This is a genomic window from Caulobacter segnis ATCC 21756, from assembly GCF_000092285.1.
GTDB lineage: Bacteria > Pseudomonadota > Alphaproteobacteria > Caulobacterales > Caulobacteraceae > Caulobacter > Caulobacter segnis.
In genome coordinates, this window is the sequence record NC_014100.1 from 1,447,053 (window position 1) to 2,361,310 (window position 914,258).

799 protein-coding genes, 10 tRNA genes, 28 pseudogenes and 4 riboswitches (2 of these 841 cut by a window edge) are annotated in these 914,258 nt (G+C 67.1%); of the genes and pseudogenes, 506 read left to right on the forward strand and 331 right to left on the reverse strand.

What is annotated here, in order from left to right; all coding sequences use genetic code 11:
* The 3 genes from CSEG_RS06750 to CSEG_RS06760 all read left to right on the forward strand — a co-directional run.
* Positions 1-199, forward strand: the 3' end of a protein-coding gene (locus CSEG_RS06750) for an alpha/beta hydrolase (protein ID WP_013078506.1). Its footprint begins 863 nt before the window's first position; the window shows 199 of its 1,062 coding nt (coding positions 864-1,062); the start codon falls outside the window, past its left edge; its stop codon occupies positions 197-199.
* Between the two features lie 71 nt (positions 200-270).
* The gene (locus CSEG_RS06755) at positions 271-1,332 is read left to right on the forward strand and encodes a Leu/Phe/Val dehydrogenase (RefSeq protein ID WP_013078507.1); all 1,062 of its coding nucleotides are present in this window, start codon (positions 271-273) and stop codon (positions 1,330-1,332) included.
* Positions 1,333-1,381: 49 nt separating this feature from the next.
* Positions 1,382-1,672: a UvrB/UvrC motif-containing protein gene (locus tag CSEG_RS06760; protein WP_013078508.1), complete on the forward strand. Its 291-nt coding sequence runs from the start codon at positions 1,382-1,384 to the stop codon at positions 1,670-1,672.
* Positions 1,673-1,879: 207 nt separating this feature from the next.
* Here the strand turns inward: CSEG_RS06760 and CSEG_RS06765 are convergent, their stop codons facing one another.
* The 5 genes from CSEG_RS06765 to CSEG_RS06780 form a co-directional block, all read right to left on the reverse strand.
* On the reverse strand, positions 1,880-3,301 hold the full coding sequence (locus CSEG_RS06765; protein ID WP_013078509.1) for an MFS transporter: 1,422 nt from the start codon (positions 3,299-3,301) through the stop codon (positions 1,880-1,882).
* A 41-nt stretch (positions 3,302-3,342) separates the two neighbouring features.
* Positions 3,343-3,489 (reverse strand): hypothetical protein, encoded by a 147-nt coding sequence (locus CSEG_RS22860; RefSeq protein WP_013078510.1) that lies wholly within the window; start codon positions 3,487-3,489, stop codon positions 3,343-3,345.
* A 31-nt stretch (positions 3,490-3,520) separates the two neighbouring features.
* Entirely contained in the window at positions 3,521-4,396 is an 876-nt protein-coding gene (locus tag CSEG_RS06770; protein ID WP_013078511.1) for a transglutaminase family protein, read from the reverse strand.
* A 45-nt stretch (positions 4,397-4,441) separates the two neighbouring features.
* Complete coding sequence (locus CSEG_RS06775; RefSeq protein ID WP_013078512.1) at positions 4,442-5,110, reverse strand: TetR/AcrR family transcriptional regulator; 669 nt, start codon at positions 5,108-5,110, stop codon at positions 4,442-4,444.
* 113 nt (positions 5,111-5,223) lie between these two features.
* Positions 5,224-6,183 (reverse strand): glycosyltransferase family 2 protein, encoded by a 960-nt coding sequence (locus CSEG_RS06780; protein ID WP_013078513.1) that lies wholly within the window; start codon positions 6,181-6,183, stop codon positions 5,224-5,226.
* Between the two features lie 155 nt (positions 6,184-6,338).
* Between CSEG_RS06780 and CSEG_RS06785 the strand changes: the two genes are divergently transcribed.
* Positions 6,339-6,686, forward strand: a complete 348-nt coding sequence (locus CSEG_RS06785) for a helix-turn-helix domain-containing protein (protein WP_013078514.1) — start codon at positions 6,339-6,341, stop codon at positions 6,684-6,686.
* Between the two features lie 11 nt (positions 6,687-6,697).
* Positions 6,698-8,095: a calcium-binding protein gene (locus CSEG_RS06790; RefSeq protein ID WP_013078515.1), complete on the forward strand. Its 1,398-nt coding sequence runs from the start codon at positions 6,698-6,700 to the stop codon at positions 8,093-8,095.
* 33 nt (positions 8,096-8,128) lie between these two features.
* Here the strand turns inward: CSEG_RS06790 and CSEG_RS06795 are convergent, their stop codons facing one another.
* Positions 8,129-9,307, reverse strand: coding sequence for a vWA domain-containing protein (locus tag CSEG_RS06795; protein ID WP_013078516.1), 1,179 nt, complete (start codon positions 9,305-9,307; stop codon positions 8,129-8,131).
* A gap of 49 nt (positions 9,308-9,356) precedes the next feature.
* Here CSEG_RS06795 and CSEG_RS23735 point away from each other — a divergent pair.
* A pseudogene (locus tag CSEG_RS23735) lies at positions 9,357-9,482 on the forward strand (hypothetical protein); the annotation flags it as partial.
* Positions 9,483-9,494: 12 nt separating this feature from the next.
* On the opposite strand, the gene CSEG_RS06800 reads toward CSEG_RS23735, so the two are convergent.
* Together CSEG_RS06800 and CSEG_RS06805 are read right to left on the reverse strand one after the other, a co-directional pair.
* Positions 9,495-10,025 carry a GNAT family N-acetyltransferase gene (locus tag CSEG_RS06800; RefSeq protein WP_013078517.1) on the reverse strand — a complete coding sequence of 177 codons (531 nt, stop codon included), beginning with the start codon at positions 10,023-10,025 and terminating at the stop codon, positions 9,495-9,497.
* Positions 10,026-10,064: 39 nt separating this feature from the next.
* Complete coding sequence (locus CSEG_RS06805) at positions 10,065-11,069, reverse strand: zinc-binding alcohol dehydrogenase family protein (RefSeq protein ID WP_013078518.1); 1,005 nt, start codon at positions 11,067-11,069, stop codon at positions 10,065-10,067.
* Between the two features lie 105 nt (positions 11,070-11,174).
* Here CSEG_RS06805 and CSEG_RS06810 point away from each other — a divergent pair, with 105 nt between their 5' ends.
* The 6 genes and pseudogenes from CSEG_RS06810 (at position 11,175) to dxs (ending at position 15,607) form a co-directional block, all read left to right on the forward strand.
* Entirely contained in the window at positions 11,175-11,519 is a 345-nt protein-coding gene (locus CSEG_RS06810; protein WP_013078519.1) for a winged helix-turn-helix transcriptional regulator, read from the forward strand.
* Positions 11,520-11,623: 104 nt separating this feature from the next.
* Positions 11,624-11,725 (forward strand): annotated as a pseudogene (locus tag CSEG_RS22505) (histone deacetylase family protein); the annotation flags it as partial.
* 39 nt (positions 11,726-11,764) lie between these two features.
* Positions 11,765-12,379: a histidine phosphatase family protein gene (locus CSEG_RS06815; protein WP_013078520.1), complete on the forward strand. Its 615-nt coding sequence runs from the start codon at positions 11,765-11,767 to the stop codon at positions 12,377-12,379.
* Positions 12,380-12,475: 96 nt separating this feature from the next.
* On the forward strand, positions 12,476-12,730 hold the full coding sequence (locus CSEG_RS06820) for an exodeoxyribonuclease VII small subunit (protein ID WP_013078521.1): 255 nt from the start codon (positions 12,476-12,478) through the stop codon (positions 12,728-12,730).
* 37 nt (positions 12,731-12,767) lie between these two features.
* The gene (locus tag CSEG_RS06825; RefSeq protein WP_013078522.1) at positions 12,768-13,667 is read left to right on the forward strand and encodes a polyprenyl synthetase family protein; all 900 of its coding nucleotides are present in this window, start codon (positions 12,768-12,770) and stop codon (positions 13,665-13,667) included.
* A 17-nt stretch (positions 13,668-13,684) separates the two neighbouring features.
* Positions 13,685-15,607, forward strand: a complete 1,923-nt coding sequence (gene dxs, locus CSEG_RS06830; protein ID WP_013078523.1) for a 1-deoxy-D-xylulose-5-phosphate synthase — start codon at positions 13,685-13,687, stop codon at positions 15,605-15,607.
* Here dxs and CSEG_RS23255 read toward each other — a convergent pair.
* The 5 genes from CSEG_RS23255 to flgF form a co-directional block, all read right to left on the reverse strand.
* Positions 15,604-15,834: a hypothetical protein gene (locus CSEG_RS23255; protein WP_244264925.1), complete on the reverse strand. Its 231-nt coding sequence runs from the start codon at positions 15,832-15,834 to the stop codon at positions 15,604-15,606. The genes dxs and CSEG_RS23255 overlap by 4 nt on opposite strands.
* Positions 15,835-16,184: 350 nt before the next feature.
* Positions 16,185-16,919, reverse strand: coding sequence for a flagellar basal body L-ring protein FlgH (gene flgH, locus CSEG_RS06840; protein ID WP_013078524.1), 735 nt, complete (start codon positions 16,917-16,919; stop codon positions 16,185-16,187).
* A 14-nt stretch (positions 16,920-16,933) separates the two neighbouring features.
* Complete coding sequence (flgA, locus tag CSEG_RS06845) at positions 16,934-17,698, reverse strand: flagellar basal body P-ring formation chaperone FlgA (protein WP_013078525.1); 765 nt, start codon at positions 17,696-17,698, stop codon at positions 16,934-16,936.
* Between the two features lie 4 nt (positions 17,699-17,702).
* Complete coding sequence (gene flgG, locus CSEG_RS06850; RefSeq protein WP_013078526.1) at positions 17,703-18,491, reverse strand: flagellar basal-body rod protein FlgG; 789 nt, start codon at positions 18,489-18,491, stop codon at positions 17,703-17,705.
* Between the two features lie 13 nt (positions 18,492-18,504).
* On the reverse strand, positions 18,505-19,242 hold the full coding sequence (gene flgF / locus CSEG_RS06855; RefSeq protein ID WP_013078527.1) for a flagellar basal-body rod protein FlgF: 738 nt from the start codon (positions 19,240-19,242) through the stop codon (positions 18,505-18,507).
* Between the two features lie 190 nt (positions 19,243-19,432).
* Between flgF and fliL the strand changes: the two genes are divergently transcribed.
* The 9 genes from fliL (at position 19,433) to glk (ending at position 30,698) form a co-directional block, all read left to right on the forward strand.
* Positions 19,433-20,077 carry a flagellar basal body-associated protein FliL gene (gene fliL, locus CSEG_RS06860; RefSeq protein ID WP_053463730.1) on the forward strand — a complete coding sequence of 215 codons (645 nt, stop codon included), beginning with the start codon at positions 19,433-19,435 and terminating at the stop codon, positions 20,075-20,077.
* 29 nt (positions 20,078-20,106) lie between these two features.
* Positions 20,107-21,216, forward strand: coding sequence for a flagellar motor switch protein FliM (gene fliM, locus CSEG_RS06865; RefSeq protein WP_013078529.1), 1,110 nt, complete (start codon positions 20,107-20,109; stop codon positions 21,214-21,216).
* Positions 21,213-21,767 carry a DUF6468 domain-containing protein gene (locus CSEG_RS06870; RefSeq protein WP_013078530.1) on the forward strand — a complete coding sequence of 185 codons (555 nt, stop codon included), beginning with the start codon at positions 21,213-21,215 and terminating at the stop codon, positions 21,765-21,767. The genes fliM and CSEG_RS06870 overlap by 4 nt, the downstream gene beginning before the upstream one ends.
* Entirely contained in the window at positions 21,764-22,549 is a 786-nt protein-coding gene (locus CSEG_RS06875) for a MotE family protein (RefSeq protein WP_013078531.1), read from the forward strand. The genes CSEG_RS06870 and CSEG_RS06875 overlap by 4 nt, the downstream gene beginning before the upstream one ends.
* Before the next feature lie 9 nt (positions 22,550-22,558).
* Complete coding sequence (locus CSEG_RS06880) at positions 22,559-25,432, forward strand: tetratricopeptide repeat protein (protein WP_013078532.1); 2,874 nt, start codon at positions 22,559-22,561, stop codon at positions 25,430-25,432.
* A 292-nt stretch (positions 25,433-25,724) separates the two neighbouring features.
* Positions 25,725-27,185: a glucose-6-phosphate dehydrogenase gene (zwf, locus tag CSEG_RS06885; protein ID WP_013078533.1), complete on the forward strand. Its 1,461-nt coding sequence runs from the start codon at positions 25,725-25,727 to the stop codon at positions 27,183-27,185.
* 3 nt (positions 27,186-27,188) lie between these two features.
* Positions 27,189-27,875 carry a 6-phosphogluconolactonase gene (gene pgl, locus CSEG_RS06890; RefSeq protein WP_013078534.1) on the forward strand — a complete coding sequence of 229 codons (687 nt, stop codon included), beginning with the start codon at positions 27,189-27,191 and terminating at the stop codon, positions 27,873-27,875.
* 4 nt (positions 27,876-27,879) lie between these two features.
* A complete protein-coding gene (edd, locus tag CSEG_RS06895) occupies positions 27,880-29,688 on the forward strand; it encodes a phosphogluconate dehydratase (RefSeq protein WP_013078535.1) in 1,809 nt (602 codons plus the stop codon).
* Between the two features lie 14 nt (positions 29,689-29,702).
* On the forward strand, positions 29,703-30,698 hold the full coding sequence (glk, locus tag CSEG_RS06900; protein WP_013078536.1) for a glucokinase: 996 nt from the start codon (positions 29,703-29,705) through the stop codon (positions 30,696-30,698).
* Between the two features lies 1 nt (position 30,699).
* Here the strand turns inward: glk and CSEG_RS06905 are convergent, their stop codons facing one another.
* Complete coding sequence (locus tag CSEG_RS06905; RefSeq protein WP_013078537.1) at positions 30,700-31,470, reverse strand: hypothetical protein; 771 nt, start codon at positions 31,468-31,470, stop codon at positions 30,700-30,702.
* 138 nt (positions 31,471-31,608) lie between these two features.
* On the opposite strand from CSEG_RS06905, the gene CSEG_RS06910 reads away from it, so the two are divergent.
* From CSEG_RS06910 to pyk, 3 genes and pseudogenes are all read left to right on the forward strand, one after another.
* Entirely contained in the window at positions 31,609-32,628 is a 1,020-nt protein-coding gene (locus CSEG_RS06910) for a LacI family DNA-binding transcriptional regulator (protein WP_013078538.1), read from the forward strand.
* A gap of 288 nt (positions 32,629-32,916) precedes the next feature.
* Positions 32,917-35,392: pseudogene (locus CSEG_RS06915) on the forward strand (glycoside hydrolase family 3 protein).
* Positions 35,393-35,411: 19 nt separating this feature from the next.
* Positions 35,412-36,842 (forward strand): pyruvate kinase, encoded by a 1,431-nt coding sequence (gene pyk / locus CSEG_RS06920; RefSeq protein WP_013078539.1) that lies wholly within the window; start codon positions 35,412-35,414, stop codon positions 36,840-36,842.
* An 8-nt stretch (positions 36,843-36,850) separates the two neighbouring features.
* Here pyk and CSEG_RS06925 read toward each other — a convergent pair whose 3' ends face one another.
* The 4 genes from CSEG_RS06925 to CSEG_RS06940 all read right to left on the reverse strand — a co-directional run bounded on the left by CSEG_RS06925 (position 36,851) and on the right by CSEG_RS06940 (position 40,838).
* Positions 36,851-37,579: a Crp/Fnr family transcriptional regulator gene (locus CSEG_RS06925; protein ID WP_013078540.1), complete on the reverse strand. Its 729-nt coding sequence runs from the start codon at positions 37,577-37,579 to the stop codon at positions 36,851-36,853.
* Between the two features lie 304 nt (positions 37,580-37,883).
* Entirely contained in the window at positions 37,884-39,017 is a 1,134-nt protein-coding gene (locus tag CSEG_RS06930; protein ID WP_013078541.1) for an acyl-CoA dehydrogenase family protein, read from the reverse strand.
* Positions 39,017-39,628 (reverse strand): 2-hydroxychromene-2-carboxylate isomerase, encoded by a 612-nt coding sequence (locus CSEG_RS06935; protein ID WP_013078542.1) that lies wholly within the window; start codon positions 39,626-39,628, stop codon positions 39,017-39,019. Before CSEG_RS06935 ends, CSEG_RS06930 begins: the two co-directional genes overlap by 1 nt.
* Positions 39,629-39,632: 4 nt before the next feature.
* Positions 39,633-40,838, reverse strand: a complete 1,206-nt coding sequence (locus CSEG_RS06940) for an acyl-CoA dehydrogenase family protein (protein WP_013078543.1) — start codon at positions 40,836-40,838, stop codon at positions 39,633-39,635.
* A 197-nt stretch (positions 40,839-41,035) separates the two neighbouring features.
* Here CSEG_RS06940 and CSEG_RS06945 point away from each other — a divergent pair, with 197 nt between their 5' ends.
* Positions 41,036-42,688 carry a phosphatidylglycerol lysyltransferase domain-containing protein gene (locus CSEG_RS06945; RefSeq protein WP_013078544.1) on the forward strand — a complete coding sequence of 551 codons (1,653 nt, stop codon included), beginning with the start codon at positions 41,036-41,038 and terminating at the stop codon, positions 42,686-42,688.
* On the opposite strand, the gene CSEG_RS06950 is transcribed toward CSEG_RS06945, so the two are convergent.
* The gene (locus CSEG_RS06950) at positions 42,685-42,900 is read right to left on the reverse strand and encodes a hypothetical protein (protein WP_013078545.1); all 216 of its coding nucleotides are present in this window, start codon (positions 42,898-42,900) and stop codon (positions 42,685-42,687) included. The two genes, CSEG_RS06945 and CSEG_RS06950, sit on opposite strands and share 4 nt — an antisense overlap.
* Positions 42,901-43,108: 208 nt before the next feature.
* Between CSEG_RS06950 and CSEG_RS06955 the strand changes: the two genes are divergently transcribed.
* From CSEG_RS06955 to CSEG_RS06960, 3 genes are all read left to right on the forward strand, one after another.
* Positions 43,109-45,616 carry an SEL1-like repeat protein gene (locus tag CSEG_RS06955; protein ID WP_244264926.1) on the forward strand — a complete coding sequence of 836 codons (2,508 nt, stop codon included), beginning with the start codon at positions 43,109-43,111 and terminating at the stop codon, positions 45,614-45,616.
* A 7-nt stretch (positions 45,617-45,623) separates the two neighbouring features.
* Positions 45,624-45,974 carry a peptidoglycan-binding domain-containing protein gene (locus CSEG_RS23260; RefSeq protein ID WP_244264927.1) on the forward strand — a complete coding sequence of 117 codons (351 nt, stop codon included), beginning with the start codon at positions 45,624-45,626 and terminating at the stop codon, positions 45,972-45,974.
* A 169-nt stretch (positions 45,975-46,143) separates the two neighbouring features.
* On the forward strand, positions 46,144-46,605 hold the full coding sequence (locus CSEG_RS06960) for a DUF3429 domain-containing protein (RefSeq protein ID WP_013078546.1): 462 nt from the start codon (positions 46,144-46,146) through the stop codon (positions 46,603-46,605).
* A gap of 13 nt (positions 46,606-46,618) precedes the next feature.
* Here CSEG_RS06960 and pdeM read toward each other — a convergent pair whose 3' ends face one another.
* Together pdeM and CSEG_RS06970 are read right to left on the reverse strand one after the other, a co-directional pair.
* Positions 46,619-47,326, reverse strand: coding sequence for a ligase-associated DNA damage response endonuclease PdeM (gene pdeM, locus CSEG_RS06965; RefSeq protein ID WP_013078547.1), 708 nt, complete (start codon positions 47,324-47,326; stop codon positions 46,619-46,621).
* Positions 47,323-49,902 (reverse strand): ligase-associated DNA damage response DEXH box helicase, encoded by a 2,580-nt coding sequence (locus CSEG_RS06970; RefSeq protein ID WP_013078548.1) that lies wholly within the window; start codon positions 49,900-49,902, stop codon positions 47,323-47,325. The genes pdeM and CSEG_RS06970 overlap by 4 nt, the downstream gene beginning before the upstream one ends.
* A gap of 58 nt (positions 49,903-49,960) precedes the next feature.
* On the opposite strand from CSEG_RS06970, the gene CSEG_RS06975 reads away from it, so the two are divergent.
* The 3 genes from CSEG_RS06975 (at position 49,961) to CSEG_RS06985 (ending at position 53,796) form a co-directional block, all read left to right on the forward strand.
* Positions 49,961-52,816, forward strand: coding sequence for an ATP-dependent DNA helicase (locus tag CSEG_RS06975; protein ID WP_013078549.1), 2,856 nt, complete (start codon positions 49,961-49,963; stop codon positions 52,814-52,816).
* Positions 52,817-52,892: 76 nt separating this feature from the next.
* On the forward strand, positions 52,893-53,153 hold the full coding sequence (locus CSEG_RS06980; RefSeq protein WP_013078550.1) for a helix-turn-helix domain-containing protein: 261 nt from the start codon (positions 52,893-52,895) through the stop codon (positions 53,151-53,153).
* 64 nt (positions 53,154-53,217) lie between these two features.
* A complete protein-coding gene (locus CSEG_RS06985) occupies positions 53,218-53,796 on the forward strand; it encodes an SRPBCC family protein (protein ID WP_013078551.1) in 579 nt (192 codons plus the stop codon).
* 192 nt (positions 53,797-53,988) lie between these two features.
* Here CSEG_RS06985 and cuyB read toward each other — a convergent pair whose 3' ends face one another.
* Both cuyB and cuyA read right to left on the reverse strand, forming a co-directional pair.
* Positions 53,989-54,666 carry a cysteate racemase gene (gene cuyB / locus CSEG_RS06990; RefSeq protein WP_013078552.1) on the reverse strand — a complete coding sequence of 226 codons (678 nt, stop codon included), beginning with the start codon at positions 54,664-54,666 and terminating at the stop codon, positions 53,989-53,991.
* Between the two features lie 12 nt (positions 54,667-54,678).
* Positions 54,679-55,680, reverse strand: a complete 1,002-nt coding sequence (gene cuyA, locus CSEG_RS06995; protein WP_013078553.1) for a D-cysteate sulfo-lyase — start codon at positions 55,678-55,680, stop codon at positions 54,679-54,681.
* A 144-nt stretch (positions 55,681-55,824) separates the two neighbouring features.
* Here cuyA and CSEG_RS07000 point away from each other — a divergent pair, with 144 nt between their 5' ends.
* Genes CSEG_RS07000 through ypfJ form a run of 3 tightly spaced genes read left to right on the forward strand, consistent with a single transcriptional unit; the run spans position 55,825 to position 57,697 of the window.
* Positions 55,825-56,382, forward strand: coding sequence for a tetratricopeptide repeat protein (locus tag CSEG_RS07000; RefSeq protein ID WP_013078554.1), 558 nt, complete (start codon positions 55,825-55,827; stop codon positions 56,380-56,382).
* Positions 56,383-56,434: 52 nt separating this feature from the next.
* The gene (locus tag CSEG_RS07005; protein ID WP_013078555.1) at positions 56,435-56,830 is read left to right on the forward strand and encodes a hypothetical protein; all 396 of its coding nucleotides are present in this window, start codon (positions 56,435-56,437) and stop codon (positions 56,828-56,830) included.
* 21 nt (positions 56,831-56,851) lie between these two features.
* The gene (ypfJ, locus tag CSEG_RS07010; RefSeq protein ID WP_013078556.1) at positions 56,852-57,697 is read left to right on the forward strand and encodes a KPN_02809 family neutral zinc metallopeptidase; all 846 of its coding nucleotides are present in this window, start codon (positions 56,852-56,854) and stop codon (positions 57,695-57,697) included.
* Positions 57,698-57,700: 3 nt separating this feature from the next.
* Here the strand turns inward: ypfJ and CSEG_RS07015 are convergent, their stop codons facing one another.
* Positions 57,701-58,222: a RidA family protein gene (locus tag CSEG_RS07015; RefSeq protein WP_013078557.1), complete on the reverse strand. Its 522-nt coding sequence runs from the start codon at positions 58,220-58,222 to the stop codon at positions 57,701-57,703.
* A 70-nt stretch (positions 58,223-58,292) separates the two neighbouring features.
* Positions 58,293-59,063 (reverse strand): alpha/beta fold hydrolase, encoded by a 771-nt coding sequence (locus tag CSEG_RS07020; protein ID WP_013078558.1) that lies wholly within the window; start codon positions 59,061-59,063, stop codon positions 58,293-58,295.
* A gap of 160 nt (positions 59,064-59,223) precedes the next feature.
* Positions 59,224-59,329: riboswitch (TPP riboswitch) on the forward strand.
* A gap of 73 nt (positions 59,330-59,402) precedes the next feature.
* On the opposite strand from CSEG_RS07020, the gene thiC reads away from it, so the two are divergent.
* The 7 genes and pseudogenes from thiC to CSEG_RS07055 all read left to right on the forward strand — a co-directional run bounded on the left by thiC (position 59,403) and on the right by CSEG_RS07055 (position 68,292).
* Entirely contained in the window at positions 59,403-61,241 is a 1,839-nt protein-coding gene (gene thiC / locus CSEG_RS07025) for a phosphomethylpyrimidine synthase ThiC (protein WP_013078559.1), read from the forward strand.
* Between the two features lie 70 nt (positions 61,242-61,311).
* Positions 61,312-62,379: an Acg family FMN-binding oxidoreductase gene (locus CSEG_RS07030; protein ID WP_013078560.1), complete on the forward strand. Its 1,068-nt coding sequence runs from the start codon at positions 61,312-61,314 to the stop codon at positions 62,377-62,379.
* A gap of 69 nt (positions 62,380-62,448) precedes the next feature.
* Positions 62,449-63,819, forward strand: coding sequence for a S41 family peptidase (locus CSEG_RS07035; RefSeq protein ID WP_013078561.1), 1,371 nt, complete (start codon positions 62,449-62,451; stop codon positions 63,817-63,819).
* A 275-nt stretch (positions 63,820-64,094) separates the two neighbouring features.
* A pseudogene (locus tag CSEG_RS07040) lies at positions 64,095-66,820 on the forward strand (TonB-dependent receptor).
* A gap of 100 nt (positions 66,821-66,920) precedes the next feature.
* Positions 66,921-67,307 (forward strand): hypothetical protein, encoded by a 387-nt coding sequence (locus CSEG_RS07045; protein ID WP_013078562.1) that lies wholly within the window; start codon positions 66,921-66,923, stop codon positions 67,305-67,307.
* Between the two features lie 62 nt (positions 67,308-67,369).
* Complete coding sequence (locus CSEG_RS07050) at positions 67,370-67,705, forward strand: GIY-YIG nuclease family protein (RefSeq protein ID WP_013078563.1); 336 nt, start codon at positions 67,370-67,372, stop codon at positions 67,703-67,705.
* Positions 67,705-68,292, forward strand: coding sequence for a DUF2239 family protein (locus tag CSEG_RS07055; RefSeq protein WP_013078564.1), 588 nt, complete (start codon positions 67,705-67,707; stop codon positions 68,290-68,292). The genes CSEG_RS07050 and CSEG_RS07055 overlap by 1 nt, the downstream gene beginning before the upstream one ends.
* Here the strand turns inward: CSEG_RS07055 and CSEG_RS07060 are convergent.
* The 3 genes from CSEG_RS07060 to CSEG_RS07070 are packed head-to-tail and all read right to left on the reverse strand — an operon-like array spanning position 68,247 to position 70,735.
* Complete coding sequence (locus tag CSEG_RS07060) at positions 68,247-69,290, reverse strand: ThuA domain-containing protein (protein ID WP_013078565.1); 1,044 nt, start codon at positions 69,288-69,290, stop codon at positions 68,247-68,249. The two genes, CSEG_RS07055 and CSEG_RS07060, sit on opposite strands and share 46 nt — an antisense overlap.
* A gap of 7 nt (positions 69,291-69,297) precedes the next feature.
* The gene (locus CSEG_RS07065; RefSeq protein WP_013078566.1) at positions 69,298-69,684 is read right to left on the reverse strand and encodes a VOC family protein; all 387 of its coding nucleotides are present in this window, start codon (positions 69,682-69,684) and stop codon (positions 69,298-69,300) included.
* 43 nt (positions 69,685-69,727) lie between these two features.
* Entirely contained in the window at positions 69,728-70,735 is a 1,008-nt protein-coding gene (locus CSEG_RS07070) for an SDR family oxidoreductase (protein ID WP_013078567.1), read from the reverse strand.
* A gap of 109 nt (positions 70,736-70,844) precedes the next feature.
* On the opposite strand from CSEG_RS07070, the gene CSEG_RS07075 reads away from it, so the two are divergent.
* A complete protein-coding gene (locus tag CSEG_RS07075) occupies positions 70,845-72,260 on the forward strand; it encodes an MATE family efflux transporter (RefSeq protein WP_041538228.1) in 1,416 nt (471 codons plus the stop codon).
* Here the strand turns inward: CSEG_RS07075 and CSEG_RS07080 are convergent.
* Positions 72,257-73,171: a hypothetical protein gene (locus CSEG_RS07080; RefSeq protein ID WP_013078569.1), complete on the reverse strand. Its 915-nt coding sequence runs from the start codon at positions 73,169-73,171 to the stop codon at positions 72,257-72,259. The two genes, CSEG_RS07075 and CSEG_RS07080, sit on opposite strands and share 4 nt — an antisense overlap.
* Positions 73,172-73,261: 90 nt before the next feature.
* Complete coding sequence (gene mdoH, locus CSEG_RS07085) at positions 73,262-75,256, reverse strand: glucans biosynthesis glucosyltransferase MdoH (protein WP_013078570.1); 1,995 nt, start codon at positions 75,254-75,256, stop codon at positions 73,262-73,264.
* 388 nt (positions 75,257-75,644) lie between these two features.
* Between mdoH and CSEG_RS07090 the strand changes: the two genes are divergently transcribed.
* Positions 75,645-75,890, forward strand: coding sequence for a copper-binding protein (locus tag CSEG_RS07090; protein ID WP_227878893.1), 246 nt, complete (start codon positions 75,645-75,647; stop codon positions 75,888-75,890).
* A gap of 4 nt (positions 75,891-75,894) precedes the next feature.
* On the opposite strand, the gene CSEG_RS07095 is transcribed toward CSEG_RS07090, so the two are convergent.
* Positions 75,895-76,920 (reverse strand): NADP-dependent oxidoreductase, encoded by a 1,026-nt coding sequence (locus CSEG_RS07095; protein ID WP_013078572.1) that lies wholly within the window; start codon positions 76,918-76,920, stop codon positions 75,895-75,897.
* Between the two features lie 115 nt (positions 76,921-77,035).
* On the opposite strand from CSEG_RS07095, the gene CSEG_RS07100 reads away from it, so the two are divergent.
* Complete coding sequence (locus CSEG_RS07100) at positions 77,036-77,953, forward strand: Gfo/Idh/MocA family protein (RefSeq protein ID WP_013078573.1); 918 nt, start codon at positions 77,036-77,038, stop codon at positions 77,951-77,953.
* Between the two features lie 17 nt (positions 77,954-77,970).
* Here CSEG_RS07100 and CSEG_RS07105 read toward each other — a convergent pair whose 3' ends face one another.
* From CSEG_RS07105 to erpA, 3 genes are all read right to left on the reverse strand, one after another.
* Positions 77,971-78,906 carry a hypothetical protein gene (locus tag CSEG_RS07105; RefSeq protein ID WP_013078574.1) on the reverse strand — a complete coding sequence of 312 codons (936 nt, stop codon included), beginning with the start codon at positions 78,904-78,906 and terminating at the stop codon, positions 77,971-77,973.
* Between the two features lie 54 nt (positions 78,907-78,960).
* The gene (gene xth / locus CSEG_RS07110; protein WP_013078575.1) at positions 78,961-79,749 is read right to left on the reverse strand and encodes an exodeoxyribonuclease III; all 789 of its coding nucleotides are present in this window, start codon (positions 79,747-79,749) and stop codon (positions 78,961-78,963) included.
* A gap of 67 nt (positions 79,750-79,816) precedes the next feature.
* A complete protein-coding gene (erpA, locus tag CSEG_RS07115) occupies positions 79,817-80,149 on the reverse strand; it encodes an iron-sulfur cluster insertion protein ErpA (protein ID WP_013078576.1) in 333 nt (110 codons plus the stop codon).
* Between the two features lie 88 nt (positions 80,150-80,237).
* Between erpA and CSEG_RS07120 the strand changes: the two genes are divergently transcribed.
* From CSEG_RS07120 to scpB, 5 genes are all read left to right on the forward strand, one after another.
* Positions 80,238-81,422, forward strand: a complete 1,185-nt coding sequence (locus CSEG_RS07120; protein WP_013078577.1) for a deoxyguanosinetriphosphate triphosphohydrolase — start codon at positions 80,238-80,240, stop codon at positions 81,420-81,422.
* Between the two features lie 163 nt (positions 81,423-81,585).
* Positions 81,586-82,383 (forward strand): cell division protein FtsN, encoded by a 798-nt coding sequence (ftsN, locus tag CSEG_RS07125; RefSeq protein ID WP_013078578.1) that lies wholly within the window; start codon positions 81,586-81,588, stop codon positions 82,381-82,383.
* Positions 82,380-83,417, forward strand: coding sequence for a beta-N-acetylhexosaminidase (gene nagZ, locus CSEG_RS07130; RefSeq protein WP_167535118.1), 1,038 nt, complete (start codon positions 82,380-82,382; stop codon positions 83,415-83,417). Before ftsN ends, nagZ begins: the two co-directional genes overlap by 4 nt.
* Positions 83,414-84,238, forward strand: coding sequence for a segregation and condensation protein A (locus tag CSEG_RS07135; RefSeq protein ID WP_013078580.1), 825 nt, complete (start codon positions 83,414-83,416; stop codon positions 84,236-84,238). Before nagZ ends, CSEG_RS07135 begins: the two co-directional genes overlap by 4 nt.
* Complete coding sequence (gene scpB, locus CSEG_RS07140) at positions 84,235-84,912, forward strand: SMC-Scp complex subunit ScpB (protein ID WP_013078581.1); 678 nt, start codon at positions 84,235-84,237, stop codon at positions 84,910-84,912. Before CSEG_RS07135 ends, scpB begins: the two co-directional genes overlap by 4 nt.
* A 9-nt stretch (positions 84,913-84,921) precedes the next feature.
* Here scpB and CSEG_RS07145 read toward each other — a convergent pair whose 3' ends face one another.
* Complete coding sequence (locus CSEG_RS07145; protein WP_013078582.1) at positions 84,922-85,230, reverse strand: hypothetical protein; 309 nt, start codon at positions 85,228-85,230, stop codon at positions 84,922-84,924.
* 269 nt (positions 85,231-85,499) lie between these two features.
* On the opposite strand from CSEG_RS07145, the gene tatA reads away from it, so the two are divergent.
* The 3 genes from tatA to tatC all read left to right on the forward strand — a co-directional run bounded on the left by tatA (position 85,500) and on the right by tatC (position 87,304).
* On the forward strand, positions 85,500-85,724 hold the full coding sequence (gene tatA, locus CSEG_RS07150) for a twin-arginine translocase TatA/TatE family subunit (RefSeq protein ID WP_013078583.1): 225 nt from the start codon (positions 85,500-85,502) through the stop codon (positions 85,722-85,724).
* Positions 85,725-85,811: 87 nt separating this feature from the next.
* Complete coding sequence (gene tatB / locus CSEG_RS07155) at positions 85,812-86,411, forward strand: Sec-independent protein translocase protein TatB (RefSeq protein ID WP_013078584.1); 600 nt, start codon at positions 85,812-85,814, stop codon at positions 86,409-86,411.
* A complete protein-coding gene (gene tatC, locus CSEG_RS07160; RefSeq protein WP_013078585.1) occupies positions 86,408-87,304 on the forward strand; it encodes a twin-arginine translocase subunit TatC in 897 nt (298 codons plus the stop codon). The genes tatB and tatC overlap by 4 nt, the downstream gene beginning before the upstream one ends.
* 62 nt (positions 87,305-87,366) lie before the next feature.
* On the opposite strand, the gene CSEG_RS21505 is transcribed toward tatC, so the two are convergent.
* Complete coding sequence (locus tag CSEG_RS21505; RefSeq protein ID WP_013078586.1) at positions 87,367-87,828, reverse strand: hypothetical protein; 462 nt, start codon at positions 87,826-87,828, stop codon at positions 87,367-87,369.
* Positions 87,829-88,122: 294 nt separating this feature from the next.
* Between CSEG_RS21505 and serS the strand changes: the two genes are divergently transcribed.
* The 4 genes from serS to dipM all read left to right on the forward strand — a co-directional run bounded on the left by serS (position 88,123) and on the right by dipM (position 93,002).
* Entirely contained in the window at positions 88,123-89,562 is a 1,440-nt protein-coding gene (serS, locus tag CSEG_RS07170) for a serine--tRNA ligase (RefSeq protein WP_013078587.1), read from the forward strand.
* Positions 89,559-90,374 carry a 5'/3'-nucleotidase SurE gene (gene surE / locus CSEG_RS07175; RefSeq protein WP_013078588.1) on the forward strand — a complete coding sequence of 272 codons (816 nt, stop codon included), beginning with the start codon at positions 89,559-89,561 and terminating at the stop codon, positions 90,372-90,374. The genes serS and surE overlap by 4 nt, the downstream gene beginning before the upstream one ends.
* Positions 90,371-91,039, forward strand: a complete 669-nt coding sequence (locus tag CSEG_RS07180) for a protein-L-isoaspartate(D-aspartate) O-methyltransferase (protein WP_013078589.1) — start codon at positions 90,371-90,373, stop codon at positions 91,037-91,039. Before surE ends, CSEG_RS07180 begins: the two co-directional genes overlap by 4 nt.
* A gap of 94 nt (positions 91,040-91,133) precedes the next feature.
* On the forward strand, positions 91,134-93,002 hold the full coding sequence (gene dipM, locus CSEG_RS07185) for a cell division endopeptidase DipM (protein WP_013078590.1): 1,869 nt from the start codon (positions 91,134-91,136) through the stop codon (positions 93,000-93,002).
* Between the two features lie 126 nt (positions 93,003-93,128).
* Here the strand turns inward: dipM and CSEG_RS07190 are convergent, their stop codons facing one another.
* Positions 93,129-93,980: an ATP-binding protein gene (locus tag CSEG_RS07190; RefSeq protein WP_013078591.1), complete on the reverse strand. Its 852-nt coding sequence runs from the start codon at positions 93,978-93,980 to the stop codon at positions 93,129-93,131.
* 119 nt (positions 93,981-94,099) lie between these two features.
* Here CSEG_RS07190 and yajC point away from each other — a divergent pair, with 119 nt between their 5' ends.
* From yajC to CSEG_RS07220, 6 genes are all read left to right on the forward strand, one after another.
* On the forward strand, positions 94,100-94,405 hold the full coding sequence (yajC, locus tag CSEG_RS07195) for a preprotein translocase subunit YajC (RefSeq protein WP_013078592.1): 306 nt from the start codon (positions 94,100-94,102) through the stop codon (positions 94,403-94,405).
* A 58-nt stretch (positions 94,406-94,463) separates the two neighbouring features.
* Positions 94,464-96,062, forward strand: a complete 1,599-nt coding sequence (gene secD, locus CSEG_RS07200) for a protein translocase subunit SecD (RefSeq protein ID WP_013078593.1) — start codon at positions 94,464-94,466, stop codon at positions 96,060-96,062.
* A gap of 12 nt (positions 96,063-96,074) precedes the next feature.
* Positions 96,075-97,025, forward strand: coding sequence for a protein translocase subunit SecF (secF, locus tag CSEG_RS07205; RefSeq protein WP_013078594.1), 951 nt, complete (start codon positions 96,075-96,077; stop codon positions 97,023-97,025).
* Entirely contained in the window at positions 97,025-97,378 is a 354-nt protein-coding gene (locus CSEG_RS07210; protein WP_013078595.1) for an Mth938-like domain-containing protein, read from the forward strand. The genes secF and CSEG_RS07210 overlap by 1 nt, the downstream gene beginning before the upstream one ends.
* Positions 97,379-97,472: 94 nt before the next feature.
* Complete coding sequence (locus CSEG_RS07215; protein WP_013078596.1) at positions 97,473-98,087, forward strand: urate hydroxylase PuuD; 615 nt, start codon at positions 97,473-97,475, stop codon at positions 98,085-98,087.
* 65 nt (positions 98,088-98,152) lie between these two features.
* Positions 98,153-98,866 carry a squalene/phytoene synthase family protein gene (locus CSEG_RS07220; RefSeq protein WP_013078597.1) on the forward strand — a complete coding sequence of 238 codons (714 nt, stop codon included), beginning with the start codon at positions 98,153-98,155 and terminating at the stop codon, positions 98,864-98,866.
* Positions 98,867-99,006: 140 nt separating this feature from the next.
* Here CSEG_RS07220 and CSEG_RS07225 read toward each other — a convergent pair whose 3' ends face one another.
* Positions 99,007-101,118 carry an alpha/beta hydrolase family protein gene (locus CSEG_RS07225; protein WP_013078598.1) on the reverse strand — a complete coding sequence of 704 codons (2,112 nt, stop codon included), beginning with the start codon at positions 101,116-101,118 and terminating at the stop codon, positions 99,007-99,009.
* 287 nt (positions 101,119-101,405) lie between these two features.
* Between CSEG_RS07225 and lpxC the strand changes: the two genes are divergently transcribed.
* From lpxC to CSEG_RS07250, 5 genes are all read left to right on the forward strand, one after another.
* Positions 101,406-102,302, forward strand: coding sequence for a UDP-3-O-acyl-N-acetylglucosamine deacetylase (lpxC, locus tag CSEG_RS07230; RefSeq protein ID WP_013078599.1), 897 nt, complete (start codon positions 101,406-101,408; stop codon positions 102,300-102,302).
* A 99-nt stretch (positions 102,303-102,401) separates the two neighbouring features.
* Positions 102,402-103,334, forward strand: a complete 933-nt coding sequence (locus tag CSEG_RS07235) for an outer membrane protein assembly factor BamD (RefSeq protein WP_167535153.1) — start codon at positions 102,402-102,404, stop codon at positions 103,332-103,334.
* A gap of 82 nt (positions 103,335-103,416) precedes the next feature.
* Positions 103,417-105,114, forward strand: coding sequence for a DNA repair protein RecN (gene recN, locus CSEG_RS07240; protein ID WP_013078601.1), 1,698 nt, complete (start codon positions 103,417-103,419; stop codon positions 105,112-105,114).
* A 76-nt stretch (positions 105,115-105,190) separates the two neighbouring features.
* Positions 105,191-107,542: an NAD-dependent DNA ligase LigA gene (ligA, locus tag CSEG_RS07245; RefSeq protein ID WP_013078602.1), complete on the forward strand. Its 2,352-nt coding sequence runs from the start codon at positions 105,191-105,193 to the stop codon at positions 107,540-107,542.
* Positions 107,543-107,652: 110 nt separating this feature from the next.
* A complete protein-coding gene (locus CSEG_RS07250) occupies positions 107,653-108,072 on the forward strand; it encodes a DUF2147 domain-containing protein (RefSeq protein WP_013078603.1) in 420 nt (139 codons plus the stop codon).
* A 13-nt stretch (positions 108,073-108,085) separates the two neighbouring features.
* Here CSEG_RS07250 and CSEG_RS23265 read toward each other — a convergent pair.
* Both CSEG_RS23265 and CSEG_RS07255 read right to left on the reverse strand, forming a co-directional pair.
* Positions 108,086-108,163 (reverse strand): annotated as a pseudogene (locus CSEG_RS23265) (hypothetical protein); the annotation flags it as partial.
* Between the two features lie 35 nt (positions 108,164-108,198).
* A complete protein-coding gene (locus tag CSEG_RS07255) occupies positions 108,199-110,010 on the reverse strand; it encodes an aminopeptidase P family protein (protein ID WP_013078604.1) in 1,812 nt (603 codons plus the stop codon).
* A gap of 149 nt (positions 110,011-110,159) precedes the next feature.
* On the opposite strand from CSEG_RS07255, the gene CSEG_RS07260 reads away from it, so the two are divergent.
* Positions 110,160-110,696: a carbonic anhydrase gene (locus CSEG_RS07260; protein ID WP_013078605.1), complete on the forward strand. Its 537-nt coding sequence runs from the start codon at positions 110,160-110,162 to the stop codon at positions 110,694-110,696.
* A 10-nt stretch (positions 110,697-110,706) separates the two neighbouring features.
* On the opposite strand, the gene CSEG_RS07265 is transcribed toward CSEG_RS07260, so the two are convergent.
* Both CSEG_RS07265 and CSEG_RS07270 read right to left on the reverse strand, forming a co-directional pair.
* Entirely contained in the window at positions 110,707-111,573 is an 867-nt protein-coding gene (locus tag CSEG_RS07265) for a 50S ribosomal protein L11 methyltransferase (RefSeq protein WP_013078606.1), read from the reverse strand.
* Positions 111,574-111,618: 45 nt separating this feature from the next.
* Positions 111,619-112,128: a hypothetical protein gene (locus CSEG_RS07270; RefSeq protein WP_013078607.1), complete on the reverse strand. Its 510-nt coding sequence runs from the start codon at positions 112,126-112,128 to the stop codon at positions 111,619-111,621.
* Positions 112,129-112,206: 78 nt separating this feature from the next.
* Here CSEG_RS07270 and CSEG_RS07275 point away from each other — a divergent pair, with 78 nt between their 5' ends.
* Positions 112,207-113,424, forward strand: a complete 1,218-nt coding sequence (locus CSEG_RS07275) for a low temperature requirement protein A (RefSeq protein ID WP_013078608.1) — start codon at positions 112,207-112,209, stop codon at positions 113,422-113,424.
* 113 nt (positions 113,425-113,537) lie between these two features.
* On the opposite strand, the gene CSEG_RS07280 is transcribed toward CSEG_RS07275, so the two are convergent.
* The gene (locus CSEG_RS07280) at positions 113,538-115,958 is read right to left on the reverse strand and encodes an ATP-dependent helicase (RefSeq protein WP_013078609.1); all 2,421 of its coding nucleotides are present in this window, start codon (positions 115,956-115,958) and stop codon (positions 113,538-113,540) included.
* A 123-nt stretch (positions 115,959-116,081) separates the two neighbouring features.
* On the opposite strand from CSEG_RS07280, the gene CSEG_RS07285 reads away from it, so the two are divergent.
* Both CSEG_RS07285 and CSEG_RS07290 read left to right on the forward strand, forming a co-directional pair.
* Positions 116,082-116,285, forward strand: a complete 204-nt coding sequence (locus tag CSEG_RS07285; RefSeq protein WP_013078610.1) for a flagellar basal body-associated FliL family protein — start codon at positions 116,082-116,084, stop codon at positions 116,283-116,285.
* Positions 116,286-116,290: 5 nt separating this feature from the next.
* The gene (locus tag CSEG_RS07290) at positions 116,291-116,551 is read left to right on the forward strand and encodes a hypothetical protein (protein WP_013078611.1); all 261 of its coding nucleotides are present in this window, start codon (positions 116,291-116,293) and stop codon (positions 116,549-116,551) included.
* On the opposite strand, the gene CSEG_RS07295 is transcribed toward CSEG_RS07290, so the two are convergent.
* The 3 genes from CSEG_RS07295 to CSEG_RS07305 form a co-directional block, all read right to left on the reverse strand.
* The gene (locus CSEG_RS07295) at positions 116,548-116,766 is read right to left on the reverse strand and encodes a ribbon-helix-helix domain-containing protein (protein WP_013078612.1); all 219 of its coding nucleotides are present in this window, start codon (positions 116,764-116,766) and stop codon (positions 116,548-116,550) included. The two genes, CSEG_RS07290 and CSEG_RS07295, sit on opposite strands and share 4 nt — an antisense overlap.
* Positions 116,767-116,770: 4 nt before the next feature.
* A complete protein-coding gene (locus tag CSEG_RS07300; RefSeq protein ID WP_013078613.1) occupies positions 116,771-116,947 on the reverse strand; it encodes a DUF4169 family protein in 177 nt (58 codons plus the stop codon).
* A 68-nt stretch (positions 116,948-117,015) separates the two neighbouring features.
* On the reverse strand, positions 117,016-117,600 hold the full coding sequence (locus CSEG_RS07305) for a glutathione S-transferase family protein (protein WP_013078614.1): 585 nt from the start codon (positions 117,598-117,600) through the stop codon (positions 117,016-117,018).
* Positions 117,601-117,754: 154 nt separating this feature from the next.
* On the opposite strand from CSEG_RS07305, the gene CSEG_RS07310 reads away from it, so the two are divergent.
* Positions 117,755-118,390, forward strand: a complete 636-nt coding sequence (locus CSEG_RS07310; protein ID WP_013078615.1) for a glutathione S-transferase family protein — start codon at positions 117,755-117,757, stop codon at positions 118,388-118,390.
* A 137-nt stretch (positions 118,391-118,527) separates the two neighbouring features.
* Here CSEG_RS07310 and CSEG_RS07315 read toward each other — a convergent pair whose 3' ends face one another.
* Both CSEG_RS07315 and CSEG_RS07320 read right to left on the reverse strand, forming a co-directional pair.
* Entirely contained in the window at positions 118,528-119,730 is a 1,203-nt protein-coding gene (locus tag CSEG_RS07315; RefSeq protein ID WP_013078616.1) for a pyridoxal phosphate-dependent aminotransferase, read from the reverse strand.
* A 151-nt stretch (positions 119,731-119,881) separates the two neighbouring features.
* A complete protein-coding gene (locus CSEG_RS07320) occupies positions 119,882-120,421 on the reverse strand; it encodes an NADPH-dependent FMN reductase (protein ID WP_013078617.1) in 540 nt (179 codons plus the stop codon).
* 108 nt (positions 120,422-120,529) lie between these two features.
* On the opposite strand from CSEG_RS07320, the gene CSEG_RS07325 reads away from it, so the two are divergent.
* The 3 genes from CSEG_RS07325 (at position 120,530) to CSEG_RS07330 (ending at position 123,190) form a co-directional block, all read left to right on the forward strand.
* Positions 120,530-121,252: a TVP38/TMEM64 family protein gene (locus CSEG_RS07325; RefSeq protein ID WP_041538514.1), complete on the forward strand. Its 723-nt coding sequence runs from the start codon at positions 120,530-120,532 to the stop codon at positions 121,250-121,252.
* A 209-nt stretch (positions 121,253-121,461) separates the two neighbouring features.
* A complete protein-coding gene (locus CSEG_RS22510; protein ID WP_106907293.1) occupies positions 121,462-121,518 on the forward strand; it encodes a hypothetical protein in 57 nt (18 codons plus the stop codon).
* Positions 121,519-121,603: 85 nt separating this feature from the next.
* Positions 121,604-123,190: a 2-isopropylmalate synthase gene (locus CSEG_RS07330; protein WP_013078619.1), complete on the forward strand. Its 1,587-nt coding sequence runs from the start codon at positions 121,604-121,606 to the stop codon at positions 123,188-123,190.
* A gap of 100 nt (positions 123,191-123,290) precedes the next feature.
* Here CSEG_RS07330 and CSEG_RS07335 read toward each other — a convergent pair whose 3' ends face one another.
* Positions 123,291-123,773 (reverse strand): hypothetical protein, encoded by a 483-nt coding sequence (locus tag CSEG_RS07335; protein ID WP_013078620.1) that lies wholly within the window; start codon positions 123,771-123,773, stop codon positions 123,291-123,293.
* Positions 123,774-123,899: 126 nt separating this feature from the next.
* On the opposite strand from CSEG_RS07335, the gene CSEG_RS07340 reads away from it, so the two are divergent.
* From CSEG_RS07340 to rodA, 7 genes are all read left to right on the forward strand, one after another.
* On the forward strand, positions 123,900-124,475 hold the full coding sequence (locus CSEG_RS07340) for an O-methyltransferase (RefSeq protein WP_013078621.1): 576 nt from the start codon (positions 123,900-123,902) through the stop codon (positions 124,473-124,475).
* 4 nt (positions 124,476-124,479) lie between these two features.
* Complete coding sequence (locus CSEG_RS07345; RefSeq protein WP_013078622.1) at positions 124,480-125,358, forward strand: DMT family transporter; 879 nt, start codon at positions 124,480-124,482, stop codon at positions 125,356-125,358.
* Between the two features lie 365 nt (positions 125,359-125,723).
* Positions 125,724-126,767 (forward strand): rod shape-determining protein, encoded by a 1,044-nt coding sequence (locus CSEG_RS07350; RefSeq protein WP_004623009.1) that lies wholly within the window; start codon positions 125,724-125,726, stop codon positions 126,765-126,767.
* A gap of 47 nt (positions 126,768-126,814) precedes the next feature.
* Positions 126,815-127,876: a rod shape-determining protein MreC gene (mreC, locus tag CSEG_RS07355; protein ID WP_013078623.1), complete on the forward strand. Its 1,062-nt coding sequence runs from the start codon at positions 126,815-126,817 to the stop codon at positions 127,874-127,876.
* Positions 127,873-128,382: a hypothetical protein gene (locus tag CSEG_RS07360; RefSeq protein WP_013078624.1), complete on the forward strand. Its 510-nt coding sequence runs from the start codon at positions 127,873-127,875 to the stop codon at positions 128,380-128,382. Before mreC ends, CSEG_RS07360 begins: the two co-directional genes overlap by 4 nt.
* Before the next feature lie 4 nt (positions 128,383-128,386).
* On the forward strand, positions 128,387-130,423 hold the full coding sequence (gene mrdA, locus CSEG_RS07365) for a penicillin-binding protein 2 (protein WP_013078625.1): 2,037 nt from the start codon (positions 128,387-128,389) through the stop codon (positions 130,421-130,423).
* Positions 130,420-131,577 carry a rod shape-determining protein RodA gene (gene rodA, locus CSEG_RS07370; protein ID WP_013078626.1) on the forward strand — a complete coding sequence of 386 codons (1,158 nt, stop codon included), beginning with the start codon at positions 130,420-130,422 and terminating at the stop codon, positions 131,575-131,577. The genes mrdA and rodA overlap by 4 nt, the downstream gene beginning before the upstream one ends.
* Before the next feature lie 3 nt (positions 131,578-131,580).
* Here rodA and pip (CSEG_RS07375) read toward each other — a convergent pair whose 3' ends face one another.
* Complete coding sequence (pip, locus tag CSEG_RS07375) at positions 131,581-132,570, reverse strand: prolyl aminopeptidase (protein ID WP_013078627.1); 990 nt, start codon at positions 132,568-132,570, stop codon at positions 131,581-131,583.
* 89 nt (positions 132,571-132,659) lie between these two features.
* Between pip (CSEG_RS07375) and CSEG_RS07380 the strand changes: the two genes are divergently transcribed.
* The gene (locus CSEG_RS07380) at positions 132,660-132,920 is read left to right on the forward strand and encodes a hypothetical protein (protein WP_013078628.1); all 261 of its coding nucleotides are present in this window, start codon (positions 132,660-132,662) and stop codon (positions 132,918-132,920) included.
* On the opposite strand, the gene CSEG_RS07385 is transcribed toward CSEG_RS07380, so the two are convergent.
* Positions 132,917-133,900: an alpha/beta fold hydrolase gene (locus CSEG_RS07385; RefSeq protein ID WP_013078629.1), complete on the reverse strand. Its 984-nt coding sequence runs from the start codon at positions 133,898-133,900 to the stop codon at positions 132,917-132,919. The two genes, CSEG_RS07380 and CSEG_RS07385, sit on opposite strands and share 4 nt — an antisense overlap.
* A gap of 130 nt (positions 133,901-134,030) precedes the next feature.
* Between CSEG_RS07385 and CSEG_RS07390 the strand changes: the two genes are divergently transcribed.
* Positions 134,031-135,248, forward strand: a complete 1,218-nt coding sequence (locus CSEG_RS07390; RefSeq protein WP_013078630.1) for a multidrug effflux MFS transporter — start codon at positions 134,031-134,033, stop codon at positions 135,246-135,248.
* Here the strand turns inward: CSEG_RS07390 and CSEG_RS07395 are convergent.
* On the reverse strand, positions 135,239-135,619 hold the full coding sequence (locus CSEG_RS07395; protein ID WP_013078631.1) for a DUF423 domain-containing protein: 381 nt from the start codon (positions 135,617-135,619) through the stop codon (positions 135,239-135,241). The two genes, CSEG_RS07390 and CSEG_RS07395, sit on opposite strands and share 10 nt — an antisense overlap.
* 108 nt (positions 135,620-135,727) lie before the next feature.
* Here CSEG_RS07395 and CSEG_RS07400 point away from each other — a divergent pair, with 108 nt between their 5' ends.
* Genes CSEG_RS07400 through CSEG_RS07410 form a run of 3 tightly spaced genes read left to right on the forward strand, consistent with a single transcriptional unit; the run spans position 135,728 to position 138,281 of the window.
* Positions 135,728-136,843 carry a hypothetical protein gene (locus CSEG_RS07400; RefSeq protein WP_013078632.1) on the forward strand — a complete coding sequence of 372 codons (1,116 nt, stop codon included), beginning with the start codon at positions 135,728-135,730 and terminating at the stop codon, positions 136,841-136,843.
* Positions 136,840-137,865, forward strand: a complete 1,026-nt coding sequence (locus CSEG_RS07405) for a phosphotransferase family protein (RefSeq protein WP_013078633.1) — start codon at positions 136,840-136,842, stop codon at positions 137,863-137,865. Before CSEG_RS07400 ends, CSEG_RS07405 begins: the two co-directional genes overlap by 4 nt.
* A complete protein-coding gene (locus CSEG_RS07410) occupies positions 137,862-138,281 on the forward strand; it encodes a hypothetical protein (protein WP_013078634.1) in 420 nt (139 codons plus the stop codon). The genes CSEG_RS07405 and CSEG_RS07410 overlap by 4 nt, the downstream gene beginning before the upstream one ends.
* Before the next feature lie 4 nt (positions 138,282-138,285).
* Here CSEG_RS07410 and CSEG_RS07415 read toward each other — a convergent pair whose 3' ends face one another.
* From CSEG_RS07415 to rlmB, 3 genes are read right to left on the reverse strand one after another with little or no spacing between them, the layout of a single operon-like run.
* Positions 138,286-139,026 carry a TerC family protein gene (locus tag CSEG_RS07415; RefSeq protein WP_013078635.1) on the reverse strand — a complete coding sequence of 247 codons (741 nt, stop codon included), beginning with the start codon at positions 139,024-139,026 and terminating at the stop codon, positions 138,286-138,288.
* 58 nt (positions 139,027-139,084) lie between these two features.
* Positions 139,085-139,432, reverse strand: coding sequence for a hypothetical protein (locus CSEG_RS07420; protein ID WP_013078636.1), 348 nt, complete (start codon positions 139,430-139,432; stop codon positions 139,085-139,087).
* 6 nt (positions 139,433-139,438) lie between these two features.
* Entirely contained in the window at positions 139,439-140,269 is an 831-nt protein-coding gene (gene rlmB, locus CSEG_RS07425; protein WP_013078637.1) for a 23S rRNA (guanosine(2251)-2'-O)-methyltransferase RlmB, read from the reverse strand.
* A gap of 173 nt (positions 140,270-140,442) precedes the next feature.
* Here rlmB and CSEG_RS07430 point away from each other — a divergent pair.
* From CSEG_RS07430 to tuf, 3 genes are all read left to right on the forward strand, one after another.
* Positions 140,443-140,528: transfer RNA gene (locus tag CSEG_RS07430), tRNA-Tyr, on the forward strand.
* Positions 140,529-140,605: 77 nt separating this feature from the next.
* Positions 140,606-140,679 (forward strand) — tRNA-Gly (locus CSEG_RS07435).
* 53 nt (positions 140,680-140,732) lie between these two features.
* A complete protein-coding gene (tuf, locus tag CSEG_RS07440) occupies positions 140,733-141,923 on the forward strand; it encodes an elongation factor Tu (protein ID WP_013078638.1) in 1,191 nt (396 codons plus the stop codon).
* 141 nt (positions 141,924-142,064) lie between these two features.
* Here tuf and CSEG_RS07445 read toward each other — a convergent pair whose 3' ends face one another.
* From CSEG_RS07445 to CSEG_RS07460, 4 genes are all read right to left on the reverse strand, one after another.
* Complete coding sequence (locus CSEG_RS07445) at positions 142,065-142,523, reverse strand: hypothetical protein (protein ID WP_157038976.1); 459 nt, start codon at positions 142,521-142,523, stop codon at positions 142,065-142,067.
* Between the two features lie 1,045 nt (positions 142,524-143,568).
* The gene (locus CSEG_RS07450; protein WP_013078639.1) at positions 143,569-146,448 is read right to left on the reverse strand and encodes a TonB-dependent receptor domain-containing protein; all 2,880 of its coding nucleotides are present in this window, start codon (positions 146,446-146,448) and stop codon (positions 143,569-143,571) included.
* Between the two features lie 345 nt (positions 146,449-146,793).
* Positions 146,794-147,093: a UBP-type zinc finger domain-containing protein gene (locus CSEG_RS07455; protein ID WP_013078640.1), complete on the reverse strand. Its 300-nt coding sequence runs from the start codon at positions 147,091-147,093 to the stop codon at positions 146,794-146,796.
* A 9-nt stretch (positions 147,094-147,102) separates the two neighbouring features.
* The gene (locus tag CSEG_RS07460; RefSeq protein ID WP_013078641.1) at positions 147,103-148,746 is read right to left on the reverse strand and encodes an FAD-dependent oxidoreductase; all 1,644 of its coding nucleotides are present in this window, start codon (positions 148,744-148,746) and stop codon (positions 147,103-147,105) included.
* Between the two features lie 119 nt (positions 148,747-148,865).
* On the opposite strand from CSEG_RS07460, the gene fdhD reads away from it, so the two are divergent.
* From fdhD to CSEG_RS07475, 3 genes are all read left to right on the forward strand, one after another.
* Positions 148,866-149,681: a formate dehydrogenase accessory sulfurtransferase FdhD gene (gene fdhD, locus CSEG_RS07465; RefSeq protein WP_013078642.1), complete on the forward strand. Its 816-nt coding sequence runs from the start codon at positions 148,866-148,868 to the stop codon at positions 149,679-149,681.
* Positions 149,681-151,987, forward strand: a complete 2,307-nt coding sequence (locus tag CSEG_RS07470; RefSeq protein WP_013078643.1) for an FdhF/YdeP family oxidoreductase — start codon at positions 149,681-149,683, stop codon at positions 151,985-151,987. The genes fdhD and CSEG_RS07470 overlap by 1 nt, the downstream gene beginning before the upstream one ends.
* 81 nt (positions 151,988-152,068) lie before the next feature.
* Entirely contained in the window at positions 152,069-152,920 is an 852-nt protein-coding gene (locus tag CSEG_RS07475) for a GIN domain-containing protein (RefSeq protein ID WP_013078644.1), read from the forward strand.
* Between the two features lie 93 nt (positions 152,921-153,013).
* Here CSEG_RS07475 and CSEG_RS07480 read toward each other — a convergent pair whose 3' ends face one another.
* Positions 153,014-153,772: an outer membrane protein gene (locus CSEG_RS07480; RefSeq protein ID WP_013078645.1), complete on the reverse strand. Its 759-nt coding sequence runs from the start codon at positions 153,770-153,772 to the stop codon at positions 153,014-153,016.
* A 401-nt stretch (positions 153,773-154,173) separates the two neighbouring features.
* On the opposite strand from CSEG_RS07480, the pseudogene CSEG_RS21960 reads away from it, so the two are divergent.
* The 29 genes and pseudogenes from CSEG_RS21960 to CSEG_RS07620 all read left to right on the forward strand — a co-directional run bounded on the left by CSEG_RS21960 (position 154,174) and on the right by CSEG_RS07620 (position 169,646).
* Positions 154,174-154,372: pseudogene (locus tag CSEG_RS21960) on the forward strand (hypothetical protein).
* A gap of 13 nt (positions 154,373-154,385) precedes the next feature.
* Positions 154,386-154,694, forward strand: coding sequence for a 30S ribosomal protein S10 (rpsJ, locus tag CSEG_RS07485; protein WP_004616952.1), 309 nt, complete (start codon positions 154,386-154,388; stop codon positions 154,692-154,694).
* Positions 154,695-154,707: 13 nt separating this feature from the next.
* A complete protein-coding gene (gene rplC, locus CSEG_RS07490; protein ID WP_013078646.1) occupies positions 154,708-155,472 on the forward strand; it encodes a 50S ribosomal protein L3 in 765 nt (254 codons plus the stop codon).
* Positions 155,472-156,110 (forward strand): 50S ribosomal protein L4, encoded by a 639-nt coding sequence (gene rplD, locus CSEG_RS07495; RefSeq protein ID WP_013078647.1) that lies wholly within the window; start codon positions 155,472-155,474, stop codon positions 156,108-156,110. The genes rplC and rplD overlap by 1 nt, the downstream gene beginning before the upstream one ends.
* A complete protein-coding gene (locus CSEG_RS07500; protein WP_010919129.1) occupies positions 156,110-156,406 on the forward strand; it encodes a 50S ribosomal protein L23 in 297 nt (98 codons plus the stop codon). Before rplD ends, CSEG_RS07500 begins: the two co-directional genes overlap by 1 nt.
* A 4-nt stretch (positions 156,407-156,410) precedes the next feature.
* On the forward strand, positions 156,411-157,250 hold the full coding sequence (gene rplB / locus CSEG_RS07505; protein ID WP_013078648.1) for a 50S ribosomal protein L2: 840 nt from the start codon (positions 156,411-156,413) through the stop codon (positions 157,248-157,250).
* A 3-nt stretch (positions 157,251-157,253) separates the two neighbouring features.
* Entirely contained in the window at positions 157,254-157,532 is a 279-nt protein-coding gene (rpsS, locus tag CSEG_RS07510; protein ID WP_010919131.1) for a 30S ribosomal protein S19, read from the forward strand.
* Between the two features lie 2 nt (positions 157,533-157,534).
* Positions 157,535-157,915, forward strand: coding sequence for a 50S ribosomal protein L22 (gene rplV / locus CSEG_RS07515; RefSeq protein WP_013078649.1), 381 nt, complete (start codon positions 157,535-157,537; stop codon positions 157,913-157,915).
* Positions 157,915-158,667 (forward strand): 30S ribosomal protein S3, encoded by a 753-nt coding sequence (rpsC, locus tag CSEG_RS07520; RefSeq protein WP_013078650.1) that lies wholly within the window; start codon positions 157,915-157,917, stop codon positions 158,665-158,667. Before rplV ends, rpsC begins: the two co-directional genes overlap by 1 nt.
* A 13-nt stretch (positions 158,668-158,680) precedes the next feature.
* Complete coding sequence (gene rplP / locus CSEG_RS07525) at positions 158,681-159,112, forward strand: 50S ribosomal protein L16 (protein WP_013078651.1); 432 nt, start codon at positions 158,681-158,683, stop codon at positions 159,110-159,112.
* Between the two features lie 5 nt (positions 159,113-159,117).
* On the forward strand, positions 159,118-159,309 hold the full coding sequence (rpmC, locus tag CSEG_RS07530) for a 50S ribosomal protein L29 (RefSeq protein WP_004616922.1): 192 nt from the start codon (positions 159,118-159,120) through the stop codon (positions 159,307-159,309).
* A gap of 10 nt (positions 159,310-159,319) precedes the next feature.
* Positions 159,320-159,559 carry a 30S ribosomal protein S17 gene (rpsQ, locus tag CSEG_RS07535; protein ID WP_013078652.1) on the forward strand — a complete coding sequence of 80 codons (240 nt, stop codon included), beginning with the start codon at positions 159,320-159,322 and terminating at the stop codon, positions 159,557-159,559.
* A 17-nt stretch (positions 159,560-159,576) separates the two neighbouring features.
* Entirely contained in the window at positions 159,577-159,945 is a 369-nt protein-coding gene (gene rplN / locus CSEG_RS07540; protein ID WP_010919137.1) for a 50S ribosomal protein L14, read from the forward strand.
* The gene (gene rplX / locus CSEG_RS07545; RefSeq protein WP_013078653.1) at positions 159,945-160,259 is read left to right on the forward strand and encodes a 50S ribosomal protein L24; all 315 of its coding nucleotides are present in this window, start codon (positions 159,945-159,947) and stop codon (positions 160,257-160,259) included. The genes rplN and rplX overlap by 1 nt, the downstream gene beginning before the upstream one ends.
* Positions 160,252-160,809, forward strand: a complete 558-nt coding sequence (gene rplE / locus CSEG_RS07550; RefSeq protein WP_013078654.1) for a 50S ribosomal protein L5 — start codon at positions 160,252-160,254, stop codon at positions 160,807-160,809. Before rplX ends, rplE begins: the two co-directional genes overlap by 8 nt.
* 23 nt (positions 160,810-160,832) lie before the next feature.
* Positions 160,833-161,138, forward strand: a complete 306-nt coding sequence (gene rpsN / locus CSEG_RS07555; protein WP_013078655.1) for a 30S ribosomal protein S14 — start codon at positions 160,833-160,835, stop codon at positions 161,136-161,138.
* Positions 161,139-161,148: 10 nt separating this feature from the next.
* Entirely contained in the window at positions 161,149-161,547 is a 399-nt protein-coding gene (gene rpsH / locus CSEG_RS07560; RefSeq protein ID WP_013078656.1) for a 30S ribosomal protein S8, read from the forward strand.
* A gap of 18 nt (positions 161,548-161,565) precedes the next feature.
* Positions 161,566-162,099 (forward strand): 50S ribosomal protein L6, encoded by a 534-nt coding sequence (rplF, locus tag CSEG_RS07565; protein WP_013078657.1) that lies wholly within the window; start codon positions 161,566-161,568, stop codon positions 162,097-162,099.
* Between the two features lie 3 nt (positions 162,100-162,102).
* Positions 162,103-162,453: a 50S ribosomal protein L18 gene (rplR, locus tag CSEG_RS07570; protein WP_013078658.1), complete on the forward strand. Its 351-nt coding sequence runs from the start codon at positions 162,103-162,105 to the stop codon at positions 162,451-162,453.
* A 10-nt stretch (positions 162,454-162,463) separates the two neighbouring features.
* Positions 162,464-163,069 carry a 30S ribosomal protein S5 gene (gene rpsE / locus CSEG_RS07575; protein WP_010919144.1) on the forward strand — a complete coding sequence of 202 codons (606 nt, stop codon included), beginning with the start codon at positions 162,464-162,466 and terminating at the stop codon, positions 163,067-163,069.
* Positions 163,070-163,072: 3 nt separating this feature from the next.
* Positions 163,073-163,258, forward strand: coding sequence for a 50S ribosomal protein L30 (gene rpmD / locus CSEG_RS07580; protein ID WP_013078659.1), 186 nt, complete (start codon positions 163,073-163,075; stop codon positions 163,256-163,258).
* Positions 163,259-163,421: 163 nt separating this feature from the next.
* Positions 163,422-163,907: a 50S ribosomal protein L15 gene (gene rplO, locus CSEG_RS07585; RefSeq protein ID WP_013078660.1), complete on the forward strand. Its 486-nt coding sequence runs from the start codon at positions 163,422-163,424 to the stop codon at positions 163,905-163,907.
* Between the two features lie 219 nt (positions 163,908-164,126).
* The gene (secY, locus tag CSEG_RS07590; RefSeq protein ID WP_013078661.1) at positions 164,127-165,482 is read left to right on the forward strand and encodes a preprotein translocase subunit SecY; all 1,356 of its coding nucleotides are present in this window, start codon (positions 164,127-164,129) and stop codon (positions 165,480-165,482) included.
* 134 nt (positions 165,483-165,616) lie between these two features.
* A complete protein-coding gene (locus CSEG_RS07595) occupies positions 165,617-166,186 on the forward strand; it encodes an adenylate kinase (protein ID WP_013078662.1) in 570 nt (189 codons plus the stop codon).
* A gap of 175 nt (positions 166,187-166,361) precedes the next feature.
* Positions 166,362-166,730 (forward strand): 30S ribosomal protein S13, encoded by a 369-nt coding sequence (gene rpsM, locus CSEG_RS07600; protein WP_004616895.1) that lies wholly within the window; start codon positions 166,362-166,364, stop codon positions 166,728-166,730.
* A 13-nt stretch (positions 166,731-166,743) separates the two neighbouring features.
* Positions 166,744-167,133: a 30S ribosomal protein S11 gene (gene rpsK, locus CSEG_RS07605; protein ID WP_013078663.1), complete on the forward strand. Its 390-nt coding sequence runs from the start codon at positions 166,744-166,746 to the stop codon at positions 167,131-167,133.
* A gap of 76 nt (positions 167,134-167,209) precedes the next feature.
* Positions 167,210-168,226, forward strand: coding sequence for a DNA-directed RNA polymerase subunit alpha (locus CSEG_RS07610; protein ID WP_013078664.1), 1,017 nt, complete (start codon positions 167,210-167,212; stop codon positions 168,224-168,226).
* Positions 168,227-168,427: 201 nt separating this feature from the next.
* Positions 168,428-168,841: a 50S ribosomal protein L17 gene (gene rplQ, locus CSEG_RS07615; protein ID WP_013078665.1), complete on the forward strand. Its 414-nt coding sequence runs from the start codon at positions 168,428-168,430 to the stop codon at positions 168,839-168,841.
* Between the two features lie 181 nt (positions 168,842-169,022).
* Positions 169,023-169,646 carry a CC0125/CC1285 family lipoprotein gene (locus CSEG_RS07620; RefSeq protein ID WP_013078666.1) on the forward strand — a complete coding sequence of 208 codons (624 nt, stop codon included), beginning with the start codon at positions 169,023-169,025 and terminating at the stop codon, positions 169,644-169,646.
* Between the two features lie 258 nt (positions 169,647-169,904).
* On the opposite strand, the gene CSEG_RS07625 is transcribed toward CSEG_RS07620, so the two are convergent.
* A complete protein-coding gene (locus tag CSEG_RS07625) occupies positions 169,905-170,732 on the reverse strand; it encodes a hypothetical protein (protein ID WP_013078667.1) in 828 nt (275 codons plus the stop codon).
* Positions 170,732-171,649 (reverse strand): ABC transporter ATP-binding protein, encoded by a 918-nt coding sequence (locus CSEG_RS07630; protein ID WP_013078668.1) that lies wholly within the window; start codon positions 171,647-171,649, stop codon positions 170,732-170,734. The genes CSEG_RS07625 and CSEG_RS07630 overlap by 1 nt, the downstream gene beginning before the upstream one ends.
* A gap of 175 nt (positions 171,650-171,824) precedes the next feature.
* Here CSEG_RS07630 and CSEG_RS07635 point away from each other — a divergent pair, with 175 nt between their 5' ends.
* From CSEG_RS07635 to CSEG_RS07685, 11 genes are all read left to right on the forward strand, one after another.
* A complete protein-coding gene (locus CSEG_RS07635; RefSeq protein ID WP_013078669.1) occupies positions 171,825-173,060 on the forward strand; it encodes an alkaline phosphatase family protein in 1,236 nt (411 codons plus the stop codon).
* 164 nt (positions 173,061-173,224) lie between these two features.
* The gene (locus CSEG_RS07640; RefSeq protein WP_013078670.1) at positions 173,225-173,599 is read left to right on the forward strand and encodes a hypothetical protein; all 375 of its coding nucleotides are present in this window, start codon (positions 173,225-173,227) and stop codon (positions 173,597-173,599) included.
* A 116-nt stretch (positions 173,600-173,715) separates the two neighbouring features.
* Positions 173,716-174,168 carry a VOC family protein gene (locus tag CSEG_RS07645; protein ID WP_013078671.1) on the forward strand — a complete coding sequence of 151 codons (453 nt, stop codon included), beginning with the start codon at positions 173,716-173,718 and terminating at the stop codon, positions 174,166-174,168.
* Positions 174,165-174,500, forward strand: a complete 336-nt coding sequence (locus CSEG_RS07650; RefSeq protein ID WP_013078672.1) for an MmcQ/YjbR family DNA-binding protein — start codon at positions 174,165-174,167, stop codon at positions 174,498-174,500. The genes CSEG_RS07645 and CSEG_RS07650 overlap by 4 nt, the downstream gene beginning before the upstream one ends.
* Positions 174,497-174,826, forward strand: coding sequence for an ArsR/SmtB family transcription factor (locus CSEG_RS07655; protein WP_013078673.1), 330 nt, complete (start codon positions 174,497-174,499; stop codon positions 174,824-174,826). Before CSEG_RS07650 ends, CSEG_RS07655 begins: the two co-directional genes overlap by 4 nt.
* On the forward strand, positions 174,823-175,317 hold the full coding sequence (locus tag CSEG_RS07660) for an SRPBCC domain-containing protein (RefSeq protein WP_013078674.1): 495 nt from the start codon (positions 174,823-174,825) through the stop codon (positions 175,315-175,317). The genes CSEG_RS07655 and CSEG_RS07660 overlap by 4 nt, the downstream gene beginning before the upstream one ends.
* The gene (locus CSEG_RS07665) at positions 175,314-176,579 is read left to right on the forward strand and encodes a TCR/Tet family MFS transporter (protein ID WP_013078675.1); all 1,266 of its coding nucleotides are present in this window, start codon (positions 175,314-175,316) and stop codon (positions 176,577-176,579) included. The genes CSEG_RS07660 and CSEG_RS07665 overlap by 4 nt, the downstream gene beginning before the upstream one ends.
* A 93-nt stretch (positions 176,580-176,672) precedes the next feature.
* Positions 176,673-178,112 (forward strand): Do family serine endopeptidase, encoded by a 1,440-nt coding sequence (locus CSEG_RS07670; RefSeq protein ID WP_013078676.1) that lies wholly within the window; start codon positions 176,673-176,675, stop codon positions 178,110-178,112.
* Positions 178,113-178,149: 37 nt separating this feature from the next.
* The gene (locus tag CSEG_RS07675; protein WP_013078677.1) at positions 178,150-179,451 is read left to right on the forward strand and encodes a replication-associated recombination protein A; all 1,302 of its coding nucleotides are present in this window, start codon (positions 178,150-178,152) and stop codon (positions 179,449-179,451) included.
* Positions 179,448-180,263: an RluA family pseudouridine synthase gene (locus CSEG_RS07680; protein ID WP_013078678.1), complete on the forward strand. Its 816-nt coding sequence runs from the start codon at positions 179,448-179,450 to the stop codon at positions 180,261-180,263. Before CSEG_RS07675 ends, CSEG_RS07680 begins: the two co-directional genes overlap by 4 nt.
* Before the next feature lie 12 nt (positions 180,264-180,275).
* Positions 180,276-180,785, forward strand: a complete 510-nt coding sequence (locus CSEG_RS07685) for a CC0125/CC1285 family lipoprotein (protein ID WP_013078679.1) — start codon at positions 180,276-180,278, stop codon at positions 180,783-180,785.
* 3 nt (positions 180,786-180,788) lie between these two features.
* On the opposite strand, the pseudogene CSEG_RS07690 reads toward CSEG_RS07685, so the two are convergent.
* A pseudogene (locus CSEG_RS07690) lies at positions 180,789-182,019 on the reverse strand (hypothetical protein).
* 164 nt (positions 182,020-182,183) lie between these two features.
* On the opposite strand from CSEG_RS07690, the gene crcB reads away from it, so the two are divergent.
* Both crcB and CSEG_RS07700 read left to right on the forward strand, forming a co-directional pair.
* Positions 182,184-182,567 (forward strand): fluoride efflux transporter CrcB, encoded by a 384-nt coding sequence (crcB, locus tag CSEG_RS07695; RefSeq protein ID WP_013078680.1) that lies wholly within the window; start codon positions 182,184-182,186, stop codon positions 182,565-182,567.
* On the forward strand, positions 182,564-183,562 hold the full coding sequence (locus CSEG_RS07700) for an RluA family pseudouridine synthase (RefSeq protein WP_013078681.1): 999 nt from the start codon (positions 182,564-182,566) through the stop codon (positions 183,560-183,562). Before crcB ends, CSEG_RS07700 begins: the two co-directional genes overlap by 4 nt.
* 79 nt (positions 183,563-183,641) lie before the next feature.
* Here CSEG_RS07700 and CSEG_RS07705 read toward each other — a convergent pair whose 3' ends face one another.
* Both CSEG_RS07705 and CSEG_RS07710 read right to left on the reverse strand, forming a co-directional pair.
* Positions 183,642-184,916 carry a DUF1501 domain-containing protein gene (locus tag CSEG_RS07705; RefSeq protein WP_013078682.1) on the reverse strand — a complete coding sequence of 425 codons (1,275 nt, stop codon included), beginning with the start codon at positions 184,914-184,916 and terminating at the stop codon, positions 183,642-183,644.
* Positions 184,913-186,358: a DUF1800 domain-containing protein gene (locus tag CSEG_RS07710; protein ID WP_013078683.1), complete on the reverse strand. Its 1,446-nt coding sequence runs from the start codon at positions 186,356-186,358 to the stop codon at positions 184,913-184,915. The genes CSEG_RS07705 and CSEG_RS07710 overlap by 4 nt, the downstream gene beginning before the upstream one ends.
* Positions 186,359-186,414: 56 nt before the next feature.
* Here CSEG_RS07710 and CSEG_RS07715 point away from each other — a divergent pair, with 56 nt between their 5' ends.
* The 3 genes from CSEG_RS07715 (at position 186,415) to CSEG_RS07725 (ending at position 190,131) form a co-directional block, all read left to right on the forward strand.
* On the forward strand, positions 186,415-187,140 hold the full coding sequence (locus tag CSEG_RS07715; RefSeq protein WP_013078684.1) for an ATP12 family chaperone protein: 726 nt from the start codon (positions 186,415-186,417) through the stop codon (positions 187,138-187,140).
* Positions 187,141-187,303: 163 nt separating this feature from the next.
* Positions 187,304-188,836 (forward strand): acyl-CoA carboxylase subunit beta, encoded by a 1,533-nt coding sequence (locus CSEG_RS07720; RefSeq protein ID WP_013078685.1) that lies wholly within the window; start codon positions 187,304-187,306, stop codon positions 188,834-188,836.
* Between the two features lie 17 nt (positions 188,837-188,853).
* Entirely contained in the window at positions 188,854-190,131 is a 1,278-nt protein-coding gene (locus CSEG_RS07725; protein WP_013078686.1) for an MgtC/SapB family protein, read from the forward strand.
* A 12-nt stretch (positions 190,132-190,143) separates the two neighbouring features.
* Here the strand turns inward: CSEG_RS07725 and CSEG_RS07730 are convergent, their stop codons facing one another.
* Positions 190,144-190,557 carry a DUF1761 domain-containing protein gene (locus CSEG_RS07730; protein ID WP_013078687.1) on the reverse strand — a complete coding sequence of 138 codons (414 nt, stop codon included), beginning with the start codon at positions 190,555-190,557 and terminating at the stop codon, positions 190,144-190,146.
* Between the two features lie 160 nt (positions 190,558-190,717).
* Between CSEG_RS07730 and metG the strand changes: the two genes are divergently transcribed.
* Both metG and CSEG_RS07740 read left to right on the forward strand, forming a co-directional pair.
* A complete protein-coding gene (metG, locus tag CSEG_RS07735; RefSeq protein WP_013078688.1) occupies positions 190,718-192,427 on the forward strand; it encodes a methionine--tRNA ligase in 1,710 nt (569 codons plus the stop codon).
* Positions 192,428-193,630, forward strand: a complete 1,203-nt coding sequence (locus CSEG_RS07740; RefSeq protein WP_013078689.1) for an MFS transporter — start codon at positions 192,428-192,430, stop codon at positions 193,628-193,630.
* On the opposite strand, the gene cysN is transcribed toward CSEG_RS07740, so the two are convergent.
* Together cysN and cysD are read right to left on the reverse strand one after the other, a co-directional pair.
* Entirely contained in the window at positions 193,618-195,525 is a 1,908-nt protein-coding gene (cysN, locus tag CSEG_RS07745; protein WP_013078690.1) for a sulfate adenylyltransferase subunit CysN, read from the reverse strand. The genes CSEG_RS07740 and cysN overlap by 13 nt on opposite strands.
* 1 nt (position 195,526) lies before the next feature.
* Complete coding sequence (gene cysD / locus CSEG_RS07750; RefSeq protein WP_083778466.1) at positions 195,527-196,495, reverse strand: sulfate adenylyltransferase subunit CysD; 969 nt, start codon at positions 196,493-196,495, stop codon at positions 195,527-195,529.
* A gap of 231 nt (positions 196,496-196,726) precedes the next feature.
* Here cysD and CSEG_RS07755 point away from each other — a divergent pair, with 231 nt between their 5' ends.
* The 3 genes from CSEG_RS07755 (at position 196,727) to CSEG_RS07765 (ending at position 200,316) form a co-directional block, all read left to right on the forward strand.
* A complete protein-coding gene (locus CSEG_RS07755) occupies positions 196,727-196,936 on the forward strand; it encodes a hypothetical protein (protein ID WP_013078692.1) in 210 nt (69 codons plus the stop codon).
* A 155-nt stretch (positions 196,937-197,091) separates the two neighbouring features.
* Complete coding sequence (locus CSEG_RS07760; protein WP_013078693.1) at positions 197,092-199,740, forward strand: coiled-coil domain-containing protein; 2,649 nt, start codon at positions 197,092-197,094, stop codon at positions 199,738-199,740.
* A 15-nt stretch (positions 199,741-199,755) separates the two neighbouring features.
* On the forward strand, positions 199,756-200,316 hold the full coding sequence (locus CSEG_RS07765; protein ID WP_013078694.1) for a sugar transferase: 561 nt from the start codon (positions 199,756-199,758) through the stop codon (positions 200,314-200,316).
* Here CSEG_RS07765 and CSEG_RS07770 read toward each other — a convergent pair.
* Positions 200,313-201,761: a mannitol dehydrogenase family protein gene (locus CSEG_RS07770; RefSeq protein ID WP_013078695.1), complete on the reverse strand. Its 1,449-nt coding sequence runs from the start codon at positions 201,759-201,761 to the stop codon at positions 200,313-200,315. The genes CSEG_RS07765 and CSEG_RS07770 overlap by 4 nt on opposite strands.
* A gap of 82 nt (positions 201,762-201,843) precedes the next feature.
* Positions 201,844-203,352 carry a UxaA family hydrolase gene (locus CSEG_RS07775; protein ID WP_013078696.1) on the reverse strand — a complete coding sequence of 503 codons (1,509 nt, stop codon included), beginning with the start codon at positions 203,350-203,352 and terminating at the stop codon, positions 201,844-201,846.
* A 158-nt stretch (positions 203,353-203,510) separates the two neighbouring features.
* Between CSEG_RS07775 and CSEG_RS07780 the strand changes: the two genes are divergently transcribed.
* The 7 genes and pseudogenes from CSEG_RS07780 (at position 203,511) to CSEG_RS07815 (ending at position 213,162) form a co-directional block, all read left to right on the forward strand.
* On the forward strand, positions 203,511-204,584 hold the full coding sequence (locus CSEG_RS07780) for a LacI family DNA-binding transcriptional regulator (RefSeq protein ID WP_013078697.1): 1,074 nt from the start codon (positions 203,511-203,513) through the stop codon (positions 204,582-204,584).
* Between the two features lie 108 nt (positions 204,585-204,692).
* A complete protein-coding gene (uxaC, locus tag CSEG_RS07785) occupies positions 204,693-206,156 on the forward strand; it encodes a glucuronate isomerase (RefSeq protein WP_013078698.1) in 1,464 nt (487 codons plus the stop codon).
* Positions 206,157-206,180: 24 nt separating this feature from the next.
* Positions 206,181-207,020, forward strand: a complete 840-nt coding sequence (kduI, locus tag CSEG_RS07790; RefSeq protein WP_013078699.1) for a 5-dehydro-4-deoxy-D-glucuronate isomerase — start codon at positions 206,181-206,183, stop codon at positions 207,018-207,020.
* A 150-nt stretch (positions 207,021-207,170) separates the two neighbouring features.
* Positions 207,171-207,926 (forward strand): 2-dehydro-3-deoxy-D-gluconate 5-dehydrogenase KduD, encoded by a 756-nt coding sequence (kduD, locus tag CSEG_RS07795; protein ID WP_013078700.1) that lies wholly within the window; start codon positions 207,171-207,173, stop codon positions 207,924-207,926.
* A gap of 174 nt (positions 207,927-208,100) precedes the next feature.
* Positions 208,101-210,829, forward strand: a pseudogene (gene ppc / locus CSEG_RS07800) (phosphoenolpyruvate carboxylase).
* 545 nt (positions 210,830-211,374) lie between these two features.
* Positions 211,375-212,049: a bifunctional 4-hydroxy-2-oxoglutarate aldolase/2-dehydro-3-deoxy-phosphogluconate aldolase gene (locus tag CSEG_RS07810; protein ID WP_013078701.1), complete on the forward strand. Its 675-nt coding sequence runs from the start codon at positions 211,375-211,377 to the stop codon at positions 212,047-212,049.
* A gap of 6 nt (positions 212,050-212,055) precedes the next feature.
* Entirely contained in the window at positions 212,056-213,162 is a 1,107-nt protein-coding gene (locus CSEG_RS07815; RefSeq protein ID WP_013078702.1) for a sugar kinase, read from the forward strand.
* Here CSEG_RS07815 and CSEG_RS07820 read toward each other — a convergent pair.
* Positions 213,159-213,488 carry a hypothetical protein gene (locus tag CSEG_RS07820; protein WP_013078703.1) on the reverse strand — a complete coding sequence of 110 codons (330 nt, stop codon included), beginning with the start codon at positions 213,486-213,488 and terminating at the stop codon, positions 213,159-213,161. The two genes, CSEG_RS07815 and CSEG_RS07820, sit on opposite strands and share 4 nt — an antisense overlap.
* A gap of 215 nt (positions 213,489-213,703) precedes the next feature.
* Here CSEG_RS07820 and CSEG_RS23740 point away from each other — a divergent pair.
* A pseudogene (locus CSEG_RS23740) lies at positions 213,704-214,010 on the forward strand (hypothetical protein); the annotation flags it as partial.
* A gap of 280 nt (positions 214,011-214,290) precedes the next feature.
* Here the strand turns inward: CSEG_RS23740 and CSEG_RS21510 are convergent.
* Both CSEG_RS21510 and CSEG_RS07830 read right to left on the reverse strand, forming a co-directional pair.
* Positions 214,291-214,980 carry a helix-turn-helix domain-containing protein gene (locus CSEG_RS21510; protein ID WP_013078704.1) on the reverse strand — a complete coding sequence of 230 codons (690 nt, stop codon included), beginning with the start codon at positions 214,978-214,980 and terminating at the stop codon, positions 214,291-214,293.
* 63 nt (positions 214,981-215,043) lie between these two features.
* Positions 215,044-215,352 carry a DUF1244 domain-containing protein gene (locus CSEG_RS07830; protein ID WP_013078705.1) on the reverse strand — a complete coding sequence of 103 codons (309 nt, stop codon included), beginning with the start codon at positions 215,350-215,352 and terminating at the stop codon, positions 215,044-215,046.
* A 90-nt stretch (positions 215,353-215,442) separates the two neighbouring features.
* Here CSEG_RS07830 and pip (CSEG_RS07835) point away from each other — a divergent pair, with 90 nt between their 5' ends.
* Positions 215,443-216,528 (forward strand): prolyl aminopeptidase, encoded by a 1,086-nt coding sequence (pip, locus tag CSEG_RS07835; RefSeq protein ID WP_013078706.1) that lies wholly within the window; start codon positions 215,443-215,445, stop codon positions 216,526-216,528.
* Between the two features lie 82 nt (positions 216,529-216,610).
* On the forward strand, positions 216,611-217,441 hold the full coding sequence (locus CSEG_RS21515) for a hypothetical protein (protein WP_013078707.1): 831 nt from the start codon (positions 216,611-216,613) through the stop codon (positions 217,439-217,441).
* Here the strand turns inward: CSEG_RS21515 and CSEG_RS07845 are convergent.
* A complete protein-coding gene (locus CSEG_RS07845; protein WP_013078708.1) occupies positions 217,348-217,845 on the reverse strand; it encodes a PIN domain-containing protein in 498 nt (165 codons plus the stop codon). The two genes, CSEG_RS21515 and CSEG_RS07845, sit on opposite strands and share 94 nt — an antisense overlap.
* Complete coding sequence (locus CSEG_RS07850; RefSeq protein ID WP_013078709.1) at positions 217,845-218,081, reverse strand: type II toxin-antitoxin system Phd/YefM family antitoxin; 237 nt, start codon at positions 218,079-218,081, stop codon at positions 217,845-217,847. The genes CSEG_RS07845 and CSEG_RS07850 overlap by 1 nt, the downstream gene beginning before the upstream one ends.
* A 203-nt stretch (positions 218,082-218,284) precedes the next feature.
* Between CSEG_RS07850 and CSEG_RS07855 the strand changes: the two genes are divergently transcribed.
* On the forward strand, positions 218,285-219,649 hold the full coding sequence (locus CSEG_RS07855) for a cation:proton antiporter (protein ID WP_013078710.1): 1,365 nt from the start codon (positions 218,285-218,287) through the stop codon (positions 219,647-219,649).
* Between the two features lie 10 nt (positions 219,650-219,659).
* Here CSEG_RS07855 and CSEG_RS07860 read toward each other — a convergent pair whose 3' ends face one another.
* Both CSEG_RS07860 and CSEG_RS07865 read right to left on the reverse strand, forming a co-directional pair.
* Entirely contained in the window at positions 219,660-219,887 is a 228-nt protein-coding gene (locus tag CSEG_RS07860; protein WP_013078711.1) for a CsbD family protein, read from the reverse strand.
* A gap of 70 nt (positions 219,888-219,957) precedes the next feature.
* Positions 219,958-221,508 (reverse strand): tryptophan halogenase family protein, encoded by a 1,551-nt coding sequence (locus CSEG_RS07865; protein ID WP_013078712.1) that lies wholly within the window; start codon positions 221,506-221,508, stop codon positions 219,958-219,960.
* A 268-nt stretch (positions 221,509-221,776) separates the two neighbouring features.
* On the opposite strand from CSEG_RS07865, the gene CSEG_RS07870 reads away from it, so the two are divergent.
* Positions 221,777-224,656: a TonB-dependent receptor gene (locus CSEG_RS07870; protein WP_013078713.1), complete on the forward strand. Its 2,880-nt coding sequence runs from the start codon at positions 221,777-221,779 to the stop codon at positions 224,654-224,656.
* 46 nt (positions 224,657-224,702) lie between these two features.
* Here the strand turns inward: CSEG_RS07870 and CSEG_RS07875 are convergent, their stop codons facing one another.
* The 4 genes from CSEG_RS07875 to CSEG_RS07890 all read right to left on the reverse strand — a co-directional run bounded on the left by CSEG_RS07875 (position 224,703) and on the right by CSEG_RS07890 (position 229,317).
* Positions 224,703-225,941, reverse strand: coding sequence for a PQQ-dependent sugar dehydrogenase (locus tag CSEG_RS07875; protein WP_013078714.1), 1,239 nt, complete (start codon positions 225,939-225,941; stop codon positions 224,703-224,705).
* 34 nt (positions 225,942-225,975) lie between these two features.
* The gene (locus tag CSEG_RS07880; RefSeq protein WP_013078715.1) at positions 225,976-227,046 is read right to left on the reverse strand and encodes an oxidoreductase; all 1,071 of its coding nucleotides are present in this window, start codon (positions 227,044-227,046) and stop codon (positions 225,976-225,978) included.
* A 126-nt stretch (positions 227,047-227,172) separates the two neighbouring features.
* Positions 227,173-228,462 (reverse strand): MFS transporter, encoded by a 1,290-nt coding sequence (locus CSEG_RS07885; protein ID WP_013078716.1) that lies wholly within the window; start codon positions 228,460-228,462, stop codon positions 227,173-227,175.
* A 30-nt stretch (positions 228,463-228,492) separates the two neighbouring features.
* Entirely contained in the window at positions 228,493-229,317 is an 825-nt protein-coding gene (locus tag CSEG_RS07890; protein WP_013078717.1) for a 2-keto-4-pentenoate hydratase, read from the reverse strand.
* 185 nt (positions 229,318-229,502) lie between these two features.
* On the opposite strand from CSEG_RS07890, the gene CSEG_RS07895 reads away from it, so the two are divergent.
* Positions 229,503-229,871: a BlaI/MecI/CopY family transcriptional regulator gene (locus tag CSEG_RS07895; RefSeq protein WP_013078718.1), complete on the forward strand. Its 369-nt coding sequence runs from the start codon at positions 229,503-229,505 to the stop codon at positions 229,869-229,871.
* A gap of 4 nt (positions 229,872-229,875) precedes the next feature.
* Here the strand turns inward: CSEG_RS07895 and CSEG_RS07900 are convergent, their stop codons facing one another.
* Positions 229,876-230,697, reverse strand: coding sequence for a DUF2306 domain-containing protein (locus CSEG_RS07900; protein WP_013078719.1), 822 nt, complete (start codon positions 230,695-230,697; stop codon positions 229,876-229,878).
* Between the two features lie 169 nt (positions 230,698-230,866).
* On the opposite strand from CSEG_RS07900, the gene CSEG_RS07905 reads away from it, so the two are divergent.
* Positions 230,867-231,883: a helix-turn-helix domain-containing protein gene (locus CSEG_RS07905; protein WP_053463733.1), complete on the forward strand. Its 1,017-nt coding sequence runs from the start codon at positions 230,867-230,869 to the stop codon at positions 231,881-231,883.
* Here the strand turns inward: CSEG_RS07905 and otsA are convergent.
* The 4 genes from otsA to CSEG_RS07925 form a co-directional block, all read right to left on the reverse strand.
* The gene (gene otsA / locus CSEG_RS07910) at positions 231,880-233,370 is read right to left on the reverse strand and encodes an alpha,alpha-trehalose-phosphate synthase (UDP-forming) (protein WP_013078721.1); all 1,491 of its coding nucleotides are present in this window, start codon (positions 233,368-233,370) and stop codon (positions 231,880-231,882) included. The two genes, CSEG_RS07905 and otsA, sit on opposite strands and share 4 nt — an antisense overlap.
* Entirely contained in the window at positions 233,367-234,152 is a 786-nt protein-coding gene (gene otsB / locus CSEG_RS07915) for a trehalose-phosphatase (RefSeq protein ID WP_013078722.1), read from the reverse strand. Before otsB ends, otsA begins: the two co-directional genes overlap by 4 nt.
* 120 nt (positions 234,153-234,272) lie before the next feature.
* On the reverse strand, positions 234,273-237,152 hold the full coding sequence (locus CSEG_RS07920; protein WP_013078723.1) for a porin family protein: 2,880 nt from the start codon (positions 237,150-237,152) through the stop codon (positions 234,273-234,275).
* Positions 237,153-237,749: 597 nt separating this feature from the next.
* Positions 237,750-239,549 carry a glycoside hydrolase family 15 protein gene (locus tag CSEG_RS07925; protein ID WP_013078724.1) on the reverse strand — a complete coding sequence of 600 codons (1,800 nt, stop codon included), beginning with the start codon at positions 239,547-239,549 and terminating at the stop codon, positions 237,750-237,752.
* 325 nt (positions 239,550-239,874) lie between these two features.
* Here CSEG_RS07925 and CSEG_RS07930 point away from each other — a divergent pair, with 325 nt between their 5' ends.
* The 4 genes from CSEG_RS07930 to CSEG_RS07945 all read left to right on the forward strand — a co-directional run bounded on the left by CSEG_RS07930 (position 239,875) and on the right by CSEG_RS07945 (position 242,825).
* Positions 239,875-241,281, forward strand: a complete 1,407-nt coding sequence (locus CSEG_RS07930; protein WP_013078725.1) for a L,D-transpeptidase family protein — start codon at positions 239,875-239,877, stop codon at positions 241,279-241,281.
* 75 nt (positions 241,282-241,356) lie between these two features.
* Positions 241,357-241,995: a DUF882 domain-containing protein gene (locus CSEG_RS07935; protein ID WP_013078726.1), complete on the forward strand. Its 639-nt coding sequence runs from the start codon at positions 241,357-241,359 to the stop codon at positions 241,993-241,995.
* Between the two features lie 15 nt (positions 241,996-242,010).
* Complete coding sequence (locus CSEG_RS07940; RefSeq protein ID WP_013078727.1) at positions 242,011-242,346, forward strand: hypothetical protein; 336 nt, start codon at positions 242,011-242,013, stop codon at positions 242,344-242,346.
* Positions 242,347-242,435: 89 nt separating this feature from the next.
* Positions 242,436-242,825, forward strand: coding sequence for a GFA family protein (locus CSEG_RS07945; RefSeq protein WP_041538235.1), 390 nt, complete (start codon positions 242,436-242,438; stop codon positions 242,823-242,825).
* 53 nt (positions 242,826-242,878) lie between these two features.
* On the opposite strand, the gene CSEG_RS07950 is transcribed toward CSEG_RS07945, so the two are convergent.
* On the reverse strand, positions 242,879-243,919 hold the full coding sequence (locus CSEG_RS07950) for a substrate-binding domain-containing protein (RefSeq protein WP_013078729.1): 1,041 nt from the start codon (positions 243,917-243,919) through the stop codon (positions 242,879-242,881).
* A gap of 174 nt (positions 243,920-244,093) precedes the next feature.
* Positions 244,094-244,277: riboswitch (cobalamin riboswitch) on the forward strand.
* Positions 244,278-244,307: 30 nt separating this feature from the next.
* Here CSEG_RS07950 and cobO point away from each other — a divergent pair.
* The gene (cobO, locus tag CSEG_RS07955; protein ID WP_013078730.1) at positions 244,308-244,946 is read left to right on the forward strand and encodes a cob(I)yrinic acid a,c-diamide adenosyltransferase; all 639 of its coding nucleotides are present in this window, start codon (positions 244,308-244,310) and stop codon (positions 244,944-244,946) included.
* Positions 244,943-245,347, forward strand: coding sequence for a DUF1636 domain-containing protein (locus CSEG_RS07960; RefSeq protein WP_013078731.1), 405 nt, complete (start codon positions 244,943-244,945; stop codon positions 245,345-245,347). The genes cobO and CSEG_RS07960 overlap by 4 nt, the downstream gene beginning before the upstream one ends.
* Before the next feature lie 3 nt (positions 245,348-245,350).
* Here the strand turns inward: CSEG_RS07960 and CSEG_RS07965 are convergent, their stop codons facing one another.
* The 6 genes from CSEG_RS07965 to CSEG_RS07995 form a co-directional block, all read right to left on the reverse strand.
* Positions 245,351-246,004 carry a DUF2799 domain-containing protein gene (locus CSEG_RS07965; RefSeq protein WP_013078732.1) on the reverse strand — a complete coding sequence of 218 codons (654 nt, stop codon included), beginning with the start codon at positions 246,002-246,004 and terminating at the stop codon, positions 245,351-245,353.
* Between the two features lie 71 nt (positions 246,005-246,075).
* Complete coding sequence (locus CSEG_RS07970; RefSeq protein ID WP_157038977.1) at positions 246,076-247,656, reverse strand: AbgT family transporter; 1,581 nt, start codon at positions 247,654-247,656, stop codon at positions 246,076-246,078.
* A gap of 179 nt (positions 247,657-247,835) precedes the next feature.
* Positions 247,836-249,992, reverse strand: a complete 2,157-nt coding sequence (locus CSEG_RS07975) for a transglycosylase domain-containing protein (protein WP_322348903.1) — start codon at positions 249,990-249,992, stop codon at positions 247,836-247,838.
* 180 nt (positions 249,993-250,172) lie between these two features.
* The gene (locus CSEG_RS23745) at positions 250,173-251,219 is read right to left on the reverse strand and encodes an SCO family protein (RefSeq protein ID WP_013078735.1); all 1,047 of its coding nucleotides are present in this window, start codon (positions 251,217-251,219) and stop codon (positions 250,173-250,175) included.
* A gap of 32 nt (positions 251,220-251,251) precedes the next feature.
* Complete coding sequence (locus tag CSEG_RS07990) at positions 251,252-253,300, reverse strand: TonB-dependent receptor family protein (protein ID WP_013078736.1); 2,049 nt, start codon at positions 253,298-253,300, stop codon at positions 251,252-251,254.
* 120 nt (positions 253,301-253,420) lie between these two features.
* Positions 253,421-253,792, reverse strand: coding sequence for a DUF2946 family protein (locus tag CSEG_RS07995; protein WP_013078737.1), 372 nt, complete (start codon positions 253,790-253,792; stop codon positions 253,421-253,423).
* A 194-nt stretch (positions 253,793-253,986) separates the two neighbouring features.
* Here CSEG_RS07995 and dusA point away from each other — a divergent pair, with 194 nt between their 5' ends.
* Positions 253,987-255,006: a tRNA dihydrouridine(20/20a) synthase DusA gene (gene dusA, locus CSEG_RS08000; RefSeq protein WP_013078738.1), complete on the forward strand. Its 1,020-nt coding sequence runs from the start codon at positions 253,987-253,989 to the stop codon at positions 255,004-255,006.
* 4 nt (positions 255,007-255,010) lie between these two features.
* Here dusA and CSEG_RS08005 read toward each other — a convergent pair whose 3' ends face one another.
* On the reverse strand, positions 255,011-255,529 hold the full coding sequence (locus tag CSEG_RS08005; protein ID WP_041538239.1) for a TIGR02281 family clan AA aspartic protease: 519 nt from the start codon (positions 255,527-255,529) through the stop codon (positions 255,011-255,013).
* Between the two features lie 273 nt (positions 255,530-255,802).
* Here CSEG_RS08005 and CSEG_RS08010 point away from each other — a divergent pair, with 273 nt between their 5' ends.
* Positions 255,803-256,126 carry a hypothetical protein gene (locus CSEG_RS08010; RefSeq protein ID WP_013078740.1) on the forward strand — a complete coding sequence of 108 codons (324 nt, stop codon included), beginning with the start codon at positions 255,803-255,805 and terminating at the stop codon, positions 256,124-256,126.
* Positions 256,127-256,129: 3 nt separating this feature from the next.
* On the opposite strand, the gene CSEG_RS08015 is transcribed toward CSEG_RS08010, so the two are convergent.
* Entirely contained in the window at positions 256,130-256,357 is a 228-nt protein-coding gene (locus CSEG_RS08015) for a DUF1289 domain-containing protein (RefSeq protein ID WP_041538526.1), read from the reverse strand.
* 82 nt (positions 256,358-256,439) lie between these two features.
* Here CSEG_RS08015 and CSEG_RS08020 point away from each other — a divergent pair, with 82 nt between their 5' ends.
* The 5 genes from CSEG_RS08020 (at position 256,440) to CSEG_RS22515 (ending at position 260,800) form a co-directional block, all read left to right on the forward strand.
* Positions 256,440-257,321 carry a nicotinate-nucleotide--dimethylbenzimidazole phosphoribosyltransferase gene (locus tag CSEG_RS08020; RefSeq protein WP_041538240.1) on the forward strand — a complete coding sequence of 294 codons (882 nt, stop codon included), beginning with the start codon at positions 256,440-256,442 and terminating at the stop codon, positions 257,319-257,321.
* Between the two features lie 151 nt (positions 257,322-257,472).
* Positions 257,473-258,687 carry an acyl-CoA dehydrogenase family protein gene (locus CSEG_RS08025; RefSeq protein ID WP_013078743.1) on the forward strand — a complete coding sequence of 405 codons (1,215 nt, stop codon included), beginning with the start codon at positions 257,473-257,475 and terminating at the stop codon, positions 258,685-258,687.
* A 131-nt stretch (positions 258,688-258,818) separates the two neighbouring features.
* Positions 258,819-259,958, forward strand: coding sequence for an acyl-CoA dehydrogenase family protein (locus CSEG_RS08030; RefSeq protein ID WP_013078744.1), 1,140 nt, complete (start codon positions 258,819-258,821; stop codon positions 259,956-259,958).
* Positions 259,959-260,129: 171 nt separating this feature from the next.
* Positions 260,130-260,471, forward strand: coding sequence for a hypothetical protein (locus tag CSEG_RS08035; RefSeq protein ID WP_157038978.1), 342 nt, complete (start codon positions 260,130-260,132; stop codon positions 260,469-260,471).
* 194 nt (positions 260,472-260,665) lie between these two features.
* Entirely contained in the window at positions 260,666-260,800 is a 135-nt protein-coding gene (locus tag CSEG_RS22515) for a hypothetical protein (RefSeq protein WP_106907113.1), read from the forward strand.
* Positions 260,801-260,880: 80 nt separating this feature from the next.
* Here CSEG_RS22515 and CSEG_RS08040 read toward each other — a convergent pair whose 3' ends face one another.
* Both CSEG_RS08040 and CSEG_RS08045 read right to left on the reverse strand, forming a co-directional pair.
* A complete protein-coding gene (locus CSEG_RS08040) occupies positions 260,881-261,207 on the reverse strand; it encodes a CC_3452 family protein (protein ID WP_013078747.1) in 327 nt (108 codons plus the stop codon).
* A gap of 103 nt (positions 261,208-261,310) precedes the next feature.
* On the reverse strand, positions 261,311-261,919 hold the full coding sequence (locus tag CSEG_RS08045; RefSeq protein WP_013078748.1) for an LOG family protein: 609 nt from the start codon (positions 261,917-261,919) through the stop codon (positions 261,311-261,313).
* A gap of 74 nt (positions 261,920-261,993) precedes the next feature.
* Here CSEG_RS08045 and CSEG_RS08050 point away from each other — a divergent pair, with 74 nt between their 5' ends.
* Genes CSEG_RS08050 through CSEG_RS08060 form a run of 3 tightly spaced genes read left to right on the forward strand, consistent with a single transcriptional unit; the run spans position 261,994 to position 265,156 of the window.
* A complete protein-coding gene (locus tag CSEG_RS08050; RefSeq protein ID WP_013078749.1) occupies positions 261,994-262,800 on the forward strand; it encodes a hypothetical protein in 807 nt (268 codons plus the stop codon).
* Positions 262,731-264,659 carry an ABCB family ABC transporter ATP-binding protein/permease gene (locus CSEG_RS08055; RefSeq protein ID WP_083778364.1) on the forward strand — a complete coding sequence of 643 codons (1,929 nt, stop codon included), beginning with the start codon at positions 262,731-262,733 and terminating at the stop codon, positions 264,657-264,659. The genes CSEG_RS08050 and CSEG_RS08055 overlap by 70 nt, the downstream gene beginning before the upstream one ends.
* Before the next feature lie 59 nt (positions 264,660-264,718).
* Positions 264,719-265,156, forward strand: a complete 438-nt coding sequence (locus tag CSEG_RS08060) for a VOC family protein (protein ID WP_013078751.1) — start codon at positions 264,719-264,721, stop codon at positions 265,154-265,156.
* 3 nt (positions 265,157-265,159) lie between these two features.
* Here the strand turns inward: CSEG_RS08060 and CSEG_RS08065 are convergent, their stop codons facing one another.
* Positions 265,160-265,582 (reverse strand): hypothetical protein, encoded by a 423-nt coding sequence (locus CSEG_RS08065; RefSeq protein ID WP_013078752.1) that lies wholly within the window; start codon positions 265,580-265,582, stop codon positions 265,160-265,162.
* A 163-nt stretch (positions 265,583-265,745) separates the two neighbouring features.
* Here CSEG_RS08065 and CSEG_RS08070 point away from each other — a divergent pair, with 163 nt between their 5' ends.
* The 3 genes from CSEG_RS08070 (at position 265,746) to CSEG_RS08080 (ending at position 266,965) form a co-directional block, all read left to right on the forward strand.
* A complete protein-coding gene (locus tag CSEG_RS08070) occupies positions 265,746-266,450 on the forward strand; it encodes a glutathione S-transferase N-terminal domain-containing protein (protein ID WP_013078753.1) in 705 nt (234 codons plus the stop codon).
* A gap of 212 nt (positions 266,451-266,662) precedes the next feature.
* A tRNA-Asn gene (locus CSEG_RS08075) sits at positions 266,663-266,737 on the forward strand.
* Between the two features lie 153 nt (positions 266,738-266,890).
* A tRNA-Asn gene (locus CSEG_RS08080) sits at positions 266,891-266,965 on the forward strand.
* A 7-nt stretch (positions 266,966-266,972) separates the two neighbouring features.
* On the opposite strand, the gene CSEG_RS08085 is transcribed toward CSEG_RS08080, so the two are convergent.
* The 3 genes from CSEG_RS08085 to CSEG_RS08095 all read right to left on the reverse strand — a co-directional run bounded on the left by CSEG_RS08085 (position 266,973) and on the right by CSEG_RS08095 (position 270,537).
* Entirely contained in the window at positions 266,973-269,135 is a 2,163-nt protein-coding gene (locus CSEG_RS08085; RefSeq protein ID WP_013078754.1) for an amylo-alpha-1,6-glucosidase, read from the reverse strand.
* 15 nt (positions 269,136-269,150) lie between these two features.
* Entirely contained in the window at positions 269,151-270,224 is a 1,074-nt protein-coding gene (locus CSEG_RS08090) for a glycosyltransferase family 4 protein (protein WP_013078755.1), read from the reverse strand.
* A 115-nt stretch (positions 270,225-270,339) separates the two neighbouring features.
* Positions 270,340-270,537, reverse strand: coding sequence for a hypothetical protein (locus CSEG_RS08095; RefSeq protein WP_013078756.1), 198 nt, complete (start codon positions 270,535-270,537; stop codon positions 270,340-270,342).
* 292 nt (positions 270,538-270,829) lie between these two features.
* Between CSEG_RS08095 and CSEG_RS08100 the strand changes: the two genes are divergently transcribed.
* The 4 genes from CSEG_RS08100 (at position 270,830) to CSEG_RS08115 (ending at position 276,526) form a co-directional block, all read left to right on the forward strand.
* Positions 270,830-271,402: a protein-L-isoaspartate O-methyltransferase family protein gene (locus CSEG_RS08100; protein ID WP_013078757.1), complete on the forward strand. Its 573-nt coding sequence runs from the start codon at positions 270,830-270,832 to the stop codon at positions 271,400-271,402.
* 128 nt (positions 271,403-271,530) lie between these two features.
* A complete protein-coding gene (locus tag CSEG_RS08105) occupies positions 271,531-272,973 on the forward strand; it encodes a TolC family outer membrane protein (protein ID WP_013078758.1) in 1,443 nt (480 codons plus the stop codon).
* Positions 272,974-273,106: 133 nt separating this feature from the next.
* Positions 273,107-273,676, forward strand: a complete 570-nt coding sequence (popZ, locus tag CSEG_RS08110) for a pole-organizing protein PopZ (RefSeq protein ID WP_041538241.1) — start codon at positions 273,107-273,109, stop codon at positions 273,674-273,676.
* Between the two features lie 126 nt (positions 273,677-273,802).
* Positions 273,803-276,526, forward strand: coding sequence for a valine--tRNA ligase (locus tag CSEG_RS08115; RefSeq protein ID WP_013078760.1), 2,724 nt, complete (start codon positions 273,803-273,805; stop codon positions 276,524-276,526).
* A 162-nt stretch (positions 276,527-276,688) separates the two neighbouring features.
* Here CSEG_RS08115 and CSEG_RS08120 read toward each other — a convergent pair whose 3' ends face one another.
* On the reverse strand, positions 276,689-277,342 hold the full coding sequence (locus CSEG_RS08120) for an HAD-IA family hydrolase (RefSeq protein ID WP_013078761.1): 654 nt from the start codon (positions 277,340-277,342) through the stop codon (positions 276,689-276,691).
* 172 nt (positions 277,343-277,514) lie between these two features.
* Here CSEG_RS08120 and CSEG_RS08125 point away from each other — a divergent pair, with 172 nt between their 5' ends.
* The 3 genes and pseudogenes from CSEG_RS08125 to CSEG_RS08135 all read left to right on the forward strand — a co-directional run bounded on the left by CSEG_RS08125 (position 277,515) and on the right by CSEG_RS08135 (position 281,147).
* Positions 277,515-278,888, forward strand: a complete 1,374-nt coding sequence (locus tag CSEG_RS08125) for a serine hydrolase domain-containing protein (protein WP_013078762.1) — start codon at positions 277,515-277,517, stop codon at positions 278,886-278,888.
* Positions 278,889-279,011: 123 nt separating this feature from the next.
* A pseudogene (locus CSEG_RS08130) lies at positions 279,012-280,768 on the forward strand (class I adenylate-forming enzyme family protein).
* Between the two features lie 19 nt (positions 280,769-280,787).
* Positions 280,788-281,147, forward strand: a complete 360-nt coding sequence (locus CSEG_RS08135; protein WP_013078763.1) for an iron chaperone — start codon at positions 280,788-280,790, stop codon at positions 281,145-281,147.
* A gap of 15 nt (positions 281,148-281,162) precedes the next feature.
* Here the strand turns inward: CSEG_RS08135 and CSEG_RS08140 are convergent, their stop codons facing one another.
* Positions 281,163-282,650 carry an amidase gene (locus CSEG_RS08140; RefSeq protein ID WP_013078764.1) on the reverse strand — a complete coding sequence of 496 codons (1,488 nt, stop codon included), beginning with the start codon at positions 282,648-282,650 and terminating at the stop codon, positions 281,163-281,165.
* A 121-nt stretch (positions 282,651-282,771) separates the two neighbouring features.
* Between CSEG_RS08140 and CSEG_RS08145 the strand changes: the two genes are divergently transcribed.
* Complete coding sequence (locus CSEG_RS08145) at positions 282,772-283,503, forward strand: TlyA family RNA methyltransferase (protein WP_013078765.1); 732 nt, start codon at positions 282,772-282,774, stop codon at positions 283,501-283,503.
* A gap of 61 nt (positions 283,504-283,564) precedes the next feature.
* On the opposite strand, the gene CSEG_RS08150 is transcribed toward CSEG_RS08145, so the two are convergent.
* Positions 283,565-284,191, reverse strand: coding sequence for a hypothetical protein (locus tag CSEG_RS08150; RefSeq protein WP_085953989.1), 627 nt, complete (start codon positions 284,189-284,191; stop codon positions 283,565-283,567).
* A 166-nt stretch (positions 284,192-284,357) separates the two neighbouring features.
* Between CSEG_RS08150 and CSEG_RS08155 the strand changes: the two genes are divergently transcribed.
* From CSEG_RS08155 to CSEG_RS08180, 6 genes and pseudogenes are all read left to right on the forward strand, one after another.
* Positions 284,358-285,608: a class I SAM-dependent RNA methyltransferase gene (locus tag CSEG_RS08155; protein WP_013078767.1), complete on the forward strand. Its 1,251-nt coding sequence runs from the start codon at positions 284,358-284,360 to the stop codon at positions 285,606-285,608.
* On the forward strand, positions 285,605-286,678 hold the full coding sequence (locus CSEG_RS08160; protein WP_053463734.1) for an acyltransferase family protein: 1,074 nt from the start codon (positions 285,605-285,607) through the stop codon (positions 286,676-286,678). The genes CSEG_RS08155 and CSEG_RS08160 overlap by 4 nt, the downstream gene beginning before the upstream one ends.
* An 18-nt stretch (positions 286,679-286,696) precedes the next feature.
* Positions 286,697-287,068, forward strand: a complete 372-nt coding sequence (locus CSEG_RS08165; RefSeq protein WP_013078769.1) for a YciI family protein — start codon at positions 286,697-286,699, stop codon at positions 287,066-287,068.
* Complete coding sequence (locus tag CSEG_RS08170) at positions 287,065-288,330, forward strand: RNA polymerase sigma factor (RefSeq protein ID WP_013078770.1); 1,266 nt, start codon at positions 287,065-287,067, stop codon at positions 288,328-288,330. Before CSEG_RS08165 ends, CSEG_RS08170 begins: the two co-directional genes overlap by 4 nt.
* A gap of 141 nt (positions 288,331-288,471) precedes the next feature.
* Positions 288,472-289,573: pseudogene (locus CSEG_RS08175) on the forward strand (PA0069 family radical SAM protein).
* Positions 289,574-289,624: 51 nt separating this feature from the next.
* Positions 289,625-290,080 carry a hypothetical protein gene (locus tag CSEG_RS08180; protein WP_013078771.1) on the forward strand — a complete coding sequence of 152 codons (456 nt, stop codon included), beginning with the start codon at positions 289,625-289,627 and terminating at the stop codon, positions 290,078-290,080.
* Positions 290,081-290,085: 5 nt separating this feature from the next.
* Here CSEG_RS08180 and CSEG_RS08185 read toward each other — a convergent pair whose 3' ends face one another.
* The gene (locus CSEG_RS08185; protein ID WP_013078772.1) at positions 290,086-291,684 is read right to left on the reverse strand and encodes a lytic transglycosylase domain-containing protein; all 1,599 of its coding nucleotides are present in this window, start codon (positions 291,682-291,684) and stop codon (positions 290,086-290,088) included.
* A gap of 57 nt (positions 291,685-291,741) precedes the next feature.
* Positions 291,742-292,560 (reverse strand): uracil-DNA glycosylase, encoded by an 819-nt coding sequence (locus CSEG_RS08190; protein ID WP_013078773.1) that lies wholly within the window; start codon positions 292,558-292,560, stop codon positions 291,742-291,744.
* Positions 292,561-292,772: 212 nt separating this feature from the next.
* Between CSEG_RS08190 and CSEG_RS08195 the strand changes: the two genes are divergently transcribed.
* From CSEG_RS08195 to CSEG_RS08210, 4 genes are all read left to right on the forward strand, one after another.
* Positions 292,773-294,443 (forward strand): electron transfer flavoprotein-ubiquinone oxidoreductase, encoded by a 1,671-nt coding sequence (locus CSEG_RS08195; RefSeq protein WP_013078774.1) that lies wholly within the window; start codon positions 292,773-292,775, stop codon positions 294,441-294,443.
* Between the two features lie 90 nt (positions 294,444-294,533).
* Positions 294,534-296,267: a tetratricopeptide repeat protein gene (locus CSEG_RS08200; RefSeq protein ID WP_013078775.1), complete on the forward strand. Its 1,734-nt coding sequence runs from the start codon at positions 294,534-294,536 to the stop codon at positions 296,265-296,267.
* Positions 296,268-296,308: 41 nt separating this feature from the next.
* Positions 296,309-297,181, forward strand: coding sequence for a 4-(cytidine 5'-diphospho)-2-C-methyl-D-erythritol kinase (locus tag CSEG_RS08205; RefSeq protein WP_013078776.1), 873 nt, complete (start codon positions 296,309-296,311; stop codon positions 297,179-297,181).
* A gap of 9 nt (positions 297,182-297,190) precedes the next feature.
* Positions 297,191-297,826 carry a peptidylprolyl isomerase gene (locus CSEG_RS08210; protein WP_013078777.1) on the forward strand — a complete coding sequence of 212 codons (636 nt, stop codon included), beginning with the start codon at positions 297,191-297,193 and terminating at the stop codon, positions 297,824-297,826.
* On the opposite strand, the gene CSEG_RS08215 is transcribed toward CSEG_RS08210, so the two are convergent.
* The 3 genes from CSEG_RS08215 to CSEG_RS08225 form a co-directional block, all read right to left on the reverse strand.
* Positions 297,823-298,629, reverse strand: a complete 807-nt coding sequence (locus CSEG_RS08215) for a lipid II flippase Amj family protein (RefSeq protein ID WP_013078778.1) — start codon at positions 298,627-298,629, stop codon at positions 297,823-297,825. The genes CSEG_RS08210 and CSEG_RS08215 overlap by 4 nt on opposite strands.
* A 115-nt stretch (positions 298,630-298,744) precedes the next feature.
* On the reverse strand, positions 298,745-300,277 hold the full coding sequence (locus CSEG_RS08220) for an ammonium transporter (RefSeq protein WP_013078779.1): 1,533 nt from the start codon (positions 300,275-300,277) through the stop codon (positions 298,745-298,747).
* Positions 300,278-300,299: 22 nt separating this feature from the next.
* Entirely contained in the window at positions 300,300-300,638 is a 339-nt protein-coding gene (locus CSEG_RS08225) for a P-II family nitrogen regulator (RefSeq protein WP_004623580.1), read from the reverse strand.
* Positions 300,639-300,707: 69 nt separating this feature from the next.
* Between CSEG_RS08225 and CSEG_RS23275 the strand changes: the two genes are divergently transcribed.
* The 4 genes from CSEG_RS23275 to glyS all read left to right on the forward strand — a co-directional run bounded on the left by CSEG_RS23275 (position 300,708) and on the right by glyS (position 305,344).
* Entirely contained in the window at positions 300,708-301,316 is a 609-nt protein-coding gene (locus CSEG_RS23275; RefSeq protein ID WP_227878894.1) for a DMT family protein, read from the forward strand.
* A gap of 84 nt (positions 301,317-301,400) precedes the next feature.
* Entirely contained in the window at positions 301,401-302,345 is a 945-nt protein-coding gene (locus CSEG_RS21520; RefSeq protein WP_013078781.1) for a fasciclin domain-containing protein, read from the forward strand.
* A gap of 98 nt (positions 302,346-302,443) precedes the next feature.
* A complete protein-coding gene (locus tag CSEG_RS08245; protein ID WP_013078782.1) occupies positions 302,444-303,343 on the forward strand; it encodes a glycine--tRNA ligase subunit alpha in 900 nt (299 codons plus the stop codon).
* 6 nt (positions 303,344-303,349) lie between these two features.
* On the forward strand, positions 303,350-305,344 hold the full coding sequence (gene glyS, locus CSEG_RS08250; protein ID WP_013078783.1) for a glycine--tRNA ligase subunit beta: 1,995 nt from the start codon (positions 303,350-303,352) through the stop codon (positions 305,342-305,344).
* A 148-nt stretch (positions 305,345-305,492) separates the two neighbouring features.
* Here glyS and CSEG_RS08255 read toward each other — a convergent pair whose 3' ends face one another.
* Together CSEG_RS08255 and CSEG_RS08260 are read right to left on the reverse strand one after the other, a co-directional pair.
* The gene (locus CSEG_RS08255) at positions 305,493-306,470 is read right to left on the reverse strand and encodes a c-type cytochrome (protein WP_013078784.1); all 978 of its coding nucleotides are present in this window, start codon (positions 306,468-306,470) and stop codon (positions 305,493-305,495) included.
* Between the two features lie 117 nt (positions 306,471-306,587).
* Positions 306,588-307,442: a metal-dependent hydrolase gene (locus tag CSEG_RS08260; RefSeq protein ID WP_013078785.1), complete on the reverse strand. Its 855-nt coding sequence runs from the start codon at positions 307,440-307,442 to the stop codon at positions 306,588-306,590.
* Between the two features lie 54 nt (positions 307,443-307,496).
* Between CSEG_RS08260 and CSEG_RS08265 the strand changes: the two genes are divergently transcribed.
* Complete coding sequence (locus CSEG_RS08265; protein ID WP_167535119.1) at positions 307,497-308,123, forward strand: TetR/AcrR family transcriptional regulator; 627 nt, start codon at positions 307,497-307,499, stop codon at positions 308,121-308,123.
* Here the strand turns inward: CSEG_RS08265 and CSEG_RS08270 are convergent.
* The 6 genes from CSEG_RS08270 to CSEG_RS21970 form a co-directional block, all read right to left on the reverse strand.
* Positions 308,120-308,515: an NUDIX hydrolase gene (locus CSEG_RS08270; protein WP_013078787.1), complete on the reverse strand. Its 396-nt coding sequence runs from the start codon at positions 308,513-308,515 to the stop codon at positions 308,120-308,122. The two genes, CSEG_RS08265 and CSEG_RS08270, sit on opposite strands and share 4 nt — an antisense overlap.
* A 34-nt stretch (positions 308,516-308,549) precedes the next feature.
* Entirely contained in the window at positions 308,550-309,653 is a 1,104-nt protein-coding gene (locus CSEG_RS08275; RefSeq protein WP_013078788.1) for a serine hydrolase domain-containing protein, read from the reverse strand.
* Positions 309,654-309,682: 29 nt separating this feature from the next.
* On the reverse strand, positions 309,683-310,546 hold the full coding sequence (locus CSEG_RS08280; RefSeq protein ID WP_013078789.1) for a helix-turn-helix domain-containing protein: 864 nt from the start codon (positions 310,544-310,546) through the stop codon (positions 309,683-309,685).
* 1 nt (position 310,547) lies between these two features.
* Positions 310,548-311,549 carry a porphobilinogen synthase gene (gene hemB, locus CSEG_RS08285; RefSeq protein ID WP_013078790.1) on the reverse strand — a complete coding sequence of 334 codons (1,002 nt, stop codon included), beginning with the start codon at positions 311,547-311,549 and terminating at the stop codon, positions 310,548-310,550.
* A 58-nt stretch (positions 311,550-311,607) separates the two neighbouring features.
* Positions 311,608-313,107 (reverse strand): flavin-containing monooxygenase, encoded by a 1,500-nt coding sequence (locus CSEG_RS08290; protein ID WP_013078791.1) that lies wholly within the window; start codon positions 313,105-313,107, stop codon positions 311,608-311,610.
* Between the two features lie 135 nt (positions 313,108-313,242).
* Positions 313,243-313,707: a DUF2147 domain-containing protein gene (locus tag CSEG_RS21970; RefSeq protein WP_013078792.1), complete on the reverse strand. Its 465-nt coding sequence runs from the start codon at positions 313,705-313,707 to the stop codon at positions 313,243-313,245.
* Between the two features lie 255 nt (positions 313,708-313,962).
* Between CSEG_RS21970 and CSEG_RS08300 the strand changes: the two genes are divergently transcribed.
* The 6 genes and pseudogenes from CSEG_RS08300 to hemA all read left to right on the forward strand — a co-directional run bounded on the left by CSEG_RS08300 (position 313,963) and on the right by hemA (position 319,995).
* A complete protein-coding gene (locus CSEG_RS08300; protein WP_013078793.1) occupies positions 313,963-315,102 on the forward strand; it encodes an isobutyryl-CoA dehydrogenase in 1,140 nt (379 codons plus the stop codon).
* Positions 315,103-315,109: 7 nt separating this feature from the next.
* Entirely contained in the window at positions 315,110-315,718 is a 609-nt protein-coding gene (locus CSEG_RS08305; protein ID WP_013078794.1) for a histidine phosphatase family protein, read from the forward strand.
* A gap of 16 nt (positions 315,719-315,734) precedes the next feature.
* Positions 315,735-316,787 (forward strand): enoyl-CoA hydratase/isomerase family protein, encoded by a 1,053-nt coding sequence (locus CSEG_RS08310; RefSeq protein WP_013078795.1) that lies wholly within the window; start codon positions 315,735-315,737, stop codon positions 316,785-316,787.
* A gap of 58 nt (positions 316,788-316,845) precedes the next feature.
* Complete coding sequence (locus CSEG_RS08315; protein ID WP_013078796.1) at positions 316,846-317,649, forward strand: class I SAM-dependent methyltransferase; 804 nt, start codon at positions 316,846-316,848, stop codon at positions 317,647-317,649.
* A gap of 43 nt (positions 317,650-317,692) precedes the next feature.
* Positions 317,693-318,613, forward strand: a pseudogene (gene mmsB / locus CSEG_RS08320) (3-hydroxyisobutyrate dehydrogenase); the annotation flags it as partial.
* A 155-nt stretch (positions 318,614-318,768) separates the two neighbouring features.
* Positions 318,769-319,995, forward strand: coding sequence for a 5-aminolevulinate synthase (gene hemA, locus CSEG_RS08325; protein ID WP_013078798.1), 1,227 nt, complete (start codon positions 318,769-318,771; stop codon positions 319,993-319,995).
* A gap of 100 nt (positions 319,996-320,095) precedes the next feature.
* On the opposite strand, the gene CSEG_RS08330 is transcribed toward hemA, so the two are convergent.
* The gene (locus tag CSEG_RS08330) at positions 320,096-320,542 is read right to left on the reverse strand and encodes a Ros/MucR family transcriptional regulator (RefSeq protein ID WP_013078799.1); all 447 of its coding nucleotides are present in this window, start codon (positions 320,540-320,542) and stop codon (positions 320,096-320,098) included.
* Positions 320,543-320,706: 164 nt separating this feature from the next.
* On the opposite strand from CSEG_RS08330, the gene glyA reads away from it, so the two are divergent.
* The 7 genes from glyA (at position 320,707) to CSEG_RS08365 (ending at position 327,570) form a co-directional block, all read left to right on the forward strand.
* The gene (gene glyA / locus CSEG_RS08335) at positions 320,707-321,993 is read left to right on the forward strand and encodes a serine hydroxymethyltransferase (protein WP_013078800.1); all 1,287 of its coding nucleotides are present in this window, start codon (positions 320,707-320,709) and stop codon (positions 321,991-321,993) included.
* A gap of 122 nt (positions 321,994-322,115) precedes the next feature.
* Positions 322,116-322,589, forward strand: coding sequence for a transcriptional regulator NrdR (gene nrdR, locus CSEG_RS08340; protein ID WP_013078801.1), 474 nt, complete (start codon positions 322,116-322,118; stop codon positions 322,587-322,589).
* Between the two features lie 61 nt (positions 322,590-322,650).
* Positions 322,651-323,115: a 6,7-dimethyl-8-ribityllumazine synthase gene (gene ribH / locus CSEG_RS08345; protein ID WP_013078802.1), complete on the forward strand. Its 465-nt coding sequence runs from the start codon at positions 322,651-322,653 to the stop codon at positions 323,113-323,115.
* Entirely contained in the window at positions 323,112-323,561 is a 450-nt protein-coding gene (gene nusB, locus CSEG_RS08350) for a transcription antitermination factor NusB (protein ID WP_013078803.1), read from the forward strand. Before ribH ends, nusB begins: the two co-directional genes overlap by 4 nt.
* Positions 323,521-324,579, forward strand: a complete 1,059-nt coding sequence (gene thiL / locus CSEG_RS08355; protein ID WP_013078804.1) for a thiamine-phosphate kinase — start codon at positions 323,521-323,523, stop codon at positions 324,577-324,579. The genes nusB and thiL overlap by 41 nt, the downstream gene beginning before the upstream one ends.
* 104 nt (positions 324,580-324,683) lie before the next feature.
* Positions 324,684-325,175 (forward strand): hypothetical protein, encoded by a 492-nt coding sequence (locus CSEG_RS08360; protein WP_013078805.1) that lies wholly within the window; start codon positions 324,684-324,686, stop codon positions 325,173-325,175.
* A gap of 256 nt (positions 325,176-325,431) precedes the next feature.
* A complete protein-coding gene (locus CSEG_RS08365) occupies positions 325,432-327,570 on the forward strand; it encodes a sodium-translocating pyrophosphatase (RefSeq protein WP_013078806.1) in 2,139 nt (712 codons plus the stop codon).
* Between the two features lie 65 nt (positions 327,571-327,635).
* Here the strand turns inward: CSEG_RS08365 and CSEG_RS08370 are convergent, their stop codons facing one another.
* Both CSEG_RS08370 and CSEG_RS08375 read right to left on the reverse strand, forming a co-directional pair.
* Positions 327,636-328,190 carry a response regulator gene (locus CSEG_RS08370; protein WP_013078807.1) on the reverse strand — a complete coding sequence of 185 codons (555 nt, stop codon included), beginning with the start codon at positions 328,188-328,190 and terminating at the stop codon, positions 327,636-327,638.
* 250 nt (positions 328,191-328,440) lie between these two features.
* The gene (locus CSEG_RS08375) at positions 328,441-328,926 is read right to left on the reverse strand and encodes an outer membrane protein assembly factor BamE (RefSeq protein WP_013078808.1); all 486 of its coding nucleotides are present in this window, start codon (positions 328,924-328,926) and stop codon (positions 328,441-328,443) included.
* A gap of 120 nt (positions 328,927-329,046) precedes the next feature.
* Between CSEG_RS08375 and CSEG_RS08380 the strand changes: the two genes are divergently transcribed.
* The 7 genes from CSEG_RS08380 to CSEG_RS08410 all read left to right on the forward strand — a co-directional run bounded on the left by CSEG_RS08380 (position 329,047) and on the right by CSEG_RS08410 (position 333,355).
* Complete coding sequence (locus CSEG_RS08380) at positions 329,047-329,577, forward strand: ubiquinol-cytochrome C chaperone family protein (protein WP_013078809.1); 531 nt, start codon at positions 329,047-329,049, stop codon at positions 329,575-329,577.
* Positions 329,562-330,101, forward strand: coding sequence for a YceD family protein (locus CSEG_RS08385; RefSeq protein ID WP_013078810.1), 540 nt, complete (start codon positions 329,562-329,564; stop codon positions 330,099-330,101). The genes CSEG_RS08380 and CSEG_RS08385 overlap by 16 nt, the downstream gene beginning before the upstream one ends.
* 96 nt (positions 330,102-330,197) lie before the next feature.
* The gene (plsX, locus tag CSEG_RS08390) at positions 330,198-331,283 is read left to right on the forward strand and encodes a phosphate acyltransferase PlsX (RefSeq protein ID WP_083778365.1); all 1,086 of its coding nucleotides are present in this window, start codon (positions 330,198-330,200) and stop codon (positions 331,281-331,283) included.
* A complete protein-coding gene (locus CSEG_RS08395) occupies positions 331,280-332,257 on the forward strand; it encodes a beta-ketoacyl-ACP synthase III (protein ID WP_013078812.1) in 978 nt (325 codons plus the stop codon). The genes plsX and CSEG_RS08395 overlap by 4 nt, the downstream gene beginning before the upstream one ends.
* 199 nt (positions 332,258-332,456) lie before the next feature.
* Positions 332,457-332,759 (forward strand): integration host factor subunit alpha, encoded by a 303-nt coding sequence (locus CSEG_RS08400; RefSeq protein ID WP_013078813.1) that lies wholly within the window; start codon positions 332,457-332,459, stop codon positions 332,757-332,759.
* A 10-nt stretch (positions 332,760-332,769) separates the two neighbouring features.
* A complete protein-coding gene (locus CSEG_RS08405; RefSeq protein WP_013078814.1) occupies positions 332,770-333,195 on the forward strand; it encodes a MerR family transcriptional regulator in 426 nt (141 codons plus the stop codon).
* Between the two features lie 83 nt (positions 333,196-333,278).
* Positions 333,279-333,355 (forward strand) — tRNA-Pro (locus tag CSEG_RS08410).
* A gap of 66 nt (positions 333,356-333,421) precedes the next feature.
* On the opposite strand, the gene CSEG_RS21530 is transcribed toward CSEG_RS08410, so the two are convergent.
* Both CSEG_RS21530 and CSEG_RS08415 read right to left on the reverse strand, forming a co-directional pair.
* The gene (locus CSEG_RS21530) at positions 333,422-333,649 is read right to left on the reverse strand and encodes a DUF2842 domain-containing protein (RefSeq protein WP_013078815.1); all 228 of its coding nucleotides are present in this window, start codon (positions 333,647-333,649) and stop codon (positions 333,422-333,424) included.
* The gene (locus CSEG_RS08415; RefSeq protein WP_013078816.1) at positions 333,646-333,897 is read right to left on the reverse strand and encodes a GlsB/YeaQ/YmgE family stress response membrane protein; all 252 of its coding nucleotides are present in this window, start codon (positions 333,895-333,897) and stop codon (positions 333,646-333,648) included. Before CSEG_RS08415 ends, CSEG_RS21530 begins: the two co-directional genes overlap by 4 nt.
* Before the next feature lie 138 nt (positions 333,898-334,035).
* On the opposite strand from CSEG_RS08415, the pseudogene CSEG_RS08420 reads away from it, so the two are divergent.
* Both CSEG_RS08420 and CSEG_RS08425 read left to right on the forward strand, forming a co-directional pair.
* Positions 334,036-335,069 (forward strand): annotated as a pseudogene (locus CSEG_RS08420) (COX15/CtaA family protein).
* A 99-nt stretch (positions 335,070-335,168) separates the two neighbouring features.
* Positions 335,169-336,662 carry an alkaline phosphatase gene (locus CSEG_RS08425; RefSeq protein WP_013078817.1) on the forward strand — a complete coding sequence of 498 codons (1,494 nt, stop codon included), beginning with the start codon at positions 335,169-335,171 and terminating at the stop codon, positions 336,660-336,662.
* A gap of 734 nt (positions 336,663-337,396) precedes the next feature.
* On the opposite strand, the gene CSEG_RS08430 is transcribed toward CSEG_RS08425, so the two are convergent.
* Positions 337,397-338,797 carry an alkaline phosphatase PhoX gene (locus tag CSEG_RS08430; protein ID WP_013078818.1) on the reverse strand — a complete coding sequence of 467 codons (1,401 nt, stop codon included), beginning with the start codon at positions 338,795-338,797 and terminating at the stop codon, positions 337,397-337,399.
* 236 nt (positions 338,798-339,033) lie between these two features.
* Here CSEG_RS08430 and rplM point away from each other — a divergent pair, with 236 nt between their 5' ends.
* The 3 genes from rplM (at position 339,034) to argC (ending at position 341,034) form a co-directional block, all read left to right on the forward strand.
* Positions 339,034-339,507 carry a 50S ribosomal protein L13 gene (gene rplM, locus CSEG_RS08435; RefSeq protein WP_013078819.1) on the forward strand — a complete coding sequence of 158 codons (474 nt, stop codon included), beginning with the start codon at positions 339,034-339,036 and terminating at the stop codon, positions 339,505-339,507.
* 3 nt (positions 339,508-339,510) lie between these two features.
* Positions 339,511-339,984 carry a 30S ribosomal protein S9 gene (gene rpsI / locus CSEG_RS08440; protein ID WP_004624294.1) on the forward strand — a complete coding sequence of 158 codons (474 nt, stop codon included), beginning with the start codon at positions 339,511-339,513 and terminating at the stop codon, positions 339,982-339,984.
* Positions 339,985-340,080: 96 nt separating this feature from the next.
* Positions 340,081-341,034 (forward strand): N-acetyl-gamma-glutamyl-phosphate reductase, encoded by a 954-nt coding sequence (gene argC, locus CSEG_RS08445; protein ID WP_013078820.1) that lies wholly within the window; start codon positions 340,081-340,083, stop codon positions 341,032-341,034.
* On the opposite strand, the gene CSEG_RS08450 is transcribed toward argC, so the two are convergent.
* Positions 341,031-343,013 (reverse strand): class I poly(R)-hydroxyalkanoic acid synthase, encoded by a 1,983-nt coding sequence (locus CSEG_RS08450; protein WP_013078821.1) that lies wholly within the window; start codon positions 343,011-343,013, stop codon positions 341,031-341,033. The genes argC and CSEG_RS08450 overlap by 4 nt on opposite strands.
* Before the next feature lie 89 nt (positions 343,014-343,102).
* On the opposite strand from CSEG_RS08450, the gene CSEG_RS08455 reads away from it, so the two are divergent.
* From CSEG_RS08455 to CSEG_RS08515, 13 genes and pseudogenes are all read left to right on the forward strand, one after another.
* A complete protein-coding gene (locus CSEG_RS08455) occupies positions 343,103-343,543 on the forward strand; it encodes a hypothetical protein (RefSeq protein ID WP_013078822.1) in 441 nt (146 codons plus the stop codon).
* A gap of 109 nt (positions 343,544-343,652) precedes the next feature.
* Positions 343,653-344,873 carry an LL-diaminopimelate aminotransferase gene (locus tag CSEG_RS08460; RefSeq protein ID WP_013078823.1) on the forward strand — a complete coding sequence of 407 codons (1,221 nt, stop codon included), beginning with the start codon at positions 343,653-343,655 and terminating at the stop codon, positions 344,871-344,873.
* 37 nt (positions 344,874-344,910) lie between these two features.
* Positions 344,911-346,200 carry a homoserine dehydrogenase gene (locus CSEG_RS08465; RefSeq protein ID WP_013078824.1) on the forward strand — a complete coding sequence of 430 codons (1,290 nt, stop codon included), beginning with the start codon at positions 344,911-344,913 and terminating at the stop codon, positions 346,198-346,200.
* A gap of 72 nt (positions 346,201-346,272) precedes the next feature.
* A complete protein-coding gene (gene glpX, locus CSEG_RS08470) occupies positions 346,273-347,226 on the forward strand; it encodes a class II fructose-bisphosphatase (protein ID WP_013078825.1) in 954 nt (317 codons plus the stop codon).
* Positions 347,227-347,287: 61 nt separating this feature from the next.
* The gene (locus CSEG_RS08475; RefSeq protein ID WP_013078826.1) at positions 347,288-348,265 is read left to right on the forward strand and encodes a class 1 fructose-bisphosphatase; all 978 of its coding nucleotides are present in this window, start codon (positions 347,288-347,290) and stop codon (positions 348,263-348,265) included.
* Between the two features lie 67 nt (positions 348,266-348,332).
* Entirely contained in the window at positions 348,333-350,147 is a 1,815-nt protein-coding gene (gene recJ / locus CSEG_RS08480) for a single-stranded-DNA-specific exonuclease RecJ (protein ID WP_041538529.1), read from the forward strand.
* Between the two features lie 135 nt (positions 350,148-350,282).
* A tRNA-Glu gene (locus CSEG_RS08485) sits at positions 350,283-350,357 on the forward strand.
* Positions 350,358-350,403: 46 nt separating this feature from the next.
* Positions 350,404-350,478, forward strand: a tRNA-Glu gene (locus CSEG_RS08490).
* Between the two features lie 170 nt (positions 350,479-350,648).
* The gene (gene cspD / locus CSEG_RS08495; RefSeq protein WP_013078828.1) at positions 350,649-351,242 is read left to right on the forward strand and encodes a stationary phase survival cold shock domain protein CspD; all 594 of its coding nucleotides are present in this window, start codon (positions 350,649-350,651) and stop codon (positions 351,240-351,242) included.
* Positions 351,172-351,777, forward strand: a pseudogene (locus CSEG_RS08500) (DUF192 domain-containing protein). The gene cspD and the pseudogene CSEG_RS08500 overlap by 71 nt, the downstream one beginning before the upstream one ends.
* Positions 351,778-351,836: 59 nt before the next feature.
* Positions 351,837-351,913: transfer RNA gene (locus tag CSEG_RS08505), tRNA-Pro, on the forward strand.
* A 26-nt stretch (positions 351,914-351,939) separates the two neighbouring features.
* Positions 351,940-352,245, forward strand: a complete 306-nt coding sequence (locus tag CSEG_RS08510; RefSeq protein WP_013078830.1) for an ETC complex I subunit — start codon at positions 351,940-351,942, stop codon at positions 352,243-352,245.
* A 27-nt stretch (positions 352,246-352,272) separates the two neighbouring features.
* Positions 352,273-352,349 (forward strand) — tRNA-Arg (locus CSEG_RS08515).
* A gap of 297 nt (positions 352,350-352,646) precedes the next feature.
* Here CSEG_RS08515 and CSEG_RS22520 read toward each other — a convergent pair.
* Positions 352,647-353,081: a helix-turn-helix transcriptional regulator gene (locus CSEG_RS22520; protein ID WP_157038979.1), complete on the reverse strand. Its 435-nt coding sequence runs from the start codon at positions 353,079-353,081 to the stop codon at positions 352,647-352,649.
* Between the two features lie 529 nt (positions 353,082-353,610).
* Between CSEG_RS22520 and CSEG_RS08520 the strand changes: the two genes are divergently transcribed.
* Positions 353,611-354,489 carry a DUF6236 family protein gene (locus tag CSEG_RS08520; RefSeq protein ID WP_013078831.1) on the forward strand — a complete coding sequence of 293 codons (879 nt, stop codon included), beginning with the start codon at positions 353,611-353,613 and terminating at the stop codon, positions 354,487-354,489.
* 9 nt (positions 354,490-354,498) lie between these two features.
* On the opposite strand, the gene CSEG_RS08525 is transcribed toward CSEG_RS08520, so the two are convergent.
* Together CSEG_RS08525 and CSEG_RS21535 are read right to left on the reverse strand one after the other, a co-directional pair.
* Positions 354,499-355,533, reverse strand: a complete 1,035-nt coding sequence (locus CSEG_RS08525; protein WP_013078832.1) for an HNH endonuclease family protein — start codon at positions 355,531-355,533, stop codon at positions 354,499-354,501.
* On the reverse strand, positions 355,533-357,857 hold the full coding sequence (locus tag CSEG_RS21535) for an AAA family ATPase (protein WP_013078833.1): 2,325 nt from the start codon (positions 357,855-357,857) through the stop codon (positions 355,533-355,535). The genes CSEG_RS08525 and CSEG_RS21535 overlap by 1 nt, the downstream gene beginning before the upstream one ends.
* Before the next feature lie 171 nt (positions 357,858-358,028).
* Between CSEG_RS21535 and CSEG_RS08535 the strand changes: the two genes are divergently transcribed.
* Genes CSEG_RS08535 through CSEG_RS08545 form a run of 3 tightly spaced genes read left to right on the forward strand, consistent with a single transcriptional unit; the run spans position 358,029 to position 364,496 of the window.
* On the forward strand, positions 358,029-362,567 hold the full coding sequence (locus tag CSEG_RS08535; protein ID WP_013078834.1) for an NACHT domain-containing protein: 4,539 nt from the start codon (positions 358,029-358,031) through the stop codon (positions 362,565-362,567).
* A gap of 30 nt (positions 362,568-362,597) precedes the next feature.
* Entirely contained in the window at positions 362,598-363,062 is a 465-nt protein-coding gene (locus tag CSEG_RS21540; RefSeq protein ID WP_013078835.1) for a lasso peptide biosynthesis protein, read from the forward strand.
* 42 nt (positions 363,063-363,104) lie between these two features.
* Positions 363,105-364,496, forward strand: a complete 1,392-nt coding sequence (locus CSEG_RS08545; RefSeq protein ID WP_013078836.1) for a Shedu immune nuclease family protein — start codon at positions 363,105-363,107, stop codon at positions 364,494-364,496.
* 37 nt (positions 364,497-364,533) lie between these two features.
* Here the strand turns inward: CSEG_RS08545 and CSEG_RS08550 are convergent, their stop codons facing one another.
* Both CSEG_RS08550 and CSEG_RS08555 read right to left on the reverse strand, forming a co-directional pair.
* Positions 364,534-365,982 carry an argonaute/piwi family protein gene (locus CSEG_RS08550; protein ID WP_013078837.1) on the reverse strand — a complete coding sequence of 483 codons (1,449 nt, stop codon included), beginning with the start codon at positions 365,980-365,982 and terminating at the stop codon, positions 364,534-364,536.
* Positions 365,982-367,796 carry an SIR2 family protein gene (locus CSEG_RS08555; protein WP_013078838.1) on the reverse strand — a complete coding sequence of 605 codons (1,815 nt, stop codon included), beginning with the start codon at positions 367,794-367,796 and terminating at the stop codon, positions 365,982-365,984. Before CSEG_RS08555 ends, CSEG_RS08550 begins: the two co-directional genes overlap by 1 nt.
* A 421-nt stretch (positions 367,797-368,217) precedes the next feature.
* On the opposite strand from CSEG_RS08555, the gene CSEG_RS08560 reads away from it, so the two are divergent.
* From CSEG_RS08560 to CSEG_RS08580, 5 genes are all read left to right on the forward strand, one after another.
* Positions 368,218-368,784 carry a hypothetical protein gene (locus CSEG_RS08560; RefSeq protein ID WP_013078839.1) on the forward strand — a complete coding sequence of 189 codons (567 nt, stop codon included), beginning with the start codon at positions 368,218-368,220 and terminating at the stop codon, positions 368,782-368,784.
* Complete coding sequence (locus CSEG_RS08565) at positions 368,781-370,157, forward strand: 7-cyano-7-deazaguanine synthase (protein ID WP_013078840.1); 1,377 nt, start codon at positions 368,781-368,783, stop codon at positions 370,155-370,157. The genes CSEG_RS08560 and CSEG_RS08565 overlap by 4 nt, the downstream gene beginning before the upstream one ends.
* The gene (locus CSEG_RS08570) at positions 370,154-371,335 is read left to right on the forward strand and encodes a helix-turn-helix domain-containing protein (protein ID WP_013078841.1); all 1,182 of its coding nucleotides are present in this window, start codon (positions 370,154-370,156) and stop codon (positions 371,333-371,335) included. Before CSEG_RS08565 ends, CSEG_RS08570 begins: the two co-directional genes overlap by 4 nt.
* The gene (locus CSEG_RS08575) at positions 371,328-371,936 is read left to right on the forward strand and encodes a hypothetical protein (RefSeq protein WP_013078842.1); all 609 of its coding nucleotides are present in this window, start codon (positions 371,328-371,330) and stop codon (positions 371,934-371,936) included. Before CSEG_RS08570 ends, CSEG_RS08575 begins: the two co-directional genes overlap by 8 nt.
* A gap of 312 nt (positions 371,937-372,248) precedes the next feature.
* A complete protein-coding gene (locus CSEG_RS08580) occupies positions 372,249-373,220 on the forward strand; it encodes a LysR family transcriptional regulator (RefSeq protein ID WP_013078843.1) in 972 nt (323 codons plus the stop codon).
* Here CSEG_RS08580 and CSEG_RS08585 read toward each other — a convergent pair.
* A complete protein-coding gene (locus CSEG_RS08585; protein ID WP_013078844.1) occupies positions 373,195-373,653 on the reverse strand; it encodes a Rid family hydrolase in 459 nt (152 codons plus the stop codon). The two genes, CSEG_RS08580 and CSEG_RS08585, sit on opposite strands and share 26 nt — an antisense overlap.
* A 472-nt stretch (positions 373,654-374,125) precedes the next feature.
* Here CSEG_RS08585 and CSEG_RS08590 point away from each other — a divergent pair, with 472 nt between their 5' ends.
* The 4 genes from CSEG_RS08590 (at position 374,126) to CSEG_RS23535 (ending at position 377,224) form a co-directional block, all read left to right on the forward strand.
* Positions 374,126-375,838: a methyl-accepting chemotaxis protein gene (locus CSEG_RS08590; protein WP_013078845.1), complete on the forward strand. Its 1,713-nt coding sequence runs from the start codon at positions 374,126-374,128 to the stop codon at positions 375,836-375,838.
* Between the two features lie 25 nt (positions 375,839-375,863).
* The gene (locus CSEG_RS08595) at positions 375,864-376,361 is read left to right on the forward strand and encodes a GAF domain-containing protein (protein WP_013078846.1); all 498 of its coding nucleotides are present in this window, start codon (positions 375,864-375,866) and stop codon (positions 376,359-376,361) included.
* A gap of 302 nt (positions 376,362-376,663) precedes the next feature.
* Positions 376,664-376,900, forward strand: coding sequence for a hypothetical protein (locus CSEG_RS08600; protein WP_041538246.1), 237 nt, complete (start codon positions 376,664-376,666; stop codon positions 376,898-376,900).
* A gap of 189 nt (positions 376,901-377,089) precedes the next feature.
* Positions 377,090-377,224 (forward strand): hypothetical protein, encoded by a 135-nt coding sequence (locus tag CSEG_RS23535; protein WP_013078847.1) that lies wholly within the window; start codon positions 377,090-377,092, stop codon positions 377,222-377,224.
* A gap of 673 nt (positions 377,225-377,897) precedes the next feature.
* Here CSEG_RS23535 and CSEG_RS22865 read toward each other — a convergent pair.
* Both CSEG_RS22865 and CSEG_RS08605 read right to left on the reverse strand, forming a co-directional pair.
* Positions 377,898-378,101, reverse strand: coding sequence for a hypothetical protein (locus CSEG_RS22865; RefSeq protein ID WP_167535120.1), 204 nt, complete (start codon positions 378,099-378,101; stop codon positions 377,898-377,900).
* Positions 378,102-378,215: 114 nt separating this feature from the next.
* Positions 378,216-378,440, reverse strand: coding sequence for a hypothetical protein (locus CSEG_RS08605; protein WP_013078848.1), 225 nt, complete (start codon positions 378,438-378,440; stop codon positions 378,216-378,218).
* A 54-nt stretch (positions 378,441-378,494) separates the two neighbouring features.
* Between CSEG_RS08605 and CSEG_RS08610 the strand changes: the two genes are divergently transcribed.
* Entirely contained in the window at positions 378,495-378,905 is a 411-nt protein-coding gene (locus CSEG_RS08610; protein WP_013078849.1) for a thermonuclease family protein, read from the forward strand.
* Here CSEG_RS08610 and CSEG_RS21975 read toward each other — a convergent pair.
* Together CSEG_RS21975 and CSEG_RS08620 are read right to left on the reverse strand one after the other, a co-directional pair.
* Entirely contained in the window at positions 378,869-379,585 is a 717-nt protein-coding gene (locus CSEG_RS21975) for an exodeoxyribonuclease III (RefSeq protein WP_083778366.1), read from the reverse strand. The two genes, CSEG_RS08610 and CSEG_RS21975, sit on opposite strands and share 37 nt — an antisense overlap.
* 8 nt (positions 379,586-379,593) lie before the next feature.
* A complete protein-coding gene (locus CSEG_RS08620) occupies positions 379,594-379,785 on the reverse strand; it encodes a DUF3606 domain-containing protein (protein ID WP_013078851.1) in 192 nt (63 codons plus the stop codon).
* Positions 379,786-379,897: 112 nt separating this feature from the next.
* On the opposite strand from CSEG_RS08620, the gene CSEG_RS08625 reads away from it, so the two are divergent.
* The 3 genes from CSEG_RS08625 (at position 379,898) to CSEG_RS08635 (ending at position 380,821) form a co-directional block, all read left to right on the forward strand.
* Positions 379,898-380,080: a hypothetical protein gene (locus tag CSEG_RS08625; RefSeq protein ID WP_013078852.1), complete on the forward strand. Its 183-nt coding sequence runs from the start codon at positions 379,898-379,900 to the stop codon at positions 380,078-380,080.
* Positions 380,081-380,097: 17 nt separating this feature from the next.
* Positions 380,098-380,313: a KTSC domain-containing protein gene (locus CSEG_RS08630; protein ID WP_018062445.1), complete on the forward strand. Its 216-nt coding sequence runs from the start codon at positions 380,098-380,100 to the stop codon at positions 380,311-380,313.
* A gap of 115 nt (positions 380,314-380,428) precedes the next feature.
* A complete protein-coding gene (locus CSEG_RS08635; protein WP_013078853.1) occupies positions 380,429-380,821 on the forward strand; it encodes a hypothetical protein in 393 nt (130 codons plus the stop codon).
* Positions 380,822-380,828: 7 nt separating this feature from the next.
* Here CSEG_RS08635 and CSEG_RS23540 read toward each other — a convergent pair whose 3' ends face one another.
* Entirely contained in the window at positions 380,829-380,954 is a 126-nt protein-coding gene (locus CSEG_RS23540) for a hypothetical protein (protein ID WP_018062443.1), read from the reverse strand.
* 264 nt (positions 380,955-381,218) lie between these two features.
* On the opposite strand from CSEG_RS23540, the gene CSEG_RS08640 reads away from it, so the two are divergent.
* From CSEG_RS08640 to CSEG_RS08655, 4 genes are all read left to right on the forward strand, one after another.
* Positions 381,219-382,703 (forward strand): carotenoid oxygenase family protein, encoded by a 1,485-nt coding sequence (locus tag CSEG_RS08640; RefSeq protein ID WP_013078854.1) that lies wholly within the window; start codon positions 381,219-381,221, stop codon positions 382,701-382,703.
* Positions 382,704-382,737: 34 nt separating this feature from the next.
* Entirely contained in the window at positions 382,738-383,142 is a 405-nt protein-coding gene (locus CSEG_RS08645; RefSeq protein WP_013078855.1) for a nuclear transport factor 2 family protein, read from the forward strand.
* Positions 383,143-383,206: 64 nt separating this feature from the next.
* Entirely contained in the window at positions 383,207-384,451 is a 1,245-nt protein-coding gene (locus tag CSEG_RS08650; protein WP_013078856.1) for an MFS transporter, read from the forward strand.
* On the forward strand, positions 384,448-385,902 hold the full coding sequence (locus CSEG_RS08655; RefSeq protein WP_013078857.1) for a GntR family transcriptional regulator: 1,455 nt from the start codon (positions 384,448-384,450) through the stop codon (positions 385,900-385,902). The genes CSEG_RS08650 and CSEG_RS08655 overlap by 4 nt, the downstream gene beginning before the upstream one ends.
* 317 nt (positions 385,903-386,219) lie before the next feature.
* Here the strand turns inward: CSEG_RS08655 and CSEG_RS08660 are convergent, their stop codons facing one another.
* Positions 386,220-387,713, reverse strand: coding sequence for an aldehyde dehydrogenase family protein (locus CSEG_RS08660; RefSeq protein ID WP_106907122.1), 1,494 nt, complete (start codon positions 387,711-387,713; stop codon positions 386,220-386,222).
* A 409-nt stretch (positions 387,714-388,122) separates the two neighbouring features.
* Here CSEG_RS08660 and CSEG_RS08665 point away from each other — a divergent pair, with 409 nt between their 5' ends.
* The 4 genes from CSEG_RS08665 to CSEG_RS08680 all read left to right on the forward strand — a co-directional run bounded on the left by CSEG_RS08665 (position 388,123) and on the right by CSEG_RS08680 (position 393,309).
* Complete coding sequence (locus CSEG_RS08665) at positions 388,123-388,950, forward strand: hypothetical protein (RefSeq protein WP_013078859.1); 828 nt, start codon at positions 388,123-388,125, stop codon at positions 388,948-388,950.
* A 66-nt stretch (positions 388,951-389,016) separates the two neighbouring features.
* Positions 389,017-390,306 carry an acyl-CoA dehydrogenase family protein gene (locus CSEG_RS08670; RefSeq protein ID WP_013078860.1) on the forward strand — a complete coding sequence of 430 codons (1,290 nt, stop codon included), beginning with the start codon at positions 389,017-389,019 and terminating at the stop codon, positions 390,304-390,306.
* Positions 390,307-390,349: 43 nt separating this feature from the next.
* Positions 390,350-391,147, forward strand: coding sequence for an SDR family NAD(P)-dependent oxidoreductase (locus CSEG_RS08675; RefSeq protein WP_013078861.1), 798 nt, complete (start codon positions 390,350-390,352; stop codon positions 391,145-391,147).
* A gap of 83 nt (positions 391,148-391,230) precedes the next feature.
* Complete coding sequence (locus tag CSEG_RS08680; protein ID WP_013078862.1) at positions 391,231-393,309, forward strand: TonB-dependent receptor; 2,079 nt, start codon at positions 391,231-391,233, stop codon at positions 393,307-393,309.
* Between the two features lie 773 nt (positions 393,310-394,082).
* Here the strand turns inward: CSEG_RS08680 and CSEG_RS08685 are convergent.
* The 10 genes from CSEG_RS08685 to CSEG_RS08730 form a co-directional block, all read right to left on the reverse strand.
* Positions 394,083-394,892 carry a hypothetical protein gene (locus tag CSEG_RS08685; RefSeq protein WP_013078864.1) on the reverse strand — a complete coding sequence of 270 codons (810 nt, stop codon included), beginning with the start codon at positions 394,890-394,892 and terminating at the stop codon, positions 394,083-394,085.
* Positions 394,892-396,136 carry an acyl-CoA dehydrogenase family protein gene (locus tag CSEG_RS08690; protein ID WP_013078865.1) on the reverse strand — a complete coding sequence of 415 codons (1,245 nt, stop codon included), beginning with the start codon at positions 396,134-396,136 and terminating at the stop codon, positions 394,892-394,894. Before CSEG_RS08690 ends, CSEG_RS08685 begins: the two co-directional genes overlap by 1 nt.
* 110 nt (positions 396,137-396,246) lie before the next feature.
* Positions 396,247-398,469: a TonB-dependent receptor gene (locus tag CSEG_RS08695; protein ID WP_041538248.1), complete on the reverse strand. Its 2,223-nt coding sequence runs from the start codon at positions 398,467-398,469 to the stop codon at positions 396,247-396,249.
* Between the two features lie 907 nt (positions 398,470-399,376).
* A complete protein-coding gene (locus tag CSEG_RS08700) occupies positions 399,377-399,829 on the reverse strand; it encodes a flavin reductase family protein (RefSeq protein ID WP_018062429.1) in 453 nt (150 codons plus the stop codon).
* Between the two features lie 354 nt (positions 399,830-400,183).
* Positions 400,184-400,873: an SDR family oxidoreductase gene (locus tag CSEG_RS08705; protein WP_227878897.1), complete on the reverse strand. Its 690-nt coding sequence runs from the start codon at positions 400,871-400,873 to the stop codon at positions 400,184-400,186.
* On the reverse strand, positions 400,866-401,693 hold the full coding sequence (locus CSEG_RS08710; protein ID WP_013078869.1) for an SDR family oxidoreductase: 828 nt from the start codon (positions 401,691-401,693) through the stop codon (positions 400,866-400,868). Before CSEG_RS08710 ends, CSEG_RS08705 begins: the two co-directional genes overlap by 8 nt.
* 102 nt (positions 401,694-401,795) lie before the next feature.
* Positions 401,796-402,572, reverse strand: a complete 777-nt coding sequence (locus tag CSEG_RS08715) for an IclR family transcriptional regulator (RefSeq protein ID WP_322348904.1) — start codon at positions 402,570-402,572, stop codon at positions 401,796-401,798.
* Positions 402,573-402,821: 249 nt separating this feature from the next.
* Entirely contained in the window at positions 402,822-403,691 is an 870-nt protein-coding gene (locus tag CSEG_RS08720; protein WP_244264928.1) for an SDR family oxidoreductase, read from the reverse strand.
* Between the two features lie 109 nt (positions 403,692-403,800).
* A complete protein-coding gene (locus CSEG_RS08725) occupies positions 403,801-404,910 on the reverse strand; it encodes an LLM class flavin-dependent oxidoreductase (protein ID WP_013078872.1) in 1,110 nt (369 codons plus the stop codon).
* An 87-nt stretch (positions 404,911-404,997) separates the two neighbouring features.
* A complete protein-coding gene (locus CSEG_RS08730) occupies positions 404,998-406,284 on the reverse strand; it encodes an FCD domain-containing protein (RefSeq protein WP_013078873.1) in 1,287 nt (428 codons plus the stop codon).
* Between the two features lie 305 nt (positions 406,285-406,589).
* Between CSEG_RS08730 and CSEG_RS08735 the strand changes: the two genes are divergently transcribed.
* The 7 genes from CSEG_RS08735 to CSEG_RS08765 all read left to right on the forward strand — a co-directional run bounded on the left by CSEG_RS08735 (position 406,590) and on the right by CSEG_RS08765 (position 414,849).
* Complete coding sequence (locus tag CSEG_RS08735) at positions 406,590-407,510, forward strand: alpha/beta hydrolase (protein ID WP_013078874.1); 921 nt, start codon at positions 406,590-406,592, stop codon at positions 407,508-407,510.
* A gap of 98 nt (positions 407,511-407,608) precedes the next feature.
* Positions 407,609-408,043, forward strand: coding sequence for a riboflavin kinase (locus CSEG_RS21980; protein WP_227878898.1), 435 nt, complete (start codon positions 407,609-407,611; stop codon positions 408,041-408,043).
* Between the two features lie 403 nt (positions 408,044-408,446).
* A complete protein-coding gene (locus CSEG_RS08745) occupies positions 408,447-409,949 on the forward strand; it encodes an aldehyde dehydrogenase family protein (protein ID WP_013078875.1) in 1,503 nt (500 codons plus the stop codon).
* Positions 409,950-409,957: 8 nt separating this feature from the next.
* Entirely contained in the window at positions 409,958-411,433 is a 1,476-nt protein-coding gene (locus CSEG_RS08750; RefSeq protein ID WP_013078876.1) for a carotenoid oxygenase family protein, read from the forward strand.
* 1 nt (position 411,434) lies between these two features.
* Positions 411,435-412,292, forward strand: a complete 858-nt coding sequence (locus tag CSEG_RS08755; protein WP_013078877.1) for a VOC family protein — start codon at positions 411,435-411,437, stop codon at positions 412,290-412,292.
* 34 nt (positions 412,293-412,326) lie between these two features.
* Positions 412,327-413,175: a fumarylacetoacetate hydrolase family protein gene (locus CSEG_RS08760; protein WP_013078878.1), complete on the forward strand. Its 849-nt coding sequence runs from the start codon at positions 412,327-412,329 to the stop codon at positions 413,173-413,175.
* Between the two features lie 3 nt (positions 413,176-413,178).
* Positions 413,179-414,849: a bifunctional 3-(3-hydroxy-phenyl)propionate/3-hydroxycinnamic acid hydroxylase gene (locus CSEG_RS08765; protein ID WP_013078879.1), complete on the forward strand. Its 1,671-nt coding sequence runs from the start codon at positions 413,179-413,181 to the stop codon at positions 414,847-414,849.
* On the opposite strand, the gene CSEG_RS08770 is transcribed toward CSEG_RS08765, so the two are convergent.
* Positions 414,807-415,616, reverse strand: coding sequence for an IclR family transcriptional regulator (locus tag CSEG_RS08770; RefSeq protein ID WP_013078880.1), 810 nt, complete (start codon positions 415,614-415,616; stop codon positions 414,807-414,809). The genes CSEG_RS08765 and CSEG_RS08770 overlap by 43 nt on opposite strands.
* Before the next feature lie 376 nt (positions 415,617-415,992).
* On the opposite strand from CSEG_RS08770, the gene CSEG_RS08775 reads away from it, so the two are divergent.
* Entirely contained in the window at positions 415,993-417,462 is a 1,470-nt protein-coding gene (locus CSEG_RS08775; RefSeq protein WP_013078881.1) for a carotenoid oxygenase family protein, read from the forward strand.
* A gap of 1 nt (position 417,463) precedes the next feature.
* The gene (locus CSEG_RS08780) at positions 417,464-418,237 is read left to right on the forward strand and encodes an SDR family oxidoreductase (RefSeq protein ID WP_013078882.1); all 774 of its coding nucleotides are present in this window, start codon (positions 417,464-417,466) and stop codon (positions 418,235-418,237) included.
* Between the two features lie 16 nt (positions 418,238-418,253).
* Here CSEG_RS08780 and CSEG_RS08785 read toward each other — a convergent pair whose 3' ends face one another.
* On the reverse strand, positions 418,254-419,483 hold the full coding sequence (locus CSEG_RS08785; protein WP_041538250.1) for a FadR/GntR family transcriptional regulator: 1,230 nt from the start codon (positions 419,481-419,483) through the stop codon (positions 418,254-418,256).
* 666 nt (positions 419,484-420,149) lie between these two features.
* Between CSEG_RS08785 and CSEG_RS08790 the strand changes: the two genes are divergently transcribed.
* Positions 420,150-421,367 carry an MFS transporter gene (locus tag CSEG_RS08790; RefSeq protein WP_208854798.1) on the forward strand — a complete coding sequence of 406 codons (1,218 nt, stop codon included), beginning with the start codon at positions 420,150-420,152 and terminating at the stop codon, positions 421,365-421,367.
* Positions 421,368-421,589: 222 nt separating this feature from the next.
* Here the strand turns inward: CSEG_RS08790 and CSEG_RS08795 are convergent, their stop codons facing one another.
* Both CSEG_RS08795 and CSEG_RS08800 read right to left on the reverse strand, forming a co-directional pair.
* Complete coding sequence (locus CSEG_RS08795; protein WP_013078885.1) at positions 421,590-422,012, reverse strand: nuclear transport factor 2 family protein; 423 nt, start codon at positions 422,010-422,012, stop codon at positions 421,590-421,592.
* Positions 422,013-422,778: 766 nt separating this feature from the next.
* The gene (locus CSEG_RS08800) at positions 422,779-425,019 is read right to left on the reverse strand and encodes a TonB-dependent receptor (protein ID WP_013078886.1); all 2,241 of its coding nucleotides are present in this window, start codon (positions 425,017-425,019) and stop codon (positions 422,779-422,781) included.
* 196 nt (positions 425,020-425,215) lie between these two features.
* On the opposite strand from CSEG_RS08800, the gene CSEG_RS08805 reads away from it, so the two are divergent.
* The gene (locus CSEG_RS08805; protein ID WP_013078887.1) at positions 425,216-426,448 is read left to right on the forward strand and encodes an MFS transporter; all 1,233 of its coding nucleotides are present in this window, start codon (positions 425,216-425,218) and stop codon (positions 426,446-426,448) included.
* A 156-nt stretch (positions 426,449-426,604) separates the two neighbouring features.
* Positions 426,605-427,216 (forward strand): TetR/AcrR family transcriptional regulator, encoded by a 612-nt coding sequence (locus CSEG_RS08810; RefSeq protein WP_013078888.1) that lies wholly within the window; start codon positions 426,605-426,607, stop codon positions 427,214-427,216.
* Positions 427,217-427,256: 40 nt separating this feature from the next.
* Here CSEG_RS08810 and CSEG_RS08815 read toward each other — a convergent pair whose 3' ends face one another.
* From CSEG_RS08815 to CSEG_RS08855, 10 genes and pseudogenes are all read right to left on the reverse strand, one after another.
* Complete coding sequence (locus CSEG_RS08815; RefSeq protein WP_041538251.1) at positions 427,257-429,371, reverse strand: ATP-binding protein; 2,115 nt, start codon at positions 429,369-429,371, stop codon at positions 427,257-427,259.
* Between the two features lie 590 nt (positions 429,372-429,961).
* On the reverse strand, positions 429,962-430,450 hold the full coding sequence (locus CSEG_RS08820; protein WP_013078890.1) for a MerR family transcriptional regulator: 489 nt from the start codon (positions 430,448-430,450) through the stop codon (positions 429,962-429,964).
* A 30-nt stretch (positions 430,451-430,480) separates the two neighbouring features.
* On the reverse strand, positions 430,481-430,753 hold the full coding sequence (locus CSEG_RS22525; protein ID WP_157038980.1) for a hypothetical protein: 273 nt from the start codon (positions 430,751-430,753) through the stop codon (positions 430,481-430,483).
* Between the two features lie 320 nt (positions 430,754-431,073).
* Entirely contained in the window at positions 431,074-432,273 is a 1,200-nt protein-coding gene (pcaF, locus tag CSEG_RS08830; RefSeq protein ID WP_041538541.1) for a 3-oxoadipyl-CoA thiolase, read from the reverse strand.
* A 77-nt stretch (positions 432,274-432,350) separates the two neighbouring features.
* Positions 432,351-432,524, reverse strand: a pseudogene (locus CSEG_RS23545) (CoA-transferase); the annotation flags it as partial.
* Positions 432,525-432,542: 18 nt separating this feature from the next.
* The gene (gene pobA, locus CSEG_RS08840; RefSeq protein ID WP_013078893.1) at positions 432,543-433,718 is read right to left on the reverse strand and encodes a 4-hydroxybenzoate 3-monooxygenase; all 1,176 of its coding nucleotides are present in this window, start codon (positions 433,716-433,718) and stop codon (positions 432,543-432,545) included.
* 558 nt (positions 433,719-434,276) lie between these two features.
* On the reverse strand, positions 434,277-437,366 hold the full coding sequence (locus tag CSEG_RS08845; protein WP_013078894.1) for an efflux RND transporter permease subunit: 3,090 nt from the start codon (positions 437,364-437,366) through the stop codon (positions 434,277-434,279).
* Positions 437,363-437,890: an efflux RND transporter periplasmic adaptor subunit gene (locus CSEG_RS22980; RefSeq protein ID WP_208854799.1), complete on the reverse strand. Its 528-nt coding sequence runs from the start codon at positions 437,888-437,890 to the stop codon at positions 437,363-437,365. The genes CSEG_RS08845 and CSEG_RS22980 overlap by 4 nt, the downstream gene beginning before the upstream one ends.
* Positions 437,862-438,461: an efflux RND transporter periplasmic adaptor subunit gene (locus CSEG_RS22985; RefSeq protein ID WP_208854800.1), complete on the reverse strand. Its 600-nt coding sequence runs from the start codon at positions 438,459-438,461 to the stop codon at positions 437,862-437,864. Before CSEG_RS22985 ends, CSEG_RS22980 begins: the two co-directional genes overlap by 29 nt.
* A complete protein-coding gene (locus CSEG_RS08855) occupies positions 438,458-439,858 on the reverse strand; it encodes an efflux transporter outer membrane subunit (RefSeq protein ID WP_013078895.1) in 1,401 nt (466 codons plus the stop codon). The genes CSEG_RS22985 and CSEG_RS08855 overlap by 4 nt, the downstream gene beginning before the upstream one ends.
* A gap of 147 nt (positions 439,859-440,005) precedes the next feature.
* On the opposite strand from CSEG_RS08855, the gene CSEG_RS08860 reads away from it, so the two are divergent.
* The gene (locus CSEG_RS08860) at positions 440,006-440,719 is read left to right on the forward strand and encodes a response regulator transcription factor (protein ID WP_013078896.1); all 714 of its coding nucleotides are present in this window, start codon (positions 440,006-440,008) and stop codon (positions 440,717-440,719) included.
* A 41-nt stretch (positions 440,720-440,760) separates the two neighbouring features.
* Positions 440,761-441,999, forward strand: a complete 1,239-nt coding sequence (locus CSEG_RS08865) for a HAMP domain-containing sensor histidine kinase (protein WP_013078897.1) — start codon at positions 440,761-440,763, stop codon at positions 441,997-441,999.
* A 259-nt stretch (positions 442,000-442,258) separates the two neighbouring features.
* Here the strand turns inward: CSEG_RS08865 and CSEG_RS08870 are convergent, their stop codons facing one another.
* The 5 genes from CSEG_RS08870 to CSEG_RS08890 form a co-directional block, all read right to left on the reverse strand.
* Complete coding sequence (locus tag CSEG_RS08870; RefSeq protein WP_013078898.1) at positions 442,259-444,472, reverse strand: glycoside hydrolase family 3 C-terminal domain-containing protein; 2,214 nt, start codon at positions 444,470-444,472, stop codon at positions 442,259-442,261.
* A 230-nt stretch (positions 444,473-444,702) separates the two neighbouring features.
* On the reverse strand, positions 444,703-447,837 hold the full coding sequence (locus CSEG_RS08875) for a family 78 glycoside hydrolase catalytic domain (protein WP_013078899.1): 3,135 nt from the start codon (positions 447,835-447,837) through the stop codon (positions 444,703-444,705).
* Positions 447,838-447,942: 105 nt separating this feature from the next.
* On the reverse strand, positions 447,943-449,079 hold the full coding sequence (lldD, locus tag CSEG_RS08880) for an FMN-dependent L-lactate dehydrogenase LldD (protein WP_013078900.1): 1,137 nt from the start codon (positions 449,077-449,079) through the stop codon (positions 447,943-447,945).
* Between the two features lie 4 nt (positions 449,080-449,083).
* Entirely contained in the window at positions 449,084-449,845 is a 762-nt protein-coding gene (locus CSEG_RS08885; RefSeq protein WP_013078901.1) for an SDR family NAD(P)-dependent oxidoreductase, read from the reverse strand.
* Between the two features lie 17 nt (positions 449,846-449,862).
* Entirely contained in the window at positions 449,863-450,720 is an 858-nt protein-coding gene (locus CSEG_RS08890) for an IclR family transcriptional regulator (RefSeq protein ID WP_013078902.1), read from the reverse strand.
* Between the two features lie 210 nt (positions 450,721-450,930).
* Here CSEG_RS08890 and rhmD point away from each other — a divergent pair, with 210 nt between their 5' ends.
* The 6 genes from rhmD to CSEG_RS08920 all read left to right on the forward strand — a co-directional run bounded on the left by rhmD (position 450,931) and on the right by CSEG_RS08920 (position 456,770).
* Positions 450,931-452,109 (forward strand): L-rhamnonate dehydratase, encoded by a 1,179-nt coding sequence (gene rhmD, locus CSEG_RS08895; RefSeq protein ID WP_013078903.1) that lies wholly within the window; start codon positions 450,931-450,933, stop codon positions 452,107-452,109.
* Between the two features lie 25 nt (positions 452,110-452,134).
* A complete protein-coding gene (locus tag CSEG_RS08900) occupies positions 452,135-452,998 on the forward strand; it encodes a fumarylacetoacetate hydrolase family protein (protein WP_013078904.1) in 864 nt (287 codons plus the stop codon).
* Positions 452,995-453,747, forward strand: a complete 753-nt coding sequence (locus CSEG_RS08905; protein ID WP_013078905.1) for an SDR family NAD(P)-dependent oxidoreductase — start codon at positions 452,995-452,997, stop codon at positions 453,745-453,747. The genes CSEG_RS08900 and CSEG_RS08905 overlap by 4 nt, the downstream gene beginning before the upstream one ends.
* An 8-nt stretch (positions 453,748-453,755) precedes the next feature.
* Entirely contained in the window at positions 453,756-454,655 is a 900-nt protein-coding gene (locus CSEG_RS08910; protein WP_013078906.1) for an amidohydrolase family protein, read from the forward strand.
* Between the two features lie 84 nt (positions 454,656-454,739).
* A complete protein-coding gene (gene rhaT / locus CSEG_RS08915; RefSeq protein ID WP_013078907.1) occupies positions 454,740-455,888 on the forward strand; it encodes an L-rhamnose/proton symporter RhaT in 1,149 nt (382 codons plus the stop codon).
* A 123-nt stretch (positions 455,889-456,011) separates the two neighbouring features.
* Positions 456,012-456,770 (forward strand): IclR family transcriptional regulator, encoded by a 759-nt coding sequence (locus CSEG_RS08920; RefSeq protein ID WP_013078908.1) that lies wholly within the window; start codon positions 456,012-456,014, stop codon positions 456,768-456,770.
* Positions 456,771-456,797: 27 nt separating this feature from the next.
* Here the strand turns inward: CSEG_RS08920 and CSEG_RS08925 are convergent, their stop codons facing one another.
* Positions 456,798-459,656 carry a glycosyl hydrolase gene (locus tag CSEG_RS08925; RefSeq protein ID WP_013078909.1) on the reverse strand — a complete coding sequence of 953 codons (2,859 nt, stop codon included), beginning with the start codon at positions 459,654-459,656 and terminating at the stop codon, positions 456,798-456,800.
* A gap of 157 nt (positions 459,657-459,813) precedes the next feature.
* On the opposite strand from CSEG_RS08925, the gene CSEG_RS08930 reads away from it, so the two are divergent.
* From CSEG_RS08930 to CSEG_RS09015, 19 genes are all read left to right on the forward strand, one after another.
* The gene (locus CSEG_RS08930; RefSeq protein ID WP_013078910.1) at positions 459,814-460,152 is read left to right on the forward strand and encodes a hypothetical protein; all 339 of its coding nucleotides are present in this window, start codon (positions 459,814-459,816) and stop codon (positions 460,150-460,152) included.
* Between the two features lie 103 nt (positions 460,153-460,255).
* Complete coding sequence (locus CSEG_RS21545; RefSeq protein ID WP_013078911.1) at positions 460,256-460,909, forward strand: TetR/AcrR family transcriptional regulator; 654 nt, start codon at positions 460,256-460,258, stop codon at positions 460,907-460,909.
* Positions 460,910-461,227: 318 nt separating this feature from the next.
* Positions 461,228-463,567, forward strand: a complete 2,340-nt coding sequence (locus CSEG_RS08940; protein WP_013078912.1) for a TonB-dependent receptor — start codon at positions 461,228-461,230, stop codon at positions 463,565-463,567.
* 57 nt (positions 463,568-463,624) lie between these two features.
* The gene (locus CSEG_RS08945; protein ID WP_013078913.1) at positions 463,625-464,530 is read left to right on the forward strand and encodes an alpha/beta hydrolase; all 906 of its coding nucleotides are present in this window, start codon (positions 463,625-463,627) and stop codon (positions 464,528-464,530) included.
* Complete coding sequence (locus tag CSEG_RS21550) at positions 464,527-465,198, forward strand: TetR/AcrR family transcriptional regulator (protein ID WP_013078914.1); 672 nt, start codon at positions 464,527-464,529, stop codon at positions 465,196-465,198. Before CSEG_RS08945 ends, CSEG_RS21550 begins: the two co-directional genes overlap by 4 nt.
* The gene (locus CSEG_RS08955) at positions 465,192-467,573 is read left to right on the forward strand and encodes an alpha-L-rhamnosidase-related protein (protein ID WP_013078915.1); all 2,382 of its coding nucleotides are present in this window, start codon (positions 465,192-465,194) and stop codon (positions 467,571-467,573) included. The genes CSEG_RS21550 and CSEG_RS08955 overlap by 7 nt, the downstream gene beginning before the upstream one ends.
* Positions 467,574-467,708: 135 nt before the next feature.
* A complete protein-coding gene (locus CSEG_RS08960; protein ID WP_013078916.1) occupies positions 467,709-469,133 on the forward strand; it encodes an efflux transporter outer membrane subunit in 1,425 nt (474 codons plus the stop codon).
* Positions 469,123-469,641: an efflux RND transporter periplasmic adaptor subunit gene (locus tag CSEG_RS21555; protein ID WP_053463739.1), complete on the forward strand. Its 519-nt coding sequence runs from the start codon at positions 469,123-469,125 to the stop codon at positions 469,639-469,641. The genes CSEG_RS08960 and CSEG_RS21555 overlap by 11 nt, the downstream gene beginning before the upstream one ends.
* Positions 469,590-470,237 (forward strand): efflux RND transporter periplasmic adaptor subunit, encoded by a 648-nt coding sequence (locus tag CSEG_RS21560; protein ID WP_053463740.1) that lies wholly within the window; start codon positions 469,590-469,592, stop codon positions 470,235-470,237. Before CSEG_RS21555 ends, CSEG_RS21560 begins: the two co-directional genes overlap by 52 nt.
* Positions 470,234-473,320 (forward strand): efflux RND transporter permease subunit, encoded by a 3,087-nt coding sequence (locus CSEG_RS08970; RefSeq protein WP_013078917.1) that lies wholly within the window; start codon positions 470,234-470,236, stop codon positions 473,318-473,320. The genes CSEG_RS21560 and CSEG_RS08970 overlap by 4 nt, the downstream gene beginning before the upstream one ends.
* A 7-nt stretch (positions 473,321-473,327) precedes the next feature.
* Entirely contained in the window at positions 473,328-474,311 is a 984-nt protein-coding gene (locus CSEG_RS08975) for an alpha/beta hydrolase (RefSeq protein ID WP_106907132.1), read from the forward strand.
* A gap of 941 nt (positions 474,312-475,252) precedes the next feature.
* The gene (locus CSEG_RS08980) at positions 475,253-477,667 is read left to right on the forward strand and encodes a TonB-dependent siderophore receptor (RefSeq protein WP_013078919.1); all 2,415 of its coding nucleotides are present in this window, start codon (positions 475,253-475,255) and stop codon (positions 477,665-477,667) included.
* Between the two features lie 61 nt (positions 477,668-477,728).
* Positions 477,729-479,033 carry an MFS transporter gene (locus CSEG_RS08985; RefSeq protein ID WP_013078920.1) on the forward strand — a complete coding sequence of 435 codons (1,305 nt, stop codon included), beginning with the start codon at positions 477,729-477,731 and terminating at the stop codon, positions 479,031-479,033.
* 33 nt (positions 479,034-479,066) lie between these two features.
* The gene (locus tag CSEG_RS08990) at positions 479,067-480,131 is read left to right on the forward strand and encodes an LLM class flavin-dependent oxidoreductase (protein ID WP_013078921.1); all 1,065 of its coding nucleotides are present in this window, start codon (positions 479,067-479,069) and stop codon (positions 480,129-480,131) included.
* Positions 480,132-480,154: 23 nt separating this feature from the next.
* Positions 480,155-480,781, forward strand: coding sequence for a cysteine hydrolase family protein (locus tag CSEG_RS08995; protein WP_013078922.1), 627 nt, complete (start codon positions 480,155-480,157; stop codon positions 480,779-480,781).
* A gap of 3 nt (positions 480,782-480,784) precedes the next feature.
* Entirely contained in the window at positions 480,785-482,173 is a 1,389-nt protein-coding gene (locus CSEG_RS09000; RefSeq protein WP_013078923.1) for a zinc-binding metallopeptidase family protein, read from the forward strand.
* Complete coding sequence (locus CSEG_RS09005) at positions 482,170-482,664, forward strand: flavin reductase family protein (RefSeq protein ID WP_013078924.1); 495 nt, start codon at positions 482,170-482,172, stop codon at positions 482,662-482,664. The genes CSEG_RS09000 and CSEG_RS09005 overlap by 4 nt, the downstream gene beginning before the upstream one ends.
* 12 nt (positions 482,665-482,676) lie before the next feature.
* Entirely contained in the window at positions 482,677-483,489 is an 813-nt protein-coding gene (locus tag CSEG_RS09010; protein WP_013078925.1) for a TauD/TfdA dioxygenase family protein, read from the forward strand.
* On the forward strand, positions 483,486-484,292 hold the full coding sequence (locus CSEG_RS09015; RefSeq protein ID WP_013078926.1) for an NAD-dependent epimerase/dehydratase family protein: 807 nt from the start codon (positions 483,486-483,488) through the stop codon (positions 484,290-484,292). Before CSEG_RS09010 ends, CSEG_RS09015 begins: the two co-directional genes overlap by 4 nt.
* On the opposite strand, the gene CSEG_RS09020 is transcribed toward CSEG_RS09015, so the two are convergent.
* Genes CSEG_RS09020 through CSEG_RS09030 form a run of 3 tightly spaced genes read right to left on the reverse strand, consistent with a single transcriptional unit; the run spans position 484,293 to position 486,514 of the window.
* Positions 484,293-484,778 (reverse strand): VOC family protein, encoded by a 486-nt coding sequence (locus CSEG_RS09020; protein ID WP_041538254.1) that lies wholly within the window; start codon positions 484,776-484,778, stop codon positions 484,293-484,295.
* Between the two features lie 22 nt (positions 484,779-484,800).
* Entirely contained in the window at positions 484,801-485,634 is an 834-nt protein-coding gene (locus tag CSEG_RS09025; protein WP_013078928.1) for an oxidoreductase, read from the reverse strand.
* A gap of 22 nt (positions 485,635-485,656) precedes the next feature.
* A complete protein-coding gene (locus CSEG_RS09030; RefSeq protein ID WP_013078929.1) occupies positions 485,657-486,514 on the reverse strand; it encodes a TauD/TfdA dioxygenase family protein in 858 nt (285 codons plus the stop codon).
* 273 nt (positions 486,515-486,787) lie between these two features.
* Here CSEG_RS09030 and CSEG_RS09035 point away from each other — a divergent pair, with 273 nt between their 5' ends.
* From CSEG_RS09035 to cueR, 12 genes are all read left to right on the forward strand, one after another.
* The gene (locus CSEG_RS09035; RefSeq protein WP_013078930.1) at positions 486,788-488,011 is read left to right on the forward strand and encodes an aromatic ring-hydroxylating oxygenase subunit alpha; all 1,224 of its coding nucleotides are present in this window, start codon (positions 486,788-486,790) and stop codon (positions 488,009-488,011) included.
* Complete coding sequence (ygiD, locus tag CSEG_RS09040; RefSeq protein ID WP_013078931.1) at positions 488,008-488,811, forward strand: 4,5-DOPA-extradiol-dioxygenase; 804 nt, start codon at positions 488,008-488,010, stop codon at positions 488,809-488,811. The genes CSEG_RS09035 and ygiD overlap by 4 nt, the downstream gene beginning before the upstream one ends.
* 13 nt (positions 488,812-488,824) lie before the next feature.
* The gene (locus CSEG_RS09045; protein ID WP_013078932.1) at positions 488,825-489,901 is read left to right on the forward strand and encodes an acetamidase/formamidase family protein; all 1,077 of its coding nucleotides are present in this window, start codon (positions 488,825-488,827) and stop codon (positions 489,899-489,901) included.
* Between the two features lie 4 nt (positions 489,902-489,905).
* A complete protein-coding gene (locus tag CSEG_RS09050) occupies positions 489,906-490,931 on the forward strand; it encodes a helix-turn-helix domain-containing protein (protein ID WP_013078933.1) in 1,026 nt (341 codons plus the stop codon).
* A 714-nt stretch (positions 490,932-491,645) separates the two neighbouring features.
* The gene (locus CSEG_RS09060) at positions 491,646-492,410 is read left to right on the forward strand and encodes an alpha/beta fold hydrolase (protein ID WP_013078934.1); all 765 of its coding nucleotides are present in this window, start codon (positions 491,646-491,648) and stop codon (positions 492,408-492,410) included.
* 58 nt (positions 492,411-492,468) lie between these two features.
* Entirely contained in the window at positions 492,469-492,885 is a 417-nt protein-coding gene (locus CSEG_RS09065; protein WP_013078935.1) for a cupin domain-containing protein, read from the forward strand.
* A gap of 116 nt (positions 492,886-493,001) precedes the next feature.
* The gene (locus CSEG_RS09070) at positions 493,002-493,856 is read left to right on the forward strand and encodes an ATP-dependent Clp protease proteolytic subunit (RefSeq protein WP_013078936.1); all 855 of its coding nucleotides are present in this window, start codon (positions 493,002-493,004) and stop codon (positions 493,854-493,856) included.
* 242 nt (positions 493,857-494,098) lie between these two features.
* A complete protein-coding gene (locus CSEG_RS09075) occupies positions 494,099-495,388 on the forward strand; it encodes a cytochrome c (protein WP_013078937.1) in 1,290 nt (429 codons plus the stop codon).
* A 7-nt stretch (positions 495,389-495,395) separates the two neighbouring features.
* Complete coding sequence (locus CSEG_RS09080) at positions 495,396-495,860, forward strand: (2Fe-2S)-binding protein (protein WP_013078938.1); 465 nt, start codon at positions 495,396-495,398, stop codon at positions 495,858-495,860.
* Positions 495,857-498,166: a xanthine dehydrogenase family protein molybdopterin-binding subunit gene (locus tag CSEG_RS09085; protein WP_013078939.1), complete on the forward strand. Its 2,310-nt coding sequence runs from the start codon at positions 495,857-495,859 to the stop codon at positions 498,164-498,166. Before CSEG_RS09080 ends, CSEG_RS09085 begins: the two co-directional genes overlap by 4 nt.
* Positions 498,167-498,396: 230 nt before the next feature.
* A complete protein-coding gene (locus CSEG_RS09090; RefSeq protein WP_013078940.1) occupies positions 498,397-500,736 on the forward strand; it encodes a heavy metal translocating P-type ATPase in 2,340 nt (779 codons plus the stop codon).
* Positions 500,733-501,137 (forward strand): Cu(I)-responsive transcriptional regulator, encoded by a 405-nt coding sequence (cueR, locus tag CSEG_RS09095; protein WP_013078941.1) that lies wholly within the window; start codon positions 500,733-500,735, stop codon positions 501,135-501,137. The genes CSEG_RS09090 and cueR overlap by 4 nt, the downstream gene beginning before the upstream one ends.
* A gap of 174 nt (positions 501,138-501,311) precedes the next feature.
* Here cueR and CSEG_RS09100 read toward each other — a convergent pair whose 3' ends face one another.
* Both CSEG_RS09100 and CSEG_RS09105 read right to left on the reverse strand, forming a co-directional pair.
* Entirely contained in the window at positions 501,312-502,340 is a 1,029-nt protein-coding gene (locus CSEG_RS09100; RefSeq protein WP_013078942.1) for a methionine synthase, read from the reverse strand.
* A gap of 28 nt (positions 502,341-502,368) precedes the next feature.
* A complete protein-coding gene (locus CSEG_RS09105; RefSeq protein ID WP_013078943.1) occupies positions 502,369-503,355 on the reverse strand; it encodes a DUF1852 domain-containing protein in 987 nt (328 codons plus the stop codon).
* Positions 503,356-503,463: 108 nt separating this feature from the next.
* Positions 503,464-503,671: riboswitch (cobalamin riboswitch) on the reverse strand.
* Between the two features lie 259 nt (positions 503,672-503,930).
* Here CSEG_RS09105 and CSEG_RS09110 point away from each other — a divergent pair.
* Together CSEG_RS09110 and CSEG_RS09115 are read left to right on the forward strand one after the other, a co-directional pair.
* The gene (locus CSEG_RS09110; RefSeq protein WP_013078944.1) at positions 503,931-504,899 is read left to right on the forward strand and encodes an AraC family transcriptional regulator; all 969 of its coding nucleotides are present in this window, start codon (positions 503,931-503,933) and stop codon (positions 504,897-504,899) included.
* Between the two features lie 86 nt (positions 504,900-504,985).
* Positions 504,986-505,741: an SDR family oxidoreductase gene (locus tag CSEG_RS09115; protein WP_013078945.1), complete on the forward strand. Its 756-nt coding sequence runs from the start codon at positions 504,986-504,988 to the stop codon at positions 505,739-505,741.
* A 132-nt stretch (positions 505,742-505,873) separates the two neighbouring features.
* On the opposite strand, the gene CSEG_RS09120 is transcribed toward CSEG_RS09115, so the two are convergent.
* The 5 genes from CSEG_RS09120 to CSEG_RS09135 all read right to left on the reverse strand — a co-directional run bounded on the left by CSEG_RS09120 (position 505,874) and on the right by CSEG_RS09135 (position 511,057).
* Complete coding sequence (locus tag CSEG_RS09120; protein WP_013078946.1) at positions 505,874-507,052, reverse strand: ComEC/Rec2 family competence protein; 1,179 nt, start codon at positions 507,050-507,052, stop codon at positions 505,874-505,876.
* A complete protein-coding gene (locus tag CSEG_RS09125) occupies positions 507,052-509,427 on the reverse strand; it encodes a TonB-dependent receptor domain-containing protein (RefSeq protein ID WP_106907134.1) in 2,376 nt (791 codons plus the stop codon). The genes CSEG_RS09120 and CSEG_RS09125 overlap by 1 nt, the downstream gene beginning before the upstream one ends.
* A 92-nt stretch (positions 509,428-509,519) precedes the next feature.
* A complete protein-coding gene (locus tag CSEG_RS21565; protein WP_053463741.1) occupies positions 509,520-510,098 on the reverse strand; it encodes a FecR family protein in 579 nt (192 codons plus the stop codon).
* A gap of 13 nt (positions 510,099-510,111) precedes the next feature.
* Positions 510,112-510,486 carry a DUF4880 domain-containing protein gene (locus tag CSEG_RS21570; RefSeq protein ID WP_167535121.1) on the reverse strand — a complete coding sequence of 125 codons (375 nt, stop codon included), beginning with the start codon at positions 510,484-510,486 and terminating at the stop codon, positions 510,112-510,114.
* Positions 510,452-511,057 carry an RNA polymerase sigma factor gene (locus CSEG_RS09135; RefSeq protein ID WP_013078948.1) on the reverse strand — a complete coding sequence of 202 codons (606 nt, stop codon included), beginning with the start codon at positions 511,055-511,057 and terminating at the stop codon, positions 510,452-510,454. Before CSEG_RS09135 ends, CSEG_RS21570 begins: the two co-directional genes overlap by 35 nt.
* Before the next feature lie 230 nt (positions 511,058-511,287).
* Here CSEG_RS09135 and CSEG_RS09140 point away from each other — a divergent pair, with 230 nt between their 5' ends.
* From CSEG_RS09140 to CSEG_RS09155, 4 genes are all read left to right on the forward strand, one after another.
* Positions 511,288-511,869, forward strand: a complete 582-nt coding sequence (locus CSEG_RS09140; RefSeq protein ID WP_013078949.1) for an RNA polymerase sigma factor — start codon at positions 511,288-511,290, stop codon at positions 511,867-511,869.
* Positions 511,833-512,780, forward strand: a complete 948-nt coding sequence (locus tag CSEG_RS09145; RefSeq protein WP_013078950.1) for a FecR family protein — start codon at positions 511,833-511,835, stop codon at positions 512,778-512,780. Before CSEG_RS09140 ends, CSEG_RS09145 begins: the two co-directional genes overlap by 37 nt.
* Before the next feature lie 71 nt (positions 512,781-512,851).
* Positions 512,852-515,674 (forward strand): TonB-dependent receptor domain-containing protein, encoded by a 2,823-nt coding sequence (locus tag CSEG_RS09150; protein WP_227878903.1) that lies wholly within the window; start codon positions 512,852-512,854, stop codon positions 515,672-515,674.
* Positions 515,675-515,750: 76 nt separating this feature from the next.
* Positions 515,751-517,220, forward strand: a complete 1,470-nt coding sequence (locus CSEG_RS09155) for a CehA/McbA family metallohydrolase (protein ID WP_013078952.1) — start codon at positions 515,751-515,753, stop codon at positions 517,218-517,220.
* 107 nt (positions 517,221-517,327) lie between these two features.
* Here CSEG_RS09155 and CSEG_RS09160 read toward each other — a convergent pair whose 3' ends face one another.
* From CSEG_RS09160 to fucP, 15 genes are all read right to left on the reverse strand, one after another.
* Positions 517,328-518,848 carry a glycoside hydrolase gene (locus CSEG_RS09160; RefSeq protein ID WP_244264931.1) on the reverse strand — a complete coding sequence of 507 codons (1,521 nt, stop codon included), beginning with the start codon at positions 518,846-518,848 and terminating at the stop codon, positions 517,328-517,330.
* A gap of 40 nt (positions 518,849-518,888) precedes the next feature.
* The gene (locus CSEG_RS09165; RefSeq protein ID WP_013078954.1) at positions 518,889-520,742 is read right to left on the reverse strand and encodes a glycoside hydrolase family 35 protein; all 1,854 of its coding nucleotides are present in this window, start codon (positions 520,740-520,742) and stop codon (positions 518,889-518,891) included.
* Positions 520,743-520,826: 84 nt separating this feature from the next.
* Entirely contained in the window at positions 520,827-522,701 is a 1,875-nt protein-coding gene (locus tag CSEG_RS09170; protein WP_013078955.1) for a glycoside hydrolase family 97 protein, read from the reverse strand.
* Between the two features lie 21 nt (positions 522,702-522,722).
* Positions 522,723-525,188, reverse strand: a complete 2,466-nt coding sequence (gene galA / locus CSEG_RS09175; RefSeq protein WP_013078956.1) for a beta-galactosidase GalA — start codon at positions 525,186-525,188, stop codon at positions 522,723-522,725.
* A gap of 305 nt (positions 525,189-525,493) precedes the next feature.
* Positions 525,494-528,547 (reverse strand): TonB-dependent receptor, encoded by a 3,054-nt coding sequence (locus tag CSEG_RS09180; RefSeq protein WP_013078957.1) that lies wholly within the window; start codon positions 528,545-528,547, stop codon positions 525,494-525,496.
* Between the two features lie 527 nt (positions 528,548-529,074).
* Positions 529,075-529,827: an IclR family transcriptional regulator gene (locus CSEG_RS09185; protein WP_013078958.1), complete on the reverse strand. Its 753-nt coding sequence runs from the start codon at positions 529,825-529,827 to the stop codon at positions 529,075-529,077.
* A gap of 122 nt (positions 529,828-529,949) precedes the next feature.
* Positions 529,950-530,297 carry an L-rhamnose mutarotase gene (locus CSEG_RS09190; RefSeq protein ID WP_013078959.1) on the reverse strand — a complete coding sequence of 116 codons (348 nt, stop codon included), beginning with the start codon at positions 530,295-530,297 and terminating at the stop codon, positions 529,950-529,952.
* 4 nt (positions 530,298-530,301) lie between these two features.
* Positions 530,302-531,153, reverse strand: a complete 852-nt coding sequence (locus tag CSEG_RS09195; RefSeq protein ID WP_013078960.1) for a fumarylacetoacetate hydrolase family protein — start codon at positions 531,151-531,153, stop codon at positions 530,302-530,304.
* A gap of 22 nt (positions 531,154-531,175) precedes the next feature.
* Positions 531,176-531,904 carry an SDR family oxidoreductase gene (locus CSEG_RS09200; RefSeq protein ID WP_013078961.1) on the reverse strand — a complete coding sequence of 243 codons (729 nt, stop codon included), beginning with the start codon at positions 531,902-531,904 and terminating at the stop codon, positions 531,176-531,178.
* A gap of 11 nt (positions 531,905-531,915) precedes the next feature.
* Positions 531,916-533,121: a UxaA family hydrolase gene (locus CSEG_RS09205; protein ID WP_013078962.1), complete on the reverse strand. Its 1,206-nt coding sequence runs from the start codon at positions 533,119-533,121 to the stop codon at positions 531,916-531,918.
* Positions 533,118-533,414, reverse strand: coding sequence for a UxaA family hydrolase (locus tag CSEG_RS09210; RefSeq protein WP_013078963.1), 297 nt, complete (start codon positions 533,412-533,414; stop codon positions 533,118-533,120). Before CSEG_RS09210 ends, CSEG_RS09205 begins: the two co-directional genes overlap by 4 nt.
* Positions 533,411-534,415, reverse strand: a complete 1,005-nt coding sequence (locus CSEG_RS09215) for an aldo/keto reductase (RefSeq protein WP_013078964.1) — start codon at positions 534,413-534,415, stop codon at positions 533,411-533,413. Before CSEG_RS09215 ends, CSEG_RS09210 begins: the two co-directional genes overlap by 4 nt.
* Positions 534,412-535,248, reverse strand: a complete 837-nt coding sequence (locus tag CSEG_RS09220; protein WP_013078965.1) for an amidohydrolase family protein — start codon at positions 535,246-535,248, stop codon at positions 534,412-534,414. The genes CSEG_RS09215 and CSEG_RS09220 overlap by 4 nt, the downstream gene beginning before the upstream one ends.
* Positions 535,242-536,255: a zinc-binding alcohol dehydrogenase family protein gene (locus CSEG_RS09225; RefSeq protein ID WP_013078966.1), complete on the reverse strand. Its 1,014-nt coding sequence runs from the start codon at positions 536,253-536,255 to the stop codon at positions 535,242-535,244. Before CSEG_RS09225 ends, CSEG_RS09220 begins: the two co-directional genes overlap by 7 nt.
* Positions 536,252-537,556, reverse strand: a complete 1,305-nt coding sequence (gene fucP / locus CSEG_RS09230) for an L-fucose:H+ symporter permease (RefSeq protein ID WP_013078967.1) — start codon at positions 537,554-537,556, stop codon at positions 536,252-536,254. Before fucP ends, CSEG_RS09225 begins: the two co-directional genes overlap by 4 nt.
* A 168-nt stretch (positions 537,557-537,724) precedes the next feature.
* Here fucP and CSEG_RS09235 point away from each other — a divergent pair, with 168 nt between their 5' ends.
* The 5 genes and pseudogenes from CSEG_RS09235 (at position 537,725) to nhaA (ending at position 543,452) form a co-directional block, all read left to right on the forward strand.
* Positions 537,725-539,383, forward strand: coding sequence for an alpha-L-fucosidase (locus CSEG_RS09235; RefSeq protein WP_013078968.1), 1,659 nt, complete (start codon positions 537,725-537,727; stop codon positions 539,381-539,383).
* 12 nt (positions 539,384-539,395) lie between these two features.
* Positions 539,396-539,710: pseudogene (locus CSEG_RS23550) on the forward strand (family 43 glycosylhydrolase); the annotation flags it as partial.
* Between the two features lie 101 nt (positions 539,711-539,811).
* Positions 539,812-540,321: a family 43 glycosylhydrolase gene (locus tag CSEG_RS23555; RefSeq protein ID WP_279625238.1), complete on the forward strand. Its 510-nt coding sequence runs from the start codon at positions 539,812-539,814 to the stop codon at positions 540,319-540,321.
* Positions 540,322-540,357: 36 nt separating this feature from the next.
* Positions 540,358-541,710, forward strand: coding sequence for a glycoside hydrolase family 27 protein (locus CSEG_RS09245; protein ID WP_013078969.1), 1,353 nt, complete (start codon positions 540,358-540,360; stop codon positions 541,708-541,710).
* A gap of 479 nt (positions 541,711-542,189) precedes the next feature.
* On the forward strand, positions 542,190-543,452 hold the full coding sequence (nhaA, locus tag CSEG_RS09250) for a Na+/H+ antiporter NhaA (protein WP_013078970.1): 1,263 nt from the start codon (positions 542,190-542,192) through the stop codon (positions 543,450-543,452).
* Between the two features lie 156 nt (positions 543,453-543,608).
* Here nhaA and CSEG_RS09255 read toward each other — a convergent pair whose 3' ends face one another.
* From CSEG_RS09255 to CSEG_RS09270, 4 genes are read right to left on the reverse strand one after another with little or no spacing between them, the layout of a single operon-like run.
* Positions 543,609-543,932 carry a hypothetical protein gene (locus CSEG_RS09255; protein ID WP_013078971.1) on the reverse strand — a complete coding sequence of 108 codons (324 nt, stop codon included), beginning with the start codon at positions 543,930-543,932 and terminating at the stop codon, positions 543,609-543,611.
* Positions 543,929-545,431: an FAD-dependent oxidoreductase gene (locus tag CSEG_RS09260; RefSeq protein ID WP_013078972.1), complete on the reverse strand. Its 1,503-nt coding sequence runs from the start codon at positions 545,429-545,431 to the stop codon at positions 543,929-543,931. The genes CSEG_RS09255 and CSEG_RS09260 overlap by 4 nt, the downstream gene beginning before the upstream one ends.
* Positions 545,432-545,477: 46 nt before the next feature.
* A complete protein-coding gene (locus CSEG_RS09265; RefSeq protein ID WP_013078973.1) occupies positions 545,478-546,935 on the reverse strand; it encodes a M56 family metallopeptidase in 1,458 nt (485 codons plus the stop codon).
* Positions 546,925-547,308, reverse strand: coding sequence for a BlaI/MecI/CopY family transcriptional regulator (locus CSEG_RS09270; protein ID WP_013078974.1), 384 nt, complete (start codon positions 547,306-547,308; stop codon positions 546,925-546,927). Before CSEG_RS09270 ends, CSEG_RS09265 begins: the two co-directional genes overlap by 11 nt.
* A gap of 384 nt (positions 547,309-547,692) precedes the next feature.
* Here CSEG_RS09270 and CSEG_RS09275 point away from each other — a divergent pair, with 384 nt between their 5' ends.
* The 4 genes from CSEG_RS09275 to CSEG_RS09290 all read left to right on the forward strand — a co-directional run bounded on the left by CSEG_RS09275 (position 547,693) and on the right by CSEG_RS09290 (position 555,404).
* The gene (locus tag CSEG_RS09275; protein WP_041538557.1) at positions 547,693-548,271 is read left to right on the forward strand and encodes an RNA polymerase sigma factor; all 579 of its coding nucleotides are present in this window, start codon (positions 547,693-547,695) and stop codon (positions 548,269-548,271) included.
* The gene (locus tag CSEG_RS09280; protein ID WP_013078976.1) at positions 548,243-549,196 is read left to right on the forward strand and encodes a FecR family protein; all 954 of its coding nucleotides are present in this window, start codon (positions 548,243-548,245) and stop codon (positions 549,194-549,196) included. The genes CSEG_RS09275 and CSEG_RS09280 overlap by 29 nt, the downstream gene beginning before the upstream one ends.
* 175 nt (positions 549,197-549,371) lie before the next feature.
* Entirely contained in the window at positions 549,372-552,179 is a 2,808-nt protein-coding gene (locus CSEG_RS09285; protein ID WP_041538258.1) for a TonB-dependent receptor, read from the forward strand.
* A 57-nt stretch (positions 552,180-552,236) separates the two neighbouring features.
* Entirely contained in the window at positions 552,237-555,404 is a 3,168-nt protein-coding gene (locus CSEG_RS09290) for an amidohydrolase family protein (protein WP_013078978.1), read from the forward strand.
* A gap of 6 nt (positions 555,405-555,410) precedes the next feature.
* Here the strand turns inward: CSEG_RS09290 and CSEG_RS09295 are convergent, their stop codons facing one another.
* Together CSEG_RS09295 and CSEG_RS09300 are read right to left on the reverse strand one after the other, a co-directional pair.
* On the reverse strand, positions 555,411-557,936 hold the full coding sequence (locus tag CSEG_RS09295; RefSeq protein ID WP_013078979.1) for an ABC transporter permease: 2,526 nt from the start codon (positions 557,934-557,936) through the stop codon (positions 555,411-555,413).
* 2 nt (positions 557,937-557,938) lie between these two features.
* The gene (locus CSEG_RS09300; RefSeq protein WP_013078980.1) at positions 557,939-558,622 is read right to left on the reverse strand and encodes an ABC transporter ATP-binding protein; all 684 of its coding nucleotides are present in this window, start codon (positions 558,620-558,622) and stop codon (positions 557,939-557,941) included.
* 57 nt (positions 558,623-558,679) lie between these two features.
* Between CSEG_RS09300 and CSEG_RS09305 the strand changes: the two genes are divergently transcribed.
* Entirely contained in the window at positions 558,680-559,324 is a 645-nt protein-coding gene (locus CSEG_RS09305; RefSeq protein ID WP_013078981.1) for an arylesterase, read from the forward strand.
* Between the two features lie 77 nt (positions 559,325-559,401).
* Here the strand turns inward: CSEG_RS09305 and CSEG_RS09310 are convergent, their stop codons facing one another.
* Entirely contained in the window at positions 559,402-561,753 is a 2,352-nt protein-coding gene (locus tag CSEG_RS09310) for a TonB-dependent receptor (protein ID WP_041538259.1), read from the reverse strand.
* Positions 561,754-562,236: 483 nt separating this feature from the next.
* Between CSEG_RS09310 and kdpA the strand changes: the two genes are divergently transcribed.
* Genes kdpA through CSEG_RS09340 form a run of 5 tightly spaced genes read left to right on the forward strand, consistent with a single transcriptional unit; the run spans position 562,237 to position 570,002 of the window.
* A complete protein-coding gene (gene kdpA, locus CSEG_RS09320; protein WP_013078983.1) occupies positions 562,237-563,949 on the forward strand; it encodes a potassium-transporting ATPase subunit KdpA in 1,713 nt (570 codons plus the stop codon).
* Positions 563,950-563,960: 11 nt separating this feature from the next.
* Positions 563,961-566,021, forward strand: coding sequence for a potassium-transporting ATPase subunit KdpB (kdpB, locus tag CSEG_RS09325; RefSeq protein WP_013078984.1), 2,061 nt, complete (start codon positions 563,961-563,963; stop codon positions 566,019-566,021).
* 27 nt (positions 566,022-566,048) lie between these two features.
* The gene (gene kdpC, locus CSEG_RS09330; protein WP_013078985.1) at positions 566,049-566,627 is read left to right on the forward strand and encodes a potassium-transporting ATPase subunit KdpC; all 579 of its coding nucleotides are present in this window, start codon (positions 566,049-566,051) and stop codon (positions 566,625-566,627) included.
* The gene (locus tag CSEG_RS09335; protein ID WP_013078986.1) at positions 566,627-569,305 is read left to right on the forward strand and encodes a sensor histidine kinase; all 2,679 of its coding nucleotides are present in this window, start codon (positions 566,627-566,629) and stop codon (positions 569,303-569,305) included. Before kdpC ends, CSEG_RS09335 begins: the two co-directional genes overlap by 1 nt.
* A 7-nt stretch (positions 569,306-569,312) precedes the next feature.
* Positions 569,313-570,002, forward strand: a complete 690-nt coding sequence (locus tag CSEG_RS09340) for a response regulator (RefSeq protein ID WP_013078987.1) — start codon at positions 569,313-569,315, stop codon at positions 570,000-570,002.
* 114 nt (positions 570,003-570,116) lie between these two features.
* On the opposite strand, the gene CSEG_RS09345 is transcribed toward CSEG_RS09340, so the two are convergent.
* Entirely contained in the window at positions 570,117-570,374 is a 258-nt protein-coding gene (locus CSEG_RS09345; protein WP_013078988.1) for a response regulator transcription factor, read from the reverse strand.
* A gap of 233 nt (positions 570,375-570,607) precedes the next feature.
* On the opposite strand from CSEG_RS09345, the gene CSEG_RS09350 reads away from it, so the two are divergent.
* On the forward strand, positions 570,608-571,285 hold the full coding sequence (locus CSEG_RS09350) for a FadR/GntR family transcriptional regulator (protein WP_013078989.1): 678 nt from the start codon (positions 570,608-570,610) through the stop codon (positions 571,283-571,285).
* Here CSEG_RS09350 and CSEG_RS09355 read toward each other — a convergent pair.
* Entirely contained in the window at positions 571,282-571,794 is a 513-nt protein-coding gene (locus CSEG_RS09355; protein WP_083778469.1) for a gluconokinase, read from the reverse strand. The genes CSEG_RS09350 and CSEG_RS09355 overlap by 4 nt on opposite strands.
* 220 nt (positions 571,795-572,014) lie before the next feature.
* Here CSEG_RS09355 and CSEG_RS09360 point away from each other — a divergent pair, with 220 nt between their 5' ends.
* The 4 genes from CSEG_RS09360 (at position 572,015) to CSEG_RS09375 (ending at position 583,213) form a co-directional block, all read left to right on the forward strand.
* Complete coding sequence (locus CSEG_RS09360; RefSeq protein ID WP_013078991.1) at positions 572,015-575,020, forward strand: glycosyl hydrolase family 28-related protein; 3,006 nt, start codon at positions 572,015-572,017, stop codon at positions 575,018-575,020.
* Positions 575,021-575,051: 31 nt separating this feature from the next.
* The gene (locus CSEG_RS09365; RefSeq protein WP_227878923.1) at positions 575,052-578,075 is read left to right on the forward strand and encodes a glycosyl hydrolase family 28-related protein; all 3,024 of its coding nucleotides are present in this window, start codon (positions 575,052-575,054) and stop codon (positions 578,073-578,075) included.
* Positions 578,076-578,200: 125 nt separating this feature from the next.
* The gene (locus tag CSEG_RS09370) at positions 578,201-581,191 is read left to right on the forward strand and encodes a TonB-dependent receptor plug domain-containing protein (RefSeq protein WP_013078993.1); all 2,991 of its coding nucleotides are present in this window, start codon (positions 578,201-578,203) and stop codon (positions 581,189-581,191) included.
* 240 nt (positions 581,192-581,431) lie between these two features.
* Complete coding sequence (locus CSEG_RS09375) at positions 581,432-583,213, forward strand: SLC13 family permease (RefSeq protein ID WP_013078994.1); 1,782 nt, start codon at positions 581,432-581,434, stop codon at positions 583,211-583,213.
* Here the strand turns inward: CSEG_RS09375 and CSEG_RS09380 are convergent, their stop codons facing one another.
* Positions 583,214-585,331 carry a GumC family protein gene (locus tag CSEG_RS09380; RefSeq protein ID WP_013078995.1) on the reverse strand — a complete coding sequence of 706 codons (2,118 nt, stop codon included), beginning with the start codon at positions 585,329-585,331 and terminating at the stop codon, positions 583,214-583,216.
* A gap of 278 nt (positions 585,332-585,609) precedes the next feature.
* Here CSEG_RS09380 and CSEG_RS09385 point away from each other — a divergent pair, with 278 nt between their 5' ends.
* Complete coding sequence (locus CSEG_RS09385) at positions 585,610-586,329, forward strand: polysaccharide biosynthesis/export family protein (RefSeq protein WP_013078996.1); 720 nt, start codon at positions 585,610-585,612, stop codon at positions 586,327-586,329.
* 24 nt (positions 586,330-586,353) lie between these two features.
* Positions 586,354-587,604 (forward strand): lipopolysaccharide biosynthesis protein, encoded by a 1,251-nt coding sequence (locus CSEG_RS09390; protein ID WP_013078997.1) that lies wholly within the window; start codon positions 586,354-586,356, stop codon positions 587,602-587,604.
* On the opposite strand, the gene CSEG_RS09395 is transcribed toward CSEG_RS09390, so the two are convergent.
* Positions 587,564-588,988: an O-antigen ligase family protein gene (locus CSEG_RS09395; protein WP_013078998.1), complete on the reverse strand. Its 1,425-nt coding sequence runs from the start codon at positions 588,986-588,988 to the stop codon at positions 587,564-587,566. The two genes, CSEG_RS09390 and CSEG_RS09395, sit on opposite strands and share 41 nt — an antisense overlap.
* Positions 588,981-589,790 carry a WecB/TagA/CpsF family glycosyltransferase gene (locus CSEG_RS09400; protein WP_013078999.1) on the reverse strand — a complete coding sequence of 270 codons (810 nt, stop codon included), beginning with the start codon at positions 589,788-589,790 and terminating at the stop codon, positions 588,981-588,983. Before CSEG_RS09400 ends, CSEG_RS09395 begins: the two co-directional genes overlap by 8 nt.
* A 135-nt stretch (positions 589,791-589,925) precedes the next feature.
* Between CSEG_RS09400 and CSEG_RS09405 the strand changes: the two genes are divergently transcribed.
* The 12 genes from CSEG_RS09405 (at position 589,926) to CSEG_RS09460 (ending at position 601,487) form a co-directional block, all read left to right on the forward strand.
* The gene (locus CSEG_RS09405) at positions 589,926-590,501 is read left to right on the forward strand and encodes a sugar transferase (protein ID WP_053463743.1); all 576 of its coding nucleotides are present in this window, start codon (positions 589,926-589,928) and stop codon (positions 590,499-590,501) included.
* Positions 590,501-591,457 carry a glycosyltransferase family 2 protein gene (locus tag CSEG_RS09410; protein WP_013079001.1) on the forward strand — a complete coding sequence of 319 codons (957 nt, stop codon included), beginning with the start codon at positions 590,501-590,503 and terminating at the stop codon, positions 591,455-591,457. The genes CSEG_RS09405 and CSEG_RS09410 overlap by 1 nt, the downstream gene beginning before the upstream one ends.
* Positions 591,454-592,413, forward strand: coding sequence for a glycosyltransferase family 2 protein (locus CSEG_RS09415; protein ID WP_013079002.1), 960 nt, complete (start codon positions 591,454-591,456; stop codon positions 592,411-592,413). Before CSEG_RS09410 ends, CSEG_RS09415 begins: the two co-directional genes overlap by 4 nt.
* A gap of 90 nt (positions 592,414-592,503) precedes the next feature.
* Positions 592,504-593,250 (forward strand): transaldolase, encoded by a 747-nt coding sequence (locus CSEG_RS09420; protein ID WP_013079003.1) that lies wholly within the window; start codon positions 592,504-592,506, stop codon positions 593,248-593,250.
* Positions 593,247-593,792, forward strand: coding sequence for a D-glycero-alpha-D-manno-heptose-1,7-bisphosphate 7-phosphatase (locus CSEG_RS09425; RefSeq protein WP_013079004.1), 546 nt, complete (start codon positions 593,247-593,249; stop codon positions 593,790-593,792). The genes CSEG_RS09420 and CSEG_RS09425 overlap by 4 nt, the downstream gene beginning before the upstream one ends.
* Positions 593,793-593,814: 22 nt before the next feature.
* Positions 593,815-594,438 (forward strand): SIS domain-containing protein, encoded by a 624-nt coding sequence (locus tag CSEG_RS09430; protein WP_013079005.1) that lies wholly within the window; start codon positions 593,815-593,817, stop codon positions 594,436-594,438.
* 3 nt (positions 594,439-594,441) lie between these two features.
* Positions 594,442-595,446 (forward strand): GHMP family kinase ATP-binding protein, encoded by a 1,005-nt coding sequence (locus CSEG_RS09435; RefSeq protein WP_013079006.1) that lies wholly within the window; start codon positions 594,442-594,444, stop codon positions 595,444-595,446.
* Positions 595,443-596,534, forward strand: coding sequence for a GHMP family kinase ATP-binding protein (locus tag CSEG_RS09440; protein WP_013079007.1), 1,092 nt, complete (start codon positions 595,443-595,445; stop codon positions 596,532-596,534). The genes CSEG_RS09435 and CSEG_RS09440 overlap by 4 nt, the downstream gene beginning before the upstream one ends.
* A complete protein-coding gene (locus tag CSEG_RS09445) occupies positions 596,531-597,226 on the forward strand; it encodes a sugar phosphate nucleotidyltransferase (protein ID WP_013079008.1) in 696 nt (231 codons plus the stop codon). Before CSEG_RS09440 ends, CSEG_RS09445 begins: the two co-directional genes overlap by 4 nt.
* Positions 597,227-597,353: 127 nt before the next feature.
* A complete protein-coding gene (ftrB, locus tag CSEG_RS09450) occupies positions 597,354-598,118 on the forward strand; it encodes a transcriptional activator FtrB (protein WP_013079009.1) in 765 nt (254 codons plus the stop codon).
* Positions 598,118-598,627 carry a 6-pyruvoyl trahydropterin synthase family protein gene (locus CSEG_RS09455; RefSeq protein ID WP_013079010.1) on the forward strand — a complete coding sequence of 170 codons (510 nt, stop codon included), beginning with the start codon at positions 598,118-598,120 and terminating at the stop codon, positions 598,625-598,627. Before ftrB ends, CSEG_RS09455 begins: the two co-directional genes overlap by 1 nt.
* Positions 598,628-598,754: 127 nt before the next feature.
* Positions 598,755-601,487 carry an exo-rhamnogalacturonan lyase family protein gene (locus CSEG_RS09460; protein ID WP_013079011.1) on the forward strand — a complete coding sequence of 911 codons (2,733 nt, stop codon included), beginning with the start codon at positions 598,755-598,757 and terminating at the stop codon, positions 601,485-601,487.
* A gap of 47 nt (positions 601,488-601,534) precedes the next feature.
* Here CSEG_RS09460 and CSEG_RS09465 read toward each other — a convergent pair whose 3' ends face one another.
* Entirely contained in the window at positions 601,535-601,804 is a 270-nt protein-coding gene (locus CSEG_RS09465) for a hypothetical protein (RefSeq protein WP_013079012.1), read from the reverse strand.
* Between the two features lie 122 nt (positions 601,805-601,926).
* Between CSEG_RS09465 and ccoN the strand changes: the two genes are divergently transcribed.
* The 12 genes from ccoN (at position 601,927) to CSEG_RS09525 (ending at position 613,806) form a co-directional block, all read left to right on the forward strand.
* Positions 601,927-603,573, forward strand: coding sequence for a cytochrome-c oxidase, cbb3-type subunit I (ccoN, locus tag CSEG_RS09470; protein WP_013079013.1), 1,647 nt, complete (start codon positions 601,927-601,929; stop codon positions 603,571-603,573).
* A 7-nt stretch (positions 603,574-603,580) separates the two neighbouring features.
* Complete coding sequence (gene ccoO / locus CSEG_RS09475; protein ID WP_013079014.1) at positions 603,581-604,324, forward strand: cytochrome-c oxidase, cbb3-type subunit II; 744 nt, start codon at positions 603,581-603,583, stop codon at positions 604,322-604,324.
* Positions 604,321-604,488 carry a cbb3-type cytochrome c oxidase subunit 3 gene (locus CSEG_RS09480; protein WP_013079015.1) on the forward strand — a complete coding sequence of 56 codons (168 nt, stop codon included), beginning with the start codon at positions 604,321-604,323 and terminating at the stop codon, positions 604,486-604,488. The genes ccoO and CSEG_RS09480 overlap by 4 nt, the downstream gene beginning before the upstream one ends.
* Complete coding sequence (gene ccoP / locus CSEG_RS09485) at positions 604,488-605,357, forward strand: cytochrome-c oxidase, cbb3-type subunit III (protein ID WP_013079016.1); 870 nt, start codon at positions 604,488-604,490, stop codon at positions 605,355-605,357. Before CSEG_RS09480 ends, ccoP begins: the two co-directional genes overlap by 1 nt.
* Before the next feature lie 5 nt (positions 605,358-605,362).
* Positions 605,363-606,856 (forward strand): cytochrome c oxidase accessory protein CcoG, encoded by a 1,494-nt coding sequence (gene ccoG, locus CSEG_RS09490; RefSeq protein ID WP_013079017.1) that lies wholly within the window; start codon positions 605,363-605,365, stop codon positions 606,854-606,856.
* Complete coding sequence (locus CSEG_RS09495) at positions 606,853-607,359, forward strand: FixH family protein (RefSeq protein WP_013079018.1); 507 nt, start codon at positions 606,853-606,855, stop codon at positions 607,357-607,359. The genes ccoG and CSEG_RS09495 overlap by 4 nt, the downstream gene beginning before the upstream one ends.
* A complete protein-coding gene (locus tag CSEG_RS09500) occupies positions 607,356-609,530 on the forward strand; it encodes a heavy metal translocating P-type ATPase (RefSeq protein WP_013079019.1) in 2,175 nt (724 codons plus the stop codon). Before CSEG_RS09495 ends, CSEG_RS09500 begins: the two co-directional genes overlap by 4 nt.
* Positions 609,527-609,688: a cbb3-type cytochrome oxidase assembly protein CcoS gene (gene ccoS, locus CSEG_RS09505; RefSeq protein WP_013079020.1), complete on the forward strand. Its 162-nt coding sequence runs from the start codon at positions 609,527-609,529 to the stop codon at positions 609,686-609,688. The genes CSEG_RS09500 and ccoS overlap by 4 nt, the downstream gene beginning before the upstream one ends.
* Before the next feature lie 58 nt (positions 609,689-609,746).
* Positions 609,747-611,126 (forward strand): oxygen-independent coproporphyrinogen III oxidase, encoded by a 1,380-nt coding sequence (gene hemN, locus CSEG_RS09510; protein WP_013079021.1) that lies wholly within the window; start codon positions 609,747-609,749, stop codon positions 611,124-611,126.
* A gap of 98 nt (positions 611,127-611,224) precedes the next feature.
* On the forward strand, positions 611,225-611,869 hold the full coding sequence (locus CSEG_RS09515; RefSeq protein ID WP_013079022.1) for an OmpW family outer membrane protein: 645 nt from the start codon (positions 611,225-611,227) through the stop codon (positions 611,867-611,869).
* 222 nt (positions 611,870-612,091) lie between these two features.
* Positions 612,092-613,156, forward strand: coding sequence for an LLM class flavin-dependent oxidoreductase (locus tag CSEG_RS09520; RefSeq protein ID WP_013078921.1), 1,065 nt, complete (start codon positions 612,092-612,094; stop codon positions 613,154-613,156).
* A 23-nt stretch (positions 613,157-613,179) separates the two neighbouring features.
* Entirely contained in the window at positions 613,180-613,806 is a 627-nt protein-coding gene (locus tag CSEG_RS09525; RefSeq protein WP_013079023.1) for a cysteine hydrolase family protein, read from the forward strand.
* A gap of 58 nt (positions 613,807-613,864) precedes the next feature.
* On the opposite strand, the gene CSEG_RS09530 is transcribed toward CSEG_RS09525, so the two are convergent.
* From CSEG_RS09530 to araD1, 3 genes are read right to left on the reverse strand one after another with little or no spacing between them, the layout of a single operon-like run.
* Positions 613,865-615,004 carry an aldose epimerase family protein gene (locus CSEG_RS09530; RefSeq protein WP_013079024.1) on the reverse strand — a complete coding sequence of 380 codons (1,140 nt, stop codon included), beginning with the start codon at positions 615,002-615,004 and terminating at the stop codon, positions 613,865-613,867.
* Between the two features lie 33 nt (positions 615,005-615,037).
* Entirely contained in the window at positions 615,038-615,964 is a 927-nt protein-coding gene (locus CSEG_RS09535) for a Gfo/Idh/MocA family protein (RefSeq protein ID WP_013079025.1), read from the reverse strand.
* Positions 615,961-616,956, reverse strand: coding sequence for an AraD1 family protein (araD1, locus tag CSEG_RS09540; RefSeq protein ID WP_013079026.1), 996 nt, complete (start codon positions 616,954-616,956; stop codon positions 615,961-615,963). Before araD1 ends, CSEG_RS09535 begins: the two co-directional genes overlap by 4 nt.
* A 323-nt stretch (positions 616,957-617,279) precedes the next feature.
* Here araD1 and CSEG_RS09545 point away from each other — a divergent pair, with 323 nt between their 5' ends.
* The 4 genes from CSEG_RS09545 to CSEG_RS09560 all read left to right on the forward strand — a co-directional run bounded on the left by CSEG_RS09545 (position 617,280) and on the right by CSEG_RS09560 (position 624,919).
* Positions 617,280-619,082: an IlvD/Edd family dehydratase gene (locus tag CSEG_RS09545; protein WP_013079027.1), complete on the forward strand. Its 1,803-nt coding sequence runs from the start codon at positions 617,280-617,282 to the stop codon at positions 619,080-619,082.
* Positions 619,083-619,251: 169 nt separating this feature from the next.
* Positions 619,252-620,802 (forward strand): alpha-N-arabinofuranosidase, encoded by a 1,551-nt coding sequence (locus CSEG_RS09550; RefSeq protein WP_083778470.1) that lies wholly within the window; start codon positions 619,252-619,254, stop codon positions 620,800-620,802.
* 82 nt (positions 620,803-620,884) lie between these two features.
* Complete coding sequence (locus CSEG_RS09555) at positions 620,885-623,230, forward strand: glycoside hydrolase family 95 protein (RefSeq protein WP_013079029.1); 2,346 nt, start codon at positions 620,885-620,887, stop codon at positions 623,228-623,230.
* Between the two features lie 48 nt (positions 623,231-623,278).
* Positions 623,279-624,919 carry an NAD(P)/FAD-dependent oxidoreductase gene (locus CSEG_RS09560; RefSeq protein WP_013079030.1) on the forward strand — a complete coding sequence of 547 codons (1,641 nt, stop codon included), beginning with the start codon at positions 623,279-623,281 and terminating at the stop codon, positions 624,917-624,919.
* 151 nt (positions 624,920-625,070) lie between these two features.
* Here CSEG_RS09560 and CSEG_RS09565 read toward each other — a convergent pair whose 3' ends face one another.
* The 6 genes from CSEG_RS09565 to CSEG_RS09590 all read right to left on the reverse strand — a co-directional run bounded on the left by CSEG_RS09565 (position 625,071) and on the right by CSEG_RS09590 (position 631,319).
* Positions 625,071-626,147 (reverse strand): alkene reductase, encoded by a 1,077-nt coding sequence (locus tag CSEG_RS09565; RefSeq protein ID WP_013079031.1) that lies wholly within the window; start codon positions 626,145-626,147, stop codon positions 625,071-625,073.
* A gap of 132 nt (positions 626,148-626,279) precedes the next feature.
* On the reverse strand, positions 626,280-627,662 hold the full coding sequence (locus CSEG_RS09570) for an FAD-containing oxidoreductase (protein WP_013079032.1): 1,383 nt from the start codon (positions 627,660-627,662) through the stop codon (positions 626,280-626,282).
* Positions 627,659-628,123 (reverse strand): DUF4126 family protein, encoded by a 465-nt coding sequence (locus CSEG_RS09575; RefSeq protein ID WP_013079033.1) that lies wholly within the window; start codon positions 628,121-628,123, stop codon positions 627,659-627,661. Before CSEG_RS09575 ends, CSEG_RS09570 begins: the two co-directional genes overlap by 4 nt.
* 96 nt (positions 628,124-628,219) lie before the next feature.
* Positions 628,220-629,371: a cystathionine beta-lyase gene (metC, locus tag CSEG_RS09580; protein WP_013079034.1), complete on the reverse strand. Its 1,152-nt coding sequence runs from the start codon at positions 629,369-629,371 to the stop codon at positions 628,220-628,222.
* Between the two features lie 15 nt (positions 629,372-629,386).
* Positions 629,387-630,244, reverse strand: a complete 858-nt coding sequence (gene sseA, locus CSEG_RS09585; RefSeq protein WP_013079035.1) for a 3-mercaptopyruvate sulfurtransferase — start codon at positions 630,242-630,244, stop codon at positions 629,387-629,389.
* A 76-nt stretch (positions 630,245-630,320) separates the two neighbouring features.
* A complete protein-coding gene (locus tag CSEG_RS09590) occupies positions 630,321-631,319 on the reverse strand; it encodes a cysteine synthase A (protein WP_013079036.1) in 999 nt (332 codons plus the stop codon).
* Between the two features lie 89 nt (positions 631,320-631,408).
* On the opposite strand from CSEG_RS09590, the gene CSEG_RS09595 reads away from it, so the two are divergent.
* On the forward strand, positions 631,409-632,941 hold the full coding sequence (locus CSEG_RS09595; protein ID WP_041538263.1) for a cryptochrome/photolyase family protein: 1,533 nt from the start codon (positions 631,409-631,411) through the stop codon (positions 632,939-632,941).
* Here the strand turns inward: CSEG_RS09595 and CSEG_RS09600 are convergent.
* Together CSEG_RS09600 and CSEG_RS09605 are read right to left on the reverse strand one after the other, a co-directional pair.
* Complete coding sequence (locus CSEG_RS09600; protein WP_013079038.1) at positions 632,938-634,152, reverse strand: SAM-dependent methyltransferase; 1,215 nt, start codon at positions 634,150-634,152, stop codon at positions 632,938-632,940. The genes CSEG_RS09595 and CSEG_RS09600 overlap by 4 nt on opposite strands.
* A 70-nt stretch (positions 634,153-634,222) precedes the next feature.
* Complete coding sequence (locus CSEG_RS09605) at positions 634,223-635,674, reverse strand: cryptochrome/photolyase family protein (RefSeq protein WP_041538264.1); 1,452 nt, start codon at positions 635,672-635,674, stop codon at positions 634,223-634,225.
* A 61-nt stretch (positions 635,675-635,735) separates the two neighbouring features.
* Here CSEG_RS09605 and kdsA point away from each other — a divergent pair, with 61 nt between their 5' ends.
* From kdsA to CSEG_RS09630, 5 genes and pseudogenes are all read left to right on the forward strand, one after another.
* Complete coding sequence (gene kdsA / locus CSEG_RS09610) at positions 635,736-636,602, forward strand: 3-deoxy-8-phosphooctulonate synthase (RefSeq protein WP_013079040.1); 867 nt, start codon at positions 635,736-635,738, stop codon at positions 636,600-636,602.
* Positions 636,603-636,605: 3 nt separating this feature from the next.
* Entirely contained in the window at positions 636,606-637,607 is a 1,002-nt protein-coding gene (gene rfaD / locus CSEG_RS09615) for an ADP-glyceromanno-heptose 6-epimerase (protein WP_013079041.1), read from the forward strand.
* Between the two features lie 102 nt (positions 637,608-637,709).
* Positions 637,710-639,191 (forward strand): OB-fold domain-containing protein, encoded by a 1,482-nt coding sequence (locus tag CSEG_RS09620; protein ID WP_013079042.1) that lies wholly within the window; start codon positions 637,710-637,712, stop codon positions 639,189-639,191.
* An 11-nt stretch (positions 639,192-639,202) separates the two neighbouring features.
* On the forward strand, positions 639,203-640,405 hold the full coding sequence (locus CSEG_RS09625; RefSeq protein WP_013079043.1) for an acetyl-CoA acetyltransferase: 1,203 nt from the start codon (positions 639,203-639,205) through the stop codon (positions 640,403-640,405).
* A 45-nt stretch (positions 640,406-640,450) separates the two neighbouring features.
* Positions 640,451-641,600 (forward strand): annotated as a pseudogene (locus CSEG_RS09630) (DUF3089 domain-containing protein).
* Here CSEG_RS09630 and CSEG_RS09635 read toward each other — a convergent pair.
* A complete protein-coding gene (locus CSEG_RS09635) occupies positions 641,564-641,935 on the reverse strand; it encodes a DUF6285 domain-containing protein (RefSeq protein WP_013079045.1) in 372 nt (123 codons plus the stop codon). The pseudogene CSEG_RS09630 and the gene CSEG_RS09635 overlap by 37 nt on opposite strands.
* Positions 641,932-642,897, reverse strand: a complete 966-nt coding sequence (locus CSEG_RS09640; RefSeq protein ID WP_013079046.1) for a phosphotransferase family protein — start codon at positions 642,895-642,897, stop codon at positions 641,932-641,934. Before CSEG_RS09640 ends, CSEG_RS09635 begins: the two co-directional genes overlap by 4 nt.
* A 113-nt stretch (positions 642,898-643,010) precedes the next feature.
* Between CSEG_RS09640 and CSEG_RS09645 the strand changes: the two genes are divergently transcribed.
* On the forward strand, positions 643,011-643,955 hold the full coding sequence (locus tag CSEG_RS09645) for a DUF808 domain-containing protein (protein WP_013079047.1): 945 nt from the start codon (positions 643,011-643,013) through the stop codon (positions 643,953-643,955).
* Here the strand turns inward: CSEG_RS09645 and recG are convergent.
* The 6 genes from recG to CSEG_RS09675 form a co-directional block, all read right to left on the reverse strand.
* Positions 643,952-646,048 carry an ATP-dependent DNA helicase RecG gene (gene recG, locus CSEG_RS09650; protein ID WP_013079048.1) on the reverse strand — a complete coding sequence of 699 codons (2,097 nt, stop codon included), beginning with the start codon at positions 646,046-646,048 and terminating at the stop codon, positions 643,952-643,954. The genes CSEG_RS09645 and recG overlap by 4 nt on opposite strands.
* A 46-nt stretch (positions 646,049-646,094) precedes the next feature.
* Positions 646,095-646,397: a hypothetical protein gene (locus CSEG_RS09655; RefSeq protein ID WP_013079049.1), complete on the reverse strand. Its 303-nt coding sequence runs from the start codon at positions 646,395-646,397 to the stop codon at positions 646,095-646,097.
* An 82-nt stretch (positions 646,398-646,479) separates the two neighbouring features.
* Entirely contained in the window at positions 646,480-647,217 is a 738-nt protein-coding gene (locus CSEG_RS09660; protein WP_013079050.1) for an amino acid ABC transporter ATP-binding protein, read from the reverse strand.
* On the reverse strand, positions 647,214-647,873 hold the full coding sequence (gene tcyL / locus CSEG_RS09665; RefSeq protein ID WP_013079051.1) for a cystine ABC transporter permease: 660 nt from the start codon (positions 647,871-647,873) through the stop codon (positions 647,214-647,216). Before tcyL ends, CSEG_RS09660 begins: the two co-directional genes overlap by 4 nt.
* 2 nt (positions 647,874-647,875) lie before the next feature.
* On the reverse strand, positions 647,876-648,661 hold the full coding sequence (gene tcyJ, locus CSEG_RS09670; protein ID WP_013079052.1) for a cystine ABC transporter substrate-binding protein: 786 nt from the start codon (positions 648,659-648,661) through the stop codon (positions 647,876-647,878).
* 101 nt (positions 648,662-648,762) lie between these two features.
* Positions 648,763-649,878: a beta-ketoacyl-ACP synthase III gene (locus CSEG_RS09675; protein ID WP_041538265.1), complete on the reverse strand. Its 1,116-nt coding sequence runs from the start codon at positions 649,876-649,878 to the stop codon at positions 648,763-648,765.
* Between the two features lie 237 nt (positions 649,879-650,115).
* Between CSEG_RS09675 and CSEG_RS09680 the strand changes: the two genes are divergently transcribed.
* From CSEG_RS09680 to CSEG_RS09695, 4 genes are all read left to right on the forward strand, one after another.
* Complete coding sequence (locus CSEG_RS09680) at positions 650,116-650,646, forward strand: porin family protein (RefSeq protein WP_013079054.1); 531 nt, start codon at positions 650,116-650,118, stop codon at positions 650,644-650,646.
* Between the two features lie 145 nt (positions 650,647-650,791).
* A complete protein-coding gene (locus tag CSEG_RS09685) occupies positions 650,792-651,175 on the forward strand; it encodes a hypothetical protein (protein WP_013079055.1) in 384 nt (127 codons plus the stop codon).
* Positions 651,175-652,095 carry a sterol desaturase family protein gene (locus CSEG_RS09690; RefSeq protein WP_013079056.1) on the forward strand — a complete coding sequence of 307 codons (921 nt, stop codon included), beginning with the start codon at positions 651,175-651,177 and terminating at the stop codon, positions 652,093-652,095. Before CSEG_RS09685 ends, CSEG_RS09690 begins: the two co-directional genes overlap by 1 nt.
* A gap of 69 nt (positions 652,096-652,164) precedes the next feature.
* Positions 652,165-653,208 carry an alpha/beta hydrolase-fold protein gene (locus CSEG_RS09695; protein ID WP_013079057.1) on the forward strand — a complete coding sequence of 348 codons (1,044 nt, stop codon included), beginning with the start codon at positions 652,165-652,167 and terminating at the stop codon, positions 653,206-653,208.
* A gap of 2 nt (positions 653,209-653,210) precedes the next feature.
* Here CSEG_RS09695 and CSEG_RS09700 read toward each other — a convergent pair whose 3' ends face one another.
* Positions 653,211-654,263, reverse strand: coding sequence for an NUDIX hydrolase (locus CSEG_RS09700; protein WP_041538266.1), 1,053 nt, complete (start codon positions 654,261-654,263; stop codon positions 653,211-653,213).
* On the reverse strand, positions 654,202-654,846 hold the full coding sequence (locus CSEG_RS09705) for a YfbR-like 5'-deoxynucleotidase (protein WP_013079059.1): 645 nt from the start codon (positions 654,844-654,846) through the stop codon (positions 654,202-654,204). The genes CSEG_RS09700 and CSEG_RS09705 overlap by 62 nt, the downstream gene beginning before the upstream one ends.
* Positions 654,847-654,951: 105 nt before the next feature.
* Between CSEG_RS09705 and CSEG_RS09710 the strand changes: the two genes are divergently transcribed.
* Both CSEG_RS09710 and CSEG_RS09715 read left to right on the forward strand, forming a co-directional pair.
* On the forward strand, positions 654,952-655,764 hold the full coding sequence (locus CSEG_RS09710) for a universal stress protein (RefSeq protein ID WP_013079060.1): 813 nt from the start codon (positions 654,952-654,954) through the stop codon (positions 655,762-655,764).
* A gap of 39 nt (positions 655,765-655,803) precedes the next feature.
* Entirely contained in the window at positions 655,804-656,178 is a 375-nt protein-coding gene (locus tag CSEG_RS09715) for a hypothetical protein (RefSeq protein ID WP_013079061.1), read from the forward strand.
* A 4-nt stretch (positions 656,179-656,182) separates the two neighbouring features.
* Here the strand turns inward: CSEG_RS09715 and CSEG_RS09720 are convergent, their stop codons facing one another.
* The 4 genes from CSEG_RS09720 to CSEG_RS09735 form a co-directional block, all read right to left on the reverse strand.
* Positions 656,183-656,989, reverse strand: coding sequence for a hypothetical protein (locus tag CSEG_RS09720; protein ID WP_013079062.1), 807 nt, complete (start codon positions 656,987-656,989; stop codon positions 656,183-656,185).
* A 102-nt stretch (positions 656,990-657,091) separates the two neighbouring features.
* Positions 657,092-657,961 (reverse strand): AAA family ATPase, encoded by an 870-nt coding sequence (locus tag CSEG_RS09725; RefSeq protein WP_013079063.1) that lies wholly within the window; start codon positions 657,959-657,961, stop codon positions 657,092-657,094.
* 91 nt (positions 657,962-658,052) lie between these two features.
* A complete protein-coding gene (pseH, locus tag CSEG_RS09730) occupies positions 658,053-658,631 on the reverse strand; it encodes a UDP-4-amino-4,6-dideoxy-N-acetyl-beta-L-altrosamine N-acetyltransferase (protein WP_013079064.1) in 579 nt (192 codons plus the stop codon).
* Positions 658,628-660,424 (reverse strand): tetratricopeptide repeat protein, encoded by a 1,797-nt coding sequence (locus CSEG_RS09735; protein WP_013079065.1) that lies wholly within the window; start codon positions 660,422-660,424, stop codon positions 658,628-658,630. Before CSEG_RS09735 ends, pseH (CSEG_RS09730) begins: the two co-directional genes overlap by 4 nt.
* A gap of 188 nt (positions 660,425-660,612) precedes the next feature.
* On the opposite strand from CSEG_RS09735, the gene flbT reads away from it, so the two are divergent.
* The 14 genes and pseudogenes from flbT to CSEG_RS09805 all read left to right on the forward strand — a co-directional run bounded on the left by flbT (position 660,613) and on the right by CSEG_RS09805 (position 675,327).
* Entirely contained in the window at positions 660,613-661,038 is a 426-nt protein-coding gene (gene flbT, locus CSEG_RS09740) for a flagellar biosynthesis repressor FlbT (protein WP_013079066.1), read from the forward strand.
* The gene (flaF, locus tag CSEG_RS09745) at positions 660,998-661,360 is read left to right on the forward strand and encodes a flagellar biosynthesis regulator FlaF (RefSeq protein ID WP_013079067.1); all 363 of its coding nucleotides are present in this window, start codon (positions 660,998-661,000) and stop codon (positions 661,358-661,360) included. Before flbT ends, flaF begins: the two co-directional genes overlap by 41 nt.
* A gap of 248 nt (positions 661,361-661,608) precedes the next feature.
* Positions 661,609-662,436 carry a flagellin gene (locus tag CSEG_RS09750; protein WP_013079068.1) on the forward strand — a complete coding sequence of 276 codons (828 nt, stop codon included), beginning with the start codon at positions 661,609-661,611 and terminating at the stop codon, positions 662,434-662,436.
* Positions 662,437-662,712: 276 nt separating this feature from the next.
* The gene (locus CSEG_RS09755) at positions 662,713-663,540 is read left to right on the forward strand and encodes a flagellin (protein ID WP_013079069.1); all 828 of its coding nucleotides are present in this window, start codon (positions 662,713-662,715) and stop codon (positions 663,538-663,540) included.
* 105 nt (positions 663,541-663,645) lie between these two features.
* Positions 663,646-664,011 carry a hypothetical protein gene (locus CSEG_RS09760; RefSeq protein WP_013079070.1) on the forward strand — a complete coding sequence of 122 codons (366 nt, stop codon included), beginning with the start codon at positions 663,646-663,648 and terminating at the stop codon, positions 664,009-664,011.
* Positions 664,012-664,191: 180 nt separating this feature from the next.
* Positions 664,192-665,028 (forward strand): flagellin, encoded by an 837-nt coding sequence (locus CSEG_RS09765; RefSeq protein ID WP_013079071.1) that lies wholly within the window; start codon positions 664,192-664,194, stop codon positions 665,026-665,028.
* A gap of 65 nt (positions 665,029-665,093) precedes the next feature.
* Positions 665,094-665,648: a UDP-4-amino-4,6-dideoxy-N-acetyl-beta-L-altrosamine N-acetyltransferase gene (gene pseH / locus CSEG_RS09770; protein WP_013079072.1), complete on the forward strand. Its 555-nt coding sequence runs from the start codon at positions 665,094-665,096 to the stop codon at positions 665,646-665,648.
* Positions 665,649-665,727: 79 nt separating this feature from the next.
* Complete coding sequence (locus tag CSEG_RS09775) at positions 665,728-668,595, forward strand: hypothetical protein (RefSeq protein ID WP_013079073.1); 2,868 nt, start codon at positions 665,728-665,730, stop codon at positions 668,593-668,595.
* A gap of 90 nt (positions 668,596-668,685) precedes the next feature.
* Positions 668,686-669,378, forward strand: a complete 693-nt coding sequence (locus tag CSEG_RS09780) for a hypothetical protein (protein WP_013079074.1) — start codon at positions 668,686-668,688, stop codon at positions 669,376-669,378.
* Positions 669,379-669,395: 17 nt separating this feature from the next.
* Positions 669,396-669,797, forward strand: a complete 402-nt coding sequence (locus CSEG_RS09785) for a hypothetical protein (protein WP_013079075.1) — start codon at positions 669,396-669,398, stop codon at positions 669,795-669,797.
* A gap of 147 nt (positions 669,798-669,944) precedes the next feature.
* Positions 669,945-670,449: pseudogene (locus CSEG_RS09790) on the forward strand (single-stranded DNA-binding protein).
* A 170-nt stretch (positions 670,450-670,619) separates the two neighbouring features.
* Entirely contained in the window at positions 670,620-671,309 is a 690-nt protein-coding gene (locus CSEG_RS09795; protein WP_013079077.1) for a hypothetical protein, read from the forward strand.
* A gap of 575 nt (positions 671,310-671,884) precedes the next feature.
* The gene (gene ppdK / locus CSEG_RS09800) at positions 671,885-674,572 is read left to right on the forward strand and encodes a pyruvate, phosphate dikinase (RefSeq protein WP_013079078.1); all 2,688 of its coding nucleotides are present in this window, start codon (positions 671,885-671,887) and stop codon (positions 674,570-674,572) included.
* Between the two features lie 95 nt (positions 674,573-674,667).
* A complete protein-coding gene (locus tag CSEG_RS09805; protein WP_013079079.1) occupies positions 674,668-675,327 on the forward strand; it encodes an SAM-dependent methyltransferase in 660 nt (219 codons plus the stop codon).
* Positions 675,328-675,703: 376 nt separating this feature from the next.
* On the opposite strand, the gene wrbA is transcribed toward CSEG_RS09805, so the two are convergent.
* Positions 675,704-676,303, reverse strand: a complete 600-nt coding sequence (wrbA, locus tag CSEG_RS09810) for an NAD(P)H:quinone oxidoreductase (protein WP_013079080.1) — start codon at positions 676,301-676,303, stop codon at positions 675,704-675,706.
* Between the two features lie 82 nt (positions 676,304-676,385).
* The gene (locus CSEG_RS09815; protein ID WP_013079081.1) at positions 676,386-677,090 is read right to left on the reverse strand and encodes a pirin family protein; all 705 of its coding nucleotides are present in this window, start codon (positions 677,088-677,090) and stop codon (positions 676,386-676,388) included.
* Positions 677,091-677,217: 127 nt separating this feature from the next.
* Between CSEG_RS09815 and CSEG_RS09820 the strand changes: the two genes are divergently transcribed.
* A complete protein-coding gene (locus tag CSEG_RS09820; RefSeq protein WP_013079082.1) occupies positions 677,218-678,120 on the forward strand; it encodes a LysR family transcriptional regulator in 903 nt (300 codons plus the stop codon).
* A gap of 8 nt (positions 678,121-678,128) precedes the next feature.
* On the opposite strand, the gene CSEG_RS09825 is transcribed toward CSEG_RS09820, so the two are convergent.
* Positions 678,129-679,724: a hypothetical protein gene (locus CSEG_RS09825; RefSeq protein ID WP_013079083.1), complete on the reverse strand. Its 1,596-nt coding sequence runs from the start codon at positions 679,722-679,724 to the stop codon at positions 678,129-678,131.
* 175 nt (positions 679,725-679,899) lie between these two features.
* A complete protein-coding gene (locus tag CSEG_RS09830; protein WP_013079084.1) occupies positions 679,900-681,204 on the reverse strand; it encodes an Hsp70 family protein in 1,305 nt (434 codons plus the stop codon).
* A 128-nt stretch (positions 681,205-681,332) separates the two neighbouring features.
* Here CSEG_RS09830 and CSEG_RS09835 point away from each other — a divergent pair, with 128 nt between their 5' ends.
* Complete coding sequence (locus CSEG_RS09835; protein WP_013079085.1) at positions 681,333-682,514, forward strand: BaiN/RdsA family NAD(P)/FAD-dependent oxidoreductase; 1,182 nt, start codon at positions 681,333-681,335, stop codon at positions 682,512-682,514.
* A 132-nt stretch (positions 682,515-682,646) separates the two neighbouring features.
* On the opposite strand, the gene CSEG_RS09840 is transcribed toward CSEG_RS09835, so the two are convergent.
* The 4 genes and pseudogenes from CSEG_RS09840 to CSEG_RS09850 all read right to left on the reverse strand — a co-directional run bounded on the left by CSEG_RS09840 (position 682,647) and on the right by CSEG_RS09850 (position 686,778).
* Positions 682,647-684,845 carry a DEAD/DEAH box helicase gene (locus tag CSEG_RS09840; protein WP_013079086.1) on the reverse strand — a complete coding sequence of 733 codons (2,199 nt, stop codon included), beginning with the start codon at positions 684,843-684,845 and terminating at the stop codon, positions 682,647-682,649.
* 226 nt (positions 684,846-685,071) lie between these two features.
* Complete coding sequence (locus CSEG_RS09845) at positions 685,072-685,506, reverse strand: hypothetical protein (RefSeq protein ID WP_013079087.1); 435 nt, start codon at positions 685,504-685,506, stop codon at positions 685,072-685,074.
* A 620-nt stretch (positions 685,507-686,126) separates the two neighbouring features.
* A pseudogene (locus tag CSEG_RS23285) lies at positions 686,127-686,250 on the reverse strand (hypothetical protein); the annotation flags it as partial.
* A 15-nt stretch (positions 686,251-686,265) separates the two neighbouring features.
* Complete coding sequence (locus CSEG_RS09850; protein WP_013079088.1) at positions 686,266-686,778, reverse strand: GNAT family N-acetyltransferase; 513 nt, start codon at positions 686,776-686,778, stop codon at positions 686,266-686,268.
* Positions 686,779-686,943: 165 nt separating this feature from the next.
* On the opposite strand from CSEG_RS09850, the gene secG reads away from it, so the two are divergent.
* The 4 genes from secG (at position 686,944) to CSEG_RS09870 (ending at position 690,635) form a co-directional block, all read left to right on the forward strand.
* A complete protein-coding gene (gene secG / locus CSEG_RS09855) occupies positions 686,944-687,459 on the forward strand; it encodes a preprotein translocase subunit SecG (protein ID WP_013079089.1) in 516 nt (171 codons plus the stop codon).
* Positions 687,460-687,575: 116 nt separating this feature from the next.
* Positions 687,576-689,228 (forward strand): CTP synthase, encoded by a 1,653-nt coding sequence (locus tag CSEG_RS09860; protein WP_013079090.1) that lies wholly within the window; start codon positions 687,576-687,578, stop codon positions 689,226-689,228.
* 115 nt (positions 689,229-689,343) lie between these two features.
* The gene (gene rpmF / locus CSEG_RS09865; RefSeq protein ID WP_010919589.1) at positions 689,344-689,526 is read left to right on the forward strand and encodes a 50S ribosomal protein L32; all 183 of its coding nucleotides are present in this window, start codon (positions 689,344-689,346) and stop codon (positions 689,524-689,526) included.
* A gap of 122 nt (positions 689,527-689,648) precedes the next feature.
* Positions 689,649-690,635 (forward strand): retropepsin-like aspartic protease, encoded by a 987-nt coding sequence (locus CSEG_RS09870; RefSeq protein ID WP_013079091.1) that lies wholly within the window; start codon positions 689,649-689,651, stop codon positions 690,633-690,635.
* Here the strand turns inward: CSEG_RS09870 and CSEG_RS09875 are convergent, their stop codons facing one another.
* Positions 690,636-691,406: an enoyl-CoA hydratase gene (locus CSEG_RS09875; RefSeq protein WP_013079092.1), complete on the reverse strand. Its 771-nt coding sequence runs from the start codon at positions 691,404-691,406 to the stop codon at positions 690,636-690,638.
* A 115-nt stretch (positions 691,407-691,521) separates the two neighbouring features.
* On the opposite strand from CSEG_RS09875, the gene eno reads away from it, so the two are divergent.
* From eno to CSEG_RS09915, 8 genes are all read left to right on the forward strand, one after another.
* The gene (gene eno / locus CSEG_RS09880) at positions 691,522-692,802 is read left to right on the forward strand and encodes a phosphopyruvate hydratase (protein ID WP_013079093.1); all 1,281 of its coding nucleotides are present in this window, start codon (positions 691,522-691,524) and stop codon (positions 692,800-692,802) included.
* Positions 692,803-693,186: 384 nt separating this feature from the next.
* Complete coding sequence (locus CSEG_RS09885) at positions 693,187-693,489, forward strand: FtsB family cell division protein (protein WP_013079094.1); 303 nt, start codon at positions 693,187-693,189, stop codon at positions 693,487-693,489.
* 166 nt (positions 693,490-693,655) lie between these two features.
* Positions 693,656-694,687: a pyruvate dehydrogenase (acetyl-transferring) E1 component subunit alpha gene (gene pdhA, locus CSEG_RS09890; protein WP_013079095.1), complete on the forward strand. Its 1,032-nt coding sequence runs from the start codon at positions 693,656-693,658 to the stop codon at positions 694,685-694,687.
* The gene (locus CSEG_RS09895) at positions 694,684-696,042 is read left to right on the forward strand and encodes a pyruvate dehydrogenase complex E1 component subunit beta (protein WP_013079096.1); all 1,359 of its coding nucleotides are present in this window, start codon (positions 694,684-694,686) and stop codon (positions 696,040-696,042) included. Before pdhA ends, CSEG_RS09895 begins: the two co-directional genes overlap by 4 nt.
* 146 nt (positions 696,043-696,188) lie before the next feature.
* Positions 696,189-697,478, forward strand: a complete 1,290-nt coding sequence (locus CSEG_RS09900; RefSeq protein WP_013079097.1) for a pyruvate dehydrogenase complex dihydrolipoamide acetyltransferase — start codon at positions 696,189-696,191, stop codon at positions 697,476-697,478.
* Between the two features lie 16 nt (positions 697,479-697,494).
* Entirely contained in the window at positions 697,495-697,971 is a 477-nt protein-coding gene (locus CSEG_RS09905) for a glutathione peroxidase (protein WP_013079098.1), read from the forward strand.
* A gap of 81 nt (positions 697,972-698,052) precedes the next feature.
* On the forward strand, positions 698,053-699,453 hold the full coding sequence (lpdA, locus tag CSEG_RS09910) for a dihydrolipoyl dehydrogenase (protein ID WP_013079099.1): 1,401 nt from the start codon (positions 698,053-698,055) through the stop codon (positions 699,451-699,453).
* Positions 699,454-699,471: 18 nt separating this feature from the next.
* On the forward strand, positions 699,472-700,932 hold the full coding sequence (locus tag CSEG_RS09915; RefSeq protein WP_013079100.1) for a DUF6880 family protein: 1,461 nt from the start codon (positions 699,472-699,474) through the stop codon (positions 700,930-700,932).
* Here CSEG_RS09915 and CSEG_RS09920 read toward each other — a convergent pair.
* Together CSEG_RS09920 and CSEG_RS09925 are read right to left on the reverse strand one after the other, a co-directional pair.
* Positions 700,929-701,324, reverse strand: coding sequence for a DoxX family protein (locus tag CSEG_RS09920; RefSeq protein WP_013079101.1), 396 nt, complete (start codon positions 701,322-701,324; stop codon positions 700,929-700,931). The two genes, CSEG_RS09915 and CSEG_RS09920, sit on opposite strands and share 4 nt — an antisense overlap.
* Before the next feature lie 48 nt (positions 701,325-701,372).
* On the reverse strand, positions 701,373-702,926 hold the full coding sequence (locus CSEG_RS09925) for an AMP-binding protein (RefSeq protein WP_013079102.1): 1,554 nt from the start codon (positions 702,924-702,926) through the stop codon (positions 701,373-701,375).
* 248 nt (positions 702,927-703,174) lie between these two features.
* On the opposite strand from CSEG_RS09925, the gene lipA reads away from it, so the two are divergent.
* A complete protein-coding gene (gene lipA / locus CSEG_RS09930; protein ID WP_013079103.1) occupies positions 703,175-704,152 on the forward strand; it encodes a lipoyl synthase in 978 nt (325 codons plus the stop codon).
* Between the two features lie 4 nt (positions 704,153-704,156).
* Positions 704,157-704,609, forward strand: coding sequence for a type II toxin-antitoxin system RatA family toxin (locus CSEG_RS09935; protein WP_013079104.1), 453 nt, complete (start codon positions 704,157-704,159; stop codon positions 704,607-704,609).
* On the opposite strand, the gene CSEG_RS09940 is transcribed toward CSEG_RS09935, so the two are convergent.
* The 3 genes and pseudogenes from CSEG_RS09940 to CSEG_RS09950 all read right to left on the reverse strand — a co-directional run bounded on the left by CSEG_RS09940 (position 704,606) and on the right by CSEG_RS09950 (position 707,396).
* On the reverse strand, positions 704,606-705,718 hold the full coding sequence (locus CSEG_RS09940; protein WP_013079105.1) for an FUSC family protein: 1,113 nt from the start codon (positions 705,716-705,718) through the stop codon (positions 704,606-704,608). The genes CSEG_RS09935 and CSEG_RS09940 overlap by 4 nt on opposite strands.
* A pseudogene (locus CSEG_RS09945) lies at positions 705,718-706,211 on the reverse strand (CinA family protein). Before CSEG_RS09945 ends, CSEG_RS09940 begins: the two are co-directional and overlap by 1 nt.
* Positions 706,212-706,247: 36 nt before the next feature.
* The gene (locus tag CSEG_RS09950; RefSeq protein WP_013079106.1) at positions 706,248-707,396 is read right to left on the reverse strand and encodes a bifunctional 2-C-methyl-D-erythritol 4-phosphate cytidylyltransferase/2-C-methyl-D-erythritol 2,4-cyclodiphosphate synthase; all 1,149 of its coding nucleotides are present in this window, start codon (positions 707,394-707,396) and stop codon (positions 706,248-706,250) included.
* 99 nt (positions 707,397-707,495) lie between these two features.
* Here CSEG_RS09950 and dusB point away from each other — a divergent pair, with 99 nt between their 5' ends.
* From dusB to hflX, 8 genes are all read left to right on the forward strand, one after another.
* Positions 707,496-708,503, forward strand: coding sequence for a tRNA dihydrouridine synthase DusB (dusB, locus tag CSEG_RS09955; protein WP_013079107.1), 1,008 nt, complete (start codon positions 707,496-707,498; stop codon positions 708,501-708,503).
* Entirely contained in the window at positions 708,500-709,630 is a 1,131-nt protein-coding gene (locus CSEG_RS09960) for a two-component system sensor histidine kinase NtrB (RefSeq protein ID WP_013079108.1), read from the forward strand. The genes dusB and CSEG_RS09960 overlap by 4 nt, the downstream gene beginning before the upstream one ends.
* 2 nt (positions 709,631-709,632) lie before the next feature.
* The gene (locus tag CSEG_RS09965; protein ID WP_013079109.1) at positions 709,633-711,054 is read left to right on the forward strand and encodes a sigma 54-interacting transcriptional regulator; all 1,422 of its coding nucleotides are present in this window, start codon (positions 709,633-709,635) and stop codon (positions 711,052-711,054) included.
* Positions 711,055-711,116: 62 nt separating this feature from the next.
* Entirely contained in the window at positions 711,117-713,360 is a 2,244-nt protein-coding gene (locus CSEG_RS09970) for a sensor histidine kinase NtrY-like (RefSeq protein WP_013079110.1), read from the forward strand.
* Positions 713,357-714,745, forward strand: coding sequence for a nitrogen assimilation response regulator NtrX (gene ntrX / locus CSEG_RS09975; protein WP_013079111.1), 1,389 nt, complete (start codon positions 713,357-713,359; stop codon positions 714,743-714,745). Before CSEG_RS09970 ends, ntrX begins: the two co-directional genes overlap by 4 nt.
* Positions 714,746-715,609: a D-amino-acid transaminase gene (locus CSEG_RS09980; protein WP_013079112.1), complete on the forward strand. Its 864-nt coding sequence runs from the start codon at positions 714,746-714,748 to the stop codon at positions 715,607-715,609. It abuts the gene before it with no gap.
* Positions 715,610-715,765: 156 nt separating this feature from the next.
* Positions 715,766-716,014: an RNA chaperone Hfq gene (gene hfq, locus CSEG_RS09985; protein WP_013079113.1), complete on the forward strand. Its 249-nt coding sequence runs from the start codon at positions 715,766-715,768 to the stop codon at positions 716,012-716,014.
* 5 nt (positions 716,015-716,019) lie between these two features.
* The gene (gene hflX / locus CSEG_RS09990) at positions 716,020-717,360 is read left to right on the forward strand and encodes a GTPase HflX (protein WP_013079114.1); all 1,341 of its coding nucleotides are present in this window, start codon (positions 716,020-716,022) and stop codon (positions 717,358-717,360) included.
* Here the strand turns inward: hflX and mazG are convergent.
* From mazG to cobU, 5 genes and pseudogenes are all read right to left on the reverse strand, one after another.
* Positions 717,357-718,190 carry a nucleoside triphosphate pyrophosphohydrolase gene (gene mazG, locus CSEG_RS09995; protein ID WP_013079115.1) on the reverse strand — a complete coding sequence of 278 codons (834 nt, stop codon included), beginning with the start codon at positions 718,188-718,190 and terminating at the stop codon, positions 717,357-717,359. The two genes, hflX and mazG, sit on opposite strands and share 4 nt — an antisense overlap.
* Positions 718,150-719,547 carry an MFS transporter gene (locus tag CSEG_RS10000; RefSeq protein ID WP_013079116.1) on the reverse strand — a complete coding sequence of 466 codons (1,398 nt, stop codon included), beginning with the start codon at positions 719,545-719,547 and terminating at the stop codon, positions 718,150-718,152. Before CSEG_RS10000 ends, mazG begins: the two co-directional genes overlap by 41 nt.
* Before the next feature lie 247 nt (positions 719,548-719,794).
* Positions 719,795-719,874 (reverse strand): annotated as a pseudogene (locus CSEG_RS23290) (hypothetical protein); the annotation flags it as partial.
* Between the two features lie 35 nt (positions 719,875-719,909).
* A pseudogene (locus CSEG_RS22535) lies at positions 719,910-720,058 on the reverse strand (hypothetical protein); the annotation flags it as partial.
* Positions 720,059-720,328: 270 nt separating this feature from the next.
* Entirely contained in the window at positions 720,329-720,847 is a 519-nt protein-coding gene (gene cobU, locus CSEG_RS10005; protein WP_013079117.1) for a bifunctional adenosylcobinamide kinase/adenosylcobinamide-phosphate guanylyltransferase, read from the reverse strand.
* Between the two features lie 36 nt (positions 720,848-720,883).
* Positions 720,884-721,073, forward strand: a riboswitch (cobalamin riboswitch).
* A 142-nt stretch (positions 721,074-721,215) separates the two neighbouring features.
* Here cobU and CSEG_RS10010 point away from each other — a divergent pair.
* The 11 genes from CSEG_RS10010 to CSEG_RS10060 all read left to right on the forward strand — a co-directional run bounded on the left by CSEG_RS10010 (position 721,216) and on the right by CSEG_RS10060 (position 732,530).
* Positions 721,216-723,165 carry a TonB-dependent receptor plug domain-containing protein gene (locus tag CSEG_RS10010; protein ID WP_013079118.1) on the forward strand — a complete coding sequence of 650 codons (1,950 nt, stop codon included), beginning with the start codon at positions 721,216-721,218 and terminating at the stop codon, positions 723,163-723,165.
* Positions 723,166-723,174: 9 nt separating this feature from the next.
* Entirely contained in the window at positions 723,175-724,191 is a 1,017-nt protein-coding gene (locus tag CSEG_RS10015) for an aminotransferase class I/II-fold pyridoxal phosphate-dependent enzyme (protein WP_013079119.1), read from the forward strand.
* Positions 724,181-725,026, forward strand: coding sequence for an ABC transporter substrate-binding protein (locus tag CSEG_RS10020; RefSeq protein WP_013079120.1), 846 nt, complete (start codon positions 724,181-724,183; stop codon positions 725,024-725,026). The genes CSEG_RS10015 and CSEG_RS10020 overlap by 11 nt, the downstream gene beginning before the upstream one ends.
* A complete protein-coding gene (locus CSEG_RS10025; protein ID WP_013079121.1) occupies positions 725,023-726,009 on the forward strand; it encodes a FecCD family ABC transporter permease in 987 nt (328 codons plus the stop codon). The genes CSEG_RS10020 and CSEG_RS10025 overlap by 4 nt, the downstream gene beginning before the upstream one ends.
* Positions 726,006-726,785 (forward strand): ABC transporter ATP-binding protein, encoded by a 780-nt coding sequence (locus tag CSEG_RS10030; RefSeq protein ID WP_013079122.1) that lies wholly within the window; start codon positions 726,006-726,008, stop codon positions 726,783-726,785. Before CSEG_RS10025 ends, CSEG_RS10030 begins: the two co-directional genes overlap by 4 nt.
* Positions 726,775-727,701 (forward strand): adenosylcobinamide-phosphate synthase CbiB, encoded by a 927-nt coding sequence (cbiB, locus tag CSEG_RS10035; protein ID WP_013079123.1) that lies wholly within the window; start codon positions 726,775-726,777, stop codon positions 727,699-727,701. Before CSEG_RS10030 ends, cbiB begins: the two co-directional genes overlap by 11 nt.
* On the forward strand, positions 727,689-729,146 hold the full coding sequence (locus CSEG_RS10040; protein ID WP_013079124.1) for a cobyric acid synthase: 1,458 nt from the start codon (positions 727,689-727,691) through the stop codon (positions 729,144-729,146). Before cbiB ends, CSEG_RS10040 begins: the two co-directional genes overlap by 13 nt.
* The gene (cobT, locus tag CSEG_RS10045; RefSeq protein WP_013079125.1) at positions 729,146-730,177 is read left to right on the forward strand and encodes a nicotinate-nucleotide--dimethylbenzimidazole phosphoribosyltransferase; all 1,032 of its coding nucleotides are present in this window, start codon (positions 729,146-729,148) and stop codon (positions 730,175-730,177) included. Before CSEG_RS10040 ends, cobT begins: the two co-directional genes overlap by 1 nt.
* 2 nt (positions 730,178-730,179) lie before the next feature.
* Positions 730,180-730,941: an adenosylcobinamide-GDP ribazoletransferase gene (gene cobS, locus CSEG_RS10050; RefSeq protein WP_013079126.1), complete on the forward strand. Its 762-nt coding sequence runs from the start codon at positions 730,180-730,182 to the stop codon at positions 730,939-730,941.
* Entirely contained in the window at positions 730,938-731,450 is a 513-nt protein-coding gene (locus CSEG_RS10055) for a tyrosine phosphatase family protein (RefSeq protein WP_041538268.1), read from the forward strand. Before cobS ends, CSEG_RS10055 begins: the two co-directional genes overlap by 4 nt.
* A 138-nt stretch (positions 731,451-731,588) precedes the next feature.
* Complete coding sequence (locus CSEG_RS10060) at positions 731,589-732,530, forward strand: alpha/beta hydrolase (protein ID WP_013079128.1); 942 nt, start codon at positions 731,589-731,591, stop codon at positions 732,528-732,530.
* Between the two features lie 45 nt (positions 732,531-732,575).
* On the opposite strand, the gene CSEG_RS10065 is transcribed toward CSEG_RS10060, so the two are convergent.
* From CSEG_RS10065 to CSEG_RS10080, 4 genes are all read right to left on the reverse strand, one after another.
* Entirely contained in the window at positions 732,576-734,507 is a 1,932-nt protein-coding gene (locus CSEG_RS10065; RefSeq protein ID WP_013079129.1) for a sialate O-acetylesterase, read from the reverse strand.
* Positions 734,508-734,516: 9 nt separating this feature from the next.
* On the reverse strand, positions 734,517-737,204 hold the full coding sequence (locus CSEG_RS10070) for a glycoside hydrolase family 3 C-terminal domain-containing protein (protein WP_013079130.1): 2,688 nt from the start codon (positions 737,202-737,204) through the stop codon (positions 734,517-734,519).
* A 48-nt stretch (positions 737,205-737,252) separates the two neighbouring features.
* Positions 737,253-738,797: a tryptophan halogenase family protein gene (locus CSEG_RS10075; RefSeq protein WP_013079131.1), complete on the reverse strand. Its 1,545-nt coding sequence runs from the start codon at positions 738,795-738,797 to the stop codon at positions 737,253-737,255.
* Positions 738,798-738,861: 64 nt separating this feature from the next.
* The gene (locus CSEG_RS10080) at positions 738,862-741,741 is read right to left on the reverse strand and encodes a TonB-dependent receptor (protein ID WP_227878906.1); all 2,880 of its coding nucleotides are present in this window, start codon (positions 741,739-741,741) and stop codon (positions 738,862-738,864) included.
* Between the two features lie 380 nt (positions 741,742-742,121).
* Here CSEG_RS10080 and CSEG_RS10085 point away from each other — a divergent pair, with 380 nt between their 5' ends.
* A complete protein-coding gene (locus tag CSEG_RS10085; RefSeq protein ID WP_244264934.1) occupies positions 742,122-742,796 on the forward strand; it encodes a SapC family protein in 675 nt (224 codons plus the stop codon).
* A 20-nt stretch (positions 742,797-742,816) separates the two neighbouring features.
* Positions 742,817-743,827: a cupin-like domain-containing protein gene (locus CSEG_RS10090; RefSeq protein WP_041538269.1), complete on the forward strand. Its 1,011-nt coding sequence runs from the start codon at positions 742,817-742,819 to the stop codon at positions 743,825-743,827.
* Positions 743,828-743,856: 29 nt separating this feature from the next.
* Here CSEG_RS10090 and CSEG_RS23295 read toward each other — a convergent pair whose 3' ends face one another.
* Complete coding sequence (locus tag CSEG_RS23295) at positions 743,857-744,561, reverse strand: alpha-L-arabinofuranosidase C-terminal domain-containing protein (RefSeq protein WP_322786027.1); 705 nt, start codon at positions 744,559-744,561, stop codon at positions 743,857-743,859.
* Positions 744,562-745,073: 512 nt separating this feature from the next.
* Between CSEG_RS23295 and CSEG_RS23300 the strand changes: the two genes are divergently transcribed.
* The 7 genes and pseudogenes from CSEG_RS23300 (at position 745,074) to CSEG_RS10115 (ending at position 752,721) form a co-directional block, all read left to right on the forward strand.
* Complete coding sequence (locus CSEG_RS23300) at positions 745,074-745,487, forward strand: hypothetical protein (RefSeq protein WP_244264935.1); 414 nt, start codon at positions 745,074-745,076, stop codon at positions 745,485-745,487.
* A gap of 267 nt (positions 745,488-745,754) precedes the next feature.
* Positions 745,755-745,925: a hypothetical protein gene (locus CSEG_RS23305; RefSeq protein WP_244264936.1), complete on the forward strand. Its 171-nt coding sequence runs from the start codon at positions 745,755-745,757 to the stop codon at positions 745,923-745,925.
* Between the two features lie 299 nt (positions 745,926-746,224).
* A pseudogene (locus CSEG_RS23615) lies at positions 746,225-746,671 on the forward strand (alpha/beta hydrolase); the annotation flags it as partial.
* Between the two features lie 76 nt (positions 746,672-746,747).
* Positions 746,748-747,266, forward strand: coding sequence for a hypothetical protein (locus tag CSEG_RS23620; RefSeq protein ID WP_322786030.1), 519 nt, complete (start codon positions 746,748-746,750; stop codon positions 747,264-747,266).
* A gap of 31 nt (positions 747,267-747,297) precedes the next feature.
* The gene (locus tag CSEG_RS10105; protein WP_013079135.1) at positions 747,298-749,199 is read left to right on the forward strand and encodes an NPCBM/NEW2 domain-containing protein; all 1,902 of its coding nucleotides are present in this window, start codon (positions 747,298-747,300) and stop codon (positions 749,197-749,199) included.
* A 130-nt stretch (positions 749,200-749,329) separates the two neighbouring features.
* Positions 749,330-751,132, forward strand: a complete 1,803-nt coding sequence (locus CSEG_RS10110) for an IlvD/Edd family dehydratase (RefSeq protein ID WP_013079136.1) — start codon at positions 749,330-749,332, stop codon at positions 751,130-751,132.
* A gap of 29 nt (positions 751,133-751,161) precedes the next feature.
* Positions 751,162-752,721: a glycoside hydrolase family 43 protein gene (locus CSEG_RS10115; protein WP_013079137.1), complete on the forward strand. Its 1,560-nt coding sequence runs from the start codon at positions 751,162-751,164 to the stop codon at positions 752,719-752,721.
* A gap of 3 nt (positions 752,722-752,724) precedes the next feature.
* Here CSEG_RS10115 and CSEG_RS10120 read toward each other — a convergent pair whose 3' ends face one another.
* The 10 genes from CSEG_RS10120 to CSEG_RS10165 form a co-directional block, all read right to left on the reverse strand.
* On the reverse strand, positions 752,725-753,465 hold the full coding sequence (locus CSEG_RS10120; protein ID WP_013079138.1) for a FadR/GntR family transcriptional regulator: 741 nt from the start codon (positions 753,463-753,465) through the stop codon (positions 752,725-752,727).
* A gap of 72 nt (positions 753,466-753,537) precedes the next feature.
* The gene (locus tag CSEG_RS10125; protein ID WP_013079139.1) at positions 753,538-755,127 is read right to left on the reverse strand and encodes an alpha-N-arabinofuranosidase; all 1,590 of its coding nucleotides are present in this window, start codon (positions 755,125-755,127) and stop codon (positions 753,538-753,540) included.
* Positions 755,128-755,278: 151 nt separating this feature from the next.
* Positions 755,279-758,290, reverse strand: a complete 3,012-nt coding sequence (locus CSEG_RS10130) for a TonB-dependent receptor plug domain-containing protein (RefSeq protein ID WP_013079140.1) — start codon at positions 758,288-758,290, stop codon at positions 755,279-755,281.
* A 176-nt stretch (positions 758,291-758,466) separates the two neighbouring features.
* On the reverse strand, positions 758,467-759,507 hold the full coding sequence (locus CSEG_RS10135) for a LacI family DNA-binding transcriptional regulator (protein ID WP_013079141.1): 1,041 nt from the start codon (positions 759,505-759,507) through the stop codon (positions 758,467-758,469).
* Positions 759,508-759,817: 310 nt separating this feature from the next.
* Entirely contained in the window at positions 759,818-761,152 is a 1,335-nt protein-coding gene (locus CSEG_RS10140; protein ID WP_013079142.1) for an LLM class flavin-dependent oxidoreductase, read from the reverse strand.
* Positions 761,153-761,166: 14 nt separating this feature from the next.
* Positions 761,167-761,838, reverse strand: a complete 672-nt coding sequence (locus tag CSEG_RS10145) for a peroxiredoxin-like family protein (protein ID WP_013079143.1) — start codon at positions 761,836-761,838, stop codon at positions 761,167-761,169.
* Positions 761,835-762,221, reverse strand: coding sequence for a 4Fe-4S dicluster domain-containing protein (locus CSEG_RS10150; protein ID WP_013079144.1), 387 nt, complete (start codon positions 762,219-762,221; stop codon positions 761,835-761,837). The genes CSEG_RS10145 and CSEG_RS10150 overlap by 4 nt, the downstream gene beginning before the upstream one ends.
* Complete coding sequence (locus CSEG_RS10155) at positions 762,221-763,795, reverse strand: FAD-dependent oxidoreductase (RefSeq protein ID WP_013079145.1); 1,575 nt, start codon at positions 763,793-763,795, stop codon at positions 762,221-762,223. The genes CSEG_RS10150 and CSEG_RS10155 overlap by 1 nt, the downstream gene beginning before the upstream one ends.
* Positions 763,792-764,739: an ABC transporter substrate-binding protein gene (locus CSEG_RS10160; RefSeq protein ID WP_013079146.1), complete on the reverse strand. Its 948-nt coding sequence runs from the start codon at positions 764,737-764,739 to the stop codon at positions 763,792-763,794. The genes CSEG_RS10155 and CSEG_RS10160 overlap by 4 nt, the downstream gene beginning before the upstream one ends.
* A gap of 10 nt (positions 764,740-764,749) precedes the next feature.
* On the reverse strand, positions 764,750-767,380 hold the full coding sequence (locus CSEG_RS10165; protein ID WP_053463745.1) for a TonB-dependent receptor plug domain-containing protein: 2,631 nt from the start codon (positions 767,378-767,380) through the stop codon (positions 764,750-764,752).
* A 254-nt stretch (positions 767,381-767,634) separates the two neighbouring features.
* Here CSEG_RS10165 and CSEG_RS10170 point away from each other — a divergent pair, with 254 nt between their 5' ends.
* Positions 767,635-768,987 (forward strand): FAD/NAD(P)-binding protein, encoded by a 1,353-nt coding sequence (locus CSEG_RS10170; RefSeq protein WP_013079148.1) that lies wholly within the window; start codon positions 767,635-767,637, stop codon positions 768,985-768,987.
* On the opposite strand, the gene CSEG_RS10175 is transcribed toward CSEG_RS10170, so the two are convergent.
* A complete protein-coding gene (locus CSEG_RS10175; protein ID WP_013079149.1) occupies positions 768,984-769,820 on the reverse strand; it encodes a LysR substrate-binding domain-containing protein in 837 nt (278 codons plus the stop codon). The two genes, CSEG_RS10170 and CSEG_RS10175, sit on opposite strands and share 4 nt — an antisense overlap.
* Positions 769,821-770,032: 212 nt before the next feature.
* Here CSEG_RS10175 and CSEG_RS10180 point away from each other — a divergent pair, with 212 nt between their 5' ends.
* The 12 genes from CSEG_RS10180 (at position 770,033) to CSEG_RS10235 (ending at position 782,373) form a co-directional block, all read left to right on the forward strand.
* Positions 770,033-770,758 carry an ABC transporter permease subunit gene (locus tag CSEG_RS10180; RefSeq protein WP_227878908.1) on the forward strand — a complete coding sequence of 242 codons (726 nt, stop codon included), beginning with the start codon at positions 770,033-770,035 and terminating at the stop codon, positions 770,756-770,758.
* Between the two features lie 2 nt (positions 770,759-770,760).
* Complete coding sequence (locus CSEG_RS10185; RefSeq protein ID WP_013079151.1) at positions 770,761-771,558, forward strand: ABC transporter ATP-binding protein; 798 nt, start codon at positions 770,761-770,763, stop codon at positions 771,556-771,558.
* Entirely contained in the window at positions 771,555-772,721 is a 1,167-nt protein-coding gene (locus CSEG_RS10190) for an acyl-CoA dehydrogenase family protein (RefSeq protein WP_013079152.1), read from the forward strand. Before CSEG_RS10185 ends, CSEG_RS10190 begins: the two co-directional genes overlap by 4 nt.
* Entirely contained in the window at positions 772,718-773,668 is a 951-nt protein-coding gene (locus tag CSEG_RS10195; protein WP_013079153.1) for a D-isomer specific 2-hydroxyacid dehydrogenase family protein, read from the forward strand. Before CSEG_RS10190 ends, CSEG_RS10195 begins: the two co-directional genes overlap by 4 nt.
* Before the next feature lie 13 nt (positions 773,669-773,681).
* The gene (locus CSEG_RS10200; protein WP_013079154.1) at positions 773,682-774,524 is read left to right on the forward strand and encodes a class II aldolase/adducin family protein; all 843 of its coding nucleotides are present in this window, start codon (positions 773,682-773,684) and stop codon (positions 774,522-774,524) included.
* Positions 774,525-774,558: 34 nt separating this feature from the next.
* Entirely contained in the window at positions 774,559-775,524 is a 966-nt protein-coding gene (locus CSEG_RS10205) for an ABC transporter substrate-binding protein (RefSeq protein WP_013079155.1), read from the forward strand.
* A 128-nt stretch (positions 775,525-775,652) separates the two neighbouring features.
* Positions 775,653-777,830 (forward strand): TonB-dependent receptor, encoded by a 2,178-nt coding sequence (locus CSEG_RS10210; RefSeq protein ID WP_013079156.1) that lies wholly within the window; start codon positions 775,653-775,655, stop codon positions 777,828-777,830.
* Positions 777,831-777,833: 3 nt separating this feature from the next.
* Positions 777,834-778,445 (forward strand): cysteine dioxygenase family protein, encoded by a 612-nt coding sequence (locus tag CSEG_RS10215; RefSeq protein WP_013079157.1) that lies wholly within the window; start codon positions 777,834-777,836, stop codon positions 778,443-778,445.
* On the forward strand, positions 778,442-780,019 hold the full coding sequence (locus CSEG_RS10220) for a rhodanese-like domain-containing protein (protein WP_013079158.1): 1,578 nt from the start codon (positions 778,442-778,444) through the stop codon (positions 780,017-780,019). Before CSEG_RS10215 ends, CSEG_RS10220 begins: the two co-directional genes overlap by 4 nt.
* Before the next feature lie 8 nt (positions 780,020-780,027).
* Complete coding sequence (locus tag CSEG_RS10225; RefSeq protein ID WP_013079159.1) at positions 780,028-780,666, forward strand: glutathione S-transferase family protein; 639 nt, start codon at positions 780,028-780,030, stop codon at positions 780,664-780,666.
* A 90-nt stretch (positions 780,667-780,756) separates the two neighbouring features.
* Positions 780,757-781,851 (forward strand): LLM class flavin-dependent oxidoreductase, encoded by a 1,095-nt coding sequence (locus tag CSEG_RS10230; RefSeq protein ID WP_013079160.1) that lies wholly within the window; start codon positions 780,757-780,759, stop codon positions 781,849-781,851.
* A gap of 3 nt (positions 781,852-781,854) precedes the next feature.
* A complete protein-coding gene (locus tag CSEG_RS10235) occupies positions 781,855-782,373 on the forward strand; it encodes a flavin reductase family protein (RefSeq protein ID WP_013079161.1) in 519 nt (172 codons plus the stop codon).
* A gap of 337 nt (positions 782,374-782,710) precedes the next feature.
* Here the strand turns inward: CSEG_RS10235 and CSEG_RS10240 are convergent, their stop codons facing one another.
* Together CSEG_RS10240 and CSEG_RS10245 are read right to left on the reverse strand one after the other, a co-directional pair.
* Positions 782,711-782,905: an SDR family NAD(P)-dependent oxidoreductase gene (locus CSEG_RS10240; RefSeq protein WP_013079162.1), complete on the reverse strand. Its 195-nt coding sequence runs from the start codon at positions 782,903-782,905 to the stop codon at positions 782,711-782,713.
* A 99-nt stretch (positions 782,906-783,004) separates the two neighbouring features.
* On the reverse strand, positions 783,005-784,441 hold the full coding sequence (locus CSEG_RS10245) for an efflux transporter outer membrane subunit (RefSeq protein WP_013079163.1): 1,437 nt from the start codon (positions 784,439-784,441) through the stop codon (positions 783,005-783,007).
* Positions 784,442-784,534: 93 nt separating this feature from the next.
* Between CSEG_RS10245 and CSEG_RS10250 the strand changes: the two genes are divergently transcribed.
* From CSEG_RS10250 to CSEG_RS21995, 4 genes and pseudogenes are all read left to right on the forward strand, one after another.
* Positions 784,535-785,158 carry a TetR/AcrR family transcriptional regulator gene (locus CSEG_RS10250; RefSeq protein WP_013079164.1) on the forward strand — a complete coding sequence of 208 codons (624 nt, stop codon included), beginning with the start codon at positions 784,535-784,537 and terminating at the stop codon, positions 785,156-785,158.
* A gap of 102 nt (positions 785,159-785,260) precedes the next feature.
* A complete protein-coding gene (locus CSEG_RS10255) occupies positions 785,261-786,349 on the forward strand; it encodes an efflux RND transporter periplasmic adaptor subunit (protein ID WP_013079165.1) in 1,089 nt (362 codons plus the stop codon).
* Positions 786,346-789,445 (forward strand): annotated as a pseudogene (locus CSEG_RS10260) (efflux RND transporter permease subunit). The gene CSEG_RS10255 and the pseudogene CSEG_RS10260 overlap by 4 nt, the downstream one beginning before the upstream one ends.
* A gap of 372 nt (positions 789,446-789,817) precedes the next feature.
* Entirely contained in the window at positions 789,818-789,973 is a 156-nt protein-coding gene (locus tag CSEG_RS21995) for a hypothetical protein (protein ID WP_227878909.1), read from the forward strand.
* Between the two features lie 108 nt (positions 789,974-790,081).
* On the opposite strand, the gene CSEG_RS10270 is transcribed toward CSEG_RS21995, so the two are convergent.
* Complete coding sequence (locus CSEG_RS10270; RefSeq protein ID WP_013079168.1) at positions 790,082-791,002, reverse strand: LysR family transcriptional regulator; 921 nt, start codon at positions 791,000-791,002, stop codon at positions 790,082-790,084.
* A 126-nt stretch (positions 791,003-791,128) separates the two neighbouring features.
* On the opposite strand from CSEG_RS10270, the gene CSEG_RS10275 reads away from it, so the two are divergent.
* Together CSEG_RS10275 and CSEG_RS10280 are read left to right on the forward strand one after the other, a co-directional pair.
* Positions 791,129-791,683, forward strand: a complete 555-nt coding sequence (locus tag CSEG_RS10275; protein WP_013079169.1) for a hypothetical protein — start codon at positions 791,129-791,131, stop codon at positions 791,681-791,683.
* Positions 791,680-792,660 (forward strand): NAD(P)H-quinone oxidoreductase, encoded by a 981-nt coding sequence (locus tag CSEG_RS10280; protein ID WP_013079170.1) that lies wholly within the window; start codon positions 791,680-791,682, stop codon positions 792,658-792,660. The genes CSEG_RS10275 and CSEG_RS10280 overlap by 4 nt, the downstream gene beginning before the upstream one ends.
* A 160-nt stretch (positions 792,661-792,820) precedes the next feature.
* On the opposite strand, the pseudogene CSEG_RS22275 reads toward CSEG_RS10280, so the two are convergent.
* Positions 792,821-792,931, reverse strand: a pseudogene (locus tag CSEG_RS22275) (integrase); the annotation flags it as partial.
* An 82-nt stretch (positions 792,932-793,013) separates the two neighbouring features.
* On the opposite strand from CSEG_RS22275, the gene CSEG_RS10285 reads away from it, so the two are divergent.
* Positions 793,014-794,366: a glycoside hydrolase family 5 protein gene (locus CSEG_RS10285; RefSeq protein ID WP_013079171.1), complete on the forward strand. Its 1,353-nt coding sequence runs from the start codon at positions 793,014-793,016 to the stop codon at positions 794,364-794,366.
* Positions 794,367-794,524: 158 nt separating this feature from the next.
* On the opposite strand, the gene CSEG_RS10290 is transcribed toward CSEG_RS10285, so the two are convergent.
* Entirely contained in the window at positions 794,525-797,722 is a 3,198-nt protein-coding gene (locus CSEG_RS10290; RefSeq protein WP_013079172.1) for a TonB-dependent receptor, read from the reverse strand.
* Positions 797,723-798,224: 502 nt separating this feature from the next.
* Between CSEG_RS10290 and CSEG_RS10295 the strand changes: the two genes are divergently transcribed.
* From CSEG_RS10295 to CSEG_RS10310, 4 genes and pseudogenes are all read left to right on the forward strand, one after another.
* Complete coding sequence (locus CSEG_RS10295) at positions 798,225-799,739, forward strand: tryptophan halogenase family protein (RefSeq protein WP_013079173.1); 1,515 nt, start codon at positions 798,225-798,227, stop codon at positions 799,737-799,739.
* A pseudogene (locus CSEG_RS10300) lies at positions 799,736-800,960 on the forward strand (tryptophan 7-halogenase). Before CSEG_RS10295 ends, CSEG_RS10300 begins: the two are co-directional and overlap by 4 nt.
* On the forward strand, positions 800,957-802,477 hold the full coding sequence (locus CSEG_RS10305) for a tryptophan halogenase family protein (protein WP_013079174.1): 1,521 nt from the start codon (positions 800,957-800,959) through the stop codon (positions 802,475-802,477). Before CSEG_RS10300 ends, CSEG_RS10305 begins: the two are co-directional and overlap by 4 nt.
* Positions 802,474-804,039 carry a tryptophan halogenase family protein gene (locus tag CSEG_RS10310; protein ID WP_013079175.1) on the forward strand — a complete coding sequence of 522 codons (1,566 nt, stop codon included), beginning with the start codon at positions 802,474-802,476 and terminating at the stop codon, positions 804,037-804,039. Before CSEG_RS10305 ends, CSEG_RS10310 begins: the two co-directional genes overlap by 4 nt.
* A 294-nt stretch (positions 804,040-804,333) precedes the next feature.
* Here the strand turns inward: CSEG_RS10310 and cobA are convergent, their stop codons facing one another.
* From cobA to CSEG_RS10380, 14 genes are all read right to left on the reverse strand, one after another.
* A complete protein-coding gene (gene cobA, locus CSEG_RS10315; RefSeq protein ID WP_013079176.1) occupies positions 804,334-805,104 on the reverse strand; it encodes a uroporphyrinogen-III C-methyltransferase in 771 nt (256 codons plus the stop codon).
* Entirely contained in the window at positions 805,094-807,772 is a 2,679-nt protein-coding gene (locus tag CSEG_RS10320) for a nitrate reductase (protein WP_013079177.1), read from the reverse strand. Before CSEG_RS10320 ends, cobA begins: the two co-directional genes overlap by 11 nt.
* A 3-nt stretch (positions 807,773-807,775) precedes the next feature.
* Positions 807,776-808,126 carry a nitrite reductase small subunit NirD gene (gene nirD / locus CSEG_RS10325; RefSeq protein ID WP_013079178.1) on the reverse strand — a complete coding sequence of 117 codons (351 nt, stop codon included), beginning with the start codon at positions 808,124-808,126 and terminating at the stop codon, positions 807,776-807,778.
* Positions 808,123-810,588 (reverse strand): nitrite reductase large subunit NirB, encoded by a 2,466-nt coding sequence (gene nirB, locus CSEG_RS10330; protein ID WP_013079179.1) that lies wholly within the window; start codon positions 810,586-810,588, stop codon positions 808,123-808,125. The genes nirD and nirB overlap by 4 nt, the downstream gene beginning before the upstream one ends.
* 30 nt (positions 810,589-810,618) lie before the next feature.
* Positions 810,619-811,839 (reverse strand): nitrate/nitrite transporter, encoded by a 1,221-nt coding sequence (locus tag CSEG_RS10335; RefSeq protein WP_013079180.1) that lies wholly within the window; start codon positions 811,837-811,839, stop codon positions 810,619-810,621.
* A gap of 233 nt (positions 811,840-812,072) precedes the next feature.
* Positions 812,073-813,218, reverse strand: coding sequence for a CmpA/NrtA family ABC transporter substrate-binding protein (locus tag CSEG_RS10340; protein ID WP_013079181.1), 1,146 nt, complete (start codon positions 813,216-813,218; stop codon positions 812,073-812,075).
* The gene (locus tag CSEG_RS10345; protein WP_013079182.1) at positions 813,215-813,787 is read right to left on the reverse strand and encodes an ANTAR domain-containing response regulator; all 573 of its coding nucleotides are present in this window, start codon (positions 813,785-813,787) and stop codon (positions 813,215-813,217) included. Before CSEG_RS10345 ends, CSEG_RS10340 begins: the two co-directional genes overlap by 4 nt.
* A gap of 116 nt (positions 813,788-813,903) precedes the next feature.
* On the reverse strand, positions 813,904-814,689 hold the full coding sequence (locus CSEG_RS10350; protein WP_013079183.1) for an ABC transporter ATP-binding protein: 786 nt from the start codon (positions 814,687-814,689) through the stop codon (positions 813,904-813,906).
* A gap of 11 nt (positions 814,690-814,700) precedes the next feature.
* On the reverse strand, positions 814,701-815,579 hold the full coding sequence (gene ntrB / locus CSEG_RS10355) for a nitrate ABC transporter permease (RefSeq protein ID WP_013079184.1): 879 nt from the start codon (positions 815,577-815,579) through the stop codon (positions 814,701-814,703).
* Between the two features lie 14 nt (positions 815,580-815,593).
* Positions 815,594-816,886 carry a CmpA/NrtA family ABC transporter substrate-binding protein gene (locus CSEG_RS10360; protein ID WP_053463746.1) on the reverse strand — a complete coding sequence of 431 codons (1,293 nt, stop codon included), beginning with the start codon at positions 816,884-816,886 and terminating at the stop codon, positions 815,594-815,596.
* Between the two features lie 11 nt (positions 816,887-816,897).
* Positions 816,898-818,283, reverse strand: coding sequence for an alginate export family protein (locus CSEG_RS10365; protein ID WP_083778379.1), 1,386 nt, complete (start codon positions 818,281-818,283; stop codon positions 816,898-816,900).
* A 417-nt stretch (positions 818,284-818,700) separates the two neighbouring features.
* Positions 818,701-819,489 carry a LytR/AlgR family response regulator transcription factor gene (locus CSEG_RS10370; RefSeq protein ID WP_013079187.1) on the reverse strand — a complete coding sequence of 263 codons (789 nt, stop codon included), beginning with the start codon at positions 819,487-819,489 and terminating at the stop codon, positions 818,701-818,703.
* Positions 819,486-820,544, reverse strand: coding sequence for a sensor histidine kinase (locus CSEG_RS10375; RefSeq protein ID WP_013079188.1), 1,059 nt, complete (start codon positions 820,542-820,544; stop codon positions 819,486-819,488). Before CSEG_RS10375 ends, CSEG_RS10370 begins: the two co-directional genes overlap by 4 nt.
* 61 nt (positions 820,545-820,605) lie before the next feature.
* The gene (locus CSEG_RS10380; protein ID WP_157038984.1) at positions 820,606-821,382 is read right to left on the reverse strand and encodes a Cif family virulence factor; all 777 of its coding nucleotides are present in this window, start codon (positions 821,380-821,382) and stop codon (positions 820,606-820,608) included.
* A 503-nt stretch (positions 821,383-821,885) separates the two neighbouring features.
* On the opposite strand from CSEG_RS10380, the gene CSEG_RS10385 reads away from it, so the two are divergent.
* Entirely contained in the window at positions 821,886-823,181 is a 1,296-nt protein-coding gene (locus CSEG_RS10385; RefSeq protein WP_013079190.1) for a cation:proton antiporter, read from the forward strand.
* Positions 823,182-823,231: 50 nt separating this feature from the next.
* Here CSEG_RS10385 and CSEG_RS10390 read toward each other — a convergent pair whose 3' ends face one another.
* The 3 genes from CSEG_RS10390 to CSEG_RS10400 form a co-directional block, all read right to left on the reverse strand.
* Entirely contained in the window at positions 823,232-824,206 is a 975-nt protein-coding gene (locus tag CSEG_RS10390; protein ID WP_013079191.1) for an alpha/beta fold hydrolase, read from the reverse strand.
* 122 nt (positions 824,207-824,328) lie between these two features.
* Positions 824,329-824,892, reverse strand: coding sequence for an AraC family transcriptional regulator (locus CSEG_RS10395; RefSeq protein ID WP_013079192.1), 564 nt, complete (start codon positions 824,890-824,892; stop codon positions 824,329-824,331).
* Positions 824,893-825,004: 112 nt separating this feature from the next.
* Positions 825,005-825,844, reverse strand: coding sequence for an alpha/beta hydrolase (locus tag CSEG_RS10400; RefSeq protein ID WP_013079193.1), 840 nt, complete (start codon positions 825,842-825,844; stop codon positions 825,005-825,007).
* 394 nt (positions 825,845-826,238) lie between these two features.
* Here CSEG_RS10400 and CSEG_RS10405 point away from each other — a divergent pair, with 394 nt between their 5' ends.
* Entirely contained in the window at positions 826,239-827,075 is an 837-nt protein-coding gene (locus CSEG_RS10405) for an alpha/beta fold hydrolase (RefSeq protein WP_013079194.1), read from the forward strand.
* 20 nt (positions 827,076-827,095) lie between these two features.
* Here CSEG_RS10405 and CSEG_RS10410 read toward each other — a convergent pair whose 3' ends face one another.
* Positions 827,096-828,703, reverse strand: coding sequence for a PAS domain-containing sensor histidine kinase (locus CSEG_RS10410; protein WP_013079195.1), 1,608 nt, complete (start codon positions 828,701-828,703; stop codon positions 827,096-827,098).
* A 63-nt stretch (positions 828,704-828,766) separates the two neighbouring features.
* On the opposite strand from CSEG_RS10410, the gene CSEG_RS22540 reads away from it, so the two are divergent.
* Positions 828,767-829,390, forward strand: coding sequence for a response regulator transcription factor (locus tag CSEG_RS22540; RefSeq protein ID WP_013079196.1), 624 nt, complete (start codon positions 828,767-828,769; stop codon positions 829,388-829,390).
* Between the two features lie 64 nt (positions 829,391-829,454).
* A complete protein-coding gene (locus tag CSEG_RS10420; RefSeq protein WP_106907164.1) occupies positions 829,455-829,865 on the forward strand; it encodes a response regulator transcription factor in 411 nt (136 codons plus the stop codon).
* Between the two features lie 101 nt (positions 829,866-829,966).
* Here the strand turns inward: CSEG_RS10420 and rutR are convergent, their stop codons facing one another.
* Complete coding sequence (gene rutR, locus CSEG_RS10425; protein ID WP_013079198.1) at positions 829,967-830,722, reverse strand: HTH-type transcriptional regulator RutR; 756 nt, start codon at positions 830,720-830,722, stop codon at positions 829,967-829,969.
* 109 nt (positions 830,723-830,831) lie between these two features.
* Between rutR and rutB the strand changes: the two genes are divergently transcribed.
* The 4 genes from rutB to rutA are packed head-to-tail and all read left to right on the forward strand — an operon-like array spanning position 830,832 to position 833,857.
* A complete protein-coding gene (rutB, locus tag CSEG_RS10430; RefSeq protein ID WP_013079199.1) occupies positions 830,832-831,551 on the forward strand; it encodes a pyrimidine utilization protein B in 720 nt (239 codons plus the stop codon).
* Positions 831,552-831,561: 10 nt separating this feature from the next.
* Positions 831,562-831,951: a pyrimidine utilization protein C gene (gene rutC, locus CSEG_RS10435; protein WP_013079200.1), complete on the forward strand. Its 390-nt coding sequence runs from the start codon at positions 831,562-831,564 to the stop codon at positions 831,949-831,951.
* Between the two features lie 4 nt (positions 831,952-831,955).
* Positions 831,956-832,759, forward strand: a complete 804-nt coding sequence (rutD, locus tag CSEG_RS10440; protein ID WP_013079201.1) for a pyrimidine utilization protein D — start codon at positions 831,956-831,958, stop codon at positions 832,757-832,759.
* Positions 832,760-832,798: 39 nt separating this feature from the next.
* Positions 832,799-833,857, forward strand: coding sequence for a pyrimidine utilization protein A (gene rutA / locus CSEG_RS10445; RefSeq protein ID WP_013079202.1), 1,059 nt, complete (start codon positions 832,799-832,801; stop codon positions 833,855-833,857).
* Positions 833,858-833,883: 26 nt separating this feature from the next.
* Here the strand turns inward: rutA and CSEG_RS10450 are convergent, their stop codons facing one another.
* From CSEG_RS10450 to CSEG_RS10460, 3 genes are all read right to left on the reverse strand, one after another.
* Entirely contained in the window at positions 833,884-835,473 is a 1,590-nt protein-coding gene (locus CSEG_RS10450; protein ID WP_013079203.1) for an adenosine deaminase family protein, read from the reverse strand.
* A gap of 67 nt (positions 835,474-835,540) precedes the next feature.
* Positions 835,541-838,783 carry a TonB-dependent receptor gene (locus tag CSEG_RS10455; protein ID WP_013079204.1) on the reverse strand — a complete coding sequence of 1,081 codons (3,243 nt, stop codon included), beginning with the start codon at positions 838,781-838,783 and terminating at the stop codon, positions 835,541-835,543.
* A 197-nt stretch (positions 838,784-838,980) separates the two neighbouring features.
* Positions 838,981-840,033 carry a purine-nucleoside phosphorylase gene (locus tag CSEG_RS10460; RefSeq protein ID WP_013079205.1) on the reverse strand — a complete coding sequence of 351 codons (1,053 nt, stop codon included), beginning with the start codon at positions 840,031-840,033 and terminating at the stop codon, positions 838,981-838,983.
* A 497-nt stretch (positions 840,034-840,530) separates the two neighbouring features.
* Here CSEG_RS10460 and CSEG_RS10465 point away from each other — a divergent pair, with 497 nt between their 5' ends.
* The 6 genes from CSEG_RS10465 (at position 840,531) to CSEG_RS10490 (ending at position 846,802) form a co-directional block, all read left to right on the forward strand.
* A complete protein-coding gene (locus tag CSEG_RS10465) occupies positions 840,531-841,325 on the forward strand; it encodes an MBL fold metallo-hydrolase (protein ID WP_227878924.1) in 795 nt (264 codons plus the stop codon).
* 155 nt (positions 841,326-841,480) lie between these two features.
* Positions 841,481-842,119: an aldehyde dehydrogenase iron-sulfur subunit PaoA gene (paoA, locus tag CSEG_RS10470; protein ID WP_013079207.1), complete on the forward strand. Its 639-nt coding sequence runs from the start codon at positions 841,481-841,483 to the stop codon at positions 842,117-842,119.
* A complete protein-coding gene (locus CSEG_RS10475; protein ID WP_013079208.1) occupies positions 842,116-843,066 on the forward strand; it encodes an FAD binding domain-containing protein in 951 nt (316 codons plus the stop codon). The genes paoA and CSEG_RS10475 overlap by 4 nt, the downstream gene beginning before the upstream one ends.
* A gap of 4 nt (positions 843,067-843,070) precedes the next feature.
* Positions 843,071-845,269: an aldehyde oxidoreductase molybdenum-binding subunit PaoC gene (gene paoC, locus CSEG_RS10480; RefSeq protein ID WP_013079209.1), complete on the forward strand. Its 2,199-nt coding sequence runs from the start codon at positions 843,071-843,073 to the stop codon at positions 845,267-845,269.
* Between the two features lie 440 nt (positions 845,270-845,709).
* Positions 845,710-846,141 carry an OsmC family protein gene (locus CSEG_RS10485; protein WP_013079210.1) on the forward strand — a complete coding sequence of 144 codons (432 nt, stop codon included), beginning with the start codon at positions 845,710-845,712 and terminating at the stop codon, positions 846,139-846,141.
* A gap of 37 nt (positions 846,142-846,178) precedes the next feature.
* Positions 846,179-846,802, forward strand: coding sequence for a pyridoxamine 5'-phosphate oxidase family protein (locus tag CSEG_RS10490; RefSeq protein WP_013079211.1), 624 nt, complete (start codon positions 846,179-846,181; stop codon positions 846,800-846,802).
* A 275-nt stretch (positions 846,803-847,077) separates the two neighbouring features.
* On the opposite strand, the gene CSEG_RS10495 is transcribed toward CSEG_RS10490, so the two are convergent.
* The 3 genes from CSEG_RS10495 to CSEG_RS10505 form a co-directional block, all read right to left on the reverse strand.
* The gene (locus CSEG_RS10495; protein WP_013079212.1) at positions 847,078-847,872 is read right to left on the reverse strand and encodes an SDR family oxidoreductase; all 795 of its coding nucleotides are present in this window, start codon (positions 847,870-847,872) and stop codon (positions 847,078-847,080) included.
* Positions 847,869-848,081, reverse strand: coding sequence for a hypothetical protein (locus tag CSEG_RS10500; RefSeq protein ID WP_041538273.1), 213 nt, complete (start codon positions 848,079-848,081; stop codon positions 847,869-847,871). The genes CSEG_RS10495 and CSEG_RS10500 overlap by 4 nt, the downstream gene beginning before the upstream one ends.
* A gap of 96 nt (positions 848,082-848,177) precedes the next feature.
* Positions 848,178-849,314 (reverse strand): CapA family protein, encoded by a 1,137-nt coding sequence (locus CSEG_RS10505; RefSeq protein ID WP_013079213.1) that lies wholly within the window; start codon positions 849,312-849,314, stop codon positions 848,178-848,180.
* A gap of 290 nt (positions 849,315-849,604) precedes the next feature.
* Between CSEG_RS10505 and CSEG_RS10510 the strand changes: the two genes are divergently transcribed.
* The 3 genes from CSEG_RS10510 (at position 849,605) to CSEG_RS10520 (ending at position 855,413) form a co-directional block, all read left to right on the forward strand.
* Entirely contained in the window at positions 849,605-852,499 is a 2,895-nt protein-coding gene (locus CSEG_RS10510) for a TonB-dependent receptor (protein WP_013079214.1), read from the forward strand.
* Between the two features lie 114 nt (positions 852,500-852,613).
* Positions 852,614-854,491, forward strand: a complete 1,878-nt coding sequence (locus CSEG_RS10515; RefSeq protein WP_013079215.1) for a CocE/NonD family hydrolase — start codon at positions 852,614-852,616, stop codon at positions 854,489-854,491.
* Between the two features lie 19 nt (positions 854,492-854,510).
* On the forward strand, positions 854,511-855,413 hold the full coding sequence (locus tag CSEG_RS10520; RefSeq protein ID WP_013079216.1) for a LysR family transcriptional regulator: 903 nt from the start codon (positions 854,511-854,513) through the stop codon (positions 855,411-855,413).
* Here the strand turns inward: CSEG_RS10520 and CSEG_RS10525 are convergent.
* Complete coding sequence (locus tag CSEG_RS10525; RefSeq protein WP_013079217.1) at positions 855,410-856,033, reverse strand: response regulator; 624 nt, start codon at positions 856,031-856,033, stop codon at positions 855,410-855,412. The two genes, CSEG_RS10520 and CSEG_RS10525, sit on opposite strands and share 4 nt — an antisense overlap.
* Positions 856,030-859,029 carry a sensor histidine kinase gene (locus CSEG_RS10530; protein ID WP_041538274.1) on the reverse strand — a complete coding sequence of 1,000 codons (3,000 nt, stop codon included), beginning with the start codon at positions 859,027-859,029 and terminating at the stop codon, positions 856,030-856,032. Before CSEG_RS10530 ends, CSEG_RS10525 begins: the two co-directional genes overlap by 4 nt.
* Positions 859,030-859,515: 486 nt before the next feature.
* Here CSEG_RS10530 and CSEG_RS10535 point away from each other — a divergent pair, with 486 nt between their 5' ends.
* The 7 genes from CSEG_RS10535 to CSEG_RS10565 all read left to right on the forward strand — a co-directional run bounded on the left by CSEG_RS10535 (position 859,516) and on the right by CSEG_RS10565 (position 866,012).
* A complete protein-coding gene (locus tag CSEG_RS10535; RefSeq protein ID WP_013079219.1) occupies positions 859,516-860,352 on the forward strand; it encodes an alpha/beta fold hydrolase in 837 nt (278 codons plus the stop codon).
* 309 nt (positions 860,353-860,661) lie between these two features.
* Positions 860,662-861,318, forward strand: coding sequence for a hydrolase (locus CSEG_RS10540; RefSeq protein WP_013079220.1), 657 nt, complete (start codon positions 860,662-860,664; stop codon positions 861,316-861,318).
* Positions 861,319-861,370: 52 nt separating this feature from the next.
* On the forward strand, positions 861,371-861,628 hold the full coding sequence (locus tag CSEG_RS10545; RefSeq protein ID WP_013079221.1) for a DUF1427 family protein: 258 nt from the start codon (positions 861,371-861,373) through the stop codon (positions 861,626-861,628).
* 86 nt (positions 861,629-861,714) lie between these two features.
* Positions 861,715-863,574, forward strand: coding sequence for an amidohydrolase (locus tag CSEG_RS10550; protein ID WP_013079222.1), 1,860 nt, complete (start codon positions 861,715-861,717; stop codon positions 863,572-863,574).
* Between the two features lies 1 nt (position 863,575).
* Entirely contained in the window at positions 863,576-863,992 is a 417-nt protein-coding gene (locus CSEG_RS10555) for a DoxX family protein (RefSeq protein WP_013079223.1), read from the forward strand.
* Positions 863,989-864,675, forward strand: coding sequence for a YoaK family protein (locus CSEG_RS10560; RefSeq protein ID WP_013079224.1), 687 nt, complete (start codon positions 863,989-863,991; stop codon positions 864,673-864,675). The genes CSEG_RS10555 and CSEG_RS10560 overlap by 4 nt, the downstream gene beginning before the upstream one ends.
* The gene (locus tag CSEG_RS10565; protein ID WP_013079225.1) at positions 864,672-866,012 is read left to right on the forward strand and encodes an alginate export family protein; all 1,341 of its coding nucleotides are present in this window, start codon (positions 864,672-864,674) and stop codon (positions 866,010-866,012) included. Before CSEG_RS10560 ends, CSEG_RS10565 begins: the two co-directional genes overlap by 4 nt.
* A 9-nt stretch (positions 866,013-866,021) precedes the next feature.
* Here CSEG_RS10565 and CSEG_RS10570 read toward each other — a convergent pair whose 3' ends face one another.
* Together CSEG_RS10570 and CSEG_RS10575 are read right to left on the reverse strand one after the other, a co-directional pair.
* Positions 866,022-866,585, reverse strand: coding sequence for a gluconate 2-dehydrogenase subunit 3 family protein (locus CSEG_RS10570; protein ID WP_013079226.1), 564 nt, complete (start codon positions 866,583-866,585; stop codon positions 866,022-866,024).
* Complete coding sequence (locus CSEG_RS10575; RefSeq protein ID WP_013079227.1) at positions 866,585-868,324, reverse strand: GMC family oxidoreductase; 1,740 nt, start codon at positions 868,322-868,324, stop codon at positions 866,585-866,587. Before CSEG_RS10575 ends, CSEG_RS10570 begins: the two co-directional genes overlap by 1 nt.
* Before the next feature lie 176 nt (positions 868,325-868,500).
* Here CSEG_RS10575 and CSEG_RS10580 point away from each other — a divergent pair, with 176 nt between their 5' ends.
* Positions 868,501-869,328 (forward strand): 3-keto-disaccharide hydrolase, encoded by an 828-nt coding sequence (locus CSEG_RS10580; protein WP_041538275.1) that lies wholly within the window; start codon positions 868,501-868,503, stop codon positions 869,326-869,328.
* Between the two features lie 19 nt (positions 869,329-869,347).
* Here CSEG_RS10580 and CSEG_RS10585 read toward each other — a convergent pair whose 3' ends face one another.
* Genes CSEG_RS10585 through CSEG_RS10605 form a run of 5 tightly spaced genes read right to left on the reverse strand, consistent with a single transcriptional unit; the run spans position 869,348 to position 874,143 of the window.
* A complete protein-coding gene (locus tag CSEG_RS10585; protein WP_041538582.1) occupies positions 869,348-869,710 on the reverse strand; it encodes a c-type cytochrome in 363 nt (120 codons plus the stop codon).
* Between the two features lie 25 nt (positions 869,711-869,735).
* A complete protein-coding gene (locus tag CSEG_RS10590; protein ID WP_013079230.1) occupies positions 869,736-870,791 on the reverse strand; it encodes a sugar phosphate isomerase/epimerase family protein in 1,056 nt (351 codons plus the stop codon).
* The gene (locus CSEG_RS10595) at positions 870,788-871,921 is read right to left on the reverse strand and encodes a Gfo/Idh/MocA family protein (RefSeq protein WP_013079231.1); all 1,134 of its coding nucleotides are present in this window, start codon (positions 871,919-871,921) and stop codon (positions 870,788-870,790) included. Before CSEG_RS10595 ends, CSEG_RS10590 begins: the two co-directional genes overlap by 4 nt.
* Positions 871,921-872,871 (reverse strand): sugar phosphate isomerase/epimerase family protein, encoded by a 951-nt coding sequence (locus CSEG_RS10600; protein ID WP_013079232.1) that lies wholly within the window; start codon positions 872,869-872,871, stop codon positions 871,921-871,923. Before CSEG_RS10600 ends, CSEG_RS10595 begins: the two co-directional genes overlap by 1 nt.
* A 21-nt stretch (positions 872,872-872,892) precedes the next feature.
* On the reverse strand, positions 872,893-874,143 hold the full coding sequence (locus CSEG_RS10605; protein WP_013079233.1) for an MFS transporter: 1,251 nt from the start codon (positions 874,141-874,143) through the stop codon (positions 872,893-872,895).
* A gap of 179 nt (positions 874,144-874,322) precedes the next feature.
* Here CSEG_RS10605 and CSEG_RS10610 point away from each other — a divergent pair, with 179 nt between their 5' ends.
* Positions 874,323-875,330 (forward strand): LacI family DNA-binding transcriptional regulator, encoded by a 1,008-nt coding sequence (locus tag CSEG_RS10610; protein WP_013079234.1) that lies wholly within the window; start codon positions 874,323-874,325, stop codon positions 875,328-875,330.
* Here the strand turns inward: CSEG_RS10610 and CSEG_RS10615 are convergent.
* The gene (locus CSEG_RS10615; protein ID WP_013079235.1) at positions 875,327-876,106 is read right to left on the reverse strand and encodes a 3-keto-disaccharide hydrolase; all 780 of its coding nucleotides are present in this window, start codon (positions 876,104-876,106) and stop codon (positions 875,327-875,329) included. The genes CSEG_RS10610 and CSEG_RS10615 overlap by 4 nt on opposite strands.
* A 118-nt stretch (positions 876,107-876,224) precedes the next feature.
* On the opposite strand from CSEG_RS10615, the gene CSEG_RS10620 reads away from it, so the two are divergent.
* Genes CSEG_RS10620 through CSEG_RS10630 form a run of 3 tightly spaced genes read left to right on the forward strand, consistent with a single transcriptional unit; the run spans position 876,225 to position 879,186 of the window.
* On the forward strand, positions 876,225-877,256 hold the full coding sequence (locus CSEG_RS10620; protein ID WP_013079236.1) for an efflux RND transporter periplasmic adaptor subunit: 1,032 nt from the start codon (positions 876,225-876,227) through the stop codon (positions 877,254-877,256).
* Positions 877,253-878,509 carry an ABC transporter permease gene (locus CSEG_RS10625; RefSeq protein WP_013079237.1) on the forward strand — a complete coding sequence of 419 codons (1,257 nt, stop codon included), beginning with the start codon at positions 877,253-877,255 and terminating at the stop codon, positions 878,507-878,509. Before CSEG_RS10620 ends, CSEG_RS10625 begins: the two co-directional genes overlap by 4 nt.
* Positions 878,506-879,186, forward strand: coding sequence for an ABC transporter ATP-binding protein (locus tag CSEG_RS10630; protein WP_013079238.1), 681 nt, complete (start codon positions 878,506-878,508; stop codon positions 879,184-879,186). The genes CSEG_RS10625 and CSEG_RS10630 overlap by 4 nt, the downstream gene beginning before the upstream one ends.
* 8 nt (positions 879,187-879,194) lie before the next feature.
* Here CSEG_RS10630 and CSEG_RS10635 read toward each other — a convergent pair whose 3' ends face one another.
* From CSEG_RS10635 to CSEG_RS10660, 6 genes are all read right to left on the reverse strand, one after another.
* Positions 879,195-879,401 carry a hypothetical protein gene (locus CSEG_RS10635; protein ID WP_013079239.1) on the reverse strand — a complete coding sequence of 69 codons (207 nt, stop codon included), beginning with the start codon at positions 879,399-879,401 and terminating at the stop codon, positions 879,195-879,197.
* A gap of 136 nt (positions 879,402-879,537) precedes the next feature.
* A complete protein-coding gene (locus tag CSEG_RS10640; protein WP_013079240.1) occupies positions 879,538-880,359 on the reverse strand; it encodes an MBL fold metallo-hydrolase in 822 nt (273 codons plus the stop codon).
* On the reverse strand, positions 880,356-881,135 hold the full coding sequence (locus CSEG_RS10645) for a TatD family hydrolase (protein ID WP_013079241.1): 780 nt from the start codon (positions 881,133-881,135) through the stop codon (positions 880,356-880,358). Before CSEG_RS10645 ends, CSEG_RS10640 begins: the two co-directional genes overlap by 4 nt.
* Before the next feature lie 4 nt (positions 881,136-881,139).
* Positions 881,140-882,150 carry a DNA polymerase III subunit delta' gene (locus CSEG_RS10650; protein WP_041538276.1) on the reverse strand — a complete coding sequence of 337 codons (1,011 nt, stop codon included), beginning with the start codon at positions 882,148-882,150 and terminating at the stop codon, positions 881,140-881,142.
* Positions 882,147-882,773 carry a dTMP kinase gene (gene tmk / locus CSEG_RS10655; RefSeq protein ID WP_013079243.1) on the reverse strand — a complete coding sequence of 209 codons (627 nt, stop codon included), beginning with the start codon at positions 882,771-882,773 and terminating at the stop codon, positions 882,147-882,149. The genes CSEG_RS10650 and tmk overlap by 4 nt, the downstream gene beginning before the upstream one ends.
* Positions 882,774-882,814: 41 nt before the next feature.
* Positions 882,815-883,819, reverse strand: coding sequence for a septal ring lytic transglycosylase RlpA family protein (locus CSEG_RS10660; RefSeq protein ID WP_013079244.1), 1,005 nt, complete (start codon positions 883,817-883,819; stop codon positions 882,815-882,817).
* Positions 883,820-883,945: 126 nt separating this feature from the next.
* On the opposite strand from CSEG_RS10660, the gene CSEG_RS10665 reads away from it, so the two are divergent.
* The 4 genes from CSEG_RS10665 to CSEG_RS10680 all read left to right on the forward strand — a co-directional run bounded on the left by CSEG_RS10665 (position 883,946) and on the right by CSEG_RS10680 (position 885,948).
* A tRNA-Ser gene (locus tag CSEG_RS10665) sits at positions 883,946-884,035 on the forward strand.
* A 35-nt stretch (positions 884,036-884,070) separates the two neighbouring features.
* Positions 884,071-884,985, forward strand: coding sequence for a class I SAM-dependent methyltransferase (locus CSEG_RS10670; RefSeq protein ID WP_013079245.1), 915 nt, complete (start codon positions 884,071-884,073; stop codon positions 884,983-884,985).
* The gene (locus tag CSEG_RS10675; protein ID WP_013079246.1) at positions 884,982-885,722 is read left to right on the forward strand and encodes a pseudouridine synthase; all 741 of its coding nucleotides are present in this window, start codon (positions 884,982-884,984) and stop codon (positions 885,720-885,722) included. Before CSEG_RS10670 ends, CSEG_RS10675 begins: the two co-directional genes overlap by 4 nt.
* The gene (locus CSEG_RS10680) at positions 885,715-885,948 is read left to right on the forward strand and encodes a sulfurtransferase TusA family protein (protein WP_013079247.1); all 234 of its coding nucleotides are present in this window, start codon (positions 885,715-885,717) and stop codon (positions 885,946-885,948) included. Before CSEG_RS10675 ends, CSEG_RS10680 begins: the two co-directional genes overlap by 8 nt.
* On the opposite strand, the gene CSEG_RS10685 is transcribed toward CSEG_RS10680, so the two are convergent.
* Positions 885,920-886,906 (reverse strand): YihY/virulence factor BrkB family protein, encoded by a 987-nt coding sequence (locus tag CSEG_RS10685; RefSeq protein WP_041538277.1) that lies wholly within the window; start codon positions 886,904-886,906, stop codon positions 885,920-885,922. The two genes, CSEG_RS10680 and CSEG_RS10685, sit on opposite strands and share 29 nt — an antisense overlap.
* Before the next feature lie 137 nt (positions 886,907-887,043).
* Positions 887,044-888,171, reverse strand: a complete 1,128-nt coding sequence (locus tag CSEG_RS10690; protein ID WP_013079249.1) for a CaiB/BaiF CoA transferase family protein — start codon at positions 888,169-888,171, stop codon at positions 887,044-887,046.
* A 228-nt stretch (positions 888,172-888,399) separates the two neighbouring features.
* Here CSEG_RS10690 and CSEG_RS10695 point away from each other — a divergent pair, with 228 nt between their 5' ends.
* The 3 genes and pseudogenes from CSEG_RS10695 (at position 888,400) to CSEG_RS23750 (ending at position 890,967) form a co-directional block, all read left to right on the forward strand.
* The gene (locus tag CSEG_RS10695; protein WP_013079250.1) at positions 888,400-889,725 is read left to right on the forward strand and encodes a diguanylate cyclase domain-containing protein; all 1,326 of its coding nucleotides are present in this window, start codon (positions 888,400-888,402) and stop codon (positions 889,723-889,725) included.
* Between the two features lie 81 nt (positions 889,726-889,806).
* Positions 889,807-890,451, forward strand: a complete 645-nt coding sequence (locus tag CSEG_RS10700; RefSeq protein WP_013079251.1) for a DsbA family oxidoreductase — start codon at positions 889,807-889,809, stop codon at positions 890,449-890,451.
* Between the two features lie 161 nt (positions 890,452-890,612).
* A pseudogene (locus tag CSEG_RS23750) lies at positions 890,613-890,967 on the forward strand (hypothetical protein).
* Between the two features lie 120 nt (positions 890,968-891,087).
* Here CSEG_RS23750 and CSEG_RS23625 read toward each other — a convergent pair.
* The 3 genes and pseudogenes from CSEG_RS23625 to CSEG_RS10715 form a co-directional block, all read right to left on the reverse strand.
* Positions 891,088-891,179 (reverse strand): annotated as a pseudogene (locus CSEG_RS23625) (hypothetical protein); the annotation flags it as partial.
* Positions 891,180-891,208: 29 nt separating this feature from the next.
* Positions 891,209-894,676 (reverse strand): transcription-repair coupling factor, encoded by a 3,468-nt coding sequence (gene mfd / locus CSEG_RS10710; RefSeq protein ID WP_013079252.1) that lies wholly within the window; start codon positions 894,674-894,676, stop codon positions 891,209-891,211.
* A gap of 24 nt (positions 894,677-894,700) precedes the next feature.
* The gene (locus CSEG_RS10715; RefSeq protein WP_041538583.1) at positions 894,701-894,994 is read right to left on the reverse strand and encodes an FAD assembly factor SdhE; all 294 of its coding nucleotides are present in this window, start codon (positions 894,992-894,994) and stop codon (positions 894,701-894,703) included.
* A 197-nt stretch (positions 894,995-895,191) separates the two neighbouring features.
* On the opposite strand from CSEG_RS10715, the gene CSEG_RS10720 reads away from it, so the two are divergent.
* The gene (locus tag CSEG_RS10720; protein WP_013079254.1) at positions 895,192-896,766 is read left to right on the forward strand and encodes a DEAD/DEAH box helicase; all 1,575 of its coding nucleotides are present in this window, start codon (positions 895,192-895,194) and stop codon (positions 896,764-896,766) included.
* Positions 896,767-896,830: 64 nt separating this feature from the next.
* On the opposite strand, the gene CSEG_RS10725 is transcribed toward CSEG_RS10720, so the two are convergent.
* Both CSEG_RS10725 and CSEG_RS10730 read right to left on the reverse strand, forming a co-directional pair.
* A complete protein-coding gene (locus CSEG_RS10725; RefSeq protein ID WP_013079255.1) occupies positions 896,831-897,514 on the reverse strand; it encodes an HTTM domain-containing protein in 684 nt (227 codons plus the stop codon).
* The gene (locus CSEG_RS10730) at positions 897,511-897,948 is read right to left on the reverse strand and encodes a hypothetical protein (protein WP_013079256.1); all 438 of its coding nucleotides are present in this window, start codon (positions 897,946-897,948) and stop codon (positions 897,511-897,513) included. Before CSEG_RS10730 ends, CSEG_RS10725 begins: the two co-directional genes overlap by 4 nt.
* A gap of 152 nt (positions 897,949-898,100) precedes the next feature.
* Here CSEG_RS10730 and CSEG_RS10735 point away from each other — a divergent pair, with 152 nt between their 5' ends.
* Positions 898,101-898,391, forward strand: coding sequence for an aa3-type cytochrome c oxidase subunit IV (locus tag CSEG_RS10735; protein WP_013079257.1), 291 nt, complete (start codon positions 898,101-898,103; stop codon positions 898,389-898,391).
* Here the strand turns inward: CSEG_RS10735 and CSEG_RS10740 are convergent.
* Both CSEG_RS10740 and CSEG_RS10745 read right to left on the reverse strand, forming a co-directional pair.
* Positions 898,386-899,537 carry a glycosyltransferase family 61 protein gene (locus CSEG_RS10740; RefSeq protein ID WP_013079258.1) on the reverse strand — a complete coding sequence of 384 codons (1,152 nt, stop codon included), beginning with the start codon at positions 899,535-899,537 and terminating at the stop codon, positions 898,386-898,388. The genes CSEG_RS10735 and CSEG_RS10740 overlap by 6 nt on opposite strands.
* Positions 899,538-899,598: 61 nt before the next feature.
* Positions 899,599-901,053, reverse strand: coding sequence for a coniferyl aldehyde dehydrogenase (locus CSEG_RS10745; RefSeq protein ID WP_013079259.1), 1,455 nt, complete (start codon positions 901,051-901,053; stop codon positions 899,599-899,601).
* Between the two features lie 195 nt (positions 901,054-901,248).
* Between CSEG_RS10745 and CSEG_RS10750 the strand changes: the two genes are divergently transcribed.
* Together CSEG_RS10750 and CSEG_RS10755 are read left to right on the forward strand one after the other, a co-directional pair.
* On the forward strand, positions 901,249-902,310 hold the full coding sequence (locus CSEG_RS10750; protein ID WP_013079260.1) for a GGDEF domain-containing protein: 1,062 nt from the start codon (positions 901,249-901,251) through the stop codon (positions 902,308-902,310).
* Positions 902,311-902,446: 136 nt separating this feature from the next.
* Positions 902,447-903,250 carry an enoyl-CoA hydratase/isomerase gene (locus CSEG_RS10755; RefSeq protein WP_013079261.1) on the forward strand — a complete coding sequence of 268 codons (804 nt, stop codon included), beginning with the start codon at positions 902,447-902,449 and terminating at the stop codon, positions 903,248-903,250.
* On the opposite strand, the gene CSEG_RS10760 is transcribed toward CSEG_RS10755, so the two are convergent.
* Genes CSEG_RS10760 through CSEG_RS10810 form a run of 11 tightly spaced genes read right to left on the reverse strand, consistent with a single transcriptional unit; the run spans position 903,247 to position 911,714 of the window.
* Entirely contained in the window at positions 903,247-903,642 is a 396-nt protein-coding gene (locus tag CSEG_RS10760) for a DUF6165 family protein (protein ID WP_013079262.1), read from the reverse strand. The two genes, CSEG_RS10755 and CSEG_RS10760, sit on opposite strands and share 4 nt — an antisense overlap.
* The gene (locus CSEG_RS10765; protein WP_013079263.1) at positions 903,643-904,614 is read right to left on the reverse strand and encodes a glycosyltransferase family 9 protein; all 972 of its coding nucleotides are present in this window, start codon (positions 904,612-904,614) and stop codon (positions 903,643-903,645) included.
* 42 nt (positions 904,615-904,656) lie between these two features.
* Positions 904,657-904,857, reverse strand: a complete 201-nt coding sequence (locus CSEG_RS10770; protein WP_013079264.1) for a hypothetical protein — start codon at positions 904,855-904,857, stop codon at positions 904,657-904,659.
* On the reverse strand, positions 904,857-905,249 hold the full coding sequence (locus CSEG_RS10775; RefSeq protein WP_013079265.1) for a HesB/IscA family protein: 393 nt from the start codon (positions 905,247-905,249) through the stop codon (positions 904,857-904,859). Before CSEG_RS10775 ends, CSEG_RS10770 begins: the two co-directional genes overlap by 1 nt.
* Before the next feature lie 14 nt (positions 905,250-905,263).
* The gene (locus CSEG_RS10780; protein ID WP_013079266.1) at positions 905,264-905,623 is read right to left on the reverse strand and encodes an SUF system Fe-S cluster assembly protein; all 360 of its coding nucleotides are present in this window, start codon (positions 905,621-905,623) and stop codon (positions 905,264-905,266) included.
* A gap of 8 nt (positions 905,624-905,631) precedes the next feature.
* A complete protein-coding gene (locus CSEG_RS10785; protein WP_013079267.1) occupies positions 905,632-906,858 on the reverse strand; it encodes an aminotransferase class V-fold PLP-dependent enzyme in 1,227 nt (408 codons plus the stop codon).
* The gene (gene sufD, locus CSEG_RS10790) at positions 906,858-907,886 is read right to left on the reverse strand and encodes a Fe-S cluster assembly protein SufD (RefSeq protein ID WP_013079268.1); all 1,029 of its coding nucleotides are present in this window, start codon (positions 907,884-907,886) and stop codon (positions 906,858-906,860) included. The genes CSEG_RS10785 and sufD overlap by 1 nt, the downstream gene beginning before the upstream one ends.
* A complete protein-coding gene (gene sufC, locus CSEG_RS10795) occupies positions 907,883-908,632 on the reverse strand; it encodes a Fe-S cluster assembly ATPase SufC (protein WP_013079269.1) in 750 nt (249 codons plus the stop codon). The genes sufD and sufC overlap by 4 nt, the downstream gene beginning before the upstream one ends.
* Entirely contained in the window at positions 908,633-910,102 is a 1,470-nt protein-coding gene (sufB, locus tag CSEG_RS10800) for a Fe-S cluster assembly protein SufB (protein WP_013079270.1), read from the reverse strand.
* A complete protein-coding gene (locus CSEG_RS10805) occupies positions 910,102-911,241 on the reverse strand; it encodes a cysteine desulfurase family protein (protein ID WP_013079271.1) in 1,140 nt (379 codons plus the stop codon). Before CSEG_RS10805 ends, sufB begins: the two co-directional genes overlap by 1 nt.
* Complete coding sequence (locus tag CSEG_RS10810; protein WP_013079272.1) at positions 911,238-911,714, reverse strand: Rrf2 family transcriptional regulator; 477 nt, start codon at positions 911,712-911,714, stop codon at positions 911,238-911,240. The genes CSEG_RS10805 and CSEG_RS10810 overlap by 4 nt, the downstream gene beginning before the upstream one ends.
* 180 nt (positions 911,715-911,894) lie before the next feature.
* Here CSEG_RS10810 and CSEG_RS10815 point away from each other — a divergent pair, with 180 nt between their 5' ends.
* Complete coding sequence (locus CSEG_RS10815; RefSeq protein WP_013079273.1) at positions 911,895-912,545, forward strand: alpha/beta hydrolase; 651 nt, start codon at positions 911,895-911,897, stop codon at positions 912,543-912,545.
* Between the two features lie 117 nt (positions 912,546-912,662).
* Positions 912,663-913,958, forward strand: a complete 1,296-nt coding sequence (locus CSEG_RS10820) for an NAD(P)/FAD-dependent oxidoreductase (protein ID WP_013079274.1) — start codon at positions 912,663-912,665, stop codon at positions 913,956-913,958.
* A gap of 2 nt (positions 913,959-913,960) precedes the next feature.
* Here CSEG_RS10820 and CSEG_RS10825 read toward each other — a convergent pair whose 3' ends face one another.
* A protein-coding gene (locus tag CSEG_RS10825; RefSeq protein WP_013079275.1) for a DUF6624 domain-containing protein crosses the window boundary here: on the reverse strand, positions 913,961-914,258 show its end. The gene runs 380 nt beyond the window's last position; 298 of the gene's 678 nt are visible here — the last part of the coding sequence; the start codon falls outside the window, past its right edge — the gene reads right to left on this strand; its stop codon occupies positions 913,961-913,963.

The window sequence follows — 914,258 nt, forward strand, 5'->3', positions numbered from 1 at the left end:
CTACGCCGACGGTTATCACCTGCTCCTGGTCGATCGGCAGGCCGAGAAGGTCTGGGCGGACGCCGAGGCGTTCCTGCGCGACACCTCGGCCGCCTGGCCGCCGTCGGGCGCGCCCGCCATCCCGACGTCGGTCGCGGCCCTGACCGCCCTCGACCCGCCCAAGCCCGCCAAGCGCAAGATGTCGCGCCGCCAGCCTTGAGGGTTGTTCGGGGCGGCGAGGGGGCGTAAACCCCGCGCCACATTCATTCTGGCTGACGCGAGACCGACGGCATGACCTTGTTCGATTCCCCCGATTTCGAGGGACACGAAGGCGTTCACGCTTTCTTCGACGAAAAAACCGGTCTGAAGTCGATCATCGCGATCCACTCCACCGCCCGCGGTCCGGCCGCCGGCGGTTGCCGCATGTGGGACTATTCCAGCGCCGACGCGGCGATCACCGACGCCCTGCGCCTGTCGCGTGGCATGTCCTACAAGAACGCCATGGCCGAGCTGGACCTCGGCGGCGGCAAGGCCGTGATCATCGGCGACAGCCGCAGCCAGAAGACGCCGGAACTGTTCGAGGCCTTCGGCCGCGCGGTCGACAGCCTGGCCGGCCAGTACTGGACGGCCGAGGACGTCGGCGTCTCGCCGGCCGACCTGGAAAGCACCCGCAAGACCACCCGTTTCGTCGCCGGCCTGGAAGGCCACGCCGCCGCCTCGGGCGATCCGTCGCCGGTCACCGCCGAGGGCGTGTTCCGGGGCGTGCGCCTCTGCGTCGAGCGCGCTCTGAACCGTGACCTGAACGGCGTCCACGTCGCCATCCAGGGCGTCGGCCATGTCGGCGCTTATCTCGCCGAGAAGCTGCACGCCGCCGGCGCGCGCCTGACCATCGCCGACGTCAACCAGCCCGCCCTGGAAGCCGTCGCCGCCAAGACCGGCGCCCAGATCGTGCCGACCGACGCCATCTTCGACGTCGAGGCCGACGTGTTCGCGCCCTGCGCTCTGGGCGGCGCCATCTCGGCCGCGACCCTGCCGCGCCTGAAGGCCAAGATCATCGCCGGCGCCGCCAACAACCAGCTGGCCGACGCGACCATCGGCCAGGCCGTGTTCGAGCGCGGCCTGCTCTACGCGCCGGACTACGTGATCAACGGCGGCGGCATCATCAACGTGGCCGCCGAGATCCGCGGCCTGGAAGCCGGCGCCGCCTTCGACGGCGGCTGGGTGGCCGCCAAGCTCGATCGCCTGGCCCAGACCCTGGCCGAGGTGATCGACCAGTCGATCGCCGAGAAGCGTCCGGCCAACCTGGTCGCCGACGAGATCGCCCGCGCCCGCATCGCCGCCGCGCGCGCCTAAACCCGGATTCGCGCGTTTCTCTGGGAGCAACCTGTTCCCGGAGACCGCGATGTCCCATCTCGACGAGCTGAAAGCGCAGCTGGAAGTGGCCGTCGCGGCCGAGGATTTCGAAGCGGCGGCGAAGTTGCGCGACCACATTCTCTCCATCCAGCACAGCGCCCTGGTGCGCGATGTCGAGGCGCCGTCCCAGGCGTCCTACTTCCAGCGCGAGGTTCCGGGACGCATGGGCCTGGGCACCGACCAGCCCGTGCCGCTCAAGCCCGAAGGATGGGTTCCGCCGGTCAAGCCCGATCCGATGACGGCCGGACACTCGCGCGGCGGCCGGCGGCGGAAGGGCTGAGCGCGAATCTACCTTCAAAGCAGTTTCAACTCGCCTTCCTGGGCCTTGCGCCCAGGACCCAGGCCAGCGGCGAGCTCTGATGTCGAAGCCAGGCGGGGGCTGAATGGCCCAGAACGCTGGACGAACTCCGTAGGCGCGGAACGATGGGTCTTGGGCGCAAGGCCCAGGAAGGCGGGAATTGATCCCTGCCTTCTACGTCGATCCGCCCTAGGCCGACTTGGCTCGGCCGCTGATCGTCGCGCCGGCGTCCTTGTCCAGCGCCAGGTAGACGGGCAGGGCCAGCAGCGTCACGAGACCGATCGCGACGAACGGCAGCACGAACCGGTCAGGCGTCAGGCCCCCCCCGGAGCCCCGCGCCAGATGCAGCATCACGCCGCCGAAGCTGACGCCCAGAGCCAGGCCGACCTGCTGCATGACGGCCGACAGGGTCGAAGCCGAGGCGGTCTTGCTCTCGGGCACGTCGGCATAGGCGATGGTGTTGATGGCGATGAACTGGTTGGACCGGCAGAACCCGCCCAGCAGCAACGCCGCCATCATCACGGCCATCGGCGTCGCTGAGGTGAAGAAGCCCGGCGCGGCGGTGAACAGCGCCGTCAGGGTGACGAAAACGGCCAGCGATGTCCGGAATCCGAAGCGTCGAAGCCCCGCGGCGGCGAACGGGCGGGCGATCAGCACGCCGATGCCTGTCGTCAGGGTGACGAAGCTGGCCTTGAGCGGGCTCCAGCCCAGGGCGACCTGCAACAGCAACGGCATCAGGAACGGACTGGCCCCGATGCCCAATCTCACCAACGCGCCGCCCAGGAGGCTGGCCCGATAGGTCGGATAGCGGAGCAGGGACAGGTCCAGGATGGGGCGGCCGGTGCGCGTGCAGATCCGCAGATAGACAAGGCCGCAGGCGATGGAGACCGCCAGCAGGGCGATCTGGAACCAGACGGGCAGAAGGCCGACCCCCGCGGTCTCGGCCACAACGACCACCCCGCTGATCGCCGCCGCCGACAGCGCGAAGCCGAGGGTGTCAAAGCGTCCGAGGTCTCGTTGAGGCTGGCTGGCCGGGACGAACCGCATAACGGCTATGGCGCCGAGCAGGCCGATCGGCAGGTTGATGTAGAAGATCCAGGGCCATTCGGCGACGCTGAGCACCAGGCCGGCGATCGGGGGCCCGATCAGGGGGCCGACCAGGGCGGGCATGGTGAACCAGCCCATGGCCGACAGCAGCCGCGCCTTGGGCGTCGCCCCGACCACGATCAGCCGGGCCACCGGCGTCATCATCGCCCCGCCCAGGCCTTGCAAGATCCGCGAGGCCACCAGGGCTTCCAGGTTGCGCGACAGGCCGCACAGCGCCGAGCCCAGCAGGAAGACGGCCATGGCCGACAGGAAGACCCGTCGCGCCCCGAACCGCTCGGCCGCCCAGCCGCTGGCGGGCGTGAAGACGGCGAGAGCCAGGATGTAGGAGGTCAGGGCCAGCTTGAGATGGATCGGGTCCACCGCGAAGGCGCGGGCCAGGGTGGGAAGCGCTGTCGAGAGCGCGGTGGAGTCGATGAACTCCATCAGAAGCGCGCTGGCGACGGCGATCGAGACCAGCCGGGTCGACAGCGGAGAGGCTTGAGACTCTGTTGTTGGATCGCTCACGCGGGCGCTTTACGCCCGCGTGGGATGCAGGTCCAGCGGACCTAGTGGCCCGGTCGGGGCTGGAAGGTCCGTTTTTCCTTCAGCTTGAGGCAGGCCTGGTCCGGCGTCTGGCCATGCTGAGGCTTGGGCTCCACCTTCGGGAAGCTGAGGTTGGTCATCGGGTTCTGGTTCTGGAAACCGCTGGTCATGGCTGTTTCTCCCATATGCCGTTAACCCTTATCACGCCGCGTGGCCGATTTCATCGATAAGTCGAACGTCGACCGAGACTTGCAGGCGTGACTTGCCTGGATCGCCAAGGATCGCGCCGGACACCGGAAGGGCCTGCGCGGGGGTGCGGGTCGCGGCGACGCGGATCAGGTCGGGCGACTCCGCCAGGCCGTTGGTCGGATCGAACTCCAGCCAGCCCAGGTCGGGCAGGAAGACCTCGCACCAGGCGTGAGTGGCCCCGGCCCCGCGGATCTGGGCGTTGGGCGAATGGATGTAGCCGGTGGCGAACAGGGCCGCGTAGCCCAGACGTCTCAACCCCTCGACCATCAGCCAGGCCAGGTCCCGGCAGGCGCCGCTACGCTTGCGCAGGGTCTCGACGGGCGTCTGGACGCCGGCCTCCTCGCGGGCGCGGTATTCGAACTGCTCGTGGATCAGGTCGTTGACCCGCAGCAGGAAGGCGAGGGCCGGCTCGTCCTTGTGGCTGGCCAAGCCGCGCAGCCACCGCAGCAGCACCGCGTCGGGATCGTCGGTCACCGGGGCGATGAATGGCTCCAGCGTCGCGCGGTCCTCCCGCGAATAGACGATCGGCGTCAGGGTGTCGGGGTTCTCGATCCGCTGGGGGACCAGCGGGGCGGGGTAGCGGTCGATGACCAGCTCGCTGGCCACCCGCATGGCGTCGGCCTTGCCGTTCGGCTGGAAGATGCAGATGCAGTTGCCGTTGGCGTCGTAGCTCCAGCGCGTGTCGCCGGGCGGGAACAGGCGCAGGGAGGCCTCGACAATCCGCAGGGCGTGGCTGTCGCGCGGCCGCAGCATCAGCCGCTGAGCGCCAAAGCTCACCGGCCGCTCATAGTAATACCGGGTCTCGTGCAGGATGCGCAGCCGTCCCATGTCGAACCCAAAAGCACGACCAAGACTTGAGTTCCCGCAGAACGCTTAAGCGCGGAAGCCGGCCTCGGCGAAGTTGAGCATCCGCTCGAGCAACGCGGACACATCGGCTTCGCTGGTCTGGCCTTCCGACAGCACGTTCAGCCGGTCGAATTCAGCGAAGCGGTTGTTGTGCAGCATGCCCAGCGTGAAGTGCAGCCGCCAATAGACTTCTTCCGGCGACAGGTCGGGACGCGCGCCCAGCAGGGCGTCGGAGAAGCGGCGCAGGTGCGAGACGTCGGTCTTCAGCACCTGGCGGATCTCGTCGGTGCCTTCGCTGCGGGCGCGGATCAGGAACTGCAGCGAGATGCGGCGCTCGTGGTCTGGCGCCAGCCAGCGCAGGGGCGGGGTCAGCAGGGCGGCGAGGATCTCGCGCAGCGGCGGCGAGCCGCCGTTCCGGTCGTTGGCCTCATGCAGCATCTTGGCCCGCTCGCGGTTGAGCTCGGCCGTGCGCCGCTTGAAGATCTCGAACAGCAACGCGTCCTTGGAGCCGAAGTGATAGTTCACCGAGGCGAGGTTGACGCCGGCGGCCGCGGTGATGTCGCGCACCGAGACGTTCTGGAAGCCGTGCAACGCGAACAGTCGTTCGGCGGCGACGAACACCAGGTTCTTGGTGGCGGCTTCGCTCTCGCCGCCTTCGGCTTCCACGGAGGCGGCGGCTTCGGTCGTCGGACTCACTACGTATTCCCCTTTACCCGTGGGGAACTCTTACGACCGTTCGAATTTGGCGCAAGCGTCAAGATCGATCCGTACAATGCAAATTGCGCCTGACGCGGAGGGAAGTCGGCGTTTCAGCTGACCGCGGGCCTGAGGCGCTCGGCGGGGCGACCCATCCGGCCGCGGCGCAATTGGCGCAGAAGCGGACGGGCCACGGCCGTGAACAGGATCAGCGGCGCCAGGACGAGCGCCAGCGCCTTGCGGCGTTTCCGGTCGGCGCGCTTGAGGAAATAGCGCACCAGGCCGCGACCCTTGTGCCACTCGACGATCAGCGGGTTCTCGCGGCTGGTGGAGCCGACATGAACGATGTGCGCATGCGGCTGGAACAACACGCTGCCGCCTTGGCGTCGCGCGCGCCAGCACAGGTCGATGTCCTCGACATGCAGGAAATAGCCCTCGTCGAAGCCGCCGAGCGTCTGGAAGTCCGCCGCCGACATGTGGAAGCAGGCGCCGGAGATGGTGGGGGTGTCCACCGGGTAGGGCGGCGGGGGCTCACCCTCCCGGTGGATCTCGAAGCGGCGCAGCGGGGGCAGCAGGGCGCTAAGCTTCGAGAGGCTAAGCAGGGTCGTGACGGGCGTGATCTCGCCGCGCCGCGCGCCCCGCTGTTCGGTTCCGTCGGTGTTGAAGACCCGGGCGCCGATGACGCAGGGCGAGGGCCGGTCGCGCGCGGCGTCCAGCATGGCCGCGATAGCGCCCGGCGTCAGGAAGGCGTCGGGATTGAGAAAGACCAGGGCGTCGCCCTTGGCGCTGGTCGCGCCCAGGTTCGCGGCGCGGGCGAAGCCGATATTGCCAAGACCCTGCAGCAGCCGCACGCGATGCTCCCGTCGCGCGAGCTCGCGCAGCCAGGCGGCGTCGGCCAGCGAGGAGCCGTTGTCGACGATGACGAACTCGTCCACGGCGGGGTCGGCCAGGACGCGCCGGACGCTTTCCATCAGCGCCGGGCCGGTCATGTACACGACCATGATCACCGACACGCGCGTCGGCGCCTTCGATGAGGCGGCGGGGGCGTGGGCGGGATTGATGGAGACGTACATGCGCTCACTGCGTTCAAAATAGTTGCGTTAAAACTGTATGTGCATCTCGCCGGAGCCGCAAGGTCCTGCGCGCGCCTTGCAAGAGATTGTTGCGTTTTTACGCAATGTGTAACAACTAAGGAACGCTCGCTTCGGAGCGTGGAAACGGCTTTGCGATGTCACGAACGGCGATGAACCCCGCCAAAGCGGCGCTGACCAAGTCCCTTCGGCGGGAAGCCGGGCGTTGGCTGAAGTCCGCGCGCGAGGCCGCGGGCCTGACTCAGGCCGAACTGGCCGAGAAGACTGGATTACGCTACTACACGTTTGTATCCCAGGTTGAGAACGGCCTGGGGCGTGTGCCGATCGAGGCCCAGGCCGTATGGGCCGAAAGCCTCGGCCTGGATCCCAGCCAATTCGCCAGGACGCTGCTGCGTTACTATGAGCCCGAGCTTCACCGACTGCTGTTTGAGGGCGTCGCCGACGCGGACGCGCCAGCCGTCGTTGAACGGGCGGCGCAAGGCTGACGAGCGCCGCGATGGGTGAAGTCCTCGCCTTCGCGCCCCGGCCGCCGGCCGGAGACTGGACCGCCAGCGAGCGGGGCCTGTTGCTGTTGCTCACCCAGCATCTGGAAAAGAGCTATGGCGAGGTCGACGCCGTCTTTGGCCAGACGGATTCCGGCGACCCCTGGTACGTCGTGACCGACGCCAATCAGGAGGTTCTGGTCCACGTGGCCCGGATCGAGGGGCAGTTCGTCGTCCACGACGCAGCCGTCGACATGTTCCACCAGGTCGGCAGCCTGTGGAGCGCGCTGCGCCAGATGCTGGCGTCGGGCGCCCCCGAAGAGGCGGGCGGCGTGGTCGTCGCCTTCAATCCGGCCAGCCGCGAGGCTCAGTCGTTCCTGTCGCTCGTCATCGCCGTCGGGCTTTATCTGGAGCTGCGGGAAGCCGGGTTCGGCGACATCGCGCGGCTCGACTTCGGGAGCCTGCCGCGTAACGGCGATCTGGCGGTCGAGGGCGTGACCTCCAAGCTGATCGCGGCCCTTAACCTCGACGCGGAGCGTGTCGGCGCCCAAAGCCTTCCGCAGGCCGTGCCCACCAACGAAAACACCGCGCCCCCCGCCGCCAAGTCCGAAGGCGTCAAGGCGCCGGCGCTCGAGACGCCCTCGACGGCGCTGGCGGGCCTGATGGTGACGAAGGCGCATGCCCAGACGATCGCGCCCGCAGCGCCGTCGTCCGAGCCGCCCGCCCAAATCCAGCAGCACGCCATGTCGACGGCCGAGGGGTCTGGCGATACGCAAGGCTTCGCCGGCACGCGGTCCGTGATCAGCGGCACCCCGGGCAATGACAACTTGGTCGGCAGCGCCGAGGGCGAGGTGATCCGGGGCGGAGCGGGCGACGACAGGATCGACGGCGCCGGCGCGCGCAGCGGCGTCGACCGTATCGACGGCGGCGCCGGCAATGATCGGATCGTCATGGGCTCCCGCGTCGTCGCCAGCGGCGGCGAAGGTGGGGACACCTTCCTGATCTCGGCCAAAGCGCCCGAAAACAAGGCCGATTCTCTCCTGGGCGTCGTACTGGATTACGCGGCGGCCAAGGGCGATCATCTCGCCGTCCTGGGCAAGGGGCAGCTCACCGTCGTCAGCACGACGGCGGTGAGCAATATTCTGGCCGCTCAAGAGGCCGCGTTGGGCGAGGCGACGGCTCACCTTGTGACCGATGTCACCCATACGGTGGCGGGCGCGCGTGTCGGCTTCGACATCGACGGCGACGGGCGCGAGGACGTCTACATCCTGCTGGGCGGCGCCAACACCAGGACCTTCGTGATCGGGACCACGATCGAGGCGAGCCACGCCGCGGCGCCGACCCCCGACGTCACGCTGGTCGGTCAGTCCACGACCGATGTCGGCATGTTCGGGGACGTCCCCGCGCGCTAGAGCCTGTTCGGCTTATCGGGCGCGCTGGCCCCGTCAGCCGCGGACCAGCTCGCGCATGGCCTTGTCCAGGCCTTCCAGGGTCAGCGGGTACATGCGGTCGCCCAGGATCTGCTTCATCACGCCGATCGACTGGGTGTAGTCCCAGTGCCGCTCGGGCGTGGGGTTCAGCCAGACGCAGCTCTGGTAGATGTCGGTGACCCGCTGCATCCAGATCGCGCCGGGCTCCTCGTTCCAGTGCTCGACGCTGCCGCCCGGATAGGTGATCTCGTAGGGGCTCATGGTCGCGTCGCCGACGAAGATGACCTTGTAGTCGGCCGGGAATTTGTGGAGCACGTCGAAGGTCGGGATCTTCTCGGTGTGCCGGCGCTTGTTATCCTTCCAGACCGTCTCGTAGAGGCAGTTGTGGAAGTAGTAGAACTCCAGGTTCTTGAACTCGGTCTTGGCCGCGCTGAACAGCTCCTCGCAGAGCTTGATGTGGCCGTCCATCGAGCCGCCGATGTCGAAGAAGATCAGCACCTTGATGGCGTTGCGCCGCTCGGGGCGCAGCTGGATGTCGAGATAGCCCTTCTCGGCCGTGCCCTTGATCGTGCCGTTCAGATCGAGCTCGTCGGCAGCGCCGGTGCGGGCGAACTTGCGCAGGCGGCGTAGGGCGACCTTGATGTTGCGGGTGCCGAGCTCGACCGAGTCGTCGAGGTTCTTGTACTCGCGCTTGTCCCAGACCTTCACCGCCCGGCCGTGGCGGCTCTTGTCCTGGCCGATGCGCACGCCCTCGGGATTGTAGCCGTTGTTACCGAACGGCGAGGTGCCGCCCGAGCCGATCATCTTGTTCCCGCCCTCGTGGCGCTTCTTCTGCTCGCGCAGGCGCTCCTGCAGGGTCTCCATCAGCTTCTCGAAGCCGCCCATGGCCTCGATCTGGGCCTTTTCCTCGTCGGTGAGGAACTTCTCGGTCAGGGCTTTCAGCCACTCTTCCGGGATGTCGGCGGTGAGACCTTCGTTGACCGTCTCCAGGCCCTTGAACACGTGGCCGAACACGCGGTCGAACTTGTCGAGGTTCTTCTCGTCCTTCACCAGGCTGGCGCGCGAGAGGAAGTAGAAGTCCTCGACAGTGCGGTCGATCACGTCCTTGTCGAGCGCCTCCATCAGCAGGAGGTACTCGCGCAGGCTGACGGGGACCTTGGCCTGGCGAAGCTCGGAGAAGAAGCGAAGGAACATCGGCGCGCTTTCGAACGGTTGTTCGGATTGTGCTGTGTTCCGACGAGCGACGCAATCCAATCCTCCCCCTAGTGGGAGGTGGCCCGAAGGGCCGGAGGGGGAAGTTTTGCCGAGCTGGCTTCTTCCCCCTCCGTCGTCTCTTCGAGCCGACACCTCCCCCGCTAGGGGGAGGATTTTGAAAAACTCGTCACCCTCGCCGCAGGATGAACTCCAGATCCCGCGTCTCGCCCACCGGGAAGTGGTACTCCCCGACCTTCTCGAAACCCAGGCGACCGTACAGCCGCTGAGCGCCGAAGTTCTCGGACCAGACGCCGATCCACAGGGGGCGGCGGCCGTCCTTCTCCAGCCATTCCAGCGCGGTGTTCAGCAGACGCGAGCCGCGCCCGCCGCCCTGATGCGACTTCAGCACGTACACGCGCTTCAGCTCGCCATCGCCCGGCTTCACGTCGTCGTGCGGCAGGTCGCAGGGCCCGGCGAGCGCGTAGCCGATCGCCTCGCCGTCCGCGTCCTCGAGGATCCACGAGGCCTTGTCGGGATGGGACAGATCGTTGCGCGTCCGCTCCAGGCCGTAGGCGTAGGCCAGGAAGGTCTCCAGGTCCTCGGGAGGGTAGAGGTGCGCGAAGGTCTCGGTGAAGGTGCGCGCGCCAAGGCTGGAAAGCGTGTCGGCGTCCTCGATCGTGGCCCTGCGAAGGTGATCCGGGCGGAGCGTGTCGGTCATGGCGACCTGAGTAGCCGCCATGACCGAGGGCTTCAACGGTCAGAACCCTTCCAGGACGATCTTGCCGCGCGTGCGCTTGCTCTCGATGGCCGCGTGGGCCGCCTTCAGGTTGGCGGCGTTGATCGGAGACAGGGTCTGCGAAAGCGTCGTGCGCAGGTCGCCGGCGTCGATCATGTCCGCCACCGCGTTCAGCAGCGCGTGCTGCGCGATCATGTCGGGGGTCTTGAACAGCGGTCGGGCGAACATGAACTCCCAGTGCAGCGAGGCGCTTTTGCGCTTCAGCGGATTGACGTCCAGGCTGGGGGCGTCGTCGATCACCCCGACGCGGCCCTGCGGTTCGAGGATCTCGACCAGGGCGGGGAAGTGGACGTCGGTGTGGGTCAGGCTGGCGATCAGACCCACGGGTGGGATGTCCAACGCCTTGACTTGAGCGACGAGGTCGCCGCCGTGGTCGATGACGTGATGCGCGCCGAGCGCCTTCACCCAATCGATGGTCTCGGGGCGCGAGGCGGTGCCGATGACCGTCAGCCCGGTCAGCTTGCGGGCGATCTGCACCAGGATCGAGCCGACCCCGCCTCCCGCGCCGGTCACCAGCAGGCCGCCGACGCTGTCGCGGGTCGCGCCCAGGCGATCGAACAGGAGCTCCCAGGCGGTGATCGCGGTGAGCGGCAGGGCCGCGGCTTCGGCGAAGGTCAGGCTGGCGGGCTTCCTGCCGACGATGCGCTCGTCGACCAGCTGGAACTCGGCGTTCGAGCCCGGGCGGTCGATGGCGCCGGCGTAGTAGACAGGGTCGCCGACCTTGAACAGAGTCACCTCGGGGCCGACCGCCTCGACGATCCCCGCCGCGTCGTAGCCGAGGATTTCCGCCTGTCCCTCGGCGGGCTTGCGGCTGACGCGGACCTTGGCGTCGACCGGGTTGACCGAAACGGCCTTGACCGCCACCAGAAGGTCGCGGCCGGTGGCGGCGGGCTTGGGCAGGTCGAGGTCGATCAGCGCCTCCGGCGCGTCGATGGGCGAGGGGACGCGATAGCCGATCGCTTTCATGCGGATCTCCGATGGCCCTGATTGGCCTTGGGCCCAGATCGCGCTAACCTGCTGCTAGCGCAAGTACGGCAAAAAACTGTACGTAGTACCCAAAAGGATACCGTGGTGACCAAGCTCCGCGCCTATGATTGCGCCGTCGGCTGTCCGGTCGAGGCGACGCTGGACCTGATCGACGGCAAATGGAAGGGCGTGATCCTCTATCATCTCCGCGAGGGAACTCTGCGCTTCAACGAGCTTGGACGCCGGTTGACCGGAATTACCCAGCGGATGCTGACCAAGCAGTTGCGCGAGCTGGAGGAGGCGGGCCTGGTCGAGCGGGTCGTCTACGCCCAGGTGCCTCCGAAGGTGGAGTATAGCCTCTCGGCGGAGGGCCGCAGCCTGGAGCCGGTGATCGCCGCCCTGGCCGCCTGGGGCGAGGCGCGGATCGCCCGCATGGCGAAAGCGGCCTGACAGGACCCCGGCGCTCCACACCTACCTCGACATGCCGAACCACCAGCCGGGCCACGGGCGCGGAGACAGCCCAGAGCGCCCGCCAGGGGGCGACGCCCTCGGGCCGCGCCAAGGGCTGGGTTGTGTCCTCGCTCGAGGGCGGCTACGACCTTCGGACGCTGGGGCGTTCCGCCGCGGCGCTTGTGCGCGCTCTTCAGGAGGGGTGAGGAGACGGAGCGGCCCCGGCCGACCGCCTTCTCTTAAAAATGGCCGACGCCACCATCGCCGACCAACCGACCCCGCCCGTGCTACCGGGCGTTATCACCCTGGCGCGCCATGGCGAGCCGGCCTTGTCGCGCAAGGTTCGACTGAACGCGCCGGAATACGGCGAATGGTGGGGGCGTTACGAGGAGGGCGGGCTCAAGGCCGGCCAGACGCCGCCGGACGCCTTGCTCCAGATCGCCCGCGACGCCGACGTCATCATCGCCTCGACCCGTCGCCGCTCGATCGAGACCGCGCGGGCGGTGGTCGGCGAGCGCGCCTTCGCCACGGACCCGACCTTCATCGAAGCCCCGCTGCCGCCGCCGCCCTGGCCGACCTGGATCCGCATGTCTCCGAAGCGGCTGGGCTTCTTCGCTCGGTTCTGGTGGTGGTTCTTCGACAACCACGGCGGCCAGGAGACGCGCAAGGCCGCCGAAGCGCGCGCCGGACAGGCCGCAGATCTGCTGATCGAGCTTTCGGATTCCGGCCAGGACGTGCTGGTCCTGGCTCACGGCTTCTTCAACTGGATGATCGCCGACGCGCTGAAGAAGCGCGGATTGACCAAGCTGCTGGACCAGGGCCACAGCTACTGGAGCATCAAGCGCTTCCACCGCGCTTGAGCTCAAACCCTCTTCCCTTAACTGGCGGCAAGCTCTAGGCCGTTGTCGATGAGCTTGCGGGCCACTAGGCTTAAGTCCGCTCACCTGAGAGTTGCAATGACCGACGCTACGAACCCTTCCGCCGACATCTCCGCCTTGAGCTTCGAGGAAGCTCTGGCGCAGCTGGAACGGATCGTGGCCGAGTTGGAATCGGGCCAAGCGCCGCTCGAACGCTCGATCGACATCTACGAACGCGGCGCGGCCCTGAAGGCCCACTGCGAGAAGAAGCTGGAAGCCGCGCGCCTGAAGGTCGAGAAGATCGTCCTGGGGCAGGGCGGGGCGGTCTCCGCCGAAGCGGCCGAGTTCAACTGATGCGAGGCGTGTGGCCGAAGAACCAGGGGAGCCGCCCTTGAACGATCTCGCCCCCAAGGATCTGGCCCGACGGATCGTCCAGGCCGCCGACATCGTCACCGTCGCGCTGGACGAGCTGCTGCCGCGCGCCGATGGCCCGGAGAGCCGCCTGACCGAGGCGATGCGCTACGCGGCTCTGGGGCCGGGCAAGCGCTTGCGGCCGTTCTTCGCGCTGGAAACCGGCAAGATGTTCGACCTGGCCGAGCGGCCGGTGCTGCGCGCGGCCTGCGCGCTGGAGTGCATCCACGCCTACAGCCTGGTCCACGACGACCTGCCGGCCATGGACGACGACGACGTGCGTCGCGGCCGTCCGACCGTGCACAAGCAATATGACGAGGCCACCGCGATCCTGGCGGGCGACGCCCTGCAGACGGCGGCCTTCGAGATCATGGCCCACCCGGACACGCACGACGACGCTCATATCCGGTCGGAGTTGGTGCGGAAGCTCGCGATCGCCTCGGGCGCGCGTGGCATGGTCGGCGGCCAGATGATCGACATCCTGGGCGTCCGAGACGACCTGGGCGCCGTGGCGCGGATGCAGCGGCTGAAGACCGGCGCCCTGATCGCCTTCGCCTTCGAGATCCCGCTGATCATCGCCCGCGCCAAGGAATCCGAGCGCCACGCCCTGATGGCCTTCGCCCAGGACCTGGGCCTGGCCTACCAGATCGTCGACGACATCCTCGACGCCGAGGGCGACGAAAAGACGCTGGGCAAGGCCGCCGGCGGCAAGGACGCCGCCAAGGGCAAGGCCAATTACGTCACCCTTCTGGGACTGGATGCGGCCAAGGAGCGCGTGACGCTTTTGGCCGAGCAGACCCGTTCCCACCTCGAAATTTTTGGCGAGCGGGCCGAACATCTCCGCGAAAGCGTTGATTTCGTGCTGGACCGCCGCAACTGACCGCGCTTTTGTCAAACATGCCTTCCAAAACGCCTTTGCTCGACACGATCGCCTCGCCCGCCGATACGCGAGGTCTGTCCGTCGGCGAATTGAAACAGCTGGCCGCAGAGGTCCGCGCCGAGACGATCGACGCGGTGTCCGTGACGGGCGGGCACCTGGGCGCGGGCCTGGGCGTGGTCGAGCTGACCGTCGCCCTGCACCACGTGTTCGAGACGCCCAAGGACATTCTGATCTGGGACGTCGGCCATCAGGCCTATCCGCACAAGATCCTGACCGGTCGGCGGGACCGCATCCGCACCCTGCGTCAGGGCGGCGGTCTCTCGGGCTTCACCAAGCGCGCCGAGAGCGAATACGACCCGTTCGGCGCGGCCCACGCGGCGACCTCGATCTCGGCCGCTCTGGGCTTCTGCGCCGCGCGCGACGCCAAGGGAGAGGACAACAGCGTCGTCGCGGTGATCGGCGACGGTTCGCTGGGCGCGGGCATGGCCTACGAGGCGATGAACGCGGCGACGGACACCACCAAGCGCCTGATCGTCATCCTCAACGACAACGATATGTCGATCGCCCCGCCGGTGGGCGGCATGAGCGCCTATTTGGCCAACCTGGTCTCGGGCGGCGCCTACCGCTCGGTGCGCAAGCTGGGCAAGACGGTGGTCGAGAAGCTGCCCAGCCCGATGCGCGAGGCGGCTCGCAAGGCGGAGGAATACGCCCGGGGCATGGTCACCGGCGGCACCTTCTTCGAAGAGCTCGGCTTCCACTATGTCGGCCCGATCGATGGCCACGACATGGACGCCCTGGTCAGCGTGCTGAAGAACGCCAAGGCCTTCGCCGACAAGCCGGTTCTGGTCCACTGCGTGACCCAGAAGGGCAAGGGCTACGCCCCGGCCGAGGGCGCGGATGACAAGCTGCACGCGGTGGTCAAGTTCGACGTCGTCACCGGCCAGCAGCAGAAGTCGGCCGGCGGCCCGCCCAGCTACACCAAGGTCTTCGCCCAAGAGCTGATCAAGCAGGCGGAAAAGGACGACAAGATCGTCGCCATCACCGCCGCCATGCCCTCGGGCACGGGCCTTGATCTGTTCGGCAAGGCCTTCCCCGATCGCACCTTCGACGTCGGCATCGCCGAGCAGCACGCGGTGACCTTCGCCGCGGGCCTGGCCGCCGACGGCATGAAGCCGTTCACCGCGATCTACTCGACCTTCCTGCAGCGCGGCTACGACCAGGTCGTGCACGACGTGGCCATCCAGGGCCTGCCTGTGCGGTTCGCCATGGACCGCGCCGGTCTGGTCGGCGCCGATGGCCCGACCCACGCCGGCAGCTTCGACATCGGCTTCATGGGCGCTCTGCCCGGCATGGTGCTGATGGCCGCCGCCGATGAGGTGGAGCTGGCCCGCATGGTCGCCACCGCCGCGGCCATCGATGACCGCCCCAGCGCCTTCCGCTATCCGCGCGGCGAGGGCCTCGGCCTCGAGATTCCCGCCAATGTGGATCCCCTGGAGATCGGCAAGGGCCGCATCGTCCGCGAGGGGACCAGCGTCGCCATCGTCTCGTTCGGCACGCGTCTGTCGGAAAGCCTGAAGGCCGCCGACCTGCTGGCCGCCCGCGGCCTGTCGGCCACCGTCTGCGACGCCCGCTTCGCCAAGCCGCTCGACCTGGATCTGCTGCTGCGCCTGGCGCGCGAGCACGAGGCGATCGTCACGGTGGAGGAGGGCTCCATGGGCGGCTTCGGCGCCTTCGTGCTGCAGGCCCTGGCCCAGCATGGCGCGCTGGATCGCGGCCTGAAGATCCGCACGCTCTGCCTGCCCGACGTCTTCCAGGACCAGGACAAGCCCGACGCCATGTACGCTCAAGCCGGTCTCGACGCCGAGGGCGTACTGCGCGGCGCTCTGTCGGCCTTGGGCATGGACAACGTCAGCGCGGCGGGCGCCGGCCGGCGCGCCTAGGCGCCGCACGCCTCGAAGAAGGCCCGGACCTGGCCTCTGTCGGCCGAAGCGGCCTTCAGGCTGTGTCGCTGACCCTTCGTCAGCAGCGCCAGATCTCCGGACTTGCGGAACGCCTGGAGCGCCGGCGCGCTCGCCGCGCCGCGCGCCTGGACCAAGCCCTGGCTCATCGCATCGTCGATCCTGGCGGTGGTGAAGCGGCTTTCGCTGCGTCCCGAGGCGAGCACCATCTCGCGCTCCGTCAGGCCGACGGGCGGAGAGATCGATTTCGTCGCGGCCCGGACGGCAGCTCATCATCAGCACCACGTCGTCGCTGTTGGGGCGTCCGTAGGCGAGGCGCGGATCCTCCTGCGCGTCGGCCAGATAGCTCCACCGATAGCCGGCCGCGTCCTGCTTTTCGTGGGCGCAACCCGCCAAGCCGGCGGCGAGGGTCAGGGCGACAAGAGCGGCGACGCGGCGCGTCATGGGCGGTCCTCCTCGCCCCATCAACGCGGCTTGGACCTGAATGGCTCCTGAAAACGAAACGGGCGCGGAGACCTCGCGGTCGCCGCGCCCGTGAAGGCTGGCTTCGTCAGCCGTTTTAGAACGGCGAGAACCGCTCGACCAGCGACTGGCCGGCCGGGGTCTTCTGGACGCGGCTGATGTCGCCGCGGCCGCCGTAGCTGATGCGGGCCTCGGCGATCTGGGTGTGGCGGATGGTGTTGGCCGAGGAGATGTCCTCCGGGCGCACGATGCCGGCCACGGTCAGCTGGCGCAGCTCGGCGTTGGTGCGGACTTCCTGGGTGCCCTGGATGACCATGTTGCCGTTGGGCAGGACCTGGCTGACCACGGCGGCGATGGTCAGGCTGATCTTTTCCGAGCGCTTGATGTTGCCGGCGCCGGCGTTGGTCGTGGTCGAGCTGGTCTCCAGCGCGTTCGAGGGATCGAAGCCGCCCGGCAGAACCTTGCCCAGGCTCGACTCCAGGCCCAGCAAGTGCGGAACGCCGGCCTTGGTCGTCGAGGCGCGCGAGCTGTCGGTCTGGTTCTTGGTGTCGGCGCTGTCGTCGATGTCGATCATCACGGTCAGGATGTCGCCGACGCGGCTGGCGCGCTGGTCGTTAAAGAAGGCGCGGGCGCCGACGCGCCACAGCGAGTTGGCCGAGGCGGCCTGCGGGGCCGGCTCGCGCGCCGAGACATATTGCTGCTGGATCGGGGCCAAAGCGGCGGGGTAGCCGACCGGAGCCAGTTCCGGCCCTTTCACGGCTTCCTTGACGGTGGAGCAGGCGGCCAGCGGAGCCAGCAGCAGGGTGGCGGCGATGAGAGCGGGGCGACGCATGGGTCTTAAGCCTCTTAGCGAGCGGCGAAACGGACGGGTTGCGAACGGGCTTGCAAGCCTTGGGCCTGCGGACCGACGGCGGCGGCCCCTGGGCCGATCGCGACGGCTTGGATGATCTTCTTCGAGGCGGTGTTCTGGACGGCGAAGACTTCGCCCGTCGATGCGGCCGACATCGCCTTGCCTTGAAGCGAAAGGGAAATTCCGCCGTCGCTGTAGGTGACGGTGATCAGGTCGCCGGTCTTGACGACCTGGGCGGCCCCCACGTCGCGCTGCGAGACTGCGGCGCCTTCACGCAGGGGGCGCTTGGCCGCCAGGCCGATCACGGCGTCCGCATCGCGCGGGGCGTCGGCCGGCGCGCCGGCCATCTTCACCCACACCAGGTCTTCCGGCTGGACGATTTCGCCGGCCGTCATGCTGCGGGCGTAGGCAAGAACTTCCACATTGCCCCGCGCGGCGCCGGTCAGGCCCGCGCGCGTCGAGCCGCCGCTGTTGTCGGAGCCTTCGCGGACGATGATCCGGCGGACGCCCTGGCTGTTGTCCCAGTCGAAGCCCGCGCGGCGCGCGAACATCTGCACCTGACCCGCCTCGAGCACGGCGGTGGGGCCCATGCGGGCGGCGACCACCAGGTTGGCGGCCGCGCCGCTGACGCCGTCGAACAGGTCGCCCAGCGTGATGCGGCCGTCGGAGTCGGTGGTGTCCATCCGCAGGCTCACCGGCGTTCCGGCGAGGGCGGGGGACGCGAAGGCGAGGGCCGCGGCGGCGAACAGGAGCGCTTTCATCGGCTTACGACCTCATCTGCGAGGTGGTCTGCAGCATCTGATCGGCCGTGGAGATGACCTTGGAGTTCATCTCGTAGGCGCGCTGCGCGGTGATCAGGGCCGTGATTTCCGAGACCGAGTCGACGTTCGAGGCTTCGGTGTAGTGCTGCATCAGCACGCCAAAGCCCGGCTGACCCGGCGCCGCGAGGTTGGCCGCGCCCGAGGCGGCGGTCTCGAGGAACAGGTTATCGCCGATGGCTTCCAGACCGCCTTCGTTCATGAAGTTGGCGAGCTGCAGCTGGCCGATGGTCTGCGGCTGCGGATCGCCGTCCAGCTTCACCTGCACCATGCCGGTCTTGCTGATGATGATGTCGATGGCGTTCTGTGGGACCGTGATGCCGGGCTGGACCGTGTAGCCGTCCTCGGTGACGATCTGGCCCTGGTCGTTGGTCGAGAAGTTGCCGGCGCGGGTGTAGGCCGTCTCGCCCGAGGGCAGCAGAATCTGCAGGTAGCCCTTGCCCTGGATCGCGAGGTCCAGCGGGTTGTCGGTCAGGGTCGGGGTGCCTTGCTCGGTGATGCGGTAGACCGAGCCGGCCTTGACGCCGCCGCCGACCTGCACGCCCGTCGGAACGATGTTGCCGTCGCTGGACGACTGCGAGCCGGCGCGCTCGATCGTCTGGTACAGCAGGTCCTGGAACTCGGCGCGTTGGCGCTTGAAGCCAACGGTGTTCATGTTGGCGATGTTGTTCGAGATGACTTCGACGTTCAGCTGTTGCGCTGACATGCCCGAAGCGGCGGTGCGGAGAGCTTGCATCGGCTAGCGTTCCTTAATTGACTTTGCCCAGCCGCTCGACGGCGGTCCGGGACAGTTCGGAGGTGTTGTCCATCATCTTGGCGACGCTCTCGTAGGCGCGCTGCACCTGGATCAGCTTGGTGATCTCGAGGACGGATTGGACGTTGGAGGCCTCAAGCATGCCCTGGTGGACGACGGCGTCCGGCGCGGGCTGCAGGGTGGCGTTGGTGGTGTTGCGGTAGAGGTTGTCGCCGTCCTTGGCCATCGAGGCCAGGTTGTCGGGGCGGACCACGGCGATCTTGCCGACCCGGACGGCGCCCTGGGTGACGATGCCGTCCTTGCCGATGCTCACCTGGCCCAGCGTCGGGTCGATGTTGATCGGGCCGCCGCCCTCGTCCAGCACCGGATGGCCGGATTGGGTGACCAGTTGGCCTTCAGGATTGGTCGTGAAGCGGCCGTCGCGGGTGTAGCGGTCTCCGTTGGCGGTCTGGACCCGGAAGAAGCCCTTGCCCTCGATCGCGAGGTCGAAGTCGCCGCCCGTCTTGGTCATCGCGCCTTGCGTGAAGTCGCGGGCGACGCCCGAATCCAGCACGAACTTGACCGGCGCCGAGCCGTCCAGGGTTTTGGCCGGCTTGGACTGCTCGGTGCGGACCATCAGGTCCTCGACCTTGAAGCCCGTGGTGTTGGCGTTGGCGATGTTGTTGGCCACGACGTCCAGCTCGCGGCGAAGCGTCAGTTGGCGCGAAAGGCCGACATAAAGCGCGTTGTCCATGGCGAGTTAACTCGGGCGGCTGGCGCGACAAATGCGCCGCACCTCCTGAAGCAACCTTCGTGCCAGAGTGAAATCGTCAATGAAAACAACAAATAGAAAGGTTAACGAGGGGGTGTTGGTCGGAGTCTGCCGGGCAGATTCAGCCTGCGACCAAATGGCCTCCAAAACACATCGTTAACCATGCTCGCGCATGAGTAAGGCATATAGATTCCAAGGAACCGCGCGCGTGGCTCAGAACGATCAGGAAGCTCCCGAAGGTGAAGAGGGCGCCGAAGGCGAAGCCTCCGCCAAGAAGAAGCCGCCTATTCTTATCATCGCGATCGCGGCCGGCGTCCTCGTCCTGGGTGGCGGCGGCGCCGCGGCCTTCTTCCTCATGAAGCCCAAGCCGGCCGCCGAAGCGGGCGAGCACGGGGCTGAAGAGAAGGAAAAGAAGAAGGAAAAGAAAAAGGAAGAGGGCGAGAAGAAGGAAGGCGAGGGCGGCGCGGCCGCGGCCGCCGGTCCGGCGCCCGTGATCAAGGAAGGTCCGGACGGCGTGGTGTTCTACACCCTGCCCGACATCGTCGTGAACATGCAGACGGCCGATGGCAAGTCGACCTTCCTGAAGCTGAAACTGACTTTCGAGCTGCCGGACGAAGAGACGGCCGAGGCTTTGACGCCGAATCTGCCCAGGTTGCAGGACATGTTCCAGACGTTCCTGCGCGAACTGCGTCCCGAAGACCTGAACGGCAGCCAAGGCACCTATCAACTGCGCGTCGAGCTGCTGCGCCGGGTGAACCTGGTCGCCGCGCCGGCCAAGGTGAACGCGGTCCTCATCGAGGAGATGCTGATCAACTAGGCTCTCGGGCTGGTTGGGGCGAAACGATCATGGCGGACGAGAACGATCAGGCCCAGTGGGGCGCGGAAGGTGGCGGCGGCGACGGCGTCAACGAGTTCGGCGACTTCTCGGGCGGCATGGCCGGCTGGGATGACGGCGGCGGCGCCGACGGCGCGTCCGAGCGCATCCTGAACCAGGACGAGATTGACAGCCTGCTGGGCTTCGATCTGTCCGGCGACGGCTCCGAGGACCGCACGGGCATCCGCGCGATCATCAACTCGGCGCTGGTTTCCTACGAACGCCTGCCGATGCTGGAAATCGTCTTCGACCGCCTGGTGCGGTTGATGACGACCTCCTTGCGGAACTTCACTTCGGACAACGTCGAGGTCAGCCTCGACAACATCAGCTCGATCCGTTTCGGCGACTACCTGAACTCGATCCCGCTGCCGGCCATCCTGGCCGTCTTCCGGGCCGAGGAGTTGGACAACTACGGCCTGCTGACGGTCGACTCGAACCTGATCTACTCGATCGTCGACGTGCTGCTGGGCGGCCGTCGCGGCACGGCCGCGATGCGCATCGAGGGGCGCCCCTACACCACGATCGAGCGCGTGCTGGTGCAGCGAATGATCGAGGTGGTGCTGCATGACCTGAAGAGCGCCTTCGAACCACTGCATCCGGTCGCCTTCTCGCTGGACCGCCTGGAAACCAACCCGCGCTTCGCCGCCATCGCCCGGCCGGCCAACGCCGCGATCCTGGTCAAGCTGCGCATCGACATGGAAGACCGCGGCGGCCGCATCGAGCTGCTGCTGCCCTACGCGACGCTGGAACCCATCCGGAAGATGCTGCTGCAGCAGTTCATGGGTGAGAAGTTCGGCCGCGACAACATCTGGGAAGGCCACTTGGCCACCGAGCTGTGGACCACCCAGATGGAGGTCCGCGCCGTGCTCGACGAGCAGCAGCTGCCGCTGTCGCGCGTGCTGAACATGCAGGTCGGCGACACCCTGATGCTGAACGCCACGCCCGACAGCCTGGTGGAGCTGCGCGCCGGAGCCATCCCGCTGACGCGCGGCCGCATGGGCCGCCGCAATCACTCGATCGCCGTCCGCGCCGAGGCGCCGCTGACCCCGGCCGCCAAGAAGGCCGTGCAGAAACTGAAATGAGCGTCATCGCCTTCGCCATGAATGGTTTGCTGGCGGTGCTGCTGATCGTGGCGCTGGGCTTCGGCTGGCGTCTGGAGCGCCGCCTGAAGGCCCTGCGCGACAGCCACGAGGGCTTCGCCAAGGCCGTCAAGGATCTCGACCAGGCCGCCGCTCGCGCCGAGCAGGGCCTCGCCGACTTGCGCGCCGCCACCGACGAAGCGGCCGAGACCCTGGCCATCCGCATAGAGCGCGCGCAGGCCCTGGCCGCCCAGCTGGACGAGCGGATCAGCCGCCCGCCGCCGCCGCGTCCCGAGCGAGAGGCGCCGCCGCCGGCGCCCGTGCGCGGCCGCGTGGACGAGGTTTCGCCCGCCGCCGAACGTCGCCTGAAGGCCGAGGATTTCGAACGTCTGCTGGAGCGCGAATCGCGCCTCCCGGCCGGCGCCCGCCCGACCCTGAGCGCGCCCTCGGCGCCTTCCGAAACCCCGCGTTCACGGGCGCGGGTCGATGATGATCTCTTCGACGGACCGGGCGATCCCCCGCGTCCCGGACCCCAATCCAGAGCCCGCCGATGAAGAAAGTTCCGCGTATCCTGCCTCTGGTCGGCGTCGCCGTCGGCGGCGTCCTGGCCATCAACGCCTTGGCCGGCGCCAAGTCGCTGCCCGACATGCTGAGCGGCGCCAAGGCTTTCGCCGAGGGCGTCGCCAAGCCCGAGGGCAAGGCCGCTGAAGGCGAGGGCGCGCCCTCGGCCGAAGGCGCGGGCCAGCCGGCCGCCGCCAAGGCGCCGCAGACCCTGCCGCGCGCCTGCGCGCCGTCGGCCGACGTCCTGGCGAAGGAAGCCGGCCTCTCGCCCGCCGAACTGCGCGTGCTGCAGAGCCTGGGCGCCCGTCGCGGCCAGCTGGATCAGCGCGAGCAGGATATCGACGTCCAGCTGCAGCTGCTGGCCGCCGCCGAGGCCAAGCTCGACGCCAAGATGAAGGCCCTGACCGGCCTGAAGGGCGACATCCAGGGGCTGCTGGGCCAGGTCGACGCCCAGAAGCAGGCCGAGGTCGATCGCCTGGTCACGGTCTATCAGGGCATGAAGCCCAAGGACGCCGCCGCCCGCATGACCCTGCTGTCGGACGAGGTCCGCCTGCCGATCGCCGCCAAGATGAAGGAACGCACCCTGGCGATGATCCTGGCCAACATGGCGCCGGGCGACGCCAAGATCCTGACCGAACGCCTTGCGGCGCGCCTCGCCAATCCCGTCGTCGAGAAGGGCAAGGCCGCGGTCGCCGACAGCGGCGGCCAAGCCGCCGCGCCGGGCCAGCAGGCCGGTGGCGCTCCGCTGGCCGGCGCGCCCAATAAGGCCGGTTAAGGGAGGCTCATGACCCTTCGCCAGTTCCTGCGATCCAGCGTCGCCGCCGCGTGCATCGCGGGCGTGCTGGCGCCGTCCGGCTACGCCGCGCCGCCGCCTGTCGCGGCGCGGTCGGCGCTGGACGTGCGAGTCGCGCAGGCGGCGGATTTCTCGCGGGTCGAATTTCACTGGAGCGGCTCGGCGCGCATGGCCTCGCGCCGCGAGGGACAGGCGCTGATCCTGCGGTTCAGCCGCGACGCCAATCCCGATCTCTCCAGCCTGAAGATCGCGCCGCCGCGCTGGATCAAGGGCGCAGACGCCCGCCACGTGGGCGGCGCGCTCGAGATCGTCCTGACGCTCGCCGACGAGGCGGACTTCAAGGTCGGCGCGGCCGACGGCGTCAATTTTGTCAACATCTTCGCCAAGGACGGCGCGATCGCGGCGGCCCAGGCTGCGCCGACCGCCGCACCGCCGCCGCCGATTGGCCGGCCCAATCCGATGCCGCGAGATGGCGTCGTGCGGGCCGGAATCGAGCGCGCCGATGGCCAGGTCACCCTCTCGTTCACCTGGGCCGCGCCGGCCGGCGCCGCCGTGTTCCGACGGGGGGAGGCGGTCTGGATCGTCTTCGACACGCCCGCGCGGATCGACATCTCCAAGCTTCCGGGCAACACGCCCCGCTATTCGCGCATCCAGGCGCTGAAGGGCGGCGACTACTCGGCCCTGCGCATCGTGGCGCCCGTCGGCGAGCCCTATGTGGCGGTGGGCGCCGGGCCGACCTGGCGGATCAGCTTCGGCCCAGGGCCGCAGCAGAGCCCCGACATCATCCAGATCAATCGTGACGAGGCCGCGCCGTCCGCCGCGCTGACGGCCGCCGTGGCGGGGGTGACGCGCGCCATCTGGGTCGACGATCCCGCCGTCGGCGACAAGATCATCGTCGCGCCAGCCTTGCCGCCGGCCAAGGGCCTGTCCTCCCGTCGGGACTATGTCGAGTTCGCGCTGCTGCAATCGGCCCAGGGCCTGGCGGCGGAGGCCTATGCGTCGGACCTGATGGTCCAGGCCAGCACGGACGAGGTGCGGATTGGTCGTCCCAAGGGGCTGGCCTTGTCGCCGGCCTCGGCGGCGGCCCCGCCGGAGGAGGCCGTCGCCGGGGCGCCCCAACCGCTGTCGATGCCGGCGCTGATCGACCTGGAAGACTGGCCAAAGCTCGGCTCCGGCGGCTTCCTGGCTCGCTACAACGCCTTGCAGAATGCCGTCAGCGCGGCCGCCGACGAGGACGCGGACATCGCGGCGCGGCTCGCGCTGGCCCGTTTCCTGGTCGGCTCCCAGATGTCGTTCGAGGCGATCGGCGTCCTGAACGCCGGCGCCCGCCAGCATCAGACGATGATGGCCAATCCGGAGTTCCGGGGCCTGCGCGGCATGGCCCGCGTCCTGGCCGGCCGCTACGCGGAAGCCGACGCCGACTTCTCCTCGCCCGTTCTGGCGGACGAGCCGTCCAGCGCCATGTGGCGCGGCTATATCTCGACCAAGAACGGCCAGTTTCTGGACGCGCGCACCAAGTTCGCCAGCGGCGGCCGGGCGCTCGATCTGTTTCCGCCGATCTGGAAGGCGCGGTTCCTGGGCGCGCAGGCCGAGGCGGCCTTGGGCGTCGGCGACCTGACCGGCGCCCTGCAGTACGTCGCCAAGGCGCTGGACCAGCCAAAGCTTCCTGTCAGGGACCAACTGGCCATCCGCCTGGTCCAGGCGCGCATTTTCGAGGCCAAGGGCGAAAAGGTTCGCGCCAAGAAGATGTTCCAGGCCATCGCCCGCGCGCCCTACGACAATCTGACCGCGCCGGCCCTGCTGCACGCCACCCGGCTGCAGTACGAAAAGCGCGAGATCAACGCGGCCAAGGCCGCCGACACCCTGAACCAGCTACGCTATCGCTGGCGCGGCGACGGCGTCGAGATGGACGTCATCCGCGCGCTCGGAAAGCTCTATATCGACCAGGGCCGCTACCGCGAGGCGCTGGAAGTGATGCGTTCGGCGGGCCGGCCGAGCTCCGACCGTCCCGAAGCCCTGGCCCTTCAGTCCGAGATTTCCAGCACCTTCCGGGCCCTGTTCCTGGACGGCCTGGCCGACGGCATGCAGCCGATCCAGGCTGTAGGCCTGTTCTACGACTTCCAGGAGTTGACCCCGATCGGCGCCGACGGCGATCAGATGGTCCGCAACTTGGTGCGCCGCCTGGTGGACGTGGATCTGCTCGACGACGCCGCCAAGCTGCTGAAGTACCAGGTCGACAACCGCCTGAACGGCGTGCCCAAGGCGCAGGTCGCGACCGATCTGGCCTGGATCTACCTGATGAACAAGCGTCCCGAGGACGCGCTGAACACCATCAACGCCACGCGCACGACGATCCTGCCGCCGGCTCTGAACGCCGAGCGTCGGCTGGCCACCGCTCGGGCCCTGATCGGCCTTGGGCGCTACGATGACGCCGAGGAGTTGGTGGAGCGCGACAACACCAAGGACGGCCAGGAGATTCGGGCGGATATCGCCTGGAAGCAGCGCGCCTGGCCGTTGGCCGGCGGGCTCTACGAGCGGATGCTGGGCGATCGCTGGAAGGGGCAGGGCGCGCTCTCCCGCGCCGAGGAGGCCCGTCTCCTCCGGGCGTCGGTGGCCTACAGCCTGGCTGACGACGATGCGTCCCTGGCGCGCCTGCGCCAACGCTGGACGCGCTTCGTCGACAGCGCGGGCAATCCCGATGGCCTGCGCGTGGCGCTTCAGGGGCTGGGGTCCGAAGCGGTCTCGCCTTCCGATTTCGGCAAGGTCAGCGCCGACAACGAGGCGTTCAGCGGCTGGGTCGCCCGGATGAAGGACAAGTTCCGCACCGGCCAGCCGGCGGGCGCGGCGGCGCGCGCGGGCGGCTGAGACCGTCGGGCGCGGAAGGCACACCCGTTCGCCGGCTTGAGCTTTTCGCGCGCATCCTGGGCAAGGTCTTCCATTTTTCGCCCTGATGGCTGAATAAACCTCCGCCGAAACTCCATTGGTCTTATGGCGGCGGCGCGGGGTTTGCCCTAGTTAGGGCGCGCCCGCTCGGCTCATCGTTTGGGCAGGTTCGGTTCGCGTTGGAGGGCCTCTCCAGCTCGGCTCTCACGCTCGCGCGCTTGCCATTCTGCCGCAGGCATGTCATGACAACGTTGTCATAGGGTGGAAGACATTGGTGACGAAGAACAACGACGGCGATAATGGCCGCGAGGTCCTTGTGCTGCTGGGCGGCGCGGGGGATCTGGCTCTGCGAATGCTGCTGCCTTCGCTGTATTTCCTCGAAGTCGATCGACTGCTGCCGCATGATCTTCGCATCATTGGCGTGGCGCGCGCCGATCACGACGCCGCCGGCTACAAGGCCCTGGTGCGCGAGCAACTGGGCAAGCGTGCGACGGTGGAGGAGGCGGCGTGGAATCGCCTGGCCGCTCGCCTCGACTACGTGCCGGCCAACATCACCAGCGAGGACGACGCCAAGAAGCTGGCCGAGCGGATCGGCGAGCATGGCGACCTGGTGATCTTCTTCTCGCTATCGCCCAGCATCTACGGCCCGGCCTGCCAGGCGCTACAAGCCGCCGGCCTGACCGGCCCCAGGACTCGCCTGATCCTGGAAAAGCCGCTGGGCCGCGACCTGGAGAGCTCCAAGGTCACTAACGCCGCCGTCGCGGCCGTGGTCGACGAAAGCCAGGTCTTCCGGATCGACCACTATCTGGGCAAGGAGACGGTCCAGAACCTGACCGCCCTGCGCTTCGCCAACGTGCTGTTCGAGCCCCTTTGGGATCGCAACACCATCGACCACGTGCAAATCACCATCGCCGAGACCGAGAAGGTCGGCGACCGCTGGCCCTACTACGACGAGTACGGCGCGCTGCGGGACATGGTGCAGAACCACATGCTGCAGTTGCTGTGCCTGGTCGCCATGGAGGCGCCGTCGGGCTTCGACCCCGACGCTGTCCGCGACGAGAAGGTCAAGGTTCTCCGCAGCTTGCGCCCCTTCACCAAGGAGACGGTGGCTCACGACACGGTGCGCGGCCAGTACGTCGCCGGCGTCGTCGAGGGCGGCGCGCGCCAAGGCTATGTCGAGGAAGTCGGCAAGCCCACCAAGACCGAGACCTTCGTCGCCATGAAGGTGGCGATCGACAACTGGCGCTGGGACGGGGTGCCGTTCTTCCTGCGCACGGGCAAGAACCTGCCCGACCGCCGCACCCAGATCGTCGTCCAGTTCAAGCCGCTGCCGCACAATATCTTCGGCCCGGCCACCGACGGCGAGCTGTGCGCCAACCGCCTGGTCATCGACCTGCAGCCGGATGAAGACATCTCGCTGACGATCATGAACAAGCGGCCGGGCCTTTCGGACGAGGGCATGCGCCTGCAGTCGCTGCCGCTGTCTCTGTCGTTCAGCCAGACCGGCGGTCGCCGCCGGATTGCCTATGAAAAGCTGTTCCTGGACGCCTTCCGCGGCGATCGCACCCTGTTCGTGCGTCGCGACGAGGTCGAGCAGGCCTGGCGGTTCATCGACGGCGTCTCGGCCGCCTGGGCCGAGGCCGGCATCGATCCCGCGCCTTACGCCGCCGGCACCTGGGGCCCGCAAACGGCCAACGCGCTGATCTCGCCCGGCGGCCGGTCCTGGAAGGCTTGAGGGATGCCGAAACTCGAAGCCTTCAGCTCGCGCGAAGCCCTTTACGACGCGACCGCCTCGATCCTGGTCGACGCCCTGACCAACGCCGTCGCCGCCTCCGGGCGCGCGGGCTTCGCCGCGACCGGCGGTACGACGCCCGCGCCGGTCTATGACCGCCTGGCCACGCTGACCGCGCCCTGGGACAAGATCACGGTCACGCTGACCGACGAGCGCTTCGTCCCGCCGACCGACCCCAGCAGCAACGAGGGCCTCGTGCGCCGTCACCTGCTGGTGGGGGAGGCGGCCAAGGCCAGCTTCGCGCCGCTCTATTTCGACGGCATGAGCCACGCCGACAGCGCGCGCGCGGCCGAGGCCGGCGTCGAGGCCGCCACGCCGTTCGGCGCGGTGTTGCTGGGCGTGGGTCCCGACGGCCATTTCGCGTCGCTGTTCCCGGGCAACCCGGTCCTGGCGCAGGGCCTGGATCCCCAGTCCGACCGCCTGGTCCTGGACGTGCCGCCCAGCGATCCCGCGCCGGACATTCCTCGTCTCAGCCTGACCTTCGCCGCCCTGACCCGCACCGATTTGATCGTGCTGCTGGTGACCGGAGCGGCCAAGAAAGCGTTGTTGGAAGGCGACGTCGATCCGGCCCTGCCGGTCGCCGCCATCCTCAAGCAGGACCGCGCCAAGGTCCGCATCCTTTGGGCGGAGTAACGCCATGAGCCTCAATCCCGTCATCGCCGAAGTCACCGCCCGCATCGTGGCCCGCAGCAAGGACAGCCGCGCGGCCTACCTCGACAACATGCAGCGCGCGATCGACAGTCAGCCGGGCCGCGCCAAGCTGTCCTGCGCCAACTGGGCTCACGCCTTCGCCGCGTCGCCCGGCGTCGACAAGGTGCGCGCGCTGGACCCCAACGCGCCGAACATCGGCATCGTCTCGGCCTATAACGACATGCTGTCGGCCCACCAGCCGCTGGAGGAGTATCCGGCGCTGATCAAGGTGGCCGCCCGCGAGGTCGGCGCCACGGCCCAGTTCGCCGGCGGCGTGCCCGCCATGTGCGATGGCGTGACGCAAGGCCGTCCGGGCATGGAGCTGTCGCTGTTCTCGCGCGACGTCATCGCCATGGCCACGGCCGTCGCCCTGACCCACGACGCCTTCGACGCGGCGCTCTATCTGGGCGTTTGCGACAAGATCGTGCCGGGCTTGGTGATGGGCGCCCTGACCTTCAGCCACCTGCCGGCCCTGTTCGTGCCCGCCGGCCCGATGACCTCGGGCCTGCCGAACTCGGAGAAGGCCCGCATCCGCGCCCTCTACGCCGAGGGCAAGGTCGGTCGCGCCGAGCTCCTGGAAGCCGAGAGCGCCAGCTATCACGGCCCCGGCACCTGCACCTTCTATGGCACGGCCAACACCAACCAGATGCTGATGGAGCTGATGGGCTTCCATCTGCCCGGCTCGGCCTTCGTGCATCCCAACACCCCGCTGCGCGAGGCCCTGGTCAAGGAGGCCGCGCGCCGCGCCGCCGCCGTGACCGCCAAGGGCAACGAGTACGTCCCGGTCGGCCGGATGATCGACGAGAAGTCGATCGTCAACGGCGTGGTCGGGCTGATGGCCACCGGTGGCTCGACCAACCTGGCCCTGCACATCATCGCTATGGCCCACGCGGCCGGGATCATGCTGACGCTGGAAGACCTGGACGATATCTCGCGCGCCACCCCGCTGCTGGCGCGCGTCTATCCGAACGGTTCGGCTGACGTGAATCACTTCCAGGCCGCCGGCGGCATGGCCTTCGTGATCCGCGAGCTGCTGCAGGCGGGGCTCGTCCACGAGGATGTTCAGACCATCGCTGGCGCTGGCCTGTCGCGCTACGCCCAAGAGCCATACCTGGACGGCGGCGAGCTGAAGTGGCGCGACGGCGCGGCCGAGAGCCTGGATCCGGCCATCGTGCGTCCGGTCTCCGACCCGTTCAGCAAGGAAGGCGGCCTGCGCCTGATGGCCGGCAATCTGGGCCGCGGCGTGATGAAGATCTCGGCCGTGAAACCCGAACACCACGTGATCACCGCCCCGGCGGCCGTGTTCCAGGAGCAGGAAGACTTCATCGCCGCCTTCAAGCGCGGCGAGCTGGACCGCGACGTCGTGGTCGTCCTCCGCTTCCAGGGTCCGTCCGCGAACGGCATGCCGGAGCTGCACAACCTGTCGCCGTCGATCTCGGTTCTGCTGGATCGCGGCTACAAGGTCGCCCTGGTCACCGACGGCCGCATGTCGGGCGCTTCGGGCAAGACGCCCGCCGCCATCCACGTGACGCCGGAAGCCGCCAAGGGCGGGCCGCTGGCCTATGTCCAGGATGGCGACGTGATCAGCGTCAACGCCGAAACCGGCGAACTCAAAATCCTGGTGGACGAGGCGACGCTGCTCGCCCGTACGCCAGCGAACGTCCCGGCGTCCAAGCCGGGCTTTGGCAGGGAACTGTTCGGATGGATGCGAGCGGGGGTCGGCGCCGCCGACGCCGGCGCCTCCGTCTTCGCTTAGGGAAACACCAGGTCATGGACGGCAATCACAGCGGGGGTCTCGGCCTCGTCGGCGACATCGGCGGCACGAACGCCCGCTTCGCCCTGGTCGAGTTCGACGGGCCGGACCCGCGCCTGATCGAGCCCACCACGTTCAAGGGCGAGGACTACGGGACGGCCGAGGACGCCATCGAGGCCTATCTGCACAAGGTCGGCGTCAAACACGCCGACCAGGCGGTCGTGGCGGTGGCGGGGCCCATCGATCATGGCCAGGTCCACATGACCAACCTGGACTGGCGGATCTCGGAGGACGGGCTGCGTCGCGCCGGCGGATTCCGGAACGCCAAGCTGATCAACGACTTCACCGCCCAGGCCCTGGCCGCGCCGCGTCTGGCGCCCAAGGACCTGCGCCAGATCGGCGCGCTGCCGACGTCGGGGGAGGGCGACCTCGCCATTCTCGGTCCGGGCACGGGCTTCGGCGTCGCGGGTCTGGTCCGCCGCCACGGCCAGGAGCTCCCGCTGGCCACCGAGGGCGGCCACGTCGCCTTCGCGCCGCTGGACGAGGTCGAGATCGAAGTGCTCCGTCTACTGACTAGGCAGCTGAACGGCGGCCGCGTCTCGGTCGAGCGCATCCTGTCTGGCCCCGGCATGGAAGACCTGCACGTGGCGCTCGGCGAGGCCGAGGGACGCAAGGTCGAGACCCTGACCGCCAAGCAGATCACCGAGCGCGCCGTCGAAGGCTGCGCCGACAGCCTGGCGACCGTGAACCGGTTCTGCGCGGTGCTGGGCTCGACGGCCGGCGACATCGCCCTGACCCTGGGCGCGCGCGGCGGCGTCTTCATCGCCGGCGGCATCGCGCCTCGGATCATCGACATCCTGGAAAAGAGCCCGTTCCGCGCGCGCTTCGAGGCCAAGGGCCGGCTGTCCAGCTTCACCCAGGCGATCCCGACCCACGTGATCCTGCACCCGCATACGGCGCTGATCGGCGCGGCGGTGGCGCTGACGCCGGAGGGCAGGGCGGCGGTGTCCTGACCTAGTCCACGGGCGCTTTTTCGAAGGCGAGCTTTCTCTTCGCGATCAACTGCCGACACTGCGCGGCGCTGGGCTTGGCCTTCCGAGCCGCATCGCGCCCGGCCGCGATGCGCTGATCAACATAGGCTTGGACGAGGTCGTTGATCTCCGGTGCGAAGCGGAGTGGGTCCCGCATTTCCGCAAGATATGAGCGAGCCTGAGTGCGCGTGAGTGGTGGCTCGCAGGCGCCAACAGCCTCGGCCAGGTCACCGCCAGCAAGGATGTATCGCGTCTGCCATCCAGCCCGCCCGTAGGGCGCGAGCAGTTTGTCGGCGAGACTGTTCGACAAGGCGCCTACGGTTCCGGCTGGTGGACGTAGCAGGATCGAGCCTAGCGGATCATCGGCGATCCGCCGGCACTTGACAGAAAGTTCGCCCGCGAAGGCCCGTAGCGCGTCATCGCCGCCGGGATCCTTCAGGTTGGCCTTCACGGCCGCCAAACGTGTGTCGAGCTCAGCGTCTTCCCGCGCCTCGGCGGCGAGAACCGCGGCCTGCGCGTCTTTCGGCGCCAAGCCTGTTCGCTCGGCATACCGGTCGATCTCGCTTCTGAAAGCTTGGCTGGTGGGGTCTAGACGAGCATAGCCCATCATCTCGCAGTACGGCGCGCTGGCCGCGAAACTTCCCAATGCCTCAAGGCGGCCCAGCAAAATCGGCGACATCGCGGGTGTCTGGCCAATCGCCGGAAAGGCGAGAGGGGCCGCCATCAGAATGACAAGGGTCTTCAGGAACTTCATAGAAACACCCGCGCCAAGTTTTGCGGATGCAAGACGAGGGATTTGTCGCTTTCAAGGCGCGCGGCGGGCTCGCCATGACAGCCTTGTCATGGCTAAGTACGCGCCAAACCGAACGAATCGGGACGGCGGGGGACGGAATTGAGCGCCAAGATCACGATCCACGACGTGGCCCGCGAGAGCGGCGTCTCGATCAAAACCGTCTCTCGGGTCCTCAATCGCGAGCCCAACGTCAAGGCTGACACCCGTGACCGGGTGCAGGCGGCGGTGGCGGCCCTGAACTACCGCCCCAACATCTCGGCCCGCAGTTTGGCGGGGGCGAAGGCCTATCTGATCGGCGTGTTCTTCGACAACCCGAGCCCCGGCTATGTCACCGACGTGCAGCTCGGCGCGATCGCGCGGTGTCGGCAGGAGGGCTACCACCTGATCGTCGAGCCGATCGACTCCACGGGCGATGTCGAGGAGCAGGTCGCGCCCATGCTGGCGACCCTGCGCATGGACGGGGTGATCCTGACGCCGCCGCTCAGCGACCATCCGGTGGTGCTGGCCGCCCTGGAGCGCGAGGGCGTGCCCTATGTCCGGATCGCACCGGGCGACGATATCGAACGCGCGCCCTGGGTCAGCATGGATGACCGCGAGGCGGCCTACGACATGACCAATCACCTGATCGGCCTGGGTCATCGCGACATCGGCTTCATCATCGGTCACCCCGACCACGGCGCTTCGGCTCGGCGTCATCAAGGCTTCGTCGACGCGATGCGCGACGCGAACCTGCCAGTGCGCCAGGATCGGGTGGAGCAGGGGTGGTTCTCGTTCCGCTCGGGCTTCGAGGCGGCCGAGCGGCTGCTGGGCGGATCCGACCGGCCGACCGCGATCTTCGCCTCGAACGACGACATGGCGCTGGGCGTGATGGCCGTGGCCAACCGCATGCGGCTGGACGTGCCGGCCCAGCTGTCGATCGCCGGCTTCGACGATACGCCCGGCGCGCGGATCACCTGGCCTCAACTGACTACCGTTCGTCAGCCGATCGCGGCGATGGCCGGCGCGGCGGCCGACATGCTGATGAGCGGCGTCGAGCACGAGGAAGGCGAGCCGCCGCCATCCCGATTGCTGGATTTCGAGCTGGTCGTGCGGGAATCCACGGGCCAGGCGCCCGGCTAGGCGGTCTACGGGCAGCAGGACCTAGATTGTTCTTGACAGCGCTGTCCCTTCAACGTGAGATCATCGGCGATCAAGACGGTCGCCCACGGAAAGGCGGCGTCAGGAGGAAACGTAATGACCCCGCCTGGCCAATCCAGCGCCCGTCGCGCCGTCCTGCGCGCACGATCACTCCCCTCCAAGCGGTACCTCTAGCCGCTTTCTTTCGCTCGGCGCGGTACTCCGCAAGCGCCGCGCCGAGCGCTTTTCCCTTAGAACCCGTAGCCTTTAGAGGCCCTTCGAGGACCGCCTATGTTTTCGCGTCGCTCTCTCCATGCTTCCGTCCTGGCCTTGGCGATCGCCGGTGGATTGTCGGGAGCGGTCCTCGCCCAGGCGTCCTCGGGCGCCGCGACGACCCATCGTCAGCTGTGGCCGAAGGCCGCCAGCCCGGCGACCATCACCGACGCCAAGACCGAGGCCTTCGTCACCAAGCTGATGAGCCAAATGACGGTGGAGGAGAAGGTCGCCCAGACCATCCAGGCCGACGGCGCGTCGATCACGCCGGAGGAACTCAAGCATTACCGCCTGGGCTCGGTGCTGGTGGGCGGCAACAGCGCGCCGGACGGCAACGACCGCGCCTCGGCCCAGCGCTGGATCGAGTGGATCAACGCCTTCCGCGCCGCCGCCCTGGACAACCGCGGCGGCCACCAGGAGATCCCGATCATCTTCGGCGTCGACGCCGTCCATGGTCACAACAACGTCGTCGGCGCGACGATCTTCCCGCACAACATCGGCCTGGGCGCGGCGCGCGACCCTGACCTGATCCGCCGCATCGGCGCGGCGACGGCCCAGGAGATGGCCGCCACCGGCGCCGACTGGACCTTCGGCCCCACCGTGGCCGTGCCGCGCGACGTGCGCTGGGGCCGCACCTACGAAGGCTACGCCGAGGATCCGGAGGTCGTGAAGACCTATGCCGGTCCGATGACCCTGGGCCTGCAAGGCGCGCTGGTCGCCGGCAAGCCGCTGGCGGCGGGCCACATCGCCGGCTCGGCCAAACACTTCCTGGGCGACGGCGGCACCGAGGACGGCAAGGACCAGGGCGACGCCAAGCTGCCCGAGGCCGAACTCATCCGGCTCCACAACGCGGGCTATCCGCCCGCGATCGACGCCGGCATCCTGTCGGTGATGGTCTCGTTCTCCAGCTGGAACGGCGTCAAGCATACCGGCAACAAGAGCCTGCTCACCGACGTGCTGAAGGGGCGGATGGGCTTCGAGGGCTTCGTGGTCGGCGACTGGAACGCCCACGGCCAGGTCGAGGGCTGCACCAACACCAGCTGCGCCCAGGCCTACAACGCCGGCATGGACATGATGATGGCCCCCGACAGCTGGAAGGGCCTCTATGACAACACCCTGGCCCAGGTGAAGGCGGGCCAGATCCCGATGGCGCGGATCGACGACGCCGTCCGCCGCATCCTGCGCGTGAAGGTCAAGGCGGGCCTGTTCGAAAACAAGCGTCCGCTGGAGGGCAAGCTCGAGCTGCTGGGCGCGCCCGAGCACCGGGCGATCGCGCGAGAAGCGGTCCGCAAGTCGCTGGTGTTGCTCAAGAACGAGGGCGTTCTGCCGCTGAAGAGCTCGGCGCGGATCCTGGTGGCCGGCGACGGCGCCGACGACATCGGCAAGGCCGCCGGCGGCTGGACCCTGACCTGGCAGGGCACGGGCAATAAGAACAGCGACTTCCCCAACGGCCAGTCGATCTTCGGCGGCGTCGCCGAGGCGGTGAAGGCCGGCGGCGGCAGCGCCGAGCTGTCGGTTACGGGCGACTACAAGCAAAAGCCTGACGTCGCGATCGTCGTGTTCGGCGAGAACCCCTATGCGGAGTTCCAGGGCGCACATCGCCACGGCCGAATACCAGCCGGGCGACAAGACCGACCTGGCGCTGCTGAAGAAGCTGAAGGCCCAGGGCATCCCGGTGGTGTCGGTGTTCCTCAGCGGTCGGCCGCTGTGGACCAATCCCGAGATCAACGCCTCGGACGCCTTCGTGGCCGCCTGGCTGCCCGGCTCGGAAGGGGGCGGCGTCGCGGACGTGCTGATCGGCGATGCGGCCGGCAAGCCGCGCTTCGACTTCAAGGGCAAGCTGTCTTTCTCGTGGCCCAAGCGCGCCGACCAGGAGCCGCTCAATGTCGGCGACAAGGGCTATGACCCGCTGTTCGCCTATGGCTACGGCCTGAGCTACGCCAAGCCGGGCAAGGTCGCCGTGCTGTCCGAGGAGTCCGGCGTGACGTCGACGGCGGCCACGAATGTGGATCGCTATTTCATCGCCGGTCGCGCGCCGAACCCCTGGACGCTGACGACCTCGGGGGCCGTCGCGACCAAGACGATTGACGCCGGCGCCCAGGAGAACGCACGCCAGGCCGTGTGGACCGGGGAGGGGCAGGGGCTTCTCGCGGTGTCCGGCCGCCCCGTCGACCTGTCGCGTCAGACCACCGGCGACATGGCCGTGATGCTCCGTTACCGGGTCGATGCATCCCCAGAGAAACCGGTCTCCATGGCCATCGGCTGTGGCGAATCCTGCGGGGCGACGGTAGACGTTACGTCAACGTTTTCAGGCGCGAAGATCGGCGAATGGCGTACGGCCAAGATCAAACTTTCCTGTTTCAGGGACAAGGGCGCGGACATGACGCGGGTCACCGCGCCGTTCGCGCTGATGACGTCCGGTCGCCTGTCCGTGACCTTCACCGAGATCCGACTGGCCTCCAACGAGGGCGACGCGGTCTGCCCAACGAACTGACTTTCCAAGGAGCGACGGCATGATCCGCGCCCGTCGCTCCCGCATCGTCGCCACGATCGGCCCGGCTTCTAGTTCGCCCGAGATGATCGTCACCCTGGCCAAGGCCGGGGCGGACGTCTTTCGCCTGAACTTCAGCCACGGCGCGCACGAGACCCACGCGGCGGTCTACAAGGCCATCCGCGAGGCCGAGACGGTTGTAGGCCGCCCGCTGGGCGTGCTGGCCGACCTGCAAGGGCCCAAGCTGCGCGTCGGCAAGTTCGCCGAGGGTCCGGTCATGCTGAAGCCCGGCCAGGCCTTCCGCTTCGACAGCGACCCGACGCCGGGCGACGAGACCCGCGTGCACTTGCCGCATCCTGAAATCCTGACCGCGATGCGGCCCGGCGCGACCCTGCTGCTGGACGACGGCAAGCTGCGGATGACGGTCACCGAGGCGGGTCCCGGCTACGCCAACACCAAGGTCGTCAACGGCGGCAAGCTGTCCGAGCGCAAGGGCGTGGCCGTGCCGGACGTTGTGATCCCGATGTCGCCGCTGACCGCCAAGGACCGCGAGGACCTGGCTTTCGCCCTGCGCCTTGGCGTCGACTGGATCGCCCTGTCGTTCGTGCAGGCGCCGGAAGACATGGCCGAGCTGCGCCGCATCGTCGAAGGCCGCGCCGCCGTCTTGGCGAAGATCGAGAAGCCGCAGGCGCTGAAGGTGCTGGGTCCGATCCTCGACCTCTGCGACGGCGTGATGGTGGCGCGCGGCGATCTGGGCGTCGAGATGGCCCCCGAAGAGGTGCCGGTGGCGCAGAAGGAGATTCTGCGCGCGGCCCGCGAGCGCGGCATTCCGGTGATCGTCGCGACCCAGATGCTTGAGTCGATGACCAGCTCGCCGACGCCCACCCGCGCCGAGGCCTCGGACGTCGCCAACGCCGTCTATGAAGGCGCGGACGCGGTGATGCTGTCGGCGGAATCCGCCGCCGGCGACTATCCCGAAGAGTCTGTCTCGATGATGAACCGCATCATCGAGCGGGTGGAGCGCGATCCGCGTTGGCCCGAGCTGATGCAGGCCGAGCAGAGCCATGACGACGACGACGCCGACGTGCTGGTCGTGGCCGCCGCCGGCGCCGCCAAGGCGGGCTCGACCAAGTGCCTGGTCGCCTTCACGACCACAGGGGCCACCGCCCGTCGCCTGGCGCGTGAACGCCCGCTGCAGCCGGTGCTGGCCCTCTCGCCGGAGATCAACGCCGTTCGTCGCATGACCTTGGTCTGGGGCGTCGAGCCGCGCGTCAGCGCCCAGCCCGACAGCCTCGAGGTCGTCACCACGAACGCGTCGAGCAAGGCGCTGGAACTGGGCCTCGTCGCACCCGGCGAGCGCCTGCTGGTCGTGGCCGGGACGCCGTTCGGCGCGCCCGGGGCGGCGAATCTTCTGCGCCTGGCCCACGCTCCGGCGCCGGCCCGCCGTCGTTAGGGCGGGGCTCAGCCCCGCGCGCGCACGTCTAGCGCTTCCTCGTCTCCGAACGGATCGGGCAGAAGTCGCTCATAGCTCCTCCGCACCGCCGCGTAGCACTCGCAGGTCATGGCCTCGAGGCCGTTGCGGTCCAGGATGTCGACGACGCCCCGGCGATAGCGGATCAGTCCCTTGTTCTGCAGCGAGCCGGCCACGGCCGTGACCGTCGTGCGCTGGACGCCTAGCATGTCCGCCAGGAACTCCTGGGTCAGGCTCACCGTGTTGCTGTCGATGCGATCGTGACAGGACAGCAGCCAGCGGCAGAACCGCGCCTCGACCGCGTGCAGCGCGTTGCAGGCGACCGACTGGATCGCGTGCCCGAACAGGGCCTCGTTGTGCCGGTCCACGAGGGTCCGCAGCGCGGCGCTGCGCGTCCACGCGTCATGCAGAGGGCCCGCCGCGATGCGCAGCGCCGAGCCGGGCGCCTGGACGATCGCGCGGGACAGCGACTGGCGCGGCGCCACGGCGGCCATCAGGCCCAGAGCGCCTTCGCGTCCGATCGTGGCGGACTCGATGGCCGCGCCGCTCTCCATCAGCGTCATTAGCGAGATGACGCCGTCATTGGGGAAATAGACCTGATCGATGGTGTCGCCTGGATCGTAGAGCAGGCGGCCTTTGTCGAGCTCCATCGGAGTCAGGTACGGGACCAGAAGAGCCTTGTCCTCTGACGGCAGCGCGGAAAGGAGTCGGTTCTTCAAGGGATGTAGCGACCCTAGCATGCTGAATCGAACGCCGTCTCACGGCAAGGGTTGCAAGCTATAGGTGGATGAAACGAGCGGCGCCGTCGCGTAGTCGACACAATCCAGTCAGGATCCATGCAAAAATAGAGGCGCTCAAATAACTCGCGTCGCGCGATAATCATTTGACGGAGCGGGCGTGCGTCGGGTTCCCGACATTATTACTCAGTCGAGATGACGGGCTACCTGCGCTAACCTGATGATGGACAAGAAAAAAGCCGCCTAGGCGGCGGCTTTAGGGCCATGGTGTGGCTTGGTTTCCGGCTTAGAAGCCCATGAGTCTGGCGTAGCGATCACGATGGAAGCTGGCGCCGCCGAACAGCGCCTCCGTGACCCGTGCGCGCTTCATGTAGAGGCCGGCGTCGTGCGCGTCGGTCATGCCGATCCCGCCGTGCATCTGAACCATCTCGTTGCTGGCCAGATGGACCAGCTCGCTGGCCTTGGCCTTGGCCAGGGAGGCGAGGGCGCGGCTGTCGCTTCCCGTGTCCAGCGCCTCCAGCGCGGCTTCCACGCAGGAGCGGGTGGTCTCAAGGTCGGTGAACCACTTGGCGGCCCGATGCTGCAACGCCTGGAACGAGCCGATCACCTGACCGAACTGGGTGCGGGTCTTCAGGTAGTCGAGCGTGATGTCGAAGGCGGCGCTGGCGCTGCCCAGCATCTCGGCCGCGAGGCCCGCATAGGCGCGGTCCAGCGTCGGCTCCAGCACGGCCCAGCCCTTGTCGACCTCGCCGAGCACGGCGTCGGCCGCGACCTCCACGCCGTCGAAGGCGATTTGCGCCGCGCCGCGCGAGTCGATCAAAGCCAGATGCGTGCGGTTCACGCCCGGGGCGTCTGCGGGGACGAGGAATAGGGTCAAGCCGTTCGTCTGGCCCTGCGCGCCGCCGGTGCGGGCGACGACGATCAGCAGGTCGGCGGCGTCGCCGTCCAGCACGAAGGTCTTCGTCCCGTTCAGCACGAAGCCGGCGCCGCTGTGGGTCGCGGTCAGCGCGGTGCGGGCCGGCGCGTGGTGCGAGCCTTCGTCGACCGCCAGCGTGGCGACGATCTCGCCGCTGGCGATGCGGGGCAGCCAGGCCTGTTTCTGGGCGTCGGAGCCGGCCAGTTGCAGCGCGGAGGCGGCGATCATGGCCGTGGAGAGCAGCGGCGAGGCCGCCAGGGTGCGCCCGGTCTCCTCCAGGATCAGGCCCAGGCCCAGATAGCCGAAGGCCGAACCGTCATAGGCCTCGGGCACGATCACCCCGGCCCAGCCCATTTCACCCATCTCCGCCCAGGCGGCGGGATCGAAGCTCTGGCCGCTGTTGCCGTCGCGCAGCTTGCGCAGGGCGCCGACAGGGGCGCTTTCGCTGGTCCAGCCCTTGGCGGCGTCGCGCAGCATCGTCTGTTCTTCGGTCAGGACGGCCATCAGGCGTGCTCCCTGGATTGATGACGGACGGCCCAGTCGAGGGCCTGTTCCAGACGGTCGTTGCCCCAGAAGAGCTCGCCGTCGGCGGTGAGAAAGCTGGGCGCGCCGAACAGCCCGCGTTCCTTGGCCTGGCGGACATGGTCCTTCAGGCGCGCCTTGATGGGATCGGATTGCGCGGCGGCCAGGACGTGCTCGGGGCCCGCGCCGACCGAAGCGATCAGTGGGGCGAGAACCTCGGGGCTGCCGATGTCCTGGTCGTCGACAAAATTGGCCTGGTAGACCGCGCGGCTGAAGGCCGGCGTCCAGCCGTCCTCCAGGCCACAGATGGCGACGCGCGCGGCCAGCAGGCTGTTGCGCGGGAACTGACTGGGATGGCGCAGCGGCAAGCCCTCGGCGTCGCAGACGCGCTCGAGGTCTCGCCACATGTACTCGCCCTTGACCGGGAAGGCGTTGAACGGACTGTCGTTCAGGCCCTGCTGCTCATGGAACAGCGGACCGACGATGAATGGCCGCCACGCCACGGCCACGCCCTTGTCGGCGGCCAGCCTCTCGATCCGCATCGCTGCCGGATAGGAGTAGGTCGAGGCGAATTCGTACCAGAACTCGATCATGGTCTTACTGGTGGTCCAACAGGCCCAGGACGCGCTTGGCCACGACGTTCAGGTTCACCTCGCTGGTGCCGCCCTCGATCGAGTTGCCCTTGGCGCGCAGCATGGCGCGCGGCGCGGCCAGCTCCTCGGCGCTGAAGCCTTCGCCTTCCCAGCCCAGGCCCTGCAGGCCCAAGGCCTCGACCAACAGCTCGGTGCGTTCCTGGTTCATCTTGGCGGCGGCGTACTTGATGATCGAGACGGCGGCGCTGGGTCCCGAGCCCTGCTTGGACTCCGCCTCGGCGCGGCGCACGGTTAGCATGAAGGCGTGAGCGTCCATGGAATGGGCCGCGAGGCGCGCGCGGAAGTCGCCATCGGCGATCCGGCCTTCGGCGTCGACGTCGATCTCGCTCTTGGCCGCCTCGACCGGCGAAAGACCGCCGCCGCCGCCGAAGCCCGAGGCGCTGATGTTCTGGCGCTCGTACTGGAGCAGGCGCTTGGCGATGTCCCACCCGCCGTTCAGCTTGCCGACCAGCTGTTCCTTGGGGACCTTCACATTGTCGAAGAAGGTCTCGCAGAAGGGCGAGGATCCGCTGATCAGCTTGATCGGCCGGGCCTCGACGCCGGGCGAGGTCATGTCGAACAGCACGAACGAGATGCCTTCGTGCTTCTTGGTCGTGTCGGTGCGCACCAGGCAGAAGATCCAGTCGGCCTGGTCGGCGTAGCTGGTCCAGACCTTCTGGCCGTTGATCAGGTAGTGATCGCCCTTGTCCTCGCACTTGGTCTGGAGGGAGGCCAGGTCCGAACCGGCGCCAGGCTCCGAATAACCCTGGCACCATCGGATTTCGCCGCGGACGATCTGCGGCAGGAAGCGCTGCTTCTGTTCCTCGGTGGCGTATTCGAGCAGCACCGGGCCCAGCATCCAGATCCCGAAGCTCATCAGGGCCGGGCGAGCCTTCAGGCGGCGCAGCTCCTGCTCCAGCACCTTGTTCTGCGCCTTGGTGAGCCCGCCGCCGCCATATTCCCTGGGCCACATCGGCGCGGTCCAGCCGCGCTCGGCCATGCGCTCCAGCCACAGCTTGGCGTCCGGGTTCTTCCAGACCATCTTGCGGCCGCCCCAGGGGGCTTCGTCCTCGGCCATGGGCGCGCTCAGGGACTTGGGATAGTTGGCCTCCAGCCAGGCGCGGGTCTCGGCGCGGAAGGCGTCGAGTTCGGTTCCCCCGAAATCGGCCATCGTCTCATCTCCCTAACGGACGGTCTGTAGCGGGCGCGTCTGAGGCGCGCTGTTCGGCCCCACACTACGCCTCACGACAGCTTGGGCAAGTCGATTCAAACGCTCGTTCGCCGCAAGGGCCACGACCACTTCATACTTTGCAGGCTATATGGGAACGCTACTGGATCCCGTTGGGGATTCGTCGTTTCGGGATCTGGATGTCCTCGACAGTTTTCAGGCCCGCGGCTCTCGCGATCGCCCCGACCCTGGCGGCGATCCTGACCGCGTCGGCGGGAGTCATGCTGCTGGCCTCGGGGGCTACGCCATCCGAACCGACCCGCTTCCTGCTGCTTTTGGCCTTCGCGCCCGATCTGCTGATCGAGATCAGCCACTTCTTCTCGTCGATCCTGGGTCTTGTCCTGCTCCTGCTGGCCTTCGGCCTGCGCTCCCGCCTGGGCGCGGCCTGGTGGGCGGCTCTGATCGTGCTGGCGTCGTCGGCGGTTCTGGCGATCTTCAAGGGGCTGAACTGGGAAGAGACCGCCATGCTGCTGGTCTGTTTCCTCGCCATCCTGCCGTTCCGAGACGCCTTCCCGCGCAGGGCGGCTTTGTCGAAGATGGAGATCACGCCGGGCTGGCTGCTGTCGGCGGCCGCGGCGATCGGCGGGGCCGGGCTCCTGGGCTGGTGGTCGTTCCACCACACCGAATTCGCCGACAAGTCCTGGATCCGTATCCTGCAAGACCACGACGAGGCCGCCCGGGCCATTCGCTCGTCGGTCGCGGCCGCCATCGTGCTGCTGGCCGTAGGCGTCTGGCGGCTGATCTCGACGGCGGCCACGCCGCCGGTCGTCGACGACACCGACCCTGAGTTCGACCGCGTCCGGGCTATCCTCGCCAAGGCCGAGGACGCCGAGCCCAGCGCCAATCTCGCCCTGCTGGGCGACAAGCGCTTCCTGTTCTCGGCGTCGGGCGAGACCTTCCTGATGTTCGGCGTGCGGGGCCGTTCCTGGATCGCCCTGGGCGCGCCGGTCGGTCGCAGCGACGAGCGCATGGAGCTGTTCTGGCGCTTCCGCGAACTGGCCGACGCCCATGCGGCGCGCGCGGGCTTCTATGGCCTGGGCCCCGACGACCTGCCCGACACCGTCGATCTCGGCCTCGCCATCCAGAAGACCGGCGAAAGCGCGGCCGTGCCGCTGGAGGCCTTCAGCCTGGTCGGTCGCCGCCGCGAGGTGCTGCGTCGCAACTGGCGCAAGGCCGGGGAGGGCGGCGCCGCCTTCGAGGTCCTGCCTGTCGGCGCGGCCAATGCGATCATGGACGAGTTGAAGGCGATCTCCGACTCCTGGCTCGGCCATCATGCCGGCGGGGAGAAGAGCTTCTCGATGGGGGGCTTCGATCCGCGGTATGTCGCCGAATTCCCGGTGGCGGTGGTGCGCGGCGAGGAGGGCAAGATCGTCGCCTTCGCCACCCTGTGGCTGACGGCCTCGAAGACCTCGTTCTCGATGGACCTGATGCGCTATTCCGACGAGGCGCCCAAGAACGTCATGGACTACCTGTTCGTCGAGCTCCTCCAGTGGGGCAAGGACGAGGGCTACAAAGCGTTCGAGTTCGGCGTGGCGCCGCTAGCGGGGCTGGAAGATCGTCGTCTGGCGCCGATCATGTCTCGGGTCGGCCGCCTGCTCTATGAGCGGGGCGAGGAGATCTACAATTTCCAGGGTGTCCGACGGTATAAAGATAAATATGACCCTGTCTGGCAGCCGCGTTACATTGCCGCGCCCCAGAAATGGGCGATCCCATTCTTGCTCGCCGACATCGGTTTGCTGTCGTCGGGAGGGGTCTCGGGCCTGACCAAGCGCCCGAAAAAGGCCGCGACCTAGTAACGCGGTTGGTTACCGGTCTGGACACCCAGAAGGTTCGCCAGATGCACCATCATCAGCATCAGGGCGACGACGCAGACCATCATCAGCGGGCGCCAGGGAACCATGCGCGGTCCCTTTAAAACGTTGATTGGGCGCGCGCCCAGCCAGCCGCAGGCGATCGCGAGAACGAGGAAGAGGGCCGAGGCCGCGAGGGTCTGGGTCAGGTCCATGGCGGCTTCTAGGCCTGCGACAATATGCCTGGCAAATGGTTAAGTCGCGTTAACCCTCTTGCTTTTGATCCGCGCTACAGAACTGCGGACTTCTGTCCCGATTCCTCCACAGTGAATTCCCGACACGCTATATCTAGCGTTTTCGTCGCGTTTACACTCTAGGAATCGCTGACTAGCGTTTTCCCCAGATGCGGGGAGATAGATTCGCATGACGGCGGCTTCGCCATGGAGCGTTAAGGGGATCGACCCCAAGGCACGGGAGGTCGCAAAGGACCTCGCGCGTCGCTCCGGCATGACCTTGGGCGAGTGGCTGAACCGCATGATCATCGAAGGCGATGGTCAGGGCGACTATCGCGCCGCCAGTGAAGAGACCCCCAGCCGCGCCCATCTGGAAGTCGTGCGAGACGAGCCCTCGCGCGCCGAGATCGCCGAACAGACCGACCAGGTCGGCCGCGTCGCCGTGGCGCTGGATCGCCTGACCCGCCGGATCGAAGTGGCCGAGGGCCGCAACGCCGCCGCCATCTCCGGCATCGACCACTCCGTCCGCGACGCCATCGCCCGCTTGAGCCGGGCCGAGCGCGAACAGATCGCCGTCGCCGCTCGCTTCGAAGGCGCGGTGGACGACCTCAAGACCGAGCAGGTTCGCACCGCCGAGCGTGTGCGCCGCATCGAGGCCGAGGCGGCGGGCCCGCGCTCGGTCGAAGCCCTGCGCGCGCTGGAAGGCGCCTTGGGCAAGGTCGCCGGCCACCTCTATGACGGCGAGGCCCGCACCCGCGAAGCCATCGCCGCCCTCGAGGCGCGGCTGGACGCGCAGGCGGCGCCGCAACCGCAAGACCCGAACGAACTGGTCGAGGCTGTCGTGGCTCGCCTGGGAGAGCGGCTCGAGGCCGCCGAGACCCGGACCAGCGAAGCCCTCCGCGAGCTCAGCGCGTCGTTCTCGACCCTCGACGAGCGTCTCGGCGTGGTCGAGACCGCAAACCCCGCCGCCGGCGTGCAGGAGCGTCTGGACAGCCTGGCCGCCAGCCTCGCCGAAAAGATGGAAGCCGCGCGCCTGGAGATGGCCGAGCGGCTCCGCGAGACCGCCGATGGCCGCTTCGACCGCATGGAGCGCAAGCTGGGCGAGATGGCCGCGCACGTCGAGGCCGCTGAGCAGCGCTCGGCCCAGGCCATCGAGCGCATGGGCCGCGAAGTGGTCAACGTCGCCGACGCCTTCAACCGCCGCGTCCAGACCGCCGAGAACCGCAGCGCCGCCGCGATCGAACAGGTCGGGGGCGAGGTGGCGCGGATCGCCGCGACCGTGGAAACCCGGCTCAATCGCGCCGACAGCGTCCAGGGCCAAGCGCTTGAAAAGCTTGGCGCGGAGATCGCGCGTATCACCGAACGCCTGACCGAACGCATTGGCAGCGCCGAGCGCCGCAACGCCCTGGCGATCGATGATGTTGGCGAGCAGGTCGCGCGCGTGACCGAGCGCCTGAACCAGCGCCATGAACGCTCGAGCCAGGAGTTGCTCGACCGGATCCGCCAGAGCGAGGAGCGCACGCTCCGCATGCTGGAGGAGGCGCGCGACAAGATCGACACGCGCCTGCATGAGGCCCAACGCAAGCCGGAGCCCGTCGCGCCGCCGCCGGAGCCCGAGTCCGTCGCCGAATTCACACCGCCTCCCGCCTCGCCCTTCGAGGACGACGAGATGGTTCTGGGTGAGGCCTCGCCGTTCACCGACGACGACGTCTTCGACGCGGAGTCGACGACGGATCGTGACCTCGACGCCGCTGATTTCCCGTTCGACGATCCCGAGGACGAAGCGTTCGATGACGGCGATTTCGCGTTCGCCGACGCGCTGGACGACGAGGACCTCGTCGAAGCCCCCGCGGCTGAAGCGCCGAAGGCCGCGCCCGCCGAGCCGGAGCGCCCGCTGTCGACGCGCGAGATCATCGAGCAGGCCCGCGCGGCCGCCCGCGCCGCCGCGGCGGCGGACGCCAAGGGCCTCGGCGCCGTTCGCCCGAGCAAGAGCGATAAGACCGGCGGCGGATCCCTGTTCAGCGGCTTCGGCGCCTTCTCGGCCAAAAAGCCCAAGCGTCGGGTCGGCACGACCGTGGCCAGCGTCGCGGTCGCGATCGGTAGCGCCGCCGTCGTCGGCGCCTGCGTCGGCGGTCTCTTGCTGCTGGGCGACCAGAACGCCAGCGCCAGCGCGCCGCGCGCCGCTCAAGCGCTGTCGAGCCAGAAGCCGGTCCTGGCCAGCGCGGCAGGCTCGCGAGCCTCGGTGGCCCTGACGAGCGCGCCGGCCATCCCAGTCCCGGCCGAGATCGCGCCGGCCGTGTCTGACGAAGCCAAGGCGCTGTTCGCCGCTTCCATCCGCAAGATCGAGACCGGCGATCGCACCGGCCTTGAGGGCCTTAAGCGCGCCGCGACGGACGGCTATCCCGCCGCTCAATTCTATCTGTCGAAGCTGCTGGAAAGCGGCAAGGGCGGCGTCAAGCGCGACATGATCGAAGCGCGTCGCTGGAGCGAGCGGGCCGCCAACGGCGGCGATCCGCGCGCGATGCACAACCTGGCGCTCTACTATTTCAAGGGCGAGGGCGGTCCGCGCAATTCCACGATCGCCGCGCTGTGGTTCCGCAAGGCCGCCGACACCGGCCTCGTCGACAGCCAGTTCAACCTGGCCCAGCTCTACGAGACCGGTCTGGGCGTCAGCCAGAACGCGCGCCGAAGCCTATAAGTGGTACGTGATCGCTGGCCGGGCCGGCGACCCCACCGCCCGCAGCCGCGCCAACGCCCTTCGCCCGCAGCTGACCGCCGAGGCCCTGCAGACGGCGGATCGCTCCGCCCAGGCCTTCCGCGCCCAGGCGCCGGTCCAGACCGCGTCTCTGGCGCCGACCAACACCGGAGCAGCCGGCGATTTCGGGACAGCGCAACAAGCCCTGTCGCAGCTCGGCTACTATCAAGGCCCGCGTGACGGCGTCGCCTCGCCGGCGTTGCGGTTGGCCATCGCCGCCTACCAGCGCGACCAGGGCCTGCCGGCGTCGGGCGAGGTCGATAGCCAGACTCTGGGCCGTCTCGCGGGCTCCGCTCGCTGATCGGCGTCGGCGCGCGTTCGTCGCGCGGAATTTGATCACGGAAAAGGCGAGCGACGTTCGAACGCTGTATCTTCCCCGAAGATCGTCCGTGGACCTATGGCCTCGTGTCGGTAATAGTCGCGCCCGGGGCAGGGGAGGTGGTTTCGGTCGCCTTCCGAAGGAGTTGATCATGAACGAGTCCGTGGGCGGGCGGACGCCGGTTCCTCCGGCGGTATGGGTCTTTGGTCTATCGACCCTCATTCCATTCTTCGTCTCGTCGGCCTTGTTCTGCTACGGTCCCACCAAGATCCAAGGGCCTTCTCTGGTGGCGCTCCTGGCCTATTCCACCGCGATGGTGTCGTATTTCGGCGGCGTGCGCACGGGCCTGGAGATCGAGAACGCCAGCCCGCGCTGGTCGGTCCTGGGGCTCTCGCTGCTGTTCCCCCTGGCGGGATTCGGTCTGCTGGTCGGCGAACTGAGGTTCGATCCCGCCTGGCAGCTGTCCGGTTTCCTGCTTCTGTTGCTGCTGCAATGGGTCTGGGACGTCACCAACCACGAGGGGCCGACCTGGCGCCCGCGCATGCGCACCCTGCTAACTGCGGGCGCGGCGATCTCCTTGGCCTTCTCGTTGGAGCAGGCCCTGCACATGTAGCGCCGAGGGCCCGTCAGTCGGGCCGCAGGGATTTCACCCCGACCGCATGGACCCGCTTGGGGCCCAGGGCGCCGGCCAGCATCGGCCCGCCGAACAGGTTCGAGAACGCCTCGTCCAGAATGTTCAGGCCGCCCGTGAAAGCGCCGAACGCCGGCAGCACCAGCCGCTGGCCGTCCGTCACGAAACACCGTCGCCGGATGGTGGCCCGTCCGCTGGAGACCTTGGCGGCCGGGTGAAGGTGACCCGCCACCTCGCCCAATTGGACCCCCGGCTGGGGCTCGTGGCGCAGCGTCAGGCCCATCAGCGAGGCTTCGTCGATGATGTCGCCGGGCAAGGCCTTGGGGCCATCGGCGTCGTGGTTGCCCACCGCCCAGACGAGCTCGCGGCCCAGCGCCAAGCCTTCCAGCCGCCGGTAGTCGTCCGCCGCCAGACGCGTTTCGCCGTCGCCGTCGTGGAAGCTGTCGCCCAGGAAAACCAGCCGCTCGGGCGAGAGCAGGGCGATCTCGCGGTCGAGGCGGTCCAGGGTCTCGCGCGTGTCGTACGGCGGCAGCATCTGGCCAAAGCGCGCCGCGTAGCTGCTGCCCTTCTCGAAGTGCAGGTCGGCGACCACCAGCGTGCTTTCGCGCTCCAGCCACAGCGCGCCCGACCAGCGCAGCATGACCTCGACGTTCGACAGCGCGATCCGCAGGCCGCCGCAGGGGGAAGGGGTAAAGCGCGTCACGACATGGCCTCGGCGATCAGGTCCTCTTCGGCCTCGGCCAGGATCATCTCGCCGGCGGCGTCGCCCGGCGCGCGCTCGCGGCCGATCTCCAGCATGATCGGCACCGCGAAGGGCGAGACGCGGTCCAGCGTCACGTGGCGGATCCTGCCCCGCACGCGCGAGAGCATGTCGCCCAGGCGGGCGATGTCCAGCATGCCCGTGGCCGCGTCGTGGCGGGCGCAGCGCAGCATGAGGTGGTCGGGTTGGTGTTTGCGCAGCACGTCGTAGATCAGATCCGTGGAAAAGGTCACTTGCCGCCCGGACTTCTCCGCGCCGGGATGGCGGCGCTCGATCAGGCCGGCGATCAGCGCGCAGTGCTTGAAGGCCCGCTTCATCATGAAGCTCTCGTCCAGCCAAGCCTCGAGGTCGTCGCCCAGCATGTCCTGGGCGAACAGCTCGTCGAGATCGAGGCCGTCCATCGGCCGCAGGGACCAGATGTTCAGCGCGTAGTCGTTGCACACGAAGCCCAGCGGCCCGACGCCCAGCCGATCCAGTCGCCGCGTCAGCAGCATGGCCAGGGTGGTGTGGGCCAGCCGGCCGTCGAACGGGTAGCAGACCAGATGAAACCGCTTCCCGCGCGGGAAGGTCTCCAGCAGCATCTCGCCTTCGTCGGGAATGGCCGAGCGGATCTTCTGCCAGGCCAGCCACTCCTGGACATCGCCGGGCAGGGCGGTCCATTCGCGCTCGTCGTGCATCATCTGGCGCACGCGGCTGGCCAGATAGGTCGAGAGCGGGAACTTCGAGCCGCCCCAGCTGGGCATCTTCGGGTCGTCGTTCGGCGCGGGCGTCACGAAGGCGTCGGCGCCGACCAGGCTGTTGTAGCGCCAGACCTGACCCGCGAAGACGAAGGTGTCGCCGGGCGTCAGCTGCTCGAAATAGCCTTCCTCGGCCTCGCCGATCTTGCGCCCCCCCATCGGTCTGCGGCCGCCGCCGATGCGGATGCTGATCATGCCTGGCGAGACGATGGCTCCGACGTTCATCCGGTGCTGCTGGCGGGCCTGGGCGTTGCGGGCGGTCCACAGGCCCTCGGGCGTCTGCACGATGCGGCGGAACTTGTCGTAGGTGCGCAGGGCGTAGCCCCCGGTCGAGACGAAGTCGACGACGGTCTCGAAGTCTTCCCACGACAGTCCGGCATAGGGCCCGGCCGAGCGGACCTCGTCATACAGGGCGGTCAGCGCGAACGGCTCCGAGCAGGCGCAGCCCATGACGTGCTGAGCCAGGACATCCAGCGCGCCGAGGCGTGGCGGATCGCCGTCCAGGTGGTTTTCCAGGATGGCGTCGGCGGCGGCGCGGCACTCCAGCATCTCGAAGCGGCTGGCGGGCACGAACAGGGCGCGGCTGGGCTCGTCCAGGCGGTGGTTGGCGCGGCCGATCCGCTGGACCATCCGCGAGGCCCCCTTGGGCGCGGCCAGCTGGATGACGAGGTCGACGTCGCCCCAGTCGATGCCCATGTCCAGGGTCGAGGTGCAGACCACGGCGCGCAGCTCGCCGCGCGCCATGGCCGCCTCGACCTTGCGGCGCTGCTCGGCCGAGAGGCTGCCGTGGTGCAGGGCGATCGGCAGATCGTCCTCGTTCAGCTCCCACAGGCGCTGGAACGCGAACTCGGCCTGGAAGCGGGTGTTGACGAAGACCAGCGCCGTCTTCGACGACTTGATGATCTCGTAGACCTCGGCCATGGCGTGCTCGGCGGTATGGCCGGCCCACGGGACGCGGCCGCCGGAGACCAGGACTTCGACCACCGGCTGCGCGCCGCCGGAGCCGAGGACGAGGTCGATGTCGGGTTCGGAGATCCTCCCCCGCGAGCGGGGGAGGTGGCCCGGAGGGTCGGAGGGGGCGAGCTGGAGCTCGGCCGTGCTGGCCCCCTCCGTCGGCTCCGCCGACACCTCCCCCGCTCGCGAGGGAGGATCTTCTGCTCGGTTCGTCCCCAACCACTTCCGCACCAAGTCCGGATCGTCGACCGTCGCCGACAGCCCCACCCGCCGCAGGCGCGGTGCGAACCTCTGCAGCCGCGCCAGGCCCAGCGCCAAGAGGTCGCCGCGCTTGGACGGCCAGATGGCGTGGGCCTCGTCGATGATCACGCAGGAGAGGTCGGCGAAGTACTCGCGCGCGCCCTCCCAGGCGCAGAACAACGCCAGCTGCTCGGGCGTCGTCAGCAGGATGTCCGGCGGCCGGACGCGCTGGCGGGCCTTGCGCGCTTCGCCGGTGTCGCCGGTGCGGCTCTCGGCCACGATCGGCAGGCCCATCTCGCGGATGGGGGTGAGGAGGTTGCGCTCGACGTCGACGGCCAGCGCCTTCAGCGGCGAGATGTAGAGGGTGTGGACGCCGGCCGGCGCGTTGCGCGGCGGGCGTTCGGCCAGCTCGATCAGGCTGGGCAGGAAGCCGGCCAGGGTCTTGCCGCCCCCCGTCGGCGCGATCAGCAGCGCCCCGCGCCCCTCACGCGCCTTCTCCAGCATGGCCAGCTGGTGGGCGCGCGGGCTCCAGCCACGATCGGCGAACCATTGCTGGAAGCGAGGGGGAAGGGCGTCAGCCGCGAGCATTCATGCCCATATAGCATGTTCCCTTTCTGTTTCACCCGGCTTTTGCTAACAGACTCACGTGACCGCTTCCCCGCCGACTCTGGACCTGGCTCCGGCCCTGGTCGTCCTGCCCGGACCGCGCGCCGGCGTGGCCGACGGCGGCGGCGAAGGCCGGATGCTGCGCGCGCCGGACGCTCGCGACCTGTTCGAGCACGGGCCAGTTCTGGTCGCTCACGGGGCGATGACCGCGCGGCGCTTGAACCTTTCGCCCCCATCGCGCTCGCACCGCCTGTTCGACGTGTTGGAGCTGCACGCCTTCGTCCGGCCCGGCGCCTTCTGCGCGCCTTCGGCGGTCGGCCTCGCCACAGCGCTGGGCTTGCCCGAGCCCCATGGCGCGGCCCAGCAGGCCCAGAGCCTGCGCGAGAGCGCCGACGCTCTGCTGCGCGAGCTGGCCCTGACGCCGGTTCCGTCGCGCGAAGAGGCCCTTGCCGTCGCCGAGACCCTGGCCAAGGCCGGGTGGTCGTGGGGACCCGCCGCGATCGGCGCCTTGCGCTCGGTTCCGGTCGGCAACCAGTTCCGGGGCTCGGGCCTCGATGTCTGGGCGAGGCTGGCCGAGTGGGAGGATCAGGCTCCGCCCGGCGAGGCTGGGTCTAGGCCAATCGACCCCGAACGCGCGGGACAGCGCCTGACCGAGCTTCTGCAACGCTCGGGCCTGGAGGAGATCCGCGAAGCTCAGGCCACCTTCGCCAAGGAGGCGTCCTACGCCTTCCAGCCACGCGAGCGGGAAGGCGAGCCGCGCATGATGCTGGCCGAGGCCGGCACGGGCGTTGGCAAGACGCTCGGCTACCTTGCGCCCGCCTCGCTGTGGGCCGAGGCCAATGGTCCCTCGGTGTGGGTCAGCACCTACACCCGCGCCCTGCAGCGCCAGATCGAGCGCGAGAGCCGATCGATCTATCCCGACCCCAAGGAGCGCGCCAAGAAGGCGGTGGTCCGCAAGGGGCGCGAGAACTACCTGTGCCTGCTGAACTTCCAGGAGCAGATCAACGGCGCCCAGCTAGGCAATGGCGACCTGATCGGCCTCGCTCTGACCGCGCGCTGGGCGCGGGCGACGCGCGACGGCGACATGACTGGCGGCGACTTCCCAGCCTGGCTGCCGACGCTCTCGGCCGTGCCCCCGTCGGCCCAGGCCAGCCCGGCCAACCTGGTCGACCGGCGGGGCGAGTGCATCCACGCCGGCTGCCAGCACTATCGCATCTGCTTCATCGAGAAGGCCGTGCGGGCGTCCAAGCGCGCCGACATCGTCATCGCCAACCACGCGCTTGTCCTGACCCAGGCCGCCTTCGACGGGGCGCGTACGGCGCGAGGGCTGAAAGGCGACAACGAGACCACCAGCCTCAAGCGCATCGTCTTCGACGAGGGCCACCACCTGTTCGAGGCCGCCGACAGCGCTTTTTCCGCCGCCTTGTCGGGCGCGGAAGCGGCGGAGCTGCGCCGCTGGATCCGAGGGCCCGAGGGACGCGGCCGGCGGGGCAGGGGTCTCGAGGCCCGCCTGCTCGATATCCTGGGCGACCGCGAAGGCGCGCGGCAGGCGATGAGCCATGCGATCCACGCCGCCGCCGCCTTGCCGGGCGAAGGCTGGTCGGGCCGCGTCGCGCCGCCGGACGGCCAGATCAATCCGATCGGTCCGATCGAGAACTTCCTGGTCGCTGTCATCGAACAACTCCGCGCCCGCACCAGCGAGCGGGGCGGGGCGGAGCTTGGCCTGCAGTGCGACGCTCGCCCGCCGATCGACCTGGTCCGCGAGCGCGCGCCCGAGGCCGCCAAGGCCCTGGCCTCGATCGAGGCGCCGCTATTGGCCCTGGCCCGCGCGCTGGAGGACGTGCTGGACGAGGAGGCCGAGCATCTCGCGCCGTCTGAACGCGCCCGCATCGAAGGCGCGCTGCGAGGCCTGGACCGTCGCGCCCGCATGACCCTGCCGGCCTGGCGCTCGATCCTGAAGGCGCTTGAGGAAGATGACGTCGATCCCGGCGAGACGGACCCCGACTTCGTCGACTGGTTCGAGGCGACCTTCCTCTACGGGCGCGTCGTCGACGCCGCCTGCCGCCGCCACTGGGTGGACCCGACCGAGCCGTTGCGTGCGGCGGTGCTGTCGCCGGCGCATGGGGTGCTGGTGACCAGCGCCACCCTGGTCGACCCGGCGCTGGAGGACCCGTTCGCCCTGGCCGAGATGCGCACGGGCGCCGCCCGCCTGCCGTCCGCGCCGAAGGTGCTGCGACTGGTCTCGCCGTTCGACTACGAGAACCATGCGCGGGCCTATGTCGTCACCGACGTGAACAAGGAGGATCCGCGTCAGGTCTCGGCGGCGATGCGCGAGCTGTTCCTGGCGGCCGGCGGCGGCGGGCTTGGCCTGTTCACCGCCATCCGCCGCCTGAAAGCCGTGCACGAGCGGATCGCCGCGCCGCTGGCCGACAACGGCCTGGCGCTCTACGCCCAGCACGTCGATCCGCTGGAGGTCGGGGCGCTGGTCGACATCTTCCGGGCCGAGGAGGACGCCTGTCTGCTGGGCACCGACGCCATCCGCGACGGCGTGGACGTGCCGGGACGGTCGTTGCGCCTGTTGGTCTTCGACCGCGTGCCCTGGCCGCGTCCCGACGTGCTGCACAAGGCGCGCCGCCTGCGCTTCGGCGGCAAGGGCTATGACGACGCCGTGGCGCGGGCGCGGATCAGCCAGGCGTTCGGCCGCCTGATCCGTCGCGCCGACGATCGCGGAGTCTTCGTGATGCTCGACGCCGCCGCCCCGACGCGATTGTTCTCCAGCCTGCCGGACGGCGTGAAGATCGAGCGGGTCGGACTGGTCGAGGCGATCGAGGCGACGGCGGCGTTCCTGGCCAAGAAGGATCGAGACGGACAGACCGACGATTTGGCGGCTTCCTGACTTAAAGCCGTCGAATTTCTGCAATGGGGACGTCCTAAAACTCGGTCATGGGGAGAGCCAGTACAGGAGCGTACCGATGACCCGCCATGCCGACCCCGCGATCGATGAAGCCGCCACGCCCTCGCGCGCCCGCTCGGCGCGCGCTCTCGTCCAGGCGGTTCGCTGGCGCACCGGGCTGTCGCAGGCCGACTTCGCGGCCGTCTTCCGCATCGACCTCACCCTGCTGCAGGACCTGGAGCACGGCGAGGCCCGACTGGATCCGGCGCTGGCGGCGTACCTGCGCGTCATAGACCACGCGCCGGAGGTCGTTCGGGCCGCCTTGGGCCGCGCCTCCTAGTCTGGACCTCGCCACCCATCCGTTCTTCCCGCCCGTCCGTATCGGATGGGAAGTGGAGCGGTTTATGCGGCGTTGGATTTTGTTCGTCTTGGCGAGCTGGGTGGTGTCCGCGGCCAGTGCGAACGCCTTCGAGCTGACGCCGAAGGCCAACGCGGCGCTCAAGCGCGGCGAAGCCTATGCCGAGGTGACTCCGGACGCCGATGGCGTCTCCGGCCACGTGCGAGCGGTCATCGACATCGACGCCCCCGTGCAGCGCGTTTGGCGGACGATGACCGACTGCGCGGCCGCCAAGGCCATGATCTCGACCTTGACCGGCTGCCGGGTGGTGGAGGGCGAGCAAGCGCGTGGCTGGGACATCCGCGAACACATCACGCGCCGGAATCTGGTCTTTCCCAGCATGCGCATCGTGTTCCGCTCCGACTATGAGCCCTACAATCTGATCCGGTTCCGGTTGGTCGAAGGCGACCTGAAGGTCCAGCAGGGCGAATGGCGGCTGCAGGCGCTGGACGGCGGCCGCCGGACCCGCGTCTTCTACGAGAACAGGCTCGCCGTAGACTGGCCCGTGCCCAAGGCCTTGATGCGCGAGGCCCTTCGCCGTGACACGCCTAAGGTGCTGATGAACCTTCGCCGCGTCTGCGAGTAGCCGACCAATCCGTGTTCGCGGGATCTGTCATAGGCCCGACTGCGACAGCGGGACGCGTTGTCCCTCGGCCCGTCTTCGGCGATTAGCTGGGACGAGGTTTGAGGCGAGACCGCGCCCGGTGCGGCGGCGATCGACGCCGTCCTGTTGGGGAACAGGACGACGCCCCTGGATCCCCTGGATCCGGGGGCGTTTTCACATCGCTTCATGGCCGAGGCACACCGCGACGCAGCGCTGGGCGAGGGCCTCGGTGGCGTCAAGGAACGGGACCGACAGGTCGGCGGCGGTTAGCACAAGCGGCACCTCGGTGCAGCCGGCCACCACGCTCTCGGCGCCCTTGCCCACCAGGCGATGGGCCAGCGCGGCCATGGTCTCGCGTGACGCGGAGCCCACGTCGCCGTGCTTGATCCGATAGAGCAGGGCCATGAACTCGACCTGTTCGTGGTCGTCGAGCGTGACGACCTCCAAGCCCATGTGGAAGAAGCAGTCGCGATAGAGCGCGAGCGCCACGCCGGTGCCCAGCACGCCGACCACGGCCGCGCCCTTGGCCTTGGCGGCTAGGCCGGCCGTTTCCAGCATGTCGACCAAGGGCAGGCCGCTGGCGCGGACCGCGTCGGCGTAGGCGTGCGCGGTGTTGCAGGCGATCGCCAGCACCTGGGCGCCCGCGTCGCGCAATCCTGTCGCCATGGCGGCCAGGACAGGGGCGGGGTCTTCCTCGCCGACATTGCGGTCCGGGACTTTCGGATTGATGTCCACCAGCACGCGCAGGTGATCCTGCTCGCGCTGGACAGGCGTCGCCGACTGCAGCTTGGCCAGGAAATCGAGCGTGGCGGCCGGACCCATGCCGCCCAGGACGCCGAGGACCTTGCTCATCGGATGGCTCCTCTAGGCCAGCGCCGGTTCCAGCACGCTCTGATAGCCGAACAGGCCCTGCGCGCCGCCGGTATGCAGGAACACGACGCGCTCGCCCTTGAACGCGCCTTTGCGCGCCTGGTCGATCAGACCTTTCATCGCCTTGCCGGAATAGACCGGGTCGAGCAGCAGGCCCTCGGTGCGCGCGGCCAGGGTCAGGGCGTCGATCACGCCCTGGTCGACCAAGCCATAGCCTTCGCCGACATAGTCGCAGTCGGCCACGACGGCTTCACGCTTGACCCGGCCTGCCGCGCCGATCGTTTCGGCCGTGGCGACGGCGAGGTTGAAGACGTTCTCTTCCTGCTTCGGCTTGGGCGCCCGGACGCCAAAGCCGAGGATCGGGATGTCCACCGAAAGGGCCGCGAAGCCCGCGACCAGGCCGGCGTGGGTGCCGGCGCTGCCGGTGGCGGTGACCAGCCGGTCGATCTTCAGGTCCATCTGATCGGCCTGGACGACCAGCTCGCGGGCGCAGTCGACATAGCCGAGCGCGCCGACGGTGTTGGAGCCGCCGCCGGGGATCACGTACGGCTTGCCGCCGCGCTGGCGGACGCTTTCGGCCGTGCTTTCAAGTTCAGCGACCATGTCGCTGCCGCCGGGGACATGGCGGATGGCCGCGCCCATCAGCTTGTCCAGCAGCACGTTGCCGTTGCCCGTGTAGTCGGACGCCTTGGAGCCCGTACGCTCCTCCAGGATCACCTCGGTCTTCAGGCCAAAACGCGCGCCGGCCGCGATGGTCTGGCGGACGTGATTGGACTGCACCGCGCCCTGGGTGACCAGCGTATCCGCGCCCTGCGCCAGGGCCTCGCCCAGCAGGAACTCCAGCTTGCGGGTCTTGTTGCCGCCGCCGGCAAGGCCCGTGCAGTCGTCGCGCTTGACCCAGAGGTCGATCCCGAGCGCCGCGCCCAGGCGGGGCAGAGGCTCCAGCGGCGTCGGCAGATGGGCGAAACGAGCGCGGGGAAAGCGGGCGAGATGCATGCGGCGAGGATCCCTCTCGGTGTCGGTCTCCTGTTAGCACGCTTGACGGTCGGCGCGACGATAAGGTGCGGCCGCGAGGCGACTTTGGTGGTATCCTTCGGCCTTGAGAACCGGCGCTTCAACGACCGGCTCCAGGAGGAAGACATGACCCGGATGATCCCGTACGTCGCGCTCGGCGCGGCGGCTTTTCTCGTTGCCGGCGCGGCCGGCGCCTCGACCGTCGTGCTTGGCGGCGGCTACGCCAACGAATGTTCCGACGCGGCCCTCGGAGGGCGTTCCGACGATCGCGCCGTGGTGGTCTGCACCACCGCCCTCGAACTTGAGACCCTCAGCTTCCGCGATCGGGCCCGAACCTATGTGAACCGTGGCGTGCTGCAGATGCGCCAGCGGCAGTTCGAGGCCGCGCGCGCGGACTTCGACCAGGCTTCAACCATCGATCCAGACCTCGGCGAGGCCTATGTGAACCGCGGGGCGACCCTGGTCGGCGAAGCGCGCTATCAGGACGGCATGGCCCAGATCGACAAGGGCCTGTCTCTCGGGGTCAAGGATCCCGAGCGCGCGCTGTTCAATCGCGCCCTGGCCCACGAAGGTCTGGGGGATCTGCGGGCGGCCTACCAGGACTACGCCAAGGCGGCGGAGCTTAATCCGGAGTGGGCGGCGCCGAAGACCGAACTCGCGCGTTTCACCGTCAAGCGGCCCTGATCTGCGCCTGGCCGGCGCGGCGGGCCGCTCCCATCAAGGAGTGCGGCGTCGCGTGCGGAAGCTGCTGTTCATATCGGTAGGTCTGGCGGCTCTGGGCGGCGCGGTCCATGCCCAGAGCCTGCGGGAGATCCAGGCTCGCAACGCCGCCGCCCACGCGTTGGAGGACGTCCGGCGTGACCTGCTGGCCGGCCAGATCGACGCCGCCAACGCGCAGGAGCGCGCCAGGACCGAGGGCCTGCTGCGGGGCTTGGAGCAACAACGGACCAGTTCCGCCCTCACAGCGCCGTCGATGACGGTTGCGCCCGCGCGCGCCTTGGACGCGCCAGCGCCGCGTGAGGCCGACCGCGCCAGCGCCATGAGCCGGATCGACCAACTGACCCAGGACGCTCTGGCCGAGAGCAACGCCCGCATGCGCGCCATCCGGCCGGCGAGCGAACCGAAACGCTGATCTGAACAGAACGAGGCAGGCATGGAGTGGAAAGGCGGCCGTCGGTCCGGCAACATCGAGGATCGACGCGGTCTGGGGCCCGTCGGGATCGCCGGCGGCGGGATCGGCGCGATCGTGCTGGCCGCCATCGGCTATTTCGTTTTCGGGATCGATCCCCAGACGACGATGCAGGCCACGCAGCAATTGCAGCCAGCACAGCAGGAAGGGGCGCGAGGCGAGGTGTCCGATCGTGACGGGCAGTTCGTCGACGTGATCGAGACCTCCAACCGCGAGGTGTGGGCGCCGATCTTAGCTCGTGAAGGCGTGGACTACAGGCGGCCGGAGGCGATCGTGCTCTACAAGCAGGCCACCGGCACGGGCTGCGGCACGGGCCAGTCGGCGATGGGGCCGTTCTACTGTCCCGCCGACCAGAAGGTCTATCTCGACCTTTCGTTCTGGCGGGAGCTGGAGAGCCGTTTTGGCGCGAAGGGCGAGTTCGCTCGGGCCTATGTCATCAGCCACGAGATCGGCCACCACGTTCAGCACCTGCTCGGCGCCGATCAGCAAGCCCGCCGCATGGGCGCGCGGGGCGAGGAGAGCGGTTCGGTGCGGCTCGAACTGCAGGCCGACTGCTACGCCGGCGTCTGGGCGGCCCATGCGAATGAAGCCTCGGGCGGTCGGATCGTCATCAACCGGGGCGATATCCAGGATGGTCTGGGCGCGGCCGCGGCGGTCGGAGACGACACCATTCAGAACCGCACCCAAGGTCAGGTCGTGCCTGACAGTTTCACGCACGGCACGAGCGTTCAGCGCATGCGGTGGTTCAGCCGCGGCTATGACCAGGGTGATCCGTCGGCTTGCGACACCTTCTCGGCCGCCAACCTCTAGGGCCTATTTCGACGGGACATGGGCGATCAGCTGGATCTCGACGATGCCGCCGGGCGCCAGCAGGCCGGTCGTGCCGACGGCGGTCCAGGCCGGGTTGGGGCCCTTGATGAACTCGCCCTTCACGGCGTTGATCATGTTGATCTGCTCCCAACGCGGCGCGGGCTGATCGGGACCTTCCCAGACGTGGAAGCTGTTGATCATGACGACGTCATCGAAGCTGGCGCCTGAGGCCTTCAGAACCGCGTCCAGAGCGTTGAATGTTCGGCGGACCTGCTTCTTGAAGGACTCCGGATCCGTGCCTTCGTCCTTGGCGCGACCCACGATCGCCCCGGAGACGTAGAGCGTATCGCCGACCCGCCGAGCCGGGGCGTACTTGATCTCGTCATAGGCCTTCTGATGGCCGGCGCTGGGGATGATGACCTCGCCGCCGGGCGCCGGGATCCTCTTGGGATAAGTCTCCTGCGCGAAGGCGGGGGCGGCGGCCAAGGCGCAGGCGGCGAACAGGATCAGACGGCGGACGGTCATGGTTGGAACTCCGAAAGAACGTGGGTCTTCGGATCGCCTCAACGACCGCCGCCGGCAAGTGAAATTAAGGTCACCCGGCCGCCTTGAGGATCAGGTCCGCGATCGCCTGTGGATGCGAGATCATCGAGACGTGGCTGGATGGCAGCTCGATCGTCGTAGCGCCCATGCGCTTGGCCAGGAACCGTTCGAGATCGGGATTGGTCGTCTGGTCGTTGGCCGACACCGCGTAGAAGCTCGGCTTCTCACGCCAAGCGGCGACCGTGGTGCGGCTCGCGAACAGGTTGGCGGCGATCGGCTGCTGCACGGCGTGGAGCGCCAGAGCGCGCGCCGGGTCGAGGTCGCCGGCGAAATAGCGGACGAAGGCGTCCTTCGTCAGCCATGAATAGCCATCGTGGGTCACCACGCCGGATCGGGCGGGCATGGTCGGGTACTGAGCCGCGAGGGCGTTGAAATCCTCGCCGGCGTCCGGCGCGCGGGCGGCGACGTAGACGAGGGCGGAGACCTTCGGGTCGAGGCCGGCCTCGGTGATCGGAACCCCGCCCCAGGAGTGACCGACCAGCACGGTCGGCCCGTCCTGAAGCGCCAGGGCGCGGCGGGTCGCGGCTACGTCGTCGGCCAGGGACGTGAGCGGGTTTTGCACCGCCGTGACATTGCAGCCCTTGCCCTGGAGGCGGGGAATGACCTCGCTCCAGCACGAGCCGTCGGCCCAGGCGCCGTGGACCAGGACAATGTTGCGAGCCGCCGTGCGGGCCAGGGCTGGAGCGGCGACGGAGAGGCCGACGCTCAAGCCGCCCAGCAGCAGGGCGCGGCGATCGGTGTGCAGGGGTGGGGAAGGCGGCATCTTGATGATCCCTGGACGGCCGCGCCGAAGACCCGTTCCTCGACCTGGCCATCGCGCCACCATTCGGCTGAAGATGTCGAAAGGATACGCCGATGACGGCTTCGTGAACGGCTGGGCGCGCCAGCGCTTGACCTGCGCGTCAGCGGGCCTAGTGTCCGACGCTTGTTCACCGGGGGGTCGCGCGCGCGGCTGAGATTGGGCTTTCGCCCTGACCCGTAGAACCTGATCCGGGTCATGCCGGCGAAGGGAGGGAACGCGGACGCGGTCTAGCTTTGCGTCCGTCAGACCGACTCAAGCACGACACGTCCGGGTCTCCTTGAAGCTTGAGGAGCGCCCGAAATGAACATCCAGACGACCATCAAGTCCGTGGCCGAGACGATCTCGACCGGTCCGATCCCCGGTTCGCGCAAGGTCTATCAGGCCGGCGAGCTGTTCCCCGACCTGCGCGTGCCGTTCCGCGAGGTGGCGGTCCACCCCTCGGCCAATGAGCCGCCGGTGACGGTCTATGATCCGTCGGGCCCCTACACCGACCCCACCGTGGCGATCGACATCGAGAAGGGCCTGCCGCGCACCCGCGAGGCCTTCGTGGTGGCGCGCGGCGACGTCGAGCTCGTCACCGATCCCCGCCAGGTGAAGCCCGAGGACAACGGCTTCGCCCAGGGCAAGCACCTGGCCCCCGAATTCCCCGACCAAGGTCGCAAGATCTATCGCGCCAAGCCGGGCAAGCTGGTCACCCAGCTGGAATACGCCCGCGCGGGCGTCATCACCGCCGAGATGGAATATGTCGCCATCCGCGAGAACCTGCGCCGCGAGCAGAACGCCCCGTGCGTGCGCGACGGCGACGACTTTGGCGCTTCGATCCCCGACTTCGTGACGCCCGAGTTCGTGCGCCAGGAAGTGGCCCGCGGCCGCGCCATCATCCCGGCCAACATCAACCACGGCGAGCTGGAGCCGATGGCGATCGGCCGCAACTTCCTGGTCAAGATCAACGCCAACATTGGCAATTCGGCGGTGCTCTCGACCGTCGCCGACGAGGTCGACAAGCTGGTCTGGGCCACGCGCTGGGGCGCCGACACGGTCATGGACCTGTCGACCGGCCGCAACATCCACAACATCCGCGACTGGATCATCCGCAACAGCTCGGTTCCGATCGGCACGGTGCCGATCTACCAGGCGCTGGAGAAGGTCAACGGCGTCGCCGAGGACCTGAACTGGGAGGTCTTCCGCGACACCCTGATCGAGCAGTGCGAGCAGGGCGTCGACTACTTCACGATCCACGCCGGCGTGCGTCTGCCGTTCGTGCCGCTGACCGCCAAGCGCGTCACCGGCATCGTCTCGCGCGGCGGCTCGATCATGGCCAAGTGGTGCCTGGCGCACCACAAGGAGAATTTCCTCTACGAGCGCTTCGAGGACATCTGCGAGATCATGCGCGCCTACGACGTGTCGTTCTCGCTGGGTGACGGCCTGCGTCCGGGCTCGACCGCCGACGCCAACGACGAGGCCCAGTTCGCCGAGCTGCGCACCCTGGGCGAGCTGACCAAGGTGGCCTGGAGCCACGGCGTGCAGGTGATGATCGAAGGGCCGGGCCACGTGGCCATGCACAAGATCAAGGCCAACATGGACGAGCAGTTGAAGCACTGCCACGAGGCCCCGTTCTACACCCTCGGCCCGTTGACCACGGACATCGCGCCTGGCTACGACCACATCACCTCGGCCATCGGCGCGGCGATGATTGGCTGGTTCGGCACGGCGATGCTCTGCTACGTCACGCCCAAGGAGCACCTGGGCCTGCCGGACCGCGACGACGTCAAGACCGGCGTCATCACCTACAAGCTGGCCGCCCACGCCGCCGACCTCGCCAAGGGCCATCCCGGCGCGGCGATGTGGGACGACGCCATCAGCCGCGCGCGCTTCGAGTTCCGCTGGGAAGACCAGTTCAACCTGGCGCTCGACCCGGAGACCGCGCGGAAGTTCCACGACGAGACCCTGCCCAAGGAGGCGCACAAGACCGCGCACTTCTGCTCGATGTGCGGTCCCAAGTTCTGCTCGATGAAGATCAGCCAGGAAGTCCGCGACTTCGCGGCCGGCAAGGCGCCCAACAGCGCCGAACTGGGCATGGCCGAGATGAGCGAGAAGTTCCGCGAGCAGGGCTCGGAGATCTATCTGAAGACCGAATAGGGCGGGTTTGACCCGCCGCAAGGCGGGGCGAGCGGCGGCGGCTGAAGCTTAGGCTTTCGGAGCCGCCGCCATGCTCACCCGTCGCGCCCTGATCACCGCCACGCCCTTGCTGGTCGCGGGCTGTTCAGCTGGCGAGAGCCCTTACGATCGCGCCGCCCGGGACCTCTGGCGGCTGCCGGACCTGGGCGGCGGCGTTCCGATGCTCGCCCTCGTCCACGCCGCGACCCTGGCGGCCAACGGGCACAACACCCAGCCGTGGCGGTTTCGGATCCAGCCACGAGTTATCGAGATCCTGCCGGACTTTTCGCGGCGGACGCCCGTGGTCGATCCGGACGATCATCATCTGTTCGTCAGTCTCGGCTGCGCTCTGGAAACCCTGCTGCGGGCGGGACTCGGCTATGGCTGGGCGGGCGAGCCCGAGCTGCTGCCGAGCGGCGGTGTCCGCATCGCGTTCTCCAGCGCGCCGGCGCGGCCTGACGCGCTGTTTCAGGCCATCCCCCACCGCGCCTCGACCCGGACCGAATACGATGGAAGGCCTGTGAGCGCGGCGACGCTGCGCGGGCTTGAGGCCGCTGTCGGACCGGAGGTGGCGCTTCGATGGGTGTTGGACCCGGACGACCGCGCCCACCTGACCGACATGATCGTCGACGGGAACAGCGCCCAGCTCGCCGATCCCGCCTTCATGCGCGAACTCACCGACTGGATTCGCTTCGACTCCCGGGAAGCCTTGGCGCAACGGGACGGGCTGTTCACCGCCGCCTCCGGCAACCTCACGGCTCCGCGCTGGCTGGGCGAGCGCTTGCTGCCGATGGTCATGACCGAGCAGGGCGAAGCCGAGCGGATCGCGCGGTGGATGAAGAGCTCGGCCGGCGCGGCCATCTTCACCGGTCCTTCCGAGACGCCTGCCGGCTGGATCGCCGTGGGGCGGGCCTTCACCCGCTTCGCGCTGAAGGCCACCGCCGCCGGCTTGAAGCTGGCGTTCCTCAACCAGCCGGTCGAGGACATCTGGATGCGTCGGCGCATGGCGGCCTGGATGGGCGCGCCGGCGCGGCGGCCCGATCTCGTGGTCCGCTTCGGCTATGGGCCGGAGTTGCCACGCTCGCTGCGCCGTCCGACCCAAGCCGTGCTGGTTCCCTAGCCCCGTCATCTTGCGCGGCTGGCTTTGATTTCACTGGCGCGGCGGCGGGGAGGCCTTCACCGTCGCGCCATGAAACGTCTGAGTCTCGCCGCCGCAGCCGCCGTCCTCGCCTTCGCGGCGCCCGCGTCCGCCGAAAGCCCATTCTGGCCGGTTCAGACCAAGGGCGCCGTCGCGTCCGAGTTGCGCGGCGTGTGGAAGTCCCGAGGCTACGGCTGGATCGTCGAGTTCGGCCCCGATGGCGGCAAGCTGTTCCAGACGGCCGGCGGGGCCTGCTACGCCGATCCGCGCCGCGAGCCCGATCCGGACGGGGTCATGGGCGTCTGGCGCGCGGAAGGGCAGGGGACGATCACGCTCGCGGGCGACCCCGCCAGCACGCGTTATCTGTTCGACCGTCTTTCCAGCTTGCCGGCGGCCTGCGTCTCCACGGCCCCCTGGACAGCGGATCGCATCACGGCCTTCGTCGCCGACACCTTCGCCGCGGTCTACCCGCACTCGGCGGAGCGCGGCCTGGACTGGTCGGCGCGCCGTGCGAGCGCCTTGACCAAGGCTGGCTCGCAGGCGTCGGATGCTCAGCTCTGGACGGCGCTTTCGGACCTTTTGGCGGGGCTCGATGACCCCCACGTCGAGCTGCACGGCGTTGTTGGCGGCGACCAACGGGACCTGGAGCCCGGCGTGTCGCCGACACTGGCGCGCGTGCGCGCCGCCGACCCGGAAGGCGGCGAGAAGGCCTGGCTGCAGGCCTATCGCGACGGGATCCTCACCCAGATCCTGGCGGGCAAAGGGCGGCAGGCGGCCAACAACAGGATCTTCTGGGGACGGGCCGGCGACATCGGCTACCTGAACGTCGTGACCATGGGGGCCTTCGCCCGTAACGCCGCGCCGGACGATCCACGCCCGCTGGACGCCGTGTTGGACGAGGCCTTGACCGCCTTCACCGGGGCCAAGGCCGTGGTGGTCGATGTCAGCAACAACCGCGGCGGCTACGACACCATCAGTCGCGCGATCGCGGCCCGGTTCACCGATCAGCCGCGTCTGGCCTATTCCAAGGTCGCCGTGGGCGCCAAGGCGACGCCGCAGCCCGTGACGGTGGAGCCGGCGAACGGACCGCGCTTCACCGGTCCTGTCTATCTGGTCACGAGCGACATCACCGTGAGCGCCGGCGAGACCTTCGGCCTGATGATGAAGGCGCTGCCGAACGTGAAGCAGGTGGGCGGCGTCACCCACGGCGCCTATTCGGACCAACTGCCCAAGCCCCTGCCGAACGGCTGGGCGTTCGCGCTTCCGGCCGAGCTCTACAAGACGTCGGATGGGCGAGACATGGAGGGCAGGGGCCTGGCCCCTGACATGCCGATGGTCATTTTCCCATCGGACGATCTCGCCAACGGTCACGCCAAGGCGATCGAGGCGCTGATGGCGAAGATCCAGGTGAGCATTCCCTGAAGTGAGGGCGGGCGGCGTCCAATCCACGCTTTGTTTCCATGATGAAACATCATTGCAAAGAGTGATGTTTGGCCACCGGAATGTGACCACGCTTCAAAGCTTCACCCTAAGCGAGGCGCGCCCAGGACACACTGGTGCGCGCTTTATCACACATAGTCTTTCGCTGACGCCCCGGGGCGTTGCGACGCGGGACGCTGGCCCGTAAGGAGCAGCCCCCTGAAGCGTTGCGCCGCAAGAGCGGCGGCTTTGCTTGCAACTCATGTTCCGTGGGCTGAATGACCCTTTCCGTGCTTCTTTACGGGCTGGCCGCCGCCGCGCTCGATCCTACCGCCGCCGCGACAGCGCCCGCGTCGCCCGCGTCTCCGGCCGTCGAGGAGCAGAAGCAAACGACCACGAAGGACGATGCTCCCAACGAGGTCGAAGGGCTGGTCATCCAGGCCGACCCTCGGGGCAAGGTCGAGGGCGACATCAAGCCCGAGATCGAGCTGAACGAAGCCGAGATCCAGAGCTTCGGCGCGACCAGCATCGGCGAACTGCTGACCATGCTGTCGCCCCAGACCACCAGCACGCGCGGCCGCGACAGCAGCAGCGGCCCTGTGCTTCTGGTCAATGGTCGCCGGATCTCCGGGTTCCAGGAGATCCAGGGCATTCCGCCCGAGGCGATCGAGCGTTTCCAGATCCTGCCCGAGGAGGTCGCGCTCAGCTACGGCTACAAGGCCGACCAGCGGGTCGTGAACATTATCCTCAAGAAGAACTACAACGCGCTGCAGACCCAGGCTTCGGCGACGGTGGCCACCGATGGCGGTCGAACCTCGCCGGCCGCGGGCGGCAATCGCGTCCATATCGACGGGGACAAGCGCTGGAACGTCGATGTCCAGCTTTCCCACGAGCCCTATCTGCTCGAGACCGACCGGAATATCGTCCGCGCGGCCAACGGCCTGCCCTACGATCTGACGGGCAATATCGCGGGCGTGGGCGGCGCGAGCATCGCCGACCTGTCCAGCTTGACGGGAAGCGCGGTGACCTACGCGGGAGTCCCAGGCTCGGCGCTGAGCGGTAAGGCCAGCCTTTCCGACTACGCTGGCCTGGCCAACACCTACAACACGGGCGACCTGACCCGAGACCGATCGCTGATCTCCCAATCCGACAAGGCGACCCTGCGCGGGGCCTATAGTCGCGATCTCAACAAGCAGACCCAGCTGACCATCAGCGGCAACCTGGAAGACACCAGCAGCCACGCCCTTTTGGGCCTGCCTGGCGTGACCTTCACCTTGCCGGCCGGCAGCCCGTTCTCGCCCTTCTCCCAGGCCGTGACCGGCTATCGCTACATCGACGCGCCGGGTTCGTTGTCGAGGGACGTCGATACGCTGAGGACGCAGGTCAGCATGGCCGCCAACGGCCGCGTCAAGGACTGGCGTTGGAACCTGACCGGCGACTTCGACCGCACGGCGACCGACACCACGACGGGTCGCGGACTGGACGCCTCGGCGTTCCAAGCCGCCGTCGCCGCGGGCGACCCGACCGTCAATCCCTTCGGCGTAATCTCCTCGAGCCTCTACAAGACTCTCGCGGCCGACACCGCCCACTCGGTCTCGACCTCGGCCAGCGCCGAACTGGTGCTGAACGGGAACCTGTTCCAGCTGCCGGCGGGCCCCTTGCAGACCACGTTCAAGGTCGGCGCCAACAGCAAGGGCCTGGATTCCAAGACGGTCCGCTCGGGCGTCACCACGACGCGCGACATCACCCGCACGACGGAGAGCTTCCAGAGCAGTTTCAATCTGCCGCTGACCAGCACCCGTCAGGATTTCCTGGCCAAGGCCGGCGATCTCTCGTTGAACTTCAATCTCGGCTATGAAGACCTGTCGGACCTCGGCGGCCTGACCACGCTCGGTGGCGGCCTGAACTGGTCGCCGATGAAGAAGGTCAGCTTCATCGCCAGCTACACCGACGAGCAGGGCGCGCCGACGACCAACCAGATCAATGATCCGGTGGTGGTGACGCCCAACGTCTCGGTATTCGACTTCTCTACCGGTCAGACGGTCCTCGTCACCCGCACCGACGGCGGCAACGCCTCGCTGCGCAACGACAACCGGCAGGTCCAGAAGTTTGGCGTGAACTACAAGCCGTTCGAGAAGATCGAGCTGACGTTCAACGCCACCTACACCCACGCCGAGACCAAGAACATGATCTCGGCGTTTCCGGCCATCACGCCGGACCTGGAGGCGGCCTTCCCTGAGCGCTTCACGCGAGACGCCACCGGCCGGTTGACCGCGATCGACGCGCGCCCGGTGAACTTCGCCAGCGCCGAGAGCGAGAACGTCCGCTGGGGCTTCAACCTGTTCAAACCTATCGGGCAGCCGACCGCCGGCGCGGCGGGCGGCTTTGGCGGTGGGCGCCTGGGCGGCGGTGGGCCCGGCGGCGGGGGCATGCGCTTTGGCGGCCCGCCCGGCGGCGGTCCGGGCGGCCCCGGCGGTCCCGGCGGTCCGCCTCCGGGCCTGATGCGTCCGGGCCAGGGCATGTTCCAGCTTTCGGTCTACCATACCTGGCGGCTGACCGACGAAGTGACCATCCGCAAGGGCTTGGCGGCGCTGGATCAATTGGACGGATCGGCGATCAATTCGCGCACCGGTCAGGCCCGGCACGAGGTCCAGATCCAGGGCGGCTATTTCAAGGACGGCCTGGGCATGCGCTTCAGCGGAACCTGGAAGGACTCGACCTGGGTGAACGGCGGCTCCACCGGCGGCCAGACGCTGTACTTCTCGGATCTGGCGACGGTGGGCGTGAACTTCTTCGCCAACTTCAGCGTCCCCGCGCGCGGAAAAAGGCGGTGGATCGCTTCCCGATCCTAAAGGGCGCGCAGGTGTCGCTGAACTTCGACAACATCCTTGACGCCAAGCAGACGGTTCGAGACCAGAACGGCAAAACGCCGCAGGCCTACCAGCGCGATTACTTGGATCCGCTGGGCCGTACGGTGCGTATCGGCTTCCGAAAACTGCTCTAGGGGGCGCGAACGACAGATGACCGGCGTCTCAACACGTCCTTAAGCTGTCTGTCGCACCCTGGTGTTCTGGGCGGCTGATTTGGCCGGGTCGGAGGTCGTCATGTCCATCATGACATCCAGTACGCGCCGCGCGGGCGACCATTTCGAACCTACGGATACGGACCCGCAGGTCCAACGTCGCATGCGTGGCTATCTCGAACAGATCGACTACACCGCCTTCGCCTCGAACAAGGCGGTTCTGTCCGTTTCCCTTCCGCGAGTAGAGGGCGAGCAATTCCAGCGCCTCGCCGTCGCAGCCTCGACCGCGCGGGCGCGTTGGGTGTCGGAAGCCGTGGCGATGGCCGACGCCGGGCACACGCTGTCGGAGGCCCAGGTGGCCCGGCTGCACCACCTGCGCTCCGCCTACGAGGAACTGACCTCGGTCTACGAAGCCATGCGCCGCATGGTCGAGCGCGGCTACGTCGCCTACCGGCCGATCCCGGCATAATTTCTTCCGGGTAATATTGACTCGGGTTATTATCCGGGTAGAAGTGCGTCCAGGAGGCGATCATGTCCGGACGCAAGGCGCTGTTGCGCGCATACAAGGAACGCAAGGTGGAGGCGGGGGTCTACGCCGTCCGCTGTCTGGCCAGCGGCGAGGTGTGGGTCGGCGCGACACCGGACCTCTCGACGCGCCAGAGCGGCGTGTGGTTCAGCCTGCGTCAAGGATCGCACCGCGAGCCGACCTTGCAGGCGGCCTGGAACGCCCACGGCGCCGACGCCTTCGCCTTCGAGCCGATCGAAACCATCGACGCCGAGGGGCTGGACGCCTTTGGCCGCGCCAGCCGCTTGAAGGACCGCCGCGCCCATTGGATCGGAACGCTCAGCGCCCGGGGGCTGAACTGATGGAAGAGCGCTATGTCGTTTTCCGCGGCCATGACCGCGTGGCGGTCGGAACGCGCTTGGAGGCCGCCTTGGCGGCGAGGGCGTTGGCCGACGCGGCTGGGGTGCTGGTCTTTGGTCCAGATGGCCGCGTCGTCGACCTTGACCTGAGCGGAAGCCCAGAGGACATCGCGGTCCGCCTGGCCCCGGTGGAGGCTCCGCGTGGGAGAGGCCGGCCCAAGCTGGGCGTGGTCGCGCGGGAGGTCACCCTGCTGCCCCGCCATTGGGATTGGCTGGCCAGCCAGCCCGGCGGCGCCTCGGTGGCGTTGCGCAAACTGGTCGAGGCCGCCAGCCGCGCCGCGGACGGGCCGGATCGCATCCGGAAGGCTCGCGAGGTCGCCTACCGCTTCGCGTCGGCCATGGCGGGAGATCTCCCGGGTTTCGAGGAGGCGATGCGCGCCTTGTTCGCGGGCGACGACAAGAGCTTCGGGAGTCGGATCGACGCCTGGCCGGCCGACGTCGCGGCCCAGATGCGGACCTACGCTGCCGAAGCCTTCGCGTCCGATCAGCCCGCGGACTTGGCCAGCACCTCGGCGAGCAGCGCAGAATAGGCCGCGTCGAACGGCGCGCGATCGCTGTCGGGCTTCATCGGCCACAGGGGGCGCAGCGCCGCCGCGCGCGCCGCCGCCTCGCGCAGCCATGCAGCATCGGCCTTGGCCAGCCGCGCGGCCCGCTGATCGATCTCAGTCGGCGAGTGTCCCGCATAGGCCAGCAGGGAGCGCAGGGCCCACAGCGCCTGCTCGTCGGGATTGGGCTTGGCGGCGCCGGGCAGGCGGCCGGCCGTCCAGCGCACGGCGTCGACGATCTGCCGGCGATAGCGCGGATCGTCCCACGTGCTCGGGGTATGGCCGAGGTTGGTGTAGAACAGCCGCCCTTGGCCGATCTGGCGCGTCCAGGTGATCGGCACGAACCAGGGGCGCTTCAGGGGTATGTCGCCGAAGTCCAACGCCTGCAGCACGCGCACCTTGGCCGGATCGTAGTCGGCGTACTGGTAGATTTCCTCGGCGTAGGCGAAGCGGCGCGGCCAGGCCTGGTTCATCGGCTCCTTGGCGCCGCCCAAGGCCTGGACGGTGATCGGCGTGCCCTGCGTCCAGGGGTGGCCGCCGAACTTGCCGTTGATGAAGGCGGTGTAGGTCTCGCCGGGGCCGTCATAGGTCCAGCCGGTGTCGGTGGCGCTGTGCAGGCCGACAAAGCCGCCCCGGCGGCTCTTGATCCAGTCCTGGATGGCGGCCCAGGTCGCCGGGGCGATCGGCAAGGCGCCGGTCGTGTAGAACACCAGGACGTCGATGTCTTTCAGCGTCTGCGGCGTGATCGTGCTGGCGTCACGGGTCGAGCGGACCGTGAACGCGCCTGAGCGCGCCCCGATCTCGGCCATGGCGATCTCGGACAAGGTGGGGCCATTGCTGGTCTTCGGCGGCATGACCGGGGCATGCACGAAGCCGACGGATTGATCGAGATAGAGCACCCGGACCTTGCCGCCCTTGGGCGCGGCCAGGGCGGGGAACGCGAACGCGAGAAGCGTCGCGATCAGAACAAGCAAGCGCGTCATACGGTCTTCAAGCCCCCGGCTGCAGAAGGTCCCAACGGTTCCCGTGGAGATCCTCGAACACCGCGACCGTACCGTAGGCTTCGTGGCGCGGTTCTTCCAAGAACTTCACGCCGGCGGCGCTCATCCGGGCGTGATCGCCGGCGAAGTCGTCGGTGTGCAGGAACAGCCAGACGCGGCCGCCGCCTTGGCGGCCGATCGCCTCGGCTTGATCGCCGCTGGCCCGGGCGAGCAGGAAATTCGTCCCGTCGGAGCCCGGAGACACGACCACCCACCGCTTGCCGCCTCCCATGTCGGTGTTCTCGACCAGGTCGAAGCCCAGCTTGCCGACATAGAAGGCGATGGCCTCGTCATAGTCGGCGACGAGCAGGGACACGAGAGCGACGCGGCGGGCCATGGGCGACTCCTTGAACAGGAGTCGCTCTTAGCACGTGGCCGGGTCAGCCGCCGCTGTAGCCGCCGATGATCGGCAGGATCTCGCCGGTGATGTAGCTGGAGGTCTGGGGGGAGGCCAGGAAGACGTAGGCGGGCGCGATCTCCTCGGGTTGGGCCGGGCGCTTCATCGGCGTCTGGCTCCCAAACTTGGCGACCTGCGGTCCGAGTTTGTCCGCCGGGTTCAGCGGCGTCCACACCGGCCCGGGCGCGACCGCGTTCACGCGAATGCCCTTGTCGACGAGATGCGTCGCCAGCGAGCGGGTGAAGGCGTGGATGCCGCCCTTGGTCATCGAGTAGTCGAGCAGATCCTTGTTGCCCATGAGGCCGGTGACCGATCCGGTGTTGATGATCGCGCCGCCCTTGGGCAGGTGCTTCACCGCCGCCTTGGCCATGTGGAAATAGCCATAGAGGTTGGTCTTCAGCGTGCGGTCGAAGTGCTCCTCGGTCAGGTCCTCGAAGTCGGTGACATGCTCCTGGAAGGCGGCGTTGTTGACCAGCACGTCGAGCCGGCCGAACGCCTCCACGGTTTTTTCGACGGCGGCCTGCGCGTAGGCGGGATCGGCGACGTCGCCGGGCAGCAGGATGGCGCGACGGCCCTCCATCTCGACGGCCATGCGGGTCTGTTCGGCGTCGCGCTCCTCGCTCAGATAGGCGATGGCGACGTCCGCGCCTTCGCGCGCGAACAGCACCGCCACGGCGCGGCCGATGCCGCTGTCGGCGCCTGTGATAAGGGCGACCATGCCCGCGAGCTTGCCCGAGCCCTTGTAGAAGGGGGCGTCGTACATCGGCGGGGGATCCAGCCGGTGCTCGTCGCCGGGCTTGCTCTGGTGCTGCTCGGGGAAGGGTGGCGCGGGGTAGGGGCGCGCGCCCGCCTGCATGGCCTCGGACTTCTCCTCGTCCTTCGGCTGGAAGGAGCGTTCCTCCTTGGTGTCCAGCGGCGCTTGAATGGCGCGTTCGGCCTCGGCGGCGCGTTCGCCGGCCTGTTCGAATTCGGGCGTTTGGGTCTCGGCCATGGATGCCTCCTGGGGTGAGCCCGGAAAACCACTGGCGGGGCGCGATGTTCCAACCGCTGCCGAAAGCGGTTGCCCGAGAAGGGGGCTTAAGCCACCTTGCGCGCCTTCTTTGACATTGGTGACTTCGATGCCGCGCGACGCGGCCGGAACGGCGCTCCCTCCCGAGCGGCCGCGCGGCCCCATTCTGACCGATCTGATCGAACTGCTCCGTCTTGCGGGGCCGGTCGTCCTGTCGCGTCTGGGCATCATGGTCATGGGCCTGACGGACGCGATCGTCGTCGGCCACTACTCGGCCCAGCAACTGGGCTTCCACGCCATGGCCTGGGCGCCGTCGTCGATCTTCGTGACCATGAACGTCGGCCTGCTGGTCGGCGTGCAGGTGATGACCGCGCGCGCCATCGGGGCCGGCAAGCGGCACGAAACCGGCGCGGTGCTGCGGAGGGGGCTGACCTACAGTCTCTGGCTGGGCCTGGGCGGCATGGCGCTGCAAGCGCTGCTGGGACCGCTGTTCCTGCATAGCCTGGGCCTGAAGGACGGCCTGGCCGACGGCGCGACCTTGCCTTTGATCGTCTTCGCCCTGTCTTTGCCGCTCTACTCGGTGTCCGTGGTGCTGACCTTCTGGCTGGAGGGGCTGGCGCGGCCGACGCCGGGCGCGGTGATGATGTGGTTGGCCAACCTCGTGAACCTGGCCGCCAACCTGCTGCTCGTGCCTGGGACGTTCGGCCTTCCGGCGTTGGGGGCCACCGGTGGAGCGTGGTCGACCTTCGCCGCCCGATTGGCGCTTTTGGTCGCCTTGGCGATCTATGTGCTGCGCATGAGGGAGGCGCGAGACCTGGGCGTCTTCGACAAGCCCGCGCGCGATCGTCCCGCCGAGATCGAGCAGCGCCGGATCGGCTATGGCGCCGGCGCGTCGAACTTCTTCGAGGTCTCGGCCTTCGCCGGCATGAACCTGGTGGCGGGCTGGATCGGCGCCCTGGCCGTCGCGGCCTGGGCGGTGGTGCTGAACGTCTCGGCGGTCATCTTCATGGTGCCGCTGGGCGTGGCCTCGGCCACGGCGGTTCTCGTCGGGCGAGCCTATGGCGCGCGTGACCCCGCGGGCATGACCCGCGCGGGCTGGATCGCCTTCGCCGTGATCGCGGTGATCGGCGTGATCGCCGGCCTGCTGCTCTATCCGACAAGGCACTGGGTGGCCCTGGCCTATACGACCGATCCGGCGGCGCTGGAGCTGATCCTGCCCGCCCTAGTCCTGACCTGCTTCTTCCTGGCCCCCGACGCGGTGCAGGTCGTGGCGGCCCAGGCGCTGCGGGCGCGGGGGGAAGTCTGGGTTCCGACCATCACCCACCTGATCAGCTACGCGCTGGTCATGGGGCCGCTGGCCTGGTGGCTGGCGATCCCGCGCGGCATGGGCCTGAATGGCGTGGTGCTGTCGGTGATCGCCACCAGCTTCCTGGCGGCCGGCTTCCTGCTGGCGCGGTTCAGGATCCTGGACCTGCGGGACCGCAAGCTGGCGAACGAGGGCGCTTAGGCTCCCAGGATCCAGCCTTCTTCGGTCTCGGCCACGGCCAGGGCGTCTTCATCGAGCCCCTTGGGCGCGGCGAAGGCGGCGGCCAGCTTGCCGGTCTCGTCCAGCTTGGCGAAGTGTTCGGCCAGTTCGCGCACCTGAGCCAGGTCCTTGACCTCGCCCGGAGCGGGGACAGCCTTCAGCAGCGACGGATAGACTTCGGCCGCGACGACGGCGACGCCCTCGAGATCGGCCTCGGTCAGCGCCTTGAAGCCCGTCTCGAACGGCCAGATCCGGACGGCGTCCCCGCGCGCGTCCTTCAGGCGGCGCACGGCGGGGATGCCGACGATCGCCTGACCGCCGACCGAGCCGTTGTAATAGAGCTTCCAGATCGAGTGCGCGCCCGCTCCCTTAACGGAAGATTGGGCGGCCTTGTCGGCGAGGCGGAACTCCGGAAGGTCGTCAGGGCCGTGCTCGCGAACGCGCTTGGGCTGCAGCGTCGTCAGAGCGTCCTTGGGCGGGCAGCCCCAGAACGGGAAAGGGCCACCGGTCAAGCGGCGGTTGATCTCCGAGCCGACGCCGAAGCGGTTGTTGGTGTTGTCGGCCTTGTCCTTGACCATCTTGGCCAGCTGATCCCAGACCGCGCGCCAGGGCTTGTCACCGGGCAGGGCCAGCGCCTTGGCCAGGCCGCGCGGAAAGCCGAGGGGGAAATCGAAGCCCACCAGGGCGCGCTCGCCGCGCTTCTTCAGGTCGTCAAGAATGGCCGCCAGGCGCGTTTCGGCCTCGGCGCGGGTCGCTGGATTGTAGCTCTCAAAGCTCAGCCGAAAGCGCACGTCACGCTTGAGCACGCCGATCCAGATGGAGTCCGCCCCCGTGCTCGGTTTGGCCGCGGCGCTCCAGTCCACGATCACATAGGCGCTGAACAGACGCGACACGGCGCACGGCTCCGAAAGAGAGAGGAAGTCGCGCTTCTACTCTTCCGGGAGCCTCGCGGCCAGATCATCAAAGCGCTTGACGCGCCGATATCATGCCGCGTCGCGGATCTTGGTCGTCGGGCCGATCGGGCGGCCATTGCGGGCGAACCAGCGGATCGGCGGCTCGCACGAGGGGCCCAGGGCCGCGCGGACGATCGCCGGCGGGCGGCGCTCTTCCGGGGTCATGAACAGGCCGTTGGTCTTCAGCTTCAGGCCGGCGACCTTGTGGGCGCCCAGCATGGTCAGCGGCACGGCCAACACCAGGCCCAGCAGGATCGGGGCGGTCGAGGTGAACAGGTCCGGCGTGAACCAGAAGGTCCCGCCCAGGATCAGGCCGGCGGCGCTGATCCAGCCCATGGCGGCCGAGGCCTCCTTGAAGCTGACCTTGTCGGCGTCGCGGCGCTGGGTGGCCCAGCCGCCGACCTTGCCGGCCAGGATTTCGACGATGGCGCGGGTCTGGGTGAACATCAGCATCGGGGCGACGAGGGCCGACAGCAGCATCTCGACGGCCAGGCCCGCGGCCATGCGGCGCTTGCCGCCAAAGCCCTTGACCTCGGCCTTGCGGCTGAGGACCAGGATCGCGCCCAGGATCTTCGGGCCGAACAGCAGCACGAAGGTGATGATCATGGCCCAGGCGGTGGCCTGGATCTCGCGCCAGTCGATCAGGGCGTGCGCCGCGGCCTGCAGGTCGGCCATGGTGAAGGCCGCCTTCTTCAGCTCGGGCATCAGGGCGCGCGAGGTGATGCCGGCCGACAGGGCGATGAACCACAGCGGCGACAGGGCGTAGCTCAGCACGCCGATGATGAGGTGCAGGCGGCTCATCCAGTGCAAGCCGGGCAGGCCGACCAGCGGCACGTGCTGGATGTTGCCCCGGCACCAGCGACGGTCGCGCGTGGCGAAGTCGAGCAGGTTCGAGGGGCTCTCTTCGTATGAGCCCTCCAGATAGGGGGCCAGGTGCACGCTCCAGCCGCCGCGACGCAGCAGGGCGCTTTCCAGGGCGTCGTGGCTCATGACCTCGCCGCCGAAGGGCTTGGGGCCGGCCAGGTGCGGCAGGCCGCAGGTCTCGGCGAAGGCGCGGGTGCGGACGATGGCGTTGTGGCCCCAGAAGGAGCTTTCCGTGCCCGACCACCAGGCCAGGCCCGTCCAGGCGACGCGGCCGTACAGGCGCGTGGCGAACTGCAGGGTGCGGGCGAAGATCGTCTGGCCGTTGATGATCATCGGCATGGTCTGGATCAGACCGGCGCCCGGGTGGCGCTCCATCGCGTCGGCCAGGCGGACCATGGCGTCGCCCGTCATCAGGCTGTCGGCGTCCAGCACCAGCATGTGCTCGTAGGCGCCGCCCCAGCGGCTGACCCAGTCGGCGATGTTGCCGGCCTTGCGACCCGTGTTTTCCTTGCGGACGCGGTAGTAGACGTTGCTGTGCGCCTCGCGGCGGAAGCGGGCGAAGCAGGCCTGCTCGGCCAGCGCCACCTGCGCGTCGCGCGTGTCGCTGAGCACGAAGATGTCGAAGTGGCGGCTCAGGCCGGTCTCGGCCAGCGAGGCGTCCATGGCGCGCAGACGGGCGAAGACGGCCGCGGCGTCCTCGTTGTGCACCGGCATCAGGATGGCGGTGCGGGTGTGCAGCTTGGGCGTCGGCTTTTCGCTGTCGATGCCCAGCGGATCCTTGGGCTTGCCGAGCAGGATCACGAAGCCGGCCACGGCCGTGCAGAACCACAGCGACAGGGCCAGGAACAGCGGGGCCAGCAGGGTCAGCACGATGGCTTCAAGCCGGGTCACGCCGCCCAGCGCCACCGTGTCGAAGGTGGCCTTCCAACCGGCGACGCCCATGACGATGGTCGCGACCGCCACGATCCAGCGCCGCATCGACATGCTCGCGACGATCGCGGCGGCGCGGCGCGGACCGCCTTGCCAGAAGCCCAGCGGCTGGACCGGCATGGCCAGCGGCGCCTCGACCGGGATTTCGACGGTGTCCCGCCGCTGCACGACCTGATCGAGGGACACGCTCGTGGAGGTGCGCACGTCGAAGAGGGCGGAACGATCGCTCATATCGTCAGATCTCGGACTTTTTCCGGCGAACCGGGCTCTCTCCGCGTGTTTCGCCGCCGCAGCCCCTTTCCGCGTCGTCTCGGGTTCGATAGGTGAACCGTGTAGGCGCGCGTGACGGATTCATGACGGCGAAAACCGGCGTGGAGAAGCACCGGTGATGCACACAGTAAAACCTCGATCACAAATTCGCTACCAGAAATCACGCTGATTTCGCAGTTGCGAGAAAATGCACTAACCGCGCGCCAGGCGAGCCCCGCTCGCCTTCTGGGAGAATTCCGCTAAGATGATGAATTTCCGGCGCTTCTTGATATTTTCAAGCCTTTTCGCGCTGGCGGCCTGCGGCGATGCGTCCGAAAGGCCTCGGACGAAATCGGCCGCGGTCGAGGCCGTGGCGTCCACCGAAGCGCTTCCCAGCTATGAAGCCCAGGGGGTCATCTCCAGCCTGGAGGGGCAGATTCTCACGCTCGATCACGACGGCGCGAGCGCGGCGGGACTCAAGCCTGGCCGTAACCAGTTCAAGGCCTATGCGGACGTGCTGGCCGAGGCGCCGATCACACCCGGGGACCGCGTGAAGTTCCAGTTCAAGAAGACGCCGACGGGGCTCGAGGTGTCGAAACTCGAACCCCGCGACTAGGGACCTAGGCCAGCTTCACGAGCATCTTGCCGAGGTTCTCGCCGGTGAAGAGCTTCACGAAGGCGTCCGGCGCGCGCTCGACGCCTTCCTCGACGGTTTCCTTCCAGGTGATCTTACCGGCCTTGATCCACTCGGCCATGTCCTTGGCGAATTGCGGGAACATGTCGACGTGGTTCGAGACGATAAAGCCTTCCAGGCGCAGGCTTTTGCCGACGGCCTGGATGATGTTCGGCGGACCCTCGGGCTTTCCGGTCTCGTTGTACTGAGAGATCATCCCGCACAGGGCGAAGCGCGCGAAGGGGCGGGCCGAGTTGATCGCCGCCTCCAAGTGAACGCCGCCGACGTTCTCGAAATAGACGTCGATGCCCTTGGGGGCGACCTTGGCGAGCTCGGCCACGACGTCGGGCGTGGCCTTGTAGTCGATGACGTGGTCGACGCCGATCGACTTCAGGAACGCCACCTTCTCGGGACCGCCGGCCGAGCCGATCACGGTATGGCCCTTCAGCTTGGCGATCTGGCAGACGACCGAACCCACCGCGCCGGCGGCGGCCGAAACGAAGACGACGTCGCCGTCCTTCAGCGCGGCGATCCGCAGCAGGCCGACATAGGCGGTCAGGCCCGGCATGCCGACCACGCCCAGGAAGGCCTGGGGCGGAATGCCGTGGGTGTCGAGCTTGGTGATCGCGCCAAGGCCGCCGGCCGCGAGCGCCTTGGGCGAGGCGTTGTAGTATTCACGCCAGCCGAACATCGAGCTGACGATGTCGCCCGGCTTGAAGTCGGGGTCGTTGGAGGCGACGACCTCGCCGACCGCGCCGCCTTGCAGCGCCTGGCCGAGCTGGAAGGGCGGCACATAGCTGGGACGGTCATACATGCGGCCGCGCATGTAGGGGTCGACCGACATCCAGAGGTTCCGCACCTGCACTTCATCGGGACCGGGTGCGGGCAGGTCGACCGTGGCCAGCTCGAAGTTCGAGGCCTGGGGAAGCCCGACAGGACGGCTCTTCAGGCGGATCTCGCGCGACGTGGTCATGATCTTCCTCCCCTTGGCCAAGCCAAGCGTTGTTAATTTAAACGGATGTTTAGCGCGTCCGCGACGAAGGCTCCAGTGCTTCTATGCCGTCGCGAAGCGGAGTAGACAGCGCGCCATGACCCAGACTCTGAAAGCGGGCGTCATCGGCGCCGGGGTGTTCGGCGGCTATCACGCCAAGAAATATGTCGAGCTGCCGGACGTGGTTCTGGCGGCCGTGTTCGACGTCGATCTGGCGCGAGCCAAGGCTCTCGCCGAACCGCTCGGCGCGCTGGCCTTCGACGACATGGACGCCTTCCTGGCGGCCGTCGACGTGGTGACCGTCGCGACGCCAGCCGTGCATCACGCGGGCGCGGCGCTGGCGGCGCTGAAGGCGGGCAAGCCGGTCTATTCGGAGAAGCCCCTGGCCGTGACGCCCGAGGACGCCGACAAGATGGTCGCCGCGGCCGCCAAGGCCGGCGTGCCGCTGGCCTGCGGGCACCAGGAGCGGGTCGTATTCCAGGCCATGGGCCTGCTGGACATCCCCGAACAGCCGCTGCGCCTGGAAGCCGTGCGTCGCGGCACGCCCTCGGACCGAAATCTCGACGTCTCGGTGGTGCTGGACCTGATGATCCACGACATCGACCTGGCCCTGGCGCTCTGCGACGGCGAGCCCGTGGCGGTGGAAGGCGAGGGGGCGATCACCCGCTCGACCTCGTTGGACTGGGTCAAGACCGAGGCGACCTTCGACAACGGCTTCACCGCGGTCTTCGACAGTTCCCGCGTCGCCGAGGCGCGCGAGCGGACCATGAAGGTCGTCTATCCGTCGGGCGAGGTCGAGATCGACTTCCTGACGCGCGCCTTCCGCAACACCACGCCGTACCCGCTGATCGAGAACTTCACCGAGACGCCGGCCGGCAAGGACCCGTTGGGCCTGTCGGTGGCCGGCTTCCTGGCCGCCGTGCGCGGCGAGGCGCCGAGGCCCGTGGTGACGGGCGCGGAAGCCGCTCGGGCGCTGGATCTCGCGTTGGCGGTCGAGCAGGCCGTCGGGGTCTAAGGCTCGCCGCCCGACGTTCAGTCGTCGAGGTCGAACGGCAGCTCGTTCTGGTCGCTGGGTGTTTCGCGCTTGGCCTTGGAGACGGGCTTGTAGGCCGGCTCTGGCTGGGGGAGCGACGCGGGCGGGTCGTCGTCCCAGGGCGGATCGTCGAACATGTCCGGCTCGACTGACCGCGACGGCGCGGCGGCCGGGCGCGCCACCTGATCGAAGGTCGAGTGGCGCGATGTCGGCGACGCGACGGGCGCGGAGGCCGGGGGCGGATCGAACGTCGTCTCGTCGTCCTCGTACGGGTCGTTCTCGTACGGATCGTCATCGACCGGCTGGGGCGGCGGCGCGACAGGTCTTGTCGGCGAGGCTTGCCGGGGCGGCGGAGGCGGCGGGGGCGGCGCCGCGACCGTCGCCGGCGCGGCTTTCTCGGGGCGGGGCGGCAGCGGACGACGGACGATCGCCTCGCAGCGGGCGAGCCAACGGTTGGCTTCCTGGACCAGCTCCGACGAAGAGCGGCTCTCGCGGCGCTGTTCATCGCCCGGCGCCCAGAGGTCCAGGGTGAAGTCCGGATGGCGCGGGTCGTCGAAAACCAGCCGCAGAGTGACGGTCTCGGCCTGGGGCGACATGTGGTCGATCGCGCGGCGGCCTTCGCCCCGGAAGACGCGCCCCATCACCTGGTTGTCGACCAGCAGCTCCGCGCCGGTCAGCTCTTCAAGCCGATAGACCAGGCACCAGCCGCCACGATCCCAGGCGACGGCCAACAGGTTGGTGGAAAAGGAGAAACCCGCGCCGCGGCCGCGCCCTCGCGCCACGATGACGCCTTCGGGCTCGCTCTTGAGCACGTTGCGCAGAGCCCGGCGAATCCGCCGATCCTCGTCGCCGTACCAGATGGCGAAGCTGCCCATAAACGTCACCGCCGTGCCGGCGATGGCCACGAACAGCAAAAGACGCGCGAGTTCGCTCATGGGCGGCAGACTAGCGGCGCTTGCGATTCCCGCCCAGAGGGGCAGGCCGTCGCATCAGACGCGGAAGTGACCGACGACCGGGACGTGGTCGGAGGGCTTTTCCTTGTCCCGCTCGTCGCGGTGAATCACCACGTTCTCCAGGCGATCGGCGGCCTGGGGCGACAGCAGCAGGTGGTCGATGCGGATGCCGAGATTCCGCTGCCAGGCGCCGGCCTGATAGTCCCAGAAGGTGTAGCCGCCCGGCGCGCCGTCGGTCTGCATGTAGGCGTCGGTCAGGCCCAGGTTCTTCAGGGCGCGGAAGGCGGCGCGGCTTTCGGGGCGGAACAGGGCGTCGCCCAGCCAGGCTTCGGGGTTGGCCACGTCCTGGGCTTCGGGAATGACATTGTAGTCGCCGGCGATGACGAGGTTCTCCTCGAAGGCCAGCAGGTTTTGAGCGTGAGCGTGCAGGCGACGCATCCAGGCAAGCTTGTAGTCGAACTTCTCGGTCCCGATCGGATTGCCGTTGGGCAGGTAGATGCCGACCACCCGAAAGGGCGTCTGCGCGCCGATCACCGCCTCGACATAGCGGGCCTGCTCGTCGACCTCGTCCTCGGACAGGAAAGGCAGGCCTTTGCGGACGTCCTCGACCGGGTGTTTCGAGAGCAGGGCGACGCCGTTATAGGTCTTCTGGCCGTGGACGACGACGTTGTAGCCCAGGCGCTCGAAGGCCTCGGCGGGGAACTTCTCGTCGACGCACTTGATCTCCTGCAGCACCGCGACGTCGGGCGCCTCGGCCTCGAACCAGCCGAGCACACGCTCCAGGCGGGCGTTGACCGAATTGACGTTCCAGGTGGCGATGCGCATCGAGGACTCCAGACTTGAGCCGGGAAGCTAGGGCCCAAGGCTGAGCGGCTCAAGGCGCCGCGTGGCGCTAGATCGAGAAGCTGACGCCGCAGCCGCAGCTGGACTTGGCGTTCGGGTTGCGGACCCGGAACTCCGCGCCGGCCAGCTCGTCGACGAAATCGATCTCCGAGCCCTTCAGCAGGGCCAGGGAGACGACATCCACCAGCGCCGCGGCGCCGTCGCGCTCGATCTTCAGATCGTCGTCCTCGACGGAGTCGACCAGGTCGAAGCGGTACTGGAAGCCCGAGCAGCCGCCGCCGTCCACCGCGACGCGCAGCATGAGCGTGCGTCCCTCGCTGGCGGCGATGGCCTTGATCCGGCGAGCGGCGTTTTCGGAAAGCGTTAAGTCTGTTTGGGTCATGGCTGTGGAAAAGTCACCTTCGCCCTATATGAGGGTGTCGCGGCCTCTTCGAAAGGGGCCAAATCGACCAACGCGATAAAGGCGGTTTATGTCTCAGGTCCCGTACTTCGTCCCGCGCGCGCCCTACGCCGAAGATCCGTTCAAGTCGAAGGGCCGTCGCTTCCAGGAAGACGAGAGCCGCACCCGGACCCCGTTCGCGCGCGATCGCGACCGCATCATCCATACCTCGGCCTTCCGTCGCCTGAAGGAAAAGACCCAGGTTTTCGTGGCGCACGAGGGTGACAACTTCCGCACCCGCCTGACCCATTCGCTGGAAGTCGCGCAGGTGGCGCGTTCGCTGGCGACGGCTTTGGGCCTGGACAGCGATCTGGCCGAGACCATCGCTCTGGGCCATGACCTGGGCCATCCGCCGTTCGGCCACGCCGGCGAGGACGAGCTCGAGATCCAGATGCGCGAGTACGGCGGCTTCGACCACAACGTCCAGACCTTCCGGGTCGTGACCGAGCTGGAGCACCGCTATCCGGACTTTCTCGGCCTGAACCTGACCTGGGAGACCCTGGAAGGGATCATCAAGCATAACGGCCCTGTCACCAATAAGCTGGGCAAGCCGTCCTGGAAGGCGATATCCAAGTACGACAACGAGTACGAGCTGGGCCTGGACAGCTGGGCCTCGGCCGAGGCCCAGGTCGCGGCCCTGGCCGACGACATCGCCTACAACAACCACGACGTCGACGACGGCGTGACCGCGGGCCTGTTCACGCTGGACGAACTGATGGACGTGCCGCTGATCGGCCCGATCCTATTCGCGGTGAAGAGCGAGCGGCCGGATCTCGACCCGCGCCTGACCCATCTGGAGGCCATCCGCCGCATGATCGGCGCCATGATCGACGACGTGATGGGCGAGACCCTGCAGCGCGCCGCGGCCACCGGCGTACAGTCGGCCGACGACGTGCGGGGATTGGACCACGCCCTGGTCGCCTTCTCGCCGGACATGGCCGAGGACCTGGCCCGCCTGCGCTCGTTCCTCTACGAGCGCATGTATCGCCACTGGCGCGTCAATCGCACGCGCAGCCAGGCCCGCCGTATTCTCGGCGAAATGTTCGCGCTATTCCTCAAGGAGCCGGAGGTCCTTCCGACCTACTGGTTCGCCAAGTCGCAGAACCGCGACGAAGCGGGCAGGGCGCGCGTGGTGTGCGACTACATCGCGGGCATGACCGACCGTTTCGCGATAGAAGAGCACCGCAAGCTGTTTCATCTCGACGTCTGGAACTAGGCTTCCGATCGCCGGGGCGAAGCGGCTAGGACGAGCTCGGCTCGACCCGCAACTGAGCGGCGCGAATGCTTCTGAGACGGCGCGGCCTTGGGGTAACCTAAGGCCGGCGCGGCCGATTCGAGGCTTTCGATCCGCGCCCCGAGTTTTTGGAGCTTAGCTTAAGATGTCCGATCCGCACCGCGGGGCCTACACGCCGCCCACCGACGCGCCTCTGTCGTTCGACGCGCGTCAGCCCGTGCGCGGCGCCCGCCCGCTGCCCATGACCCTGATCATCAGCGCGGTGGTGCTGGTCACGCTCGTTGTCGGCGTGGCGCTTGTCTATCGCGGCGGCATTCGCAATCCCAACGAACCGCCGCCCGCCGTGGGGTCGCAGGTCGCCGAGATGAAGGCGCCGCCGCCGGCCAACAGCCAGCCGCAGGATCCGGCCGCCGGGCTTCAGATCTATCAGAGCGATGAAGCGCAACCGTCGGCGACCTTCGCGGCCCCGCCCGAGACGCCGCAGCCGCGTCCCGCCGTTCCGCTGAACACCGCGCCGGTGCAGTCCGCCGCCTTGCCGCCGTCCAAGCCGGCCGCCGCGCCGACCATCGAGTCCTTGGCCACCGACGCGGTGGCGCCCAAGCCCGCGCCGAAGCCAGTCCAGGTCGCCGCCGCCACGCCGGCGCCCAAGCCCGTCGCCGCCGCGCCGACCGCCGCCGCGCCCAAGCCGGTCGCGACCGCCACCGGTCCCGCTTCCGTGCAGATCGGCGCGCTGTCCTCGCCGGCCCTGGCCGACAAGGCCTGGACGGACGCCGTGCGCCTGGCCCCGGGCCTCGCCGCCGGAAAGGGCAAGAAGGTCGAGACCGTCGACAAGAACGGAACCACCCTCTACCGCACCTCGGTCACCGGCTTCCCGAACCGTGAAGCCGCCAAGGCCTTCTGCGAGGCGATCGCCGCCTCGGGCAAGTCCTGCTTCGTCAAATGAGCCTGCTGATGGGCGCCTCTTCCGCCGCCATCCTCGGCTGCGCCGGGACCACGTTGACGGCTGAGGAGGCCGCCTTCTTCAGGGACGTGAAGCCCTGGGGCTTCATCCTCTTCAAGCGCAACATCGCCGACCCCAACCAGGTGCGCGCCCTCACGGCCGCCCTGCGCGAAACGGTCGGCCGGCCTGACGCGCCGATCCTGATCGACCAGGAGGGCGGCCGCGTCGCCCGCCTGCAGCCGCCGCACTGGCGGACCTATCCGCCCGGCCGCGCCTATGGCGAGCTGGTCGCCAACGACCCGCTGGTCGCGCGGGAGATCACGCGCCTCGGCGCCCGCCTGATCGCCCACGACCTGCATTCGCTGGGCGTCAACGTCGACTGCGTGCCGGTGCTGGACGTGCCGGACCCGCAAGGCCACGAGATCATCGGCGACCGCGCCTATGGCGACACGCCCGAGCAGGTGGCGACGCTGGGCCGCGCGGCGGCCGAGGGTCTGCTGGCCGGCGGCGTCCTGCCGATCATCAAGCACATCCCCGGCCACGGCCGCGCGATGGCCGACAGCCACCTGGAGCTGCCGGTCGTTAAGGCCAAGCTGGACGAGCTGGACGCCCGCGACTTCGCGCCGTTCCGGGTGCTGTCCGACATGCCGATGGCGATGACGGCCCACGTCGTCTACACGGCGATCGACCGCAAGAACCCGGCGACCACCTCGAAGAAGGCCATCAAGAAGATCATCCGCGACTCCATCGGCTTCGACGGGCTTCTGATGAGCGATGACCTGTCGATGAAGGCGCTCTCCGGCGACTTCAAGCAGCGCGCCAAGGACAGCCTTTCCGCGGGCTGCGACGTCGTCCTGCACTGCAACGGCGACATGGCCGAGATGAAGGCCGTGATGTCGGGCGTCGGCAAGATGTCCAAGGAGGCGCGCCGCCGGGCCCAGGCGGTCATGAACCGGCTGGTCAAGGTTCCCGAGCCTTTCGACGTCGCCGAGGCCCGCGCCCGCTTTGATGCGGCGTTTGACGGAAAGTACGCTTGAGCACGGGCTTCCAGCCCACATTCGACTTCGAGGCCGCCCAGGAGGCGGCCGAAGACGGCGCCGCGCTCGTCATCGACATCGACGGCTACGAAGGTCCTCTGCACGTCCTTTTGGCGCTCGCGCGCAGCCAGAAGGTCGACCTGTTGCAGCTGTCGATCACGCGTCTGGCCGAGCAGTACCTGGCCTTCGTGCAGCAGGCCCGCCGCGTTCGCTTCGCCCTGGCGGCCGACTACCTCGTGATGGCCGCCTGGCTGGCCTATCTGAAATCCCGCCTGCTGCTGCCCAAGCCCGAACAGCCGAAGGCCGAAGAGCCGCCGGCCGAGGAGATGGCCGCGCAACTGGCCTTCCGCCTGGCCAAGCTGGACGTCATGCGCAAGGCCGTCGAGGCCCTCAAGGAGCGGCCGATCCTACGCCAGGACGTCTTCATGCGCGGCGACCCCGAGGCGGTGAAGATCGTCTCCTCGACGCGGCTGGAGGGCGACCTCTACGGCCTGATGAGCGCCTATATCGAGCAGCGCAAGCGCGAGCACAGCCGCCACTACGCCCCGCGGCCGCCGACCGCCTATCCGCTGGAAGACGCCCGCGATCGTCTGCGGAGCCTGCTGCCGAAGATGGAGGACTGGACGGTCCTGTCGTCCGTCGCGCCGATCGAACAGGCGCTCGAGGACGACGACGGGCCAACGCCGGCGTCGTACCTGGCCTCGACCCTTTCGGCCTCGCTGGAGCTGGTGAAGGAGGGCGTGCTGGAGGCCCGCCAGTTGGACGCGTTCGAGGACATCTACTTGCGCACGCGGTCCGAGCCGCTGCAAATCGCCGAATGACCACCGAGCTGGATCCTCTCTTCGTGGAGCGCTGCATCGAGGCGCTGCTGTTCGCGGCGGCCGAGCCGCTGAGCGACGTCGACCTGGCCAAGCGCCTGCCGGAGGGCGCGGACATCGCCGCCGGGATCGCGGGCCTGCGGGCGCGTTATGCGGGCAGGGGGATCGAGCTGGTCGAGGTGGCCGGGCGCTGGCGCTTCCAGACGGCCCACGACCTGGCCTTCCTGATGACGGAGGAGCGCGAGGAGCCGCGCCGCCTGTCGAAGGCCGCCCAGGAGACCCTGGCCATCGTCGCCTATCACCAGCCCGTCACCCGCGCCGAGATCGAAGCGGTGCGCGGGGTCCAGGCCAGTCGCGGCACGTTGGACGTCTTGCTGGAGCTGGGCCTGATCCGGATGCGGGGACGTCGTCGCACGCCGGGCCGGCCGGTGACCTTCGGCACCACCGACGCGTTCCTGGAGCACTATGGGCTGGCCACTCTGGCCGACCTGCCGGGCATCGCCGAGATGAAGGCGGCGGGCCTGCTGGAGATGAATCTGCCGCCGGGCTTCAACGTGCCGGATCCGCTGGGCCTGCGCCCGGCCGGCGACGAAGAGGATCCGCTGGATCTGGACGACGGCGAGACACCGGAGTTCGCCCAGGACTTTCTGGGCGAGCCGGAAAAGGCCGACGGCTAAGGTCCTTCGCTAGGCGAGGATGTCGGCGACCAGGCCCGTCTGGCCCTTCTTGCCGATGTCGTTCTGGACCTGCTGCTTGACCATGTCCTTGAGCTTGTCCTCGATCTTCTTCCGCTCTTCCGGGGGCATCGCCTTCAGCTGCTCCTCGGTGACGCCGAGCTTGGCCAGCATCATGGCCCGCATCTTCTCGGCGGGGGACTTGGACTGGAACTTCAGGAACTCGTCCTTGGCCGACGGCTCGCCGATGGGCGAGGACGTGGACGCGCTGACGCCGGCATAGGCGTAGGGCGACGAGGAACCGATCGAGGAAATCGACAAGACGGACGCTCCCGCAATGAGGGTGCGACATCTTGGCAAGAAGCGCGCCAGCGGCTCGATGTCATGGATTTCAAAGGCTTGCGGCGTATGGCCTCAAGCGGGGACCCGCCGGTTGGTCATGTTGACCGAGCAGAATTTGCCCTTTTGCCCCTAGACCCCCGCCGCCGGGGCGAACGATGGTGGCCGGCCCCGCGAACGCCTATATTCCAGGGCATGTTGTAACGACGCGTCGCAGCGGCTATCTGGCGCTGTCGCAAGGAGTCTAGGTTATGGGAAGCTTCGGTCCTATCCACTGGATCATCGTCGCCGTCGTGGTGCTGCTGCTGTTCGGCGGCCGCGGCAAGCTGTCGGGCATCATGGGCGATGCGGCCAAGGGCATCCGGGCGTTCAAGGATGGCCTGAAGGACGACACCAGCAGCGAAGTCGCCGACAACAAGGCCAAGGGCGCCCTGCCGCGCACCGAGGCCGAGGCGGAAGAGCTTCGCAAGTCGTAAGGTTTGAGGCGCGCGGGGACGGTCTCCGCGCGTTTTGGTCCACACTTCCCGGGGGGTCTCAAGACCCCGCCGCTCTAAGGCGCGTCCATGCTTCCTGATATCGGCGGCACAGAACTTCTCGTCATCGCCGCCGTCGCCTTGATCGTGGTCGGTCCCAAGGACCTGCCCGCGCTGCTGCGAAAGCTCGGCCAGTTCGTCGGCAAGATGCGGGGCATGGCCTCGGAGTTCCGCGCGAGCTTCGACGAGATGGCGCGCCAGTCCGAGCTCGACGAGCTGCGCCGCGAGGTTCAGGCGATGCGCTCCGGCCAGTTCTCGAACCCTGTGCAGGCGGCCGCCGACGCGGTCCGCGAGGGCGGCGCCGACCAGGTGTTCGCCGACATCGACGCCTCTCTGAGCAGCGGCGCGGCGCAGATGCACCCGTACGCTGGCGCGCAGGCGCATGATCCCGCGGCGCCGGCCGACAATTCCATCCTGCCGCCGCCGACCGCCGAGATCGTCGAGAAACCCAAGCGCGCCCCGCGCAAGAAGGCGGTCGCCGAGCCGGCGATCGTCGAACCGGCGAAGTCCCCGCGCAAGCGGGCGGCCGCCAAGAAGGACCTCACCGTAGAGGCTCCCAAAGCAACGCCCGCGCCGCGTAAGCGCTCGGCCAAGGCCGGCGGCTCCAAAGCTACGGACATCGTCTCGTGAACGACAAGGCGCTTGGATACGACACCGACGACGAGATCGAAGCGTCGCGCGCGCCCCTGCTGGATCACCTGATCGAGCTGCGCATGCGGCTGATCATCTGCGTGGCCTCGATCGCGGTGGCGTTCGGCGTGTGCTTCGCCTTCGTGAAGCCGATCTTCCTGTTCCTGGTCCGACCGTTCACCGTCGCCGAGGGCCTCAAGGCCATGGAAGACGCCGGCGGCAAGCATGGGTCTTTCGACCTGTTGCTGGCCCTGGTTGGTCTGAAGTCGGTTCCGGCCAGCGCCATGGCGGGGATCACCCTGCAGGCGACCGCGCCGCTGGAGCAGTTCTTCACCAACATCAAGCTGTCGGCGTTCGGCGCCATCATTCTGGCGTTCCCGATCATCGCCTGGCAGCTCTACCGGTTCGTGGCGCCCGGTCTCTATAAGAAGGAACGCAACGCGTTCCTGCCCTTCCTGGTCGCCTCGCCGGTCCTGTTCCTGATCGGCGCGTCGCTGGTCTACTACATCATGCTGCCGTTCGTGCTGTGGTTCTCGCTGAGCCAGCAGATCGTCGGCGACGGCGTGAAGGTCGTGCTGCAGACGCGCGTCTCCGAATATCTGACGCTGGTCACCACCTTGCTTCTGGCGTTCGGGCTCAGCTTCCAGCTGCCGGTCGTGCTGTCGCTGGGCGGGTTGGCCGGACTGATCGATTCCAAGATGCTGCGGACCGGTCGCCGGTACGCCATCGTCGCCGTCTTCGTCCTGGCCGCCATCGTCACGCCGCCGGACCCCATCAGCCAGATCACCTTGGCCGTGCCGTTGTGCCTGCTTTACGAGGTCTCGATCTGGTGCGTGTGGCTGATCGAGCGTCGGCGGAAGCGGGAAGACGAAGAAGCGGGTCTGACGGACTAAGAGACACGAAAAAGGGCTCCGCGGATCGCGGAGCCCTTCTTTGTTTCGACGAGGCGAAAGCCTTAGGCGGCGGCGCCGACGCGGGCTTGCAGCTGGGCCTTGGCCGCGCGGACCGTGTCGGTCACGCAGGCTTGGTAGGTCACGACGCTGAAGTTCTGCTGAGCCTTGCAAACCGTCTGGGCGGCGGTGCGGATTTCGGCGTGGACTTGATCCGCGGTCTTGCCCTTCAGCGAGATGCGGACGACCGAGACGCTTTGAGCGACTTGGGTCTTGCCGCCTTCGCGAGCGCGCAGGATCGAGGCCAGTTGACGGTGAGCGCTCATGATCGCGCCGTCGACGCAGTCATCGATCTGGGTCTTGGCGACGGTCGAGCAGACGGTGGTCGCGGCGGTCTTGATTTCGGTTTCGATCTGCACCGAGTTCTTGTTGGCGATCGAGACGCGGACTTCGTTGGTGGCGGCGCCGGCCGGAGCGGCGACAGCGGCGGCGATGGCGAGGGCGGCGAAAGCGGCGAAGGTCTTCATGGTTCAAAAATCCTCTGAATGATCGAGAAGGCCGGGGAGGGCCGTAAAGGTCAAAAACGCGTACTGAATTGGTCGCGGCTTTTCGGCGATCGCCCTTAAGTCGGGGTGTGGAAGGGCGCTTAATTCTCGTTAACAGGTAGGAATTGGGTGCGGCGCGCTGTCGCACCCATTCCGACGCTCCGCGCTTTCCGGGCGCGCGCCGTCTTGACCCATTGGGGCGTCGCGGCGCTTGGCGCCCCCGCCGACGCGCCTTAGAGAGGGCGTTTCCCACCGCCTCTTCCGAGCTTGCGTTCGATGCACGACATCAAGGCCATCCGCGACAACCCCAAAGCCTTCGACCGCCAGTGGTCGGCCAAGGGACGTTCAGGCGCGGCCGCCGAGGCCGTGAAGCTCGACGCCCAGCTGCGCGCGGCGCAGACGGCTCTGCAAGAAGCCCAGGCCAAGCGCAACGAGAGCTCCAAGCTGATCGGCATGGCCAAGGCCAAGAAGGACGAGGCCGAGGCCCAGCGCCTGATGGCCGAGGTCGAGACGCTGAAGGGCGTCATGGCCACCGCCTCCGAAGAAGAGGCGCTGGTGGGCGGCAAGCTGAAGGACCTGCTGGCCAGCCTGCCCAACATCCCCGCGCCCGAGGTTCCGGTCGGCGAAGATGAAGCCGGCAATGTCGAGCAGCGCCGCTGGGGCGACGCCGCCAAGCTGCCGGCCGGCAAGCTGAACAAGCCCAAGGACCACGTCGACCTGGGCGCGGCCCTCGGCGGCATGGACTTCGAGGCCGCGGCCCGCATGAGCGGCGCGCGCTTCGTGGTGCTCAAGAAGGAGATCGCCCGCCTGGAGCGCGCGATCGGCCAGTTCATGCTGGACCTGCAGACGGTCGAGCATGGCTACACGGAAATCAGCCCGCCGCTGCTGGTGCGCGATGAGGCTCTGTTCGGGACCGGGCAACTGCCCAAGTTCGAAGACGATCTCTTCTTCACTGGGAACGTGACAGAGGTTGAGCGAGGCGTCACAGAAGCGCTCGCATATCTCGATCAGCACCAACCGGTCGCTGAGGGCTCCTCTCTCGCTTCTCAAATAGCTGAGCAAAATGAGCTTCGCGGTATTCGGGAGCTTGTACTGAAGCACTCTCGTCGCTGGCTGATCCCCACCGCCGAAGTCTCCCTCACCAACATCGTCCGCGAGCAGCTCGTCGCCGAGGAAGAGCTGCCGATGCGCCTGACGGCCCTGACGCCGTCTTTCCGCGCCGAGGCCGGCTCGGCCGGTCGCGACACGCGCGGCATGATCCGCCAGCACCAGTTCTACAAGGTCGAGCTCGTTTCGATCACCACGCCGGACCAGTCCGAAGCCGAGCACCAGCGCATGGTCGAATGCGCCGAGACCGTGCTGAAGAAGCTGGAGCTGCCGTTCCGCACCATGCTGCTGTGCACCGGCGATATGGGCTTTGGCGCCCGGAAGACCTACGACCTCGAGGTCTGGCTGCCGTCTCAGGACATGTACCGCGAGATCAGCTCGTGCTCGAACTGCGGTGAATTCCAGGCCCGCCGCATGGAGGCCCGCTATCGCAAGACCGGCGAAAAGGGCGGCCACTTCGTGCACACCCTGAACGGCTCGGGCCTGGCCGTCGGACGGACTCTGGTGGCGGTGCTCGAGAACTACCAGGACGAGGGCGGTCGCATCCACATCCCGGCCGTGCTGCAGCCCTATATGGGCGGGATCACGCATATCGGGGGCGCGGCGTGAGGATCCTCCTCACCAACGACGACGGCATCCACGCCCCGGGCCTGAAGGCGCTCGAGACGATCGCGCGGGCGCTCAGCGACGACGTCTGGATCTGCGCGCCCGAGTACGAGCAGTCGGGCGCCAGCCGCGCCCTGACGCTCTCGGACCCGATCCGCGTGCGGAAGCTGGACGACCGGCGCTTCGCCGTCGAGGGCACGCCGACCGACTGTGTGATGATGGCCGTGCAGCAACTGATCGACGGCCCCGCGCCGGACCTGGTGCTGTCGGGCGTCAATCGCGGTCAGAACCTGGCCGAGGACGTCACCCTGTCGGGCACGGTGGCCGGCGCGATCGAGGGCATGGCCCACGGCATCCGGTCGATCGCCCTGTCCCAGACCATGAACTTCTTCCACGACGAGGTCGTCGCCCACTGGGAGACGGCCGAGCATTTCGGTCCGGGGATCGTCCAACGCCTGCTGGAGGTGGGCTGGCCCGCCGACGTCGTCATGAACGTCAACTTCCCCGCCTTGCCGCCCGAGAAGGTCGCAGCGGTCGAGGTGACCCGCCAGGGCTTCCGCGACGGCCTGTTGCGCAACATGGAAAAGCGCACGGACCTGCGCGGCCGCGACTATTACTGGATGGGCTTTTCGGCCAAGGCCTCGGAGCCGGCCGAAGGCACCGACCTGAGAGCGGTTTATGAGGGCAAGATCTCGGTCACGCCGCTGCACATCGATCTGACGCACCATGAGAGCGTCCACAAGCTGAAGAGCTTGCTGGGGGGCGCGCCGCCCAAGCTTAAGACGTCTTCCGATCCCTCCCGGGGGGGCGAATGAGCGGACGGACGACCAAGGCGGCGGAGAACGCCAAGGCCGATCTGCCGCGCCTGATGCAGGCCCTGCGCGACCAGGGGGTGACCGATCCCCAGGTGCTGAAGGCCATCGAGACCACGCCGCGCGACCTCTTCACGCCGGACCTGTTCAAGGACCGGTCCTGGGAGGACTCGGCCCTGCCGATCGCCTGCGGCCAGACGATCAGCCAGCCGTTCATCGTCGGGCTGATGACCCAAGCCCTGACGGTCGAGCCGCGCGCGCGCGTGTTGGAGATCGGCACCGGCTCGGGCTACCAGACGACGATCCTCAGCAAGGTCTCGCGCCTCGTCTATACGATCGAGCGCTATCGGACGCTGATGAAGGAAGCGGAGGGCCGCTTCCAGAAGCTTGGTTTGACCAATGTCATCACCAAGTTCGGCGATGGCGGCGAGGGATGGGCCGAACAGGCGCCGTTCGACCGCATTATGGTCACGGCTGCGGCCGAAGATGATCCCAAGAGGCTGCTTTCGCAGCTGAAACCTAACGGCGTGCTGGTCGCGCCGGTGGGGAAGGGGCCAGTCCAGAGCCTTCGCCGCTACGCGGGCGACGGCAAGGGGGGCTTCCGGGTCGAAATCCTTTGCGACGTGCGGTTCGTGCCGCTGCTGGCCGGCGTCGCCAAGGACCAGTGAGTTTGGGGCGTCGGGCGTGGTCCGGCGGCCTTGGTGTTAAGACTTGATTCACCCTGGCGGCGCCTTGTGAAGGCCCGACGGGAAAGGAGACGTCATGAGGCAGTTGTGGACGCAAGCGGCGGTGATCGCCCTGTCGGCTGGAACGCTCTCCGCTTGTGCGACCGCCCCGCAATATTCGACGCGTGAGGGACAGGCCCCCGCGTCCGCGACGCGGATGCCCACGCCGAATTTCCCCATCACTCAGCCGCCGTCCTCAGCGTCGCAAGGCGCCGCCCCTCAGGCCACCGCGCCCGAGGCGGGCGCCGAGTCCGACGCCGTGGCGACCGCGCCGACGGTGGCCACCGCACCGGCTCCGGTCCAGTCCCAGCCGCTGGCGCCGGTGACCCAGTCAGAGCTGCCGCCGCCCGCGCCAGCCCGCGCGGCGCCGCAGCCGACCCTGCGCTCCGTTCCGCCCAGGACCGTCGTGACCACCTCGGTGACGGGGCCCGTGGTCGAGGTCGACGGCAAGCCGCAGGTCCATGTGGTGAAGTCGGGCGACACCCTGACCTCGATCGCCAAGAAGTTCGGCGTGAACGTCAACGACCTGGCCAAGGACAACGCCATCAAGAAGGGTCAGACCCTGCGTCTGGGCCAGAAGATCAACGGCCCCGCCAGCGAGCAGAAGGCCTATGTCGTCCAGACGGGCGACACGATGTTCGCGATCGCCAAGCGCTTCACCATCACCGCCTCGGCCCTGGCCGAGGAGAACGACCTGTCGACCGGCGCCTCGATCCGCAAGGGCCAGCGGCTGCTGCTGCCCGACGGCTACAAGGACAAGGGCCCGGTCAAGACGACATCGGTCGTCCCGGGAACCGCCGCGCCGGAGACGGCTGTCGCCGAGGAGGAGGCCGCCCCGGCCCCGACCCGCTCCAGCGTGTCGTCGCGGCCTTCGCGCCAGCCGGCCGCCGAGCCGACCACCGTCAGCACGACCTCGCTCAGCGTCACGGGCGCCGTGGTCGAGGTCGCGGGCAAGCGCCAGGTTCACACCGTGAAGTCGGGCGACACCCTGACCTCGATCGCCAAGAAGTTCGACGTCAACGTCAACGATCTGGCCGAGGACAACAACATCAAGAAGGGTCAGACCCTGCGTCTGGGCCAGAAGATCAAGGGCCCGGCCAGCGAGCAGAAGGCCTATGTCGCCCAGTCCGGCGATACGCTGGCCGAGATCGGCAAGCGCTTCGGCGTCACCGCCCGGGCCCTGGCCGCCGAGAACGGCCTGCGCGCCACCGCCACGATCAAGAAGGGCCAGAAGATCCGTCTGCCGGACGGCTTCCGGGACAAGGGCCCGCTGAAGACCACGACGACGGTTGCGAGGCCGGCCCCAGCCGAGCCGTCGAACACCTACGCCCGGGTCGAGACGCCGACTCCCGCCCCCTCGACGCCATCCGCGCCGGTTCCGTACACGCCCAGCTATCCGCGCCCGAGCGCGCCGGTCGCCGCCCAACCGGTGAGCCCGCCGCCCGCCTCGTCGCGTCCGATCATCGAGAGCAGCGCCGCCCCGACCGAGGCCGAGATCATCGCCTCCGGCAAAGGCAAGTTCGACTGGCCGCTGCGCGGCGAAGTCATCTCCGACTTCGGCGTGAAGGGCACGGGCCAGCGCAACGACGGCCTGAACATCCGGGCGCCGCAGGGAACGCCGGTGCTGGCCGCCGCCGACGGCGAGATCGCCTACGCCGGCAACCAGGTGCCGACCTTCGGCAACCTCGTGCTGGTCAAGCACGCCGACGGCTGGGTCACGGCCTACGCGCACCTCTCCAGCACCACCGTGAAGATGCGCCAGCAGGTGAGGCGGGGCGAGCAGATCGGTGCGGTCGGCGCCACCGGCGGGGTCAACGAGCCCCAGCTGCACTTCGAGATGCGCTACGCGCCGACGGTCAAGGACAAGGCCAAGCCCGTCGATCCGGGGCTGCTGCTGCCGCGTTAAGGCTCCATCCTCCCCCTAGCGGGGGAGGTGGTCGTGAAGCGACCGGAGGGGAGGTGCTGATGAGCCTGCTTCTTCCCTCTCCGTCGACTTCGCCGACACCTCTCCCTTGAGGAGAGGATTTTTCTTCTAGCCCGGCAGCTTGACGCCCAACTCGCCCGCCAGGTCGCGCACGAACTGCCAGGCCACCCGGCCCGAGCGGCCGCCGCGCTGGGTCGACCACTGCAGGGCGCGGCGATCGAGATCGGGCGCTTCCAGGCCAAAGCGCTCGGCATAGGCGTGGATGGCGGCCAGATAGGTGTCCTGGTCCATCGGCGGGAAACCGATCCACAGGCCGAACCGGTCGGAGACGCTCATCTCCTCCTCGGCGTTCTCGGCCGCCGCGATCGCGCCCTGGCTTTCGACGTGGTCGCGCGGCATCAGGTGGCGGCGGTTGGAGGTGGCCACGAACAGCACGTTCTCGGGCGGGCCCGAGACGCCGCCTTCCAGCGCCGACTTCAGCGCCTTGGCCGCGGCCGCGCCGTCTTCGAACGAGAGATCGTCGCACAGGACGACGAAGCGCTCGGCCCTGGCGCGCAGCAGATCAAAGAGGGGCGGCAACGCCGCGACCTCGTCACGATCCACCTCGACCAGCTTCAGGTCCGGATAGCTGTCGGCCATAGCCATGAAGGCGGCCTTGGTCACCGAGCTCTTGCCGGTGCCACGCACGCCCCAGAGCAGCACGTGGTTGCAGGGCAGGCCGACGGCGAAGCGGCGCAGATTCTCCACGAAGCGCGCCTTCTGCCGATCGATGCCGACCAGCAGGTCCAGCGCCAGCGGATAGTCCGGCGCGGGGGCGAAGGCGCCCGAGACGGGCTCGTGCCGAAACAGACGCGCGCCCGAGAAATCCGGCGTGGCCGGCGGCGGCGGAGCCAGGCGCTCCAAGGCGTCGGCGATGCGGGCTAGCAGGGGCCCAAATAGCGTGGGGAGCGCGTCGGTCATGCGCCGTTCCATACCCTCGCTCGCTCGCATTGCAAAAGGGAAGGCGAACGCATAGCTTCCGCCGACTTGGCGCGACCCTATGTAAGGCGGCGCGCCTCATTGGATTTTTTGGAGTCTCCATGAACAGCCTGAACGCTCAAATCCTGCAGCTCGCCCCGATCCTTCTGATGGTCGTGCTGTTCTACTTCATGCTGATCCGTCCGCAGCAGAAGCGCGCTAAGGAGCATCAGACCATGCTCGCCAACCTGAAGCGCGGCGACAGCGTCGTCCTGTCGTCGGGCGTGCTGGGCAAGATCGTGCGTGTCGAAGACAAGGAAGTCGGCGTCGAGATCGCCCAAGGCGTCACCGTGAAGGTCGTCAAGGGCATGATCACGGAAGTCCGCGCCAAGGGCGAGCCGGCCGCCGCCAACGACGCCAAGAACTAAGGCGAACCCACCCTGTCTCGAGGCGTCGCCCGCGACGTCGCCTGAAAGCTGCTGATCCATGCTGACCCTCTCCCGCTGGAAGATCATCGCCGTCACCCTGTCGGTGGTCTTCGGGATTCTGTTCTCCCTGCCCAACGTCCTTCCGCAGAAGACGTTGGACGCCATGCCCGCGTGGCTGCCGCACCAGAAGCTGAACCTCGGCCTCGACCTGCAAGGCGGTTCCTATCTTCTCTATGAGGTCGACACCGAGGCGCTGCACCGCGAGCGGCTGTCGAACCTGATGGAAGACACCCGCACCCAGCTGCGGAGCGAGCAGATCCCGTTCGGCGAGCTGAACCAGCAGGGCGAGATCATCAGCGTCCGGATCGGCGATCCCGCCCGCTACAACGACGCCCTGAACTTGCTGCGCAAGAATCTCGGCGCGCCGCTGGCCGGCGCGATCGGTGGCAAGGACGTCTCGGTTTCGGGCAAGGGCGACAACCGCATCGAAGTCCGCTTCGTGCCGGAAGCGATCAAGGCCGACGCGGTGAAGGCGGTCGACCAGTCGATCGAGACGATCCGTCGCCGGATCGACAGCCTGGGCACCAAGGAGCCCTCGATCAACCGCCAGGGCGAAAACCGGATCATGATCCAGGCCCCTGGCGAGAGCGATCCCGAGAAGCTGCGGGCCATCATCGGCAAGACGGCCAAGCTGACCTTCCAGATGGTCGACGAGACGGTGACGCCGGAAGACATGCAGGCCGGCCGGATCCCGCCAGGCTCGGAAGTTCTGCCGGGCGACCAGTACGCGCCGTACTACGTGGTCAAGAAGCGTGCCATTGTGTCGGGCGAAGAGCTGACGAACGCTCAGCAGCAATTCGATCCGCAGAGCGGCAATCCTGTCGTTCAGCTCACCTTCAACGCCTCGGGTGGGCGCAAGTTTGGCGAAATGACCGGCCGGAACATCGGCAAGCGTTTCGCGATCGTGCTGGACGACAAGGTCTTGTCCGCGCCGACGATCCAAAGCGCCATCACCGGCGGCAGCGGCATCATCACCGGCAACTTCACCGTCCAGAGCGCCAACGAACTGTCGCTGCTGCTGCGTTCGGGCGCTCTGCCCGCGCCGCTGAACGTCGAGGACCAGCGCACCGTGACCGCCGAGCTCGGCGCCGACGCCGTCAAGGCCGGTTCGATCTCGCTGGCCATCGGCGCGGTGTCGATGTTCGTGTTCGTGATCCTGGCCTATGGCCTGTTCGGCGGCTTCGCGGCCATCGCCCTGGTGGTCAACGTGCTCCTGATCGTCGGCATCATGTCGATGACCCAGGCGACCCTGACCTTCCCGGGCATCGCCGGTCTGATCCTGACCCTGGCCGTGGCCGTCGACGCCAACGTGCTGATCTACGAGCGGATGCGCGACGAGGCCAACGCCGGGCGAACGCCCATGGCCGCGGCCGACCACGGCTACAAGCTGGCCCTGACCTCGATCCTGGACGCCAACATCACCAGCCTGATCTCGGGCCTGATCATGTTCAGCTTCGGCTCGGGCCCGGTGAAGGGCTTCGCCTGGACCCTGGTGATCGGCGTGTTCACCTCGCTGTTCACCGCCATCTTCATCACCCAAGTGCTCATCGGCTGGTGGTTCAAGACCGCCAAGCCGAAGAAGCTGCCGATCGCATAGGAGATCCGACCAATGCGTTGGCCCCTCATTCGCTACATCCCCCGCGCCACCAAGTTCCGCTTCGTGCGCTGGGCCCCGGTTGCGGCCGTGTTCTCGGCGATCCTGATCGTCGGTTCGGTCGCCTCGCTGTTCGTGCAAGGCCTGAACCTCGGCATCGACTTCAAGGGCGGCAACGCCCTGGAAATCGCCATGTCGCGGCCGGTGCCCCTGGCTGACCTGCGCTCGGCCATGAACCAGATCGGCGTCCACGACGCCCAGGTCCAGGGCTTCGCCAGCCAGCCGAACTCGGCCATGGTCAAGTTCTTGCCGGCCGAGGGGCAAGCCCCCAGCGCCGCCTCGGCCAATGTCGAGCGCGAGCTGGTCAAGCGCTTCCCCGACTTGAAGGTGACCAGCCGCTCGGAAGTGGGCGCCAAGGTCTCGGGCGAGCTGCTGATGTCCGGCTTCAAGGCCCTGGGCGTCGCCCTGCTGCTGACGCTGGGCTACATCTGGTTCCGCTTCGGCCTGTCCTACGGCACGGGCGCGGTGGTCGCGGTGATCCACGACATCGTCCTGACCCTGGGCCTGTTGTCGGTGGTCGGCATCGAGTTTTCGATGACCGAAATCGCGGCCCTGCTGACGGTCATCGGCTATTCGATGAACGAGAAGGTCATCACCTTCGACCGCCTGAAAGAGAACCTGCGCAAGTACAAGACCACCCCGCTGCGCGACATCATCGACCTGTCGGAGAACGAGCGTCTGTCGCGGACGATCATCACCGGCACCACGGCCCTGCTGGCCCTGGGCGGCACGATGGTGTTCGGCGGTCCGGTGCTGTTCCCGCTGGTCTTCACCATGGTGTTCGGCATCATCATCGGCACCTATTCGTCGATCTACATCGCCCTGCCGCTGATCCTGGTGTGGGGCGTCAAGCGCAACGACGACGACGCCACGCCGGTCAAGTTCGGCGCGGCCTCGCGCCCCTGATGCGGCAACCGCCGTCCATCGACGCCTGGGGCGGCGGCGGCTTTCGGGTCTCCGGCGTCTGGCGGCCCGGCTCGCTGCTGATCCTCGACGATCAGGCGCGCGACTGGGCCGCGACCGCCCTGGCGGACCTGACTCCCGAGTCGTTCGCCGAGGTTTTCGCCGCCGGCGGCGCGGTTGAGTTCGTGCTGCTGGGGACGGGCCTTGTGAACGCCCTGCCGCCGCGGCCCGTCCGCGACGCCCTCAAGGCCGCTGGGATCGGCCTCGAGTTCATGAGCACCGAGGCGGCCGCCCGCACCTACAACGTGCTGGCCAGCGAGGGCCGGCGACTGGCGGCGGCGCTGATCGCGGTCTGACACGCTCGAAGACCGGCGATATGCCGGCTTTGCCCGACTCCGAAAACACCCCTATGGTCCCCCTCCAAGGAAAAGGGATCCGAGGGGGAAACCGATGTCTGGACTGCTTTCCAACTTCCGCAACACCATCATCGTCAGCTTCGTGCTGGCCCTGGTGATCGTCATTGGCTACGGCCACAGCCCACAGGGGCACGGCCTGGTCTATTTCCAAGCCATCTTCCGCTGGCTGCACGTGCTGTTCGGCATCCTGTGGATCGGACTGCTGTACTACTTCAACTTCGTGCAGATCCGCGTGATGCCGCAGATCCCGGCCGAGCTGAAGCCGGCGGTCAGCAAGTACATCGCGCCCGAGGCCCTGTTCTGGTTCCGCTGGGCCGCTCTGGCCACCTGGGTCATGGGCGTGATCCTGGCCTATAGCCGCGGCTACCTGCTGGAAGCCTTCAGCTTGGGCCTGGCCGGCGGCTACACGCCCGGCGCGGACATGGGCTTCACCTTCATCGGTACCGGCATGTGGCTGGCCACGGTGATGTTCCTCAACGTCTGGGTCTTCATCTGGCCGAACCAGAAGATCGCCCTGGGCCTGGTCGAGGCCGACGCGGACGCCAAGGCCAAGGCCGCCAAGACCGCCATGCTGTTCTCGCGCACCAACACCCTGCTCAGCATCCCGATGCTGGCGACCATGGCGATGAACCAGACGCTGTTCGGCTGACGCCGACGGCGACACGCTGTAAGGGGAGGGCCCGTCAACTCGACGGGCCCTTTTCTTTTGAGCTCATGGCCGACACTGAAACCCTCGACGACCTGGTCCGCCGCGTCGATCCGGACCGCTGGCTGACGACCCGCTTTATCGCCGACCCGGCCGCGCGGGCCGACGTGATCGCGCTTTATGGCCTGAACTACGAGCTGGCCCGCGTGGCTGGCGGCGTCTCCAACGCCCTGATGGGCGAGATTCGTCTGACTTGGTGGCGCGAGGCCATGGAGGAGGTCGCGGCCGGCAAGGCGCCCCGCAAGCATCCGAATGTCGAGGCCCTGGCCGCGTCGGGCTTAGATCCCAACGCCCTGGCCGCCTTGTCCGAGGCGCGCTTCATCGATCTCGACGAGGGGCCGTTGAAGGACGAGGCGGCGGTGATGGCCTATGTCGACGGCACGGCGGGCGCACTGGCGGTCCTGGCCGCGCGCCGTCTCGATCCGAGCGCCAACCCGCACGCGGTCAAGGGTGCGGCGCGCGCCTGGGGCCTGGCGGGACTTTGGCGGCTGAAGTCGGCGGGGCGCTCGCGCCTGCCGGAAAGCTGGACGCAGGCGGATGTGAAGCAACGCGTCGAGGCGCAACTGAAAGCCGCTCGGGGAGAGGTGAGGGGACTGCCGGTGGCGGCGTTCCCAGCCGTGGCCCCGGCGGCCCTGGCTCGGCCTTACGTGTCGGGACGCGAGATGGGCGAGCTCGAGAAGAAGGCGCGACTGACCTTCGCGGTGGCGACGGGGCGGCTTTAGGGCCTCTCCCGATCTCTCCGGCAAATGCCGGGGCCCAGATCGTATGGCTTTGAGGTTCATGCAAGGACGCCCGCGACCTTCCGGATCGCGGGCGCTTTGGCATCTGGGCCCCAGCGTTCGCCGGGGAGGTCGGATAAGTTTTAGCGGCCCGGCCGCGTGTTGCCCGTCCACTGGTCCAGCCAGTCCAGCACTTCCTTGTGCCACTGCACCGAGTTCTGGGCCTTCAGCACCCAGTGGTTCTCGTTCGGGAAGTACAGCAGCTTGCTGGGCACACCCTTGCGCTGCAGGGCGCTGAACGTCGCCAGGCCCTGCTCGACAGGGATGCGGTAGTCGAGCTGACCCTGGACCACGAGCTGCGGCTTGACCCACTTGTCGACGTGCAGAGCGGGGTTGAAGGTCTCGTAGGTCGTGCCGGGCTGCCAGGGCGTTCCGCCATTCTCCCACTCGGTGAACCACAGCTCCTCGGTCGAATAGCCCATGGCGCGGGTGTCGAAGACGCCGTCGTGATTGACGAGGCACTTCCACGGCGCGTTCCAGTTGCCGGCGATCCAGTTGACCATGTAGCCGCCGTACGAGGCGCCCAGGGCGCAGGCGCGGTCGGCGTCCAGGAACGAGTACTTCTGGGTCGCGAAGGCCCAGCCCTTCTGCAGATCCTCCAGAGGACGGTCGCCCCAGTGCTGGCTGATCGCGTCGGTGAAGGCCTGGCCGTAGCCGGTCGAGCCATGGAAATCGATCATCACCACGGCGTAGCCGGCGTTGGCGTAGACCTGCGGGTTCCAGCGATAGGACCAGCTGTTGCTGAACGAGCCTTGCGGACCGCCGTGGATCAGGAAGGCGACCGGGTACTTCTTGGCCGGATCGAAGTTGGCGGGTTTGAGGACGAAGCCGTGCACGGTCTCGTCGTTCCAGCCCTTGAAGTTGAACTGTTCGGGCTCGCCCCAGGCGACGTCCTTCAGAGCGTCGCTGGACACGCTGGCCACCTTCACCACCGGGCCCTTGGCCGGGAGCACGAACAACTCCGAGGGGCTCTTCAGCGAGTCCGAGGCGTAGACGAGGCCGCTGGGGCCGACGTCGAAGGCGCTGACGTGGCCTTCGCCGGTCAGCGCCGTGACCTTGCCGCTCTTCACGTCGATCGCGAACAGCTTGCCTTGGCCCACATCCAGGGCCGTGGCGTAGATCGTCTTGCCGTCGCGGCTCCAGGCGATGGCGTCGGCCGAGCGGTCCCAGGTCGGGGCCAGTTCACGCAGCTTCTGGGTTGTCTCGTCATAGATCATGATCGCGAAGCGGTCGGCCTCGAAGCCGGGGCGCTTCATGGCGCGATAGGCGATCAGCTTGCCGTCCGGCGAAGCGATCCCGGTGGTGTCCCAGGCCTTGTTGTCGGCGGTGTAGTTGACCGGCTTGGCCGAGCCGTCCAGCGGGACGCCCCACATGTCGTAGTTGGTGGTCCAGGCCTCGTCCTTGCCCGCCACCTTTGCGGAGAAGATCACGCTCTTGCTGTCGAAGCTGATCGTGAAGTCCTCGTCGCCGCCATAGGGCTTGGTCGGCGTGTCGCCGTCGAAGCCCTTCATCAGGTCGATCGGCTGACCGGTGGCCACGCCCTGGCCATCCAAGGCGTAGGCGAACAGGTGGTTGCGGGCGCCGTCGGCCCACGTATCCCAGTGGCGAACGAAGAGCCGATCATAGACGACGCCGGTGGCCTTGGTCGCCGTCTTGGCGGCCAGGCGCGCCTCGGTGCAGGCGAAGTCGGCGCAGTCGGGGAACACGGCCAGCGCCACGACGATCGTCTTGCCGTCCGGCGCGACCTTGTAGGCCTGCACGTCGAACGGCGTCGCCGTGACCTGGGTCGCCGTCTCGCCTGTGGCGTCGGTCTTGAACACTTGCTCGGTCCCACCGGCGCGGCTGGACGATAAGTAGATCGACTTGCCGTCGGCGCTCCAACGGCCGCTGCTGGCGCCGCCGTCCGAGATCTTCAGCCGGCGCGGCGCCATCTTGGTCTTCAGGTCGGCGATCCAGAGGGACATCGAGGCCTTGTTGGCCGGATAGTCCATGGTCCGCACCGAATAGAGCACGTAGCGCCCGTCCGGCGAGACGCGCGGGTCGCTGAGCCTATCGAGACTGGCCATGTCCTTGGCCGTGAAGACGTGGGCCTTCGGCATGGGGGCCTTCGGGGGCGGCGTCTGCGCATGGGCCGTCCCGACCAAGGCCAGGGACAGCGCGGCGGCGGAGGCGGCGAAACGCAAGCTCTTGATCATGAAACCGAATTTCCCGGAAGCGGTTATGCCTTTGGCGGCGGAGCCTATTCCCGCTTTTCGCCCGCCGCTAGGGCAAGACTGGTGGGTATTCACCGGCCACAGATCGCTGATCGGCGTTCTGTTTCGTTGCGCGCGCGTTCGTAATAAAAGTGAAATAAAGTCAGGTGCTTAGGGCGTAACAATCCGAAACAGGACTTGCTTTGCCGCGACGCAGCATCACTCCTACATGCTAACTCGGGGCGAAAACGGCGGACTTCGGTTCGTCCGTCCAACGATAAGGGTCTCTGGTGTCGGCTTCGGGTTATTTTCAGCACACGGTCGCAGGACCGGTGATCTTCGCCGGGATCGGTCTGCACACGGGCGCGCACGTGCGCGTCGTCGTGCGCCCGGCCGCCCCGGACGCGGGGATCGTCTTCGTGCGGACCGACGTTCACGACCGTGACAATCGCGTCCCCGTCACCGCCGAGGCGGTCTGCCAGACGCAACTGGGCACGGTGATCGGCAACGCCGACGACGTCCGCGTCTCGACCATCGAACACCTGATGGCGGCCCTCGCGGCCCTGTCGATCGACAATTGCGTCGTCGAGCTGGACGGCCCGGAAGTGCCGATCATGGACGGCTCGTCAGAGCCCTTCGTCCAGATCCTGGACCGCGCCGGCCGCCGCAAGCAGGAAGCCGTCCGCCAGTACATCGAGATTCTCGCGCCGATCATGGTGGAGGAGGGCGACAAGCGCGCCGCGCTCCTGCCGGCCGACCGATTCGAAGTCGCCTTCGAGATCGCGTTCGCCAGCAAGGCCATCGGCCGTCAGGCCGTCGACCTCGTGATCGACGAAGAATCGTTCCGTTCGGAACTGTCCGACTGCCGCACCTTCGGCTTCGTGCGCGACGTCGAAGCCCTGCGCGCCATCGGTCTGGCCCGTGGCGGCTCGATGGAAAACGCCGTCGTGATCGACGGTGATCGCGTGCTCAATCCTGAAGGCCTGCGCCGCAAGGACGAGTTCGTTCGCCACAAGGCGCTGGACGCCATCGGCGATCTTTATGTGCTGGGCAGGCCCATCCTTGGCCGCTTCGAAGGCGTTCTGGCCGGTCACGGCCTCAATAACGCCGTGGTTCGAGCGTTGCTGGCCCAGCCGCGCGCCTGGCGCCTGCGCGCCCTCGCGTCGGAACTGGCTGAAGCGGTTTAAGAGCGTCTCCGGAAGTCGGGGCTCGGCCTTCGCATTTGCGCCTTCCGTGGCGTGGTGTAGAAGCCTTGCACGGCGCAGGGGCGCATGTTTGCTTCGAGGGTGAGAGACTCCGTGCTTCGTAATTTCTCGGGACGTTCGGCCGTCACTATCGCCGCTGTTCTCGTCGCCGTGTCGGTGGCGGGCTGCGCCGGCAAGTCCAAGAAGCCGAGCCTCGCCTACGAAGAACGTCCTGTCGAACTGCTGTATTCGACCGGCGCCGATCGCCTGGATCGCGGCAACTGGAACGAGGCCGTCGACTATTTCCGCGAGGTCGAACGCCAGCACCCGTATTCGGAATGGTCGCGCCGTTCGATCCTGATGACCGGCTACGCCCACTACATGGGCAACAACTACAACGACGCCATCGGCGACGCCGACCGGTTCATCTCGCTGTACCCGGGCAATCCGTCGGCCAGCTACGCCTACTATCTGAAGGCCGTCTGCTACTTCGAACAGATCGTCGACGTGAACCGCGACCAGGCCGCGACCGAACAGGCCCTGGCCGCCCTGCGCGACGTCGTGCAGCGCTATCCCAACAGCGAATACGCCACGGACGCGCGCCTGAAGATCGACATGGTCAACGACCAGCTGGCCGGCAAGGAAATGGCCATCGGTCGCTACTACCTGAAGAACGGCCAGACCCTCGCCGCGATCGGCCGTTTCAAGGCCGTGCTGGAGCGTCACCAGACGACCAGCCATACGCCCGAGGCGCTTTACCGCCTGGTCGAAGCCTATCTGACCCTGGGCCTGATGGACGAGGCCAAGCGCAACGGCGCGGTGCTCGGCTACAACTTCCCGGGCGATCGCTGGTACGCCGACGCCTACAGGCTGCTGAACGACAATGGCCTGAGGCCCGCCGTCGAGCCTCTGAAGGCCGGCGCCAAGCGCAACGCGCTGGAGCGGATTCTGTCCAAGGACAAGGGCACGACCCTGGCGCCTCCGGGCGAGAAGAAGTCCAAGAAGGGCGGCCTGATGGGCGTGCTGGGCATGTAATGGCGACGGGATCGAGCTTCGATCCCGTTTCGTTCCGCCTTGGCGCTTTGAAAAACTCTGATTCCCGGCGATCCTGCGCGTCATGCTGATCGGCCTATCCATCCGTGACGTCGTGCTCATCGAGAGCCTGGACCTCGCCATCGGCGAGGGCCTGACCGCGCTGACGGGTGAAACCGGCGCCGGCAAGTCGATCATTCTGGACGCCCTGGGCCTGGCGACGGGCGCGCGCGCCGACGCCGGCTTGGTGAGGCGAGGGGCCGCCGGCCACGCCTCGGCCACCGCGATCTTCGCCCTGCCGGCCGATCATCCCGCCTTCGCCTATCTCGACGACAAGGGCCTGGACTACGCCCGCGACGAGGACCTGGTCCTGCGCCGGCAGCTGTCGCCCGACGGTCGGTCGCGCGCTTTCGTCAACGACCAGGCCACCAGCGTCGGGGTGCTCAAGGATCTGGGCGGCCTGCTGTTGGAGGTCCATGGCCAGCACGAGACGGTTGGTCTGCTCGATCCCAAGACCCATCGCGGCCTGCTCGACGCCTTTGGCGGCGTGTCGGTGTCGGCCGTCGCCTCGGCCTGGAGCGCCTGGCGAGCCGCGCGCGAGAAGGCCGAGGGTCTGCGCGACCTCGCCGGCCGCGCCGCCGCCGAGACCGAGGAGCTGACGCTTCGTCTTTCGGAGCTCGATCGCCTGGACCCGCGTGAGGGCGAGGAGATGGCGCTCGCCGACGAGCGGGCCCTGTTGAGCTCCGCCGAAAAGGCCATCACCGACATCGCCGCGGCTCAGGACGCGCTCGGCGGCGACAGCCTGTCGGGCAAGCTGGCCCAGGCCTACCGCGCCCTGGAGCGCGCCCGCGAGCGCGCCCTGCAGGCCGGCGCCCCCGCCGACGGCGCCGCGATGACCAAGCTCTCGGCCGCCTGCGAAGCGGTCGACCGCGCCATCGTCGAGGCCCAGGAGGCCAGCGCCGCCATCGACGCGGTCGCCGAGTCGTTCGAGTTCGAGCCCGATCGTCTGGAGAAGGCCGAGGAGCGATTGTTCGCCCTGCGCGGCATAGCCCGCAAGCTCAACGTCCTGGTCGAGGATCTGCCGGCCAAGCGCGCCGAATTCGCCGCCCGCCTGCAGGCCATCGAGACCTCCGAGGACGCGCTGAAGGCCGCCGACAAGGAGGCCGCCGAGGCCCGCGAGGCCTATCTCTACGCCGCCGAGGCCCTGTCGGCCGAACGCCGCGCCGCCGGCGACGCCCTGGCCAAGGCTGTCGAGGCCGAGCTCGCGCCGCTGAAGCTGGAGAAGGCCAGGTTCCGCGTGGCGCTGGAGCCTTTGTCCGAGGACCGCGCTGGCCCGACGGGTCTCGACCGCGTCGCCTTCGAAATCTCGACCAACCCCGGCGCGCCGTTCGGCCCGATGGAGGCCATCGCCTCGGGCGGCGAGCTGGCGCGTTTCGCCCTAGCCTTGAAGGCGGCCCTGGCTGGCCGTGGCGGCGGTCCTCAGCCCCTGATGATCTTCGACGAAGTCGACCAGGGCGTCGGCGGCGCCGTGGCCGACGCCGTGGGCCTGCGCCTCAAGCGCTTGGCTAAGAACGCCCAGGTGCTGGTGGTCACCCACTCGGCGCAGGTCGCCGCCCGGGCCGACGCGCACTGGCGGATTTCCAAGTCCGGCGACGAGACCTCGACCCGCACCAAGGTCGAGCCGCTCACTCCCGCCCAGCGCGAGGAGGAGATCGCCCGCATGCTGTCGGGGGCCGAGGTGACCGAGGCGGCCAGGGCGGCGGCCCGGGCGTTGATGGCTTAAGGCCATCGCTGACTCCCACCGTCAGGGGGAGGTTGCTAACGTCCCGCCTCGTTCACGTCCTTCCGGATTCGCCGCCGTGTCCCTGATCCCTGTCGCCGACCTCACCGAAGCCCAGGCCGTCGAGGAACTGGAACGCCTGGCCGACGAACTGACGCGGCACGACCTCGCCTATCACCAGCAGGACAACCCGACGATCAGCGACGCCGACTACGACGCGCTGAAACGCCGAAACCTCGATATCGAGACGCGCTTCCCGCATCTGGTGCGCGACAACTCCCCGTCCATGCGCGTGGGCGCGGCGCGGGCCGAGCAGTTCTCGCCGGTGCGCCACGGCGTGCCGATGCTCAGCCTGGACAACGCCTTTTCCAACGACGAGGCCGAGGAGTTCGACGCCCGCGTCCGCCGCTTCCTGCGCCTGTCGCCCAGCGAGACCCTGGCCTATACGGCCGAGCCCAAGATCGACGGCCTATCGGCCTCGCTGCGCTACGAGAAGGGCGTTCTGGTCCAGGGCGCCACGCGGGGCGACGGCCAGACCGGCGAGGACGTCACCGCCAATCTCCGAACGATCGCGGACATCCCCCATCGCCTGAAGGGCTCGGGCTGGCCCGACGTGATCGAGGTGCGCGGCGAGGTCTATGTCGAGCTTGAGGCCTTCGCCGCCTTCAACAAGGCCGCTGAGGACGCTGGCCAGCGGACCTACGCCAATCCCCGCAACTTCGCCGCCGGCTCGCTGCGCCAGATCGATTCGACCATCAGCGCCCAGCGACCGTTGCGGTTCTTCGGCTATGCCTGGGGGCTGGTGTCAGAGCCGTTCGCGGGCGGACAGTGGGAGGCGCTGGAAAAGCTCAGGTCCTGGGGTTTCGTGACGACCGCGCCGCCGGCTCGCCGGGTCGAGAACGCCCAAGGCCTGCTCGACGTCTACGCGGAGTTCGAGGCGCTGCGGCCGACGTTGAACTTCGACATCGACGGCGTGGTCTACAAGGTCGACGACCTGGAGCTGCAACGCCGCCTGGGCTTCGTCTCGCGCTCGCCGCGCTGGGCGATCGCCCGCAAGTTCCCGGCCCAGAAGGCCCGTACGCTCCTCGAAGCCATCGACCTCCAGGTCGGCCGCACCGGCGCGATCACGCCCGTCGCTCGGCTCAAGCCCGTGACCGTCGGTGGGGTCGTGGTGACCAACGCCACCCTGCACAATGGCGACGAGATCGAGCGCCTCGACGCTCGGATCGGCGACACGGTCGTCGTCCAGCGGGCCGGCGACGTGATCCCGCAGATCGTCGAGGTCGCGCTGGACGCGCGGCCGGATCCCGCGCCGGAGCCCTACGTCTTCCCGCACGAATGCCCGTGCCCCCTGAAGACGCCGCTGGCGCGCGAGGTCAACGCCTCGGGCCAGGAGTCGGTCGTACGTCGCTGCACGGGCGAGTTCGCCTGTCCGTTCCAGCGGGTGGAGCACCTGCGCCACTTCGTGTCCCGCCGGGCCTTCGACATCGAAGGCCTGGGCGAGAAGCAACTGCAGGCCTTCTTCGACGAGGGCTGGATCACCGAGCCCGCCGACATCTTCAAGCTGGCCCGCGACGAGGAGAAGCTGGCCGCCCTGCGCGAGCGGGAAGGTTATGGCGAAACCTCGGTCGCCAATCTGGCGCGCGGCATCGAGGCCCGGCGCACGATCACTATGGACCGGATGATCTACGGCCTTGGCGCGCGCGACATCGGCGAGACGACCTCCACGGTGCTGGCGCGGAACTTCGACCGGTTCGAAGACCTCCAAGAGGCGGCCGAGAAGGCCGCCAGGGCGCTGCCGGGCGAGACCTATCTGGAGCTTTCGACGGCGCCGGGCGTGGGGCCGAAGGCCCTGGACAGCCTGGTCGAGGCGGGCAGGGGCGGCCTGAAGGCCGATCCGTGGCCTCAAACCGATGACCTGGAGATCAAGATCGGCCATGCGGTCCCCAAGCTGACCAAGCCCGCCCGCGCTGCCCTGGCCCAGCGCTACGGAACCTGGGACGCCTTCGCCGAGGGGCTGGCCGCCGCCGCCAGCGGCGCGCCGGGCGACGACTATCTGCACCTGGCCGCCATCGACGGCGTCGGCCCGGTCGCGGCCCAGTCGCTGGCCCGCTTCTTCGCCGAGGACCACAACCGCCAGAAGGTCGCCAACCTCGTCGCCGAGCTGGACATCCAGCCGGTGGAAAAGCCCAAGACCGACACGGCCGTGGCCGGCAAGACCATCGTCTTCACCGGCGCGCTGGAGAAGATGACTCGCGACGAAGCCAAGGCCCAGGCCGAGGGGCTGGGCGCCAAGGTGGCGTCGTCGGTGTCGAAGAAGACCGATCTGGTCGTCGCTGGGCCGGGGGCGGGCTCGAAGCTGAAGACGGCGACCGAGCTGGGCATTCAGGTCATGACCGAAGACGAGTGGTTGGCTCTGGTCGGAAGCTGATCGCTTTCCGAAATCCCGCCTCCTTTTCGTGTCAGGCCTTGTCCCGAGGGACGAGATCGCGCAACCAAGCGGTCAAACGCGCATTTGAAGCGCGACCCAGGGAGTCTTTGATGTTCCGCACCACGATGATCGCCGCCGCCGCGCTCGGCTTGCTGGCCACGCCGGTTTTCGCCGCCGACGTCACGGGCCTCTGGCAGACCCCGACCAATGGCGGTCAGGTCGAGATCGCCCGCTGCGGCAACAGCCTGTGCGGCAAGCTGGTGAACTCGAACCACATCCGCGAAAATCCGGCGCTGAAGGATGTGAAGAACAAGGACGAGTCCCAGCGCGTCCGCGCGCTGAAGGGGCTGCAGATGCTCTACGACTTCACCGGCGGTCCGACGAAGTGGAAGGACGGCAAGGTCTATAACCCCGACGACGGCGGCACCTATTCCGGCACGATCGAACTGATCGGCGAGAACCAGCTGAAGCTGAAAGGCTGCATCGTCGCGCCGTTCTGCAAGACGCAGGTCTGGACGCGGCTGCGGTAGGGCGTTCGACTAGCCCCCTCCGCGCTGCGCGCTCCTCCCCCAGAGGGGGAAGAAGGGGCGCGTGCGCCTTCCGCCCCCTCTGGGGGCGGACGACCGCGAAGCGGTCAGGTGGGGGCAAGTAGCCGCTTAGAGCGGCGCGCAGGCCGCTTCCATCCAGGCTCGAACCTCAGGCTCCACCCGCGGGCCGATCTCGCGCAGGACGCGCGCGTGATAGGCGTCGAACTGGGCGATCTCCTCGGCCGTCAGCAGGGTCTTGTCGATAAGGCGGCGGTCGATCGGAGCCAGGGTCAGGGCCTCGAAACGGTGCATCGGGCGTTCGCCGCCCGGCACGTCCTCGGCCGGCATGACGACCTCGAGGTTCTCGATGCGGATGCCGTACTCGCCGTCCTTGTAGTAGCCGGGCTCGTTCGAGACGATCATGCCGGGCTGCAGGGCGATGGTGTTCGGGGCCTTGGAGATCCGCTGCGGCCCCTCATGAACGCCCAGATAGACCCCGACGCCATGGCCGGTGCCGTGGTCGTAGTCTAGGCCGTGGGCCCACAGCGCCATGCGGGCCAGGGCGTCGATCGCCGACCCGGTGGTGCCGGCCGGGAAGCGCAGGCGGGCGATGGCTAGGTGGCCCTTCAGCACCAGCGTGTTGCGCTGGACCATCTCGGCCGTCGGCTCGCCGATCGCCACGGTGCGGGTGACGTCCGTCGTGCCGTCCATGTACTGGCCGCCGCTATCGACCAGCAGCAGCGAGCCCATCTTGGCGCGCTCGTTGCTGCGCTCGGTGGGGCGGTAGTGGGGCAGGGCGCCGTGGCCGTTGGCCGCGCCGATCGTGTCGAAGGAAAGGTCCTTCAGCACGCCGGTGGCCTCGCGGAAGGCTTCCAGCTTGGCGACGGCTTCTTTCTCGTCCGGCGGGCTCACCTGGCCCTCGGTGGCCAGCCAGTGCAGGAACCGCGTCAAGGCCGCGCCGTCGCGGCGGTGCGCCTCGCGCGTGCCGTCCAGCTCGACGGCGTTCTTGCAGGCGCGGGGCAGGGTGCAGGGGTCCATGGCCCGCACGATCTTGGCGCCGGCGGCGGCCAGGGTGTCGAAGTACCAGGCCGACGACTGGGCCGGATCGACCGCCACGCTCTTGCCCGACAGATCGCCCAGCGCCTCGGCCAGGCGGTCCGGCGTCTCCAGCGAAACCTGGTTGCCGAGCCAGGCGGGCAGGTCCGGCGTGACCTTGGCCGGCTCGATGAACAGGCGCGCCGTGCCGTCGGCGTTCAGGATGGCTTGCGAGAGCGGCAGGGGCGTGCGGATGACGTCGCCGCCGCGCACGTTGAACAGCCAGGCGATCGAGGCCGGCGCGGTGATCACCGCGGCTTCCGCGCCGAGGGCGGCGACCGAAGCGCCGACGCGGGCGCGCTTGGCGCTGGAGTCTTCGCCGGCGTATTCAAGGGGCTGCGGGACGATCGGCGCCATCGGCTGGGCCGGGCGGGCCTCGCCCCAGGCCTGATCGACAGGGTTGGCGGCGACGGGCTTCAACGTCGCGCCGGCGCGAGCGGCGGCGGCCTTCAGGCTCTCCAGGGCCGACGGGCTGTGCAGACGGGCGTCGTAGCCGATGACCGCGCCCTTGGCGACGGTCTCGAGATAGGCGGGCACGCCGCCCTCGACGAGGTCGCGGATCTCGAACACGCCCTGATCGACCTGCTCGCGGACCTGCAGGGTGTAGCGACCATCGACGAAGACGGCGGCGCGGTCCTTCAGGATCACGCCGGCGCCCGCCGAGCCGGTGAAGCCGCTGGCCCAGGCCAGACGGTCGTTGGCGGCGGGCAGGTATTCGTTCTGGTGCTCGTCCTCGTGCGGCACCAGGAAGCCGTCCAGCCCCTGCGCCGCCATGGCCTGGCGGATCAGCGGGACATGCTTGGGGCCGAAGGAGGGATCGGTGGATTCGTCGAAGGTCTGGCGCATCGTTCGGATTTAGAGTCTAGCCGCCCAAACGCCAAGGGGGCGTCCGATCCTGACGGCGTCTGGCCGCATTTGTGCGTCTCGACGTCACATGGTCACGCTTGGAAGGGGATGAAACTGTGCCGCTCCACTCACGCGCGGAGCGCCCCGTCATGCATGACTGCTGTTCTCACAAGATCGCCGGCCTATCCCGCCGGCAAGCGTTCGGCCTGATCGCCCTGGGCGGCGGCGTCAGCCTGCTATCGACCCTCGCGCCCGGCGTGGCGCGGGCGCGAGGCCACACCGACATGCTGCTGTTGACCTGCATGGACTATCGGCTGGTCGACAGCACGGTCGCCTACATGGACGGGCGGGGGCTGCGCGACAAATACGACCACGTCGTCCTGGCCGGCGCGTCGCTCGGCGCCCTGACCGACAAGTACCCCAGCTGGGGCCAGACGTTCTGGAGCCACTTGGACGTCGCCATCACGCTGCATTCGATCCACAAGGTCATGGTGCTCGATCACCGCGACTGCGGCGCCTACAAGGTGATCCTCGGCGCGGAGTCGGTGGACACGCCCGACAAGGAGCTGGCGATCCACGCCAAGGAGCTCCAAGCGCTCCGCGCGGAGATCAAGCGCCGCCACGAGCACCTGGAGGTCGAGCTCGGTCTGATGTCGCTGGACGGCAAGGTTCAGGACATCGCCTGACCCGGCGTCCTTACGGCCGCTGCAGGACCAGGGTCGCCCAGGCGTCGCGGTGGATGCGGCTTTTCACCTTGAAGCCGCGCGACAGGTAGGCGGCCTTGACCATCCGCTCCTGGGTGCGCAGCAGGCCTGACAGGATGACCGTGCCGCCGGGGACCAGGGCGCGCTTGATGTCCTGGGCCAGGCTGATCAGCGGCCGGGCCAGGATGTTGGCGAAGACCAGATCGTAGGGCGCGTTCTCGGCGACTAGCCGGTGGCCCAGGCCCGAGGCGTGGACGAAGCGCGCGTTGGCCTTGTTGACCCCCGCGTTCTCCTTGGCGATCCGCACGCTGGGCTTGTCGATGTCGGTGCCGACGGCCAGCTTCGTGCCCGTGCGGGCGGCGGCGATGGCCAGCAGGCCCGTGCCGGCGCCGACGTCCAGCACCTTGTTGAATTTCCGCGCCTTGATCAGGCGGTCATAGGCCTGCAGGCAGCCGACGGTGGTGCCGTGGTGGCCGGTGCCAAAGGCCGCGCCGGCCTCAATGCGCAGGTTGACGGTGCTGGCCGGCAGGCGGCCGCGGTCGTGCATGCCGTAGACGAAGAAGCGGCCGGCGCGCACCGGCGGCAGGCCCGACAGCGCCATGGCCAGCCAGTCGGCGTCGGCCAGGGTGTCGCGCGCGACCTTCAGGTCATAGTCGGCCAGCAGCGCCATCAGGCCGTCGTCTTCCTCCTGGGTGGTGGGGAAGGCGTCGATGCGCCAGACGTTCTTGTCCTCGTCCTCTTCCAGGATCGAGTAGGTCGCGCCTTCCAGGCCGGGATGGTTGTCGATGGCGTCGGCGGCGGTCTCGGCGTCGGCGCGCGCGCCGCGGGCGACGATCTGCTGGGGCGTATAGTCGGTCATGCCGCTCCGTTAGCGGCAAAGGCGGCGAAAAGCGAGCCTTCAGCGCTACGAAGCGACGCCGGCGAGGACCGTCGGCGTAGGGGCGGACGGCGCGATCGGCGCCGAGGGCGCGGTCGGAGCGCTTGGCGCGTCTTCGGGCAGGGAGACATCGAGGATGTCGCCGCGCGACGAAGCCCAGCGGGTTTCGTCCGGCCAGGGCGGCGGCGCGGCGGGACCATGGTCGGCCGGAACATGGGGCGGCAGTTCGGGCTCGGGCGGCGGCTCGTAGTCGGCGTACTGCAAGGCCGGCGGCGGCGTTTGCGCGGGTCTCTGGGCGTCGGTTCCGATCACGTAGTCCGGGACCTCGCCGGACGGCCAGGCGATCGGCTCGGCCTCGGCCATCACCGGGCGGTCGACCCGTTCCATCTCGGGGACATACGGACCGTCTTGCGGGCCGGTCTGCAGCACGAGGCCCATCAGCAGGCCGGCCACCGCGCAAGCGGGGGCGCCGTACGCCACCGGGCGGGTGAGGGCGAAGACCTTCAGGCGGTCGAGGATCGGTTCCAGGCGTTCCATGTCGCTAGAGCGCGCGAAACGGTCATTGGTTCGGCGAAGCGTCTGGCTTCGGCTCTTTGACTGTGATCAAGAAAAGGCATGGCCAACACCAAGACTCCGCTGCTGCGGGAGCGCAAAGACGCCGAACATGCCCGCGTGACCTATGCGGAGCTGTTCTTCGACTTGGTCTTCGTGTTCGCGGTCACCCAGCTTTCCCACGCGGTGCTGCGCCATCCGGATGGGCCGGGCCTGATCCACGCGACCGTGCTGCTGCTGGCCGTGTGGTGGTCGTGGATCTACACCGCCTGGGCGACCAACTGGCTGGACCCCGAGCGCGGGCCGGTCAGGTTGATGCTGTTCGTGATGATGGCGGCGGCCCTCGTCCTGGCGGCCGCCATTCCCGACGCCTTCGGCGAGCGGGGGCTGGCCTTCGCGGCCGGGCACGTGACCATCCAGGTCGGCCGCACCGCCTTCTTCCTCTGGAGCGCCTGGCGCGCGCCGCAGCACCGCCGGAACTTCGCGCGCATCCTGGCCTGGCTCACGGTCGCCGCGGCGTTCTGGATCGCGGGCGCGTTCGCCGAGGGCGAGGCCCGTCTGGCCGTCTGGGGCCTGGCGCTCTTCATCGAGTATCTGTCGGCGGCGGTCGGCTTCTGGACCCCGGGCCTGGGCCGCACCAAGAGCTCGGAATGGAAGGTCGAGGGCGGCCATATGGCCGAGCGCTGCGCCCTGTTCACGATCATCGCCCTGGGCGAGTCGATCATCGTCAGCGGCAGCACGGTGATGGGCATGCCTTGGGACGCCCCGGTGATGGCCGCGTTCGCCAGCGCCTTCCTGTGCAGTCTGGCGATGTGGTGGATCTATTTCTCCTCGACCGCCGAGGCCGCCAGCCGTGCCATCGAGGAGTCCAAGGACCCGGGCGCGATCGCGCGGGTCGCCTATACCTACGCCCATATCCTGCCGGTCGCGGGGATCATCGTGGCGGCGGTGGGGGACGAGTGGGTGATCCACCATCCGCTGGGCCACGCCGATTTCAAGATCGCGGCTGCGGTGATCGGCGGGCCGTTCCTGTTCCTGCTGGGCTCACTGCTGTTCAAGCTGGCGGTGTTCCGCCGCTGGTCGCGGGCTCGGATCACGGGGTTGATCGCCCTCGCGGCGCTGGCGCCCGTGGCGCTGAGCCTGAGCCCGCTGCTGCTTTCCGCTCTGTCGACGCTGATCCTGGTGGCCGTGGGCGCGTGGGAAAGCTTGGCGCCGCCTCCGTCCGAGAAGCCGCCCGAGCATGACGGGATCAAGCCGGGGCTGAAGCCGGAGAAAGGCTAGAGCGCGTTAGGTTTAAGTGTGGGCGGTTAAACCGCTCGAACGCGCTCTAAGTGTAAGAAGATAGAGCCTGTTTATCTGGTTTAGATGGTTCATCAAAACCAGACAGGCTCTAGTCAGGCCTTTTCGACGAAGCTGTCGATCACCTTCTTCTCGCCCGCCTTGTCGAAGGCCACGGTCAGCTTGTTGCCCTCGACGCCGGTGACCTTGCCGTAGCCGAACTTGACGTGGAACACTCGGTCGCCGCGCGCATAGGCGCTGTTGGTCGGGGCCGAGACGGCGACCAGACGACCTTCGCCCTCGATCGGGGCCGAACGAGCGGCCGAGCCGGCGCGCACGCCGGCGCCGCCGCCGCGCCAGGAGCCGCCGCGCTCGGCGAAGCCCGAGGTGCGTTCCTGGGCGCGCTTCCAGCCGGGGCTGTCGTAGCTGCCGGCCTGGAAGGCCGAGGTGCCGGGATCGTCCCAGCGCGAGGCGGCCGTCGACTGCATGCCGGGGCCGCCGCCGTAGTAGCCAGTCTCGGACGCCGCATCGACGTGGGCGATCGGCAGCTCGTCGACGAAGCGGCTGGGCAGTTGCGACGTCCAGCGGCCATAGACCTGCCGGTTGGCCACGAAGCTGATCCGGGCCTCCTCGCGGGCGCGGGTGATGCCGACATAGGCCAGGCGCCGCTCTTCCTCGAGGCCCTTTTCGCCCTTGTCGTCCATGCTGCGCTGGCTGGGGAACACGCCTTCCTCCCAGCCGGGCAGGAAGACCAGCGGGAACTCCAGGCCCTTGGCCGAGTGCAGGGTCATGATCCAGACGGCGTCGCCGGTGGCCTCGCGGTCCAGGTCCATGACCAGCGAGACGTGCTCCAGATAGGCCTCCAGGGTGTCGAAGGCGCCCATCGACTGGACAAGCTCCTTCAGGTTCTCCAGGCGCGTCTGACTGGTCGGACCCTTGTCCAGGCGCAGGGCGTCCGTGTAGCCGCTCTCCTCCAGCACCGTCTCCAGCAGGCGCTGGTGGTGGACCGACCCGACCATCGAGCGCCAGCGATCCAGGTCGCGGATGAAGTTCGACAACGCCGTGCGGGTGCGGGCCGGCAGGTCGTCGCTACCGATGATCACGCGGGCGGCCTCGACCGTCGAAATCCCTTCCAGGCGGGCGATCTGCAGCAGCTTCTGGACCGAGGTGTCGCCGATGCCGCGCTTGGGCGTGTTGACGATCCGCTCGAAGGCCAAGTCGTCGTCGGGCGACTGGATCAGGCGCAGATAGGCGTGGGCGTCGCGGATTTCGGCGCGTTCGAAGAAGCGCGGGCCGCCGACCACCTTGTAGGGGATCTGCAGCATCACGAAGCGCTCTTCGAAGGCCCGCATCTGGAAGCTGGCCCGGACCAGGATGGCCATCTGGCTGTACTTGCGGCCGGCCTTCTTGGCGCGCTCGATCTCGTCGGCGACCAGGCGGCTCTCGGCCTCGCCGTCCCAGACGCCGCTGACCTTGACCTTCTCGCCGCCCTTGGCCTCGGTCCACAGCGTCTTGCCCAGGCGCCCCTTGTTGGTGGTGATCAGGCCCGAGGCCGCGGCCAGGATGTGCTCGGTCGAGCGGTAGTTGCGCTCCAGCCGCACGACCTTGGCGCCGGGGAAGTCGCGCTCGAACCGCAAGATGTTGTCGACCTCGGCCCCACGCCAGCCATAGATCGACTGGTCGTCGTCGCCCACGCAGCAGACGTTCTGGCGGCCCTGGGCCAGCAGGCGCAGCCACAGGTACTGGGCGACGTTGGTGTCTTGGTACTCGTCGACCATCACGTATTTGAAGCGGCGCTGGAACTCGTCCAGCACGTCGGGATGACCGGTGAACAGGCTGATGTTGTGCAGCAGCAGGTCGCCGAAGTCGCAGGCGTTCAGGATGCGCAGGCGCTCCTGGTACTGGCGATAGAGGGTGATCCCCTTGCCGTTGGCGAACTCGCCGGCCTCGCTGGTCGGGACCCGGTCGGGCGTCCAGCCGCGGTTCTTCCAGCCGTCGATGATCTGCGACAGGATCCGCGGGGTCCACCGCTTGGCGTCGATGTTCTCGGCCTCGATCAGCTGCTTGAGCAGGCGCTCCTGATCGTCGGTGTCGATGATCGTGTAGTTGGACTTCAGCCCGATCAGCTCCGCGTGCCGGCGCAGGATCTGGGCGGCGACCGAGTGGAAGGTGCCAAGCCACCGCAGGCCCTCGGCCTCCGGGCCGATGATGTGGGTGATCCGCTCGCGCATCTCGCGCGCTGCCTTGTTGGTGAAGGTGACCGCCAGCAGCTCCCACGGACGGGCGCGGCCGGTGGCCAGGATGTGGGCGAGGCGCGTGGTCAGCACGCGGGTCTTGCCTGTGCCGGCGCCGGCCAGGACGAGCAGCGGGCCCTCGGTGGTCTCCACCGCCTCGCGCTGCTCGGGGTTCAGGCCGTCCAGATAGCCGGGCGCGGCGCCCGCCGGGGGCCTGGCCCGGGCGAGATCGGAAATACGGGGAGCGGGGAGGTCGCCCGGGAATTCATCCTGGAATTCTGGCGAGTCGGCGTCGGAATGCATGGGAACATATGTAGCACACCGGGGCCCGAGCTTAAGCCCTAACCCGTCTGCGTCGGGAACTCTCCGCGCGGCGTGTCGTTGATCCGACAATGGAAATCGGGCCGCCAAGGCCAGGAGATTGTGATGTCGGAACAGACCAGCAGCAATAGCGGCGGCGGCAACGGCGCCTTGGCCTTCATCGTCGGCGGGTTGGTGGTGATCGTCGCCGTGCTCGCCTTCTTCATGTGGTCGGGCGGCATGAGCTCCAAGAAGCAGGTCGACGTGAACATTTCGGCGTCGGCGCCAAAGCTGCCCGACGCGCCCGCGCCAAAAGCGCCGGGCGGTTGAAGGCCATGACAGCGGTGGCGCGTCAGGGTCGGCTTGAGGCGCGGCGACGCGACAGCGGCGGCGCTTGGGTGGCGGCGTTGGTGGTCGCGATCCTGGCGCTGGCGGTCTGGGGCGCTTGGTGGCTCGGCGTCATGGCGGGAGAGGGCGCTTCGTGGCGCCAGAGCCTGCCGACCTTGCCGGAGACCTTGCGCAAGGCCCCGATTCCCAAACCGCCTACGCTTCCGACCCAGCGCCGGCCCACGGTCGAGCTGGAGCTTAGAGCCTAGGTCGCGCCCGCGGCTGCTTCGGCCAGGGCGAAGACCCGACAGGCCGAGGCCAGGGGCCGCTCCCCGCGCGCGTTGTCGATCCGCTGGATCAGGGCCGCCAGGCTTGCGCCGTCACGCGTCGCGGCCCGCTCCAAGACCGCCCAGAACTCAGGCTCCAGAGCGAGGGATGTGGCGTGGCCGGCCAGGTTGACCGAGCGCTTCTTCAACCCGGCCAAGCCTTCAGTCCTCGCGCTTGGCGCCGTCCAGCTCACGCCGGAGTTTGTCGGCGCGAGCGGTTTCCAGCGATTTCTCCGCCTTCGTGCGGCCAAAGCGGACACGGTTCTCGGCGGCGCGGGCCTTGTCGTCGGCCTTGGCCTTGGCCTTGCGGGCTTGGTTCAGATTGACGACGTCGGCCATGGCGATCCGGACCTCGAAGCTTATCGGTCTTCAAAGGTCATCGAACGAACCGCCGCCGGATGCAAGCCTTAGGCGTCATCCTTGGCCAATGCGCGGGCGAGGGCCGGGCGGGCGTTGGCCCGCGCCAGCCATTCGTCATAGACCTCGTGCGGCGGCAGCATCTGGCGCGCGAACTGCAGCAGGCTGACGAACAGGATGTCGGCGGCCGAGAAGGTGTCACCCAGCAGCCAGGGCGAGGTCTCCAGCGTCGTGCGCAGCCGGTCGTCCATGGCCTGGTACTGCGCCTTGTCCTGGTCGTCCTGGCGCTGCTTCCACAGGTTGGTCACCGCCGGCTCCAGCACACCGGCGTAATAGGCCAGCCAGGAGAGGTAGGGGCCTCGCTTCGGGTCGCCCACCACGGGGCCCAGGCCGGCGGCCGGGAACTTGTCGGTCAGGTAGAGGGCGATCGCCGACGACTCGGTGATCAGGACGCCGTCGTCCAGCAGGGCGGGCACCTGGCCGTGCGGGTGCGGATTGCTGGGGTCCCGAGCGCCGGTGTTGCTGACGGCGCGATAGATGTCGACCTTGCGGATCTCATAGGGCGCGCCCAGTTCCTCCAGCAGCCAGAGAAAGCGCGTCGATCGCGAGCGCGGCGCGTGGAACAGGGGCAGCATGGCGGTTTCATCCGTCTGATTTGTGGGCGGGAGCCGGTCTTGGCGCCGCGCGCGAGGCTCGCCGCTGCAGGTCCCGTATCTGGCAGCATGGCGCCTTATTGACGGTTGGCCAGAACCAGACGCCTATCCCCCGCGACAGCGCGGAGGCTCGAGAATGTACACCCTCTATGGTTCGCCCAGCACGGCCGGCACGGCTATCCACTGGATGCTGCTGGAGCTCGGCGTCCCGTTCGAGCTGAAGCTGCTGGATTTCGACAAGGGCGAGCACAAGACGCCCGAGTATCTGGCGCTCAATCCGGATGGCGTGGTTCCTACGCTGATCGTCGACGGCGCGCCCGTGACGCAGATGGCCAGCCTCGCCACCCTGCTGGCCGAACGGCATCCGGAGGCGGGCTTCGCGCCGCCTCTCGGCTCGCCCGAGCGCGCGCAGTATCTGAGTTGGACGCTCTGGCTGGCCAACAGCTTCCAGCCGCACTTCCGCGCCTGGTTCTATCCGCACGAGCCCGCCGGCGGCGAGGCCCAGGAGGCCGTCCAGGCCGCGGCGCGCGCGCGGATCGAGGCGGGGTTGGCGCGGCTTGACGCCCATCTGGCCGGTCGCGACTACATCGTCGGCGACCGCTTCACGAGCATGGATCTGCTGGCCACGATCCTGTGCCGCTGGAGCCGCAACATGCCCAAGCCCGCGACCGAGTGGCCGAACCTCAAGCGCTACCTCGACCGCATCCGCCAGCGCCCGGCGCTGCGCGAGGTCCATGCCCGCGAGGGGCTGACCGACTGGATTGACGGGTAGGGAATAAAGATGCTCCCCCGCGAGCGGGGGAGCTGTCGCGGAGCGACTGAGGGGGCAAGCGGTGCTTAGGCCGAGCTGGCCCCCTCCGGCCCTTTGGGCCACCTCCCCCGCATCGCGGGGGAGGATCTATCGAGAACCTACTTCACCGCCGCGCAGAAGCGCTGGATGCGCGAGCAGGCGTCTTCCAGGACGTCGCTGCTGGTCGCGTAGCTGATGCGGAAGAACGGCGAGAGGCCGAACGCCGCGCCGTGCACGACGGCGACGCCCTCGCTATCCAGCAGTTCGGTCGCGAAGTCCTCGTCGCTCGCGATGACCTTGCCCGAGGGCGCGGTCTTGCCGATCAGGCCGGCGCACGAGGGATAGACGTAGAACGCGCCTTCCGGGGTCGGGCAGTGCAGGCCGGTGGCCTGGTTCAGCATCGACACGACAAGGTCGCGGCGCTCCTGGAACAGCTTGGCGTTCGGCTTGATGAAGTCCTGCGTGCCGTTCAGCGCCTCGAGCGCGGCCCACTGCGAGATCGAGCAGGGGTTCGAGGTCGTCTGGCTGATCATCTTGCCCATCGCCTTGATCAGCGGCTCGGGACCGCCGGCGTAGCCGATGCGCCAGCCGGTCATCGAATAGCCCTTCGAGACGCCGTTCATCGTCAGGGTGCGATCATAGAGCTTGGGCTCGACCTGGGCGATGGTGGTGAACTCGAAGTCGTCGAACACCAGGTGCTCGTACATGTCGTCGGTCAGCACCCAGACCTGCGGATGGCGCAGCAGCACGTCGGCGATCGCCTGCAGCTCGGCGCGCGTATAGGCGCCGCCCGAGGGGTTCGAGGGGCTGTTGATGATCAGCCACTTGGTCTTCGGCGTGATCGCCGCTTCCAGGGCCGCCGGCGTGATCTTGAAGCCGCTCTCGGCGGTGGTCTCGACCGAGACGGGCGTGCCGCCGGCCAGCAGGGTCATGTCGGGGTACGACACCCAGTACGGCGCGGGGATGATCACCTCGTCGCCCGGGTTCAGGGTGGCGACCAGGGCGTTGTAGATCACCGGCTTGCCGCCCGGGGCGACGTGGATCTGGCTCGGCTTGTACTCCAGGCCGTTCTCACGCTTGAACTTGGCGCAGATGGCGGCCTTCAGCTCGGGCATGCCGTCCGGGTCGGTGTACTTGGTCTTGCCGGCCTTGATGGCCTCGATGGCGGCGTTCTTGATATTGTCCGGCGTGTCGAAGTCGGGCTCGCCCGCGGAAAGGGCGATTACGTCACGACCGGCGGCTTTCAGCGCGCGCGCCTTGGCGCTGATGGCGATGGTGGCCGACGGTGCGATGCGCCGCAGGGCGGCGGACTCGAGCGACATCTTGCAGGACTCCCCTGGGTTTGCCTGGTCCGACTGGAGGACCGTTTCAGGATTGCGGCGGTCTTTACGCCCGCGCTCGCCGGGGCGCAACGCGAGACGCTCTGGTTTGAAGGCTTTTGGCGAGGCCCGGGGGGAGAGAGGCGTGACAGCCTCAGCGACGGGCGCGCAGCACCTCGACGAAGCTCGCCAGATGGCGGGCGATAGCCTGACGGGTGCGTTCGTCGACCAGCACGCCATTCTCGAACTTAGTGTGGGCTTGGCCGACCAGGACGTCGCTCAGAGGCGCCAGATCGCAGCCGGCGCGCTTGAGGTTCAGGCGAAGGGCGTCCTGGGCGCGAACCGTGCCGGTCATGCCGGGGCTGGCCCCCATGGCGCAGGCGATCTTGCCCTCGAGCGGCGCGGGCTTGCCGCGCGAGGCCCAGTCGATGGCGTTCTTCAGCACCGCGGTGAGGCCGCCATTGTATTCAGGGCAGGCGATCAGCAGGCCCTCGGCCTCGCGCACGGCGGTCTTCCAAGTCGTCACGGGCTTCGGATCGCCGAGATCCTCGACGTCCTGGTTGAAGAACGGCAGGTCGTTGAGCGGGTGAAGGCTCAGGGTCACGCCCTCCGGCGCGAGCTCGGCGGCGGCTCGGAGGAGGGCGGTGTTGTAGGAGGCGGCCCGCAAGCTGCCCGAGATGGCCAGAATCTTCATGCGCCCAGGCTAGACACGTGGTCCGCCGATGTCTCGCGCGGCGATCGCCGCGGACCGCCGGAGATGGTCACGCTTGACCCGGCGCGAGCCATGGGCGAGGCAGGGCGCGTGATCCGCCGTTTCATCGACTTCGTGACCAATATGGACGCCCGCGCCTGGCGCATGGTGGCGGTCTCGTTCGTCCTGTTTGGCGGGGTGGGCGTCGTCTTCCTGTTCGGCGCGCAGCTGCTGGGCGTCAACGGCGAGGCGGCGGTCGAGCACTGGCTGGGCGCGGCCAGCGGCCCCTGGGCCCTGCCGATGGCGGTGGCGGCCTTCGCCGTCATGGCCTTCCTCGGCGTGCCGCAGTTCGTGCTGATCGCCGCGGCGGTGGTGGCCTTCGGACCTTGGACGGGCTTCGCCTACAGCTGGATCGGAACCCTGGTCTCGTCGCTGGTGGGCTTCTGGCTTGGGCGGATCTACGGCGCGAAGATCCTGCGCGAGTTCGCGACCGAGAGCGTCAACAAGTTCATGCGGATGATCGGCAAGAACGGCTTCATGGCCAGCCTGATCGTGCGCCTGGTGCCCTCGGCGCCGTTCATCGTCGTCAACATGGCCGCGGGCGTCACGCCGATGCGCCTGCGTGACTTCGCGGCGGGCACCGCCATCGGCATCGTCCCCAAGATCGCCCTGACCGCCTTCGCCGGCAATTCGATCGTCCAGGCCATGAAGGGCGGCGGCAAGCAGCACATCGTCATGATCGTGCTGGCCATCGTCATCTGGCTGGGCATGGGTCTCGTCAGTCGCAATTGGCTGAAAAAGCGCGAGGCGGCGGAAGACGGCGCGCCGGAGTAGGGCGCTTTTCCGACCGTCGGCTAGGTTTTGGCAAGAACCGTGCGGGGCGAGCTGATCTGGCGCTCAGGTTTGGCTCGGCTTTGCGTTCTGATGAGAGATCCGTCCTTGCATCGCCAGCCTCCCGCAACAATATTGCTTCAGATGTGGCGGATCGCGCTTTGGGCGCAAATTGCTTGCTCGATTCAAGGCGCCTGTGTAGAAAGTCGCTCATGACTGTCGCGCGCGACCTGCTTTCGCTTCGGCTTACCAGCCCCTGGGCGCTCTAGGGGCCGCGCATCGTCGTGGCCGGGCGCACAGGGGATTTTTGACCCGCAGCCCGCACGCCACACACCCCTTTCGACGAGTACTTCCATGACCTCCGTATCGCCCGCCGCTATTGGCAGCGCTTCCGACAAGCGCGACAACGTCGTCATTTTCGACACCACCATGCGCGACGGCGAGCAGTCGCCCGGCGCCTCGATGTCGCTGGAAGAGAAGCTGGAACTGGCCAAGATCCTCGAGGAGATGGGGGTCGACATCATCGAGGCCGGCTTCCCGATCGCCTCGAACGGTGACTTCGAGGCCGTCCGCGAAGTGGCCAAGATCGTCAAGAACTCGACCATCGCCGGCCTGTGCCGCGCTCACCAGGTCGACATCGACCGCTGCGCCGAGGCTCTGAAGCCCACCCAGCGCGGCCGGATCCACGTGGTGATCGCCACGTCCGACCTGCACATGAAGCACAAGCTGCAGATGGAGCCGGACGCCGTCATCGACGTGATCGCCCGCTCGGTCAGCCACGCCCGCAACCTGCGCGACGACGTCGAGTGGTCGGCCGAGGACGCCACCCGCAGCGACCGCCAGTTCCTGCGTCGCGCGGTCGAGACCGCCATCAAGGCCGGCGCCACGACGATCAACCTGCCCGACACCGTCGGCTACACCTATCCGTCGGAATACGCCGACCTGTTCAACTGGATGGTCAATAACGTCGAGGGCGCCGACAAGGTGATCTTCTCGACCCACTGCCACAACGACCTGGGACTGGCCGTGGCCAACAGCCTGGCCGGCGTGCAGGGCGGGGCCCGCCAGGTGGAGTGCGCGATCAACGGCCTGGGCGAGCGCGCCGGCAACGCCGCGCTGGAAGAGATCGTCATGGCGCTGAAGGTGCGTGGCGACCGCCTGCCGTACCGCACCGGCATCGACACCACCCACATCACCCGCGCCAGCCGCTACGTCTCGGCCATCACCGGCTTCCCGGTGCAGTACAACAAGGCCATCGTCGGCAAGAACGCCTTCGCGCACGAGAGCGGCATCCACCAGGACGGCATGCTCAAGAACCGCGAGACCTACGAGATCATGACGCCGGAGTCGGTGGGCCAGGCCCCGTCGAGCCTGGTCATGGGCAAGCACTCGGGCAGCCACGCCTTCCGCGCCAAGCTGAAAGACCTGGGCTACGAGCTGGGCGAGAACGCGCTGAAGGAAGCCTTCGGCCGCTTCAAGGACTTGGCCGACCGCAAGAAGCACGTCTACGACGACGACATCATCGCCCTGGTCGACGACGCCCTGGCGCGCGGTTCGGAGAAGATCCGCGTCTCGCGTCTGCGCGTGGTCGCCGGCACCGACGGCCAGTCGGCCGAGCTGACCCTGGACGTCGACGGCGTCTCGAGCACGGCCGAGGCCACGGGCGACGGCCCCGTCGACGCGGTGTTCAACGCCATCCACAAGATCGTGCCGCACAGCGCCGCCCTGCGTCTCTTCCAGGTGCACGCGGTGACCGAAGGCACGGACGCCCAGGCCCAGGTCTCGGTGCGTCTGGAAGAGGATGGCCGTATCGCCACCGGCGCGGCCGCCGACACCGACACCCTGACCGCTTCGGCCAAGGCCTATGTCAACGCGCTCAACAACCTCTTCGCCCGCAAGGAGAAGAGCCGGCCCGAAGCGGCGATCGCCAGCGGCTTTTAAAACTGTCATCCCGGCCCAGCGCGAAGCGCGCCGAGCCGGGATCTCAGGAACCGCTGAGTTTGCCGTGGTCCCGGGTCTTCGCCCGGGATGACAGGGTGGTTCAGGCCGCCTTTCGGTTACTGAACGGCCGCGTCGCCAGGATTTCAGCCCCCAGGTGCGCCTGGGGCTGAACGTCCAGACCCAGTTCTCGCAAGCCTTCGGCGAGCGCCCTGCGCGGCGCCTCGTCCAGCAGCGCGCTCGCGTCCACGACCAGCGTCCCGCCGGGGCGCAGCATCGTATAGGTCGCGGCGACGACCGCGCGCGCGTCGTGAGCGCTGGCGCAGTCGATCACCAGCAGCACGTCGCTGCGCTCGTCCGCCGCGCCGCAGGTGGCCCGGCGCGCGGCCTCGACGCGCTGGTAGCCGCGCCGCCATAGCTGGCACATGGCGTCGCCGGCGCCGGGTCCCGCCACGGCCACGAAGCACAGCGGCGTGGCCTGGGCGAGCTCAAGCATCCGGTCCAGGGCGGGGTTGATCCCATCGGTGGGCACGCCGAGTAGGAACTGGGCGGCTTGCTTCAGGGGACGAAGCGGGTGGGGCGACATGGTGCGCGAGCCTTCTTCCGATCTGGCCCACGCTTTGGGCCGACCTTTCGATTTCTGCGTCCAAGGCCCGCAAGGGCTCCATTCGGAAACCGGTTCTTCGCATAAGGGCCGCATAAGGGATCACCGATGTTTGGGGACAATGATCGCGCCGCCCCGACGGCCTGGAGAGCGATCCAGGCCCGCACCGCGGCGCTGGGTTTCGACATGCCTTCGGAAGCCGATACGGGCGCGCTGCTCCGTCTTCTGGCGGCCTCCAAGCCTGGAGGACGGTTTCTGGAGCTGGGAACGGGCACCGGCCTCGCCACGGCGTGGCTGCTGAGCGGCATGGACGTCTCGGCGCGCCTGACCAGCGTGGATGTCGACCCGATCGTTCAAGGCGTCGCTCGCGAGCATCTTTGGGACGAGCGCGTGCGGTTCGTGCTGGGCGATGGTCTGGACTACGTGCGTAGCCAACAGGCGAGTTCATTCGACATGATTTTCGCCGACGCTTGGCCCGGGAAGTACGAAGGGCTGGACGAGACCTTGGCGTTGCTCAAGCAGGGAGGTCTGTACGTGATCGATGACATGTCGCCCCAGCCGAACTGGCCCGAGGGGCACCAGGCCAATGTCGACGGTCTCGTCGCCCGCCTGGAGGTTCGCGCCGACCTCATCGTGACTCGGGTGGCTTGGGCGTCTGGTTTGGTTCTAGCGGCGGTGCGCTGACGACATGATCTGGATTCCCATCACCGTCGCCGCGGCCGCCTTGCAGGTCGCGCGCAACGCCGCGCAGCGCTCGATCATGGGGGAAGCGGGGCCGTGGGGCGCGACCCTGGTGCGCTTCCTGTTCGGCCTGCCGTTCGCCACCGTGTTCGCGGCGGCGGGATGGCTGCTGACGCCGGGCGCCGCCGCCCATCCGACCCCGGCCTTCTGGCTGGCCTGCGCGGCGGGGGCGGCGCTGCAGATCGCGGCCACGGCGGCGTTGCTGACGGCCATGCACCGCTCGACCTTCGCCCTGGGCACGGCCATGCAGCAGAGCGGCCTGCCGTTCGCCCTGGTCTGGGGCGTGCTGTTCTTCGGCGATCACGTCGGGCCGGTCACGTGGGCTGGCGGCCTGATCGCCAGCGCGGGCCTGGCGGTTCTCACCTGGCCTCGGGGCGAGGTGGTGATGCGCAAGGGCACCGTGCTGGCCGGCCTCGGTTGCGGTGCGATGTTCGCGCTGAGCGCCAACTGCTTCCGTCAGGCGAGCCTCGCCTTCGAGCCCGCCCATCCGGCCGCTTCGGCCTTCGTGACGGTGATGGTGGTGCAGGCGATCCAGACGGTTGGCCTGACCGGCTATCTGGCCTGGCGCAATCCGGGCGCCTTGAGGGCGGTGATCGCCGCTTGGCGGCAGTCGCTGGGCGCGGGCTTCTGCGGCGCGGCCGCCTCGGGCCTGTGGTTCACGGCCATGGCGCTGTCGCCGGTGGGGCCGGTGAGAGCGGTCGGGGTGGTCGAAATGCCCATCGCCGCGATCGCTGGGCGTCGTCTGTTCAAGGAACGTCTGACCCCGCTGCAACTGCTGGCGGGCGCCATAACGGCGGTCGGTGTGGTGATGGCGGCGGTGGGCTAGATTTCGCCACGATCGGGCGCCAGGACGACTTGGCTGGAAAACCCGTCAAACGCGCGCTGAATAGACCTTGAAATCAACGCTTTCGCAGGGCAAACGGGCTGTTGTCGATGCGTTTTGGCGCTCAAGGCGATGGCGCGGCCAGGGGGCGGCGCTCCCGTCTGGCTTTCAGGCGCGCCGACCGGGTCGAAATCCCCTAATTGCGGGAATCATGTTGTCCTCGCATTGATTTGAAGTAGGAGCCGTTTCTCTTCGCCGCCTCTTCTGCCGGATTCCCGGACGGAACAGGTTCCGCTTCTCCGATCTGCCACCTCTACCTCGACCCGACAGCCGCTTACGCCCCTCCTACCCCTCAGTCAGGGCTTTCAATGTTCTCTTCCCTCTTCGGCGTGATCTCGAACGACATCGCCATCGACCTCGGAACGGCCAACACCCTCATCTATATGAAGGGCAAGGGGATCGTTCTGAACGAGCCGTCGGTGGTGGCCCTGCGTAACGTCGGCGGGCGCAAGATCGTCCATGCCGTGGGCATCGAGGCCAAGCAGATGCTGGGCCGCACCCCGGGCCACATGGAAGCCATCCGCCCGATGCGCGACGGCGTGATCGCCGACTTCGAAGTCGCCGAGGAGATGATCAAGTACTTCATCCGCAAGGTTCACAACCGCAAGGGCTTCGTGAACCCGAAGGTGATCGTGTGCGTGCCGTCGGGCGCCACCGCCGTGGAACGTCGCGCCATCAACGACAGCTGCCTGAACGCCTCGGCGCGTCGCGTCGGCCTGATCGACGAACCGATGGCCGCCGCGATCGGCGCGGGCCTGCCGATCCACGAGCCGACCGGCTCGATGGTCGTCGACATCGGCGGCGGCACCACCGAGGTGGCCGTGCTGTCGCTGTCGGGCATCGTCTATTCGCGCTCGGTCCGCGTCGGCGGCGACAAGATGGACGAGGCGATCATCAGCTACATGCGTCGCCACCATAACCTGCTGATCGGCGAGACGACCGCCGAGCGCATCAAGAAGGAAATCGGCACCGCCCGCGCGCCGGCCGACGGCGAGGGGCTGTCGATCGACGTGAAGGGCCGCGACCTGATGCAGGGCGTGCCGCGCGAAGTCCGCATCAGCGAAAAGCAGGCCGCCGACGCCCTGGCCGAACCGGTCGGTCAGATCGTCGAGGCCGTGAAGGTCGCTCTGGAAGCCACCCCGCCGGAGCTGGCCTCCGATATCGCCGACAAGGGCATCATGCTGACGGGCGGCGGCGCGCTGCTGCGCGGCCTGGACGCCGAGATCCGCGACCACACCGGCCTGCCGGTCACCGTGGCCGACGACCCCCTGTCGTGCGTGGCCCTGGGCTGCGGCAAGGTGCTGGAGCATCCGAAGTGGATGAAGGGCGTCCTGGAATCCACCCTGGCCTAGTCTTACAGCTCCTCTAGAGGCGCCGGGGGGCGCCAGGAGAACAGTTCGTGCCCTTTCGCGAAGGTCCCCTCGGCGACCTGAAAGTGCCGCTTACCTGGACGGCCGCCGTGGCCCTGGTGGTCGCGGTCGTCATCGCCGTCGCCTTCCTGCTGGCGGACCGGCGCGAGACCCTCCAGGAGCAGGCCTACGGCGTCACCCGCCAGACGATGGACACCGTGGCCAAGCCGGTCAGCGGCGCCATCGCCGCACCGGGGCGCTGGACCGGACTGGGCGTCGACTATGTGCGCAGCTACTTCTTCACGGCCTCGGAGAACCGTCGCCTGAAGGCCGAAATGGCCGAGATGCGGCAGTGGCGGGACCGCGCCCTGGCTCTGCAGGACCAGAACGATCGCTTCCGGTCGCTGCTGGGGCTTCGCACCGATCCGCCGATCCCGATGACCGCCGCGCGCGTCGTCAGCGACAGCCGCGGGCCCTTCGCCAACACGCGCCTGGCCGACGCGGGCTCGGAGCGTGGCGTCGAGGTCGGCAATCCGGTCCTGAACGAGCGCGGCCTCGTGGGCCGCGTGGTCGGGGTGTCCAGAAACGCCAGCCGGGTGCTGCTGCTCACCGACATCGCCTCGCGCACGCCGGTGATGATCGACCGCACCAACGCCCGCGCTATCCTGACCGGCGACGGCGGACCCAATCCCAAGCTCGACTACCTGCGCGGCGTCGATCCGATCCAGCAGGGCGATCGCGTCGTCACCTCGGGCGACGGCGGCGTCGTGCCGCGCGGCCTGCCGGTGGGCGCGGCGGTGAAGGGGCTGGATGGTCGCTGGCGCGTCGTGCTGTTCGCCGACCAGTCGTCGATCGACTATGTCCGCATCCTGCTGTTCAAGGACTTCGCCCAGCTGGCCGACCAGAAGGAGTTGCAGACCCACAGTCTGCCGCCGGTGACGACCGAGGATCCGCAGGGCTCGATCCTGTCGATCCCGACCCCCAACCAGACCCCGCAGGCGCCCGCCGCGCCGCCAGCCGCTCCAAAGCCCGCCACGGCCGCGCCAACCGCCGCCGCGAAGCCGACGCCCCCTCCGGCCAAGCCGGCCACGCCGACGGAACCGCCGCGATGAGCGGCGCGCGCCCTCTGAACCCGACAGTCTGGCTGGGCCTGCCGATGGCGGTTTGCGTCGCCGCGACGGTTCTGTTCTCGGCGCCGCTCCGCGTCTGGGGGCTGCAGCTGCCGGAGCCGATCTTCGCCATGGCGCCGGCCTTCGCCTGGGCGCTGATCCGCCCCTCGATCCTGGCGCCGTTCGCGATCCTGCTCCTGGGCCTGTTCCTCGACGTGTTCTGGGGCGGACCGACGGGCCTTTGGGGCCTGTCGCTGCTGCTGGGCTATGCGGTCGTGCTGCTGTTTCGGAACATGATGACCGGCCAGAGCCAGCCGATCCTGTGGGGCTGGTTCGCGGCCATCACCGCCGTCAGCATGGCGGGCGGGTACCTCTTCACCATGCTGGACAGCCTGGCCATGCCCAGCCTGCTGGCGGTGTTCTGGCAGTTCCTGGCCACGATCCTGCTGTTCCCGTTCGCCTATCGCCTGATCGATCGCTTCGAGGACGCCGACGTGCGGTTCCGGTGAGGTCATGAGCGAGCCCTCAATCTTCTTCTTCGAGGTCAACGAGCGCCAGGGCGTCTTCCACCGGCGTGCGTTCCTGCTGGGCGGCCTGACGGGCGCCGGGCTGCTGGCGCTGGGCGGGCGGCTGGCGCAACTGCAACTGGTCGAGGCCCAGCGCTACCAGAAGCTTTCGGCCGGTAACCAGTTCAACTACCGCCTGGTGCCTCCGCCGCGCGGCCTGATCCTGGACCGCAACGGCGTCTCCCTGGCCTCGAACCGGCCGAACTTCCGGCTGATGATCAACAAGGACAAGGACCTCGACGCCGAGGGCGTCCTGGACGACCTGGCCAAGCTGGTCCCGATCGACGGATCGCGCCGCGCCCGGGTGCTCAAGGAGCTGGACCGCGCGCCCCGCCGCGCGCCGGTGGTGGTGATGGAGGACCTCTCATGGGAGGAGTTCTCGCGCGTCAACATCCGCGCGCCGGAGCTGCCCAACGTCACCGCCGACATGGGCGAGGTGCGGGTCTATCCGTTCGGCGGCGCCTTCGCCCACGTGATCGGCTACGTCGCCAAGGTCTCGGACCGCGACCTCAAGGCCGCCGAGGGCGACACGACCCAGGACCAGGAACTGCTGCACCATCCGGGCTTCCGGATCGGCAAGCAGGGGGTCGAGAAGGCTTTCGACAGACCGCTTCGGGGACGCGCGGGCGCCACCAAGACCGAGGTCGACGCCCAGGGGCGCGTTGTCCGCCTGGACCCCGAGGGCGACATCCCTCCGACGCCCGGCAAGGAAATCCGTCTCACCCTCGACGCCGACATCCAGAACCGCGCGCTGGAGGTGATGGGCGACGAAAGCGGCGCGATCGTCGTGATGGACGTCCGCAACGGCGACCTCCTGGCCATGGTCTCGGCCCCCAGCTTCGACGCCAACCGGTTCGTGAAGGGCCTGTCCGGCGCCGAGTACAAGGCGCTGGCCGAGTACGAGCGCAAGCCGCTGCTGGACAAGTCGATGACGGGCCTGTTCCCGCCGGGCTCCACGTTCAAGCCCACGGTGGGCCTGGCGGCGCTGACGGCGGGGATCGATCCCGAGATCCGGATCAACTGCCCCGGCAGCTGGTACTACGGCGGTCGGGTCTGGCGCTGCTGGGAAAAGGGCGGCCACGGCCCCCAGAACATGCACGACGCCATCAAGAACTCGTGCGACATCTACTTCTATCAGACATCGCTGAAGATCGGCCCGGACGCCATCGCCACCGCCGCGCGGGCGATGGGCTTTGGGCAGCTGTTCGACATCGGCATCCCCGGTCAGAAGAAGGGCAACGTGCCCGACCGGGCCTGGAAGAAGCGGGCCTTCAAGAAGAATCCGGCCAATCAGACCTGGTTTCCGGGCGAGACGCCCAGCTACGGGATCGGGCAGGGGGCTCTGACCGTCAACGCCCTGCAGCTGGCGGTGATGACCTCGCGCCTGGCCAACGCCAAGAAGGCGCTGACGCCTCGCCTGATCAAGTCGGTCGGCGGCGTCGAGCAACCCAGCGGCGCTGAGGTGCCGGACCTGCCGTTCTCTCCCGAGCACCTGGCCTATGTCCGTGGCGGCATGGCGGCCGTGGCCAACGACGTGCGCGGCACCGCCTACAGGCAGAGCCAATTGGGCCTGGGCGACGTGCAGATGGCCGGCAAGACCGGCACCGCGCAGGTGCGCAGCTACGACGGGGTCGCCAACCGCAAGGGGACCGGCACGATCTGGCGGCTGAAGGACCACAACCTGTTCGTGGCCTTCGCGCCCTATGATGATCCGCGCTACGCCGTCGCCGTCATCGTGGAACATGGCGGCATGGGCGGCGCCACGGCCGGCGCCCCGCGCGCGCGCGAAGTCATGCGGGTGGCTCTGCTGAAGGATCCCGAGATCCGCGCCCGCATCGAGCGTCCCGCGCCTCTGCCCGAGGCGGCGCCGGAAGACGTCATGGAAGGCGCCGCGCCGGAGGATCCGGTCGAGACGCCGCCGCCCGCGCCAGGCTCGCCCGCCGAGGTTCCTCCGCCCACTTCTCCGCAGGGAGCGCCCCGATGACCTTGAGCGGCGGCCTGACCCGGCCCGGCGAACGCGACCGGCCGATCATCAAGTTCATGGAGGTCGACTGGACCTTCTGCCTGGTGCTGGCCCTGATCGCGGGGATCGGCAGCCTGATGCTGTTCTCGATCGCCGGCGCCTCTTGGGAGCCTTGGGCCGACAAGCACCTGCTGCGCTTCGGCGTCTATTTCGTGGTCATGATCATCCTGGCCATGTGCGACCTGCGCTGGTGGTTCGCGATCGCCTATCCGGTCTACGCCGTGGGCCTCGTGCTGCTGGTGGCCGTCGATCTGGTCGGCGACATCTCGCTGGGCGCGCAGCGCTGGCTGCAACTCGGGCCCGTGCGCTTCCAGCCGTCCGAGGTGATGAAGATCGGCCTCGTCCTGGCCCTGGCGCGCTACTATCACGGCCTGTCGGCGGACTCGGCGCGGCTGTCCTGGCGACTGCTGGTCCCGGCCGCGATGATCGTCGTGCCGTTCCTGCTGGTCGCCAAGCAGCCCGATCTGGGCACCGGCATTCTGCTGGCCGCCACCGGCGGCGCGATCATGGTGCTGGCGGGCCTGGATTGGCGGGTCATGGCGGCCGGCGCCGGCGCCGCGCTGGTCGCGATCCCGCCCTTCATCATGTTCGGCCTGCACGACTACCAGCGCAACCGGATCCTGACCTTCCTGAACCCGGAGCAGGATCCTTCGGGCGACGGCTATCACATCCTGCAGTCCAAGATCGCCCTCGGGTCGGGCGGCCTGCTGGGCAAGGGCTTTGGCCTGGGCTCGCAGAGCCAGCTGAACTTCCTGCCCGAAAAGCAGACCGACTTCATCTTCGCCACCCTGGCCGAGGAGTTCGGCTTCGTCGGCTGTTTCGGCGTGCTGTTCCTGTACGGCGCGGCGATCTTCATGGCGCTGCGGATCGCCTCGATCAGCCACAGCCACTTCGGCCGGCTGGCGGCCGCGGGCGTGACCGCGACCTTCTCGCTCTATGTGCTGATCAACGGCGCGATGGTCATGGGCATGGCGCCCGTCGTCGGCGTGCCGATGCCGATGCTGTCCTACGGCGGCACCGTCATGGGCACGGTGATGATCGGCTTTGGCCTGGTCCAGGCCGTGCGCGTGCACCGCTACACCGAAGTGACCAGCGGCAAGGGCTCGCTGGTCTAAGCGCTAGAGGCTGAGCGCCGCGTCCGTGGCTCGCACGAGGCCGTCGATGACGCCGGGCTCCGTCGAGGCGTGACCGGCGTCCCAGATGATGTCGAAGCGCGCCTCGGGCCAGGCCTTGTGCAGCCTCCAGGCGCTTTCCAGCGGCGTGACCACGTCGAACCGGCCCTGGACGATCCAGCCGGGGATATGGCGGATCTTGTCGATGTTCTTCAGGATCCAGCCGTCCTCGTCGAAGAACCCCTTGTGGGTGAAGAAGTGGCACTCGATCCGCGCGAAGGCGATCGCGAAGTCCTCTTCGTTGAACTTGGGCGGCCGCGCCTCGGGTCCGCGCAGCGAGATGGTGTCGCCCTCCCATTGGCTCCAGGCGGCCGCGGCCCGGGCCTGCACCCGGCGGTCGGTCGAGGTGAGGCGGTGATGATAGGCCGTCATCAGGTTGCCGCGCTCCTCGGGCGGAATCGGCGCCAGGAACCGCTCCCAGGCGTCGGGGAACAGCATCGAGGCGCCGTCCTGATAGAACCAGTCCAGCTCCTTCTGCGTCAGCAGGAAGATGCCGCGCAGGACGAGGCCGTCGACGCGATCGGGATGAGTGATGGCGTAGGCCAGGGCCAGGGTCGAACCCCATGAACCGCCGAACACGGTCCACTTTTCGACGCCCAGGTGTTCGCGCAGGCGCTCGATGTCGGCGATCAGGCTCCAGGTGGTGTTGTCGTCCAGGCTGGCGTTCGGACGCGAGCGGCCGCAGCCGCGCTGGTCGAACAGCGCCATCCGCCACTTGGTCGGATCGAAGAACCGCCGCATGGTCGGATTGACCGCGCCCCCCGGGCCGCCATGCAGGATCACGCAGGGCTTGCCGCGCGGATTGCCGCATTCCTCGTAGTAGATCTCGTGCGGGCCGCCGGTCGGCATCCAGCCGAACGAGAAGGGTTCGACCTCGCGGTATAGGCCGCGACGGCCAACGGGGCTCATGGCGGCGGCGGAAGCATGACGATCCATGGCGCTAACCCTAACGCGCTTTAGGTTGGCCTGTGAACGGAGGATCGCCATGGGCTCGCGCGTTTCCGCGGCTCCTGTATTCTGCGCGCATGATTCAGCCGGCCCCTGAAGACTACACCGACGAAGAACTGCTCGAGATGCTCAACCCTCGGCAGTTGGCGGAGCTTGACCGCCAGATCGGTCAGATGTTCGGCGCCGAGGGCGTGGATCGGGTCGAAGCCTTGTTCGCGATGGCCAATGTTTATTCTATTCGCGCCGCCGAACGCGACGAGGTCACGGCGCTCGCCATGCTTCAGCTGGCGGCGGCCATGCGCCGCCGGGCCGAGGCGCTGCTGAACGCCACCAACTAATCCCCCAGCGGGAACTTTCGGTTCAGCCAGTCGAGCAGGGCCGCGTTGACCTCGGCGGGCTTCTCTTGCTGCGTCCAGTGCCCGCTGCCACGGATCAGCACCTTCTCGAGGTCGCTGATCTGATCGCCCATGCGATCGGCCATCGAGGGCGGCAGCACGACGTCGTTCTCGGCCATCAGCATCAGGCAGGGAACACCGTCGATCCGGTTCGGCAGGCCTTCGGCCTTGCGCCAGTTGCGGCTGAAGTTGCGGTACCAGTTGATGCCGCCGGTGAAGCCGGTGCGCTGGAAAGCCTCCACGAACACCGCCAACTCCTCGGGCGACAGGAACTGGTGCTGGTCGGTGGCTGGGTCGTAGTGGGCCAGGGCGTCCTGGAGCGCCAGACTGCGCTGCTCGGCGGGGCGGGAGGTGAAGTCCTCCTGCGTGCCCTTGGGCAGCCGCATGAAGAAGCGGATGGTCTTCTCGGCGTCCGCGCCGAGCTGCGCGTCGGCGACGCCCGGCTTCTGGAAGTGGACGATGTACATGTCGTCGCCATAGGCGTTGCGGAACATCTCGATCGGGTCGAGCGGCAGGCGCGGCACGAAGGGGGTGTTCAGCCCGACCACGCCGGCGACGCGGCCCGGATGCAGCAGCGGCATGGCCCAGACGACGATGCCGCCCCAGTCGTGGCCGACGAAGATCGCCTTGTCGGCGCCCAGGTGGTCCAGCAGCCCGACCAGGTCGCCGGTCAGATGGTCCATGTCATAGGCTTCGACGGCGTCGGGGCCTGGCGTCAGGCCATAGCCGCGTTGGTCGGGCGCGATCACCCAGCGGCCGGCGGCGGCCAGGGCGGCGACCTGGTGGCGCCAAGAGAAGGCCAACTCTGGAAAGCCGTGGCAGAAGACGATCGGAACGCCGCCGCGGGGACCAGCCTCATAATAGGCCAGGCGTATGCCGTTGACGTCGGCGAACTGGGGCGCGGGCAGGGGCGGGGCCGTCATGAGCAAGCGTCTCCCTAGGCTTCTTATATGATTGATGTTCACCTTGGAGCGCCGACAGGAAGCGCGCAAGCAGGACGCTGAATTCGCCGTGGAGTATTTCCTGTTAGGCGAACGCGCGTAAAAAGCGCCGATGACCGATCCCGCTTCGCCACCCGCCGTCGTTCCTTGGCGTCTTGTCCTGCTCCTCGGCGCGCTGACAGCCTTCGCGCCGATGTCGATCGACATGTATCTGTCGAGCCTGCCGGCGATCGGCCGGACATTGCATGCGGGACCCGAACAGACTCAGGCCACGCTGGCCGCCTTCTTCGCGGGCATGGCGATCGGCCAGGTCATCTACGGGCCGGCGTCGGACCGCTTTGGCCGTCGCCTCCCGTTGCTCATCGGCGTCGCTGTCTTCCTCGCGGCCTCGGCGGCCTGCGCTCTGGCGCCCAATATCGAGACCCTGATCGTCGCGCGCTTCGTCCAGGCCTTGGGCGGCTGCGCGGGCGCGGTGGTCGCCCGGGCGGTGGTCCGGGATCGGTTCAGCCAGACCGACACCGCGCGGGTGCTGTCGTTGATGATGCTGATCATGGGCTTGGCGCCCGTGCTGGCGCCGCAACTGGGCGGCGTGGTGCAACTGATCGCCGGCTGGCGGGGCGTGTTCTGGACCCTCGTGGTCTTCGCCGTGATCATCGGGGTGTGGATCCTGTTTGGCTTGCCGGAGTCACGGTCCGCCGAAACCGCCGCCCAGGCCCGTTCCGAAAACCCGCTCCGCGCCTATGTCGCGCTGTTCGGCATGCGGCGGCTGATGGGCTACGCCCTGGCCGGAGCGCTGAACGGGGCGGTGCTGTTCACATACATCTCGACCGCGCCGGATCTGGTGATGGGGACCTATGGCCACACGCCGATGGCCTTCAACCTGATCTTCGCCGTCAACGCCGTGGGGATCATCGGCGCCAGCCAGATCAATCGCTGGCTGCTGCGGCGCTCGACGCCCGACCAGGTGCTGCGCAAGGCCAGCATCGCCTCGATCGTCGCGGCCCTGCTGTTGACGCTGGCGGCCTGGACCGGTTGGGGCGGTCAGTGGACGGTGCTGCCGCTGCTGTTCGCCGCCCTGTCGGTCTATGGCCTGATGGGCGGCAACACCATGGCGGGCGCGCTCAGCGTGGATCCCCGCCGCGCCGGATCGATCTCGGCCCTGATGGGGTCGGCGTCGTTCGGGTCCGGCGCCCTGGCGTCCTGGGTCGGGGGGCTTCTGCACGACGGCACGGCTCGTCCGGTGGCGGCGGTGATGTTCGCCTGCCTGGTCGGCTCGTCGCTGGCGATCTTCTTCCTGGCCCTGCCAGGCGGGAAGAAGGTTCAGGCCTGATCGCGCAGGGTGAAGGCGCGCCAGGCCAGCAGCGCCCAACCGATCATGAACGACAGCCCGCCGATCGGCGTGATCGCGCCCAGAATGCGCGGTGCGCCCAACGCCATGGCGTAGAGCGAGCCGGCGAAGATCAGGGTTCCGAACAGGAAGAGTCCCGCGACCAGACCCATGCCGCGCGCGCCGGCCCGATGCAGGCCGAAGGCGGCGAACACCGCCAGGGCGTGCGCCATCTGATACTGCGAGCCAGTGTGCAACCACGCCACCGGCTTGGGATCGGTCACTCCATGCGCCGCGAAGGCGCCGAACGCCACCGCCAGCAGGCCGCTCACCGCCGCCAGACCCGTCCAGGTCCTGGGTGTCCACCCGTTCATCGCCTTGACGCTCCGGAAACGTTGCAATCGCGCGGCGCGACCTTAACGTCGTTCATCTGGACGTAAAGCCGGTCCGTCAGAGGCCGGCCACGAACAGGGGAGGACGGCATGGCGCTCACCTGGGGCGACGATTATCCGATCCATCAGACCCCCGAGCCGGTGGCCTACGCCGGCACGGATCGGAATTTCTACGATCGCTACTTCTTCAACGGCTACGCGCCCGCCCAAGAACAAGGAGGGGGCGACGACCTGTTCTTCGCCGCGGCCTTCGGCGTCTATCCGCATCTCAACATCGCCGACGCCGCCTTCTGCGTGATGAAGGGCGGCAAGCAGGTGAACCTGCACGCCAGCCGCTGGCTGGAGATGGAGCGGATGGACCTGACGGTGGGGCCGGTCGCCATCACCGTGATCGAGCCGCTCAAGCGCCTGAAGCTGACGGTGACCGCGCCCGAGCAGGGCATCGCCGCCGAGATCGTCTTCGAGGGCCGCGCCTTTCCGATCGAGGAGCCCCGCTTCATCCGCCGCAATGGCCCGCGCGCCTTCATGGACTACACCCGCCTGACCCAGAACGGCCGCTATTCGGGCTGGATCGAGGTCGATGGCGTCCGCTCCAGCGTCGACGGCTTCGTCGGCACGCGGGACCGTTCCTGGGGCGTTCGCCCGGTCGGCGCGCGCGATCCGCAGGAGCTGGCGCCGCCGGTCCTTCCGCAGTTCTTCTGGCTGTGGGCGCCGTGCAATTTCGAGGACGGGGGGCTCTTCTTCCACACCAATGACGATGAGCTCGGTAGGGCCTGGAACCGCCGCGCGCTGTGGCTGGCCGACGGCGAGCGCGAGCGCGAATTCGGCGGATTCGCCGAGGCCTCCTACGCCATTCAGTGGAAGAGCGGCACGCGTCACGCCCGCGCCGCCACGCTGGACTTCGGCGCCGACGGGACAATGACGGTGGAGCCCAAGCGCGAGTTCTTCATGCTGGGCCTGGGCTACACGCACCCGACCTGGGGTCACGGCTTCAATCAGGGCAAGCTCAAGGTCGAGCGCGAGGACTTCGTCGCCGCCGACCTCGACCGCGCCGTTCCCCAGCACCTGCATGTCCAGGCCCTTAGCGACGTGACCTATGTCGACGGCGCCGGGCGGTCGCGGAAGGGGCGGGGGGTCTTCGAGCAGCTGGCGATCGGCCCGCACGCGCCGTCCGGCTTCGCCTCGATCCTGGACATGGCCCCATGAACCTCGCCGAACGCCTGGAGGCGTATCTCTCGCGGGTCTGGAACGAGCCCGTCGCTGTCATCGACCTCTCGCGCATCACCGGCGGGGCCAGCCGGGAGACCTACCGGTTCAGCGCGCGCACGGCCAAGGGCGAGCGGCCGCTGATCCTGCGCCGAGATCCGCCCGGCAGCCTGATCGAGACCGACCGGGGCCTGGAATATCTGGCGTTCGAGAGCTTCCACGACCGGCTGCCCGTCCCGCGTCCGGTGGCGATGGAGCCCGAGGGCGCGGAGCTTGAGCGGCCGTTCTTCATCATGGAGCGGGTCGAGGGCGGGGCCGCGGCCTCGCCGTTCACCGTCATCCCCTATGGCGAACACGCCCGGACGATCGGGGAGCAGTTCTTCTCGATCCTCGGGACGATCGCCGCCGCCGATCCCGCCGGCTTGCCGCTCGCCAAGGCCGCCGAGGCGCCCGCGCCGGAGACCTGTTGGAAGATCGCGCTGGATCACTGGGCAGGGGTGATCGCGGCCGACCAGCAGCATCCGCAGCCGATCGTCTGGGCCGCGATCAGGGCCCTGCGCCGCCGTCCGCCGCCGCCGGCCCAGGCCATCCGCGTGGTGCATGGCGACTACCGCACCGGCAACTTCCTGCACGACGGGGCGGGGAAGATCATCGCGATCCTCGACTGGGAGATGGTCCACCTGGGCGACCCGCTGGAGGACCTGGGCTGGGCGCTCGATCCGCTGTGGGGCCACTTCGAGGCCGACAAGGTCTCGGGGATGCTGCCGCGCGACGAGGCCCTGGCGATCTGGAAGACGACGAGCGGGCTGGAGGTCGACGAGACGGCCCTGGCCTGGTGGAGCCTGTTCAACGCCGTGAAGGGCCAGGCGATCTGGACCTCGGCGGCCAAGGAATACCGCGACGGCGGCTTCAAGGATCCGGTGCTGGCGATCTCGGGTTGGTACACCGCCCGCCGTCACGACGAAATCCTGGCGGCGGCCTTGCTGCGGTGGGAGAGCCAGGCCTTGGAGACATTGGCATGACGCCCAGCCTACCCGACATCCTGGTCGGCAACTTCCTGTGCATGATCGATCCGCCGCCGCCCGAACAGCAGGGCGAGTTCATGGCCGGCAAGGTGGCGGTGGTGGCGCTGCTGTCGCTTCTGGCCGCCCAGGAGGCCGAGCGCGGGATCGCCGCGCGCGTCGCCGAGAACGCGGCGATCCAGGCGGTGTTGAGCGAAGCGTCGGGCGACTACGCGCTCGAAGCGGTCGCCGGGACCGAAGATCTGTCGCTGACGGCGCTGGACGCGGCGAACGCGCGGCTGCGCCAGGCCTTGATCCGCCTGCACGAGGCGGTGGAGGAGAGCGGCGACGCCGCCCGGCATCATGCGATCCTGCGGCTGTACGCCAGGATGGCCGAGCTGCGGCGACTGGACATGCCGCCGCTGCCGGGGCGCTGAACCGCTATTTGTGTCGGTTGTGCTGGGCCACGTCCTCGGGGCTGATGTCGAGGGGCGCGGGAACGGCGGCGTTGTAGGCGCCGGTCTGGTGGAGGTCCATCACCACGCTGCGGTGGCCCTCCCAGATCATGTGGACCGCGACGTAGAGCACGATGGCCAGGCCGACGAAGCCGATCCAGCGGTGCTTGTGCAGCAGGTTGGCGATGGCGCTGGCCGCCAGGCCCATCAGGGCGATCGACAGCAGCAGGCCGAAGACGAGGATGGCCGGATGCTCGCGGGCCGCGCCGGCGACGGCCAGCACGTTGTCCAGCGACATCGAGACGTCGGCGATCAGGACCTGGATAAAGGCGGCCTTGAACGACTTGGGCGGGCGAGCGCGGGGCTCGGTGTTGGGATCGGAATCGACCATGGCCACGGCGTCGGCCTGATCGTGCGAGGCCTGCTCGCGCAGCTCGCGCCACATCTTCCAGCACACCCACAGCAGCAGGAAGCCGCCGGCTAGCAAGAGGCCGATGACGCCCAGCAGCCAGGTGGTGATCAGGGCGAAGCTGATCCGCAGCACCACGGCCGCGCCCAGGCCATACAGAATGACCTTCTTGCGCTCCTTGGGCGGCAGGCCGCCCGCCGCCAGGCCGACGGCCACGGCGTTGTCGCCCGCCAGGACGAGGTCGATCATCAGGACTTGCAGGAAGGCCGTCAGCGGTCCCTGAAAGCCATCCAAGTGGGCCATCAACGTGTCGAACATGCGCCCTCAATGGGATGACGCGCCGAGGGATGCAAGACGCAAAACGGCCGCGCCGGACCTAAACGCGCTTCGATCCCGATCGGCGGCGCCGTGCAAACCATCGCACGACCGCGACGAGCGCGATCAGGGCGGGCGCGAGCAGAATCAGGCCGAGCTCGCGAGGCGGCGCGGCCCTGGGCGGCGGCGCTTCCGGCGCGGCGAGATTGGTCTTCGGCGGCGCGGCCATGGGCTCGCGACTTCCGCTCGCCTTGTGCGGGGCGACCGGCGGGGGAGGCGGGGTCACCGCCTGGGTCGCGACGGGGCGCGCCGCCGCCAGCCGCGCCTGGGTATCGGCCGTGGACGCCTGGGCGCCGCCGCCGGAAGTTCCGACAGCAAGCGCCGCCAGGAGGGCGAGACGCTTGCGCATCCGCGCCTAGGCCGTCGCCTTGCCGCGCGGCTTGGACGCTTCATAGAGCGCGATCGCCGCGGCGGCCGAGACGTTCAGGCTCTCGAAGCCGCCGGGCATCGGGATCTTGCCCAGCACGTCGCAATGCTCGGCCACCAGCCGCCGCACGCCTTCGCCCTCCGAGCCGAGGACGAGCACGGTGGGGGCGCCGTCCAGCACCTCGTCCAGGGTCTGCTCGGCCTCGCCGGCCAGCGCCACGGCGCGCCAGCCCAGATCGGCCAGCTCCTCCAGAGCCCGCGAGAGATTGACCACGCGCGCGTAGGGCACCTTGTCCACGGCGCCGACTGCGGTCTTGGCCAGCACGCCGGAGAGAACGGGGGCGTGGCGGTCCTGCAGGATGACGCCCTTGGCGCCGAACGCCGCGGCCGAGCGGAAGATCGCGCCGATGTTCTGCGGGTCGGTGATCTGGTCCAGCATCACCAGGAAGCCGTCGTTCGAGGCGGCCAGTTCGGCGATCGACAGCGACTCGGGCTCGTCGATCTTCAAAGCCAGGCCCTGGTGCACCGCGCCCTGCGGCAGATGCTTGGCGATCTCCTGGCCTTCCATCACCTGCAGGCAGGAAAGTTTCTGGAGGGCGGGGGCGAGTCGCTTGGCCCGATCCGGGGTCGCCAGAAGCCGCTTCGGAGCGGGCCGATGAGGGTTGGAAAGCGCCGCCTCGACGGCGTGAGTCCCCCAAATCCAGTCCTTGGCGTCGCCTTGGCCCTTGGAAAAATCGTTTGGTTTCCGGGGCTTGGAACGAAAATCGCGTCCTTGTGCAGAAGGGCGTTTCCGGTCGTTGCGTTCGGAATGAGAGGACACTATAAGACGCGCTCCGATTTGGGGCCCCGAGGGCTTCTCGGCCAGCCGGCGCTGCTCTTAGCATCGTCCGTCACCGGTCCAAGAAGCTTTTGTTTCGCATCGGCGTTTGACGGCTTGCCGTCGCTCGTCGAAGCGGATAAAGGCCGCCGGCTTCGGAACTCCATCGCGTGCTTGGGGGAATGTCCCGAGTGGCAAAGGGGGGGGACTGTAAATCCCCTGGCGTAAGCCTTCGTAGGTTCGAGTCCTACTTCCCCCACCATGCGCGCGGTGAGTTTCGAAGACAGGCGTGGGCGCTCCAGAGCCAGAGACCGGGAGCCGACGCGACCCCGCAGCTTGGCGGGTATAGCACAATGGTAGTGCAGCAGCCTTCCAAGCTGAGGATGCGGGTTCGATTCCCGCTACCCGCTCCAGCTCCCCGAGAGTTATTCCCAACAACCCAGCCGCCGGCGCGAAGGTAGAGACGATGGCCAAGGAAAAGTTCGAACGTACTAAGCCGCACTGCAACATCGGCACCATCGGTCACGTTGACCATGGCAAGACCACGCTGACGGCCGCGATCACGATCACGCTGGCGAAGTCGGGCGGCGCGACCGCCAAGAACTACGCCGACATCGACGCCGCGCCGGAAGAAAAGGCCCGCGGCATCACGATCAACACCGCCCACGTCGAGTACGAGACGGCCAACCGTCACTACGCTCACGTCGACTGCCCCGGCCACGCCGACTACGTGAAGAACATGATCACCGGCGCCGCCCAGATGGACGGCGCGATCCTGGTCGTGTCGGCCGCCGACGGCCCGATGCCGCAGACCCGCGAGCACATCCTGCTGGCCCGTCAGGTCGGCGTGCCCGCCCTGGTCGTGTTCATGAACAAGGTCGACATGGTCGACGACGAAGAGCTGCTCGAGCTCGTCGAAATGGAAGTTCGTGAGCTGCTGTCGTCCTACCAGTTCCCGGGCGACGATATCCCGATCACCAAGGGTTCGGCCCTGGCCGCGGTCGAAGGCCGTGACGCCAAGATCGGCGAAGACGCCATCCTGGCCCTGATGGCCTCGGTCGACGAGTACATCCCGCAGCCGGAACGTCCGGTCGACCTGCCCTTCCTGATGCCGGTCGAAGACGTGTTCTCGATCTCGGGCCGCGGCACCGTGGTGACCGGTCGCGTCGAGCGCGGCATCGTGAAGGTCGGTGAAGAAGTCGAAATCGTCGGCATCCGTCCGGTCCAAAAGACCACCTGCACGGGCGTCGAAATGTTCCGCAAGCTGCTGGACCAAGGTCAAGCCGGCGACAACGTGGGCGTGCTGCTGCGCGGCACCAAGCGTGAAGACGTCGAGCGCGGCCAAGTGCTCTGCAAGCCGGGTTCGATCACCCCGCACACGAAGTTCGTGGCCGAAGCCTACATCCTGACCAAGGAAGAAGGCGGCCGTCACACCCCGTTCTTCACCAACTACCGTCCGCAGTTCTACTTCCGCACGACGGACGTGACGGGCATCATCAAGCTGCGCGAAGGCGTGGAAATGATCATGCCGGGCGACAACGCCGAGCTGGACGTCGAGCTGATCACCCCGATCGCCATGGAAGAGAAGCTGCGCTTCGCCATCCGTGAAGGCGGCCGCACCGTCGGCGCCGGCGTCGTCGCCAAGATCGTCGAGTAATCGAACGGTCTCAGCGACAGCTGAACTGATCTAAGCGAAGGCCCCGGAGAGCGATCTGCGGGGCCTTTTGCTATGCGGGCGGAGGGGGCGGATCGAAGGTCCGAGATGGGTGGATTGCGGACATTTGCGACCAGACCGTCCCTATTGGCCCGCACCCGTGACGTGGACCAACAAACGTTCCCGGATCACGTCTGACCCCTCGACCATTGCCGACACGATCGTTGTGTCGCACGTTCCGTTTGGGCCCAGGAATAGCAATGCTTGTCGAGGGAAAGGCTTAGCAGTTTCAATCAGTTCGATTTTCTGAAACTTCGAAAGCTTTAAGCGCTTCGGGTATGGGAAAAGAAAAGTGGCGCTCTCGCCGCGAAGATAGATCGCAATGCCGCCGTTGATCGCTACCGCGCCGAGCACGATCAAGAGGTAGGCCAGGCAAAGGCTCGCCAACGGGAACCAGATCCAAAATAGGCGGGGTGTGCTGCCGCCGCGTAGATCCATGAGGCCGCTGAAGACCACCAGGGCGGCTGCGAGAAGCGGCGGCAATGCCGCCGTCCACCTCAATGAAGCAACACGAAGGGTACCTCGCGAGCGCGAAATCGACATGGAGCAATCCTCGACTCTAGCTCGTAGGTTTGGACGGAATCTATTGAAGCTTCCAGCGCTTCAAAATCCGCAATGGGTCGTAAGCCGACCTAAAGGTCGGTGTGAGCCTTACATCTCTTGGAGGCTGCAGCGTGCCGGACTGACCAGGTCAGTCAAGGACCGGCTCCGCCGGCCGCTTCGCGGCGACGCGTAGCGTCGTCCTTGAGTGACCTGGACAGCCCGGCGATCGTCTCGCCGTGAGATGTAAGGATGGCTCCTTCTCACGGGAGAGGGGCTTCGACCTAAATTGCCCAAAACACGTGTCATCCCGGCCGCGGCGCGTAGCGCGGAGAGCCGGGACCCGGGGGCGGCACGCGGGGCGCTTCGTCGCTCCCGGGGTCCCGGATAGCCTCTGCGAGGCTTCCGGGATGACACGAGAATGGGCGGGAGAGGTGGGAGTAGGGCGCCAATCCTCGTCCGGGCGCGAGCGTCCAGCGGGCCCCGCCCCAACAAGCTCAACCGCTTACGTCCGCCAACCACGAGCCCATCCAAAATCGACGCATCACCCCCAAAACCTCGCCCATACTTGTCCTCGCCCCGTCGCGGGGGAGGGCGTTCAGCTGGCGACCGAACGAGCGGCGGGGGTGATCGAGCGGGAAGCGCTGGTCTTGGCCTTCGGGCCGCCTTCGCGACGGATCCGGACGGGCTCCCTGAAACATCGGGACGAAAGCCGGGCGGCGAGGGAGACAGGCGCGGCAGGCGCGGGCTGAAATCGTCCGCGCGGTCCGGAGGGAACGCAACTTCCTCCGCCCGCCCGGGGCCTCTTTCGGAAGCGGGTTAAAACCCCGCGCGTCGAGGGCTCCGGAGCACAGGTCACGCGGAGCGCTCCGGCCTCGGCCGAAACGGTACTCCATCAAACACTGATCCGGGCCCCGCCCGGACGCTCCGCCGCCTCCCCAAGCCCGCCGCCGGCGGAAGGGCGCCGCCCCGTGTCCAAATCTCAAAAGAAAAAGGCGGGCCCCGCGAGGAGCCCGCCCGTCAAGTTGGGTTGGATGTTTCGAAGGTCCTAGAACTTGGCCTTCACCGCCACGAAGAAGCGACGGCCCAGCACGTCGTAGGTCGACGGGTCGGTGTTGGCCTGGACGTAGGACGAGAAGTAGGGCGGCTGCTTGTTGGTCAGGTTGGTGACGCCGCCGCGGATCGCGTAGGTGTCGTTGACCTTCCACGACGCGTTCAGGTCGTAGTAGTTCACCGCGCCGATCTTCTCGCTGGCGTCGGCCGCGTCGACCATGTCGCCGATGTAGCGCCAGCGCGCGCCGACCTCGACCGGGCCGATCAGGTAGCTGATCGAGGTGTTGTACTTCCACTCGGGGTGGGAGACGGCGGTCGAGCTGATCTGGGTGTTGCCGATCGTGCCCTTCAGCTCGGTGAAGCCCTCGCCCGGCAGGCTCTGGACCTTGAAGCTGTCGAGGTACGTGCCGATCACATTGACCTTGATCGCGCCGTAGCGGTCGTCGAGACTCACGGCGCCGAGGCCAAAGCCCCAGTCCACCTGGAAGTCGACGCCCGAGGTCTTGTACTCGGCCAGGTTCAGGTTGGTCAGGGTCAGGGTGTCGATCTCACCCGTCGCGCTGTTCCGCTTGAACAGGCCGCAATAGTAGTTGCTGGTCGAGCCGGTCGGGTTGCCCTCGGCCGAATAGCACTTGTCCAGCGCCGTTGCGGCGTCGATCGTGCCGATCGCGTTCTTGATGTCGATCGAATAGTAGTCGACCGACAGCGACAGACGCTCCAGCAGCGGATGGGCGATGCGCGGGGTCCACACGGCGCCGACGCTGTAGGTGTCGGCGGTCTCCTCGCGCAGGTCCGGGTTGCCGCCGCTCAGGGCGTTCACCTGGCTGTTGGTGTAGGTGTAGCTGTCGATGATCGCCGACGGAACGCCCTGGGCCAGGCAGAGGGTGCGGACGGTCGAGGCGTTCGAGCCGGCGCGATAGGTGCTGTTGTAGGCGCAGGGGTCTTCGCTGATCGACGGATAGCCCTGGTTCTGCGGCGAGTAGAGTTCGCCGATCGACGGCGCCCGCACCGCGCGCTGATAGCCGCCGCGAAGACGGAAGCCCTCGACCACTTCCCAGTCGCCATTCAGCTTGTAGGCGTCGACCTTGCCCACGGTGTTGTAGTCCGACAGGCGATAGCCGGCGGTCAGGTCCAGGGCCTTGATGAACGGCAGGTCCTTCAGGACCGGGACCAGCAGCTCGCCGTACAGTTCCTTGACGTTTGTCGCGGCGTCGATCGCGTCCTGGGCGTTGAAGCCGACGACGTCGCCGGTCGACAGCAGGCTGTCGGGCTCGAACAGATAGGTGTCGCGCTTGTAGCTGGCGCCGATGGCGGCGCGGACCTCGCCCGCCGGCAGGTTGAAGAGACCGCCCTGCAGGTTGGCTTCGACCACTTGCTGCTCGGCGACGGTGCGGTTCTTGGTCTGGCGGGTGATGTACGAGCGGCAGGCCGACGACAGGGCGTTCAGGCCGAACGGATCGTAGCCGCCCTCGCAGATGCTGGCGCCGCCGTCGGAGGCGTTGAGCAGGGTCTGGACCGCGGAGTGGCTGACATTGCCCGACTGGGTCTCGTTCTGCTCGGACCGGCCGTACGAGGCGAAGACGTCGTACGTCCAATCCTTGAAGCCGATGTCGCCCCGCACGCCGCCGGCGATCTGGAACACGTTGAAGGTGGTGTCGGACTGGCGCGGCCCGACGTCGGTGAAGCGCTTGCGCAGCAGGAAGCTCGCGTCCGGATTGGCGCGGCTGGCGAGCAGGGTGGCCAGATCATCCGGGATGAAAGGGTTGGTGACCGGCACGCTGAAGCCGGTCGAGCCGGCGGCGGGCGCCGGCGCCAGGATCGTCGTGGAATCGTAGTGGGTGAAGTTGAACGAGCCGTAGAACTGGGCGTGCTCGTTGATCTGATAGTCGGTCGCCGCATAGGCGGTGTAGCGCTTCAGCGGTAGTTGCAGCAGGTTCAGCGGGCCGGTGTTGTAGGTGCCGTTGACCGGGATCGTCGAATAGTCGATCGCCGTCGAGCCCTTGTAGTTCTGGCCGTTGTAGAACAGCGTGCCGTCGTCGTTGAAGCCGAGGTTGGCGCTGGCCTTCACCGTGCCGGCGGCGACGCCGTACTGGGCGAAGACGGCGTCCACGGCGGCTTGGGTCGGCAGGTTGGTGCCGGTGGCGTCGTAGCGACCATAGGGCGTGGTCGAGGACGCGCCCGACACCGCCGAGAAGTCGCGCGAGGCGTTATAAACCGCGCCGCGTTCCGAATAGCTCAGCGAGAAGACGGCGTGGCCGCGGTCCTCGGCGTACTTGCCGCCGGCGGTCAGGGCCAGGGACTTCTCGCGGCCGTCGCCCTCCTCGGTGACGCCGTACTGGGCGTCCAGCTGCAGGCCGGTGAAGTTGTTGTTGAGCTTGAAGTTGACCACGCCGGCCAGGGCGTCCGAGCCGTAGGTCGCCGAGGCGCCGCCCGAGATCACCTCGATGTTCTGGATCAGCGCGGCCGGGATGACGTTGACGTCGACGGTGCCGTCCGAGTTCGACGGCACGACGCGGTGGCCGTCCAGCAGGATCATCGTGCGCGCGGTGCCCAGGCCCCGCAGGTCGATGTTGGCTTGGCCGCCGTTCGACGGGTTGTTCGACGTGCTGCTCACCGACGGCACGAATTGCGGCATCTGGTTCAGGATGGTGTCGACGGTGACCGAGCCCACCTTCTCGATATCCGCCTTGCCCACCGTGACGATCGGGCTTTCGGAGGTGTAGTCGCGGCGCGCGATGCGCGAACCCGTCACGACGATTTCCTCGACCGCCGTGGCGCTGGCCGCCGTATCGGTCTGGGCGTGGGCGATCACCGGGGTGGCGTTCAATAGAAGCACGAGGGCGGATGCGCCCCCAAGATACTGGATCTTGAGCATAGGACTGTCCCCTAACGCGCCGCCCTTGGAGAAAGACGGCCAAAAATCAGCGAAAAGGTGTTCGCGATGCGCAGAGGGCTAGGAGGCGTCTGTGTCCCGATTGTGGGGGTTTATTAGCCGCCAGCTGACGCTCCATTTGGCGGCGGCGACGGCTTGATAGCTAAGGCAATAAATCGCCGTCTCGGCGACGCCGCCGATATGAATTGATATTCGGCGTCCCGGAAGGGGGGAAACTTTTCAGGAAGATTGCAATTATCGCGGCGAGATTTGTGCTTTTGAGGTCACGGGCGTCATCCAAATGTCATCGCGCGGCGCCGCGCCGCGCGAGACCGGCGAGGGCTAGCCCTAGACGAACCTCGGAATGGGGCCGAGCTGGGGCGTCTGCTCCGGCAGCTCGACGAACTCCTCGTCGACGTAGCACCAGCCCCAGCCCTCCGGCGGATCATAGCCCTCGATGATCGGGTGGCGGGTCGCGCGGAAATGGGCCGAGGCGTGCTTGCTGGGGCTGTCGTCGCAGCAGCCGACGTGGCCGCAGGTCCGGCACAGGCGCAGGTGCACCCACCAGCCGCCGGTCTTCAGGCACTCTTCGCACCCCTTGGCGCTGGGGGTGACAAGACGGATCGCGTCGCCATGGGTACAGGTCATCAGCCGCTCCTAGGCGTTGGCGAGATAGGCGTGGATGGCGGCGACGGCCTGGGCGCCTTCGCCGACGGCGGCGGCGACGCGCTTGACGGAGCCCGCCCGCACGTCGCCGATCGCGAACACGCCCTTGCGGCTGGTCTGCAGCAGCGGGTGGCCCGGTGCGAGATCGGCGCCGGTGCGCACGAAGCCGTGGTTGTCCAACTCCACCTGGCACTGCGAGAGCCAGCTGGTGTTCGGCGCGGCGCCGATGAACAGGAAGAGGTGGGTGACGGGGCGGGTCGTCTCGATGTCGCCCGGACCGCGCCAGCGCACGGCCGACAACTGCCCGCCTTCGCCCTCCAGCGCGACCACTTCGCTGCGGACGAGAACCTCGATGTTGGGCGTGCTCTCGATGCGGTCGATCAGGTAGCGGGACATCGTCGCCGCCAAGCTCTCGCCGCGCACGATCATCCAGACCTTCTTGACCTGGCTGGCGAGATAGACGGCCGCCTGGCCGGCCGAGTTGCCCGCGCCGACGAGGGCGACCTCGTGGCCGGCGCAGAGCTTGGCTTCCAGGGGAGAGGCCCAATAGTGGACGCTGGAGCCTTCGAACTGGTCGAGATTGTCGACGTCGAGGCGGCGGTAGCGCGCGCCGCTGGCGATCACGACCGTCTTGGCCTGGGCGCTTTCGCCGCTGACCAGGGCCAGGCGATAGCGGTGCAGGCCGTCATCCTCGCAGGCCAGCGAGGCGACCTCGTCGGGGATGGCCAGCTCGGCGCCGAACTTCTGCGCCTGGCCGTGGGCGCGGCCCATCAGGGCCATGCCCGAGATCCCCGTCGGGAAGCCGAGATAGTTCTCGATCCGCGCCGAGGCGCCGGCCTGGCCGCCGAAGGCGCGGGTGTCCAGCACCAGAACCGACAGGCCCTCGGACGCGGCGTAGACGGCGGTGGCCAGGCCCGCGGGCCCGGCGCCGACCACGGCCACGTCGTAGACCCTGGCTTCGTCGATCGGTCCGACCAAGCCGATGCAGCGGCCCAGCTTATGGTTGGTTGGCTGGCGTAGGATCTGGCCGTTGGGGCACAGCACGATCGGCAGCTCGCTCTCGTCGACCTCGAAGCGTTGGATCAGCACCTTGGCGCAGTCCATCTGGTCCGGATCGAGGTGCTGATAGGGATGACCATTGCGCGCCAGGAAGCCGGCGAGGCGGATGACCTCGGCGTCGCCGGCGCGGCCGATGATGATGGGGCCGCCGGCCCCGGTCTCGATCAGGCTGACCCGGCGCAGGATGAGGGCCCGCATGATCCGCTCGCCGAGCTCGGCCTCGGCCACCAGCACGGCGCGCAGGCGGTCGGGGGGAATCAGCAGCGCCTCGACCTCGGTCAGGGCGGTGACGTCGACCAGCGAAGGCCGGCCTGAGAGCTGAGCGATCTCGCCGATGAACTGGCCCGCGTCATGCTCGACGATCGGCTGGCTTTCGCGGTTGGCGTCGCGGCGGCTGATCGCCACGCGGCCCGCCAGCACCACGAACAGGCCGGGCGAAGCGACGCCGGCGGTGGCCAGGGCCTCTCCAGGCTGGGCCCGGACGAACTGGCCGAAGCGGCGCAGGCGGTCGATCTCATCCGGCTCCAGCCGGGGAAACATTTGGGCGCGACGGGTTTCGAAGGTGGTGCCGGTCATGGCTCTAGATTGCGCCAGGAATGACGTTTGGTCATCGGCGGATCCATGACGGTTTTGAACAATCGCGCCATTACGTCATCGGCTATACCGTGCGGCGCCCGCAGAGTAGGCTTCCCGGCATGTCGCGTTCCTCCGTCGCTCCTCGTTCCGCCGTCCAGTGGCGCGCCGATCAGGCCGCGCGACCCTTCGAGCGGATCACGCCGCGCGAGACCGCGGTGGGCCTGTCCTTCGATGGCCGCCCGCACACGGTGCTGATGGCGACCCCGGAGGCTCTGGAGGAACTGGCTCTTGGTTTCGTCGTGACCGAGGGCGTCGCCAAGGCGAGCGACGTCACCGCCATCACCCTGAAGGAAGAAGCTCAGGGCGTCCTGGTCGACGTGGCTTTCGCGCCTGGCGCCCTGGCCCGTAAGGCGCGGCCGCGCAATCTCGAGGGCCGGTCAAGCTGCGGGCTGTGCGGCGTCCAGCGCTTGGCCGACGCTGTGCGGCCGCTGCCGCGGGTGGGGGAGGGCGCGCGTATCCGGCACGAGGCGATCCCCGTGGCGCTCGCGGCGCTGGAGGCGCAGCAGGCGCTTGGCCTGCTGACCCGCGCCACCCACGCGGCCGCCTTCTTCACGCCGAAGGGCGAGCTGGTTCAGGTGCGCGAAGACGTCGGCCGTCACAACGCGCTCGACAAGCTGGCCGGCGCCCTGGCGCGCGATGGTGTCGATGCGGCGACGGGTTTCGTGGTCGTCACCAGCCGTTGCTCGTTCGAGATGGTCGAGAAGGCCGCGCGAATGGGTTGCCCGATCCTCGTCGCGGTCTCGGCGCCGACGGACCTTGCCATCGCCAAGGCCGAAGAGGCGGGAATTACGCTCGTCGCCCTAGCTCGCGCCGACGGCCACGCGGTGTTCGCCGGCGGCGAGCGCCTGATCGAAACCCAGCCGGAGCCGGCCTGATGGCGAACGAAAAGACCCCGGGCGTTCGCCCCTATCGCCATCCGGCCGGTGGCTGGGACGCGTTGAAGGCCGTGGCCGGCGCTCTGGTCGACCAGGAAACGGTGATCGAGGGTGGCAAGACCCTGATGCGCGCCAACCAGCCCGAGGGCTTTGACTGCCCCGGCTGCGCGTGGCCGGATCCCAAGCACACCTCGTCGTTCGAGTTCTGCGAGAACGGCGCCAAGGCCGTGGCCTGGGAGGCGACCAGCAAGCGCGCGACGCCCGAGGTCTTCGCCCGGCATACGGTCAGCGAGCTGCTGACCTGGAGCGATCACGCGATCGAGGACCTGGGCCGGCTGACCGAGCCGATGGCCTATGACTCGGCCGACGACCGTTACAAGGCCATCACCTGGGACGAAGCCTTCGCGCGAAGCGGCGCGGCGCTGAAGGCGCTGGACGATCCGAACCAGGCGCAGTTCTACGCTTCGGGTCGGGCCTCCAACGAGGCGGCCTTTCTCTATCAGCTGCTGGGTCGGCGCTTCGGCACCAACAATTTCCCCGACTGCTCGAACATGTGCCACGAGCCGACCAGCGTCGGCCTCCCGGACTCGATCGGCCTGGGCAAGGGCTCGGTGACGCTCGAGGATTTCGACAACGCCGACCTGATCCTGTGCTTCGGGCACAATCCCGGGACCAATCACCCGCGGATGATGGCGACCCTGCGCGAGGCCAGCCGGCGCGGCGCGACGATCCTGGCCTTCAATCCGCTGCGCGAGCGGGCGCTGGAGAAGTTCGCCTCGCCGCAGGATCCGGTCGAGATGGCGACGCTGTCCTCGACCCCGATCGCCTCGGCCTACTACCAGCTGACCATCGGCGGCGACGCGCTGCTGGTGCAGGGGATGATGAAGGCGGTCCTGGCCCTGGAGGCCCGCGACGGCGACGTGCTGGATCGCGCGTTCATCGCCGAGCACACCACCGGTTTCGAGGCCCTGGTCGCCCACCTCGAAGCGCTGGACTGGCCGACCATCGAGGCTGGCTGCGGCCTGCCACGCGCTCGGATCGAGGAGGCGGCGGCGACCTACGCTCGGGCCAAGTCGACGATCCTCTGCTACGGCATGGGCCTGACCCAGCATCGCGACAGCTCCCAAACGGTGCAGCAGCTGGTCAACCTGCTGCTGCTGAAGGGCAATATGGGCCGGCCGGGCGCGGGGATCTGTCCGCTGCGGGGCCACTCAAACGTCCAGGGCAACCGTACGGTCGGCATCTGGGAAAAGCCTTCGGAAGCGCTGTCCAACTCGATCCGTGACGTCTTCGGCTTCGAACCGCCTCGCGCCCACGGCCACACGGTGATCGAGACGATCGCCGCGATGGAGCAGGGCGAGGCCAAGGTTTTCGTCGGCCTGGGGGGAAACTTCGCCGTCGCCGCCCCGGACCCGGTGCGCACCTTCGCCGCCATGCGCAAGCTGGATATGGCGGTGCATGTCGCCACCAAGCCTAACCGCACCCACCTTCTGGTGGGCAAAGCGGCGCTGCTGCTGCCGTGCCTGGGGCGGACCGAGCTGGACGTGCGGGCCGGCGTGCGCCAGTCGGTGACGGTCGAGGACTCCATGTCCATGGTCCACGCCTCGCGCGGTCTCAATCCGCCGGCGTCGGAGCATCTGCTGTCAGAGCCCGCGATCGTCGCGGGGATCGCGACGGCGACCTTCGGCGAGGATCCGCTGATCGATTGGAGCGGCCTTTCCAACGACTATGACGCCATCCGCGATCTGATCGCCCGCGTGTTCCCGGCCGCTTTCGAAGGCTACAATGAGAAGGTCCGTGTTCCGGGCGGCTTCCGCCTGCCGGTCGGGCCGTCGGATCGCGTGTGGAAGACCGCGACCGGCAAGGCCAACTTCCTGGTCTTCGATCCCAAGGGCGGCGATCCGCGGCGAGGCGATCCGGACGTGCTGATCCTGACGACCTTGCGCAGCCACGACCAGTACAACACGACCATCTACGGGAATAACGACCGCTATCGCGGGGTGTTCGGCCGGCGCGACGTTGTCTTCGCCAATCCCGAGGACATGGCGCGCATGGGGCTCTCCGAGGGCGACCTGATCGATGTCGGTGCGGCCTTCGACGAGAGCGGCGATCGCGTGGCGCGGGCGTTCACCGTTGTGGCGCGCGACATCCCTCCGGGCTGCCTGGCGGCCTACTATCCCGAGACCAATGTCGTGATCGCGCTCGACGACCATGACCAACGCTCCGGCACGCCGGCCTACAAGTCCGCGCCGGTGCGGCTTCGGAAACATCAGGCCGACTGGCTTTCCATGACTTCCAGGTCATGACCGCGAATTAAGTCGTGGTCCGAACGAAGCGTCGTTAGTTTGGCCCCATCGAGATACACGCATCCGATGGGGAGCAAACCGATGCGCGCTATGACCACCCTGGCCATGCTGGCCGCCACCGTTTCCGCCGCCGCGGCCTTTGGGGGCGTCGCCCAGGCCGCGCCGGAGGTGAAGATCAAGGACGCCGTCGCCCGTGTCGTGATCATTCCGGAGAACCGGTCCGACATTAAGGTCGAGTTCCTGACCACCAACGCCAGTCTGCCGCTGACCTTGAAGACCGACGGGGACGACGTGATCATCGACGGCGATCTGCGGATGAACCGGATCAACGGCTGCAACAACTACAACGGCAAGGCGTCTGTCCGGGTGCGGAACTTGGGCGAGGTGGCCTACGACAACATCCCTCAAATCGCCATCCGTACGCCGCTGAACGTGAAGGTGGGGGCCGCCGGCGCCGTGTTCGGCGACATCGGTCGCTCCGACAGCGTCGAACTGGGCAACGCCGGTTGCGGCAACTGGACGGTCGCCAACACCAAGGGAAAGCTGGAGGTCAGCCAGGCCGGCTCGGGCGACACCCGGACGGGTTCGGCGGGATCGGCTGAAATCAGCATCGCCGGTTCGGGCAGCGTCAGCACCCAAGCGATCGCCGGCGACCTGGAGGCCAATATCGCGGGTTCGGGCGATGTCCGGGCGGCGAGCATTTCGGGCAAGCTCGAGGGCAACATCGCCGGCTCCGGCGACATCACCGTCGCGGGCGGTCGTAGTCGCGCCATCGAAGTCAGCGTGATGGGCTCGGGCGACGTGACGTTCAATGGCGAGGCCGACGCGGTCGAGGTCAGCGTGATGGGCTCGGGCGACGTCAAGATCGCCAAGGTCAACGGCCCGGTGAAGAAGCACGTGGCCGGCTCGGGCGACGTGATCATCGGCCAGTAGGCCGCGCCACACACACATATATATAGAGTGAAGGCCCCGGGATCGCTCCCGGGGCCTTCTTCATGTCCGGACCCTTGGTCCAGCGTTCCGGGTTTAGCGGACGCCGAAGCCGAACAGGTCGCCGGCCGAGATCAGGTCGGCGCCGGCGCGGTCGCGATCCTTCAGGCTGCCGCCGAAGGTGTAGCGCAGGCCCACCTTGATGGCGTCGGCGTTCAGGTCGGCCAGATCGTCCGACTCGCTGTGGGTGTACTTGGCGAAGGTCGACCAACCCGAGTTGGTGAACTTGTACTCACCGCCGAGGTTCACGTCCCACAGGTCAGCATTGACGTTGGTGTCGATGCGCGACCAGGCCGCGCCGGCGTCCAGGCGGAAGTTGTCCGTCACGAAGTAACGGGCGTCGCCGCGCACGGTGTAGAGGTCGGCGTCCAGGTCGTTCGACTGACCGTAGGCCGCGACGCCCGACAGGGTGACGTTCGACAGGTACTTGTGGGCTTCGCCACCGACGGCCCAGACGGTGTCATTGGCCGGGCGGGAGAGGGCGGTGAAGCCGCCGACGCGCCAGCTGTCGCCGATCTTGGTGGTCAGGTGGGCGGCGCCCGAGGCGATGGTGTCGTCCGACAGGTCGTTGTCCGAGATCGAGACGTCGCCGTTGGCGGTCACGGTCCAGGCGCCTTGCAGCGGGATCGCGACCGAGCCGTCGATCACGGCCGACGAGCCGTGGCCGCCGCCGAGCTTGGTGTTGATGTCGGTATAGTTCACGGCCGCGCCGACCGAACCCACGTTCTGGGCGAAGGCCGGGGCCGAGACGGCGGCGGCGATCAGGGCGGCGGTGGCGAAGAGCTTGGTACGCATTGGGTCTATCCCCTTAGTGACTGTGGCTCCTCCGGCTGGCGGGGCGGTCGTTGTTGGGGGAGGGGCCGCCCAGTCCGCCGGGGAGGGGCGGCATCTATGGAGGTTTGGGTGGTCGCTCAAGACCAGCAGCGACGCTTGAGAGGCGAATAATGCATTTTTGTGACACTTGCGGAGGCGAGAATTCCGACTACGTGCTCGCGGGCGCACGTTCATTCCTCGCTTTGACCTGAATGTGTTAAAAGTCGACCGACGTTATGTTTGCTGGGGTCTTGCGCGAGGCGCCTCGGGCGCCTATCCAGGTCCCGCCCGACGACTCGAGTCCTTGCGGACGAGACGAACCGGACAGAGCGCTTGACGAAACCGATTCTGGAACGTACAAGCGCGCCTCTGTTGGACCGGCTGTGAGCTCTAGGGCTCAAACGCGGTTCGCGAGACGCCCGGACATAGCGCCGCAACCTCTCTCGGGAGGGGCGCAATATCTGGTCATCACCCCCGACAGGCGACTGTTGGGGATTTTGTTTTGCGGACGCTGCGTACGGGACCCTTCCGGGTTCCGAGTTGGTCTTTGAAATGGTTCGAGACGCGGGCGCAGCCCACTAGGAAACCGAGCGATATGGATCGTCAGAACATCCGCATCCGGCTCAAGGCCTTCGATCACCGCGTGTTGGATCATTCCACGCGCGAGATCGTCAATACGGCCAAGCGCACGGGCGCGACGGTGCGGGGCCCCATCCCCCTGCCCACGCTTATCGAGAAATTCACCGTCAACCGCTCGCCGCACGTCGACAAGAAGTCGCGCGAGCAGTTCGAGATCCGTACGCACAAGCGCGTCCTCGACATCGTTGACCCGACTCCGCAGACCGTGGACGCGCTGATGAAGCTCGACCTGTCGGCCGGCGTTGACGTCGAAATCAAGCTGTAAGGAGGGCCCGCTTATGACTCTCCCCACCCAACGCACTGGCGTTCTCGCCAAGAAGCTCGGCATGACCCGCTTCTTCGACGAAGCCGGTCAGCACGTGCCGGTCACCGTCCTTTCGCTCGACGGTTGCCAGGTCACGGGCGTGCGCACCGTTGAGAAGGACGGTTACACCGCCCTGCAACTCGGCGCCGGCGCCAAGAAAGCCAAGAACACCTCCAAGGCCCTGCGCGGCCACTTCGCGAAGGCGGCCGTCGAGCCGAAGCGCGTCGTCGCCGAATTCCGCGTCGAGGAAAACGCCCTGATCGAAGTCGGCGCCGAACTGACGGCCGACCACTTCGTCGCCGGCCAGAAGGTCGACATCCAAGGCGTGACCGTCGGTAAGGGTTTCGCCGGCGCCATGAAGCGCTGGAACTTCGGTGGTCTTCGCGCCACCCACGGTGTTTCGGTCTCGCACCGTTCGCACGGTTCGACCGGTAACCGCCAGGATCCGGGCCGTACGTTCCCGGGCAAGAAGATGGCTGGTCACCTGGGTCAAGAAACCGTCACCACCCTCAACGTCACCGTCTGGAAGGTCGACGTCGAGCGCGGCCTGATCCTGGTCAAGGGCGCTGTCCCCGGCCACGAAGGCAGCTACGTGAAGGTTCGCGACGCCGTGAAGAAGGCTCTGCCTGCCGACGCTCCGCGTCCGGGCGCCTTCCGCAAGGCTGGCGAGGCTCCGGCTGCTGCTGAAACCCCCGCTGAAGAGGCCCCCGCGGCTGCGACCGAAGAGGGCGAAGGCTAATGAAACTCGACGTCATCAAACTGGACGGCGGCAAGGCCGGCTCCGTTGATCTCGACGACGCCATCTTCGGCATCGACGACATCCGCGGCGACATCCTGCAGCGCGTCGTGACCTGGCAGCTGGCCAAGCGCCGCTCGGGTAACCACAAGATTCAGGTTCGTAACGAGGTCTCTCGTACGAGCAAGAAGATGTACAAGCAGAAGGGCACCGGCGGCGCCCGTCACGGCTCGCGCCGTGCGGCCCAGTTCGTCGGCGGCGCCAAGGCCCATGGTCCCGTGGTCCGCAGCCACGCCTTCGACCTGCCCAAGAAGATCCGCGCCCTGGCCCTGAAGCACGCTCTGTCGTCGAAGGCCAAGTCGGGCTCGCTGGTCGTCCTGGACAGCGCCGTTCTGACGGATCCGAAGACGGCCGCCCTGCGCGCCAACTTCGACAAGATCGGTCTGAAGAACGCCCTGGTCATCGCCGGTCCGGAAGTGGACGCGAACTTCAAGCTCGCCGCCCGCAACATCCCGAACGTGGATGTCCTGCCGAACGCCGGCCTGAACGTCTACGACGTGCTGCGTCGCCAAACCCTCGTCCTGACCAAGGACGCGGTCGAAGCGATCTCGGCCCGTTTCGCTGAGAAGGAAGCCGCCTAATGGCCGCCACCGCTCGCCACTACGACACGATCCTGTCGCCGGTGATCACCGAAAAGACGACCCTGCTCAGCGAGCAGAACAAGGTTGTCTTCAAGGTGGCCAACGACGCGACCAAGGACGAAATCGCCGCCGCCGTCGAAGAGCTGTTCAAGGTCAAGGTGACCAAGGTCAACACCATCGTGACCAAGGGCAAGACCAAGCGCTTCCGCGGCATCGTGGGTCGTCGCAACGACGTCAAAAAAGCGATCGTGACGCTGGCCGAAGGCCAGTCGATCGACATCACGACGGGGCTCTAATCAGATGGCCTTGAAGCAATTTAACCCGACCAGCCCCGGCCAGCGCGGCCTGGTGCTGATCGACCGCAGCGAACTTCACAAGGGCAAGCCCGAGAAGAAGCTCGTTGAAGGCCTGACCAAGTCGGGCGGTCGCGGCGGCAATGGCCGTATCGCGGTCCGTTTCCGCGGCGGCGGCGCCAAGCGCCTCTACCGTCTGGTCGACTTCAAGCGTCGCAAGCAAGGCGTGGCCACGGTCGTTCGTCTCGAGTACGACCCCAACCGCACCGCCTTCATCGCCCTGATCAAGTATCAGGCCGACGGCGAGCTGGCCTACATCCTGGCCCCGCAACGCCTGAAGGCCGGCGACGAAGTCGTCACCGGCGAGAAGGTCGACGTGAAGCCGGGCAACGCCTCGCCGCTGCGCACGCTGCCGATCGGCACGATCATCCACAACATCGAGCTGAAGCCCGCCAAGGGCGGTCAGATCGCCCGTTCGGCTGGCGCCTACGCCCAGCTGGTCGGTCGTGACGCCGGCTACGCCCAGATCCGCCTGAACTCGGGCGAGCTGCGCATGGTGCTCGATACGTGCATGGCCACCGTCGGCGCCGTTTCGAACCCCGACCACATGAACCAGAACCTCGGCAAGGCCGGTCGTTCTCGTCACATGGGCCGTCGCCCGCACGTCCGCGGTGTCGCCATGAACCCGGTCGACCACCCCCACGGTGGTGGTGAAGGCCGGACTTCGGGCGGTCGTCACCCGGTGACCCCGGCTGGTAAGCCGACCAAGGGCGCCAAGACCCGCGTCAACAAGGCCACGGACAAGTTCATTATCCGTTCGCGCCACAAAGCGAAGAAGGGCCGCTAAGCCATGACCCGCTCCGTCTGGAAAGGCCCGTTTGTCGACGGGTACCTCCTGAAGAAGGCCGATGCCGCTCTGTCGTCGGGCCGCAAGGACGTCATCAAGACCTGGTCGCGTCGCTCGACGATCATGCCGCAATTTGTCGGCCTGACCTTCGGCGTGCACAACGGCCACAAGCACGTTCCCGTGCTGGTGTCGGAAGACATGGTCGGCATGAAGTTCGGCGAATTCGCGCCGACCCGGAACTTCCCGGGTCACGCCGCCGACAAGAAGGCCAAGAGGAAGTAATCATGGCCAAGCAAAAGCAAGCTCGCCGCCTCGACGGCGCCGAAGCGATGGCCAAGGTTCGCACCCTGCGCACCAGCGCCCGCAAGCTGAACCTGGTCGCTCAGTCCATCCGTGGCCTGAACGTCCAGCGCGCTCTCAACGAGCTCGAGTTCAGCCACAAGCGTATCGCTCAGGACGTCCGCAAGGCGCTGTACTCGGCGATCTCCAACGCCGAGAACAACCACAACCTCGACATCGACTCCCTGGTCGTCGCCGAGGCCTATGTGGGCAAGAACCTGATCATGAAGCGTTTCTCGCCCCGCGCTCGCGGTCGCGCGACGCGCGTTGAGAAGCCGTTCTCCGAGATCACGATCGTGGTCCGCGAACTGGGTGAGGCCGCCTAATGGGTCAGAAAGTCAATCCGGTCGGGCTGCGGCTCGGCGTGAACCGCACCTGGGACAGCCGTTGGTTCGCCGACGGCGCCCAGTACGGCAAGATGCTGCATCAGGACCTCGCGGTCCGCGCCGCCCTGAAGAAGCGCCTGTACCAAGCTGGTGTCTCGCGCATCATCATCGAGCGTCCGCACAAGAAGTGCCGCATCACGATCTATGCCGCTCGTCCGGGCGTCATCATCGGCAAGAAGGGCGCTGACATCGACAAGCTCCGCAAGGACTTGTCGGTTCAGACCGAGGGCGAAGTCCACCTGAACATCGTCGAGATCCGCAAGCCGGAAACCGACGCTCAGCTGGTGGCCGAGTCGATCGCTCAACAACTCGAGCGTCGTATCGCCTTCCGTCGCGCCATGAAGCGTTCGATCCAGTCGGCCGTGCGCCTCGGCGCCAAGGGCATCCGGATCAACGTCTCGGGTCGCCTCGGCGGCGCTGAAATCGCTCGGATGGAGTGGTACCGCGAAGGTCGCGTGCCGCTGCACACCCTGCGCGCCGACATCGACTTCGGTTTCGCCGAAGCCAAGACCACCTACGGCATCATCGGCGTGAAGACCTGGATCTTCAAAGGCGAGGTGCTGGAGCATGATCCGATGGCGCTCGACAAGCGCCTGGCCACCGAGTCCGGCCCCGCCGGCGAAGGTGGCGGCCGTGAGCGCGGCGATCGTCCCGACCGGGGCGACCGTCGTGACCGTCGCGATCGCGCCTAAGGATTAGATCGCCATGCTGTCTCCGAAGAAGACCAAATTCCGCAAGCAGTTCAAGGGCCGCATCCACGGCGCTTCGAAGGGCGGCACCCTGCTGAACTTCGGTTCGTACGGCCTGAAGGCCGTCGAGCCGGAGCGCATCACGGCTCGCCAAATCGAAGCCGCTCGTCGCGCCATCACCCGCCAGATGAAGCGTCAAGGCCGCGTCTGGATCCGTATCTTCCCGGACGTGCCGGTCACCGGCAAGCCCGCTGAAGTCCGGATGGGTAAGGGTAAGGGCGCGGTGGATTACTGGGCCGCTCGCGTGGCTCCGGGCCGCATCATGTTCGAAATCGACGGCGTGCCGGACGATATCGCGCGTGAAGCTCTGCGCCTGGGCGCCGCCAAGCTGCCGATCCGCACCCGTGTTGTGACCCGCATCGATGCGGGCGTGGCTCAGGAGGCCTGAGGCTCATGAAAATCGCTGACATCCGGGGCATGACCCCCGACCAGCTGGCCGACACGCTGATCAGCCTGAAGAAGGAGCAGTTCAACCTGCGCTTCCAGGCCGCCACGGGTCAGGTCGAGAAGACCCACCGCGTCAACGAGATCCGCAAGGATATCGCGCGGATCAAGACCGTGCTGCGCGCCAAGGCCGCGGCTTAAGGAGAACGATATGCCCAAGCGTATCCTCGAAGGGGTCGTCGTCTCCGATAAGGGCGACAAGACCGTGGTGGTGAAGGTCGAACGGACCATCGTCCACCCCGTTCTGAAGAAGATCGTGCGTCAGTCCAAAAAGTACCACGCGCACGACGAAGCCAACGCGTACAAGGCCGGTGAAGCTATCCGCATCATCGAGTGCGCTCCGAAGTCCAAGCTGAAGACCTGGGAAGCACTTCCCAAGGCTTCGGCTTAATCTGGAAGGTTTAGACCATGATCCAGATGCAAACTAACCTGGAAGTCGCTGACAATTCTGGCGCTCGCCGGGTCATGTGCATCAAGGTGTTGGGCGGCGCAGGCCGTCGCTACGCCAGCGTGGGCGACGTCATCGTCGTCTCCGTGAAGGAAGCCATTCCGCGCGGTCGCGTGAAGAAGGGTGACGTGCTTCGCGCCGTCGTCGTTCGGGTGAATCAAAATCTGAAGCGCAAGGATGGCTCGGTCATCCGCTTCGATAAGAACGCCGCGGTGATCGTGAACAAGCAGAGCGAGCCGGTCGGCACGCGGATCTTCGGCCCGGTTCCTCGTGAACTGCGCGCCAAGAACCACATGAAGATCATCTCCCTCGCTCCGGAGGTGCTGTAATGGCCGCTAAGATCAAGAAGGGCGACCGCGTCGTCGTTCTGGCCGGCAAGGACAAGGGCAAGCAAGGCTCGGTCCTGCAAGTCCTGCCGAAGGACAACCGCGTTGTCGTGGAAGGCGTGAACATGGTTTCGCGTCACACCAAGGCGACCCAAGCCGACCCGCAAGGCGGCATCAAGCAAAAGGAAGCCGCGCTGCACGTCTCGAACGTCGCCGTCGTGGATTCCAAGGGCAAGCCCACCCGCGTCGGCTTCAAGATCGAAGGCGACAAGAAGGTGCGCGTCGCCAAGACGACCGGCGAGGTGATCAATGGCTGATCAAGCTTACGAGCCCCGGCTGAAGACCGTTTATCGCGAGCGCATCCGCGCCGCGATGAAGGAGCAGTTCGGCTACACCAACGAAATGCAGATCCCCAAGCTGGACAAGATCGTCCTGAACATGGGCATCGGCGAAGCGGTGGCCGACTCCAAGAAGGCTCAGACCGCCCTGAAGGACCTGGAAGCGATCGCCGGCCAAAAGCCCGTCGCGACCCGCGCCCGCAAGTCGATCGCCGGCTTCAAGCTGCGCGAAGGCATGGTGGTCGGCGCCAAGGTCACCCTCCGCAAGGACCGGATGTACGAGTTCCTCGACCGCCTGGTCACGATCGCGCTGCCGCGCGTGAAGGACTTCCGCGGCCTGAACGGCAAGAGCTTCGACGGCCGTGGCAACTACGCCATGGGCCTGAAGGAGCACCTGGTGTTCCCGGAAATCAACTATGACCAGATCGAACAGATCTGGGGCATGGACATCATCGTCTGCACCACTGCGAAGTCCGACCAGGAGGCCAAGGCTCTCCTGAAGGAATTCCAGTTCCCGTTCGTGAACTAAGAGAGCGGGAAGGGAAAGAAACCATGGCCAAGAAAAGCGCCGTCAACCGCAACGAAGCCGTCCGGGCTCTCGTCAAGAAGTTCGCCGAAAAGCGCGCCGCGCTGAAGGCGATCGCCAATGACGAAAGCCTGCCGCTCGAGGAGCGCTTCGAAGCTCGCCTCAAGCTCGCCAAGCTGCCGCGTAACAGCGCCGCGATCCGCATCCGCAATCGCTGCGAAGTCACCGGCCGCCCGCGCGCCTATTACCGCAAGCTGAAGATGAGCCGTATCGCGCTCCGCGAACTGGGTTCGCAGGGGCAGATCCCCGGCCTCGTCAAGTCGAGCTGGTGAGGACGATCAGATGTCGATGAACGATCCCCTGAGCGATATGATCGCTCGCATCAAGAACGCCGCCACGCGCAAGCGCTCGAAGGTGTCGACGCCGGCTTCCAAGCTGCGCGCTCGCGTCCTCGACGTGCTGGCCGACGAAGGCTACATCCGCGGCTACTCGCTGGTCGAGAAGCCCGGTGCGTTCCCCGAATTCGAGATCGAGCTCAAGTACTTTGACGGTGAGCCCGTGATCGCCGAGATCAGCCGCGTGTCCAAGCCTGGCCGTCGCGTCTATTCGTCGATCAAGGACCTGAAGCCGATCAAGAACGGCCTGGGCATCTCGATCCTTTCGACGCCGAAGGGCGTCATGTCGGACACCGCCGCACGCGACGCTAACGTCGGTGGCGAAGTCCTCTGCCGCGTCTACTAGGCGCGGGAGGGAAAGAGCATGTCACGTATCGGTAAGAAAGCCGTCGCAATCCCCTCGGGCGTCACCCTGACGCTCTCGGGTCAGACGGTCACGGTGAAGGGCCCCAAGGGTCAACTCTCGTGGACGATCGCCGACGAGATCGAGCTGAAGCAAGAGGGCAATGAGCTCTCGCTGACGCCTCGCGTCGACACGAAGCGCGCCAAGGGCATGTGGGGCCTGTCCCGCACGCTGGTCGCCAACATGGTGCAAGGTGTGACCACCGGCTTCGAGGAAAACCTCGAACTCGTCGGCGTCGGTTACCGCGCGGCCATGAAGGGCACCGCCCTGAGCCTCCAACTCGGTTTCAGCCACGATGTGGACGTTGCGGCCCCGGCCGGCATCACGTTCGCCACTCCGAAGCAAACCGAAATCAAGATCGCCGGCATCGACAAGCAGGCGGTCGGCGAGATTGCCGCGAAGATCCGCCGCATTCGTCCGCCTGAGCCCTACAAGGGCAAGGGCGTGCGTTATGCTGGCGAAACCGTTCGCCGCAAGGAAGGCAAGAAGAAGTAAGCCATGGCGCTCTCTCCTCGTGAATCGGCGGCCAAGCGCGCTCAGCGCGTTCGCACCCGCCTCAAGAGCCTCGCCAACGGTCGTCCGCGTCTGTCGGTCTTCCGTTCGTCGAAGAACATCTACGCCCAGGTCATCGATGATGAACGCGGCGTGACCCTGGCGTCGGCTTCCACTCTGGAAGCCGAAGGCAAGGGCGCGGACAAGGATGCCGCTGCCGCTGTGGGCAAGCTCGTCGCCGAGCGCGCCATCGAAAAGGGCGTCAAGGACGTCGTTTTCGACCGTGGTGGTTACATCTTCCACGGCCGGGTGAAAGCCCTGGCTGACGCCGCGCGCGAAGCCGGCCTGAACTTCTAAGGGAACGAAAATGGCTCGTGGTGAACAACAGCGCGGTGAAGGCGGTCAACGCCGGGACCGTCGCGACCGCAACGCCCCCGAAGAGCGGGTCGACAGCGACATCGTCGAAAAGCTCGTCCACATCAACCGCGTCGCCGCCACCGTGAAGGGTGGTCGTCGCTTCAGCTTCGCTGCTCTGATGGTCGTTGGCGACCAAAAGGGCCGCGTCGGCTTCGGTCATGGCAAGGCGCGTGAAGTGCCGGAAGCCATCCGCAAGGCGACCGAAGAAGCCAAGAAGACGATGATCCGCGTTCCGCTGCGCGAATCCCGCACCCTGCACCACGACGGCGCTGGCCGTTGGGGCGCTGGCAAGGTGATGATGCGCGCGGCGCCTCCCGGCACCGGCGTCATCGCCGGCGGCCCGATGCGCGCGGTTCTCGAAACCCTGGGCGTCCAGGACGTCGTGGCCAAGTCGACGGGTTCCTCGAACCCGTACAACATGGTGCGCGCTACGTTCGAAGCCCTGAAGGTGCAGTCGTCGCCCCGCCAGATCGCCGCCAAGCGCGGCAAGAAGGTTGGTGACATCCTCGGCCGCCGCGCCGACGGCGCCTCGGCGCCGGAAGCCATCGAGGGCTAAGTCATGGCTGAAGCTAAGCAAGTCACGGTGCGCCAAACCGGCAGCCCGATCCGTCGTGAAAAGGACCAGCGCGCCACGCTCGCCGGTCTGGGTCTGAACAAGCTGGGCCGCGTGTCCACGCTGGAAGACACCCCGTCGGTCCGCGGCATGATCCGCAAGGTCCAGCACCTGCTGGAAATCGTCGAGTAGTCCTCTACAAGACGCGAAATACGCCACCCCGGTGAAAGCCGGGGTGGTTTTCGTTTGAAATCCCTATTTGATTTTTCGGTCGTTTTAGGGTTTTAAGCGCGCTCTGTTTTCAAAAGCCGAGTCCAGCCGCTGGCTGGGCGCAGATCTCCAAGGAGAGGCACATATGACCAAGCTGAACGAACTCGCCCCGCAAGAAGGCTCGACCAAGAACCGCATGCGCGTTGGCCGCGGCCCGGGTTCGGGCAAGGGCAAGACCGCCGGTCGCGGTGTGAAGGGCCAGAAGGCGCGCTCGGGCGTCGCCATCAACGGCTTCGAAGGCGGTCAAATGCCGCTGCACATGCGCATGCCGAAGCGCGGCTTCAACAACCCCTTCCGCCTGGAGTTCGCTGAAGTGAACCTGTGGCGCCTGGAACAGGCCGTGGCCGCTGGCAAGTTCAAGAAGGGCGCCGAACTGGGCGCTGCCGAACTGGTCGCCGCCGGCGTGATCCGTCGCGAACTGGACGGCGTGAAGCTGCTGGGCAAGGGCGAGATCAAGACCGCGCTGAAGCTGACCGTCTACTCGGCCACCGAAGCCGCCATCAAGGCCGTCGAGGCCGCGGGTGGTTCGGTCACCGTGACCAAGAAGGCCAAGGCGCAAGCCGAAGCCTAAAAAGGCTGATGTCATCCCGCTGAGCGCTCCGCGCTCCGGGACACCGTTTCGACCGGGATGACAGAATTACGAGGCTCGCCGTGACATCGCGGCGAGCCTCACCTATTTGTGGCGCTCTCCTCGGGCCAGCCTGGTCCGGGAAACCTAATTTCAGAGCGCGGTCGCCGCCGAAGCGGTATCTGCTTTCGGCTATCGCGCTCCTGAGTCGTGGGGATCTGTATGGCCTCGGCCGCCGAACAACTCGCAGCCAATATGAATTTCGCGTCGTTCCAAAAGGCGAGCGAACTTCACAAGCGTATCTGGTTCACGATCATCGCCCTGATCGTCTATCGCCTGGGCTCCTACGTTCCGATCCCCGGCATCGACGTCAACGCCTTCGCCCGGTTGTTCAACAACAACTCCGAAGGCATCCTGGGCATGTTCAACATGTTCTCGGGCGGCGCCGTCGAGCGGATGGCGATCTTCTCGTTGAACGTGATGCCCTACATCAGCGCCTCGATCATCGTGCAGCTGATGGGCTCGGTTTATCCGCCGTGGGAAAAGCTGAAGAAGGAAGGCGGGGAGGCGGGCCGCAAGACGCTGAACCAATACACCCGCTATCTGGCCGTCGTTCTGGCCGTCGTGCAGTCGGCCTCGATCGCCATGGGCCTGGCGGCCCAGCCGGGCGTCGTGGTGCAAGGCGTCGGCACGGTCTTCTTCGTCGCCTCCACCGTCGTGGCCCTGACGGGCGGCACGCTGTTCCTGATGTGGCTGGGCGAGCAGATCACCAGCCGCGGCGTGGGTAACGGCGTCAGCTTGATCATCTTCGCGGGCATCGTCGCCCGTCTGCCGATCGTGCTGGGCCAGATGCTGGTCCAGGGTCAGACCTCGGGCAACTATACCCCGCTGTTCCTGATCGTGATCGGCTGCGTGGCCGCCATCCTGGCCATCGTCTTCATGGAGCGCTCGCAGCGCCGCCTGCTGGTCCACTATCCCAAGCGCCAGCAGGGCAACCGCATGATCGGCGGCGAAAGCTCGTTCATGCCGCTGAAGATCAACACCGCGGGCGTGATCCCGCCGATCTTCGCCTCGAGCCTGCTTCTGCTGCCGACCACGGCCATGCAGTTCGTGCAGACCACCAACCTGCCGGCGTGGGCCTCGTGGCTGCCCGGCGTGGTGGGCGCGCTGCAGCACGGTCACCCGGCGTTCCTGATCTTCTACGCCCTGCTGATCATCTTCTTCTCGTTCTTCTACACCTCGGTCGTGTTCAACCCCGAGGAGACGGCCGAGAACCTGCGCAAGTACGGCGGCTTCCTGCCGGGCATCCGTCCGGGCAAGCGCACCGCCGAGTACCTGGACTACGTGCTGACCCGCCTGACCGTCATCGGCGCGGCCTACATCACGGCCGTCTGCGTGGCGCCGGAGCTGGCGATGATGGCGATCAAGTCGAACCAGTTCGCTCTGGGCGGCACCTCGATCCTGATCGTCGTTACGGTGACCATGGACACCGTGGCCCAGATCCAGTCGCACTTGCTGGCCCACCAGTACGAGGGGCTTATCAAGAAGTCGAAGTTGCGGGGCGGTCGCAACCGCTAGGTCCGGCTTCAATTTAATTACAAGCGTCGGAAGCCGGTTTGTCACAAAACCGGCTTCCGTTTTTATTGCCGGGGCTCTAGGTCTGCTCCGGGAGATAGCCGGGCGCAGACTCGGTGACGCGCGAAGGGGCTTTCATGAACTTGATCCTGTTCGGTCCGCCGGCGGCGGGGAAGGGCACTCAGGCCAAGCGCCTGGTCAGCGAGCGTGGCATGGTCCAGCTCTCGACCGGCGATATGCTGCGGGCCGCCATCGCCTCGGGGTCGGAGCTGGGCCAGCGCGTCAAGGGCGTGCTGGATCGCGGCGAACTGGTCACCGACGAGATCGTCATCGCTCTGATCGAGGAGCGCCTGCCCGAGGCCGAAGCGGCCGGTGGCGCGATCTTCGACGGTTTCCCGCGCACGGTCGCCCAGGCCGAGGCGCTGGATAAAATCCTGGCCAGCCGTGGCCAGAAGATCGACGTCGTTCTCCGACTCAAGGTAGACGAGCCAGCCCTGATCGAACGGATCAAGAAACGGTTCGAAGAACAGGGACGGCCCGACGACAATCCGGAAGTCTTCGTGACTCGCCTGGCCGCCTACAACGCCCAGACCGCGCCGCTTCTGCCGTATTACCAAGGGCAGGGGAAGCTGAAGGAACTGGACGGGATGGGTTCGGTCGAAGCCGTGGCCACGTCCATCGACGCCGCTCTCTCGGGAGAGGCTTGAGAAACCCCGAATTCACTGGACGTCCGGTGGATTCAGTTGTTGACGGAAGCGAAACGATCCCTATAACGGGGCGCTTCCGCGAAAGGGCGCGATCCGTGCGCGCCGGTCTTGGTCTTCTGGATCGAGCCGGGCGCGCCGTTCGCGTCTTTAGTGCGTGACTAGGAGAACATTAGACGTGGCCCGTATCGCAGGCGTCAACATCCCGACGAACAAGCGCGTTTTGATCGCGCTTCAGTACATTCACGGCATCGGCCAAAAGTCCGCTCGTGAAATCATCACGAAGGTGGGCATCGAGGATGCGCGTCGCGTCAATCAACTGACCGACGCCGAAGTCCTCGCCATCCGCGAGACGATCGACCGTGACTACACCGTCGAGGGCGACCTGCGTCGCGAGAACTCGATGAACATCAAGCGCCTGATGGACCTGGCCTGCTATCGCGGCCTGCGTCACCGTAAGGGCCTGCCGGTCCGCGGTCAGCGCACTCACACGAACGCTCGTACCCGCAAGGGTCCGGCCAAGCCGATCGCCGGCAAGAAGAAGTAAGGTAGCCTGACCGATGGCCAAGGAACCGGGTCGCGTTAAACGCCGCGAACGTAAGAACATCACCTCGGGCGTGGCGCACGTGAACGCCTCGTTCAACAACACTATGATCACCATCACCGACGCCCAGGGCAACACGATCTCGTGGTCCTCGGCCGGCATGATGGGCTTCAAGGGCTCGCGCAAGTCGACCCCGTACGCCGCTCAGATGGCCGCCGAAGACGCGGGCAAGAAGGCTGCGGAACACGGCGTGAAGACCCTGGAAGTCAACGTTTCGGGCCCGGGTTCCGGCCGTGAGTCGGCCCTGCGCGCTCTGCAAGCCGCGGGCATGACCATCACGACCATCCGCGACGTCACGCCGATCCCGCACAACGGCTGCCGTCCGCCCAAGCGTCGTCGCGTCTAGTACTTTTTAGACCACAATCTTCCTTCGCCGGCTGCGCAAAACGCGGCCGGCGAGCCGCGTTCAAGGGACCGACCACGTGATCGAAAGAAACTGGAACGAGCTGATCCGTCCTGAGAAGCCGCAGATCGAAACCGGGGCCGACGCCAGCCGCAAGGCTCGCATCGTCGCTGAACCGCTCGAGCGCGGTTTCGGTGTGACGCTCGGCAACGCCCTGCGTCGCGTTCTTCTCTCGTCGCTGCAAGGCGCAGCCGTCACCGCCATCCAGATCGATGGCGTGGTGCACGAATTCTCCTCGCTCGAAGGCGTCCGTGAAGACGTCGTCGACATCGTTCTGAATATCAAGCAACTGGCCGTGCGCATGCACGCCGAAGGTCCGAAGCGCATGACCCTGCGCGCCACGGGCCCCGGACCGGTCACCGCCGGCCAGATCGAAACCCCGGCTGACATCGAAATCCTGAACCCCGACCACGTGCTCTGCACGCTGGACGACGGCGCTTCGGTGCGCATGGAGTTCACGGTCAACACCGGCAAGGGCTATGTCCCGGCCGACCGCAACCGTCCGGAAGACGCGCCGATCGGCCTCATCGCCGTCGACGCTCTGTACTCGCCGGTCAAGCGCGTCGCGTACCGCGTCGAGCCGACCCGTCAGGGCCAGTCGCTGGACTACGACAAGCTGATCCTGGAAGTGGAAACCAACGGCGCCGTCACTCCGGTGGACGCCGTGGCCTACGCCGCCCGGATCCTGCAGGACCAACTGCAGATCTTCATCACCTTCGAGGAGCCGAAGGCCAAGTCGGCCGACGAGTCCAAGCCGGAACTGCCGTTCAACCCGGCCCTGCTGAAGAAGGTGGACGAGCTGGAACTGTCGGTCCGTTCGGCCAACTGCTTGAAGAACGACAACATCGTCTACATCGGCGACCTGATCCAGAAGACCGAAGCCGAGATGCTCCGCACCCCGAACTTCGGCCGCAAGTCGCTGAACGAGATCAAGGAAGTGCTCGCCGGCATGGGTCTGCACCTCGGCATGGACGTGCCGAACTGGCCGCCGGAGAACATCGAAGACCTGGCCAAGAAGTTCGAAGACCAAATCTAAGAACCTCGAAGCCATCCGCGCTTAATCCGGGCCGCTTCTCCTCTCTTCGGAAGGGAAGGCGGCCTGGGCCTTTTGAAGCCGCAACCGCGGTGGAGGGCCCCGGCGCTTCGCTCTGACCCGGTCGGGAAAGACCAGGATTGGTGATCATCAGGCGCTTACGAGTTTCGCGCCGCTCGGGCTTCATGCCCAGGAGAGAAGAAAATGCGTCACGGCTACGCCCACCGCAAACTGGGCCGCACCTCGGCTCACCGCACCGCCATGTTCGCCAACATGTCGGCCTCGCTGATCAAGCACGAGCAGATCGTCACCACCCTGCCGAAGGCCAAGGAACTGCGTCCGATCGTCGAAAAGCTGGTCACCCTGGCCAAGCGCGGCGACCTGCACGCGCGTCGTCAGGCCATCAGCTCGGTCCGCGACGTCGAGCAAGTCGGCAAGCTCTTCGCGGTCCTCGGCCCGCGCTACAAGGACCGTCAGGGCGGCTACATCCGCGTCCTGAAGGCCGGCTTCCGCTACGGCGACAACGCCCCGCTGGCCGTCATCGAGTTCGTCGACCGCGACGTCTCGGAGAAGGGCAAGGACTCGGGTCCGGTCTACACGAACGAAGCCGAAGACTAAGATTTTCAGCCTAGGCTGAGACGAGAAGGCCCCGGAGCGATCCGGGGCCTTTTTCGTGGCGACGAGCTCCCGCGGGTCTGCGGGGAATAGTCGCGAGACCTTGCTCCTCGAGGCCCAGAGCGCGAGGGCTGGGGCCTTCACGCATTGACCTCTAGGTTCGGATGCAGGAGGTATCCCGGTGATGGCCTATCTGATCGAAACATCCGCCAAGCGCTCTTCGGGCAAGGAGCGCGGCAAGACCGTCCTGGCGGTGATTGCCGTCGCCGCGGTCCTGACCGCCTGCGCTACCCCTTCGTCGCCCCCGCCAGCCGCCCAGAACCAGCCCGGAGCTTTCTCCGAGGTCAGGCTCGATGCTGATCGCTATCGCGTCATGCTCGTCGGGCAGCGCCAGGAGGCGCCGGAGACCGTTCAGCGAGAGCTGTTGAAGCGCGCCGCCGAACTGGCCGTGCGAGAGGGCTACGACTGGTTCGAGGCCACGGAGCAAGGCGTGCGCGTTCAGTCTGAATTGGTCGCCAGCCCCAGCCCGTACATGCAGCCGGGGTTTATGTGGGGCGGTGGCGAGGGCTTCCTCCCTAAGTCTTGGCGTGACACCGGACCGCGCTGGGGGGGAGGATGGCGGGATTGGGATCCGTTTCAGGGCGAACCCACTTTTGCGAACCGCGCCCGGGTCAAGGCAACCGACCTGGTGATCGCGGCGGCCGTGATCGTATTCCACAAGGGCGTAAAGCCAGGGGATTTGGCGCGAGCCTATGACGCGCGAACGCTTTTAGCGCCGGTGCGGCCTTTGGAGCCGACGCGGCCCTGACGAAAATCGACGCGAAAGCCTTTAGCCTTTCGAAGAAGCATGCAGCGCTGGGCTGTCGACCACGGCGGCGCCTGGAGCCACGATCACGGATGGCCACGTTCTGGCGCACCTCGCTCGGGCCTTCTTTCAAGAGCGTGGCGCGCTCGTCGAGGGGATGCCTTGTAACGGCCATCCACGCTTGGACGGCGGACCTAAATTTCGGCGTCGCCGGCGTGATAGGGTTCGGCGGCCAGCATGGCTTGCTTCTATGTCTTGCCCTTACTCCTTCGTCAGGTCCTGACGCCGGAACAGCCACACCGCGGCCGCCGTCAGACCCGCAGTCCAGACGGCCAAGACCGCCAGCGCCGCGCCCGCCGAGCCGCCGGCGTCTCCCAGTTGGTCCGGCGCCAATAGCGCCGCGCGCAGAAGGTCGGCGTCGAACACCGGCATGGATAGTAGTTTCCAGCTGGGCGGGCCTTGTTCTAGCGCGCGAAGAGCGCCGGCCAGGATCGTCTGGACGAAGCGGACGCCCAGGCAGGCGATCACCACGCCCATGGTCGAACGCGACAGCACCCCGACGCAGGCCGCCAGCGCGGCCAGGGTCATGGCCTCCAGCCAGGTGATGGCCAGCACGCCCACGATATCGAAGGGATTGCGATCAAGCAGGGAGATCGCCAGCGCCTTGCCATTGATGGCCGAGCCGATCACCGCCGCGAGCGCCGACAGCACGGCAGACAGCAGCAAGCTCCAGAACACCGCCTCGCCGACGACGACCAGCTTGGCCAGCAGCAGGTTCTGGCGTGTGTTGCGCGGGGTCAGCAGTCGCCAGGTTTCCCAGCGGTAGTCCCCAGCCAGCACCGCCGCCGCGCCGATCATCAGGAACAGCGCGCCGAACGTCGAGGCGCCGTTCGACAGAGTCTTGATCACTTGGTCGACCAGACCGACCGCCAGGCCCGGCATCGGCTTCTTGATCACGAAGCGCAGAACGAGGTCTCCTCCCAAGCTGAGCAGGAAGCCGACCAAAGGGGCGAAGCAGAAGCCCCAGAACAGGGTCGAGCGGTCGCGCAGTAGGCGGAAGCGTTCGGCGGCGATGGCGTCGGCGAGCATCAGGCGGCTCCTTCCGAGGTGGCGGCCGTGGGCGTCTGGCCAAGCGATTTCAGATAGACCCCTTCGAGATCGACCTCGCGCCAGCGGGCCTCGACGATCTCGGCGCCGGCTTCGACCAGGGCGCGGATGACGGCGGGCGCCTCGGCCCGCGGAATGTCGGCCAGCACGGCGTCGGCGCCGTCGGCTTCGCCGCGATCGCCCAAGACCGCCAGGGCCGGGGCGAGGGGAGAGGTCAGGGTCAGGCGCAGGCGGGCTTCGCCGGCGGTCAGCTCGGCCACGCCGCCCTCGGCCACGACCTTGCCGCGCGAGAGGATGGCGACGCGGTCGCAGACGCGCTTGACCTCATCCAGCTGGTGGCTGGCCAGGATGACCGTGACGCCCTCACGCTTGGCGAGGTCTACGATGAGGGCGCGGATCTCCTGGATTCCGGCCGGGTCCATGCCGCTGGTCGGTTCGTCCAGGATCACCAGTTCAGGCTTGGTCAGGAAGGCCGCCGCCAGGCCCAGGCGCTGCTTCATGCCGACCGAGAAGCCGCTGGTGGCGCGATCGGCGGCGTGGGTCAGGCTGACCCGCTCCAGCCAGCCGCCGATGTCGGCGTCCTTCCTGCCGCTTTCCAGCGCCAGCATGGTCAGGGTGTCGCGCGCGGTCAGATAGGGCGGATAGCGCGGCGTCTCGATCATCGCTCCGACCTTGCGCAGAGCCGTGATGTCGCCGGGCGCCGCGCCGAACAGTCTCGCTACGCCGCTGCTAGGACGCACCAAGCCAAGCGCTATGCGGAAGAGGGTGCTCTTGCCCGCGCCGTTGGGACCAAGGATCCCGAACACGCCGCCGGCGGGTATGGCGATGGAGAACTCGTCGAGGGCGCGCACCGCCCCATAGGTCTTGGTGAGGCGGTCGGCCTCGAGGGCGATCGACATGCGGCGAATCCCGGACGCCGAACGACTCGGCTCGACGGCGGTGACTATGGCCAGCCGCCGTTGGATCGCCAAGTTAAGTCCCCGTCATGGGCTGCGCGAACGCAGGTCGTCATACGGCGGCAACATGAATGACTGATCAGGCGTGAAATCCGCGTTTCTGCTCGAGCTCGCCTCAATGGTCTTCCGCCGCCTGCTGTCCCTCGTTCTGATCGCCAGCGTGATGCTGGCCGGAGGCGCACAAGCCCGTGAGACCGCCCCGCATCTGACGATCCTGGTCTCGCTGGACGGCTTTCGCGCTGAATATCTCGATCGCGGCGTCACGCCGGCGATCAAGGCCTTGGCCGACGACGGCGCTCGCGGGGCGATGCGGCCGTCGTTTCCGACCCTGACCTATCCGAACCACTACACGCTGGTGACCGGCAAGCGGCCCGACCGCAACGGCGTGGTGGGCAACGAGATGGAGGACGCCGTCATCGGCGGCCCGAAGTTCACGATGAACGCGCCGACGGCCAGCGATCCGCGCTGGTGGAACCAGGCCAAGCCGTTCTGGATCTCGGCCGTCCAGCAGGGCAAGCCTGCGGCCGCCATGTTCTGGCCGGGCTCCGAGGTCGAGATCGACGGGGCGCGCCCGACCCATTGGGTCAAGTACGACGCCAAGTTTCCGCACGACGCCCGCGTCGACCAGGTGTTGGCCTGGGCGGACGCCGGCGACGGTCCGCCGCTGGCCTTCACCACGCTCTATTTCGATATCGTCGACACCGAGGGCCACCACTACGGTCCGGACTCGCCGGAACTGCGCGCGGCGTTGGTCGAGGTCGATCGGGCCATAGGACGGCTGGTGGAAGGACTGAAGTCGCGCGGGCGGTTCGGCGCCACCGACATCGTCATCGTCGCCGACCACGGCATGGCTCCGCTGCCCGCCGCCAACCGCATTGTGCTGGACGACCTGATCGACCTCTCGAAAATTCGCCTGGTGACCCGGGGCGCGGTGACCAGCTTTTCGCCAGAGAAGGGGCAGGAGAGGGCGGTCGATAAGGTCTTCCTCGCCAGGCCTCTCCCGCACATGACCTGCTGGAAGAAGGGCAAGATCCCGGCGCGCTTCCATTATGGCAAGAACCCGCGCGTGCCCGCGATCGTCTGCCTGTCGGAGACAGGGTGGTACACCACGACGCGCGCCGCCAAGGCTAAGCCAGGCAAGTGGGACGGCAAGGATGGCGGCGCTCATGGCTTCGATCCCTACGATCCCAGAATGCGCGCCGTCTTCGTGGCCCATGGGCCCTCGTTCAAGCCGGGCGTGGTGCTGCCGGTGTTCGACAATGTCGACGTCTATCCGCTGTTGGCCAAGATCACCGGCGTGAAACCCGAGGCGGGCGACGGCTCGCTGAAGACCTTCGAGCGCGCCTTGAAGTAGCGGCGGTCGTCGGTTCTCGTTTTACGAGATTGTGGTCAATAAATGCAACCAAGGCATGTAATCGGCAAGTTCTGGGTGTATTAAGGGGCCAGGCGCCACTGACCGTCGGCGACGCCCGCGCTCCTCGCCCCGGGGAGCGGTTCAACCAGCTTAGGGAGAACGCTATGGGTTTCTATGGTCCCGAACCTTTCGACACCGCTGAAGCCACCTACGTGTGGACCGGTCTGCGGACGCCGGGGTTCTTTTCCGTCACCGTGAAGGGCAATGCGCCGAACTTCACCACTGGCATCAAGCTGGTGCGCGATCCGGACTTCGTCGGCGGCATGGCGATCGACGTCATGGGCTGGACGGGCCCGCTGGGCAAGGGCGCGACCCCCTACACCGTCCAGGGCACGTTCAATGGCATGTACCTGCCGAAGATCCTGATCGTCGGCTCGAACCAGCGGCTCCTGATCGACGTGAAGGAGATCCCGTTCACCAGCGAGGACGAATACGTCAAACAGCTCAGCGCGCAGAACAAGACGCTCGAGCCAGCCTGACGGACTGGGCGATTGGCGCGCGTCCGGCCCTTTCCCGGACGCGCGTTTCATCAAGCTCTTGTCGAATTAATTTCGATATGCGTTAAATATTGCTCCTTATCGAAAGGAGCATTGCGATGCCTCGTCCCGGGCTCATCTCCGCTCTCGCCTATGACGATCCCAAGGCCGCCGTGGCGTGGCTGGAGAAGGCGTTCGGATTCGAAGTCGCCCTGTTGGTCGAGGACGACGAGGGGCGGCTGGCCCACTGCGAAATGACGTATGGCGAGTCCACGATCATGATCGGCTCGCCCTGGCACGAGCGGATCGCCAGCCCGGGCATGGTCGGCGGCAAGACCACCCAGACCGTGCACATCCAGCTCGGCGCCGATGTCGACGCCCACTGCGCGCGGGCGCGCGCGGCCGGGGCGGAGATCTTCGCCGAGCCCGAGGATCAGTTTTACGGCGACCGCACCTACCGCTGCTACGATCTCGAAGGCCATATCTGGACCGTCTCCGCGCCGGTGGAGGCGGTGTCGATCGCCGAGATGGAGGCGCGCAGCGGCCACAAGATCACCACGCCATCGGCATGATCACCCCCGACGACTTCCGCCGGCTCGCGCTGGCGCTGCCCCAGGCGGTCGAGGGCGCGCACATGGGCACTGTCGACTTCCGCTGCGGAAAGATCTTCGCGACCTTGGGCAATCCCGACGGGGCCTGGGCGATGGTCAAGCTGACGCCCGACCAGCAGGAGATGCGCGTGGCCGCGGAGCCAGAGATCTTTACGCCGGTCCCAGGGGGCTGGGGGAGGGGCGGGGCGACAAGGCTGCGCCTTGCCGCTTGCGACGAAGCCACGGCGCGGGGCGCGCTGCTGGACGCCTGGCGCAATGTCGCGCCGAAGAAACTGCTCGGGGCGAACGTGTGAGCGAGGCGCTGGATCGCACGCTGGCGGCCCTGGCCGACCCGCATCGCCGACGGGCGGTCGACCTGCTGCGAGAGAAGCCTCGCCGTGCGGGCGAGCTGGCCGAAAGCCTGGGGCTGTCGCCGCCGGCCATGAGCCGTCATCTGCGTGCGCTGCGCCAGTCGGGTCTCGTCGAGGAGAGTCATCCTGAGTTCGACGCCCGCGTCAGGGTCTATCGCCTGCGACCCGAACCCATGGCGCAGCTGAAGGCCTGGCTGGATGCGGCCGAGGACCATTGGGCCGACCAGCTCACGGCGCTGAAAGCCCATGTCGAGGCCAAGACCCGGTGAGCTCCAAGATACTCGTCGCCTTACGGATCGACGCTTCGCCCGAAGCGGTGTTTGACGCGTTCGTCGACGACATCGCCCTGTGGTGGCGGCCCAACCCGCTGTTTTCGTTCACGCCCCGCTCGCCTGGGGTGATGGCCTTCGAGGCGGGGCGGCTCGTCGAGCGGCTGGCGTCGGGCAAGGTGTTCGAGGTCGGGACGGTGCGGGTCTGGAACCGTGGAGAGCGCCTCGTCTTCGGCTGGCGTCAGGCCAGCTTCGCGCCGGGCGTCGAGACCGAAGTCGAGGTGCGCTTCGAAGCTGTGGACACCGGGACCCGCGTCACCGTCGAGCACCGCGGCTGGGACGCCGTTCACGCCGAAAGCGTCGCGCGCCATGGCTTTCCCAATGCGGTGTTCCTGCACAGGCACGGTGAATGGTGGCGCGGGCTGCTGTCCGCCCTTGCGATGCGCGCCGGCAGCCGCCAACTAGGAGCCGCCGGGGAGGGCGAGGCATGAGTACATCCAACACCAAAGGTCAGATCACGGGAGGTCGGCGCCAGGCGGCGTTGGGCTTCATCTTCGTCACCGCGATCCTGGACGTTCTGTCCCTGGGGGTGATGATCCCCGTCCTGCCCAATCTGGTGAAGGCGTTCGGCGGCGGCGACACGGCCGCGGCGGCGGACTGGAACGTGCTGTTCGCCACCACCTGGGGCGTGATGCAGTTCTTCTGCTCGCCGGTTCTGGGCCTGCTGTCGGACCGGTTCGGCCGGCGGCCGGTGATCCTGACCTCGATCTTCGGGCTGGGCGTCGACTTCCTGTTCATGGCCTTCGCGCCCAGCCTGTGGTGGCTGTTCGTCGGACGGATCTTCAACGGCATGACGGCGGCCAGCTTCTCGACCGCCAGCGCCTATGTCGCCGATGTCACCACGCCCGAGACCCGCGCCAAGGGCTTTGGCCTGATGGGCGCGGCCTTTGGCATCGGCTTCACCTTGGGTCCGGCGTTGGGCGGCTGGCTGTGGACGTTTGATCATCGCGCACCGTTCCTGGTCTGCGCGGCCCTGGCGCTGTGCAACTGGCTTTACGGCTTCTTCGTCTTGCCTGAGTCTCTGCCGCCCGAGCGTCGCCAGACGCGCTTTGACTGGAAGAAGGCGAATCCGGTGGGATCGCTGCGCTTGCTGAACAGCCGCCCGGGCCTGCTGGGCCTGGCCGGAGTCGGGTTCCTGTTCCAGCTGGCGCACAACGTGCTGCCCAGCGTCTTCGTGCTCTATATGGGCTTCCGCTATGGCTGGAGCCCGCAGGTGATCGGCCTGACCATGATGGCCAGCGGGATCTCCAGCATCATTGTTCAAGCCTTGGTCGTCGGGCGGGTGGTCAAGGCCCTGGGCGAGCGCGGCGCACTGCTGATCGGCCTGTTTTCGGGCTTCGCCGGCTTCATGGTCTACGCCCTGGCGCCGACGGGCGTGCTTTATCTGTGCGGCCTGCCGCTATTTGCGCTGTCGGGGCTGATCATGCCCGGGCTGCAAGGTTTGATGACCCGCCGTGTGGCGCCGAATGAACAAGGGCAGCTTCAGGGCGCTAACTCCGCCCTGATGGGCGTGGCCTCGATCATCGGCCCGTCGCTGTTCCTGCTGCCGTTCGCCTTCGCTGTGCGTCATGACGCGACCCTGCACATGCCCGGCCTGCCGGTGCTGATCGCCGCGAGTTTGATGCTGCTGGCCACCCTGCTGGCCTGGGCCAAGGCGCGGCCGGCGCCCACCCTGGAACCTCAGAGCGCATGAGGGCTTAACCCAACGCCGAAACCTTGACCTTTCGCCGCCTTAGACTCGCCAGAAACCTCCGGTGAGTTCGCGAGGAACCGTGAGGAGCTATTCTTGAAGACCATGCGCAACCTTCGCGCCCTGCTGCCTGTCGTCGTCCTGCTGACCGCCTGCTCGAATCCGACCGGGCAGTCGAACGCCCAGTCCATTCCCGACCTGGCCCAGCCGACCCGCCGAGCGCCCAGCGATCCGGCTTCGATGAAGGCGTCGTTCTCGCCCGTCGTGAAGAAGGCGGCGCCAGCCGTCGTCAACGTCGCCAGCCGCCGCGTGGTCCGCCAGCGCGTTGATCCGTTCTGGGATTTCTTCATGGGCGGCGGCGCGCCGCGCGAGCAGGTGCAAGGCTCGCTGGGCTCGGGCGCGGTTGTCCGCGCCGACGGGGTGATCATCACCAACCACCACAACATCGAGGGCATCGTCGAGGGGAACGGCGACATCACCGTGCAGCTCGCCGACCGTCGTGAGTTCCCGGCCACCGTCCTGCTGGACGATCCGCGCGCCGACCTCGCCGTGCTTAAGATCGACACCAAGGGCGAGCGCCTGCCGGTCATGGCGATCGACGATCAGGAGCAGCTGGAGGTCGGCGACCTGGTGCTGGCTCTGGGCAATCCGTTCGGCGTTGGCCAGACGGTGACCAACGGCATCGTCTCGGCCTTGGCGCGCACCGATGTCGGCGCGGCGGATTTCGGCAGCTACATCCAGACCGACGCGGCCATCAATCCCGGCAACTCCGGCGGTCCGCTGGTCGACATGGATGGCGACCTTGTCGGCATCAACACCTTCATCATTTCGCGTTCGGGCTCGTCCAGCGGGGTGGGCTTCGCCATCCCGGCCGCCGTGGTCAAGCAGGTGGTCAACGCCGCGCTCGGCGGCGGGCACAGCGTTGTGCGTCCCTGGCTGGGCGTGAAGGGCCAGTCCGTGACCGCCGAGATCGCTCGCAGCCTGGGCATGAGCGCCCCGCGCGGCGTGCTGGTGGCGCAAGTGTATCCGGGATCTTCCGCCGACCGCGCCGGCCTGAAGGAAGGCGACGTCATCCTGTCCATCGATGGCCAGGCGGTGAACGACGAGGGCGGCGGGGCCTTCGCCATCGGAACGCATAAGGTCGGCGACCGCGTGACAATGCAAATTCGCCGCAACGAGCGCGACCAGACCCTGACCGTCCGCGCGGAAGCCGCCCCCGATACGCCCGCCCGCGACGAGCGCGTCATCAAGGGCCGCAACCCGTTCGACGGCGCCACCGTGGTCAATCTTTCGCCGGCGGCGGCTCAGGACCTGGGCGTCGATCCGTTCGCCGGCCGGGGCGTACTGATCACTCGCGTCGGCCAGGGCTACGCCCTCAACGCGGGCCTGCGTCCTGGCGACTTCGTTCGCGAGATCAATGGCCGGCCGATCAACAGCGTCGCGGACCTGAATGCGGCCGTCGCCGCTCAGGGGCGGGCCTGGACCGTGACGATCGAGCGTCAGGGGCAGCGGATCGCCGCCCGCTTGGTGACCTGACGCGACTTGGCTCCGGCGGCCTGCTAGATAAGGACTCATGTCCGATCTCTTCCAGGCCGCCGGCCTGACGCCTCACGCGCCGGCGCCGTTGGCCGACCGGTTGCGACCTCAGAGCCTCGATGAGGTGGTGGGCCAGCAGCATCTGCTGGGTCCCGAGGGCCCGATTGGCCGCATGGCCGCGGCCCATCGCTTGGCCTCGATGATCCTGTGGGGGCCGCCGGGCACGGGCAAGACCACGATCGCCCGCTTGCTGGCCAAGGCTGGCGGCTACGAGTTCCAGCAAATCTCGGCGGTGTTCTCCGGCGTCGCCGATCTCAAGAAGGCCTTCGAGCAGGCGCGGGCGCGCCGGATGGCAGGGCAGAGCACCTTGCTTTTCGTCGACGAGATCCACCGCTTCAACCGCGCCCAGCAGGACGGCTTTCTGCCGTTCGTGGAGGAGGGGATCGTCACCCTGGTTGGGGCGACAACCGAGAACCCCTCGTTCGAACTGAACGGCGCTCTGTTGTCGCGCTGCCAGGTCTTCGTGCTCAAGCGGCTGACCGAGGACTCGCTGGAGCAGCTTCTCCAGCGCGCCGAGGCCGCCGAGAACCGGCTGCTGCCGGTCGACGCCGAGGCGCGTTCGTCATTGGTGGCCATGGCTGACGGCGATGGCCGCTACCTTCTGACCTTGGCCGAGACGCTGTTCTCGATCGGGACCGACAGTCCGCTGAATCCGACCCAGCTTGGCCAGTTTCTGCAGAAGCGTCGCCCGGCCTACGACAAGGACCGTGAGGAGCACTACAACCTCATCTCGGCCCTGCATAAGTCGGTGCGCGGCAGCGACCCGGACGCGGCGCTGTACTGGCTGGCGCGGATGCTGGAAGGCGGCGAGGACCCGCTGTTCATCGCCCGCCGCCTGGTGCGGATGGCGTCGGAGGACATCGGCGCGGCCGACCCTCTGTCCCTGCTGCTGACCACGGCGGCCAAGGACGCCTACGACTTCCTGGGGAGCCCGGAAGGCGAGCTCGCCCTGGCCCAGGCCGTGGTTCATATGGCCAGCGCGCCCAAGTCCAACGCCGTCTACGTGGCCTACAAGGCCGCGCGCCGCGCCGCCAAGGAGACCGGCAGTCTGACGCCGCCCTCGCATATCCTCAACGCCCCGACCAAGCTGATGAAGTCGCTCGGCTATGGCGACGGCTACGCCTACGACCACGACGTCGAGGGCGGCGTGTCCGGCCAGAACTACTTTCCGGACGGCATGGAGCGCAGGCGCTTCTATGAGCCTAAACCGGTCGGCGCCGAGGCCAAGGTGCGTGAGCGCTTGGAAGCCTGGGGCAAGGTGCGTAAGGACGGCAAATGAGCAGTCCGAAATTCCGCCGTCCTCCTGGTGTCGCCAAGCCCAAGGCCGTCGAGTGTCCGATCACCCTGACGCCGGACGAGATCGCGACGGCTCAGTCCTGGGTGCTTTATGAGGACGAGGCGATCATCGTTCTGGACAAGCCCGCGGGTCTGTCCAGCCAGGGCGGCCGGATCAAAGCCCATACGCTGGATGATCTGCTTTGGGCGTTCGCCAAGCCGGGCAAGGCGCGTCCCCGCCTGATCCACCGGCTGGACCGCGACACCTCGGGCGTGATCCTGACGGCCAAGACCAAGCCGGGCGCGGCCTTTCTGGGCGAGGCCATGATGGCCAAGCGGTTCCGCAAGAGCTACCTGGCCATCGTCGCGCCGGGCGCGCCGGAGCCCAAGGGCGGCATGATCGACAGTCCGCTGCGGCGGGAGTCGATCGGCCGCGAGGCCTATATGCGCGTCTGCGCCCCCGATCATCCCGAGGCCGAGACCGCGCGCAGCCGCTATCGCACCCTGGCGGCCAACGCCACGGCGGCCCTGGTCGAGCTGTCGCCCGACACCGGCCGCATGCATCAATTGCGCGTCCACATGGCCTCGATCGGCCGACCGCTGGCGGGCGACAGTCGCTACGGCGGGGCGTTGATGCTGGGCGGCGTCGCCGTGCCGCGCCTGATGCTGCACGCCGCCAAGCTGACCTTCCCGCATCCGCTAGGCGGCGAGCGCAAGGTCATGGCCCCGCTTCCGTCCGATTTCGTCGCCATGTTGAAGGCCTTGGACCTGCCGATTCCGGAACAGCCGGCGTCGGACGCCGTTGATCAGGTCTGAAGAGGCAACCCCATGAAGATCGCCAAACCCCTGATCGCCGCCGTCCTGTCGGGCCTGATGCTGACGGCTTGCGCCAGCACGCCCACCGTCTATCGCGCCCAGGCCGGCGCGCCCAACGATGTCGGCTACTCCGAATACCGCCTCGAGGCTGGTCGCTATCGCGTCACCTTCCAGGGCGGGCCCGGCGCGCCCCAGGCCAAGGTGGCCGACTACGCCTTGCTGCGCGCGGCCGAACTGGCGTTACGCGACGGCTACGACTGGTTCAGGATCGCCGATCGTTCGACCTCGGCTTCCGGCTACGACCGAGGTCCCAGGATGTCGGTCGGCGGCGGATCGGCCAGCTTCGGACGCCGCACGAGTTTTGGACTGGGGCTGGGAACCAGCTTTGACCTCGGACCAGGACCATCGGTCGCGCAATCGATCGAAGTGGTGTTCGGCAAAGGGCCGACGCCGCGCGATCGCGACGCCTATGACGCCCGCGAGATCGTCAAGACGGTCGGCTACGGGCGCGGACGAGTTTAGGCCTTAGGCCGCCGCCTGCTTGCCTAGGGGATAGGTGGCGCGCAGCGAAGCGTGGCTGAGGCCGGCGGTCTCGGCCGCCGCGAAGAAGCCCTCGGCGGGTAGCCCTTGCAGGATCGTGGTGGCCGCAAGGCCGCGGGCGTCGCGTCCGAAAGCCATGATGTCCATGGCGATCTTGGCGGCTTCGCCGGTCAGGTCCGAGGCGTCGAGCGCCAAGCCGGCCAGACGCGCGTCGCGCAGCACGCGCAGGGCTTCACGGTCCGGGGGCACGCGGGCGATGACGCCGCGGGTTAGAGCCCGCAGCAAGCCGACCACTTCCAGCAGTCGACCCGCGGGCGTTCCGCGCGTCACGTCAACCAGCTCGATCATCACGCCGCCACGCAGAAGGCCCAGCGACAGGCCGGCCGTTCCGGTGAGGAGGTCGCGACCGCGCTGGGTGCCCAGCGTGCGGAACGAGGCGGGCAGGATCAGTTCGGGCGTGTGCGCGCCCCTGGGCCGAGCGGGCGAAGACCGCCGCGTACTTCAGGGTCGACTCGTCGATGAAGGCGATGTCGCGGTCGGACAGCTTGGTTAGGGCCCGCGCCGAGGCTTGGCGACCGCTGGCCAGATGGGTGACCATCGGCTCGATGCGGACCGCCGTGGTGATGTTGCGGCGAAGGTTGACCACGTGCTCTAGCGTGAAGTCCACGCGCAACGCCGCGCCGGCGGCGGTGGTGAAGGCCACTGGGGTGCGGCGGGCTTCGTCAGCGGGGTCGACGGCGATACGAACGGGCGAGCGTTCCGAGTCGCGACGCGCCCGGGCCGCCAGGATCACCGTCGGATCGATGCGCTTGCAGACGGCCTGGCCGCCCTCGACGCCGATCACCGAGCGGATGCCGAGGTCGGCCGGATCAGCCGCGCCGAGCAGATGGGTCAGCACGTCCTCGAGGATGCGGACGCTGGTCGCTTGCGCGGCCAGGCCATGCTCGTGGTTCGTGGCGATCAGGAATTCGCTTTCCGAGATGCGAGCGCGCAGATCGTTGCGGTCCAGATGCTCGGCCAGCTTGCGCTCGACATAGGTCCAGACGTCGGAGCGCTTTTGAGCCCACCAATCGCCCGCCCACATGCGGATGGTTTTGACGCTGATGACGTTGACCGAGCCGCGAGCGACCAGATCCGTCCCGGCGAGGCGCTGAAGCACCGGCCCGGGAAGGGCCACGCGTTCGGTCGCGTCTGAGGAATGGGGTGGGCGGGACATGGCTCTGCGCTTTACAACTACCGCGACAAATTGCCGTCCGCGCGTTTAACGAGTGGTGATCAAATAGGGTTTCCAGAGTTGTTTACCTTGAAAGAAATCGCCTAAAATCAAGGGAACTTTCTTGAGAGCTTGGCGTTACGGCCGGCCCGGAGCATAAGACTTTCATGAACAAACTGCTTCTCGTGGCCGCCGGCGGGGCCGTTGGCTCGGTCGCGCGTTATCTTGTGGGGGTGGGCGCTTTACGGGCCTTCGGTTCGGGTTGGCCGTATGGAACCTTCACCGTCAACGTCGTGGGCGGTTTTCTGATGGGTTGCCTGGCGTCTTGGCTGGCGCATCGCGGGGCCGCTTCGAGCGAGCCGTGGCGGGTGCTGCTCGGCGTTGGCGTCATGGGCGGCTTCACCACCTTTTCGTCCTTCTCCCTGGAGACGGCGCTGATGATCCAGAAGCGCGCCTATCTGCAGGCCTTTTCTTATTCCGCCGCCAGCGTGCTTCTGTCCGTTGCGGCCCTGTTCGCGGGCCTTCTGATCGCCCGCAGGATCTTCGCATGAGCACCACCAAGGAAGTCCGCACCCTTTACGTCGACGCCGGCGAGGACGGGGTGCGCCTGGATCGCTGGTTCAAGCGGCGTTGGCCGCACCTAAACCACATCCAACTCAACAAGCTTTTCCGCTCGGGCCAGGTTCGGGTCGATGGCTCGCGAGCCAAGGCCGACACGAAGCTGGCGGCCGGCAGCCAGATCCGGGTGCCGCCGCTGCCCGACGCGCCCGATCCGGCCGACAAGAACAAGCTGTCGGCGCGGGACGTCGCCTACGCCAAGTCGCTGGTGCTGTACGAGGACGAGGAGGTCCTGGCCCTCAACAAGCCCGCGGGCCTGGCCGTGCAGGGCGGTACCAAGACCACCAAGCACATCGACAAGCTGCTGAGCGCTTGGGGCGAGGGCGTGGATCGTCCGCGCCTAGTCCACCGCCTGGACCGCGACACCTCCGGCGTGCTGCTGCTGGGCAAGACGCCCAGCGCCGCGGCGCGCCTGTCGGGCGCCTTCGCCAAGCGCAAGGCTCAGAAGACCTATTGGGCCATCGTCGCCGGCAATCCGCACCCGACCGAGGGCGTGATGGAGCTGCACCTGGCCAAGCGCGGAGTAGGGGATCGCGAATTGGTGGTGCCCGCCCAGCCCAAGGATGCGGACGCCCAGCCGGCCGAGACCGAATTCGTCACCATCAGCCGCGCCGGCCCGCGCGTGACCTGGATGGCGCTGCGTCCGCACACCGGCCGCACCCACCAGCTGCGCGCCCACATGAAGGCCATGGGGCACCCCATCCTGGGCGATCCCAAGTACGGCGACGAAAAGTCCGCGCCCCTGTCGGAGGGGCTGAAGCTGCAACTGCACGCCCGCTCGATCCTGCTGCCGCACCCGTCGGCCGGCATGCTGCATATCGAAGCGCCGCTGAGCCCCGAGATGAAGGAAGGCTTCCGCAAGTTCGGCTTCTCGGAAGACGAAGCGGACGCCGAGCCGTTCGCCCGGCGTCAGACCAAGCGGCGCTAAACGCCGCGCCGCTTGGTCCCCCACCGGCCGCGCCATGGGGGGGGCGCGCGCGGCCTCTCCGCCTTCGCGGGCGGGTTCTTCAGACCAAGCCGGTCAAGGGCTGGGCGGTCTTGCTGTCCGGAAACACCTTGTTCTCCAGCAGGGCGCGGTCGACGCCCATGTGCTCGGCCAGCACGCCCTTGAAAAGCGCGCGCATGTCCAGCGTCGGGGCGGTGTCGCGGTTCTCGAAAAGGGCGTTCTGGGCTAGGCCCGGCCAATCACCGACGATGCCGCCGGGCTTGAGGGCGCCGCCAAGGATCAGGCCGGTCGATGCTGTGCCGTGGTCCGTGCCGCCCGTGCCATTGACCCGCGCCGTGCGCCCGAACTCGGTGACGACGATCACCACCGTGTTCTTCCATTCCGTCCCGAGACCGGTGTGCAAGCCGTCCAACACCGCGTCCAGATAGGACAGGCGCGTGGCGATCTGGCCGGACTGGCCCGCGTGGGTGTCGAAGCCGTCCAGCGAGATGGCCGCGATCTGGGGGCCGGCCGGCTGGATCATGAAGCCGCTAAGCGTCGATCCGAGCTTGCGGGCCGCCTCGCCGCCTTGCCGATTGCGGCGGTCGTTGGCCATGGTGGCTGACATCGGCGCCGGACCGGCCATCGAAGGCGTGGAGGCGGCCGCCATGTTCATGGCCGGAGTCGCGGCCATGGCGGTCATGGCCTGTTGAGCCATGGTCTCCGTCTCCAATCCGCGCGCGAAGGCTGGGCCCAGCAGCGGATCGGTCTTGTAGAGATCCTGCAGCAAGGTGGGCAGGCGCGCCGTCTCGTCGACGCCCTTGCCGGGGGACCAGCTGGCCGCCTGCACCTTGCCGCGCAGGATCAGCGGCGCGGTGGTCCCGACTGACAGGCCTTCGACCTTCCGGACCGGCGCGAGGGCCTCCAACGTCCGGTTCAGCCAGCCGGTCTCGGCGCCGTAGACGCCCGAAGCGCCGGTCTCCAGCACGTCTTGGGCCTCGAAGTGTGAGCGGGCGCGGTCGGGGCTGGCGATGGCCGGGGCGATACGGGCCTGGCCCTTCGTCGCCAAGGCGTGGACCGCAGAAAGCTCGGGGTGCAGGCCGAAGGTGTCGTCAAGCTTCAGCACGTCTTCCGGCTTGAAGGCGATGGAACCGCGCAAGGCGGCGTAGTTCGCGTCGCCCACTGGAGGGGAGACGGACAGGCCGTCCATGCCGCCGCGACAGATCACGACGACCAGCTTCTTGCGGGCCAGATCGCCTTCGGCTGCGGCGAAGGCCTGGCTGCCTAGGAAGGTGACGCCGATGCCGAGGCTTGCGCCCAGGCCCAACAGCGCGCGGCGGTTCAGGGGAGCGTTCATCGGCGTTGGAACTCCGGGCTCATCACGAGAAGGGCGAAGGCTTCGCGACGGGTCTCGGCCCGCGAGACGGCCTTGGCGACGGCGGGCGTCAGGCGCGCGCCCAGCGCCTCAACGGCCAGGGCGTTCGGATCGCCGCGGTCGGCGACGGCGGCGGCGAAGCCTTGCGCCCACTGCATCCGCTTGATCAGGGCGTCCGGCGCGGCCCAGGTCTGGGCGTCCTCGGCCCAGCCCTTGGGGGAGGGGGCGGAAAAGGGCTTTTGGCCAAGTCCGGTTAGGATCGGCGCCAGGCGTTCGATCGCCGACGGCTCGGCCCCGATAAGCCGCCAGGTGGACAGCGTGTACTCGTACGGCGTTTTGAATTTGGCCGGTGTCGGGTCCCAGGCCTCGGGGCTCTCGATCAGCGCCTGGGCGACCTTGGCGAGGTCGCCGCCGGTCTCCATCCATCGGCGTTCCAGCCGTTCGGTCAGCGCGGGCGGCGGCGCGTCGGAGACGAAGTGTCGGGCGATCTTTCCGCAGACGTGGCGCGCGGTGCGCGGATCGGCGGCCAGGTCGCTGAGCACCGACAGACCCTGCTTCAGACCGGCCTGGCCGTAATGCCGGCCAAGGACCGTCCGCGAGCCTGGCTCGTGCGCCGCCTCACGGAACAGGAATTGACCGGGGTGATCCTCGGCGTCGCGACCGATCGAGAAGCCGGTCAGGGCCCGCGCGAACTCGGTCACGTCGGCCTGGGCGTAGCCGGCGTCAACGCCGACCGTGTGCAGCTCCAGAATCTCGCGCGCCAGGTTCTCGTTGAGCCCGGCCCGGCGGTTGCTCCGTCGCGCGGCGGCGCCCGCGGCCCTGCTGTTCGGCCCGATCGACTGGGCCTGGTCCAGATAGGTCAGCATGGCCGGATGGGTCGATGCCGCGACCAAAAGGTTCTCGAACCTGTCGAACACGTGGGGGCGGATCGCCTCCCGTTCGAACGGGCCGATCAGCACCGACGTGATCTGCTTGGTCGCCGACACCGTGAAGTGGTTGGCCCAGAAGAGCGCCCAGCGCTCGCGGAAGCCTGCGTCTGTGTTGGTCGCCAGCCGCGCGCGCGCCAGAAAGTCGGCGCCGACCTTGTCGCGGAGGTCGCGCTGAGCGTCCTTGAAGGTCTGAGCGTTGGCGGTGGTCTTGTCGCCTTGCCCGTCCTTCTGTTCGCGCTCCATCTTCCGCTGCTGCTGGAAGTCGCGCATTTGCCTGAAACGATCGGCCGAGGTCTCGCCGCCGTCGACAGGCAGGTCCGCGCCCTCGCGGCGGATCTGGGCCGCCAGGAAACCCTTCGGATCGGCCTTGGCGGCCTCGATCTCGCCGGGGCGAGCGCCGAGGCCAAAGCGGGTGACGGCGATCGCGGCCATCATGTCCTTGCTGGGCAGGTTCAAGAACCGCTCTCCCTTGCGCGACGACGTGACATTGCCCATTCAACGCGGGACCCGCCGCCTTTCCGTCGCGGACGATCCGAAAAAACGAGTTTCCCGTGTCCGACAAAGCCGAGCTGCTGCTGAAACCCAAGCGCTTCTACAAAGCGGCCGCCGCCGTCCCGGTGGATAATGGGTTCGCCGTCCAGTTGGATGGCCGCACGCCGAAGTCACCCGCTAGGAAGCCGCTGGTCTTGCCGACCCTCGCCCTGGCCGAGCTGATCGCCGCCGAGTGGGACGCGCAGGTCGAGTTCATCGACAACAGCCTGATGCCGGCCTCGCGCCTGGCCTTCACCGCCATCGACCGGGTCTCCGAGACCCGCGCCGACGTGGCCCGGGAGATCACCGCCTACGCCGCATCGGATCATCTCTGCTATCGCGCCGACCACCCGACGGCGTTGGTCGAGCGGCAGTCGCGCGAGTGGGGCGCGATGCTCGACTGGGTCAAGGCCGAGCATGACCTGTCGTTCACCCCCGTAGCGGGGATCATCCATCAGCCCCAGCCGGACACCACCCTGGCGACGGTCGAGGCCCTGGCCCTGACGCTGGACGACTTCACCCTGACCGGGACCGCCTTCGCCGCCGGCCTGTTCGGCTCGACGATCCTAGCCTTGGCGGTCCGCGCCGGCCGCCTCACCGGCCAGAGGGCGCTGGACCTGTCTCGCCTCGACGAGATGTTCCAGGCCGAGCAATGGGGCGAGGACGCCGAAGCCAAGGCGCGCGCCGAGGCCCTGGCGGTCGAGGCGGTGATGATCGACCGCTGGTTCGCCGCGCTGAGGCGCTAGAAGGCGACCCGATCTGGCGCGCGCCGTGTTCGGTCCGCGAACGAACCGAAAAGCCATGCTGCGCTGCCGCAAGGTCCGCCTTGCGCGGAGCCTTCACCCTCGCTACGCCTGCTTCGCAAGGCGGAACGCCGCCAACGAATAAGTCCGGCAGGGGAGTACGCGCGTGCAGCACATTCTTACGGAACTCGACCGTCGTCGCGAGCAGGCCAAGGCCGGCGGCGGTGAGGCGCGGGTCGCCGCTCAGCACGCCAAGGGCAAGCTGACCGCGCGCGAGCGGATCGATCTGCTGCTGGACGAGGGCTCCTTCGAGGAGTTCGACATGTTCGTCGAACACCGCAGCGCCGATTTCGGCATGCAGGACCAGAAGGTGCCGGGCGATGGCGTCGTCACCGGCTGGGGCACGATCAACGGCAAGGTCGTCTACGTCTTTTCCAAGGACTTCACGGTGTTCGGCGGCAGCCTGTCGGGCGCGCACGCGGCCAAGATCGTCAAGGTCCAGCGCCAGGCCATGAAGGTCGGCGCGCCGATCATCGGCCTGTTCGACGCCGGCGGCGCGCGCATCCAGGAGGGCGTCGACAGCCTGGCGGGCTACGCCGACATCTTCCTCGAGAATGTCATGGCCTCGGGCGTGGTGCCGCAGATCAGCGTGATCATGGGCCCCTGCGCCGGCGGCGACGTCTACAGCCCCGCCATGACCGACTTCATCTTCATGGTGAAGGACACGAGCTACATGTTCGTGACTGGCCCCGACGTCGTGAAGACCGTCACCAACGAGGTCGTCACCGCCGAGGAGCTGGGCGGGGCCCGCGTCCACGCCGCCAAGTCGGGTGTCGCCGAGGGCGCGTTCGATAACGACCTGGAGGCCATGACACAGGTGCGCCGCCTAGTCGACTTCCTGCCGTCATCCAACCGCGAACCGGCGCCCGAGCGCGAGAGCTTCGACGAAGCCCTGCGCGAGGAGCCGAGCCTCGACACGCTGATCCCGGCCGATCCGACCAAGCCCTACGACATGAAGGAGTTGATCCTGAAGGTCGTCGACGAGGCCGATTTCTTCGAGATCAGCAGCGAGTGGGCCAAGAACATCATCTGCGGCTTCGCCCGGATGGACGGCGAGACGGTCGGCGTCGTGGCCAACCAGCCTCAGGTGCTCGCGGGCGTGCTCGACATCGACAGCAGCCGCAAGGCCGCGCGCTTCGTGCGCTTCTGCGACGCCTTCAACATCCCGATCCTGACCTTCGTCGACGTGCCGGGCTTCATGCCGGGGACCAAGCAGGAGTATGGCGGCCTGATCAAGCACGGCGCCAAGCTCTTGTTCGCCTACGCCGAGGCCACCGTGCCGAAGATCACCGTCATCACCCGCAAGGCCTATGGCGGCGCCTATGACGTGATGAGCTCCAAGCACCTGCGCGGCGACCTGAACTACGCCTGGCCGACGGCCGAGATCGCGGTGATGGGCGCCAAGGGCGCGGTGGAGATCATCTTCCGCCAGGAGGCCAAGGACCCCGAGGCCCTGGCCGCCCGCGAGGCCGAGTACAAGGACCGCTTCGCCAATCCGTTCGTCGCCGCCTCGCGCGGCTATATCGACGACGTGATCATGCCCCACGGCACCCGTCGCCGGATCGTGCGGGGCTTGAAGAGCCTTAAGGGCAAGGAACTCTCCAACCCTTGGAAGAAGCACGATAACATCCCGCTCTAACTGCGGAGGTTTGGCCCTTGTCGGAATGGATCCAGGCCCTGTCGCCCTTCGCCGGCGTGGGCCTGGCCTTCGCGCTGGGGCTATTGATCGGCGTCGAGCGCGGCTGGTCACATCGCTTCGAGCCGGACGGCTCGCGAGTCGCGGGCATCCGCACCTTCGCCCTGCTGGGGCTGGCCGGCGGCGTGGCGGGGGAGGCGACGGCTCGGGTCTCACCGCTTATCGGCGCGGCCATCCTGATCGCGGCGGCCGCGGCCCTGCTGATCGGCTATGCGCGCGCTGCGGCCAAGGACGACCTCAGCGCCACCACCACCGTCGTTGGGATCATTACTTTGGGCCTCGGGGCCTTGGCCGCCGCCGGCCAATGGACCCTGGCCTGCGTGCTCGCCGCGCTGACCACCTTGATCCTGGCCCAGCGCAAGCGGCTGCACGAGTGGGTCGAGGGGCTGAGCGAGCTCGAACTTCAGGCCATCGTCCGCTTCGCCCTGATCTCGCTGGCCATCCTGCCGCTGCTGCCCAACCGCGAATTCGGGCCGATGGACGCCTGGAATCCGCGCGAGATCTGGATGGTGGTCGTTCTGGTCTCGGGTCTTTCGCTGCTGGGCTACGCCGCCAGTCGCAGGCTGGGCGCCGAGCAGGGGGTTCTGGCCACGGCGGGTGTCGGGGCGGTGGTGTCTTCGACCGCCGTCACCGCCGCCATGGCGGCTCGGATTCGTAAGTCGGACGGTGAGGCGAGGGTGCTGGTCGCCGGGATCGCCCTGGCCTCGACGGTCATGATCGTGCGGGTGCTGGTCCTTGTCGCGGTGTTGGCGCCGTTCGCGCTGCCGGCCTTTTCGCTCGTGGCGGCTCCCGCGGGCCTGGTGGGCGCGGCCTACGTCGGCTGGGCCCTGCGCGTGAAGTCGGCGCCGGGTAGCGACGGCCCCGCGCCTTCGGTTCGCAACCCTTTCGACCTTGGGCCCGCCTTGCTGCTGGCGGGCCTGGTCATGGTGATCTCGCTGGCTGGCCGTTGGGCCATGCAGGCCTTCGGCGGCGCGGGGCTAGCCACCGTGCTGGGCATTTCCGGCATGGTCGACGTTGACGCGGCCATCATCGCCATGAGCCGCTTGCCGGAGGGAAGCCTGCCCCCCAAGCTCGCCGGCCTGATCCTGGCCGCCCCGATCCTGGCCAACACCTTGGTCAAGGCGGGCCTGGCCTTCACGATCGCGCGGGGCTCGGCGGGCGCCAAAGCGGCCGCGCCGCTCCTGGTGACCTTCCTCGCGGGTCTGGCGGGCGTCGCGGCGCTGGCGATGGTGTTCTAAGACCTGGAGCGCTCACTCGGCCTTCGGCGCGCGTCTTAAGCCGCTCAGCAAGGCGCCGAGCAGCGCGTAGGACACCACTTGATAGCCGCCGTCGATCAGCAGCAGCACGAGAGGCCCAGCCGCGTAGATATAGTTCAGGGCCGAGACCGTCGCGCCGAAGAACAGGCCGATGAAGGCGCCCAGCTTGGCGCCGGCCAGCCAACCGCGAACTTCTAGCCGGCGCATGGCGAGGTCCAGCGCCAGCAGGATCAGCAGCATGTTCACGACGCCCAGGGCCATTCGCCACTCCTGGCCCACGAAGTCGGCCTCGGTCAGGCCCATGGCGTTGGCCCAGGCGACGCTGAACAGGTTTCCATACCAGACGACACCGAAGACTTGCCCCGCGACGAGCGCGGCCACGAGGCCGATCCAATTTACGGATTTCATGGGCTTTCCCCCGAAAGCGGACCTTGCTTGGTCCCTATGAGCAAAGCTGCGCCCGATAACGGCGTTCGGTCAACGGGCGAGAGCTTTCGTTTCGCGCCCGGTCCTTCTATATGCGGACGCTTCTTTGCTTCGTCCGACTTGCCCGAAAGGCCGCGCCCGCATGGCTCGCATCCTGATCACCTCGGCTCTGCCGTACATCAACGGCATCAAGCACCTGGGGAATCTGGCGGGGTCGATGCTGCCGGCCGACGTCTATGCGCGCTTCCAGCGGGCTCGGGGTCACGAGACGCTCTACATCTGCGCCACCGACGAGCACGGCACGCCGGCCGAGCTGGCCGCCGCGGCCGCCAACCAGGACGTCGCCACCTACTGCGCCGAACAGCACGTGCTGCAGCATGATGTTGGGCGGGCCTTTGGGCTGTCCTGGGACCATTTCGGCCGTTCCTCGTCGCCGCAAAATCATCGCCTGACCCAGCACTTCTGCCAGGCCTTGGAAGACCACGGCCTGATCGAGGAGCGGGTCGACCAGATGGTCTATTCGGTCGACGACAAGCGCTTCCTGCCCGACCGCTATGTCGAGGGGACCTGCCCGCACTGCGGTTTCGAGAAGGCGCGCGGCGACCAGTGCGACAACTGCGGCAACCTGCTGGACCCCACCGACCTGATCGATCCGTACTCGGTGATCTCCGGCTCGCGGAACATCGAGGTGCGCGACACCCGCCACCTCTACCTCCTGCAGACCAAGATGGCCGACAAGATCCGCGCCTGGGTCGACAGCCACGCCGACTGGCCGCAGTTGGCGCGCTCGATCGCCTACAAGCACCTGGACGAGGGCCTGATCGACCGGGGCATCACCCGGGATCTCGCCTGGGGCATCCCGGTGGCCAAGGACGGGGCCCCGCGCCCGGGCTTCGAGGACAAGGTGTTCTACGTCTGGTTCGACGCGCCGATCGAATACATCGCCGCGACCCAGGAGTGGGCCGAAGCCTCGCCCGACCGCGACTGGAAGCGCTGGTGGCGCACCGACGCCGGCGCCGAGGACGTCCGCTACGTCCAGTTCATGGGCAAGGACAATGTCGCGTTCCACACCGTCAGCTTCCCGGCGACCATCCTGGGTTCGGAAGAGCCTTGGAAGAGCGTCGACATGCTCAAGGCCTTCAACTGGCTGAACTGGTACGGCGGCAAGTTCTCGACCAGCAACAAGCGCGGCGTCTTCATGGACGCGGCCCTGGACATCCTGCCGCCCGACCTGTGGCGCTGGTACCTGACGGCCAATTCGCCGGAAGGCAGCGACACGGCCTTCACCTGGGAGCAGTTCGCCAGCGCCGTGAACCGCGACCTGGCCGACGTGCTGGGCAACTTCGTCAACCGCATCCTGAAGTTCACCGAGAGCAAGTTCGACGGTGTCGTGCCCGAGGGCGGCCAGCCGGGCCCGTTGGAAGAGAAGCTGTTCGCCGACGTCTCGGCGCGCCTTGCTGACCTGGCCGAACAGATGGACGCTATCGAAATCCGCAAGAGCGCCCAGGCGCTGCGGGCCCTCTGGGTGGTCGGCAACGAGTACCTGCAAGAGGCCGCGCCGTGGACCGCGATCAAGACCGATCGCGACCGCGCCGCGGTCATCGTGCGCACGGCCCTGAACCTCGCGGCCCTCTACGCCAAGATCTCGGCGCCGTTCATCCCGTTCGCGGCCGAGAAGATCAGCGAGGCGTTCGGCCTGGACTTCCCGGCGGCGTGGCCGTCGAACGACGCCGCGGCAGAGCTCTCCAAGCTGGCGGTTGGCCAAGCGATCACGGTCCCCGAGGTCCTCTTCAAGAAGATTGACGACGACCAGATCGCCGAATGGACGGCCCGTTTCGGCGGCGCGGACTAGGTGACCGCGGGGGCGGACAAGCGGGGGGACGGGAAGGGGCTTCCCACCCTCGTTCGCCTCTGCCTGTTCTACGCCTCGCTGTTTCTGGTCTCCGGCGTCAGCCTGCCTTACGCGGGCACGTTCCTGCGCGACCGCGGCATGAGCGGGGGCGCCATCGGCCTGATCCTGGCCGTGCCCCTGCTGCTCAAGCCCTTCACCGGGCCGGCGCTGGCGGTCTGGGCCGACGGTTTCAAGCTGCGGCGTACGCCCATGGTGCTGCTGCTGGTCGGGGCGGGGCTGGGCTATGCGGGCCTGCTGGCCGGCGCGAACCTCTTCTGGCTCATCCTGGCCTGGTTCGTCGGTCAGACCCTGATGTCCACCGTCTCGCCCTTGATCGACGTGATCACGCTGAGGCGGGCTCGGATCGAGGGGTTCAACTACGGCCTGGCGCGCGGCACGGGGTCCAGCGCCTTCATCGCCGCCAACCTGGCCATGGGGGCGATCCTGACCTTTGCGGCCCCGACAATCATCGCCTCCTGGATCGTCGCGACTTGCTTCGTCGGCGCGTTGGCGGCCGCTTGGCTGGTGCCGCCCGAGCGGGTCCACGCCGACGGGGTCAAGCCCGGCCGAGCCGAGCGCTGGAGGGGGCTCGGCGACCTGATGCGCAACCGGACCTTCGTGCTGGCGGTGGTCACGGCCGGACTGATCCAGGGCGCGCACGCGTTCTACTACGGCTTCTCGGCCATCCTCTGGCGTAAGCAGGGCATCCCAGAGCCGATGATTGGCGTCCTGTGGGGCGTCGGCGTCGCCGTCGAGGTCGGTTTCATGTTCTTCCTCGAGCCCCTGCGCCGACGCTGGGGTCCCGAGCGGTTCCTGATCCTCGGCGCTCTGGCGGCGGTGATCCGCTGGACCGCCTACGCCTTCGAGCCGCCGCTGTGGGCGCTGTTTCCGCTGCAGGGACTGCACGCCCTGACCTTCGCCGCGTCCTTCCTGGCGTCGCTTCGCCTGATCGAGAAGCTGGCGCCGCCGTCCGCGGCCTCGCCGGCCCAGGCGATCAACTCGGCGCTGTCGTCGGGCTTCACGCTGGGCATCGCGACGCTGGCGGCAGGGCCGCTGTTCGACGCGCTGGGACCGCTTGGCTATCTGGCGACAGCCGGCATGGCTGGGCTAGGACTGATCGGCGCGATCGTCCTTGCCCGGCAGTCCCGCCATCAGATCGTATAGTCGATCTCGCGACCCTCCAGCCACGCCACGATACGCTCCGCCGCCTCGATCGGGTCGATCGCCGTCGTATCGATCCGAAGCTCGGGGTTTTCAGGAGCCTCGTAGGGACTGTCGACGCCGGTGAAGTTCTTCAGCTGGCCCGAGCGGGCCTTCTTGTAGAGACCCTTGACGTCCCGCGCCTCGGCCACGGCCAGCGGCGTGTCGATGAAGACCTCGATGAACTCGCCGGGCTGCAGGATGTCGCGCGCCAACTGGCGCTCGGCCCGGAACGGCGAGATGAAGGCGGTCAGCACGATCAGGCCGGCGTCGACCATCAGCTTGGCGACCTCGGCCACCCGGCGGATGTTCTCGACCCGATCCTCTTCCGTGAAGCCGAGGTCCTTGTTGAGGCCGTGGCGGACATTGTCGCCGTCCAGCAGGTAGGTGTGGCGGCCCAGGGCGTGCAGACGCTTTTCGACGAGGTTGGCGATGGTCGACTTGCCCGCGCCCGACAGGCCCGTCAGCCAGACGACCTGGCCGCGCTGGCTTTTCAACGCCGCCCGCGAGGCCTTGCTGACGTCGGTGTGCTGCCAGTGGATGTTGTCGGCTCGCCGCAGGGCGAAGTTGATCATCCCCGCGCCGACGGTGCGGTTCGACAAGCGGTCGATCAGGATGAAACCGCCCATCTGACGGTTGTCGGCATAGCGCTCGAACGGGATCGCCTGGTCGAGCGAGAGATTGCAGACCCCAATCTCGTTCAGCTCCAGCCGCTTGGCGGCCGTGTGCTCCAGCGTGTTGACGTTCACCCGGTGCTTGATGTCGGTGACGCTGGCCCCGACGGTCCGGGCGCCGATCTTCAGCAGATAGGTGCGGCCTGGGGGGAGGGGCTCGTCGTCCATCCAGACGAGGGTCGCCTCGAACTGGTTGGCGACCGGGGCGGGGGCGTCGGCGGCGGCGATCACATCGCCGCGCGAGACGTCGATCTCGTCCTCCAGCGTCAGGGTGACCGATTGGCCCGCCACGGCCTGGTCGAGGTCGCCCGGCAGGGTGACGATCCGCGCCACGCGGCTCTCGCGGCCGGAGGGCAGGGCGCGGATGCGGTCGCCCGGCTTGATGGTCCCCGAGGCGATCAGGCCCGAGAACCCTCGGAAGTCGAGGTTCGGGCGGTTCACCCACTGGACCGGCATGCGGAAAGGCCCCGCCTGCAGGTCGTCCTCCACCTCCACCCCTTCCAGCCAGTCCATCAGGATCGGGCCTTCAAACCAGGGCGTGGCCTCGCTGCGCGTGGCGATGTTGTCGCCGCCCAGGCCCGAGATCGGGATGGGGGTGAAGACGGTCAGGCCGATCTGCTCGGCGAAGGCGCGGTAGTCGGCGACGATGGCGTCGAACACATCCTGGTCCCAGCCGACCAGATCCATCTTGTTCACCGCCAACACCACGTGGCGGATGCCAAGCAAGCTGACGAGATAGCTGTGGCGGCGGGTCTGGGTCAGCACGCCTTTGCGCGCGTCGATCAGGATCACGGCCGCGTCGGCGGTCGAGGCTCCAGTGACCATGTTGCGCGTATACTGCTCGTGGCCGGGGGTGTCGGCGACGATGAACTTGCGCTTCTCGGTCGAGAAGAAGCGGTAGGCGACGTCGATGGTGATGCCTTGCTCGCGCTCGGCGGCCAGGCCGTCGACCAGCAGGGCGAAGTCGATCGCGCCGCCTTGGGTGCCGACCTTCTTGCTGTCGGCTTCGAGGGCCGCCAGCTGGTCCTCGAAGATCATCTTGCTGTCGTACAGCAGGCGGCCGATCAAGGTGGACTTGCCGTCGTCGACGCTGCCGCAGGTGATGAAGCGCAGCAGCGACTTGTGCTGGTGCTGATGCAGATAGGCCTCGATGTCCTCGGCGATCAGGGCGGACTGGTGGGCCATCTCAGAAATACCCTTCCTGCTTCTTCTTCTCCATCGAGGCGGACTGGTCGTGGTCGATGACCCGGCCCTGGCGCTCGCTGGTGGTGGTCAGCAGCATTTCCTGGATGACCTGGGGCAGGGTGGCCGCGGTGCTCTCGACCGCGCCGGTCAGCGGGTAGCAGCCCAGGGTGCGGAAGCGGACGCTCTTCATCTGCGGAACTTCGCCGTCGCGCAGGCGGAAGCGCGCGTCGTCGACCATGATCAGTGCGCCGTCGCGCTCGACCACCGGCCGTTCGGCCGCGAAGTACAGCGGCACGATCGGAATGTTCTCCAAGTGGATGTACTGCCAGACGTCCAGCTCGGTCCAATTGGAGATCGGGAAGACGCGGAGGCTTTCACCCGGATGTTTGCGGGTGTTGTAGAGATTCCAGAGCTCGGGGCGCTGGTTCTTGGGGTCCCACCGGTGTTCGGCCGAGCGGAACGAGAACACGCGCTCCTTGGCCCGGCTCTTTTCCTCATCGCGGCGGGCGCCGCCGAACGCCGCGTCGAAGCCGTATTTCGACAGGGCCTGCTTGAGACCCTCGGTCTTCCAGAGGTCGGTGTGCAGCGCGCTGCCATGGTCGAACGGATTGATCCCCCGCGCCTCGGCGTCCGGGTTCTTTTGGACGATCAGGTCGAAGCCGAGCTCCGAGGCGACCCGGTCGCGCAGGGCGTACATGTCCCGGAACTTCCAGGTCGTGTCGACGTGCAGCAACGGGAAAGGCGGCTTGCTGGGATAGAAGGCCTTGGCGGCCAGATGCAGCATCACCGCGCTGTCCTTGCCGATCGAGTACAGCATGACCGGGCGCTCGCACTCGGCCGCCACCTCGCGCAGGATATGGATGCTCTCGGCCTCCAGGCGTTGGAGGTGCGTCAGGCGGGCCGGCGAGATCTGCATCGTCGTCATCGGTTCCGGCGGAAGCGCGGCGGGTGCGAATTCGGTAAGGGCCAAGGCGAAGTTCCGCAAAGGGAAAATGTCCGGCGCCCTCCTAGTCGAGAAAGACGCCGAATTTACGCTGCGACCTATGCTTCGGCGACGCGGCGGGCAACCGCCGGAAATCTGAGGGCGCTGTCAGTTGGCTTGGCGCCACACGCCGACAGCTTCGGCTTTCATGACCAAAGTTTCACTCGCGCCGCGCGCGTGTTTCTCGCATAACGGCGCTATCGGTTCGTGGGGCGGGCTATGGCCTTCTTGGCGGAAATCCTGGCGGTGGCGGTCGTTTGGCTGTCTTCTTTCGCGCTATGCCAGTTTGGCGTGGCGACGGAGACGCGCGCCCACAAGGCCAATCATGCGCATGCCGTAAAGACCGTCGCGCGTTCGCCGCGTGCGGACGCCGCCAAGCCGCAACCCGTCTCGGCCGCTACGCCGGCTGTCGCTCCCAAGGCCGCCTAGGGCCGCGATCAGGCGTCGCACCTGTGCGAACGCAACCAAAGCCGCTTTTCGTCAAGGCTTTTCACCGTTAGGTTCATCCGACACGCGAAGGAGGGGCCGGCGCGCGAAGGCTGTCTCAGCGCCCCCCGCCCGACGCCCTGGGACTCCGGCTGTGTATGAAGCCTAAGAAGCGACAACCGTTCGATTTCTCCGCGACGCCGACGGCTCCTTCCGTGGAGGAAGGCAGTGTCGCGCCTGAGCTTCCCGAATCGACGTCGTTCTCGGATCCGGCGATCGAGCCGCCTTCGGCCGAGCCTTTGACGTTGAATGACGATCTGGACGTGCCGCCGCCGACCACGGTGCGCTCGCGGCGCCGGCGGGAACCCGAGCCCGAACCGCCGAAGAGCTTCGCCGAGCCGGAGCTGAAGACTGAAATATCGCTGTCCCAGCCGCTCGCGCCGATCGTCGAAGCCGAACGCGCCGCGCCCGCCAAGGCGGACAAGCGTGACGCCTCGCTGGATCTGCGCTCGCCCGCCGCGCCGGCGCCGGTGACCTTGGAATCCGATGATTCTCCGCGTCGCATGTCCGGGGCGCTATTCTGGACGCTGGCCTCGGCGATCGCCGCGCTTTGGGCGCTGGCCCCGATCGCGTTCGCCTTCGGCTATGCCCGTGGCGTTCCGGCCTTCCAGGTCGAGGGCTTCGCCTTCACCGTGTTCGCCAGCCTGGCCATCGGCCCCGCGCTGTTGACCTTGCTGGGCGCCTATATGCTGCGGCAGGCGACCGGGATCTCAGACGAACTGCGCCGGACACGGGCGATGACCGACCGCATCATGACGCCCGCCGCCCTGGCCGCCGTCGGCGCGTCCACCGCCGTGGACGCCATGCGCCAGGGAGTTGATGAGGCCGCCGCGGCGGCGGATCGCGCCCGTGAGCACATCATCTCGCTGCGCGAGGCGCTCGCCGAAGAGACCGCGCGTCTGGCTGAGGCCGCCGCCGAGTCGGCGCGCATGGCCAATCAGCTGGCCCAGGGTCTGGGCCACGAACGCACCGCCATGGAGACCCTGTCGCAGTCGCTGGACGCCCGTTCCACGGCGGTGGTCGATGCGATCGGCAGCCAGGCGCGGATGGTGGCGGAAGCTTCCGACCTCGCGGAAACCCAGCTGCGCGAGGCCGAGGCCGCTCTGGCTGCTCGCGCCGCCGACCTCGCCGCCGCTGCGGCGGAAGCCTCCGACGCCGCGCGTGTTGGGGCTGAAGACCTCTCACGTCAGGTCGCGCGTCTCGAGTCGGCCGGTCTCGGCGTCAGCGATCAGGTCGCGGCGGTCGAGAAGACACTCGCGGCGCAGCGCGCGGCGTTGCTCGAGGTCAGCCAGGCTCTGCGTTCCGAGCAGGAGGATTTCGCCGCCGAGGCCGAGACCCGCACCGCCCAGCTCACCGAGTTCGTCGCCTACACCCGGGTGGGCGCCACGGAGCTGTCCGATCAGGCGGCCATGGGCGCTGAAATCCTGCGCGGCTTGATCAGCACGGCCGCCGACCAGTTCCGCGAGATGGCCGACGCCGCCAAGGCGCGGCAGGATGTTCTGGCTGAAGACACCAAGAAGACCCTCGAGACGATCGGCGACGTCGCCGAGAACCAGCGGACGCTGCTCGAGGAAGAACTCAGGGCGGCGATGGAAGCGATGGCTGACGCCGCGCTCAAGGCCGCCCAGGGCGTCGAGGCCCGCGTCGAGGCTGCTCGCAGCCGCGTCGATCAGTTGAACGAAATCGCGTTCGCCGCCGGCCAGAAGGCTGACGCGGTGTTCGAGTCCCGCATGGAGGAGGCGCGCGACATCATCGAGCACTCCGCCCAGATGGTCGAACAGGCCGGCGCCCGCACCTCGCAGAAGCTTGCCGACTCGGTGCAGGCCGCGCGCGGGACGCTGGACGAATTGGAGGCGATGCTGTCGGAGATCGGCAAGCGCACCGCCGAACTGCCTTCCGAAGCCTTGCTGAAGGCGGCGGAGGTCCGCATGTCGATCGAGCAGGGCGTCGAGCAGCTGATGAACGCCGTGCGGCGCACGGCCGACGAGACCGCGGCGATCGACCAGGCGTTCCAGGAGCGCGTGCGTCGCAACTACGAAATGCTCAGCGAAGCGGCCGGCGCCGTCACCGCGGCGGGCGTGTCCACCGTCGCCGCCCGAGCAGCGTCGTCATCGGCCTCCAAGGCGCGCGCCGCCGCTCCTCCGCCGCCACCCGCGAAGGCGTCGCCGCCTCAGCCGCTGCCGATGGCGGAGTTCGACGACGAGGGCGATGCGCCCGGCGACCGTCGCCGGCTGCGCCTGACGCCAACCGCGACCGACGAAGAGTTCCGCTCGGTGTTCGAGCAGGCCAACAGCCGCAAGTCCGCGCCGCCAGCCGGTGAAGGCGAAGGGCAGGGCGGCTGGAGCTGGCGGAACCTGCTCTCCGGGATCGAGAACAGCTCGCCGGGCGACGCCGCCCTGGGCGAGAAGCTCGCCGCCGAAATCACGGCCATGGGCATTGACCCGCACGCGCTCTTACCGCGCCCACGCATCGACGAGATCGCCGCCGCTCTACAGACCGGCGACGCCGCCGGCGCTCGCGAGGTGGTCAAGCGCCTGGCGCCCGCCGCCATTCGCCGTCTGGTCCGTCGCCTGTTTTCGGACACCGCGCTCAAGGGCAACGCCGAGCGTTTCCTCAAGCGTTACGCCGGGATGGTCGACGAGGCCGCGGGGCAGGACCGCGAGGGCTTCCTGATGGCGGCGCTGCTGTCGTCGGACGCTGGCAGGGCCTATCTGCTGCTCGACGCCGCCAGCGGCGACCTGGGCTAGTTTCGGAAGCTCGATTTGAAGCGCGCCTTTGACCTGCTCGCGGCGGCGGTCGGCCTGATCGTGCTGGCCGCGCCGATGCTTGTTCTGTGGCTGCTGGTGCGGATCACCTCGCCCGGGCCGGGGCTCTATTGGTCGCAGCGGGTGGGGAAGGGCTCGATTCTCTTTCCGATGCCCAAGTTCCGCACCATGCGGATCGATACGCCGGAGGTGGCCACGCACCTGCTGGACGATCCCGACCGCTGGCTGACGCCGATCGGGCCCACTATGCGCAAGCTGAGTCTGGATGAGCTGCCCCAGCTCTGGAGCGTTTTGGTCGGGCATATGAGCCTGGTCGGGCCGCGCCCAGCGCTGTTCAATCAGGACGACCTGATCGCCGCGCGCAAGGCGGCCGGCGTCGATGTCCTGCGTCCTGGCGTGACGGGCTGGGCGCAGATCAACGGCCGCGACGAGTTGGCCATTCCGGACAAGGTCGCCCTGGACGCGGAATATCTGCGCCGTCGCTCGTTGCTGTTCGACCTGAAGATCCTGGTCAGCACCGTCGTTCCGGTGCTGACCGCCAAGGGCGTGACCCGCTAGGCGAGGTCGGCGTAGGCCTTCTCGAGCGCGGCGACGAAAGTCGGATTACCCGCCAGGGCCGCCGGGAAGACGGTGTCCAGCGCCAGGAAGGCCGCGACGTCGGTCTTGGCCTCGCCGGTCGCCGAGACGCCCAGAGCCGACAGCTTCTCGGCCAGGGGATCAGTGATCGCTTCGCCGGCCTTGGCGCGCAAAGCGATGAACCGCATCCAGGCCGCCAGCGGGATCGCGAGGCGGTCGATCGAGCGGCCGGCTTCCAGCGTCTCCGTCAGCGTGCCGAGGATGCGGAAAGGCAGCTTCTGCGAGCCGTCCCAGGCGATCTGCGACAGGTAGTGGCGGATCTCGGGATTGCGGAAGCGGGCCAGGATGGCCTCGGCGTATTGCGCCAGGTCGAGGCCGCGCGGCGCGGTCAGGGTCGGGATGATGTCTTGCGTCATCAGTTCGCGGGCCAGCGACTCCAGGGCCGGATCGCTGACCGCCTCGAACACCGTCTCGTGGCCGCGCAGGATGCCGGCATAGGCGAGCGTGGAATGCACGCCATTCAGAAGGCGCAGCTTGGCGCGTTCGAAGCCGCGCACGTCGTCGGTCAGGATGACGCCGACGCTCGCGAGGTCCGGCGCGTCCGAAGGCAGCACGTCTTCGACGACCCACTGAGTGAAGGCTTCGCGCTGGATCGGCCATGCGTCTTCCAGGCCGGTGGCGGCCAGGACGCGGGCCCGCAGGGCGTCGTCCGTCGCCGGCGTGATGCTGTCGACCATGGTGCGCGGGAAGCTGCCTTCGCGCTCGATCCAGGCGGCGAGATCGGCGTCCAGCTTGGCGGCGAAGGCGACGACGGCCGCCTTCAGGCGCCAGCCGTTGTCGGCGAGGTTGTCGCAAGCGACCACGGCGTAGGGCGCCAAGCCCGCCGCGTGCCGACGGCGCAGACCCTCGACGATGTAGCCAACGGCGCTCTGGGGCTCACGCGGATGAGCCAGGTCGTGGACGATGTCGGGGTGGTTCTCGTCGAGACCGCCCTCGGCCGACAGGGTGTAGCCCTTTTCGGTCACGGTGAGGGTGACCATGCGCGTTGTCGGCGCGGCGAGGCGAGCGAAGACCGACGGCGGATCTTCCGGGGCGACCAGGACCTCCTGGATAGAGCCCACGACGCGGAAGGTCGTGTCGGCGTCTAGCTGCGCCAAGGTGTAGAGGCCGTCCTGCGGCTCCAACGCGTCGCGGACGCCGGGGCTTTTCAGCGAGACCGCGCAAATGCCCCAGCGCGGATCGGACGCCAGCAGCTGGTCGAAATAGAAGGCCTGGTGGGCGCGGTGGAAGGCGCCGGGACCGAAGTGGACGACGCCAATCTGGACCTTGTCGCGATCATAGGCGGGCAGGGCGACGCCCGGGATCGCGCCGGGATAGCTGGTCGCGCTCAGACGCAGGGCGGGGGTGGTGTCGGAGGAAGCCGTCAAGGGAGAGCGCCTAACTACGGATGAGAGTTTCAGGTCGTCTAAATGCTGGAGTCTGACGAGGCTGGCAATTGGCCTGACCAATTTAAAGCGTCACGCCGGACTTCCAGATCGCGATTTCGCGTTCGCCGTTCAGTTCCGCCTTGGTGGCCTTGCCCGAGGCCGTCTCGACGACCAGGTCCATCAACGCATCGGCGGCGTCGTCCATGGAGACGCCCGTCAGCACCTGACCGGCGTCGAAGTCGATCCAGCCGGGCTTTCGCTGGGCGAGGTCCGAGTTGGAGGCGATCTTCAAGGTCGGCGCTGGGAAACCGAGCGGCGTGCCGCGTCCCGTCGTGAACAGGATCACCGTCGCGCCGGCGGCCGTGAGAGCGGTGGAAGACACCGCGTCGTTGCCGGGCGCTTCCAGTAGGGTCAGCCCGTGCGGACCGACGCGCTCGCCATAGCGAAGCACCTCGACCAGCGGCGCGCGGCCGCCCTTCTGCACCGCGCCGAGGGACTTCTCCTCCAGCGTCGTGATGCCGCCGGCGATGTTGCCGTGCGAGGGGTTCTCGTAGATCGGCTGGTTGTTGTCGATGAAGTAGCGCTTGAAGTCGTCGATCACGCACACCGCTTGGTCGAAGACCTCCCGGCTGGCGGCGCGCGCCAGCAGCACTCCCTCGGCGCCGAACACCTCGGGAATCTCCGTCAGCACGGGCGTGCCCCCGGCGTCGGCCACCTTGTCGGCGATGCGGCCGACCAGCGGATTGGCGGTGACGCCGGAGAAACCATCCGAGCCGCCGCACTTGAGGCCCACGACCAGTTCGGACACCGGGATCGGCTCGCGGCGGTCGCGCTCGACGATCTCGACCAAGGCTTCGACAGCGGCGAGGCCATCTTCCAGCTCGTCCTCGACCATCTGGGTGGTGAAGCTGCGCAGGCGTTCGCGGTCGATCTCCGGCGCGCTCTCCAGCAGCGCCTTCAACTGGTTGTTCTCGCAGCCCAGCCCCAGCAGCAGGACGCCGCCGGCGTTGGGGTGGCTGGCTAGGGCGGCGATCAGCTTGCGGGTGTGGGCGAGGTCGTCGCCCAGCTGCGAGCATCCGAACGGATGCGGGAAGGCGAAGACCCCGTCGACCCGGCCGGCGAAGCGCTGGTTGGCCTTTTCGGCGATGCGGCGTGCGGTGTTGGCCACGCACCCGACGGTGCACAGCACCCAGATTTCGTTGCGCGTTCCAGCCCGGCCGTTCTTGCGGCGATACCCCTGGAAGGCGCGCGGCGCGACCTCCCGCCGAGGCTCGGGCTCCGCCGGGGTCCAAACGAACGCCTCGACGCCTTCCAACCGTGTGGCGACGTTATGGATATGGACATGATCGCCTGGGGCGATGTCGGTCAGCGCCCGACCAATTGGCCAGCCATACTTCAGCACGGACTCGCCGGCCTTGGCGGCGCGGATGGCGATCTTGTGGCCCTTGGGGATGTCCGCCCGCGCGACGACCGTCTTTCCGTGCAGGCTCAGCGCCTCGCCGCCGGCGATGTCGCGAAGGGTCGTGGCGACATGGTCTCGTGGGTCGACCGGGTGGATCGATTCGCGTTGCGGCTGGAGCGTGTCGGTCATCTTGAAGTGTCGCCGTCGGGGCAGGCATCGCCAAAAGAAAAGTTCAGTGACATGGTAACCGGTGTCAGATTGGCGGCAAGCAGACGTTTCGTCGTAGGTGGCGATCCCTGCTTCCCTAGAGTATGACAAAAGAAAACAAACAAGCCCTTGGAAACGCCGTGACCGCTTCGAATACGCCCTCCTCGAACCCGGACGATAGTGAGACCGGTGTCGAAGGCGGCCGCCGCCGCGCTACGATCAACGACATCGCGCGACTGGCTGGGGTCTCGAAGAAGACCGTCTCGCGCGTCATCAACCAGTCTCCCTTCGTGCGCGACGAGACGCGCGAACGGATCGAGGCGGTGATCGCCGAGTGGGGCTACGCGCCGGACCCGCAGGCCCGGGGCCTGGCGTTCCGCCGGTCGTTCCTGATCGGCATGATCTACGACAACCCCAACCCGCAGTACGTCGTGAACATGCAGCTCGGCTTGCTGGACGGCCTGCGCGGTTCCGGCTTCGAGCTGGTCGTGCACCCCTGCGATCGCTCCAGCCCGACCTTCCTGGCCGACATCCGCGCCTTCGTGGAGCGGCAGAAGCTGTTTGGCGTGGTGCTGCCGCCGTCGGTGTCCGAAGACGACCGCGTGGCCAAGCTGCTTAACGAGATCGGCTGCTCGTACATCCGCATCGCCTCGGTCGAGCTGGACAAACCTGAGCACATGATCGTCGGTCACGACCGGCTGGGCGGCGCTCAGGCCGCGCGACACATCCTGTCCCTGGGGCACAGAAGGATCGCCTTCATTTCCGGTCCCGCCACCTTCCGATCGTCGCACGAGCGGCGAGGGGGCTTCGAAGACGCCCTGGCCGAGGCTGGCCTGAAGCTTTCGGACGAGGACATCGTCCAGGGGGGATATACCTTCGAATCCGGCGTGGCCTGCGGCGACGTTCTTCTGGCGCGCAGTCCGCGTCCGACCGCGATCTTCTGCGGCAATGACGAGATGGCCGCGGGCGTGCTGCAGTCGGCGCGCAAGGCCGGGCTGTCGGTGCCGGGGGATGTGACCGTCGTGGGCTTCGACGACTTCCAGATCGCCCAGGCCGTGTGGCCGCCCCTGACCACGGTGCGCACGCCCACGCGGGAGATTGGCCGGATGGCCGCCGAGAAGCTGCTGGGCGTCGAGCGCCCGGAGCCGCGCGACCTCACCACGACCGAACCGAGCTTGGTGGTGCGTGAGTCCTCGGGCCCGGTTCCGGCTTAAGCGCTTGGCGCCGCCCGCGGCTTGCATAGGAACATGACACCGGTTACCAAGCGGGCCGAAGCGGCTCATCGCGAAGTCGCCGGTCAGACAGGGAGCAGACCTTAAGCCATGCCCAGGCCTCTGAATTTCCATGATGACCGGCTGTTTCCGGCCGACCCTACCACGCGGTCCTACGCCCGCGGCCTGTACGGCCTGGTCAAGGACCTGCCGATCATCAGCCCGCACGGCCACACCGACCCCAGCTGGTTCGCGACCAACGCACCGTTCCAGGACGCGACCGACCTGCTGCTGGCGCCGGACCACTATCTGTTCCGCATGCTCTACAGCCAGGGGATCAGCCTTGACGCCTTGAAGGTACGGTCCAAGGCCGGCGTCCCCGACACCGATCCGCGCGAGGCCTGGCGGGTGTTCGCCAGCAACTTCCACCTGTTCCGCGGCACGCCCTCGTGGGTGTGGCTGAACCACGTGTTCAGCCAGGTCTTTGGCTTCACCGAGTTCCTCGAAGCCTCGAACTCGGACGCGTATTACGACCTGATCACCGAGGCTCTGGCGACCGACGCCTATCGCCCGCGGGCCCTGTTCGATCGTTTCAACATCGAGACCCTGGCCACGACCGAGGGGCCGCACGAGAGCCTCGATCACCACAAGGCGATCCGCGAGAGCGGGTGGGGCGGCCACGTCATCACGGCCTATCGTCCCGACGCGGTCATCGACTTCGAGGATGAGCGTAGCCCGCGCGCCTTCGAACGCTTCGCCGAGGTGTCCGGCAAGGACGTCTACAGCTGGAAGTCCTATCTCGAGGCGCACCGTCTGCGCCGTCAGGCCTTCATCGAGGCCGGCGCGACCTCGTCCGACCACGGCCACCCGACGGCGGCCACCGCCGACCTCAGCGACGTCGAGGCCGAGTCCCTGTTCGCCGATCTGGTGAAGGGCAATGTGACGCGGCAGAAGGCCGAGCTGTTCCGCGCCCAGATGCTGACCGAGATGGCCAAGATGAGCCTTGAGGACGGGCTCGTGATGCAGATCCATCCCGGCTCGCACCGCAACCACAATGTCGGCCTGCTGAACTCGCACGGTCGCGATAAGGGCGCCGACATCCCGATGCGCACCGAGTACGTGGATGCGCTGAAGCCGCTGCTGACTCGCCTGGGCAACGATCCGCGCCTGTCGATCATCCTGTTCACGCTGGACGAGACGACCTACAGCCGCGAGCTGGCCCCGCTGGCCGGCCACTATCCGGTGCTGAAGCTGGGCCCGTCCTGGTGGTTCCACGACAGCCCGGAAGGCATGATGCGCTTCCGCGAGCAGGTCACCGAGACCGCCGGCTTCTACAACACGGTCGGCTTCAACGACGACACCCGCGCCTTCCTGTCGATTCCGGCCCGCCACGACGTGGCCCGCCGCGTCGACAGCGCGTTCCTGGGCCGCATGGTCGCCGAGCACCGCATGGACCTCGTCGAGGCCGAGGAGCTGATCGTCGATCTGACGTACAACCTGCCTAAGAAGGCCTACAAGCTGGACCAGCGTCCGGACTGGGCTCGCCCCGCCGCGCTGCGCGCCGCCGCCGAATAAGAACACCCTTCCGGAGACTTCCTGATGTTCGCCAAGACCTACCACGCCACCCATCCGGACATGATGTTCGCGGTCAGCAACGACGACCTGCGCGACCGCTACCTGATGCAGGACCTGTTCCAGGACGGCCAGATCGTCCTGACCTACAACCACGCCGAACGCTTCGTCGTCGGCGGCGTCGTGGCCACCAGCTCGATCAAGCTTCCCGACCAGACCGAGCCCGCCTCGGCCGCCGGCCACCCCTTCCTGGAGCGCCGCGAGCTGGGCGTGATCAATGTCGGCGAGACCACCGGCAAGATCACCGTCGACGGCGTCGCCTACGAGATCGTTCCGCGTGACGGCCTGTACGTGACCATGGGCGCCAAGGACGTCACCTTCGAAGGCGTCGACGGCGCCGCGCGCTTCTACCTGGTCAGCCTGCCGGCCCACGCCGCGTTCGAGACCAAGAAGCTGGCCTTCGCCGACGCCATCCCGCTGGAGCGCGGCGCGCTGGAGACCTCCAACGAGCGCACGATCTACCAGTACATCGTGCCGACCACCTGCAAGTCGGCCCAGCTGCTGCTGGGCATGACGGTGCTGAAGCCGGGCAGCGTCTGGAACACCATGCCGCCCCACCTGCACGACCGTCGCTCGGAAGCCTATTTCTACTTCGGCCTGGGTGAGAACGACCGGGTCTTCCACTACATGGGCGAGCCGGACGAGATGCGTCACATCGTGATCGCCAACGAGGAAGCCGTGATGAGCCCGCCGTGGTCGATCCACATGGGCTCGGGCACCGCCAACTACACCTTCATCTGGGCGATGGGCGGCGAGAACCTCGACTACACCGACATGAACGTGCTGGACATCTGCCAGCTGAAGTAGGGGTTTCGGCCACCGTGCTCCGGTGTCATCCCGGCCGGAGCGTAGCGTAGAGCCGGGACCCAGGGGCGGTCGCCTTGCCGCCGGCCCCTGGGTCCCGGATCGACCTTTCAGGTCGTCCGGGATGACAGCTAATTTGAACAGGAACTCGACATGGCCAATCCGTTCAGCCTCGAAGGCAAGGTCGCGCTCGTCACCGGCGCCAACACCGGGATCGGGCAGGGGATCGCCATCGCCCTGGCCGCCGCCGGCGCGGACATCGCCGCCGCGGGCCGCAGCGAACCGACCGAGACGCAAGCCGCCGTCGAGGCGCTGGGCCGCAAGTTCCTGTCGATCAAGGCCGACTTCGGCTCGACCGAGCCTGTGCAGCGCGTCGTCGACGAGACCGTCGCCACCTTTGGCAAGGTCGACATCCTCGTCAATAACGCCGGCATCATCCGTCGCGCGGACTCGATCGAGTTCAGCGAGGCCGACTGGGACGCGGTGATGGACACCAACCTGAAGGTCGTCTTCTTCCTGACCCAGGCCTTCGCCAAGCAGGCCCTGAAGCGGGGGGGCGGCAAGGTCATCAATATCGCCTCGCTGCTGTCGTTCCAGGGCGGCATCCGTGTGCCCTCGTACACGGCCGCCAAGTCGGGTCTGGCCGGTCTGACCAAGATCCTCGCCAACGAGTGGGCGACCAAGGGGATCAACGTCAACGCCATCGCGCCGGGCTATTTCGACACCAATAACACCGAGGCCCTGCGCGCCGACCAGGACCGCAACGCCGCCATCCTGGCGCGCATTCCGGCTGGTCGCTGGGGCCGTCCGGAGGACATCGGCGGCGCCGCCGTGTTCCTCGCCTCGTCGGCTTCGGACTACGTCCAGGGGATTACTCTGCCCGTGGACGGCGGCTGGCTGGCCCGCTGACGAAATAAAAACACGCAATCGGCCGATGGTAGCGCAACCATCGTGCCGGGTGGGTTTTCTCGCCTGGTGAACAAGGCTAGAGGGCGCCCTTGCGTCAGGCCTCCCCGCCGCGACGCGCCCTCGAACCTCTTGCCTGCACAGGATCCCAGCGTCCGGGATCCTTGGAGTCCGCGCATGCGCAACCCGGCCCTGTCGATCGAGGTCGATCGTCCGACCAGCCAACACGTCCGCAAGAACGCCAATCTGCTGAGCGATCTGCTGGTCGAGGCCATCGCCTATCTGGAAGGCGAGGAGGCGGCCGCTCTGGTGGCCCGGGCGCGCAGGGTGGCTTCGCACGAGGATGTCGCCAACGGCGACGCGCCGGTGCTGGACCGCCTGTTCTCGGACCTCTCGATCGACGAGGCCGTCTTTCTGGCCCGCGCCTTCGCCAGCCAATCGCTGCTGGCCAACATCGGCGAGGACGTCGCCGGCCGTCGCCGTCACGCCGAGGCGGACGCCCAGCCAGGCGACGAGCGTCCCCGCACCCTGGTCGACGCGGTCAAGCTGCTGAAGCGCCAGGGCAAGACCGACGAGGACCTGGCCAAGACCTTCGCGGCGATGAATGTCGTGCCCGTGCTGACCGCGCACCCCACCGAGGTGCGCCGCCGCAGCATGGTCGACCGTGAGACCGAGATCTCGCGGTTGATGGCCCTGCGTCGCCACCATCTGCCGCCGGATCTCGAGGCCGAGATCCGCGAGAGCCTGTTCCGCGAGATCGCCCTGATGTGGCGCACGCGCCTCTACCGGCCCGAGCGGATCACGGTGAAGGACGAGATCCGCAACGCGCTCTCGATCGTCCGCACCTCGATCCTGCCGGCGATCATCGACCTCTATGGCGACTGGACCGGCAAGATCGGTCAGCACGGCCACCTCGCGCCGCTGCTGAAGCTGGGCTCGTGGCTGGGCGGCGACCGCGACGGTCACCCCGGCGTCAATGGCGAAACCCTGAAGCTGGCCTTCGCCTCGCAATCCCGCGTGATCCTCGACTGGTACGCCGGCGAGGTCCGCAAGTTGTGGTCGAACCTGGCCGTCTCGACGGCCTACACGCCGGTGTCCGAAGAGCTGCTGGCCCTGGCGGCCCAGACTCGCGACCCGTCGGTTCACCGCCTCGACGAGCCCTACCGCCTGGCGCTGGAGCTGATCTTCGATCGCCTGACGGCCGTGTCGCAGAAGCTGACCGGCCAGCCCGTCGCCTTCGCCAACGGCGACACCGACGTCGAGCCCTACGGTCATCCGGACGCCTTCGTCGCGGACCTGTCGGTGATCATCGACAGCCTGGAGCGCAACGGCGGCGAGCGGCTGGTGGGACTGCGCTGCGCACCCTGGTCGACGTGGTGAAGGCCTGCGGCTTCCACCTGATGAGCCTCGATCTGCGCCAGAACGCCGACGTCCACGAGCGCACGATCCACGAGCTCTACGAGCGCGCCGGCTCCGGCGTCGCGTATCTGAAGCTCGACGAGGACGCCCGCTGCAAGCTGCTGATCGAGGAGCTGTCGCACCAGCGGCCGCTGGTCTCGCCGTTCACGGCCTATAGCGAGGAGACGACCCGGGAGTTGGCGACCATGACCGCCGCCGCCCAGGCGGTGCGCGACTACGGTCATGGGTGCCTGGGGGCGTACATCATCTCGAAGTCGGCGACGCTGTCCGACATCCTCGAGCCGCTGGTTTTGCTCAAGCAGGTCGGCCTCGTCTGGGGCGGCGCCGCGCCGCGCGCCTCGGTCAAGGTCGCGCCGCTGTTCGAGACCATCGGCGACCTCGAGAACGGCCCGGCCGTCCTGCGCCAGTGGCTGGAGCTGCCGCTGGCCCGCTCGATCCTGGGCGACCGGCCGGTGCAGGAGATCATGCTCGGCTACTCCGACAGCAATAAGGACGGGGGGTACGTCGCCAGCCGGCGCGGCGTCGCGGTCGGGGCCTCGGCCCTGGCCCGCGAGGCCGATCGGATGGGCGTGGGCCTGCAGCTGTTCCACGGCCGCGGCGGCAGCGTTGGGCGGGGCGGGGGACCGGCCGCCGAGGCCGTGCTGGCCCAGCCGGCCGGCACCGTGCAGGGGCGCATCCGCATGACCGAGCAGGGCGAGATGATCGCCCGCCGCTTCGGCGACCAGCCCACCGCTCGCCGCAATCTCGATGGCCTGGCCGCCGCCGTGATGATGGCCAGCGATCGTCCGGTCCAGAAGCTGGACCCCAAGATCGACGCGGCGATGACCGCCCTGGCCGACGCCTCGTTCCACGGCTTCCGCGCCCTGGTGTATGACGACCCGGCCTTCGAGGACTTCTTCTGGTCGGTCACGCCGATCAGCGAGATCGTCGGCCTCAATATCGGCAGCCGCCCCGCCAGCCGGACCGCCAGCCGCAAGATCGAGGACCTGCGGGCCATTCCGTGGGTGTTCAGCTGGTCGCAGTCGCGGTTCATGCTGCCGGGCTGGTTCGGCTTCGCCGCGGGCGTCGACCGGGCGGGCCTGTCGGTCGAGCAGCTGCGCGACCTGGCGGGCAGCTTCGACTTCTTCGCCTCGCTGCTGTCCAATATGGAGCTGGCGCTGGCCCAAAGCCACATGCCGATCGCCTCGCGCTATGTCGAGCTGTCGCCGGACAAGGACAACGCCCAGCGCATCTTCGCGACCATTCGGCGCGAGCACGAGCGGGCGGCCGAGCTGGCCCTGGCCATTCGCGGCGGGAGCAGCCTGCTGGACAACCAGCCCGACCTCGCCGAGTCCGTGGCCCTGGCCGGGCGCGTCGTCGATCCGCTGAACCACCTGCAGCTCGAACTGCTGTCACGCCGCCGGGCGGGGGACCAGAATGAGGAGCTGCGTCTAGCGATCCAGCTGACGGTGGCCGGCATCGCGGCGGGCCTGCGCAACACGGGGTGATCGGGGCGTTAACGTCGTTCTTTCACCCCTGCAAAGTCTTTCGTTTTCAAACTCTTGTGCGCTCTCAAATCTGATATCCACCCCGCTTGCGCTCTCCGCGGGTTTCTGTTTATCTGCGCATGACACCGGTAGCGAAGTGGCCTGGCCAATTCTCTCTCCCTGGAGTGACACCGGTGTCATAACGTTTCGATTCGGCCTTGTGGTCGGTCCGTCTCGTTTGCGGCTCTTTGAGCTCGCTCCTGCGCAAACTCCGGGGCGTCGGGTCATACCGGCGCCCTCACTTTTGCGATCGGAGAGGGGCGCGGGAGCCGCGAGGAAAAGGTTTGGGGAAGGAAACGAGGACCAGTGACTTTCGCGAACGCGGCGAGCCCGGTGGCTCGGTCCTGCGATCCGTCCTTTAGTTTGACGTTGCGGCAAGCCAGTTCTGGCGCCGGTTCGCGACGCGGTCTAAGGGAACGCCCTGAGCCGGCATCGGCGAAATTTTGCTCACGCGGTCGTCTTTCCGGCGGTCCGCGCAAGAACGAGCCTTCGGGAAGGAGTTTACGATGGTGAAAGACCGTATGGCGGTGCTGACCGCCCTGATGGACCAGGGCGTGATCCCGGTGTTCTACCACCCCGACGTCGAGGTCTGTAAGAACGTGATCCAGGCCTGCGCCGATGGCGGCGCGCCCTGCATCGAATTCACCAACCGCGGCGATTTCGCCAGCCACGTCTTCTACGAAGTCACCCGCTATTTCGATAAGGCCGATCCGCGCGTGATCATGGGCGTCGGCTCGATCGTCGACGCGCCCACCGCCGGCATCTACATCGCCAACGGCGCCAAGTTCGTCGTCGGCCCGATCCTGAACGCCGACGTCGCCAAGGTCTGCAACCGCCGCAAGATCCCGTACTCGCCGGGCTGCGGCTCGGCCTCGGAAATCTCGTACGCCGAAGAGCTGGGCTGCGAGATCGTCAAGGTGTTCCCGGGCTCGTCGGTCGGCGGCCCCGATTTCGTCAAGGCGGTGCTGGGCCCGATGCCCTGGACCCGCATCATGCCGACGGGCGGCGTCGATCCGGACGAGGCCTCGGTGAAGAAGTGGTTCGGCGCGGGCATCGTCGCCGCCGGCATGGGCTCCAAGCTGATCACGCAAGAGCTGCTGGACGCCAAGGACTACGCGGGCATCTCCAAGAAGGTCCGCGAGACCGTCGATCTGATCAAGAAGGTTCGTGGGAAGGCCTAAGACCAAATGACCGACAACATCCTGAACATTCGCCCGGCTTCGGAAACGAAGTGGGACTGCGCCAGCTTCGGCGAAGTGATGCTGCGTTTCGACCCGGGCTTCGGCCGGGTCCGCAACGCCCGCCAGTTCAACGTCTGGGAAGGCGGCGGCGAGTACAACGTCGCCCGCGCGTTCCGTAAGTGCTGGGGCAAGCGCTCGACCGTCGTCACGGCCCTGCCGAACAACGACCTGGGCTGGCTGGTCGAGGACCTGATGATGCAGGGCGGCGTCGACCAGTCGCACGTCATCTGGCGCGACTTCGACGGCCTGGGCCGCAACACGCGCGTCGGCCTGAACTTCACCGAAAAGGGCTTCGGCGTTCGTCCGGCCCTGGGCTGCTCGGACCGTGGCCACTCGGCCGCCTCGCAGATCCGCCCGGGTGAAGTGAACTGGGAAAAGCTGTTCGGCGAGGAAGGCGTGCGCTGGTTCCACACCGGCGGCATCTTCGCGGCCCTGGCCAGCAACACCGCCGAAGCCGTGATCGAGGCCGTTGAAGTGGCCCGCAAGTACGGCACGATCGTCTCCTACGACCTGAACTACCGCGCCTCGCTGTGGAAGTCGCAGGGCGGCAAGGAAGGCGCTCAGAAGGTCAACCGCCACATCGCCAAGTACGTCGACGTGATGATCGGCAACGAGGAAGACTTCACCGCCTGCCTCGGCTTCGAAGTGGAAGGCCTGGACGAGCACATCAGCTCGATCGACCCGGCCAACTTCAAGAAGATGATCGAGACGGCCGTGAAGGAGTTCCCGAACTTCAAGGTCGCCGCGACCACGCTGCGCAACGCCAAGACCGCCTCGGTCAACGACTGGTCGGCGATCCTGTACGCCGGCGGCCAGTTCTACGCCTCGATGATGCGCGAGAACCTGGAAATCTACGACCGCGTCGGCGGCGGCGACGGCTTCGCCTCGGGCCTGGCCTACGGCTTCATGGAAGGCAAGGGCCCGCAGGCCGCCGTCGAGTACGGCGCGGCTCACGGCGCCCTGGCCATGACCACCCCCGGCGACACCTCGATGGTGAAGGCCGCCGAGGTCGAGGCCGTGATGAAGGGCAAGGGCGCGCGGGTCATCCGCTAAAGCTCTCGTTCCCTGAAGAACAAGGAGAAGTCCTCGGCCGCAAGGCCGGGGACTTTTTCTTTGACGTAGGGCGGCGTTTCGTTGCCGTTCTCGTCGTACTCGACCTTCTGGTAGCCCGGTGGAATAGGCTCTCCGGGCTTGAAATAGCTGATCGCGCCGTACGCGCCGCGATAGGTGTATTGCTTGCGCCGTTCGATCTGCTCATGGAGCGCGATGAACCGCGCCATGAGCATGGCTTTCAGACGAGCCTTGTCGCGGATGAAGCGCCGACTGGCGCGGGTGCCGCCGGTGGAGCGCTTGAGGCGTGGCTTTCGGGGCAATGGCATGACGGTCTCTCCCACAAGCTCCCTTCCCCCTGGATGGGGGAAGGGGAGGGGATGGGGGTGATGTGCTGCGCTAGCCGCCGCGAAGGCGTCCACCGCCGCGCTCACCCCCACCCAACCCTCCCCCATCAAGGGGGAGGGCGCGCGAAATCGGCCCGACGCGGAAACGTCGGGATCGGGGAGGGATGCGAGGCGCCGGACGTTCGTCCGGAGTGTGAATAGTAATTACCGTTTCGACGAAGCCAGACGCCTCGCGCGATCGTTTTCCGTCAGCGTCCCGTCAGGTGGCCCTGTTCAGGCCTTACCGGGACCTGGGCCTCCCGTTTCCGAGAGTCCCAACGGTCGGAGAGGACGGGCTTGCAGCCAGACACGCCCTTTTGCCTCCAACCACGCCGACGGCGGGCGGGTCTGGCCAGCAACCAGATCCCCGGACCGTTCGAGTATCCCCCTCGAACCTGTCCCCGCTCGACCGCCCCCCGAAGCCGCGAAGGTCGCTGGCCGCGCGCCCTCCCCAGTGCCTCGAGGTGGAGACAGGATAAGGCCGGTTTGGGAGGGGGTGGATGAGATTGGCCGAACGCTCGTCGTTGATGTCACCCTCTCCCTTGGGGAGAGGGTGGGACCCGCGCGCAGCGCGGGAGGGTGAGGGACGTCGGCGCTCGCTGAATAAAGCCATTCAATCAGGCGCTTGCGCGGCCTGGAGGGTGGCTTCGCCAATCCCTCACCCTCCCGCGCCTGACGGCGCGGGCCCCGCCCTCTCCCGTCGGGAGAGGGGTTCTATTCCCGTCCCTTTACGAGCGTTGGCGCGCTACTTCGCCGAGAACGTCAACGTCACCGGTGTCGCCGGGACGCCAGCCAGCGACTTGAAGAAGGGATTGCTGGGGCTGTTGAAGCCAACCAAATACGTCCTGCCGGCCTGCACCGTGCAGTTCAGACTGTAGCTCCTACCGTCCGGCGATTGCGCCGGCGATCCGGAACAGTCGGGGTAGCTCTCGCGGTCGCGCATCACGAAGGCGAAGCTCTTCGGCTGCATCGGCCGGTCGAACGTCACCTTCAGCGTCAACGGCCCCGCCGGGACGACGTCGCCGGGCTTGGGGTAGGTGGCGACTACGCGCGGCGGCGTGGTGGGGTCCGGCGCGGCTTGCCCCGATACGGCCAGGGCGGTGACGGCGCCGACGACGGAGGCCAGGATAACCAAGGCGGAAACTCCCAGAAGCACGGGCCAGCGGGCCCGGAGGTTGAGGACACGTCCCTCGACTGCCGCGTGACCGACGCCTCCGGCCACCCCGATTTTCTCGTCACGATTTTCTCGGGAGACCAGGCGCGCCAGCTCGCGGCTGCTGCCGACGCCGGTCTTGCGCCGCGCCTCGCGCAGCCGCTCGTTCACGGCGGCTTCGGTCGTGTCGAGCAGGGCGGCGGCGCTCTTGGCGGTGTGGCCCTGGGCCAGCAGCAGCAAGGCCCGACGCTCGGCGTCGGACAGGCGCGAAAGGTCAGGCATGGAAACCCCAGGACGAACGGGGGCAGATCAGCACGCTTCGGTCGAGGCGCGCAACGGCGCCGCTTAGGCCTCGCCGCGCAGTTTGGCGTTCAGCGCCAGGCTTTCTTCCATGCGGGCCAACTGCTCGGGCGTGGCGGGAGTCTGGTGTTTGGCCTTCCACTCGGCGGCGGGCATGCCATGGACCGCCGCGCGGGCGGCCTCCTTGCTGATCGTCCCGTCCGAGGCCTCGCTGACCCAGTCGCCCAGGCAGTTGCGGCAGAAGCCGGCCAGGCCCATCAGGTCGATGTTCTGGGCGTCGGCGCGCATCTGCAGATGCTCGACCAGGCGACGGAACGCTGCGGCGGCGTGGCGGTCTTCGATTTCGAGGCTCATGGTCTTCGCGTCCGGTTCAGGCCGTATTTGGTCTAGAGACTAAGGGCGAGGAGCGCGAGAGTGCGCGGCCTCTTTCGACAGGATTCGACGATGGATTTCTCGCGGCTTCGCACGACCAGCAAGGTCACGGACGAGTGGACCTATCCGCAAGGCGAGCCTTTGCGCGCCGGCTGGCTGCGGGTCGACACCGCGCCGGACCACGAGCTCTATTGGGAAGAGTACGGCCGGGCCGACGGCGAGCCGGTGATGTTCTTGCATGGCGGGCCGGGCGGGGCGTGCGCGCCGGTGATGTCGCGCTTCTTCGATCCGGATCGTTACCGCGTGATCCTGTTCGACCAGCGCGGCTGCGGCAAGAGCCGCCCGACCGTGGCCGCCGATGGGCCGGAGAAGGCCCTGGCGCACAACACGACCGATGACCTGGTCGACGACATCAACGCCCTGCGCGAGGCGCTGGGGATCACCGGCAAGATGCATGTCTTCGGCGGCAGCTGGGGCAGCACGCTGGCCCTGGTCTACGCGATCCGCAATCCGGAGAAGGTCGCCTCGCTGATCCTGCGCGGCATCTTCCTGGGGTCGAAGGAGGACCTGCTCTACATGTACCAGGGCAATGCGGCGACCTTCGCCGACAAGCCCTACGGCCTGACCGAGCCGGGCGCCTACATCGCCTATCCCGACGAGTGGAAGGCCTTCGTCGAGGTCATTCCGGCTGAGCTGCGCGACGACATGATGGGCGCCTACAAGGCGATCTTCGACAGCGTTCCCACCACCGAACCCGAGCGCCAGCGTCAGCTGCAGGCGGCGCTGGCCTGGTCGGTGTGGGAGGGGACCATCTCGAACATGATCCCCGCCGCCAGCGACCCGGGCAAGTTCGGCGAGGCCGAGTTCGCCCTGAGCTTCGCCCAGATCGAGGCGCACTTCTTCGCCCACGACCTGTTCCTCAAGGAGGGCGAGATCACCGACGGCGTCGGGGCGCTCAAAAACGTGCCGGTCCACATCGTCCATGGCCGCTTCGATCAGGTCTGCCCGCTGACCCAGGCCTCGCGCCTGGTCGAGGCGCTGGAGGCGACCGGAACGCCGCCCGCGACCTATGTCATCACCGACGCCGGCCACAGCGCCATGGAGGGCCAGACGGTGATCGCGCTGACGGCGATCATGGACGGCTTGCCCCGGATCTAGGGATCACGAACGCGCGCCTGACGGAACGAGCGGGGCCGCTCCGGGTTGAACCGACATGGATCAACCGTGCGAGGTCACGAGGATGTCGTCGCCAGTTCAAAAGCCATCCGTCGGCGCGCTGAAGCGCTGCGGCGCGGCCGTCCTGGCGCTGTGCGTGGGGATGGGGGCGGCCGACGCGGCGCTGGCGGGCAAGCAGAAAGACGCGCCGAAAGTCCCCCAGACCTCCTCGGAGGCCAATACCGACAACCTCGGCTCGGCCGTCGTCGCGCCGCTGCGGGACATCAATGTCGTGCGGTCCGAGATCCCCGACCTGCTGAAGAAGGCCGTGGTCGATCCCTACGCGCCGCCCAAGACCGGCTGCGCGCCGCTGAAGGCGGAGATCCAGCAACTCGATGCGGTGCTGGGCGACGACTACGACGACCCCAAGGACGACAACAAGGACGAGAGCCTGTCCCGGCCCGTGCTGGGCGTCGTGGCCAGCACGATCACCGACGTGATCCCGATGCGCGGATGGGTGCGCCGCCTCACCGGCGCCGAGCGCCACGACCAGATGGTGCGCGAGGCGATCAAGGCCGGCTTCGTGCGGCGCGGCTATCTGAAGGGTCTGATGAACGCCGGCACCTGTCAGGGGAACCGCACGGTCTTCGTCGCCGCCAAGGCCGCGCCGAAGCCGCCGCTGGTCGCCGCCGAGGCCGTCCCGGTCCAGGTCGCCGCCGCGCCGGTCCCGCCGCCGGTTCCGGTGCAGGCGCCGCTGGCCCCGTTCACGACCATCACCCGCGTCGCGACCGCCGCGAGGACGCCTCGGGCGTCCAGTAGGCCTCAGCCCCGCACGAAGATGTTGCGCAGCCACTGCGCGCCGGCCTTGGCGGCCTGGCCCCAGTCCTCGTCCTCGTCGACGAGGTCAGGCTTGTAGGCCCAGGGATTGAGCAGCTTCAGCCTGGGAAGCTTGGCGAAGGCCGGGTCGCGCGTGACCAGGGTCAGGCCGTGTTCGAGAGCGGTGGCGGCCAGCAGGGCGTCACGACCGTCGGTCAGCGACACGCTGGCGCGGCGGCGGACCACGGCGGCGTCGATCGGCAGAATGCGCCCGTCGAAGGCGCGGCCCACCCGGTTGTCCAGCCAGTCGCGCAGGGCGGGACCTTGCGTCTTGTCTTTGCGCTCGGCGCGAGCGACCGCGGTTTCAAGCTCCAGCAAGGTCAGGGCCGAAAGGAACAGGCTGGTCCGCGCCGCCCCGGACGCCCACGCGGTCAGGGCGGGGTCCGCGCGACCGCCCTTGGCCTCGCGGAGGGCGTAGACGACCTCGGTGTCCAGGAGGTGCATCAGCGCTCCCAGGTCTCCGACGCGCGGGCGGACGGCAAGTCCAGCGCGGGAAGGGCGGGCATGGCCAGGAGGTCGACGATCGTCTCGGTCTGGCCGGTCAGTCGTCGGTAGGTCTCGATGCTGAGCAGCACGTGCGTGGGCTTGCCGCGGTCGGTGACGAAGACCGGCTCGAGTCGCGCCGCGCGCTTGGCCTGGCTGACGTCCTGATTGAACTCGCGGCTGGTAAGGACCTTCATCGCGCGCTCGCGGGGCTGGAATGACAGGGCTGTCTGTAGGTACGTTACTACATAGTGCTGTTCCGGCAACAGAAAATTCGCCAGCAAAAACAATCTGCTGACAAGCGAGTCAAAAACGCTTTCCGGGGATTGCGCCGGCGGACGTTCTCTGGTCGCCATGGGGCAAAGGCGCAAAGCCAAGACGATCTATTAGGGGGCTACCTGTGGCAGACCTGTTTGCCGACACGCTGAAGACCGCGTCCGAAATCCTCTCGCCGCATGGCCCGGCCACCGCGGGCGCCGCCCACAGCTACGCGCCGGGCGACTTCTCCATCCATTTCTTCCTGCAGCTGGCCGTGATCCTGCTGGCCTGTCGCGTCGTCGGCTGGCTGGGCAAGAAGCTGCTGGCCCAGCCGCAGGTGGTCGGCGAGATGATCGCCGGCGTGATCCTGGGCCCGTCGCTGCTGGGCTTCCTGTTCCCGGACTTCCAGCTGGCGCTGTTCCCCAAGGAGACCAAGAACGTCCTGTACGTCGGCGCGCAGCTGGGCGTCGGGCTCTACATGTTCATGGTCGGGACCAGCTTCCAGGCGGGCCACTTCAAGGCCAAGGCCAGGAGCGCGATGAGCGTCTCGTTCGCCGGCATCGCCGCGCCGTTCATCATCGCCGCGATCATCACGCCGTTCCTGCTGAAGGTGCCCGGCCTGTTCGCGCCGAGCATCAGCCAGGCCAACGCCACCCTGTTCATGGGCGCGTGCATCGCGCTGACGGCTTTCCCGATGCTGGCCCGGATCATCAACGAGCGGGGCCTGGCCAAGACCTCGCTGGGCACGCTGTCGCTGACGGCCGGCGCCTTCGACGACGCGGTCTCGTGGTGCGTGCTGGCCCTGGTGCTGGCGACCTTCGGCGGCGGGCCGGGCCTGGCGATCCTGGCGATCGGCGGCGGTCTGACCTACGTCGTCTTCATGGTCGTGTTCGGCAAGCGCGTCCTCGCGCCGCTGGGCCGCATGGTCGAGCGCGACGGCGAGATGAGCATGACCGTCCTGGCCCTGACCCTGATGGCCTTCTGCCTGTCGGCCTTCCTGATGGACGCCGTCGGCATCCACGCCATATTCGGCGGCTTCCTGCTGGGCGTCTTCATGCCGCGCGGCCTGTTCGTCGAGGAGCTGAAGAAGAAGGTCGAGCCGATCGCGGTCGTGCTGCTGCTGCCGATGTTCTTCACCTATTCGGGCCTGAACACCCGGATGGACATGGTCAACTCGGTGGAGCTGCTGCTGATCGCGCTGGGCGTCCTGGCCTGCTCGATCCTGGCCAAGTGGGGCGCCTGCTACGCCGCCGCCCGCCTGACCGGCGAGAACCACGCCACCGCCATGGGCATCGGCGCCCTGATGAACTCGCGCGGCCTGATGGAGCTGATCATCATCAACATCGGCCTGCAGAAGGGCATCATCGGCCCGACCCTGTTCTCGATGCTGGTGCTGATGGCCATCGTCACCACGGTGATGGCCAGCCCGCTGTTCGAGGTCGTCTACGGCAAGAAGGCCCGCGCCAGCGGCGAGCTGGGCGCGGTTCCCGACGGGGCGGGGGCGTAAGGCTCCCGCGCTACTTCTTGGCTTCCTTGACGGCGTCCTTCAGTTCGCCCTGCTTCACGTTGCCGGCGACCTGGTCCTTCTTGCCTTCGGCCTTGAGGTCCTTGTCGCCGACGATCTCGCCCGCGCCGGACTCGATCTTGCCCACGGTCTCCTGCTTGCGGCCGGCATCCTTGTCGCAGGCGGCCAGGCCCGCCACGGCGAAGGCGATCGTCAGGGGAAGGAGGAGGCGGTTGGTCATGAGAAGGCTCCGAAGCTTGGGTGTGTCGCGCTCTAGAACGCGAACGGAGCCGTAGCGATCCCGGCGGGGTTCAGGCCAACGCCCGCTCCTCGAAGCCGAAGCGATTGATCTGGGCGATCAGATCGCGATGGCCGGGCAGGTCCTGGGTGGCGCGATCGGCGAAGCCGCGGATCTTGGCGAACAGCTTGGCCGCGCCGGCCGCGTCCGGAAACTCGTCCGCGCCGTCGGCCAGATCGGTCGGAAACCCCATGCCGTAGAGAATGTACTGGTAGTTGAAGAAGGCGAAGGTCTCGAGATCCAGGATGAAGTCGAACCGCGCCGGCGGCCGGTGACGCCACTGCTCCAGCAGTTCCTGGAGCCGCTCGGGGATCGTGGCCGGGTTGGTGTTCTCGCGCCAGAAGCGCTCGGGGCGACGGCTGAGCGCGTAGTGCAGCTTCAGGAACACGATGATGTTCTCGTAGCGCGCGGCCATCAGCTCGTTGAAGCGACGGGCCGGAGCGCTGACGGGCCCTGTGTGCGGGAAGAGTTCGGCGATCATCGCCACGGCCGCCTCGATCAGCACGACGCCGGTGGACTCCAGCGGCTCCAGGAAGCCGGCCGACAGGCCCACGGCCACGCAGTTGCTGATCCACTGCTTCTGGCGATAGCCAGCCTCGAAGGTCAGGCGACGGGTCTCGACCTCGGCCCCGCCGACGTAGGCGCGCAGGATCGCCTCGGCGCGGTCATCGTCGATGTGGTCGCTGGAATAGACGCAGCCGACGCCGCGTGCGCCCGACAGGCCGATATCCCAGAGCCAGCCGGCCTCGTGGGCGGTGGCGACGGTGTAGCTCTGGATCGGCGCGTCGGGGCGGTCGTAGGGCGCACGGCAGGCCACGGCCCGGTCGGCGAACAACACCGGCCGCGCCGACTTGAACGGCGCGTTCAGCGCCTTGCCGATCAGCTCCGCGCGAAAGCCGCTGCAGTCGATATAGAGGTCGGCGGTCAGCTCGCCGTGCTCGGGCGAGACGATGCGGGCGATGGCGCCGGTCTCGTCCAGGACGGCCTCGCCGACATGGCCCTCCAGGTGGCGCACGCCCAGCTCTTGCGCCCGCTCGGCCAGCACCTGCGCCAGCTTCGCCGCGTCGAAGTGGTAGGCGTAGTTCAGCGGGCCGGCGAAGTCGCTCTCGTGCGGGCGCTTGGGCGCGCGGGCCGCGTCCGCGACACGGGCCTGGATCGTCACGGCCTCGGCGAACGGCGCGCGCGTCGCCTCGTCTTGCAGCAGCCAGTAGGGCGCCAGGCTGACCCCGTCGGTCGAGAACGGCGCCTCGAATGGGTGGAAGAAGCTGTGGCGACGTCCTTCTCCAGGCGCGTGAGCCCAGTCGACGAAGCGGATGCCCTGCTTGAAGGTCGCCGAGGTCTGGCGGATGAAACGCGCCTCGTCGATCCCCAGGAACTGAAGGGTGTTGCGAATGGTCGGGAAGGTCGCCTCGCCGACGCCGATGGCGCCGATCTCGGGCGACTCCAGCACGGTGATCGACAGGTGCGCCTGCTCGCCGATTCGCAGGGCCTTGGCCAGGTAGGCGGCCGTCAGCCAACCGGCCGTTCCGCCGCCCACGATCAGGATGCTTCGCCCCCGCTTCATGGCACCTAGATATCAGAGTTCGCGGGACAATTGGCGCGTTTAGACGACGGCTCCACGTCGAAGCGGGACCCGGTCCGGGGCGGATTGTCCGTCCACGCGGTAACGTTGCTTGCGGTCCTGAAACTTGTCCGACATATAATGTTACCTTGTGAGACATCGTCCCATAAGATGGGAGTTCTCGCAAAATGGGAGCTGAACCGGATCAACCGGGAGCCTCGGGTTGGAAACGTTAGGGGCGCGGCGAAACCGGCCCTGTCAGGAGGGTCGTATGTCGTCCAAGCACGGCTGGAATTCGGGCTGCTCGCTTCTCGCGCTGGCCATGGCGGGCGCAATGATCGCCCAGGGCGCGAAAGCGCAAACCGTTGAAGAGAACGCCGTCGAAGAGGTGGTCGTCACTGGCTTTCGGGCCAGCCTGCAGAGCGCGCTGAGCGTGAAGCGCCAGTCCTCCGGCGTGGTCGACGCCATCAAGGCCGAGGACATCGCCGACTTCCCCGACGCCAACCTCGCCGAGTCGATCCAGCGTGTGCCGGGCGTCTCGATCACTCGCGTCGCCGGCGAGGGCCGGACGATCACCGTGCGCGGCCTGCCGCCAGCCTTCACCCGCGTCCGCATCAACGGCATGGAAGCCCAGTCGACCAGTGGCGCGACGACCAGCGATCGCGGCGCCAACCTTGGCCGCGGCTTCGACTTCAACACCTTCGCCTCGGAGCTGTTCAGCGGCATCACGGTGCGCAAGACCGCGCAGGCCGAGGTGATCGAAGGCTCGCTGGGCGCGACGGTCGACCTGGAGACCGCGCGGCCGCTGGATCAGAAGGGCCTGACCTTCGTGCTGGGCGCGGCCGCCGGCTACAACGACCTGTCCAAGAATTCCGACCCGAAGGTCACCGCCGTGCTGGGCAACCGCTGGGACACGGCCTGGGGCCAGTTCGGGGCGCAGGCGTCGCTGGCCTGGAGCAAGCGCAAGTTCCTGGAGGACCAGTGGGGCTCGGGCGGCTGGAACCCCGCGACAGTCGACGGCGGCTTCTGCACGCCCGTGGGCCGCGCGACGCAGAACCCGGCCAACAACGCCGCCAACGGCACGGACGCGGCCAACTGCGCCACCGGCGTCGCTCGACCCGCAGCCAATGACACCGTCTTCGACCAGGCCAACCGCTCGACCGTGTTCTTCCCGCGCCTGCCGCGCTACGGCCGGTTCCACCATGACCAGGAGCGCACCGGCGCGACCCTGGCCCTGCAGTGGAAGCCGACCTCGCGCACCTCGCTCAGCTTCGACGCCCTCTATTCCGACTACGACGTCAAGCGCGAGGAGAACTGGCTGGAGGGTTTCTCGTTCGCCCGCGCCATCAGCCAGAACGGCAAGCCGCAGACCGCCGTCCGCGAGCTCGTGCTGCGTAACGCTGGAACCAGCCACACCGCCGGCGTCAATTTCGGCCAGACGGTCTATGACGTCGACTACGCCCGCTTCGACGGCGTCGACGTTCGCTCAGACACTCAGCACGACGAATTCCAGAACGTCTTCCAGCAGTACACCTTCGCGGGCACGCACGAGCTGACGGACCGGATCACGGTCAAGGGCCTGATCGGCTATTCGAAGTCGGACTACGACCAGCCGATGACGACGACGATCATGTTCCAGCGTCCGAACACGAGCATGACGATCGACTTCCGCAAGAACCGCGACCAGCCGATCATCACCCACGGCTTCGACGTCACGGACGCCTCGCTCTACAGCTTCGCCGCCCCGAACGCCGAGGTCCGGCTGGCCCAGACCTTCACGACCAATATCTATCGCACCGTCGACCTGAACCTGGCCTGGGCGGTCGACGACGCCCTGACCGTGAAGTTCGGCGGGCACTATGACGAGTTCTCGTTCGACACCTCGACCTTCCAGCGGCCGAACAACTTCCTGGTCCCGAGCTTCACCTCGGCGGAGCTGCAGAACCTGACCAAGGTCGTGTCCGGCTTCGGCGGCCATGGCATCGACAGCGGCGTCTTCCCCAGCAGCTGGGCGACGATCGACTACGACAAGTTCGTCGCCAATCAGAACCTCTACAGCAAGAGCGGCCTCTACAACCTGGCGCCCAACTACGGCGGCATCCGGCGCGTCGACGAGAAGGTGACCTCGGCCTATCTGCAGGCCGACCTGCGCACCGAGATCGGCGGCTTGCCGGTGCGGGGCGATGTGGGCTTCCGCTTCGCCCGCACCGAGCTGGAGTCGCGCGGCTACCAGATCGGCCTGACCCCGCAGCAGGTCACGGCCGAGCACGCCTATGACGACGTCCTGCCGTCGCTGAACGTCTCGGTGGATGTCACGCCCGACCTCGTCCTGCGCTTCTCCGGCGCCAAGACGGTCTCGCGGCCCGAGCTGAACTTCCTGACCCCGGGCGGCAGCCTGAACCTGACCGGCACGCCGTCGATCAACTCGGGCAACCCGACGCTGGATCCCATCCGCGCCTGGACGGCCGACGTCGGCGCCGAATGGTACTTCGCCCCCGGCGCGATCCTGGGCGTGGGGCTCTTCTACAAGGACATCGAGACCTACGTTCAGAACCAGTCCCAGCAGCTGACCTTCCGCCAGACCGGTCTGCCGATGGCGTTGCTGGGTTCCTCGGGCGTCGATCCGGACAACACCCCGATCACCGTGACCCGGCCGCTGAACACGCCGGGCGGGCCGCTGAAGGGCTTCGAGATCAACTACCAGCAGGCCTTCACCTTCCTGCCGGGCTTCCTGCGCCACACCGGGGCGCTGGTGAACTACACCTATGTCGACAGCCAGATCGAGTACTTCCTGGCGGCCGGCGGCGTCACCACCAACGACCTGATCGGCCTGTCCAAGAACGCCTACAACGCCACGCTCTACTACGAGGACAGCAAGTTCAGCGCCCGCGTCTCGGCCTCGTACCGCGACAAGTCGATCGTGGCCCTGCCGGCCAACAATCCGCTGCAGGACCTGGAGGGCTACTCGCCGAACCTGACGGTCGACATGGCCGCCTCGTACCAGATCAACGACCACTTCAAGCTGTCGCTGGAAGGGCTGAACATCTTCGACCGCTTCAACCGGCAGTTCATCGACTCCGACCGGGACAGCACCTTCGTCTACACCCACACCGGGCGTCAGTTCAGCCTGGGCCTGCAGTACAAGTTCTAGGGCGTGACCTCGCGGGCGCGTTTCGGCGCGCCCGCGTTTTCTCGGCTTAGCGCTTCGGCGTGATCTTGATCACCTTGCCGTCGTCTTCGTCGGTCACGACGTAGATCGCGCCGTCGGGGCCGACCCGGACGTCGCGGACGCGCCCGCCGATGTCGGTGAACAGGCGCTCCTCGCCGACCACCTTGCCGTCCTTCAGCACCAGGCGATCGACGTGCTGCTCCCGCAGCGAGCCGATCAGCAGGCTGCCCTTCAGGGCCGGGAACAGGCTGGCCTCATAGAAGGCCATGCCCGAGGGGGCGATCACCGGATCCCAGTAATAGACCGGCTGCGTGAAGCCCTCCTTCTGGGTGACGCTGTCGGGAATGGGCTTGCCGGAATACTCCTCGCCATAGGTGACGACAGGCCAGCCGTAGTTCTTGCCGGGCTCCGGACGGTTCAGCTCGTCGCCGCCGCGCGCGCCGTGCTCGACGGTCCAAAGAACGCCCGCGGGATCCAGGGCGGCCGCCTGGATGTTGCGGTGGCCCAGCGACCAGATGTCGGGCTTGGCGCCGGCGGTCTTCACGAACGGGTTGTCGGCCGGGATCGAGCCGTCGGCGTTGATCCGGATGACCTTGCCCAGGGTGGCGTCCAGGTGCTGGGATTGCACGCGGCCCGCCAGGATCGAGCGCTCGCCGGTGGTGATGAAGAGCTTGCCGTCGGGCGCGAAGACCAGGCGGCCGCCGAAGTGCAGGGCGCTGTCCATCTTGGGCGCCTGGCGCCAGATGACCTGGACGTTGTCCAGCTTGGGGGCGGCGCCCAGCGAGAGCTTGCCGCGCGCCACGGCCGTGCCGTTCACGCCGCCCTCGGCCTCGGCGTAGCTCCAGTAGATCAGGCCGTTGGTCGCGTAGGCCGGGTCGGTCGTCACGTCCAGCAGACCGCCCTGGCCCTCGGCGAACACGGCGGGCAGGCCGGCGACGGCGGGCGAGAGCTTGCCGTCCTTGGACAGCACCCGCAGGCGTCCGGCCCGCTCGGTGACCAGGATCTCGCCCGACGGCAGGAAGGTCAGGCCCCACGGGTGATCGAGGCCGCTGGCCAGCACCTGGTACTGGCCTTGGGTGTTGGAGTTCAGGCCCGGCGCGCGGGTCTGGTTCGGGAAGGCCGGCTTCTGCTCGGGGACGTTCGGCGGCCGGGTCTCGACGGGCGCGCCGGCTTGGCCGGACGCGGGGCCGGGCTGAGCGGGTGCGGGACCACAGGCCACGAGGGCGGCGGCGAGGGCGGAGGCGGCGGTCAGCAGGGAGGTGCGCATGGCGGGGAGCTTAAGACGGTTTCGGGGGAGGGGGCTAGCGGCTCAAGGTCTGAGACGAAGGATCGACAGCCAACTCCCGCCGCTCTTCGCTCGCCGCGCGCGCCAGCTCCAGCAGGTCCATCACCCGCAGGGCCTCATCCACCGGCACGGGCGAGGGCGCGCCGGTGACGATCGCTTCGCGGACGCCGGCGTAGAAGGCGCGGTAGTCGGCCGGCTCGGGGCTGACGTCGGCGTGGACCTGGACGTCGTTCTCGACCGTGGTCAGCACGCCGTGGCGGCTGTCGCGGCCATAGCCCGGCGCGCCCGGGACCATGCCGGCCTTCAGCTGGGCCTCCTGCGGGTCGAGGCCGTGCTTGACGAAGCTGCCGCCGGTCCCGTGGACGGCGAGACGCAGATCGCTGGCGGCGGTCAGCAGGCTACCGTGCAGGATCACGCGCAAGGTCGGATAGCGCAGCACCACGTGGAAGTAGTCGTCCGCTCCGGCGCCGGGGCGCTGGACGCCGATGTCGGCCGAGATCGCCAGCGGCTCGCCGAACAGCGCGAGGGCCTGGTCCAGCAGGTGTGGACCAAGGTCCATCCACGCGCCCGCACCAGGTCCCGCCCGCTCGCGCCAGCGGTCGCGGACCACCGGGCGGAAGCGGTCGAAGTGGCTCTCGTATTGGACGATCTGGCCCAGACCGCCCTCGGCGATCAGGCGCCGGAGGGTCAGGAAGTCGCTGTCCCAGCGGCGGTTGTGAAACACGGTCAGCAGCTTGCCCGCGCGGTCGGCGGCCCTGGCCATGGTCCGAGCCTCGGCGACGGTCAGGGCGAAGGGCTTGTCGACCACCACGTGCTTGCCGGCTTCCAGGGCGGCGATCGCCTGGGGCGCGTGCAGGGCGTTGGGCGTGGCGACGACCACCAGCTCGATCGCGGGATCGGCGAGGGCAGCGTCCAGGTCGGCGACGACCCGAACGTCCGGATGATCGGCGGCGACCTTGGCCGGGTCGCTCGACACCACGGTCGCCAGCGCGAGGCCTGGCGTGGCGGCGATCAGCGGAGCGTGGAAGGTCTTGCCGACATAGCCGTATCCGACCAGGGCGACATTCACGGTGCGAGAGTGGGGCATGGCGCAGCTTTAAACGAAAAGGGCCGGGGATTGCTCCCCGGCCCGGATCGCGATCGCGTGAAGCGCGACTTGTTTGTTGCCGCGCGTTCGGGCGGTTTAACCGCTCACACTTAAACCTAACGCGCTCTAGATCTTCACCGGCTCCATCTTGGGCGTCAGCAGGTGGACGACCAGAAGGGCGATCAGATAGGCGCTGCCGGCGACCAGGAAGATCGGCGCATAGGTGCCGATGCTGTCCAGGACGCTGCCGATGTACTTCGAGAACACCATGCCGCCAAAGGCGCCCAGCATGCCGCCGATGCCGACGACCGAGCCGACCGCGCCGCGCGGGAAGACGTCCGAGGGCAGGGTGTAGAGGTTGGCGGAGAAGCCTTGGTGAGCCGCGGTGGCGACGCCGATGATCAGCACGGCCAGCCAGACCGAGCTGGCGTACGAGGCGAAGATCACGGGCACGGCCAGCAGAGCGCAGACCAGCATGGTCAGCTTGCGCGCCTTGTTGATGCTGGCGCCGTTCTTCATCAGGGTCGACGACATCCAGCCGCCGGCCACGCTGCCGACGTCCGACAGCAGGTAGATGGCGATCAGCGGCGGGCCGAAGGTCTTCAGATCCAGGCCGTAGCGCTTGCCCAGGAAGTCCGGCAGCCAGAACAGGAACATCCACCAGATCGGGTCGATCAGGAACTTGCCCAGGGCGTAGGCCCAGGTCTCGCGCTTGGTCAGCAGCTTGGTCCAGGCGATCTTCTCGACCGGATCGGCGGGGTCCTGCTCAATGTGAGCCAGCTCGGTCGCCGACAGGTTCTTGGCCTCGCGCGGCGTGCGATAGACGAGCAGCCAGATCGGCAGCCAGATCAGGCCCGCGACGCCGGTGACGATGAAGGCCATCTGCCAGCCGAAGGCCAGCACGATGCCCGGCACGACCAGCGGCGTGACGATGGCGCCGATATTGGTGCCGGCGTTGAACAGGCCCGTGGCGAAGGCGCGCTCCTTCTTGGGGAACCATTCGGCCACGGCCTTGATGCCGCCCGGGAAGCCGCCGGCTTCACCGATGCCCAGGCCCATGCGCGCGGCGATGAAACCGCTGATGTGACTGGCGCCGGCGTGGGCGATGTGGGCGATCTGCCAGATCAGGAAGGCGATGCCGAAGCCCCAGCGGGCCCCGATCTTGTCCATGATCTTGCCCCAAGCCAGGTACGCCACGGCGTAGGCCAGCTGGAAGTAGAAGACGAGGTCCGCGTAGTGCGTCTCGTCCCAGCCGAACTCCTTGGACAGGTCCGCCTTGAGCAGGCCGATCGTCTGACGATCGACGTAGTTGATGACCATCGCCGCGAACAGCAGGGTGACGATCACCCAGCGGTACCGTCCGATCTTCTCGGAGGGCCCTTCAGGCATTGGTGGGGGCGCTTTTGAAACGTCCATGGACCTTGGCCTTCCTTCCCTTGGTTTCTTTTATTTCGCCGGAACGGCGACGCAGTCCACGGTTCCGAACGGGCCGAAATCGACGTGGGCCACGTCGCCGGCCGCCACGTCGTGAATGCCCGTGGTGGCGCCGGTCGTGACGATCATGCCCTTCTTCAACGGCTTGCCGCGCGCGGCGACCGCGCCCAGCAGGAAGGCGAGCGCGGCCAGGGGCGAGCCAGGAATGGTCGCCGCGGTGGCCTTGCCCAACGACTTGCCGTTGATGATGGTCTCGACGGGCATATCCTCCCAGGCGATGTCGCGCCAGTTGGAAATGGCCTGACCAATGATCTGACCATCGTTATTGCCGAAGTCAGAGGCCACGACGGTGGGGCCCAGGGCGTTGATGGTCTTCAGCGGGCTGCCGGCGATCTCGACGCCGACCAGCAGCTCGCCCACGTAGTCGGCGGCTTCCTCGGCGGTCCACTGGGTCTTGTCGGCCGGGGCGTCCTTGCCCAGGCGGATGATGAACTCGGCCTCGACGGCGCAGAAGCCGCCCTCGATGGCGCGGAAGGTGTTGGGCTGACCGTTCGTGTTGGCCTGCTGGACCTTGGACTTGAAGATGCAGCCGGCCAGGCGCTCGGCGCCCAGGCGCTCGCGGTGCTGCGGCGGGACGAGCCCCACCTTCCAGCCGACCAGCTCGTCGGGCCACAGGTCGATGGCGATATCCTGCACCGCATAGCCGTCGGCCATGGTGGCGGGAATCACGTCACCGGGATAGCCGGGGACGGAAACACCCTCTTGGCGGGCCTTTACGAACTGGGGAGCAATGGCCGCGGGGGTGAACGCCTCGCTATCGGCCTCAGAAACGGTCACGCCGTGGATCCTCCCTAGAATTCGGCTCAAGCCCGGCTTGGCGGGTTTGCCCGAGTCTCTAGTGGAAACCGGTGTCATTGACAATGAGGCGCTCACCGTCGGGCGGTCGGGGGGAGCGGAGGCTCGGCCGCTTGACACTGGCGACAGCGCGTATAGCGTCGCCGAGAATTACGGACGTAAGCGCCATGCATATCACCGCCGCCGAAGCCCATGTCATGGAAGCGCTATGGCGCCGCGCCCCGCTGTCCGCCGACGAGCTGGTCGCCGAGGTCGGCGGCGCGCAGAACTGGGGCGAGGCGACCGTCAAGACGCTGATCAACCGCCTTCTGAAGAAGAAGGCGATCAAGTCCGAGCGCGCCGAGGGGCGTCACGGCTATCGGCCGCTGGTCGATCGCAGCGCCTATGTCCAGGCCGAGAGCCAGGGTCTGCTGGACCGTCTGTTCGACGGCCAGCTGGCCCCGCTGATCAGCCACTTCGCCCAGCACCGCCCGCTGAAGGCCGACGAGGTCGAGCGGCTGAAGAAGCTGATCGACGGGCTGGAAGAGCGGCGCTAGCCGTCTAGAGATACGGCCCCCACATCATCACGATCGCGCCGTAGATCCCCGCCGCCACATAGGCGGTCGATGCGAAGATCAACGTGCTGACGGCCAGCTTCAGGGCCGGTCTGGAGCTACGCTCGGCCGCGAAGTAAAGCTCGAGGATCGCTAGCGGGATCAGATAGCTGCCGAACGTCAGCACGATGTCCGCCGGGCCGTCCATCCGTTTGGTCATGCCGATCGGGCGCCCGTTCACGACGATCCAGCCCATCAGGCCGACGCGCAGGAACCAGACGCCGCTGACCACCATGAACGTCCGCATGGCCCAGCGTCGATGCTGGTCGAAACGCCTGGCCAGGGCCGCGCGCCAGGCCAGGACGGCGAAGGTCAGGATCAGGGCGGCGTCGAGCAGAATGGCGACGGCGGAGATAACCGAAAGATAGCTCCCGCGCGCGATCGCCATCCAGGCGCCGCCCAGCGCCAGGAAGCAGGCCACGACCAGGAAGGTCCGACCCGTCCAGCGGTGGAGGCCGGGGGCGGCGCGCCGCAGGGGAGGGACGAGCTGGGCCAGCCCGGCCAGCGTCACGACCGCGGCCAGCAGGACGTGGGCGGCGAACATCGCGTTGCCGGTATGGTCGCCCTGGACGTAGCCGGTGATCAGAGGCTTGTCGTTCCAGGCGGCGAAGCGCCCGGACGCCGTGCGGGTCCCGTAGAACGCCAGGATGAAATAGATGAACGCCGCCTGGCCCGCCACGGCGACGGCGAACCAGGTGCTGGCCGCCCATCGCAAGACGCTTCGCGCGTCCACGCCGGCTTCGCGCGCGGGAATTTCGTTGCTCGACATAGGACCTCCTCGGCGGCCGACGACGGGTCGGGCGCGGGCAAGTCGATGGGGCGGCGGACGGCGCGTCGTCTCGCCGATTTGGAAATCGACCAAAGATTCCTTCGGCGGCCGGCTCGACAAGACCGCGCGAAGCTGCGCGATGATGGGCGGCGAACCGGCTAGATGGCGTATGAGCTCGACGCTGCTTTCATTGACCTTGGACACCGCGCCCGCCACGCCGCCGAAGCGGCCCGGGCGATTGGCGGCGCATTGGGCGCTGACGACTGGATCGCTCGCCTGCTTCGTGCTGGGTCAACTGCTGGGCGCGAACGCCGGAATGCTGGCCGCGCCGCTGGCCATAGGCGGCGGAGCCGGCTGCGCGTTCTCATGGCTTTTCACGCGGGCGGTCTTTGATCCTCGCGAGCACGACGCGCGCTGGTCCCGGATCGTGGCGCTGGTCGTCTTCCTGACGGGGCTGTTCCCGATCCTGGGTCTGCTGGAAGGCCCGGCCGCGCGAATGATCCAGAACACGCACGCCCTGGGAAGCTCGACAGTTCTGCTGCTGACCTTCGTCGAGCCGTTCAACGGCTTTCGTCGCGAGCTGCCGGCGGCCGAGAAGCGCTTCCGCGTCATCTTCGTGGCCGTGTACGCGCTGCTGATGGGCAGTTCCGTCTTGGCGGTCAATCAGCCGGACGGGGCGGGCGCGGCCATCGATCACGATGTCGCCGAACGGGTCAAGACGATCTGCGCGGGCTTGGCGCTGCTGCTTTGCGGCGCGGCGACGTGGTTCCGCGCCGGTCACCCGCTGTCGGCGCCCAAGCGGCGGCGCGAGACTCCGACGGCGGACGCCGCCGAAGACGCCGATCTGGCTCGGCGCATCACCTCCGTCTTGCGCGAGGACGCGTTTCACGCCGCGCCCCATCGCAAGGTCGCCGATCTGGCCCGTCGCCTGGGTGAGCCGGACTACAAGATCAGCCGGTGCGTCACCGCCTCGCTGGGCTTCGCCAACTTCAACCAGATGCTGAACACCTATCGCATCGCGCGGGCCAGGGAGATGCTGGCCGACCCGGCCCTGCGCAACCGATCGATCCTGCTGATCGCGCTGGACTGCGGATTCGGATCGATCGGACCGTTCAACCGCGCCTTCAAGGCCGCGGCGGGCGTGACCCCGCGCGCGTTTCGCACCGCCAGCCTGCGAGAATCCTAGGCGCGCATGGCCTTGGCTTCCGGCCCTTGCGCCCTGAGCGCCTTGGACGCCACGTCCAGGCTGCGGACCGGCGAGGGCTCTTCCTGCTGACCCTCGTCATCCGGCCCGGGCCGTCCGCGCAGCGCGGCCACGAAGTTGTCGCGCCAGGCGGTGACGTCCTCGCGGCGGACATTATCGAACAAGGCCTCCCAGCGCTGCTTGCGCTCGTCCTGGCTCATGGAGAGAGAGCGCTCCAAGGCGTCGGAGATTTCCTCCGGGCTGTTCGGGTTGATGATCAGGGCTTCCTTCATCTGCCGGGCCGCCCCGGCGAAGCGGGAGAGGATCAGCACGCCGGGATCGTCCGGATTCTGGGCCGCCACATATTCCTTCGCCACCAGGTTCATGCCGTCGCGCAGCGGCGTCACCAGCGCCGCCTTCGCCGCGCGGTAGACGCCCGCCAACTCGTCCCGCCGGTAGGAGCGGTTCACGTAGCGGATCGGCGTGAAGTCCATCTCGGCATAGGCGCCGTTGATCCGGCCGATCAGGCCGTCCAGCCGTCCGCGCAGGTCCTGATAGGCCTCGACCTCGTCGCGTGAGATCGGCGCGACCTGCAGCAGCATGACCTCGCGACGCATATCCGGGTGATCGTGCAGGAAACGCTCGTAGCCGATCAGCCGTTCTTCCAGGCCCTTGGAATAGTCGAGGCGGTCGACGCCCACGATCATCTTGCGGAAGACGCTGTGGGCCATCATCCGGTCGTAGGTCTTTCGCGCGTTGTCGCTCTTGACGATCTCGGCGAAGTCCTGGGCGTCGACGCCGATCGGGAAGGCGGCCGCGCAGGTCCGCCGGCCGAACGCCACCAGCTCGCCTCGGGCGTTCTTCGCGCCCTGCACCTCCGAGAACACATAGCCCTCGAACGCCTGCAGCGACTCCTCGGTCTGGAAGCCGATGAGGTCGTAGTCGAACAGCGCCTCCACAAGCTGGCGGTGGCGGGGCAGCGTCACGACCAGCTGATGGGCCGGCCAGGGGATGTGCAGGAAGAAACCGATCCGATTGGTGATCCCCATGCGGCGCAGCTCCCGCGCCACCGGGATCAGGTGATAGTCGTGCACCCAGACGATGTCGTCCGGCTCGATCAGCGGCGCCAGGGTCTCGGCGAAGCGACGATTGACGCGGTCATAGCCTTCGCCGAACGAGCGGTCATACGCAGTCAGGTCCACGCGGTAGTGGAACAGCGGCCACAGCGTCTTGTTGGCGTAGCCGTTATAGTACTCCTGGTAGTCGGTCTCCTCGAGGTCGACGGTCGCGACCGTGACGCCCTCGATCCGCTGCATGTTCAGCTGACCGGTGAACTCCGGAATGGTCTTGCCGCTCCAGCCGAACCAGATGCCGGAATACTCGCGCAGGGCCGCGGCGAGGGCCATGGCCAGGCCGCCGACGCTGCCTTCGCCGCCCTCGGCGGGGTTGGGCGGATTGACCCGGTTGGAGACGACGATGAGCCGGCTCATGCGTGGACCTCCGCGTTCTCCGTCAGATGTTCCAGCCAATCCAGAACCGCGTCCGGACCCTCCAGGTGGAAGTGGGCCTGGGTCGGGCGCGGCTTGCCGGCCAGCACGCCAAAACCGCCGAGGCGGCGCGCGGCGGCGAAGCCATCTTCGTCGGTGAGGTCGTCGCCCAGGAAGATGGGGGTCGCGCCGACGAACGGCGCTTCGGTCAGGAAGGCGGTCACGGCCGAGCCTTTGTCGGCGCCCGGCGTGCGCAGCTCCGCCACCATGTCGCCCAGTTGCAGGACGAGGCCCGTCGACTGGGCCAGGCGCTCGGCCGCCTCGATCACCGCCTCGGCGCAGCTCGGAGCGTTGCGATAGTGCAGGGCGACGCTGAGGGTCTTGTCCTCGAACAGCAGGCCGCGTTCGCAATCGGCCAGCTCGCCCAGGATGCGACGGGCGTCCTCCAGGCCGGCGTGCGGCTCGAGCTCGACCACGCCACCGCCCGCGGTGCGCCGCACCAGGCCATGGATCGCGGCGATCGCCGGAACGCCGCCGCTCAGGATGTGGTCGAGGTCCGGCAGCGATCGTCCGCTGACCACGGCCACGCGGTCCTCGAACCGCTGGCGCAGGCGCGCGATGACCCGCGCGCGTCGCGGATTGGGGCCGACGTCGTCGGGGCGTGGCATGATCGGCGCCAAGGTCCCGTCCAAGTCCAGGAACAGGGCCGCGCGAGGTGGGAGATTGATCGGCGGGGGCGAGAGATCCGCGAACTCCGTCCGCACGACCGGTTGAGCCGCGGTCATGGCGAGAACCCCCTCATCTGTAAGCAACATGCGGCATGAACGCCGAACGGCCGGGTTCGATCCCCGATCACGCTGAAGCTCACGGGTTTGTGCGCGGGCGAGAGGAGGGGGCGCTCGGCGCTAGAACAAGAGCTTCCGCACGCTGAACTGAACCACCCGGCCGCGAGGATCCAGGTAGTCCTGCTGGTAGGTCACCGGGGTCACGCCCGTGCCGTCCCGGACCGTCTGCTGGGCGTCGAACAGGTTGTTGACGCTCAAGGTCAGGCGCGTGCCGCGCAGGATCGGGTGCTTTTGGACCAGGTCTCGTCGCGCGCCCAGATTGGCGAACAGGCGCAGGTTGACGGTGGCGAGGCTGGAAAAGTCCAGATCCGTCGTCGCCCCGCCCGCGCCCGCCTCGACGTGCGTGCCGCTCTTCCAGTTGGCCGAGAGGCGCGCGCCGAGGCCGTAGCGGGTGATCCCCGCCTGCGCCTCGATCTCGTTGCGGGCCTGGCCGCCGCCCGACCCGATCACGTCGCCGTTCAGAAGATCGAGGACCGGCAGGCCGTCGGCGATCGTCACGCGCTCCTTCAGATGGACCGTGTGGAACAGCGCCAGCTGCAGGCGCGTGGCGCGCGGGTTGCCGCCGCCGCCGCCCCGTCCGCCGAACCCGCCGCCGAACCCGCCGCCGCCAGGGCCGCGTGCGCCGTCACCGCGTCCGCCGCCGTCGAAGCCGGTGCGCGGAACCGTGTCACCGACCGCCGGCGCCTGCTGCTGAGCGTTGGGGTCGGATGGCGTGTCGGTCGGCGACGGCTGCGGACGATCGGCGGCCGTGTCCGCGCTGGCCTGAGCGGCCTGGCCGCCGCCAAAGCGCGAGCGGAACTCTCCGGGCTGCGGCGGCGGAGCGCTGCCGATCTGGCGCGAGAAGTTGAAGCCCCAGCGGATCTGCTCGCTCTCGCGCTTGGCGAAGTTGACGGGCCGGGTGTCGATCCGCGTCAGAACGCCATTGGCGTCGCGCGTGAAGCGGTCGGGGAAGGCCGCCTCGACCGCCGCCGTGGCCGCCGGGAAGCTGGCGACCGGGTTGTCGATGCGCACGCGGCTGTAGTTGGCGGTCAGCGACAGGCCCTGGATCTGCTCGGGCTTGTAGGTCGCGCCCAGGCGCAGGACGTTGCGGGTCTCGGCCCTAAGGTCCGCGTTGCCGCCGCTGATCCGGGTGACGTCGACCGTCTCGCCGCGCACATAGTCGAAGACCTGGGCGTTGGGCGTGGTGATCAGCGGATCGCCCAGCTGGCTGATGCTGGGGGCGTTCTCCTGGCGCGTCGCCGAGACGATGAAGCTGACCGGCTTGATCGGCGACCAGTTCAGGCCGCCGCCGATGGTCGTCAGGCTGCCGAAGTCCGACACCGAGCGGACCGCCAGGTTCAGGTTGGTCGAGAGGTCGCCGACGCCGGCGCGCACGCCCTTGCGGCGGCTGGCCAGCGGCAGGTCGAAGCTGACCTGGGCGTTGGCGTCGCCGCGCGACAACTCGCTGTCGCTCTCCACGCCCGAACGACGCGAGGTCGCGGTCAGGCGGGAGCCCGTGACGCCCAGCTTCAGCGTGGTCGACAGGTCGCCCGCCTTCAGCTTGGCCAGCGCCCCGTTGGCGACGAGCTGCAGGTCGCCGCTGTCCGTGATCGAGCGGGCGCGGTCGGCGTTGATCGACAGGCCCGTCAGGGGCGCGAAAGGATTGAGCGTGGGGTCCAGCGCGGTCAGCCGCGTCTGCACGCCGGTCAGGTCGACGCTGCGGTCGGTCTCGGTCTTGCTGATCGCGTGGTCGTAGTTGCCGGTCAGCGACAGCCGCAGATCCTCGGTGTCGCGGTTCAGGGTGAAGCCGGCGTGGCCCGACAGATTCCGCGTGGTCTGGCCCAGAGCGTCCTGCTCGCCGAGATAGCGATACAGCGCGACGTCCTGGCCGAACGGCGAGAAGGGATCGGCCGCCGGGATCACCAGTCGCGCGCGCGCCGGCCCCAGCAGGGAGTCGCTCTGCGAGGCGGTGAGGCCCAGGTTCAGCGTCGCCGAGACGTTCTCCCGGATCGTGCGGTTGGTGACGCTGTTGATCGACACCTGCCGATTGCGCGGCAGAAGGGTTCGGGTGTCGGTGATGTCGCTGGCGTTGGCCTGGTTCGCCGTCGCCAGGAAGGCCGACAGGCTCGGCGCGGCGGTCGCGGCCGAGGCGGGGACACCCGCGACCGTCACCGGCGTCCCGGCCAGAGCGCTGAGCGCTGTCAGCTCCGCGCCCGTCGCCGGCGCGATGTTGCCGGTGAAATCGTAGAGGCCGCTATTGCCGCGGCTGACGAGATCGCGGTCGCTCTCCAGCAGCTGGTCGCTGTTCTGGATCTTGATGGCCAGATTGGTGCGGCCTTCGCGGTTCAGTCGCAGCTGGCTCCAGTTCAGTTGCTCGCTGGCCTGACCGCCCGCCGTCGAGCCGCCGACCGTGGCCTCCACGGTCGAGGCGCGGAAGCGCTGGCGCAGAACGATGTTCACGACCTTCTGATCGGCGGTGTAGCCGTACTTGAGAGCCACCTCCTCGGGCAGGATCTCGACGCGCTGGATGGCTTCGGTCGGGATGTCTCGCATCTCTCCCGGGCCCGAGATCCGCCGACCGTTCAACAGCACGACGGGCGGGCCGCCGAGACCGCTGGTGGTCTGCGGCGTCAGCTCGGTCAGCAGGTCCTCCATCGACGACACGCCGAACGAGCGCACGTCGGCGGCGGTGAAGGTCTCCTCCGGAGAAATGTCGCCCAGCACCGCGCCGAACGGCTTGCCGCTGGCGGTGATGGTGATGGCCTCGACCTCGGTGTCGAGATCCTCGGGCGTCACGGGCTTCTGGGGCGTCTGGGGCGCGGCTTGAGGCACCGGGGCCGTGGCGGGGGCGGCCGGGGCGGCCTGGGACGCGGGGGCGGTGGGCTGGGTCTCTTGGGCTTGGGCCGCGCCGGCGGCGACGCAACCCAGGAAACCGACCAGGGCCAGCTTTTGGCTCGTCAAGAAAACTCTCCGAAGTCTCGATGTCCCAGGATCGCCGATGCCTGCCGGATGTGGCGTCTGGATTTCAATGTTTGCCGGGACTGCAACATCGCGGCGTGGCGGTGGTGGCGTAGATCGCTTTTGGTCCGTTTGTAGATCGTTCGGCCATAAGTTGTCGGCATTGAGGTAGTTTTTCGGTAAGCGCCGTTTACCATTGGGTTGATAGTGTTAATCGCAAGTGTTGCTGTATCGAGTCAGGTGGAGGCGCAGGAATGCTTGTTAGAATACTTATTCTTTCGCTGGCGGGTTCTGTATTTTTTGGAACCCCGTATATGGATCGATATGTAATCCGCGATGGTCGCGAAAATGTAAAATTAGAAGTCTCGAATAGATCAAAAAGATCTGATGATCCAAAGTTTTGCGTAATCAATGGAAGATCTTTTTCTCCTGGGGCCGTTTACGATTACTGTGGTAGATTTACAGCTGGTTCCTGTGTCACGCTTTACTGTCAAAAGTGCCAGAGTGACGGTTCCTGGGGACCTCGATATGAGGCCTCCCCTACACAAGGTTGTCGATAAAAGTTAGTCCGACGCATCCGTAGAACGGCTACCCTTCGAGTTAACGGACCGATGTCCAAGGGCGGCTCAGCAGCACCGCGCAGTTGATCAGTCCCACCAGCGAATAGGTCTGCGGATAGTTCCCCCACAGCTCGCCGTCCGCGAAGCCGATGTCCTCGGAGAGCAGGCCGGCGCCGGTGCGGCGGCTCAACATGTCTTCGAACAACGCTCGCGCCTCGTCGGAGCGCCCCTGCAGGTGCAGCGCCTCGATCAACCAGAAGGTGCAGATGTTGAACGCCGTCTGGGGCGAGCCGAAGTCGTCCGGGATGGCGTAGCGCAGCAGGTAGGCGCCGCGCCGCAGGCCTTCCTCCACGGCCTTGAGCGTGGCGAGGTTGCGCGGGTCCTCGGCCTTGTGGAAGCGCAGGTCGACCAGCTGCAGCAGCGAAGCGTCCAGCTCGCCGCCCTCGAAGGTGGCGGCGAAGCGGCCGAGCTCTTCATTCCAGGCGCGATCCTCGATGACCTTGCGCACGTGGGCCGCCCGGGCGTTCCAGAACGCGGCCTTCTCGGTCAGGCCCAGCTTCTCGGCGGCGTTGCCGAGACGGTCGCACGCCGCCCAGCACATGGCCGAGGAGTAGGTGTGGACGTTGGCTCGCCCCCGGAACTCCCACAGGCTGGCGTCCGGCTGGTCGTGAAGCCGGAAAGCTTGTTCGCCGACCGGCTCCAGCGCCTCGAAGTCGTCGATCGTGGCGGGACGCAGCAAGCGCTCGTCGAAGAACGCCTGCACCGTCGACAGCACGATCTGGCCGTAGACGTCGTTCTGGATGTGCTCATAGGCCTGGTTGCCCACCCGCACCGGTCCCATGCCGCGATAGCCGGGAAGATCAGGGGCGATGTTCTCGGTCAGCACCTCCTCGAACCCGACGCCGAACAGGGGCTGGATATGGCCGCCCTCCGCGCGGGCGATGATGTTGCGCAGGTAGCCCAGATAGTTCTCGAGCACGTCCACGGCGCCCAGCCGGTTCAGGGCCTGGACCACGTAGTAGGCGTCGCGCAGCCAACAGTATCGGTAGTCCCAGTTACGACCGCTGTCGGCGTGCTCGGGGATCGAGGTGGTCAGGGCCGCGACGATCGCGCCCGTTTCCTCATGCATGCACAGCTTCAGGGTGATGGCGGCGCGGATCACGGCGGTCTGCCATTCCAGCGGCACGGCCAGGCCGCGCACCCAGTGCTTCCAGTAGCTCTCGGTCTCGCGCAGCATCCGCTCGCAGGTCGGGCCGACCGGGGCTTCGAAGCCTTCGTCCGCGCCCAGGAACATGGCGATCGGCTTTTCGAGGCGGAACGTGCGCTCCTCCAGGATGTGCGAGACCGGCGCGTCGGTGGTCAGCCGCATCGTCATGTCCGAGCACAGATAGCGAATGTGGTGCGAGCCGCGCGTGTGCTCGGCGACCTTGGCGCCCCAGCCGGCGGTCGGGCGCAGCCGCAGGGTGATGCGCGCCACCCCGACGATCGGCCGGATCAGGCGGATGAAGGCGGTCGGGCGGAACGTGCGGCCGAACTGCTCGTAGCGCGGCGCGAAGTCGATGATCTCGATCCGCGCGCCGTCCTGGTCGGCGATCTCGGTGCGCAGGATCGGGGTGTTGCGGAGATAGCCCTGGCGGACCTCGGCGCGGCGGTCGACCTGAACGTCCCACAGCCCCTTGGCCGCTTCGCCGTCCGGATCGGCGTCGTCCAGCAGGGCGCTGAACACCGGATCGGAGTCCACCCGTGGAGCGCAGGCCCAGACGAAGCGTCCGGCGGTGTCGATCAGCGCGCTGACCGCGCAGTTGCCGATCGGAAAAAGGTCGAGCGTTTTCTTGTCCAAGGTCTTGTCCTTGTAGCCCTTTGGGCCACCCCTTTTTCGGCCGCCCCCTGCGGTCCCCGTTCGCCGGGTGAAACCAACGGTGTGGCTTACGGGTTCCTGTCCTTGAGAAATCCGTCGCCGAGCGCGCGGCGGATGGTGGGGGCGGGGTCCGTCGCGTTGACGGCGAAGATCCGGGCGACCATCTGAGGTCAAGGCGTGGCGTGGCCGCGCGAGCACGGCGGACAGAGTGACGGTGAACCGAGTTTCGAGATCTTGCGGCGCCCTGGCGGCGGCGCTGAGCATGTTGCCTCTTTCGTCGGCCCTCGCGCAATCTCAGAGCCCGTCCGTGACGGCCGGACGGCAGGTGCAGTCGGTTCCGCTGGTGCCCGCGGCGCCGACGGTCGACCTTGCGGCCCTGTCGCTGACCGCCGCTCAGGCCGAGAGCTTGGCGCAAGCTCTGCGTGGGGCTGAAGCCCATGGTCTGCCGCCCAAACGTTTCGCGCCCGACGCGGCGATGGCTCTGTTGGCCGGGCAGGATCCCGCCGGGCGCGCCACGGGGCAGGCGGCGCTTATCGACCTCACCCTGGCCTACGCCCGAGCCGTCCACGTCGGTCGGCTGCCCGTCAGCGCCTTTATGACCGAGTGGGGGCTGCGGCCCGACCCTTACGATCCGGCGCCCGACTTCGCCGCCGCCGTCCAGCAGGATCGACTGGCCGCCTGGCTCGCCAGCCTGCCGCCGCCCTATACGGGCTATCAGACCCTGATGACGGGCCTTACGACCTATCGCGGCCTCGCGGCCAAGGGCGGGTGGCGCGTCGTGCCTGCCGGCCCCAGCCTGACCGAGGGCCTGGTCGATCCGCGCGTGAAGGCGCTCCGGGCCCGGCTGGCGGTCGAGGACCCGACGGTCGCGCTGACGGGAAGCGACGTCTACGACGCCGCCCTCGTTCAGGCGGTCCAGCGCGCCCAGAAGCGTTTCGGCCTCAACCCGGACGGCGTCGTCGGGCCGGGGACGCTCAATGCGCTGAACGTTCCCGTCGAGCGGCGCGTCGACCAGATCGAGGCCAATATGGAGCGCTGGCGCTGGCTACCTCAGACCTTGCCGGCCGATCGCATCCAGGTGAACATCGCCGCGGCCGTCATGTCTGTGTTCCAGCAGGACACGCCGACCTTGACCATGCGCGCCGTCACCGGCCGTCCGGGCGACGAGACGCCGATGCTGTCGTCGATGATCCACAGCATCGTGCTCAATCCGCCCTGGAACGTGCCCCAGTCGATCGCCACCAAGGAGCTCTGGCCCAAGGAGAAGGCCAATCCCGGCTATCTGGCGCGCAACGACTTCATCGTCATCCCCACCGGCGACGGCGGCTCGCGCTTGCAGCAGAAGGCCGGACCCAAGGCGGCGCTGGGCCAGGTGAAGTTCGACTTTAACAACCCGTACGGCGTCTATCTTCACGACACGCCCAGCCGCTCCAAGTTCGACAGCTTCAGTCGCCTGGCCAGCCACGGTTGCGTGCGGCTTCAAAAGCCGATCGAGCTGATCAAGCTGATGATGGCGGGCGACCCGGTGTGGACGCCCGAAAAGATCGACGCGACCTTGGCCTCGGGCGACACCGTCCGCGCCAAGCTGCCGCAACAGATGGCGGTCTTCCTGCTGTATTGGACGGCCTATGTGACGCCGGACGGGCAGGTGAACTTCCGGGACGATCCGTATGGCTGGGATAAGGAGCTGGTGCAGCGTATCGCCGCACTTTGACCTGGCTCAGCTTGCTTTCTTAACGCTCTTGCGGTGTCCTGCCCGCACTTCAGTGTCGGGTAAGGGCGTAAACGCATGCATCGACGTAAGCTGCTCCAGTGGGGGCTGGGCGCTTTCGGGGCCGGACTTCTACCGCTCGCGGCCGCCCGCGCTGACGACGACATCATCGGCGCGATCCTTCAGGGGAAACAACCGAGCCCCGCTCCGGTTCCTGCGCAGCCTGTCCTTCGGCCCACCCCGATGGCGGCTCCGGTCCCCGTCGAGACGCGTTGGGTCCATCTTCACAACATCCACACCGGGGAGAAGCTGGAAGCGGCGTACTGGGAGAACGGCGACTACGTTCCCGACGCGGTCCAGGCGCTGAACAAGGTGCTCCGCGACTACCGCAACGACCAGGTCCACCCGATGGACCCCGGCCTCTACGACATCCTGGCCAAGATCCAGGCTCGCACCGAAGCCAAGTCGCCGTTCCAGGTGATCTCCGGCTATCGTTCGCCGGCGACCAACAAGATGCTGGCCAATCGCAGCGGCGAAGTCGCCAAGCACAGCCTTCACATGGAAGGCAAGGCGATGGACATCTACCTCGAAGACGTGGCGCTGGAGCACGTAAGGGCCGCGGCCTTGGATCTCGGAATGGGTGGCGTGGGTTATTACCCGCAGAGCCGGTTCGTCCATGTGGACGTCGGCCGCGTCCGACAGTGGAAGGGCGCGTAATCGAAGCGAGGTAGAATGAGCGAGCGTCGTGGCAATCGGTTCGGCTGGATCTTTCTCGGCTTCGTCCTCGGCGTCCTCACCACCTTCGTGGCGATCTTTTTTCTAAGTCTGGCCGACGACGGCGACGTCGTGGATTATTTCGAGCCCCGCGCCGCCGCCACCGGAGCTGACGAGGCGGCCGCGGCCGCGATGCGCGACGCTCCGGCCGCCGAACCTCCGCCGCTGACGACGCCCGCGCCGCCCCCCGAAACCGCGTCCGCCACGCCGCCGCCGCCGCCGGCCCCGCTCGATCCGCAGGTGGCCGAGGACGCCGCCGCCGCCGGGATGACCTCGCGCGCCAGGCCGAACTGAGCCGCGACAACCGGTCTCAGCCTCAAGCGTCGTCTGCTGACACCGCGCTGGCGGCAGGAGAGGCGCAGTTTCCTTGAGCTATCAAGGAGATGCGCTTGACCATCAAGGGAAGTTGCGTTTGCGGGGGTGTTCGGTTCGAGCTGTTCGAGCCGCCGGCCCTGATGGGCGCCTGCCACTGCTCACGCTGCCGAAAGGCGGGATCGGCCGCCTATGTCTATGTGCGGGCCGAAGCCCTGCATTGGCTGGCGGGGAGGGCGCTGCTGACGCGCTACAAGCCCCGGCCGCCGTTCCGCTTCACCCGGGCTTTCTGCAAGCGCTGCGGCACGGCGTTCGGCGACCCCGAAACGGGCAGGGTGGTCGCCATCGCCGCGAGCTGCCTGGACGATGATCCGGGCGTTCGCGCCACCTTCCATGAATACGCGCCGGACGAAGCGCCTTGGGCCCACGGCTGCGAGGACGCGATGTTCGGGCCTAAATGAAAAGGGCGGCGACCCGGAGGCCGCCGCCCTTCAAGACGGTCGGAAGGTAGATCTTATTCCTTCGGCGCCGGCATGGCGGGCATGGCGCCGGCCTTGCCCTTCATCGCCTGGTGCTGGGCCGGGGGCAGCGGGATCAGGCCGCGGCCCTGCAGGTAGCCGCCGCGACCGGTGGCGGCGTCCGACACGAACTCGGTGACGAACTCCTTCAGGCCCGGCGTGACGCCGACCTGCGACTTCTTCACGTAGATGTAGAGCGAGCGCGACAGCGGATACTGGCCGCTGGCGATCGCCTGCGCCGTGGGCTTCACGCCGTTGATCGAAGCGCCCTTGATGCGCGAGGCGTTCTCTTCCAGGAACGAGTAGCCGAACACGCCCAGGGCGTTCGGGGTCTTCTCGATCGTGCCGACGATGGCGTTGTCGTTCTCGCCCGCGTCAACCCAGCCGCCGTCGGTGCGCATCGGCGAAACGGTGGCCTTGAACTTCTTCTCGTCGGCGGCCTTCATCTTGGCCAGGGTCGGCAGCTTGGCGGCGCCGCCCTCGATGCCCAGTTCGATCCAGGCGTCGCGGGTGCCCGAGGTCGGCGGCGGGCCGTAGGCCAGGATGCGCGCCTTGGGCAGGTTCGGGCCGACTTCGTTCCAGTTCTTATAGGGTTGCTTGACCAGCTGGCCGCCGCGCAGGGTCTGGTCGGCCAGGCCCAGATACAGCTGCTCGAGCTTGAAGTTGAAGTCCGGACCTTGCTTGTCGGTCGCCACGACGATGCCGTCGAAGCCGATCTTGATCTCGACGATGTCCTTCACGCCGGCCTTCTGGCAGGCCTGGAACTCGGACTTCTTCATCGGGCGCGAGGCGTTGGCGATGTCGGGGAACTTCTCGCCCGTGCCGCCGCAGAACATCTTGATGCCGCCGCCGGTGCCGAGGCTCTCGATCTTGGGCGACTTCTTGCCGGTCTTCTTCGAGTAGTTCTCGGCCACGCGCGTGGAGAACGGGAACACCGTCGAGGAGCCGGCGGCCCAGACGTAGTCGCGCGCCGCGTGGGCTTGGTCGGCGACGGCGAGCAGGGCGATGGTCGCGACCGCGCCAAGGAGCTTGTTCATGTCGTCAAATCCTGTGTCGTCCGGGGGGAACGGGGAGACCATGCCGGACTGATGCTCGGGCTTTTGTCACAGTTAGGCGACAGTTTTGCGACAGCGTCCGTGTGCGGACGAAGCTTGACCATTGGGGCGGCCAGGACCAACCGCCTTGACCCTCGCGGCGACGACGCCTACGCCGGACCTCGAAGGCATGGAGGCTCGCAAGGCCTCCGGGAACGCGGTGACCAATCCGCGGCTGCCCCCGCAACTGTGATCGTCCGTCGATCGTCGCGGCCTCACGCCACTGGGACTTGAAACTCCTGGGAAGGCGCCGCGACGGGAGGGCGTAAGCCAGGAGACCGGCCTTCGTCACATCAACGCGGCCGGCGGGGTGTCCGGCGAGGGACGGACGATGAACGAAGCACCGCATGACGAGGCGGCCCAAGAGGCTGAAAAGAACGCGCGCCATAACGCCAGGATGAAGGCCATCCAAGCTGCTCGCGCCAAGATGATGGCCGAGAAGAACATCGAGAAGGGCCTGCTGATCGTCCACACCGGGGCGGGCAAGGGCAAGACGACGGCGGCGCTGGGCATGGCCATCCGCGCGATCGGCCACGGCCACCGGGTCAGTATCATCCAGTTCATCAAGGGCGCGATGACCACCGGCGAGAAGGTCGTGTTCGACGCCTTCCCGGATCAGGTCGAGTTCCGGCCGATGGGCGAGGGCTTCACCTGGGACACCCAGGATCGCGCCCGCGACATCGCCGTGGCCCGGCAGGCCTGGGAGGTGATCAAGGCTCGCATCCTCGATCCCGACGACTGGGACATGGTCGTGGCCGACGAGCTCAACATCATCCTGCGCTACGACTACCTGCCGCTGGCCGAGGTGCTAGAGGTCGTGGCCGCGCGGCCCGAGGGCAAGCACGTGGTCATCACCGGCCGCAACGCGCCCGACGCGCTGATCGAGGCCGCCGACCTCGTCACCGAGATGGCCCAGGTCAAGCACCCGTTCCGCGCCGGCGTGAAGGCCCAGACGGGGATCGAGTTTTGAGCGTCCTGCGCGAAACCGACGATGGTCCGGCCGTGGTGGTCTGCGACACCTGCCGGTTCTCGGCCGAGGACCGGGAGAGCCCGGAGGGCGTCCGTGGCGGCGCGCTGCTGGCGATGGCCTTGCGCGAAGCGGCTGCGGGGTCCGGCGTGGCGATCCAAACCATGCCGTGCCTGTTCAACTGCGGCCAGCATTGCTCGGTGCATCTGCGCGCGCCGGGCAAGATCGGCTACGTCCTGGGCCGTTTCGAGCCGACGGCCGAGGCCGCGCGGGCGATCCTCGACTACGCGGTCGCCTACGCGGACAGCGACGAGGGCGTGGTGCCCTACCGCCAATGGCCCGAGGGCGTGAAGGGGCACTTCATCGTCCGCGTGCCGCCGGCGGGCAAGCTGGTGGCGGACTAGGCCTCACCACCAGCCGTAGCGCGGGGCGTAGCGGGCCTTCAGGTCGTCGACCTCGCGCTCGGCGTCGCGGATCGCGAACTCGGCGCGGCGGCCGTCCTCGATCGCCTCGCGGCGCTCGCGGCGCAGGCGCTGAAGGCGGTCGCGCAATTCGCGAGTCTGCTCGTCCGTGAGCTTGGGATTGCGCAGCTCGTCCTCGACCCCGTCGGCCTGACGGGCGCGCTTGTCCGCCCGCGCGTCCGCGCTGCTGAGGTCGGAGCGCGCGCTGGAAAGCCGGCTCTCGGCGGCGTGGATCCGTTCGCCGTCCGCGTAGCCGCCCAGGAATTCCGGCTCGACCGGCGGCGGGCAGACGCCGACGTAGGCATGGCCTTCACGCCCGACGCGGAAGCCGTTCGCCTCGGTGCAGTAGCGCGTCAGGCCCTGGTCGCGGCCTTGCGCATAGAGGCTCATGTCGGGGGTGACGCCGGACTTCTGGCAGGCCTTGGCGTGATCCTCGATCCGGCTCATCGGTCGGCCGTCGGCGCCGTCGATATAGCCGATCGCTCGCCAGTCGCCCTGAAGGCAGTCCTTTTCGCTAAGCGTGGCGCAGGCGGCGACCGTCAAAGCGGCCCCGACGGCCAAGGCTCCGACGACAACGGACCGCACGACATGAACACGCATTTCGACCTCCCCGGGCTCCGCCCTTGGGAGGCATCTGAAGCTTTGCCGTGTGAACCGATGCTGAACGGCGTTCAGGGCGCGGACGCGGCGACCGGCGGGGCGTAGACGCCCGGCGCGCCGGGGCCGACGGGCAGCCCGAGGCCAACCCAGGCCAGCACCAGGCTCATGCCCGCGATCGCGAAGCCGATCGTATAGGGCAGCATCAGGGCGACCATCGAGCCCACGCCGAAGCGCGGCCGCCACTTCTGGCTGATGATCAGCACCAGCGGGAAGTTCGAGGCCAGGGGCGTGACGATGTTGAAGATCGAGTCGCCCATCCGGTAGGCGGCGGTCGTCATCTCCGGCGAGATCCCCAGCAGCATCAGCATCGGCACGACGATGGGCGCCATGGCGCTCCACTTGGCCGAGGCCGAACCGATCACGAGGTCCATGAAGGATGACATGGTCAGCAGGGCGATCAGCAGCAGGGGCTTGGGCAGGCCGACGCCCTTCAGCGCCTCGGCGCCATGGACGGCCATGACCGGTCCCATCTTCGACCAGGCGAACATCGCCACGAAGTGCGCGGCGAAGAAGGCGAGGACCAGATAGGGCGCCATGCCGCGCATGCCTTCGGACATCATCGCCACGATGTCGCGATGCGACTTCACCGACCCTGTCGCCGCGCCGTAGGCCCAGCCGCTGGCCAGGAACAGGAGCATGAAGGCCGCGATCAGCGACTGGTAGAAGGGCGTCATGCGGCTTGGGCCGACGGCCTCGGCGTCGACCAAGGGCGCGCCCGGCCAGAGCGTGAGCGCCGCGAACAGGCCGATGACCACCAGCGCGGCGATCCCGGCGCGCCGTAGGCCGCGCCTCTGGGCCGCGCCGATCTCCTCCAGCACGAGGTCAGGGGCGGCGGTGGCGGTGTCCTCGCGCGTCCAGGGCCCCAGGCGCGGCTCGACCACGCGATCGGTGACCCACCAGGCAATCGGCGTGAACAGGGTCCCGATGGCCAGGGTGAACCACCAGTTGCCCAGCGGATTCATCACGAAGCTCGGATCGATCAGCTGAGCGGCCGGCGCGGTGATGCCCAGGATCAGCACGTCGAACTGACCGGGAATGATGTTGCCGGCGAAGGCGCCGGAAATGCCGGCGTAGGCGACGGCGACGCCCGCCAGCGGATGGCGGCCGGCCTCGGCGTAGATCAGGGCGGCCATCGGGATCAGCACCACATAGGCCGCGTCGGCGGCGTGGTGCGACATCACGCCGATGACGAAGACGGCGGGGCTGAGGATCGCCTTGGGCAGCTTGCGGATCGCATCGCCCAGCAAGGCGCCGAACAGGCCCGACCGCTCGGCCACGGCCGCGCCCAGCATGACCACCAACACCAGTCCCAGCGGCGGGAACTTGGTCATGGTCTCGGGCATGTCGACCAGCAGCTTGGCCAGGTTTTCCCGGGACAGCAGACTTTCGGCGCGAAGGGTCTCGCCGGTGACCGGATTGATCGCGCTCCAGCCCAGGGCCGCGGCGACTGCCGATCCGGCCATCAGCAGGGCGATACAACCCAGGAAGATGAAAACCGGATCGGGCAGGGCGTCGCCGACCCGCTCGATCCGGTCCAACAATCGACGCCAGCGCCGTTCCCCCACGCCGCTTGGCGCAACTGTCTCACTCATCCGCCACCCCCATTTGGCGCCACCCCCATTTGGCGCCACCCCCATTTGGCGCCACCCCCATTTGGCGCCGCCCCCAATCGGCGAGCGAACGGTGTCAGCCCCCTCGACTCGCGACAAGCTCATGCGGGCCAGGCATTCGACCATGCGCTCGCGCATGGCCTGGCGATCGTTGACGAGGGTTAGGGTCTCGGCTCCGCGGGTGGCGGGGCCTGCGGCACGCCGCTGTTCGGCGCGGCCGGAGGGGCGGGTTCGGCGGGAACGGTCAGCGGAGCCACGGGCAGGCCGTCGGGGCCGATCTCGCCCTCCAGCGGCAGGCCCAGATCTTCCAGCGGGTCCTCCGCCGGACGCAGGACGACGTCGCGGCCCAGCGCCGACAGCATGAAGGCCTTCCAGATCTTGGCCGGCTCGCCGCCGCCGACGACGCCGTTCATCGAGCTGTTGTCGTCGTTTCCGACCCAGACCCCGACCACCAGGTCGTCGACGTAACCGACGAAGAGGGCGTCATGATAGTTCTGGGTGGTGCCGGTCTTGCCATAAGCGCCCTCGATGGCCGCTTCCAGGCCCGTGCCGCGATGGGTGGCCGAGCGCAGCAGGTCGCGCATGCCGGCCAGCACCTTCGGGTCGTAGGGCGTGGTCTTGGGCTTGGTGAAGCTGTCCAGCGCGTGGGGGACGACCGGGTACTCGCCCGCCGCCACCGAGGCGTAGGCGGCCGTCAGGCGCGTCAGGCTCATCGAGCCGGTGCCCAGCGCCATGGTCAGGTCGTTGGGGATCTTCTCGGTGACGCCAAGGTCGCGGGCGACCTTGATGACCTTGGAGGGACCCAGGTCGTGGGCCAGGCGCACGGCGGCCACGTTCGATGAGGCCGCGAAGGCGCTGATCAGCGGGATCTCACGGTCGCGATACTTGCCCTCGTGGTTCTTGGGCGTGTAGCCGCTGACCTGAACCGGCGTGTCGAGGATCGGCGTGGTGGTGGTCATGCCCTCGCGCAGGGCGGCGAGGTAGACGAACAGCTTGAACGCCGAGCCCGGCTGGCGCTCGCCGTCGGCGCGGTTGAACTGGCTCTGCTTGTAGTCGCGGCCGCCGACCATGGCGACGACGCGACCATCCTTGCGCATGGCCACCAGGGCGCCCTGGGTGACGTTCAGGACCTTGCCGTCGCGTTCGATGAAGTCGTTGAGGATTTTCTCGGCTTTTTCCTGGAGCTTGGGGTCCAGGGTGGTGCGGACGATCGTCTCGCCATAACGGGCGCCGATGCTGGCGCGGGCCTGGGGCAGGGCCCAATCGGCGAAGTAGGAGCCGGTCGGCACCTTGTCCTCGACCTTGATCGGCGAGACGTCTCCCACCGCGTCGGCCTGCGCCTGGGTGATCGTGCCGGTCTCGACCATGGCGCCCAGCACGACGCGCATGCGCTCGCGGGCGCCTTCGATATTGTTGGTCGGCGCCAGGCGCGAGGGGGCCTTGACCAGGCCGGCCAGCATCGCCGCCTCGCCGATCGACAGCTGCTCGGGCGGCTTGCCGAAATAGTGCCGGGCCGCCGCGCGCAGGCCAAAGGCGCCGTCGCCGAAATAGACCGACGACAGGTAGCGCGACAGGATCTCGGCCTTGGAGAGACGCGCCTCCAGATAGACGGCGATCAGCGCCTCCTGCGCCTTGCGGCGAAGATTGCGGTCGCTGGACAGGAAGGCGTTCTTGGCCAGTTGCTGGGTGATGGTCGAGCCGCCTTCGGACACGCCGCCGGCCTGGGCGTTCTTGCCAACCGCCCGGGCGATCGCCTTGGGGTCGACGCCCATGTGGCTGTAGAAGCGACGGTCCTCGATGGCGATGAAGGCGCCGGGCACGTAGGCCGGGAGCTTGGCCGTGTCGACCGGCGCGTCCTTGTACGAGCCGCGCTTGGCGATGGGCGAGCCGTCGCTGGCCACCAGCACGATGGCCGAGTTGTTCAGCGGCTCCAACGCGCGGCTCAGAGGCAGCGACCAGAACAGCGACGCGATCAGCACCACGACCAGCACGACAGCGGCCGCGGCCCCGCCGACCAGCCACAGGTGGCGCTTCCAGAAGGGCTTGCGCGCGGGCGGTGCGGTTTCGACCGGCGGCGCTTCAGGGCGTGGCGTGGGTTCAGGCTCGGCCAGCGCCGGCTGGGGATCGCGCGGCTGCGCCGCGGGACGCGGCTTGCTGGGCGTCGCCGGCGTCGGATCGAATGTCAGCGGCGTGCCCTCGGCGCGCGGGCGACGGCGGCGCGGCGGCTTCTGCGTATTGGAGTCGAGGTCGTTCGGATCGTCGGACATGGGATCGGCGCTCGCTTCGGGCGCACGCCCGCACTCGTTGTCGGCGCTCATACCACACGGTCCCGGCAAGCCAAGCGCGCGGAACGGGAAGTTTTTCCGTCCACGACCCTTGAATGGGGACGCGGCGATCATAACTGACCTCTCCGTGAGGCGGATGCCTCTGCCCTTTCCTGGGCGTTTCCTCCCTGACTTTCCAAGCCCGGCCTTGTCGCCGGGCTTTTCTTTTGCGTCCTAGCCGGCCACCAGCGCCTTCAGTTGATGGACGGCGCGGTCGGGCGGCGACTGGTAGGCGATCGGCGCCACGAACTGGCCGTTGGCGTCGAACAGATAGACCGACGAGGAGTGGTCGATCGTGTAGCCGCCGCCTTCCTGCGGTACTTTCTGATAGTAGACGCGATAGGCCTTGGCCGCCTTGGCGACGGCGTCGGGCGTGCCGGTGAAGCCCTGGATGCGCGGGTCGAAGTTCGACAGGTACAGGCGCATCTGTTCGGGCGTGTCGCGCTCGGGATCGACCGAGACGAACACCACGTTCAGCTTGTCGGCGTCCGGGCCCAGCATCTTCAGCCAGACCGTCAGGTCCGTCAGGGTCGTCGGGCAGACCTCCGGGCAATAGGTGAAGCCGAAGAAAATCGCCGTGGGCTTGCCCAGCAGCGACGTCTCGGTGACCGGCTTGCCGTTCATGTCGACCAGGTTGAACGGTCCGCCGATCTTGACCAGCGAACGAGCGGGGCCGGCGGCGTCCTGGCGGTCGCAGGCCGCCAGGGGCGCGGCCGCCAGCAGGGCGGCGGCCGTGATGGCAAGCGCTCGCCGCATCAGTGGGCCATGCCGGGCATGGGCGGCGTCTTGACGACGGCCTCGACGGTCACCGGCGCCGCCGGTCTTGAACTTCAGCGTCATCGGCACCTTGGCGCCTTCCTTCAGCTGCGTCTTGGGAGCGATCAGCATGATGTGGTCGGCGCCGGGCTTCAGCGCCACGGTCTTGCCGGCCGGCAGGGCCAGGCCGTCGGTCAGCTGGCGCATGCGCATGACGCCGCCATCCATCGACATGGTGTGGATCTCGCCGCGACCGGCGGCGGGGCTTTCGACGGCGACGAGGCGATCGTCGCCCTTGGCGGTCAGGGTCACGTAGCAGCCGGCGGCCATGGCGCCGGCGACGGTTGGACGGCACCAGGCGTCCGAGGCGGCGACCTTCGGGGCGGGCGCGGCGACGGCGCTGGACGCCATTCCCGCCGAAAGGGGGGCGGCGGCGCAGGCGGCGATCAGGGTCAGGGTCTTCATGGTCAGGCTCCGGATGTTGAGGGCGGTCAGTATCAGTAATTCACGGTCACGCCGCCGAACACCGAACGGCCGTCGCCGGGCCACAGGGTGGCGGTGGCGGCGGTCCAGGCCACGGCGGCCTGGGTGTTGGAGACGTAGGCCTTGTCCGTCAGGTTCCGCGCGTCGAGGAACAGCGACACGGCGGGCGTCACCTTCCAGCCGGCGTTCAGGTTCAGGATCGCGTAGCCGGGGGCCTTCTGGGTGTTCTTGTAGTCGATCCACTGATCGGTGGCCGACCACTCGATCGACGGGGCCACGAACCAGCCGCGCGGATCGTCGTAGCGGACTTCCGAGCGGTAGAAATGCTTGGGCACGATCGGCAGGCGGTTGTCGCCATAGTCGGCGTCGTCCTTGAAGCGGAAGTCCGAATAGGTCCAGGTCTGACGGATGCGCCACTTGGGCGTCACGGCCCAGTCCAGCGCCGCCTCGATCCCCTGGTGCGTCGTCTTGTCGGCGTTGAAGGTGGCCGCCGGGATCGACGAGCTGACCGCGTATTGAAGCATCTCGTCCTTCAGTGCGGCGCGATACAGAGTGACGTCGTAGGTGAACGGGCCGCGATGGCCGCGCGTCCCGATCTCGCCGGTCCAGGCCTTCTGAGCCTTCACCGGCGCGAAGCCGGTGTTCATCGGAGTCATGGAGCTGAAGTTCGGCGGCTCGACCGAGCGGGTCACGTTGGCGAAGACCTGGTCGCCGGCCTCGTTCTGCCAGAGCAGGCCGACGCGTGGCGAGATCCAGTTGTAGGTCTTCGAGGCTTCCAAGTTGAAGGTGCTCTTCACACCCGGAACCGCGACGCTGACATAGTCCCGTTCGGCCTGGCCCCAGGTGGCGCCGGCCACGACGGCCAGCCGCTCGGTGACGAACAGCCGGCCTTCGCCGAACACGTCCATGGCCTTGGCGTTCTGGTACGAGATCGACTGCAGCGCGCCGCGGGCGCCGCGATTATTGACGTAGAAGTGCGAGTCCAGATCGCCTTGGCGATACCAGGCGCCGAAGAAGGCGTCGGCCCGCTTGCCGCCGATCTCGCCGTCCCAGTCGAAGCGGCCGAAGGCGCCGTAGTTGCGGCTTTCCTGGTCGATGACCTGGAAGATCGGGTGGTCCAGCTCCTTCCAGACGCCGTACAGCGCGCCCTCGAAGACCAGCTGGTCGTTCAGTCGCCAGGTCGTGCGCAGCGAACCGCGCACGCCGCGCTGGTTGCGGCCCTGGTCGCCGTTGGTGTTGCCGACCGCCGTCTGGCGCGGATCGGCGTTGAACTGGGCCAGGGTCAGCGAGCCGGGGATCTCCTGGTTGATGTTCGAGCCGTTGAGAATGAAGCGCACCTCGCGGTCCTGACCGAAGGAGCGGCCCACGTTCAGGCTGCCGAACTGGATGTTCTGCTGGCTTTGCGAGCGCCAGCCCTGGCCGGTCTGGTTGGTGGCGGCCGCATAGACGTCCCAGTTGTCGCCCTGGCGGGCCAAGGCGACGTGCTCGCGCAGCAGGCCGTACGAGCCGCCGTCGATGCGGACCTGATTGTCGAAGCCGGCGTTCTTTCCCGTCGGCGTGACCATGTTGATCGCCCCGCCCAGCAGGGCGCCGCCGAAGCGCAGGGCGTTGCCGCCGCGATAGACCTCGGCGTAGCGGGTGTTCAGCGGATCGGCGACCTGGCTGTCGCCATAGCCGTCGGCCTCGTTTAGCGGCACGCCGTCCTGGGCGATCAGGAGGCCCCGGTTGTGATTGGCGTTGCCGATGCCCGAGCCGCGGATCGAGATGCGGATGTCGCCGCCCCACTTGCGCTGGGCGTAGACGCCGGGGGCGTCGCGCAGCATGTCGTCGAGGGCCAGGGTCTGGCGGCCCAAGTAGCTTTCCTGCGAGATCACCGACACCGCGCCGGGGGTCTCGGACAGGCGCTTGCGGGCGTCGGCGACGACGGGCGGATCCTCGGGATTGCGGCGGGCGGTGACGATGACCGAGGAGATTTCGGTGTCGGCCTCGAGCTTGTCGGCGGCGTGGGCGAGCGGTGGAACGAAAGCGGCGATGGCCGTGGCGGCCAGAAGCAGAGACTTCATGGTAGGTCCTCGGGCGCGGCTTGGCGCGCCGGATAAGCAAGACTGAAAAGGCGAAAGCGGCGTGCGCGAGCGGACACGGCCGTGGAACGGCGCGTCAGCTCCAGCGGGCGGCCGGAGGCTCTAGATCAGCTGGCTTGGAGGACCACGCGCCGGCAGGGGCGGGGCGGCGAGGCCTCGTCCCGGGGCGAGATAGGTGACGCGCGCGGGTTCGACGGGCGCATAGGCGACGAACGCGACCTTGGCCGTCGTGACCGCGCTGGGCGGCGGGGCCGCCGCGCCGTGGCCGGCGAACGGGCAGGGCGCGTCATGGGCGGACTTGTCGGAGTCCCCGTCCTGATGGCCGGCGAGGGCCTCGCCGGGCTGGACGACCTTGGCGCCGTCGCCGGTGCAGAGCACGAGCGAGAACGGCAGGCCGTTGCGCGGATCCGGCGCGGTCATGAAGCCGGCCGGGATCATCACCTTCAAGGCGACCGCCAGGGCCGCGAGCGTCATGAAGACGGCGCGAGGCAAGGGGATGCGATGAAGCGGCGGACGAGTCACGACCGGGGCTTTAGTCGATGACGCGCGACTTGTCGCCTCCGTGTTTGTCCGGAGTGTCGACGGTTGAGCGGGGCGGGGTCGCGTCGGTCGAAGGTCTGGCCTATATACGCGCGCTCGAAGCTGGCGCCCGAGGCGCCTTGCAAAGCATGGTCATGACGTTTCAGCCCGCCCGCTTTTCCGTAGCTCCCATGATGGACTGGACCGACCGGCACTGCCGGTCGCTGCATCGCGTCCTGTCCAGCCGCGCGCTGCTCTACACCGAGATGGTGACCAGCGGGGCGGTGGTCCATGGCGACCGCGAGAAGCTGCTGGGCTTCGACGCTGGCCAGCACCCGGTGGCGCTGCAGCTCGGCGGCTCTGACCCCGCCGACCTGGCCCAGGCCGCCCGGATCGGCGAGGACTGGGGCTATGACGAGATCAATCTGAACGTCGGCTGCCCCTCCGATCGTGTGCAGAGCGGCCGTTTCGGCGCCTGCCTGATGCGTGAGCCGAACCTCGTCGCCGAGTGCATGGCCGCGATCAAGGACGCGGTGAAGGTCCCGGCCACGGTGAAGTGCCGGATCGGCGTCGACGACCAGGATCCCGAGGAAAGCCTCTTCACCCTGGTCGACCGCTGCGCCGCCGCGGGGATCGACAACTTCATCGTCCATGCTCGGAAGGCCTGGCTGCAAGGCCTGTCGCCGAAGGAGAACCGGGACATCCCGCCTCTGGACTATGAACTCGTCTATCGGCTCAAGCGCGAACGCCCGAACCTGACGATCGCCATCAACGGCGGCGTGCCCAGCGTCGACGCGGCGCTGGAGCATTTGGCCAATGGCGTCGATGGCGTGATGCTGGGCCGCGCGGCCTATCACGAGGCCGGTCTGCTGGGCGAGGTCGACCGGCGGGTGTTCGGGCTGGATGTCGCGGACGTCGACAGCTTCGAGGCGGTCGAGCGCTATCGGCCCTATCTGGCGCGCGAACTGGCGGCGGGGACCCATCTGGCGGCGATGACGCGGCACATGCTGGGCCTGTTCCACGGCCTGCCGGGCGCGCGCGCGTGGCGTCGCATCCTCACGGTCGAAGGCGTCAAGCCGGGCGCGGGTCTCGATGTCGTGGATCGGGCGCTGGACGCGGTGCGCGCGGCTTTGGCCTCGCGCGAGGAGCGGACCGCGCCGGCGGCTTGAGGCCTTACGGGTGGAGGATCAGGGCGTCTTGGGTGGCCTCGAACCGCGAGAGGCGGCCCAGATAGCTCATCCCCAGCAGCGAGTTTTCAAGGCCCTTCTCGATCACCAGGGCGTCGACGTCGCGGACCTTGGCGCCGGCGATGGCGACGCTGGCCAGCTTGACCGAGGCGGCGCGAGTGCGGCCGTCGGCGGTGATGACGTTGTAGTCGTAGGTCAGCTTGCTGGTGTCGATGCCCAGGCGCTGGGCGTCGGCCATGCTGAGCGAGACGGCGGTGGCGCCGGTGTCGACCAGGAAGCGGACGTCATGGCCGTCCACGGCCGCCTTGGCCCAGAAGTGACCGTCGCTGCCCTTGACGATCTCGGCGGAGCTGCTCTCGGAGTCGCCCAGGGTGGCGGTCGCGGCCGAAGGGGCGCGCAGCTCCGGATGACGCAAATCGTCCAGCGACACGACAGCCTTGGCCGCGCCGACCGCCGACAGAGCGCCCACCAAAGCGATCGCCGCAAACCTAAACATCGAAGACATCCCGCCTTGTAGGCTCCCAAGACCGCTTCTCGGCCCTCTTAATCATTAGGAGGCAGGCGTTTTCAAGGCGTGAATCTGACGGGTGTTTTTCGTCGATCCGCTATCTGGATCTTCGAAAATGAAGCCCATTTATTATCGCTGCTAATATTGCCAAATTTTAATGATCCTAAAGTTCACGTAACAAGTTTTATGTATTCGATTTAATTGGAAGGCTGCCCGTCGGGAGGGTTATTCATGGCCTGAGCTTGTAATCGCTCAACGGGGAAATGCACCATGAAAGCGCTAATCATCACCGCCGTCGCCTTTGGGGCTTTCGCGGGCGCCGCTCAGGCGGGAGTCTCGAACCTCGACTATCTTCAAGCGGCGCGTTGCCGGGGCCTGGCCGCCTCGGAGAACCTCGGGAAGCTCGACACGACCGCCCTGGACGCCTTCCTTCGAGACGAAGGGTCCGCGCGCGAACTGGCCGTCCGCACGTCGGCCAGCAATAAGATGCAAGCCGCCCTCAAAGAGGCCAATGCGGCCGACGGCGAGAAGAAGGCGAAGCTGCTCGCTCAGCGCGACGGCGCCTGCGCCACCTATATCGCTGGCGGCAAGTAGGCCTCAGCGCCCCGAGGTCGCCGCCATCAGCGCGACCATCGGGTCGGGACGATCGGGGAGGGTGGCGATGATCGCCGCCCGCTCCTCGTCGCTTAATTTCGCCCACCCCGCGATCTCGGCCAGGGTGCGACGGCAGCCCAGGCAATAGCCGCTGGCGCCATCCACCGCGCACACCTTCACGCAAGGCGTGGCGATCGGGCGGGGCAGTCTGGCCGGCGGCGCTGTCGTCATGGCGGCCAGCATCTCCGTTTAGCCTGCGATCTTCAAGCCGTCGGGGGTTGCTTTGGACGCGGACGGGTTTAAGTCCGCGCTCATGACCGCTTCGCCCTTCGCCGACATCCGCCAACTCGCCGTCTCGCCGCCCGCGCCCGGACCGTCTCCAACTTTGGAGCAGGGTGGCCGGCTCGCCGAGATCTCGGCCTGGCTTACGGCCTGGAGCGGCAAGAGCCCGCCGGCGGTGAACCGTCCGGTCGTGGCGCTGTACGCCGGGGCCCGCCAGGGCGTGGGACCGCGCGGCTACGCCCGCGACCGGCTCGAAGCCATCGCCTCGGGCGGGGCTACCGTCTCGCGCCTCGCCGGCGTCCAGGGCGCGGGGCTGGAGGCCTTCGACCTCGCCATCGATCGCCCGTCGCCGGACTCGGTTGAAAAGCCCTCGATGAGCGAGAAGGAAGCCGCCGCGACCATGGCCTTCGGCATGGAGGCCCTGGCCAAGCAGCCTGACCTGCTGATCCCCGGCGTGATCGTCGCCGAGCCCGCCCGCACCGCCGCCGCCGTCTGTTTGGCGCTGTTCGGCGGCGAGGCTTCGGACTGGTCCGATGACCCCGCACCGGTCACCGCCGCCGTCAACCGCGCCAAGGCTGAGGGCATGACTGACGATCCGCTCGAGATCCTGCGCCAGCTGGGCGGGCGCGAGACCGCCGCCGTGCTTGGCGCGATCCTGGCCGCCCGCGTCCAGAAGGTGCCGGTCCTGCTGGACGGCTACGCGGCTTGCGCCGCCGCGGCCATCCTCCGCGCGGTCGAGCCGACGGCGATCGACCACTGTCTCGCGGCGCATGTGAGCCCGGCCAAGGGGCATGCGCGGCTGCTCGACATCCTCGACAAGCGGCCGCTTCTGGCGCTCGACACCCTCGACGAGGAGGGCGTCGGCGGCGCGTCGGCTCTGTCGCTCGTTAAGTTGGCCTGCGAGGTTCTGTAGGCGGTTCGGCGTCAGCTCAAGTGAACGCGGATCACGTTTGCTTCCGTTGACGCTAACGTCATCTTTCCAAACGGTCGTTCGACCGATATCGTGACGCTCGAAACGCAATAACGGCCTCCCTTAGAGAGGCCGATTGGAACGGGAGCTGGCCATGAATCTCGACTTCTCGCCCGAGGACCTCGCCTTCCGCGATGAGGTGCGCGCCTTCATCGCCGAGAACTATCCGGCGGGCCTGCGCGAAAAGCAGGAAGAGGGCGAGGAGATGGCCAAGGAGGACTTCCTCTCCTGGCACCGCGTCCTGGCCAAGAAGGGCTGGGTGGCCCCGGCGTGGCCGGAGAAATACGGCGGTCCGGGCTGGACCTCCGTCCAGCGCTACATCTGGTCGGAAGAGACCGCCCGCGCCGACTGCGTGCCGATCCTGCCGTTCGGCATCAACATGGTCGGGCCGGTGATCTACACCTTCGGCACGCCGGAGCAGAAAGAGCGCTTCCTGCCGCCGACCCTGTCGGGTGACATTTGGTGGAGCCAGGGCTATTCCGAGCCGGGCGCCGGCTCCGACCTCGCCAGCCTCAAGACCAAGGCCGAGCGCTTCACTGGCGACGACGGCAAGGAATACTACCTGGTCAACGGCCAGAAGACCTGGACCACCCTGGCCCAGCACGGCGACTGGATCTTCTGCCTGGTCCGCACCGACCCGAACGCCAAGATCCAGGAAGGCATCTCGTTCCTGCTGATCGACATGAAGTCGCCCGGCGTGACCGTGCGTCCGATCATCACCCTGGGCGGCGAGCACGAGGTCAACGAGGTCTGGCTCGAGAACGTCAAGGTGCCGGTCGAGAACCGCATCTACGAGGAGAACAAGGGCTGGACCTGCGCCAAGTTCCTGCTGGCCCACGAGCGCTCGGGCATCGCCGGCGTGGCCCGCTCCAAGCGCGGCATCGAACGCATCCGCCAGATCGCCTCGACCGAACTGGGCGACGACGGCGCGGCCCTGATCAAGGACCCGATGTTCAAGCGCAAGGTCGCCGAGCTGGAGATTGACCTGACCGCCCTGGAATACACCGAGCTGCGCACCTTGGCCGGTGAAGCGGCCGGCAAGGGCCCCGGTCCGGAGTCGAGCCTGTTGAAGATCAAGGGCACCGAGATCCAGCAGCGGATCACCGAGCTGGTGCTGGAGGCCGCTGGCCACTACGGCGCGCCCTACTTCCGCGGCTTCCCGACCGATGGCGACAACGCCCATCCGATCGGCCCCGATTTCGCCCACCGCGCCGCGCCGACCTATTTCAACGTCCGCAAGACGTCGATCTACGGCGGCTCCAACGAGATCCAACGCAACATCATCGCCAAGATGGTGCTGGGGCTCTAGCGCGCCCGGTCTGTCATCCCGGACGCGCCGGAGGCGCGGTCCGGGACCGCCGCATACTGTGACCTTGACGATCCCGGCTCTCCGCTACGCTGCGACCGGGACGACAGAAAAGAAGAACAGGAAACCCAGGGATGGATTTCAACTTCACCGAAGAGCAGTCGATGGTCCGCGACACGGTCGCGAGCTTCTTGGCTGACAAGTACGACTTCGAGACCCGCCGCAAGATCGTCAGCTCCGACAGCGGCTGGCGCGCCGACTACTGGAAGGCCTTCGCCGAGGAGCTGGGCATCCTGGGCGCTTCGTTCAGCGAGGAGCTGGGTGGCCTGGGCGGCGGCGCGGTCGACAACATGATCATCATGGAGGAGTTCGGTAAGGCGCTGGTCATCGAGCCTTACCTCGGCACCGTCGTCATCGGCGGCGGCTTCATGAAGCACTCGGGCTATGCCGGGGCGGCCTCGGTGATCGAGGGCGTCGTCGGCGGGACGACCACCATCGCCTTCGCCTACGCCGAGCCGCAGGCCCGCTACACTTGGCGCGACCTGAAGACGACCGCCAAGAAGGACGGCGGCGGCTGGGTCCTGAACGGCCACAAGGCCGTGGTGGTCGGCGCCCCGTTCGCCACGCACCTGATCGTCACCGCCCGCACCGGCGGCGCCCAGCGTGACGCCGGCGGCGTCGGCGTATTCCTGGTCGACAAGAGCCTGCCGGGCATCGTCACCCGCGACTATCCGACCGTCGACGGAAACCGCGCCTCGGAAGTCTATTTCGAGAACGTCTCGGTCCCGGCTGACGCCCTGATCGCCGAGGACGGCCTGGCCCTGGTCGACAAGGTCATCGACGAGGCCACCGCCGCCGTCGGCGCCGAGGCCGTGGGCGTGCTGCGCAAGCTGCACGAGGGCACGCTGGACTACGCCAAGCAGCGCAAGCAGTTCGGCACGGCCATCGCCAACTTCCAGGTGCTGCAGCACCGCATGGTCGACATGTTCATCGAGGTCGAGCAGTCGGTGTCGATGACCTACATGGCCACCATCAAGCTCGAGGAAGACGCCGCCGAGCGCGCCAAGGCCGTTTCGGCCATGAAGGTCCGCATCGGCCGCGCCTGCAAGTTCGTGGGCCAGAACGCCATCCAGATCCACGGTGGCATGGGCATGACCGACGAGCTGGCCATCGGCCACTACTTCAAGCGCGCCAGCCTGATCGAGGGGCTGTTCGGCTCTGTCGACCATCACCTGAAGCGCTACGAATCCCTGTCGTTCGACGCCGCCGCCTAATTCGGCCTACGGATCAACGACCTGGAATACCGAAGCCGCCTGCGTCACGCCGACGCGGGCGGCTTTTTTGTTGATCGGGCTCTCACGGCGCGCCCAACTCGATCGCGCCGTCCGTTCAATCCCTCGAAGCTCGCGCAAGGAGGCGGACGGATGATCGGCGAAGAGATCCATATGACGGAGGAGGCCGTCGCCCTGGTCGAGGCCAACGCCCGTCTGCTAATCGACCAAGCCCGCGAGGCCAAGCTGGCGGCGGCGCGGTTCGAGGCGGCCCTGGCGCTGGTGGTCGGCGTCGTGGCCAACGATCCGGACCTGCAAGGAAGCGTTGCCCTGCAACGGATCGCGGGTCAGATCCGCCTCTGCGCGGACTTGCCGGACCTGGCCGCCGAAACGATCGGCTGCGACGAGGAGCGTGTGTGCCCGAACATCCTGCGCGCCGCCGCCGAGGTGCTCGGTGACGTGGAGGCGGCCAAGCGCGCCGCGGCGGCGGATGGCGCGCCGGTGACCCTGCACTAGCATTTGAACCGTAGGCGGAGGGATTTGCTCCTGCTCCACCCTAAGGGTTGTCGGCCGGCCCGGGTCGCGTTCCGCGCGTTTTGTCGCGTTGTCGACGCCTGTGAGGGGCGCACACTGAGCCTCGACGCGCTGACGACTAGGAGGGGATCACCCCTGTAAGCCGCGCGCGTCTCCAGGTCCTAAGACAAAGACTGTTGGGAGACGCCGCCATGACCGTATCGAAGATGAACCACGCGATGTTCTCGTTCGCCCTGATGGGCGGGATGCTGGTGGGAGGGCGGTCGAGCCCCAAGCCCGCCAAGTCGTCCGCCAAGTCGGGTCGCAAGTAAGCTTTCCAGTCACACCAGGGTCCCACACCCCAGGAAAAAGGCCTCCGTCGATCTCGGCGGAGGCCTTTTGTCTTTGCCGACTAACCCTTGGGCTTGGCCGCCGTGTTGCATTCGGCGATGGCGGCGTCGTCCAGCGGTTCGCCGCGATAGTTGAAGGCGGCCAGTTCGCCCAGCTGGCCAGCCAGCTTGCGGCAGGCTCGCGCCACGGGCAGGGCCCGGACCTTGGTCGTGGTGCAAACCTCGGCCTTGCAGCGCCAGACCGACCCGTCCTGGATGAATTGTTCGCTGGTGGCGGGCGTCTTCAGCTTGAGCCAGGCGCCTTCGCTGTCGGCGGCGAAGGCGGAGCCGGCCGACAGGCCAGCGAAAAGAGCGCAGGCCATCAGGCCCGCGTGAGCAGCGGTACGCATTCCTTAGTCTCCTATCCCCGCGCCGGATGGGAGTTCCGGCGCACGAGCACACGCGGTCCATGATGACCGTCGGCCCTAGGGCATAGTGCGTCTTTTTTAGAAACTAAGTCAACTGTCGAAGCGTGGCCGGCTCGCCCGCGACGTCAATTTCGCCGTCCCAGTTCAGCAGGGCGGGGGTGACGTCCTCGGCTTTCTCGACCGCGCGCCAGGCGTTCAGCAGGCTGGGCGGTGTGAGTCCCAGATCCACCGTGTGCCGGATGAGGGCGAAGAACGGGTCCCAGAAGCCGCCGGGGTTATGGAACACGATCGGCTTCTGGTGAAGATCTAAACGGCGCCAAGATAGCAATTCGACGATTTCTTCCAGGGTGCCGATGCCGCCGGGCAACACGACGAAGGCGTCCGAGCGCTCGAACATCAGCATCTTGCGCTCATGCATTGTCTCGACGATCACGGTCTCGACGTCGTCGAAGGGCTGTTCGCGGCCGCGCAGGAAGCTCGGGATGATGCCCAGCACCGCGCCGCCGGCCGCGTGGGCCCCGCGCGCGGCCGCGCCCATCAGGCCCACGCCCCCGCCGCCATAGACAAGTTTGAGGCCGGCCTTTGCGAAGCTCTCGCCGATGGCGTGGGCGTCGGTCAGGTAGCTTGGCTCGACCGTGTCGGACGATCCGCAATAGACGCAGACCGAGCCCAGACGGCTAGACTCGTTGGGCATCGTCGTCCACTCCACACAAAAGACGAAAGGCGCGCGGGCTCGCGCGCCTTCGAACGGTTCTTATCTGAGGGCGCATGATCAGGATTCGCTTTCCGGGTTGCAAGTCGCCGATCGTCGCGGGCGGATTGGCCGCGGTGCTGCTGGCCGCTTGCGGACCCAGCGCGCCCAAGCCCGCCGATGCGCCCGAGCGGGTTGATAGCGCCGAGGCCGGCTATGTCGTTCCGCCCAGCGTTGAGAGCGTGGCGCGCGCTGGCGAGGGGACCGTCCTGGCGGGACGAGGCGCGCCCGACGCCGACGTGCGGCTGCGGTCACCCAGCGGCGAGATCGTGTCCGGGCGGACCGACCTCGAGGGGCGTTGGCGTCTGACCGTCGTCGACGCGCCCGGCGTGCGTCTGTTCGGCCTGTCGACGACCCGCGAGGGGCGCACGGTGCAGGCCGAGGGCTACGTGATGGTCGCCGAAGGCGGCGACGTGGCGCTGCTGCGCGCCGGGGCGGGAACCAAGCGGATGTCCGCCGGCTCTTCGTCGCCGCGCATCCTGACGATCGACCTTGATCGCGAGGGGGGAGCGGTGGTCTCCGGGGTCGCCGGGCCGGGCGCGGGGCTCAACGTCCGGGTCGATCGCGTCACCCGCGGCGGAGGCCGGACCGACGATGACGGGCGGTTCTTCATCTCGCTGACCGATTCCCTGTCGCCGGGCGTCCATGACATCCAGGTGGCGGGCGAGGGGGGCGAGACCGCGATCTCGGTCGCGACGTCGCCGCCGCAGCCGCTGGTGTCGGGGCCCGCGCGGGCCGAGCGCACGCCGCAGGGCTGGCGTCTCGATTGGATGACGCCGGGCGGCGGGATCCAGACCACGCTGCTGATCGGCGGTCCGCGATGAGAGGCATGGGCGGGCCGCCCTCGCCGGGGCGCGAGGCGGTCCCCGGCGCCATCGCCAAGGTCGACCAGCCCGTGCGGTTCTGGAGCGCCATGGGCGACCTCGTCCGTCTGGTCATGCGGTCGCGCGCTCCGGGGCTGCGCTGGCGGGTCGCCGTCGCCCTGATTCTGACGCTGAGCGGCAAGGCCCTGGGCGTGCTTGCCCCGCTGATGCTGGGCAAGGCGGTCAACGAACTGTCGGCGGGGCGGAGCGCGGCCGTCGCCGTCACGTGGGCCTTCGCGGGCCTGGCGCTGGGCTGGGCGTTCATACGATTTATCTCCGCCGCCGCGCCTCAGGTCCGGGACACGATCTTCACGCCCGTCGCCCAGGCGGCCCAGAACCGGGCGGCGGTCGAGACGTTCTCGCACGCCCTGTCGCTGTCGATCGACTTCCACCAGTCCAAGCGGACCGGCTCGCTGTCGCGGGTGATCGACCGGGGCGCGCGGTCGATGGACTTCCTGCTGCGCAGCTTGGCGTTCAACCTGGCCCCCACGGGCGTCGAGCTGCTGATGGCCGCGGCCGTGCTGGCCAAGGCCTATGACTGGCGGTTCGCGGCCGTGGCCCTCGGAACGGTGGCGGTCTACGGCTACCTGACCTTCGCGATCTCGGACTGGCGGATAGGCCATCGCCGCGCGCTGAACGAGGCCGACGCGGAGGCCGCCGGCCGCGCCGTCGACGCGCTGCTGAACTACGAGACGGTCAAGTCCTTCGGCGCGGAGGAGCGCGCGGTGGCGGGCTATGGCGGCGCCCTCGACCGCTATGGCGAAGCGCAGATCAAGGCCACCAACTCGCTGAACCTCTTGAACCTGGTGCAGTCGGCGGTGATGAGCGTCGGCCTGGGCGGCATGGCCGTGCTGGCGGGCGCTGAGGCCGCGGCCGGCCGTATCGGTCCCGGGGACGTGACCGCCGCTATCCTGATCCTGATCAACCTCTATGCCCCGCTGAACATCCTCGGCTTCGCCTATCGCGAGATCCGCCAGTCGCTGATCGACATGGAGGCGATGATGGAGCTGCGCCGCCAGACCGCCGACGTGGCCGATGCGGCGGACGCCGTCGACCTGCCGCCCGTCGTCGACCGCCGCGGTGGCGCTGTGGCGTTCGAGCACGTCTCCTTCCGCCATGGCGCGCGGTCCGAGGGCTTGGCGGACGTTTCCCTGGCGGTCGCGCCAGGGACCACGATGGCGATCGTCGGTCCCTCGGGCGCCGGCAAGACCACCCTGGTGCGACTGGCGCTGCGCATGATCGATCCTCAGGCGGGCCGGATCACGCTCGACGGCCATGACCTGCGTGCGCTGACTCAGGCCTCGTTGCGCCGGGCGGTGGCGCTGGTGCCGCAGGACGTGGCGCTGTTCAACGACACCCTGGCCGCCAACATCGCCTTCGCCCGCCCCGAAGCCACCGAGGCCGAGGTCTGGGCGGCGGCGGAAGCGGCCGAACTGGGCGAGTTCATCCGCAACCTGCCCGAAGGCATGGCCACCAAGGTCGGCGAGCGGGGCCTGAAACTCTCCGGCGGCGAGCGTCAGCGGGTCGGCATCGCCCGCGCCCTCCTGGCCGACCCGCGCGTGTTGATCCTGGACGAGGCGACCAGCGCGCTCGACAGCCGCACCGAGGCCGCCATCCAGGCCACGCTGCGCAAGGCGAGGGCGGGGCGCACCACCCTGGTCGTGGCGCACCGCCTCTCCACGATCGCCGACGCCGACGAGATCGTGGTGCTGCGGCGAGGCAAGGTGGTCGAGCGCGGCCGGCATGAGGCGCTGCTCGAGGCCGGCGGCGAGTACGCGGCCTTGTGGCGTCGCCAAACCCGCGAGCGCGAGCCGGTTTAGGCCTTTCGCCCCGCCTTTCGACGCGACTATATCGACGACGTTTCCAGAGGAGTTCCGCCTTGCGCTATCTGCACACCATGGTCCGCGTCCGTGATCTGGACGCCTCCCTGCGCTTCTATTGCGAGGGCCTGGGTCTCCAGGAAGTGTCCCGGATGGAAAACGAGAAGGGCCGCTTCACGCTCGTGTTCCTGGCTGCGCCCGAGGACGTCGAGATGGCCAAGACGCGCAAGGCCCCGATGGTCGAACTGACCTACAATTGGGATGACGAAGAGTACCTGGGCGGCCGCAACTTCGGGCACCTGGCCTATCGTGTCGACGACATCTACGAGACCTGCCAGCGGCTGATGGACATGGGCGTGACCATCAACCGTCCGCCGCGGGACGGCCACATGGCGTTCGTCCGCTCGCCCGACGGCGTCTCGGTCGAGCTGCTGCAGGACGGCAGCCTGCCGCCGGCCGAGCCCTGGGCCTCGATGCCCAATACGGGCGCCTGGTAAGCATCAGACCAGACGGGCGCGGGCCAGGTCTTCCAGCCGCCGGACGGGCGCGTCCGCGATGGCCTTCCAGATCACCCGCGCCAGCTCGACGCGATAAGCGGTCTTGTAGCCGGTGACGAACGGCGAGCGGGCCGCGCCGGGCGGCTCCTTGTTCAGGGCCTCGGCCAGGGCCTGGCGCACCTTCCGCGCCTGGGCGTCGAAGGCGCCAGGGCCGGGCAGGGAGATCAGGCGGTCGACCTCCAGCCCAGCGTACACGGCGGTCTCGACCATCACCGGCAGCCCGGAAAGCTCCGAAGGCGCGAACGCACGCATCTTGAAGCTGGGCTTCGTGGTGTTCGCGCCGATCTTTTCGTCGGTGAGTTCGAAATCCAGGATCGCGGCGACGCGGTTCAGCGTCTCTGGCCAGTGATCGTCAGCATTCGCCATTTACTTGTAGCCCCCTGGGGGCTCCCGATAGCCGGGTTCATTGTGCGAGGAAAGCACTCCAAGCGCGAACTTCACGTTTTGAGTAGGCTTTGGCCCTGGAAATGGGTCGGGCGAGACGCCAGATCCTGGCGGCTCCGACCTGGAGCGAACACGAGGTTCCCACATGTCGGATCTGTCCGCTTTCCCGATCACCCGTCGCTGGCCGGCCCAGCATCCCGACCGGATCCAGCTCTATTCGCTGCCGACGCCCAACGGGGTGAAGGTCTCGATCATGCTGGAGGAGACGGGTCTGCCCTACGAGCCTCACCTGATCGACATCGGCAAGAACGAGACGTGGGAGCCGGAGTATCTGTCGTTGAACCCGAACGGCAAGATCCCGGCGATCATCGATCCCAATGGTCCGGACGGAAAGCCGCTGGCCCTGTTCGAGTCCGGCGCCATCCTCGTCTATCTGGCCGACAAGAGCGGCAAGTTCCTGCCGACGGACCCGGCCGCGCGTTACGAGACCCTGCAGTGGGTCTTCTTCCAGATGGCCGCGATCGGGCCGATGTTCGGACAGCTCGGCTTCTTCCACAAGTTCGCGGGCAAGGACTACGAGGACAAGCGCCCGCGTGACCGTTACGCCGCCGAATCAAAGCGCCTGCTGGGCGTGCTGGAGGGGCGTTTGGCGGACCGTTCCTGGATCATGGGCGAGGACTACACGATCGCCGACATCGCCACGCTCGGCTGGGTGCGCAACCTGATCGGTTTCTACGGCGCGGGCGATCTGGTCGACTACGCGACCCTGAAGCACGTCCCGCGCTGGCTGGAGCAGGGTTTGGCGCGTCCAGCCGTGCAGCGTGGCCTCGACATCCCCAAGCGCGGGTGAGGCGAGGGGCCTGCGACCTTTTCGCCCCTGCGTTAAGAATTAGGGTCTCGTTAACCACGATCGCCCGACCCTGCGAGCGTCTTCTTTGAAGGCGCACCACCATCACTGACTTTCCACAGCCCGGTCTCGTACCGGGCTGTTTTTTTAGAATAAGGCGCTTGCATCGCCGCGGGGAGGCGGCTATCACGCGGCCTCTTCTGAGAGCGACCTGTTCCGCGGTAGCTCAGTGGTAGAGCAGCCGGCTGTTAACCGGCTGGTCGTAGGTTCGAATCCTACCCGCGGAGCCACTCTTCCTTTCGCTCTCGAGGAAGATTTCTCACATCCGAAGCTTGAGCGCCGCAGCGCGTGGCCGCGTGCATTTGTCCCGACGCCGACGGTGTTCGCCGCTTGCATCGACTCCCCCGGCGGCTATCACGCGGCCTCTCTTGAGAGCGACCTGTTCCGCGGTAGCTCAGTGGTAGAGCAGCCGGCTGTTAACCGGCTGGTCGTAGGTTCGAATCCTACCCGCGGAGCCACTCCCCCTTATTCCCAGACGGGCTTTGACCGGATCATGATCGGCGCGCCGCCTTCGGTGTGGACCGTCACCCGGTCGCCCTGGCGTTCGAACGTCAAGTCGACGCTCTCGGAGCCCACGCGCAGCTGCTCGACACGCAGACGGTCGATGCCGATGGGCAGGCGAGGGTCGACCAGGATGATCTCGCCGCGATTGGCGTCGATGGTGATGCCAAGGCACGCTTGCAGCATCATGAACACCGAGCCGGCGGCCCAGGCCTGGGGCAGGCACGCCACCGGATAGGCCACCGGCGGCTCGCCCGGCGAGCGTGGGAAGCCGCAGAACAGCTCCGGCAGGCGCATGCCCATCCGGCTCGCGGTCTCGAACAGATCGGCCGTCAGCTTCACGACGCCGTCGCGCTCGCCGTAGCGCGACAGGCCCATCACGCAGAGCGCCGTGTCATGCGGCCAGACCGAGCCGTTGTGATAGCTGATCGGATTGAACCGCGCCTCGCCGGCGGCGAGCGTGCGCAGGCCCCAGCCGGAGTTGAAGGCGCCCGACAGCAACTGGTCCGAGACCTGGCGGGCGCGTTCCGGCGTCGGCAGGCCGCAGAACAGCAGGTGCCCAGGGTTCGACGACAGGACGCGGCAAAGCTGACCCTGTCCATCGACCGCGATACCGTAATAGCCGCGCTCCTCCATCCAGAAGAGCATCTCGACCTTTTCGCGCAGGCGTTCGGCCTTTTGTCTCCACAGGGCCGCCAGGCCGATCTCGTCTCGGCGCTCGGCCAGCCGCGCCATGCCGCGATAGGCGGCGAAGGCGTAGCCCTGCACCTCGACGAGAGCGATGGGCCCGGACGGATAGCGGCCATCGATGTGGAACACCGAATCCTCGCTGTCTTTCCAGCCCTGGTTCGAAAGGCCGCTGTCCTGGCCGCGCGCATAATCGATGAGGCCGTCGCCGTCGCTGTCGCCGTCGTGCTCGATCCAGTGCATGGCGCGCTCGAGGGCGGGCCAGAGCTCGTCGATCAGATGGTCGTCGCCGGTGCGGGCCTGGTAGGCGTCGGCCAGGGCCACGAACAGGGGCGTGGTGTCGACGCCGCCGTAGTAGCGGCCGAAAGGCACCTCGCCGAGCGCCGGCATCTCGCCCTTGCGGGTCTCATGCATGATCTTGCCGGGCGCGCTGTCGCGGAAGGCCGATCGCTCCTGGGCCTGATGCGCCGCCAGGTAACGGAGCACGCCCTTGGCCAGGGATGGCTCGAACCAGAGGATCTGCCAGGCGGTGATGATCGCGTCGCGTCCAAAGGCCGTCGAGAACCACGGGATGCCGGCGTAAGGGTAGGGGCCGGTTTCCATGCGAGTCGTCAGCAAGGCCAAGTCCGAGCGGGACTTGCCCAGCCACTCGTTGAACAGCCTGCCTGAGCTCCTCAGCCGCGCCCCATGGCGGCGGCGAGCGCGCATGTCCCAGCGGGCGCGAGCCGCCGCGTCTCGGAAGCGCTCACGGCTGGGGATGTGCCCGTCGACCGCGCCGATCTCGATATAGAGCTCCGTCACGCCCTCGGCCTGCAGGCTGAACATGAACTCAGCCTTGTGGGCGCTCAGCCGGAACGGGGCGTCCGAGAAGCAGATGAAGGACGCGCGGTCGACGCCATCCAGACCGGTATAGCCGTAAGCGACCCGACGGCCGTCGACATGCGGGGGCGCTTTCACGCCGCGTTTCGCGCGATGGGTCCCGCGAACCTCGAACATGTCGCGGAAGTCGGCGTCGAACTCGATCGCCATCGGCAGCAGGACGAGATCGCGACTGTAGTTCACGCAGCGGATCCGCTCGTAGAGGCGCTCGCCCCACAGGAACCGCTTTCGCTCGATATGCAGCACGCCCGGCGGTCCCATGGGTCCGCCCGGATAGGGCAGGGCCTGGTTGGTGGCGTTGCAGGTGAAGAAGACATTGTCGTGCGCCACCGCGGCGGAAAGCAGCGATGGCGCGTGACCGCCCAAGGTCAGGCGGTAAAATGACAAGATCCGCGTATCGTTATGAAAAAGACCGTCGCCCTGTCCGGCGATGTCACCGAACTGATCCGCGACGATGAAGGTGTCCTTGTCCTTCAGGGCATAGAGATTTTGCGGCGCGCGGACTTCCGCCGTCACACCGTAATCGACCGGCGCCTCGATAGCCGGTGCGAGATTCTCCATAGCCCCTCCTTCATGTCATGCGCTCGCTGCGAGCTCGACCAAGGACGGGTAGACGGCCGCGCCGTCGCGCAGCTGTTCATAGAGCGCGACGTAACGCCGAGCCATCGCCTCGGACGAGAACCGTTGCTCGAAACGCTGCCGCACCGCTTTTCGATCCAAGGTTTCGACCTGTTTGATCGCTTCGAGCGCCTGGGCGTCGTTATCGACGATGAAACCGGTGAGACCGTGATCGATGACTTCAGGCACCGAGCCGCAGCGATAGGCGATCACCGGCGTGCCGCAGGCCATCGCCTCGATCATCACCAGGCCGAAGGGCTCGGGCCAGTCGATCGGGAAGAGCAGGGCGTCGGCGCCGCCGAGGAAGGCCGACTTTTCGCTGTCGCCGATCTCGCCGATGAACTCGATCAGCGGCTCGTCGAGCATCATCGGCGCGATCTTGTCTTCGAAGTACGCACGGTCGGCGGCGTCGACCTTGGCCGCGATCTTCAAGCGCTTGCCCAGCTGCTTGGCCAGCATGATCGCGCGATCTGGACGCTTCTCGGGCGAGATCCTGCCCAGGAAGGCCAGGTAGCCGTCGCTCTTTTCGGAATAGCTATAGATGTCGGCGTTCATCCCGTGATGGACGGTGCCCGCCCAATTCGCGAACGGCAGGGGGCGTCGTTGGTCGTCGCTGATGGAAACCAGCGGGAATTGAGGCCAGCGCTTGTAGACCGCTGGGAGGTCCTTCAGGTCCAATCGGCCGTGAAGGGTCGTCAGGGTGTTCTCGGCCCGATCGGCGAAGAACGGGAAGTGGATCATGTCGGAGTGGAAGTGGACGATGTCGAACTCGCTCGCCAGGGCGCGCACCTCGGCGATCTGCGCCATGTGAGCCGCCAGGTCTGATTTCAGGGGAGCGGGATCAAGGCGGATGGCCTGGTCGCGGACCGCCACCAGCTTGGCCTTGGTATCCGCCTCGGCGCTGGCGAACAGAGTGACGTCGTGCCCGAGGTCAACCAGGGCGTCAGTCAGGTGGGCGACAACACGTTCGGTGCCGCCGTACAGGCGCGGCGGAACTGCCTCGTAGAGGGGCGTGATCTGGGCGATCTTCATAGGGCGACCTTGGCGAGGAACTGAAAACGGCGTGGGACCGCAATTAATCAGTTCCGTCGTACGCTTTTGGTTCCGCGCCGCCGCCTTGTTCTGGCCTAAATCCCCGCCCTCGGCGCTATTGCGCCGAAGTGTGCCGCGTCATGCTCGCCACACGCTCCTCGCGAGCGAGGCGTTCCCGTTCCAGGCGAAGGTCTCGCCTGTGCCTGCGCCAGCGGCCGTAAGCCTTGCGCGCCGCCATATTGAGGCGCGGCAGGAAATAAATGATCGCAAGCGCGACCACCGCGCCAACGATCACGACATTCGCGTTAAGCATGGCAACAACCTCACGAAGCCGAAGTTCGGGCTTCCCCCCTCAGGTGAGCACCAATGGTAGAGCTATCTTTACCATAAACCGCAGCGGATCAATCCGACTCGCGTGACAAATGGCCCACAGACTGGCTGAACGCTCTTGTTTTGCGCTTTCCCTGATCGCAACAGGCTTTGATGTCACTTTCAAGGCCTCGCCGGGCGCCGCTTTAACCGACCTGCGCCGCGCGATCGCATTGCGTTCGGGCGACCGGCGGACCTATAAGCCTGCTCGAAAGTCTAGTCCTTCGAGGGATTCCATGAGCACCGACTTCGCCGCCGCGCGGCTGAACATGGTCGAGAGCCAGATTCGCACCGCCGACGTCACCGATCTGCCCCTGCAGGACGCCCTCCGTGTGACGCCGCGCGAAGCGGTGGTGCCCGCCGCGAAGGCCTACCTGGCCTATGCCGACACCGATATCGAGTACGCGCCCGGCCGGTGGCTGCTGCGCCCGCGTGAAGTGGGCAAGCTGCTCCAGAACCTGAAGCCGCGTGAAGGCGAGAAGGCCCTGGCGATCGCCGCGCCCTACGCCGCCGCCGTGCTGGAGAACATGGGCCTCTCGGTCACGCGTCTGGAAGGCGACGACCTGAAGGCCGTTCCGGGCGCGGACTATGACGTGATCATTTGCGAAGGCGCCGTCGCCGCCGCGCCGAAGGCTTGGCAGGATGCGTTGGCCATTGGCGGCCGCCTGGGCGTGGTGGAGCGCACTGGCCCGGTCGGTCGCGCCATCATCTATCTTCGCGCCGAGGATGGCGTGGGCCGTCGCCAGGCCTTCGACGCTTCGCCGCCCATCCTGGCCGGTTTCGAGGTCGAGGTCGGTTTCAGTTTCTGATCAAAACCAGCGCCGGCGGCCGTCGCAACGTCTGCGTGAAAAAAGCTTAACTGGCGACGGCTGGCGGTCCGACTTACACGCCTCATAGTGTGGTACGCGAGCTTCGCGTGATTGGGGATAGAACCTAGATGTCGAACCGTCGACGGGCCGGATTGCTGGCCGCCGCTTGCAGCGCCGGCCTGATGGCGGGCGTGTTTTCCGCTGCTCATGCCGAAACCCTGGCCGACGCGATCGCTCTGGCCTACCAGACGAACCCGACCCTGCAGCAGCAGCGGGCCAGCACCCGGATCACCGACGAGGGCGTGGTCCAGGCCAAGACCGGGTTCCGCCCGACCGTCGGCGGCGAGCTGGACGTCACCGGCTCGAAGACCAGCCCCGACACCGGCGCGGACGTGAAAGTGTCGGGCAGCGGCGCGACGCTCTCGATCAGCCAGCCGCTCTACACTGGGGGCCGCGCCAGCGCCAATCTGAGCGCCGCCGAGGCCGACGTTCTGGCCGCGCGCGAAAGCCTGCGCTCAGTGGAGCAGAGCGTTCTGGTCAATGTCGTCCAGGCCTATGTCGACGTCCGCCGCGACCAGGAGCGCCTGCGCATCGCCAGGGAGAACGTGGCGGTCCTGCAACGTCAGCTCGACGAATCCAACGCCCGCTTCGACGTGGGCGAAATCACCCGCACCGACGTCGCCCAATCCCAGGCGCGCCTGGCCGCCGCCAAGGCCGGCCAGTCGTCGGCCCAGGCCCAGCTTGAGGTCAGCCGCGCGGCCTACGCCGCCGTGGTCGGCCAGACGCCGGGCGAGCTGGCGCCCGAGCCCAGCCTCGCGACCCTGCTGCCCCCGTCGGTCGACCAGGCCTTCGAAGCGGCTCAGACCGCCAATCCGGGCGTGACCTCGGCCCGCTACACCGAAGAAGCCGCCGCCGCGCGCGTCGCCGTGGCCAAGGCCGGCTATCGTCCGACCGTTTCGGCCCGCGCCTCGCTCGGCTATGCGGCCGACAAGCGTTCGGGCGTCGGCAGCCAGTTCGACGACTACGACCGCACCGTCTCGGGCGCGATCACGGCTTCGATCCCGATCTTCACCGGCGGTTTGACGACCTCGCAGGTCCGCGCCGCCACCGAACGCGAGAACGCCGCGCGCAGCGCCACGGAAAGCGCCAAGCGCAGCGCGATCCAACAGGTGTCCAACGCGTGGAGCAACCTCCTGGCCTCGCGCGCCAACCTGGTCTCGAACGAGGAGCAGGTCCGCGCCACGCGGATCGCCTTCGAAGGCGTTCGCCAAGAGCAGCAGGTCGGCCTGCGCACGACGCTGGACGTGCTCAACGCCCAGCTCGAACTGTCCAACGCCGAGCTGGCCCTGGTCGGCGCCCGCCGCGACGAATATGTCGCCAGCGCCGTGGTGCTTCAGGCCATGGGGCAGCTGGGCGTGACCAAGCTCGCGGCCAATACGACGGCCTATGATCCGAAGACGTCGTACAACCGCGTGACGCATAGCGTCGGCTGGGTTCCGTGGGAGCCGGTTGTGCAAGCCATCGACAAGGTGGGCGCGCCGTCGGTGAAAGCTCAAAGTGGGTCGAAGTAGACGCGGCGCCACCGCGTCGTTTCAGCCCACGGCTTATCCTTAAGCTTGCTTAACCTGCGCAAGTCTGCACCATCGTGGTTTAACGCGCGGCGACGCGCGTACAGATTCGTATTTCTTACGACGGCCCCCGCACATGTCCGATCAGAGCTCTCAAGAACCGACGATGGAGGAAATCCTCGCCTCCATCCGGCGCATCATCTCAGAAGATGACGCGCCGGCGGAGCCTGCGGCCGAGGAGGCCCCCGTGGCCGAACTGGAGCCGGAACCTCTGCTCGACGCCGAGCCGGCCGGTATGGATTTCGCCGCCGAAGGCGACGGTGAAGACGTTCTCGAACTGACCGATCCGATCGAGCCCGACGCTGAGCTTGATGCGGAGCCGCCGCTCGAAACCGTCGGTGACATCGACGTCTATTCGCCGCCGCCGTCGGAGCCTGAGCCGGCCCCGCCGCCCGCCGCCCCGACCTTCGATCGTGACGAAGCGGCCGACAACCTGGTCGGTGAAACGGCCGCCTCGGCCGCCGCCTCGGCGTTCGGCAGCCTGAGCTCGGCCCTGCTGATGCCCAAGGACGGCCGCACGTTGGAAGACGTCGTACGCGAGCTGCTGCGTCCGCTGCTCAAGGAGTGGCTGGACCAGAACCTGCCGCGCATCGTCGAGACCAAGGTCGAGGAAGAAGTCCAGCGCATCGCTCGCGGTCGCGTCTAGGCCTCCTCCGAACTCGGATAATCGAGGCGGTCGCCCCGGCGACCGCCTTTTTCGTTGCGAATTACCTCACAAATCCAGGCCCCGCCGGTTCCCCGAGCGGGCCGCAGATGGCATATCCCCACCGCCATGCTCGAAAAGACCTTCGATCCCAAATCCGTCGAACCCCGCCTGTACGCCGCCTGGGAGGCCTCCGGGGCCTTCAAGCCCGTCGAGGATCCGAACGCCGAGCCGTTCGTCATCGTGATCCCGCCGCCGAACGTGACGGGCAGCCTTCACATCGGCCACGCGCTGAACAACACGCTGCAGGACGTGCTGACCCGTTTCCACCGCATGCGCGGCAAGGCCGCCCTGTGGCTGCCGGGCACCGACCACGCGGGCATCGCCACGCAGATGGTCGTCGAGCGCCAGCTGGCCGCCGCCGGCAACATCGGCCGCCGCGACATGGGGCGCGACGCCTTCGTCGCCAAGGTTTGGGAATGGAAGGCCGAAAGCGGCGGCGCCATCACCAACCAACTGCGCCGGCTTGGCGCCAGCTGCGACTGGTCGCGCGAGCGCTTCACCCTGGACGAGGGCCTGTCGGCCGCCGTCCGCAAGGTGTTCGTCCAGCTCTACAAGCAGAACCTGCTTTATCGCGACAAGCGCCTGGTCAACTGGGACCCGCAGTTCCAGACCGCCATCTCCGACCTCGAGGTCGAGCAGAAGGAGGTCGACGGCGCCTATTGGCACTTCGCCTATCCGCTGGCCGACGGCGTCACCTACCAGCACCCGATCGCCTTTGACGAGGATGGCAAGCCGACGCAGTTCGAGACCCGCGACTACATCGTCGTGGCGACCACGCGTCCGGAGACGATGCTGGGCGACACCGGCGTCGCGGTTCATCCCGACGACGAGCGCTACAAGAGCCTGGTCGGCAAGTTCGTGACCCTGCCGATCGTCGGCCGTCGCATCCCGATCGTCGCCGACGACTACGCCGACCCGACCAAGGGCTCGGGCGCGGTGAAGATCACCCCGGCCCACGACTTCAACGACTTCGGCGTTGGCAAGCGCGCCGGGCTGGAGGCCATCAACATCCTCACGGTCGAGGCCAAGCTGAACGAGAACGTTCCGGCCGAGTACGTCGGCCTGGACCGCTTCGTCGCGCGCAAGGCCATCGTCGCCCGCGCCGAGGAAGAGGGCTGGCTGAAGGAGATCGAGAAGACCAAGCACATGGTCCCGCACGGCGACCGTTCGGGCGTGGTCATCGAGCCCTTCCTGACCGACCAGTGGTACGTCGACGCCAAGACCCTGGCCCAGCCGGCGCTGAAGGCGGTCGAGAGCGGTGAGACCGTCTTCGAGCCCAAGCACTGGGAGAAGACCTATTTCGAATGGCTGCGCAACATCGAGCCGTGGTGCGTCTCGCGCCAGCTCTGGTGGGGCCACCGTATCCCGGCCTGGTTTGGTCCGGACGGCGCGATCTTCGTCGAGGAGACCGAGGAAGCCGCCTACGCCGCCGCCAAGGCCCAGTTCGGCGAGAACGTCGTCCTCACCCAGGACGAGGACGTCCTCGACACCTGGTTCAGCTCGGCCCTGTGGCCGTTCTCGACCCTGGGCTGGCCCGAGAAGACGGCCGACCTCGCCAAGTTCTACCCGACCAGCACCCTGGTGACGGGCTTCGACATTATCTTCTTCTGGGTCGCCCGGATGATGATGATGGGCATCCACTTCATGGGCGAAGCGCCCTTCAAGCAGGTCTTCATCAACGCCCTCGTCCGTGACGAGAAGGGCGCCAAGATGAGCAAGTCCAAGGGCAACGTGATGGATCCGCTGATCCTGATCGACGAACTGGGCTGCGACGCCGTGCGCTTCACCCTGACGGCGATGTCGGGTCAGGCGCGCGATATCAAGCTCTCCAAGCAGCGCATCGAGGGCTATCGCAACTTCGGCACCAAGCTGTGGAACGCCTCGCGTTTCGCCCAGATGAACGAGTGCGTCCGCGTCGAGGGCTTCGACCCGGCCACCGTCCAGCAGCCGATCAACAAGTGGATCCGCGGCGAGACGGTCAAGACCGTCGCCGAGGTGACCAAGGCCCTGGAGGCTCCGTCGTTCGACGAGGCCGCCGGCGCTCTGTACCGCTTCGTCTGGAACGTCTTCTGCGACTGGTACCTGGAACTGGCCAAGCCGATCCTGAACGGCGACGACGCGGCGGCCAAGGCCGAGACCCGCGCCACCGCGGCCTGGGCGCTGGACGTGATCCTGAAGCTGCTGCACCCGGTGATGCCGTTCATCACCGAGGAGCTGTGGCAGAAGACCGCCGAATTCGTCGGCCCGGCCCGCGAGAGCATGCTGATCTCGGCCCAGTGGCCCGAGCTGCCGGAAAGCTGGATCGACGCCGAGGCCGAGGCCGAGATCGGCTGGCTGGTCGAGACCGTGGGCGAGATCCGCTCGATCCGCGCCGAAATGAACGTGCCGCCGTCGGCCAAGCCGGCGCTGGCCGTCGTCGGCGCGGGCGCGGAGACCAAGGCCCGGCTGGCTCGCCACCGCGACCTGCTGCTGACCCTGGCGCGTCTCGACAGCGCCCGCGAGGCCGACGCCACGCCGGCCGGCTCGGTCCCGATCGTGATGGGCGAGGCGACCGGCGCCTTGGCCATCGCCGACTTCATCGACCTGGCCGCCGAAAAGGCGCGCCTGACCAAGGAGATCGCCGGCCACGTCGGCGAGATCGAGAAGGTCAACAAGAAGCTCGGCAACCCCGACTTCCTGGCCCGCGCCAAGGAAGAGGTCGTCGAGGAGAACCGCGAGCGCCTCGCCGAAGCAGAAGCCGCCAAGGCCAAGCTGGAAGCCGCGCTCAGCCGACTGGAGTCGGTGGGGTAAAGGCGACCTAAAGCTGCCTTCCTTGCCCTTGTGGCGAGGACCCATGGGGCGGGCTAGGTTCGATATTGCAGAAGAGGGCGCGTCATCGTGGGCGCGCCCTTTTTGATGTCCGAACGGCTGAACGCTGGGTCCCAGGCACAAGGCCTGGGAAGGCGGATTTGTCTAGAAGCTCAGCGCGCCGTCTGCCGTCGCCTTCGGCGATCCGTACCCCTCAATGCCGGGATGCGGCGTTTCCAGGGGATGGCTGTGGGTCGCGGTGACCACCACGACGCTGGCTCCCGCCGCCTCGGCGGCGGCGATGCCGGCGGGGGCGTCCTCGAACACCAGGCAGTCGGCGATCGGATGGCCTAGGCGCTGGGCGGCCAGCAGGAAGCAGTCGGGCGCCGGCTTGCCGCGCGCGACGTCCTCGGCGGCGACCATGACGGCGGGGAGGGGCAGGCCGGCCGCCGTGATCCGCCGCTCGGCCAGGGCGCGCGGCGCTGAGGTCACAACGGCCCAGCGATCGGCCGGCAGCCCGGCCAGGAACGCCGCCGCGCCCTCGATCGCGTCGATGCCCTCGACGTCCTCGAGTTCGGCCTCAGTGACCGCCCGCGCCTCGACTTCCGGATCGACGCCCTCGAGCTCCAGACCGGCGATCGTCTCAATCGTGCGGCGGCCGTGGATGGTGGGCAGGAAGGCCTCGACATCCAACCCGTGCTTGCGCGCCCAGTTCGCCCAGACCCGCTCGGCCGCCACGATGGAGGTCAGGATCGTGCCGTCCATGTCGAACAGGAAGGCCGCGAATTCGCGATCGGGGAACAGCGGGGACTCGGGCATGACGACACTCCAGACACGGCAAGGCGAGGCCAGGGTCATCGGCCTTGGGAGACGCGATGTCCAGGGCGGGTTCATGACCAAGGATTAACTGGGCCATGCCGCCGTTGGCTGGTCTCCTCCTGCTCGAAAATAGAGGGATGCGACCGTGAAGGCTCTAGGTCTTGGACTGTTAATGCTGGGCTTGGCGGCCACCGCCCAGGCGGCGCAGAGTCCCGTCGAGCGCGCCGACGCGATCGTCCGCCGCGCCATGGCCGAGCAGCACATACCGGGTCTGCAGATCGCCGTGGTCAAGGACGGCAAGATCGTGATGTCTCGCGCCTACGGCGTAGCCGATCTCGCCAACGGGACGGCGGTGACGCCGGCGACCCGGTTTCCGATCAACTCGATCACCAAGGCCTTCACGGGCGTGGCCGCCATGCGGGAGGTCGAGGCCGGGCGACTGGATCTGGCCGCGCCGATCGGAACCTATGTCGGCGGCCTCCCGGAGACTTGGCGGGGTATCGCGGTTCGTCGCCTGCTCAGCCATACCTCTGGTCTGCCGGATTTTGACGACAGCGACGGAGATGGAAGCGCAGCCTGGAGCGCGACCCTGGTCAAGCCGATCCGGTTCCAGCCCGGCGAGCGGTTCGAGTACAACCAGACCAACTATGCGCTGGTGCAGATGGCCATCAACGGCCTACGTGGCCGACCGCGAGACGCCACCTTGGCCGACGAGCAGTTCGCCCTGGCCGGCATGAGCCATAGCGGCTTCGGCGACACGCGCGACGCCGATTCCGGGCGGGTGGTGTCGTACGGCTATCGCAAGGCCCAGCCCGACCAGCCGACCGCGCGAACCGAGATCTTCTCGCCGCTGCACCGCGCGGCCGCCGGTATCGTCAGCACCGCCGACGACATGGCCCGCTGGCTGATCGCGCTGCAAGGCGAGGCGCTGCTAGGGCCCTCGAGCAAGGCGGTGATGTGGACGCCGGTCGCCTATAATGACGGCAAGCTGGGCCAGTGGGGCATGGGATGGCTCGTGCTGAACCGGCCCGCGCACCGGGCCGTGGCCATGACCGGCGGCAGCCGCTCGGCGGTCTATCTCTATCCGGACGACAAGGTCGGGGTGGTGATCCTGACCAATCTGGCCGGCTCTACGCCCGAGGACCTGATCGACGAGATCGCGCAGGGCTTCATCCCCGGCATGACCCTCATTGGCGTCCCAGCGCTCCGCGCCGCGCTGACCGGGCAGGAGAGTCTCGATCCGGCCGCGACGATCACCAGGTTTCGCGCCGCCAACCGGAACTTCGCTGCCGACGAGCACGAGCTGAACGACTGGGGCTACCGCCTGCTGGCTTTCGGCAAGCCGCGCTCGGCCCTGGCGGTGTTGAAGCTGACCGCAGACCTCAACCCCACCAGCGCCAATGCCTTCGATAGTCTCGGCGAGGCCTATGCGGCGAACGGAGACACCGCTTCGGCGATCGCGGCGTATGGTAAGTCGCTGGCGCTGGATCCCGCGAACAAGAACGCCGTCCAATGGCTGGAAAAGCTCAAAAAGCAGCCTGGCTAGGCCTGTAACTTATCAGCGATCTCCTGGTCTCAAACGCACGTTTGCATCCGGCTTCCGGCTGTGCTCTCTGGGCGATGAACGCGCTCGCTCAAAAAGGCGCGACACACCGGGAGAGTAAGCATCATGACCCAGGCCGCCGCCGCCAAACCCATTCCGTGGCCCGCCATGTCGGTCCAGCAAGCCTATGCGCTGATTACCCAGCCGGGGACGCCGGGCGAGATGGAGGAGGTCGAGATCCGGGGCGTGAAGACCCGGGTCTGGAAGAACGCTCCGCCGACCTTGCGCGAGACGCTGCTGATGGGGCGCTCCCACGGCGACAAGATCTTCATGGTGCACGAGGACGAGCGGGTCAGCTTCGAGGCCTTCTATCGCGCCGTCACCCACATGGCCGCCGAGCTGCAGGCCTTTGGCGTGCAAAAGGGCGACCGCGTCGCCATCGTCATGCGCAACGTGCCCGAATGGCCGGTGGCCTTCTATGCGGGCCTGAGCCTGGGCGCGATCGTCACGCCGCTGAACGCCTGGTGGACGGGGCCGGAGCTGGAATACGGCCTGGTCGACTCCGGCGCGAAGGTCGCGATCGTCGATGTCGAGCGCTACGAGCGCCTGGCCGAACACCTGCACAACTGCCCGGAGCTGCAGCGGGTCTATGTCAGCCGTTCGCCCGAAGAGATCAGCCACCCCTACGTCGTCCATCTGGAGGCGGTGATCGGCGGCGCCAACGACTGGGCGGCGCTGGAGGCCAAGCCGCTGCCGGCGGGCGAACTGACGGCCGACGACGACGCCACGATCTTCTACACCTCGGGCACCACGGGAAAGCCCAAGGGCGCGATCGCCACCCATCGCAACATCAACAGCAACATCTTCGCCGCCGCCGCGGCGTCGGCCCGCGCCTTCCTGCGCCGGGGCGAAGCGCCGCCGCAGCCCGATCCTAGCGCACCGCAGAAGGGCGCGCTGCTGTCGGTGCCGTTCTTCCACGCCACCGGCTGCTTCGCCGTGCTGAACCCGTCGCTGTTCGCCGGCGCCAAGCTGGTGATGATGCGCAAGTGGGATCCCGAGCGCGCCATGCAGGTGATCCAGGACGAGCGGCTGTGACCCAGATGGGCGGCGTCCCGACCATCGCCTGGCAGATCATCGAGCATCCCAACCGCGACAAGTACGACCTCTCCTCGATCGAGGCCGTGGCCTATGGCGGCGCGCCGTCCGCGCCGGAGCTCGTGCGCAAGATCAAGGAGATCTGGCCCAAGTCCTCGCCCGGCAACGGCTGGGGCATGACCGAGACCTCGGCGACGGCGACCAGCAATTCGGCCGAGGACTATGAAAACCGTCCCGACAGCTGCGGCCCCGCCGTGCCGGTCACGGATCTGAAGATCATGACCGTCGAGGCGCCGTATCGCGAACTGCCGATCGGCGAGGTCGGCGAGCTGTGGTGCAAGGGCCCGCAGGTCGTGCGCGGCTATTGGAACAAGCCCGAAGCCACCGCCCAGACCTTCGTCGACGGATGGGTGCGCACCGGCGATCTGGCGCGCCTCGACGCCGAGGGCTTCTGCTTCATCATCGACCGCGCCAAGGACATGCTGATCCGCGGCGGCGAGAACATCTACTGCATCGAGGTCGAGAACTGCCTCTACGACCACCCGGCGGTCATGGACGCGGCCCTGGTGGGCGTCCCGCACAAGACGCTGGGCGAAGAGCCGGCGGCGGTCGTCACCCTGAAGCCTGGCGCCGAGGCCTCCGAGGCCGAGCTGCGCGCCTTCGTCGCCGACCGCCTGGCGGCTTTCAAGGTCCCGGTGAAGGTGGTTTTCTGGCACGAGACCTTGCCACGCAACGCCAACGGCAAGATCATGAAGAACGAGCTGAAGAAGGTGTTCGTGGAAGGGTAGCCCCGCGGGAGGCGCGAAGATGGTCCAGTCCAAGGCGACGAGCGTGGACGACTTCATGCTGGAAGTCTCGGCCGAGCGTCGCCCGGCCTTGGACCGTTTGCGGGCGCTCTGTCTCCGGACGTTCGGGGCGGAGCACGAACTGATGGCGTTCGGCATGCCGGCCTATGGTCCGCCCAAGCTGCCGTGGATCGCTTTCAACAGCCAGAAACAGCACATCTCCCTCTATGCCGGCCAGTCGGCGCTCGAGGCCCACGCCGATCGCCTCGCGGGCGTCGATCACGGCAAAGGCTGCGTGCGCTGGAGACGGCCGGAGGCGATGGACTTCGACCTGATCGCGGAGATGCTTGAGCACGTTCAGGCGCGGGTGCGGGGCGCCTGAGCGCCCCGCGGAGACCTAAGCGCTGACCGGTGGCCTCCGGTGCGCCCAGGGTTGGGCCTGCTCCAACTGATAGGCCAACTGGAACAGCAGGGCCTCGCCGCCGGCGCGTCCGGCGATCTGCACCCCCACCGGCAGGCCGCCGGCCGTCCAGTGCAGCGGAACGCTCATGGCCGGCGCCCCGGCGACGTTCTGCACGGGGGTGTAGCCGACATAGGCCATCAGCCGCGCCTGCAGCTCCTCGAACGGAACCCAGCCGGCGACATAGCCCAGCTCGACAGGCGGCTTGCCCAGGATCGGCGAGAGGATGACGTCGTACTGGGTCAGCCAGGTGTCATAGGCGCCGATCGTCGTGTTCAGGCGCTGCATGGCTGCGGACAAGGCGTCCTTGGGCAGCTTGCCGACCAATTCGGCCATGCCCAAGGTGAACGGCTCCAGCGCGCTGGCGTCGGGCTTGCGGCCCATGGCCTTGGCGACGCCCGCGACCAGCTCGGCCGCGCCGCTGGCCCACAGCACGGTGAAGTCCTGGCCAAATTGCGCGCCGTCCATCGGAAGGGCGGTGGGCTCGACCCGGTGACCGAGATCCCTGAGCAGCTTGGCGGCGTTCTCGACGGCGATCCGCACCTCCGGGTCCGGCGCCAGGCCCGTGCCGCCGTTCATCAGAAGCCCGACCTTCAGCTTCTTCTTCAGAGTTTGGCCGATCATGCCGATCGGCTTGAATGGCGCCGCGCCGTCCGTCCGCTCGGTGGCGGCGAACATGGCCGCCGAGTCGCGGACGCTGTGGCTCAGCACGTGCGACACCGACAGGTCGATGCCCCAGCTGCTGGGTCGGTTGGGGATCATCCGCCCGCGCGAGGGCTTCAGGCCAAAGAGGCCGCAATTGGCCGACGGGATGCGGATCGAGCCGCCGCCGTCGCTGGCGTGGGCGATCGCCACCATGCCCGACGCCACGGCCGCCGCGGCGCCGCCGGACGAGCCGCCCGAAGAGTGCTTGGTGTTCCAGGGATTGCGCGTGGGCAGGAAACCCATCGGCTCCGTCGTCGGTAGGAAGCCATATTCGGGCGTCGCCGACTTGCCCAAGGTGATCAGGCCGGCCGCGTCGAAGGCGTCGATATAGGCGGTCTGCTCCTGGTCGGGCTTGGCGCCAAGCGTGACCCGCGTGCCATATCGCGTCGGCAGGCCCTTGTAGGGATCCAGGTCCTTGACCAGGAACGGCACGCCCGCGAACGGGCCGGAGAGCTTTCCGGTCTTGGCCTTGTCCAGCGCGCGCTCGAAGTCGGAGGCGACCAGGGCCTGGACCTGCGGCTGCAGCGTCTCGATCCGCTGGATCGCCGCCTCGACCAGTTCGGCCGCGCTGACCTCCTTGCGGCTGACTCGGCCCGCCAATTCGGTGGCGTCGGGCGTCCACGGCGCGGGGGCGGCGGACGACTTGGGCTTGGCGAAGGCCGAAGGCGCGGCCGCGATCGCGGCGGTGGCGGCCAAAAGACCGCGACGGCTGAAACGCATGGATTGTTCACTCCCATTGGCCGGCGTCTGACGCGCCGGTGATCGCCGTTAAGTTGGCCTGGAAGAGACCTTGACCGCAACCCCGTGCTAAAGGGCGGCCCTTCGGTTTCGGGGAGGCGTCGTGGCCCGCAAGCGCATCGATCAGCTGCTCGTCGAGCGGGGCGTCTTCGACAGCCGCGCCAAGGCCCGCGCGGCCATCGAGGCGGGGCGGGTGGCCGTGGCTGGCCGAGTGGTCGCCAAGCCTTCGGAAAGCATCGATGAGGACGCCGAGATCGTCGCCGCCGCCGCTCACCCTTGGGTTGGGCGCGGCGCGCTGAAGCTGGTCCACGCTCTGGATCTCTGGCCGATCCCGGTCGAGGGACGTATCGCGGCGGATATCGGCGCCTCCACGGGGGGCTTCACCGAGGTCTTGCTGTCGCGCGGGGCGGCCAAGGTGTTCGCCGTCGACGTCGGCCGCGATCAGCTTCACGCCAAGCTGAAGGCCGACGATCGGGTCGTGGATTTGTCGGGCGTCGACGCGCGGGCGCTGGACCCCGGCACGATCCCGGAAGCGCCGATGCTGGTCGTCAGCGACGTCAGCTTCATCTCGCTGACCAAGGCGCTGCCGGCCGCCCTGGGGCTCGCGGTGCCGGGCGCTGACCTCGTGGCGCTGATCAAGCCGCAGTTCGAGGCCGGGCGCGAAAACGTCGGCAAGGGCGGGCTTGTCAAGGACCCGGAGGTCATCGCCCGCGTCGAGGGCGAGATCGTCGACTTCCTGGAGAGTGCGGGCTGGTCGGTGAAGGGTCTCGCCGAAAGCCCGATCACCGGGGGCGAGGGCCAGATCGAGCGCTTGGTCTGGGCGACGAAGCGCTAGAAAAGAAATCGGCCGCTCCCGAGAGAACGGCCGATCGTCTTCCACAAGACAGAAGGTCGTTTTAGTCGACGACCTGGTACTTGCCGTTGGCGTCCGGGCAGACGCGCACGAAGCGCTTCTGGATACGGCCGTCGGGCAGGTAGATCGGGCTTTCGGCCAGGGTGCAGCCGTTCATGTCGGCCTTCGGGCGATCGGCGACGCGATAGCCTTCTTGGCGCTCGTAGGTGCGTTCGTAGTAGCTGTCGCGTTCGGCGTCGCGGCGCGTGTCCTCGTACGAAGGGGGCGGCGGCGGAGGCGGGGGCTCGTTGTAGGCGACCGGCGGCGGAGGAGGAGGGGGCGGCGGAGCGCGGCCGGGCGTGCAGGCTGCCGAGTGCTTGCCGACATTGGTCCCGATCACCGCGCCAAGCAGGCCGCCCAGGACCGCGCCTTCGGTGCGCGCGCCCTTGGCGGCGATGCCGCTGCCGATGGCCGCGCCGATGCCGGCGCCGGCGAGGCCGCCGCCCGTGCCGCGCTGCGTCGTCGAGCGCTGGCACTCATCGTAGTAGGGTCTCTGGTCATAGGCGCCGCCCGAGCCATAGGCCTGGGCCGAAGCCAGGGTCGGCGTGAGAACGCCGCAGACGAGGGCGAAGGTGACGCCCAGAACGGTCTTCATCGTGGTGGTCCTGCTCTTGGTGGCGGTCATGGTCATGAGAGAGCTTGTCATTTTGGGGGCGAGCCCCGGTCCGTCCGTTGGTCAAGCTATGGCGTGGCCAACATGAACGGCGCCTGACCGAGGTATTCAGCTTCCTTCCCACGCGGTATGGACGGCCCTTGCGCGCCGGGCGATCCATTCTCGGCGTCGAAACGGATACGAGATGCGAGAACTGACGATCGACGCGGTCGGCGCCCAGGGCGACGGCCTGTCCCGCAACGCGGAGGGCAAGGGCGCGGCTTTCGTGCCTCTGACCCTGCCTGGCGAGCGGGTGCTGGCCAACATGGAAGGCGCACGGGGCGAGGTCGCCGAGATCCTGGCCCCCAGCCCCGATCGCGTGACGCCGCCGTGCCGCCACTTCGGAACCTGCGGCGGCTGCGCTCTGCAGCATTGGGCGGCCGAGCCCTATCTCGCTTGGAAAGCCGAGCAGGTCCGCCTGCAGCTGTCGATGGAAGGCCTCGAGACCGAGATCCTCCCGACCTTCGCCGCCCCGCCGGCCTCGCGCCGCCGTGTCGCCCTGCACGCCCGCAAGGGGCCCAAGGGCGCCGGCGCGCTGCTGGGCTTCAAGGAGCGTCGCTCCTGGAGCCTCGTGCCGATTAAGGAGTGCCCGGTCACCGATCCGCGCCTCGTGGCGGCCCTGCCAGCGCTTGCGCGCCTGGCCGAGCCCTTCCTGGAGCATCCGAAGTCCGCGCCGACCTTGCACGTCACCCTGACGGGCACCGGCCTCGACATCGACGTGACCGGCGTCGAGCGCAAGAGCGGCGGCCTGTCGGCCGACGCCCGCATGAGGGCGGCCATGGCGGCGAGCGAGGGCGACTTCGCCCGCGTCACCCTGGCCGGCGAGACCGTCTATGGCGCGCGCCAGCCGCTGGTGAAGCTGGGGCAGGCGGTCGTGGCCTTGCCGCCCGGCGCCTTCCTCCAGGCCGTACCGGCGGCCGAGCGCGCCATGGTCGACTTCACCGTCGCCGAGGCGCAGGGCGCCAGCCGCCTCGCCGATCTCTATTGCGGCGTCGGCACCTTCACCTTCCGTCTGGCCGAGATCGGCGCGGTGCACGCCGCCGAGATGAGCGCGCCGGCGATCGAGGCGCTAAAGACGGCCATGGGCTCGACGTCAGGCCTCAAGCCGATCCACGCCGAGGCGCGCGACCTCGTCCGGAGGCCGGTGCTGAGCACGGAACTGGCCAAGACCGACGTCGTGGTGATCGATCCGCCCCGCGCCGGCGCGGCCGAGCAGACGGTCGAGATCGCCAAGTCCAAGGTCGCCAAGGTCATCAGCGTCTCGTGCAATCCTGGCACCTTCGCCAAGGACGCCCGCGCGCTGGTCGAGGCCGGCTTCCGGCTGGAGAAGGTGCTGCCGGTCGACCAGTTCGTCTGGTCGCCGCACATCGAGCTGGTCGGCGTCTTCACGCGTTGACGGCAAGCAGGGGCGGGGGCTTGGCGGCTTACGAGGCAGGGCGACGGTTCGAGGCGCTGGACGGCCTGCGCGGCGTCGCGGCCGTCGGCGTCATGCTCTACCACATCGGCAGCTGGACAGGCCGGCATGGCCTGGTCCCGCACGGCTACCTCGCCGTCGACTTCTTCTTCTGCCTGTCAGGCTTCGTGCTGGCCCACGCCTATGGCCGGCGCGAGATCGGCTGGCTGGGCTTCATGCGTCAGCGGCTGATCCGGCTGTGGCCGCTGATCGCCCTGACCATGCTGCTGGGCGCCACCGTGATCATCCAGCACCGCGAGCGCGTGCCGGGCTGGCTGGGCCTGGGTCTCTTGATGATCCCGCGCGCCTGGACGAGCGACGATGGCTTCTCGCCGCTTTTTCCTTTGAATCCGCCGGCTTGGTCGCTGTTCTTCGAGCTGGCGGTGGGGGCGGTCTGGTTCCCGATCCGGCGTCTTGGCGTGATGGGCCACGTGCTGATGGTCGTGCTGTTGCTGCCGGTGATGCTCTATGTCGCCCACGGGATGGGCGGCGTGTTGACCGGCTGGGATCGCGGCACCTTCGTGATCAGCTTCCTGCGGACCATCTTCGCCTTCCTGCTGGGCTGGGGCTGCTATCGCATCCAGGCCTTCACGCGCTGGAGCGCGCCGGTCTGGCTGCTGGCGATCGTGCTGGCGGCCGTGATGAGTTTCCCGTGGACGCCCTTGAATTGGCTCTACGATTTTGTCTGCGTGAGCGTGGTCTTTCCGTTGATGGTCTTGGCGGGGCGGCGTGATCCGGCGGGGCGACTGGGCTCGCTTTGTCGAGTGTCGGGCGCGATCTCCTATCCGCTCTACGCGCTGCACTGGCTGGGCTGGGAGCTGATGCTGCGCGGCTTCCGGGCCATCGGCGGCAAGGGCTATCCGATCGGCTTCGCCCTTGTGGCGATCCCGGTGATCATCGTCTGCGCCTGGGCGGTGCTGAAGCTCTATGACGAGCCGGTCCGGCGTCGCCTGCGGGCGCTGCTAGAAAAGTCTCGGCCGGGTGTCGGAAGCGGCGATAGTCTTCCGTCCTAGGGAGGAACGAGGATCGCCATGCTCTACGCCATTCTTTGCTACAACCAAGAAGACGTCGTCTGGTCCTGGTCCAAGGACGAGGAGGACGCCGTCATGGAAAAGCTCGGCGTCGTCCAGGAGCGACTGGCGCGGGAAGGCCGGCTGGGTCCGGTCGCCCGCCTGATGCCGACCACGGCCGCCACGACCCTGCGCAAGGACCGCGATCCGCCGCTGGTGCTGGACGGTCCGTTCGCCGAGACCAAGGAGCAACTGCTGGGCTTCTACGTCGTCGACTGCGGCGCGCTGGATGAGGCGCTGGAGATCGCCAAGGATCTGGGCAAGGCCAATCCCGGCGGCTCGTACGAGATCCGGCCGATCGCCCTGTTCCAGCCGGGGCAGGCCGGCGCATGACAGACTTGGCCTGGATCGAGGGCGCGGTCGTCGCCGCTCGGCCCCAGGCCATGGCGGCGCTGCTGCGCTACTTCCGCGACATGGACGCGGCCGAGGAGGCGTTCCAGGACGCCTGCCTGCGCGCGTTGAAGGCCTGGCCCAAGAACGGCCCGCCGCGCGACCCGACCGCCTGGCTGATCATGGTCGGCCGCAACGCCGCCATCGACGCGGTCCGCAAGACCAGCCGCAACGCGCCGCTGCCGCCGGAGGAATTGCTCTCCGACCTGGAGGACGCGGAGGCCCAGGCGGCCGAGCGCCTGGATGGCTCGCACTATCGCGACGACGTGTTGCGGCTGCTGTTCATCTGCTGCCATCCCGACCTGCCGGCCACCCAGCAGATCGCGCTCGCGCTGCGCATCGTGTCGGGCCTGTCGGTCCGCGAGATCGCCCGCGCCTTCCTGGTCGGCGAGGCGGCCATGGAGCAGCGGATCACCCGCGCCAAGGCCCGGATCGGCGCGGGTGATGCGCCATTCGAAGCGCCGGGGCCTGTGGAGCGCACCGAGCGCTTCGCGGCGGTGGCGGCGATGATCTACCTCGTGTTCAACGAGGGCTATTCGGCCAGCGGCCGGGCGCTCGAGGCCCGGGGCGGGCTGTGCGACGAGGCGATCCGGCTGGCGCGCCTGCTGCTGCGGCTGTTCCCGGCCGAGCCGGAGATGATGGGGCTGACCGCCTTGCTGCTGTTGCAGCACGCTCGGTCGGACGCGCGTTTCGCCCCTGACGGAACCGCCATCCTGCTTGAGGATCAGGACCGAAGTCTCTGGAATCGCAAGATGATCGGCGAGGGGCTCGCCTTGATCGACAAGGCGATGCTCAAGCGTTCTCCAGGGCCGTATCAGGTGCAGGCGGCCATCGCCGCGCTGCATGCGCGGGCGCCGCGTCCCGAGGACACTGACTGGCGCGGCATCGATCAGCTCTACGCTACGCTGGAGATCATGCAGCCCTCGCCGGTGATCACCCTGAACCGCGCGGTGGCGACGGCCAAGGTGCGTGGGCCCGAGGCCGCCCTGGCCATGATCGAGCCGCTCAGTGCGCGGCTGGATGGCTATTTCCATTATCACGGCGCGCGAGGCGCGTTCATGCTTCAAGCCGGACGTCGCGACGAGGCGCGCCAGGCGTTCGACCGGGCCATCGCCTTGGCCAACACCGCCGCCGAGGCGGCCAGCATCCGTATCTATCTGGACCGGATCGCCGCCGAGGCGGGGAAAACCTCACACAGCGCCTGAAGCGCTGGGCGAAAGGCAAGCTGGGTCAGTGGGCTGTCAGCTGTTCTCCTGACTTGATCTCAGGTCCAGGATGCCTCCCGCGAGATGAGCGCACGCCGTAAATGTTCTTGAAATGTTCCAATCGCGTGCCATGATCCAATCATGGCTCAGGCGACGAACATCAAGGGCGCGGTTCCCAATAGCCCTGTTCCTAGGGGACGCGGCGCGCGATCCAACCGCACGGGACGGTTCGAGGCGCTCGAGCGCGAGGCCTTCGACGACGGCTGGGGCGAGGAGGAAGAGCCCAAGCAGCTGAAGACCGAGCTTCAGCCCATGAAGTCGCGGACGATCATCGCCCGTAACCAGAGCCCCGACGTCGGCTTCGACCGCTCGATCAATCCCTATCGCGGCTGTAGCCACGGCTGCATCTACTGCTACGCCCGGCCTAACCACGCCTATCTGGGGCTTTCGCCGGGGCTCGACTTCGAGAGCAAGATATTCTTCAAGCCGCACGCCGGCGAATTGCTGGAGAAGGAGCTGGCCAAGGCCAGCTATACGCCCGCCACGATCCACATCGGCGGCGACACCGATCCCTACCAGCCCGACGAGAAGCAACTGCGCGTGACGCGACAGGTGATCGAGGTGCTGGAGCGCTACGGCCATCCGTTCACGATCATCACCAAGTCGGCGCTGATCCTGCGCGACCTCGACATCTATGCGCGACTGGCCGAGCGGAAGCTGACGCGGGTGGCGATCTCGATCACCACGCTGGATCGCAAGCTGGCCCGGAGCATGGAGCCCCGAGCGGCCACGCCCGGCAAGCGGATCGAGGCGGTGCGGGCGGCTGACCGAGGCGGGCGTGCCGGTGACGGTGATGTTCGCTCCGGCCATACCCGGCCTCAACGACCATGAGGTCGAGGCGGTGCTGGAGGCTTCGGCCAAGGCCGGCGCGCGCGGCGCGGGTTATGTCGCTTTGCGGCTACCGCGCGAGATCGCCCAATTGTTCGAGGAGTGGCTGGAAACCGACCACCCCGACCGCGCGCGGCGCGTGATGTCGCTGGTTCGCCAGGTGCGGCGCGGCGAGACCTATCGCGCGGGCTGGGGCGAGCGGATGACGGGCGAGGGGCCGGTGGCCGAGGTGCTGCGCCAGCGCTTCCACTTGGCCGTGAAGAAGTTCGGCCTGGATCAGCCGTGGACGCCGCTGGACTGCAGCCAGTTCAAGCGGCCCGTGCTGGGCGGCGCGCAGATGGACTTGTTCGGTTAGGCGAACGCTTTGCCGCTTGACCCCACGCCGTCGTGTGGCGAAGCAGGGAGCATGATCTCCGTCGTACTGCTTGCTTCCGACGACCTGCAGGGCCTGGCCGCCCAGATGGCCATGCTGGTGCCCGCCGCCGTAGATGGACTGGTCAAGGAGGTGCTCCTGGCGGGCGTCTCGGAACCAGGCGTCGAGGCCTTGGTCGAGGATAGCGGCGCGCGCCTGGTCCAGGTCGAAGGCGACGCTGCGGCCTGCTTTGCGGCAGCGGCGGCGGCGGCGCGGGGGGACTGGATTCTCACGCTGCGCGCGGCGCCCGCGCTGCGCGAGGGCTGGCGCGAGCCCGTCGAGAAGCATCTGGCCGGTGCAGGCGGAACGCCGGCGGCGTTGGCTGCGCCCGGCGGTTGGCTGACGCGACGCCTGCACGGCGTCCTGGTTCGTCGGCTGGACTGGCCGACGAGCGCTGGCGACGAGCGGGCGCTAGCGAAGACGCTGAAGGCGCGCCGGCTGGCGTACTAACCGCCCTACGGCAGCCCGCTGACCAACTCCCCGATCGAGGTGACCTGCTGGACCTTGGGATCGAGGCGGAAGTCGACGAGGCGCGCACCGCTGGCCACGGCGTCGAGCGTGCGGTTCTCGGCGCCCATCAGTCGGCGATAGGTCCAGTAGCTGGCCATCACCTTCTCGACGTAGTTGCGGGTCTCCAGGAAGGGCAGGCTCTCGATCAGCAGCAGGCTGTCGCAGTCGGCGCCCAGCTGCTGCAGGGTGCGGTTCAGGGTTCCCGGCCCGCCATTATAGGCGGCGACGGCGCGCAGGATGTCGGGGCTCTGCAGGCCGCGATCCATTAGCCAGGTGAAATAATCCTGGCCGACCCGGAGGTTGAAGGCCGGATCGAACAGCGGCGTGGTGTCGGCCAGCAGCTTGTCGTCGCCGGCGGCGCGGGCGGCGGCGACCGGCATCACCTGCATCAATCCGACGGCGCCGGCGTTCGAGACCGCCGTTGGGTCGAAGCGGCTTTCCTGGCGCACCAGCGCATAGACCAGGGCCTTGTCGATCGTGAAGCCGCCGATGGGCTCGAGGGCGGGCAGGGGATAGTCCTCGCCGCCGACCCGGCGCATGGGGCGGCCGGCGTTCAGCGGCGCGTTGGCGTTGAGCGCCAGAGCCAGGGTCGTCCAGTCGCCGCGCAGGGTCTCGGTGTCGGCTAGCGAGAGGCCGGCGCGCAGTTCCTCTCCGGCCTCTCGCCAGCGGCCGATCTGGGCCAGGGCGGCGGCGCGATGGGCGCGCGGATCGGTTCGCAGCAGACGATCGAGCGAGGCGCTGTCGGGCCCGGAATACGAGGCGCGAGTGATCAGGGCCGCGATCGGATCCTCGACGTCGTCCGGCATCGCCATGCCCGCCAGAGCCAGCTGTCGCGCGGCGATCATGCCGTAGAAGGTGTGCGGCGCGGCGCTGGCCTTCACCAGCAGTTGGCGGGCGCGATCCTCGCCGCCGGCCTGGCTGGCCGCTCGCGCGGCCCAGAAAGCGCCGGCGGCGCGCAGCCATTCGTCCTGGTTGGGGTCGTCGGCGACCTGCTCGAAGAACCTCCGCGCCTTGTCGGCGTCGCCAAGGCGGTAGGCCGAGAGACCCGCGATCCAGCGCTCGCCGCTGGCGACGGCCAGCGAAAGCGCGCGTCGTATGTCGCCGGAGTAGTAGGCCTCGCGGGCGGCGCGGCCCTTGTCGGCGGGCGGCGGACCGCGATCGGTCAGGACGAACAGCGCGGGGACGGGCGGCGGCGAGACGCGCTTGCCGGTCGGCTTGCGCTTGGCCGCCAGGGCGTAGATCCGCTCCGCGCCGGCCTGGTCGGCATAGCGTTCGAGCCAGTCGCTCAGTTCGTCATAGCGCGCAGAATAGAGCGTCGGATGCATCAGCTTGGCGAAGGCCAAGCGCCCGGTCAGGCTGCGGTCGCGGGCGTTGACCTGGGCGGCCTCGGCGGCGTCGAAGTCGCCCCGGTCCACGGCGGCGAACGCGGCGCGGTAGGCGCGGGCGTCGTCCTGCGACAGCGGTTCGAGCGCGCTGGCGTGCGCGACCGTGAAGCACAGCAAGACGGCCGAAAGCGCGGCCAGAGCGCGAGTCCAAAGCTGCAAAAAGCATCCGCGCGCCCCCGAAGTCGCGCGTCCCCGTTCAACTGACAGGGGAAACTTCTAGTGGGGGCGCTCGGGCCGATCAAGCCGTTCGGTTAATGTCAGAAGATCTTGCCACGCCTTCTTTTTCTGGGCCGGCGTTCGCAGCAGGAAGGCCGGGTGCAGCGTGGGCATAGCGGGCAGCTCGGTGGCCTTGTCCTCGGACAGCCACTCGAACCAACGCCCGCGCATCGACAGGATGCCCTCGTCGCGCTTGAGCATCGCCTTGGCCGAGGCGCCCCCGGCCAGCAGCAGCATCTTGGGCTTCACCAGGGCGATGGCGCGCTCGACGAAGGGGGCGCAGACGGCCTGCTCCTGCGGCGTGGGCGTGCGGTTGCCGGGCGGCCGCCAGAAGACGGTGTTGGTGATGAAGACGCGGCCTTCCAGGCCCGCGGCCTTCAGCATCCGATCCAGCAGCTTGCCCGCTCGACCGACGAACGGCGCGCCCTGGGCGTCCTCGTCGGCGCCGGGGCCTTCGCCGATGATCATCAGCGGCGCGTCGGCGACGCCCCGCGAGAACACCGCCTGCTTGGCGCCTTGAGTCTTCAGCGCGCAGCCGTCGAAGGCGGCGATGGCGGCGGCGAGGCTGTCGAGATCCTGGCAGGCCGCGGCGGCGGCCTTGGCGGCGGCGATCGCCGCGCCGACGTCCGGACCGCGCACCGCGGCGAGGCCCGGGCGCGTCGGCGGCGGGGGCGGCGGGGGCTGGCTCTTGGCCCGCAGCATCGCCACGCCCTCGGCCAGGCGATCGATCGGCGCGTCGGCGTACGAGACCTCGACGCCTGCGTCGGCCCAGAAGGCCAGCAGGCTCTCGACGGCGCGTTGATCGACGGCGGGGCTCATGTCACCGTCATAAAGCGGGACGGGCGAAAAAGTCAGTGATTTTGGCGTGGGCGCCCACCGAATTCGGAACCGAGTAGCGTCGGAAGACCCTTATCCACGCTGCGGCGCAGCGAAAAAATGCGGCGGACGCTTGACCGCCTCCGCGTCACGTTCGGATAAGCTGTGATTCAAACAGCCATAAGACGGGCCGTAGGGCCTAGCCGGGAGATCCCATGAGCGAAGACCTCGAACGCGAGTCGATGGAATACGACGTCGTGATCGTCGGCGGCGGTCCCGCGGGGCTCTCGGCCGCGATCCGGCTCAAGCAGATGGCCGCCAAGGCCGGGACGGACATCTCGGTCGCCTTGCTGGAAAAGGGCTCGGAAGTCGGCGCCCACATCCTGTCGGGCGCGGTGATCGATCCCAAGGGCCTCTCCGAGCTGTTCCCGAACTGGAAGGAAGAGGGCGCGCCGCTCGAAACGCCGGTCACCAAGGACCGCTTCAAGCTGCTGGGCCCGCAAGGCGAGCTCAGCCTGCCGATGTGGGCCATGCCGCCGTTCATGCACAACCACGGCTGCTACATCGCCTCGCTGGCCAACGTCACCCGCTGGCTGGCGACCAAGGCCGAGGAGCTGGGCGTCGAGATCTATCCGGGCTTCGCGGCGTCGGACCTCGTCTGGAATGCGGATGGCTCCGTGAAGGGCGTCGTCGTCGGCGTCGTCGGTATCGCCAAGGATGGCCACCACAAGCCGGACTACCAGCCAGGCATGGAGCTGCACGGCAAATACGTGTTCATCGCCGAGGGCGTGCGCGGCTCGCTGGCCAAGCAGCTGATCGCCAAGTTCAAGCTGGATGAGGGCAAGTCGCCTCAAAAATATGGCATTGGTGTCAAGGAACTGTGGCAGGTCCCGCCCGAGAAGCACCAGCCGGGGCTGGCCGAGCACACCACGGGCTGGCCGCTGGACAGCAAGACCGGCGGCGGCAGCTTCATGTACCACTTCGGGGACAACTACGTGGCCATCGGCTACGTCGTGCACCTGAACTACAAGAACCCCTGGCTGTCGCCGTTCGACGAGTTCCAGCGCTTCAAGCAGCATCCGACCGTCCGGCCGCACCTGGAAGGCGGCAAGCGCATCGCCTACGGCGCGCGGGCGATCACCGAGGGCGGCTATCAGTCGGTGCCGAAGCTGACGTTCCCGGGCGGCGCGCTGATCGGCTGCTCGGCCGGCTTCGTCAACGTGCCGCGCATCAAGGGCAGCCATAACGCCGTCAAGACCGGCATGCTGGCCGCCGAGGCCGCGTTCGAGGCCGTCCAGGCCGGCCGCGCCAGCGACGAGCTGACCGCCTACCAGGCGTCCTACGAAACGTCGTGGGTGGCCAAGGAGCTGAAGGTCGTCCGCAACGCCAAGCCGCTGCTGGGCAAGTTCGGCACGGCCCTGGGCGGCGCCTTCGGCATGTTGGACATGTGGACCAACCACCTGTTCGGCTTCTCGTTCTTCGGCACGCTGCAGCACGACAAGACCGACGCGGCCTCGACGGGCCTTGCCAAGGACTACGAGCCGATCGTCTATCCCAAGCCGGACGGCGTGATCAGCTTCGACAAGCTGTCCAGCGTCTTCCTGTCGGCGACCAACCATGAGGAAGACCAGCCGGCGCACCTGAAGCTGAAGGATCCGTCGATCCCGATCGCTGTGAACCTGCCCAAGTACGGCGAGCCGGCGCGCCTCTACTGCCCGGCGGGCGTCTACGAGGTGCTCTACAACGAGCAAGGGACCGATCCGCGCTTCCAGATCAACGCGCAGAACTGCGTCCACTGCAAAACCTGCGACATCAAGGATCCGTCGCAGAACATCGTCTGGACCACGCCGGAAGGCGGCGGCGGACCGAACTATCCGAACATGTGAGGACCGCGCCCGGCGCGCCCGACAGCCTCCCGGTTTAGGCCGGGAGGCTTTTTGTTGCGGACCGCCTCGAAACCTCCGAGGGTGCGGGCCATGACGCGTATCAAAGTCCTCCTCGCCTGCGTTTCCCTCGCCGCTCTGGCCGCCTGTTCCAGCACACCCCGCGAAATCACCATGCGCGGTCCCATCGCGCTGGGCTCGCCGCTGTTCGACACGCGCAGCGCCTATGGCCAGTTCTTGGCCGGGCAGGCGGCGTTGCGGGACGGCCAGTCCAAGCAGGCGGCGACCTTCTTCGATACGGCCGCGACGCTTGACGACGATCCGGGCGTCATCGGCGAGCGCGCGTTCACGGCCTTGCTGTTGGCTGGAGACATCACCCGCGCCGCCGCGGTCGCGCCCACCGCCGCCGATACGCCTGAGGCCGTCAAACGGCTCAGCGTCCTGACTCGCGTGATCGAGGCGATCGCCGTGGGCGATGGCAAGACCGCTCAGACCTTGCTGACGAGCTCCCCGCCGGGCTTCCCGCATCAGCAGGCCGCCGCCTTGCTGGCTCCGTGGGCCGCCGCCCTGGCGGGCGATAAGGACGGCGCCGTGGTCCAGCCGACCTTGCGTAATGACAAGCTGGTGCAGTTCTTCGGCCAGCAGGGCCAGGCGCGGTTGCTGGAGCGGGCCAAGCGCTACGACGAGGCCGAGACCGACTACAAGGCCCTGACCTCGAACGCGACCACCGCGAGCATCTTCACCCTCGACTACGGCGCATTCCTGGAGCGCCGCAAGCGTCACGCCGACGCCGTGGCGCTTTACGACGCGGCTCTGCGCGCGGCGCCAAACGACCTGGGGCTGCTGCGCGCCCGAGCTCGCGCGGCCGCCAAGGGCGCGCCGCCGCCCGCGCCAACGATCCGCCAAGGCGCGGCCGAGGGCCTGATCGCCTGCGCGGCGACCTTCGCCGGCGAGCGTCAGGTCCAGTTCGCCCAGGCCTATCTGCGCCTGGCGTTGCGGCTGGACCCGGCCCGTGACGAAGCCTGGGTCTTGCTGGGCGACCTGATGAACCAGAACGAGGATTCTAAGGGCGCGATCGAGGCCTTCTCGCACGTCCCGCCGACCTCGACCCACTATGTCACCGCCCAGACCAAGACGGCCTGGTCGCTGAACGACCTCGGCGACAAGGCCAAGGCGCTCGAGGTGGCGCGCGCCGCGGCGGCGGCCGCTCCGAACAACCGAGACGCCCAGGTCGCTCTGGCTGACCTGCTGCGCTCTGGCGGGCAGTGGGACGAGTCGGTCGCCGTGCTGGACCCGCTCATCGCGGGCGAGGCGGCCTCGCCGGACTGGCGTCTGCTGTATCTGCGGGCGGTGTCTCTGGAGCAAGGCGGGCGCTGGCCCGAGGCCGAGCGCGACTTGCAGGCGGCGCTGAAGCTCAATCCCGACGAGCCCGAGCTGCTGAACTTCCTGGGCTACACCTGGATCGATCGCGGCGAGCACCTGAAGGAGGCGCTGGCCATGGTGCAGAAGGCGGTCGACGCGCGGCCGCAGTCGGGCGCCATGCTCGACTCCCTCGGGTGGGCCTATTACCGGCTGGGCGACTACAAGACCGCCGTTGAGAAGCTTGAGGCGGCCGCCGAGATGGAGCCTGGCGATCCCGATGTGAACGACCATCTGGGCGACGCCTACTGGCGCGTTGGCCGCAAGACCGAGGCGACCTTCCAGTGGCGGCGCGTGCTGAGCCTGGAACCGACCGAGAAGCAGAAAGCCGCGGCCGAGGCCAAGCTTAAGAACGGCCTGGGTCCGGCGACCGCGCCGATCGTGAAGTCGACGGTGGCGAACAACTGAGCTATCGCACGGGCGCCTCCGCAACCGAGCTTTGAAGATCCATGCGGCTTTCCGCCTTCGCGCCCGCCAAGATCAACCTGTTCCTCCATGTCGGGGGCCCCGACGTGGAGGGCTACCATCCGATCTCCAGCCTGATGGTCTTCGCCGATGTCGGCGATGCGATCATGATCCAGCCCAGTGACGCGCCGGCGTTCGAGACGACGGGACCGTTCGGGGCCGGCATCCCCAGCGGTGACGACAATCTGGTTCTGCGCGCAGCGCGGGCGTTCCACGCCAAGCTGGGCGGACCGGTTCCGCCCTACCGCCTGATTCTGGACAAGCTGCTGCCGATCGCGGCGGGCCTCGGCGGAGGGTCCAGTGACGCCGGCGCGGCCTTGAAGCTGCTGCGCGACGCGCTGGCGCCGCAATACGCCGACGATGACCTCGAGCCTCTGGCGGCGAGCCTTGGCGCCGACGGGGCCGCCTGTTTCCGCGTCACGGCCTTGATGGCCGAGGGGCGAGGAGAAGTTCTTTCGCCCGCCCCGACGTTGCCGGCGCTGCATGCGGTGCTGGTCAATCCAGGTGTCCCGTCGCCGACCGGCGCGGTCTATCGAGCGTATGACGCGGCCGTGCACCCCGACGGCGCCGAACGCCCCGTCATGCCGGCCGCCCTGGAAAGCGCCGAGGAAGCGGCAGGCTGGCTGGCCGTCGCCACGCGCAACGATCTCGAGGCGCCGGCCGTCGGCTTGCAGCCCCTGATCGGCGAGGCGCTGGACGTCTTGCGCGACCAGCCCGAAAGTCTTCTGGTCCGGATGTCCGGCTCGGGCGCGACGTGCTTTGCGCTCTGCGCCGGCGACATCGAGGCCGAGACCCTGGCCGAACGGGTCGAAGCCATCCGGCCGGACTGGTGGGTGCGGCGCTGCCGCCTGAGCTAGGAGTGGACCATGAAGCGCCGTGACCTCCTGACCGCCCTCGGCGGCTTGGCCGCCGCGCCCAGCCTGGCGTCGGGCCAGATCCTGAACCTGGCGCCCGCGCCGATCGTGCCGGGACCGGGCGACGTGCTGGTGTCGCTGGAAACGAGCCTGGGTCCCGTGGTCATCGCGCTCAAGGTCAAACAGGCCCCGCTGACCACGGCCAACTTCCTGCGCTATGTCGACGAGAAGCGTTATGACGGCGCCAGCTTCTGGCGTTCGGCCAAGGCCAACAGCCCCGTGGACTACGGCCTGATCGAAGGCGGCCTGCAGGGGGATCCGAAGAAACTGCTGCCGCCGATCGCCCACGAACCCACCAGCCAGACCGGCCTGCGCCATGTCGACGGCACGGTGTCGCTGGCCCGCAAGGCGCCGGGCACGGGCGACTCGGACTTCTTCATCTGCGTGGGCGAGGCGCCGTACCTGGACGCCAATCCGGCGGGCGAGGGCGACAACCTGGGCTTCGCCGCCTTTGGCCAGGTGATCAAGGGCATGGAGATCGTGCACAAGATCCTCAACCTGCCGACGCCCGGCAAGGCGACCAATCCGGTCATGGAAGGCCAGATGCTGGACCCGGTCGTGCCGATCGTTACGGCCCGTCGGATCTAGGGGATCATCCGCGCCATTTGGGCGACGAGGGCCGCGGCCGGGACCAGCAGCAGCTGCGCCAGCACCGTGCCGGCCACCCGGCTGCCGGCGAACCACACGACGGCGCGGCGGAAGGCCGGTTCGCTGACGCGCCCCTCCATCACGTCGTCGGTCATGATCGACAGGCACGGATCGATCAGCACGAACAGCAGGATCGTCGCTACGCCGTTGATCACCGACGAGAGATTGCTCGCCGTCAGTCTCAGCGTGGGATCGAGGTAGCCGGCGTAGAGCGAGGCGAACACGCCGACGGTCAGCAGGGCCTGGGCCAGCACGTTCAGGACGATGACGCGCGCGGGGACGTCGATCTTCTGCTTGAGGCCCCTCAGGTGGGCGGGCGAGGGCAGGGCGACCGACTCGCGGACATAGGACAGCCCGCCCTTGGCGAAGGCGTGCATCAGCAGTTTCGGCACCGAGCGATGGACCTGGAAGTGCGCCACCGCTCGGGTGAACAGGCGTTGGGCGGTGGGAATGGCCAGGGCGCCGATCAAAGCCGCGAGGCTGGCGCTGGCCATCAGCCACTGGAAGTCGGAGAGCAACCCCGCGCCGGTTCCGGCCGCGAGGTTCGTCTCGACCCGCTTCGACAGGAATGGCCCCTGGAAGGCGTTGGAGGTCCGCGACAGCAGCACTAGGACGTTGAACAGGGCGAACGACATGGCGATGCGGCGCGTGCGCACGCCGGCGATCCGCACCGCATAGGCCAGAGCGCCAATCAAGTGGATCACGAAGGTCAGGACGCAAAGCAGGAAGAGTTGAGCGTCCATGACGATCTCCGGTCGAGCCGGCGCAGCTTGGCCAAGGCGATGCGAGTCGCAAAGGAAAAGGGCGCGGAGATCGCTCTCCGCGCCCTTCGGTCTTGGGCGAGGACCTACGCCAGCCTTAGCTGTGGTAGGCGCGCTCGCCGTGTTCCGAGATATCCAGGCCTTCTTCTTCGGCTTCCGGCGAAGCCTTCAGACCGATGACCAGCTTAATCAGGAAGAAGACGATGGCCGAGGCCACGGCCGACCAGATGATCGTGACGCCGACGGCTTTCACCTGAGCCATCACCTGGACGCCCATGTCGTAGACGGCGCTGTCGCAGGTCGAGAAGTCGCCATCCTTGCCGCAGCTGGTGTAGTCGACGACGCCAGCGCCGCCCCAGGCGGGGTTGACCAGCAGGCCGGTGCCGATGGCGCCGACGATGCCGCCGATGCCGTGAATGCCGAAGGCGTCCAGGCTGTCGTCGTACTTCAGCGCGTTCTTCACGACCGAGCAGAAGACGATGCAGATCGGCGAGACGACCAGACCCAGGATCAGGGCGCCCATCGGACCGGCGAAGCCAGCGGCCGGGGTGACGGCCACGAGGCCGGCGACGATGCCCGAAGCCAGGCCCAGGGCCGACGGCTTACCGCGGGTGGCCCATTCGGCGATGATCCACGACAGGCCGGCGGCCGCGGTGGCGATGAAGGTGTTGACCATGGCCAGCGAGGCGTAGCCGTTCGACTCCAGGTTCGAGCCGGCGTTGAAGCCGAACCAGCCCACCCACAGCAGGCCAGCGCCCACGAGGGTCAGGGTCAGCGAGTGCGGCGGCATCGGCTCCTTGCCGTAGCCTTGACGCTTGCCGAGGATCAGGGCGCCGACCAGGGCGGCGATACCGGCGTTGATGTGAACGACGGTGCCGCCGGCGAAGTCCAGGGCGCCGAAGCCCCAGAGCAGGCCGGACTTCACCGGATCCTCGGGAGCCAGGGCGATGGCGTTCGGACCGGGCCACCACCAGACCATGTGCGCCATCGGATAGTACGACAGCAGCGGCCACAGGACGGCGAAGGCGACGATGGCGGCGAACTTCATGCGCTCGACCAGCGAACCGACCACCAGGGCGGCCGTGATGGCCGCGAAGGTCGATTGGAAGGCGATGAAGGTCAGTTCCGGGATCACGACGCCGGTCGAGAACGTCGCGACGTTGCTGGCCGGCGTGACGTCCTTCAGGAAGATCCGGCCAAAGCCGCCGACGAACTTGTCGAGGCCGCCGCCGTCGGTGAAGGCGAAGCTGTAGCCCCACAGCATCCAGGCGACGAAGCCGATCAGGGCGACGGTCGAGACCTGCATCATGACCGACAGCATGTTCTTGGCGCGCACCAGGCCGCCGTAGAACAGGGCCAGGCCCGGCAGGATCATCAGCAGAACCAGCAGGGCGGAGGTGAGCATCCAGGCGTTGTCGCCCTTGTCCATCTTGTCTTCGATGGTCGGGGCGGCGGCGGGAGCTGGGGCCTCGGCGGGAGCCGCCGCGGTCGGAGCCGGCGCGGCTTCGGCCGGAGCGGCGGCGGCGGCGGCCGGCGCGGCCTCCTGGGCGAAGGCGGTCGCCCCCAGCGGAGCCCCCGCGATGGTCGCGGCGAGCATAAGCCCCGCCAGCGGTTTGAAGGTGAGTTTCATCTCGGTATCCCCTTGTTCCCGATTACAGCGCGGCCGAGCCGGTTTCGCCGGTGCGAATGCGGACGGCTTCCTCGACGTTGAGGACGAAGATCTTGCCGTCGCCGATCTTGCCGGTGGCCGCCGCGGCCTTGACCGCTTCGACCGCCTTGGCGGCGGAGGCGTCGTCGACGACCGCTTCGAGCTTCACCTTCGGCACGAAATTCACCTGGTACTCAGCCCCCCGGTAAATCTCAGTCTGGCCCTTCTGGCGGCCGTAGCCCTTCACTTCCGACACCGTCAGACCTTCAACGCCGGCGGCGACGAGCGCTTCGCGCACCTCGTCCAGCTTGAAGGGTTTGACGACCGCTATGATCAGTTTCATCCGCCTTGCTCCGGCCCGCCGCGACGCGGGCTTGTTTGCTTGGTTGTGGGAAGCGAGACCGCCCCCGGTGTGATCACCGCCGACGCCGCGCGACACGCGCCGCATCGTTTTCCCCGGCCGGGCCAAGCTATCGGCGACGGTTCCGTGAAGGCGCGCGCCGAAAAGCTTTCGGAAAGGAATTGGCTGAGGCGCCTAATTTTTGAGCGCAGAGCGCCCTGTATGCGTCAGAAAACGGCGTTTTTGCTTGCCGGGATGGCTCTGGTGTCGGCGGGGGGTCTTGGCCTAGGGTCGCGCGCTTCCCATGGACCCGCTCCGGAGACCGCCTGCATGTCCCCTCTCGTCTTGAAGATCGCGCCGTGGCTGATGCTGGTGGCGTCCAACGTCTTCATGACCTTCGCCTGGTACGGCCACCTCAAACACAAGAGCCTGGCGCTTCCGGTGGCGATCCTGTCGAGCTGGATGATCGCGCTTCCAGAATACATGCTTGCGGTGCCAGCCAATCGCCTTGGCAGCAGTATGTATTCCACGGCTCAGCTTAAGACCGGGCAGGAGGCCATTACCCTGATCGTCTTTACGCTTTTCTCGTTCTTCTACCTCGGTGAGGCGATAAAGTGGACGACGCTGGTCGGCTTTGGTCTGATCGTCTGTGGCGCGGCCATGGTGTTCTTCTTCAAGTAATGGTCAAGGTGATCACGAGGGCGTGATCCGGGAACCGAGTCCCAGGCTTGGGCGTAAACCGCTCGAACCGAGAGGAACTCGATCATGACCCCCAAGCGCCTCCTCACCGCCGCCGCCGCGATCGCCCTGATGGCCGGCGTGGCCCACGCCCAGACCGCTCCCGAAACGGCGCCCGCCGCGCAGGCGCCCGCCGCGACGTCGCCCGTCGTCGCCAAGGGCGACCTGATCCAGACCGCCCAGGCGTCGGGTCAATTCAGCACCTTCCTTAAGGCCGTCTCGTCGGTGAACCTGACCAGCGTCCTGAAGACCAACCAGAACCTGACCCTGTTCGCGCCGACCGACGCGGCCTTCGCGGCGCTGCCGGCCGACCAGCGAGATAAGCTGATGGCGCCGGAAAACGGTCCGCTGCTGCAGAAGGTGCTGACCTACCATCTGATCAACGCCAAGGTGGATTCCAGCAAGATCACGGGCGCCAAGGGCGAGGTGGCGAGCGTCGAGGGCTCGCCCCTGATGCTGGACGGCAGCGGCGCGACGCCGATGGTCGACGGCGCCAACATCGTTCAGGCCGACGTGATGGCCAGCAACGGCGTGCTGCACGTCATCGACAAGGTGCTGCTGCCCAAGGACGTTCCGGGCCTGCAGGCCGCCTCGGCGCCGGCCGCGACCGACGCGGGCGCGACCATGAACGTCGCCGCCAACGAGCAGGTTTCGCCGCCGGCGCCCGCCGAGCAGGCCGGCGCCCAGGTCCCAACCGCCACCAATCCGACACCCGTCGCGCCGGCCACGTCGACCGACATGGCCGCTGATCCGGCCGCTTCGCCGTCGGCCATGGCCGCGCCGGCGGTTGGCGTCAGCGCCTCGGGCGTCGTGCCGGCCTCGTCCCAGACCCCGGACGCCCAGGCTTCGCTCAAAGCCGGCGATCCGAACGTGGTCTCGAACGGACCGGTCGCCGATACGACCGCCAACCGCGCCAAGTACGGCGCGCCGATGTCGAACGCCGGCAAGCGCACCACGCCCAAGGGCAACTAGGTCCTTGGACTTTCGTCCGGCGCGCGCCGGACATCGCTTGAAGCAGCAGTCGGCGGGCCCTATGGTCCGCCGACTTTTTTCTAGGCCTGCTTTGATTGATGTCGCGCGAAAAACCCAAGTCCTTCCAAAGCCTGATCCTGACGCTCCATGACTATTGGAGCCGCCAGGGCTGCGTGATCCTGCAGCCGCACGATGTCGAGGTGGGGGCGGGGACGCTGCACCCGGCCACCGTGCTGCGCGCCTTGGGCCCCAAGCCCTGGAACGCCGCCTACGTGCAGCCCTCGCGCCGTCCGGGCGACGGCCGCTATGGCGAGAACCCCAACCGCCTGCAGCACTATTATCAGTACCAGGTGATCCTGAAGCCGAACCCCGAGAACATGCAGGACCTGTACCTGGGGTCTCTGGAAGCGATCGGCCTGGACCTGCGCACCCACGACATCCGCTTCGTCGAGGACGACTGGGAGAACCCGACCGTCGGCGCCTGGGGCCTGGGCTGGGAAGTCTGGTGCGACGGCATGGAAGTCAGCCAGTACACCTACTTCCAGCAGGTCGGCGGCCTGGACGTGAGCCCCGTCGCGGGCGAGCTGACCTATGGCCTGGAGCGCCTGGCCATGTACGTGTTCGGCGTCGACAACGTCTACGACCTGCCGTTCAACGATCCCGACTCGCCGCTCGGCGCGACGACCTATGGCGACGTGTTCCTGGAGAACGAGCGCCAGCAGTCGGAAGCCAACTTCCATGGCTATGACGTCGCGGTGCTCAAGCAGCAGTTCGAGCAGATGGAGGAGCAGGTGCCGCTGATGCTGGCCCGCTCCTATCAGGGCAAGTCGCTCGTCCTGCCCGCCTACGACATGGTCCTGAAGGCCAGCCACCTTTTCAACCTGATGAACGCCCGCGGCGCGATCGCCGTCGCCGAGCGCGCCAGCTACATCGGCCGCATCCGCGACCTTTGTAAGATGTGCGCCAGCGCCTGGGTCGAGCAGCAGGAAGCCGCGTAAGTCACGATGCCCCAACTTCTCCTCGAACTGTTCTCGGAAGAGATCCCCGCCCGCATGCAGGCCCAGGCCGCCAAGGACCTGGAGCGCATGGCGCGCGAGCACCTGGCCGCCGCCGGCTTCCTGCCCGAGGCCCTGACGACCTTCGCCGGCCCGCGTCGCCTGACCCTGGTGGCCGAAGGCCTGCCGCTGGCCCAGGCCGACCGCAAGGAAGAGCTGAAGGGCCCGCGCGTCGGCGCGCCGCCGCAAGCCATGGAAGGCTTCCTGCGCAAGACGGGCCTGACGCAAGACCAACTGGTCGAGCGCGACGGCGTCTACATGGCCTTCATCGAAAAGAAGGGCCGCCCGACGGCGGAAATCGTCGCCGAGATGGTCGAGGCCATCGTCCGGGGCTTCCCGTGGCCCAAGTCGATGATCTGGGGCTACAAGAAGCTGCGCTGGGTGCGGCCGCTGAAGCGCATCCTGTGCGTGCTGGACCGCGAGGTCGTGCCGTTCTCGATCGAAGGCATCGAAAGCGGCGACGTGACCGAGGGCCACCGCTTCATGGGCGAGGCCAAGCCCTTCGTCGCCAAGGACTTCGACGAATACGCCGCCGGCCTCGAAAAGCACTTCGTCGTGCTGGACGTCGAGGAGCGCAAGCAGCGCATCCTCGAGGGCTGCAAGACCCTCTGCTTCGCCCGTCATCTGGAGCTGGTCGAGGACCAGGGCCTGCTCGACGAAGTCGCGGGCCTGGCGGAATGGCCGACGCCCGTGCTGGGCGACATGGACCCGTCGTTCCTGGACCTGCCGCCCGAGGTGATCCGCACCTCGATGCGGACGCACCAGAAGTACTTCGCGGTGAAGAAGCCGGGCGAGCCGGGCCTGGCCCCGCACTTCATCACCATCGCCAACATCCAGGCCAAGGACGGCGGCGCCGTGATCGCCGCCGGCAACGCCAAGGTGCTGTCGGCCCGCCTCTCCGACGCCCGCTTCTTCTGGGACGAGGACCGCAAGGCCGGCTTCGAACCGTGGCTTGAGAAGCTGAACGGCGTGACCTTCCACGCCAAGCTCGGGACCATGGCCCAGCGCGTCGAGCGCATCGTCGCCCTGGCCGGCGCGATCGCCCCGCTGGTCGGCGCCGATGTCGCGAAAGCCAAGGAAGCCGCGCGGCTGGCCAAGGCGGACCTGGCCTCGGGCATGGTCGGCGAGTTCCCGGAACTTCAGGGCCTGATGGGCGGCTACTACGCCCGCGAGGCCGGCCTCGACCCCGAGATCGCCGCCGCGATCCAGGACCACTACAAGCCGCAAGGCCCGTCCGACGCGGTGCCGACCTCGCCGCTGGCGATCGCCGTGGCGCTTGCGGACAAGCTGGACACGCTGGTCGGCTTCTTCGCGATCGACGAGAAGCCGACGGGCTCCAAGGACCCCTATGCGCTGCGTCGGGCGGCGCTGGGCGTGATCCGGATCGTGCTCGAGAACGGGCTGCGGGTCTCGCTGGCCAAGTTCGGCAAGGACGACCTGATCGCCTTCTTCGCCGACCGCCTGAAGGTCACCCTCCGCGACCAGGGCAAGCGTCACGACCTCGTCGACGCGGTCTTCGCCCTGGGCGACGACGACCTGGCGCGCATCGTCGCCCGGGTCGAGGCGCTGGACGGTTTCCTGAAGACCGACGACGGCAAGAACCTGCTGGCCGGCTACAAGCGCGCCTCCAACATCCTCAAGGCCGAGGAGAAGAAGGGCGCTCTGCCGAGCGGCGAACCGGAGGCCCCGGCCGCCGACAGCGCCGCCGAGGTCCAGCTCTACGACGCCCTGCGCGTGCTGAAGGGCCCGCTGGCCGACGCCCTGGCCAAGGAAGACTTCACCGGCGCCATGGCCCAGCTGGCTGGTCTGCGCGGTCCGGTGGACGCCTATCTGGACGGCGTCTTCGTCAACGATCCCGAGCACCGCGACAACCGCCTCAAGACCCTGGCCGCCGTCCGCGACGCCATGGGCCAGGTGGCGGACTTTGGGCTCATCGCGGGGTAGGAAAACCCTCCTCGTGTCATCCCGGCCGTAGCGCGGAGCGCGAAGAGCCGGGACCCAGGGGCGGTGCGCACGGGGCTCCTTCACCCCTGGGTCCCGGATAGCCTCTGCGAGGCTTCCGGGATGACACGGATTTTGAGGCTGCTAGGCTTTAAGGTCTCAGCGACGCCGCATAGACCGCCAGGTCGCGGATCTGCTCGTCGTCCAGACCTCTCGCCGGCCCCTGCATTTGGCTCACCGTCGGGCCGCTCCTGGCGCCCGTCTTGATGTCCAGCAGTTGCCGCGCGAGGTACGCCGCCGAACGTCCGGCCAGGGGCGGCGCCACGGGCGAGCCTTTCAGACCCTGGCCGTGACAGGCCGCGCAGGCCTGGCCGTTCCCGCCGCCGCTGGCCGCCAGCGCCTCACCCCGCGCCGTCGCCCCGATCGGCGCATGGACCACGATCACCGCGTTCGGATCGGCCAGCAGCATGCGCGGCCAGTCCTCGGCGACCTCGATCACCTGGCCGTTCAGGCGCTGGGGCGGCTCGCCGGGGGCGAGGTCCAGCCAGCCATAGTAGTTCGGCTTGGTCGCCGGCGCGGTCTCGCCCTCCACGACGCGCACGCGCGGCTTGTAGGGTAGGGCGGCGTAGTAGGCCGCGGCGGCCGCGAGCTCGTCGTCGGTGACGGTCTTGGCGACCTTGATCATGTCCTGGTTCGTGGGCCAGTTGGCTCGCCACGACGTGCGCCGGCCGTCGCGGAACTCGCGGACCTGCTGGATGATGTAGTCTGCGGACAATCCCGCCAGGTTGGGCGTGCCCAGCGAGCCGCCGCCGCCGATCTGGTGGCACTCGGCGCAGGCCATCACGCCTTTGCGGCCCTGGGCGACGATCGTGGGCGCGGGCGGGTGGCTGTCCGGGAACCAGTCGGGCGGCCCAGCCCCCTTGTTCAGCGCCTCGCCCGTATAGGTCACCGTGCTGCCGGGGATGTGCTGAGGACCGCTCGGGTAGGGCGGCAGGTTGACCTTGGGGCCTTGCGGATAGGCCCAGCCGAGCAGGGCTCCGGGCGCGGACTCGGGCTTGGGCTGGCAGGCGGCGAGGCAGAGCAAGGCTCCGCCCAGGATCATCATCGACGACACCGCGCCCAATCGCATCTGAAGCCCCCCGGCAAGGACGAGCGCGATGACCTCGCGCTTCGATCGCCGTGGCTCACCTGCGCGGGTGGGCTGCGGCGGCGAAGCCCTAGCGGACCGGCCTCACCCCGGCAAGCCTCAGGCGGCCGCCGCGTCGAACTCGGCTTTCCAGTCGGCGAATTGCGCGCGGTCGTCCTGATCCCAGGGATGGAAGCCGGGGCGGTACCAGGCGAAATAGGTCTTGGCGCCGCGGCTGAAGATCCCGGGCTCGCGCCAGACGTAGCGCTTCACGGCCTTCAGCGCCGCTTCGGGCGTGTAGCCGTCGGTCTCCAGCAGGCGCGCCGCGTAGCGGGTGATGTTGCGGGTGAACATGTAGGTCACCAGCGCCATGGCCCGGCAACGAACGAAGTAGCGCTTCGCCGGCGACCAGTCCTTGGTCACCTCCAGGAAGACGTCGTAGGCGACCGCCTTGTGTTCGGTCTCTTCCATGGCGTGCCAGCGCCACAGCTTCTCGATCTCCGGATCGGTGGTGGCGAAGAGGTCGCGGTGCCGGGCGTGCATCTCGGCCATCATGGCCGTGAAGTGCTCCAGCGCGATCGTCGAGATCAGCATGCCCATCGGGCCGCGATCGCGGGCCATTTTCACGCGGCCGCGGATCGTCTCCTCGATCTCGGCGACGGGATAGCGCTCGCGGTCGATCAGGCTGTTCAGCTGGTGGTGTTCGCGCGAGTGGATGGCTTCCTGGGCGATGAAGCCCCGGGCGTCCTCGGCCAGCTTGCCGCTCAGGCGGTCGCGATAGCCCTTCACCGCGTCCATGAACATGCGCTCGCCATCGGGGAAGGTCAGGGACAGGGCGTTGAAAACCGCCGTCCCAACGGGATCGCCGCCCAGCCAATGGCCTTGGCGGGCGCTGTCGAGCGCGAAGCGGATGTCGCGCGGGGCGACGTCGAGGTCGTCGGGCGTGTGCTTGGCCTGAGTTGAAGAGTGCGTCATGGCGTTCTGGGCTCCGCCGGTTTAGGGCTTGGACATCGGCCTTGAGCCCCAGAGTTGGTTATACTGACAAAAATGTCAATAGAAGCGTCCGCGCCCCGTCCAACCCGAGTCCGTCGCTCGCCCGAGGCCGCGCGGGAAAACATCCTGGCCGCCGCCGAGGCGATCCTGGTCGAGCACGGGCCTCAGGCGCTGAAACTGGCGGACGTGGCCAAGGCCGCCGGCGTGGTGCACGCCAACGTCATCCATCACTTCGGCTCGATCTCGGGCGTCGAGACGGCGCTGATGGAGCGGATGATCCGCCAGCTGGCCGACAAGGTGATCACCGGCTTCAACACCGGCGGCGCGACGCCGGGGTTCGGCGCTCAGGCCCTGTTCGAGGCGTTCGAGGCCAAGGGCGCGGCGCGTCTGGCGGCCTGGCTGGAGCTGACGGGCGAGAGCCGCCGCATGACCCTGGTGCGGGACGTGGTCGACGAGATCATCCAGACTCGCCTGGCCCAGGACCTGGGCCTTGAGCGCGAAAAGGTCGTCGACTTCATCCTGCTGAACATCATCCTCGCCGTCGGTACGGGACTGTTCGGCCCGACCCTGTCGGAACTGCTGGGGCGTCCGCCCGAGCGCGCGCGGGAGCTGGCGTTGGAAATGGTGCAGGGGCGTATCAGCGCCCTGGGCTCGAAAGGCTAGGCGATCGCCAGGAGGGCTGGAAGCACCCGTTCGGTCAGCAGCGGCGCCAGCCGCAGGTCGCCCGGCGAGGTCGGATCGATCCAGGCCAGCTCGTCGATCTCGGCGCGGGGCGCGATGTCGCCCTCGACCGTCGCCAGGTAGGTCGCCGACTGGACGGTGAAGCCCGCCTCGTTGGCGGCCGGGGCGCTGAAATGGCCCAGCAGCTCGGCGGCGACCAGTCGGCAGCCCAGCTCTTCCTCGAGTTCGCGAGCCAGGGTGGTCAGGTCGTCCTCGCCCGCGTCGCGCTTGCCGCCGGGTTTCATGAAGGTCGCCGTGCCGCGCTTGCGGACCAGCAGCATTCGGCCGGTTTCGTCGCGGATCACGGCGGTGACGATGTCGAGGACGCGGGTCATGGCCGGAGCCTACCCGCGTCCGAGAGTCGGGTCGCTATTTCTCGACCGCCGCCAGGATGTGTTCCGCGATCAGCTTTTCAGAGATCGCATGGGGCTGGCGGACGCCGAAGTTGGTCGTGGTGATCACGGCCACCAGGTCGAGGTCGGGGACGATCGCGACCTTCTGGCCGCCCGAGCCGCTCATCACCCAGGCCTTGTGGCCGGCGCCATCCGGTCCGGGGAACGTCTGCAGCCAGATCAGGTAGCCGTAGTCGGTGTTCTCGCGGGCGTTGGCGTGGGGTGTGACAGACGCCTTGATGAAGTCGGCGGGCAGAACCTGCTTACCGTTCCACTGTCCGCCATTGGCGTAGAGCTGGCCAAGCTTGAGGAGGTCGCGGCCGCGCAGGCCCAGGCCCCCGCCGCCCATGGCCAGGCCCAGAGGCGACATCTGCCAGTGCGGGGCCTCGATGCCGAGCGGCTTGAACAGCGCCTCGTCGGCGAAGGTGGGCAAGGGCTTGCCGACCGCGTTCTGGACGACCTGACCCAGGGTCACCACCCCAGCGGTGCAGTAGCTGAAGCTGCGGCCGTACGGCGAGGCCTCCGGGCGCGGCATCCACTCCGGAAAGCCGCGCACCGGCAGGTCCAGATAGAAGCCGACCCAATCCTCGATCAGGTACATCCGCTCCTCGTTGCCGCGCGAGAACGAATTGTCGTCGTCGCACTCGGCGATCGAGCTCATGGTCAGGAGGTCCTCGACCGTGACCTTGTCCTTGCGCGGATCGGGGTTGGCCGCGGGCAGGCGGCCCTTGAGGTAAGTCTTGATCGGCGCTTGCACACTGGGCAGCGCGCCGCGCGCGATGGCCGCGCCGGCCAGCATGGCGGTGACGGTCTTGGTGGCCGAGCGCGTGTTGCGCCGGGCTTCCGGGCCACCGTCGGGCTTGCCGTCGTCGTAATAGGCCTCGAACACCAGCTTGCCGTGACGGGCGACCAGCACGCTGGTGATCTGCTGGAACTGACCCGCCTTGATGGCGGCCGACATGGCGTCGAGTTTCTCGGCGGACAACCCTTCTGCGGCGGGCGCGGCGGTGGGCATGTCCGACGATGCGTGGGCGCTAAGAGGCGCGACGATGAGGGCGGCGGCGAGCGCGAAGGCTTTCAAGGGCGAACTCCAGAACGAACAGTCGCCGTCTAGGCGGGGCCGGCGCCGTCGTCTTGGACGCCTGAAACATCGGACCGCCGACCGCACAGTCGCGCGAACTCGCCGGGTGTCACGCCGTAAGCGCGAATGAACTGGCGATTGAGGTGGCTCTGGTCGCAGAAGCCCGAGGCCAGGGCGATCTCGCCGATCGGGTCGCGGCTTCGCATCAGCAGGTCCGCGGCGCGTTCCAGGCGTCGCGCGCGGAGCCGATCGCCCGGCGCCGCGCCCATCCATCGGCGATAGCCGCGCGCCAGATGAACGGGATGGACGCCGGCGACGCGGGCCAGATCCGCGACGCCGATCGGCTGATCGAAGGTGTCGGCGAGATAGGTCTCGGCGAGGTCCAACCAGGTGGGTCGCTTTTCGCTGTCACGCGCCGGCGTCAGGGCTTGGGCGGCCAATTCCAGGCTGAGGCTTTCCAGCGACAAGGGCTCGGCGTCGCGCGCCAGCAGGGAGCGCGTCAGGCGCACGGCCGCGCTGCGGGCCACGGGACCGGTGAGGCGCAGGGCGTCGATCGCCACGCCTCGACCCGCGTCGGCCAGAGCCCGCCAGTCGGCGGCCTCGAAGCTGACGGCCAGGAAATAGCCGCCGCCATCGACGAAGCGGTCACGGTGCACGACGCCTGGTGGGTTGTAGACCAGCACCGGACCCTCGGTTTCCGGTCCCACGGCGGTGGTGATGTAGCGGCCGTGGGTGGCCAGAACGAAGTGGGCGTCGTCGTGGCTATGCTCGTCGACATGGTCGGCGCGCTTGGTGGCTTCCAGATGCGCCAGGCGCACGCCCGAAAGCCGCCGCTCGACAGTCGGCGCGCCGTAGAACCGGCCTTGGCTGAAGGCGGTTCTCGGCGCCGCCATGCTAGCTCAGCGTCTCGGCGGCCCACGGGGCGAAATAGGTGATGATCCCCGCCGCGCCCGCGCGCTTGAAGGCGGTCAGGCTTTCGAGGATCGCCCGATCCTTGTCGATCCAGCCGTTCTGGGCGGCGGCCATGATCATCGCGTACTCGCCCGACACCTGGAAGGCGTAGGTCGGCATGCGGAACTCGTCGACGATGCGGCGGACGATGTCGAGATAGGGCATGCCCGGCTTGACCATGACCATGTCCGCGCCCTCGGCGATGTCGAGCGCGACCTCGCGGATGGCTTCCTCGGTATTGGCCGGGTCCATCTGGTAGGTCTTTTTATCGCCCTGGCCGGCCGAGAGCTTGGCCGAGCCGATCGCGTCGCGGTAGGGACCATAGAAGGCCGAAGCGTACTTGGCCGCGTAGGACATGATCATCACGTCCTGGTGGCTGGCGGCTTCCAGCGCCGCCCGCAGCTTGCCGATGCGGCCGTCCATCATGTCGGAGGGAGCCAGGATGTCGGCGCCGGCCTCGGCCTGCATTAGGCCCTGCTCGATTAGGCGATCGATCGTCGGGTCGTTGAGGATCTTGCCGCCCTCGACCACGCCGTCGTGGCCGTGGTCGGTGAAGGGATCCAGCGCCACGTCGCACATGATCCCGACCTCTGGGGCGGCGTCCTTCATGGCCTTGACGGCTCGGGGGATCACGCCGTCCGGATCGGCGGCGATCGAGCCGGCCGCGTCTTTCCGAGACCCGTCGATGTGCGGGAAGATGGCGATGGCGGGGATGCCGAGATCGCGCGCCCGAACGGCGGCCTTGGCGGCTTCCTTCACCGACAGGCGCTCGACGCCGGGCATCGAAGCGACCGGAATGGTCCCTTCGCCCTCGTGCACCACCATCGACCAGATCAGATCGGAGGGCCGCACCTCGGTCTCGCGGACGAGGCGGCGGACCCAGTCGGCCTGGCGAACGCGGCGCAGGCGGGTGTGCGGATACGGGGCGAGGGGCGGCGTGGTCATGGCCTTGATTTGGACCGCGCCGCCCGTCGAGGCAAGTTTGCAGACGCCTTAAGCGCTCTTACGAATAGCGGAAGGCCGCGTCGTCGAGATCGATCTTGGGGAAGATCTCCTTCTCGTTCCAATAGTCCTGGGTGTGGCGCCATTCCGGCTTGTCGCCCGCCTTGGGCAGCAAGTGCATGTTGCGCATCAGGTAACCCGGATTGAAGTCTTCGGGATCGATCCAGCCGCCGATCTTCATGTCCTTGTCCTCGGGGCGGAGAGCGACCTCGACCTGCCGTTTGCCGTTCGCCTGCATGTGAGAGAGCAGGCGGCAGACGAAGTCGCCGATCAGGTCGGCGCGCAGCGTCCAGCTGGCGCGGAAGTAGCCGAACACCCAGACGAGGTTCGGCACGCCGGTGAACATCATGCCGCGATAGGTGACGGAGTCGGCGAAATCGAGCGGCTTGCCGTCGATCTCGAAGGCGATGTCGCCCAGCACGCTGAGGTCAAAGCCCGTGGCGGTGACGATGACGTCCGCCTCCAATTCTTGGCCGGATTTCAGCAGCAGACCCTTCTCGGTGAAACGCTCGATCTCGTCGGTGACGACCGAGGCCTTGCCCGAGGCGATGCCCTGGAAGAGGTCGCCGTCGGGCACGAAGGCGATCCGCTGGCGCCAGGGGCGGTAGCGCGGCGTGAAGTGCTTGGCGATGTCGAAGTCCTCGCCGAGGAACATCTTCACGCCCTCCAGCAGCTCGGCCTTCACCGCCTCGGACTCCGCGATCGAGCGGCGCGTGAACTCGTTCTGGTCGAACAGGACCTTGCGGCGGACGATCTCGTGGATCCAGCGCTCGTCGATCTCGAGCTGGCGCAGCATGTCGGCGAGCTCGTTCTCGTTGCGGCCGGGCACGAAATAGGTCGGCGACCGCTGGAGCAGGGTGACGTGCGCGCAGTCGCCGGCGATGTTCGGGACCAGGGTCGCGGCGGTCGCGCCAGAACCGATCACGACGACCTTCTTGCCTGTGAGGTCCAGGTCCTTCGGCCAGGTCTGCGGGTGGACGATCCGGCCCTTGTAGCGGTCCATGTCCGGCCATTCGGGGGTGTAGCCCACCGAATGCCGGTAATAGCCCTGGCACATCCAGAGGAAGTTGGTGGTGTAGGTCTCGACGCCGTCCGGCCCGCTGACGGTCAGGGTCCACAGCTTGTCCTGGCTGGACCAGGAGGCGTTGGTGATCCGGCGGCGATAGCGGATGTGGCGGGAGAGATCGTTCTCGTCGATCACCTCGCCCATGTAGCTGAGGATCTCGCCAGCGGTGGCGATCGGCGGGCCGACCCAGGGCTTGAACCGATAGCCGAAGGTGTAGAGGTCGCTGTCCGAGCGGATGCCGGGATAGGTGTGGGTCAGCCAGGTGCCGCCGAAGCTTTCCAGCGCCTCCAGCACCACGAAGCGCGCGCCCGGCCGCTGTTGCGTCAGGTGATAGGCGCCGCCGACGCCGGATATGCCGGCTCCGACGATGATGACGTCGAAATGTTCGCTGGCCGCGTCGCGCGCGGGCTTTTGAAGCGTCGCCGCTTCGTCCATGCTCGTTCCTCCCGTGCCGGCCGTGATGCGGCCTGGATCGCTCGGCGTCTCTGTCGGACGCTCAAGTGATCATTGTACACTTGGAAGGTCGCGCGGCTCTTGCGCTGAATCAAGCAAAAGCGGCGGAGCGGCGTTTTAAGGGGCCGCGCGTGAGGCCAGCATCGAAGGAGCGTCGATGCGGGTCCACAGCTGCGACTTGCACAGGAAGTTGCCGATCACGCAGCCCTTGGCGCGCATGGTCTTGGGATCGACGATCTCGGCGGTGCCAACGAGCGTGACTTTCAGCGTGGGCACCCAGACCCGGCCCTTCAGCGAGCCGTTGTTCTGGGTTTCGAAGTCACGGAGAAGCTGCTTGCCGATCAAGGTGTCCGTGCCCGACTTGCGGGCGTCGGCTTCGGCCTTGGGGCTGGCCCAGACCACGACGCCGCAGGTGCTGGGGCCGCAGTCCTTGATCTCGAGATGGACGCTGTTCTTCGGGTTGCGCCAAACGCCATAGCTCCGCGAGATGTCGCCGCCGTCGGCCGCGGAGGCCGGCGCGGACATCGCCATCATACCGAGGGCCGCCGCGAAGGCGGCCGTTGCAAGTTTCACGAAGCGCATAGTCGTTGATGCAAATGTTATGGTTGAGAATGCTCAGACTCGAAGTTCGCCATTTGGGCTGAATGACGATGGTTATCAAGGGGTGTGGCGTTCTTGCCGATTCAAGTCGTGTAACGGAGGATTTCAGGCCACACCTTCCGTCATCGCGAGAAACGTTCCGGAATGGGGCGTGCGCGCGATTGACAGTCGCTGTTCGGCGCCTCAGTCAGGCGAAAATAAGAGGGCTGTTCTGCCCCGTACGGGAGGTTGTCGCGCATGGATTTCGCGCTGAATGAGGATCAAGTCGCAATCCAGGATGCGGGGCGCGCGTTCGCTGAGGGACAACTTGCCCCGCATTCGGCCGACTGGGACGAGAGGAAGCACTTTCCTGTCGACGTCCTGCGCCAGGCCGCGGAGCTGGGCTTCGCCGGCATCTACGTGAACGAGGATGTCGGCGGCAGCGGGCTCTCGCGGCTCGACGCCTCGATCATCTTCGAGGCCCTGAGCTACGGCGACGTGCCAACCGCCGCATATTTGACCATCCACAATATGGCCTCGTGGATGATCGACCGCTTCGGCTCCGAGGATCTGCGCAAGCGCTACCTGCCGCGCCTGACGAGCATGGAGCTGATCGCCAGCTACTGCCTGACCGAGCCAGGCTCGGGGTCGGACGCCGCGGCGATGCGCACGACGGCCAAGCTGGACGGCGACCACTATGTCCTGAACGGCGGCAAGGCCTTCATCTCCGGCGGCGGCGTCTCGGACGTCTATGTCGTGATGGCGCGCACGGGCGGCGAGGGCGCCAAGGGCGTGTCGGCCTTCGTGGTCGAGAAGGGGACCCCGGGTCTCAGCTTCGGGGCCAACGAGCGCAAGATGGGCTGGAACGCCCAGCCGACGGCGCAGGTGAACTTCGACAACTGCCGCGTGCCGGTCGAGAACCGCATCGGCCAGGAGGGCGAGGGGTTCCGCTTCGCCATGATGGGCCTGGATGGCGGGCGGCTGAACATCGCCTCGTGCTCGCTGGGCGGCGCCCAGTTCGCGCTCGACACGGCCAAGGCCTATCTGGAGACGCGCAATCAGTTCGGCCGGCCGCTGAAGGACTTCCAGGCGCTGCAGTTCAAGCTGGCCGACATGGCGACCGAGCTCGAGGCGGCGCGCTTGATGGTCCGCCGCGCGGCGCATGCGCTGGACAACAAGCACCCCGAAGCCACCAAGCTCTGCGCCATGGCCAAGCGCTTCGCGACCGACGCCGGCTTCCAGGTGGCCAATGACGCCTTGCAGCTGCATGGCGGCTACGGCTACCTCCAGGACTATCCGCTGGAGCGCATCGTCCGCGACCTGCGGGTGCACCAGATCCTGGAAGGGACCAACGAGATCATGCGCGTCATCATCGCCCGCGAGCTGTTCCGCCAATGAGCGTCGGATGATCTATCTCTGTCGCCATGGCCAGACCTTCCATAATCGCGAGGGTCGTCTGCAAGGTCGGCTCGAATCCGACCTGACGCCCCTGGGCCAGGCGCAGGCGAGGGCGATGGCGGCTTTGCTGGACGATCTTGTGCCTCCCGCCGAGCGCGCGCCTTGGCGGCTGGTCGCCAGCCCGCTGCGTCGGGCGCGTCATACCGCCGAGGCGATCGCCGGGCGTCTGGGCCTGACTGTCGAACTGGACGAGCGACTGGTCGAGATCGATGTCGGCGAATGGTCCGGGCGACTTCGTGAAGAGGTGAGGGGGGCGAACCCGCATCTGCTGGGCGACGACGCCTGGGGCTTTCACGCGCCCGGCGGCGAGACCTACGAGGCGATGACGGCGCGTCTTGGCGCCTGGCTCTCCGAACAGGCGGCCGAGCCGGAGCGCCGCCTGATCGTCGTCAGCCACGGCGTCGCCGGCCGCCTTCTGCGCGGCGCCTACGCGGGGCTCTCCAAGGAAGAGACGCTGAGCCAGGACATTCCCCAGGACGCCGTCTTCCGCCTCGTCGACGGCCGCATCGCGCGGATCGATTGCGCGCCGGTCGCCGAACCGGCCGAACACGCCTGAACCTTCAAGGCCATCCATGACCGAAGACCCCGAAGTCCTGATACGCGTCGAGAAGAACGTCGGCCGCATCACGCTTAACCGCCCCAAGGCCTTGCACGCCCTGACGCTGGGCATGTGCGAGACGATGATCGGCGCGCTGCTGGACTGGCAGGAAGATCCCGAGATCTACATGGTCCTGATCGACCATGCGGGCGAGCGCGGCTTCTGCGCCGGCGGCGACATCCGGATGCTGGCCGAAAGCGGCGCGAAGGACGGCGTCGAGGCCCGGAAGTTCTTCCACACCGAGTACCAGCTGAACCACCTGCTGTTCACCTACGACACCCCCGTGGTGGCGGTGATGGACGGCGTGGTGATGGGCGGCGGGGTCGGAATCTCGATGCCCGCCCACGTGCGGATCGCCACCGAGCGCACGACCTTCGCCATGCCCGAGACCGGCATCGGCCTGTTCCCGGACGTCGGCGGCGGCTGGTACCTGCCGCGCCTGCCGGGCAAGGCGGGGCTGTGGCTGGCCCTGACCGGCGCGCGGATCAAGGGCGCGGACTGCATGCGGCTTGGCGTCGCCACCCACTTCGTGGAGTTCGGCGCCGTCGAGGGGCTCAAGAAGGCCATCGTCGCCGATCCGCGCCGCATCGACGAGATCTTGCGCAAGTACCGCGCCGACGCCGGCAAGGCCTCGCTGCTGGGCTTTGAGCAGGATCTGAACCGCCTGTTCGTCGGCGACAGCGTCGAGGAGATCGTCGAGTTCCTGACCCTCGACTCCAGCGACTGGGGCAGGGCCCAGCTCGAAGTCATGAAGACCAAGTCGCCTCAGACCATGAAGGTCGCCTTCGAGCAGTTGAAGCGTGGCGCGGCCATGACCGACTTCGCCGACAACATGGCGATGGAGTACCGGATCGGTTCGCGCGTGGTCCGCAAGCACGATTTCATCGAAGGCGTGCGGGCGGTGATCGTCGACAAGGACAACGCTCCGCGTTGGGATCCGGCCCGCTTGGAAGATGTCTCGGCCGCCATGCTGGACGAGATTTTCGCGCCGTTGCCAGCGGACGAAGAATGGACGCCGCTGACGTGAGCGGTCGGGTGCGCTAACGTATCCCGCAACAATAAAGTGTCGGTTTGGAAGGATCGCCATGCGTAAGCCGCTTCTCAGTCTCGTCGCCGTGCTCGGCCTCGCCGCCTGCGCCACCGAGCCGATGCTGGGACCGCCTCCGCCCCCGCCTTCCGGGTCGGCCTCCATCTCCATACCCGCGAACATCGCCGCCGCGCTCAGCGATCCGTCGCGCCCCGCCGCCGACATGGTGCGCGACCAGGCCCGTCATCCGGGCGAGGTGCTGGCCTTCGCCGGGGTCAAGCCGGGCGCCAAGGTGGCCGACCTGATTCCAGGCGGTGGCTACTTCACGCGAATCTTCTCGAAGGCGGTGGGGCCCAAGGGCAAGGTCTACGCCTATGTGCCGGACGAACTGACCAAGCTGGCCAACCGCGAGCCGACGGTGAACGCCATCGCCCGCGACCCCGCCTATTCGAACGTCACCGTGATCCTGAACAAGCTGCCGAACTTCTCGACTCCCGAGAAGCTGGATCTGGTGTTCACGGCCCAGAACTATCACGACATGCACGACAAGTTCATGGGCCCCGCCGACCTGTCGGTCGTAAACCGCCAGATCTTCAAGGCCCTGAAGCCCGGCGGCGTCTATCTGGTCATCGACCATTCGGCCGAGCCCGGGTCGGGCCTGCGCAACACCGAGGACCTGCACCGGATCGACTCGGCGGTGGTGAAGTCCGAGGTCACGGCGGCGGGCTTCATCTTCGAAGGCGAAAGCAAGGTGCTGCGCGCTCCGGCCGACCCGCGGAAGGCCAACGTCTACGACCCGTCGATCCGCGGCAAGACCGACCAGTTCGTCTACAAGTTCCGCAAGCCCGCCTCGGCGCGCTGACGGACAAAAGCACGATCATAAGAACCGCGCCCAAAGAGGCGCGGTTCGCTTTCGCAGGGAGCAGCGGATGACCCGCGTCGCGTTCATCGGGCTGGGGAACATGGGGGGCGGCATGGCCGCCAATCAGGCGGGGGCGGGCCATCAGGTCCGGGCCTTCGACCTCGCAGCCGACGCCTTGGCGCGCGCCGTGTCCGCCGGGTGCCAGGCCGCCGCGTCCGTCGCCGAAGCGGTCGCCGACGCCGAGGTGGTGATCACCATGCTGCCGGCCGGTCCCCACGTGCGCTCGGTCTATGGCGAGCAGGTGCTCAAGAACGCGCCGAAATCCGCTCTGCTCATCGACTGCTCCACAATCGACGTCGAGACCGCCCGCGACGTCGGGCGTCAGGCGGAGGAGGCGGGCTTCCGCTTCGCCGACGCGCCGGTGTCGGGCGGGGTGATGGCGGCCCAGGCCGGGACCCTGGCCTTCATGGTGGGCTGTGGCGCGGCCGACTTCGCGGCCGTCGAGACTGCGCTGGAGCCGATGTCGCGCGCCACGATCCGGGCCGGCGAGCATGGGGCGGGGCAGGCGGCGAAGATCTGCAACAACATGTTGCTGGGAATCTCGATGCTCGGCGTCTGCGAAGCCTTCGCCCTCGCCGAAAGGCTGGGTCTGGCGGCCGAGAGCTTCTTCGAGATCGCCAACAAGTCCTCGGGGCAGTGCTGGTCGCTCAGCACCTACTGCCCCGTGCCCGGCGTCGGGCCACAGACTCCTGCCGACCGGGATTATGAAGGCGGGTTCGCCACCGGCATGATGCTCAAGGATCTGAAGCTGGCCCAGGCGGCCGCCGCCCAGACCGGGGCGGCTACGCCGATGGGCGCCCAGGCCGAGGCCCTCTACGCCCTTTTCGCCGCCAACGGATTCGCGGCCAAGGACTTCTCGGCGGTGATCCAGCTTTTGCGCGGCAAGCTTGCGGAGCTGACCTGACTATCGCGGCGATTTGTCTGGGGGGATGGTCAAAACGCCCAGTTCCATTTGCTAGGTAAACGCCCTTAGATAGACACAAGAGACGCTTGGTGCGAAAAGCCGAGCCTGAATTAAGGGGACCGCCGGGCCCATCGGCCGCCGGTTTAGAGATCGCAATGGACTACAAAGCCGCGTTCCGCAGCGCCGTCGATCAGATCCGCGACGAAGGTCGTTACCGCGTTTTCGCCGACCTGAAGCGTCAGCGCGGCGCTTTCCCTCGGGCCAGCTGGACCCGCCAGGACGGCTCGGAACGCGAAGTCGTGGTCTGGTGCAGCAACGACTATCTCGGCCAGGGCCAGAACCCCGTCGTTCTGGACGCCATGAAGGCGGCGGTCGACGCGCATGGCTCGGGCTCGGGCGGCACGCGCAACATCTCCGGCACGAACCACGACCATGTCCTGCTGGAGCAGGAACTGGCCGATCTGCACGGCAAGGACGCCGCGCTGTTGTTCACCTCGGGCTATGTCTCGAACGAAGCGACTCTGTCGGTCGTCCAGAAGATCCTGCCGGGCCTGATCATCTTCTCGGACGAGTTGAACCACGCCTCGATGATCGCCGGCATCCGCAACGGCGGCGGCCCGCGCAAGATCTTCAAGCATAATGACTTGGCGCATCTCGAGGAGCTGCTGGCCGCGGCGCCGGCGGACGCGCCCAAGCTGATCGCCTTCGAAAGCGTCTATTCGATGGACGGCGACATCGCCGACATCGCCGGCACCATCGCGCTGGCCAAGAAGTACGGCGCCATGACCTATCTGGACGAAGTCCACGCGGTCGGCATGTACGGTCCGCGCGGCGGCGGCGTCGCCGAGCGCGAAGGCCTGATGGGCGACATCGACATCATCGAAGGCACGCTGGGCAAGGCGTTCGGCGTGATGGGCGGCTATATCACCGGCGACACCGAAGTGATCGACGCCATCCGCCTGATGGCGGCCGGCTTCATCTTCACCACCTCGCTGCCCCCAGCCCTGGTGGCCGGCTCGTTGGCCAGCGTCCGTTGGCTGAAGGCCCACCCGGAAGTGCGCGAGATCCATCAGGAGCGCGCGGCGACCCTGAAGGCCATGTTCAAGGCCGCCGGCCTGCCGGTGATGGAGAACGACAGCCACATCGTCCCGGTGCTGGTTGGCGATCCCGTCCACTGCAAGATGATCAGCGACATGCTGCTGGCCGATCACGGCGTCTATGTGCAGCCGATCAACTATCCGACCGTTCCGCGCGGCACCGAGCGCCTGCGCTTCACGCCCACGCCGTTCCACAGCGACGAGATGATGCGCAAGCTGGTCTCCGCCATGGAAGCCCTGTGGGCCCACTGCAACGTCGCCCGGATGGGCGGCTACGCGGCCTAGGGAAAACGCCTCCTTCAGCTTCTTTTCAACGCGTCCTCGCACACATGAAAAACGCCGCCGGAGTCCGGCGGCGTTCGCATGCCTGAAGCGCCGAGGGCGACTAGCTACCGCGCCGCACGCCCTTGCCCAGACCGATCTTCTTGGCGAAGTCCGAGCGCCGCGCGGCGTAGGCCGGCGCCACCATCGGATAGTCGGGCGGCAAGCCCCACTTGCGACGGTATTCTTCCGGGCTCATGTCGTAGTGCGAGCGAAGATAGCGCTTGAGCATCTTCAGCTTCTTCCCGTCCTCCAGGCAGACGATGTAGTCGTGCTGAACCGAGCGGCCCACGGGTACGGCCGGCTTGGCCTTTTCGGCGGGCCGAGGAGGCTCGCCACCGTTGTTCAAGGTGCTGAGCGCCTCGTGCACCGTGCGGATCAGCTCCGGGATGGCCGCCTGGGATACGGTGTTCTGACCTACGTACGCCGCTACGATCTCGGCGCTAAGCCCCAGGATGTCGAGGCTGTTGCTGCTTGCCGTGTCCGAAGTGCCGCCGCCCTGAGACGCCATGAGATATCCCACTCTCGTTGCTGCCGTTGTTATCTCGCGAGGCGACAGAGCCGCCCTGAGCGACTGCAACGCACAGCTTCACATGTGGTTCCAACATTGATTGCCGCGCCCATCTCGTTAAAGAGGGCGCCTCTGCCGACTCCCCGCAGCGCCAGGAGAGCGTGATGACTGAAGCCAACCTCAGCGCCTTTTTCGGCGCGGACCTCGCTACCGCCGACCGTGACATCTTCGATCGTATCGGTCGCGAACTGGATCGGCAGCAGAACCAGATCGAGCTGATCGCCTCCGAGAACATCGTCTCGAAGGCCGTGCTGGAAGCTCAGGGCTCGATCCTGACCAACAAGTACGCCGAGGGCTATCCCGGAAAGCGCTATTACGGCGGCTGCGAATATGTCGACGAGATCGAGACCATCGCCATCGAGCGCGCCAAGGCGCTGTTCGGCGCGGGCTTCGCCAACGTCCAGCCGCACTCGGGCTCGCAGGCCAACCAGGCCGTGTTCATGGCGCTGCTGCAGCCGGGCGACACCTTCCTGGGCATGGACCTCGCCGCCGGCGGCCACCTGACCCACGGCTCGCCCGCAAACCAGTCGGGTAAGTGGTTCAAGCCGGTTTCCTATTCCGTGCGCCAGCAGGACCAGCTGATCGACTATGACGGCGTGGCCGAGATCGCCGAGCGCGAAAAGCCGAAGCTGATCATCGCCGGCGGCAGCGCCTATAGCCGCGAGATCGACTTCGCCAAGTTCCGCCAGATCGCCGATTCGATCGGCGCCTATCTGATGGTCGACATGGCCCACTATGCGGGCCTGATCGCCGGCGGCGCCTATCCGAACCCGATCCCGCACGCGCACGTGGTGACCACCACCACGCACAAGACCCTGCGGGGGCCGCGTGGCGGCATGGTGCTGACCAACGACGAAGCCATCATCAAGAAGGTCAACTCGGCCGTCTTCCCGGGCCTGCAAGGCGGTCCGCTGGAGCATGTGATCGCCGCCAAGGCGGTCGCGTTCGGCGAAGCGCTGCAGCCGTCGTTCAAGGCCTACGCCCACCAGGTCATCGCCAATGCGCGGGCGCTGTCGGAAGCGCTGCTGAAGTCGGGCGTCAACATCGTTTCGGGCGGCACCGACAGCCACCTGATGCTGGTCGACCTGCGTCCGAAGGGCGTGACCGGCCGCGACGCCGAGCACAGCCTCGAGCGCGCCCACATGACCTGCAACAAGAACGGCGTGCCGTTCGACACCGCGCCGTTCACCGTCACCTCGGGCATCCGCCTGGGCACGCCGGCCGGCACCACGCGTGGCTTCAAGGAAGCTGAGTTCACCCGCGTCGGCGAGCTGATCGGCGAAGTGGTCAACGGTCTCGCCGCCAACGGTCCTGACGGCAACGCCGCGGTCGAGGCCAAGGTGCGCGAGGAAGTGCTGGCCTTGACGGGCCGGTTCCCGATCTACAACTAATGGCGCCTGAGCCTCTCTTGTGTACAAGAGAGGCTCAGCCTCTTAGATTTACAGCGCGCTAAACGGCGAAACCGCTCACACTTTCGCCTAACGCGCTGCGGCTTCGCGGGAGGGGCCACATCATGCGCTGCCCCTTCTGCGGACACGCCGAAAGTCAGGTGAAGGACAGCCGTCCGTCGGAAGACGGCGCGGCGATCCGTCGTCGCCGAATGTGCCCCGAGTGCGGCGGCCGTTTCACGACCTTCGAGCGCGTCCAGCTGCGCGAGCTGATCATTCTGAAGCGATCGGGCCGGCGTTCGCCGTTCGATCGCGACAAACTTGTGCGCTCGATCACCCTGGCGATGCAGAAGCGCCCCGTGGACCCGGAACGGGTGGAGCGGATGATCAACGGAATCGTCCGCCAGCTCGAAAGCATGGGCGAGACCGAGCTTCCGTCCTCGACGGTCGGCGAAATGGTCATGAAGGCGTTGAAATCCCTCGATGACGTGGCCTATGTCCGCTACGCCTCGGTCTACCGCGATTTCAAGGAAACCGGCGACTTCGCCAAGTTCCTCACCGAAGAGGGGCTGAGCGACAGCGTCGAGGAAGAGCTATAGTCCGTTAAGCCTAATGTGTGTTTCTGGTCGCGCGCGACGCGGCCGTGGAGAGTCGAGCTAGATGGTTGAAGACAACATCCGCCTGTTGATCGTGGAGGGCCGAAGCCATTCGGGCGTCTCCGACGAGCTGCTGCGCGGGGCCGCCCAGGCGATCGAAGCCTATGGGGCGGAGTATGACGTGATCACGGTCTCCAGCGCGCTTCAGATCCCGACGGCCATCGCCCTGGCGGAAGACGCCGGTCAAGGCCCGGTGGGCCGGCGTTATGACGGCTATGTCGCCCTCGGCTGCGTGATCCGCGGCGAGACCTACCATTTCGAGCTCGTCTCCAACGAGACCGCCCGGGGTCTTCAGGATCTGGGCATCGGTCGCCGCCTGCCGATCGGCTTCGGCGTGCTGGCCGTCGACGACGAGCAGCAGGCCTGGGCGCGCGCCCGGGTCAGCGAAGGCGACCGCGGCGGCGCGGCCGCCAAGGCCTGTCTCGAGACGATCGCGCTGAAACGTCAGCTTTTGGGGCGCGGCAGATGAGCGCACCCCGCACCCAACCGCGCTCCGTCGCGCGCCTGGCGGCCATCCAGGCTCTTTACCAAATGGAAGTTTCGGGGGCCGGCGTCGACTCGGTCATCCGCGAGTTTTCCGAGCACCGCTTCGATCGCGACGTCGAGGGCGAACGCCTGGCGGCGGCCGACGAGACCTTCTTCGCCGAGCTGGCTAAGGGGGTTGTGGCCCATCAGGCCAAGGTGGATCAGGGAATCGTCAAGCGTCTGGCTTCTGGCTGGCGGCTCGAACGCCTGGACGCCACCGCGCGCGCGGTCCTGCGCGCGGGCGCCTACGAATTGATGTATCGGCCCGACGTTCCGACCGAAGTCGTCATCAATGAGTATGTCGAGATAGCGAAATCCTTTTTTGAGGGTCCTGAGGCAGGCTTCATCAATGGCGCCCTCGACGCGATCGCTCGTGATGCAAGAGACTGACGAAGAAGACTGGTTCGCTGAAGACGAGGCGCCATCCACAGCGGTGGCGCCCGCGACCGAGTTCGACCATATCGAACGTCTGCTGCGGCCGCTGACGCGCGGCGACCCCGCTGCGCTCGATCTGCTGGACGACGCCGCCGTGCTGCCCTCGCGTCCGGGCTATGACCTGGTGGTCACCAAGGACGCCATGGTCGGCGGGGTGCACTTCCTGGTCGACGAGGCGCTGGACGTGGTCGCGCGCAAGCTGCTGCGCACCAATCTCTCCGATCTCGCGGCCAAGGGCGCAGAGCCCTACGGCTATTTCCTGTCCGTCGGCTGGCCGTCGGGTTCCGACGTCACCTCGCGCGAGACCTTCGCCCGCGGCTTGGCGGAAGACGGCGCGCTCTTCGACATCTCTCTGCTGGGCGGCGACACGGTCACGACGTCGGGCCCGCTCGTGCTGTCGGCGACCCTGCTGGGCTGGGTTCCCCAGGGCGAGGCGATCCTGCGTCGGGGCGCCAAGCCTGGCGACAAGCTCATGGTGTCCGGCACGATCGGCGACGGCTGGCTAGGCCTGCTGGCCCAATGGGGCGAGGTGGCCGATCCAGATGGCGGGCTTCTTCGCCGTTATCGCCAGCCCGAGCCGCGCATTGGCCTTCGCGAGTCCATGCGCCAGCACGCCAAGGCCGCCGCCGACGTCTCCGACGGCCTGCTGGCCGACAGCAGCCACATCGCCAAGGCCAGCGGCTGCCGCGTGCGGGTCGACCTGGAGCGCCTGCCGCTGTCGCCGGGCGGGCAAGCCTGGCTGGATCTTCAACCCGAGCAGGTCGAGGGGCGGATCTCCCTGGCGTCCGGCGGCGACGACTACGAGATCGTCTGCGCCGTCGACCCCAACGAGGCCTGGAACTTCCGCATCGCCGCCGCCGCGGCGGGCGTCAAGGTCAGCGAGATCGGCGAGTTCGTCGAAGGCGAGGGCGTTTCGGCCTACTACAAAGGCCGTGACGTGACGCCGTCGCGCCTGGGCTGGCTGCACGGATAGAGCGCGGCGCCCGAGCGGTGAATGGCTTCGGCGCCCGCCGCTTTCCAAATGGGCGAGCTCCAGCTGGTAGGGGAATATCAAGCCCCGCTTGGTAGAAGCCGAGCATGAGCCCGACCCTTTCGCGCCGATTGATCCTGAGCCTCGCCGCCAGCGCGATGATGGCCGGTCCCGCCTTCGCCAGCTCCGAGAAGAAGAAGGAAGGGGAGGGCCAGGCGCTCGATCCCACCTACAAGCTCGGCTCGATGACGATCCCGATCATCGCCAACGGCCGGATCGTGAACTACGTCTTCGTGGCCCTGACGCTGAAGCTGACATCCGGCACCGAGGTCGAGAGCTTCAAGGCTCAGGAGCCCGCGCTGCGCGACGCCATCATGCGGGCGGCTTACCGGACTCCCTTTGTTCGGCCGGACACTTGGCAGGAAGTCGACGGACCGCGCCTTCAGGCCTTCGTGCTCGGCCAGTGCGCGACCCTTTTCGGCAAGGGCAAGGTGGCCGCCGTCGAGATCGCCAAGCAGGTTCCGCGCAAGCACGTGATGCCGCCGAACGCGGCGACCCTGCGCGCGCTCCAGCAGAAGCCGGACACGCCGAGCCCCTGACCACGCCCACAGACGCTCGATCGGCGCGGAATCGCTTGCGCCGACGCGGGTTGCGCGCCTCCCGGGCATCTGACAGTGTCCTTCGGATGACGCCGTTCGGCCGTCATTTCAGGGAGAACGAGGGGGCACGAGGCCACAAAGGCCCGCCTGTCGACCTCGACGGCGATTGAGTTGGCTTGTTTGAGTTGGCTCAAGGTCGCCGCCGACGGATCGGCGTCCCCTCGTTGCAAAGAAGCGCGAAGGGGCGAAGAACCTAATGAGTCTTTGGCTTTATCTGGCCATCGGGGCCGGGCTTCTGGCGGTGCTGTACGGCGCCGTGCAGACGGCCAGTCTGATGCGGGCCTCGGCCGGCAACGCACGCATGCAGGAGATCGCCGCGGCGATCCAGGAAGGGGCCCAGGCCTATCTGCGGCGGCAATACCTCACCATTGCAATCGTCGGCGCGGTCATCCTCGTCGCCGTCTATCTGCTGATCGGCCTGTGGGCCGCCCTCGGCTTCCTGGTCGGCTCGGTGCTGTCGGGCGCGGCGGGTTTCGCCGGCATGCTGATCTCGGTTCGAGCCAATGTCCGCACCGCCCAGGCCGCCTCCGAAGGGCTCGCCAAGGGTCTGTCGCTGGCGTTCACCTCGGGCGCGATCACCGGCATGCTGGTGGCGGGTTTCGCGCTGCTGGGCGTGGCGGGCTACTACTGGGTGCTGACCGAGGTCCTCGGCCTCGAGCCCACCGGCCGCAGCGTCGTTGACGCCCTGGTGGCCCTGGGCTTCGGCGCCTCGCTGATCTCCATCTTCGCGCGTCTCGGCGGCGGCATCTTCACCAAGGGCGCCGACGTGGGCGGCGATCTGGTGGGCAAGGTCGAGGCCGGCATCCCCGAGGATGACCCCCGCAACGCCGCGACCATCGCCGACAACGTCGGCGACAATGTCGGCGACTGCGCCGGCATGGCCGCCGACCTGTTCGAGACCTACGCCGTGACCACGGTCGCGACCATGGTCCTGGCGGCGATCTTCTTCCGCGGCCACGAGGCGGTCGGCGCGATGATGCTGCTGCCGCTGGCCATCTGCGCGGTCTGCATCGTCACCTCGATCATCGGCGCGTTCTTCGTCCGTCTGGGCAAGAGCCAGAACATCATGGGCGCGCTCTACAAGGGCCTGATCGTGACCGGGGTCCTGTCGATCCCGGCGGTCTGGTACGTGCTGCACCAACTGGTCCCGGCTCCGGTCGTCACGGAAGCCCGCACCTACACGGCCGACGGCCTGTTCTATTGCGGTCTGGTCGGCCTGGCCGTCACGGCCGCGATCGTGATGATCACCGAGTACTACACCGGCACCAACTTCCGTCCGGTGAAGTCGGTGGCGCAGGCCTCGGTCTCGGGCCATGGCACGAACGTGATCCAGGGCCTGGCCATGTCGCTGGAGGCCACGGCCCTGCCGGCTCTGACCATCATCGTCGGCATCGTGGTCACCTATAACCTGGCCGGTCTGTTCGGCATCGCGATCGCCACCACGACCATGCTGTCGCTGGCCGGCTTCATCGTCGCGCTGGACGCCTTCGGCCCGGTCACCGACAACGCCGGCGGCATCGCCGAGATGGCGGGTCTGCCGCCGGAAGTCCGCGTCACCACCGACGCCCTGGACGCCGTGGGCAACACCACCAAGGCCGTAACCAAAGGCTACGCCATCGGTTCGGCCGGCCTGGGCGCCCTGGTGTTGTTCGCCGCCTATACCGAAGACCTGAAGTTCTTCTCGGCCAATGCGACGCCGGGCAGCTTCTTCGACGGCATGGGTCCGGTGACCTTCGACCTCTCGAACCCCTACGTCGTGGTCGGCCTGCTGTTCGGCGGCCTGCTGCCGTTCCTGTTCGGCGGCATGTCCATGACCGCCGTCGGCCGCGCGGCCGAGTCGGTCGTCGCCGAGGTGCGTCGTCAGTTCCGCGAGAACCCCGGCATCATGACGGGCGAGGTGAAGCCGGAATACGGCCGCGCCGTCGACATCCTGACCAAGGCGGCCATTCGCGAGATGATCGTGCCCAGCCTGCTGCCGGTCGTCTCGCCGGTGGTGCTGTTCTTCGTGATCAAGGCCATCGCCGGCAAGGTCGACGCGTTTGCCGCTCTCGGCGCCATGCTGATGGGCGTCATCGTCACCGGTCTCTTCGTCGCCATCTCGATGACCAGCGGCGGCGGCGCCTGGGACAACGCCAAGAAGGTGATCGAGGAAGGTTTCACCGACAAGAACGGCGTCCTGCACAAGAAGGGCGGCGAGACCCACAAGGCCGCCGTCACGGGCGACACCGTCGGCGATCCCTACAAGGATACCTCGGGTCCCGCCGTGAACCCGATGATCAAGATCACCAACATCGTGGCTCTGCTGCTGCTGGCGGTCCTGGCCCACGGCGGCTGATCATACGGCAAGCCTGAAACTGGAACGCCCCGGAGGAGACTCCGGGGCGTTTGTCTTTGGAGGCTTCAGTAGACGTCTTCCGGATCCATCTCGACCGGCGCGTCCTGGACCCGTGGAATCACGTCGATGGGCACATCGCCGCGTCGCTCGACGCCGACGAAGTCGTGGTCGATGCGGCGTCGACGGCAGGGACCGAAATATTCCCGGGCCTGCACGAAGGGGCGGGGATTGTTGATGATCTCGTTGATCCGATGCATCACCGTCCGCGCCGTCAGCGGCTTGACGAGGAATTCGGTGACGCCGGCCATGCGCGCGTCGTTCAAGGTCCGTTGCGTGGCGTGGCCGGTCATCATGATGATCGGCGCATAGCGATTGGGGCTGGCCGTCGAGGTGCGGACCCATTTGACGAACGCCAGGCCGTCCACAGGCTGCATCACCAGGTCGGTGAAGATGATGTCGATCTCCTTGGACTGGAAGATCCGCAGTGCGCCCAGACCGTCGTCGGCCTCGTAGATCTTACGCACGCCGGCCGATTTCAGGATCGTCGTGATCACCCGACGCATGTTGGCGTTGTCGTCGATCAGCAGGATGGACAGCGCACGAAGGTCCGTTGTCTCCACAGCGCGCCTCCTTCCGCTTCCGTGAATTCGTTGTCGAGCAACTGGCTGCGACAGAATTCGAGGATTGTCCGAACTGGGTTTATGGAGAGTTTATAGTGCGACAATCTGTCTCAAAAAGTACGGTCAATTTCACATTCATAGTAAATCGCCGTGCTGCGTTGCGTGTTCGGTTTGAATACTTGTTGGACCAAAAAGAAAGCCGCCCGCCTTGCGGCGAGCGGCTTTCGTAAACCTTGAAAGGCTTGCTGGCTTAACGGCGATCGCCGGGGCGTTGGCCGGGGGCCTCGTCATCCTGAGGCAGCATGCCGCCACGGCCGACGTTGCCGAGCAGCTGCTCGAGGATGGTCATCTCGCGGCCGCGGGTCGGGGTCTCACGGCCATTGTAGGCGATGACCTTGCCGTCCTTCAGCGTGTAGGTGCTCACCGAGGCGACCTTCTCGTCGGCCGGGTTGAACTTGATCGCCACGACGTCGCGCTTGATGACGCGCGGATAGTAGAAAGCGACGCGGTCGGTGGTCTGCGAGATGTAGTACCAGGTGTTGTTGTCGAAGGTCGAAACCGCCGACGGCGAACCCAGCTTCTCCATCAAGGTGGACTTGCTGTCCTCGCCAACCTTCATGTCGGCGGGCTTGGCCTCGATGGCCTGGAACCCGGAATAGCTCGTCAGCGGCGTGCAGGCCGAAGTGGCGAGGGCCAGGGCCAGAACAGCGGCGGCGAAAACGGCGGGGCGAGACATCAAGGCTCCGAACCGGAAAAATGCAGACTTTGACCTATCGCCCGCGGGAGCTTAGTTCAATGCCCGCGTGAAAGCGGACCCCGCCTCTAGCGGGATGTCGCGGCGAAATCGAGGCGTTTCATGTTTCTGGATCGATGGCTGAAGCCCAGGCCCGCCAAGGCGGCGGGAGCCAAGCTCTATGCTTCGGCCGTGGCGCAGGCGCGTTCCGCCGCTTTCTACCGCGATTTCGGCGTCCGCGACTCGATGGAAGGCCGGTTCGAGCTGTTCAGCCTGCATGTGATCTTCCTGATCGAGCGCCTGAAAGGACAGGGCGACGCGGCGGCGGAGACCTCCCAGGCGGTGTTCGATTCTTATGTGAAGGGTCTCGACGACGCCTTCCGCGAGATCGGCGTGGCCGACACCGCGGTCGGCAAGAAGATGAAGAAGCTGGCCGGCGCCTTCTACGGCCGCCTGAAGGCTTATGACGAGGCCGTCGCCAGCCTGCCGGAGGATGCGGCGACGCGCGACTTCCTGGCCCGCACCGCGTTCGAGGAAAGAGGCGAGGGCGACGTCGCCGCCTTGACTTCCTATTTGATCAAGACGCGCGCGGCGCTGGCGGACCTGCCGCTGGACGCCCTGCTGCAAGGAGATGTGACTTGGCCGACCCTGTGACCGCGCCCTGGCCTTGCGAGATTCCGCTGTCCCAGGTGGATCGTGGCGCCGTGAAACTGCGCCTGGAGCCGAGCGAAGAGCAACGCAGCGCGATCGCCAAGCAGCTGGGAATCGTCAGCCTGGAAGCGCTTTCGGCCGAGGTGTTTCTGACGTCGTGGCTGGATGGCGCTGAGGTTTCCGGCGTCCTGCGCGCGCGCGTGGTCCAGACCTGCAGCGCCACCGCCGATGATTTCGAGACCCCGATCGACGCCCGCTTCAATCTCCGCGTCTTGCCGGCCAACAGCGAGAACGCGCCGCAGGAAGAGTTCGGCGATCTGGGCGCCGATCCCGACGGCGACGATCCGCCCGACGTGCTGGAAGGCCAGACCGTGGACGTGTCCGGCTATGTGATCGAGCATCTGGCGCTGGAACTGGATCCGTTCCCCCGCAAACCGGGCGCGGTGTTCGTCCAGCCGCCCGAGCCGGTGGAATTATCGCCTTTCGCGGCGCTGAAGGGGCTGAATTTGAAGGACGATCAGGGCTAAACGCCCCGACTCGACCGCTTGCGTGATATTCACGCGGATGTATCGTCCGCCGCCTTGAGGGGCGGCCGGGCCGCCTGCCGGAGCTCTCAGCGCCACGTGTCTCAATCCGTAGTCATCTCGATCGACGCCATGGGCGGCGATCACGGCCCGTCCATCGTCGTGCCTGGCGTCGCTCTGGCGGCCCAGGCGCTGCCGGGCGTGCGCTTCCTACTGCACGGCGAAGGGGCCGCCATCGAGGCGGAACTGGCCAAACACCCCGCCGCCAAGGCGGTCAGCGAAGTCCGCCATTGCGACAAGGCGATCGGCATGGACGAAAAGCCCGCCCAGGCCATGCGCCGGGGCAAGGGCTCGAGCATGTGGAACACCATCGAGGCGCTGCGCGAGAACGAGGCGCACGCCTGCGTCTCGGCCGGCAACACCGGCGCGCTGATGGCGATCTCCAAACTGATCCTGCGGATGGGCGCGGACCTGGAGCGTCCCGCCATCGTCGCCAACTGGCCGACCATGAAGGGCGTGACGGCGGTGTTGGACGTCGGCGCCAATGTCGAGAGCGACGCCGACCAGTTGGTCGAGTTCGCCATCATGGGCGCGGCCTTCCACCACGCGGTGCACGGCTCGCATCGGCCGACCGTGGGCCTGCTGAACGTCGGCTCCGAGGAACAGAAGGGTCACGAGGAGGTGCGCGAGGCGCACGCCATCCTGCGTGAAGCCAAGCTGGACTTCGACTATCACGGCTTCGTCGAGGGCACGGATATCGCCTATGGCACCGTCGACGTCGTCGTCACCGACGGCTTCACCGGCAATGTGGCCCTGAAGACCGCCGAGGGCTTGGCCCGATTCTTCTCGAACGAGATCAAGAGCACCCTGACCTCGACGCCGCTGGCCATGCTGGGCGCGGCGATCGCCTCGGGCGCGCTGAAGAAGATGCGCCAGCGCCTCGATCCGGGCCGGGTGAACGGAGGACCGCTGCTGGGCCTCAATGGAATCGTGGTCAAGAGCCACGGCGGCGCGGACGCGGGCGGTTTCGCCTCGGCGATCCGGGTTGCGACCAACCTCGCGCGCAGCGATTTCCGCGCCGAGATCGACAGAAATCTGAAACGCCTGACCGCCGCCGCGGCCAAGGACGAGGCCTCCGGCGAGGAGCCCAATCCCGGCGTGGATCCCCAGGGAGCGGCCGAGTGAGCGTAGTTCGTAGCGTAGTGACCGGCGTCGGCGCCTACCTGCCGCCCAAGGTCGTGACCAACGACGATCTGGCCAAGTTCGTCGACACCAGCGACGAGTGGATCGTCGAGCGCACGGGCATCCGCCAGCGCCATCAGGCCGCCGACGACCAGCCCGTCTCGGACCTCGCCTTCGAGGCCGCCAAGGAGGCGCTGGCCGCCGCCGGCAAGACCGCCGCCGATGTCGATCTGATCATCGTCGCGACCACGACCGCCGACCTGACCTTCCCGGCCGTCGCCACGATCGTCCAGCGCAAGCTGGGCGCGCCGGTCGGCATCGCCTTCGACGTCCAGGCGGTCTGCTCGGGCTTTGTGTATGCGCTCAGCGTCGCCGACGGCTTCGTGGCGCGCGGCAACGCCAAGTGCGCCCTGGTCATCGGCGCCGAGACCATGACCCGGCTGATGGACTGGAGCGACCGCGGCACCTGCGTGCTGTTCGGCGACGGCGCCGGCGCGGTCGTGCTGGAAGCTGGCGAAGGCGAGGGGACGACCGCCGATCGCGGCATGCTGGGCTTCGCCCTCCGCGCCGACGGCACCAAGCAGGACCTGCTCTATGTCGACGGCGGGCCGTCGACGACGGGCACGGTCGGCAAGCTGCGGATGCTGGGCAACCAGGTCTTCAAGCACGCCGTGGTCAACATCTCCGAAGCGATTCACGCCGCCGCCGACAAGGCCGGTGTCGACGTCGCGAATGTCGACTGGTTCATCCCCCACCAGGCCAATCAACGCATCCTCCAAGGTGTCGCTCATCGCTGCGGCATCGACGAGAACAAGGTCGTCTCGACCGTCGCGATTCACGCCAACACGTCCGCCGCCTCGATTCCGCTGGCGCTGGCTCATGCGATCAACGACGGCCGGATCAAGAAGGGCGACCTGCTGTTGCTCGAGGCCATGGGCGGCGGTTTGACCTGGGGCGCCTGCGTTCTGCGCCTTTGACGCGCATCATGGCGCGGCCTTCGCGGCTGGCATGAACTGTTGACCTTGAGCCTTTGACTTCACGCGATAATCACGGCATGAGGTCATCGGTGGGTGAGGGCGCGGTCGGTTGAGGGCGACCGCAATCAGTCCTTATCCGCCGCGAGTGCTCTATCGGAGGTGGTCTCGGGGCCGCCAGGATACGCGTGGAGGGGGTTGCATGAAGGGCTCTACTTTGACCCGGGCCGACCTATGCGAGGCGGTCCACGAGGAGGTCGGGCTGACCCGTCAGGACTGCGCCGGCCTCGTCGAACGCACCCTGGATCTGGTGGCCGAGGCCCTCGAGAAGGGCGAGACGGTCAAGCTTTCCGGTTTCGGCGTCTTCCAGGTGCGCTCCAAGCGGGCGCGGATGGGGCGCAATCCCAAGACGGGCGAGCCCGCGGAGATCGAGCCCCGGCGCGTGATCGGCTTCCGCGCTTCCCAGGTCATGAAGGCGCGAATCGACCGCGCCTTGGGCGACTAGGATTCGTGCGGTGGCGAAGGGGCCGAACGCCTTCCGCACGATCTCCGAAGCCGCCGAGGAGCTTGGCGTGCCGCAGCACGTCCTACGCTTCTGGGAGACCAAGTTCTCCTTCATTCGTCCCATGAAACGCGCCGGCGGGCGGCGCTTCTATCGCCCGCAGGACGTGGCCGTGCTCAACGGCGTCCGCACCTTGCTCCATAGCGAAGGCCTGACCATCAAGGGCGTGCAGAAGCTGCATCGCGACCATGGTCTGGCGCAGGTGATCGCGGCGGGGCTGGGCGCCAATGGCTCCGCCAAGCTGGCCGTCGATATCGACTACGGCGCTTCCGATCGGAGCAACCGAACCCTGGATGACGGGGCTCGCGAGCGTCTGGCCTTCATGTTGCTCGACCTTACCGAGGTGAAATCCCGGCTCGATGGACTGCTGTCGCGGTAGGGTCTTTTCCGGTCCCGCGATTTCGTCCGAAATGGCTGTTGCCCAACCCCTGACCGGCGCCTATAAGGGCGCCTCTTCCGCGTCGGAGCGTGGCGCAGCCTGGTAGCGCACTTGACTGGGGGTCAAGGGGTCGCAGGTTCGAATCCTGTCGCTCCGACCATTTCCTTCGGGAATTGCGGAAGCCGAAAGGGTCGCCGAAAGGCGGCCCTTTTTCATGTCCGGCGCTTTATTTCACGACCGGCTTGTCGGCCTTGCCCATCCACGAGATCAGCGGGATCACCGGCAGGATCCAGCCCATGCCCAGCGCCACGAAGTAGGCCAGGTGCACGACGCGATTCTGCGGCAGGCGGTCGTAGAGGCTGGTGAAGACCCAGATCCAGGCGAACAGCACGGCCATCACCGCGATCGAGCCGAGCAGCTTGCGCAGGCGGGCCGGAATGAGGGGAACGCTCAAGCGGGTCTCCGAATAAGGCCGAGCACGGCCAGGAACAGGACGGCGCCCACGCTCGAGACCGTCAATTCGCCGATGAGTCCGTCGACGGGAAAAGCGATGCGCGTGGCCGTGAACGCTCCGATGAACGCGCCGATCACGCCGATCAAGAGCTTGCTGAACAGCGAGTGGCGTCGATCGAGAACAAGATCGGCGATCCAGCCGGCGATGATGCCGACGATCGCGGCCGCGAAGACGCCCGTACCGCTCATCCGCTCCTCCTAGACAGCGCTTTTGCCATGATGCGCGCGCCTCGTCATGCGTAGGCTTACGGCATTGATGCGCACGCACGGGGGGCGTAGGGAAGGTTCGGCCGCATTTCGGCCCAGAAGTGACGCTTTTCCGACTCCATGACGTCTTTCCTGCGTTCCGACCGTTCGCGTCCCGTCGCGATCTGGCTCTTCATCGTGGCCGCCATGGTTTTCGCCATGGTCGTCGTCGGCGGCGCGACCCGCCTGACGGATTCGGGCCTCTCGATCACCCAATGGAAGCCGATCATGGGCGCGCTGCCGCCCCTGTCGGACCAGGCCTGGCGGGAGAGTTTCGAGCTCTACAAGCAGATCCCGCAGTACCAGCTCGTCAATCCGGACATGACGCTGGAAGGCTACAAGGGAATCTTCTGGTGGGAGTGGGCGCACCGCCTGTTGGGTCGGACCGTGGGCGCGGTTTTCGCGATTCCCTTCATCATCTTCCTGATCCGCCGGGACATTCCGCGCCGCCTGATCTGGCGATGCGCCGTGATGCTGGGCCTGGGCGGCCTGCAAGGCCTGGTCGGCTGGTGGATGGTGTCCAGCGGCCTCTCCGAGCGGGTCTCGGTCGCGCCCGAGCGGCTGATGACGCATCTGGGGCTGGCCTTGGCGTTGTTCGTGGTCTTGATCTGGACCGCCCTGGACGCCTGGAGCGGCTCGCCGCGCGTCGAGGAACGTTCGTCCTGGCGGGGGGCTGGGCGCTGGCCTTCCTGGGCGCGATCTTCTTTCAGAGCCTGCTGGGCGCCCTGGTGGCCGGCAATGACGCCGGTCTCGTCTACAACGACTGGCCGCTGATGAACGGGCGCTTCTTCCCCGCCGACTATTTCGGGGACGGCTTCTGGGGGACGTTGGCGCACAGCCATGGCGCAGTGCAATTGCATCACCGCCTGATGGCCTACGCCCTGTTCGTCGCGGGTATCGCCATCGCCGTGATCGCTCGACGCGACAGGCCCCTGGCCCCGGGCAGCAAGGCCGCCGCCGCCGCCCTCGCGGTGATCGTCGTCCTGCAGGCGGGTCTGGGCGTCTGGACGCTGATGGCGGCCGTGCCGATCAGCCTGGGCGTCCTGCACCAGGCGGGCGCGGCGGTCTTGCTGGCGGCCGCCACGGTCTTCGCCTGGCGCGTGCGGCGGCCCTGATCCGGGCGAGTCCGGATTTTCCGGACGGTCGCGAGAGGCGGCGGGAACAACTGTCACACGCCAGGCGCAAATGGGGCCGATTCCTCATGGAGCTTGGCCTTGATCCGCCCTTTCGTTGTCGCCCTGGTCGCGTCCGTCGCCGTTCCCGCCATCGCTCTGGCCCAGCTTCCCGTTTCGGCCAGCGCCAGCGACCCCTACTACAAGGCCGGCGAGGCCGCCCTGGCGCGTCAGCTGGCCGTGGTTCCCAACACCGGGCGCGCCAAGAACGTCATCCTGTTCCTGGGCGATGGCATGGGCGTTTCGACGGTGACGGCTGGCCGCATCTATGACGGCCAGTTGAAGGGTGTCGACGGGGAGTCCAATTCCCTGGCCTTCGAGAAGCTGTCCTACGCGGCGCTTTCCAAGACCTACAGCCACGACACCCAGGTCACCGACAGCGCCGCCGGCATCACGGCGATCATGACCGGCGTGAAAACCCGCAACAAGATCATCGGCCTGACCGGCGCGGCGATCGGCGAGAAGTGCGAGACCGAGAAGGGTAACGCGGTCCAGACCCTGGCCGAGCTGGCCAAGGCCAACGGCAAGGCCGCCGGCGCGGTCACCACCACCCGCGTGACCCACGCCACCCCAGCCGGCGCCTACGCCCACACCGCCTATCGCGACTGGGAGGGCGACAGCGACATGCCGGTCGAGGCGCTGCAGGCCGGCTGCAAGGACATCGCCCGGCAACTGGTGGAAGCCCCCGACGCCCTGCGCCTGGACGTCGTCATGGGCGGCGGTCGCTCGCGCTTCCTGCCCGAGGACAAGGACGGCAAGCGGGCCGACGGTCGTGATCTCACCGCCGAATGGCTGAAGGCCGAAGGGACCGGCTCGGCCTATGTCACCACCGTCGACCAGCTGAAGGCTCTCCCGGCCGACACCCAGCACGTGCTGGGCCTGTTCGCGTCCGAGCACCTGCCTTACGAGGTCGAGCGGCCGGTGCTGGAGCAGGGCGTGCCGACCCTGGCCGAGATGGCGACGACGGCCGTCGACGTGCTGTCCAAGAACCCGAACGGCTACTTCCTGCTGGTCGAGGGCGGCAAGATCGACATGGGCAGCCACCTGGGCAACGCCAAGCGTACGCTCAGCGAGACCGTGGAGTTCTCCAAGGCCATCGAGGCCGTGCTGGCCAAGGTCGACCTGAAGGACACCCTGGTGGTGGTCACGGCCGACCACAGCCATGGCCTGGTCATCTCGGGCTATGCGCCGCGCAATTCGCCGATCCTGGGCGTGTCCGGCAACGAGGGCGAGCCGGCGATCGCCGCCGATGGCAAGACCTACACGACCCTGATGTTCGCCACAGGCCCCGGCGGCCCGCTGGGCTCCGACACCCGCGCCGATCCGGCCAAGGAAGATCTCGACGACGTCGACTACCACCAGCAGGCGGTCGTGAACCTGCCCAGCGCCGCCCACGCGGGCGAGGACGTCGGCGTCTTCGCCGATGGGCCGCAGGCCTATCTGCTGCGCGGCGTGGTCGAGGAGAGCTACATCTTCCAGGTCATGCGCCACGCGTTTGGGTTTGACGGCGCCGCGCCGGCCGGGAAGAAGCGCTGAGGGTTGGCGGGAGCTTCTGACTGAGCGGCCGCGCCCCAAAATCCTCCCCCCATGGGGGAGGCGGTCCCCACGGGTCGCGCGAAGCGCGCGCCCGAGGGTAAACTCCGGACCGGAGGGGGGCGTGGCCGGCTCGGCAGGACTTCCCCCTCCGCCCGCTTCGCGGACACCTCCCCCACGGGGGGAGGATTTTACGAGCGTTCGCGGCGCTCTATGATCCGCGTAGACGGAATCGAACCAAGAGATTTCAACGACTTTTCACTTTTACACGCCGCTGGATCATCCGCGTTCAAACCCCGCTCATACTGATCTCACCCGATAGCGCGGAAGGGACGTCCGGCCGGCGATCGTGACGGCTGTCGGGGGTGGTCGAGCGGGACGCGCTCGCCGGTCTTCTTTCGGGAAGGCGTCTTCGCGGCGGATCCAGGAGCAGGCTCCCTGAAATATCGGGACGAAGCCCTGGCGGCGAAGGCATAGGCGACGCGGCAGGTCCGGGCTGAAATCGCCCGGGCGTTCCGGGACCGGGGTCGTCGCCCCGGCCCGCCCGTCGGGGGCCTCTTTCGGAAGCGGGTTAAAACCCCGCGAGTCGAGGGCTCACCGGATAACGGCCACGCGGAGCGTCTGGCTTCGTCGAAACGGTACACACACTTCAAACCTCCGGGCGTCGCCCGGGCGCTCCGCTTCCCTTTCCATCCCTTCAGCGGCATGCCGCGTGAGGATGACCAGCCGTGACCGTTCTACGCCTTCACCGTCGTCCACGGCCCCGTGATCGCCAAGGTCACGCCCGGGTTCTGCAGGTTCACGAACAGCGTGCCGCCGTCGGGCGAGAAGCAGGCGCCGGCGAACTCGGAATTGCCGGTGAAGACGTTGCGGGCCAGGGTGTAGATCTTGCCCTGGGGCGTCACGCCGCGCAGGTGGTTGCGCAGAGTGTCCGAATAGCGGTCCTCGCAGACGATCACGTGGCCCCAGGGCGCGACGACCAGGTTGTCGGCGTAGTCGAGCACGCGATCGTTCTGGCTCTCCACGAACAACTGCAGCTTGCCGGGCTGGTCCCTCTCACCGGCCTGGCCTTCCATGGCCGACGGGACATAGCGGAAGATCTGGCCCGAACCGGCCGCGCCGCCGGCGGTGCAGGCGAAATAGAGCTCGCCCTGGCCGAAGAACACGCCTTCGCCCCGGCAGAAGACCGCCGCGCCCTTCGCGTGACCGCGCCGGCGCAGGTCGTCATACGGGTTGTCGACGCCGTCCAGGTCGATCCAGCGCGCCGCCTTCCAGCCGCCGATGGGGAAGGTCTTTTCCTCCTGGTTACGGGTGTCGCCGCCTTCGGGAGCATCCGTCAGCCCCAAGGCTTGCAAACGGCCGCCCGCGGCCAGGTTGCGGCGGTCATTCGGCAGGAAACGGTAGAAGAGGCCGTCGGCGACGTCCTCGGTCAGGTAGACGACGCCCGTGCGGGGATCGATGCAGGCGGCTTCGTGCTTGAAGCGGCCCAGGCCCTTCAGGGCGACGGGCTCGACGAGGCCGACGTGGGCCGACGGCACCTCGAACACCCAGCCGTGATCCTTGCCGACCTCGAGCCCCGCCTCCAGCGTCGTCTCCTCGCAGGTCAGCCAGGAGCCCCACGGCGTGACGCCGCCGCAGCAGTTGATCAGCGTGCCGGCCAGGGAGAGGTGCTGGCGTTCGGTCTGGCCAGTCTTCAGGTTGTAGAGCTGGGTGGTCGTGCCGCCGGGCAGGGGGCGCTGGCCGTTCTGGAAGTCCCAGACCTTGGAGCGGTCGATGCGATCGATCAGGCGCTCGCTCAGGCCGAAGGCCCCGTTGTGGATGTCGCTGACCGAAAGCTCGTGGTTGCGGACCAGCAGGACCCGCTCGGCGTCGACGGCGAAACAACCCATGCCATCGGCCTTGCCGGGGACCAGCAGGCCGTCGCTCATCGTCTCGCCGGCCTGGGAGATGACCTGGTAGCGGAAGCCCGGCGGCAGGTCGATCATGCCTTTCGGATCGGGGACCAACGCGCCATAGCCTTGGACCTCGTTCAGATAGGTCTCGGCCTCGACGGCGTCTTCCTGCGCGCGAGCGGAGAAGGCGGCGAAGGCCAGGCTGGTGGCGGTTGCGCCCAGGAAGCCGCGGCGGGAGAAGGTCATGGAACGCCCCTGTTAGGATGTAACGCCGAGCGCTATGCACGCCTTTCATGACGGTTTGAGCACAAGGGTGCGGTATCATGTTACCGCATTCCTTACGGCATTGTTTTTATTCAGTTTTGTAAGTTTCTGGCGTCATGGTTGTTGACAGGCGGCGAACCCTTCCGTACATGCCGCGCCTCACACGGACGAAACCGGATTTCTCGGGGTCGGACGCCTAGAAATTACGGATCAATCCCATGCAGAAGATCACGGCTTCCTTGAAGCCAGCCGAGGTCGAGAAGAAGTGGATCGTGGTCGACGCCCAGGACGCCGTTGTCGGCCGTCTGGCTTCGTTCATCGCCATGCGTCTTCGCGGCAAGCACCGTCCTGACTACACCCCGCACGTCGACTGCGGCGACTTCGTCGTCGTGATCAACGCCGACAAGGTGAAGTTCACCGGCAAGAAGCTGGACGACAAGGTCTACTATCGTCACACCGGTCACCCGGGCGGCATCAAGGAAACCACCCCCCGCAAGGTGCTGGGCGGCAAGTTCCCGGAACGCGTCCTGGAGAAGGCTGTCGAGCGCATGCTGCCCAAGGAGAGCCCGCTGGCTCGCAAGCAGCTGACCCACCTGCTCATCTACAACAACGGTGAGCACCCGCACCAAGCGCAAAACCCCGAAGTCGTCGACTTCGCGGGCCGCAACGCCAAGAACATCCGGAGCCTCTAAGCTATGACTGACGCTCAAGGCTTTGACGCGCTGGCCAGCCTGTCCAGCAACCCGGAAGCGGCCGCTCCGGCCGAACCGAAGATCGACGCCCAAGGCCGCGCCTACGCGACCGGCAAGCGCAAGAACGCGATCGCTCGCGTCTGGATCAAGCCGGGCAAGGGCTCGATCACGATCAACGGTCGTGACCAGGAAGTCTACTTCGCCCGTCCGGTGCTGCGCATGATGATCGCCCAGCCGCTGGAAGTGACCGATCGCCTCGGTCAATTCGACGTCGTCGTGACCGTGGAAGGCTCGGGCCTGTCGGGTCAAGCCGGCGCCATCCGTCACGGCCTGTCGAAGGCTCTGACCTACTACGAGCCCGGTCTGCGCCCGGTCCTGAAGCCGCACGGCTTCCTGACCCGCGACAGCCGCGTCGTCGAGCGTAAGAAGTACGGCAAGGCCAAGGCCCGCCGCAGCTTCCAGTTCTCGAAGCGCTAAACGCGGTTCGTACGCGTTTGGAAGAGGGCGCTTCGGGTCTCCGAAGCGCCCTTTTTCTTGGTCTTTTTCCTGTTCTGTCTGGATCGGAGTCCGCCCATGGCGAGCGCCCCCAAGGTCTTCATCGACGGCGAAGCCGGCACCACCGGCCTGCAGATCCGCGAGCGCCTTCTGGCCCGCGGCGATCTCCAGCTGGTCTCGATCGATCCCGACAAGCGCAAGGACCCGGCCGCGCGCGCCGAGATGCTGAACGGCGCGGACGCGGTGATCCTGTGCCTGCCCGACGACGCGGCCAAGGAAGCCGTGTCGCTGGTGACCAATCCCGACACGGTGATCATCGACGCCTCGACGGCCTATCGCACGGCCGAGGATTGGACCTATGGCTTCGCCGAGCTCGACAAGGATCAGCGCGGCAAGATCGCCGCGTCCAAGCGGATCTCCAATCCCGGCTGCTATCCGACCGGCGCGATCGCCCTGACGCGGCCGCTGGTCAGCGCGGGCGTCCTGCCGGCCGAGCTGCCGGTCTCGTACAACGCCGTCTCGGGCTACACCGGCGGCGGCAAGGCGATGATCGCCCAGTTCGAGGACGAGAGCGCCCCGAACCATACCCGCGCGCCGTACTTCATCTACGGCCTGTCGCTGAGCCACAAGCATGTGCCGGAAATGCAGAAGCACGGCGGTCTGCTGACCCGTCCGATCTTCAGTCCGTCCGTGGGGCGGTACGCGCAGGGCATGATCGTCGAGCTGCCGCTGCACCTCTCAAGCCTGAACGGCGCGCCGTCGCTGGCCGACATCCACGCGACCCTCGACGACTATTACAAGGGCGAGGCGTTCGTCGAAGTGGCGTCGCTGGACGAGGCCAGGTCGCTGACCACGCTGGATCCGGAAGGCCTGAACGGCACCAACCGTCTAAAGCTTTTCGTGTTCGGCTCGGACGCTGGCGGCCAAGCCCGCTTGGTGGCGCTGCTCGACAACCTGGGTAAGGGCGCGTCGGGCGCGGCGGTTCAGAACCTGAACATCGCCTTGGGCTTGAAGGAAGACGCGGGCCTCTAGCCCGCGTCCGCCGCGTTCGACTTCACCAGGACGAAGCTGCCCGGCGCATCCTCAAGCGGCTTCAGCTTGCCCTTGGCCGGATCGCGAGCCGGAACCTGGCCGCCGGAGCGCGCCTTCAGCCATTCGCCCCAATAGGGCCACCAGGATCCCGCGAACTCCTTGGCGCCGGCCTGCCAGACTTCGACCGACTCGCACTTCTGCTCATTGATCCAGTGCTGGTACTTGTTGGCGCCCGGCGGATTGATCACGCCGGCGATGTGGCCCGAACCCGCCATCATGAAGGTCACCGGGCCGCCGAACAGCTTGGCGCCCCGGAAGACGCTGCGGTACGGCGCGATGTGATCCTCCTTGGAGGACTGGACGAAGATCGGGATCTTCACCTTGGAAAGGTCCAGCCGCTCGCCGCCGATCGTCAGCTCGCCCTTGGCCAGGGCGTTATCCTTGTAGAAGTTGCGCAGATAAAACAGGTGCAGCGCCTTGGGCATCCGCGTCTGGTCGGCGTTCCAGAACAGCAGGTCGAACGGCCTAGGCTCCTTGCCCATCAAATAGTTGCTGACGAAGAACGACCAGATCAGGTCGTTGCCACGCAGGGCGTTGAAGGTGTCGGCCATCGACTGGCTGGGCAGGAATCCGCCGGCCTGGTCCATCTGCTGCTCGATCGAGCGCAGCCACTCCTCGTTGGTGAACAGCAGCAGGTCACCGGCCTCGGCGAAGTCCTGCTGGGCGGCGAAGAAGGTGGCCGAGTTGATCCGGTTGTCGCCGCGCGCGGCCATGTGGGCCAGAGCGACCGAGAGCAGGGTGCCGCCGATGCAGTAGCCGACCGTGTTGACCTTATCGACGCCGCACTGGGTCATGACCTGATGGGTGGCGTCATAGACGCCCTCGATCATGTAGTCCTCGAAGGTCTTGTCGGCGAGCTCTTGGTCGGGATTGACCCAAGAGGCGACGAAGACCGTGAACCCCTGGCCGGTCAGCCAGCGGATCATCGAGTTCTCGGGGCGCAGGTCCAGGATGTAGAATTTGTTGATCCACGGCGGGAAGATCAGAAGCGGGATTTCGCAGACCGTCTCGGTCGTCGGATCGAACTGCAGGAGCTGCAAGATGTCATTCTGGTAGACGACCTTGCCTGGGGCGGTGGCGACATTCTCGCCGACCTTGAACTTGGCGAGATCCGTCTGGCTGATCGCCAATTGCCCGCCGCCGCGCTCGAGATCCGCGGCGAAGTTCTCCATCCCGCGGACGATGCTCTCGCCCTGGGTTTGAACGGCCTCGCGCAGGGCGGCCGGATTGGACATTAGGAAGTTCGACGGCGAGAAGGCGTCGGTCAGCATCTTGGTGAAGAACTCGACCCGTCGCTTGGTCGCCGGATCAACGCCGTCCACCCCCGCCACCAGGCTGTTCAGCCAGTTCGACGACAGCAGGTAGGACTGCTTCATCATGTCGAACATCGGGTTCGAGGCCCAGTCGGGGTCGTTGAATCGCTTGTCGCCGGGGGCCGGCGACACGACGGGTTGGACTTCCTCGCCGGCCGCGCGGCGGGCCGCGGACTGCCAGAGGTCCATGTAGCGGCTGAACAGATCGGCCTGGGCCCGCATCAGGCGGTCGGGCTGAGCGGCGAGGCGGGTCATCACCTCGTTCAGCGCCGGCGCGACGTGGAAGGGATCGGGCGTCAAGGCGGCTGGCCTGTCGGCCTGACGCAAGGCGGCCTCGGCGATCGCGCCTTGGGCGGTGACCGCGGCGCGCGCCAGGTTGGCCGACAGGGTCTCGACCAGCTTCACCTGCTCCGGCGACAGCAAGGTGTCGAACGCGGGGTGAGGCGGCGTAGCGCTCGCCGAGGGATTCGGCGGCTCTGTCCTGGGCGGCGGCTGGGTGGCGGTCTCGGGCGAAGACGCTGTCTTGGACTGAACCTTCGACGGACTCTTGTCGGTCTTGGGGGCGGCTTTCTTCTTGGGCTTAGGGGCGGCCTTCGCCGTGGCCATGAGGTTTCCTCCGCTTGTCCAAAGCCATTCGCGAAAAGCGACGTTGAACGCCTTCCGCTCGCCGCGATCATCGCATAAGACCAGAACCAATGAACGGCGAAACCCGCAAAATCCTGCGCTTCGGTCTTATCGTCGGCTTCGCGGCCGGCGCGAGCGCCTGCGCCAGCCCGTTCAAGACCGCGCCTGTTGATCCCAGCTCGCCTGTGGCCGCTGCCGTCGCCAGCGCCGCCAAGACCAAGGGGCCGCGTCGCAAGCTCTCCGAGATTCCGGCGATCCCCAGCGACATTCCGAGCGCCGATCAGATTCGTACGGCCGTCGCCCAACAGGAGGCCGCTGGCGCCGCCGTGACGCGCGCCACCGCGCCGTCGACCTGGGAGCTCAAGGAAACCGAGTCCTACGCCGCCAAGGCGCGCCGTGAGGCGACCCCGCCGGCCTTCGAAGCGCCGACGGACACCGACCGCGCCAACACCGAAGCCTTCGCTCGCGCAGCGCGCGGCCGAGCTAGCGCGCCTCCGTCACAGCCCCAATAGGGCGACGGAGGCATAATCTTCCTTGAACTGGCTTGGCTTGGCCCCGCTCGGGGTCTATCCATGCCCGACTTTCCGCTCCCAAAGCGCCGACGCGGCGCAACGAGCCGTCATGAGCACCGATTTTCATCGTATCCGCCGTCTTCCGCCCTACGTCTTCGAAGAGGTCAACAAGATCAAGGCGCGCCTCCGCGCCGAGGGAACGGACATCATCGACTTCGGCATGGGCAATCCCGACATGCCGACGCCGCAGCACATCGTCGATAAGCTGATCGAGACCGCCAAGGACCCCAAGGCCGGCCGCTACTCGGCCTCGAAGGGCATCCCGGGTCTGCGCAAGGCCATGGCCAACTATTATGGCCGCCGTTTCGGCGTGAAGCTGAACCCCGACACCGAGGTCATCGCGACACTTGGCTCGAAGGAAGGCTTCGCCAATCTCGCCCAGGCCCTGACGGGTCCTGGCGACGTGATCATCTGCCCGAACCCGGCCTATCCGATCCACGCCTTCGGCTTCATCATGGCCGGCGGTATCATCCGCCACGTGCCGGCGCTGTCGCCGGAGGAGTATCTCTCCAACATCAGCCGCGCGGTGAAGCACTCGGTGCCGCCGCCCAGCGTGCTGATCCTGTCCTATCCGTCGAACCCGACCGCCCAGTGGGTGGATCTCGACTTCTACAAGGACGCGATTGCGCTGGCCAAAAAGCACGATCTGCTGGTGATCAGCGACGTGGCCTATGGCGAGATCTATTTCGACAACAACCCGCCGCCCTCGGTGCTGCAGGTCGATGGCGCCAAGGACATCGCCGTCGAGGTCAACTCGCTGTCGAAGACCTACGCCATGGCCGGCTGGCGCGTGGGCATGGTGGTCGGCAACAGCCGCATCTGCGCGGCCCTGGCGCGCGTGAAGTCTTATCTCGACTACGGCGCCTATACGCCGGTCCAGGTCGCCGCCGCCACGGCGCTGAACGGCCCCCAGGACTGCGTCGACGAGATCCGCGCCATCTACAAGAGCCGCCGCGACACTCTGATCAAGTCGATGCAGGGCGCGGGCTGGGACATCCCCAACCCGCCGGCCTCGATGTTCGCCTGGGCCAAGATCCCGGAACAATATCGCGAGGCCGGCTCGATGCTGTTCTCGCGGTTGCTGATCGAGGAGGCTGGCGTCGCCGTCGCCCCCGGCATCGGCTTTGGCGAGTACGGCGAGGGCTATGTTCGCATCGGCCTGGTCGAGAACGAGCACCGCATCCGCCAGGCCGCGCGCAACGTGAAGAAATTCATCGCCAACGCCGACTCCATCCTGGCCAAGGCCCACAACAAGATGGAACAGGCCTGAGGCAGGCCTTTCCCGACGGCGTAACGAGGATTCGAAGATGACGAACAAGACCTGGCGCGTCGGTGTCGCGGGCCTGGGCACCGTGGGCGGCGGCCTTCTGCAGTTCCTGGCCGAACGTCCTGGGTTCGCGCCCGCTGGCGACAAGGCGGTCGTGACCGCGGTCTCGGCCCGGTCCAAGTCGCGCCCGCGCACGGTCGACATCTCCAACCTCGCCTGGTTCGACGATCCGGTGGCCCTGGCCGGCTCGCCGGACGTCGATCTCTTCGTCGAGCTGATCGGCGGCTCGGACGGCCCGGCCAAGGCCGCCGTCGAAACCGCCCTGAAGTCCGGCAAGCCGGTGGTCACCGCCAACAAGGCTCTGATCGCCGTGCACGGCGCGGAGCTGGCCGCTCTGGCCGAATCCCAGGGCGTGCCGCTGTTGTTCGAAGCGGCCGTCATGGGCGGCACCCCGGCCGTGAAGATGCTGCGCGAGGCGATGGTCGGCGACGACGTTGTCAGCGTGGCGGGCATCCTCAACGGCACCTGCAACTTCATCCTCTCGGAGATGGAGAAGACCGGCCGCTCGTTCGCCGACGTGCTGCGTGAAGCGCAGGGCCTGGGCTACGCCGAGGCCGATCCGACCATGGACGTCGGCGGCTTCGACGCCGGCCACAAGATCAGCATCCTGGCCGCCCTGGCCTTCGGCTGCGCCCCCAACTTCGAAGCGGCCGAGATCGAAGGCATCAGCGACGTCGACCTGCTCGACATCAAGCTGGCCAAGGACCTGGGTTATCGCATCAAGCTGATCGCCGGCGCGGCCAAGGCCGAGGACGGCGTCGCGGTTAAGGTCCATCCCTCGCTGGTGCCGCTGGATCATCCGCTGGCCCAGGCAGGCGGCGCGCTGAACGCCCTGTTCATCGAGGGCACGCGGATCGGCCGCATCTTCATCCAAGGGCCGGGCGCGGGCGCGGGGCCTACGGCGGCCGCCGTGGCCGCCGACATCGCCGACGTGATGACCCGCGCCGTGCGTCCGGTCTTCCAGGCGCCGGCCGGAGACCTCAAGCCGTTCATCGCGATCGATCCGGCCCGCGCGGTGGGCAAGGCTTATCTCAGGATCATGGTCCAGGACCAGCCCGGCGTGATCGCGGCGATCTCGGAAACCCTGGCTGAATGCGGCGTCTCGATCGACAGCTTCCTGCAAAAGCCCATCGAAGGCGCGGGCGGCGTGCCGATCGTGCTCGTTACCCATGCGACCCCGGAATCGAAGCTTCTGGATGCGATTAGCCGCATCGAAAAGCTGCAGACCGTGCTAGAGCGTCCCCGCCTTCTGCGCGTCGCGCGCATCTAAAGACCTGGGAATCCAGGCGCCGAGGGCGACATTGGGAACTAGGCCTCCGGCTGCGGGGGCTAGGAGAAACGGATGAGTTCGAACACCCTGGACCGCTCGCTGGTCCTGGACGCCGTTCGCGTGACCGAGGCCGCCGCCATCGCCTCCTGGACGATGCTTGGGCGTGGCGACGAGATGGCCGCCGACCAGGCCGCCGTCGACGCCATGCGCAACGCGCTCAACGAGCTGAACATCGACGGCGAGATCGTTATTGGCGAGGGCGAGCGTGACGAAGCGCCGATGCTCTACATTGGCGAGAAGGTCGGGACGGGGAAGGGGCCTCGGATCGACATCGCGCTGGACCCGCTGGAAGGCACGACCCTGGCCGCCAAGGCCCAGCCCAATGCGTTGACGGTGATGGCCTGGGCGCCGAAGGGCACGCTGCTGAACGCGCCCGACACTTATATGGACAAGATCGCGTGCGGCCCCGGCCTGCCGCCGGGCGTCATCGATCTGGACCGTACGCCGGCCGAGAACGTCAAGGCGCTGGCCGAGGCCAAGGGCGTCCCGGCGACCGAGATCACGGTCTGCGTGCTGGACCGTCCCCGCCACGCCGAGATCATCGCGGGTCTTCGATCAGTCGGCGCGCGCGTCCACCTGATCACTGACGGTGACGTCGCGGGCGTGATCAACACCACCGATCCTTCGACCGGCATCGACCTCTATCTCGGCTCGGGCGGCGCGCCTGAGGGCGTTCTGGCCTGCGCGGCTCTAAAGTGCGTCGGCGGCCAGTTCCAGGGTCGCCTGCTGTTTCGCAGCGCCGACGAGCGCGCCCGGGCGGCGCGTTGGGGCGTGACCGACCTCGACAAGAAGTACGATCTGCATGAGATCGTCCGCGATGAGGCGATCTTCGCCGCCACGGGCGTGACGCGCGGTGGGCTTGTGGATGGCGTCGTGTTTCGTGACGGCTGCGTCCACACCCACACCCTGGTGATGAACTCCTCGACGGGCACCGTCCGCGAGGTCCGCATGAAGCGGAAGGTTTGAAACCTTCCTGTCACGGTCGTCCGCTAGAGGCGGCCGCTCTGCTCTGGTTTAGAGGTTGCCCATGACTACCTTTGTCGACTTGGCCGCATGGCTCGCGGCGGAGCCGGCGGACGCCGCCCTGAAGGACGTCGTCCAGAGCGTCGCCGCGACCTGCGCTCAGATCAGCGGCGTCGTGGCGTCGGGCGCTCTGTCCGGCAGCCTTGGCGCTGCGGGCAGCACGAACGTTCAGGACGAGGAGCAGAAGAAGCTCGACGTCATCACCAACGACCTGCTCAGCGACGCCCTGAAGGCCTGCGGTCCGGTCGCGGGCCTAGCCTCGGAAGAGTTGGAGGAGGTCGAGCCGACCGGCCGCGTGGGCGGTTATCTGGTCACGTTCGATCCGCTGGACGGCTCAAGCAACATCGACGTGAATGTCTCGGTCGGCACGATCTTCTCGGTGCTGCCGGCGCCGACCGACCACGTTCCCGCCGAAGCCGATTTCCTGCAGCCTGGCCGCAACCAGGTCGCCGCCGGCTATGCCGTCTACGGCCCCCAGACGATGCTGGTCCTGACGCTTTCCGGCGGGGTCAACGCCTTCACGCTGAGCGCCGACGGCCAGTGGCTGCTGACCCATCCCGACCTGAGCATCAAGCCCGACACCGCCGAGTTCGCGATCAACATGTCGAACCAGCGCCATTGGGCCGACCCCGTGCGGCGCTACATCGACGGCTGCCTGCAGGGCAAGGAAGGCCCCCGGGCCAAGAACTTCAACATGCGCTGGATCGCCTCGATGGTGGCCGACGTCCATCGCATCATGATGCGCGGCGGGATCTTCATGTACCCGTGGGACGCTCGCGAGCCCGGCAAGCCTGGCAAGCTGCGCCTGATGTACGAGGCCAACCCGATGGGCCTCGTGGTCGAGCGGGCCGGCGGCAGGGCGACGGACGGCGCCGAGCGCATCCTCGACATCCAGCCCACCAAGCTGCACCAGCGCGTTCCCGTGGTCCTGGGCTCGGCCAACGAGGTCGAGGTCGTGCGCTCGGAGATGCAGCGCGGCTGACCTGCGTCCGGGACTGTCATAGCGGTGTCGCATGGAGCGAATCCGCATGACCGGATACTCTGACGCCATGGCCGCAGACGGTGTCTCCAATATCGCTCCTAGCGCCTTTCTCGGCGTCGAACACTCGCTTAGCGGCCGCGCGTGGCGCGAGCGGGCGGCTGATCCCTTGGTTGTGCGGGATATTCAGCAGCGCCACGGCTTGATTGAGCCTCTGGCGCGGGCGCTGGCGGCGCGGGGCGTGTCGCTCGAGCAGTCCGAACACTATCTGCGTCCGACCCTGAGGGCGCTGTTTCCAGATCCGTCCAGCTTCACCGACATGGATCGCGCCGCCGAGATCCTGATCGACGCTCTGGCGCAGGGGAGACCGACCATGGTCTTCGCCGACTATGACGTCGACGGCGCCACTAGCGCCGCCCAACTGGTGCGGTGGTTCCGCTACATGGGCGTCGAACTGCCGATCTACATTCCCGATCGGCTGACTGAGGGCTACGGGCCCAGCCCCGCGGCCTTCCGCAAGATCCGTGAGAGCGGGGCGGAGCTGGTCGTGACCTTGGATTGCGGCGCGGCCGCCTATGACGCCATCGCCAGCGCCGCGGAAATCGGCCTCGAGGTCGTGGTCATCGACCATCACCTGATGCGCGAGGACCCTCCCGCCGCCGCCGCTGTGGTCAATCCCAACCGCCCGGGCTGCCAGAGCGGGCAGGGGGTCTTGGCCGCGGCCGGCGTGACCTTCGTGCTGCTGGCGGCCCTCAATCGCGAGGCGCGCAAACGGGGTCTCTTCACCGAGGACCGGCCGCAGCCTGATCCGCGTCAGTGGCTCGACCTTGTCGCCTTGGGCGAGGTCTGTGACGTGACCCAGCTGGTCGGCTTCAACCGGGCGCTGACCGCCCTGGGCCTGCGGACCATGGGCGCCTGGGCTAATCCGGGCCTGAAGGCGCTGTTCGAGGTGGGGAAGGGCTCGGGGCCGCCGTCGGTGTTCCACGCCGGCTTCATCCTTGGGCCTCGCATCAATGCGGGTGGCCGAATCGGCCGTTCGGACCTCGGCGCGCGACTTCTGTCCACGGACGATCCGCTGGAGGCCCGCGCCTTGGCGGAGGAACTGGACGGCCTCAACACCGAGCGTAAGGCGGTTGAGGCGGCCGTGGTCGAGGAAGCCGCGGCCATGCTGGAACGTGGCAACCTCAATCCCGACGCGCCCGTGATCGTGGTCGCGGGCGAGGATTGGCACCCGGGCGTGATCGGCATCGTCGCCGGCCGCCTGCGCGAGCGCTATCGCAAGCCTGTCGTCGTCATCGGAATCGACCGCGCGGCGAATGTCGGCAAGGGCTCCGGGCGTTCTCAGCCCGGCGTGAACCTCGGGCGAGCGATCCAGGGGGCGTTCGAGGCGGGGCTTCTGATGGCCGGCGGCGGTCACGCCATGGCCGCGGGCCTGTCGATTCGTCCTGAAGCGATTCCCGAGTTCCGCGCCTTCCTCGAGCAACACTTGGCCGGCGAGATGGAGGCGGTGGGCGCGGAGGCGGTCGAGATCGACGTCCTGCTGCAACCGCGCGCCGCCAGTCGCGCCCTGCACGACGACTTTCAGCGCCTTGCGCCCTTTGGGCCGGGCAATCCCGAGCCGATGTTCGCCATGACCCAGGTGCGACCCGACCGCGTCACGGCCTTGAAGGGCGGGCATGTGCGGCTCGACCTCGTCGGCCCGACCGGCGATCGGATCAAGGCTGTCAGCTGGCGCAGCGCCGAGACTCCGCTGGGGCGGAGGCTGCTCGCCGGAGGCGGCGCGCTCGACGTGGCTGGTCGACTCAAGCCTGACGACTACATGGGCCGCAACGGCGTGCAGTTCGAAATCGAGGACGCTCACGACCCACGGGCGCGTTACGCCTAGCCGCGCCATCAGCGGCCGAGCGCGGACGATCCATATCCGTTGCGGCGGAGGATGTGGGCGGACCGAAAAAATGATTTTCACCGGGTTGCGCGGCCCAAAAGGCGCGGCTATACACCCGCTTCCTCGCGGGGCCGTGGTCCCTTCGTCTATCGGTTAGGACGCCAGATTTTCAATCTGGAGAGAGGGGTTCGACTCCCCTAGGGACTGCCACCCGCGAGGCCATATTACGACGATGTTCCGCCGATGGCGGCGACGTGGTCCCTTCGTCTATCGGTTAGGACGCCAGATTTTCAATCTGGAGAGAGGGGTTCGACTCCCCTAGGGACTGCCATCTTCGGCTGTATTTCAGAGTGTTTCCGGATTGTGTCTGCGGCGAAATGTCGCGGATGACGCTTGCGTGGCCGTTTGACGTGATTTCGTCATTGACGGTTCTCCTTACGCGAGAACACTGTTCTCGTGTGCTCGCTCCGATGGGCTGATCAGGCGAGCCAGAGGGGTGGGATGTCTGGTTACAATTTTGAGGACGCTGCGGCGCACGAAGAGTTCGTACGCATCAGTGGTAGGGTGAAGTGGTTCGACGCCGGTAAAGGCTATGGGTTCATCATACCCGATGATCCCGGCCAGACTGGGCTGAAGGACGTGCTTCTGCATGTGACCTCATTGCGCAATTGCGGTCGCGAAACCGCCATGGAAGGCGCTGTGATCGTCTGTGACGTGGTCCGAAGGCCGAAGGGCTGGCAGGTCAGCGAGGTCGTCAATCTCGACGAAAGCTCCGCGCCGGCGCCGATCGAACGGCAGAGGCGGACCTTCGCGGATGGCCCGCCTCGTCGGGATGGCCTTCGTGGCGACAGCCATGGCCGAAACACGCTGGTTCCCGAGGGGCCGGCCGAGCGCGCCAAGGTGAAATGGTTCAACCGCACCAAAGGCTATGGCTTTGTGGTTCGCGACGCCGAGCCTGGCGACATCTTCGTCCATATCGAAACGCTCCGGCGCGGCGGTCTTGAAGACCTTCAACCCGGCGACGATGTGCTGGTCCGGTTCGCCCGAGGGCCGAAGGGCTTGGTGGTCGCCGAGATTACGGCGGGCGACGCCTGACTTCCGTCTCTTTGTTCCGGAAGCTAATCTTCGCGTGATTGGCTTTCGGACGAGGTGACGCGTGACGGATCGCACTATCGACAGGCGCGCGATAATCGCCCTGGCAGGCGGTGTATGGGCGCTTGGCGCGGGCGTATCGTCGGCGGCCGAAGCGCGGCTTGAGGCGGTTGAGGTCATCACCAGCCGAGGGCGCGCTCGGTTTCAGGTGGAGATCGCGGTCACTCAGGCCGAGCAGGCGAAGGGGCTGATGTTCCGCAAGTCGCTCGCGCCCGATCGGGGCATGCTCTTCACCTACAAGCGACCGCAGCCGGCCGCCTACTGGATGAAGAACACGCTGATCCCGCTGGACATCATCTACATCCAGCCGGATGGGCGGATTCTCTCGATCGTTCGGAACGCGCGCCCACACGATGAGACGCCGCTGCCGTCCGGCGGCCTTGTCCTCGGCGTCCTCGAAATCGCTGGCGGACGCGCCGCGCAGCTCGGGATTCTGCCGGGCGATCGGGTGTTACACAGGATCTTCCCGAAAGGATGACGCTCGGGTCCGTTGATCCGCGCGTCGAACCCCTGTAGAGCAGCCGCCTGCCGATGTTTCGGAGCGTAGCGCAGCCTGGTAGCGCATCTGTTTTGGGAGCAGAGGGTCGCAGGTTCAAATCCTGCCGCTCCGACCATCGGTAAGGTACTTTGGGAGAGGTCCATGCTGGCCCGCATCTATCGCCCCGCCAAGAACGCCATGCAGTCCGGCAAGGCCAAGACCAAGGACTGGGTGCTGGAGTTCGAGCCGGCCTCGGCCCGTAAGCCCGATCCGCTGATGGGCTGGACGCAGTCCAGCGACATGAATGGCCAGATCCGCCTGACGTTCGACACGCGCGACGAAGCCGTGGCCTACGCCCAGCGCCACGAGATCGCATTCCAGTTGTTCGAGCCCAAGACCCCCAAGCGGATCATCAAGGCTTACGCCGACAACTTCGCGGCCAACCGCAAGCAGCCCTGGACCCACTAGGGTCCGCCAGGCTGGGCCGGCGAGCGCGCGCCCTTAGCTCAGTTGGATAGAGCATTCGCCTTCTAAGCGAACGGTCGCAGGTTCGAATCCTGCAGGGCGCGCCACCGGCCTTTGGGGATAAAAGTCTTTTTAATACAAGGGCTTGTAAGTTTCCGCCGTTTGTGCGATTTGGCCTCAGCTTTGCTAAGTATCTGTAGTTGCTAGATTAAAGTGGTTCGAATCCTTCATGGTGAAATGCCGCCGAAGGCTTTGCGATGCGGTATCTTAATACCGGTCGGCGCGAACGGCTTGCCATTTTGTGACTCCGGGTTCGCTTCAACAGGCTATGGGCAGCAAGGCAGTGATCGTGTGCCAAGACGCGCTAGCGTGCCAGCTCCCCCTAAGAGAAAGGGGTGTCGCGTCTAACGCTTGCGTCGACGCGGTAAAGGTTCGAGCTTGATGATAAAAGAATAAGCGTCATCATCGGTCCAGTAGAATTCATCAGGGCCTAAGAACGCCTTCTTCCAGACGTGTTCTTCGTGATTTCGCCGCCAACGGGAAAGCGCAAAAAGACTTTTGAAGCCCATTCGAGCTGAGAGCGAAGTCAACGTGATGCCGGGCTCGGAATACCAATCTTCAATCATCGCAAAGCGAGCACGGTTCAAGAGGCCCGAATAGCTCGTCGCTTCACTCATCAAGTTTCGATGAAGTGTGCGCCGATTGATGGACAGTCGTTCCGCAACCTCTTGTTCGGTGCAGAATCCTGACGGTAATAGCTCGACGATCAGCGCATATACCTTGGCGCTGAGGCTTTCTTGGGCATGGCTGCTCGAGCTCTTTCCAGTTTTGAGACCCATGACTTCGGCCCGCCAAAACGTCTCAATAGGTCATGCCGAACGTCTCAAATCGTCAAGTGTGAAGGCCGGTGCGCAATCGCTCGCTGCCTCTTCCTCCCCTGGCTTCGCGTTTCTCCAGCATGGTTGCCGTGGTGCTCGGGCTCTTGGCTCACGATCTGGAGGGGGCCAGGGTCGGTAAGATCCTCAGCGCGGTGCTGCCGAGATCTGACTCTAAGGGGACCTTGGGAACGGCAGGTTCGTGGTGGGCAGGGAGATCGGTAGCGATGACCCTGCTGCGGATGCCACGGAAACATGGCAGGCTCGTGCGTTCCTTATATGGACTCATTGGCGACATGAGAATCGATCCGACTTATGGTGCGCTAACGTCGCGCCTGTGGGTCGTGTGTGGACGACGTCGCATCGAGATTTACGAAGACCGATGGATTCAAAAGCGCGCTTTCTCGGAGGCTCCAACCTGACGAGGACGGGTTTGATCGCTCCTGCCGTCGCGCCGCAGCCGGCGTCGTCGGTCGTGCAAGTAGGAACCGCCGTGCTGCAGAGCCTGCGGTCGGCCAAACCCATGGGGACCGACGGGCGGGGCCTGGTGATGTCTCCACCTGCGAAGATCGGGCCTGAAGGGCTGGAGGTTGAGGACCAGCTGGATCTGCAGGAACTGCGCTCGACGTTGTTGTTCTGGGATCGCATCGACTACCCCAGCAACAATGCCTTCCCGGGCCAAACGGGACCCGAGGAAGACTTTCTGATCGCCGAGGGGGTCATGTCGCGGTCGGGGATTGTGGTGGCTGGCCAGAGCGATGCGGGCCTCACGCAGCGTCATGCGCACCTGTTGGCCTATCGGCTGCACGAGGAACAGGAACCTGGTCGGTGGACGCTCGGCCACAGTGCCGATGCCCTCGGCTTCCCCCCTGACGAGATGGCCGAGGGACGCGGGCTCCTCTTGAAGCTCTACCAAGCCGTGCCGATCCCGGATCGAGACATGCCGCTTGAGGCTGTGCTGGATTTCAAGCATCGTCGGCGCGACGAACTCATCGCCCTGCGCACTCATTTCGAACGCGTCTATCAGGCGATCCTCGGCGCGCCGGATCGATCGCTCGCCGAGCTGACGGAATGGGCCGCGCTCGACAAGGCCATCGCCGACCACGTCAAGGTCGCGATCGAGACCAAGAGCCCCTTCAAGCTCGCCAATCTGCAGATGCGGTTCAAGTTTGGCGACGTCGCGATCGGTTATGCGGCCGCCGATATGGCGCTAAGGGCGCATCTTCCCCTGGCGAGCGCAGTTATCACCGGCGGTTTGGCCGCTGCCGCGTCGAGCTTCGGGTCCCTGGGCGTCGGTTTGGGCCTGAAAGAGGCCAAGGCCTCCAACTCGCCCTTCGAGTACATCACCTCGATCCATCGCGACATGCTATGATCGAGCCGTCTATCGGGCGACTGGCAAGCTTGCGCTGCTGGCGGAAGTAAAGGCGTCAATCCAGGCGCTGACCATGGCCGAGAAGGGCGCCTGCGGCTGCGCCATTGCCCTGATTTGAGCCAGAATGCGCCGAACGATTGCTCTGAGCCGTTGGACGGCGCGGTCTCGAACCACGGCGTTTTGCCCGGCCAGAACCAGACCCTCAAGCTCGTCGGCGGTGAGGGAAAGCTCCTCGATCGTTCCGCCCAGAAATTCCAGTTGGCGCAGAACCTTCGTGCGCTCCTGCACCAGACCGAGACGATTTAGGCCAAAGGTCTGGATCGACACCGCGCCGCGTGGACTGACATTGGCCGCTCGAGCCGCTGCCTCGACCACGGGCAACTGATCAACCGTCGGCGGGATGTGAGGCGCCGCGCCAGCCTGGCCGAGCGGATAGATCACGCCCAATGGATCGGCGCGGTCGATATGAAAAACAATATGATCTGCGGGGGTGTCGACACAGGGGTCGAGGAGCAAAGCCAACTCGGCGGTCAGGAGCGCCTCGGCCTGCGCGGTTGGAGGCTCGGCCGTCACCCTGGGCCCGGTGATGGGAAAGCTGCTTTCCTTGCCGGTTTTGACGTAGGCCGCCGGTCTCTGCTTCTGCTCTTTGAGCAGCTCGGTCAGGCTGGCCAACTGCGTCGGCGTCCAGTGCCAGCGCTTGCGATTGCAGTCGATGCAGCTGGGGAGAAGATTGCTCCAGGCTGCCGCCAGCCACCAATAGCCGTCATGCGTTCCTTTCGGGTCGGCGTTCTTGGGGCGGAAGTGCTCGATGTCGACGGGTCCAACCATGTCATAACGAGCCTCGCAATAGGCGCACTTGCCGTGGAACAGCGCCTCCAGCGTGTAGCGAACATCGTCGCCCTTGTAGGCCGTGAACGTGAACTCGTCGCGCGGCGGATGGGCGGCGAAGTGAGCGCGCGCCCGCTTGAGTTCGTTGGGACCTTTGCGGTTGGCGCCCGTGAGACTTGCCGGCGGCGTCGCCGTTTTGCGATCGACCTTACGCACTAGAGCGCCTTCAAGGCATCGACGATGGCTCTGCGGGTCTCTTCCCGCAAAGCCATGAGTCCGCCGCCCGGCCGCCTGAGGCGCTCGCGCAGATACTGCTCAACCGCTTCCTGGACGAGGCGCTGAACTTCGGTCGATCCGATCGGTAGGCTCACGGCGACGTCCTTGCCGATCTGGTCGCGGACCTTTTGCAGGCGTGCATCATCGCCTGGCTCAAGACGTCGGGCCTGCTCTCGCGCAAGAAGATCGCCTACGCCGGCCAAACCGGTCTCGATCGTGTCGGCGTCGGTCGTGAACAGCTGGAAAAGATCGGACGTCAGAAGCTGCTCGACCGTAAGCGCGCCGATTGGCGGCAGATCCTCGAGCTGATCGACAAAGGTTGGCGGCTCGTCGGGCGCGCAGAAGGCCTTGGCGGCTCGAAGCAGCACCTTGACCTCGCCGCCGTCCATCCCGCGAAGGCAGAGCGGATCGTGGGTCGTGACGATGAAGGTGACGTTGGGCAGGGCGTCGCGCAGGCCCTGCATGATCTTCAGCTTCCAGCGCGGATGTAGATGCGCTTCGATCTCGTCCACCAGCACGACCGCACGGCTTTTGGCCAAGGTGGCGCTGAAACGGTTTTGGCGAGCGACCAAATTGCGCATGACATCGCAGGCCATGCCCAGCACCGCGCGGAAGCCTGATGACACTGTCGCCAGCGGCGTGCGCGTGAAGATTGGCGTCTGGCCTGGCCGCTCGACCTTGATGACGAGCACGCAACGCTTGGTCTTCTCATCGACCTTGATGGTGTCGAAGGCCTGTCCGATGCCAAGGATGTAGCGAAGCGCTCGGATCACTTCCTCAAATAGCGGAGTCTCGCGGATTTCCGCGAGCCACTCCTCGGGATTGACCAACACGTAGTCGGGCTCGAACAGCGACCGGATCACACCCGATGCGCTTGCCTCATCGTGGCCCAGGAACATGCGATAGGCGCCGTAGGCGAACACCGGGATGCGCGGCTCAACGTTCGCCAGCGTAAAACTCGATTGAAAACCGTTGTTGTCGAACGCGAGCTTGGTTTGCAGGCCGTCGTCATAGTCGACCGTCACTGATCCTGGGCGGGGGCGGCTTTGCCCTTCGGCGCCCATGAGCATTGGATCCAGCATGAAGCCTGAGGCGAGCGGCGCCTCGTCGGCTCTGACCTCTTCGTCGCTGATCGCCAGCGCTGCGGCCTCAAGGATTGAGCTCTTCCCCGCAGCGTTCTCGCCAAGAATGATCAGACACGGCGCGAGCGGCTCGCCCTCGCTCGATATTCGGCCAGAGGTCTCGGGAAGCTCCAGCGTCAACTCCTCGATCGCCTTGAAGTTTCGCAACGCCACGCGGACCGGTCGCGCCGTGCCGGCCGGCGCCAGCGACGGCCGCAGTTTGGCGCGCCGGATCTGCTCGGGATCGCGGGCAAGCTCGTCACGAGCATTCTGCAAGCGTTGCTGGAAATCCCGCCGTTTCGCCCTGTCGCGGAAATAAGCGGCTATCCGCTGGCGCGACAGCACCTGACGATCGCCACCGCCGTGCCCAAGGATGCGCGCCAGTTGATAGAGGTGAAGAAACCAGCCGCCGCCGAAATCCAGGCCCGCAAAGTCCATGATCTTGTCGAAGTCGGGCCTCTGCCGAGCCAGAAGCAGCCGGCGGAAATAGTCGTCCAGGGCGCGGCGGCGGGCCTCGACCAAGGGGGGGCGATTGAGGTTGAAATGTCTGACCGTCGCCTCGCCTCGTTGATCGGTCGGCATCAAAATGCCGTCCGGCAGAGGTGCGAAGTGCTTGCGTAGATCCTCGCGCCCTGCGGGGGCGACGAACACCGGGCTCTCAGCGATCTCACCTCGCCAGTCGCCCGCTGGCCTTTCGACGTAGAGGCGGATCGCATCCTCGGTCGGAAGCGGCGTGCGTTTGCGGTTGACTGGAAAGAGCGAGGGTTCGGTGGGTCGGCAGCCTTCGCAGATGGGATAGATGTTGCGCCAGGCGTTGGTTAGCCAAGTGTAGTAGAGGTGCGAGCGATACTCGTCTTGACCAGGGGCCTGGCCACTCGGACCGGCCTCCTCGGTCGGGCGAAACCGATAAGGCCATGTTGTGGTCTGGGTCTCGCAAAAGGCGCAACGGTTGCGAAAGAGTCGACCAAGAGCCTCTCCAAGCTCCGGCCCATCTACCGCCAGGCCCTCGAAGCGTACTCGCGTTTGGGCGATGGTCTCTCTATTGCCCGTAAACAGCTCGAGCAGCGCGCTGCGCGCCGGCGCCGACCGCTCGTCGGACAGGCAGGCTGGAGCAGGTTCGTCGGTGCGATCGACGCTTAGCATTTGAGGGGAAGTCTCCTAGCGCCGGCGTCGAGCGCAGGCGGCCCACTCTGCGAACGCAGCTTAGCAATAACGACCTAGGGGAGACTGGTAAAATCGCTTTCCGCTTAAAGCGAGCTCGCGCAGGCGCAAATTCTGCTTGGCCTGGCAGGCAATCGGGTCAGCGGCGGCACCATGGCGGCGGCCACACTCCCTATCACGCTCTCCCAGGCCAAGGTGAAGGTTACGCTTGCGTTGCGCGTCACGGTTGCTGCAACTGGCGCGATGCTTCTGCCCGATATCGATTTCACCGCCATTCGTCTCCACCGTGGGACCCAAGCCGACGCCTTCGAGGAACTTTGCTGCCAGCTGGCCGGCGACGAGATCCTTAGCCCCGCACGGACCGGCTTCGACCGAAAAGGTCGTGGCGGCGACGGTGGCGTGGAGTGCTTCGCGACCTTGTCGGACGGGACCGAGGTTGGGTGGCAGGTAAAGTATTACTGGGACATGGCGAGCGCCATCAAATCGCTCGACGAGTCTCTCACCAAGGCGCTGGCCAAGCACCCGGCCATGGTCCGGTTCATCGCTTGTTTTCCGATCGATCTGGCGGACTCCCGAAAGACGGATGTGGTCACCGCCCTGGACCGTTGGACGACATGGAAGGCCGACCGCATCGGCAAGGCCCTGGCCTCAGGACGTACGATCCAGATTGACCGCTGGGACGCCTTTGAACTGAAGAGGCGCCTGACCGCGTCCGATCCCAAGGCCTCGGGCAGGGTGGCCTACTGGTTCGATCAGACGCTGTTGACCAACGACTGGTTTCGGAAGGTTTTTGAGCGGACGCGGGCGGGTCTTGGCCGACGCTACAGCCCCGAAAGCCATATCGATCTGCCCATTCGTCGCGTGATCCAAGCGACCACGTTGGATCCCAGGCTGTTTGCGGACCTGGCCGCATTCAGCCAGGCCATCGCGCAAAAACTGGCGCTGACCGACCGGGGAAACGGCGCGGCTGCAAGCGCTTGCGACAGTGCGGCCAGGGCGCTGGCGCAAGCTGCTGAAGCGCCGAGCGAGCCGATCGCGGTGGCGACGCTGCGCAAGGTGGTTGAAGCCGCTCGAACCGCCGTTCTGCCTTGGTACAGCGGGTTGCGCGACCTGACGCTCCCCGGACAGTCAGACCCCAAGTTGACCGCGGTGTCCAACCTGTCGTCGGTCCTCAACGAGGTTGCGCGCGAGCTCGCCGCCGCGCACTGGGACCATACCCAGACCCGAGCTCTACTGGTCGTCGGTGCCGCTGGCTCGGGCAAATCGCACCTGTTGGCGGATGTTTGCGACCTTGCGATCGACAACCTCGCCCCGGCGGTCATGGTGCTCGGCGGCAAGCTGCCCGACGCCGAGCCCTGGGCCGAGATCCTGAAGGATCTGGACCTGCCGCGAGGTCTCCAGGTCCAGGCCTTCCTTGGCGCGCTCAACGCCGCCGGCCAGGCTGCTGGCGTCCGCGCGCTGCTGGCCATCGACGCGATCAACGAAAAGAACGGCCAATCGATCTGGCCCGAGCGCTTGGCCGGATTGGTGCACGATGTCGGTCACTTCGAATGGATCAGCCTCGTCCTGTCGTGCCGATCGACTTACGAGCGCCTCGTCATCCCTGACGAGCTGGACGAGACCAAACTGCCGCGGATCGAACACGAAGGCTTCACGATCCGGCAGGCGCGGCAATATCTCAAGAAGCGCGGGATCAGCCTGGCCGAGGAGCCAAACCCGGTCGAGGAGTTCGAGACGCCTCTCTTCCTGCGGATTTGCTGCGATGCTCTAGAGCTGGGAGGGCAGGCACTACTGACCGCGGGGCTTGGCGGGGTCACCGCGATCTTCAAGCTTTACAACGATGCCGTGGTCAGGCGCGTCAACAGTCAGATCGGCTCGACGCCGAGCCGCAAGTTTGTCGAACGTGCGATTTCCGCCATCGCTCAGGAAATGGCCGACACTGGCCGCGAAGAGGTGCCGTTGAGCCGGGCCTACGATCTGGTGGCGGTGTTCTTTCCCCCCACAGTCGCCGCTGACCACGACCTCATTTTCCAACTCCAGAACGAAGGTTTGCTCGCGGCTGAACCGGCTTGGGCAGACGGCGCGGAGGAGGAGCTTCGGTTCACCTTCCAGCGCATGGGCGACCACGCCATCGTGACGAGTCTTTTGGATCGCAGCGTCGTGGGCGGCGATGTGATGGCTGCCTTTGCCAGCACGACAGCGCTGCGTCGTGCGATCGACGATCCGTCATCGGCCATCGTCCCGGGCTTGCTCGAAGCCCTCGCGGTGCAACTCCCCGAGCGCTTCGGCGTCGAGCTCAATGACGTTCCGGATCTGCCTGACCCTTGGGCCGTGCGTCAGGCCTTCGAAGAGAGCCTGCTGACGCGCGACGCCCAGTGCCTCACGGACCGAACCTGGGAGCTCATTGACCAACTCGGCGGCTCGGAGTTGCGATTTGAAGTCCTTGTTGCGTTCTCGACCGATCCGGGGCGGAGTCACAACGCCGCGTTCCTCGACAGCGAGCTGCGCGCGCTGTCCATGCCCCAGAGAGACGCCATCTGGTCGACGCATCTGGCCGGCGATGGCAAGCAGACCGCGCGCCTGATCGATTGGGTACGGGAAGCCCATCAGGAGGCGATCCATCCCGAGCGCGCGGAATTGGCGGGAATTCAGCTGTGCTGGTTCCTCACCACCTCGGACCGTTCAGTCCGCGACGCCGCCACCAAATCGCTGGTCGCGCTACTCGCCGAACGCCCAAGCCTGGCGCGCACCCTATGGTCCCGTTTCAAGGACTTGGACGACGCCTATGTCACCGAGCGCGTGGTCGCGGCGGTCTATGGCGCGGCGATGCAGGGGCGTTGGACGGCCGAGGACCTTTTCGCCGTCGTGCGGGACCTCTATATCGACCTCTTTGTCAGCGCGGCTTTCCCCGCCAATATTCTGACGCGCGACCACGCTCGAGGCCTTGTCCGATACGCGGAGGCGTATGGCGCGCTGCCGGAGGGTTTTGACCGGCACCTTGCCGAGCCTCCTTACGGCGGACCTTGGCCGATCGAGTACGTCACCGAAGCCACGATCGAGGCGTATCAGCGGACCTATAATGACGGCTACCGATCGCGCGACGAGATCGCCAGCTCGTGCGTCTACGATGGCGATTTTGCGCGCTATCAGCTCGACTACGCCGTCGACGACTGGAGCGTGGCGACCAAATGGTCGGGCCCGATCCCCACCGCCGCAAAGGTCGCACAAAAGTGGTTCGAACGCTTCTCGGCGACGGCGACGCCAGAAATGCTGGCCGCGCACGTAGCGCTCGTGGCGGCGATCAACGGCGCGTTGGACCTCGACTATGGTCAAAAGCAATCTGTGGCCAAGGCGGCCAAGGCGACCTTTCGGGCCGCGGTCGGCGAGCAGACCTATGCGGAGTGGCGCGCCGAGGCTGAGAATTGGCGCAGCGAAGGCATGTACCAGCCGCCGCCCAACCGGCGCGATGGTCCGGCGCAGTTCAACCTGGCCTGGGCGCGGCGCTGGGTTTGCAAGCGTGCTCACGACCTAGGCTGGTCCGAAACCTTACATGGCGTCTTCGACCGCTCGGTGCGGGGGGACCGCCATGCCCATCGTGTGGAGCGAATTGGCAAAAAATATCAATGGATCGCGCTCTATGAGCTTTGCGCGCGCATGGCCGACAACCTCCAGCCCCTGCCTGGGCGGGACGATCCTGGAGAAATTGCGCGTCTCCGAAACATTGATCCGTCCTTGCTGGTGACGGCGACCGAGGATGACGGATGGCGTCGCTTCGAGGAGCCCAGCTTCTGGACCCCGCCGGCGCCGGTGCTGGATCCGATACCGGTGGACCAAGCGCTCGACTGGTTGGATTCCGATCAGGACATCTTCGACGGCATCGAAAATATCGACGTCACCGATCCGGAGGGCGGGCGACGCTGGCTGGTTCTCAAGGGTTTTGAGACCTGGAGGGGCGGACACAAGGGCCTGGAGCGTGAGACCTGGCGCCGGATCAACTGTCTGGTCGTTCGCCAGGCGAACCTCGCCAAGATAAAGGCGCTGCTGGAAGACGTCCATTTCCAGGGCAACGACGACATGCCCTCGGCTCGCAGCGGCGGGTATCGCTCCTACCTTGGCGAGCATCCTTGGTCCTGGCGCGCCGATCCGAAGGACAATGCTGAATGGATCAAAGCTTGGCGTCCTTACGGAATCGATCTGGCGAAGAAGCCCGTGTCAGTGCGGCCAACGACAGCTGAATACATAGCCGAAGCCGGCGGCTACGACGCCTCCATCGATCAGAACATCAACCTCAACCTCCCCGCTGGCTGGTTGATGGACGGCTTGGGGCTAAAGCTCTCCGACGGCGTAACGATCAAATATGTCGATCGAGACGGCGCTGTCCGTTTCATGGATCCCTCCGTCGCGATGACTGGGCGGAGCGCCGCGTTGATCGATCGCGAAACTTTTCTAGCTTTCCTGAAGCGCGAGAAGCTGGTGGCCGTTTGGGCAGTCTCAGGTGAGAAGAATGTCTACGGCGACGGCGTGGGCGGTGGTTTCGGGGGGCGCTGGACCTTCACACGCATCTTCCATTCCGCGGGAGATGTCCTGACCGCCTTGGATCGGTATCAAACCTTCGAGCCGCCCGACGCCGAGCAACTCCACGCTCTGCGCAGCGCGTATGATCCCGAGACTCCGAGCGATGATGAGGACTGACCGGGCCTGTCGCTGAACGAGGAGGCGCTATTGGGCGAAGCGGAAGCCAGGCGGCTCGCGCACAGGTTCCGACGCGCCATCGAAGATGGCGCGCCGCTCAAGCGCGACATTATCTTCGAGCGCTTTCCGTACGGCAGTTGCGGGGACGCGGCGTTGCTGCTCGGGCGCTTCCTCCGCGAGCAGGGGGCCGTCGATGTTCGCTATGTCCTGGGAACCCGAAAGCTCGGCGACAGCTGGTCGTCGCATGCTTGGCTCAACGTCGATGGCCTGACGGTCGATATTACGGCCGACCAGTTCGAAGACATGGAGGAGGCGGTCATCGTCGCAGTGGCGTCGCCATGGCACGAGCGCATCTTTGAGCTCGATGAGGACGAGCAGCCGGGAGACTATCGGGCGTACGACGACCATACGGTGTCGCGCCTGAACGGCCTTTATGCTCGTCTCCTCCGCGCCATGATTGTCGAGCCGCCCCCGCCGACGCACCGGCAGGCGTAATCTCGCGCTTGCTGCATGGCTCAGCTTTGATCACAGTTTCGCATGGCTTCCTTGCGCCCCTCGGTTTTTAATTCGCGCGAACGCTCAGACGGCGGACCCTTCCTGCTCATCGAGCCGGTTGAGCAGGAAGAAGGCTTCAGCATCGATGTGGCGTTTACCGATACCCCCGCCGACCAGCGACAGGGCGAATTCCCGGTCGCGAGATTACTCAACGTCTCACCCGACCTGCTACGTATCTGGCCGCTGAACGTCCGGCAGGGCCGCTCAGACTACCTGACGCCCAAATACGGCAGCCTCGAAAGCATTGTCGTCGCCGCCAAGGTCGATAGGCCTTGGTCGCGTCCCGAGACCGTCGACGACGTCATCGAACTTCTGGAAGGGCTCCCCGACGGGTTCGCGAAAGACTTTCGGTTCGGTCTTGGCCTTCTCTGGGAGTATCGCTCGATCTGCGAGGGGATCGCCGAACAGAAGCTTGCCTCGATGCTTATTGTGCATGGCGGCGACGAGGTGACGCTGACGCCGCCAACCTTCGTGCTGGGCGTCAGGCGATTCCATGAGCTGCGTAGGCAGATCAACCGGATCAGCGCCCGGCATCAGCGCGACGCCAGGCAAGACAAGGCCCATCTCGCCTATCAAGAGCTGCTCCACGCAGCCGACCCTGCCCAATTTCCACGGCGCGCCGTGGCGCTTCGCCCCGACACCCTGTCGGAAGCGACCCGAGGAGGCCGCGACACCATGGTGCTGTCGCGGCGGGACAGGAGCGCGGCCGTCAGACTCGTGCGCTCCAACATTGAGGCCTTGGCCGAGTCGGAAACAAGCGCCTTGCTATCGCTCAAAAGCGAGATTGAGCAGGTGACGCTAAAACAGCTCATCGATCTGCTGGCAGGCATGTTGGAGAAGAATCTGTCCGAAGCCCGTTGGCAGTCATTCCTCGAGCAGAACCCGTTCATTCTGAGTCTGGCTTTCCCGGCGCCCGTACTTGTCGTCCAGGAGAGGGCTTATGTCGGTGGGAAGCGCCTGAATGATCGTGGCGGACGCATAGCCGATTTTCTCTGCGCGTCTGCGTCAACCGGCAATCTCGCCGTTGTGGAGATCAAGAAACCGAACTCCGATCTTGTCGCCAACAGCGCGTATCGCGGCGACGACGTGTTTGGCGCCGCTAGCGAGCTAAGCGCGGCGATCGCGCAAGCGCTCGATCAACGACTGCAGCTCCAGTTAACATGGCCTGCCCTGAAGGAAGCCGCAGAGCGCGCCGATATCCACGGTTTTGCGATCCGCTGCATCCTCATCATCGGCAGAACACCAGAAGGGCGTGGCCAACGTCGATCGTTCGAACTCTATCGCCAAGCGATGAGCGAAGTGACCATCGTGACCTTTGATGAGTTGCTCTCGCGACTTCGAGAGATCTACGGAGCGCTCGCCGAGAACAAATGATGTTCCATGCGAGAATGATCTTCATTTATGGGTGCCACTACATGAACAGGCGATAGGGATAGACGTTTCTGGGCAGGTCAGGAACATTGGCGATGGTCCTGGCCAGTCTCTGCGAGTAGCGAATACTCACAGGGACAGGATCGTAGAGCGCATCGTTGTTCCAATCCATCTTTGTCAGAGCCAGGGCCTCGTGCGCAATCAATTCGAGGGGGCCGCTCCCGGCATGACGGACTAACTGAAGCGGTTTGGGGATGCTCTTCTTGCCTTGGTAGTAGTCACCGCTTGTCGACACGAGCGGGGCATTCCCCGCAACCCAGACCAGCGCCGAATTGCCCGACCGCACGACCATCGTCCCGCGCGGCACGGGGTAGCCTGATGGCCGGCTTCGGGGGGTCTGCCGGTCAGTTGGGATCAGCCAAACGCCCCGCCAGCACGAGGCGGCACCGACCTCGATGCACTCCACCTCGGGCACCCCGGCCAGAGCGTCGAACGCGCCTTCGATTTCGCTATCTTTGAAGGCGGTCGTCTTGTGAATGACCATGCGTCTTGGAAGCTGACCCCCATTGCGGCCTTGGTAGAGCGACAAGCTCCGCGCGAGCACGGCGCGCATGTCGTCGCGGCTGAGGTATGGATTTCTTCGAGCTTCTTGGAGGTCGGTGACAGGATCGCGCGCCTCGAAAGCCACGAACTGCATGCCGCCGCCATCCATGTCGAAGACCTGCGAGCAGCAGGTTACGTAGTGGGCGTCCTTCTGATCGCCCCGCAGGGCGTAGGCCAGGCCGATATAGGCGGTATCGGCCGGAACGCCTTGAAGCGGCGCGAGCTTCCAGGGCGTACCGCCCGCCTTGACGTAGAGCGCCGTCGCCAGTCTCCAGGCCAGCGAAGCCTTGTGCTTGAAGGTGAAGGCGCGATCATTCAGCACCTGGGTTGGAATGCCGTATTTGGCACCCAGGGCCTTCAGCGCATCGTGCCCGTCGAACAGCGGCGCGCGGGTGGCCAAGCTCCAGCTTTCGGGAAGGTGGACGAGCACCACATCGAACTGGTCGCGGACGAGGTTCAGCCTCTGAAGCGCGCTGTCCATGGCCTGCAGGAGCCGAGCCGTCGCGGGGCCGTCGCCGGGGAGTTGTTCCAGATAGTCGGGCCACTTGACGTGCGCCTCGGCCGGCGCCGACTTGAGGCCTGCCCGGAAAACGGCCTCGAAGCCGGGGTAGGCCGGGACGTATTCGGCCCGATCGGTTGGAGTCTGCGGGGCGATCAGCAGCCGCATCAGCTCGCCGCGCTGTCTGAATGTGCTGTTTGGCCCGACCGTCGCTATGCGCAGGCTGGGGGTGTAGCCGCCGAACGAGCCCTGAGAAAAAGGACCAAAATCGAGCAGGCCCCGTAGGGGGTGGACATGGGTATGGTCTTCGGAAGGAGAAAACGCGAGCCGAGGCTCATCCAGTAGCGTGAAGGGCGCAAGCTTCGTTGTCTTGGCAGGAGCGTTCATCACTTCCTCCTGTCGAAATAGGTGTGATGATGCCCTGGACGGCTCCAGCCCGTTTTGGGGGCGATCTGAAATACCCCGTCCAGGCCGGCGCCCTCCTCGATGTCAAATGCCCTAACAGGCTGGTCCCACGGCGGGACCAGAAGGTTCGCCCAAGCGTCGATGATCCCCGCCCAATGCTTGTTGTAGCGCGTCGCCCATCGTTCGCGCCGCCAATCACCGGCCGGATCACCCCGATAATGCGGTCGCGAACCGAGAGGATCGGCCTCGCCGCCTCTAGACTCCGAATGGCCGTCCTCAGGCGTTTCTGGCCTGGGGATGTCGACGAAGGTGTAGGGCTCAAAGCCGCACCACCAACGATCATCCATGGGCTCCAGCTTCAGGAACACACCTTCCTGAAAGGGAAATCCAAGGCCCGGAACCGTACCTGTCAGAGGCGCGCCATAGGCCTCGCGAAGCTTCGCCAGAGTCTGGGCGTTTCGGCGGGTTCGCTCTGCGTCATCGCCTTCTCGTGGTCCGGCGACGACCAGGGAATGACCAGAACGCTTAAGGCGGGGGATGAGGGGGCGGCGCCGCGCCAAGCCCCTGACCAGGGTGTCGTAGAGCAGGCCTTTGGCCCAACTATCTTGGATCGGGTCGAGTTCGATCTCGCCGGCCAGCTGCGCGCCGAGCGGGGCGAGGGCTTCCAGGATTTCCTGGTCGCGGCCGAACACGGCCAGTTCCTTACCATTCGCAGCCGCCGTGGCTCTGCACTTGGCCGCCCGAAGCATTTCCCTGACGTCGGGCGACGTGGTGGGCGTGGCGAGCCTGATGCGTCGCGCAAATCGGGGCATGTCCTCGACGAGAAGCGCCGAATATCGGAGGACGGGCAACGTCCGCGCTTCGGCGGTTGGCAAGGCGACGGGCGCCAAGCGGGGCGTCGGGCGCGCGGCCATTACCTGTTCGAGCAACGGCTCTGGAAGGTCAGTCGTGCGAAGGACGTCAGCGGCTAGTTCATCGAAGGTCGAACATTCGACGATTGCCACATCGACGCCGCGTTCCTTGGCCCGAACCAGGAACGCCGTTACTGCTGGCAGTAAACGCGATGGCGAGCCTGTGAGCCAATAGAGGCCATTGGGGAAGGGCGCTGCGCCGTCGAGAACTTCGTTCAGCGCCTCCATGACCGAAGCGTCGCGGCCGCTGTAGCCAACGAAGATCATCCCAAACCGCTTGCCAGCCTCGACCAGCACGTGCCGCATGCGGGCGTCCTGCACCTCTAGCTCGGCACCGGTGTTTTTGATCGAGGTCGACTGGTAATCACCGTGAAGCTTTGCGATCAGCGGCCAGTCGGATTCCTCAAGGCACCGCTGCGCGCGGTCGGCCGAGTCGATGGCCGCGACGTTGGGTTGGACCTGATCCTTGTGGGGCAGGGCGTTGCTCGCCGAGAGGGCGGCGTTTTCGACAAGCGGATCAAAGTTGGTCGTGAAAACGCAGTCGACCTTGCGCGCCGCGATCAGGCTGCCGAGCACCTTGTGTCCAAAGCAGGGAACGCCCTTGGCGATGGCGTCGGCGATATATTGGCGACGATGCTTAGGGTTGGGGTAGACTGCCTCGAAAGCCGCGGCGTACTCGGTGGGATCTCCGTCGGGAGGTAGTAGGGCCGTGCGCCGAAAATAACCGTCGATGCGCTCTATCCAGATCGGGTCGGCCGTATCGATTTCCCGCTGGGCGAGCTTGTTCTCACGGCAAAAGATCTGAGCCTTGAAGTCACGGATCATGGCGTAGCCGGTCGGAATACCGGACGCGGCCGATGCTCCAGCGCCGAGGAACCAGGCCAAGAGATTGGGCCTGAGGGCAAAGGCGGTCGCAAATTGCGCGGCCGATAGAGTCTGAACGGAACTGATGATCCGAGTCCTCCAACAGCTTGGTTGTATTCATACTTAAGGTTGCCAAGGGTGCTGTAAAGTCCGCCTGGCTCGGAGTTACTAGGAATCACAGTCACAGCGCCGAGTAGTGGGACTGGCGCGGGACGGGCGAAGCGGCATGAACTGGCGTGCAATAGTGGGATACCCACAACCGACGTTTCCGTGCGCCGCTTCGGTGTATGTCGCACCCCCTGGAGTGAGGCTAACGGCAGCTTCTGGCGCAAGCACAGCGGGTGCTTGATAGCACGTCGAGACGCTGGAATGTCAGCTTTCAATCTAAAAGATTCGACAATGTCGAATAACGCTGTCATAGAAGCGGGACAGGAGGCTCCCGATGAGCGATGGTCCGCACCGAACCCTGCCGATGAAGCCGCGCTGGAAGCAGGTCGCTCAGCGCGCCTTCGGCGTTACCTACTCCCTTGATCAGGTCTCAGAGACTTATGCGCCGGCCCTGGCTGGTGACTGGATCTCGGAGGTCCGCGGTCCCTTCGTGAAGGCCATTCAGTCGGCGGTCGTGGAGGGGGATCAAGGCCAGCTGTTCTCCAACCAGGCTCTTGAAGATGTACAATCGCTGCGATCCGATTGCCGCTCGCCGCTAGAAGCCTCCTTGGTCGATGAAACTTGCGAGGCCCTAGCCGAAGGTTTTCGCGGCCAAGCCGCCTTCGAGCAGGCCGTTGAGAACGCGCTGAACGAACGCCTTCTCAGAAACATCCGACAGGTCGAAGAGCATATTCATCGCGAACGTTCCGCCGGGCGAGCGCGCAGCACCCGGCAAAGACTGGAGCAAGCGATCTCGGGTGCCGGCCTGAAAAAGCTGGCCAAGGATGTCGTCAGCGGCGCGCCGCCGAGCCGCCGCCGCGCGCCCAAGCAGGACGGCCTCGAACAGGGACCCAGCCTATGAAACCCCTGGCCTTCTCCGCCGCCGCCGAGACCGCCATCCTTGTCGACGCCTTGGAAGAGGGGCGGTCGCCCCGCGATGGCGCGCTAACTGCGGTTATCGGCCGAAATCTGAAACTGTCGATTGCCGGTTTGAAGAGCTACTTCTACGCGGACTGGCAGCCGGTGCTAGTGGATCTTCTGGTCGTCGCGGCGGCGGCGGAATATTGCGACGTCGTCGCCCATCGGCCCGCCTGGGGGTGGGCCCGGGCTTTCGATGTTCGAGTGGCGGTTCACGATCCCGCGCGATGGAATGCGCCCATTGTTCGAGAGGCGCTGCAGGACGCACTCGGATTCTTGACCGGCGACAAATGGGCTTTCAGCTTCGCCGCGCGCGTTGAACCTGTCCCACAGGTTCGCCAAATGCTCGACCTAGGCCATCCGGCCAAAACGATCATTCCCTACAGCAATGGCCTGGACTCCCTGGCGGTCGCGGCGTTGACCAGCGAAGCCCGACCTAGTGACCTTGTGAGGGTCCGGCTGGGCGCCGCCTTCGCTGACCAGAAGTCGCACAACAAACGGAGACAAGCCTTCGCATCCGTGCCCTACGAGGTGCGGGTGGCCAAGGGGCGGCGCAAGGAGTCCTCGGCGCGATCGCGTGGCTTCAAGTTCGCGGTGATCACAGGAATCGCCGCTGTCCTCGCGAAGGCCGACAAAATTGTCGTCACCGAAAGCGGGCAAGGTGCCTTAGGGCCGGTTCTAACCGTGAGCGGGCAGGCCTACCCCGACTATCGGGTCCATCCAGCGTTCACCATGCGCGTGGAGCGCCTGTTCGCCACTCTCCTGGGCCACAGCGCGCACTACGACTTTCCCCGGCTATGGAGCACCAAGGGCGAGACGATCGCCGAGGCGGCGCGTGCGACGCCCCAGCCCTGGGCGGAGACACGCTCTTGCTGGCAGCAGTCGCGCCAAGTCGGGATGGGCGGCAAGCAGCGCCAGTGCGGCGTCTGCGCTGCTTGCATGCTGCGTCGCATGAGCTTGCATGCGGCGGGCGTGGTCGAACCAGCCGACGCCTATGTCTGGGAAAATCTTGGCGCCAGCGACTTTCGGTCAGGGGCCGCACCGGGATTTAAGCTGGTCACGCCGGCGCTGGAGCAGTACGCGATCGCGGGTGTTCTCCACCTGGATCACCTTGCGGCCTTACCCGACTCCCCGCTGCACCGACGACTGATCCGGCGGTCCGCCCGCGAAGTCGCCGATGCGCTCGGAGAGACCCTTCAAGACACTGAGATGAAGTTGCTTAGCATGCTGGAACGCCACCGGAACGAATGGCGAAATTTCCTGACCCAATTGGGTCCCGACTCCTTCGTGACCAAGCTTTCCTCCGTCGTACCATGAGCGTGGGATCTGATCTGATTGGCGCCGTCGAACTGGGCGAGCGCCTGCGCCTGGCGCGCGAAGCCAGCAAGACGACTCAGGCGGCGGCGGCCACCGCGCTGGAGGTGGCGCGCACTACCCTCGTTGCAATGGAACAGGGGCAGAGGCGCCCAAAGATTGACGAGTTACAACGCCTGGCGGCGCTCTACGGTGTATCGCTCAATGGCTTGCTGCGCCGCGAAGCTGTCCAGATCGATCTGCGCCCGCGTTTCCGCAGAGCAGGAGAGCAAGATACGCAGGTTGAAGCGGCGGCAGGTCTGCTGACCAGTCTGGTGCAGGCCGAGGTCGAGCTGGAAAATCTGCTGGGAGTGCAAAGATCCCGCAACGATCCGCCCGAAAGACCCTTGCTGCCCGGTGATGTCGTCCGTCAGGCCGAGCAAGACGCCTTCGAACTCCGCCAATGGCTGGGGCTAGGCTTAGCTCCAGTTCATGACATGGTCGCCCTGCTTGAGCTGCAACTGGGCGCGCGGGTCTTTGTTCGCCCCTTGCCGGCCAAGATTTCGGGCCTCTACGCTTTCGACGAGGCCTCTGGTGCCTGCATCCTGCTCAACGCTTCGCATCGCCGCGACCGTCGAGCGCAGACCGCCGCTCATGAGCTTGGACACTTCATTTCAACCCGCCGGGCACCTGATGCACTGCACGATGGTTCACCGGAATCCAGCCGGGAAGAGCGCTACGCCAACGCCTTTGGCCGCGCCTTCATGACGCCGGCTCGCGCTGTCGCGGCCAGGTTCCAGGACATCACGGCCGGCGCCAAGACCTTGACCCGCCGGCACGTCATCTTGCTGGCCCACACCTTTGGCGTCTCGCGCGAAGCTCTTGTCCGACGTCTGGAAGAACTCCATCTTGCTAAGGTTGGGACGTGGGACTGGTTCGTGGAAAACGGGAATATCACCGACGAGCAGGCTCGCGCCGTACTCGGTGATGCGCCGCTCGAGGACCCGGATCGTCTCAACGCCAATCGCCTGGTTTCCATTCGCCTCAACGCGCTGGCCAGCGAAGCGTGGCGGCGCGGTCTGCTGAGTGAGGGCCAGATTGCCCGGCTGCTGCAGTTGGATCGGGCTGAGGTGCGCGAACTGATCGATGAATATGAAGCGGTTCAGGGTTTGGACAGCGCCCCTGCGAGGCGCCTTGTCTGACGCCACAGCTTATATCGCCGACGCCAGCGTATGGATCAACCTCGCCGCCACGGGCCGCGCTGCCGAGCATCTGCGGGCGATCGGCAAGCCGATGTTGATCACCGAAACGGCGCTTGGCGAGCTAGATCGTGGCCGCCCCAAAGGTCGCCAGGCCGCCGATGAGGTCCAGGGATTGATCCACATCGGCCTTGTGGAGGTGGTCCAGGTCCCAGCCTCGCAGGAGGACTTGTTCTTCAGCTTGGTGGCCGGCTCGGCCCAGCAGACCCTCGACGACGGTGAGGCGGCGACTCTGGCGTTCGCGAATGCCGGGCTGGCCGACGCGATCATTGACGAGCAGAAGGCGACGGACCTAGCCGCGCTGCGCTTTCCCGATCTCAGGCTCTCGACTACAACGGATTTATTGCTCTCCGTCACGATGGTCGAAATCCTCGGGCTCCCGGCTGTGGCAGATTCACTTCTGCGAGCACTCCAACTCGCCAGGATGCGAGTGCCTAGATCGCGGATGGACGAGGTCGTCGCGCTGATCGGTCTAGACAATGCTCGCAAATGCCCGAGCCTGCCTGCTGCGGTACGTGGCGTCGCCGGAGCGGTGCTGGCCTAGATATCTGCGGGTGCGCGTCTCCCGACGCACCTCCCATCAGGGCGCATGTGGGGCCGTGCCTGACCGTCGAAGTCGGTGGTTGAAGGTCTAGAAGCTGGAGCGCTACCAAGTTCCGCTTTTGGCGCTTTATGCAATCAAACAGACGCGGTAGCATCCAGTCAGGCGGCACCCTGAGGCGCAAAGTGACCCGCCCGCCGCTTCTCTCGGCAGCAAATCCACTGATCTCGCAAAAGGGCCGTGATTTCGCGAAGCATCTCGATCATACGGCTTGAGCATTGCCCAACGAGTGGTCGAAATTGAAACTACGCCGGCATGAGCGACCCAACTAGCAAGCTTTCCTGGGACGACCTTCGGGTCGTCCAAGCCGTCGCTCGGACAGGCGCGCTGGCGGCGGCAGCCCAGACGCTGGGCATTAACGTCACGACGATCACGCGCCGGCTCGCCAAGGTCGAGGAGGTGCTAGGAGTCGCGCTCTTCGACCGCCGCCGGGCTGGCTATGTCGCCACAGCGCAGGGCGGGGAGGTGGTGGCCCTTGCCGAGCGCGTGGAACTGGATGTGATCGGCGTCGCCCGGCGGGTCTCAGGCCATGCGCATGGGCACGCCGGAGAACTGCGCATCACGACCAGCGACTCGCTTCTGCTCTACTTCCTCACGCCGATGATCGCGTCGTTCAAGGCATGCAATCCAGCGGTTCGAGTCGAAGTCACCGTCGGCAACGGCGCGTTGAACCTGGCTCGCGGCGAGGCTGACATCGCCATCCGCGCAACCGAGAAACCGCCGGAGAATCTGTTCGGGCGGAAGGTCTCTATGATCGCCTGGGCTCCTTACCGCGCCTGGTCGGACAAGGTCGCCGACAGTCACGCTGGACCTGACCGACAATGGGTGTCCTACGGCGGCAGACTTTCAGGCTTGAAGGCCGCCGATTTTGTGGCGGCGCGCGTGCCACCAGACGCCATCGGCTACCGTACAGACTCGGTGGCCGGCGCCGCGGCGGCCATCGCAGCGGGTATGGGCGTAGGGTACCTGCCTTGCATGCTGGGGGACCTATCACCCGACCTGCAACGGATCGGGCCTATCGAACCTGCGCTCAGTGACGACCTTTGGCTGCTGACCCACCCCGATATCCGCCGGTCGGGTCGCGTCTACGCGTTCATGACCCATTGCTCCGAAGCCATCGCCCATAGCCGCGAGCTCGTCGAGGGACGGCTCGGCGCCACCTCCGTACACGGCGCCGCACCGGACCATCTCTGGCGCTCGGTCAGGTTTCCGGGAGTATCGCGGTAAAGGTGATCTCGATGATCTGTGCGGGAAAGGCCAGGCGCGACACGCCGATCAGGTTGCTGGCCACCTTGGGGCGCGCAACGTCGTAGGCTTCGCCTCGAACCCTTGACGCGACGGCGAAAGCCGCATCGACGTCCAGCACGAAGAGGGTTTCTTCGACGACGTTGTCAAGGCTGGCCCCGAACTGCCCCAGAACCTTGGCCGCGTTGGCGTAGGTGGCGCGCATCTGCGCCTCCATCGCCGAAAAGTCGGAGGGGCGACCGTTCCTGTCCAGCGAGGCTGGCGCGATCAGATTCCCCTGGTCGTCGTGGCTCAGTTGGCCCGACACGCGGATCGTGTTCCCCACCTTGATCGCCTGGGCGTAGCCGTAGGCGTCCTCCCACGGAACGCCGAGATAGGCGGCTTGCTTCTCGATGGCTGTGCTTGGCGTCGTCATGTTGCGTCTCCTGCATGGCCGGCCCTTGTGGGCTCGGCGTCGACGGAGTGATCGCAGCAATCGAGGGCGCGGTTCAAACAGCGTTCTTGCCGAACCAATCACGCGAAAATGCCGTGACCCAGGAGCCCGCAGGGGCATGTTCAGAGGCTCGGGAAGGGCTGCAGCTGAATGTCCTATAGCCGCAGGGCCCCCAAGTTCCGCTTCTGGCGCGACCACGCCGAAGAAGCAGACGCCGCGACCGACTGCGGAGGGTGAGGCGAGCGAACTGACTCGGCTGGTGTCTCGCTTCCGCGTCGCCGGTAAAGCGACCGCCGCGGTCAATCGGCCCGGAGCTCAAACCGCGACAGTCAGTCGCAACCGCGACGTCCATTTATCACGCTGCGTTTAACCTGCGGCGAATGCCGGGCGCGTAGGGTTAAGACCGCGGCTGGGCGCCCCTGCGCTGAGGCCGGACAAGACACGGGCTAGCCAAATGATGGGTTTCTCGCGGCAGTATCGATCGGAGCCTGGTCGTATCGTCGAGGCCTTGGACAAGGCGCTGGCGATTATCGAGTTCGATCCTAAGGGAACCATCCTGGCCGCAAACGCCGTGTTCTGCCGGCTCATGGGCTATGAGCCTGCCGAGATCGTCGGCAAGCACCACAGCCTCTTTGTTGATCCCGAATTCGCCCGATCTCAGGCCTACAGAGACTTTTGGCTAAAACTTGGTCGTGGCGAGTTCGACAGCCAGGAATATTTGCGCCTCGGCAATCACGGCAAACAGGTCTGGATCCAGGCCTCCTACAATCCGGTCCGCAACGCCCGTGGTCAGGTGACAAGTATTGTCAAGGTGGCGACGGACACCACGGCGGCGCACCTGAAGCACGCGGCTTTCGAGGCCAAGATCGACGCGATTTCCCGCGTACAGGGCGTGATTGAATTCACGCCCGACGGCGAGATCAAGGACGCCAACGACAATTTCCTCGCACTCGTCGGTTACAAACTCTCCGACATCAAAGGCAAACATCACCGGTTGTTCGTTGACGACGCCTATGCTCAATCCGCCGCCTATCGCGAGCTCTGGGCAAAGCTGAATGCGGGTGAGTTCGTCTCCGGCGAGTTCAAGCGCCTGAGCCGCTCGGGACAGCCGGTCTGGATTCAGGCTTCTTACAACCCGATCTTCGACCTGAAGGGGAATGTCACCTCGGTCGTCAAGTTCGCCACGGACGTGACCGGTCGTGTTCGCGCTGTGTCCGAGGTGGCCGATGGGCTGGCGCAGCTCGCGGACAACAATCTCGTTCACCGGCTCACCCGGCCATTTGATCTCGCTTTCGAGGCGCTTCGAACTGACTACAACACCTCCCTGGACGGGCTGCAGGCCACCATGTCGCGGGTGGTCGCGGGGGCGAAGACGATCAACGTGGGCAATCAGGAGATCGCAGCCTCAACGGATGGGCTGTCGCGCCGAATTGAGCAGCAGGCGGCCAGTCTTGAGGAAACCGCCGCGGCGCTCGATCAAATCACCGCCACGGTGAAACAGACGGCCGAAGGCGCTTTCCAGGCGGCGGTCGCAGCGTCCGGCGCGCGAACAGGGACAGCGCTTTCAAGCACCGTCTTGCAAAGCGCCGCCGCCGTGATGAACGAGATCAGCGACAGCTCGAAGAAGATCACCCTGATCATCGGGGTCATGGACGAGATCGCGTTTCAGACCAACCTCCTCGCGCTGAACGCCGGCGTCGAAGCCGCTCGCGCCGGAGAGTCCGGCCGGGGCTTCGCCGTCGTGGCGCAGGAGGTGCGGGCTCTGGCCCAGCGCTCGGCGGTCGCCGCCCGCGAAATCAAGACCTTGATCGCCTCGAGTTCGGAGGAGGTGAAGCGGGGAGTTGAGCTGGTCGGCGAAACGGTCAGCGCCCTGGGCGGCGTCACGGAGAAGGTGGACCTTATCGATTCCCTGCTCTCGCAGATGGCGGTGGCCGCGCGCGAGCAGGCGACAGGCCTCGGCGAGGTCAATATCGCGGTGAACCACATGGACCAGATGACTCAACAGAACGCCGCCATGATCGAGCAGGCGACAAGCGCGGCTTCTCGGCTCAGGGCCGAGGCGGCCGAGTTGGCGGCGCTGATGGATCAGTTCCGTATCGGCCAGAGCGAACTGGCGCGGCTTGAAGGCGCAGGCGCTCCGCTTCGGCTCGCCGCTTCCGGCCGTTGAGCCGAGTCTTGGACAGGATCAGACAATGACGGCTCCATCTGAAGCCCAGAGACTGCAGCGCCTGCACGCCCTGGGCATACTCGACACGCCGGGCGACGACCTGTTTCGCGGCCTGGCGGAACAAGCCCTCGGCGTGGTTCCGGGAACCACCATCGCCGCCGTCAGTCTCGTGGACGCCGAGCGGCAATGGTTCAAGACGATTATCGGTCTGGGCGCCAAGGAGACATCGAGAGCCGTGTCCTTCTGTTCGCACACGATCGAAACCGAAGACTGCATGGTGGTGGAGGACGCGACGAAGGACGAGCGGTTCGCCAACAATCCCCTGGTGACCTCGGCTCCGGCCATCCGATTCTATGCGGGGATCAGGCTGGCGGGCGGCGTCGGGGCGCTTTGCGTCATTGGAACAAGCCCGCGGCGCATCAGGCCGGGCGAGATCGAAAAGTTGAGCAAGATCGCTCAATATGTCGACATCCAGCTTCTGTCCCATGGAGTCCTGGCTAACGTCATGGAACCCAAAGCATAAGCCATATAGGCGACGCCGAGTTTGCGACGCGCGCGCACAGCCGGGAGCTATGCCGGCCCGCCGAAGTTACCGGCTCGCTGAAGCCTTAATTCAACGGCTGCACAGCGTCGATCCCGGCCCTATGCCGGGTGCGCTGAATGTCCGGTTGCCGGAGATGCACCAACGTCAGCAACTGGCGCGACGCGGCCAAAGAGGCGCGCCCCGGCAATGGCCTGCGGTCATGCTTTCGACGCCGACCCAGCCCGCAATGTTTCGGGATGGCGGACGATTTGCTATGGAGGCGGTGTGCATGGAGGTCGTCATTGGCGAACAACTGGCCGCACGGCGAGCAGCCGCTCTCGCGCGGTGAGAAGCTGGTCATGGGCGCGGTGGGCGTCGCGTTGATCGGCGCTCTCGTCAGCGTCGTGCTGCTGGTCGTGCTGAGGCTTCTCGGGCCTGTGTCCTGGCCTGTTGGCTTGTCGGCGTGCGCGCTCGGCTTGGTAGTTGGAGCGCTGTGGGTTCGGCCTTGGGAGATCGAGGCGCCAAGCCGGCGACGCTGAAAGAAAGCGGGCCGGCCGCCGAGAGCCATCAGCGCCAGCCGGCCCAAGGCCCCACGGTGGGTGGTGGGGCGGGGACCTCAGTCCGGCGGCTTGGAACGGGTGATAATCCAGAGCCATCCGCATTGTGCACGCGTCGATTGCGCCAGGCGAGCGGGCGCGTCAGGATCGCCTCGTGATCGAGGGGGCATCATGGGTTTCTCGTTCAAGCGCCAGGTCCTGATTATGGCCGTGACGGCGCTACTTTCCGGAAGCGTTGCGGCATTGGACTATCGCGACGACCTAGACGCCGTTCCTTATCAGGTCCGCTTCGGCAGATTGCGCTAGCCACTCAGTCTTTGCTGCTGGCGCAAGAGGTGGAGAGCGAACGACTGATTGGGCCGAGCTATGATTTGGACCGCTTGACCGAGGATCTGCAATTCGTCGAGCGTGCTCTTGGACGCCCCCTCACTGACAAAGAGTACCGCGCGTTTTTGAGTGAGTTTCTAGCTGCGCGGATGGCGAGATCCGCCGGCGCAGTTGATCGACAGACCCGACCACAGTCGAACCCAGCGGCCCGAGAGGCCGCAGTTGCGGGAGGCGTCGTCGCGCCAAATAAAGTCTCGGCCGTCGCAGACACTTTGAAGAGTTCTAGGGAGCCACAAAAGCCCGAGTTTTGGGTGTCGTTGGCCGCATGCCTAATTGCGCTGGCGGGGCGATCTCGACAGGGTGGCTGGGGTGGCGAAAGGATCTGAGAGAGGTTCAAGAGCAGCGGAAAAGTTCAGTGGCTGGGCTTTCGGATACTCCCGTCGCTGATGCTAAGGAACGCGGCGTAGTTTAATGATGCTGAGCGTGTGACCGGCGCCCGGCGCTTCCGTCTCGCACCCCCTGCTTTCGGTCAAAGGGAAGGCGCTGGCATCGTTCACCCCACGAGGGGGAAGGGCCAGGGCCGCCACTTAACTGGACCCGCTCTACCGGTGTTGCCGGAAGTCCCGCTCAAGCTCCGCGCCGAACGGCTCGCTTAGACTGCGCCAGTGCAGCCGAAAGGCTCACCGTCCAAGACGTCTTCGAGTTCGATCTCGTGGTTCTCGCCGTACTCGGGAAACTGGGCGATCATTAGGTGCGCCGGCGAATGAAGGTTCTCGCGCAGCCAGGAGGCTGGACGGACGATCTCCGCGTTGGTCGAAGCAAACCTAGGCGCGCCGAGGTTCAGCGCGCTCGTCACGTCGATGAACTACATCGAGTTCGTATAGATGTGGAGAGGCGCCGGGATCGCAGGAGGGGCGCGGCGGATGCGCACAGGCGCCCAGTGGAGCGGTGCGGCGCCGCAGTCAACGGGTTACGGCCGCCGCTTCACCGGACGCCGGGCGCTCGCCGGCTCCCACCGATCGACAAGGCCGCGCAGCACATCCTTGGCTACGGCGACAGGGTCGCCCTTTCTCGGTAGTGTGGCCCGGTCAGAGCCGTAGGCGCCGAAGACCACGACTTCGCCGTCCCGGACGTCGTAGCAGGCGTTCCAGAGCATCCCGCGTTCAACGATCTTCACCGTCTTCGGCTCGGCCATGTGGTCGCAACACGATGAGGAGCGTGAACGATCCGACTCGCGTAGAGCGACGGCATGCCGCTCCTGATCATCGCCGCCGCCAGCATCATCGCCTGCACGGATCCGAGCGTGCATGACGGAGACACGATCCGGTGTGGTGCCGAGCGGGTCCGATTGTTCGGCGTCGACGCGCCTGAGGTCCTCCGCGGCCAGACGCCGGCGGAGCCCTTCGCCTATGACGCCCGAGACGAGCTGATCCGTCTGACGCGCGGCCGGGTGGGCTGCCGGTTCGTCGAACGCGACCGCTACGGCCGTTTCGTTGGCAAGTGCTGGTCGAGCGTCAGCTCTGACGTGAACGCGGCGGTGATCCGGTCGGGCTTTGCGACGGAGTACCGTCGCTACAGCAAGGGGCTCTACGCCAGGGCCGAGAGCGAGGCTAGATCGGCCGGTCATGGCGCCTGGGCCGGGCAAGCCCAGGCGCGCTGATCAGTACTAAACCGGCTTGGCGCCCGGCGTGCCGCACTTGGCGAACTTGCCCTTGGCGTCCTTGCACTTGGTCGGCTTGGCCGGGGCAGCGGCGGCCGGGCATTTGATGAACTTGCCCTTGGCGTCGCGGCAAGGTGCGGCGGCGAAGCTGGCGCCGGCGGCCGACATGGCGAACGCCAGAGTGGCGGCCAGTAGGAATGGTTGGGATAGATGTCGGCCTCGGTCGGCACGACATTGTCGTCGCCGGCCAGGACGACGGGGGCTCCGGTATTCAGAAGGCTCTGGGTGTGGGCCAGGAGCGCCTCGAACCAGGCCAGTTTGTAGTCGAACTTGGGGCCGGGCGCTGGATTGCCGTTGGGTAGGTAAAGGCAGCCGATCAGCACGCCGTCTACCGCCGCCTCGATGTAGCGCGATTGGCTCCTGTCGGGCTCGCCGGGCAGGGCGCTGCGCGTCAGGACCGGGGTCATGCCGCGCGCCAGGATCGCCACCCCGTTCCAGGCGCGTTGGCCCTTCCACACCGCGCCATAGCCCATCTGCCCCAGGGCTTCGGCTGGAAAGCGGCCCTGCTGCGCCTTGAGCTCCTGCAGGCAGACGACGTCGGGCTGGGTGTCATCGAGCCATTCGATCAGTGGGTCAAAGCGGCTGAGCACATTGTTGATGTTCAGGGTGGCGATGCGCAAGGGCGGACCTAGTCGGCCGCGCCGCGCGCCGATTTCAGCCGCAACGCCACGGCCTTACTGTCAGGTCCCACGGCGATGACCGCGTTACGCACCGCGTCGGTGTCAAAGCCCAAGCGCTCGGCCCATCGCGCGAGGGCGGCCTCGTCCTCCACATCGATTGGCCCAACCTGGCCTGGCTCGTCATAAGGCTGGCGGGTCATGGCGTCCTCCGGACAGCACAAGCGCCATCTCACCGACCGCGTTCCATGGGCCGATGCGTGGAACAGATTGGGCAGCCTGCGGATTCGCCTTTTCGAAGGAGGACTTACAGCCATGTCCAAACGCGAACTGATCGAGCCCAATCCTGGCGACAAACGCTATATCCGGCGCGACGACCAAGGCCGCATCACGGAGTCCGTCGACGTCGGCAAGTCGCTGGCCGCCGACCAGCGCCAGCACGCCAAGTACGACGCCGGCCGCGGCCAAGGCGACCGCGGCGACCGCCCAAAGCACTAGGCGCCGATGCCCTCGCGGTGATCAAGGCCTTCGCCTACGATGCGGCGAACCAAGTCCTGACCATCACCTTCGTGAGCGGGCGCGCCTATGCCTATAGCGCCGTGCCCGCCGACGTCGCCGAGGGGCTGCGCCTGGCCTTGGCCAAGGGTGAGTATTTCAACAAGGCTATTCGCGATCGCTTTGACGCCGAGGCCGTCGCAGGAACCCCTGGCCAGCCGCGATCGCTGTTCTAAGGTCCGCCTCTAGGGAGATTGGTGGATGGAAAGCCGGCCCGTGTTGCTCGCCCTCTAGCGCCCGCGGGCCGGCCGACCCCTGGCGCGCACGGGCGCCAGCCCCCACATCCTTGTCATGCCCAAACGCCATGCGGTCCTGACCGCGGACGCTTCGCACGCCGAGGCCGAACCGCTTCTGCGCGACGACGCGGTCCTCATCGATTTTGATGATGTCGCCCAGAGGCGCGAGCGCCTGGAGGCCTATGCCGAGGCGTCGCGGCCGGTCATCGTCTACGGCTTCGTGTTCCCCGCAGGGGCCAGGATCGAGGGGCTGGGCGCGGGCGCTGGTCCGCGCGACGCCCACGCCCAGCTAGAGCTGATTGTGGGCCTCACGGGTGGGAGCATCGCAAAAAGTCATGGCGGTTTGGCCGCCCGCATCCCGAGCATCTCGGCGGCCAGGTTCGAAAGCCTCGCCCGACCTCTGATCGAAGCCTTTCTGGTGTCGCTGGACCTGGGCCAAGCGGGGTGATCGGGTCTTAGCCGATCGGCTCGATGACGTGCTCGCGCAACTGGGCGCGGCTCAAATCGGGCCAGGCCCAATCGGTCAGGGCCGGCGCCTGGGGCGCGCCTTGCGGGCACCGCGCCAGAGGCGTGCGAGGCAAGCGCCGGTCGGCAGCCTCGCGGTTATTTTCAAGTTCTAATAGCGGCCGAACCGAGAGGCCCGGGCCAACTCGTAGAAGTTAGGATGATCCCGCGGCGCGGCCTTGGAAGCTCGCGATGGGCGGGAAATGCGCCGGGCGGCCTTCGATTCACGACGCTGCTCACAGATCGACCCCTCGGCCCTTATCCTCCGTCTGGTTTAACCCCTGCGCTGACCTAAGCCTGCGACGTGTCCTGCGGCTTGAGCCGTGTCACGGAGTTGGAGCATGACGAGGCCGTTTCCCGCAGTAATGACCCAGGGCATCGACGAACCCAGCCGGTTCGAAGGCGAGGTGTACGACCTCGAAGTGACTGACGGCGCGATTCCAGCGGAGATTGACGGGCTCCTCGTGCAGGCCGTGCCCGACCAGGCCTTTCCGCCTGAGGTCGACCACCTCTATCTGATGACCGTGGCTGCTGGCGGCGACGGCGCGGTCCGCGCCTTCCGGTTCAAGGATGGCCATGCCGATTTTCGCACGCGCTATGTCCGCACCGAACGTTTCGTCCTCGAGCGCCAGGCGCGCCGCTCCCTGTTCGGCAACTACCGCGACCCGTTCTCCGACGACCCCTCGGTGGCCGGCAAGAGCCGCACGACCGCCAACACCGCGCTCTTCTTCCATGCCGATCGGCTGTTCGCCTGCAAGGAGGATGGCCTGGCCTACGAGGTTGATCCAGGTACCCTCGAAACCCGAGGCGCTTGGACCGCGGAGGGTGGGATCACCAGCAAGACCTTCACCGCTCACCCGAAGACCGATCGTGAGCGGGGCAAACTGATTGGTTTCGGCTACGCCGCCAAGGGCGAGACCACGCGCGATATCGCCTACTATGTGATCGACGACGCCGGCAAGGTGGAGCACGAGGCCTGGCTGGAGGCGCCCGTCGGCGCCATGATCCATGACTGCGCCGCCACCGAGAACTACACGATCCTGCCGTTGATGCCGATCACCAGCGATTTGGAGCGTCTGCGCTCGGGCGGGCCGCACTTCATCTACGATCCCGACATGCCGCAGATTTTCGGAATTCTGCCGCGCTACGGCGACGCCGACACCGTTCGCTGGTTTCGTGGTCCGCCCGGCTTCACCGGCCACACGGTCAACGCCTTTGAAGACGAGGACGGCAAGATCGTCTTCGATGTCCTGGAAGCCGACGGCAATGGCTTTGCGCCGGTCATCACCGATCGGGCCGGTCAGGCGCCGCCCCCGGGAAGCGTATCGAGCGCCCTGGTGCGCTGGCGGATCGACTATAACGGCGCGTCCCTGACGCTGAGCGACCGGACGGTCCTGGCCACGGTGAACGGCGAGGGGCCCCATATCGACCCCAGGCGCGAGCTGCGCTCGCATCGTCACGTGTTCGTCCCGACCCTGGACCGCAGCAAGCTCGCCACCGACCAGAACGGTCGCCCGCAGCCGGTGATGTTCAACCAGCTCAGCCATTTCGATCTAGAAACCGGCGCGCGCGATAACTGGTACCCGGGTCCGGCCGCCACCTTTCAGGATCCGGTGTTTTTCCCCCGGTCGCAGGACGCGCCCGAGGGCGACGGCTTCTTGATTGCGCTGCTCAACCATCCCCTGGAAGGCCGCAGCGAACTGGTCGTGCTGGAGAGCTTGAGGCTGTCGGCCGGTCCGGTCGCCAGGATCAAGCTGCCCATGCGAATGCGGCTGGGAATTCATTCCACCTGGATCGACGGAACACAGGTTCCGGCCTGGTCCTGATGGCAAAAGAACAAGGTAGGAGGAGGAAACTCAGATGATAGAAGCCGTTAAAGCCAAGCCCGTGACCCTGAACAGGGACGAGGCCTGCGCGCTGGTCCTCAAGGTGATGGAGTTGCTCATCGATCCGGCCACGGCCGAGCAGGCCAGGCCGTACCTGACCGAAAGCTACATCCAGCACAATCCGGCCATCGCCTCCGGGGCGGACGCCATCATCGCCTTCACGCGCTCGCCCGAAGCCGAGCGCGCGCGAAATGAGATGCGCCCTGCGGCCGATCCGCCGCAGTTCGTGGTCGAGGGCGATCGCATCGTGATGATCCTGCCGCGCGATGTGCCCGATCCAGCCGATCCCTCCAAGACCTACCGGACCCACTGGTTCGACATGTGGCGCATCGAAGACGGCAAGCTGGCCGAGCACTGGGATGGCGCCCTAAAGCCCTGATCATGTTCGGGGTCGCTTGAGAACGACGGCAAAAAGCGCCGCAAATGAGGAAACGGAGAGGAAGATGATCGATTGGCGGCGATGGAGCGCGATGGCGGCGAGCGCCATATGCATGGCCGTCGGCATGTCGGCCGTGTTCATGGGCTCGTTCCCCGTTTTCCTCGAACCGGTTTCGCGAGACCTGGCCTGGGGGCGCGCGGTCCTGCCCCAGATCATCACCGTCATCTCCCTGTCCGCGGCGGTCCTGATGCCGCTGTGCGGAAGGCTCGTTGATCGGATCGGCGTGCGCATTCCGGTCGCCTTGGGCCTTATCCTGGTCGCGTCGGGCATGGGCCTGCTGTCGTTGATCCGCTCCAATGGCGCGGTGTTCTGGGTCGCCGCCCTGCTGCTCGGCGCGGGGGCCGCCCTTTCGGGGCCGCCGGCCTTTGTGGGCGTGGTGTCGTCCTGGTTCGACAAGAACAGGGCGCTGGCCTTGGGCTGCGTCCTGTCGATCGCGCCGATGTGCTCCCAGGCCGTCGTAGCCCCGCTCGCCCAGCATCTGATCGCCACGGTCGGCTGGCGAACGAGCTATCAGATGCTGGCGCTTGTCGTGTCCGTAGTCGGCGCGGCGACCGCGCTCCTCTTTTTGCGGCGCAATTCCGCCGGCGGTTCGGAGATGCCGGGGCCTCAACCGGTCGACGTGACAGCCGGCCAGGCCCTTAGGACTCGCACCTTCTGGCAACTGGCGATCGCCAGCGCCTTGGCCAGCGGCGCCTTGATCGGGTTCAGCGTTCATGTCGTCAGCTGGCTGACGGGCCGCAGCGTCGCGCCCGCGCAGGCGGCCTTGGTCCTGTCGGCGCTCTTCCTGTCGGGTGTCGCCGGCACCTTCCTGTCGAGCTATGTCGCCGATCGCTCGCGCAGCATTCGACCGATCCAAATCTTTTACGCTCTGCCGCTGGCGGGGCTTGGGCTGATGGCGGCGTCCAACGCCTTGCCGACCATGGTCCTGGGGGCTGCGCTGGTCGGGCTTGGCATGAGCGCCGTCACCGGCCTCGCGCCTTTCTTGGTCACCCGGTATTTCGGTCTTGGCGCGTCGGCCGAAATCTTCGGGATCGTGATGGCCATGTCGATGGCCTCGATCGGCCTGGCGCCGCTGCTGATCGGCCTTGGGTTCGACCGCACGGGCGGTTACGTCTTGCCCCTTGCGCTCACGGCCTTGGCCGTAGTGATCGCGACCATCGCCATAGGCCTGCTGCCGCGGGCCAACGCTCCGGCCCGCCCCGCCCACGATGATCACGGCCTGTCGATCGTCGCGGAACGCGTGTCATGAAGACGACGGCGCCCACCCCTTGCGCAGGCGCGTCCGACGAAGCGGGCCAGACCTTGGCGGAGCTCGTGCGAAGCGTCACCGGCGGCCAGCTGCGCAGCAAGCGGCCTTTCTTGATCGCAGACGATCTGGAGACCCAGTTCCTGCGCGCCGGCTGGCCCGCGGGCCAGTCCTTCGGCGGCGAGGCCGCCCTCGCCGAGCGATACGATGTGGGCCGCGATGTTCTGCGAGAGGTCGTGCGCGTGCTGGAAGGTCGACGGCACGCCCGCATGCGGCGTGGGCCCCAAGGTGGTCTCGAAGTCATCCGCCCCGACCTGGAAGACCTTTGCGGCCGCCTCAACGGCTATGCCTATGTCTCCGAACTCGATCGTGTCAGCGTCCTTGAAACCTGGACGATCCTGATGGCGGTCGCGGTGCGGCTGCTGTTCTCGTCAGCGCAAACGCCCGTTGCGGCCAGGGACCGGCTGGTCGCGCTCTTCGCGCGGCCGGACCTTAGTCTGCGCGGGCTGGGAACCGACCTGATCGCCGCGAGCGCCAGTCCTCTGCTGGCCGAGCTGGGCGCCTGCGTCGCCAGCCTGCTACCGCGCTCGGCGAACACTGCGCTCGAGGCGGAATGGTGCGGGGCGCCCTGGCGACGCATCGCTTTCGGCCTCGATGCCGCGGCCTGGCTTGATTGGATCCACCAGGTCCAACTGCCCTGGACCCAAGCCCAGGTGGGCGAGGCGTCGGACGAGCGTCATGTCGATCCGCCCAGCGCGCCTCCAGACCAAAGTTTCAAAGCTCAGGCGATGCAGGTGGTTCACAGCCTGATGTCGACCACGCCGCCCCACGTCTGGAACCGTGGCCACCTGATCGGCAACGAATTCGACCTGGCCGATCGGTTCGGCGTCGACAAAAGCATCATTCGCCAGGCCATCCGCCTGATGGAGGACGCCGAAACCGCCGTGGCGCTGCCGGGAAGGGGCAGGGGCCTTGTGACCCGCTTGCCCAGCACCGCGCCGCTCAGCCGGCTCTTCTGCGCCTATTTCGTGGCCCACGGCCTGGATGAAGCAGACGGCGAGCGGGTCTTTGGCGCCCTGCGCATTGAATGCGCCGGTCTGGCCGCCGATCGCGCCGATCTCGATGACCGGATCGCGCTCTTGCAACTGCGTGAAGACCTGGGCGACTTGCAGGGGCCTTTGCCGGTGGCGGTGCTCCAAAGCTTCGAGCGTTTCCAGCAGCATGCCGCGCACAACATTCTCCTTGGCCTCTGCATCGACAGCGTCAAGGCGTTCATGACCTGGCGCATGGATCGCCAGCTTGTCGCGCCTGAAGCCGTGACCCGCCTTTACCGCATGCACACTCAGCGGGTGGTTCGGGCGATCTGCGCTCAGGACAGGGCTGGCGCGATGGTCGCCGAGCAAGCCAAGCTCGAAGGCCTGGCGCGAGCGCGCAAGGCGAGCCTCGGCTCCTAGAAACACAACGCGAGAACGCAGGGGCGACAATGACGTCGGACGTCGCGGCTTGGCCAGGATCGCCTCACTCATTGACTGAAGCGAGGGCTTGCGGTCGTCGGTGGCAGCGGCCTGCAACGGGGGCGGTCCGAATAGACAGCTCACGCTCGGACTGACGGCCGGTCGAAAACGCCCAGGCGGAGATTGGAAACGGTCGTCGCGAGCGGTGTTTCTGAGATTGAAGGTCTGACCCGGCTTGTCGATCGTCTCTACCTCTTGCGGTGCGAGATCCTCGCGGTCACGCACCGCCTGCTTCAGCTCAAGTCGAACAGTCGAGCTCAACTGGTGACGAACGAGATGTGTTTGTGCTCGATGAAGTCTTCCAGCACCGCCAGGCCGCGCATGCGCCCCAGACCGCTCTGCTTGAACCCGCCCTCCTCGAACTGATCCGAGAGCGCCGCCCAGCCATTGATCCACACCGTGCCGGCGTCAAGCGCCCTGGCCATACGGACCTGGCGATCCAGATCGCGTGACCATACGCTGGCGGCCAAGCCATATTCGGTGCCATTGGCTAGCGCGACGGCCTGGGCTTCGGTGTCGAAAACCTGCATCGCCAGCACCGGACCGAAGACTTCCTGCTGAACGATGTCAGCCTGGTTATCCGTCACTTCCAGCAGCGTGGGGCGATAGAATGCGCCCTTGGCCAATTCGCCGTCCGTGACCGGACCGCCCCGGACAATCGCCTTCGCGCCGGCGGCGATCGCGGCCTCGACCATGCGGTCGACCCGCTCGACATTGGCCTTGTCGATCAGTGGGCCCATCTCGGATGCAGGGTCGGAGGCCGGACCAACGCGGACGGTCGACAGCGCCTCGCCCAGCGCCTGAGCAACCTTGGCGGCGACGCCGCGCTGCACCAAGAGGCGGCTGCCGGTCATGCAGAATTGACCGGAGAACACCGTCAACGCCGCCACGGCGGTGGGCGTCACCGCATCCAGATTGGCGTCGTCGAACACGATCAGCGGCGTTTTCCCGCCCAACTCCAGTCCCAGGCGCTTGACCCGTGGCGCAGCATTGGCGGCGATGGCCCGGCCCGTGGCGGTGCTGCCGGTGAAGCTGATCGTGGGCACTTGCGGTGATGCGACGATCGCTTCGCCCGCCTGCTGGCCTCCGGTGATGAGGTTCACCACACCCGCAGGAAGACCCTTGGTGGCGGCGATGATCTGGGCGATCAGGTGGTTGAGCTGAGCGGTCTGTCGCGGCAGCATGATCACCGCTGTGCATCCGGCAGCCAGAGCCGGCGCGAGGGAACGGGTCACCAGGGCGCACGGGGAGTTCCACGGCGCGATGATGCCGGCGACGCCCACGGGCTGCTTCAGAGTCAGCGATATCTGCCCCGGCGCGCGTTCCGCCGCGCGGCCAGCCTCCGTTAGCGCCAGCGCGGCGTTATAGCGAAGGGTCTGCGGCGCGATGCCGATCTCGATCTGAGCATGGAGGTTCACTTTTCCATTTTCGAGCCCGGTCAGCGCCACCAGTTCGTCGAACCGAGCTTCGAATGCGTCGGCCATCGCGTTGAGGACGCTGGCCCGAAGGCGATGATCGTCCTTCCAGCCAGTGTCGGTGAACGCCCCGCCGGCGGCCGCGATCGCAAGGCCCGCTTCGGCCGCTCCCGCAAGACTATACGTACCGATGACGTCTCCGGTGGCCGGATCGAAGCTTTCGCCTGGCTCGCCGGCTTCTATCCATTCGCCACCGATCAGGTGCAATGCCTTCCTGTCATTTCGCGCCATGTAAGTCTCCCGCCCGATCGGGCAACGGCTCTCGATGCCGGCCATTGCTCTTTGTTGATCTGCTGGTGACACAGGACCCGAAGGCGCACGCCTAAACTAGACGTAGGAAAACCCGATCGGGCGGTCGACACTGACCGCCCGCGCCCCAAGCCCAAGGGACGCGGAGGCGCGGCGTTGCTCAACGCGCCAAAGCTGACGCCGTGGGGCGATGGATCCGCAGCGTTTCGCGACCCTAGACGGCGCGGGTCAACCTCTTCACCCCGTTGTCGAGCGCGGCAAGACCGCGCGCCGAAGCCAGGCGGCGTTATGAGCCGTCGTGCGCGCTGCCGCGACGGCTTCGAGGGCTTGCCGCAGGGCGCCGGTCGTCGGCGGCCGAGGGGCGGTGCGCAGTGCCACCGTCTGGTTTTTACCCGCAGCGGCGCCATCGGTTGAGGTTTCAATCAGGAGAGAACGCGTGCAGGGGATCGACATTGGCGCAGGACCTTCGGCGGTCCTCCGTTCGCGGGCGGCGCTGTTCCTCGAGCAGAGGCTGTCGGGTGAAGCCTCTGACGGGGCGCTCCGTCACTCGCTGAACAATCGGCTGCTGGGCCCCGGCCAGGCGCCGCTGATCGAAGACATCCTGAGCCTGCAGATGTTCGATGATCCGGCGCAGGGACAGGTGGCCGTCTTCGGCGCGGCGCAGATCGCTGGGGCGCCCACGCCCTACGCCCTTCGCCTGATGATCGCAGATGACACCGTCGTCGAGGTCGAGGAGATCATCAGCTCGGCCCGCCACGGGCACTTCGCCGACGTTGACCAGCTGCTCAAGCCCGACGTGCTCTACGAGGCCCCCATTCCAGCTCACCGGGCCGTCGATCGAGACGGATTGTGGCAGGTCGCCGACAGCTATTGGCAGGCGCTCGAGGAGAGCGACGGCAGCCTGGCGCGCTTTGCCTATCGCTGCGACCGCTATGACAACGGCAAGAAGATCACCAACAACCTGTCGATCCTGCTGTCGCAGGACGCTGCGGTGCATACGCCCGCCAGCTGCATCAACGCCACCCGGCCGGCCCGCCCGCTGGCGCGCAACCGGCGCTTTCCCGTCCTGGACACGCGGCTTGGTGTGGCGGTGAGCTTCGTCCTGGTCGATTTCCATCCCGCGCCCCATATCGATCGGCCCGATTGCGGGACCTTCTACATGGCGGGTCTCTTCAAGATCAGCGACGGGGAGATCCGCAGCCTTGACGAGATCCGGGAGATCATCCCGCTGGGCGCCGAAGAAGTCTGGACGACGTCGTCCTAACCGCCGTCTGGTTTAGGCAGACCCCCGGCTTACGCTCCTGGCCAAACAGCTTTGGGAGGTTTGGCCATGACGACGGCAAAGAAAGACAGCGCCATCCACGAGTCGCCACTGTCGACCGAGGTGGGGCGGAAGATCCGCGATAAGGTCCGCGCCCTGCGGCCGCTCATTCGCGAACATGCGGCCGAGGGCGAGGCGCTGGGCTGCCTGCCGCCCGCCACCCTCAACGCATTGGCCGAGGCCGGGGTCTTCAATTTGTCTGCGCCGCCGGCGTTCGGCGGCCCCGCCTTGGGCGCTCGCGACCTGGCCGAGATTGTCACAGAGGTCGCCCGCGGCGACGGCTCGGCCGGCTGGACGACGATGATCGCTTCGGGTTTTGCCCGCGTGTTCCTGACCTTCCCGGACGCGACCGTCGCCGAGGTCTACGCGGCCACCCGCGACTGGCGCGGTCCCATTGTCGCCAGCGCCTCGCTGTTTTCCGAGCGCATCCAGCGCGCGCGCAAGGTCGAGGGCGGCTATGTCGTCGAAGCCGGCGGCAAGTGGGGCTTTGGTAGCGGCTGCAAGCACGCGGCCTTCCTGGTCGTGGGCGTCCAGGTCGACGACGTGCGCGGCATGGTGCTGCTGGAAAAGGGCCAGTACGAGATCCTCGACGACTGGAAGGTCATGGGTCTTTCAGGCTCGTCGAGCAACAGCGTCACCGCGCCCAACGACATCTTCGTTCCCGAGGGCCGTTTCGCAGACCTGGCGCATTTGCCCGACAAGCTCAATGGGCTGCGCCAGCGGTTCTCGGGCCTTGGCTATCAGCTCGATGGCCTGGGCCTCATGCTGATCGTGGCCATGGAGACCATGGCCATCACCCTGGGCATGGCCCAAGGCGCGTATGAGTGCTTCGTCGAGCAGACCGAGAACAAAAAGCCCTTCAACCTGCCCTACGACACCCTGGCGGCGACGCCCTCCATCCAGGTGGCCGCCGGCAAGGCCCGCGCCATGATCAACGCCGCCCAGGCGCTGATCTTTGCCCGCGCCGATTACATCGACCGCAAGGCCATCGCCGGCGAAGGCTTCGAGCCGGCCGAAGAGGCCGAGATCATGATGGACTTCGTCCATGCCGGTAACGTCTGCGGCGCGGCCATCGATCTTATCCAGCTCACCCTGGGCTCGGCGACCGTGAGCCTGAAAAACCCGATCCAGCGGTTCGCGCGCGACACCCGCGTGGCCCTGACCCACGGCTCGACCCGGCTTGATCCGTCGGCCGAGATCAGCGGCCGCCAGCAGCTGGGCCTGCCGCCGTTCGCGGCCTTCGCCGCCGCGGTCCCCGGCGTCGATAAGGCCCAGCGCCAGGCCTCCGAAGCCGCCTAATCCTTTTTCCAAGCCAGCGTCCGCAGCGGCGCGAAGAGGTATCATGCAACTGGAACTTACCGGCAAACGCGCCCTGGTCACGGGCAGCAGCTCAGGGATCGGGCGATCCATCGCCCTGCAGCTGGCGGCCGAAGGCGCCGAGGTGGTCGTCCACGGCCGCGACGAGGCGCGCGCCAACAAGACCGCCGACGAGATCACCCAGGCTGGCGGTCGCGCCTTTGTCGTCCTGGGCGACCTGATGGAGGCCGACCAGGCCAAGGCCGCCGTCGAGAGAGTCCGGGCCCTGGGCGGGGTCGACATCCTGGTCAACAACGCCGGCGGCCGCCATGGTGGCTGGGAGCGCAACGGATGGATCGGCGCCGGCGGCGACAACTGGATCGCCACTTATAAGCAGAACGTCATTTCGACCGTGACGCTGATCGAAGGCCTGGCGCCGATCATGATCGAGCGCGGCTGGGGGCGCGTGCTGCAGATCGCCAGCGCCATCGCCATCCATCAGCCGCCCAATTTCCCCGACTACCAGGCCGCCAAGGCGGCGGAGATCAATCTCTCACGCTCGTTCTCGCGCAGCCTGGCGGGCACGGGCGTCACCTCCAACGCCATCAGCGCCGGGATCATCCATACGCCCGGGTCCGACGCCGAGATCGCCAGCATCGCCAAGGAGGTCGGCATGGCCGGCGACTGGCAGGATAACGAGAAAGAGATCGCCCTAGGGGTCTTCCGTCAAACCGTGGGTCGCATAGGTCGGGCCGAGGATATCGCCGCGGCGGTCTGCTTCCTGGTCAGCCCGCGGGCGGACTTCATTACCGGCGTCAATCTCGTCGTCGACGGGGGGATGTGACCTCGGCAGTAGCGCCGTCTAGTTTCGCGGCGGCGCTGCGCCAAACTCTCCGGATAACAAATAAAAACCTAGGGAGGGGTACCATGAAGTACCAGAAAACCTTGCTAACCGCGGGTCTGGCTTTGGCGGCGTGCAGCTCGGCCATGGCGGAGACGGCCGCGCCGGCGGCCGAAACGGCGAGTGCGCAGGCGCCAAGCTCGAACGTTGTGGCCGACATCATCGTCACCGCCGAACGGCGCGACAGCACCGTGCAGAAAACGGGCGCCACGATCAGCGTCCTGGGCGGCGACGAGCTGGTCAAGCGCGGCGTCGGCTCGCTGAATGACGCGCTAAGCAACGTCCCCGGCGTTTATCTGCAGGTGAACAACAAGGGCGCCAATGTCGACATCCGCGGCGTCGGCACGGGGCTGGACTCGGCCGCCGGCGATCCAGGCGTCAACACCAATATCGACGGCGTCTACCTGCGTCAGGCGAGCACGATCGTCTCTGGCCTCTATGATGTCGCCCGCGTCGAAGTGCTCAAGGGACCTCAAGGCACGCTCTATGGCCGCAACGCCACCGGAGGCGTGGTCAATATCCTGACCAACGACCCGGGCTATGAGTTCGGCTACAGCGGGTCGCTGACCGTCGGGAACTACAACCTCATTCGCTCCGAGGGGGCCTTCAACATCCCAGTGTCTTCGCAGCTGGCCCTGCGCGCGGCCTTCGGCAGCGAGTCCCATGACGGCTACCTTGACACGGGGCAGGACGACGCCAAGCGCTTCGCCGGACGGCTCAAGCTGCTCTGGGAGCCGACCTCGACCTTCGATGTCCTGGCCGGCGTCTCCTATGCGCACGAGGGCGGCGTCGGGCCTGGCTCGGTCCTGGCCACCGAGCCCGAAGGTTCCCGTCACGCCGTGGTGAGTCACCAGCCGGCGGGCACGCTCGACCAGGATTTCGTCACGGTGTTCGGCAAGGCCGAATGGGACGCCGGCCCCATTCGGGTGACCTTCCTCCCGACCTTTTCGCGCTATGTCTACGACTACACCGGCACCAACTACAGCATCTATTCGCAGCAGCGGGCCCGGGAAAACCAGACCACGACCGAACTGCGCTTCTCGTCGAGCCGCGACGCCAAGGTCCAGTGGGTCTCGGGGCTCTACTACTTCCACGGCGACCTGAGCAACTACGCCAACCTGCCCGATTACGGCGTCATCAACGACCAGCCCAACCTGGTGACCAAGTCCTACGCCGTCTTCGGCGACATCACCGTTCCGCTCTCGGACCGGCTGCGCTTGGGCGGCGGGCTTCGCTACACCGCCGACCGCAAGAGCCAGATCGGCACGCTCGTCTCGGGCGGCGGCGTCACGGTCGGGCCGTTCGACGGCAAGCTGCGGTCCAACGCCGTCAACTATCGGATTGGCGTCCAGTACGACCTGGCCCAGGACGTGATGCTCTACGCCACCCACGCCACGGGCTACAAGGCGGGCGGCTTCCTCCCCGACCAACCCGGCTATGACACCTATAAGCCCGAGAAGCTTCGCTCGGTGGAGGCCGGGATCAAGAGCCGCCTGTTCGACGGGCGCCTTCAGCTGAACCTGTCGGGCTTCCACTACAGCTACGACAACTACCAGACCTCGACCCTGGGCCTGGCGCACTACGGCGGCCTGAGCGCCCTCGTCTTCAACAGCCAGGGAACCACCAAGATTTACGGCGCCGAGCTCCAGGCCATCTATCGCCCGACCGAGCGCGACCAGTTCGAGCTGACGCTCTCGCCGATGAAGTCGAAGTTCGGCGCCTTCGTTATTCCGGCCACCCCGGCCAGCGCCATGATCGACGTCAGCGGCAAGCAGCTGCCGCACGCGCCCTCGTTGAGCGGCATGGCGGCCTATCAGCATGAATGGCGCCTCCAGGCTGGCTCGCTGACCGGACGCATCCAGACCAACTACTCGTCGAAATACTTCACGGAGTTCACCCAGGCCGCCTACAGCCAAAGGCCTAGCTATACGCGCACGGATCTCAACCTGACCTACTCGGCCGATGAGAGCCGCTGGTCGGTCGGTCTCTTCGTGCGCAACCTGGAGGACGCTTGGATCGTCAGCCTCAAGGCCAACACCGCCGTCGGCGATTACGGCCTGCAGCCGCCGCGGACCTTTGGCCTGACCTTGAACGTGAAGGGCTAGGCGCCGCTAAGCGCGTCGGACCGGGGGAATACTGCCGGCCCGACGCCCTTGGTTCTTGCGTATGCCTTCCTCGCGACCCCTTGCCCGGCCTTGCCGCCAAACGGTTGAGCCTCGTGGAAATCCGATATGAAAGTTCTGTTGTTGAGCCTGATCTTGGCTTTGGTCATGACGGACGCGCCGCGCCCGTCCCGTGAGGGCGCTGCGGTCGTGAGCGGCCATGAGGGCCCGCCAGTCTATGCCGCTCGCGACACCTTCGCGGCGTTGGCGCAAATGCGCTGACGTTACGCCGGCCGCCCCACCGGGCTTCGAGAGGGCGCTCCGATGAGCCGCGCCCTTGGTTGAGAGAAGGGCGCCTCGACCGAGGGAAGGGCGCGCCTCGCGGAGCAAGGTTCCTTCGGTCGCGTCGATCCGTTTTCCAGAGATCCAACATTGCTATCGCCCCGGCGACGAGGTTTGGCGATTCCTCCGGGGGGGCAAGCGGCCCGGCGCGGCGTCGGGGTTGGCGTGGCTACAAATTTCCGATTTGCCGCCTTCACCGGAAGTTCCGCCGTGCCGGTCGCCCCCCGGCCGCCGCCGTTTAACGGGGACCTCACGTGCGTTTAGCCGCTTAGTCAGGGCTTGGCTGAACACATCCAGTGCGCCTTGGTCATCGGGTTGATGATCAGCGCCGTTCAGCGAGCGTCGTCGATTAGGCAGCGTCCACCGCGCATCCGTCTCACGCCGCGTGAGCCACGAAGAACAGCGCCTTAAGTCGGACGGAAGGCTTCGCAGTCCTACCAGCCGGCCGATGACCCTAGGGGCAGAAATTCCCGAATCTCGTCGATGATGCGCAGCTCGCCATCCACCACCTTGAAAACACCAAGCATATACATGGCGCCGGCGTCCGGCCGCGGATGGTCGGGGATAGGGTGGAAATCTACGACGACAAAGCTGCCGGCGACACCCAGTTCGGTGTCGAGCACCGGATAGCGACGCTCGCGAGCGCGTGGACGCGCCGCCCGGGTGTCATTCAGGGCCGAGGCGCAGCTGTGCACCTTGCCGTCTGGCGAGAGCAGCGTGCGCAAGGTGTTCGTGGTCTTGGCGCCGTTGTCGTACTTGTCGCAGCGATAGTTGAACCGCGGGATCAGGCCGTCGCTTTGCTCCAGGCCCTCCCAATAGCGGTCAGCCGCTTCGCGCAGCCCGGCTCGGTCGACGCGGCGCGATGGGGGGACAACGGCAGTGTAGAGAATATCGGGCTTCAAGAGCTGTTCGACATCGGCGAAATGCCCCTTCGCATCGGTGCTGACAATTGTCTCGGCCTCCGCCAAGGCGCCGTCCTGGACCAGCAAGCGCTGCGCAAAGGGCCGGGGCTGTTCGTCGAGGAAGGCCACGCCCATGCATACGACTTGGCCCGTTTCGATGTCGGCGAAGGCCTGGATCCCCTCGAAGCGCGGCGCGCGGCCCCACAGGCCCTCGCCGACAGCAAGAAAGACGCCGTTCTCCGAATAGCGAAAGTTCGGGCTCAAGTTGAGCGAAGCCCCGTCTCCGACGGCGAGTGCGCGGAGATAGGCGTGCATCTGGTCGATCAGCGCGGCCTTGGTCATCAGGCGATCCCCACCGGCGGTTGACCGAAATGGGTGCGGCCATAGTTGATCGAGGCGCTGTCGGACTGGTGGGCGAGATGGCCGCGAAGCACCCCGACATTGCGCCAGTAGCGCCCGAGCATGGCGTCCTTCTTGGACGCGGCCGTGCCCGCCGTCCGAAAGATGATGTCGACCGCCTCGTGGGCCAGATGAATGCTCTGCAGGATCACCAGGGTCAGCCGCCGGAAGACCTCCTCCGAACACGGCTGGCCTGTTTCGTGCGTGCGCCGCGCGATCTCCATGTAGTCGGTCGCGGTTTGCAGCAGGGCCGCGCGGGCGGTGTCGACGAGCGCCCGGCAGCGGCCATAGTTCAACTGATACTCAGCCAGTTCCTGGCGAGGCGCCCCGGTCGGACCGGTCGCCTTGCGCGCCCGGAAGCTCTCCTCGTAGAGGTCGAGCGCGCCTTCGGCGGCGCCGACGATCACCGAGGCGGATTCGGTGACGATGAAGGGGCGGGCGGGGCCATAGAACAGGGGGCTTTCGGCATAAGCCTCGGCCGGCGGGACGGCGTCGAACGGGGGATAGGGTTTGGCCCGATAGTCGGGAACGAACACGTCTGTCATCACGACCCGGTCGGATCCCGTGCCCTGCATGCCGATGACCTCCCAGTTGCGGACGATCTCGTATTCGCTGCGATGAAAGAGGCCCATGCGCATGGTCGTTGCGCCGCTCTGCGGATCAGTGACGAGGAAGGTCAGCAGGATGTGAGTCGCATGCGCGCAACCAGACGCGTAGTCCCAGGCGCCGGTGACGCTGAAACCGCCTGGAACTGGGATGCCGCGTCCCTGCGGCGCTGCGACTTCGGGGGCGCGAAAGTCGCCCGTCTCGCCATAGGCCTCGATCTGGGCCTCCAAGCTATAGGTGGCCAGTTGGTGGACATGGCCCAGCACGAGCGACAGAACCCAGGCCGTTTCCGGGCAGCCGCGCGCGACGGCCGTCACCAGCCGGACATAGGTCGGCAGATCAAAGCCGTAGCCGCCGAAGGTGCGCGGCTGGATGACGCGGTAGAATCCGGCGTCGACCATCGCCTGGTTCGTCTCCTGGGAGATGTTGCCCGCCGCCTCGGCGGCGGCCTGACGCTCGCGAAGAAGATCCCGCATGCCGTCGGCCCGCGCGATCATCTGGTCCGGCGTCAGGTCAGGCTCGGGCGGCGAGATAGCAGAAATCGTCGGATTAGGGCGCTGGCCGCGCATCTCAGCGATCATGATCGATACTCTGTGGCTCGTTGACGGTGAGGGCCCCGCCTTCAGAGCGAAGGCGGGGCGGAGGGTGTTGAGCAGGACGCGAAGGACGCTGAGCCCGGCGCAGGCCGGATCTAGAATTTTCCGGTTAGCACCACGCCGAATGTCCGCGGATCCGAGAGGGTGGCCGAGGCCTGCAACGGCGAGATCGACTGCAGATTCACATAGGTCTTGTAGCGTTTGTCCGTCACGTTACGGACGTAGCCGGTCACTGAAAGACGGTCGTTCGCCGAGACCCAGGTGAGATTGAGATTGCCTTGGAACAGGGCCTTCTGGCGCTCGTAGTCCAGCCCGCCCTGCGCCGCCAAGCCCGGCGTGGTGAAGCGAACGTCATAGGCCGATCGCCAGGCGCCGTCGCCGTGCAGGTTGAGCGTTGAACCGCCTGAGAGCCGGATCTGGTGGTCGTAAAGGAGCGTGAGGCTGGTCGGCGCGAAACCCCAAAGTTCGCGCTGGGCGACGGCGTCCGCAAAGCCGGCCGGCAGGTCGTGGAATTTAGAATCGATGTGCGAGACGTTCAGGCCGATCCGGTCCGCAGGCGAGAGTTGGAACAAGGTTTCCAGTTCGACGCCCACCATCCGCAAGGGCACATTGAACAGCACGGCCGAGGCCGGGTTGCTCTGATCGAGCTGAACGCTGGCTTGGTATCCAGCATAGTCATAGTAGAACGCCCCAAGATTGACTTGGAGGCGGCGGTCAAAGAAACGGTTCTTGCTGCCAATCTCGTAGGCGGTCAGCTTTTCTGAGTCGTAGGGATAGACGGTCGGGACGTTGCCCGCACCCGTGCCGATCTGAACATCGCCGGGGAGGAAGGCGCTGGAGATTGAGGCGTAGAGAAGATTGGCCGGCGCCAAGTCGTATTCGACGCGCGCCTTGTAGGTCAGGTTCTTAAACGCGCGACGGCCCGCGTTCCCCGAGACCTTAATGGTGGAAATAGACTCCGGCAGGCCCGCGAGGGGCGAGTTCTGACCCGCCACCGCGCATCCCGAAACGAAGCCGAGGGGGGTATTGCAAAAGACGCTGAGATTGGAGCTGTAAACTTCCGCGGTGGTCACCGTGGTCTTGTCCCAGCGCAGGCCGCCTGTAAGCCTCAGGGCCTGCGTCACGGGCACGGTCGCTTCGGCGAAGACGCCGAGGTCACGGGTCTTGCGATCGATGTCGGCGCTGAACAGCAGACCGTCGGACGATTCCCAGACGTTGCGGTTGGAGCTCCGAATGCCGTTGGAATAGTAGAAGAGGCCGGTTTGCCACTTGATCATCGAATCCGGCTGCGACGTCAGGCGAAGCTCGTGCGTGACGAAGTCGTCCTCGGGCGTGGTGACGATCTGCTTGATCGAGTTGCCGCCGGGACCGACCACAAAGACCGTCGCGTCCTGATTGAACGAGCGATAGGCGGGCAGATAGGTCAGTCGAGCCGGGCCCAGATCGACGTTGAGCTCCGCCCAAACCTGCCGAGACTTCAATTTCGCCGTACCGACAGAGTAGGGCGTGTACTCGACCGTGTTGGGGGCGACGAGGTTGCCTGCGGCGCCGCCATTGTAGAGTGTGCGATCCTGCATCGAGGCCCCGACGAGGAGGGAGACGCCGTCGCTAGGCAGGGCCAGGAGCTTCAGTTTGACGTCATCGCCCCGGCTGGCCCCAAAGCCCTTGTCAACGTCGGCGCCGTCGCGTTCGTAGTGATTGGCCGCCACGCGCAGGGCCAGGTGGTCGGACACGATGGGCGCATTCACCGCGACCGAAGCGCGACGCAAATCATAGCTTCCCGCCTCGACAGAGGCGTCGACCGAATAATCGGCGAGGTTGGGATTGCGCGTATGGATGGCCACCACGCCGGCGGTGGCGCTACGGCCATAGAGCGTGCCTTGGGGACCGCGCAACACTTCAACCCGATCGACATCGTAGCCGCCGCCGATGCCGTTATAGACATTGTCGACATAGAGCGCCGTCGCCGGAACGCCCGACAGCGTCTGACCTGAGAGCCCGCCATTGGATGAGACGCCGCGAATGGTGATCCCGGCGGCCGGGCTGTCGTTTCCAGTCGGCTCGTTTGACACGCCTTCGGACTCGCCGCCTGAAACGCCGGGCACGGTTTCCAGGATGGTGCTCAGGGTGAACTTTCCCTGGGTCAGCAAGTCTTGGCCGGTTTGGACCGTGACCGATGCGGCCGTCTTTTGCACGTTGCGCTCGAAACGCTCGGCGGTGACGACGATCTCATCAAGCGCCTGGGGAGCGTCCTGGCTGGTGGGGGCGGCTTTCATCGTCTGGGCCTGGGCCTGGACCGGCAGGCACGCCGCGCCCATCGCTAGGGTCAGTCCCGCCGTGCCCGCCAAAAGGCTCCGGCGGCACGCATTGTCTCTGCTGGTTCTCGTCATTTTCCAACCCATGATGGGGCCGTTAGCTATCGTTGAACGACCTTTGGGCGGCTCGGCGATGCTTCTCTGTGGTGGCGGCCCTGCTGATGTCGCCACTGTGCTGGCGCCCGCGGCCGGAAAACTAGTGGGCGCAATTCAGGTGACGCTTGGCTGTGGCAGAGGCGACGCGGAGCGATCGGGAACGCCCCGACCAGGATGCGCGCCAGGGCGGGCGCGCTTTTCATGCGGGATCGCGCTGGCTGGCGCGGGCCGGGCCGCCACCCAATTCCTCCGCCTGGTTTACATGGCCCAACATGCTAGCCGTGAAAACGCACGGTCTTGGCGGGCGGCCCCGCCCGTCGTCGCCTTGGGTATGGCCGCCTTCAGGGAGAAGATGATGGAAATCCGACAATGCTTGGCCACGGCCATGACTTGGTCGGAACCCTGGTCTGAACGGGTCTGCAGCGGCCAACGGCTCGAGGCGAGCCCCGGTCCAACCTCGGTGACCGCCGGACGGCCCAGTCGGGAAGGCGTCGCCGCGATCAATGCGCCCAAGGGCGCTCTGGCGCCAATCACCCAGCGCCCTTCGGTCGCCACGCGTCGCTGAGCCAATCGCCTCGAGCCTTTTTTGATAGAGGCTGGGAGGCCACCGTCCACAACTCATAGCGGGGCTTGCAAGCGGCTTTCCGGCGCTCGGCGTCCGGCGCTTGCGCTCACCACTGACTGTCTTCCATCAAGCATCGCGTGGCCAAGGGTCAAGCGCGCTCGCGTGAGTGTGCTGGGCCACCATCGCGTCAAACGACCGCGCTGGCCGCGCCTCAGGCCATCGGCGCATCCGGCTATCGGCGCACCAGGATTAGATTTCGGCTGTCCTGCAGAAGCGGCGCTGGTGCCAGACCAGGCTTGGGTTCTGTTCGCCTTCGTCCGTGAGGATTGAGATCACGGTCCCGATCAGAATTGAGTGGGAGAACGCGTCAATCGCCGCGTGCAGGCGACAATCGAGCGCAACCCCCGCCGATTGCAGGACCGGCGCGCCCGTGGCCATGGCCGTCCAGGTCTCGCCCGCGAAACGGTCGACATCCTTCCTAGCAAACCGCGCCGCCACGTCACCTTGGTCGGCCAGCAGAAAATTGACCGCGAAAGTTTGATGCCGCAGCAGCTCATCGTGGGTGCTGGCGGACTTGTTGATGCAGATCAGCACCGAAGGCGGGTCGGCAGAGAGCGAACAGGTGGCCGTGGCCGTCAGGCCGACAGGGCTTTGCAAGGTTCCCGTCGTTATCAGGGCGACCGGGCTGGCGACCTTCGCCATGGCGGCCAGGAAATCGTCCCGTGTCGGCGACGGAGGTTGTGGAACCCGTATCGTCATGCGCCGCATCCGCACTGAGCGTTGCGATCGCCTGCCCGGAGTTTCGCATAGGGTGAGAGACGAGCCAGGCGAGGCGCGCAAAGGCGTTCGTCAGCGTTTGCCATTCGCGCCGAACACTTCGTGCGAGACGGCCTTGAAATATCGCGTTCGTGGATGGGCATGGGGCCTCCAGTGATCCGCGGCCGAGCCGCTGCGTGAGACTCAGTAGGCGTCCAACGACAGTCAAAAACGAGGGGACGGATTGACGTCCGCGCGATTTTGGCCAGGGTTTCTACGGTGGCCAGGCCGACCTTGGCGCTAGCGAGACGGCGCGCCCGCCGCCGCCAGATCGTAGACCGCCGCCATGGGGCCGATGTCCGGAAGCGGCGGGCCCGCGCTGGTCTGCTCGATCGCGGCTAGCAGGGGCTCGAAATAGGCGTTGATCCGTGCTGGCGAGATATCCGCCGACAGGCTGTACAGCGGGCCGGCCGCGAGGACGTTGGTCAAGCGTGTCGAAAGATCTTCGCCGCCCGCACCGTCATGGAAGACGATGCTGACGCGAACGGGGCTAGCCTGCAGTTCGGCGCGAAGCGCCTCGGCCATTCCCACGATGGAACGAAGCAAGACCAGTTCAGGCGTCGAGCTTTCCGGGGGGGCTATCGCCGCGGAGGGCGCGACGACCACGATCGCGCCGTGTCCGGCTTGACGAAAGCGTCGGCCAGCGCCGGTGAGCACGCCAAAGGCCCGACGAAGAGGAAGCCGCACCCGCCGCTCCCAATCGACGGGATCCTCAGAAAGCGCGCGCTGATCCGATCCAATCGTCAGGATGAGTGCGTCTACTGCGCCAGGGACGGCTTCCACGGCGGCGCGCAACGCCGAAATGTTCGTCTCGCCGTCGGCGACCTCAAGGCGCGCGATGGGCAAGGCCAGGGCGCCAAGGCCCAAGGACGGCGAGCTGTCGTCGCCGAGCGCGACGCCGATGAGGGACCTCATGATATCCTCACGCAAAAGCCAGCAGCGCGTCACGGCGGCTGACGAGGGTCGGCCAAACGTTCCGGTCGGTAAAGACATAGGGGGCGTCGGCTTCGATGCCGTTCCAAACCATGCGGCCCACCTCGACCGGATTGCGGCCCAGGGCCAGGAGCTGCTTGTGGAATGCTTCCATAGCCTCAAGCGCCTGGTCGTCGCGAACGGCGTCGGGGTGCTGGAAGATGGTGGGACGCATGCGTTCGTGGTCGTAAATATTCGTGGTGACCGCCGACGGGCATAAGACCGTCGCGCCCACGCTACCGCCTTGCAGATCGCGGCGCAGTCCCTCGATCAGGGCGACCACCCCAAACTTCGCGGCCGAATAGACGCCCCCGTCATTGGCCACGATCAGGCCCCCCATCGACGAGGTCGCCACGATATGGCCAGGCCGCCCGTGCGCCACCATGTGGGGAAGGAAGGTCTCCACGCCGGCTAGGACGCCATCAAGATTGACCGAAGTGATCCATTCCCAGTCGGCGTCACTGGCCTCGAGCATGGATCCAAGAACGCCGACTCCGGCGTTCAGGCAGAGGACATGCAGCGCTCCAAACCGCTCTTCGACGAACCGACGCGCGGCGCGCCACTGGGGGCGGTCGGTGACATCCAGCCGCAGAAAATGCACTTGGTCGCCTGCCGAACCCAGCAGGGTTTGGGCCTCTTCCAGGTGGTCGTCTCGGACGTCCGTGACGATCACCTGGAGGCCGGCCTCGAGCAGCGCCTGAGCGATGCCCAGACCGATGCCGCTCGCGCCTCCAGTGACGAGCCCGAGGCTGCCAGACTGGATGGGATGAGTGCGCATGCGTCCACCGTGTCGTTCAGAGAAGAAGGCGCAACCTTCAAAAAGGTTGATGCTCTTGTACTTTAAAGTCGCGCGTAAACGAGGGGTAGAAATGGCGCAATTTCAGGTGTTCGAAAATATTAGAGAGCGCTCGGCCATCTTGGACGCTTCATCAACTAGATCTTCGCCGGCTTGGCCGATTAGGGCGGTGTTTTCAGCCGTATGGGCGAGCGCAAGACAGAGGCCGCCCGCAATCCCGCCGTCTTGCTGCTTCAACGGAGCCGCCAGCAAAATGACGCCTGGATCGGGGTCATCGAGACTCACGGCGTAGCCGACCGCGCGGATCGTGCGCATGCGCCGCTTGATCTCCAGCCAGTCGGCGTCTTCGCCTGCGGACTTCTGGAACATGGCCCGGACCGCACGGACCTCCATAAAAGCCAGCATGGCCAAGGCGGGCGGACCGCAAAACAACGGGGCCAGTCGCCCTCTGGCGAAGACGCCCTCGGGGAGGGGCGGCGCGCCGGACCGATGCTCGTGCATGGCCATGACGTGATCGCGATAGATGCGGCAGATGAAGACGGTGCTGGGGACCCCGTAGGCGTGCGAAAGCTTGGCGAAGGTCGGTTCGGCCGCTCTGAGCAGGGGGTCTGACGACCGAAGCTGACGGTCATAATGGACGATGCCAGGACCGAGCAGGTAGCGGCCGGGACGGATGCTGAAGATGAGGCCGGCCGAGGTGAGGCTGCGGAAGTAGCGATAGACCGTACTTTCCGATTGGCCGAGCGCGAGGCAGGCGGCTTCCACCGTCCATTCCGGCCGATCCGGCGTGAAGAGGTCCATCACAGAGAGGGTCTTGTCGGAACTCGTTTCGGGACGACGCCCGCGCGTAGCGCTCACCACGGTTGCGATCCATGAGGACGCCGGCGGCGATGGCCAAGCCTTCTACCCGTTAGAAGATGATCCGAGCGGTAGACTGTTTCGTGTCCCATCGACGCTTCGAAGCTCCATCCACGACCTGGAAAAGCGCTGAACATACAAGAGGAGCCTGTCGCGGGTCGAGGACAGGCCAGGCAAGGCTGTCGGTGATGGCCCGGTCCGCCCGTCCCCCAGGGCGCGCTCATGGACGCCCCTCGGGGCGACGGCTCCAAGCTAGAGACGCGCGCTCAGCGCCTCGACCGCTCGCATCGCCTCAGCGGTCTGATTGCGACGCGCATCCTCGAGCATTTGGCGTCCAGGATCGATGTCCTGGGGCGGAGGACATGCCGCCAGGATATCCTCGAAGTGCGCCGCCAGTTCGTCGCGAAACTCAGAATGCGAAAGGATGTAGCCACGGTTTTCGATGATCCCTTGGACGACGGCCTCGCCGACCTCGCGCGGATCCATACCGGACTCCTTGGGCGGTGCGACAGGGCCGCCCTCGGGCGCGGCCGAGATTGTGGGGCCAAAGCGCGCCTGCCGATTTTCCGCCGAGGCCAGCATGCGGCTACGGGTCAGGCCCGGATAGAGCACTGAAACGCCAATGCCTCTCGGCGCCAGCGTCAGGCGCAGGGAGTCGCTCATGCCGCGGACGGCATACTTAGAAGCGGCGTAGATGTAGTTATTGGCTGTCGGCAAGAGGCCGGCCATCGAAGAGGTCGTGACGACGTGCCCTTCGCCCCGTCGCAGCATCGCGGGCAAAAAGGCCATCAGGCCGTTGATCGCCCCGCCGAGATTGACCGACAGCACCCAGTCCCAATCCTCGAACCTGACGCTGTCGATGGAAGGGTTGACCCCCACGCCGGCGTTGTTGACGAGAATGTCGCAGCGTCCAAACGCGTCGAACGTTCGCTCGGCGGCCCTTGCCATGGCTTCACGGTCAATGACGTCGACGGCGATGGCCGCGACGTCGCCCCGACCACCAAATCGGGCAAGGGCCTCGTCGAGATGATCTTGCCGCAGGTCGGCGATCATGACCTTGGCGCCGTGGTCGAGCAGCGCCTCGGCGATCCCCAGTCCAATGCCGCTCGCCCCGCCCGTCACGAAAGCGACTTTGCCGGCTATAGTCCGCATCGATCACATCTTTCCCAAGTCACGTACATTGCCGCCGCGGGGCGGCCAACGCTCCTGCGCGGCCGCCTGCGGCCAATGATCAGGCGGCCAACTCGGCGAGCGGCTGACCATCCAGGCTGTTTTGGCAAGGCCAGCTCTTGACCTCCGGCAGGCACTTTTCGGCGAACAGGCGCATGTTCCGCTCGGCTTCTTCGTGCGGCATGCCGCCGAAGTGGAAGTGGGGGAAGAAGCCCTGCAGTTTGCATTGCTTGTTAATGTTGTCGAGAATTTCGAGGATCTCTGTCGGATTTCCCGCAGGCATCACCGTGCCCATCTTGTCGGCCATCTCGTCGATCTTGTCGGGCGCGATGCGCATGCTCTTGTAGAATTCATTGCCCTTGGTCGTTCCATAGTCATCGTCGGCCATGCCGTAGTTTTTGACTGCGGCCCGGAAGTTGACGCGGTGATACTGGCTCGACAATTCCTTGGCGCGCTCACTGCTCTCATCGACGAAGATAGTGCCGGAAAGCAGCGGGGCGGGCGGCGTACGGGATTCGCCGTGGGTTTGAGCCCACACATTGTTATAGGTCTCGAAATCGACGCCGAGATTGGGGCGCGGCTCGGGGTTGATGATCAGCACGCCGATGCCCAGTTCCGCGACTGTGCGAACCGATTCCGGTGACCCGGCCGAACCGAAAATACGCCCCTCGAAGCTTCTGTACGGGCGCGGGCGAAGTTCCCGACGCGGCTGTTTGGTGATTTCGCCGCCTTCGATAACGCCCGTCTCGAGCGCCTGGATGATCAGTTCCGAATATTCGCGGTAGAGCTGGCGCGTCTGGTTGATGTCAACGCGCATGCCTTCGTATTCCATCTTTCCCAGGCCGCGTCCCAGTCCGAGGAGGAGGCGGCCCTCGGTGATGTTGTCGAGCCACAGGGCCTGTTCGGCCACGCGCACCGGATCATTCCACGGCAGCACCACGACCTGCGTTCCCAGCTTCACGCGCTTGGTCTTGCCGGCCAGGTAGGCCAGCGACTGAAGCGGAGAGGGGGAGATCGAATAGTTGGAGAAATGATGCTCGGTGACCCAGATCGACTCGAAGCCGAGCGCCTCGGACTGAATCGCCAAATCAAGGTCCCGCTTGAGGAACTGCGTGTCGTTCCGGTCGGGCCCGCTCTGATGCTGGAAGCCGGTGGCGTAGCCTACATGCATTTTTCTGCTCCTGGATTTCCTCGCGACCGGTCTGCGCTCGTCGCTGAAAAATGCATATATTCGCGCATGGTGACAATCAACGCATTTTTATCCGCTGGCGAGCGCCGGCATGACGGCGCTGAGCCGCGCCAGTCCCTGAACACGCGCTTTCTGCGCCCGCGCCGCGTCCTGGGCGTTGTTATTACGGAGCGCTTCCAGCAGCGGGCGGCTGAGCGTCAGGAATCGACGGTTCATCACGTCCAGAAGGGCGGGATCTCTCGGGATCCTAGCCGACGGATAACCGCGCAGGCTCTTGGTGAAGAGTTGCAGCAAAGGATTGGCGATGACCGAGGCGATCGCTTCTTCGGCGTCAAACACGTGTGGCAGACTGGCGACGGCGTCCTGTCGTTCCAGGCTGTCTTCCAGCTTCGCGAGCGTTTGGCTGACCCGCTCGCAATCTTCCGCCGAGGCCCGGCTGGCGGCCATGGCGATGACCCCTACGCTCAGGCGCTCGAAGACCTGCATGACGATGTGGGCCTGCACGCCGCCGCTGGCGAAAAAGCAGGATACGAGCCGTGCGAGGGTTCCTTCCCGCGGCGCCTGGCTCACGAGGCCATGGCCCCGCCCGCAAAAGGTTTCGGCCGCGCCAGCGCTTTCGAGAATTCGGACGGCCTGGCGAAAAGCATCTCGATCCGCGCCGTAGCGGAAGCAAAGGTCTTCTTCCGATCCGAGGCGACGCCCTCGCGCCCATTCCTCGGCCGTGCATTCGAGCAGCATGCGCTCGGCGATCTGCCCCGCTCGCGAATGGCGCAGGTGCTCGGGTGTCAGCAGCACCGACGAGCGCACCGAGCCGCCGTCCGAGACGGCTTGCCGCACCGCACGAACGACGTCTTCGAAAAACGCGAACACCGCCGCGAAGCGGGAGGTCCCTTCAGGCCCGGGCAGGTGAAGCGCATCCAAGTCCAAGCGGACACGGTCGAGCGCCGCCTCAGTCTCGTCGAGCTGGACCGGCGTCACGCCGAAGAAGAGGCCAAAGCCAACGAGAAATGCCGCTGTATGGCGAGAATCGAGCGCGAGAACCTGTAATCCGCCCCGCGGCCCTCGGACCATGCGCGCCGTGCCACGGACCGCTAGGATCCGGACGGCCTCGCGGATCACCGCGCGTCCGGCGCCGAACCGCTCGGCCAGGGCCTGTTCAGAGCCACACACGGCTCCATACGGCCATCCGCTGACGATCAGGCTCTCTTCGATGCGCCTGGCGATCCGGCAGGCGCCTTTTTCCGCGCCGCCCCGTCGTTCGCCAATGACGTCGGTCAGGAGGCTGTCATCGCTTGCGGCAAGTATCGGCGTACTTGCGCGCGAGACAGGCTCCGTCGGTCGCGAAACAGCAGGCATTTCTCTCCCCTTTTTTTATAAAAATGCATAGATAATCCTACTGTGACAATATGTGCCGTTTTAGGGCGGTGCGTCCGGTCGCCGCAGGCTGGAGGGCGGATAGCTTAGAAGTCGCACCGCCGGTGAGGCCGGGCTTCTCGCCTCTCGCATGCGCCGTTGATGGGCAAGGTGGTCCCCAAGGAAGGCCATGCCGGGCGGGACTTGAGCCTATTGTCCCACTCGTTTGTCTTGGAAGCCTAGCTTAGTGCCTTATGAGCGGACCGATCCGCTTACCGGAAATCCAGCAGCGCGGATAAATTTGAGACATGCGCACAGACGCGTTCGGGCCCGAGGCGATTCCCGCCGAGGTCGCCGCTTTCAACACCCTCATGGCCAAGCGGATCGGAGATCTCCCTAGCATTTGGGACATCGGCGTCGCGCAAGCCCGTAGCGGCGCCTTCATGCCAGCGCCGCCGCCGTCGCCGAGAGCCTATGACGTGCCCGTGAACGACACGGTCTCATTGCACGTGGTGCCCTGCGCCGAGCCCAAGGGGGTGTTGCTGCACATCCATGGCGGCGGCTTCATACTGGGCGCCGCGGCCCATCAGGACGCCATGCTGGAACGGATCGCCGATCAGACGGCTCTGACTTGCGTCAGCGTCGAATATCGCCTGGCGCCCGAAAACCCCTATCCGGCGGCATGGGATGACTGCGAGACCGCTGCGCTGTGGTTGGTTGAGCATGCCAAGTCCCGGTTCGGGGTCGAGACCCTGATGATCGCCGGAGAATCCGCAGGGGCGCTGCTGGCGGTGGCCACCTTGTTGCGGCTGCGACCGCGAGGCGCGCTGAAGCGCTTTGCTGGCGCGGCTCTGAGCTTTGGGGTCTATGACTCCTCCATGACGCCGAGCCAAGTCCTGGCGCGGACGGGCGTTCTAAAGGCCCAGGATATCGCCAAAATCGCCGACGCCTATGCGCCGCGGCAGGATCAACGCCGCGATCCTGAGCTCTCGCCGTTGTATGCGGACCTGCAAGACCTACCGCCGGCGCTGTTCACCGTTGGAACGCTGGACGCCATGCTCGACGATTCGATGTTTATGTACGGCCGCTGGCTCGCTGCGGGTAACAACGCCGAGCTCGCCCTCTATCCGGGCGCGGATCACGCCTTTATCGAAACGCCGCACCCGTCGGCTTCCGTGGCCAACGCCCGGATCGACGACTTCCTTCGACAGTGCCTGCAAAGCCCATGAGCGCTCAAGCCAACGCGCAAGGGGCCCCTGTTGGCTGTTCGGATGCAAGGCCTTCCTGCGCCGTGTCACCAACGACGCCTCCACCCCCGAATATCCCGGTGTCCTCGGAAACCGGAGCGGATCAGCAGGGCGGGGCGGGGCGTCCGGTGAGGATCATCGTAGGCGTCGTGGCAAGGGGGCTGCAGCTTGGGCGCCAACTAGGCTTTCCCACCGCCAACATCCCTCTGGCCGAAGAGCGCCCCGTCGGCACGGGCGTTTATGTCGTCCGTAGCCGCTTGGCCGACGGTCGAGCCTTCTTCGGGGTTGCGAGTGTGGGCTGCAACCCGACTATTCCCAAAACGGCGCCCGTTCTTGAGGTCTGGCTCTTCGACTTCGACGAAGACATCTACGATCAGACGCTGTCGACCGAACTCTTGGCCTATCTCCGTCCGGAGGAGCAGTTCGCTTCGGTGGCCGCGCTGATCGACCAGGTCTTCGCCGATGCTGAAGAAGCGCGCCGCTATTGCAAGGATCATGGCCTGAGGCTGACCTGACGTCCGCGGCTTCCTGACCCCTTTAGTCTTTCTTGGCGTGAGGGTTCGTACGTCCTGGCCGTTTTCGCCGCCTTGGCGGAAAGGCCCATCGCAAGCGCGCAGCGTAAGTCGCACGTCGCGATGTGTCGCGGCTTGGGTGGCTAGGCGGCGTCGTCGCGCTGACCGCGCTATCGGCTCCCCGATTTTCCCCCTTAACGGATCAAGCCCCTCGCGGGCGGCCAGATCATCCGTCCTCCTCCGCGATTTGAAAACGCGGATCAATTTTCGGCCGTCCCAAAACCTCAGACCGCGAGAGACAGAAGAGCCCGCAAAGTTAGTTGACGACAGAATTCTCATATAATAGCAATTTTGTCGTCACCGCCTATGGAGAGAACCAACGGCGGCTTCGGCTTGGGAGGCCAGAATGCTGGACGTCGCCGCCATCAGGACTGAGATTGAACCACCCAGCGGGAGGCTTCTGGCCGGGGCGGCCTGGGGTGGCGCGCTGTTCGACGGCGCATGGCGCGCCGGCGCGGGGGAAATCAGCGTCATCGAAAAGGCCACCGGCGCGACCCTGGGGAGCGTCGGTCTGGCCGATCCGGCCTTGACGCGCGAGGTGATCGATAAAGCCCAGGCTGCTCAGCGCGCCTGGGCCGGGGTTCCCGCCGAGGCGCGAGCGGCGCTGATCCGCAAGGCCGCCGGCCTTCTAGAGGCCAATGCCGACGAAATTCTTGAGTGGATCGTGCGCGAGAGCGGCGGCCTGCGCCCAAAGGCCGAGTTCGAACTGCACAGCGCCGTGGCTGAGCTTCATCACGCCGCCGCCCAGCTCATCCAGCCCCATGGCCACATCCTGGCTTCGCCCGATCCGAGCCGAACCAGCCTGGCCCAGCGCCTGCCACTCGGCGTCGTCGGGGTCATCACCCCTTGGAACTTCCCGCTGCTGCTGGCCATGCGCTCGGCGGCGCCGGCCCTAGCCCTGGGCAACGCCGTCGTTCTCAAGCCTGATCCGCAAACGCCGATTTGCGGCGGTGTGGTCCTGGCCCGGATCTTTGAGGAGGCGGGCCTTCCCGCCGGCGTCTTTGGCCTCGTCAACGGCGGCGCCGACGTCGGCGAAGCCCTGATCGAACACCCGGCCGTGAGGATGATCACCTTCACCGGCTCCACCGCCGTCGGGCGGCGCGTCGGCGAGCTGGCCGGCCGCCACCTCAAGAAGGTCGCCTTGGAACTGGGCGGCAACAACGCCTTCATCGTGCTCGATGACGCCGATCTCGCCGCCGCGGCTTCGGCCGGCGCCTGGGGGTCTTTCCTTCACCAGGGACAGATCTGCATGGCCACGGGGCGCCACATTGTCCATCGCAAGATCGCGCAAGCCTATACCGAGGCGCTCGCGCAGAAGGCCGCCCATCTGCCGGTCGGCGATCCGTTCCGCCAGCAGGTCGCGCTGGGGCCGATCATCAACGAGCGCCAGCTGGCCAACGTCCACGCCATCGTCAGCCAGTCGGTGGAGCAGGGCGCACAGCTGGCAGCCGGCGGGACCTACGAGGGCTTGTTCTATCGCCCGACCGTATTGGCCGGGGTGACCGCCGACATGCCCGCTTTCAGCCGGGAGATCTTCGGGCCGGTAGCGCCGGTGATCATCGCCGAGGACGACGACCACGCCGTCGCGCTGGCCAACCAGACCGAATATGGACTTTCGGGCGCCATCCAGACCGGCCGCCTCGATCGCGGCTTGAGCCTCGCCAGGCAGATCCACGCCGGCATGGTGCACGTCAACGACCAGACGGTCGGCGACATGCCGCAAATCCCGATGGGGGGCATGGGGAGCTCTGGCAACGGCAATCGCTTTGGCAGCATCACAGCCTGGGAAGAGTTCACCGAGTGGCAGTGGCTGACCTTCAGCTCGACCCCCGCCCGCTATCCGTTTTGAGGCTGGCCATGACCGCACGTTTCCCCAATACCCGCGAGTTCACGGGCGCGCTGTATAGGCCCTCCCGTTTCGAGGGCGAGGTCTTCGATCTGGAGGTTGATGGCCAGCTGCCGACCGATATCGATGGGACGTTCTTTTCGGTCGCGCCCGACGCGGCCTTTCCGCCGATGCGCGAGGACGACATCTTCTTCAACGGCGACGGGGCGGTCTCGGCCTTCCGTTTCGGCGGCGGGCATGTCGATTTCCAGCGCCGCTATGTCCGCACCCAGCGCCTGGAAGCACAGCGTGCGGCGCGTCGATCGCTCCACGGCGTCTATCGCAATCCTTCAACCAACGATCCCAGCGTCCTGGGTCTCAACAACAGCACCGCTAACACCAACGTCCTTGAGCACGCTGGCGTTCTGCTGGCGATGAAGGAGGATAGCCTTCCTTACGCGCTCGACCCTTTGACGCTGGAAACCAAGGGATTATGGAATTTCGGCGGCCAGCTGACCGACGCGCCGTTCACCGCCCATCCCAAGATCGACCCGCTGACGGGGGACATGATCGCCTTCGGCTATGAAGCCCGCGGCGACGGCTCGCGCGACATCGTCTACTACGAGTTCGACGAGCACGGGGCCAAGACCCGCGAGATCTGGGTGCAGGCGCCGGTGTCGGCCATGGTCCACGACTTCGCCGTCACCGAGCGGTTCGTCGTCTTCCCGATCATTCCGCTGAGCGTCGATGTCGAGCGCCTGCGCCAGGGCGGTCGCCATTTCCAGTGGCAGCCGGACCTGCCGCAGTACTTCGGCGTCATGCGCCGCGATGGCGATGGCGGCGACCTGCACTGGTTCACCGCCCCCAACGGCTTCCAAGGTCACACCCTCAACGCCTTCGACGACGGTGAGAAGGTCTATGCGGACATGACCTCGACCAACGGCAACGTCTTCTACTTCTTCCCGCCCGCAGATGGCTTCGTGCCGTCGCCCGAGACCCTGGTCTCGCAGCTCGTGCGCTGGACGTTTGACCTTTCGGTCAAGGGCGGTCGCTTGGATATGTCGCCGCTGACGCCGTTCCCGGCCGAATTCCCCCGCATCGACGATCGCGTTGCGCTGCGCCCCCACCGTCATGGCTGGATGATGGCCATGGATCCGACCAAGCCCTATGCGGAAGACCGCGTCGGGCCGCGTCCGTTCCAGTTCTTCAATCAGCTGGCCCACCTCAACATCGCCACGGGCAAGATCCAAACCTGGTTCGCCGACGAGGCCTCCTGCTTCCAGGAGCCGGTGTTCGTGCCACGCACCGGCTCGAGCCGCGAAGGCGACGGCTATCTGCTGAGCCTGGTCAATCGCCTGGACGAGCGGACCACCGACATGGTCGTCCTCGACGCCTTGCGGCTGGGCGAGGGTCCCGTCGCCACCGTCAAGTTGCCTCTGCGCATGCGCATGGCGCTGCACGGCAACTGGAGCCGGGCGGTTTCACCGTCCTCCATCAAGGCTGTCTGACATGCCCGATTCCGTGTTCGCCGCCATTCGCGCCAGCCTGCACCATCTGGCCCTGGCCTCGCCCGATCCAGCCGGTCTGGCCGACTTCTACGGCCGCGCGCTGGGCCTGCGGGTCGAGGCGGCCGCGCCCGGCCTTATCGGGCGGGCCAAGGGGCGGACGCTGATCTTCCAGCCCGGCGCGCCCAAGACGCTCGCCTTCGCCGCCTACGCCGTGGAGGACCTCTCCGACCTTGCGGCCCTGCGCGAGCGGGCCGCGACAGCGAAGGTTGCGCTGGAGGCCTCGCCATCCCCGCTCTTCGGGCCCGAAGCGGTCTGCCTGCGCGATCCCGACGGCAATTGTTTCGTTTTCGGCCTGCCGGCCGCCCACGAGGCCGCGGCGGTCCATGACGGGGCCGCGGCGCGGGAGGCCCGGCTCCAGCACGTGGTCTTCGCCAGCCGCGATGCTCAGCGCCTGGCGGACTTCTACCAAGCGGTGCTGGGATTTGCGTTGTCGGACGTGGTTGTCGACGAGGCCGGTGGCGTGCGGACCTCGTTCCTGCGCTGCAGCGCCGAGCACCATAGCCTGGCGGTGTTCCAGGCCGCCGAGAACCGTCTGGATCACCATTGCTACGAAGCCGGTGAATGGGGGCTGATCCGCGACTGGGGCGACCACATGGCCGGCCATCACATCCCGCTGGTCTGGGGCCCCGGCCGGCACGGCCCCGGCGACAACCTCTTCATGTTCGTCCACGACACCGACGGCAACTGGGTGGAGATTTCGGCCGAACTCGAAATCGTTGAGCCCGATCGCGCCGTCGGGTCCTGGCCGCACGAAGAACGCACCCTCAACAGCTGGGGCCAGGGCCTGCTGCGAAGCTGACCCGCCGCCTGCATCAACATTCTGGAGATTTGACATGAAGATCGCGAGCTTCAGGGCCGCGGGCGCGGCCTCGTGGGGTTTCGTCGACGGCGACCATGTGATCGACGTCGGCGCGGTGCTCGGCGAGCAATATCCCGACCTGGAGGCCCTGATCGCGGCCGAAGCCCTGGATGTCGCCAAGGCCGCCATCGCCGAGGCTCCGCGCGTGCTCCTGGCCGAGGTCGTCTTGACGCCCGTGGTGTCGCGCCCGGGCAAGATCTTCTGCATCGGCCACAACTATGAAAGCCATCGTCAGGAGACCGGTCGCGCCAAGGTAAGCTATCCGTCGGTCTTCTTGCGGTTTGCCGACACCCTGACGGCGCACGGCGCGGCGCTGCTGCGCCCGAGGGAGTCGACCAGCCTCGACTACGAGGGCGAGCTGGCGGTTATCATCGGCAGGGGAGGTCGGCGCATCTCCGAGGACGAAGCCATGGCCCACGTGGCGGGCTTGGCCCCGTCCAACGACGCCTCCATCCGCGATTGGCAGTGGCACACCCAGCAGTTCACCCCGGGCAAGAATTTTCCGCAGACCTGCGCGCTAGGCCCCTGGATGGTGACGCCCGACGAGATTGAGGACCTGGGCGCGGTGACAGTCACCACCCGCCTCAACGGCCAGGTCATGCAGAGCCAGCCGGTGTCGGACATGCTCTTTCCGATCCCGCGCATCATTGCCTACATCTCGACCTTCACGACGCTGTCCCCTGGCGACGTGATCCTCACGGGCACGCCGGGTGGCGTGGGCGCCAAGCGCGAACCGCCGGTATGGATGAAGCCCGGCGACATTGTCGAGATCGACATCCCGGGTGTGGGTCTGCTGGTCAACACTGTCGCGGATGAGACCTGAGTGATGGCGGCCAAGACCAGATCGCGCACCGGCGTCGGCAAGGGCGGGCTCGACCATGTTCCGATCATCGTCGTCGGCGCCGGGCCCACCGGCCTGACCCTGGCCAATCTGCTGGGCGTCTATGGCGCAAAGACCCTGGTTGTCGAGCGAAACGCCGGCACCGTCTCCGAGCCGCGCGCCGTCTCGATCGACGATGAGTCGCTGCGCACGATGCAGGCGGCGGGGTTGATCGACATCGTCCTGCCGACCGTGGTCGCCGGCTATGGTTCGGAATATCGCACGCCGAGCGGACAGCCCTTTCTCAAGGTGCACCCGACCGGACAACCCTACGGCTATCCGCGCCGCAACGCCTTTCGACAGCCCACCCTCGAGGCGCAGCTGCGCAAGGGGCTGGAGCGTTTCGCTCATGTCGAACTGCGCTTCCGCACCACATTCGTCGACTTCGAACAGGATGAAGACGGCGTGGTCGTCACGCTAGAGACGGCGGCCGGGGAGAAGGTCCAGGTCGCCTGCGACTATCTCGTTGGCGCCGACGGATCCTGGAGCGCGGTGCGCACCAAGCTTGGCTTGACGTTGGAGGGCGAGACCTTCGCCGAGAAGTGGCTGATCGTCGATCTGGAGCGCTCGCCCTGCGCCAGCCGCGAAACCCAGGTGTTCTGCGACGTACGCCGTCCCTGCATTGCTCTGCCCGGCCCAGAACTCACCCGTCGCTACGAGTTCAAGCTCCTGCCAGGCGAGACCAGCGAGCAGGTTCTGGACGATGCGGTCGTCGCCAAGCTCCTGAAGGACCATGGCGCCGACGCCGGCAGCGTGATCAAGCGCAAGACCGTCTACACCTTCCACGCGCGCCTGGCGCCGCGATGGTGGCAAGGCCGGGCGTTTCTGGCGGGCGACGCCTGCCACCTGACGCCTCCTTTCGCCGGCCAGGGTATGAACAGCGGTCTGCGCGACGCGCATAACTTGGCTTGGAAGCTGGCTTGGGTCCTGGCTCGGCGCGCGCCGCCCAGCTTGCTGGAAACCTACGAGCAGGAACGGCGCGACCACGTCTGGGCGATGATCCAGCTGGCCCTGCGGATGGGCCGGATCATGGGGCCCAAGACGTACTGGCATGGCCTGGCGACCCAGACCGCGTTCCGGGCCCTCAGCCTGTGGCCCGCGGCGCGCGACTACTTCGCCGAGATGAAATATAAGCCCAAGCCCAGGTTCGACGCCGGCTTCATCCTCGCCGACGGCCAATCGGAGCGTAAGACCGTGGTCGGACGGCTCCTGCCCCAGCCCAAGGCCAGGGACGGAAAGGGTGGTGAGGACCTCCTGGACGCCTGGCTGGGCGACGGCTTCGCCCTGATCGGCGTGGAGGTGGAGCCACAGGTTCTGGCCAGGATCGCCGCTAGCCCAGCCATCGCTCGACTGGCGCCGAGGATCGTGCGTTTGGGCGGCGCGGTCGACGCGTCCGGCGCAAGCAACGTCACCGCTCTGGCCCTGTCGTCCGGGGACGCAACGGCGCTGGTGGGCCAGGCGGGGCGGGTGCTGCTCGTCCGTCCTGATCGCTATGTCGCCGGCGCCTTCCTGCCCGAGGAGACAGCCGCCTTCGCCGCGCGTCTGAATGAGCTGCTCGGAACCGTGCCAACGGTTCAGGCCGCGCCCGGGGCTTCTGCCTTGGTCAGGGTGTTCTGAGCGACGGGCGGCGTGGCGTGGGCGGCTAGCGCCTGGGTGACCGTGCGGCCTGCTTGCCGGACCGTTTCAACCCAGGTGCGCTCAGTGGCGGCGTCGATCTGCGCGCGCACCAACACGACGCCAATACTGCCCAGGATGTCGCCGTCTGGCGCGAATATCGGCGCCGACACGCCCAGCAACCCTTGATCCAGCTCACCGCAGGTGACGCAGACCTCGGCCTTGCGGATCTCGCGCATCTTGGCCTTAAAGGTTTCCCAGTCGGCGCCGAGCCCCGCGGCGGCGGCGGCCTCGATGTCATCCTCGAAATAGCGCTTGAGGGTTCGAGCGGTGATGTGCGCGGTGATCGATTTCGAGGCCGCGCCCCGAAACAGCGGCATCGGCCGGCCCCGCTCATAACTGATCTCCAGCGGCCGGCCAGGCGGGCGGCCCTGATCCACGCAGATCACCGTGCGGCGGTAGATCCGGCAGAGCAGGCTGACGCCCGTCGTCTCCAGAGGCTCGACCAGGGCGCTTAGCGTCGGTTGGGCAGCCAGGATCAACGGGTCAAGATGGCGCGTCTGTCGGTCGAGTTCGATGATCGCCGGCCCGATCACATAGCGGCCGGCCGTGAAGTTCACGATCAGGCCCGCATCCACCAGACTCCGGAAATAGCGGTAGGCGGTGCTTGTGGGCACTTCCAGCCGACGGGCGGCGTCCTCGACCGTCCATTCGGGCTCGGCCATCGTAAAGAGCTGCAAAACGGACAGGACGCGATCGGCGGTCGTCAAAGGGCGAGCTCCTCCTTTTCTGGTCCTCTAGCACACCCGGCTTTGCGGTCCGAACAGACGGCTGCAGAATTTAAGGCGCGTGCGGCGCAGACTCAGCCGCGACCTGGAACCCCGCCGAAAGCCTGGCGCCCAGCTGGGGCGCACACGGGGTGACATAGAACTCGCCAGAACGGGCTGGAAGCAAGAAGAGCTCATCACCGCGGTGTCTCCCGGTCGCAGCCATGGACGCTGAAAGTCCAGAAATCGTCGCAATGGCTGTCGCTCACCAGGAGATTGGCTGGCCTGGCTGGATTCTTGCGGCTGGTTACGGGTCCCCGCCAGGAGCAACCTTTCATGACGGCATCAAACGACGATTTCCAGGTAGGGCGTCACGACAATGGGCATTCGCTTTCCAAACAACGACTTCAAGAACTTCGAGGCGCCGATGCGCGCGGAGATCGACCTGGCTGGACTGGAGGTCGTTCAGGGGGAGGTGCCAAAAGAGCTTAGCGGCGGCTTCTTCCGCCTGATTGGCGATCGGAAGTGGCCCGCCTTCGTGGAGAACGACATCTTCATGCTCGGCGAAGATGGGATGGCGTCCTGCTTCTATTTCAAGGACGGCAGGGTCGACTTCAAGATGCGTTATGTCCGCACGCCGCGTTTTGTGGCGGAGGAGAAGGCCGGTCGGGCTCTTTTCGGAGAGTATCGCAACCCGTTCACCGACGATCCGTCTGTCGCTGGCCTTAGCCGCGGCACCGCCAACGTCACGATGCTGGCCCACGCGGGCAAGTTATTCGCGATGAAAGAAGACAGCCCGGTGATCGAGATGGACCCGTTCACGCTCGAGACGATCGGCGAATATGACTGGGGCGGCGCTGTAACCGCCAAGGCGATCACCGCCCATCCGAAGATCGACCCGCGGACCGGTGAACTGATCTTCTTCGGATATTGCGCGGCGGGTCCTGCAACGCGGGATGTCGCCTATTACGAGGCGGACGCCGAAGGGCGCATAATTCACGAGGCCTGGTTCAAGGCTCCCTATACTTGCATGGTGCATGACATCATGGTCACTGAACACTATGTGGTCTTCCCCATTACGCCTCTTCGCCACGAGCTAGAATGGATCGAGCGGCGCGAGCCGGCATTCAAGTGGGATCCGAACGAAGAGGTCTATCTCGGCGTGCTGCCGAGAAAGGGCAATGGTGACCAGATCAGGTGGTTCAAGGGACCGAACCAATGCCATGGGCATACTGTCGGCGCCTTCGACGACGGGCGCTACATCTATGCGGACAACACGTTTAGCAAGCGCTCCTTCTTCCATTTCTTCCCGAACGTCGATGGCTCCGCGTTCAGCCCGGCCGATACTATGCCGTACATGAAGCGCATCGTGATCGATATGGAAAGCGAAGGCGATCACTTCACCGAGCAGAAGTTGTTTGAATATCCCTGTGAGCTACCGCGCATTGATACGCGATTTGAGACGATGGACTACAATTTCGTGACGATGAATCTGCTCGACGTTCCAGGGCAAGAACGGGTCGGTCACGGCTTCCAGTGGGTCGCTACAATGGACGTCAACGGGAACAAGCCGTCGAAGATATATTATGCCGGCGACGACTGCTCGATCGGCGAGCCCCAATTTGTACCTAAAAGTAACGATGCGCCGGAAGGGGAAGGCTATATTCTGACGGTTGTAGGCAAGCATCAGGAGATGCGTAGCGAACTGCTCATCTTGGACGCCAGCGATATCAATGCGCCGCCGGTCGCGACGGTGGCTCTGCCTTTCCGCCTCCGCAGCACCGGACATGGCTATTGGTACAGTACGAGTCAGCTGCTTGGCGAAACCAACGTCCTGGGAGCGTCGTGAGATGGCTGACCTTGCAGGCAAGGTCGCGCTGGTCACCGGCGCCAGTCGTGGTATCGGCCGTGAGATCGCCAAGCGGTTGGCGGCCGATGGCGCGACCGTAGCGGTTCACTACGGCGCCAACCTGGCCGCGGCTGAAGAGACCGTCGCCACGATCGTAGAGGCGGGGGGGAGGGGGTTCGCCATCCAGGCGGACCTTCATACGCCAGAGACCTCGCTAGCCAAGATGTTTGAGGATTTTGATCGCGGCCTGAATCTGTGTTCAGGCCAATCAGGTCTCGACATCATCGTAAACAATGCCGGCCAGATCATGTTTGGCGCGGTCGATGTCCTGAGGCCGGAAGCGTTCGACAAGGCCTTCGCCGTCGATGTGAAGGCTCCCTTCTTTATAGTCCAGGGCGCCCTTCCTCGTCTTCGCGATGGTGGGCGCATCATCAATATTTCGTCGGGCACATCTCGTGTGGTCAATCCGGACGTTGTCTCATACGCGATGGCCAAAGGCGCGCTGGAAGTCTTTAGCAAGACAATCGCCCAGCAGCTTGGTCCGCGTGGCGTCACCGTCAACTCGGTCGCGCCGGGGCCCACCGCCACAGAAGAGTTCTTGCGCATGGCGCAAGGCAATCCTTCCTTCGTGGAACACGCAAAGTCCCAGTCGGCGCTGAGGCGACTCGGCGCCCCTGCGGATATCGCCAACATCGTGGCTTTCCTGGCGAGCGACGAGGGGGGCTGGATCACGGGCCAGCTGATCGACGCGACCGGAGGAACCCTGCTGGGTTGAAGGCCCGCCGCAGCTGTCAGATCAACGCGGCGAGGCGGTCGACCTTTGCTGCTTGTGCTGCGGCTGCGGCCACGGGGTTTCGATCGAGTATGGCCGCGATCACCTTGAGCGTTTCCTCGCGATAGAGGGCGCCCAGTAGTTCGTCGTCAGGATCGCGGAGCGCCGATGACCAGCTAGGATAGCTCTTGGTGCATCGTAAAAGGATGTCTATCAGAGGTTCGCTGACGATGCGGAACTGGCTTTCCTCCGCCAGCTGCATGACATCGGCGCTTACGGTTCCGTGGCGCTCGGACAGCCATCGCCGCGCTCTTTTCAGGCGGGTGCGATCCGAATTCGTCGCCACCCTTGCCGCGATAGAAACGACTTCGATGCTCAATCGCTTGAAGACCGCCATCGCATCGTCGGGCGTGACGCCAACGGCGGCGAAGTAGCAACTGATGAGTTGGCAAAGGGCCGTAGGATCGGGCGAGCGGGTCATCAATCCCTTCCCGCGGCCTGCCGTGGACACAGCGACGCCTTCAAACTCCAGCATTCGAACCGCTTGGCGCAACACGCTGCGGTCAGCGCCATAACGTTCACAAAGATCCATTTCGGATCCCAGCCGTCGATTATCGGCTTTGGCGTTTCCTAGATCTTTTATGAGTAGACGAAAAACTTGTTCCGCCCGCGAACGAGCGCCTGGCGTCGCCCTCATCGCAATACGGCCTTCGGCCCCTTCGCGGGCGTAGTGTTCCACAGCGGCGGTCAGGCCGGCCAGGAAGTCCTCCATGCCGGCGCCTATCGGCCTCCCCGAACTGGGGTGGGCCGTTTGCAAGTGCGCTGCATTCAGGACCTGTCGGCAGATGCTGCCCTGCAGGTCCAGGCCGCGATGCGACGTGACATAGCGATGAATGGCTTCCAGTACGGCTGCCATTTCAGGCGCCAGCACCAGCAGGCCGCCATTGGGGCCGCGCCGCATTCTGGCTGTTCCGCGGCTTTCGAGGATGCGGACGGCTTCGCGCAGAACCATGCGGCTAACGCCAAAGCGATCGGCCAACTCGGCTTCAGAGCCATAGATTGTCCCGATCGGCCAGCCTCTCGCGATCAGATCCCCTTCGATCCGCCTGGCGATAGCGCAGGCGGCCTTCTTTGCCGAAGCCGTCGCACCCACGATGGCCTCGAAAAAAGCATTCGGTCTCACCAGCGTGACCGCAGAACGATGCTGAGATGAAAAATTTGGCGCATCGACCCGATAAGCAGTGACCAAAGCCTTTTTCCTTCAGCAGGAGCGCGTCGACGTGGTTTGGTGTAAGCGCTCCGGGGAGCTTGGGTGTCGGCGCTTTTAAGGTCAATCAAGCAGGGCGCGAGTGCGGCGTTTGGCCGTTGACGCCCCTGTTCTCTGCGCCCCGCGGATTTTCCGTCACTGAACGCGAAGCGGGCGCCGAACAAGGGGTGGGAATTGGAGAGCCCGCGGCGGCTGCCTCCCCCCAAAAGCAGACGCCTGACATCTGAGTTGCGCGGTTTGAAGACGCCAACGGCGATAGAGAGCGGTCTGCACGCGGGCCATGCGACAGCCAATCGGGCGGCCGAGGAATAGCCACTACTGGTTTGGGTAAATTGTCAGCCTAAAAAGGCGGGGATGAAGCGTGCGACTCCGTCATGATGTCGCCCCCTCGTTCGATCCGTCGCTGCCGCACATATCCACATGGTGGCGCTCGCCGAGTGGGATCTCCCACGCAGGGTATCTCACGGCCGTCGGCATTGCCCGCGGTCGGGGTGCGCCGGTCGCGAACACGGCGAGGCTGGGTGAGCGTGCGCGCGCGAACGGAAAAAAAGGGGAAACATGGAAGGGCAGCGCATGACAGGTACATCGGGTCCAATACCTGCCGATGAAGGCCCCGGGATCATCGCCGCAGAGCCGGTTAGATCCGAGGTGACCCGCCAAGCCGTCGCCGTTGCGGTCGCCTGTGCGATCTGCATGGGTTTTGGTTTTGCGCCGATCTTCTTCGGCACATTTCCGCAGTTCCTGGAGCCGGTGTCTCGGCAGTTCCAGTGGAGTGCTGCGATCTTCCCACAGGCGATGTTGATTTCCGGCGTAACGGGTGCGCTCAGCGGACCACTCGTCGGGCGGCTGATCGACAAGCTTGGGGTGCGCAAGGTGTTGCTGCCTGGTTTGGTGGCTTGGGCTGCAACGCTTGTCGCCATGTCCTTTCTGAACGGCAGCCTGGTCATGCTCTATGTCGTTTCAGCGCTGATGGGGCCGCTGGCTGCGACCTGCGGCCCCGTGGGGCTGGCAAAAGTCGTCTCGAGCTGGTTTGACCGAAGCCGTGGCGTTGCACTGAGCGCCATCCTCGGCGGCTCGGTGGCGATCTTCACCGCCTTGATGCTTGTCGTTGCGCGCGCCCTGATCATCGAGATCGGTTGGCGCGAAACCTATCTGGTCCTTGCGGGATCGATTGTCCTCATCGCTCTGCCGGTATCCTATTTCCTCTTGCGGGAGGCGCCGCACTCGGTCTCCCCCTCCATGGCGATGATGCCAGGCTCGGCGGTTGAAGGCGTCAAGCCGACGGCTGCATTCACCAGCCGGGCGTTCTGGACCGTAATGCTTTCCTCGACGCTCGTCTGCGCCTCGTGCAGCGGCGTGGTGAGCCACTTCGTTCCTTGGAGCGCGGAACGGGCAGTATCCCCCGGAATCGCGACTTTCGCGCTGACATTGTACTCGCTCGTCGGGCCCTTCGCCGCATTGATCGCCGGCGCGGCCGCAGATCGCCTGAGGCGACCAGGCATGCTCGCGATCGTTTTCATGGTTCCGCTGATCGGCTTTCTGGCGATGCTGACGTCGCAGGACTGGGCTGTGATCATCGGCCTCACGATGATGGGCGCAGGGTTCGCTGCGGTCGCCGGCCTGCTGCCATTCTTCACAAGCCGATATTTCGGTCTGGCGAACGCCTCGACGATTTTCGGAGTGGCCATCGGATTAACAACGCTCTCGCTGGGCATCGGACCTGTGCTGCTTGGTGTCCTACGCGACAAATGGGGCGCCTACGCGCCCGGCTCGCCGATCGTCGTCGGAGCTCTGATCCTGGGCGCCGTGCTCGCCGCGAGCTTCCCGCCTTATCCGCGCTCTAACGGTGGAGAAACGTCCCCGTGATCCACGACCGCGACAAAAGTGAATGAGTACTGGCCGATGTGGTGCTCAGCAGGTGGCGTTCAAAGGCCTGCTGGGCAAAACTGGCGAGGCCAACTGTGCGTCTTGGTGCTGATGCGCTCCTGGATGCATGAGCTCGCCGACAAGGGTCGGAGAGCTGAAACAAGATGGCGTTGGACCGCCTATAGGGGCCCGCCGGGGTACGGTGCGCGCGGACGGCGACCATCAGCCATGGAGCTTGCCCGCAAGATCGGGGTCCCAATCCGCGTAGTCCCAGTGCTCGGCCGCTTTGCCGTCCTCCATGCGCCACAGGTCGAACCAAAACGACACGAACGACTCGCCGCTGCCATCGCCTTTGTCGCGATACACCGGCTGCATCATCATCACATAGTCGCCCTCGGCGATCAGCAGCCGCTCCCCCGCGAACTTGAGCGCGCCAAACATTGCCCGCGCCTTCTCCGTATGCGGGAAGCGCATCACCGAGTCCGGGCCATCGGCGAAGTTCGGATTATGCTGGATATAATTCTCTGTCATCAGCGCGCGGGTCTCGGGAGTGTCGCTCGTCGCCGGATCGAACAATCGGCTCATCAGCCGCGTCACGACGTCCTTGTTCGCCTGCAGCCGCGCGGCATTGTCGTTCGTGGTCATTGGAGTCCTCCTAGCGCTCTTTTCTGGCCGACACCGACCCTATTGCTGGATGTCGTTCACCGCCCCCGGGCGCCGCGGGCGAGATTTGGGGTGCAGCCTTCCACGCACGCTTCAGCGGCCGTGCTCTGCAGCCGCAGGTGGCGAGTTTGGATGGCGAACAGTCGGCGCCGCCCGGGCGGTGCGCCTTTGCAAATGCCAGTATGACCTTCAGCTTTTCTCGGCCAAGCCGTTCGTCGTTCAGAGTTCGTCGCCGGACGGGCGGGATGCGCAAGACCGAAGACCAGTCCTCGGTGTCCTGCGCCCGGAGCCGGTAAGCTAAGCCCAGGCTAGATCCGCCGAACGCCGAAACAAGTGTCAGGAATGTGAACTCTTCGGCCTGGCCGCGGCCTCGGCGGCCTCGATGTCATTCTCGAAATAGCGCTTGGGGAGGCGGGCGGTGATGTGCGCGTGATCGACTTGGAGACCGCGCCCTGAAACAGCGGCGGCGGGTGGCTCCCGCTCACGGCGCACTGCCAACGGGCCCCGGTCCGCCCAGATCACCGTGCGCGATCGGTGCGGCAGAGCAGGCTGAGGCCCGTCGTCTGCAGCGGCTCGACCAGGGTGTTCAGCGAGGGCTGGACGGCGAGTATCAGCGGACCGAGATGACGCATCTAGCGGTCGTCTAGGGTCTGGGTTATTCCTGCTCGTCCTCTAGCGCAGGCGGCTTTGCTGTCTTGAACAGGCCGGTAAAAAAAGCAGGGGCGCGCATTGCGCGCCCCCAAGTGGCCTAGAACCGGGCCGAGAGCCTGGCGCCCCAGGTGCGGGGCGGACGCAGGGTGACATAGGGCGCGCCCAGAACCGGCTGGACAAAGGATGAGCTCATCACCGCCTTGTTCTCCAGGTTCTGGCCATAGACGCTTAAGGTCCAACGATCGTCGCCCGGCGTGTAGCTGACCAGCAGATCGGTCTTGTTGTAGGCCTTCTGCTTTTGGCCCAGCACCTGCTCGTCGCCGACCCAGTAGCTCGACTCGAAGCGCTCGGTGATCTCTGCCTCCACGCGTCCCGAGCCGAGGTCAAAGCCGCGGCTGTAGGTGACGCCGCCCGACCAGGTCGGCGCCAGCGCCAGGCGGTGACCCGAACAGTCGACCAAGACGACCGAGGCCGCGGTCGTGGCGCTGACCTTGCAGCTGGTGGTCGGCGCGCCGGTGGTGGTCGACTGGTTGTAGACGAAGCTGCCGTAGCGGCTGTGCTCATACTGCAGGTTGGCGCTGATCTGATCGTTCGCCGTCGGCTTCCAGATCATGTCGACCTCGAGCCCGTAGAGCGTGGCCTTACCGGCGTTCTCGGTGATCAGGTCAAAGCCGCTCGGCGTGACCGGACCAAGGTGGGTGACCTGCTTGTCCTTGTAGCGCCAGTAGAAGGCCTCGGCGTTGATCTGCAGCCGGTTGTCCAGGAACCGGTTCTTGGAGCCGATCGCCGTGGCCGTCAGGTTCTCGGGCTGGAAGGTGTTAGGGGCCAGGGAGGAGTAGAACCCCCCGGCCTTGAACCCCGTGCCGAGGTTCGCATAGAGCAGGTTGGACGGGGTCAGATCGTACTCGGCGGCGATCTTCCAGGTGGTTTTCTTGAAGGTGGCGTCGCCGGCGATCGGCGACGTGCAGGTTCCCGCCGAGGCGCTGAAGGTCGCTGGGCTGGGACAGACGGCCGGATAGGCCGCCGCCGGAACGGCCGGCAGCGGCGACAGGCGCGTGCCCTGCAGGGTCTTTTCGTCACGCGAAGCGCGCACGCCGGCCGTCAGGCGAAGCTGGTCGGTGGCCCGCCAGGTCGCCTGGCCGAACAGGGCGTAGGAACGGGTGTCAAGCTTGGGGGCTATGACGCGAGAATAGGTCACGCTCTGATCGGTGAAGATGTTGGTGGTCTGGTCTTCGGCGAAGGCGAAGGCGCCCACGATCCAGCTCAGCGCGGCGTCAGTCGGAGAGGCCAGGCGCGCTTCGAGCGACCGCGAGCGGGAGGTCTCGGAGTCCTCCAGCAGGAAGCCCGGCGCGTACTGGCGCGTGTCCAAGTCCATCTTCCGATAGGCCGGGATCACCGTCAGAGTCCCAAGCCCGGTCTTCCAGTTCAGCGTCGCGCCGGCCCCAGTGGTCTTCAAGTCCAGATAGCCGTCGTTCAGCACCGGCTTGAGGCCCGCCGCGACGAAGATCGCCTGGCCGGCCGCGGTGCTGGCGCCGGTATAGGGCGAGCCCGGATCGACGAAGGGGCTCTGAACCGCGCCGCCGCCGTGCGCGTCAACCTCGGCGTGATCGATCGACAGGGTCAAGTCGACAGCGTCATTGGGCGCCATTCGCAGCTGCAGCCGCGCGGCGCTCTCGTCGGCATCGTCATAACCGTCGCTCAGATAGCCGTCGTGGCGGTTGACCTGGCCGGAAAACCGGATGGCGACGGCGTCGGAAAGGGCCAGGTTGAGCGCGCCCTGGACGCGGCGCTGGTTGTAATTGCCCGCTTCCAGCGTCAGGTCGCCGCCGGTGGTGAAGCTGGGCTTGCGGGTGATGATGTTGATCGCGCCGGCTGTGGCGTTGCGGCCGTAGAGCGTGCCTTGCGGCCCCTTCAGGACCTCGATGCGGTCGAGGTCGAACAGCACGCCGTTCACCTCGGCCGGGCGGGGCACATAGACGCCGTCGAGATTGGAAGCCACGGCCTGCTCGGAATAGGCGTTGCCCGACAGCGTGCCGATGCCGCGGATGGCCAACTGGGTGTAGCCGCCTCCGCCTGTGGCGATCTTCAGGGCCGGCACGGCCTTGCTGATGTCCTGAGGCTGGGTGACGCCCTGACGCTCGAGCTGGGCGGCGGTCAGAGCCGAGATCGCCGCGGCGGTCTTCTGGACGCTGCTGTCGCGGCGCTCGGCCGTGACGATGATTTCCGCGATCGCGGTGTCGGCGGCCGGCGCCGCTGGCGTCGCCGCCTCCTGTCGCGCCGCAGCACCCGTCGCCCAGGCGCTGGCGACTATCAAGGTCAGCAAGGATACTTGCCGCATTGTCTCTCTCCCCGTTGCTCTTTCGGCCGTTTCGGCGCGTGCGCCGGACGCATTGGCTCGTCGCCATGCGCCCGCCGACGCCCCAGTCGACGTTGTTCGGCGTCAATGTCTGCAATTGACGTTATTCTCATATATCGATAATTTTGTAGCTTAAGCAAGCGGCGAAAAATCGCGCCGTTTGCAGGGAGATGAAATCGTGACGGTCCCCATCGGCAGATCTTCGCGCGCCGCGCCATTGGCGCTTCAGGGCCTCATCCTGGTGTCGGTCGCCTGGCTGGCGGTCATGGCCACCTCCCTGATCGCGCCAGTGCTGCCGCTGATGGCTCGCCATTTCGCCGACGCGCCCAACGCCAAGGAACTCGTCCAGTTGACCATCGCCCTGCCGGCCCTGATGGTGGCGCTGTTCGCCGTGCCGATCGGTCTGTTGATCGATCGCGTGGACCGTATCGGCGTGCTGATTGGCGGGCTGCTGCTCTATGCGGCCGCGGGGTTGGCGCCCACGCTTCTCGACACGCTGCCGGCGATCCTGGCCTCGCGCTGCGTTGTGGGTGTGGCCGAGGCGGTGGTGATGACCGCCGGGACCGCGCTGCTGGCCGATCTCTTCGACGGGCCCAGCCGCGAGCGGTGGTTCGCCCTGCAGACAGGGTCGGCGACCCTGGTCTCCATCGTCGTCCTGGCGCTGGGCGGGGCTCTGGGCGAAGTCAGCTGGCGCACGCCCTTCTTCGTCTATGCCTTGCCATCGATCTTCGCCGTGCTGGTCTGGCGCCTGGTCAGCCGTCCGGTTGACGTCGCGGGGGTCCCGGCGAGTCAGGAACCCGTCGTGGACGGTGGATGGAGCGCCTTGACCGCACCGGCTCTGACGACACTTCTGGCTTCGGTGGCCTTCTATGTCGTGGTTATCCAGCTGCCGTTCCTGCTGACGACCCGCGGCTATGCCGCGCCAAGCCAGATCGGCCTGGGGGCGGCCCTGGCGGCGGCCGCGGTTCCACTGGGCTCAGTGCTGTTCCGGATCCTGGCCAGGCGCAGCGTCGCGGCTCGCATGGCCATCAGCTTCGCCCTGTCCGCCGCTGGCTTTCTCCTGATGGCGCACCAGACCGGCTATGCCGGAACCCTGGCGGGCGCCTTCATCAACGGCGTCGGCTCGGGCCTGGCCCTGCCGACCCTGTTGACCTGGGCGACCGGCGGCGACAACGCCCACCACCGGGGACGCAGCACCGGGGCGTGGAACACCGCCTTCTTCCTGGGACAGTTCCTGAGCCCGATCGTCTTTGCAATGCTAAGCTTGGCGCACGGCGCGGAAACGGCCTTACGGCTGCTGGCCGGCGTCTGCGCCGTAGCTTTCGTCGCCAGCCTGGCGGCCCTTTATCGCCAGGGCCGGTTCATGGCGCGGCGCGTGCTGGACGCCAAGGGCGTGTCGCGCTGTACTTGACCGGCTAGGGTTTCTCCAAGGGCGGACGGCTGAGGACACGCATCTCCGCGGTGGAGCTGAAGGGCGCCCAGACGCTGCAATTTCTCCGGTCATGCCGGGCGGCGCTTCGGCGTTAAGAGCGTGCGGGGCGTTGGCAAAGTGTCGGGGAGGCCAATGATGCAAGTCAAAAATCAAGAGCGACGGCTCGCTATCCTGGAGGCCGCCAAGAGCGTGTTTCTGGAGCGCGGCTACGCCGGCGCCAGCATGGCCCAAGTGTCCGCGCGATTGGGCGGATCAAAACAAACCCTCTATAGCTACTTTGCCTCCAAGGAGGATCTATTTATCGCCGTGATGCTGGAAAGAGGCGCCGCTCAGGTCCAGCCGCTCTTCGAAGCTTTCCGCAACCAGGAGAGCCTGAACCTGGCGGTGCAGGACTTCGCTCTGGCCTTTGTGCGGTTCATCACCGCCGAAGAGATTCTGGCATTCCGCCGCATCGTCTATGCCGAAGGCGCTAAGTCGGAGCTGGGCAAACTCTTTTACGAGAACGGACCCAAACGCGGCTGGTCGCGGATGGCCGAGGATTTCGCTGCGGCGATGGACCAAGGCCTCATGCGCCGCGCCGACCCGTGGGTGGCGGTGAACCAGTTTCACGCCCTATGCGAAGCCGGGCCCGTTCAACGTCTGCTGGAGGGATCCTTGCTCAGGGTCGATGAACAAGACCTCGTCGGCGCGGCCAAGGCGGCGGCCGATACCTTCATCCGAGCCTATGGGCTTCAGGTCGAGGGGTAACTGCAGTACCGCAGCGCAAGGCGGTCGATATCGAACACCCTCATGCCGCCTCGTCGGCTGCCGCCGTGAGACGACGGATGGTTTCGAGCAGGTCGACGGCCACGATCGGCTTCATCAGGAAGGCGTCGGCGCCGGCCGATAGCCCGGCCACCTGGTGTTCCGGCAGGGCGTTGGCTGTGAGCATCACGATCGGCGTCGCCGGCGCGCCAGCGTCGCGTTCGGTCCGGCGAATGGAGGCTATGGCTTCGAGGCCGCCCATGACCGGCATCTGCATGTCCATCAGAATGAGATCGTACCCGCCGGGCTGGAAGCGAGCGACCGCGTCCTGACCATCGACAGCCATGGTCAGATCGACATCCATGCCCTCCAGCATCAGGGCCACGACCCGGCGATTGATGTCGTGGTCCTCGGCCAGCATGACTTTCAAGGTGCGCCCAGCATCTAGGGCGGGACTGGCCAGAGCCGGCGAGGACGCGGCCGAGTTCGTCATGTTCGCTACGGGCAACGTCAGGCGGACCGTGAAGCACGAGCCTTCGCCCGGCGTGGACGCAACCTCGATCTCGCCGTTCATCAGACGCGTTAGGGCCCGTGAGATCGACAGACCAAGGCCCGTGCCGCCAAACCGCCGCGTGATCGAGCCATCGGCCTGGGCGAAGCGCGCGAACAGACGTTGACCCGTCTCGGCGTCGAAGCCGATGCCGGTGTCGACGACCGCCAGGGCCAAAGCTTGCACGCCGTCGACCTCCGGCGTGGCGTCAATTCTGACTTCGACGCGGCCGCGCTCCGTGAACTTGATGGCGTTGGAGACGAGATTGCCCAGCACTTGCCTCAAGCGCGCGGCGTCGCCGATGTGACGCTCGGCGACCTCTGGTGCGATTTCCAGCTCGAAGCTCAGCCCCTTCTCCTCCGCCTTGGCGCGGAACAGTTCGACAATGGCGCGACACGTCGTGCGCAGATCGAAGGGCTCTGGGTGGATCGCCAGCTCGCCCGCCTCGACCCGCGCCATGTCCAGTACATCGTTGAGCAGGACTTGCAGAGAGTCGGCGCTGGTCTCGACCAGATGGACCATGTCGCGCTGCTTCGGCGCTAGGTCGGTTCGGGCCAGAGCCCCGACGACGCCGATGATTCCATTCATGGGCGTGCGGATCTCGTGGCTCATATTGGCCAGAAACTCCGACTTCGAACGGCTAGCCGCCTCGGCCTTGTTCTTGGCGTTACGCACGGCGGCGAAGGCGCGCTCCAGCCGCTGAGCGCTTCGGTTGCGCGCCCCCAGCGCGGCGGTGGCCGGCACGGCCGTAGCGAAGATCGAGGCGATCAAGAGCTGGACCATGAACTCCTGCCGGTAGGGGTCCGTAGGCGCTATGAAGGCGATCGGTCCATGACCATTGGCTGTCAGGGACATGGCGACGAGGCTGGTCGCCAGCACCGACACATAGACCCAGCCTGGTCCGGCCCTGAACGCGGTCAGCACTAGGAGCGGCATCACAAGCGTCAGGGCGATGAACTGGTCCAAGGCGAACGACGCGACAGCGACGACGACGGTGAGGGCCAGCAGAAGAGAACGCTCAAGACGACCGCCTGGGGCGCGGAAGAGTCTTTCCTGCTTGAAGGGCAAAAGCGCCGCCGGCGTGGCGACGAGCAGGCCCAGACCGTCCTCGAGCATCCATTGCAGCCAGGCGTCCCAGAAGTCGTTGAATGACCCGTCTATCAGCGCGAGCAGGACTTGGCCGATCAAGGCCTCGGCCGCAGCGGCGCTCAGGGCGATAAGCGCGAAAATGAACAAGCGCCTGGGCCGCGACAGGTCGAGCGCAGCGCCGCAAAAGGTGCGGGTCGCCACCGCACTGGCAAAGGCCAGCGCTTGGTTGAGGCTACTGAACAGGATTGCATGCGTCAGGTCGATCCGGCCGATCCAATTGTGAACCAAGTCGACGCTGAAGCAGGCCAGGCAGAAAGCTAGGCCCAGCCGAGGCGACAGCATCAGGATTCCAGCGAGCAGAACGCCATTCGAGGGAAAGAACGCCACCGCGTCGCTGATGTCTCGGCAGAACAGCCAGATGCAAAGCTCGACAGCTCCATATGCGACGAACAGCGCTGCGGCGGCAGACAGGCCTTGCCGATGGGAGGAAGGCCGATAGAGCTGAAGGCGCGAAGCCATGCTTAGGCCGCGCTGGCCCTGGAGATGTCGAAAGACCTGACGCACCGCGGCGCTAGAGGAGGGGCTTTGTTTTGCGAGCGGTCTTGCGACGAGTTCATTTGCATTTTCCCCCAACGTAACCGTCGGAGCAGAAGAGCCAGTCTGGCTCAACGGACGGTAAAATTCGAAAGTGCAGATTGTCGCACCCCAAAGGAGAGCAACCACACGTGGTTAGGGCAGGCTGGCCGAGGAATGTTGAGCCCCATTGCCGGGTCGCCGGATGTTTCGGCAGCTTTTCACTGGCGTATGCGCCGAGGCTGAGGCGCCGCGCGCACCTCTTTGGGCGGCGGCGCGGAGGGGAGCGGGAAGATGGGCGGTGAACTAAGCTCGCTCGAAAATGACCTGCTCGTCGGACAAAAGCTCGGCGGGATCGTCGGCCGCGCGCCTGGACCACTCGGCTTTCGTGTGCGGAAGCGGGCCCACGCGATCGCGGGCGCTGAAGCCTGGGATCAGACGGCAGCCTCTGTCCGGGACAATCGCCTAGCCTATCATCCAGCCTTGAAGTCGCTTTGCACCTCCGCAGGGTTTCAAGGTCGGCGCTGCTTTTTGTTTCAGATCACGCGATCGGCCTCGACCAGAGCCAGGGCCTCGTTGAGAATTTGGGCGCGCGCTTCCACCGCCGTCAGGCGGCGGCGCAGGAATTCTGAGAGATAGGCGATGGCTTGGAGACGTCCCTGGGGCAGAAGGTCCAGAAACTCGCGGATATCCTGAGCCGAACCGCCCAGTTCACGCAGCGCCAACGCCGCTTCGATCCGCACCTGTTGATCGGGCGAATAGAAGCGCACGCCATTGAGGCCCCGTTCAGACTCGGTGATGCCACGTTCCTCCAGGTTGTGCAGCGCCTTGAGGCTGACACCCTGCCAGCGCGCCACCTCGCCGATCTGGGCGCGGGAAGCGGGGCGGGCATTGCCACGGGCGATCCGCCTCAGGGCGCGGGCGCGAGCCTGGGCCTGGCCATCGTCGAGGCGGGTAGGGAGGTCGCCGGAGAAGCAGAGGTCCGGTAGCAGGGCGATCTTGGCGCGGCTGCGCGAGGCGTGCATGGGATGAATGTCTCCTGTCGAAGGCGCTCTCTACTCGGCCAGTTCGGCCATCACCTCAGCGGCCTCTGTGAAGGCGGTGTTGGCCGCCGAGCGGCGGATTCGGCCAAGGTTTCGGCGTCGGGGTGATCGAGGCAGGTCGCGGTGATCTGCGCGGCTGACGGCGGGTCGATCACCCCGACGTCCGCCTGCGCTTGCGACAGGGGGGGACTCGAAGCGCAGGGCCGCGTCCAGCGGGGCCTCGTCACCGAACACTGCAAGCATGACGGGCGAGGTGAAGGGCTGGGCGCGGATCAGGGATGGCAAGGACAGGGCTCCATCGATCTCAGAGGTCGAGAAGGCGGTTTTGCGTTCGCCTCGCAAGACCATGTCGAAGCGGCGGACGGCGAGGCTGTCTGGGTCCGCAGCCTGGTGGGCGACGAGCCTGTCGCGCCGCTCTGAAGGGACGATCCCATCAACCACGACCAGGCGCCGGTCGGTCCAGATGTCTTGGTCGGGGGCGCCGGGATCCTGACCAGCGGCTGGCGCGGCGAACGAGCCACGGTCGAGGCGTCGGGCGCTTGCCGTGACGGCGGCTGGCGGGCGTCTTCTCGCGAGGAGGGCCGGATCAGGCTCATGACGCTTGCCTAGACGCGCTCGAAAGACAGGGCCGCGCCCTGGCCGACGCCGATGCAGAGGGTCGCCAGGCCGCGCTTGCCGCCGGTTGCTTCCAGTTGGCGAAGCGCCGTCAAAACGAGCCGCGCGCCAGACGCGCCCAGGGGGTGGCCGAGCGCGATGGCCCCGCCGTTGGGGTTCACGCGCTCGTCGTCATCAGTCAGAGACAGTTGGCGCAGCACCGCCAGGCACTGGGCGGCGAAGGCTTCGTTCAGTTCGACAACGTCGAAGTCCCGGATCGATTGGCCGGTCCGCGCCAGGAGCTTGCGGACGGCCGGCACGGGGCCGACGCCCATGACGCGGGGCTCGACCCCCGCGGTGGCGTAGCCGGTGACCCGGGCGCGCGGCGATAGGCCATGTTTGCGCACGGCGGCTTCGGACGCGATCAGCAGCCCCACCGAACCGTCGTTGACGCCCGAGGCGTTGCCGGCCGTGATCGTGCCGCCTTCGCGCACGACCGGCTTCAGCTTGGCTAGAGCATCGATCGTGGTCTCGCGCGGGTGCTCATCGCGATTGACAATGGTGGGGCCGGCCTTGCCGGGAACCTCGACGGCGACAATTTCGCCGTCGAAGAAGCCGCTGGCGATGGCGGCGGCGGCCTTTTGCTGGCTGCGCAGGGCGAAGGCGTCCTGGTCCTCGCGATTGACGCCATAGTCGCTGGCTACGTTCTCGGCTGTCTCCGGCATGGAGTCGACGCCGTACAGCTTGCGCATGGCCGCATTGACGAAGCGCCAGCCGATGGTGGTGTCGAAGATCTCGGCGTTGCGCGAAAAGGCGCTGTCGGCCTTGCCCATCACGAACGGGGCGCGGCTCATGCTTTCGACACCGCCGGCGACGATCAGATCGGCCGTGCCCGAACCGATGGCGCGGGCGGCATAGCCGACAGCTTCCAAACCCGAAGCGCAGAGGCGATTGACCGTGACGCCGGGCACGCTCACCGGATAGCCAGCCAACAGGAGGGCCATCCGCGCGACGTTGCGATTGTCTTCGCCGGCCTGGTTGGCGCAGCCCAGGACCACCTCGTCGACGGCGGAAAGGTCGAGGCCGGTGTTGCGGCGAGCCAAGGCTTTCAGCGGAACGGCGGCCAGGTCATCGGCGCGGACCTTGGCGAGCGCGCCGCCATACCGGCCGAAGGGCGTGCGTACCCCGTCGCAGATATAGGCGGCCGCGATCTTGGCGTGGGGCGTGTTCATGCGAGAGCGCCCCCGCTGAACTTAGCCTCGGTCTTGGCCCTGATCTCGTCGAGAAGGACGCCCGGGGCGACCTCGACCGCCGTCAGGCCCTTGACGCCGGTGTCCTTAACTGCCGGGATCAGGGTCTCGGGATTGCCCGACAGGCCAAAACCCCCTGACATCAGGGTCATGCCGTCGAAGACGACGCCCTCCAGCGCCGCGGCGGCGCTCTCGTAGATCTTGCTCTTCATGGGACGCTCCGGGACCTCCTAGACCAGCGGGAGGCCGACATAGTTTTCGGCGAGGGTGACTTGGGCGGCGCGGGAGCCGCGAATGTAGTCGAGTTCGGCGACCTGCATCTTGCGGTCGAAGCCGTCGCGATCGGGGAAACGGTGGGTCAGACCGGTGAACCACCACGAGAACCGCTCGGCCTTCCAGACGCGGGCCAGGGCGCGGGCCGAATAGCCGTCGAGCCCGGCTTCCGAGCCGTCGAGGAAGTATTCCGACAGGGCTTCGGCCAGCATCACCACGTCGGAGACGGCCAGGTTCATGCCCTTGGCGCCGGTGGGCGGCACGATGTGCGCGGCGTCGCCGGCCAGGAACAGGCGGCCATGGCGCATGGGCTCGCCAACGAAGCTGCGCAGCGGGGCGATCGACTTCTCGAACGAGGGGCCACGCGTGACGCGGGCGGCGGCCTCCTCGCCAAGGCGCAGGCACAGCTCGTCCCAGAACCGGTCGTCGCTCCAGTCCTCGATCTTTTCGTCCAGACCGCATTGCAGGTAGTAGCGGCTGCGGGTGGGCGAGCGCATCGAAGCCAGGGCGAAGCCGCGTTCGTGGTTGCAATAGATCAGCTCGTGATCGCAGGGCGGCACGTCGGCCAGCACGCCCAGCCAGCCGAACGGATAGACCCGCTCGAAGGTCTTGAGCACGCCGGCCGGGATCGCCGCCCGGCTGACCCCGTGAAAGCCGTCGCAGCCGGCGATGACGTCGCAGTCCAGCCGCTGCTCGACGCCGTCCTTGCGCCAGGTGACATACGGCTTGGCGCTGTCGATATCGTGCAGGGCGACGTCCTCGGCGTCGAAGATCACCCTTACGCCGCGCGACTCGGCGGCGTCGAATAGGTCCTTCATCACCTCCTGCTGACCGTAGACGGTGACGGTCGAACCGCCCGTCAGCTCGGCCATGTCGATGCGGAACAGCTGGCCTTCGGCGGCGATGTTCGTGCCGTTGTGGACCAAGCCCTCGGCCCGCAGGCGCTCGCCCAGCTCCAGACGGTGCATCAGGTCCACCGTGACCTGTTCGAGAACGCCCGCGCGGACGCGGCCTTCGACATAGACGCGATCTCGGCGCTCCAGCACCACGGCGTCGACGCCCGTGCGTCGCAGCAGGTGGGCCAGGAACAGGCCGGCCGGTCCCCCGCCGATGATGGCGACTTGTGTGCGCACGTACGTCTTCCCCCTTGCCGCCGCTTGCCGCGACTTGTCCGCAAGACTGCGTGGCGGACGGCCGGTTGAGGATGGACGCAGGTGCAAAAAAGTTGGACTTTTCTCCAAATTTGATCTTGGTCATGGACAATCGTGACGACCTGAAAAAGCCGCGCGTTCCCAGCATTTCCTTCTTCGGGGAGGCTCGTTCACGACGTCACGGGCAGGTTCGTGCACATGGAAATCTTGGACGATCGTTCACGACCGAACAACTGGACGATCCGGCCCCAGGCTCTCGCCGACCACTCTGGGATCGCGTGTTGCAGGGAGGTGTCTCAGACGCGCACGGCGTCCAGCGGTCAAGCGCTTCTCGGATAGTTCGACGCCCCGCAGTGAACGTCACCTTCGTGGAGACGCGTCAACGTCGGCTGTCGCGCACCAAGCTCGTGCAACATACTGGCTATGGTCGTGCGCTGACGTGTTGCTTCCGTTCGGAACGTCCGCTTCTTGGCGACCCCGGCGCTGCGCAATCCGGCATCCATGCCGGAACGCGCACACATCGACCCTGAGAAAAGTCGCCTAGGTCGCCTCAGTCGAGGTTGGTCGCGAACCGGGATGAAGCTTCCGTCCAGCGACTGCGCGCACGCGCTGTTCCAAGTCGTCCACGAAGGTAAAGATGACTGGAACGACCAGTAGGCTCAGCACCGTTGACGTCAGAAGGCCGCCGATCACCACCACGGCCATGGGCTGACGGAAGCTGGGATCGGCCCCGAACCCGGCCGCCGTGGGCAGCATGCCCGCGCCCATGGCGATGGTGGTCATCAGGATCGGACGGGCCCGCTTGTGACACGCGTCCAACAGGGCCTCGACGCGTGAGAGGCCACGCTGGCGCCGGGCCATGATCGCGTACTCGACCAGAAGGATCGAGTTCTTGGTTACGATGCCCATCAGCATCAGCAGGCCGATCACCGCCGGCATGGAGAAGCTCATATTGCAGATCAAGAGGGCGAATAGGGCCCCGCCCAGCGACAGCGGCAGGGCGGACAGGATCGTCGCCGGCTGTAGGAAGTCATGGAACAGCAGCACCAGCACCGCATAGATGCAGAAGATGCCGACGGCCATGGCCAGGCCAAAGCTGCTCATCATCTCGCTGGTTTGCTGCAGTTCGCCCTGTTCCACGGTCCTCACGCCCGTCGGCAGGCTTTGCAGCGTCGGAAGCTGCTTGGCCTCGCGCATGACCTCGCCCAGAGGGCGACCGTTCAGCTCGGTCGTCAAGGTGACTTGGCGCGCCCGATCGATGCGGTCGATCTGGGACGCGCCGCTGCCAAGATTGAGGTCGCCCAGGGAAGCCAAGGCGACCTGGCCGCTCGTCCCCGCGACGCGCAACTGGCCGATGGCGTCCAGGTCGGTCCGAACGGCAGGATCCATGCGCACCCGCACGTCCACCTGCCGGTCCGAGAGGTTCAACTTGGGAAGCGACGCCGAATAATCGCCATAGGTCGCCAGGCGCATCGCCTCGCCGATGTCGCTACTGGTGACGCCCAGGGCCGCCGCGCGCGAATAGTCAGGGGTGAGCTGGATTTCCGGCCGCTGCAGCGCGGCGCTTGATGTGACGTTGCCGATTCCCGAAATCCCGCCACGAATCTCTTGTTCCAGCTTGGTGGCGGTTTGATTGAGGAGATCGCCGTCGTCGCCGGCCAGAACGATCTGCAGCGCCTGGCCATTGCCTGAGCCGCCGACGCTGACACGCGCGCCAGGCAAGGGCTCGAGCGCCTTGCGGATCTCCTCTTCGACGCCGGATTGCTTCAGACGACGTTTGCCGCGCTCGACGAGGTCGACTGTCAGGGTCGAGCTTGCGAGGTCGGCGCTGGCGCTGGCGTCCATCCCGCCGCTCGTGGCCGTACCCACCGAGGCGAAGACATGGGTGACCTCCGGCACGGTCTTGATCAGGCGGACAGCCTGGTTGGTGAGCCCTGTCGTCTGGGCCAGGGTGCTGCCCGGCGGCAAGGTCAGGGATACCGATGTCTGGGCGTTGTCCTGGGCGGGGAAGAAGGCGCTCGGCAGCAGCGGGATCATGGCCAGAGAGACCACGAAGAACAGGCCCGCCAGCGCGACCGTGGCCTTCCGCTTCCGCAGGGTCGTCCCGATGCATGACATGTAACGGTGCATGATCGCGCCGTCCCTTTCCTCGCGATCCGAGGCCCGCAGCATGTAGGCCGCCATCATCGGGGTGAGCAGGCGGGCGACCAACAGCGACATCAGCACCGCGACCGAGGCCGTGATGCCGAACTGGCGGAAGATCTTGCCCGGAATCCCGCCCATGAAGGCGGTCGGCAGGAAAACCGCCACCAGGGTGAGGGTGGTGGCCACGACGGCCAGTCCGATCTCGTCCGCTGCTTCCATCGCCGCCTGATAAGGCTTCTTACCCATGCGAAGGTGGCGCTCGATGTTCTCGACCTCGACGATCGCGTCGTCGACCAGGATGCCGATCACCAGAGCGATCGACAGCAGCGTGACCATGTTGAGGGTGAAGCCGCACAGGTAGATGACGCCGAATGTCGGGATGATCGACAGGGGCAGCGCCGTGGCCGAAACCAGGGTGGCGCGCCAATCGCGCAGGAATAACCACACCACGATCACCGCCAGGATCGCGCCTTCCACCACCAGATGCATCGAACCCTTATAGTTCTCGATGATCGGCGTGATGGTGTTGCTGGCTTCCTCGATCCGCACCTGCGGGTGCTGGGCCGCGAAGGCCTCGACCTGCGCGCGCACCTTCTTGGCCACGGCCGCGTCTCCGAAACCCAAGGACCGGCTGACCGTGAACGCAATGGTTTCCTTGCCGTCGCGGAACGCCCGCGAGCTGCGGTCGGAATGGGTGTCGCGGATCTTGGCGATCTGGTCCAGGCGAACCATCTGGCCGTTCGCGGCGGGGATGGCGATCGCCGCCAGGTCACTGGGATTATGGACCGCGCCAAGCGTTCGCAACGACTGGCGTTGACCGCCGATCTGTCCCTGGCCGCCGGAGCTGTCGCTTTGCATCTCCCTGAGCTTGGCCGAAACGTCGGAGGCGCTGACGCCCAGGCCCGACATCAGGGCAGGGTCGAGGTCGACCTGGACCTCGCGCGAGACCCCGCCGATCCGAGAAACCGTCGAGACGCCCTTCACCGATTGCACGGCCTTGGCGACGTCATTGTCGACGAACCACGATAGCTCCTCCTCGCCCATACGATCGGAGGTGATCGTGTAGGTCAGCATTGACCCGCTGCTGGCGGTGACCTTGGAGACCGTCGGGGTTTGCAGCGCCGCGGGCAGCTCGCTCTTGGCGCCGTCGACGGCGTTGCGCACCTCCTGGACCGCCTCGTTGGAGTCCTTATCGATCGTGAAGCTGACCGAGATGCTGACAGACCCTTCGGTGATGGTCGTCGTGATGTGGTCGAGCTTTCGCAGCGAGGTCAGCTTGTCCTCGATCTTGCGCGCGACCTCGGTTTCCAGCTGTTCCGGCGCTGCGCCCTCCAACGATGCGGAGATGGTGACCGTCGGCTGGTCCATGTCGGGGAACTGCTGGATATCCAGCCGCTGGAACCCGATGACGCCAAAGACGGTCAGCAGGATGAACAGCAGGATCGCCGGGACCGGATGCTTGATGGATAGCGCGGAGATGTTCATCGCGCGGCTTCCGAGGTCGCCGCCGCGGGGCGGACTGTCACGCCGTCGCTGAGGAAGGACGCGCCGCTTTTCACGACGGAGGCGGACGTGGCCAGGCCTCGGACCTCGACCTTGCCGTCGCGACGATCGCCGGTGGTCACTTGTTGCTGGCGAGCGCGCTTGTCGGCCCCGACCACGAAGACGTAGGCGCGGCCGTCGCGCAGCACGATGGCGGTGTCGGGCAGGGTCAGGACGCGCGCAGCGCCGACGTTTATCACGCCGTCGCCGTACATCCCGGCCCGCGCGGCCGAGCCGGACGGTAGCTCTACATAGGCGACGCCTCGGCTGGTGGTGGTGCTCAGCGTCGGCGACACCAGGCGCACGGCGCCGGTGACCCGCTGACCGTCAGGCAAAGTGACCTGTGCGGCCTGACCGGCCTTCACCTGCGCCAGCTGTTGAGCATTCAACTCGGCGTGCCACTCGATCCGTCCTTGACGCACGAGGCGGAAGAGCTCGTCACCAGCGGCCGCCACCTTGCCCAGCAAGGCCGAGCGCGAGGAGATTACGCCGTCGTCCACCGCCCACGACGTTGGTTTGCTGAAGCTGGATCTCGGTGGCGCGAAGTTGGGCCTTCTGCTGCTGTAGGGTGGCTCGCGCGGTGCGCTGGGTCACTTCGTACTTCTCGATTTGCTGTGCCGAGAGGGCGCCGCTGGCGCCCACCTGCGCGACCCGCGCCACGTCGCTGTCGGCCTGTGCGAGGTTTGCCTGCGCTTCGGCGACGACGCCCTGGAGACGGTCGCGATCAGCCAGCAGGGTGTCTCGTGACAGGGTGGCGAGCACGCTGCCGCGCTTGACCCAGCTGCCGACGTCGGCCTGGAGGCTGGTGATGCGCAGCGAGCCGGTTTCGGCGCTGATCACGGCCTCCTGCCACGCCGCCAGGGCGCCGCTGGCATGAATCTGGCGCGGCCAAGCGGTGCTTTCCGGTTGGGTGACCTCCACGGTCAGGCTGGCCGGCGTGCTCTTCGGCGCCTTGTTAGGCGGAGAACAGGCGCTGACCGCGGCCAGGCAGAGGACAGCGGCGCTGGTCGCGGCTGCGCGCTTGAGCAAGGATGTCAAGGCTGATGGTCTCCCGTGGCGGCGAGCGCCGTGTTGGACGCGTCCCAGCCGCCACCGAGCGCCTTGTAGAGCGCGATCCATTGGCGGATTTCGGTGAGGCGGACATTGATCAAGGACTGCTCGGCGTCGAGCGCATTGCGGCGGGCGCTTTCGCGATCCAAGAGATCCGAGGCGCCGGCCCGATAAAGCTGATCCGTCGCTTTAAAGCTGGCTTGGTAGCCCCGAGCCGCAGTCTCCGCGTCGCCTTGCTGCTGGCGGGCGACATTCAGCTGCACCAGGGCCTGCTCGACATCGAGGACGGCGTCGCGCACGGCCTGACGATAGGCCGCCAGTTGATAGGCATAGCTCGCACGCGCCGACCTGACGCTGGCCAGGCGCTGCCCCCCGTCGAAGATCGGCAGCGAGAGCGACGGGCCGAAGGACCATTGCTGAAGACCCGCGCTGGTCGAAATTGAACCGGAGAGGGTCAGGCTTGGGTAGAGGTCGGCTACCGCGGCCCCGATCTCGGCGCTGGTCGCGGCCAGTTCACGCTCGCTCGACGCCACGTCTGGACGCTGTCGCACGAGGTCGGCCGGAACGCTGGTCACATCCAGCTTCCGGGGCGCGGGCAAGACGCCGGCGCTCGGCTGCATCAACGTCCGTAGCGCCGGCTCTTCCAGCCCGGTCAGAGAAGCCAGGCTCTTGACCAGCAGATCACATTGGCCCCGCTGGTCCGTGAAGGACGACCGTGTGCTGGCGGCGGAGGCATCGGCCAGCGCCGCGTCCGAGGCCGGTGAAAACCCAGCGTCTGCGTTCAGCCGTATAAGACGCGCGGAAGTCTCCTGCGATTCCGTGGCCTGGCGAAGGACTTCGGCCAGCTGTTCGCACCCGCGTAGCTGAACGTAGTCATCGGCCACCTCAGCGGCCAGCGAGATCCGCGCCTCGTGCCAATCGTCGGTCCGCGCCTCTATCCGCGCCCTGGCCGCCTCGACATTGCGCCTGGCCTTGCCGAAGAGGTCGATTTCCCAGCTGGCGTCCAGCGCGGCCTGGCTGACCTTGCTGATCGTGGCGCCGCCGGCGGCCGACTCCTGGCGGGACTTGGTGCGGGAAGTCGAGCCGGTGAGGTTCGGCAGGGCCGCGGCGCGCTGCGTCGTCAGCGTGGCCCGAGCCTTGTCGATATTGGCGATCGCTTGGTCTAGGCTGGGACTGGTCTTTTCCGCGCTGGCCTGCAGCGAGGTCAGGATCGGATCGTCGAAACCCGACCACCACGCCAACAGCTTGCCGCTATCACCGCCATGGGGGACGGGCGCCTGCCAGGCGGCGGCCACGGCAGGAGGCGGACGATTGTAGTTTGGACCCGCCGCGCAAGCGCTGACCAGCAGGGCGAAAACCGGCGCCACGGCGAGCAGGCGATCCAATAGCCTCTCCGAATGTTGTCGTAGCCAGAGAGGCTGTGGCTTAGCCGAATGCTATGTTAGGCGGGGCGCCGGCCGGGTAAAGTTGGGCAAAATCGACGTAAAGATATGTAAAGCTCCGCGCGTGCCCCGTCGCGTTGGGGATAGAAAATGGCCGTGAGTGAAGACGCCGCAAAACCGCCGAGGGTGCTTCTGATCGACGACGACGATCAGTTGACGACCATGCTGTCGGAGTTTCTTGTCCGGGAAGGTTTCAGCGTCGGGGCCGCGCATGATGGCGAGAGGGGCGAGGCCGCAGCGCTATCGGGCGACTATGACCTCGTCGTCCTCGATGTGATGATGCCGCGCCTGTCGGGCATCGAGGTGCTCAGGCGCATCCGTCGCGCGAGCAAGGTTCCGGTCCTGCTGCTCACCGCCCGCGGCGATGAGATTGATCGCATCGCCGGGCTTGACCTGGGCGCGGATGACTATGTGCCAAAGCCCTGTTCGCCCGGCGAGCTGGTTGCGCGGATCCGCGCGATCCTACGGCGTGTGCTGACGAACAAGGATCCGACCGCCAACGACATGATCTCCAAGGGGCGGCTGAAGCTCTGGCCCGCCAGCCGTCAGGCGCAATGGGACGGACAGCCGATCGAATTGACCGGCACGGAATTCAGCCTGCTCGAGGAGTTGGCCCGCCACGCGGGGCAGTTGGTGAGTAAAGATCAGCTATCGCTGAACGCCCTGGGGCGCCCGCTGACGCCCTATGATCGCCGGATCGACGTCCACATCAGCAGCATTCGCCAAAAGCTCGGCGTTCGCCGCGACGGCAGCTCGTCGATCCTGAGTGTCCGGAGTCAGGGCTACCAACTGGTCGCGTCGTGAAGCCCAGTCGCCTCTTCTGGAAGTTCTTCGTAGCCTTCTGCATGGCCACGGCCTGTTCATTCTTTATTGGCGTCGGCCTGTTGCGGATGACCCAGAGTGATCCCGCCTTGGATGTGGTCAACGCCGAGTTGGCCAACGTCGTCACGCGATTGATTGAAACCGGTGGACTAGAGTCAGCCGAGCCCCTGCTCGTTCAACAGGGAGCCACGACGCGAGCCTTGGCGCTTTACGATTCTGAAGGACGCTTTCGTCTCGGCGCCCGTGAGGTGAGCCTTCTACCGCGATCGGCCGTACGGGTTCGCTCGCCGAGCGGCGAGATTTACCAGCTGGCGATTGCGAACTCGAAAATGTCAGGCGCAACGCCGTTCCTGATTGGCGGAGCTGTGAGTATTGTCTTTAGCGCCTTGCTTGCTTGGTATTTCTCTGGACCGCTGGCCCACCTGAAGCGGGGGTTTCGCTTCATTGCGCGGGGGCAACTGAGCACACGCGTCGTTCCTCATGTCGGCGCGCGGCGGGACGAAATCGCCGACCTAGCGCGTGAGTTTGACGGCATGGCAGCGCAGCTCGAGAAGCTTTGGCTTGCGCAACAACGCTTGCTACACGACGTGTCCCATGAATTGCGATCTCCATTGACCCGCCTCCAGGTGGCGGTTGGGCTGTTGCGGCAATCGCCGAACGAGCGGCCCGAAATGCTGGCGCGAGTTGAACGCGAGGCTGGGCGTCTAGAACGTTTGTTGGGCGAGGTTCTGACCCTGGCGCGGCTGAAGGCGGGCGATACGACCGGGCGGGTTGAAAAGCTCGATCTCATGGATCTCATCGCCGCCATTGTTGACGACGCTCACTTTGAAGCGCAGGCGAAAAGATGTCGCGTTCGGCTTGAAGGCGCGCAAGCTTTCGTTACCCAGGCCGATGGTGAGCTACTTTATCGCGCCTATGAGAACGTGATCCGTAACGCGGTAAAGTATTCTCCGCCCGAGGCCGACGTGGTGGTGCGCGCGCGGGCGACGGCCAGAGATCTTGTCGTGGAGGTTATCGACGAAGGGCCTGGGGTTTGCGAGGCTGAACGTGGAGAAATTTTCGACGCGTTCCGTCGGTTGGACCAAGACCAGAGCGTTGAGGGCTTCGGATTAGGATTGGCAATCGCTAGAGAGGCCGTCGAGCGACATGGGGGGCGGATCTGGGCTGAGGCGGGACCTAACGGCTTGGGCCTCCGGATTTTCATTGTGGTGTCTCTCAGGGGCGATACGGATGACCGGGTGACGACAAGACGCTTGGGTTGAGAGAGTCCCCACCTACTGTCGCCTTCGGCCTTAGATGTTCGGGCTTAATGGTACGGGATCGTACGGAAAGCTTGTCCCCGGGCTGCCTGCCAGGCATAGTGGCGTCCGTGAGCCTCTGGAGCTCTGGCTTTCAATGGCGCGCATCTCCTCCCTAAATCTGGAGGGCTCGGCGATGATCGCCGAGCCCTCTTTTTGGGTTACGAAGCTGGTGCGGGGATTCCCCGCCCGACCCTTGCGCGGCCAGGCGGCTCGCCCAAGGCTACGGTCTTGCCGTTTGGCGCGACAGGCGCGCGCTCCCCGTCAGCACCGGATCGCTTGCCGAGGTCGCAACCTCGACGGCATAGGCGCCTGCCGGCGCGACCCATTGCTTAGCCTTGACGTCGTAGTCGCCCAGCACGCGAGGATCGGCGGTCACCGTGACGGTCTGGCTTTCGCGGGGCTTTAGGCTCGGCTTGCCCCAGCCGACCAGGCGCTTGGCCTTGCCCTGGCGAAGGACGTAGACCTGCGGCACGTCCGCGCCCTCGCGCGAGCCGGTGTTGGTGACCTTGAAGCGGACGGTCAAGGTCTTGCCGCCGGTGATCCGCAGGTCCGAATACTGGAAGCGGGTGTAGGACAGGCCATAGCCGAACGGATAGAGCGGCTTAAGACCCTTCTTGGCGAACCAGCGATAGCCGGCGTCCGAGCCTTCCGGATAGTGGATGTCGAACGGCTTGAGACCGGCCTGCAGGCCATAGACCGCCCGGGTCTCCTTGTCGGCCGGCGGCGCATCCGAGCCGGCGATCACCAGGTTAGGCAATTGGTCGACGGAGGCCGGGAAGGTGATCGGCAAACGGCCGGCCGGATTGACCGCGCCGGAGATGACGTCGGCGATGGCGTCACCGCCGCGCTGGCCTGGGTACCAGGCCGCGACAATCGCCGCGACCTTGTCGCGCCAGGGCATGGTGACGGCGCTGCCGGTTTGAAGCACCACCACGGTGCGCGGATTGGCGGTGGCCACGCCCTCGATCAGGGCGTCCTGGCCCTCGCCAAGCGACAGGTCGAGGGCGTCCTCTCCTTCGGTCGAAAATTTCTCGCCAATCACGATCGCGACGTCGGCGGCCTTGGCGGCGGCGGCGGCGACCAGCGGATCCTTACCGTCGACATAAGAAATGGCGCTGTTTGGGAAGGCCCTGCGCAGGCCATCGATCGGCGGCGCGCCGCCATAGGCGCGCTTGACCCAGGCCGAGGCGGCCGCCCTAGCGCCCGGAACCATTTTCTTGAAACCGCCGACCGGCGTTACGCTGCTCGAGCCGCCGCCGCTCAACACCCCAAATTCGGCGTTCCCGCCGATCACCACGATGGATCGGGTGGTCGCGGCGAGCGGCAGCAGGCCGTCTTGGTTTCGCAACAGCACCATCCCCTCACGGGCGGCTTTCAAGGCGACCTCGCTATTTTGCTTGGCGGCGATGCGACCGCCTGGCGTTACAGGGTGCTCGGCCAGGCCATGGGCGTAGATGGTCCTTAAGATCCGCGCGGCGGAAGTATCGATCGCAGACTGTTTGACGCGCCCCTCCGCCAAGGCCTCGACCATCAGGTCGGAAAAGTATTTCTTGCCGTCGAGCTGTTCGCCCGACTGTTGATCGAGGCCCTTATTGATCGCCTCACTGGAGTGCACCGCGCCCCAGTCGGACATGACAAAGCCCTTAAAGCCCCAGTCGCGGCGAAGAACTTGGTTGAGCAGGAAGTCGTGCTCGCAGGCGTAGACGCCGCCGACGCGGTTGTAGCTGCACATCACCGAACCCGGCTGACCGTTTTCAATGCCGATCTGGAAGGCGAGCAGGTCGCTCTCGCGCATGGCGGCTTCGTCCATTTCGACCGAAGCGACGTTGCGGCCGGTCTCCTGGTCGTTGAGGGCGAAGTGCTTGATGGTGCCGATGATGTTGTTGGACTGGACGCCGCGGATCTGCGCGCCGACCAGCGTCCCGGCCAGCAGGGGATCCTCGCCCAGATACTCGAAGTTGCGCCCGCCGCGCGGGTCGCGAACCAGATTGACGCCGCCGACCAGCATGACGTTGAAGCCCTTGGCCCGCGCCTCGCCGCCAATCATCGCGCCGCCCTCGCGCGCCAGTTCGGGATCCCAGCTGGCCGCCAGCGAAATCGAGGCGGGAAGGGCGGTGGCCTCGTCACCCGGCCGCAGATTGTTGAGGTTGGAAACACCCAGCGAGGCGTCGGTCTCTAGCAGCGCCGGCACCCCTAGGCGCTCCACCCCGGCGATGTAGCCCGCGCCGACGGTGATCCCGGCCGGCCGACGCGGCGCGGCGATTAGGCCGAGCATCGGTCCGTGCAGCAGGCCGATCTTCTCCTCCTGGGTCATCTGGCCGAGCGTGGCCTTGGCCCGCGCATCTGGATCGGCGATCGAGGGCGTCGCGGCTTGCTGCGCCGCCGCGCTCGTCGCCAGCGCCGCCGCGCCAATCATCCATAGGTGTTTGCGCATCGGCCGTTGTCCTCTCGTCTTTTCGCTTGACGCGCGACGTCCAGACACGCTCGGCGCGGGGCGGCGAGCAGGTGACGGTGTGTGCAGGTCCGGTTCGTCCTTGCATTTCCGTCCCCAAGCCTGGCGCTTTGTCCGCGCCCTAATAATAGTACGGTATCGTACGATTGGAGGGCGGGCAAGGCTTAAGGCGCCGTTGGCGGCCCTTTGTTCGGGTCGGCAAGCGCAGAGGCTTAGGCCGTGAAGACAACCCGGTGTTGGCCGCGCTCGACCCGGAATCGGGCGCTAGGCACGGGCCTGCCGTCGACACGCACCGCCCTTGCCGCGGTGGGGATCACCACCTCAGCCTGGACGCCGGGCGGGATCGACAAATCCAGGCGAACCGTGTCGCCTTCATAGCGCCAGTTGGAGCTCAGGCGACCGGACACGGAGTCGTAGTCCGCGCCGGCCGACCCCAGGCGGCGATCGAAGATCGGCGCGATCACCACCTTGGCAAAGCCTGGCTCGACCGCGGCCAGGCCAGCGATCCGCCGGAACAGGAAATCGCCAATCGCCCCGAAGGCATAGTGATTGTAGCTGTTCATCGACAGGTCGCCGGTGTCGCTGTTCCAGCGTTCCCACATGGTCGTGGCGCCCTTGGTGACCATGTAGCCCCAGGAAGGATAGTCGCGCTGCAGCAGCAGCCCCACGGCGGTGGCTTCGTGGCCGGTGTCGGCCAGGGCGTCGAGGATGTGCGGGGTTCCCAGGAAGCCGGTCGAGAGCTTGCCGCCGCGCGCGGCGATGTCGGCGGCCAAGCGCCGGCCAGCTTCGCTGGCCTGTTCGGGCGACAGCAGGCCAAACCGGATCGCCAGGATGTAGCTGGTCTGGCTGCCGTTGCCGATCTTGCCGTCGGCCTGCACATAGGCGCCCGCGAAGGCCGCGCGGATAGCCTCGAACAGGGCGCGGTAGCGCTCGGCGGCCTCGGCCTTTCCAATCGCCTTGGCCATATCGCGCATCATCGCCGCGTCCGCCGCCCAGAAGGCGGTGCCGATCAGATCCTTGGGGGTGGTCGCCTCGCCCAAATACTTGGCGTCGACCGCCAGCCAGTCGCCATAGTCGTTGCCCTTGCTGGACTTCCAGAGGTAGTCGGGGTTCTTGGCGAGAATGAACGCCAGGTAGCGTTCCATCGCCTCCCAGTTTTCGGCGATGACGCCGGTGTCGCCGTACTGGCGCCAGGCGGTGTAGGGCAGGATGACGCCCGCGTCTGACCAGCCGGGGGCCGAACGCGAGGAGGGCACCATGAAGGGCGGAATGCAGTCTGGAAACTGGCCGTCCGGCCGCTGGGCGCGTCGCACATCCCCCATGAACCGGCGGGTGAAGGCTTCGACATCCATGTTGTAGGCGGCGGCCGGCCAGAACACGGCCGCATCGCCCAGCCATCCCAAGCGTTCGTCGCGTTGCGGGCAGTCGGTCGGCAGGCCAAAGAAGTTCGATCTCTGGCTCCAGACCGAATTTCGCCAGAACTGCTCGACGACGGGGGCGCCCACGCGCAGCACGCCGCTGACCCGGATGTCGTTGTGTCCGACAAGGCCGGTCAGCAGGTCGGCGGCGGGCGCGTTCGCCAGGCCGCGGACCTCGACATAGCGGAAGCCGTGATAGGTGAAGCGCGGCGACCAGACCTCGCGGCCCTGGCCCTTCAGCACGTAGGTGTCACGCGCGAACGCGGTGCGCAGATTGGCCTGGTCGACCTGGCCGTCCGGCTTGAGATATTCGCCGAACAAAAGCTCGATCCGTGTCCCGGCCTTGCCGCTGATCGCCAGTTCCGCCCAGCCGGCGAAGTTCTGTCCAAAGTCGAAGACATGGACGCCGGGCTTTGGCGAGGTGACGGCCTTGGGCTTGAGGCGCTGGGTGACTCGGATGGGCGGGCTCACCTGCGGGTCGATCGGCAGGTTAGGGGCCTCGACGGTTTCGGCTGGGCGCCAGCCGCCCTGCGGCGTTCCGGGCAAGGCCCAATCCTTGATCTCCTGGCGCGCGTCGTAGACCTCGCCGTCGTAGATCTCAGATGTCAGGATCGCCGACGGGGCGATGCGCCACTGATCGTCCGTGGCGATCACCTGGCGGCTTCCGTCTATGAACAGAATTTCGAGCTGAGCCATCGCCCGGCAGGGCGCGGGGCCAAAGCAGAAGCGGGCGTTGGCCGAGAATTCGCTAGCGTACCAGCCGTCCCCCACCCAGAGGCCAAGGACGTTGTCGCCGGCCCGCAGAGCGGCGGTGACGTCGTAGGCCTGGTAAAGCACGCGTTCGAGCAGGTTGGTGGGTTCGGGCGCCATCTTGCGCTCGTCCGCCGGCGCGCCGTTGATCCAGGCCTCGTAAGCGCCCAGCGCCGTGGCGTAGAGGCGGGCCTGGGCCACGGGCTTGTCGAGCCGGAAGGCCCGGCGAAGATGCGTCGCCGCGCCTGGGGGGAGGGGCTGGCCGCGAGGACGGTTGCGGGCCGTCGTGGCGGCGGGCCAGGCGCCGTCGTCGAAATCCGGCAGCGTCCAACCTTCCGGGGCGTTGACCGTGGTCTTCCACCCCTCGGCGGTGCTGAGCCGGCGCTCTGAGCCGCCCAGGCGGATCAGCGCGCAGAGCATCGGCTGGGGGCCGCCCAGGTCGCGGCTGGGAGTCTGGGCGATTGCGATGACGTTGCGCCCCTGCCGCAGGGCCAGGGGGTAGGGACTCATGGTCGTGAAGCGGGTGGGTTCTTCCTCGCCGGCCGCCAATTCCTGGCCGTTGAGAAAGACGCCAGCAAGGCCCGAAGCGGCCAGAAACAAGGTCCCGTCGGACTGGGCCGGAACCTCGAAGCTGGTGCGATAGCAGCGCTTGCTGGTCTTGTCGGTGATGCTTTCCGGGCCGCTGATCCAGTGAACGCCCGCCAGGCGATCGGCCTTGGCGGTCGCATCCTCGGCCGCCAGCCAGGCGGCGTTCCAGTCGCTGGCCGAGAGCAGACCCGTTTCCCAGCGCGCCGGACGTCCGACGGCGCGCGCGCCCTTGTCGTCCCAGGCCTCGACGCGCCACCAGAAGACTTGGCGCGGGGCCGCGGCTGGGCCGCCAAAAGCGATGTCGAAACTCTGGCCGCTGGCGACCTTGCCGCTGTCCCAGACCAGATCGCGCGGGGCGCTCAGGTCGGCCGCGCTGCGGGCGACGGTGATCCGATAGGCGGCTTGGGGGCGGGGCCCGGACAGTCGCCAGGAGAATCGGGGCGTCGCCGCGCCGAGCGCCAGAGGCGTCTCCAGACCGCACACCCGGCAGTCGCTGATGGCGGCCGCGCCGAGCGGGGCGGCCTCACCCTGGGCGACCACCAGGCTGCCCGCGCCGCCAAGCAGCATGACGCGACGACGATCGATCTGCATGGTTTCATCCCTATCGCGCGGCGTTCTTGGCGCCGCCGCCGCCCAATGTCGCCAGAAGGCGGCGGCGGTCAAGATTAATCGTACGGTATCGTACGATAGAATGAGTCAGGCGCCCGTCAGTATGGACCTGTCGATCTCGGACACGGCGTTGACCCCGGTCAAGGCCATGGCCACCCGCATCTCCTTCTCGATCAGGTCCAGCAGCTGGGTGACGCCGGCCTCGCCGCGCGCGGCCAGGGCGTAGACGGCGGCCCGGCCCAGCAGGACGCCCTTGGCGCCCAGGGCCAGCATCCGCACGACGTCGAGGCCCGAGCGCACGCCGCCGTCGGCCAGCACGGTCAGCCGATCGCCCACCGCGTCGACGATGGCCGGCAGGGCGCGCGCCGAGGACAACACGCCGTCCAGCTGGCGGCCGCCATGATTGGAGACCACGACCCCGTCCGCGCCGATCTCGGCGGCGGCCCTGGCGTCCTCGGGATCCAGCACGCCCTTGATGATCAGCGGCCCCTTCCAGAGGTCGCGGATCCACTCCAAGTCCTTCCACTGGATGGACGGGTCGAAGTTCGCCCCCAGCCAGCCCATGAAATCCTCGAGGCCCGAAGTCTTGCCCAGCACTGGCGCGACATTGCCCAGGGTGTGGGGATGGCCCATCACCCCGACGTCCCAGGCCCATTGCGGCTTGAACATCGCCTGGACGATACGGCGCGCCGCGGCGTTGGGACCGCTCATGCCCGAGTGGGCGTCGCGATAGCGGGCGCCGGGCACGGGCATGTCGACGGTGAAGACCAAGGCCGTGGCTCCAGCCTCGCGGGCGCGGACCAAGAGGTCGCGCATGAAGGCCCTGTCTCGCAGCACGTAGAGCTGGAACCATAGCGGCCGGCTGGAAGCGGCGGCCACCTCGTCGACGTCGCACACCGAGACCGTCGACAAACACAGCGGCACGCCCTTGGCCGAGGCCGCGCGCACCGCCTGGCATTCGCCGCGGCGGGCGTACATGCCGGTGAGACCGACGGGCGCGAGCACCACGGGCATGGACTGATCCACGCCAAACAGGCTGGTCGCCGTCGAGACCTTGGATACGTCCTTGAGCACCCGCTGTCGCAGGGCGATGTCGGCGAGGTCCGAAACGTTGCGTTGCAGGGTCCGCTCGGCATAGGCGCCGCCGTCGATATAGTCGAACAGAAAGCGCGGCAGCTTGCGCCGCGCCGCCTCGCGGAAGTCCGTCGTGGACGAGACGATCATCGGCCTACTGCAGGTTCACGAAGGCGCCGCCGTCGACCAGCAGGGCCGCGCCGGTGACGTACTTGGCGAGATCCGAGGCCAGGAACACGATCGGGCCGGCCAGGTCGTCGGGCTCGCCCAGACGGCCCAGCGGGATGCGGCCGGCCATGTATTCGCGCTTGGCGACGTCGGCGAGGTCTTCCTTGTTGATCGCCGTCTCGATGGTGCCCGGCAGCACCGAGTTGCAGCGAATGCCGTACTTTCCCAGCGCGATGGCCGTCGACTGCATCAGGCTGTGCACGCCGGCCTTGGTGGGCGTGTAGTGGGTCTGCATGCCGCCGCCGACCAGGGCGCTGATCGAGCTGACGGCGATGATCGCGCCGCCGTTCCCTTGCTTGACCATCTGGTTGGCCGCCGCCTGGACCATGTAGTAGGCGCCAAACAGATTGACCTTCATCGTCCGCTCCATGACCTCGGGCGGCATGTCGAGGAAGGCGTGGAAGGGGCAGATGCCGGCGTTGTTGACAAACACGTCGACCTTGCCGAACGCGTCGACGGCGGCCTGGACGAAGGACTGGGCGGTCGAGGCCTCGGCCACGTCGCCCTTCACGGCGATGGCGCGGCGACCCAGCGCCTCGATCTCGCGAACCGCGTCAGCGGCGCCTGCGTCATCGGCATGGTAGTTGATCGCCACGTCCGCGCCATGGCGCGCGGCGCCGATGGCCGCGGCCTTGCCGATCCCTTGCGAAGCGCCGGTGATCAGGACGACTTTGTTTTCAAGCAACATGCAGCACCTGGGTGGGTTTAGCCGCCGGACGCGGCCTTGGGGTGTGGACGGGGGTGGGGCAGGGGCGAACGCTCGGTCCACCCCAGATCCCGGCTGATGGCCTGGGCGGTGGCGCGCACGTCATCGGCGACGGTGTGAAGGCGCGCGTCGTCCATGTATTGGGCCGCGCTGGAGACGCTGATAGCCCCGACGATCTTGCCCGAGACGTCGCGCAAGGGCGCGGCCACGCATCGGATGCGATCTTCGTTTTCCTCCAGGTCGAACGCGTTGCCTTGTGCGGCGTATTCGTTCATCCGCCGCAGCCAGGTCGATAGGTCCACGCCGTAGCGTCCCCCGCTCTGCTCCTCGAACTGGTAGAGTTCGCGCCAGCGGCCTTCGTCCTCGTCCAGGATCAGCGCCTTGCCCAGACCGGTGGACCGCAGCGGCTGACGTTCGCCAACCCTGGAGCTGATATCGACCCGGCGACGGCCGGGCAGCTTGTCGAGATAGAGCGCGCGCGCTCCGTCGAGCACGCCCAGATGCACCGTGTCGCCGGTGCCTTCGGCCAGCGCCGCCAGGTGGGGGTGGGCGATGCGCGGCAAGCTCATCTGGCGGCCGGCCTCGAAGCCCAGTTCCAGGAGCTTGGGGCCCAGGGCGTAGCCAACGCGCGGCGTAAAGCTGAGGTAGCGATGATCGACCAGGGTCGCGGCCAGCCGATAGAGGGTCGGCTTGGCGATGCCAAGCGCATCGGCAAGCTCGGGCAGCGTGCTTTTGCCCGCGCGCACCGCCTCCATGATCTCCAGGCCGCGAACCAGGGTCTGGGAGCCAGCGGCCGCGCCGCGAGCCTTGCCCTCGCCCTCTTCGGGTGCTTCGTCGATTGACGGGTCAAATTTCATTATTTAATGGTCCTATTCAAATGGTGATAATTCGGCAAGCGGATTTGGCGCTGGTCCATTAGGACATTTGGCGCCGTCAGTCGGCTCGCAGAGGCGATAGCCGGCTATAAGCTTTGGAAATCGCATCGGTTTTCGTCATGGGCATGGGTGTCGGGTCTTCCGGTTCGCGAGCGCCTGTCGTGTATAAACGTCTTGTATAGTGAGACAATAATGGCTTTTCCCCGAATTCGAGCGGTGCGCGCCTATGTCGTCCGCGGCGGCGGCGCCGACTATCACGACCAGGGCGACGGACACTGGATTGACGACCACATCGCCACGCCAATGTCGCGCTATCCGGAATATCGCCAGAGCCGCCAGTCGTTCGGCATCAACGTGCTGGGCACGTTGGTCGTCGAGATCGAGGCCGCCGACGGCACGATCGGCTTTGCGGTGACCACCGGCGGCGAGCCGGCCGCCTACATCGTCGAGAAGCATCTCGCGCGCTTCCTGGAAGGCCGCGACCCTACCGAGGTCGAGAAGATCTGGGACCAGATGTACTTCTCCACCCAGTACTATGGCCGCAAGGGCCTGGTGGTGAACGCCATCTCGGGCGTCGACCTGGCCCTCTACGACCTCCTGGGCAAGCTGCGTCAGGAGCCAGTCTACGCCCTGCTGGGCGGCAAGGTCCGCGACGAGCTGACCTTCTACGCCACGGGCGCGCGTCCGGACCTGGCCAAGCAGATGGGCTTCATCGGCGGCAAGATGCCCCTGCACCACGGCCCGGCCGAAGGCGAGGAAGGTCTGCGCAAGAACCTCGATGAGCTCGCCACCATGCGCGAGCGCTGCGGAGACGACTTCTGGCTGATGTTCGACTGCTGGATGTCGCTGGACCTCAACTACGCGACCAAGCTGGCCCACAAGGCCCACGAGTACGGCCTGAAGTGGATCGAGGAGGCGCTGAGCCCCGACGACTACTGGGGCTATCGCGACCTGAAGAAGAATGCGCCGACCGGCATGCTGGTCACCACGGGCGAGCACGAGGCTACCCGCTGGGGCTTCCGCATGCTGCTGGAGATGGAATGTTGCGACATCATCCAGCCGGACGTGGGCTGGTGCGGCGGCGTCACCGAGCTGATCAAGATCGCCAACCTGGCCGACAGCAAGGGCGTGCTGATGATCCCGCACGGTTCCAGCGTCTACAGCTATCACTTCGTCATCACGCGCCATAACAGCCCGTTCGCCGAATTCCTGATGATGGCCCCCAAGGCCGACGAGGTGGCGCCGATGTTCCACCCGCAGCTGATCGGCGAACCGGTGCCGGTGAACGGCAAACTCAAGCTCTCCGACTCGCCGGGCTTCGGCGTCGAACTCAATCGCGAAGTCGGTCTGCACCGACCTTACGCCCGCTAGACCCCCCTGAAGGCGACAGACACCTATGAAACTGCTCCGCTACGGCCCGCGCGGCGCCGAGAAGCCCGGCCTCCTCGACGCCGAGGGCAAGATCCGCGACCTGTCGGGCCACGTGGCCGACATCGACGGCAAGACCATCACGCCGGAAGGCCTGAAGGCGCTGGCCGCCATCGATCCCGCCACCCTGCCCGTCGTCGAAGGCTCGCCGCGCTACGGCGTGCCGGTCGCCAGCGTCGGCAAGTTCCTGGCCATCGGCCTGAACTTCGCCGACCACGCCAAGGAAGCCGGCCTGGAGCCGCCGCCCGAACCGATCTTCTTCACCAAGGCGATCAGCTGCCTGAACGGCCCGAACGACGAGGTCATGCTGCCCAAGGACGCCGTGAAGGGCGACTGGGAGGTCGAGCTGGGCGTGGTGATCGGCAAGCGCGCGCGCTATGTCGAGCAGGCCGAGGCTCTCGACTACGTCGCCGGCTACGTGCTGGTGAACGACGTGTCCGAGCGCGCCTTCCAGAAGGAGCTGGGCAGCCAATGGGACAAGGGTAAGGGCTGCGACACCTTTGGCCCGGTGGGCCCGTGGCTGGTCACCGCCGACGAGGTGGGCGACTGCCAGGACCTGGACATGTGGCTGGACCTGAACGGCAAGCGCATGCAGACCGGCAACACCAAGACGATGATCTTCGGCGTCGCCGAGTTGATCGCTTACATGAGCCGCTTCGTCACGCTCGAACCGGGCGACATCCTGACCACCGGCACCCCGCCTGGCGTCGGCGAAGGCCAGCAGCCCGAGAAGATCTTCCTGAAGGCCGGCGACGTCATGGAGCTGGGCATCGAGAAGCTGGGCGCTCAGCGCCAGAACGTCATCGCCTGGACCAAGGAAGGCGTCGCGTGATCGGCCCCTTCGCAAATCGTTTCGCCGGACGTCGCGCGGTCATCACCGGCGGCGCCTCGGGCCTGGGCAAGGCGGTCGCCGACCGCATCGTCGCCGAGGGCGGCCAGGTCGCCCTATGGGATCTCAAGCCCGAAGCCCTTGAAGAGGCGGCCGCCGAGGTGGGTGCGGCCTTCACCTTCGCCGTCGACGTCTCCGACCAGGCCTCGGTGGCGCAGGCCGCCAAGGCCAGCCTCAACGCCCTGGGCCGCATCGATATTCTGGTCAACTCGGCCGGCATTACCGGCGCCACGGCCCCCGTCCATGAGTTTCCGGTCGATAGCTGGGACCAGGTGATCAACATCAATCTCAACGGCGCCTTCTATTGCTGCCGTGAGGTGGTGCCGTTCATGCTGGCCGGCGGCTATGGCCGCATCGTCAATGTCTCCTCGGTGGCCGGCAAGGAGGGCAACCCCAACGCCAGCGCCTATTCGGCGAGCAAGGCCGGGGTGATCGGCCTGACCAAGTCGCTGGGTAAGGAACTGGCTACCAAGGGCGTGATCGCCAACGCCCTGACCCCGGCCACCTTCGAGAGCCCGATCCTGGCCCAACTGCCGCAGAGCCAGGTCGACTACATGCGATCGAAGATCCCCATGGGCCGTCTGGGCGAGGTGCACGAGAGCGCCGCCATGGTCTGCTTCATGGCCAGCGAGGAATGCAGCTTCACCACGGCCTCGACGTTCGACACCTCCGGCGGCCGAACGACCTTCTAGGAGCTGACATGGCCTATAGCGGTCCGATCGTCGACGCTCACATGCACCTGTGGGACCTGAGCAGGCATCACTACGCTTGGCTTCAGGTCCCGCCGCCGCACAATCCGGCTGGCGATGTCAGCGGCATCGCCGGCAAGGACTACGGCCTTGACCAGTATCTGAACGACGTGGCCGGCTGGCGGGTGGTCAAAGCCGTCCATATCGAGTGCGGCCTACCGCCCAGGGACCAGCTTTCCGAGACCGACTGGCTGCAGGCGATCGCCGACGCTCGCGGCTATCCTCAAGCCATCGTGGCGGGCGCTTGCCTGGACGATCCGAGCGTCGAAGGCGTGCTGGAGGCCCACGCGACGCGGCCCAACGTCCGCGGGATCCGACAGATCGTCAATTGGCACGTCGATCCGCTCAAGACCTACACGCCGCGCGACCTGCTGAAGAGTCCGCGCTGGCGTGAGGGGTTTGGCCTGCTCGCCAAGTACGGCCTGTCGTTCGACCTGCAGCTCTATCCGCTGCAGATGTTCGACGCCGCGCGCCTGGCGGCCGACCACCCCGACATCCCGTTGATCGTCAATCACGCCGGCATGCCGACCGATCGCGACACGGACGGCTTTCTGGCCTGGAGCGCGGGGCTGCAGGCATTGGCGGGCCAACCCAACGTCTCGATCAAGGTCTCCAATTTCGGCGGGGTCGATCGCAGCTGGTCGGCAGGCAGCGTCGAGCCGTTCATCCACCAGATTCTCGACGACTTCGGGGTCGAGCGGGTGATGTTCGCCAGCAATTTCCCCGTCGATCGCGTGCATGGGCCGTTCGGCGCCCATTTCGCCGCCTTCGACTACGCCACCCGCGCGCTCAGCGAGACAGAGCGCGACGCGGTATTCGCCGCCAACGCCTCGCGGATCTACCGCATCTGACCCTAAACCAACGACAAGCCGCTGAGCGGCGCGGAGGAAAGCCATGACCATCCAGTACGCGACGACCGGCCAGGGAGGTCGTCCATGACCCCCAACCCTTTGCTGGGCGTCATCTTCCACTGGCTCGGCGGCCTGGCCTCCGCCAGCTTCTATGTGCCGTATCGCGGCGTGAAGCGTTGGTCGTGGGAGATCTTCTGGCTGACCGGCGGCCTGTTTTCCTGGCTTCTGGCGCCGTGGCTGTTCGCGGCCGTGCAAACCCAGGACCTGATGGGCGTGATGGCCCAGGTTCCGTCCAAGATCGTCGGGCTTTGCGTGCTCTTTGGCGTCCTCTGGGGCTTTGGCGGCCTGACCTATGGCCTGACCATGCGCTATCTGGGCCTGTCTCTCGGCATGGCCGTGGTGCTGGGCCTGTGCACCGTCTTCGGCACCCTGATCCCGCCGATCGTCCAGGGCGACTTCGCCGACAAGCTGCTGGCCAGCGCGTCGGGTCGGATCATCCTGCTGGGCCTGGTCGTCACCCTGGCGGGCATCGTGGTCGTCGCCATGGCGGGGGCGCGCAAGGACGCGGCGCTGTCGGAAGACGCCAAGAAGGCGGTGATCGCCGAGTTCGATTTCAAAAAAGGCGTCGCCGTGGCGGTCTTTTCGGGCGTCATGTCGGCCTGCTTCGCCTTCGGCCTGGCGGCGGGCGAGCCGATCAAGGCGCTGTCGGCCGCGGCCGGCACGGGCCCGCTGTGGACCGGCTTGCCGGTCCTTTGCCTGGTGATGTTCGGCGGGCTGCTGACCAACGGCGCCTGGTGCGCCTACCTGATCGTCAGGAACCGCAGCGCCGGCGAATGGTTCGGTCGCACGAGCGCTCCGGATCTGGCGCCCGCCGCGCAGTCGAGCGGCGCTAGCGCGGCCGCGCCGCAGGAGCCGGCGCGTCTCGCCGATGTGGCGGTCAAGCCCGGCAAGCCACCCCTGCTGGCCAACTATCTGCTGTGCGCCCTGGCCGGGACGGCGTGGTACTTCCAGTTCTTCTTCTACACCATGGGCGAGAGCCAGATGGGGCGGTTCGGCTTCTCCAGCTGGACCCTGCACATGGCCTCGATCATCATCTTCGGCACGCTGTGGGGTTTTGCCTTGAAGGAATGGAAGGACGCCCGGCCCGGCGTGCGGGCCCTGGTCTGGACGGGGGTCGCCCTGCTGATCATCGCCACGATCATCATCGGCTACGGCAACATGATCGCGCGCTGAGCCACGCGACGGCGAGGGCGCGCAATGTCGCACGCCCTCGCGGCCCTAGAATGCCGGCTGGCGCCCAGGGCGCAACCGAGATATGGTACGGTATCGTACGATTGAGGCGGCGACCGGCCTGTCATGAACATTCACGTCCTGGCGCCCGAAGCGCCGACCAACGCCAGCCAGACGCTGATGCGCGGCCTCGACATCATCGAGGCGGTCGGTGAGGGCGTGGTTCGGCTGAACGATCTGGTCGCCCGGTTGGGCCTGACCCGCGCCACCACGCACCGACTGGCCAGCGCCCTGGTCGCGCGCGACTATCTCAGCTTCACGCCGCGCCGCGGCTATGCGCCAGGCCCCAAGCTTCTCAAGCTCGGCTTCCAGGCCCAGCAGGCCTCGAGCATTATCCAATTGGCCCTGCCGACCATGGACAAGCTGGCCGGCTCAACGCTCGACGCCGTCAATCTGGGCATTCTCGACGCCGGCATGGTGCTCTATCTGCGTCAAAGCCCCAGCCGCCGCCGCGTGGTGCTGCGCCACGAGCCCGGCATCCGCAATCCGGTCCGGCACACCGCCCTGGGCAAGTCCCTGGTCTTCGGCGAGGGGCCGGAGGGCTGGCGGACCCTGTTCGACCTTCCGGCCGAAGCGGACGCTTACAGGGCTTGGGAAGCGGAGATGGGCCTGGCCCGAGCCAACGGATTCACCACCCACGTGGAAACCGACGGCGAGCGGGTGCGCTGCATCGCCGCGCCGGTCCTGGACATGACGGGGCGCGCGGTGGCCGCCATCAGCCTTTCGACCCTGCCGCAATATGTCGAAGATGCCGACCTGGCGGCGCTGGGCCCGACGATGATCGCCGCGGCCCAGGAGATCAGCCGGGCGATCGGCCGGGTCTGACCGCAGCATCCACCCCGGCCCAGGGCTCTAGCGTTCGACCAGCCTGACCGGGCCGATCAAGCCGGCCGGCTGCGGCTTGACCAGCTTCAGGGCCGCGACGTTGGGATCGACCATGGCGTTGTTGGGCGTCGTGGAGACCGTGATTTCGATGCGGTTGTCACCGGCCTTGAGCGCCCTGCCGATCTCGACCCGATAGGGGTTGATCAGCGGCGCGAAGGCCACTCCGTTGACCGCTACGCGCGCCATGTCGTGAACCTCGCCCAGGTCAAGCCAGACCGGAGTCTCGGGCTTGGCCGCCAGATGCAGAGTGCGGCTGTAGGTCGCCTCGCCCGAGAACCGCGCCAGGGTCTCCACGCCGCTCCAGTCGCCCAGGGCGAAATTGGCGCTACCCCACGTGACGGCGGCGCCCTTGGGCCCAAAGCCCCTGGCCGTGAGGCTCCATCCGGCTCGCGGCAGGTCCAGCAAAAGCCGCTCGGCGGGTTTGGCGGAGGTCTTGGCTGCGGGCTTGGACGGATCGAAGACGATGAGGGCTGATCCCCCGGCCGCCAGGTCCACTGAAAGCCGCGATCCCTCCGGGGCCGCCTGGCTTGGGAGGGGCGCGCGCGATCCGTTCCAGGCGTCCCAGAGTTCGGCGCGTCCCTTGGCCGTGGTCGAGAAGGCGATGGTCCGGGCGGTCGGCTCGGTATTGTGCAGGAAGAGCACGCGCCGCGCGCCGCTGGTCCGCTCAACGAACAGCGCGCCGGGCCCATCGAACGACAGGTTTGGCGTCACCCCGATCGTCTTCAACGTCGCCGGCAGCGCGCCAGCGGGGGAGAGCAGGGCGCCCGCAGCGCGGGCGCTGGTCACGGCGGCGGCCACGCGTCGATCGCGAGCCTCGGCGTCGGTAAGGCCGACGTCACGGGTCGGAAAGGCGTCGACGAACACGACCTTGAGGCCCTGGCGCGCGAAGGCGGCGATCCTCTCGGCGCTGGCCGCGTCCAGCCCCTCCAAGGGCGGAAGCACCAGAGCGCGGTAGCGCGCGCCGCCCCGGGTGACGAGCGAGCCGTCGATTACCCGCGCATCGGACAGGGCGTCGGGATTGATCCGGTCGTTGTCGTAACCGGCGTCGAGTAGCCGCTTTTCCAGGCCTTCGTGGCCGCGACTCTGCGGCTCGAGGCCTTGGTAATAGCCCAGCTCGCCCAGGAACAGCGCGACCGGCACGACACTGCGGCCCTGCTGCAGGACGGCCTGGGTGCGGGCGATGTAGGCGTTCAGGTTCGGCGCGGCGGCGAAGACGGGATTGAGCTCGTTGAACGGCGTGCTGAAGCCGCTGCCGAAGGCGCTGGGCGCGAAAGGGTGCCACGCCGGCTGCGCGCCCCGGGCGCGCACATAGGGATATCCGTGATAGATGACGCGGTTGACGCCGCCGGCGAACAGCAGGTCGGCTCGCTGCCGGATGCGCTCGGGGGTCACGTCATAGGGCTCGCCGGCCCAGACGAAGCTTTCGGCGCTGACCAGTGGACGGCCGTAGAGGTTCGCGGCCGAGCGGGCCAGACGCATGAAGATCGGATCGCCGCCAGACTCCAGATCCTCGGTCTCTGGAATATCGGCCAGGCCATAGGCCTTCAGGGTGTCTACGGTCGCGCCATGGGCCTGAACGCGCGCCTTGAGGCCCCGCGCATGGTTCCAGCTCACGAACGGACCCCAGAAGTTTTCCAGCTGCAGGTCCGAGAGCGTCTGGCGATAGTCGTGTCGCACCCGTGCGCCCAGGGCGTCATCGCCGAAATAGGGCGGCGAATAGTGCTGGCCCCAGGCCTGCATCCAGCCCGGCTGCAGGACGAGCGGCAGGTAGGGGGTCAGATCGTAGCCGCGCCGACGTTTGAACTCCGCCAGGAAGGCGTCGGTCCAGGGCAGGTCCTGCATCAGCTCAAGGCTGTCGACGAAGGTGGCGTTGAGGCTTGTGTCCGCGCCCTTTGGCCCTGCCGTCAGCGGATCGCCGACATGGGCGGCGTGGGCGTCGAAGGCGGCTTTGCTGAAGTGGTCGAGGACAAGCTGCGGACCCTCGCCGACGCCGGCCATCACGCCGCTGTCCACGGCGTACTGCTTGAACACGAAGACTTGCCAGCGGCCGGGCGGCGGGGTCCAGTCGAGCGTCCCATCGGCGGAGAGCTTGTCGGTCAGGACCACGGCCCTGGTCATGTCCAAGCTTCCCGAGGTCGCAACGTCGCGCCAGGGATAGAGCTTGAAGCCGCCCTTGGCCTCCGGCGCAAACTGCGGCTCCTGTCCAGGCGCGGCGACCACGGCCACGAGCTTTTGCCGCGCGTCCAGGCGATCGCGCCAGTCGGCCGCCCGCGGGTCCTTGTTGCGGGGATCCAGCGCGCCCATGGCGCCAAGCTTGCGCGTGCGCTTGGGGATGACGACCTTGACGGGCCCGGGGGAGGAACCGTCCACCTCGGTGACGGCCTCTGTCAGTTCCACCAGGGACAGTTCCGGCGTGACGGCGAATCCGCCGCCCGAAGGCCAGGCTGAGCCAAAGGTGTAGTCGATCTTGAAGCCGGCGCGGTCCGCCGCCGTCGTAGCCGCCCGCACATGGCTAAAGAAGGCCGGGTTGGCGTAATCATTGACCCGCTTGCGCTCGTCCGGCGTCATGTTGGGAATGCCGGGATTGAACGCCTGTATCTCCGCGCCGCCGAAGCCGGACTTGGCCATCAGGGCGATCTGGCGCTGAAGCTCAGCATCCTCGACGGCGCCGCCGGGCCACCACCACCGGGCGAAGGGGCGAGCCTGGGCGGGCGGCGCCTTGAACGCCTTGACGAGGTCGTCGGCCGAGGCCTTGGCTGGCGGCGGTGAAAGGATCGCCAAGAGCGTTGCGCCGGCGTAAAGCCAGGCCTTGCGTTGATCGCTCATCAGCGGCTCCCCATGGCTTGGGCGGTCATTTGGTCGCGCCCTCTTCCCTTATTGGTACGAGTGTGTACGATTAAATCAGGTCTAGCGTCAACCAAACCGCAGGCCGGCCCGATGTTGGCTTTGGTAGAGCCGGCGGGCGCCATGAAGGAAGGAAACAATGATGCGTCTCCCTATCGCGACCGGCCTGCTGGCCCTGACCCTGGCCACCGGCGCGTTCGCTCAAACGCCAGCCCCGGCCGCCAAGCCCGCCGCCGCGCCGGCCGCCCCGGCCTCTTCGGCCAAGCTTTCGTCGGCGTCGCTGGTCGGCGACATCCTCGACAATCCCAAGGCCAAGGCGGTGCTGGTCAAGCATATCCCCGAGATTGGCAAGGACGACCAGATCGAACAGGCCCGCGGCATGGCGCTGCGCGATCTGCAGCAGTACGCCCCCGACACCTTAACCGACGAGATGCTCAAGAAGATCGACGCCGACCTGGCGGCGCTGCCGAGCAACTAGCGCCAACATGCAAGTCGCGTCCGCGTGGCTTGCATCCGCGGCGGCGTCACGTCTAAGCAGGACGATATCGCGCGCAGTTTCGCGCGAAGGAAGGGGTGACGTGATGTCCGCGGCCAAGCGTCCGACGATTAAGCCTGGTCGGCCGACAGCGAGCCAAACCGCGGCGCTCGGCGAACATATCGTCGCCGTCGCGCGCGCTCATTTCTTCGCCAACGGCTATGGCGCGACGACCATGGACAACATCGCGGCCGACGCGGGCATTTCCAAGGGCACGCTCTATCGTCGCTTCAAGACCAAGGCGGAGTTGTTCGAGGCTTTCCTCCTCGACCAGCATAGCCGCTGGAACGCGCGCGACCCGCAACTCAACGCGCCCTATGTCGGCGACCTGCGCAAGACGCTCATCGCCCGTGTCGAAGCGTTCATGACCGCCGGTCTGACCGAGGATTCGGTTAATCTAACCCGCCTGATCTACGCCGAGTCCGGGCGGTTTCCCGAGCTCGCCCAACTCTATCATGACGGCAGCCACCTGACGGGGACCACGATCATCGCCAACGATTTGGCCACGGCGGCGGGGCGTCGCCATCTCATCGGCGACTTCATGTCGCCCGCGGGCCTGCTGCTGGCGACGATCACGGGGCAGGCGCTCAGCCTCATCCTGCAAGGCCGAGCCTCGCACATGTCGCAAGGCCAGATCCACGCCTGGGCGGAACTGGCGGTCGCCGCCTTCCTCGATGGCTACGTCGAGCCAGCAGGCTGACCCTCTCGATACGTCCTAATCGTCTGGCCGCGTCAGCGGGCTGACGCTTCGCGTCCGGTTCGAGGCGGGCAAAATTTCACAATGTGATAACTCGCTTCACAATTAGAAACTTCGTTTGACAAGCGGCGCGGCGCCGTCGTAGGGGTTTCTTATCGTACAACATCGTGCGATTGCAGCGACGCCGCCGTTCGGGCATTCAGCCCCGACGTGAAGAGCTAAGCCATGGGACGAAACGTAGCAGGTCGGGAACGAGCCCAGCCTTCACGCGAACTCCAGGCGGCGACCTGCACCCGAGAAACACCAAGGGGGAGGTCAGCGATGACGTCTAAAGCCATTTTTCTGTCGGGCGCGGGCGCTTTGACGCTCATCATGGCCGGTCCGGCCCTGGCCCAAACGGCCGCGCCCGCGGCCGCGCCGGAAGGCATTCAGATCGAGGAGGTCGTGGTCACCGCGACCAAGCGTTCGGAAAATATCCAGAACGTCCCCTCGACCGTCACCGCCGTGACCGGCGAGACCCTGCAGAAGCTCAACATCCTGTCATTCCAAGATGTCCAGAAGCTCACCCCCGGCCTTGACCTCGACAACGGCGGCGGTCGCGCCCAGAAGATCTCGCTGCGGGGCATCAGCTTCGATCCCGACACCGCCGCCAGCCCCGCCGTCCAGGTCTATTGGAATGAAACCCCGATTGGCGCTTCGACCGCGTTCCGGGCGATGTACGATGTGGGCCAGGTCGAAGTGCTGCGCGGGCCGCAGGGCACGCTGCGCGGCCAGACCTCGCCGGCCGGCGCGGTGACCATCGTCAGCCGTCGTCCCGAGTTCAATTCGTACGGCGCCTCGATCTTCCAGACGGTCGGCAGCAACAGCCTGTTCAACACCCAGGCCTCGATCAATGTGCCGCTGATCGAGGGCAAGCTGGCCCTGCGGGTCGCGGGCCTCTATAACCATGACCGCGACGGGGTCGAGAACGCCTACAACGGCCGCAAGAACGGCGACACCACCCACAGCGTCCGCGCCTCCCTGGGCTGGCGGCCGACCGACGACATCGAGGTGTTCCTCGTCCATCAGGAGCTGAACGATCGCCTGGTCTCCCAGCCGATCGTGGTTGGCGCGCCGATCACCGCGGCTGGCCAGATCGGCCCGAGCCTGAACGTCGACGATCGCAAATCCGTCGTCGATGGACCGGCCGACTACTACCACAAGTCGTCCTTGACTTCGCTTAGCGCCACCTGGAGCTTTGCCGGCCATCGCCTGAGCTATATCGGCGGCTACCAGCGCACGACCGATACCTCGGCGCGCGACCAGGACGTCACCAACGTCATCAAGGGCTTCAGCGACGTTCAGAGCGTTTTTGCGACGGCTCACCAGCTGACCCAGGAGCTGCGGCTGGAATCGACCGATCGCCATTTCTGGAACTATCTGATCGGCGGCTATTACGGCAAATCGGACGCCTATGCGGCGTTCAACCAGAACTACAACATCTTCTTTGGTCCCTATCAGCCGCCTGGCTTCTCGCTCGCGCTCAGCGGGATCTCCAAGCCCGCGGAAGGCAAGGACCTGGCGTTCTTCACCGATCATCGCTTCGCTCTGACCAGCCGCGATGATCTGGAACTGGGCCTACGCTGGCAGCGTCATGAGTCGACGGCGCAAAACCTGCTCGCCGTGGCCGGCCCTCCGGCGCCGGTCCTGCCGCCGGAATTCGTCACCCGCAAGAGCACGGCCTGGACCGGGTCGGCCAGTTACAAGCATCGCTTCACCGACGACCTGATGGCCTATGCCAGCTACGGTCGCGGCTTCCGACCGGGCGGCACGACGCAGTTCGTGACCGCGGCGGCCTTGGCGCCGCAGTACCGCGTTTATCAGGACGAGACGTCCGACTCGTTCGAACTGGGGGTTAAAAGCCAGTGGCTCGACCGTCGTCTGCAGGTGAACGGTGACATTTTCCACCAGAAGATCGACGGCTACATCAGCCGCGTGAACGGCGTCAATTCGCGCGGGGCGGCGGTCGCCGGCGAGCCCGCCGGTCCGGGGCCGGGCGGATCCTATCCCTATGACGCCGCGACCGGCGGGATCAACCTGAACACCAACGGCGATGCGGTGATCACCGGCGCCGAGGTGCAAGTGACCGGGGTGATCACCGAAGGCTGGCAGGCCACGATCAGCGCCAGCTATGTCGACGCCCACTACGACAACGCGCTGCTTTACTGCAACGACAACAACAACGACGGCGTGCCGGACGCCGGCGGCGCCTTTGTCCAGCCGGGCCGGCAGGTCTCGGTCTGCGCCAGCAACAGCAAGTTGGCCAACGACACCGGCCTTGCGCCGGGCAAGTTCAACCTGTCGCTCAACAGCGAATACGTCCGCAATGTCGGCGCGGTCGATCTGTTCGCTCGCGGCCTGGCGCGCTACACGCCAAGGTCCTATCTGCCCAACGTCGATCAGCATTTCTCGGCCTATGCGACCGTCGATCTCTACCTCGGCGTTCGCAGCGCGGACCGCGCCTGGGAGGCTTCGCTGTTCGCCCAGAACCTGTTTGACAAATCCGAGCAGCTCTCGGTTGGCACGGTCTATGTGAACGGCGTGGCGGGCGGCTATCGCACCGCCCGGGTCAATGCCGAGCGCAAGGTCGGGATCTCGTTCCGCTATAATTTCGATCGGTAGAGCCTTAGGCGGGCCGCCTTTTTTGGCTGGCCCGCCGTTTTTTGGCCTGGAGGGCCGATGTCTCTACGCATCTTGGGGTTCGCGGCCTTCGTCGCGGCGCTCGCCATCACTCCCATCGACTCGGCGCTCGGCGCGGCGCACGCGTCAGAGACCATCTTGCTCCCCGTTCCCGGCGCGGCGTCGGGCGAGCGCGGGATCGCCAGTCCCTCGCCGTTCGGCGGTCCCGGCCGGGTGGTGCGCAACGTCGCGCAGCCGAGCTTGACCCTGTTCGCGCCTCCGGCGGGAAAGGCGACGGGCGCGGCGATGATCATCGCGCCAGGCGGCGGCTTCCAGTTTCTCTCGATCGATGGCGAGGGCGAGGCCCTGGCCCGGCGGCTGGCTGATCGCGGCGTCACCGCCTTCGTCCTGCGCTACCGCACCGCGCCCACGCCCGCCGATCAAGACGCCTTCAAGCAGCAGGTTCTCAAGCTCTTCCGTCCCGGCGCCATCTCGCCCCAAGCCCTCGACAGGTTCGGCGCGGCCGCGGCCCAAGACGGGCGTGCGGCCGTGCGGGTCGTGCGCGCGCAAGCCGCCGGGCGGGGCCTGGATCCAGCACGCGTGGGCCTGATCGGTTTTTCCGCCGGAGGATGGGTCGCCTTGTCGGCGGCCAGCGCCGACTCGCCGCAGGAGCGGCCCGACATCGTGGCGGCGATCTATCCGGGCCGGCCGGGCGATCTTGCGGTCGGGCGGGAGACTCCGCCCTTGTTCCTGGCCGCCGCGGCCGACGATCCGCTCTTGAAGGTCGACGGACAGATCGACCTTTATCAGGCTTGGCGCGCGGCGCGCCGTCCCGCCGAACTGCATCTTTACCCGCGCGGCGGCCACGGCTTCGGTGTCAACCAGCAAGGCCTGGCCAGCGATCACTGGATCGACGCCTTCGATGACTGGCTGGCGAGCCAGGGCTGGCTGAAGCGCCGGCCGTGAGCGAGGCGACGCACCGTTCTCGCCGCGCGCCGCCGACGGCCCTGCGAGCGCGGCCTGCCCGGCGCGGCCGGCCCAACGCCAGCCAGGCGGCCAGACTTGCCGAGCATATCGTCCAGATCGCCCGGGCCATGTTCTACGAAGAAGGCTTCGAGGAGACGACCATGGACGCCGTCGCCCACCGGGCGGCGATCTCCAAGGGCACGCTCTATGCGCGGTTCCCCAGCAAGGCCGACCTCTTCCGCGCCGTCGCCGAGACCCAGGTGGAGCAATGGTCGGACGCAGCCACGCAGGCCGCGCCAACCCCGCCGGGCACGCCTTTGGCGACCGCTTTGCGACTTTACGGTACGTCTATTCTAGCCGCGGCGTGCAGCCCCGAGGCGCGGGCGCTTGAACGGCTGGTGGCCGGTGGCGGCGAGCGCTTCCCCGAGTTGGCCGCCCAGTTCGAGGCGGTCGGCTTTGGGCGCGGCGTGGCGCTGGTCTCGGCCCTGCTTAGCCGTGACGCTGGGCCCGAAGACACGCCCAAGGACGCGGAAATGGCCGCCAAGGCGTTCATCGCCATGATCATGGGGTGGCCGCGGGGCGAGGCCGATGTCGATGATCTGGCCCGCCGGGCGCTCTATGTCGAGCGGGCTGTGGCGATCTTCCTGCAAGGACGTTCCCAATGGTGAAAGCGTATCGGCCAAGCTTGGTTCTTGTGCTGGCCCTGGCGTTCGGCCCGGCGGCCAGCGCCGAGCCGATCTGGATAACCCACCCCGCCGCGCCGTCTGCGCCGACGGTCGTGCGCTTTGAGCGCGACCTGACGCTTGCGCGAAAGCCGGGCCATTTTCCCGTGCGCGTCAGCGCCGATAACCGGTTCATCCTGCTCGTCAATGGAAGGCGGGTTGGCGCGGGGCCGGCGACAAGCGACCTAGGTCATTGGCGCTACGCCACCCTCGATCTGGCGCCTTATCTGACGCGCGGCTCCAATCACCTGGAAGCAGTGGTTTGGAATTACGTCAAGCCGGAGGAGCCGATCCCCGACGGCTTGTCCCCCGCGCAAAAGAACGCCGCGGCCTTCCGCAACCAGCGAAACCAGACTGGCCCCGTGGCGCAGATCTCCGCGCGGCTTGGCTTTTGGTTCAGCGCGCCTGGCGCGCCGGAGCTTGACAGCGGTCCAACGTGGCGCGTGCAACTCGACAGCGCGCGTTCGGCCGCTCCGGTGATGGGGCAGGTCGCCGGTTTCTACGCGGCGGGTCCGAGCGAGATCGTTGATGCGCGCGTCCCTCTGGCGGCCCCGGTCGCTGCGACGCCCGCTTTGGCGCCCGGCGAGCCCAGTCCTTGGGCGCTGTCGGCCGATCCCTTGCCGCAGATGTCATATCGCGCGGTCGACCCCGGCCTAGTGGCGCGAACCAACCTTGATGAGGCCAAGGCATTCCCACGCCAGCCGGTGACCATTCCCGCCCGCAAGACGGTGAAGATCCTGCTGGCGCGGCCGGCCATGGTGGCGGCCTATCCCACCCTGCGCGTTACCGGCGGCAAGGACGCCTCGATCAAGCTCACCTACGCAGAGGCGCTGATCGACGCGAAGGGACGAAAGGGCCTGCGCAGCGAGGTCGGCGACCGCACGATCCGAGGACTGAGCGATCGCTTCACGGCCGACGGCGGCGCGCGGGCGTTCGCGCCGCTGTGGTGGCGCACCTGGCGCTATCTTGAGATCGAGGTGCAGACCGCCGACCAGCCCTTGCGGTTGCAAGGTCTGGACGTGGCCGAGACCGACTATCCGTTCGGGCAGGTCGGCAAGTTCGTGTCCGACGATCCGGAGCTCAACAGGATCTGGGACATCGGCTGGCGGACCGCGCGGATCGACGCCCACGAAACCTATATGGACACGGCCTATTACGAGCAGTTGCAATATGTAGGCGACACGCGGCTGCAGGCGCTGATCTCCTATGCCGTCAGCGGCGATCCGCGCTTGGCGACGCAGGCCATGGACGCCTTCGGCGCATCGCGGGCCCTGGGAGGGGTCACCGAAGGCGCCTATCCCAGTCGGACATCCAATCCCATTCCGCCGTTCTCTTTGCTGTGGATCGGCATGCTCCACGACTACTGGTCGCGCCATCCCGATCCGGAGCCGGCGCGCCGCCACCTGGCTCGGGCGCGCGAGGTCCTGGCCTGGTTCGACGGTTATCTTGGACCCGACGGGCTGATGCGAAAGACCCCCGGCTGGAGCTTCGTCGACTGGGCGGTCAAGGACGGGCGGCTGCTGAGCCGCGACGCCTTCCCGTCCTACGACGCCCAGGGGCGCTCGTGCCTGCTGTCCCTGGCCTATCTGGGCGCGCTGCGCGACATGACGGACCTGGAGGCGGCTTTGGGCGAGCCATCCTTGGCCGGGCGAGACAGGTCGCGCGCCGAGGCCATCGCCGCCGCTGTGCGCGACCAATGCTGGGCGCCGGATCGGGGCCTGTTCGCCGATACGCCCGACAAGGCCTCGTTCAGCCAGCACACCAACGCCCTGGCGGTCCTCTACGACGTCGCCGCGCCGAAGGACGCCGCCGCAATCCTGGACAGGACCGTCGGCCAGGCGGGCATCGACGCGCCGACCGGCATGATTTCGACCAGCTACTATTACGCCTGGTATCTCGTGCGCGCCTTCGACCATGCCGGCCAGGCCGACCGCTATCTGTCGTTGCTGGATACTTGGCGGGGCCTGCTGGCGCTCGACTACACCACCTGGCCCGAGGAACGGGGCAATACTCGCTCCGACACTCACGCCTGGAGCGCCCATCCCACCGCCGACCTTCTGGAGCTGGTGGCGGGGATCCGGCCCGACGCGCCCGGCTATGGCCGTTTGCGTGTCGAGCCGCACCTTGGCGCGCTCAGACGGCTCGACGCCGCGGCTGCGACCCCTCAGGGCCCGGTGGAGGTGAAGTATCGACGCAAGGGCCAGCGCCTCGTGGTCGAGGTTCGCAAACCCGCGGGCTTGTCTGGCGTCTTCGTCTGGCGCGGACAAAGCCACGCCCTGTTGGGTGCGCGCACGCGCCTGGACCTGCCCGCCGGCGACTAAGGTCGGTCGACGCCCGTTCGCGCCTGGGGCCTTTGGGGACCACCCCAAGCCAAAGTCCGCCGCGTCGCCCTGACGCGCTTGGCGGCCGGTCTCGACTTCTATAATCGTACGATAGCGTACGATAAGGGTGGGTTGATGAGTCGGGGCAGGCGAGGGGCGGCGATCGCCGCGGCGGTAGCGGCGGCCAGTGGTTTGGCCGGATGCGGCGCCCATCTGCGCGCGGCGGATGTGGCTCTGCCCGCCGCCTATGCCGGGCCGGCGTCAGGCCAGGCCCAGGACCCGAAGGCGCCCCAGGCGTTCATCGAGCGCTGGTGGGCCGGGTTCGGCGATCCGCAACTCGACGCGCTCATCGCCCAAGCCTTCCGCAGCAGTCCGGACGCACGCGCGGCGCAAGCGTCGCTGGCAGAGGCGCGCGCGGTGCGACAGGGGGCGTTGAGCGGCTTTGGTCCGCAGGGAACGCCGTCGGTCAGCGCCCTTCGCCAGAAGACACGTCCCGGTGAGGGGCGCGCCGACCTTGAGGTGCTCGATTGGGACGTCAGCTGGGAGATCGACGTGATCGGCCGGCGCGGCGCGGCGCGCACGAGCGCCGATGCGACCTTGGCGGCGGCCGCCTTCGACTTCGAGGCCACGCGGGTCAGCCTGGCGGCCAATGTCGCTCAGGCCCTTTTCCAGGCCCGGGCGCTGGAGACCCAGGCCAGGGAGGCCGAGGAAACCGCCCGCATCGCCGGCGACCTGGCCAGGGTGGCCAAGCTGAAGGCCGATCGGGGCATCCTCAGCCAGGCTGACGCGGCCAGCTTTCGCGCCGAGCTGGCCTCGTCCAAGGCCCAGGCGGCCCAGCTGCAGGCGCAGGCCAAGGTGCAGCGACGGGCCTTGATGGTTCTGGTCGGCCAGGCGCGCGATCCGCTCGACGCCCTGCCGTTGCAACACCCCGATCTGGAGCCGCCGACGCCGCCGACCCTGGCGCCGGGGCAATTGTTGATCCGGCGTCCCGACCTGCGCCGGGCGCAGGCCAATGTCGAGGCCGCCGCGGGCCGGGTGGTTTCGGCGCGGCTGGCGCAACTGCCGACCTTGTCACTGATCCCCTCCCTGACCGCGACGCGGCCGCAAGCGGGTCCGAGCGTCAGCGTCTGGACGCTCGGCGCCAACCTCGCCGCGCCCGTCCTCGACCTGCCCAGGTTGCGCGCGCAGAGCCGCCTGCGTTCGGCGCAGGCCGAGGCGGCCGTGCTCGCCTATGAACGCGCCGTTGGAGAGGCCTACGCCGAGACCGAAAACGCCCTGGTGACCTTCGGGGCCGATCGCGAACGCTTCGTCGAACTGGCCGAGGCCGAACGCCAGGCCAAGGCGGCCTTCGACGCCCAGGATCAGGGCTTCCGGGCCGGCTATGTCGACGCCACCGCCTTGCTTCAGACCGAACGGGTCTGGCGCCAGGCGCGCGCGAGCCTGATCGCCGGTCGCGCCGCTGTACTGAACGACGCGGTCCTCGCCTTTAAATCCCTCGGCGGCGGGTGGTCGCCGGCCGAGGTCATGCAGCTTGCTTTCGAGACCTCCCATGATCGCTGATCCTCGTTCGCGCGCCGGCCTGGCCGGCGTCCTGTCGCTGCTCGCCCTGCAAGCGTGCTCAAAGCCTGAACCGGCGCCCCGCGCGGTCGTCGAACACGCCGCCCGCGTGGCGCGGATCGACACCCGAACCCTGGCCGACCCTTTGCGCCTATCGGGCGCACTGGTCGCGCGCGAGGAGGCGGCGGTCTCGACCGAGCTCAACGGCTATCGGGTGGCCAAGGTGCTGGCGGATCTGGGCGACGGCGTGCGCGCGGGGCAGCCGCTGGCGGTGCTGGACGACGCCCTGTTGCGCGGCCAGATCGCTCAGCAGGCGGCGGTCGTGGAGCAGCAGGCGGTGGCCGCCGAGCGCGCCCAGCAGGAAGCCGCGCGGGTCGCGGGGCTGGATAAGGTCGGCGCCTTGTCGCCCGAGGCCGTCGCCGAGCGCGCGCGCTGCAGGCGCGCAGCGCCAAGGCGGCCTTGGCCCAGGCGCAGGCGGTCCTGGCCGATCTGCGCCTTCGCCAGTCGATGATGGTGGTGCGCGCGCCGGTGTCAGGCCGGGTCCTGTCGCGGTCCGTGCGTCCCGGCGAAGTCGCGGCCGCCGGTCAGGTGATGTTCCGCCTGGTCCGTGACGGCCTCATCGAATTGGACGCCGAGGCCGTGGAGACCCGGCTGGGCGGCCTGTCTCCCGGCGCGCGCGCCAGCGTGCGCCTGCCGGACGGCCAGACCTTGTCGGGCGCGGTTCGCCTGGTCTCGCCGGAGGTCGATCCCCAGACCAGGCTGGGCCGCGTGCGCGTGCGGTTGCCCCTGTCTGACGCCTTGCATCCAGGGGGCTTTGCCGAAGCCACCATCAACGCCCGTCCGCGCCAGGCGCTCACCGCGCCCCAGAGCGCGGTGCTCTATGATGGCGACGGCGCCAGCCTCCTGGTCGTCGGCGAAGACGAGCGCGTGCGTAAGGTCCCCGTCAAGACGGGCCTGCTGAGCGGCGATCGCGTCGAGATCGTCCAAGGCGTGCGCGGCGGCGAGCGCGTCGTGCTGTCGGGCGGGGCGCTGCTGCTGCCCGGCGACAAGGTCAAGGCGAGCGACGGGGCGGTCGCGCAGGCCGCGCATCCGGGGGTGGGCCTGTGATCCTTCGCGTCTCGGCCTGGTCCATCCGCAACCCGATTCCGGTCGTCGTCCTTTTCGCCGGCCTGCTGATCGCCGGCGCGGCGGCCTTCCTGCAACTGCCCATCAAGCTGTTGCCCAATACCGCCGTCCCGGTGGTGAGCGTCACCGTCACCCAGAACGGCGCGGCGCCCTCCGAGATCGAAAAGCAGATCACCCGGCCCATCGAGGGGGGGCTCGCCAGCGTCGCGGGGGTTCGTCACGTCAGCTCGACGGTCACTCAAGGAGTCTCCTCGACGGTCGTGGAGTTCGAGCTGGGCGTGGACCTGCAAAAGGCCGTCGACGACGTGCGCTCGGTCGTTGACCGCACCCGGGTTGAGCTGCCGCCGGGGATCGACCCGCCGACCATCGATCGGGTCGACTTCGACAGCGCCCCGATCCTGACCTACGTGGTCAGCGGCGGCGGCCTGTCGATCGCCGAGCTTTCCTGGTTCGTCGACGACACCGTCTCGCGCGCCCTGCAGGGCGGCAAAAGCGTGGCTCAGGTCAGCCGGGTCGGCGGGGTCGAGCAGGAGGTCAATGTCATCCTCGACCCGGACCGGATGGCCGCCCTTGGGGTCACCGCGCCGCAGATCAACAACGCCCTCTTCCAGGCCAGTCTCGACGACACCGGCGGACGTGCGGCCCTAGGCGGGGGCGAGCAGACCATTCGGGTCCTGGCGTCCGCCGAAAGGGCCGAAGCGATCCGCAACCTGACCATTCCCTTGGCCGGGGGGCGCTATGTGGCCCTGAGCGACGTGGCCGAAATTGCCCAGGGGGCGGCCGAGGAGCGCAGCTTCGCGCGCCTGGACGGCCGGCCCGTCGTGGGCTTCCAGGTCCAGAAGACCCGCCAGGGCAGCGACGTCACCGCCGAACGCTCGGTGCGAGAGGCGATCGCCAAGCTGCGCAAGGCCCACCCGGACATGGACTTCACCGAGGTGCTGTCGACGGCCAAGCAGACGCGCGAGAGCTTCTCCTCGACCCTGCACGTGCTGATCGAGGGCATGGTCCTGGCCGCCCTGGTGGTCTTCCTGTTCCTCAAGGATTGGCGGGCCACGGCGATCGCGGCGGTGGCCATGCCGCTATCGCTGATCCCCACCTTCGCGGTCATGCAGCTCTTGGGCTTCTCGCTCAACGGCCTGACGCTGCTGGCCCTGACCCTGGTCATCGGCATCCTGGTCGATGACGCCATCGTCGAGATCGAGAATATCGAAAAGCGCATCGAGGCGGGCCTTAGTCCCTACCGCGCCTCGCTGGTCGGCGCCGACGCCATCGGCCTGGCGGTCGTGGCCACCACGGCCACCATCGTGGCGGTGTTCCTGCCGGTCTCGTTCATGGGCGGTATCGTCGGTCAGTTCTTCCGCGAATTTGGCCTGACGGTGGCGATCTCGGTGAGCTTCTCGTTGCTGGTCGCGCGCCTGGTGACCCCCGTGATGGCCGCCTACTTCCTCAAGCCCAAGCCCCCGGGGCATGCGGTGGTGGAGCGCATGCCAGGCTTCTATCGTCGCACGCTCGACTGGGCGCTGAAGAACCGCTGGAAGACCGCGGGCATCGGCGCGCTGGCCGCGGTGGCCTCTCTGGGGCTGGCGGCGACACGGCCGATCGGCTTCCAGCCCACCCAGGACGCGGGTTTCTTTTACATCACTCTGACCGCGCCGCCCGGCGCCAGCGCGGCGGCCATGGAGCAATCGGTGGCCGCCGCCACCCGCGCCCTGATGGCCCAGCCGGAAACGCATCACGTGATGGCCGTGGTCGGCGACGGTAATGCGCTGTCAGAGGCGATCTTGACAGTGGTGCTGGCCGATCACCGGGCGCGCGACACCGACACCTTCATGCGCCAGGTGCGGCCGCTGCTGCGCCAGATCCCGGATGTGAGGATCGCCACCCAGACGGGCTTTGCGGCCGCCGACGTGGTGATCACCCTGACCGGCGATGATCCGGCCCTGTTGACCCGCACCCAGGAGCAGCTGATGCGGGAGATGGCGGCCCTCAAAGAGATTTCCGGCGTGCGTCCCGCGCCCGCGCCGCAAGGTAAGGAGCTGGTGGTTCGGCCGCACCTGGACGAAGCCGCGCGCCTGGGCGTCGACGCCCGGGCGCTGGCCTCGGTGCTGCGAGTGGCCACGATCGGCGATATCGACGCCAACGTCGCCAAGATCTCCCAAGGCGAGCGCCGCACCCCGATCCGCGTGCGGCTGGCGCGCGAGGCTCGCCAGGATCCGCAGGTCCTGGGGGCTCTGCGCGTCCCGACCCTGGACGGCAAGTCGACGCCGCTGTCGGCGATCGCCGACTTCGGTTTCGAAGCGGGACCTGGTCAGATCGTCCGGCAGGACCGCCGGCGCCGGGCCTCGATCGAGGCCGATCTCGAAGGGGTGACCACGGGTCAGGCCTTCGCCGCCATCCACGCCCTGCCGACCATGCGCAGGCTGCCGCCGGGGATCACCGAGGTCGCGGCCGGCGACATGGAGCAGACCCAGGAAGCGTTCGGTGGGTTCGTCTGGGCGCTCGGGGCAGGGGTGTTCCTGATCTACGGCGTCATGTGCCTGCTGTTCCACAGCCTCTTCAAGCCGATCACCATCCTGTCTGCCCTGCCGCTGGTGGCGCTGGGAGCCTTCGCCGGCCTGGCCTTGGCGGGCCTACCCATCACCTTGCCGGTGCTGATCGGGCTCCTGATGCTGCTGGGCCTAGCGGGCAAGAACTCGATCCTGCTGGTGGAGTTCGTGATTGAGGCAGAGAAGGCGGGGATGGACCGGTGGACGGCGCTGCACGAGGCTTGCCGCGAACGGGGCCGTCCGATTGTCATGACCACCTTGGCGATGATCGCGGGCATGATCCCCACGGCGCTGGGCTTGGGTGAGGGGGCGGCGTTCCGCAAGCCGATGTCGATCGCGGTGATCGGCGGGCTGGTGAGCTCCACCCTGCTGTCGCTGGTCCTGGTTCCGGCGGCGTACGAGTTCGTCGATGATGTCGAGCGCTGGCTGAAGGCGCGCCTATCGCGCTTGGTGACGGCGCGGAGCCCCGGGGACGACGCGCCGATTGTCGAGACGGCGCCGGGCAAGGCATTGGGTTGACGGCGCGATGACGATGACGCTGATCCGGAGGAAGGCGACGATGGTGAAGTTTGGAATCACGCTGGCCCTGTGCCTATCTGCGGTCGTTCAGGCGCAGGCTTCGCGCGCGGCCGAGACCACGCTGACGTCGGCCCCAACGCCGGGCGCTTTGACGAACACCTCGTATCGGCTCTGGCCCGACGCGGCGCCGGGAGGTGGGGACGCGACAGCGGCCTCGACGCCGACCTTGACCGTGTATCGGCCGTTTATCGCGCGACCGAACGGGGCCGCCGTAGTGATCGCGCCGGGCGGCGCCTATATCGGCCTCGCGTCACGTCTGGAGGGAGCCGAGCCGGCCGCCTGGTTCACCGCCCGCGGCGTCACCGCCTTTGTCCTAACCTACCGGGTCGGGCCCAAGGCCATGCTCCCGATACCGCTGACGGACGGCGCCCGGGCGATGCGGTTCGTGCGTGCGCACGCGGGTGACTTTCGCGTGGATCCCAACCGGATTGGCATGATGGGCTTTTCCGCCGGCGGCCACCTTGCCGCCACCACGGCGGTCGACGCCACCCCAGGTGAGCCACAGGCCGAGGATCCGGTCGAGCGCGCCAGCAGCCGACCCGACTTCCTGGTCTTGGTCTATCCCTGGCTGGAAGGCGCTCAGCTAAGGGCCGACGGGGGCTCGTCCTATTGCGACTTCATTCAACGTTTGAAGGCGCCTTGCACGCCCAGTCAGTTTTCCAAGTTCGCGCCCCTGGCCCATGTCAGCGCCAAAACACCGCCGACGTTCCTGTTTCACACGACAAACGATGAGCTTGTTCCGGTTGGGGGAAGCACGCGCTTCTACCAAGCGCTGGTCGACCACGGCGTGCCCGCTGAACTGCACGCCTTCGCTGACGGCCGTCATGGCAGCGGCCTTGGCGGCGGCAGTCCGATCCTGCAGACCTGGCCCGAACTTTTGGACCTATGGTTGTGGGCTAGGGGGGTGATCGATCAAACGCCAGCGAACTAGGGCCCATGCGAGTCGGCACAGTTTAAGCAGGCGCGTTGTCGCTGGCGGCCGTTTACAAGCGAACCGCCTAATCACGGCAGAGAGCGATGGGGTGGATGCACCGACGGCATCTACGTGGAGAATGCGGTGTGTTTAGCGCACTCGAGGGAGGCGCGCACTGGACCGGTCTTCAAGAAGGATGCGGACGGGTGATCTACGCCGCCGCCGATCTCCTCGCCTGGGTCGAAGCTGGAACTAGGACCCGCACCTGCGCCTGAGTTGACTGCAAGTGGCGAGCCAGGCGGAGGCCTCGACTTCGCATCCGGCGTTAAGAGGACCATCCGAACGGCTGTGAAGGGAGGGGGACCTTGGACCTTATGCCGGAAGGTGAGGGGGCTTTCTTCCGCAACCTCGGACGTCCCTTGTCGGTCCTCGGAGGGCGTTTGAGTACGATAGCGTACTCGTAGTGATCAGTTTCATCCGACAAGGGGCGCCAACTCCGCTAGAGCGCGACGGAGCCGCCAGCGCCGCCGAGGCCACTAATCCACTCCGACCGGGGCCCCGGTTGCGGACGGGGAGGGCGGCGACTCAGGTCTTGTGAACGAGGAAGCCGACTCTTCGCCGACGTTTGGAAGGTCGGGTTCTGGAGGGCTAGCTGAGTTGCGCCTCCACGGCGACGGCCAGCTCTCAGGCGCATGGCGCCCCTCGCATCCCGCAGCGATCGTGCTCTGGTATGGACGCCTTTGAGGCGCGTCTGGTTCGCCTTGAAGCAAATTTCAGCGCCATCCCGCTGATTTCGAAGTCGCCAACGGCCCAAGATGCATGCTGGAGGGACATTTTGAGTGAAATGTCAGGCAGCTCGCCTCGCCGGGGCGCCTGACCGGTTGATGATGGTCTGGAGGTGTCGTCCTTGGGGATAACCGCCGCAGGCGGTGGGCGCGACAGCCTCGCATGAGGACCGCATGTCGAACTACCGGCTTTTGATGGCGGGCTGTTCCGCCCTTGTGTTGCTGGCGCACGCGCAAATCGCTTTCGCCGACGAGGCCGCAACGCCGTCCGACACTGTCGACGAGGTCGTGGTCAAGGCGCGTGACAAGGCGGGGCTGTTGGAGAAGCAGCCCAACAACACCGTCTTCGGCATTGATAAGCCGCTGCTGGAGACGCCGCGCTCGGCCAGCTTCGTCAGCGACGTGACGCTACAGCGCTACGGCATCGAGACGATCGATGGCCTGACCGCCGTCTCGCCGGGCACTTACACCGCCAGCTTTTATGGCGTGCCGGGCGCGCTGAACATTCGCGGCACCCTGGCCGAGAACTATTTCCGCGGTTTCAAGCGCATCGAGAACCGGGGGACCTATTCGACCCCGATCGGCGCGGCCGACCAGATCCAGATCGTGCGCGGTCCGCCGACCCCGATCTACGGCTCGGGCAAGGTGGGCGGCATGCTCAACTTCATCCCGAAGTCGGGCAAGAACGAGGGCGGCTACCTGACCGAGCCGACCGGCGAGTTCACGGTGACCTACGGCTCGTACAACAAGAAGAACGCGATCGCCCAGGTGGGCCTGCCCGCGAACTTCGGCTCGGTCACCGGCGGCGTCTATCTGTATGGCGAGGTCGAGGACAGCCACAGCTACTATAAGGGCATCTATCCGCGCCGTCAGACGCTGGAGGCCTCATCGGACTTCGACCTGGGCGATGGCTGGACCACGGCGTTCGGCGGCATGTACTACCACTCGGACGGTGACGTGCAGACGCCGGGCTGGAACCGCCTGACCCAGGCCCTGATCGACAACCGGACCTACATCACCGGCCGCGACACCACGCTGAAGGACACCGACGGCAATGGTCGCCTGACGCCGAACGAGGTCGGCTTCTATCCGTACGGTAGCGCCACATACCTGGCCTACTACGGCTATCCAGACAGCAACGCCCTACACACGTTGGACACCGGCGTCGGAACGACCAAGCTTGACCCGCGCACCGTCTACATCAGCGGCGCCGACTTTTCGAAGACGCAGACCAACACCCTCTACTACGACCTGGCCAAGTCGCTGACGCCCGACAGCACGATCAAACTGCAGCTGTTCTACGACGACCAGGAGAACAAGCGCTTTGTCAGCTACGGCTATCCGGCCTGGTTCGACAGCTCGGTGTGGGAGGCGCGCCTCACCTACAACTTCGCCTATGACATGGGGATCATCAGCTCCAAGTCGTTCATCGGCGCGTCCTACCGCAGCTTCGACGGCCGCCGTCGCGAGAGCTACAACAGCGGCATGATCGCGCTGGACCGCCGCGACATCAGCTTCGGGGCCACGCCGACCGACATCGTCGACAGCCCGTTCTCGACCGAGACCGGCGCCGGCGTGCAGGGCCTGCAGTGGGAGAATGACAACAAGAGCGAATGGACCCAGACGGGCGTGTTCGCGATGACGGACATCAAGGTCGGCGAGCGCTTGAACCTGATGCTGGGCGGCCGCTACGACGACTACGACGTCACCTCGGAAGACACCGGCTTCCTCAGCTACCAGATCACGGGCAAGCAAAAGGCCAGCAAGGGTAAGTTCACCTACAGCGCCAGCGCCACCTACAAGGCCCCGGCCGGCGTGATGCCCTACATCACCTACGCCAAGGCCTCGGCCCTGGAGATGAGCCAGGCGGGCGACATCGCGCCGGGCCTGGTGGCCGACGCCAGCGACGCCTGGCTGTCCAACAGCGACCTGGCGGAGGCCGGCTTCAAGTTCCAGTGGCTGCGCGGCACGCTGGTCGGCTCGCTGGCGGGCTATCGCCAGAACCGCACCCAGCTGACGGGCATCACCGGAACGCCGACCGGCACCCGGGCCAAGGGCGTGGAGCTGGAAGTCCGCTGGCTGGCCAGCGAGAACCTCAGCTTCACCTTCTCGGGCAACACCCAGCACACCACGGTGAAGGGGCCCGATAACTCGTTCCAGTACATCCCGGCCTACACCGCCGGCGTGGCGGGGGCGCAGGCCTATGGCGGCACCTATGTGGTGTGGGCGTTCAGCAGCCTGCCGGGCCGCTCGGGCGACTACGACTACACCCTGATCCCCAAGTCGGTGGTCAGCCTGTACGGCGCCTACACCAGCGATGAGCATGAGTGGGGCAAGGTCGGCGGCACGCTGGGCGTGACGCATGTCACCAAGACCTCAGGCACCGTCCAGAACGCCGTGACCTATCCCGCCTACTGGGTGGCCAGCGGCAGCGTCTATTACGAATACGGTCCGTACACGGCCACGCTCAATGTCGATAACCTGTTCGACAAGCTCTACTTCACGCCCGACGCCGACAGCTACGCCAACCTCGGCGCGCTGCCCAGCAAGGGGCGCGAGTGGCGCGTGACCCTGTCTCGAAAGTTCTAGTTCCCCGCGCGGCGCGCCCCAGCGAGGGATGCGCCGCGAGCTTGCATGGAGGCTCGATGCGATGTCGACGATCCAATGGCGCTCCTGGACTCTCCTGGGCGCTCTTTCCCTTCTCCTGTTCCTGATCACCGCCTCGACGTTCTCGTCGCTGGGCGTGGTCCTGCCGGCCATGATCAAGGACCAGCAGTGGAGCTTCGCTTCGGCCTTCCTTGGCTTTACGCTGTTGGGCGCCTTCTGCGGCGGCTCGTCGTGGCTGCCGGCGCTGCTGATCCGCAAGATTGGCGTGCGGGCCACGATCATCGTCGGTTCGGCGGTGATGATCGCCGGCTTCATCTGCCTGGCGGTGGCGCGCGGCTTGCCGATCTATCTTTTCGGCACCGCCCTGCTGGGCGTTGGCTACCAGATGATGGCCCTGATCCCTGGCACGCATCTGTTGTCGATGCTGTTCAAGAAGCGGGCCCTGCCGTTCGGGGTCTATTTCACGATCGGCTCGCTGGGGGGCGTCGCTGGTCCGTGGATGGCCCTGGTCGGCATGGAGATCGCCGGCGGCGCCTGGCGGCCGTACTGGGTCTGGCAGGCCATCGCCTCGGCTGTGGTGGGGGTCTTGGCCGCCGCCCTGGTTCCCGCCAAGGCTTGGCTGGACAGCGCCGCGGTCGAAACCGACAAGGCCGTGGCCGAAGAGGCGGCCGCCCAGCAGGCCAACGCCCGAGTCTACCGCACCCAGGTCGACTGGACGGTCAAGGAAGCGATCCGCACCCCGCAATTCTACGTCATTGTCGCGGCCTATTTCGCCCATCTGCTGGGTGGGGTCACCGCCGTCAGCCTGGCGCCCAGCCACTTCAGCGAGATGGGCGTGGCCTCGGCCGTGGCGGTCGCGGCGCTGAGTTTGGAATCCTTGATGCAGGTCGTGGCCCGCATGAGCGGCGGTCTGCTGGGCGACCGCATCGACCCGCGCTGGCTGCTCGCGGGCGCGCAAGGGATGATGGCCGCGGGCCTGCTGGCCCTGGCCAACGCCGTGACCTGGCCGATGATGGTGATCTTCGCTCTCGGCGTGGGTGTCGGCTTCGGCATGACCGTGCTGGCCGTCAGCATCCTGCTGCTCAACTATTATGGCCGGAAGAACAATCTCGAGCTCTTCTCGATGGTCTGCCTGGTTGGCGCGGTCTCGGCCTTGGGGCCGGTGATCGGCGGCTTCATGCGCGACCACCTGGGCGGCTTCGCGCCGACCTTCCAGGTCTTCGCCGCCGTGATCGGGGTGATCTTCGTGGCGGCGCTGTTCATGCGCCCGCCGCGCAAGACGATCGAGGAAAGCACGCTCGCGCCCGTCCCGGCGCCCACGCCTGTCCTGCTGCGCGACGCCGCGTAGGGACCAAGACCAAAGAACAAGGAGAGCAACGCCATGTTCCACCGCCCTTCTCAGCACAAGGACTTCGGAGTGTTCCTGCCGGTCGCCAACGGCGGCTGGATCATCTCCAAGACTGCGCCGGTCCTCGATGGGCTCTACGCTCAGAACCGCGCCGCCGCGGTGAAGGCCGATGAGGTCGGCATGGATTTCGTGATGTCGATGGGCAAGTTCCGCGGCTTCGGCGGCGAGACCGACCATTGGGGCACGGCTCTGGAGTCGGTGACCATGATGGCCGGCATCGCCGAGGCCACCAAGACCGTGAAGATCTGGGCGACCATCCATCCGCTGCTGCAGAACCCGGCCGTGGCGGCCAAGATGATCGCCACCCTGGACCACATCAGCGGCGGTCGCGCGGGCCTGAACATCGTGGCGGGGGCCTACAAGGGCGAGTTCGACCAGATGGGCGCGTGGGATGACTCCCTGACCCACGACGACCGCTACGCCCTGACCGAGGAGTGGACGACGATCGTCAAGCGGCTGTGGGCCGAGGACAGCGTCGACTTCCAGGGCAAGTACTTCACGATGAAGGACTGCCAGTCCAAGCCCAAGCCATTGTCCAAGCCGCGTCCGGACCTGGTCTGCGCCGGCATGAGCGACCGGGGCTTCCAGTTCTCGGTGCGCGAAGCCGACATCTGTTTCATCGGCGGCCGCACCCCGGACGAGCGACGCGACGCCTCGCTGCGGGCCAAGAAGACCGCCGAGGCGATGGGCAAGAGCATCAAGACCTTCGCCATGTGCACCGTCGTTCACGGCGACACGGACGCCGACGCCGAGGCCAAGGTCGAGCACTACAAGAGCGGCGCCGACATGGGCGCCATCCTGGCCATGCTGGAAAGCTGGGGCGTGCCGGCCGAGAAGCTCTCCAGCGTGGCGGCCGCCCAGGGGGCGTTCATGACCCACACCGTGGTCGGCTCGCCCAAGACCTGCGGCGAGCAGATCGAGACGTTCCTGCGCTACTGCGAACTGGACGGCCTGATGATGATCTTCCCCGACTATGTCGAGGGGCTGACCATGTTCGGGTCCGAGATCCTGCCGGGCCTGCGGGCGGTGTTTCAGTGAATGCGATGACGACAGCGGCGGGCATGGCCGACGATTTGAAAGCCTGGATCGCGCCGTCGCGGACGGCGGTGCTGGTCATCGACATGCAGGTCGACTTCGCCTCGCCCGAAGGCGCTCTGGGCGCCTATGTCGATATGGCCGTCGTCCAGCCGGCCGTCGCGGCGGCCGAGCGGCTGGTGGAGACCGCCCGGGCGACGGGCGTTCCTGTCGTCTTCGTGGGCCTGTTCACGACGCCCGAGACCGACTCCGCCAGCTGGAAGGAGCGCATGCGCCGTCGCGGCGGCGACCCGGACAACGAGAGCGCCCTGTGCCGCGAGGGCGAGGTCGGCTCGGACTTCTACGGTCCCAAGCCCCTGCCCGGCGAGACGGTGGTGAAAAAGACGCGCTACAGCGGCTTCGGCGGCGCCGAGCTCGACGCGCGCCTGAAGGCGCTTGGCGTCGACACCTTGGTCGTGGCTGGTCTGACCACCGAGTGCTGCGTCGACAGCACCGTGCGCGACGCCTTCAGCCTGGACTATCACGTCTTCGTCGCTGCGGACGCCTGCGCCGCCTACGAGGCCGACATCCACGCCGCCTCGCTGAAGGTGATGGAACTGAACAGCGCGATCCTGACCGACACGGCCGCGATCGCCGCCGCCTGGAGCGTCTGACCCATGGCCGATGGATTTCCGAACCTGGGCGCCAGCGCCCCCTACAAGGTCACCGAGGCCGATCGCGCGGCGATCGCCGCCGCCATCGACGAGGCCGAGATCGTCGAGCTGGCCCTGACCCTGGGCAACATTCCCGCGCCGTCCGGCAAGGAGCTGGAGGTCGCCAACTACGTCCATGACTGGATGGCGCGCGAGGGCTTCTCGCCGCGCAAGGTCGGGGCGACGCCCGAGCGACCCAATATCATCGGCACGCACGGCGGCAAGGGTGTCGGCAAGAACCTGCTGTTCACCGCCCACCTCGACACCGAGGCTCCGACCTGGAACCCTGACCTGGACGCCTACAAGTACGCGCCCGAGACCCTGGCCAATCCCGAGTGGGAAAAGTGCTGGCTGGAGGACGGCAAGCTGTTTGGCTATCCGATCGCCAACGACCGCGGGCCGATGAGCTGCTTCCTGATCGCGGCCAAGGCGCTGAAGAAGGCCGGTTACGAACTGGCCGGCAAGATGTACCTGACAGCCTGTCCCGGCGAGATCGGTCCCGAACCGATCGAAGAGCATCGGGGCGTCGCCTACATGGGCAAGGACATCGGCGCCCATTACCTTTTCCACCATGGCGGCGTCGCGCCGGACTACGCCATCGCCGCCGAGGGCTGCGATTTCGGCCTGACCTGGGTGGGGTGCGGCTATGCGGTGTTCCGGTTCCAGGTCTGGGGGGAGGGCGTCTTCACGCCACTGCTCGAGCATCCGGCGACGGCGGCCCAGCATCCCAACCCGATCTACAAGATCGGCAAGCTGACCGAGGCCATCCACGCCTGGAGCGGCGAGTACGAAAAGAACAGCCGCTACGACAGCCCTGGCGGCGTGGCCCAACCCAAGTCGCAGATCGCCTCGATCCGGGGCGGCATTCCCTATGCCTTCGGTGCGGGCACCGAGCTGGTCAACCTTTATCTGGAGGTGGGCCTGACGCCCAAGCAGCGTGTCGCCGACGTTCAGCATTCGCTGGAGGCCCTGGTCCGCGAGGCCGGCCTGGGCCGCATCGACATCGAGCCGGTCGTGGTGCGCCATGGCTTCGAGGCCGACGCCGCCGAGGTGGCCCCGCTGGTCGGCGCCGTCGACGTGGCCACCCAGCTGGGTCTCGGCCATCCCGTCGCCCTGGCCAACCGGGTATATTCCAGCATGTGGCGAGACCACAATGTCTTCAACATGCACCGCATCCCGGCCATCACCACCGGCTTCCGCCGCTGGCGGCCGACGCCGAAGGATCTGGTCGACAGCGCCCTCATCTACGCCCTGACAGCCCTGGCGATCTGCGGTCGCGCCGGCCCCGATGAGAGCGTCGCGCGACCGGCGTCGGCGGTCTATCCCGATAACCCGTTCGGAACCGAAGGATGAGCGCCGCGCCCCAATCACACGCGCCCGAGCCGGCCGATTTCCGCAAGGCCATGGGCAGTTTCGCGGCGGGCGTGACCGTGGTCACCACCTGCCACGACGGCCGGCTGGTCGGCACGACGGTCAGCGCCTTCAGTTCTGTGTCGATGGACCCGCCGCTGGTCATGGTCTGCCTCAAGCGCGACAGCCGCACCCTGGCGGCGCTGAGCCAGTCCGGGACCTTCTGCGTCAACATCCTGGCCCGGGAGCAGGGCGACCTGGCCTACCGTTTCGCCAAGAGCGGGGCCGACGACCGCTTCGCCCTCACGGCCGTCGAGGCCGGGATGTGTGGCGCGCCGCTGCTGGACGGCTGTGTCACGGCCATCGAATGCGAACTGCGCGACGCCCACGACGGCGGCGATCACGAGATCCTGGTCGGACGCGTGCTGCGCGTGGTGACCGACGAAACCAAGACGCCGCTTGTCTATGTGCGCGGCGCTTTTCTCAACGCTTAGGGAGGCGGCCGGATGGCCTACGACGTGCTCGACGTGAAGCCCATGACCCGCCGGATCGGCGCGGAGATCTTCGGCGTCGACCTGGGCAAGCCGCTCTCGAACCGTCAGTTCGAAGAGATCCATCAGGCCCTGACCCAGTACCAGGTGATCTTTTTCCGCGACCAGGAGATGTCGCACGACGCCCACAAGGACTTCGGCCGCAAGTTCGGGAACCTGGCCATCCACTCGGGCGTGCCGGGCCTGCCGGACCACCCCGAGATCGTCGCCATCCACGCCGATGCCAATTCCAAGTTCGTGGCCGGCGAGAACTGGCACTCGGACCTGACCTGCGATCCCGAGCCGCCGCTGGGCAGCATCCTCTACATGAAGGTCCTGCCCGACGATGGCGGCGACACCTGCTTCGCCAGCATGTACTGGGCCTATGACACCCTGTCGGACCGGATGAAGGCCTATCTGGAAGGCCTGTCGGCGGTGCACGACGCCAATCCCGTCTACAAGGCGATCTTTCCGGACATCGACCGCAAGTACAATTGCTCCACCCACCCCATCGTGCGCACCCACCCGGTCAGCGGCCGCAAGAGCCTGTTCGTCAATCCGTCCTACACGACCCACATCGCCGGCCTGTCCAAGGCCGAGAGCAACGCGATCCTGAACTTCCTCTACCAGCACGCCAGTAATCCGGACTTTCAGGTGCGCTTCCGCTGGAAGCCGAACTCGGTCGCCTTCTGGGACAACCGCTGCACCTGGCACCAGGCGATCTGGGACTATTTCCCCGACACCCGCACGGGCTATCGGGTGACGGTCGCTGGCGACAAGCCGGTTTGAGAGTTCTTCTGCTGGGCGCGGCCGGCGGCATCGGCTCGGCGATCCGGGAGGGGCTGGCCGGCCGCTACACCCTGATGCGGCTCGCCGACATCGCGCCGCTGTCGGCGCCGGGCCAGGGCGAGGAGACCGTGCGGGTCGACCTGCTGGACCTCGACGGCCTGGCCGCCGCCATGGCCGGGATCGACTGCGTCGTCCACATGGCCGGCGTTCCGGTCGAGCCCGAGACCAACGCGTGGGAGCAGGTGCTGCCGGCCAATATCGTCGGCGTCCACAACCTGTTCGAGGCCGCGCGGCTCGCTGGCATCAAGCGCGTGCTGTTCGCCTCGTCGCATCACGCGGCGGGCTTCCATCGGCGCGAGACGCCGACCGCCGAGACGCTGGTCCCTCGCCCCGACAGCTACTACGGCGTCAGCAAGGTGTTCGGCGAGGCTATGGGCCGGATGTACGCCGACAAGTTCGGCCTGCAGGTGCTGTCCCTGCGCATCGGCGCCTATCGCGAGCGGCCGTCGGACCCGCGCCAACTGGCCGTGTGGATCAGCCCGCGGGACATGGTCGAGCTGGTCCGCTGTGGCGTCGAGGCGCCCGATTTCGGCTATGCGACCGTCTACGGCGTCTCGGCCAACACGCGGACCTTCTGGGACAATTCGGCGGTCGCCTTCCTCGGCTATCAACCCCGCGATAACGCCGAGGCCTGGGCGGCCGAGATCATGGCCGGGCCGCCCGAGGCCCCGGCCGCCGCGCCGTTCCAGGGCGGCGGGTACTGCGCCAAGGGCTTCGTCGGCGATCTCGGGCGCGTCGACTGACTATTCCCGCGTGAAGTCGGCCGGGATCTGCGGATCCGGGCCCGCCTTGCCCCACAGGACGATCTCGTTGCCCCAGGGGTCGCGGAAGGCGTGGTTGTAGCCGTTGAATTCCTTCCAGTAGTGGTTCCGCCACAGGACGCTGGCGCCGAGCTCTTCGGCGGTCCCGAGGATGCGGTCGGCGCTGTCGTCGTCGCTGATCAGCACCCAGACGCGCGGCTTGCGGCCTTCGGTGCTCAGCGCGCGGGGCTCGACGCCTTCGGGTTCCGGATGAGGGCGGGCGTTCGCGGCCTTGAAAATCCCAAGGTGCAGGTTGCCGATCTCGCTGTCGGTCCCGTCGGGCTTCTTGAAGAAGCCGCCCGGCACCATGCGGTGGTAGACGCCCTCTGGGCGGGCGTCGTTCTGCCAGCCGAACACCTTGGCGTAGAAGTCGCCGGCTTCGGACGGGTCATCGGAGGCCAGGTCGACGAAGATCAGGGTGTTGGTCAAGGCTTGCGCTCGCATTTGGGGGTCAGTCGTTGAAGCCGATGGAGAGGCTCAGGGCCTTCCAGGCTTCGATGTCGGCGGCCAGGCCCTGGGCGGCGTAGCCGGCGTACTTCAGGGCGTCCTCGCCCAGCAGCAGGTGCATCGGCGGGGCCTCGACATCGGCGATCGTCAGGATCGCCCGGGCCGCCTTGGCCGGGTCGCCGGGTTCCTGGCCGGCGTGATCGGCCATGATCCGCTCGGCGTCGCGGGCGAGGCCGTCATAGTCGGAGAGCTTGTCGGCCACGATGACCTTGGAGCCCGTGGCGAAGTCCGTGCGCAGCCCGCCGGGCGCGACATTGACGACCAGGATCCCGAGCTCCGCGACTTCCTGGGCCAGGGTCTGGGTCAGGCCTTCCAGCGCCCATTTGCTGGCGCAGTAGACGCCCGTGCCGGCCCAGACGGCCAGGCCCGAGACCGAGGTGATGTTGATGATCCGGCCCGCGCGGCGCGCGCGCATGGCGGGCAGGACGGCCTTCAGGACCGCGAGGGGCCCGAAGACGTTGACCTCGAACTGGGCGCGAACCTCGTCCAGAGACGCCTCTTCGACCGCGCCGACTAGTCCATAGCCGGCGTTGTTGACCAGGACGTCGATGGTCCCGGTCGCGCGTTCGGCCTTGGCGACGGCGGTGGCGATGGCCGCCGTGTCAGTGACGTCCATGACGACGCCGTGCGCGCGCCCGGGCGCGAGGGCTTCGAACGCGGCGACGGCCTCGGGCCTGCGCACAGTGCCGACGACGACGTCGCCCCGCTCCAGGGCGGCGCGGGCGATCTCGCGGCCCAGGCCGCCGGAGACGCCGGTGATCATCCAGGTCTTGGTCATGCCAACTCCACCGAAAGCGGGATCAGTACGGCTTGTCGCCCTTCACCCAAAGGCGGTGCATGGTCCGGATGTACTTGGTGTCGTCGTACAGCGTGCCGGTGTGCAGGGTGCAGCGGTTGTCCCACATCAGCAGGTCGCCGACCCGCCACTTGTGGCGATAGACGAACCGCTCCTCGGTCATGAACTCGACCAACTCGTCCAGTAGCGCCAGACCTGCAGGACCCGGCATGCCGATCACTTCGGTGACGGTGCCGGTCGAGGGCCACAACGCCTTGCGACCATCCGCCGGATGGGTGCGGATCAGCGGGTGTTCGACGTCGGGATTGGCCGCTTCCAGCTCGGGCGACAGGGTCTGCTGTTGGCCGAACTGGCGAGTGGCCATGAAGTGCTTATAGCTGTGGTGCAGCCGAAGACCCTCCAGCAGGGCCTGCTTGTCGGCGGGCAGGGCGTTCCAGGCCGCGCAGCCGTCGGCCAGCAGGGTGTCGGAACCTTCGTCAGGGACCTCGACCGCGTAGAGCATGGTCAGCATGACCGGCTCGGGCTTGTAGCTGTAGTCGGTGTGCCAGCCCACGCCGTCATTGTGGGCGCCGATCGGCTTTCCATCGACAACGCGATTGCTGAGGATGAAGATCTTCGGATAGCCGGGCAGGGTGAAGCGGGTTTGGGTGTGGTCTTCCGGATCGCCGAACCGTCCGATGAACCGCATCAGGTCGTCGGGCGTCATCTTCTGGCCGCGCAGGGCGATGGCGCCATGGCGGTGGAAGGTGTCGACGACCTGGTCCAGGGCCGCGTCGGGGGCGGAGGCCAGGTCGATGCCGGAGATCTCGGCCCCGAAGCCCGGCTTCAGGTCCTTGATGGCGATGTCTGCGGTCGGCGTCATGGCATCCTCCGTGGGGCGATGTGCACGACATGACCCTAGGCGCGGCGAGGGTGGCGGTCTTGTCTCAACGCGCACGACAGCTTTCTTGACGGCGCCGGATGTGATCCTGGATTGGGCGCCAAAGGCGTCTCCGGGGCGCCGAGCGCCTGCAAACCCGGCGTCGCGCCATGGAGGGCGGTTGCTGACCAACTCTTCGTGCGCGCTGAGGCAAGACCGGCTCACGGTGCGGTCCTAGCGTGATGGTCGACTTCCGCCCTTGTAGAGCGCTTCACGATGAGCCCGCGGCCGCCCCTTCTCAGCGATGTCTTCTTCGAAGGCCTGTCACGCTCGATGCGGGACGTCGAGACCGCAGAGACCCTGCCGCCCGCCTGCTATGTCGACGCCGACTTCTACGAGTTCGAGAAGGAGGCGCTGTTCAATCACGAATGGCTGTGCGTGGGCCGCGTCGACTGGGTCAAGGAGCCCGGAGACTTCTTCACGACGCGGATCATCGGCGAGCCGATCATCGTCACGCGCAACCGCGACAACCAGATCAAGGCGATGTCGGCTGTGTGCCAGCACCGGGCCATGCTGGTGGCCGAGGGCAGGGGTAATACGCGCGGCTTCGTGTGTCCCTATCACCACTGGGTCTATTCGCTGAACGGCGACCTGGTGAACGCCCCGGCCATGGAGCGCACCTGCGAGTTCGACAAGAAGGCCATCAAGCTCCCGACCTTCAAGGTCGAGGTCTGGCTGGGTTTCATCTTCATCAACTTCGACGCCGAGGCCCCGCCGCTGGCGCCGCGCCTGACGACCGTCGAGGCGGCGGTGGCCAATTACGACCTTTCGAACGCCGATGGGCTCTCCCCGCCGATGACCGGCCAGTTCGCCTGGAACTGGAAGGTCATGTTCGAGAACAACAACGACGGCTACCACGCCAGCAAGCTGCACCGGGGCCCGCTGCACGACTTCATTCCGAGCGAGCTGTGCAGCTTCCCCGAGGCGGGCGAGGGGGACGCCGGCTTTCTGCGCTACAACGGCACGCTGCACCGAGACGCCAGCTTCAACCCGACGCAGAAGGCGGTGTTGCCGGTGTTCCCGAACCTGACCGACGAGGACCGCAACCGCGCCACCTTCGCCAACATCCCGCCGACGCTGTCGCTGGTGATGACCAGCGACATGGTCATCTACCTGATCCTGCGCCCGACCGGTCCCGAGACCATGGAGCAGGACACGGGAATCCTCGTGGCGCCTGGCGCCACGGAGAGCCCCGGCTTCGAGGAGCGCCTCGAGATGATCATGACCTCGGCCGGCAAGATCATCGCCCAGGACATGCATGTCGACGAACTGGTCCAGCAGGGCCTGCGCTCGCGGTTCGCCATCCGGGGGCGCTACTCCTGGCAGGAGGGGGCGCAGGTGCAGTTCAACCGCTGGCTCACGCCGCGTTACCAGAAGGCCTGGGCCGCCCTGAAAGCCGGCGAGGCGCCCGCCGCCGCCAATACGGAGGCCGCCGCATGAGCCGTCTGCCCGTCATCTTCTTCGGTCACGGCAGCCCGATGATCGCGCTGGAGACCAACGACACCACACGGGCCTGGAAGGCCATGGGGGACGCTGTCGGCAAGCCCAAGGCGATCCTTTGCGTCTCGGCCCACTGGCTGACGCGCGGGGTCGCGGTGACGGCCATGACCAGGCCCCGCACAATCCACGACTTCGGCGCGTCCTTTCCCAAGGCGCTCTTCGATCAGCAGTATCCGGCGCCCGGCTCGCCCGAGCTGGCCGCGCGGGTGCGTGAAATCCTCAGCCCGACGCCGGTGGCGATGGACGAACAGGCCTGGGGCCTGGACCACGGGACTTGGTCGGTCCTGGGCAAGGCGTTCCCGGACGCCGATGTGCCGGTGGTGCAGCTCAGCATGGACGCGAGCAAACCGCCCGCCTGGCATTACGAGATCGGCCAGCGCCTGGCGCCCCTGCGCGACGAGGGCGTGCTGATCGTCGGCACTGGCAACATTGTCCACAATCTGCCGGCCATGGACTGGGGCGACCGGAACTGCGCGCCCTACGACTGGTCGCAGCGCTTCAATGACTACATCAAGACCGCCATCGTCGAGGACGCCCCGCAGCGCGCTGTCGACTTCGAGAGCCAGGGCCAGGACGCCAAGCGCTCCGTGCCGACGCCCGACCACTACTGGCCGCTACTGTACGTGCTGGGCGCGCGCCTGCCCGGCGACGTCCCGACCTTCGCCCCCGACCATATCGAGCACGGCTCGCTGAGCATGACTTCCGTCACGCTCTCCATCCCCCATTTGGCCAGCGCCTGAGGACCGAGACCCGATGCCCTTCATCTGCGAACCCGGCCAGACCCGTCCCGACGTCGTTCCCGGCGCCTTGCACACCCTGAAGGCCACGCCCCAAACGGTGCATTGGGGCTATTTCGATCCTTCGACGCCGCCGTCGCTGCGTATCAAGAGCGGGGACCTGGTCCAGGCCGAGGCGATCACCCACCATGCCGGCGACGCGCCCGAGCTGATGATGGACGAAGGCGTCACGCGGATCTTCAAGGAGATCCCCGAGGACGACCGCAACCCCGGCGTCCACATCATGACGGGGCCCATCTACGTCGAGGACGCCAAGCCTGGCGATGTGCTGGAGGTGCGCTACCTGCGCATGGTTCCGCGCAACAACTACGGCTCCAACCTCGCGGCCAATTGGGGCTATCTCTACAAGGAGTTCGGCGAGAAGGAGCGGGTGACGATCTACGAGCTGGATCCGAACACCAACACCGCCAGCGCGCTCTACGCCTATGACTTCGAGGGCAAGTATCTGATCCCCGGCACGATCACCCATTGTCCCGAGTGCGACCGCCAGCCGGCCCTGGAGGGGATCCGGATTCCGGCCCGGCCGCACCTGGGCACCGCGGGCGTGGCGCCGGCGGTCGACGGCCGCGTCAGCACCATTCCGCCCGGCGAGCACGGCGGCAACATCGACAACTGGCGCATCGGGGCCGGGGCGACGATGTACTATACTGTCCAAGTCGACGGCGGCTTGTTCTCCATCGGCGACCCCCACGTCAGCCAGGGCGATGGCGAGCTGTCGGGCACGGCCATCGAGAGCTCGCTGAACGTCCTGATGCAGATCGTCCTGCGCAAGGACATCCAGACCCCCGGCCCCCTGCTGGAGACGCCAAAGTGGTGGATCGTCCATGGCTTCAATGAAGACCTGAACCTGGCCATGCGCGACGCCTCGACCAAGATGCTGAGCCTGCTCAGCGAGCAGGTCGGGCTGTCGAAGAACGACGCCTATTCGCTGATGAGCGTGGCCGCGGACTTTGGCGTCACCCAGGTCGTCGATGGCACCCAGGGCTGCCACGTCAGGATTCCCCGCGACATCTTCCCCAAGCTCAAGGAATAGGACGATGAAGGCTTGGTCGTTTAGCACCGAAAGCCATCCCCGCGCCGAGCGGGCCGAGGCCTGGCGTGATGCGATGGGACGCCTGGGCCTGCCGATCGAGGGACTGTCGGCCGGCGAGCCGGCCGCGGCTTCGGTGATCTGCCTGACCTCCCCCCTGGGCATCGAGTTCGCCCTGGTCGAAGCCGGCGCCCAGACGATTTCGGGCCGACTTTCGGGGCAGCCCGCCGCCGTGTGGCTGGCGGTTCTGCTGCATGGCGAAGCGACCCTGGTGACCGACGATCTGGCTGTCGGCGTCTCTCCCGGGGACATCGCCTTCGGCCCCACGGGGCAGGCGGCGGCTCTTCGCTTGGACACCCGCTCGCGCCTGCTCTTCGTCCGCGCGCCTCGCGTGGCCCTGGATCACCGCCTGATCAAGCCCTTCAACTTGCGCGTGGGGTGGCTGGAGGGATCAGAGGGCGTGCCGCGCATCCTGTCCGACCTGCTGCGCGGTACGGCCGAGGAACTGGAGAACTTGTCGGTCGATCAGTTGCGACCGGTCGACCTGGCTCTGACGGAATTCTTGGCTCAGTGCTTGCTGGAGCGGGGGGCGGCTGCGTCAGACGCTCTGGATCCTTCGACCCCGACGGCGCATCTGCAGCGCCTCTGCCAAACCATCGAGACCCTGCTGCCGGATCCGGACCTGTCGCTCCGTCGCGTGGCGGACGAGGAGGGCGTCTCGCCACGCTACGTGCAGAAGCTGTTCGCGTCGGCCAACGAAACCTTCAGCCACTATTTGCGCTCGCGTCGTCTGGAGCGGTGCCGGATCGATCTGGCCAGTCCGCAACATGCGCGGCTTTCTATTTCGGAGATCTGCTTTCGCTGGGGCTTCAACGGCTCGGCGCATTTCAGCAGAGCTTTCCGCGAACAGTACGGCCGGTCGCCACGTGAATTCAGGAACGCGTGCGAGGCTGGTGTGTCCAGAGATCTTACGTCCGCACTTGCGCTGAAGCCGGCGTCCGTCGTCCCGAGTTTGAGCGCACTGAACTCATAGCGTGAGAAGCCGCGCCAAGTTGGTCCGCGTCGGTGACCCGGATCAAACAGCGGCCTCGCCCAATGTCGCGTTTCTAGAACGCTCCCTGTGTCGCCAACTGGCGCGACCGAGCTGGAGATACGGACGTTTTGATCTACCGCGCAGGGCTCGCGCGCCAAGAGACATCCTGCCTGAAGATTCTGCGCCGCCACGGGTCGGCTAGCTTCTTGGGGACGCGGACACCCGTTGAGGCGCGAGCCCAGGAGCATGCCGTGGTCACGGACAAAAAGCTCACCGGCCTGACCGATCCCAAAGCCGCGCTGGGAAGCCTTTGCTAGGCGACGCCTAAACCCCGGCTTGCAACGACGGTGCGGCAATCTAAAGCGTTCGACGTCGAAAATGGCAGACCGGTTTTTGGGTGAGCCCGGTCAGCTCAGCGCTCTCAGCGTCGGGCCCAATCTAGCCCCTCGGGCCGCAGACCACGACGGAAGGCGGACGTGCGCCTTCTCGTCGCGCTTCGACCGTTAAACGAAAGATCATTCCGACGGCCAAGCCCTCGTTGCTATGGCGTGAGAGAGAGCGCGTTCTTCGCCGTGCCTCCGGCCTCACTCCCCAAGGGCGCCCCTTCAAAAAGATATCGCAATAAACATTATTGCGCTTGACGTTCGGCGTGGCTGAGGGCAATTGGATATCACGATAACAAATACCGCAATAATCAAATCCGAGGAGCTGACCATGTTTAAGACCGTTCTGCTGTCCAGCGTTCTGGCCCTGACCGCCACGGCGTCGGCCTTCGCCCAGCCCGCCGCGCCGGCTGTGAAGAATGTCGTCCTCGTACACGGGGCCTTCGCCGACGGCGCGGGCTGGCGCGGCGTCTACGACCGGCTCACCGCCGACGGCTACAAGGTGAGCATCGTCCAGAACCCGCTGTCCTCGCTGGCCGACGACGTCGCCGCCACCAACCGCGTGATCGCCCGGCAAGACGGTCCGGTGATCCTGGTCGGCCACTCCTATGGTGGAGCGGTGATCAGCCAGGCTGGCGACAATCCCAAGGTCGCGGGCTTGGTCTATGTCGCGGCCTTCGCGCCGGACGTCGGCCAATCGGTGCTTGACCAGTACGCCGACATCCCGCCGCCGCCCAATTTCCAGCCCCAGGAAACGCCGGACGGATTCGCTTTTCTCAAGGCTGAGAGCTTCCGGGCAGGCTTTGCCGGCGATCTGTCGGAGAAAGACGCGGCCTTCCTGCAGGCCTCGCAAAATCCCGTGGCGATGGCCGCGCTCAGCGCCAAGCTGACGGTCGCGGCCTGGAAGACCAAGCCCAGCTGGGCCGTGGTCGCCACCGAGGACGGTGCGATCGCGCCCGAGCTCCTGCGCAAAACCGCCCGCCGCATCGGCGCCAAGGCGACCGAAGTGAAGGGCAGCCACGTGGTCTTCGTCTCCCAACCCAAGGCGGTGGCGGCGGTGATCGAGGCGGCGGCCCAAGGCGTCTCGGCCAAGTAGGTTTCGCCGCACCTAGTTATTCAGAGCCCCCGCGGCTCGACTTTTGAAGGAAAAGATCATGCGTAAGATTCTGGGCCTGGCCCTGGCCACCGTCTTCATCGGCTCGGCGACGCTCGCCGCGCCGATCCCGCCGCAACCGAGCGTCAAGCGTACGGACCTGCAGCGTCACGACCTGTCGATCCCAGGTCATGAGACCGTGCAGGCGCGCATCGATATCGCGCCGGGCGCGACCGCGCCCTGGCATCGTCATCCCGGCGAGGAGGTCATCTACGTCCTCGAAGGCGTTCTTGAGTACCAGCTCGAAGGCCAAAGCCCGGTGACGCTGCAGCCCGGTCAGGTTCTATTCGTGCCCAAGGGCGTCGCTCACAAGGCGCATAACCCCGGGACGACAAACGGCGCCGAATTGGCGACTTACATCGTCGAGAAGGGCAAGCCCCTGGTCGCGCCCGCGCCGGACGTAGCTCAGCCGAAATAGGCGCCAAGGTCAGACGAGATGCGTTGTCCGCCAACCCAGGGCGGACAACGCATCTTGGCCGAGCTGAGTAAACGACACGCAGGTTTGGCTAAGGCGCCTTTTGTGACCCACGCTTGATGCGCAAGCGCACGGAAAGTCGCAAGGCTGAAGTGTTCGTGATTCAACCCATAAGGAACGTCTCGATGTGGCTTTCCCTGATCGCCTCTCTGCTCGGAATTGCAAACATCGCTAGTTCTGACCGTGAGGCTGCGGTCGTCGAGGCCTGCAGGGCATGGAACCGCCCTGGCAGCGCGCGAGTCCTTCCCGTCCACCGGGTCGCGCCCGACGGTCTGTGCTTCTCAGGGGAGATCAATAGCGCCAGTTCCGCGGCGTTTGTAGACGCCTTGGCGACGCTCGAGCCGGCGACGCCCCTGGTGATCGTGGTCCATTCGAATGGCGGCGAAATCAACGCCGGCATAGCTATGGGTGAAGCGCTTGCGCCGCTAAAGACCACCGTGGTGGCGCAGAGGGTCTGCGCTTCTTCATGCGCCAACTATCTGTTCACCGCCGGCGACCGGCGAGTGATCGACGACGACGCCTTGCTGTTATTCCACGGCGGTGCGCATCCGATCGATGAAGGCGCACTCCGCAAGGCGATCGGCTCGCAAATCCCCGCCGACCAGGTTGAGGCGCAGGTCGCCAATATCCGTGCGGACATCGATAGGCAAATCCGTCGCCAGGACGCCTTTTCCACTATGGCCCGCATCGACGTGAACTTCTTCCGCTGGATGGCTAGCTTCAATGACCTGCCCGAAGACGCCTTCCTGACTTTGTGCCCGACCCGAGACCCAGTGATGATCCTCTATTCCGACCGGCTTCTTGCGATGCATGGCGTCGCGGTGCACGAGAACCGCGGTCCGAACTCTCAGGAAGCCCTGACGGCTAGGGTCGCCGCGTTGGGCCGCGCTGAGCCCGTCTGTTTCATGGAATAAGGAAGTCGCGCGTTTTTCGAGCAGGGGGCTTCCTCTAGGCCGCCCATCTTTCAGCGGTTACCTCGGCGGTCGCTGGGGGAGGGCTCGCCGCGGCGGAGGCTTGGTTTGAACGATCCTGCTGCGATCGTGTCGCAGCACGCGTGTCGATCTTGCCCCGCGCGAGGTTTGCTCTCAAAGTCTCGCACCTGACCTTGTTGCGGATGAGCTTGGCGCGTTCGTACGAGGCCGCTGGAGGGCGCGCCGTGCTGAAACGTCTCATAGCCGGATTGCTTGCGCTGGCGGTTGTCGGATTGGTCGGGTTGGGCGTGTTCGCTTGGCGTCCGGCTATCGGCAAGATCGATCCGCCCGCGCCGTCCAGCTTCGCTCCGGACCTCGTCGCGCGAGGCGAGGCGTTGGCCGGGGCCGGCTATTGCTCGACTTGCCACACCTCGAAAGGGGGACAGCCCTTCGCCGGTGGCTACCCCATGAAGACCGGGTTCGGCACGATCTATTCGACCAACATAACGCCCGATCCCGGCACCGGCATCGGGACCTGGTCGGAGGCGGCCTTCCGTCGGGCGATGCACGAGGGCGTGGCCCGAGACGGGGCGCACCTCCTTCCGGTCTTTCCCTATGATCACTTCACAAAACTCTCGGACGACGACGTGTCGGCGCTCTACGCCTACATGATGACGCGCCCGCCGGTCGTCGCTTCGGCCAAGCGCAACAGCGTGCCGTTCCCGCTGAACATCCGAGCCCTGCAGGCCGGCTGGAAGCTTCTCTTCTTCAAGCCTGGCCGGTTCGAGCCGGACGCGGCCAAGAGCGCCGAATGGAACCGCGGCGCCTATCTGGCCGAGGGCGTCAGCCACTGCGGCGCCTGCCACACGCCGCGCAACGCCTTGGGGGCGGAGAAGCGGGGCAAGGCCTACGCCGGCGCGCTGATCGACGGCTGGGTCGCTCCACCCCTCACCGCCGCCAATCCTTCGCCCGCGCCTTGGGACCAGGCCGAGTTGACCGCCTATCTGCGGACGGGCGTCAGCCGCTATCACGGCGTCGCCGCCGGCCCGATGGCGCCGGTGGTGCATGACGGCCTGATCAAGCTGCCCGGCGCCGATATCCGGGCGCTGGCGATCTATTTCGCCGATGTGGACGGCGCGGCGGGCAGGGGCGGGGCTCTGGCGCCGGCCCTGCGAAGGGCCGCTGTCGCCGATCGCCTGAACGTTGGGCCACAGAACGATCCGGCCGCGCGGCTCTACACCGCCGCCTGCGCCTCGTGCCACTACAACGGCGTTGGCCAGCCCAACCCGCTGCGCCCTGACCTGGCGCTCAATAGCGCCGTCAATCTGGACGACCCGACGAACCTGATCCGCGTGGTGCTTTACGGCGTCAGCGCCAAGGACGGCGCGCCGGGCGTGGTGATGCCTGGCTTCAACCGTTTTAGCGACGCCGAGGTCGCCAGGCTGGCCACCTATCTGCGCGCCACCCGCACGGACAAGCCCGCCTGGCCGAACCTCGAAAAGAAGGTCGCGGCGATCCGCGCGCAGGGAAAGTGAGCCAGCCATGACCCAGTTCACGATCAACGGCCGGGCCGTCTCCATTGACGCCGACGAGGACACGCCGCTGCTGTGGGTGATCCGCGACGACATCGGCCTGACCGGCACCAAGTTCGGCTGCGGGATCGGCATGTGCGGCGCCTGCACCGTCCACGTCGGCGGGCGCGCGACGCGCTCGTGCATCACGCCGCTCAGCGCGGTCGACGGTGCCGAGGTGACGACCATCGAGGGCCTGGACCCCGCGGGGCAGCATCCGGTGCAGAAGGCCTGGCTGGACCTGCAGGCCCCGCAGTGCGGCTACTGCCAGTCGGGCCAGATCATGCAGGCGGCCGCCATGCTCAAGGACTTCCCCACGCCCACGGATCAGGACATCGATGCGACGATGAGCGGTAATCTGTGTCGCTGCATGACCTATGCCCGCATTCGGGCGGCCATCAAGCAAGCCGCAGCGGCCATGGGAGACAAGTCGTGAGCCGCCTCCAGCGGAAGGGCGCGCCAGGCGGCTTCCTATCGCGCCGCAATTTCCTGATCGCGTCGACCGGGGCAGGCCTGGCGTTTGGCTTTTCGGCCTTGGTCGAGGCGGCGATGGACCCGACCGTTCCCGGCGGCGCGCCAACCGCCAGCGCCGGGCCTCGGTTCGAGCCCACCCTGTGGTTCGCCATCGATGGCGACGGGATCGTCACCGTCAACATCATCCGCGCCGAGATGGGTCAGCACGTAGGCACCGCGCTGGCCCGTATTCTCGCCGATGAACTAGACGTCGCCTGGGATAAGGTGCGGATCGTTCACGTCGACTCCGATCCCAAGTGGGGATTGATGGTCACCGGCGGTAGCTGGTCCGTGTGGCAGACCTTCCCGATCTTCAGCCAGGCCGGCGCGGCCGGCCGCATCGCCCTGGTCGAGGCGGGGGCCAAGCTGATGAATGTCTCGCCCGCCGGCGGGACGGCGCGCGGCGGAGTGGTCCATGTGGGCGGCCGGTCGATATCCTATGGCGACATCGTCAAGCGTGGCGGCGTCGCGCGGACGTTCACGCCCGAGGAGCTGGCCAAGCTCCCGATCAAGCCCGCGGCCGAGCGCAAGTTGATCGGCAAGCCGGGAAAGGCCCTGGACATCGCCGCCAAGATCAATGGGACGGCGGTGTACGGCATCGACGCCAAGGTCCCGGGCATGGTTTTCGCCCGACCCAAGCTGCCGCCCACGCGCCACGGGGCCAGGGTCGTGTCGGTCGACGATGGCGCGGCCAAGAAGATCAAGGGCTACCTGCGCTGCCTGACGATCGAGGATCCGTCCGACACCGTGCCGGGTTGGGTCCTGGTGATCGCCGAAAGCTATCCCGCCGCCCTGCGCGCCTCCGAACTGGTCAAGGTGACATGGACCGCCGGCCCGGGCGCCAGCGTGTCGGAGAAGGACCTGCAGGACCACGCCGCCGCCTTGATCGCCAAGCCCGATGTTGGCGCTCTGCTCGACACCAAGACCGCCGACACGGCGCCGGCCTTCCAGGCCGCCAAGTCGGTGCTGGAGCAGACCTACACAACGGCGACCGTGCTGCACTTCCAGCTCGAGCCGCTCAACGCCCTGGCCTTTGAAAAGGACGGGGTGATGGAGATCCACACCGGAAACCAGTGGCAGAGCCTGATCCTGCCGACCTTGGCTAAGGCGCTGGACCGTCCCGAGACCAGCATCGTCATGCGCACCTACATGCTCGGCGGCGGCTTTGGTCGACGGCTGACCGGCGACTACGCGGTGCCGGCCGCGCTGGCGGCCAAGGCGCTGGGCAAGCCGGTCAAGCTGGTCCTGACACGGGAGGACGACGCGCGCTTCGACTCGGTGCGCTCCCCCTCGGTTCAGAAGGTGCGCATGGCCTTCGATGGCGCCGGAAATATCCTGGCCCAGGAGCACCACGCGGCCGCGGGCTGGCCGACGCTAGCCAATGCGCCGGCCTTGATGCCGAAGGGCAAGAACGGCGTGGCCTACGACCCCTTCGCGATCTCGGGCGCCGATCATTGGTACGAGGTCGGGGCCCACAAGGTGCGCGCCATCAATAACGACTTGGCCAACGAGACCTTTCGCCCCGGCTGGCTCCGCTCGGTCGGGCCGGGCTGGACCAACTGGGCGAGCGAGAGCTTCATCGACGAGGCGGCTCACCACTTGAAGACCGACCCCGTGGCCTTGCGGCTGAAGCTGCTGACCGGAGCGGGCGCCAACGCCGGCGGTGACGCCAGCACAAAGGGCGGCGCCAGGCGTCAGGCCGAAGTGGTGCGTCGCGCGGCCGAAGCCGCGGGGTGGGGCCAGCCCCTGCCCAAGGATACGGGGCTGGGCCTGGCCACGAGCTTTGGTCAGGAACGCGACATGCCGACCTGGGTGGCCTGCGTCGCTCGGGTCCATGTCGATCGCGCCAGCGGCGTCGTCACGGTGCGAAAACTGACCATCGTAACCGACGCCGGCACCATCGTTGATCCCGACGGCGCGCGGGCCCAGACCGAGGGGGCGGCGCTATGGGGCCTCAGCATGGCGCTGCACGAGGGGACCCAGTTCGTGAACGGACAGGTCAAGGACGTGAACCTCGACACCTATGCGCCGCTCCGCATCGCCGACACGCCAGAGCTGGACATCCGCTTCGTCGACAGCGTCGAGGTCCCCGTCGGCTTGGGCGAGCCCGCCACCACCGTTGTCGCTCCGGCCATCGCCAACGCCATCTTCCGCGCCGTCGGCGTACGCCTTCGGCATATCCCCATCACTTCCGCCGCCGTGCTCGCGGCCTTGTCGGGCAAGGGCTGACCCCATTCGGCGTTTCCAAGCCACGCGTCGACGCGGCGGGCCGAGACTGGCTACGGAAGCGCCCCATTCCGCGCATTCCAAATCCTTGATTGTAGAGCTCCCCGAGCGACGCCAAAGGCGGCTTCTGGCGCTTCGCTCTCCCCGTGAGGGAGCCTCCACAGCGGTGGCCAATCACGCCTTGACCTTGACATCATGTCAGGCCGCAGACTCTCCCCGGATAGGAGATCCGGATGAACCATCAGCACCACGCGGGCTGTGATCATGCTCAAGGGGCAAGCCCAACGACGGTGAAGGACCCCGTTTGCGGCATGGCCGTGGATCCAATTGGCGCGCGGCATCACGTCGAGCATGGCGGGCGATCCTTCCATTTCTGCGGTGCGAGCTGCAAAGCCAAGTTCGTCGCCAGTCCCACGGTCTACATTTTTGGTAGCGCCCCGAGGTCGGAGGTCGCTGGGCCGGGGGCGATGTGGACCTGTCCCATGCACCCGGAAATTCGTCGGCCGGGCCCCGGGAGTTGTCCGATCTGCGGCATGGCGCTGGAGCCCGAGGCGGCGTCGCTCAACGATGGCCCAAACCCCGAACTGGTGGATTTCACGCGGCGGCTCTGGGTGTCCGGCGTGCTGGCGGTTCCGCTCCTGCTGATTTCGATGGGCGCGGAGATGCTGGGCGTCCATATCGTCAGTCCAGAGGCGTCGCCATGGGCGCAACTGGCCTTGAGCGCTCCGATCGTCCTATGGGCCGGCGCGCCGTTTTTTCAACGTGGCTGGACGTCCGTGCGGACCGGCCATCTCAACATGTTCACCCTCATCGCGCTCGGCGTCGGGGCGGCCTTCGCCTACAGCCTGATCGCTACGCTCTTTCCTGGCCTCATCCCGATGACCGGCCAGGCCCATGGCGGCATGGTTCCTGTCTACTATGAGGCGGCCGGCGTGGTGGTCACGCTGGTGCTGCTAGGCCAGGTTCTGGAGCTGCGCGCCCGCGCCGCCACGGGGCGGGCGATCCGAGCATTGCTCGACCTGACGCCCAAGACCGCGCGCCGGCTCAAGCCCGATGGGACTGAAGAGGAGATCGCCCTGGCCGAGGTTGCCGTCGGCGACCAGATCCGCGTCCGACCCGGTGAGGCGGTCCCGGTCGACGGCGTTGTGGTGGAGGGGCGCTCCACGGTGGACGAGTCGATGCTCACGGGTGAGCCGGCGCCGGTCGGCAAGGCCGCGAGCGCCGTCGTCACCGGCGGAACAGTCAATGGTACGGGCAGCCTGTTGATCGAGGCGCGCGCCGTTGGGGCCGATACGGTGCTGGCTCGGATCGTGCGCATGGTCGCCGACGCTCAACGGAGCCGGGCGCCGGTCCAGGCGACCGCCGACCGCGTCTCGGGCTGGTTCGTGCCGCTCGTCGTGCTGATCGCCTTGGCGACCTTCGTTGTCTGGTGGATCGTCGGGCCCGAGCCCCGCCTTGGCCACGCCCTGCTGAACGCCATTGCCGTCCTGGTCATCGCCTGCCCCTGCGCCTTGGGCCTGGCGACGCCGATGTCGATCATGGTCGGGACCGGGCGAGGCGCGCGCGCCGGCGTGCTGATCAAGACCGCCGAGGCTCTGCAGGCCTTCGAGAACGTCGACACCTTGGTGATCGACAAGACGGGGACCCTGACGGAAGGCCGTCCCAAGCTGGTGGCGATCCAGACCTTTGGCGGGTTCGCGCGAAAGGACGTTCTGGCCTTGGCCGCGGCGGTCGAGGCGCGCTCCGAGCATCCGCTCGCCCACGCGGTCGTCGCGGCGGCCAGTGAACAGGGACTGACCCTCGCGACGGCTACGGATTTCGCCTCGAAGACAGGAGAGGGGGTCACCGCTCGCGTTGGCGATCGCGCGGTGGCCGTAGGCAACGCCGCGCTGATGGAGAGCCTGGGCGTCGATCCTTCACCCGTCGCGAGCGCTGCGGAGGCTCGGCGCGTGGAGGGCGGCGGCGTGATGTTGGTGGCGGTCAATGGCGCGCTCGCCGGCTTGCTTGCGGTGGCCGATCCGGTTCGGCCCTCCGCGAGCCAGGCCATAGCCGACCTGCGCGCCGAAGGCCTGCGCGTCGTCATGCTGTCCGGTGACAACGCCACGACGGCCCAAGCGGTGGCGCTGGCTGTCGGCGGCGTCGATGAGGTGAGAGCCGACCTCAAGCCCGAGGACAAGGCGCGCATCGTCGGCGAGCTTAAGGCGGCCGGAGCGCGCGTCGCCATGGCCGGCGACGGCGTCAACGACGCGCCCGCGCTCGCGGCCGCCGATGTCGGTCTGGCGATGGGCACGGGTTCGGACGTCGCGATCGAAAGCGCTGGCATGACCCTGACCGGCGGCGACCTGTCGGCGGCGGTGCGCGCTCGCCGGCTGGCGCGGGCGACCATGAGCAATATCCGCCAGAACCTGTTCTTCTCGTTCCTATTCAACGGCGTCGGCGTGCCGATCGCCGCTGGCGTGCTCTATCCGGTGGCGGGTATTCTGCTGTCGCCCATGCTGGCCGGCGCGGCCATGGCGCTGTCGTCCTTCATCGTTGTGACCAACGCCCTGCGCCTGAACGGAGCCCGTCTATGAATATTGGCCAGGCCTCGGCCGCCACCGGCGTGTCGCAGCGGATGATCCGCCACTACGAGAAGATCGGCTTGGTTCCGCCGCCGCCGCGCCGCGACAGCGGCTATCGCGACTACGACCAGCCCGACGTGAATCGTCTGCGGTTTATCGCCAACGCGCGCGATCTGGGTTTTCCCATCGAGGAGATCCGGGAGTTGCTATCGTTGTGGGGCGACGCGGGGCGCGCCAGCGCCGAGGTGAAGGCGATGGCGCTGGCGCGAGCCGAGGATCTTCATGCCAAGGCGATGGCGCTGGAAGCCATGCGCGCCGCGCTGCTGGACCTGGCGGAAAGCTGCCACGGCGACGCGCGCCCCGACTGTCCGATCATCGATCGCCTGCAACAGGACAGCCTCCCCCTGGCCTGAACTTGGCGCGCGCATAGGACACCGGAGAGACCTATTGGCCTAACGGCTCACGCCAGAGAACTTCCGAAAAGGTCGATCTTCCGCGGCGCGAGTAACTGACGGTCCGGAGTTCGGAACGGTCCGGGCGTCGGCTTCTGGCGCGCTGCGGACGGCTGAGAAGAGCAGTCATCGAGGTCAGGCCGAGAGTTCTTTGCGGACGATCGCCGCGCCCGCGCTCAGGGCCTCCAGCTTGCCCCTCGCCACGTGACGAGCCAGCGGGGCCATCCCGCAGTTGGTGGAGGGATAGAGCTTGTCGGCGTCCACGAACTGAAGGGCCTTGCGCAGGGTGTCGGCGACGTCCTCGGGCGTCTCGATGGTGTCGGTCGCCACGTCGATGGCCCCCACCATCACCGTCTTGCCCCGAATGAGTTCGATCAGATCCATCGGGACGCGAGAGTTCTGGCACTCCAGCGAGATGATATCGATGCTGGACTGCTTCAGCTTGGGGAAAGCTTCCTCATACTGACGCCACTCCGAACCCAGGGTCTTCTTCCAGTCCGTATTGGCCTTGATGCCGTAGCCGTAGCAGATGTGGACGGCCGTTTGGCATTTGAGCCCTTCCGTCGCCTTCTCCAGGGTCGCGACGCCCCAGTCGTTGACCTCGTCGAAGAAGACGTTGAACGCGGGCTCGTCGAACTGGATGATGTCGACGCCGGCGGCCTCCAGCTCCCTGGCTTCCTGGTTAAGGATCTTGGCGAACTCCCAGGCCAGCTTCTCGCGGCTCCTGTAGTGGTCGTCATAGAGGGTGTCGATCATCGTCATCGGACCGGGCAGGGCCCATTTGATCGGCTGGGTGGTCTGCCGACGGAGGAACTTCGCGTCCTCGACGAAGACCGACTTCGGGCGGCTGACAGCGCCGACGACCGTCGGCACGCTCGCATCATAGCGGTCGCGAATTCTGACGGTCTTGCGCGCCTCGAAGTCGACGCCGGCGAGATGCTCGATGAACGTCGTGACGAAATGCTGGCGCGTCTGCTCGCCGTCGCTGACGATGTCGACGCCGGCCCGCCGCTGATCGTCCAGGGACAGACGCAAAGCGTCCTGTTTGCCCTCGATCAGTTCCTCATTTTGCAGTTTCCAGGGCGACCAGAGCGTCTCGGGCTGGGCTAGCCAGGCGGGTTTGGGCAGGCTGCCGGCGGTCGACGTGGGCAACAGGGTTTTCATGATAGATGACTCTGTACGTTTTGGCTGATCAGGCGGCGAAATCGGCGGAGAACTGTTCGAGGACGGCCCGATACCGCTTGATGAAACGTTCCTCGGCGAACTTGCCCTGCTCAAGGGCCAGTCGGCTCCGTTCTTCCCGATCGTAGACAATCCGAGTCAGCGAATAGTCCTGACACTTCAGGCTCGGCTGATACTGTTCGGTCGCCGGGGAGTTGGCGTTATAGATCTCGGGGCGATAGATCTTCTGGAACGTCTCCATCGTGCTGATCGTGCTGAACAGCTCAAGATCTGTGTAGTCGCCGGTCAGGTCGCCGATATGGTAGAAGGCCAGAGGAGCCATGCTGTTTCTGGGCATGAAGTAGCGAACCTTCATTCCCATTTTCGCGAAATACTGATCGGTCGAAGAGCGCTCGTCGTTCTCATATTCAATCCCCAGCACGGGGTGCTCAGCGCCGGTCCGATAGTAGGTCTTGCTACTCGACACGCTCAGGCAGATGACGGGCGGCTTGCTGAAATTATCCCGATAGGCGTCTGAACTCAGGAAGCGCTTGAACAGGTTTCCATGCAGGTCGCCGAAGCCCTCCGGAGCGCCGGAATTCGGGTGGCGCTTCATGTGCTCCGGGAGAAGCACGCTGAAGTCATAATCGCGGACGTACGAAGAGAAGTTATTCCCCACGATGCCGTCGATGCGCTCGCCGGTCTGTTTGTCGAGAATGGTCGTCTGAAGGATTTCGATCAGCGGGAAGGCGTCGCCGCCCGCTTCGGGAGAAGCATTCATCTCGACGGAGATGATCTTGAGTTCGACCGCGTAACGATCCCCCTTGGGATTGTCCCGATGCGCCAGGGAATTGAAACGATTGTCGATCATCCTGAGGGTATTGCGCAGGTTTTCCTGCCGGTTCTCCCCTCTGGCCAAGTTGGCGAAGTTGGTCGTGATCCGCGTGTTCTCGGCGGGACGATAGTCCTCATCGAGCGCAGTGCTCTTGATGGTGAATGCAAATTCGCTCTTGAGCATGGTCTCCGCCGTTGATGCTGTGGCGAGACAGCGGGCAGGGACGCGCGACCGCCCGCGCGGAGTGGTCCGGTCGCGGCGCTCATGCGACCTGACCGGACACCCCGCCGGAGGACGTTATCTGTCGGGGCAGGTCTCCTGGCTCACGGGTCACGGCTTCCGGTCCGGCCTTCCCAACGCCCGAGGACGTCAGTGACACGAGATGGACCTTCGGCTCGCCGCTTACAGTTGCGGGGGCAGCGCCGGCGTCGCACCGGCTTCCCTCTTAGCTCCACGCCCTCCGAAGAGGATGGGGAGAACCACGACAACCCTATCAAACGACCATCCACTAACGGTGTCAATGGGACATAAGGATATCTTTATGTGTTTAAGCGCCGCGTGCGGAGCCGTGTTTTCGGAGCTGTCTTAGAAACTGCTCCTGACGCTGCGCCGCCGGTTACGACTGCGGGTGCGCGAACGCTCAACAGACGGGCGTAGACCGTGTCGAGTGAAAAACGACGAGCGCGGCCGAACATCTAGACAGCCAAATGTGGATGATTGATCATCCAACTTGGCAAATCTGTTTTCGGTCGTCCTCCATGGATCCCCTCAGCGACATTATTACCCTGCTTCGCCCGAGCTCGATCGTCTCCAAGCCGATCACTGGGCGGGGGCGCTGGGGCGTGCGTTACGCGGCCCATGATATGCCCGGCTATACGATCATTCTGAAGGGGCGCTGCTGGATCGCTTTCGAGGGCCAAGCACCGATGGCTCTGGAGGAAGGCGACTTCCTTCTGCTCCCGTCGACCCCGGCGTTCGTCCTGGGCAGCCATCCCGACGTCGACGGCCCGTCGCGCGATCCAAGCGATGCGCCGGTGCGGCACGGCGACCAAGAGGGCGAAGCGCAGTTCGAGTCACTGGGCGGCGCCTTCCGGATCGAGCGGGCGAACGCCCCACTACTGCTCGCCCTAATGCCCCGCATGATCCACATTCCCGCGTCCGAGGGGCGGACGGCCAGGCTTGGGACCCTCATTGGGCTGATTGTGCAGGAATGCGCCCGCGAGGATCCGGGCAAGGACATGATCCTGCAGCGGCTGCTGGAGGTCCTGTTGGTCGAGGCGCTGCGCTGGCGCCCCGTGGCCGGAGATGACGCGCGGACCGGCTTGCTTCGTGGCATGCGCGATCCGGCCTTGGCGCGAGTCCTGAGCGCCATGCACTCGGACGTGCGGGCGCACTGGACGGTCGCGGGGTTGGCCAAGGTGGCCGGCCTTTCGCGATCGGCTTTCGCCGCGCGGTTCGGCGAAGCGCTGGGCTGTGGCCCGATTGAATATCTGGCGCGGTGGCGCATGGCTCTGGCCAAGGACGCCCTGATCGGCGGGGCCAAGACCCTGGACCGGATCGCGGACGAGATCGGCTACGAATCCGCCAGCGCCTTCAGCACCGCTTTCCGCAAACGGTTGGGCTGCTCCCCCGGACGGTTTGCTCGCGCGGGCGACGCTGTCGCCGGCCGCTTCGATCCGGCGCAGCGCGAGCGCGCCGTCGGAGCCTTGGCGCACTATATTGGATGATTGGAAATGAAATTTGGACATTTGATTATCGATAGTCCTCCGCCGTGACCGTATTGAGGGATCACTGAAACTCTTGGAGATCCCCTATGCCGACCGTCCTGATCACCGGCGCATCCTCAGGCTACGGCCTCGAGACGGCCCGCCACTTCCTGGCCAAGGGCTGGAACGTCATTGCGACGATGCGCAATCCCAGAACCGACACCCTGCCGCGCTCGGAGGCCCTGCGGATCCTCCCCCTGGATGTCACCGACCCCGGAAGCATCGCCGCCTGCGTCGAGGTCGCCGGCTCAGTCGACGTCCTGGTCAACAACGCCGGCATCGGGGTCGTCGGCGCCTTCGAGGCCACGCCAATGGACCACATCCGCAAGGTGTTCGACACGAACACCTTTGGCGTGATGGCCATGTGCCAAGCCCTCATCCCTCAGATGCGAGAGCGACGCTCCGGCGTCATTGTCAACGTCACCTCCAGCGTGACCCTGTCGGACATGCCTCTTGCCGCCGCCTACAAGGCCAGCAAGCAGGCGATCGAGGGTTTCTCAGAGTCTCTGGTCCACGAACTCGGCTATTTCGACGTGCGCGTAAAGCTGGTGGAGCCCGGTTACGCTCCGACCACGCGGTTCGCTCAGAACACCTCGATCAATCCGCTAGATCTGATTCCCGCGCCCTACGAGGCGTTCGCGGCGCCGATTTTCGAAGCGTTCGCCACGCCGCAGATGACGACGAAAGAGCGTGATGTCGCCGAAGCGATCTGGGTCGCGGCCAACGACGCTTCGGGCCGGATTCACTTTCCCGCGGGCGAGGACGCGGTCGATCTGGCCCGGCGGCGTACATTCGGCGGTTGAGCCGTAGGCGCCGCCGTCCGGTAGGCGCGCTTTCCTTCGAAAGTTCATCGAAGCCGACAATCTCGTCCCCGCCAGATCCAAGCCTGGTCGAGGCAGGCTGCGTGACCAATATGGTTGCTAGCCAGATAGCGCTTAGGGGGCTCTGGGAACAGACACGGAAACAACGCGATCGCTTTCGCTGCGATGGTCCGTGACGACCACACGATAGTCCGCGCCGCCTGGCGCAACGCGGACCACGATGTGCCCCTCGCGCGCGGTCAGGCGGTCGGTCAGCCAGTGGTGAGCCATCTCATTGGCCGGCGAGAGGCCGGTGGCGAAGACGTCGCGCGGACCGGGATAGAGCCTCTGGCTGAACATCCGTTCCAGCACGTCGCTGCTGGGATGGGCCACGTGCCAGGCGGGGATGATCCAGGTCCGCGGTTTCAGGGCGCGCACCACGTCGGCGCCGGTGGCGTCGAACATGCCGTGATGCGCGGCGACCGCCACGTCCACGGGACCGGCGGCCTGGGCGGCGGGCGTCTCGACGTCACGCCAGGGCAGGGTCCCGTCGAAGCTCTGGCTGGTCAGGTCGCCGGCCGCGAAATAGCCGAACGCGCCGTAGCGCAGCCGGATGGCGGCCGAGCAGGCGTTCTCGTCGGGGATGTCGGTGGCCGCCAGTGTGTCGATGGCCGGGAAGAGGCGGCGAGTGTCGCTTCCGTGTCCGGTCCAGACCTCGCCGTTGGCGGCAAGATTGCGGATTTCGGCGCCGGGGAGTTGAAGCTGGTCGGCCGCTCCGACCCGAAAACGCTCGATCTTGCCGCCGGCCTGGACCCGTTCATGAACGAAGGCGACATAGGCCTTCAGGAACGGCGCGTCCGATGGCCTTGGATAGGTATAGTCAGGCCAGGCGCGGTCGACCAGCTTGCCGATCGGCAGCGCCTTGGCGACATCGTACAGGCCGTCGATGTGGTCGGGGTGCAGGTGGCTGACCAGGAAGGCGTCCAGCTTTGGCGTTCCGGTCGCGGCGAGATGCCGTCGGGCATAGCGGCCAATCCACTCACCAGGACGGCGCTCGGCGCTGGGCCGGGCGTCCAGGCTGGCTGGCGTCGGCGTGGTCGAGGCGCCGGCGTCGATCATCAGGCTGGAGCCATCCGGTCCGATGATCAGTGTCGAGTCGCCTTTGCCGGTGGCGATGTGGTGGATGTCCAGGCCGCCGGGCCGCCACGGGCGTAGCGGCTGGCCGACGACATCTTCGCCAGCAGGAAGAGGGGCGGCCGCGCCCAGCGCCGCGGCGCCCAGCAGCAGCCCCCGCCGGGTCACGACCGCCGCCATCAGAACTTGGCCGACAGCATGACGCCGACCGTGCGCGGCTCGCCCAGATACTCGGCCAGCACACCTTGGGTGGACGGGGTCAGCAGGAAGTCGACATCGCCCAGGTTCTTGGCCCAGGCCGTCAGCATCCAGCGGCCATCCTGGCTCTCATAGCCCAGCGACAGGTTGGTCAGAGCGTAGCTGTCGATATGCAGGTTCGGGTCCTTGGTCGCGCCGGTGTAGTAGCTGTCGGTATAGGCCCAGCTGATCGCGCCGGTGACATAGCCCGCGCCGTCCAGCGGGACCCGGACGTCGGCGGCCAGCGAGCCCTTGTTGCGCGGCGACGAGCCCAGCGGATTGCCGGTGTTCACCGCGCCACCCGGAATGACGAAATCGTCGTAGACGGTGTCCAGCAGGCCGTAGTTGGCGCTGAGGTTCAGCCAGGGCAGGGGACGCCAGGCGATCTCGACCTCGGCGCCTTCGACCGTCGCCTGGCCGGCGTTGGTGATGGTCAGCACGCGGGTCAGGTTGTTGAAGAACAGCTCCTGCTTGTCCTTGTAGTCCATGTGGAAGACCGAGGCGTTGATCCGCAGGGTGTCGGCCAGCCACTGGGACTTCACGCCCAGCTCGTAGTTGGTGACGGTCTCGGGATCGAACGGCTTGGTCAGAGCCGTGATCACCGCCGCGTCGGTGTTGAAGCCGCCGGCCGTGTAGCCGCGCGTGACGCTGCCATAGACCTTGAAGTCCTCGCGCGGCGTCCAGCTGAGCACGGCGCGGGGCGTGACCTCGCTCCAGTCGGCCTTGAGGTCGCGGGCCATGAAGCTGCCGGTCGCCGGGCGAACGAAATCGGTGCGAACCAGCGAGGCGGTCTTCTCGTCATGGGTGTAGCGCGCGCCCAGGGTCAGGTCGAAGGCGGCCGGCAAGCGCAGCGTCCCGTCGACGAAGGCGGCGTAGCTTCTGGTCTTCACCGCCTGGTCGGTCAGGACGTCGGACAAGGCCACGCCCGAAACAGCGGCCAGGCCTCTGGTGCGCAGTTGGCGCTTGGCGTCCTCGTCCGCGAAATAGACGCCGGCCACCAGGTCGCCGCGCGACCATTTCGGGCTGGCCCAGCGGACTTCCTGCGAGAACAGGCCCACATCGTCGACGTCGCGGTTGACCGACTGGGTGTTGGTCCCGGTCAGAAAGCGATAGCTGGCGCCTGTGCCCGAATAGTCCTCGCCCGACTGCGACCCGCGATAGCCGGTGATGGCGGTGACTTGGCCGACGGGCGCGTTCCAGTAGATCCGCCCGGAGGCGCCCCACTGGTTCCGGGCGAAGCCCTGGTTGTAGCCCAGCTCGGAGGTGCGGCGGTCGCCATCCGAGCCGGCGGCCTTGGACGACAGAGTGCGGCCGCCATTGTGGTCCTCGGCATAATCGGCGCCCAGCAGCACCTCGACGTCGTCGCTGGCCTGCAGGCGGGCCTGGGCGCGCAGGCTCTTGCTGTCGAGGTCATCCTGCTCGCGGCCGGTCAAGCGGTCCTTCCCATAGCCCTCGTGCTGCTTCAGTGAGCCGGCCAGACGAAAGGCCAGGGTGTCGCCGACCGGGATGTCGACGCGGCCGTCGACCTGCTTCAGGTCATAGTCGCCCGCGCCGATACGGATCGCGCCCGATGCATCTCCATAGGCCGGCTTGCCGGTGTCCAGCACGATGGCGCCGCCGGTGACGTTGCGACCGAACAGCGTGCCTTGGGGGCCTTTCAGCACCTGCACCGAGTTGAGGCCATAGAGCTCGAAGGCGGCGGCGCTGTTGCGAGGGACGAAGAGGTCGTCGATGACCACGGCGACCGGCTTGTTGGCGCCGATCTGGGTGAAGGTGTTGGTCGCGCCGCGGATCGCGATGGTTGGGCTGGACTGGCTGAACGACGAGACCAGCAGTCCCGGTGTCAGGCGCGAGATGTCGCGCAGGCTTTCCAGGCGATAGGTTTCGACCGCGCGGCCGGAAAAGGCGGTCAGCGAGATCGGCACGCCTTGGGCGGCTTCCTCGCGCTTCTGGGCGGTGACGATGATGGTGTCCAGCGCGATGGGTTCCGGCTCGATAGCGGTGGCCTGCGTCGTGGCGCGACGCAGGACGATGACGCCGTTGCTGTCGGAGACGATCTCCAGGCCGGTTCCGTCGATCAGCTTTCGTAGGGCGGCGCGGGCGTCCATCGGGCCTTTGAGAGCCTGGGTGCGGACGCCTTCCAACCCGTCGGCCGGGGCTACGACCTGCAGGCCCGCCTGCCGCGCGAAGGCGGAGATGGCCGAGGCCACGCCCTGGGCGGGCACGTTGAAGGTCCGCTGCTGGGCTGCCGCCGGCATGGCGCAGGTCAGGAGAGCAAGAGCGGCCGCGCCGCCGGCCAGGGTTGTCTTCCGCATCATATGATCGCCCCGAAATTCGCCGGTCCCGCGCCGGCCTCATCGGGGTGGAGCCTCCATGTCGAAACTCCCGCCATGCCGCCCTCGAAAAAAGTTCAGCCGCGCGAGAGGCGCACGCCATCGGCTTCCGTCGTAGCCCTTAGACCCAGGCTCAGCGCCGCGGCCTTTGCAAAGCCGTCGGGATCGCTGGCCGAGAACAGGCCGGTCATCTTCAGCTTCGCCACGGCCGGGTCGTCGATGACGATGCGGCGATCGGAATAGCGGGCGAACTCGTCGGCGGCTTGGCCCAGGGTCAGGCCGTCCAGGTCGATCTGGCCCTGCCGCCAGGCCATGGCCCTATCCACAGCGGCCGAGCCGACCGTCGTGGGGACGAGCGCGCCGGCGGTCGCGACTTGCACGGCGTGCTCCGCGGAAAGGCGCACCGGCTTGCCCTCGGCCCCGCGCCAGACCTCGACGACGCCCTCGCGGACGATGACCCCGACCTGACCGTCGTCATGGGTGCGGACCGTGAAGCTGGTGCCGACCGCCCGCACGCGCACGTCGCCGGCCACCACCACGAACGGACGGGCTGGGTCCTTGGCCACATCGAACAGGGCCTCGCCACGCAGCAGGTCGACCCGCCGCATCTTCCCGTCGAAGGCGGCGCGGATGGTGGTGTCGGTGTTCAGAGTCACGGCCGAGCCGTCCTCAAGGGGCGCCGCGGCGGATGTCGCCCTTGGCCGTCGTCACCCGCCCCCTGAGGCTTAGCGCGGCATACCCGACGGCTCCCACCACCGAGGCGGCCGCCAGCAGACCCCCCGTGGCCAGCAGGCGGCGGCGGTCGGCGGCTTTCGCGGTGGGATGCGAGGCGGGCGCGAAATCGGCGCCCAGCCCGGCGGCGCGGTCCAGGTGAGCGTTGACGGCCAGAGCCTTGGCGTAGGCCCCGGCGCGACGCGGATCCTGCGCCGCCCAGGCCTCAAGGGCGGCCTGATCCTGATCCGACAGCGGCCCCCGGTCGACGCGCGCGGCCCAGGCGGCCGCGGCGGCGTCAATGTCGGCGCTGCTCTCTCGGATCGTGGTCAAGGTCACTCGGGTCCTGCTCGCTACGGTTCCTAGATGCCTGGAAGCGTCGGTTTCCGCCACGTCCCAATGCATTCATCAGCACGCCTATGCCTTTTCCGACGTGCTTCTCGACCGTGTTCTCGGAAACGCCCATGCGGCGCGCGACCTCGCGCTGCGACAGGCCATGCACCTTGCGCAAGGTGAAGGCCTCGCGACACTTGGCCGGCAGACCCGCGATCAGGCCGGCGATGCGCGAGAGTTCCTGGCGGTCGGCGGCCACGGTCTCGGGCGAGGGCTCGTCGCTGGGCGGCTCCAGGGCCTCGGCCTCGGCCAGGGCTTCGAAGGCGACGATGCGGCTGCGACGCAAGCTGCGCAGCACCACCGACTTGGCGACCTCGAACATGTAGGTGCGGCCGTTCAGGATGTGGTCGACGCTCTCCAGGGCCGCGAGGATCGCGTAGGTCTCTTGGACGATGTCGTCGACCTCGAGGCCCGCCAGCGGACGGCGAGCCAGCCAAGCGCGCAGGGCCGGCTCGTGCGGCAACGCGTTGCGCGCCAGCCAGATCGCCCGCTCATGTGTGGCTAAGGTCATAAGCCCAGTTTGCTAGCACCCCTTTATGACGGCCAGTCGTAAGCGCGGGTGACGACGATCCTCGGTTCCAAGCGCCGCGGATATCCGCAGCGTTCAGGCCAAAAGGTCGTCTTTAGGGCGGGAGGGCGTCGCTGGGGGCTCCGCCGCGCCGCTTCGTCGCCAAACTGACATCTCCGCCCGCTAGGGCAGGTCATAAGAGTCGGCGGCCTTTGTCGGCGAGGCGCAGTGCGATGGCTTGGCTACGCGACATCGACAAATGGTTCGCCGAGGCGGTGTTGCCGTTCGCGGCGAACTACCGCGCCTACGCGCGCAAGCTGACGCGCGACGCGGTCGAGGCCGAGGACCTCGTGCAGGAAGCCTACGCAAAGGTGCTGGGCGTTCCTGACTGGCGTGGGCTGGAGCGACCGGAGCGCTTTGTTCTGACCATCATTCGAAACCTGGCCTTCGAGCGCGTGCGACGAGCCAAGGTTATCGGCATTCGCCAGATCGGGGTGCTGGAGATGGAGACCCTCCCGGATCCCACGCCCGACGCCTACGCCGTCGCCAGCGCTCGCGAGGAACTACAGCGGGTGATCGAGGCGGTCGAGCGGCTGCCCGAACAGTGTCGGCGCGTGGTCATGCTGCGAAAAATGGAAGGGCTTTCGCCGGGCCAGATAGCGGTTCGGTTGAACTTGTCCATCTCTACGGTTGAAAAGCATCTGGCCAAGGGATTGGCCCTGCTCACCAAGGCGTTGGCGGCGGACGAAAGCCGAAGGATCGGAGTTAAGGCGAGTACATGGCGCAAGCGGGCGATCAAGACAGAGACGCGCTGATCGCCCAGGCTTCGGAGTGGCTGGCGCGTCTGGACGCCGGACGAGCGGATTCTCGGGAATTCGAAGCCTGGCGCGACGCCGATCCTCGCCGCGCGGCCGCCTTCGCCGAGGTCGCCGCCGCTTGGAGCCGGCTGGACACCCTGCGCGACGCGCCGTCTCGCGCCGAGCCGGCGATGACCCGGCGCGCTTGGATGGGCGGTGGTCTCGCCCTGGCGGCCGGGCTTTCGGGGGCCGCCTATCTGGGGCGCGATCAATGGCTGCGCGCCCGCACGGTCACCGGGGTGGGGGAGCGTCGCACGATGGCGCTTCCTGACGGCAGCTCTGTCGAACTGAACACCGACACCGAGGTGCTCTGGCGCTTTGGTCGTGACCGGCGGCGGTTGTGGCTGAGGCGCGGGGAGATTGCGCTGACGATCGCCCATGATGCGCTGCGGCCGTTCGAACTCTTCACGCCGACCGGGCTGGCCAACCTCGCGCCGGGTCAATTCAACGCGCGCCTGCGGTCGACGGGTTTGGACCTGATCGTGCTGGCCGGCCGGGCGGCGATCCGGACCGCGGCGGGCGAGACCCAGGCCGCCGTCGTCAGTGCTACTGACCCCCGCCAGACCCTAGCGGTCACCGCCACGGGCGTCGCCGTCGCGGCTGCGCCTGAAGACGAAGTCCAGAACGTCCAGGCGTGGCGTCGCGGTGAAATCGTTTTCGAGGGGCAACGCCTGTCCGACGCTGTCGAGGAGTACAACCGCTACCTCGTACGCAAGATGGTCATAGAAGACCCCAAGGTCGGAGCCCTGCGCCTGGGCGGCCGTTTCATGACCGGCAATCCCGAAAGCTTCCTCGACGCCTTGCGGACAACGTTCGGTCTACGGATCATCGACGACGGATCGTCACGAATTCTTCTCAAATCTCGATAGAGGTTTCTCGCGCTCCTTTCATCTTGCTCAGCGAGACGCCGGTTTTTTCGGCGACCGATATGGGGCGAAATATGATGATCAAGACTTGGACGCGCCACGGGGCGCCGCACCTTGGCGCCTGTCTGCTTCTGGCCACCTCGGCGCTTGTCGTCGTCGCGCCGGCGGCGGTCCACGCGCAGGCCGCCGCGCGGGTGGAATTCAAGATCCCGGCCGGCGATACGGCCCAGGCGCTGAACGCCTTCTCGCGCCAGGCTGGGGTGCAGATCCTCTTCCCCTACGACGTGGCGGCCAAGCATCGCACGGTGGGGCTGCAGGGCGTGTACAATCGCGAGGACGCGGTGCGGCGGCTGATCGCGGGTAGTGATCTGGAGGTCGCTTCGGCCAACGCCGAGGTCATCACCCTGCGCCAGCGGAGCGCCGGCCCTTTGGCCGCCGGCGCGGCCGCAGCTGAAGTCTCCACCGTCGAGGAGCTGATCGTCACGGCTCGCGCGGGTTCGGACGCCCGCACGCGCCTGTCGACCAGCTACGCCGTCACGACGATGAACGAGGAAACCCTGCGCCTGCGTTCGCCGATGGGCGTGGCCGACGCGCTGAAGTCGGTGCCCGGCTTCTGGGTCGAGGCCTCGGGCGGCGAGGCCAGCGCCAACATCCGCGCCCGCGGCATTCCGCAGGAAGGCTTCTCGGCCATCGCCCTGCAGGAGGATGGCGCGCCCGTGCAGCATGACGGCGGGCTGGGATATCTGAACGCCGACCAGTCGTTCCGCCTGGACGAGACGATCGAACGCATCGAGGTGGTGCGCGGCGGTCCCTCGTCGATCTTCGCGTCCTACGCGCCGGGCGGCACGGTCAACTTCATCACCCGCAAGGGCGAGACCCGCGAGGGGATCATCAAGGTCCAGGCCAGCGACTACGGCCTCAAGCGCGTCGACGCCTATGTCGGCGGGCCCATCGGCGATTGGCGCGCCAGCCTCGGCGGCTTCTGGCGCGACGACGACGGCATCCGCGATCCGGGCTTCACCGCCAACAAGGGCTACCAGGTCCGCGCCTCGATCGGTCGCGATTTCCAGCGCGGCAGCGTCGACTTCAACATCAAGCACCTGGACGACAACGTCATCCTGTTCGCCGGCGTGCCGTTGAAGTTCAACGCCGCGGGCGAGCCCAGCGCGGCGCCGGGCTTCGATCCGCTGACCGGCACCTTGGCGGGGCCGGAGACCGAGAAGCTGACCTTGCGCGGCCCCAAGGGGCCTTTCAACTGGGACCTCTCGCGCGGCACCGAGGTCAAGCTGACCCAGGCCACCGCCGTCCTGAAGTACGAGATCGCCGACGGCTGGCGTCTGCAGGAGACGCTTCGCTATCGGACGTCGGAGTCCAAGCGTATTGGCCTGTTCCCCAACACGCCGGTGCTGGGCTCGGCGCGGATCGCCCAGTATCGCGCGGCCCTGCTGGCGGCGACGCCGGGCGCGACCGACGTTCAGCTGCGTTACGCCACCAACCCCAGTGAGGTGTTCAGCACGACGGGCGCGGGCCAGAACGGCAATGGCCTCGTGCTCGACGGCTCGCTGCGTTACGTCTCCGTGCCGCTGGACGAGCTGATCAGCGACACGCGCCTGCTGCACAAGTTCGAGATCGGCGGCCAGACCCACGACGTGGCGGCCGGTGTCTACCACGCCCATGTCGAAGAAGCCTTCAACCGCTACTCGGCCAACGCCCTGCTGGACGTGCGCGACAACGCGCGACGCCTCGACCTAGTGGCCGTCGACGCGACCGGCAAGGTGCTCTCCAGCCTCACCGAGAACGGCGTCAGCCGCTACGGCGCGGAGTTCGCCAATGGCGATGGCAAGTCCAACACCACCGCGCTCTACCTGACCGACGAGTGGCAGGTGACGCCGGCCCTGCGCATCGACGCCGGCGTGCGCTGGGAAAAGGTGGAGTTCACAGGCCGCAGCGAGCGGACCGCGACGATCAATCTGGGCCTCTCGCCGACCCCGGCCGACGACACGGTGCTGGCGGGCTCGGGCGTCTACGACCGCTTCACCCGCAAGTTCGACCATACCGGCTGGACGCTAGGGGCCGACTATCGGCTGAGCCAGCACATGGGCCTGTTCGCCCGCTACACCTCGGCGTTCCGACTGCCGTCGCTGGGCGACTACATCACCAACGCGACCAACACCGCGCCGATCGTCCAGACGATGGATCTGACCGAGGCGGGCTACAAGCTGACCACCGGCAAGCTCGATCTTTACGCCACGGTGTTCCACACCGCCTATGACGCCCTGACCTTCGGCAGCCTGGTCTTCAACCCGACCACCGGCGCCTATGTGAACCAGACCAGTATCACCGACACCAAGACGCTGGGCCTGGAACTAGAGGGCACGATCCGCCCGCTCGACTGGTTCGACCTCGGCTTCAGCGCCACCGTCCAGAACCCCGAGTTCGGCGACTACAAGTTCGAAGAGAGTTGCGCGGTCTCGGCGTCGGACCCGACCTGCCAGATCAAGCCGCCGGCGGGAACCGCCAGCCGCACGCGCGACTTCACCGGCAACCGCCTGGTCCGCGTGCCCAAGACCGCGTTCCGCCTGACCCCCGGTGTCAACCTGATGGACCGTCGCCTGCGGATCGAAAGCAGCATCGAGCGCTATGGCGACCGCTTCTCGGACGCGGCCAACACCTCGCGCCTGCCGGCCTACACGTTGGTAAACGCCACGGTGCGGTTCAACGTCAACGACGCCCTGTCGATCTACGCGTACGGCACGAACCTGACCAACGAGCTGGGCCTGACCGAGGGCAATCCGCGCGCCGGGCAGATCATCAGCGGCGAAGCCGGGGCGCTCTACGGCGTCGGCCGGCCGGAGTTCGGCCGGGCCTTTAAGGCGGCGCTGCTCTTCCGCTTCTGATGCGCGCCACCTGAGCCTCTTCCCCTGAACTCGGGCGGCCGCAGCCCCGGCCGCCTTCTTTTTTTGGAGACCGCCCATGCTCCGCTGGCTCGTCCTCGTCGCGCTGCTGATCGCTTGGCCCGCCTACGCCCAGACTGGGAAGCCGGACCTCATCCTCAACGGCGAGATCACCGGCGCGGATCACCAGACCTACAAGCCCGTGACCTTTGACGTGCCGGCGGGGGTCGCTCGCCTGTCCATCGCCTTCGACTATACGGGCCGGGAGAACCGCACCGTGGTCGATCTTGGCCTTCTGGACCCTGTCCGGTTCCGGGGCTGGAGCGGCGGGAACAAGAAAGCTCTCTTCATTTCCACAGAGGCGGCGACCGCGAGCTACCTGCCGGGGCCGCTGCCGGCCGGCCAGTGGACCTTGCTTCTAGGCGTTCCCAACGCCCGGCCCGGGTCCCGAGCGACCTATGAGGCGAAGGTCTGGTTCCAGCGCGCCCCGGAGCCACCACCCGCCGCGCTGGCCAAGGCGACGACGCCCGGCTGGTATCGCGGCGACCTGCACATGCACACGGCCCATAGCGATGGCGGCTGCGTCACCGGAGACGCGCCGCGCGCCCCTTGCCCGGTCTATCGCACGGTGCTGGCGGCTCTGGCCGCCGGGCTCGATTTCATCGCCGTGACCGACCACAACACCACGAGCCAGGCGCAGGCCCTGGCCGAGCTACAGCCGTCTTTCCCGAACCTGTTGCTGATGACCGGCCGCGAGGTCACGACCTTCCAGGGGCACGCCAATGTCTTCGGGCCGACCGCCTTCATCGACTTTCGCTTGGGCTCCAGCAGCGTGCCGACGATCCGCGACCTGCAACGGGCGGTGACGGCCGCGGGCGGGATTTTCTCGATCAACCACCCCGCCGTCCCGTCCGGCGAACAATGCATGGGCTGCGGCTGGACCGCCAAGGACACCGACTTCGACGCAGTCCAGGCGATCGAGGTGGCCAATGGTGGAAACGAGAAGGCGTTGGGCGGATTCGAGGGCGTCCTGTCGGGTGTTCCGTTCTGGGAGAACCAGCTGAATCAAGGGCGTCGGATCACTGCGATCGGCGGTAGCGACAACCATGACGCCGGCGTTCCGCACGATCAGCCATCGGCCTTGGGGCGACCCACGACGGTGATCCGCGCCGAGGGACTCTCATCCGAGGCCTTGTTGACGGGCCTGCGCGCCGGGCGCGTCTTTGTCGACCTGGAAGGGACCCGCGATCGGATGCTCGACCTTTCCGCCAGCGTGGACGGCGTTTCGGCAGTCATGGGCGGAGTGCTGGAGGCCAGACCTGGCCAGACTATCTCCTTCGTCGCGACGATCACGGGCGTGGATCGCGCCGGGCTGGAGCTCATTCAAGACGGCTTGCCGATCCACCCCCCAGTTTCCGCGACGGGCCAGTTCGAGATCCAGATGGGGCGGCGCCAGACCTGGGTCCGGATTAATGTTCGCGATGCTCAAGGGCGGCTGCTTCTGATCGGCAATCCGATCTATTTGTCGCCCGCGCCCCAGGGGAGTTGAGCGGCGCAAGGCGCTACGCTAGAGCGCCAGGCGGTTCGCCAGAGCCCGGACACGATAATAGCCTCGCGCAAGCAGTGCTCTTGAGCAGGACGCCGAGCAAGACCTGACTAGGCGCCTCGCTTCAGGATCAGCGTCGCCACGGCGCGCGGCGGGACGACCAAGCCGGTCACCGGCTCGGCGCGATGTTGAGCGTCCGTAATGATCATCCGCCCGGACCAGCCCGCCGGTGGGGCCAGGCGGCGCGGTGACAGTCCGCCGTTGACGTGGACCAGCACCAGGGCCTTGCCGTCGGGCGACAGCGCGCCGACCGTGTCCAGGTCGTCGACCGGAACCAGCCGGTAGCCCGGGCGAATGAAGCGGCTGAACTGGGCCATCACCCAGTAACGGCGCGTCACGTGGATCGTGTGCGGCCCCTCGGGCGAGGTGCTGAAGTCCGTCTTGATCAAGCCCCAGTTCGAGCCCTTGCCGCCGTCGCGGGCGCTGAGGTTCTCGACCGCCTGCCAGAACACCCAGGCAGCCGGCTCCAGGCGCTTGAGGTCCAGCACCACATGCTCGGCGAAGGCGAGCGGCGAAGCCATCCCCTCGAAGTCTTCCGGATCCTTGTCCAACGGGGTGTCGTTTTCGGACATCCAGAGGCGGACGCCTGACGCGCGAGCTACGTCACGCACGCCGGTCTGATTCACCGTTCCATAGCTGTGCACATTCAACTGCCCGATCGCGGCGCGGACCTCGCGCGGATAGGCGTCCCAGTCGGCCAGGAAGAGATGCGAGTTGGTCTCGTCCGGCGCGCTGACCACGGCGGCGAGGCCACGCGCCCTTAGGGCGGCGTCGGTGGCCAGGATCATCGCGCCCTGGCGTTGCGGACTCCAGTGCGCGCCTTCCTGCGTATTGGCCGCGTGCCAGTAGTCGGTATTGGGTTCGTTGACCGGCGACAGGGTGCGGAACGCAACGCCATGGCGTCGCTGCAGTTCTTCGACCACTCGAGCGAGATAGGTGGCGAACAGATCCTCTTGTCCAGGGCGGAGATTGTCGTCGGTTCGCCTTTCCGCGCCCGAGACCTTGCCGCTGACGGTCATGAACCAGGGCGGAGAGTTGGAGAAGGCTTCCAGTATCGGCGCTCGGACGCGGGCCTTGATCGCGTCCAGCCACCAACGCTGATTGGCGTCGGCCGACCAGTCCCACATCGCTGGATCGTCCGGATCCCACCAATCGGCGCCAGCGGCGCCTTCTGGCTGGCGCCAGAAGCCGGGCACGGCCGCGCCGGGGCGCAGATAGGGCTTGGCGTCGGGCCTGTCGCCTCCGCCGATGTTGTAGCGCGCAATGGTCCAGCCAAGCCCGTTCTGGCCATAGAGCAGATCGGCGAGTCGTTCGCGATCCGCGGCCGGCCAGCCTCCCGTGACGTTAGCGAACCACGCCAGGGCCGTGCCCCAGCCTTCGAACACCGTCGAGGCGCGTGAAAGATCGGGACGAAGCGCGACCGTGATAGCGGGCTCGGCGGACCGGCTGACCGTCGGGACCAACACGGCGCCGACCGCCGCCGCGATCATGCCCCGGCGCGTGGGCGACAGGAGAGGGGCGGCGGTCGGTGTGTTGGTCATGAGCTGATCGCGCTCCAGTCTGTCCGACATGTCGTTATCGAGTTCGAGGGCGGCGATCTTCTCGTGCCGACTACTGCGCTTCACGCGTGTTCGTCACCTTGCCGAAGACCGGCGCATTCACCGTAGTGAGGCGTTCTTTTGCGTCACCCGTCAGGTCGAAGAAGACGATCCGGTTGGCGCCGGGCCGCATCCACGGCGCGGGCGTGTAGAGGGTATGTACGGGCCCAATGGACCAGAAGCGGCCCAGGTTGTGCTCCCCGAGCCAGAGCTGCCCTTTGTGCAGGCCGCGCGTGTCCAGATAGGTGTCGGCGGGCTGATCAACCTTCATCTCCACTTCGTAGAAGCAGGGACCGACACAGGGCTCGGCCGACATCCGCACCTTGGACAGGTCATCCATCGGCAGGCGGTACATGCGCCAGTCGTTCAGCGGCTGGCCCTCCAGCGTGACCTCGCCGGTCAGGCCCGCCTGCTCGGTCCTGATCGCCCGCGAGTAGTTCACGCGCCCGGTGTTCTCGACCAGGATATCCAGCGTCGCCGCCCTCGACCGCCCGGGAAGGGTGACGGTTTCCTGGTCGAGGCGACGGTCGATCACGCCCACCAACTTCTGATCGACATAGATCTGAGCGTAGCTGTGAACGCCCTTCAGCGTCAGCACGCCGCCCTGTCCCGGGCGAAGCGGGACGCGATAGAGGACATAGCCGTAGTTCTGATCAAGCTCCTCGAACGTCAGGGGGCGGTCGGCTCGAACCGGCTCGGGGAGGTTGCGCCACAGCGAGGCGCTGCGTTTCACGGGCGAGATCGGGAAGGTCTTGGCGATGCTGGCCGCAGGCGTCGGCGCGGCCGGCTTGCCCGTGACCTCGGCGATGACCGAGGCCAGCAGCCCGTACTTGTAGCGGGGGGCGCCCGCCTCATCGAGCGGCGCGTCGTAATCGTAGCTGGTCGTGTCGGGGTGATAATCCTTGCCGGTGTGGGAGTCCGCGCCGTTCATCCAGCCAAACGAGGTGCCGCCGTGGAACATGTATAGCGACACCGAATAGCCGCGCTGCAGCATGAAGCGCAGTTCCTCGGCCTCCTTGCGGCCGTCGGTCTCGTGGTGCTCCTCACCCCATTTGTCGAACCAGCCAGCCCAATATTCGCCGACCATCCGCAGGCCGTCGGGCCGGAACGTTTCCAACTGGGCGACCGACTTCTCGGCGCCGCCCGAGCCGAAATTGACCATCGACGGCAGATGCGGCAGCGAGCCCTTGGCCAGGTCGGAAGCCTGGTTCGACGTGAACAGCACGCCGTCGGCCAGGCCGGCCCGGCGGTAGGTCGCCTCCAGACCTTCGAGATAGGCCTTGTCGTCGCCAAAGGCGCCGTACTCGTTCTCCAACTGGATGGCGACGATCGGCCCGCCGTTCTTCAGGAGCAGCGGCTTCACCTCTCGCCCCAGCCGCGCCATCCAGCGCTCGACGGCGGCGGCGTACTGGGGCTCGGTGGAGCGCAGAAGGACGTTGCGGTCTTTCAGCAGCCACGACGGATAGCCGCCGAGCTCCCATTCGGAGCACACATAGGGACCGGGGCGCAGGATGACGTCCAGGCCCTCCGCCTGCGCGGCGCGAATGAACGCGGCCAGATCGTTCTGACCCGTGAAATCGTACACGCCGGGGCGCGGTTCGTGGACGTTCCAGAAGGCGTAGGTCGTGATGGTGTTGAGGCCCATCGTCTTGGCCTTTTGCAGGCGATCGCGCCAGTAGGCCCGCGGAATGCGGACATAGTGCATCTCGGCCGAGATGACCTGGTGGGGCGCGCCGTCCTTCAGGAAGCCAGCGCCACTGACCTCGAAACGATGCGCCGGGGCGGCGGACCTCGCATCCGAGGGCAAGATCGCCAACGCCGACATCGTGAGCGTCGCATAGAGCATCGATCGAACGAACAGCTTCACATCTTCTCCTTCGCCCCCACCGACCCATCAGGCCGCCGGGCGGTTAGCGTTGATTTGATGGGGTAGGGGGGCGATAGACGACGCCTATCGTGGCTCGATGACGATCACGCTTCCGCCGGATCCTTTCAGGTCCATCTTCAGAATCGTGTTCCGGTCGACGGCTCGGCTGAAGTTGACGACCTCGGTTGGTGCGGCGCCGTCGGCCCAGATTTTCGCGCTGAACCTTCCCTTGGGCAGAAAGCCTAGCGGCAAGTCGATAGACCGGGATTCCTCATTGTTCATGACGCCTAGGTACCAACGCGTTCCCGAGCGTCGAGCCAGGGCGACGTAGGTTTCGGGAGCTCCACCCACAAACCGGGTCTCGTCCCAAGCGGTGGGTACGGCTTGCAGGACCTCAAAGCCCTGCGCGTTCCGATAAGCCGACGGATCGTCCGAGACCATCTGCAGCGGACTGTCATAAACGACGTACATCGCCAGGGCCTGGCCGCGCCGCGTTTGGGTGGACGGCATCACCTCGGTGGGCGCGTAGTTCTCCGGCACGCCGTTCCGGAAGCCGCCGGGGGTGTAGTCCATCGGACCAAGCAACATGCGCGTATAGGCCAGATGGACGTTGTGGCTGGCGGTCACGCGCTTGGTCGGGAACTTGTCGTACTCGGCGCCCAGAACGCCTTCCTGGGTGATGTAGTTCGGATAGGTCGTGGACAAGCCCGACGGTGGGAAAGCGCCGTGCATGTCGAGCAGCAGGTGATGCGCAGCCGTCGCCTTGGCCAGGCGCTCGTAGAAGGCGACCATCTCCTGGTCGTCGCGCTCCATGAAGTCGACCTTGATGCCCTTGATCCCCCATTCGGCGTACCGCCTGAGCACCTCGTCCATGCGAGGCTCGATGTGCTTCCAATGGACCCAGAGCAGCAGGCCAACGCCCCGCGCCTTCGCGTAGGCCACGAGGTTGGGCATATCGATCGCCGGGTCGGCGCGGGTGATGTCCGTCTTGGGATCGGCGTCACAGCAGCCCGTGGCGTTGTAGGCCCAGCCGGCGTCGATCAGGAAGTAGGGGAACTTGTTCTCAGCGGCGAAGTCGATGAAGCGGCGGAAGCGCTCCATCGTCGGCTTTTCGCCATTGGTCGGTCCCGACCACCAGTCCCAGGCTGCCTTCCCAGGCTTCACCCATGTAAAGTCGCCGGCCGGCCGGGGCGCCAGATTGCCGATCAGCGGCGAGGGGATCAGGTCGCCAGCCCGGTCGCCGATCACGAGGACGCGCCACGCCGTGGTCAGGCCGTGATCCGAGATCACGGCGACGCTCGGATCATCCACGCGCGGCGCCAGCTTTACGTGGAAGCCGGTTCCGGTGGGAACGAGCGCCGAGCTTGTGTAGCCGCTTAGGTCCGACTGGGCGATCGCCAGGGTCGTACGGCCGCTCTTCGACGTGCAGACAGCGGGGATGTCGTAGGTCTTGCTGACATCCATCGCGGAAAGGTCGAGGAACGTCCAAATGTTCTCGTGGGACGACCTGTATTCGCTCGTCAGGCACCGCAGATCGCCATCGAACCTGAACTGGGTGCGTTCCTCACGAAGCTTGATCGGGCCGCCATCCGGAAGGACATAGCGAAACGCGACGCCGTCGTTGTACGCCCGAACCTCGACCTTCAGCGTTCTGGCGCTGTCGCCCTTCGCCCGAAAGGTCAGGGTCGTCGCGTTGTAGACGTCGCCGGCGCGAGCGGCCTTGGTGGCGACCAGGGGCAGGGTCCTGTTGATCGCTCGACGCTCGACCGACTTCAGCTCTAGACGATCCAGCGTCTCTCCCGACAGGTCCAGGCCCAGCGAAGAGTCCAAGATCAGCGGTTCCGACCGACGCGCCACCGAGAACGCGCTTCCGTCATCGGCGATGGATATCGCGATGCTCTTGTCGGGCGAGGCCGTGACGATCTGCGCGACGGCCAGCAGGGTGATGGGAAAGGACATACTCGGACTTCCTCTTGGCTCTTAGCGGCTTGAGAGCGCGACGGCCGCGCTGGTCAGGCCTTCCGCCCGCGCCATGAGACGGATGTCGCCCGGCGCCTTTCGCGTCTGGACGAGCGCCTGGGCCCACCCGTTGTAGGTGGTGCGGTAGTCGGCCTTGTCGGGCTCGTGGCAATTCGGATCGCCATTGCCGACGCCGATCAATCGCCCGGCGCCGATGAGATCGAAGTCCACCCGGACGGCGGCCTTCGGCACGATGACGCCCGCCTTGTCGCGCACCGACACGTTGATGACGGCCACGTCCTGGCCATCGGCGGTCAGACGCGTCCGATCGGTCTCGATGACGAGCCTGGCCGGCGTCCCGGCGGTGCTTCGCTCCGATTTCAGCACGACCTTACCGCCCCTGAAGCCATAGGCGACAAGGCGACCGGGGGCGTAGGGAACCGACCATTGGACATGGCCATCCTTGGGTGGGCTTTGCCGGCCCAGGGATCTTCCGTTCAGGAACAGCTCGACCGCATCAAGGTTGGTGTACGCCCAGACCTCGACGGCCTTGCCTTCCTGGCCCTCCCAATTCCAATGCGGCAGGAGGTGCAGGACCGGCAGATCGTCTCTCCACCAGGCCTGGTAGTAGTAGAAGATGTCCTTCGGCAGGCCGCAGAGGTCCAGTATGCCGAAGTTGGAAGAGACGGACGGCCACCAGTTGAACGGCGTCGGCTCGCCCCGATAGTCGAACCCGGTCCAGACGAAGCCGCCGAGAAGGTAAGGCTTGGCGTTGTAGAGCTTCCACCAAGCCTGAGCGGTCTTGCCCCAGTAGGGCGCGTCGACGTCATAGGACGAGACGACGGAGCGTTTGTCATCCCGCGCGTACTCGCCGCGGGTGGACACGGCGCTGGCGGTCTCGGTGCCGATGATCGGCATGTCCGGATACTTCAGCCGAAAGGGCTCGATGAGCTCTTCGTGGTAGTTGAAGCCCATCACATCGATCGCTTCCGTGATCCCTTCGCCATAGCCCTTGTTCATGGCGGCCGTGATCTTGCGGGTGGGGTCGAGGTCGCGGATCTCGCGAGCCATCGCCTTGGCGATCTTGGCGCCGCGCGCCGTGCCCTGCTGGGGTTCTTCGTTGCCGATGGACCACAGCATCACGCAAGGATGATTGCGGTCGCGGCGAACCAGGCGCCGCAGCTCGTCCATGGGCTCGGGCGCGGAGCTCATCTGACGGGTTTCATCGATCACCAGCAAACCCAGCGCATCGCAAGCGTCGAGCAACTCCGGCGTGGGCGGATTGTGGGCCGCGCGATAGGCGTTCGCGCCGAGCGCCTTCAGCTGCTTGAGCCGCCAGATCTGCAAGGCGTCTGGAATGGCCGCACCGACGCCGGCGTGATCCTGGTGGTTGTTGACGCCCTTCAGCTTGAGGGGACGGTCATTGAGGAAGAAGCCTTCGCGCGCGTCGAACCGGAACTCGCGGAAGCCGAAGCTGACATCATACACATCCCGGACCGTCTCTCCCTCGCGGAGAGTCACGCGCAGGACGTAGAGATTGGGCGCGTCCGTCGACCAGAGGCGAGGGGAGGCGACCTTGCAGGTCAGGCGGGCGGTGGTGTCGCGCCATGCCGCGACCGATTGCGCCGCCTGGGCCGAAGCCACCGGCGCGCCGGCGTCCAGCACAAGCGCTTCGATCCTGACGTCGGCCCCGGTCTCGCGGCGGTTGGCGACTTCGACGTCGACCTCGACCTGGCCGTCGCGCGAGGCGCGGGCGAAGACGCCCCATTGCGGCACGAAAACGGGGGTCGTCTTTACGAGCCAGACGTGTCGGTAGAGGCCGGCGCCCTCGTAGAACCAGCCTTCTCCAAGGCTGGCGTCGAGGCGGACAAGCAGCACGTCGGGCGCGCCATCGGTATTCAGGAATTCGGTGATGTCGACGCCGAACGAGGCGTAGCCGCCATGGTGCTGCGTGACGATGTAGCCGTTGACGATGACGGTGGCGTCGCGAAACGCTCCGTCGAACTCCAGCGCCACGCGCCCCTGGGCGTCGGACGGGCTGACGGGCAGCGTTAAGCGGTACCAGCCGACCGACGTCTCCGGAAAATTCCGCCCGATAGGCTTATAGCCGTGGGCGGCGGCGAGGTCCTCGTCGTCCTTGTCGGCCGGATTGCGGCTGAAGCGGATGTTGTTGACGAACGGCAGCTCCACCGCCCAGTCGTGGGGCAGGGTGACCTCCCGCCAGCGGCTGTCGTCGTAGCCGGTGAGCGCCAAGGGGCCGGCGGCGCGGCCTTGCTTGGCGAAGGTGCGCTGAAAGTCGCCAAAGCCGAAGTCGCGATCAGGATCGGCGGCATGGCCAAGGGCGAACCGCCACCCTTGATCCAAGCGTATGCGCTGACGCGGAGAAGAATTTGCTGATCCCGCCGAACCGCTGGCTGGAGCCAGCGAGGCGATCGCCGCGCCCGCGACGGGCAGGGAGTGGATCAGGGTTCGGCGGTCGATGGGCATGCTGATCCCTTGGCTTGTTAGCGCGGCAAAGAGACGCCCGCCGCGTCAACGGGGGGGCGAACGCGGCGGGCAAGGGAGGAGTGGACTTGCATCGCGCTTGCAGTCGCGAAGCATTTTTCGGCGCCGCCTGTCCGATGGCGCCGATCCAGCCGCTCGGCCAAAACGCCGGCCGGCCGCCAGATCCGGTCTGTGTCATCCGCCGAGGGGCCTTGCTTGCCATGCATCGCTTGATGCGCTCGATGGTGTGGAGGGAGGAAGAGAGGGAGGGCCGTCCCGCTGACGAAACGGCCCTCGGTGGTTGGTCGTTAGAACGTGGCGCGCGCCGTCAGAGTGATGGTGCGGCCGTCATAGTCGACCCAGCGGGCCACTCGACGATCGTTCTCGTATTCGAACCGGACCGCGTCGGTCAGGTTGTAGACGTCGAGCGACAGGCTGAGGGCGTCGTTGACGTTGTACGACGCCGACATGTCCAGCTGGCCACGCGACTTCACCGAACGGGCGCCGCCCGTGTAGGTGCCGTTGGCGTTCAGCGGATAGTCGGAACGCCAGTTGTAGACCATCCGCACCCCGTACTTCGGCGTCTCGTAGTAGCCGATCAGGTTGACGTTGTTCTTGGAGATGCCGGGGAACGGCGCGATCGCGGGGCTCTTCGACTTCGTATAGGAGTAGTTGAAGGCGCCGCCGAAGTTCTTCCAGAAGCCCGGCAGGAAGTCGAGGTTCTGCTGGATGTTGAACTCCAGGCCCTCGACGGTGGTCTTCGAGTCGAGGTTATAGCTGGCGCTGGCGTTGACGTGGACTTGCTTGGTCGCGCTGCTGAGGGCCGTGGCCGTGCAGTAGGTGCCGTCCCAGGATAGGGCGCCGAAGCCCCAGGTCGAGCCGTCCGAAGGGCACAGGATCGACGGATCGGAGGTCGAGGTGATCCGGCCCGTGATGTCCTTGTGGAAGTAGGCCAGCGAAATCAGACCGTTGGGACGGTTGTACCACTCCAGGGACAGGTCGAACGACTCGGCCATGTACGGCTTGAGCTTGTTGTTGCCGATGGAAACCCAGGTGTCATAGACGCTCAGCGAACCGACGCTGAGGGTCTTGTTCAGGCTTTGCAGCGGGTCGACCTTGGTGGCCGGCGAATACTGCCGCGGGTGCGGGCGGACATAGGTCTTGTAGTAGGCGCCGCGCAGAACCACGTCGTCCGTGACATCGGCGGCGAAGATCGCCGACGGCAGGAAGTAATTGTACTTGTTTTTGTACTGGACGGTCTGGAAGTCGTTCGGCGAACCAATCCCGTTGGTCGGCGCGACCTTGCGGTCGAGCACCGTGATGGTGTTCTTGGTGTCCTCGTAGCGACCACCGAAGTTACCGCGCACGCCGTGACCGAAGATCTCGGTGTCGTACTTCGCCTGGACGTAGAACTGATTGATGTCGTTCTCGTTGGTGAAGTTTTTGTCGTAGTAGGCGCCATCCGCATACTGGATGTTAAGGCCCATGGACGACAGGCCGCCGCCCGGGAAGGTCTGGACGGGGCGAACGGCGTCGAGGAACTCGCGGACCTTGAGGGTCTGCCAGTTCTGATTGATGGCGCCGGCGGTGCCGCCCATGAAATCCTTCAGGAACGGCGAGGTTTCCATCATGTCCGAAGTGATCTTGGACGTCTGGATGCCGTAGGCATACGAGCGATAGCCAGTAGAGACATACTTCTCGCGCTCCAGTCGCACGCCCGCCTGGATGCTCTTGATCGGACCGAGCGTGACGAAGCGCTCGGCGTCGAGGCCCAGGCTGTTCAGGTCGTTCTTGGCGAAGCTCTCCGAGCCTTCCAGCGCCATACGGTTGGTGCTGTTGGCAGACGTGCCGTTGTTGTACCACGACACCGGATCGTCCACGCCGCCCCAGGTCCAGTTCGCGCCCGCGTCGATGGAGTTCTGCGGGTTCGGGCGGGTGACGTAGGAGAAGCCGTCCATGTTGCCCAGGCCCGTCGAAAGCGAGCCCGAGGCGCCGCCGCCGGGACGGGTGTAGTTGACGAAGTCAACCGAGGTCTCGACCGACGCGTTGGAGCCCGACGACAGGCTCAGGGCCGCGGCCAGGCGCCACTGCTCGTTGCTCCAATCGATATTGCCGATGGCGCCCTTCGACTTTTGGTGCTGCGAGTACAGGCGGTTCGAGGTCAGGACCGTCAGGTTGTTGAAGTCGTAGCTCTCGTACAGGTACCGGCCGTCGTTCGTCTGGATCGGCGAGCCCTTCGGGGTGATCACGGTGCCCGCTCCCGGCGTCGAGGACGGGGAGAAGTAGCTCGTCATGAAGTACTGGACGGTGTCGGGCAGGTTGCGATCGGTCATAAAGCCGATCAGGCCAACTTTGGTGTTGTCGTTCGGCTTCCACTCGACGCCGGCCGTGCCCGACCAGACCTTGCCCACGTTCATGCGGGTGTACTGGCGAATGGCGCTATTGGACCAGACCCCGTTGGTGCTCTTCGAGCCCGTATTGCTGGTGACGAAGGGCGCCGCGTCAGCGGCCGAAAGGCCCAGCGCCTGAGACAGGGACCGACAATAGGACGTCGCGTTGTTCGCGCAGGGCGTGGCCGAGAAGTACTGGCCGTAGGTGGCGTTGAACTGCGTCGGCGTCAGGCCCGTCGAGGCCGCCGTCAGGTAGTCGTAATTGTTGAGGCGCAGCGTATCGCGGCGGAAGTTTTCCTTCTTGTAGGCGATCGTGCCGAACACCGCGAGGTTGTCGCTCAGGTGCTTGTTGTACCCGATCGTCGCGGCCGGCGCGCCCAGGTCGCCCAGGGTGTTGTGCTCATAGGCCGCCTTCATGAAGCCGCCGTCCTTGCGCGACAGCGCCGGGGCGATCTGCATGTCGACGTTGCCGGACAGGCCGCCGGAAACCGTGTTGGCCATCGGCGATTTCTGGATCACGAACGCCGAGAAGATGTCCGAGTTGAACGCGCCAAGAGGCGAGCCCTGGTTGTCGCGCAGCAGCGCCGGACCCGAGAAGGATTGGCCGTTCAGCGTCGTCTTGGCGTATTCGCCGGGCATGCCGCGCAGGTTGATCGTGGCGTCGCGGCCTTCCGCCTCGCGGTTGATCTGAACGCCAGGAACGCGTTGCAAGGCTTCGCCGACATTCAGGTCCGGAAAGCGGCCGAGGCCGTCCGACGAGATGCCGTCGGTGATTTCAATGGCGTTCTTCTTCGAGCGTATCGCGTTCGCGTAGCTCTGCTTGAAACCGGTCACGACGACCGCTTCAAGCGTATCGCTCTGAGCGGCGGCGGTGTCCGCTTGTCGAGCGATCGCGGTGGCTGGAAGGCCGATAATCGTCGCGGACAGTAGCGCCATGCGAAGCGCGCGCGCCCGATTTTGATCGAAACTCATAGTACTCCCTCCTTGTCAGGCTCGCCGTTTTCTGGCGGCTCGTATTGGCTTGACCGCTTCTGTTCCCCACAGCGATCAACCACATCAATTTCTCATATAAATATCTTTTTTTAAATGAAACTTTGTGGCCTGCGTCGGAACTTTCCGATAGTGGATTGAAAATAAACAATAAAAAATATTACGTCGCGTTCTATAAGGCGACGGTTTTGCAACACGCGGTTGCGTGAAGAGCTTTCGTGCTCGTAAATTGGTCAGGCCAAAAGGCGCTGAGGCTAAGGTTTGCCCGCCGGCGACTCAGTCCCTGAGAAGGGGCTGGCATGCCGCGACACCGACCGACGATCGCTTCGAGCGGGCGGCCGGAGGAGGCAAAACAGGTTGGCGCGTCGTGGGCGACGAGAGGCCATGGACCCGATCGGCTGGGGCCCGGTACGGTTCTGGATGGAGCTCTCTAAGCTATGGACGCCGGCCCAATCTTCACCGAGGCGGAGCGAGTTCGAGCTCCCCAGCGCCTCCGGAGGGGGGGGCGCCTAGCTGACGCCCTGAATCTCGCCCGATATGAGACGGGCCGTCGCGCGCAGGAGCTCTATCGCGGTTTCGACGGGGCGCGCGCCTCTGCGAGCCATGTAGGGCATGGTGAGCGCGGCCGTCGCGGCGCCATCGACCACGACGGGGGCGGATATATCCACAATACCCGGCGTGAGATCGCTTTCGGCGCGCCAGTAACCTTGCTTCGCCACCCGCGCCGCGTCCGCCAGGAAGCGTTCCCGACCGGCTTCGTCGACACTGGAAAAGATCTCGCCATGCCAACGGTTTTGGATGGCCTCGGGCTGGAAGGCGTACAGCACCATGCCTGACGTCGCCTCCACGATCGGGCGACGATGGCCCGTGCGCACTGAATACCCAAAGTAGCCTGGGTTCTCGATGCGGGCCACGACCACGATCTCATCACGCGAGACAATGGCCAGGTGACAAGATTGCTCGGTCTCGGCGGCGAGGTCGCGCATCTGGGGGAGAGCGGCTTCAAGCAAGTTCTTCACCGGGGCGCGCGCCATGCCGAGCGTGAACAGCCTGTTGGTCAGCTGGTAGCCGTCGCCGGATGGCGTCGCCTCGATAAAGCCCTTGAACTCCAGCACGTGGATCATGCGGAAGAGCTCGCCGACCGAGCGACCGAGAGCCACGGAAATCTGCGACAGGGTCATGGCCTGCCCGTGCTGGGCGAGCAGGTCGAGGATGTCGAGGCCCTTCTCCAGCGCGGGGGCCGTGTATTTGCGTTCGGTCAAGCCAGGTTCCTATGCGTTCGCATGACGGCTGTAGCGTTGACCTTTTAACGCCTTGCAAGCCCGCAAGCGACGCCGATCGCTCTTCGCTCCGCGCTTCATGCAAGCCAGGTCACGGTTGTTCCTTAGGATGGTTGTTGGCTGAGGGCGTAGATGCGTCTCATGGCCACCCACTTCTCGCCAGGCGCGGCCTGGGGCAGGGGGCGTTGAAATTCCCACATCAGGCGCTCCCAAGCCTGGACGTCCTCGCTGGCCATGTCCGCCGCGGCTTTGGCGTTGGGCGAGAAGCCGGGTCCTGTTTCCATAATCATGAAGAGGCGATCGTGGGCTCGCCAGATCTCCATGTCGATGATGTCGGCGTCGCGGATGGATCGCGTCACCGCGGCGGGAACGGCGCCGGGCGCATGCCAGGCTTCGTAGCGGGCGATGGCGTCGGCGTCGTCGACGAGGTCGAGGGCAAGGCAATGGCGCATCGTGTCAGACCCGGGTCTCGACGACGACCGTCTGGCGCTGGGCGCCCAGACCTTCGATGCCAAGCTCCATCACGTCTCCTGGGACGAGATATCGCGGCGGCTTCTGTCCCATGCCGACGCCCGGCGGCGTGCCGGTCGAGATGATGTCGCCGGGCTGCAGGCTCATGAAGCGTGAGACGTAGGAGACCAGGAAGGCGGGCTTGAAGACCATGGTCTTGGTCGAGCCGTTCTGGAAAAGCTCCCCGTTGACCTTCAGCCACATGCCGAGGTTCTCGACGTCGCCAGCCTCGTCCTTGGTGACCAGCCACGGGCCGGTTGGGCCGAAGGTGTCGCAGCCCTTGCCCTTGTCCCAGGTGCCGGTGCCGTCGATCTGGAAGGCGCGTTCCGAGACGTCGTTGATCACGCAATAGCCGGCGACATGCTCAAGCGCCCGCTCCTCGGAGACGTAACGGGCCTCCGTGCCGATCACGACGCCCAGCTCGACCTCCCAGTCCAGCTTGGTCGATCCTATGGGCTGGATGACGTCGTCGTCCGGGCCGCAGATGGCGCTGGTGGCTTTGGTGAAGATCACGGGCTCGGTCGGAACGGGCAGGCCGCTTTCGGCGGCGTGATCGGCGTAGTTCAGACCGATGCAGATGAACTTGCCGACGCGGCCCACGCAGGGGCCCAGGCGGCCAGGAGCGGCGACCAACGGAAGGCTCGACGGATCCACCTCGGCCAACTTGGCGAGGCTGTCGGGGGAGAGGGCGGCGCCGTCGATGTCTTGAACGACGCCCGAGAGGTCGCGCACCTGGCCTTGGCCGTCCATCAGGCCTGGGCGTTCTTGGCCCGTAGGGCCGTAACGGAGAAGCTTCATCGGTTTTGCCTCCTGGCGGCGATCAGTTGATCCAGCCGCCGTCGATGATGTGGATCTGGCCGGTGGTGAAGGCGGATTCGTCGCTGGCGAGGTAGAGCGCCAGTTGCGCCAGTTCCTCGGGCTTGCCCAGGCGCCCCATCGGCTGGCGCGCCGTGAACGCGTCTCGGGCGGCCGCGTAGTCGCCGGTGTCCGCCAGTCGTTGGTTGAGCGACGGGGTGTCGACGGTGCCGGGGCAGATGGCGTTGCAGCGGACGCCTTGCGCCACGAAATCGGCGGCCACGGCCTTGGTCAGGCCGATGACGGCGGCCTTGGTGGCGCCATAGGCGAAGCGGTTGGGCACGCCTTTGATCGAGCTGGCCACCGAGGCCATGTTGATGATCGAGCCTCCGCCCGCCGCCAGCATGGCCGGCAGGAAGGCGCGAATGGCGCGGTATTGCGCCGTGACGTTCAGGTCGTTGGACAGCGCCCAGGCCTTCTCTTCGCAGTCCAGAATGGTGCCGGAGTGGACGTAGCCCGCGCAATTGAACAGGACGTCGATCGCGCCGAGTTCGGCCGCCAGCGCCGTGATCGCGTCCGGATCCAGGACGTCCAGTTGGCGCGGCTCGCAGCCCTGGACCTCGCCCAGCAGGGCGCCATTGATGTCGGTGGCGATCACCCGCGCGCCTTCACGCGCGAAGAGTTCGGCGCTCGCCTTGCCGATGCCCTGCGCGGCCGCTGTCACCAGGGCGGTCTTGCCGGATAGTCTTCCCATGACGCTGTTCCTTAGCTCGCGCGCCGAAGCGGCAGGCAGGCCGGACCAATCGGGTCGAAGGCCTTGTAGGTTAGGATGAATTCTTGATGCCCGAGGGCTTCGGACACCGTCCGCTCGCCGCCGGCGACGGCGAGGACGAGATCGAAAATCTCGTCGCCGACCTCGTCCAGGCTTCCGCGGCCTTCCATGATGCGGCCGGCGTCGATGTCCATGTCGCCCGCCAGTTTGCGATAGGTCTCGGGATTGGCGCAGACCTTGATCACCGGCGAGATCGCCGAGCCGACCACCGAGCCGCGGCCCGTCGTGAACAGTATGAGGTGAGCGCCACAGGCGATCAGTTCGACGATCTCGGCGTTGTCCGAGATGTTGGGGAACCCGTACCGAACCTCGCCGTCGGGGACGACGTCCAGCAGATAGAGCCCCCCTGTCGGAGGCTGGTCGCCGGGCTTGAGGATGCCGACGATCGGGGCCGAACCCGACTTGGAATAGGCCCCCATCGATTTCTCTTCCTGGGTCGTCAGGCCGCCCTCGGCGTTGCCGGGCGCGAAGCTGCCGTAGCCCATGACGGTGTAGTAGGCCTCGGCCTTGCGCACGCTGGCCTCGAGCTCAGCGCCTAGCTCGGGCGTGATCGCGCGACTGGCCATGATCTTCTCGCAGCCGACGAGCTCACCCGTCTCTTCGAAGACGCAGGCCGCTCCCGCCGCGCCCAGGCGATCGAACGCGCGGCCCACGGCCGGATTGGCCGTAATGCCGGAAGTGCCGTCAGAGCCGCCGCAGATCGTGCCGACAACCAGCTCGGACACCGCCATGGGGACGCGCGGCGCGGCGGCGGCCTTGGCCTTGAGGCGCGCCACCGCCTCCACGCCTTTGCGGATGGTCTCGGCCGTGCCGCCGCTCTCTTGGATAACCAGGGTCTCGACGGGGCGGCCGCTGGCGGCGACGGCCGCCGCCAGCGCCTCGCGATTGAAGCTCTCGCAGCCCAGCGAGACCAGCAGCACGCCGCCGACGTTCGGGTGCGTGCCGATCGCCTGCATGACCTTCAAGGCGTAGGCGTTCGGGTAGCAGCCCGGAAAACCGATGAGGTGGACGTCAGGATCGTCGCTCCGGGCGACGATCGTCCTCGCAACGTGGTGGGCGCATTCGACCAGGTAGGCCACGGCCACGACGTTGCGGATCCCCTTGCGCGCGTCGGCGCGCAGATAGCCTTGCATGTTCATCCCGTGTCCTCGCCTGTCGCCTGCCGCGTATGGCTGGCGATGTAGTCGCTTTTCATGTTGTGCATGTGGACGTGTTCGCCCGGCGCGGCGGCGGCGGTCATCGAGCCGATCGGGGCGCCGTATTTGAGCACCTTCTCGCCAACCGACAGAGGGCGGCGGGCGATCTTATGGCCGACCGCCACGTCGCCGGCGGCGACGATGGGCTGGCCATCGATCTCCAGCCGCTGGCCCGCCTGGATCGGGGCGGCCAGCACCAGGATATTGTCGTCCGGATGCAGCAGAACAACGCTCATGCGGGTCTCTCGTCCTCGGGGGCGGGCGCTTCGGCGTGGAGCAATCCAGCCTGGCGCAGGTCGCGCCAGAACGCCGCCGGGATCGGCGCGTCGAGCCAGTCTAGGGCCTGGTTCACCTGAGCCGCTGAAGCCAAGCCGGGAACGACGCTGATCACGGCCGGATGGGCGAGCGGAAAGCGCAGGGCCGCGGCCGGCAGGGCGACGCCGTGGTCTCGGCAGACCGCCCGCAGACGCGCCACGCGCTCGACGATCTCCTTGGGCGCCGGCTCGTAATTGTAGTGCAACGGCGCGCCCGAGGCCGCGTCCTCGACGAGAATTCCCGAGTTGAAAGGACCGCCGGCGATCACGGACACGCCCTTGGCGACGCAGGTCGGGAGGAAGCTGTCGAGCGCCGACTGTTCCAGCAGTGTGTAGCGACCGGCCAGCAGGAAGACGTCGAAATCGGCGTGGGCGGCGGCTTCGAGGCAGACCTGCCATTCGTTCACGCCCAGTCCGATGGCGCCGACGAGGCCCGCCTCGCGTAATTCGACCATCGCTCGGTAGCCGCCCTCTAGGAACGCCTTCAGTTGCGCCGGATGAGCGTCGCCATGGGTCATGCGGCCCAGGTCGTGGGCCAGAAGCACGTCCACGCGTTCACGCCCCAGACGCGCGAGACTGGCCTCGAACGTCGCCATCACCCCGTCGTAGCTGTAGTCGAAGACGGGCTCGAACGGCGCCGCGCCGGCGAAGCCGTGCCGCACGGCGTCGGCCGGCGCGTCGATGGGCTCGAGCCGGCGGCCCACCTTGGTCGAAATCCGGGCGGAGTTGGGGAGAAGGTCTCCCAGCCGGCTCTCGCTGAGACCGAAGCCGTAGTGCGGCGCGGTGTCGAAGTAGTCGAGGCCGGCGGCGAGCGCGGCGTCGACCGCCGCCTGGGCGGTCTCGTCCGAGACCGGCGTGTAGAGGTTCCCGAGCGCCGCTGCGCCAAAGCCGAGACGGGGCAAGTCAGGTTGACGGGGTCTCATTGGGGGCCCGCATCCAGGCGATAGAACCGACGGGCGACGTCCGAGAACACCGCTTGGGCGAACGCCGGGTCGCGCAGGGCGGGGAAGTTCTTCACTTGCCCGAGCCAGGCGGCGTAGTCGGTCGCGAGGTTCACCACCGGCCAGTCGCTGCCCCACATCAAACGATCCGGGCCAAACAGCGCGATCAACCGGTCGACATAGGGCGTGATGGCCTCGGGCGGCTGATCGGGTCGCGCCTCGGTCAGCAGGCCTGAGAGCTTGCAATGCACTTGGGGCAGGGCGGCGAGCCGCGACATCGCCTCGGCCCATTCGTCGAACGCCTCGCCAGCGATTGGCGGCTTGGCGCCGTGGTCGATGACGATCCGCAGATCGGGCCGCCGTGTGGCCAGGGTCAGCAGGTGCGGTAGGTGGCGTGTGAAGACGAGGGCGTCCAGAGAGAGGCCGTGCGCCACCAGGGCGTCGATCGCCGGCGCGAGGCCCGCGTGCGCGATCCACGCGTCATCGGGCAGGTCCTGCAGCATGGGCCGCACGCCCTTGAATTTCGATCGCGCAGATAGCGCCGCGATCCGCTCGGGCGCTCGCGGCGACAGAAGATCGACCCAACCCACCACGCCAAGAATGAGAGGCTCGTCTTCGGCGAGCCGCAGAAGCCAGTCGGTGTCGGCGTCGCTGGGTTGGGATTGCACCGTCACCGCGCCGGCCAGGTTCGATCCCGCCGCGGCGCGTAGATCGCGAGGCTCGAAATCCCGATGGATCGCCGCGAGTTCGGGCGTCGGCCAGACACAATCGTTCTGGCCGATGCGCCAAAAGTGCTGATGGGCGTCGATCAGCACGAGACGATCGCCTTGATCACGCCAGCCTCGGGGCTCATCCAGTTGGGCAGATCGGTCGGAAGATCGGCCAAGCGACCGCTATGGGTGTTCAGCGCTCGGGTGGGCGCCTTGCCCGCGCGGATTGTCTCCACCACCATCTCGAAGTCTTCCAGCGTGGCGTTTCGACTGGCCAGCAGCGTCGTTTCGCGCTTGTGAAACTCGGGGTCGGAGAATGTGATGTCGGCGCTCACGACCGAGATCAGGACGTAGGCTCCGCCGTGGCCGACATAGGCGAACCCCGCTTCCATGGCCTTCGGGCTGCCGGTCGCGTCGAACACCACGTCGAAGAAGTCGCCATCCGTTATCGAGCCGAGCCGATGCGCCGAGTCCGGGCCGAGGTCGACGGTGTGGTCGACGCCGATATGCTCGGCGCAGAAGTCCAGGCGATCGCGTCGGCCGTCCAGCGCCGTGACCACCCCGCCCGCGAGCTTGGCGAACAGCGCGGCCGCGATGCCGATGGGGCCCGCTCCGACGACTAGAACGCTTTGCCCGGGCTGGATCTGGGCGCGTCGCACCGCGTGGGCTCCGATGGCCAGGAATTCCACCATGGCCGCCTCATCCAGCGATAGCCCCGTGGCCTTGCCCACGAATCCCGCTGGAACGCAGAGATACTCAGCCAGGCCGCCATCCACGTGGACACCCAGCACTTGGATGTTTCGGCAGCAGTTCGGCTTGTCCTTGCGGCAGGCCGAGCAGTGGCCGCACGACATGTACGGCATGATGTAGACGGCCTCGCCGGGCGCGAGATCGACGCCGGTCGGGGCCGAGACCACCTCTCCCGCCAACTCGTGCCCCATGATCCGCGGGTAGGCGAGATAGGGCTGTGTGCCGCGGAAGATGTGCATGTCCGTGCCGCAGACGCCGACGCGGCGAATCCGTACCAGAACCTCGCCCTCGGCCGGAACGGGCCGCGGGCGTTGCTCCAGAACCAGTTCGCCCGGCGCAGTGCAAACTAGAGTGTTCATCATGCGTGGGGCGCCTTCAGAGCGGTGGTGGTGTCCATCGACAACGCCGCCCGCGCCGCCGACAGCCCGTAGGCCGCGACGACCGCGAAGCAGGCGCTTGGAACGAGGATCGCGAGGTTGATGGCGCTGAGATCGGAGATCGCGCCCATCAGGGCGGTGAAGACCGCGCCGCCAATGATCGCCATGACCAGGAACGATGACCCTGTCTTGGTCAGCGGACCAAGATCCTTGATCGTCGTCGCGAAGATGGTCGGGAACATGATCGACATGAAGAAGCTGGTCGCGGCCAGAGCCATGAGGCCAGGCTTGCCACCGGCGAGCGCCGCGAAAAGCGTGAGGGCCGTGTTGATGGCCGCGAACACGGCCATCAGCCGGGTCGGGCTGATCTTGCCCATCGCCGCGGTTCCCGCGAAGCGTCCGGCCATGAAGCCGACAAGCGACCAGGTGAGGTAAGCCGCGGCCGCCTTCTCGCCCAAGCCGACCTCATGTTGGGCGTAGCGGATCATATAGCTCCACACCCCGACCTGGGCGCCGACGTAGAAGAACTGGGCGGCCACCCCGAACAGAAAGCGTGGGCGCCGAAACAGGGCGGCGATGGCTGCGCCTGCGGAGGGCGCGTTAGCGACGTCCTCGCGCGGTGGCCGGGTGGCCGCGGCGGGGAAGCGCGTGCACGCCACGAGAGCCGCCCATCCGAAGACGACGGCGGCGATCACTAGATAGGGGAGCTGGGTCGATCGAGCTTCCTGCGCCTGGAAGGCGGCCAGTTGCGCCGCGCTCATGGCGTCGAACTGCGCCTTGGTGGGCTCGACGCCTGAAAGGATGAAGTGGCCTCCGAGAAAGACCGCCGTGATCGAGCCCAAGGGATTGAAGGCCTGGGCGAAGTTCAGGCGGCGTTCGGAAGTCGCTGGGTCGCCCAGGACGGTGATCAGCGGATTGGCCGAGGTCTCAAGGAACGCCAGGCCCGACGCGATGACGAACAGGGCGGCCAGAAACAGTGGGTATTGGAGCGCCGCGGAAGCCGGATAGAACATCAGGGCGCCGAGGCCAAAAAGGCCGAGGCCAACCAGAACAGCGATCTTGTATCCATATCGTCTCATGACGATGGAGGCGGGCAGGGCGAGAAAAAAGTAGCCGAGATAGAAGGCGGACTGCACGAGGCCCGATTGCAGGTCCGACAGGAAGAACGCCTTCTTCAGATGAGGGATCAGCACGTCATTCAGATTGTTCGCGACGCCCCACAGGAAGAACAACGCGATGATGATTGCCTGGGTCAAAACCGCCCCGTCCTGACGTCGCCTTTCCATCTTCCCTCCCAAATGCCTCGACGCCTTCGCGCTCTCATGCCCAGCGATCATGGCCGCCACCTGCATCTTATCGCGGGTAAAAAGGATTGCATCAATGAAATTTTGAAGTAGTCAGTATTATGGGGCGTCGGCGCGAACGACTGGCGTTTCAACGGAGCGGGGAGCGCCATGAAGCCGACTAGACGCGATCTTTTTAGCGGAGCCGCCGCCGCGAGCATGGCCTTCGCTAGCGCGAACGCTAGCGCCGAGATTCTGACGCCGCCCGGGTTCGACAAAATCGCCGATGGGCCGTTCAAGCCGACGTGGGATTCGCTGAACGCGGCCTATAAGACGCCGGACTGGTTCCGCGACGCCAAGTTCGGCCTTTGGGCGCACTGGGGCCCGCAATGCGTGCCGGAGGCCGGCGACTGGTATGCCCGCGGCATGTACGAGCAAGGCAGCCCAGCCTACGAGCATCACCTGAAGACCTATGGCCATCCCGCCGACACGGGCTTCATGGATATCTATCCGCAATGGCGGGCCGAGAACTGGAACCCCGACGATCTTCTCGATCTCTATGTGAAAGCCGGCGCCAAGTATTTCGTGGCCATGGCCAACCATCACGACAACTTCGACGCCTATGACTCGAAGTTCCACGATTGGAACAGCGTCCGCATCGGTCCCAAGAAGGACATCATCGGCATTTGGGAAAAGGCGGCGCGTAAGCGGGGCCTGCGGTTCGGCGTCTCGAACCACTCGGCGCACGCCTGGCACTGGTTCCAGACCGCCTATGGCTACGACCCCGAAGGGCCTCGGCGCGGCGAACGCTACGACGCCTTCAAACGGTTCAAGGCCGATGGCCTGGGAACCTGGTGGGAAGGCCTTGATCCGCAAGAACTGTACGGCGGCGCGGTGATGCCGCTGCCGCCGGGCGTCACCAGCATCGCCGAAGCCAATAAGTGGCACGAAGCCAACGACGGGGCCTGGAACGAGAAGGCTCCGTTGAGCAATCCGGCGTTCGTTCGCCAATGGTATCTGCGCTGCAAGGACCTGATCGATAGCTACAAGCCCGATCTGGTCTATTTCGACAATTTCGATCTGCCGCTCGAGCAGGCCGGCTTGGATGTCACGGCGCACTACTACAACGCTTCCATGGGCTGGCATGGCGGCAAGTTGGAGGCCGTGGTCAATATCAAGCCCGGTGATCGCAAGGTTCCCGGCGTCGTCGCCGACGTCGAGCGTGGCCTGCGCGCCGAGATCAGCCCCACGCCCTGGCAGACCGACACCTGCCTTGGCTCTTGGCACTACAGCCGCGAAATCTTCGACAAGAAGCGCTATCGGCCGGCCGCCGAAGTGATCCATCGCCTGTGCGACATTGTCTCCAAGAACGGCAACCTTTTGCTGAGCGTGCCGGTGCGCGGCGACGGTACGATCGACTCCGAGGAGCGGCGCATCGTCGAGGAGATCGGCGGCTGGATGGGGCGGTTCTCCGACGCCATCCATGGAACCCGGCCTTGGGTGATCTACGGCGAGGGACCGACCTCCGTAGTCACCGGCATGTTCAGCGAGGGCAAGCAGCAGCCCTTCACCGCTAAGGACATCCGCTTCACCACCAAGGGCAAGGCGCTTTACGCTCTGACGCTTGGGCGGCCCGAGGGCGGGAAGGTCAGCGTCGTCTCTCTCGCTCAGGGCGGTCCCCACGCGCGGCGCGCGGTCAAGCGTGTCACGCTGGCGGGCGACAAGACCCCGCTAACGTTCCATCAGGATCGCGCCGGCCTGCACGTCACGGTCCCCGACGCCGCCCTGCATCCGTTCGGCGTGGCCCTGCGGATCGAAGGCGTGATTTAGGGATAGCGACACATGACCTGGAGAAACATCCTTCGGAGCGGCCTCGTGGTCGCGGCCTTGGCGGCGCTTCCGGCTCACGCGGCCGAGCCGATCAGCCCGCGCTTCAGCGCCGACCCGTCGGCGCATGTGTTCGACGGCCGCTACTATGTCTACGCCACCGACGACGCCTCCAATTCGGGAACCTATTGGGACTCCACGACCTGGCGCCTTTATGTGTCCAAGGATCTCAAGGCCTGGAAGGACGCCGGTGCCTTCATGGCCGTGACGGCCTTCAAGTGGGCTCGGCCTGACGCCAAGGCCTGGGCCCCGGAAGCCGCGCACCGCAATGGTCGGTACTACTTCTACGCCCCGGTGGGCGGCGACAAGATCGGCGTCGCCGTGGCGTCGCGCGGCCCGAAGGGCCGTTCGTCGACGCCATCGGCGCGCCCCTGGTCGACAAGGCGCGCGACGCCAACGCCGGCGCCGAGCCGATCGATCCCCAGGTGCTCGTCGACGACGATGGTCAGGCCTATCTCGTCTTCGGCACGCGGGTTCCCAAGATCGTCAAGCTGGGCGCTGACATGATCAGCCTGGCGGGCCCGATCCAAGACCTGACGATCACGGGCTTTCCCGCCGACGACCCCAAGAAGAAGTATGGCGAGGCTCCGTTCCTGCACAAGCGGAACGGCCTCTATTACTTCAGCTTCTCGACTGGCTGGCCGGGGCAGATCGTTTACGCCGTCGCGAAGTCTCCGATGGGGCCGTACGCCTACAAAGGCGTGATCCTGGATTATCTGAAGATCTCGACGAACCATCAGGCCATTCTGGAAGCCGAGGGCCGCAGCTGGCTATTCTACCACGACACCCTGCTGCCAGGCGGGGGCGACCATCGCCGATCGATCACGGTGGCGCCGCTGACCTACGCCCCTGACGGTGCGATCAACGAAGTCAAACCCTGAGCGCGGGAACGCGTCGCGCCCCGTAACGGAGTTCGCATGACATCCCTGAACGCGAGCCGTCGGGCTCTCCTCGGCGGAGCGGCCTTGCTGAGCGCCGCTCCCCGTGTGGCGCTATCCAAGCCCAAGGCGCGAAAGGCGCCGTTACTGGCGCCGACGCCGCCGATGGGCTGGAACAGCTGGAACAGCTTCGCGACCACCATCACCGAGGCGCAAACGCTGGAGCAGGCCGGCATCATGGCGCGCGAACTGCTGCCCGCGGGCTATGACATCCTGACCGTCGACATCCAGTGGTACGAGCCCACCGCCAGCAGCTATCAGTACGCGGCCAAGCCGGTCCCCACGATGGACGCGCATGGCCGTCTGCTGCCCGCGCCCAATCGTTTTCCCTCAGCGGCCGACGGCAAGGGCTTCAAGCCTCTGGCCGACAAGGTGCGCGGCCTAGGCCTGCGGTTCGGCGTCCACCTCATGCGCGGCGCGCCGCGCCTGGCGGTGGAGCGGGGACTGAAGGTCCAGGGAACCGATATCGCCGTCGCCGACATCGTCGATCGCGACAGCATCTGCTCTTGGAACCCCGACATGTACGGCGTCGACATGCGCAAGCCCGGCGCCCAGGCTTACTACGACAGCGTTTTCGCGCTGTTGGCCTCGTGGGGCGTCGACTTCGTCAAGGTCGATGACCTCAGCCGGCCCTATGACGCCCACATGGCCGAAATCGAAGCGATCCATCGCGCGATCGGTCGGACGGGGCGGCCGATGATCCTGTCGATGTCTCCGGGCGAAACGCCGGCGGTCCGCGGCGAGCACGCGCGCCGCCATGCCCAGATGTGGCGAATCTCGGACGACTTCTGGGACGACTGGAAGATGCTGGACGCCCAGTTCACTCGACTGGAGAACTGGTCGCCCTACATTGGCGAGGGGGGCTGGCCTGACGCGGACATGCTACCTCTTGGCCGCCTGGCGCTGGGTGAGCGCGACACCAAGTTCACACCGGACGAACAGCGCACCCTGATGACGCTGTGGTCCATCGCGCGCTCGCCTCTGATCATGGGCGGCGACCTGCGCCATCTGGACGCCCCGACCAAGGCGCTGCTGACCAATCCCGAGGTGATCGCCGTCAATCAGACGTCCAGCGCCAACCGACCGCACTTCGTCGAGGATCATGTTCGTGTCTGGACCGCGCGGGCGCCAAACGGAGATGCGTATTTGGCGCTGTTCAACACTGGGGAGAAGGCGCGGCCTGTCGGCGTGTCGTTGGAGCTCTTGGGGCTGCCCGCGAGCGTTCGAGTTCGCGATGTCTGGAGCCGGATCGATATCGGTCGCGCCCAAGGGCGGGTCCAATCGAACCTACAGCCGCATGGCTCGGCGCTGTATCGTTTGAGTATGGTCTAGGAAGACGAGTCTACACTCGGGGCTTACACCGTCGTTCAAAGCGTTTTGGCCTAGGCGTCGTTCTCGTCCTCATTTGACGCTGAGCTCCAAGACTCTCTAACGAACGACGCCTTCAGCCAGAATCGTCGCGACTACGATTGGCCGGTTGCTTGCGCCGGGCGGCGACACCGAAAGTAGGCTGAGCGTGACCGCCACCGCGCCGACCGCCGTCTAAAACAGACGACCCGAAGCCGGTTGTGCTTGACCTCGGCGCGGCTTGCGACAAGCTTCCTGTCAGATATCAGGTCGCAGTTTGCGGCCAGGCCGCGCTTCAGGGCGAATACGGTCCGGCGTCCGTCGATAACCTGACGCCACGACAGCTCGATCCAATCTGGAGGCCGCCGTGGCAGAACACCCGACGCATGCACGACCCATCTTGAACGTCGCCCTGGCTCTTGGCCGTCTTGCGCTCTCGTTTCCGATTCTGGAGGCCTGACGCCATGACCCCTTTCCAGCCGGGCCGGGCGCGACCCCTGTCGGCGCTGCGCGCCTTTCTGCAGCACGAGGCGTCGGGCGGCTATGTCTTGATGGTCGCCGCCGCGCTGGCGCTCATCATCGCCAATACGCCTTTGGCCGGCGTCTATTTTTCATTCCTTGGCCATCACCTGGGCTTTTCACTGGGCCCGGTCTCGCTCGACGAGAGCGTGCTGCATTGGATCAATGACGGCCTGATGGCTGTCTTCTTCCTGTTGGTCGGGTTGGAGATCAAGCGCGAGGTCCTCGACGGACAGCTCTCGCGACCCTCGCGGATCATCCTGCCGGGAATGGCCGCGCTCGGCGGCGTCGCCGCGCCGGCCCTGATCTATCTGATCTTCAACGCCGCCAATCCCGACACCCGTTCGGGCTGGGCCATCCCCTCGGCCACCGACATCGCCTTCGCGCTCGGCGTTCTGGCCCTGCTGGGGCCGCGCGTGCCAACCTCGCTGAAGATCTTCCTGACCGCCATCGCCATCATGGACGATCTGGCGGCCATCGTGATCATCGCCATCTTCTACACGGCCGAGCTTCACCTCGGCGCCTTGGCGGTGTCGGCGGGTATCCTCGCGGTGCTGATCCTCCTCAACCGTTTCGGCGTGAAGGCGCTGTGGCCCTATCTGCTGGGCGGGCTCCTTCTATGGTTCTTCGTTCTGGAGTCGGGCGTGCACGCGACCCTGGCGGGCGTCGCGCTGGCCATGGTCATCCCGCTGCGCAAGAGTCCCGCCTGTCCCGACGACGTGACCTCGCCCCTGCATCGGCTCGAGCACGTCCTTCACAAGCCGGTGGCGTTCGTGATCGTCCCGCTGTTCGGCTTCGCCAATGCGGGCCTGTCCTTCACCGGCGTCAGCCTGTCCAGCCTGATGGACCCCGTGCCCCTCGGCGTGGCCCTGGGTCTCTTCGTCGGCAAGCAGTTGGGCGTGTTCCTCACCGCCTGGACCATCGTCCGTCTAGGCTGGGCCGACATGCCCAAGTACGCCTCGACCGGCCAGCTCTACGGCGTGGCGGTGCTTTGCGGTATTGGCTTCACCATGAGCTTGTTCATCGGCAACCTCGCCTTTCGACAGGCCTATCTGGTCGACGAGACTAAGATCGGCGTGCTGGTCGGCTCGCTGGCCTCGGCCCTGCTTGGCTTACTGATCCTGCGCGTCTCCAAGTCCGATGTGCCCGAAAGCGACGAGCCCCAACCTGCGGCCCTGGCGGACGATGTGCAGATGAACCTTCGATGAGATCGAAGGCGTCATCCCGAACGCTCTCCTCAAGGCCGTAGACTCCACGAGGCCCCATGACCGCCTTCGATTTCGCCGCGAACTTCCCGCCTTGGTGGCGCGGTCCTGTCGCTCGCCGCGCGGATATGGCTCCCAGGCCCTAACACGGCGGCGCGGTCACGGCGCCTCAAGCCAAAGCAGGGTGAAGAGCGCTCCTTCGGTGTCGGACAGCCGCCAGCCACGATAGGCGAACACCGCCCCGCGCCGGAAGTCGGCGGCCGCCAGGGCTCGCAGGCGGGGCAGGGCGTCGGGGCCGCGTCCGTCTGGGAACAGGCGCCGGGCGAGGTCGCGGGTGGTGATGTGGGGATGAAGCTCTCGCCAAGCCTGGCCGATCCGGCGGACGGCGACCGGATCGAAGCCGTCAATGTCGGCGGCGCGGGTCAGCGACGGCGCGGCGGCCAGAGCCGCGAGGGTGGCGAGGAGATCGCGGCGGCTGGTCATTGGACGGTCTCACGCTTCAGGTGGTCGGCCAGGCGCATGACAAGGGCTAGGATTGTGAGGGTCGGATTGGCGATGCCGGAGGTCGGGAACACCGAGCTGCCGGCGACATAGAAGTTACTGGCTTCGTGCAGCCGCAGATCCGGATCGACCACGCCCTTCGTGGGATCGGCGTGCATCCGCGTCGTCCCCATGTGGTGGCGCGAGGCGCTGGAGATCGCCAGCAGCTTGTCGCGAGGGATCGACCAGCACAGCCGACCTTCGCCGGAGGCGCCCAGAGCGTCGGCCAGACCCGCGACTGATCGTTCGAGATCAGGATAGTCCTGCTCGCCATAGACCCAGGTCAGCCGCACGCGGGGCATGCCCAAAGAGTCCTTGTGGTCAGGGTCCAGGGTCACGCGGCTTTCAGGATTGGGAAAGTGCTCGGCCATCGCGAAATAGCCCAGCACTTGGCCATCGCCCCGGCCGGCCAGACGACCGCCGGCCCTGGCGATCGCCTTGGTGTCGGGATTGGTGGTCGTGGCGCGGAACAGCGTGGCGGTGAAGTTGCCGGTCTTCAGTCGCGCCTGGGCCTGAAGGTCGGCGCCGATCACGCAATGCGCTCCGCGCTTGGCGGGGGCGTAGAGCTCCATGGGCGTGTCACGGGAGATGGTCACCGCCGTGCCCTCCGCCTCGGCGTCGCCGTCGGCGGAATAGGTGACGTGGCCCTGGAAGAAGCGGCCCAGCAGGTCGTGCCGGTTGCCCAGGTTCTCGGACGCCATCAGCAGCCGGACGTTTTCGATGCCGCCGACCGCCAGGACATAGCGCGCCGCCTTGGCCGTGTGTCGCTGACCCGAAAGGCAGGCGACATCAAGGCCTACGATCTCGGCGTCCCGTCGCCGGATCTTGGTGACGTTGGCGTGCAGGTAGACAGTGATGTTCGGCGCCTCGGCGAACCGCGTCCGGAAGGCGTCGAAAGCGGCTTTGTCGACACCGCCCGAGAATTTGCTGAACGCGCGCGGCGCCGGGAAGAAACCGTCGGCGGCGTCCAACGCCAGGGGCTGGCGCGCCGGATCGGTCGATGGTTGGCGCTCCAGCGGAAAGCGGGCGATCTCCAGCAGGTCGCAGGCCCGGTCGTAGTAGGGCTGCATCGCCTCGCGGGTGACGGGCCAGCCGCTGTGCCGGATCCAGGCGCGTTCTGCGAAGTCGGCCGGATCCAGCGGCGCGCACTTGCCGCCCCAGACATGGCCCGAGCCGCCCAGAGCGCGGACCCGCGACTGGATCGGGTAGTCGTCGAACGGTCGGTCGGGATTGCCCGGCGCGCGCTGCACGCCCGAACCGGCGTAGAGGGCTTGGTTTTCGCCGTCGATCTCCATGCCGCCGCTTTCAAGGATCGCGACCTGGAGCGGGCCGCCGGCCAGTTCCCTGGCCAGGGCGATGCCGGCCATGCCGCCGCCGATGATGACGAGGTCGGCCTCGATCGGGCTGGCGTCAGGCAGAGTCCGGGCGTCGATGATCGCCATCGTTCAAAAACTCTCTGGTTGTCTGGAGGTGGTTAGGGGCGCGGGGTCAGCCGCGCGCCCCCCGGCTCTTCAGGTAGTCGATGACGGCGAAATGGCCGTTGCGCTGGGCCTCGCCCAGCGGCGATCGAGTCTTGCCGTTGGCGGGCACGGCGCGGTTCACGTCGGCGCCGCGTTCGACCAGGTAGGTCACGACAGCGAGATTGCCCGCCTGGGCGGCGTTGATCAAAGGAGTCTCGTCGCCGGGGACGAACACCTCGATGTTCGCGCCGCGATCGACCAGCAGGCGGACGATGTCGAGATTGCCCGACAGAGAGGCTTGGATCAGCGGAGCGCCGTCCCCGCGCACGCCTTGGTTCGGATCAGCGCCAGCCGCCAGCAACAGCTGGACGATGTCCAGGCGTCCGCGACGGGCGGCTTCGATCAACGGTGAACCGTCGCCGGGGAGCATGGCGTTGGCGTTTGCCCCCATGGCGATCAGCTCGCGGACGGTCTCGATATCCTTGGCTCGGACGGCGTCGAACAGCGGCCGATCCAGCGCGCGAACCACGGGCCGTTTGGCTTGGTCCTGGGGGCGCTGGACCATCTGCGGCGGCTGTGCGGCCCACGCCGCGACGCCGACCGAAAGACTGATCACAGCGACGGCGGCCGCGCCGGCCAGATGGCGTCGGCGATTGGAATGGTGGCGAGCGAGCATGGTGAAACGTTCCTTGAGTTGCTTGTTGGCCGAGGCGGGCCAGTGGCATCCCAGCGGCGGGGCGCAGGCGGCCAACTGGGTCTTCAGCAGGGCTTCGCCATAGGCGCGACGGGTCTTGGGATGGCTGGCCAGCACGGCGGCGTCGCAGGCGATCTCCTGATCGATCCGCAGGAAGGCCGCGCCGACATGGATCATCGGGTTGAACCAGAAGAGGCACTGCAGGCCGGTGACGACCGCGTTGATCTGGGCGTCGCCGACGGCCAGGTGGTTTCGCTCGTGGGCCAGGATCAAGGCCTGTTCCTCGGCTGTGAATCGCTGGGCGAAATCCGCGGGCACCACGACGCGCGGCGCCAGGGCGCCGATCACCGCCGGACCCACGCCCGGACGCTCGGACCACAGCAAGCCGTCGGTGTTACGCAGCCGACCCAGAGAGCGCACGAACCGGCGCTGGCGCTCGGCCTGGATGGCCAGGCCGCCAAGAGCGACAGCGATCCAGAGCGCCAGCAGGCTTTCGCCTATGGCAAGGTTGCCGCCTGTCTCAAGCGAGGGCTTTGTCGACGCCCGGGACGGCGAGCGCTCGCCCGCGACCGCCGCCACGGCGGGTTCGGTCAAGATCGAGGCGGGCGCGACGATCGTCCTTGCCGGAACCAACAGGGCCAGGATCGACAGCGGAACGACTAGCCAGAGAGCGTAGGCGTTGCGAGCGCCAAACGCGGCGCGAACCGGCCGGCGCAACGCCAGGACCAGGAGCACCGAAGCCCCCAAGGCCAGGTTCGCCTTGGCCAGGAAGAGGACGAGGTCATTTGTCATCGTCGAGCCTCTCCAGCAGCTGGCGCAACGCGGCGATGTCCTCTGGCGCCAGCTTCTCACGTTTGGAGAAATGGCTGACCAAAGGGGCGAGGCGACCATCGAACAGACGGTCCAGCAGGCCCTGGCTCTCGGTGTCGACATAGTCGTCGCGGCCGATCAGCGGGCGATAGAGAAAGCGGCGTCCGTCCTTGTCGGCGGCGATCGCGCCCTTTTTCAGCAGACGGTTGAGCAGGGTCTTCACCGTGCCCTCCGCCCAGCCGTGATTTCGGGCCAGCGGAGCCAGGATGTCCTCGGCGGCCTTTGGGCTATCGGCCCAGAGGATCTTCATGACCTCGCTCTCGGCGGCGCTGATGCGATGTGGGGGCGTTTCCATGGCGCTACGATTACGCCAGTAAACGATCGCGTCAATCCATCGATTACGCTCGTAAACGAAATGTAATGCGCCCGACCCGTCTCGGTCGGTTCGGGGGGCAGCCCCCAACGGCGTTCGACGTCAGCCGCCACGAATGCAAGCACCGTCAGGAAACTTGCCGCCAGGACGCCGGCGGGGCGCGCTCTAAGCCCTCAGGAGACCAGGGATCAGGCGGAAGCGTCATCGCGGTCGCCCTTACGGTGTGTTGGGAGGCGCCGAAGCGACGCTCTGCTGTTTGAGTTGGCAATGAGCCGCCTCCAACCGGTCGACGCGGCCGCCAGGGTTGTCGGCAACGCTCGCAGATCCGACCATCCGGCCGTCGAGCTTATCAAGCGCGAGGGGCCGTTGACGCAGAGCCGCGCAGAGATCATCGCCTTTGTGGGGGCTCAGATTCTTCCGCATGAAGCCGACGTGCGGGCGTGGCTGCGTCGGTCCGGCAGTGCGCCGGAGGACGTCGATGACGTCGTGCAGGAGGCTTACTGTCGCCTGGCCGGCCTTGACAGCGTCGCCCACATCACCAGCGGGCGAGCCTATTTCTTCCGCATCGCGCGCAACATCTCGATCGAGAAAATCCGCCGCGCGCGCATCGTTCGCATCGATTGCATAACGGAAATCGACGCTCTGCACGTCGTAGATGATGAGCCGTCTCCCGAGCGCGTCGTCGCCAGCCGTCGCGAGCTAAGCCGAGTTCGGCGTCTGATCGAGGACCTGCCCGAGCGATGCCGTCAAATCTTCACCTTGCGCCGGATACACGGTCTCTCGCAGAAGGACATCGCCGCGCGGCTGGGCGTCACGGAGAACGTTGTCGAGACCCAGGCAGCGAGGGGGTTGCGTTTAATCCTGCGCGCCTTATCGGAGGCGACGGCGCAAGATCATCTGGTGAGCGACAAGACTCATGAGCCCGTCCGCAAGCGAGATCGATGACGAGGCGGCCCTGTGGGCCGTGCGCATCGATGCTCGTGGTCTGGACGCGGCGACGGATCCGGAGCTGGAGGCCTGGCTGGCTGGAGACGCCCGTCGCGCGGGCGCTCTGCTTCGCGCGCAGGCCGCCATCAGCTTCCTGGATCGGGGACGCGCCTTGGCTGGCTCGACGCCTCCGATAGAGCGTCGAGGTTCGAGTCGGCGCGCTCTGATCTTCGGGGGCGCCGTGGTGGCCGCCGCGGTTGGCGGCGCCGGTCTCTGGAAGCTACGGCCCCAGCGGCTGGACACCGGCCTTGGAGAAATTCGCCGAGTGCCGCTGGCCGATGGATCGATGGTGGCGATCAACACCAGCTCGGCCTTGGAAGTCGAGCTTAAGCCCAAGGCGCGCGAAATTCTCCTGAAGCAGGGCGAGGCCTGGTTTCAGGTCGCCAAGGATCCAGAGCGCCCCTTCGTCGTCGCCGCAGGGCCCGTGCGTGTCCGTGCGGTCGGCACGGCCTTTTCCGTGCGTCGGCGCGAGCAGGATGGCTCGAGCGTGGACGTGATGGTCACCGAGGGGGTGGTCGAAGCGTGGGTCGAAGGCGTCGATGCGCCGCGTCAACGTCTGTCAGCGGGAAACAGACTTGTGCTGGCCGGCGCCACGACGGCGCCGATCACGGAAGCTCCCTTGGACATCGAGCGCAGCCTGGCTTGGCGCAACGGCGAAATCGCCCTTGATGGCGAGAGTCTCGAAGAGGCGGCCCGCCTCTTCAACCGCTACAATAGTCGCCAGATCGTCATCGACGATCCCGAACTGGCCAAGGAGCGGTTCGTGGGGCTGTTCCAGACCAATGCGCCCGAGAGTTTCGCGTCAGCCGTCGCAGCCACCTTGGGGGCTGAGGTCAGTGTTGACGCGCGGGCGATCCGCATCGGCCGCGCTCGCGCTTCGTAGACGCGCCGCCTCCAAGCATCCGAAACGGGCGCCCCTCGCCTGGGGCGCGTAAAAAGCGGGCGCGTCCCGCGGTATGCGGAGTAATCGCGCTAAAGAACGCCGGAAAACGGAACCGTATTCCTCGTCCTGTCGGGAGGCCGCGTTTGGCGGACTTCGCAACGATGGGGGATAGTCGATGCGTAACTGGACGAACCGTTCCAGCCGGCGAACGCTGCTTTGCGCCGCCTCGGCGCTATGGGCGCTGACGGGCGGAGCCGCCTTGGCTCAAGCTCTGCCTTTCAAGATCCAAGCCCAGCCGGCCGCCGAGGGCATCCGGCAGTTCGCCCGCCAGGCCGGCGTGCAGATCCTGGTTCAATCCGACGCGGCGCGGGGGAAGCGCACGGCGTCGGTGAGCGGCGTCCTCTCGCTTGACCAGGCGCTCGATCGTCTGCTCGCGGGTTCGGACCTGACGGTCGTCTCGAACGACGGCAAGACCATCATCCTGGCGCCGCCGCGCTCCGGCTTGATCCGCACGCGGTGGTCGACCGCCGCCGCGCCCCTCACGACCGCCGCCGACCCGACACCGCCCGAGCCGGAGACGCCGAGCGTCATCGAGGAGGTCATCGTGACGGGCACGCGTTCGACTTCGCGCACGGTGACCGAAAGCATGGCGCCGATCGACGTGATTTCGGCCGCCGAGCTGACCAAGAGCGGCAAGCAGTCAACGCGCGACCTGATTTCCACCCTCGTGCCGTCGGCCAACACCTCCAACAGCGGCGCCGGCGCCAGCTTCGCGATCAAGACCGTATCTCTGCGCGGTCTTTCGGCCGACCAGACCCTGGTGCTGGTGAACGGCAAGCGCCGGCACAACACCGCCATCCTGTTCGTCAACGGCACGACTCAGAACGGCCAGTCGCCGCCCGACCTGGACCTGATCCCCTCGAGTTCGATTGAACGGATCGAGGTGCTGCGCGACGGCGCCTCGGCCCAATATGGCTCCGACGCCCTGGCGGGGGTGATCAACGTCATCCTGAAAAAGAGCCCCGAGGGCGGCTCGATGACGGCGCTCTACGGCAAGACCGCCGAGGGCGACGGCGAGACCGGCCAGTTCTCGGGTAATCTGGGCATGCGGCTTGGGGAGAGCGGCTACCTCAACCTGACGGCGGACGTGCGGCTGACCGATCCGACCGACCGCGGGGACAAAACGCCGAACACCACGGTCATGTACTTCCCACTCAACGCAGCGGGGCAGCCTGTAAGGGTCGGGACCGCGGGCTCGACGCCCGACCCGCGCGAAGCCACCGCCAATCGCCATACCAGCCACCCGGGTTCGCCACAGGTGCAGCTGTTCTCGCTGGGCTACAGCGCCGGCTCGCCGCTGGGCGACAAGATCGATCTCTATTCGTTCGGCACGTTCTCCAGCCGCAACACGGCGGCCTGGCTGACCTTCCGCAATCCCAACGCCAGCAACAACAATGTCGCCGTCTATCCGGACGGCTATACGCCGCGCCTGTTCCTGAAGGATCGCGACTTCCAGGTGGCCGCTGGCGCCAAGGGCCTTGGTCTCTTGGGCTTCGACTGGGATCTGTCGACGACCTTCAGCCGCGACGACGTGGACTATTACGAAAACTCGCTGAACGCCTCGCTGGGCCCGTCCAGCCCCAGCTACTTCTACTTGGGGACGCTGAAGTTCCAGGAGTGGACCTCCAACCTCGATCTGACCCGCGAGCTGGACACCGGCGTGTTCGCACAGCCGCTCTTCCTGGCTCTGGGCGCCGAATACCGCGACGACAAGTTCGAGATCGTCGCCGGCGAGCCGGCCTCCTACATCAACGGCGGCTATGTCGCGCCGGCCGGCAGTCCGCAGGCGGGTGTCGTGTTCGCCGGCGGCTCTCAGGGCGTGACTGGCTTCCCGCCGTTCTCGGCGGGCTCGTTCTCGCGCGACAACATTTCGGCCTATCTGAACGTCGAGCAGAAGGTGACCGACCAGCTGGAGTTCGCCCTGGCCGGGCGGTTCGAACACTATTCCGACTTTGGCGACGCCAAGACGTTCAAGCTCTCGAGCCGCTACGAGATCCTGCCGCATCTGGCGATCCGCGGCACGGCCAGCACGGGCTTCCGTGCGCCGTCCCTGCAGCAGCAGCACTACGCTTCGTCGAGCACCATCGGCGTCATCGTGCCGCCCGCGACAACCACTCAGCTTTATCCGGTGCAGTTGCTGCCGCCGGACAACCCGGCCGCCATCGCTCTGGGCGCCAAGCCGCTGCGTCCCGAAAAGTCGGTGAACTACTCCGTCGGGCTGGTGGCGCAACCGCTGCCGCGGATGAACGTGACCCTCGACGTCTACCAGATCAAGATCGATAACCGCATCCTGCAGAGCGGTACGCTGGGCCCGAACGCGGCGGTCAGCAACGCCTTGGCCAGCCAGGGCCTGAACCCGCAGCAGGCCGCGTTCTACTACGGCAATTTCGCCGACACCAAAACCCGCGGCATCGACCTAGTCGTCGACTACAAGACCGACCTTGGCGATTTCGGCGCGGTGCGTTGGACGTTCTCCGCCAACCACACCAAGAACAAGTTCACGCGCGTGGTCCAGCCGCCGCCAGCTCTAGCGGCGGCGGGCATTGTCTATATCGATCGGGTGAAGATCGGCGACCTGACGGTCGGCACGCCCAAGGAGAAATACATTCTGGGCGCGGACTGGACGCTTGGAAAGTTCGACACCAACCTGCGCCTGACCCGCTATGGCGAGGTCATCCAGCGGACCTCGTTGGCCGCCAACGACGAAACCGTCTCACCCAAGCTGATCGTCGATCTGGACCTCAGCTACGCCGCGACGAAGGCCATCACGGTCAGCGTCGGCGCCAACAACCTGCTCGACGCCTATCCAGATAGCGTCCGCGCCGCCAATCGCGGCACGCCAGCCTTCGCCTACTACAATCAGTACGCTCCGTACGGGATCAGCGGCGGCTTCTACTACGCCCGCGTCGCGGCCCGGTTCTAAGGTTGCCTCCGACCGGTCCGGCAGCCCCCGGACCGGTCTCTTTTTTGCGAGTAGACGATGACCAAGAGCTCCAAGCACGGCGTCAGCCGTCGCGGCCTGTTCTCGCTGGGCGGCGGCGCCATCGCCGTCTCCGGCGTCGCCACGCTGACGCCGCCCGTCGCCAGGGCCGCCGATCAACCCCTGGCCGCCGACAGCAGTCCCGTCACCGCGACGGAGGGCACCAACATCTGCGCCACGGTCTCGCCGGACGGCAGGACGGTGGCGTTCGACGTCTACGCCATGCTGTGGCTTGTCCCGATCGAGGGCGGCCCAGCCAGGCGGCTCACCGACGAGATTTACGAGATCGCCCAGCCCGACTGGTCGCCGGATGGCTCGACCCTTGCGTTTCAGTCCTATCGCGACGGCAATTTCCATGTCTGGACCATCGGCGCCGATGGGCGCGGTCTCATGCAACGGACCAAGGGGGCCTTCGACTGTCGCGAGCCGCGCTGGTCGCCGGACGGCAAGACGATCGCATTCTCCAGCGATCGGGGCGGGCGCTACGGCGTTCACCTGCTCGACGTCGCCAGCGGCGCGATCACGCCGTTCAGCACAGGCCCCGGCGACGAGTTCGAGCCCTCATGGTCGCCGGACGGAAAGAGCGTCGTCTTCACCGTCGACAAGGTTCGTATCGATGTCCAGGGCCTGGACGGAGCCCGCAGAACAGTCGCCAAGGTCAAGCCGTCGGCCGACCGCTTCAACGCCGCCTCTCTGGCGAGCCCAGCCTTCACGCCTGATGGCCGGGACGTGGTCTTCACCGCGATCGAGAACGGCAAGGCCGAACTGCGCGGCGCCGCCGGCGTGGTCGTGGCGGGCGAGGACGTTTTTCCGTTCCGGCCCTCGTGGCTGGCGGATGGGACGATGCTCTACACGGCCGATGGCAAGATCAAGCTTCGCAAACAGGACGGCCTAACGGGCGCCGTGGCGTTCGCGGCCACCGTTCCGGTGCTGACGCCGCGCTACGTCAAGAAGAGCCGGGATTTCCTGTCGGCCAAGACCCGGCCGGTGGTGGGCGTTGGCAGTCCGGCCCTGTCGCCTGACGGCCGCCAAGTGGTGTTCCGCGCCCTTAACGACCTCTACCTGCTCGACATTGGCGGCGGACCGGCCACAGCGCTGATCAAGGATGCGTTCTACAAGGTGGATCCGGCCTGGTCGCCGGATGGCAAAACCCTGGCCTATTCGACCGACAAGGGCGGCAAGCTCGACATCTGGCTGCGCGACACGGCCAGTGGCGAGAGCCGGCAACTGACCCGGTTCGACGGCGCGGCGGTGTCCAGTGCCTGGTCGCGGGACGGCAAGTCCATCGCCTTCCTCAATCAGAATGGCGGTCTGTTCGTCGTTGACGTCGCCAGCGGCCAAACGCGCCGCGTCTATGGCGATCTCTGGGAGCCGGGCAAGCCGACCTGGGGGCCTGGCGACAGGACGATCGCCTACGCGGCCTTCAAGCCTTATTCCGCCCGCTTCCGGGAGGGGCTCAGCGAAATCCTCACCGTCGACGTGGAGAGCGGGAAGGGGACCTATCAGCCGATCCTGCCCGATCGCTCATTGGGCACGCGCGGCGACGACGGTCCGGTCTGGTCGCCAGACGGCAAGAGTCTGGCCTATGTCTTCGCCAGCCGTCTGCACGTCTCGCCCGTGGACGAAACCGGCAAGCTTCTGGGGCCGCCTAAGGCCCTGAACGACGAGCTCACCGACGCGGTCAGTTGGAGTGGCGACGGCAACAGCCTGATCTACGTCTCGGCTGGTGAGTTGCGGCTGATTTCCGCCGGGGGCGGGGCGCCCCGGACCGCGCCGCACGGACTGACCTGGAGCCGGGTTCGGCCCAAGGCGCGCATGGTGGTCCGCGCGGCCAGTCTGTGGGACGGCGTGTCTCCGACGGTGCGCAAGGATGTCGACGTCTTGATCTCGGGCGGTCGCGTCGCCGGGGTCGCGCCGCGCGGCCCGGTCGCCAGCGACGTGACCGTGGTCGAGGCGCCGACCGGAACCGTGATGCCGGGTCTGATCGACATGCACACCCACCGCCAGATGCAGGGATACGGCTATGGCGACCGGGAAGGACGCCTCTGGCTGTCGCTGGGCGTGACGACGACGCGCTCGCCCGGCGGCCCGGCCTATCACACGGTCGAGGACCAGGAGGCGATCGAGTCCGGCAAGCGGATCGGGCCTCGGTACTACGCCACCGGCGAGGCGATCGACGGTTCCAGGATCTTCTACAACTTCATGCGCCCGGTGACCGAGCCCGGACAGATGGCGCTGGAGATGCAGCGGGCCGAGGCGTTGTCCTACGACCTGATCAAGACCTATGTGCGCCTGTCCGGCGAACGGCAAAGGGAGGTCATCGCTTGGGCGCACGCCAAGGGCCTGCCTTTGACCTCGCACTATCACTATCCGGCGCTAGGCCTGGGCATGGATGGCATGGAGCACCTGGGGGCGACGAGCCGCACCGGCTATTCCCGCACGGTCAGCGCGCTGGGCAACATCTACCAGGACGTCAACGCCGCCTTCGTGGCCAGCAAGGCCGCGAGGACGCCGACCCTGTTCACCTCGACCGCGCTCCTGGGCGACGATCGCTCGCTGGTCGACGATGCGCGCGTGAGAGCGCTCTACCCGCCATGGGAATATGCTCGTCTGCTGGAGCGGGCCAAGCAGATGGCGTCCATGGATCGATCCGTGATCCTGGGGTCCCTGTCGCGCAACGTCGCCGAGGTGGCGCGCACCGTCCGCGCGGGCGGTAGGATCACCACGGGCACGGACTCGCCGATCGATTTCAACGCCGTGAGCCTGCACATGAATTTGCGGGCGATGGTCAGGTACGGCATGACGCCCTTCGAGGCCCTGGTGACCGCGACAAGCGCCTCGGGCCAGTATCTCGACGAACCGCTGGGGCTGATCGCGCCGGGCGCCTATGCCGATCTTGTGTTGGTGGACGGCGATCCGCTGGCCCGGATCGAGGACGCCGCCAGGGTGTCCAAGGTCATCAAGCATGGGACCGTCTACACCATCCCCGAACTGATCGGGCCTTTCGCCGACGCGCGTCAGCAAGCCAGCGCGGAGGGCAGGCGGCGTTTCGTGTGCGAAGCCGCGTCTGAGTATTGGTGGCACGAGCCAGACTTCCTGTCTCAGGCGCGCGCCTCGTGCTGTGACGGCGCCTGCGGTTTCGCTCCGACCGCCAGTCTCCATGTCTAGGCGAGCCTAGTCGCCGCGTAGGACCGGCGCGGGACGCTGGGACAGCGCCGCACTCGCGGCGATCAGGCCGCCCACGGCTGTCAGCGAGGTGGCCCCCGCCAGCAGGAGCAAAACGCCGCTCCAGTCGACGCTCCAGCTGGCCTCGAACACCTTGACCACGACCGGCCAAGCGGCTGCGAACCCCAGTAGCACGCCGGCGGATCCTGCGATCAGGCCGACCGCGCCATATTCGATGGCGTAGGCGGCGAGGATTTGAGACCGGGTCGCGCCCAGGACCTTCAGGGTCGCTGCTTCGCGCGCCCTGGCCCGTGCGCCGGCCGCGATCGCGCCCGCGAGGACCAGCAGGCCGGCCAGGCCCGCGACGGCCGCCGCGCCGCGAACCGCCAGCGCCAGCCGATCGAACAGGGCTGCGGCGGCGCCGAGTTGTTCACGGACGCTGATCACGTTCACGCCCGGAAGGGCTTCGCCGAGCTCTCGGGTCAGGATTGCTTCCTTGTCCCGGCCGAGGCGGGCGATGGCGACGCTGCGGAGGTCCGCGCCCTCCAGGGTCGCAGGATTGAAGATCAGCGCGAAGTTCGGCCCAAAGCCACCGAAATCGACCTTTCGGAGCGCGGCGATGCGTGCCTCGATCTCGCGCCCAAGCACAAGAACGGTGATCGTGTCGCCGACCTTGAGGCCGGCGGCGTCAGCGATCTCGACGTTCATGGCGACCTGCGGCGGGCCGGCGTAGTCCGAGCGCCACCACCGACCGGAGACCACGCCAGCGTTGCGCGGCTCGTTGGCGAATAGGGAGAGGCTGATGTCGTTATCGAACGCCCAGCGCTCGGAGGGTTTGATCGCCTTGGCGTCGACGGGCTTGCCTTTCAGCGCCACGATCCGTCCGGTCGCGAACGGCATCCGCAGATAGGTCTCGGCGGTCAGAGCTCCGGTCACGCGGGCCACCGTGGCGTCGAAGGCCTCGGCGCGGTCGGCGGGAATTTCGGTGAACACCATCGCGGGGGCTGTGCGCGGAGCCACGTCGCTGACCTGGGCCAGCAGCGCCGATTGGATCAGCACCACGCAGGCCAGCAGGGCCACGCCCAGGCCAATGGCCGGGCTGGCGGTGTGCGCCGCCGATCCCGGTCCAGCAAGATTGGCGAGGCCCAGCTTGGTCGGGCCGCGGGTCAGGCCGCGCGCCCGGCCCGCGATGAAGGCCGCCGCGCGGCCGAGGGCGATCAGCAGGCCGAAGGCGACGGCGACACCGGCCATCATGATCGCCGCGGCCATCGGCGTGGGCGCGGTGGCCACGGCCAGCGCCGCGAGACCAGCGCCCGCGACGATGGCGCCGACTGTCTCCAGGCCCAGCGGCAATCTGGCTTTCGGCGCGCGCCGGAACAGGGCTGACGGCGGCGTGGCGCGGGCCCGCGCCAGCGGCACAAGCGAAAAAGCCGTCGCCGCTAGAATCCCGAAGAGGCCGGCCTTGGCCAGCGGCCAGGGATAGACCTTGAACAGCGCCGGGATCGGCAGGTTCGAGCCGGCCAGTTGTCCCAGGATCAGCGGCGCGACCGCTCCAATCGCGAGGCCGATCGAAACGCCCAGCAGCGCCAGCACGCCGATCTGGATCAGGTGGAGATCGCGGATCAGGCCGCTTCTCGCCCCCAACGCCTTCAGCACGGCGATCGCGGGCTCGCGGGTCGATAGATAGGCCGAAACCGCGCCGGCGACGCCAAGCCCCCCGGCGACCAGAGAAGCCAGACCAATGAAGCCCAGGAAGTATTCCAGCTGATCGATCAGGCGACGCGCGCCCGGCGCGGCGTCGATGCGGTCACGGATTCTGAAATGCGCGTCCGGAAACGCCTTCTGGATCGCCTGGCCCGTGACGCGAGGGTCCTGACCTGGCGGCAAGGCCACGCGGACGGTGCGACTGGAAAGCCCGCCGGGCGCCAGCAACCCCGACCGTTCCAGCACGTCTTCCCTGATCAAGACGCGAGGCGCGATGGCGAAGCCGCGCGAAAGGCCGTCCGGTTCGCTGATCAGGCGCGCGCGCACGACGAGGGTCATCGCGCCGGCCTCGAAGCGGTCGCCGATTTTCAGGTTCAGGCGATCCAACAAGGCCGGCTCGACCGCCGCACCGGGCAGGCCGTCCCGGTCGGCGAGGGCGGCCGCGAGGGTTGGCGCGTCCTCCAGCTTCACGGCGCCGGCGAGGGGAAAGCGTTCGTCCACGCCGCGCAGGCTGACCAAGCGACGGTCGCCGCCCGGGGCCTCCGCCATGGCCCGGGCTCCGGCCGAATAGGTGGTCGGGCCCAGGCGATTGATCGCGGCGCGCTCCTCGGGCGTGAAGTCGCGGTTCTCGACAGAGAACGACAGGTCACCGCCCAGGATTTCGCGAGCTTGACTGGCCAAGCCCTGGCGGAAGGCCTCGGCCGTGGAGCCGGCGGCGGCGATCGCGGCGACACCGAGCGCTAGGCAAGCCAGGAAGATGCGAAAGCCACGCACGCCCGAGCGCAGTTCGCGCGCCGCCAGACGGAAGGCCAGGGGAAGCTGAAGCGGCATGCTCACGCCTGGATCCGGCCATCGGCCATCCGCACGATGCGGTCGGCGCGGGTAGCCAGGCCTGGGTCGTGGGTTACCATCACCAGAGCGGCCCCGACTTCGGCGACGAGATTGAACATCAAGTCGGCGACCGAGGCGGCTGTGGCCCCGTCCAGGTTGCCAGTGGGTTCGTCGGCGAACAGCAGGGCCGGGCGTGCGGCGAGGGCGCGCGCCAGCGCCACGCGCTGCTGCTCGCCGCCCGAAAGCTGGTGCGGATAGTGGGTCAGGCGTCCGGACAGGCCTACGCGGCCGAGCCAGTCTCGCGCGGTGGCGATGGCGTCGCTCGCGCCGGCGATCTCCAGCGGCGTGGCGACGTTCTCCTCGGCCGTCATGTTGGGCAGGAGGTGGAAAGACTGAAACACCAGCGCCGCCCGACCGCGCCGCAGACGGGCCCGGCCGTCTTCGTCGAGCTTGGCCAGGTCGTGGCCAAACAGGCGAACCGTCCCGGCGGTAGGCTCTTCCAGCCCCGCGCCGACCGCGATCAACGAAGACTTTCCCGAGCCCGATGGTCCCACGATCGCCACGCGCTCACCCGCGCCTATGCTTAGGTCAACGCCCCTCAGGATGTTCACGGGACCGGCGGTGGAGGGCAGGGTGAGGGCGACGGCGTCGAGGACCAGGGGCGCGATGGGCGAGACGTCGGTCATGGGGTTTCCTGCGAGGCCGGTCCTTGTTCCGCCGGCGACTGACCTACATAGGAAGACATGAGCTCGCCCGCACACCGTTTTCCCAACCGTCGCCGATTTTTGCTGGGGCTTGGCCTGCTGACGCAGGTCGCCGCCGCGCCCAAGCCGCCGGTGGTGACCGTGCTGGGCGATTCCATCACCGCCGGTCTTGGCCTGTCCGCGCGTGACGCCATGCCCGCCCAGCTGCAGGCGGCGCTCGCGCGGCGGGGCGTATCCGTCGTTGTCCGTGCGGCGGGCGTTTCGGGCGACACCAGCGGCGGCGGCCTGGCGCGGGTGGGCTTCAGCGTGGCCGGCGACACCAAGGTCTGCGTCGTGGCGCTGGGCGGCAACGACCTTCTGCAAGGCGTCGATCCCGCTCAGACCAAGGCCAATCTGCGTGGCGTGCTCCAGAGGCTAAAAGCGCGAGGTGTCAGCGCGGTCCTGGTCGGCGTCGCCGCGCCGTCCGCCATCGGCGCCGCATACGCCCGTGAGTTCAACGCGATCTTTCCCAGCCTGGCGCGGGAGTTCAACGTGCCGCTCTACGCCAACATCCTGGCCGGCGTGCGCGGTGATCGCGCGCTCATGCAGAGCGATGGGATCCACCCCAACGCAAGCGGCGCCAAGCGCATAGGCGAAGCCCTAGCGCCCGTTGTGGCCAGGGCCGTCAGAGCGCGCGCGACCTAAACGCGGTCGGTCTAGGCCTGCTCGGTGGCCGCCGCGATGGGCCCATCTGACAGTGGGGCTCTCCCGAGGGAGAACCTTCAGAAGGGTTTGGCCGCGAGGGTCAGGCCTACGGTGCGCGGGTCGCCGAGAATGGCCGCATAAGGCGTCACGGTCGTCGCGGCGCTGAAGGCGAGGGCGTAGTTCTTATCGAACAGGTTCTTGGACCACGCCGTCACCGACCAACGCTCGCCACGCCCACGTAAGCCGATCCCGACATTGGTCAGGGCGTAGCCCTCCTGACGACCAAAGGACGAAAGCGGATGCAGGTAGGTGCGGCTTCTCCAAGTTTCATTGACATAGGCGAATAGAGACAAGCCGCTGGCGAGCGGCTGTTCCCAGCGCGCGCTGACGTTGCCCGTCCAGTTGGGCGCGAACGGCGCCGACTTGCCAGAAAGATCCGCAGACACCGGCGCGCCAGCATAACTGTATTCGGCGGGGGGCGGAGCGTTCTTGTACGAGACGTAGATCGCTTCGCCCCAGGCCGTGCTGAAGGAGAGGTTCAGATGGTCCGAAAGCTGGGCCGCGCCTTCCACCTCGACGCCCCGCAGGCGAACCTTGCCGACATTGGCCAGGTATGAGCGGCCATTGGTGCTTGTCGGATCGCTCAGCGTGGCTTGATAGCCGTCGATCGTATTGTTGTAGAGGTTTGCGTTCAGCGTCGCGCGGCCACCGGCCAGGGTGGTCTTGATTCCGAGCTCGTAATCGGTCGATTTTTCCGGGGCGATGATGATGCTGTCGCCGAGCTTGGCCCCCAGATTGGCCGCGCCGGACTTTTCGCCATAGCTGGCGCTGGCGTAGGCCAAGACGTCGTCGCTGATCCTGTAGGACGGGTTGATCAGCCAGGAGACCGAGCCGTCCTTCTTCTTGGCGCGGACCGTGTAGGGCGCTCCGGTCACGGCCGTGCGGTAGGCCGTGTAGAGAGCCAGCGCGCCCGTGAGGGGCGCGCCGCCAAACGAGAACACGGTGTTGGACGCCTCGCGAGTCTCATGGGTGTATCGCAGGCCCGCGGTCACTGAGACGCGATCGTTCAAGCGCCACGCGCCCTGGCCGAAGACAGCGGCGCTCTTGGTGTCGGCCGCGCCAATCTGGTCCGTCTCGACGCCGTTCAGGATCGCTGACGGCAGCAGCGGCGACAGGAAGAAGGCCGAGGCCTTGGAAAACAGCTCGACCCGATAGTTGCTGCGCACCTCCTGCTTGAGCAGGTAGACGCCCGCCTGCCAGTCGATCTTGCCTCCAGTCGGTGAGGCCAGCCTCAGCTCCTGCGAGAACTGGTCGACATCGACGTCGTAGCCGGCCCTGAAGATGGGGTAGGGCGTGTAGTCGCTATCGTTGTTGGGGCGGTAGTAGAGCCTCCGCCAGGCGCTGATCGAGGTCAGGGTGTAGGCGCCGAGCTTTAAGTCCGCGAGGTTCGAGACCCCGTCGGTCTTCGAGATCAAGCGCTGTTGCGTGTCCAAATTGGCGTCTTTGACGTCATAGGATGGCGTGTAGCCGACGGCGGCCAGCACCCTTCGAGCCCAGCCGTACCGGACGGCTCCATTGACGTAGGTCAGGGGGTCGCCCACCGGTGGATAGTAGTTGTTGTATTCCTTGCTGTCGTAGTGCTCGACGATCAGCCGGTCGGTGAAGGACGGGTTGGGATCGAACTGCAACTGGCCGCGGATGGCCCAGCGACGATTGTCGAGATACGATCTGCCGTCGGTCTTGTTCGTGATCCAGCCACCTCCCGTGTCGCCATAGAACGTCAGGCGACCGGCGAGCGTGTCACCGACAATCGGCCCCGAAACATTGCCGCGAACCTGATAGTGGTCTCTGCTGGAGACCGTCGCGTTGACTGTGGCTTCGGGCCTGTAGGACGGCGCCTTGGTCGTTACGATGAGCGCGCCTAGGGTCGTGTTCTTGCCCAGTAGCGTTCCTTGCGGACCGCGCGCCAGTTCGATGTGGTCGAGATCCACGAAGTCCAGCCACGAAAAACCAGGATGGGTGAAAAAGACCCCGTCGACGATGAGGCCGACGCCCGCTTCAGATCCGTCGCTGTTGGCGTTGCCGCCTAGGCCGCGAACAACGAGGGTAGAGACGCGCGTGTTCTGCTGAAGGGCCGCGAAATTGGCGATCTTGGCGGCGTAGTCGGCCACCCGGTCCAGTCGTTCGGTTCTGAGCACTTGGCCAGAGACGGCGGACACCGTGATCGGCACGTCTTGCAGCTTTTCCTCCCGACGGCGCGCGGTGATCGTGACCTGATCCAAGGCTTGGTCGGTCGCATCGGTCGGGACGGTGGCGGGAGTCTCGGCTTCTCCGGCGTGTCCGACGCCGGTAAGCAGCGCGCAGGCCAGAAGGCTGGCTCCAGCGACCAGAGATATCTTGGACGCGGCGTTATGGCTCTTGATCATCATGCCCCCGAGAGGCTCGAGAGCGCAGTGCGCCGTCCCAGCCTTAAATCCCATTCATTCGGTGGGTTTACCGGGAGTCGCAACCCAGAAGGCCTCAAGATTGGACCCGGATTTCTGGGGCGAGCCCTTACGTGGTCTCTGTTTTCGCCTCGTGCGCCGTTCTGTGGGCAAGCCAAGGCGTCGCCTGGAGCTGGCCCTATCGGGCGGCCTTTATGCGATCCTTATATGCACCGCCGTCTTCGACATGGAGCCCTTACGCGCCTTCATGGTCTCTGGCCTCCGGCACCTAAGGAGGCCGAAATGGCTGATCTTCTCTACGGGGCGCTGGCGCTTGGCCTGTTCGTCCTGTTCGGCGCGTTCGTCGCCGCGTTGAGGCGCGTCTGACGATGCTCGTGAACATCCTCTGGGGCGCCGGCGCGATCGTGATCGCCGGCTACATGGTCGCGGCGATGCTGCGGCCCGACAAGTTCTGACGGACCCTCTCCCATGACATGGCAAGGATGGGCGGAAATCGCCCTCACCCTCGGCCTAGCGGTCGCCATAGGCTGGCCGCTGGGCGTTTTTCTTTCGCGCGTCTGGAACGGCGAGAGGACCTTCCTCGATCCGGTGATGCGCCCCGTCGAGGGCCTGTTCTACAAGGCTTGCGGCGTTGATCCGGGCAAGAGCCAGAGCTGGCACGCCTACGCCCTGGCCCTGCTGGCCTTCAACCTGGTCGGCTTCATCTTCGTCTACACGGTGCTGCGCCTGCAGGGCGTGCTGCCGCTGAACCCGCAGGGCTTCCCGGGGCTGTCGGGGCACCTGTCGTTCAACACGGCGATCAGCTTCGTCACCAACACCAACTGGCAGAGCTACGCGGGCGAAAGCACGATGTCGACGCTCAGCCAGATGCTGGTGCTGACGGTGCAGAACTTCGTCTCGGCCGCCACCGGCGCGACCGTCGCGGCCGCCCTGGCGCGCGCCTTCGTCGCCAATCGCGGAGAGGGCGTCGGGAACTTCTGGGCTGACCTGATCCGCACGACGCTCTACCTGCTGCTGCCGCTAGCTTTCGTGGTCGCGGTCGTTCTCGTCGCCCTAGGCCTGCCCCAGACCCTGGCCGCCGGCGTCACCGCCCATACGCTGGAAGGCGCCGACCAGAAGATCTCGCTCTACGCGGTCGCCTCGCAGGAGGCGATCAAGATGCTGGGCATCAACGGCGGCGGGATCTTCAACGCCAACTCGGCCCACCCGTTCGAGAACCCGACGCCGCTGACCAACCTGATCACCGCCGTCTCGATCAACACCCTGGGCTGGTCGGCCTTCTTCGCCTTCGGCCGCATGGTGCTGGCCAAGAAGGACGTGCGGGCCCTGGTGATCGCCGCCTTCGTGCTGCTGTTCGCCGGCGCGGCGGGCGTCTACGCGACCGAGACTCAGCCGCCGCCGGCCCAGGTGGCCGCCAAGGTCGACGCGTCGGTGAACATGGAGGGCAAGGAGGTCCGCTTCGGCGCGCCGGCCACGGCCGCCTGGGTCGCGATGACCACCGGGGCCTCGAACGGCTCGGTCAACGGCATGCACTCCAGCCTGATGCCTCTGGGCGGCGGGATCGCGATGTTCCTGATGCAGTTGGGCGAGATCCTGCCCGGCGGCATCGGTTCGGGCCTCGCCATCATGGTCGTCATGGCCCTGCTGTCGGTGTTCGTCGCCGGCCTGATGGTCGGCCGCACGCCCGAGTACCTCGGCAAGAAGGTCGAGGCGCGAGAGATCCAGTTCTCGATCCTGGCGGTGGTGATCATCCCGCTGTCGATGCTGGGCTTCTCAGGCCTGGCCGCCGTCCTGCCCGAGGCGCTGAAGGGCCTGATGCACAGCGGGCCGCACGGCCTGTCGGAGATCCTCTACGCCTACGTCTCGGGCACGGCCAACAACGGCTCGGCCTTCGCGGGCCTCACCGCCAACGCGCCCTGGTGGAACGTGACGCTGGGGATCGCCATGGCCCTGGGGCGCTTCCTGCCGATCGTCGCGGTGCTGGCCATCGCCGGCAGCCTGGTCGCCAAGCCCAAGCTCGCGCCCACGGCCGGCACCCTGCCGACCGACGGCGGTCTCTTCATCGGCCTCCTGATCGGGGTGATCCTGATCCTGGGCGGCCTGCAATTCTTCCCCGCGATGGCGCTGGGACCGATCGTCGAGCACTTCCAAGCGCTCGGCGCGGTCGCGGCCCTCCGCTGAGTGGTGATCCCATGAGTTCGATCGATATCCATGCCGGCGAAGGGCGACGCGCCCTGGCCGGTGGTCTCTCCGGAGCGGTCCTGGCCCGCGCGGCCAAGGACGCCTTCCTCAAGCTCGATCCGCGCAAGCTGACCGGCAATCCGGTGATCTTCGCCACCTGGCTGGTGGCCCTGCTGTCGACCGCCTCGGCGGTCGCGGCGGTGGCCACGCATCAGGCGGCGGGCTTCGCCATCCAGATCGCGGTCTGGCTGTGGGCCACGGTGCTGTTCGCCAACCTCGCCGAAAGCGTCGCCGAAGGGCGCGGCAAGGCGGCGGCCGACAGCCTGCGCGCCACGCGGGTGACCACTAAGGCCAAGTTGCTCGTCGATCCCAAGACCGGCACCTGGATCCCGACCCCGGCCCACAAGCTGGGCGTCGGCGAGGTGATCCTGGTCGAGGCGGGCGACGTCATCCCGACCGACGGCGAGATCATCGAGGGTATGGCCAGCGTCAACGAGGCGGCCATCACCGGCGAGAGCGCCCCCGTCATCCGCGAAAGCGGCGGCGACCGCTCGGCCGTGACCGGCGGCACGACCGTGGTCTCCGACTGGATCAAGGTGCGCGTCACGGCCGAGGCGGGTTCGACCTTCCTTGATCGGATGATCGCCATGGTCGAGGGGGCCGACCGCCGCAAGACGCCGAACGAGATCGCGCTGGCCGTGTTGCTGGCTGGCCTGACCCTGATCTTCCTGATCGCGGTCGTGACGCTGCTGGGCCTGGGCAAGTTCTCGGGCGTGGCGCTGGATCCGTTGGTGCTGGGCGCGCTGTTCATCACGCTGATTCCGACGACCATTGGCGGACTCCTGTCCGCGGTTGGCATCGCCGGCATGGACCGCCTGCTGAAGGTCAATGTCCTGGCCACCTCGGGCCGCGCGGTCGAGGCGGCGGGCGACGTCGACACCCTGCTGCTGGACAAGACCGGCACCATCACCTTCGGCAACCGGATGGCCACCGAGGTCATCCCGGCGCCGGGCGTGCGTCCCGATGCGGCGATGAAGGCGGCCCTGATGGCCTCCCTCGCGGACGAGACGCCGGAAGGTCGCTCGATCGTCGAGCTGGCGCGCAACGCTGGCCTGACCGTCGAGCCGCCCGAAGGCGCGACCTCGATCCCGTTCACCGCCCAGACCCGCCAGTCGGGCCTCGACCTCGACGGCCGCAGCTGGCGCAAGGGCGCGGTGGACGCCGTCTACCGCTCGCTGGCGCTTGAGCCCAAGAGCATCCCGGCCGAGCTGACCGCCGCCGTCGACCGCATCGCCCGCTCGGGCGGCACGCCGTTGGCGGTCAGCGAGGACGGGGTCCTGGTGGGCGTCATCCACCTGAAGGACGTGGTCAAACCCGGCGTGAAGGAGCGCTTCGCCGACCTGCGCCGCATGGGCCTGCGCACGGTGATGATCACCGGCGACAACCCGGTGACCGCGGCCGCCATCGCTTCGGAGGCCGGGGTCGACGATTTCCTCGCCGAGGCCACGCCGGAGGACAAGCTGCGGCTGATCCGGGAGGAGCAGGGCAAGGGCCGCCTCGTGGCCATGTGCGGCGACGGCGCCAACGATGCGCCCGCGCTCGCCCAGGCCGACGTTGGGGTGGCCATGCAGACCGGCGCCCAGGCCGCGCGCGAGGCCGGCAACATGGTCGATCTCGACAGCGACCCGACCAAGGTCATCGAGATCGTCGAGGTCGGCAAGCAGATGCTGATCACCCGCGGCGCGCTGACGACCTTCTCGATCGCCAACGACGTGGCCAAGTATTTCGCCATCATCCCGGCGATGTTCGTGGTCTCGCTGCCGGCCCTGGGCGCGCTGAACGTGATGAAGCTGCACAGCCCGCAAAGCGCCATCCTGTCGGCGGTGATCTTCAACGCCCTGGTGATCGTCGCGCTTATCCCGCTGGCCCTGAAGGGCGTGAAGTACCGCGCCGTCGGCGCCGGCAAGCTGCTGTCGCGCAACCTGACCCTCTATGGGCTGGGCGGCCTGATCGCACCGTTCGTCGGCATCAAGCTGATCGACCTCGTGGTCTCGGCTCTGGGTCTGGCGTAAACACGAGTCCTCGGAGAGTCATCCGTCATGCTTTCGCATATTCGCCCGGCCCTGGTTTCGATGGGTCTGTTCACCGCCCTGCTGGGCCTGGCCTATCCGCTGGCCGTCACCGGCGTCGCCCAGGCGGCGTTTCCGGCCCAGGCCAACGGCAGTCTTGTCCGCGACGGGGGCGGCCGCGTCATCGGCTCCGCCCTGATCGGCCAGGCCTTCGCCAAGCCCGAATACTTCCACGGCCGCCCCTCGGCGGCCGGGAACGGCTACGACGCCGCGGCGTCCAGCGGCTCCAACATGGGTCCGCTGAACGACAAGCTGATCGACCGCGAGAAGACCGACGCGTCGGCTCTGCGGGCCGAGAACCCCGGCGCGGCGATCCCCGCCGACGCGGTCACCACCTCGGCCTCGGGCCTGGATCCGGATATTTCGCCGGCCAACGCTCGCTTCCAGGCGCCGCGCATCGCCAAGGCGCGAGGCGTGCCGCAAAACGAGGTCACGGCGCTGATCGATCGTCAGATCCAGCAGCCCCTGCTGGGCTTCATCGGCCAGCCTCGGATCAACGTGCTGGCGCTCAACCGGGCGCTCGACGCCCGCTTTCCGAAAGGCGGCTAGTGCCGGCTGACGAACCGAAAAGACCCGACCCAGAGGCGCTCCTGGCCGCCGCCAACAAGGCGCGCCGGGGGCGCCTCAAGGTGTTTCTGGGCATGGCGCCGGGCGTGGGCAAGACCTACGAGATGCTGCGCGCCGCCCGCCGTCGCAAGGCCGAGGGCGCGGACGTCCTGATCGGCGTCGTCGAGACCCACGGCCGCCGCGAGACGGAAAGCCTGTTGCGCGGCATGGAGGTCCTGCCCCGCAAGCCCATCGAGCATCGCGGCCGCGTCCAGATGGAGTTCGACATCGACGCGGCCTTGGCGCGCAAGCCCAAGATCCTGCTGGTGGACGAGTACGCCCATTCCAACGCGATCGGCTCGCGCCATCCCAAGCGCTGGCAGGACGTCGAGGAGTTGCTGGCCGCCGGCGTCGATGTCTGGACGACGCTGAATGTCCAGCACTTGGAGAGCCTGGTCGACGTCGTGCAGCGGATCACCGGCGTGCGCCAGCGCGAGACGGTGCCCGACAGCGCGCTCTCCCGCGCCGACGATATCGAGCTCGTCGACATCACGCCTAGCGAGCTGCGCGAGCGGATGGCGGCCGGCAAGGTCTACGTGCCCGAGACGGCCCGTCTGGCGGCGGACAATTTCTTCAAGGTCGAGAACCTCACCGCGCTGCGCGAGCTGGCCCTGCGCCGGGCCGCTCAGACGGTCGACGATCAGCTGGTCGCCACCATGCGCGAGAAGGGCGTCGAGGGGCCCTGGGCGGCGGGCGAGCGGATCCTGGTTCTGGTCAGCGGCGACACCATGGCCGCCAGTTTGGTGCGGGCCGGGCGACGTCTATCGGACATGATGATGGATGCGCCCTGGACGGTCGCCCACGTCGAGCGCACCGACCGGCCGCTGGCCAAGGATGGCGACGCGGCGCGGCTGCGTGAGGCCTATCGCTTGGCCGAGCAGTTGGGCGGCGCGACGGTTGGCCTGACCGGTGGCGACATCGTCGACACGGTGATGGCCTATGCCCGCCGTCACAACGTCACCCAGATCGTGATCGGCAAGTCGGTCGAGAGCCGCTGGCGTGAGCGCCTGGGGCGGTCCCTGGCCACGGCCCTGCTGCGCGAAGCGCGAGGCGCGGCGGTTCACGTCGTCACCGAGGCCGCGCACGAGCCCCAGCCGAAGCCCACGAGGCCGCTTGGCCAGGGACTGTGGCAGGGTTATGCGGTCGGCGCGCTGTTCATTGGCGTCGCCACCCTCGCGGCCTGGGGACTGGACGTCACGTTCGATCGCGTCGATCTGGGGATGATCTTCCTGGCGGCGGTTCTCGCCGCCGGCGTGCTGCACGGCCTACGACCGGCCCTGGCGGCGGCGACCGTCGCGTTCGTCGTCTATAACTACCTGTTCCTAGAGCCCCGCTACAGCCTGGCGGTCGGCGCCCCGACCGACTTCATCACGCTCGTGGTGTTCTGGGCCGTGGCCCTGGCCTCGGGAGGCTTGGCCGGCCGGGTGCGGGACCAGGCCCTGGGATCCCAGCGCCGCGCCGCCGCCGTGACAACCTTGCTCGCCGCCAGCCGGACCCTCTCGGCGGCCACGGGGCGAGACGCGGTCGCGCGCGCCCTGGCCGAGCAGGTCTCGGCCGCGGCGGGCGGCCGCTCTCTCGTTCTTCTGCCGGAAGGCGAGGAGATCGCCCCGGCCTTCGGCTCGCCTAGCCTGGAGATGCTCGACGCCGCCCAAATGGCCGCCGCGCGCTGGGCCTGGGAGAAGGGCGAACCCGCCGGCTTCGGCACCGGAACCTTGCCGCAAGCCCGATGGACCTTCTGGCCGCTGGACGGCGTACGCGCGCGCACCGGCGTGGCGGGCGTCGAGGCCGGGGCCGCGCCGCCGGGCTCGGATCATGAGCGTCTGGTGCTGGCGCTGCTGGAGCAGGGCGCCGTGGCTTTGGAGCGCTCGCAGCTGGCGTCCGAGGCGGTCGAGGCGGAGACCCTGCGTCGCGCCGACCGCTTCCGCTCGGCGCTGATGAACTCGGTCAGCCATGACCTGCGCACGCCGCTTTCGACGGTTCTCGGCGCCTCGACGACGTTGATCGACTACGGGGACAAGCTGGCTAAGCCGGTCCGGGACGACCTCGTGGTCTCCATCCGCGAGGAAGCCGAACGGTTGAATCGGTACGTCGCCAATCTGCTGGATATGACCAGGATCGAGGGCGGCGCTCTTCGGTTGCGGACCGACTGGATCGATGTCCGCGACGTTCTCAACGCCGCCGCCGAGCGCGTCTCGCGGCGTCTCGGCGGACGCGAACTGGCACGCGACTATCCGCGCGAGCTGTCTCTGGTCCAAGCCGACGCCAGCCTGCTCGAGCAGGTGGTGGTCAATGTGCTGGAGAACGCCATCGCCTACAGCCCGCCCGAGGCGCGCATCGAGATGGCGGCCTACGAGGATCGCTCGAACGTCGTGATCAGCATCGAGGACGAGGGGCGCGGGATCCCGACCTCGGAGCTGGAACGGGTGTTCGACAAGTTTCGCCGCATGGAGGAGCCCAGTGACCGCAGCCAGGGGGCGGGCCTGGGCCTGTCCATCGCCAAAGGCTTTATCGATGCGTTGGGCGGACGGATCGCCGCCGCCAGCCCGATCCACGACGGGAAGGGGACGCGTATCCTGATCAGCCTGCCCAAGGGCGTCGCGACTCCTCACCATCTGCTATGACATTGGCATGAGCGTGCTTCGCCACCGCATTCTCGTCATCGACGACGAGCCGCAGATTCACCGGTTCCTCGGCCCCGCGCTCGACGCGGCGGGCTATGAGGCGTTGCGTGCGGACAGCGGGCAGGAGGGGTTGCGCGGCATCGCTCTCTGGTCGCCGGACGCCGTCGTGCTCGACCTTGGCCTCCCGGACATGGACGGCAAGGAGGTGCTGGAGAAGGCGAGGGCGTTCTATGAGGGGCCCATCCTGATCCTCTCCGCCCGTGATCGTGAGGTCGAGAAGATCGAGGCCCTGGATCGCGGGGCCAACGACTATGTCGAGAAGCCCTTTGGCGTCGGTGAGCTGTTGGCTCGCCTGCGCGTGGCGCTGCGCCAGTCGATGGGGCCCAAGCGGCCGGCCGGGCCGCTGTCGTTGGGAGACGTGGTGATCGATCTCGACCGGCGCCTCGTGACCAAGGGCCACGCGGCCGTGAAGCTTTCGCCGAAGGAATTCGAGCTCCTCAGCCGTCTCGCCCTGTCGCAGGGCAAGGTGCTGACCCACAAGGAGTTGCTGGTCAGCGTATGGGGCGCGGCCCACGCCGAGGACACCCAATATCTGCGCGTCTTCGTGGGGCAGTTGCGGCAAAAGCTCGAGGATGATCCAGGCAGGCCAGCGCTGATCCTGACCGAGCCCGGCGTGGGATACCGCCTGGTCGACTAGCCGCTCTCGCGGCTGCTCTCGCCTCGACGGGGAGCCGTTCACGTCAGGCTGGAGGCCGCCTCATGCGCGAGGCTGCGGTCCGCCTCGGGGCGAGACCGCGAACATCACCGGCGCCTATTGAGCCGCCCTAGGCTCGAGGCTCATCGCCCGCGCGGCGATGGCGGCCTGAGTGCGGTTGTGGACGTTGAGTTTCCGCATGACGGCGGTCATGTGCGCCTTGACCGTCGCCTCGGCGATGCCGAGGTCGAAGGCGATCTGCTTGTTCAGCAGTCCGGAGTTGACCCCCTCCAGAACCTTGAGTTGCGTCGGCGTGAGATCGCAAAGGCCGACCCGCGTGGTGGCTTCGGCGTTGTCCTGCTTTTTCCCGGTCATGTTCACCCCTGCTTTTCCTGTCCCACACCGCTCATCTTCCGACGAGCGGCCTCCGCCTTGGTCTATGCGCCGGTCTTCGCCAGCGGGCGGTTCGTGCCTACGAGCGTAGGTTATATTAGTTGGACAGATTCAGGTGGATTGGTCAATGTTAACGCAAACAATTTCCGCAGGCGTTGCCAATCCGATGAATCTGTTGGACAGGTTTGTCGTTGTCGACGCCAAAGGGAGGGCGGATGAGCCAGGGGCGACTCGCCGATCAGGCCTATCTGGGCATCGTCGAGATGATCAAGGTCGAGGGGCTGACGCCTGGCGACCGTCTGCCGTCGGAGGCCCGTCTGGCGGAGATCTTCGGCATGTCGCGCACGATTGTCCGCGAGGCGCTTGTCAGGCTCGCCGCCGACAGCATCACCGAGGCGCGACGCGGCGCCGGCTCGTTCGTCAAGAACCTGCCTTCCGACAAGCTCGGCGCCTATATGCCGCTGTCCGAACTCCCCTCGACGCTGGGCAGCTACGAGGTGCGGTTCGTATTGGAGGCGGAGGCCGCGCGCCTAGCCGCCGCGCGACGTTCCAGCGAGGAGATGGCGGGGATCGAGGAGGCTCTCACCAAGCTTCGCGAGGCGCTGTTGTCGAATGCGCCGGCGCATGACGAGGACATGGAACTGCACCGCAGGATCGTCCTGGCCACGGCCAACCCGGCCTTCCTGGTCACGTTCGAGGCGCTGCAGCCCGATGTCGACAAGATCATGCGCGCCGGCGTCGACATCTCCCGCTCACGGCCGCCTGAGGCGATCGGCGAGATGATGCGCGAGCACGAGATGATCGTGGAGGCCATACGCGCGCAGGACGGCGATAGCGCGGCCCTGGCGATGCGCTGGCACCTTTCGCGCGGGCGAAAGCGGCTAATGCCCTAGAGCGGCGACGCCGTCATGGCGCTCGACGGCTCTGTCACCAAGGCCTGGATGCTGTCGCAGAGGCCCTCGGGCGGGATCAATCCATCGAGCGTGATGACGTCCTCGCCAGGCCTAGGCCGCTCCAGGGTCGCAAGCTGGCTATCGAGCAGACTGGACGGCATGTAGTGGTCGGTCCGCTGTGTCAGACGTCGCTGCAGTTCGTCGCGTTCCACGTCCAAAAGTACGAAGCGAACGGGAGCGCCAATCGCGGCGCGCAGGCGTTCTCTGTAGAGCAGTCGCAGCGCCGAGCAGGCGGCCACCACGTGCCCGTCAGAAGCCAAGGTTTCCTTGATCGCCAATCCCAGCCGGTCCAGCCACGGCCAGCGATCGTCATCCGTCAACGGATGGCCCGCGCGCATCTTCGCGACCGCCGCTTCGTCGTGGAAGGCGTCCCCCTCGAGGAACGCGCAGTCAAGCCGATGGGCCAGCAGGGCGCCGAGGGTCGACTTCCCGCAGCCGCTGACACCCATGGTCACGATAGCCAGGCCGTGAGGCCGTGCGGGGCGAATTGACGACTGCAAGCGGTCTCCTTGGGAAGGGGCCGACCGCTCTGGACGAACGCACAATGAGATGGCCGGCTGGAGACCATTTTCTACCGACCACCCGAGCAGCCGTAACTACGACCATGGTCTTGGATGCTTGAAACGCGACGATCTCCTATCGCTTGGCGATAGTGACAGGGAGAGTGACATGAGAGCGGTTGTCTTCGCGGCGATCCTGGCGGTTTCGACCCCGGCCTTGGCGGAAACCCGCTCCGTCCTGACATCCATTCCTGACGATCCCCACGCGGTCGTAGCCAAGGCCGTGGGCGATGGTCGCGCCGACGACACCGACGCGATCCAGAAGGCTATCGACGCCGCGCGCGACAAGACCGGCCATGGCGTGGTCTTCCTGCCGTCGGGTCGCTATCGGCTCAGTCGCACGCTGTTGGTGCCGCCAGGCGTCCGGGTGTTCGGTGTGGGGGCGACGAGGCCCGTTCTTGTGCTTGGAGCCAATACGCCGGGCTTCCAGACTGGCGTCGCGACGATGATCGCGTTCACGGGCGGCGACCAGTATCAGGTTGGCGAGATCCCCGTTCCGGTTCCGACCGTTCGCCCGACCAGCGCCAAGGTGCGGGACGCCAACTCCGGCACCTTCTATTCGTCGATGAGCAACATCGACATCGAGATCGGTGAGGGCAATCCGGCCGCGGCGGCTGTGCGCTTCCGCATGGCGCAACACGCCTTCCTTCGGCACATGGACTTCCGGCTCGGCTCGGCCTTCGCCGGCGTCTACCAGGCCGGCAACATCATGGAGGATGTGCACTTCCATGGCGGCCGGTACGGCATCGTCACCGAGAAGACCTCGCCGGCTTGGCAGTTCACCTTGGTTGACTCCACCTTCGACGGTCAGCGCGACGCGGCGATCCGCGAGCACGAGGTCGATCTGACCCTGGTCAATGTCGGCATCAAGAACACGCCCGTCGGCATCGAGATCGACCGCGGCTACAGCGACAGCCTGTGGGGCAAGAACGTCCGCTTCGAGAACGTCTCCAAGGCGGCGGTCGTCATCTCGGCCGAGAACAGTGTCTTCACCCAGGTCGGCTTCGACAACGCGACCGCCACCAACACGCCGGTGTTCGCCCGCTTCCGCGACAGCGGCAAGACGGTCGCGGGGAAGGGCCGGGACTATCGGGTGGGGTCCTTCACCTATGGCTTGACCCTGTCGGGGCTGGGCCAGATGGGCGAATACAAGACGGTCGCCGATATCACGCCGCTCACCGCCAAGAAGGCCGCCACCCCGGCGCTGCGAGCCCTGCCGTCGATGGCCGAGTGGACCAACGTCAAGTCGCTGGGCGTCAAGGGCGACGGTTCGACGGACGACACCGCCGCGCTGCAGAAGGCGATCGACGCGCATCGCGTGCTCTACCTGCCGGTTGGCTTCTACATGGTGTCGGACACCCTGAAGCTCCGACCCGACACCGTTCTGATCGGGCTACACCCGGCCATCACCCAACTGGTCATTCCGGACAACAATCCCAACCATGCGGGCGTTGGGGCCGTGCGACCGATCCTTGAGACGCCACGCGGTGGCGACAACATCCTCTCGGGGATCGGTTTGTTCACAGGCCGCGTGAACCTTCGCGCTTCCGCCCTGCTGTGGCGCTCCGGCGCCAACTCCATGGTCAATGACGTCAAGATCATGGGCGGCGGCGGCACGCCGACGGCCGATGGCAAGTCGCTGGGCGCGGCCCAAGCCCGCAGCGGTGATCCGGTCGCCGACGGCCGCTGGGACGCGCAATATCCCAGCATCTGGGTGACCGACGGCGGCGGCGGGACCTTCGCGGACGTCTGGAGCCCCAACACCTTCGCCTCGGCGGGCTTCTATATCAGCGACACCAAGACGCCGGGCTTCATCTACGAGGTCTCGGTCGAGCACCACGTCCGCAACGAGTTCGTGCTCGACAACGTCGAGAACTGGGAATTCCTGGCGCCGCAGACAGAGCAAGAAGTCGGCGACGGCCCCGACGCCGTCTCGCTGGAGGTGCGCAACTCGCGCAACATCCTGTTCGCCAACTACCACGGCTATCGGGTGACGCGCTCGTATCACCCGGCCGAGACGGCGGTGAAGCTGTTCAACTCGACCGACATCCGCTTCCGCAACGTCCATATCAACGCCGAGAGCGGCATCGCCCTGTGCGACACGATTGGCTGCGGCACCTATCTGCGGGCCAGCAAGTATCCGTTCGAGAACGCGATCCAGGATAAGACCCGCAAGCTGGAGATCCGCGAGCGCGAGTTCGCCGTGCTGGACGTCACCGGTCCGGTTTCGCCCGGCGCGCCGCCCGCCGCCGATCCGCGCGTGCGCAAGCTGGAGACAGGCTTTTGGTCGATCTCGGGGGCGGCGACTGGCGCGGATGGCGCGCTCTATTTCATCGAAAAGCGCTTCCAGCGGATCTATCGGTGGACGGAGGCGCGGGGCCTCGAAGTGGTGCGAGACCATTCTCTGGACCCGACCAATCTGGCCGTCGACGGTTCGGGGAAACTGCTGGTCGTGTCCTCGTACGGCCCGCAAGCTTCGGTCTATTCGATCGATCCGGAAGGACCGAAGGACCAACTGACGATGATCTCGCCGACCGCGGCCACGCCGCGCGCGGGCGCCAAGACCCTTCTGCCCGTGAACTGGTGGGTCAATGGCGAGTTCCGCGACCAATACAATCCGGCGACCGACCATTTCACCACCCTGGCGGAGATGTTCGCCCGCGACGTCGGAACGCCGAAGGCGCAGGAATATGTTTCGCCGGACGGCAGCGTCGTGCTCCCGGCGTTCCGGGTCTGGCAGCAAGGTCCGCCGGACCACGTTGGCTGGCGCTGGTCGGACACCTTGCAGGCGCATGGTCTGATCGGCGGCGCGTCCGGCCAGCGGGTGTTCGTCACCAATGGCTCGGAGAACAGGACTTATAGCGGCCAGATTGGCCCGGGCGGGACGCTGACCGACCTAAAGGTCTTCGCCGAGCGCGGCGGCGAAAGCGTCGCCGTCGATAGCCAAGGCCGAGTGTTCGTCGCCAACGGCCAAATCTTCCAGTACGCCCCCGACGGAAAGCCGGTCGGACGGATCGACGTGCCGGAGCGTCCGCTGCAACTGATCTTCGGTGGCGAGGGCGGCAAGACGTTGTTCGTCCTGACCCATCATTCGCTCTACGCCGTTACGCCCTGAGAAGCCCCGGGGAGGGCGCGCCATGAAGACCATGCTGATTGCCTTGGCCGCGGCCATGGCCTTGACCGCCGGAGGTTCCGTCGAGGCATCCGAGAGTCGCTCGGCTTTCGTAGCGGCGCCGGCCGATCCGTCGGCGATCACCGTGCGCGGGCGCGGCGACGGGCGCAGCGACGACAGCGGGGCCCTACAGGAGGCCATCGACGCGGCCGCCAAGCCCGGCGGCGGGCTCGTCTTCCTGCCCTCCGGCCGCTACCGTATCTCGCGGACGCTGTTCCTGTGGCCGGGGGTTCGGTTGTTTGGCGTCGGCGCCACGCGGCCCGTGATCGTGCTCGGCGACGCGACACCTGGCTTCCAAAAGGGCGTCGCCAACATGGTGATCGTGGCCGGCGCAAAGCCCGACCCGGCGCGCCGGGTTCCGTTCCCGCCGCCGGGCAGCGTGCCGTTCAACAAGGACGTGCCCGACGCCAATTCCGGCACCTTCTACACCGCGATGAGCAATGTCGATTTCGAGATCGGCAAGGGCAATCCGGCGGCGACGGCGATCCGCTTCCACGCGGCCCAGCACGCTTTCCTCAGCCACATGCGCTTCGACATCGGCTCGGGCCTGGCGGCGCTCTATCAGATCGGCAACGAGGCCGAGGACCTGCACTTCAAGGGCGGTCGCTACGGCATCCTCACCGAGAAGCCTTCGCCGGCCTGGGGCTTCGTGCTGCTCGACTCCACCTTCGAAGGCCAGCGCGACGCGGCGATCCGCGAGCATGAGGCGGGCCTGACCCTGGTCAATGTGACGATGCGCGACACGCCGGTCGGCATCGAGATCGATCGTGGCTATGGCGAGTGGCTGTGGGGCAAGAACGTCCGCTTCGAGAACGTCTCGAAGGCCGGCGTGGTCATTTCCAATGAAGGCAATGTCTACACCCAGGTCGGCTTCGAGAACGCGGTCGCCAAGAATACGCCGGTGTTCGCCCGCTTCCGCGACAGCGGCAAGACGGTGGCGGGGAAGGGGAGCGCTTATCGCGTCTCGGCCTTCAACTATGGCCTGACCGTGCCGGGGCTGGGTCGCGTGGGCGAGTATCGAACGACCTTCGACGCCGAAGCGCTGAAGGCCTACCCCGCGCCGCTCTCGCCGGCGATCCGCGACCTGCCGCCGATGTCGGCGTGGACCAGCGTTCGTGATCTCGGCGCCAAGGGAGATAATGCGACGAACGACACCGCCGCCATCCAGAAGGCGATCGACAGTCACCAGGTGATCTATTTCCCGACCGGCTTCTACCGGGTCACCGACACGCTCAAGCTGCGGCCGGACAGTGTTCTGATCGGCCTGCATCCCAGCCTGACCCAGATCGTCCTGCCGCACGGAACGCCAGCGTTCCAGGGCGTGGGCGAGCCCAAGGCGCTGGTCGAGTCCGGCAAGGGCGGCGAGAATATCGTCTCAGGGCTTGGACTTTACACCGACGGCCAGAACCCCCGCGCCACGGCGCTGCTGTGGACGGCGGGCGAGCGCTCGATGGTCAATGACGTCAAGTTCCAGGGCGGTCACGGCACGAACCTCTACGACGGCTCACGCTTCAATCCCTACAACGCTAACGCTTCCGCCGATCCGGACACCGCCAAGCGCTGGGGCGGGCAGTATCCGAGCCTGTGGGTGACCAATGGCGGCGGCGGGACCTTCGCCAATGTCTGGAGCCCCAACACCTACGCCTATTCCGGCATCTACGTCTCCGACACCAAGACGCCCGGCTACGTCTACCAGGCTTCGGTCGAGCACCATCTCCGTTCGGAAATCAGCCTGAACCGCGTTTCCAACTGGGAGTTCCTGGCGCCCCAGACCGAGGAAGAGGCGGGCGAGGGCGAGGACACCGTGTCGCTCGAGATCCGTGACTCCAGCAACATCCTGCTGGCCAACTATCATGGCTATCGCGTCACCCGGACGCGGCGGCCGGTTTCCGCGGCGGTGAAGATCTACAACTCGCACGACATCCGCTTCCGCAACGTCGCGGTGAACGGCGAGAGCGGCTTCTCCACGTGCGACGAGGGCGGCTGCGCGACCTTCCTGCGCCTGACCAAGTATCCCTATGAAAACGCGATCGAGGACGTCACCAGCGGTCTTCAGGTCCGCGAGCGTCAGTTCGCGGTGCTGGACATCGGCAAGGAGGTGAAGGCGCCCGCTCCATCAGTGTTTCCGGCCAGCGCTCGCGTCGACAAACTGGCCGACGGGTTCTTCTCGGCGGGCGGCGGCACGGTCGACGCGGCCGGCGTGTTCTATTTCACGGACCGCCGGAACCAGCGCATCTACAGCTGGTCGCCCGAGCGCAAGCTATCGATCGTTCGGGATAACACGTTGGACCCGATCAACCTTGCGGTCGACGGCTCGGGAAACCTGCTGGTGTTGTCATCCGATGGCCGTAACGGGTCGGTCTACAGCTTCAAGCCGGGCGCTCCCGACACCGACGTGACCGTGATCTCCGCGACTGCAGTCGGAGGACGCCCCGACGCGGCCAAGGTCTTGCCCGTCAACTGGTGGGTCAACGGAGAGTTCAAGGACCAGATCGATCCGGACACGTATCAGTTCGCGACGCTGGCCGAGCTGTTCGCTCGCGAGACGGCCGCTCCGCCGGCTCGGGAGTATGTGTCGCCGGACGGAAGCCTCGCGCTGCCGGCCTATCGCGTCTTCCAGCAAGGACCTTCCGACCATCGTGGCCTGCGTTTCTCGCACGCCCTCGACACCTATGGCTTCACGACGGCCAAGCCCGGGCAGCGCGTGTTCATCGCCAATAGCTCGGAAAACAAGACCTACAGCGGCCAGGTCGACGCGCGCGGCGCGATCACCGACCTGAAGGTCTTCGCCAATCGTGGCGGCGAGAGCGTCGCCACCGACGCCGAGGGGCGGGTCTATGTCGCCAATGGCCAAGTGTTCGTTTACGGGAATGATGGCCGCGAGCTTGGTCGGATCGACGTGCCCGAAAGACCTCTGCAATTGGTCTTTGGCGGCGCGGACAAGCGGACGCTTTTCGTGCTGACGCACCATGCGCTTTACGCCGTACGAGGAGACTGAGGCGCTTGGCTCGCGGGCGTTCGCCGCCGCCTACGACCATGGTCTAATAGTTCGTTTTTTGCAGCTCTGACACAGTCCTTCCAGGCCATCGACGATGGTCAAAAGAAAATTGGGAGGGTTGTAGGATGAGTGCTGTCGGTAGCACGCGAGGGGGATCGTCCTTTTTGAGCGCGTTGCTCGCAACGAGCGCGTTCGCGACGATCGTGGCGGGCGGGGCCGCCCATGCTCAGGCGGCGCAGACGCCGCCGTCTCCAGGCTCTGACGATTCCGTCGTCACCGAGATCATCGTCACCGGGTCGCGCATCCGGTCCGAGGGCTTCACCGCGCCGACCCCGACCCAGATGCTGGGTACGGCGGACCTGGAACGCGCCGCTCAGCCGAACATCTTCACCGCCATCACCCAACTACCCTCGCTGCAAGGGTCCAGCGGCGCGACGACCGGCACCTTCAGCACGTCGAGCGGGCAGCAGGGTCTGTCTTCGTTCTCGCTGCGGGGCCTTGGCACGATCCGCACCCTGACGCTGCTGGATGGCCAGCGAGTGGTGCCGGCGAACGTCACCGGCGTTCCCGATATCAGCCTGTTCCCCCAGCTCCTGGTCGAGCGGGTCGACGTCGTCACCGGCGGCGCCTCGGCCTCGTACGGCTCGGACGCTGTCGGCGGCGTGGTGAACTTCATCACCAACAAGAAGTTCGTGGGCCTCAAGGCCAACGTCATGACCGGCGTCACGACCTATGGCGACAACCACCAATGGTTGGCCCAGGTCGCCGCCGGCAAGAACTTCATGGATGACCGTCTGCACGTGCAGGTCAGCGGCGAGTACGACTGGGAAGAGGGCGTCCCGGCGGGCGGCTTCGGCGAGGACGCGCCGGGTAGCCGTGACTGGTACACGACCGCCACGCTCGTCAATCGTGGGATCACCAACGACGGTTCGCCCCAGTATCTCTATCGCGAGCACGCCCAGGCCTATCAGTACACCAAGTACGGCCTGATCAGCTCGGGCCCGCTGCAAGGCACGGCTTTCGACATCAGCGGCAATCCGTTCCAGTTCCAGTACGGCGGCGGCGGCGTGCCGTCCAAGGCCGCTAACGGCGCGGTCAGCGGCTGCTATACGAACGGCGGTTTCTGCGTCGGCGGCGATCTGTCCGGCAATGTTGGCGTCGGCACTTCGCTGCAGTCGCGTATCAAGCGCCTGAATACCTACACCCGCGTGGGCTTCGATCTCGACGCCAACAACGAGATCTACGCCACCTTCAACGCCGCTCGCGTGGAGAGCAGCAATCAGCCCAACCCGGGCGCGGCGACAACCGGCCTGACGATGTCGTGCTCGAACCCGTATCTACCGGCTTCGGTGGTCGCGGCCTGCGCCGCGAATGGCATCACGACCTTCACCTTCGGCACGAGCAATGCGCTGCTGCCGCGGAACATCTCGGTCCACCCGACGCGGACCCAATATCGTGGCGTGATCGGCGCCGATGGCAAGTTCAGCGCTCTGGGCACGGAATGGCGCTACGACGCCTATTTCGAGCACGGCGAGAACACGACGAACATCCACGTCAACGACATCCTGCTGACGCCGCGCTATCGGGCCGCGGTTCAGGCGACGCTTGTCAATGGTCAGATCGTCTGCGCCGACCCGGTCGCCCGCGCCAACGGCTGCGTGCCCATCAACATCTTCGGCGGGCAGCGTCCGAGCGACGCCGCCCTGGCCTATATCACCCCCAAGAACGGCCCCTATCAGCACTCCGTGCAGAAGCAGGACGTCGCCAGCATCAACTTCAGCGGCGAGCCCTTTGCGTTGCCGGCCGGGCCGGTCTCGCTGGCGTTCGGCGGCGAGTGGCGCAAGGAGCAGTACCACGTCCAAGGCGACCCCTACGGCGACGGCAACACGGACTCTCCGAACACCGCCGACTATCCGGCCGATCCGATCCTGAATGCCGCGGGCGCCAACTGGTTCGCCGGCAACTACCACTCGGGCGCGGGCAAGTATTCGGTGAAGGAAGCCTATGCCGAAGTGAACCTGCCGCTGGTCAATTCCGATGCGGTGGGCAGGGCCAACCTCAACATGGCCGGTCGCTGGACCGACTACAGCACCTCCGGCACGGTCTACACGTGGAAGATTGGCGCGACCTGGGACACGCCGATCGACGGCGTCCGCCTGCGGGCCGTCACCTCGCGTGACGTCCGCGCGCCGAACCTGTCGGAGCTGTTCGCCGCGCCGGTGACCACAACGTTGCCGAACTTCACCATTCCGTCGAACGGCAAGCCTCCGGCTGGTCAGCCGTCCAGTGGTTCGCTGACCGTGCTGCAGAATGTCGTGGGCAACCCGGACCTGAAGCCGGAAATCGCCAAGAACGTCACCATCGGCGCGGTGCTCTCGAACCCGCAATGGCTGCCGGGCTTCAGCGTCTCGGTCGACTGGTACAACATCGTCCTCAACGGCGGCATCTCCAGCCTGGGCGCTCAGCAGATCGTCAACTTCTGCTATGCGGGCCTCACCCAGTTCTGCGGCGCCTTCAACCTCAATCCGCCGTCGGCCTTCGTCAATTCGCAGACGTTCAATCTGGCGTCTATCAAGACCAGCGGCTTTGATATCGAGAGCAGCTACCGCTTTGAGCTGCCCAGCGTTCCGGGCCGCTTCACGATCCGCGGCCTGGCCACCAACGTCCACAAGTTCGTGACCAACCCCGGCATTCCCGGCGCGGTCGCTGTCGACTCGGCCGGCCAGAACTCGGGCGCGACGCCGGACTGGAAGGTCCTGGCCGTTCAGTCGTGGGATAACGACCGCTTCGCCATCAGCGTTCAGGAGCGCTGGTTCAGCGACGGCCGGTTCGGCGGCACCACGACCGAGTACGTCGAGTGCAAGCCCGGCAGCTGCCCCGTCTCGACCGGCAGCCGGCCGACCATCGACTACAACCACATGAGCGGCGCGACCTATGTCGACGTCAGCGCCTCGTACAAGTTCGGCAACGGCCTGCAGCTCTACGGCAAGGTCGACAACCTGCTGGACCGCGATCCGACCCCGTCGCCGCAGACCAACACGGGCCTCGATGCGAACCCGGCGCTCTACGATCTGCTGGGCCGCTTCTACCACTTGGGTCTCCGCTACAGCTTCTAGGCCTTTCGCAGCCGCTGTTTACCTCCCCCCTGGGCGGCGCCGCCCGGGTCTTGTGTCCGCCTTCGGCGGAAGCAGGACCCGGGCGTTTTCTTTTGATCGCGACATTGGCGACGAAGGCAACGGGCGCCCCCGCGCCCGAAGCGCGAGGGGCGTGCAGGCCATCCAAGTCCGATGAACCGTTTATGGCTGCGCTTCGTTGTAGAGCCGGCCGAGAGGTTCGGCCGACTAGGGGGCGGTTGCGTGACGCTGCAGCAGGGACTTTCATTCGGCTTGATCGGGGCGACGGTGCTCTGCTTTCTGTGGGGGCGTTGGCGCTACGATCTGATCGCGCTGGGCGCCCTGGCGGTGGGCGTGGTGACCGGCCTGATCCCGGTGAAATCGGCCTTCGACGGCTTTTCCAACGACATCGTCGTGATCATCGCCAGCGCGCTGGTGCTCAGCGCGGCCGTTTCCCGTTCCGGGCTTGTCGATCGTTTGATGGCGCCGCTGCTTCCGCGTCTTGTCAGTGAGCGCAGCCAGGTTCCGGTGCTCGTCACGGTGACCACGCTGTTGTCGATGATGACCAAGAACGTCGGCGCTTTGGCCTTGATGATGCCGTCGGCTTTGCAGATCGCCAAGCGGACGGGCGTCTCGCCGGGGCGTCTCCTGATGCCGATGTCGTTTGGATCGCTGGTCGGCGGCTTGGCGGTGCTGGTGGGCACGTCGCCGAACATCATCGTCTCGGAAGTCCGGGGGCGCGCGCTGGGCGAGCCCTTCCGCATGTTCGACTTCATGCCGGTGGGGGGGAGCCTCGCCGTGCTCACGATTATCTATTTGGCCGTGGCCTACCGCTTGCTGCCCAAGCACAGAACGGCGGCGATTGACGTGGATGCGGCCTTGGCCGCGAACGCCTATGTCACGGAGGTAGAAGCGCCGGAAGGTTGGCGTTTCGCAAGCGGAAGGGTCGCCGATCTTCGCGCCGCCGCCGAAGGGGCCGTGAGCGTGGTGGCGATCCTGCGGGGTCGCAAGCGGATGGCCTCGCCCCACGCCAACCGCCGCATCCTGCCGGGAGACCAGCTTTTGCTGGAGGGCGAGCAGCAGGCGCTCAACGAACTGATCGTCAAGGCGGGTCTCAAATTGACCGACGCCGACCGGCCCGTCGTCATGAACGAGCCCACCGAAGAGGTCCGGGTCGTCGAGGCCGTTATCGGCGCGGAATCCGACCTGATCGGCCATACGGCGCGCAGTCTGAAGCTGAACGAAGCTCACGGCGTCAATCTGCTGGGCGTCAGCCGCAGCGGCTATCGGATGGCCGGACGACTGGCCACGGTGCGCCTGAAGGCCGGAGATATCCTGGTCCTGCAGGGGGCGGAGCAACAGCTGCCGCTGGCCCTATCCGCCTTGGGATGTCTGCCGCTGGCGGAACGCGAAGTGCGCCTGGGCGGCGCTCGTCATATCTTGCTGCCGACGGGTATCCTGATCGTGGCCATGCTCCTGGTCGCGTTTGGCGTTCTGCCGGCGGCGGTTGGCTTCTTCGGCGCGGCGGTGCTCGTGATCGCGACCGGCGCCTTGCGTATGCGTGAAGCTTACGCCGCGCTCGAAGGGCCGGTGCTCGTGCTTGTCGCGGCCATGATCCCGGTCAGTGACACGGTCCAGTCCACCGGCGGCGCCGATCTGATCGCGGGCTGGCTGTCGGGCGCGTTTCATGGTCTTCCGCCACTGGTGACCCTGACCGCGATGATGGCCGTGGCGATGGCGGCGACGCCGTTCCTCAACAACGCCGCCACGGTGCTGATCGTCGCGCCGATCGGGATGGGATTGGCCGAGCGCCTAGGGCTCAGTCCGGACCCCTTCCTGATGGCGGTGGCGGTCGGCGCGGGCTGCGATTTCCTCACGCCGATCGGGCACCAGTGCAACACCCTCGTCCTGGCGCCGGGCGGCTACAGGTTCGGCGACTACGCCCGCCTTGGCGCACCGCTGACCGTGATGATCCTGGTGGTGGCGCCAGCGCTCATCGCATTCTTCTGGCCGTTCGTGCGCTGACTAAAGCCAGGAATAGATCGCGCGAGGAATGTAGAAACCGCGCTTGTTCAGGATCGCGCCGGTGACGTCGCCGGCGGCGCCTTCGATGCGCTCGATCATGTTCCGCGCCACCGCCGCGCGGGTCGCCTCGGCCTCGATCACGACGAGGTTCATGTCGACGAGCGGCGCGAAGATCAGGCTCGCCGAGGACCGCTCCAGCGCCGGGCAGTCGACCAGCACCACGTCGTAGTTTCGGCGCGCCTCGCGGAAGAAGGTCTCCCACTCGGTTTCGCTCAGCGCGTGCGAGCCCGCGCCCATCGGCAGGGTGATATGGAGGCTCGTGCCTTTCACGCCGATACGGTCGGCCGAGACGCGCGAGAGCTTGGCGCCGCTCTCCGCGAAGGCCTGGATGGCGGAGTCCTCCACCGTCGGTTCGATGTCGACGAACAGCACGCGCTTGGCGTTGGCCGTGGCCGCCATCATGGCCAGGTCCATCAGGAGGCTCGAGACGCCTTCGCCACCATTGGCGGCGACCAATTGCATGACGCGACCTGGACCGGGCGCGACGCTTGTGAGGAGCCGTAGCAGCAGCTTGGCGTCGTCATAGCCCAGGAACGACGCGCGACTGACGGAGCCAGGCTGTCCGCGCCGTCGAGCGGCGACCTTGTCGTCGGCTGACACGGTCAGGACGACCGGGACGTCAAGCTTCTGCTCCACATCCCGGGGCGTGATCATCACGTCCGAGAAGGCGGACGAGATGACGATCACCGCGACCGCCGTGGCCACGCCGAGGGCCAGGCCGGCCAGGAGCAGAACCATGCGCCCGCTCGACCCCTTCACGGGCGGATCGGCGGCCTGGACGATGCGGACATTCGCCTTCGCCTTGGACAGAGTGTTCGCCAAGCCCGTGTCCTGGGCCCGTTTGGCCAGTTCGCCAAAGCCGTCCTCGAGCATGCTCCGCTGGCGCATTAGCTCGCGATACTCCGGCCCGATCTGGACCAACTCGGCGAGGCGGGTCGTGACGGCCTGGAGATCGCGGGCGGCCTGTCCGCGCGCGAGACGCAGACCCGTCAGGTCTCCGACGCTGTCGGCCAGCTCCGTATCGAGCTGCTGATGGACCGGATTGACGCCGCGTCGCACCGCTACGACCTGCTGTTGCGGCGCGGCGCGGATCTGCGCCTGCACCTCGGCGATCTTCCGGTCGAGATCGACGATCAGCGGATAACCTTCGACGTAACGCGCCGCGGCTTGGCGGCGCTGGTTCTGCAGGTCGAGCAGCGTGCGGGTTAGGTCGTCCAGTTGCTGCGAGCGGCCCTTGTCGTTGGAGATCTCCACCTCGGGCGGCGCTGACTTGAGCCACTTGGACAGAACCGACACGCGGCCGCTTCGGGCCGCGAGCTGCTGGTCCAGAACCTGGATCTGGCTGGCGAGCGAGGCCTGTTGCGTCTGCACCGTCGTCAGTTCGGTCGGATAGTCTCCGAAGCCGTGATCGACGGAGAAGCGCAGCAGCTTCTCCTCGACCTGCTCCAGGCGCTTGTTCAGCTGGTCACGCTGGGCGTTCACCAAGGACGGATCGGCTTGTTCGAAGATCAGCCGCCGGCGCTCGATATAGAGTTTCACCAAGGTGTTGAGCAGGTCGGCGGCCACCTGCGGATCTGCGCTTTGGAGGCTGATCTCGATGACGTTCGACTGCGGGATATTGACGATGTCGAGGTCTTTGGACAGCTGATCGGCCGCCTTGTCCAAGCCCTTGGGCTCGTTGGCCAAGGAGGGATAGGCGCGGGCCAGGCCGATCTTGCGGATCGCCTGGATCCGCAATTCCTTGGCCGACAGGATTTGAATCTCGGCCTGCACGATCTGGGCGCGGTCAAAGCTGAGGCCCTGGGCCCCGCCGCTCAGATCGCTGCGGAAGACGTAGTCGTCGCCGAGCAGGATCAGCAGGCGTGACTGAGCCGTGTAGATCGGATGGGCCATGAAGATGGCGATCACGGCCAACGCGACCGGGATCAAGAAGCCAAGCAGGGCCTCGACCCGATAGTAGAACACGGGCGTGAGCAATTCGCGCACCGTCAGGGGCGAGCGAATGCGTCCTTGCCCCCCTCGGGCGTACGCGCCTTGCTCTATCGCCGCGGTGTTCATTGTTGCGGAGGGCTTCAACTCTGCGACCGCGTAAGCGCGCCGTTAGTTTGGTCGATAACGGCGCAGGACTTAATAAACACTGACATGATCGCGCGGGAGACGGATCATCCGGCCGAAAACGACCCGTTTTGAGCAAAATCGTTGTTATGCAAGAGCTTCCAATACATGCGGCGCCGCCATTTGCCGCAAGCTCTGAGGAGGGCGGCAACCAAATCCTAACGCCCTTCCGCCACTTACGTTTACCAAGGCCGCGCCGTTGCGCGACTAAGGAGGTTGGTTTGTCCGCCTGGCTGCGTGTCTTCTCGCTTTCCGTCGCCTTGGCGGCCGCCGGCTGCGCCGCGACGCCCGCGCCGAACCAGCGTGACATGGCGGGCGGCGGGGGGGCGACTTTCGCCTCCTGGACCAGCGAGGACTATCGCTATCGCATCGGCCCGGGCGACGAGCTTTCCGTCCGGTTCGTTATCAATCCGGATCTCAATGCGACCGTGGTCGTCGGGCCTGACGGTCGCGGCGTCTTTCCCCTGATCAGCGCTCAAGACGTCGCCGGACTGACAGCCGAAGAGGCCAACGCCCTGCTGAGCCGCGCTTACGCGACCGTGCTGCGCGCGCCCCAGGTCGAGACGTTGGTGGCCGGCTACGGCGCCTCTCAGATCTATGTGGGCGGCGAGGTGCGCGATGCGGGCGTCAAGACGATCAAGGGACGCCTGACGGTGGCCCAGGCCGTCATGTCAGCCGGTGGTTTCCAAGAGACCGCGCGCACGGGGCGCGTGGTGGTCATCCGGCAGCGGCCGGGCGACCCTCGGCTGCTGATGCGGACCATCGACGTTCGCGACAATCTGAACGGCAGAGGCGGGGACGACTTCGCCGTCCTGCCGGGCGACCTGATTTTCGTGCCGCGCAGCGCGATCACCGAGGTCAATCGTTTCGTGCGTCAGTACGTGACCGGCGTCTTGCCGTTCAATTTCAACTACAGCATCAACCGCGGTACCCGCTACTAGCCTGACGGCGCGCCGAGGAGACGGATGTCCCGCTATCTGATCTCCGCTGTGGAGCAGGCCCTTTGGTCTTTGCTCAATTTCGGCGTCAATCTGCTGTTGATCCGCTTCGTCGCGCCCGACCAGTACGGCGCGTTCGTGTTCTGGGCGTCCTGCGGCTTCGTGCTGTCCAGTCTGCAGAACGCCCTGACCGTATGCCATCTGCAGGCGTTGGCGCCGGGCGGGGGGCTGGATCCCAAGCGGTTGCCCGTCGAGCGTCTGATGCACGGCGTCAACGCCATCTTTCTCCTGGTCGCGGCCTTGGCGTGCTTGGTCGGCGCCGTGGCGTGGCGGAGCGTCGACAGTCCATACGGCGCGCTGGCGGCCACCTTGTTCGTGCCAGCCTTTCTGTTGCAGCAATATCTGCGGGCGTTGGCGTTCTCGCGTGGACGTGCGGACGTGGCGACGGGGCAGACCGCTGGAGTCTTCGCCCTTGTGGCGCTCCTGCTGGGCGAAGCTCTGCTTCGGGGCGGAAAGCTCGACGCCGACGGCGTCCTCTGGCGCTTGGGCGTCGCCTACGGCTTGACCGGCGCCCTTGGCGCGGTCTGGGCCTTGCGGGGGCAGGGCGGCCGACTTCGCCGCTACGAGCTCAAGGCCTATGGCGACTATGTTCGGCAGTCCGGCTGGGTGTTCCTGGGGGTCTCGAGCACCGAACTTCTGACCCGGTTCTACGTGTTCGTCGTGGCGGGCTGGTTCGGCGCGGCGGCTCTGGCGGCCTTGTCGGCGACCCAGCAGCTGTTGCGGCCCGTCCCGCTGCTGGCGATGTCCTGGAGCATGGTGGCCCGCAACGATCTGGCTCGCCGCCGAGATCATGAGGCGTGGAGCGACTTCGTCCGGATCCTGGCGGTGGCGATGGGCGGCGGGCTGGTGGTCGCCGCGGCGTGGACCCTGATCCTGCACCTGGCCTGGCCGGCGATCGCCACGCACCTGTTCGCAGGCAAGTATCTGACCGACCGCTGGATGGTCGCTCTGTGGGGGCTGAGCGCGGCCTTCACCCTGGGGCAAACAGTGGTGAGCACCGGTCTCCAGGTGCTGCGAGCCTTCAAGCCTTTGGCGCTGGCCAACGGGGCGGCCTCCTTGGTGGCGGCCGGTGGAATCCTGCTGGTCATGCGCGGCCTTGGACCAGCCGGCGCCATCGTCGGGACGGCTGCGGGTCAGTTGCTGGAGCTGGCGGCCATGACCGCCATCCTGATGTCGATCACCGCGGCGAGACGGCGATCGGCGCCGCGCGAGGCCTAGGGGCGCGCGCCGCTCGTTCCGGGGGCGGCGCATGTCGCATGTCGATGTCGACGCCAAACAGCAGGATCAAGATCCCCAGCATGGCGTTGGCCGAGAAGTAGCTGCTCTCCATGAAATTGTGCACGAAGAAGATCATGGGGAAGACGCCCAGGAAGAGCGCGTGAGGCAGGGCGTCACGATATTCGGCGGTCGGATTTCTGAGGCTTTGGCGAATGAGGCCAAGTCCGCGGGCTATCCACCGGAGCAATAGAAGGAGCGCTCCGACCAGCCCTGGAGCGCCCACCGTGACCAACAGGTCGATGTAGCCGTTGTGGGATTGGTTGGTGTGGGTCTCGGCCGCGAACCAGAGGTCGGTCTGCAAGCTCGGTTGCACGGCGGGGTTCACGTCCCAGAAGGAGCCGAAACCTTGGCCTCTCATCGGATGTTCGACGAATTGGTTGAGGGCGAACATCCAGACCTCGGTGCGGCGCGTGAAGTTCACGCTGCGGAGCGGCGCCATCGGGTCCTGTCCGATGGCGTAGCTCCAGGCGAGCCACCCAAATCCCATCGCAAGGAGAGCCGCCACGCCGAACGCCGCCGCCGCCCAGATCGCGCCGGCCCGCAGGCGCAGGCAAGCCAGTAAAAGGGGCGTCGCGGCCAACGCCGACAGAGCGATGGCCAGGCTGGTCTTCGACTTGCTGGCGATCAGCAGCGCCAGACAGCCGGCGAACATCGCGCCCCAGAAGAGGCGCGTCTTCAGTGTCTCGCCAAACAGGATGTAGGGCGTGATCACCAGCGAGCTCAGCAGCATCACCGAGCCCAGAGTGTTCTTGTGATTATGAATGGCCGCCAGGCCGATGTCGGTCATCGACAGGCCGGGTAGGGCGATCCAAGAGATAAGATCGATGACGATCATGATGGCGCAGGCGGTCGCGAGAGCCGCATGCATGCGCCGAGGCTCGCGGAGGCCCGCCACCAGGGCGATGCTGACCACCACATTGATCAAATAGAGAATGAAACGGCGGTTCGAGACTGTCGGATCGATGGCCCAGCGCGTTGTGGCGCCGAACCAGACGAACAGCAGGAGCAGCGGCCAGACCCGAAGGCTAAGAGCCAGCACCTCGCTGCGTCGGAACCACATGATCGGCAGGGTCAATCCCAGCACGCCCAGCCAGATCATTCGGTTGAGCGGCGACATCGGCGAAGCGCCCGACAGCGCATCGACCGTGACCTCGTGAGTATAGGGCGCGACACCGATCATCATGTAGAGCAGCATCAGGACCAGCACGAAGCCCGACCATCGCGAGAGACGGTCATTCAGGCGCGCCGACGCGGCCGCGCGTTCTTCGCGGCGCAGAGCGCGCCAGGCCTCGAGCGTGGCGCCGGCGCGTCGCTCTTCAGCCATGGGCGTTTGCGCTTCCCAACCCAAGCCATCGGGCCAGGACATCCCGCAGTCCCAGCGCCAAGCCATAGAAGCCGCGCATATAGCGACGCCAGAGCCTGCGAGGCTCCTTGACCAGGCGGTAGAGCCACACGAAGCCCGAATGCTCCAGAACAGCGGGCGCGGGATCGGAATCGCCCGTCAGAACGTGCAACGAACTGCCGATGCAAAGACCCAGGCCCGTGCTGCGGCCGTCGGCGATGATGTGGCCGCACAGAAGCTCCGACTGGGGCGGCCCCATGGCGACGAAGATGAAGCGGGCGGGATTTGCGACGATGAAGGCGACCGTTTCGGCGATCGCGGCCGGATTGTGGATCATGCCCATCGGGGGCACGTGCTGGACAAGGTTCTTCAGGCCGTACTGCTGGCGCAGTTTGTCGGCCAGGGCCGGAGTGCCGCCGATCACGGAAAGCGGGGTGTCGGGGCCTATGACCCGCTCGAACAGCTCGCGGACCACATAGGCGCCCGGCGCGAAGCGCAGGCGAAGGCCGCCAAGCAGAGCGGTTCGGCCCACGACACGGCTGTCGTTGGTGCTGATCCAGGCGGCGTCGCTGATCGCGCGGAACCGAGGATCACGGCGCCGCAGATAGGCATGCTCGGCGTTGGGCGTGACGAAAGTCGTGAAGGGGGCTTGGGGCGACCGAGCCGCCAGGGCGTCGACGGTCTGTTCCACTGTCAGCGGCGTGAAGCGGAGGCCCGCGAAGCGCACCTCGGGCCAAGATTGGGGCGCGTCGGATACCGCCGTGGCGCTTTGGGAACCGGACATTAAGAGAGCCTGCCGCAGAGGGGCGTTATAGGAACAGCGCCGATTGGCGCCATACTTGAGTATGCGGGCTCCACCTTTACGTTCGGTTCCCGTTTTGAGGCAGTCTTGAAATCCGCTCACGCCATAAAGCGACTGATGGACATCGGCGTCTCCGCCGCGCTGCTGGCTCTTCTTGCGCCGCTGCTGCTGCTGGTCGCCGTTTTCGTCAAGCTGACCTCGAAGGGGCCGATCTTCTACGCCTGCCATTGGGTGGGGCAAGGCGAGCGATCCTTCACGGGATACAAGTTCCGCACGATGGTCTCCAACGCCGAGGCCATGGAGGCGGAGCTCCAGGACCGCAACGAAATGCGCGGTCCGGCCTTCAAGCTGACCAACGACCCGCGCGTCACGTCGATCGGCAAGGTGCTGCGCAAATACAGCCTGGATGAGCTGCCCCAGCTCTGGAGCGTGCTGATCGGAGATCTCAGCCTCGTAGGACCTCGCCCGCCGCGCGCTCACGAATACGCCCAGTTCACCGAGTTCCAGAAGCAGAAGCTGGCGGTCAAGCCTGGCATCACCTGTCTCTGGCAGGTCGAAGGGCGCCACCGGATCAATGACTACGACGACTGGGTCGAGCGCGATCTGGACTATATCCGTCGCTGGTCCCTGTGGCTGGACATCCAGATCCTGGCGCGGACGGCCGTCGTCGTCTTCCGAGGGACAGGCGTCTGATGTCCGATACGCCCATCGCCGTCAGCGTCGTGGTTCTGAGCTACGACCGTGTCCACCTGCTTGAGCGGACGCTCGTCAACTGCCTCAAGCCCGATGTGTCAAACGGCGTTCCGTTCGAGATCGTCGTTGTCGACAATCATCCCGATCGTTTGGCCCAGCCGCTGGTTTCGCGTCTGGCTGAAGGCGGCGCGCCGATCCGCTACTTCGCAGACGCCCGGCGTAACGTGTCGATTGTCCGCAACGTCGGCATCAAGGCCGCCTTGGGGCGCTACGTCGCCTTTATCGACGACGACGAGGCGCCGGACGCCAACTGGCTTTCCGAGCTGCACGCCTGCCTTGAGCGCACCGGCGCCGACGCCGCGTTCGGGCCCAAGTATCCCGTGTTCGAGGCCGGGCGGCCGCCAGCCTGGGATCCCGAGGGCTGGCGCTACACGCTGGACTATCGCGAACCGGCCGACACGCCGATCCATCTGTTCGGCCGTCTCCGTAAAAAGGGTAAGGGCCTCGGCAGCGGCAACGCCGCCTTCCGCATGGCCACGTGCTTCGATACGCCCGAGCCCTTCGCCGTCGCTTTCGGCGACGCCAATGGCGAGGACACGCATCTGCTGTTTCGCCTCGCGCTCGCGGGCAAGCGCTTCGTGTGGTGCCCGACCGCGGTGGTGCGCGAGTTTATCGAGACGGACCGGACCAAGCCCAGCTACATGATCACGCGGATGAAGCGCGGGTCGCAACACTATGCGGCCTCCCGCGTCGCCACGAGCGATCGGCCTGGCCTCACGCGGATCAAGGTGACGCTCCTGGGTTTGGCGCAGATCGCGGTGCACGCCGGCCTGTACCTGACTTCCGGCGAATGGCTGGCGGGCGATCGCTTCGATAACCGCATCGGCATGGCCAAGGGCCTGGGCAAGCTCTCCTATCGCGCGCCGATTGGCTTCATCGACGAGAAGGCCGCATGACGGACCTCTCGATCGTCATTTGCACCTATGATCGACCGGTCTCGCTCGAGGCGACCCTGAGATCGTGTCTTGAACAGACCAATGCGCTGGGCCTGTCGATCGAGATCGTCGTTGTCGACAATCACCCTAGCGGCAGCGCGCGGTCGGTCGTCGAGACGCTGTCGCGCGAGGCTCGCTGGCCGCTGCGCTACGTCACCGAGCTGACGCGCAACATGTCGACGCTGCGCAATCGCGGTTTCGCGGAGGCGCGGGGGCGTCTGGCCGCCTTGATCGACGATGACGAGGTCGCGTCGCCCGATTGGCTGGACCAACTGGTGGGGGCCTTACGTACGGCCGACGCCGACATGGCCGTTGGGCCGCGCCAGGCCGTGTTCGCCGGAGAGCCGCCGGCCTATGATCCGACAGGATCGCAGTTCGTCAGGATTTTCGACCTTCCCGACGGCGCGATCATTCCGCTGACGGAGCCGTCCGGCAAGCCGCGCTACGGCATGGGCACCGGCAACTCGCTCTTCGACCTCTCACGCTGCTTTCCCAACGGCGAGCCGGCGATGCGCGAGGCGTTCGGCGACGCGGGCGGGGAAGACGCCGAGCTCTTCATTCGCCTTTTCCGTCAAGGTCGCAGGATTGTCTGGGCGCCTCGTGCGGTGGTGACCGAGACGGTCGCGCCGCATCGGACGGCTGTGACATATCGTCTCATCCGCGTCCGCCGTGAGGCTCAGCATTACGTGTCGATCTACCTCGACGCGACTCCGCGTCCTCGGCTGATCTGGGCGACGCTGATGGCCAAGGGGCTGGTTCAAGTGGTTGTCGGATTTGTCTTATCCGCCGCTACTTTCGAGTTTGGCTCTAAGCAGCGAATGCGCGGGCGCGCGATGATCGAACATGGCCTGGGCAAGCTCCTATGGAAGCGCGCCGTAGGCTACATCGCCGAGCCTTCGCTCAACAGGGCAACCTGATCTCAACCAACTTGACCGCAATTCCGCTAACACCGGGCACGGCGCAGGGCGCGCGCCGTCCTATTCTGAACTTGGGGGCACCAGAAAAGCATGCTGCATCGTCTTTCCACTCATGAAGCCCTGTCCGCGGATCTCACGGCGCAGATCAAGCTCTTCGCTGATGGCGCCAGCCTCGAGGACTTCACGCGCCTGCACCAGACTGGACAGGTGGCGGGTTTCACCACCAACCCGACCCTGATGCGCAAGGCCGGCGTCACCGACTACGAAGGTTTCGCCAAGGCGCTGCTGGAGCGCATTCCCGACGCGCCGATCTCCTTCGAGGTCTTCTCGGACGAGTTCGATGACATGACGCGTCAGGCGCGAAAGATCGCGGCCTGGGGCTCCAACGTCTACGTCAAGGTTCCGATCACCAACACGCGGCGCGAGAGCAGCCTGCCGATGGTTCGAGTGTTGGCGGGCGAGGGCGTGAAGGTGAATGTCACCGCCATTCTGACCCTGGAGCAGGTGGCCGAGACGGTCGACGCGCTCCATGCCGACGTTCCGGCCGTGGTTTCGGTTTTCGCAGGGCGTATCGCTGACACCGGCGTTGATCCCATGCCGGTCATGCGCGCCGCCGTGGCCATGGCCGCCCGCAAGCCCAAGGCCGAGGTGTTGTGGGCCAGCGTGCGCGAGGTGTTGAATGTTTATCAGGCCCGCGACTGCGGCTGCCACATCGTGACGTCGACGCCCGAGGTGCTGAAGAAGCTCTCCATGGCCGGAAAGGACCTGGCGGACCTGTCGCAAGAGACGGTGGCCATGTTCTATGAAGACGCCAGCGCGGCCGGCTTCAAGCTTTGAACGCTTCTGAGCGGCTACGCCCCGCGGTCTTTCTGGATCGCGACGGCGTGCTGAACCGCATCGTCCTGCGCGAGGGCAAGGCTGCCTCGCCGCGCGCCGTCGACGAGCTCGAGATCGAACCCGATGCTCCTTCAACGCTCGCGGCGTTGAAGGCGGCTGGTTATCTGCTGCTCGTCGTCACCAATCAACCTGACGTCCGCCGGGGGCTGATGAGCGTGGAAACGCTCGAAGCGCTGCATGCCCGGTTGGCCGACGCGCTCCCGCTGGACGAGATCGCGGCGTGCATGCACGACAACGCCGACGGGTGCGCCTGCCGCAAGCCCAAGCCAGGTCTAGTTTTGGACCTCGCCGAACGTCATGGCGTCGATCTCGGCCGGTCTTGGCTCATCGGCGATCAGGATCGCGACGTAGCTTGTGGCAAGGCCGCCGGCTGCAGCACAATACTACTTGGACGCGACTACAATTCGGGTACAGATACTGCCGCCGACCAAGTCGTGGAAACACTCTCGCAATCGCTTGCCTATATTCTAAGGGCGATATAATAGCGTTGCTTGGGGGTTTACTATGTTTTCTGACCACTTTCTTGATGCGACGACGCGCGCCGTCTCCGCGATTGACCGCGACGCCATTGAGGCCGTGGCGAAGACTCTGGCGCGGGTTCGGGATGGCGGCGGACGCCTGTTCCTGCTCGGCGTCGGCGGCAGCGCGGGCCACGCCAGCCACGCGACCAACGACTTCCGCAAGATCTGCGGTTTCGAGGCCTATTGCCCGACCGACAACGTCTCGGAGCTGACCGCCCGCATCAATGACGAGGGCTGGGAGGGCGTGTTCTCGACGTGGCTCGAGAGCAGCCGCCTGACCGCCAAGGATGGCCTGCTGATCTTCTCGGTCGGTGGCGGCAGCCTAGAGCCGCCGGTCAGCGCCAACTTGGTGCGCGCCATGCAATACGCCAAGGAGAAGGGCGCCGCGGTCACGGGCATCGTTGGTCGCGACGGCGGGTTCACGGCCAGGGTCGCCGACGCATGCGTGGTCGTTCCGACGGTCGATCCGCAACTGATCACGCCGATCGTCGAGGGCCTCGCCGCGGTCGTTTGGCACCTGCTGGTCTCGCACCCGGCGCTTTCGCGGTCCAAGGGGCACTGGGAGCAGATCGCACCCGCTCCCGCCGTCGCGGTCGCCGCCGAATAACCGATGATCTCCACTCGTACGCCCTTGCGCGTGACCCTCGGCGGCGGGGGCACGGACCTGGAGAGCTATTACCGACGCGATGGCGGCTTCATCTTCGCCATGGCCTTGGACAAGTACATCCATATCAGCGCGCATCGCCCGGCCTTCCATGACCACGTGGCCCTGATGGGCCCCGATCCCGAGAACGTCGCCCGGACCACGGACCTCAAGCACGAACTGGTCCGCGCGGCGCTTCTGCGCCACGGGATCGACACCGGTTTCGAGGCGGCGTCCATCGGCGACATCGTCGGCGGTACGGGCCTGGGATCGTCCAGCTGCTTCCTGGTCGGCTTCCTTCGCGCCTTGCATGCGCTGAAGGGCGCCGAGCCTGACCGGCAGGCCCTCGCCGAAGAAGCGTGCGATCTGGAGATCAACGTCCTGGCCAAGGGCATCGGCAAGCAGGACCAGTACATGGCCGCGTTCGGCGGCCTGACGACCCTGGACATCGCTCCGGACGGAAAGGTGCGGGTCGGCTCGGTGGCGTTGGACCCCGAGGTCGAGGCGGCGTTCATCGCCCACACCCACATCTACTATACCGGCCTGCGACGCGATGCGGCGGTGATCCTGGACGACCAGAACAGCGCCATGCTGAGCGACGGCGACCGGCGACGCCAGGCCGCCCAGAGTCTCGGCGCCATCAAGGATCTCGGCTACCGCATTCGCGACGCTTGGATCGCCGGCGATCTGGAAGGCTGGGGCCGGATGCTCCACGAGCACTGGGTCAGCAAGAAGCAGCTGTCGTCGAAGATCAGCTGGCCGCACATCGATCAGTTGTACGATCATGTGCGGGCCAATCTCGGCGTGACGGGCGGCAAGGTGATCGGCGCTGGCGGCGGCGGTTTCCTGATGCTGTTCACGCCGAACGAGGGCCGCGAGCTCGAAGACTACATGGCGTCGCAGAACATGCCGCGCCTGCGCTACGGCATCGATCGTGGCGGGACCCAGGTGCTGCTGAGCCAAGCCGCATGAACGCCTGGCGCGCGGAAGCTCTCGGGGGCGTCCAGCGAGCGCGGACGAGCAGCGGGTTCGACGTTCGCGCCCGCGCGCCTCTGCGCCTGGGACTGGCGGGCGGCGGCACCGATCTGTCGCCTTACTGCGACCAGTTCGGCGGCGCGGTCTTGAATGTCACCATCGATCGCTTCGCCTTCGCCCATATAACGCCCAGCGCTGATGGGGCGGTGTCCTTTAGGGCCAACGACCTTGGCGTGCAGGAGCATCATGAACTCGGCGCGCGTCCCCGGATCGACGAAGGGCTTAGTCTACACCGGGCCGTCTACGACCATGTGGTGGAGACCTATCTGGACGGCGCCGCCCCGGCGCTGAACGTCTCCACGACGATCGACGCTCCGGCCGGGTCGGGGCTGGGCTCTTCCTCGGCTTTGGTCGTGGCGCTGGTGGAGGCGTTCCGTCTGGCGCTGGATCTTCCGTTGGGTCCCGCCGATGTGGCTCGTCTGGCGTTCCATATCGAGCGTCGCAAGCTCGGCCTCGCCGGAGGGCGTCAGGACCAGTACGCGGCGGCTTTCGGCGGCGTGAACTTCATCGAGTTCCTGCCCGAGGACAAGGTGCTGGTCAGCCCTCTGCGGGTGCCGCGCGCCTATCTGAACGAGTTCGAGTCTTCGCTGGTGATCTGCTTCACCGGCCAGTCGCGCCGCTCCGAGACGATCATCAAGGAGCAGATCGACGGTCTGGTGGGCATGAACGCCGAGACGCTCGAAAGCATGCATCAGCTCAAGGCCGATGCGGCCTTGATGCGCGAAGCCCTGCTGCGCGGCGACATGCGCGACATGGCCGCCATCCTGATGCGGTCGTGGAGCGCCAAGAAGCGTACCGCTAGCGGCGTGGCCACCGACACGGTCGATCGCCTGTTCGATCTGGCGATCGCCGAGGGCGCCTGGGGCGGCAAGGTGTCCGGCGCCGGCGGCGGCGGGTTCCTGATGTTCTTCACCGATCCCGAGAACCGCCACCACCTGATTTCGACCCTCAATCGGGCGGGGGGGCAGGCGAGTTCGGTCAAGGTCACCTTCGAAGGCGCGGAAGCCTGGAGCGTGCCCCGGTGAGCGTTCGCCAGTGCGTGTTCCTTGTCGGTGGCCTGGGCACGCGCTTGGGCGACATCGCCCGCGACACGCCCAAGCCGATGCTCCCGGTGTCGGGGCGTCCCTTCATCGAGCATCTGCTCGCGAAGGCCGCGCTGAACGGTTTCGATCGGGCGTTGCTCTTGGCTGGACATCGAGCCGAAGTGGTCAAGCGGCACATCGAGGCCACGAACCTAGACGCCCGTCTGGGCATGGAGATCGCGGTGTCGGTCGAGCCCGAGCCGATGGGCACCGGCGGCGCCTTGAGCCACGCCCATGATCTTCTCGAAGACGCCTTCCTGCTGCTGAATGGCGACACCTGGTTCGACTTCGACTGGCGCGCCTTGGCCGATCGCGAGGGCTACGCCGGCATGATGGCGCTGCGCATGGTCGAGCCGGCGGATCGCTACGAGACCGTGGCGCTGGACGGCGATCGTGTCGTGGACATCCGCGCGCGTGACCCCAGTCTGAGCAAGGGGCTGATCAACGGCGGCGTTTGCCGCCTCGCCAAGGCGGCCGTTCCAAGGACCGACCGCGCCTTCTCGCTTGAGGCTGAATTGCTTCCGGCGCTCTGTCGGGATGGCGCGCTGGGCGGCCGGGTCTTCGAAGGCGCTTTCGTCGACATTGGCCTGCCCGCCAGCCTCGCCGCCGCCGAGCGGATCCTGGCTTCGGCCTAGGGGGCTCGCGTCCGCGTCCCAGAGCGATGTGGGCGACCCAAATCATGGCCAAGATTGACTAACCGCAACGTCGGGTGCGTTCGCCGGCCTTAAAGCCGATGCTCCACCCTGTCGTTCGAGATGGTTCATGTCGATCAAACCCATTGACCTCAGCCGTGTGCGTGACCTGCCGTTGCTGGCTTCCGCCAGCGAAGAGTCCCTTTCCCTGATCGGGCAGGGCGGGTTCCTGCAGTGGACTCCCAAAGGCGCCGAGCTGGTGGCCGAGGGTGAGGTCAACGACTTTCTCTATATACTGCTCGACGGCTCCGTTGAGTTGGAGGGGACCTGGGGCGATCGAGACTCGACCCTGGCGGTGCTGAGGCCGCTTTCGAGCTTCGTCTTGGCGTCGGTCGTGCTGGAGGCGCCGGCGCTGATGACGGCGCGCACGCTTTCGCGCAGCCAGCTTTTGATGATCCCCGGCGATCTGTTCCGGCGCGTGATGCGTGAGGATCGGGGCGTGTCCCTGGCGGTGATCGAGGAGCTGTCGGGCTGTTACAGCGGCCTGGTTCGCACCATCAAGAGTCACAAGCTGCGCGCGCCGCTCGTTCGCCTTGCCAACTATCTGCTCGTGCAGCAGCAACGCCAGGGCGGCGGCGTCCTGCGATTGCCGCTGCAGAAGCGGATGCTCGCGTCCTTGCTCGGCATGACCCCCGAGAACCTGTCGCGCTCGTTCGCCGCCCTGGCCGAGTACGGCGTCAGGGTGGATGGACCGCTGGTGACTATCACGCGACCGGCGGTTCTGGCGCGCCTGGCCAAGCCGGATCCGTTGATCGACAATCCTCTGCCGGTGGCTGGAGCCATGATGGGGCAGGCGGGGCGCGAGCGCGCCGCTCATATAGAAGGCCGCGCCTGATGGCCTACAGATCGGTCAAGACCTACGGCGCTGAGCGAGGCCTGTCGTGCGCCTACCGCCAGTGGGCGGCCGATAGCCATTGTCAGTTACTGCACGGCTATTCGCTCGGCTTCGTCTTCGACTTCGCGGCCGAGCAGCTGGATGCGCGGGGCTGGGTCGTGGATTTCGGCAAGGCCGGCTTCGGCGCCATCCGCGAATGGCTGCACCACATGTTTGACCACACCCTGCTCGTCGCCGCGGATGATCCCTCGCGGTCCGAGTTCGAACGCCTTCAGCGGCTGGGCCTGGCGCAGGTGCGGATCGTGCCCGGCGTCAGCGCCGAGGCCTTGGCGGCTCATGTCTTCGAGCACGCGCAGGGTCTCGTGGACGCGGCGACGAAGGGCCGCTGCTGGGTCGCCTCGGTCGAATGCCGGGAGCACGGAGCCAACGCCGCTGTGTTTGAGAACCCGCAAGGCGTGCTACGGCAGGTGAGCGCCGAGGCGTTGAGCCTGGCGCTCAAAGGTCTCTGACAGCGCCTAACCGTTCTCAAAATGTGGCTTGACGACCCATAATATGAAACAATAACGCTTGTGCCGACAACTGACCGGCTCGCGCGAATTATACTGGCTCGCGCGGAAACAGGTCTGGGAGGACAAGTTGAGCCAAGCCCCCGCCATGGCGTTGTCGCGCCGCAACCTCCTGATCCTGTCCGTGGCCGCGACCGCGCTTGGTTTTGGCGCAAACAGCGTCGCGGAAGCGGCGCCTTCGGTCCCCACCACGGATCTGCGCTGGCTCGATGACCAGGCGCCCGCCGCATGGGACGGCTCGACTTTTGGCGTTCCCTGGCCTCGTGGCGCGCTCAAGCCTTCTCAAGCCTTCAAGATCGTCGGCAAGACGGGCGAGGAGCTCCCTGTCCAGTCCTGGCCGATCGCCTATTGGCCGGACGGTTCGCTGAAATGGTCCGCCCACGCTGTCGCGAGCGGGGAGGGGCGTGACGGCCTGTCTATCGTGCCGGGCAAGAGCAAGACGCCCGCCGCGCCCTTGCTGGTGACCAAGACCGCAGACGCGATCACCGTGTCGTCGGGCGATCTGGTCTGGCGTCTGCCGACCGCGGGAGCCGAACTCGTTTCAGAGGCCCGGCGCGCGGGACGGGTCACGTTGAAGGACCTGCGATTGGTCGCGATCGCTCAGGATCAACCGACCCTGGAACCGGATGGCGTCGTCCGCTCCTCGCGCTACATCTCGAAATTCTCGACCGTCACGGTCGAGCAGACGGGCCCCGTTCGGGCTGTCGTACGCTTCGAAGGCGTTCACAGCGGCGACGGACGTACGTGGCTGCCGGTCACTGTGCGCCTCTATTTCCACGCCGGCTCCGAGGCCGTGCGCATCGTCCATAGCTTCATCCTCGATGGCGACCCGGCCAAGGACTTCATCCGGGGTCTGGGCGTCACCGCCAGCGTGCCGATGAGCGACGAGACCCATAACCGCCATGTCCGCTTCTCAGGCGAAGACGTCGGTGTGTTTGGCGAGGCCGTGCGGACCCTGACGGGCCTGCGCTCGCGGGGCGATCCGGGGCCCGCGGCGCGCGAGACCCAGATCGCCGGGCGCGCGGTGCGCACCGAAACCTTGCCGCCCAAGCTACAGGCTGGCTTGAAATGGATTCCGGAGTGGGGCGATTTCTCGCTGTCGCAGCTGACGCCCGACGGCTTCACCCTGCGCAAGCGGACGAGCGCCGGCCACGCCTGGATCGACTCCAACGCCGGACAGCGCACGCGGGGCCTGGCCTATGTCGGCGGCGTCTCGGGAGGCGTGGCGTTCGGCCTGAAGGACTTCTGGCAGCGCGCCCCGACGGGCTTGGAGATCCGAAACGCCCACACCGATCTGGCCGAGTTGACCGCTTGGATGTGGTCGCCCGAGGCGCCGGCCATGGACGTGCGGCCCTATCGCAGCGCCAACGGGATGGACACTCACCCCGAGGAGATCGAAGGTCTCGACATCACCTATGAGGACTATGAAGCCGGCTGGGACGACGCGCACGGGATCGCCAGGACGTCCGAGCTGACCTTGTGGGTGCTCGGCGCGACGCCTTCGCATGACGCCTTCTCAGCCATGGCCAGCCGGGTCGCCGACCCGCCGCGCCTGACGGTCTCGCCGCAGCGTCTGAAGGCGGCGGGCGTGTTCGGCGATTGGGATGTCGTCGACGCCTCGACGCCGACCCGCCAGCGGATCGAGGATCGGCTGACCTATCTGATCGACTACTACATGAACGAGGTGGATCAGCGGCGCTGGTACGGTTTCTGGTCCTACGGCGATGTGATGCACACCTACGATCCGGACCGCCATATGTGGCGTTACGACGTCGGCGGCTACGCCTGGGACAACTCCGAGCTCTCCACCGACCTGTGGATCTGGTACACCTATCTGCGCACCGGGCGGGCGGACGTTTTCAAGTTCGCCGAGGCCATGACCCGGCACACTGGCGAGGTCGATGTCTATCACCTCGGCCGCTTCAAGGGCTTCGGTACGCGGCACGGCGTGCAGCACTGGTCCGACTCGTCCAAGCAGCCCCGCGTCTCGAACGTCGCCTATCGGCGCATCTACTATTACCTGACCGCCGACGAGCGGGTCGGGGACCTGATGCGCGAGCTGGTCACGTCCGACTCGGCCCTGGAGGCCGTGGACATTTCACGCAAGCTGCCGCCAGCCCCGGGGCGGGAGCGGCCCAAGGGCGTGGTCGCGTCGGGCTTTGGCACGTCCTGGGGGGCGTTCCTCGGGGCCTGGCTCACGGAGTGGGAGCGCACGCGCGATCCGCGCTGGCGAGACCGGATTCTCAACGGCATGAACACGATCGCCGCCATGAAGCGACGCTGGTTCGCGGGCGAAGCGCCCTACGACCTCAAGACCGGCAAGTTCCTGGGCGACGGCGACTATGTCAGCGTCTCGCACCTGAACGCGGTGTTCGGCGTTGTCGAGATGACCTCGGAGCTGCTCGACCTGCTCGACGTTCCCGCCTATCGCAAGGCCTGGCTGGAATACTGCCGCTATTATAACGCGCCGCCCGCCGAGCTGAAGGCGTTGCTGGGCAAGGTTCCAAGCGGACGAAATCTCGGCGACGCGCACTCGCGCCTGACCGCTTACGCCGCCAAGCATGAGAACGACCACGCCCTGGCCCTGCGCGCCTGGTCGGAGTTCTTCGGCAAGGCGGGACGGGAAGGGGGCGACCTGATGCTCAGCCAGGCCCGCCGCGTCGGCGGAACGGCGGTGCTGCGTCCGATCGATGAGGATCCGGTCCTCTCGACCAACGCCGTCGCTCAGTGGAGTCTGGCGGCCATCCAGAACCTGTCCCTGATCGGCGATAGCCTGGAAGAAGCGGCGGCCGCAAACCGCTGAGCTTTGGGCCGCGCCTCCTATAGGCGCGGCCGAACGCCGCGGCGCGCTTAGAGCGCGGTGTTGACGGTCAGGATCGCGCGCGCGTTCTGGCGCGTCTGATGGCTCGCGAGGAAAAGCGACGCCAGGAAAGCAATCGACAGCGCCACGGCGACGTAGCAGGCCGGGCAATGGCCGGCGAACGCCCAGGCGTCCGCGCGCGTGCTGCAGATGGGGCCTGCCAGCATCCGCGGAAGCGACTGCTGCAGGGCGACCGCCCACGCGACAATGGCCGCTAGGCCCGTGGCCGATGGGAGATGACGAGATAGCGCTTTGAGCATGGCGGACTCCGAATTGGCCCACAGGGTCCAACAGGTTCGCTGACTTGGCTTTGAGACAGATCAAAGCACGGAGTCGACCGGTGTGACACCCCTGGGTTCCAGGTTCGACTCATGGAGTCCGCATGTCCGCCCCTTCAAACACCAGTGCTGGTCCGCCCGCGGGCTCCAGCCTTCTTCTAGTCATCTCGGTTATAGGCGCCTTTTTGGCGATTTTGGGGGCGGGTCTCACCCATGATCCCATTTTCCGCCTTCAAGCCGGCACCTTGGCCCTGGCCGGTGTGATCGCCGCCTTTGTCCTGAACGGCGGCCTCGCCGGCGGGACGCTGCGCGACCATCCCGACCAATATTCCGACAACGTCATCAAGGCCGGCGTGATCGCCACCATGTTCTGGGCGGCGGCGGGTCTGCTGGTGGGGGTGATTATCGCCGCCCAGCTGACGTGGCCGAGGATCTTCTATTTCCCCGAGCTCGGTTTCCTGAACTTCGGGCGGCTGCGGCCTCTGCACACCTCGGCGGTGATTTTCGCGTTCGGCGGCAACGCCCTGATCGCGACGTCCTTCTGGGTCGTCCAGCGCACCTGCAAGGCGCGGCTGGCCGGCGGCATCGCGCCGTGGTTCGTGTTCTGGGGCTACCAGCTGTTCATCGTGATGGCCGCGACCGGCTACCTGATGGGCGCGACCCAGGGCAAGGAGTACGCCGAGCCCGAATGGTACACCGACCTTTGGCTGACGATCGTCTGGGTGGCCTATCTGCTGGTCTTCCTGGGCACGATCTGGAAGCGCAAGGAGCCGCATATCTATGTGGCCAACTGGTTCTACCTGGCCTTCATCGTCACCATCGCCCTGCTGCACCTGGTCAACAACGCCGCCGTTCCGGTCGGCCTGCTGAACCACAAGTCCTACGGCGTGATGTCCGGCGTCCAGGACGCCCTGACCCAGTGGTGGTACGGCCACAACGCGGTCGGCTTCTTCCTGACCGCCGGCTTCCTGGCCATGATGTACTACTTCGTGCCCAAGCGCGTTGAGCGCCCGGTCTACAGCTACCGTCTGTCGATCGTGCACTTCTGGGCCCTGATCTTCATCTACATCTGGGCCGGTCCGCACCACCTGCACTACACGGCCCTGCCGCAGTGGGCGCAGACCCTGGGCATGACCTTCTCGATCATGCTGTGGATGCCCTCGTGGGGCGGCATGATCAACGGCCTGATGACCCTGTCGGGCGCCTGGGACAAGCTGCGTACGGACCCCGTCGTCCGGATGATGGTCGTCTCGATCGCCTTCTACGGCATGTCGACCTTCGAAGGTCCCGTGATGTCGATCCGCGCCGTCAACGCGCTCTCCCACTACACCGACTGGACCATCGGCCACGTGCACTCCGGCGCTCTGGGCTGGGTCGGCTTCATCAGCTTCGGCGCGGTCTACTGCCTGGTGCCGTGGCTGTGGAAGAAGCCGGGCCTGTACTCGAACAAGATGGTCGAGTGGCACTTCTGGATCGCGACCACCGGGATCCTGCTCTACATCGCCGCGATGTGGGTGTCGGGCATTATGGAAGGCCTGATGTGGCGGGAATACACCCCGCAGGGCTTCCTGGCTTACAGCTTCATCGAGACCGTCTCGGCCAAGCATATCGAGAACATCATCCGCACCGTGGGCGGCCTGATGTACCTGGCTGGCGCGCTGATCATGATCGTCAACCTCTGGAAGACGATCAGCACGCCCTCCGCCGAGCTGGCCGACGCTCCGGCCGCCCCCGCCACCGCGATCGCCTGAGGTTCCGATGTCTCTCTGGAAGCAACACTCCAAGCTTGAGCGGCATTCGCTGCTGCTCGTCGTCGGCATCCTTCTGGTCGTCTCCATCGGCGGCCTGGTCGAGATCGCCCCGCTGTTCTGGCTGCAGAGCACGATCGAGAAGGTGCAGGGCATGCGTCCCTACACCCCGCTCGAACTGGCTGGCCGCGACATCTATGTCCGTGAGGGCTGCTACCTCTGCCACTCGCAGATGGTTCGCCCGCTGCGCGACGAGGTCGAGCGCTACGGTCACTACAGCCTGGCCGCCGAGAGCATGTACGACCACCCGTTCCAGTGGGGGTCCAAGCGGACCGGTCCCGACCTGGCGCGCGTGGGCGGCAAGTACTCGGACACCTGGCACCGTGACCACCTGATCGACCCTCGCTCGGTCGTGCCGGAGTCGGTGATGCCGCCCTACAAGTTCCTGGCCGAAAAGGACCTGGACTACAGCGACATCGTCGATCGCCTGAAGACCCAACGCACGGTCGGCGTCCCCTACACGCCGGATCAGGTCGCCAACGCCAAGAAGGACCTCGAGGCCCAGGCCGATCCGTTCTCGACCGACGCCGTGGCTCTTCGTGGCCGCTACGACGCCAAGGTGGTCAACCGCGACTTCGATGGCGATCCCAACAAGATCACCGAGATGGATGCTCTGGTCGCCTACCTGCAGATGCTGGGCACCCTGGTGGACTTCAAGTCCTACAAGACCCAGGCGCCGGAGAACCAACGATGAGCGGCCTGACCTACGAAGCCGTCGCGCGCTTCGCGCAGCAAGGCGGGCTGATCTACTTCGGCCTGATCTTCCTCGCCGGCGTCGCCTACGCCCTGTGGCCCTCCAAGAAGGCCGAATTCCAACACGCCGCGCATATGCCGCTGGATGACGAGGAGCTCTCCTGATGGCTCACGAACGCGAGACCGACCACGCCACCGGCGTCGAGACGACCGGGCACGAATGGGACGGCATCAAGGAATTGGACAACCCGCTGCCTCGCTGGTGGCTGTGGATCTGGTACGTGACGATCGCCTTCTCGATCGCTTACTGGGTGGCGATGCCGGCATGGCCGGGCCTGCACAGCTACACCAAGGGCATGCTGGGCCAGTCAGACCGGGCGAACGTGGGGAAGGAGCTTACCGCTCTCGAGCTCCAACGCGGCCAAGGCGCGGCGGCGCTCCGCACCGCCAGCCTGGAGCAGATCGAAAAGGATCCGAAGCTGCAGGCCTACGCCCAGCAGGTCGGCCAGTCGGTCTTCGGCGACAACTGCGCCACCTGCCACGGCATCGGCGGCACCGGCGGCAAGGGGTACGCAAACCTCCGCGACGACGTGTGGCTGTGGGGCGGCAAGCTGGAGGACATCCAGTACACCATCACTCACGGCATCCGCAGCGGTGATGAGAACGCTCGCATGTCGCAGATGCCCGCCTACGGTCGCGACGAGCTGCTCAAGCCCGAGCAGATCGACGACCTGACCGAATACGTGGTCAAGCTGTCCAACCGTCCGGCCGACGCCGGCGCCGTGGCCCGCGCCGCTCCGATCTTCGAAACCCAATGCTCGGCCTGCCACGGCCTGGAGGGCAAGGGGAACCAGGAGCTCGGCGCGCCGAACCTGACCGACGCCGACTGGCTGTACGGTTCGGATCGCGCGTCGATCCGCGGCCAGATCTACGCCGGCAACGGCGGCGTCATGCCCACCTGGGGCGGGCGCCTGAGCCCCGAGACGATCAAGGCTCTGACGGTCTACATTCACGCCAACGCGGGTGGTCAGTAAGGGCTATGCCCACGCTTATCGACAATCGGCCTCCCGAACCTGAAACCCGGACGGCGGTCTCGGCCGCCGCCCGGGCCAGGGGGAAGGGCGACGCCAAGGGCGGGCTCTATAAGCCTCGCGAACAGATCTATCCCAAGCTGGTCCACGGCAAGTGGCGGAACGTGAAGTGGGCGCTGCTCATCATCACCCTCGGGATCTACTACATCACGCCCTGGATCCGCTGGCATCGGCCGGACGGCTTCCCGCAACAGGCGGCGCTGGTCGATTTCACCGGCCGGCGCTTCTACTTCTTCGACATCCAGCTATGGCCCCAGGAAGTTTATATCTTCACGGGCCTGCTGGTGATGTCAGCCTTGGCGCTGTTCCTGGTGACGGCGCTTTTTGGTCGTCTGTGGTGCGGTTACGCCTGCCCGCAGACGGTCTGGACAGACCTCTATATCGTTGTCGAGCGCCTGTTCGAAGGCGACCGCAACGCGCGCATGCGCCTCGACGCCGCGCCGCTGTCTTTCGACAAGGTCTGGCGCAAGACCGGCAAGCACCTGACCTGGCTGGCCATCGCCTTTGGCACCGGCGGCGCCTGGATCTTCTACTTTCATGACGCGCCGACGCTGCTCCGCACCTTCTGGACCGGCGACGCGCCGGTCACGGCCTATGTCTCGTGCGGCCTGCTGACCTGCACGACCTACATCTTCGCCGGCTGGATGCGCGAGCAGGTCTGCACCTACATGTGCCCCTGGCCCCGCATCCAGGGCGCGATGCTGGACCATCACTCGCTGCAGGTGACCTATCTGGGCTATCGCGGCGAGCCGCGCGGTCCGCACAAGAAGGGCCAGAGCTGGGAGGGGCGGGGCGACTGCGTCGACTGCCGCCAGTGCGTGGTGGTCTGCCCGATGGGGATCGACATCCGCGATGGCGCTCAGCTGGAGTGCATCAACTGCGGTCTCTGCGTCGACGCCTGCGACGACATCATGACCAAGATGGGCCGTCCGACCGGCCTGATCGCTTACGATTCCGAAGCCGCGGTTTCGCACCGTGGCTCGGGCTGCAAGCCTCGGTACAAGCCGGTCCGCAGCCGGACGATCTACTACGCCTTGGCCCTGGGCATCGTTGGCGGACTCACCCTGTGGTCGTTGATCGCCAGGCCTGACGCCGATCTCCACGTGATCCGTGACCGAAATCCCGTGTTTGTGCGGATGCACGATGGCGCGGTGCGTGACGGCTATACGCTGAAGATCGGAAACCGAACTTTCGTCGAGCAGCGTTTCGACGTCGCGTTCGAGGGCGTGCCCGGAGCCCGCCTCAGCCATCCTGGCGCCCAAGGCGAGCACGTCAGCATCGTCGTCCCCGCCGACCAGGTCGTGCCGCTGCGCGTCTTCGTCACCACCCCTCCGAACGCCGAACTGGACGCCAGTGTCCCGGCCCGGTTCATCATCCGGTCGGGTGACGTCCAGGCCGAGGCCAAGACCGTCTTCCTCTCAGGAGCCGCGAACCCGCAATGACCAGCGCAACGCAAACGATCGCCAAGGTTCCGTCCGAGAAGGGCCGCATCACCGGCTGGCATGTGCTGATCGGCGTGGTGCTGTTCTTCGCGACAGTCATCGCGGTCGACATCGTCTTCATGGTTCAGGCCTACAGGACCTTCTCGGGCGAGGTGGCCTCGAACCCGTACGAGACGGGGCTGGCGTTCAACCGCACCCTGGCGCAGCGCCAGAAGGAGGCGGCCCTGGGCTGGTCCGCCAGCGTCGAGACGCCCGAGGGCAAGGCCGTGGTGGTCAAGGTTCTCGACCGTGACGCCAAGCCCCTGGACGGCCTGTCCTTGACCGGCGTCCTGGAGCGTCCCGCGACCGAAACCGGACGTCAGACCCTGAACTTCCGCTCTCTGGGCGGCGGTCGCTACCAAGCGGCCGCGCGACTGGACGGCGCCTGGGACCTGCGGGCCACGGCTCGCAACGCCAAGGATATGTTCGAGATCGAAACGCGCCTAGTGGAGCCCGCGCGATGAGCCAGAGCCTGACCCTGCATCGTGACCTCGAGGCCTTTGTTCGGCGGGACGAGGCGGGGAAGGGCCGTCTCGAACTGCTCGTCAGCGGCGCGCGTTGCGCTGGCTGCATCAACAAGATCGAGAAGGCGGTCCGCGAGATTCCCGGCGTGGACGCGGCTCGCCTGAACCTCACGACCGGCAAGCTTGCCGTCCAGTTGGAAGGCAAGGAAGCCGATCCCGAGCGCGTGGTCGAGACCGTCGAGGCGCTCGGCTATCGCGCCTGCCTGTTCGATCCCGGCGAAGCCGCCGCCGCGCAGGATCGTGAAGGGCGCGAGCTCGCCGTCGCCCTCGGCGTGGCCGGCTTCGGGGCCGGCAACGTCATGATGTTCACCGTGCCCGCCTGGGCCGGCCTTTTTGGGCAGGAGCTGAACAGCTCCACCCTGACGCTGATGTACTGGATGGCCGCGATCGTCGCGACGCCTTGTGCGCTGTTCGCCGGGCGTCCGTTCTTCCGGTCCGCCTGGGCCTCGCTGAAGCGAGGCAAGGCCAATATGGACGTGCCGATCTCGATCGGCGTGATCCTGACCCTGATCGTCAGCTTCTCCGAGACGATCCTGCGCGGCAAGCACGCCTATTTCGACGCGGCGGTGACGCTGCTGTTCCTGCTGCTGATCGGCCGCTACCTGGATCACCGCCTGCGCGCCAACGCCCGCTCGGCCGCGCGCGATCTTCTGGCCTTGCAGACCCCGGTCGCCATGCGCTTGATCGACGGCGTCGAGCAGGGCGTTCCCGTCGCCGACGTCAAGATCGGCGATCAGCTCGTTGTCGCGCCCGGGGACCGCGTGCCGGTCGATGGGCTTGTCGAGAGCGGCCAGTCCGAACTCGACAACGCGCTGATCACCGGCGAGACCGCTCTGGCCCCTGTCGGCGCGGGCGCGCGCTTGCACGCCGGCGCCCTGAACCTGTCGGGCCGGTTGGTGATGACCGCCACGGCGCGGAGCGAGGACTCCACGGTGGCGGCCATCGCCCGACTGATGGAAGCCGGCGCCCAGACCCGCTCGGCCTATGTGCGGCTGGCCGACAAGGCCGCCGCGCTGTACGTGCCGGTCGTGCACACCGCCGCGGCCCTGACCTTCGTCGGCGGCTGGGCGCTGGGCCTTGGTCCGCGCGAAGCGCTGCTGCGCGCGGCCGCCGTGCTGATCGTCACCTGTCCCTGCGCCCTGGGTCTCGCCGTGCCCGCCGTCCAGATCGCCGCCAGCAGCCGCCTTTTCCGCAAGGGCGTGCTGGTCAAGTCCGGCGCCGCGCTCGAGCGGCTGGCCGAGGTCGACCACGTCGTTTTCGACAAGACGGGGGTGCTGACCGAAGGCCGCCCGCGCCTGATCGACGCGCCGGCGCATCTGGTCGCCATGGCCGCGCCGCTGGCCCGCGCCTCGCGCCACCCGCTGGCCAAGGCCATGGCCGCTCAGGCCGGCCTGGGGCCGGTCGCGATCGACTGCGTCGAGACGGCGGGGCAGGGCGTCGAGGGCGTCATCGACGGTCGCCGCGCGCGTCTGGGCCGCGCCGCCTTCGTCGGCGTGACCGGTGGCGACGCCCGCGAGACCGAGCTGTGGTTCGGCTTCGAAAACGACATCAAGATCCGCTTCGTGTTCGAGGACCAGCCCCGCGCCGACGCGGCTGACACCCTCGCGCGCCTTCGCCGCATGGGCCTATCGGTCGAGATCCTATCCGGCGATCTCGCCGGTCCGGTGAGCGACATCGCGCGCGAGGTCGGCGTCGCCGAATGGCGCGCGGGCCTGACGCCGTTCGACAAGGCCGCGATCGTGGATCAGTTCAAGGCCGACGGCCGCAAGGTCCTGATGGTCGGCGACGGCCTCAATGACGCCGCGGCGCTCTCCAAGGCCCACGCTTCGATGGCGCCCGGCGCGGCCGTGGACGCCGCCCAGAACGCCGCCGACCTCGTCTTCACCGGCGAGGGACTCGAAGCGGTCGTCGAAGCGATCGATACGGCCCGCGAAGCGCGCCGCCGGGCGCTCGAGAACTTCGGCTTCTCGGCGCTCTACAATGTCGTGGCCACGCCAGCGGCCATGTTCGGCCTGATCAATCCCTTCATCGCCGCTTTGGCGATGTCGGGCTCCTCGATGGTCGTGCTGCTGAACGCCGCGCGGCCGCGCATCGCCTGGAGGCGTCGATGAACATCGTCCTGTTTCTGGCTCCGTTCTCGATCGGCCTTGGGGCCATGGGCCTTTTCGCCTTCTTCTGGACCATGCGTTCGGGCCAGTACGAGGATCCTAAGGGCGACGCCGCCCGGATCCTCTACGACCACCTCGAGGACAAGCCGCCCGAGGATTGATCCAAATCACGGCGGGGGCCGGGAAGGCGGAGCAGGTTGCCCGCGTCAGGAGAGACGCATGACCGCTGCCGCCGCCACGATTCCCGCCAACGACCAACGCGCGCTTCTGACGCGCTACGACAGCCGGGCGCCCCGCTACACCAGCTACCCGACCGCGCTGCAGTTCTCGAAAGAGGTCGACGCGGAGGTCTATGGCGATTGGCTGGCGGGCCTGGATCCGCGCGAGCCGGTCTCCCTCTACGCCCACATCCCGTTCTGTGATCGCCTGTGCTGGTACTGCGGCTGCAACACCCGGGTGGTGAAGAAGCAGGCCCTAATCAGCGAATATGTCGAACGCCTGGTCGACGAACTGGCGCTGGTCGAGGCTCGCTTGCCGGGCCGGATCAAGGCCGGCGCGGTGCACCTGGGCGGCGGCACGCCCAACATGCTTTCGCGCGACGATCTCGTGCGACTGTTCGGCGCCCTGCGCCACGTCTTCCCGTTCGCCCCGGGCGTCGAGATATCGGCCGAGCTCGATCCGGCCGTCCTCACCGAGAGCTGGGTCAAGGCCGCGGCTTTCCACGGCCTGACCCGCGCCAGTCTGGGCGTCCAGGATCTGGCGCCGCACGTCCAGGAGGCGGTCAATCGCGTCGAGCCGTTCGAGGTCGTGGCGCGCGCGACTCACTGGCTGCGCCAAGCCGGCGTCGCCTCGATCAATCTCGACCTGATGTACGGCCTGCCCAAGCAGATGACCGCCGACGTCGTCGCGACGCTGGACAAGGTGCTGACCCTGCGGCCCGAGCGCATCGCCCTGTTTGGCTACGCGCACGTGCCGTGGGCGCGGACGCACCAGAAGCTGATCCGCGAAGAGGACCTGGCGGACGCCAATGGCCGCTTCGAGCAGAGCCAGGCCGCCGCCGAGCGTCTCGTGAAGGCCGGCTATGTCGCGATCGGCCTCGATCACTTCGCCTTGCCGAACGACGATCTGGCCCTCGGTGTCGCCACCGGCACGCTGCGCCGAAACTTCCAGGGCTACACCACCGACCAGCATCCGACGCTGATCGGTCTTGGCGCGTCGTCGATCGGTCGCATGCCCGGCGGCTATGTCCAGAACCTGACCGCCGAAGTCGCTTGGCGCGACGCCATCGTCCAGGGCCGGCTACCGGTCGCCCGCGGTGTGAAATTGACCGCGGACGATCGGCTGCGCGCCGACGTGATCGAGCGGCTGATGTGCGATTTCCAGGTCGACCTCGCGGCGGTCGCCGCGCGGCACGGCGTTTCGTCGGCCATCTTCGCGGCAGACATCACCAAGCTCGCGGAGCTGCGCGCCGACGGCCTCGTGGAGGTCGCTGGCGATGTCGTTCGCGTGACCGCCACGGGCCGTCCGTTCATGCGCTTGGCCGCCCAGGCGTTCGATCACCGGTCAGACGCGCAGGAAGGCTTCTCTCGCGCGATCTAGTTTTCAGAAACTGATCGAGGTCAAGGTCGAGTGCTTCGAAATCCCGCAAATAAAGATCGCGACGAAAATTAGAGAGTCGCCACTTCTGGGGATAGATGATGAAGACGCTTATTCTTTCGGCCATCGCGGCGACGGCTCTGGCTGGCGGCGTGGCGCACGCTGAGGACTTCTCGCCGAACGCCAAGGGCGATTTCATCGTCCATGCGCGTATCACGCAAGTCGCGCCGGACAAGGATGCGGCCATCCTGACCGCCGCGGGCGCGGCCACCGGCCTGAAAGCCCATGTGAAGGACGACATCAAGCCGACCCTGGGCTTCACCTACTTCCTGACCGACAAGGTCGCCGTTGAAGCCATCCTGGGCACCACCGAGCACGACATCCGCGCTCAAGGCGGTACGACGGACGTTCTGGTCCACAAGACCTGGGTGCTGCCGCCGGTCGTGACCCTGCAGTACCACCCGCTGCCGGCCGCTCGCGTCAGCCCCTATGTCGGCGCGGGCATCAACTACATGCTGTTCTACAGCAGCAAGGACAAGAACGGCTTCACCGTGAAGGTCGACGACGGCTTCGGCTACGCCCTGCAGGCCGGCGTCAACGTCAAGCTGAAGGACAACTGGCTGCTGAACGCCGACATCAAGAAGGTCTATTTCAGCACCGACGCCAAGATCAACGGCGGCGCCCTGAAGGCCAAGGTGGACCTGGATCCGCTGGTGTCTTCGGTCGGCTTCAGCCGCAAGTTCTAAGACCCGCCGCCGGCTTCTCCGGCGACACGTGCGCGACGCAAGGTTCGGCCCGCAAGGGTCGGACCTTGTTTGCGTTTTCGCTCCAAGCCTCGGTGTCTTGGGGCGGGGCCGTCGATCTCGCTGGCTGCGAGCCGACCGCCAAGGCATGATAGCAAGCGCGCCCGCCGACGTGCCTGCGCGCCTTTGGCGACACGCCTGAAATCGAAGGACTAGACGCGCGCCATGTTCCACCGCCCTTCTCAGCACAAGGACTTCGGAGTGTTCCTGCCGGTCGCCAACGGCGGCTGGATCATCTCCAAGACCGCGCCGGTCCTCGACGGCCTCTACGCTCAGAACCGCGCCGCCGCGGTGAAGGCCGATGAGGTCGGCATGGATTTCGTGATGTCGATGGGCAAGTTCCGCGGTTTCGGCGGCGAGACCGACCATTGGGGCACGGCTCTGGAGTCCGTGACCATGATGGCGGGCATCGCCGAGGCGACCAAGACCGTGAAGATCTGGGCGACCATCCATCCGCTGCTGCAGAACCCGGCCGTGGCGGCCAAGATGATCGCCACCTTGGACCACATCAGCGGCGGCCGCGCGGGCCTGAACATCGTGGCCGGCGCCTACAAGGGCGAGTTCGACCAGATGGGCGCGTGGGACGACTCCCTGACCCACGACGACCGCTACGCCCTGACCGAGGAATGGACGACGATCGTCAAGCGGCTGTGGGCCGAGGACAGCGTCGACTTCCAGGGCAAGTACTTCACGATGAAGGACTGCCAGTCCAAGCCCAAGCCATTGTCCAAGCCGCGTCCGGACCTGGTCTGCGCCGGCATGAGCGACCGGGGCTTTCAGTTCTCGGTGCGCGAAGCCGACATCTGTTTCATCGGCGGCCGCACCCCGGACGAGCGCCGCGACGCCTCGCTGCGGGCCAAGAAGACCGCCGAGGCGATGGGCAAGAGCATCAAGACCTTCGCCATGTGCACCGTCGTTCACGGCGACACGGACGCCGACGCCGAGGCCAAGGTCGAGCACTACAAGAGCGGCGCCGACATGGGCGCCATCCTGGCCATGCTGGAAAGCTGGGGCGTGCCGGCCGAGAAACTGTCGAGCGTGGCGGCCGCCCAGGGGGCGTTCATGACCCATACCGTGGTCGGCTCGCCCAAGACCTGCGGCGAGCAGATCGAGACGTTCCTGCGCTACTGCGAACTGGACGGCCTGATGATGATCTTCCCCGACTATGTCGAAGGGCTGACCATGTTCGGGTCCGAGATCCTGCCGGGCCTGCGGGCGGTGTTTCAGTGAATGCGATGACGACAGCGGCGGGCATGGCCGACGATTTGAAAGCCTGGATCGCGCCGTCGCGGACGGCGGTGCTGGTGATCGACATGCAGGTCGACTTCGCCTCGCCCGAAGGCGCTCTGGGCCAGTATGTCGACATGGCCGCGGTCCAGCCCGCCGTGGCCGCCGCCGAGCGTCTGGTCGACGCGGCGCGCGGGGCGCGGGTTCCGGTCATCTTCGTTGGCCTTTTCACAACGCCGGAGACGGACTCGCCGAGCTGGAAGGAGCGCATGCGCCGTCGCGGCGGCGACCCGGACAACGAGAGCGCCCTGTGCCGCGAGGGCCAGCCCGGCTCGGACTTCTACGGTCCCAAGCCGCTGCCGGGCGAGGTCGTCGTCCACAAGACCCGTTATAGCGGCTTCGCTGGCACGGACCTCGACGCGCGACTGAAGGCCCTCGGCGTCGACACCCTGATCGTGGCCGGCCTGACCACCGAGTGCTGCGTCGACAGCACCGTGCGCGACGCCTTCAGCCTGGACTATCACGTCTTCGTCGCGGCCGACGCCTGCGCCGCCTACGAGGCCGACATCCACGCCGCCTCGCTGAAGGTGATGGAACTGAACAGCGCGATCCTGACCGACACGAACGCGATCGCCGCCGCCTGGAGCCGCTAGGGCCTGCCGACGGCCTTTGGGAAGCGGGCCGGCCGGCTATGACCGGCCCGCTCGCAGGCTACTTGGCGACGCCGACCTTGAAGATCATCACATTGCGATAGGTCTGGCCGGGATCGAGGCGCACCGGCGCGAACTGGGGCTTGTTCGGCGCGTCCGGGAAGTGCTGCGGCTCCAGCGCGATGCCATCGCCCTGGCGGTACAGCTTGCCGCTCTTGCCGATCCACGAACCATCCAGGAAGTTGCCGGCATAGAACTGGACGCCCGGCTGGTCAGAGAGGATCTCGAGCACGCGCCCGCTCTTGGGATCGGCCAGTCGCGCCGCCAAGCGAAGAGCGCCGCCCGATTTGCCGTTCAGCACGTAGTTATGGTCATAACCCTTACCGACGATCAGCTGCGGCTCGCTGGCGTCACGGATGCGCGCGCCGACGGCCGTGGGCGTCCGGAAGTCGAAGGCGGTTCCCGCCACCGGCGTGGTCGCGCCCGTGGGGATCAGTTCGTTGTCGACGGGTGTGTAGCCGTCCGCGGGGATCGTCAGCAGGTTGCCCATGGCGCCGTCCGGCGAGCCTTCGCCAGCGACGTTGAACAGGGCGTGGTTGGTCATGTTGACGATCGTCGGCTTGTCGGTCGTCGCGCCGTAGGTGATCGTCAGCTGGTTCTGTTCATCGAGCGCGTAGGTCGCCGTGGCGTTCACGGTCCCGGGATAGCCCTGGTCGCCGTCTGGGCTGACATAGCCTAGCGTCACCGAAGCCGTCGGACCGGACTTCGTCTCCAGCACCTTCCAGACGACCTTGTCGAAGCCCTTCACGCCGCCATGCAGGGCGGCGACGCCGTTGTTGTTCAGCGCCAGCTGGTAGGTCTTGCCGTCCAACTCGAAGCGGCCCTTGCCGATGCGGTTGGCGAAGCGACCGACGGTGGCGCCGAAATAGCTGGCGTTCTTCACATAAGTCGCCGCGTCGTTGAAGCCGAGCACGATGTCGGCCTTCTTGCCGGCCTTGTCGGGGGCGACCAGAGACTGCAGTGTCGCGCCATAGGTGATCACCGTGGCGCTGACGCCCTTGGCGTTGGTCAGGGTGACGGCTTCAACCGCCTCGCCGGACGGCGTCTGGCCGAAAGGACGGCGGGAAAGTTCGGCGGCCGTGGCCGTGGATGTCGCCGCCAGGGCGAGCGCGCCGTACAGGGCGATGGTCTTGAGCGTCATGTTTCCTCTCCGTCTTGTTCTGTTGGCGCTGCGCTATTCGATGAAGGGTGGCGCGACCACCCGCTCGCTGAGCAGGAAAGCGTCGGCGACGTGGCGCAGCGGCGCGACATCGACATCGCTTGCCCCGTCCGCGATCAGTCGGGCGAATTCATCGTAGAGACCGGGATACTCGCGATCCGGACCCTCATGCATCAGCTGGCCGTCGATCCAGAGCTTGGCGCCGCCATTGGTCAATTTCAGCGCGCCGCCGTCGGTGTCGACCTCGATGTCCCAGCTTTGCGGGCCGGTCTGCAGGAAATCGAGCTCGGCCCGGATCGGCGCGCCGCCGGCGTCGCGGAAGTCCAGCTCGGCCTGGATCGGCGATTGCCGGTTCTCCGGAACGTGCAGCACGCCGCGCGACAGGAAGAAGGGCAGGGGTAGGATCCGCGTGACGATCGACAGGGCGTTGATGGCCGGGTCGAAGACCCCCAGGCCGCCAGCCTCCCAGATCCAGTCCTGGCCCGGGTGCCAGACCCGCACGTCTTCTTTCCAGTTGATCCGCACGGCCCTGACGGTCCGCTCCGCCAGCCACGCGCGCGCGGGCTCGACCCCGGTGGCGAAGCGGGAGTGCCAAGTGGCCTGAAGCGTCAGGCTGCGGGCGGCCGCGGTCTGACGCAGATCCTCGACCTCGCTGAGCGTCGCGCCAGGCGGCTTTTCCAGCATCACGTGCTTGCCCGCCGCCAGGGCCATATGGGCCAGGGCGTGGCGAGGCTGCGGGGGCGTACATAGCGCCACGGCGTCGACCATCACGTCGCTGGCCAGCAGAGCGGTCAGATCGGTGAAGTGAGCGACGCCATCAAGATCGGCGTTGCGGCTGACGATCGCGACCAGCTCGAAGCGCGGATCGGCGGCGATGGCGGGCAGGTGCTGGTCGCGGGCGATCTTGCCAAGGCCCACAAGCGCCAGGCGGATCGGCGTCACAGCGCGCGCACCGTGACGGGGCGTTCGGCCGCCTGGCCCAGGGAATTGCGCACAGGATAGAGGAAGGGGGCGGCCTCGATCTCGAACACATCACCCGCCTTCGTCTGGAAGCCTTCGGAGAACGACAGGGTCGCGGTGCCGAAGAAGTGGACGTGAACGTCGCCCGGGCGGCGGAACAGGTCGTACTTGAAGTGATGATGTTCGAGATTGGCGATCGCGTGGGACATGTTCGCCTCGCCCGACAGGAAGGGCTTCTCCCAGGCCACCGCGCCGTCGCGCAGAATGCGGCTGGCGCCGCGAACGTCGTCGGGCAGCGGGCCCGTCAGCAGCTCCGGGCCCAGGGCCGCCTGACGCAGCTTCGAGTGGGCTAGCCAGAGGTAGTTGCCGCGCTCGATCACGTGGTCCGAGAATTCGTTGGCCAGGCAGAAGCCCAGGCGGTGAGGCGTCCCGTCCGGACCGATCAGATAGACACCGGCGATCTCGGGCTCCTCGCCGCCATCCTTGGCGAAGGCCGGGGAGGTGAGGGGCTGGCCCGGGCCAACTAGTTGCTGGCCATCGCCCTTGTAGAACCACTCCGGCTGCACGCCTTCCTGGCCGGACGCAGGCTTGCCGCCTTCGACCCCCATCAGGAACATCCGCATCGAGTCGGTCAGCTGTTCGCCCGACTGGGCGGCCTTGTGCATCTTGTCGCGACCTTCCGCCGAGCCAAGGTGGGTGAGGCCGGTGCCCGTCAGCAGCAGGTGAGCGGTGTCCGAATGGTCGATCGGCGCCAGAACCCGGCCCTCGGCCAAGGCGGCCGGGATATCGAGCTCTTCGCCCAGCTCCTGCGCCTGCGCCGCTTCGGCCAGAGTCGCATTCACGGCGATGGCGGACTGGGCCAGATCGTAGAGCGTGTCGGCGACCATGACGCGCCGGGCGAGGCCGCCGTCGTCGACCGCCGCCAGCCGTCGTTCGCCGTCGCCGGTCTTCAACTGCACGAACCTGAACACCATGGCGAACGCTCCTAGCTTGTAATAGTCTGACAAATACCGTCACCGACGCGGGTGTCAAACCTCGTTTGCATGAGAGGTGCGGGACTCTCGGTCGGCTTTGGTGACAGGACTTGCGGCTGGTCGCAATGGGGCCGAGGTCTAAGGGGCGCCACCAGGCTTGGCGGCGCAATTCCGCAGGCGGTGAGCCGCCCGAACGTTGCTCGCCGTGATTGACGACCCCGACGGGCAAGGATAGTCAGACAAATATTATAATACAAATCCGCTTGGACGGTCCCGCGCTTATGCTTGGCCGTTCCGGTCGCATAGCGTCGTCAAGGAATGTCATGAGCGCCGACCCTGTTTCCCCCCGCGCCCTTCGTTCGCGCGCGTGGTTTGATAATCCGGACAACATTGACATGACGGCGCTTTATCTGGAGCGCTATCTGAACTTTGGTCTGACGCTGGAGGAGCTGCAGTCGGGTCGCCCGATCATCGGCATCGCCCAGACGGGCTCGGACCTGTCGCCGTGCAACCGCCACCACCTGGTGCTGGCCGAGCGGGTGCGCGAGGGGATCCGCAGCGCGGGCGGTATCGTGCTGGAGTTCCCGGTCCACCCGATCCAGGAGACGGGCAAGCGGCCGACGGCGGGGCTGGACCGCAACCTCTCGTACCTCGGCTTGGTGGAGCTGCTCTACGGCTATCCGCTGGACGGGGTGGTGCTGACCATCGGCTGCGACAAGACCACGCCCGCCTGCCTGATGGCGGCGGCGACGGTCAACATCCCGGCCATCGCGCTCTCGGTCGGTCCGATGCTGAACGGCTGGCACAAGGGCCAGCGCACGGGGTCTGGCACCATCGTCTGGAAGGCCCGCGAACTGCTGGCGGCCGGCGAGATCGACAACGCCGGCTTCATCAAGCTGGTGGCCAGCTCGGCGCCCTCGACCGGCTATTGCAACACCATGGGCACGGCCACGACCATGAACTCGCTGACCGAGGCGCTGGGCATGTCGCTGCCCGGCTCGGCGGCGATCCCCGCGCCCTACCGCGACCGGCAGGAAAACGCCTACCGCACGGGTCTTCGCATCGTCGACATGGTGCATGAAGACCTCAAGCCCTCGGACGTGCTGACCCGCGAGGCGTTCCTCAACGCCATCGCCGTCAACTCGGCGATCGGCGGCTCGACCAACGCCCCGATCCACCTCAACGCCCTGGCCCGCCACGTGGGTGTCGAGCTGTCGATCGACGACTGGCAGGACAAGGGCGAGCACGTGCCGCTGCTGGTCAACCTGCAGCCGGCCGGGGAATATCTGGGCGAGGACTACTACCGCGCCGGCGGGGTTCCCGCTGTCTTCGGCCAGCTGATCGAGCAGGGCCTGATCCACGAGGACGTCAAATGCGTCTCGGGCCAGACCATCGGCGAGCAGTATCGCGGCGTCCAGATCGAGGACGAGGACGTCATCCGTCCGTTCTCGCGGCCGCTGGTCGAGCGGGCGGGCTTCGTGGTCATGCGCGGCAATCTCTTCAACTCGGCGATCATGAAGACCAGCGTGATCTCCGAGGCCTTCCGCGAGCGCTACCTGTCCAACCCCGACGATCCGGACGCCTTCGAGGGCGTGGCGGTCGTGTTCGACGGGCCCGAGGACTATCACCACCGGATCGACGATCCGTCGGTGGGCATCACCGCCAACTCGATCCTGTTCATGCGCGGGGCCGGCCCCGTGGGCTATCCCGGCGCGGCCGAGGTGGTGAACATGCGCGCCCCCGACTACCTGATCAAGCAAGGCATCCACCAACTGCCCTGCATCGGCGATGGCCGCCAGTCGGGCACCTCGGGCTCGCCGTCAATCCTCAACGCCTCGCCCGAAGCGGCCGTGGGCGGGGGCCTGGCGCTGCTGAAGACCGGCGACAAGGTCCGCTTCGACCTGCGCAAGTCACGGGTCGACGTGCTGGTCCCGCCCAGCGAGATCGTCGAGCGGCGCAAGGCGCTGGAGGCCGCCGGCGGCTATCCCTATCCCGAAAGCCAGACCCCCTGGCAGGAGATCCAGCGCGCCGTCGTCGGACAGCTCGAAACCGGCGCCGTCCTCGAAAACGCCGTCAAATACCAGCGCATCGCCCAGACCAAGGGCCTGCCCAGGGATAACCACTAACCGCATTCGCCGCCGGCTCCTCCCAGGGGCCGGCGGCTTTTACATGCGCGTAGAGCTTCGCGGTTCGGAACGTTATTGTACGACAAAATAACCGCTGCTATGCACGCGGTTAGAACAAGGCGGAGCCCTGAAGCATCCGCGCGTAAATGGAGAGGGACAGTAGATGGCGATGGCCAAGACGTTTCTAGGCGCAGCGGTTGCGCTGCTGGCGATGGCGGCGAGCGCGCAAGCCGGCGAGATTTCCGCGACGGCCACGCTCAAGGCCGACAAGCCTGGCGCGCCGATCTCGCGCTACATCTACGGCCAGTTCTCCGAACACCTGGGCGCGGGCATCTATGACGGGGTGTGGGTTGGTCCCGACTCTAAGATCCCCAATGTTCGGGGCATCCGCAGCGACGTCGTCGCGGCGCTGAAAGACATCAAGACCCCGGTGATCCGCTGGCCGGGCGGCTGCTTCGCCGACGAATATCGTTGGCGCGACGGCATCGGCCCGCGCGACAAGCGCCCGTCGCGCAAGAACAATTGGTGGGGCGGCTCGCCCGAAACCAACGCCTTCGGCACGCACGAATTCATGGACTTCGCCGAACAGGTCGGCGCTGACCCGTATGTCTCGATCAACGTCGGCTCTTCCAATCCGACCGAGATGCGCGAGTGGATCGAGTACATGATCTCGCCCGGCGACGACACCCTGGCTCAGGAGCGTCGTGCGAACGGGCGCGACAAGCCCTTCAATCTGCCCTTCGTCGGCATCGGTAACGAGAGTTGGGGCTGCGGCGGTGAAATGACCGCCGAGTACTACGCCAACGAATATCGCCGTTTCTCGGCGTTCTTCCACAAGAACGACGACAACAAGGCCGTGCGCATCGCTTCGGGCGCCAACTCGTTCGACGTGAACTGGACCGACGTGGTCACGAAGAACGCCGGCAAGTACATGGACGCCATCTCGCTGCACTACTACACCATCCCGACGGGCAAATGGTCCAAGAAGGGCGCGGCGACCGGCTTCGACAAGGCCGCCTGGGGACAGACCTTCGCTCAGACCCTGCGGATGGATGACCTGCTCAAGCAGCATATCGCCGCGATGGACAAGAACGATCCCAGCAAGCGGATCGGCCTTTATGTCGACGAGTGGGGGACCTGGTACGATGTCGAGCCGGGCACCAATCCGGGCCATCTCTACCAGCTGAACACCCTGCGCGACGGCGTTCTGGCGGCGGCGAACTTCAACATCTTCCACCGCTATACCGACCGGGTGAAGATGACGAACATCGCCCAGACCATCAACGTGCTGCAGGCGATGATCCTGACCCAGGGCGACAAGATTGTCCTGACGCCGACCTACTACGCCTACAAGATGTACGTGCCGTTCCAGGATTCGACGGCGATCCCCCTGGACGTCGACGCGCCCGAGATCGACGTGGCCGGAACCAAGATCCCGGCCTTCAACGCCTCGGCCGCCAAAGGCAAGGACGGCAAGACCTATGTGGCCGTCGCCAACATGTCGCCGGACGATGGCGTGAAGCTGTCGGTGGCGCTGGGCGACCTGAAGGCCAAATCGGTGTCGGGCCAGGTGCTGACCGCCGACAAGATGGACGCGATGAACGCCTTTGGCGTCAAGCCGACCGTCGCGCCGGCGCCGTTCAAGGGCGGCAAGATCGCCGGCGACAAGCTGACGCTGGATATTCCGGCGAAGTCCGTGGTGGTGGTCGCGCTCGACTAGGCCGCCTCCTTCATCGAAGTCGGGCGTGATCTTCGCCTAGGATCACGTCCGGCGCCGCGCCATTAGGCTGCACGAGGCCGCCATGACCCTGACCCGTCGGTCCACGCTCGCCGGTCTCGGCGCGGCCTCCGCGGCCACGGCCGCGCATGCCGGCGGGGCGACGCCAAAGGCTTCGCCCTTGCGCCTGTGGTATCGCCAGCCCGCCAAGACGTGGGTCGAGGCGCTGCCGGTGGGCACGGGCAGGCTGGGCGCCATGGTGTTCGGCGGCGTCGACGTCGAGCGGCTGCAGTTGAACGAGGACACGCTTTGGGCCGGCGGGCCCTACGAGCCGATCAATCCGGAGGCCGGCGCGGCTTTGCCGGAAATCCGCCGGCTGATCGACACGGGCGACTACGCCAAGGCCGCCCAACTGGCCGAGACCAAGTTTGTCGGCGTTCCCAAGCAGCAGATGTCGTACCAGACGATCGGCGATCTGAAGCTCGACTTTCCGGGGCTGGCCGAACCGGCCAGCTATGTTCGAGAGCTGAACCTCGACGGCGCGATCGCCACGACGCGCTTCAAGGCCGGAGGCGTGGACCATGTTCGCGAGGTGATCGCTAGCGCGCCCGACGGCGTGATCGCGGTGCGTCTGACGGCCAGCCGTCGCGGCGCGATCAGCGTGGATCTGGGTTTTGCCTCGCCGCTGAAGTCAGCGCCGGCCGCGCGCGTGGAGGGGCGTAGCCTGGTGCTGGCTGGCGCCAACGACAGTCAACAAGGCATCCCCGCCAAGCTGCGGTTCGAATGCCGCGTCGATGTCCGCGCCAAGGGCGGGCGCGTGAGCGGGCAGGGCGAGACCCTGTCGATCCGCGACGCCGACGAGGTGATCCTGCTGATCGCCGCGGCGACCAGCTACCGTCGCTATAACGACGTCTCCGGCGATCCGACGGCGTTAAACAAGGCCACGCTGGCCAGGCTGTCGAACAAGCCGTGGGCCAAGATTCTCGCCGGCCACCAGGCCGACCACCACGCCTTGTTCCGGCGCGTCGAGGTCGATTTCGGCCGCACGCGCGCCGAGCTCTCGCCGACCGACGAGCGGATCAAGGCCTCGCCGATGACCGACGATCCGTCACTGGCGGCGCTCTACTATCAGTACGGGCGCTACTTGCTGATCGCGTGCTCGCGGCCGGGAACCCAGCCCGCCAACCTGCAGGGCGTCTGGAACGACAAGCCCTCGGCGCCGTGGGGCGGCAAGTACACGATCAACATCAACACCGAGATGAACTACTGGCCGGCCGAGCCGACCAGCCTGCCCGAACTGGTCGAGCCGCTGATCGCGCTGGTGAGGGATCTCTCGGAGACCGGCGCGCGCACCGCCAAGGCGATGTACGGCGCGCGCGGCTGGGTGGCGCACCACAACACCGATCTATGGCGCGCGACCGCGCCAGTGGACGGCGCGCCGTGGGGCGTTTGGCCCACCGGCGGCGCCTGGCTCTGCAAGCACCTGTGGGACCACTACGACTACGGACGCGATCGCGCCTATCTGGCGCGGGTCTATCCGCTGATGAAAGGCTCGGCGCGGTTCTTCCTCGACACCCTGGTGGTCGATCCGAAGTTTGGCGTGCTGGTCACCAATCCTTCGCTGTCGCCCGAGAACGACCACGGCCACGGCGCCTCGATCGTCGCGGGCCCGACCATGGACCAGGCGATCATCCGCGATCTGTTCGACAACTGCCTGAAGGCCGAGGCGGTGCTGGGCGCCGATCAGACCTTCGTCGCTGAGCTCAAGACGGCGCGCGACAAGCTGGCGCCCTACAAGGTCGGTAAGGACGGCCAACTGCAGGAGTGGCAGGAGGACTGGGACGCCGACGCGCCCGATATCCACCACCGCCACGTCTCGCACCTCTATGGCCTGTTCCCATCGGACCAGATCGCGATCGACACGACGCCGAAGCTGGCGGCGGCGGCGAGACAGACCCTGGTCACGCGCGGCGATCTCTCCACCGGCTGGGCCATCGCCTGGCGGCTGAATCTCTGGGCGCGGCTGGGCGAGGGCGATCACGCCCACGGGATCCTGCGGCTGCTGCTAGGGCCCGAGCGAACCTATCCGAACATGTTCGACGCCCATCCGCCGTTCCAGATCGACGGAAACTTCGGCGGCGCCTCGGGCATGACCGAGATGATCCTGCAGAGCCGCAACGACCGGATCTACCTGTTGCCTGCTCTGCCGTCGGCCTGGCCCACGGGTCACATCAAGGGCTTGCGCGCGCGGGGCGCGGTTGGCGTCGACGTCCGCTGGACGGGCGGAAAGCTGGCGGAGGCGGTGCTGAGGGCCAAGGTCGATGGCCGTCACGTCGTGGTGCTGGGCGGCTCCAGCCTGACCGTGGAGCTTCGTAGAGGCCAGAGCGCTCGTCTTGTCCTGCGCGACGGAGCGTTGGCCCGCGCGGCTTAACGTCCGCATGGATGGCGCGGCGGCCGACTTTTGGCTAAGACCCGCGCCATGCTGCGTATTTCGGAACTGAAGCTGCCGCTCGGCCATCCGCCAGAGGCCATGGCGCCCGCCATCGTCGCTCGCCTGGGGATCGAGGCCGACGACCTGGTGAGCTTCGAGGTCGCCCGCCGCGCCCATGACGCGCGCCGCAAGTCCGCGATCTTGATGGTCTATTCCGTCGATGTCGTTCTGCGCGACGAGGCGTCCGTTCTGCGCCGCTTCGAGGGCGACCATCAGGTCCGCGTCACGCCAGACACCGACTATCGCTTCGTGGCCAAGGCGCCGGCGGGTTTCGAGGGGCCGCGGCCGGTGGTCATCGGCGCGGGGCCTTGCGGCCTGTTCGCGGGCCTTATCCTGGCGCAGATGGGCTTGAAGCCCATCATCGTGGATCGCGGCAAGGTGGTGCGCGAGCGCACCAAGGACACCTGGGGGCTGTGGCGGCGGGGCGAGCTCAATCCGGAGTCCAATGTCCAGTTCGGCGAAGGCGGGGCGGGGACCTTTTCGGACGGCAAGCTCTACAGCCAGATCAAGGACCCGCGCTTCCTTGGTCGCAAGGTGCTGGAGGAATTCGTCAAGGCCGGCGCGCCGGAAGAGATCCTGACCGAGGCCCATCCGCACATCGGCACCTTCCGTCTCGTCCACATGGTCGAGAACATGCGGGCGCTGATCGAGAGCTTGGGCGGCGAGTACCGCTGGCAGCATAAGGTCGAGGACTTCGACATTGAGGTCGGCGCCGACGGCTCCCGCCGGCTGAAGGGGCTTCATATCGCCGGCGGCGATTACCTGCCGGCCCGCCATGTCGTGATGGCCTTGGGCCACAGCGCGCGCGACACCTTCCAGGTGCTGTACGATCGTGGCGTCCACATCGAGGCCAAGCCGTTCTCGATCGGGGTGCGGATCGAGCATCCTCAGTCCTGGATGGACAGGGCGCGCTTTGGCGACTGCGCCGGCCATCCCGACCTGGGCGCGGCCGATTATAGCCTGTCGCACCACTGCAAGAACGGCCGGACCGTCTACAGTTTCTGCATGTGCCCCGGCGGCACGGTGGTCGCGGCGACCTCGGAGGCGGGGCGCGTCGTCACCAACGGCATGAGCCAGTATTCGCGCAACGAGCGGAACGCCAACTCCGGTTTCGTCGTCGACATCAATCCCGAGCAGGATTATCCGGGTCACCCGCTGGCCGGTGTCGCGTTCCAGCGCAAGTGGGAGAGCCTGGCCTTCGAGGCGGGCGGCGGGACCTACCAGGCGCCGGGACAGCTGGTCGGCGACTTCCTGGCCGGTCGCCCTTCGACCGAGTTCGGCGCGGTCGTCCCGTCCTACAAGCCGGGCGTGCACCTGACCGATCTGGCCAAGTGCCTGCCGCCGTTCGCGATCGAAGCCATGCGCGAAGCGCTGCCGGTCTTTGGCCGCCAAATCCCGGGCTACGACCATCCGGACGTGGTGCTGACCGGCGTCGAGACCCGGACGTCCTCGCCCGTGCGGATCACGCGGAGCAAGGACTTCCAGAGCCTGAACACCGCCGGCCTTTTTCCGGCCGGTGAGGGCGCGGGCTATGCCGGCGGCATCCTTTCGGCCGCCGTCGACGGCATCAAGGTCGCCGAGGCCGTGGCCGCTCAGTATATGGCCGAGGGGCTGATCAAGGCCGCCTAGGACCTGCCGCAAAACCCTTGTCATCCCGGCCGCAGCGCGCAGCGCGGAGAGCCGGGACCCAGGGGCGGCGCGCACAGCGCTCCTTCACCCCTGGGTCCCGGATAGCCTCTGCGAGGCTTCCGGGATGACAAGAGTTTGTGCTTGGAAAGGCTTACGCCGGCTCGCGGACCTGGGCCAGCGTCGGGTAGTCCGTATAGCCGCGCGGACCGTTCTCGAAGCCGTAGAAGGTGGCCGGGTCGGGCGTGTTCAGCGCCGCGCCCGCCTTCAGGCGCTCCACCAGGTCCGGGTTGGCGATGTAGGCCTTGCCGAAGGCGATCGCGTCGGCCTTGCCGGCCTCGATCGCGGCGTTGGCGCTGGCCAGGTCGAACTTCTCGTTGGCGATGTAGACGCCGCCGAAGGCCTTCTTCAGGTCGGGACCCAGGCTATCGGCCGCTTCGTACTCGCGCGCCGAGACGAAGCCGATCTTGCGCTCACCCAGGGCCTTGGCGACATGGCCGAAGGTGGCGGCGAGATTGCTGTCGCCCATCGAGTGGCTGTCCGCGCGCGGCGCCAGGTGCACGCCCACGCGGTCGGCGCCCCAGACGGAGATCGCCGCGTCGGCGGCTTCCAGCAGCAGGCGGGCGCGGTTTTCGATCGAGCCGCCGTACTGGTCGGTGCGTTGGTTGCTGCCGTCTTGCAGGAATTGGTCGAGCAGATAGCCGTTGGCGCCGTGCAGCTGCACGCCGTCGAAACCGGCGGCCTGGGCGTTCTCGGCGCCCTGGCGGAAAGCCTCGACCACGCCGGCGACTTCCTCGGTCGAGAGGGCGCGTGGTGTCGGGTAGTCGCGTTGCGGACGCAACAGGCTGACATGGCCCTTGGCGGCGATGGCGCTGGGCGCGATCGGCAGCTCGCCGTTCAGCAGCTCAGGGTCGGAGATGCGGCCGACGTGCCAGATCTGCATGAAGATGCGGCCGCCCTTGTCGTGCACGGCCTTGGTCACCTGCTTCCAGCCTTCGGTCTGCTCCTTGGACCAGATGCCGGGGACGCCGGCGTAGCCGACGCCTTGCGGCGCGACCGGCACGCCTTCCGTGATCAACAGACCGGCCGAAGCGCGCTGGCCGTAGTACTCGGCCATCAGGGCGTTGGGGATGTGGGTCGGACCGGCGCGCAGCCGGGTCAGCGGCGCCATGACGACGCGATTGGGCAGATTGAGATCGCCGACGCGCAGCGGGTCGAACAGGTTAGGCATGCGAGACTGTCCCTTGGAGTAGGGGCGCCGACCCTCCGTCGGCGTCAGCCTGCTATCTGGCCCCGCTTGCGCCGATCGCAACCGCAACAGGTTCAGATTTATCTGAAAGCGCCCAGGTCAAAATCTGAAAATCTAAACCGGCTTCAGCTCGCCCAGCATCGTCGGGATCAGCTCCGAGACGGTCGGATGGATGTGCACCGCGCGCTGGATCGTCGTGTAGGGCGCCTTGGCGTACATCAGGTCGATCATGCCGTGGATCGCCTCGTCGCCGTTCAGGCCCAGGATCGCCGCGCCCAGGATCTGCTTGGTTTTGGCGTCGACCACCACTGTCATGAAGCCAGCGGTCTCGCCCTTCTCGACGGCGCGGCCGACGCGGGTCATGGGGCGTTTTCCGACGAGCAGCGGACGGCCGGTGGCGCGGGCCTCGGCCTCCGTCATGCCGACCCGGCCCAGCGGCGGATCGACGAATAGGCCGTAGCACGAGATCCGGTCGCTGACCTTGCGCGGGTCGTCGTCCAGCAGGTTGGCCGCGACGATCTCGAAGTCATTGTAGGCCGTGTGGGTGAAGGCGCCCTTGCCGTTGCAGTCGCCCATCGCCCAGATGCCCGGGACATTGGTCCGCAACTGATCGTCGACGACGACATAGCCGCGCTTGTCGGTCTCGACGCCGGCCGCCTCGAGGTTGAGATCATCGGTGTTCGGCCGACGGCCGACCGCCAGCAGGACATGCGATCCGGTGACCTGCGGCTCGCCCGCCTTGCAGGTCACGTGCACGCAGGCGCCGTCCTCGTGGGGCGAGAAGCGGATGCATTCGGCGTTGAGGCGAACGGTGATCCCCTCGGCCTCCAGGATCTCGCGGATCGCGTCGGAGATCTCCGGGTCCTCGCGACCGATGAGGCGCGGTCCCATCTCGACGATCGTGACCCGGCTGCCGAACCGGCGGAACATCTGGGCGAATTCCAGCCCGATATAGCTGCCGCCGACGATGACTAAGTGCTCGGGCAGCGTATCCAGCTGCATCATGCCGACATTGGTCAGGTAGGGGATATCGTTGACGCCGGGCATGTCCGGCACGTTGGCGCGGCCGCCAACGTTCAGGAAGATCTTCGGGGCGGTCAGCAGGTCGTCGCCGACGCTGATCGTATCGGCGCTCTCGAAACGCGCATGGCCCTGGAAGACCGTGCAGCCTTTCATGCCGCGCAGCCAGCCCTCGACGCCGCCGCGGGCGTTCTTGACGACGGTCTGCTGGCGCGCCTTGACCCGCTTCATGTCGATCCCGACCGGACCGTCCAACACCACGCCGTAGTCGTCGGCGCGACGGGCGAGATGGGCGGCGTAGGCGCTGGCCACCAGCGTCTTGGTCGGCATGCAGCCGGTGTTCACACAGGTGCCGCCGAAGTCCTTGCGCTCGATCATCGCCACGGTCTGGCCGGCGGCCGTCAGTCGTCCGGCCAGGGACGGGCCCGCCTGGCCGGCGCCGATGATGATGGCGTCGAAGCGTCGGGGCGCGCTCACCGGGCCAACGCCACGATCGCGAACGCGCCGCCGATGGCGATGGCGTCTTCTATCAAAGCGGCGGGACGATCGGCGCCGAACCGCGCCGCCAGGCGTCCCCGGACCTCCGCGCCGCCCAAGGTGCCGATCACCGCGCCGACGGCGCCGATGACAGCGCCGCGCAGCCAATGGCCGCTCGGCATCATCAAGGCCGCGCCGCTGAAGGCGCCGGCGGCGATCCGGGTCCCAAACTGGATGGGAACCTTGCGGCTAGGCGTCTGCGGGAGCTGGTCGCTGACCAGTTCCAGCGCCGCCAGGACGGTGAAAATCAGCACGGCGGTCAGACCGCCCAGCCAGGCCAGGGGCCACCCCGCGAGAGGCAGCCAACCCAACCTTGCGGCCCAGGACACGGCGGCCGGCGCCGTCATGGCCCGCAGCCCGGCGATAACACCAATCAGGAGAGCGAAAACGTAGAGCGCCATGAACCGTACCCCATTGTGTGCGCGTTATATTGGCGCACACGACATCACAGGCGAGGCGGCGATTATTGCACGCTTTGATCACCCGACGGTGGCGCGTCAGGCGTTCAAGGCTGCAAAACCCCGCTCCAAGTCGGCCTTGAGATCCTCGACGCTTTCGAGGCCGACATGGAAACGCAGCAGCGGCCCCTCCAGGTTCACCGGGATGGTGCGGAACTTCAGCTGCGGATCGCAATGAAGCGCCAGGCTCTCGTAGCCGCCCCAGGAGAAGCCGAGGCCGAACAGCTCCAGGCGATCAAGGAAGGCCTTGGCCGCGCTCTGAGCGCACGGCTTCAGCACCACGCCGAACAGGCCACAGGCGCCGGTGAAGTCGCGCTTCCAGATCGCGTGGCCGGGATCGTCGGGCAGGGCGGGGTGCAGCACCCGAGACACCTCCGGCCGCGCCTGGAGCCAGCGCGCGACGGCGAGGCCGTTCTCCTGGTGGCGCGGCAGGCGCGTCGCCAGGGTCCGAAGACCCCGCAGCATGGTGTAGGCGTCGTCGGGCGACACCGACCAGCCGATGTCCCACATCGCCTCGCCCAGCAGGGCGGCGACCGCCTTGTCCGAGGTCGCCACCGAGCCCATGAAGCAGTCGGAGTGACCGCCGACATATTTGGTCAGGGCCTGGACGCTGAGGGTCACGCCGTGCGCCAGCGGCTTGAAGTAGAAGCCGGCCGCCCAGGTATTGTCGATCAGGGTCATGATCCCTCGTGCGGTCGCCGCCTGGGCGATCGCCGGGATGTCCTGCATCTCGAAGGTCAGGGAGCCTGGCGCCTCCAGCACGATCAGCCGCGTCCGGGGCGTGGCCAGCGCCATCAGCGCGTCGGCGTCCAGGGCGGGGTCGTAGTAGGTCGTGCTGACGCCGAAGCGGGCCAGCAATCGGTCGCAGAAGCGGCGGGTCGGCTTGTAGGCGCTGTCGACCACAAGGACCTCGTCGCCGGCCTTCAGCACCGCCAACAGGGCGCCGGTGATCGCCGCCAGACCCGACGGATAGAGCGTGACGTCCTCCGCGCCTTCCAGGTCCGCCAGGGCCTGCTGCAGGGCGTGCGGTGTCGCCAGGCCGGTGATGCCGTAGGTCAGCTGGTCGTCGTCGTAAAGCGACGCCGCGTTGGGTAACAGAACGGTCGAGCCCCGCTGGATCGGCGGATTGACCGTCTTCGCCAGCGTGTGGTTCGTCGCGCCCTTGCGGATCAGCCGGGTTTCTTCGTCCATCAGGATACTCTTACGCTAGGCCGCGGGACCCGTGGCGACGGGGGTGTCGGCAAGGCCGCCCCATTCCGTCCACGAGCCGTCATAGACCGCCGAGCGCGGCTTACCCATCCTGGCCAGGGCCAGGGCGACGACCGAAGCGGTGATCCCCGAGCCGCAGGTGGAGACGATCGGCTTGTTGATGTCCACGCCCGCCGCCTCGAAGACCGTCCTCAGCTTGTCGGCCGGCAGCATGGTCCCGTCGGGCGCGATCATCGCAGCCAGCGGGATGTTGCGGGCGCCGGGCATGTGGCCGCCGCGCAGGCCCTCGCGCGGCTCAGGATCACGGCCTTCGAAACGGCCGGCGGCGCGGGCGTCGATGATCTGCTCGCGGCCGCTGGCGACGACGTCGCGCATCTGCTCGAGCGAGCGGTAGATGTCGGCCTGATAGCGCGGCGTGAAGTGGCGCTCCTGCGGCGCGGCGGGGCCATCCTCGATCGGGCGGCCCTCGGCGATCCACTTCGGCAGGCCGCCGTCCAGCACCACGACGTCCTCGTGGCCCATGGCCCGGAAGTGCCACCAGGCGCGGGCGGCCGGCAGGATGCCGATGCTGTCGTAGACGACGATCCGCGAACCGTCGCCAAGCCCCAGCTTCTTGACGCGCGAGGCGAACTTCACCGCCGTCGGGATCATGTGCGGCAGGTCGCTGGTCTCGTCCGAGATGTCGTCGATGTCGAAGAACACCGCGCCCGGGATGTGAGCGGCCAGGAACTCCTTGTACGGCTCGCGCTGGGCGGCCGGCATGTGCCACGAGGCGTCGACCACGCGCACGTCCGGCGCGTCGAGGTGCTCGGCGAGCCAGGCGGTGGAGACCAGCGGATCGGACGGAATGCTCATGTCGGCGCCTTTCGGGGTCTGACTCGCCCCAGTTGGAGACGCCGGCAACATCGCCGCCGACGCGCTTCGTCGCAAGCTACATCCAGGGCGGCGTCGGCAGGCCCTTTTCCTTAAGGAAGTCGGGATTGAACAGCTTGGACTGATAGCGCGAGCCGTGATCGCACAAGACCGTCACGATCGTATGGCCGGGGCCCAGTTCCTTGGCGAGTTTGACCGCCCCGGCGATGTTGATCCCCGCGGAGCCGCCCAGGCACAGACCTTCGTGCATCACGAGATCGTAGAGCACCTCGAGCATCTCCTCGTCCGAGACGCGGAAGGGATGGTCGATCGTCAGGCCTTCCAGATTGGCGGTGACGCGGCCCTGGCCGATGCCCTCGCTGATCGAATTGCCCTCGGACTTCAGCTCGCCGTCCTTGTACCAGCTGTACAGCGACGCGCCGTGCGGGTCGGCGAGGCCGATCTTCACGTCGGGCTTGCGCTCGCGAAGCGCCGCGGCGACGCCGGCCAGGGTGCCGCCCGAACCGACGGCGCAGATGAAGCCGTCGACCTTACCCTCTGTCTGTTCAAAGATTTCCGGGCCTGTCCCAAGGTAGTGCGCCTGGCGGTTGGCGGTGTTGTCGAACTGGTTGGCCCAAATCACGCCGTTGGGTTCGGTCTTGGCAAGTTCCTCGGCCAAGCGCCCGGAATAGCGGACGTAATTGCCAGGGTTCGAATATGGAACGGCGTCGACCTCCACCAGCTCCGCGCCCAGCAGGCGGATGGCGTCCTTCTTCTCCTGGCTCTGGGTGCGGGGGATGACGATCGTCGTCTTGTAGCCCAGCGCCGAGGCGACCATGGCCAGGCCGATGCCCGTATTGCCGGCGGTGCCTTCGACGATGCGGCCGCCGGGCTTCAGCAGGCCCTTGGCCTCGGCGTCGCGAATGATGCCCAGCGCGGCGCGGTCCTTGACCGACTGGCCGGGATTCATGAACTCGGCCTTGCCTAGGATCTCGCAGCCCGTCGCCTCGCTGGCGCCGCGCAGGCGGATCAAGGGAGTGTTCCCGATGGCGTCGAGAACGCTGGGGAGGATAGTCATGATTTCACCTGCGTGGCCGGGCTGGCATGGTAGATCGTGCGCGGGCCGCGCGACGCAAGCCCAGTTTTCCTGAAGGCCAGAGGTTTGCGGTGAGCAATTCGCGAGGCGCTTTGCGATTGGTCCTCGGCGACCAGCTCTCGGAAGGCCTGTCGGCGTTGAGCGACATCGACCCCGCGCGCGACGTCGTGCTGATGGTCGAGAGCGTCGCCGAGGCCACCGCGTGGAAGCACCACAAGCAGAAGCTCGTCTTGGTCTGGTCGGCCATGCGCCAGTTCGCCGAGCGCCTCCGGGCTAAAGGGCTGCGGGTCCGCTATGTGACGCTCGACGATCCGGACAACACCCGCACCATCGCCGGCGAGGTGACGCGGGCGCTGGGCGAGGGCGCTTTCGACCGCGTCGTGCGCACCGCCTGCGGCAAGTGGGGCCTTGAGCAGGCGCTGCTCAACCTGGATGTCGGCGTCCCGATCGAGACGAGGGAGGACGATCGCTTCCTCTGCTCGCGCGCCGAGTTCGCCGCTTGGGCCGAGGGACGGCGCGAACTGCGGATGGAGTTCTTCTACCGCGAGATGCGGCGGCGCACCGGCCTGCTGATGGACGGCGACAAGCCGGCCGGTGGCCGCTGGAACTTCGATCCGGAAAACCGCAAGAAGCTGCCGAAGGGCGTGCGGCCGCCGCAGCGTCTGCGTGCGGCTCCAAACGCCACGACCCAGACGGTGATCGAGATGGTCTCCGCCGGTTTCGACGATCACTTCGGAATGCTCGACGCCTTCGGCTGGCCGACCAATCCGGAAGAGGCCGAGGCGACGCTGGAGCACTTCCTGGCCCACATGCTGCCGGAGTTCGGCGACTGGCAGGACGCCATGGCCTGGGAGCAGCCGTTCCTGTGGCACGGCCTGATCTCGCCGGCCCTGAACATCGGCCTGCTCGACCCGCTGGACATCTGTCGGCGCGCCGAAGCCGCCTGGCGCGAGGGGCGCGCGCCCTTGAACGCCGTGGAGGGCTTCATCCGCCAGATCATCGGCTGGCGGGAGTTCGTGCGCGGCGTCTACTGGCTGAAGATGCCCGAGTACGGCCTGCGCAACGCTCTGGAGGCGGAAGGCAAGCTGCCGTGGTTCTACTGGACCGGCGAGACCGACATGGCCTGCGTCGCCGACGCCGTGCGCTCGGCTCGCGACCATGCCTACGCTCATCACATCCAGCGCCTGATGGTGACCGGCAATCTCGCCATGCTGCTCGGCGTGCATCCTGACGCGGTCGACGACTGGTACATGGTGGTGTTCGCCGACGCCTACGAGTGGGTCGAGATGCCCAATACGCGCGGCATGGCCACTTTCGCTGACGGCGGCATCGTCGGCTCCAAGCCCTATGCGGCCAGCGGCGCCTATATCGATCGGATGAGCGACTACTGCAAAGGCTGTCGCTATGACGTCAAGCAGCGCCTCGGCGACGACGCCTGTCCGTTCAACGCCCTCTACTGGGACTTCATCGACCGCCACGCCCAGCGCCTGGCCGGCAACGGCCGCATGTTGATGCCGCTGAAGACGCTGAGCGGCATGGACGAGGCCGAGCGCCGCGCCTTCCGGGAAAAAGCGGCGGCGCTCCGAAGCGCCATGGGGGTCTAGGTCCGGCTGAGGCCCAACTGGATGACGTTGGTGCGCTCGGTGCGGAAGCCGGCCTCGCAGTAGCTCAGATAGAACCGCCACAGGCGACGGAAGCGCTCGTCGAAACCGTCCTTGCGGATCTCGTGCCAGGCGGCCTCGAACTGGCGGCCCCATTCAGCCAGGGTGTCCGCATAATTCTGGCCGAAGCGCTTGAGATCGCTCCATTCCAGCCCCGCGCGCTCGGTTTCTTCCTTAAGGCGCGCCTCGCTGGGCAGCATGCCGCCCGGGAAGATGTAGCGCTGGATGAAGTCGGTGCGGCTGCGATAGTCGCTGAACAGCTCGTCGCGGATGGTGATGATCTGCAGGCCCGCGCGGCCGCCGGGGGCGAGCACCTCGCGGATCTTGCCGAAATAGGCGGGCCAATATTCCTCGCCCACGGCCTCGAACATCTCGATCGAGGCCACGGCGTCGAAGCGGCCCTCGACGTCGCGATAGTCGACCAGCCGGATGTCGGCCTTTTCCGAAAGGCCCTGGTCGAACAAGCGCTTGCGAGCGAAATCGTACTGCGCCTGTGAAATGGTGATGCCGGTGACCTTGGCCCCGACCTCCTTGGCGGCGAACTCGGCGAAGCCGCCCCAGCCGCAGCCGATCTCGAGCACGTGCTTGTCAGGCGCCAGGCCAATGGTCTTGGCCAAGGCCGCGTACTTGGCGCGCTGGGCGTCGGGGAGGGCCTGATCCGGGTGTTCGTACAGGGCCGACGAATAGGTCATCGTCGGGTCCAGCCAGCGCGAATAGAAGGCGTTGCCCAGGTCATAGTGAGCGTGGATGTTCCGCCGCGAGCCGGAGCGGCTGTTTCGGTTGAACAGGTGATAGATCGCGTTCAGCGCCCGCATCAGCGGATTGCCCGAGGCCAGACCCGCCAGCCGATCGAAGTTCAGCGAGAACGCCTCCAGCACCGCCGAGAGATCGGGCGTGTCCCACTCGCCGGCCATGAAGCCCTCGGCGAAGCCAATGTCGCCGGACAGCAGCGCGCGGCGCACGAAATTGTAGTCCCGGATGCGGATGGTGGCCGCCGGACCGTCCTTGCGGCCCGTGACGGTCAGGACCTTGCCGGTCGGCAGGACGAAGGTCAGCGATCCGGCCTCCCAGTTCTCGGCCGCGATGCGGACGGCGGAACGGAAGGCGGCCGGAGCGGCCTTCAGGTCGTGATCATTCCAGAGCGCAGTTTCCAAGGCGGGGCCTCGCTTCCGGTGACGCGTTAACTAACGCCGTTAACCACCGCCTCGTAAAGCCCTCACTCATCTAGAGGCTGTGATAGGCCTCCAGGGCGCGCTCGCGCGCCTTGGCGTGGTCGACGATCGGTTTGGCGTAGATACGCCGCGCCGCCGGAGACAGATGGAGCGGGCGCTCCCATGGCTTGTGGATAACATCGTCAGGAACAGTCTTGAGTTCCGGAACCCAGCGCCGAACATAGTCGCCGCGGGGATCGAACTTCTCGCCCTGGCTGATCGGATTGAAGATCCGGAAATACGGCGCGGCGTCCGCGCCGCTGCCGGCGGTCCATTGCCAATTGCCGACATTATTGGCGAGATCGGCGTCGACCAGGGTGTCCCAGAACCACGCCTCGCCCTCGCGCCAGTCGATCATCAGGTGCTTGATCAGGAACGAGGCGACGATCATGCGCACGCGATTGTGCATGAAGCCGGTCGTCCAGAGCTCGCGCATCCCGGCGTCGACGATCGGATAGCCTGTCTCGCCCCGGGTCCACGCTTCGAAAGCGGCGTGGTCCTTGGCCCAGGGAAAGCCGTCGAACTCCGGCTTGAAGTTGCGCGCAGGCAGCTGCGGCCAATGGAACAGGATCGAGTGGTTGAACTCTCGCCAGCCGAGCTCGGACAGGAACTTGTCGGCCTCGGCCGTCGGGATGTCGCCCGCCTCGGCGGCGTTGCGGGCGGCCAGCCAGACCTGACGCGGGCCGATTTCGCCAAAGTGCAGGTGCGGCGACAGGCGGGAGGTGGCCGGCGCGGAAGGGATGTCGCGCTTCTCGCCATAGCCGGTGATGGGCCCGGAGAGGAAGGCGTCCAAGCGCGCCCGGGCGCCAGCTTCGCCGGGCGTCCAGAGATCGAAGCCCTTCGACCAATCGGGCCTAGTCGGATGCAGGTCCCAGGCGGCGAGGGGCTCGCTGCGAACGGCCTTGTCCAAGCATCTCAAAACCTTGGGCGCGGGTTCTACCGTGACGTCGTCCAGGTGTTGGCGCGCCGCGCGCCAATAGGGCGTGAACACCTTGTAGGGCTGGCCCGAGCCGTTCTGCACCGTCCAGGGCTCGTTCAGGAGGCCGGCGTTGAAGCTCTGGCAATCGACGCCAGCCTCCTTCAGCCGCGCCTTGATCGTGGCGTCGCGATCGACGCTGGCCTTGTCGTAGAGGCGGTTCCAGACCACGCCCGTCGCGCCGGTCTCGGCGATCAGGGCGTCCAGCACGTCGGCGGCGACGCCCTTGCGAAGCACAAGTCTATTGCCAAGCTTCTCAAGCTCTTGGGCGAGGCTCTTGAGCGATTTGTCGAGCCACCAGAGCGAGGCCGCGCCCATCGGGCGGACGCCCGGCGTTTCATCGAGGATGTAGAGGCAAACCACGGGCCGGCCGCTGTCGGCGGCATGGCGCAGCGCGGGATTGTCGGCTATGCGCAGGTCCTTGCGGAACCAAACGATGACGGCGCCGGGGCTCGCCTCGCTGTCGCCAGAGTCTTTCCGCACTTGCACCGTCCCGCCCGAAGGGTCACCTCTTGGGCGCCCAAAGTCCCTATACGCCGGAAGTATCGCCTTGGATCAGCCGCAAGCCGTCGCCCCCAACGCCGTCGTCGAGATCAAGACCCCGACCGGCGCGCCCGTTCGTATCGGCAATGGCGAGCGGCTGTCGATCATCGCCGGGCCGTGCCAGATGGAGAGCCGTCAGCACGCCCTGGAAACCGCCCATGCGCTCAAGGAGATGGCGCAACGTCTTGGCGTGGGGATGATCTATAAGACCTCATACGACAAGGCCAACCGCACCTCGGTCAACGCACAGCGCGGCATCGGCCTGAAGGACAGCCTGCCGATCTTCCAGGAGATCCGCGAGGTCACCGGCCTGCCAACCCTGACCGACGTGCACGAGACCAGCCATTGCCCGATCGTGGCCGAGGCGGTCGACGTGATCCAGATCCCGGCCTTCCTCTGCCGCCAGACCGACCTGCTGCTGGCCGCCGCGGCGACGGGCCGGGCGATCAACATCAAGAAGGGCCAGTTCCTGGCGCCCTGGGACATGAAGAACGTCATCGCCAAGGTGACCGGCGCGGGCAATCCGAACGTCATGGCGTGCGAGCGCGGCGTCTCGTTCGGCTACAACACGCTCGTCAGCGACATGCGCTCGCTGCCGATCATGAAGGAGATCGGCTGTCCGGTGGTGTTCGACGCCACCCACAGCGTCCAGCAGCCGGGCGGGCAGGGAACCTCCTCGGGCGGCCAGCGCGAGTTCGTGCCGGTGCTGGCTCGCGCCGCCGTGGCCGTGGGCGTGGCCTGCGTCTTCATGGAAACCCACCCCGATCCGGACAAGGCGCCGTCGGACGGCCCGAACATGGTGCCGATGAGCCAGTTCGAGGCGCTGGTCGCCAACCTGCTGGAATACGACGCCCTGACCAAGCGCGCGGCCTAAGCCATGAGCCGGCGTATCGTGCTCGTCACCGGCGGGGCCGGTTTCATCGGCTCCAACATCGTCGCGAAGCTTTGCGAGGATCCGGCGCTGGACGTCGTGGTCTGCGACCGCCTGCGCGACGCGGCCAGCGGCAAGTGGCGCAACATCGCCAAGCACCCGATCGCCGACTTCGTCGCCCCCGAGCAACTGTTCGACTGGTTGGCCAAGCGCGGCGCCGAGGTCGAGCTGATCGTCCACATGGGCGCGGTGTCCTCGACCACCGAGACCGACGCCGACAAGATCGTGCAGTCCAACTTCGTGCTGTCGCGCAACCTGTGGGACTGGTGCGCCGAGCACGGCAAGCGCCTGATCTACGCCTCGTCGGCGGCGACCTACGGCGACGGCGCGCTGGGCTTCGACGGCAAGGACGATCTGGCGTCGCTGAAGGCCCTGCGGCCGCTGAACGCCTACGGCTGGTCCAAGGCCTTGTTCGATATCCACGCCGCGCGCGAGGCCGCGCGCGGTCGCGCCCCGGCCCAGTGGGTGGGCCTGAAGTTCTTCAACGTCTATGGCCCCAACGAGGACCACAAGGGCGGCATGAAGTCGGTCGTGGCCCAGATCTGGCCGCGCATCGCGGCGGGCGAGGGCGTGAAGCTCTTCAAGTCCCACAATCCGGACTACGAGGACGGCGGGCAACTGCGCGACTTCGTCTATGTCCGCGACGTGGTCGACGTGGTCGCCTGGCTGGCCAAGAGCCCGTCGGTGAATGGCGTGTTCAACCTGGGCTCGGGCCAGGCGCGGTCGTTCCGGGATCTGGCCGTAGCGACGTTCGAGGCGGTCGGCCGCCAGCCCGACGTCACCTATATCGACATGCCCGAGGTGCTGCGCGGCAAGTACCAGTACTACACCCAGGCCGACATGAGCCGCCTGCGCGCCGCGGGCTACAACGCGCCGATGACCTCGCTGGGGGACGGCGTGGCCGACTATGTGGCGGGCTACCTGAACACCGACGATCCCTATCGCTGAGACGTGTTCCCGGTGACCCCGGGGAACACTTGTCCCTCCCTGACGCGGGCGTAAGCTGAACGCCGATAAGTCGAGATCGAACTCGATGGCAGGGAGCAAAGCATGGTCGGCATCGCCGCCTGGGGCGCCTATGCGCCGCGTCTTCGTCTGAGCCGCAAGGCGGTGACCGAGGCCAACGCTTGGGTCGCGCCGAACCTCAAGGCCAAGGGCAAGGGCGAACGGTCCATGGCCAATTGGGACGAGGACGCCCTGACCATGGCGGTCGAGGCCGCGCGCGACGCGCTGGGTCCCGATGATGATCGCTCCCAGATCGACGCTCTCTACTTCGCCTCGACCACCGCGCCGTTCGCCGATCGGCTGAACGCCGGGATCGTCTCGGCCGCCCTGACGCTGGAAAAGTCGATCGCCGCGACGGACGTGACCGGCTCGCAGCGCTGCGGCCTGACCGCCCTGGCCCAGGCGCTGTCCGCCGTCGCGGGCGGCGGGGCCAAGGCTGCGCTAGTCACGGTGGGAGAGCATCGCAGGGCGCGGGCGGCCTCGGCTCAAGAGCTGGATTTCGGCGACGGCGCTGCGGCTTTCGTGGTCAGCGACGGTCCGGGCGCGGCGGAGCTTCTGGGACGCGGCAGCGTCACCGATGACTTCGTCGACCACTTCCGCGGCGACGACGGCGGCTTCGACTACTATTGGGAAGAGCGCTGGATCCGCGACGAGGGCATCGTCAAACTGGTCCCACCCGCGATCATGAAGGCGCTTGAGGTTTCGGGCCTAAGCGCCTCTGAAATAGACCATTTCTGTTTCCCATCGACGTTCGCCGGCATGGCCGCGAGCGTGGCGAAGGCGGTGGGGATCAAGCCCGAGGCGGTGCGCGACAATCTCGCCGCCGTCATGGGCGAGGCGGGCTGCGCCCACGGTCCTATGATGTTGGCGCACGCGCTTGAAAATACTCGTGAAAACGAGGTGATCCTCGTGGCTCAATTCGGCCAGGGCGCCGAGGCCCTGGTGTTCCGCGCCACGGGTCAAGGTCGTCGCCCCGCGCGAGGCGTCGCCGGTTCGCTCGCGGATCGAAAAGAAGAGATCAACTACCTGAAATTCCTGACCTTCAATGGCCTGGTCGAATGGGACAAGGGTATGCGGGCCGAGAAGGACAACAAGACGGCCCTGACGACCCTCTATCGCAACGAGGACATGATCCTGGGCTTGGTTGGCGGTCGTTGTCGCGAGACTGGCGTCGTCCAGTTCCCGCGCACCCGCATCTCGGTCGCCCCGAACAACCCGGCCGTCGACACCCAGGAGCCGTACAAGTTCGCCGAACGGCGCGCGAGCATTCTCAGCTACTCGGCTGATTACCTGACCTTTTCGATGTCGCCGCCGAACCACTACGGCATGGTCGTCTTCGAGGGCGGCGGGCGGATCATGATGGACATCACCGACGTCGCGCCCGGCGACGTCGAGACCGGCCTGCCTGTGCGGATGGTGTTCCGCATCAAGGAGGTCGACGAGAAGCGCGGCTTCGTCCGCTATTTCTGGAAGGCGACGCCCGACCGCGCCGCTGTCGCCGCTCAGTCCGCTCAAGCCGCCGAATAGGGAGACCGCACATGCCACAGGGTATCCGCGACAAGGTCGCCATCCTCGGGATGGGCTGCAGCAAGTTCGGCGAGCGCTGGGACGCCGGTCCCGACGACCTGATGGTCGAGGCCTATCTGGAGGCCATGCAGGACGCCGGCGTCGAGCCGAGCCAACTCGACGCGGCTTGGTTCTCGACCCACATCGACGAGATCGGTTCGGGCAAGGGCGGGACGCCGCTGTCGATCGCCCTGCGCCTGCCCAACATCGCCGTCACCCGGGTCGAGAACTTCTGCGCCTCGGGCTCGGAAGCCTTCCGGGGAGCGGTCTACGCCGTGGCGGCCGGCGCGGCCGACATCGCCCTGGCGGTCGGCGTCGAGAAGCTGAAGGACACCGGCTACGGTGGTCTCCCGGTCGCCAATCCGGGCACGTTGAGCCCGCAGGTGATGCCGAACGGTTCGGCCCCCGGCAACTTCGCCCAGCTGGCCAGCGCCTATCGGGCCAAGCACGGCGTGTCCAAGGATGACCTGAAGCGCGCCATCGCTCACGTCTCGGTCAAGAGCCACGCCAACGGCGCGAAGAACCCCAAGGCGCACCTGCGCAAGCCGATCACCGAGGAACAGGCTCTGAACGCGCCGATGATCGCCGAACCGCTCGGCCTGTTCGACTGCTGCGGGGTCTCGGACGGCGCCGCGGCCGCGATCGTGACCACGCCCGAGATCGCTCGCGCGCTCGGCAAGCACGACCTCGTCACGGTCAAGGCGCTGCAGCTGTCGGTCTCCAATGGGTACGAAAGCCAGTACAATGGCTGGGACGGCAGCCACTTCCACACCGCCCGCATCGCCGCCGGCAAGGCCTACAAGGAGGCCGGCATCGAGCGCCCGCGCGAGCAGATCTCGATGATGGAGGTGCACGACTGCTTCTCGGTCACCGAGCTGGTGACGATGGAGGACCTCTTCATCTCGCCAGAGGGACAGGGCTGGCGCGACGTGCTGGACGGCTTCTACGACGCCGACGGCGGGGTGCCGTGCCAGATCGACGGGGGCTTGAAGTGCTTCGGCCACCCGATCGGCGCCTCGGGCCTGCGGATGCTCTACGAGATGTACCTGCAGCTCCAGGGCCGCGCGGGCGAGCGCCAGTTGGCCAATCCCGTCTTCGGCATGACCCACAACCTGGGCGGCGCGCCGGCGAGCAATGTTTGCTCGGTCGCGATCATCGGCCAAGAGGGCGCTTAGGAAAGGGGCTTAATTCCGTCCGGCGCTTGATGTACCGAGAGGCTCATGGCTCTCAAAGGCTTCAAGCGCTGGATCTTCGCGGGTGTCGTCCTGATCTTGGCGCTGATCCTGTCGGCCGCCTTCTTCTGGCGCTATGACATCCTGAGCAACGCCCTGGATCCCAAGGTCCCGTTCCTCACCTATCGACCACCGCCCGCGCCTGACTACGGCAAGCGGGAATCTTGGGCGCTACTGCCGCGCAATGCCGAAGCGGCTCCGCCGGCTGATCGTCCCGTCGACATCTTCTTCGTTCACCCGACCACATTCGATGGTGGCCGCGATTGGAACGGGGGGATCGACGAGCCCAAGGCCGCGCGGTTCCTGACCCGCGTCGTGCTGCCCAACTACGCCGGACCGTTCGACCGCGTAGGACGGATCTTCGCGCCGCGCTATCGCCAGGCCAGCCTCTACACCTACCTGACCTTGAGAGACGACGCCCGCGAGGCGCGGCGGTTCGCCTATGGCGACGTGCTGCAGGCTTTCCGCGCCTATCGCGTCCGCTACGGTCAGGATCGGCCGTTCATCGTGGTGGGTGTCGAGCAGGGCGGGTCCCTGGCCGCGCGCCTTCTGAACGAGGAGATCGCCGCGAAACCCGAGCTCAAGCGTCGGCTTGTCGCGGCCTATCTGGTCGAGACGCCCGTCCCCGCGGACGAGTACGCGCCCGGCGCGCCCTTGCCGGCCTGCGATCGCAAGGCGCAGACGGGGTGCGTCGCCGCTTGGATCTCCGCGCCGGAAGGTGATTTCCAGCGTGTTCAGGAGTTGATCGGACGGTCGCTGATCTGGGACCCCTCCGACCAATTGGTGAACCTCGAGGGCCGCACGCCGCTGTGCTTCAATCCGCTGCTGGGCGGGACTTCGCCGGAGCGCGCGCCAGCCCGGTTGAACCTAGGCGCGACCAACGCCACGGGTCTCGACTGGGGAGCCCGTCCGCCGTTCCTTCAGCGGCAGGTGTCGGCGCGCTGCGAAAACGGCATCCTGCGCACCAGCCGCCCCAAGTCGAGTTCGCTGCGCGATAGCGGGTCGTGGGCCGACCGGCGAAAGGTCGACGCCTTCAATCTGTTCTACGCCGATCTAGAGGCGGACGCGTTGGCGCGCGGCAAGGCCGCGACGGGCCAGGCCTCAGTCGCCGGCCAGTAGGGCCTCCAGACCGCCGTAGGTCGGCTGGTCGATCCGGATCTGTCCGATCGCCGTGGCGCGCAGGTGGGCCAGCACGGCTGGGTCCCGGGGCGAAACCTCGCCGCGCCTCAACGCCTCGCAGAGGGCCGCATTCAGCGCGGCGAGGCCGCCGTCTTGCGCCAGCAATGCTCTGAGGCGGTCGATCGCCTCGGCCTCCAGTCGCGCGCCAAGCTCGACCTCCCGCGCCACCGTGGCCCGGGCGTTGTCGGCGACGCGGGCCAGGAAGGCGTGGCGCGCATCGCCCGACGCGGCCGGCTGAGCGTCGAAGGTCGCGATCGCCTCTGAAAGCTCCGCCGCGGTCGGGTGGCTGATCATGCGGCCTCCATCAGCGCGACGAGGTCGATCTCGGTCTCGCTGGTCCGTCGGCCGATCATGGCGCGCTCGATCGAGCGGTCGGCCCCCGCCGCGAAGCTCTGGTACATCATCAGGCACATGACGCCCCACTTCAGCGAGCCCAGCGCCTGCCAGAACTGGACGCGCTCCAGGCTGATGTCGCCGCCATGGCCGGCCAGCAGGTCGGCATAGTCGCCGAAACCGCCGACCGGCTTTCGCCATTCGCCGAACCGCCACGAATTGACGCACATCCAGCCCAGGTCCTCGGCGGGATCGCCCAGGTGAGCCAGCTCCCAGTCCAGCACCCCAATGAGGCCGCGCTGCGGGTGAATCATCAGATTGCCATTCCGGAAGTCGCCGTGGACCAGCACGGGGCGTTCGGGTGGCGGCGGCGCGATGCTCTCCAGCCAGCGAAAGGCGGCTTCGAGGATCGGACGCTGTGCGCCCATCTGCCGGTAAAGCCCCTCGTAGCGCGCTAGTTCGCCCCGCGCGTCTGAAGTGGCGAGCGGCGGCGAACCCTGAGTCGGAATGGCGTGGATCCGGGCCAGCACCTCGCCGCAACGTCGGGCCAAGCCCGGACGGACGTCCGCGAAGGCTTCGTCTCGAACAATCCGGCGGCCCAGGGTCTCGCCTTCCAGGCGGCGCATCACATAGGCCTCGCCGAGGCCATCGCCTGGCTCGCACACGCGGACGACGCTGGGCGTGGGCGCGCCCGCCGCATTCGCGGCTCGGATCAGGGCGGCTTCGCTGGCCAGCGGCAGGGCGGTGTCGCGCGGCAAGGCGCCGTCGGGCCTTCGCCGCAGGATCAGCGGCGTCCCGTCGTCCAGGTCGAAGGCCCAGGTCTCGAGGCTCGCGCCGCCCGACAGTCGGTGGGCGTTCTTGGCGCCCGTCGCGGCGGGCGACAGGCGTGGGGCGAGGCGGTCCAGGGCGGCGGCGACATCCATGGCGGGCAAGCTTCCAGCCTTGACCCGGCGTCACGCAAGGGGTCCTCGTCTTTACGGCGAGCCCGGCGCGCCTTAGGCACTGGGGGCCACCTCTCTCAAGCCCAGGATATTCCATGCCCTCCGGTCTCGCCGCGCTGCTCGATGACGTCGCCGGCATCACCAAGCTCGCCGCGGCCTCGCTGGACGACGTGACGGGGGCGGCCAGCAAGGCGGGCTCCAAGGCCGTGGGCGTGGTCGTCGACGACACCGCCGTCACCCCGGGCTACGCCATGGGCTTCACGCCCGACCGCGAGCTGCCGATCGTCTGGAAGATCGCGCTGGGCTCGCTGCGCAACAAGCTCCTGTTTCTGCTGCCCGGCGCCATGCTGCTGTCGGCCTTTGCGCCGTGGGCGGTGACGCCGATCCTGATGTGCGGCGGCGCCTATCTGGCCTTCGAGGCCACCGAGAAGATTCTGGAGGCTTTCACGCCCCAGCATGAGGGCGAGGCGATCGAGGAATTGGCGCTGAGCGGGCCTGAACTCGAAAAGCAGAAGGTGACCGGCGCCATCCGCACCGACTTCATCCTGTCGGCGGAGATCATGGCCATCGCGCTGGCCGACGTCTCCGACAAGCCGCTGGCCATTCAGGCTGGCGCCCTGGCTCTGGTTGGCGTGCTCCTGACGATCGGCGTCTACGGCGTCGTCGCCTTGATCGTGAAGATGGACGACATCGGCCTGCATCTTTCGCGCGGCAAGGCCAAGAGCCTGCGCGGCTTTGGCCGGGGTCTGGTCAAGGCGATGCCGTGGACCATGGAAGCCCTGACCGTGATCGGCACGGCGGCTATGCTGTGGGTCGGTGGCGGCATTATCGTCCACGGCCTGGAGCACTTCCACCTGACGCCGGTGCCGCACTGGGTCGAGGGCTTCTCGCACTGGGCTGGCCAGGCGCCGGGCGTGGGCGTATTGACGGGCTGGCTGGCCTTCGCGCTCGGCTCGGCGGTCGTCGGCTTGGCGATCGGCGGCGTGCTGGCCGGTGTCATGCACCTCTGGCATCACCGCAAGGGCGCGGCGGCGCACTAGCCCGCTTCGTTCAGCGCCGAGACCGGCTTCCAGTCGAACAGTTCCTGCAGCATCCGCAGCGCCTGGCCGCGCGGCGAGGTGAGCTCGGGGTCACGCGCCAGGATGAGCCGAGCGTCGTCGGCCGCGACAGCGATCAAGTCGCGGTGCGCGACGGGGTCGGCCAGGCGATAGGCGGGAAAGCCGCTCTGCTTCAGGCCCAGCGGATCACCGCCGCCGCGCAGCTCCAGGTCCCTCTCGGCGATCTCGAAGCCGTCGTCGCTGCGGCGCAGGATGTCGAGCCGCTTCTGGGCCACTTCCGACAGCGGCGGATCGTAGAGCAGCACGCACGAGCTTTCCCGCGTCCCCCGGCCGACACGGCCGCGCAGTTGGTGCAGTTGGGCCAGGCCGAAGCGGTCGGCGTGCTCGATGACCATGATGCTGGCGTTGGGGACGTTGACCCCAACCTCGACGACCGTGGTGGCGACCAGCACGCTGACCTCGCCGTCGACGAAGCGCTGCATGACCGCGTCCTTCTCGGCCGGCGGCATCTGGCCGTGGACGAGGCCGACTCCTGGCAGATGGCGGGCGAGGTCGGCGGCGCGGTCCTCGGCCGCGCGCAGGTCGACCTTCTCGGACTCCGAGACCAGGGGGCAAATCCAGAAGGCCTGGGCGCCGCCGGCGATGGCCGCGCGTAGGCGCTCGACGATCTCGGGCACGCGCGGCGTCGGCGCGGCGCGGGTGGCGACCGGCGTGCGGCCGGGCGGCTTCTCGTCGATGCGCGAGACGTCGAGGTCGCCGAACACCGTCAGCTCCAGAGTGCGCGGAATGGGCGTGGCCGACATGGCCAGCAGGTGGACGCCCCAGTCGACGTCGGGCGGGCCCTTGTCCTGAAGGCGGCGGCGCTCGTTGACGCCGAAGCGGTGCTGCTCGTCGATGATGGTGAGGGCCAGGGCCTTGAAGGCGACGTCGTCCTGGAAGAGCGCGTGGGTGCCGACGGCGATCTGGTGGGCTCCATCGGCGAGGCCGGCCAGCTTGGCCGCGCGACCAGCACCCTTGTCGCGGCCGGTCAGCAGGATCACCGACAGGCCCAGCGCCGCCAGCGGCGCGGCGATGGTCTCGAAGTGCTGGCGCGCCAGGATTTCGGTCGGCGCCATCAGGGCCGACTGCAGACCTGCGCTGGCGGCGTCGGCCATGGCCAGCATGGCGACCACGGTCTTGCCCGAGCCGACGTCGCCTTGCAGCAACCGGCTCATCCGCTCGCCGGAAGCGAGGTCGCCGCGAATCTCGGACAGGCTCCGAATCTGGGCGCTGGTCAGCTTGAAGGGCAGGGCCTTTTCGGCGGCTTCCGACAGCGGTCCGCCACGAATGACGGGGCCTGGATGCGCGCGCCGGGAGGCCTTGCGCTGGGCCATGGCCAACTGGTGAGCCAGGAGCTCGTCATAGGCCAGGCGTCGGCGCGGGCGGGCCAGCGGCGACAGGTCGGCTTCGCTGGCGGGCGCATGCAACGCCGCCAGGGCCTCGCGCCAGCCGGGCAGGCGTTCGCGCTCACGCCAGGCGGCGTCCTGCCATTCCGGGAGGTCCGGCGCGCGCTCCAGCGCTTCGAGGGCGAACTTGCGGAATGTGCGTGAGGGAAGGCCGGCGGTGGCCGGATAGACGGTCTCGACATCGGGAATGTCGCCGGCGCGCTCCTCGGCGACGATGTAGTCGGGATGGGCGATCTGAAGTTCCGAGGCGAAGCCCTCAGGGCGCTCGACCTTGCCGCTGACCGCCCTGCGCGCGCCCTTCGGGTGCTGGCGCTCCAGGTGCGGACCGTGGCCCTTGAACCAGATCAGCGTCAGGAACCCCGTCCCGTCCCAGGCGCGGATCTTCCAGGGCTGCCCCAGGCGATGCGGCGGCTGGTGGGTGTCGATGGTGACCACGAAGGTCTGCACCTGGCCCTCGACCGCCTGGTCGACCGTCGTGACGCTCCGGCGGATCAGGCCCGTGGGGGCGGTGAACAGAACGTCGCGCACGATCGGCCCGGCCAGCTTCTCAAGCAGCGGCGCGACGCGCGGGCCCACGCCCTTGAGCGTGGACACCGAGGTGAACAGGGGAAAGAGAATCTCCGGGCGCATGCCTCGCGACCTTAGCCGCCCACGCGCCCGTCCGCAGCCACCGGCCTTAGTCGGCCTTGTTCATGACCGGCTGCAGGGCGATCACGATGTCGGAATACTCATCCGCGCGCGAGGCGCCCGAGACGTTCAGACGGGTGTAGAGCCAGGTCGCGCCGTGACGGGCGTAGGCTTCAGACCAGCGGTTCTTGGCGTCGACGAGGTTGTTGGCCTCGCCCGCGAAGACCACAGTCCCCTTGGAGTCCAGATAGACGTAGTTGCCGGCGATCGTGGTCGCCGGGTCGCCGTTGTCGGCGAGCTTGTAGCGGTAGACGGCGCCGGAGGCGCCCTTGAGTTCGATGTAAGGCTTCACGCTGTCCTCGCCATGGGAAACACTCGGCGTAGACGCACAGGTCGTGAAGCGTCCCGTGGGCCAAATTATGGCTACCAAAGAACTACTGCAACACGCCCGATCTGGCCAGGAAACGCCGCGTCCGCTCCTCGCGCGGCGAGGCGAGAAGCGAGCGTGAAGGTCCTTGCTCCACGATCACGCCGCCGTCCATGAAAATCGTACGGTCCGCGACATCGCGCGCGAAATCCATCTGGTGGGTGACGATGATCATGGTCCGGCGCTCGACCGCCAGATCGCGGATCACCGCCAGGACCTCGCCCACCAGTTCGGGGTCGAGCGCCGAGGTCGGCTCGTCGAACAGGATGACCTCGGGATCCATGGCCAGCGCCCGGGCGATGGCGCAGCGCTGCTGTTGGCCGCCGGACAGGGCGGACGGATAGGCGTTGGCGCGATCCGAAAGGCCGACCTTCTCCAGCATCGCCAGGCCCTTGGCGCGCGCTTCGGCGGGCGGCGTCTTGCGGACCACGATCGGGCCTTCGATGACGTTCTCCAGCGCCGTGCGGTGCGGGAAAAGGTTGAAGCCCTGGAAGACGAAGCCGACCCGGCCGTTCAGGGTCTTGGCGAGCGGGGACTTGCCGCCGGCCGTGACGCCCGCGATCGTCAGCGCGCCGTCGTTCAGGGCCTCCAGCCCCGCCAGGCAGCGCAGCAGGGTGCTCTTGCCCGAGCCGCTGGGGCCGATGATCGCCACCACCTCGCCCGGCGAGACCGTGAGGTCGACACCCGCCAGAACAGGGGTGTCGCCGAAGCTCTTCTTCAGGCCCTTGGCGTCGATCGCGCTCATCGACGGCCCTCCGAGGCGCGGCGCTCCAGGCGGTGCTGGCCCGCGGCCAGCACCGTGGAGACGATCCAGTAGATGGCCGCCGCGGCCAGATACATCGTGAAGATCTCGTAGGTCCGGGCGGTGATCAGCTGGGTCTGGCGGAACAGTTCCGGCACCTGGATGGTGGCGGCCAGGGAGGTGTCCTTGACCAGGCTGATGAAGCTGTTCGACAGCGGCGCGACGGCGGTGCGGGCGGCCTGGGGCAGGATCACGCGCCGCAGAGTCTGGCCCCGGCTCATGCCCAGGACCGTCGCGGCCTCCCACTGGCCCTTGTCGACGGCCGCGATGGCGCTGCGCAGGATCTCGCAGGCGTAGGCGGCGACGTTCAGCGAGAAGCCGATCCCGGCGGCCACCAGAGCTGGCATCTCGATCCCGAACTGCGGCAGGCCGTAATAGATCAGGAACAGCTGAACCAGCAGCGGCGTGCCTCGGAACGCCGAGACGTAGACGCCGGCGGGCCAACGCAGCAGCGGCGTCCGCGACAGGCGCATGAGGGCCAGGCCAAAGCCCAGCACGACGCCGACGCCCATGCCGATGACGCTGAGCAGGACGGTGTAGCCCGCCCCCTTCAGCAGCAGCGGCGCGGACTGGCGCAGAAGATCAAGGCCGGTGTCCATGCCTACCGGGTGACGTCCATGCCGAACCATTGCTGCGACATCGCCGAAAGCTTGCCGCTGGCGCGCAGGGCGTCGATCGCCTGGTCGATGATGACCTTGAGCGCCGCGTCCTTCTTCATGGCCACGCCCGCGCCCTGAGCCGCGAAGGGCGGGCCGGAGGCCACGAACTCGGGCGAGGTCTTGACGAAGTCGGCGGCGACCAGGCGATCGTTCAGCACGGCGTCGATGCGACCCGCCTTCAGGTCCTGGTACTTGGTCGGGTCGTCGTCATAGGTGCGCACGTCGGCTGTCGGCACATTGGCGCGGAGCCACTGCTCGTAGTTGGTGCCGAGGCCCACGCCGACCTTCTTGCCGGCCAATTCGTCAGGGTTGCTGGGGCCGGGCTTGGCCTTCAGCGTGATGATCTGGATGCCCGAGATCGTATAGGGCTCGGAGAAGTCGTACTTGTCCTTGCGGTCGGGGGTGATGGTGATCTGGTTGATCACGACGTCGACGCGGCCCGATTCCAGCGCGCCCAGCAGGCCGGCGAATGGTGCGGGACGGAACTCCGGCTTCAGGCCCAGCTGCGCGGCCAGCGCCTTGGCGAAGTCGACCTCGAAGCCGGTCAGCTGGCCGTCGGCGCCTTGGAAGTTGAAAGGCGGATAGGTGCCTTCCAGACCGATGCGCAGCGTCCCCGACGCCTTGATCCGGTCCCAGCCGCTGACGTCGCTGTCGGGCTTCTTGCCGCAAGCGGCGAGCAGGGCGAGGCCGAGGCCGGAAATGACGGCGCGGCGGGCGGGGAATCGCATCGAACAGACCCTTGGGCGAAACACTCTCGCGCAGTTCTATACGGGCGCGCGCGGTTCGCCAGTCCGAACGCGCGTCGCGCCGCGGCGGAGACGCAAGACGTCTAGCGCTTGCGCACGAACACCGTACCGGCCGAATAGCCGGCGCCGAAACTGCAGATCAGACCCGTCTCGCCCGGCTTGAAGTCGTCATTGGCCGTGTGGAAGGCGATGATCGAGCCGGCCGAGCTGGTGTTGGCGTATTCGTCCAGGATAATGACGTTCTCGCCGGGCGCCGGGTCGCGACCCAGCACCTTGCGGCCGATCATCTCGTTCATGTTGATGTTGGCCTGGTGCAGCCACAGGCGCTTCAGGGTCGACGGATCAAGACCCAGGTCCTGAGCGTGCTCGACGATCATCTCGCTGACCATCGGCACCACCTCGCGGAACACCTTGCGGCCTTCCTGGACGAACAGCTTGTCCTTGGCGTCGATCCCTTCCGGGGCGGCGCGGTTCAGGAAGCCGAAGTTGTTGCGGATGTTGTTCGAGAACTGGGTCTTCAGGCGCGTGCCCAGGATTTCCCACCCGTCCTTGGCCTGGTCCGCGTCCTCGATGATCACGGCGGTCGCCACGTCGCCGAAGATGAAGTGGCTGTCGCGATCCTTGAAGTTCAGGTGGCCCGAGCAGATCTCGGGATTGACCATCAGCACCGCTTTGGCGCTGCCGCTGGTGACGAAGTCGGCGGCGGTCTTGATCCCGAAGGTCGCCGAGGAGCAGGCGACGTTCATGTCGAAGGCGAAGCCCTCGATGCCCAGGGCCTGCTGGACCTCGATGGCCATGGCGGGGTAGGCGCGCTGCATGTTCGAGGCGGCGCAGATCACCGCGCCGATCTCGCTGACAGGTTTGCCCCAGCGTTCAATCGCCTGCTTGGCGGCTTCGACAGCCATCTCGGCCAGGATCGAGATTTCGTCGTTCGGTCGCTCGGGGATGATCGGGCGCATGATCTCGGGATCGATGATCCCGGTCTTATTCATCACGAAGCGCGATTTGATGCCCGAGGCCTTCTCGATGAACTCGGGCGAGGAGGGCGCGAGGGCCACAATCTCGCCGGCCGCGATGGCCTCGGCGTTGGCGGTGTTGAAGCGCTCGACGAAGGTGTTGAAGGCCTCGACCAGCTCGGCGTTGGAGATGCTGTGAGGCGGGGTGAACAGCCCCGTGGCGGCGATGACGGCTTGCGGCAAGACGACGGTCCCGATGATACGCGCGAGCCTCTTCCGGTCTTCAGGCGGGCTCGCGTTCTGACGTTTGTTTGACGCCGTAGATAGCATGGAAGACGGCCCCGTCATCCAGCGCCTTTTCCACTTCGACACGCAATGGCCCCAAACGGGACCGTGAACCGCCGCATGCCCGCCGCGTTATGCGCTTAGCCCTAGGCTGGCTGAGGGAGCAAAGAGTAAGCGTAGAATAGGAGTATAACAATGAAGACTCTCATCGCTGCCACCCTGGTCGCCGGTTCGGTCGTCGCGGCCCCCATGTTCGCTCAAGCTCAGAATTCGACGGACGTCTATGGTTCGGTCAACTACGGCCAAACTCGGACGCGTGGCGCCGACACCGGTGCTATTCAAGGGCGCGTGGGCGCCAAGTTTACGCCTAATTTTGGCGTCGAGGGCGAGTTGGCCGGCGGCGTGGACGGCGACACCGTCTACGCGCCCGGCGCCGCCAAGGTGAAGATGGAGCATCAGGCCGCCGCCTATGCGGTCGGTTATCTGCCGGTGACCCCCAATCTCGACCTGCTGGCCCGCGTCGGCTACGGCACGACCAAGTTCGAGACCAAGAACCCCGCCGCGACCAACTTCGACGGCAGCCGCGAAAGCTGGAACTACGGCGTCGGCGCCGAATACAAGATGGATGGCAAGAATAGCATCCGCGCCGACTGGACCAAGTCCGAATACACCAAGAGCGACCTGAGCTCGAACACCGTGTCGGTCGGCTACGTCCGCCACTTCTAGCCCTGATCGCATAGTTCCGAGAGAGCGGCGCGTCCTTCGGGGCGCGCCGTTTTCTTTTGCCCAGAAGGGCGAGCCTCACGCTTGACGCAGGCCCTTCGCGCCCTCCAATCTAAACAATAATAAGATAAAGGGAGGCGCGTCGGACTTGGACAAGGCGCTATTGATTCAGTTGGGCGGCTCCGTACTGGCCGTCGCCTTGCTGGTGGCGGTCGCGGCCTGGCTGGGCGCGGCGCGGCCCACGCCGCCGCTGGACGCCGAGGCTGCTCGAGCCCTATTGGCCGAAGAATTTCCCGATCAAACGCCGAACGCCGTCTGGATCGCCGCCGATGGGGCGGGCCTGATCGCTCGCGCGCGGGACGAGGCGCTGGTGATTTGGCGGCGCGGCGACAGCTATGTGGCTCGGGAAGCGCCCTGGAGCGCGATCGCGGCTGTTCGTCCGAGCAAGGGGCGTCTTCCCCTTCGCTTAGGCGATGGCCGTCCCGTCTTCGCCGTGATCGACGACGTCTGGCCGCCCAAGGAGCTCGCCTGATGCTGACCGCGCCCTTCGACCCTGTTCAGCTGGCGATCCCGTTCTTCGTCCTCGCCATCGTGCTGGAAATCCTGCTGGGCCGGTTCGGCAGGGCCAAAGCCAACTACGAGACACGCGACACCGCCATGTCCTTGAGCATGGGGCTCGGCAGCACGGTGGCGGGGATCCTGTTCGGCGGCGTGGTGTTCGCCGCCACGGTCTGGGTCTGGAATCACCGGATCTTCACGATCCCGATGACGGCGGTCTGGGCCTGGGTGGCGGTCTTCCTGCTGGAAGACCTGACCTACTACTGGTTCCACCGCATCGCCCACGAGCGAAGGATCTGGTGGGCCAGCCACGTCAATCACCACACCTCGACCCACTACAATCTCTCGACCGCGCTGCGACAGACCTGGACGGGCGGTGTGGCGGGGACGTGGCTCCTGTGGCTGCCGCTGTCGTTCGTCGGCTTCCCGCCGGCCATGGTGGCGATCCAGAAGGGCGTTAGCCTCGTCTATCAATTCTGGATCCACACCGAGGCGATCAAGCGCATGCCGCGCTGGTTCGAGGCGGTGTTCAATACGCCCTCGCATCACCGCGTGCACCACGCCCGTAACGCCCGCTATCTGGACGCCAATTACGCCGGCATCCTGATCATCTGGGACCGTCTCTTCGGCACCTTTATCCCTGAGACCGACGAGGAGCCTTGCCGCTATGGCACGGTGAAGAACCTCGGCAACTTCAACCTGCTGCACAACGTCTTCCACGAGTGGATCGGGATCGGCCGTGACGTGGCCGGGGCGAAGTCCCCGCGCGAGGTGATTGGCTACGTGTTCGGTCCGCCCGGCTGGAGCCCCGACGGCTCGCGCGACACCTCCCATACGCTGAAGGCCAAATGGCGGGCGCGGACCGAGCGCGAGACGCAAGCGCCGCCGCAATAAAGCCTTACTGCGCCGTGCTGATCTTGGGTTGAGTGGCGTTCTCCCCCGAAGCTTGCACGGAGCGTTCCGATGCCTCGGTTCCTGGGCCTGCTGCTGGCGGGCCTGATCGTCGTCATGTCCGCGCCAACAACCCGCGCCGAAGTCCGCGATTTCACGGTCGCGTCCAAGGCGTTCGAGGGTAACAAGCTGGGCCTTAGCGGCCAGCGGCGCGTGCGGGCCTATTTGCCGGCCGGTTATGAGACCTCAGGCCGCCGCTATCCGGTCATCTACTTTCTGCACAACCTTTTCGAGGACGAGAAGGTCGCCTTTGACCGCGATGGATTCGCCGCGCTGCTCGACCAGGCGATCGCGGCCAAGGCGATACCGCCCGTCATCGTGGTGGCGGCCGATTTCAGCACGCCGCTGGGCAGTTCGATCTACACCAGCTCGCCGGTGACGGGGCGGTGGGACGATTTCCTGGCCGTGGAGTTGGTGGGCTGGACCGACAAGACGTTCCGCACCCTGGCGCGGCGCGACAGTCGTGGTCTCGCGGGAGATCGGATGGGAGGATACGGCGCGATCGCGATGGGCATGCGTCATGCAGACGTGTTCGGCGCGGTCTATGCGCTGCATCCCGTCGGCGCGGGTCCTGGCCTGCAACCGATGTTGTCACGGCCGAACTTCGCGCGGCTGCAGAACGCCAAGTCGCTGGACGATCTGAAGGGGGATGGGTTCTCGCAGCTGTTCACCGCGATCTTCCAGGCGCATCTGCCCAATCCCGACAAGCCGCCGCTCTATGTCGATCTGCCGGCGCGACAGGTGGACGGGAGGCTGGAGATCGACACGCGGCAGCTCGCGCGGCTCTTCGAGAGCTTTCCCCTCGATCGCCAGGTCCAGCGGCACGCGGACGCCTTGAAAACCCTGCGTGGTCTGAAGTTCGATTGGGGCCGCAACGACCCCAACCCCGACCACGTCATTTCCGATCAGGCGCTGTCGCGCATGCTGACCGAGTTCGGCGTGCCGCACGAGGCCGAGGAATATGTCGGGGGCTGGGGGGATCGCACGTGGGGCGAGACCGGGCGGGTCTATACCGCCATGCTCCCGTTCTTCGCTCGCACCCTGGTGGTGGACTAGGCCTAGTCGCGCAACAGCGGCAGGGAAAGCCCCGTCGCCTGACGGGTGGCCAGCATCTCGCGGCGGAAGCGGAACAGCTCGGCGGGGCGGCCCCCGGTCTCGGCGTCGAGGCGACCCAGGCCCTCGACAAGCTCCTCGCGCTCGACCACGCGACGGAAGTTCTGCTTGTGCAGCGGCACGCCGGCGATCGCCTCGACCGTGCGCTGCAGGGTCGAGAGCGTGAACTCCTCGGGGGTCAGTTCGAAGACGACGGGGCGGTACTTGATCTTGCCCCGCAGGCGCGAGAGCCCCGTGGCCAGAATCCGCCGGTGGTCGGAGATCATCGGCTCGCCCAGCGCCGCGGACAGCGCCTCGGGCTCGGCCGGGTCCTGGCCGTCGGCGCGGGCGCGATCGCGGCCGGCCTCGGGGGCGAGGCCCGCCTCATAGAGCAGCTCGTAGCGCTCCAGCACACGCTCCTCGTTCCACGGCGCGTCATCGAGGGCGAAGGCCAGGCGCGCGCGCGACCACTTGACCGCGTCGTCCCCGGCCCAACGGCGCAGAGCCGGGGCGATCGCCTCGTCCAGCAAGGCGGGCCGGCCGGCGCGCCAGTCTTCCCAGGGGAAGAAGCGGCTCCACGGCGCCCAGGCGGTGTCGGGCGCGTCGGTGTCGACCGCCTTGGGCGTCAGGCCCAGATAGCCGACCGAGACCACGCGCGCCGCGCCGGCGCCGACCTCGGCGCGCGGGGCGTCGCGGCCCTTGTCGCCAAAGGTGTAGAGCTGTTCGACATAACCAAGCTGAAACCGCGTCTGGGCGGTCACGAAGGCGCGCAGGCCGAGTTCAAAAGTCCGATGCGCCTCGGGATCGAAGGGGCCGAACGGCAGGCCGGAAAGCGGGGAAGCGACGTCGGTGACGGCGTCGTGCGGTCGCACGGTCAGGACGACGGCCTCGCCGTCGCGGATCGCGACGACCACCGCCGAGAGGCCGATGACGACCGAGGTGCTCATGGGGCGCCGCTCATTCGGTTTCGAACGCCTCGCCGGGCGCGGATTCGTAGCCTGCCGCGCGCGAGAGCACATGGAAACGCTGAACGTAGCGCGCCTGGGCCTCGAAGGGCGGCAACGGCGTGATCCGCAGGTCGTAGCCGACCGGCGGCGCGCCGAATATCGCCAGCGATTCCTCGTGATTGAAGCCCGCCAACTGGGTGGCTTCGAAGAAGGCGCAGGCGCGGTCCGCCTGCTTGATCAGCTTCTTGATCGGGGCGGGGGTCTTGGCGGGGAGGCCGAACCGGATGTGGATCGCGTCCTCGAGCCTTGCCTCGAAATCCTTGTAGCTGACGCCCAGCGCCGCCTTGAACGGGCTGATCATGTCGCCGATCACGTATTCGCTGGCGTCATGGAGCAGGGCGGCCAGGCGCCAGCGCGGCTCGAGGTCGGGCTTGATGTGCGCGGCGATCTCCTCGACCACCAGGCTGTGCTGCGCGACCGAGAAGCCGTGGTCGCCGATCGTCTGGCCATTCCAGCGCGCGACGCGCGCCAGGCCATGGGCGATGTCCTCGATCTCGATGTCCATCGGTGACGGATCGAGCAGGTCCAGCCGACGCCCTGACAGCATCCTCTGCCACGCGCGGGGTTGTTTGCCCTTGTGCAGCCCTTTGGCCACGAGATCGTTCCTTATGGTGAAGGTGGTTGACTGACCCATAGATTGAGAAAGATCAATGAGCTGGTCGCCGTCATCTGTGGAAATGCCCCTAAAGGGAGTTCGATCATGAGCTGGGCGAGAATAATGGTTCCTCTCGCTGGAACCGCGCACGACCAAGGCGTCGTGCAATCGGCCGCTAAACTGGCGGGCGCTTTTCAGGCTGAGCTGGCGTGCGTGCATGCGCCGGCCGACATGGCCGACCTCATGCCCTGGATGGGCGAGGGGTTCATGGGCGGGGTGCAGGTCACCGCGCTGGAAAGCCTGAAGGAGGCCGCTCAGGAAGGCGCCAAGGCCTGCACCAAGGTCGCCGCCGAGGTCGCCTATCCCAATACCCGCGTGATCAGCCTGGAATCGCCCGTGTGGGCTGGGCTCGCCATGGAGGGGCGGCTTTCGGACGTCATCGTGTTCGACGATGCGGCCGCGCGCGGTCGAGGGCCGCTGGCCGAAGCCTTCCAGCAACTGGTCGCCGACGAGCAGCGACCGACGCTGGTGGCGCGCGAGGGCTTCAAGGTCGATGGCGTGGCGATGGTCGCTTGGGATGGCGGCAAGGAAGCCAGCCGCGCCATGCGAACGGCCTTGCCGCTGCTGCAGAAGGCCTCGTCGGTCGTGGTCGTCGGCGCGCCGTCGGCCTCGTCGCGCGCCTTCGAGCTTGAGCGCCTGATCGCGTTCCTGGCGGCTCGGGGCGTCAAGGCGACGGCCAAGGTGCTGGACGGTTCGGGCGACGCCGGCGGGCTGCTGCTGAACGCCGCACGCGACACCGGCGCGAACCTGCTGGTGGCCGGCGCGTTTGGTCATCCCCGACTGCAGGAGTTCATCTTCGGCGGGACCACGCGGACGTTGCTGAACAGCGACGGCCCGTCGCTGTTCCTGTCGCACTGACCTCGCTCCAATCATAACAAAAGAAAGGGAGACGACCGCATGTCTCTTTCGCGCATCGTTCTGCGCCTGGCGCGCAATCCCGGCACCGAGTTCGCCGGCGGCGACGACCATCGCGGTTACGCCCTGACGGCGCCGCTGACCGAGGACGGTCACCTGGACGAGAACGCCTTTTCCAAGGTGAAGGGCGAGTGCAGCGTGCGCCGTTTCGCCCCGGATGAGGACGCCGTCGATGGCCGCCTCAACCGCCGCGGCGCGCGCTGGTTCTTCGACTACGACAACACGGACGACACCGACGACGAGCCGCTACATCGTCTGGGCGAGCACCGCTTCGCCCTGGGCGAATACGTCACCGTCACCGATGAAGACGGCCGGCCGCTGACCTACAAGGTGATGGAGGTCACCCCGGTCCAATAGGGCCTCAGCCGCCCACGTTGCGGCGGACCAGCGCCTTCATGTCCTTGAACAGGTCGTGGTCGTCGGTGTCGCGGGTCTTGGCCTTGACGACAGCGACGGCCAGAGGCCCGCCCTTGGGGCCCCGCGCCTCATAGCCGGCCAGGCGGAAGCCCTTGGGCGCCTTGTCGTTGGCGATGATCAGGGTCGAGCGGACATCATCACCGGGCTTGCGCGCGCGGATCTCGGCGCCGCCTTCGGAGGCTCGGATCGCGACGTCTCCCTCGCCATGCTCTTCGTCAGCCGTGATGCTGACGGTCCCCTTGCCATCGTCGCTCTTCACGCTCACGTTCTTGTTGATCTTAACCTCGGCCGCGCCGCCGTCGCTATTGATGGTCAGGCGGCCGATCCGGATGTCCGCGGTGTCTCCGTGCGAGTCGATCGAGACGCCCGGCAGGTGGATGCTCGCGTGGTTCTTGTCGCCCTTAGCGCTGTGGGGCGGCGTCGGCGTGGGCGGCGGCGGCGGCATGACGCCCTTCAGCTCGGCCTCGATCGGCGCGAGCGCGGCCTCGGCGTCGCCGCCATTGAGGCGCACCAGACGCAGATCGACGGACGCCATGGGGGATTCGTAGCCGCACGACTGGCCGTCCGGGGCGACCGACACCCGCCTCAGGGCGCCCTGTTGTTCAGGACAATCCAGGCGATCGATGACCCGCATCGGTTCGCGGCGCCCGAGGCGATGCTCCTGCGACCGTTCCGCGCGATGGCAGGCCGACAAGGCCGTGGTCCCGGCGCCGATCAGGAGCGCGGCCGCAAGCCATTTCGAATGACGCATAGATACCCCCCAGGGTGCTTCCCTCGTGGGCGGAAGGTGGTTGCGCGCCCCTCGTGCGTCCAGTGAAATCCGAGTAACGCCGATTTGGCCCGCGCGCAGGACTTATTGGCCCGGTCGCGCGCCCGAACCCTCTCGACGGGCCAGGAAGGCCAGCCGCTCGAACAGATGCACGTCCTGTTCGTTCTTCAGCAGCGCGCCATGCAGGGGCGGGATCAGCTTGGTCGGGTCCTTCTCGCGCAGGACCTTCTCGTCGATGTCCTCGACCAGCAGCAGCTTCAGCCAGTCCAGCAGCTCCGACGTCGAGGGCTTCTTCTTGAGGCCCGGCACCTTGCGCATGTCGTAGAAGATACGCAGCGCCTCGGAGACCAGCTTCTGCTTGATGCCGGGGAAGTGGACATCGACGATGGCCTGCATCGTCTCTTCCTCGGGGAAGCGGATGTAGTGGAAGAAGCAGCGGCGCAGGAAGGCGTCCGGCAGCTCCTTTTCGTTGTTCGAGGTGATGATCATCACTGGCCGGACCTTGGCCTTGATGGTTTCGCCCGTCTCGTAGACGAAGAATTCCATGCGATCGAGCTCCTGCAGGAGGTCGTTCGGGAACTCGATGTCGGCCTTGTCGATCTCGTCGATCAGCAGCACCGGGCGCTGCTCGCTCTCGAACGCCTCCCAGAGCTTGCCCTTCTTGATGTAGTTCTTGACGTCCTTGACCCGCTCGTCGCCCAGCTGGCTGTCGCGCAGACGGGTGACGGCGTCGTATTCGTAGAGGCCTTGCTGGGCCTTGGTCGTAGATTTGATGTGCCAGGTGATCAGCGGCGCGCCCATGGCCTTGGCGACCTCGTAGGCCAGCACCGTCTTGCCCGTGCCCGGCTCGCCCTTGATCAGCAGCGGCCTTTCAAGAGCGACGGCGGCGTTGACCGCGACCTTCAGGTCCTCGGTCGCCACGTAGTCGGAAGTGCCTTCGAAGCGCTGGCTCATGCCCATCTCCGCCGGAATCGCGTCCGGTTCGAACAGTTGTTCAAATCGAGCTGTTCAAACTACCGGCGCCCGCGCGCTTGGCAAGAGGGGCTTAGAGCGGGGTGTCGAGGGCTTGGTCGGTGAAGCCCTTGGCCAGCAGCCGGGCGCGGATCGACGCCCGTCCGTCCCGCCACGCCTCGGCCAGAAGACCAAGGCCGATCACATCGATCGGCCGGCCTTGCTTGACCACGTGCGCGCGCAGCAACGCCTCCTGCTGGAATCCGCTGGAGAGGTGCGAGGCGAGGGCGGCCTGGTTGGTCGCCAGAACCTCGGACCACAGCTTGCGCAATCCGAGCGCGCCGAAGGCGTGATCGGCGATCTTGAACTCGGCGAAGCCGCCGACGCCTTTTCCGCGTGCGCCTTCTTCGGCGATGTAGCGGGCGATCGTTCCGCGACCTTGGACGGGGTCGATTTCGACGAGGCTGGTAAGGCCGACCGGAACTCCCTCGAGCTGGATGATCCAATCGCGCCGCCGCGGGTTTCCCGCCAAGCCGTCGAACCAGCGATCATGCTCCTCGCGTGCGATCAGATGGTCGGAATACATGAACGCCGCGACCTGCGGGCTGTTGCGCCAGGCCAGCAGTCGGTCCCGATCGCTGGCGTCTAAGGGTCGCAGTCCGGCGGCGGTCATTTTTCGCTTGGGAATTCTTGAGACAGGGCCGCAGCGACCTGCTCCAGCGCGGGGTCCCACTCGCCGATGATCCGCGGCGAGAAGACGCGCGCCTGCGGGTACCAAGGATAGTAGTCGCTGCCGAGCTTGGTCCACACCTCTGGGGCGGTGAGCAGCCAGATCGGCGCTCCGGCCGCGGCGCCGAGGTTGGACGTGGCGTTCGAGAAGCCGATGATCAAATCAACCGCCGCGCAGAGCGCCGTGACATCGTCCAGATCCTGCTTGAGATCGATGCCGGGCGGCTGCCAGATTTCAATCCCAAACTCTTCCTTGGCCAGGGCGAGTTCTTCTTCGCAATCGCCATACTGCAGGTTGATGAAGGTGACGCCCGGGGTCTGCAACACGGGCCGCCAAGCTTCGAAGGGCGAGAATTGGCGCGCGCGCTCGGCGTTCAATTTGAGGCTCTTCCAAAGCAACCCGACCTTAGGGGCCGGACCCAACTTCTCCAGCTCCGTTTTCCAATAGGCGACCCGATCCGGGTCCGGCTTCAGATAGCCGGAGGCTTTCGGGAAGGCGTCGAGCGATCCGCGCAGGGTGCTCAGAAACGCCCCCAGGGGCGCCCAATAGTCGAAACGCTCCCAGTCCTTGATTTCCGGCGCCGTGCGATACACCCGGCCTTCGTACTGGAAGGTTCGGTGCACGGTCACCTCGACCGTGGGGAAGGAGCGCTCGAACAGGGGGATCAGGCGCGACTCGACCGCTATGGCCAGTGATCCGTCGGGGCCGAGCCTCTCGAGGATGTCGGGCAGCATGCTGGCCAGCATCACCTCGTCGCCCAGGCCCTGTTCCGCGCAGATGAAGAGCGATTTGCCGCTGAGATCGTGCTCTGACCATACGGTTCCGGGAATATGGAAGCGGGGCGCGGTCGTCAGATGCGGTGACAGGCGCCAATCGTACAGCTTCCAGCCTTCGGCGAGCCACCCCAACGACAGCGTCAGGGTGGCGCGGGCGAAGCGCATGATGGCCTCGTCCATCGTCGAATCCGGTCGCTGCAGCGCTCGGTCGAGGTCGATCAGGGCGCCCTCGATGTCCCCCAGGTCGGACTTCGCGAAGGCGCGATTGTGCCATCCCTTGCTGTAGTTCGGATTCAGGCGCAGGGCTTCATCGAAGAAGACGATCGAACCTGCCGGGTCGCCTGTGTTGCAAACCACGGTGCCCAAGGTGTTCCAGAGGGCTGGCGATTCGGGATGGGCTCCGATCGACTCCTTCAGCACCTCGATGGCTTCAGGCTCGCGATTCAGCTCCCGCAGGGCGCAGGCCAGGTTGTTCGACGCCTCGATATTATCGGGATTCGCGACGCGGGCGTGCGCGAAGAAGCCGACGGCGAATTCCGGCATGTTCATACGAAAAGCTAGGCGGCCCAGGTCGCCCGCCACGGCGCCATGGTCGACGAGCAGCTTCAGCGCCGCCTCGTAGGCGCGCAGGGAGGATCCGTAATCGCCGAGCTTCTCCCGGGCGATGGCCAGAACATGCCAAGCGGCGCCCAGCATTTCGTCCTTCTTCAAGAGCTTCAGGGCCAGCTTCTGGGCCAGTTCGAAATCGTTCTCATGGACCGCGGCGATCGCGCGGTTCAACACCTTCGCGTTCTCCACGTTCTTCATTTGCTGTGTGATGTGCTTGAGGCGATCCAGCGACTCTTTCGAAGCCGAATCGCCGATGGCGTCCGCGATTTGGCCGATCTGAAGCGGCGCGGCGCCGACATCCGACTGGGCGAGGGCGCTCACAGACGTTTCCAGGGCGCTTTTTCGGGACATCGGGCGGTGACCTCAGGCTGTGCTATTAACTATGTTTTGAGGCCTTATGCTTAATTGAGTCCTAAGTGGCTGTTTGCGGCTTTAACGATGTCGGCAAGACCGCGTTAACCGATCCGCGTCTAGCCTTGGTGAGTTCCGTTGTTATCGACGGATCGGGCGAGGCGGCGTCAACGAAGGAGCGAGTTTAGGTGCCTTTGAAGCTGTCGCTGAAGCCCGGCGAGAAATTCGTTCTGAACGGCGCCGTGGTCCAGAATGGAGACCGGCGTGGCGTTCTGGTTCTCCAGAACAAGGCCTCCGTTCTTCGCGAGAAAGATATCATGCAGCCGGATCAGGTCACGACGCCGTCGCGACGGATCTATTTTCCGGTGATGATGATGTACCTCGACGAGGGAGGAGCGGAAAAATTCTACGATGAATTTGCCGCTCGCCTGACGGAGTTCATGGGAGTCGTCCGCAATCCCGGCGTTCTTCAGGATTGCATCGCCATCTCAAAGCACGTGATGGCGCGTGAATACTACAAGGCTCTGATGCTGAGCCGTAAGTTGATTGAATACGAAGACGAGAGGTTGGGGCATGTCTCTTCGGGCGTATCAGCAGGCGGCGACGCGGGCTGAGAATCCCCGTGAAATGGAGTACCGCCTGTTCGGGCAGGTGACGCGCGCCCTGATGGAAGCGTCACAGGCCCCGGCGGATGACTTCGCGAAGCGGATCGACGCACTGGATTGGAATCGCAAGGTCTGGTCGGCCTTGGCGACGGACTGTTCGCTGCCCGACAACCAGCTTCCGATGGAGCTGCGCGCCTCGATCATTTCCCTGAGCCTCTGGGTGAGCCGCCACTCCAGCGCCGTGATGCGCAAGGAGGAGGAGTTCGAACCCCTGATCGAGATCAATCGCATCATCATGCAAGGGCTGGCGGGGCGCGCGGACGCGGCCTGATTCAGCGCCAAAGGCAAGGCTGAACGTCTTGCCTAGCACTTCCGGAAAAACCTGCCGCCCGGCGAATAATGCATTCGCCGGGCGGTTTCATTTCCAGCGCCGGGCAGGGCGATAATTCAGTAAAAACAGTCCTCTAAGGGCTTTTCGGCTGGCTGGCCAAGACTGGCCCGCCGTTTGCGATGGTTCGCGCGGGCAAAACGCCCGCCCGGCGATAGGCCGGACAAATCCCACCAAAACGGTAGGTCGCAATGCTGAACTCAATCAACACCAATCCTGGTGCGCTTCTGGCGCTCCAGAACCTGAACGCCACTAACACGGAGCTCAACACCACCCAGAGCCGTATCAACACCGGCAAGAAGGTCGCAAGCGCCAAGGACAACGGCGCGATCTGGTCGATGGCTAAGATGCAGAGCGCGAGCTCGTCTTCGTTGAACGCCGTGAAGGATTCGCTCCAGCGCGGTCAGTCGACGATTGATGTTGCTCTCGCGGCAGGCGACAGCATCACCGATCTGCTCATGAAGATGAAGGAAAAGGCCCTGGCCGCTTCCGACACTTCGCTGAACACCGCTTCGTTCAACGCGCTGAAGGCCGACTTCGACTCCCTGCGCAAGCAGATCACGAAGGCCGTGGATAACGCCACGTTCAATGGCGCTAGCCTGGCCACCGGATCTGTCGCCGCGATGACGTTCCTGGCCAATGCCGATGGTTCGGGCTTCACCGTGCAAGCGCAGACCCTGAGTCTGGCTGGCCTGAACCTGACGACGGCTACGGCGCCGACCTTCACCACGGCGACCGAGGCTAACGCCATGATCGCCAAGATGACGGACGCGCTGCAGACCGCGACGAACAAGCTGTCCGCTCTAGGCACGTTGTCGACGGGCCTGGATACGCATCTGACCTTCGTCGGGAAGCTGCAGGACAGCCTCGACACCGGCGTGGGCAACCTCGTCGATGCGGACCTGGCGAAGGAAAGCGCCAAGCTTCAGTCGCTGCAGACCAAGCAGCAACTGGGGGTGCAGGCTCTTTCGATCGCCAACCAGACCCCGCAGTCGATCCTGTCGCTGTTCAAGGGGTGATCTCCGATACGCCGGACGGCTGTCACAAGCCGTCCGGCGCCTCTTTCCCGCTGGGTGCGCAAAGAGTGCCCGGCAATAATTTCCCATGCACAAAGACCCCCGGCAGGAATTGCCGGGGGTCTTTGTGGTTAATGAACATATAACTCTTATTTTTCAGTGGTTTGGCCGGTTGTGGCCGGTGGGCATTTTTGGCCCGGCAATTGCTACAGGTTCTACCGAGCAAAATGCTCCCGGCAGCCAAAATGGCGTCGGACACCTTGAAAAGGACCTATTCGTATGCCGCTGAATAGCATCAATACGAACGCGGGCGCTCTGATCGCCCTGCAGAACCTGAACTCGACCAACAGCGAGCTCCAGGTCACCCAGCAACGCATCAACACGGGCAAGAAGATCTCGTCGTCGAAGGACAACGGCGCGATCTGGGCTATGTCCAAGGTGCAATCTTCGACGGCCCAATCGCTGAACGCCGTGAAGGACTCGCTGCAACGCGGCCAGTCCACCATCGACGTGGCTCTCGCCGCTGGCGACACCATCACCGACCTGCTCGGCAAGATGAAGGAAAAGGCCCTGGCCGCTTCCGACACCTCGCTGAACACCGCCTCGTTCAACGCCCTGAAGGCGGACTTCGAATCGCTGCGCAAGCAGATCACCAAGGCTGCGGATAACTCGCTGTTCAACGGCGCCAGCCTGGCCACCGGCTCCGTCGCTAACATGACGTTCCTGGCCAACTCGGACGGCACGGGCTTCACCGTTAGCGCCCAGACCCTGAGCCTGGGCGGCCTGGCCCTGACGACGGCCGCCGCTGCGGCCTTCACCACCGCGACAGAGGCCAAAGCCATGATCGCCAAGGTCGACAACGCCATTGGCACTGCCACCAACAAGCTGGCCGCCCTCGGCACCAACTCGACCGGCCTCGACACTCACCTGACCTTCATCGGCAAGCTGCAAGACAGCCTGGACACCGGTGTTGGCAACCTGGTGGACGCCGACCTGGCCAAGGAAAGCGCCAAGCTGCAGTCGCTGCAAACCAAGCAACAGCTTGGCGTGCAAGCGCTGTCGATCGCGAACCAATCTACGTCGTCGATCCTGAGCCTGTTCCGTTAAGGAGCGGGAGGGGGCGGGCTCGGTTGAGCCCGCCTCCGCCTTTTATTGGGATCGAGGATAAGGAGAACAAGGAAGGAGGGCCGACCCGCAAGTCGGCGGACAGATATGGAACCCAAGGCCGCTTTGTCGGCGATCAGAGATTTTATCGCCCCCGTTAACGCCCCGGACCCGTCCGAGGGCGCAAGAGCCGTTCAGCATCAGCTGGGCGCCGCGTTTGGACAGGCGCAGTCGGCGGACGTCGAGCAGGCGCAACGTGTCGAAGCCAAGCCGGAAGCCCCGGTGGATAACGGGCCTCAGCCCGGCGATCTGCGTCTGGTGATCGAGCAGAATGGCGATACCGGCGACTACGTCTACAAGACCGTGGATCGGCGCACCGGTGAGACGCTGAATCAGTTTCCCCGCGAGGAGATCCTGAAGCTGCGTGAAGCCTCGCGTTATCACAGCGGGGACGTTTACGACGGTAAGGCCTGAGCCGCGGCTGACGCCGTAGCGAGGACGAAGGTGCGGCGCCTGGTCGCGCTTCTTAATGGACATGGTTTATAAGCGTTAACCATGTTCTTACTTTCTGAGCCCAACCTCGGCGGCGATTAGATCGCACGTCGAATCGCGCGCGATCGCAACCACGGCAAAATCGCCGACCGGAGGCCGCGCATGACGCTGAGCGTTAATACGAACCAGCCCGCGCTGATCGCGCTGCAGAACCTGAACCGCACCAACGACGACATGCAGTCGGTGCAGACCAGGATCAACACGGGCCTGTCCATCTCCACCGCCAAGGACAACGCGGCGATCTGGTCGATCGCTCAGGAGCAGCGCGCCGACATGAGCGCGCTCGGGGCGGTCAAGATGAGCCTGGACCGCGCGACCTCGATCGCGGACGTCGCCCTGGCGGCGGGCGAGTCGGTTTCGGATCTGCTCAAGCTGATGCGCGAAAAGGTGGTCGCGGCCAAGGACACCTCGCTGACCACCACGTCGCGGCAGTCGCTGAACGCGGACTTCCAGGGCATTCTCAAGAACCTCACCCAGGTCATCAACAGCGCCGTCTTCGACGGGGCCAATCTGCTGGACGGCAGCCAGACCGCCGACATGGCGTTCCTGGCCGACGCCGACGCCGGCCAGGCGATCACGCTGGGTCTGCAGAACCTGACGCTGGGCGGGACGATCAACACGCTCGTGGCGACCGACGACATCCTGACGTCGGTGACCGCCGCCGACGTGCTGACGCGCCTGGACGCCACGATGAGCGCGGTCAACCAGGCCATCGGCAATATCGGCACTCAGGCCAAACAGATCGACGCCCACAGCACCTTCGTCGCCAAGCTCAACGACGTTCTGGAGACGGGTGTCGGCAACCTGGTCGACGCGGACCTCGCCAAGGAAAGCGCGCGCTTGCAGGCCTTGCAGGTCAAGCAGCAGCTCGGCGCCCAGGCGCTGTCGATCGCCAACGGCGCGCCGCAGATCATCCTCTCCCTGTTCAAGGGGCAGTAACCCTAGGTTACGTCGCGGCGCCGGGTTAAGCTTTGCGCATGCGGAACCGGGAATCGGCGGCGAGTATGATCGAGTTGCGCGACTTGCGGGACGAGGACGAAGCGATCCTCTTTCAGTGGCGCTCGGAGCCCGAGGTCGACCGCTGGATGTCCGACGCCGATTTGCCGAGCAGAGAGGCCCACGCGGTCTGGTTTCAAGCCCTCCGCTCAGATCCGGACCTGCGCGGCTGGATGATCACGCGCGCCGGCGCGCCCATGGGGCTGCTGACGTTGACCGGCCTGACCAGTCATCACCGCCGCGCCAGCTGGAATTGGTTCCTGGGTTCGGCCGAGGCGCGGGGGCGTGGCGTCGGCCGCGCCGCCCAGGTTCTGGGTCTGGACCGGGCCTTCGGCGAGCTTGGTCTGCACAAGGTGTTCGCCGAGGTCATGGCCGACAACGACGCGGCGCTGAAGGCCCAGTCGGCCGCTGGATTCCGGCGCGAGGGCTATCTGCGCGGTCACGTGCTGAAGGACGGCGAGCAGCGCGATGTCGTGTTGCTGGGAATTCTGGCTTCGGAGTGGGCCGAGCTGCGCGACGATGCGCGCCGGGCGCTGTCCGAGGCGCATCTTATCGCCGCTTAACGTCAAGTCTTGATCGGGCGTTAAGGGCGAATGGGCGACTGTATCAGCGGGGGACTCTGAGTCCTCGTCAGGACAAGCCGTGATCACGTTCGATACCAGCACGCTGCTCAGCTACTATCAGGCCCGCGCCGGCCTGACGGGCGCGGCTGCGTCTGGAGCGACCACGTCGACGGGCAAGTCCAAGGCCGTGGTGCCCAGCGCGCCGTGGTTGTCCGGATCCACGCCGCCCGCCAGCGATCTGGTCCGCTCGGCCCTGAACGGGCGCAAGTTCGTCGACGAGGGCGCGAGCACCACGTCTCTCAAGGGCGCCAGCCCCGACTACGCTAAGCTGTTCGCCACCTATCAGGCCCTCAACACCCTGTCGGCCCTCGCCAATCGCGCCGGCGAGAAGAACGTGACCGATGGCGAGATCGCGCGGCTGCAGACGACCCTGAACAAGGGGCTCGGCGAGATCAGCAACTACGTGCAGGGTCTCTCGCTCGACCAGCTGAGGCTGACGACCGGCGCGGTGATGACCACCGACAAGGCCAAGGTCGGCGTTCCGAAGGCGAACTACACCTACACCACCGACACGATCTACAGCGGCCAGGGCGACGACCCCGTGCCGAAGTTCCAAGGCGACGTGTCGTTCGATGTCACGGTGAAGGCTTTCGGCGTCACCAAGACCGTGACGATGGATCTGAACGACATGGGCTCGACGCCCCGGACCATGTCCAATGTCGTCACCTACATGAACGACAAGATGAAGGCGGCCGGCTACAACACCGCCTTCGCCGTCCAGCGGACAGTGGGGCAGGAACGCACGGTGCAGGTCGCCGGCAAGCCCGTCACGCTGCCCGCGACGGGCGATGACTTCGCCCTGAAGGTCAAGGGCGACTCGGCCGAACAGATCAGCTTCAGCGCGCCGACAGCGGCGCCGGCGGTTTACGTCACCACCAAGTCGGGCGATCCCGATCCCGACAAGAACACCAGGACGGAAGACGCCGTCTATGAAACGACCCTGACGAAGTACAGCACGGCCGGGACCAGCGGCGGCGCGGGCGCCGGCGCGCCGGGCGGCAAGGTCTTCACCGAAACCCTGCAAGGCACGATCTCGAGCGTACGCAAGTCGGTGACGGGCGCCGACGGCTCTATCTACATGCTGGCCGACGTCGCCACGGAAGTGGAGGGCAAGCTCGACATCGACGGTCAAGTGATCAAGGGCGACAGCGATGTGGCTCTGCTCAAATATGACAGCGCCGGTCATCTGCTCTTCGCGCAAAGCCTGGGCGCGACAGACAACGCCAGCGGCCTGTCCCTGGCGGTCGCCGACGACGGCAGCATCGCCGTCGCCGGATCCGTCAGCGGCCGGTTGCAGGGCGCGGTCACGGGGCCGCTCAACAACGGCGACGGCACGACCACCACCGACAGCTTCGTCACCCGCTATAGCGCCAACGGCGACGAACAATGGACGGTTCGGCGCGGCGGCCTGCAGGAAGACGAAGCCACCGCCCTGGCCTTTGGCGCGGACGGCGTCTTGTACGTGGGCGGACGCAGCAAGGCGGACCTTCCCGGCTCGGTCGGAAGCGACCCCAGCGGCGGTTGGGACGCCTATCTCTCGGCCTTCGCCACCGACGGGAACGGCAAGCCCAAGGCGTTGTTCACGCAGAAGTTCGGCTCGGCCGCCAACGACTCTGTCTCGGACATCGTCGTGAACGGCTCGCAGGTGATCGTCGGCTCCAAGGAAGACGGCAAGGCGATGCTGCGGAGCTTCGACGTGGCCGCCAGCGTCGTCACGGAGAACATCACCCAGCTCAACAAGTACGGCGCCTATGAGAGCGTGCCGGTCACCTACACCAAGTCGGCGACCCTCACCGCGGGAGCGACCCGCGATCTCGGCTCGCTGAAGGGTGGCGAGCTGGTTGGGCTCAGGATCGACGGCGGCCAGCTGTATGTCGGCGGCTACACGGCCAACAATCTCATGTCGATCAACGGCGCCGTGACGGCGCCGTCCGGCGGGATGGACGCCTTTGTCGGCCGGATGTCGCTGGATATCGCCGACAACGGTCAGGACGTTCTGACCTATTACGGCGGCACCGGCGACGACACCGTCACGGGCTTCGACGTCAAGAACGGTACGGCTTGGCTAGTGGGGGGCGCGGGCGCGAACCTCGATGGCCAAGTCACGATCGGGGCCAAGGATGGTTATGTCGCCCAGGTCAATGTCGGCACCGGCGCCGTGGACTGGAGCCAGAGGCTGACCGGCAAGGACGGCTATGCGACGCCGACGTCGGTCGCCGTCTCCGCCTCCGGCGCCTCGGCGCTGGACCTGTTCGGCCTGCCGTCGGGAAGCATGGCGTTCAAGCAGTCGGACCGCGTCACGACGGCGACGGCCGCGCGCGCCGGCGACACCTTCCAGATCCGCACGCGCGAGCGCGGCCCGCTGACCACGATCACGATCGAGGCCAGCGACACGCTTGAAACCCTGGCCGAGAAGATCAAGCGAGCCTCGGGTTTCCGCGCCAAGGTGGAGACGGTCAGCGACGGCGACAATCGCGTGCTCAAGATCAGTCCGGCGTCCAACACCGCGACGCTCGAAATCGTCGCCGGCAAGGGCGGGACCGACGTCCTGACAGCCTTGGGACTGGCCGGCGGCGTGGTTCGCGCCACCAAGACCGACGGGGGGAAGACCGTCTCGGCCGACGGCAGCGGCCAAATCTATGGCCTGCAGTTACCGCCTGAGCTGGATTTGACCACGGAGGCGGGGCGCAAGAACGCCAACATCGTCATCACCCGCGCCATTTCGCAAATCCGCACCGCCTATCGCGAGACGGCCGATGCGGCTCAGGGCATCAGCAGCGACACCACCAAGACCCCCGGCAAGACCGACGGGACCGTCCCGAAATACCTTACCGACCAACTGGCCAATTATCAGGCCGCGCTGAACCGCCTCAACGGGGGCGGCTAGGCCCGCCCACGGTCGCCGACCGTCACGGGCGGGGCGCTTTCCATGCCTGTCGCGCTTGAAAGCGTCATCGACGCGTCGTAGCCAGGGGCCATGGATTTTCTGAAAGATCGACGGATCGTGGTCCTCGGCGGCGGCGCGGCGCTCGCGCTTCTGGCGGGCCTGGGTATCGCCGCGGCTCTATTGGCTGGCCAAGACCAGAAGCAGACCGAGGCGCCGCCGGCCTCGCGCGCCGGCCTGATCGTCGAGACCGGACGCGACGACGACACCAAGCTGGATCCCGCACGGCCGCTGCGCTGTTTCGTCGGCGGGTCCTTCGTGGGTGAGATCACCTTGGCCGAGTGCGCCAAGAAGAACGGCGTGGCGACCGGCGCCTTGGACGTCGGCGTCGACGAGACTGGCGCTCTGGCCGCGGCCGATCAAGCCGGCGCCTTGCTGACGCCGCTGCCACCCGCGCCCACCGTTGAAGCGCCCGCCGCGGGGCAGGGGGGCAATCCCTCGGCCCCGGCCACGCCGGCCGTCGCCTCGGCCAACGCGCCCTTGGGCGCTTGCTGGCGCTATGCGGGCGGCGAATGGCGTCGTCTGCCGGGCGACATCACGCTGAACGCGTGCGCCCAGCAGCTGTTCGGCGGACGCTGTGAGAAGACCAGCGCCGTGGCCTATGGCCGGTGGGGCGAGGAAACGCTGCGTCTTTTGCAGGGGCGGATCGAGGCCTCTCCCGACAATCGCAGCTTCCACACCGTGTTCGAACAGGCCCCAAACTGCCCTAGCCCGAACGCCGGATAGGTTTATAAGTGTAATCCATGAGCAAGACCGTCCTCGCCGCCGCCGTCGTCCTCGCCGCCACGGGCTTCGCGCTCGCGGGTTGCCAGAAGGAGATCAAGCCGCCGTTCGAGCAGGGGGTCTGCTTCCACGTGGCGACGAACAAGGACGGAACGCTCCGCTATAACCCCGTGGCCCGCAAGGTGCCGATGATGGAGGAATGCGCCGCGACGCTGGAAGGCATGCGCATGCGCTTTGTTCGCCTCGGCCAGTCGAACAGCCAGGGCATGGTGGGCGCATACCAAGGCTCCTTCATCTTCATCGAGAAGGAAGGCATTTATCTGGGCCAGACCTATGATGGGCCGCGCTTCATGTCGCTGGTGCGCACCGGCGACGGCCGCCTGGCGGTGCCCGGCGCCATCCGGCGCGTTCCGGCCCCGTAGGCGAGGGGGCGTTTTCGTCCGTCCACAGCCGTCTTTCTCGTCCACAAGAACATATTGAGAACAAAACTTGCGCGCCGTTTAACGGCTCGTTAACTTGCGCTCTCAGATTCCGGCGCATGGGTCGCCGGGCGAGAGCAAGGTCAAGCGATGGCGGGCAGCGTCAACAAGGTCATTCTGGTGGGCAATCTCGGGGCCGATCCCGAGATCCGTAGCCTGGGTTCCGGCGACCGCGTCGCCAATCTCCGTATCGCCACGTCGGAAACCTGGCGCGACCGCAACAGCGGCGAGCGCAAGGAGAAGACCGAATGGCACCGGGTCGTCATCTTCAACGACAACCTGGTGAAGGTGGCCGAGCAGTACCTCAAGAAGGGCTCGACCGTTTACATCGAAGGCGCGCTTCAGACCCGCAAGTGGACTGACAACACCGGCCAGGAAAAGTACTCGACCGAAATCGTGCTGCAGAAATTCCGCGGCGAGCTGACCATGCTGGGCGGCCGCGGCGACAGCGCCGGCGCGTCTTCGGGCGGCGGCGACGAGTACGGCGGCGGGCTATTCGGGCGGCGGCTCCAGCTTTGGCGGCGGCCAGCGCAGCCAACCGAGCGGTCCGCGCGAGAGCTTCTCGGCCGACCTGGACGACGAAATTCCGTTCTAGGACAGTGGACGGCCCGTCGATGGCCATCGCGCCTTAAAGACGGCGGCTCCACGGGGGCGAGCGGCGGGTGATCCTAGAGGTCGCCCGCCGCTTTCGTTTGGACGAGCACTCGACTTGTCGACAGTCTAAAGTTGTGTTCTCCTTCGGTTTCACCGGTAGGAGGGCGCTAGATGCGACGGATGCTTCTGAGTGTTGGCGTGGTGGCTCTTTTAGCGACCGGTTCTGTCGCCTCCGCCCGGCAAAGCGACACCTTGATCGGCGACTCCCGGCGCCAGCAGGGGCTGGAGTCCGAGATGGGGCGCCTGCGAATGGGGCAAACGGGCGGTGCGCGCGCAGGCGTTTGCCCGCTCGTCCGGGGCGCGTCGGCGGAGATCAACACCTATGTGACCGCTCGCTTGCGCCAGGTCGCCGATCAGGTCGGCGCCGAATACGCGCATCACGATTGCGAGCCGAACGTGGTCGTCCTGTTCTCGCCTAACCCCGACGAACTGGTGGCCGAGGCCACGCGCGCCAAGCGGTTCAACTATCGTGGAGTCGCCGCTCAGGACGTCGAGCGATTCAAGACCAGCAGCCAGCCGGTGCGGTGGATCCACGGTTCGGCCACGCCGGGCTTCAAGACCCATGATGCGAGGCCCTACAACGCCCTGGTGATCGTGGACTCCAACAAGGCCGCCGATATCAAGGTCTCGACCTTGGCCGACTATGTCAGCCTGATCGCGCTGGCGGATGTCAGGGTTCGGCCGGCGCCGGCCGAGGGTTCGATCATGAACCTGTTCGACAGCGCCGCGGACGGGACGCCTCAGGCGATGACCGAGGCGGACCGGGCGTATCTCCGCGCGGTCCATAGTCGCCGATACTAATCTATGGGTTGAGTTGCGAAGGGGTGCTGCGCCGATGCGGCGCCCTTAGGGCTCCTCATGATCGCGACGTTGTCTGGCGGCTAACGGACAGCGTCGCGGGCTGCTGTTCATGTCTTCGGACCGCGGACAGGACGGCCGCGCCAGGTCGGTGCGAGCTTTCGCGCCCTGGGCTGGCCGCGTTGTCGGCGTGACCCGTATGGCATGCGTTCCAAAGAGCGCCGCTCCACACGCCAGAGTGGTGGGCTCCGCGCCGTCCGAACGTCTTGAAAGCCGTTCGGCGCTGCGGCGACTGGTCGTCATGCGCGCAAGACAGCTCTCAGTCCGCGGATTTAAATCGTACTTCGTGCAGGTTTCGGTCACGCCCGCCATTTGGACAACGTTGTCATTGAAAATATTTGCCGAATTCTCAGGATGGGGCATGGAACGATAAGCGCCAGTGGACGCGTTCTTGAGCGAAGTGCTACTGAAGCCCCGGATATTGCACTGCGGGATCACGACGAAGCAGCGCTGTTCCAAGGTGAGACGCTCCCAGCAGAGGGGCGCGGCCTTTTCACTTATCGCAGGGTGAATTTCATATGCCGGTTGAGACGCTGACCAAGGCCCGTTGGGTATACGCATTTGGCGGAGGCGGCGCCGACGGCGACGCTTCCATGAAGAACCTTCTCGGAGGCAAGGGCGCCAACCTCGCCGAGATGTCCTCTCTGGGCCTTCCCGTGCCGCCCGGGTTCACGATCACAACCGAGGCGTGCGTCCACTACTACGCCAACGGCAGGCAGTACCCGGCCGATCTGGCCGATCAGGTCAAGGTCGGCCTCGCCAAGGTCGAGGAGATCACGGGCAAGCGCTTCGGCGACGTCGCCAATCCGCTGCTGGTTTCGGTGCGTTCGGGCGCCCGGGCCTCGATGCCGGGCATGATGGACACCGTCCTGAACCTGGGCCTCAACGACGAGACCGTCGAGGGCCTGGCCAAGCTGTCGGGCGACCGCCGCTTCGCCTATGACAGCTACCGCCGCTTCATCCAGATGTACTCGAATGTCGTGCTCAATCTCGAGCACCACATGTTCGAGGAGATTCTGGACGATCACAAGGAACGCCTCGACATCACGGTCGACACCGGTTTGACCGCCGACGACTGGGCCGAGGTGATCAAGGACTATAAGGCCGCCGTGCGCGACCATCTGGGCAAGCCGTTCCCGCAGGACGCCCAGGAGCAGCTGTGGGGCGCCGTGGGCGCCGTGTTCGCCAGCTGGATGAACGACCGGGCCAAGTTCTATCGCCGCATGCACGACATCCCCGAAAGCTGGGGCACGGCCGTGAACATCCAGTCGATGGTGTTCGGCAACATGGGCGACACCTCGGCGACGGGCGTGGCCTTCACCCGCAACCCGTCGAACGGCGACAACCGCCTCTATGGCGAGTTCCTGATCAACGCCCAGGGCGAGGACGTGGTCGCGGGCATCCGCACGCCGCAGTCCCTGACCAAGGCCGCCCGCGAGGAGATGGGTGACACCGCCCCCTCGATGGAAGAGGCGATGCCGGAGGTGTTCGGCCAGTTCAAGACCGTGGTCGAGACGCTGGAGCGCCACTACCGCGACATGCAGGACATCGAGTTCACGGTGGAGCAGGGCAAGCTCTACATGCTGCAGACCCGCAACGGGAAGCGCACGGCCAAGGCCGCGCTGAAGGTCGCGGTCGACATGGCGGCCGAGGGCGTGATCAGCAAGGAAGAGGCCGTGGGCCGCGTCGAGCCGGCCTCGCTGGACCAACTGCTGCACCCGACCATCGATCCCACCGCGCATCGCGACGTGATCACCACGGGCCTGCCCGCTTCGCCCGGCGCGGCGACCGGCAAGATCGTCTTCGACAGCGACGCCGCCGAAAAGGCCGCGGCCAATGGCGAGGCGGTGATCCTGGTGCGCGAGGAGACGTCGCCCGAGGACATCCACGGCATGCACGCCGCTCGCGGCATCATCACCGCGCGGGGCGGCATGACCAGCCACGCCGCCGTCGTGGCGCGCGGCATGGGGCGGGCCTGCGTCTCGGGCGCTGGCGACGTCGCCATCTTCGAGAAGGAAGGCCTGTTCCGCGTCCGTGGCCGCGAGTTCAAGCTCGGCGAGATCATCACCATCGACGGCTCGACCGGGGAAATCCTGGCTGGCTCGCCCAAGATGATCGAGCCCGAGCTGACCGGCGACTTCGCGACCCTGATGGGCTGGGCCGACCAGGTCCGCCGCCTGAAGGTGCGCGCCAACGCCGAGACGCCTTTGGACGCCAAGACCGCCCGTCAGTTCGGCGCGGAGGGCATCGGCCTTTGCCGCACCGAGCACATGTTCTTCGACGACACCCGGATCGCCGCCGTGCGCGAGATGATCCTGGCCGACGACGAGAACGGCCGTCGCGCCGCCCTGGCCAAGATCGCGCCCTTCCAGAAGGCCGACTTCGTCGAGCTCTTCACGATCATGGAAGGCCTGCCGGTCACGATCCGCCTGCTGGATCCGCCGCTGCACGAGTTCCTGCCGCACACCGAGGAAGACGTCGAAGCCGTGGCCAAGGCCACCGGCCTGGACGCCGCCAAGCTGATGCGCCGGGCCAAGGAGCTGCACGAGACCAACCCCATGCTGGGCCACCGCGGCTGCCGCCTGGGCGTCTCGTATCCCGAGATCTACGAGATGCAGGTCCGGGCCATCCTCGAGGCGGCCTGCGAGATCGCCAAGTCGGGCAAGGCCGCGCCCGTGCCCGAGATCATGCACCCGCTGGTCGCCAAGGGCGAGGAGATGAAGTACCTGCGCGACCTGACCGACCGCGTCGCCAAGGCGGTGCTGGAAGAGCAGGGCGTGGACCTGAAGTACACCGTCGGCACCATGATCGAGCTGCCCCGCGCCGCCCTGCGCGCCGGCGACCTGGCCGCCAACGCCGAGTTCTTCAGCTTCGGCACCAACGACCTCACCCAGACAACGTTCGGCATCAGCCGCGACGACGCCGGCAAGTTCCTGGGCGCCTATATCGACAAGGGCATCTTCGAGAAGGACCCCTTCGTCAGCCTCGACCAGGAAGGCGTCGGTGATTTGATCCGCATCGCCGCCGAGCGCGGCCGCGCGGCGCGTCCGGACGTCAAGCTGGGCATCTGCGGCGAGCATGGCGGCGATCCGGCCTCGATCGGCTTCTGCGAGAAAGTCGGCCTCGACTACGTGTCGTGCTCGCCCTACCGCGTGCCGATCGCTCGTCTGGCGGCCGCCCAGGCGGCGCTGGCCAGCAAGAGCTAAGCTCTCGCTTCAAGCCTGAACTCACTTGGAGGGCCTCGGACTGGACAGTCCGAGGCCCTTTCCCTATCCGGGGCCTCAGGGTTTGGGGGGAAGTCATGGCCTATCTGCGCTGGCGCCGGTTCACGGAGCTGCTGTCGCTGGACAATCCGGCGCTGGGCGAGCTGTTCATGCGCAAGCGCCACAAGCCGATCGTCGCCGCGCCCGTCGAGAAGTGGGACGCCGAGTACCAGTCCGGCATCTATGACCGCCTGAACCGCTCCGAGCAGCGCCATCACCATCGCCTGCTGGCCGCCATGATCGCCGACCGCTGGCCCAACCCGCGCGTCCTGGAGATCGGGGCGGGCGAGGGGGTGTTCTTCGAGGCGCTGCGCGCCCACCGGCCCGCCCGCTATGTCGGCGTCGACTTCTCCAGGCCCGCCATCGAGCGGGGCGAGCTGCGTCTGGCGCCCGAGATCGCCATCGGCGAGGTCAAGATGGCGCTGGGCGATGGCCGGACCTTCGAGACCGACGAGACCTTCGACGTCGTGGTGTTTTCGGAATGCATCGAGCACCTGGGCGAGGTCGAAAACCTGGTCGCCCACTACGCGCCTAACTTGAAGCCCGACGGCGCTGTCGGCCTGACCATGTGGCTGGCGCTGAAGCCGCTGCGCTTGTGGCATCGCCTGAAGGCGATAGGCGAGGTGCTGGACGAAGCGGTGATCAACACCCCTTGGGGCGGCGGCTGGCTGGTGGCCGTGGTGCGGGCGAGGGGCTGATAAGCCGGATTTCGCGCCCCCCTCCGTCGCGTCGCCTATCGGCGCCGCGCCACCTCCCCCGTCTCACGGGGGAGGAGGTCGATCCAACCTCCCCACCCGTAGCGAAGCGTACGGGGGAGGTGCGCGATGCGGATACGCATCGTGACGGAGGGGGCGTTCTACCCCAAACGCAAAACCGCCCCGAGGCGGGGAGGAGCCTCGGGGCGGTCGCTAGGCCGTCCGCCTGGAGCCCTTTAGCTTTGGATGCGAACATCCAAAGCGTTCAAAAGGGCTCCAAATGTTTGATTCTAGAGCCTGCTGACCCTGGTTAGATGAGCTATCTAACCAGGGCAGGCTCTAGGGGGAGGGGTGCGGACGGCCGCTGCCGGCCTGAGCGTTAGCCGTGCAGCTTGATGGCGGTTTCGGCGACCTTGCGGCCTTGGTAGCGAGCGCCCATCAGTTCGTTCTCGCTGGGCTGACGCGAGCCGTCGCCGCCGGCGATCGTCGTGGCGCCGTAGGGGCTGCCGCCGGTGACTTCGTCCAGGGTCATTTGGCCCGCATGGCCGTAGTCCATGCCCACGATCACCATGCCGAAGTGCAGCAGGTTGGTGATGATCGAGAACAGCGTGGTTTCCTGACCGCCGTGCTGGGTCGCCGTCGAGGTGAAGGCGCCGCCGACCTTGCCGTGCAGGGCGCCGCGGGCCCACAGGCCGCCGGCTTGGTCGAGGAACGCCGCCAGTTGCGAGCTCATGCGGCCAAAGCGCGTGCCGGTGCCGACGATGACGGCGTCATAGTTGGCCAGGTCCTCGACCGTGGCGACCGGAGCCTCCTGGTCGAGCTTGAAGTGGGCGCGTTGGGCGACTTCCAGGGGCGCGGTTTCCGGCACGCGCTTGATGTCGACCTGGGCGCCGGCTTCGCGAGCGCCTTCGGCGACGGCCTTGGCCATCGTCTCGATGTGGCCGTACGACGAGTAGTAGAGAACGAGAACCTTGGCCATGACGGCCTCCTTTGAAGCAGGTTAGGGGGAAAGTTAGGCGCGAGGCTAAGGTTTCCTCGCGCCCAGTTCTTGAATGGAACGTCTAGTCTTGGGCGGCGTCGACGAGCACCAACTCGGCGTCTTCGAGGGCGGTGATGGTCACCACGTCCTCGTCCTTGATGGCCGCGCCGTCGCGGGCGTTCAGCTTGACGCCGTTGACCTCGACGGTACCCACGGCCGGAACTAGGTAGCCGCTGCGGTCCTTGCCTAGGGCGTAGGTGGTGCTCTCGCCCGCCTTCAGCGTCGCGCCCAGAACGCGGGCGTCGGTGCGGATCGGCAGGGCGTCGGCGTCATCGGCGAAGCCCGAGGCCAGGGTGACGAACTTGCCCGAGCGGTCGCCCTTGGGGAACGGCTTGGCGCCCCACGACGGCGCGGCGCCGAAGTTCTTGGGCTCGATCCAGATCTGGAAGATCCGGGTCGTTTCCGGCTCGAGGTTGTACTCCGAGTGGCGGATGCCCGTGCCCGCGCTCATCACCTGGACGTCGCCGGCCACGGTGCGGCCCTTGTTGCCCAGGCTGTCCTGGTGGGTGATCGCGCCGTCGCGGACATAGGTGATGATCTCCATGTCGCTGTGCGGATGCGGCGGGAAGCCGGTGTTGGGGGCGATCTCGTCGTCGTTCCAGACCCGCAACGCGCCCCAGTTCATGTTACGGGGATCGTAGTAGCTGGCGAACGAGAAGTGATGCTTGGCCTTAAGCCAACCGTGGTCGGCGCCGCCAAGCTTGTCGAACGGTCTGCGGTCGATCATGGCTCTAACCTTTCTGTCCCTCTGAAGCGCCGGTCCGGCGCGTCGTGTTGAGGAGAAGATAGGGGACCTGGCTGGATCCGAAATGGAAACTGTTGAAACACATGGTTTCCAAAACTAAGCTACTGGCATGTCCAAGCTTCCCGATCTCGAAGGTCTCGCCGTGTTCGCCAAGGTGGTGGAGCTGCGTTCGTTCGCCGCCGCCGCCGATGAATTGGCGATGTCCAAGGCGACTGTCTCCAAGGCCGTGACCCGGCTTGAAACGCGTCTGGGCGCGCGGCTGTTCAACCGCACCTCGCGCCGCCTGGCCCTCACCGACGCCGGCCAGTCCCTGGTCGAGCGCGCGACGCGCGTCCTGGCCGAGGCGCAGGCGGCGGAGGAGGAGGCGTCCAGCCAGTCCTCGGCGCCGCGCGGCCTGGTGCGGATGGCCGTGCCGATGTCCTTGGGGATCACGACGCTTGGCCCCGTTCTACCGGCCTTCCTGGAAGCCTATCCCGAGGTCTCGATCGACCTGAATCTGTCGGACGCGACCATCGATCTCGTGGGCATGGGTTTCGATCTGGCCTTGCGCGTGGCCGACTTGCCGGACAGCTCGCTGGTGGCGCGAAGGCTGCGGCCGGTCAAGCGTCACCTCGTGGCGTCACCGGCCTACTGGGACCGGCATGGGCGGCCCCACCATCCCGCCGATCTGGCCCAGCATCGCGGCCTGACCTATGGCCACCAGTCGGCGCCGGAGACGTGGCGCTTCCAAAAGGGAAGCGAGGAGGCCGCCGTGCGGCCACGGTCGGTGATCCGGGCCAATAACGGCGACGTCCTGCTGCCGGCGCTGCTGGCCGGGTCGGGCGTGGCGATGCTGCCGGACTTCATCGTCGGCCCCGCGGTGGCGGACGGGCTGTTGGAGGAAGTGCTGACCGACTGGCAGCGCGCGCCGATCGCGCTTCACCTGGTCATGCCGCCCGGCGGCCCTCGGCCCGCGCGGGTCGAGGCGCTGGCGGCCTACATCGCCAAGACGCTGGGTGGCTCGTCGCGATAAGGGGCGGGCTAGAGGCTCTCGACCTGCGCCGGCGTGAAGGCGGCGACCTGCATCGGCGTCATGGCCGCCAGGTTTGTGGCCGACAGCCAATCCAGTTGATTGATGGTCAGGCCCGGGATCTGCGACGGCAGCAGATAGCCGATCTGGGTCGTCGAGAGGCCGGAGATCACGGAGGTGGACAGCGAGCCGATCTGTGTGGCTGTCAGCCCCTGGACCTGGGTCCCCGTCAACTGGGCGAAGGCCGTCGAGGACAGGCTGCGCATCTGGTAGGCCGAGAGGCCCTTCAGCGCCGTCGTGCCGAGGGATGTGATCTGGGTTTGCGACAACGCCGCCAGGTTCGTCACCGACAACGCGGACACCTGGGTCGCCGAGAACGCGGCGATCTGGCTGGTGGCGAACTCGCCGATATCGGTCGTGTCGAGACCGGCGAACTGGGTGGCGGTCAATCCCGTGACCTGGGTCGTCGACAGGCTCTGGAGCATCGTCGCGTCCAGGCCGCTCACATTCGTGGCCGACAGCCCGCCGATCTGGGTCGTCGAGAAGCTTCTGACCTGGGTGCTGGACAGCTCCGCGAAGTCCGTCGCGGTCAAGCCGCGGATCTGGGTGGAGGTAAGCCCCGCCAGCTGAGTGGAGGTCAAGGCGGCGACCTGGCTCGAGGTCAGGGCGCTGATGTTGCTCGCCGACAGCGCGCCCATCTGGGTGGCGGTGAAGCCCGCGACCTGGGTCGGGGTCAGCTCGGCGAAGTCCGTGGTGCTCAAGGCGCTGAGCTGCGTGGTCGTAAGCGACGCCACATAGGTGGCGCTCAGGCCGGCCACCTGGGTCGCCGTGAGGCCGCCAAAGGCGTCCGCGCTCAGCCCGGCCAGCTGGGTGGCGCTGAAGGCTGCGACCTGAGTGTCGGAGAGCCCGGCGGTCTGGGTGCTGGAAAGCCCGCGAAGCTGCGTCGCCGAAAACAGCGTGATGTCGGTGTCGAGATCGGCGATCTGGGGCGCGCTCAGGCCGCCGACCTGGGTCGCCGTCAGCCCCTTGAGTTGCGTGACGCTCAGCGCGTCGAACTGGGTGGTGTCCAGAGCCGAGATCGCGGTCGACGACAGGGCCGCGATCTGCGCGGCCGACAGCACCTGCAACTGAGTGGCCGAAATTTCCGCCACGTCCGTGACGCTCATCGCGCCGATCTGGGAGGCGGTCAGCAGCTTCAGCTGGGTCGTTTCGAGCGAGCCGATCTGCGTGGCGTCCAGGGCGGTGAACTGCGTGGCGTTGAGCCCGCCAATCTGCGTGGCGCTGAGCACGTCCAGCCGGCTGGTGTCCAGCTTGGCCAGCTGGGTCGAGGTCAGGGCGTTCAGCTGGGCCCCGCTGAACGACGCCAGCTGCTCGGCGTCGAAGATCAGGTTCTGGGCGAAAGCCGGAATCTGGGTTGCGGTCAGGCCCTTGACCGCCGTGTTGGACAGCGCCGAGACCTGGCTGGCGGTCAGACCGCTCAGCGCCGTGTTGGTCAGGGCGCCGACCTGGGTGGTGGTGAGCGTCTCAAGCTTGGTGGTCGACAAGCTCTGCACGGTCGTCGCCGACAGGGCGGAGATCTGTGCGGCGGAGAGGTACGAAATCGGCATGGACTCGTTGCCCCAAAATACGCTGGCGCGAATCGTTCGCGCCAAGTCTAGGCCAAGGCGCACAACTCAGCCATGCGACCATGAGGTGCGGTCGCGATGCGCTCCGCCTACCGCTATTGTTGTGGAGGCGGGATAAAACTCTTCTAAGGATCTAGTTGAATCCGCTGGTTACCTTTTAGCCGGCGCGCATGGTCCAGAGGTCGAGATCGGACTCCCGACCGATCAGCGCCAGGCCCGAGGCGATGGACTCGAATTCGCCGCCGCTCTCGATCTTCGAGGCCCCGAAGCGACGCAGGAAGATATCGCGCACCGCCGGCACGAACGAGCTGCCGCCAGTCAGGAACACGCGATCGACGCCGCATTCCGAGAGCCCGGCGCGGTCGAGCGCCTCGGCCACGGCGCCCTCGATGGCGGCCAGTTCCGGCGCGATCCAGCCTTCGAAGTCGGTCCGCTGGACTTGCTTTTCGATCCGGACCGATCCGGCCTCGAACCGGAACGTCGCTTCGTGCTGGCTGGACAGCGCCTCCTTCAAGGCCGAGACCGAGCGGTAGAGGGCGTAGCCGTGATTGCCGTCCAGCACCTCGATAAGGGCCGCGATCTTGTCGGGCTCGACGGCGGTGCGCTCAAGGGCGCGGATGTCGCGCATGTCCTTGGAGGCGCGCAGCAGGGCCAGCTGGTCCCAGCGGGCGAAGGCGGCGTAGTAGCGCTGCGGGATCGGCAGCTTGTTGGAGAACGAACGGTACTCCGACCCCTTGCCCAGCTCGGGCGAGACCAGCTGGTCGATGATCCGATAGTCGAAGGCGTCGCCGGCCAGACCGACACCCGAGCGCGACAGCGGCGTCGAGCGCAGGGTTCCGTCCGCCGCGCGCTGGAAACGCACCAGCGAGAAGTCCGAGGTGCCGCCGCCGAAGTCGGCGACCAGGACCGTGGCGTCCTGCTTCAGCTGTCGCGCGAAGAAGAAGGCCGCGCCGACGGGCTCGTAGGCGTAGCGAATGTCGGTGAAGCCCAGGCGCTGGAACGCGGCCTCGTAGCGGGTCAGCGCCAGGGCCTCGTTCGGCGAGCTCCCGGCGAAGGTCACGGGGCGTCCGACGATGATGCGCGGCGGCAGGTCGGCCATCTGGGCGCCGGCGTGCTCGCGCAGGCGCAACAGGAACGCCGCCAGGAGGTCCTCGAACTGGTAGCGCTTGTCCAGGATGCGCGTCTCGGTGAAGGCGGCCGAGGCGGCGAAGGTCTTGAACGACTGGATGAAGCGCGTTTCCAGCGGCTCTTCCAGATAGGCCTCGATGGCCCAGGGGCCGGCTTCGACGATCCGTTCGCCCTGGACGCTGTGGAAGCTCAGCGCCGAGCGGAAGGCGAAGAGCTCGCGGTTGTCGATCACGAAACGCGTGAGACGCGCGTGGTCGTCGCCGTGCGTCATCGAGACGACGGTGTTGGTGGTGCCGAAGTCGACGCCGATCGTCGGCGCGTGGGCGGCCGTCATGGGAGGCTCGAGGTCCTGGGGAGGGCGGGGCGAGCGTCGTAGCGTCTTCCGTGGCCCCGTCAAGGCCGGCTGGTTGACACCGGACCCCGCGTCGGCTCGAAGAGGCGCGAGCAAGCAGCGGGCGAACCTTGGAAAATTTCGACGTCCTGGTGATCGGCGCGGGCGCGGCCGGCATGATGTGCGCCATCGAGGCGGGCAAGCGCGGGCGCTCGGTGCTGGCGATCGACCATGCCAAGGCCCCGGGCGAGAAGATCCGCATCAGCGGCGGCGGGCGCTGCAACTTCACCAACACCGGCGCGTCGATCCATAATTTCCTGTCGGCGAACCCGAAGTTCGCCCTGTCGGCCCTGCGTCGCTATCGCCCCAAGGACTTCATCGCCCTCGTCGAGCGGTACGGCGTCGCCTATCACGAGAAGACCCTGGGCCAGCTATTCTGCGATGGCTCGGCCAAGCAGATCATCGACATGTTGCTGACCGAGATGAGGGCCGCCGGCGTGACGCTGCGGCTCGAGACCGCCGTGCAGGGCGTGACCAAGGCCGATGACGGCTTCAAGGTGACGCTGTCGTCGGGCGAGGTGCGATGCGCGTCGCTGGTCGTGGCCAGCGGCGGCAAGTCGATCCCGAAGATGGGCGCGACGGGCCTGGGCTACGACATCGCCAAACAGTTTGGGCTGGGGATCGTCGAGACCCGCCCGGCGCTGGTGCCGCTGACCTTCGAGCCCGGCATGCTGGCGCGGCTGACGCCGTTGTCGGGCGTGGCGCTGGACGCCGTGGTCGCGCACGGCAAGACCAAGTTCCGCGAGGGGATGCTGTTCACCCACCGGGGCCTGTCGGGCCCCTCGATCCTGCAGATCTCGTCCTATTGGCGCGAGGGCGACGAGATCCGGGTCGACATGGCGCCGGGCGTCGACGCCCTGGCCGCGCTGAAGGCGGCCCGCACCGCCACGCCGCGCCAGGCGGTGGCGACCGTGCTGTCGACCCTGCTGCCCAAGCGCGTCGCCCAGGTGATCGCCGAGGAAGAGGCGGCCGGGAAGGGCAATATCGCCGACTGCTCGGACAAGGTGCTGGGCCGGCTGGCCGCGGCGGTCAACGCCTGGACCTTCAAGCCGGTGGGCTCTGAAGGCTATCGCACGGCGGAAGTGACGCTGGGCGGGGTCGACACCGACGACCTGGATTCCCGCACGCTGGAGGCCAAGGCCGTGCGGGGACTCTATTTCATCGGCGAGGTGGTGGACGTCACCGGCTGGCTGGGCGGCTATAACTTCCAGTGGGCCTGGGCGTCGGGCTGGAGCGCCGGGCAGGTCGCTTGAAGTTCCTCCACCGCAGGGCGGGGGAGGTGGCCCGAAGGGCCGGAGGGGGCTAGTTCGGCAAAGTCTCCAGCTCGCCCCCTCAGTCGCTCCGCGACAGCTCCCCCGCGTCGCGGGGGAGCATCTTTTCTCTAACTACTTCTTCTTGAACGGCTTACCCGCCGGCTTGCCGCCGGGCTTAGCGTCGAAGCTCTTGGCCTTGAAGGGCTTGGGGCCCTTGAACGGCTTGGCCGGGCCGTCGTCGCGCTTGCCGGCGTACGGCTTGGCGTAGGGCTTCGGACCCGCCGCGTTGTCGCTGAAGCTCTTCTTGAACGGCTTTTTCGGCCGCTCGCCGTCCTCGCGCGGGGCGCGGGGCTTGAACTCGCGGGCCGGAGCGTCGGCGCCGGCGTCGTGACGCGGCTTGAAGGCGCGCTTGGGAGCGCCTTCGGAGTCCTGCGGCGAGTACGGACGCGGCGCGTCGTTGTCGCGCGGCGCGCGCGGCTTGAAGTCACGCGGCTTGTAATCGCCCTTGGGCTCTTCGCCTCGGCCGTAGGGCTTGGCGTTGCTCACGCCGTCGTCGCCGTAGGGACGGGGCGCGCGCGGCGAGCGCGGACGATCGTCCTGATCGCGCGGCGTATAGGGGCGCGGGCCATCCTCGCGCGGCGCGCGCGGTTTGAACTCGCGACGCGGCGCGTCGGGATCGCGCGGCGGACGTTCGCCGCGCGGCGCGGGCGCCGTGGTCGGGGTGATCGAGACGTCTTCGCGCACCGTCGACTGCACGGCCGCGCCGAACTTGGTCGCCGCCTCGGCCGAGATCTCGAACTTGGTGTCGTAGTCGAAGATCCGGATCGCGCCGATGTCCTTCTTGGTGACGTGGCCCAGGCGGCAGATCATCGGGATCAGCCACTTGGGATCGGCGTTGCCGCGACGGCCGACGCTGATCCGGAACCACTCCGAGCCTTCCATGCTGACGCGCGGCTCGCGCTCGGGACGCTCGCCCGGCTCGCCGGTGCGCAGGCGCGGACCCGGATCGGCGCCGTGGCGCGGGTCGTCATAGATGTCCTCGGGCGAGGGCAGCTTGGCGCGGCGGGTGCGGATCAGGGCCGCGGCGATCTCGACCGGCGTGCGCTTGGCAAGCATGGCCTCGGCCAGGGCGATGTCTTCCTCGGTCGCGGCCTCGGCGAAGATCGGATCCTCGAGCAGGCGCTCCTGGTCCTTCTCGCGGATCGAGTCGGCGCTGGGCGCGCCGCCCCAGTCGGCCTCGACGCCGGCCGCGTACAGCAGCTGCTCGGCCTTGCGACGGCGGGTGTAGGGGACGACGAGGGCGCTGACGCCCTTCTTGCCCGCGCGGCCCGTGCGGCCCGAGCGGTGCAAGAGCGTGGCTTTGTTGATCGGAAGTTCGGCGTGGATCACCAGGCCCAGGTCGGGCAGGTCCAGACCGCGCGCGGCGACGTCGGTGGCGACGCAGACTCGGGCGTGGCCGTCGCGCAGGGCCTGCAGGGCGTCGGCGCGCTCGCGCTGGCTCAGCTCGCCCGACAGGCCGACGACCGCGAAGCCGCGCTCGCGCAGCTTGTTGTGCAGGCCGCGGACGCTCTCACGGGTGTTGGCGAACACCAGGGCGCCGGGGGCTTCGAAGAAGCGCAGCAGGTTGACGACGGCGTGCTCGACCTCGTTGGGGGCCACGCGCACGGCGCGATATTCGATGTCGCGGTGCGGCTCGTTGCGGCCGATGGTGTCGATGCGGACGGCGTCGTTCTGATAGCGCTTGGCCAGCTCGACGATGTCGCGGGCCAGGGTGGCCGAGAACAACAGGGTCCGGCGCTCGGGCGGCGCGGCGTCGAGGATGAACTCCAGGTCCTCGCGGAAGCCCATGTCCAGCATCTCGTCGGCCTCGTCGAGGACGGCGACTTGCAGCTTGGACAGGTCCAGGTGGCCGCGTTCGATGTGGTCGCGCAGACGGCCGGGCGTGCCGACGACGATATGGGCGCCGTAGTTCAGGGCGCGCTGTTCGCGACGGGCGTCCATGCCGCCGACGCAGTTGACGACCACGGCCTTGGCCTCGGCGTAAAGCCAGGTCAGCTCGCGGTTGACCTGCATGGCCAGCTCGCGGGTCGGGGCGATCACCAGGGCCAGCGGCTCGGCGGCCTGGCCGAAGGTCTCGGCCTCGCCAAGCAGGGTCGGGGCGGCCGCGAGGCCGAAGGCGACGGTCTTGCCCGAGCCGGTCTGGGCGCTGACCAGCAGGTCGCGGTCGGCGGCGTCGGCGGCCAGCACGGCGGCCTGGACGGGGGTGGGCTCGGCGTAACCCTGAGCGGCGAGAGCCCGCTCAAGAGCGGGGTGGGAGGCGGGGAAGGGCATATGGGTCCAATTCACGTCTGCGGCCGCACACAAACACGCGCGGCTCGCGCCATGACCAAATCGGGCCCCTTTGAAGCCTTGAACGCTTCCCTCGGACCGCTTCTTGGTCGAATTCCAACAAAAATAGCCCCCTTCCGCCGCCGAAGCGACACGAAGGGGGCTCGATGAGCGGCCTTATGCGCTTGTTGCGGCGCAAAAAGCAAGGGCGGTGGGAAGAGGGGGCGGCCTAGGCCAGGCCGGCGCCCTGATCGCGACGCTCGGCGAGCTCGCTCGACAGGCGCGCGACGCCGGTGGTCAGAAGGCCCAGCATCGCCATCATCAGCGCCTCGGCCAGGCCCGGCGCCAGGATCGGCAGGCTGGGCGTGACGCCCAGATTGGCCACGCCGACGGCGCCGGCCAGAAGGGTGTAGGTCGCCGCCGCGAAGCCCAGGGGCAAGGCGCTGCGAGCGATGGCGTGAAGCCACTTCGTGTCGCGCCGGGCCAGGGCCAGGCCAGGGCCCGCGATGAGACCGGCCAACAGGATGATGGCGATCAGCTTCACCGGGACGGCGGCGTTGGAGAAGATGGCGACCAGCGTCAGCGACTTCTCGGTCGCGGCCTGAGCGGGGGTGTCGAGGAATATCGCGCCGAGCGCGGCGAGGGTGACGTGGGACAGACGCATGGCGATCTCCTTTCAGGTGATTACGACTGTAAAATCACCGGGAGGGTTACGCTTGTAAATTTCGATGTCAATCCTGATTGCGGCGGCTAGTTAGCCGACGCCGGTGGCCCCCACCTGACCACGCTCCGCGTGGTCGTCCGCCCCCGGAGGGGGCAGAAGAGGCGCGCCCTTTCTTCCCCCTCCGGGGGAGGAGCGCCGTAGGCGCGGAGGGGGCAAGTACGAGCGTTCGCGGCGCTCTATGATCCGCGTATCCGAAATCGAACCAAGCGATTTCAATCACTTCTCACTTTTCCACGCCGCTGGATCATCCGCGTTCAAACCCCGCTCATACTGATCTCACCCGATGGCTTGGAAGGGACGTCCGGCCGGCGATCGTGACGGCTGTCGGGGGTGGTCGAGCGGGAAGCGCTCGCCGGTCTTCTTTCGGGAAGGCGTCTTCGCGGCGGATCCAGGAGCAGGCTCCCTGAAATATCGGGACGAAGCCCTGGCGGCGGAGACTTCGGCGACGCGGCAGGTTCGGGCTGAAATCGCCCGGGCGTTCCGGGACCGGGGTCGTCGCCCCGGCCCGCCCGTCGGGGGCCTCTTTCGGAGGCGGGTTAAAACCCCGCGAGTCGAGGGCTCACCGGATAACGGCCACGCGGAGCGTCTGGCTTCGTCGAAACGGTACACACACTTCAAACCTCCGGACGGATGTCCGGCGCTCCGCGTCCCTTTCCATCCCTTCAGCGGCAAGCCGCGTGAAGCGTCGAAGTCGTGCGTCTAGAGCATCAGCCCATACAGCCGACGATCGCGGCGTTCGCCGTCCCGATGCACCGAGCCCTTCAGATAGCCTTCGGGCTTGAAGCCCAGCTTCTCCAGCAGCCGCTCGGCGTGATCGCCGATGTGAGCGCTGGCCACCAGGCTCTTCAGGCCGTCGCTGGCGGCGTGGGCGAGCAGGGCCGTGACGGCCTCGTAGCCGAAGCCGCGGCCCCAGTTGTCGCGGGCGATCACGAAGCGGATTTCGGCGCGGCCGTGGCGGCGGTCCAAGTCTATGAACTCGCAATAGCCGAGGAACAGGCCGCTATGGGTATGGCGGATCGACCAGTAGGCCGCCTCGCCGGCGGCCATCTGCTCGACCTGGTAGGCCACGCGTCGGGCGACCTCGTCAGGATCCTCGATGGGTTCCTGGTCGAGATTGGACATCACCTCGGCGTCGCTCAGGAACGGATAGACCCGCGGGGCGTCATCGACCGTCAAGGGGGCGAGGGTCAGGCGGGTTGTCTCGAGAATCATGCGGTCCAATATCTGGGGCTGGAAGGCTTATGGAAACGGGACTTTGGGACTTGCGTCGCGGCGCGCGCTTCCCAGCTATGGCGCGGAGGCGTCTCTAGTGGTAGAGGGGCCGCTTCGTTTTTCGCGCGACCTTTTGACCGCGCCCGGCTTGAGAACACATTCGTCATGCTCATCGGCGTCCTGCTGGCCATCAACATCGTCGTCTGCCTCGGCCTGATCGGGGTGGTCCTGCTGCAACGCTCCGAGGGCGGCGCGCTGGGCATGGGCGGCGGTTCGTCCAGCTTCATGACCGCTCGCGGCGCCGGCGACCTGCTGACCCGCATCACCTGGATCCTGTTTTCGATCTTCCTGCTGATCAGCCTGACGCTGACCATCCTGACGGGCCGCCTGAACAGCGGCGGTTCGGTGGTGGATCGCCTGGACATTCAGAACCTCGATTCCAAGGCTCTCAACGCCGCGCCGGCCGCTCCGGCTCCCGCTGACGCCGCCCCTGGGCCGATCCAGGCTCCGGCGCCGCAACTGAACACGCCGGCGCCGACCGCGCCGCAGCCCTCGCTACTGGCCCCGGCGCCTCAGGCCCAGCAGCCGGCCAAGAAGCCGGCGGCCCCCACGGCCAACAAGCCGGCCGAGGCCCCGACGCCCACGGTCGCCGCGCCCCCGGCCGAGCAGCCCAAGCCCTAACCGCTTCCCCTCGGAAGCTTTCGTCCGACCCCCGAGGGCAACCCGGGGGTCGAAACTTGTTGATGAACGCAGGTCTTTTCACCGGCGTCGTCGAATCACGAGTAATCTGATCGCCCATGACGCGGTACATCTTCATCACCGGCGGCGTGGTTTCCTCGCTTGGCAAAGGTTTGGCCTCGGCGGCGCTTGGCGCGCTGCTGCAAGCGCGCGGCTACACGGTCCGTCTTCGGAAGCTCGACCCCTATCTGAACGTCGATCCGGGCACGATGAGCCCGTATCAGCACGGCGAGGTCTTCGTGACCGACGACGGGGCCGAGACCGACCTTGATCTGGGCCACTACGAGCGCTTCACCGGCGTGTCGGCCAACAAGGCCGACAACATCACGACCGGCCAGATCTACAAGACGATCATCGAGAAGGAGCGCCGCGGCGACTATCTGGGCGCGACCGTCCAGGTCATTCCGCACGTGACCAACGAGATCAAGGACTTCGTCCTGTCGCCCGCCATGGACGAGAGCGGCCAGAAGGCGGTCGACTTCGTGCTGGTCGAGATCGGCGGCACGGTGGGCGACATCGAGGGTCTGCCGTTCTTCGAGGCCATCCGCCAGCTGCGCCAGGACCTGCCGCGCGGCCAGAGCTGCTACGTGCACCTGACGCTGCTGCCGTTCATCAAGACGGCCGGCGAGATGAAGACCAAGCCGACCCAGCACTCGGTCAAGGAGCTGCGCTCGATCGGCATCCAGCCGGACATCCTGCTGTGCCGCTGCGAGCAGGAGATCCCGCCCGAGGAAAAGCGCAAGATCGCCCAGTTCTGCAACGTGCGGCCCAGCGCGGTCATCCAGGCGATGGACTCCTCGTCCATCTACGCCGTGCCGATTGACTACCACGAGCAGGGCCTGGACGCGGAAGTCCTGGACGTCTTCGGCATCCACGACGCCCCGGCCCCGAACCTGTCGCGCTGGAAGGCGATCGACGACACCGTCCAGCACCCCGACGGCGAGGTCACCATCGCCGTGGTCGGCAAGTACACGGTGCTGAAAGACGCCTACAAGTCGCTGATCGAGGCCCTGCATCACGGGGGGCTCGCCAACAAGGTCAAGGTCAACCTCGACTGGGTCGAGAGCGAGACCTTCGAGGGCGACGAAGGCGCGGCCGCGGCCCGTCTCGAGAACGCCCACGCCATCATGGTGCCCGGCGGCTTCGGCGAGCGGGGCGCGGAAGGCAAGATCCGCGCGGCCCAGTTCGCTCGCGAACGGAAGGTGCCGTACTTCGGCATCTGCTTCGGCATGCAGATGGCCGTCATCGAGACTCTCCGGAACGTCGCCGGCGTCAAGGACGCCAGTTCCAGCGAGTTCGGCCCGACCGCGCGTCCGGTGGTCGGCATCATGACCGAGTGGATCAAGGGCAACGAGACCGTCCAGCGTCGCGCCAATGACGATCTGGGCGGGACCATGCGCCTGGGGGCTTACGACGCCGTCCTGACGCCCGGCTCGAAGGTCGCCGACATCTACGGCGCGACCGAGATCAGCGAGCGTCACCGCCACCGCTACGAGGTCAATATCGGCTACGTCCACCTGATGGAGGACGCCGGCCTGAAACTGACCGGCCGTTCGCCCAACGGCGTGCTGCCCGAGATCGTCGAACGGGACGACCATCCTTGGTTCATCGGGGTCCAATATCACCCCGAACTGAAGAGCCGCCCGTTCGCCCCGCACCCGCTTTTCGCCAGCTTCATCGCCGCCGCGAAGGAGCACGGACGCCTCGTCTGATCACGAGGTTGCATCCTCCAACAGATTCGGGCATAAGCGCGCCCTCACGCGGCGACCTGGGCATTGCCCGAGTCGCCGCTCTCGATTTTCACGCTCAGCGAGCAGAGTCACTTCGATGGCCGTTCCCAAAAGAAAAACTTCGCCTTCTCGCCGGAACATGCGCCGGTCGCACCACGCCCTGGGCGCTAACTCGTTCATCGAGGACAAGGACACCGGCGAACTGCGTCGTCCGCACCATGTCGATCTGAAGACCGGCATGTACAACGGCAAGCAGATCCTGACGCCGAAGGAAGACTAAGGTCTTTCTTCCGTCTCCGACGGCTTGAAAGCGCCGCCCGGCTCAGCTGGGCGGCGTTTTTCGTCGTATTTCCGTCATGCGTTGGCAAATCGGTGTTATCCTTCCAACAGGGAGGAGCGCCCATGCTCACACGCCGGACCATAACGGCGGGACTGGGTCTATCGATGGCCGCGCCGCCAGCGTTGGCGGCGGCCGTCGCGCCGGTTCCATTGCCACAGCTTCCACCTTCGACCGGTTCACCGCCGCCCGATCAACTGGTGCTGCTCGACGCGGGCCTGGATCAGCACGCCCGCATGACCCTCGAAGTCGTGATCAACGGTCAAGGTCCCTTCCAGTTTGTGGTCGACACAGGTGCGGACCGCACCGTTTTGACGCCGGGCCTCGTCGAGCGACTATCACTGCCGGCCGGTCCGGAGATCATCGTCCACGGCGTCTCCGGCTCGGTGACCACGTCGACGGCCAGGATCGACAATCTGCGCGCCGGTGACGCCAAGCTCCAAGACGTGAACCTGCCCGTGCTGCCGTATGACCGCGTTGGAGCGGATGGACTTCTGGGAGTCGACATCCTGGAAGGCCGGAACATCGTCATGGATTTTCCGAGAAAACGCCTTGAGATCAGGCGCACTCAGAGAGTCTCGCAGGTCATGCGCATGTCGAGCGAGGTTTCGGTGGCGGCTGACGAGCAATTCGGACGGCTGACACTGGCCGATTCCCGGATCGGCGGCGTGAGGTCGCTGGCCTTCATAGACTCAGGCGGAGGCGTCAGCATTGGCAACATGGCCCTGGCGCGGGCCATCGCGACCCGCCGCCGCCGCACGCCTGACTTTGTCCGGCCGGCCCGCTTGCTGACAGCCGGCGGCGAGATGCAGCTGGGCGAGTTCAGGCTGGTCCCATCCGTGCTGATGGGCGACCTGAGGATTACGAACGTCCCCATGGCCTTCGCCGACCTGCACATCTTCGACCTCTGGTCGTTGAACAATCGACCGGCCGCCTTGATCGGCGTCGACATCCTTCGCCTGTTCGCACGCGTCGAGCTGGATTTTGGAGCGGGACGCGTTCTGTTCCGACTGGGGCAGGGCGGCTTGGCGCCTCGGATCTGGAACGCCTGACTACTGCGAGCGTCCGCGGTCCATCACCTGGCGGCGGCGCGCCTCGACCTTTTCCGGCGTGACCTCGCGATTGTGGCCGCTCGAGCGCTCGTGTTCGAGCGCCAGGGCTTCGCCGAAGGCGCGCGCATAGCCGTCGTCGATCAGGCCCTTGTAGAAGGCCAAGGTCTCGACCGGGATCGAGGCCATGTCCTCGGCGAGCTTCAAGGCTGTGGGCAGAAGATCGCTCGGCGCGGTGACGCGATTGACCAGGCCCCAGTCGGCGGCCGTCCGGGCGTCGAGGAAATTGCCGCTGAGCGACAGCTCCTTGGCGCGATAGGGGCCGATCAGGCGCGACAGCTTCTGTGAGAGTCCCCAGCCGGGCATGATCCCGACCCGAGCGTGGGTATCGGCGAAGCGGGCGGTCTCGGAGGCGATCAGCACGTCGCAGGCGAGGGCGAGTTCGAAGCCACCCGTGATCGCCACGCCATTGATCGCGCCGATGACGGGCTTTCGGCACCGCTCGACCGCCCTGACCGGATTTGAGCGCGCGTCCTGGTCGTTGGCGGCGCCCATCGCCGAGGCGTCGCCGCCTAGCTCCTTGAGGTCCAGTCCCGCCGTGAAGGCGCGTTCGCCCGCGCCGGTCAGGATCACCACGCTGACGTCCTCATCGCCGTCCAGCGCCACCATGGCGTCGTAAAGCGCCAGCCTGAGGGCCTTGGAGAGCGCGTTCATCGCCTCGGGGCGGTTCAGGGTGACAATGGCGATCGGTCCGCGTCGTTCGACGTCCAGCATGTGATCCTCCCATGGATGTTCGATGTTCGGTGGCTCTCCCGAAGGGAAGTCAAGTTGCGCGAGGGACGCTTGGCGGCTAAAGCCTGCCGCGCCTTTTGGCCTTGAGGAGCAGTCCATGACCGAGATCGTCGACATCATCGCCCGCGAAATTCTCGACAGCCGGGGCAACCCGACCGTCGAAGTCGACGTGATTTTGGAGGACGGCGCCTTTGGTCGCGCCGCGGTGCCGTCGGGCGCCTCGACCGGCGCTCACGAGGCCAACGAGAAGCGCGATGGCGACAAGGCCCGCTATCTCGGCAAGGGCGTCCAGCAGGCCGTCGACGCCGTCAACGGCGAGATCTTCGACGCGCTGTCGGGCGTGGACGCCGAGGACCAGCGTCGTCTCGACAACCTGCTGATCGAACTGGACGGCACTCCGAACAAGGCCCGTCTGGGCGCCAACGCGATCCTCGGCGTCTCGCTGGCCGCGGCCAAGGCCGCCGCCGAGTCGGCCGGCCTGCCGCTCTACAAGTACGTCGGCGGCGTCAACGCCCGCGTGCTGCCGACCCCGATGATGAACATCATCAACGGCGGGGCTCACGCCGACAATCCGATCGACATCCAGGAGTTCATGATCCTGCCGACCGGCGCCAAGGACTTCCGCGAAGGCCTACGCATGGGCGCCGAGATCTTCCACGCCCTGAAGAAGGCCCTGAAGGACGCCGGTCACAACACCAACGTCGGCGACGAAGGCGGCTTCGCCCCGAACCTCGCCAGCGCCGAGGCCGCGCTCGATTTCATCGTCAAGGCTGGCGAGAAGGCTGGTTACAAAGCCGGTGACGACTTCGTCCTGGGCCTGGACGTCGCCTCGACCGAGTTCTTCAAGAACGGCAAGTACGAACTGGAAGGCGAGGGCAAGTCGCTCGATCCGGCCGCCATGGTCGACTATCTGGCCGGCCTGGTGGCCAAGTTCCCGATCCTCACCATCGAAGACGGCATGGCCGAGGATGATTTCGAGGGCTGGAAGCTGCTGACCGATACGCTGGGCAAGAAGGTCCAACTGGTCGGCGACGACCTGTTCGTGACCAACCCCAAGCGTCTGCAAATCGGCCTGGACAAGGGCCTGGCCAACTCGATCCTCGTGAAGGTCAACCAGATCGGCACGCTGTCGGAAACCATCGACGCTGTCGAGCTGGCCCACCGCCACGGCTACACCAGCGTCATGAGCCACCGTTCGGGCGAGACCGAGGACAGCACGATCGCTGACCTGGCCGTCGCGCTGAACTGCGGTCAGATCAAGACGGGCTCGCTGGCGCGTTCGGACCGGACGGCCAAGTACAACCAGCTCCTGCGCATCGAGGAGATGCTGGACGACCAAGGCGTCTATGCCGGTCGCGCGGCGTTGAAGGGCCGCTAAACTCTTCCATAGCGTTGGCTTTTGAGGGCGTGGCTTCGCAGGAGGCCGCGCCCTTTTGCTTGTAGCCGGCCGTTTCGATCGCGCTCGGACCGTCGCCGATTCCGCCTATCGGGGAGCTCTCTGGCGGTGAGAGGGCGTCGTCAGGAAAGGTTAACCCACAAATTTTCTAAAAGGGTCGCATTGGTTTCAAAAGAGACCAGTTTTCGCGCCTTCGCTACCGCGAAATGGCTTCGGCGATGCGGCATCTAGATGCGGCTGAAACCATCTCACGTGAAAGCACCGCCCCGGGGTCATCGCTGCGAGAGACCGGCGTTCGCAACACCCAGATTTAGAAGGCGTTAAGCAGGGTCAGCGATCCTGCGAATCCCTCTTTGGGACGCTCAGATGTTCGCCCGACTGCAACCTTTCCTGCCGACCGCGGCGATTTTCTTCCTGATTTTTTACTTCGCCTTTCACGCTCTGACCGGTGATCGGGGCCTGCTGTCCATTTCGCAGCGCAATGCGGACCTCGCAGCAAAAACAAAGGAACTCAGGAAGATACGTGCAGAGAGGATGGACCTGGAGGCCCGCGCTCGTCTATTACGCAGCGGCAGTCTGTCGGCCGACCTGCTGGAAGAGCGCGCGCGCTCGCTCCTAGGATACGCCGACCCGAGGGACTATGTGATCCGGGTCAAGCGTTCGAGCTGACCGAATCCATAATCCTTTGGAATCGATTGTCAGCCGGCGCGGCGCCATTTGGCTCCGTGCCGCTTGATGGTGCACTAGAGCGTTTCCTTCGCGGAACCGACGACTTTTTCGGCGGGAAATGCTCTCAAGACGAAGGCCGCGATGAAGATTGGCCAGGGAGATTTGAATGGCGCGTACGCGCAAGGCTGAGGCCTCAGAGGGGAAGGCGGCTGACACCGGTGTCAACGCCTTCGTCGGAAAAGACGAACTCCTGAAATTCTATCAGGACATGCTGCTGATCCGCCGCTTCGAGGAGCGAGCCGGCCAGCTGTACGGCATGGGTCTGATCGGCGGCTTCTGCCACCTGTACATCGGTCAGGAAGCCATCGCGGTCGGCATGCAGTCGATCTCGCAGAAGGGTGACCAGATCATCACCGGCTACCGCGACCACGGCCACATGCTGGCCGCGGGCATGGATCCGCGCGAGGTCATGGCCGAGCTGACCGGCCGCGCCGGCGGCTCGTCCAAGGGCAAGGGCGGCTCGATGCACATGTTCGACGTCGAGACCGGCTTCTACGGCGGTCACGGCATCGTCGGCGCGCAGGTTTCGCTGGGCACGGGTCTCGCGCTCGCCAACGCCTACAAGGGCAACGGCAACGTGTCGTACGCCTACATGGGCGACGGCGCGGCCAACCAGGGCCAGGTCTACGAGAGCTTCAACATGGCCCAGCTCTGGAAGCTGCCGGTCGTGTACGTGATCGAGAACAACCAGTACGCGATGGGCACCGCCGTCGAGCGCTCCGCCTCTGAGACCGCCTTCCACAAGCGCGGTATCTCGTTCCGCATTCCGGGCGAGGAAGTCGACGGCATGGACGTCGTCGCCGTCCGTGAAGCCGGCGCCCGCGCCACCGAGCACGCCCGCAGCGGCCAAGGTCCCTACATCCTCGAGATGAAGACCTATCGCTATCGCGGCCACTCGATGTCGGACCCGGCCAAGTACCGGACGAAGGAAGAGGTCGACGAGGTCAAGACGACCCGCGATCCGATCGACCACATCAAGGAGCGCCTGGCCAAGGCTGGCGTCACCGAAGACGACCTGAAGAGCGTCGACGCGGAAGTGAAGCGCATCGTCGCCGAAGCCGCCGAGTTCGCTCGCACGAGCCCCGAGCCGGATCCCTCGGAACTGTACACTGACGTATACCTGGAGGCCGCCGAGTGACGGACATCCTGATGCCCGCCCTTTCTCCCACCATGGAGGAAGGCACCCTGGCCAAATGGCTGGTCAAGGAAGGCGACACCATCAAGGCCGGCGACGTGATCGCCGAGATCGAGACCGACAAGGCGACGATGGAAGTCGAAGCCGTCGACGAAGGCGTGGTGGAAGCCATCCTGGTCCCGGCCGGCAGTGAGAACGTCAAGGTCAACACGCTGATCGCTCGCCTGAAGGGCGAAGGCGAAGCCGCCTCGACGCCCGCCGCTGCGCCGGCTCCGGCCGCTGAGGCCGCGCCGGCTCCGGTCGCCACGGCCCCGGCCGCCGGCCCGATCTCGGCCGCCTCGACCTTCGCCGATCCGGAAGTCCCGGCCGGCACGCCGATGAAGAAGATCACGGTCCGCGACGCCCTTCGCGACGCCATGGCCGAAGAGATGCGTCGCGACGACCGCGTGTTCCTGATGGGCGAGGAAGTCGCCCAGTACCAGGGCGCCTACAAGGTCAGCCGCGACCTGCTGCAGGAATTCGGCGACAAGCGCGTCGTCGACACCCCGATCACCGAGCACGGCTTCGCCGGCATGGGCGTCGGCGCGGCCATGGCCGGCCTGAAGCCGATCGTCGAGTTCATGACTTGGAACTTCGCCATGCAGGCGATCGACCAGATCATCAACTCGGCCGCCAAGACGCTCTACATGTCGGGCGGTCAGATCAAGTCGTCGATCGTGTTCCGCGGCCCCAACGGCGCGGCTTCGCGCGTGGCGGCTCAGCACAGCCAGGACTACGCCGCCTGGTACGGCAACGTCCCGGGCCTGAAGGTCATCGCGCCTTACGACGCCGCTGACGCCAAGGGCCTTCTGAAGGCCGCGATCCGCGATCCGAACCCGGTCGTCTTCCTCGAGCACGAGATGATGTACGGCCACGAGTTCGACATCCCGGACGTCGAGGACTGGGTCGTGCCGATCGGCAAGGCCAAGGTCCGTCGCGAAGGTTCGGACGTGACGCTGGTGGCCTACAGCCGAATGGTCGGCTTCGCGCTGAAAGCGGCCGAGGAGCTGGAGAAGGAAGGCATTCAGGCGGAGGTCGTCGACCTGCGCACGATCCGTCCGATGGACCACGCGACCATCCTGGAAAGCGTCAAGAAGACCAACCGCCTGGTCACGGTCGAGGAAGGCTGGGGCCCGATGGGCGTCGGCGCCGAGATCGTCGCCCGCATCACCGAGCACGGCTTCGACTACCTGGACGCCCCGCCGCTGCGGGTCCACCAGGAAGACGTGCCGCTGCCCTATGCGGCGAACCTGGAAGCCCTGTCGCTGCCCTCGGTCGAGAAGATCGTGAAGGCCGCGAAGGCGGTCAGCTACCGCTAAGACCGGCGCGGCCCTCGCCCTCGACGGCGGGGGCCGCATCGTCTTGGCCAACGAATTCATCCCGCCGCGAGGCGGGGTATCGTGGACGACGGCCCAAATACTCCAAGGGGGCCGTGAAAGTCCCGAACGCTTGAGGAAGAAGCTCAATGTCGATCGACATCCTGATGCCCGCCCTGTCGCCCACCATGGAGGAGGGGACCCTCGCCAAGTGGCACGTCAAGGTCGGTGACACCGTCAAGGCCGGCGACGTGATCGCCGAGATCGAAACCGACAAGGCCACTATGGAAGTCGAGGCCGTCGACGAAGGCGTGGTCGAGGCCATCCTGGTCGACGCCGGAACCGAGAACGTCAAGGTCAACGCCCTGATCGCCAAGCTGGCGGGCGAGGGCGAGAGCCCCGCGCCGGCCCCGAAGGCCGAGGCGCCCAAGGCCGCCGCCGCTGCTCCGGCCCCGACGGCTGCTCCCGCCGCCCCGGCTCCTGCCGCGCCCGCGCCGGCGGCTCCGGTCGCCGCCGACGGCTCGCGCGTCTTCGCCTCGCCGCTGGCGCGTCGTCTGGCCTCGGCCGCTGGCCTGGACCTGAAGAGCATCAAGGGCACCGGCCCGCACGGCCGTGTCATCAAGTCCGACGTCGAGGCCGCCAAGTCGGGCGCGCCCGCCGCCAAGGCCGCTCCGGCCTCGACCAGCGCCGCTCCGGCCGCCGCCGAGCCCCGCAAGGCTCTGTCGCTGGAGCAGATGGGCATCCCCGCCGGCTCGTACGACCTCGTCCCGCTGGACGGCATGCGCAAGACGATCGCGCGTCGCCTGACGGATAGCTTCCGCGACGTGCCGCACTTCCCGCTGCAGATCGATCTCGAGATCGACGCCCTGCTGGCGGCCCGCGCCAAGATCAACAGCCTGCTGGAAAAGCAGGGCGTGAAGGTCTCGGTCAACGACATCGTCATCAAGGCCGCCGCCGTGGCCCTGAAGCAGGTGCCGGAAGCCAACGCCAGCTACACGCCTGAAGGCATCGCCATGCACCACAACGCCGACATCGCGGTGGCCGTGGCGATCGACGGCGGGCTGATCACCCCGATCATCCGCAAGGCCGAAACCAAGGGCCTGGCCCAAATCTCGGCCGAGATGAAGGACCTGGCCCAGCGCGCCAAGGACAAGAAGCTGAAGCCCGAGGAATTCCAGGGCGGCACCTTCTCGATCTCGAACCTCGGCATGTTCGGCATCAAGTCGTTCGCCTCGATCATCAACGAGCCGCAAGGCGCGATCATGAGCGTCGGCGCGGGCGAACAGCGTCCGGTCGTCAAGAACGGCGAGCTCAAGGTCGCCACGGTCATGACCGTGACCCTGACCTGCGATCACCGCGTGGTCGACGGCGCGATCGGCGCCAAGTTCCTGGCGGCCTTCAAGCCGTTGATCGAAGAGCCGCTGACCCTGATCGTCTAAGCGGCGGGAGGACGAGATGTCCGTCTACGACTACTCGGCCAAGACGCTGGACGGCCAGGACGCGAGCTTGGCCGAGTATCGCGGCCAGGTTCTGCTGATCGTCAACACGGCCAGCAAGTGCGGCTTCACTCCCCAGTACGAGGGGCTGGAGCAGCTGTGGCGGACCTACAAGGATCGTGGCTTCACGATCCTGGCCTTCCCCTGCAACCAGTTCGGCGCCCAGGAGCCGGGTGATGCGTCCGAGATCGCGAACTTCTGCTCGCTGACCTATGACGTCACCTTCCCGGTGATGTCGAAGATCGACGTCAACGGCGGCGACGCCCACCCGCTCTACAAGTTCCTCAAGAAGGAACAGAAGGGCCTGCTGGGCACCGAGGCGATCAAGTGGAACTTCACCAAGTTCCTGATCGGCCGTGACGGCGAGGTGGTGGAGCGGTTCGCGCCCACCACCAAGCCTGAAGACCTGACGGCGGCGATCGAAGCGCTGCTCTGAAATTTCCCCGGACTGGTCTTCGGACTGGTCGACCGTCGCGCCGCTCCCTCGGCCGGCGTCCAAGCTAGGGTTGAGAAGACTATGTCCACGGAATTCGATGTCGTCGTCATCGGCGCCGGTCCTGGCGGCTATGTGGCCGCGATCCGCGCCAGCCAGTTGGGCCTGAAGACGGCCATCGTCGAGCGTGAGAACCTGGGCGGCATCTGCCTGAACTGGGGCTGCATCCCCACCAAGGCCCTGCTGAAGTCCGGCGAAATCTACGAGCAGCTCTCGCACCTGGGCGGCTACGGCCTGTCGGTCGAGAAGGCTTCGTTCGACTTCACCAAGATCATCGAGCGCTCGCGCGGCGTCGCCAAGCAGATGTCGAGCGGCATCGCCTTCCTGATGAAGAAGCACAAGATCGAGGTGATCGAGGGCGAGGCCAAGCTCGAGAAGGGTAATCCCGCGCCCAAGCTCGTCATCGCGCTGAAGGCCGGCGGCAGCCGCACGGTTCAGGCCAAGAACGTGATCCTGGCCAGCGGCGCCCGCGCCCGCGAGATCCCGGCCATCGGCGCGGTCTCGGACGGCGACAAGATCTGGACCTACCGCGACGCCCTGGCGCCCAAGAGCATGCCTAAGTCGCTGGTCGTGATCGGCTCGGGCGCCATCGGCATCGAGTTCGCCAGCTTCTACCGCGCGCTGGGCGCTGAAGTGACCGTCGTCGAAGCCATCGACCGCATCATGCCTGTCGAGGACGAAGAGGTCTCCAAGGCCGCCCAGAAGGCGTTCGAGAAGCGCGGCATCAAGTTCCGCATCGGCGCCAAGGTCGGCAAGATCGAGAAGACCAAGGACGGCGTCGCCGTCACGGTCGAGGCCAGCGGCAAGATCGAGCAGTTGACCGCCGAGAAGTGCATCGTCGCCGTCGGCATCGCGCCAAACAACGAGGGCCTGGAAGCGCTGGGCGTCAGCCTGGATCGCGGTCACGTCGTCACCGACAAGCACGGCCGCACCAACGTGCCGGGCCTCTACGCCATCGGCGACATCGCCGGCGGTCCCTGGCTCGCCCACAAGGCCAGCCACGAGGGCATCCACGCCGCCGAGGCCATCGCCAGCTACAAGACCCCCAACGTCCACTCGCCGATCCCCGGCTGCACCTACGCCAACCCGCAGGTCGCCTCGGTCGGCTACACCGAAGCCGGCGCCAAGGCCGCGGGCATCGAGGTCAAGGCGGGCCGCTTCCCGTTCCGTGTCAACGGCAAGGCCGTGGCCGCGGGCGAGGTCGAGGGCTTCGTGAAGACCGTGTTCGACGCCAAGACTGGCGCCCTGATCGGGGCCCACATGATCGGCCACGAAGTGACCGAGATGATCCAGGGCTTCGTCACCGCGATCACCCTGGAAGCGACCGAGGAAGACCTGCACGGCATCGTCTATGCTCACCCGACCATGTCGGAAGCCATGCACGAGGCCGCCCTGGACGCCTACGGCCGAGTCCTGCACATCTAGGCTCACTAGGGAGACTGGATGGCGCGCAAGGCAGCCGCGACGGGCGAGAAGCCGGCCAAGGCCAGGAAGGGGTCCAAGACGACCCTTTCCGAAGCCAACCTGGCTGACCTGGGTCCAGAGCGCCTGGCCGCCATCCTGCTCGACCTCTCCAGCGACAGCCACGTTAAGCGCGTGCTGCGTCTCGAGTTGTTCGCGGAGTCCAGCGCCGAGGGCTTGGCGCTAGAGATCTCGAAGCGCCTCGCGACGATCGGTAAATCCTCGTCGCGCATCCACTGGCGCAAGCGAGCCGCCTTCGCCAAGGATCTCGACCTGCATCGCCGCATGATCGAGCGGCTGGCGGAGGACGACGCGACAGCCGCGCTGGACCTGATGCTGGACCTGCTGGATCTGGCGACGCCCACTTTGGATCGCCTCAGCCAGGCGGAAGGCCCGATCGGCGAAGTCTTTCTGGCCGCGCGCGACGGCGTCGGCGCGATCGCCGCCAAGGCCATGCCCGATCCCGTCGCGCTGGCCGACCGGGTCGCAAGGCTGCTGCGGCGTGACGACTACGCTCAGTTTGGACCGCTGGTGAACGCCGTGACGCCGGCGCTCGGCGCCAAGGGGCAGGCGCATCTGCGCGAGACGCTGGAAAAGATGCTCGCCGCGCGCTTGACCCGCTCGGCGCATCTCTTCGACGCCCAGGGCGCGATCTACAAGGACGCCTTGCGCCGCCTGGCCGACGCCAGCGGCGATGTCGACGCCTTCGAGGCGACCTTCTCGCCGGAGCTGCGCAGAACGCCTCTGGTCTCCGCGGAGATCGCGCGGCGGCTGCTGGAAGCGGGGAGGGCTGAGGACGCCCTGGGGACCCTGCAGGCTGGCGCGCCAGGAGAGCAGCGCGGTCGTCACCAGAGCGCCGTCGAGGAGCGCGTCGCCTGGGAAGACGCGATGCTGGAGGCGCTGGAGGCGACGGGCCATCACGAGGAGGCTCAAAAGCGCCGTTGGGCGGACTTCGAGGCGACGCTGTCAATCAGCCGCCTGCGCGCCTATCTGAAGGGCCTGCCGGATTTCGACGACGTCGAGGCCGAGGACCAGGCCAAGGCGGTCGCCAAGCGCTTCCCGCGCTTCGACACGGCTCTGGCCTTCCTGGTCTCCTGGCCTGACCTTCCGGCGGCCGCCCGGCTGGTGCTGTCGCGGTCGGGCGAGATCAATGGCGCGGACGACACTCTGGTCGTCGAGGCCGCGCGCCGGCTGGAGGGCAGTCATCCTCTGGCGGCCACCCTGTTGCTGCGAGCGTCAATCCAGTACGTCCTGACCTACGGCGTGGCGACCCGCTATGCGGAAGCCGCCCGCCAATTGCTTGAGGCGGAGTCCTTGTCGGCCATGATCGGGGACTATGGCGAGTACCCCGACCACGCCGCGTTCGTCTCGGATCTGCGTGCGCTGCACAGCCGCAAACAGGGCTTCCGCGCGGAGCTGGAAGCCCTGGGCGGCGCCTTCTAGGGACGTTTGCGCACTTGGGCGTCTACGCTCCACTCGCCGGGTCCCTGGAACACCAGGTATAAAAAGACGAAGCAGAACAGGATCGCCGCTTCGCCGCCATTCAGGGCCGGCCAGAAGCCCTTGCTTCCGTGCGCCAGGAAATAGGCGATGGCCATCTGGCCGGACAGCACGAAAGCGACCGGTCGGGTGAACAGGCCGACCGTGAGCAGGACGCCGCCGATGATCTCGAGCCAGGCCGCCGCCAGCAGCAGCGGTGGCAGCGGATCCGGAGCGCCGGGTTGAGCGGCCGGGAAGTGCAGCAGCTTCATCAGCCCATGCTCCATGAAGAGCAGGGCGGCGACGATACGCAGCACGCTGAGGACGCGGGGCGACCAGATGACGAGGCGTTCCATGCCTTTCCTCCTTAGTGACGCTTATTCAACGCCCGGAAGGCGGATTGGTCACGCCGCGCGGGTGTCGGTCTCGGCCATGCGCTGGATCGCGACATAGTCGGTTTTGCCACTGCCCAGCACGGGCACCTCGGTGACCTTCAGAATCTTGCGCGGCACGGCCAATTCCGGCGCCCCGATCGTCTGGGCGTGGGCGACCAGAGGCGCGACGTCGGCGTCGGGGCGGTCGGTGACCAGGATCAGCTTCTCGCCCTTTTTCTTGTCCGGCAGGGAGATGACCGCGTGACGACCGTCCGGCCACACGGCGGACGCCAGGTCCTCGGCGGCCGTCAGGGAGACCATCTCGCCGCCGATCTTGGCGAAGCGCTTCACGCGGCCCTTGATGGTGATCCACTGGTCGTCGGTCATGGTGACCACGTCGCCGGTGTCGTGCCAGCCGTCCTCGGGAGGATCGACGCCGCCGTCCTCGCGCAGATAGCCAGCCATGATGTTGGGGCCGCGCACGAAGAAGCGACCGCCCTCGGCGATGCCCTCGACGGGCTCGATCCGCACCTCCTGGCCCGGCAGCAGGCCGCCGACCGTGCCCGGGCGATTGTCGAGCGGCTTGTTCACGGCGATGACAGGCGAGGCCTCGGTCGCGCCATAGCCTTCCAGCACAGGCACGCCGCCGAAGCGCTCCTTGATCAAGGCGTGGGTCTCATCGCGCACCTTCTCGGCGCCGCAGACGATGAACTTTAGCCCCGCCAACTCGTCGGTGTCGGAGGCGCGGGCGTACTGGTTTACGAAGGTGTCGGTCGCCAGCAGGATTGAGGCCTTACAGTCCTTGATCAGCGGCGGGATCTGCTTGGTGTGCAGGGGCGACGGGTACTGGAACGCCTTCATGCCGGTCAGGATCGGCAGGACCACGCCGCCGGTCAGGCCGAAGCAGTGAAACACCGGCAGCGGGTTGAACATCACCCAGTTGGGATCGAGTTCGATGTGCGCCGCGATCTGCACGGCGTTCTGGACAAGGTTCTCCTGGGTCAGGACCACGCCGCGCGGCGCGCCAAAGCTGCCTGAGGTAAATAGCACCACGCCCTTGTCAGAGGGCTTGGCCGGTGCGCGGAACTGGCGCGGGAACAAGCCGGCGGCCGCGGCGAACAGCTTGTCGCCCAGGCCGATCGTGGCGCGCACGTCCTCGAGATAGGTGATCTCGGCCTGCACCCCGATCGCATCGATGATGTCGTGAAGCTTGCCGAGCTCCACGAACTTATGGGCGGTCAGGACGCGTTTGATCCCCGCCAGTCGGCAGGCGGCCTTGATGTTCCGCAGGCCCGCCGTGAAGTTCAGCATGGTCGGCACGCGGCCAAAGGCGTGCAGGGCGAAGAAGGTCACCACCGCCCCCGCGCCAGACGGCAAAAGCACGCCGACGTTCTCGCCAGGACGGGTCATGGCGGCGATCTTGCGGCCCAAGGCGAAGCTGGCCCGGATCAGGTCCGTATAGCTGAGCGGATTGCGATCCTGGTCCTCCAGGATCTGCTTCCTAGCGCCATACTTGTCGCGGGCGTCGATAAGGGCGTCGAAGAGGGCTTTTTGGCCGTTTCGCGCGTCGTAAGCTACCGGCATCCCGCCGAAACCTCCCCGAAAAGCGATGACCGCTTTCGTTCGTTAGACGCCGAGTCTGCCGAGGAAGGTCTCGCTTTGCAAGAATGAGTCACAAAGCGTGAGTTTCGGCCTTTGTGGCGTAAGGCCTTGAGCAATCCCTACGGTTCCATCGTGGTCGTTCCCGGACCCGGGAGTGATTCCGTCACGAAAGGGGTCTTAAGCAGGATCAAGCGCTTGATCCTGAAGCCAAGAAGACCGATTTAGGCGCCATGGCCACGGTGATCGACACCCTCAAGGCTCGCGGCTCGGAAGACCGGGCGGCGCGCCACCCCGAAAAGCAGAACCGTCCTGATACGCCGGTGCTCCGCAAACCCGAGTGGCTGCGCGTCCGCGCCCCGGGTTCGGGTCAGTACAACGAGACCAAGAGCATCGTGCGGGAAAACCGCCTGCATACGGTCTGCGAGGAAGCGGCCTGTCCGAACATCGGCGAGTGCTGGAGCCAGAAGCACGCGACCATGATGATCATGGGCGAGATCTGCACCCGCGCCTGCGCCTTCTGCAACGTCACGACCGGCCTGCCGACCCAGCTGGACCCCGACGAACCGCGCCGTGTGGCCGAGGCCGTCGCCAAGATGGGTCTCAAGCACGTGGTCATCACCTCGGTCGACCGCGACGACCTGCTGGACGGCGGCGCGCGTCACTTCGCCGAGGTGGTCACCGCGATCCGCGCGGCTGCGCCGGGAACGACGATCGAAATCCTGACCCCGGACTTCCTGCGCAAGGACGGGGCCGAGACGGTGGTGATCGACTCCAAGCCGGACGTCTTCAACCACAATCTCGAGACCGTGCCGCGGCTCTATCTGAAGATCCGCCCCGGCGCGCGCTACTACAACTCGCTGCGCCTGCTGGACCGCGTGAAGCAGCGCGATCCCTCCCAGTTCACCAAGTCCGGCCTGATGGTCGGCTTGGGCGAGACCAAGGAGGAGGTCATGCAGGTGATGGACGACATGCGCTCGGCCGGAGTCGACTTCATCACCATCGGCCAGTATCTGCAGCCGACCCGCAAGCACGCGGCCGTCGAACGGTTCGTCACGCCCGAGGAGTTCAAGGCCTACGAGGCGATCGCCCGGGCCAAGGGCTTCCTGATGGTCTCGTCCAGCCCGCTGACCCGCTCGTCGCACCACGCTGGCGACGACTTCGCCAAGCTGCAGGCCGCGCGCCGCGCGCTCGACGCCCGCAAGGCCTGACGCCTTGCATCGTCACGTGGTGACGCGCGTGCTGCCGTACGCGCCGGAGCAACTGTTCCAACTCGTCGGCGACGTCGAGGCCTATCCCAGCTTCGTGCCGTGGATCACCGGCATGCGCACCTGGAACGCGCGTGAGGACGGGCCAATCAGCACCGTCGACGCCGAGGCCCAGGTCGGCTTCTCGTTCCTGCGCGAGAAGTTCGCGACGCGAGTTCGCCGCGATAGCGACGCGCTCAGCATCGACGTCAATCTGCTGTACGGCCCGTTCAAGCGCCTGGCGAACGCCTGGCGCTTCATTCCGGAAGAGGGCGCGACGCGCATCGAGTTCACGATCGAATTCGCCTTCAAGTCGCTGATGCTGGACGCGCTGCTGGCCGCCAATGTCGACAAGGCCGCCGGCAAGTTGATCGCGTGCTTCGAGGATCGCGCTCGGCAGATCTACGGATCGCAGGCCTAGTCCTTCGGCCCGACGGCCTCCTCGACGCGTTCCTCGAAGTCGCCAAGATTGGCGAACAGGTTCTCGATCGCGAACACCAGGCCGAACACCCGCGCGGCGCCGTCGAACTCGAGATCGCGGGTGACGCCCTTTTCGCGCAAGCCCTCGAAACACGTCTGGAAGGTCTGGTGAGCGGCCGCAAAGCCTATGCGGTCTGGCTTGGGCCCGCCGGCAAGGAGGTCCGCCGATGCTCTCAGGAATTGGCTGCAGGCCTCGAGCATGTCGGCGGCGGCGGGCGCGATGGCGTCCGGCAAATCGCCTCGCACGGCGCGGCTGACCATCACCGTGTCATTGCGCAGTCGCCACAACGTCCGTGGCAAGGCCTCGGACACCGAACGATCGCTCAGTCGCGAGGCGCTTTCGCGATCGGCTTCCGTCACGGCCGTCTGAAGCTTGGCGAGCGCCGCGCGGAGATCGTCCTGAGCCTTGAGGTAGTCCGTCGGGCCAGGCGTTCCGCGAAGCGCCAGGACGTGGCTTTCCAGGATGTGCGCCTGCAGGCCGGCGATCTTCTGGATGCTGGCGACGACGGACGCGTGGGCGCGCGCAGGGAAGATCAGCAACGTCGCCGCGACACCGACCAAGCTGCCGACCGTGATCTCGGCGACCCGGAGACCGGCGGCGATCAGCGGGTCCATGTGCGTCGTCGTGCCGATCAGCATGATCACGGCGGTGACCGGGGCCGCCTTCAGCGAAGGCCTCATCGAGACCAGGAAAGCGAGCAACGCCACCGTCACGCACAGGATCAGGCCGCCGAACTCCGGCCAGCGCGTATGGAGATAGGCCGCCACGGCGCCGGCGAGGGCCCCGACCACCGTGCCCAGGAAGCGCTCGATCGATGCGGTGATCGTCGCGCCAAGGCTCGCCTGGACCACGATGACGGCGGTGAACACCGCCCAGTAGCCCTGTGGCAGGCGCAGCAGGGTCGCCAGGGCGTAGGCCGCGCCGGCGGCGGCGGAGACGCGAATGGCGTGGCGGATCTCCGTCTTGCGGGCGGCGGCGGCTTTCAGCGCCCGCTGCGAGAGGTTGGCGCCGGTGAAGCGCCGCCAATCGCTGGGCGAGGTCTCAGGCACTAGGCCACCGCCTCGCGGAGCATTTCCAGCGCCGTGACGATCGCGGCCAGCTGGACGGCCTCACGGGTGTCGCCCAGAAACCGCTCGTGGCGATGGACGACCGAGCGGTTGGCGCGGGCTACGGCGAAGTGAACTGTGCCGACCGGTTTCAGCGGCGTGCCGCCTCCGGGGCCTGCGACGCCGGTGATCGCGACGGCCACGTGGCCGTTGCTCTCTCTAAGCGCGCCTTCGGCCATCATCCGGGCGACGGGTTCCGACACCGCGCCATGGTCGGCGATCAGGTCGCCAGGAACACCCAGCATCTCGGACTTGGCCCGGTTGGTGTAGGTGACGAAGCCGCGCTCGAAGACGTCCGAGGCGCCGGGGATGGCGCAAATCGCGCCTGCGACGAGGCCGCCGGTGCAACTCTCCGCCGTGTGACCAGGCGTAGGGAGCGACCGCGCGCCTCGTCGATCAACAGGCGGGCCAGGGTCTCTATCTCCAGCGGGAACATGCGAGTCTCCGTCTTCGCGCCGTCAGCCTAGCCTGTTCAGGCCGGAGTCTCGACCGATACGACGGCGGAGGCGGCGAGGCCTTCGCCGCGACCCGTGAAGCCCATCTTCTCGGTGGTGGTCGCCTTGACGCTGACGCGATCGACCGGAAGTCCCAGGATCTCCGCCAGCCGCTCGCGCATCGCTTGACGGTGCGGTTTGATCTTGGGCCGCTCGCAGATCAGCGTGACATCGACATTGATGATCGCGCCGCCCTTCGCGGTCACGAGGTCGGCGGCGTGTTTCAGAAACAGGTCCGAGGCCGCGCCTTTCCATTGCGGATCGGTGGGCGGGAAGTGATCGCCGATGTCGCCTTCGCCGATCGCGCCGAGAATGGCGTCGGTCAGGGCGTGCAGGCCGGCGTCGGCGTCCGAGTGGCCGATCAGGGTCTCGTCGTGCTTGATCGCGACGCCGCAAAGCCAGACTTCCTCGCCCGGTCCCCAGCGGTGGGCGTCGAAGCCTTGACCGACACGGGTGACGCGCGTGGCGCCGGCTAGGCGTTCGGCCATGGCGAAGTCCTCTGGATAGGTCAATTTCATCAGCAACGGATCGCCGGGCGCGATCGCGACGCGTCCGCCAGCGGCTTCCACCACCTGGACGTCGTCGGTCGGCTCGTCGCCCGACCAAGCGGCATAGGCCTCGATCAGGGTCCGTCGACGGGCGGCCTGGGGCGTCTGGGCGCGCCACAGATGCTCGCGAGAGGTCGTCACGGGGTTCTGGTCCGGTTCGGCGCGCTTGAGGGTGTCGGCGACGGGGAGGGCGGGCAGGGCGGCGTCGGCGTCTCCGAGCGCCGTCAGAACGTCGCGGATCGTCTTCTGGGCCAGCAGGGGGCGCGCCGCGTCGTGGACCAGCACGGGTTCGTCCGCCGGGCGATGAGCCAGGGCGGCCAAGCCAGCCTGAACCGAGAGGGCTCGAGTAGCGCCTCCGCGCGCTGGCCGCCAACCCGCGAGCCCTTGCAGGACGTCCGGCAGCGCCGTTTCGCCCTCATCGGTCGTCACGACCACGACCTCCGACGCGCCGGCCGCGAGGAACGCCTCGACAGACCACCTCAGAACGGGTTTGCAGGCCAACATGCGCCATTGCTTGGCCTGGCCCGGGCCTGCTCGGGTTCCCGAGCCGGCGGCGACGATCACGGCGGAGAAGCTCATGGGGGCTGTTTAGTCGGACGACGTCCCTTGTCCAGTCGATACGGGCTTTACTGCGCCGCACAATGTGCCTAAAAAGAATGCTACGGGGATGATCATAAAATGAGCAACAGGCTCGAGGTCGGCGGGGTTTGCGTCCCTGGTCGGGTGTGGATTGCGCCTATGACCGGGGTCTCGGACCTGCCCTTCAGAGAAACGGCCACGGCGCTCGGCGCGCCATATGTGGCGACGGAGATGGTGGCCAGCGCGGAGTTCGCGAAGGGCAGGCCCGACGTCGTCCGTCGCGCCGCCGTCGGCGACGGCTTGCCGCTGACGGTGATTCAGCTTGTCGGGCGCGACATCGATTGCATGGCCCAAGGCGCGCGCATGGCGGCCGAGGCGGGGGCCGAGATCATCGATCTGAACTTCGGCTGTCCGGCCAAGGAAGTCGCCGCCGGCGCGGCCTGCGGGTCGGCTTTGATGCGCGAGCCGGATCTGGCGGAGGCGCTCGTGGCTGCCGCGGTCCGGGCGGTGGATGTTCCGGTGACCGTCAAGATGCGTCTGGGCTGGGACGATGGCAGCCGCAATGCGCCCGAAATCGCCGCTCGGGCCGAAGCCGTCGGAGCCAAGGCCATTACGGTGCATGGCCGCACCCGCAACCAGTTCTACAAGGGCGTCGCCGACTGGTCCGCCGTCGCCCAGGTCAAGAAGGCTGTGTCGGTGCCGGTGCTGGTCAACGGCGACATCGTCGACGGCGAGAGCGCCCGCGCCGCCCTCGAGCAATCCGGCGCCGACGGCGTCATGATCGGGCGCGGCGTCTATGGACGCCCCTGGATCGCTGGCGCGATCGAAGCCGCGCTGGACGGTCGGGGCTTCGCCGAGCCCGAGGCCGAGGAGCGCCTGGCGATCGCGCTCACCCATTTCCGCCGCAGCCTGTCCTTCTATGGCGAGCGGCAGGGCCTGAAGATGTTCCGCAAGCACTTGGCTTCTTACATCGAGGCCGCGCCTTGGCCCGAAACGGCCGAAGCGCGCCGCGCCGCGCGCGCCACCCTGTGTCGCCTAGAGGATCCCGCCGCCGTGGAGGCCGCCTTGCGCGACCTCTGGCTGGCGGGCGGGAGATTAGCCGCATGACCGACAGAGCCCGCGTACTGGGCGGTGTCGCCACCGACGCCTTGAAGTCGGCGGCCTTTGATCTCAGCCCCGAGCCCGCGCTCGTGGTGGATCGCGACGGCGGCCTTGTCGCCGTCAACGAGGCCGCCGAAGCGCTCTTTGGTCATGGCCTGTCTCTCTTGGCGCGGGGCCGCTTCCGAGCCGCCCTGCCGCCGGGGTCGGTGCTGGTCTCGCTGCTGGATCGAGCCATTTCGGAGGGCGCGCTCGTCCGCGAGCATGGCGTCGAGGTCAACCTCTTTGGCCAGCCCCCCTTCGAGGCGGATGGCGCGGCCGCGCCGCTGGGCGACGGGTCTGTTTTGCTGACGCTGCACGTCAAGGGCGTGCTGGGCGTTGATCGCGGCGCGGACGCCGCCGGGCTCCGCTCCGTTGTCGGGCTTGGCAAGATGCTCGCCCATGAGATCAAGAACCCGCTCGCCGGCATTCGCGGCGCCGCACAGCTGCTCAAGACCGGCGCCAGCGCCGTGGATCAGCCGCTGGCGCAGTTGATCGTCGACGAAACCGATCGCATCCGCCGGCTCGTCGACCGCATGGAGGCGTTCTCGGACAACGCGCCGACTCCCCGCGAACCGGTCAATATCCACCAGGTCCTCGACCGCGTGCGCGCCCTGGTCGCCAATGGGGTCGCCGACGGGCTGCAGTTGAAGGAAAGCTACGACCCGTCCCTGCCCCCGGTCTGGGGCGATGAGGATCATTTGATCCAGGTGTTCCTGAACCTGACCAAGAACGCGGCCGAGGCGGCGCACATGCGCGGCGACGGTCGCGGAGCGATCTCGATCCACACCGCCTGGCGTCCCGGCGTTCGCGTTCGCGGCGCCGACGGCAAGACCTCGAGCGGCGCGCCGATCGAGGTGCGTGTGGTCGATAACGGGCCCGGCGTTCCGACCACTTTGCGCGATCATCTGTTCCAGCCCTTCGTCACCACCAAGGCCAACGGAACGGGGCTTGGCCTCGCGCTGGTGACCAAGTTGGTGACCGCCCATGGCGGGCTGATCGACTTCGAATCCGAGCCCGGCCGCACCGTCTTCCGCGTGCTGCTGCCCATCGCGCCGCAAAATGGCGCTCCCGACACTGTTTCCGGAGACGCGTGAGTATGAACGCCGCGAGCAAGAAGATCCTGATCGCCGATGACGACAGCTCGGTTCGGCTGGTGCTCAGTCAAGCCTTCACGCGCTTGGGCTATCAGGTCCGCGCCACCGGCAACGCGACCACGCTGCTGAAATGGGTCACGGATGGGGAGGGCGACCTCGTCGTCACCGACGTGATGATGCCGGACGAGAATGTCTTCGATGTCTTGCCGCGCATCCGCAAGGAGCGTCCCAAGCTGCCGATCATCGTGATGAGCGCGCAGAACACGCTGCTGACGGCGGTCAACGCCGCCGACGCCGGCGCTTTCGAGTACGTCTCCAAGCCCTTCGATCTCGACGACGTGACGGCCGCCGCGCGGCGCGCGCTCTCGCGTCCGGCCGATACCGAGGCCTCCAAGGCCCAAGCCCGCGCCATGCGGGACGAGCGTCTGCCCCTGATCGGCCGCTCGGCGCCGATGCAGGAGGTCTATCGGACCATCGCGCGCCTGGTCGGCGCCGACCTGACGGTCCTGATTCTCGGCGAGAGCGGCACCGGCAAGGAGCTGGTCGCGCGCGCCCTGCACGAGTTGGGACGCCGGCGTGACGGCAAGTTCGTGGTCCTGAACCTGGCGGCCGTGCCGCGGGAGCGGGTCGAGGTCGAGCTGTTCGGACGGGGCGAGGGAGACAATGGCCGCCTGGTCGAGGCCGATGGCGGCACGCTGTTCCTCGATGAGATCGGCGACATGCCGCTCGACGCCCAGACCCGTCTGTTGCGCGTCATCGACGGCACCGAGCCGGTGATCAATCCGAAGACGGGGCGCCGGCCCAATGTCCGCATCATCGCGGCGACCAACCGCGATCTGCGGGGCCTGATCCAGCAGGGCCTGTTCCGCGAGGATCTCTTCTTCCGCCTGAACGTCGCGCCCGTGCGCCTGCCGCCGCTGCGTGATCGCGCCGAAGACATCCCGGACCTGGCGCGAACCTTCCTTCTGCGCGCGGCTCGCGAAGGGCTGCCCGCCAAGACGATCGACCAGAGCGCGTTGGATCGGCTGAAGAGCTATCCGTGGCCCGGCAACGTGCGCGAGCTCGAGAACCTGATGCGCCGCATGTGCGCGCTCTACGCCGAGGAGCTGATCACGGCCCGCATCGTCGATCGCGAGCTGCAGGATCACACGCCGGCGGTGCGGTCTGAGGAAGGGCCTGTCACGCTCTCAACGCTGGTCGAACGGCATCTGGCCTCGCACTTCGCCGACCAGCCGGATGGTGTGCCGCCGCCGGGACTGTACGATCGCGTCCTTCAGGAGATCGAGCGGCCCCTCATCCAGCTCACGCTCTCGGCGACGCGGGGCAACCAGGTGCGGGCGGCCGAAATCCTCGGCCTCAACCGCAACACGCTGCGCAAGAAAATCCAGGATCTCGGCGTCGAAATGACCCGCGGGCGACGCTAGACTGAAGCATTCGTAGCACATAGCTGTTGAATTCAGGGCACACCCCCCTAAAATCAGGGGTGATGGCTTCAGTGGCTTACGCGACCGGATCGGAAGCCCCGCCGACCCGCTTCAGCCGGGCTTGGTGGCGAGAGCTTTTGCGATCTCGCTACCTGATGGCTGGCGGTTATGCGCTGGCCGTCCTGTTGACGGTCGCCGGTGTCGCGCTGGCCTCTTCTCCGCCCAAGACCGACTCGATCAGCACCGCGAGCACGGTGATCCTGGTCGTCCTGGGCTTCAATCTGGTCCTGATTCTGGGCGTGGCGACGATCGTCGGTCTGCGCCTCTATGATCTGATTGACGCCCGCGCCAGTGACGAGGGCGCGCGACTGCACCTACGGTTCGTCGGCCTTTTCTCGCTCGCCGCCGTGGCGCCGGCGGTGATCGTGGCGCTGTTCTTCGGCGTGCTGGTCAATCGCGGCGTCGACGGCTGGTTCAGTCAGAAGGTCCAGACCGTGGTCGGCAATTCGGCCAAGGTCGCCAATTCGTACGTCGAGCAGCAGAAGAATTACATCTCCGAGCATATCGCGCCGATGGCGGCGGACCTGAACCGCGCCGCGCCGGCGATGTCGCAGTCGCCGGTGGCGTTCGGCCACTATCTGGCGGGCGTGATGGAGGACAACGGCTTCTCGGCCGCCTACGTGCTGGACCGCGACGGCCGCATCCTAGCCCGAGCCGAAACGGCCGCCGCTCCGCCGTTCCTCGCGCCGCCGCCGTCCAGCTACCAGGCGACCGACAGTGGCGAGGTCAGCGCTCAACGCTTTGTGTCCAAGGACCTCTTCCGCGCGCTCTACAAGCTGAAGGCGTTCCCGGACGGCTATCTCTACGTTGTGCGGCCGATCGAGCAGGGCATCCTGAGCCACTTGATCGAAACCCAGGACGCGCTGCTCTCCTATCGCGACGCCGAGCGTAGTCGGGGGCGCATTCAGGCGATCTTTGGCCTCAGCTACCTGGAGACCGCGCTGCTGGTTCTGGTCGCGGCGATTTGGGTCGGCATCGCCGCCGCCAACTCGATCGCGGGTCCGGTCGCCGATTTGGTGGAGGCGGCGGGACGCGTCTCGGGTGGCGATTTGGACGCTCGCGTGGAGGCCAGTTCGGGACCGGAGGAAATCCGCGCCCTGTCCAACGCCTTCAACATGATGACCAGTGAACTGCAGCTGCAGCAGGCGGCCCTGAAAGCCGCCAGCCTCGACGCCGAAAGTCGACGCCAGTTCATCGAGACGGTGCTTTCGGGCGTTAGCGCCGGCGTCGTCAGTCTCGACGAGCGCGCCAGGGTCTCGGCCGTCAATCGGCGGGCCACCGCGCTGCTGGGCCTGCCCGACGACGCGTTGGGCGTGGACCTTATCACCTTGGCTCCAGAATTCGCGGTCGTCATGGAGGCGCTGCAGGAGAGCCGGCCGGATACCGATGTCGAGGTCGACATCATGCGCGAGGGCGAGACCCGGCGCCTTCGCGTGCGCGCCGCCGGCCATGTGGCGGCTGGCCTGGTTCTGACCTTCGATGACATCACCCGTCTCGTCGCGGCCCAGCGAAACGCCGCCTGGAAGGACGTGGCGCGTCGGATCGCCCACGAAATCAAGAACCCGTTGACGCCGATCCAGCTGTCGGCTGAGCGCCTGCGCCGCAAGTATCGCAAGGAGATCGCCAGCGATCTTGAGACTTTCGATCGCTGCACGGACACCATCATTCGGCAGGTCGGCGATATCGGTCGCATGGTCGATGAGTTCTCGTCCTTCGCCCGGATGCCGGCGCCCCGCTTCGCGCCCGCCAACTTGACCGAGATGCTCCGGCAGGCCGTTTTCGCTCAGCGGTTCCAAGACGCCGAGATCGAGGTGAAGTTGGAGGAGCCCGGCCAGGGCGACATCTGGATCACCTGCGACGAGCGCATGATCGGGCAGGCGCTGACGAACATCCTGAAAAATGCTGGCGAAGCCGTCGGCGCTAGGCGCCTAGTCGACGTCGACCTGCGTGGACGGATCACCGCCACCCTGACCTCCGACGCCGAGGATTTTTGCGTGACTATCGAGGACAATGGCGTTGGCCTTCCCTCCAAGGATCGAGATCGCTTGACTGAGCCCTATGTGACGACCCGCGAGAAAGGCACCGGCCTCGGCCTGGCCATCGTCAAGCGGATCATGGAGGACCATGGCGGAGGCCTGGCCCTCACGGATGCGCGCGAGCCGCCTGGCGCTCGCGTGATCCTGAAGTTTCCAACGACCGCGCGTCTGCCCACCGCGGCCCAAAGTGGCGTTGAGGAGATGATATGAGCGCCGACGTTCTGGTGGTGGATGACGAAGCCGACATCCGTGAATTGGTGGCTGGCATCCTTGAGGACGAGGGTTACGCCGTCCGAACGGCCGCCGACTCCGACCAAGCGCTCGCGGCGATCCGCGCGCGCAAGCCCGCCCTGCTGATCCTTGACATCTGGATGCAGGGCGGCGGCATGGACGGCCTTGAGTTGCTGGACATGATCAAGGCGTTGGACGCCGATCTGCCGGTGATCATGATTTCGGGCCACGGCAACATCGAGACCGCCGTCAGCGCCATCAAGCGCGGCGCCTACGAGTTCCTGGAGAAACCGTTCAAGTCGGACCGGCTGCTGCTGGTGGTCGAACGCGCGCTCGAGGCGGCCGGCCTGCGTCGCGAGAACCGGCGGCTTCGCGCCCAGACGTTGTCGCCGGACGGCCTGATCGGTAAGTCCGCGGCGGCCCAGGCGCTCCGGCAGTTGATCCTGAAGGTCGCCCCGGCCAACAGCCGCGTGCTGGTCGCCGGCCCGCCCGGCGCCGGCAAGGAGCTCGTGGCGCGGTTGATCCACGGGGCCAGCGCGCGCGCACGTCAGGAGTTTGTTGCGGTCAGCGCGGCTGGCATGGCTCCCGAGCGTCTCGATGTCGAGCTCTTCGGCGAAGAGGGCGAGGGCGGTCGTCCCCGCAAGATCGGCGTGTTCGAACGGGCGCACGGCGGCACGTTGTACCTCGACGAGGTCGCGGACATGCCGCGTGAGACCCAGGGCCGGATCTTGCGGGTGCTGGTCGAGCAACGCTTCCGCCGTGTCGGCGGCGACAATGACGTCCAAGTCGATGTTCGGGTGATCTCGTCCACATCGCGCGACCTGCGCGACGAAATCGCCGCCGGCCGCTTCCGCGAAGACCTTTTCCACCGCTTGAACGTGGTGCCCGTTCGCGTCCCTGGGCTTGCCGAACGCCGGGAGGACATTCCCGAGCTGATCAACTTCTTCATCGAGCGCATCAGCGAGGCCACCGGTCTTCAGCGCCGGAAGCTGGGCGAGGACGCTCTGGCCACGCTGCAGGTCCAGACCTGGCCGGGCAATGTTCGCCAGCTCCGCAACAATGTGGAGCGGATGCTGATCCTGGCCTCTGGCGAGCCGGGCGACGTGATCACCGCCGAGATGCTCTCGGGCTCGGACCAGCCCAGCGCCGGCAATGCCGGCGCCATCGGCGCCGAGCGGATCATCGCCCTGCCGCTGCGCGAGGCGCGTGAGCTGTTTGAGCGGGAATATCTGAACGCTCAGATCCTCCGATTTGGCGGCAACATCTCGCGGACCGCCAACTTCATCGGCATGGAACGCTCGGCGCTGCACCGCAAGCTGAAATCCCTGGGTGTCGCCGGCGCTCGGGCCGAAGAGGAAGAGTAGATGTCGCGTTTCGCCTATGTGAACGGCCAGTTCGTACGCCACGGCGAGGCCGCCGTTCACATCGAGGACCGCGGCTATCAGCTGGCCGACGGCGTCTACGAGGTGTGGGCCGTGTTCGACGGCAAGCTGGTCGATGCAGAAGGTCACTTCGCGCGGCTGTGGCGTAGCCTCGACGAGTTGCGGATCGCCCATCCCATGAGCGAAGCCGCGCTGACCTTGGTTCTGCGCGAGGCCGTGCGGCGCAACAAGGTGCGCGAAGGTCTGGTCTACCTGCAGGTGACACGCGGCGTCGCCCGCCGCGATCACGCCTTCCCGAATCCGGCCGTTCCGCCTTCGGTTGTTATCACGGCCAAGTCGATCGATCGCGCCGCCACGAACGCGAAGGCTGAAAAGGGCGGTTCCGTGATCTCGGTTCCCGAGAACCGCTGGGGCCGCTGCGACATCAAGTCGATCGGCCTGCTGCCCAACGCTCTGGCCAAGCAGGCGGCTCGCGAGCGCGGCGCCGTCGAGGCCTGGTTCGTGGACGACATGGGCCTGGTGACCGAGGGCGCGTCTTCCAACGCATGGATCGTCGACGCGGAGGGGACGCTCCGCACCCGCGACACGAACGCCAACATCCTGCGCGGCGTCACGCGCTCGACCTTGCTGGAGGTGATCCGCGAGGCGGGACTGCCGATCAGCGAAAAGCCTTTCACCATCGCCGAGGCGCAGGCCGCCAAGGAGGCCTTCATCACCGGCGCGGGGTCGTTGGTGACGCCGATCGTGCAGGTGGACGGCGTCAAGCTTGGGGATGGGCAAGCCGGGCCAGTGGCAATGAAGCTCCGTCGCGCCTATATAGCTCGAGCGCGTGAGAAAGCCGTCTGAAGCCTGAGCAATTTTCGCCAGGAGCGTTGGCTGGTCGCGTGACCTTGCGGAAATTTTCGCTAGCGACTTGTCGCTTTCAGTGAAAAATCATCTAGCATGGACTTGTTTGTGTGGGGGGCGTGTGGCCCTCCGTGAACAATGAGAGGGGAACCCCCGATGTCTGCCGAGAAGAAGCAAAACCTCCAGGACACGTTCCTGAACAGCGTGCGCAAGTCGAAGACGCCGCTCACCATTTTCCTCGTCAACGGCGTGAAGTTGCAGGGCGTGGTCAGCTGGTTCGACAATTTCTGCGTCCTGCTGCGTCGCGATGGCCAGTCGCAACTGGTCTACAAGCACGCCATTTCCACCATCATGCCGGCGCAGCCTGTCCAGCTCTATGAGCCCAGCGCCGACTCCGACGACTGAGACGCTTGTCAAAATCCACATCCCGGTCGATTGACCACGCCGCGCCGATCCTGAAGGCGCTCGTCATCCATCCGGCGCGGCAACTGCGTGGCCAGGCGGCCCTCGAAGCCCGGGATCCCAACGCCCGGCTCGAGGAGGCCGTCGGCCTCGCGGTGGCGCTCGATCTCGACGTCGTGGAGGCGCTGATCGCGCCTCTGCGCGCCGTCACGCCCGCGACCCTGTTCGGCAAGGGCAAGGTCGAGGAGTTCGCGGCGATCTGCGAGGTCGAACATATCGACGTCGCGGTCTTCGACGACCAGCTGACCCCGATCCAGCAGCGCAATCTCGAGAAGGCGCTGGAGGTGAAGGTCGTGGACCGCACGGGCCTGATCCTCGAGATCTTCGCCCGACGGGCCCGGACCCGGGAAGGCAAGCTGCAGGTCGAGCTGGCCAGGCTTGACTACGAGCGCTCGCGCCTGGTCCGCACCTGGACCCACCTGGAGCGCCAACGGGGCGGCACCGGCTCGACCGGCGGTCCCGGCGAAACCCAGATCGAAATCGACCGCCGCCTGATCGCGGGCACGATCATCAAGCTCAAGAGGGAGCTTGAGGAGGTGCGTCGGACGCGGACCCTGCACCGTAGCGCCCGCAAGAAGGTTCCGTACCCGACCGTCGCCCTGGTCGGTTATACGAACGCCGGCAAGTCCACGCTGTTCAACCGCCTGACCGAGGCGGAGGTGCTGGCCAAGGACATGCTGTTCGCGACGTTGGACCCGACCCTGCGCACCGTGAAGCTGCCTGACGGGCGGCCGGCGATCATGTCCGACACCGTCGGCTTCATCTCCGATCTGCCGCACGAGCTGGTCGAAGCTTTCCGCGCCACGCTGGAGGAGGTGCAGGAGGCCGATGTCGTCCTTCACGTCCGCGACGTCGCCAATCCCGACAGCGAGGCCCAGGCCCGCGATGTCGAGACGGTGCTGTCCGAACTCGGCGTCACGCTGGACGGCGGCAAGACCGTCGTCGAGGTCTGGAACAAGATCGATCTCTTGTCCGAGGACGACCGCGAGATCATCGAGGGCCAGGCGCGCCGCGTCGGCGCTTCGCCCGTATCGGCCGTCACCGGCGAGGGCTGCGAGGCCCTGCTGCGCCGGGTCGGCGGCCTGATCGACGACTCCCCGCCGGTCGAGGTGCGCCTCGGTCCGCAGGACGGCCAGGCCCTGGCCTGGATCTATCGCAACGGCCGCGTGCTCGGCCGCCATGACGGCGAGGGCGGCGAGGTCATGCTGATCGCGCGGCTGGACGGGCAGGCCTTGGGCCGGTTCGAGCGCCAATTTCCCGAGGCGCGCGTCGAGCCGGCGGCGACCTAGCCCTTCGCCTTTTCCGCCGCCTTGGCGTCGTTCCAGAGGGCGTCCATTTCGGCCAGATCCGACTCGTCCGGCGTCTTGCCGCGTTCGGCGAGACCTGACTCGATGAAGGCGAAGCGGCGGGCGAACTTGGCGTTGGTGGCGCGCAGGGCGTCTTCCGGATCGACATCCAGTTTCCGCGCCAGGTTCGCGCAGACGAACAGGATATCGCCCAACTCCTCGCGGGCCTTGGCCATGTCGCCGGCGTCGATCTCGACGGCGATCTCCTCGGTTTCCTCGCGCAGCTTGGCCAGGACCTCGGCGGCGGAAGGCCAGTCGAAGCCGACGCGGGCGGCGCGTTTGGTCAGCTTCACGGCGCGGGTGAGGGCGGGCAGGCCGGTCGGCACGTCGTCGAGCACGCCGTGCTTGGCCTTGGCCTGACGCTCCTGGGCCTTCAGGGCCTCCCAGCCCTCGACCTGGTCGGAGAGGGTTTCGTAGGCGTGGTCGCCGAACACGTGCGGATGCCGGCGGATCATCTTGTCGGAGATCGCCGTCGCCACGTCCTTGAGATCGAACGCCCCCTGTTCCTCGGCCATGCGGGAATGGAAGACCACCTGCAGCAGCAGGTCGCCCAGCTCTTCCTTCAGATCCGAGAGATCGCCGCGCTCGATCGCGTCGGCGACCTCGTAGGCTTCCTCGACCGTATAGGGCGCGATCGTCGCGAAGGTCTGCTCCAGGTCCCAGGGGCAGCCGCCGTCGGGATCGCGCAGCCTGGCCATGATCTCGACCAGGCGGGCGATCGGCTCTTGGTCTTCACTCGGCGGGGGCGACAAGGGCGTTGGCGTCAGGGGCATGAGGATCCGGCTGGGCTGCGGGCTTGGACGAGGCCTCGGCCGCATCCCGCGCCGCGAGCTGGCGCTGGATTTCGGCGAGACGGTTCGCATCCAGCGGATAGCGCATCATCACCGCCGCGACCATCAGTCCCAGCGCCGCCGGGGCGAAGGCGTAGAGCCCGATCAGCGCCGCGTCGCCCGCGGCGGTCGGCGTCTTCGGGTCGAAGCCCAGCGCGCCGAGGATGATGAAGACGCCGACGGCCAGGGCGTAGCCCAGCTTCAACGTGCCGGTGACGATCGCGTAGAGCAGCCCGGTCTTGTCGACGCCGGTCAGCAGTCGCTCCTCATCGCCGATATCCGCCATCATTGATCGGACCAGCAGCTGAGCGGCGGAGTAGGGCAGCCCGGCCAGGACCAGGACGATCATGCCCAGCACCACCTCCCCGGGCGGCATGAAGACCGTCGCCAACTGCACGATCGCGTAGACGACCGAGGCCACGGCCAACGCCTTGTGCTTGCCAATGCGCTTGGCCAGCATGGGCCAGATCGGCGCGCCAGCCAGGGCGGCGATGAAATAGATCAGCAGCAGGACGCCCGACTGCGTCTTGTCGAAGCCCTTCATCCGCTCGAAGAAGAACAGGAACAGCGTGCCGGCGATGCCGGGCGCCAGGCCCATCAGCAGGTCGGCGATCAGCAGGCGGCGCACGGAGGGGCGAGTCAGCAGGCCGAGATACTGCTTGAGGCCCGTCTTTCCATGCCTGGGCGGCGCGACCGGCTCGCCGACAGTGCTTACGGCGAGCAGGACCGCGAGCGGCGCCAGCACGACGATGAACCAGCCCATGGCGGCGATGCTGTCCAGATGATCGCCCTTGAACACGCCCGTCACGATCGGCGGCAGGCACAGCACCAGGATCATGCCGACCACATTGGCGCCCTGCCACCAGGCGAAGACGCGCGAGCGCTGCTGGTAGTCGCTGGACAGGACCGCGCCCCAGGCGGTCTGCGACAGCACCACCATCGAATAGCCGACATAGACGACGGACAGCCAGAACCACAGATACAGCGCGCCGACGCCGGGCTGGGCCATGAACAGGGCGTAGGAGCCTATGGCGATCACCGGCGAGCCGGCGGCGAGCCAGGGACGGAAGCGGCCGAAACGCGACCGCGTGTTGTCCATCAGTCCGCCCAGAACCGGATCCAGAAGCATGTCGACCAGCTTCACGATCAGGAAGGCCGCGCCCACCGTGGTCAGGGACAGGCCCAACGACGTGACGTAGTATTCGGGCAGGTAGACGACCAGCGGCAGGCCCATCGCGGCGATCGGAACCGCCGGCGAGGCGAACCTGGCCAGCGCCCATGACGATTTACGCTCCGTCATCCCGTTACTCCTCCCCACGCTTCGATCGCGCTTCGCACTCGGCCCGAGACGGCCATTTCAAACAAGTGTGCGAGCATTGTTCGCCAAGCGCCAGCCCGTTCTACCATCGACTCGCGGCGCCGCGCTTCACGCGGTGTCCCGCTGAAGGGATGGAAAGGGACGCGGAGCGCCGGACATCCGTCCGGAGTGTGAGTTTGTAGATACCGTTTCGACGAAGCCCGACGCTCCGCGCGACCGTTATCCGCCAGCGTCCCGTCAGGTGGCCCTGTTCGGGCCTTACCGGGACCTGGGCCTCCCGTTTCCGAGAGCCCCAGCGGTCGGAGAGGACGGGCTTTCAGCCAAACACGCCCTTTTACCTCCAACCACGCCGACGGCGGGCGGGCCTGACCAGCGTCAGGTCCCCGGACCGTCCGAGTATCCCCCTCGAACCTGTCCCCGCTCGATCGCCCCCCGTCGCCGCAAATGGTCGCTGGCCATGCGCCCTTTCCTCGCGACGAGGTGGGTAGAGAATACGGCAGGTTTTGGAGGGGAGGATAAGACGGCGCCAACGCTCGTCGAACGCCCATGAAAACCCTCTCTCTTCGAGAGAGGGGGGGGCCATGCGAGAACAGGGGGGGGGGAGGTTTCACCCTTTCCGGACAAGGCAGTGACGAGCAAGCTACTGAAGAGTAAGAAATTTCTCGGCCAATTTCGTAACCACTCACCCTCCCACGCCTGACGGCGCGGGCCCCTCCCTCTCTCGAAGAGAGAGGGGTCTCTACGCCCATCCCTCGACGAGCGTTCAGCCCTGGGGTTTCATCCTCAGTGGCAGCCCCGCCGCGACGAAATAGACCTCGTCCACGGTCGCCGCGAGCCGCTGGTTCAGCCGTCCGGCCTCGTCGCGGAAGCGGCGGCCCAGCGGCGTCTCGGGCACGATGCCCAGACCCACCTCGTTGCTGACCAGCCAAAGGCGAGCAGGGCAGGCGGCGACGGTCGCGACCAGCGCGGCGCACGCCGCCTCGACGTCTTGGTCGGCCAGCATCTGGTTCGAGAGCCAAAGGGTCAGGCAGTCGACGACGGCGACCGCGTCGGCGGGCAGGGCGGCGATGGCGGACGCGAGTTCGAGCGGCGCTTCGACCGTGATCCATGATTCGCCGCGATCGGCCCGGTGGCGGGCGATGCGCTCGGCCATCTCGTCATCGAACGCCTGGCCCGTCGCGATCAGGACCGGCCGCCCAGCTCCCGCCGCGGTTTCAGCGGCTTTCTGGGCGAAGCCGCTCTTTCCCGAGCGCGCGCCGCCCAGCACCAGGGTCACGGTCATGAAAGCTCCACATTGACGGTGTGCGGCGCAGCATATAGGCCTTGCGACGCGTCAGGCTCCTCGAAAGAGGATTAAAAGGGAACGAGGTTCAAGGCCTCGGCTGCCCCCGCAACTGTTAGCGGCGAGTTCTAGCGCCATACGCCACTGGGGCCCTCGGGCTCTGGGAAGGCGGCGCCAAGAGCATTGACCCGCGAGCCAGGAGACCTGCCCGGCGCGGTCGTTCATCGCTCGGCCGGGGTGCGCCGATCGAACGGGATTTCCCGAGAAACGACAGTCAAAGGACCGCGCGACGGTCCGAGCTTGCGTATGGCTTGTCGCCGTTCGCGGCCGGTTCGGCGCGCGGGTCGTTCAGTAGGGGAAGAAGAACCATGATCCGAGCGTTTCTGAGCTCCACCGCCCTCGCCACCAGCCTGATCGCGGGCGCGGCTTTCGCCGACGACCAGAAGGCCCCCGAGGCCGACGTCGCCGGCGCGACCGGCGCCAACGGCGTCGCCGAACTCGTCGTCACCGCCACCCGCACCGCCCAGCCGATCGAGAAGGTCGGCGCGTCGGTGACCGTCCTGACCCAGCCGGCGATCGAGGCCAGCCAGGCGATCTCGGTCGTCGAGCTGCTGGCCCAGACGCCGGGCGTCAGCTTCACCCGCAACGGCGGTCCGGGCACGACCACGGGCCTCAACATCCGCGGCGCCGAGACCCAGCACACCGTCGTCCTGATCGACGGCGTCAAGCTGAACGACCCATCCTCGACCCAAGGCGGCTTTAACAGCGGCAACCTGCTGGTCGGCGACATCTCGCGCATCGAGATCCTGCGCGGCGCCCAGTCGACCCTGTGGGGCAGCCAAGCCATCGGCGGCGTCGTCAACATCGTGACCGCCGAGCCGACGACTCCGTTCTCGAGCTCGATCGACGCCGAGGCCGGCGCGCGCAAGACCGGATACCTGCGGGCCGGCGTTGGCGGCGCCGGCGACAAGATCGTCTGGCGCGTGGCTGGCGGCTACTACACCACCGACGGCTTCTCGGCCTACAAGCCGGGTAAGGAGAAGGACGGCTACCAGAACCGCGGCCTTTCCGGCCGCCTGCGCATCGCCCTGGCGCAGAACGTCTCGGCCGAGGTCCGCTCGGTCTATTCGAAGGGCAAGAACGACTTCGACGGCTTCAACGTCGACAGCCCCGAGTTCGGTCGCACCGAAGAGCTGGTGATCTACACCGGCCTGAATTTCGGCCTGCTGGACGGCCGCTGGAACAACCGGATCGGCTACGCCTACACCGACACCGACCGCGAGAACATCAACCCGGCCCGCCCCGCCGTGCCGCTGACCTTCGACGCGGCCGGCAAGAACAAGCGCTGGGAATACCAGGGCGTCTTCGCGGTCACCGAGACCGTGTCGGCCACCTTCGGCGCCGAAACGGAAAAGGCGCGGATGCGCACGCGCTCGCCGTCCGTCAGCAACCCGAACCCGGCCTTCGCCACCGGCAAGGTCGGCGTCGACAGCCTCTATGGCCAGCTGCAGGCTGAGGTGGTTCCGGGCCTGACCCTGACCGCCGGCCTCCGCTACGAGGACCACGACACCTATGGCTCGCACACCCTGGGTCAGGCCTCGGCCGCCTGGGCGCTTAACGAGGGGAACACGGTCCTGCGCGCCAGCTTCGGCCAGGGGTTCCGGGCTCCTGGCCTCTACGAGCTGTTCAGCGAGTACGGCAACCTGAACCTCTCGCCCGAAAAGTTCGACAGCTGGGACGCCGGGATCGAGCAGCGCTTCCTGGGCGGCAAGGCCCGCGCCGTGGCGACCTGGTTCCACCGCGAGGCCGACAACGAGATCCGCTACTTCTCGTGCACGGGCGGCGCCGATCCGCTGTGCGCGCCGGGCGGCGTCTCGCGTTGGGGCTACTACAGCAACGTTCTGAAGACCAAGGCGCAAGGCCTTGAACTGATTGGCGAATACAAGCCGGCGCAAGGCTTGGTTCTGTCGGGCAACTACACCTACACCGACGCCGAGACCGACTCCGGTTCGGCCAAGGGCAAGCAGCTGACCCGTCGTCCGAAGAACATGGGCAACCTGTCGGCGACCTATGTCTGGCCGGTGAAGCTCTCGACCACGGTGGCGGTCCGTTATGTGGGCAAGACCTACAACAACGACCTCAACACCCAGGTGGTGAAGGACTACACGCTGGTCGACCTGCGCGCGTCCTATCCGCTGAAGGACGGCCTGGAGGTCTTCGGCCGCGTCGAGAACGCGTTCGACAAGGACTACCAGACCATCCTGAACTACGGCACGCCCGGTCGCGGCGCGTTCGTGGGCCTGCGGGCCCGCTTCTAGAGCGCGGTGATGGCGTCGATCCCTCACCTCGGCGCCCTCCGACATGGCGGCCGTCTCCGCGAGGCGACGGCCGCCTATCCGGACGTGCGGGGGCCCTGGCTCGATCTGTCGACCGGGATCAATCCGGAGCCTTGGTCGGGCGCGCGCGCGTCGGCCGAGGCGCTACGGACGCTGCCCGATCCCGAGTTGCTGACTGAACTGGAGGCCGTCGCCGCCCGCGCCTTCGGCGTGGCCGACCGTGCGCGGGTCGTGGCCGTCGCCGGGGCGGACGCGGCCCTGCGGCTGCTGCCGCTCCTGCTAGACGGGGGCGACGTCGCCCTGGCCGCGCCGATCTATGGCGGCCACGCTGAGGCCTGGGCCGAGCGGAAGCCCTTGATAGTGACGTCGGTGGACGACCGACGCGCCGTCGCGGCGGATATCCTCGTCCTGGTCAATCCGAACAATCCCGACGGACGCCAGTTGCGACGCGAGGCGCTCACCGAACTGGCCGAGGCGCGCTCGGCGCTCGGGCGTTGGACGATCGTCGACGAGGCCTTCGTCGAGGTGACGCCGGGCGTCAGCGTCGCGGATCTGGAGATCGAGCGCCTGATCGTCCTGCGCTCATTCGGAAAGTTCTACGGCCTGCCTGGGGCGCGGCTCGGATTCATCATTTGCGACAAGGTCTTGGCGAAAAAACTTCGCGCGGTCCTTGGTGATTGGCCGGTCTGCGCTGACGCCCTGGCCCTGGGTCTCGGCGCCTATGCCGACGACGCCTGGCGGGCCACGACCATCGCCTGCCTGGCGGCCCAGGCCCGCAACGTCGACGCGGTCCTGAGCTCCGCCGGCCTTGCCGTCGTGGGCGGCTGCGATCTTTTCCGTTGGGTCGAAGCGCCGGACGCGCACCGGCTGTTCGTCGGCCTTTGCCGGCGAGGCGTCCTGACGCGCCCGTTCGTCGAGCACCCGACCCGCCTGCGCTTCGGAATTCCCTCGCGCGGAAACCTCGATCGTTTGCGAGAAGCCCTGCAGGCGGTCCGCCATGCGGCCTAGCCGTCGGGTCATCATGGGCGGCGTCTTGGCCCTGGGCGCGCCCAGCCCCGTATTGGCGGCGCCTCGACGCATCGCGTCTCTGAACGCGTGTCTGGACGCCATGCTGGTGCATCTGGCCGACCGCTCGCAGATCGCCGCGCTCAGTCACTACGCCCGCGAGCCGCAAGGCTCGACCGTGGCGGCGCAGGCCCGCACCCTGCCGTTCACCTGGGAAAGCGCCGAGGAGATCATCGCGCTGCAGCCGGATCTGGTTCTGGCCAGCCAGCACTCGGCGTTGGCGACCCGCAACGCGCTCAAGCGCCTGCACGTTCCCGTCGAACGCTTCGCCGTTCCCAAGACGGTCGAGGAGAGCCTTGGGCAGGTCCAGCGCATGGCTCGCCTGATCGGCCAGGTGGATCGCGGCGAGCGGCTGATCGTCCGGATCAGGGCCGCCCTGGCCGCCGCGACGGTTCGACCGGGCGCCCGACGCCTGAGTGCTCTGATCTATCAACCCAATGGCTTCGCGGCGGGACCTCACACCTTGGTCGATGAAATGATGACCCTGGCCGGCTTCGACAACGCCGCCCGGCGATATGGCCTGAAGTCCTGGGGCAACGTGCCGCTCGAGCTGCTGCTGGCGGATCCGCCTGAGGTGCTGCTGGTGGGCGAGCCCGCGCCCGGCGCGCGCAGCTGGGCCGACCGGGTCATGACCCATCCGGCGCTCGGCGCGCTTAAGGGCCGGATGCGGCAGGCCCGGTTCCCAGAGCGCCTGCTCTATTGCGGCGGGCCGGTCCTGATCGAGTCCGCCCAGGCCATGGCTCGTGCGCGCGCCGAAATCCTGGGAGAGACGGCGTGAAGACGCGGTCGGTTTGGCTCGTCTGTGGCGTGCTGGCGGCGGCGCTGGTCTTGCTGTTCGCGCTCAGCCTGTGCGCAGGCCGGGTCTGGACGCCCTGGAGCGCCTGGATCTCGAACGGCGCCGATCCACGCTGGGCCATCGTCTTTGGTTTGCGGCTGCCCCGCACCATCCTGGCGTTGCTGGTCGGCGGCGCGCTGGGGCTGAGCGGCGCGGCGCTTCAGGGGTATACCCGCAATCCGCTAGCCGAGCCCGGCGTGCTGGGCGTCTCTTCCTCGGCGGCGCTGGGCGCGGTGCTGACCCTCTATCTCGGCGCGGCGGCCGAGGCGAGCTGGATCCTGCCCGGCGCGGCCATGGTCGGCGCGGGCCTTGGCGTGTTCGCGCTGCTGGCGCTGGCGGGCGTCACCTCCAGCGTCGTCACCTTCATCCTGGCCGGGTTCATCATCCAGACCGTCTGCACCGCGGGCATCTCCCTGGCTCTGAACCTGGCGCCGAACCCGTGGGCGGTGGACGAGATCGTCAGCTGGCTGATGGGCTCCCTGGCCGACCGTAGCGTCGAGGAGGTCCGCATCGCCGCGCCGGGCGTGATCGTCGGATCTTTGGTCTTGCTTACGCAGGGCCGGGCGCTGGACGCCCTGACCCTGGGCGAGCAGGGCGCGCGGTCGCTGGGCGTCAGCCTGACGCGAACGCGGCTCCTGCTGGCGATCGGCGTGGCCCTGACGGTCGGATCCAGCGTGGCGGTCACGGGCGTCATCGGTTTCGTGGGGCTGATCGTCCCGCATCTGCTGCGGCCCTGGGTTGGTTCGAGGCCCGGCGCTCTCCTCTGGCCCTCGCTGCTGGGCGGGGCGGCGCTGACGCTTGGCGCCGACATCCTGGTCCGCCTGACCCCGGCCGCCGAAGAGATCAAGCTCGGCGTCGCCATGGCCGCGCTGGGCGGGCCTTTCTTCCTCTGGATGCTGGTGGCGATGCGCAGGAGGCTGGCGTGAGCGAGGGACTGTTCGCCGAGACGGTGAGCCTGAGCCTGGGCGGCAAGGCGGTGCTCAACCGCGTCACCGCCCAGTTCAGCCGGGGCGAGCTGGTTGCGATCGTCGGTCCCAACGGCGCGGGCAAGTCGAGCCTGCTGTCTTGCCTGGCGGGCCTGAGGCGCCCCGACACAGGCCAGGTCTCTCTGGACGGCGCGATCGTGACGCAGATCCCCGCGCGACGTCGGGCGCGAGTGATGGCGTTCCTGGCCCAGACGCCCGAGATCGCCTGGGATGTCGATGTACGCACCTTTGTGGGCTTGGGGCGCACTCCGCACCTGGGCGCGTTCGGTCCCAGCGCCGAAGACGCCGCCGCCATGGACCAGGCGATCGCGACGACGGGGCTGGACGATTTCGTCGAGCGGCCGATCACCCGCCTGTCGGGGGGCGAGCGGGCCAGGGCCCTGATCGCCCGCGCCTTGGCGGGCCAAACTGACTGGCTGCTGGCGGACGAGCCGCTGACGGGACTCGATCCGGGACACGCCTTGGATACGGTGGGCCTGTTCCGCCGCCTCGCCCACGAGCAGGGCAAGGGCGTGATCGTCACGCTGCACGATCTGACCCTGGCCGCCCGCTTCGCCGATCGCGTGCTGTTGCTGGATCGAGGCTGCCTGGTCGCCGACGGCGCGCCAGGGAAAGCGCTGACGCCGCAGGCCTTGGCGATGGCCTATGGCGTCGCAACCCGCACCCACGCCGGCGAGGCGGGGCCGCTGATCGAGATCCTGCGCCGTGTGGACTAGCCCGTGGATCGTCCTGGCCGCGGCGGCTCTGGAAGCCGTGCTGGGCTATCCGGAGGCGCTCCACCGCCGCATCCCGCATCCCGTGGTCTGGATCGGCGCCCTGATCTCGCGTCTGGAAGCTGGGCTCAATCGCCCAACCTGGAGCGACGCGACGCGTCGCGCGGCGGGCGTCGCGACGCTGGCGATCATCGTGCTGGTCAGCGGACTTGTTGGCTGGCTGCTGGCCAAGTTCGGCGGGCCCTACGTCATGGCGGTCGTTGGGACGCTGGGCCTGGCGCAGCGTAGCCTTCACCAGCATGTCACCGCCGTTCTGCGTCCGTTGCAAAGCGGTGATCTCGTCGCGGCGCGAGAGGCGGTCGGCATGATCGTCGGCCGCGACGTGGCTGGCCTCGACGCCGGCGGGGTCGCCGCGGCGGCGATCGAGAGCCTGGCCGAGAGCTTCAATGACGGCGTCGTCGCGCCGATCTTCTGGTTCGTGGTCGCGGGCCTGCCGGGCCTCTTCGTCTACAAGGCGGTCAATACGGCCGACAGCTTGATCGGCCACCGCGAGCCGCGTTGGCGCGCGTTCGGCTGGGCCTCGGCGCGGTTCGACGACCTGCTGAACCTGGCCCCCGCGCGGCTGGCCGGCGCGCTGATCGCCTTGGCCGGGCGCGGCGGCTGGTCGGTCATGATCCGCGACGCGGGCAAACACGCCTCGCCGAACGCCGGCTGGCCTGAGGCTGCGATGGCCGGCGCCCTGGGCGTGCGCCTGGGCGGCGCGGCCTGGTATGACGGCGAGCGGTCCGATCGCCCCATGTTCGGAAGCGGCCGGGAAGTCCAGACCGAAGACCTGCAGCGCGCGCTGCGCATCTACCTGGCGGCCTGCGCGATCCTGTGGCTGCTGTTGGCGTTGGGAGGACTGGCATGGCCGCGTTGATGATCCAGGGCTGCGGGTCCGACGTCGGCAAGTCGGTGCTGGTCGCGGGCCTTTGCCGGCTGTTCGCCAACCGAGGCCTGACGGTCCGTCCGTTCAAGCCGCAGAATATGTCGAACAACGCCGCGGTCACTGCGGAGGGCGGGGAGATCGGGCGGGCTCAGGCCCTGCAAGCCGTCGCCTGCCGCACGCCGCCGACCGTCGACATGAACCCGGTGCTGCTGAAGCCCCAGAGCGACGTCGGCGCTCAGCTGGTGGTGCGGGGCCAGATGGCCGGGACCTGGAAGGCCAGCGGCTACCAGGCGCGGAAGGGCGAACTGCTGGGTCTCGTGGTCGAGAGCTTCCGGCGCCTGGAGGCCGAAAGCGACCTCGTCATCGTCGAGGGGGCGGGGAGCCCGGCCGAGGTCAATCTCCGCGCCGGCGACATCGCCAACATGGGCTTCGCGCGCGCGGCCGATGTGCCGGTCGTGCTGGTCGGGGACATCGATCGTGGCCATGTGATCGCCGCCCTGGTCGGCGCCCACGCGGTGCTGGACGAGGCCGACCGCGCCATGGTGCGCGGCTTCCTGATCAACAAGTTTCGGGGCGATCCGACGCTCTTCCAGGACGGAAGGCGGATGATCGTCGAGGCGACGGGCTGGCCCGACCTTGGCATGGCGCCCTGGCTGGCGGCGGCGCGACGACTGCCGGCCGAGGACGCCGTCGTGCTCGAAGACCCGTCGCCGCTGGGCGAAAGGAAGATCCGCATCGTCGTGCCGATGCTCTCACGCATCGCCAATTTCGACGAGTTCGACGCCCTGCGCTCCGAGCCGGATGTGGCCTTCGCCTTCGTGCCGCCCGGCCAGCCGCTGCCCGGCGACGCCGACCTTGTCATTCTGCCGGGGACCAAGGCGACGCCGGCGGACCTGGCCTTCTTTCGCGCGCAAGGCTGGGACATCGATCTGGCCGCCCACGTTCGGCGCGGCGGGCGCGTGCTGGGCGTCTGCGGCGGCTTCCAGATGCTGGGCCGTCGTCTCTCTGATCCAGACGGGATCGAGGGCGCGCCAGCCTCCGTGGAGGGCCTTGCCCTGCTCGACGTCGAGACGGTGATGACCGATCGTAAGACCCTGCGCCAGGTGACGGGGCGACTGCCCGGCGGCGCGGCCTTCTCCGGCTACGAGATGCATGTGGGCCGCACCGAGGGCGGCGAGCGTCCGATGCTGCGGTTCGACGATGGCGGCCAGGACGGCGCCATCTCGGCCGATGGCCGGGTGCGCGGCTGCTACGTCCACGGCCTGTTCGACAGCGGCGAGGCGAGGGCCGAACTGCTGGCCGAGCTCGGCGCGGTCTCGGATCACCTCGATCAATCCGCGCGCGTCGACCGGGCGCTCGACGAGATCGCGGCCGCTCTGGAGGCGGCGTTCGACATTCCCGCGCTCGCGGCCATCGCCGGCCTGGAGACCTCTTGATGACCCTGCCCGCCGTTTCCCCGGTCGATCTCTCGGGCGCCGAAGCGCTCCGCGCTCAGCTCGACGCCAAGGCCAAGCCGCTGGGCGCGCTGGGGCGGATCGAGGATCTGGCCGTGCGGCTAGGCCTGATCGCGGGTGGATCGCCGCCGTCGTTCGATCGCGCGTTGCTTCTGGTCTTCGCCGGCGACCACGGCATGAACGCCGAGGGCGTCTCGGCCTATCCGTCGGCTGTCACCCAGGCGATGGTCGCGACCTTCCTGGCCGGCAAGGCCAGCGCCAACGCCTTCGCCCGCGCCGTGGGGGCGGAGTTGCGGGTCGTGGACGCTGGTGTCGACGCCGAACTCCCGTCCCATTCGGTGCTGATCGACGCCAAGGTCCGACGGGGCAGCCGCAACGCCGCGGTCGAACCCGCCTTGACCCAGGCCGAAGTCGAATCCGCGCTGGAACGCGGGGCCGGCATCGCCCTCCAAGCGGCCGAAGAGGGTTTCGAGATCCTCGCCCTGGGTGAGATGGGCATCGGCAACACCGCCTCGGCGGCGCTGCTCATGCATCGCCTGGCGCCCGCGCCGCTCGCCGGCTGCATCGGCCGGGGCGCGGGGCATGACGAGGCGGGCCTGGCGCGCAAGATCGCCATCCTCGAGCGAGCCGCCGCGCGCAGCGCCGCCACGGAGCCCTTGGAGGTCCTGGCGGAGTTTGGCGGCTTGGAGATCGCCATGATGGCCGGCGCGATCATCGGCGCGGCCTCGGCCAAGATTCCGGTGCTCGTGGACGGCTTCATTGTCTCGGCGGCGGCGCTGGTCGCGATCCGCCTGGTTCCGGCGGCCAAGGACTACTGTGTCTTCTGCCATCGCTCGGCCGAGCAGGGGCACGGCCGGCTGCTCGCCGCCTTGGAGGTCGAGCCGCTGCTGGCGCTGGACTTGCGGCTGGGCGAGGGGACAGGTGCGCTGCTCGCCTTGCCCATGGTACGGGCCGCCTCGCGCCTGCTGAGCGACGTCGCCAGCCTGGACGACGTCTTGAACGGAAGGCTCTGACCGTGGGCTGGCTCGCGCATCAGGCGCGGCTTCTGCTCTGCGCCGTCCAGTTCCTGACGCGGATTCCGACGCCGGCCCTGAACCGCTTCGAGAGCGATTGGATCACACGAGCCGCGCGCTATTTTCCTCTGGTAGGTCAGGGTGTTGGGGCGATCTCCGCGGGCGTCTTCTTTGTGGGCTTCCAGATGTGGGGCGCGGGTGTCGCGGCCGTTCTGGCGATTGGCGCGGGCTTGTTGGTCACTGGCGCCTTTCACGAAGACGGCCTGGCCGATACGGCCGACGGGCTGGGTGGCGGCCAGACGGCTCAGCGCCGCCTGGAGATCATGAAGGACAGCCGCATAGGGACCTATGGCGTCTGCGCGCTGCTCGTCGCGCTCGGCCTGAAAGCGGCTGTTTTGGCGACCCTAACGGCGCAGGCCGGAGGCTTGGTTTTGCTGGCGGCGCATGGCGCGGGGCGCGCGGCGGCTGTCGTCGCCATGCGGGTCACGCCGTACGCGCCTTCGGGTGAGGCGGGGAAGTGGAAGCCTACGCCGATCGGCGTGCGCACTGGCGAGGTGATCGTCGCTCTTGTCATCGCGGCCTGGCCGTTGCTGCTTCTACCCGCGCCGGCCGCCGGATTGGGTCTAGCCTTGGGCGGCGTCGCCGCGGTGATCCTGGCGAGAACGGCCGTCCGGTTGATCGGCGGCCACACGGGTGACGTGCTTGGCGCGGTCGAGCAGGTTTTCGAGGTCGGCTTCCTGCTCGGCGTGGCGGCGCTGGCGTGAGGCTGATCGTGTGCCCGGGGTCGGCTGTCGACGCGCTGCTGGCGCGCACGCGCGTAGACCACGTGCTGGCCCTGGTGTCGCCCGACGCCGAGGTCGAGCCGCGCGCGGTTCCGGCGACCATCCTGCGCTTCAACGACATCGCCGCGCCCCGGCCTGATCTGATCGCGCCGAGCTCTGAGTTGGTCCGCGAGATCATTGGCCTAGGCCACGACCTGCCCGCCGAGGCCACGCTTCTTGTCCACTGCTTCGCCGGCGTCAGTCGCTCTCCAGCGGCGGCCTACATCCTGGCGTGCGCCGCGGGCGGCCCCGGCGAGGAGGTCGCGATCGCGACACGCCTGCGCGAGGCCTCGCCCAAGGCCACGCCCAACCCCCTGATAGTCTCCCTGGCCGACGACATGCTGGGGCGCGGCGGCGCCATGAGCGCGGCCATCGCGGCGATCGGGCGGGGCGCGGACGCGTACGAAGGAGACGTGATCGATTGGACGCTGGACGCCGTCGCTCGCCCCTAGGTTCGTCCGGCCGACCATGCGACCCAGAAATTGATGGGAGCGCTAACAATGGTCGTGACACGCGCCTCAGAATTTGTAGGAGTAATCCAGAGCCGCGCCACAAGCGGTCGATAACAAATAGTGGGAGCGAGAAACGATATGGGGTTCTTCGATAAAAAAGTTGGCCGCGCGGGAGCCGTGGCGACGGGCCTGGCGATGGCCTGGCTGCTGGCGACGCCGGCGTCGGCGCAGAACGACAAGATGACGCCGATCGCCATCCCGGCCCAGCCGAACGCGATCACGCTGAACACCGGACCGTTGCCCGGCGGAACGAACGCCGAGAGCTGGCACAGCCAGTACGGCAGCGTCTTCGCCCGCAACGTGACCGTCGCGACCCTGACGCCGTTCCTGCCCGATCCGGCCAAGGCCACCGGCGTGGCCGTGATCGTCGCCCCTGGTGGCGGCTTCCGCACCCTGTCGATGGAAAACGAGGGCTGGGATGTCGCCAAGGCCTTGGCCGACAAGGGCGTCGCCGCCTTCGTCCTGAAGTACCGTCTGAACCAGACGCCGGCCGACATGCCCGGCTTCGAAGCCTCGATGAAGGCGATGTTCTCGGGCGTCGCGCGCGCGCCGCGCATGGACCCGCAGTCCGCTGTAAAGGCGCTGGAGCCGCAACTCGCCGACTCCCGCGCGGCCTTCGCCCTGATCCGCTCGCGCGCGGCCGAGTGGCATGTCGATCCCGACCGCATCGGCATGGTCGGCTTCTCGGCCGGCGCCATGCTGACCCTGACCACGACCCTGGCCGTCGAGGACGCCAAGCCGGCCTTCATCGGCCTGATCTACGGCTCGCTGGCGCCGGCGACGGTCCCGGCCGACGCGCCGCCGATGTTCTTCGCCCTGGCGGCCGACGATCCTCTGTTCGGAAACAGCGGCTTTGGCCTGATCGAGAGCTGGCGCGCGGCTAAGCGTCCCGTGGAGTTCCACCTCTACGAACAGGGCGGCCACGGCTTTGGCATGTACAAGAAGAAGACCACCAGCACCGGCTGGTTCGACGCCTACGCAAGCTGGATGGCCATGCACGGCTATATGAGCAAGAAGTAGCGCTCTTGCGGCCGCCGCTCGTTTGGGCGGCGGCCGCTTCCGGCCTTAGGGCACGGGGATCTCGAACGGACCGACCGGCAGGTTCGCATCGTCGAACAGATTGACCACCGGGCTGTCGGCCCAGGCGTAGCGAACGCGGTCCACCGGCTGGCCGTCGCCGCTCAGCGTCACCTTGTCGCCCTCCGCGCGCCCGGTCGCGAAGCGGCAGGCTCCCGCGCCGCAGAGCTCGAAGCCGATCGCCATGGCGCCGCTGCGGGCGGCGAGGGCGCCCGACACATCCTTGAAGGTCAGGGTCACGCCGCCGCCGGTGTCGCGGGCGGCTGAGGCGATGCGCGGGCCCGACGGCGCGATCGCTTCGCCATAGGCCGTGGCGCGCATGGCGCGGGCGGCGCGGCGGCCGACCTCCTGCTTCTGGCCGGGGTGGATGTCCACCGGATCGCCGTGGTCGATCGTCACCACGACGGCGGCGTGGCCGTCCGCCTCGGCGACGCGGCGCTGAGTGTCGCGCACCTTAGCCCAGCCACTCTCCACGGGTCGCTGGGCCATGTCGCCATAGGCCGACAGCTGCACGATGGCGAACGGCAGGGCCGGCGTCTCGAACCGCGCGCGCCAGTCCTTCAGCATGGCCGAGAGGCGACGGTCATAGCCGGGCAGGCCGGTGTCGGACTCGCCCTGGTACCAGGCCACGCCGGCTAGGCTGACCGGTCCCAGCGGCGCGATCATGCCGTTGTAGAGCGTGCCCGCGCCGTTGATGTCGTCCCATGGCGAGCGTGGAGCGTTGGACTGGGAGCGTCCGGCCGGGGCGTAGCGCCAGCCCTGGTCCAGCGGCGGGCTGCTCCCATCGTCGAACCGCAGTTGCATCGCGCTGGCGGGGCCCAGCATGCCCCCGTCGGCATAGACGTTGTCGGCGTTGACCAGGATGACGTTGCGGCCCTCACGCAAGACGCCGGGCTTCAGGCGATACTGACGCGCGCGGCCCAGGCTGGTCCCGCCGACCGGCTGGCCGTTGACCCAGGTGCGGTCGGCGTCATCGATCGCGCCGAGATTCAGCACCGAGGCTTGGCGAGCCTGTTCGGCGGTCAGAGTGACCTCGGTCTTGAACCAGACCATGCCGAGATAGCCCTTCATCTCGGGCAGGCCCCAGCGGCTGAAGGCGCCGACCACGGGGACGGGCTTCCAGGCCAGGCCCGCGTCGTCGCGCCAGGGCTCGCGCCCCTGGGCGAGCCCGGAGGTGTCCCGCCACCAGGTTTCCCACTGGCTCGCCGCGGCCTTCTCGGCCGCCGCGGTGTCGCGCGTGTAGAGGGCCAGGGTCTTGGCCGGCTCGCCCAGGCCGGCTTGCTCGAGGCCGTCGGGCGACAGCCAGGCCGACTGGCGCGAGCCGCCCCAGCTGGCGTGGATCAGGCCGATCGGGGCCTTGGTCGTCTCCCGCAGGGACTGACCCATGTAGAAGCAGACCGCCGAGAACTTGCCGATCGTCGCCGGCGTCGCGGCCGCCCAGGCGGGCGGGGCGTCCAGCTTGTCCTGGGGCGCGAAGGCCAGGCGCTTGGGGACCGTCATCAGGCGGATCTGCGGATCGCTGGCGCCGTAGACCTGGAAGCTGTTCTGCGACTGCTCCGTCGTCATCTCCATGTTGCTCTGGCCCGAGCACAGGAAGACGTCGCCGATCAGCAGGTCGTCGATCACCTGCTGGCCGCTGGGCGCGTCGAGCAGCAGCCGATAGGGACCGCCGGCTTCCAGGGCCGGAAGCGTGAGACGGAAGCGACCGGCCTTATCGGCTTGGGCGCTGACGGTCTTGCCCGCGAGGTTGGCCGACACCGTCTCGCCCGGCAGCGCCTTGCCGGTCAGGATGATCGGCCGGCCGCGCTGGAGAACGGCGTGGTCGCCCAGGGCGCCGTCGACGATCGGCGCGGCGGAGGCCGAGGCCGAGGCCGCGAGCGCCAGGACGGTGGCGCTCGCGAGAAGAGCATGGATCTTCAAGTCGTTCTCCTACTTCGGCAGGGCCACGGCCTTGGCGACCGCGAACTCGGCCGAGCGGCCGGGGACGCCGGTGTCGGGCTGGCCGGCGCCGACGCTGACCTTATAGCGCCCGGTCATGACCTGGCGCACGCCGTCCGGATCGACCGAGCTCAAGTCGCGCGACGACAGCGAGAAGGTCACCGACTTGGCCTCGCCGGGCTTGAGGCTGACGCGCTGGAAGCCACGCAGGGCGACGCGCGGCGCGCCGGGTGAATTGGGGAAGTTCAGATAGAGCTGAGCCACCTCGTCGCCGGCGCGCTGACCAACGTTGCGGACCGTGGTCGTCACGCGCAGGCCCTGGCCGGCGTCGCCCTTGATCGGTTCGACCTTCAGCGGCGCGTAGTCGAACCGCGTGTAGCTGAGGCCGTAGCCGAACGGATAGACCGGCTGGCCGGTGAAGTAGCGATAGGTCCTTCCATCCATGCGGTAGTCGCCGAACGGCGGCAGGTCTTCCACCGACTTGTAGAAGGTCAGCGGCAGGCGGCCCGAGGGGTTGGTCTTGCCGGTCAGGACGTTGGCGATGGCCAGGCCCCCGGACTGGCCCGGATACCAGGCCTCCAGGATCGCCGCGGCGTTGTCCTTGGCCCAGGAGAGGTTCAGCGGACTACCGTTCATGGCCACCACGACCAGCGGCTTGCCCAGCGCCTTGGCCTGCTCCAGCAGCGCCTGCTGGTCGGCGGGAATGTCGAGCGTGGTCTTGTCGCCGCCCTTGAAGCCCGGGATCTCGACCGGCGACTCCTCGGCCTCGAGGTCGGAGGTCAGGCCGACCACGGCGACCAGCACGTCGGCCTGGGCCGCGGCCGCCTTCAGCTCGGCGGTCGGGTCCGTCGCGACGCGCTTCCAGACGAGATCGACGCCGGAGAGCGCGTGGGCCTCTGACATCACCTCGATCGCGTAGCGGCGTCCCTTCTCCAGCTTGATGGTCTTCATCGTCGGCAGGCTGCCCCAGCCCGATTTCTTGAGGTCCGCGAACGGCTTGCCGTCCAGTTTCATCTCGCCGTTGAAGCCGGTCAGACCCAGGCGATAGGTCCCGGTTTCCGGCGGGACCAGGAAGCCGGTCCAGACCACGCGATGGTGGTCGAGCACGGCCGGCAAATCGAGGCTGCGGGCGGCGACATTGGCCTCGACGCGCGTCACGACCGGCTGGTCGGCGAAGCGCATCTTGGAGACAATGTCGCCGAAGGTCCCCGGCTCGAAGCGCTTGGGCGGCGTCTCGGTCGGGTTGTAGTAGCGCGCCAGCAGGCCCGGCTTGCCGTCCGACGTTCGCAGGGCCGTCGTCGGGACCTTGTCGCCGTCGGTGTAGGACGGGCCGAACGGCGCGTAGGCCACCTTGGCGCCGGGCAGGGCGCGGCGCAGGCCCTCGACCACCGAGATCGGCGGCGCCGACAGGGCCGAGGAATAGTTGCCGCGCAGCACGCGGGTGGCGTCGCCCAGCGGACCGATCACCGCGACGCGCAGGCCAGGCTTCAGCGGCAGCAGGCCGTCGTTCTTCAGCAGAACGAGGCTCTTCTCGCTGGCGGCCAGGGCCAGGGCTTCGTGCTCTGGCGTCATCACGGCGCTCGGCGCCTTGGGCGCGGTGTCGACGGGGCGCACGCCCGGCAGGTCGCCGACGCGCAGTCGGGCGGAATAGAGCCGCACCAGGGCCTGGTCGACGTCTCCGATCGTGATCAGGCCCTGCTGGAGCGCGTCACGATAGCGGTTCGAGAGACCCGCCGTGTCGGTCAGGGTCGCGCCGTTGCACTCGTTGTCGACACCCGCGCGCACGGCGGCCGCCACGGCGGTGGCGGCGTCTGGCGCGTATTTGTGATTGTCGTTGATGTCCTTGACCGCGTCGCAGTCGGAGACGACGTAACCGTCGAACTTCCACGCCGTCCGCAAGTAGTCCTTCAGCAGCATGTCACTGGCGCAGGCCGGCTGGCCGTCGATGCGGTTGTAGGCGCACATGATCGAGCCGGCCTTGGCCTCGACGATCGCGGCGCGGAAGGCCGGCAGGTAGGTGTCCTCGAGATCGCGGCGCGAGACGTAGACATTGGCGTGGTGACGCGTCGATTCCGGCCCGCTGTGCACGGCGTAATGCTTGGGCGTCGCGATCACCTGCGGAAGGTCGGGGTCAGGCCCCTGGACGCCCTCGACGAACGCCACGCCCATGCGGGCGGCCAGATGCGGGTCCTCGCCATAGGTTTCCTGACCTCGGCCCCAGCGCGGATCGCGGAAGATGTTGATATTGGGGGACCAGGTGTTGAGCGCCGTGCCGATGCGGCCCATGCGGCCGGTCGCGCGCGCCAGGGTGTGCAGCCCACGCACCTCTGCGCCGATCGCGCCACCGACGTCCTTGACCAGGTCTGTGTCGAAGGTGGCCGCCAGGCCGACCGGCTCGGGGAAGTTGGTCGTCGGCAGCGAGCCCAGCGCGCCGTGCAGCGACTCCGTCCACCAGTTGTAGGCGGGGACGCCCAGTCGCGGGATCGCCGGAGCGGTGTTGAGCAGCTGGTCCAGCTTCTCCTCGGTCGTCATCTTGGCGACTAGGTCGGCGGCCATCTGGTCGGCCATCTGGCGGGTCGGCGAGGTTGTCTGGGCCTGCGCGACCGGCGCCAGACCCAGGACCAGGCTGAGGCACAGCGCCGTGCTCGCGCCCAAACGGCGCCGCGAAGACCTAGACATGAATTTTCCCTCGAACTGAAAACTTGAACGGATAGCGACCGAAGGCGCTCAGACTGGCTGGAGGCCGTGTTCGACGATCTTGCGGATCAGGTCGCGATGCCGGGGCAGGGTGGCGCGCAGGCGCTCGGTCTGCAGCGCGTTCTCGCGGAGGGCGCGCTGGGCCAGCGCCGCTTCGTCGGCCAGCGCCTCGCGCTCGACCTCGGTCCTGAACCCCATGCCATAGAGCACGTACTGGTAGCTGGCGGCCGGGAAGACCTCCTCGACGCGGTCGAACTCCTCGTGGAGCCACGGCGGCTGGTGACGCCAGAGGCGCAGCAGATCGGCGAGGCGCTCGGGAATGGTGTCCGGGTCGCGGTTGTCGCGCCAAAAGGCGGTGTCGCTGCGTTGGCTCAGCACATAGTGCAGCTTCAGAAAGTCGATGATCCGGCCCCAGCGGTATTGGGTGGTGGCGTTGAAACGGCCGGCGATGACGTCCATCACCTCGCGGCAGGCGGGCATCTGCTCGGCGATCAGCTTGGCCGAAAGTTCGATCAGGACGATAGCCGAGGCCTCGAGCGGCTCCAGGAAGCCGGCGGCCAGGCCCACAGCGACGCAGTTGCGCTTCCAGAAGATCTCGCGGTGGCCCGAGCGGATGGCGATCTTGCGCACCGGCAGGTCGCGACACGCCGGACCGATATAGGCGCGCAACTCGCGCTCGGCGTCGTCGTCGGAGATGTGGCGGCTGGAGAAGACGTGGCCGACGCCGCGCCGGGTGGGCAGGCCGATGTCCCAGATCCAGCCGGCCGACTGGGCCGTCGAGATGGTGTGGGTCGAGATCGGGCTGTTCTCGTTCTCGTAGGGGATCTGGATGGCCAGGGCGGTGTCGCAGAACAGGACGTCGCCGCAGTCCTTGAAGGGCACGCCGAGGGCCTCGCCCAGCAGCAGCGAGCGAAAGCCGGTGCAGTCGACGAAGAGGTCGCCCTCGATCTCGCCGGCCTGCTCGGTGACGATGGCGCGAATGTCGCCGTCCTCGGCCAGGGATACGCTGCGCACGTCTGCCAGCACATGGCGGACGCCCAGTTTCTCGGTGCAGTGGCGCTGCAGGAACGGCGCGAACTTACCCGCGTCCAGGTGGTAGGCGTAGTTGGCCGCGCCCTGGTACGGGGCGGCGGTGATGGTCTTGGGGGCCAGGCCTTCATCGCAGAGCACGCCTTGCGGGCAGACCGCGTCGCAGAAGCTGACATCGCCGCCGCTCGCCAGCCAGTGCGGGGCCAGGTTCACCTGCGAGAAGCCCTGCGGCAGAACCAGCGGGTGGTAATAGGCGTCGTCCTCGGCGCCGGTGGTCCAGCGGGCGAACTTGGCGCCTTGCTTGAAGGCCGCGTCGCACTCGCGGAAGAAGTCGGTTTCGGAGACGCCGATCTTGGCCAGGGTCGTGCGCAGGGTCGGCCAGGTGCCTTCGCCGACGCCGATGATCGGGGTGTTGGGCGACTCCACCAGGGTGACGGTGAAGCCAGAGGCCTGTCTCGCCTTGTGCTTGGCGGCGATCACGCCCGCGGTGAGCCAGCCGGCGGTGCCGCCGCCGACGATGACGATGTTCTTGACCGGACTGACCATGGATCAAACGCTGAAAAAGAACGGCTGGGAGCGCCATTGACGCTCCCAGCCAGGGGGAGTGCAACTAGAAGCGGAAGCGCGCGCCCGCCGTGTAACGGCGTCCGTACGCGAAGACGTCCAGCAGTTGGTTGTCGAACCGTCCGTGGGTGCTCTGCGTCTCGTTGGTGAGATTGAGCGCCTCGAAGAACAGGTTGATCTGCTTGGTCAGGGCGTAGCTGGTCGAGAAGTCGACCTGCAGGTTCGGATTTTCGAACGTCGGTTCCGAGCCGAAGGCGCCGGTGTTCTGGTTCTGACCGAAGCCGCGCAGGTACTCCTCGCGGTAGTTGACCGCCACCCGCGCCTCGAAGCCGTTCTTGTCATAGAAGGCCACGAGGTTGGCGGAGTTGGCCAAGCCGGTGATCGCGAAGCCGCTCTGGGAGATGTCCTTCGGATCGTAGGGCTTGTTGGTGTCGACGAACGTGGCGTTGGCGTTGAAACCAAAGCCGCTGTCGCCGAACACGTGCTGCCAGGCAAACTCGACACCGCGCACGGTGGCTTCCGGCCCGTTCACCTGCTGGGTCACGGCGAAGATCGCCGGCTGGCCGGTGCTCGGGTCGATGACCCCGTTGATGGTCTGACGCGTGGTGCCGCCGACGATGAAGTTGCTGACGTCCTTGATGAAGACGTTCACCGCCGCGTACGAGTTCGGCTTGTAGTACCACTCCACCGCCGCGTCGAAGTTGTCGGCCAGATAGGGCTTCAGCGAGGGGCTGCCGCCGCTGGCCGTCAGGGCTCCGACCCGCTGGCCCGTGCCCACGCTGGCGACGGGCGTCAGCAGGTTCAGGCCAGGACGGGTCAGGGTCCGCGAGGCGTCCAGGCGCAGATGGATGCTCTCGGTCAGCTCCAGCTTCATGTCGACGCTGGGGAGCAGGTACGAATAGTTGCTCTTGGTCGAGACCGCCTGGGGATCGCTCAGCGTCACTGTCAGCAGCGTGGGGTCGCCAGTGCTGCGCGTGATCGCCGTTGGCACCTGGCCGAAGCCCGCCGAGGTGACGTGGGTGTTCTCCTCACGCACGCCGGCGTTGAAGTGGAAAGGCATGCCGGCCACGTCGACGTCGAAGTTGGCTTTCACGAACAGCGCCCAGGTCTTTTCGGTGATGTCCCGGATGCTGCCGTTATCCAGCGCCATGTCGAAAGCGCCGGTGAACTGGGTTCCGACGCCGCCCCCGCCATAGTTGAAGCCGGGGATGTTCTTGGTCTGCGGATTGCCCAGGCCGCTCAGGAACGCCTGATAGGCGTGGGCGTCGAACTTCAGCAGGTACGGCGGCAGGGCGCCGTCGAAGCCCGGGATGAAGTTCTTGGTGCTCACACGCTCGGTGAACAGGCTGGCCGGAACCATGACGCCGCCGTTCGGACCGGACGCCGGGCCGTAGCCCGGATAGGCCTGCCAGAAGTTATTAACGAAGGTGTTCTTCTGCTGGAACTGGAAGCGATCCTCCAGATAGGTGCCGCCGGCCTTGATCCTGAAGCCGTCCTGCTCCCAGGCGCCGGTGAACCGTAGTTGCTTGACGACATCGGTGTTCTGCTGCGCCTGACGCACGACCACGTGCGAACCGATCACCGAAGTGTCGGCCCACCGCGAGCCATCGCCGTTGGGGCCGTAGTCGTGCAAGACCGGCAGGGTGTTCTTGCTGCCGCCGTTGATGCTGATGCCCAAGGACGGGCCGATGCCGAAGCCGTAGCCGACGTCGGCGCCGTCGCTGGTCACCTCGCCCCCCGGGTTGAGCCAGCTCTTGGCGTAGCTGGCGTCGCCCTCGAAGCTCAGGTTCTCGGACACCTCCCATTTGACGTTCAGGCCCGTCTGATTGGTCCGCAGCACCGAACGGTCCGTGCCGGCCGTGAAGTCGGTCTGTGATCCGGCCTGGGTGAAGTCGACCGTGGTGCCGTTCGGGTCAAGCTTGACGTTGCGCAGGCCGTCCTGGTTGAACCAGATGCCGTAGCCGAAGTTGTCGGCCCGGATGCTCTGGCGCGAATAGTTGTCATCCAGGGTGACGGTGACCCCGTCGACCGGCGCCCATTGGAGGGCGATGCGGCCGTCGATGCGTTCGTCCTTGGTATAGATTTGGCTGGCGCCGGCCTGTTGCTCGAACCAGCCCAGAACCGTCTTGCTCTGCGACTCCAATTGCTGGGCCGTGCAGGCGGCCGTCAGCTGGCAAGGCCTGTAGTAGCCGCCCGGCCAACCGCTGACATAGACGCGGTTGGTCTGGGTGTCGTGGCGCGTGTACATGCCATCGACCAGGATGCCGAACTTGTTGTCGGCGAAGGTGTCGCTGAACAGCGCGCCGACGGTGGGCACGATCTTTCCGGCGTCATCCTGCAGCGAGCCCGACGCGGTGACCGCGATTCGGCGTCCCGGCTTGTCGAAGGGCTTGGGGAAGGCGACGTTGACCGTCGCGCCGATCGAGCTGCTCGACAGCGTGACGTCCGGCGTCTTGTAGACGCTGAGCCCGCCCACGAAGTCCGCGCCGACGGTGCTGAAGTCCACCGAGCGGCCGCCCGTGGCCGTCGAGATCCGGCGGCCGTCATAGAGGGTTTCGTTGAAGTCGCCGCCAAAGCCGCGGACGGTGATGCCCTGAGGCTCTCCGCGTGAACCGGAACGCTGGATCGAGACGCCCGGAAGGCGCTGCAGCGAGGCGGCGACGTTGGCGTCCGGGAACTTGCCGATGTCCTCGGCCGAGATGGCGTCGACGACGCCTGGGGAAGAGCGCTTGATGTCGAGGTTGCGCTGCAGGGAGCCGCGCAGACCTGTGACGATGACTTCCTCGACGACGGCCGAGTCTGACGGCTTTTGCTCGGAAGTCTGGCCAGCATCCGCCGGAGCGCTAAGCGCCGACGCCGTGGCGATGGCTTCGTCCGACGCCCGATCGGCCGCGTGCGCGACGCCGAAGACCGTCAGCGCCAGCAAGCTGGACGCGCTGGCCAGCGCAACCTTGGATGCGCCGCTCCGCCTGATTTTACTCAGGTTACTAAGACTAGTCCCTCTCATGTTTCCCCTCCTGAGGTTATGGATGGCTCTTTGCCGGCGATGCAGCGCCGGGTGATCCGAGATCGCGTTAGCGTCTCGAATTTCCTTGTCAGAGAGGGGGTTTAGGCAGCCTTGTGCGATCCTGGCGCATCTTAGTCCTCCCTGAATATTGTTGTTATGTGAGGACGGTAACGCGCAAAGGTAGCGGTATCAACGGATATTTTGTCGGTGTTATTATTGCCCCGAAATTCGACACGTGTGATCGTGGGTTGAGGTATCGTCCCGGGAACAAGGGGCGAGGGGAGGAAGCCTTGGCGGACTTGGAACAGCTGAATGCCAACGACCACGCGGGTCTGCGTCTGGGCGACTTGCCCGGCCGACGACCGCACTTCGTCCAGATCGTGGCGTCGGAGTTCGCGGCCGCCGCGGCCGTCTGTCCGATCTTCCTGACCAAGAACGCCGACACGGGTCAGTTCTACGCGGGCGCCATGTTCGGCTTCGAGCCCGGCGAGAACCTCCTGGACGCCACCGAGGGCGGCGCACGCCTGTTCCAACCGCTGGATCTTGAGCGTCAGGGCTTCTTCATCGGGCCCGAGGGCGAGGTTCTGGTCGACCCCGCGCACCCGCGCTTCTCGAGCGGTCGGGGCGCGGCGCTGTTCGAAGGCGATGGGCAACCCACCCAAGCCGCCCGCCGGGTCCAGCAGGCCTTGGGCCGCCTGCAAGCCGGCGTCGCCGAGACCGACGCCTTCATCCAATCGCTGCTGGCGAGCAAGCTTGTCGAGCCGATCGACATCGACCTGTCGTTCGACGACGGTCGAAGCCTCAGCCTCGGCGGGCTCTACACGGTGAGCCTCGACTCGCTCGGCGAGCTGGAGGACGCGGCCGCCCTGGCGCTGTTCCGCGCCGGCCAACTGCAGCTAGCCTACGCCATGGCCGGCTCGCTGAAACAGTTGTCGCGTCTGGCGGCGCTGCGCAACGACCGGTTGGCCGCGTGACGGAGAATGGGGCGACGCCCGTGCGCGTCGTCGAGGCCGAGACGCTGGCCGGCCTGGATCCGGCTGCGTTCAACCGCGAGATCATGGCGCCATGCCAGCCGGTGCTGCTGCGCGGAGTCTGCCGCGATTGGCCCGTGAGCCGTCAGGCGGCGGCGGGCTGGGCCAGCCTTTCGACGTATCTATCGCGGATGGACGCTGGCCGGACGGGCGAGGCCTTCGTCGGCGCGCCGGCCATCGCCGGGCGCTACGACTACGGCCAAGACCTCGAAGGCTTCAACTTCCAGCGCGAGTCGCTGCCGGTGGGGCTGGCGCTACAGCGCATCGACGCGGCCGCCGCCGATCCCAGCCTGGACAGCGTCTATCTGGGCTCGTTGCCGGCAGACGACTATTTCCCTGCCTTCGCGGCCGAGAACCCGGTCGGCTTCCTGCCGCCCACGGCGCGGCCGAGGCTGTGGCTGGGCAACGCCAGTCGGGTCGCCTGCCACTACGACGCTTTCGACAACCTAGCCTGCGTGGTGGCGGGGCGCCGGCGCTTCACGCTCTATCCGCCGGACGCGATCGGCGACCTCTATGTCGGTCCGATCGACCACACCATGGCGGGTCAGCCTGTCGCCCTGGCCGCCGGCGCCGCGCCGGACGATCCGCGCTACCCGCGCTTCGCCGCGGCCAAGGCGCGCGCCCTAGTCGTCGAGCTCGCGCCCGGCGATGGGCTCTACCTGCCCAAGCTCTGGTGGCACCAGGTCGAGGCTCTGGAACCGCGCAACCTATTGGTCAACTACTGGTGGGACGGGTTCGCCGCAGGGCCCGACGCGCCCTACGCGGCGATGATGCTGGCGATGATCACCCTGGCCGAGCGGCCCGAGGCCGAGCGCAAGGCGTGGCGGGCGTTCTTCGACCACTATGTCTTCCGGCCCGACGGCCATCCGCTGGCGCACTTGCCGGAGGACAAGCGCGGCGCGTTGGGTTCGCTGGCCGGCGAGGCCTATGGCCGGATCCGCGCCTTCGTGATGCGGACGTTAAGAGGCGGGTAGGGCGCCGGCCTAGCCGGCGCCCTCGGAGTCTACCGCCCGTCGAGCGGGAACTCGAACACCGTGACCGAGGTCGGCGCGGCCGTCAGGCGACCGCCCGAGAGCTTGGCGGCGCGCTCGGCGATCGTGACGCCGGCGGGCTGGCCCACCTTGTTCTCGGCCTTCAGCGAAGCGCCCGTCAGCACCCACTGGCGGCCGGCGGCCTTGGGCTTGAGCGCCTTCAGTTTCAGGGCGACCGTCTGGCTGTCGAAGGTGGCGTTGACCACCCCGATCCGCAGCGCCTTGCCGTCGGGGCTGACACCCGCGATCACGTCCAGGGGATAGGTGGAGCTGCCCGCGCGCACCTGCGGATGGGCCGAGCCGACCACGTATTGCGGCGCGGGCTGGGGCGACTGGCCGTCGACCGCCAGCGGCGTCACGCCGGCCCCGAACCGCTCGCCATACAGCTTGAACACCAGGCCCGTGGCGTTCATCACCGAGGTCGTCGGCGTGATGTCCATGGTCGAGGCGCCGGTCGTGAAGGCTGACATCGTCAGGAAGTCGGTGTGGCGCAGCATCTCCTGCAGCACCATGGCGTAGGCCAGCGAGGACTTCAGATTGACCTGGCCGAAATAGGCGTACTCGTCCATCGACAGGAAGATGTTCTTGTCCTTCATCGCCGGGAAGCGGGACTGATAGATTTTCCACTCTTCGGCCTTCATGCGGACGTGGTTCGAGGGCGAGCGGGCCCATTCCATCAGTTCGTATGTCGGCGGGCGCGTTGGGGCGCTCCTCGGGCCGGTCGTACCAGTGCTCGGAGATGCCGTCGAAATTGCCCCAGGCCTTGGCGAGGAAGCCGCCGGTCCAGTCCTCCTCGGTCCCGAACTTGTGGGCGATGCTCTCCAGCGAAGGGTTCTCCTTGACGTCGCGCGGGTGCAACTGGTCGGGCATGGCGCCCGAGGCGATGAGGGTGATGCTGGGATCCACCGCCCGCATGGCCGCGGCGAAGTGGTTGTGCTTGATCATGTAGTAGTCGAGCGAGGTCTTGCCGATCTGCCACCAGCCGTAGGGCTCGTTGCCGATGTTCCAGAACTTCACGCGATAGGGCTCGGGGTGGCCGTTGGCGGCGCGTTTCGCGCCCCAGGTGCTGGTCGCCGGGCCGTTGATGTACTCGACTTCCTCGGCCGCGGAATTGGCGTCGCCGAGGCCCGCGTTGACGGTGATGTAGGGCTCGACGTCGATGATCTTCGTCAGGTCCAGCCACTCATCCATGCCGATGTCGTTGGGCTGCATGGCGCTCCAGGCGTGGTCGAACATCGGGGCGCGCTTGTCGCGCGGGCCGATCGCGCCGTGCCAGTCCCAATCGGACAGGAAGTTTCCGCCGGGCAGGCGCCAGAAGCCCGAGTTCAGCGACTTGGCGATGGCGGTCGTGTCGGCGCGCCAGCCGCGGATGTTGTCCGAAGGCATCAGCGAGACCGCGCCGATCTTGAACTGGCCTTGGCCCTGGCCGGTGATCTCCAGCCGCGCGTCCGTGGCGTCGGCTGTGGGGGTGAAGCTGAAGTCGGCGCGCTTCCAGTCGGCGCTCGGCGCGGAGAGGGCGACTGTCTGGCGGTCGCTAGGGGCGGGGCCCCAGACCAGGGTGACCTCGACCTTTGCGCCCGGATCGCCCGCGATCTGGACATAGCCGTCGTAGCGCTTGCCCTTGGCCAGCCCGATGCCGGCCTGCGAGAAGCCTCGCTTGCTGGCGGCGTCCACCGTCACGACCGGGCTCTGGGCCCCGACATAAGGCGCCTTGGTGTCCATCACGACGACGTCGTCGCCGCCGATGGGCCGCCACTTCCGGTAGGAGACGCCCGGGCGCCCTTCGGCGTTCAGCGGCGGCGGCGTATCGCGCGCCTGCGGGACCACCGGGTAATAGAACTTGCGGTCGTCCAGGAGCTCGGCCCACAGGGTGCGGGCTACGAGGCCGCCGATCGGCTCGATGAACATGCCGTATTCGTACTTGGTGACGGCCGCCGAGCGACGAGTCCCGTCGATATCGACCTTGATCGGAGCCGTCGGCGCGGCGCTCGCCGAGCCCGCCAGGGCCCAAACCATGCAGGCGCTGGCGATCAGTCTATGACGCATCAAACCCTCCCTATTACTCTGTCTATTTTAAGCAACCATAGGTCGCTGAAGCTTGGTGGGCGAGTCCGTTTTATGCGTGAAAACGCGCGTTTTACGACCTTCGTCGGTATTTCCGTTCCAATGCGAACGACAGAAAGCCGATTGACGCGGCTTAGTTTAAGCGGACAAAAGGTAACGCTCACATCGAGATCGCCGAGCAAGGCTCAGGCGGCGGCTAGGGAGGACGGGATGACGGCGGGTAACCAGCACGACCTAAAACGGACGACGCGGCGCGGTCGCCTCGGCGCTCTCATGATGGCGGCCTGCGTGCTGGCGACGCCTGCAGCGGTCCTGGCCCAAGTCGGCACCAAGGCGCCGCCCGTCGTGGCGGGCGCCAAGCCGGTGACGATCCAGCGCATCAAGGTCCATTCCGTCGCCATCGAGGGCAATCTCGAGGGCGAGAGCGCCGATCGCGACGTGCTGGTCGTCCTGCCGCCCGGCTACGCCGCCAACCCGAAGAAGCGCTATCCGGTCGTCTACGCCCTGCACGGCTATTCGATCGGCGCCGAGCAGTGGAGCCGCGAGATCCACGTGCCGCAGACGGTCGAGGGCGCCTTCGGCAAGGGCGTCGCCGAGATGATCGTCGTGCTGCCCGACAGCAAGACGCTGCACAACGGCTCGATGTATTCCAGCTCCCAGACCACGGGCGATTTCGAGACGTTCGTGTCGCGCGATCTGGTGGCCTATGTCGATCAGCACTACCGCACCCTGGCCAAGCGCGAGAGCCGAGGCCTGGTCGGCCACTCGATGGGCGGCTACGGGCGCCAGCCGCATCGGCATGCGCCACACCGACGTGTTCGGTGCGCTCTACATGATGAGCCCCTGCTGCCTGTCGCCGCGCGAGCCGGGCAAGGTCGATCCGGAAGCCGCCGCGACCCTGGCCGCGATCAAGACGCCGGAAGAGACCACGAAGCTGCCCTGGGGTCTCCGCGCCCAGCTGGCGACGGCCGCGGCCTGGTCGCCGAACCCGAAGCGTCCGCCGCTTTATCTGGACCTGCCGGTGGAGAACGGCGCGGTGCGGACCGACGTGCTGGCCAAGTGGGCGGCCAACGCGCCGCTGGCCTTCGTCGATCAGTATATCGGCGCGCTGCGTCGCTATAAGGCCATCTCGATGGACGTCGGCGACCGCGATGGCCTGAAGGACGACGCGACCAAGCTGCACGAGGTCTTCGACCGCTACGGCCTGGCCAACAGCTTCGAGATCTACCCCGGCGATCACACCAGCGACGTGGCGATCCGTTTCCAGGATCATGTCCTGCCGTTCTTCGGCAAGAACCTGTCGTTCCAGGCTCGCTGAGCGTAACGACCAAGTCTCGAGGAGTATGCGTATGAAACGGCGTTCCTACATGGGCGCGGCCCTGGCGGTCATGCTTCTGGCTTCGGCCTCTGGCGTCGCCGCGGCTGACGATCCGCTGGCGGCGACCGGGCGCTGGAGCGCCTATAGCCGCGTCGCGGCCCAGACTCCGCCGATGGGCTGGAACAGCTGGAACGCCTTCACCAGCGACCTCGACGAGGACAAGGTCATGGGCTCGGCCCAGGCCCTGGTCGACACCGGCCTCGCGGCCAAGGGCTACCGCTATGTGAACCTCGACGACGGCTGGTGGCTGAAGCGCCGCGAGTCGGACGGCCGGATGATCGCCCGCGCCGCCCGCTTCCCGTCGGCCGCGACGCCGGACGGCGCGACCAGCTTCCGGCCGCTGACCGACCGCCTGCACGGCATGGGCCTGAAGGCGGGCATCTACTCGGACATCGGCCGCAACAGCTGCGGCCAGGTGTTCACCTCGACCTTCCCGAACCAGCCGGAAGGAAACGTCGCCGAACGCGAGGTCGGGCTCCACGGCCACGTCGACCAGGACATCGCCCTCTATTTCGCCGAATGGGGTTTCGACCTGATCAAGGTCGACGGGTGCGGGGTGCGTGGTTTGCCGCCCAGCGACAAGCGGGTCCAGGCCGGCCAGTATCGCGCCTTCGAGCCGATCATCGACATCGACTCCCTGGGCCGCACCGATATCGTCAAGGTGCGCGAGCTCTACGAGGAGGTCGGGCGGGCGCTCGACAAGCACAACCCGGACGGCGACTTCGTCTTCTCGCTCTGCATCTGGGGCTCGGCCGATGTCCGCTCGTGGGGCAAGGACGTCGGCGCCATGTCGCGGACCAGCGAGGACATCTCGCCGACCTGGGGTCGGATGCTGCACAACCTCGACACCGTCTCGCGCCGCGCGCTCTACGCCCATCCGGGTTCGTGGAACGATCCGGACATGCTGTTCGTCGGCAAGGGCGACTTCGATCTTAGCCACCCCGAGGCGGCGCGGTCGCATTTCGCCCTGTGGGCGATGGTCAACGCGCCGCTGCTGATCGGCTATGACCTGAGGCAGACGACACCGGCCCTGCTGGAGATCCTGGGCGCGAAGGACGTCATCGCCCTGAACCAGGATCCGGCCGGCAACCAGGCGGTGCTGGCCTACGACTCCGATGACGTCTCGATCTTCGTGAAGAGTCTGGCCAGCGGCGACAAGGCCGCGGCGATCTTCAACCGCACCTCCGCGCCGCTCGAGGTCGTGCTGACGGCCGAGCAACTGAAGTTCCTGGCCAAGGCCGATATCGACCTCACCAACCTCTGGACCGGAGAGCAGGTCCGCTTCCAGGGCGAGCGCAAGTTCAAGCTGGAGCCACGCCAGACCCTGCTGTTCCGGGCCAAGGGAACCCGCCGACTGGCCGATGGGGTCTTCCTGTCCGAGCAGCCCGGGGCGGTGAACCCCGCCGTCGACGGCGTGGTCACGCCGATCGCCGATCCGATGATCCATCGCGCGCCGCTGCCGTGGCACGGAACGCGGGGCTTTGGCGAGCGGCCGCGCTATGGCGGCTGGGGCGGCGCGCAAGCCGACCGGACGCCGTTCGACCAGGAACTGGCGATCGCGGGGCGAACCTTCGACACGGGCGTCGGCGTCCTGGCCAACTCGCGTTTGGAGGTTCGCAACACCGGCTTCCGCCGCTTCACCGCCAGCGTCGGGGTCGACGACTCGGCCGTCGATAAGGCCCGTCCGGTGACCTTCCAGGTCTATGGCGACGGCAAGCTGCTGGCGCGTTCGAAACCGGCCAAATGGGGTCAGGCGCCGCAGGATCTGGACGTCGATGTCTCGGGCGTGAGGCTGATCGAACTGGTCGCCCGGACGAGCGGGCAGGGGAACGCCGATCCGGTCACCTGGGGAGACGCCGCGCTGCGGCGCTGAGGTCGAATTGACGCTCCGCGCCCGTCCATATACTCAGACAAGATCATCCAAAGGATGGCGGTCGTGAGCGTCTCCACCGTGTCGCGGGCGCGGACGCGGCGCGCCGTCCTAGACTTTCGCAGGACTATCCATGTCGTCTCCGTCTGGCGCTCCCCCCAAGCTTCGTTCGCGCGCGTGGTTTGATAATCCGGACAACATTGACATGACGGCGCTTTATCTGGAGCGCTATCTGAACTTTGGCCTGACGCTGGAAGAGCTGCAGTCGGGTCGCCCGATCATCGGCATCGCCCAGACGGGCTCGGATCTGTCGCCGTGCAACCGCCACCACCTCGTCTTGGCCGAGCGGGTGCGCGAGGGGATCCGCAGCGCGGGCGGTATCGTGCTGGAGTTCCCGGTCCACCCGATCCAGGAGACGGGCAAGCGGCCGACGGCGGGCCTGGACCGCAATCTCTCGTACCTGGGCTTGGTGGAGCTGCTCTACGGCTATCCGCTGGACGGGGTGGTGCTGACCATCGGCTGCGACAAGACCACGCCGGCTTGTTTGATGGCGGCGGCGACGGTCAACATCCCGGCCATCGCGCTCTCGGTCGGTCCGATGCTGAACGGCTGGCACAAGGGCCAGCGCACGGGGTCTGGCACCATCGTCTGGAAGGCCCGCGAACTGCTGGCGGCCGGCGAGATCGACAACGCCGGCTTCATCAAGCTGGTGGCCAGCTCGGCGCCCTCGACCGGCTATTGCAACACCATGGGCACGGCCACGACCATGAACTCGCTGACCGAGGCGCTGGGCATGTCGCTGCCCGGCTCGGCGGCCATTCCAGCCCCCTATAGAGATCGACAAGAGAACGCCTATCGCACGGGCCTTCGCATCGTCGACATGGTGCATGAAGACCTCAAGCCCTCGGACGTGCTGACCCGCGAGGCGTTCCTCAACGCCATCGCCGTCAACTCGGCGATCGGCGGCTCGACCAACGCCCCGATCCACCTCAACGCCCTGGCCCGCCATGTCGGCGTGGAGCTGTCGATCGACGACTGGCAGGACAAGGGCGAGCACGTGCCGCTGCTGGTCAACCTGCAGCCGGCCGGGGAATATCTGGGCGAGGACTACTACCGCGCCGGCGGCGTGCCGGCCGTCTTCGGCCAGCTGATCGAGCAGGGGCTGATCCACGAGGACGTCAAATGCGTCTCGGGCCAGACCATCGGCGAGCAGTACCGCGGGGTCCAGATCGAGGACGAGGACGTCATCCGTCCGTTCTCGCGGCCGCTGGTCGAGCGGGCCGGGTTCGTGGTCATGCGCGGCAATCTCTTCAACTCGGCGATCATGAAGACCAGCGTGATCTCCGAGGCCTTCCGCGAGCGCTACCTGTCCAACCCCGACGATCCGGACGCCTTCGAGGGCGTGGCGGTCGTGTTCGACGGGCCCGAGGACTATCACCACCGGATCGACGATCCGTCGGTGGGCATCACCGCCAACTCGATCCTGTTCATGCGCGGGGCCGGCCCCGTGGGCTATCCCGGCGCGGCCGAGGTGGTGAACATGCGCGCGCCCGACTACCTGATCAAACAAGGCATCCATCAACTGCCCTGCATCGGCGATGGCCGCCAGTCGGGCACCTCGGGCTCGCCGTCGATCCTCAACGCCTCGCCCGAGGCGGCCGTGGGCGGGGGTCTGGCGCTGCTGAAGACCGGCGACAAGGTGCGCTTTGACCTGCGCAAGTCACGGGTCGACGTGCTGGTCCCGCCCAGCGAGATCGTCGAGCGGCGCAAGGCCCTGGAGGCCGCCGGCGGCTATCCCTATCCCGAAAGCCAGACCCCCTGGCAGGAGATCCAGCGCGCCGTCGTCGGACAGCTCGAAACCGGCGCCGTCCTCGAAAACGCCGTCAAATACCAGCGCATCGCCCAGACCAAGGGCCTGCCCAGGGATAACCACTAGTCACCAATACTGAGTTTAGGGAGGCCGGCATGGCCAAGGTTTTCGGACGCGCCATGCTGGCCGCGACCCTCGCGCTGGTCGCGGGGACCGGCTTGGCTCAGGCTCAGGTCTGGCGCTCGGACGCCGGCGACGGGACCTACCGCAATCCGCCGCTCAACGCCGACTATCCCGATCCCGACATCATCCGGGTCGGCGAGGACTTCTATTTCGCCTCGACCACCTTCGTGAACGCGCCGGGCCTGACGATCCTGCATTCCAAGGACCTGGTGAACTGGGACATCGCCGGCCACGTGATGCCGAGGCTGACCGGCAATCCCAAATACGACCTGGCCGACGGCGGCGACTATCGTCACGGCGTCTACGCCCCGAGCCTGCGCTATCACAAGGGCCGCTTCCACATCGCGGTCACGCCGGTGGGGCGCCCGACGCGTATCTATTCGGCGGCCGACGTGCGCGGCCCTTGGACGATGCACGAGCTCGATCGCGAGGCCTTCGACCCGGCGCTGTTCATCGACGACGACGGCAAGGCCTATATGGCCACATCGATCGGGTCGGACGGGACGATCACGCTGCTCACCCTCGACGATGACCTGACCACCGTCACCAGCGCCCAGAAGATCCACTACATCAAGGGCGCCGAAGGCTCGAAGCTGATCAAGCGCGACGGCTGGTACTACATCTTCAATTCTATTCCCCGACGCCTGGGGATGACGGTGTCGCGGGCGCGGTCGCTGACCGGACCTTGGGAGACCCGCGACCAGATCGACGACAAGACCGGCGGCCACCAGGGCGCCCTGGTCGATCTGCCCGGCGGCGGCTGGTACGGGTTTGTCATGCTGGACGCGGGCGCGATCGGCCGCGTGACCAATATCAGCCCCGTCTTCTGGCAGGACGGCTGGCCGGTGTGGGGCACGCCCGAAGCGCCGGGGCGCGTCCCCGCGACCGCCGCCAAGCCGATCTTGGGCAAGCCGTTCGTCGAGCCGCCCAGCTCCGACGACTTCGGCAAGCCGACGCTGGGTCGGCAATGGCAGTGGAACCACAATCCCGACGACCGCCGCTGGTCGCTCAAGGCGCGTCCCGGCTATCTGCGGCTGAAGGCCACCCAGGCCCCGGAGTTCTGGAGCGCGCGCAACACGCTGGTCCAGAAAGGGCAGGGGCCTAGGAGCCGCGCCGTGGCGAAGGTGGACGCGCGCGGCCTTGCCGTCGGGGACGCCTGCGGCCTTGGCACGTTCGGCAAGTTTTCGAGCCAGATCGTCTTGACCCGCACCGCGCAGGGCCACGGCGAACTCGGCGCGCGCCTGATCGAGAGCACCCAGACCGGCCCCGTCACGACACCGCGCGGCGCGGCCGTCTCGGTTCCGTTGAAGGACCTCTGGCTATCGGTCGAGATGGACTTCACCACCGACAAGTCCGCCCTGGCCTACAGCCTGGACGGCAAGGCCTGGACCGCGCTGCCGGGCGAGTTCCCGCTGGCCTATGACTGGCGTACGGGCACGTTCCAAGGCGAGCAGTACGGGCTGTTCTGCTACAACCCGAAGGGCGGAGAAGGCCGACTGGACGTCGACAGCTTCACGCTGTCCAAGCCCTAAAGCTCACATCGCCGAGCGGGTGTCCTCGAGCGCCAGCTCGACCAGGGTCCGCATCGCGGCGCTGGCGGCCTCGGGATCGCCGGCGGCGATGGCGTCGCAGACCTTGGCGTGATCGGGCACCGGGTCGCGGGGCAGGGCGCGCGAACGCTGCTTGAACTCCGTCGTCCAACTGACCGCGGCGCTGATGCTGGCGCTGAGCGCGATCATCGCGTCGTTATGCGTGGCGCGCAGCAGGGCGTCGTGGAAGGCCCGGTCGGCCGCGCGACCGGCCTCCGTCGCCAAGGTGTGGCGGCGCATCCCGGCGAGGGCGTCCTTCATCGCCTTGATGTCGTCCTTGTCGCGACGCTCGGCGGCGAAGCGGGCCGCGGCGGGCTCAACAACCGATCGCAGTTCGAAGAGGTCCCGCACAAAGCTCACGTCCGGCTCGCTGGCGGAGAAGGCCCAGGCCAAAACGGTCGGGTCCAGGACATTCCAGCGGCTGCGCGGAAGCACCCGCGTGCCGGCTTTCGGCCGGCTCTCCACCAGCCCCTTGGCGGTCAGGACCTGAACCGCCTCCCGATAGGCGCTGCGCGACACGTCAAGGGCTTCAGCGTTGGCGATCTCGCCCGTCAGCTTCTCGCCCGGCGCGATCTGACCGGACACGATGGCCGTGCCGAGATAGTGCGCGACCGCGCCGCGCAGACGCCGACCAGAGCCTCTCGTCGACTTTGGGATCGACTTGGTCTCAGGCTCTTCGGTCGGCATGCGTCAGACTCCTGGCGGCGTTCGAGGTTCTATAAGCGCAACCGCATTAGCCTTGGCAAGTTGTCAGACCTTTTACGGCTCAAGCTGGACGACAACGATGGACTTGGCGGGAATGTCGAGGTCGAGCCCCTTGGCGCCGGCCTTGGCCATATAGGGCTTAGGAACGACCACGCCCGGCGCCTCGAACGTATTGATGGAATCAACCCGGGCCGCGGTCAGGATCTGACCCTTGGCCGAGGCGCTCTTGGCGCCCGCGACGTTCGCTGAGATCTTCGCCGCGCGAACGGGGTCAAGGTTGGTCACCGCCAGCCACAGCTTGCCCTGCGTATCGCGGGCCGCGATCGCGTCGACCCGGGGCAGGGTGATGTCCCCCTGGGTATAGACCCCCTTGTCCAGGCTGACAGGGACGAAGGTCGCGTCCTGGAAGGGCAGGTACATCTTGTAGACGTGGTAGGTCGGGGTCAGCACCATCTTGTCCTTGTCGGTCAGGATCATGGCCTGCAGGACGTTGACCATCTGGGCGATGTTGGTGATCCGCACCCGATCGGCGTGACGCGCGAAGATGTTCAGGTTCAGGGCGGCGACGATGGCGTCCCGCAGCGAGTTCTGCTGGACCAGGAAGCCCGGATTGGTGCCCTCCAGCGGCGCCAGCCAGACGCCCCATTCGTCGACGGCCAGCGTGACCTTCTTCTCCGGATCGTACTTGTCCATGATCGCCGAGTGCTTGGTGATCAGGTCGTCCATGCCCAGCGTCTCCTTCAGGAGCTTGGCGTAGGCGGTCTCGTCGAACTTGGTGCTGGAATAGGACGGCGGCCAGCCGCCCGTGGTGTACGAGTGAAGCGACAGGCCTTCGAGGCTCCAGGCCCAGTCGTGCGACTTGTAGGCGGCCATCACCGCCTCGGTGTAGGCCGGGTCCGCTTGGTTGGGGCCTACCGCGATGCGCTGCATCGCCTCGGCGCCGGTCTGCTTGGGATTATAGTTGCGGACGAAGCGGGCGTAGCGCTTCATCTCGTCGGCGTAGTACTCGGGGCGCATGGCCCCGCCGCAGCTCCAGCTCTCGTTGCCCAGCCCCAGGAACTTGACCTTGTAAGGGGCCGGGTGGCCGTTCGCCGCGCGCTCCTTGCCAGCGGTCGTCGCCGGATCGGCGGTCATGTACTCGACCCATTCAGCCGCCTCCTGGACCGTGCCCGAGCCGACATTGACCGAGACATAGGCCTCGCTGCCGATCTGGTCGACGAAGTCCATGAACTCGTCGGTGCCGAAGGTGTTGGGCTCGACCGCGCCGCCCCAGTTCGAATTGATCGTCTTGCGCCGGGCCTCCGCCGGGCCGATCCCGTGACGCCAGTGATACTCGTCGGCGAAACAGCCGCCGGGCCAGCGCACGTTCGGCACCTTGATGGCGCGAAGGGCTTCGACGACGTCCTTGCGGATGCCGCGGACGTTGGGGATCGTCGAGTCCTTGCCGACCCAGACGCCACCGTAGATGCCCGTTCCCAGATGCTCGGCGAACTGGCCGAAGATGTGACGATCGATCTTGGCTCCGGGCGTCGCCGCCTCGACGCGCAGCGGGATCGGCGCGTCGGCCTTGGTTTGGGCGAGCGCCGGCGTGGCCAGCATCAAAGCCATGGCGGAGACGGCCAGCGGCCGGGCAAATCGGAACATGTCTTCTCCCAGATCGCTTGCGTCTTGTGCGCCCGTTTCCATGGCGCTGGCGCGTTCAATGGTGCGCCGAATAATGGTCAGACAAATAGGCAGGTCAATCAGGTCTGGCGGTGACGGCGTGGCGCCGTGAAGGCGCCACGCCGGCCGCGACCTAGAACTTGAAGCGGACGCCGGCCCGGTACATCCGGCCGATGATGTCGTAGAGCGCCGGGTTGGCGTAGTTCGGCGACTTGGCCGGATCACGATCGAACAGGTTGTCGACCTTGAAGTAGGCGGTCACGTCCGGGCGGATGGTATAGGTGCCGCCCACATCCATGTAGAATGCGCCAGGCATGAAGTTCTTGTCGATCGTCGGAGCGTTGGCCGTCGAGACCGGGCAGGTTCCCGGGGCGCAGACGACGTACTGGTTGCCGTAGTTGCCGTCGGTGAACCAACGCTCCTGCAGCATGATGCTGAAGCGATCGGTCTCGTAGCTCTGGATAGCCAGCCACTTCCATTTGGGAGTGTTGCCTTGGTTCACGCCCGCGGAGTCGACCGGAACGGTGCCGGGTAGGCCGGTGTCGGTCCAGAATTCCCGGATGTGGGTGGCCAGGGCCCGCAGGGTGAAGTTGCCGGAGAGACCCAGCGGCTGGCGCCAGCGATAGCTGGCCTCGATGTCGAACCCGCTGGTCTTGATCGACGCCAGGTTGAAGGACTGGACGTTGATGTAGTTCGGGCCGGTGGTGTTGTTGAGGTTATAGGCGCCGCAGGTCTGGGGCAGAATGTTGCGGAAGCAGTAGTCGACGATCTGCGCCGCGCCCAGGCTGGAGACGACGTCGTCGACCTTGATCTTGTAGTAGTCGAACGACGCGCTGAAGCCAGGCAGCCACGACGGATTGGCCAGCACGACGCCGATCTGGGAGTTGCGCGCGATCTCCGGCGTCAAGTCCGGGTTGCCGACGGCGTTCTGGATCGCCACCACGTTCCGGTTGTTCGCCGGGTCGAAGAAGTTCGGCAGGGTCGTGGTGACGGGCGCGGCGAACAATTCCGACAGGTTGGGCGCACGGACGTCGCGCGAGGTCACGCCGCGGAAGCGCAGGCCGTCGATCGGGGTGTCCCAGGTGCCGCCAGCCTTCCAGGTCCAGATCGTGCCCGAGGTGCTGTAGTCGGTGACCCGCGCCGCGGCGTTGAAGTTGGCGCGACCGGCCGCGTCGTTGTCGAACAGCGGCAGGTCGATTTCCAGGAAGGCTTCCTTGACGTTGTAGACCCCGTCGCCGTTCTTGTAGTTCCCCGCGTGCCAGTTGTTGCCCAGCGACGACATCAGCGGATCGGCCGGATAGGCGCCGCTGTTGGGGCTGCGATCGGCGATGCCGGCGCCGTAGGGGTCGGCGCGGACGGTGTAGAACTCCCGGCGATATTCCGCGCCGAAGGCCACCGACAGCGGGCCGGCCCACAGGTCGACCGGCGCGCCCGAGAAGTTCAGGCTGGCCACGTCCTGGGTCATGCGCAGGCGCTGGAACGGACCGGCGGCGGGCTGGACATATTCAAGCGCCGCGGCCGAGGGCGGCTTGCCGCCGAAGATGTTCAGCGGCTGGCAGCCATTGGCGCGGGCCACCGGATCGGCGCAGACGATGGCGCCGTTCAGAGTGATGGCCTGGATCGCCTGGTTGAAGTGCGGCGTCAGCAGGATGTGGTCGACGTCGATGGCGGTCTTGTTGACCCCATGCTCGTAGTAGGCGTCATACGACCAGTCGGAATTGAACGCGGCGAACTTGCCCTTCAGGCCGGCGACGATGCGGTGCATGCGGCGGTCGGTGTGGACCTTGGTGTTGGGCAGTAGCGCGTTGCTGGTGCCGAACTGGAAGCTGGTGATCCCGGCGGTCGCACACGCATCGCGCACCGAGGTGGGCAGGTACGGGTTGGCGCACTGCAGCGTCAGGCCGGTCCGGTTCATGCCGTTGACGGGCTGATTGCTGGTCTTGACCTGGCCCAGGTTGAACGCGACGTAGGCCTCGTTGTTCTCGGCGAAGTCATAGCCGATGCGGCCGTAGCCGACCCTGCGTTCGATCGCCGACTGCAGCGTACGGCCGCTGTCGACATTGCCTGACAGGTCGCCGCCGACGCAGAAGCCGGGCAGGCAGCCCAGGACCGCGCCGCCCGCGGTCTTGGACGGCACGCCGCCCGAGCCGTACTGGAACTGGAAGGGTTGGCCGCTCTGGTCGAAGGCGATGCCCTGCAGCGGGCCGGCCGTGATCAGGCCGTACTTGGTGTAGGCGTAGGGCTGGGCGTAGTCGCGCATCAGATACTGCGGCGACTTGTCGTCGATGACGTTGCGGTTGATCATCGTCGTCTGGGTGAACCAGTGGCGATCGCCCGCCAGGTCCAGGCCAAAATCGCCCGGGCCGACGCCGTTTTCCTTGGCCCACTCGACGCTGCCGACCAGGTGGACACGGTCACCGGCGAAGCTGCGGCCGCCGGCGAGCTGCACCAAACCCTGCTCGTTGTCGTCGTACTTCGAAATGCCGCCCTGCACGTTGCCCTTCAGGCCGGTGAAGCGGGTGTCGGTGATGAAGTTGACGACGCCGCCCACCGCGTCGGAGCCGTAAGAGGCCGAAGCGCCGCCGTTCACGACGTCCACGCGCTGAATCAGCAGTTGCGGGAACAGGCTGACGTCGGTGACGCCGGTGTAGTAGGCGCCGACCACGCGCTGGCCATCCAGCAGGGTCAGGGTGCGGATGGTGCCCAGGCCCCGCAGCGAGAACGAGCTCAGGCCCTGCTGGCCGCTCGACGTGCTGAAGGTGTTCGTCGCCGAGCCGCTCGACCCCTGCAGCGACGGCAGCTGGACGATGGTGGCGAAGACGTTGGGCTGGGCGTTGTTCTGGATCTGCGCTTCGCCGATCACGCTGGTCGGAGTCGGCGCGGTGAAGCCGGTGGTCTGGATCCGCGTGCCAGTGACGACAATTTCGCTGACGACGGCGTCGTCGCTCGGGGAGGGGGGCTTGGCGGGCGCGGACTGCGCCAGCGCCGGTCCGGCGATCAACATCGACATCAGCGCGCCCGCGCCCGCCGACATCAGCGCCTGCCCCCGCAGCTTTCCGGGCGAGCGCGCGGAGGCGACTGTGTCTGTTTGGATCTGCGCCGGCTCAAACGGCGCGCGCGAATGGTTCATGCCCGTGGCACGCATTTTCGATTTCCCTCCCAAGGCGCAGACGTCGTTGCGTCCGCGCATTTTTCGCGCCACCGAGCCCTTTGAACCGGGGAACGGTAACGTTACCATACCGGTGGTATGCTGATGCGGGGAGGGAGTCAATACTCCGACATAATGGCCACTGTGGCGGTGGCTGGCGGACGGTGAGGAGGCTAGGCGGTCGGCAAAGCAGCCGTCGACTGACGCGCGACGATCTCGTGATCCAGCACGTGCTCGCAGCCGCTCTGGCCGTCCGGCGTGGTCTTGGCGATCTCGGCCGTCAGGCGTCCAAGCGCTTCGGCCGCCAGTTTGCGCACCGGTTGATGCACCGTGGTCAGCGGCGGCCAAAGGGTGACGGCCGCCGGCGTGTCGTCGAATCCGACCACGGTGAGCTCGCGCGGCACGTCCAGATGGCGGCGGTGCGCGACCGAAACAACCGCGGCCGCCATGTCGTCATTGCTGGCGAAGATCGCCGTCGGCGGCGGCGTGGCGTCGAGCAATTCCTCGGCGGCGGCGAGGCCCGAGGCGAAGCTGAAGTCTCCCTGAGCGATGATCGTGGTCGCGCCAGGGGTTTCGCGCACGGCGTCCTGGAAGCCCGCCATGCGCTGAGCGCTGGCCGCCTGGTTGGGATTGCCGACGATGAAGCCAAGATGCCGGTGGCCCAGTTGGATCAACGCTTGCGTCATCTCGTAGGCGGCGCGGCGATCATCGATCCGTACGGAGATCGCGTCCTTGACGCCATAGGCGCCCACGGCGGCCATCGGCAGGCCAGCCTTCGCCAGCGCGCGCAGCACGACGGGTGACTCGCCCAGCGGCGGCGCCAGGATCACCCCACGAATGCCAGACGCCACGAGCGCCTTAAGGTCCGCGGCGCTGGGCGGTCGACCGCCTTCGCCGCCCTTGAGCAGGATGAGGCGGGCGCCTCGGATGGAGGCCTCCTCGAAGACGCCGGTCAGGAAGTCGCTCATGAAGGCGGCGCTGGGGTTGGAGTAGACGACTCCGATCCGCAGTTCGGCCGACGTCACCAAGCTGCGCGCGGCGACATTCGGCGTGTAGCCCAGCGCGCGGATGGCCTCGTTGACCGCCTGGCGGGTCTCCGGACCAACGCCGGGACGGTCGTTGATGACCCGCGACACCGTCATGGGCGACACGCCGGCCTGGGCCGCGACGTCGATGATCGTGGGACCGCGAATGGCTCCCGAATTCCTAGCCAATCTCGCTTGTCTCCCGAAAACTGTCCGGACCCGCGACGCGAAACATCCACGGGGCTAGCGAAAGCTGTTTTGTAGCTTGGCGGCGCGGCGTCAAGCCCGCCCGTCTCGCAGGCAGCCATTATTTCTGATAATATATCTTAGACGATGTTCGGAATGGCAAAGAGATATCTCTGATGGCCGCCTCGAAACGAGCGCTGAGCATTGGCCGTGTGCGCCATGATCGCCGATTGTTTCACCCAGTAACTCTACGTTTCAACGCGTCGCTTCAGGGGCACGCCATCTCGCGTAGCCCTGAAGCGACCAATTGAAGTTATTCCGCGGCTTGTAGCGCCCTCGAATACCGGTTGACCGGGAAATCCAGGCCCAGGCTCTCGCGGAAGGTCGAGCCTTCGTAGTCGGTGCGGAACAGCCCCCTCTGCTGCAGGATCGGCACGACCAGTTCGACAAAGGCCTCAAGCTGGCCCGGCAGGCTCTCGAACAGCACGAAGCCGTCGGCGCCGCGTTCTTCGAACCATTGCTGCAGGTTGTCGGCGACCTGTTCCGTCGAGCCGACGAAATGGCCGCGGGGCGTCGCGAAGCGCAGGGCCGTTTGGCGCAGCGTCAGGTCCTCGGCCTTCACAGCCTCGACGATCCGATTGACAGCGCTCTGGTTGGAGTTGGCCCCGAACTCGGCGGCTTCCAGCGGGAACGGACCGTCGAGGTCATGCTGGGTGAAATCGTACTCGTTGAACGGGCGCGCCAGCGACGACAGCGCGTTGTCGATCGAAACCAGCTCGATCAGCTCCTGATACTTGGCCTCGGCCTCCTCGGCCGTGCGTCCGACAACGGGCCGCGCGGCGGGCAATACGTGCAACTGATCGGGATCGCGCCCAAAGGCCGCCGCCCGAGCCTTGATGTCCTTGTAGTAGGCCTGGGCGGCGTCGAGATCCTCGTGCGAGACGAAGATCGCGTCAGCCCGGCGGGCGGCGAAGGCCTTGCCGTCCTCGGACGCGCCAGCCTGGAAGATCACCGGCTGGCCCTGGGGCGAGCGGCTGATGTTCAGCGGGCCCTTCACCGAGAAGAACTCGCCCTTGTGGTTCAGGGTGTGCAGCTTGGCCGGATCGAAGAACTGGCCGCCCTTCTTGTCGAAGGTCAGGGCGTCGTCCTCCCAGGAGTCCCAAAGCCCCTGCACGACATCGAGGTACTCGCCGGCCAGGCGGTAGCGGACGTCGTGGGCGTAGTGTTTCTCGCGGCTGTAGTTGGCCGCGCTGCCTTCCAGCCACGAGGTGACGACGTTCCAGCCCGCGCGGCCGCCGCTGATGTGATCGAGCGAGGCGAATTGGCGGGCGACGTTAAACGGCTCGCTGTAGCTGACCGTCAGGGTGCCCACGAGGCCGATGTTGTTGGTCGCGCCCGCCAGGGCCGACAGGATCGTCAGCGGCTCGAAGCGGTTCAGGTAGTGCGGGCTGGACTTTTCGGTGATGTAGACGCTGTCGGCCACGAACAGGAAGTCGAACTTCCCGGCCTCGGCCACCTGGGCCTGGCGTTTGTAGAACTGGAAGTTCGTGCTGGCGTTGGGCTGGGCGTCCGGGTGACGCCAGTCGCCCCAGCCGGGGCCGACGCCGTGCAGGATGAAGCCGAGTTTGAGTTGACGTTGGTCAGTCATGGAAGATCTCCGATCTATTCGGCGGGAACCAGGGTGATGTCGCGAACGGCCTCGAGCACAGGCTCGGCCTCGGTGCGGACCAGCCAGTCGGGGCTGACGTCGACGAAGCGGACGACGCGCTCATGGTCGATGACGACCACGGCCGGCTGGGGCAGCTCCCAGGTTCCGGTGCCCGTGGTCTCTCCGATGAAGGCGCCCTTGGCGCGCTGGGCCGCCTGGCTGGCCTCGTCCGCGGTGTAGAGGACGCCGAACTGGCGACTGAGATCATTGCCGAGGTCGGAGGCGACCTTGAAGCTCAGGCCATGGCGGACCTTGATGTCCACGAGCCGCTCGGGAACCTGCGGGCTGACGGCCACCAGCGTCGCCCCCAGATCGCGCAGGGCCGGCGCCAGACGCTCTTCGTAGTACGGCAGCGCGATGTTGCAGGCCGGGCAGCCGGCGAAGCGGAAGAACACCAGCACCGCCGGGCCGCGCTCCAGCAGGCGCTCCAGCGACAGGTCGCCGCCCTCGACATCCTTCAGGACGAAGGGGGCGAGACGCTGACCGACCTGGACCCAACGCGTCGGATCGGCGGTCTCCACCAGCGTGCGCCGCTGGTCGACATTGATCTTCAAGGCGGCCGGATCCCAGGTGCGCTCGCGTTCGGCGTGGAGATCGGCCAGGCGTTCCTTCAGGCTCTTGCTCATCGGACATCCTCGGTGCGAGCGGTCTTGGCGGCGGCGGTTTCGATCGCCAGCAGGCGAGCGCGCTCGAAGATCGCTCCCATCCGCCAGTGTTGGTTGGTGTGGGTGGCGGCGTGCTCGCCCCAGCCGTGGTCGCGGCGGAAGGCGCCCAGCTGTCCGGAGGCCAGGGCCTGGTCGGCGCCGACGCCGATGACCCGATCGACCTCGGGCCAGACGAACAGGGCGTCGGCTGGACAATAGAGCTCGCAGAGCAGGCAGGTCTGGCAGTCGACCTGATGGGCGATCACCGCCTTGCCGCCCTCTCCCACCCGCAGCACGTCGCTGGGGCAGGCCTGGACGCAGTCGCCACAGCCGGTGCAGCGGTCCTCGACGACGACTTCGATCATCAGGCGACCTCCGCGTGGGCCGGAGCCGTCTCGAAGCGCGTGAAGACGCGGTCGAGGCCTTGCGCCCGCTGGCGACTGGCCAGCCGCGCATCGGGCGCCGGCGCGTCCTCGCGGCGGTGCATTCCTCGGCTTTCGCGGCGGGCCAGAGCCGCGGCCTTGCTCCAGCGCCCGGCCGCCACCAACGCGGCGGCCTCCCGAAGGCGCAGCGCCCCCCTGCCCTGCGCCTGGCCATGATCGGCCAGTTCGCGCCAGACGCTGTCCAGCCGCTCCAGGGAGGCCGTGAGCGCCTCGCCGCGCCGGAAGATGTTCTTGTCGTAGGCGTTGAGCTCTTCGCGCACCGCCTGGACCGCGCCAGCCGTATCGAAATCGCGGGCCTTGCGACGAGGCGAGAGGCCGGCCTGCCCCGTCGCGATCACGAGAGCGTCGGCGCGGGCTCCGAGCGCTCTGCCCTTCCGCGCGGCCGCCGCGCCCGCCCACTGCCCTGATGACAGGGCCCAGGACGAATTGACCGCGCCGCCGCCAGAGACGGCGCCGGTGACGAGCTCGCGACTGGCGGCGTCGCCAGCGACATAGAGGCCTGGGACAACCGTCTGGCAGTCCTCGTCGTCGACCCGGAGCCCGCCGATCCCGCGCACGGTGCCTTCGGCATGCAGGGTCACCTCGAAGCGATCGCGATACGCGTCGATCCCCATCCGATCGAACGGCAGGACAAAGTTCGGCTGCACCTCCGGCATGATCGCCCGGATGTCTTCGGGCACGCGATCCAGACGGCAGAAGAGCGGCCCCTTCAGCAGCGCGCGGGCCAGATGCGGGGTGACGTCCGGCCCATTCGGAATGTCGAGCTCGTTGTCGTCGGCGTCGAACCAGCGCGCGAAGCTGTAGGCCATCGACCGGGCCATGTTCGTGCCGGCGACGGACGGGGTGTAGTAGTTCGAGAACTCCATTCCGGAGAGGTCGGCGCCTGCCTCCGCCCCCATCAGCAAGCCATCACCGGTGTTGGTCGCCGAGCCCAGCAGGCGGGAGGCGAAAGCGACGCCACCGGTGGCGATGACGACCGCGCCCGCCCGGATGGTCCAGGGCGTCTCGCCGCGCAGGGCCAGCCCCGTGGCGCCGGCGATCGAGCCGTCGCCATGCCGCAGCAGCTGCAGCGCCGGGTGGTGGTCCAGAATGCGGGCTCCGGACGCCAAGGCGTAGGCGCGCATCGCCACCATGTATTCAGGCCCGCGTAAGGCGCGGTACTGGACCTGACCCGTCTCGTCGGTCGAGAAATCGTAGTAGTCGGAAAGCTTGGGCAGGCTGCTCCAGGTAAGATCAAGGATGCGCCGCATCCACTCGGGGTCGCCCAGCCCCAAGGCGCGTTGCACGCGGTCGGCGACGGCGGCCTCGCGCCGCTCGGGCGGGACCCACCAGTGGCCGGGACCGGCGGTGGCGGTGACGCCGCTGGTCCCGCAATAGCCCTTGTCGACCAGGACGACGTCCGCGCCTTCGCGAGCCGCCGCCACGGCCGCCCACGCGCCGGCCAGGCCGCCGCCGATCACCAGGACGTTCGTCGCGAGGGACAGCGGGTCGCTCATGACAGCGTCCCGTTGAACGAAGCGTCGAACGCGCCGGCCGGATCGCGCGAACTGGTGATTGCGCCCGCCGCCCGGAAACGGTCGAGCACCGCTGTGGCCTCGGTGACCGAGTCCTGCCCAATCGGCGTCGGCAGCAGCCGGTAGTTTCGCACCGTGTTGAGCGCGATCTCGTCCGAAAGCCCCGTCTCCCGCGAGAGCACCTTGGCGAAGGCCTCGGGATTGGCGGCCGCCCATCGCCGCGCCTTTGCCAGGCGGCGCAGGAAATCCTCGACCTGGGGGCGCTTGTCGGCGATGGCCCGCTCGCTGGCGGCCTCGTAGCCGAAGCCGCTGATCACCCCCGTTCCATCGGCCAGGATCCGGGCCGCGTCATGCAATCTGGCGAGAGCGATGTACGAGCCCCAGGTGACCCACGCGTCGATCGATCCCGCCGTGAACGCGGCCTTGGCGTCGCCGGGCGTCAGATAGACCAGAGTGACGTCGGCCGGCTTCAGCCCGGCGTTCTCCAGCACCCGCAGCAGCAGATGGTGGCCGATCGAGCCTCGGCCCGTAGCGATCTTCCTGCCTCGCAGGTCGGCCGGCGTCCTGATCGGCGAGTCCTTGCGGACCAGGATCGCCGTTCCGCCGCCGCCACTCTTGCCAGCCTGGACGGCCTTGATCTTGGCGCCGCCGGCGTAGGCGAACAGGAACGGCGCATCACCGGCTTCGCCAAGGTCCACGGCGCCCGCCGACAAGGCTTCGAGAAGCGGCGCGGCGGCAGGGAATTCGCTCCACTCGATCCGGTACGGAGCGCCCTCCAGCGCGCCGGACGCGAGCAGGACCGCCTTGGTGCCGCCGCGCTGGCTGCCGACCTTCAGAACCGGTTGGCCGTCGCCCTTGGCGCAGGCCGCGAGCGAGGCGGCGAGCCCCCCGAGGGCGAGACCGGCGATGAGCTGACGTCTGTCCATCGCGCCCTCCTCAGAACCGCTGAGTCAGGCGGGCGTAGTAGTAGCCGCCGGTGATGCCGAAGGGCGAGAAGGTCCCGAATTGTCCCGTGCCCTGGTCGGCGTTGATGATCCCGATCTTGTCCGGATGCTTGTCGAACAGGTTGTTGGCGCCGATGGCGACGCTGGTGGTCTCGCGCACCTGCCAGCCGATATCGAGGTCGGTGATCCACTTCGGACTGTAGGTGCGGTCGAGGCTCGCCGAGGTTCCCGCTTCGGTGTAGCGGCCATGGCGGGTGTTGCGCAGGCCGACATTCCAGGCGCCGCGAAGCCATTGCGCGCCGAGGATGATCTTTTCGCGCGGCGTGCCGACGGTCAGATCAGCGATCTTCTGGCGGTCGAACAGCACGAGGTTCGGATTGACCGCCTTGAGGACCGCCGGAGTCGCCTTCAGCTTGGTAATCTTGGTCTTGTTGAAGGCGTAGGCGGCGTTGAGGTTCAAGCGCCCGAACTCGCCGAGGTTCACCCCATAGTCAGCAACGAAATCGGTCCCAGTCGTCCGGGTCGAGACGGCGTTGGTGTAATAGGTCGCCGTCAGGCCTTGCGGGAACCGCGCCAGCAGCGGCGCCAGATCCGCGCGCGACGCCAGTTGGGTCACGGAGAGATCCAGGTTGCTTGTGTCGACGATCCGGTCGTCGATATCGATCTGGTAGGAGTCCAGTGTCAGCCTCAGGCCCGCGAACGGCTCGGCGGTCAGGCCGAAGCTGTAGTTGGTCGACTTCTCCGGTTTCAGCGGTTCGGCGCCCAGGGCCTTGGCCTCGGCGCTGTCGGTGCGCAGGACCTTGGTCGGGAAGGTCAGATATTCCCCAGGCGTGCACGGCGCGCCGCGGAAGATGTTGTTGGGCGCGGCCGCGCAGAGGCTGCCGTTGATCGTCGAGGTCGCGAAGATGGTTTGGCCCAGCGACGGGGCGCGGAAGCCGTTGCTGACCGTGGCGCGGACGGCGTAGCCCGGCAGGAACTCCCAACGCGTCGTCAGCTTGCCGCTGGTGGTGTCCCCGACGCCCTTGCCATAGCGCTCGTAGCGTCCCGCGACGCCGACGTACCAGGTCTTCGTCAGGTTGGTCCCGAGATCGACATAGGCGGCGCCGCTGTTGCGGCTGGCCGAGCCGGCGTCCTCGGGCGCGGTGCCGGCGTAGGAGGCCAGACCCGGGTTCGGACGCAGGCCCGCGAAGGGCTGTCCTGCCGGGATCACATAGTCGCCGACGATATAGGACGCCTCATCCCCCGCCTCGATAAGGAATCGCTCGTAGCGGTGCTCGAGACCCCAGGAGACCTGCAGTGGGTTTCTAAGCCAGCCGGTGATCTCGCGCGTCACGTCGAGATTGTTGGTCCACTGACGGAACTCGTGCGTGGAGAGATGGAAATAGGTCGGGCTGGACGGGCCTAGAGTAGCGTTCAGCGTGTTTTGCCCGTCGAGCTGAGCGTGATCCTGCGCCAACGTGGTCGAGAGGTCCCAAGACCAGCCGGCCGTTTCGCCGCGCGCGCCGAAGCTGCTCTGGAAATCGAGCTCGAAGATGCGGCGCAGCGCGTTGAAGCCGTCGGGATAGACCTCGGGCAGCGAATTGCGGTTAAGCGGCCTTCCCGCCGTCACGCCGGCAACTGGCGCCAGGTTGGGCAGGAAGCTGCCGGTGTTCTTCTTCGACGATCGATGGCTGAGTGTGCCCGAAGCGTAGAGGTTCAGGTCGCGCCAAGGCAGTTCGGCGTTGTAGGACGCCGCCAGAATATCCTCTTCGCCCGGCCCATAGCTCTTGCCCCAATAGTAGCGGTCGGCGGTGGCGTCGCGCGGATCGGGCGTCACCGTGGTCACGCCGTTCACGGTCGTCACCGTCGGCTGGTAGATGTACTGGGCGCGCGAGGGGACGGACCGGCTGGCGGCCTCGTTGTTCTTCCAGTTCAGGGCCAGATGCAGGAAGCCGCCGTTGTCGCCCAACGGCCGACCCCAGTTCAGCGTGGCCGACCGCGTGTCGCCATCGCCAAGATAGTTCTGGCCGCCGGTGTAGCTGAACGAGCGCTCATCGACGCCGTCCTTCAGGATGATGTTCACGACGCCGGCGATCGCGTCGGAGCCGTATTGCGCCGAGGCGCCATCGCGCAGCACCTCGATCCGCTCGATGGCCGAGGCCGGGATGAAGTCGAGATCGACCGGAGCCCCGCCGCGCCCGACGCGGGCGAGGTTGTTGATCAGCGCCGTCGTGTGGCGGCGCTTGCCGTTGACCAGGAACAGGGCCTGGTCGCCGTTCAAGCCGCGCAAGGTGATGGCGCGCACCGTCCACGAGGTGCCGCCGCCATTGATGCCCGGCAGATTGAACGACGGGATCAGGGTGTTGAGGACTTCCTTCAACCCGACCTTGCCGGTCGTCAGAAGCTGCTCGCCGCCAATCACGTCCACGGGCGCTGGACTGTCGGCGACGGTGCGCCGCGCGCCGCGCACGCCGGTGACGATCAGGCTTTCGACGGCGTTGGTTCCCTCGGCGTCGGCGGTCGCAGCCGGACCCGTCGTGGTGGTGTCAGCGGCGTAGCCTGGCCCGGCGATGGCGGCGACAGAGGCGCAGGCCAAAAGCGCGGGGCGCCATCGAGACGTGTTGAAGCGTTCAGGCAAGATCAAAGAACTATCCCCCACCCGCTCCGTGCGGGCGTTCCATGTTCGTCGGATGTCAGCTCCGGCCCTTGGAGCGTCGGCAGGGCGACCATGGCGCGGGCCGCCAGGCCTCGCGATGGAGTATTTCTCTGAGCAAAATCAGAGTTTTATATATCTTTCCTAGTCATAAGACGCTTGAGGCGCGCGCATATCCGCGAAGGCGTCTTGCCTTGGACGAGGCGATCGCGCACAAAATCCCAGTAAATTTATAGAGTTTTGCCATGAGCCGCTCTTCAGCGCCGATCATCGCCGTCGTCGGGGCGGGCTTCAGCGGGGTCATGACCACCCTCAATCTGCTGGCGCAGAGCCGCGCGGCGAAGGTTCTGCTTTTCGAAAAACGCGCGCCCGTGGGTCTCGGCGCCGCCTATTCGACCCACAATCCAAGCCACAAGCTCAATGTGCGGGCGGGCAATATGAGCGCTTGGCCCGATCGGCCGGATCACTTTGTGGCCTGGCTCTCCGACCAAGGGCTCGACGTCGGCCCCGGCGGCTTTGCCCGTCGCGCCGACTATGGCCGCTATCTCCAGGCGCAGATCGCGGAGATCGCCGAAGGCCCCGAAGGCCTAGGTCGCCTCGTCGTCAATCCGGATGCGATCGTCGGCATCGCGCCTTCAGGGCAAGGCTGGCAGCTGACCACGGCCCTTGGCCGGCGCTACGACGCGGATGCGGTGATCCTAGCATTGGGCAATCCGCCGCCATCGCGGCCGCAAGGCGTCGATGAGGCCTTCGCAGCATCAGAGGCCTATATCGCCGACCCCTGGCGATGGCGCGCCAGCGAGTTACCGGAAGGCTCGGTCATGCTGATCGGCACGGGCCTGACCATGGTCGATGTCGCCCTGTCGCTGGATGACGCCCAGCCGGGCCGCCCGATGCTCGCCTTGTCGCGGCGAGGCCTGGCGCCGCTGCGCCACGAGGGCGCGCCGAGCCCCTGCCCTGCGCCGCCGAGCGACCTGTCGCCGGTAGCGCTGATAGCCTGGCTGAGGCAAACCGCTCGCCAGCGCGGCTGGCGCACGGCGATCGACGCCGTCCGCCCCGTGACCCAGGTGCTTTGGCGAAGCTGGTCACCTCGGCGCCGGCAGGCCTTTCTGCGCCACGCGCGTCCCTTCTGGGATATCCATCGCCATCGCCTTGCCCCGGAAGTCGCCGACCGCATCGACGCGATGCGCGCCAGCGGCCAGCTTGTGATCGCCGCGGGCAAGATCCGTGAATTGAGCCTCGGCGCCGACGACCATGCGATCTGCAAATACCGCGCGCGGGGCGGCAAGGCCGGCTACGCCTTCCGCGCAATCCGGGTGATCAACTGCACGGGCCCGACCGGCGACATTCTCGCCGCGCGTGACGACTTGGTGCGCGACCTCGTCCGCCAAGGCCTCGCACGCCCTGACCCGCTCGGCCTGGGCTTCGACCTGGACGACGACAACCGTCTGCGCGACGCCAGCGGCGAGGCTATCCCGCGTCTTTTCGCCGTCGGGCCATCCACGCGCGCGGCCCACTGGGAGATCATCGCCGTGCCCGATATCCGCGGCCAAGCGGCCGCCGTCGCGAAGACCGTTCTCACCGATCTCGACCGCTAGAGCGCCAGTGCTGCGGCGTGGACCAGCTGGGCCAGTTTGTCGATGGCCGAATGGGGCGAGGCATTGATGCGCTGAACATAGGCGACATCAGGCAAGGATGGCAGGCGATTGCCGGCCAGTGGCGTGCGATCGGGCAAAAACAGCGCGGTGCGGCAGGTCACGGCGAGGCCCGCCTGCACCGCCGCCCTCAGGGCCGACAAGCTTGGCGTCTCCATCGCCACCCGATACGGCCGGCCATCCCGCTCGAGCGCGGCCAAAGCCGCATCCCGGAACCGGCAGGGAGTCTCGAGAATGGCGATCGGCAGCACGGGGCTGTCGGCCAGAGCGGCCTCGCCATGCCACACCATCGGCGTGACCTGGACCGCGCGGGGATCATCCGCCGCGCCCATGCAGAGCACGACGTCCAGGCGATCGGCCTCCAGAAGACCTAGCAGTTCCGGAGAGCCCGCCACCCGCACATGCAGCTGGGTGTCGGGATTGAGGCTGGCGAACCTCGCCAGCACGCCCGATAGCAAGGTCTCGGCGAAGTCCTGAACCAGCCCGACGCGCGCCGGTCCCGCCAGGGCGTCACCGGTTAGCGCCACGACGGCCTTGTCGTTCAGCGCCAGGATCTCGCGGGCGCGAGGCAGAAGCGCCTGGCCAGCCGGGGTCAGGATCAGCCGGCGCCCATCGCGATGGAACAACGGCGTCAGCACCGTCTCCTCCAGCCGCTTCATCTGCAGGCTGAGCGCCGACTGGGTGACGAACACCTTCTCGGTCGCGCGCAGCATCGAGCCGGAATCGACGATCGCGACGAAGCTTCGCAGCAATTCGGTCGGCAGGTTGGTGACCATCCGCGCCCTCTTGAGATTTGCTAATAAGACCCGTGAGGATAAGTCTATTGATAGAGTAGGAATTAAGCGTCCTTCTTTTGGACCCGCGACGACCGCGTCGCAACGGTTTCCGACGAAGGAGCGTCCCAGTGTCTCTGGCGACCACCTACAGAATTTCTGAAGCCAAGCCATGGCGATGGCCAAGCCTGTCCCGCGCCCGCTGGCTTTCGCCTGTGGCGTTGCTCCTCCTGTGGGAGCTCGGGGCGCGGGTCGGCGTGGTCCCGCCGCGCATCCTGGCCGCCCCCTCAACCGTCCTCGAGACTTTCTGGACCCTGACGGCCTCAGGCGAGTTGCCCAAGAACCTCGCCGTCTCGCTGGCCCGAGCCGGGGCTGGACTTTCGATCGCGCTGGTTGTCGCGGTGACGCTCGGCTTGATCTCCGGCCTTTCGCGGTGGGGAGAGACGCTGGTCGACCCTCTCATGCAGATCAAGCGGACGATACCGTCTCTCGCCCTGACGCCATTGTTCATCGTCTGGTTCGGCATTGGCGAGACGCCGAAGATCGCCTTGATCGCCGTCGCCGCGACTTTCCCGCTCTATCTGAACCTGTTCTCCGGCATCCGCAGCGTCGACGTACGACTGGTCGAGGCGGCGCGCAGCTTTGGTCTCCGAGGATGGAGCCTCGTCCGGGAGGTGATCCTTCCCGGCGCCCTGCCCTCGTTCTTCGTTGGCCTGCGCTACGCCCTGGGCGTCTCGGTGCTGGTGCTGGTGATCTCAGAGCAAATCAACGCCCAGGCGGGCCTTGGCTACCTCGTCAACAACGCCCGCGACTTCATGCGCACCGACATCATCGTCGTCTGCCTTGTCGTCTACGCCCTGCTTGGCCTCGGCGCCGACACCCTCGTTCGCACGCTGGAGCGCAAGGCGCTGGCGTGGCGTCCCAGCCTCGTGGAGCAATGACCATGGCCGCCCTTCAGCCGCGCCTTCGCCCGACCTCCGCCACGCCTGGCGCAGGGCCGGCCGTCCGCCTACACAACTTCGTACGCCGCTTCGGCGACAACACGGTCATCGCCGGGCTGGACCTGTCGATCGCTCCAGGCGAGTTCGTCGCCCTGCTCGGCGCCAGCGGCTCGGGCAAGACCACCCTGCTGCGCACGCTGGCGGGACTCGACGCGGCCGGCGACCAGGACGTCCACACACCCGATGCGCGCGCTGTCGTGTTTCAGGACGCCAGGCTCCTGCCGTGGAAGAAGGTCTGGCGCAACGTGGCGCTCGGCCTCTCGGGTGGAAACGTTCGGACCCGCGCCGAGGCGGCGCTGAAGGAGGTCGGCCTCGGTCATCGGCTCGACGCCTGGCCCACCACCTTGTCTGGCGGCGAAGCGCAACGCACGGCTCTGGCGCGCGCCCTAGTCCGCGAACCCGGTCTCCTGCTGCTGGACGAGCCCTTCGCCGCCCTCGACGCCCTGACTCGCCTGAAGATGCACGATCTGGTGCTGTCGCTGTGGCGCGAGCACAGTCCGGCCGTTCTGCTCGTCACCCACGACGTGGACGAAGCGGTGGCCCTGGCCGATCGCGTGCTGGTGCTCGACAAGGGGCGGATCGCCGCCGAGGAGAAGATCACGCTGGAGCGTCCCCGGGCGCCGGACGCCCGCTTCCAGGCGATCCGGCGCCGCCTGCTGGGTCATCTGGGCGTCGAGGCCGCCCCGGCCCATGGCGAGGGGCATCTGGTCGCTTTTCCTACCGGCGAGGTGGTGCTGTGAACGCGCCGGTTCGCCGTTTCGAGGCGCGGGCCAGCTTGCCCGATCTCGACGCCATCCTCCCCGAGTTGACCCGGGCCTTCGCCGCCACCGCCGCCCAGCATGATCGCGAGGCCAGCTTCCCGGCCGAGAACTTCAGGCTCCTGCACGAAGCGGGGCTGCTGGCCCTGACGGCGCCGGCGCGTCTGGGCGGACTGGAAGCCGACCTGCCGACCGCCCTGAAGGTGATCTCGGCCGTGGCGCGCGGCGAGCCGGCCACGGCGCTGGTCCTGGTGATGCAGTACCTGTTCCACGCGTCGGTCGAAGGCCGCTCGGGGTGGCCTGAGCACTTGAAGCGCCGTGTGATCGATGAGGCGATCGAGCATGGCGCCCTGATCAACGCTCTGCGCGTCGAGCCCGACCTGGGCACGCCCGCCCGCGGCGGTCTGCCGGCGACGATCGCCCGCCGCACGCCGGAAGGGTGGCGGATCAGCGGACGTAAGATCTATTCGACTGGTTCGACCAACCTGACCTGGTTCGTGGTCTGGGCGCGCAGCGACGATGCCGAGCCCTTGGTCGGCGGTTGGCTGGTGCGCGCCGACACGCCGGGCGTCGTGATCGAGGAGAGTTGGGATCACCTGGGGCTGCGCGCCAGCGCCAGCCACGACGTGGTTTTCGAGGACGTCCTGGTCCCACTGGATCATGCCTTGGACCCGCAACCGCTCGGCGCGCCGCCGCCCTACCCAGCCAGTTTCGCGGCCTGGTCGGCGGTGCTGACCGCGGCGATCTACGACGCGGTGGCGCGCGCGGCGCGGGACTGGCTCGTCGAGTTCCTGATCGATCGAAAGCCCGCCAACCTGGGCGCCTCGCTCTCGACCCTGCCGCGCTTCCAGGAAGCCGTCGGGGAGATCGAAGGCCTCTTGCTTTCCAACCGCGTCCTGCTCGACACCGCCGCGCGCGGCGAGGTCGGCGGCGTCGAGGCCAGCCTAGTCAAGCACCTCGTCACCGAGAACGCGATCACGGTCGTCGAAAAGGCGCTGAGGCTGACCGGCAACCCCGGCCTGACCCGCGCCAATCCGCTGGAGCGCCACCATCGCGACGTGCTGTGCGGCCGCGTCCATACGCCCCAGGCCGACGTCGTTCTGACCAGCGCCGGCCGTGCGGCCTTCGCCGGGGGCGCGCGATGAGCCGCATAGTCGTCGCCAGTCAGTTGCCGGAGGTGTTCAATAGCGTCTTCGCCCAGCACGTGGCGGACGCCGACATCGTGGCCGTGCCACCTGGCCTGACCGCGCCCTTGCCGCCGAAGGCCAAGGTGCTGGTCGCCGCGCCGTTCCGAAAGGCGGGCGGGACCCTGCCCGACCGGGCGCCGCCTGGTTGGCCGTTCGACGTCCGCTGGGTGCAACTGGTCTCGGTCGGCATCGACTTCTATCCGCCCTGGCTGTTCGAGGGGCCGATCGTGACCTCGGCGCGCGGGTCGTCGGCCATCGCCCTTGCTGAATTCGCCTTGGCCGCGATCCTGGCCGAGGCCAAGCGCTTGCCCGACATCTGGATCGACACCGCCGAGCGCTGGGCGCCGCAGCAGCTGAAGCTGGTCTCGGGCTCGACCCTGGGCCTGGTCGGCTTCGGCGCGATCGGTGAGGCCCTGGCGCCACGCGCCCAGGCGCTTGGGATCAAGGTGCTGGCGGTCCGCCGCTCCGACGCGGCCATCCCCGTGCCTGGAGTCGAGCGCGTCGCGGACCTCAAGACCCTGTTCGAGCGGAGCGATCACGTCGTGCTGGCCGCGCCCGCGACGCCGCAGACCGAGCGGATCGTCAATCGCGATCTCCTGCTGCACGCCAAGCCTGGCCTGCATCTGATCAACATCGCTCGCGGCGCGCTGATCGACGATGAGGCCTTGCTGGCCGCCCTGAACGAGGGCCGCGTCGCCCGCGCCAGCCTGGACGTGACCTATCCCGAACCCCTGCCCGAGGGCCACCCGTTCTACAGCCATCCTCGGGTTCGGCTTTCGCCGCACACCTCGGTGCACACGCCCGACACCCGCATCAACCTGGCGACCCAGTTCGCCGAGAACCTGGCCCGCTTTCGGACCGGCGAACCCTTGGCGGGCGTCGTCGATCTGTCGCGCGGCTATTGAAGGACATCGCGCCATGACCGCCATCCCTGCGCCCAGGGCCTTCCAGCCCGGCGCGCCGCATCCCGCCAAGATCGACACGGTGCTGCCCGAGTTCGGCTCGAGCGAGATCCCCCGCCAGCCGACGATCGAGGCCGAGAGGCTTTATCGCAAACAGCGGCTGGCCGCCTCTTACCGGCTGTTTGGCCGCTACGGTTTCGACATGGGCGGCGCGGGCCACATCACCGCGCGCGATCCCGAACTGACCGACCACTTCTGGGTCAATCCGTTCGGCGTCCACTTCTCCCGGATCAAGGTCTCGGACCTGATGCTGGTCAGCCATGCGGGTGAGATCGTCCAGCCGCCCGCCAAGGTCCCCGCCCGCTTGAACCGCGCCGCCTTCGCCATCCATTCCCAGCTGCACGAGGCGCGCCCGGACGTCGTGGCCGCCGCCCACTCGCACTCGCTGTACGGCAAGGCCTGGTCGGCGCTGGGTCGTCTGCTGGATCCGCTGACCCAGGACTCGGCGGCCTTCTACGAGGACCACGCCCTGTTCGAGGAGTTCTCGGGCGTCGTGCTCGACACCAGCGAGGGCAAGAAGATCGCCCAGGCCCTGGGCCCGAAGAAAGCGGTGATCCTGCAGAACCACGGCATCCTGACCGTCGGCCAGTCGGTCGAAGCGGCGGTGTGGCGCTATCTGGCGCTGGAGAACGCCTGCCAGACGCAACTCTTGGCCGAAGCTGCCGGCGCCACCAAGCCGATGCCGCCCGAGGTCGCCAAGCACACCGCCGGCCAGGTCGGCACGGAGGTCGGCGGCTTCTGGGCCTTTCAGCCGTACTGGGAGATCGTCACCGAAGAAGAGCCGGATCTGTTCGACTGATGACCGGCTTTTCCCTTTCCCGCCGCGCGACCTGATGGCCGGCGGCCTGTCGATCGCCGGACTTTCCATGGCGGGCCTCACTGCCTGCTCGCCCCAAAAGGACGCCAAGTCCGGCGACCTGTCGAACCTGACGCTGCGGGTGGCGACCTATCGCGGCAATCCCGAAAGCTTCTTCGCCGAGGCCGGCGTCGCCGACCCGCCCTACAAGCTAGCGCGCACCCAATTCGCCGGCGGCAACCTGATCGTCGAGGCGATCAACGCCCGCGCGCTCGACTTCGGCGGGATGAGCGAGATTCCGCCGATCTTCGTCGCGGGGCACCCGGGCAACCAGGTGAGGATCGTCGGCGTGCTGCGCAGCGACGTGAACAATCAGGTCGTGCTGCTGCCCAAGGGCTCCCCGGTCCAGGACTTCAGCCAACTGAAGGGTAAGCGCGTCGGCTATGTGAAGGCGACCACGTCGCACTACATCCTGCTGCGCCTGCTGAACAAGGCGGGGCTGACTTGGGCTGACATCACGCCCGTGGCCCTATCGCCGCAGGACGGCTTGGCCGCCTTCCAGAGCGGCGCTCTCGACGCCTGGATCATCTATGGCGTGATCGTCTACCAGGCGCGGGAGGCCGGGGCGCGGGTTCTGACCACGGCCCAGGGGATCCTCTCGGGCAACTACCTGATCACGGCCGCCCAGGACGCGCTGGACGACCCGGCGCGTCTGGCGGCGATCGGCGACTACGTGAGCCGCTACCGCAAGGTGTTCGACTGGATCAACGCCGACGGCGAGCGCTGGGCGCGCGTGCGGGCCCAGGCCACGGGCGTCAGCCAAGCCTATTACGAGCAGGAATTCCGAGAACGCAGCACCGCTTCGATCCTTGAACCGATCAGCGAGGCGGCGATCGCCTCTCAGCAGGCCGTGGCCGACACCTTCGCGGCCGCGAAGGTCATTCCAGCGCGTGTCGAGGTGAAGTCACTCTGGAATGATCGCCTGACGCCCTACCTCAAGTAGATTGAGTTTATCAAATATAGATCATCACAAATGATGATTTAAGTAAAATTAGTCGCTTGAAGATTTTATATTCGTTGAGGCGAGACTGAGCAGATGGCAAATCCCTATGAAATAAATCGGGGATAGACATGCGTAATCGCCCTCTGCGAAATCTTCTACTTTTGAGCTCGGGCCTCGCCGCTTTCGGAACGGCGAAGGCCGCTGAGCCGACACCCGCCGTCGACGGCGCCGCGCCGGCCGTCGAGCAGGTCATCGTCACCGCCGAACGGCGAGCGACCGATCTGCAGAAGACCGCCATCGCCATTTCGGCCTTCGGCCAGCAGGTGCTCGCCGATCGCAAGATCGACAACATCCGCGACCTCTCCGGCCAGATCCCGAACCTGTCGATCAGCCGGGTCACGATCAGCCACACCACCCAGACCTACGCCCTGCGCGGCGTCGGCGAGGCCGATCCGATCCAGGAGCCGGTGCTGGCCGTCTATGTCGATGACGTCTACATCCCGCGCCAGATCGGTTCGATGGTCGAGTTCAACGACCTGGAGCGGGTCGAGGTGCTGCGCGGCCCGCAAGGCACGCTCTATGGCCGCAACTCCAGCGCTGGGGCCCTACGCGTCATCACTCGCGATCCGGGCCAGACCCTGCGCGCGAAGGCCGAGGTGGGCCTGGGTAACTACGGCGCGGTCGACGTCCGCGCGCTGATCGAAGGGCCGCTGGTCTCGGACAAACTCTCGGGCAGCTTCTCGTACATCCACCACAAGCGCGACGGCGTCACCTTCAACCCGACACTGAACCACGACGTCAACCGCATCGACCTCGACGCCTTCAGGGCCAAGCTGCGATGGACGCCGACCGACCGGCTGGACGCCTTGCTGACGGTCAACGCCCTGCGCGATCGCAGCGACACGCGCAGCTATATCCCGGTCAAGCAGCCCGGCGGCGCGTTCCGCAAGGATCGGTCTTACTCTGAGGTCGAGCCCGTCCAGGACCTCGACCAGGCCAGCGTCTCGCTGCGCGTGCAGTATGACCTGACCGAACAATTGAAGCTGAAGTCGATCAGCGCCTATGGCGGCTTCAACCTCAACCCCGTCGCCTACGACAACGACGGCGAAGCGGCGCTGATCCAGAAGAACCTGATCCATTACAACGATCAGTACGCCACCCAGGAACTACAGCTGAACGGCGACTTTGGCGCTCTGACCTTCACCAGCGGGCTCTTCTATCTGCACGAGCGCTTCTTCGTGCAGCGTGACGGCTACAGCCGCCGCAACGCCCAGGCGACCGACCCGACGGTGACGCCCGGCAACTACAACTTCGCCCGGGCCCACAACATCACCAACACCGACGCCTACGCCGTCTTCGGCGAGGCGACCTGGAAGGCGACCGACCGCCTCTCGCTGACCGGCGGCCTGCGCTGGACCAACGAGAAGAAGGAATTCGTCTTCGACAACAAGGGCCTGAACCTGGCGGGCCAGGTCGTCTCGCAGTCGATCAGGGGCAAGGCCGACAAGACCTGGTCAGCAATCACGCCCAAGGTCTCGGCCCAGTTCCAGTGGACGCCGGACGTCCTGCAGTACGTCAGCTATTCGAAGGGCTTCAAGTCGGGCGGCTTCGACAACCGCGCCACGCGGCTGGATCTCGCCACCCTGCCATTCGCGCCCGAGGACGTGACCACCTATGAGACGGGCCTGAAGACCCAGCTCCTAGACCAGCGGCTGCGGGCCAATCTGGCGGCCTTCTACAACGACTATCAGGACCTGCAGGTCTCGTTCTACGATCCGGCCTATGTCGGCAGCCGCCGAGGCAACGCGGGCAAGGCCCACACCTATGGCGTCGAGCTCGAGACCGACGCGCGCCCGACCGAGCGTCTGGGCGCCCAGTTTAGCGTCGGATGGCTTTACGCGATCTATGACGACTACAAGGGCGCCGGCGGCGCCGGGGTGAACGCCGATGGCAATCGCCTGCTGAACTCGCCCCGCTGGAGCGTTTCGGGCGGCGTGACCTACGACCCGGACCTCGACATCCCAGGCTCGCTTCGCCTTGGCTTGAACGCCCAGTGGCAGAGCGGGATCGTCACCAGCGCCACGCCGGCTGCCGGCGGCCAGAACGACATCCCCTCGCAAGGCTTCCTGAACGGCGTCGCGACCTGGACCACGCCCGACCCGCGGTGGGCCGTCAGCTTGTCGGTCCGCAACATCCTCAATTCGCAGAAGGCGGTCAGCTCCACCTACACGCCGTCGACAGGGATCTACCTGCTGAACTTCGCCGATCCCCGGACCTACCTCGTCACCCTCAAATACGTGCTGTAATCCATGAGCCAGCATCGCCCTCATCGCCTGTCCGACTTCGTCGCCGACCTCTCCGCGCTGCTGGATCGCACCGGCGACGAGGCGGTTATCCTGCGCGAGGGCGGCGCGTTGCTGGCCGAACTCGTGGCCCAGGACGACTGGCTGCCCGAAGCGCAAAGCCTGCCGGATCCGACGCGCTACCAGCAGTATCTGCTGCACCGTGACCCGGCCGGGCGGTTCTCGGTGGTCAGCTTCGTCTGGGGACCGGGGCAAGCCACGCCGGTCCACGACCATACGGTCTGGGGCCTGATTGGCGTGCTTCGGGGCGCCGAGCTGTCGCAAGCCTATGACCTGACCGACGGCGCGCTGACCGGCGTCGGTCCTGTCCATCGCTTGGAGCCCGGCCAGGTTGAGGCCGTGTCGCCCACCGTCGGCGACATCCACCGCGTCGCCAACGCCTTCGAGGACCGGACCTCAATCAGCATCCACGTCTACGGCGCCGACATCGGGACGGTGAAGCGCTCGACCTACGACGCCAACGGCAAGCCCAAGACCTTCATTTCCGGCTACGCCGACGTCCCGCCGCCCCTCCTGTTCGATCGCGCTAGCGCCCTGGCCTACGGAGCCGCCGAATGACCCTGCCCCTGATCACGCCGCACGAGGTGCGCCGCGACCTGATCGCCCGGCGCGAGATCGCCCTCCTGGACCTGCGCGAGGAAGACCCGTTCGCCAAGGCCCACCCGCTGTTCGCCTCGCAACTGCCGCTCAGCCGGCTGGAGATCGAGATCCTCGACCGCGTTCCCCGCAAGGCGACCAAGATCGTGCTCTACGACGACGCCGAGGGGCTCGTGGCGCCGGCGGCCGAGCGGCTCGCGGCGCTGGGCTACACGAACGTTCACACCCTGCATGGCGGCCTCGCCGGCTGGCGCGCGGCGGGGTACGAGCTGTTCCAGGACGTCAACTCCTACAGTAAGGCGTTCGGCGAGCTGGTCGAGGCGCGCCGCCACACGCCCTCGCTACCGGCCCAAGAGGTCAAGGCGCGGATCGACGCCAAGGCCGACCAGGTGATCCTCGACGCCCGCCGGTTCGAGGAATACGCCACCATGAGCATTCCCGGCGGCATCAACACGCCCGGCGCGGAGCTGGTGCTGCGAGCGCGCGAGCTGGCGCCGGACCCGTCCACGACCATCATCGTCAACTGCGCCGGCCGCACGCGGAGCCTGATCGGCGCCCAGTCGCTGGTGAACGCGGGCCTGCCCAACCCCATCTTCGCCCTGCGCAATGGCACCATCGGCTGGACCCTGGCCCAGCAGACGCTCGAGCATGGCCAAAGCCGCAAGTTCCCCAGCGTGGGCGAGCAGACACTGGAGGAGGCTCGCGCTCGCGCCCACGACGTGGCCTATCGCGCCGGCGTGCGCAGGGTGGACGCCCAAGGGCTGGCCGATCTGGCCAAGGACATCGACCGCACCCTTTATCGCTTCGATGTCCGGACGCCCGACGAATACGTCGCCGGCCACATTCCAGGCTTCCGCTCGGCGCCCGGTGGCCAGCTCGTGCAGGAGACCGACGTCTTCGCGCCCGTCCGAGGCGGCCGGATTGTGCTGGCCGATGACCTCGGTCCCCGCGCCGACATGACGGCCTCGTGGCTCGCCCAACTGGGTTGGGAGGTCTATGTCCTGGAAGGCGGCTTCGGCGGCGCGCTGGAGCGCGGCCTCTGGACGTCCAGCCTTCCCGCCCTCCCCGAGGTCGAGACCATATCGCCGCGCGACCTGGCTCAAGCCATCGCCGACGACGCGGTCGTGGTCATCGACCTCGCGCCCAGTCCGGTTCACCGCAAAGGCCACGTTCCAGGGGCCTGGTTCGCGATCCGCGCGCAACTGGATGTCGCGGTGACTCAGGTCCCGCCCAACACGACCATCGTCCTGACATCGCCCGACGGCGCCCTGGCGACTTTGGCCGCGCCCGAGTTGGAAGCCCTCACCGATAGGCCTGTCCGAGTCCTGGCCGGCGGTACGGAGGCTTGGATCGCCGCCGGTCGCGCCGTCGAAACGGGCCTGGTCCGCCCCGCCAACGCCCCAACGGACATCTACAAGCGCCCCTACGAGGGCACGGACAACGCCGCCGAAGCCATGCAGGCCTACCTCGACTGGGAATTTGGCCTGGTCGACCAGCTGGCCCGCGACGGCACGCACGGCTTCTACGTGATCTGAGGCTGGCGATGACCCTGCAACTCTATTTCGCGCCCGGCGCATCGTCTCTCGCGCCCCTGGTGGCGCTCGAAGAACTCGACATTCCCTATGTCGGGCATCGCTTGGATCTCGCCGCCGGCGATCAGCGCAAGCCCGAATACCTAAAGGTCAATCCGCGCGGTCGCGTGCCGACCCTCGTGGTCGACGGCCAGCCGGTGACCGAGGTTCTGGCGATCCTGACCTACCTCGCCCACCGCTACCCGCACAGCGAGCTCCTGCCGCTGGCCGACCCGTTGAACCTGGCCAAGGCCTACGAGGTGATGAGCTGGTTCGCCAGCACGGTGCATGTCGCCTTCGCCCAAATCGCCCGGCCGGAGCGCTACGCCGACGACGAGGCGACCAAGGCCGCTCTGGCCACGCCCGGAGAAGCCCGGTTCGCGCGCACGCTCACCGACATCGAGCACCTCGCGCGAGGCCCCGGCCCCTGGCTGCTGGGCGACGCCTTCAGCGTTGTCGACGCCTACGCGCTGGTCATCTGGCGTTGGGCGGAGCGGCGATCGATCGACACCGCCCTCTATCCGGCCTGGAGCGCCAAGGCCGCCCGCGCCTTCGCGCGTCCCTCGGTCGTGCGCGCCCTGCGCAAGGAGGCCGCGCCCGTCACCGCCTGATGAGCCTTGCTCATAACCCACCTCAGAACTCCTCGCTCATCGTCGAGGACGCCCCGCCCTAACATCCGTCCAACCACATTGGAGAACGCCATGAGCGTCGAATTCATCGGTTTCATCGGCACGCAACACGCCTCCGAGATCCACCCGCCGACCGGCCCGGCCATCGACGTGGCCTATGTCGAAAAGACCGCCCGCGTTCACGAGGAAGGCGGCTTCGACCGCGCGCTGGTGGCCTTCCACTCGACGGGGCCGGAAAGCCAGTTGGTCGTGGCGCACGCCGCCTCGGTGACCAAGCGCCTGAACTTCATGATCGCCCACCGGCCCGGCTTCACCCAACCGACCCTGGCGGCGCGCCAGCTGGCAACGCTGGACCACTTCACCGGCGGCCGCGTAGCGGTGCACATCATCACCGGCGGCTCGGACGAGGAACTCGCCAAGGACGGCGACCACCTCACCAAGGACGAGCGCTACGCCCGCACCAGCGAGTACCTGGACATCGTCCGCGCCGAGTGGACGGGCGACAAGCCGTTCGACTACGAGGGCAAGTACTACAAGGTCGACCAGGGCTTCGGCGCGGTGAAGCCGCTGCAGGCGCCGCACATTCCGATCTATTTCGGCGGCTCGTCCGACGCCGCTATCCCGGTCGCCGGTAAGCACGCAGACATCTTCGCGCTGTGGGGCGAAACCCAGGCGCAAGTGCGCGAGACGATCGCCCGGGTCCGCGCGGCGGCCGCCAAGCACGGTCGCCAGGTCCGGTTCTCGTTGTCGCTGCGCCCCGTGATCGCCGATACGGAGGAAGCCGCCTGGAAGCGTGCGGACGAGATCGTCGAGCGCACCAAGGCTCTACGCGAAGCGGCTGGCCTGCCGACCAGCGGCCATCGCCCGCCCAACGCCGGTTCGCAGCGCCTGCTCGACGCCGCCGCCCAGGGCTCGCGCCTGGACAAGCGGCTATGGACCGGCGTCGCGGCCGTCACCGGCGCGCAGGGCAACTCCACGGGCCTGGTCGGCACGCCCGAACAGGTCGCCGAGAGCCTGCTCGACTATTACGATCTGGGCGTCTCGACCTTCCTGATCCGGGGCTTCGACCCGGTCGAGGACGCGATCGGCTATGTCCGCGATCTGATCCCGCTGGTCCGCCAGCTGGTCGCCGAGCGTGACGCCAACCCGACGGCCGTGGCGAGCTGAGCCATGGCCTACGACGCCGCCTCGCCATCGCGGTCCGCCGCGCCAGTCCAGGCTGACTTCCCGAAGCAGGCCGACTTCAAGGAGGTCCTAGCCCACTTGGCGGGCGGCGTCGCCATCATCTCCTGCTGGGACGAGGATACGCCGCGCGGTCTCCTCGTCAGCTCGATCACGGGGCTCTCGGTCAAGCCGCCTCGGTTCCTATTCTGCGTCCGCAAGGAGGCGGGGTGCCACGACGCCTTGGTGGGCGCGACCGAGTGCGGCGTGACCTTGCTCAGCGCCGACGATCAGGACGAGGCTTGGCGCTACGCCAGCTCCGCTCGCGCGTCAGAGCGCTTTTCGCCTGAACGCTGGCGCCTGTCGCCGGAGGCGCCGCCTGCCTATCGCGGCGGGCTTGCGAGTGCGCGCTGCGTCATCGACAGCATCGCCGACGCCGGAACGCACTCGATCCTCATCGTGACGGCGACGGAAAGCTCGCTCTCCCCCGCCCAGCCGCTTGTGGCCTGGAACAGGGGCTTCCTCTAGCAGCGGCGGCTCCTCTCCGGAGCCGCCTTCTCTCATCTTCAGGCCGTCTCGATCGGAATGTGTGGCTTGGTGTTGGGATAGATCAACTCGACGGGCGGCTCGTCGGGGCCCGGCTTCTTCATGCCATAGGCATTCACCGGCTGAGACCGGTTGATCCACGCGGTTAGTGGATGTGGTCCGAACGCGGATCGTCCGTGTTGGGGTGCAACAGGATGCACCTGCACACTAGGTGGATGAACCGCATGTTCCAGACGCTGAAGGGCATGCTCGCGGACATCCCCTCCCTCTCGATCCGTCTTCACCACACACAGCCGCGAACTGGCGAAAGTATTTGACTTCAAACGGCCCGAGCCAGGGATCGTAAAGGGCGGATATCCATCTCGATGAGCGTCACCCCATCGATGCGCTCGACCTTCGCGGTGTCGCGCACCGTGCCATAGACCCGGCACCCGGCCCGGGCAAACCCAATGGCGGCGGCGCGCCCTATGCCGGATGAAACCCCGGTGATGAGGACGACTTTCGGACCAGGCATATCTCTTCCTTCATGATGATCTTGGATTGGGGAAAAGACGCGCCGCGCCGAGGACCTTTCCTGGCGGAGAGAGCGTCCAACTTCATCGCTAGGCGGGCGTCAGGACTCGCTCCAACCTCCGCCCAGCGCCTGGAACGAGCGGATCGCCGCGCGCGCGGCTTCGGTTTTGGCTTGCGCCCGGGCGTCGCGCACGGCCAGCAGCCGCGCGTCGGCGTCGAGCACCTCCACGAGACTGACCGCGCCAGCCTCGTAGGCCGCCTGCGAGGCGGCGCGGGCTTTCGCCAATGACGTCTCACCGTCGGATAGGACGCGCGATTGGTCCTCGCGCTTGACCAGGCTGACGAACGCGTTCTCGACGTCCTCGCTCGCTCGCAGCACGGCTTGCTGATAAGCCGCAAGCGCCTCGGCCTTACGCCCTTTCGCCGCCTTGACCTCTGCGTTGACACGACCGAAATCGAACAGTCGCCAGCGCAGCCCCAACACGCCCTGCGCCTGGGTCGCCGGCCCCTCGAACAGCGTGTCGCGGCTGGTCGTCGCGGTTCCGACCAATCCGCTAAGCGATAGCTTGGGAAAGTACTGCGATAGCGCCGATCCAACCTCGGCGTTGCTGGCGCGCAGGCGCTGCTCGGCGACGATCAGGTCAGGACGGCGGCGCAGAAGCTCGGCGGGGCCGCCGGCGTCCGCGAGACCAGGCGCGGCGGGGATCGCGGACGGTGTGACCAGTTCCGCGCGATAGGTCCCGGGCTGAGCGCCCTGGATCACATCCATGGCGTTAAGCGCCGCCTCGAGTCCCGTCTCAAGCACTGGGATGCTGGCGAGCGTCTGCGCCAAGCCGCCTTGCGCTTGTCGCAGTTGCAGGTCCGCGGCGGCGCCGCGCTCGTACAGCAGGCGCACGGTTTCGACGAGCCTGGACTGGGTCTCGGCTTGGCGGCGCGCGATCGCCAGCCGCTCCTGGAGGCCTCTCACAAGCATGTAGGTGTCGGCCGTCTGGGCGGCGACGGTCAGCCTGGCCGCCGCCACGCCGGCCTCGGCCGCATCGTATCGCGCTAGGGCCGCCTCGCGATCTCGCCGGGCGCCGCCGAAGACGTCGAGCTCCCATCCCGCGACCAGATTGCCTTCATAGGAGGATCCGTCACGGTCGAAGCCAGGCGTGGCGGACAGGAGGCGCCCCGTCGGCGTCTGGGTGGAGGCGTGAACCGTAGCGGCTTGGCCTTGGATCGAAGCCGACGGCAAGAGCGCCGCCGTGGCCGCGCCAAGTCCGGCCCGTGCCTGCGTTACGCGAGCCGTCGCCTGAGCCAGGTCCAGGTTCTGGGCCAGGGCTCGGCCGACCAATCGGTCGAGGACCGGATCATTGAAGCCGCGCCACCAAGTCTCGGCCGGCGCTGGGGTGGCGATCCGCGCGGCGATAGCCGGCTGCCCCATGAAAGCGCCCGCCTTGGGCGCGGGGGGCGCGACATAGTCCGGACCGATGGCGCAGCCCGAAAGGAGGGTGGCGCTGGTAGCGGCCAGCAAGGCGGGGAAACGGACAGAGCGCATGGGACTCCCGCTGAGCTCAGATGAAACCTGTGACCATATGCTGATATCGTCACTCGTTTGTCAATCTCATCGGCCGATGCTAGCGTCCCCGCCATGAGCACGATCGACTCCTCTTCCTCGATGGCGGGCCAGCGCGGTCCTACCGAACATGGCGTCCGCGATCAGATCGTCGATGCGGCGCGGGAGCATTTCAGTCGCTTTGGCTACGGCAAGACCACGGTCGCGGACCTGGCCAAGGCGATCGGATTTTCCAAGGCCTACATCTACAAGTTCTTCGATTCCAAGCAGGCGATCGGCCAAGCGATCTGCACACAAACCCTTGAACAGGTTTTCGCTGGGGGCACGGCTGGCCTCGTCGAGGGCAAGTCGGCATCAGACAAATTACGTCGATTTTTCAATGGAATAGTGACGGCTAGCGCCGAACTCTTCTTCGAAGACAAGATGCTCTACGACATCGCCGCCCATGCGGCCGAGGAGCGCTGGCCCTCGGTGATCGCCTACATGGAACGCGCCGAGGAGACGCTGAAGGCGATCATCCTCGCGGGGCGGGAAGCCGGCGAGTTCGAGCGCAAGACGCCGATCGACGAGACCTGCGAGGCGATCCTGCTGGCCATGCAGAGCTTCATGAATCCGCTGATGCTCAAGCATAACCTGGAGGGCCTGCCCGAGGATCCCGCCAAGGTGATCAACCTAGTCCTGCGCAGTCTCGCGCCGTAGCTTCAACGCTGCGACACAACGACACCGATATCGTGACCAGTTGACATATTGGTCACAGGATATCAGCTTAAGCGTCTTCCGTTCAGGCAGGACCCTTAAGCCATGTCGTCTCGAACCCTCGCCGTCGCCCTGCTCTTGGGCGGTCTGGCGCCCCTGGCCGCCTGCGGCGGTAAAGCTGACGCGGACGACCCGCGCACCGCGCCCCCCCTTGTCCGTGTGGCCACGGCGAGCCCGGCGGCAAGCGGCGAGCGGCGGTTCACCGGCATCGTCACGGCGCGCGTCCAGAGCGACCTAGGCTTCCGGGTTGGTGGCAAGGTCGTGGAACGCCTGGTCGACGCCGGCCAGACGGTTCGCCGCGGCCAGCCGCTCATGCGGATCGACGCCACCGATTACGCCCTGGCCGTCTCGGCTCAGAACCAGCAGGTCGAAGCCGCGCGGGCGCGGGCCCAGCAGACGGCTTCAGACGAACGTCGCCTACGAGGCCTCGTCGCGGCGGGCGCCGTCTCCGCGATCGCCTATGACCAGGCAAAAGCCGCGGCAGACGCCGCCAAAGCCCAGCTCGACGCCGCCGAGGCCCAGGCGCGCGTGACCAGCAACGCCGCTGGGTACGCCCTGCTGACCGCCGACGCCGACGGCGTGGTCGTGGAGACCCTGGCCGAGCCCGGCCAGGTCGTAGGCGCTGGCCAGGCCGTCGTTCGCCTGGCGCAGGCCGGTCCCCGCGAGGCCACCATCACCCTGCCCGAGACGGTCCGCCCGGTGGTGGGTTCACAGGCCCGGGCGTTCGGCTTTGACGGCGGCGTTGTCGGCCAGGCCAGGCTTCGCCAGCTCTCCGACGCGGCCGACCCGCGAACGCGTACGTTCGAGGCCAAGTACGTGTTGACCGGCGCGGCCGCGCAGGCCCCGCTAGGCTCGACCATGATCGTGGCGCTGCCCACTCAGTCCGCCCCCGCGACCAAGGGCGTCGAGGCCCCGATCGGGGCGCTCTACGACACCGGCAGGGGCGCTGGCGTGTGGGTGATCAAGCCTGGGGCTTCGACGGTCGAATGGAGGCCCGTGCGCGTAGCCGGCGTCAGCGCCGAAACCGTGACGATCACCGATGGCCTTCGCGGCGGCGAACAGTTCGTCGCCTTGGGCGCCCATATGCTGCACCAGGGCCAGCGCGTCCGCGTCCAGACCGGAGCGGCGCGATGAACTTCAATCTTTCCGCCCTGGCCGTCCGCGAGCGATCGATCACGCTCTTTCTGATCATCGCCATGACCTTCGCAGGCGCGTTCGCCTTCATGAAGCTCGGTCGCGCCGAGGATCCCAGCTTCTCGATCAAGGTGATGACGGTCGTCAGCGCCTGGCCCGGGGCGACGGCTCAGGAGATGCAGGACCAGGTCGCCGAGCCGCTCGAGAAGCGGATGCAGGAGCTGAAGTGGTACGACCGCTCCGAGACCTTCACACGTCCGGGGCTGGCCTTCACCACTCTGACGTTGAAGGATCAAATCCCAGCCAAGGAACTGCAGGAGCAGTTCTACCAAACCCGCAAGAAAATGGCCGACGAGGCGCCCAACCTGCCCCGCGGCGTGCTGGGGCCGTTCGTCAACGACGAGTACGGCGACGTGACCTTCGCGCTCTATGCGCTGAAGGCCAAGGGCGAGCCCCAACGCCTGCTGGTCCGTCAGGCCGAGACCCTGCGCCAACGCCTTCTGCATGTGCCCGGCGTCAAGAAGGTGCAGATCATCGGCGAGCAGCCCCAGAAGATCTTCGTCGAGTTCAGCCAGGCGCGCCTGGCGACCTTGGGTGTCAGCCCCCGCGATCTCTTCGCCGCACTGAACGACCGCAACCTCGTCACCCCCGCGGGGTCGATCGAGACGCAAGGCCCGCAGGTGCAGATCCGCCTCGACGGCGCCATCGACAGCCTGGAGACCATCAAGGAGACGCCGATCGTGGTCGGCGGTCGGACGCTCAAACTCGGCGACATCGCCGACGTCAAGCGCGGCTACGAGGACCCCGCCACCTTCCTGATCCGCAATGGCGGCGAGCCATCCATCGTGCTGGGCGTGGTGATGAAGGATCGCTTCAACGGCCTGGAGCTGGGCAAGAACCTCGAAAAGGAAGCCAAGGCGATCCAGGGCGAGATGCCGCTGGGCATGAGCTTTTCGAAGATCACCGACCAAGCGGTGAACATCCACGAGGCCTACGGCGAGTTCATGCTGAAGTTCTTCGTGGCCCTGGCCGTGGTCATCGTAGTCAGCCTGATCAGCCTGGGTTTCCGCGTGGGCGTGGTCGTGGCCATGGCCGTGCCCCTAACCCTGGCTGGCGTCTTCGTGATCATGCTGGTCACCGGCCGCGACTTCGATCGCATCACCCTGGGCGCGCTTATCCTGTCCCTGGGCCTACTGGTCGACGACGCCATCATCATCATCGAGACGATCGTGGTGAAGATGGAGGAAGGCAAGGACCGCATCTCGGCCGCCACCTATGCCTGGGGACATACGGCCGCCCCGATGCTGGCCGGCACGCTGGTCACGATCATTGGCTTGATGCCAGTGGGCTTCGCCAAGTCCACGGCGGGCGAATACGCCGGCAACATCTTCTGGGTGGTCGGCTTCGCCCTGATCACCTCGTGGTTCGTGGCGGTGATCTTCACGCCCTATCTGGGCGTCCTGATGATCCCCAAGATCAAGCCGATCGAAGGCGGACACGGGGCGATCTATGACACCCCGCGCTATCGCAAGCTGCGCGCCATGGTCACCTGGACCGTGGTCAACCGCTTCAAGGTCGCGGCTGGCGTTGGTGTGGCCATGGTCGTGGCCGTGCTGATGATGGGCGGCGTCAAGCAGCAGTTCTTCCCGCTGTCGGATCGCCCCGAGGTTCTGATCGAGGTGCAGATGCCGGAGGGGCAGAGCATCGGCTCGACCAGCCAAGCCGTGGCCAAGGTCGAGGCGTGGCTGGCCAAACAGCCGGAAGCCAAGATCTATACGAGCTACATCGGCCAAGGCGCGCCGCGCTTCTTCCTGGCGATTTCGCCCGAGCTGCCCGACCCGTCGTTCGCCAAGATCGTGGTGCTGACCCCCAATGAAAAGGCGCGCGACGCCCTCAAGAAGCGCTTCCGCCAGTTCGCGGCCGACGCCTCGGTTCCGGGCGCGAAGCTGCGCGCCACCCAGATCGTCTTCGGCCCGCCCTCGCCGTTCCCGGTCGCTTTCCGGGTCATGGGGCCGGACGCCAACCGCGTCCGCGACATCGCCGAACAGGTCAAGGACGTGATGCTCCAGAACCCGGGCATGCGTCAGGTCAACACCGACTGGGGCGAGCGCACGCCGACCGTCCACTTCGTGCTTGATCAGGACCGTCTGCGCGCCTTTGGCCTGAGCTCCGCCGACGCCTCGCAGCAGCTCCAGTTCCTGCTGACCGGCGTGCCGGTGACGCAAGTGCGCGAGGACATCCGTTCGGTCGAGGTGGTGGCGCGCACCCGCGACCAGGACCGGCTAGACCCGTCGCGGCTGGGCGCTTTCACCCTGGTGGGCGCGTCGGGCGAACGCATCCCGCTCGACCAGATCGGCAAGGCCGAGATCCGCATGGAGGATCCCATCCTGCGCCGCCGCGACCGCATGCCGACCATCACCGCGCGTGGGGATATCGACGAGCGCCTGCAGCCGCCGGACGTTTCGATCGAGGTCCAGAAGTCGCTGCAGCCGATCATCAAGGCTCTGCGCGGCCGGCTACCGGATCGAAATGGGCGGCTCGATCGAGGAGGCCGGCAAGGCCAACGGCGCCCTAGCCGTGGTCTTCCCGCTAATGTTCATCCTGATGATGGTGGTGATCATCTTCCAGGTCCGGTCGCTGTCGGCGATGTGGATGGTGCTTTTGACCGCGCCGCTGGCCCTGGTCGGCGTCGCCCCGACCTTGTTGATTTTCCATCAGCCGTTCGGGTTCAACGCGATCCTGGGCCTGATCGCGCTGGCTGGGATCATCATGCGCAACAGCCTGATCCTGATTGGCCAAATCCAGATCAATCAGGCCGAGGGGCTGGACCCGTTCCACGCCGTTGTCGAGGCTACCGTCCAACGCGCTCGACCGGTGATCCTGACAGCCTTGGCCGCCGTGTTCGCCTTCATCCCGCTGACCTTGTCGGTGTTCTGGTCCTCGATGGCCTACACCCTGATCGGCGGCACGATCGGCGGCACCATCCTCACCCTGGTCTTCCTGCCAGCGCTCTACGCGATGTGGTTCAGGATCAAGAACGCGCGGCCGGACGGAGCGTCGCGTGAGGCCGGCGAGCCACCAGCCCTGGCTCACTAGCGGCCTGGCGGCCGGCTCGTCGTCATCGCCTCTCCGCCCACGGAGGCGCGCGAGCCGGCCGCTTCAACTTTGGCGGGCTGGCGGATTCCGCTGGCGAACTATCCGACGCTGGGTCAGGGCTCGCGGTTGATTCACAGGCCTTCGATCTCGGACTTTGTCGCGAAGCAGACCTTCCGAAGGTGCGAAATGAGTCGGAACGGGGCGAAAAATAAGTCGCGCATTTTGGAGTCTGATCGCGTGATTTAGGAGTCAGTCGCGGGTTATGAGGACATCCGGTGTGTCGCGACTATTGAACTCTAGAGTCGCGACTTAAAGAGTCAGTGACAAATGCGAAGAGCCAAGCGGGTCCTGCCCTTGAACCTGGCATCGAAGATGGAGATCAGAGCCTCGGTTCGCGGTGGGCGCATCCTGGTGGCTATCGACACCGTTACTGACGCTGATACGCACTCGATCCTGATCGTCACCGCGACGGAGAGCGCGCTCTCCCCCGCCCGGCCGCTCGTAGCCTGGAACCGGGGCTTCCTCTAGGATCCCTTTTGGCTTTTGAGATCTTGCAGGAGCGCAAGACACTCCGACTGAGCTATTGCGCCATTTCCAGGCGTTAGCTCCTCGCCCGAATCCGGACGCTGAGCGGCGCTAAGGAGTCCAGACCGGCGGGGATCCGATGGCGGCCCGCAAGGCGTCGATGAAGGCCCGCAGCTTGGCCGAGGGCTCAGGCAGCGCTCTGAGCAGGAAGATGCCCCTCGGGCGGTCGTTCCAAGGCTCATCATCCAGCTGGAGCCGCGTGAGCTGGCCCTCTCGGACATCCGGCCCCGCCACCCAACTGGGCAACAGCGCTGCGCCGACCCCTTCCCTGGCGGCGAGCCGCAGCGCCTCGAAGTCGTCGGATCGGAACACCACCTGACCGCAGTTGGGCTGACCAGCCGCGCCGCCCAGAAGGTCCGTCCAGCCCAAGAGATCGGCCCCGTGCAACTTGTCGAGCACCCGATGGCCGCGCAGGTCCTCGACAGAGCCGGGCGCGCCATATCGGGCCAGATAGTCCGGACTGGCGACCAGTAGTCTCGCTTGATCGGCGAGCTTGGTGGCGATCAGGCCGCTGTCGGTCAGCTGTCCGATGCGGATGGCCGCGTCCAGGCGATCCAGCACTGGGTCGGCCAGGCGCTCGGTCAGGTCCAGCTCAACCGATAGGCCGGGGTGCTGGCGCATGAGGGCGCCAGCCACCGGCAGAACGTAGCGCTTGCCGAAGGTGGGAAAGCAGGCGACCCGCAGTACGCCAGCGACCGCGCCGTCAAAGGCGGCGATCTCGGCGTGCACGTCGACAAGATCGTCGATCAGCCGCTGCCCCCGCTCGAACAGCCTCTGGCCTGCGTCGGTCATCGCCAGAGCCCTGGTCGAGCGAACCAGCACCCGGACGCCCAAGCCGTGCTCCAGGGCGTCGATCTGCCGGACGATCGCCGAAGGCGTCACCCCCCGACGCCGCGCCGCACCGGAAAAACTGCCGGCGCGCACGACATCGACAAAGACGGCCACGAACTCGGCGAACCTTGGATCCTTCATCTTTGCTCCAGGGGCAAAACGGTTGCGGGCAATGGCTGCGTTATCACGCGCCGCCCCTGGTCGCATGGTCTGGCTCATCGGACGCGGCGCTTCCGCCCGTCGAGCCAACAACCAGGAGCAACCGTCATGGTCACTGTCCTCGATCGCATCCTTTCGCAATCGGCCTATAGCCACGAGATCAACGTTCCGATCGAAAAGATCGACATCGCCGACTGGCTGTTCACCCTGCCCGAGGCCGAATACCTGCGCTGCTGCGCGCCCGATCACATCGCAGCGGGCGTGACCACCACCGACGACGGCCGGCGCATGTCGATCAATGTCGAACAGATCGGCTCGGGCCTGGTGGTCCAGCACTACGTGGCCGACGAAGCCGGCCCGACCTATTGCCGGATGAACTCGATCTCGGACGTCTTCACCGCCAACGGCCGCACCCAGGTCAATGTCATTTGGGAGCTGATCGCCGAAGCCATCGACGACAAGCGCACCCGCTACACCAATCGCGTCACCGCCCACCCCACCGACGTGTTCATGGACTTCCTGGCCGAGCATGGCCTGGACTACGACCACGCCGCCGCCGCGCGCCAAGCCGCCGGTGGCGACCATAATCGTCGCGAAACCCCGATGTTCGCCGAGAGCATCGCTCGCCGCGCTCTGGCTCGCGCCGACGAGGCCGTGTCGTGAGAGCCATCGCCTACGACCGCTTCGGCCCGCCGGATGTCCTCCGGCTGGTCGAGGCGCCCGCTCCGGAGCCGCGGGCCACGGACCTTCTGGTCCGCGTCGCCGCCGCCGGCGTCAATCGCGCCGACCTGATGCAGCGCACCGGCTTCTACGGTGACCAGAGCTTCGGCGAGAGCCCCCTGCTGGGCCTGGAGCTCGCCGGCGAAGTCATCGAGGTCGGGGCCGAGGTCACGGGATTCAGCGTGGGAGACCCGGTGATGGCGATCGTCGGCGGCGGCGCCTATGCGGAGTTCGCCCGGGTCGATCACGGCATGGCCGTCAAGGTTCCGAGCGGACTTCCGCTCGTCCAGGCGGCCGGGGTCATGGAGGCCTTCGTCACCGCCTGGGAGGCGGTAGCCCATCTGGCCGAAATCCTCCCGGGACAGCGTGTGCTGGTCCACGCCGCGGCCGGCGGCATTGGTTCTGCCGCGGTGCAGATCGCCCGGGCGCTGGGCGCGAGCGTCTACGCCACAGCCTCGGCCGAGCGGGCGGCGGACGTGCGGCGTCTGGGCGCGGCGGCTGTGATCGACTACCGTGTCGTCGACTTCGAGGCCGAGACCCTGCGCCTGACGGACGGAGCTGGCGTGGACGCGGTGATCGACTTCATCGGCGGCGAGTACTTGGCGCGCAACCTGCGCTGCCTGGCGCCGGGTGGCCGGCTGGTGCAGGTCGGGATCCTCAGCGGCGACGCCGACCCCGCGATCCCGCTGGACCTCCTGCTGCATAACCACCTGCGCCTGATCGGCACCGTGATGAAGTCACGCACCCTCGACGAGAAGCGCGCCATGGTCGCCCGCTTCGCCGCCGGCGCGCTGCCGCGCCTTGCGAAAGGCGAACTGAGGCCAGTGATCGATACGATTCTGCCGCTGGACTTGGCGGCCGAGGCGCATCGGCGGCTGGAGCGTGGCGGCGGCTTCGGCAAGATCATCCTGGCGCCCTGAGACTTAGGCGGCTCATCGACCGGCAACCGGTTCAACTGCGACGCATGAAGGTCGCTTAGTAAGGCCAGCACTTCACGCCCCAACGGCCCTGTTTGCGCCAATCGCTCGGCTGAAGACTAACGTTCCAGCTCCTGAAACAGCGTTGCGCACGTTGGTGGCCTATGGCCCAATTGAACATGGCGAGATCGCGGACTCGCCCATTCGCTTTGAGGCGCCGTCTTCTCCCCCAGATGCGCCTGGGCTTGAACGGCGGCTTGGGGCCGAGGATCACGTGCTAGCGCACCGTACTTGACCGCGCGAGCAGGAATAGTGGACGCTGCCTGTAGGCTGAGGCCTGGGGTGAAGGATTGTCCGTGCTCGCGTTCACTATCGCCCTGCTTCTCGCCCCGGACGCCGCGGCGATCGCCGATGCGCGTGGAGACTGGGTCGGCGTTGTCGCCGCGGGCGACAAAAGCTTGAGGCTGTCCGCGCATCTGGAACGTCGGGGGCAAGGCCTTATCGGCGTGATCGACAGCCCCGACCAAGGCGCGTTCGGCCTTCCCCTGGCCAACATCGTCCAGGACGGCGCTAAGCTCAGTTTCGACGCGCCTAGCGTGAATGCGCGGTACGAAGCCCATTGGGACAGCGCGCGAAGCGCCTATGTCGGTCGCTGGATCCAGAACGGCCAGGCCATCGACCTCGCGCTGACGCGCGGAGGCTATCCGCACGACTTCGATCTCGACTGGAACGCGCCGGTCGATCCGGGCTTGGCTTACCAGCCAGCCAAGCGCGCCAGGCCGCGCGTTGGTCCGGACCTGAATGTCGGCAAGTGCGTCAACATGTCCAACATGTTGGACGCGCCAACCGAGGGGGCCTGGGGCCCCGCCTTCGCCGACGACGATTTTACGATCATCAAGACAGCGGGCTTCTCGTCCGTGCGCATACCGGTCGCCTTCTCCGCTCACGCCGACACGACGCCGCCCTATGCGATAGATCCAACCTTCCTGGCCCGCGTGCGGCATGTCGTGACGCTGGCCAGCGCCGCCAAGCTGAACGTGCTGCTAGACATGCATCACTACGATGCGATGATGCGCGACCCCGACGCCGAGGCTCCACGTTTTGTCGCGCTCTGGCGACAGGTCGCCCAAGCCTTCGCGGACGCGCCGCCCAGCGTCTGGTTCGAGCTGCTCAATGAACCGAACGACAAGCTGACCAACGATCGGCTTGGCGCGCTCTATGCGCCGGCGCTGGCCGCGATCCGGGCGACCAATCCCAAGCGCCCCGTTATCGTCGGCCCCGAGTGGAACAACCTCGACAAGATGCTGGCGTTCGAGATGCCCGACGATCCCTACGTCGCGCCCAGCTTCCACTACTACGATCCGTTCCTGTTCACGCACCAGGGCGCGCCTTGGCCCAATCCCGCGCCCCCCATGGGCCGAAGCTTCGGCTCGGCGGCGGACCGGAGCGAGCTGGACCGTAGCGTCGCCAAGGTGCGCGACTACATGGCCCGCACCGGCCGGGTTCCGATCCTGGGCGAATACGGCGCGCAGGACGATCCGCGCGTGCCGTTGGCGCAGCGCGTCCGATACTACGGTGTGGTGAGTTCGGCATTTGCGTCGGTCGGGGTCGCCAGCTGCGCCTGGGGTTATCGCTCGGGCTTTCGGATCCGCGAGGGCGACCACTGGCTGCCCGGTATCGTGGAAGCGATCCGTGCGCCCAAGCCGTAGACGCGGCGAGGCCCTGCTCGTCCGCCCCGAATAGGTTTCGCCGCGCCCCGACAGCGATCTGTCCGCACTCGCTTCAAGACAGGCGACCTCATGAAAAACGCACACCGCCTGTGGAGACGGTGCGCGCTTGTCGCATGAGTGATGAAAAGTCTGGACCTTTAGAAGCTGGCCCGCAGCACCATCGTGTAGCGGCGATCGGCCATGAACCACGAGCGACCGGTCTTCAGCAGTTCATTGTTGAGAATCTGCGTGGTGCGGGTCGTCTCGTTGGTCAGGTTCACGCCCTGGATGCCGATCTTCATTTTCGGGGTGATGTTATAGAAGATCGAGCCGTCCAGCTGGCCGCTCGCCTCGTTCATGATCGGCGCGAACGGCACGATCACGTCGCGGACGGTCAGCAGGAAGTCCGAACGCCAATTATAGGCCAGGCGCGCCGAGAGCTTGCTGGTCTCGTAGATCACCGCGAAGTTGGCGTTGTGCTTGGACAGGCCCTGCAGCGGCAGCTTGCTGGTGTCGACTGTCGTGACGCGGCCGGCGGCCACGTCGGGATCGGTCGCCGACAGCGTGCTTTGCGGCACGCCCGAGCTGTCGATGTAGCTGTAGTTGGCGTTGATCCCCAGCTTGTCGAACGGCTTGGGCAGGAAGTCGTAGAACTGCTGGTAGCCGACCTCGAAGCCCTTGACCGTCGACTTCTTGCTGGCGTTGCCGGGCGTGGTCACCAGCACGTCGAACGTAGCGCCGTTGTTGGTGAACGGGAGGCGGGCGGTTGAGTTGAAATTGACGTCCGTCAGCTGCTTCCAGAACGCCGCGAACGTCAGCGAGCCGACCGGCGCGAAGTACCATTCGACCGAGGCGTCGATGTTCTTCGATTGGGTGGGCTTCAGGTACGGATTGCCAACCGTCACGTTGCCCGAGGGGCGGCCGCCGGTGATGCCGTCGGCGTTGGTGTTGATCGCCAGGTTGTAATAGTTGCGCGTCAAGCCGATGTCGGGCGGCGTGACCGTCTTCGACAGGCCGAAGCGGTACTGCAGGCCGTGCGGCATGACGACCTTCACGTTGAAGCTCGGCAGCCAGTAGTCGAAGGACGACTTGGCCGTGCTGGGGATCACCGCCCCGTTGGCCCAGGCGCGCGCTTGGGCCCGGACGGCCGGCGTCAGCTGGCAGAACGGCGAAGGGGTCTGGCCGTCCGGAACGGCGGCGCAGTCGGCTTCCGTGGCCAGGCCTGTGGCGTTCGGGAAGGCGGTGAAGCCTTCGGCCACGCGGTCGGTCTTGGTGTAGCGCAGGCCGATATTGCCGCTGATGCGGGCGTCGCCCATGTCGCCGGCGAAGCGCGTCATGATGTAGGCCGACTGGGTCTTCTCGTTCACAGGATTGATTTCCTGCGGCAGGAAGGGCGTGCCCGCGACGACGTTGCAGCGTTGCGCCAGAGGCACCCAGTTCTGCGGACATCCGCCGGCCAGGCGATCGCGCCATTCGTCGCCGACCGACAACGCGAACTTGGAGACGTCGGCGTAATTCTCGACCGTGTTGCCAGCGTAGAACAGGCGCGGTTGGCCGGCCGTCGGCGAGGCGAGTTTGCCGCGCAGGAAGTTGTCGAACGCATAGGCCTCGACCCGCGAGGTGCTGTTGGAGCCGCCAGGAGTGTTGGGGTCGCTGTTGATCGGATCGTCCATCCAGACCGGACCGCCGCTACCCCAGATCTCGGACAGGACGCCCCAGTTGTAGGTCGAGAATCGGGTGGTCTGGTCACGTTCGGCCCAGCGCACGCCGGCCTTCACCGAGTCGAACCAGGTGTCGTCGTTGAACTTGTATTCGACGTCCAGCTTGACCGCGTCTTCGGTGCCCTCGGACTGCTCGATGTGATCCATCGCCGAGCGCCAGAAGTTGTTGTACGGGTCGCTGAAGCTGCTGTGCGGCGCGCGCATGTACGAGGTGCAGCTGTCCGTGAACGGGGCGCAAGTCGGCAGCGAAGTGCCGTTCGACGGCGGCAGGAAGCTGACGTTCGGCAACTTGTTGCCGTTCAGCGTGATCGCGGCGTTCTGGAAGGTCGAACCCCAGACGCCCATGCTGATTGCGTCGACCGACGAATCCACGTGCTGGGCGTCGAACAGAATCCCCCAGTGCTCGTTCGGCGTCCATTTGAAGTTGAAGCCGTAGTCCGAAGTGATCGTGGTCTGGGCTTCGTCGCGGCGGACGTTGTTCGACTGCAGGCCGTCGATCGGCGTGCGCGGGTCGCTGCCCTGCTGGTCGGCGCGCCAGCCGGTGGTGCCGGTGATCACGCCGCTGGTGAAGACGCCGCTGTCGTCGAAGGTGAAGGTGGTGCCGGCGGCCGGACGCGAGTCGCCGTTGCTGGTGACATTGTCGGTAGCGATTTCGATGGCGTGCTCGGTCCAATCGGCCACGGCCTTCGACCGCAGGTACTGGAACGCGGCCTGCATCGTGCCGTCGTTGCTCTTCCACTGGGCCGCGAAGGCGCGGCCTTCGCGTTTACGGAAGGTGTCGGTCGAGCGGAACGCCGCGCCGCGCGGAAACCACAGGCCCTTGGTCCCATTGCCGCAGTCCGAGACGGCCTGGCCCAGGTTGGTGCGGCAGCCGAAGTTCGACACCTGGATGGCATTGCTGCGGCTGGCCAGGCGCGAATTGACGTACGAGGCCAGCACGCCGAACTCGCCGACATTGGTGTCCCAGCGGTTGCTGTACAGGCCCGTAATCGACGGGCGGTACTTCTTGATCATGTCGCCGTAGCTGACTTCAGCCGACAGGGACAGAATCTCTTCCTTGCTGTCGAACGGCAGGCGCGTGCGCAGGTTCACCGTGCCCGAGATGCCGCCCTCGATCATGTCGGCCGAGGGGCTCTTGAACACGTCGACGCCGCCCATCAGCTCGGAGGGGACGTCGGCGAAGCTGAGGATCCGGCCGTTGTTGGCCGTGAAGGTGTCACGGCCGTTCAGCTCTGAACGGACAAAGTTCAGGCCGCGGACCACAACGCCCGAACCTTCGACCGAGAAGTGGTCGGGATCCACGCCGGCGGCGAAGCGGTTGATCGAGACGCCGGGAACGCGCGACAGCGCCTCGGTGACCGAGCGATCCGGAAGGGCGCCAATGTCCTCGGCGGTGATCGAGTCGCCGATGATGTCTGACGACTGCTTAAGCTGCTGGCTGCTCTTGAGGCTCTGCCTGATGCTGGTGACGATGACCTCATCGACGACCTGTCCGTCATCCGCCTTGGCCGTGGTCTGCGCCATGGCCGGCGCGCCGAACATCAAAGCGCCAAGAACCAACGCGGAAGCGCCGCACTTCAAATTATCGCTGAACGCACGTCCGCTGTCGGCGGACGGCCTTTTGGCCGTGCCCATGAATTCCCTCCCCTAGGCCTTTTCAGCGGCGTCTCAGCGCCGCCTTTGGTCATGTTACCGTGACCATTTTGCTCAGGTCACACGACCGAACAGCGTTCGTCAAGCGTTGTCACAAAAGCCGAGTTCGTCTAGCCATAAGACTTGGGAGCGCTACCATTTTGGGTGGAGCTCCGACTATGGACGCGCTCTGCGCGAGCGCACCTGTTCATGGCTTGACCCCCGCGTGCCGGACTCTTCAGATCGGGGGCGAAATCACGAGTACAGCGCGAGAAAGCGCTGTCGAATTGATCTCCGCCCGCATGGACCTCCGAAAGGAGCCCGTGAGGCGGCGAGACGGGAGGAAGCATGACGAAGGAAGCCTGCCTCCGTACGCGCCACTGGGACGCCATCGGGAGTGCGCGCAAATGTCGCATCGGCGCAACCGCAGGGCGCGAACCGACTGAGCCGAATCTCGCGGCCGTCGGACGGTCGGCATGCTGACTGGCCAATCGAGCTTGAGATCATGACCCCCGCGCCCATTCGCAAGATCGTCGTGGTCGGTGGCGGCGCCGCCGGCTGGATGACCGCCGCCGCCCTGTCGGCGATGCTGGAAGGGCTGGACGTCCGCATCACGCTGGTCGAGTCCGAGGAGATTGGCATCGTCGGCGTCGGCGAGGCGACGGTTCCGCATATCCGCCACTACAATGCGCGCCTGGGCCTCGACGAGGCCGACTTCATGCGCAAGACCCAGGCGACCTACAAGCTGGGCATCGAGTTTTGCGATTGGGGCCGCAAGGGCGAGGCCTATATTCATCCTTTCGGGGCTTACGGCCACGCGATCGGCGGGATCCCCTTCCACCAGCACTGGCTACGCGCCCACCAACGGGGCGAGGTCGGATCAATCGACGCCTACAGCCTGCCGGTGATGGCCGCCCGGGCGGATAAGTTCGCGCCGCCATCGACGGACCCCCGCTCGCTGGGCTCGACCTTCAACTACGCCTACCAGTTCGACGCCGCGCTCTATGCGCGCTATCTCCGCGCCTATGCGGAGGCCCGCGGCGTGGTCCGCGTCGAGGGCAAGATCGCCGCCGCGGACCAGCGCCCCGAGGACGGCTTCGTCACCAGCGTGCGGCTGGAGGACGGCCGCGTGATCGACGGCGAGCTGTTCATCGACTGCTCGGGCTTCCGGGGGCTGCTGATCGAGCAGACCCTGAAAGCCGGCTACGACGAGTGGACACGCTGGCTGCCGTGCGATCGGGCGGCGGCGGCGCCATGCGAGGCCGTGGAGCCGCCCAAGCCGTTCACTCGAGCGACCGCCGACCAGTCCGGCTGGCGCTGGCGCATCCCGCTGCAGCATCGGGTGGGCAACGGCTACGTCTATTGCTCCAGCTACATCGACGACGACGCGGCGGCCCGCGTCCTGCTGGAGAAGCTGGATGGCAAGCCGAGCCAGGATCCGCGCTTCCTCCGCTTCGTCACCGGGCGGCGCAAGAAGCAGTGGTGCAAGAACGTGGTCGCGATCGGCCTGGCCTCGGGCTTCCTCGAGCCGCTGGAGAGCACGTCCATCCACCTGATCCAACTGGCCATCTCGAACCTGCTGGAGCTCTTCCCGCACCAGGGCTTCGACCCCGCGGACGCCGACGAGTACAATCGGGTGATGGACCTGGAGTTCGAACGGATCCGCGACTTCCTGGTGCTGCACTACCACGTGAATCAGCGGACGGACTCGGTGTTCTGGAATGATCGCCGTAACGCGCCGGTCCCCGACAGCCTGGCCGAGAAGATGGCGCTGTTCCGCGAGCGCGGCGTGGTCGCGGCCTACAAGGACGGTTTCTTCAAGGAGCCGTCTTGGGTGGCCGTCTATCTGGGTCAGAACTTCACGCCCGACGGTTACGACCCCCTGGTGGAGGCGGTAGACCCGGCCCAGTCGGCGCGGGTCATGGCCGAGATCGAGGCCGCCGTCGCCCGGACCGTGTCGGCCATGCCCTCGCATGACTCCTATCTGCGGGCGTTCGCCGACGCGAGGCTTCCGGCATGAGCGCCCTTGGCGACATCGTCATCGTCGGCGGCGGCGTCGACGCCTGGACGACGGCGGCGGTGCTGGCCCGTGTCACCAGGGGTCTGGCCACCGTGACTGTCGTGGAGACCGCCACGACGCCCCCGGGACGGATGGCCGCCCTCCCGGTCCTGCGCGCCCTCCACGGCCGGCTCGGGCTCGGCGAAGACGCCCTGGCGGCGGCCGGCGCCCTGCCCTGCCTGGCCCTGCGCTTCGGCGACCACCTGGAGCCCTTCGGCGAGACCGGGGCGGCGATGGACGGCGTGCCCTTTCACGCCCACTGGCTGCGGGCCGGGGACGGCGCGCCGCTGAGCGCCTGGAGCCTGGCGGCCCAGGCCGCGCTACGCGGCCGCTTCGCCCCGCGAAGCGCCGATCCGCGCTCGCCGCTGTCGACTCTGGACCACGGCCTCAGCCTGGACGGGCCTCGTTACGCCGCGCTGCTGGCGTCTACGGCCGAGATGGCCGGCGCAAGGCGGATCACGGGGGCGGTCGAACGTGTCGAACGCGACGGCGACCGGGTCGCCGCCATTGAGGTCGCCGGCCTGCGCCTGTCCGCCGAGCTGTTTGTCGACGCCACGGGCGAAGGCGTGCTGATCGCCGACGAGCCCTGGCTGGACTGGAGCCACTGGCTGCCGACGGGAGCACGGCTCGCCGAGTCGGGCCTGATCTCCAGATTCGCGCCGGCGCCGCTCCAGGCGGGCCGCCGCGCCCGGGTCGTGGTCGGCAACGTCGTGGCGGTTGGCGGGGCGGCGGCGGCTATCGGGGCCGGCGACGGCGGCGACCTGCATCTGCTGCAGACCGCGGTGTCACGCCTGGCGGCCCTCATATCCCAACAGTCCAGCCGCGGCCGCTGAGTTCAATCGCCTTACGGAAGCGGCGACCGAGCGCGCCCGCGACATGGCGATCCTACGCTGGGGTCTGCTGGCGGCCCCGCCGCCGCCCCTGGCCTGGCGTCTCGCCCAGTTCGAAAGCCGGGGTCGCGTGGTGACCTACGACGAGGAGACCTGGCCGGAGTCGGCCTGGGTCTATGCGATGCTGGCGCGAGGCGTGATCCCGCGGCGCTGGGATCCGCTGGCGGAGCGGCTCCCGCTTGACCAGTCCCGCGAGCGTCTGGACCGAATGAGGACCATGATCGCTCAAGCGGCGGACGGCATGCCCCGCGCGGACGAGAAACCGCACGTCATCGGGATGAGTCCCGCATGACGGCCATTCGCAAAGTGCTGATCGTCGGTGGGGGGACCGCGGGCTGGATGACGGCCGCCGCCCTGGCCAAGGCCCTGCCGCGGGAGGTCGCGATCACCCTGATCGAGTCCGAACAGATCGGCACGGTCGGCGTCGGCGAGGCGACCATCCCGCCGATCAACACCTTCAACCAGATGCTGGGCCTGGACGAAGCCGCGTTCATGCGGGCCACCCAGGCCAGCTTCAAGCTGGCCATCGAGTTCGTCGACTGGATGGGCCCCGACCACCGCTACCTGCATCCGTTCGGCGGCTTCGGACTGGATATCGAGGCGCTGAAGTTCCACCAGATCTGGCTGCGCGCCCTGCACGAGGGCTGGGCGCCGCCGATCGACGCCTTCAACCTGTCGGCCCAGGCCTCGCACTTGGGACGGTTCTCCCTGCCCAGCCGCGATCCCGGCCAGGTGATGTCGAGCCTGAAGTACGCCTTTCACTTCGACGCCGGCCTCTACGCCAAGCACCTGCGCGCCTATGCCGAACAGCGCGGCGTCGCCCGATTCGAGGGCAAGGTCGCCGGCGTCGCCCAGCATGGCGAGACTGGATTCGTGGAATCCGTGACCCTGGAGGACGGCCGGACGCTGGAGGCCGACCTGTTCGTCGACTGCTCGGGATTTCGCGGCCTGCTGATCGAGCAGACCCTGAAGGCCGGCTATGATGACTGGAGCCACTGGCTGCCCAACGACCGGGCGGTGGCCATGCCATGCGAGACCGGCGGCGATGGTCTGACACCCTATACCCGCGCCACGGCGGACGCGGCCGGCTGGCGCTGGCGCATCGCGCTGCAGCACCGCACCGGCAACGGCTATGTCTATTCCTCGGCCGACATCAGCGACGACGAGGCCTTGGCCAGGCTGCGCGCCACCCTGGACGGACCCGCCCTGGCCGAGCCGAACTTCCTTCGCTTCCAGGCCGGCCGGCGACGCCAGGCGTGGATCAAGAACGTCGTGGCCATCGGCCTGTCATCGGGCTTCCTGGAGCCGCTGGAAAGCACCTCGATCCACCTGATCCAGGCGGGGATCACCAAGCTCCTGGCCCTGTTCCCGGACAAGGGCTTCTATCCAGTCGAGATCGCCGAGTACAACCGCCTCACCGCCCAGCAGGTCGAGCTGATCCGCGACTTCATCATCCTGCACTTCAAGGCCAACGCCCGCACGGAGCCCTACTGGGTCCGGGCCCGCGAGATGGCGATCCCCGAGACCCTGCAGCGCAAGATCGACCTGTTCGCCGCGTCCGGCCGGCTGTTCCAGTCGGACTACGATCTGTTCGCCGAGCCCAGCTGGGTCGCTGTACTCCTTGGCCAGGGCGTCGTTCCCCGCCGACACGATCCGTTGGTCGACGCGCTCGACGATGAAGTGGTCCGGGGCCAGCTCTCGCGCCTGTCGGCGCTGATCCGCCGGACCGCCGAGTCCCTGCCGACGCACGACGCCTTCATCGCGCGCTACTGCGCCGCTTCGCCAACGCCCGCCAGGATTCCCGCATGACGACTGACCAGCGCCTGCGCCGCATCGTCATCGTCGGCGGCGGCACCGCCGGCTGGATGACCGCCGCCGCGATGGGGCGCTTCCTCAAGGACGGCTACACCCGCGTCACCCTGGTCGAGTCCGAGGCCATCGGCACGGTCGGGGTCGGCGAGTCGACGATCCCGCAGATCAATATCTTCAACCGGATGCTGGGGCTGGACGAGAATGACTTCGTCCGCAAGACCAAGGCCACCTTCAAGCTGGGCATCGACTTCGTCGACTGGAAGCATGTCGGCCACAGCTATCATCACCCGTTCGGGCCCTATGGCGTCGACATGGAGGGCGTATCGTTCCACGCCTACTGGCTGAAGCTGCACGCCCTGGGGCTGGAGGACGACCTGGGCGCCTACAGCCTTCAGACCGTCGGCGCGCGCCAGGGCAAGTTCATGCGCCCCAACGGCCAGGCCAATTCGCCGCTCGGCCAGATCGCCTACGCCTTCCAGTTCGACGCCGGGCTCTATGCGAAGTTCCTGCGCGCGTACTCGGAGGCGCGCGGCGTCGCCCGTCAGGAAGGCAAGATCGCCTCGGTCCAGCAAGACGGCGAGCGGGGTCACGTCACGTCGGTCACGCTGGAAAGCGGCGAGGTCATCGAGGGCGACCTCTTCATCGACTGCTCGGGCTTCCGAGGCCTTCTGATCGAACAGACCCTGAAGACCGGCTACGAGGACTGGTCGCAATGGCTGTTGAACGACCGCGCCGTGGCCATGCCGTGCGCGCTGGGCGGCTCCATGGCGCCGGTGACCCGCGCGACCGCGCGGCCGCATGGCTGGCAATGGCGCATCCCGCTGCAGCATCGCCTGGGCAACGGCTACGCCTATTGCAGCCAGTTCGTCAGCGACGAGGAGGCCCTGGCCGACCTGCTGAAGAACCTGGACGGCGCGCCGCTGGCCGACCCGAACCTGATCCGCTTCACCGCCGGCCGCCGCAAGAAGAGCTGGAACGGCAATGTCGTGGCGATCGGACTGTCGGCGGGATTCATGGAGCCGCTGGAGAGCCAGTCGATCCACCTGATCCAGGTCGGGATATCGCGCCTGCTGGCCCACTTCCCCGACCGTCATTTCCGGCAGGCCGACATCGACCGCTACAACCGGACCATGACGTTCGAGTACGAGAAGATCCGGGACTTCCTGATCCTGCACTTCAAGGCCACGGCGCGGAACGACACCCCCTACTGGGACTACCTGCGCGAGATGCCGATCCCGGACTATCTGGCCGACAAGATCGAGCTGTTCAAAGGCTCGGGCCGCGTGTTTCGCGAGAACGAGGAGTTGTTCAACGACACCTCCTGGTTCGCCGTGATGATCGGCCAAGGCATCCTGCCTGAGAGCTACGACCCGATGGTCGATTGCATGGACGAGGGCTTGTTCAGGGCTCGGATGGCCGAGATCAAGGCCGTGATCGCCCGCTCCGCCGAGGTCATGCCGGATCACTTCGCCTTCATTCGAGAGAACTGCGACGCGATGGCGGCGGATGTGTCGCTCGGGTCCGGGGCGGGAACGACTCATCCTGAATCGGTCACCTGACCTATCCGTGTAAGCCCTTGATCACGACCGTCGGAAAGCGCCAGCTGAGACCTTCACCTAACACTGGCCGCGTCATCCTCCGCCCCGATGATTCCCCTGATCTCGCATTGGCCTCCAGGAGCAGACCTTGCCAACGTCAGCGATGAGTCAAAATGCGCAGGAAATTAGTCGCGGGTTATGTCGCGGGTTATGGAGTCAGCCAGCGCGCCGCGATCATTGAACTCTAAAAGTCGCGACTTAGAGAGTCCGTGACACCCACGCATCAGATCTGCGCCCGTGCGTCAGCTACAAACGCTAGGCGAAAATTCTCTGGTTGGCGTTGCAGTGTTTCATCGCGACGGCGTTCGCGGCGACCTCGCCGACCACGATCAAGACCGGGCCACCCGTTGTGCTGATCAAACCGTCGCGTAGGTCGACCAGAGTCGTCACGGTCAGGCGCGCGTGCTGGGCGCCGGCGTTCTCCACGGCGGCGACCGGCGTCGAAGGCGCTCTTCCCGCCGCCATCAGCGCCTTCGCCAGGCGTGGCGCGGCCTCGACGCCCATGTAGATGGCGACGGTGGCCTCGGGGTCGGCGCCGACACGCCAGTCGTCCGCGATGCCGCCCTCTTCGATCCGAGCCGTCGTAAACACCACCCGCCGCGCCTCGCCTCTGTGGGTCAAAGGGAAGCCGAACTGGGCGGCCGCGGCGCAGGCGGCGGTCACCCCAGGCACGACCTCAGTCTCGACGCCGAAGCGTTCGAGGAACGCCATCTCCTCTCCCACGCGGCCAAAAATGGACGGGTCTCCGCCCTTGAGGCGCACGACATGCAGACCTCGGCGCGCGAGGCGCAGCATCAGGCGATTGATCTCATCCTGCTTCATGCTGGGCTTGCCGGCGCGCTTTCCGGTCTGGATCCGGACACAGCCCGGCGGCGCGAGCGCCACGGCCTCTTCGGAGCACAGAGCGTCGTAGAGCAAGGCGCCCGCGCTCTCGACGGCGCGCACGGCGCGGACCGTCATGAGATCCACCGGGCCTGGGCCGGCGCCGACGAGCAGCACCTTGCCGAGTTTGCTTTCAGTCAGCACGGACGGGCTCCTTTGGCGTTACGAGGAAGGCGTTGATCATGCGCGCGATTTCGGGACGACAGGACCCGCAGTTGGATCCAGCGCCTGTCGCCGCGCCGACGGCGTCGGCTGTGTCTGCGCCGGCGGCGATCGCGGCGGTGACAGCCTTGGCGCCGACCTTCAGGCAGGCGCAAACCATCGGTCCCTTGTCGACTGGCCCGCCAGGCGGACGCCCGAACAGCAGGGCCGAGCGCGCTTCGGCCGTCAGATCCGCCTGGAACAGATCGACCAACCAGTCCCGGGACGGCAAACGGCCGGTGGTTGTCATGTAAAGAACGGCGACCAGCTGATCGCCCTCGACCCAGGCCTCTCGGCGCGCGCCGGTCGCGGCGTCTTCGTAGGTGACGAGTTCGCCGGCCAGCCTCTTGGTCAGGGCCTTGCGGAGGACGTCGCGCTCGGCGACGTCGCCCCGGCCGGCGAACTCGTACTGCTGGCAGGCGTCTTGGGGGATACGCCGCCAGACAAGATCCGCCCCCAGCGGGGACATCAGGGCGGATCGACTCAAGAAGAAGCCCTTCCAGGTCTCGCGATACGGTCTCACGCGAGCGGGGGTATGTTTGAACTCCGGCTGCCCCGAGGTCGGATCGACCCGGGGCTCGACCAGGGCGTTGGCCCGGCCCGACGGCGCAAAGGCGTCCGTCCAGTGCATGGGCATGAACAGCGAACCGCGCCGCTGGCGATCGCTGACCTTGGCGACGGCGACAGCCTCGGCCCGCGCGGTCGACACCCTGGCCAAGGCGCCGTCCTTCAGCCCCAGGGCCTCGGCGTCCTCCGGATGGATCTCGACATAGGGCTCGGGCGCGTGACGACAAAGGTCCGGCGCCAGGCCCGTACGGGTCATGGTGTGCCACTGGTCGCGGATGCGGCCGGTGTTGAGGGACATCGGGAAGGCCGCGCTGGTCAGTTCGGCGGGTCCCTTCGGCAAGACCGGAACCATGCGGGCGCGCCGGTCTGGAGTCTGGAAGCGGCCATCGACAAACAGCCGAGGCGTACCTTCCCCGTCCACCCCGATGGGCCATTGGACGGGTAGAAGTTCGCCGTAAGCGCTTGGCGTCAAAGCAGATAAGCCCGCCAGGCTCAGGAAACGATCGCGGTTCTCATAGGCGGTCAGGCGCGCCCACTCGCGAAACACCGCCGCGTTGCTGGCCCAGCCGAAGCCGTCGAAGCCCATCGCGGTCGCGACGTCGGCCATGATCTTCCAGTCCGCGCGGGCCTGGCCCGGCGGCGGGAACAGCGCCCGTTGGCGCGAGATGCGGCGCTCGGAGTTGGTGACCGTGCCGTCCTTCTCGCCCCAGGCCAGGGCGGGCAGCTTCACGTGCGCGAAGGCCGTGGTGTCGGTTTCGACGCAGTCCGAGACCACCACGAAAGGGCACGCCGCTAGGGCGTCGCGGACCGCGCCGCTGGCTGGCAGGCTGACAGCCGGGTTGGTGGCCATCACCCAGATCGCCTTGATCCGCCCGTCCCTGACAGCCTCGAACATCTCGACGGCTTTCAACCCCGGGGCGCGGGTGGTGTCCGGAGCGCCCCAGAAGCGCGCGACGCGGTCACGATCCTCGGGCGAAAAGTCCATGTGGCCGGCCAGGGTGTTGGCCATGCCGCCCGTCTCGCGTCCGCCCATGGCGTTGGGCTGGCCGGTGATCGAGAAGGGGCAAGCGCCCGGCTTGCCGATCCGCCCGGTGGCGAGGTGGGCGTTGATGATGGCAAGCCCCTTGGCCACGCCCTGGGCGGACTGGTTGGCGCCCATCGAGAAAAGGCTGACCGTCCGGGCGTTCGCGGCGAACAGGTCATAGAAGGTCCGCAGATCCTCGATCGCGACGCCGCAGTCGGCCGCGACCGCGCTGAGCGACTGGTCGCTTTCAACAAGCGCGGCGGTGACTTGCTCGAAGCCGTTCACGTGACTTGCGATGTAGTCGCGGTCGATAGCGCCTCGCCGGACCAGATCGGCCAGCAGCCCGTTCCAGAGACGCACGTCGCTCTGCGGAGCGATAGCCAGATGCAGGTCCGCCCCCTCAGCCGTGTCGGTGCGGCGCGGGTCGATGACGACGTGCTTCTGGCCGCGCGCCCTCGCCTGTTCCATGCGCCGGAAAAGGACCGGATGGGTCCAGGCGGCGTTATGACCGCTGAACACCACCAGATCCGCCAGCTCCAGGTCCTCGTAGCAACCGGGCACCAGGTCGGCGCCGAAGGCCTGCTTGTGGGCGGCGACGGCCGAAGCCATGCAGAGGCGGCTGTTGGTGTCGATGTTGCCCGAGCCGATGAAGCCCTTCATCAGCTTGTTAGCGACGTAATAGTCCTCGGTCAGCAACTGGCCCGAGACGTAGAAAGCCACGCTGTCGGGACCGTGTCGGGCGATCGTCTCCTTGAAGCGCCGCGCCACCAGCGCCGTGGCCTCATGCCAGTTCGCGCTCTTGCCGTTGATCGTCGGCTCCAGCAGCCGACCTTCCAGGCCAACCGTGGCGCCAAGGGCCGAACCCTTGGAGCATAGCCGGCCCAGGTTGGCTGGGTGCGCCGCGTCACCGGTGATCAGCACCGAGCGCCCCTCCCCCACAGCGCCCGCGACACCGCATCCGACGCCGCAATAGGCGCAGGTCGTCTTGACGGTTCGCAGGGCGGCGGAGCCGTCGGCCATCGGTCAGCCCGCCGCCACCGGCTGAGCCAGAAGGACGCGGCCATCCTTGATACGCACCGGCACGATGGGCGTGCAGCCCTTGCCGGCGTCGGCGCCCGTGGGCCGACCGGTGGCCAGGTCAATGACCCAGCTGTGCAGCGGGCAAGTCACGCCGTGGCCGTGAACGATGCCTTGGCTCAGGGGGCCATGCTTGTGCGGACAGCGGTCGACCAGCGCGAAAACCTTGCCGTCGCCGGTGCGGAACACCGCGACGTCGCCCTGGGCGGTGGCCACGCGTCGCGCGCCGCGTTCGGGGATGTCGGTCAAGGCGCCGACGTCGCGCCAGTCTGGATCGATGTGCGCTTGCAGGGTCATTCGGCCGCCATCTCCATCGAAAGGGTCGCCATCGGCGCGAACTCGCCGGCCGCCACGCCACCAGTGGCGCGCTCGGCCCAGGGGTCGATCTGCGCGGTCTCCTGCGATTTCACGAAGCGCGCGAAGAGCGCGGTGCGGCTGTCGAGGTCGTCCACGGTCGCCGCGCGGATCGTGTCGAGACCGATCCGCGCCATCCACTTGTAGATCCGCTCCAGGTACCAGCCGCCTTCGCGGTACATCTGCATGACCGCGGCGATGACCTGGATCGCCTCGTCCTCGGTGGCGACCTTGGTCAGCACCTCGGTTCCCTGGATGTGCAGGCCCGCGGCGCCGCCGACGTGGATCTCGTAGCCACTGTCGACGCAGATGACGCCGATGTCCTTGCAGGTCGACTCCGCGCAGTTACGCGGACAGCCCGACACGGCCAGTTTGACCTTGGCCGGCGCCCACGAGCCCCACATGAACTTCTCGAGCTTGATCCCGAGGCCGGTGGAATCCTGGGTGCCGAAGCGACACCAGTCGCTGCCGACACAGGTCTTTACGGTGCGCAGGCCCTTGGCGTAGGCGTGGCCGCTGACCATGCCGGCGGCGTTGAGGTCCGCCCAAACCGCCGGCAGGTCGTCCTTCTTGACGCCTAGCAGGTCGATGCGCTGGCCGCCCGTCACCTTGACCGCCGGGATGGCGTACTTGTCGGCGACGTCGGCGATGGCGCGGAGTTCGGCGGGGCTGGTCATGCCGCCCCACATGCGCGGCACGACCGAATAGGTGCCGTCTTTCTGGATGTTGGCGTGGACACGCTCGTTGATGAAGCGCGACTGGCTGTCGTCCAGGTACTCGCCTGGCCAAGCGCATAGCAGGTAGTAGTTCAGCGCGGGCCGGCACGAAGCGCAGCCGTCCGGCGTGGTCCATTCCATGGCCTGCATGATCGCGGGCATGGACTTCAGCTCGAGCTCGACGATCGCCTTGCGCACCTCGCCGTGCGGGTGATGCGTGCACTTGCACATCGACTTGGGGCCGGTCTGGGCCTTGAAGCCGTCTCCGAGGGTCAGTCGGATGACCTGCTCGACCAACGGCGTGCAGGACCCGCACGAGGCCGAGGCCTTGGTCACAGCGCGGACGTCGTCCAGCGTGGTCAGGCCTTGGGCCGTGATGGCTCCCGTGATCGCACCCTTGCAGACGCCGTTGCAGCCGCAGATTTCCTGCGTGTCGGGCATGGCCGCAACGGCCGCGCTAGGGTCCAGGCCGGAAAGGCCCTCCGTGATCGCTTGCCCGAAGATCAAGGTCTCGCGGATCTCGGCGACATCCGTCCCCGCCCGCATCAGGTCGAAGTACCAACCGCCGTCGGCCGCGTCGCCGAACAGCACCGCGCCAGCGACCTTGCCGTCCTCGATGACCACCCGCTTGTAGACGCCGCGAGCGGCGTCGCGGAACACGATGTCCTCGCAGCCGTCGCCGCCGGAGAATTTGCCCGCCGAGAAGACGTCGACGCCCGAGACCTTCAAGCGGGTCGAGAGGACCGAGCCCTGATACGCCCCCTGCCCCTCTGTCAGCGCCTCGGCCAGGGCCCGGCACATGTCCCAGATGGGCGCGACCAGGCCGTAGCAGTTCCCGCGATGCTCGACGCACTCGCCCACGGCGAACACGGCCGGATCGGACGCGCGCATGGCGTCGTCGACGATGACCCCGCGATTGACCTGCAGACCGGCCGCTTTGGCCAGAGAGGCGTTCGGACGGATGCCGACGGCCATGACCAGCAGGTCGCACGGCAGGACACGGCCGTCCTTGAGCTTCAGCCCGGCGACCCTGCCATCCTCGCCGACGATCTCCTCGGAGTGCGCGCCTAGCACGGTCTCGACGCCGCGTTCGGCCAGCGCCTCGCGCAGCAGATAGCCGGCGCTTTCGTCCAGCTGGCGTTCCATCAGGACATCCATCAGGTGGACGACCGTGGCGGCCATGCCGCGTCGGGCCAGGCCATAGGCGGCTTCGAGGCCCAGCAGGCCGCCGCCGATGACCACGGCGCGGGCGCCCGGCTTGCCGGAGGCCTCGACCATCGCCTCGACGTCGTCGAGGTCGCGGAAGGTGACCACGCCCTTGAGGTCTGAGCCCGGCAGCGGCAGGCGGAACGGGTCCGAGCCCGTGGCCAGGATCAGCTTGTCATAGGCGACTTCCAGGCCGCCCTCGGCGACCACCTTGCGGCCTTCGAGGTCGACCGCCTTAACGGCGCGGCCGGCGTGCAGGGTGATGGCGTTGTCGCGGTACCAGGCCTCGTCGTTGATGACGATGTCGTCGAAGGTCTTCTCACCCGCCAACACTGGCGAGAGCATGATGCGGTTGTAGTTCACCCGCGGCTCGGCGCCGAAGATGGTGACGTCGTAGCGGGAAGGATCGCGCTTGAGCACTTCCTCGACCGCCCGGCAGCCGGCCATGCCGTTGCCGATGACGACCAGACGTTCTTTCGTCATGGGTCTATCTCGCTTGTCGGAGGATGGGGATCAGACGCGGACGGTCGCCGTGTCGCCGTGCAGGGTCGGCCAGACGGCGCGCCAGCGAGCCTTGAGGCTGTGCAGCGCGATCAGGGCGAACAGGGCCAGCAGCGCGAAGCCGATGAAGCCGGACTGGTAGGAGCCGGTCATCTTCTTGGCCAAGCCGAGCGTGGAGGCCAGGTAAAAGCCACCGATACCGCCCGTCATGCCAATCAGGCCGGTCATCACGCCGATCTCCCTGCGGAAGCGCTGGGGCGCCAACTGGAAGACCGCGCCGTTGCCGGCGCCCAGGGCCAGCATCGAGAACATCAGCACGGCCAAGGCCATGTAGGCGGAAGGCAACTGGAAGCTCGCCACCGTCAGGCCCAGAGCCGCCAGGACATAGACAAGGCTCAAGGTCCGCACCCCGCCGAACCTGTCGGCGAGGGCCCCGCCCACCGGACGGATGAATGAGCCGGCGAAGACGCAGGCGGCGGTGAAGAAGCCGGCGATGACCGGGTCCAGCGCGTATTCGGAGTTGAAATACATGGTCAGCGACGAGGCCAGGCCCACGAAGCCGCCGAACGTGACCGCGTACAGCAGCATCAGCCACCACGCGTCCGGGACCTTCAGGACGTCGAGGTACTCGCTCAGCTTCTTCGGCGCGGGCTGCTCGGGCGCGTCCTTGGCCAGCAGCATGTAGACGACGAAGGCGACCGCGAGCGGGATGGCGGCGAGGCCGATCACGTTCTGCCAGCCGAAGACCTTGGCCAGGGCTGGTGCGAACAGCGCCGCCAGGGCGGTGCCCGAGTTGCCGGCGCCGGCGATGCCGAGCGCCAGACCCTGGTGCTCCTGGGGATACCAGCGGGAAGCCAACGGCAGGGCGACGGCGAAAGAGGCTCCCGCCACGCCCAGGATCACGCCCAGGGCCAGGACCTGATGATAGTTGTGGATCCCGACCGCCCAGGCCAGGACCAAGCCAGCCAAGACAATCAGCTGGCCCATCATGCCCGTCTTCTTCGGGCCGATGCGGTCGACCAGGACGCCGTTGACCAAGCGCAACAAGGCGCCGGCCAGCACCGGAATGGCGACCATTAGGCCCTTCTGGGCGGGGTCGAGGTGGAAGTCCTTGGCGATCGCCACGCCCAACGGCCCCAGGATCACCCAGACCATGAAGCTGAGATCGAAGTAGAGGAAGGCGGCGAACAGGGTCGGCGCATGGCCGGCCTTCAGGAAGTCGCGAGAGATCATGACGGCCTCGGATGTCTGCGTGTCTGCGAGAGCGGAGCGTCATCGCTCCGGATGGCTGACCGCATCCGAGCGGTCCTCTGGCAGCCGCGAACGCCGTTGTTCGTTGGCCTGAACATCAAGGGAAACGATATCGGGCGCCCTGTCACGCGGACACGAACGCCAAGCCCTTCACGGGACCACAGCGCTCATTTGCGCATCACCTCCGCTGAAGGGGCGCCCGCGAAACAGGCTGATCAGCTCTGAACGCGGGCGATGGCGAAGCTCTCCGCATAGGCGCGCGCCGCGGCCGGCTCGAAGGTGATCCCATCGAAAAGCCGCGCCTCGATCGGCTCAACAGCGTCCGGGAAGACAAGCGCCGGTTCCAGCACCGGGCCCAGCGACAGGGCGGCGTCTCGATAGAGATCGGGCCGATAGACCCGATCGACGATGCCCTCCAAGTCCCGGTTCGCGTCGATCTGGCCCCAGCGGATCATCTGGGACAGAAACCACAGTCCGTGCTCCCGCCGTGGCAGTCCGGCGGCGCCGCGATGGAACACGACCTCGTGCTCCAAGGCCCTGGAGATCGCCGTCGGTGTCGCCTCGATTCGCTCGGGGCCCGCGAGATGAGCGATCAACGCCTCGCGATTTTCAGGCGCGTCGGCCCACGCCGCTCCGCGAATGATCGCGCGCAGCAGCGCTCGTAGCTCGTCGGGCTTCTGGACGGCGAGCGAACTGCTGACGCCGAGGACCTTGTCCGGACCGCCCGGCCAGAGCTGGGACGACGCGGCCAGAATGCGACCTATTCCCTCCAGCTCGGCGACCGCGTTCCAAGGCGCCCCGACGCAAAAGCCGTCGATTTCTCCCGCCCGCATTCGCTCCACCATGCGCGGCGGCGGGATGACGACCAGGCGCACGTCGCGATCCGGGTCGATCCCTCCCTGCGCCAGCCAGTAGCGCAGGAGATAGTTGTGCATCGAGTAGGGAAAGACGACGGCGAAGGTCAGCGGCGCATCGCCTCGAGCGCGCCGCTCGGCGATCAGCGTCTGAAGGCGCGCGGCCGAGGGCGGCGGCCCCGCGAGGTCGGCCGCCACGCCATCCAGCGCCTCGAAGAGCACCGTCGAAACCGTGATCGCGCTGCCGTTCCGGTTCAAGGCCAGGGGCGCCAACACGGCGCTTCCCGAATCCTCGGCGGCCGTGGCCAGCGCCATCGGCGCCAGCATATGGGCGCCGTCCAGAGCGCCGACGGCGACCTTGTCGCGGATGGTCGCCCAAGAGGCTTCGCGGACGAGTTCGACGGCCAGCCCCTCCTCCTCGAAGAAGCCCTGGGCCTGGGCCGCGATCAGCGGCGCGCAGTCGGTCAGCGGAATGAAGCCGAGGCGGAGTTCCGACAGGCCGCTCACGAAGCATCCCCTTTCAGCACGCCCGCGAACGCCAGAAGGTCGGCGGCGATCACGCCAATCGGCTTGCCGCGATCCATGGCCAGCTTGCGCAGCAGGCGATAGGCGCCGTCTTCGTCAAGGCCGCGCTCCTTCATGAGAAGTCCCTTGGCGCGGTCCACCACTTTGCGCGACTCCAGATCCGCCTTCGCCCTGGCCAGGTCGCTTCGCAGCTGGCGCGTCAAAGCGAACCGGCTCATGGCCACGTCGAGAATGGAGCGCACGCGATTGGGCGCCAGGCCGTCGACCACGTAGGCGGCCACGCCTGACCGCACCGCTTGCTCCGCGAGGCCCGGTTCGGAACGGTCGACGAACATCACCACGGGATGCCCCTGGCTGGACTCCTTGAGGCTGTCGAGCGTGTCACGATCGGGGCTCTCGGCGGCGATGACCACCACATCCGGCGCGAACGACAGAACCTCGGCTTCGTCGTACAGGGCCGAATGGCGCACCTCGAGGGGCTCGATACCCTCAAGCCCTTCGGCCACCAGTTCGGCGCGGACCTGATCGGGATCTATGACGAGGACGCGCATGAGGCTGACCTAGGCGTTGTCGGACGGGTTTGTGGAGCGCCGCAGGGGCGTTGATCTTCGCAAAGTCCAAACTGCCTAAATCACGGGCGCCGTCCAGTTCGCCGCGAGGAGCCGGTTCACGCCGCCCGCCGCGCGTAGAGGAACTCGATCACCCCGGCGCGCGCGTGGACGTAGGTCGGATGCTCGGCCACGGCAAGGCGGCTTCTGGGACGCGCCAGCGGCACATCCATGACCTGACCCACGCAGGCGCGCGGGCCGTTCGTCATCATCACGATGCGGTCCGACAGCAAGGTCGCTTCGTCGACGTCGTGGGTGATCATCAAGACGGTGTTTTTCAGCACGGCGTGGATCTCCATGACGCTGTCTTGCAGATGGGCGCGGGTCAGGGCGTCCAGCGCCCCGAACGGCTCATCCAGCAGCAGCACCTTCGGCTCCATCGCCAGCGCCCGGGCGATGCCGACCCGCTGCTTCATGCCGCCCGAAATCTCCGAGGGCCGTTTGTCCAGCGCGTGGGTCATCTTGACCAGTTCCAGGTTATTCAGCGTCCAGTCGCGGCGTTCCGCGGCCGACTTGGCTCCGCCAAACACCTTGTCGACCGCCAGGGCGACGTTCTCGCGCACGGAGAGCCACGGCAGCAGCGAGTGGTTCTGAAAGACGACGGCGCGATCAGGGCCAGGAGCATTGACCTCCTGCCGGTCCAGGATCACCGCTCCGGTCGTGACGGGAGTCAGGCCCGCCACGACATTCAGCAAGGTGGATTTGCCACAACCCGAGTGACCGATGATCGAGACGAACTCGCCCTTGTCGATCTTGAGGTTGATCCCGCTCAGGACCTCGCTGCGGATGGCGCCCTTGGCGAAGGTGACGCCGACGTTCTCGATGGAAAGATAGGCCTTGGCCATGGTCTGCGCTCCTAGCTGACGGCGTTGCCGCGCGAGACGAAGTGGCCGAGCAGGGCCACCAGACGATCGAGGAAGAAGCCCGTCATGCCGACCCAGGCCAGGGCCACGATGATGTCGGCGATGCGCGAGGCGTTGTACTGATCCCAGATGAAGAAGCCGATGCCGACCCCGCCCAGCAGCATTTCCGAGGCCACGATAGCCAGCCAGCTCATGCCGATCCCGATGCGCAGGCCCGTGAAGATATAGGGCGTCGTGGCGGGCAGCAGGATCTTGAAGAAGTACTCGACGGGCGACAGGCGCAGAACTCGGGCGACGTTGACGTAGTCGCTGGGAATGTTCCGAACGCCGACGGCGGTGTTGATGATGATCGGCCAGATGGCGGTGATGAAGATCACGAACAGCGCCGAGGGCTGGGCCTGGTGGAATGCGGCCAACGAGATCGGCAGCCACGCCAATGGCGGCACGGTTCGCAGGACCTGGAAGATCGGATCCAGTCCCCGGTGCGCCCAGCGGTTGGAGCCGACGAAGACGCCCAAGAGGATTCCGCAAACCGCCGAGATCGAGAAGCCGATCCCGACCCGCTTGAGGCTGGTGAACACGTGCCAGAACAGGCCCTTGTCGACCCCGCCATTGTCATAGAACGGGTGCAGGATCAGGTCCTTGGATTCGAGCCAGACCTGCTTGGGCGACGGCAGACCCGTGTAGGAGTCGCCGACGAGGGCCTGCCATAGGGCCAGGACCACCAGCAGGGTCAGCAGCGGCGGGATCACGACCGCGGCGGCGTTTTTGGCGCGCCGCTCCAGCTCCGGCAGGAGGGAAGGCTTAGGCGGATGCGGGGCTGCCGGGGCGACGGCGGTCGCCGCAGCGAACGAGGGCTTGGGATAGGTCATGACGCGCCCTCCCCTCAGACCAGCTTCTTGATCGGCTGGCTGGCCAGGTAGGCCGCCGGATTGGCCGGATCGAACAGCTTGCCGTCGAAGAACCGCTCGACGCCCCGGCTATCGCTGGCCGGGCCGGCTTGGCCGATCGTCTTCGCGGCGGCCCGCCAAATGTCCGAGCGGTTGACCTTGTCGACCAGGGCCTTGGTGTTGGTCTTCTGCGGCAGCACGCCCCAACGGATGTCCTCGGTCAGGAACCACAGATCGTGGGACTTGAACGGGAAGCTGGCGTTGTCGGCCCAGAACTTCATGCGATGCGGCGAGTTCTTCAGCGTTCGGCCGTCGCCATAGTCCACCGTCCCCTGCAGCCGGGGCAGGATGTCGCCCATCGGCACGTTGATATACTGGCGCCCGGAGACGATCGAGCACATCTGCGGAAGGTTGGCCGTCTTGTCACACCACATCTGGGCCTCCTGCACGGCGGCCGTGATCGCTTGGGCGGCGCGGGGGTACTTGTCGACCCAGGCGGCCCGCATGCCGAGCGCCTTCTCCGGGTGGTTCATCCAGAGCTCGGAGGTCAGGCAGGCGGTGTACCCGACCTTCTGGTTGACCAGCTGGCCGTTCCAGGGCTCGCCCACGCAAAAGGCGTCCTGGGTGCCGGCCTTCATGTTGGCCACCATCTGCGGCGGCGGGATCACGATTGTGGCGACGTCGACGTCCGGATTGATGCCGCCCGCCGCCAGCCAGTAGCGTATCCACAGATCGTGGGTGCCGCCCCGGAAGGTCATGGCGACCTTGGCGATATTGCCCGCCACCTTCAGTTGCTGGAACTTGGCTTTGGCGCCGGCGCTGTTGAGGCCGACCTTCACCGCTTTCAGATCGTTGCCGACCGAAATGCCCTGACCATTCGTGTTCAGACGGGCCAGGATGTACATCGGCGTGGGAGCGCCGCCGGTGATAGCGCCCGTGGTCATCAGATAAGGCATGGGCGAGAGGATGTGCGCGCCGTCGATGCCGCCGCGCTCCGAGCCCAGCACCAGATTGTCGCGCGTGGCGGCCCAGGAGGCCTGCTTGACGACCTCGACATCGGGCAGACCGTGCTTGGCGAAGAGGCCGCGCTCCTTGGCGATGATCACGGGCGAACTGTCGGTCAGGGCGATGAAGCCCAGGCGCGCCTTGGCGATCTCGGGTCCCGCGCCGGCGGCGTGGGCTCCGGCCGGGAAAGCGGCCTTGGCGGCGGCGACCGTGGCGGCGGCGCCCATCAGGGCGTGGCGACGGGTCAGGCCGGACTTGGTGGTGTCGGTCTTGCTCATGGTCATGCGTCCTGGGGCTAGAACTTGTATTCGAGGGTGAGCCACGTCTTGGTCCGCGAGGCCGGCGGCGCGGCCGTGCCGATCGGGACGGTCTTCGCCCGTTGGAAGTCGGCATATTTCAGCTGGACCGAGAGCTTGGTCGTGATGGCGGCAGTGAACTGCAGGTCCCACTCGTGACCTAGGTCCGCGCCGGTGCGCTGGTCATCGAAGGCGTGGTAGCGAGCCACCAGATCGGTGTTGAAGAAGTACGTCGCGCGGAAACGAGGCTTGACGTTCAGCGACACGTTCAAGTCTTCGAGGCCATCGACGAAACTCTTATTGCCGCCCGGCGAGACGAAGGCGTCGGACCAGCCGTTGAAGGCGTGAACCGTGGCCAGGGGCGTGGTGAACCCGCGCGTCCCGTCGCCCTCGAGCGACTCGTACGAGACCTTGGCGGTGTAGATGTCGAAGGTCGCGGCGAGATCGGCGCCGAAATAGTCGAGGCTGAAGTCCGGCGTGTTGTGATGGTAGTCCGACTGCCGAGCCCATGTGGCGTTGTAGGCCAGTTGATACAGCCCCAGCCAAGTCTTCCCGGACGCCTTCGCGCCCTTGGTGATGGACGAATTGATGGCGGAGTTGCCGAAGTCGAGGGCGTAGACGAAACCCTGGAGACGCAGCGCCTCGGCCGGCGACCAGGTGGCGTTGAAGAGGTGGCTGTCGCTGTCCCAGTCCCGCAGTTCGCCCAGGATGCGGTTGATGTGGGTGACGTAGGCGTATGTCGCCTTGAAGCGTCCCAGCGCCACATCGGCGCGGACGGCGTCGAAAGTCTGCTCGTCCTGGCGCCAGCCGACATTGCCGATGAAGCGCTGGTCGTCCAGCAGGATGCGCTGCCGTCCCGCCGTGACCTGCAAGGCCGCGTTCGGCGTCCATGTCAGCTGGGCGCGGTTCAGTTCGGTGACGTCGGGATCATTGACGACGGGATAGCGGGCCTTGTCGGCGCCGTTCAGCGGCGGCGTGGTCGCGCCGGGCACGTTGACGGCATAGTGCTCAGGACCAGCCTGGCGAACATCCTCGAACTCGATAAGGCCCTTTAGGCCCTTCCACTCCGCCGTCTCCCAGCCGAGGCGGGTGCGGACCGTGAAGGCGTCGGCCGGGTCGCGCAGCGTGGCCGTTCGCGTCTGGTCGACGGTCTCGTAACGCGCCCTGACTTCAAGGATCAGCTTCCCCGCCCCGATCTGCTCGCTGATCGTCGGTAACGGCGCGGGTGGCGGCGGTTCGGCCGGCGGTTCAGATGTCATCTCCGCAGCCGACTCGTCGGCTGGCTTCGAGGCTTGGTCTGGCGCCGTCTGCGCCCAAGCCGTGGTGCTACAGGCGAGCGCCAGCGCCGCCGCACCGCAGTGCAGCCCACGTCGCATGGATTTCATGCCTTTATCCCCTAAGGCCAAAACAAAAAGACGCCCGGCGAGACCGCGCGCAGCGATCTCTCCGGACGTCGTTGTCCAAGCTTACCAAGCGGCTACGTCGCCACTGGCGGCCCTCTCAGGCCAACGAGAAACTTCGTTGCTTCCCGTGTCGCGATCAGGAAGCGACGTGGTGCAGATAGGAACAACCGCAAAACACCGTTCTGTGCTCTGAATGATGAGAGGGAGACGGTTTTGCACAGCAAAAAAGCACTCTCAATCAGAGGCTTGCCCGCTATTGTTGCGCTTCGAGCCCCCTAGCTCTCCAAAGCACGGGGACGGCCTGACTGAAGTTGGGCCAAGGTCGCGCCCCGGTTTTCGCTGGGAACGGGTATTGTGATTGGTCGCGCGTCTTGGAGTCAGTCGCGGGATATTTGGAGGTCATACCGGTCCGGCGGAAGTGATCCCGCGATCGTCGCCCCTTCCAAGGCAGGCGCTCAAATAGGTCTGGACGGCCTCCCGGTAGCGGCGGCTGATCCGCAACTCGGCGCCGCTGGTCAGGCGCGCCGCGCCGTCGCCGTGCGAGCCGCCCCTCACCTCGGCGATGGCGTCCAGGCGCACGATCACCGCGCGATGGATGCGGGCGAAGTCCTGAGCCGGAAGCCGCGCCGCCAAGGACGCGATCGACTCATCGATGAGCAGCGAGCGGCTCGCCGTGTGCACCTCCGCATAATTGCCGGCCGCGCCGATCCACTGGACATCCTCCAGCGGAATGATCCGGGCCACGCCGTTTCCACGCGCGACCAGCCTGGGCGTGCGAGGCGCGCTGGCCAGCAAGGTGGCCAACGCATCAGCCCCTCCGTGGCCGGCGGCTAGCCGACGGCGGACGCGGTCGAGGACTTGGGCGAACCGGTCGTCGCCAAACGGCTTGAGCAGATAGTCGATGGCCTGCACCTCGAAGGCGCGCACGGCGAAGGCGTCGTGGGCGGTCACGAAGACGGTCATCGGCATCGCCTCGACGCCGATCGCCTCGACCACGTCAAAACCCGTCACCTCGGGCATCTGCACGTCGAGAAAGACGACGTCGGGTTTGGCCGCTTCGATCTGGGCGATGGCCGACGCGCCATGCGCCGCCTCGCCGACCACCTCGAAATCCGATCGCGCGCGCAGCAGGGCCGCGATGTGGCGACGAGCCAGCGGCTCATCATCGACAATGAGGGTCTTGATCATAGCGGCGTCACCAGCGTGACCCTGAAGCCGGCTCTCGGCGCCGTCACGACCTCCAGCGAATGTCGGTCGCCATAGAGTTGACGAAGCCGGCGGCGCGCGTTGCCCAGACCGACGCGCTCCACGATGTCCGCGGCCCCTTTGCCGTCGTCGACCACGGTGACGTGCAGCTGTCCGCCGGCCACCTTGGCGGCGATCGTCACCGTGCCGCCTTCGACCAGAGGCGCGATGCCGTGGCGAATGGCGTTCTCCACCAGCGGCTGAAGCAGCAGCGTGGGCACCAGACATGTCAAAGCGTCGGGCTCGACGTCGCGCACGACCCGCAATCTTGGTCCCAGCCGCGCCTGCTCGATGGCCAGATAGGCCTCCGTAAAATCCAGCTCGTCGCCGAACGCGCTTTGCGGCGCTCGGTGGTCCTCGATGGACAGACGCAGCAGGTCGCCCAGCTTGGCGATCAGTCGCCGCGCGCGGCGCGGCTCGTCCTCGACCAACGCCGAGATGGCGTTGAGGGTGTTGAATAGGAAGTGGGGCTGAAGCTGGGCCCGCAACGCCGCGCTCTCGGCCTCGGCCAACCGGGCCTCCATCCGCGCCCCGGCCACCTCGCGGTCACGCAGGGCGCGATAGGCGTTCGCGCCGACCACGAGGGCGACGATGATCGCGTAGATCAGCAGGTTAATCTGGAAATTGCCTGACAGCTTCTGGACGAGCATCCGGCCCAAGGCCTGGGCTCCGAGCAGCCACATCAAGCCGATATAGAGCGCGGTCTGAAGCAGAGCGAAGCCGACGGCCGCCATCAAGTGAACAAGGAAGAATCTGAGGCCGCCTCGCGGTCTGAAAGGCGTGAGATGCGCGAAGGCGACGACGAGCGGGGTGAGCAAAAACCAGATGCTGTTGCTGGCGACGGCGTAGCCCAGGAGCTGAGGCCAAGTCGGTCCCTGGCCCGCCGCCAGACCGCCCATGTACCACTGCAACGAGTTGAGCAGCGCCACGATAGACCACACGCCCAGCAGGACGAGGCCCCAAAGCACATACCTTCGGCGGCGGCCCACGACGTTCACCCGGCGATGCTCCTGATCCTAGGCAGCCTATCCGACAGCCGAGACCGCCGCCACCGCTGGTCTAGGCGCGATAGTCGTGGGTCGCGATCTGGCGGAGCATCTTCAGAGAGCCGTCTGCCTGTCGCCGCCAGAGCCGAAGGCCCCCGCCCGAGGTGCCCCCCGAATCTTGGCCGCTGCGCCAACGCACCTCGAACTTGGGATACTCGACGACATAGCCGCCCAGAACTTCGAAGCCCTCGTTCCAAACGCGAACCGACTCGAACGTGGCGCCGCGACCTTGTTCCGTGTAGCGAACCAGATGGGCCCTAATCTGGTCTATCCCGACCTTGGGGGTGTCGGCGTAGGGCATATAGATGGCGTCATCGGCGTAGCGCGCGATCTTCGCGGCCGCGTCGTGGGTCTTGACCGCTTCGGCGTCTAGGACGTTCAGCCTGCCAAGTTCGGCCTCGACCGCGGGGTCTCCCGGCGGGGCCGCCCGGCCCGCCGCCGCGCGTTCTCCCAAGCTATGGGAGGCCGGGTTCTCGATCCGCTCGAAATAGCCCCAGACCTCCGCCTTAAGCTTCAAGGCCCCGCCGGGTTGACGACGCCACAGGTGCGCGTACCGGCCTTGCTGATGATGGGACACCGCATCCGTGTAAAGAGCGTAGGTCAGCTCGAAGCGTCCAATTTCCAGCGCGCTTCCATCGTCCAGCGGAATGATCTCGGTCGTGCGGCGGGTATGGGCGATGATCCGCTGCCGAGACGCCAGGACCCGATAGTAGCGGGCGATCGAATCTGGGCCGTACAGTCGGGGCTGGTAATCGGGGTTGCTGATGCTGTCGGCGGCGTAGTGGACCATTCGACGCTCGACGTCCCCGCTCAGCCAGGCCGTCGAGAGGTCGGCGTTCCGCCGCTGAATCTCCTCGGCCCACACCGCTGAAATCTCTGGCGGCTTCGCCGTTCCGGACGCCCCTGTCTCGGCGACCGAGGATCGGGCCGGGTTTGGCCTTAGGATCAAACTCGCGGGAGTCCCCACAGCGACCAGCGCCAACACGCTCCGCCGACTGAAAGGCCCGGACGATTGGCGTTGATCTTCCGTCATGCCAAGGCTCCTGGGTGTCGCGTCTCGGCTCCAGGGCGCCGGAAATCAGACGGCGGACAAGAAGATTGGGGCGAACGGGATCGGCTTCTCCGTGAGCGGGACGATGGCTCGCCGCGGGCCGTCGCGATCAAGGGAACCGATGCCGTTGCGATCGGCGAGAACTCGACGGCGACGAATAGTAATGCTCCTACTCCCGCTTCGCCTGAAGCGGATTGCTTTAGGCGGCTGACTCCATCGGAAACTCCGCGCGTTAAGGTGCAATGCCTTTAGACCCCTATATCCTCTTCCTTCTAGGCTTGGGCGCGATCGTGCTTTTGGTGGCCTGGCTGCCCTTGGCGTTGCGCAACCTGCCGCTTTCGCTGGCCATCCTGTGCGTGGGAGCGGGTGTGGTGGTCTTCCAGACTGGCGCGCTTTCGTTCCACCCCAATCCGCTGCGATTTTCCACGCTTACCGAGAAGCTCACGGAATTGGTCGTGCTCGTCTCGCTGATGGGCGCGGGCCTCAAGATTGATCGTCGCATCGGCTGGAAGTCGTGGGGATCATCTTGGCGGCTGATCGCCGTCACAATGCCCCTGACGATCGCCGGCGTCACGCTCTTGGGCGTGTATGGGCTTGGGTTAGGCCTGGCCTCGGCCCTGCTGCTTGGCGCGGTGCTGGCCCCGACGGATCCGGTGTTGGCTTCCGATGTCCAGGTGGGACCGCCGCGCTCGGGCGAGGACGGCGAAGCGCGGTTCGCCCTGACCTCGGAAGCTGGACTGAATGACGGCTTCGCCTTCCCGTTCGTGCACCTCGCCGTGGCCCTGGCCGCGACAGGCGGCGTGTTAAAGCCCGAGCTCTTGACCCATTGGCTGGCGGTCGACGCGTTGTGGCGGATAACGGCCGGGATCGCGGTGGGCTGGATGGTCGGCAAGGCGTTAGGCTGGATCACCTTCAAGGCGCCCCGTGCGCGACTGTCGGGGACCGGCGACGGCCTGGTGGCGCTGGGCGCGACTCTGTTCGCTTACGCCACCGCTGAGATGGCGCATGGCTATGGCTTCCTTGCGGTGTTCGTCGCCGCCCTCACTTTGCGGGCCACCGAGCGCGATCATGAGTTTCATGAGGCGATGCATGACTTCGCCGAGCAGATCGAGCGCCTGCTGATGATGCTGGTGCTCGTTCTGCTCGGCGGCGCTATCGCCAGCGGATTGCTGGCGCCGCTCACATGGAAGGACGCGACGCTAGGGCTTGTGCTGCTGTTCGTCATTCGACCGCTCGCCGGCTGGATCGGGCTGATCAACGCGCCACACTCCCGACGCGAGCGCGCTTTCGTCTCGTTCTTCGGCATCCGCGGCATTGGCTCGTTCTACTATCTGGCGTGGGCCCTCAATCACGGCGATTTCAACGGCTGGGCTCGCCTATGGGCGATCACCAGCTTTGTCGTCCTGTGCTCCATTATCATCCATGGCGTGACGGCGACGCCCCTGATGCGCACGATCGATATCTGGCGGCGAGGACTAGCGCCCGGTGACCCGGGTGAGAAGCCAGCGCCCTTGGCGCCCAGCGAGGGGCAAAGCTGATAGTTTGATCTCGCCCCCGAAGCGCTCCATTGGCCCGGGTGGCGCCGGAGTTAGCCGCGGCGATCCCCCTCACCTTTCACGAAGACGGCGATGTGGGCCGCCGCCGCAACCGGATGCTGATGCTGCGGCCCGTGCCCGGCCCTCGGGTAGGTCAACAACTGGACCGTCGGTAGCTGCTCGTTCAGCGCGTACCAGTTCTCGACCGGACAGATCAGATCGTGATCGCCGCCGATGTGCAGGATCGGGATAGAGGTCGACTTCAGAATCTCGAGGATCGGCGGCGCTGGGAACGGATTGGCTTTGGGCTTGTCGCCCAGATTGGCCGCGGCCCATTGGTAGGGCACGGCCGGTGACCGATCGGATTTTCGGGCGGCGATGCGGTCGTGCGAAGCCTTGGCGGCGGCGCGGCTGGCCGGCGATTTTGGTTCGAAGAACAGGACGACTTCATCCTCGAAGTCGTTTTCCCGTCCCGCCGTTTCGTAGAACAACGGCTCGCCAAGCTTCGCCGCCGGTCCGGGTGGAACCGTGCCGATCAACACCAGGTGATTGATCTTTTGCGGAAAGATCGACAAGGCGGCCTGGGCGGCGATCCCGCCCAGCGACCAGCCCAGGAGCACCACGGAGTCGAGATCGAGCGCTTGGATCAGATCCCCGGCGTCCTTCGCCCAGGAAAAGGGGTTGAGGGTCTTCTCACCCGTCGAAAGGCCCAGGCCCGAATAATCGAAGGTTATGACCTGGAAGCCTTGGCCAACGAGGCTGTCGAGGAAAAGCGGGTCCCAATCGTCCATCGTACCGCGAAAGCGCGTGCACAAGACGATGGGGCGGCCCGAGCCGATGGAGCGATAGGCCAGCTTGCGGTCGCCGACGGCGACGTAGCGGGTCGGGGCGTGCACGGCGGCTCCGGTCGCGTCGGCGAGCGTCGGCTTCACGTCGGCGAACAGCGATGTGGCCAGGCCGCCAGCAAGCGCCGAGCCCAGAACGCCGCGCCGCGAACCTATGGTGAGCAGGGCCTTCGAAAGGGTCATGACGGGATATCCAAAGACTGCGGGCGAAGCTGCTCGAGGAGCGCCGCGCCGGTTCCAGGAGGGATGGGGCGGTCGCGGCAGCGGCGGGGCGATGGCGCGTCAGGCGCGCCGCCAACGCCTACCTACTGCAGCACGACGGCGTGGGCGCGACGCCAGCGGCTCGGGCTCTTGCCGACGAGACGACCGAACACCCGGGTCATGTGGGGCTGATCGGCGAAACCGCAGGCCAGAGCGATGTCCGCGAGGGTCTGCGTGCCTCGACCGATCAGCTCCTGCGCCACGGAGATGCGACGACGCATGATGTAGGCGCGCGCGGACTCACCGAAGGTCTTTTTGAACGCGCGGCTGAAGTGGCTGACGGAGAGATTGGCGACCCCCGCCAACTCGGTGTTGTAGATGACGCGGTCGAGACGTTCATCGATGTGCGCAACGATCTTGCGCGCCTTCCAGGCCGAGAGGCCGCCGATGCTGGCGTCAACTGAGGCCTTCGGCGCGCTCGGCGGCCAGGAAACCTCGGCGCCGGTCAACTTCGCCAGGCGCGCGATCACCCGTCGCGCCTCCTGCAGAGTCGCCGGCGGGGCCGACGGGAACTGCGCCAACACGTCCTGAAACGACCGGGCTTCAACCGGGCCATCGAGAACCGCGACGGGTGACTGGAACGACTGGGATTGGGCCTGGAGGGTCATGGCGTTCTCCGGTTTCGACAGGGGTTTCGAAGTCGGGTTCAGGGTGTCAGCCACAACCGAAGCGAGCTATCGACCATAGGACTAATCGTCGCGACGCCTTGGTTTGATCACCTCATACCTTGGTTTCGGATCGCGCCGACGAAGGGCCTAGACGAGCCGCCAAGCCCCCCTCTAACTGGCTGGCCCAACCGATCACAGCGCCCGCGACCTCCTCCCATCCAGGCTCGTTGCACAGGAAATGGGAGCGTCCCTCGAAACCGAGGTAGTCGGTCCTGGCGGTCGAGGATCTCTGAAGACGATAGGCGGCGCGCGACACGTAGGGCGTGATCAACCGGTCGGCGTCGGATCCCGTAATCAGCAGCGGCTGGCGACGTCGACGCGGGGAAACACTGGTCCCTAGCCAGAGCGCGGCCTGATGCAGAACGCGCCCCGAGGTCGGGATGACGTAGCGCTCGTAGGCCGCGGTTTGCTGGGACGGCGGCGCGCGATTGGCGTAGCGGCGAGCGAAGCGCTCGGGCGTGAGGCTGTAGGTTCGGTTCCAGCCATTCCATCTCGCGATCGCGGGAAGCGCGCCGGTCAGGGAAACGGGCCCAGGAATGACGCCGCCGATCGGCGCGGGGTTGAGGGCGGCCCCCGCGACACCGACGCCGCGATCCAGGAGATGCTGGACGAAAAGACCGCCAAAGGAGTGGCCGACGAGCAGCGGCGGCTCAGGCAAGCCGCGGATGTAGGTCTCGAAATGATCGACGATCTCGCGGAGGGTGAGGCGACCAAGCCCCGGCGGCGGAGCATCACGAAGTTCAGCGGCGGTTCCTCCATCCAGCAGCGGCCAGGTCGGGACATGGACCTCATAGCCCGCGGCTTCGAAGGGGAGACGGAAATCCTCCCACGATCGCGCGGTGACCCATAGCCCATGAATGAGCACGACGGTGCTGGCGGGACGAAAAGACATGAGCAGCTCCTGATGGACGCCACGAGCCTGAGCCTCGCGCGCCCAGCCCGGCTCTTGAACACGCCGGCCACGGCGAAAGCGCACCATGCAAGCGACGTCCCCGCCCCCGCTCAACCGTCTAGGGCACGAACGTCCAAAAGGTCGGCGTACCGGTGCAAGTTTTTCGAGGCGCTCAAGGCACGATCACGCCAGTCGCCAAGCCCCTTGGGGACGGCCACGTTCAGGCGATCCACCCATGAGATTTCCCATGAACTCCCCCCTGCCCCAGAACCAAGGCGCGTCGCGCCGCGGCGTTCTCACCCGAGGCCTTGGCGTCGCCATGTTGGCGATCACCGCACCCGCCCCCGTCTTCGCCGCTTCGCCGGCCAAGCCTTCAATTCCAGGAGACATCACCATGAGCAGCGGCTTTGTCACCACCAAGGACGGCGTCCAGATCTTCTATAAGGACTGGGGGCCCAAAACCGCCCAGCCGATCGTGTTCCACCACGGCTGGCCGTTGTCGGCCGACGACTGGGACAACCAGATGATGTTCTTCTACGCCAAGGGCTTCCGCGTCATTGCTCACGACCGTCGCGGTCATGGGCGGTCGACCCAGACCGAAACCGGCAACGAAATGGACACCTACGCCGCCGATGTCGCGGCCCTGACGGACCATCTCGACCTGAAGAACGCCGTGCATATTGGGCACTCCACCGGCGGCGGCGAGGCGATCCGCTATGTGGCGCGCGCCAAGCCTGGCCGGGTCAGCAAAGCGGTGCTGATCGGGGCGGTGCCGCCGATCATGGTCAAGTCGGACAAGAACCCCGGCGGCCTGCCGCTCGAAGTCTTCGACAGCTTCCGCGCCGCCACGGCGGCCAACCGCGCCCAGTTCTTCTACGACGTGCCGGCGGGGCCCTTCTACGGCTTCAACAGGCCAGGCGCGAAGGTCGACCAGGGCGTGATCTGGAACTGGTGGCGGCAAGGGATGATGGGCGGCATCAAAGCCCACTACGACTGCATCAAGGCCTTCTCCGAGACCGACTTCACCGAAGACCTGAAGAAGGTCGATCTGCCGGTGCTAGTCATGCACGGCGATGATGATCAGATCGTACCCTACGCCGATAGCGCTCCGCTTTCGGCCAAGCTGCTCAAGAACGGGACGCTGAAGACCTACAAGGGCCTGCCCCACGGTCTTTGCACGACCCACCCCGAGGTCGTGAACCCCGACCTCCTGGCCTTCATCCAGAGCTGATTGGAGGCGGGCGGCGTCTTCTAGCGGGCGGAGGGCAGGATCACGCGGAATCGGGCCCCGCCGCCCGGCGCGCCTTCCGCCGCTATCGAGCCGCCGTGGCCCTCGACGATCGATTTGCAGATCGATAGGCCCATCCCCATGCCCGCGGGCTTGGTTGAATAGAAGGCGTTGAAGAGGGCCTTGGCGTTCTCCGGCGGCACGCCAGGTCCGGTGTCGACGACATCGAGCACCACCTCCTCGCCCCGCCGGCGCGTGGCGATCGTCAGATCGCGGGACGGTCGCCCCGCCATGGCCTGGATCGCGTTGAGCGCCAGGTTGATCACCACCTGCTGCAACTGAATGCGGTCGCCGTTCACCGCGCCCGTGTCGGGCGACAGGGCCAGGATCATCCGCACGTCATGGCTCATCAACTCGCGCTTGAGCAGCAGGGTCGCATCCTCGATGGCGGCGTTCAGGGCGATCAGGTCGCGCTGGGGGTCCTTGTTCGACGCCAGCGCGCGAATGCGGGCGATGATTTCGGAGGCCCTTTGCCCTTCGGCGATCATCCGCTGCATGGCCGCGCGGGCCTCTTCGAGATCGGGCGCCGGCCGGTCGATCCACCGCAGGCCCGCCTCGCCGTTGGTGACGATCGCCGCCAGGGGCTGGTTGACCTCGTGGGCGATCGAGGCGGTCAGTTCGCCGAGGGTGGAAACCCGCGCGGCGTGGGCTAGGTCGGCCTCGGCCCTACGCAAGGCGTCTTGCGCCGCGATGCGGTCGCTGATGTCGACGATGCCGACCAGCACCGTGCCGCGCTTGACCCCGTCCCGCGGGTAGCAGGTGGTGAACAGGGCGTCGAACTCGCTGCCGTCGGCCTTGCAGAACCGCGCCTCGGCCTCGTAGCTGTGACGGCGCTCCAGCGCCGCAAAGACGCTCTCGGCGAACACGCCCTCGCTGGAGCGGGGCCAGAACCGTGACACCGAGCCCAGCAACGCCTCGCGCGGGGCTCCGAACAGCTGGACGCTCTTGTCGTTGACGTCGACGACGATCGAGGACTCGATCATCCGCCGGACGATCTCGGGATGGGCCGCGACATGGGCGCGGATGTCGGTGACGCCCTGCTTCTGCAACGCGGCCAACAGATCGCCGAGGCCGTTGAAGTCGAGCTCCCAGAACGACACCGCCATCGCGCGGAAGACGTTACTGTAGCGGTACTCGCTGTATTTCAGCTCCAGCGCGGCCTTGCGCGAGGCGGTGACGTCGCGCCCCGTCTCCAGCACCTCGATGGGCGCGCCATCGGCGTCGCGGCGCAGCGTCCAGCGACCATCGACGATCACGCTTTGGCCATGAGCCGTGTCGCGGACGAGCTCGCCCTCCCAGTGGCCGGTCTCGATCAGTTGTTTGCGGATCGCCTCGATCTCGTCGGGATAGCGAGTGTTCAAGAGCGCGTCGGGGCGCTCGCCGAGAGCCTCCTGCCGCGCGTGCCCGTAGAGCGCCGCGGCGCCCCGGTTCCAGAACGTGATGCGCCCTTCGAGGTCGCTGACGAATATGGCGTCATGCGCGGCGTCCAGCATCTCGGCCAGATCCTGGCGACGACGCTCGAGATCTTCGGTCGCCGCTAGAGCGAACAGAGCGGACGAACTGTCGATCATGCGGCCCCTTCTTTCACCTCCCTTTATTGACGAGGCGAAGCGTCTGGTCCAGCAACGAGAACGATGGTTGCTCAAACGGTCCATATCGTCGACGACGACGCGGCTTTGCGCGAGGCGCTCGACAGTCTTTTTCGCTCGGTGGGGTTGGAAACACGGCTCTTCGCCAACGCCCAGGCGTTCTTGGAGTCCGGCGCGGCGCAGGAGGCGGGCTGTCTGGTCCTCGATGTCCGTCTGCCTGGCCTCTCGGGACTCGATTTCCAAGAGAAACTCGCGGCGGCCGACGTGCGCATGCCGATCGTGCTGATGACCGGCCACGGAGACATCCCCATGAGCGTGCGCGGCATGAAGGCCGGAGCCGTGGACTTCCTGACGAAACCCTTCCGAGACCAAGACATGCTGGACGCGGTCGCGTCGGCGCTGCAGCGCGACGCCGCCAGTCGCGCCCAGCAAGGCGACATCAGCGATCTTCGCGCGCGTTTCGAGGGTCTGAGCGCGCGCGAGAAGCAAGTCATGGCGCGGGTCGCCAGCGGCCTGATGAACAAGCAGGTGGCCCACCAGCTTGGTCTCTCCGAGATCACGGTGAAGATCCACCGGGGTAATTTGATGCGAAAGATGGAGGCCAAGAGCCTCGCGGATCTGGTTCGGATGGCTGAAGCGCTGAAGTTGCGCCCCGACGATCCGTCTTGAACGGATGCGACGCGAGCGCGCACAAACCTCCGTATGATTTTCGCGCGAGCCATTGTTGGGCAAAATGCGGTCAGGCTCCGCTTTCGCGAGCGCAAGGAATTCCGTTTTGACCGCTTCGCCGCTCATCTGCGTCGTCGATGACGATGACGCGGTCCGGATTTCTCTAGAGGGGCTGTTGAGGTCCCTCGGTCACCGTGTTCAGACCTTCGGCAGCGCCGTTGACTTCCTAGGCTCCGAAGCGCGGGGCCTGGCCGATTGCGTCATCAGCGATCTGCAGATGCCCGGCATGACCGGCATCGAGATGAAGGAAGCCATGGTCGCCGGCGGTAGCGAGACGCCCGTCATCTTGATAACGGCCTTCGCCGACGACGCCCAAAAGCGCCGCGCCGAGCAGGCGGGCGTCACCTGCTTCCTGCCCAAACCGTTCGTGGGCGAGACCTTGATCGATTGCTTAAAGCGCGCGCTGCCAAGCTAGCGTTGGACCATTTCAGGTTCGCGCCAGCAGCCTCGCGCCACGCGCCGACGTTGCCTCGTCTCGCGAACCTGGACCTTCAGCGGGGGGCGCGCACAGGCTAGCTAACGCGGCCGGACCCCGTCCAGCACCAGGCCCGTCACCGCCGCCAGCGTCTCGCCCATGAAGTCATTGTCGGACAAGGACTTGCCGGAGAGCGCTCTTACCTGAACGGCGAAGTCGGCATAGTGCTGGGTCAAGGCCCAGATCGCGAAGATCAGATGCGGCGGATCGACGGGCGCCAACCGGCCCGTCGCGACCCAGGCCTGGACCACGGCGACCTTGGCGTCGAACACGGCCTTCAGCGGGCCGGCCAGGACCGGCTTCAGCAGCGGGGCGCCGCGCAGCATCTCTAAAGCAAACAGCCGCGAGACCTCGGGGTGATCGCGGCTCATGGCCAGCTTGGCGGCGATCAGGGACCTTATGGCGTCGGCGGGGTCGTCGGACTCGGTGAAGCGGGCCAGGGGGGCCAGCCACTGCGACAGGCCCTGCTCCAGCACCGCTACGTAAAGCGCCTCCTTGGACGGGTAGTAGTACAGCAGGTTGGCCTTCGAGACGCCCGAGGCCTGAGCGATGGCCTCAACGCTGGCCCCGTCCAGTCCAAGCCGGGCGAACACGGCCAGGGCTCCCTTCAAAATCGCGGCCTTGCGGGCCTCGCCAGCCTTCTTCCGGTTGCCCCGAGGCCACGCTTCCACAGCCTCGGGTTCGCCCAGGCTTTGGGCGGCCTTGAGCAGTACGCGGGCGCCCGAGGCCGCCTTTGCGACGGGCCGGACGCGCGCCCCGGGCGGCGGCTTGACGGTTGTGGCGATCCTGCCGGTCATCAGCTCTCGCATTTGGACCATTTGGTCAAACTTGGACCGAACGGTTCGGATTGCAGCGTTCTTCGGGATGGTATTCCATGTCATCCGGACTTCACAAGGAGACCAAGCGATGAGCTCTCCGATCACCCCGCTCTCCCCCGGCTGCGTCATGCTGCCCGCGCGGCCGGAGCCTGTGCCGGTGGATCCGAAGACCACTGCGGTGATCGTCATCGACATGCAGAACGCCTACGCCTCGCCCGGCGGATACCTAGACTTGGCCGGCTTCGACATCTCCGGCGCGGCCAAGGTGATCCACGAGATCAAGGGCGTGCTGGAGGTCGCCCGATCGGCCGGCATGCAGGTGATCTATTTTCAGAACGGCTGGGACGACCAGTACGTCGAGGCTGGCGGGCCCGGTTCACCGAACTGGTGGAAGTCCAACGCCCTCAAAACCATGCGCGCCAAGCCCGAGTTGCAAGGCAAGCTCCTGGCGCGCGGCCAGTGGGACTACGAGCTCGTCGACGAACTCAAGCCTCAGCCGGGCGACATCCAGCTGCACAAGACCCGCTATTCCGGCTTCTTCAACAGCCAGTTGGACAGCGTTCTTCGGGCGCGCGGCATCCGGCATCTGGTCTTCGTCGGCATCGCCACAAACGTCTGCGTGGAGTCGACCCTGCGAGACGGCTTCTTCCTCGAATATTTCGGGACCGTGCTGGAAGACGCCACGCATCAGGCCGGCCCGGAGTTCGTCCAGAAGGCCGCCCTGTTCAACATCGAGAGCTTCTTCGGCTGGGTCTCGACCACGGCTGACTTCAAGGGAACTTTCGGACAGCTCGCGCCGCGAACCTAGGGAGAAAACCATGCCCAAGACCGTCATCACCCCGCCTGGAACCGGGACTCCGATCGCCCCCTTCTCGCCGGGAACCCTGGCGGACGGGATCGTCTACGTCTCGGGCACCCTGGCCTTCGACAAGGACAACAACGTCGCCTTCCCCGGCGACGCCGAGGCCCAGACCCGCCAAGTGCTGGAGACCATCAAGTCGGTGATCGAGACCGCCGGCGGCACGATGGAGGACGTGGTGATGAACCACATCTTCCTGACCGACTGGGTTCACTACGCCCCGATGAACAAGGTCTATGCCGAGTACTTCCCCGGCGACAAACCCGCGCGCTACTGCATCCAGTGCGGCCTGGTGAAGCCCGGCTTCGTGGTCGAGATCGCCTCGGTCGCCCACATCGGCAAGCCGTAGCCGCATGACCACGGGAACCGTCGACGGCATCTGCTACGAGGTCCATGGCTGGCCGGTCGCCGGGCGTGAGGTCGTGCTGCTGTCGTCTGGCCTGGGGGGCTCGGCCGCGTTCTGGGCCCCGCAGATGAAGGCCCTGACCGAGCGCTGGCCGGTCGTCACCTATGACCATCGCGGCACGGGGCGCAGCGTCCGCGCCCTGCCGCCCGGTCCCTATTCGGTCGACGACATGGCGCAGGACATGGTCAAGGTCATGGACGCCCTGGGCCTTACCAAGGCGCACGTGGTCGGCCACGCGGCCGGCGGCAACGCGGGTCTGGCCCTGGCGCTGAACCATCCCGATCGGCTGGGCAAGTTGGTGGTCGTCAACGGCTGGTCGCGGCCCGACCCCCATATCCAACGCTGCTTCGACACCCGCATCCATCTGCTGAACGACACGGGCATCAAGGCCTATGTCCACGCCCAGCCGATCTTCCTCTATCCGGCCGACTGGATCTCGCGGAACCACGCCCGCCTGATGGCCGAGGAGGCCCACCACGTGGCGGGTTTCCCGCCGCGGGAGGTGATGCTGGCGCGCATTAACGCCCTCCTGGCCTTCGATATCGACGCGCGGCTGGAGGAAATCCCCCACCGCGTCCTGGTCAGCGCCAGCGCCGACGACATGCTGGTGCCGATGAGCTGCTCCCAGCGTCTGGCCGCCCGCCTGCCCAACGCCGACTTCCAGCAAGTCGCCTGGGGCGGTCACGGCTTCACCGTCACCGATCCCGAGACCTTCAACGAGGGTCTGATCAAGTTTCTGGAGGGCGCGTGAGCGCGTCCGTCATCTCAAGAACCACAGGGGAATAAACCCATGCAGGTCGGCGTCTTCATCCCCATCGGCAACAACGGCTGGCTCATCTCCGAGACCTCGCCGCAGTACATGCCCAGCTTCGAGCTGAACAAGGAGATCACCCAGAAGGCCGAAACATACGGCTTCGACTTCGCCCTCTCGATGATCAAGCTGCGCGGCTTCGGCGGCAAGACCCAGTTCTGGGAGCACAATCTGGAAAGCTTCACCCTGATGGCGGGCCTCGCCGCGGTGACCTCCAAGATCAAGATCTTCGCCACCGTGGCCACCCTGACCATCCCGCCGGCCATCGTGGCGCGCATGGCCTCGACCATCGACTCGATCGCCCCCGGCCGCTTCGGCGTGAACCTGGTGACCGGCTGGCAGAAGGCCGAATATTCGCAGATGGGCCTCTGGCCCGGCGAGGCGCACTACACCGACCGGTACAACTACTTGGCCGAATATACGACCGTGCTGAAGGACCTGCTGGAGACCGGCGTCTCGGACTTCAAGGGCAAGTACTTCACGATGGACGACTGCCGGGTCAGTCCGCATCCCAAGGAAACCAAGCTGATCTGCGCCGGCTCCTCCGACGAGGGCCTGGCCTTCACCGCGCAGTACGCCGACTACAGCTTCGCCCTCGGCAAGGGGACCAACACCCCGACCGCCTTCGCCTCGGTGAACAAGCGGCTGGAGGCGGCCGCCGAGAAGACCGGGCGCGACGTACAGTCGTTTATCCTGTTCATGATCATCGCCGATGAGACCGACGAGAAGGCGATGGCCAAGTGGCAATCCTATCGCGACGGCGCGGACCAGGAAGCCCTGGCCTGGCTAACCCAGCAGGCCGCCCCAAACGCCAAGGCCGGCGCCACGACCAACACCCAGCAGTTGGCCGCGCCGGAGTCCGCCGTGAACCTTAACATGGGCACGTTGGTGGGCTCGTATGAGAGCATCGCCAAGATGCTGGACGAGATCGCCGCCGTGCCGGGAACGGCTGGGGTGTTGCTGGTGTTCGACGACTTCCTCAGAGGGGTCGAGGACTTCGGGACAAGGATCCAGCCGCTGATGAAGAGCCGGACGTAGCGGTGGCTCACCAGCGCCGCGGGGTCTTACGGCGCCAGCTTCGCGACGATAGCCTTCATCTCGATTTCGAAGGCCTCGAAGGCTTGCTCCAGGCGCCATTGGTCGCGCGCCTTGGGGCTGGCCTTCAATATCGCCGCGCACGGCGTCGAGGGCGCGACGCCCTGCGCCGAGGCGCAAGGCCCATCCCACAGGCTGGCGCCCTGCAGGAACGAAAAGGTCAGGCTGTTACGCGACATCTGTTTGAGCTGGCTGTAGCGGACCCCCTGTTCGACGACCGCGCGCATGTACTCGTTGGTCAGATCGCTGCGCGAGACCCCCAGATCATCGGTTGAGAGGGTCACCGGCACGCCCGCGGCCAGGTAAAGCGGCAGCGGATGGTCCCTGCCCTTCACGCCCAGGATCACGTCGTTGCTGGTCAGGTTGATCTCGACGGCGACCTTATCGCGGGCCATGCGCGCCAGGAGCTTGTCGGCCTCATCCTCATAGGCGATCGACACCCCGTGACCGATGCGGCGCGCGCCGGCGATCTCGACGGCCTCGGTGATATGGAAGCGCATGTCGCGCGGCGGCGTCAGGCCCATGGCCAATTCGCCCGCGTGCAAGGTCAGGGGCACGTCCGGATAGAGCGTCTTGAAGAAGGCGAACAGGCGCATATGCAGCCTGTAGTCCCGTAGCGACACCGGCCCGTCCTCGGGCTCAAGGATGTTGATCCCCACATAGCGCGGGTCGGCCTTCACGAGGGCGAAGGCGGCCGCCATCTGGCCGAACACCACCTCGGGCGGCCGCTGGCGGGAGATCGACAGGAGGTATCGCAAGGTCACCGCGCAAGCCGGTTCGGGCTTGGCTGTCCCGCAGCGATTGAGGCCCGCGATCGTCTTGTCGTTGGAGTCGGCCAGGACCGTGGAGGCCGCCGTGGCCTTGGCGATCACCGGCCGCAGTCGATCGAGCCGTTCGCGGAGAATCTTGGCGTCCAGACGATCCGGCGGCGAACCGTCGGCGGTCTTGATCCAAGGATCGATCCAGGGCAGCGCCGCCGACGCCTCGATCACGGGGCGCGAGGCGCTAGAGCCGGCCATCAGCTCCAGATAGAGGGTGTTGTCGAGCGCGGCCTGGCGTAGCGCCTCGGCCTGGATGCGCACGCCACGGTCGGCGCCGCCCCCCCGGCCCGAGCGCCCAAAGGTGCGGAAGAAACGGCGATGGCCCGAGATTTCCGGATCGCCCACGCCCAGCTCGAACCGTCGCGTGGACAGCGCGTCGACGATGTCGCTGTAGAGGTCAGGATCACGCTCGGGGAGCCCCCGCAGCGGCGTGAGATCGGCATTGCCCGCGCACGGCCCAGGCTCAAGGGACTGGGTCGATTTCGAGAAGCAGCCGTCCGCTTCGGCCGCCCAGGCGACAAAGTCCTCGGCGTAGGTTCCGCCGCCAGCGTGGTTATGCAGGTCGGCGCCCTTGGGCAGCTTGGTCAGCAGGATGCGCAGCAAGGGGCGAGACGTCGCAGCCCGGGCGAACAGGGCGTCCAGATCGTCCGCAGACGCCTGGGCCCTGGCTGGTGCGCCGGAAGCCAGGCACACTGCGGCCATCAAGGCCGCCAAGCACATCTTGTACGCGGATGTCATGGGTCACCTCTCGGCCCGAAAACGGCCTCGACGCATGCGCCGAGGCCGTTGATTCAAGTCAAGCAGATCAGAACTCGAAGCGAACCCCGAGTCGAGCGCGCCAGACGCCCAGTTGAGCGTTGGGTTGCAGGGTCGGCTTGGTGAAGGCGGTGTAGTTGTACCGAGCGCAGCTGGCGCCGACCTGTTGGCCGCAGGCGACGTTCACCACCGAGGTCAGTGGGGCGTAGGTTCGGTACGAGCCCCAATCGCTGTTGATCAGGTTCAGGAGATTCTCGACGTCGCCGAACACCTTGAACCGCGCTCCGCCCAGGAACGGCGCGGGAAGCTCCTGTTCCACGTGCAGGTCGACCTTGAAGTAGTCGGGCGACTTCTCGCTGTTCTTCTCGATGATCCCCTGCTTCAGGCCGTTGGTCTGAACGAAGTCGCGGAAAGCTTCGTAGACGGCCGTGGAGGCGTAGGTGACCTTGGAGTCGGCCGTGATGCTGGAGACGTCCGGCACATACAGCAGGTAGCGGTTGGACGCGCCGGTCGTGCCGAACAGGGTCGAGCGGCTGTTGGACGTGGTCGTGTTCATCGTCAGGCTGTAGGGCGAGCCCGAGCGGAGTTCGCCGAACAGATTGAAGCTGGTCTTGTAGTCGCCGAAGAAGGCGTGGCTATAGTCGATGTTGAACTTCCAGTTGTCCCGCACCTCGTAGCTGGAGGTGCCGTAGGCGGGCTGGTTCGGATCGACCATCGGCTGAGCGCCATAGGTGCCGCTGGCCGTCGAGCCGCCCGAGGCGTAGGTGCCCATGTCCGACAGCGACTTGATGTCCGAGTAGGTGTAGCTGACGCCGGCGTCGAGGCCGAAGTCGAAGGACTTGCTCGCCCGCGCCACGGCGATCAGGGACTTGCCGCGATCGGTGTGCTTCATGGCCAGATCGCTGTTGGCGGTGTTGGTGTAGGTGTCGGCGTAGATCGGACGGCCGTCGGGCGCGGTGCCCACCTGGGTCAGCCGGAAGTCGGTGTAATAGGCGGCGCTGTCGGTCTGGCCGTAGAGCAGGTCGCCGCCGAAGCGCCATCCGTCGCCCAGCATGGCACCGAGGTCGGCCGTGTAGTCGACCGACAGATTGGCCTTCCACTGGGCGGGGAGCTTGAAGCTCGGCAGCATGAACGAGGTCGGCGAGGCCCCCAGGGCGGCGGTGTTGGTCTGCAGGTAGCTCAAGACCAACGGGTCGATCTTGTTCCCCTGCACGTTGTTCAGCGCCGCCGCGCAGATGGCCGCCGCGTTCGCCACGCTGGCTGGGATGGTGCAGCCAGTGCCGCCCACGGCGCGTCCCACCGTGATGGTGTTGGTGTAGACGCCGGCCGCCGAGAAGCTGTTGCCGACGAAGACGTCGGGCGAGCCGCCGTTGAACAGGCCAAAGCCGCTGCGAACGGTCAGGCGGTCGGAAGGCCGCCAGGTCAGGCCGACCCGCGGCTGGACGACGAGGTTGCCGTCGATGTTGGCGTTATTGGCGAAGCCGTAGCGGTTGAGGAAGGACTGCTTGAGCGGGGCCTCGTCCTTCATCTTGTAGCCATCGGCCCGCACGCCGACGGTGACGTTCACCTCGGGCGTGACGTCCCAGCTGTCTTGGGCGCCAAAGGTCAACTGATCATAGTCGAAGCTGGCGCTGGCGTCCGAAAGCGTGCCGGTGATCGAATACTGATACAGGAGCTGGCCCGCCTGTCGCGCCTGGAAGTCGGCCAAGGAGTCGAAATAGTAAGTTCCCAGCGAATTGGCGACGAAGGTGTTGGAGATCTTCAGTCGGCTGTAGGCGGCGTGCAGCTTGAAGGCGTGATCACCCAAGTTATAGCGAGCGATAAACTCGGCGCCGTACTGCTTTTGGCCGACGACGTCGGCCTGGCTGAACGCTTCGGTGCCGAAGATCAGGCGCGGAGTGCCGGTCTGGGTGCACTGGTTCAGCGAGCCGACAGCGACGGGATCGAGGCAGACGGTGATGTCGCTATAGCCCGGCGAGCCGAACGAAACCGGGATCTTCATCGACTCGCGATAATTCGCGCGCAGCTCGGTGCTGAAGGCGTTGGTCCACTTCGAATTCAGCTGCAGGACGTGGGTCTTGACCCGCTCGGGTTCATGCGTGGCGTAGGACCCAAGGCCCAGGCCCGGCGAGGTGTTCGACGAGCTGCCGCCGCTGAGCGCCACGGTCTCGCCCTTGTTCTGGATCGTGGAGTAGGACAGGCGCTGATTGTCGTTGATGTTCCAGTCGAGTTTCAGCGTCCACTTGCGATCCTTCTCGGGCCGACTGGTGAGCACGCCGAGCGTGTCGTAGCCGTAGACGCTTTTGGCGATGGACGTGACCTGGTCGATCTGGCCCTGGGTCAGGTTGGGCACCGCGTTGCCGGAACCGGGCGGGCCGAAGACGGACGGAACGGTCTCGTTCAGCTTCTCGTAGGCGAAGGCGAAGAACAGCTTGTCCTTGATGATCGGGCCAGACAGGAACGCGTTGCGCGTCTTGGACGTCATGTCCTGCGAGAAGGCGCTACCCTTCGACTTCGTGCCCATCAGGCTGTCGTTGGAATAGGTGTAGCCCGCCGCGCCGGTGAAGCGATTGCCGCCCGAGCGCAGCACCACATTGATCGAGCCGCCCTGGAAGTCGCCTTCCGAGACATCGTACGGCGCGACCTTGACCGAGAGCTGCTCGATGGCGTCCAGCGGGATCGGGCCGCGGGCGCTCGGCAGGCCGCCCTGGTTGAGACCGAAGTTGTCCGAGAAGCGAACGCCGTCGACCGAGAACCGGTTGGTCCGGCCGTTCTGACCGGCGATCGACACGCCGCGCGTGCTGGGGTTGAACGATGCGAACGGGTCACGCCGGGCGATATCGCGGATGTCGCGCGACACCGAGGCGACGCTGGCGATGCTGTCGCGGTCAAACACCGAGACCAGCGGGCCCGAGCGCTCCGCCCGAGCGGCCGTGACGACGAGCGCCTCGACTTGGCTTTCGCCGACCAGGATCGGCAGGTTGTAAGGCTGTCCAACGCTCAGGAAGATGTTCTGCGAGGTCACCGGCGCGAAGCCCGGCGCGGTGACGGTCACCGTATACGGACCACCCGGGCGCAGGCCTGTGAGGTTGAAGGCCCCGGCGCCGTTGGTCGTGGCGGTGGCCGTCGTGCCCGAGGGCTCATGGACGGCGCTGACGCTGGCGCCGACGGCGGCCGAGCTTCCGGCCGTCACCGAGCCGCGGATGGAGGAGGTCGTTTCCTGGGCCATGACCGCCGTGGCGGAGGCCGACAGGGCGAGCGCGATGGCGCTCGCGGCATACAGATGTCGCATATGGGTCCCCTGAATTGTGGTGCGCCGCGGTCCCCCCGAGCCGCACCGAACTGAAGCCGTTTCGCCGCCCGCCCTCGCCGGCGCGACGATGCGCGGCCAGCACGAGGTCAGGGTCTCCGGTCGCTTCCCCTATGATCGGGACGCTTGTCGCGTCCTCGCGGCTGAACCAACCCCCGTCGGTCCGCCGTTTCGAAACCTCAGCGCGCGGCGCCGGGCGGCGCGTCGCGATAGATGCTCCAATTGGCTGTGAGCGTGTCGACGACCTTCCCGGCCACGGCGTGAGCGGCGTAGGCGGCCGCGTCGCCGACGCCGGCATAGGGGCGGTTCATGCTGTCGACCGCGTTTTCGCCGGGCGCCTGCTGCGAATAGTTACTGGCCGTGCGGAGCACCAGCAGGCGGTTGTAGTCGGCTTTGCCGACAGTCGTGAGACGGCGCAGCGCGTTGGCCACGCCGGTATCCTCCATGGCGGTCATCACGAACTGGCTCTTGCCGCCGCTGTAGTCGCTGGCCAGCTTGGCGTAGCGCTTCGTCAACATCGCGCCGTGCCAGTAGGCTTGGCCGGAGATCTCGTCGCCAGTGAGCACGAACGGCGGCTTGTAGCCGTTTGGATAGCTCGAGAACGGCGCGCGGGCCTTACGCAACGCCTCGGTGTCGGGCAGCGGCGTGGCCTTGGTCAGTTCGTAGGCCCAGTCGCGCAGGCCGATATTGAGCGGGTAGTAGACGCTGTCGGGCCGACCGGGTCGCGGCGGCTGGAATGGCGGATAGCCGCCCGTCCATTCGGCCGGAGCCTCGCGCGGGTCCACCCACTTGCCGAAGTCGACATCGATGACGTTGCCGATCCAGGCGGCGGAGCCTGGCGAGGCCTGGTCCGGATTGACCCCGGCGATCGCGGCGATCACCCAGTAGGCCTTGGAGAGGTCGAAGCGCGGATCGGTCGCCAGGGCGAAGGTGGTGATGGCGGCATGGTTAGTGCCCACGCCGGTGCGCACGATCAGAACGCCCTTGTCGGGGTGGTATCCCAGGGGCGCGACGCCGTTGGGAAAATCGAGCGTCTGCGGCGCCTCCGCCATCCAGGCCTTGTCTTCCAGCGCATAGGCGGTGACGACGACGACGCGGATCGGAATGGGCGCGGCCGCGCTGGTCGTTGTTGGCGGCGAGGCGGGCGCCTGAGCCAGGACTGACGTCGCCGTCATCCCGGCGAACGCCGCCGCCAGCAGCATCCGGCGTGTGCGCACGACCAGCCTCGACATGTCCTACCCCCCAAACTCAACCGCGCAATAACTGACGAACACGCCTTCCCGCCCAGCCCGCGGCGGGGCGCTAGGTCGATGCGTCACGTGTTCGCAAGGGATGCAAAGGCTCGGGCCAATCCGGGTCAAGCCGCCCCGGCGTGAAATAAAATCTTACTTCAGTGTGACGGCGGACTGAGCATCTTTAGCTGCGCGTGCTGCTTTGGACGGCGGCCCTTCCGCCGTCTTCGCGCGCGATCTGACGACGGCTGGCGCCGTAGGTTGTAACGCATCACCGTCGGGCGGAAGAGGACCTCGGGTTTGGCGGCGAGTGAGTCGGAAGTAGCGGAATGAGACATCGAGCCAATCTCCGGGCCCTGCTTCCGGCGCTTCTCCTGCTCACCGGGGCCGCGCCTCCCCCACCCGCCTTCGATCTCGTGGCCTTGGGCGTCAACGGCGGTGTCGAGGAGCCCACGAGCGCCTATCACATCAGGGCTCGCGGGGCGCCATCGGGCGTGATGTGCGACGTCGGAACGCTCGCCGCCGGCATCGACCAAGCTCGGCGCCGCGGCCGCTATCCTCGCGCCGCGTCACGAGAAGAGGTCATGACATCGATCAGCGCCTACTTGGTCACCCATGCCCACCTCGATCATGTCGCGGGCCTCGTCCTGGCCTCTCCAAACGACACGAAGAAGGACATCATCGCGCTGGCGCCCGTGAACCAGGCGCTTGCGGATCACTATTTCAACTGGACGACCTGGCCCAATATGGGCGATCGCGGCGCTTCGCCTCGGCTGGCTCAATATCACTACCGCGACCTTGAACCGGGAGGACTCCCCACGCCGATCGCCGGGACGGCGATGAGCGTCACCGCCTATCAGCTCTCCCACGCTGGCTCGCCGTCGACGGCGTTTCTGCTCCAAAGCCAATCAGGCGCCCTGCTATGCCTGGGTGATACGGGTCCCGACGCGGTCGAGGGCTCCACGCATCTGAATGAACTCTGGCGGGCCGTGGCGCCGCTCGTGCGGCAAGGGCGGCTGCGCGGAATCCTGATCGAGGCCTCCTATCCTGACCCGGTCCCTGACGCCCGGCTCTATGGGCATTTGACCCCGTCATGGCTCGACAAGGAGCTTCAAAACTTGCGCCGCATGGTCGGCGATGACGCGCGCGTGAAAGCGCTGCCGATACTCGTCACCCACATCAAGCCGGCGCAAACATCGCGATCGAGTCGCGCGGACGTAAGCCGGCAACTCAACGACCTCGGCTTTTTCAACTATATCGTCTTGGAGCAAGGCCGGGCGTACGCCCTTTAGACCGGCCAAGTCTCCGCTGAGCGCCACGCTTCCTAGTCGCGAGCTCTGATCCTGATCAAAAATGAACACTTCCGCGGCTGCGTCGTTGAAGCGTCTAGGGACGTCGCGCTCTGGCCTGCTCACCGCGCCTCGCACATCCCCTTCGAGAGAGCGACATGGAACAGCCTGGCCTTCCTTCGATGTCCCGACGCGGCGTCCTGATCGTCGGCGCGGCTTCCGCGGCGACGACCGCCGTCCCCGTCCCCGGCGCCGAAGCCGCGGTCGGCGCGACGGACGCGCCGACCCTCGCCAAGGTGGCGCTTGTCGTCAACGGCAAGCCCCAGGCCCTGACGCTGGACACCCGCACCACCCTGCTGGACGCGCTCCGCGAACACCTGAAGCTGACCGGAACTAAGAAGGGCTGCGACCACGGCCAGTGCGGGGCGTGCACCGTCATTGTCGACGGCCGTCGGATCAATTCCTGCCTGACCCTGGCGGTCATGCACGAGGGCGACGCGGTCACCACGATCGAAGGTCTGGGCACGCCGGACAAACTGCATCCGCTGCAGGCGGCGTTCGTCAAGCACGACGGTTACCAGTGCGGCTACTGCACGCCGGGCCAAATCTGCTCGGCCAAGGCGGTGCTGGACGAGATCAAGGCCGGCGTCCCTAGCCACGTCACCGCCGACTTGACTGACGCCCCCAAGCTGACCGAGGCCGAGCTGCGTGAGCGGATGAGCGGCAACATCTGCCGCTGCGGGGCCTACTCCAACATCGTCGAGGCGATCGCCGACGTCGCGGGAGGTTTGGCGTGAAGAGCTTTTCGTACGAACGCGCCCGCACTCCGGCCGAGGCCGCCGCGGCCGTCGCCAGGGATCCGACCGCCCGCTTCATCGCTGGCGGCACCAACCTGCTGGACCTGATGAAGCTTGAGATCGAGACGCCGCGCCGCCTGGTCGACGTCAACGGCCTGAAGCTGGACAGGATCGAGCCGACCCAGGACGGCGGGCTGCGCATCGGCGCCCTGGTGCGCAACACCGACTTGGCCGCCGATAAGCGGGTGCGCAAGGACTACGGCGTCCTCTCGCGCGCCTTGCTGGCCGGCGCCTCGGGCCAGCTGCGCAACAAGGCCACCACTGCCGGCAACCTGCTGCAGCGCACCCGGTGCCCCTACTTCTACGACACCAACATGCCCTGCAATAAGCGCACGCCGGGCGCGGGCTGCTCGGCCATCGGCGGCTTCACACGCTCTCTGGCCGTGCTGGGGACCAGCGAGGCCTGCATCGCCACCCATCCCAGCGACATGGCCGTGGCCATGCGCGTGCTGGACGCCAGCGTCGAGACCGTCCGCCCCGACGGCGCGACGCGGACCATTCCGATCGCCGACTTCCATCGGCCGCCTGGAAACACCCCGCATATCGAGACGGCCCTGGCGCCCGGCGAACTGATCACCGCCGTCACCCTGCCCAAGCCGGTCGGCGGCCTGCACGCCTATCACAAGGTCCGCGACCGGGCCTCTTACGCCTTCGCCCTCGTCTCGGTAGCGACCATACTGCGCAAGGACGGCTCGGGCCGCGTCGCCCTGGGCGGCGTGGCGCACAAGCCTTGGCGCGTCGAGGCGGTCGAAAGCGCTCTGCCGCGCGGCGCCAAGGCCGCGGCTGACGGCCTGCTGGCCGGCGCCAAGACCACCTCACAGAACGCCTTCAAGCTGACTCTGGCCGAACGCGCGCTTGGCGCGGCGCTGGCCCAGGCGCGGAGCTGATCCGATGAAGTTCGACACGCCCGCCGCGACCAATCCGATCGACCAGCTCAAGGTGGTCGGCAAGCCCACCGACCGCATCGACGGGCCGCTAAAGACCACCGGAACCGCGCCCTACGCCTATGAGCGGCACGACGCCCTGACCGGCGTCGCCTACGGCTACATCCTGGGCTCGGCCATCGCCAAGGGTCGGATCACCGCGATGGACCTCTCCCGCGCAAGGGCCGCGCCGGGCGTGCTGACCATCGTCACGGCCCAGACCGCGGGCAAGCTGACCAAGGGCGACTTCAACACCGCCAAGCTCCTGGGCGGTCCCGAGATCCAGCACTATCACCAGGCCGTCGCGATCGTGGTCGCCGAGACGTTCGAACAGGCCCGCGCCGCCGCCGCCCTGATCAAGGTCGACTACGCCCGGGCGGCTGGAACCTTCGATCTGGCCGCCGCCAAGGACGGCGCGCCGCCGGCGGGTAAGGACAATCCCGACACCGCCGTCGGCGACTTCGACAAGGCGTTCGCCGACGCTCCGGTCAAGCTGGACGAGACCTACACCACGCCAGACCAGGCCCACGCCATGATGGAGCCGCACGCGACCATCGCCGCCTGGCAGGGCGACAAGCTGACGGTCTGGACCGCCAATCAGATGGTCGCGTGGGGGCGCGGCGACGTCGCCAAGACCCTGGGCGTCCCCAAGGACAATGTCCGGCTGGTCTCGCCCTATATCGGCGGCGGCTTCGGTGGAAAGCTGTTCGTCCGCGCCGACGCGATCATGGCCGCCCTGGGCGCGAAGGCGTCCGGCCGTCCGGTCAAGGTCGCCCTGCAGCGGCCGCTGATGTTCAACAACACACCCCACCGTCCGGCCACCATCCAGCGCATCCGGATCGGCGCCACGCGCGATGGCAAGATCACCGCCATTGGCCACGAAAGCTGGTCAGGCGACCTGCCCGGCGGCGGGCCCGAGACGGCGACCCAACAAACCCGGCTGCTCTATGCCGGCGCAAACCGCATGACGAAGCTGAAGCTGGCCACGCTGGACCTGCCGGAAGGCAACGCCATGCGCGCGCCGGGCGAGGCTCCGGGCTTGATGGCGCTGGAAATGGCGATGGACGAACTGGCCGAGAAGCTAGCCATCGACCCGATCGAGCTTCGCGTGATCAACGACACTCAGGTCGATCCGGAAAAGCCGGGCCGGCCGTTCTCCCAGCGGCAGCTGGTCGAGTGCCTGCGCACCGGCGCTGAAAAGTTTGGCTGGGCCAAGCGCAGCCCACGTCCGGGCCAGGTGCGGGACGGCCGCTGGCTGGTCGGCATGGGCGTAGCCTCGGCCTTCCGCAACAACCTGGTCATGAAGTCTGCAGCCCGCGTGCGGCTTGAAACCACGGGGCAGATCGTGGTCGAGACCGACATGACCGACATCGGCACCGGCAGCTACACGATCATCGCCCAAACCGCCGCAGAGATGATGGGCGTGCCGCTGCATCAAGTGACGGTGAAGCTGGGCGACTCCCTGTTCCCTGTTTCGGCCGGCTCCGGCGGCCAATGGGGCGGCAACAGCTCGACCGCCGGGGTCTACGCCGCCTGTGTGAAGCTGCGCGAGGCGGCCGCCGCCAAGCTGGGACTGGACGCCGCCACGGCCGAGTTCGCCGACGGGCGGGTCAAGGTGGGCAATCAGAGCCAGCCGCTGGCGCGCGCCGCGGCGGACAGCCCGCTCATCGCCGAGGACGTCATGGAGTACGGCGACCTGGCCAAGACTCACCAGCAGTCGACCTTCGGCGGCCACTTCGTTGAGGTCGCGGTCGACGGCGTCACGGCCGAGATCCGTATTCGCCGGATGCTGGCCGTCTGCGCCGCCGGCCGGATCCTCAATCCCAAGGCGGCGCGCAGCCAGGTGATCGGGGCCATGACCATGGGGGCCGGCGCGGCTCTGATGGAGGAGCTAGTCGTCGACAAGCGGCTGGGCTTCTTCGTTAATCACGACTTGGCCGGCTACGAGGTGCCCGTCCACGCCGACATCCCGCACCAGGACGTGATCTTCCTGGACGAGACCGACCCGATGTCTTCGCCGATGAAGGCCAAGGGCGTGGGCGAGCTGGGCATCTGCGGCGTCGCGGCGGCGGTGGCCAACGCCGTCTACAACGCCACTGGCGTGCGGGTGCGGGAATATCCCGTCACCTTGGACAAGCTGCTCAAGGATATGCCGGCCCTAGCCTGAGCGCGTCCGCCCCTTCAGCGATTCCCCGATGACGAAGATCAAGTTCATCGGCCCAGGCGTTCGTGCCGGATCCCGCTGCAGGCGCTGGACACAGGCCGCTCGACTGTTTGGCCGCCCATCAGGCCCTCCCGTCCTTTACCCCGCTTTACGCCAGGGCCCGCGCTATCCAGCCTAGATTGCTCGACGAGGCGCTGTGTCGGCGAGTAGCTCCGGGAGCGCCTTCAGCAGAGCGAGACACCCCATGCCACACGCCTCCACGACGGCAGATCCTGATCTGGACGCCATTCTGGTGCGCGAAACAGGCGCAGGCCGGACGATCATTCCGACTTGAGCGAATTGGGCTTCTCGTCTGCTTTCGCGGAGGCCCCTGCACTTTCACTGGAGCCAGCGCGCGTGGAACATGAGAGCGTCGTCTGGCCCGAGACGCCAAGGAGAACAGCATGAAGATCACTAGAACCGGATCGGCCGCATGGAGCGGCGGCATCAAGGACGGCAAGGGCTCGATCTCGACCGAGAGCGGGGCCTTGCAGGCCTATCCGTACGGTTTCTCCAGCCGCTTCGAGGGCCAGCCGGGCTCGAATCCCGAGGAGTTGGTCGGCGCCGCGCACGCGGCCTGTTTCACCATGGCTTTGTCCCTGGCGCTCGGCGAAGCGGGTCTGCGCGCCGACCAGATGGACACGTCCGCCAAGGTGACGCTCGAGCAGGTCGATGGCGGCTACGCGATCACCGCCTCGCACCTGACCCTGAGGGCGAGAATTCCCGGCGCCGACCAGGCGACGTTCGAGAAGCTGGCCGCCGGCGCCAAGGCGGGCTGCCCGGTCTCCAAGCTTCTGAACGCCGAGATCACCCTGGACGCGGCGCTGGTCGAATAAGGCCCGCCGCGGGCGGCAAAGCGATGAAGGACATCTCGTGAGCCGATACAGCTTCCTGGACCTCGCCGGCTCGGCGAGCGTCAAAGCCGCCCAGGCCGAGATGGGCGTCGACCATCTGTGGGCGCCCGGACAAGTCGATCGCCCGATGGAGGCGTTCACCGCCCATGAAGAAGCCTTCATCGCCGAGCGCGACAGCTTCTACATGGCCAGCGTTTCGGAGACGGGCTGGCCCTACGTCCAGTATCGCGGCGGGCCACCGGGCTTCCTGAAGGTCATCGACGAAACCACGCTGGCGTTCGCCGACTTCCGGGGTAATCGCCAGTACATCAGCGTCGGCAATCTAGACGCCAATGACCGCGTGGCCCTGATCCTGGTCGACTATCCCCGTCGCGCCCGGCTGAAGATCCTAGCGCGCGCCGAGCGTTTGCCGCTCGACGCTGACCCGGCGTTGATGGCGCGCGTGTCCAACCCTGGCTATCGCGCCAAGCCCGAACGCATCTTCCGCCTGAAACTGGCGGCGTTCGACTGGAACTGTCCCCAACATATCGTGCCGCGCTTCACCGAGGCTGAAATCGCCAGCGCCGTCCAGCCGCTGCGCGAGCGACTGGAGGCGTTGGAGGCGGAAAACCGCGCCCTGCGCGGGCGGCTCGCGGAACGCTAAGCGGTGCGCCGATCCAGGAAATCGAGCACGTAGTCCGCGATGTCGCGCGCGTGGGTCTCGTGCGCGAAGTGTCCGGTAGGCAAGTCGCGGCGTCGCCGTTCTGGGATCGGCGTTCATCGCATCCATCATGTCGCGGAGGACGGAGAGCGATGCTTCAACGTTCCTGCGACCCTGGCGACCGCGCAGGGGTTTCGACGACTGCTCACCGCGCTCAACAGAGACGCCGGCCCGCACCATTCGATCTGGTCAGACAGAAACCTCGGACGGCGCAGATCTCAGATGATCGTCATGCCGCCGTCGACGACAAGGATCTGACCGGTGATATGGCCGCCGGCGTCGGAGGCCAGCAGCAGCGCCGGCCCCATCAGGTCGATGTCGCCGCCCAGCTTGCCCAGCGGCGTCTGACGCAGCATCGTTTCGCCGTGCTCGCCCAGGGTGACCATGGTCATCTTGGAGGGGAAATAGCCGGGGGCCAGTGCGTTGACCCGGATGTTCTTTGGGCCCCATTCGGCGGCGAGGGCGCGGGTCATGTTGATCACCGCGCCCTTGGCGGTGTTGTAGGCGATCGTCCCAAGCTGATCGGGATGATGCCCCTGCAGGCCCTCGATCGAGGCCACGTTGATCACCGCGCCCTTGCCCTGTTTGAGGAACGCTTCGCGGGCCACCGCCTGGGTCAGCAGGAAGAGCCCGGTGACGTTCAGGTCGATGACCTTGTTCCAACCGTCCAGCGGATGATCCTCCGCAGGCGCGCCCCAGGCCGCTCCGGCGTTGTTGACCAGGATGTCGATGCGTCCGAAGCGGTCCAGCACCCGCTGAGTGAGCGCCAAGGCCGTTTGCGGCGAGCCGAGATCCGCCGCGAAGCCTACCGCCGTAACCCCCTTGGCCGTCAGTTGCTCGACGGCGGCGTCCAGTTCGCCCTGCTTGCGCGCCACCAGCGCCAGCGACGCCCCATACTCTCCCAGAGCGCTCGCGATCTGTACCCCCAGGCCCCGCGATCCGCCCGTCACGATCGCAACCTTGCCCGTCAGGTCGAACAGACCCGCCAGCGTTCCCCGCTCGATCGCGCTCATGCCGTGTCCCCCGAAGCCTTGGATGTCTGGCGGATCGCATCAAAGCCCGCCGCCATGAAGCTGGCCATGTGCGTGCGGATCGACAGGAAGTCGTCCGACGAGCACAGCCCGTTCGACAGTTTGTCCAGGCGTCCGGTGCGGGCCTTGTGGTTGCGAGCGTGAGGACGCTCGGCGCCATCCTCAATCGCGGCGTGTTCTGTGCTGCTCATCGCGACTCGGGTACCGGCTTCGCCTTGGGCTCGTCAACGCGCCCTTGGGTAAGCGGCGGAAAACCGGAGAAGCCGATATCGAGCCGCCATCTCCGCCTAGACGATCCCTAGATGCGCGCCGGCCAGGACCTTCTCCGCGCCGGTGTCGAACACGGCGCTTGGGCCGAAGCGCAATGACCCACCGAACTTGGCGCTGCGGGCCATGAAGCTATCGAGGATAGCCTTGCGCTCGGCGGTCCGGGCGAGCCTGGGAAAGCCCCGCGTCTCCATGTCCTTTGGGCCGCCGCGACCGATCTCGTTGAGGACGATCGGCTCGAAACGCAAGCTGACCAAGCGGCCACGCTCGAAGACGCATTCGGCGAAGACGCTCTCCCAAGCCGATTGCGGATAGGCGCCCGGTGGCTTTTCCGTTTGGAAGATGAAATTGCCCAGGCCGTACAGGAGCGGCGCGCCGCGGTAGATTTCCGCGCCCTGCAGGACAGGCGCGCCATGGCCGACGAAGGCGGCGGCGCCGACGTCGACACACCGCCTGGCCAGGTCACGTTGCCAACCCGGAACGTCCTCCATCGCCGGCTCCCAGTCGTGATTGTGCTGGTAAGCGATGACGACCTCGGCTGTCCTGCGCGCCTCGGCGATCGCGGCGAGGATGCGCGCGAGATCTTCCGCGACGGGCTCGCCGGACGGGCCGCGACGCAGCTCGTTGACGCCTGGGCGCGAGGCAGTCGCCGCGCCCCCATCTCGCACCTTCCCGGTGGCGAACGCGACCAGCGCGACCGCGCCGACCGGGGACTTGAGGTAGCTTGGGGCGGCGGCGGCGGTGAGATCGGCGCCAGATCCCGCAAAGGCCAGACCTTGACGCTCCAGCGCCTCCACCGTGTCGAGAATTCCGCCTGAACCCAAGTCGAAGGCATGATTGTTGGAGGTGGCCACGAGATTGACGCCGATCTCATCAAGCACCCGCAGAACCCCCGGCTCGCCAGCGTGCACGGTCAGGCTTTCCCGCGTGGGCGCGCCGGCGCGGGCGCCGCGGATAACGGTTTCGAGATTGGTGAAGCAGACGTCGTTTCGTTGCAGACGCGCTTGCAGGGCCCGGCGCCCCGGCCACGCCTCGTCAGCGACGACATGTTCGATCAGGGATTGCCCCAAGAGGGCGACGCGCAAGGGGCGAGGCTTGGCGATCGCTGGGACCGCCAGCAGTCCCGCTCCCGCGGCCAACAAAGTCCTACGGTTCATGCCCTCTCCTCAACTGGCGTCGATCATAGGTTCGGAACCGTCGGATGGGCCATCCCATGCTGGGGCGACATAGGGCGATACCGTCGGGAGATGAGCGCTGGTTAGCTGTGCATGTGCCGCCGAAGACCATGCTTAATATGCATAAAGGTTATGCGCTCCATGCGCCGCGCGCATAGGTCGATCAGTCAACCCAATGCCATTGCGCGTGGAAACGAGCGCCACCTAGGCTTTGCGGACTGAGGGGAACCGCGCGGTCGGCGCGGTGAAATCGACAACAACGAGGGGGTAGAATGACCGTGTTGAACCCGCGCGCCCTGCGCGCTGGAGCCGCTTACGCCGCCCTGATGGCGGGGATGATCACTGCGCCAGCCATGGCCCAAGTTTCGACGTCCGCCGGCGCGGTGCCGCCCTCCGACGTGGTCGAGGAGATCATCGTCGTTGGCTCGCGCATCCAGCGCAAGGACGCGGACTCGGTCGGCGTCGTTACGACCCTCACCGAACAGGACATCAAGCAATCGGGCGCCGGCTCGGTTGGCGAACTGCTTCAGAAGCTGCCGTCGGCGGGCGTCAGCCTCAGCAGCAACGGCACGCAAGGCACCTCTTACGGGGCCAGTTCGATCAACCTACGATACCTCGGCGGCGCCGAGGGCAGCGGCAACCGCGTCCTGGTGCTGGTAGATGGCCACCGCTGGGTGGACGGCGTCGGCCAGCGCGGCTTCCGAGACTTCGTGGATCTCAACACGATGCCGCTGGGCATGATCGAGGGCGTGGAGGTGCTGAAGGACGGCGCCTCGGCGATCTATGGCGCCGACGCCATCGCCGGCGTGGTCAACATCAAGACCGCCCGCGACTTCGACGGCCTGAAGGTGCAAGCCAAGTACGGCGGCACGACGCACGGCGATGGCCAGACCTATTCGGGTGTCGCCAATTTCGGCAAGCGGTTCGACAAGAGCGCGCTGCTGGTCTCGCTGAGCTACGTCAAGGACAAGCCGATTCTGACGTCGTCCCGCGACCTGACCCGCGTGACGCTGGTTCCGGCCACCGCGCCGGGCACCAGCCCGAACGGCCTCTTCATCCTGCCGGGGCTGTCGAACAACGCCTATTTCGGGACGGCTTCGGGCTTCGCCTCGTCGAGCGCGCCGGTGGCCTTCAACGCGGGCGCGACGATCGGCGCCGGCGGCCTGGCCGACAACGCCTTCCATACGGCCGCCCTCCCCGGCGACTACTACAACACCCAGGCGCAGGGCATCTATTCGACCGGCCCTAGCGAACGCTACGGCGTCTACGCCCGCTGGACCACGGACATCAGCGACAAGGTTCGGTTCAAAGGCGAAGCGCTGTTCAACCAGCGCAAGTCCGATCAGCTGTTTTCACCGGTGCTGCTCGATATCGGCGGCTCGGCCGGCACCATCCGCGGCTTCGCCATTCCGGCCAGCCAGGCCTATAACCCGTTCGGCACGGCCAACGGCGTTCCGACCGCTAACGCGCTCGCCTTCGCCGCCAATTCGGCCTGGCGCATCCGCAAGGTCATGACCGACGTCGGCAATCGCGACAACGTGCAGGATGTGAAGACCTACCGCGTCGCCGGCGGCTTCGACGGCGAGCTGAACCTGCTGGGCCGTGACTGGAAGTGGGACGTCTACGCCCTCTATTCGAAGAACAAGATCGACAGCGAGGCCCGTAACGGCGTCAACTACGACAAGCTGGCCCTGGGCCTTGGCCCGAACTGCGCCTCGACGGCCGGCTGCGTGGCGATCAACCTGTTCTCCGGCATGACCGCCGAACAGGCGGCCTACATCCGCTACACGGCGCGCGAAACCAACGAGACGGAAATCTACGATCTGTCGGCCAACATCACCGGCGAGCTGTTCCAGCTTCCCGCCGGTCCGCTGTCGATCGCCGCGGGCTACGAGCATCGCAAGAACAAGGCTTCGGACACCCCCGATCCCTATGTCAACGCCCTGCCGACCAACATCCCGACACCGGCGGCGGGCTCGGCCTACGCCAGCAACACGACCACCACGGCCCAGACTCGCAGCGCGACCAAAGGCCAATACACGCTGGACGAAATCTACGCCGAAGCGGCGATCCCACTGCTGAAGGACGTCCCGCTCGCCAAGTCGCTCGATATCAGCCTGGCCGCCCGCTACTCGGACTACGACACGGTCGGCGGCGACAGCACGCTTAAGGCGGGCCTCGGCTGGCGCCCAATCCAGGACATCCTGGTGCGCGGCACCTATGCCCAGGGCTTCCGCGCGCCGTCGATCCTGGAGCTCTATCAGGGCGGCCGCCAGACCAGCTTCCAGGGCACGGACCCCTGCAACGGCGGCGCTTCCGCCAACCCCAACCTGCCCGGCTGCGTCGGCGTGCCGACCGGCTACAACCAGGCCAACTACAATCTGAACGGCCTGATCGCCGGCACCATCGCGGGCAACACCAAGCTGAAGGCCGAGACCGCCGACACCTACAGCGCCGGCGTCGCCATCAAGCCGCGCTTCGCGCCGGGCCTGAGCCTGACCGTCGACTGGTATCAAATCACCGTCCACGACGCGATCGCCAGCCAGTCGGCCACCCAGATCTTGAGCCTTTGCGCCCAGCGCGGCGGGATCTTCTGCGACCTGGTCACCCGCGACGCCTCGACCGGCGCCATCACCAATCTGCTGCAGGGCGTGCAAAACCTAGCCGAGATCAAGACCTCGGGCGTCGACAGCACCCTGCGCTACGAGTTCAGCAACGACCTCGGCCGTTTCGCCGCCGTGCTCGACACCTCGTATCTTGAGAGCTTCAAGACCACGAGCCCGAACGCGGCGGGCGGCGCGCCTATCGTCGACGAACGCGCCGGCAAGGGCGACCAGCCGCGCGCGACCTACCCACACTGGAAGGGCCAGGCCTCGTTCAGCTGGACCGACGGTCAGTGGAATGCGCTCTGGCGCGGTCGCTACATAGGTTCGACGACCGACGTCGTGAACACCGTCAAGGACGCCAAGACCAAGGCGATCTTCTACAACGATCTCGAGGGCGGCTATCAGTTCGACAAGCGTGACGCGTCGATCAGCGTCGGCGTGAGCAACATCTTCGACAAGGCTCCGCCGGCCTCCTACGCGAACGCGCCGATCAACTACGACATCTACACCTACGACGCGCGCGGACGCTTCGGGTACGTCCGGGTCTCAGCCAAATTCTAGACCCTGACGAGAGGCGGCCGAGGCTCCCATCCCTCGGCCGCCTCAACCCTATTTCCGTTGGCAGGACGCTATGAGCCAATCCCCCGATCCCCATGCCGTAGCGAGCGAGCGACTATGAGCGCTCACCAAGAGCGACCGTTCATCACGCCGCCGGACGTCCATGTCACGCGCGACGTGATGGTCACCATGCGAGACGGCGTTCGGCTCGCGACGGACATCTACCGGCCCGCGGTCAACGGCAAGCCGGTCGAAGTTGCGTGCCCCGTCCTGCTGGAACGAACTCCCTACGACAAGACCGGCGTCAATCACGGCGACCGTACGCGCCAGAACCCGACGCCAAGATCCAAGCCCGAACTCGCGGTCGATTTCGTGCGCGGCGGCTATGTCGTGGCGCTTCAGGATTGCCGCGGCCGCTACGGCTCGGAAGGCGTCTTCGAGAAATATCTGAACGAGGGACGAGACGGCGTCGACACGATCGACTGGCTGATCCATCGCCCCTGGTGCGACGGTAAGGTGGGGACGCTGGGCTTGTCCTACGGCGCCCACGTCCAGAGCGCCCTCGCCTGCCTGGACCCGCCAGGCCTTGCGGCGATGTTCCTGGATTCCGGGGGCTTCTCCAGCGCCTATCATTCCGGAATTCGCCAGGGCGGCGCGTTTGAACTGAAGCAGGCGACATGGGCCTATAAGCACGCCCTGCTCAGCCCCGCCACGCAAGCCGATCCAGCGCGCAAGGCCGCTCTGGAGGCGCAGGATCTGGAGGCGTGGTTCAAGGCCATGCCCTGGTCCGAGGGCCGCTCACCGCTCGCCGAGGCGCCTGAGTACGAAGCCTATCTGCTGGACCAGTGGCGCAACGGTCTCTTCGGACCCTACTGGAAGCAGAACGGAATCTACGCGCGGGGGGCCTACGAGGCCTATTCCGACGTGCCGGCCGTGCACATGAGCAGTTGGTTCGATCCCTACTCGGTGACGGCGATCGAGAACTTCCTGGGCCTGTCGACACGCAAGCACTCGCCGGTCAAATTGATCCTCGGCCCGTGGACCCACGGACAGCGCTCGGTGACCTATGCCGGCGACGTCGACTTCGGTTCCGCTGCGCCCTTGGACGGCGCCCTGGCGGAGGACTACGTCGCCCTGCGGCTGGCCTGGTTCGACGCGTGGCTGAAAACGCCGAGCGGTCCTGATCCTCTGCCGCCGGTCAAGCTGTTCGTCATGGGCGGCGGATCAGGACGCAAGACGGCGGAGGGGCGGCTGGACCATGGCGGCGTCTGGATGGACGCTGCGGCTTGGCCGCCGTCTGGCGTCGCGATCACCGACTGGTTCCTCCAGGTCGACGGCGCGATCACGCGACAGGCCTCTAGCGCGGAACTGGCGTTCCGAGAGTACGCCCACGACCCCCGCCATCCGGTGCCGACCATCGGCGGCGCCATCGCATCTGGTGCGCCCGTGATGGAGGCTGGAGCGTTCGACCAGCGCGAGGGGCCGAGCGTGTTCGGTTGCGAGCCGCCTTATCGCGCGCTCGGCGAGCGCGACGACGTTCTGGTCTTCCAGACCCCGCCGCTCGAGCACGATGTCGTGGTCGTCGGCTCCATCACGGTGAACCTTCACATTTCGTCCGACTGCGTGGACACCGATTTCATGGTGAAGCTGATCGACGTCCATCCGCCGACGGAAGACTATCCCGACGGCTATGCGATGAACCTCAGTCATGGCGTCCTGAGGGCGCGCTATCGCGAAGGCTTCGACCAGGAAACCCGTCTTGAGCCTGGCCAGGTCTATGCGCTGACGATCGACGCCTTCCCGACCGCCAATCGCTTCGTCAAAGGCCACAGGATCAGACTCGATATTTCCTCGAGCAATTTCCCCCACTTCGACGTCAATCCGAACTCGGGCGAGCCAGAAGGATACGGACGCTCTCCCCGCGTGGCGACAAATCGGATCTATATGGACGCGGCGCATCCCTCGCGCCTGCTCTTGCCGATCCTGGCGCCATAGTCGATCAGCGGACGGGTGAATGAAGCTCAACCTGCGTAGTCTGGAGGCTTTCCGGGAAACCATGCTGAGCGGATCGGCCACCGCCGCGGCCGCGCGCATGGGCTTGAGCCAGCCCGCGGTGAGCCGCCTCATCGCCCAGTTGGAGCAGGACGCGGGTTTTGATCTTTTCTACCGCGAGAAGGGGCGCTTGGCGCCCACGCCCGAGGCCCTGATTATCTACGAAGAAATCGACCTGGCGTTCGGCGGGCTCGAACGGGTCGACAACCTGGTGCGCGACCTAGCCTCGTTCAACACCGGGGCCTTGAAGATCGTCGCGCCGCCCAGCCTGTCCGAAGGCGTTCTGCCGAACATTCTCAGTCGGTTCATGGCGCGCTTTCCGAACGTACGCGTCTCGATCGACTCGCGCAGCACCGAGACCGCCCGAACCATGGTCGCCAACCGCACCGCCGACTGCGGCTTTGTGAAGTTGCCTATGGATCGGACGGACATCTCCACCGTCCTTCTATCATCGAGTGAAACCGTTTGCGTCTTGCCCGAGACGCACCCCCTCGCGGCGCACGCGGAGCTCTCGCCGCAACTCCTGCGCGGCGAGCCTCTGGTCTTGCTGGGCTATGGAACCCGAACCCGGCGGCAGATCGACGATGCTTTCCGGGAGTGCGGGGTACGCCCGGAGGTCAAGCTGGAGACCCACACGGTCGGCTCGGCCTGCGCCTTCGCCGCGGCGGGCCTGGGGGTGGCGATCGTCAACGCGCTGCTGGCGACCAACTATCGCAAGCCCGGCATAACGATGCGCGTCTTCCGCCCTCAGATCCTCCATGACTATGCGTTCATGGCCTCGGCCCTGGCGCCGCCCGGGCGGCTGGCCAATGCGCTTCTGGAGCAGGCGCGGGAGTACTTCTCTGACGTCGATCAACTGCCCTAGAGCGCGATGATCCCGCGCCGGTGGGCCACGGTCACCGCCTGCGTGCGATCAGTGACGTCCAGTTTGCTGAAGATGCTCCTCATGTGCCCTTTCACGGTGTCCTCCGAAAGCGATAGCGCGCGGGCGATCTCTTTATTGGCCGCCCCGTTCGCGACGCGCTTGAGAACGTCGATCTCGCGCTCGCTGAGGGGTTCGGCGATCGCGTTGACGGCGATGTCGTGGGCGACCTCGGGATGAAGGTAGCGCTGGCCGCCTAGCACGGCGCGGATGGTGTCGATCAACTCCCGGCGCAGGCTGCTCTTGAGCAGGTAGCCGCTGGCCCCCGCGCGCAGGGCGCTCAAGGCGCGGACATCGCCGGCGTAGGTCGTGAGGACGATGATCCTGGCGTCCGGAGCTTGAGCCCGGATTTCCCTGATCGCTTCGACGCCATCAACGCCCGGCATCTGAAGGTCCATCAGCACCACGTCCGGGCGCAGGCGCTTGAACTGCGCGATCGCGTCTTGGCCGTCCGCCGCCTCGCCGACGACCTGAATGTCCGGTTCGGCCTCGAGCACCGCCGCGACGCCTTCGCGCAGGAGCGGGTGATCATCGACGATAAGAACCGACATGACATCGTTCATTGCGCGCTTTCCTTGCCGCCGCCGCCGCGAGGACCAAACAAACCCTTCGGCCAGCCGATCCGGCGATGCGCATAGGCCACCGCACCCGGCGTGATGAGCTCTACGTCCGTTCCGGCGCCGGCGCTGCTACGAACAGTCAAGCTGGCGCGGATCTTCCGCGCCCGCTCGCGCATGCCGGCCAAGCCGAAGTGGCCGTCGCGTCCGCCGACCTCCAGGACCGCCGGGTCGATGCCGACGCCATTGTCCCGAATATTGATAAGAAGGCGTTTGCTCTCGAAGGTCACGATCACGTCGATATGGGATGCCCGGGCGTGCCGATGGGCGTTGAAGAGCGCCTCGACAACGATGCGCTCCACTTCGTCGGCGACAAGGGGGTGAAGGGCGATCGGACGACCAACAGCCGTCGTCACCACCTCGGCGCCCCCGTCAGAACGCATCGAATCCGCGACGGCTCGCAGGGTGGTCATCAGGTCTCCGCCGACCGAAACCCGGAGGCTGCGGACGCGGTCGCGAGCTTCGACGACAACCGCCTCGGCGCGGTCGAGCGCCCGTTCGAGCTGGTTGCGGGCCGGAAGATCCGCCGGCACCTGGCGGGCGGCCGACTGGAAGGTAAGGATCAGGCCCTGGACGCCCTGCAGCAGCGTGTCGTGCAGCTCGCGAGCGATCCGCTCGCGCTCGGCGATCCGCTCGCGCAGGCCGGCCTGGAGGCGTTCGGTGAGGCGCCCCATCCGCCACTGGAAGGCCACGACCAGCAAGGCCAGGCTCAAAACGGCGCACAACAGCTGGAAGAGCCGGCTTTGGAAAAGGGTCGGCGGAAGATCCAGGGTCACGCTCGCCCCTTCCTCATTCCAGACGCCGTCGGCGTTCGCGGCGCGGACCCGAAACACATACTTGCCGGGCTTGAGATTGGCGTAGAACGCCTGCCGACGCCCGCCGGCCTCGACCCAATCGTCATCGACGCCCTCGAGCCGATAGCGGAAACGCACCCGCTCGGGCGCGGCCAGGCTCAGGCCGACGTAGTCGATCTGCACCGACCGCGCGCCCTTGGGCAGATCGACAAGCGGTCCGTCCGCGGCGCGCTTGCCATCTACTAGAACGCTCTTGATCGCGACCGGCGGAGCGACGGCGTTGATTGGGAGGCGAGCCGGGTCGAGGGAGGCGATCCCGGCCGTGGTCGCCATCCAGACCCGGCCGTCGCCGCCGATCGCCAGATCGGCCCGATATTTGTACGAGGCTGGGCCGGGCAGACCGTCCTTCAGATCATAGATGCGCGCCGGCAGGTCGGCCTTGGGGTCCTCGAAGGCGCGTTCCAGGTCGGCGTTTCGCATCCTGACGAGACCCGCCGCGCCCAGCAGCCATGTTTCGGTGGCTGTCTGCGCCAGGCCGTGGCTAAGGCCGATGAACGAAAAACGGTCCCGGGAAATGAACTGCGATCCAGTCTCGCGGAAACGCGTGAGGCCAAAGTCGCTGCCGGAGATGACCCCGAGCGGGCCATTCGCCATCGGCATGGTCCCACCTCTTTGTAGGCGCGGCGGGGTCTTGATCAATTTCACCGTCGCGCCATCGATCAACACGGCGTTCCGCCCCCCATCGGCCACGATACGACCGCGAGAGTCCGCCAGCAGCGCCGTGACCGCCCGTCCCAGAGCCTCGGGCATGGAATGCGTCCACGTCCGGCCGTCCCACTTCACCAAGCCGCCCATGAAGCCCGCGCCCCACAGATCGCCCCGAGCATCCAAAGCGCAGGCCGTGACCTCCACGTTCGGATAGGGTGGGTCAGGGATGCGTGTGACGCGATCGCCGTCGACTCGAAACACTTTGGAGTCGAAGGCTAGCCAGATGCCGCCGTTCGGCGCGTCGCACATGGTGGTGAATGGGCCGAGGCGCCGGATCAGGGGCTTGAGCGGCTGACCCGGTTTGGCCTTGTACAAGGTCTCGGTGTCGTAGACGTAGACCGCGCCCTGAGCGTCCGAGAACAAGCCATAGCCGTAGGGCGAGCTGATCGGCACGACCTTCTCGGGCGCGATCGCCGCCGGGCGAAAACGATCCAGCCCCCGCACGGTCCCCACCCAGATGTCACCTTCGCGGTCCTCGAACGCCCGATAGGCCATTTCGGAGCTGAGACCTTCCCCGGCGGAGAACCGGTCGATGTCAGGCATGGCGCTGCTGGAGCTTGGCGTCAGGCGTATGCGGAAGACGCCGTCCGGATGGCGGGCGCCCCATAGGCTGTCGTCGCGATCGAAGAAGATCCGCGTCTGACGACTGACGGTTGGCAGTGGGTAGACGACCCGCCCGGCGCCCGGCCCCTCGACGATCCGCACGCCCCGCGCGTCGGCCGCCCAGATGGCGCCTCGCCGGTCCTCCGCCAGCGCGACCTCTTCGATAAAGCCGGACTCGATCGTGGTGAACCTGGGTTCGCCGGGACGCATACGGGCCACGCGCCCCGAGCCGGCGACCCACACCGCGCCGTCCCGCCCGACGAACACCCAGTGGGCTCCGTCTGGCATGTCGATCAGCGGATCAAGGATTTGCCAGGCCCCGTTCGAGAACCTGACCACCTTGGCCTTGGGGTTGGAGGTGGTCGCCCAGATCGCGCCGTCCTGGCCCTCGGCGATGGAGTAAACCACCGAGCGGAAGATCCTGGGATCGAAGACCAGCCTGATCCTGCCCTTCTCTAGGACAGCCAGACCGCCTTCCTCGTAGCCGACCCAAAGCGCGCCGCTTCGCGTGACCATCAAACGCACGACGCGGTCGTTGAGCTTGTAGGTCTTAGGCCGCGGCGGCCGCACGGGTTCGAAGTTCACGCCGTCGAAGCGATAGAGGCCTAGCGGCGTGCCCAGCCAGAGATATCCGTCGGGCGTCTGGACGATGTCCTCGATGGCCGCCGGAGCGCCGTCTTCTACAGTCCAGCGCATGTGCTTGTACTGCGTGATGGCGCGCTGCGGATCCAGCGCCAAGGCCGGCGAGGCCAACAGAAGAGCGACCAAGAAGGCCACCCAGCTAATCTTTGCAGATCCGTTCGCCATCAGCGCCTTCTACCACGCGCCCTGCTTAAGCGCTGACGTCCAGATCGTTCAATATCGACCGTGCTAGGCCGCGCCCACCCATTTGGTGTCGACCAGCGACCGCCAGAACCATTCTGGTTAAGAACCGACGCCCATCCGTGTCGCCCGCGAGTAGCCCGCCCGACATTTACCCTTCCGCCCCGGCGCGGGAGGCTCGGCTGCGATAACGACCGATCCCGACAAGACCGACGACGTGTCCTTGTGTCGTCTGATCCCTGATCGCGCGGCCTTTTCCATCAGCTCTGAACCTTCTCCGGGGACGCACAGATGACCGATCACGAAAGAGACGACACGGGGGCCACACGGCGTCGCGTCCTGGCCGCAGGCGCGGGCGCGGCGGCGCTCGCGGCTCTGCCCTCCACTTCCCTAGCGCTGGCCAAGTCAGCGTCCTCAACCCAAGGCAAAGGAACCCACGCGATGAGCAGCGGCTACGTCACGACCAAGGATGGCGTCCAGATCTACTACAAGGACTGGGGCCCTAAGACCGCCCAACCGATCGTGTTCCACCACGGCTGGCCGCTGTCAGCCGACGACTGGGACAACCAGATGATGTTCTTCCTGCTGAAGGGCTATCGCGTCATCGCCCATGATCGCCGCGGCCACGGTCGCTCGACCCAGACCGACACCGGCAACGAGATGGACACGTACGCCGCCGATGTCGCGGCCCTGACCGATCACCTGGATCTGAAGAACGCCTTCCACGTCGGCCACTCGACCGGCGGCGGCGAGGTCGCCCACTACGTCGCTCGCGCCAAGCCGGGCCGGGTCGGCAAAGCGGTTCTGGTCGGCGCAGTGACGCCGATCATGCTGAAAACCGCCGCCAATCCGGGCGGACTGCCGATGGAAGTCTTCGACGGTTTCCGCAATGGCACCGCCTTCAACCGCGCGCAGTTCTTCCGCGACGTCGCCGCCGGTCCGTTCTACGGCTTCAACCGTCCCGGCGCGAAGGTCTCGGAAGGGGTCATCGACAACTGGTGGCGCCAGGGCATGCAGGCCGGCGTCAAGCCGCTGTATGACTGCGTCAAGGCGTTCTCGGAAACCGACTTCACCGAGGACCTTAAGAAGATCGACGTGCCGGTGCTGGTGCTGCACGGCGAGGACGATCAGGTTGTGCCAATCGATGACAGCGCGCGTCTGGCCATCAAGCTGCTCAAGCATGGCAAGCTGATCACCTATCCGGGCTTCCCGCACGGCATGGCGACCACCGAAGCCGACACGATCAACGCCGACCTGCTCGCCTTCTTCAAGGCCTAAGGACGTTGGGGCCGCCGTCATGTGCCAGGCAGGACCGACCCGGCCGATAGACCGGGATCACGCACGTGACGGCGGCCCTTGGCTCACGCTGGGGCTTGTCACTGTCCGGACTCCCGAAGGCGTCCTTTTCGGTCGGTTGGAGACCCGCGCGTCAAGCGCGGGTCTCAAGTTCAGTAGAGGCCGATATTGGAAATGATGAGTTTCATTCATTTCCATTTATGAGCCACTTAAGCGCTGGCAAAGTCCCCTCATCAGACATCGACGCGGCGGCCCGGGGCACGGTCCGCCAACTTCAGAAGGACCGAAACCATGACCATCCAAGCCAAGGCCACGCCAGGCGCGCGCCTCCTGACGCCGAACGATCACACGCTGATCATGATCGACTTCCAGTCGCAGATGGCGTTCGCGACCAAGTCGATCGATGCGGTCCTGCTGCGAAGCAACGCCGCACTCGTCGCCAGCGCCGCCGCAGGCTTCGGCGTTTCCACGATCCTGACCACGGTCGCCGAAAAGAGTTTCTCGGGCCCCATGTTCTCGGAAGTCACCGAGCCTTTCCCCGGCAAGCGCCTTCTCGACCGCACCTCGATGAACACCTGGGAAGACGCCCCGGTCATCGCCGAGGTCAACGCCATCGGCAAGTCGCGGATCGTGCTGGCCGGCCTCTGGACCTCGGTCTGCATCGTCGGCCCGGCCCTGTCGGCCCTGGAGCAAGGCTTCGAGGTGTTCGTGATCACCGACGCCTGCGGCGACGTCTCGACCGAAGCTCATGAGCGTGCGGTGACACGCATGGTGCAGGCTGGCGCCCAGCCCATCACCGCGCTCCAGTATCTTCTCGAACTGCAACGCGATTGGGCCCGCTCGGAGACCTACGACACCACAACCGGCATCGCCAAGAAGTTCGGCGGTGGTTATGGCCTGGGCATCATCTACGCCAAGACGATGTTCGGCGCGTCCGAAGGCCACTGACCTTCCGCGGGCGAGGCGTCTCCTCCTCGCCCGCTCCTCCCGGAGCGCCGTCATGAAACCCTATCTGCTGTCCCTCGGCGCCGGTCTCTTGGTGGGCGTCCTCTACTCCTTGATGGGCGTGCGCTCCCCCGCCCCGCCCGCTATCGCCCTGCTGGGGCTGCTGGGCATGTTGCTGGGCGAGCAGGCCGCGCCGATCGCCAAGCGTCTGCTGACGAAGGCGCCCGTCACCGCCTACCTGAAGACGCCAGAGTGCGCGGGGCAAGTGCTCGGCCCTCAGGCCGTCGCCAAGACGCCCGAGGACGAGGCATGACGACGCTGAATCGCCGCCGAGCGCTGGCCTTGGGCGCGGCGCTCCTTCCTAATCCCCTTTTCTCTGATCCCCGGAGGCCCGGCCCCATGTCCGTCCAAGCCGACCTGTTGCTCGTCAACGGCAAGTTCACGACGCTCGACCGCAGCAATCCGCGAGCGGACGCCGCGCTGGTCCGGGATGGCAAGTTCGCCGCCGTGGGCGAGGAGCGCGAAGTCCGCGCCGCGGCGGGGCCCAACCCGACGATCATCGATCTTGCCGGCCGCCGGGTGATCCCGGGCCTGATCGACAGCCACATGCACATCATCCGCGGCGGGCTGAACTACAACATGGAGCTACGGTGGGACGGCGTGCCGACCCTGGCCGACGCCATGGCGATGCTGAAGAAGCAGGCCGCCAACACCCCGCCGCCCCAGTGGGTGCGCGTGGTCGGCGGCTTCACCGAGCACCAGTTCGTCGAAAAGCGCCTGCCGACCCTGGACGAGATCAACGCCGCCGCGCCCGAGACGCCGGTGTTCATTCTCCACCTCTATGATCGTGCGTTGCTCAACCGCGCCGCCCTGCGCGCCGTCGGCTACACCAAGGACACGCCCAACCCGCCAGGCGGCGAGATCCAGCGCGACGCCTCGGGCGAGCCCACGGGGCTGCTGCTGGCGCAGCCGAACGCGACGATCCTCTACGCCACCCTGGCCAAGGGCCCGAAGCTTCCGCCCGAATATCAACTGAACTCGACCCGCCACTTCATGCGCGAGATGAACCGCCTGGGCGTGACCGGCGTGATCGACGCCGGCGGCGGCTTCCAGAACTATCCCGACGACTACGAGATCATCGAGAAGCTGCACGCCGACGACCAGCTGACCCTGCGCATCAGCTACAACCTCTTCACCCAGAAGCCGAAGGCCGAGCTGTCGGACTTCCAAAGCTGGTCCAAGCAGGTCAAGCCAGGCCAGGGCGACGACAAGTACCGCCACAACGGCGCGGGCGAGATGCTGGTCTACAGCGCCGCCGACTTCGAGGACTTCCGCGTCGCCCGTCCCGAGATGCCGCCTAACATGGAAAGCGACCTGGAGCCGGTGATCCGTCACCTGGTCGAGAACCGCTGGCCCTGGCGGCTGCACGCCACCTACGACGAGACGATCAGTCGGGCCCTCGACGTCTACGAGAGGGTCAACCGCGACATGCCGTTCGATGGCCTGCACTGGTTCTTCGACCACGCCGAGACGATCAGCGACCGCAACATCGACCGCATCGCGGCCCTGGGCGGCGGCATCGCCGTGCAACACCGCATGGCCTATCAGGGCGAGTACTTCATGGAGCGCTACGGCGCCAAGGCCGCCGAGGCCACGCCCCCGATCGGCAAGATGCTGAAAGCCGGGATCCCCGTGGGCGCCGGCACCGACGCCACCCGCGTGGCCAGCTACAACCCCTGGGTCTCGCTGAACTGGTTGGTGAGCGGCAAGACGGTGGGCGGCACGCGCCTATACCCGCCGGCCAACCGGGTCGATCGCGAGGAGGCCTTGCGCCTGTGGACCAGCGCCAACACCTGGTTCTCCAACGAGGAGGGCAAGAAGGGCCAAATCGCCGTGGGCCAACTAGCGGACCTGGCCGTGCTCAGCGACGACTACCTGACCGTCCCCGAGGACGAGATTGCGCACCTATCGTCGGTGCTGACCCTGCTGGGCGGCAAGGTCGTCCATGGCGAAGGCGACTTCGGCAAGCTGGCGCCGGTGCTGCCCCCGCCGATGCCCGACTGGTCGCCGGTACGGACCTTCGGCGGCTATCAGGATCGCTCGCGCGGCCACGCCCGCGCGCTGGCCAGCGCTTGCGGCTGCGCCAGCGGCTGCAGCGTCCACGGCCACGATCACGCGGCGGCCTACGCCCGCGAAGCGCCCACTTCCGATGCGCGCTCCTTCTGGGGCGCCATGGGCTGCGGCTGCTGGGCGGTGTGAGGTGACGACACCCGCTCCCATCGCCGGCCTATTGCGGTCGTCGGCCTTCGGCGTCTTCGCCCGTGCGGTCCTGACTCTGCCCTATTGGTGGAGCGGGATCGCCAAGCTGACCAACCTGAAAGGCGCTCTGGCCGAGGCCTCCGGCCTGGGCCTCAAGCCCGCCGCCCTGATCGTCGCGGCCACCATCGCGGTCCAGCTGGGCGGCTCGCTGGCGCTGATCCTGGGTCGGATAGGATGGCTCGCCGCCGGGGCGCTCGGCGTGTTCACCGCCTTGGCGACGCTGATCGCTCATCCCTACTGGACGGTCGTTGATCCGACGGAACGCTTCCACGCCCTGAACACCTTCCTCGAGCATATCGGCCTGATCGGCGGCTTCATGCTGGCCGCCATCCTGGTCGAAAAGGAGCGCGCGGCATGAACGCCAATCGGCTGAATATGGCCACGAGCATGGGAATGGCGTTTGTCGGCGGCTATGTCGACGTGGTCGGCTTCGTGCTGCTGTTCGGCCTGTTCGTCGCCCACGCCACTGGCAACCTTGTAATGCTGGGCGTGGCCCTGGCGGGCGACGCCAGCGGCCTGGCGACCAAGTTGCTGGCCTTGCCGGTTTTTCTGGGCGCGGCGGCCCTGGCCTACGCGTTCGTCCGCTGGCGCAAGGCGCGCGGCCTTTCGTGCGAGGCGGTCGTGCTCGCAATGCAAGCGCTGCTCTTGACCGCCTTCGCCCTTCTGACCGTCGCGGCCACCCCGGCGGGCGCGGCCGACCGGCCCGAAGTCATGCTGGCGGGACTCGTGGGCGTGGCGGCGATGGCGGTGCAGAACGTCGGCGCCCGCGTGGTTTTCGGGCATCTTGCGCCCACGACCATGATGACGGGCAATGTCACCCAGATGGCCATAGACATCGTAGACCTCGTGACGGCGCGCGGGCGTCCGGATGAAGCCCTGAAGGCCCGCCTGCTCAAGACTTGGCCGCCCGTCGCGGCCTTCGCGCTCGGCGCGGTCGGCGGCGCGGCCGGCGTGCTCGCCGCTGGAGCCTGGAGCCTCTTCCTCGCGGTCGTGGCCGTCGCCCTGCTGGCGGCGCTCCATGCGCTAAGCGCGCGCCGATGAGTGTGACCGCCTCGCTTCTCGCCGCCGCCCTGGCGGGCCCGGCGCAGCCTCCCGCCTTCAAGCCGGTGCGGTCGGACGAGGACTATGGCTACCTGCGTGACGTACGCGAGCGGCAGGGCTTGGACGCGCTGCGCTACATCCCGCTGGGCGGCGACGCCTATGTCGGATTTGGCGGGGAGGCGCGCTTACGGGTCGACTCCATCGACGCGCCGCGTTTTGGTCTGGGCGGCGCCGGGGCCGACACCTTCGCCCTGGGACGTTTGCTGTTGAGCAGCGACCTGCATCTGGGCTCCAAGTTCCGCGTCTATGGCGAACTTGGTGTGCATCGCGATTATGGCAAACGAGAGAGGCCTTCCGCGACCGATCGTGATCGGCTCGACGCGCAAGTGCTGTTCGTCGACGTCACCCCCGCCTCCGGCTGGCGCCTGCGCCTGGGCCGTCAGGAACTGCAGCTGAATACGACCCAGCGCTTCGTCGCCGTGCGCGAGGCGCCGAACATCCGGCAGAGCTTCGACGGCGTGCGGATCACGCGTTCGGTTGGCCCGCTGAAGTTGGACGCCTTCTACCTCCAGCCCGTCGTCATTTCCCCAGGCGCCTTCGACGACAAGCGCAGCCGCACGCAGCGCTTCTACGGCGTCTATGCCGCGACGCAGCTATCGCCCCGCCAAGCCCTGGACGTCTATGCTCTGGGTCTTGAGCGAGACATTGTCCGCTTCGGCGCGGTCACGGGCGACGAGCGACGCATCAGCGTGGGCGCGCGGCTGTCAGGAAGCACAGGGCGGATCGACTACGAGGCCGAAGGCGTCATGCAAGGCGGCCGCTTCGCCGGACGCCGTATCCGCGCTTTCGCGGCCTCGGCCGGCGGTGGCTACACGCTGGATCAGCCCTGGAGGCCTCGCCTTGGCCTCCGGCTCGACGCCGGGTCAGGCGATAAGGATCCGACAGACGGACGGCTCGAGACGTTCAACCCGATGTTCCCGAAAGGGGCCTATTTCAACGAAACAGGTCTCTTCAGCTGGGGCAACCTCGCGGCTGTCCGGGCGAGCGTCGGCATATCGCCACGGAAAATGATCAGCCTCGAAGCCAGCTATACGGTTCATCGACTCTGGACGGGCGCCGACGCGATCTATCTACAGCCGCTCGTCCCGTTGGCGGCCGCGCGCGCGGGCCAGTCCAAGGATGTCGGCGACGCCGTGCAGCTCGACGCGACCTGGCAGGTGACCCGCAATCTGAAGCTCCAAGGACAGCTGGCGCGCCAAGACGCCGGCCCGGCCGTCCGCGCCTTGGGCGGACGACCGGTCGACCTTGCGGTGCTGTTCGCGCAGTTCAGGTTCTAAGCCGGCGCGCTAGCGCGTCGCCCAGGCTCTCCCGACTTCCGCGAGCGGAACACAGCCGTGATACTCACCCGGCACGGGATCGTACTTCAGGGCGATGGTCGCGCCAGGCTCGGAGGTGAAGTAGCCGACGGTCACCCAGTCCTCCAGCGCCGTGAAGAAGTGAGGCTGGGCCGGGTTCTGGCCGCGGGCGATCGCCGCCTCCTGATCGTAGGCCGTCAGCATGGCGGCCTGCTGTTCCGGCTTCAGAGCGACGAACATCGAGCCATGAGAAGCGCGGGCGTCCGCATCCATGCGCGTGAGCCCGCCGATCAGCAGGTCCTTCTGGCCCTTGTCGCAGTAGTTCGCCAGCGCTCGATCGATGAACTGAGGCACGCCGGCTTGACGGGCGCCAGGCGTGTCGGTCGTCGGGATGATCAGCTCCGCGACGGCATCGACCAACTGCGCCTGGTCGGAGGTCAAGGCGGTTGGCGTCCAGCCGAGCGTGGGCGCCGCCGCCGCCCGGCCCGCCCAACCCGTCGCCACGGCCCCAACCGTGAGGGCCAAGCCTTTGAGGGCGTCGCGTCGATGCAGCATCACAGATCCCCCCGCTTGCGCGCCTTGACGGCGTGGTCGGCCGCGCGAGCCGTCAGCGCCATGTAGGTCAAGGATGGGTTGACGCACGAGGCCGAGGTCATGGCCGCGCCGTCCGTGACATAGACGTTCTTGCACTCGTGGACCTGGTTGTGGGCGTTCAGCACCGACGTCTTGGGATCACGGCCCATGCGGGCGGTGCCCATCTCGTGGATGCCCAGGCCTGGCGCGAAACCATTGTCGTAGCCACGGACGTTCTTGAAGCCCGCGGCCTCCAGCATCTCGACCGCGGCGGCCTGCATGTCCTTGCGCATGGCCAGCTCGTTCTCGCGCATGGTGACGTTCATGGTCAGGGTCGGCAGACCAAACTCGTCCTTCAAGTCACGGTTCAACGTCACGCGATTGTCCTCGTAGGGAAGGATCTCGCCAAAACCGCCCAAGCCAATGTTCCAGGGACCGGGCTGGCTTAGAGCCGCCTTGCGCTCGGCGCCAAAGCCGCGCCCACCGCGCTTGAGATCGCGCTCCCATCCCGGGCGCGAGGCTCCGCCCTGGTAGCCGAAGCCGCGCAGATAATCCGAGCGCTTAGTGGCCTCATCTCCAAGGTTGCGGAAGCGGGGAACATAGATGCCGTTCGGGCGTCGGCCCGAATAGTACATGTCAGCGAACTCGGCGGCCTCGCCGCTGGCGCCGACCCCGAGATGGTGGTCCATCACGTTGCGACCAAGTTGGTCGCTGCCGTTGCCGAAGCCGTTGGGGAAGCGCGAACTGGTGGAGTTCATCATCACCCAAGCCGAGTTCAGCGCCGAGGCGCAGAGGAACACGACGTCGGCGTAGAACTCCTCGTCCTTGCGCGTGGTCGTGTCCAGGATTCGCACGCCGCTGGCCCGCCCCGCCTTCTCGTCATAGATCAGCTCGGTCACGATCGAATTCGTGCGGATCACGAGATTGCCGGTGCGCTCAGCCGCGACCAGTCCTCCAGAGTTGGAGCTGTAGTAGCCGCCAAACGGACAGCCGCGCATGCACATGTTGCGGTACTGGCACTTGGTGCGGCCAAGGCTCAGTTGCTCCTCGGTGGGATCGGTCAGGTGGGCGGTCCGGCCCATGGTGATCCGTCGCTCCGGGAAGCGCGCTTCGGACTTGGCCTTGAAGGCCTTCTCGACGCAGTTCATCTCCATCGGCGGCTGATAGACGCCGTCCGGAAGCTGCGGCAGGCCTTCCGCCTGGCCGGAAACGCCGATGAACCGCTCGACGTGGTCGTACCACGGCGCGAGGTCCTCATAGCGGATCGGCCAGTCGACCGCGACGCCCTCGCGCGCGTTCGCCTCGAAGTCGATGGGGCTGTGGCGATAGCTTTGCCGGCCCCAGGTCAGCGACCGCCCACCCACGTGATAGCCGCGGATCCAGTCGAACCGATTGGTCTCGGTATAGGGATTGGTGTCGTCGCGGACGAAGAAGTGCTGCGTGTACTCCGTCATGGTGTAGCCGGTCCGGCGCTGCACCTTGTAGCGCTCGGCCAATTCGTCCGGCGGCAGCTGCCCCTGCGGGTACTTGGTCTGCCAAGGATCGAGGGTGGCGGTCGGATAGTCCTCGAGATGGCGGACCATGCGTCCGCGCTCGAGCACGAGGACCTTGAGCCCCTTTTCAGTGAGTTCCTTGGCGGCGATGCCGCCAGTGATTCCGCTGCCCACCACGATGGCGTCGTAGGTGTTTTTACGACGCGCTCGGCCGTTCAGATTGGCCATGTTCGCTCCCTTTGCGGTCCGCTCGCCAGACCGCGCCGGCATGCTTACGCAACACGACGCCAACCCTGGATGGAACCCATCATTCTTGCCTGGAGGCTTCCATGAAATGGGTTACATTGCAAGAAAGCTCGACATTCGATCGTGAAAAGTGGGCGTTTGGGAGGAAGAAGCCAATCATGACCATCTCGTCCGCTTCGGCGCGGCGCCCCTACTTGGCGACCATCGCGCTCGGCCTGATTCTCACCGCAACGCCCGTCATGGCCCAGGACCTGAAGGCCGGGCCCTGGCGGTCTCTGTTCGACGGCAAGAGTCTGGACGGCTGGATACCGAAGGTCGCGAAGCACCCGGTCGGCGAGAACTACAAGCAGACCTTCGTGGTGGATCAGGGCGCGATCCGGGTCTCCTACGCCGGCTACCAGACGATGGACGGCCAGTTCGGCCACCTCTTCTACAAGACCCCGTTCAAGGCCTACCGCCTGCGGTTCACCTATCGGTTCCTGACCGAAGGCGGCCTTGCCGACACCCCGGCCTGGGCCCGGAGCAACAGCGGGATCATGTTTCACAGCCAGAGCCCGGAGAGCATGACGGTCGAGCAGCCGTTCCCTGTGTCGGTCGAGTTTCAGCTGCTGGGCAAGGATGGCGACGCGCCGCGTCCGACGGCTGCGGTCTGCACGCCGGGCATCACCATCACGATCGACGGCCAGAAGGTGAAGGAGCACTGCACGCCGTCCGCCAACGCCCCCACGGTTCCGAACGGGACTTGGGTCAAGGCTGAGTTGGAGGTTCGGCCTAACGGCGAGGTGCTCGAAAGCATCAACGGCGTCGTGGTCCATCGCTACGCCGACTTGACCCTCGATCCGGACGATACGGTGGCCGCCGGGGCCAAGCCCTACATCCTGGCGCGCGGCGCTCAGCCCGTGAGGGAAGGCTATATCGCCCTGCAGAGCGAGGGCCACCCGATCGAGTTCAAGGACATCGAGATCCAGGAGCTGACGGCGCGCTAGCGCGCCGTCCAGTCCCGCATCACTTCTTCAGCGTCCCCAGATATTGAATGACCGCCGCGCGCTCTTCTGGATTGGGCGCGCCCAACAGCATCTTGGTGCCGGGCACGGTCTTGCCGGGAGCCTTGACGAAGGCGTCCAACTGGTCCGGCGTCCAGGTGATGCCCGAGGCTTTCATGGCGTTGCTGTAGGCGTAGCCCGGCGCGCTTCCGGCCTTGCGGCCAACGACGCCCGCCAGTGGCGGCCCCATCTTGCCGGGCGCGGGCTGGACCGAATGGCAGACCGTGCAGCGCTGCTTGAAGACCTGTTCGCCGGAAGGCGGCGCGGCGACCGCGCTGGTGGCGAAACCCGCCAGGACAGCGGCGAGGGTAAGCTGGAACTTCATCGGATACTCCGTCGGGATCGGCGGTTCAGAGGCCCAAAAGGCGGCGATTGCGGCCAGCATCAGAGGCGCCGCCGGCGAAATCGTCAAACGCCTTGTCGGTCACCTGAATGATGTGGTCGCGGATGAACGGCGCGCCTTCACGAGCGCCTTGCTCGGGATGCTTCAGCGCGCACTCCCACTCCAGCACCGCCCAGCCGTCGTAGTCGTACTGGGCCAGCTTCGAGAAGATCGCCCTGAAGTCCACCTGGCCATCGCCCAGCGAGCGGAAGCGACCGGGACGCTCAGCCCAGCCCAAATAGCCGCCATAGACGCCCGCTTGGGCCGAGGGGCGGAACTCGGCGTCCTTGACGTGGAACGCCTTGATACGCTCGTGATAGCGGTCGATGTAGCCGAGGTAGTCCAGCTGCTGCAGCACCAGGTGGCTCGGATCATACAGGATGTTGGCGCGCGGATGGCCACCCACCTCGTCCAGGAACCGCTCGAAGGTCGCGCCGTCGTGCAGGTCCTCGCCCGGATGGATTTCGTAGCAGGCGTCGACGCCGTTCTCCTCGAAGACGTCAAGGATCGGCTTCCAGCGGCGGCCCAGCTCGGCGAAGGCTTCCTCGACCAGGCCCTCCGGCCGCTGCGGCCACGGATAGAAGTAAGGCCAGGCCAGCGCGCCGGAGAAGGTGGCGTGCGCCTTCAGGCCGAGGCGCCGACTGGCGATGGCGGCGGCCTTGACCTGCCCGACCGCCCATTCCTGGCGTTCCTTGGGCTTGCCGCGCAGCTCGGGCGGCGCGAAGCCGTCGAACAGCTCGTCATAGGCCGGATGCACGGCGACCAGCTGACCCTGCAGGTGGGTCGAGAGCTCGGTTATTTGCAAGCCGTGGTCAGCGAGCAGGCCGGCGATATCATCGCAATAGGCTTGGCTCTCGGCGGCGCGCGCCAGGTCGAAGAACGAGTCCGCGCCGCCGGTCGGCATCTGGACGCCGACATAGCCAAGATCCGCGACCCATTTGGCCATGGTCTCCAGCTTGTCGAACGGCGGCTTGTCGCCTATGAACTGGGCCAGGAAGATGCCGGGCCCCTTGAGCGTCTTCATCGCGCGTCTCCTTCCAGCGTCACCCAGCCAGCGTCGTCGCGACTGGCGGCGACGGCGCGCTCCACGAACGCCATGCCGCGCACGCCTTCGGCGATATCGGGGACCAGCGCCCCCTCCCCGCCTTCGATGGCGTCGGCGAAGTCGCGATAGATGTTGGCGAAGGCCTCGATGAAGCCCTCGGGATGGCCGGTCGGCAGTCGGGTCACCGCGCGGGCGGCTGGGCTCAGATAGCCCGAACCGGCGTGCAGCACCTGGCTGGGGCCGTCCAGCCAGTCCAGGGTCAGGACGTTCGGGTCCTCGTGCGACCAGGTCAGGCCGCCCTTTTCGCCATAGACGCTGAGCGTCAGGCCATTGCGGGCCCCGGCGCTGATCTGGGACGCGATCAAGACGCCCCGGGCGCCGTTGTCAAAGCGCAGCAGCACATTGCAGTCGTCGTCCAGAGGCCGCCCCGGCACGACGGTGGCGACGTCCGCGCACATCCGCTCCACCCGACGGCCCGTGACAAACTCGGCGATGTTGAACGCATGAACACCGATGTCGCCGATGCAGCCGCCAACACCAGACTGGGCCGGATCGGCCCGCCAGCTGGCCTGCTTGTTGTCCGCCTCGCGTTCCAGGGGCTTCGAAAGCCAACCTTGCGAATACTCGACGACCACCTTGCGCACGGCGCCCAAGTCGCCCCGCGCCACGATCTCGCGCGCCTCCCGCACCATGGGATAACCGGTATAGGTGTAGGTCAGCCCGTAGCGCTTGCCTGACGCGGCGACGATGGAGGCCAGCTCCTCCGCCTGGGCGAGGTTCAGAGTGGCCGGCTTGTCGCTGATGACGTGCAAGCCCCCGCGTAGCGCGGCCGCCGAGACGTCGAAGTGCATGTGGTTGGGCGTAACGACCGAAACCAGCTGGACCCCATCGGCGCGGCCGCGCTCGGCGGCGATCATCGCATGATGATCCGGATAGACCCGATCGGGCGCGACGCCCCAAGCGGCGGCGGCCTGAGCGTTCTTGGCCGGATCGCGGCTGAACACCCCGGCGACCAGCCAGATGCGGCCGTCCAGCTCCGCCGCCATGCGGTGAACCGGGCCGATGAACGAGCCGGGGCCGCCGCCGACCATGGCCATCCGCAAGCTCATCAGGCGACCACCTTGGCCAGATAGCCGAAGCTGATCTTGGCCGACTCCAGGCGCGCGCCCTTGAAGGGCGGCTCCTGCTCATAGAAGAACCCGCGCACGCCGGCGTCATAGGCGGCGGGCAAGAGCTTTGGCCAATTGATCATGCCCGACCCGACTTCGGTCGGGTCCTGACGCAGCTCGAAATTGGCCTTGGTCGTCGGCTTGACGTCCTTGACGTGCATGTGGGTGAAGCGCCCGGGATGCGCCTTCAGCATCGCGAACGGGTCGTGGCCGGCGGCCGTCACCCAGCCGGCGTCCATCTCGAAGGTCACCAGGCTCGGATCCGTGCCCTTCAGCAGGATGTCCATGCCCGTGGTGTCGCCCAGCGGCGCGAGCTCGAAATTGTGGTTGTGATAGCCAGTGGCGATGCCGGCCTTCTTCAGGACGGCGGCCTTCTCGTTCAGGAAGTCGGCGTTCCACTTCCAGTCCTCGGCGGTCATCTGGGTCCCGGCCTGACGCAGATCGGCGCCGGTGAAGCGGTCCGGGATGTAGTGGATCGGCATGATCGCCGTCTTCACGCCGATCACGTGGAGGTCGTCGGCCAGTTTGGCCAAATCGCCGCTGAAGCTGGCGCCGGCGCCCTTGGGCTGGACGTGGGCGCTGGTGCAGGCCAGGCCCGCGCGGTCAAAGGCGGCGCGCAGCTCAGCCGGCGTGCGGCCAAGATACCCGGCCAGCTCCACCGTCTTGAAACCGATCTTGGAGACCGTGGCGAGCTGGGTGTCCAGCTCCTTCGCCAGATCCGGACCCAGGCTATAGAGCTGGATGCCCAACGGCAGCTTATGACGTTGGAAGAAGGTCGCCTGGGCGGCGCTGGCGGCGCCCGCGGCGGCGAAAGTCGCGACGCCGGCGGCGAGGAAGCCCCGCCGGGACAGGTCGGCGGCGGCGCGGGTGAGGTTGGCGGTCGTTCGCACGGGCTTTCCTTTTGGCTCGGGTCAGGGCTGGGCGGGGCTGGCGGCGGCCGGAGCGGCCTGGTCGGCCTCGCTCTCGGCGACCGGTCCCTTGGCCGGCGGGCGGAAGAAGACGGCCAGCAACAGGGTGGCGACCAACGCCATGCCGGTCGGGACCAGGAACAGGCTCGTATAGTCGACGGTCCCGTCGGTGGTGAGGCGGCTGATCAGCTCGGGGAACAGGAAGCTGGCGGCGACATTGCCAACGCCCAGGATCAAGAGGTTGAACAGGCCTTGCGCGCTGGAGCGGACGTCCTTGGGGAACACCGCGTCGACGAAGATGTAGACCGTCGCGAAGAAGAACGCGTAGCAGATCCCGTGCAGCAGCTGGACGGCGACGATCACCGGGATGCTGTCGGCGAAGAAGGCGAAGACGGCGAAGCGGGCGGCGTGGCCCAGGACGCCGATGATCATCGTGATCTTCCAGCCCAGCCGCGCCAAGACGCGCCCCAGGAAGAACATGGTCAGGATCTCGGCCACCTGGCCCAGGCTCAGCACGACCATCGACAGGTTGCCGGCGATCCCGACGCGGTTGGTCAGGAAGGCGTCGGCCATCACGAAATAGCCGTTGTGGATAACGGAATCGATGAAGGTGACGATGAACAGCACCAGCACGAACGGCGCGCCCAGGAGCTTGAACGCCCGTCGCCACGCCAGCTTGTCGACGCCCGCCTCCTCTTTGCGCGGCGGGGTGTGCGGCAGGGTCAGTGAGTAGGCGGCGAAGGCGAAGGACAGGATCGCTGCGACCAGGAAGATCCATCGCGTTTGTTCAACCGTAGCCTGCGCGCCCAGCAGGAAAACGAAGGGCCAGCTGACCAGAACCCAGCCCACCGTGCCGCCCATCCGCACCGCGCCAAACTCACCGGCTGGATCGCGCAGGTTGGCGAAGGCGATCGAGTTGGTCACCGACAGGGTCGGCACATAGACCAGACTGAAGACCAGGTAGCACAGGAAGAACGGCCAGAAGGTGGTCGAGAACGCCGTGCCGACCAGGGCCAGGCCGCCGATCAGGTGGCTCGCGGCCAGGAACCGCTCGGCCGAGAAGTTGCGGTCGGCGAACTGGTTCGAAAAGAAGATGCCGACAAGGGCCGCGACGCCCCAGGCGCTGCCGACCAGCGACTGCTGCCAGGGCGCAAAGCCCAACATGCCCATGTACGGAAAGATCTTCGGCGCCCAGGCGCCCCAGATCGCCAGTTGCAGCACCATCATCAGGAAGAGCCGGAAGCTCGTCTTCATGGTCCTGGCCTCCCCGACCAGCTATGGGCGGCGTTTTGGACCATTCCAGCCCCGCTCGCTCCGATGTAATCGAAATCATCGATAACAGGGGTCGGGCGAACCGGCAACCGGCTCCCGGCGTGTTCACGCACTCCAGCTTCGCCTTGCCAACGCTCGGAGCAGTCGCCAGTGTCGCCGCGATGGCGACCATTCAAGATGTTGCGCGGGCCGCAGGCGTGTCGACCGCGACCGTGTCGCGGGTGTTCAGCGCCCCCGAACTGGTGATCGAGTCCACGCGTCAGCGTGTGATGGCGGCCGTCGCCCAGCTTGGCTACGAGCCCAACTTCGCCGCCAAGAGCCTGCGCACCCTGAGGACGGAAAAAATCCTTGTCACGGTGCCCGACATCTCAAACCCGTTCTTCTCGCAGGTCATTCGCGGGGTCGAGGAAGCCGCGCTCGCCGCCGGCTACTCCGTCCTCCTGGGTGACACGCGACACGAGGAGGCTCGCGAGGAGCAGTATGCGGCCATGTTCCGGCGCAAGGAGGCCGACGGCCTGATCTTCCTGGGCCACCGCCTGCCCGAAGCTTTGGCCGAAATGGTCGCCGTCAAGGGCGTGAAGACGCCGATCGTCAACGGCTGCGAATTCCGGCCGGGCTTGGCGGTATCCAGCGCCCACATCGACAATGAGGGCGCCGCCGCCGAGGTGATGGAGCACCTCTATGGCCTGGGTCACGCCCGGATCGGCGTCGTCACGGGACCGCTGGCCAGCCCGATCAGCAGCGACCGCCTCTCCGGCGTACTGGCGGCCGCCCAGCGCCATGGTCGGGCCAGCGCGCTGCGTATCTCGATTGGCGACTTCTCGATCGAGTCGGGCGTCCGACAGGCTGGCGAGCTGCTCGACGAACCAGGTCGCCCGACGGCGATCTTCTGCTTCAGCGACGAAATGGCGATGGGCGCGCTGGAGGCGATCCGCCGACGCGGCCTCGTCTGTCCGCGCGACGTTTCGCTTGTCGGCTTCGACGACATCCGCTTCGCTCGCCACCTCGATCCGCAGCTCACCACGGTCAGCCAGCCGATGGAGGAGATCGGCCACGAGGTCGTGCGCCTCCTGCTCGATATCCTGGCCGGTCGCGCCACGACGCTGCAGAACGTCACCCTGCCCCACGAGCTGGTCGTGCGCGCGAGTACGGCCCCGCCCCCGGCTTAGGGCCTGGGCGAGAGCTCCCGCACCCAGATGTTGCGGAAGCTGATCGGCCTGCTGGGATCGCCATGCGCCTGCAGCTTGATCGGCGCCGGCCCGTGCGGCTTGTAGGACGGCTTGCCGATATAGACCGTCTCACCAGCTAGGACGGCGTTGTCCTGTACGAGCACGCCATTGTGCAACACCGTGACCGTCGCCGGTGAGGCGAGCCCGCCGGCCGCGTTGAAGCGCGGTGCTCGCCAGACAATGTCGTAGGTCTGCCACTCGCCAGGCTTGCGGCTGGCGTTGGCCAGCGGCGGATGCTGCTTGTAGACGCTCGCGGCCTGGCCGTTCACGTAGGTCTGGTTCTCGAAGGAATCGAGGATCTGCACCTCGTAGCCCGCGTCGCGCGGCCCTGTGGAGGCCAGGAAGACGCCGCTGTTGCCGCGCCCCTGCCCGCTCCCGTCGATATCAGCGGGGATCAGCCACTCAAGATGCAGTTGGTAGTCCTGGAACGCGCGCTTCGTCTCTATATTGCCCTTGGCCTTGTCCACCGTGACGGCCCCGTTGGCGACGGTCCAGGCGGCCGGCGACTTGTCCTGGCTCGACACCCACTGCTCGAGGCTCTTCCCATCGAACAGCACGATCGCGCCTGACGGCGCCTCGCCCACGACGGCCGCTGGCGCGACGAGCATCGGCTTGGGGTTCCAGACCTCGGTGTCTTCCGGGCGGGCCTGAGCAAGCGCCGAAGACGAGGCGAAAAGCCCGACCAAGCCAAAGGCCCTCAGTAAGATCCGGATCATGCGCGACCTCCCACGACTCCACTGCGCGTAGCGGATATGATCCCGATCAATCTGTCGACCCTCTCCCCGTGGCATGAGGCGAAGGTCGCTGTCGGCGGCGTTTCACGGGTCTTCGGCGATGATGGACGAGACAGCGCCCCGCGCGGCAAGGCGCCCCTGGGTCTGGCTCCTGAGCGCTGGCCTTCTGGTGGCCCTCGGCGTCATCGGCGCCGTCGTCCTGCGCCCTCCCGCCGTAGAGATCGCCAAGGCCCGAACCGGAGAAGCCGTCGACGTGATCTACGCGTCCGGTGTCGTCGACTATGTGCGCCAGGCGCATGTCGCGCCCATCGTGACCGCCCCGATACGGCGCGTGGATGTGGCCGAGGGCGACTGGGTGAAGCCCGGGCAGTCGCTGGCTCAGCTTGAAGACGGCCCGGCGCAAGGCACGGCTCTGCAGCTGGCGGCTCAAGCTTCGCAGGCGCGGATCGTCGCCGGCCGAACTCGCAGACTTTTTGAGGCCGGTTTCGCCGCGCGCGCGGCCGATGACGACGCCCAGGCGCAGGCGCGCGCCGCCACCGCCGCCGCCGAAAGCGCCGCGGCCCGCCTTCGGGACTATCGGCTGACGGCGCCGTTCGCCGGCCGGGTGTTGCGACGCGAGGCCGAGCCCGGCGATCTCGGAACCGTCGGGACAGCGCTGTTCGTCATCGCCGATCCCCAGACGCTGCGCATCACCGCCGACGTGGACGAGCGCGACATCGCCAGGCTGAAGCCCGGCGTCCAGGCGCTGATCCGCTCTGACGCTTTTCCAGGGCGGACCTTCGAGGGCCGTGTATCGCTGATCACTCCCGCGGGCGACGCCAAGGGACGGGTGTTCCGCGTCCGTATCGCCCTACCCGCCGACAGCGGCCTACCGCCGGGCATGACGGTGGAGACCAATCTCGTGACCGATCGCCGCGCCAGGGCGGTGCTGGCGCCGTCCAGCGCGGTGCGCGATGGCGTCGTCTGGATCCTGCGAGACGGACGCGTCCGACGCGTCGCTGTCCGCGTTGGCGCGGTCGGCGCCGATCTGACCGAGATCCAATCGGGAGTCGCTGCGGGCGAATCCGTGATCGCGCGGCCGCCGACGGGCCTCAAGGACGGCCAGCGCGTGCGGGTGGCGAAGGGGCCATGAGCCCGCCCTCCGTCCTGGCGAACATCGCGCTGGCGCACCTGCGGGTCCGCGCCCGCCAGACCCTGGTCGCGACCCTGGGTGTCGCGATCGGCGTGGGCTTCTTTCTCGCCGTCTCCGGGATGATGGTCGGCTCGCAGAAGGACTTCATCCGCACGCTCGTCGACTCCGCGCCGCACATCATCGTTCGCGACGAACAGCGCCGCCCTGTCCGTCAGCCGGCTCTGGACGCCTTTCCCGGGGCGGCGGTGGCCGTCCGCGGCCTGCGGCCTCAGGAAGAGGTGCGGGGGCTCAAGGATTGGCCCGCCATGCTGGCCGACGCTCGCGCCATTTCAGGCAGCCTCGCAGCCCCCTCCCTGAGCGGCGCGGTGACGATCGCCTATGCCGGCCGCAATGCGGCTGTCGCCCTCAACGGCGTGGACCCGCGTCTCGAGGGGCGACTGGCTAAGATCAACGAGAGCCTGACAGGCGGCGCCTTGAACGACCTGGAGGCGCGCCCCGACGGCATCATCATCAGCCGGCCGCTCGCCGACCGGCTCGGCGCGCAGCTGGGCGACACGCTGGTGGTGACATCTCCGACCGGCGCGCTACAGCGGATGCGGATCCTGGCGCTGATCGAGCCCGACGCCCGCGCCGGGTTCTACGCCGGCGACACCGTCGCCTACGGCCTGCTCCGCACGGCGCAGGTGGTGTTCGCGCGCCCCAGCATCGTGAACCAGATCCACATCCGGTTGGCGGACTCCGCCGACGCCGAGGTCCAAGCCAAGCGGCTCGAGACGCGCTGGGGCTACAAGTGGGAGTCTTGGCAGGAACGGTCGGTGGACATCCTGAACCTGCTCGTGGTGCGTAACATCATCATGTACGCGGTGATCCTGGCGATCCTGATCGTGGCCAGTTTCGGGATCTATACGGCCGTCTCGAACAGCGTCGCCGACAAGCGGCGCGACATCGCGATCCTGCGCGCCATGGGCTTCACCACGGGCGACGTGCAGGCGATCTTCCTTCTGGAAGGCTTGCTTGTCGGGGTGCTGGGCGCGGCGGTCGGTTTCGCGATCGGCACGGGCCTCCTGCAGGTGCTCGCCAGCCTGCCTCTGTCCATGGGCGGCAAGCCGCTGGTCCTGCCGCTGGATCGCAGCCTGCCGCAGTATTTGCTGGCGGGCGGCGCCTCGTTGAGCGCCGCGCTGGTCGCGGCCTGGCTGCCCGCCCGCAAGGCGGCGAACGTCGATCCCGTCGCCATCTTGCGAGGCGCGGCATGAGCGCCCTGATCGAAGTCCGCTCGGCGACAAAAGTCCTCTCCGATCCCGAACCCTTCACCCTGGTTGACGGCGTCAGCCTCTCCGTGGAGGCCGGTCAGATGGTGGCCATTGTCGGGCCGTCGGGCTGCGGGAAGTCGTCTCTGCTCTATCTGCTCGGCCTTCTCGATCGGCCGACCCGTGGCGAGGTGCTGATCGACGGGCGCCAGACTGGGGGGCTCAACGACGGCGAGCGAACCCGGCTGCGCCTGGAGCGGATCGGATATGTCTTCCAGTTCCACTTCCTGCTGCCGGAACTGACAGCCCGGGCCAATGTGGCGCTTCCGATGCGTCGCCTCGGCCGGAAGTCGGGTCCGGACATCGATCAAGCCGTTCAGGCGCTGCTCGAAAAGCTTGGCGTCGCCACGCAGGGGGACCGGCGCCCAGACCGCCTCTCCGGCGGCCAGCGTCAGCGCGTGGCGATCGCGCGAGCGTTGGCGAACGATCCAGCAATCCTTCTGGGCGACGAGCCGACGGGCAATCTCGACAGCGTCAATACCCGGCTGGTGATCGAGGAGTTCCAGCGCCTCGCTCACATCGAAGGGCGCGCCGTCGTCTGCGTGACCCACGACGAAGGTTTCGCCGAAGCGGCGGATCGGCGCATTCGGATGCTGGATGGTCGGATCGTCGATGAGAGCTGAGGCGCGTGTCAGGCGGCGAAACGCGCGTCCAAGGCTTCTAGGCGAACCAAGATCCGATCCAGCGTCGAGCGCTTGACCGGTTTGCCGTCGCGCAACTTGGTCCAGGTCGTCTCGCTGATGGCGTAGCACTCGAACAGGTGCTCGCGCGTGACGGCGGGCAGCCGGGCGCGAAGGCGCTGGAAGATTTCTCGGGAAGCGGTGACGGTTTCAGCCATGGGAAAGCGCGGAGCAGTTACGCACGAGAAGATGTCTCTACCGCGTCCCTATGACGGTCTTGTTGGTCCGTCATATTTCAGCGCTGTTACGCAGAACCAAGTTTCGACCAAAATCGCCACGCTCGGCAACTGGCGGCTATCTTGCGGGCGCTCGCAGCTGGAAGCGGAGGCCGTCGTACGCCGGCTCGACCCCGGGCGGCAATTTGGCCGCCAGCGCATGATAATCGAGATCGATGTGAAGGTTCGTCAGGATCGCCCGTTTGGGCTTCACCCGAGCGATCCACTCCAACGCCAACTCGACGTGGGCGTGGGTCGGATGCGGCGTCCAGCGCAGAGCGTCGACGATCCAGACCTCGAGATCGGCGAGATCGGCCCAACTGCTCTCCGGGATGGCCCGAACGTCGGGCGTATAGGCGACATCGCCGATCCGGTAGCCGACGGCGCGGACTTCGCCGTGATCGACGTCGAACGTGTGGACCAGGATGTCTCCGCTGGGGCCCGAGATCTCGAAATCATGGCCCAGGGGCGGAAGCAGAAGAGGCTCGCAGATCGCCGGGTAACCGCCCTGGCTGCGAAAGACGTACTCGAAGCGCCTGAGCAGACCGTCGTGCGTCGCCTGATCCATATAGGTCGGGATGCGGACACGCTGGTTCAGGAAGAAGGGCCTCAGATCGTCGATGCCGTGCGCCTGGTCGGCATGGTCGTGCGTGAAGAGCGCCGCGTCCATCCGCCGTACCCCGGCGGCGACCGTCTGCAGGCGCAGGTCGGGCGAGGTGTCGATGATGACCGTCGTCTGATGGGTTCGACCGCCCTCGCCCAGACGCCGCACCAGCAGCGAACAGCGCGAGCGGTGGTTCTTCGGCTCGTCCGGATCGCAGTCGCCCCAGTTGCCGTCGGCGCGGGGAACGCCGCCGGAGGAGCCAGAGCCCAGAATCGTGAACTCCAGCGAAGCGCTCATGGGCGAGGAATCCGATCGAACAGGGCGAAGAAGGCGTCTTCGGTGCGTTGCTCGGTCTCCGCCCGGCTCCAGCCCCGGATCTCCGCCAGCTTGTCGTAGATGTGCGGCAGATAGGCCGGCTCGTTGCGGCGACCGCGCATGGGAACGGGCGCCAGGTAAGGGCAGTCGGTCTCGACGATGATCCGGTCGGCCGGCATGTCGCGGATCACCGCCCTCACCTCCTCGGCCGTCTTGAAGGTGGCGATGCCGGACACCGAGAACCACGCGCCCAGCTTGGCGGCGCGTCGAGCGAGGTCTGGGCCGCTGGTGTAGCAATGCATCAGGATCTTGAACGGACCGGCGGCGTGCTCGGTTTCAAGGATCTCACCCATCACCTCGTCGGCCTCGCGCGTGTGGACGACGAGCGGCAGGCCGCTCTCCCGCGCGGCGATGCAGTGCTGACGGAACACCTCCGCCTGCACCTCGCGCGGCGAAAGATCGTAGTGGAAATCCAGACCGCACTCGCCGATCCCGATCACCCTTGGACGGCTGGCCAGCTCGACAAGGCGCGCGGCGGTGAGGCCGGGATCTTCCTTGGCCTCGTGCGGGTGCGTGCCGACCGTGCACCAGATGTCCGGCTCGGCCATGGCTATGGCGTGCACCGCCTCGAAGGACGAAACCTTGTCGCAGATGGTGACCATCATGGCGATCCCGGCCTCGCGGGCCCGGGCGATCACGGCGTCCTTGTCCTCGGCGAACTGGGGCGCGTGGAGATTCACATGGCTGTCGATGAGCATGCGCTCACATCGCCGCCTTGGCCGCCGCGCGCAAGTCCGAGATGACGCTCCAGAACACGTCGCCCCGGTCGAGGTTCACCGCCTCGGCCTCGCCGGGCACGCTGGACAAGCGCTCCCACGCCGCGGCCCACCGATCGAGACCTGGCGAGTTCTTGCCGTCGGCGGCGACCTGCGTTGCGAAGATCCGCACCTGATCGGCCATGCGGTCCATCAGCAGCTCGAACCGCGCCGCGCCCTCCGCGCCCCGGAACGTGTCGGCCATGGCCAGCAGCGCGCCCTCGTCGATCTTGGGTAGCGCCCGCAGGATCTCGTTGGCGGCGTCGTCGATGGCGATCGCGCCGGCGGCGGCCAGCTGCAGCGCCCTGCCGGGCGCGCCATGCGCCATCCGCGCCAAGCGTTCGGCGTCTCTGTGCGGCAGGTCGGCCATACGTTCGACCATGTCGGCGGCCGCAGGAACGCCCGGCGCCGGAACCGGCAGGCGACGACAGCGCGACCGGATGGTCGGCAGCAGTTTCCCCGGCGCATGGCTGATCAGCAGGATCACCCCGCGCGCTGGCGGTTCCTCCAGCGTTTTCAGCACGGCGTTGGCGGCGTTGACGTTCAAGTCGTCGGCGGCGTCGATGATCGCGACCCGGTACGGCGAGATAGCCGGCGAGTTGGCGAAGAACTCCGGCAGCCTGCGGGCCTCGTCGACGGGGATGGACTTGCGCGCCTTGCCGTCATCGGTCAGCCGCTCCAGCACCATCAGGTCCGGATGCGAGCGGGCCGCCACCTGGCGGCTGACGACATCCGACGGGGCCGCGCCCAGCAGACCCAGCGACGGCTCGGGACGAGCCCCCAGCAGGCGCCGCGCCATGCGGTAGGCCAAGGTCGCCTTGCCCACGCCTTCGGGACCGGTCAGCAGCCAGGCGTGGTGCAGGCGTCCGCGATCGAGCGCGTCCAGGAACGCCTCCTCGGCGGCTGACTGGCCTTCCAGCGTATAGACGTCGCGAGGGTGCGCCGGCGCGGGCATCAGCGTTCGAGCCTCTGGTCGACCGTCCGGCTGATCGCGGCGGTCACGGCGTCAATATCCGCGTTGGCCTCGATGACGACGCAGCGCTCGGGCTCACGCCGCGCGATCTCGAGATAGCCTGCGCGGAGGCGTTCATGGAACGCCAGACCCTTGGACTCAAAACGCGCCGCCCCGCCGCGCGCCTCGGCGCGCTCGAGGCCGATCTCGGCCGGCAAATCGAGAATGAGCGTCAGGTCCGGGACGGTTCCGCTCAGGACATGATCCTCCAGCGACGCGATCAAGCTGGCCGGCGCGTCGCCGCCGGCGCCCTGATAGGCCCGCGTCGAGTCGGCGAAGCGGTCGCAAAGGACGACCGCGCCGCGCGCCAAGGCCGGTCGGATCACCCGCTCCACATGGTCGCGGCGAGCGGCGTACATCAGCAGCGTCTCGGTGACGGGCGACCAGCGGTCGGCTGCGCCATTGACCAGCAGCTCCCGTATCGCTTCAGCCCCAGGACTTCCGCCGGGCTCGCGGGTCACGACGACGTCATGGCCCGCGGCCTGCAGCCGCTCGGCCAAGCGGCGGATCTGGGTGGACTTCCCAGCCCCCTCGCCGCCCTCGAAACTGATGAAGAAACCCTGGGTCACCGGCCTCAATTCGACCGGATCGCAGGGCTTGTCCAGAGGGCTTAGGGCCGAAGCACCGTCGCGCCCGCATAGCCAAGCGCCTCGACCCTCTGGCGCAGGCTCCAAGCCTCGCCCTCGTCCTCGCCGGCGGCGACGACGACGCGGTAGAGCGTGCCGCTGGGGCGTTCGAGCGGCTCGATCCGCGCGGACCCCGCCAGCGCCAATTGCTGAACGGCCTTCTCGGCGTTCTCGCGGCTGGAGAAGGCGCCGGCCTGGATCCGGAAGCCCGCCTTGGCCGCAGGCGCCACCGACGCTGTGGTTGCCAGGGTGGGCGGGCGCTTCACGGGATCGGGCGGATTGATCGGCGGGGCCGAGAGGCTCGGCGATGGCGACCACTCGGGCTCAGACTTAGCCGGCAGGACCTGCACGCGTTGCGGCGGCTCCTGAATCGCCTCGAAGCCGCGCGCCGGCGGCTCGGCGCGGCTCGGCGCCCGAGCGTACTGACGCGGCGGATCAAACACGCTCTTGGGCGCTGGGCCGATATATTTGACCCGCACTTTGGCTACGCCCTGGCGCCGGTAGCCGAGCTCCTCGGCCGCGGCCTTGGAAAGGTCGATGACACGGTCGCCGACGAACGGCCCTCGGTCATTGACCCGCACGATCATCCGTCGCCCATTGTCGAGGTTCGTCACCTCCACAAGGCTCGGCAGCGGCAGGGTCTTATGCGCCGCCGACGGGATGTCCATGTCAAAGATCTCGCCGTTCGCGGTGCGACGGTTGTGGAACTGCTCGCCGTACCAGGAGCCGGTTCCGACGACGTTGTAGTCGCGATCTTCCTTCGGATAATACCAAACACCGTTGATCTGATAGGGCTTTTCGGTCCCGCGTAGCGGCTTGCCGTTGGGCCCCACCATGTCGCTGGGACGCGGCGCGGCGTTGCGTGCGCCGATCATCGGCCGACCCACCTCGTACTTGGGCGTCGCGCAGGCGGCCAGGCTGAGGGCCACGAAAACGAAGAGCCCCTGGAGACGGATCACCCGCCAAAAGCGATCGATTTGCTGGTCCATGCGCATGCCGTCCAGACGAGGAGCCCGCCCCTCTGATCGATCATGGTGACCGAATTGTTTTGAAGTCTGGTTAAGGCTTTTGCGGTCTGGTTAAGGCGATGACGCGCTGATATAGCCGCCTGCTCCGGACAGGTGGCCGAGTGGTTTAAGGCAGCGGTCTTGAAAACCGCCGTAGGTGAAAGCCTACCGTGGGTTCGAATCCCACCCTGTCCGCCACCCTTTTTCGTGGCGAAAACCCTTTCAGGACAAGCATGTCGGCGAACCGAACCGCGCTCTATGGCCAGGCCGACCACGATCTGGCGCCGTCCGCGCCGGACGCGATCCAGCTCTCTCCCCTGATGGTCGGATCAAGCGACATCGCCGCCATCGAAGCCGAATCTCTTAACGCTGTGACGGTCCGCGCGCCCGCCGGCGCGGTTGAGCGACGCTTCGTCCTGGCCCACGCTCTGCGCGCCTTGGCGCCGGGCGCTCGTCTGACGGCCTTCGCGCCAAAGGACCGCGGCGGCCTGCGGCTGAAGAAGGAGCTCGAATCGTTCGGCTGCGACGTCGGCGAGAGCGCCCGTCGGCACAACCGCATCTGCATGGTCGTTCGCCCCGCCGCGCCCAAGGGCCTGGAGGAGGCCATCGCAGCCGGCGCGCCGCGCCAGATCGCAGAGAACGGTCTCTGGACCCAGCCGGGCGTCTTCAGCTGGGATCGCCTGGACGCCGGCAGCAACGCCCTGCTGCAAGCCCTTCCCGCGTTCTCCGGCGCCGGCGCTGACTTCGGCGCAGGCATTGGCCTGCTGGCGTTGAACGTCCTGGCGTCGAAGACGGTGACCAAGCTGACCCTGGTCGAGCTGGATCGTCGGGCGATCGAGGTCTCCAAGCGCAATGTCGCCGACCCGCGCGCCGTTTTCGTCTGGGGCGACGTCCGCCATGAGGCGGCGGACCTGAAGGATCTGGACTTCATCGTCAGCAATCCGCCGTTCCATGAAGGCGGCGGCGAAGACAAGGCGCTGGGCCAGGCCTTCATCCGCGCGGCGGCCGGCGCGCTGCGCAAGGGCGGCGCGCTCTGGATGGTCGCCAACCGCCACCTGCCCTACGAGGCGATTCTTGCCGAGAGCTTCGCCAAGGTCCGACTGGTCGGGGAAGGCGGCGGCTACAAGGTCTTCGAGGCGCGCAAATGAGCAAGGCGCTGATGGCCCGCCTGGACCGGCTGCTGGCCAATCTCGGCTATGGCAGCCGCAAGGAGGTCCAGGCCTTGGTCGCGGCCGGCAAGGTGGTTCTGGACGGCAAGCCGCTGAAGGACGCCGGCCTCCGCATCGCCGTGGACGCGACCTTGCCCGAGCGCATGACGATCCGCGGCGTCGCCGTCGATCCTCCGGCGCCGCTGGTGCTGATGATGCACAAGCCGCTCGGCGTGGTGTGCTCGCACAAGGAGGACGGCGAGAAGATCTACGACCTACTGCCGCGCCGCTGGCGGCTGCGGGACCCGGCTTTGTCGACTGTCGGCCGGCTCGACAAGGAGACCAGCGGCCTCATCCTGATCACCGATGACGGCGACTTCCTGCACCGTGTGATCTCACCCAAGCGCCATGTGCCGAAGACCTATCTGGCAAGGCTGGATCGTCCGCTGAGCGGCTCGGAGGGCGAAACCTTCGCCGCCGGGACGCTGATGCTGGAGGGCGAGGAAAAGCCTCTTCTGCCGGCGCGGCTTGAGATCGTCGACGAGCGTACGGCGCGCCTGACGATCACCGAAGGCCGCTACCACCAGGTCCGGCGGATGTTCGCCGCGGTCGGCAACCACGTGACCGACCTGCACCGCGAGCGAATCGGACGCCTGGTCCTGCCCGACGATCTCGAGCCGGGCCAGCATCGTATCCTGCCGGCCGGCGAAGCCGAGACGGTGTTCGTCGATGGCTGAGCCGATCCTCGTCGACGCCCGAGGGCATCACTGCCCCGTGCCGACCCTGAAACTTCGCAAGGCTCATGAGGCCGCCGCGCCGGGGGCCGAGCTCGTGCTGTGGGCGACCGATCCGATGGCGCGGATCGACGTGCCGCACTTCGCCGGTCAGATCGGCGCCACGGTGCTCGAGATCGCTGACTTGGCCGGCGGCGTGATCAGCTTCCGGATTCTGAAGGCGGCCTGAGCGGGATCGCCTTGGGGCCTTCCAGCAGCGCCCGCGGCCGCTCGTCCAGCGCGATCTCCACCTCGGTCGCCAGCGCGCCGCCGAAGAAGATGGCGTTCACGCTCCACGACAGCCAGATCAGGAAGATGATGACCGCCGAGATCGAGCCATAGGTCGCGCCCAGGTGCACGATCTTCTCGACATAGAAGGCGCTGGCCCAGGACATGAAGACGCAGAGGGCCGCCGCGGCGACGCCGCCCGAGGTCGAAGCGCGCCAGCCGACCGGCGCCCGCGACATGGCGTAGCGATAGACCAGCGTCATGCCGACCACGATGCCGAAGCTGGCCCAGGTCCACTCGCTCTGGATCCACGAGACGCCGGCCAAGGGGCGCAGGTTCAACGCCGAGCCCAGCAGTCGCAGGGTCAGGAAGACGCCCGACATGAAGAAGAGCAGGCCGAAAGCGGCGATCAGGACCAGCAGCGCCATCAGGTTGAAACCGAAGAAGCCGCGCTGGTTCTCCTCGTCGTGGATGAAGGAGAGCCCCGCCAGCAGCGCCTTGAAGCCGCGATGGGCGGCATAGGCGCCGACGATCAGCACGACCGCGCTTTGCAGCGAGACCGCGCTCCCGGGGGCGTGGGCCAGACGCCCGAACTCGTCCTGGAACATGCCCCGCGCCCCGGACGGAATCAGCTCGGCCAGCTTGTTGGCCTGCCGCGCGGCGGTCTCAGGCGTCAGGAACAGGCTGTAGAGGCCGATCAGAATCGCCAGGCCGGGAAACACCGCCAGCAGGGCGAAGAAGGAGACGCCGCCGACATAGAGCATGACATCGCGGCCCCAAAGCCGCGAGAGGGCCAGCCCCAGTACGCGGAGGATCTCACGAGCCCAGTGGATTGGATCAAGGTCGAGGTCGCGCCAGCGGATCTGGTGGAGCGGATCGTTCATCCGGCGGACCATGGCGGCGCGGGCCCCGGAAGTCAAAGACGCGCCGTCCCGAAGAACGACGCGCCTTTCAAGGCTTGGCCTGGAACCGATCGCCGCATCGAGGGACGGATGGCGCGGAGACCGATCGACCTTTGCAGACTAGGGCCGCCCGCCTGAACCGGACCTGAACGACATCAGAGCGCGCCGGACGCCTTCAGCCCGGCGATCGCGTCGACGGAGAAGCCCCAGTCCGCCAGGGCTGCGTCATTGTGGGCGCCGATCTTCGGCGGGGGCCCCTGGATGGCGCCCGGAGTGGCCGAAAAGCGCGGCGCGGGCGCCGGCTGGGTCACGCCCTCGACCTCGACGAAGGTCTGGCGCGCGGCGTTGTGCGCGTGCTTGGGCGCCTCGTCCATGGTCAGCACCGGCGCGAAGCAGACGTCGGTGGCGTCCATGATCGCGCACCATTCGTCGCGAGGCTTGGTCCTGATGACGGCCGCCAGCTTCTCGCGCAGCTCCGGCCACTCCTCGCGGCTCATCTGGTGCTGGAACTGCGGGTCGGAAATCCCCGTCTTTTCCAGCAGAAGCAGATAGAACTGCGGCTCGATCGAGCCGATCGAGATCCACTTGCCGTCGGCGCACTGGTAGGTGTCGTAGAAGTGGGCGCCGCCGTCGAGCAGGTTGGTCCGACGCCCTTCGTTCCACATGCCGCCGGCCTTGAAGCCGTAGAACATCGCCATCAGCGAGGCCGCGCCGTCGCTCATGGCGCAGTCGATCACCTGCCCCTGCCCGGTGGCGCGCGCATGGATCACCCCCGCCAGCAGGCCGAACGCCAGATAGAGCGCGCCGCCGCCGAAGTCGCCGACCAGGTTCAGCGGCGGCACCGGCTTGTCCTGCGTCCCGATCGCATCCAGCGCGCCGGTGATGGCGATGTAGTTCATGTCGTGGCCGGCGGCCTTGGCGTAGGGCCCCGTCTGGCCCCAGCCGGTCATGCGGCCATAGACGAGCTTGGGACTACGCGCCAAGGCGACATCAGGCCCCAGACCGAGGCGCTCCATCACGCCGGGTCGGAACCCCTCGATCAGTCCATCGGCCTGCTCCAGGAGCTTCAGGCAGGTCTCGATCGAGTCGGGATGCTTCAGGTCCAGCGCCACCGAGCGCCGGCCGCGCGCCGTCACGTCGGCCGGAGAACCGCGCCCCTGCCCCTTGCGGTCGACCCGGACGACATCGGCGCCGAGGTCCGACAGCAGCATGCCGCAGAACGGCCCCGGACCGATGCCGGCGAACTCGACGATCTTCAGTCCCGAAAGCGGCCCTTGGCCCATGACGTCGTCTCCCTTCCGGCTCTCCTGAAGCGGCCGGTCCGCCATACTAGAGCGGGCCTGACGTTCGGTCAGGCAAGCCCTGGCGCGCGATCGCCCGGCGATCTTCGATTCGCCCCCAGCCTGCGGCGTTGCGCGGCTTTGACCCGGGCCTTGGTCTGCTATGTTGCCGCGACGAATCTCGAAGCTCGCCGCCCCGTCGGCAAGGCGAGCATTCGGGCGGAGGTTGGTTTGGCGGCAGACGCCCGTATCCTGATCGTGGCGCGCGACGACGTTCGCGCCGGACCGCTGGCCGAAGGGCTTGACCGTCTGGGCTGGCGAACGATCACCGCGCGCGGTCCCTATGCGGCCGTCGCCGCCTTGGGCGACCTGCCGATCGAGGCGGTGATCGTCGACCTGGCCAGCTCGGGTCCGGACATCCAGACCCTGTCTCGCCGCCTGAAGGCCGCGGTCGCGCCGCGCCGCCTGCCGGTGATCGCCATCGGCGAGCCCGAGAACGACTATCGCGACCAGACTTTCGACCTGACCCTGTCGCCGCCCCTGCATCCCTCGCAGGCGGCCCTGCGCCTGGAGACCCTGGTCCGCACCGCCATCGCCGAGGAAGAGTTCGAGCTGCGCCTCGAGACCTTCGGCGACCGAGGCCGCCGCCTGGACCTGCCCGAGCAATCCGAAGCGCCGTTCCGCGTGCTGGCCGTCGGCGAGCCCGCCCCGCAATTCCTGGCGCTCTCCAACGCCCTGCAGCGCAGCGGGGCCGAGGTCGTCGGCGCCTTCACCGCCTACACCGCCTTCGACTATCTGCATGAGCGGTCGTTCGACGCCGTGGTGCTGTGGGCAGGCGACAGCCAGCAGGAGGCGCTGTCGATCGCGGCGGGCATGCGCCGCAACACCCGCCTCTATCACATACCGGCCCTGCTCTATCTGAAGGCCGAAAGCTATGTGACCATGTCCGACGCCTTCCATCGCGGCGTCTCGGACGTGGCCTCGCCGGAGACGCCCGAGACCGAGACGGCCCTGCGCGTGATGGAGCTGGCCCGCAGCTTCCGTCGCGGCGAGGCGATCCGGGGCGCGCTGGAAAAGGCCCGCAGCTCGGGCCTGATGGACGCCGCCACCGGCCTCTTCACCCGCGACCTGTTCGCCGCGCACCTGGCTCGATTGGCCACCGCCGCCCGCGAGCGGGCCCGGCCGCTGTCGATCTGCGTGCTGCGGGTCGCCGACAAGCCCGACACGACCTGGGCGCGTCAGAACGGCTGGCTGGATCGCGCCATTCCGCAGATCGGCTCGATGATCGGCCGCCTGGTCCGCGTCGAGGACACGCCGGCCCGCCTGTCGACGGAAGTCTTCGCCCTCGCCTTGCCGGCGACCAACCAGAACGCCGCCCGCGCCGCCGCCGAGCGGATCGCCGCCGTGATCGGCTGCACCGCCTTCGACGCCGGCGAGGATCGCCCGCCGTTCGTCTGCGAGTTCGACATCGGCGTGGCCGAGGTCCAGCCCGGCGAAGGCGCGGTCAAGGCGCTGGAGCGCGCGGCCGCCGCAGCCTTGAAGCGCGAGGTCGGCTGACCGGTCGCGCTTGGGGGCGCGCCGGCCGATGGCTATATGAGCATCGTCCCGTCGCGGACAGAGTTTCCCGAGGAGCCTGCCGTGGCCCAGTCCCAGCCCATGATCATCGACGTCGTCGCCGATGTCGTCTGCCCCTGGTGCTATCTCGGTTGGCGACGGCTGAAGTCGGCCCTGGCCCTGCGGCCGAACCTGGAAGCGCAGGTGATCTGGCGCCCCTACCAGCTGGATCCGTCGCTGCCCGAGGAGGGCGTCGACCACAAGGCCTACATGGCCCAGAAGTTCAAGGACCCCGACCGGCTGAAGGCGGTCCACGCGGCCCTGGTCGAGGGCGGCGCCGAGGAAGGCATCACCTTTGATTTCGAGGCCATTGATCTTTCGCCCAACACCAACGCCGCCCATCGCCTGATCCGCTGGGCCCTGACGGCCGGCGTGCAGGACCCGGTCGTGGAAGCCTTGTTCAAGGCCTATTTCGAGCAGGGCCTGGACATCGGCGATCCTGTCGTTCTGGCCGACATCGCCGAGGCCGCGGGCATGGAGCGTCTGGTGGTGCTGCAACTGCTCTCCGAAGGGGCCGACAAGGAAGCCGTGGCCCGCGAGCACGCCATGGCCGTCCAAGGCGGCGTGACCGGCGTGCCGTTCGCCATCTTCGCCGGCAAGGTCGCCGTGGTCGGCGCCGAGACGCCCGAGCGGATCGCCGAAGCGATCGACCAGGCCCTGGCGGCTTGATCCACGTTCCCCCTCCCCCTTGATGGGGAAGGGCCGGGGATGGGGTGATCGCCGAGCTGGCGGCCGCGCGCTGTATCGACCGCTGAGTTCACCCCCCCTACCCCTCCCCATCAAGGGGAGGGACGTGTTTCATCGGCTTCACGCGGTTTCCCGCAGAAGGGATGGAAAGGGACGCGGAGCGCCGGACATCCGTCCGGAGAAGATTGAATAATACCGTTTCGACGAAGCCCGACACTCCGCGCGACCGTTATCCGCCAGCGTCCCGTCGGGTGGCCCTGTTCAGGCCTTACCGGGACCTGGGCCTCCCGTTTCCGAGAGACCCAGCGGTCGGAGAGGACGGGCTTTCAGCCAGACACGCCCTTTTGCCTCCAACCACGCCGACGGCGGGCGGGTGAGCCCAGCAAGCTCATCCCCGGACCGTCCGAGTATCCCCCTCGAACCTGTCCCCGCTCGATCGCCCCCCGCCGCCACGATGGTCGCTGGCCATGCGCCCTTTCCTCGCGACGAGGTGGGTAAAGCATAAGGGCGGTTTCAACGCGGATGATGGAGCGGGGTGTAAAAGTTGGAAGTGTTTGAAATCGTTGAGTTCGATTCCGGATACGCGGATCATAGAGCGCCGCGAACGCTCGTACTTGCCCCCTCCGCGCTAACGCGCTCCTCCCCCGGAGGGGGAAGAAGGGGCGCGTTTCCTTCCGCCCCCTCTGGGGGCGGACGACCTGCGAAGCAGGTCAGGTGGGGGCCTGCGGCGGCGGCCGCCCTACCCCTTCGCCAGCTTCGCCAGCTGGGTCAGGATCTTCTCGGCCGCGTCGAGACGCTGGGCCGGGGTCTCCCACTCGCCCTTCACGACCACCTTCTGGTCGGGACGCACCTTCCAGATCAGGCTGTTCTTGGCGACGAACTGGACGAGCGCCAGCGGGTTGGCGAATTCGTCGTTGCGGAAGCTGGCGACCGCGCCCTTGGGGCCGACGTCGATCTTGGCGACATTGGCCTCGCGGCACAGGCCCTTGATCGCGACGACCTTGAGCAGGGAGTCCGTCTCGGGCGGCAGCGGGCCGAAGCGGTCGATCATCTCGGCGGCCAGGGCTTCGCGGTCGTTGGCCTTCTCGGCTTCCGACAGGCGACGATAGAGCGACAGGCGCACATTGAGGTCCGGCACGTAATCGTCGGGGATCATCACGGCCGCGCCGGTGTTGATCTGCGGCGACCAGCCCCGGTCTTCCAGCAGGGCCTCTTGACCTTGCCGTTGCTTCAGCTCGGCGACGGCGTCCTCCAGCATCTGCTGGTAAAGCTCGACGCCGATCTCCTTGATGTGGCCGCTCTGCTCGTCGCCGAGCAGGTTGCCGCCGCCACGCTGGTCCAGGTCGTGGCTGGCCAGCTGGAAGCCCGCGCCCAGGCTGTCCAGCGACTGCAGCACCTGCAGGCGCTTCTCGGCCGACAGGGTCAGCGACTTCTCGACCGGCGTGGTCAGATAGGCGTAGGCGCGGGCCTTGGAGCGGCCGACGCGGCCCCGGATTTGATACAGCTGGGCCAGGCCGAACATGTCGGCGCGGTGGACGATCAGCGTATTGGCCGACGGGATATCGAGCCCACTCTCCACGATCGTGGTCGCAAGAAGCACGTCGTACTGGCCCTCGTAGAAGGCCGTCATCACGTCCTCCAGCTGGGTGGCCGACATCTGGCCGTGGCCGACGACGTACTTCACCTCCGGGACCTGGGTGCGGAGGAACTTCTCGATGTCCTCCAGGTCCTTGATGCGCGGCACGACGTAGTAGGACTGGCCGCCGCGATACTTCTCGCGCAGCAGGGCCTCGCGCAGGGTCACCGGGTCGAACGGGCTGATGTAGGTGCGCACCGCCAGGCGATCGACCGGCGGGGTCGCGATGATCGACATCTCCCGGATGCCCGACAGCGCCATCTGCAACGTGCGTGGGATCGGCGTGGCGGTCAGGGTCAGCATGTGCACGTCGGCGCGAAGCTCTTTCAGCTTCTCCTTGTGCTTGACCCCAAAGTGCTGCTCCTCGTCGACGATGACGAGGCCCAGGTCCTTGAACGACACCTGCTTGGACAGGATGGCGTGGGTGCCGACCACGATCTCGAACTGGCCATTGGCCAGGCCCTCGCGGGTCTCGGCCGCTTCCTTGCCGGTGACCAGGCGCGACAGGCGCGTAACCTTGACCGGCCAGCCCTGGAAGCGGTCCTTGAAGGTTTTGTAGTGCTGGCGCGCCAGCAGCGTGGTCGGGCAGACGATCGCCACCTGCTTGCCGCTCATCGCCACCACGAAGGCCGCGCGCAGGGCCACCTCGGTCTTTCCGAAGCCGACGTCGCCGCAGATCAGGCGGTCCATCGGCTTGCCGGACGATAGGTCCTCCAGCACGTCATGGATGGCGCTGAGCTGGTCGTCCGTCTCTTCATACGGGAAGCGGGCGCAGAACTCGTCGAACACGCCGTGCGGCGGATCGGTCTCCTCGACGTGCTTGAGCTGGCGGGCGGCGGCGATCTGGATCAGGCCCTCGGCCATGACCCGCAGGCGCTCCTTGGCTTTCGCCTTACGGCCTTGCCAGGCCGCGCCGCCCAGCTTGTCCAGCTGGACGTTGTCGGCGTCGGCCGCGCCGTAGCGCGTCAGAAGGTCGATGTTCTCGACCGGCAGATAGAGCTTGGCCTCGCCGCCATACAGCAGGTCTAGGCAGTCGTGCGGCGCGCCCTGGACGTCGAGGGTCTTCAGGCCCTCGTAGCGGCCGATGCCGTGGTCGATGTGGACGACGAGGTCACCTGGCGTCAGCGCCGAGGCTTCCGCCAGGAAGTTGGCGGCGCGGCGCTTCTTGCGCGGGCGGGCCAGGCGGTCGCCCAGAATGTCGGTCTCGGAGATGACCGCCAGCGCCTCGGTCTCGAAGCCGTGGTCGAGCGGCAGCACGACGCGCTGCGGGACCTTGGGGTCATTGGCTTTCGCGGCCTGCCAGTAGCCGGCGAACGGGATTTTCTTGAGGCCGTGGTCGGCCAGCATGGTCCCCAGGCGCTCGGACGAGCCCTCGGACCACGACGCGAACAGCACGCGCTTGCCCTCGGCCGCCAGCTTCCTGGCGTGGTCGGCGGTGGCCTCGAACAGGTTGACGCTGTCCTGGGCCCGCTCGGCGGCGAAGGTGCGGCCAAGCTTCGCGCCCAGATCGACGACATCCAGGCCCTGCGGCTGGAACGGCGTGAACTGCCGGTGCGTGCGGTCGGAAAGCTCGCGGTCCCACTCGGCGGCCGTCAGGTACAGCGCCTCGGGCGGCAGCGGACGATAGGCGGACTTGCGGTCGGCGCTGGCGCGGGCCTCGTAGGCGTCCAGGATCATCGACAGGCGCTCGTCGCGCGCTTCAGCCGCTTGGTGGTCGACGCCGATCAGGGCCCCGGCCGGCAGATAGTCGAACAGCGTCGCCATGCGCTCGTAGAGCAGCGGCAGCCAGTGCTCGAGGCCGGCGCGGCGGCCGCCCTCGCTGACCGTGGCGTACAGGGGATCGTCTCCCGGCGCGCCGAACTCGGCGACATAGCCCTTGCGGAAGCGCGAGATGGCGTCAGCGTCCAGCAGGGCCTCGCTGACCGGCAGGAGGTCGATCTCCTTCAGCTGCTTGGTCGAGCGCTGGGTCTCGGGATCGAAGGCGCGGATGCTCTCCAGCGTGTCGCCGAACAAATCAAGGCGCACCGGCTCCTCGGCGGCCGGCGGATAGACGTCGATGACGCCGCCGCGGATCGCGAACTCGCCGCGCTCCGACACGGTCGAGGCGCGGGCGTAGCCGTTGACGGCGAAATAGGTCTCGAGATCCTTGATGTCGACGACGCCGCCGACCTTGGCGCTGTAGCTGGCGCGCAGCAGCACGTCCTTGGTCGGCACGCGCTGCAGCAGGGCGTGGGCGGCGATGACCAGGATGGCCGGCTTGCTCTCGCCCAGACCGCGCGCCAGGCGCGACAAGGTCGACATGCGCGTGGCCGAGACGCTCGCCGACGGGCCGATGCGGTCGTAGGGCAGGCAGTCCCACGAGGGCAGCAGCACCGCCTCGATCTCGGGAGCGAAGAACTTTAGGCTGTCGATGAAGGCGCCGGCGCGGGCGGTGTCGCGGGCGACGAAGGCGGTCAGCCCGCCACGCGCCCTGGCGATGTCGGCCATCACCAGCGCGTCGAAGCCTTCCGGCGCGCCGGCCAGGGTCAAGCCGCCGGCGGCCTTGGCGATCTGTTTGGCGTCGTAGGCCATCGGGTCTCTTGGTCTAGAAAGGGGTCAGGCGCCGTCGCCGGCGGGGCGCGACGCGTGCGCCTCGAACCGGAACGCACGGATCATCGCCAGGACGTCCGTCTCGAAACGCTCGGGAGTCGGCTCCTGGCCGACGATCCAGGCATAGATCTCGCGATCCGACTGCTCAAGCAGGGTTTCCAGCGTGTCGAACTGCTCTGGCGTCAGGTTCGGGCCATGGATGTCCGCGAACGGGCCCAGGATCAGGTCCGCTTCCCGGAAACCGCGATGCCAGGCGCGGAAACGAAGGCGCCGAAGGCGGGAGTCGTGGTCGATGGTCATGCCCGGCCGCATATAGAGCGGCGGTCGGCCAGACGCCAGCGGCAGCCCCCTCGCCAGGGTGACGAAATCCCCCTTCACGCCTTGTCGCGATTGACTTTGGCGACTTTCGGCCTATTTATCCGCACCTTCGGAGCAGGTCTGGCGAATCCGCGCCGCCCGCTCGCCCAAGCACGGGCGGCTCCGCAGATCAGCGTGTAATGACTGAATTTTCCGACCTCGGGCTCTCGCCCACGACCCTGCAGGCGGTCGCCGACACCGGCTATACCACTGCCACGCCCATCCAGGCCCAGGCCATTCCGGTGGCCCTCGCCGGCCAGGATGTCCTCGGCATCGCCCAGACCGGCACCGGCAAGACCGCCGCCTTCACCCTGCCCCTGATCGACAAGCTGCAGTCGGGCCGAGCCAAGGCCCGCATGCCGCGCGCCCTGGTCATCGCCCCGACCCGCGAGCTGGCCGACCAGGTCGCCTCCAGCTTCGAGAAGTACGCCAAGGGCACCAAGCTCTCGTGGGCGCTGCTGATCGGCGGCGTCTCGTTCGGCGACCAGGAAAAGAAGCTCGACCGCGGCGTCGACGTCCTGATCGCCACGCCGGGCCGCCTGCTCGACCACTTCGAGCGCGGCAAGCTGCTGATGACCGGCGTCCAGTTCCTGGTCGTCGACGAAGCCGACCGCATGCTGGACATGGGCTTCATCCCGGACATCGAGCGCATCTTCAAGATGACGCCGCCGAAGAAGCAGACCTTGTTCTTCTCGGCGACCATGCCGCCGGAAATCACCCGCCTGACCAAGCAGTTCCTGCGCGATCCGGTCCGGATCGAGGTGGCGCGTCCGGCGACGACCAACGCCAACATCACCCAGCTGCTGGTCAAGGTCCCCTCCTCCGATCCCAAGGCCAAGCGCCTGGCGCTGCGCGCTCTGATCGAGAAGGCCCAGATCGAGACCGGCATCGTCTTCTGCAATCGCAAGACCGAAGTCGACATCGTCGCCAAGTCGCTGAAGGTGCACGGCTACGACGCCGCCCCGATCCACGGCGACCTGGACCAGACCCAGCGCATGAAGACCCTGGCGGACTTCCGCTCGGGCGCGCTGAAGATCCTGGTGGCCTCGGACGTCGCCGCGCGCGGCCTCGACATCCCGGCCGTCAGCCACGTCTTCAACTACGACGTCCCGCACCACGCCGACGACTACGTCCACCGCATCGGCCGCACCGGCCGCGCCGGTCGGACGGGCATCACCTACATGCTGGTCACGCCGGCCGACGACAAAGGCTTCGACAAGGTCGTCAAGCTGATCGGCTCGACCCCGGACGAAGAAAAGCTTGAGCTCGACTACTCGAACGCCGTCACCGTCAAGCGCGAGGGCGACCGCGACCGCAAGCGCGGCGGTCGTGACCGAGACCGCGATCGCGGCGAGCGTGGCGAACGTCCGGCCCGCGGCAGCAGCCGCAGCCGCGGCCGCGCCGAAGAGACCGCCATCGAGGCTCCGGTCGAAGCGATCGCCGCCGAAGCGCCCGAGGCCGTCGTCGAGGCCCGTCCCGCCCGCGAACGCAAGCCGCGCCGCGAACGCGAGCCGCGCCCGGTCGCCGCCGCGCCCGTCGTCGAAGCCGAACGCCCGGGTCGTCCGGAGCGCGCGGAACGGCCGGACCGTCAGGAGCGCCCCGAGCGTCCCGTTCGCGGCGTCCAACCGGTTCGCGATCGCGATGACGACGACCGTCGCGTCGTCGGCTTCGGCAACGACATCCCCGCCTTCCTGGCCAAGCCGCCGCGCAAGTAGCGGCGAGCCAAGACATGCACAAATGAGGGCGTCGGACTCCGTGTCCGACGCCCTTTTGCTTGGGCTAGTGGACTAGGCGGCCCTGAAGCCACAGGATGGCCGGATAGACCGACAGCCAGGTCCAGAAGAAGCGGTTCAGGCCGAACAGGCAGGCGTTGGCCAGGTGAAAGGTCCCGGCGACGACCAGGGCGGCGATCAAGGTCGGCTTGGTCAGCATGGCCAGCGGGAAAACCAGCTCGAACCCCATCACCGCCCAGGACATCACGGTCAGCAGCCTTGGTCGTTCGGCCAAAGCGCGCAGGGACTCGGCGACCGGATAGGCCGAGAACTGGAAGACGTCGCGCAACGCCCGCCCCGATCGCCAATCGGGGTTCACGACCTTCACCCAGCCCGAGATGAAGTAGGACAGCACCAGCTGCGCGCCCAGATAGCCGAAGAAGAGCTCCCGCAGCGGCGTGCTGGGCGCCAGGCTGGCGAGGGTCAGGCACCATAGCGACAACAGGCCCATCCGGTCGCTGCCGCCGTTATAAGGGCCTTGGAAGCGCTGAAGGATCAGCAGCGACAGCGCCGCCATCGCCACCAGCGGCCACGGCGACGCGACGCCCAGCAGCACCAGCACGCACAACACCGCCCGCGCCAGGAACAGGGCGCGCTCGTCGCGAAAGCCGCGCAGATGCTCCAGGCTCTGCTGCAGCAGGGCCAAGGCCAGCAGCGCCTGCGTCAGGCGGATCGCGTCCGGCAAGGTCATCGGACGTCGATCTCCGCCAGAGCGCGCGGCGCGGCCTCGAACTGCACCTCTCGCGTGATCGCCTCGCCGTCACGCACGACGAAGACGAGCCGAAAAGCCAGCCAGCCCTCGACCGTCTCCCCGCCCCGCGCCAGATCGGCGGCGATCCGCTTGAAGATCTCGTGCTCGCTGTGCGCGGTCGGGTTGTCGATCAGGCGCTCGGCGCAGCTGACCAGGAACAGGCTCTCGTTCCAGCGCGGGTTCCACAGCAGGCGAGCCGCCATGGTCGCCGACGTGACCCGCTCAGGCCGGGGGCGGAATTCTAGCCAGGCCTCCGGCGCCGCTTCGACCGAAGGGGTCACCGCGTATTCCACGCGCGGCGACGGCGCGATGACGTCGAAGAAGTTCCAGGACGGGATCAGGGCCGGCAGCAGCAGCTGCAGCGGATTGGGCATCGTCCCTGCTCCAGGCGGCCGAGGAATCGCTCGATCCTAAGCTTAACCCGAGCGGCCTTCGATAGCGCCGGTGGCGGAACACGGGTATCCTGGCGGACGTTTTCGACGCGCGGCGCGTATAGGCCGCGAACCAGCTAAGGGAGGATCGCGCCATGGCCGCCACCCAGCCTGACGCCTTCGAACACGACATCGCCGATCGCGAGGCGATCCTGATCGCCCACGAGAGGACCTACCACGCCTTCGCCATACTCGTGCGATGGGCGATGTTGCACAGCGCGGTGGTGATCAGCGCCCTGACGGTGTGGTTCGCCACGCCGGCGGGCTTTTTTGGCGGTCTGGTCACCGCCATCGTGGTCTTCGTCGTCGGCTACTACGGCATGGTCCGCCGCGAGGAGCAGCAGCCGCTGGACCCGTGGGTCGAGGGCCGCAAGGGCATCCTATAGCGCCGCGTCCACGAAGCGCAGCAGATCGTCCAGCGGCGGCTTGAACGCGAACTTGAAACCGCGTCGCAGCCGGGCGGTCAGCGGCGCCTGTCGCGCCGGACAGGGCGAGGCGCAGACATAGCCTCGCCAATCGACGCCCACTTGGCGGCAGGCCGCCCTCACCCACTGGCTGGTGAAGTTCAGCGGCTGAATCTCGACGACACGCGCGCCGCGCGGCAGGAAGACCGCGTTGGCCAGGGCCGCGCCGCTGGCGCCGACCACGATCTCGGCGTCGCGCATCAGGGCGACCTGCTCGGCGGCGCTCAGGGTCTCGGGCCGAACGATCGCAAAGCCCCGCGCCGCCAAGGCCCGCTCGAACGCGGCCTCGCCGACCATGACCCGCATCGACTGGCCCCGACGCGAGAGATAGACGCGCCGATGGCCCTCGCCGGCGGGCGCGCGCGCCAGAACCCGCGCCGCCAGATCGGCCAGGAGGCCGTTCGGATGATGCAGGAAATGGTCCATGCTGGTGGCGAAGGCGGCGCGCTTGAGCTGGACGACCGGCGCGTCGATCTCCGTCACCGCCCTGCCGGGAAACGCCAGGTCGATCAGGTCGCGCTGCCAGGTGGCGAGCTTGGGCGCCAGGATCGGCAGGTCCTCGAGCAGCCCCACCTGCTCCAGCGCCAACAGGGACGTCAGCGCGTCGATCACGAAGTGGCCGTAGTTGAAGGTCGCGCCCCACGGCAGGAAGACGGCGCCGCCCTCAAGCACCGGCGCGGACGCTGGCGGCGTAAAGCGCGAAGCCTGATCGCTCAGGCCCGGGATCGCCGACAGGTCCGGATGGCCGTGCCGCGCCTCGCCGACCGTGGCGTTGTAGAGCGCGCCGTCCGTTCCCATCAGCGCGCCGAAGGCGGGGAACCACCAGGTCTCGCCAACCACGCAGAGCGCAGGAACATTGACCGGCGGCCGGGCGGCGATGTCATGGGGCCAAGCGGCCGCCTCCAGCCCGCCCAGACGCCCCATCGGCGCGTCGGCCGAGGCGTCGTTTTCCGGGGCCCAGGCGACGCCGGGCTCGCTTCGCGCCAATAGCCCCGCCAGTTCAAAGGACAGCACGCGCGGCATGTCCTGGGCTTCGACAATGGGGCGCACGGAGAGCGACGCGGTCATGCCCCGCTTGGAGCATGACCCGGCCCGGCTGAAAACCCTTCTACGGGTCCTTAGCGCCGACCTATCGCTTGATCTGACCCGCCAGATATTTGCGGATCGCCTCGCCGTAGGGCGGCCGCAAGCCGAGCATCGGCGCGATGTCCTTCTTCAGCTGCTGGAACACCGCTTTCCTGTGGCTGAACTCCAGGAAGCCGTCGTGGCCGTGATAGGCGCCCATGCCGGCTGGGCCAACGCCGCCGAACGGCAACTCTTCCTGGGCGACGTGGAAGATCACGTCGTTGACCGTGACCCCGCCGCTCGTCGTGCGCGCCAGAACCCGGTCCTTCTCGGCCTCGTCGGTCCCAAACCAGTACAGCGCGAGCGGTCGGTCGTGGGCGTTCACATAGTCCACGGCCTCGTCGATCGTGCGATAGCTCTTCACCGGCAGGACCGGACCGAAGATCTCCTCCTGCATGACCTTCATGTCGTCGGTCGGATCGATGATCAGGGTCGGAGCGATCTTGCGATGCTCCTGCTGCGACAGGTCCTCGCCGCCCGGATTGATCTCGACCACGCGCGCGCCCTTGGCCTTGGCGTCGTCGACATAGCCCTTCACCCGGTCGTAGTGCCGCTGGGCGACCAGCGCCGTATAGTCGGGATTATCCTTCAGCGTCGGGAAGTAGCGGCCGACGGCCGCCTTGGCCTCGGCGACGAAGGTCTCGACGTCCTCCTGGGGAGCCAGGACATAGTCGGGGGCCAGGCAGATCTGGCCGGCGTTCAGGGTCTTGCCGTTCATGATCCGAGCGGCGGCGGTGGCCAGGTCGGCGCCGCGCGACAGGATCACCGGGCTCTTGCCGCCCAGCTCCAGCGTCACCGGCACCAAGTTCTCGGCCGCGGCGCGCATCACGTGACGGGCCACCGAGGTCGCGCCGGTGAACACCAGGTGGTCGAAGGCCAGGCCCGAGAACGCCTGTCCGACTTCCGGCCCGCCGACGAACACGGCGACCTCTTCCTCGTCGAAGGCCTCGGCGAACATCGCCTTCAGCAGCTCGGACGTGGCGGGGGTGTATTCCGAGGGCTTGATCATCGCCCGGTTACCGGCGGCGAAGATGCCCGCCAGCGGCGCGAAGGTCAGGTTGACGGGGAAATTCCACGGGCTGATGACGCCGACTACGCCCTTGGGCTGGTACTGCACCGCGGCCTTGGCCCCGAACAGACCCAGGATCGCCGGGGTGGTCCTGCGCTTCTGCGGCCGCATCCATTTGGCGACGTTCTCACGGGCGAACTTCAGCGGTCCGATCGAGCCAGCGACGTCGGTCAGGGCCGTCGCCTCGGGCGAGCGCGACCCGAAGTCCGCGTTCACGGCCTTTGCGATCTCCGCCTGGTGGCCGATCAGCAGGTCGATCGACCGGTTCAGCCAGTCGACGCGCTTTTCCACGCTGGGCGGACCGTCGCGCAGATGCGCGGCCTTCTGGCGGCTGAGCACCTCGTTCATGGTCGCCTTGTGGGCGTCCAACGGGTTCATTGGAGCGTTCATCTCTCGCCTCCCATGGCTGGCGCGACGCTCGTGGCGCAGCGCTCATCTTATCATCGTTCACCATGCGTGAGCGTGCGTTCGCGCGCAAGCAAACCTTGCTCGTTCTTAACGGGTCGTAAGAACTCTACCGTCTAGTCTCCGTGTCCATGCGATCGGCCTTTCCCCGACGGAAAGGACGGACGGGGGATAAGAGAAATGTCGGAAGTCGAAACCGCGCTGCGCGGCCCTGAAGCCTATAAGGTCGCCTCGCGCGCGCTGGAGCTGATGGAGCGCCACCAAGTGTGGCCGACCGCGCTGAATTTCGAGCTCTGGACGCACTATGTCGCCGATCCCGACGGCCCCCTCGCCCGTGAACTGACCCGGCTGATCTCGATCGGCGAGCCGATGACCGAGCTGGTCAGCGAGGAGCTGGCCGCGACCTACCTGCCCAAGGTGCGGCTGAACGACCAGATCCGCGACGCCGGCGACATCCTCTCCAAGGAACTGGAGGCCGTCGCCAAGGCCATCCAGAACGCCCAGAAATCCAACGCCGCCTTCGGCAAGGAACTGGCGGGCGCGACCAAGAACCTCGACAAGTCCACCGACGTCGAGGCCATCAAGGTCGTCGTCTCGAACCTGGCCGACGCCACCCGCCGCGTGCATCGCGAGAACCAGTCGCTGGAATCCCGTCTGGCGGAATCGACCTCCGAGGTCGAACGCCTGCGCGAACACCTCGAACAGGTCCGCCGCGAAGCCACCACGGACGGCCTCACCAACCTCGCCAACCGCAAGGCCTTCGACGAGGAACTGGACCGCGCCTGCGCCGAGGCCGACCGCCAGGGCACCCCGCTGTGCCTTGCCGTCCTCGACATCGACCATTTCAAGGGCTTCAACGACACCTGGGGCCACCAGACCGGCGACCAGGTCATCCGTTACGTCGCCTCGGTGATCGGTCGTGTCGCCGCCCCGCCGCGCTTCGCCGCCCGCTACGGCGGCGAGGAATTCGCCATGATCTTCCCGCGTGAGAATTCGGCGGTCATCGCCGCCTCGCTCGAGGAAATCCGCGTCGAGGTGTCCTCGCGCATGCTCAAGCGCCGCTCGACCAACGAGGACCTGGGCGCGATCACCATCTCGTCGGGCTTCGCCGAGCGTCGCCCGGGCGAAAGCGGCCACTCGATCATGGAACGCGCCGACGCGGCCCTCTATGCGTCCAAGCGCAACGGCCGCAACCGCGTGACGGCGGCCGAGGGCATGCCCGCCTCGGCGAACGCAGCCTAGTCTCCCTCGACCCAATTTCGATAAGACGCCGCCGATCCCGCATCGGCGGCGTTTTTCGTTGAAGATTCCGCTAGCCTTCCCAAGGGGCAAAGGCGCCTAGACTCCTCCCCAAAGAGACGAAAGGGAGGTCAAGGCCGTGGACTACCAGAAGATCCGTGTCTCGACGCACGACGGCGTCGCCACCGTCACCCTCGCCGATCCAACCACGCTGAACGCCGCCAGCCTGGAGATCGCTCGCGAGCTGATCCACGCCTTCTCGTCCATCGCGGCCGGCAAGGTGGAGGCGCGCGCGGTGATCCTGACCGGCGAAGGCCGCGGCTTCTGCTCGGGCGCCAACCTGTCCGGCGGCGGCGCGGCCGGGCGCGAGCTGGATGTCGACGGCAAGCCCGATGCCGGCTCGGCGCTGGAGACCATCTACAATCCGCTGATGACCTTGCTGAAGGACTTCCCGCTGCCGATCGTGACGGCGGTGAACGGCCCGGCGGCCGGCGTCGGCTGCTCGATCGCCCTGATGGGCGACATCATCGTCGCGGCCGAGAGCGCCTACTTCCTACAGGCCTTCCGCCGGATCGGCCTGGTGCCCGACGGCGGCTCGACCTACCTGCTGCCCCGCCTGGTCGGCAAGGCGCGGGCCATGGAGATGATGCTGCTGGGCGACAAGGTGCCGGCGGCCACGGCGCTTCAGTGGGGTCTCGTCAATCGCTGCGTGCCGGACGACGAGCTGATCGGCGCGGCCACCGCCATCGCCCAGGAGCTGGCGCGCGGCCCCGCGGCGCTCGGCGCGATCCGCAAGCTGGTCTGGGACAGCCTGGACGCCGACTGGACCGGCCAGCTGCACGCCGAGCGCAAGGCCCAGAAGTTCGCCGGCAAGACCGAGGACTTCATCGAAGGCGTCAGCGCCTTCCTCCAGAAGCGCGCGGCGGCGTTCAAGGGGCGCTAACCCGCCAGATAGGGCTTGTAACTCTTCTCCTCGACGATCTCGGAGCCGGCGGCTTCGTTGATCGCGCGCTTGATGGCGGCGCGGCGGTCGTTGTCGATATAGACGCGGCGCGCCAGGGCCACGAAGTCGGGGCCGAAGTCCTGGCGACGCTCGCAGTCGCGCTTGCCGTCCTCGATGTCCCAGAGGGCGGCGTTGACGGCGGTGAGCTCCTCGGTCAGGCGCGCGATCTCGGCCGTGTCGGGCAGGTGCTCGCGCGCGGTGGCCTCCAGCAGGGCCAGCTCCTTGCGGACATTGGCTTCCTTGGCCGGATCGCCGATCCGCTCGGCCTTGACCCGCAGGATGGTGATCTTGTCGACCAGTTCGCCCGCCGAGATCGGCGCGAGGATGGACATTCAGGACGCTCCGGAAACCAGTTTCTCAAGGGCGGCCCAGACCGTGTCGAGCGGCAGGGCGTCCATGCCGCTTCCGTAGTCCTCCGCGACCAGCATCTCAAGCCGGGCGGCGGCGGGACGGAACTTCACGGCCTTGCGGCGGTCCTGCTGCAGCGACAGCAGGGGCGCGCCGCCGGCGGCCAGCATGTGGCCGGGTCCCGCGTCGTTGGCCACGCCCGCCGCCAGCCGTCCGGCTAGGGCGATAACCAGCAGCGGCCCTTTCACGGGAAGACCGTCAGTGCGATTGCGCTCAGTCTGGAGGGCTTGCGGGACCTCGCGGGCGGCGATCGCCGCGTCATCGGCCTCGTCGGGACCGAAGAAGAACACCGGCGTCCAGCCCCTGGCGACGATCCGGCGGGCCAGCTCCAGGTAGTTCTCCAGCGGCCAGCGCTTGTCCTGGCCGCCCGCGCCGGGCGCGAGGCCGACATAGGTCGAACCGGCGGGCAGCAGGATCTCAGCGGCCTTCAGGGCGTCGGGATTGGTCAGGGCCAGGGGCCTAGGCGCGCCCTGCCCGTTCGTCGCCAGCGACAGCAGCCGCGCAAGCCGGTCGGCGACCGCGACGGGCCAATCCTGGCTCCGCGCCAGCCGCGCCGCCGAGACGAAGCGTCCGGCCGCTCCGCGCCGGGCGACGCCGCTGCGCCGCAGGTTCTCCTGGGTGTCGATGACGAGGTCGAACTTCCGACCGCAAAAGGGTCTGGACCAAGGCAGGCTGTCGCGCGCCTTCGCGCCGTTAGCCCCCTCCAGGATCACCTCGTCGATATAGCCCTGGACCACGGCCTTCAGCGGCCCGGCATAGACGGTCTCGCCCTTGGCCGCGCACCAGCTGATCCGCGCGTCCGGAAACGCCGCGCGCAGGCCGGCGATGAAGGGCAGCTTGATCAGCCCGTCGCCGATCACCTCGCCCATCGAATAGATCAGAACCGTCTTGACCATGGCCGGGCTTAGGCCGCCCGGCGCGCTCCGGTCAATGCGCGATCAGACAGCGACCGGGCACTCGGCCGGGATCGCGACGAAAGTCCCCTCCGCGCGACGCTTCTCGAAGTGCTTCTGGGCGCAGCCGCCCGAGCACAGGAGGCCGGTGTCCGACCAGTAGAGCGGCGCCTCGTCCTCGTGCTTGAAGCGCGGGGAGCCCCACGGCAGGCCGCATTCGACGCACGACGGGGTCTTGGCCAGCATTACTCGTGAACCTCGGCGGCGGGCTGGATCGTGACGCTCTCGCCGCAGCCGCAGGCGTCGGTCTCGTTGGGATTGTGGAACACGAACTTCGAGGACAGCTTGCTGACCTCGTAGTCGATTTCCGTGCCGATCAGGAACAGCACCGCCTTGGGCTCGATCAGGATCGTGACGCCCTTGTCCTCGACCACCTCGTCGATCGGGCCCTTCGTCTCGGCATATTCGAAGACGTATTCCTGGCCGGCGCAGCCGCCGTTCTTCACGCCGACGCGCAGGCCGACATAGGGCTTGTCGGCCTTGTCCATGATCGCCTTCACGCGCGCGGCCGCGGCGTCGGTCAGGGTGACGACCTTGGGGCGCGGACGGCGGGGACGTGCGGTGATCGCGGTTTCCATGGCGTTTGAACCGATCAGAACATGTTCAGTTGCAGCTTGGCCTCGTCGCTCATGCGCGAGGAATCCCACGGCGGATCGAAGACGAGATCCACCGTGCAGGACTTCAGGTCCGGGATCTCCAGAACCGCGTCCTTGACCCAGCCCGGCATTTCGCCGGCCACCGGGCAGCCCGGCGCGGTCAGGGTCATCTCGATGGCCACGTCCTTGTCGTCCGAGACGTCGACCTTGTAGATCAAGCCCAGCTCATAGATGTCGACCGGGATCTCCGGGTCGTAGACCGTCTTCAGCTTCTCGATCAGCTGGTCGGTCAGCCGATTCAGCTCGTCCTGCGACAGGGCGGAAGCGGGTTCGGGAACGGCGGCGGCGTCGGTCATGAAGCGGCTCAACTGAAGAAACTGCGGGCCTTGGCCAGCGCGTCCACGAACGCGTCGGCTTCGGCCTCTGTGTTATATAGGGCGAACGAGGCCCGGGCGCTCGATGTCACGCCGAAACGGCGCATCAAGGGCTCGGCGCAGTGCGTGCCGGCGCGCACGGCGACACCGTAGCGGTCCAGCACCTGGGCGATGTCGTGGGCGTGGGCGCCCTCGACCGTGAAGGACAGCACCGCGCCCTTGCCAGGCGCCTCGCCCAGGATCCGCACGCCGTTGACGCCGCGCAGCCGCTCGGCGACCCGCTCATAGAGGGCGTGTTCGTGGGCGAAGATCGCGTCGCGATCCAGGCCGTTCAGCCACTCGATCGCCGCGCCCAGGCCCACGGCCTCCAGGATCGCCGGAGTGCCGGCCTCGAAGCGGTGCGGCGGGTCGGCGTAGGTGATCCGATCCAACGCCACCGAGCCGATCATCTCGCCGCCGCCCTGGTACGGCGGCAGGGCCGCCAGGCGCTCGGCCTTGCCGTAGAGCACGCCGATCCCGGTCGGACCGTACAACTTGTGGCCGGAGAAGACGTAGTAGTCGACGTCCAGCGCCTTCACGTCGACCTTGGTGTGGACTACGCCCTGGCAGCCGTCCAGCAGCACCGGCGCGCCGGCCGCGTGGGCCAAGCGGACGATCTCGGCCACGTCGTTGACCGTGCCCAGCACGTTCGACATGTGGGTGACGGCGACCATCTTGGTCTTCTCGGACAGCAGACCCTTGTAGGCCTCCACGTCCAGGCGCCCGTCTTCCAGCACCGGAATGAACTTCAGGACGACGCCCTTGCGCTCGCGCAGGAAGTGCCACGGCACGATGTTGGCGTGGTGCTCCATCTCCGAGAGCACGATCTCGTCGCCGGCGTTCAGCGACAGGCCGAACGAGCTGGCGACCAGATTCACCGCCTCGGTCGCGCTCTTGGTCCAGACGACCTCGTCGCGCTCGGCGTTGATGAAGCGCGCGACGGTTTCCCGCGCCTTTTCATGGGCTTCGGTCGTTTCGTTCGCGAGCGTGTGCAGGCCGCGATGGACGTTGGCGTACGAGGTGCGGGCCAGGCCCATCATGGCGTCCAGCACCGCGTCCGGCTTCTGGGCGCTGGCGGCGCTGTCGAGATAAATCAACGGCTTGCCGTGGACTTCTCGCGCCAGGATCGGGAACTGGGCGCGGATCGCGGCGACGTCGTAGGGCGCGTCAAAGGCCATCAGGCGTCGCTCCCCAGCTTGCGGGCGACCCAGGCGGCGGCGACCGCGCGCGCGCCCTCGTGCTCGATCCGCTCGATCACTTCACCGACGAAGGCCACGGTCAGCATGGCCTTGGCGTCCGCCTCGGGGATGCCGCGCTGCTTGGCGTAGAACAGCACCTCGTCGTCCAGCGCGCCGATCGTGTTGCCGTGGGCGCAGGAGACGTCGTCGGCGAAGATCAGCAGTTCTGGCTTGGCGTCGATCTCGGCCTTGTCCGACAGGATCAGGGCGTGGTGGCCCATCCGCGCGTCGGTCTGGTCGGCGCCCTTCTCGACGACAATCCGCCCCTGGAAGACGCCGCGCGCCTGATCGGTCACCATGCCCTTGGTCAGCTGGCTGGTGACGCCGTCGAGACCACCGTGGGTCACGACGCTGGTCAGGTCGGCGTGGCGTTGCGCATCGAGCAGATAGGCGCCGTCGAGGCGGACCTCGGCATGGGCGCCGGGGTGGCGGACGCGGGTTTCGATCCGCTGGCGACGTGCGCCGGAGGTCAAAACGGTCTGGGCGAACTTGGCGCCGGGGGCCAGGGCGACCTCGGCGGTGACGACGTTGACGGCCTCGGCCTCGTCGTCGACCAGCACGATCCGCTCCAGCGAGGCGCCCTCGCCCACGGCGATGTCGAGCGCGACGTCGGAGACATAAGCCCCGGCGCGGCCTTCGTGGCTTTCCAGCAGGACGAGGCTCTCGCCCGGCTTCACCACCAGGGCGTGGCTGGCGCCCTGCGAAGCCTTGTCGGCCAGGGCGACGAAGCGCAGGGCCACGACGCCCGAGGCGACGTCGGAGGCGCCCGCGCGGCGTCCGTTGACGAACAGGGTCTCGGCGTCGGCCAGGCCCGCGAACGGACCGGCCGGAACCTCGCCGTCATGCGCCGGCGCGACCGGTGGCAGAACCTTCAGCAGGCCCCGCAGGTCGGTCCAGCGCCAGTCCTCGTCGCGCCGCGACGGCAGCGCCGAGAGGTCGCCGGTCTTGAGGGCGGTCGAAAGGGTCAAGCCGCCGCCCCCACGATGCGGTCATAGCCCTCGGCTTCCAGCTGCAGGGCCAGCTCCGGACCGCCCGAGGCGACGATGCGGCCGGCGGCCAGCACGTGGACCTTGTCGGGTTTGATGTGGTCCAGCAGGCGCTGGTAGTGGGTGATGACCAGCATGCCGCGCTCGGGCGAGCGCAGGGCGTTGACGCCCTCGGAGACGATCTTCAGCGCGTCGATATCCAGGCCGCTGTCGGTCTCGTCGAGGATGAGGAACTTCGGCGAAAGCATGGACATCTGGAAGATTTCCATCCGCTTCTTCTCGCCGCCCGAGAAGCCGACGTTCAGGCCGCGCTTGAGCATCTCGAAGTCGATCTTCAGCGCCGCGGCCTTCTCCTTGGCCAGCTTCAGGAAGGCCGGCGCGGCGACCTCGTCCTCGCCCCGCGCGCGGCGCTGGGCGTTGAGGGCGGTGCGGATGAAGGTCAGGGCCGGAACGCCCGGAATTTCCAGGGGATATTGGAACGACAGGAACAGGCCCTTGGCCGCCCGCTCGTTCGGCTCCAGCGACAGCACGTCCTCGCCATTGAGCGTCGCCGAGCCCTCGGTGACCTCATAGCCGTCGCGGCCGGTCAGCACGTAGGACAGGGTCGACTTGCCGGCGCCGTTCGGCCCCATGATCGCGTGGACCTCGCCGGCGGGAACGTCCAGCGTGACGCCCTTCAGGATCGGCTTGTCCTCGACGCGGGCGTGAAGGTTCTTGATGGAAAGCATTTAACCGACGGATCCTTCGAGAGAAATCGCCACGAGCTTCTGGGCCTCGACGGCGAATTCCATGGGCAGTTGCTGCAGCACGTCCTTGACGAAGCCGTTGACCAGAAGGGCCACGGCCTCCTCTTGGCTGAGGCCGCGCTGCTGGCAGTAGAACAGCTGGTCGTCCGACAGCCGCGTGGTGGTGGCCTCGTGCTCGAACACCGACTGGCCATTGCGGGCCTCGATGTAAGGCACGGTGTGGGCCGCGCAGTCCTTGCCGATCAGCAAGGAGTCGCACTGGGTGAAGTTGCGCGCGCCCTTGGCCTTGGGGTGGGCCGAGACGAGACCGCGATAGGTCGAGGTCGACTTGCCGGCGCTGATGCCCTTGGCGACGATCCGTGAGCGGGTGTTGGCGCCCAGGTGGATCATCTTGGTGCCGGTGTCGGCCTGCTGGTGGCCGTTGGTCACCGCGATCGAATAGAACTCGCCAGAGCTCCCCTCGCCGCGCAGCACGCAGGACGGATACTTCCAGGTGATGGCAGAGCCGGTCTCGACCTGGGTCCACGAGACCTTGGAGCGGTCGCCGCGGCAGTCGGCGCGCTTGGTCACGAAGTTGTAGATGCCGCCCTTGCCGGTCTCGGGATCGCCCGGGTACCAGTTCTGGACGGTCGAGTACTTGATCTCGGCGTCGTCCAAAAGGACCAGTTCGACCACCGCCGCGTGCAGCTGGTTCTCGTCGCGCATCGGGGCCGTGCAGCCTTCCAGGTACGAAACGTAGGCGGCCTTGTCGGCGATGATCAGGGTGCGCTCGAACTGGCCGGAATCCTTGGCGTTGATCCGGAAATAGGTCGACAGCTCCATCGGGCAGCGCACGCCCGGCGGGACGTAGACGAACGAGCCGTCCGAGAACACCGCGCTGTTCAGGCACGCGAAATAGTTGTCCGAGGTCGGGACCACGCTGCCCAGGTACTGGCGCACCAGTTCGGGATGCTCGCGGATCGCCTCGCTCATCGAGCAGAAGATGACGCCGGCCTGGGCCAGCTCCTTCTTGAAGGTCGTGACGACGCTGACACTGTCGAACACGGCGTCCACCGCGTAGCGCGGCGCGCCCTCGACGCCGGCCAGAACCGCCTGTTCTTTCAGAGGGATGCCGAGCTTTTCGTAGACGGCCAGCAGCTCCGGATCGACCTCGTCCAGGCTCTTGGGGCCTTCCTTGGTCTTCGGGGCGGCGTAGTAGTAGGTGTCCTGGTAGTCGATCGGCGGATAGCTGACCTTGGCCCAATCGGGCTCGTCCATCGCCAGCCAGCGGCGATAGGCGTCAAGCCGCCACTCCAGCATCCACGCCGGCTCGTCCTTCTTGGCCGAGATGAAGCGCACGATGTCCTCGGAGAGGCCCTTGGGGGCGAACTCCTGGTCGATTTCGGTCGTGAAGCCGTGCTCGTACTTCTCGAGCGCGGCGACGGTTTCAACAGTCTCTTTGACCGCGGCCACTAAGCCACCTCCCGGCGCCGGGCGCCGATACGCTTCCAGGCGGCGAGCCAGGCGTCGCCGCACTTGATCCAATCGTCTTCCGTGCTCGCCCAGCCGCCGCTGATACGCAGGGCGAACGGGGCGAGATCGGCGCGGCCCATGGCTTCCACCACGCGGCTGGCCTTGACCTTGCCCGAAGAGCAGGCGCTGCCGGCGCTGACCATGATCCCGGCCAGGTCCATGTTCATGACCTGGACCTCGGAGCCGAAGCCCTCGCCCGCCAAGCACAACGTCTGGGGAAGGCGATCAGCCCCCTCGCCCAGCACGACCGCGCCCTCGGCTTTCAGCCGCTGGGCCAGGGCGTCGCGCCATTGGGCCTGTTCGGCCATCGAGGCAAGGCCTTCCTGGGCCGCCTGGGCCGCCGCGCCGAACGCGGCGATGCCGGCGACATTCTCGGTGCCGGCCCGGCGACCGCGCTCCTGACCACCGCCATGAAGGCGACGGGTGACCGTGGCGCGGGTCCCGGCGACCAGAGCGCCGACGCCCTGCGGCCCACCCAACTTGTGGGCCGACAGCGCCATGGTGTCGGCGCCGAGGCCGGAGAAGTCGATCGCGATCTTGCCGGCGGCCTGGACGGCGTCGACATGCAGCCAGCCGTCGTGGGCGCGCACGAGGGCTGACGCCTTATCCACAGGCTGGATGACGCCGGTCTCGTTGTTGGCCAGCATCAGGCAGACCAGGGTCTTGCCCGGCTTTTCAAGCGCTTGCGCCAGCCAGCCGAGATCGGCGACGCCATTGTTGTCCACAGGCAGGACCTCGACCGGCAGGCCAGAAGTCTTCGCCGTCTCGGTGACCGCGTCGTGCTCGATCGCGGAGATGAGGATGCGTTCGACGCCGGCCGCCTTGGCGCTCTCGATGGCCAAGGCGTTGGCCTCGGTCCCGCCGCTGACGAAGGTGACGGAGCCAGCGGGCACGCCGACCAGGGCGCCGACCTGCGCGCGGCCGCGCTCGACCACGTCGCGGGCGGCGCGGCCGGCGGCATGCACCGACGAGGGGTTGGCCGGGCTCTCCAGGGCGCGCAACAGCGCCTCCTTCGCCTGCGGCCGCAAAGGCGCCGTGGCGTTGTAGTCGAGATAGATGGAAGGGCGGGAGGCGTTCACTCGGCCGCGATCTCCATCGGACGGGCCACTTTCTCGCTATTTGGCCGAAGCTCGCCCTTCAGCACGTCGGCGACCGACACGCTGGCGAGATAGCCGTGAATCTGGCGGCCCATCTCTTCCCAGAGATTATGCGTCATGCAGCGCTCGCCGCCGGCCATGCAGCCCTTGGCTTGGCCCTTGGTGAAGTTGCAGCGGGTGGCGCGCAGCGGTTCGTCCACCGCCAGCACGATGTCGGCGATGAAGGTTTCGGTAGAGGCCTTGGCCAGGCGATAGCCGCCGCCCGGCCCGCGAGCGCTGATCACCAGGCCCTTGCGGCGCAGGCGCGCGAAGAGCTGCTCAAGATAGGAAAGCGAGATCTGTTGGCGCGCGGCGATCTCGGCCAGGGCCACGGCGCGGCCCTCGCCTTCGTCCTGGCGCTTGGCCAGGTCGGTCATCGCCATGACCGCGTATCGTCCTTTGGTGCTCAGGCGCATCGCCTTACCCCTTGCAGATTCCGCGCGCATCGGCTTTTGCGTGTGCTACAAGCCGCGACTTCGCGCGCGGGCCGTCGGTCCGCTTGCTGGCTGCGATTTAGGAAGACCAAGCGCGGCGGTCAAGTATTCTGGCGACCCAATCGTCGGATCTTCGGCCGCTGTCGAGCTGAAGGGGATGACATGCCTGATGTGATTTTGACCGGCGCGTCTGGACGGATCGAGGGTCGCTATTCTCCCGGCAAGACCGAGACGGCGCCGATCGCCCTGATCCTGCACCCGCACCCGAAGGCCGGCGGTCACATGAACCATCCGGTTTCGGTGCAGCTGTATCACCTGTTCATGAAGCGCGGTTTCGCGACCCTGCGCTTCAACTTCCGCGGCGTGGGCCGCAGCCAGGGCGAGTTCGACGCCGGCATCGGCGAGCTGGCCGACGCGGCCACGGCGCTGGACTGGCTGCAGACCTCGAACCCGGCCGCCAGCCAGACTTGGGTCGCCGGCTTCGACTTCGGCGCCTATATCGGCATGCAACTGCTGATGCGCCGTCCCGAGACGGACGGCTTCATCTCGGTCTCGCCGCCGACCAACATGTACGATTTCAGCTTCCTGGCCCCCTGCCCGGCCTCGGGCCTGTTCCTGACCGGCTCGGCCGACACGATCACCCCGCCGGTCGAGGTGGAGCGCGTGGTCACCAAGCTGCGGACCCAGAAGGGCATCACGATCGACTACGAGGTCATCGACAAGGCCAGCCACTTCTGGACCGAGCATCTGCCCAGCGTCGAGAAAAGCGTCAGCGACTATCTCGACAAGCGATTGGCCGAAAATCCTATCTAGCGAGTTCAAAAGGCCTCCCTCCGGGGAGGCCTTTTTCGTTGCGCGTCGCGGCGGCTGGCGGAACATCGGTCCACGACCTATATTTTCACCGATTGATGAATATCAAGCGAGGCGGTGATGCACTACGACATCGTCATCGTCGGCGGCGGCGCCGGCGGACTGGAACTGGCGTCGCGGCTGGGCCGCAGGCTGGGCGGTCGGCCCAATACACCCCATCGGGGCAAGCGCCGGGTGCTGCTGATCGACCGCTCCAGCTTCCACATCTGGAAGCCGACCCTGCACGAGGTGGCGGCCGGCACCCTCGACGTCCACCAGGAAGGCATTTCCTATTCGATCCTCGGCCGCTCCAACGGCTTCAACTTCCTCCTCGGCGAGCTCGAGACCTTCGATCCCGGCGCCAAGCGCCTGACTCTCAGGGCGATCACCGACGATAACGGCCAGGTGCTGGCGCCCGAGCGCGCCATCACCTTCACCTATGGCGTCCTGGCGGTCGGCTCTGGCTCCAATCTGTTCGGCACCCCCGGCGCCGAGCAGGCTCATCTTCCGGAGCGGACCGAGGACGCCGAGGCCTTCCACGCCCGGCTGCTGGCGGCCTTCACCAAGGCCTCGTTCTCGAACGACAAGATCATGCGCGTCGCCATCGTCGGCGGCGGCGCGACCGGCGTCGAACTGTCGGCCGAGCTGATCGAGGCGCACCGCGAATTGCTGGGCAGCTTGGGCGACGAGCAGCGTTTCCGCCTGGACATCACGGTCGTGGAAGCCGCGCCGCGCATTCTGGGCGCCCTGCCCCAGAAGATCGCCGACAAGGCGACCCTCGCCCTGGAACGCAAGGGCGTAGCCGTGAAGACCGACGCCAAGGTGCTGGCCGTCCACGCCGATCGCCTGGAAACCAGCCAGGGCGACGTGCCCGCCGACCTGATCGTCTGGGCGGCAGGGATCAAGGCGGCCGAGACAAACCAGGGCTTTGGCCTGGAGACCAACCGCGCCAACCAGTTCGTGGTCAACGCCCACCTGGAGACCTCCGCCCCCGACGTCTGGGCCTTGGGCGACTGCGCCGCCGCGCCGTGGAAGGATGGCAAGACTGTCCCTGCCCGCGCCCAGGCCGCGCACCAGCAGGCCAGCTACCTGGAAAGGGCGATCATCGCGCGCCTGCGCCAGGGGCCGCTCAAGGCGCCGTTCGTCTATCGCGATTTCGGCTCGCTGGTCTCCTTGGGGGACCACAAGGGCGTGGGATCGCTGATGGGCGGGCTGGGCGGTCCGAACTTCTTCATCGAGGGGCTGCTGGCCAAGTGGGCCTACATGTCCCTGCACCTGGATCACCACCGTGCGATACTCGGCGTCGGCCGCACGGCCACCTTGGCGCTCGCGCGCCTGCTGCAGCAGCGGGTGTCAGGACGGCTGAAGCTGCACTGACCTCACGTGCAGGGCGGATAGTTTGTCTGAAAATAGGCCAGGTACTCGGCCATGCTCTGGGGGAACCCCATCGCCTTGCGCCGCTCGTCCACCGTCTCGGGATCCTCCAACCGATCCGGCGCCCACTTGCCGGCCTCACACACGACCTGACTGCCATAGCGCTGCGGCCGCCCTTCGTTGAGCGCCAGACGGTCGTACATCAGGCCGTAGTTCTGGCCGTCGACCTCGCCTTTCGCGACCAGAGGCTCCAGCACGGGCACGAAACGGCGCCAAAGCTCCAGATTAGAGTGCTGGACGATC

Excerpts from the sequence above, each read along its gene's own strand:
- CSEG_RS06755 (WP_013078507.1), top strand. The coding sequence starts at position 271 with ATGACCTTGTTCGATTCCCCCGATTTCGAGGGACACGAAGGCGTTCAC.
- CSEG_RS06760 (WP_013078508.1), top strand. The coding sequence starts at position 1,382 with ATGTCCCATCTCGACGAGCTGAAAGCGCAGCTGGAAGTGGCCGTCGCG.
- CSEG_RS22860 (WP_013078510.1), bottom strand. The coding sequence starts at position 3,489 with ATGACCAGCGGTTTCCAGAACCAGAACCCGATGACCAACCTCAGCTTC.
- CSEG_RS06770 (WP_013078511.1), bottom strand. The coding sequence starts at position 4,396 with ATGGGACGGCTGCGCATCCTGCACGAGACCCGGTATTACTATGAGCGG.
- CSEG_RS06780 (WP_013078513.1), bottom strand. The coding sequence starts at position 6,183 with ATGTACGTCTCCATCAATCCCGCCCACGCCCCCGCCGCCTCATCGAAG.
- CSEG_RS06785 (WP_013078514.1), top strand. The coding sequence starts at position 6,339 with ATGTCACGAACGGCGATGAACCCCGCCAAAGCGGCGCTGACCAAGTCC.
- CSEG_RS06790 (WP_013078515.1), top strand. The coding sequence starts at position 6,698 with ATGGGTGAAGTCCTCGCCTTCGCGCCCCGGCCGCCGGCCGGAGACTGG.
- CSEG_RS06795 (WP_013078516.1), bottom strand. The coding sequence starts at position 9,307 with ATGTTCCTTCGCTTCTTCTCCGAGCTTCGCCAGGCCAAGGTCCCCGTC.
- CSEG_RS06800 (WP_013078517.1), bottom strand. The coding sequence starts at position 10,025 with ATGACCGACACGCTCCGCCCGGATCACCTTCGCAGGGCCACGATCGAG.
- CSEG_RS06805 (WP_013078518.1), bottom strand. The coding sequence starts at position 11,069 with ATGAAAGCGATCGGCTATCGCGTCCCCTCGCCCATCGACGCGCCGGAG.
- CSEG_RS06815 (WP_013078520.1), top strand. The coding sequence starts at position 11,765 with ATGGCCGACGCCACCATCGCCGACCAACCGACCCCGCCCGTGCTACCG.
- CSEG_RS06820 (WP_013078521.1), top strand. The coding sequence starts at position 12,476 with ATGACCGACGCTACGAACCCTTCCGCCGACATCTCCGCCTTGAGCTTC.
- dxs (WP_013078523.1), top strand. The coding sequence starts at position 13,685 with ATGCCTTCCAAAACGCCTTTGCTCGACACGATCGCCTCGCCCGCCGAT.
- CSEG_RS23255 (WP_244264925.1), bottom strand. The coding sequence starts at position 15,834 with ATGGTGCTCGCCTCGGGACGCAGCGAAAGCCGCTTCACCACCGCCAGG.
- flgH (WP_013078524.1), bottom strand. The coding sequence starts at position 16,919 with ATGCGTCGCCCCGCTCTCATCGCCGCCACCCTGCTGCTGGCTCCGCTG.
- flgA (WP_013078525.1), bottom strand. The coding sequence starts at position 17,698 with ATGAAAGCGCTCCTGTTCGCCGCCGCGGCCCTCGCCTTCGCGTCCCCC.
- flgG (WP_013078526.1), bottom strand. The coding sequence starts at position 18,491 with ATGCAAGCTCTCCGCACCGCCGCTTCGGGCATGTCAGCGCAACAGCTG.
- flgF (WP_013078527.1), bottom strand. The coding sequence starts at position 19,242 with ATGGACAACGCGCTTTATGTCGGCCTTTCGCGCCAACTGACGCTTCGC.
- fliL (WP_053463730.1), top strand. The coding sequence starts at position 19,433 with ATGAGTAAGGCATATAGATTCCAAGGAACCGCGCGCGTGGCTCAGAAC.
- fliM (WP_013078529.1), top strand. The coding sequence starts at position 20,107 with ATGGCGGACGAGAACGATCAGGCCCAGTGGGGCGCGGAAGGTGGCGGC.
- CSEG_RS06870 (WP_013078530.1), top strand. The coding sequence starts at position 21,213 with ATGAGCGTCATCGCCTTCGCCATGAATGGTTTGCTGGCGGTGCTGCTG.
- CSEG_RS06875 (WP_013078531.1), top strand. The coding sequence starts at position 21,764 with ATGAAGAAAGTTCCGCGTATCCTGCCTCTGGTCGGCGTCGCCGTCGGC.
- CSEG_RS06880 (WP_013078532.1), top strand. The coding sequence starts at position 22,559 with ATGACCCTTCGCCAGTTCCTGCGATCCAGCGTCGCCGCCGCGTGCATC.
- pgl (WP_013078534.1), top strand. The coding sequence starts at position 27,189 with ATGCCGAAACTCGAAGCCTTCAGCTCGCGCGAAGCCCTTTACGACGCG.
- edd (WP_013078535.1), top strand. The coding sequence starts at position 27,880 with ATGAGCCTCAATCCCGTCATCGCCGAAGTCACCGCCCGCATCGTGGCC.
- glk (WP_013078536.1), top strand. The coding sequence starts at position 29,703 with ATGGACGGCAATCACAGCGGGGGTCTCGGCCTCGTCGGCGACATCGGC.
- CSEG_RS06905 (WP_013078537.1), bottom strand. The coding sequence starts at position 31,470 with ATGAAGTTCCTGAAGACCCTTGTCATTCTGATGGCGGCCCCTCTCGCC.
- pyk (WP_013078539.1), top strand. The coding sequence starts at position 35,412 with ATGATCCGCGCCCGTCGCTCCCGCATCGTCGCCACGATCGGCCCGGCT.
- CSEG_RS06930 (WP_013078541.1), bottom strand. The coding sequence starts at position 39,017 with ATGGCCGTCCTGACCGAAGAACAGACGATGCTGCGCGACGCCGCCAAG.
- CSEG_RS06935 (WP_013078542.1), bottom strand. The coding sequence starts at position 39,628 with ATGATCGAGTTCTGGTACGAATTCGCCTCGACCTACTCCTATCCGGCA.
- CSEG_RS06940 (WP_013078543.1), bottom strand. The coding sequence starts at position 40,838 with ATGGCCGATTTCGGGGGAACCGAACTCGACGCCTTCCGCGCCGAGACC.
- CSEG_RS06945 (WP_013078544.1), top strand. The coding sequence starts at position 41,036 with ATGTCCTCGACAGTTTTCAGGCCCGCGGCTCTCGCGATCGCCCCGACC.
- CSEG_RS06950 (WP_013078545.1), bottom strand. The coding sequence starts at position 42,900 with ATGGACCTGACCCAGACCCTCGCGGCCTCGGCCCTCTTCCTCGTTCTC.
- CSEG_RS06955 (WP_244264926.1), top strand. The coding sequence starts at position 43,109 with ATGACGGCGGCTTCGCCATGGAGCGTTAAGGGGATCGACCCCAAGGCA.
- CSEG_RS06960 (WP_013078546.1), top strand. The coding sequence starts at position 46,144 with ATGAACGAGTCCGTGGGCGGGCGGACGCCGGTTCCTCCGGCGGTATGG.
- CSEG_RS06970 (WP_013078548.1), bottom strand. The coding sequence starts at position 49,902 with ATGCTCGCGGCTGACGCCCTTCCCCCTCGCTTCCAGCAATGGTTCGCC.
- CSEG_RS06980 (WP_013078550.1), top strand. The coding sequence starts at position 52,893 with ATGACCCGCCATGCCGACCCCGCGATCGATGAAGCCGCCACGCCCTCG.
- CSEG_RS06985 (WP_013078551.1), top strand. The coding sequence starts at position 53,218 with ATGCGGCGTTGGATTTTGTTCGTCTTGGCGAGCTGGGTGGTGTCCGCG.
- cuyB (WP_013078552.1), bottom strand. The coding sequence starts at position 54,666 with ATGAGCAAGGTCCTCGGCGTCCTGGGCGGCATGGGTCCGGCCGCCACG.
- cuyA (WP_013078553.1), bottom strand. The coding sequence starts at position 55,680 with ATGCATCTCGCCCGCTTTCCCCGCGCTCGTTTCGCCCATCTGCCGACG.
- CSEG_RS07000 (WP_013078554.1), top strand. The coding sequence starts at position 55,825 with ATGACCCGGATGATCCCGTACGTCGCGCTCGGCGCGGCGGCTTTTCTC.
- ypfJ (WP_013078556.1), top strand. The coding sequence starts at position 56,852 with ATGGAGTGGAAAGGCGGCCGTCGGTCCGGCAACATCGAGGATCGACGC.
- CSEG_RS07015 (WP_013078557.1), bottom strand. The coding sequence starts at position 58,222 with ATGACCGTCCGCCGTCTGATCCTGTTCGCCGCCTGCGCCTTGGCCGCC.
- CSEG_RS07020 (WP_013078558.1), bottom strand. The coding sequence starts at position 59,063 with ATGCCGCCTTCCCCACCCCTGCACACCGATCGCCGCGCCCTGCTGCTG.
- thiC (WP_013078559.1), top strand. The coding sequence starts at position 59,403 with ATGAACATCCAGACGACCATCAAGTCCGTGGCCGAGACGATCTCGACC.
- CSEG_RS07030 (WP_013078560.1), top strand. The coding sequence starts at position 61,312 with ATGCTCACCCGTCGCGCCCTGATCACCGCCACGCCCTTGCTGGTCGCG.
- CSEG_RS07035 (WP_013078561.1), top strand. The coding sequence starts at position 62,449 with ATGAAACGTCTGAGTCTCGCCGCCGCAGCCGCCGTCCTCGCCTTCGCG.
- CSEG_RS07045 (WP_013078562.1), top strand. The coding sequence starts at position 66,921 with ATGTCCATCATGACATCCAGTACGCGCCGCGCGGGCGACCATTTCGAA.
- CSEG_RS07050 (WP_013078563.1), top strand. The coding sequence starts at position 67,370 with ATGTCCGGACGCAAGGCGCTGTTGCGCGCATACAAGGAACGCAAGGTG.
- CSEG_RS07055 (WP_013078564.1), top strand. The coding sequence starts at position 67,705 with ATGGAAGAGCGCTATGTCGTTTTCCGCGGCCATGACCGCGTGGCGGTC.
- CSEG_RS07060 (WP_013078565.1), bottom strand. The coding sequence starts at position 69,290 with ATGACGCGCTTGCTTGTTCTGATCGCGACGCTTCTCGCGTTCGCGTTC.
- CSEG_RS07065 (WP_013078566.1), bottom strand. The coding sequence starts at position 69,684 with ATGGCCCGCCGCGTCGCTCTCGTGTCCCTGCTCGTCGCCGACTATGAC.
- CSEG_RS07070 (WP_013078567.1), bottom strand. The coding sequence starts at position 70,735 with ATGGCCGAGACCCAAACGCCCGAATTCGAACAGGCCGGCGAACGCGCC.
- mdoH (WP_013078570.1), bottom strand. The coding sequence starts at position 75,256 with ATGAGCGATCGTTCCGCCCTCTTCGACGTGCGCACCTCCACGAGCGTG.
- CSEG_RS07095 (WP_013078572.1), bottom strand. The coding sequence starts at position 76,920 with ATGACCACGTCGCGCGAGATCCGCCTGAAGAGCCGTCCTGTCGGGCTT.
- CSEG_RS07100 (WP_013078573.1), top strand. The coding sequence starts at position 77,036 with ATGACCCAGACTCTGAAAGCGGGCGTCATCGGCGCCGGGGTGTTCGGC.
- CSEG_RS07105 (WP_013078574.1), bottom strand. The coding sequence starts at position 78,906 with ATGAGCGAACTCGCGCGTCTTTTGCTGTTCGTGGCCATCGCCGGCACG.
- xth (WP_013078575.1), bottom strand. The coding sequence starts at position 79,749 with ATGCGCATCGCCACCTGGAACGTCAATTCGGTCAACGCCCGCCTGGAG.
- erpA (WP_013078576.1), bottom strand. The coding sequence starts at position 80,149 with ATGACCCAAACAGACTTAACGCTTTCCGAAAACGCCGCTCGCCGGATC.
- CSEG_RS07120 (WP_013078577.1), top strand. The coding sequence starts at position 80,238 with ATGTCTCAGGTCCCGTACTTCGTCCCGCGCGCGCCCTACGCCGAAGAT.
- ftsN (WP_013078578.1), top strand. The coding sequence starts at position 81,586 with ATGTCCGATCCGCACCGCGGGGCCTACACGCCGCCCACCGACGCGCCT.
- nagZ (WP_167535118.1), top strand. The coding sequence starts at position 82,380 with ATGAGCCTGCTGATGGGCGCCTCTTCCGCCGCCATCCTCGGCTGCGCC.
- scpB (WP_013078581.1), top strand. The coding sequence starts at position 84,235 with ATGACCACCGAGCTGGATCCTCTCTTCGTGGAGCGCTGCATCGAGGCG.
- tatA (WP_013078583.1), top strand. The coding sequence starts at position 85,500 with ATGGGAAGCTTCGGTCCTATCCACTGGATCATCGTCGCCGTCGTGGTG.
- tatB (WP_013078584.1), top strand. The coding sequence starts at position 85,812 with ATGCTTCCTGATATCGGCGGCACAGAACTTCTCGTCATCGCCGCCGTC.
- CSEG_RS21505 (WP_013078586.1), bottom strand. The coding sequence starts at position 87,828 with ATGAAGACCTTCGCCGCTTTCGCCGCCCTCGCCATCGCCGCCGCTGTC.
- serS (WP_013078587.1), top strand. The coding sequence starts at position 88,123 with ATGCACGACATCAAGGCCATCCGCGACAACCCCAAAGCCTTCGACCGC.
- CSEG_RS07180 (WP_013078589.1), top strand. The coding sequence starts at position 90,371 with ATGAGCGGACGGACGACCAAGGCGGCGGAGAACGCCAAGGCCGATCTG.
- dipM (WP_013078590.1), top strand. The coding sequence starts at position 91,134 with ATGAGGCAGTTGTGGACGCAAGCGGCGGTGATCGCCCTGTCGGCTGGA.
- CSEG_RS07190 (WP_013078591.1), bottom strand. The coding sequence starts at position 93,980 with ATGACCGACGCGCTCCCCACGCTATTTGGGCCCCTGCTAGCCCGCATC.
- yajC (WP_013078592.1), top strand. The coding sequence starts at position 94,100 with ATGAACAGCCTGAACGCTCAAATCCTGCAGCTCGCCCCGATCCTTCTG.
- secD (WP_013078593.1), top strand. The coding sequence starts at position 94,464 with ATGCTGACCCTCTCCCGCTGGAAGATCATCGCCGTCACCCTGTCGGTG.
- secF (WP_013078594.1), top strand. The coding sequence starts at position 96,075 with ATGCGTTGGCCCCTCATTCGCTACATCCCCCGCGCCACCAAGTTCCGC.
- CSEG_RS07210 (WP_013078595.1), top strand. The coding sequence starts at position 97,025 with ATGCGGCAACCGCCGTCCATCGACGCCTGGGGCGGCGGCGGCTTTCGG.
- CSEG_RS07215 (WP_013078596.1), top strand. The coding sequence starts at position 97,473 with ATGTCTGGACTGCTTTCCAACTTCCGCAACACCATCATCGTCAGCTTC.
- CSEG_RS07220 (WP_013078597.1), top strand. The coding sequence starts at position 98,153 with ATGGCCGACACTGAAACCCTCGACGACCTGGTCCGCCGCGTCGATCCG.
- CSEG_RS07225 (WP_013078598.1), bottom strand. The coding sequence starts at position 101,118 with ATGATCAAGAGCTTGCGTTTCGCCGCCTCCGCCGCCGCGCTGTCCCTG.
- recN (WP_013078601.1), top strand. The coding sequence starts at position 103,417 with ATGCTGATCGGCCTATCCATCCGTGACGTCGTGCTCATCGAGAGCCTG.
- CSEG_RS07250 (WP_013078603.1), top strand. The coding sequence starts at position 107,653 with ATGTTCCGCACCACGATGATCGCCGCCGCCGCGCTCGGCTTGCTGGCC.
- CSEG_RS07255 (WP_013078604.1), bottom strand. The coding sequence starts at position 110,010 with ATGCGCCAGACCTTCGACGAATCCACCGATCCCTCCTTCGGCCCCAAG.
- CSEG_RS07260 (WP_013078605.1), top strand. The coding sequence starts at position 110,160 with ATGCATGACTGCTGTTCTCACAAGATCGCCGGCCTATCCCGCCGGCAA.
- CSEG_RS07265 (WP_013078606.1), bottom strand. The coding sequence starts at position 111,573 with ATGACCGACTATACGCCCCAGCAGATCGTCGCCCGCGGCGCGCGCGCC.
- CSEG_RS07270 (WP_013078607.1), bottom strand. The coding sequence starts at position 112,128 with ATGGAACGCCTGGAACCGATCCTCGACCGCCTGAAGGTCTTCGCCCTC.
- CSEG_RS07275 (WP_013078608.1), top strand. The coding sequence starts at position 112,207 with ATGGCCAACACCAAGACTCCGCTGCTGCGGGAGCGCAAAGACGCCGAA.
- CSEG_RS07280 (WP_013078609.1), bottom strand. The coding sequence starts at position 115,958 with ATGCATTCCGACGCCGACTCGCCAGAATTCCAGGATGAATTCCCGGGC.
- CSEG_RS07285 (WP_013078610.1), top strand. The coding sequence starts at position 116,082 with ATGTCGGAACAGACCAGCAGCAATAGCGGCGGCGGCAACGGCGCCTTG.
- CSEG_RS07290 (WP_013078611.1), top strand. The coding sequence starts at position 116,291 with ATGACAGCGGTGGCGCGTCAGGGTCGGCTTGAGGCGCGGCGACGCGAC.
- CSEG_RS07300 (WP_013078613.1), bottom strand. The coding sequence starts at position 116,947 with ATGGCCGACGTCGTCAATCTGAACCAAGCCCGCAAGGCCAAGGCCAAG.
- CSEG_RS07305 (WP_013078614.1), bottom strand. The coding sequence starts at position 117,600 with ATGCTGCCCCTGTTCCACGCGCCGCGCTCGCGATCGACGCGCTTTCTC.
- CSEG_RS07310 (WP_013078615.1), top strand. The coding sequence starts at position 117,755 with ATGTACACCCTCTATGGTTCGCCCAGCACGGCCGGCACGGCTATCCAC.
- CSEG_RS07315 (WP_013078616.1), bottom strand. The coding sequence starts at position 119,730 with ATGTCGCTCGAGTCCGCCGCCCTGCGGCGCATCGCACCGTCGGCCACC.
- CSEG_RS07320 (WP_013078617.1), bottom strand. The coding sequence starts at position 120,421 with ATGAAGATTCTGGCCATCTCGGGCAGCTTGCGGGCCGCCTCCTACAAC.
- CSEG_RS07330 (WP_013078619.1), top strand. The coding sequence starts at position 121,604 with ATGACCTCCGTATCGCCCGCCGCTATTGGCAGCGCTTCCGACAAGCGC.
- CSEG_RS07335 (WP_013078620.1), bottom strand. The coding sequence starts at position 123,773 with ATGTCGCCCCACCCGCTTCGTCCCCTGAAGCAAGCCGCCCAGTTCCTA.
- CSEG_RS07340 (WP_013078621.1), top strand. The coding sequence starts at position 123,900 with ATGTTTGGGGACAATGATCGCGCCGCCCCGACGGCCTGGAGAGCGATC.
- CSEG_RS07345 (WP_013078622.1), top strand. The coding sequence starts at position 124,480 with ATGATCTGGATTCCCATCACCGTCGCCGCGGCCGCCTTGCAGGTCGCG.
- CSEG_RS07350 (WP_004623009.1), top strand. The coding sequence starts at position 125,724 with ATGTTCTCTTCCCTCTTCGGCGTGATCTCGAACGACATCGCCATCGAC.
- CSEG_RS07360 (WP_013078624.1), top strand. The coding sequence starts at position 127,873 with ATGAGCGGCGCGCGCCCTCTGAACCCGACAGTCTGGCTGGGCCTGCCG.
- mrdA (WP_013078625.1), top strand. The coding sequence starts at position 128,387 with ATGAGCGAGCCCTCAATCTTCTTCTTCGAGGTCAACGAGCGCCAGGGC.
- rodA (WP_013078626.1), top strand. The coding sequence starts at position 130,420 with ATGACCTTGAGCGGCGGCCTGACCCGGCCCGGCGAACGCGACCGGCCG.
- pip (WP_013078627.1), bottom strand. The coding sequence starts at position 132,570 with ATGGATCGTCATGCTTCCGCCGCCGCCATGAGCCCCGTTGGCCGTCGC.
- CSEG_RS07380 (WP_013078628.1), top strand. The coding sequence starts at position 132,660 with ATGATTCAGCCGGCCCCTGAAGACTACACCGACGAAGAACTGCTCGAG.
- CSEG_RS07385 (WP_013078629.1), bottom strand. The coding sequence starts at position 133,900 with ATGACGGCCCCGCCCCTGCCCGCGCCCCAGTTCGCCGACGTCAACGGC.
- CSEG_RS07390 (WP_013078630.1), top strand. The coding sequence starts at position 134,031 with ATGACCGATCCCGCTTCGCCACCCGCCGTCGTTCCTTGGCGTCTTGTC.
- CSEG_RS07395 (WP_013078631.1), bottom strand. The coding sequence starts at position 135,619 with ATGAACGGGTGGACACCCAGGACCTGGACGGGTCTGGCGGCGGTGAGC.
- CSEG_RS07400 (WP_013078632.1), top strand. The coding sequence starts at position 135,728 with ATGGCGCTCACCTGGGGCGACGATTATCCGATCCATCAGACCCCCGAG.
- CSEG_RS07405 (WP_013078633.1), top strand. The coding sequence starts at position 136,840 with ATGAACCTCGCCGAACGCCTGGAGGCGTATCTCTCGCGGGTCTGGAAC.
- CSEG_RS07410 (WP_013078634.1), top strand. The coding sequence starts at position 137,862 with ATGACGCCCAGCCTACCCGACATCCTGGTCGGCAACTTCCTGTGCATG.
- CSEG_RS07415 (WP_013078635.1), bottom strand. The coding sequence starts at position 139,026 with ATGTTCGACACGTTGATGGCCCACTTGGATGGCTTTCAGGGACCGCTG.
- CSEG_RS07420 (WP_013078636.1), bottom strand. The coding sequence starts at position 139,432 with ATGCGCAAGCGTCTCGCCCTCCTGGCGGCGCTTGCTGTCGGAACTTCC.
- tuf (WP_013078638.1), top strand. The coding sequence starts at position 140,733 with ATGGCCAAGGAAAAGTTCGAACGTACTAAGCCGCACTGCAACATCGGC.
- CSEG_RS07445 (WP_157038976.1), bottom strand. The coding sequence starts at position 142,523 with ATGTCGATTTCGCGCTCGCGAGGTACCCTTCGTGTTGCTTCATTGAGG.
- CSEG_RS07450 (WP_013078639.1), bottom strand. The coding sequence starts at position 146,448 with ATGCTCAAGATCCAGTATCTTGGGGGCGCATCCGCCCTCGTGCTTCTA.
- CSEG_RS07455 (WP_013078640.1), bottom strand. The coding sequence starts at position 147,093 with ATGACCTGTACCCATGGCGACGCGATCCGTCTTGTCACCCCCAGCGCC.
- CSEG_RS07460 (WP_013078641.1), bottom strand. The coding sequence starts at position 148,746 with ATGACCGGCACCACCTTCGAAACCCGTCGCGCCCAAATGTTTCCCCGG.
- fdhD (WP_013078642.1), top strand. The coding sequence starts at position 148,866 with ATGTCGCGTTCCTCCGTCGCTCCTCGTTCCGCCGTCCAGTGGCGCGCC.
- CSEG_RS07470 (WP_013078643.1), top strand. The coding sequence starts at position 149,681 with ATGGCGAACGAAAAGACCCCGGGCGTTCGCCCCTATCGCCATCCGGCC.
- CSEG_RS07475 (WP_013078644.1), top strand. The coding sequence starts at position 152,069 with ATGCGCGCTATGACCACCCTGGCCATGCTGGCCGCCACCGTTTCCGCC.
- CSEG_RS07480 (WP_013078645.1), bottom strand. The coding sequence starts at position 153,772 with ATGCGTACCAAGCTCTTCGCCACCGCCGCCCTGATCGCCGCCGCCGTC.
- rpsJ (WP_004616952.1), top strand. The coding sequence starts at position 154,386 with ATGGATCGTCAGAACATCCGCATCCGGCTCAAGGCCTTCGATCACCGC.
- rplC (WP_013078646.1), top strand. The coding sequence starts at position 154,708 with ATGACTCTCCCCACCCAACGCACTGGCGTTCTCGCCAAGAAGCTCGGC.
- rplD (WP_013078647.1), top strand. The coding sequence starts at position 155,472 with ATGAAACTCGACGTCATCAAACTGGACGGCGGCAAGGCCGGCTCCGTT.
- CSEG_RS07500 (WP_010919129.1), top strand. The coding sequence starts at position 156,110 with ATGGCCGCCACCGCTCGCCACTACGACACGATCCTGTCGCCGGTGATC.
- rplB (WP_013078648.1), top strand. The coding sequence starts at position 156,411 with ATGGCCTTGAAGCAATTTAACCCGACCAGCCCCGGCCAGCGCGGCCTG.
- rpsS (WP_010919131.1), top strand. The coding sequence starts at position 157,254 with ATGACCCGCTCCGTCTGGAAAGGCCCGTTTGTCGACGGGTACCTCCTG.
- rplV (WP_013078649.1), top strand. The coding sequence starts at position 157,535 with ATGGCCAAGCAAAAGCAAGCTCGCCGCCTCGACGGCGCCGAAGCGATG.
- rpsC (WP_013078650.1), top strand. The coding sequence starts at position 157,915 with ATGGGTCAGAAAGTCAATCCGGTCGGGCTGCGGCTCGGCGTGAACCGC.
- rplP (WP_013078651.1), top strand. The coding sequence starts at position 158,681 with ATGCTGTCTCCGAAGAAGACCAAATTCCGCAAGCAGTTCAAGGGCCGC.
- rpmC (WP_004616922.1), top strand. The coding sequence starts at position 159,118 with ATGAAAATCGCTGACATCCGGGGCATGACCCCCGACCAGCTGGCCGAC.
- rpsQ (WP_013078652.1), top strand. The coding sequence starts at position 159,320 with ATGCCCAAGCGTATCCTCGAAGGGGTCGTCGTCTCCGATAAGGGCGAC.
- rplN (WP_010919137.1), top strand. The coding sequence starts at position 159,577 with ATGATCCAGATGCAAACTAACCTGGAAGTCGCTGACAATTCTGGCGCT.
- rplX (WP_013078653.1), top strand. The coding sequence starts at position 159,945 with ATGGCCGCTAAGATCAAGAAGGGCGACCGCGTCGTCGTTCTGGCCGGC.
- rplE (WP_013078654.1), top strand. The coding sequence starts at position 160,252 with ATGGCTGATCAAGCTTACGAGCCCCGGCTGAAGACCGTTTATCGCGAG.
- rpsN (WP_013078655.1), top strand. The coding sequence starts at position 160,833 with ATGGCCAAGAAAAGCGCCGTCAACCGCAACGAAGCCGTCCGGGCTCTC.
- rpsH (WP_013078656.1), top strand. The coding sequence starts at position 161,149 with ATGTCGATGAACGATCCCCTGAGCGATATGATCGCTCGCATCAAGAAC.
- rplF (WP_013078657.1), top strand. The coding sequence starts at position 161,566 with ATGTCACGTATCGGTAAGAAAGCCGTCGCAATCCCCTCGGGCGTCACC.
- rplR (WP_013078658.1), top strand. The coding sequence starts at position 162,103 with ATGGCGCTCTCTCCTCGTGAATCGGCGGCCAAGCGCGCTCAGCGCGTT.
- rpsE (WP_010919144.1), top strand. The coding sequence starts at position 162,464 with ATGGCTCGTGGTGAACAACAGCGCGGTGAAGGCGGTCAACGCCGGGAC.
- rpmD (WP_013078659.1), top strand. The coding sequence starts at position 163,073 with ATGGCTGAAGCTAAGCAAGTCACGGTGCGCCAAACCGGCAGCCCGATC.
- rplO (WP_013078660.1), top strand. The coding sequence starts at position 163,422 with ATGACCAAGCTGAACGAACTCGCCCCGCAAGAAGGCTCGACCAAGAAC.
- secY (WP_013078661.1), top strand. The coding sequence starts at position 164,127 with ATGGCCTCGGCCGCCGAACAACTCGCAGCCAATATGAATTTCGCGTCG.
- CSEG_RS07595 (WP_013078662.1), top strand. The coding sequence starts at position 165,617 with ATGAACTTGATCCTGTTCGGTCCGCCGGCGGCGGGGAAGGGCACTCAG.
- rpsK (WP_013078663.1), top strand. The coding sequence starts at position 166,744 with ATGGCCAAGGAACCGGGTCGCGTTAAACGCCGCGAACGTAAGAACATC.
- rplQ (WP_013078665.1), top strand. The coding sequence starts at position 168,428 with ATGCGTCACGGCTACGCCCACCGCAAACTGGGCCGCACCTCGGCTCAC.
- CSEG_RS07620 (WP_013078666.1), top strand. The coding sequence starts at position 169,023 with ATGGCCTATCTGATCGAAACATCCGCCAAGCGCTCTTCGGGCAAGGAG.
- CSEG_RS07625 (WP_013078667.1), bottom strand. The coding sequence starts at position 170,732 with ATGCTCGCCGACGCCATCGCCGCCGAACGCTTCCGCCTACTGCGCGAC.
- CSEG_RS07630 (WP_013078668.1), bottom strand. The coding sequence starts at position 171,649 with ATGTCGATCGCCCTCGAGGCCGACCGCCTCACCAAGACCTATGGGGCG.
- CSEG_RS07635 (WP_013078669.1), top strand. The coding sequence starts at position 171,825 with ATGGTCTTCCGCCGCCTGCTGTCCCTCGTTCTGATCGCCAGCGTGATG.
- CSEG_RS07640 (WP_013078670.1), top strand. The coding sequence starts at position 173,225 with ATGGGTTTCTATGGTCCCGAACCTTTCGACACCGCTGAAGCCACCTAC.
- CSEG_RS07645 (WP_013078671.1), top strand. The coding sequence starts at position 173,716 with ATGCCTCGTCCCGGGCTCATCTCCGCTCTCGCCTATGACGATCCCAAG.
- CSEG_RS07650 (WP_013078672.1), top strand. The coding sequence starts at position 174,165 with ATGATCACCCCCGACGACTTCCGCCGGCTCGCGCTGGCGCTGCCCCAG.
- CSEG_RS07665 (WP_013078675.1), top strand. The coding sequence starts at position 175,314 with ATGAGTACATCCAACACCAAAGGTCAGATCACGGGAGGTCGGCGCCAG.
- CSEG_RS07675 (WP_013078677.1), top strand. The coding sequence starts at position 178,150 with ATGTCCGATCTCTTCCAGGCCGCCGGCCTGACGCCTCACGCGCCGGCG.
- CSEG_RS07680 (WP_013078678.1), top strand. The coding sequence starts at position 179,448 with ATGAGCAGTCCGAAATTCCGCCGTCCTCCTGGTGTCGCCAAGCCCAAG.
- CSEG_RS07685 (WP_013078679.1), top strand. The coding sequence starts at position 180,276 with ATGAAGATCGCCAAACCCCTGATCGCCGCCGTCCTGTCGGGCCTGATG.
- crcB (WP_013078680.1), top strand. The coding sequence starts at position 182,184 with ATGAACAAACTGCTTCTCGTGGCCGCCGGCGGGGCCGTTGGCTCGGTC.
- CSEG_RS07700 (WP_013078681.1), top strand. The coding sequence starts at position 182,564 with ATGAGCACCACCAAGGAAGTCCGCACCCTTTACGTCGACGCCGGCGAG.
- CSEG_RS07705 (WP_013078682.1), bottom strand. The coding sequence starts at position 184,916 with ATGAACGCTCCCCTGAACCGCCGCGCGCTGTTGGGCCTGGGCGCAAGC.
- CSEG_RS07710 (WP_013078683.1), bottom strand. The coding sequence starts at position 186,358 with ATGGGCAATGTCACGTCGTCGCGCAAGGGAGAGCGGTTCTTGAACCTG.
- CSEG_RS07730 (WP_013078687.1), bottom strand. The coding sequence starts at position 190,557 with ATGAAATCCGTAAATTGGATCGGCCTCGTGGCCGCGCTCGTCGCGGGG.
- metG (WP_013078688.1), top strand. The coding sequence starts at position 190,718 with ATGGCTCGCATCCTGATCACCTCGGCTCTGCCGTACATCAACGGCATC.
- cysN (WP_013078690.1), bottom strand. The coding sequence starts at position 195,525 with ATGGCCCACCAGTCCGCCCTGATCGCCGAGGACATCGAGGCCTATCTG.
- CSEG_RS07755 (WP_013078692.1), top strand. The coding sequence starts at position 196,727 with ATGGCCTTCTTGGCGGAAATCCTGGCGGTGGCGGTCGTTTGGCTGTCT.
- CSEG_RS07760 (WP_013078693.1), top strand. The coding sequence starts at position 197,092 with ATGAAGCCTAAGAAGCGACAACCGTTCGATTTCTCCGCGACGCCGACG.
- CSEG_RS07775 (WP_013078696.1), bottom strand. The coding sequence starts at position 203,352 with ATGACCGACACGCTCCAGCCGCAACGCGAATCGATCCACCCGGTCGAC.
- uxaC (WP_013078698.1), top strand. The coding sequence starts at position 204,693 with ATGCCCAGGCCTCTGAATTTCCATGATGACCGGCTGTTTCCGGCCGAC.
- kduI (WP_013078699.1), top strand. The coding sequence starts at position 206,181 with ATGTTCGCCAAGACCTACCACGCCACCCATCCGGACATGATGTTCGCG.
- kduD (WP_013078700.1), top strand. The coding sequence starts at position 207,171 with ATGGCCAATCCGTTCAGCCTCGAAGGCAAGGTCGCGCTCGTCACCGGC.
- CSEG_RS07810 (WP_013078701.1), top strand. The coding sequence starts at position 211,375 with ATGGTGAAAGACCGTATGGCGGTGCTGACCGCCCTGATGGACCAGGGC.
- CSEG_RS07815 (WP_013078702.1), top strand. The coding sequence starts at position 212,056 with ATGACCGACAACATCCTGAACATTCGCCCGGCTTCGGAAACGAAGTGG.
- CSEG_RS07820 (WP_013078703.1), bottom strand. The coding sequence starts at position 213,488 with ATGCCATTGCCCCGAAAGCCACGCCTCAAGCGCTCCACCGGCGGCACC.
- CSEG_RS21510 (WP_013078704.1), bottom strand. The coding sequence starts at position 214,980 with ATGCCTGACCTTTCGCGCCTGTCCGACGCCGAGCGTCGGGCCTTGCTG.
- CSEG_RS07830 (WP_013078705.1), bottom strand. The coding sequence starts at position 215,352 with ATGAGCCTCGAAATCGAAGACCGCCACGCCGCCGCAGCGTTCCGTCGC.
- pip (WP_013078706.1), top strand. The coding sequence starts at position 215,443 with ATGGATTTCTCGCGGCTTCGCACGACCAGCAAGGTCACGGACGAGTGG.
- CSEG_RS21515 (WP_013078707.1), top strand. The coding sequence starts at position 216,611 with ATGTCGTCGCCAGTTCAAAAGCCATCCGTCGGCGCGCTGAAGCGCTGC.
- CSEG_RS07845 (WP_013078708.1), bottom strand. The coding sequence starts at position 217,845 with ATGCACCTCCTGGACACCGAGGTCGTCTACGCCCTCCGCGAGGCCAAG.
- CSEG_RS07850 (WP_013078709.1), bottom strand. The coding sequence starts at position 218,081 with ATGAAGGTCCTTACCAGCCGCGAGTTCAATCAGGACGTCAGCCAGGCC.
- CSEG_RS07860 (WP_013078711.1), bottom strand. The coding sequence starts at position 219,887 with ATGACCAACCGCCTCCTCCTTCCCCTGACGATCGCCTTCGCCGTGGCG.
- CSEG_RS07865 (WP_013078712.1), bottom strand. The coding sequence starts at position 221,508 with ATGAAGCGGGGGCGAAGCATCCTGATCGTGGGCGGCGGAACGGCCGGT.
- CSEG_RS07870 (WP_013078713.1), top strand. The coding sequence starts at position 221,777 with ATGTCGTCCAAGCACGGCTGGAATTCGGGCTGCTCGCTTCTCGCGCTG.
- CSEG_RS07875 (WP_013078714.1), bottom strand. The coding sequence starts at position 225,941 with ATGCGCACCTCCCTGCTGACCGCCGCCTCCGCCCTCGCCGCCGCCCTC.
- CSEG_RS07880 (WP_013078715.1), bottom strand. The coding sequence starts at position 227,046 with ATGCCCCACTCTCGCACCGTGAATGTCGCCCTGGTCGGATACGGCTAT.
- CSEG_RS07885 (WP_013078716.1), bottom strand. The coding sequence starts at position 228,462 with ATGGACGTTTCAAAAGCGCCCCCACCAATGCCTGAAGGGCCCTCCGAG.
- CSEG_RS07895 (WP_013078718.1), top strand. The coding sequence starts at position 229,503 with ATGCATATCACCGCCGCCGAAGCCCATGTCATGGAAGCGCTATGGCGC.
- CSEG_RS07900 (WP_013078719.1), bottom strand. The coding sequence starts at position 230,697 with ATGTCGAGCAACGAAATTCCCGCGCGCGAAGCCGGCGTGGACGCGCGA.
- CSEG_RS07905 (WP_053463733.1), top strand. The coding sequence starts at position 230,867 with ATGAGCTCGACGCTGCTTTCATTGACCTTGGACACCGCGCCCGCCACG.
- otsA (WP_013078721.1), bottom strand. The coding sequence starts at position 233,370 with ATGAGCCGGCTCATCGTCGTCTCCAACCGGGTCAATCCGCCCAACCCC.
- otsB (WP_013078722.1), bottom strand. The coding sequence starts at position 234,152 with ATGACCGCGGCTCAACCGGTCGTGCGGACGGAGTTCGCGGATCTCTCG.
- CSEG_RS07935 (WP_013078726.1), top strand. The coding sequence starts at position 241,357 with ATGCATCGACGTAAGCTGCTCCAGTGGGGGCTGGGCGCTTTCGGGGCC.
- CSEG_RS07940 (WP_013078727.1), top strand. The coding sequence starts at position 242,011 with ATGAGCGAGCGTCGTGGCAATCGGTTCGGCTGGATCTTTCTCGGCTTC.
- CSEG_RS07945 (WP_041538235.1), top strand. The coding sequence starts at position 242,436 with ATGCGCTTGACCATCAAGGGAAGTTGCGTTTGCGGGGGTGTTCGGTTC.
- CSEG_RS07950 (WP_013078729.1), bottom strand. The coding sequence starts at position 243,919 with ATGAACAAGCTCCTTGGCGCGGTCGCGACCATCGCCCTGCTCGCCGTC.
- cobO (WP_013078730.1), top strand. The coding sequence starts at position 244,308 with ATGAACGAAGCACCGCATGACGAGGCGGCCCAAGAGGCTGAAAAGAAC.
- CSEG_RS07965 (WP_013078732.1), bottom strand. The coding sequence starts at position 246,004 with ATGCGTGTTCATGTCGTGCGGTCCGTTGTCGTCGGAGCCTTGGCCGTC.
- CSEG_RS07970 (WP_157038977.1), bottom strand. The coding sequence starts at position 247,656 with ATGAGTGAGACAGTTGCGCCAAGCGGCGTGGGGGAACGGCGCTGGCGT.
- CSEG_RS07975 (WP_322348903.1), bottom strand. The coding sequence starts at position 249,992 with ATGAGCGCCGACAACGAGTGCGGGCGTGCGCCCGAAGCGAGCGCCGAT.
- CSEG_RS23745 (WP_013078735.1), bottom strand. The coding sequence starts at position 251,219 with ATGAAGACCCTGACCCTGATCGCCGCCTGCGCCGCCGCCCCCCTTTCG.
- CSEG_RS07990 (WP_013078736.1), bottom strand. The coding sequence starts at position 253,300 with ATGAAGTCTCTGCTTCTGGCCGCCACGGCCATCGCCGCTTTCGTTCCA.
- CSEG_RS07995 (WP_013078737.1), bottom strand. The coding sequence starts at position 253,792 with ATGACGCTCGCGGCCCTGGCGGTCGCCTTGAAGGTGATGATCCCGGCC.
- dusA (WP_013078738.1), top strand. The coding sequence starts at position 253,987 with ATGGTCATGACGTTTCAGCCCGCCCGCTTTTCCGTAGCTCCCATGATG.
- CSEG_RS08005 (WP_041538239.1), bottom strand. The coding sequence starts at position 255,529 with ATGTCTTCGATGTTTAGGTTTGCGGCGATCGCTTTGGTGGGCGCTCTG.
- CSEG_RS08010 (WP_013078740.1), top strand. The coding sequence starts at position 255,803 with ATGAAAGCGCTAATCATCACCGCCGTCGCCTTTGGGGCTTTCGCGGGC.
- CSEG_RS08015 (WP_041538526.1), bottom strand. The coding sequence starts at position 256,357 with ATGACGACAGCGCCGCCGGCCAGACTGCCCCGCCCGATCGCCACGCCT.
- CSEG_RS08020 (WP_041538240.1), top strand. The coding sequence starts at position 256,440 with ATGACCGCTTCGCCCTTCGCCGACATCCGCCAACTCGCCGTCTCGCCG.
- CSEG_RS08025 (WP_013078743.1), top strand. The coding sequence starts at position 257,473 with ATGAATCTCGACTTCTCGCCCGAGGACCTCGCCTTCCGCGATGAGGTG.
- CSEG_RS08030 (WP_013078744.1), top strand. The coding sequence starts at position 258,819 with ATGGATTTCAACTTCACCGAAGAGCAGTCGATGGTCCGCGACACGGTC.
- CSEG_RS08035 (WP_157038978.1), top strand. The coding sequence starts at position 260,130 with ATGACGGAGGAGGCCGTCGCCCTGGTCGAGGCCAACGCCCGTCTGCTA.
- CSEG_RS08040 (WP_013078747.1), bottom strand. The coding sequence starts at position 261,207 with ATGCGTACCGCTGCTCACGCGGGCCTGATGGCCTGCGCTCTTTTCGCT.
- CSEG_RS08045 (WP_013078748.1), bottom strand. The coding sequence starts at position 261,919 with ATGCCCAACGAGTCTAGCCGTCTGGGCTCGGTCTGCGTCTATTGCGGA.
- CSEG_RS08050 (WP_013078749.1), top strand. The coding sequence starts at position 261,994 with ATGATCAGGATTCGCTTTCCGGGTTGCAAGTCGCCGATCGTCGCGGGC.
- CSEG_RS08065 (WP_013078752.1), bottom strand. The coding sequence starts at position 265,582 with ATGGCGAATGCTGACGATCACTGGCCAGAGACGCTGAACCGCGTCGCC.
- CSEG_RS08070 (WP_013078753.1), top strand. The coding sequence starts at position 265,746 with ATGTCGGATCTGTCCGCTTTCCCGATCACCCGTCGCTGGCCGGCCCAG.
- CSEG_RS08085 (WP_013078754.1), bottom strand. The coding sequence starts at position 269,135 with ATGGAGAATCTCGCACCGGCTATCGAGGCGCCGGTCGATTACGGTGTG.
- CSEG_RS08090 (WP_013078755.1), bottom strand. The coding sequence starts at position 270,224 with ATGAAGATCGCCCAGATCACGCCCCTCTACGAGGCAGTTCCGCCGCGC.
- CSEG_RS08095 (WP_013078756.1), bottom strand. The coding sequence starts at position 270,537 with ATGCTTAACGCGAATGTCGTGATCGTTGGCGCGGTGGTCGCGCTTGCG.
- CSEG_RS08100 (WP_013078757.1), top strand. The coding sequence starts at position 270,830 with ATGAGCACCGACTTCGCCGCCGCGCGGCTGAACATGGTCGAGAGCCAG.
- CSEG_RS08105 (WP_013078758.1), top strand. The coding sequence starts at position 271,531 with ATGTCGAACCGTCGACGGGCCGGATTGCTGGCCGCCGCTTGCAGCGCC.
- popZ (WP_041538241.1), top strand. The coding sequence starts at position 273,107 with ATGTCCGATCAGAGCTCTCAAGAACCGACGATGGAGGAAATCCTCGCC.
- CSEG_RS08115 (WP_013078760.1), top strand. The coding sequence starts at position 273,803 with ATGCTCGAAAAGACCTTCGATCCCAAATCCGTCGAACCCCGCCTGTAC.
- CSEG_RS08120 (WP_013078761.1), bottom strand. The coding sequence starts at position 277,342 with ATGCCCGAGTCCCCGCTGTTCCCCGATCGCGAATTCGCGGCCTTCCTG.
- CSEG_RS08125 (WP_013078762.1), top strand. The coding sequence starts at position 277,515 with ATGCTGGGCTTGGCGGCCACCGCCCAGGCGGCGCAGAGTCCCGTCGAG.
- CSEG_RS08135 (WP_013078763.1), top strand. The coding sequence starts at position 280,788 with ATGGTCCAGTCCAAGGCGACGAGCGTGGACGACTTCATGCTGGAAGTC.
- CSEG_RS08140 (WP_013078764.1), bottom strand. The coding sequence starts at position 282,650 with ATGCGTTTCAGCCGTCGCGGTCTTTTGGCCGCCACCGCCGCGATCGCG.
- CSEG_RS08150 (WP_085953989.1), bottom strand. The coding sequence starts at position 284,191 with ATGACCATGACCGCCACCAAGAGCAGGACCACCACGATGAAGACCGTT.
- CSEG_RS08155 (WP_013078767.1), top strand. The coding sequence starts at position 284,358 with ATGCGAGAACTGACGATCGACGCGGTCGGCGCCCAGGGCGACGGCCTG.
- CSEG_RS08165 (WP_013078769.1), top strand. The coding sequence starts at position 286,697 with ATGCTCTACGCCATTCTTTGCTACAACCAAGAAGACGTCGTCTGGTCC.
- CSEG_RS08170 (WP_013078770.1), top strand. The coding sequence starts at position 287,065 with ATGACAGACTTGGCCTGGATCGAGGGCGCGGTCGTCGCCGCTCGGCCC.
- CSEG_RS08180 (WP_013078771.1), top strand. The coding sequence starts at position 289,625 with ATGATCTCCGTCGTACTGCTTGCTTCCGACGACCTGCAGGGCCTGGCC.
- CSEG_RS08190 (WP_013078773.1), bottom strand. The coding sequence starts at position 292,560 with ATGAGCCCCGCCGTCGATCAACGCGCCGTCGAGAGCCTGCTGGCCTTC.
- CSEG_RS08195 (WP_013078774.1), top strand. The coding sequence starts at position 292,773 with ATGAGCGAAGACCTCGAACGCGAGTCGATGGAATACGACGTCGTGATC.
- CSEG_RS08200 (WP_013078775.1), top strand. The coding sequence starts at position 294,534 with ATGACGCGTATCAAAGTCCTCCTCGCCTGCGTTTCCCTCGCCGCTCTG.
- CSEG_RS08205 (WP_013078776.1), top strand. The coding sequence starts at position 296,309 with ATGCGGCTTTCCGCCTTCGCGCCCGCCAAGATCAACCTGTTCCTCCAT.
- CSEG_RS08210 (WP_013078777.1), top strand. The coding sequence starts at position 297,191 with ATGAAGCGCCGTGACCTCCTGACCGCCCTCGGCGGCTTGGCCGCCGCG.
- CSEG_RS08215 (WP_013078778.1), bottom strand. The coding sequence starts at position 298,629 with ATGGACGCTCAACTCTTCCTGCTTTGCGTCCTGACCTTCGTGATCCAC.
- CSEG_RS08220 (WP_013078779.1), bottom strand. The coding sequence starts at position 300,277 with ATGAAACTCACCTTCAAACCGCTGGCGGGGCTTATGCTCGCCGCGACC.
- CSEG_RS08225 (WP_004623580.1), bottom strand. The coding sequence starts at position 300,638 with ATGAAACTGATCATAGCGGTCGTCAAACCCTTCAAGCTGGACGAGGTG.
- CSEG_RS21520 (WP_013078781.1), top strand. The coding sequence starts at position 301,401 with ATGACCCCCAAGCGCCTCCTCACCGCCGCCGCCGCGATCGCCCTGATG.
- CSEG_RS08245 (WP_013078782.1), top strand. The coding sequence starts at position 302,444 with ATGTCGCGCGAAAAACCCAAGTCCTTCCAAAGCCTGATCCTGACGCTC.
- glyS (WP_013078783.1), top strand. The coding sequence starts at position 303,350 with ATGCCCCAACTTCTCCTCGAACTGTTCTCGGAAGAGATCCCCGCCCGC.
- CSEG_RS08255 (WP_013078784.1), bottom strand. The coding sequence starts at position 306,470 with ATGCGATTGGGCGCGGTGTCGTCGATGATGATCCTGGGCGGAGCCTTG.
- CSEG_RS08260 (WP_013078785.1), bottom strand. The coding sequence starts at position 307,442 with ATGACGCACTCTTCAACTCAGGCCAAGCACACGCCCGACGACCTCGAC.
- CSEG_RS08270 (WP_013078787.1), bottom strand. The coding sequence starts at position 308,515 with ATGACCCGCGTCCTCGACATCGTCACCGCCGTGATCCGCGACGAAACC.
- CSEG_RS08280 (WP_013078789.1), bottom strand. The coding sequence starts at position 310,546 with ATGGCGGCGCCGAGAACCGCCTTCAGCCAAGGCCGGTTCTACGGCGCG.
- hemB (WP_013078790.1), bottom strand. The coding sequence starts at position 311,549 with ATGACCACGCCGCCCCTCGCCCCGTATCCGCACACCCGCCTGCGCCGC.
- CSEG_RS08290 (WP_013078791.1), bottom strand. The coding sequence starts at position 313,107 with ATGGACGAAGCGGCGACGCTTCAAAAGCCCGCGCGCGACGCGGCCAGC.
- CSEG_RS21970 (WP_013078792.1), bottom strand. The coding sequence starts at position 313,707 with ATGCGCTTCGTGAAACTTGCAACGGCCGCCTTCGCGGCGGCCCTCGGT.
- CSEG_RS08300 (WP_013078793.1), top strand. The coding sequence starts at position 313,963 with ATGGATTTCGCGCTGAATGAGGATCAAGTCGCAATCCAGGATGCGGGG.
- CSEG_RS08305 (WP_013078794.1), top strand. The coding sequence starts at position 315,110 with ATGATCTATCTCTGTCGCCATGGCCAGACCTTCCATAATCGCGAGGGT.
- CSEG_RS08310 (WP_013078795.1), top strand. The coding sequence starts at position 315,735 with ATGACCGAAGACCCCGAAGTCCTGATACGCGTCGAGAAGAACGTCGGC.
- CSEG_RS08315 (WP_013078796.1), top strand. The coding sequence starts at position 316,846 with ATGCGTAAGCCGCTTCTCAGTCTCGTCGCCGTGCTCGGCCTCGCCGCC.
- hemA (WP_013078798.1), top strand. The coding sequence starts at position 318,769 with ATGGACTACAAAGCCGCGTTCCGCAGCGCCGTCGATCAGATCCGCGAC.
- CSEG_RS08330 (WP_013078799.1), bottom strand. The coding sequence starts at position 320,542 with ATGGCGTCTCAGGGCGGCGGCACTTCGGACACGGCAAGCAGCAACAGC.
- glyA (WP_013078800.1), top strand. The coding sequence starts at position 320,707 with ATGACTGAAGCCAACCTCAGCGCCTTTTTCGGCGCGGACCTCGCTACC.
- nrdR (WP_013078801.1), top strand. The coding sequence starts at position 322,116 with ATGCGCTGCCCCTTCTGCGGACACGCCGAAAGTCAGGTGAAGGACAGC.
- ribH (WP_013078802.1), top strand. The coding sequence starts at position 322,651 with ATGGTTGAAGACAACATCCGCCTGTTGATCGTGGAGGGCCGAAGCCAT.
- nusB (WP_013078803.1), top strand. The coding sequence starts at position 323,112 with ATGAGCGCACCCCGCACCCAACCGCGCTCCGTCGCGCGCCTGGCGGCC.
- thiL (WP_013078804.1), top strand. The coding sequence starts at position 323,521 with ATGGCGCCCTCGACGCGATCGCTCGTGATGCAAGAGACTGACGAAGAA.
- CSEG_RS08360 (WP_013078805.1), top strand. The coding sequence starts at position 324,684 with ATGAGCCCGACCCTTTCGCGCCGATTGATCCTGAGCCTCGCCGCCAGC.
- CSEG_RS08365 (WP_013078806.1), top strand. The coding sequence starts at position 325,432 with ATGAGTCTTTGGCTTTATCTGGCCATCGGGGCCGGGCTTCTGGCGGTG.
- CSEG_RS08375 (WP_013078808.1), bottom strand. The coding sequence starts at position 328,926 with ATGTCTCGCCCCGCCGTTTTCGCCGCCGCTGTTCTGGCCCTGGCCCTC.
- CSEG_RS08380 (WP_013078809.1), top strand. The coding sequence starts at position 329,047 with ATGTTTCTGGATCGATGGCTGAAGCCCAGGCCCGCCAAGGCGGCGGGA.
- CSEG_RS08400 (WP_013078813.1), top strand. The coding sequence starts at position 332,457 with ATGAAGGGCTCTACTTTGACCCGGGCCGACCTATGCGAGGCGGTCCAC.
- CSEG_RS08415 (WP_013078816.1), bottom strand. The coding sequence starts at position 333,897 with ATGAGCGGTACGGGCGTCTTCGCGGCCGCGATCGTCGGCATCATCGCC.
- CSEG_RS08430 (WP_013078818.1), bottom strand. The coding sequence starts at position 338,797 with ATGACCTTCTCCCGCCGCGGCTTCCTGGGCGCAACCGCCACCAGCCTG.
- rplM (WP_013078819.1), top strand. The coding sequence starts at position 339,034 with ATGCAGAAGATCACGGCTTCCTTGAAGCCAGCCGAGGTCGAGAAGAAG.
- rpsI (WP_004624294.1), top strand. The coding sequence starts at position 339,511 with ATGACTGACGCTCAAGGCTTTGACGCGCTGGCCAGCCTGTCCAGCAAC.
- argC (WP_013078820.1), top strand. The coding sequence starts at position 340,081 with ATGGCGAGCGCCCCCAAGGTCTTCATCGACGGCGAAGCCGGCACCACC.
- CSEG_RS08450 (WP_013078821.1), bottom strand. The coding sequence starts at position 343,013 with ATGGCCACGGCGAAGGCCGCCCCTAAGCCCAAGAAGAAAGCCGCCCCC.
- CSEG_RS08455 (WP_013078822.1), top strand. The coding sequence starts at position 343,103 with ATGAACGGCGAAACCCGCAAAATCCTGCGCTTCGGTCTTATCGTCGGC.
- CSEG_RS08460 (WP_013078823.1), top strand. The coding sequence starts at position 343,653 with ATGAGCACCGATTTTCATCGTATCCGCCGTCTTCCGCCCTACGTCTTC.
- CSEG_RS08465 (WP_013078824.1), top strand. The coding sequence starts at position 344,911 with ATGACGAACAAGACCTGGCGCGTCGGTGTCGCGGGCCTGGGCACCGTG.
- glpX (WP_013078825.1), top strand. The coding sequence starts at position 346,273 with ATGAGTTCGAACACCCTGGACCGCTCGCTGGTCCTGGACGCCGTTCGC.
- CSEG_RS08475 (WP_013078826.1), top strand. The coding sequence starts at position 347,288 with ATGACTACCTTTGTCGACTTGGCCGCATGGCTCGCGGCGGAGCCGGCG.
- recJ (WP_041538529.1), top strand. The coding sequence starts at position 348,333 with ATGGCCGCAGACGGTGTCTCCAATATCGCTCCTAGCGCCTTTCTCGGC.
- cspD (WP_013078828.1), top strand. The coding sequence starts at position 350,649 with ATGTCTGGTTACAATTTTGAGGACGCTGCGGCGCACGAAGAGTTCGTA.
- CSEG_RS08510 (WP_013078830.1), top strand. The coding sequence starts at position 351,940 with ATGCTGGCCCGCATCTATCGCCCCGCCAAGAACGCCATGCAGTCCGGC.
- CSEG_RS22520 (WP_157038979.1), bottom strand. The coding sequence starts at position 353,081 with ATGGGTCTCAAAACTGGAAAGAGCTCGAGCAGCCATGCCCAAGAAAGC.
- CSEG_RS21535 (WP_013078833.1), bottom strand. The coding sequence starts at position 357,857 with ATGCTAAGCGTCGATCGCACCGACGAACCTGCTCCAGCCTGCCTGTCC.
- CSEG_RS08535 (WP_013078834.1), top strand. The coding sequence starts at position 358,029 with ATGGCGGCGGCCACACTCCCTATCACGCTCTCCCAGGCCAAGGTGAAG.
- CSEG_RS08545 (WP_013078836.1), top strand. The coding sequence starts at position 363,105 with ATGGCTTCCTTGCGCCCCTCGGTTTTTAATTCGCGCGAACGCTCAGAC.
- CSEG_RS08550 (WP_013078837.1), bottom strand. The coding sequence starts at position 365,982 with ATGAACGCTCCTGCCAAGACAACGAAGCTTGCGCCCTTCACGCTACTG.
- CSEG_RS08560 (WP_013078839.1), top strand. The coding sequence starts at position 368,218 with ATGAGCGATGGTCCGCACCGAACCCTGCCGATGAAGCCGCGCTGGAAG.
- CSEG_RS08565 (WP_013078840.1), top strand. The coding sequence starts at position 368,781 with ATGAAACCCCTGGCCTTCTCCGCCGCCGCCGAGACCGCCATCCTTGTC.
- CSEG_RS08570 (WP_013078841.1), top strand. The coding sequence starts at position 370,154 with ATGAGCGTGGGATCTGATCTGATTGGCGCCGTCGAACTGGGCGAGCGC.
- CSEG_RS08580 (WP_013078843.1), top strand. The coding sequence starts at position 372,249 with ATGAGCGACCCAACTAGCAAGCTTTCCTGGGACGACCTTCGGGTCGTC.
- CSEG_RS08585 (WP_013078844.1), bottom strand. The coding sequence starts at position 373,653 with ATGACGACGCCAAGCACAGCCATCGAGAAGCAAGCCGCCTATCTCGGC.
- CSEG_RS08590 (WP_013078845.1), top strand. The coding sequence starts at position 374,126 with ATGATGGGTTTCTCGCGGCAGTATCGATCGGAGCCTGGTCGTATCGTC.
- CSEG_RS08595 (WP_013078846.1), top strand. The coding sequence starts at position 375,864 with ATGACGGCTCCATCTGAAGCCCAGAGACTGCAGCGCCTGCACGCCCTG.
- CSEG_RS23535 (WP_013078847.1), top strand. The coding sequence starts at position 377,090 with ATGGGTTTCTCGTTCAAGCGCCAGGTCCTGATTATGGCCGTGACGGCG.
- CSEG_RS08605 (WP_013078848.1), bottom strand. The coding sequence starts at position 378,440 with ATGGCCGAGCCGAAGACGGTGAAGATCGTTGAACGCGGGATGCTCTGG.
- CSEG_RS08610 (WP_013078849.1), top strand. The coding sequence starts at position 378,495 with ATGCCGCTCCTGATCATCGCCGCCGCCAGCATCATCGCCTGCACGGAT.
- CSEG_RS08620 (WP_013078851.1), bottom strand. The coding sequence starts at position 379,785 with ATGACCCGCCAGCCTTATGACGAGCCAGGCCAGGTTGGGCCAATCGAT.
- CSEG_RS08625 (WP_013078852.1), top strand. The coding sequence starts at position 379,898 with ATGTCCAAACGCGAACTGATCGAGCCCAATCCTGGCGACAAACGCTAT.
- CSEG_RS08635 (WP_013078853.1), top strand. The coding sequence starts at position 380,429 with ATGCCCAAACGCCATGCGGTCCTGACCGCGGACGCTTCGCACGCCGAG.
- CSEG_RS08640 (WP_013078854.1), top strand. The coding sequence starts at position 381,219 with ATGACGAGGCCGTTTCCCGCAGTAATGACCCAGGGCATCGACGAACCC.
- CSEG_RS08645 (WP_013078855.1), top strand. The coding sequence starts at position 382,738 with ATGATAGAAGCCGTTAAAGCCAAGCCCGTGACCCTGAACAGGGACGAG.
- CSEG_RS08650 (WP_013078856.1), top strand. The coding sequence starts at position 383,207 with ATGATCGATTGGCGGCGATGGAGCGCGATGGCGGCGAGCGCCATATGC.
- CSEG_RS08655 (WP_013078857.1), top strand. The coding sequence starts at position 384,448 with ATGAAGACGACGGCGCCCACCCCTTGCGCAGGCGCGTCCGACGAAGCG.
- CSEG_RS08660 (WP_106907122.1), bottom strand. The coding sequence starts at position 387,713 with ATGGCCGGCATCGAGAGCCGTTGCCCGATCGGGCGGGAGACTTACATG.
- CSEG_RS08670 (WP_013078860.1), top strand. The coding sequence starts at position 389,017 with ATGACGACGGCAAAGAAAGACAGCGCCATCCACGAGTCGCCACTGTCG.
- CSEG_RS08675 (WP_013078861.1), top strand. The coding sequence starts at position 390,350 with ATGCAACTGGAACTTACCGGCAAACGCGCCCTGGTCACGGGCAGCAGC.
- CSEG_RS08680 (WP_013078862.1), top strand. The coding sequence starts at position 391,231 with ATGAAGTACCAGAAAACCTTGCTAACCGCGGGTCTGGCTTTGGCGGCG.
- CSEG_RS08685 (WP_013078864.1), bottom strand. The coding sequence starts at position 394,892 with ATGACCAAGGCCGCGCTGATCGACCAGATGCACGCCTATCTCCGCGCA.
- CSEG_RS08690 (WP_013078865.1), bottom strand. The coding sequence starts at position 396,136 with ATGATCGCTGAGATGCGCGGCCAGCGCCCTAATCCGACGATTTCTGCT.
- CSEG_RS08695 (WP_041538248.1), bottom strand. The coding sequence starts at position 398,469 with ATGGGCGCGGCGTGCCTGCCGGTCCAGGCCCAGGCCCAGACGATGAAA.
- CSEG_RS08700 (WP_018062429.1), bottom strand. The coding sequence starts at position 399,829 with ATGGCGAAGGTCGCCAGCCCGGTCGCCCTGATAACGACGGGAACCTTG.
- CSEG_RS08710 (WP_013078869.1), bottom strand. The coding sequence starts at position 401,693 with ATGCGCACTCATCCCATCCAGTCTGGCAGCCTCGGGCTCGTCACTGGA.
- CSEG_RS08725 (WP_013078872.1), bottom strand. The coding sequence starts at position 404,910 with ATGCATGTAGGCTACGCCACCGGCTTCCAGCATCAGAGCGGGCCCGAC.
- CSEG_RS08730 (WP_013078873.1), bottom strand. The coding sequence starts at position 406,284 with ATGCCTGCTGTTTCGCGACCGACGGAGCCTGTCTCGCGCGCAAGTACG.
- CSEG_RS08735 (WP_013078874.1), top strand. The coding sequence starts at position 406,590 with ATGCGCACAGACGCGTTCGGGCCCGAGGCGATTCCCGCCGAGGTCGCC.
- CSEG_RS08745 (WP_013078875.1), top strand. The coding sequence starts at position 408,447 with ATGCTGGACGTCGCCGCCATCAGGACTGAGATTGAACCACCCAGCGGG.
- CSEG_RS08750 (WP_013078876.1), top strand. The coding sequence starts at position 409,958 with ATGACCGCACGTTTCCCCAATACCCGCGAGTTCACGGGCGCGCTGTAT.
- CSEG_RS08755 (WP_013078877.1), top strand. The coding sequence starts at position 411,435 with ATGCCCGATTCCGTGTTCGCCGCCATTCGCGCCAGCCTGCACCATCTG.
- CSEG_RS08760 (WP_013078878.1), top strand. The coding sequence starts at position 412,327 with ATGAAGATCGCGAGCTTCAGGGCCGCGGGCGCGGCCTCGTGGGGTTTC.
- CSEG_RS08765 (WP_013078879.1), top strand. The coding sequence starts at position 413,179 with ATGGCGGCCAAGACCAGATCGCGCACCGGCGTCGGCAAGGGCGGGCTC.
- CSEG_RS08775 (WP_013078881.1), top strand. The coding sequence starts at position 415,993 with ATGGGCATTCGCTTTCCAAACAACGACTTCAAGAACTTCGAGGCGCCG.
- CSEG_RS08780 (WP_013078882.1), top strand. The coding sequence starts at position 417,464 with ATGGCTGACCTTGCAGGCAAGGTCGCGCTGGTCACCGGCGCCAGTCGT.
- CSEG_RS08795 (WP_013078885.1), bottom strand. The coding sequence starts at position 422,012 with ATGACCACGAACGACAATGCCGCGCGGCTGCAGGCGAACAAGGACGTC.
- CSEG_RS08800 (WP_013078886.1), bottom strand. The coding sequence starts at position 425,019 with ATGCGGCAAGTATCCTTGCTGACCTTGATAGTCGCCAGCGCCTGGGCG.
- CSEG_RS08810 (WP_013078888.1), top strand. The coding sequence starts at position 426,605 with ATGCAAGTCAAAAATCAAGAGCGACGGCTCGCTATCCTGGAGGCCGCC.
- CSEG_RS08815 (WP_041538251.1), bottom strand. The coding sequence starts at position 429,371 with ATGGCTTCGCGCCTTCAGCTCTATCGGCCTTCCTCCCATCGGCAAGGC.
- CSEG_RS08820 (WP_013078890.1), bottom strand. The coding sequence starts at position 430,450 with ATGCACGCCTCGCGCAGCCGCGCCAAGATCGCCCTGCTACCGGACCTC.
- CSEG_RS08845 (WP_013078894.1), bottom strand. The coding sequence starts at position 437,366 with ATGAACATCTCCGCGCTATCCATCAAGCATCCGGTCCCGGCGATCCTG.
- CSEG_RS08860 (WP_013078896.1), top strand. The coding sequence starts at position 440,006 with ATGGCCGTGAGTGAAGACGCCGCAAAACCGCCGAGGGTGCTTCTGATC.
- CSEG_RS08865 (WP_013078897.1), top strand. The coding sequence starts at position 440,761 with ATGGCCACGGCCTGTTCATTCTTTATTGGCGTCGGCCTGTTGCGGATG.
- CSEG_RS08870 (WP_013078898.1), bottom strand. The coding sequence starts at position 444,472 with ATGCGCAAACACCTATGGATGATTGGCGCGGCGGCGCTGGCGACGAGC.
- CSEG_RS08875 (WP_013078899.1), bottom strand. The coding sequence starts at position 447,837 with ATGCAGATCGATCGTCGTCGCGTCATGCTGCTTGGCGGCGCGGGCAGC.
- lldD (WP_013078900.1), bottom strand. The coding sequence starts at position 449,079 with ATGATCGTCTCGTCCACGACGGACTTCCGCGAGGCGGCGCGGCGCAAG.
- CSEG_RS08885 (WP_013078901.1), bottom strand. The coding sequence starts at position 449,845 with ATGTTGCTTGAAAACAAAGTCGTCCTGATCACCGGCGCTTCGCAAGGG.
- CSEG_RS08890 (WP_013078902.1), bottom strand. The coding sequence starts at position 450,720 with ATGAAATTTGACCCGTCAATCGACGAAGCACCCGAAGAGGGCGAGGGC.
- rhmD (WP_013078903.1), top strand. The coding sequence starts at position 450,931 with ATGGCTTTTCCCCGAATTCGAGCGGTGCGCGCCTATGTCGTCCGCGGC.
- CSEG_RS08900 (WP_013078904.1), top strand. The coding sequence starts at position 452,135 with ATGAAACTGCTCCGCTACGGCCCGCGCGGCGCCGAGAAGCCCGGCCTC.
- CSEG_RS08910 (WP_013078906.1), top strand. The coding sequence starts at position 453,756 with ATGGCCTATAGCGGTCCGATCGTCGACGCTCACATGCACCTGTGGGAC.
- rhaT (WP_013078907.1), top strand. The coding sequence starts at position 454,740 with ATGACCCCCAACCCTTTGCTGGGCGTCATCTTCCACTGGCTCGGCGGC.
- CSEG_RS08920 (WP_013078908.1), top strand. The coding sequence starts at position 456,012 with ATGAACATTCACGTCCTGGCGCCCGAAGCGCCGACCAACGCCAGCCAG.
- CSEG_RS08925 (WP_013078909.1), bottom strand. The coding sequence starts at position 459,656 with ATGAGCGATCAACGCAAGGCCTGGCTTTACGCCGGCGCAACGCTCTTG.
- CSEG_RS08930 (WP_013078910.1), top strand. The coding sequence starts at position 459,814 with ATGATGCGTCTCCCTATCGCGACCGGCCTGCTGGCCCTGACCCTGGCC.
- CSEG_RS21545 (WP_013078911.1), top strand. The coding sequence starts at position 460,256 with ATGTCCGCGGCCAAGCGTCCGACGATTAAGCCTGGTCGGCCGACAGCG.
- CSEG_RS08940 (WP_013078912.1), top strand. The coding sequence starts at position 461,228 with ATGACGTCTAAAGCCATTTTTCTGTCGGGCGCGGGCGCTTTGACGCTC.
- CSEG_RS08945 (WP_013078913.1), top strand. The coding sequence starts at position 463,625 with ATGTCTCTACGCATCTTGGGGTTCGCGGCCTTCGTCGCGGCGCTCGCC.
- CSEG_RS08955 (WP_013078915.1), top strand. The coding sequence starts at position 465,192 with ATGGTGAAAGCGTATCGGCCAAGCTTGGTTCTTGTGCTGGCCCTGGCG.
- CSEG_RS08960 (WP_013078916.1), top strand. The coding sequence starts at position 467,709 with ATGAGTCGGGGCAGGCGAGGGGCGGCGATCGCCGCGGCGGTAGCGGCG.
- CSEG_RS21555 (WP_053463739.1), top strand. The coding sequence starts at position 469,123 with ATGATCGCTGATCCTCGTTCGCGCGCCGGCCTGGCCGGCGTCCTGTCG.
- CSEG_RS08975 (WP_106907132.1), top strand. The coding sequence starts at position 473,328 with ATGACGATGACGCTGATCCGGAGGAAGGCGACGATGGTGAAGTTTGGA.
- CSEG_RS08980 (WP_013078919.1), top strand. The coding sequence starts at position 475,253 with ATGTCGAACTACCGGCTTTTGATGGCGGGCTGTTCCGCCCTTGTGTTG.
- CSEG_RS08985 (WP_013078920.1), top strand. The coding sequence starts at position 477,729 with ATGTCGACGATCCAATGGCGCTCCTGGACTCTCCTGGGCGCTCTTTCC.
- CSEG_RS08990 (WP_013078921.1), top strand. The coding sequence starts at position 479,067 with ATGTTCCACCGCCCTTCTCAGCACAAGGACTTCGGAGTGTTCCTGCCG.
- CSEG_RS08995 (WP_013078922.1), top strand. The coding sequence starts at position 480,155 with ATGGCCGACGATTTGAAAGCCTGGATCGCGCCGTCGCGGACGGCGGTG.
- CSEG_RS09000 (WP_013078923.1), top strand. The coding sequence starts at position 480,785 with ATGGCCGATGGATTTCCGAACCTGGGCGCCAGCGCCCCCTACAAGGTC.
- CSEG_RS09005 (WP_013078924.1), top strand. The coding sequence starts at position 482,170 with ATGAGCGCCGCGCCCCAATCACACGCGCCCGAGCCGGCCGATTTCCGC.
- CSEG_RS09010 (WP_013078925.1), top strand. The coding sequence starts at position 482,677 with ATGGCCTACGACGTGCTCGACGTGAAGCCCATGACCCGCCGGATCGGC.
- CSEG_RS09025 (WP_013078928.1), bottom strand. The coding sequence starts at position 485,634 with ATGACCAAGACCTGGATGATCACCGGCGTCTCCGGCGGCCTGGGCCGC.
- CSEG_RS09030 (WP_013078929.1), bottom strand. The coding sequence starts at position 486,514 with ATGACGCCGACCGCAGACATCGCCATCAAGGACCTGAAGCCGGGCTTC.
- CSEG_RS09035 (WP_013078930.1), top strand. The coding sequence starts at position 486,788 with ATGAGCCCGCGGCCGCCCCTTCTCAGCGATGTCTTCTTCGAAGGCCTG.
- ygiD (WP_013078931.1), top strand. The coding sequence starts at position 488,008 with ATGAGCCGTCTGCCCGTCATCTTCTTCGGTCACGGCAGCCCGATGATC.
- CSEG_RS09045 (WP_013078932.1), top strand. The coding sequence starts at position 488,825 with ATGCCCTTCATCTGCGAACCCGGCCAGACCCGTCCCGACGTCGTTCCC.
- CSEG_RS09050 (WP_013078933.1), top strand. The coding sequence starts at position 489,906 with ATGAAGGCTTGGTCGTTTAGCACCGAAAGCCATCCCCGCGCCGAGCGG.
- CSEG_RS09060 (WP_013078934.1), top strand. The coding sequence starts at position 491,646 with ATGTTTAAGACCGTTCTGCTGTCCAGCGTTCTGGCCCTGACCGCCACG.
- CSEG_RS09065 (WP_013078935.1), top strand. The coding sequence starts at position 492,469 with ATGCGTAAGATTCTGGGCCTGGCCCTGGCCACCGTCTTCATCGGCTCG.
- CSEG_RS09070 (WP_013078936.1), top strand. The coding sequence starts at position 493,002 with ATGCGCAAGCGCACGGAAAGTCGCAAGGCTGAAGTGTTCGTGATTCAA.
- CSEG_RS09080 (WP_013078938.1), top strand. The coding sequence starts at position 495,396 with ATGACCCAGTTCACGATCAACGGCCGGGCCGTCTCCATTGACGCCGAC.
- CSEG_RS09090 (WP_013078940.1), top strand. The coding sequence starts at position 498,397 with ATGAACCATCAGCACCACGCGGGCTGTGATCATGCTCAAGGGGCAAGC.
- cueR (WP_013078941.1), top strand. The coding sequence starts at position 500,733 with ATGAATATTGGCCAGGCCTCGGCCGCCACCGGCGTGTCGCAGCGGATG.
- CSEG_RS09100 (WP_013078942.1), bottom strand. The coding sequence starts at position 502,340 with ATGAAAACCCTGTTGCCCACGTCGACCGCCGGCAGCCTGCCCAAACCC.
- CSEG_RS09105 (WP_013078943.1), bottom strand. The coding sequence starts at position 503,355 with ATGCTCAAGAGCGAATTTGCATTCACCATCAAGAGCACTGCGCTCGAT.
- CSEG_RS09110 (WP_013078944.1), top strand. The coding sequence starts at position 503,931 with ATGGATCCCCTCAGCGACATTATTACCCTGCTTCGCCCGAGCTCGATC.
- CSEG_RS09115 (WP_013078945.1), top strand. The coding sequence starts at position 504,986 with ATGCCGACCGTCCTGATCACCGGCGCATCCTCAGGCTACGGCCTCGAG.
- CSEG_RS09120 (WP_013078946.1), bottom strand. The coding sequence starts at position 507,052 with ATGGCGGCGGTCGTGACCCGGCGGGGGCTGCTGCTGGGCGCCGCGGCG.
- CSEG_RS09125 (WP_106907134.1), bottom strand. The coding sequence starts at position 509,427 with ATGATGCGGAAGACAACCCTGGCCGGCGGCGCGGCCGCTCTTGCTCTC.
- CSEG_RS09135 (WP_013078948.1), bottom strand. The coding sequence starts at position 511,057 with ATGACCTTAGCCACACATGAGCGGGCGATCTGGCTGGCGCGCAACGCG.
- CSEG_RS09140 (WP_013078949.1), top strand. The coding sequence starts at position 511,288 with ATGGCTTGGCTACGCGACATCGACAAATGGTTCGCCGAGGCGGTGTTG.
- CSEG_RS09145 (WP_013078950.1), top strand. The coding sequence starts at position 511,833 with ATGGCGCAAGCGGGCGATCAAGACAGAGACGCGCTGATCGCCCAGGCT.
- CSEG_RS09150 (WP_227878903.1), top strand. The coding sequence starts at position 512,852 with ATGATGATCAAGACTTGGACGCGCCACGGGGCGCCGCACCTTGGCGCC.
- CSEG_RS09155 (WP_013078952.1), top strand. The coding sequence starts at position 515,751 with ATGCTCCGCTGGCTCGTCCTCGTCGCGCTGCTGATCGCTTGGCCCGCC.
- CSEG_RS09160 (WP_244264931.1), bottom strand. The coding sequence starts at position 518,848 with ATGTCGGACAGACTGGAGCGCGATCAGCTCATGACCAACACACCGACC.
- CSEG_RS09170 (WP_013078955.1), bottom strand. The coding sequence starts at position 522,701 with ATGTCCTTTCCCATCACCCTGCTGGCCGTCGCGCAGATCGTCACGGCC.
- galA (WP_013078956.1), bottom strand. The coding sequence starts at position 525,188 with ATGCCCATCGACCGCCGAACCCTGATCCACTCCCTGCCCGTCGCGGGC.
- CSEG_RS09180 (WP_013078957.1), bottom strand. The coding sequence starts at position 528,547 with ATGAGTTTCGATCAAAATCGGGCGCGCGCGCTTCGCATGGCGCTACTG.
- CSEG_RS09190 (WP_013078959.1), bottom strand. The coding sequence starts at position 530,297 with ATGCGCCATTGCCTTGCCCTCGACCTCGTCGACGACGCCGACGCCATC.
- CSEG_RS09195 (WP_013078960.1), bottom strand. The coding sequence starts at position 531,153 with ATGAAGCTTCTCCGTTACGGCCCTACGGGCCAAGAACGCCCAGGCCTG.
- CSEG_RS09200 (WP_013078961.1), bottom strand. The coding sequence starts at position 531,904 with ATGGGAAGACTATCCGGCAAGACCGCCCTGGTGACAGCGGCCGCGCAG.
- CSEG_RS09205 (WP_013078962.1), bottom strand. The coding sequence starts at position 533,121 with ATGAACATGCAAGGCTATCTGCGCGCCGACGCGCGCAAGGGGATCCGC.
- CSEG_RS09210 (WP_013078963.1), bottom strand. The coding sequence starts at position 533,414 with ATGAGCGTTGTTCTGCTGCATCCGGACGACAATATCCTGGTGCTGGCC.
- CSEG_RS09215 (WP_013078964.1), bottom strand. The coding sequence starts at position 534,415 with ATGAGACCCCGTCAACCTGACTTGCCCCGTCTCGGCTTTGGCGCAGCG.
- CSEG_RS09225 (WP_013078966.1), bottom strand. The coding sequence starts at position 536,255 with ATGATGAACACTCTAGTTTGCACTGCGCCGGGCGAACTGGTTCTGGAG.
- fucP (WP_013078967.1), bottom strand. The coding sequence starts at position 537,556 with ATGGAAAGGCGACGTCAGGACGGGGCGGTTTTGACCCAGGCAATCATC.
- CSEG_RS09235 (WP_013078968.1), top strand. The coding sequence starts at position 537,725 with ATGAAGCCGACTAGACGCGATCTTTTTAGCGGAGCCGCCGCCGCGAGC.
- CSEG_RS09245 (WP_013078969.1), top strand. The coding sequence starts at position 540,358 with ATGACATCCCTGAACGCGAGCCGTCGGGCTCTCCTCGGCGGAGCGGCC.
- nhaA (WP_013078970.1), top strand. The coding sequence starts at position 542,190 with ATGACCCCTTTCCAGCCGGGCCGGGCGCGACCCCTGTCGGCGCTGCGC.
- CSEG_RS09255 (WP_013078971.1), bottom strand. The coding sequence starts at position 543,932 with ATGACCAGCCGCCGCGATCTCCTCGCCACCCTCGCGGCTCTGGCCGCC.
- CSEG_RS09260 (WP_013078972.1), bottom strand. The coding sequence starts at position 545,431 with ATGGCGATCATCGACGCCCGGACTCTGCCTGACGCCAGCCCGATCGAG.
- CSEG_RS09265 (WP_013078973.1), bottom strand. The coding sequence starts at position 546,935 with ATGACAAATGACCTCGTCCTCTTCCTGGCCAAGGCGAACCTGGCCTTG.
- CSEG_RS09270 (WP_013078974.1), bottom strand. The coding sequence starts at position 547,308 with ATGGAAACGCCCCCACATCGCATCAGCGCCGCCGAGAGCGAGGTCATG.
- CSEG_RS09280 (WP_013078976.1), top strand. The coding sequence starts at position 548,243 with ATGAGCCCGTCCGCAAGCGAGATCGATGACGAGGCGGCCCTGTGGGCC.
- CSEG_RS09285 (WP_041538258.1), top strand. The coding sequence starts at position 549,372 with ATGCGTAACTGGACGAACCGTTCCAGCCGGCGAACGCTGCTTTGCGCC.
- CSEG_RS09290 (WP_013078978.1), top strand. The coding sequence starts at position 552,237 with ATGACCAAGAGCTCCAAGCACGGCGTCAGCCGTCGCGGCCTGTTCTCG.
- CSEG_RS09295 (WP_013078979.1), bottom strand. The coding sequence starts at position 557,936 with ATGCCGCTTCAGCTTCCCCTGGCCTTCCGTCTGGCGGCGCGCGAACTG.
- CSEG_RS09300 (WP_013078980.1), bottom strand. The coding sequence starts at position 558,622 with ATGACCGACGTCTCGCCCATCGCGCCCCTGGTCCTCGACGCCGTCGCC.
- CSEG_RS09305 (WP_013078981.1), top strand. The coding sequence starts at position 558,680 with ATGAGCTCGCCCGCACACCGTTTTCCCAACCGTCGCCGATTTTTGCTG.
- CSEG_RS09310 (WP_041538259.1), bottom strand. The coding sequence starts at position 561,753 with ATGATGATCAAGAGCCATAACGCCGCGTCCAAGATATCTCTGGTCGCT.
- kdpA (WP_013078983.1), top strand. The coding sequence starts at position 562,237 with ATGACATGGCAAGGATGGGCGGAAATCGCCCTCACCCTCGGCCTAGCG.
- kdpB (WP_013078984.1), top strand. The coding sequence starts at position 563,961 with ATGAGTTCGATCGATATCCATGCCGGCGAAGGGCGACGCGCCCTGGCC.
- kdpC (WP_013078985.1), top strand. The coding sequence starts at position 566,049 with ATGCTTTCGCATATTCGCCCGGCCCTGGTTTCGATGGGTCTGTTCACC.
- CSEG_RS09340 (WP_013078987.1), top strand. The coding sequence starts at position 569,313 with ATGAGCGTGCTTCGCCACCGCATTCTCGTCATCGACGACGAGCCGCAG.
- CSEG_RS09345 (WP_013078988.1), bottom strand. The coding sequence starts at position 570,374 with ATGACCGGGAAAAAGCAGGACAACGCCGAAGCCACCACGCGGGTCGGC.
- CSEG_RS09350 (WP_013078989.1), top strand. The coding sequence starts at position 570,608 with ATGAGCCAGGGGCGACTCGCCGATCAGGCCTATCTGGGCATCGTCGAG.
- CSEG_RS09355 (WP_083778469.1), bottom strand. The coding sequence starts at position 571,794 with ATGGGTGTCAGCGGCTGCGGGAAGTCGACCCTCGGCGCCCTGCTGGCC.
- CSEG_RS09360 (WP_013078991.1), top strand. The coding sequence starts at position 572,015 with ATGAGAGCGGTTGTCTTCGCGGCGATCCTGGCGGTTTCGACCCCGGCC.
- CSEG_RS09365 (WP_227878923.1), top strand. The coding sequence starts at position 575,052 with ATGCTGATTGCCTTGGCCGCGGCCATGGCCTTGACCGCCGGAGGTTCC.
- CSEG_RS09370 (WP_013078993.1), top strand. The coding sequence starts at position 578,201 with ATGAGTGCTGTCGGTAGCACGCGAGGGGGATCGTCCTTTTTGAGCGCG.
- CSEG_RS09380 (WP_013078995.1), bottom strand. The coding sequence starts at position 585,331 with ATGAACACCGCGGCGATAGAGCAAGGCGCGTACGCCCGAGGGGGGCAA.
- CSEG_RS09390 (WP_013078997.1), top strand. The coding sequence starts at position 586,354 with ATGTCCCGCTATCTGATCTCCGCTGTGGAGCAGGCCCTTTGGTCTTTG.
- CSEG_RS09395 (WP_013078998.1), bottom strand. The coding sequence starts at position 588,988 with ATGGCTGAAGAGCGACGCGCCGGCGCCACGCTCGAGGCCTGGCGCGCT.
- CSEG_RS09400 (WP_013078999.1), bottom strand. The coding sequence starts at position 589,790 with ATGTCCGGTTCCCAAAGCGCCACGGCGGTATCCGACGCGCCCCAATCT.
- CSEG_RS09405 (WP_053463743.1), top strand. The coding sequence starts at position 589,926 with ATGGACATCGGCGTCTCCGCCGCGCTGCTGGCTCTTCTTGCGCCGCTG.
- CSEG_RS09410 (WP_013079001.1), top strand. The coding sequence starts at position 590,501 with ATGTCCGATACGCCCATCGCCGTCAGCGTCGTGGTTCTGAGCTACGAC.
- CSEG_RS09415 (WP_013079002.1), top strand. The coding sequence starts at position 591,454 with ATGACGGACCTCTCGATCGTCATTTGCACCTATGATCGACCGGTCTCG.
- CSEG_RS09420 (WP_013079003.1), top strand. The coding sequence starts at position 592,504 with ATGCTGCATCGTCTTTCCACTCATGAAGCCCTGTCCGCGGATCTCACG.
- CSEG_RS09430 (WP_013079005.1), top strand. The coding sequence starts at position 593,815 with ATGTTTTCTGACCACTTTCTTGATGCGACGACGCGCGCCGTCTCCGCG.
- CSEG_RS09435 (WP_013079006.1), top strand. The coding sequence starts at position 594,442 with ATGATCTCCACTCGTACGCCCTTGCGCGTGACCCTCGGCGGCGGGGGC.
- CSEG_RS09440 (WP_013079007.1), top strand. The coding sequence starts at position 595,443 with ATGAACGCCTGGCGCGCGGAAGCTCTCGGGGGCGTCCAGCGAGCGCGG.
- ftrB (WP_013079009.1), top strand. The coding sequence starts at position 597,354 with ATGTCGATCAAACCCATTGACCTCAGCCGTGTGCGTGACCTGCCGTTG.
- CSEG_RS09455 (WP_013079010.1), top strand. The coding sequence starts at position 598,118 with ATGGCCTACAGATCGGTCAAGACCTACGGCGCTGAGCGAGGCCTGTCG.
- CSEG_RS09465 (WP_013079012.1), bottom strand. The coding sequence starts at position 601,804 with ATGCTCAAAGCGCTATCTCGTCATCTCCCATCGGCCACGGGCCTAGCG.
- ccoN (WP_013079013.1), top strand. The coding sequence starts at position 601,927 with ATGTCCGCCCCTTCAAACACCAGTGCTGGTCCGCCCGCGGGCTCCAGC.
- ccoO (WP_013079014.1), top strand. The coding sequence starts at position 603,581 with ATGTCTCTCTGGAAGCAACACTCCAAGCTTGAGCGGCATTCGCTGCTG.
- CSEG_RS09480 (WP_013079015.1), top strand. The coding sequence starts at position 604,321 with ATGAGCGGCCTGACCTACGAAGCCGTCGCGCGCTTCGCGCAGCAAGGC.
- ccoP (WP_013079016.1), top strand. The coding sequence starts at position 604,488 with ATGGCTCACGAACGCGAGACCGACCACGCCACCGGCGTCGAGACGACC.
- ccoG (WP_013079017.1), top strand. The coding sequence starts at position 605,363 with ATGCCCACGCTTATCGACAATCGGCCTCCCGAACCTGAAACCCGGACG.
- CSEG_RS09495 (WP_013079018.1), top strand. The coding sequence starts at position 606,853 with ATGACCAGCGCAACGCAAACGATCGCCAAGGTTCCGTCCGAGAAGGGC.
- CSEG_RS09500 (WP_013079019.1), top strand. The coding sequence starts at position 607,356 with ATGAGCCAGAGCCTGACCCTGCATCGTGACCTCGAGGCCTTTGTTCGG.
- ccoS (WP_013079020.1), top strand. The coding sequence starts at position 609,527 with ATGAACATCGTCCTGTTTCTGGCTCCGTTCTCGATCGGCCTTGGGGCC.
- hemN (WP_013079021.1), top strand. The coding sequence starts at position 609,747 with ATGACCGCTGCCGCCGCCACGATTCCCGCCAACGACCAACGCGCGCTT.
- CSEG_RS09515 (WP_013079022.1), top strand. The coding sequence starts at position 611,225 with ATGAAGACGCTTATTCTTTCGGCCATCGCGGCGACGGCTCTGGCTGGC.
- CSEG_RS09520 (WP_013078921.1), top strand. The coding sequence starts at position 612,092 with ATGTTCCACCGCCCTTCTCAGCACAAGGACTTCGGAGTGTTCCTGCCG.
- CSEG_RS09525 (WP_013079023.1), top strand. The coding sequence starts at position 613,180 with ATGGCCGACGATTTGAAAGCCTGGATCGCGCCGTCGCGGACGGCGGTG.
- CSEG_RS09530 (WP_013079024.1), bottom strand. The coding sequence starts at position 615,004 with ATGACGCTCAAGACCATCGCCCTGTACGGCGCGCTCGCCCTGGCGGCG.
- araD1 (WP_013079026.1), bottom strand. The coding sequence starts at position 616,956 with ATGGTGTTCAGGTTCGTGCAGTTGAAGACCGGCGACGGCGAACGACGG.
- CSEG_RS09545 (WP_013079027.1), top strand. The coding sequence starts at position 617,280 with ATGAGCGCCGACCCTGTTTCCCCCCGCGCCCTTCGTTCGCGCGCGTGG.
- CSEG_RS09550 (WP_083778470.1), top strand. The coding sequence starts at position 619,252 with ATGGCCAAGACGTTTCTAGGCGCAGCGGTTGCGCTGCTGGCGATGGCG.
- CSEG_RS09555 (WP_013079029.1), top strand. The coding sequence starts at position 620,885 with ATGACCCTGACCCGTCGGTCCACGCTCGCCGGTCTCGGCGCGGCCTCC.
- CSEG_RS09560 (WP_013079030.1), top strand. The coding sequence starts at position 623,279 with ATGCTGCGTATTTCGGAACTGAAGCTGCCGCTCGGCCATCCGCCAGAG.
- CSEG_RS09565 (WP_013079031.1), bottom strand. The coding sequence starts at position 626,147 with ATGCCTAACCTGTTCGACCCGCTGCGCGTCGGCGATCTCAATCTGCCC.
- CSEG_RS09575 (WP_013079033.1), bottom strand. The coding sequence starts at position 628,123 with ATGGCGCTCTACGTTTTCGCTCTCCTGATTGGTGTTATCGCCGGGCTG.
- metC (WP_013079034.1), bottom strand. The coding sequence starts at position 629,371 with ATGGACGAAGAAACCCGGCTGATCCGCAAGGGCGCGACGAACCACACG.
- sseA (WP_013079035.1), bottom strand. The coding sequence starts at position 630,244 with ATGAGCATTCCGTCCGATCCGCTGGTCTCCACCGCCTGGCTCGCCGAG.
- CSEG_RS09590 (WP_013079036.1), bottom strand. The coding sequence starts at position 631,319 with ATGACTATCCTCCCCAGCGTTCTCGACGCCATCGGGAACACTCCCTTG.
- rfaD (WP_013079041.1), top strand. The coding sequence starts at position 636,606 with ATGAGCCGGCGTATCGTGCTCGTCACCGGCGGGGCCGGTTTCATCGGC.
- CSEG_RS09620 (WP_013079042.1), top strand. The coding sequence starts at position 637,710 with ATGGTCGGCATCGCCGCCTGGGGCGCCTATGCGCCGCGTCTTCGTCTG.
- CSEG_RS09625 (WP_013079043.1), top strand. The coding sequence starts at position 639,203 with ATGCCACAGGGTATCCGCGACAAGGTCGCCATCCTCGGGATGGGCTGC.
- CSEG_RS09635 (WP_013079045.1), bottom strand. The coding sequence starts at position 641,935 with ATGATCAGCCACCCGACCGCGGCGGAGCTTTCAGAGGCGATCGCGACC.
- CSEG_RS09640 (WP_013079046.1), bottom strand. The coding sequence starts at position 642,897 with ATGGATGTCGCCGCCGCCCTGGACCGCCTCGCCCCACGCCTGTCGCCC.
- CSEG_RS09645 (WP_013079047.1), top strand. The coding sequence starts at position 643,011 with ATGCCCTCCGGTCTCGCCGCGCTGCTCGATGACGTCGCCGGCATCACC.
- recG (WP_013079048.1), bottom strand. The coding sequence starts at position 646,048 with ATGCGCCCGGAGATTCTCTTTCCCCTGTTCACCTCGGTGTCCACGCTC.
- CSEG_RS09660 (WP_013079050.1), bottom strand. The coding sequence starts at position 647,217 with ATGAGCGCGATCGACGCCAAGGGCCTGAAGAAGAGCTTCGGCGACACC.
- tcyL (WP_013079051.1), bottom strand. The coding sequence starts at position 647,873 with ATGGACACCGGCCTTGATCTTCTGCGCCAGTCCGCGCCGCTGCTGCTG.
- tcyJ (WP_013079052.1), bottom strand. The coding sequence starts at position 648,661 with ATGCGATTCCCCGCCCGCCGCGCCGTCATTTCCGGCCTCGGCCTCGCC.
- CSEG_RS09680 (WP_013079054.1), top strand. The coding sequence starts at position 650,116 with ATGAAGACTCTCATCGCTGCCACCCTGGTCGCCGGTTCGGTCGTCGCG.
- CSEG_RS09690 (WP_013079056.1), top strand. The coding sequence starts at position 651,175 with ATGCTGACCGCGCCCTTCGACCCTGTTCAGCTGGCGATCCCGTTCTTC.
- CSEG_RS09695 (WP_013079057.1), top strand. The coding sequence starts at position 652,165 with ATGCCTCGGTTCCTGGGCCTGCTGCTGGCGGGCCTGATCGTCGTCATG.
- CSEG_RS09700 (WP_041538266.1), bottom strand. The coding sequence starts at position 654,263 with ATGTGCTCTCGCGCGCGGCAGGCTACGAATCCGCGCCCGGCGAGGCGT.
- CSEG_RS09710 (WP_013079060.1), top strand. The coding sequence starts at position 654,952 with ATGAGCTGGGCGAGAATAATGGTTCCTCTCGCTGGAACCGCGCACGAC.
- CSEG_RS09715 (WP_013079061.1), top strand. The coding sequence starts at position 655,804 with ATGTCTCTTTCGCGCATCGTTCTGCGCCTGGCGCGCAATCCCGGCACC.
- CSEG_RS09720 (WP_013079062.1), bottom strand. The coding sequence starts at position 656,989 with ATGCGTCATTCGAAATGGCTTGCGGCCGCGCTCCTGATCGGCGCCGGG.
- CSEG_RS09725 (WP_013079063.1), bottom strand. The coding sequence starts at position 657,961 with ATGAGCCAGCGCTTCGAAGGCACTTCCGACTACGTGGCGACCGAGGAC.
- pseH (WP_013079064.1), bottom strand. The coding sequence starts at position 658,631 with ATGACCGCCGCCGGACTGCGACCCTTAGACGCCAGCGATCGGGACCGA.
- CSEG_RS09735 (WP_013079065.1), bottom strand. The coding sequence starts at position 660,424 with ATGTCCCGAAAAAGCGCCCTGGAAACGTCTGTGAGCGCCCTCGCCCAG.
- flaF (WP_013079067.1), top strand. The coding sequence starts at position 660,998 with ATGTCTCTTCGGGCGTATCAGCAGGCGGCGACGCGGGCTGAGAATCCC.
- CSEG_RS09750 (WP_013079068.1), top strand. The coding sequence starts at position 661,609 with ATGCTGAACTCAATCAACACCAATCCTGGTGCGCTTCTGGCGCTCCAG.
- CSEG_RS09755 (WP_013079069.1), top strand. The coding sequence starts at position 662,713 with ATGCCGCTGAATAGCATCAATACGAACGCGGGCGCTCTGATCGCCCTG.
- CSEG_RS09760 (WP_013079070.1), top strand. The coding sequence starts at position 663,646 with ATGGAACCCAAGGCCGCTTTGTCGGCGATCAGAGATTTTATCGCCCCC.
- CSEG_RS09765 (WP_013079071.1), top strand. The coding sequence starts at position 664,192 with ATGACGCTGAGCGTTAATACGAACCAGCCCGCGCTGATCGCGCTGCAG.
- pseH (WP_013079072.1), top strand. The coding sequence starts at position 665,094 with ATGATCGAGTTGCGCGACTTGCGGGACGAGGACGAAGCGATCCTCTTT.
- CSEG_RS09780 (WP_013079074.1), top strand. The coding sequence starts at position 668,686 with ATGGATTTTCTGAAAGATCGACGGATCGTGGTCCTCGGCGGCGGCGCG.
- CSEG_RS09785 (WP_013079075.1), top strand. The coding sequence starts at position 669,396 with ATGAGCAAGACCGTCCTCGCCGCCGCCGTCGTCCTCGCCGCCACGGGC.
- CSEG_RS09795 (WP_013079077.1), top strand. The coding sequence starts at position 670,620 with ATGCGACGGATGCTTCTGAGTGTTGGCGTGGTGGCTCTTTTAGCGACC.
- ppdK (WP_013079078.1), top strand. The coding sequence starts at position 671,885 with ATGCCGGTTGAGACGCTGACCAAGGCCCGTTGGGTATACGCATTTGGC.
- CSEG_RS09805 (WP_013079079.1), top strand. The coding sequence starts at position 674,668 with ATGGCCTATCTGCGCTGGCGCCGGTTCACGGAGCTGCTGTCGCTGGAC.
- wrbA (WP_013079080.1), bottom strand. The coding sequence starts at position 676,303 with ATGGCCAAGGTTCTCGTTCTCTACTACTCGTCGTACGGCCACATCGAG.
- CSEG_RS09815 (WP_013079081.1), bottom strand. The coding sequence starts at position 677,090 with ATGATCGACCGCAGACCGTTCGACAAGCTTGGCGGCGCCGACCACGGT.
- CSEG_RS09820 (WP_013079082.1), top strand. The coding sequence starts at position 677,218 with ATGTCCAAGCTTCCCGATCTCGAAGGTCTCGCCGTGTTCGCCAAGGTG.
- CSEG_RS09825 (WP_013079083.1), bottom strand. The coding sequence starts at position 679,724 with ATGCCGATTTCGTACCTCTCCGCCGCACAGATCTCCGCCCTGTCGGCG.
- CSEG_RS09830 (WP_013079084.1), bottom strand. The coding sequence starts at position 681,204 with ATGACGGCCGCCCACGCGCCGACGATCGGCGTCGACTTCGGCACCACC.
- CSEG_RS09840 (WP_013079086.1), bottom strand. The coding sequence starts at position 684,845 with ATGCCCTTCCCCGCCTCCCACCCCGCTCTTGAGCGGGCTCTCGCCGCT.
- CSEG_RS09845 (WP_013079087.1), bottom strand. The coding sequence starts at position 685,506 with ATGCGTCTGTCCCACGTCACCCTCGCCGCGCTCGGCGCGATATTCCTC.
- CSEG_RS09850 (WP_013079088.1), bottom strand. The coding sequence starts at position 686,778 with ATGATTCTCGAGACAACCCGCCTGACCCTCGCCCCCTTGACGGTCGAT.
- secG (WP_013079089.1), top strand. The coding sequence starts at position 686,944 with ATGCTCATCGGCGTCCTGCTGGCCATCAACATCGTCGTCTGCCTCGGC.
- CSEG_RS09860 (WP_013079090.1), top strand. The coding sequence starts at position 687,576 with ATGACGCGGTACATCTTCATCACCGGCGGCGTGGTTTCCTCGCTTGGC.
- rpmF (WP_010919589.1), top strand. The coding sequence starts at position 689,344 with ATGGCCGTTCCCAAAAGAAAAACTTCGCCTTCTCGCCGGAACATGCGC.
- CSEG_RS09870 (WP_013079091.1), top strand. The coding sequence starts at position 689,649 with ATGCTCACACGCCGGACCATAACGGCGGGACTGGGTCTATCGATGGCC.
- CSEG_RS09875 (WP_013079092.1), bottom strand. The coding sequence starts at position 691,406 with ATGCTGGACGTCGAACGACGCGGACCGATCGCCATTGTCACCCTGAAC.
- eno (WP_013079093.1), top strand. The coding sequence starts at position 691,522 with ATGACCGAGATCGTCGACATCATCGCCCGCGAAATTCTCGACAGCCGG.
- CSEG_RS09885 (WP_013079094.1), top strand. The coding sequence starts at position 693,187 with ATGTTCGCCCGACTGCAACCTTTCCTGCCGACCGCGGCGATTTTCTTC.
- pdhA (WP_013079095.1), top strand. The coding sequence starts at position 693,656 with ATGGCGCGTACGCGCAAGGCTGAGGCCTCAGAGGGGAAGGCGGCTGAC.
- CSEG_RS09900 (WP_013079097.1), top strand. The coding sequence starts at position 696,189 with ATGTCGATCGACATCCTGATGCCCGCCCTGTCGCCCACCATGGAGGAG.
- CSEG_RS09905 (WP_013079098.1), top strand. The coding sequence starts at position 697,495 with ATGTCCGTCTACGACTACTCGGCCAAGACGCTGGACGGCCAGGACGCG.
- lpdA (WP_013079099.1), top strand. The coding sequence starts at position 698,053 with ATGTCCACGGAATTCGATGTCGTCGTCATCGGCGCCGGTCCTGGCGGC.
- CSEG_RS09915 (WP_013079100.1), top strand. The coding sequence starts at position 699,472 with ATGGCGCGCAAGGCAGCCGCGACGGGCGAGAAGCCGGCCAAGGCCAGG.
- CSEG_RS09920 (WP_013079101.1), bottom strand. The coding sequence starts at position 701,324 with ATGGAACGCCTCGTCATCTGGTCGCCCCGCGTCCTCAGCGTGCTGCGT.
- CSEG_RS09925 (WP_013079102.1), bottom strand. The coding sequence starts at position 702,926 with ATGCCGGTAGCTTACGACGCGCGAAACGGCCAAAAAGCCCTCTTCGAC.
- lipA (WP_013079103.1), top strand. The coding sequence starts at position 703,175 with ATGGCCACGGTGATCGACACCCTCAAGGCTCGCGGCTCGGAAGACCGG.
- CSEG_RS09950 (WP_013079106.1), bottom strand. The coding sequence starts at position 707,396 with ATGAGCTTCTCCGCCGTGATCGTCGCCGCCGGCTCGGGAACCCGAGCA.
- dusB (WP_013079107.1), top strand. The coding sequence starts at position 707,496 with ATGAGCAACAGGCTCGAGGTCGGCGGGGTTTGCGTCCCTGGTCGGGTG.
- CSEG_RS09960 (WP_013079108.1), top strand. The coding sequence starts at position 708,500 with ATGACCGACAGAGCCCGCGTACTGGGCGGTGTCGCCACCGACGCCTTG.
- CSEG_RS09965 (WP_013079109.1), top strand. The coding sequence starts at position 709,633 with ATGAACGCCGCGAGCAAGAAGATCCTGATCGCCGATGACGACAGCTCG.
- CSEG_RS09970 (WP_013079110.1), top strand. The coding sequence starts at position 711,117 with ATGGCTTCAGTGGCTTACGCGACCGGATCGGAAGCCCCGCCGACCCGC.
- ntrX (WP_013079111.1), top strand. The coding sequence starts at position 713,357 with ATGAGCGCCGACGTTCTGGTGGTGGATGACGAAGCCGACATCCGTGAA.
- CSEG_RS09980 (WP_013079112.1), top strand. The coding sequence starts at position 714,746 with ATGTCGCGTTTCGCCTATGTGAACGGCCAGTTCGTACGCCACGGCGAG.
- hfq (WP_013079113.1), top strand. The coding sequence starts at position 715,766 with ATGTCTGCCGAGAAGAAGCAAAACCTCCAGGACACGTTCCTGAACAGC.
- mazG (WP_013079115.1), bottom strand. The coding sequence starts at position 718,190 with ATGCCCCTGACGCCAACGCCCTTGTCGCCCCCGCCGAGTGAAGACCAA.
- CSEG_RS10000 (WP_013079116.1), bottom strand. The coding sequence starts at position 719,547 with ATGACGGAGCGTAAATCGTCATGGGCGCTGGCCAGGTTCGCCTCGCCG.
- cobU (WP_013079117.1), bottom strand. The coding sequence starts at position 720,847 with ATGACCGTGACCCTGGTGCTGGGCGGCGCGCGCTCGGGAAAGAGCGGC.
- CSEG_RS10010 (WP_013079118.1), top strand. The coding sequence starts at position 721,216 with ATGATCCGAGCGTTTCTGAGCTCCACCGCCCTCGCCACCAGCCTGATC.
- CSEG_RS10015 (WP_013079119.1), top strand. The coding sequence starts at position 723,175 with ATGGCGTCGATCCCTCACCTCGGCGCCCTCCGACATGGCGGCCGTCTC.
- CSEG_RS10020 (WP_013079120.1), top strand. The coding sequence starts at position 724,181 with ATGCGGCCTAGCCGTCGGGTCATCATGGGCGGCGTCTTGGCCCTGGGC.
- CSEG_RS10040 (WP_013079124.1), top strand. The coding sequence starts at position 727,689 with ATGGCCGCGTTGATGATCCAGGGCTGCGGGTCCGACGTCGGCAAGTCG.
- cobT (WP_013079125.1), top strand. The coding sequence starts at position 729,146 with ATGACCCTGCCCGCCGTTTCCCCGGTCGATCTCTCGGGCGCCGAAGCG.
- CSEG_RS10060 (WP_013079128.1), top strand. The coding sequence starts at position 731,589 with ATGGGGTTCTTCGATAAAAAAGTTGGCCGCGCGGGAGCCGTGGCGACG.
- CSEG_RS10070 (WP_013079130.1), bottom strand. The coding sequence starts at position 737,204 with ATGTCTAGGTCTTCGCGGCGCCGTTTGGGCGCGAGCACGGCGCTGTGC.
- CSEG_RS10075 (WP_013079131.1), bottom strand. The coding sequence starts at position 738,797 with ATGGTCAGTCCGGTCAAGAACATCGTCATCGTCGGCGGCGGCACCGCC.
- CSEG_RS23295 (WP_322786027.1), bottom strand. The coding sequence starts at position 744,561 with ATGGAATGGGCCCGCTCGCCCTCGAACCACGTCCGCATGAAGGCCGAA.
- CSEG_RS23300 (WP_244264935.1), top strand. The coding sequence starts at position 745,074 with ATGCCGATGTCGTTGGGCTGCATGGCGCTCCAGGCGTGGTCGAACATC.
- CSEG_RS23620 (WP_322786030.1), top strand. The coding sequence starts at position 746,748 with ATGCGCCACACCGACGTGTTCGGTGCGCTCTACATGATGAGCCCCTGC.
- CSEG_RS10105 (WP_013079135.1), top strand. The coding sequence starts at position 747,298 with ATGAAACGGCGTTCCTACATGGGCGCGGCCCTGGCGGTCATGCTTCTG.
- CSEG_RS10110 (WP_013079136.1), top strand. The coding sequence starts at position 749,330 with ATGTCGTCTCCGTCTGGCGCTCCCCCCAAGCTTCGTTCGCGCGCGTGG.
- CSEG_RS10115 (WP_013079137.1), top strand. The coding sequence starts at position 751,162 with ATGGCCAAGGTTTTCGGACGCGCCATGCTGGCCGCGACCCTCGCGCTG.
- CSEG_RS10120 (WP_013079138.1), bottom strand. The coding sequence starts at position 753,465 with ATGCCGACCGAAGAGCCTGAGACCAAGTCGATCCCAAAGTCGACGAGA.
- CSEG_RS10125 (WP_013079139.1), bottom strand. The coding sequence starts at position 755,127 with ATGTTCCGATTTGCCCGGCCGCTGGCCGTCTCCGCCATGGCTTTGATG.
- CSEG_RS10130 (WP_013079140.1), bottom strand. The coding sequence starts at position 758,290 with ATGCGTGCCACGGGCATGAACCATTCGCGCGCGCCGTTTGAGCCGGCG.
- CSEG_RS10140 (WP_013079142.1), bottom strand. The coding sequence starts at position 761,152 with ATGACTGACCAACGTCAACTCAAACTCGGCTTCATCCTGCACGGCGTC.
- CSEG_RS10145 (WP_013079143.1), bottom strand. The coding sequence starts at position 761,838 with ATGAGCAAGAGCCTGAAGGAACGCCTGGCCGATCTCCACGCCGAACGC.
- CSEG_RS10150 (WP_013079144.1), bottom strand. The coding sequence starts at position 762,221 with ATGATCGAAGTCGTCGTCGAGGACCGCTGCACCGGCTGTGGCGACTGC.
- CSEG_RS10155 (WP_013079145.1), bottom strand. The coding sequence starts at position 763,795 with ATGAGCGACCCGCTGTCCCTCGCGACGAACGTCCTGGTGATCGGCGGC.
- CSEG_RS10160 (WP_013079146.1), bottom strand. The coding sequence starts at position 764,739 with ATGGACAGACGTCAGCTCATCGCCGGTCTCGCCCTCGGGGGGCTCGCC.
- CSEG_RS10170 (WP_013079148.1), top strand. The coding sequence starts at position 767,635 with ATGAGCCGCTCTTCAGCGCCGATCATCGCCGTCGTCGGGGCGGGCTTC.
- CSEG_RS10175 (WP_013079149.1), bottom strand. The coding sequence starts at position 769,820 with ATGGTCACCAACCTGCCGACCGAATTGCTGCGAAGCTTCGTCGCGATC.
- CSEG_RS10185 (WP_013079151.1), top strand. The coding sequence starts at position 770,761 with ATGGCCGCCCTTCAGCCGCGCCTTCGCCCGACCTCCGCCACGCCTGGC.
- CSEG_RS10195 (WP_013079153.1), top strand. The coding sequence starts at position 772,718 with ATGAGCCGCATAGTCGTCGCCAGTCAGTTGCCGGAGGTGTTCAATAGC.
- CSEG_RS10200 (WP_013079154.1), top strand. The coding sequence starts at position 773,682 with ATGACCGCCATCCCTGCGCCCAGGGCCTTCCAGCCCGGCGCGCCGCAT.
- CSEG_RS10205 (WP_013079155.1), top strand. The coding sequence starts at position 774,559 with ATGGCCGGCGGCCTGTCGATCGCCGGACTTTCCATGGCGGGCCTCACT.
- CSEG_RS10210 (WP_013079156.1), top strand. The coding sequence starts at position 775,653 with ATGCGTAATCGCCCTCTGCGAAATCTTCTACTTTTGAGCTCGGGCCTC.
- CSEG_RS10215 (WP_013079157.1), top strand. The coding sequence starts at position 777,834 with ATGAGCCAGCATCGCCCTCATCGCCTGTCCGACTTCGTCGCCGACCTC.
- CSEG_RS10220 (WP_013079158.1), top strand. The coding sequence starts at position 778,442 with ATGACCCTGCCCCTGATCACGCCGCACGAGGTGCGCCGCGACCTGATC.
- CSEG_RS10225 (WP_013079159.1), top strand. The coding sequence starts at position 780,028 with ATGACCCTGCAACTCTATTTCGCGCCCGGCGCATCGTCTCTCGCGCCC.
- CSEG_RS10230 (WP_013079160.1), top strand. The coding sequence starts at position 780,757 with ATGAGCGTCGAATTCATCGGTTTCATCGGCACGCAACACGCCTCCGAG.
- CSEG_RS10235 (WP_013079161.1), top strand. The coding sequence starts at position 781,855 with ATGGCCTACGACGCCGCCTCGCCATCGCGGTCCGCCGCGCCAGTCCAG.
- CSEG_RS10240 (WP_013079162.1), bottom strand. The coding sequence starts at position 782,905 with ATGCCTGGTCCGAAAGTCGTCCTCATCACCGGGGTTTCATCCGGCATA.
- CSEG_RS10245 (WP_013079163.1), bottom strand. The coding sequence starts at position 784,441 with ATGCGCTCTGTCCGTTTCCCCGCCTTGCTGGCCGCTACCAGCGCCACC.
- CSEG_RS10250 (WP_013079164.1), top strand. The coding sequence starts at position 784,535 with ATGAGCACGATCGACTCCTCTTCCTCGATGGCGGGCCAGCGCGGTCCT.
- CSEG_RS10255 (WP_013079165.1), top strand. The coding sequence starts at position 785,261 with ATGTCGTCTCGAACCCTCGCCGTCGCCCTGCTCTTGGGCGGTCTGGCG.
- CSEG_RS21995 (WP_227878909.1), top strand. The coding sequence starts at position 789,818 with ATGGAGATCAGAGCCTCGGTTCGCGGTGGGCGCATCCTGGTGGCTATC.
- CSEG_RS10270 (WP_013079168.1), bottom strand. The coding sequence starts at position 791,002 with ATGAAGGATCCAAGGTTCGCCGAGTTCGTGGCCGTCTTTGTCGATGTC.
- CSEG_RS10275 (WP_013079169.1), top strand. The coding sequence starts at position 791,129 with ATGGTCACTGTCCTCGATCGCATCCTTTCGCAATCGGCCTATAGCCAC.
- CSEG_RS10290 (WP_013079172.1), bottom strand. The coding sequence starts at position 797,722 with ATGGGCACGGCCAAAAGGCCGTCCGCCGACAGCGGACGTGCGTTCAGC.
- CSEG_RS10295 (WP_013079173.1), top strand. The coding sequence starts at position 798,225 with ATGACCCCCGCGCCCATTCGCAAGATCGTCGTGGTCGGTGGCGGCGCC.
- CSEG_RS10305 (WP_013079174.1), top strand. The coding sequence starts at position 800,957 with ATGACGGCCATTCGCAAAGTGCTGATCGTCGGTGGGGGGACCGCGGGC.
- CSEG_RS10310 (WP_013079175.1), top strand. The coding sequence starts at position 802,474 with ATGACGACTGACCAGCGCCTGCGCCGCATCGTCATCGTCGGCGGCGGC.
- CSEG_RS10320 (WP_013079177.1), bottom strand. The coding sequence starts at position 807,772 with ATGGCCGACGGCTCCGCCGCCCTGCGAACCGTCAAGACGACCTGCGCC.
- nirD (WP_013079178.1), bottom strand. The coding sequence starts at position 808,126 with ATGACCCTGCAAGCGCACATCGATCCAGACTGGCGCGACGTCGGCGCC.
- nirB (WP_013079179.1), bottom strand. The coding sequence starts at position 810,588 with ATGACGAAAGAACGTCTGGTCGTCATCGGCAACGGCATGGCCGGCTGC.
- CSEG_RS10335 (WP_013079180.1), bottom strand. The coding sequence starts at position 811,839 with ATGATCTCTCGCGACTTCCTGAAGGCCGGCCATGCGCCGACCCTGTTC.
- CSEG_RS10345 (WP_013079182.1), bottom strand. The coding sequence starts at position 813,787 with ATGCGCGTCCTCGTCATAGATCCCGATCAGGTCCGCGCCGAACTGGTG.
- CSEG_RS10350 (WP_013079183.1), bottom strand. The coding sequence starts at position 814,689 with ATGGCCAAGGCCTATCTTTCCATCGAGAACGTCGGCGTCACCTTCGCC.
- ntrB (WP_013079184.1), bottom strand. The coding sequence starts at position 815,579 with ATGACCTATCCCAAGCCCTCGTTCGCTGCGGCGACCGCCGTCGCCCCG.
- CSEG_RS10360 (WP_053463746.1), bottom strand. The coding sequence starts at position 816,886 with ATGACCATGAGCAAGACCGACACCACCAAGTCCGGCCTGACCCGTCGC.
- CSEG_RS10365 (WP_083778379.1), bottom strand. The coding sequence starts at position 818,283 with ATGAAATCCATGCGACGTGGGCTGCACTGCGGTGCGGCGGCGCTGGCG.
- CSEG_RS10370 (WP_013079187.1), bottom strand. The coding sequence starts at position 819,489 with ATGATCAAGACCCTCATTGTCGATGATGAGCCGCTGGCTCGTCGCCAC.
- CSEG_RS10380 (WP_157038984.1), bottom strand. The coding sequence starts at position 821,382 with ATGGTCCACTACGCCGCCGACAGCATCAGCAACCCCGATTACCAGCCC.
- CSEG_RS10385 (WP_013079190.1), top strand. The coding sequence starts at position 821,886 with ATGCCTTTAGACCCCTATATCCTCTTCCTTCTAGGCTTGGGCGCGATC.
- CSEG_RS10390 (WP_013079191.1), bottom strand. The coding sequence starts at position 824,206 with ATGACCCTTTCGAAGGCCCTGCTCACCATAGGTTCGCGGCGCGGCGTT.
- CSEG_RS10395 (WP_013079192.1), bottom strand. The coding sequence starts at position 824,892 with ATGACCCTCCAGGCCCAATCCCAGTCGTTCCAGTCACCCGTCGCGGTT.
- CSEG_RS10400 (WP_013079193.1), bottom strand. The coding sequence starts at position 825,844 with ATGTCTTTTCGTCCCGCCAGCACCGTCGTGCTCATTCATGGGCTATGG.
- CSEG_RS10405 (WP_013079194.1), top strand. The coding sequence starts at position 826,239 with ATGAGCAGCGGCTTTGTCACCACCAAGGACGGCGTCCAGATCTTCTAT.
- CSEG_RS10410 (WP_013079195.1), bottom strand. The coding sequence starts at position 828,703 with ATGATCGACAGTTCGTCCGCTCTGTTCGCTCTAGCGGCGACCGAAGAT.
- CSEG_RS22540 (WP_013079196.1), top strand. The coding sequence starts at position 828,767 with ATGGTTGCTCAAACGGTCCATATCGTCGACGACGACGCGGCTTTGCGC.
- CSEG_RS10420 (WP_106907164.1), top strand. The coding sequence starts at position 829,455 with ATGCGGTCAGGCTCCGCTTTCGCGAGCGCAAGGAATTCCGTTTTGACC.
- rutR (WP_013079198.1), bottom strand. The coding sequence starts at position 830,722 with ATGACCGGCAGGATCGCCACAACCGTCAAGCCGCCGCCCGGGGCGCGC.
- rutB (WP_013079199.1), top strand. The coding sequence starts at position 830,832 with ATGAGCTCTCCGATCACCCCGCTCTCCCCCGGCTGCGTCATGCTGCCC.
- rutC (WP_013079200.1), top strand. The coding sequence starts at position 831,562 with ATGCCCAAGACCGTCATCACCCCGCCTGGAACCGGGACTCCGATCGCC.
- rutD (WP_013079201.1), top strand. The coding sequence starts at position 831,956 with ATGACCACGGGAACCGTCGACGGCATCTGCTACGAGGTCCATGGCTGG.
- rutA (WP_013079202.1), top strand. The coding sequence starts at position 832,799 with ATGCAGGTCGGCGTCTTCATCCCCATCGGCAACAACGGCTGGCTCATC.
- CSEG_RS10450 (WP_013079203.1), bottom strand. The coding sequence starts at position 835,473 with ATGACATCCGCGTACAAGATGTGCTTGGCGGCCTTGATGGCCGCAGTG.
- CSEG_RS10455 (WP_013079204.1), bottom strand. The coding sequence starts at position 838,783 with ATGCGACATCTGTATGCCGCGAGCGCCATCGCGCTCGCCCTGTCGGCC.
- CSEG_RS10460 (WP_013079205.1), bottom strand. The coding sequence starts at position 840,033 with ATGTCGAGGCTGGTCGTGCGCACACGCCGGATGCTGCTGGCGGCGGCG.
- CSEG_RS10465 (WP_227878924.1), top strand. The coding sequence starts at position 840,531 with ATGTGCGACGTCGGAACGCTCGCCGCCGGCATCGACCAAGCTCGGCGC.
- paoA (WP_013079207.1), top strand. The coding sequence starts at position 841,481 with ATGGAACAGCCTGGCCTTCCTTCGATGTCCCGACGCGGCGTCCTGATC.
- paoC (WP_013079209.1), top strand. The coding sequence starts at position 843,071 with ATGAAGTTCGACACGCCCGCCGCGACCAATCCGATCGACCAGCTCAAG.
- CSEG_RS10485 (WP_013079210.1), top strand. The coding sequence starts at position 845,710 with ATGAAGATCACTAGAACCGGATCGGCCGCATGGAGCGGCGGCATCAAG.
- CSEG_RS10495 (WP_013079212.1), bottom strand. The coding sequence starts at position 847,872 with ATGAGCGCGATCGAGCGGGGAACGCTGGCGGGTCTGTTCGACCTGACG.
- CSEG_RS10500 (WP_041538273.1), bottom strand. The coding sequence starts at position 848,081 with ATGAGCAGCACAGAACACGCCGCGATTGAGGATGGCGCCGAGCGTCCT.
- CSEG_RS10505 (WP_013079213.1), bottom strand. The coding sequence starts at position 849,314 with ATGAACCGTAGGACTTTGTTGGCCGCGGGAGCGGGACTGCTGGCGGTC.
- CSEG_RS10510 (WP_013079214.1), top strand. The coding sequence starts at position 849,605 with ATGACCGTGTTGAACCCGCGCGCCCTGCGCGCTGGAGCCGCTTACGCC.
- CSEG_RS10515 (WP_013079215.1), top strand. The coding sequence starts at position 852,614 with ATGAGCGCTCACCAAGAGCGACCGTTCATCACGCCGCCGGACGTCCAT.
- CSEG_RS10520 (WP_013079216.1), top strand. The coding sequence starts at position 854,511 with ATGAAGCTCAACCTGCGTAGTCTGGAGGCTTTCCGGGAAACCATGCTG.
- CSEG_RS10525 (WP_013079217.1), bottom strand. The coding sequence starts at position 856,033 with ATGAACGATGTCATGTCGGTTCTTATCGTCGATGATCACCCGCTCCTG.
- CSEG_RS10535 (WP_013079219.1), top strand. The coding sequence starts at position 859,516 with ATGAGCAGCGGCTACGTCACGACCAAGGATGGCGTCCAGATCTACTAC.
- CSEG_RS10540 (WP_013079220.1), top strand. The coding sequence starts at position 860,662 with ATGACCATCCAAGCCAAGGCCACGCCAGGCGCGCGCCTCCTGACGCCG.
- CSEG_RS10545 (WP_013079221.1), top strand. The coding sequence starts at position 861,371 with ATGAAACCCTATCTGCTGTCCCTCGGCGCCGGTCTCTTGGTGGGCGTC.
- CSEG_RS10550 (WP_013079222.1), top strand. The coding sequence starts at position 861,715 with ATGTCCGTCCAAGCCGACCTGTTGCTCGTCAACGGCAAGTTCACGACG.
- CSEG_RS10560 (WP_013079224.1), top strand. The coding sequence starts at position 863,989 with ATGAACGCCAATCGGCTGAATATGGCCACGAGCATGGGAATGGCGTTT.
- CSEG_RS10565 (WP_013079225.1), top strand. The coding sequence starts at position 864,672 with ATGAGTGTGACCGCCTCGCTTCTCGCCGCCGCCCTGGCGGGCCCGGCG.
- CSEG_RS10570 (WP_013079226.1), bottom strand. The coding sequence starts at position 866,585 with ATGCTGCATCGACGCGACGCCCTCAAAGGCTTGGCCCTCACGGTTGGG.
- CSEG_RS10575 (WP_013079227.1), bottom strand. The coding sequence starts at position 868,324 with ATGGCCAATCTGAACGGCCGAGCGCGTCGTAAAAACACCTACGACGCC.
- CSEG_RS10580 (WP_041538275.1), top strand. The coding sequence starts at position 868,501 with ATGACCATCTCGTCCGCTTCGGCGCGGCGCCCCTACTTGGCGACCATC.
- CSEG_RS10585 (WP_041538582.1), bottom strand. The coding sequence starts at position 869,710 with ATGAAGTTCCAGCTTACCCTCGCCGCTGTCCTGGCGGGTTTCGCCACC.
- CSEG_RS10590 (WP_013079230.1), bottom strand. The coding sequence starts at position 870,791 with ATGAAGACGCTCAAGGGGCCCGGCATCTTCCTGGCCCAGTTCATAGGC.
- CSEG_RS10595 (WP_013079231.1), bottom strand. The coding sequence starts at position 871,921 with ATGAGCTTGCGGATGGCCATGGTCGGCGGCGGCCCCGGCTCGTTCATC.
- CSEG_RS10605 (WP_013079233.1), bottom strand. The coding sequence starts at position 874,143 with ATGAAGACGAGCTTCCGGCTCTTCCTGATGATGGTGCTGCAACTGGCG.
- CSEG_RS10610 (WP_013079234.1), top strand. The coding sequence starts at position 874,323 with ATGGCGACCATTCAAGATGTTGCGCGGGCCGCAGGCGTGTCGACCGCG.
- CSEG_RS10615 (WP_013079235.1), bottom strand. The coding sequence starts at position 876,106 with ATGATCCGGATCTTACTGAGGGCCTTTGGCTTGGTCGGGCTTTTCGCC.
- CSEG_RS10620 (WP_013079236.1), top strand. The coding sequence starts at position 876,225 with ATGATGGACGAGACAGCGCCCCGCGCGGCAAGGCGCCCCTGGGTCTGG.
- CSEG_RS10625 (WP_013079237.1), top strand. The coding sequence starts at position 877,253 with ATGAGCCCGCCCTCCGTCCTGGCGAACATCGCGCTGGCGCACCTGCGG.
- CSEG_RS10630 (WP_013079238.1), top strand. The coding sequence starts at position 878,506 with ATGAGCGCCCTGATCGAAGTCCGCTCGGCGACAAAAGTCCTCTCCGAT.
- CSEG_RS10635 (WP_013079239.1), bottom strand. The coding sequence starts at position 879,401 with ATGGCTGAAACCGTCACCGCTTCCCGAGAAATCTTCCAGCGCCTTCGC.
- CSEG_RS10640 (WP_013079240.1), bottom strand. The coding sequence starts at position 880,359 with ATGAGCGCTTCGCTGGAGTTCACGATTCTGGGCTCTGGCTCCTCCGGC.
- CSEG_RS10645 (WP_013079241.1), bottom strand. The coding sequence starts at position 881,135 with ATGCTCATCGACAGCCATGTGAATCTCCACGCGCCCCAGTTCGCCGAG.
- CSEG_RS10660 (WP_013079244.1), bottom strand. The coding sequence starts at position 883,819 with ATGGACCAGCAAATCGATCGCTTTTGGCGGGTGATCCGTCTCCAGGGG.
- CSEG_RS10670 (WP_013079245.1), top strand. The coding sequence starts at position 884,071 with ATGTCGGCGAACCGAACCGCGCTCTATGGCCAGGCCGACCACGATCTG.
- CSEG_RS10675 (WP_013079246.1), top strand. The coding sequence starts at position 884,982 with ATGAGCAAGGCGCTGATGGCCCGCCTGGACCGGCTGCTGGCCAATCTC.
- CSEG_RS10680 (WP_013079247.1), top strand. The coding sequence starts at position 885,715 with ATGGCTGAGCCGATCCTCGTCGACGCCCGAGGGCATCACTGCCCCGTG.
- CSEG_RS10690 (WP_013079249.1), bottom strand. The coding sequence starts at position 888,171 with ATGGGCCAAGGGCCGCTTTCGGGACTGAAGATCGTCGAGTTCGCCGGC.
- mfd (WP_013079252.1), bottom strand. The coding sequence starts at position 894,676 with ATGGCCTACGACGCCAAACAGATCGCCAAGGCCGCCGGCGGCTTGACC.
- CSEG_RS10715 (WP_041538583.1), bottom strand. The coding sequence starts at position 894,994 with ATGACCATCGACCACGACTCCCGCCTTCGGCGCCTTCGTTTCCGCGCC.
- CSEG_RS10720 (WP_013079254.1), top strand. The coding sequence starts at position 895,192 with ATGACTGAATTTTCCGACCTCGGGCTCTCGCCCACGACCCTGCAGGCG.
- CSEG_RS10725 (WP_013079255.1), bottom strand. The coding sequence starts at position 897,514 with ATGACCTTGCCGGACGCGATCCGCCTGACGCAGGCGCTGCTGGCCTTG.
- CSEG_RS10730 (WP_013079256.1), bottom strand. The coding sequence starts at position 897,948 with ATGCCCAATCCGCTGCAGCTGCTGCTGCCGGCCCTGATCCCGTCCTGG.
- CSEG_RS10735 (WP_013079257.1), top strand. The coding sequence starts at position 898,101 with ATGGCCGCCACCCAGCCTGACGCCTTCGAACACGACATCGCCGATCGC.
- CSEG_RS10740 (WP_013079258.1), bottom strand. The coding sequence starts at position 899,537 with ATGACCGCGTCGCTCTCCGTGCGCCCCATTGTCGAAGCCCAGGACATG.
- CSEG_RS10745 (WP_013079259.1), bottom strand. The coding sequence starts at position 901,053 with ATGAACGCTCCAATGAACCCGTTGGACGCCCACAAGGCGACCATGAAC.
- CSEG_RS10750 (WP_013079260.1), top strand. The coding sequence starts at position 901,249 with ATGTCGGAAGTCGAAACCGCGCTGCGCGGCCCTGAAGCCTATAAGGTC.
- CSEG_RS10760 (WP_013079262.1), bottom strand. The coding sequence starts at position 903,642 with ATGTCCATCCTCGCGCCGATCTCGGCGGGCGAACTGGTCGACAAGATC.
- CSEG_RS10765 (WP_013079263.1), bottom strand. The coding sequence starts at position 904,614 with ATGGTCAAGACGGTTCTGATCTATTCGATGGGCGAGGTGATCGGCGAC.
- CSEG_RS10770 (WP_013079264.1), bottom strand. The coding sequence starts at position 904,857 with ATGCTGGCCAAGACCCCGTCGTGCGTCGAATGCGGCCTGCCGTGGGGC.
- CSEG_RS10775 (WP_013079265.1), bottom strand. The coding sequence starts at position 905,249 with ATGGAAACCGCGATCACCGCACGTCCCCGCCGTCCGCGCCCCAAGGTC.
- CSEG_RS10780 (WP_013079266.1), bottom strand. The coding sequence starts at position 905,623 with ATGACCGACGCCGCCGCCGTTCCCGAACCCGCTTCCGCCCTGTCGCAG.
- CSEG_RS10785 (WP_013079267.1), bottom strand. The coding sequence starts at position 906,858 with ATGGCCTTTGACGCGCCCTACGACGTCGCCGCGATCCGCGCCCAGTTC.
- sufC (WP_013079269.1), bottom strand. The coding sequence starts at position 908,632 with ATGCTTTCCATCAAGAACCTTCACGCCCGCGTCGAGGACAAGCCGATC.
- CSEG_RS10810 (WP_013079272.1), bottom strand. The coding sequence starts at position 911,714 with ATGCGCCTGAGCACCAAAGGACGATACGCGGTCATGGCGATGACCGAC.
- CSEG_RS10815 (WP_013079273.1), top strand. The coding sequence starts at position 911,895 with ATGCCTGATGTGATTTTGACCGGCGCGTCTGGACGGATCGAGGGTCGC.
- CSEG_RS10820 (WP_013079274.1), top strand. The coding sequence starts at position 912,663 with ATGCACTACGACATCGTCATCGTCGGCGGCGGCGCCGGCGGACTGGAA.